Source organism: Bacillus sp. FSL K6-1000 (assembly GCF_038630785.1).
Taxonomy (GTDB): Bacteria; Bacillota; Bacilli; order Bacillales; family Bacillaceae; genus Bacillus; species Bacillus safensis.
On the sequence record NZ_CP152042.1, the window covers coordinates 288,358 to 1,211,103 of the forward strand.

Sequence of the window (922,746 nt, forward strand, 5' to 3'; positions counted from 1 at the left end):
ATCAATGAACAGCTTCCAGCCGAAATGAACCAAATGATCAAAGAGGTCAAAAACCTAAACCTTGAAACATTTGATGATCCGCAGCAAGCGGTCAAAGATGGAGAGGCAAATGCTTACCTTGAAATGCCGAAAGAGGCAGGCGATATGCTCAAACAACAAAAGCCATTCGCTATTAAAATCCATGGATATACGACAGATGATGATTCGGTCATCACTGTTCAAATGCTGCAATCATTGCTGGAGCAATATCAAAACCAAGTGGTCGAAAAGCGATTAGCAGCGGATCAAATCGATACGTCCGTTATTCATCCGTTTGAAGTGCAGTCCGTTGATGTAGAAGAAGGGGATGAAGGGGAAAACGGAGTGACCGCTATGCTGTTGTCGATTCTTCTTCCGATGATTTTGGTGACCTCCGTCATCTCAGGAGCTTTGCCGGCTGCGCTTGATATTGTAGCAGGTGAAAAAGACCGAAAATCCATTGAAGCGTTGTTCCTGACACCTGCCAGCAGACTCCAGATTCTCATCGGAAAATGGCTCGCTGTCTCTATGTTTGGTATTTTAAGTGGGATTGTGGCGATCGGTATGCTGCTTCTATCCACTTTGCTCTTTACAGAAAAGCTGAAGCAGGCTCTAAACTTTGGTGATCAAATGTGGAGCATTATCGGCGTCATGTTTGCGGCGTTAATCATCTTCTCCTTCATGGTATCCATGATTGAATTGCTGCTCAGCGTCATTTCGGGCTCAGTCAAAGAAGCACAGTCGTACATGTCCATGATCATTACACTAGGTGTGATCCCAATGTTCTTTACTATGAGAGCAGGTGCTACGCAGCTAGATACGTATTACTTTGCGGTCCCATTCCTTAATATTCATGCGCTTTGTAAGCAACTGATGTTTGGTATCATCGATCCGGTGGCTGTCACTCTGACACTCGGCTCCTCAGCCTTGGCAGTCGTTATCCTGTTTGTCATCGTCAGAAGCTTGTTTATGAAAGAAAAATGGATGCTTGCGAAATAAAGAAAGGAAAGCTTGTAGATTTTTTCTACAAGTTTTTTTATATTCGGAGATTCATATAAAAAAGGCTCGGGATAGAATTGTTATGGCATAATGGAAGAGGAAATGACATAATCATCCTATTTTTACTAAAGATGGGGATTGGATATGCCTTATCAAACAGATGACGATGATGTGTTAGGACTATGTAATATATATGCTCAGCAAACACACCATTTTGAAGCCTTTATTTTGGGAAATAGGAAAGGCTTATTAGAACTAAGAAATGCAATAGACAAGGCTTTAGAAACCGGTTGTTCTACTTCAACATTATTTCCGTCTGATTATGAAGGATATGATGTCTATGTTGCTTTAGTAGACGAGGAGCAAAGGTTTGAGAAATTAACAACTCCTTATGTTGAAGAATACGTACAAGAGGAAAATGCGGTTGATCCAATTGAGATCATTAAAGAATATGAAGCTGAAAAGGGGAATTCCTTATAAAGAGATTCCCCTGCTTGTGAACTCGTTTGCTAGTGAATCAAATGTCTATGGATTTGGCTTGTCATTGGGTTTTGTCCAGTACTTGATGTCTTCCAATGCTCTTTCAATGTCATCCATATCGTCAATTCCTAAAGTACTATCAAATTTCGAAGATAGTATCTTTCGTACTTTAGCGAGTCTTTGAGTGACCTCCCACTCATCTATAAATCGTGTGGTTTCTGTTTCATATTCTCCTCTATATGCTTCCTCACCATACTGATGAAATTTTTCACTATAATAAGAACCCATGTTATGCAAAGACAAAAGAATCAAATTCATTTCTTTTAATACCTCTAACATTTCATCACCCGTGTAGGTGATGTTTTGATTAGACTTTAGCATTGACTCCCACCCTTAAAATAAGAAATGTTGATATACGCCGCAACCAATACGCTTGTGTTCATCATATTAAAAAAACCCCCGGGATCGGGGGTTTCAGCGTGTAGACAAACCCTCGCATTCTTTGTCAGGTCTGCGCTCCGGTGCTCACGAATGTCAAATTCGCTCCGCTCCGGTACTCGCCCTTCCTAGACTGCAAAGGTTTTCTATCATGCTGAAAGGAAGACAAAGGGCTAAAATAAAGATCATTTTAGCCCTTTGTCAACAATCTGAAACCCCCGGAATCGGGGGTTTTTCTTTAGTTCTTGATGAATTTCTCAACTAATGAGCTTGTTTTGTAGTCGTTCAAATCAAGTTTCCATTGGTCGATATCATTTTTCTTCATGTTCACTTCTACTGTTTCTTCAGAAGATGATGGTCCTAATTTTTTAAATTCATCTGGATAGATAGAAAGTAGATATTTCTGTGCATCATCATAAGATGCTGAACGGTTTTTGCTGTAGAACTCAGTCGCTTTCTCTTTCAAACGATCGACAAGCGGGCTTGCATCAATCGGTGTAAGAGTCACAGTCACGACAGCTTTATCACCACTGATCGCTTTTGTTTTTGTTGATACTTTTGATTTTTCAGCTAATGTTTCTTTCACTGCTTTTAAAAGCTTATCAAGGTTTTCGTCTTTCGCTGAGCTAGAAGAAATACCTGATGAAGTGATGTAACCTTGTTTGAATGATTTATCGAATTCATTCACAACAGTTGATTTGTTATCACCTGTTAGTTTTTCGAAATCGTCGTTTTTCTTACCAAAAATCATCACATCAATATAAGAAGAAAGAGCTTTTGCAGATGCTTGTAGTGTATCTGCTTTTTTCATTAAGTCTTTTCCTTTAATATCGAATTCTAGTGTTTTGTCATCTTTTTTCGATCCACTGCCTGGCTCTGTGTAAACAAGCTGATAGTCTTTGTCTTTGTCAACAACAAAGAATAGACCGCCTTTTGTTACTTTGTCTGCATTTAAAGAGCTTGAAGATAATACTTCATTGTAGTCATCTGGAGAGATCGTAGATACTTGTGCGTCATCTTGGTAAAGTGTGAAGTTGCTTTTATCAACATTGAGAGGCTCTTTGCTGATATTTTTTACAGATACATTCACTTTTAGTACATACTGATCATCCTGTACAGATGTATCGTATTGAGGTGGTAATGTGTACTCAGCACTTTCTACCTTTACTTCTGCTGCATCAAGAGATTTTTTGGTATCGTTTTCTTTCGCAGCTGTTTTGTCTTTACCACCACTACAAGCGGCAGCGACAACAGTTACACACAAGATCAGAAGAAACAGGGATAATTTCTTTTTAAACATGTCGTGTTTTCCTCCTCGGGTTTATGGTGAATTTCATTGAAAAGCTGTAGTTCATATCGTTCTTTTTGCACAAAAAGAAAAATACTGTATGTTTTTTACTGTAGAATGAAGCGAAAGTACTGTCAATACCTCAGTGCGTTTCCGAGGTTGATTGGCTTCAAGTAGTAAAAATGACACTAAGTTGAGAGGAGAAACTTGTAATTTATTATTTGATATCTCCTGTAGAAACTCAACATTTTATATTTTAAGGTTTTGAGTCGGATTATTGAATAGGTTCAAATGACTGTTTTTGAAGATGATGTCGCAATTAGAAGGATTTTTATGACTTGTAAATGAGTATATAGTAATGAATATTTTTTCCTGCTATGTGGATGATCACTTGGTTTGTGTGTTGTTGACAGCAAGACACATGTCCAGCAAATTTAGACAGGCTGCCGACACTGAACGTGCTTTTTCATGTCAAAATGGCAGTCATCTACACAGAAACGCTACATAAAATAAAAGAGAAACGAACTGGAGGTGGATGTATGGCAGTGGTAAGAGCGACAAGCTCTGATATTGATTTAATGGCCAGACTGCTGAGAGCGGAGGCAGAAGGTGAAGGGAAGCAAGGGATGCTGCTCGTAGGAAATGTGGGCATCAATCGGCTGCGTGCCAACTGTTCTGACTTTAAAGGGCTGCGTACGATTCCACAAATGATTTATCAGGAGCATGCATTCGAAGCGGTCACGCATGGGTACTTTTATCAACGAGCACGAGAAACTGAAAAAACACTTGCGCGGAGAAATATTAACGGAGAACGTTTTTGGCCGGCAAAATTCAGCCTTTGGTATTTTAAACCGCCTGGCAATTGTCCGGCGACTTGGTACAATCAGCCGTTTGTGGCGAGGTATAAGTCGCATTGCTTTTATCAGCCAACCGCCGAAACGTGTGAAAATGTCTATAACACCTTTTAGCTTGATGAAACGCACAATCCTCTTAGAGTACGAATGCAGAGGGTTGTGTTTTTGTTTTTTCCAAAATGGGTAACCATTGTGTATCAACAAGATGAAGCACGTGAATGGAGGAAATAAAGATGTATCAAGATTTAAAAGGGAAAACAGCCATTGTTACAGGCTCTTCAAAAGGAATTGGACAAGCGATCGCATTGCGGTTTGGACAAGAGGAAATGAATGTGGTTGTAAACTATAAAGGCGATGAAGATGGAGCTGAAGAGACCGTAAAAGCCATTCAGCAGCACGGAGGTGGGGCGGTGAAAGTGCACGCAGACGTCTCCAAAGAGGAAGGTATCCAAGCTATCATGGATACAGCACTGGAGCATTTCGGTACAGTAGATGTATTCGTCAATAATTCAGGCTTCAACGGCGAAGAAGCGCTGCCGCATGAGATGACGCTGGAGCAATGGCAAAACGTCATCGATGTGAACATAACAGGCGCATTTTTAGGTGCAAAGGCTGCGCTCGCCTATATGATGGAGCATGACATCAAAGGGTCTATTTTAAATATTTCCAGTGTCCATCAGGAAATTCCGCGCCCGTTCAATGTTCATTATTCCACTTCAAAGGGCGGAATGAATATGATGACGAAGACGCTGGCTCTTGATTATGCAGAAGCAGGTATTCGAATCAATGCGATTGCGCCAGGTACCATGGCAACCGAATCAAATGATGATTTGCAGGATGAACAGAAAAAACAAAAGCAGCTTGAGAAAATTCCGATGAGAACCTTCGGTGAACCGAAGGAGATTGGGTCCGCTGCTGCATTCCTCGTTTCTAAGGAAGCGGCGTATATCACAGGAACCACCTTATTTGTGGATGGTGGAATGACACTTTATCCTTCTCAAATCAATGATTAATACAAAAAACATCCGCCTGTTCAGCCAGCGGATGTTTTTTGTTCGTAGCGTTGTGCGGCTTTGGCTGGTTTGCCGAGCAGCATCGGATACTTGCTCAGGAAGGAGATACATGGCACCATGAGCAGCAATGTGCCGATCGTGTAAAAAAGTGTCCAAGAGAGCTGCGCTGTATCAGCAATATTGATACCAAGTCCATAAAAAACAAATGCTTTCATGATATCGATGCCGGCAAACTGCAAGACAAGAATGACAATAGAATTACGTCCTAGATACGTCAAAATAGGGGATGTTTTCAATTTAAAGCTTAAATAAATCACGGCGGCTGAACCGAGCAGAGCACATGCATAGAAAATAAAGAGATCACCGTAGTCGTTGACGCGCATATCGATCCGTGAATTAAAGCTTTGCATGTAAGCCGTCAGCACAAGCAGACCTGTACATAAAAGAAGGGTTGGATCTGTTTTTAATTCCACAAACCACTGCTTTGCTAAAAAACCAATTGAATAAAACACAACAGCCGTCAAGGCAACATTGGCATTCCAAGGAAGACTTTGATCTAAAAGCAAGGTAGTAGCATATCCAGCACCGCCGCAAAGAACAGTCAGCAAGATCACGGCAGCGGGTTTTCCTTTTGTCAGACGATGCATAAAGAAAAATAATATTTCCACTAAAAAGAGCGTCGTTAAAAACCAAATCGCTGGGTTATGTGTGAGCCTTGCTTCATCTGCATTGGATATGAAAATTCCTGTAAACGGAACGAAAGGGTCAATATCCGTTTGTCCCTTGAATGCGAAAAAACGAGTAACGGAGAACCAAAATACATACGTAATGATGGAGAAATAGAGATAGGGCAAGAGTAAGCTTTTGGCTTTTTTCTGAATAAATGACAGAGCAGGGGATGAGGATGATCGAAACATCATACCTGATAGTAAAAAGAAAAGCGGCATATGAAAAGAGTAAATGAATTGCTTGAGCGAATCTGGAATGGGCACATGCGCCATGACCACGAGCAGAATGCCGATTCCTTTAGCTGCATCTACCCAATCGAGTCTCTTTTTCATGTCCTGTCATCTCCTTCTTTCTCAGCGTCGTAAACCGTTCTTTGAATATGTACCTCTACTATATAAAAGGTACACCTCTTATGCGTTTACAGTTCGCTAACGATTAGAAGACACATTTGCGATCAGATGACAGACGGAAGGATTTTGACATCTTGATGTTACATTTCCCATTTTTTATGACAATGTAAAAAAGAAGCCTAGAAAGCTGGCTTCAAAATAATTCTGCTATTCGCTTGAAGGAACGCTGTTTTTCAATTGGATCAAAGGAATTGTTGAGAATCATGATGTCATCCGTTTGATAGCGGTCCATCAAGGTCTGTAATTGTTCTTTCACCGTTTTCTTTGAGCCGACAATCATCCGCTGGCGGTTTTGCAGCACTTTTTCCTTCTCCTGCGTGGTGTAGTGATAGGCATTTGCTTCTTCTATAGAAGGAACGCGGCTGTCCAGTCCTTTTTCAACACGCAGCAGCCATAAATCTGTACTGCTGGCGATCCGGTCTGCTTCTTCATCTGTTTCACCGCAGATGACAAAGACGGCAAACATAGATTGTGGCTGCCTAGAAAAGACAGATGGAGAAAAGTGTGATCGATACGTCTCAAATGCTTGTTTGCCGCGTGCAGGATGAATAAAGTGGCCAAAAATATAGTTGATTCCAAGCTCCGCCGCCTGTATGGCACTATTTTCTCCTAGTCCAAGCAGCCAAACCGGCGGATGAGCATCAACAAGCGGAGCAGCTTTCACACCTGCATGCGGATGACCAGAAGGCAGGCTATCTGATAAGTAAAAAAGAAGATCCTTCAGCTGGCGGTCAAACTGAGACAGATCTTTATGCACGCTGTCCGTCAAAGCGAGTCTCGTCCTTTCGATCCCGCCCGGGGATTTGCCGACTCCGATCTCAATCCGTCCAGGATAAAGGGCTTCAAGCTGCCGCGTGACCTCTGCTACTTTAAAAGGACTGTACTGAGGAAGTAAAATGCCGCCAGATCCGGTACGCAAGGTCGATGTATGAGCCGCAATATGAGCCATTAATATTTCAGGCGCTGTACTAGCGAGCCCCCTTGTGCTGTGGTGTTCAGCGAACCAATAGCGCTCATACCCAAGCGTTTCAGCCAGCTGAGCCAGCTGCGTTGTATGAATCAATGTCTCCTGCGCAGACTGACCTTTAGGAATGGCGACTTGATCTAATATATGAAGTGATGGCATCATCAACATCCTTTCAACAACATGCTGAATATAAGTATAAAGAAATCAATGGGTGGAAGGAAACGAAAGGGTTTATCCTTTGAACACATGCTTTTATCTTTTCTATATCAACATATGAAACCACATCTTACGCTCCTTATCAGCAAGAGCTGCTCACCGGGAACTTTCGACAATGTTTCACATGAAACACTTCATTTACGACATGAACTATTTTCAATATGCATCTTTCTTTAAAAAAATATAAAGTGTTTGAAACCTATCTTGAACATAGATCGTATATACTAGTAAATAGAAAAAAGAGTAAGAGGCTCCAATGTCATTTCATGAATTTTGTCGAATTTTCATGTATGATGATTTTAATAGGGTCCATCGCTTAATAAATAGATTTTTATTATGCTGGAGGAGTGATTGATTTGGCGATTACATTAGAAAAAGGTCAACGTATTGATTTAACAAAAGGGAAAGCAGGGCTAACGAATATTCTTGTTGGACTTGGCTGGGACCCTGTATCACAAGGCGGCGGGTTTTTAGGAAAGCTGTTTGGCGGCGGAGGCGGCGCTGATGTTGATTGTGATGCTTCAGTGCTCATGCTGAAAAATGATAAGTTTACGGAAAATAAAGATTTGATTTATTTTGGCAACCTAAAAAGCAAATGCGGCAGTGTTGAGCATACAGGTGACAACCTGACTGGTGAAGGAGACGGAGATGATGAACAAGTCCTCGTCAACTTGAGCAAGGTGCCGGGTAATGTGAATAAATTGGTGTTTGTCGTGAACATTTATGATGCCCTTAGAAGAAACCAACACTTTGGTATGATTCAAAATGCTTACATTCGCATCGTTGATCGTTCAAACAATCAAGAATTAGTGAAATATAATTTAAAAGATGACTATGCAGGAAAAACATCGTTAATCGTCGGAGAACTTTACCGTCAAGAGAATGAGTGGAAGTTTGCGGCTCTTGGAAATGGTACAAATGATGCGAAGCTTGCCGATATTACGAGAAACTACATTTAAACAGAAGGGAGAGGTTCCTAGTGGGAATTTCTTTAGCGAAAGGTCAAAAAATTGATTTAACAAAAACGAATCCGGGTTTAACAAAAGTAGTCGTTGGTCTTGGCTGGGACGTCAATAAGTATGACGGCGGACATGACTTTGATCTAGACGCAAGTGTATTCCTTTTAGATGCAGCAGGTAAAGCAAGCTCTCCATCTGACTTTGTCTTTTACAACCAAACAACTGGCGGAGGCGGCAGTGTCGTACATACAGGCGATAACCGCACTGGTGAAGGGGACGGAGATGACGAGCAGGTCAATGTTGACCTTGCAGCTGTACCAGCAAGTATTGAGAAGATTTCATTTGTCATTACCATTCATGATGCAGAAGCGCGCAGTCAAAACTTCGGACAAGTGTCTAACGCATATGTACGTATTTTAAATGCGGCTTCGAATGAAGAACTTATTCGCTACGATTTGGCAGAGGATTTCTCAATTGAGACAGCCATTATTGTAGGTGAATTATACCGTCATGGCGGGGAATGGAAATTCTCAGCTGTCGGATCAGGCTATCAAGGCGGTCTTGCACGCATTGCAACGGACTTCGGCTTAGATATCGGATAACGATAGTTTCCTATTTTCAAAGACAGGAGAGATACGAATATGGCGATTCAGCTTTCAAAAGGACAACGTGTCGATTTAACTAAAACCAACCCAGGGCTGACGAAAGTGATGATCGGTCTTGGCTGGGATACGAATAAATATTCTGGCGGAGCCGAATTTGATTTGGACGCTTCGGCTTTCTTGGTGGATGCAAACAATCGTTGTCAGCAAGATACAGATTTTGTGTTCTATAATAACCTTCAACATCCAAGCGGCAGTGTCACTCATACAGGTGATAACCGGACGGGTGAAGGAGATGGAGATGACGAGCAAATTCTCGTTGATTTCTCGAAAATTCCTGCTAACATTGATCGTATCGGAATTACAGTTACGATCCATGATGCAGAGACGCGTAGCCAAAATTTTGGACAAGTCTCTAATGCATTTGTTCGTGTTGTAAATGAAGAGGGCGGGGAAGAATTGATTCGCTTCGATTTAGGCGAAGACTTCTCAATTGAAACAGCTGTTGTGGTATGTGAATTGTACCGACACGGAAGTGATTGGAAGTTTAACGCGATCGGAAGCGGATTCTCTGGCGGACTTGCAGCTCTTTGTCAAAATTATGGGTTAGAAGTGTAAATAAGAGAAACAAATCAATTCAAGAGGTGCTGTCAAAAACTCATATGAGGGCCTTTTCCAAAGTGAGAAAGAAACAGCGATCAAGAATAGCAGCAGGCGAAAGCCTGCTGATGCTTCTACACTTATAGGAGGAAAACCAGTTGGACATTTTGAAACATATGTTGGATACATATGCCTCGTTTTTTGATTGGCATATGTGGGCAGAGGTGTTAACAGACCCTGTCTCTTGGGGGCTTATTGGGACGCTTGTCGTGCTTGAAGGATTGTTATCAGCAGATAACGCACTTGTATTAGCTGTGATGGTGAAACATTTACCGGAAAAGCAGCGTAAAAAGGCATTAACCTACGGATTAATTGGCGCTTATTTCTTCCGTTTTCTATTCATTGGCGTAGGGATGCTGCTTATTAAATTCTGGTGGATTAAGGTTCTTGGAGCTGCTTACCTAGCATGGCTTGTCATTAAGCACTTCTGGTTAGGTGATGGCGATGATGAAGCGAAGGAATTGAAAAAAGAAGGCTGGTTGATTCGGGTATTTGGTATATTCTGGGCAACCGTTATCTCTGTAGAAATTATGGACCTTGCCTTCTCGGTTGATAGTATTCTTGCAGCATTCGCTGTATCTGAGGAAGTATGGATTCTTCTATTAGGCGGAATGCTTGGAATTCTCATGATGCGTACAGTGGCACAGTTGTTCCTTGTTCTTATTGACCGTATCCCAGAGCTCGAGAATACAGCGTTTATTCTTATCGGGATCATTGCGATCAAAATGGGCTTGAGTGCTGCTCACATTGAAATCCCGCATCTTGTATTCTTTGCGATTATTATCCTAGCATTTATCGGAACGTTTATTGTTCATAAAATCAATAAGAAGAAACATCAAGGTGTAACAAACGAAGCTGCGGCTTCAAAAGAAGAATAGGAAGATCAAAAAGGAATGGAGTTGATTAGCGGCTCCATCCTTTTTTGAATCATCAAGTCATTTGTTCGATTTTCTCTCAACAACAGGAGGTGGCACAGCATGCGGTATTTTCAGTTTTTATCAGAGGCGAGGCAGCACGATATTTTTTTCAAACGGCCGGGGACGATGCATTTGATGACGCCAAGGCACGTACTTGCGCATGCATTAGGTGCTACTTTGTATATGCCTGCAACAAGACAGGATATAGCAGACATGCTGCTGTCGCAGAAATATGAAGCGCTTTGCTCTGTTGTATTTTGTTTAGAGGATGCCATCGGTGATCAAGAAGTGGAAATGGCTGAGCAGAATCTAGTGGTACAACTCGCCAAACTGTCGGACAAATTGACGCATACGCCTGAAACGGCTGAACAATTGCCGCTTTTATTTATTCGGGTTCGTTCACCGAAGCAGCTGCTCAAAATGGCAGATTTGCTTGGTTCATCTCTTCATTTATTGACGGGTTTTGTATTTCCAAAGTGTTCTATTCATAATGCGAAGGATTATTTGGACAGCTTGAAACAGGTTTCAGCACAAACGAAGACAAAGCTGTACGGTATGCCCATTTTGGAAACACCCGATTTATTAGAAAAAGATACAAGATATACGGTGCTGTCAGAGTTAAAGCAGATCATGCTGAATGATGAAGAATATATTTTGAATATTCGTATTGGGGCAACGGATCTTTGCGGCTTATATGGCATTCGCCGTGACCGTGACACCACCATCTATGAAATCAGATTGATTGCTGATTTGATCACAGATATGATCAATTATTTTGGCCGTTCCTTTGTTGTATCAGGTGCAGTATGGGAGCATTTTGGCCCTGCACGAAAGGAACAAAAACCATTCATCCGTGCGCTTTCTAAGGGCGGTGAGCTGTCCTTCTCTGAATTCGATGACGTACAAGGTCTACTCAAGGAGACAAGACTCGATGTAGCCAATGGCATACATGGGAAGACAGTGATCCATCCAACACATCTCAAGCCAGTTCAAAGCATGTACGTTGTGACAAAGGAAGAATACTTGGATGCATTAAGTATTTTAGATCATGCTGACGGCACAGTTGGCGTAATGAAGAGTGCCTATTCTAATAAGATGAATGAAACGAAGCCGCATTACAGGTGGGCAGAGCACATTTTAATTAAGTCAGACATTTACGGGGTGTTTCATGAAAATAGAAGCTATATCGACATACTCACAGAATCAGAAGCGGCATACGCTGAACATCTTGGAACATATGGAGGTTGAGCTTGACCTCAAAGAAGGGGTGCTCCAGCTGGAGAAAGAGCATCTTTTTGAGATGGCAGCAAGGGTGAACAAAAAAAGAGCCTTTTTATTCGTTAGTAAGGTGCTTGGAAAGCATATTCCTGTTCATCCAGTGAAACCGCTCCTTGTCTCGGGTCTTTTAGCGATGGCATATGCCAAAGAGCAAACGGGACAGACGCCTCCGTACCAAGATTTTCTTGTAGAGGCACTCAAGACGGATGATCACGCGGTGTTAACGGCAGCCTATGAAACACTCAAAAAAGAAAAGCTAGCAGCTGGCAATGAGCCTGTCGTCATCGGCTTTGCGGAAACGGCAACAGCCCTTGGACATGGTGTGTATGATGTGCTAGAAGGCGCATCTTACATTCATACGACACGTGAACAGCTGCTGGGTCTTGACCCGTCATTGGTATTTGAAGAAGAACATTCGCATGCAACAGACCAGCTTTGTTATGCAGATGAAGCATTACTTCGCACAGACCGCCCCATCGTGTTAGTAGATGATGAAGTCACGACAGGCCGTACAAATATCAACATCATTCGTGACCTTCATGCAAAGTACCCGCGGCATTCTTATACCATTCTTTCCATTTTGGACTGGCGGACGGAGGAGCATGAGAAAGCCATGTGCCAGCTTGAAGAGGAGCTCGGAATTCACATCACATCATTGTCTTTATTAAAAGGGCAGATGGTCTTTAGAGGCAAAACGCTCGATGAACCAGCTTATTCGTATGAGATTGGGGAGCAAGAGAAGCGGCCAAGTCTCTCTTTTCATTCTCTTCAATCTTTCTTTAAGCAAGTGCCGTATTCACTTTCTCATGCAGCAAATTCGGCTGGTCATTCGCCATATATACATGAAACGGGCCGTTTTGGTTTAAACGCAGCAGATACGGAAGCACTCGACCAAGCAGCTGCTGAAGCGGGATTGAAGCTGTGGCAGGAACGCAAAGGAAAGCAAACACTCTGCTTAGGGACAGGTGAGCTTATGTATGTACCGATGAGACTGTCTACACATATGGGTGAAGGCGTTCGCTTTCATTCAACAACGAGAAGTCCTATTCACCCAGTCGAAAAGGATGGATACGCTGTTCAAAATGGGTTTACCTTTATGAATCCAGAAGATGCCCGAATTCAGCACTACGTGTACAACATTCCAAAAGGTGAATATGATGATGTATTTCTCTTTTTTGAGAAAAAGGTCTCTCAGGAGGCATTGCTTCCGCTTATTCATTTATTTGCCGAGCGGCATGTGAAGCATGTGCATATTGTGACTTTATCAGACGAGGTGAAGGTGAATGGCTAACGTGTATACAAAGATGGGAAGCTATCCAGAGCAGGATGTAACCTTCTTACTCAAAGATTTATCCTCTATTGAGATGGAGAAAAGTACAGAAGAGCGGGAGCGTTCCATTCAGAGTGGTGCGCATTATTCAGAAATGCTGCCAATTGAATATAAACCAACTGAATCTTATATGACTTTATTCTATCAATCTCTTGAAGAAAGTAAGGAAAAGGTAGCCGAAGCAGTAGCTGTTGTAGCAGAACAGATTGTGAAGAAGCGAGGCTTCAAAACCGTGCTTTGCAGCTTGGCGCGTGCAGGAACACCGATCGGGGTGCTAATCAAACGATATATTCGAAAGACATATGGTATCGATCTGCCTCATTACAGCATCTCTATTATTCGCGACCGCGGAATAGACGAGAATGCACTGCATTATATGCTGAAAGAACATCCGGGCTTTGAAATTGCTTTTATCGATGGATGGACTGGAAAAGGTGCGATTTCGAAAGAGCTCGAAAAAGCTGTGATTGATTTTGAAAAAAAGTATGGCGTGCGTCTTTCGAGTGAGCTGGCTGTGCTGGCTGACCCTGGCTATTGTACACATGTATATGGAACGAGAGAGGACTTTCTCATTCCAAGTGCCTGCCTGAATTCGACGGTATCAGGGCTTGTCAGTCGTACGGTACTAAACAACCGCTGGATCAATGCCGATGATTTCCATGGGGCAAAGTATTATAAAGAGCTGCTTGATGAGGATGTGTCCAATCTGTATGTGGATACGATTGAAGAAGCATTTTCCAGCCTCGGCCCAAATGTACAAGAGAAAGCAGAAACCATACTTACGCAAGGGACGCCGGCAGATTGGCGCGGAATGGCATCCATTGAAGCAATCGGTCAGGAGTTTCAAATTAAAAATACACATTTGATTAAGCCGGGTGTTGGTGAGACGACCCGCGTGCTGCTTAGAAGAATCCCGTGGAAAATCTTGATTCAGCCTGGATCTCAGGAAAAGCTGAAGCATATTTTGCTTTTGGCTGAGGACAGAGGCGTTCCTGTCATTGAATATGCCAATATGTCCTACACGTGCTGCGGGTTAATTCGCCCGCTGGAGCAAACGTCATGAAGACATATGCATTTGCCAGTGATTTAGACCGAACGCTGATTTACTCACATCGAGTGCTTGACCAGTATGCGTATGAAGGAGAGTATGATTTAGTTGAGGTGCTGGACGAACGGCCGCTTTCCTATATGTCTGTTGAAACGAAAAGATCCTTGCAGACGATTCATCAATCAGGCTGGTTCATTCCAGTGACGACAAGAACGACTGCACAGTATGAACGGATCACCTTCTTTCAACAAGAGCTTCAACCGGAGTATGCTGTCACAACAAACGGGGGCTGTATTCTTCACCATGGCAAGCCGCTTGAGGATTGGCAGGCCATTGTTGATGAGAGACTTAGGGAGTGTATGCCAGTCAGAGAGATGCTGAGGGCGATCTCCGAACTTCCGGTTGCGGCTTGGGTGAAGCGTACTCGTACAGCAGAGGGAAGATTTCTTTATTTGATTATGAAAGATGAGTATCTATCTCACATTCCACTTGCTGAATTAAAGTTGTGGGGCGAGGAAAGAGGCTGGCAGGTTTCTCTTCAGGGACGAAAGCTTTATTTTATTCCACAGCCGCTTAATAAGTGGGATGCTGTTGCTTTTCTAAAGGACAGGCTGAAGCTTGAATACGTCTATGGTGCGGGTGATTCCCTGTTAGATGCGGGGCTCATTCGTCAATCAGATAAGGGCTTTGCCCCAAGGCATGGAGAAGTTCTCGACTTTGACCCAGGACTTGAGCCGACAGCAGCCTTTGGCATGGCCGCAGCGGATGAAATCACCGCTTCTGTCATTGAGCAGATGACGAACGCAAAAAAGCCTTCGATTCGATAGCAGAAGTAGAAGGCTGAATGATATGATAGTAGTAGCTTTCTAGAAAATATAGGAGAAAGGAAGGAGCGGCGTGAGTTATAAAGAAATCAATGTCACCCAAACACGGGCGGAGCAGGAAGCCTGGAAAAACGTGCTGAAAAAGCCGCTCCCTGAAAGAGACGGTTATGTAAAGGACGAGCATACGTTGTCCTTGCCGCGTCTCGCCGCCCGGGTCCTTGGAACTCCGCATGATGCAACCGATTATTTTATTTATTTACATGAATTATACGAAACAGACGGCATGCATATTTTAAGTGAAACGCTCAATCGTCATATTGAGCCAGAGCATTTTCAAGCGTTGCAGCGTATTCATTTGATTAACCAAGAAGAAAAGGGATTGTCCGTGAATCGCTTTGTGGCTTTTTTAGATGGTGAACAGCTGATTGTACGCCATCCAAACCCTGTGATGAACCGGCATATCCGTCTTTCATTGATCAAGGTGTTTGAGCATTTCAAGCAGCTGCATGAGGGTGGATTTCAGCATCCTGATTTCCGCCGGGTCTTGCTGGATGTCGTGAAGTTTTCAAATAACCATCTAGGTCCATGGCTGAAGGAAGTCAATATAGAAGAAAAAATGCCGGCTGTCATTTGGTATGGAGAGGCGAATAAAAGTCAGCTTTATTTTCTTTACTATGTCATGCTGATTGGCTGTGATGTTGTGCTATTTCATCCAGAAGGCGTGGATTCGTTTCGCGAATTAGATCCAGAAGAAAAGCTGACTTTTATTGATCAGTACCCGGGGACTTCAAAGCTTGAGCCGTTCCCTACTGAAAAGCCTGAGAGGAAATCAACGGTGGCGTACCGCTCGACAAGAGAGCTTGAAGAGGTGCTTCACACGGAAGATTCAATGCTGTATAAGCCGTGGCAATTCAGAGATCATACTCCTCATTCTATTACGCTGAAGACAACGTATGATGAGCTGTTTTTAATTGCAAAGGAACGATCCTTTATCCGCCCGAATTTCAAAGCAGACCGGGACACGATACAGATTCCGAATCTTTTTGCGAAAATGATGGGTGTCACACGAGACAAGCGTGAATACTGGGATCGCATTTACACGTTAATGGAGGGGAAAGAGACGAAGACCATTCGCCATTTTCCTTTTACAAAAGAAGTGACTTCGAATTATCAATTTCATTATCAGCATGCACTTTCTGCTACTGGAGAGATTGATCCTGAATTATTAATGAAAAGCAATGTGTGGCAGTTTTCTCATCTATATGAGGGCGCGCAGCGTGCGATAGCAGAGGCGATATCTCGAATCTGTCAGCATCCGAAGCTATTAAAAGAAGGCAATGAAACCGAATTAGATGTCCGCATTTATTTATTCAAGCAGATTCTGCATTTGAGCCAGGATCTCATTGAACTGATTCAAACCTTTGATTATGCACAAATCGTACCGAAAGTGATTTTATACCATACGGAATATAATGGGGAGCTGACTCGTTCTGATGCGGCCGCCCTGATTTTCCTAAATGAAATGGGTGTGGATCTCTTCGTATATCATCCGGCGGGATATCAGTGTATCGAACGGTATATCGATGACCAATTATTTGATACCCATTGGCTTGATGAGATGGTCATGAACCAGGAGTTTAAAGAGCCGTCCATCGTTAGAAAGTTATTTCAATCCATTAAAAACCGATAAGGAGATCAAAGCTTATGACAAATACAAACGGAAATGACATCATTTCAATTGATAAAGAGGAAATCACGATTGAGAAGGCAGACGATATTCGCGTTCAGCTTCGAAACGAACCAGAAGTGCAAAATATTGCGAGACAGATCGATGCAAAAAATCAGCTTGAGCTTCTTGAATACGGAAAACAGCCAGCCGTTGAAATCTCTAAGTTCTCTGATCGTATCCTTTCAATGATGCGTTCAACAAGCGTCACTGACTCAGGAACAATGCTGACGCAGCTTGGTAAGATTATGGATCGCTTTGATAAAAATGATTTTGACGAGCCGAAGGGTGGTTTGTTGTCAAAAATCTTTAAACGCGGCGGCAGCATGATTGAAAAGATTTTTAGTAAATATCAAACGCTCGGTGCTGAGATTGAAAAAATTAATGTAGAAATCAGTAAATATAAAGATGAAATGACCAAATCGACTGTGACGCTTGAAGAAATGTATGAGCATAACATTCAATACTACATGGAGCTTGAAAAGTATGTCGTAGCCGGTCAAATGAAAATTGAAGAATTAAAGCAATTGGTTCCTTCATATGAAGAAAAAGCAGCTAGTGGAAACCAGCTGGCACAAATGGAACTTGATACGCTTCGTAATGGGATTCAAGCGCTTGAAGAGCGTGTATATGACCTTGATATGGCAAGAATGGTCGCGCTTCAAACGGCACCGCAAATCCGTTTGCTTCAGCGTGGGAATACAAAATTAATCGGTAAAATCAACTCTGCCTTCATTATCACCATTCCAATCTTCAAAAATGGGATCATTCAAGCTGTGACAGCGAAGAGACAAAAGCTTGTCGCTGATTCCATGAGTGAGCTGGATAGAAGAACAAATGAAATGCTGAAACGAAATGCTGAAAACATTTCAAGTCAAAGTGTGGAGATTGCCAAATTATCCGGCCGTCCAAGCATCGACATTGAAACGATCGAATCTTCCTTTAATACAATTGTACAAGGGATGAAAGAGACGAAACAGATCGAAGAAGAGAACAAGCGATTACGTGAAGATGGAACAAAACGTATGCTTGAGCTTCAAGATAATATTAAGCGGGCTGCCCTAGAGTCCTAAAAAAACGAGCTGTCTGTAACTAAAGTTGCAGGCAGTTTTTTTGTGAATTTAAATAAAATTTGAGAAAAAAGGTTTTTATGTGACCATTTTCGGGTAAATCATGTTCAGGGGAATGGTTCGCCCATGATTCAAAAAAACTGCTATGACGAGGATTCGACTTGTTTTTTAGCACAATTAGGAATTTCCAGTAAAATATTGTCTGGTGAGAGGAAATACCCCGTAAAATATGTAGTTTATGAAGCATTCTATAGGATTTACGAGTAATACGGCGTATAAACTCTAATGACCAGACCTCTATATGGAATTCATACATATTGTGGGGAAATAAGCGAATTCTAAAGATTGTTCGCATCATAACGCTTATGTTACGGTTATAAAGATGCTAATTTGGAGGGAAAATATGAATTCTGAAGAGAGAAATATCAAAATCAAGATAAATAATGTATCTAAAATTTTCGGTAAAAATGCTAAAAAAGCATCTCAAATGCTTGAAAACGGGAAAACAAAAAGAGAGATCCTAAAAGAGACCGGCGCAACAGTTGGTGTCAATCGAGCAAATTTTGATGTTTATGACGGCGAGATATTTGTCATCATGGGGCTATCAGGGAGCGGAAAGTCCACACTTGTGCGGATGCTAAACAGGTTAATCGAACCAACCTCCGGTGAAATTTATATTGATGGGGATATGATAACAAATATGTCAAAGGATCAATTGCGTGAAGTCAGACGGAAAAAGATCAGCATGGTTTTCCAAAACTTCGCATTGTTCCCGCACCGTACAATTCTTGAGAACACAGAGTATGGTCTTGAATTGCAAGGTGTAGATAAAGAAGAGCGCAGACCAAAAGCGCTTGAATCTTTAAAGCTTGTTGGACTTGAAGGCTTTGAAGAGCAATACCCAAATCAATTAAGTGGTGGGATGCAACAGCGTGTTGGATTGGCACGTGCGTTAGCAAATGACCCTGACATTTTATTAATGGATGAAGCATTCAGCGCACTAGACCCATTAATTCGTAAAGATATGCAGGATGAATTGCTTGAGCTTCATACATCTGTAGGAAAAACGATCATTTTCATTACCCATGATTTAGATGAGGCGCTTCGTATTGGCGACCGCATTGTGCTCATGAAGGACGGAAATATCGTTCAAATCGGAACACCAGAAGAAATTCTAATGAACCCATCGAATGAATATGTTGAACGTTTCGTTGAAGATGTTGACCTTTCTAAAGTATTAACCGCTGGTCATATTATGAAACGTGCAGAAACAGTTCAGATTGACAAAGGGGCACGTGTTGCGCTTACGCTCATGAAAAACCTAGGGATATCGTCTATCTATGCGGTAGATAAGAAAAAGCATTTATTAGGTGTCATTTCTGCCCAAGCAGCGAAGAAAGCAGCAGAAACGGGAGCGTCGCTTGAAACGGTTCTTGATAAAGAATTTACGACAGTGTTGGAATCTACGTATTTGACAGAGATCTTTGATGCGGTGTCTGATGCGAACATTCCGATTGCCGTTGTCGATGAGAAAAACAGAATGAAGGGCATTGTGGTCCGAGGTGCATTGATTGGTGCATTATCAGGAAATGATGAGTATATCAACATGTCTTCTAACAAGCTAGAGGAAATTAAAGCACAAGAGCCTTCTGCACAGGAGGTAGAATAAGATGTTTAGTATGAGTGATTTACCTAGAATTCCGTTTGCGGAATATATCGATCAATTTGTTGACTGGTTAACATTAACGTTTGGTGGTTTCTTTGATGGCATCACAAATGGATTAGCAGGAACAGTAAATGGGATTGTGGCTGCACTTGGCGTCATTCCATCCATTATTTTAACTCTTATTTTTGCCGGCATTGCTTGGTGGATCAGTACAAGAGGAGTTGCTCTTTTCACACTTATTGGATTTTTACTGATCGACTATTTAGGCTACTGGCATCCAATGCTTCAAACACTTGCGCTCGTTTTGACCGCTGTGGTCATTTCTATTGTGATCGGGGTTCCGATCGGTATTTGGGCATCACAGAAGGAAACTGTGCGTAAAATTGTGACACCTATTTTAGATTTAATGCAGACAATGCCTGCATTCGTTTATCTATTACCAGCGATTTTCTTCTTTAATATTGGGGTTGTTCCTGGGGTTGTGGCATCGGTTATCTTCTCTATGCCGCCAACGATCCGTATGACCATTCTCGGTATTAAACAAGTACCAGCTGATTTAATTGAAGCAACAGAAGCATTTGGTTCGACGACATTCCAGCGTTTATTCAAAGTTCAGCTTCCACTTGCAACAAAAACCATCTTAGCTGGTATTAACCAAAGTATCATGCTGGCTCTATCAATGGTCGTTATTGCAGCAATGGTGGGTGCACCAGGACTTGGTTCAGAAGTATATAGTGCGGTAACCCAGCTGAAAACAGGTATTGGTTTTGAAGCAGGTATTGCCATTGTTATTGTGGCGATTACACTTGACCGTATTACACAAAACATTAAAACGAAAAAAACCAGGGGGAATGCTTAATGTGGAAAAAATCTCTCTACATTGGGATGACCGCCCTGCTTGTCTTTTTACTAGCCGCTTGCGGTGCGCAGACAGATTCAAATGCGAGTGCAGCACAGCAGGTGAATAAAACTATTATCGGAATCGATCCAGGTTCAGGGATTATGGCACTGACAGATCAAGCGAAAAAGGATTACGGCTTAGAGGATTGGACGGTTGTGTCTGCATCAAGTGCAGCTATGACAGCAACACTCAAAAAATCTTACGACCGTAAAAAGCCAATCATCATCACTGGCTGGAATCCACACTGGATGTTTTCCCGCTATGATTTAAAATATTTAGATGATCCAAAAAAATCTTACGGTGAAGCGGAAGAAATTCATACGATTTCACGTAAAGGCTTTGCAAAGGATCAGCCGGAAGCAGCCAAAATGCTTAGTCAGTTTAAATGGTCTCAAGATGACATGGGCGAAGTCATGATTGATATTCAAGATGGTGTGAAACCAAAGGATGCTGCCATAAAATATGTGAAAAAACATAAAGACCAAGTAGCGAAATGGACAAAAGGCGTGAAAAAGTCGAATGGTGGAAAAATCAATCTTGCCTACGTTGCCTGGGATAGTGAGATTGCAAGTACCAATGTTGCGGCAGAAGTATTGCGTGAACTCGGGTTTAATGTGACTTTGACTCAGGTTGAAGCAGGTCCAATGTGGACAGCAATTGCAACCGGAAGTGCGGATGCATCATTATCCGCTTGGCTGCCAAATACGCATAAAACGTATGCAGCGAAGTTTAAAGGAAAATATGACGACCTTGGTACAAGTATGAAAGGCCTTCGAATGGGGCTAGTTGTTCCGAAATATATGAAGAACGTAAACTCCATTGAAGATTTGAAAAAATAGTCAATGATGTAATGGTTCCCTTATAATAGAAGGGAGCATGTGGAAAAAGCAGTCTGCTCAAAAAGCGGCTGCTTTTTTCTTATATAGAAGGATGGAGTTGTCGTCAATGATGGATAGGTCAATCATGATTTTTCTGCATGGTGGAGGAGTAAGCAGCTGGATGTGGCAGGAGCAGGTTGAAATATTTAAGGACACGTATGAATGCTTTGCCCCTGATCTCATTGGACATGGGACAAGAGCAAAAGAACAGATATTTTCAATGAATGAAAGCGCCCAAGAAGTCATCTCATGGATCAAGGAAAACGCGAATGGCCGTCAAGTGATTCTGATTGGATTTTCTTTAGGTGCACAGATTGCCGTTGATGTGTTATCAAGAGAGCCAGATATCGTAGACATCGCTGTCATCAATAGCGCCCTCGTGATGCCTCTGCCATGGCTCCATTTCATGGTGAGACCGCTCTTGCCACTGACGTATCCATTATTAAAGAAAGATTGGTTTATCCAGCTCCAAGCCGAAAAGATGGGGCTCCCGCAACATGTACTGCCTCATTATGCGGCGGAATCGAAACATCTGCAGAAGAAAACCCTTCTTACGATGTTTCAAGAAAACCTCCATTACAGGCTCCCAGACACGTTTCAGCAAGCAAAGGCACGCATTCTTGTCACAGTGGGAGAAAAAGAAAAAGGCATTATGACACGGTCAGCAAAAAAAATAACAAATTCACATCCAAAGGCAGCAGGCGTCATCGTTCCCGGTATTGGACATACATTTACTTTTGAGAAAAAAGAACTTTTCACAGAAATGATCAAAAGCTTTATAGAGGCACGTGCATTACCAGTGGAATTAAAGGAAATCCAGTAGCCGTGCCCATCAATAAGTGAAGATAAGCATAAAAGAGGCGGTGGTCTCTTAGAATCTGTATGATATAGGTATAAAACGCTTTCAGTTTCTGTGCCATAGAAGGAGGAGCTATGAGTAAAAACTATATCATATTCGGTGCAAGTCAAGGATTAGGAGATGCTTTTGTAAAGGGTCTTCCTTCAAGTGGAGATACAGTTTGGATTGTGTCGCGAAGTGAACCAAGCAGTTTGAGCATAGATGACGGTGTACATAGAATTTGGCTGAAAATCGACTTATCAAGCCAAACACATATCCCTTATATGCTCGAAGCACTGGAGAACAAGACGATTGATGTACTTATTTATAACGTCGGTTTATGGGAAAAACGAGGCTTTGAAGACGATTATTCCTTTGATCACGATCAGCCAGAGGATATTGCGCACTTAATTAATGTGAATGTCACCTCAACCATTACGTACATCCAGGCACTGCTTCCGCACGTAAGGAAATCGGAGAATGGGAAAATCATCGTGATTGGCTCAACGGCTGGACTCGATCATACAAACCTGCCGCAAGTCTCGTTTGTTGCATCTAAATTTGGCCTGCGCGGAATTGTGAATGCGCTGAGAGAGCATGTGAGAAAAGATAAAATATCTGTTACCTGTATCAATCCAGGAGAGCTGGCGGCAGAGGTTCCGTATGAAGAGGGAGCCGAAAAGGCCATTACTCTATATGATGAAACGAGAATCCCTGTTCAGGATATTGTGGAGCTTGCTAGATGTGTGATTCACTTATCAAGGGTATCTTGTGTGAAAGAAATCAACGTTCCAGCCATGGCAGATTTGAATGCATAATATAAAGCGACCACCCGTCCTGAAGAGAAGGCGGGTGGCTTTTTCATTTTATGATGAATGCTGCTGGAGCGTTTGATAGACAGCTTCAGTCAAAATCTCAATGCCGGTAAAGATTGCAGAGCGGTCAAAGGTCATGTACGGATGATGAAGACCTGGCTTTAAATCACAGCCTAAACCGAGCATCGTAGATTTGATATGCGGAAGCTTTGCTGCATAAAAGTGAAAGTCTTCTCCACCTGTTGTGACGATTGGGGGATCAAGCTGCTCTTGGCCTAAAACCTGTTCAATCGCATGAGACATGATCTGGACAGCTTCCTCATTTAACGTAGCGGCAGGCAGACGATGGTCTGTTGAAAGTGTAATGGAAGCACCAAAGGCATCCGCTACAGAATGAACTGCTCTTTCAATTTCTTTTTCTAGTTCATCCATTACTTCGTTTGTTTGCGCCCTTACATCTAATGTAAAAGAAGCTTTGCCTGGGATGATGTTTGAGCTGCCCCCGCCAGCATGTAAATTGGTCATTTTCACAGAATGGGCGACTCGTGGATCGACATGGATATGCGCGAGTCTCTGCACGAGGGTTGAAGCCACTTCTATTACGTTGATGCCAAGGTGAGGACGTGCACCGTGCGCTTCCTCGCCGATAATGGTGCCGACATAATGATTACTTGATCCGTGCAAAATAGCAGGAGCGCAGCGTCCGTTTAATGTTTCTTGAATTGGGCGCACATGTACGCCATATAAGTAATCGACATCTGCCAGCACACCTTTTTCAATCATTTTCAGCGCACCGCCGCCTCTTTCCTCGGCAGGCTGAAAGATGAAACGAATTGTGCCGTTTGGGCGTTCTTTTTCCTTTAATGCCATAAAGGTGCCAAGAGCCATTGTCATGTGTGCATCGTGGCCACATGAATGATTGGCTTGAAACTCTCCATCTACTTCCTGCCAAAGTGCATCAATATCGGCTCTCACAGCGACCACTGGTGCGCCTTCTCCAATTTCACCGATCACCCCTGTACAGTCGTCAAATGTTTGAGTTTTGCAGCCTAATTTTTTCAATATACCTTCAATATAAGCAGTCGTTTCTGTTTCTTCCCAGCTGATTTCTGGGTGGGCATGCAAGTGTTCGAAGATGTCTGTCACGGTTTGTTTCATTTCGTTTGTCAAAGTTGTCATGAAGAGCCTCCTTGCTGACAGATAATCTGCCAAAACATTATTTTAGTGAAATAATATTGATCTTAAATATCAACAGTGTTTATAATATAACACATCATTTGATTATTCTGAAAATTAAGTGAAATTCCGATCGGGACAAAGGGGTTTTGACACATGAAAACAGCGACAGTATCAGCACCAGAGAAACAGAAACGAAAACTTCAAATGCCGGATGCGTATGTTCTCTTATTTATGATTGCACTGATTTGTACGATAGCAACGTATTTTGTACCAGCAGGTGAGTTTGATCGAAAGACATCTGGGGAGATCACAACGGCCGTTCCTGGCAGCTATCACCGCATTGATCAATCACCAGTGAGTCCAGTTGGCTTTTTCACTGCGATACAAGAAGGAATGGTAGGGTCCGCTTCTATTATTTTTCTGATTCTATTTACAGGCGGAACCATTGCCATTTTGGAGAAGACAGGTGCTATTAACGGGATGATTCACCATGTCATCAGCCGGTTTCAAACGAAGCAATTATTGTTTATTTGTATTGTTGGGGGATTATTTTCAGTCCTTGGAACGACCGGAATTGTCGTGAACTCTGTTATTGGATTTATTCCAATTGGCATCATTGTGGCACGATCCTTGAAATGGGATGCTGTAGCAGGAGCGGCTGTCATCTACATCGGCTGTTACGCAGGGTTTAATGCAACGATTTTATCTCCATCTCCATTGGGTTTATCACAAACGATCGCAGAGCTGCCGATCTTTTCTGGCATTGGCCTGCGTGTCATCATTTATCTTTGTTTTCTTATTTCTAGTATTGTGTACATCTATTTATATACAAGACGTCTGAAGAATAAAGACAAGGGAAGCATTCTTGGCGATCAATGGTTTCCTGCTAAAGGGCTTGGCGGAGCAGATGCGGAATCTGTGGACAAGCCTGCATTCACTGGCAGACATAAGCTGATTTTAGCGGTGTGCGGATTGTCACTTGGAGGGTTCTTATATGGCGCACTTCAGCTTGGCTGGACCGATAAGGAAATGGCCGGTGTGTTCATTTTTATGGCAATTGTAGCTGGACTGCTTGGCGGATTAGCTACCAATGACATTGCGAAAACGTTTATTGTCGGCTGTCAAAGTCTTGTATACGGCGCACTTATTGTTGGGATGGCACGCTGTATTTCGGTCATTTTAGAAAATGGGAAGCTGCTTGATACAGTGGTCAACGGCTTGGCGAGTATGCTGACAGGATTTAGTCCAATTGCTGGTGCGATCGGGATGTATATTGCGAGTGCGCTTCTTCACTTTTTGATTTCATCAGGATCAGGAGAAGCCGTAGTCTTTATCCCGATTCTTGCGCCGCTCGCTGATTTAATGGGCATCACAAGACAGGTAGCTGTAGAAGCAGTAATGCTTGGTGAAGGGGTGGTCAACTGTATCAATCCGACTTCTGGTGTGTTGATGGCTGTGCTTGCTGCAAGTGGTATTCCTTATGTAAAGTGGCTGCGTTTTATGGTGCCGCTTGCCCTCATTTGGTTTGTCATTGGTCTTGTATTTATTTGTATTGGGGTCATGATCAACTGGGGCCCTTATTAAACATGTATGAAGCTGCCGAAGAGCGTTTGGCAGCTTTTTTCTTGTGGAAATATGTATGGAACCAGCGCTTTGAAAGCACAATAAATGTGTTCACAAATTCGCTACATATTTTTTTTGAGCAACCCCCTTGCAAAAGTTTGTGAAGTGTTGCACAATAAGAATGTGAAATACTTCACATAATAAAAACAGCCTAGTTTTACTCAGGAGGATGAGATAAATGACAAACGAAAAAGTAAACAAAGTAGCCCTTATTGGAGCAGGTTTCGTCGGCAGCAGTTATGCCTTTACATTAATAAATCAAGCGATCACAGATGAATTGGTTGTTATCGATTTGAATCAAGACAAAGCAATGGGTGACGTGATGGATTTAAACCACGGAAAAGCATTTGCCCCGCATCCTGTGAATACTTGGTATGGAGATTATGAGGATTGTAAGGATGCAGACATTGTATGTATCTGTGCTGGCGCAAACCAAAAGCCAGGTGAAACGAGACTTGACCTTGTTGAGAAAAATTTAAATATATTTAAAGGCATTGTAGACAATGTGATGAAAAGCGGCTTCGATGGTATTTTCTTAGTTGCTACGAACCCAGTGGATATTTTGACATATGCGACTTGGAAATTCAGTGGACTTCCAAAAGAACGAGTGATTGGCAGTGGTACGACGCTTGATACGGCAAGATTTAGATACATGCTCAGTGAGTATTTTGAAGCAGCGGCACACAATGTGCATGCGTACATCATTGGCGAACATGGGGATACTGAGCTTGCGGTTTGGAGTCATGCGAATATCGGAAGTGTACCAATTACAGAATTAATGAAGAGAAATGATCAATACAAACAAGAAGACTTAGATGAAATCATGGAAAATGTCCGTCATGCCGCTTACCAAATCATTGAGAAAAAAGGCGCCACTTACTACGGCGTAGCAATGAGTTTAGCCCGCATTACAAGAGCGATCCTGCACAATGAAAACAGCATTTTAACGGTCAGCACTTACTTGGATGGTGAGTACGGAGCAGAAGATGTCTACATTGGTGTACCAGCCCTTGTGAATCGAAATGGTGCAACAGAAGTGATGGAGCTTGCTCTGGATGATACAGAGAAAGAAAAATTTGCACACAGTGTGAATGTGTTAAAAGAGATTTTGGCTCCTCATTTTTAATCAATCAAAAGCAACCTATCTGAGCAGAAAAGGATGAATCACTATGTGGCAGCAAATATATGATCCGTTTGGTAATGAATTCGTCAGTGCATTGGTGGCAATGCTCCCAATCTTGTTTTTCCTACTTGCATTAACCGTTTTTAAGTTAAAAGGTGTTTTAGCCGCTTGTTTTACCTTAATCGTCAGTTTTGTAACAGCTGTTTTCTTCTTCCATATGCCAGTTGAAAAGGCATTATCTGCTGTGCTGCTCGGTATATCTAATGGGCTGTGGCCGATTGGATATATCGTGATCATGGCGGTATGGCTCTATAAAATTGCCGTGAAATCTGGTAAGTTCGATGTCATTCGTTCTAGTATTGCAGGAATCTCTCAAGATCAACGTCTTCAGCTCTTATTAATAGGTTTTAGCTTTAACGCATTTTTAGAAGGTGCTGCTGGGTTTGGTGTACCGATTGCGATCAGTGCCGCTCTCTTAACAGAGCTTGGGTTTAAACCGCTGAAAGCTGCGATGCTCTGCTTAATTGCCAATGCTGCATCTGGTGCATTTGGTGCTGTAGGAATCCCAGTGATTACAGGGGCGCAAATGGGCAATATGACGCCGCTTGCGTTATCTCAAACCCTTGTATATACGATTCCGTTTATTTCATTCTGTATTCCGTTCCTACTCATTCTGATTGTAGATGGATTCAAAGGAATCAAAGAAACTCTGCCAGCCTTGCTTGTTGTGAGTGGAACCTATACCATTTTGCAAGCTGTTACAATGGTGACGATGGGTCCTGAGCTTGCCAATATTATTTCTGCCTTAGCAAGTATGGGAATTTTGGCTTTATTTCTTCGGAAATGGCAGCCAAAACACATTTATCGAGAAGAAGGAGCGCCAGATATTGAACAGAAACAAACGTATCGCGGCGTTGAAATACTGAAAGCATGGTCTCCGTTCTATATTTTAACTGCTGTTATTACGATATGGAGCCTGCCAGCATTTAAAGCATTGTTTGCTGTAGGAGGACCGCTTAACTGGACGACCATTTTAGTGAAAATGCCATTTTTACATCAGCAAATTGTGAAATTACCACCAATTGCACAAACGGAAACACCTATTGATGCGATCTTTAAAATTGATGTCATCAGTGCAACGGGTACTGCCATTCTGATTGCGGTGATGCTGACAGGGTTGTTTAGCAGACATATTACATTAACAGAAGGCGCTGCCTGCTTAAAAGCAGCGGTGAAAGAGCTTTGGCTCCCCGTTCTTACCATTTGTTTTGTGATGGGCTTTGCCAACCTGGCGAACTTTGCTGGACTAAGTTCTGCGATTGGACTTGCTCTTGCCAAAACAGGCGATTTGTTCCCGCTTGTCAGCCCGGTGCTGGGCTGGATCGGTGTGTTTATTACGGGGTCTGTCGTGAGTAACAACGCCTTATTCGGTAACCTTCAAGCGGTCACTGCTTCTCAAATCGGCTCACAGGCAGGTTTGTTAATTGGGGCGAACACGACCGGTGGTGTGATGGCGAAATTAATTTCTCCACAATCTATCGCTATCGCTACAGCAGCTGTTGGAGAAACAGGGAAAGAATCTGAGCTCTTCAAAAAGACCGTGAAGTACAGCTTCATTCTGCTCGGCATTGTATGTATATGGACATTCATTCTTGCTCAATTTTTATAGGTTGATAGATTAAAAAAGACTGAGAGAGATCTCAGTCTTTTTTCTTTATGTAGATTCTCTTGTCACGAGCCGGGTAGGCAGCTGGATATGTTCGCGCTGTAATGGTTTTTGGTCTTGCAGAAGCGAGATCATTTGCTGTACTGACCGCTGGCCAAGCTCTACGATCGGTATGTCAATCGTGGTGATCGTTGGAGCTGTCACTTCGCATATGTCTTGGTTGTCATAGCCGATGACCGCTAGATCCTCGGGGATTTGATAGCCATATGAAATGGCCTGTTTAATGAGCCCTGCTGCAACTTGATCATTGCCGGTGAAAATGGCATCAGGCGCATCCGTCATATGATGAATGACCTCCATTAAGCGAAAGCCGTCTTCAATTGTAAAAGCCTCTCCAAACAGCCAATCATCTTGCAGCGGCAAACCGTGAGTAGAGAGTGCATCAAGATAGCCCTGTTTTCTTTGTTTCTGCGCTTCACTGCTTTCTGTATCAAAGCAAAACCCAATCGATTTTCGCCCCGACCGAATCAAGTAGTCCACCGCTTTATAGGCAGCTTCCCGTTCATCGTATCCAATAATCGGGATGTTTGCTGTTTGATGATATTCATTTGCCATGACGATGGGGCCGTTCGTTAAAAATGGCTCAATTTTCTCCCACGTATTTTCTAACGCCCCCAATATAACCCCATCTACTTCTCTTCTTTTTAATAATTGAAGTCCTTCAAGCTCTAATGCTTCTTGATAAAACGTCTGAAGCACGATGGCTTTATATCCTTGATCAAGGGCTTCTTTTGAAATGCCTTTAATCAATTGTGCAAAAAAAGGATGGTCCACAGCTGGGACAGACACAGCAATGGTTTTTGTCTGATGTGACCTTAGTGTGCGGGCTGCTGAACTCGGTGTATATTCCATTTCTTTCATCACCTGTAAGATGAGCTGCCGCTTTTCTTCTGACACATATGGGTGATGGTTTAGCACTCTGGAAACGGTGGTGGTTGAAACCCCGCAGCGTTTGGCAATTTCATAAATTGTACACATATTAACAAATCCTTTACACAAAGTTATTGTTCTGAAATCGATAACATCATTTACAATGTGAAACAAGTTAAATATTAACAAAAGGAATTGATTAATTGGAGGGAATGGAATGCAAATATTGACGAAGATATCAGGTAAAAGCAAGGATTATCTTCCTTTGCTGGATATGATCAATCAAGGTGTTCAAGTAAAAGCCGATTCAGTTGAAAAGCATCTAGCAAATGAAAAGCTGGTGACGTTCCTTGAGCAAGATATAGAACGCACAGGTTTGGAAAAAATTCTCTTCCATTATAAACAAAATAAGGAAAAAAAGATACCGTTTCTGCCGGTTGATAAACTGATTTCAGAGGATGAAATCGATGATATTATGCTGGTGTTGAAGGAAGTATTGAGCTCTGGCCGTTTTACTTCAGGGCCATATATTCCGACCTTTGAAAAGGCGATTGCTGAGTACTTAGGGAAAAAATATGTCATAGCCACGTCAAGTGGAACAGATGCCTTGATGATCAGTCTCATATCGGCAGGCGTCCATCCGGGAGACGAGGTGATTTTGCCAGCCAACAGCTTTGCTGCAACAGAAAATGCAGTGCTTGCCATTGGGGCTGTTCCGGTATATGCCGATATCGATCCAGAAACCTACTGCCTCGCAGCGAGTGAAATAGAGAAGCATATCACAGATAAAACGGTATGCATTCTACCGGTTCATTTATATGGAAAGCAAGCGGATATGAAGGCTATTTCGGCGATTGCGAAACAGCATGGGCTGAAAATCATTGAAGATGGCTGTCAAGCGATTGGCAGCAGTGGCCTTGGTGCTTATGGAGATGGACTTGTTCTCAGCTTTAATCCATACAAAAACCTTGGGGTCTGCGGAAAGGCAGGCGCCATCGCTACAAACGATGAGGCCTTAGCGGAAAAATGCATGGAGATCAGCTATCACGGCTTTGAAGCTGAAAAGAAAAATGTCAAACGCAGCGACTACGGCTTTAATTCCAAAATTGATAATTTGCAGGCAGCAATCGGACTCGAACGAATGAAGTATTTAGGACTGCAAAACTTTAAACGTTTTTACTTAGCCAAGCGATATATTGACCAGCTGCAAACGCTTGAGGATGAAGGATACATGAAGCTTCCGAAGCTGACGGATGATCATGTATGGCATCTATTCCCGATTAGAGTACTGAAGGGAGAGCGAGATGAACTGGCAGCGAAATTGCTGGAAATGGGCATAGAGACGGATGTCTATTACCCGATCCTATCGCATCAGCATCAAACAAATCTTGTTTCTCAAAAGTATAGACAAACAACACTACCGCACACGGAAAAGGCAGCGCAGCAATTACTTCACTTGCCACTTTACCCAGGAATGCCGCTGCAAGATCAGGAGAAGGTCATCGAGGGGGTTCATCATGTTATCAAGTCTTCCATTCAATAAAAAACTGCTGAATCAGCCGAAGAATCCGCAGTGGATCGTCTTCTGTGATTTTGATGAAACGTATTATTCTCACGAAATGACAGAGGAGCAGAGAGAGGATGTCAAGCGGCTGGAAGCCTTTGTAGCAGAAAAGAGTGAAGCGGGACAGCTTTTGCTGGGCTGGGTGACGGGAAGCAGCCTCGATTCTGTCACGAGCAAAATGGAAAAAGGCGGGTTTCATCAATTCCCGCATTTCATTGCGTCGAACTTAGGGACTGAGATTGTATATACGTCGGATGTTCATTTTGGACAGCCAGATGCAGAGTGGATGAAGCGGCTGGATGCACAGGGCTTTTCAGATGAAAAAATCGAAGACATCCTGGAAACTGTCCGAGAAAAGGGCATTTCCCTTAGACCGCAAACGCAGCTGGGCAGCTCAGGGTATAAAAAGAATTTCTATTATCAAGAGCAGGATGAACGGACGGATCTTCATCATCTATCATTTATTCAAACACTGGCTAAAGAGCGGGGTGTGGCGGTCAACATCAACAAATGCAACCCGCTTGCAGGAGATCCTGCGGATTGCTATGATGTCGATTTTTTACCAGTAGGAACAGGGAAGGATGAAATTGTCCGCTTTATGCTGAACCAATATGATCTATCGAAAGATCAAGGCTTTGCGTTTGGTGATAGTGGGAACGATTTGCGGATGCTTCAATCCGTCACGCACGGTTTCCTTGTCCAAAATGCGACAGGCGAAGCCAAACGGCACCATCACCAAATTTGTCATCATGGGTATGCAAAAGGAATCTATGAAACTCTGAAAACAGTGATGTATAAACATGAGGAGGCACATTCATGAAGAAAATTGGAATTGTTGGAGCAGGGAATATTGCAAAAGCACATGCAAGAGCATTATCAACGATCAAAGGTGCAGAATTATCCGGTGTCTATGATTTGCATGAGTCGGTCGCACAGGGATTCATTAAACAGTACGGCGGACGTGTGTATTCAAGTATCGAGACACTTGCAGATGCATCTGATGGGTTGATCATTGCTTCCCCTAATTTTTGTCATAAGGACCATGCCCTTCAGTCGCTAAGAGCAGGACAGCCGATTTTATGTGAAAAACCGATGGCTGTGTCGCTGAAGGAAGCGAAGGAAATGGTAGAGACAGCCAAACAGTTCCAAGTTCAAGCCAGTATGGGCTTTAACTATCGTTATTTATCCTTTGTGAATATATTGAAGAACTTGATTGCCAACGGAGAATTAGGCCGTATTTTGACCGTCAGAACTCATTTTAAGAAAAACAGTGCCCTCAGAAGAAAGACATTTTCATGGAGAGACAGCGGAGAAAGTCTGCGTACGAGCGGTGCGCTAGGAGATCTTGGCATTCATTTGATTGATATGCTGTGGTACTTATTTGGCAGTGAAATGAAGAAAGAATCACTTAACACCAAGATGCTGACACGTGTAAAGGAAAAAGAAGAGAAAAAGGTACAAGTGGATGATCATACCGAAATTTTCGGGCAGATGGAGAATCAAGTGTTCTTTCATTTGGTGACATCCAAAAGTACGCAGCCTGAGGAATGTGGATTTAGTGTAGAAGTCGTTGGTCATGACAAGGTATTCAAATACCATACGAACATGAAAAACGAATATGAGATCAGTGATGGATTGTGTGTGGAGCGTCATCAAATGCCGCAAACCTTGCTGACAGATCCGCCGAATGAATTTTACGGATGGTCCGATACATTCCGCGATCAGCTGATGCATTGGGTGAATACTGATCCATACCCAACTCATATGAAGGTCGCTGATTTTGAAGATGGTTATCGCGCGCAGGCTGCGCTCAATACATGCTTTGAGAGGGAAGAGGCAGTTGTCTCTGCTCAGGCATATTAAAGAGGTGGAGCGGAGGATGTCATGACTCCGCTCCTTTTTAGAGGAAGTGAAAAGATGAAAAAGGTATTTTATTTTGGCTGTGTCTTTTATTTTTTTATTGGGACCATTCATGTGTTCTTTGGCAGCTTAACGCCTTATTTGCTGTCGAGTTATGATAAGGGTCCTGGGGAATTATCATCTTTAATTTTTTTTCAGTTTATTGGTTTTTTGACAGGTGTTCTGCTATCCCCCATTCTAGTGAGAAAAAGAGGCTATGGCGCTGTGCTGACGATGGGTCTTTTGCTGATGATTGGCTCACTTCTGCTGGGGCTGTTGGTGCCGGGCTGGACGACGCTTGTGCTGGCAGGTTTTTTTCTTGGGAGCGGCGCAGGCAGTCTTGAGACAACAGCCGGTGCGTATGTCATTTCGATGGCTAATAGTGCAAAGCGAATCAGTATCATGGAGGTCTTTTTTGGATTAGGTGCACTGTTATTTCCGCTAGTGATTTTGCTGACTGTCACAGAGCAGACATGGCAGTATGTGTTTTTATTTCAGGTGGGTGCGCTGACATTTTTCCTCATGCTATGGCTTGTTTTTATGAACAAACTGCCTCATGGACAGATGGATGCTCCTTCCACAGGAGGGATGAGGAAACCGTCCTTGCTTCTTGATCGAAATAATCGAATGATCGTGGTCATTATGATTTGTTTTGCCTTTTTCTACGCAGGGATTGAAACGAACTTTGCGAACTTTTTGCCGTCGATCATGCTGGAAAAGGGGGGAGAAAATTGGGGCCTCTTTGCGGTCTCTACTTTCTGGACAGCGATCGTCATTGGCAGGACTGTGATTGCGAGAAAAGCTGATCAGCTGCACCCGCTGCGTTTTTTAAAGCTAAGCGCATCACTGATGATTTTGCTGCTTGTGATATTCGCTCTGACAACCCACATTACTGCGCAGCTGATTCTCATCTTTTTCATCGGCCTTTGCGCAGCTGGCATGTTCCCAATCGCACTGACAGCATCAGCGCTAATGATTGAAAATGCCATCGATGAGGCGACGAGTTATTTTATTGCAGCCGCGAGCTTAGGCGGAGCCTGCTTGTCCTTTTTGATTGGATTTAGTCTGGAATGGGCAGGAGCGGCAAGTGCCGTCTTTGTATTTGCTTTCTTAGCTGTACTTCTGTTTACAGCTGCGATTCAAATGAATCGTTCTAAGAAAAAAGAAACGGTACACGCGCAGCAGACGGAACTGAAAGCAGATCGCTAAGCGAATGACCCAGCGGCTGGTCCACCTGAAATGATGACAAAGGACTTGTACTAAAACGCAGAAAGTTTGAATAACATGTACAAGTCAGCATCAAAAGGAGGACGTCTATGTGGCGGTGTTTTTTGGTTATATCTTTTTAGGGTTGTCGCTTTCAGCGCCTGTTGGGCCAGTCAATGCAGCCCAAATCGACAGAGGTATTAAAAGTGGATTTTGGCATGCGTGGATTTTTGGTGTGGGGGCTATGGCTGCGGATATTGTCTATATGCTTCTCATCTATTTTGGTGTCGCCCAGCTTTTGACTGCACCTCTTGTAAAAACCTTTTTGTGGCTGTTCGGCTTTTTCGTTCTGACCTATACCGGTATTGAAAGTCTGCGTAAAATCAATTTACAGGAGAGTCCGAAAAAGGATAGCGGAAACACATCAGTTGGCCATTCGTTCATGACCGGATTTTTCATTTCTTTATCTAATCCGCTCAGTATTTTGTTTTGGCTTGGCATCTACGGCAGCATCTTAGCCAATACGATCGAAAAGTATGGAGCTTCCCAAATGCTCATGTACAGTATGGCTATTTTTATTGGCATGCTGATCTGGGATTTCAGCATGGCACTGCTAGCTAGTTCGTTTAGGCGTTATTTAAGTGAACGTGTGTTACATGGCTTATCCGTTCTTGCAGGACTATCTTTACTTGGATTCGGCGTCTATTTTGGGTATCAAGGGATTATGGCGTTGATTGGGTAGAAAAACAGACTGATACATACAGTCTGTTTTTTTTTGTAAGGATTGACAGACATAACACATTCTTGAATAATGGTGGAATAGAAAATGGCTTGAAGGAGCTTCTGCTATGCGTATGTTTCTGCCAGTATTTAATTATTTGTGTATGTTGATTTTATCAGTCATCACAGCAACATTTGTTTATACGTTTTTATTTATGCCATCTGAAGCGGGCTTCAGTTATGTGGAGATGACCAGTCTGTTCATTTTGCTTGCTTATGTCATTTTTGCTGTACCAATTCAGCTTGTTTTACACCGGCATCCTAAAAGGTTTCGAAGCCGTGACTTATTGATTTATTTTATTGCGGCCTGGGTGGTTTGCTCGGCTTTGGCTTTATGGATTGATTATGGACTTGTTGTGTTCATCAGCTATAAAGTTTATTTGTTTAGCTTCTGCGCAGCCCTTATTTATTGGGTGCTGGATTCCGTCTTTTTGATGAAGAGCCAATCGTAGAAATAACGAAAGGCGCTCTATTAACTTACGCTAGGTTCATCACATAATAGAATAAAAGAAACAAATACCTACTCAATTTGAATGGAGACCCCATCTTGTCATCCGCAAGGAAAGTCGTGGAAGGACAGTCACCACAGCCATTTCCACCTCATAGGCTGTGGAGAAGACGCTAAAACGAGGTGGAAGGAAATGGCCCAGCTGTATGCAAAAAGTTGCCTTGATCAAAATCTACGATCACTAGAAGAATGGAAGCAGGATGCTTTCAAACAATTTGGCGAGATGGTCGGAGATGAAGCAGATACATTCCCTTGTGTACCCGGGAGACAGGGATTTTTTCTCGATCATTTACGCTATGGGTTTGTTGGTGACCCGAGGGAAGAGGAAGCAGTGGATGAATTAGCCCAGCTGCTTAGAGAATACAAAGGCTGTGCGAAAGAAACCGGTCAATATGCTTCATTTATCTGTTTTTTTGAAACACCGCAGGATTTAAAGGAAAGTTCGCTTGAAGAGTTTGAGCAGCATTTTTGGTCGCTGCTTCAACGGCTGCATCATAAAGATGAAGAACCATGGCCTGAGGAGATTCCGCTAGATACTCATCATCATGAGTGGGAGTATTGCTTCCATGGTGAAGCTTATTTTATTTTGTGTTCCACACCTGCTCACAAGCTCAGAAAAAGCCGCCACTTCCCTTATGTCATGATGGCATTTCAGCCTAGATGGGTGTTTGAGAAATTGAATGGATCGACCAAGTTTGGACAAAAAATGAGCCAGCTCGTTCGCAAGCGGCTCAAAGCATATGATGAGGTCAGTGTTCATCCATCATTAAAATGGTACGGGGATCCGACCAATCATGAATGGAAGCAGTACTTTCTCCCAGATGAAGAGGCGGAGAAACCAGCCTCCGCCAAATGTCCATTTACTGCATTAAAAAACATGATGAAATTATGATGCGGTCTGATCCTGTTTCCACTTTTTCCTCATAAATAGCACCATGACGGCAATCACTGCAATGATCCCAAGGCTGATAAAAAAGCCAGGTCGTCCGCTTGCCTCTGTTAATGTGCCTGAAACGGCGGCTCCAATTAAGAGCAGCGCAAGAATCATTTCACACGTTTGGCGAGTGGATGGCTTGGATAGCTTTTTACTTGAGAACAGAATAAAGATCCATGTATACAGCAAAGTAAGACCGGCTGCTGTTGTGAGATGCTCGTAGATGTGTTTGGACAAAAAGAGTGCAAGCAAAATCGAGACAATTAAGCCAGCAGCAGTTAAGATAATCGAAGACCATCTCACATGCGATGGATCTTTTTGTTTAAAGCAAGCAGGTGCATCCTGATGCTCTGACATTGTGCCGAGCAGCGTTGTGACTGCATAGAGAGAGGCAACCAATGTTGAAAAACCGGCAATGATGAAAATGCCATTAAAGATATGAAGAAAGATCGATAAATGAAACGGCTCTAATGAAGTAATAAATGGACTGCTGTTCTCATTAAAGGCTGTCACTGGGACAAGCAAGAGAGCAAGTCCGATTGAGACGATATAGATGACTGCTAGAATGATCAGCATGACACGTCCAGCCTTTGCTGCATCTTTCGGGTCCTTTAAATGAACCGCCATCAGCCCCATGACTTCAATCCCCCCAAAAGCATAAAACGCATAAATCAAACCATTCCAAAGACCAAGCGGACCAAGAGGCATCCATTCGTGATCCTTATTAGGCAGATGAAGGGTCGGTTTATGTTCTGTCAAAATGCCGAATAATACAAGCACCGCAAGAATCATAAATAGAAAAATCGCCGCTGTTTTCAGTACCGCCAGAACATTTTCTGTCTTTTGAAAAGAAGAAAGCCCAATGATAATGACGAGCAGAGCAAGAGCGGAATAAATTGCAGAAAACACCCAAAGCGGAACAGAAGGAAACCAGTGACGGGTAAATAGAGAAATGGCGGTTAACTGACTTCCTGTAATCAGCATTTCTGCAAACCAATACACCCAGCCATTACTAAATCCTGCCCAGCGTCCATATGCTTTACGAGCATAGGAACAAAATGACCCTTTATCAGGATTATCGGCTGTCATCGCAGCCAAATGTTTAAAAACGAGATACGTTCCGACCGCAGCAAGCAAAAAGGAGATGCAGACGGAATAACCGGATTTTGTAATGGCGATGCTGGAACCAAGGAAGAACCCAGTGCCAATTGTACAGCCGACTCCGATGAGAGAAAGCTGCCACCAAGATAAAGATTGTTCTTCTTTCAATGCAAGTGCAACACCTTTCTATTTCAATGACATTAGCTTGTGACCGCGTCTTTTTTTTATACATGATCAAGGGGACATTTTGGGCATACTGTCATGGAAAGGAGTGCATGTGATGAACGGAGAATACGTCATTTTGCCAAAGGGTAGACTCGGCTTTCGTTTAGGGAAAGGCCAATGTATGCGAGTGGTTGATATTGAAGGCCAGCAAGTAGCAGATGTAATGGCCTATCATGAAAAGGATTTTTATGAAAAATTTGACCAAGGTGCGACGATGGACAGTTTGTTCTCGTCCAAAGTAAAAAAAGGCGATAAGCTCTATTCTAATTTATATAAACCGATGTTTACGATCATTGAAGATACAGTAGAATGCCATGATTTATACATGCCCGCCTGCCGGCAAGAGATGTATCAGCTTTTATACGGACGGACGCACTTAGAGGTCATGCATACATGCTACGACAATTTGCGGACGGCCTTTGAGCCTTTTGGAATTCCAAAGGAGGATATGTACTATCCTTTTAATGCCTTTATGAATACAGTCATTGATGAAAAAGGAAAGCTGTCTGTCGAGCTGCCAAAATCGCTGCCAGGTGACTACATTCGCCTGAGGGCTGAAATGGATCTCATTGTGGCCGTGTCCGCTTGTCCTGCTGATATTGGGAAGTGTAATGGTTCAAGCTGTACATCTATACGGGTAGAAATCGATTAAAAAAGAAAAGGACCAGTCCATAAAGACATGGTCTTTTTCACTTGTGAATGTTTGATATCTAAGAAATAGGGGAACGTCTAACAAAATGTTCTTGATGAAAACATGGTATAATGGAGATTCAAAAAACGTTGTTAAATCAATGAATTGTGTGTAAAACCTGTTCTCTTCATGTAGAGGATGCTTAGGAGGAAAAGTGTATGAGTTTGCAGAAAAAGATCAGCCAAGAGTTGCATGTGCAGCCCTCAATTGACCCAAAGCAGGAGATCGAAAAACGGGTTGGATTTCTAAAGGAATACTTGAAAAAAACCGGGGCAAAAGGATTTGTACTCGGCATTAGCGGCGGGCAGGATTCAACGCTTGCCGGACGTCTTGCACAGCTTGCTATCAGTGAGCTTCGTCAAGAAGGAAAAGAGGATGCAGTCTTTATTGCGGTACGCCTTCCGCATGGTGTGCAGCAGGATGAAGATGATGCACAGCTTGCTCTATCATTTATTCAGCCAGACAAGTCGTGGAAATATGATATTGCACCTGCCGTATCAGCATTCAGTGATCAATATCAAAAAGAAACAGGCGGCCCATTGTCTGACTTTAATAAAGGGAATGTCAAAGCACGTATGAGAATGATCGCGCAATATGCTGTCGGCGGTGAGGAAGGATTGCTTGTCATCGGTACAGATCATGCAGCTGAAGCAGTAACCGGCTTCTTCACGAAGTATGGTGATGGCGGTGCAGATGTTCTTCCGCTCACAGGCTTGACAAAACGCCAAGGCCGGGCGCTACTCGAAGCGCTAGAAGCACCGGAACGCCTGTATTTAAAGAAACCAACAGCCGATCTGCTGGACGACAAACCTCAGCAAACGGATGAAACAGAACTCGGCATTACGTACAATGAAATTGATGATTACTTAGAAGGCAAACCAGTGTCAGATCAAGCAGCAGAAGCGATTGAAAAGCGCTATGTTCAATCAGAGCATAAACGCCAAGTACCCGCTTCTATGTTTGATGATTGGTGGAAATAAAAAAGAGACCTCTCCAGAAGATGGAGAGGTTTCAGCGTGTAGACAAACCTTCGCATTCGGTGTCAGGTCTGCGCGCCGGTACTCACGAATGTCAAATTCGCTCCGCTCCGGTACTCGTCCTTTCCTAGGGCTGCAAAGGTTTTCTATTACGCTGAAAAGAAGACAAAGGGCTAAAATAAAGATCATTTTAGCCCTTTGTCAATAATCAGAGACCTCTCCAGATGGAGAGGTTTTTTTATGTCGAATTTCAAGTGGGTTTGACAAAATAACCAAAATTTCATTAAATTAGTAGAACGATATACTTAAGTCCATTTCACTAAATATCGGTTTTTTTGATCAAAAAAAGCAAGCATAATTAGTTCGATTCACTTAATTTCATTTCTATTGACAGTATTTTCAGAAAAAATGATTGACGAAGAAAAAGAATGCGCTTACAATGAAACCACATTCCGAAAAGTGAAATTAGATTCCACTGAATGGAATAAAGAGGTGATTCACCTCCAAATAAGAAGCTAAAGGAATGATGGACACAATGAAAAATCGAAGTGCACTGGAAATTTACAAAGAGGGAGGCGCTTGGTGGGAGACTGAGATTAGTCATATTCAAAAAAATTCAATTGAACTTCGAGGATATCCGATTGAAGAACTGATTGGTGAATTGTCGTATCCACAAATGCTCTATTTACTGCTTGTTGGTGAATTATTGGATGATTCAAAAGCAGCTCTTTTTGAAAGTGTTCTTGTCGCAGGTGCGGACCATGGACCAAGGGCGCCATCTATTGCAGCAGCCAGAATGGCGGTGACTTGCGGCATTTCGTTTAATTCCTCTGTTGCAACAGGGATGAATCTATTAGGTGACATTCATGGCGGAGCCGGAGAGAAGGCCATGCGTATGTTATACGAAGCCAAAGCGATCTACGATGATCAAAAGGATGTACAGTCTGCGGCAAAGCAAGTGTGCCAAACATGGTTAACTCGCAAGGAAAAAATCCCGGGAATCGGACATCAGCTTCATGATGATGATCCGAGGGTGAGACGTCTATATGAGCTGAGTCACACATATGTCCAGCAAGGTCTTATCAGCGGGACATATTTACGGTTAGCCGAAGCGATTAGACATGAGCTTGAACAGCTGAAAGGGAAGAAAATCACAATGAATATAGATGGTGTATCTGCTGCCATCCAATGTGAATTAAACATTCCGGCAGAAGCAGCAAAAGGCATTTTTTCCTTATCCAGAGGAATGGGCATCGTGGCGCATGCATATGAGGAGCTGACAAAGGGAGCCCTCGTGAAGGGACCTTGTCCGAATGAAGAAAGATTGGTTCGTTATGCAGGGCATGGAACGCGGTACTTGAAGGAGGGAGAAAAAATTTGAGTGGTTTCAAAGCGTTGTCATATATAAACGGCGAGTGGCTGGATACCGATCGTGTCAAAACTGATATCATCAATCCTTACTCAGGAGAAATAATCGGTACATCCTATCTCGCCTCATCAGAAGACATAGAACAGGCACTTTCTAGTGCGCAGCATGCTAAAAAACAAATAGCGGGAATATCGGCAATCGAACGCTCAAAGCTTCTAACAAAAGCAGCCATCTTACTTGAAGAACAAAAAGACCATTTTGCAAAACTGATTTCGCTGGAACTAGGCAAACCACTTAAAAATACAAGAGATGAAGTTTCGCGATCAATCGAGACGCTGGCGCAGTCGGCGGAAGAAGCGAATCGATTAATAGGTGAGACCATTCCTGGCAATGTATCATCGCGTGGACAGGGAGCAATGGCCATGACATTTAAAGTACCAGTCGGAGTTGTGCTAGCGATTACTCCTTTTAATGCACCGCTCAACTTAATTTGTCACAAAGTCGGTCCGGCCTTTGCGGGAGGGAATGTCATAATTTTGAAGCCCGCACCGCAAACATCAGCTGTTGCCACAGCGTTTGTCAAACTTCTTCTCGAAGCAGGGTTTCCTGAGGCTGGTTTGCAGCTTGTGATTGGCGGGGTCGAGGCTGGGAAACAGTTAGTCACTGATGAAAGAACGAATCTCATCTCTTTTACCGGCGGGGCTGCCGGAGGCGAACATATTACAACCTCTGCGGGATTAAAGAAGGTACTGCTCGAACTTGGAGGGAATGGCGCGACGATTGTTCATCACGATGCAGATATTGAACAAGCCGCATCCCTTTGTGCCAAAACAGGTTTTAGTAATTCCGGTCAAAGCTGTATTTCTGTTCAAAGAATTTATGTCCACCAGCAAATCATGCCGTCGTTTACTGAAGTATTAAAACAAAAAGTAGAGCAGCTTGTCGTTGGAGATCCGCTGTCTAGTGAGAGTGATATCGGCTGTATGGTTGATGTCCAGGCCGCGCAGCGTGTTGAGGCATGGATACAAGAGGCAGAGAGTATGGGGGCTGAGCTTTTATATGGGGGAAAAAGAAATGGAGCGAGCATCACACCAGCTATTTTGTTAAACCCTCCGAAACAGGCCAAGGTTGTCTGTGAGGAAGTGTTCGGCCCAGTTGTCAGCGTTCTCCCTTATGAGGAGCTGGAGGAGGCAATCAAAGAAGCAAACGATAGTCGATATGGTTTGCAGGCAGGGATCTTTACGAATCAGCTGGATGTGGCATTACACGCAGCAAAAGAACTTGAAACTGGCGGTGTTGTCATCAATGGGACATCGAATTTTAGACTGGATCATTGGCCTTATGGTGGGATTAAGCGAAGTGGTCTTGGAAGAGAGGGTCCGCGTTTCGCCATCGAGGAGATGACCGAAACCAAAATGGTCGTGCTCCCAAATGGTCTGTGAAAGGGGCGGAGGGATGTGAATGCATTTCAGCAAAAAGTAAAAAGTGTGCAGACAGGCGGTCAACCAATGATTTGTACGCCGCTCATCGGACAAACAAAGAAAGAATTGTTTCATGAGGTCGAGGTGTTAACAGAGAGGAAACCTGATGTAATCGAGTGGCGGGCAGATTTTTTTCATCACCTTCATGACAAGGAACAAGTGATAGAAACCCTTAAGGGAATGGTAGAAAAGGCAAAGGGCATCCCATTTTTATTCACCATTCGCTCTGAAAAGGAGGGCGGCGAAAGTATATCACTCTCCGAAACTGAGAAAGTTTCTTTGCTTGCTGAGCTTTGTTCCACACAGCTTGTGGATGCCGTTGATTATGAATTGATGCAGGATGTGGCACATATACAGCAAGTCAGTCAGGCGGCTAAAAGAAATGGCGTCACCTTGATTGTGTCGTATCACGATTTCTATCGCACCCCTGAGATAGATCGTCTCGTGCAGCTACTCGTCAATGCAGAATCAGTCGGCGCCGACATCGCAAAGATCGCAGTGATGCCGCATTCCTATGACGATGCATTAACACTGCTCTCAGCGACCAGCTATGCGAAAAAGCAGCTGTCAATTCCCGTGATTTCGATGGCAATGGGGGAATACGGGGCTTTTACAAGAATGGTTGGCGGACTTTTTGGATCTGTCATGACCTTTGCTGTAGGGAAAGAAAGCTCAGCTCCCGGGCAAGTCGCGATACAGGATTTGAGCAATGTTCTATCTATTGTGTTTTCAAAGAATAAGTGAGTAGCAATTCATAGCTGCAACGTGAGAGGAGAGAAACATGAAGAAGAATATTTCTACACAGGTTATTCAGTACTTAGAAAATCGGGGAGTCGAGCATATTTTCGGTCTCTGTGGTCATACGAATATTGCTTTTTTATCAGCGCTTGAAAAAAGCTCGATTCAATTTGTAAATGTCAGGCATGAACAGATAGCAGCACATGCAGCAGATGGTTATGCGCGAGCAAAGAAACAGACGGCTGTTGTTCTCAGTCATCTAGGTCCTGGACTCACCAATGCGGCAACAGGTGTGGCGAATGCAGCACTTGATTCCATTCCGATGGTTGTCATTGCAGGAGATGTTCCAAGTCATTACTACGGAAAGCACCCACACCAAGAGATCAATCTTCATTCCGATGCCTCTCAATACGAAATTTACCGGCCGTTTGTGAAAAGAGCATGGCGAGTCGATATTCCAGAATTATTTCCAGAGATTTTATCAAAAGCATTTCAGTTAGCTGAAAGCGGCCGACCTGGCCCGGTGCTTATTTCTGTTCCGATGGACGTGTTCTCAAAAGACCTAGATGTGTCCCTGTTTGAACAAATGAACCATCATACACACACCATTGAAAAACCTTCTATTGATGATCAAACGGCCAATCGGATATTAGACCGATTGCTGCAGGCAGAAAGGCCGCTCTTATATGTAGGGGGAGGCATTTTGTTAGCTGATGCAGCTGAAGAATTAAAGGCATTTTCTGACCATCTAAGTATCCCTGTTGCTCACTCTTTGATGGGGAAAGGAGCCATGCCGGATGATCACCCAATGACCCTTGGAATGACAGGATTTTGGGGGACAAAATTTATTAATGATCAGTGCAAAGAGGCGGACTATATATTGGCTTTAGGCACCCGTTTTGCTGAAGCTGATGCGAGCTCGTGGGAATCGGAGTATACGTTCAATTTCCAATCAACCAAGCTCATTCATATTGACATCGATCCGAATGAAATTGGCCGGAACTACCCTGTTGAAATTGGAGCGGTAGCCGATCTTAAGCAAGCTTTGACCGTACTCAATCGCGTGGCGAAAGAAAGGTTGCCAGAAGGTATCGATCGCCCTGAATTGAAAAAGGACATTGCGGCTTATCGTGAGGAATTTCAGAAGAGCAATTTGACGAATATTCAAGACGAGTCTTTCCCAATGAAACCGCAGCGTATTTTGCAGGAAGTGCGGGAAGTATTACCGTCAGATGCTTTCATTACAACCGATGTTGGCTGGAATAAAAATGGGGTAGGACAGCAATTTCCTGTATTGACTCCTGGGACCATTTTAACGCCAGGTGGTTTTGCGACGATGGGATTTGGCGCTCCCGCTGCACTTGGAGCAAAGATTGCCCAGCCTGACCGTGTCGTTGTGTCACTCGTTGGAGACGGCGGATTCGGTCAAAATCCATCCGTTCTCGCAACAGCCGTTGAAGAAAACATTCCTGTTGTGTGGATTGTGATGAATAACAGTGCGTTTGGCACAATAGCCGGCTTGCAAATGGCGCACTATGAAACAACGTACGGCACTGTTTTTAGAAAAGGTGGAGAAAGCTATTCTCCGGATTTTGCTGCCATTGCGAGAGGTTATGGAATGAAGGGGATTAAAATCACTTCTGCGTCTGAATTCAAAGAAGCCTTGGCTGAAGCCATTGCCTCTCAGGAGCCTTGCGTCATTGATGTAGCGATGAAAAATGATCCTGTTCCTACGGATGGACATTGGAATATTAATGACATTTATTCACCAAATACAAAACGCTCACATGTCAGTGTGAACTAAACATTACTAGGGAGGAATCAACAATGAAAATTAAAGTATTGAATCCGTTTCAAGATGGGAACCCATTATGGTTAGGCTTAGATCGTCCAGAGGAGCAAATGATTCGAAAGGTATTTCAAACGATTACACCAGATACCGTTGGATCAGAGCATATGATGGCGGGTCTCACCATTTTTGAACCAGGGGAAGCAAGTTCAGTGCACAATCACCCGGGTTCAGAGGAATTTGATTTTGTGATTAAAGGGTCCGGCGAAGTCATTTGTGATGGAGAAAGGCAGCCCTTTAAACAAAATGATTTCATGTTCATTCCAGACGGTGTCCCGCACCAGCATGTGAATACAGGCGATGAACCTTTATGGCTCATTTGGCTCTACACGCCGCAAGGGCAGCTTCCGAAGGATTAAAAACCTGCACCGGTGAGCCCTGCTTTTGAATCATCAGGGCCTTACGGGTCAATCAGAAAGATGAAAAGGGCTAAATTAGAAATGATTTTAGCCCTTCATCACTTGAATGAAAGGGAGTCAAGCAATGAATATGAATACACCGCTCGAAGGAATAAAAATATTAGACGTCTCTACAATGATCGCTGCACCCTATGGCGCGGTGCTTCTAGGAGATTTTGGAGCAGAAGTCATCAAAGTCGAGATTCCTGGTAAAGGCGATACGCTGCGGCATGTCGGCCCTTTTGCAGATGGGGAACCACTTAGATGGTCAGGTCTCTCACGGAATAAAAAATCCCTTACACTGGATCTGCACAAAGACGAAGCAAAAGACATTTTTAAAAAGCTTGCAGCTCAGGTCGATGTACTGATCGAAAATTTCCGTCCTGGAACACTCGAAAAATGGGGCGTTGGGTATGATGTGTTAAAAGAAATCAACCCTCGTTTAATTATGATTCGTGTATCGGGTTATGGTCAAACGGGCCCGTTTAAGGACAAGGCCGGATTTGGAACGCCAGCGACGGCGTTTAGCGGCTTTACATATATTCAAGGGTTTCCAGACCGGCATCCAGTCAGCCCTTCCTTTTCTCTAACTGATTATATTGCTGGCATCTATGTGGCATTTGCTACTGTGACAGCGATGTATTACAGGGATACACATCCAGAAGGAACGGGGCAAATGGTGGATTTGGCCCTCTATGAATCTGTGTTTCGTATGTTAGAGTTTTTGGTTGCAGAATATGACAAGCTTGGGAAGGTGCGTGAGCGTTCACCGGGGCTAAGCGGTCATTCAAGCCCTGCTGGTACCTATGAGACAAAGGATGGGCATTATTTGGTTCTTGTAACAAGTACAGATTCGACCTTCAATCGATTGGCTGAGGCGATGAATCGATTAGATTTATTAGAGAATGAAAAATTCGCGGTTAATGCATCCAGGCTGAAGCATAACAAAGAAATGGATGCGATTGTTTCGCAATGGATCGCGTCGAAAACAAGGGATGACGTATTAGAAATTCTAGATACTCACGGTGTCCCTGTGAGCCCGATCTTAAGTATTCGGGATATTTTTGAACATCCACAATTTAAAGCAAGAGAGAATATCGTCGAATTGCATCACCCTCGACTTGGAAAAGTGAAGGTGCCTGGGATCATTCCGAAGTTTGAAAAAACACCTGGAAGTATCCGTCACATTGCACCTGATTTAGGCGAACATAATTATGAGATTTTAACAAATATGCTTGGCTTAACAGAAGAAGAGTGTAAGCAGTTAGAAGAAAAAGGGGTTATTTAAGACGTTCAACCGAACCGCACGCTGCGGAAACAAAGGAGGATGGTTATGAAAGTGCATTCAGAACTGAAGGGGAATGAATTGCAGCCCGCATATGTGAAACCAACGAAAGCCCGTTTTGGCATATTGATTCTGTTGTTTTTTATTACCGCTATTAATTATATTGATCGAGCCAGTGTATCCATTGTTGCGCCTGCTATTCAATCTTCATTGCAATTAAATCCTGCCTTATTAGGTCTGATTTTTTCGGCATTTAGCTGGACATATACAGCGATGCAAATACCAGGCGGTTTTATTCTCGATAAATTTGGCTCAAAGGTAACGTATGGGATATCACTCGTTACCTGGTCTATTTTTACAGGCTTACAGGCGTTTGCGAATAGCTTTGCCTTTTTATTCGGCTGCCGTTTGTTTATTGGAATTACAGAATCTCCCGCATTTCCTGCAAATAATCGTATTGTCACTACATGGTTTCCAAGGCGGGAACGGGCTTTTGCAACAGGAGTATACACAGCTGGAGAGTATGTGGGTCTTGCATTTGCGACACCTCTTCTTTTTTGGATCATGACGACTTTCGATTGGAGAACCGTCTTTATTACGGCAGGTGCGCTCGGTATCATATTTGCTTTCTTTTGGTACAAGTATTATCACGAACCGAAAGAGCATCCGAAGATAAATGAAGATGAGTTAGAATTAATCCGGCAAGGCGAAGGGCTGACAGTCGCATCACAGGAGAAGCTGAAATGGGCAGACTTTGCAGCCCTTCTGAAATATCGTAAGTTGATCGGGCTCTATATTGGCCAATTCTCTGTTGCGTCTACACTTTTTTTCTTTTTAACGTGGTTTCCGACCTATTTGGCAGAGGCGAAAAACATGGCATTTCTCAAGGTAGGTTTTGCTGCTTCTCTTCCTTATATTGCTGCATTTTTTGGGGTCTTGTTTGGAGGTTATGTGTCTGATTGGCTGCTTAAAAAGGGCGTATCAGTGAATGTAGCGAGAAAGCTGCCGGTAGTGGTTGGCTTGCTGATGACGAGTACCATTGTTTTAGCAAACTTTACAACGAATATCCCGCTTGTGCTGACCATTTTATCCATCGCTTCATTTGCGCAAGGACTGTCTAATATCTCTTGGACGATGCTGTCCGAGGTGGCACCGAGGGAAATGGTTGGGCTTGCTGGCGGCGTATTTAACTTTTTTGCTAATTTAGCTGGGATCATCACTCCGCTGATTATCGGATTCATCGTGTCGGCGACAGGCTCTTACAACGGGGGAATTTTATTCGTCAGTTTAGTCGCATTAGGCGGGGCATTGTCGTACATTTTCATCGTAGGTAAAATTGAACGTATTCAATTGAAACCGTAGTGGGAAAGCAAAAGAGAACTCATATCAAGACGAGTTCTCTTTTTTTATGAATAAAAAATAACGGTGATAACTGTTGCACATGCGATACCCATGCTGATATAAAAGCCAGCAAACCAAATATTCCACCGAGTGATACGGTAAGGGTTGACCTTCATCAAATCTGCCAATAAGGAGACAGAAACATTAAAAGGGCTAAACATAACAGTTGATGTGCCAGCAACGATCAGCATGATAGCGATGGGAAGAGCAGGCAGTTCATGAATGACAGGTGTCATCATGCTGACTAATAAAGCAAGCGAGACGAGCGGGTGAAAACCGCAAAGAGCGGTGATCAGAAAATACAACCCGATGACACAATAAACCCAAATGGCATGGTCTGCTATACTGACAATAAATGCTTGAATCGGCTGCATACTGTTTGCGGCAAGCAGCATATCGACAAAGAAGCCGGCACTTAAAAATAGACACATATAGTTGGAGAGCTGATTGGTTCTTTCTTTCCAATGAGGCACAGAGACCGCTATATATTGTTTTCTTTTTTTGATAACAGATGAGAATAATAGAGCAAATGGAATAATTGTCAGCACAACAGCGAATAAATAGCCTTTTCCAATCCATGCATCGACAAGTGAGACGGCTGTCATAAAACTAAGCAGCATGAAAGCGAGCTGAAGGGTTTTTCGCTTAATTCGATGAGGGTTGGAGTTTGTTTGTGCTGACTGAATGATGTTTGGTAATCGTTTGCTTTGCCGAGAAAAAAGCATCCAATCTGCCGCCAGCACCACGATCATTAAACCAAAAGTAATGGGTGCAATTTGATAATATTTTAGTTTGGTTGCGTCAATGGTGACGCTGACTAGCACTTCAACAGGACTCCAGCTTAAACATAATGCATATGACCTTAAGAGGTTGCGTGTATAAAGATGTTGCTGCACCTGTTTTTTTAGGGATTCCAGCGACGGTTTGAGTGATGTATATAGTAAGGGGATCGTCGCGATATTTAAAAACATGCCAAGAATATGAGTGACAAATGAACTCTTGCGATAAAGCTGGTTTGGACTCGTTGTATGCAGTGTGAGCAGTTTATTTAATTGTGTATCGAAATGTCCAACATGTATGAGAGAATGAATAAAAGGCAGCATGAAAAATAAAGAAAGCAAGCCTAGCATGGAATGAAAGTGAAGAACAAACGTATGCAATGGCTGGCCGGATAAGAAGAATAAGAACAAACCAATGATGAGAAACACAGCACCTGTTTTCAAATAAAGCCCACTGGCTTTCTTAAAAGAAATGGTGAGCGAGATAGCGGCCAGCAGACCAACAAAGTAGGAGAGTATGGGAGCAGGAAATAGTTGATGAACAATATATAAGCTAATCAGAAGTGTAAAAACGACCAGGTACATTCAAATATCTCCTCCATCAAACATCTTCAATTGATTTTATTCCGTCTAGTAGAATTTGTTTTCTTTTAGTGGAACATTTAAAATGGATTATAGCAAAATCGATCGTTTATGTCGATAAGAAATCAAAGGGAAAAGGAGAAAGTGAACATGGCTGATAAGAAGTCAAAAGAAGAATCAGGACTGCGTACGGTTCAGCGCGCTTTGGATATTCTTTCTTGTTTTAGTGAAGAACGTCAAGAGCTGACGCTAACGGATATTTCAAAAGAGATGAATTTAGCAATGTCTACGACAACGAGACTGCTCAAGGCACTTGAAATGAATCATTTTGTGGAAAAGAATCAAGAAACAATGAAATACCGATTGGGTCAAAGGCTTTATCTTCTCGGATACATTGCAGGGAAGTCCATTCAATTGAGAGAACTGGCTAAACCACTCATGTACGCACTTCGTGATGAAACAAAGGAAACCGTCAACCTGTATGTACTCGATTCAACAAGCAGGGTTTGTATTGAACAAGCGGAAGGGCTGCAATCGATTCGGCATCTTGTCAAGATTGGTGAGAAGCTGCCATTATACGCAGGTGCAGGCGGAAAGGTATTATTGGCATTTCAAAGTGAAAAATTTCAACAAAAAGTATTTGCGGCTGAGGCTGATCATGTGATGGGAGACGACTGGAAAAAGGAACGTAAACATATTCTTGACACGTATACTTCTTGCAGTATCGATGAACGAGAGGTAGGATCTGCGGCAGTAGCCGCACCAATCTTTAATATTCATGGGGAAGTGAAAGCTTGTTTATCCATATCTGGTCCAACCCATCGGTTTACTGAAGAAGTCATTCCCCAGTTGCAGCAAAAAGTGAAAGAACAAGCACAGAGGCTCTCTGAACAGCTCGGCTACGTCGTTAAACACAATTTTTAAGATGGTCTATCTTTTCGCGCTCCATTTATCATATAATAGAAACATTATGTAGCATTCCTTGTCGTAGGGAGGACGTGTCACGACCATGAAAATCAATAGAGAAATTCCTGTAAGACAGCGGAATATTGTCCTCATTGGCTTTATGGGTGTTGGAAAAACAACCATTGGGCAGCTGGTTGCCAAAAAGCTATATAGAGATTTTATTGATGTCGATCAGGAGATTGAGAAAAAGTACAACATGACGATTCCAGAGATGTTTCAGCAAAAAGGAGAAGCATTCTTCAGGCAGGCTGAAAAGGATTATATCGTCGATTTATGTGAACATACACAGCTCAAGATCGTTTCCCTTGGAGGCGGTGCATTCAAACAGGAAGAAATCAAACGCGCCTGCTTGAAGCATTGTACCGTTCTTTTCCTAGACCTGTCTTGGGAGAATTGGAAGCAGCGGCTGGATATTTTAATCGAAAATCGCCCTGTTCTTCACAACCGGACGCTTGATGAGATGAAAGAGCTGTTTGAAGAACGCCGGGAAATTTATTCTCTTCATAACTCCAGAGTGGAAACAGATCATTTAGAGGCTGAGGAAGTCGCCAATTATATTGTGGACACACTCAAGCTTGGCTGGGATTTATATTCGAAATAAAAAAAGTCTACCGTTTAGGGTAGACTTTTTTCTATTGATTCCTTTCCTCTTTGTACATATGATGATGTTTTGACAATCAAAATATTTTTATCCTTTATTTGGTGTATGGCCGGTTGGGAAAAGCGGTGATCCTACTTCAATCAGTTCATGATGATGAGGTTTTTGATATAGATCTTTTTCTTTTTTGAAAAAATAAAATAGTATCTAAAATTCCATAATAGTTTTTTGAATTATTATAATGTTAAAAAAACAGTGTTGACATCTTTGTTGATGACATTCTATGATTGTTTACGTAAACGCTTACCGTAAACGTTTACTATAATCGAATGGGGAGGAATTTGTTGATGAAAAATAAAAAAAAATGGAGCGGTGTATTCCCGGCAGTCTTAATTCCTTTTAAAGATGACTATTCAATTGATGAATTTGCTTTTCGTAAGCTTGTTCGCTGGGTGGCGGAGCACGAAGGGATTAACGGGATTGTTGTCAATGGACATACTGGCGAGATTATGACTTTGCTGCCACATGAACGAGCTGAGGCTGTGCGCATTGCAGCCGACGAATTAAAGGGAGAGGTACCTGTCATTTCTGGGGTTTCAGCTGAAGGGACAATTGAAGCGATCCAGCATGCAAAAGCAGTTCAAGAAGCTGGCGGAGAAGGTATTCTTCTCATGCCGCCGCATTCATGGCTGAGATTCGGTATGCAGCCTGAATCACCTGTCCAATTCTTTAAAGATGTTGCAGAAGCAATTGACATTTCAATCATCGTCCATCAATATCCAACATGGACAAAAACCTCTTATACAACCAGTCAATTATTAGAAATGTCCGAGATTCCAAACGTTGTCTCATTTAAAATTGGTCAAAGGGACATGGCACAATATGAAGTCGATGTGCGCGCACTAAAAAAGCATGCACCAGATGTATCGTTGCTCACATGTCACGATGAATATTTATTGCCAACATTAGTTCAAGGGATTGATGGGGCGCTTGTCGGTTTCGGCTGTTTTGTGCCGGATTTGATCGCTGAACTTGTCAAATGTGTGAAAGAACAAGACCTTGCAGCGGCTAATAAAGTGTACGATAGAATCTTTGAATTAAAGCATGCTGTGTATAAAATGGATGAACCTTCCTCTACCTCTCATCTGCGAATGAAGGAAGCGATGTTCCAGAGAGGTTTGATCAGCAGTTCGCTTGCGAGGAAGCCGGTATTACCTTTAACTCAAAAGGAAAAAGAAGAGATTCGTCAGGGCCTTCAAAGTGTTGGTTTGCTTAAGGAAAACGTCAGTAGATAACAGACCATTGATTTCATGATGAAGGTGAGTCAGGTTATAATAGAGTATAAAACAACAGACTCCCGGAGGTATGAAATGTGTCAGTAAGTATTAAAGATGTCGCATTGAAAGCAGGAGTATCTATAGCCTCTGTTTCCCGAGTATTAAGTGGTAAACCAGGAGTAGGTGCTCAAACGGCTGAAAGAATCAAACAAGTGATTGATGAGTTAGGCTACCGTCCTAATTTAGGAGCGAGAGGGCTCGTTAAAAGAAAGACTGGGAATATCGCTGTAGTGGTTCCTCGCGGTTCATATATTTTGAATAATCCATTTTTTTCAACGATTTTAGATGGAATAGCGAAGGAATTAGATGAGACCGAATTCAATATGCTGATGTCATTTACATCTGTACAACAGCAGCGATTACTTGAGACGCAGGCTGTAGATGGTGCCATTTTATTTTCTCCAAGAAATGAAGAATTGAGCATGGATTGGTTAAAAAGTTTGGCTATTCCCATTATCGTTGTCGGAAGTTACTTAGAGGATTCTCCATTTCCATGTGTCAGGCCAGATGATGAAGAAGGTGTTTGTCAATCTGTAACGGCCTTATTTGATAAAGGTCATCGAACCATTGGGCTGGTGAATGGTCCAATGAGTTCGATGCATAGTGTGAGGTATTACAAGGGGTACGAGCGTACACTGAAAAGTTTAGGATTAACAATGAACAAAGAGCTTGTGTTTGAGTTAGATGAATTTGATGGGGGAAAAGTAGTAGAAGTGGTTTCTCAATTTCTTCAAGGAAACCAGCACATGACTGGAGTTGTTTGCTCTTCAGATTTTTTGGCGATGGGGGTCATGAAAGCGGCAGATAACGCAAATGTGTCAATACCTCATGATTTGTCTGTCGTTGGTGCTGATGATGTGCCTATTGCAAGTTTTCTAACCCCTTCTTTATCTTCTGTTCATGTTGATTTAGTTGGAATGGGAAGAAAAGCTGTTTCTTTACTAACACAGTTATTGGAAGGAGAACAGTTAGAAGCGATGGAGCATATCTTCCCTATGTATTATATAGATCGTGGCACCACTGGAACGCCAAAAAAGAATTGATAGATGCTGAAAACTCGTATGAACGCTACAGAATTTCTCTTGATTTAAAATGTAAGCGATTTCTTTAGCGATCTTCGGCATGTACTTTTGCATCATTTCCTCTAATAAGGAGGAGATACTATGACGTTAGAACTCAGCGGAAATTCAAATTCTCACGGTGGGCAAGTTGTTGATAGAGCTTCACAACTATTGACTAGGATGGAAAGTGTACCTTTTTCGAGGTGGCATTTAAAACCTCGGATCATTATGGGATCTGCTACCTTTTTTGATGCTTTTGATGCGCTATCTTTAGCGTTTGTTCTCCCGGTTCTCATCGGAATGTGGAATTTGTCACCTGCTCAAATTGGCCTTCTTATTGGGTCTGGTTATATCGGACAAGCGATTGGTGCTATTTTCTTTGGATGGTTAGCAGAAAGGCGCGGCCGTGTATTTAGTGCAAAGTGGACGGTGTTCCTCATGTCTATTATGAGTATCGCATGTGTATTTTCAGGTAATTTTATGGCCCTTTTTATTTTCCGTTTTATACAAGGAATTGGAGTTGGAGGAGAGGTGCCGGTAGCAGCCTCATATATTAATGAGTTGTCTAGAGCCCAAGGAAGAGGTAGATTTTTTATGCTTTATGAGATGATTTTTCCATTAGGATTAATGATCTCAGCTCAAATTGGCGCATTTGTCGTACCTAGCTTTGGGTGGAAATGGATGTTCTTGATTGGAGGCATTGGAGGTTTAATCGTCTTTGTATTCTTTTTCATGCTGCGTGAATCGCCAAGGTGGCTTATTTCGAAAGGCAGGTTAGATGAAGCCGAAAGAATTATTGAAGAAATTGAAGCTAGTACTGACAAACGAATGCCTGTCGCAAATCAAGTATCCAGCAGTACTGAAAAGGGCGACTGGAAAGAGCTATTTTCAACTTTTTACCGTAAGAGAACATTGATCGTATGGGGACTATGGTTTTCTGCCTACTTTGTATCGAATGGTTTAAATAACTGGTTACCGAGTCTTTATAATACTGTTTACCATTTGCCAGTCGGAGATTCATTAAGGGCAGCATCTCTCACAAATATTTTACAGACCATAGGGGTATTCGCTTGTGCATTTTTAATTGATAAAGTAGGACGGAAGCGCTGGGCAACCATTGCATTTGTATTAACAGGTGTTTTATTAACGGCTTTATGGATCAGCGGAGCGACTTCTCCAGAAAGCGTCATCTATTTAGGGTCTGCTGCTTACGGAATGATGGGAACAATTACAGTTCTTCTCTATCTATATACACCTGAAATTTATCCAACACGTATGAGGGTGATTGGAACGGCATTTGCTACAGCGTGGCTTAGGCTGGCCTCAGCGATCGCTCCTATTATGATAGGTTTTATTTTAGAGGTAAGCGGTGTTTCAACTATTTTTATTCTTTTTGCAAGTGTGACTGTAGTGGGAGCAATTCTTGCTTTTAAAATGATAGAAACGCGCGAGAAAGTATTAGAGGATATTGCACCGTAAGTTACGTTTGCAGTAAAGAACTTATTCCAAAGAGGGTAGGTTCTTTTTTATTCAGAGAATCTAAAATGCCTAACCTATCTCCGTTCATTTATCATATAATAGAGACATGATGTAGCCCTCCTTGTCGTGAGAAGGGACGTGTCACGAACGTAAAAAGCAATACCTGTGAAGATGTATATTTGAAATAAAAAGTCTACCGACGATGGTAGACTTTTTCTATCAGTTTAATGCTTGATTCCTTGAAGCAATGCAGCTTTTAAACAGAAAGAAATGGGCTGATGCTGTGCATCGAATTGAAGCTGAAACAGCTGCTTTGTGTCAGGGTCTGCGGCTTGAAGGTGGGAAATGATTTCCTTTTGAACGTTCTCTGGTGTGCGTCCACGTATAATCCAGTCCTGATAATCAATGTGCAGATCCCAGTAACGAATCTCGTTTTGAGTCAATTGGTTTGCTGCGAAAAGCTCTTTCCATTCTGATAACGAGCTTTCTCGCACATGAGAAGGGTCTCTCAGTCTATTTAAGTGATTAATAAATGAATCCTGTTCAGTGTTTTCAGGTGCATAATGATCGACGAGCAGAAATTGGCCGCCTTTTTTTAAGACTCGGCTGATTTCAGACATGGCTGCCGGAAGGTCTGGAAAATGGTGAGCGGCAAATCGGCACGTCACTAAATCAAATGATTCATTAGAGAAGGGCAATGCTTCTGCGGCTGCCTGCTCAAAAGTAATGTGGTTCAGTTGGCGTTCTTCCGCAAGTGCTGCTGCAACCTCGATCATTTTTTGTGTGACATCTATGCCGATCCCTTTAGAGATAACGTCTGAAAAGGAAAAAACGGTATGTCCTGCCGCACAGCCAATATCAAGTAAATGCTCATGTCCCTTCGCATTTGCTGTTGTTTTCATCCATTCCAGCTCTTCTCCAGCAGCAAATATAGGTGAATCTCGATAGTTCTCGGCATTTTGTGAGAATTGGTTCTCTGCTTTAGCATATGGATTCATTTCTTTTCCCCCTTTGTGGTCTCTTTATCGTAGAATTCCTTCTGTTATTTGTCTAAGACATAAAAGATATGGCATGAATAGTTAAAACCTATGAGGTGATGAAAGTGGATATACGAATGATGGAATATGTCATTGAAGTGTACCGGCAGCAAAGTTTTACAAAAGCAGCGGATCAACTTCACATTGCACAGCCTTCTCTAAGCCAGCAAATAAAGAAGCTGGAAGAGGAATTAGACACACCACTATTTATTCGAAAATATGGACAAGTAACGCCCACACCTCAAGGGAGACGATTCATTAAAAGGGCTGAGAATATTTTGAAGGAAAGAGATGATTTGCTGCGTGAAATGGAAGAAGCAGCTTATGAAATCGGGAAAGAGCTGAACATTGGAGCGCCAGCAGTGACAGGGGGATATGTCTTGCCCGGTTTATTAAAAACTTTTTGTCAAACGTATCCTCATGTTCACGTTCAACTGATAGAAGAGTCTCCACGTGAGCTCGAAAAACTTCTATTGGCTGGAAAGCTGGATTTGGCTATTTTATCGATGCCTGTCGAGCACGAATCATTGAAAACGAAACAAATGCTGACCGAGCCGCTCCTTCTTGCAGTTCCGCAAGCTGCTCAGCCCTGGTTATCAGAGGCATTGAACGAGATCATTGAGCAAGCAGGGCAAAAAGAGACCGGTCACGAAATCGTTCCCTTTCAGCTTCTTGAAGGTATCCCATTTATTTTGTTGAAAGAGGGATACGGTTTTCGGCAAGTGGTCACAGAACTGTGTCTTCATCACGGTTTTCAGCCAAAAGTGGCTTTTGAAACAAGTCATATTCAAACAGCACAGGCATTGGTCAAAAACGAACTAGGGGTGACCGTTGTGCCGAAAATGGTGGCACAAGAGGATAGGAACCAAGTCACTTATTTAAACATTGATTCATGCCCAACCCGCACACTTGTGTTTGCATATGTGGAAGAAAGGTATTTAACGAAAGCCGCTCAAGCCTTCATGGACCTATATCAGAATCAAGGGAAAGCTTAAACAAACGTTTAATTAAACGCAAAAAGCAGGGGAGCACCCTGCTTTAAGATTGGTGACAAAGGGCTAAAATGATCTAGATTTTAGCCCTTTGTCTTCTTTTCAGCGTGATAGAAAACCTTTGCAGTCTAGGAAGGACGAGCACCGGAACGGAGCGAATTGGACATTCGTGAGTACCGGAGCGCAGACCTGACAAAGAATGCGAGGGTTTGTCTACACGCTGAAAGCAGGGGAGCACCCTGCTTTTTAATATAAGTCCAGACGCTGATCCGTCATAACCGGAATTTGCTGCCTGACTTCATCCACTAGATGAAGATCAATTTCCGCATAATAAATGTCTTCGTCATCGCGTGTTTCAAGCAGTATGCGGCCGAGTGGGTCAATCACCATGGAGTGTCCAGGGAATTCTGTGTCTCTGCTTGTGCCTGTTCTGTTTACAGCAATCATAAATGACTGGTTTTCAATCGCTCTTGCAATGAGCAGGCTGCGCCAATGATCCACTCTGGCTGACGGCCATTGCGCTGTATTGACGAGGATCTTCGCCCCTTTGTTCACAAGTGTTCTAGAAAGCTGCGGGAAGCGGAGGTCATAGCAGATCATCGCGCCAATTTTCACATCTTCACTATAGTCAAATAAACCAAGCTGATCACCAGCGGTTAAATAGTTGTGCTCATCCATTAGACGGAACAAGTGAATTTTATCATAATCTAACAGAAGCTCACCTTGGCGGTTAAAGACATACATCGTGTTGGTGATGTTTTCATCTTCTGTTCGCTTATTTAAGACACTGCCTGCGATGAGATGTACTTGGTGCTTGCGTGCAAAGGAAGAGAAAAGTTGTTTTGTGCGTTCACCGTTTACATCCGCAAGTTGATCGGCTTGTTCAAGGGCGTAGCCGGTATTCCACATTTCAGGTAAAATGATCAGGTCAGGCTGCTCGTGAATTGCTTCTTCTAAGAAAGCTTCTGCTTTTTTAAAGTTCAATTCAGGTTCTCCAATTTGTACGTCCATTTGGACAAGGGCGATTTTCATAGGGATTCCTCCTTTTTTCGCTATATGTCATGTGAAAATTCATGAACGATCGATCATCTTCATGAATATATTGTAAAGGATGATTCTGTCTGAGAACATCTAGTCTTTATGGTCAGTTTCTTTATCATAAAGGTTTCCATCATCTTTGCCAATAGAAATGTCAGAAGGTTTTGTTAAATGACTTTCTCAATCAAGAAATGAGTGGTATGATATATATAACTAATAAAACAAAGGGGAATAGTAGGATATGCAATTGTTCGATTTATCATTAGAAGATCTAAAAAAATATAAACCAAAGAAAACAGCACGTCCTGATTTCTCAGACTTTTGGAAGGCATCGCTTGAAGAACTGCGTCAAGTGAAGGCAGATCCAGCGCTTGAACCTTATGACTATCCAGTGAAAGGGGTCAAGGTGTACCGCCTGACGTATCAAAGCTTTGGGCATTCTCGAATTGAAGGCTGGTACGCGGTACCAGATCAATCAGGTCCGCATCCAGCGCTCGTTCGTTTTCATGGCTATAATGCCAGCTATGATGGCGGCATTCACGACATTGTCAACTGGGCGCTGCATGGCTATGCGACATTTGGTATGCTCGTCCGCGGTCAAGGCGGCAGTGAAGATACGTCAGTGACACCAGGCGGTCACGCTTTGGGATGGATGACAAAAGGTATTTTATCCAAGGAGACTTACTATTATCGCGGCGTTTATTTAGATGCCGTCCGTGCACTCGAAGTGGTTCAATCCTTCCCCGAAGTAGATGAACACCGAATCGGCGTGATTGGTGGAAGCCAAGGAGGTGCATTAGCGGTAGCCGCCGCAGCCCTTTCAGACATTCCGAAGGTCGTAGCAGCAGATTACCCTTATTTATCGAACTTCGAGCGTGCAGTGGACGTTGCATTGGAGCAGCCTTATTTAGAAATCAATTCATACTTTCGAAGAAACAGTGATCCAGAAGTGGAGGAAAAGGCATTTGAGACATTAAGCTATTTTGATTTAATCAATTTAGCTGGATGGGTGAAACAGCCAACATTGATGGCGATCGGGCTGATTGACAAAATAACCCCGCCATCTACTGTGTTTGCGGCATACAACCATTTAGAAGCAGATAAAGACCTGAAGATATATCGCTATTTTGGACACGAATTTATCCCGGCGTTTCAAACAGAGAAGCTCGCCTTCTTACAAAAGCATTTGCTCAAATAAAAGAACAAAGAGGCCGCTCTAGGAGGGCCTCTTTTTTAATAACTCGTATTCTGCCTCGTTTTTTCATCAGGCACTAACGCTGTGATAATGAGGGCAAGAGCTGTGATGATATGCAGGATGAATCCGAGTATCGGAATCCAGGCGAGGCAGGATGTGATAATCCCAATGATGCTGCCAATCATTGGTCCTTGGTCTCGCTTCGATAAGACGAGTGTGATAATATGCAGAATAAGCATGACCATGAGCGGTGAATAGCCATTGCTAATAATAAATAGTCCTCCGATGACAGGGATGGCAAGACAGGCTTCAAAAATCCCGGTGATCCATTTCATGATGCGAGATATAGACATGAGATCCAACTCCTTTTTCATATATGTCTTATTCGTATTTTACCAAATCGTGATGAAGTCATGCAGATTTCTATAGAAAGAGTTGATGGTTGATGAGAGAGAGAATCAAGGCAGAGCTGAAAATCATCGAAGAAACGTATGACGTCAAGATTTGCCTCGCGGTCGAATCAGGCAGCAGAGCATGGGGATTCCCTTCGACTGATAGTGATTACGATGTTCGTTTTTTATATGTGCCTCGAAAAGAATGGTATTGGGCGATGGAAGAGCATCGTGATGTCATTGAACGGCCGATTGATGACATGCTTGATATCAGCGGCTGGGAGCTTAGAAAGGCACTTCGCTTATTCAATAAATCGAATCCGTCCATCATGGAATGGCTGTCTTCTGACATCATCTATGCTGAATCCTTCTCGTTGGCAAAGCAGCTAAGAGAATTAAAAGATCAAGCGTTTTATCCTGCAGCATTGATGTATCATTACCTCAATATGGCGAAGCGGAATGAAAGCAGGCATTTACGAGGAGAGCAGGTGCGAATCAAGAAGTATTTCTATGTGCTTCGTCCGCTGCTTGCCTGTCAGTGGATTGAACGCTACCGGACGGTTCCGCCGATGGACTTTCATGAACTGCTCGAGGAACTAGTGGAGGAAGGACCGCTTTTAGCGGAAATCCATGAGCTGCTCAAACGTAAAATGGACGGCGAAGAAATGGATATAGAAAACCGCCTCGCTTATGTCCATCCATTTATCGACAAAGAGCTCGCGCGATTTGATGAATTGGTGAAAAGCTACAATCAGCCGAAAGACAACCTGATGCAAGAATTAAATGAGCTGCTGCAGTCTACCCTTGATGAGGTGTGGGCGTAAGCAGGGAAGAGCCAGCCGGATCGCGGCAGGCTCTTTTTTATCTGTTATTGTGATAAAACCACAAAAAAAGTCAGAATTTTTGTCATCTTCAAATATTGTAGCGGACAGCTTATGAGCCTTACAATAAAGACATAGCTTACAAAGAGTGGGAGGTGCCCTTTATGGAGTCGGTCACAAGAAATTTCTTCTTGTTTTTGTCAAAGAGCAGTCTCTTGAACCATATTGCTCGTAATTGGGGAAGTGCTGTTGCATCTAAGAAAATCATCGGAGGGAAGGACTTTGAGAGTGCCATCCCTGTCATCAAACGATTAAATGACCAAGGAATGGCTGTGACAGTTGATCACCTTGGTGAGTTTGTCACAAAGGCAGAGATTGCAAATGAACGGACGACTGAGTGTATTCAAACTATTCAGCGGATTGCAGAGACGGGACTCAATTCTCACGTGTCACTCAAAATGACATCACTTGGCCTGGATATTGACGATGACCTTGTGTATCGCAATATGAAAAGGATTTTAGATACGGCAGAGAAGCACCGTATCATGGTGACAATCGATATGGAGGATGAACAGCGCTGTCAAAAAACGCTGGACATTTTTAAAGAGATGAAATCTCAATATGAGTATGTCAGTACGGTCTTGCAGGCGTATTTGTACAGAACAGAAAAGGATCTTGATGACCTAAATAAGCTGCAGCCATTTTTAAGACTTGTAAAGGGTGCCTATAAGGAATCCGCCGAAGTGGCGTATCCAAACAAAAAAGACGTCGATCAGAATTATCAAAAGCTGATCGAAAAGCAATTGCTCTCAGGGAACTATACAGCCATTGCGACACATGACGATCGAATGATTGAGTTCACGAAAAATATTGTGAAAAAACACAATATACAGACAAGTCAGTTCGAATTTCAAATGCTGTACGGCATGAGATCAGAAACGCAGCAAGCACTTGTGCAAGAAGGCTATCAAATGAGGGTCTATACGCCGTATGGACGAGAGTGGTATGGCTACTACATGAGACGTCTTGCAGAACGGCCGGCAAACATTGCCTTTGCTTTAAAAGGGATGACGAAAAAATAATTTGAAACGGGAGCGTGACAAAAATGACAACACCTTACAAGCATGAACCATTCACGGATTTTAGCCAGGAAGAAAACCGCAAAGCGTTTGAACAAGCATTAGCTAAAGTAACAGAATCACTTGGTCAAACCTATCCGCTCGTGATTAATGGAGAAAGAATTGAAACGAAGGACAAGATTGTTTCGATCAATCCAGCGAAAAAGGATGAAGTGGTTGGAACTGTATCAAAGGCCGGGAAGGAAGAGGCAGAACAAGCGGTTCAAGCAGCAGCGAAAGCATTTGAAACATGGCGCTATACGTCTCCTGAAGAAAGAGCAGGCGTATTATTCCGTGCTGCGGCAAGCATTCGCCGTAAAAAGCATGAGTATTCAGCCCTTCTTGTAAAAGAAGCAGGTAAGCCTTGGAATGAAGCGGATGCAGATACAGCAGAAGCGATTGATTTCCTAGAGTATTACGCTCGTCAAATGCTGGAGCTGGCGAAAGGCAAACCAGTGAACAGCCGCGAAGGGGAACGCAATCAATATGTGTACACACCAACTGGCGTGACGCTCGTCATTCCGCCGTGGAACTTCTTATTTGCCATCATGGCAGGAACAACAGTAGCGCCAATCGTCACTGGGAATACAGTTGTTTTAAAACCAGCTAGTGCGACGCCTGTCATTGCAGCCCGTTTTGTGGAAGAGCTTGAGCAAGCCGGTCTTCCAAAGGGTGTTGTCAACTTTGTACCAGGAAGCGGAGCAGAAGTTGGGGATTACTTAGTAGATCATCCGAAAACAAGTCTGATTACATTTACTGGATCAAGAGAAGTAGGGACTCGTATCTTTGAACGCGCGGCAAAAGTGCAACCGGGCCAGCAGCATTTAAAACGTGTCATTGCTGAAATGGGCGGTAAGGATACAGTAGTTGTTGATGCGGATGCAGATGTTGAATTAGCGGCTAATGCCATTTTCACATCAGCCTTCGGGTTTTCAGGTCAAAAATGTTCAGCTGGATCGCGGGCAGTCGTCCATGAGAAGCTGTATGACCAAGTGGTTGAGCGAGTGAAGGAAATCACAGAAACGAAAACAACAGCCAATCCGCTTTCTGCGGATGTCTACATGGGACCTGTCATTGATCAAGCGTCCTTTGACAAGATCACGGATTATATCGAGGTTGGCAAACAGGAAGGCCGCTTAGTCACTGGCGGAACGAGTGATGATTCAGAAGGATACTTTATCCACCCGACCATTTTTGCAGATCTTGAGCCGACTTCTCGTTTAATGCAAGAAGAAATCTTTGGACCAGTGTTGGCTTTCTCGAAAGTCTCAAGCTTTGATGAAGCACTTGAGGTAGCCAATAACACAGAATACGGTTTAACAGGAGCTGTCATTACGAATAATCGTGATCACATCAACCGTGCGAAGCAGGAGTTCCATGTGGGGAACCTTTACTTTAACCGTAACTGCACAGGTGCCATCGTTGGTTACCACCCATTCGGCGGCTTCAAAATGTCAGGAACGGATTCAAAAGCAGGCGGTCCAGATTACCTAGCTCTGCACATGCAGGCAAAAACGATTAGTGAAATGTTTTAATATGGAAAAAGCATGAACCTGCACTGATGGGTTCATGCTTTTTTTGCCTGTCTGCGACTTGTTTCTATACAAATCTGACTGGAAAGAAGTATGATAAATGTATCACTTAATCAGGGAGCAATCGGGATGGAAGAGATATTAGAAAAGCTTCATACATTTTTTGATGTCGATAAATTAATTGCATTTATTAGCGGATATTTAAAGAAGCCAGTCATTTTAGAAAGCACAGAGTGTCAGCTCCTTGCTTATAATTCTTACAGCATTCAGCAGTTTGACCCAGTCAATCAGCAAACAATTTTCTCCAAGGAATGTCCGGGGTCTGTGGTCGATTGGTTAAAGAAAACAGGGGTAATCGAGCGGCTTTTCGCGGAATCAAAGCCTTTTTATGTGAGCGGTCATGACGAGCTCGGATTTAATCGGCGGGTGGCTGTGAGCGCCAAGCATAAACAAGAGGTGGTAGGCTTTATTTGGGTGCAGGACATTGAGGACTCCCTCACTCAGGAAGAGCTGCAATTTTTACACGAAGCTTCCTTTCAGGTTGGAAAAGTGATTTATAAGAATAAGAAACAGCTTGAGAAAAAGGAAGGCAAGATTGAAGAGTTTTTCAAAAAGGTCATGGATGATCATTTTTATACAGAAGAAGAGCTGAAATGGGAGGCTGAGAACTTAAGCATTCCACTGCCAGCCGTATTTACCGTTATGGTCGTGCACGCTGCCGATAACAAAAGTGAGACGGCAGAAGATGTGAAGGATGTCATTCGAACGTATTTGCAGCTAGAGGATAAAGTGAATCACGTCTATTCGGTTCAAGCAGATATCGTGGTTATATTAGGCAGCCTGTCAGATCGGCACTCACCGAAAGCGACTGCCGCTGATGTCATCGCACATCTGCAATCGAAAACGCATGCACATCCCTCCCCTTTGTATATCGGAATGGGAAGAGAGTATCGTGATGTCATGAAAATGAGTACAAGTCGATTTGAAGCGATAGAGGTCGTCAAGGCAGTGAAAATTGTTGGAGGACAAGACCTGATTCCATATGATTATGAGAATTTAGGGGTCTTCCGGTTTTTAGACTCCATTTACAGCCATCAAAAAAAGAAAAACGACTTCAATCCAGATTTGTTACGTTTGAAGGAAAAAGACCGCGAAAGTCAAACTTCGTTTTTAAAAACGCTTGAAGTCTACTTATTGAATAACTGCAAGCTAAAGCCAGCAGCGGAGCAGTTGTTTATTCATCAAAATACATTAAACTATCGAATGAAACAAATTTTTGACATGACGTCGATCGACTTAAGTCATTTTAGCCAGCGATGTGAGTTATTTATTGAATTGATGCTGATGAAAAAAGATCAATAATATATGATGGAATCCGCAGGTGCACGGATCACCTGCGGATTTTCATGTGAAATGCGAAAATGGCATACAACTGATGTATTTCGTTGTATGATAGATAAAGATTTTATGAGAAAAATGAAAGGGGGGCCACCTTTGGGTTCAGTCACCTTAGCCATTTTGATTTTCATCATGACCCTCGTCCTTGTCATTTGGCAGCCAGGAAGTGTCACCATAGGATGGTCAGCATGTGGGGGTGCCATTCTTGCGCTTGCCTTTGGCGTCGTTCATCTAGGCGATGTATGGGAAGTTACGCAAATTGTATGGAACGCCACCTTTGCTTTTATTGGTATTATTATCATTTCGTTAATTTTAGATGAGATCGGTTTTTTTGAGTGGGCTGCACTGCATATGGCAAAAGCTGCAAGAGGCAACGGTGTCCGCATGTTTATTTATTTAACATTGCTCGGCGCTGTTGTGGCTGCTTTTTTTGCAAACGATGGAGCGGCACTGATTTTGACCCCAATCGTCTTATCTGTCGTGAGAGCGTTGAAGCTGGATGAGCGCATGGTGCTACCTTTTGTGATGGCAAGCGGCTTTATTGCAGATACAACCTCCTTGCCATTTGTCATTAGTAACCTGGTCAATATCGTATCAGCCGACTATTTTCATATTGGTTTTCTAGAATATACAGCGAATATGTTCGTGCCAAACCTTGTGTCGCTTGGAGCGAGCATGCTGGTTCTGTATGTGTTTTACCGAAAACTTATCCCAAAAACCTACGATCTGTCACAGGCGAAAGAGCCGGCATCAGCTATTCGAGATATCCGTATGTTCCGTTTGTCTTGGTATGTGCTCGGCTGTCTGCTTGTTGGTTATTTTGCGGGCGAGCTGATCGGTGTTCCAGTGTCTATTATTGTAGGCGGGATTGCCCTTGCTTTCTTGTGGCTGGCGAGAAGAAGTCCGCAAGTGGCGACAAAGCGAGTGATCAAAGAAGCGCCGTGGTCCATTGTGTTTTTCTCGATCGGTATGTATGTCGTCGTATATGGATTGAAAAATGTTGGCCTTACTGAAATATTGGCGGCATGGATCGAGCAAGGGGCATCACATGGCTTGCTTGCAGGAACGATGTTTATGGGTGTACTTGCCGCAGTGCTGTCCTCTGTGATGAACAATCTGCCGACTGTTTTAATTGATGCGATTGCCATTGGACATACAGATACAGCAGGTGTCATGAGAGACGGGCTGATTTATGCCAATGTTATCGGCTCCAACCTTGGACCGAAAATGACCCCAATCGGCTCATTGGCGACATTGCTGTGGCTTCATGTCTTAAAGAAAAAAGGCGTTCATATCTCTTGGGGGGCTTACATGAAAGCCGGAATCATCCTGACCATCCCAACCTTGATCCTCACTTTACTCGGATTATATGTGTGGTTATGGCTTATTCATTAATTATCGTGTAGAACAAACCCTCGCATTCGCCCGCAGGTCTGCGCTCCGGTGCTTAGGGCTGCAAAGGTTTTCTATCATGCTGAAAAGAGCAGATCCATGAGATCCGCTCTTTTTTTGCTACAGATATTTCGCATAGCGTTTTTCTAAAAAGTCCTGAAGCAATGAGACGACACTGCAAATGCCCCAGTAAATGAGTGCGACCAAAATATACATGGTCATATAATCAAATTCTCGTCCGCCTACAATTTTTGCTTGCTGGAAGAGCTCTGGTACAGTAATCATCGCTGCCAGTGAGGAAGCTTTGATTAAATCAAGCATGACATTGGTCAATGGCGGCAAGGCGATGCGGACGGATTGAGGCAAAATGACACCGCGCATCGTTTGCCAATAGCTGAGACCTAATGATTTAGCGGCTTCCACCTGTCCACTTGGAACAGAGGAGAGGGCCGCCCGATTAATTTCTGCAATATAGGCAGCACTATTGAAGCTGAACCCAATAATGGCGGCAGTGACTGCTGTAAACTCAATGCCGATATAAGGGAACCCAAAATAAAGAATAAACAAAATCACCAGAATGGGCACGCCTCGCATGAATGAGATATACAGCCGTGCAGGCAGCTTAAGAACCCATGAATTCGCCATCCTGGCAAGAGCGATAAAAAAACCAAGAATGGTACCAAAAAACATGCTCACAAAGGAAATGAGCAGCGTCAGCCAGATGCCTTTCATGACAAACGGAAATGACGCCTTTGCCAGTGCAGGATTAAATATATATTCTAAATGAATATCTCCCACGATTGCGGCTCCTTATTTGGAAATGTCGACATCTTCGACATCAGCATCAATTTTCTTTGAGACGTCTGCATGATTAAAGAATTTCTCAGAAATCTTTTTCATTGTTCCGTCTTTTTTCATGTCGCTTAATACACGATTCAATTCTTTTTGAAGCTCTTTGTTGTCCTTCTTCATGACAAATCCTTGTTCATTCGGCATGTATTTCAAGTCAGGGTGAATCGTAATATTTAATTTAGGAAATGCAGCAAGAGCCAGTGTCTGCAAGTAATAATCATTTAAAATGACATCTGTTCGGCCGTTTGCAACATCCTTTAAGTATTGCTCGTTTGTCGCATTATCATAAATGACTTCCTTTGCACCGTACTTACGAGCGACATCCATGTAAATCGTCGTGGCAGCACCTGCTGCTTTCTTTCCTTTTAAATCTTTTAAAGTTTTAATGCCAGATAAATCATCTTTCCGTACGATAGCCGTTCCGTAGGAATACTTATAAGGGGTTGAAAAGGCAAACTTGTCTTTTCTGTCATCTGTGATGTCGATATCATTTGCAGCGGCATCCACTTGACCAGAATTAATGGCGCTCAGCATCCCGTCATAACCCATTTCTTTAAATTCTACTTTCACATCAAGACGTTTAAACGCTTCTTTGACAACTTCTACTTCATAGCCAGTTAATCGATCTTTGCCATTAGAAGTATCATGATAAGAAGTTGGATAAAGGGTGCCTGAAGTTGCAACCACGATTTTTCCTTTCTTTTTAATCTCATCCCACTTTGTGTCTCCAGATTGAGATGAGCCTGATTGACTGCAAGCAGACATGATAAGGATGCAAGCAGATACAACAAGCATGATCCATATAGATTTTTTATGATAAAAACGACTCATTTAAGAATCCTCCTCTATTTTTTATACAAAACAAAACATAGCACGCTTTTTCTGATAGGACAACGTTTTCAGAAGAAAAGTGAAAAAGTAAGAATATTATAAGCAATTAGCGTGTTAAAATAATGTATAAAAAAGGAAAATGAGCGCAAAATAAAGGCGAATAAAGGAGGGAACAACAATGATGAAAAAAATAAGTGGTTTGATCATCTTGTCGATGATGCTGTTATTTGGTTTTCAGATAGAAACGGCTCATGGAGAAACACCTCAAATGGAAAAGCGCCCGGTGACACACCAAGTGAAATTAACAGCAGAACAACAAAAACAAATTGAAATCCTTGAGCAGCAAATTCTTTCTAAACGAAAAGCAGTCATTGAGAAATATGTACAGTATGGCGTGTTAACAAAGGAACAAGGCACACACATCACGAAACGAATGGATGAGCATTACAATCATTTGAAAAAGAACGGATTTGTTCCATTGCTGAAAAAACCACAGCACCATCGCCCATAATAATGATAAAACCGGCAGCGAGGTGCCGGTTTTTTATTGTGATCAGAAGGTGAGACTTTCCCCATCTTGAGGGACAAAAATGGCTTGATCTGCATGATGCTCTTGAATGTAAGCTTCCAAAGCAGCTCTTGTTAACAAGCAATGATTCACAGCTTCAAGATGACAGGCGACAATTTGAGCTTTTGGCTGAGAACGGTGAATGTCTAAAATTTCTTCCTTAGTCATGGTAATCGGATCGCCTTCTAAAAATTGAGCAGCTCCGCTATTGACCACAATGACGTCTGGCTTGCATGTATTCACAACCTCTTTCGGTTCATCACACCAAATGGTATCACCTGCAATATAAAGGGTAGGTTCATCAGGGTGAGAGAAAACAAAACCGCTCACCTGCCCCATTCGCTTCGCCGTTTCTCCCGTCCCATGCTGTCCACCTGTACGTTTAATATGAACGCCGCAAATGTCCATTTCATCTTCAATGCATGTGACATGCTGAAATCCAGCTTCTTCAACTTCTTTTCGATCCTTCTCCGATTGAGTATAAATTGGCCCATCTTGAGCTAATTTCCTTTTGGCCTCGTCGTCAAAGTGGTCCACATGTAAATGAGAGAGTAAGACAGCATCTGGGTGTAACAGACTGTCTAAATCTATATTTACAGGAAGCTCCACAATAGGGTTGTTCAAATGTTGATTGGCTGTATGAGGGAACGGTGGATATGTTCCTTTTGCTGCCAAAAAGGGATCGATTAAAAAAGTTGAATGACCATAGTGAAGGTATAAAGTAGCATTGCGAATGAGTGTAATTTTCATAAAAAGGCCTCCTTTTTTTCTGATTAAGTTTACAGTATATTAAAAGAGTTCTATGTGACAGAGGATCATGAAAGTCTTTTATCGGAAGGGCTTGATTTTTGAAAGAGGTGAGCCAATGCTAGACCAAACAGATATGAATATTTTAAAAGAACTATCAAAGAATAGCCGATTAACGATGAAAGCTCTAGGTGAAAAAGTTCATTTAACCGGCCAAGCTGTTGCAAATCGGGTGTTAAAGCTAGAAGAAGAAGGCGTGATCGAAGCATATACCATTTCAATTGATTGGCAGACGCAAAAGACGATTCAAACATTTTTGCAGCTCTATACCCGGAGTCATCATCATGAACCACTTCTGTCGTTTCTTTATGAAAAGGAAGAAATCAAGAATTTGTTCAAAATAAGTGGTGAGGGCTGTTATATGGCTGAAGGACATTTCTCGAGTCATGATGAGCTTGATCAGTTTTTAACGGAGCTGACAAATTACGCAAATTACAAACTGTCTATTGCGGTTAAACGTCTCATTCATCAATAATCGAAGAGACGCAGGAGGAAAAGGAACGATGCAAAAATTAATCGAAAATCAAGCTGAACCGATGACAAAGGAAACAATCAAAGCAGACTTGGAACAACTTGGTGTGAAAAAGGGCATGATTTTATGTGTTCACTCATCTTTATCATCCATCGGCTGGGTAAACGGAGGCGCTGTAGCCGTCATACAAGCATTGATGGAAACCTTAACAGAAGAGGGGACACTCATTATGCCGGCACAAACGTTAGAGCTTTCTGATCCTGCCGATTGGATTGATCCGCCTGTTCCTTATTCATGGTGGAAATCGATCAAAGAAACAATGCCTGCATTTGATCCAGCTTACACGACGCCAACAGCAATGGGAAAGGTAGCGGAAACATTTTGGAAATACCCAGGCGTGGCGAGAAGCAACCATCCCCATTTTTCATTCACAGCCTGGGGGAAAAGAAAACATGAAATTCTGAAACACCATGCACTTTCCTTTGGATTAGGAGAGCATTCGCCTCTTGGTCGCATGTATGATCTTCATGCTCAAGTGCTGCTGCTTGGTACAACATTTGAAAGCATGACAGCTTTTCATCTAGCTGAATACCGAATCCCCCAGCAGGACCTCATGACAAGAGGAGCCCCTATTTTAGAAAATGGGTGGAGAGTATGGAAAGAGTACCAAGATATCATCACAAGAGAAGAACTATTTGAACAGATTGGCCGTGATTTTCTGCAATCAGGAGGCCTCCATCAGCACAATCAAATCGGACTTGCCAGTTCATATTTATTGCCAGTGAGAGAATCGGTAGACTATGCGGAAAAGTGGCTTGATTTATACGATCAGTCGTAATCTACACTGTTTGGAAATTTACATAATAAACATCTTGATCAGGCTGCTGTGAGGTATAGCAGGTAAGCTGATAGTCTCCTTTTGGAATGGGGAAAGACAGTACATGAGCCATGACGCTTGTGATATAAACTTGATCCCTTGTATGCGTAAAGGGCACTGTTATAGCTCTATCAATAGAGACTTGGGGCTCATCGCTATTTAATGTCACAATAATAGACGCCTTTCCATTATTGATTCCTTCAAAGGAAACTCCTTGATCTCCAGTTGCGAATCCTTGAAGAATGTCCTCATCTGTCCAATCAATGATAGGTGGTGTTTCGCTTCCGGTGTATACCGTGATTTGGTGGTAGGAGATAGATAGAGAATAGGTTTGATTTAAGAGATTCATATAAAAAACTCCTTTATTCATGGATTTTCGTTGAAACGTAAATGGTTGAAAGAGTCATTCTTGAGGAGAAAGTTAGGCAGCAAGACGATTGCAGCCGTCTTGCGCTATTTGTTGTGGGATCTAGATGTGAAATTGCGAGACCATTGCTTTTAAATCTCCTGCTAAATGGGCAAGTGCTTCTGATGAAGCTGTTACTTCTTCCATTGCAGCAAATTGTTCTTCTGTTAAACCTGCTACTTGCTGTGAATGTTCACTCGTTCGTTTAACGCCTTCTGTAATAGACGCAAAAGACTGTTTCGCATCGTTAGTATAAGCTGCGATTTTTTGTGATGCACTCGATAAATGCTTAATGCCATCTGCCATTTCTCTCATGGACTGCTGGATATCATGAAAAGATTCTTCTGTATGAGAGATAAGGACAGCCCCTTGAGCTGCTTCTTCTCTTACTTGTTTGATGGCATTCGTCGAATGAGTCATCTCTTTTTGTATTTCAGAAATGAGATGGGAAATCATGTTTGATGATGCTTGAGATTCTTCAGCGAGCTTTCTCACTTCGTCTGCGACAACAGCAAACCCTTTTCCATGCTCACCTGCCCGTGCTGCTTCAATTGCTGCATTAAGAGCTAGCAGGTTTGTCTGGCTGGCGATATCTGTAATGACTTTGGAAATATGATCAATTTCAGTTGAACGTGTTTCCAATGCTTGAATTGCTGTACCGTTTTCTTCAATTGATTTTGCAATAGATGTCATTTGTGAATGAACTTCACCGATATTGTGTACACCTTTTTGGGCAATTTCTTGTGCGAAGTGACTTCTTGAAGCCATTTGTCCGGCATTTTCAGTGATGTTTGCCAGCTCGTTTGATACTTGAATCATCTTGTGCTCACTAGCTGTCATTTGAGCGGACTGTTCTTCTGAAGATTGTGCCACTTCTTGGATCGTGTGGGTGATTTTTTCTGATGCTGCACTCGTTTCTTCTGCGCTAGCTGACAGCTGTTCAGAGGATGTGGCCACTAATTCAGACGTGTTCATGACATTTAGAATGGTTTGATTTAGTTTTTCACGCATCTTATTGAAATGTCCAGCCAGATCAGACAATTCATCTCCGGCAGTATCCGTCACATTGATGGTTAAATGACCTTCGCCTGCACTCTTAATGGCAGAAGCCAAATGCTTGAGACGTACCTGAATCCGCTTAGTGAAAATAGAAATAATGATGACTGAAACGATCAGACTTAACAAAAGGACGATGACAAATTGTATATAGAATGACTGAAGCATTTGTGAAATCATGCTTTGATTAGCGCCAGTATAAAAAATACCAATTGTTTCGCCTGCTTCATTTTTGATTGGCATATAAGCCGTTTGATAGTCTTTCCCAGCAACATTTGCTGTCCCGTAATAATTTTCTCCTTTGTCTAAAACAGTGGTCTTCACTTCAGGAGAGACTTCAGTACCTACAGCTCGTTTCCCGTTTAACATGACATTCGTAGCAACACGGGTATTTCCTTGAAAAATCGTGATGGTATCACCGGTATATTCGGCTAATTGGTCAACCAATGTGTCATGATCATTGATTTGCGTATTTCCTTTGAATAGCTTGTCTTCTTTAATCTGCCACGAGCCTGACACTTTTTCATTTAGGTAGGCGTAGCCTAGTTTTAAGTCACCTTTTGCTTTTTCAGTTGCCATTTGCTTAATATTTTCTGTCATTTCGCGATTCACAACATAACCAACAACCGCAGAAAAGATGATGAGGACACTTAAAAAGATCAGCAAAATTTTGGCGCCTAGCCTCAGTTTTCCCTTTTTCTTCATGATTTTTGACTCCTTTAGGTATAAGGTAGGATATCCCTCCTTAAGGATTATCGGCATGAAAAAAGTGTTTAAAATACCTGCAAGCAGTCATGTGAAAGTTTTTTTAATATAGAAAAGGGAAAGGCGGCTAATCGATGATAAATTGAATTCTTGTGCCGTCAGGATCATCCGATAATTGATGACTAACCCACGAGCCTGCGCCTCTATTATCAGAAGGGCGTACATATTTGACAGAAGCTCCACTGCCTCCTTCTTTGCACATCGCCATTGGCCATTCGTCCCGATCATACCCGCGCTTTGTTGGAATGCCATGTAGTGATCGATCTCTCTGCTCATCACTATGTTTACGGTCAATTGTACAAATGGACGAATGACCTTCATCAATGGCTTCTTCTATGTGCTTGGCTGTTTCTGGATAGCGGTCTGATGGAAAATGAATGGTTTTGTCATAAGATGAATTCGCTGTCTCTTGTTTCCCTTGCTCTAGCTGGATATAGCCTGTTGCTACACCAATGACAATCAATAAAAGCAAGAGAATCATTTTAAGAAGTTTCATAGATGCTGGCTCTCTTTCTTGTTTGCGTATTTTGTAAACAGAAGTATAGCAGAATTACTTACCAATTTCTCCTGGTTTTGAAAAAACGTCTTTTAAAATTCAAAAAACAGTTTTTACCTGATTTCTTGCTTTTCATTTTTGTAGAAATTCATAAAAATTTTAATTTTGTGGGTCAGAAAACGAATATGCTCATCCAAAATGGCTTTATCACTGCTTTTTTGGCTAATTTCAAGAATTTAACACACAGAAATTTCAAAAAAATAAAATTGACTAGACCGATCTGCTTTAATAATATGGAGTCAAATATCAAAAAATGTCGTAATTTATCAAAATATGATTCTAATTACATTGTAGGAGGGAAGTACAAATGGCGGATGTCTCATACCGGCTCGGAATAGACATAGGCGGAACATTTACTGATTTATCGCTGATAAATGAAGCAACAGGGGAGCTGACTGAACTCAAAACGCCTACAGTGACTGATGACCCAGCCCAAGGAATTATCAATGGGTTAAATCTTCTAAAAAAAAGAGGTGTTGATTTATCCAACATCCAATACCTCGTTCACGGAATGACAATCGGTCTGAATACATTATTACAGCGAAAAGGAGCAGATTTAGCCCTTTTTGTGACAGAAGGATTTCAAGATATATTGTCACTTCAACGTTTACGACTACCCGTTCCTTATGACTTCAATTCTCGTTTGCCAGAACCATTGATACCACGGAAGCATGTATATCCAATCTCTGAAAGGTTGATACACGATGGTACGATCAAAAAACCTCTCCATCTGCAGCAATTAGATGATGCGGTCCAGCATGTTATATCTAAAAAGCTAGCAGGTATCGTCATTTCATTTTTACATAGTTATCAAAACCCAGTTCATGAATTACAGGCAAAAGCCTATATCAATCATCATTATCCACAGTTAGAAGTCCTCACCTCATCTGAATTATGGCCTCAAATGAGGGAATACGAGCGTACAGTGATGTCTGTTGTTAATTTGTACATTCAGCCAAAGGTGAAACAGTATTTGCAAACATTGAAAAGCCGTTTGAAGGAAGAAGGTGTACCAATTTCTCCATACATTACACAATCAAATGGTGGTTTAATGGATGCAGAAAGTGCGGCAACCTCGCCTGTTAAGACTCTCTTTTCTGGTCCGGCAGCTGGTGTCATCGGTGCGGCGAGAATTGCAGCATCAGCGAGTGAACCCAATCTGATCACTTTTGATGTTGGGGGGACGAGTGCAGATATCTCAATCATTCAAAATGGACAGCCTACAATGGCTCAATCCAATCAGCTTTCAGGCTTCCCAATCATTCTTCCATCTGTTGCGATGTATTCAATAGGAGCAGGAGGAGGTTCGGTAGCATGGATTGATCAGGGCGGACTTCTCAAAGCGGGGCCGGAATCAGTTGGCTCAAACCCGGGACCAGCTTCGTATGGAAAGGGAGAAAAAGCAGCTTTAACTGATGCGTTTCTCATATGCGGTTATCTCAATCAAGAACGTTTTGCCGGAGGACATTTACATTTACAACTGTCTGCGGCGAAAAAGGCCTTTCAGCCAATTGCTGATCAGCTCAACAAAACGCTTGAAGAGGCGGCTGACCAGCTCATTCAAGTAGCCGTAGCCAATATGTACACAGAATTAAGCAATGTGATGGAGCAGCAAGGATTTGACCCTAGAGATTTTAGTTTGCTGGCGTTTGGCGGAGCAGGACCGGTTGTGGCGAATTTCCTTGCAAGAGAAATTCATGCGAAAAATGTAGTTGTTCCTCCAAGTCCTGGTACATTATGTGCGTTAGGTGCTTTAACAGCTGATTTTATCCATGATGCGGTGCTGTCGAAGAAAATATGTTTACAAGACTATTCGATCAACCAACTAAAACAAGATTATGAGAAGCTGTCACGAAAAGCGACTGATTGGGTCAGCCAGCAGAACATTCAGCATATCAATCAGACATCCATTCTCTTATTAGCAGACGCACGATATCAAGGGCAGGCATTTGAGATTGAATTGCCATTATCGATTGATTGGTTAAAGCAAGAACAAGACATCCACCAACTTATTGAAGCCTTTCACAAATTGCATCAGCGTCAATATGGTCATAGGGATGATCAGGCAAAAATCGAGTTTACTCATTTACGCGTTCGAGTCATAGGTGAGACGCCTCCGCTGCCTTTTTCACCTGTTCAAGAAAGCATGGGACAGTCTTTGAAACCAAATGAATATAGACGAATTTTTATAGAAGAAAAAGAATACGAAGCATCGGTTTATAATCGGGATACGCTGTCAGTAGGTTCTATTGTAAATGGGCCTGCCGTGATTGAGCAGGATGATACGACAACATTAATTTTGCCAAACTGGACAGGCAGTATTGATCCATCAGGTAACTTAGTGATTTCAAAGGAGGCGGCTTTACATGAGAACTGACCCAGCAAAGCTTGAGATGATGCGCAGTTATTTTAATGCGATTGCATCAGGTATGGGGCATGTCATTGAACGGACGTCGTTTACGACCTTCGTCAAAGAATCTGCTGACTTTGCGACAGCACTAGCCACACCTTCTGGAGATTTCTTTGTTTATCCGAAGACAGTGGGTGTGACGATCTTTTTAGGGCTGAGTCTAAAAAAAGCAATTGAAGAAAGCGGACAGATGCAGCCAGGAGACATTATCATCACTAATGATCCTTATACGACAGATGGTTTGGCGACTCACCTGCCAGATGTCCATATCATTAAGCCGATTTTTGTAGATGGTGAAATCGTAAGCTATGCTTGGTCTTTTGTTCATGTCAGTGATGTGGGTGGCCTTGTGCCTTCGAGTATTTCACCGACAGCAACGGATGTTCATCAAGAAGGATTAAGAATTCCGCCAGTAAAAATTTATGAAGGTGGGAAAGAGAATCAGGTCGTACGTACTTTTTTGAGAGCTAACAGCCGCGCTAGTCATCTAAACGATGGTGATATCAATGCGATGATTGCTGCAGTGAATACAGCAGATATTCGGTTAAAAGAAATGATTGAGAAATTTGGAAAAAACGAAGTGAAACAAGGAATGATAGACTTGCTGAAGCAAGCCGAGGATCGTGCTGGAAAGGTCATTGAAGCTATACCGGATGGAACGAGTGAATTTGCTGATTATTTAGATGATGATATGATTTCAGACGTCCCTATTCGGTTGAAAATCAAGCTAACGATCAAAGGCAAACGGCTGACGCTCGATTTTTCTGAGTGTGACCCGCAAGTAAAAACAGCCTTTAACCTTGTTACCAATGGTCAGAAGCATTCCTTTCTTTATCAAGGGTTGATTAATTACATCATTAGTAAGGATCCTTTTATACCGATTAATGGTGGAATAACGTATCCAATCGATGTGATCTCTCCTAAAGGAACGCTGGTGCATCCAGAATATCCAGCCTCTGTCGGGATTCGTCATTCGATTACGATGAGGCTGTACAATGTCGTGCTAGGTGCGATTGGTAAGCTGCTGCCTGAAGCAGTACCGGCAGCAGGTGCAGGTCAATCTGCCATTGTGGTTCTCTCTGTACCTTATGATCAAACGGGTGGCAGGAAAATGTCCGTTGTCGAACCATTAGGCGGAGGCGGCGGTGCTCAAAATGGTACTGATGGAGTTGACGGTATTGATCATTCGTCAGGCTTTTTGAAGAATACCCCAATTGAGAGTTTGGAACAGCATATTGATATTCATGTTCACCGATATGAGCTTCTGCCGAATACAGGTGGAGCTGGTGAAAATCGAGGCGGACATGCGATTGGTTTGGAATTTGAAATGATGAAGCCTGAATCGATGGTGACAGCACGAGGAATGGAACGGATGAAGTTTCAGCCTTGGGGTTTAATGGGCGGCCGAGCAGGAGCGGTTGGTGAGGTCAAGCTGATCACAGCTAACGGTGAGAAACAAGACCAGCCCAAAATAGATGTTCTGCGACTTGAAAAAGGCGATATCGTTCAATTGATTTCACCAAGTGGAGGCGGCTGGGGGAATCCATTTGCCAGAAAGAAAGAAAAAGTCCTTCAGGAAGTGGAAGCTGGTCTATTAAGTGAAGAAAGAGCGCTGCAGCAATATGGTGTTCAAGTGTATTTAGAGCAAAATGAATGGAAGATTGATGAGGAGCAGACGAGCAAGGTGCGTGAAAAGGCTGGTGATCCTGCAGCTACTGATGTGTGGGATTTCGGAGAACAAAGAGCAGCTTATGAGAAAGTATGGACGGACGAAGCCAGCAGTGAGCTAGCCGTTCAGCTGCGTTCCTATCCGGCTAATGAACGTACGCACTATAAACATGCAGTTCATCAATATTTCAGTCATAGAAATGAGCCGTTAACAAAGGAAGACATTACTCAAGCACTTCGTCAAATGAATGGACAAAAAGGGGGAAATGAATCATGAAAAGAAGATTAATCGCTATTGTTGCAGGTATCCTATCCATCGTTGTACTGCTGACCGCTTGTGGTGGAAATGGAAAGGATCAAGGCAAACAGCAGCAGACTGTGATTGTTGGCGTATATGGAGGCGATTGGGAAAAGAATATCAAACCAATCCTTGAAAAGTTTGAAAAAGATACGGGAATTAAAGTGCAGACCGTCTCTGGAGCGGATTCTGAATGGTTTACAAAATTAAAAGCGTCAAATGGGAAAAATCCACCATATGACTTACTAATCTTACAGCCTGACACGATTCAAAGAGGTATTGCAGCAAACGTTCTTGCGCCTATCGATGAAGATCAAGCGCCGAATGTCAAAAAGCTTTACCGTTCTGTCCAAAAGAAGCTGACTGTGAATGGAAAACAATATGCAGCAGGCTTTAGTATGGGGCAGCTTGGAATTGCTTATAGAAAAGACCTCGTCAAGCAGGAACCAAACAGCTGGACTGATCTATGGAGCAGTCAGCTGAAAGGGAAGGTAGCCATTTCATCTCCGACTTATTCAGCTGGTTTGCAATTTTTCTCTGCACTTGTTCATGCACAAGGGGGAACAGAATCAAATCCTAAGGATATTGATAAAGCATTTAAAAGTCTCGCGCAACTAAAAGGTCATGTCGCTGCTTTTCCGGATAACCCAGGATCGATTCAAACCTTGTTAGAACGTGGGGATGTCGCAGCTGTTCCGTATTGGGACGGGCGAGTATTTGCACTTGAAGAAGAAGGAATGGATATTGGTTTCTCATATCCGAAAGAAGGCGCTGTTGCAGCTGTAGCGAGCTGGGCTTTAACGAAGGGAAATCAGCACGAAGAAGCGGCATACAAACTATTAAACTACTTGAGTGGAAAAGAAGCTCAGGAGGCTTTCTCTGAAAAATCTTATTATGGCATGTCGAATTCTGATGTGAAATACAATGACAAGATTAAGGGGAAAGTGAAAGTTGGAGAAAATTATTACAGCAAGCTGACTTGGGTAGATTATGAAACAGCAACCTCTGAGCTTGGCAATTGGACAAATCGATGGAACGAAGTATTAGGCGGAGGAAAATAGGTGATCGCATGAGTGGAATTCATTTAGAACACATCAGTCAGCACTTCGGTGAGCAGATTGCTCTCAACGATGTCAGTCTTACTGTGAATGAGGGAGAGTTTTTCTCCCTTCTCGGTCCTAGCGGCTGCGGGAAATCAACGTTATTAAACATCATTGGCGGTTTTTTAGAACCAACAAAAGGCGTCGTCTATATTGGTGATCAGGATGTGACAGCTTTGCCGCCTTACCAAAGAAAAACAGGTATGGTCTTTCAAAGCTATGCACTCTTTCCGCATCTGACTGTATTTGATAATGTGGCGTACGGGCTTAAGGTTCAAAAGAAAAAGAAGGCGGAAATCAAAGAGAAGGTGATGGAAAGCTTGTCTCTTGTTCAATTAGAAGCATTTGCGAAACGGATGCCCCACCAATTAAGCGGTGGTCAGCAGCAGCGGGTAGCGATAGCAAGAGCACTGGCGATTCAGCCGTCTGTTCTCCTTCTTGATGAACCGCTCAGCAACCTAGATGCCAAACTAAGAAAAAACATGCAGACAGAGCTGCGAAATATTCAAAGAAATGTTGGGATTACAACCATTCTTGTGACACATGATCAAGAGGAGGCCTTAAGCCTTTCTGATCGAGTTGGAATTTTAGGAGAGGGTAGAATTCAGCAGATTGGGACGCCTTTAGAGGTGTACCGCCAGCCAAACAATCGATTTGTAGCTGAATTCATCGGACAGGTGAATATCTTTGAGGCTGTGTACAATGAAGCTGATGCTGCATTTACGGTTCCGCATGTAACCCATTCAAACGGTCAGCATCTTCAGTTGCAGGCTGCGGCACATCAAGAGAAAAGGGAAAAGCAACTGCTTATGCTGCGTCCTGAAAGAATCAGCATCTCTTCTGAGCAGAAGGAAGTTCAGCCAAACCATGTATCTGGCGTGCTGTCAGATGTGAGTTATATTGGGCATTCATTACGTTTGGTTGTGGGGCTTGATAATGGTGAAATCATTGTCCATGCTTCTGATGCTGCATTTCCCGAGCTGCCTGGAGTTGGAGAAACCGTCCATATCCATTGGCAGCCTGAAGATATCGTTTTCTTAGATTCGAAGGTGCATACGTGATGCGAATCAAGAAAAAGAATCAACGATTTCATTGGTTTATGCTGCTGCCAGCCTGTTTGTTTCTTGTTGTATTTTTACTAGCTCCGCTTGTGATGATGCTCGTTCTCAGTTTTCGCGATGTCGATTCGATGATGAATACATTACAAACGTATAGCTTTTCTCAATATATTCATGTGTTCACGACAGATGCATATGTAAAGGCGATTGGAAGTACTGTGTGGGTGGCTTTACAGACAACGGTGATTTGTTTATTGATGGCATACCCAGCAGCATACGTGCTTGTCAAGGCACCTAATCCGCGTCTGCGCGCATTTTTCTATATCTTACTTGTGTCGCCGCTTTTGACAAGTGTTGTGATTCGGACGTTTGCATGGATTGTTCTTCTTTCGCAAAATGGTCTGATCAATGGCATGTTACTAGATTTACATGTGATTGAGAAGCCGCTCTCGATGCTGTGGAATATGAATGCGGTCATTATTGCATATGTCCAGGTCATGCTGCCATTTGCAGTACTGCCGATCGCAACAAGTTTAACCGATATGGATCGTCATTTAAAACCGGCTTCTATGAGTCTTGGGGCTGGCCGGATTCGAACCTTTTTTCATGTCACCTTACCACTGACCATTCCAGGCATGGTGACAGGCGCGATCATCGTCTTCTCACTGGCAGCAGGAAGCTATATCACCCCGCTGTTAGTCGGCGGACGGATGCAGCCGCTGCTGCCGCTGTCAATTTATCAGCAGGTGATGCAGGTGTATAACCTGCCTCTTGCTGCAGCTATGTCCTTTACATTATTGGTTTGTGTGCTTGTGGTGGTCAGTCTACTAAGCTATTTATTGAAGCGTTGGGAGGCGAGGATGCATGCGTAAAAAGTCAATAGGTGACCGCTTGCTTTCTATCCTGATTTGGACTGCTGGGTCATTGGTTTATCTTTTTTTAACCATTCCTGTTCTTGTGATCGTCCTATCTGCTTTTAGTCCAAATGCCTTTCCTGAATTTCCACCGACTTCGTTCTCTGTTCGCTGGTTTCATGAGGTCGTGTCAAATCCAGAATGGATGGAATCGCTTCGGATCAGTGTGATTCTGCTTTTCATTGTGACGCCTCTCACGGTTCTTTTAGGGACAATGGCTTCGTATGCTTTAGCAAGGCTTTCCTTTAAGGGAAAGGAGGCTGTCCAAGCTTTCATTCTGTCACCTCTCATGATTCCTCAAGTGGTGTTAGGGATTGCTATGCTTTACTTGTTTACGGCTATGGGCTTTACAGGGTCTTTGTGGGCGCTCGTCATTGGTCACGTCATCATTGGTTTTCCCTATGTGGTTCGAACGGTAGGTGTGAGTGTTTCGAATTTAGATCCGCGTCTTGAGCTGGCTTCAATGAATCTAGGCGCAGGACCCATTCGCACGTTTTTTCGAGTCACATTGCCTTTGATTAAGCCGGGAATCATTGCAGGCGGGGTGTTTTCAGCTGTGACGTCATTTGGAGAAATATCGATCAGTTTGTTCGTTTCCTCACCTCAAACCATCACAATTCCGGTCAGGACCTTTAATTACATTGAGCAGACCTTTGATCCAAGTGTCAATGCGATATCTGTCATATTTATTATCATTTCTATCATTGCGCTGCTCATTATTGAGAAAACGATTGGTCTGTCTAAGGTGATGTAAATATAATGAAGAAACAAGGAGTTGTCATTTGAAATGGCAGCTCTTTTTTTTGTTGTTTTTACAGTAAAAAAATTCATTTTTTTAGGGAATGTAGTTCTTAAGATTTAAGAATTTGCGGGAAACGAAAGGAGACCTCTATCCTAGATTTTCGGCCATATTTTCAATATTTAAGGGAAAATATGAAATTTTTGCGGTATTTAGTCGATTATTTTCGGTTGAACGCAACTATTATTAGTTATTTTCGGTAAATATCGTCAATTATCATGTAAACCCTTCGGTATAACGCATGAATCTTTACACCCATTTTTCGGTGAAAAAAACAATATTTTCATATAAAGTGGACGTAAATAGAAAATATCTAAAAGAAGAAAAAGGCAAATCTATGGAAACATAGAGACGCAAAGCCATGTCCTAAGGTAAATGATTCTTTTTTTGCTAAGGTCGGCAGGCTACCGAATCAAAATGGGAGTCCCTCCGTTTTATTCGGGGTGGGCTCCTTTTCTGTTAAAGCGTCTATTTTAATGAAATAGACTTGGTTCTTTTGATATAGAGGGTGCAGGGTGAAATTGGTGGAGAAAACATAGAAGAGGCGGAGGATGAAAATGAATACAGTTTATTACCCCTTAACACATGCGCAAAAGCGAGTATTCTACACGGAAAGATTTTATCCAGGTACAAGTATTTCTAATTTGGGTGGATTCGCCAGGTTGAGATCAGCATCTGGTCTCAATCCTTCTTTGGTCGTCGATGTGCTTCAAGCGTACATTCGACAAACTGACTCTCTTCGGCTGAGACTCGTGTATCGAGATGAAGAGGAGGAGCCTGTTCAATATATCAAACCTTATGAAAAACAGCCGATTCGAATGGAAAAGGGCTGGAGTGAAGAGGAAGTAAGGGCTTGGGCGAACGAGCAAATTCGTGAGCCGATGCCATTGATTGACAGCCCCTTGATTGAATTTACGGTATTTCAAATCAGTGATCAAGAGTGCTGGCTGTTCTGTAAAGCACATCATATTGTCGCGGATGGGATTTCTATCATTTTAATGGGAAATCGCATTATTGATTTATATCATGACATGCTGCAAGGAGTAGACATCTCGCCAGTTGAGGAGATTTCCTTCGTTGATCACATTATGAGTGAGCAGACCTATGAATCTTCTAAACGTTTTCAAAAAGATCAAGCTTTTTGGAATGAGCAATTTGCTCATATTCCAGACTTCGCATCTTTAAAACCGCATAAGGGATATGAGATGAGTTTACATGCGGAGCGATTTTCAGGGGATGTTCCAGATTCTTTAAAGGAGAAGCTTCGTGTCTTTTGTGAAGAACAGAAAGTCAGTATGCTTTCGATGTTTATGTCCACTGTCTATATTTACTTACATCGTTTTAGCGGTATGGAGGATGTCGTTCTTGGAACCTTTATGGGTAACCGGACGAATGCCAAAGAGAAAAAGATGATTGGGATGTTTGTATCGACGATTCCAATGCGTGCATCTGTTCAAGGGTCGCAATCGTTTGTTGATTTCGTAAAGCAGGTCATGGCGGATCAAATGAAGATCTTGCGACACCAAAAATACCCTTACAATCTGCTCATGAATGATTTGCGGGAAAGAGAAGGGTTTACAGGACGCCTTTTTGATATTTCTTTAGAATATCAGGTCATGCAGTGGCAGAAAAAAGAGAACCTGTCGTTCATTACTGAACCGATTTTTAGCGGGAGCGGAATGAATGATATTTCAATACATGTGAAAGACCGCTGGGATACTGATACATTGACCATTGATTTGGATTACCGTACAGATGTATTCACAGAAGAAGAAATGAGTAAGATGTTTGATCGATTCTTGATTTTACTAGAAGCGGCGGTCACTCAGCCTGATCAGCTGATCGGGACACTGCCTTTACTTTCAGCAGGTGAACAAGAGGAACTGCTGCAATTATCTGAGGGAGAACCGTTTGAAAGACCAGCAGCAAAACCGGTTCATCACATGTTTGATGAGACAGCCAACAAATATGCAGATCGAACAGCCGTTGTAGCAGAAAATGGAACAATTACTTATGGAGAGCTGCAACAACAGGCAGAAAAGCTTGCACGTTTTCTACAAATGAAAGGTATCTCACGTGATGTGCCTGTTGCTGTTTTGATGGAGCGGAAGGTAGATGCCATGGTAGCAGTCTTCGGCATACTAAAGGCTGGCGGGGCATATGTACCAATAGATCCAGCATTACCTGAGGAGCGCATTCAATTTATTGTGGAGGATTCAGGTGCTTCTATCGTGTTAACAGAGGAATCGTTCATTCAAGAGTACCCAGCCCTCTCGGAAAAATTGATCGTGCAGCAGCAACTATTATTAGATGATGGACGGCTGCCTGAGCTTCTCGATCAGACGGCGCCCGAAGATTTAGCCTACATGATTTATACATCGGGTACGACTGGAAAGCCGAAGGGCGTCATGATTGAGCATCTTCAGCTTCATCATTTGGTCCATGCTTTGCATCATGAGATGTATCAAGGGGCGAATGAGCTTCAAATGGCGCTTCTAGCCCCATTCCATTTCGATGCATCGGTGAAACAAATATTTGCTGCCCTTTTATTTGGACATACGCTTCATATCATCCCACGAGAAACGACGAGAAATGGCATGCAGCTAGCGGCTTATTACAGAAAACATCAAATTGAAGCGGCAGATGGAACTCCGGCGCATGTGCAGCTTTTACTTGCAGCGGATTTGGACGGTCTGTCATTGACGCACATGTTGATTGGGGGAGAAGCGCTGCCTGCGAAAGCAGCACGTTCACTTATCGAAGCGGTTCGTATGAGTCAGCCTGATTTTACTCTATGGAATGTGTATGGTCCAACTGAGACGTGTGTGGATGCGGCAGTTCATCGCCTGAATCTCAGTGAGCTGAGCGAATCAACTGAACAGCGCTATGTGTCGATTGGAAAACCGCTTGGTCATCATCGTATTTATATTTTAAATGAACATGATCAATTACAGGTGCCAGGGGCTGCAGGAGAACTTTGCATTGCCGGTATAGGTGTTGGGCGAGGCTATGTGAATCAGCCTGAATTGACGAAGAAGGTATTCACGGCAGATCCGTTTTCTCCGAATGAGCGGATGTATCGAACAGGGGATCTAGTCAGATGGCTTCCAGATGGCACGATTGATTATCTTGGCAGAATGGACGATCAAGTGAAAATAAGGGGTTACCGCATAGAAACAGGTGAGATTGAAGCGGTGATGGAGCAGGTAGATGGAATTGATAAGGCTGTCGTGCTAGTAGTTGATGAAGCGGATGGGGAAAAGGCGTTAAGTGCTTACTATCAAGCTCGTCATGATGGTGTGTCTGTTGATATGCTGCAAGCGGCTATCAAACATCAGCTCCCAGCTTACATGATGCCGCTTTATTTCAAAGAACTCGATGCTTTTCCACTCACAGTCAGCGGCAAAGTCGACCGTCGTGCACTTGCTGCCTTAAAAGGTGATAGAGCGGTTCATGCTGTTTATACGGCACCTAGAAACGATATAGAAACGAAGCTTGTTCATTTGTGGGAAGACATTCTTGATCAAGAGAAGATTGGTGTATATGATTCTTTCTTCGATCGAGGCGGGCATTCGCTCAAAGCGATGACTGTACTTACAAAGGTTCAGCGAGACTTTCAAGTGGAGGTGCCGCTCTCTGTTTTATTTGAACAGCAGACGATTGCTGCACTTGCTGCTTATATTGAGCAAGCAGAAAAGTCTACTGCAACGGAGATACCAAAAGCGCCGGCTGCAGATCATTATCCGTTATCGCCTCCACAGCAGCGCGTCTATATGGTGAGTCAATTGGAGCAAAGCACTGCCTATCATATGCCTGCTGTTGTGAGGTTAAAAGGAGCTCTGCAGCTTGAGAAGCTGACTGAAGCCTTTGACAGACTGATCTCACGTCATGATATGCTGCGTACTTCTTTTCATACGATAAAAGGTGTCCCTCGTCAGCGGATCGCTTCATCCGTTTTCTTTGAAATAGAACAGCTGACAGGTGGTACGATGGAAGAAAACATGCAGCACTTTGTCAGACCTTTTGATCTTGAGTGTGCGCCACTTCTTCGAATAGGATTGCAGTCATTGCATGATCAGGAGCATTTGCTCTTTTTCGATATGCATCATCTGATTTCAGATGGTCTTTCGATCGATTTAATGCTGCGCGAGCTGTCAGATGCTTACGAGGGATCGGTGAAAGCACCATTAAAGCTTCAATATCAAGATTATGCTGTTTGGCAAGAGCATCAAGGCTTTCAAAAAGAAGAGGCATTCTGGCTGCAAGAATTTTCGGGGGATATCCCTGCTTTACAGCTGCTGACCGATTATCAGCGTCCAGCTGTCCAGTCTTTCGCAGGTGATCGTGTCATCAAAGAAATCGATGAGGCGTTAAAGAATCAATTACAGGAGATTGCAGCAAACCATCACACGACACTGTATACGGTGCTGCTTTCGGCTTACTATACATTGCTTGCGAAATATACGGGTCAAAAGGAATTTGTGGTCGGAACACCGGCAGCAGGGCGTGTGCATACAGATTTGAATGACATGATCGGTATGTTTGTCCAGACACTTGCTTTGCGGTCAGAGGTAGATCCGAATGGAACCATGTCTCAGTTGATTGAGCAAGTAAAGGAAAAGACGATGCATGCATTTGAGCATCAGCAATATCCGTTTGAGCGGCTGCTTGAAAAACTGAATGTGCCAAGAGATTTTAGCCGTCATCCATTGTTTGATACCGTCTTTACACTTGCGCCGGGTCATTCAACAGCCCAGCGTATTGGGGATATGCAGGTCGAGGTTGAAGAAACCAATTTCCATATTGCGAAATTTGATTTAACACTGCAAGCGATGGAGTCAGATCAAGGTTTATCCTTTGTACTCGATTACAGTACGGCGCTATTTAAACGAAGTACAGCAGAGCAGATGCTCAAACATTATGTTTATCTGCTGGAGCAAATGGTTCAAACGCCGCAGGAAGCTATTCAATCCTATCGCTTACTGTCTGAACAAGAAGCAGAAGCTCAGCTAAATAGGTGGAATCCGTTACCTGCGCCTTATCCAGCAGAAGAAACCATTGTGACGCAGTTTGAAGAACAGGTGCAGCAGCATGGTCATCAGCCTGCATTGCAATGTGAAGATGTGGTCCTTTCTTATCAAGAGCTGAATGACCGAGTGAATCAGCTGGCTCATTATTTGCGTGAAAATGGTTTTGAAAAAGGAATGAAAGCAGCCTTATTCTTTGAACGATCCAATGAAATGGTGCTCTCTGTTCTGGCTGTGCTTAAGGCGGGCGGAGTCTATGTACCAATTGATCCCGATTTCCCTGATGAGCGCGTGAAGCACTTTTTAACAGACAGCGGTGCACAATTCTTACTGACACATCAAGTGCTGCGCCATCGCTCGGTGCTCACTGCATTTGAGGGAATCATCATAGAAACAGAAAATCAAGCGATTGCTCAGCAGTCAGACAGCCCAATAGATGCTCATATTTTACCTGAGGACTTGGCGAATTTGACCTATACATCTGGTACAACCGGTAAACCTAAAGGAAATATGGTGACACACCGGAACATTTTGAGAACGGTGAAGCAATCGAATTATCTCACCATTCACCATGAAGATACGGTGATGAGCATCTCAAACTATGTATTTGATGCTTTTATGTTTGATGTGTTTGGTGCTTTATTGAACGGAGCAAAACTCATTGTTCTGCCAAAGGACCATATTTTAAACATGAATGAGCTTTCTGGAGCGATTGAGAAGGAAAAAGTCAGTATTTTAATGATCACGACAGCTCTTTTTCACTTACTCATCGATATGAAAAAAGACAGCCTGAAGAACGTAAGAAAAGTGCTGTTTGGCGGGGAACGTGCTTCCGTGCCTCATGTGGTGACTGCACTTGAGACAGTGGGGAAAGACAAGCTTGTTCATATGTACGGCCCTTCTGAGAGCACAATTTTCACCACATATTATCCTGTGAACCACATTGAGAAGAAGGCGTTATCCATCCCAATCGGAAAGCCAGTGAGTCAAACGGCTGTTTATATTGTAGATGAATTTGGACATGTACAGCCGCCGGGCGTGGCAGGAGAGCTATGTGTCGCTGGTGATGGACTTGTGAAAGGATATTATAAGCAGCCAGAACTAACGAGCGAAAAGTTTGTCAAAAATCCTTTCCGCCCTGGAGAGATCATGTATAAAACGGGCGATCTTGCACGCTGGCTGTCAAATGGAGATATTGAATTCATTGGACGGATCGATCATCAAGTGAAGATTCGCGGACAGCGTATCGAGCTTGGGGAAATTGAACATCAACTGCTGCAGCATCCTCAGGTGAAGGAAGCTATCGTGATTGCTGCTCCGAATGACACGTTATGTGCGTATTTCACAGCAGAAGGATCTGTCTCATTAACTGATTTGCGCGAGCAAGCAGGACGTGAACTGCCCGTGTATATGCTGCCGGCATTTTTCATGCAATTAGAGGAGCTTCCTTTAACGAATAACGGCAAGGTCGATAGGCGGGCGCTGCCGGCACCTGATCTTAGTGAGCAAGGGGCAAATGAATACACCTCTCCTCAATCAGAAACAGAGCGTCTGCTGGCGAACATTTGGGAGGAAGTTCTTGAAGTACCGCGAATCGGCAAACACGATCATTTCTTTGAATGCGGGGGCCATTCGCTGCGCGGCATGAAAATGCTGAACAGGTTGTATGAAGAGATGCAGGTGGAGCTCACTTTGAAATCTTTATTTGAATCCCCAACATTAGAAGCGTTCGCGCTTGCGGTAGATCAAGCGGATCAAACGGAGATCAAGCGAGTGGAAGTTGCCAAAGAGGCGGCCTATTATCCAGTGACATCTGCTCAAAAAAGACTGTTTGTTTTGGAGAAAATGACTGATGCGGAGCAAAGCTACCATATGCCGGCGGCCTTAAAGCTAGAAGGCGTCTTTGATGAAAAACGATTTGAAAAGGCAATTGATCAGCTAGTCCAACGTCATGAAGCGTTCCGAACGAGCTTTGATTTTGTTCAGAATGAACCTGTTCAACGTATTGAAACAAATGTCTCAATAAACATTGAAAAAATTGAACAGAACGGCCGAGACATACAGCAATTGATGAATGACTTTATCAGGCCATTTGATGTAGAAAAAGCGCCTTTACTCAGAATAGGTCTAGTTTCCGTCTCCGTAAATGTCCATTATTTACTGATTGATATGCATCATATCATTTCAGATGGGGCGTCTGTTGGCATTTTAATTGAGGAGCTTTCAGCCCTGTATCGAGGAGACAAACTAGAGGAATTGCCTGTTCAATATAAGGATTATGCAGTTTGGTCAAAAAGTGAGGCATCTGCTGCGCAAAAAGCAGATGAAGAGGCATTCTGGCTGGATCAATTACAAGGAGAGCTGCCTGTACTGGCACTGCCGGAAGACCTGCCAAGGCCAAAAGTGCAAACATTCGCTGGAGATCGTGTCTCATTTACAATTGAAGGTTCGCTTAAATCAAAATTGGACGAACTCGTTAGAACGCTCAACAGTACGACCTATACAGTCCTGCTTGCTGGCTACAGTATTCTTTTAAGCAAGCTTTCAAGACAAGAGGATATCATCATTGGTTCTCCGGTTGTGGGTAGAACCCATCCTGATATTCAATCTGTGATTGGCATGTTTGTGAACACGCTGGCACTTAGAACAAGACCAGCAGGACATCAGACTGCTGCTGAATTTGCGTCAAATGTCCATCAGCTTGTGTTAGAGGCAAACGAGCATCAGCTGTACCCATTTGAAGAATTGGTAGATCAGGTGCAAACGGTTCGAGACACAAGCCGTCATCCAATTTTTGATGTGGTCTTCTCAATGGAAAATGCGGATATTCGTGATTTATCGATGGATGGGCTTCACGTTGTTCCACAGCCATTCGAGGAGAATATCGCCAAATTTGATTTGACCTTAACTGGAAACGAATCCGCAGATCAAATTGAGCTCGTGTTTGATTTTAATTGTTCTATCTTTCAAAAGACGTCAATTGAAAAGTGGAAAGAATATTTCCTTCATTTGCTGGAACAAATGGTGTCAGCGCCAGATCAATCTTTAGATCAAATGAAATTATTGTCACCGCAGCAGCAGCAAAAACAGCTGAACGAATGGTCAGGACCTGTCCTAGACGTCCCGTCAGATCAAACCGTTCATGCCCTGATTGAGGCGAAGGCACAAGGAGCACCGCATCAAAAAGCGGCGACATTCTGTGGAAAGAGCTGGACGTATAAAGAGTTGAACAGCCGGGCGAATGTAGTCGCTTCAAGGCTCATCGCAAACGGCACAAAACCAGGAGACCGCGTCGGCATTCTCACCCGTCCATCTCTTGATATGACAGCTGCTGTCCTCGGCGTTCTCAAGGCTGGTGCGGCATTCGTTCCAATTGATGCGGATTATCCAGCGCAGCGTATTGCGTACATGCTGGAAGACTGCGGGGCAGAGGTACTTCTGATGCAGAAAGGACTCACTGCACCACCTTCATTCACAGGTCATGTCCTGTTCATAGAAGATGCGGTAGAGGGAGAAGCTCACGAGATTCAGATTCATGTGAAGCCAACAGACCTTGCCTACATGATTTACACATCTGGGACGACGGGACAGCCGAAGGGTGTCATGGTCGAACACCAGTCTCTTGTGAATCTTGCATTCTGGCACAATGATGCGTTCCAAGTGACGAACAAGGATCGAACTGCGAAATATGCCGGCTTTGGCTTTGACGCCTCCATTTGGGAGATGTTCCCGACGTGGATCGCCGGCGCAGAGCTGCACATTATCGACGAAGCAATTCGTCTCGATATGATCAAGCTTAATGCGTATTTCAATGAAGAAGGGATCACGATTGCCTTCCTGCCAACGCAGTTATGCGAGCAGTTTATGTCAATGGACAACCATTCTCTACGCTATTTACTAACAGGTGGAGACAAGCTGAAACAGGTGAAGCCAGTACCATATCAACTCGTCAATAACTACGGTCCAACTGAAAATACGGTTGTAGCGACAAGTGGAGTCATCGACCCAGAACAAAGCACGCTTCCGATTGGAACAGCGATTGCCAATACTCGTTTTTACATTATGGGTTCGTTATATGACCTATCGCCGGCAGGCGTACCGGGCGAGCTCGTAATTGCAGGAAAAGGACTGGCAAGAGGCTACTGGAATCTTCCAGAGGAAACAGATAAACGATTTGTCCCAGATCCATTTTATCCAGGCGAGCGCATGTACCGCACAGGCGATTTAGTGAAATGGACAGAGGATGGCGAGCTGATCTATCTCGGCAGAATAGACCATCAGGTCAACATCCGCGGCTTCCGTATTGAGCTGTCAGAAATTGAAGCCCAGCTTCTGACGCTGGATTCGGTGAAAGAAGCCGTCGTGACAACAGTCAAAGATGCGAGTGATCAGGACGCCCTTGCCGCTTACGTGATAACGGAGAACGATACTGATGCAGAAGACTTAAAAGAAAGCCTAAAACGAACGTTGCCTGAATACATGGTGCCATCATGGATCATCAAGCTAGACCAATTTCCAATGACGGCAAATGGAAAAGTTGATCTGAAAGCATTGCCAGCTCCTGATATCGAAGCGAACCAAACGGTATACGAAGCACCAAGAGATGAAGTTGAAACGCTGCTTTGCGGCATTTGGGAAGATGTCCTTGGCGTCAGCCAAGTCGGTATTCACGATCACTTCTTCTTCCTTGGAGGAGATTCGATTAAAGGCATCCAAATGGCAAGCAGACTCACGCAAGCAGGCTGGAAGCTCGATATGAAACTTCTATTCCAGTACCCAACGATTGCGGAGCTCCGCCCATATATCGAGGAAGCCGATCTTCTCACAGCCGACCAATCACCTGTCGAAGGAGAAGTCATTTTAACACCGATTCAACGCTGGTTCTTTGAACGGAACTTTACGAATCAGCATCATTGGAACCAATCGGTTATGCTCCAAGCACCAAATGGTTTGGATGAGGAAGTCGTTCAGCAAGTACTGGAACAGCTCATGATTCATCATGATGCCTTGCGACTGGTGTATCCGCTCGAAGAAGGGCGCGTCATCCAGCGTCATCGAGGAATCGAGGAAAACAATGTGGCAATTGACGTGGTGGAAGTAAAAGGAGAGCTGTCGCAGCAAATCAGGCAGGTAGAAAAGCTGGCAAATGAAGTGCAGGCGAGTATATCGCTAGCAGACGGGCCTTTAGTGAGATCTGCTATTTTCCGAACGGATCAAGGGGATCATTTATTGCTTGCTATACACCATCTTGTCATTGATGGGGTGTCATGGCGCATTTTCCTTGAAGATTTCATGGCTCTTTATGAACAGTCGAAGCGCGGGGAAACTCTTACCCTCCCTGAAAAAACACACTCCTTCCAAGAATATGCCCAGAAGCTGACTGAATATGCTGTGTCAGATGAGCTGCTATCGGAAAGAGAGTATTGGAAAAAGGTACTTGCGCATTCCGTTCCTCCGCTTCAAAAGGATCATGTCACGGAGGATCAACGAATGCTTCATACAGAAACCATTCGTTTTACATTGTCTGAAGAGGAAACGCACAGGCTGCTGACGGATGTACATGAAGCCTACCAAACAGAAATCAATGATATTTTGCTGACGGCATTAGGATTGTCCATGAAAGAGTGGACAGGTGAAGACAGGCACTTTATTCATCTTGAAGGGCACGGGAGAGAGGACATCCTCCCTGCGGTTAACGTGTCACGGACCATCGGCTGGTTTACTAGCATGTATCCTGTGTTACTGGATATGTCGCATGCAGACGATCTTTCTTATCAAATCAAGCATTTAAAAGAGGAACTCAGACACATTCCGAACAAGGGGATCGGCTATGGCGTTTTAAAATACTTAACGCCTGACAAGATGAAGGACGATATTGATTTTCAAGTCACACCAGATATCAGCTTTAACTATCTTGGCCAGTTTGATGAACAGATCGGTGGCGGTGAAATGAGACGCTCTGCATGGCATGCAGGACAATCGCTGAGCCCTGAATCCGAGAAACCTCATGCGCTAGATATTGTTGGTTTCGTAGAACAAGCAATGCTCCATGTGACGATTTCCTATCATCACCTTGAATTCGAAGAGCGGACGATGGAACAGTTCAAGGAACTCCTAGAAAAGAATGTGAAGACATTGATCTCACATTGTCTATCACAGGATGAGAGTCAGATCACACCTAGTGATGTGGGGGATGAGGATCTTACCATGGATGAACTTGAAAAGCTAATGGATCTATTTTAAGCAAAATGAAGAGGTGGACTTATGAGCAAGCAGAAAATTCAAAAGGTATATCCTTTAACACCAATGCAAGAGGGCATGCTGTATCATGCCATGCTAGACCCTGATTCCTCCTCTTATTTCACACAGCTTGAGCTTGGAATAAGCGGAGATTTTGATCTCGATCTTTTTGAAAAGAGCCTCAATGAACTCGTACGGACATATGACATTCTGCGTACAGCCTTTGTCTATCAGCAATTACAAAAGCCTCGTCAGGTTGTACTGGCTGAACGTCATTTAGATGTGTATAGAGAAGATCTATCTCATCTGAATGATCAAGAGCAGAAAAAGGTATTGGATCAATATAAAAAGCAAGTGAGAAAGCAAGGATTTCACTTAACGAATGATCTGTTGTTGAAAGTCGCTGTTTTTCAATTAAATGAAACAAACTGGCACCTGATTTGGAGCAACCATCACATCATCATGGATGGTTGGTCCATGGGTGTTTTGATGAAAAAACTGTTTCATTACTATGAATCTTATCGGAACGACCGAACCCCGGATCGCTCACAAGGTAAGCCTTATGCGGACTATATCCAGTGGCTTGGAAAGCAAAACAAACAAGAAGCGGAAGACTATTGGAAGGAGCGGCTGGATGGCGCTGTTCAGCACCAAGGGCTGCTGCAGCAAAAAGAGGCGAACGGACAATATGACCATCAGGAATGGACGTTTACATGGGATGCACAAACGGTACAAGCCATTCAAGATGCGGCAAGACAATGCCAAGTGACAGCACCGAACCTTTTTCAGGCTGTCTGGTCCGTTCTTTTAAGCACCTATCATGCAGCAGATGATGTCACATTCGGAACAGTCGTATCGGGCAGACCTCCAAGTGTGTCTGGAATTGAGCGAATGGCAGGGCTGTTTATCAATACGATACCTGTTCGGGTGACATTGGATCAGGAACAGACCTTCAAACAGCTGTTTCAAAAGGTTCAGCAGCATGCACTGGAAGCGGAAAACTATGATTTTATGCCGCTTTATGACATTCAGCAGAAAACAGCTGCTGGAGGAAAGCTCTTTGATCATTTGGTTGGGTTTGAAAACTATCCTTTAGATCAGGAGCTGTCTGGTGACACCATGTCTGCACGTCTCGGTTTTGCCATTGATGTAAAGGACGGATTTGAACAAACGAATTTCGATCTGAATCTTCTTGTCTATCCGGGTGAAACGTGGACATTGAAAATCAAATACAATGCGGTGGCGTTTGAAGAAAAAGTCATTGAAAATATATCGAAACATCTGACCAATCTCATAAAGCAAATCATTCAAAATCCTGACATGTATCTTCATGAAGTGACATGTATCACAGAAGAAGAAAAGCAGCAGATTGCAGCGTGGAATCAGACGGAGAGAGATTATCCGAAGCACCTGTCCATTCCCGAGCTGCTCAATGAACGTATCAAAGCGCAGCCAAACCACCTGGCATTAGTCGAAGGCGAACGAACATTCACATACGAAGAGCTTGGACAAGAAATCCGTCGTTTAGCCAGCATCCTTGTAGAAAACGGCGTTCAGCCGGGGGATGCTGTCGCGGTGTATATGAACCGATCAGCAGATGCGGTGATCGCCATTTTAGCCATTTTACACGCAGGGGCTGCCTATGTGCCGATTGATCCAGCTCAGCCTGAGGAGAGAATCCGTTGGATGCTTGAAGACAGTGGCGTAGCCATTTTGCTTTATGCTGACAGCCAGCCGCCGGTTGATGAAAGCATCAAAGCAATTCATGTGACCGGCATGACTCATCACTCACAAGCGGAGTTTTCAGTCGTCGAGACGTCTCCATCTCAATTGGCATATATCATGTTCACATCGGGATCAACTGGACGGCCCAAAGGAGTGCAAATTGAGCATCAGCATATTGTGAGGTTAGCATGCTCTCAGGAGAAATTGGGCTTGAACACGTCGGATCGTATGGCGCATACAGGAGCTGTCAGCTTTGATGCGATTACCCTTGAAATCTTCACTACGCTTCTGAATGGGGCGACGCTTTATCCTGTTGACCGTGATACTTTATTGGATATACACCGATTCGAACAATTTATCCAAACACATCAAATCACGGCGCTCTTTTTAACGACTGGTTTATTTAATCAGCTCGCTCAGCAGCGGCCGCAAATGTTCAAAGGGTTAAAAACATTATTCACCGGCGGTGATGTGATCAATGAGAAAAGTGCGGAGCTTGTGAAAAAGCATCATCCATCACTTACCTTGCTGAATGTCTATGGTCCAACAGAAAATACAACCATCTCGACCATTTACGAAGTAAGAGGAGATGAAACGGGTCCGATCCCAATTGGTCAGCCGATCAATCATACGTCAGCTTATATTTTAGATGACTATCAGAGACTTCAGCCAATTGGAGCGCCAGGAGAGCTGTATGTAGGCGGGGACGGTGTTTCAAGAGGGTACATCAAACGTCCAGATTTGACTGATCAAGTATTCATGGCAGATCCTTTTAAGCCGTCAGGACGGATGTATCGAACAGGTGACTTGGCTAGATATGGTGCGGATGGTCAGATCGAATTCCTTGGCCGTGCAGATGATCAGGTGAAAATTCGAGGCTTCCGTATTGAGCTTGGAGAAATTGAAACGGTGCTTCGCCAAGAAACGGGTATCGATGATGCGGTTGTACTTGTTCAGCAGCTTTCTTCAGAAGAAAAGGAAATCATCGCCTACTTCACAGGGAGACTCGCAGAAGAAGAGGTGCGAGATGTATTCAATCAAAAGCTGCCAGCTTATATGGTGCCGCACTATGTGATGAAGCTGGATACCTTTGCACTGACAACGAACGGGAAGGTAGATCGAAAAGCTTTACCAAAGCCGGACGAAGTGCATCGCGAAGAGATCAAAATCATGCCGCCTGAGACCGAGACAGAAAAGGTACTCGCTGACATTTGGGAGGAGCTTCTTGGAAAAACGATTGGGATAGACGAGCATTTCTTCATGGCTGGCGGGCACTCGCTCAAGGCGATGATGATGTCTGCGAAGGTTCAAGAAGCGCTTCAAAAGGAAGTGCCGATTCAAATGATTTTTGAGAAGCCGACGATTCGCTCATTAGCGGCTTACATCGATCAGGAAGGTCAAGAAGATGCTGGACATCCTATTTTACCAGCAGAGCAGGCGGGCGAATATCCGGTATCACCAGCTCAGCGCCGTTTATACATTTTGCAGACACTTGAACCTGACAGCACGAATTATCATATTCCAATCGTCTTAACGCTTGAAGGAACACTCGAATATGAGCGTCTCAAATCAGCATTTAATCAGTTAATCCAAACGCATGAAATCTTAAGAACGAGTTTTCATATGAATGGGGAAGACATTGTCCAAAGGGTGCATGAATGGTCAGCATTTGACCTTCCTGTTCATGACATCAAGGAAGAAGAGGCTGAGGCATTTCTTGCTGAACGTCAATCGCCATTTGATTTAACAGCGGCACCCCTTTTACGAGCTCAGCTGCTAAAGGTCAGTGAGAATCGTCATCTTCTCGTTTTGGAAGCACATCATCTCATTACAGATGGCAGCTCCATGAAGACGTTCATTCAAGATTTGGCGAAGGCTTATGATGGAGAAGCTCTTGCTGAAAGAGCCATTCATTATAAAGATTACGCTGTCTGGCAGCTAAGTGAAGAAGAAACGGAGAAACTGAAGGAGCATGAAGCATATTGGCTGAAGCAATTTGAAGGAGATTTACCGGTTTTAGAGCTGCCAACTGATTATCCGCGTCCAGCAGAACGTGATTTTTCTGGAGAACGATTCATGTTTGGCTGTGATCAAGCAACGACTCAGCGCATTTATGAACTGCTTCAGAAAACCGATACGACCATGTATATGTTCTTGTTATCCGCCTTTCAAGTGCTGCTTGCCTCCTATAGCGGTCAGGAAGATATCATTGTGGGTTCGCCTGTTGCGGGACGGACACACCCTGATATCCAGGACATGCCGGGGATGTTTATTAACACCATTGCATTGCGCGGAAAACCAGAACAAACCAAAACATTTTTGCAGCTGCTTGAAGAAATAAAAGAAACAAGTGTTGACGCTTTTGCACATCAAAGTTATCCACTCGAAGAGTTAATTGCACATCTTCCGTTAGACCGTGATACAACTCGGAGCCCGCTTTTTAGCGTGTCATTTAACATGCAGAACATGGAGGTTCCAGCGTTAAAGCTCGGCGATCTGAACATTTCGCCTTATGCCATTCAGCATCACTCGGTCAAATTTGATTTATCTTTAGAAGCATTTGAACGCGAGGGAGCATTAAAACTGAGCTTTGACTATGCAGCGGCGTTATTTAAAGAAGAGACCGTCCGCCGGTTCGGAACTCACCTCCTAGCGATTATTCGTGAGGCGGTTCGTCATCCAGAGGAACAGATCGGCTTGCTCTGTATACTGGATCAGCATGAACAAATAGAGCGTCTGGAGAAAAAAGCCGAAGGGCCAACGAATCGTCATGAGCCATTCCATGTCCAATTTTCACGTCAGGCTAAGGAAACACCGGATGCTATTGCCGTCATGGATGATCAAAGAAAACTCACCTACCGTGAGCTGGAAGACATGTCACATGCACTTAGCTGTGAACTTAAGAAACGAGGCGTAGAGAAAGAAAAAACTGTGGCACTGATTCTTGACCGCTCTGTCTATGTGATCGTCTCCATGCTTGGTGTGATGAAAGCAGGAGGAGCGTTTGTCCCGATTGATCCAGCTTTTCCGGCTGAACGAATCCGCTACACATTAGAGGATTCAGGTGCACAAGTCATCGTAACAAATGAGTCTCTTGCTGATTCCTATCAAAATCGCAAGTCGATTCAAGTGGTGCAGGTTGAACAAGCAGTGCAACAAAGCTATTCACTAGAACTGCCAGAAGTATCGGTCGATCAGCTCGCTTATGTGATTTACACATCTGGGACAACAGGGAAGCCGAAGGGAGTACAGCTCACGCATCGTAATCTATCACACTATGTCAACTGGCTGACAAATGAGGTGACATTGCAAGAATGTGATCGGACAGCACTGCTTTCTTCTTATGCATATGATCTTGGTTACACAAGCATTTTCCCTGTTTTAAAAGCAGGGGGGACACTTTATGTTCCTCGTGAAGAGGTGTATACAGACCCTGTACGTCTGATGCGTTTGATTGATGAACAAGAGCTGACTTATATCAAAATGACACCATCCTTATTTCATATGATGGCAGATTCTAAAGAACATTCATTTAACGCTTTACGCCTAGTGGTACTTGGAGGAGAACCGATCATTCCTGAGGATGTTGAAACATTTATGAAGCAGCATCCATGCGTGGCAGTAATGAACCATTACGGTCCGACTGAGACAACCATTGGTACAGTGACCAAGCTGATCACACCGCAAGAGCTGGACGCTCTGAAGGAACGATCTTTGATCGGACAGCCAATTGCTCACACAAGAGCACTCGTATGCAATCAGCAGCAGCGTCTTGTCCCTTATGGCGCGCCGGGAGAGCTTTATATATCTGGGGAAGGCGTGTCGAGAGGATATTTGAATCAGCCTGAGTTAACAGCGGAACGTTTTCTTGAAAATCCATATGACCCTCAAGAGCGAATGTATCGAACAGGGGATTTGGTCAGACAGCATGCAAATGGAGATATTGAGTTTCTTGGAAGAGTCGATGATCAAGTGAAAATCCGCGGCTATCGCATTGAGAAACAGGAAATTGAGCATGCCGCACGTGCTCTGGCATCTATTCAAGAAGTCTATGTGAAAGTTCTGCACCTGTCCGGTTTGCCGGAGCTTGCACTCTATTACACAGCGCCTGAACACATTGGAACACTGACGTTTAGAGAAAATCTTGCGGAGACACTGCCGGATTATATGATTCCAACGTACTTTGTGAAAGTCGATCACATTCCACTTACCCAAAACGGAAAGGTGGATGCGAAGTCTTTGCCGCTCCCGCATGAAGTGCATATGAATCGTACGGCGCATGTGGCACCAGAAACGGAACTTGAGCGGACGCTGTGTGACATTTGGTCAGAAGTCCTAGGGGTGGAACAAATGGGTGTTCTTGACCACTTCTTTGAGTTGGGAGGTCATTCCCTCAAGGGGATGGTGCTCATTTCGAAGGTGCAAGCAAAGCTGAACAAGCATGTGCCGCTCAAAGTTCTTTTTGAAAAACCAACCATACGAGCGATGGCTGCCTACTTGGACGAAACGGATTCTTCGGTGGTTACATCCATTCAGCCGGCGGAAAAGCAAGATTTCTATCCCGTCTCTTCTGCTCAAAAGCGGATGTATGTACTGCAGCAGCTGCATCCAGAAGCAGTCACTTATCATATGCCAGCCGTTTTAATGATGGAAGGCAGCCTTGATGTGAAGCAGCTAGAAGCAGCGCTTCAAGCCTTGATCGACAGACATGAATCGTTGCGGACAGCGTTTGTAGAAATTGACGGCGTACCCGTTCAAAAAGTCTATCGCCAAGTGCCGTTTACATTAGAGGTTGATGAAATCGAGGGCGATCAGGAGCAGTCTGTCATCGAGTCATTCATTACACCATTCTCACTACATCAAGCACCATTAATGAGAGCAAAAGTGGCGAAGCTTTCTGATGAGAAATATGTATTCATGATGGATATGCACCATATCATTGCAGACGGTGTCACACGTAGCCTGCTTATTCAAGAACTGGCAGAGCTGTATGAGAAAAAGACGTTACCGCCAGTTCAGCTGCATTACAAGGATTTTGCGGTATGGCAGCAGGAAGAAAATCAGCAGGCGCTCCTTGAGAAGCAGCGGCAGTATTGGCTGGAGCAATATGCACAGCCGCCAGAAGACTTAGCGCTGCCCCTTGATTTTCCGCGTCCTCAAGTTCAGTCATTTGAAGGAGGGCGAGTCGATAGATGGTTGTCTGCTGAAAAGGTGCAATCTATCAAAACGCTCATGGCGGAAAAAGGTGTGAGCTTGAACATGGTGATGCAAACAGCATTTGCCATTTTCCTTTCGAAATTAACTGGGCAGACAGATATCGTCATAGGCGCTGTAACCGCAGGACGTACGCATGCTTCAATCGAACGAGTTCCAGGCATGTTTGTCAATACGCTTGCTCTTCGAAACGAAGTGCAGCCAGAAGACACGACAGCACAGCTGCTTGAAAAAATGAAAGATCGCAGCCTATCAGCCTATGAACATCAAGAATTTCCGTTTGAGGAATTGGTGGCTCAGTTAGATCTTTCGAAAGACACGAGCCGCAATCCATTGTTTAGTGTCATGCTGACTACAGATGACCGTGACCTGACGTTACCGGATTTGAATGGACTCAAGCTGTCACAAAAGCAGCAAGATACCGTTCATGCAAAATTTGATATAACGCTTGGTGTATTTGAAGAAAATGATCAAGTGGGCTTGCGCTTTGAGTATGCAGCGGCTCTGTTTAAAAAGAGCACCATTCAGCGCTGGAGCCGATATATTGAAAAAATCATAGACGATATGGTGACTAAGCTGAATCAGCCGATTTCAGCGCTATCTCTCATAACTGAAGAGGAAAAACGAGAGCTGATCAATGAATGGTCAGGACCTGTCCTAGACGTCCCGTCAGATCAAACCGTTCATGCCCTGATTGAGGCGAAGGCACAAGGAGCACCGCATCAAAAAGCGGCGACCTTCTGCGGAACGAGCTGGACGTATAAAGAGCTGAACAGCCGGGCGAATGTAGTCGCTTCAAGGCTCATCGCAAGCGGCACAAAACCAGGAGACCGCGTCGGCATTCTCACCCGCCCATCTCTTGACATGACAGCTGCTGTCCTTGGCGTTCTCAAGTCAGGTGCGGCATTTGTTCCGATTGATGCAGATTATCCAGCGCAGCGTATTGCATACATGCTGGAAGACTGCGGGGCAGAGGTACTTCTGATGCAGAAAGGACTTACTGCACCACCTTCATTCACAGGTCATATCCTGTTCATAGAAGATGCGGTAGAGGGAGAAGCTCACGAGATTCAGGTTCAGATCAAACCAACGGATCTTGCCTACATGATTTACACGTCTGGGACGACGGGACAGCCGAAGGGTGTCATGGTCGAGCACCAGTCTCTTGTGAATCTTGCATTCTGGCACAATGATGCGTTCCAAGTGACGCACGAGGATCGAACTGCGAAATATGCAGGCTTTGGCTTTGACGCCTCCATTTGGGAGATGTTCCCGACGTGGATCGCTGGCGCAGAGCTGCATATCATCGACGAAGCAATTCGCCTCGATATGATCAAGCTCAATGCGTATTTCAATGAAGAAGGCATCACCATTGCCTTCCTGCCAACACAGCTTTGTGAGCAGTTTATGTCAATGGACAACCATTCTCTACGTTACTTACTAACAGGCGGAGACAAGCTGAAACAGGTGAAGCCAGTTCCATATCAACTCGTCAATAACTACGGTCCAACTGAAAATACGGTCGTAGCGACAAGCGGAATGATCGATCCAGAACAAGGCACGCTTCCGATTGGAACAGCCATTGCCAATACTCGTTTTTACATTATGGGTTCGTTATATGACCTGTCGCCGCCAGGCGTACCGGGTGAGCTCGTGATTGCAGGAAAAGGACTGGCAAGAGGCTATTGGAATCTTCCAGAGGAAACAGCCAAACGATTTGTCCCAGATCCATTCTATCCAGGCGAGCGCATGTACCGCACAGGCGATTTAGTGAAATGGACAGAGGGTGGCGAGCTGATTTACCTCGGCAGAATAGACCATCAGGTCAATATCCGCGGCTTCCGTATTGAGCTGTCAGAAATTGAAGCCCAGCTTCTGACGCTGGATTCGGTGAAAGAAGCCGTCGTGACAACGGTCAAAGATGCGAGTGATCAGGACGCCCTTGCCGCTTACGTGATCACAGAGAACGATACTGATGCAGAAGACTTAAAAGAAAGCCTAAAACGAACGTTGCCTGAATACATGGTGCCATCATGGATCATCAAGCTAGACCAATTTCCAATGACGGCAAATGGAAAAGTTGATCTGAAAGCATTGCCAGCTCCTGATATCGAAGCGAACCAAACGATATACGAAGCACCAAGAGACGAAGTTGAAACACTGCTTTGCGGCATTTGGGAAGATGTCCTTGGCGTCAGCCAAGTCGGTATTCACGATCACTTCTTCTTCCTTGGCGGAGATTCGATTAAAGGTATCCAAATGGCAAGCAGACTCACGCAAGCAGGCTGGAAGCTCGATATGAAACTTCTATTCCAGTACCCGACGATTGCGGAGCTGCGCCCATATATCGAGGAAGCCGATCTTCTCACAGCCGACCAATCATCTGTCGAAGGAGAAGTCATTTTAACACCGATTCAGCACTGGTTCTTTGAACGAGCATTCAGCGATCAGCACCATTGGAATCTCTCGATGATGCTTCATGCGCCAAATGGATTTGACCTTTCCATTACAGAACAAGTCATGCAAAAACTACTTTCACATCATGATGCACTGCGTATGGTATACAAGCAGGAACATAGCGGCATCCTGCAATACAACCAGCGGGAGCTACCGGAACCGATAGCGATTATTTCTCATGATGTCTCAAAAGAGCACGATGTGAAAAAGGCAATTTCCACATTTGCCAATGAGTATCAGCGTCAGCTGAACCTCGAAACAGGTCCATTGATGAAAGTGATTTGTTTCCATGCGGAAGATGGCGATCATTTACTCATCGTGACACACCATTTAGTTATTGACGGTGTCTCATGCCGAATTTTACTAGAGGACTTTATGTCTCTATATCAGCAGGCATCTCAGGGACAAGCCCTTGTCCTGCCGCTGAAAACTCATTCCTTTAAAGAATGGGCAGAGGCCATTGAACGTTATGCACAGTCACAGCCATTAAAAAGTCAGCGGGAGTATTGGGCAGAAATTGAAAGCAAACCATTAACCGCATTACCTGTTGATCATGAAGTGACGAAAAGAAGAGTTGCCGAAACCAAATCGGTTCAAATGCAGCTGACAGAAACAGAAACTGAGCATCTTTTGACCGATATTCATCTGCCGTACACAACGGAAATGAACGATATTCTTTTATGTGCTCTTGGTCTTGCTGTCCAAGAGTGGACAGGTGAGTCCCATGTACATGTGCAGCTTGAAGGTCATGGAAGAGAGGATATTTTATCAGGGCTGGATGTCTCTCGCACAATTGGCTGGTTTACGAGTATGTATCCAGTTGTTCTTGAAGCGAAGCCAGATCAGACCATAGCTGAAGCTATTAAAGAAACGAAAGAAATGCTGCGCCGTGTGCCAAATAAAGGGATTGGCTATGGGATTTTAAAATACATGACAGCCACTGAACCGTCAGGACACCACGTACATCCTGAAATCAGCTTGAACTATCTTGGACAGATTGATCAGGAAGTGACGACAGAACTCTTTGGGCCGTCCATCCATGATATGGGACGACAGGCAAGCCCTGATTCGGAAGCTGTTTATAAGCTGAACCTTAGTGGTCTTGTTCAACACAATCGATTCATTTTGTCTTGCTCCTATTGTGCAAGTGAATATGAAGAACAGACGATACAGCAGTTCATGGCATTGTTGAAGGAAAAAATCCAATCCATCATCACCCATTGCTTAGCGCAGCACGAACGGGAATTTACGCCAAGTGACTTCTCTGCGGCTGACCTTGAAATGGATGAAATGGACGACATTTTTGACATGCTTGAGGAGAAATTGACTTAACAACACACGAGATCAGTCATAAAAATAGGAAGGGAGGATGAAATAGATGAGTCAATTTAAAAGGGATCAAGTTCAAGACATGTATTATCTGTCACCGATGCAAGAAGGAATGCTGTTTCATACCCTCCATCATCAAGAAAAGGGCTTCTATGTAGAGCAAATGGATATGAACGTTAAGGGCACACTGCATCATAACTTACTTGAGAAAAGCATGAATATCATCGTGGAGCGGTACGATATTTTTCGTACCGTGTTTCTCCACGAAAAAGTAAAGCGCCCTGTCCAAGTTGTGCTAAAGGAGCGTCCTTTTACACTTGATGTTGTGGACTTGCAAGATCTTTCTGAAGACGAACAGCTTGAACGTATCGAGAAATTCAAACAAAGGGATCAGCTGAGAGGATTTGACCTCTCGAAGGATTCTCTCATGCGGGCATCTGTTTTCCAAACGGGTTCTGCCAGCTATCGCTGGATATGGAGCTATCATCATATCCTTCTGGATGGCTGGTGCTTTGGACTTGTGGTGCAGGAGTTGTTTGCGATTTACCATGCACTTTTACATGACGTTCCTTATAAGCTAGAACCGGTCAAACCATATAAAGAATATATAAAGTGGCTGGAAAAACAAGATAAACAAGCATCACTTCAATATTGGCAGCAATCATTAGCAGGGTTTGATGGACAATCAACCTTTAAAGAACAGCGAAAACAAACGAATGAACATGAATTAGGCGAAATTGAATGGTCCATGAGCAAAGAAGAAACGGCTGCTTTGTCAGAGTTAGCGCTGCAGCAAAATGCGACGTTAAGCAGTGCGCTTCAATCCGTTTGGTCGGTTCTGCTGAGCAGGTATCAGCGGTCAAATGATGTGCTGTTTGGAACAGTTGTGTCAGGACGCCCGGCAGACTTGGCTGGCGTTGACAGGATGGTTGGATTGTTCATCAATGTCATACCAAGAAGAATTCAGCTGACAGAGCACATGACATTTCGTGCACTCCTGTCAGAAACACAGCAGCAGTCTCTGGCAGCCGAGCCGCACCAATATATTCCCATTTATGATATTCAGGCAAAGACAGGTCAGCAGCAGCTCATTGATCATATTGTCGTGTTTGAAAATGTCCCAGCCGCAAAGAAGGACGAGCAAGAGGCACGGTTAGGGTTCACGGTGGAGAACATGAATGTCTATGAAAAATCAAACTATGATCTCAATCTGCTCGCATCGCCTGGAGAAGAATTGCTATTGAAGCTGGCCTTTAACAAAAGAGCGTTTGATCCTCAATTTGTTCACAAGTTAAAGGAACAGCTCAGTCTATTGATAAATGAGGCGGTCAAGCATCCCGATCAATCGGTTCATACACTCCCGCTCGTCACGAAGCAGGAAAAACAGCAGATTCTTGAGGAATGGAATGCACCTGAGCTTGAGCATGACCAATTATATTTATCGAAATGGTTTGAGCATAATGTGGGCAAACAGCCAAATGCAGTGGCACTATCAGCAGAAGAGCAAACGATGACATATGCCGAGCTGAATGAACAGGCCAATCGATTGGCAAGGCATTTGCAAAAAAATGGGGCTGAACATCGAACGGTCATCGCCATTTTAGCCGATCGAACACCTGAACTCATTGTCAGTCTGCTTGCTGTTTTAAAAGCAGGCGCAGCCTATGTGCCAATTGATCCTGATTATCCAGAAAGCCGCATTCAATACATGCTTAAAGACAGCGGAGCGACGCATCTCCTGACTCACTCATCCTTTATTGGTCAGGCGAAGGGACTCGGGTTTACTGGTACGTATCTGTTTGCAGATGATCAGGAAATTTCACTTATGAGCTCAGAGAATCTGCCGCTAGAAGCAGGTTTACACGATACGGCATATATCATGTATACATCAGGTACAACGGGTCAGCCAAAAGGCATCATGACAACCCATTCCAATATTGCCCGGGTGGTCAAAAATACGAACTACTTAACCATTTCAGAAACAGACACACTGCTGTCGCTATCCAACAGCGTATTTGATGGCTTTACCTTTGATGTATATGGTGCGCTTTTAAATGGGGCAAAGCTTGTCCTGCCGAAAAAAGACACCATTTTAGATATGCATGAGCTGACGGAGCTCATTAAAAGAGAAAGCATTTCTGTCATGTTTGTTCCAACTGCTTTATTTAATCTTCTCGTTGATGAAGAAACCGATTGGATGCACAGTGTGCGCAAGGTGTTATTCGGAGGGGAGCGTGCATCTGTACAGCATGTGAGAAAAGCCTTTGATGTCATGGGAAAAGGCAGACTAATCAATGTCTACGGCCCAACCGAATCAACCGTTTTTGCCACCTATTATCCTGTAGATGAAGCTCCGCCGATAGAAGCGCATTCTATTCCAATCGGAAAGCCGATTAACCAAACGGGTGCTTATATATTGAGCCAGCAAGGACAGCTTCAGCCGATTGGAATGGTCGGAGAACTTTGTCTCAGCGGCAAAGGGCTTGCGAAGGGGTATTTGAATCGTCCTGATCTGACAAAAGAAGCCTTTATCACACATCCATTTGCTGCGGGACAAAGGCTGTATCGTACGGGAGATTTGGCTTATTTTCGAGCAGACGGTCTGATTGAGTATGCAGGCAGAGTGGACGATCAGGTGAAAATTCGCGGCCACCGAATTGAGCTGACAGAAATTGAAGCCCACCTTCTCATGCATCCAGGCGTAAAGCAAGCTGCCCTTATAACGGATCAGCATGGCTCGCAGCATACAAGACTGCTCGCCTATATGACATGTGAGGAGAAGTGGAAGGACAAAGTTGATGTGATCAAGTCAGGGCTGAAGGAGAAACTTCCGGCTTACATGCAGCCTCATGAGCTGATCAGACTTGAGAAAATGCCGCTGACACCAAATGGAAAAGTTGATAAACGTCAGCTGCCAAAGCCAGAAGCGCCTCAAGGAAACCGCCATGTGAAGCTTCCGGCAAATGAGGTAGAACAAAAGCTGCTTGTCATGTGGCGTGAAGTGCTTGAACGAGATGATATCAGTACAGATGACCATTTCTTTGAGCTTGGAGGACATTCTTTAAAAGCGATGTCGCTTTTATCAAAGGTGTCGAAGGAATTCGATGTTCAGGTGCCTATTCACTTGTTGTTTGAGACACCTACAATTGAAGCCATCAGCCGTTATATTCAACAGCAGGATCATGAAGCTGCCGGCTATCTTGTATTCAATGAATCTCAAACGCCAACAGTCTTTGCTCTTCCGCCATTACCGGGCTATGGCTTTATCTATCAGGAAGCCGCCAAAACGCTCGATAGCGTTCGTTTGATCGCCTTTGATTTTATTGAAGCTGATCACCGCATGACGCAATACGTTCAGCATATTCAGCATCTTCAGCCTGAAGGGCCTCTGACTTTGATGGGTTACTCTGGCGGGTGCTATCTGGCCTTTGATCTCGTTCAATCGCTTGAACAAGCAGGACGGACGGTGGATAAGGTCATCATGATCGATTCCTATAAGAAAATTGGAGAAAGTGATTTAGAAGGACGATCCATCGAGGACGATATCCAAGCGATTGTTCATCAATCAAAGCAAAGTGAACTTGCCCAAGAAGAGCTCGTTCAAGAAGCGCTTGCTCAAAAAACGCGGGCCTATTATGAAACATTTGTTAAGGGGGTGAATCAAGGAAAGATACAAGCAGATATTGATTTCATCCAATCAAAAGAGCAAATTGAGATTCCAGACTGGATGGATCATTGGGAAAAGGCGACGACCGGTGCTTATCGCTATTATCAAGGCTACGGTCAACACGCTGACATGTTCAAAAACAAAGAATGTGCAGCCCAAAATGCCCAGCTGATCCAAAAGATCGTGAATCAAAAAAATAGAGAAGCCGTTTTGTAAACTTTAGTTCAGGCAGGGGTGCATATTGGCAGCCCTGCCTGACAAAAAAGGAAAGGAACTCATATGAAACCATCAATTATAAATAAATCAAATGTACATGAATCAATGGATACGATTTTACAAGATGTACAGAGAACGATTTTACAAACCAACGAAATCGAACGCTTCGCTGTTTTTTCTCGTGAAAAAACCATTCGACCGCGGCCATATCACCTCTCTCATTTATTTCTCGACAATCACATGGAGCAGGAGGCCGCAGCTGAATCGATACAGACGCAAACGGCTTCCCCTGCTTTAGCGGACATGCCGCCCGCCCTTTCCTATGGAGGGGATCTAGATGTTAAGGCAGGAGCCCAAACCTTGCAGGACGCCTTAACAGAGGCGGCAAAAACGAAAAATGGTCTGACTTATATCGTCAATAGTGAAAATGAACTCACACAATCCTACGCGCAGTTAAAGGAGGACGCCGAGCGGGTTCTGACAGGTTTGAGGGCTTTAGGACTTGAACCGGGTGATCCTGTATTCTTTCAGTTTTCATCCAATCATGCGATGGTAACAGCCTTTTGGGCGTGTGTGTTGGGAGGATTTGTTCCAACACTAGTGTCCGCTGCACCGACCTATCGGGAAATGAATGCCTCTGTGAAGAAGCTTCATCATGCGTGGAACCTGCTGGAGCATCCGCTCATTTTAACAGATGACTCGCTGGTTGATGAGGTGCAAGGCTTAGCTTTATTGTGGCATACAGACAAGTTACGTGTCGCAGCCGTTGAGCCGATGCTTTCTTTAGAAAGAGATATAGAAGCTTATCCAGCGTCACCGGATGATTCAGTCTTTTTTATCTTAACGTCTGGAAGCACAGGGATGCCCAAATGCGTAGAACATTCTCATCGAAGCGTACTGGCGAATGTCAAAGGAACAGTGGCAGCCAACGGGTTTACACAAAAGGATGTGTCGTTAGACTGGATGCCCTTAGATCATATTGGCGGTATTGTGATGTTTCACCTTGTCAATGTGTACACGGGCTGTGAGCAGGTTCGGGCAAGAACAGATGATTTTATCGCTCAGCCGCTGCGCTGGCTTGACTGGATGGACCGCTACCGTGCAACGAAGACATGGGCGCCTAACTTCGCATTTGCGATGATCAATGATTATGAGAAAGACATCTCGTCAGGATCTTGGGATCTTTCTGCTATGACCTGTATGATCAATGGGGCAGAAGCGGTCGTACCGAAGACGATTCACCGATTTTTACACTTGCTGGCTCCGCACGGCTTAAAGGGAGACGTCATTAGACCGGCATTCGGCATGTCTGAAATCTCTTCAGCCGTTGTCTTCTCTTTTGCGATAGAGCGGGGAGATGAAAGCAGCGGGGTTCTAACCTTTGAGGAAACATCACTCACAGAGCAGCTAAGACCAGCGGAGGCACGGGAGACAGGAACCGTCAGCTTTACAGAGCTGGGAAGACCAATTCCGGGTATTACGATTCGTATCGTTAACCATCAGCATGAGCTTCTTCCCGAAGATCATATTGGCAGTGTGCAAATTAAAGGGCCGACGACAATGAAGGGCTATTACAAGAATGACGAAGCGAATCAAGAAGTTTTTCAAACAGACGGCTGGTTCCACACGGGGGATTTAGGTTTCCTGCACGAAGGAAGGCTGACATTAACCGGTAGAGAAAAAGACATGATCATCATCAACGGGAAAAATTATCACAACTATGAAATTGAAGTCATTACAGAGGAAGTACCCGGCGTCGAAACGAGCTTTGTCGCCGCTTGTTCCGCTCGGATGGAAGCATCTGCATCCGACGAGCTGATTCTCTTTTTTACACCGAAGCTGTATGAACCTTCTTATATCATGAGGGCAAGTCAAAATATCAAACCCCATATTGCAACAAAAATGGGGCTATCTGCATCGCGCGTGATCCCTGTCCAGAAGCATGCCTTTCCGAAAACAAGCTCTGGAAAAATAGAGAGGGCACAGCTCAAGAAGCGATGGCAGGAAGGCGAATTCGATGAAATCATCAAGGAGCTGGACATCAGACTTGAAAATGAACACACCTTGCCTGATTGGAGTTTACAAAAGAAGTGGATACCTGCTCCGCTCCATGAAGCTCAAAAACAAACATTAGGGAACACGGTGATCTTTGCAGATACATTAGGACTGGCAGATCAATTGAGATCCCTTTCAAGCAATGAACAAACCTTTATTACGGTTGAACCGGGTCAAGCATTCACACAACTCACACATACACACTTCATCATCCACCCGAATCGGCCGTCTGACTACGAACAACTCTTTGAGACGCTCCGTTCGTATGGCGTTTCGGTGAAACAAATCATTCACCTTTGGAACTACACAACTCAAGAAGACACACTTCATGCAGCGATGGCGAAAGAAGCGCAGAAAACTGGCAGCATGAGTGCATTATATGTAACAAAAGCAATCGCTGCCTATGAGGAGCCGGTAGAGATCACCTTTGTCTCTGCTCATGCGATGAATTTGCCGGAAGATCAAACACATGATGTGGAGAAAGCAACGACAGCAGGATTGATGACAGCTGTTCAGCATGAATGGCCGTTTATCAAGGTGCGGTGTCTTGATTTTTCTCTGGCAGAACCGGATGCTGGCCGTTCTCATGCATCATCGATCATGACAGAACTTACACATGACACAAGCCATCATATCGCCGCTTATCGCGAAGGTGTTCGTTATACTCCTCTTTTAACGCCGCTTCATCTGGAAAAAGAACAAAGGAGGAAGAAGCCGCCGTTTGAATCATCCGGGCTTTACGTGATAACAGGCGGGCTTGGCGGTATTGGGCGGTTGCTGAGTGAGCACCTGCTGACATCCTATCAAGCGCATCTTGTGCTGGTTGGAAGAAAGGCGAGAGAGGCTTTATCTGTGGAGCAGCAAGATGTATTAATTTCACTTGAGAAACTAGCGGAAAAGCGCGGCGGCACAGTTCTTTATGAAAAGGTGGACATCGCTGACGCAAAAGCCATTGAAGCCTTGATCTCAAAACAGGAGGCAGCTTTAGGCAAAAGGCTGCATGGCGTTATTCATTTCGCTGGCATCATTCAAGAAGAGCTGCTTCGTGACATGACGTCTGTGTCATTACATGCGATGTACGAAGCGAAGGTATATGGCACGATTGCGCTACATGAAGCAGCTTCTAAACGGCAGAATGTCTTATTCCTTTCTAGCTCGTCAGCTCGAACGTTAAAGGGCGGGATGACCGTTGGCGCTTATTGCGCGGCCAATGAGTTCGTTGAACAATTTGCTCATTATCAGAGGCTCACCTCTACAGTAAAGCCGTATTGCTTTAGCTTTAGCATGTGGGATGAGACGGGAATGAGTGAAGGCACAATGATCAAAGGCATGCTAAAAGAAAGAGGCTACCTCCCGATTCCAAAGCGGGCGGGCATTCAAACAATGCTTGCATGCTTGATGACAGATGCTCCTCTCATTTATATCGGGTTGGATCGGTCGAAGCAGGATATTCAAGAAATGATACAGGGGGATATTCAAACAGAACAGGCCGTATATGTCTTTTTCAAGACTGATCAAACAACGGCTATTGAAGAAAGGCTGTATCAGTCCATTTATACGTGTATACAGTCTCGTCTATCTGGGGAATGTTCCGTACATCTCTATCCTGAAGAATACTGGAAAGAAACAGAGGATGGGATGCCGGACGAAGTGCATTTCAATGAATTAATAGAGGAAAGTGGACAGGGTTCAGAGGACAGAGCACCTCAAACTGAGACGGAAAAACTCTTGGCACACATTTGGTCCGAACTGCTTGATGTTTCAAACATCAGCTGTGGTGATCACTTCTTTTTACTCGGAGGTCATTCGCTCAAGGCAACGCAAATGCTGTCAGCTGTTAGGCAGAAAACGGGATTTGACGTGCCGCTCGCCGTTCTTTTTGAGCATACGAGACTTGGAGAGTTAGCGGACTGGATTGATTTAAATGCCGAAGCCGATGAAGCAATTCCGATACGGAAAATAGAAAAGGGGCAGGAGCTTCCGATGTCCTATGCTCAGCAAAGACAGTGGTTTCTCTATCAATTACAGCCCGATCTGCCATTATACAATAATACGATTTCCTTTCGGATGAATGGACCTTTAGATGTAAAGGTGCTTCAGCACAGCCTGCAGCAAATGGTGCAAAGGCATGAATCGCTCAGAACATCCTTTGCGATGAACGGCGATGAACCGGTACAGATCATACATGAGCATATGACTCTTCCAGCGCTTGAGGTGGTAGATGTATCAGAACTGGTATCACAGGAAGAAAAAGAACAAAAGGCGGCTGAATGGGCGAAAAGAGAAGCTGGCACACCTTTCCGCTTAGAGCAAGATGCGCTTTTTCGCGCGAAATTAATTCGGCTGTCAGAAACAGATCATTTGTTGCTGATGTCCATTCACCACATCGTGTCAGACGGCTGGTCGATTGGCATTGCCGCAAGGGAGCTATCCGAATGGTATACAGCGATGATCGAGGGGAGGGAGCCTGATCTCTCACCACTGCCAATTCAATATGCAGATTACGCACTATGGCAGAAGGAGTATTTGACGGGAGAAACACTTCAGAAGCAGCTTTCCTATTGGAAGGAGCAATTTGCGGTACCTGTGGAAGAGTTGATGCTGCCGTATGACTACACGCGTCCGGCCGTTCAATCCTATAGGGGAAAAACGAAAAAATACCGCTTGTCGAAGCCGTTATCAGAACAGCTGGCGGTTCTTTCTAAGAAAACAGATAGCACCCTTTATATGACATTACTTTCGGCTTTCTCTACCTTGCTGCATCGATTGTCTTCACAGGATGAGTTTGTCATTGGATCCGTCATTGCCGGGAGAAATCGGACGGAGATGGAGGAGCTCATCGGATTTTTCGTGAATACGCTGGCACTTCGGATCGATCATAGCGGGAATCCGGCTTTCACAGAGCTATTAGAGCGAGTGAAGGAAACAACAATGGGTGCCTATGCACATCAAGATGTGCCGTTTGAGATGGTCGTAGATGAACTGAATATTGTACGTGAGGCTGGGAAGCAGCCGCTGTTTCAGGTCATGTTCGTTCTGCAAAACCTGCCTCTTGAAGCATCACCGATGGGTGAGGCGACATCCATTTTAGCCATTGAAGATAACGATACGGCCAAGTTTGATCTATCCCTGTTTGTTTTTGAAGGGGCGGAAGGTCTTCAATTAAAACTAGAGTATGATGCAGACTTATTTTCTGACGACACGATGGAACGGTTCCTTCGTTACTACGAACAGCTGCTTGCGTGTATTTGTGAAAATCCAGCACAGCCGATCAGACAAATGAATTATCTGCCAGAGAAAGAGAAGCAGAAGCTGCTCTATGAATGGAGCGGCAAAACAGAACAACCAGCAGGCCCGCTTCTCATCACAGAACGGTTTGAAGCACAGGTGAAAAAGACACCTCATGCGATCGCCCTCGAATCTGGGGAAGACCAGTGGACGTATCAGGAGTTACAAGAGAAAGTCAATCGGCTTGCCGCTTATCTGCAGCAGCGAGGAGTGAAGCCGCATGAACCAGTAGGGCTGCTGATCGACAGGTCGCCTGAAATGATTTTTGGGGTGCTGGCGATTGTGAAAGCAGGCGGGGCCTATGTCCCAATTGATCCTGAATATCCAGATGCACGAATTGATTATATGCTGAGGGATACAGGTATTCAGCTGTTACTAACAAAAAATGAATGGCTGAAACAAGTCTCGATCAGTCAAACCGAGCTCATTTGTCTTGATCAGGGATATGAAGAGTTTTTATCGGAGGGAGAACTCCAACCTGCTGCCCTCAAACCTGATGGACTCGCTTATATCAATTACACATCAGGATCAACCGGTCAGCCAAAAGGGGTTTTGATTCCGCATCAAGCGGTCATCCGGCTTGTATGTGAAACAGATTATGTCACCCTTGATGAACATACGCGTATTTTACAAATCGCTAGCTTTTCCTTTGATGCCTTTACGTATGAAATATGGGGAGCCCTGCTCAACGGAGGAAGGCTGATACTGACCGATCGAAATACGATTTTATCAATGGATACGCTGGCTGACACGCTGACATCTTACAAGATCACAACAGGATTTCTGACAGTGCCGCTGTTTAACCGATTAACAGAGGAACATCCAGAAGCTTTATCTGGATTCAATGCCTTATTGGTCGGTGGTGATGCTTTGTCAGCTGCTCATATCCGTAAAGCGCTGCCGTATTTACCTGAAGGCCTTTTAAACGGCTATGGACCAACTGAGAATACGACGTTCTCCTGTGTGCATCACATTCGGGCAGTGGATGAGGGGCAGGTGGCGGTTCCTATCGGTCAGCCAATTGCGTATTCACAAGCTTATGTACTAGACGACCAGCTGCAGCCGGTTCCGCAAGGTGTCATTGGAGAGATTTACGTAGGCGGTACAGGGCTTGCACTCGGTTACCTTGGAGATGAAGAAAAAACATCACAATCATTTATCCCGCATCCTTTCCAAGAAGGAGCGCGTTTATATAAAACTGGCGATATGGGCCGCTGGCTGCCAAACGGCATCATCGACTGCCTAGGAAGAATCGATCATCAGGTGAAAATTCGCGGACACCGCGTCGAATGCGGGGAAATTGAAGCCGCTATGCTGCGCTTTGAAGACATCATAGAATGTGCAGTCATTCCGCACCAGCATGAGAGTGGCCACAAGCGATTGATCGGTTATTTTGTCCAAAAGGGCAGCGTGACCACGCAAGACATTCGCCATCAATTAAAAGAAATACTGCCAGATTATATGGTGCCAAGCCTATTAATAGAGCTGGAGGAACTCCCGCTCACGGCAAATGGCAAGGTAGACCAAAAACGTCTCCCGCCGCCAGAGTGGAGACAGGAAGAAGTGGACAAACCGGCTGACAAGGCACTCAGTGAGGAAGAACGTGTACTGGAAAAAGTGTGGACTCAGCTGCTCGGCGCTCCTTCGATTGGCGTACATGATAACTACTTTGAGCTTGGCGGAGATTCGATTATTGTCATACAAATGGTGGCGCGCTTAGCACAGGAAGGCTACGTCATTCAGCCGAGAGATGTATTTGAAAAACAGACGATTTCACAACTGGCACTTGCTATGAAAAAGTCAGATGCTGCTGCGTTCTATGATCAGTCGCCTGTCACAGGAGCAGTTCGTCTACTTCCGATCCAATCATGGTTCTTTGAGCAATCATTGATAAACCAAGATTACTGGAATTTATCTGCGCATATGGAATTCAAGCAATCCATACAGCTCAAGCAGCTGACACAGGTTCTCTCAAAAATTGTCGATCATCACGATATGCTGAGAGCGATTTATACAAAAGCAGCAGATGGCTCGTGGATTCAAACCACTCGTGCGCCCGGCATCACCCCTTGTGTCACCTTCTTTGATCTGACGAGTGTTTCTCAGGAGGAAGCGCTGGAACAAATCCGCATGGAGACCGCCGCTTGTCAAGGAATGTTGTCATTAGAGCGAGGGGAAGTCATCAAAGCCGTTCTTTTTCACACAAGTGATGGTATGTCTGAACTCTTTATCGCTGCCCATCATCTTGTGATGGATGGAATCTCATGGCGCATCATACAGGAAGACCTATTAAATGGACTGAAGCAGCTTGCGGCAGGGCAGGAAATCGCGCTTGCAAAGAAAACTGCGTCCTATCAGCAGTGGGCAGAGGCTCTTTATGAATATGCACAAACCGATCAATTACAAGAGCAGGTTCCTTTTTGGCAAAATATCATCAGTCAAGAGGAAGAGGGTTCTCCTTTTCAAACACCTGCGCTTTTCAATATAGAAGAACATGCAGAGATCCTGTCTATTCAATTAACGAAGGATCAAACAGATATTTTACTAAGACAGGCATCTCAAGCGTATCGAACAGAGGTAAACGATTTACTTTTATCAGGACTCACGCAAGCCGTTGGAAAGCCGCTGCTTATTACGTTAGAAGGGCACGGACGCGAGGATTTATTTGAACAGATGGATTTGTCACGAACAGTCGGATGGTTTACAAGCTCTTATCCTATTTTTATTCCTTTTATTCAAACCGATGTTGAGAGACAAATCAAAGATGTCAAAGAAACCTTAAGAGCTGTGCCGCAAAAGGGAATAGGCTATGGCTTACTTCAATACATGACAGCATCTCGTTTACTCAAAAAGGCAGCGCCGCAGATGAGCTTTAATTACCTTGGACAGTTAGATCAAATAGACGGTGAGACACACCTTTATATAGCTGATGAACGAAATGGACATGTACATGATCCAAAAGCAGAAAGACAGCATTTGATCGATGTGTACGGATATGTTGTGAACGGTCAGCTTCAGATGAATTTTATGATCAATCGTGAACTGCTTCAGTATGAAGAGGTGCGCCTGTTACCTGAACGATTCAAAGAAAAAATGGAGGATATTCTGACGCATTGTGTAGAAACAAAAGGCGGTTTTACGCCATCTGATTTTCCAATGGTTCAGCTGACGCAAAAGCAAATCGATGATCTCCCAGACAATGTAGTGGATGTGTATCCACTATCTCCAATGCAGCAAGGGATGCTGTTTCATGCTTTATTAGATCAAGCGTCACAGGCGTATTTTGGTCAAGTGCATATGACGCTCGAAGGCTTAACGGACGGTGCAGCCTATGAAAAAGCCTGGAATCTGCTTGTGGAACGTCATTCGATTTTGCGGACAACATTTGCTTGGGAAGGGCTAAAGGAGCCTGTTCAGTTGATTCAATCAGAAGGAAGCATTCACCTCACTCAGCACGATGTGCGCCACCTGAGTGAAACGGATCAGAAGGAAGCCATCGAGCAATATTTGCAAACAGATCGTTTAAAGGATTTCAAACTAGAAGATACGGATGAACCGCTGATTCGTATTGCTTTATTCCATCGTGATGAAAACACATGCACGTTTGTTTTTAGCTTTCATCATATTTTAATCGATGGTTGGAGCTTGTTCAGCTTTATTGAAGAATCCTTTTCTTTGTACCGCTCTCTTGTGGATGAACGGGAGGTGGATCTTCCTGCTGTCCGTCCATATAAAGATTTTATCGAGTGGCTGCAAAAGCAGGATCAAGAGAAGGCGCTAGCGTTCTGGAAACATTATATGTCAGGAGTAGAGGAGGCCACGCCACTTCCAGGAGACGATGGGCATGCTTTAGATGAAGATGCAGGTGTTGATCAGCTAAGTATCAAACTAACGCCCGAGATGCAGGAGAAACTCGAAAAGATGACAGGCAAGCAGAAGGTGACAATGAGCACCCTGATTCAGACAGCATGGGGGCTGCTTTTGCATCTTCATTCAGGATCTGATGATGTCGTGTTCGGAGTGACAGTATCAGGACGGCCGGCGGATTTACCACAGGTTGAAAGCATGACAGGGCTCTTTATTAACACATTGCCGCTCCGTTTGCCGATCACGCCAGAGTGGACCATTTCCAAGCTGCTGGCACATACGCAGGACACAGTTTTTCAGATGCGGGAATTCGAATATACCGTACTGCCAGATATTCAGCAGCTGACCCACATCCCGAATGGAGATTCATTGTTTAACAGCATTGTCGTGTTTGAAAACTATCCGATTGAATCTATCGAGCCATACGGAGTGCGTATTGTAGACATTGCGAGTCATGAAGAAACGAACTATGACCTGACCCTTGTGGCAGTTCCGGGAGATACGCTGGAGCTTCGGGTCACATATCGCCTCAATCAATATACAGAAAAGCAAATACAATCGTTGATGCAGCAGCTGATCCACACACTTGAAGCGATGACAGAACAAATGGAGACACCCCTTTCTTCCTTCACAATCGTGACGAATGAAGAAAAAGAGCGGATAATCACCGATTGGGCGAAAAACGCACAAGTCAGTGTGCTGTACCCAGATCAAGAAGAGGTCTATTCAGGTGTGCATGATCCTTCCTGTGAGACGGAAATATATGTCCTGAGCGAAGAGCATCAGCTCATGCCGATAGGATTCCCTGGAGATATTTTTATCGGCGCAAAGGATATCAAAGCACTTTGCGGGGAGCTTGCCGATTGGATGGAGACGCATAAAATTCCGCATCCATTCAAACATCAAACTGGCGAATACCTCTATCCGACAGGGGATGTCGGCGTTTGGACTGAAAAAAATAAGATTCAGATTTTGGATTGGATGTAGGAGGAGAAGAACGATGTTAGTGAGTAGACGAAAAGGACATGCAGCAAATCATATCGTCAGAATCAACGGAAAACGGATGGATCTCAAAGCATTAGAGCAAGTCATGATGCTTCATTTTCCGCTTAAGGAATGTGCCATCATTCCGAAGAAAAATCAAGAAGGCAGTCTATCGCTTGTGCTATTTGCACAGGCGAAGATGCCTTCGCTGACAAGGGAGGATCTGATGAAAGGTCCACTTCACCCTCATGAAGTTCCAGCCGCTCTCATCTTATTACCTTCTTTGCCAAAGACAGAAAGTGGAGCAGTCGACACAGAGGCACTGCTTTCAATTGAAATCATAGATCAAGAGGAATTAAGAAAGATAGAAGAGCGCACCAAAGCTATAGATGGAGTAGAGGAAGCGGCCGCTTTCATTGAAAGTCAGTCAGAAAAACAAACGCCTTATCACTTAGATGATCTGTTTCCTAATCGACAGCGTACTCAAGGGAACGGATCGCTTTCGAAAAATGAAGCGAGCGAGACAAAGCAATCATCTGTACATGAGAAGCCGCCTGCACTTGTGTATGGCGGAGATGTGATCAAAAAGCCAGGCACACCTGTCACACTGACAGAGGTGCTGATTCGAGCAGCTTTTATGTCACCAGACCGCGGGGTGACTTATTTGAAAGAAGACGGGCATACGTTGACCCAAACCTATCCTGAATTACTAACAAGCGCTGAACGGGTTCTGTCCGGTTTAAGGGCAGCAGGACTGACAAACGGTGATCAAGTGTTACTTCAATTGAAAGATCATCAAGATTTTATCACGGTGTTCTGGGGCTGTATTCTCGGAGGAATCATTCCGACCCCGGTCTCTGTGTCGCCTGTTTATGATGAAATGAATCAAGGTGTGAATAAGCTGAAGGGCGTGTTTCAGCTGCAAAATGAACCTTTCATTATTACGAATGAAGCAAATGCTGAGGACATTGCTGGGCTGCGTGAGACATTTGAAGCAAAGATCATGCCTATCTTAACAATTGAAACATTGCTGGCGTATGAACCAGATGAACAGCATTATGAGCCGGAGCCGGATGAGCCTGTGCTGCAGCTGCTGTCTTCAGGAAGTACGGGTGTGCCAAAGTGTATCCGTCATCATCATCAAAGCATTTTATCTAGAATTATAGCTTTTGAGCAGGTAAACGGCTTTACACATGAGGATGTGTCGCTTAACTGGATGCCGCTTGATCATGTTGGTGGAATTGTTATGTTTCATGTACATGACGTCTACCTTGGCTGCCAGCAGATTAGTCCATCCATCGATCAATTTATCGAGCGGCCGATGGTGTGGCTCGATTGGGTAGAAACATACGGTGTGACAAGGACATGGGCGCCAAACTTTGCTTTTGCCATGATGAATGAATATGAGGAGGACATTCGTAAAGGGAGCTGGGACCTGTCTACTCTGACTTATATCATGAATGCAGCCGAAGCAGTTGTCCCGAAAGTCACACAGCGCTTCATGCACATCATGGATCAGCACGGATTAAGCAATCATGCGATGGTACCTGCTTACGGCATGTCAGAAACATCCTCAGCCATTGTTCAGTCAAAGAAATTTATGCGGAACGGTGAACAGGATGGCCAGCTGACGATTGATCAAAATTCATTAACAAGTGAGATCGAATATGTGACGCACGATCATCCGAACAAGATGACGTTTACAGAAGTCGGCACACCGATTCCGTCTGTATGGATTCGAATTGTAGATGAGCATCACGAGGTGCTGCCAGAAGATCAGGTTGGGCGCTTGCAGGTGAAGAGTCCAACAATTATGATGGGCTACTATCAAAATGAGGAAGCCAATCAAGAAGTATTTGCGGAAAACGGCTGGTTTCACACGGGGGATTTAGGCTTTATTCACGAAGGGCGTCTCGTTCTGACAGGTCGAGAAAAAGACATCATTGTTATCAACGGCGCAAACTATTTGAATTACGAAATTGAAGCGGTTGTAGAAGAGGTGGACGGGGTTGAAGTCACCTTTGCCGCTGCGTACGGCATTTATAATCCCGAATCAAGCAACGACACGCTTGCTGTCTTTTTTGTCTCACAAAGGGATTCAATAGAGGAACAAATCACAATGATTCAACAGATTAGAGAGGCCATCATTCGAAAAATCGGCATAGAGCCTGATCACATCATTCCGGTGAAAAAAGATCAATTTCCGAAAACGGAGAGTGGGAAAATCCAGCGTGCTCAGTTAGGCGCAGCACTAAAAGATGGAGCCTTCCGTGACATTGAACAGGCACTGGATCTTGCTTCTGAAAATGAACAAACACTCCCAGATTGGTTTTTTAAACGCATTTGGGCTAAGGAGAATATCGGTCCAACTCAGCCTTTTGCTGAACATGTCCTCGTTTTCGAAGATGAAAAAGGACTTTATCAATCGCTTTACGCCCAATTTGAGCAAAAGAATCAGCCATATATTTCTGTGAGAAAAGGGCATGAATTTTTGCGTCTGTCTAAAGGGATGTATCAGATAAACCCGAGAATCAAGGGAGATTACGTCAGGCTCATTGCAGCACTTGAAGCAGATGAACTAAAGACCAGGCGCATGCTCCATCTGTGGAATGTGTCAGACAGAGAAGACATCGTTGATCCTGCGCATTTCAAAGAGCTGCATGCCAGCACCAATCAATCCATTTTGTACTTGTATCAAGCATTGAGACAAGCAAATAAAGAGCCCATCCGTTTTGTCGTTGTGACAAAAGGTGGTCAATTTGTGCAGCCTGAAGACGATCTTCATGTGGAGAAAACGCCGCTTGTAGGTCTATTAAAAACCATTCCGCAAGAATGGGAAGGAGCAGAGGTGTCTCACCTTGATATTGAAGCGGAGAATGTAGAACAGGATGCCAAGCATATTGCGGATGAATTGTCTGTGATTCATATAAAAGCAGAAGTGTCTTACCGAAATGGGGACAGATTCGTACCAAAGCTGGAAAAAGTCAACATGATGGAATCATTTCAAACAGAAGGGTTTTTAGAATATGAAGGTCTTTATTTATTGACTGGAGGACTTGGCGGGATTGGGTTTGAGCTGTCTAAGCAGATGCTCCAATTTGGCTTAAAGCTCGTCTTGATTGGACGGACATCTCTGGAAGGCAGCTTGGAAAAGAAAGAAGCCTTCTCACAGTTAAAAGGTTTTGGTGACGTCATTTATGTCCAAGCGGATGTGACCAACTCATTTGACGTCGAACAGGCGATTTATGAAGCAGAAAAGCATTTTGGACAATCGATCCGAGGTGTGCTGCATTTGGCCGGTGCTGGCAATGTGTCTGAGCATTTTCAGCAGGCGGACAAGTATACACTGGCTCATACGTCAGAAGAGGATTTCACAAAAGAAATGTCAGGGAAAGCAGACGGGGCATGGGTGCTGCAGGAAGCCTTTAAGTATGATCCGACAATACCGCTTGTCTTTTTTGGATCGGTCAATGGCTTTTTTGGCGGCACGACATTTGGGGCATACTCTGCGGCCAACAGCTTTTTAGATGGACTCGCCCACGCTCTCACCTTTCAACAAGGAAGACGAGCAATTTCTTTGAACTTCAGTATGTGGGATAATCTCGGTTTGTCTAAGGGGCATACCGGAGCAGCTCTCACCGTTCGCAAGGGATTTCAATTGATTGGAAAGAAGCAAGGTCTCCATTCATTATGTCTAGGTGTTCGGCTGAATGAAGCGCATCTATTTATCGGATTGGACGGAGCAAACCCAGACATCGCCGGGTATCTTCAGCCAGCTCCAATACCGGTCTTTGAAAAAAAGCTTTTTTACACTGTTCAGCCTGGCAAAGAAGTGCATGTTGAAGAGATCAAGAGCATCGCAGAAGGTAAATGGGACATTCAGCAAGTACAGGAAATACCGAAAAAGCAAGATGGCTCAATTGATCATGAAGCTCTCAAATTGAACCATGGCAAAAACGTACAAAGCCTTGAAAAGCAATTGCCAGAAACGAAGACAGAGCAGCTTCTTGCCGTCATATGGGAGGACATTTTAGATGTGGATCGCGTCTACAAAGAGGATCAATTCTTCGACCTTGGCGGACATTCACTAAAAGCGACTCAAACCATTTCTCGGATCAATCATGAATTTTCAATGAAGGCACCTTTAAAAATATTATTTGAAAGCAAACATCTGGCACATCTGGCGCAAATGATTGATGACATCAAAGGGGCGCCAGCCGTTCAGGAAGCCAAAATTCCAAAGCTTGAAAAGAAAACAAGCTATGAGCTGTCACATGCCCAGAAGCGCATTTGGTTCTTATCCACATTAGAAAAGAGCCATCATTACAATATATTAGGTGCTTGGAAGCTGACAGGATCATTACACATTCAAGCATTAACAAAAGCGATTGGCCTTTTAACAAAGCGGCATGAAGCACTTCGGGCAACATTCGAATCACTTGGCGGCAAGCCGGTCCAACTCATTCGAGAAGACCTTCCGCCATCTGTGACTGTGGCAAATTTCTCGTTATTTAATGAAAAAACAAGAGCGAGAAGACTGAAGCAGCTCATTCAGCAAGAGGCAGAACGCGTCTATGATTTAGAAAGAGGGCCTCTTGCGCAGTGGACGATAGTAGATATGGGCAAGGAGGAGTATTATCTCCTTTGCGCGCAGCATCACATCATTTCAGATGCATGGTCACTCAGCCTGCTCATTCAGGAATTAGAAGTGGCATATGACGCGCTGCTTGCAGATGAAACGCCGCAGCTCCCAGCCTTAGAAATCGAATGGACAGATTATGTACATTGGGAAAATGAACAATTAAAGCATCATCAAGCAGACAAAACCTATTGGCTCAATACGTTACAAGGTGAACTTCCAGTGCTGGATCTGCCGTTTGATCGCCCTCGTCCGCCGGTTCAAACATTTAACGGTGCTACAGAGCAAATCGTATTGGATGAACCGCTTATCCGCCGCTTGCAGGCTTTGTCCAAGCAGCAGGGCACGACACTGTTCATGACGATGCTGTCTGCGTACTACGTCCTGCTTCACAAGCTGTCCGGACAGACAGATATCATTGTTGGATCGCCTATTGCAGGCCGGGATGCCAATCAATCAGAGCAGCTCGTTGGGATGTTTGTGAATACACTTGCGCTGAGACAGGACGTCTCAACAGCAGAGACGTTCGCCGATCTCTTGGAAAACGTGAAAGAGATGACATTAAAAGCGTTTGAACATCAGCATTATCCATTTGATAAGCTTGTCGATGACCTTTCGTTAGATCGAGATTTAAGCCGGTCACCTATTTTTCAGGCGGCCATGGGGTATGTCACCAATTCGCTTGATATAAACCTTAAAGGGCTGACAAGTGAACATGTGATGGTCCATCATACAGTATCTAAATTTGATCTCACCCTGCATGTATTTGAACAGGAAGAGCAGCTGTCGATTCATGTGGAATACAATACGGATTTATTTGATCAAGAGACCATCCATCGTTATATGAACTATTATCTCCATGTGCTAGACGGCATGACGGCTCAGCCTGAGCGTACATTTACTGATTATTGCTTAATGGACAAAGCGGAACAGGCGGCCATGATTATAGGGAAAAATCAAACGGATACGTCTTATCCAAAGCGTACGCTTCAAGAATTGTTTGAAGAACAGGTGCAGCGTGATCCGCATCGTATTGCCCTGTCCTATATGGATGAGCATATGACGTATGAAGCCTTGGATAAGAAGGCGACAAAGCTTGCTGCTTACTTGCAGTCAAAAGGAATTGGACCAGGCTCCCTTGTCCCGATGCTTTTTGATCGCTCCTTTGACATGATTGTGTCGGTACTAGGAATCATCAAATCTGGTGCTGCATATGTTCCGATGTCACCTGAATATCCTGATGCACGCATCCGTCTCATCGTTCGTGATACGCAAAGCGATGTGATCATCACCCAGTCTCATTTTGCAGACCGTCTAGTAGACTTTACATGTACAAAGATCGTCATGGACAAGCCAATACCAGAAACAAATGCAGTGTATCAAAGAGAATCATCGATCACAGGTGAAGACCAGATAGCCTATGTTAATTACACATCAGGCTCAACAGGTACACCAAAAGGCGTAATGCTTCCTCATGCAGGAGTTGTCCGCTTGGTTAGAGAAACAAATTATATAAAGCTCGGTCCAGATGACAAAATGCTTCAGCTCTCAAACTATGCTTTTGATGCCTTTACATTTGAATTATGGGGAATGCTGCTGAATGGCGGTCAGCTGATTCTGCTCCCAAAATATGCAGCACTGAATATGGACGAATTAACACAGTTCATCAAAACGCATCAAGTCACAGCCAACTGTCTGCCAACCGCTTTATTTAATCGATTGGTGGAGCATGATCCAAAAAGTGTGGCAGGCTACCGCACATTACTTGTTGGCGGGGAAGCCATGTCTAGTGAGCATGCACGAAAGGCACTGCCGCATATGGAAGGTGTGCTCGTCAATGCTTACGGGCCAACAGAAAACACGACCTTAGCCACCACACATCAAGTCACACACGTGCCAGCAGGCGCAAAATCAGTTCCCATTGGTGTGCCGGTGTCGAACTCAACTGTTGTCATACTAGACGATGCGCTCACCCCAGTACCAGCAGGCGTCAAAGGAGAAATTTATATCGGTGGAACTGGCCTTGCTAAAGGCTACCTTCATGATCCAGAGCGGACAAAGGAGCGGTTTATTGACAATCCTTTTCCTGAACTAAAGGGAGACAAGCTGTATCGCTCAGGCGACCTTGGTACATGGCGGTCAGATGGCACCATTGAATACCTCGGGCGAAAAGATCATCTAGTGAAAATTAGAGGCTACCGAATTGAATGCGGAGAAATTGAAACAGCACTGCTCAAGCATCCACAAGTCAAAGAATGTACAGTCATCGCCAAAACGTATGGCAGCTCAAAAAGGCTGGCAGCCTACCTAGTGACAAACGGAGACAATCCTCTTCCGGGCTGGAAAGCCTTTTTGCAGGAAAGCCTGCCAGGCTATATGATTCCAAGTTACTTTGTCGTACTGGATGAAATGCCGGTGACAACGAACGGGAAGGTTGATCAAAAAGCACTGCCAGAGCCAACAGAAACAATCTCCCTTTCCCAAGATGACGACAAACCGGTCACCGAAACGGAGGAGCGGATTGTCGCAGCTTTCAAGGAAGTGCTTGGTGTGAAGCAAGTAGGTATGCATGACTCCTTCTTTGATCTGGGCGGCGATTCCATTATGAGTATTCAGGCTGTCGCCAAATTAAAAGAAAAAGGTGTTCGTGTTGATCCAAAATGGATTTTTATGCACCCTGCGCCTGCGCAATTAGCCGCACATTTGGACGGAGTACCAGAAGCCGCTGAGAACGTCGAAAGGTCTCCGAAGGACTACGTGATCGAGCTGAAAAAAGGTGATCCAGCCGAACCAAGAATATTCTTTGCACCGCCTGCTGGTGGAACGGTGATGGGCTATATTGATGTTGCTAAGCTCATGACACATCAAGGTGCTGTGTACGCCTTGCAGTCTCCTGGCCTATATGAGGATGAAGAGCCGCAATTTCTCCATTACACGGAGCTTGTGACCCTTTTTATTGAAGCTATTGAAACTTTCTACCGTCCGGGCATCGACTATCTCGCAGGGCATTCAATGGGCGGTCATCTTGCCTACGGAATGAATCAGCGGCTCTCTCATGCAGGAAAAGCACCGAAAGGACTCATCGTTTTAGATACGGTGCCAGTGCTAAGAGATGAGGCAGATCAGGCACTTCATGCCGATATGAACGAAGAAGAAGTGAAAATGCTCGCACTTGTCCTTGGAATGGGGAATCTGGTCGGCATTCAGCCAGAAGCTTTACAAGGATTGAGCTTCCAAGAAGTGAAGCAGAGAATACTCAAAGAAGCAGAAAAGGATGAAGTTGTTCATCAATTCATGAATGATCAATATTTAGATAAATATTTGCAAATGCAAACGCATAATACGATCATGTCACAAGCCATTGAATTAGAAAAAGAACCATTCCCTGTGCCATTTTATATTGTCCAAAGCAGTGATCACGCAAGCGATTTCCAGAAGAAGTTCGCAGACTGGGAGGCTTATACGAAAGGATCGTGCTCGTATTACCACATCAAAGGCGACCATGTCACCATGATGAAAAGACCGCAGGCAGATGAACTGGCACGGATTCTTCAAACGATTATAAAGGGGTAAAGACGTATGAATCAGTTATTTAAAACCTTTGAAAAAAAATCAGATCTCATTCAGCTTATTTGTTTTCCTTTTGCCGGCGGATATTCCGCCTCATACCGTCCGCTCTTTGAACAGCTAAAAGACATGGCCGAAGTCACAGCAGCAGAGCCCCCAGGGCACGGCACCAATCTCATGCCGCTTGAATCAAGCATTGACAAACTGGCAGAGCTGTATAAAGAAGGGCTCATGAACAAATTGAATCGCCCATTTATTCTGTTCGGACATTCAATGGGCGGACTTGTGGTATACAGACTAACCCAGCTGCTAGAAAAGGAAGGGATTTATCCCGCAGCAGTGGTGATCTCAGCCATTCAGCCCCCGCAAACAAAACGGCAGATGCTGACGCATTTATCCAATGACGCATTTGTACAGCATATTGCCGAAATGGGCGGGATTCCAAAGGAATTACTAGAAAACAAACCAATGATGGATTACTTTACACCATCCTTGCGTGCAGACTACAGGGCACTAGAAACCTTTCAGCACACAGATCAATCGATCATCGACACACCTGTTTATTTATTCAATGGAAAGCAAGATGAGAAATGCATGAAGGATGCAAGCGGCTGGCTAAAATGGGCAAAAACCATCGAACGCACCGATTTCGATGGAGGCCACATGTACATCAACACACATCCCGAGCCATTTGCAGAGCAGATGAGACATGTGATTGAGCTTGCAGCCAAGCAGCAATTGATCAGACATTAAAAAAGAAAGCGGCTCTCTTTATAGAGGCCGCTTTTTCTTATGAATGCTGTTTCTTTACCACATTCCCGCCAATCACCCCGCCAATGACCAGCACCCCTCCGAGGAGATGATACCAATCAATCGTTTCGTGTAAAATGAGAACCCCGGCGGCGACCGTGATAAACGCGGATAAATTGTTAAAGATGCTGACCTTTGCCGCTTCAAGCTGAGAGAGTGCATAGTTTGATAAATAAGCCGTGAGAAGCGATGAAAGAATACCTAAAAAGAGCATCGACCATACAAAGGATGCTTCTGTAAATGGGCTGAAAAACTCCGGCAATGAGCCATTGATCGAATGCCGGATAAGCGCAGCGGCATTGAAAAAGACAAAGCCAAAGAAGGTCATCACAAAGGTGAGTTCGATCACATGGAATCGTTTTGTAATTACTCTGGCAAACACACTATATGCACTGGATGACAAGGCTGAAAGTAAAATCAGCACATAGCCGATGAAGTGAGAATGCTGGACATCAATTCCCTTCATGACAAAGAGAAGCATCACACCGCACACAGAAAGAAGGGTAAACAGCACTTGTATCCATGTCGCACGTTCCTTTAAAAACCAGGCTGCCAGCAGCATCGTCAAAATGGGAATCGTCGCTTGAATGATGCCAGCCTCTGAAGAAGATGTATACATCAATCCCCACACTTGAAAAGCAAAGAACAAAACAGGATAAAGCAAGGAAAACGGTACGATATATATGAGATCACGCCATTGAATGGATATGCGATTCTTCTTTCGTAAAAATGGATACAGCAATAGAGCGGCTGCAAAAGAAACAGTAAAGCGGTGTGCCAATAAATCGATTGGGTTTGCTGATTCTAATGCTATTTTGACAAATAAAAAGGAAAAACCAATGATAGAGGCGTATGCGATCGCGGCAGCATACGCTTTTTGTTTTGAAATATTCATAACGTGACTCCTTACATGAGCATGCATGCTTCAAATGAATTGACCGGTTCTGTTCTTCTATCGTAATCGGATCATCTAACGTGTACAATAAGAGAACATGATATCTGTACCGGTACAAGGAGGAAAAGGCGTGAGGAAATATGATCAGCTTGTCTTGAGTTTAAAAGAAAAAATGAATTCAGGGGAGTACAGCGCTGGAATGAAAATTCCCTCCATTCGCCACTTAGCGGCTCAATATGCAGTGAGTAAAAGCACTGTCATCAAAGCGCTAGACACATTGGAGCGTGAACATCTGCTGTATTCTGTAGAAAGAAGCGGCTATTATGTCGTGAAAACGAAGCAATCAGCAGGTAAGCAGGACGGCACATGGATTGATTTTGCTTCCTCTGCACCTGATCCCGTTGTGTTTCCGTATGTCGATTTTCAGCACTGCATCAACCAAGCGATCGATTTGTATCAAAATGACTTATTTATTTACGGCACAGCCAACGGCTTACCATCTCTGCTGCCAGTCATTTCAAAGCGATTAATGGATTATCAAGTGTTTGCTCAACCAGAACAGATCGTCATGACCTCTGGTATTCAGCTCGCGTTATCCATTTTAAGCACTATCCCTTTTCCGAATGGAAAACAAACCATACTAGTCGAACAGCCGGGTTATCACTTATATCTCCAATATTTAGAGAAAAATCAATTGCCTGTGCTCGGGATTCAGCGGACGGAAAAAGGGATCGATCTGATCGAATTAGAGCGTATCTTTCGAGAAGAGGAGATTCGTTTTTTCTATACGATGCCACGATTTCAAAACCCGCTTGGAACGAGTTTATCAAAGCAAGAAAAAAGAGCGATAGCAGCCCTTGCCGAGAAATATGATGTCTACATTGTTGAGGATGATTATTTAGCAGATTTAGAATTTGATACAAAAAGAGACCCTATTTATTCATACGATCAGGCAGGAAAGGTTATTTATTTGAAAAGCTTTTCTAAAATCATTTTTCCAGGGCTTCGAACAGGAGCGGTCGTCTTACCTGAAGAACTGATTACTCCTTTTAGTGAACACAAACGGCTCATTGATATCGACAGCTCCATGCTGTCTCAGGCAGCTTTAGAAATATATTTAAAAAGCGGGATGTTTGAGCGGCATAGAGACAGAATGCGGGCGAGCTATCGAAATCGCTCTAAGCAGCTCGTAGCAAGTTTAAAAAATGATCAGGGCGCTTATCAGCTGGGAGAACAGGAGCCGGCTACCCATACACATGTACGTGTCGACCGGTCGATTCCCATGAACCAGCTCATTCAGCAGCTGAAAAAGGCATCTGTTTCCATTCAGCCAATTGACCGCCATTACCTGAAGGCCTATCAAAAGGACCCGATTTTTCAGCTAAACATCTGGCAGGTGAAAGAAGAGCAGATCACACGCGGAGTCGATCTATTAAAGACGGTATTTCAGCAAATTACGCGTTATTAAAGGCGGGACAGTACATCACTGCAAGTGAGTCTTTCAACGCTATCAGCCGCAGCAGGCTTTCGTGTGCATACCGCCATTTGGTAGGCAGGATCAATTGAATATGTTTGAACAAAGCAAGGCGTTTCATGATCGGGTAATGTCAACGTAGCCTGTCCATTCTCTGAAAGACGGGCTGTAAAGGACGAAAGACCATAGGATAATCCTTTTCCAGTCAGTTTGATAAAGGCCTCCTTCATTGACCATAGATGAAAGAAATAGGCTTCCTGTCGCTCTGCCGGTTGTGAGAGTAAATCCTGATACTCATCCGCTGAAAAAAATCGCTTGGCAATCGCCAGATCAATAGGTTTGATTTCCTCAATATCAATGCCAACAGGTGCATCATCTACTGCGCAAACGACCCAATCGCCAGAATGAGATAGATTAAAATGAAAAGAAGGAAGCTGCCGGACGACAGGCTTGCCATTTCCCTCAGTTTCAAAAACGATCTGATTCATAGGCAGATCGTACATATCATGGATCGTTTGACGAACCAGCACCTCACCTAACAAGGTTCTTCTGGCATCGATCAAAAAACGAAAGCGATCAGCCGCTGCACGCTTTTCAGATGACACAAAGAGCTTCAAACGCTCTATTTGTTGTTGTGCATTGATTTCATCTAAGTGTTGTAATTGGATAGCAAATATCTTCATAACGAACCTCTAATTTTTTACATTCATTGTACCATTGGAGAGTGACGTGCAAAAGGGTCCATTAATGTAAAAAAGACAGCGAGCCTCACTGCTTTTATGTCTGTTTCATAATGTGTACACCATTCGGATCAATTGTCTCCATTTTATCAATATCCGTCATGACCACATCAAGCAGGGAAAGGCGTTCTCCTCTTTGCCAGTGAATGAGCTGATTCAAAGGTGATAGCAGTTGATCGACTTTAGGCGTCTGCGACAAATCAGCAGCAGCAATTGTCACAGCATGCAGCGCATCGTTTCCAGTTTCAATGACATCTGTACGCCGCTGTAATTCAAGCCTTAAACGAAGAGGTGTCGAAAGAAACGTTCTCCGTTCCCCTTCTTGGACAGGCCACTTTAATTCTTTAGCTTGTGCAAGCAGCTGATCATATTCTTCGTTTGAGACAAGAAAGCCGATGTGATCAAACAAGACTTTTTTACTATATCCGAATGTGATATTGATCTGACCTTTTCTCATTTCGATGATTCGAAAGGTCGGCTGCTTATCTCTAAAATCATCCCATGTGAGCGGGGGATGAAAGGAACCATCCTTTGTGAAACGTCCTTTTACCTCAAAGCCCAGCGAACGATACGCTTGTTCTGTCTCTTCAACAAATGGTGTCCAGTAATGATAGTGGAAAAGCTGCATGAGATCTCCAACTCCTATGTGTGAATATTCTGTTTTTTTATTTTAACACAAGAAAAGCCATTCTGATTATAGAATGGCTTGTTCTCATCTAGTAAGGGTTTGAACAGGTTTCTCTGCTGTTTTTGTAATGAGCAGCTGCAGGAGTCGTGTCGATTGCGGCAAGGAAAAACGAAGGACAAGACCTGTGAAGATCGCAGTCAAAATCGTTCCAATGCCAATCGGTCCTTTGAGCATCCATGCAAATAAAAGCACTGTTAACTCAATGCCATTTCGAACCCACTGTACGTTCAGTCCCGTTTTCGCTGAGATGAGCAGCATTAATGAATCCCTTGGCCCAGCGCCAAGATTGGCTGAGACATAAATGCCAACACCGTATCCAGAAACTACAACACCTGTAATAAATACATATAAAGCCGGTAAATACCCATGTGGTGCAGGTAATATCGCATTAAAGAAATCAATAAACACACCAATCAGCACCATATTCAGTAAAGCGCCGATCTTTGGAAATGATTTCGTGAAAATAGAAGTCAGTGTCACAATAAGTGCACCAATGATAATGGACCATTGTCCAATTGTGAGTCCAAAATGCTGAAACAGTCCGTAGTGGAAAGCGTCCCAGGGACCAATCCCAAGGATCTTCCCTTTCACTGTCAGCGATAGTCCAAAAGCTAGTACGATCAATCCAACAAAATAAAAAAACCAACGTAAAAGATGTTCCCGCTTCAAAAGCATTCCCTTCTTTCTTAAACACTCGATTTCCATCGTAACATACTCTCACACCCCTTTAAATGGCTTTGCTCAATTGTAATCGCTTACTCCAAAAAGAATTTTTTTGATTTGTAAAGGTTCAAAACATCAAAACAAACAGCAAGACTTTCGAATTGTTTTTTTTACCAAACCAAGCCATTAATTCCCTCCTTTTAAAAGAAAAAGAAAAAAATTCAATATATTTTGACAAAAAAATAATCTAAACCAATTAAAGAATAATTATCTTTAGATAGAAGAGATTGTATGTAAACTATGTCATTAGACCTGTTGGAAAATATGGAGGTTTACGATAAAAAAAGATCATTTTATTGGAAAAAACATATGCAAATCAAACGCTGAGAGGCACCTGTTACTAAAGGTCTATTTTTGTCGAAATTAGTCATTTAGTCATGTTGTTACTTTTGAAATGTTACTGATATTCTTTACCAAAGTGTGGGAGGTGAACTGGTACATACCATTACGATATAAAGCAAGAAAAAGGGGAGGTCAAAAAATGAATATATTGAAAAGAACAAGTCAGTTATTTCTTATTTTGGTGCTGATTATTGGAAATTTATTAACGGTCTCACCAGCTGTTACGAAAGCCGCGGGGACGGTTGTTGTGAACAATACGGATTCCTATATGTTTGGGAGTAGACCGCTGGTTCTTCAGCAGCTTGATGGAAATAACCCAACAAACGTAAAAGCTAGTGTACAGGTGAAAGGAATCGATGTAGGTGCAGTGAATGGTGTTGCTGTAAGTGATCGAGAAAATGTTGTATATGCAACTGCAGATAATATCGGTAGCCCTAGTCTATATAAAATAAATGCGACCTCAGGGCAGGCAGAGATCGTAACCAAATTACCTGAAGGTGCTACTAATGCCGTTGTGTATCAAGATAAATATATATATTCTTATGCTTCTAATGGTGAGTATTTCCTTGGAACGTACGATTTAGTTACGGGTAAAAAAACGGCCAAAAAAATCGTAGGCTATGAGATTGGGTCTGGCGTTGGCGGAGACCTTGTCGTTGATAAGGACGGTTATCTTTGGTTCGCATCCAATGGCAGTGGTGCCATTGCACAAATGAACCCTGATACAGCAGAGGTCATTCGTGTCATTCCAATTAAAAATGCGGATGGTAAAACGATTGACGGAGGCGTTCGGGGAATTAGCTTTTTGCCAAATGGACAAATGCTATTACAGTCAGGATTAAATGAATCCATTGGTCATTCCACTCTTTTTACACTTGATGCGAAAACATTAAGTACAACATATATGGGCACTGTAGGTGATACATTATCTTACGACCTAGCTTCACGTGTAAAACCAGAATTTGATCCATATCCACCAGAGCTTGAATCAGAAAAATCAGTTATCTTACAGAAAAAAGCAGAGGGCAACACAGATGAGAAGCATCCAGAAGTAGGCGATACCCTTCTTTATACAATTAGAGCCAAAAATACAGTACAATACGGCATTCTTAAAAATCTAATCATTTCAGATCAGCTTCCAAGCAGTTTAAGCTATGTTGCAGGCTCACTTAAGGTAGATGGTGCCAGTGTAACAGATGCAAAAGATCAAGACAAAGGTGATTATACAAACGGCACTGTTGCAGGACAAGTAGGTGACGTGAAAGATACCGATTGGCACACTGTGACATTTGAAGCGACAGTAGGAAAAGGTCAGGCAGGCAAGGATATTAAAAATACTGCCAATGTAAAAGGGGAGAACACACCACCAGGCAATCCAACAACAGATATAGAAATCTATCCTCGAGATCCAAAACTTGAATCAGAAAAATCGGCGGTCTTGCAGAAAAAAGCAGAGGGCAACACAGATGAGAAGCATCCAGAAGTAGGCGACACATTGCTTTATACCATCCAAGCCCGTAATGCTGTTGAAGATAGCTTCATTGAAGATCTTGTCATTTCTGATAATTTACCTCAAGGATTATCATATGTACCAAATTCACTTCAGGTAGATGGAAACCCAGTCACGGATACAAAAGATGATGACAACGGAGATATAACAGACGGCACTGTTACTGGAACGTTCGGTGAAGTGAAAGATGCGAAGTGGCATACAGTGACGTTCGAAGTGACGGTTAACAAAGGCCAGGCAGGCAAAGACATTCAAAATACAGCGAGTGTCACAGGCGGTAACACACCACCAGAGAAACCGACAACAAAAACAGAAATCTATCCTCGTGACCCGAAGCTAACATCAGAAAAATCAGCTGTCTTACAGAAAAAAGCAGATGGTAACACAGATGAGAAGCATCCAGAGGTTGGTGACACTCTTCTTTATACAATTAAAACAAAGAATACGAAAGAAGACAGTCTCGTTGAAAACTTAGTGATCTCAGATGAACTGCCGGAAGGATTGGCGTATGTACCGAATTCACTACAGGTGGATGGAGATACAGTCACAGACGCAAAGGATGACGATAACGGAGACTTTACAAACGGAGCCATTTCAGGACAATTTGGCGACATTAAGGATACAGATTGGCATACAGTGACGTTTGAAGTGACGGTTGAAAAAGGACAATCAGGCAAAGACATTCAAAATACAGCCAATGTCACAGGGGGCAACACACCACCAGAGAAACCGACAACAAAAACAGAAATCTATCCGCGAGATCCAAAGCTTGAATCAGAAAAATCAGCGGTCTTGCAGAAAAAAGCAGAAGGTAACAAAGATGAGAAACATCCAGAAGTAGGCGATACCCTTCTTTATACGATTAAAACAAAGAATACGATAGAAGACAGTTTGATTAAAGATTTAGTCATTTCAGATCAATTACCAAAAGGACTGAAGTATGTCACTGGATCCCTGCAAATTGATGGAGAATCCGTCACGGACGTAAAAGACGATGATAGCGGAGACTACACAGATGGAAAGGTTACAGGATCTTTTGGTGATGTGAAGGATACGGACTGGCACAACGTGACGTTTGAAGTAACAGTTGAAAAGGGCCAGGCTGGTCAAGACATTCAAAACACAGCTAGCGTCACAGGCGAAAACACACCGCCAGAAGAGCCATCAACCGAAACAAAAATTTATCCTCGTGACCCAAAACTAACATCAGAAAAATCAGCGGACATTCAAAAAAAGGCTGAGGGCAACACAGATAAAAAGATACCACAGGTCGGCGATACCCTTCTTTATACGATCAAAACAAAGAATCTTGAAGAAGACAGCATCGTCAACAATCTCGTGATTTCTGATGAATTACCAGAAGGTCTTCAATATGTCGAAGGTTCACTAAAAGTAGATGGACAAGCCGCAACAGATGCAAAAGATGACGATAACGGAGACTACACAAAAGGCACAGTAACCGGTCAATTTGGCGATATCAAAGATACAGAATGGCATACAGTGACCTTTGAAGCGAAAGTTGCAAAAGGCCAATCAGGTAAAAGCATTCAAAACACAGCGAAAGTAACAGGCGAAAACACGCCGCCAGAAGAGCCATCAACCGAAACAAAAATTGATCCAAGAGATCCAAAGCTTGAATCAGAAAAAACATCTGAAATCTCTCAAAAAGCAGAAGGCAATACAGATGAAAAACAAGTACAGGCAGGCGACACGCTCCTTTACACCATCAAAACAAAAAATAGTGTAGAAGACAGTGTCATCAAAGATCTAGTCATCGCAGATAAACTACCAGAAGGTCTTGAATATGTAGAAGGTTCACTAAAAGTAGATGGACAAGCCGCAACAGATGCAAAAGATGACGATAACGGAGACTACACAAAAGGCACAGTAACCGGTCAATTTGGCGATATCAAAGATACGGACTGGCATACAGTGACCTTTGAAGCGAAAGTCGCAAAAGGCCAATCAGGTAAAAGTATTCAAAACACAGCGAAAGTAACAGGCGAAAACACGCCGCCAGAAGAGCCAACAACCGAAACAAAAATTGATCCAAGAGATCCAAAGCTTGAATCAGAAAAAACATCCGAGATTTCTAAAAAAGCAAAAGGCAATACAGACGAAAAACAAGTACAGGCAGGCGACACGCTCCTTTACACCATCAAAACAAAAAATAGTGTAGAAGACAGTGTCATCAAAGATCTAGTCATCGCAGATAAACTGCCAGAAGGTCTTCAATATGTAGAAGGTTCACTAAAAGTGGATGGACAAGCCGCGACAGATGCAAAAGATGACGACAATGGAAATTTCACAAAAGGCACAGTAACTGGTCAATTTGGCGATATCAAAGATACAGACTGGCATACAGTCACATTTGAGGCGAAGGTTTCCAAAGGATCTGAAGGGAAAACCATTCAAAACATCGCAGTCGTAAGTGGTGAGAATGTAGACGATCCAGACAACCCTGAAAACTCAACAACTGTAGAACCACCGCATAAGCCAGAGGTGCCAGCAAATCCAGATACGCCTTCTAGTTCAGAAACGGAGACACCTGGTCATCATCTTCCGAATACTGCAACTGCGATGTACAACCTTTTACTAGCAGGTTTTGCACTCGTATTAATAGGTGCAGCCCTTATCATCTGGAACAGAAGAAAAAGAAACGGATAACCAGTCATGTTTCAAAAATTCATCTCAGCGATATTGATCATAGCAGGGCTTTGGCTTGCGATTGTAGGATATTTGAATATCGTTGATGGACAAAAAGAAGTAGGTCAGTCATTTCAGTCTGCACAAGCAGCCATTCAGCAAAAGGGGAAAGCAGATTCCCCTTTTGCGCCGCAGACTGGTGAAGCGATTGGGCTTTTGCACATCCCAAAGCTAAAAGCTGAGTTACCGATTGTAGAAGGAACAGATGCAGATGATTTAGCAAAAGGCGTTGGTCACTTTCACGAGAGTTATTTTCCAAACGAGCACGGACAAATCGTTCTATCAGGGCACCGTGATACGGTGTTTAGACGAACAGGAGAACTTGTGAAGGGAGATCAACTGATTATTGAGCTTTCATATGGACGTTTTGTCTATGAAATCGAGAAAACAAAGATAGTGAAGAAAGATGATCAAACAATTATTACGTTACAACAGGAAAAGGAAGAACTTATCCTCACCACATGTTACCCTTTTTCCTATATTGGTCCTGCACCAAACAGATATATCATATATGGGAAGCGTATTTAGTCACTGGAACAGCCTGCAGATTAACCGATTTGATCGCTTAATCCCTTCATATAGAGGGAATTGTCTATATCATATCTAGTAATGCAGGAGGGGGCAATTTGTTAAATAACGATTATGTTAAATATATAGATAAATTTGGGAGAATTGTTCTTCCGACAGAGATGAGAAAACGGTTGAACATTCATCCGCAAGATTTTATGGAGATTTATCGAGAAGAAGATCAAATAGTGATGAAGCCGTATTGGCAGGACAAACCTTGTATCGTAACAGGGCAAGTGACGTGTTCCAATAAGGTGCTATCTGGTGGTGTGGTCATCAGTCCAGAGGGAGCAAGGCTGCTCCTGCAAGATTTACTGGCGCTTCGCCTGCAAAAAGAGATATAAAAAAAGGCTGTCGAGATTTTCTCGACAGCTTTTTCCCCTTTTAAGCACTCGATTTCCATTGAGGGGAGTTCGGGACCGGCTGTCAGTTGTCAGATCATAACCATATCAGTCTTATAAATCAGCAAGTACACGTAGCTCTATAGCATCTTTTATAAATTGACTTTATACTATTAATTAACTATATTGTAAAATATATATATTATTTTCCACGTAAGTAGGGTTCCTGGGTAATTTAACAAGATTAAAATTATAGGTATATGTGCATTGCGCAATAGTTGACTATTGATAGAAAGGTGATAATATTAATATAGATTATTACAAAAAAGTAATCATTTACTAATTAAGAGGAGTGGCGTAATGAAAAGAAAATCTTTTATTTTGTCGGTTGTTGCTTTCGCTGGATTAATAGGAAGCAGTGTTTTACCTTCCAATGCTTCCGCAACGGAACATTTAGGTTGGGATGAAGATATAGGGGTTGTACAGCAAGGCTTTGCTACGCTCGCAGCAAGTAAGCCTCAGTCCCATAAGGGCTACAGAGAATTGAATGACCGTATGAATCGGCATAGAGCAGTAGGGATCACGAAATGGAAAGGAAAAAAACACTATACCACAGCAAGGTATGAAAAAAGATGGCCATTAAGTGGTGTTATCACGAGTAGTGGACGAGTCTGGGGAACTGGTAAGACAATTGCCAAATCTGGTTGGTGCCAAGGTGGAAAAGCTAAAACTTACTGGGGCAATTAATCTTGGGTTCTATAATTGAAGGTGGGTTTACATGAAACAAAGAGTAGCAATCCTTATGTATTTATGCATTCCCTTTTTCGTTATTAGTTTCATAGTGGCTTTATACAGCCACTATTTAACTGATCAACAACGGGTAGAGAGAATTTCAAACTCTTTGTATAGTAATGTCAGCGTTTACGTGGAAATTTCAACAAAAGAACCCTTCAATTGGAACCGTTTTGATGATCAAAAGGATTATACCATATTCAAAGAAGCCTCTGATGGTGATACAAAAGTCAGAGGCTTTTTTACAAAAGGTCCAATTGAAGACCCCCCCATTTTAGAAGGAAGATTCTTTAATTCGAGTGACTTTTATAATCATAAAAAAGTTGCTGTTGTAGGAAAAGCTATTAAAGATAGAGAATATTTTCTTTATGAAGGTGAGAAATATCGGATCATTGGCCGTATGGGTTTAGAGAAACCTACGCCTCTTGATCAGCAAACGCTTATTAATATTGATGCCCTAGAAGAATCAAAGGAAGAAAGCATGAATTATTATGTAATAGACGATTATTCAAGCATGAAAAACATGAAGAATCAATTACACAACATGTTTGATAAAAAAACAGCAATCAACATTAAAGATAAGGAGAAGAAGGGTTTAAATCGTGTAATGGGTACAGATAAGCAAAATCAATTTGTCTTTTATATTCTCCTTTGTGTAATAGCCCTTACATCAAGTTTTATCTCTGTATATTGGATACACCGAAAGACCATGTTGATTACGATTCAACAACTTATCGGATTCCAACAAAAAGAAATTTTAAAAAGTCTGATTTTACAGTACTTTGTAGCTTCACAATTATTTTATTTGTTGGGCCTGCTTACAGGAAAACTTATTCTTCCATTTTCAGCTGCACAAATCAATATAATCATTTTAAGCTATATAATCGCCACGGCTTTTGGGGTAGGAAGTTTCTTGGTGGCGTTTAAAAATAAATCATACAAAAATATTATAAAACGACTGAGGTAAAAATGTATGTTGCTGTTAAAAGAATGTTGGGAAAGTATAGTATCCAGAAAAACCATTGCATTTTTGGTCATTCTGGAGCTGATAGTGCTTTCTTTTTTTATGACGATACTGTTTTTAAACTATCAAAAATCTGAAACGCATGCTAAAAGTTTTATGCGGCCTTTTGAAAATCAAAACGTGTATCAAGTTGATGATGAATTGCGAGATGAAAAAGAAGAAGCATTTTTAAGTAGTCCATTCAATGTAGATAAGCTCCGTGTATTATATGAAAAACTTGATTCCGCCAAAAAGTTTCAATTTCTTAATATTACACAACAACCAGTAGGCATCCTCAATTTTAATGGTCCTCAATCTTTATTAGCTGGTTTTGAAGAAAATAGTATTATAGAACCTTATGAATCAGAAACAGACCATCAAATGTATGAAACGATTAAAGCTGTGCAAATGAATAAACACGCGATGGAGTTACTAGATATAAAACTTTCAGAAGGTGAGTTACTTCCTGACACAGCCTTTGAATATAAAGAGAATAAAGATATCCCTGTTCTTTTGGGATCAAGCTATAAAGGGTTATACAATGTCGGCGACAAGATAACCGTCGAATACTTATTCAAGAAGTTGGACGTACGTGTGACTGGTTTTTTGGAGAAAAATACTTATACAACAATAGGGCAAGATTCCCAAGTATATTTAGACAGATATATGGTCTTGCCGATGATGCACTTTGACCAAATTGAACGGAAAGATAAAGAATTCTATGATTTCCAGTGGAAGGTATTACTTCACAGTATTAATGGGTTCATAGTTACACCAAAAGATAGCCTGGCCATCACTAAAGAAGTCAATCAGCTTGGAAAAGAAGCTGATTTTACAGATTTTGCGATTCTTGGAGCGAATACAACAGGTATTGTTGTTTTGTCGAGCATGATGGAACAAAATCAACAAATTTTGATCTTGCTGACAGTGACTTTATCGTTATTTTCACTAGCGACCATTTATTTTGTATTGCGGGCAAAGCTGAAATTAAATATGAAAAAATATGCGATTTACCTTATATCAGGTCTAACAATGGCGCATATATTCGCTTTCATTTTCAGTGAAGTACTGCTTCTTAGTCTGATTTCATTTGGATTAATAGCATTTGGTGTCTCATTCATATTAGGAGCCTTAGATCCATCTTATTATGTAGGTGGTATTGTCCTTTCCCTTGTGTTTAGTTTGATCATCACTGCTCCGATTTATTTTAGGTTTAGAAAAATGCCGATACAAATGCTGCTGAAGGGAAGAGAATAATGGATCTGATAACGTTTAAAAATATGTCTAAAGAATTTAATCCAGGGAAACAAACAAACAGGGTTTTAACGGATGTTAATTTAACTATTAAAGAGAATGAACTTGTCATGATTACAGGCAGAAGTGGAAGTGGAAAAACTACTTTATTAAACATTATTGCTGGTTTAGATAAGCCAACGAGTGGCTCTTACTCTTATAGAAATCATGATTTGACAAATAAAAACTATAAACAATTAGCTGATTTTAGGAAAAATAGAATAGGTATCATTTTACAAAACTATCCGCTGGTAGATGAAAAAAACGTATTTGAAAACGTTAAGATTCCACTATGGAATAGTAATTTGTCTAAAGAAAAGCAAGAAAAACACATTATAGAAATGCTTCGTTACGTCGGTTTGGAAAATAAAGCAAAGGCATATCCTAAGGAGCTTTCTGGGGGTGAAGCTCAGAGAGTGGCAACAGCAAGAGCTTTAATTAATGATCCAGAATGCATTCTTGCTGATGAGCCTACTGGCTCTTTAGATGAAGAAAGCGAACAAATCATATTTGATTTGTTAACTGATCTCCATCGAGTGGGAAAGACGATTATCATCGTGACACACAATAAGGATTTGGCTAAACAGGGAGAGAGACAAATAAATATAAGTAACGGGGTTTTTTCGTAGTGTAAGTTAGCATCATTAGAGCACCCAGCCGATCTGCTAAGCGCTCTGCGATCAGTAGTCGTATCAGTAGCGTATGATCCGGAGCTGGCAGAAAGCAGCCGGCTTTTTGTGTGTTCAGAGATTCTGTGCCCGGTTGAAATGCGCCAATCGGAACGATGGAAAAAAGCGCTTTGTGCTTGTCAGGCGGTCAAGCAGCCGCTTCATCTGCACATAATTGGAAATTCGCAGGGCTCCTTAGTATGAATGATTTTACTAAATATGTTTGATAAGCATAAAAATCAAAGTTCGGTCTGTCTGCAACTATGGTAATCTTCATTTCTCAAGATCATCTATATGATATGTTTGAACTGGCTGATTTTCTCCATCATTCTCTCTCTATCCTTTCCAAACTCTTTGGTTATATCTATCTAATCTTTTCTTTTTCCATTTTCTGTTTTTTTAGAAGGTCCAACACTATGAGGTTTTGTTGTTTTTGCTTTTTTAATGTACGTTTTTCTTCTAACTCTTTATCTCTTTTCTCTTGGTTCCGTTTTGCACGCGCTAAACGTTTTTCTTCCAAATTTCGATTGCTCATTCATTAAAACCTCCTATTTGTAGGCTAAAAAACCTACTCTTTTTTTGCATTTTTTCAACAGAGTCAATACTTTCTTTAATCTTTGTATCAAGCAAGTGTTTCAGGAGTAGAATGTTTTTTAAGGTAGGTGCTTGGGGAAATTGGGGTACAACATGGTGATAGATGCAAGAATAATTGTATAATTAATTGCGTACATCTTAAGAACGCCAAAGGTGTTTATTATCAATCACCTACATTCCTTCTAATTCCACTTTGTTTCACCTTTCCCTTTTAATTGAGGTGAAATAAACGCCCTGTTTTTGCCTAGCCGATCAAGAGCCGCAACAGCTTCACATAATCTGAAGCTGACAGATAGAAGGCGGCCCTTTTGTGTGGCAGGAAATCTGGAACTGGTCGTCAGCTGTCGGGTCCCCGCAGTCGCACGCCGAACGGTGCGATGTAGAAAAGCGCTCTGTGTTTGCCAGAGCAATCAGTTTAAAGATTGAAATTCGCTTACTAGATAAAAAAGGCTGTCCTCACCACGTGAGAACAGCCTTTTTTCATCATACTGGATTCAAAATCCGGTTTAAGAATTGTTTTGTACGTTCTTCCTTTGGTCGTTTGAAGATTTCCTCCGGAGGACCTTGTTCGACAATGACGCCGCCATCAATAAAAATCACTTCGTCTGCTACTTCTTGGGCAAACTTGATTTCATGTGTGACAACCGCCATGGTCCAGCCTTCCTTCGCTAGATCCTTCATGACCTTTAAAACTTCCCCGACAAGCTCAGGGTCAAGCGCAGAGGTTGGTTCATCAAAAAGCATAAGCTCTGGCTGAATGGCAAGTGCACGGGCAATCCCGACACGCTGCTTTTGACCGCCTGAGAGCTGAAATGGATACAGGTCTTTTTTATCCTCAAGACCGACCTTTTGCAAGAGCTGAATGGCTTCTTTTCGAACCATTTCCTTTGGACGGCGCTGCACCTGGACAGGACCTTCCATGACATTTTCAAGCACTGTACGGTGAGGAAACAGGTGATAATCCTGAAATACCATTCCTGATTTCCGGCGTAGCTTTAGCAGATCAGCTGATTTATTTTTTTTCGAAAAATCAATCGAGAAATCATCGAAGGTAAAGGAGCCGCCATTTGGTATTTCAAGTGCATTTAAACAGCGAAGCATCGTTGTTTTCCCAGATCCAGATGGACCGAGAATGGCCACAACCTGCCCTTTGTTGATCGAAAAATCAATCGACTTTAAAATCTCATTTTCACCAAAGGATTTCTTGAGACCTTTGACTGTTAGCATGTCGTTCCCTCCTTACCTTGCGACATATCGATCAAGTCGTTTTTCAATTTGATGCTGAACGAGCGATAGAATAAAGCAGAATACCCAATAGATGAGGGCTGCTTCCATATAAATAAACAAGATCTGATCCAAGTTCGCCGCAGCAATTTCCTGTGATTTACGGAACATCTCTGCCACGAGAATCTGGGAGGCAAGGGATGTATCCTTCACCAAGCTAATGAATGAATTAGACAGCGGTGGAATCGATACACGCACAGCCTGCGGTAAAATCACGCGGACGAGCGTTTTGCGATGTGTCATCCCAATGGAATAACCTGCTTCCCATTGTCCTTTTGGAACAGACAGGACGGATGCACGGATAATTTCCGACGCATACGCACCTACGTTTAAAGAAAAAGCAATAATGGCACTTGGATATGGATCCAGTGTGATATTAAATGTCGGAAAGAAATAGAAAATAATAAACAATTGCACAAAAAGCGGCGTTCCGCGAACGGCCGACACATAGATGGAGAAAATCCATCTGAGGGCTTTAATTTTAGACATTCTCGCAAGAGCTGTCACAAGCGCGATAAAAATACCAATAATAAAGGCAATGATGGCGAGGGGAATTGTATAATAAATCCCCTGCATCACCATTGGCCAAAAAGATTGCTGAAGAAGATCCCAAGGAATGACGACTCCTAGGATGTTATTTTGTAACATCTTCACCAAACCATTTCTTAGAAATCTTAGCGAGTGTACCGTCTTTTTTCATTTCTTTTAATGCGCCATTCACTTTGTCAACGACTTCGCCGCTGCCTTTTCTGAATGCGAAATAAGTTTCTTGAGGATCTCCTGTTTCAAATGCAACTTTTAGGTTTTTGTTACCGCTTGTTTTCAAGTAATTCAATACAGCCAATTTGTCATTAAACGTCAGATCAGCACGTCCTTGCTGAATCAATTGAATGGATTGTGCTAGACCTTCAACGCCTTCGATCTTAGCACCAGCATCTGTTGCTAGTTTGTTGTAGTTACTTGTTAACGATTGTGCTGCTTTTTTGCCTTTAACATCAGATAGTTTCTTGATGTCGTTATTATCTGATTTTGTCACAACAATAGCTTGAGATGTCGTGTATTTATCAGAGAAATCGTATTGATTTTCACGGCCAGTTTTCCCAACTTGGTTCGCTACCACGTCAAAACGTTTTGCATTCAGTCCAGCAAACATACTGTCCCATTGTGTTTCTTTGAATTCAGGTTTTAAGTCAAGGCGTTTTGCTACTTCAGTGATGACTTCTACATCGTAGCCAGTTAATTTATCTGTCTTTTTGTCATGGAAAGTGAAAGGAGCATAAGTACCCTCAGTTCCAATGGTTAATACACCTTTATCCTGAATGGATTTCCAAAGGTCTCCTGATTCCTTAGACCCAGATTGTTTATTCGCGTTGTCGCTTGCACCAGATCCACATGCCGTGATCAATGCAACACAAGCGCCTAAAATAATGGCAAAGAACATTTTTTTCATTTTATTCCCCACTTTTCTTGTTGGTATTTACAACATATGATCTTACAGAGAAGCAACCTAAAAGTAAAGCATTTGAAACTAGCTTGAGCGAATCTCACCAACTTTATGCCCGCAACCCATTTCTTTCAAACCTAAAAAGCCATTCAGTTTATTTGTGCGAACATTACTAAAATAAAGACTTTGAGACAGTGACCATAGAAGGAAGCATATTTATTATAAAAGATGTATAATTAGTAGGTTGTTTTGAAAATGGAATGAATCACATGGAGACATGTTTTGATAACAGAGCATCTTAGAAGAAGGAGGGCATCATTGTGGATGTTGGACAAAATCAGCCTGAACAATTGAAAAGGGCGATGACCTCCCGCCATTTATTTATGATTTCACTTGGCGGTGTCATTGGGACAGGCTTTTTCTTAGGAACGGGCTATACGATTGGACAAGCAGGGCCAGTCGGAGCTGTTCTTTCATATATTGTGGGCGGATTGATCATGTATTTAACCATGCTGTGTCTTGGGGAGCTGTCGGTTGCACTTCCTGTGTCGGGGTCGTTTCATACGTATGCGACGAAATTTGTCAGCCCGGCAGCGGGTTTTGCTGTCGGCTGGATTTATTGGCTCGGCTGGGCGGCAACGGTCGCCCTTGAGTTCTTATCAGCAGGACAGCTGATGAGGCGCTGGCTGCCGCAAGTAGATGTGTGGATTTGGTGTCTCATATTCGGACTCTGTCTTTTCTTATTAAATGCCCGGTCAGCAAAAGCGTTCGGGGAGTCGGAATTTTTCTTTTCTACCATTAAAATTATTGCAATTTTACTCTTTATTGGCGTAGGCGGAGCGGCGATGTTTGGGTTTATTGATACAACGAGCGGTGAACCCGCCCCTTACTTCAGCCATTTTGTGAATGATGGGCTGTTTCCAAATGGCCTGCTTGCCGTTGTGGTCACGATGATTACGGTGAATTTTTCGTTTCAGGGAACAGAGCTGATCGGTATTGCGGCAGGAGAAAGTGAAAACCCCGAGAAAACCGTTCCTCGTTCGATTCATCAAACCGTATGGCGTACACTTGTCTTTTTCGTCTTATCTATTTTCGTCTTAGCCGGTATGGTGCCTTGGAAGGAAGCCAGTGTGCTGCAAAGTCCATTTGTTACTGTGTTTGAGAGAACGGGCATTCCTTTTGCGGCAGACATCATGAACTTTGTCATTATTATTGCTTTATTATCTGTTGCAAACTCTGGCTTGTATGCATCGACAAGAATGCTGTATTCCTTATCGAAGGAAGGAATGGCAGGAAAAGCATTTAGACGCGTCAATCAGCGCGGTATTCCGATGAATGCCTTACTGCTCACGTTCCTGTTTACAGGGATTTCGCTGTTATCCGGTTTTTTTGCAGAGAAAACGGTATTTGCCTGGATCGTGTCCATTGCCGGAATGAGTGCCCAGACAGGCTGGATCACGATTACATTATCACAGCTTCTTTTCCGTAGAAAATATTTGAAAGCAGGCGGAAAGCTGGAAAACTTAAAATTTAAAACGCCTCTTTATCCGGTGCTGCCAATCATTGCGATCACACTAAATACCATCGTGTTGGTTAGCCTTGCCTTTGATCAAGAGCAGCGCATCGGGCTATATGTCGGCGTACCGCTCATGATCATTGGATATGTTGTCTATCATCGCTATTTGAAAAAGCATCAGGCACAAAGTGAGCCACTGAAGCTGCAAATCCATGGAGATGACGAGATCCGGTTTTAAAATCAAAAAACACTAAATTTAAGATATTTAAAAACACCTCTGATATCAATCTGAAGGTGTTTTTTTTGAAGTGATTCTGTAAGTTCTCAACTAACAACAAAAGTTAGTTCATATCCTGCTGTTTAAAATCTTGTTGTTCAAAATTTTGGCGCTTATTCTGATATCCTACGTTATTATTACCCCAAAGCTTCTCGTAATCCCATCCTGTTAGCGCTTTCAAAACACTTCTTGTTTCATCATCAGCCTGTTCCATTGAACCATTATTCTTTAACCTATTAATTTCATTAATCATAATGGAGTGCGTTTTCTTAGATAATTTAAATTTAAATGAAATAACTAAACTAATACCGACTAGCCCTACAGTTCCGAAAAACAGAATACCTACAATCCCATTTATTGCTGTCGTAGACTGTGTCGTCGCACTTGCAATGAATCCACTTTCCTGTAAAATAACTCCTACCAAGAATGTGGCTAAAGCTGTAGTACTCTTGCGTGTAAAAGTCATAATACCTGCAAATATTCCTTCTCTTCTTTTACGAGTGACCATTTCATCTACATCAGGAATGAAAGTGTAAATATTCCATGGTATATAATATAATCCACTCTTTCCGATGCCTAAAATAACAGAGAAAGCATACAGCGCTATAATCATATAAGTTGGTTGTGTGAAGTATAAAAATATATAACCACTGATACATGTAATAATAGCAGTATAAGATATTTTCAAAGATGGCGCAGGACCTATTTTAATCACGAGCCAACCAAACAATATGGTACATACCATTTGAAGTAATGAACCAATAGATAATAAATCGGCTGCGAGCACTGCATCTTTATTTAAAGAAAACACAACAAAGTAGACAAAGACAGCGTTTAAAATATCCATGGCAGTAAACGAACAAATATACATCGTGAGGTGCTGACGGAAACTTCTAATTCTAAAAGTAGATGTTAAGTCAATGATGACTTTTTTTATGGATTCTATAGCAGGTACTTTTTCTACACCATCAGGTTCTATCATGTCTTCTTCTATTTTACGTTCCCATGTTGTTCTATGTGTAATTAATAATGCAGCCATAAAAATAAAGGTGAAGATAATTCCATTGTAAAGAAAAACTTGAGGTGAATCTTTTCCGAATATTTCGAATAATCTGCCTGGAATAAAGGTAGCTAAAAATGTTCCTAGTCCTGAGTAGATTAATCTTATTGTTGAGAGCTTGGTCCGTGCATTAAAATCATTCGTCATTTCAGCTCCAAGTGTTTCAAATGGAATTAATACCATTGCTGCAAGGAATTCTAACAAAATATAAACCGTTAAATAGTACCAGTAATTCATATCAGAAATCCAAAGAAGAGAATAAATAACCATCAAAGGGCTTCCAATTAGTAAAAAGAACCTGCGTCGTCCAAATTTTTTCCCAAGTTTTGTACGACCAAAATTGTCAGTGATATGGCCCATAATTGGGCTTGCTATCGCATCAATAATACGAGCAATTGCAATAATAGATCCTGCTTCAACAGGGGTAAGACCACAGTATGTAATAAAAAAATATAACATCCATGCGCCTATGATAGCGAATGCTCCCCCTCCAAATAAATCCATTGTTCCATAACCAATATAATTTTTGAGTGTTAGTTTCCTGTTCTCAGTCTGCATTCTTATTTCTCCTTTCCAAGCCTACTTATAAATTTAAAAAAACATATAAAATAAAGATGTATGACAAGGAAAAAAATAAAAATATTAAACACCTGAATACGCCATAAAACCTCCATCAACAGGAATGGTCACGCCGGTAACAAATGCTGACATATGATCATCAACAAGCCATAATAGGGTACCAAGAAGATCTTCTGGCGTACCAAACCTTCTCATTGGTGTGTTCGAAATAATCTTATGAGACCTCTCTGTATAATCTCCTTCTTCAGTTAGGAGAAGGTTTTTATTTTGTGAGGTTAAAAAGAAGCCCGGTGCTATGGCATTTACTCTAATTCCTGCCTCGGCCATATGAACAGCTAACCATTTGGTGAAATTTTCAATTGCTGCTTTTGCCGCGCTATAAGCAGGCACTTTGGTCATTGGAGAAGGGGCACTCATAGATGACATGTTGATGACAACTGCTCCCTTTCGATGAACCATATTTTTAGTGAAAATTTGTGTAGGAATAAAAGTCCCCATAAAATTTAAATCAAATACATTTTGTACACTATCTGTACTTAAATGAAAAAAAGTATTTACCTTAGGATTAGTAAGGTCTTCTGTTTGAAATATTTCATTGGTTGTATTTGCACTGGAGTGGTTACCACCAGCTCCATTTATCAATATTGTACAATTGCCTAATTCCTCTGTTACAATCTTCTCGGCTTGTTCAACACTCTCTTTATTCAGAACATCACATTTAATCGCAATCGCTTTCCCGCCCATAAGGTTAATTTCTTCGGCTACCTTTTCACCTTTTTCGACTGTTCTATTTAAAATGGCAACAGACACGCCATGTCTAGCAAGTTCCTTTGCCATGGCGCTGCAAAGTACGCCACTTCCTCCTGTTATGACAGCTACTTTACCAGCTAAATTTTTATTTTCTTGTATGTTTACCATGTAGCTTCCTCCTTTGCTTCTTTTCATACAGAATGTTTATTTTGTAAAGCATCCCAAGCTCCCCACAAATACATAATTCCAAGTGCTCTATCATAAAGACCATATCCAGGCCTGCATTGTTCATCCCAAATGTGTCTTCCGTGATCGGGTCTACAATAACCTTTGAATCCGCTTTCATAATAAGCGTGTATAATAGCTGAAACATCTACTGATCCATCTTTTGATCGATGCGATGTTTCAACAAAGTCCCCGTTATCATATACACGTACATTTCTTATATGAGTAAATGGGATTCTATCAATAAATTCGTGAATCATAGAAACTAAATCATTTTCTAAGTTTGCTCCTAAAGATCCTGTACAGAGCGTTATACAATGATGTGGGCTATTATTTAGTTGTAAAATTTTTCTGATGTTTTTTTGGTTAGTTACTATTCGCGGTAGACCAAAGACAGGCCAAGGTGGATCGTCAGGATGAATAGCCATTTTAATATCATGAAGTTCTGCAATTGGAATAACCTGATCTAAAAAATATTTCAAGTTGTCCCATAAATCATCGTCTGTTACATTTCTGTAGGCTTCAAAAAGGTGGTGGAGGTGATTTAACCGCTCTGGTTCCCAACCTGGCATGGTTAAACTGGAGTTCTCACTAATTTTATTTACTAAGTCTTTCGGATCAATATCTTTAATTCGACTATGTTCATAAAATAGAGCTGTAGAGCCATCAGGAAGTGTTTTATTTAAGTCTGTACGGATCCAATCAAATACAGGCATAAAGTTATAACATATGACTTTAACACCGACCTTTGCTAGCTTCTGAATTGTTTTCTTATAATTTTCTATGTATCGATCTCTAGTTGGAAGTCCGAGCTTAATGTCTTCATGAACATTCACGCTTTCAACCACTTCAATATGAAGGTTATGTTTATCAGCTAATTTTTTCATTTCTACAATTCTTTCTAATGGCCACTCTTCTCCTGCGGGCACATCATGCAGTGCCCAAACAATTCCTTCCACTCCTGGAATCTGCTTTATTTGTTCCAGTGTGATTGTGTCGTTTCCTTCGCCAAACCATCTAAATGTCATCCTCATCTACCATCACCCCTAAAATATAAGTAACAACCTATTTTTATTTAAAATAATTTGGATATTCTTTCTTCAATAATTCTTTATCAACAAGTGCAATTTTCAAATGCTCTTCCATGATTGTTTCAGCTTTATCAGCATCTTGATCTTGTATAGCTTTGAAGATATTTACATGTTGAGAAAGAATATTATCCCAATTATAATCTGTTACTAGCCTTAACATGCGACTCCTATTAAAGTGTACATTCATCTGTTGAATAACTAACCATGTTTTTTCTTTTTTACACCGTTTGAAAATAGTTCTATGAAACTCCTCATCTAATTCAAACATTTTTTTATAATCTTTTTTCTTAACGCAAATTTTTTGCATACTTAAATTCATATCTAAATCATTAATCAACTCTTCAGAAGGTTCCTGACAGGCTAGTCTAATCACGGCCTTCTCGAGATGTTCTCGCATAAACCGTGCTTCCTCCACAAGGTTCAAATCAATTAAAGAAACAAATGTACCTCGTTGAGGGTAGATACTTAATAATCCTTCTTGAGATAATTTTAAAAAGCTTTCTCTTACAGGAGTTCGACTAACATTAAATTGAATGGATATTTCTTTTTCAGAAATATTTGTCCCAGGTGGAAGCTTCAGGCTTAATATTTGATCTTTTAGCATATTGTAAACTTGTTCCCTCGTAGAGAGGTTTTGGTTTTTAAAATCGATATTCATTATTCTAATCTCCTTTCTCTAACATACTACCATACAAGTGCATTAGAATGGTAGACACTAATTTAATTTTTCTGAATATTACCCTGTGAGCATTTATATAACTCTTGATGATTCTAACTATGTAAGCCATGATCAATCATAAAAGTGAGGGATATTAAAAAGAAAATTCAAAAAACTATACAAAATTCAAAAAGATTGAGTTATAATGTTTTTGTTCTACCATACTAGTATAACTAGAATATTAATAGAACGAACGGTACTCTGATCTATCAGTTAGGTGAATCATTCAGTTTTTTGAAAGCGCTATCTCATTATTAGAAGTGAAAATTTATCTTCTTGCAGAAGGGAAAGATTGATATGACCAACATCGCAATTATAGGAACTGGATCTATTGCAACTGCCCATATCGAGGCTTATCTTGCAATGCCTGAAATCAGTAAAATTGTAGCTTTAGCTGATATTTATCCTGAAAAAGCAATGTCTGCAGCAACAAAATATAACCTAGAAGCACGAGTTGTCGCTAACTACCAAGAGTTATTGAATGATCCTACGATTGATGCCGTTTCCATTTGTACACCTCCTTATATGCACGCAACCATTGCCATCGATTTTCTTAAAGCAGGCAAACATGTCTTAGTAGAAAAACCTATGGCTTCTTCTCTAAAAGAATGTGACGAAATGATAAAAGCATCTATTGAAAGCCAAAAGCTTTTATCCGTTGTTGCTCAAAACAGGTTTATGACGCCCATTATGAGATTAAAACATGTCCTTGATCAAAACCTCATTGGAAAAATCGCTCATACTCAAGTTGATTCTTTTTGGTGGCGTGGTCATAGTTACTATGATTTATGGTGGCGCGGTACATGGGAAAAAGAAGGTGGAGGTTGTACACTTAATCATGCTGTCCATCATATTGATATGTTGCAATGGATGTTAGGATTGCCGACTGACATTTTTGCAGCAACTAGTAATACCTTGCATGATAATGCAGAGGTTGAAGACCTTTCTATTGCGGTACTTCGCTATGGAAATGGCAGCTTAGCACAAGTAACCAGTTCTGTTGTTCATCATGGAGAAGAACAACAACTGATTTTTCAAGGTGAAAAAGCTAGAGTATCTGTCCCATGGAAAGTAAATGCTCATATAGCTAAAGAAAATGGGTTTCCTCAAGAGAAAAATGATGAGGATTTAGAAAATCGTATTCAGGAAGCTTTTAATCAGTATCCGGAATTGCTATTTGAAGGGCATAAAGGACAAATAAATAATTTTTTAATGGCTATCAAGGGTAACCAGAAGCTTTTAATTGATGGAACAGAAGGAAGAAAAACACTAGAACTTATTACAGCCATCTATAAATCTGCAAACCAAGGTGTTCATGTGAAGCTTCCTCTTTTAGCAGACGATCCTTTTTATACACGTGAAGGAATGCTTGCGAACGTTAAGCATTTTTATGAAAAACAAAGCAGTGTAGAAAATTTTTCAGACGATACGATAACCGTTGGAGGAAATTACGAGAAACTATGAGTCTAACGTTATTAAGTTATTAAAAATAAACTGGAAGCTTGCTAGAGGAGGAACAATCATGCAGAAAAGTGATGGAATGAATTATGCTCCTAAGGGAAAAAGTGCCCCTGTCGTTACAGAAGGACAATTCGTAATGGCAGCTATAGGTCTTGATCATGGACACATCTATGCAATGTGCAATGGATTAACTGAGGCTGGGGCTACATTAAAATGGGTTTATGATCATGATCAGAAAAAAGTACAAGAATTTTGTAAGGCTTATCCGGAGGTACAGGCAGCCAAAAGTGAGAAAGAAATTCTCGAAGATCCAGATGTAAGGCTCGTGGCAGGCGCAGCCATTACATCTAAACGCTGTGATTTAGGGCTGCGTGTTTTAGATCATGGTAAGCATTACTTTACGGATAAATCACCTTTTACAACGTTGGAACAATTGGAGCTTGCTCGTAAAAAAACAGCTGAAACGGGGCTTAAATGGGCTGTTTATTATAGTGAACGTTTGCACGTGGAAAGTGCCGTATTTGCTGGTCAACTGATTGAACAAGGAGCCATTGGAAAAGTGGTACAAGTTCTTGGAACTGGCCCACATCGTAGTAATGTAGAAAGCAGACCAAGCTGGTTTTTTGAAAAGGAGTATTATGGAGGTATTCTATGTGATATTGGTAGTCACCAAATTGAACAATTCCTTTACTATTCTGGCGCAAAAGATGCAAAAGTTGTACATAGTAAAGTGGGCAATTACAAACATCATCAGTATCCAGAATTGGAAGACTTCGGCGATGCTACTTTAATTGCGGATAATGGGGCTACAAACTATTTTAGAGTAGACTGGCTGACTCCTGATGGCCTTAGCACTTGGGGGGATGGGCGCACATTCATTCTTGGAACAGACGGGTATATTGAAATTCGCAAATACGTAGACATAGCAAGGGATAAAATAGGAGACCATTTATACTTAGTAAATCAACAGACAGAGCAACATTTTTCTCTAAATGGAGAAGTAGGTTTCCCTTACTTTGGTGAACTTATTTTAGATTGTTTAAACGATACTGAAAATGCTATGACTCAAGAGCATACTTTTAAAGCCGCAGAACTATGCTTAATTGCACAACGAGACGCAATCTATGTAAATACGGAGATTGAATTAAGTAAGATCTAAAAAAGTGAGGTGTTATTTTTGTTAATAACACCTTATTTCATTTAATTGAGATTTTCTAAACATAAGTATAGAGGTGACTATATTGTCTACATTCCTAAGCGAAGATATGATGCTTAATCACGAAAGTTCAAAAGTTCTTTATCATGATTACGCGAAAAATATGCCAATCTATGATTTTCATACGCATTTAATGGCTGATGACATTGCTGCTAACAAAAAATATGAAAATATGACTGATATTTGGCTTAATGGAGACCACTATAAATGGAGGGCTATGCGGTGGTTTGGTGTAGAAGAAAGATTGATCACGGGGAATGCAAGTGACAAGGAAAAATTCTTAGCTTGGGCCCAAACGGTTCCATATACAATAGGAAACCCTCTTTATCATTGGTCACATTTAGAATTAAGTCGTTATTTCAATATAAATGAGTTGTTCTCAGAAAAAAATGCACATAAAGTTTGGGATATCTGTAATGAGAGATTAAATGAAAGGAACATGTCCACAAATGGAATTTTAGAAAAATTTAATGTAAAAGTTGTATGTACGACTGATGATCCAATCGATACTTTAAAAATTCATCAAATCATACGTAAAGATGTAGGAATTACTACTAGGGTCCTGCCTACATTTAGACCGGATCAAGCTTTAAATATTGAACAATCAAATTTTGTGAATTATATAGAAAAATTAGGTGAGTCAATCAACGGCGTTGTTTTAACATATGAAAACTTTATCGCTTCATTACATTCACGAATTGATTATTTTCACGCGAATGGATGCAGAATGTCTGATCATGGTTTTGAAATATTTCCATTTTCACCAGCTACTGAACAAGAAGTATCTTCTATATTTGTACGTGCGCTGCAAGGAAAAACACTATCCCAAGAGGATATCAATAAATTTAAAACAAACACTCTTCTTCACCTGAGTAAAAAATATCATTCTCTTCATTGGACCATGCAATTACACATAGGTGCTTTAAGGAATAATAACACACGAATGTTCAAGTTAACGGGAAAAGATAGTGGGTACGACTCTATGTCTGACTTCCACCTAGCAAGACATTTAAATGGTTTTTTGAATGAATTAGACAAAGATAACCTTTTACCTAAAACCATTATCTATAATTTAAATCCCGTTCATAATGCGATTGTGGCCTCTACTATAGGGAATTTTCAATCTTCTGATGCCAGAGCAAAAATTCAATTTGGATCTGGGTGGTGGTTTAATGATCAAAAAGACGGCATGCTAGATCAAATGAAAACATTATCTAATATAGGTTTGCTTAGCACTTTCGTAGGTATGCTTACAGACTCCAGAAGCTTTTTATCGTTCCCTCGCCATGAATATTTCAGAAGAATTTTATGTAATTTATTTGGGACTTGGATAGAAAATGGTGAGCTTCCAAGGGATTACGAATTTATAGGAAAAATAGTCAAAGATATTTGTTATCACAATGCCGTGAATTATTTTAACATCGAAATAAATGAGACAGTACCAATGAAAACGAATGAATCATGCAGTAAGATATAAAATTTCTATATGAAGACTGATCATCAATAAAGTGAAAAACTGGACATGATGTACTCATGTCCAGTTTTTTATTAATGAACGCCTTTCATCGCTTTCTTAATCACTGGTGTCAGTAATAGCATTACAACGCATAAAACGATGGCCAGCAATCCGATGATACCGAAATAGACGGTTTCTGGCACTTTATCAAACAGTTTGACTACTTGCGCATTGATCGCCTGTGCCATCGCATTTGAAAGGAACCAAAGGCTCATCGTTTGCGCTGAGAAGGCAGCAGGTGCCAGCTTTGTTGTCGCTGACAGTCCAACTGGTGATAAGCAGAGCTCTCCGATCACAACGAGGAAGAAGCTCAGAACGAGCCATAATGGGCTCACAAGTGTGTTCGGACCGGACATGTATGCAGGAATGATCATGATGATGAAGGATAACCCCGCAAACAGAAGGCCGAGTGAGAATTTAATCGGGGTAGACGGCTGTTTCTTCCCAAGTCTGACCCATAACCAAGCAAACACTGGAGACAGCAGCACAATAAAGATTGGGTTCAATGATTGGAACCATGAAGACGCTAGTGTCATCCCAAGAAAATTCAAGTTTGTTCGTTGATCTGCATATGTCGCTAAAATGTTTGAGCCTTGTTCTTGAATCGCCCAGAACATCACGGCAGCAAGGAACAATGGAATATAAGCGAGAACCCTGGATTGCTCCACTGCACTCGTCTTTTTACTGAAATACATGACAATGAAATAAACAATCGGAATGAGTACACCAAGGGCACTGACAAACCAAGTGAATAGATTAATTGTGAGTGCGCCTGTTTGAATGCCAATGACAGCAAAAACTGCGAGCAAAATCACAACCAATGATCCGTAAATTTTGAAGTTCTTACGCTCGGCAGCTGATAATGGATTTGTCACATAAGTGCCGGCAAGACCAAGGTTCGGTTTTTTTGTGACCACAAATGTAATGAGTCCAACAAGCATCCCAACGGCAGCGAGTGAGAACCCGAGGTGGAAATTCACTTTTTGACCGAGTGTTCCGACAATTAATGGGGAGATAAAGCCACCCATGTTGATCCCCATGTAGAAAATACTAAATCCAGAGTCCCTGCGCGGGTCTGTTTTTGTATACAGGTCGCCAACAATGTTTGAAACGTTTGGCTTAAGAAGACCTGTCCCAATAATAATCAGTCCCATACTAATAAAGAGCGCTGTTGCTCCGCTTGGCAAAGCCAAAATCACGTGGCCAAGCATAATGAAAACTCCGCCATAAAACACCGTACTGGACGAACCAAATACCCGGTCGGCGAGCCATCCGCCAATAACTCCTGACATATAGACAAGCGCACCGTAGACCGACATGATCGAATTGGCTGTCGTCTGGTCAAAGCCTAGACCGCCTTTTGTCACCTCTGTGTACATATAATAAATAAGCAGTGCACGCATGCCATAATAGGAGAAACGCTCCCAAAATTCAGTGAAAAACAGTGTGTAAAGTCCTTTAGGATGTCCAAAAAACCCTTTTTGAGGAACACTTTTAACAATTTTATCGTGGTCAATTGTAGACATGGCATAGATCCTTTCTTAAAAAAAGAGATATGAGAAAAATGATATTCTTGTATAGTTCTTGTGTCAATATAAAACTATTCTAAAACAGGAAAATGTTAGTTTAATAGGCTTAAAGACTCAAAAAATTGAAAAATTCATTGAAGTAAAAATTATCGGAAAGTTATTCCGGAAGAATTTATTTAAAATTTGAATCAATGTACAAGCAAACCTTTACCACATGCATAGAATGACGAGAGAACATGTGTGAAAAGGAGTGATTTAGGTTGGGGGAATTGAATGAAGCTGATCTAAAAAAACCTGTTGTCAATGTACTAGATTTTGGCGTGATTGCTGACGGGAAAACGGATTGCACAGCCAAGCTCAATGAATGTTTAGAATGGACAAAAGCACAAGGGTATTCCCATGTCTGGCTGCCGAGCGGCACATATTTAATAGATGCGGTGTACAGAGGTGATTCATTTTTTCCTTTCCGAGGTGCAGGTATACGGGTGCCAAGTCATATATGCATTGAGATGGCTTCAGACGCTGTGATAAAGGTAAAACCAAATGATTCATGGGGGTATGCAGCCTTTTATATAGGAAAGGTTCAGAATGTGACCATCCGAGGCGGACGTATTGAAGGGGATCGTCATGAGCATGTATACAAGCCGCTCCCCTCTGAACGAAAAACCCATGAATGGGGCTTTGGGGTGTGCATTGAAGGTGCCTCCCATGTCGAGGTGAATCATGTCCAAATCAAAAATTGTACGGGAGACGGCATTATTGTCAGTCCCCATGGTTTATTGACAGAGGGTGAACCGTACTCGCCTGCTGCATCTATTGATATTTCCGGCTGCACCATCACAGATTCGAGGCGCAACAACATTTCGATTACAGGCTGTGATGGGGTCATTGTGGAGGACTGTCTCTTGGAAAGAGCAGGAGTAAATGGGGTCGAGCCAAGAATGGGCATTGATATTGAAGGCTATGGAGAAAATGCCGTTAATATGGAAGAACCGCTGAATATTCAGATTCGAAACAACATCGTCAGAGGAGGGGCTGCGAGCTCAATCTATAACTTTAACGGTTATGGTGTGATCATTGAAGGCAATCATACAGATAGCAGTATCTCCTATGGCTTCTCCACCGAAACGATCATTGCCAACAATATGATTCGTGCAGTGGGAGGAGGGGTTACAAAAGCAGGGATTACGAGCTTAGGCGTCTCACTTGGTCAAACCGAAAACAATGTGATTATTATTGGCAATATGATTGAGGGGTTTGAAAAAGGGATTGATGTGAGGGGAGACAGTGTTCACATTACAGGTAATAAGATTAGTCTTTTTGAAGATGCGGCTGTGTCCGTTTATATGGCGAATCGTATTCTAATAGAAGGAAACCATATTGAATCAGGAACGAATACCGGAAAAAGGAGCGCCTCCCTGCGTATCTATCAATCGGATAGTGTCGTCTTTTCAAACAATACGGTCTATTCTGTTATCGATGCGGCCGTGGTGAGAGGAACGAATATCCTTATTCAGCACAATCAATTCAAAGAATTCAGCAGAGGAATCTGGGTGCAGGAAGGGGAAACAGGGATCAACGGCAACCACTTTATTCAAGAAGGACACCCGGAGCTAGATTCTTCCTATACGATCAGTGTCACCGAAAATGCAAAGGCTTTCATCTGGCAGAATCGCTTTAAAAACTATCAAAACTACGCTGTATACAGTAGCACGACAGGGGCATTAGAAATTAAAGACAATTCCTTTGAAGAAACATCCTTATATGTGGTGATGTATATTAAAAATGGTTCACCACAAATTGGAGATAACCGCTTCTATTTAAATCGATCGATCGGACAGCCGACAGCGATCTTTATTGACCAGGCTTCCTCAGCTCGTGTGCTGCGCAATAACATCATCAATCTATCTCCTCAAAAAGCGATTGCCGTCCGCACCGCAAATTCCACTCATTCTGTCATCGCTCACAACATGCTGGAACGCAGTCAATTGTTGACACATACCACAGACCGGCTCATCGGAAATATTGAGATTGATACGCCATCATGAGCGTTTGAAATCCCTTATTTTGGAGGTTCAGAAGGCGGTTGACAATCCTGTAAAAAGGGCATATAGTAATAATTATTTTTCATTTTTCGCAACATTTGCCCTTTTTTTATTAATAAAACCGATTAATTCAATCAGAAAAATGTATCTTCTAAGGACTTCTGTTTGATACATGTAGGATATAGAAAGGATGAAGAACAAGTGTCACAGCCGAAAAGGAAGCTCAAGCTAGGCGTATTCATCGCAGGAACTGGACATCACGTTGCCTCTTGGAGACATCCGAATGCAGTACCAGACGCAGCCATGAACCTAGATTATTTTAAACAATTAGCGAAAAAGGCAGAGGAAGGAAAGCTGGATTTGCTCTTTTTAGCTGACAGTTTATCCATTAATCAAACCTCTCATCCGAACGTATTAACGAGATTTGAACCGCTCACGCTGCTTTCATCGATTGCTGAGTCTACTTCAACGATTGGTTTAGCAGCAACAGCTTCCACTACATACAGTGAGCCTTTCCATATTGCAAGACAGTTTGCCTCCCTTGATCATTTATCAGGCGGAAGAGCGGCATGGAATGTGGTCACATCTTCTATTGAAGAAACAGCGAAAAATTTTAGCGGAGAAGAGCATTTAGCACACCATAAACGATATGAGCGGGCAGAAGAGTTCGTCGAAGTCGTCAAAGGTCTCTGGGATTCTTGGGAGGAAGACGCCCTTGTCAGAAACAAGGAAACAGGAGAATTCTTCGAATCTAGTAAGCTTCATGAGCTCCAGCATAAAGGTGAGTTCTTCTCAGTCAGGGGGCCTCTCAACGTATCACGCACGCCGCAAGGGCAGCCCGTGATCATTCAAGCAGGATCTTCCGAAGATGGTCAAAAGCTTGCAGCAAAAACAGCAGAGCTCATTTTCACTGCACAAAACGATCTCGAAAAAGCGAAGGAATTTTATCAAAGCTTGAAGGGGAAAGTAGAGGCTGCGGGCCGTGCTAGAGAGGACGTCAGCATCATGCCGGGTATCTTCCCGATCATTGCTGAGACAAAGGAAGAAGCCCGAGCAAAATATGAAGAATTACAGGAGCTGATTGTTCCTGAGATTGGACTGAGCATTCTGCAAAATTACTTAGGCGGGATTGATCTGTCTCAGTATCCGTTAGACGGACCGCTTCCAGAGATTGATCCGAGCACGTCAAATGCGGTGAAAAGCCGTTTTGATCTCGTGATGAATATGGCGAGAAAGGATAACCTGACCATTCGCCAGCTCTATCAATCAGTTGCCGGCTCACGCGGTCATAATATTTTCATTGGAACGCCGGAGCAGCTGGCAGACGTGATGGAAACATGGCTGAATGAAGAAGCAGCAGACGGCTTTAATGTCATGCCGCCGCTCTTGCCAGAAGGACTGGATGTGTTTGTAGACCGCGTCGTCCCAATCCTTCAGGAACGAGGCTTATTCAAAACCGATTACACAGGACAAACCTTACGAGAAAATCTCGGACTAACAGAGCCAAAAAATCGCTACACGACATAAGGTGAGGTGACTAACGTTGGGATACACGTTTCGTCTGGCAACAGAGGCAGATATAGAGGCGCTGCTTGAACTAACAACAAGAGCCTATGAGCCAATTCGTGAGCTCGGCATTCAGTTCCAAGCAGCACATGCCGATTTCGCTCTCGTTCAGAATAATGTACAAAAGAATCTTTGCTATGTGATGGAAGAAAACGGAGAGCTTCTATCCACCTTATCACTCCGTATGCCTTGGGGAGAGCAGCCAGGACCGTTCGGCGTCCCTCACATCTGGTGGTTTGCCTCAGAACCAGCCGCCAAAAAAGGGACAGGTTCTGCCTTGCTGGAATGGGTTGAAACCGAAGTACTAAGGGATACACTAAAGGTACCGTACGTGTCACTCGGTACAGCTGATAAGCACCCGTGGCTCGTAGAAATGTATGAGCGCAAAGGCTATGTCAGAGCAGGAGAAAAGGATTTAGGCAAAGGTCATATCACGATTTATTTAAAAAAACAATTAAGATCAGATATCACACAACCATAAGACGAAAGAAGGGTTTTCGAACATGAAAAACAAAAAGTGGCTAGTCGTTCTTTTTGCAGCAATGCTGGCAGTTTTAGCAGCTTGCGGTGGTAACAATCAAAGTGAAGGCAAAGACGAAAAAGTATTAAAAGTAGGCGCTACTGGACAAAGCTATCCATTCGCTTATAAAGACAATGGCAAGCTTGTCGGATTCGATGTTGAAGTAACAGAAGCCATTGCGAAAAAGCTTGGCTACAAACTAGACTGGCAGCTGAGCGAATTCAGCGGACTAATGGGACAGCTGACATCTGGTAAGCTCGATACGGTGTCAAACCAAGTTGCCATTACAGACGAGCGTAAACAAACATTTAACTTTACAGATACGTACGCATACGCAGGAACACAAATCATCGTAAAAAAAGACAACAACGACATCAAAGGTCTTGATGATTTAAAAGGAAAAACAGTGGCGGCGGTTCTTGGCTCTAACCATGCTAAAAACTTAGAGAGCAAAGACCCAGATAAGAAAATTAAGATTAAAACATATGAAACGCAAGACGGCGTATTAAATGAAGTGGCAAATGGCCGCGTAGATGCTTATGTCAACGGACGCAGTGTATTACTTGCTCAAATTGAAAAAACAGGTCTGCCGCTGAAAATCGTAGGCAACCCAATTGTGTATGAAGAAGTAGGCTACCCATTTGCGAAAGATAAAAAGCATGACAAACTAAGAGAAGAATTTAACAAAGCCATCAAAGAATTAAGAGAAGACGGGACACTTAAGAAATTGTCTGAGAAATATTTCAAAGACGATGTCACAGTGCCAATTAAAAAATAACAACAGCGGCGGTGAAGAGCAGACATGAACAAAATTGATTGGCAGTATATGGTGACGGTTTTTCCGACACTGCTTCAATACTTGCCGATAACGATCTTCATGGCGATTGTCTCCATGGTATTTGCCATTATCATTGGTGTGGTATTCGCTCTTATTACGAAAAACCGGATACCTGTTTTATACCAATTTGCCAAGCTGTATATTTCTTTCTTCAGAGCGGTTCCAACCTTGGTTCAGCTCTTTCTCATTTATTTTGGTCTCCCGCAGCTATTCCCTGCGATGACCTCAATGGATGCTTTAACAGCGGTCATTATCGGATTAAGTATTAAAAACTCAGCATACTTAGCAGAAATTTTCAGAGCGGCTCTGAACTCAGTGGATGAAGGGCAGCTTGAGGCATGCTTATCTGTCGGTATGACAAGATGGCAGTCTTACGTCAGAATTATTTTCCCGCAGGCCATTAGAAATGCGATTCCAGCGACGGGGAATACCTTTATTGGTCTTTTAAAAGAAACATCTCTTGCCTTTACCATTGGTGTGGCAGAAATGTTTGCACAAGGGAAGATGATTGCATCGGCGAACTATAAATACTTTGAAACCTATTTAGCCGTAGGGATTGTATATTGGGTGCTGACGATTATTTATAGCTTCCTGCAAGACCTATTTGAACGAAAAATCAGCAAACCTTACCGGAATTAAGGAGGTGTGGACATGATCAAGCTCACCAATTTGAAGAAATCATTCGGCGACCTTGTCGTCTTAGACGGAATCAATCTCGACGTGCAAAAAGGGCAGGTTGTGGCCATTATCGGACCTTCTGGCTCCGGTAAATCCACCTTGCTGCGCTGCTTAAATTTATTAGAAACACCAGATGAAGGCACGATTGAAATTGGCGGTGCGAAGCTCGATGCGTCTAAATATTCACGTAAAGAAGCCCATCACCTACGTCAACAAACGGCTATGGTGTTTCAAAACTATAATTTATTTAAAAACAAGACAGCACTACAAAACATTACAGAATCGTTGCTTGTGACGAAAAAAATGACAAAGCAGCAGGCGAATGAAATCGGTATGAAACTGCTGAAGCAGGTAGGGTTAGAGCAAAAGGCTGACAGCTATCCAGTCACATTATCTGGCGGGCAGCAGCAGCGGATTGGGATTGCCCGCGCGTTAGCGGTTGATCCACATGCGATTTTGCTGGATGAACCAACGTCAGCGCTTGATCCAGAGCTTGTCTCAGGTGTGCTTCAAGTCATTAAATCCATTGCGATTCAAGAAACAACGATGATCATCGTTACACATGAAATGGCGTTTGCAAGAGAAGTGGCAGACCATGTGATTTTCATGGCAGATGGTCATATTATTGAGCAGGGCACGCCAACTGAGCTATTTGATGAAACGAAGAATGAACGGACGAAACGATTTATCCAAAAAGAAGCAGCGGCTGAAGAAGCATAAGCTGCTTTTTATTCTTTAGAGGGGTGATTGACAGTGAAATCAATAGGAAATGAAGCTTTAAACAAACGTTTAATCAACATTCGCCGAGCGCTTCATGAGCATCCAGAGCTGGCGTTTGAAGAATATGAAACGACAAAGAAACTGCGCCGCTGGTTAGAAGAGGAAGGGATCACAGTACTTGATATCCCAGCCCTGCAAACAGGCGTTGTCTGTGAAATCAAAGGAGAACAAGAAGGACCGGTGATTGCTCTGAGAGCCGATATTGACGCACTTCCGATTGAAGAAGCATCTGGCGAACCATTTTCTTCAAAGGTACCGGGCAAAATGCATGCATGCGGTCATGATTTCCATACAGCTTCTATTTTTGGGGCGGCTCTTTTATTAAAGGAGCGGAAACACGAAATCAAAGGCACGGTCCGTATTTTGTTCCAGCCGGCTGAGGAAGTTGCTCAAGGAGCGAAACACGTCATAGAGGCAGGCGTTTTAGATGGAGTCGATGCGATTTTCGGTATGCACAACAAACCTGACCTGCCAGTTGGCACGATTGGCATTAGAGAAAAAGCATTGATGGCGAGTGTGGATCGGTTTGAAATCGATATTAAAGGAACGGGAGGTCATGCCGGGATTCCAAATCACACGGTGGACCCCATTGCCATCAGCGGGCAGATCACAAGTGCCCTTCAGCAAATCGTCAGCCGCCGCATCAGCTCCTTGCATCATGCGGTTGTCAGCATCACACGCATTCAGGGCGGTACATCATGGAATGTCATACCCGACCGTGTCGAGATGGAAGGAACGGTGCGGACGTTTGAGCCTGAGGTAAGAGCGATGATTCCAGAGCTTATGAAACAAATCGTCAGCGGGATTGCAGAGGGATTTGGAGCAGAGGCTGAAGTGAGATGGCATCCGTATTTGCCTTCTGTCATGAATGATGAGGGTCTGACAAAGGTAGTAGAAGAAACAGCGGGCTCGCTTGACTTACATGTTGTGCAGGCAGAGCAGTCACCGGGCGGAGAAGATTTTGCCCTTTATCAAGAACGCATTCCAGGCTTTTTTGTATGGATGGGGACCAGTGGTACGAAGGAATGGCATCACCCTGCGTTTACTTTAAATGAAGACGCACTTCCGGTTGCTGCTGCTTTCTTTGCTGAGCTTGCCGTTCGGGCATTGGAGTCTCGATCATGGAATTAACAAAACAGTTGGCAGAGGCAGTGCTTTCTGCTGATCCGCTGCAAGATGAACGGGCCATTCAAATGGCTAGAAATGGCCTGTTGGATGCTGCGGCATCAGCGCTTGCTGCGAAAGAGGATGAAGGGATTCAGAAGCTGATGCAGCTTGTTGAACAGGAAGGCGGAGCCGCTCAGATTCCTGTCATGGGACAAGGGAGGAAGGTGAGTCGCCAATCCGCAGCAATGCTGAACGGCTACCTCATCCATGCCCTTGATTATGATGATGTGCACTCAGATGTGAGAGGACACCCAAGTGCGGTCATCATTCCGGCGCTGCTATCACAGCTGACAGACGGCAAAGGGTATGGCGAACGGTTTTTAGCTGCCTACATCATAGGTGTTGAAGTGATGGCAAGACTTGGCGAATCCATCGGCAAGGCGCATTATGAGCGGGGCTGGCATAATACGGGGACACTCGGTGCCATTGCGGCAGTATGTGCGATTGGCTATTTGAAGCAGGTCACAGGAGAAGAACTGACGAAAGCAATCGGCTTTGCCGGAGCGCAATCAGCCGGAATGCGAAAGCAGTTTGGCTCTGATATGAAACCATTACAAGCCGGCTTAGCTGCTAAAACAGCCGTTTGGTCTATGGAATTAGCTTGTTCAGGTTTTGGCGGAAATGACTCGGTTCTTGATGGCGCGCTTGGTTTCTTTTCACTCTATGGAGATCTGGAGCGTGCGAAAAGCCGTTTGCTAGAGGGCTATGGTTCTACATGGCGTATCGTTTCGCCGGGGCTGTGGTTCAAAGTATATCCATTCTGCTCAGCAGCCCACCATGCGGCAGATGCGATCCAATCCTTAATGAAAGAGCGGTCTTTCTTGCCGGAGCAGGTAAAACAGGTTGATGTCATATTCCCGCCAGGCGGAGATGCAGCGCTTATTGAGCGGACACCTTTAACCGGGGAAGAAGGACGATTCAGTGTCGAATACGTCATCGCACTTTCAGTGTTTGGACAGACGCTTACGCTGGATGCCTTTACGAAAAAAAACATTCCATCAGACATGCGGATATGGATGAAGCGGGTGAGCAGAGGATATGATCAAACGATAGAGCCCCATCCCGATGCTGTTCCAAAAGGACGCTTTACGATTGTAAAGCTCACTTTACTTGACGGCACCAACATCAGTAAGCGAGTTGATGTACCTCAGGGAGCACCAGGCTGTGCGTTATCGAAAGAAGATATCATACAAAAGTTAAGCAGCATCACAAGCGCATCACAAGCACAGCAGATTTTACAGGCTGTTGAAGAGGGAAACGACGCTGCGTATTTGAAGTTGCTGGCATGATAAAAAAGCTCATCAATAGAGATGAGCTTTTTTAAATAGATCTATCATAAACTGTCAGGAAGTTCTTTATCTAAATATATGAGACTTCCTCATGAGTTAAAGAACCATAAATGACACTGTCCTCATCTTGATATGTTGTAAAGTAATGTTGAATTATAACTTCAACTAACATCTTGACCATCTTCTGCAATTCCATCATAAAAAAACTCATGTGATTCACCGCAGTATTAGTTCTTTCAAAAAGTATGAATAAAAGATGACCAAACGATGATAAGTTCATGAAAACAGTGGAATCCAATTGAGATTTGAGAGGGAAGATGTAAAATAAAGCTACATAAAGAAAAACAATGGCAGCAGCGGAGGCTGATGATGAAAATATTAATGATTGAAGATAATCAGAGTGTTTGTACAATGACGGATATGTTTTTTCAACGAGAGGGATTTCAAGCTGAATTCGTTCATGATGGATTAGAAGGACTGAATCGCTTTCAGCAAGAGGAGGATTGGGATCTGCTCATCTTAGATGTCATGCTTCCTTCGATAGATGGTCTGACCATTTGTCAAAAGGTGCGTCAGATCAGTGATGTTCCGATTATCATGCTGACAGCAAAGGAAACCGAATCTGATCAAGTGCTTGGTTTTGATCTTGGGGCAGATGATTATGTGACCAAGCCTTTTAGCCCACTCACCTTGATGGCAAGAATTAGAGCGGTGAAACGACGCTTTGCTCATACAACGACTCAAGAAAAGGTGAATGAGGGTGAACGGCTGAAGACAGCACATTTTCAGTTGGATAAGAAAACGAGGGAAGTTTTCCTGGATGGAGAGCGAATAGAGAACCTCACACCGAAGGAATACGATCTGTTGTGCTTTTTTATTCAGCATCCTCGGCAAGTATTTTCACGAGAACAATTGCTTGAGCAAATTTGGGGATATCAATTTTATGGAGATGAACGAACGGTAGATGTTCATATTAAACGGCTGCGTCAAAAAATTGGGGACGGTCCTAAGCCCTTTTTGTATACAGTATGGGGCGTAGGGTATAAGTTCGATGAAGATTAAATATTTTTATCAGCTGCTGATCAGTCATCTTGGGTTATTGCTCATCGCCATTGTCATTATCAGCACCCTTTTATCTCATTTTGTGAAAGATATTGCTTATCAAAACAGAGTGAATGAAATGAGCTCCTATGGGAATGAAATCTTGCAAGATTATAAACGACTTCCTAAAAGCGAGATGACCTTTCGTCTGCGTCCATTTGAAGATATTCTTTCGACGAGGCAAATTCGTTTTTTCGTGTTTGATGAAAAAGGAGATATTCTCTCTCAGCAGCAAGAGATGCCGCCGCATGAAGTATTATTGACAAAGGATTTATGGGCCAAACTCTCAAAAGGAGAGCAAATCATTGACAAGCGAAGTGATTCACGCCGCCTTGATCAAGAGGCATCACTTGTGGCACTCCCTGTCATGGAGGATGGAAAGCTAAAGGGTGGAGTCGTCCTTATTGCCCCGATTCAAGGCGCTGAACAGCTTATCGCCCAAATGAATCGTTATCTGTATATCATCGTATTTGTGGCACTGACGATCACCTTTATTCTCAGCCTGTTCTTGTCTAAATTTCATGTGAACCGCATCAAAAAGTTGAGAGAGGCGACTGAAAAGATTGCGCAAGGTGATTACAACATCAAGCTTGAAAACAAACACCTTGATGAAATTGGCACACTTGGTGAGGATTTTAATATGATGGCCAAGCGTCTTCAGCAATCAAGAGAGGAAATTGACCGGCTCGAAAAGCGCAGACGCCAATTCATCGCAGATGTGTCTCACGAATTGAAAACTCCGCTGACTACCATTCGAGGACTGGTGGAATGGCTGAACACAGCGGATGTGTCAGCAGAAGAGAAAGAGAAATGCTATTCCTTAATTACTGACGAGACAAAACGTATGCTGCGCCTCGTCAATGAAAATATGGATTATGAGAAAATTAGATCGAATCAAATTACCCTTCAGAAATTTCACTATCCACTCATTGACACATTTGAAGTGATGAAAGAGCAGCTGAGCCGAATCGCCGAAGAGAAAAACAATCAGCTGATCGTGGATGTTGATCCCAAGCTAAAGGTTTATGCGGATTATGACAGGCTCATTCAAATGCTTGTCAATATCACAAAGAACGCGATTCAATTCACAGAAGGCGGTCGTATTTACTTAAGAGGAAAACAAGGAAATCAAGAGACGATCATTGAAGTGGAAGACACAGGCATTGGCATTGCGCCAGATGAAGTCAAACACATATGGGAACGTTTTTATAAAGCGGATATCTCAAGAACGAATACACCGTATGGAGAATACGGATTGGGCTTGTCCATCGTGAAGCAGCTTGTGGACTTACATGAAGGGCATATTGATATGAAAAGTGAAAAAAACAATGGAACGACATTTACCATTCGACTGCCGTTTCCAGAAGAAAAGGGCTAAAATGAAGTTCATTTTAGCCCTTTTTGGTGAATCACCACTTATTCATTTTTGGTAAACGTTAACCCAATATGAGCAAGTGCCTGCGGTAAATCTTTTCGGATGGTGATGTCTTTAAACGATATATTGGATTGAATCGCACTTAAAGCAAGGTCTTGTTTAATGCCTGTTAAAACTGCTGAAATTCCTAAAAGTCTCAGCGTTTGTGCGTAGCTGACCAAATATTGAATGCTCTGTTCATTCAGGCTTTTTGTTCCCGATACATCAATAACCAAATGAGAGAGCGACAGCCTGTAGCTTTCCTGTAAAATGGTTTCCAAAATATGCTGAGCACGTGTCTCTTCAATATCACCAAGCAGAGGAAGCACGGCGACACCGTCAACAACTGGTACGATCGGTACAGACAATTGCTGAATCTGCCTGTTGGCACGGTCTAGCTCGAGAACGTAGCTTAATAAAGAAGCCATCGTTTCAAACATATACACATGCTCTTCTGTGAAATGATTTGGTCTCACATCAAGTCCGCAAATCGTTCCGTAGTTCGTCCCATCTGTGAAATCAATGGGAACCCCAATGAACGAGCCGCCTTGAAGATTTTTCGTGACCTCTAAGTATTTAAAACGGTCATCTTTCGAAATGTCAGGGATCACAAGTGTAGCCTGATGGTCGACCGTCAGCTTGCAAAATGTCTTTTCATAAGGAAGTTCTTCCCCTTCTTCAAGAAGCTGCTCGTCATGATTTAACACTTTTACAATTTGATTGGTGTTTTGATCATTTTTAGCGATAAACAGTGTATTCACACCAATGAATTGACTCATCATGTTTAAAATACTAGTAGAAGCATCATGAAAATTGCGAAACTGTTTTAATAGTTGTTGACGAGGCATTGTTTTAGGACTCCTTGTAGCTCCGATCATAGGTCGGAACGGATAGTTGATTTGTCTCTATCATACAAAATCAAACGAGAAATAGATACACTTTAATGCGCAGAGAACTCGAATCGGCGAGAGGAAAAAAGACTGCCGGATCTTAAGATCTGGCAGCCTGCTGATTAAAGGGAGACAGGGACAGTAGACATAGAGAAAAATTCCTCATATAAGGCTTGAACAGCTTCTTTTTCTTGAGCCGCTTTGACGCCAAACATCATGCTGACCTCTGAAGAACCTTGGTTGATCATTTCGATATTGACCTTCGCTTTTGACAGCGCCTTTGCCGCTCTTGCTGTTGTGCCAACATTATGACGCATCGCTTCTCCTACAACCATAATCAGCGAGAGATTCCGCTCTAAAACGACCTCATCTGCATCAAGCACGAGCTTTAAGCGGTCTAGCAGCTCTTCTTCAATATGCTGCTCCTCCAGCTGATCCTGACGTAAAATAATGGTCATATCATCAATGCCAGAAGGAACATGCTCATACGTAAGCCCATATTCCTCTAGTGTTTGCAGCACCTTACGTCCAAAACCGACTTCTCTGTTCATCAAATATTTACTAATGTAAATGCTGCAAAATCCATTGTCTGAGGCGATTCCAACAACCGGTCCATTTGTATGATCGCGCTGATTCACAATTTTTGTGCCTTTTGCCGAAGGATTATTGGTGTTTTTAATCTGAACCGGAATGCCTGCACGGAAGGCTGGAATGAGTGCTTCATCATGAAAAACAGAAAAACCAGCATAAGACAGCTCGCGCATTTCCCGGTATGTCAGCTCTGTAATCTCTTTCGGTTCATGAACGATCGTTGGATTGACAGCATAGACAGCATCCACATCTGTAAAGTTTTCATACACATCTGCCTTTAGACCGTTCGCCAAAATGGAGCCGGTAATATCGGAGCCGCTTCGCGAAAAGGTGACGATGTCTCCTGCTAGGCTAAAGCCAAAAAAGCCAGGGAATATAATAATGCCAGAGCGCTCTCTTAATTTGTACAAATGATCATATGACTCCGGCAGGACTTGCGCTTGACCAGGCTCATCGCTCACAAACAAACCAGCTTCCTTTGGATTCACATAATGAGCTTCCACACCCTGGTGGCGGAAATAGGCGGCAATGAGCTTAGCGTTATTGTCTTCACCGCTTGCTTTAATGGCATCAAGATAGCACTCAGGGCGGGATGAATCAGCCTGTAATAATGTGTCTAGATCTTGCCTGATGGTATCGATAATGTCTTGACCTAATCCGAGTTCATCCGCTATTGAGGCATACCTCTCGATGACGGCTTCCTTTAAATCATGTGCTTCACCTAAACGTAAATATTGTTCACCACAGCTAATTAATAGATCGGTGACCTTCGTATCCGTTGAATGCCGTTTTCCTGGTGCGGAAACAACGACTGCTTTTCGAGCTGGATCTGCTGTTACAATGTCAAATACCTTTTGCAGCTGCTTGCCAGATGCAAGTGAACTGCCACCAAATTTCACGACCTTCAATGCATACATCTCCTATAGTAAAAATTTTCTCACAAATTGAATAGTTCCTATTATCAACTCTTTTCTTTAAATTATCAAGGTTTTTCTTTTCTAGAAATACAAATGTATTTACAGAGAGGACGATGTTGTATGATGATATGAAAAAAGAGCCGGCCATATGCCGAGCTCTTTTTCTTATGAAGAAGAGGAGGAGGAAGATATCTCCTGCTTCATCACTTTGTTATCACGTTTTGCCTTTAAGAAAAAGGAGAGGATGAGTCCAATGACCGCAATCAGACCAGAAATGAAAAATGACGTATTCATTCCATGAACGGCTGATTTTAATGGATTGGCCAATTCTGCATTTGCAGCAGAGCTGCTCATGATGGAAACAAGCACAGCCGTTCCAATGGAACCGCCTATTTGTCTCATCGTGTTATTCATCGCTGTCCCATGCGGGATCAAATGAGGCGGTAATGCGTTAATACCTGCCGTTGTCAGCGGCATCATGATCATCCCAACCCCGATTAAGCGAAGCGTATAGGCGACCGTAATGAGAGCGATCGATGAATCAAGGGTGAGCAGCATAAATGGCAGGGTGGTAACGGTGAGGATCGTAAATCCGCCTAATGCGAGCCCTCTTCCGCCGACTTTATCAAAAATCCGTCCGATAATTGGTGACAGGAATCCCATAAAGAGAGCACCTGGCAATAAGATCAGCCCTGTATCAAGTGCAGACAGCCCTCTGACATTCTGCGTATAAAGCGGCAGAATTGTCTCTGTACCAATTAATAAAGCAAAGACAAGCATTCCAAGGAAGGTTGTTAAGCTAAAGATAGCAAATTTAAATACGCCAAACTCAAGCATCGGTCTTGTTAAGTTCGACTGGCGCAGGATAAAGAAGAACAAGCTCACGGCGCCGACAATCAGCGAAATGAGAACAGTCGCACTCATCCATCCATACGTGCCGACACTAGAAAATCCGTAAAGCAATCCGCCGAAACCGAAGGACGACAAGATGACAGATAAGACATCAATACGTGTCTCTCGCTGCTGTGTGACATTTTTCATTAAGAAGAAAGCAAGAATAAGGTCGATGATACCGATTGGCAGAACAATATAGAACAGAGCCTTCCAGCTGAAGGAATCGACAATCCAGCCGCCAAGTGTTGGTCCAAGCGCTGGTGCGAACGAAATGACAAGTCCGACCATGCCCATTGCCTGCCCACGTTTTTCTTTTGGGAAAATGGTTAAAAAGATCGTTTGCATCAGCGGCATTAAAATCCCTGCACCGGCTGCCTGTACGATACGCGCTGCAAGTAACACCGGGAAATTCGTAGCAAATGAAGCAAGAATTGTACCGGCTGTAAAGATGCTAAGTGCCGTTAAAACTAAAGAACGGCTCGAAAATTTCTCAATTAAGAAAGCCGTAATCGGGATGAGAATCCCGTTTGTCAGCATAAAGGCTGTTGTAAGCCACTGTCCTTTGCTGACCTCAATATTGAAGTCCTCCATGATATGTGGGATCGCTGGAATAAGAAGCGTTTGGTTTAATATCGCGACGAATGCCCCAACGAGAAAAATCCCAACAATCACAGATCGATTGTAAGATGTTGTTGATTGGTTCATGTTATCCCTTCTTTATCTATAAAATGATGCTTTTCAGCTGTGACACGTTTTGTGATAAAACGCTGTTTTTGCCTAAATAATCGAGCAGTGAGCTGATTAAAAAGGTTCTCGGTTGGTCCTTTGATAATTCCTGATTGAGCAGCTCATACGCAGAGAGGAGATCATTTTTTTCTTCTCCGTTTGGCCATGAGTGAAGCTCTTGTTTGATCTTTGTTAAGTACGAATTGACAAGTTTTTCTTCGTCATATTCGTCCTGTGAGGAAAGCAAATAAGAGTTCATCAGCTCGTCTGTTAACACAGGTTCAATGGAACAAGGCTTTTTCGATACACGATCCATTACACCGATGATCATTTCGGCAGCAATTTCTAATTGGATGTTTTTTTGCTCAATCGCCAGCATTAAGATGAATTCTCTCATTAATCCATTGAGAACAATCACTAAATCCCAGACATATGGAGCGACAGATTCACCATATGTACTTAAAATAATGTCTCTGTGCCGCTGCATGATAATGGAGCGTGTTTCACGTAAATGCTTAATGACAATGGGCGAATGCTGAGAAAAAGCTTCAAAGGACAGCATGTTCAAAAATTTATGATTCTCTTTAAACTCTTCAAGCTCAAGCTTGATTTTCTTTGTGAATTTTTCCTTTTTGGACAGCGTCGTTTCTGAATGAATGATGCGGGAAATCTCTCTCATTTTGCGCTGATTGTATTTAATCAGTTCTAATAGAAGAGCTTCCTTTGAATCAAACAGTTTATAAATAGACGCTTTGGATATTTTACAGGCATCGGCAATTGACTGCATGGAGACACTCATATAGCCTTTTTGAGAAAACAATTTCTTCGAAACCCGCAAAATCTCTTCTTGCTTTTCGTTCATCTTCTTAAGTCCTTTCCGAATCGGCAAAACCATATGGTCACAATGGAAACCGAGTGGTCACTTTGGCTATCATAACAAAACCAATGCCTTAAGACAAGAAAATGAACTTAAAAAAATACCCGTCTGTATGACAGGTACTTTACCCTTCCGCATGTGCGACATATATTTTTGTTTTGCCGTGAAGTTCAACGACCAAAAGGTCTTCTCTCTCCTTCACAGAGTAAATAGCGGTCCCTTTTTGCAGCCTAGAAGCTGTACCATGTTCAAAATTTTTGGCGGCTGTTTTCTGAATGACACCTACTTGCTGATGTTTTGTGACGTGTAAGGATGTCGTCCAATCTACATTTGTTTCATACACGGTTCCTTCCCATTGAAATAAATCTGCCTGCTGATCCATAGCTAATAACTCTTCCGCACTAGGTGGTTTTGACTGGGAATGATATTGGACTGACTGGCAGGCGCATAAGGAAGACGTGAGCAGCAAGAGCAATAAACTAAACCATATGTTACGTATCAAAAAAGGTTCCTTCCCTTCAATACAGCGTTTCTTAAGTAATGGACGTGAATGAAGTTAAATCGTTACATGCCTAGTCAGTTCATGAGTTTTAGGTGAATGAGATTGTATGTTGGCACAAAATACGATACATTTATCGTATGACGAATCCAAACCATCCAAACAAAGAAGATATGAGACTGATTTCTGTGCTGCACGCATTGGCTGATCCAATCCGGTTAGAAATTGTCCGCTGCTTGGCAGAAGCGGGGGAGAGGACATGCGGCACGTATGAGATGAATATTGCCAAATCCACACTTTCCCATCACTTCAAAGTGCTGAGGGAGGCAGGCGTCGTGAAAGTGAGAATTGACGGGAAGCACCGTTACTATTCTTTAAGAAAAGAAGACATCGAGACCGCTTTTCCTGGACTCATGTCATCGATTCTAGCTGTAGATAAAAAGCGGTGGTAAGCCAGCTGTCTATGAAGAGCAGCTGGCTGTTTTATTTCCCAAAAATGGCGTCATACAGCCGTTTCACTGCCGGCTGAATATCCTCTCGCCTCATATGTGAGAAGCCGAGGACGAGCGGGATAAAGCCTGGCTGATGCCCCGGCAATTGCTCATCAAGGGTAAAACGATCCATACCGTACATTTTCAGCTTCCTTTCTTTCGCTCGCTGTAAAATCTCATGCTGCGTCCGGTTTGAACGGAACTCTGCGATAAAATGAAGCCCGGCATTTTCTCCAATAATCCGCACATTGTCAGAAAAAACCATATTGAGCTCTTCAATGAGCTGCTTCCGTTTTTCCTCATATAAACCATTCATTCGTTTAATATGCCGTTGATACGCCCCATCTTTTATAAAATGAAGAAGGGTGTATTGTGTAAAAAGATTAGCAGTTTGAATGAAAAAATGCTGTTCTTCTTTATAGCGTCTCAATAAATGCTGAGGCAGCACCATATAGCTTAGCCGCAAGCCGGGCAGCAATGATTTTGAAAAGGTGCCCATATAAATGACTTTGTCATATCGATCGAGACTTTGCAGCGCTGGAATGCTGTCTGTGCCATATTTAAATTCACTGTCATAATCATCCTCAATGATATAACGATCTGGCTGATCAGCTGCCCAGTTTAACAGCTGAATGCGCCGGGAAATCGGCATAATCACCCCTGTTGGAAATTGATGTGAAGGGGTGATGATCAACACATTCGGCTGTTTCTTATAAATGTCGTTCATCCGCACACCTTTTTGATCAATGCCAATCGTTTCAATTTGATGATGATTGTTTTTCAGCATTTGATAGAGCCGGCGGTAGCCAGGGTTTTCTAGCCCGTATACTTGATCGGCTGGAAGAATGCTTGATAACGAATGGATCAGTGACTGTGTGCCTGCACTTAAAATGAGCTGTTCTGGATAGCATTTGACTCCTCTCGCAAGTCCGATCAGCCGGGCAATCGTTTCCCTGAGCTCATACACACCTTGTGGATGCGGAAGCTCACCGAAGGCATCTTGGTGGAGATGGATCGCCTTTTGTTCGCTTTTTAGCCAGCTTTTAAATGGGAAGTTCGCTGTATCGACGGAGATATGTGAAAAAGAATACCAGTCGTCTCGTGCAATCGGTTCTTCCTTTAAATCTACAGGAAGAGAAGAGGGTTTTAGCTGACCAGATTCATGAAACGTTTCTAGTGACTCCACGAAAAAACCTTTGCGCTCAACCGAGTATAAATACCCCTCGGCAAGCAGCTGCTGATAGGCGCCATTCACTGAATTAACGCTGACGTTTAATGTATCGGCTAACTCTCGTTTGGACGGTAATTGATCGTGTGGCTGCAAGTTGCGATTTAAGATTTCTTCTTTGATTTTCATATAAATTTGATGATAAATATATCCGTTTTGCCCTGTTTGATCTAGTTGAATTGTCAGCATCTCACCATTCCATCCTCTCTGGTACCATGAAAAAAATGATATTGGTACTTTCTATCATACCAAAAAATATTCAGAATAATAAAAAAGGATATAAAGGGGATGGATGACAATGAGTCAAACGACAACAAACCGTTTTTCAACTGAAGAATGGCAGGGGAAAAGAGATCAATACGTCGCAAGAGGCGTGAGTAATGGCAACCGTCATCTTGCAGCGAAGGGGAAAGGAGCCGAGCTGTTCGATATTGATGGGAAGCGATTTATCGATTTTGCAGGCGCCATTGGCACATTAAACGTAGGACATTCACATCCAAAAGTGGTGGAAGCGGTCAAAGCTCAGGCAGAGAGCCTGATTCATCCAGGTTTTAACGTGATGATGTACGAATCGTATATCGAATTGGCAGAGAAGCTTTGCCGCCTCACACCAGGAGACCATGATAAGAAAGCCATTTTCCTTAATTCAGGTGCAGAAGCTGTTGAAAATGCCGTGAAAATAGCCCGTAAATATACGAAAAGACAGGCCGTTGTGTCGTTTACAAGAGGTTTTCACGGCAGAACGAATATGACAATGAGCATGACGAGCAAGGTCAAGCCATATAAATTTGGCTTCGGACCATTCGCATCTGAGGTGTACCAAGCACCGTACCCTTATTACTATCAAAAGCCTGAAGGATTAAGTGATGCCGCGTACGACGAGTACATCATTGATCAATTCAATCAATTCTTCGTCGCAGCCGTTGCACCAGAAACTGTTGCTTGTGTGGTCATGGAACCAGTCCAAGGGGAGGGCGGATTCATTGTGCCATCGAAGCGTTTCGTTCAGCACGTTGCATCATTTTGTCAGCAGCACGGGATTGTCTTTGTTGCCGATGAAATCCAAACCGGTTTTGCGAGAACAGGGAAATACTTTGCAATTGAGCACTTTGATGTGGTGCCGGACTTAATTACTGTGTCAAAATCTCTTGCAGCTGGCTTACCGCTGAGTGGTGTCGTTGGCAGAAAAGAAATGCTTGATGCGGCAGATCCAGGGGAGCTCGGGGGAACATATGCAGGAAGTCCGTTAGGCTGTGTAGCAGCAATGGCTGTTCTTGATATCATTGAAACTGAACAATTGAATCAACGTTCTGAACACATTGGACAAGTCATTGAGGACAAAGCCAATGAATGGAGAACAGCGTATCCATTCATTGGGGAAGTACGCCGATTAGGGGCAATGGCGGCCATTGAAATTGTAGAAGATCAAACAACACGTACACCGGATAAGAAAACAGCCGCAGCGATTGCAGCATATGCAAATGAGCACGGGCTGCTTCTTTTAACGGCAGGGATTAATGGGAATATCATTCGCTTTTTAACACCACTTGTCATCACAGATGAGCTGCTTCACGAAGGACTAGGGATCATCGAGGACGCCTTCAAAGCACGCTAAACAACAAAGGGGGATGGTTGTATGCAAAAACAACAAATGGCAAAAACGATGTCGCAGTCAGACGTGCTGTTTTTATCCATTGGTGCAATGCTTGGCTGGGGCTGGGTTGTACTTTCGGGAGATTGGATTTTAACAGCTGGCTTTTTAGGCAGTGTGATTGCCTTTGTGATAGGAGGCATTCTCGTGATCTTTATTGGACTCACGTATGCCGAGCTTTCATCTGCAATTCCAGAGACAGGAGGAGGGCTCGTTTTTGTCCATCGGGCATTTGGGATGAAAGCAGCGTTCGTCTCAGCATGGGGCGTATTGTTTGGTTATGTGTCCGTGATTACGTTTGAAGCTGTTGCCTTGCCGACCGTCATTGATTATGTGATTCCAACAAAGCATGCTGGCTTTCTATGGAATATTGGTGGATGGGACGTGTATTTCACGTGGGTATTGATTGGATCTGGCGGTGCATTGTTTTTAACAGCACTGAATTACATTGGGGCTAAGCCTGCCGCCATTTTCCAGTCCGTGTTCACTGTGGCAATTATTCTGACAGGTTTTCTCCTTTTAGGCGGCGCAACATTTAATGGAGATTTTGCAAACCTTGAGCCGATGTTTCAAGGCGGGGTTGGCGGTCTCATGGCGGTATTAGTCATGATTCCCTTTTTATTCGTTGGGTTTGATGTCATTCCACAAGTAGCAGCGGAAATTCATGCACCAAAGAAAATCATTGGGAGAATCTTGATTATTTCTATCGTAAGCGCGGTCGTTTTTTATCTGCTTATTGTCTTTGGGGTAGCTGCTGGAATGTCAAAAGGACAGCTTGAAGCCTCTTCATTAGCGACAGCAGATGCCATGGTTCAGCTTCTCGGTCATCAAGCATTTGGAACAGTGCTGGTTATTGGCGGTGTAGCAGGGATTGTGACGAGCTGGAATGCCTTTATTATCGGTGCAAGCCGTATCTTATACGCTATGGCGGAAAGAGGCATGATTTCCAAATGGTTTGCGTATATTCATCCAAAGTATAAGACACCGACAAATGCGATTTTGTTTCTTGGGGCATTGGCCTTTTTTGCTCCATTATTAGGCCGTCCTGCCCTCGTGTGGATTGTGAATGCGGGCGGTGTCGGAATCATCGTCGGGTACTTAATTGTGTCCATCGCCTTTATGAGACTTCGCAAAATAGAAGCCGAGCTTGAGCGTCCATACCGCATTAAATATTGGCGGACGACAGGCGTTCTAGCCATTGGACTGAGTCTTCTTTTTCTTTCATTTTACTTTCCAGGAATGCCGGCCTCCTTATCATGGCCAGCTGAATGGATTTTGCTTTTAGGTTGGGTACTCATTGGGTATATACTATATGTAATGAATCCAAGAACGAAGGAGACGGTAGAGCATGACAAACGAACTCAAAGTGTATAATCCTGCAACAGGAGAAGAAATTGCTTCAGTTGCTCAGCATACAAAAGAACAGATCGAAGACGCAATTTCCCGCTCACACAAAGCATTTAAATCATGGGCGAAAACGTCAGCGCATGAGCGTGCCAATATCATTCGCAAGTGGTTTGATCTGATGATTGAACATAAAGAAAGGCTTGCGAAAATCATTACAGAAGAAAACGGGAAGCCGTATCAAGAAGCATTAGGGGAAATCGTCTATGCGGCTGGTTATATTGAATGGTACGCGGAGGAAGCAAAGCGAATCTACGGCAGAACCATCCCATCACATACGACAAGCAAACGCCTTTTCGTCACAAAACAGCCAGTTGGTCCTGTTGCTGCCATTACTCCGTGGAATTTCCCTGCGGCGATGATTACGAGAAAGGCAGCCCCAGCGCTTGCAGCAGGCTGTACGTTTATTGTAAAACCTGCCGAAGATACGCCTTTGACAGCTATTGAACTAGTAAAATTGGGTCATGAAGCTGGCATTCCAGAGGATGCACTGCAATGGGTTGTCGGAGATGGCAAAGAAGTGGGTGAAATCTTCACAGATAGTCCATTGATTCGAAAAATCACGTTTACAGGCTCAACGCCCGTCGGAAAGCATTTGATCAAAAACAGTGCCAGCACAGTCAAACATGTATCAATGGAGCTTGGCGGTCATGCCCCGCTCATCGTAGACAAGGACGCAAATCTTGAACTAGCTGTCAAACAAGCAGTGGCGTCTAAGTTCCGGAATGCAGGACAAACCTGTGTCTGTGCCAACCGCTTAATTGTGCATGAAGACATTCATGAAGCATTTGCGCAAAGGTTCAGCAAAGAAGTAGAAAAGCTGAAAGTGGGAAATGGCTTTGAAGAGGGCACATCTATCGGTCCAATTATCAACAAGCGCGGCTTTGATAAAATTGTCGGCCAAATTCAAGATGCAGTGGATAAAGGGGCGAAAGTTCTTGTTGGCGGTGATACGCATTTCGACGATGACAAATCATATTATTTTGTCCAGCCAACGGTTCTTACACATGTGGACACTTCAATGAACATTATGCATGAAGAGACCTTTGGTCCAGTGGCGCCGATTACGACATTCAAAACGTTAGACGAGGCAATTGAATTAGCCAACGATACACCTTTTGGCCTTGCAGCTTATTTCTTTACAGAAAATTATCGGAACGGGCTCTACATTTCCGAACATCTCGATTATGGAATTATTGGCTGGAATGATGGCGGTCCATCAGCTGTCCAAGCACCGTTCGGCGGTATGAAAGAGAGCGGAATAGGGCGAGAAGGCGGAATCGAAGGAATCGAACCATATTTAGAAACAAAATATGTATCTATTGGTTTAGACGAATAAACGTGAAAAAGACTGTCTGAGGAATCTCAGCAGTCTTTTTTATGTTATACAGCGGGCGGGAAAAGCTGGTCCACCGTTTCTTTCGTTTCTTTCAGAATTTCATGTATGTAATCTGCAGATGCCTGTTCCATACTGCTGAACAAAAGCCGTTCGACAGGCTGAACCCCAATAAGGTTAAAGACTTCTGTATCCGTTGTCATGTGATGAGAGGAGGAGTAGCTCATATTGGAATCAAGGAAATTCCTCGGGGCATCGTGCGTGTTGATAATGACCCCTTTTTTGTGCCGAAGTAAATTTTCAATCACTCCATGCTCATTCTTCTGATAAGCAAAGCCCTCAGAAAAGACGCGCTCTACATACCCTTTTAGCATAGCCGGCAAGCCTGTCCACCATATTGGAAAAATAAACGTCAGCACATCCGCTTGCTGAATCAGCTTCTGCTCTCTTTGAATGGCGATCGGGACATCACCGCATTTGATCGCAGCCTTTTCTGCAATGGTGAGCTCTGGCGAAAAACCTAGGGCATAGACATCACGAACAGTCACTTTATGACCATTGTTCAATAGAGTGCTCACAACAAGATCTAATAAGGTTTGATTTAAGCTTTGCTGGGGATGAGCAAAAATGATTACATGGTTCATCTCATAGCCTCCTATGTGGTCATCTGTCTCATTATGGCATGTGCATTTATCCTATTCAATCCTATATTGGTAATAACAAGTTGGGAAAATGGAAAATAATTGATTTTAAATGTGTAAAGGAAGAAAAAGCGATCGTTTCTAAGAAAACGATCGCTCATACAGCTTTTATTTTTTTCTAAAAGCAAGTCCAAGTGCAATCAGCGCCACGACTAGAGCAGCAATGGACAGACCAAGGACAAGTGGTGATGAAGAAGCAGAGGCTGTTTCAGAGGCCTTCTCTTCTTTTGGTTTTTCTTGACCATGTGAATCCGTTACGGTATTAGATGCCACAATGTTTGTGATGGAATGAGGTTTATCAGCATCTTTATCGCCAGTCCATTCAACGACCGTTCCATCCTTATAATATTGATACGCATCCCATGCAGCTTCACCAGCTTTTTCAGGGTTTTTCGCTACAAAAACGAATTGCTGGAATTGTCCAGCAAGCACACCTTTACCTGTTGCTTCCCAAGTCACTCTTGTCACCTTGCCATCTTTCTCTTCAGTTGACGTTTTCCAGCCAGGTACAGGCTCATATTGCTGGAATTCTACGCCTTTAGGAATTGTCACGACAACCTTAGTCGTTGGACTGTCACTTTCAGAAGGAACCTTTAATGTATAGGTCTCCCAAGCATTTGTCGCAGACGTATCAGGCTTGACTGTTACGTGCGCACTCACAGGAATCGCCAATAAAAATGAAGCGAGAAGCATTGGTAATAAAGCTTTAACGTATTTTTTCATATGTGATGAACTCCTTTTAGTTTCTTCTAATAAAGGTGGTATCGATATTCTCAAAAGAACCAGTTAACGCATGGATTTCAATTTTCCATGTGCCTTTTTCATTTAATAAGAGATTTTCAGCAGAGAAATGACCATTTTTTAATCGTTTCAGCTGAAATTCACTTGGTGTCTCATCACCGAATAAAGCTACCTTATGAATCTTGGCTGTCACAGATTGAATATCAGTGATCGTTTCGCCATTCTTCTTTGTAAATGCCACCTCGAATGAGTTTTTCCCCGGGGCATTCGGGGTAATGCTCAAGGACACAATGTCACGATGCTCGACCTGATTGGCGCCAAAGAAAGGCTCAGGTGCAGGCGAAGGAGGGCTCGGAATATTAGTAAAGACAGCCGTTAATAACAAAATGGCGATCCCGATCATCCATTCAGCTCGTAAGGAAAAGCTGCGTTTCTGCTTTTTTTCCCATCTCAGCATCAAGTAATGCATAAGTCCAAGCAGGCCCATGATGATAAATAAACCAAGCTTGATTAAAAAGGTGCGTCCGTATGCTGATTGGAAAAGAGCATCAAACGATTGCAAAATAAAGATGGCATTCACAAATCCTGAAAACACAATAAGTCCAACAGAGAGCAGTGCCCAAGGATGAAATGCTGCTAGCGTATTCCGTATGAGCGGCTCATCTTCATTTGGCAGTTTCTTCATCAAAAGAAGGACAATGGCTGTTAAACCACCGACCCAAATCGAAGCAGAGACGAGATGGATGAAATCAAGTGATGTTGTGAGTATTTTATTGTCTGTTGCGGCTGGATGTCCGATTTGTGCTTTCAGCCAAAGCAGCACTGTGAAGAGAAGCAGTGGAAACAGCCAAACACGAAAAGAAGAGAAGTCCCCTTTTCTCATCGCCACAATTGTCCAGATGGTGAGAAGTACAAATGACGCCATAAGCATCATCCACAGACTACCGCCAGAAGTGGACGCAATCGTTTCTTGTAAAAGCGAAGGCTGAAATGCCCCAAAAAAGGACACGTCTGCCGCTGATTTTGTCTGAATCGGCAGCTGGAACACAAGTGCTCCGCCCATCATGATCAATGACAATGTCAAAAGCCGCTTCATTCGTTTCGCCAATACAGGTGAAATCGCTGCCCTGAACCAAAGCAGTCCAAACAAAATGGTGCCAAGGAATAAGCTGAATGACGTATAAAGAAAGGCTTTATCAATAGTTGAAGCCACATCAATGGATTCATCCGTCTGACCTTGCTCTAATTGGTCAAAACCGCCAGCCGCTTTTCCAATACTAAACGGAATCATGCCAGAGACAGAGTGTCCATCCGCTGATACCGCATTCCACTGAATGGTGTAAATCCCTTTAGGTAAATTCTTTTTTAAAGCCGCTTCCATGATCTTTTGATCTTTAATGACCGTATCTCCTTTATCCACACGATCACCTTTTGCATTTAGCACCTTAATGGCATGAAACCCGCTCTCAATTCCTTCACTAAATGTGATCGAGACTGAAGGAGGCTGCTGATCCAGCTCTTCATTTGCGGCTGGGTTCGAGCTCACGACATATGCATGAGCAAATGCTTCCTTTGGAATGAAAAAAGCGAACATGACCATAAGGAGCAGAAGCCACTGACTCTTTTTAAACAAGGTGAATAACCGCCTTTCTACCTATGAAAATGTCTCATGTATCAGAAAGAAAGCGGCAGTAAACTGTGAGTCACAGAAAAAACCGCTCCTTCTATTGTACCGCCCTCTCTAAAAGGTAAACGAAACAAACAGCAAGATGGTTCACTTTTTCTGTGTCATGTCTGCGCAGACATTTCTTAATTGAATAGGTTTGATCAATTATAAGACTATTCGATTTAAGAAGAGGAAACAAGAAGAGACCATTTGAAAGTTGTGAAATTCCCATGAATTTTGCGTGAAAACAACGGCATATCAAGCTTTCCACCCATTATATGTTGAGATCTGACAGAGAATTCACATCATTTTTCAATTTTGTCACATACGATGTGACAAAGTGACATTTAGTTTCAATTGAAGAGAAAGTGAAAGCGTTTTACGATAGGCATAAGGGCTTCACTGAATCTTGTTCTTATATCTTTTGACCTATAAAGCCCTAAATAAAGGGAGAGAAGAAAGGAGTTTTCATAGATGCAGGAAAAAAGCGGATTTCGCGTAAAAGTACAGCGCTTTGGAAGCTATTTAAGCGGTATGATCATGCCGAATATTGGAGCGTTTATCGCTTGGGGACTCATCACCGCATTGTTCATTCCAAGTGGTTATTTTCCAAATGAACAATTAAATACACTCGTTGGTCCAATGATCAACTACTTGCTGCCGCTCTTAATCGGTTACACAGGCGGGAAGCTCGTATATGACCATCGAGGCGGGGTACTCGGTGCCACCGCTACGATTGGGGTTATTGTCGGTTCGGACATCCCAATGTTTTTAGGTGCGATGATCATGGGACCGCTTGGCGGTTATCTCATTAAGAAAATCGACCAGCTGTTTAAAGACCGAATCAGATCAGGTTTTGAAATGCTGATTAATAATTTTAGTGCAGGTATTCTTGGTGCCATTTTAGTCGCCATTGCTTTCTACGCCATTGGCCCAGTGGTTCTAGGTTTAAATAAAGCCCTTGCGGCAGGTGTAGATATCATTGTCAATGCACATTTACTTCCGCTGGCAAGTATCTTCATTGAACCAGCAAAAGTATTGTTCTTAAACAATGCGATTAACCAAGGGATTTTAGGTCCATTAGGGGTGGAGCAAGCGGCGAAGACAGGGCAATCCGTTCTGTTCTTGCTTGAAACAAACCCAGGACCAGGTCTCGGTGTTCTTCTGGCCTACATGTTCTTTGGAAGAGGGACAGCAAAGCAGTCTGCACCGGGTGCGATTGTCATTCAATTCTTAGGGGGAATCCATGAGATTTACTTCCCATACATCTTAATGAAGCCAAAGCTCATTTTAGCGGTAATTGCTGGGGGAGCAAGCGGCGTTTTAACTTTTACACTGTTAAATGCGGGCCTAAAGGCTGTACCGTCACCAGGAAGTATCATCGCTCTTATGCTCATGTCACCAAAAGGCGGCCATCTTGCCGTTCTAGCAGGTGTTGTCGTGGCAGCGGTCGTATCATTCCTTGTCGCTTCTGTCATTTTGAAAGCGTCTAAAGCAGTGGATGAAGATTTAACAGCAGCAACAGAAAAAATGCAAGACATGAAAGGCAAGAAAAGTGCAGCAGCAGCTGCTCTTACAGCACAAAAAGAAGGTGCTGAAGCAAGCGAGCAAGCAGCATCTCCAGATGAGATCAATCCAGATGACGTGAACAAAATCATCTTTGCCTGTGATGCAGGAATGGGCTCAAGTGCGATGGGCGCATCCGTTTTAAAGAATAAAGTCAAAAAGGCAGAACTTGATATTGATGTGACAAATACATCCATCAGCAACATTCCAGATGATGCCGATGTAGTCTTTACTCATAAAGATTTAACAGATAGAGCGAAGGCAAAACTGCCAGGAGCTGTGCATATTTCAGTTGATAATTTCTTAAACAGTCCGAAATACGATGAGCTGATTGAGAAATTGAAAAAATAACATGACGAAACGGGTTGAGTCCAATTTTTCCTAATTGAACTCCCCGTTTTGGTTGTTTTCTGATTTTCTATTCTAAAAAAGGTGTGTGATCTCTCATGAAACAAGTACTTTCAAAAGACAATATTTTTCTAAACGAACAAGCGGGCTCTAAAGAAGAAGCCATTAAAAAAGCAGGCGAAGTCTTAGTGGCAAACGGTTATGTCACAAGTGATTATGTGGACAAAATGTTTGAAAGAGAAAATATTTCTTCTACATTTATGGGCAACGGAATTGCCATTCCTCATGGAACAGAGGATGCGAAAGCGGCTGTCCTTCATTCAGGGATTTCCATTATCCAAATTCCAGACGGCGTTGAATACGGCGAGGGGAATATTGCTAAAGTTGTATTTGGCATCGCTGGTAAAAACAATGAGCATCTCGATATTCTTTCTCAAATTGCGATTGTCTGTTCAGAAGAAGAAAACGTAGAGCGTATCCTTCATGCAAAGGATCAGGATGAACTGATCGCCATCTTTAACGAGGTGAACTAACATGAAGGCACTTCATTTTGGAGCAGGAAATATTGGCAGAGGGTTTATCGGATCTTTGTTAAAAGCATCAGGATTTGAGCTCGTTTTTACCGATGTAAATGAAGCGGTCATCAACGAGCTGAATGAAAAAGGAGAATACACGGTTGAACTCGCAGCACCAGGGCAGCAGCAAGAAGTAGTCGGTCCTGTGTCAGCCATCAATTCCGCAAAAGATCCAGCTGCTTTAATAGAGGCGATTGCAACAGCTGATCTCGTTACAACAGCTGTTGGACCAGCCATTTTGAACATCATTGCTTCGTCGATTGCTGAAGGTTTAAAACAGAAAAAGCCTGATCATATCATCAACATTGTGGCATGTGAAAATATGATTGGCGGCAGCTCTCATTTAAAGAAAGCCGTTTTCTCTCATTTAACAGCTGATGAACAAGAAGCGCTGTCACACACAGTTGGTTTTCCAAACGCTGCGGTTGATCGCATTGTCCCAATTCAGCACCATGAGGACATATTGAAAGTATCAGTCGAGCCATTTTTCGAGTGGGTGATTGATGAGACAGGCTTTATTGGAGACGTTCCTCAAATTGACGGAGCGACCTTTGTACAAGATTTGACGCCATTTATTGAGCGTAAGCTCTTTACTGTCAACACAGGACATGCACTAGCTGCTTATGTCGGGTACGAGAAAGGTGTGCAAACGATTAAAGAAGCTGTCGATACACAAGAGATTCGTCAAGTGGTCGAAGGTGCACTTCACGAAACAGGCAGTTATTTAATCGACACATATGGCTTTCAAAAAGAAGAACATGATGTGTATATTCAAAAAATCATTAAACGATTTGAAAATGCCTTTATCTCTGATGAAGTCACGCGTGTCGCACGCTCTCCACTTAGAAAGCTCGGAGCAGATGACCGTTTAATCGGTCCAGCGAAAAAGATCAAACAGCCACATTATTTAATTAAAGGCATCGTGGCAGCTTTGGCTTACGACTTTACTGAAGACGAAGAAGCTGTTCGTCTGCAGGCATTACGAAAAGAAAAAGGCATTGAAGGTGTGCTGGAAGAGGTATGTGGACTCTCGCCAACAGACGATCTTTATCAAGCCATTCTTAAAGAAGCAACTCGATAATTTGAACATCCCTTTCCAACGTGCGAAAGGGATTTTTTTCTATGACTTTTTTAATACTTTTCCCTGCTTGACGATATATAAAGTAAGGGGGAATTTGTACATGAAAAAGAAAGCGTTTGCGTCAAGAAGTGTCTTTTTTCAATTAATGTCTGCCATTATCGTGATCACGATTTTAACGGGTGGACTTGTTGGAACAACGGGATATTTGTTAGCGAAACATGTATTAATTGATGCAGGGAAAGCAGATTTAAAGCACATCGTCAGCGGAGCAATGGCCACACTTGAACAGTTGAATGACCGTGTGGAGAAAAAAGAACTGACGCTTGAGCAGGCGCAAGAACAGGCCCGCCTTTACTTGAGCGGACCCAAAAATGACAACGGGAAGGGATACCAATCTCAAAAATCAGACTTTATCTATAAAAATAAAGGCTATCTGATCGCATATGGCACTGACTACTCAACCCAGGTCCATCCGGTCAACGACATCGGCGTCATTCCAGATAACACGACCAATCGTCAAAAAATGGTCGCCGGTGCGAATGCAAAAGATGAGGATGCACACTATGTGACCTATATGGATAAGGACGATGCAACCGGCGAAGAAAAGGAAAAGCTTGCCTATATGAGCCAGTTTACACCGTGGAATTGGAGTGTAGGCATCGCTGTCTTCCAGGACGAATTTTATAAAGAATTAGAGCAGATGAAGCTCTATATTATTCTCATTACAGCGGGTGTCGCCCTTCTGAGTTTAGGCGTCTTTTATTTAGCTGCCAGAGGAAAAGTCAGACTGCTGAAGCAAGTCACTGCTGCTTCAAAGGAAATTGCGGCGGGGAATATTGAACGCACGAGCTTAAAAGAAACAACGGATGAAATCGGCCAGCTGGCAAAAGGCTTTAACCATATGTCAGGAGAGCTTAGAACACTGGTGAGCGGTTTACAGGAAACGAGCAGTCAGCTTGTGGAATCAGCGACAGATTTATCGGCGATATCTGAAGAAACCTCAGCCAGCAGTGAAGAAATTGGACGAGCCATCGGAGACATTTCGACTGGAACACTTCATCAAGCATCTGATCTTGAAGTAGCCAATCAACAAATGACCCAGTTTAATCAATCTATTGAGAATGTCAAAGAACAGAGTGATCAAATTAAACGGATTTCCGACCAATCGAGTCAATCATCACAGCAGGGCCAGCAAATCGTACAGCAATTAAAACAATCGAATGAACAATCGATTCAAGCGTCTCAAGGCATTAGAGCGGGAATCGAGCAGTTAAGTACAAAAGTACAGGATATTTCTCAAATCACAGATACGATTGAAAGCATTTCAAATGAGACCAATTTACTGGCACTGAATGCCAGCATTGAAGCAGCACGTGCAGGAGAGCACGGCAAAGGCTTCTCAGTTGTGGCGAGTGAAGTGCGGAATTTAGCTGAGCAGACAAAACAATCAGCCGTTCAAATTCAGCAAATGATTCAAGGCATTAAAGAAGAAACGACAACAACAGCTGGTATCATGTCTAACACAATGGATCGTTTTGCCGAGCTGGATGAAGCGGTGCATGCAACAGAACACGAATTCAATGCCATCTCTACATTGATTTCACAAACCATCGTTGAAACAAACGCGATGGCAAAAGAGCTGAATACACTGCTGGAGCAAAACGACCTTATCACAAAAGCCATGCACGGCGCAGCACATGTTTCTCAAGAAAACGCAGCGGCGATCGAAGAAATCACTGCATCCACAGACGAACAAGTGACAGCCATCTCTAATGTGGCAAAAGCAGCAGAAAGACTCAATGAACTTAGCATGCGGTTGAATCAGGACATTGCGCGTTATCGTCTATAATTCATTTTGACTATGTGGTACTATGAAGTTAATCAAAACCTTGCTCACGCAAACAAAAGGAGTGTTTCAGTCATGAAAAAGAAGATATTGATGTTCTTACCTTGTGGCTATGGATACTCTACTGCTGTTTTCTTTGAAGGTAGATAGAAATTGGTGAAGTCTGTCTACAAAACGAAGAAACTAGCAGAAAAATAAACGTGAGTGAGGGACATAACATGGAAAAAATCACGAGAAAAAACCCAGAAAGTATGCCGAAACCTGTTGGTAACTACAGTCATATTACAAGGGTGCCAAAGGGTGCGGGATTATTTGTTACATCGGGTCAGGTAGGGACAGATATAGATGGGCAGATCCCATCAAGCTTAAACGACCAAGTAACGAATACGTTTGAAAATATCAAAAAAATCCTTGAATCAGAGGGATTGAATGAAGAACATGTGATCAAGGTCAATATATGGGCAACAGAAGAAATCGACTGGGACCATCTATATCCTCAGTGGGATACGATCTTCAAAACAGCTTACCCATCAATGACGGTTGCTTATGTATCAGCTTTAGGATGGCCTGAGCTAAAAATTGAAATTGAACTATGGTGTGCGGATATATGATTCAAAAAAAGAACAGTGGAAACTGTTCTTTTTTACTTGAGCCGCTTTGTAATCCACCCAGCAAAGAATGTAAAGACGGTATAGACAATAACCCAAATGAGAAAGGATTCATTCCCGCCAATATAGGTGAACATGAAGATCATGCTCGCTAACAGCACAATCAAAGTAGGCATCCAAACATTCTTCAAAAGGAGCGTACCGAAAATACCAATCAGCACAGAGATAATGGGAAAGCCAAATACAATGAATAAAATAAAAACAGCCATACGACTAACTCCTTTTAACAAGTGTTTACATCAAAACATAAAAGACCGACGCAGCCAGCTGTCTGTTTAAATTCAGCAAATGACCCAAGGCATTAAAGAAGAAATGGCTGCAACAGCCGGCATCATGTCGAGCAAAATGGATCGTTTTGCCGAGTTAGATGAAGCGGTGCATGCAACAGAAAATGAAATCAATGCTATCTCTACATTGATTTCACAAACCATCGTTGAAACAAACGCTATGGTAAAAGAGCTGAATACATTGATGGAGCAAAATGACCGTATGTTTCTCAAGAAAACGGAGCGGCGATCGAAGAAATCACTGCATCCACAGATGAACAAGTAACAGCCATCTCTAATGTGACAAAAGCAGCAGAAAGGCTCAATGAACTTAGCATGCGGTTGAATCAGGACATTGCGCGTTATCGTTTGTAAATCAAAGAGGACCGGATGATTTCCAGTCCTCTTGATTAAGGGGATTTTTTAATTATGATAAATGTTATAACAGAAGAGATTATGGAAATAACAGTGTAACAAACTACCCAAAATAAAAAAGAAAAGTTTCCTTCTGCTAAAGTAAACCAAAACACCAAACTTAAGACAAGAGAAACAAGAGGAGAAATCCATATGTTTCTAAAGATACGTGTACCTAATATTCCAATTAGAATCGACAATATGGGCAAAACAAAAACAATTAATAAAACAATAGATCCCACTAGGTTATCCCCCTTATTACTGAATTAATTCAAGTCGTCCCGTTTCCCAATCTTTTTTTGAGTGGATATCGATGGAATTAGTTAATGTTCCCTTCTTTATATCATATATATCTACATGTCCTATCACATTTTGTTTTTTTTGAGTAGGATACTTGAAAAAAGCATACATATTATCTTTAGAATATTGAATGTTTTGGAGATATTGTTCTTCTTTTGTATCTTTCATATCAAAAGATTTTATTAACTTAAAATTTTTATCATAGATTAATACTTTGCCCTCAGAGGATGGGATAGCAATATTACCATCATGGAGTAATTCAATTTGTGTTGGAGAGAAAGATTTTTGATTAATTGTAATTTCTTTTTTTATTTTTAAATTAGACTTATTAATTAATAAAATTTTAGATTCTTCATTTTGGTTAACCGTATCGGTTAGGGCTAAAGCTATTGTATCAGAGTCTAACTCTTTAAATGCATCTTTTTCGTTACCTTCAATAAAATAAATCTGTTTATTTGGAATACGTTTATCCAAAATAATTTTATTGTTATTTGGATCAAGAACTTTTATAGATAAGTATTCATCGTCATAGTTGGAGAGTATATAAAATTTCCCATCTATTAACCTTGCAGAGTTGAGCATCCCCTTTAACTTTATATGTTGTTTTTTATCATCGTTGTTGTCTGTCCAATAAATAAATTCGCTCTCATACCCTTTATCAGTATAACCGATATTTATATCTTTAAAAACGTATGAGTTGCTAGCATTAATAAAGAAAGACCCTTCATCTTCTGTTGTTTTTGACATACTTTTTAAATTACCTTCTTTTAGTAAACCTGATTTTTTATTTATGGTAAAATAATCATTACTTCGACTGCTATTAAAATAAATGTTATCCTTGCTTTGTGTGCTGGATATAATACTATAACCAGAATTCAATAAACTATCTTTTATACTATTTCCTTTACTATCAAAGTAAATTATTTCAGTACCGGATTTTAATGTATTGGACAGAGAAATAATAAATGATGTATCATTCATTTTGGTGAATTTTTTCTCTTTTGGGTTATTTTCTGAATTATTGGCTGTGCACGCTGATAAAATTAAAATAACAAATATACTTAAAAAGATACGTTTACTAAACATTTATAGACATCTCCTTAAAGACTAAAACAACCGTATAAGGAATACGATTGTTTTGAGTTAATTATTTTATTTGTTATGTTTAAAAATCTTAGTATTATTTGACTTTACAAGTTCCATTGGAGTGACAATAGTATCCCATTTGATATTATCAATATCTATGCCTTGATTCTTCCATGCTCTCCATGCAAGTTGTGAACAATAGAAACTTTTAGTAGTGTTTTTGTTTAAAAAATTCCAGTTATAAGGTTTTTTATTTGAGGCTTGTTTTTCTGCATATTTAGCTGCTCCAATATATTTAGCGTTAGAAGAACCTTTAACCCATAAACCATAAACTTTTTTCTTCGTATTCCATGTATTCGGGTATTTTCTCACGCCATCTTGCTTCTTTGGGCTATAACTTTTAGCCCAAGATTCTACAGTATTTGAGCTGTTTTGGGCAACAATTGCTGCATGTCCAACTCCTATTGAGGCGCTTCCAGAGTTAATTTCATAACTAACTAATACATCTCCCTTTGTGCCCATAGATTTTTTTGTAGATAAAGCAGATATTTTATTTTTCTCTACTTTATATTTAGGGTAAAGTTTGTCAATTTGTCCTGAAGTTTCAAGCTGTTTGAACTCTTTTTGATCTTTTTTGTATAATTCGTCCCCTTTAGTTTCAGCGAATTTACGATCTTCTTTAGCGGTTTTAATTAATTCAGTAATTTCTTTATCGCTCATTCCTGATATTTTGTGTTGTTTTATTGCCTCTTTTTCTAAAGAATTTGATTCTGCAGCAAAAGCTTGCTGAGAAAATCCAATACCAGTAATTAAAAGTGTAGAACATAAAACAGTTTTAAACGTTTGTTTATTTATCATACTAAAATCTCCCTTCAAATTTATAAGTAAAATATACAATAAATAAATTGTTCTTTAAACCCATATTTTCAATTTTAAGGTTATTTTAAGGTTTATTTTTACTTATATATTTTGAAAGGCTTTAAGTATGATTTACACATTTTTGTGTAAAGTGCAGAGAAAGTGAGAAGCATAGACAATAACAAAATGTCTTTTCATTCCACATTGGTAGTTAGTACTAGGAAGGTATCTGTCGTTACTCTTGAATACATCACTTATTGTTCTTATTAAAAGCGCTGCAAATCACAATCATTGAGCAAACACCGACGAAAAAAACATGTTTTTTTCTCATTTTGGTTCACTCCCTTCAAAAACAATTAGGAGATCGCATCACATATTTCAATGAAATGACCATCAGGATCAGACACATAAGCGACTGTTTGACCCCATGGTTTTTTTGCGGGTTCCTTGATGATCGGAACCCCTTTATCTTTCATTGAAGCAATTGTTTGATCCACATCATCCACAACAAAGCCAATCTCAAACGTTTGAGACGCTTGATTTGCTTCTGGGACAGGCAATCCGAGGGCCTCTTTGACATCCTGGCGTGAATTAATCGATAACGTCACATCTCCAGTGTCAAACTCAACATAAGATTCAACCCTCAATTTTATAGGGAAACCAAGAACATGTTGATAGAAATGAATACTTGCCTCAACATCGTTTACATATAGAATGGTATATTTCATTTTCATGTGAAAAACTCCTCTCTTCATATACGTGTCAAAAACGGAAAGGTTTCCCACTCATTGTACCATATAGGATATAAGGTGTATTTCATACCAAAAAAATCAAAATAATTAGCTCAATAGTCTTGAAAAACAAAAAAGTGGTGACATATGATAAAAATGTAAAATTAGAAAAAATAGGGGGATTTTACATGTTGAAAAAAATCATGGTAGCTGTCTTGTCTTTAGGTCTTTTACTAAGCTTTACACAAGTCGACACCCACACAGCAGATGCAAAAACGGTCAAGTCTTACAAAAACTGCAAAGCGCTGAACAAAGTATATAAAGGCGGCGTAGCAAAAAGCAAAAACACGAAAAACAAAGGCGGAAAAACAAAGTACAAGCCTTATGTATCAAAAGCACTTTATCAAAAAAATATGCGGCTTGACCGCGATAAAGACGGCATTGCGTGTGAACGCTAAGCACCTGTGAAAAGACCTGTCACAAGGTCTTTTTTCTATGGGATCAAACTCGTCCCTTTGTGCCAGCTTCATCTTTATATTAAAATAAAGATAGTTTCAAAAATCGATACAAAGTGGGGTACTCAATTTGTCAACACAAGCTCATAAGAAAGACATCCGATTGATTGCCATTGATATGGATGGTACGCTGTTAAACAGTGAGCACATCATTCCAGAGGAAAATAAACAAGCGATTAAAGAAGCTGAAGCAAAAGGGGTCCATGTAGTCATTAGCACAGGACGGACACTGATGACATGCCGAGAGCTGGTTGAGCCGCTCAAGTTATCTTCTTACCTTGTGACAGCAAACGGAAGTGAGATCTGGGATTCAAACTTCCAGCTGATCGAACGAGATCTGCTGCATCCTGATCACGTCCAAATGATGTGGGATTTAAAAAATAGGTACGAAACCGATTACTGGGCTTCGACTGTGGATAAGGTGTGGAGAGGTGAATTCCCAGAACGAATTCATGACCATGAATGGCTGAAATTTGGCTTTGATATTCATGATGATGACGTTCGTGAGGAAGTCCTCAATACATTGAAAACAAATAAGCATCTAGAAATCACAAACTCAAGTCCAACGAATATCGAAGTCAATGCAGCCGGCATTAACAAAGCGGCAGCTCTTGCAAAAGTAGCAGAACGCATTGGCTGTACGATGGATAACGTCATGTCACTTGGCGACAGTCTCAATGATATGGCGATGATTCAAGAGGCCGGATTAGGCATTGCCATGGGAAATGCGCAGGAAGTGGTGAAAGAGGCCGCTGATTGGATTACAGCTCCTAATACAGAACATGGCGTTGCAAAAGCTATCCAACATTGGGTGCTGTCTAAATAGAATGCATTTCATACAAGAAAAAGTGAGAGGACTTTGCCTCTCGCTTTTTTTGTTTTCTCTAGTTCTATTGTTATGTTTTCTGCCAATTTCATGTGCAGTCTATCCAAAGTTGGTATAATCAATATAAATTCGAATATTCGGACTTTATATTCCGCATTTCGGAACAACAAGGAGGGGTTCTATGTATCAAGTGGATATCAACTGTGATTTGGGAGAAAGCTTTGGTCAATACACAATCGGTGCAGACGAACAAATCTTAGAATATGTCACCTCAGCCAACATTGCTTGCGGTTTTCATGCAGGAGATCCAACCGTTATGAGAAAGACGGTCAGAATGGCACTGGGTAAAGGGGTCAAAATTGGTGCACATCCAGGTTTGCAAGATTTGGCCGGCTTTGGCAGACGTCCAATGGCTATCTCCGCAGAGGAAGCCTATGATCTTGTCATCTATCAAATTGGCGCTCTATCAGCCTTTCTCAAGGCCGAAGGCGGCACGATGCAGCATGTCAAACCACACGGCGCCCTCTACAACATGGCGGCTAAAAATACTGAATTATCTGAATCAATTGCGAAAGCTGTGTATGATGTGGACCCAAACCTTGTGTTATTTGGTCTGTCAGGCAGTGAACTTGCATTAGCAGGTGAACGAATAGGTCTTCAAGTGGCACATGAAGTGTTTTCTGATCGGACGTATCAAACAGACGGGACGCTGACATCCCGCCGCGAACCACATGCACTCATTGAAGAGGATGAACGGGCCGTCCAGCAGGTTGTTCGTATGGTGCGAGAAGGCAAGGTTCGTACAGTTCAAGGAGAAGATATCGAGCTCAAAGCAGATACGGTCTGCATTCACGGAGACGGCAGCCATGCGCTTCAATTTGCGAAAACCATTACAGCGAAGCTAAAAGAAGCCGGTATTCATCTCAAGGCCTTTCAATAAAAATCGTCATCAAAGGGGGAAACAGCATGAAAACAGAGAAAGTCAAACACATGAAGGCACCAAAGGGGAATCGGTCTATGCTGATGGGCGCTGCCTTTTTAATGGCGACGTCCGCGATTGGACCGGGATTTTTAACACAAACGACCGTCTTCACACAGCAGCTTGCGGCTAGCTTTGGGTTTGTCATTTTGATCTCAATTTTATTAGATATTTTTGCACAAACAAATGTATGGCGCATCATTGCCGTCTCAGAAAAACGAGGTCAGGATATTGCAAATATGGTACTTCCGGGTCTCGGGTATGTGCTGGCCTTTTTGATTGTCATTGGAGGACTTGCCTTTAACATCGGAAATATCGCAGGGGCTGGTCTCGGTTTTCAGGTGATTTTCGGCGTCGATCCGCGAATTGGCGCAGGGATCAGCGCTGTGATTGCCATTCTCATCTTTGTGATCAAAGAGGCTGGGAAAGCGATGGACCGTTTCACACAAGTAGCAGGCTTTGTGATGATTGGCCTGATGCTGTATGTGGCGATTTCAACAGCTCCGCCAGTTGGGGAAGCAGCCGTGAGAACATTTGTCCCAGAGACGATTGATATTTTATCCATTGTGACACTTGTGGGCGGAACAGTAGGCGGCTATATCGTCTTTGCTGGCGGGCATCGCTTGCTGGATGCAGGTATTAAGGGGAAGGAAGCACTGCCGCAAGTGACGAAAAGCTCTATTTTCGGTGTCTTAATTACATCTGTCATGCGTGTAGCACTTTTTCTTGCCACATTAGGAGTTGTCGCAAAAGGCTTGCAAATTGATCCATCCAACCCGCCTGCCTCTGTTTTTCAATTAGCTTCAGGAAATATCGGATATAAAATGTTTGGGATTATTATGTGGGCTGCGGCGATTACATCCGTCATTGGAGCAGCATATACATCTGTTTCCTTCTTTAAAACCTTCTCGCCAAAAATTGAACAAAACCAGCGTGGTATCATCATCGGTTTTATTGCCCTCTCGACCATTTGTTTTATTACGATCGGAAGACCAGTGAACATCTTGATATTAGTTGGAGCGATCAATGCATTGATTTTGCCGCTCGCCCTTGGCACATTACTCGTTGCGGCCTATAAGAAAGACATTGTCGGCGATTATCGCCATCCATTCTTTTTGACAGTGTCAGGTGCATTTGTTGTGGTCATCATGACGATGATGGGCGGCTATACCATCATCAATGAAATCCCAAAACTATGGAGTTGATTCAGATGAATGTCTATCAAACATATGAGCCATCACAGATGAGAGAATTGATTCGCGAAAAAAAGATCACAGGCCCAACGGCTGGCTTTGCTGAGGGGTTTGCTCAAGCCAATTTAATGATTGTCAAAAAGGAACTGGCCTTTGATTTTCTTTTATTTTGTCAGCGTAATCCAGCTGCATGTCCCTTGCTTGATGTACTGGACCCGGGTGATCCAGTGCCAAGACGGTCGGCGCCTCAAGCGGATATTCGTACGGACTTTCCTAAGTACCGTATTTACCGAAAAGGGATTCTTGAAGAAGAGGTCACAGATATCTCTGCTTATTGGGAGGATGATATGGTTGCCTTTCTCATTGGATGCAGTTTTACGTTTGAGCACGCGCTTATGTTGAATGACATTCCTGTTCGCCATATCGAAGACGGTCATAACGTACCTATGTTTCAAACGAATATACCTTGTGAAAAAGCAGGAGTTTTTCATGGTCCGATGGTGGTCAGCATGAGACCCATTCCGGCGCATCAGGTCACAAGAAGTGTTCAAGTGACGTCTCGATTTCCGTCAGTCCATGGCGGCCCGATCCATATCGGGGACCCAGCAATGATTGGCATTTCCGATGTAGGTCAGCCTGACTTTGGAGAACCGTCTGTGATCAAAGAAGGAGAAGTTCCGGTGTTTTGGGCATGTGGTGTGACACCGCAAGCCATTGTCATGCACACAAAACCCGACATTGCGATTACTCATGCACCCGGGCATATGTTCATTACAGATCGAAGAGATCAAAAGCTCGGTGTACTGTAGAAAGAGAGGTGTCCTCAAGTGGCTTTTTCAACGATAAAAGATTCCATCACCTTCCACCCGCTGGGAGATGCAGCGATCGTCATCCAAGCTGGAGCTGACATACGTGAGGAGATACATGAACGTGTTGAGCGGCTGTTTGCATGTATTGAACAGCACCCATTTGATGGGTATGTAGAAGCCGTTCAAGCCTTTACAAACGTGACTGTTTTTTACGAGCCTTATACCGTTCATCAATCGGCCCAGCTTCAACAACATGACCTGTCTCCGTATGAATGGGTCAAAGGCTATATTGAACAACTTCTTGAAGACAAATGGCAGGAGGGAGTTCAAGTAAAGCGCCGCATCGTTGACATTCCAGTCTGTTACGGGGGAGCGCTGGGCCCTGATCTAGAAGAGGTTGCTCGTATCAATGGTTTAACTCCAGAGGAAGTCGTGCGTATTCACACTGCCGGTAAGTATCTTGTCTATATGATTGGGTTTGCCCCCGGGTTCCCGTTTTTAGGCGGACTTTCTGAAAAAATTGCAGCTCCGCGCAGACAAACACCAAGAATGTCGATTCCAAAAGGGTCTGTGGGTATTGCGGGAAAGCAGACAGGCGTTTATCCAATTTCCACACCAGGGGGTTGGCAGCTCATTGGACAAACCCCGCTGCCGCTTTTTCGCCCAGACGAGGAAATTCCGAGTCTATTGAAAGCAGGGGACGAGGTCAGATTTGTCCAAATGTCTGAAAAGGAATTTTTCAGCATGAAGGAGGCAGAGCTTTGAGTATTCATGTCATCAAACCAGGGATGTACACAACCATTCAAGATAAAGGGCGGCAAGGCTATCAAAAGTATGGCGTCTTAACGAGCGGCGGCATGGACCCGCTCTCACTTAGAATCGCCAACATTCTCACTGGCAACCAAGAAAACGAAGCCGTGCTGGAAGTCACGTTGATGGGGCCGGGGCCTGTGCTCACATGTGAGAAGGATCAGCTCATTGCAGTCACTGGTGCTGATGTAGAGATTGATATTGACGGAGAGCGGGCATCTTTATGGAAGCCGCTCTTTGTCCGATCAGGAAGCACGATCACCTTTGGTCTTTGTAAGAGAGGCTGCCGCGTTTATCTTGCTGTGGCAGGTGGATTTGATGTGGAGCCAGTCATGCAGAGCAAAAGCACCTATGTAAGAGCAGGGATCGGTGGACTGAATGGGCGTCCTCTTGAAAAATGCGACGTTCTGCCCATTGGAGAGCCGTCTCTCGTAGCCAATCATTTGTTTGATAGGCTAAAAAATAAAGTGAATCAGTCGGGATACGGCGCACCAGATTGGACAGTGAGTCACGATTATTTTTTGCCGCTGCGGAAATCGCCAGTGATTCGTGTGCTGGCAGGGAGGCATCTTTCTCATTTTCAAGAAACATCTCAAACTGCATTTTTTGAGAAGCCTTATCAGGTCACACCCCAATCAGATCGTATGGGCTGCCGGCTGAAGGGGAAGCCGGTTCATTTAAAAGAAAAACTGGAATTGATTTCAGAGGCTGTCGCCTTTGGATCCATTCAAATTCCTCCCGATGGCCAGCCGATTATTCTGCTGGCAGATCGGCAAACGACAGGCGGATACCCGCGTATTGGAGAAGTAGCGACTGTAGATTTGCCGCTTATTGCACAGGCGATGCCTGGAGCAAAGCTGTATTTTGAACAAATAGATCATCGGGATGCAGAGCTGGCGTTATTTAAGCAAGAAGCAGAACTGAAGGAGCTGGCCGCAAGAATCAAGCTGGAAGCATTCTCGTTTAGAAAAGGTGAAGAAGATGCAAAACACAAATAAAACGGTTGTGAAATCTATGGAGATTTTGCGGCTGTTTATTGCTCACGATCAATTAACATTAAATGAAATGATCGAGCTTTCCGGTATGCCGAAAACATCTGTCCATCGCATGGTGACCTCTTTAGCCGATATGGGGCTGTTAGAAAAGCAAGATGCAGGTGCTTATCGATTAGGCTTGATGTTCCTTGAATATGGTCAGCTTGTGGCGGACCGCCTTGATATTCGGAGGATTGCGAGACCATTTATGGAAAGCTTACGTGATGAAGTGGGAGAAGCTGTACAGCTCATTGTTCGCGAGGGTGACGAAGCCATTTACGTCGAAAAGATAGAAGGTACGCAGCCTGTTCGTCTCTACACCGCCGTCGGTAGACGTTCTCCCCTATATGCGGGTGCCTGTGCGAGAAGTATTCTTTCCTTTTTGCCAGAGGGCGAAAGACTTGCCTATATTGACTCAATTGAGCTGGATAAGATCGGAATTGGGACTATTACAGATAAAGAGGTTCTAAGAAACATGCTCGAAGAATCAAATGCGCGGGGATATACGTTAAGCTATTCTGAGCTTGAAAACTATACAGCAGCGATTGGAGCCCCTATTTTCAATCATCTGGGGGAAGTGGCAGCAGGTATTAGCATTGCAGGATTTGAAGCGGGCTATCAAAAAGAACGTCTGCCTTACTTAATTCGACAGGTGAAAAAAGCCGCCAGTGATATTTCGAGAGAATTAGGCTTTTCTGAACAAATAAAAAGCCAATGACCGTCAAGATCATTGGCTTTTTTGCGTGCAGTTATTAGAAAGTTTTTCCTAAAGCTTTTGCACGTTCGATTGCATCTGCTTTAATTTGCTCTGCTTTCGCAGGCTCAGCATTGTGACCTTCAACGATAAGACCTTCGAAAGAAGGAATTCCGAAGAAGTTCGCAATTGTACCAAGGTAACGGTGACCTGCTTCAAGTTCAGCAGCAGGACCTTCAGTGTAGTATCCACCACGTGCTTGGATGTGAAGAGCTTTTTTGTCTGTTAATAAACCAACAGGACCTTGCTCAGTGTATTTGAATGTTTTACCAGCTACAGCAACAGAGTCGATGTATGCTTTAAGAACTGGTGGGAATGAGAAGTTCCAAAGTGGTGAAACAAATACATATTTGTCAGCAGAAACGAATTGATCACTTAATTCGTTTAGGCGAGCAACTTTTGCTTGCTCTTCAGCTGAAAGTGTATCGAAGCCAGCACCAGATTGAAGTTTGCCCCAGCCAGCGAATACATCTGCATCAATGTGAGGAATGTTTTCTTTGTACAAATCGATATGTACAACCTCGTCACTTGGGTTTGCTTCCTTATAAGATTCGATAAATGCCTTAGCAGTAGCCATACTGTAAGAAACTGTTTCATCATGCGGATGTGCAGTGATGTATAAAACTTTTGCCATGTTCATTCAATCCTTTCTGTTTCGGTTATTTTTTTAGCGTATCCCAAAGGTACGCTGAATATGTGGCATCTTTAATCATATTGGAATGCTATGAAAAAGATGTAACAAGCACAGTTACATAAAAACTGATATTTTCATTGTAATCACATTGTAGTTTGAAGTCAAGATATAAAGTCTCGAAATCAAGATAAAAAGTTTGTAAATTTTTCTGGAACACTTAAACACGCAGATTTCAGCGCAAAAACCTACTCTTATTGAACAAAAAATCGTTCAATACCGCAAGTAAAGAGTTTGTAAAGGCGCTGCAGCTCAAAAAAAGATGGATGCCCCTAAGTCATCTGCTACAAGCATCTGATCTCCAAATTCGTATATATAAGAGAAGGCAGGAGAGAGTGAGGGATAAGAGTGGGACGATCCTATGTTGCGATTGGGGATTCCTTAACAGTTGGGGTGGGGGCACGTTTATTTGGCGGAGGATTTACTCAGCGGTTTCGATGGATGCTTGAAAAAAAGACGCATGCACCGGTCGAGCTGTCTGTATTTGCAAAGTCAGGGTTAACGACTGATGAGATTTTACAGCTCTTTAAAAGGTCTGAGGTGAGACGTGCCATTGCAGCTGCTGACATCATCACCATTACAGGCTGCGCGAATGACCTTGTTCAAGCTGTTCAGCAGTATGAAGAAGGTGAAGATGAAAAGAAACTACTGCAAGCGGTCATGCATTGCCAGGCGAATTTTAACAAGATGATTCAAGAAATTGCTCAGATCAAAAGAGGGCAGCATGAGGCCTATTGCGTATATCTCATGAATTTATATAATCCTTTTCCACAAATACCAATAGCCGGGCGGTGGCTTCAGCAATATAATCAACAACTTCGTTTGCTTGCTGTGAATCCACATGTAGAAGTTGTGGATGTATACAAAGCGTTTGAAGGGCATGAAAGAGCTTACTTATCGATTGATCAATTTCATCCAAATCCTAAGGGGTATGATGCAATGGCAGAAGCATTGTATCAACAATACTGTAAACAGCTGTAATCCGGTGGGATTGCAGTTTTTTTCATCCTTTTCAATAAATGACGGTTTCGATATGATAAAAGAAACGAAGGCGAAAGAGGTGTGCAGGCATGGAGGAGATCAATGCGTTTTTTCAAAAGATGACAGGAACAGCTTATGAAGTAGGAAAACAGCAGGCTCTCTGGCTGAAGGAGAACCCGCTGCTGCAGACACAATATATTCGAACAGAACCGGTAACACAACAGGCTGTGAAGGAAACGAAGCAGCTGATCCGTCCTTTTCTTCCTCAATTAGATGAAGAAATTGCTGGGTTTTGTGATGAAATGCAATTAGATGAGCGTTATTTGACCTTTTTCTATTCATCGTATCTTCAGCCAGGCTGTTCCCATTGTGTGAGGCAGGGGAATATGGCAGCCGGTCAACAAACGGTCATGCTTCGTAACTATGATTTCTCCCCGATTTTTGATGATATGCGTCTTGTGACCACACATGTAAAAGAATCGGCATGTCATACAGGTTCGTCGCTGCTGTTGTTTGGCAGATCTGATGGAATGAATGAGCATGGTCTTGCTGTGACTTTCTCCGCTTGCGGTCCGCCGGTTGGCAATGAACCCGGTTTAAAGCCTCCAGCAGTCGCCGGTTTGCAGGTGTATCATGTGATTCGCTCTGTTCTGGAATCCTGCCAAACGGTAGAGGAAGCCATTCGCTCAATCCAGGAAATGCCCGTTGCCTCAAATGTTCACATCATGCTTGCGGATCGAAAAGGAGAGGCGGCTGTGATTGAAATCATCGATGGTCAAAAAAGGGTGAGAAGACCGGAGACAGGTTATATTGCCGCAACGAATCATCCGGTAGCTGATCAAACAGCAAAAGGGATGACCAAACATCATTCTATTGTCAGATACGATATGTTAATGGAGGCTTTAAAAGAACAACGATCAAATGATTCTCTTGTGAAGCTATTTCAGACAGAATATCCTTATGGTCTAACTGTGCACAATTATGAGGAGCTGTTTGGAACGATGCGAACCGTCATGTTCCGTCCGGAAGAAGGCACAATCGATTATTGCTTTGGCTCTCCAGTGTACAATCCGACTTATTCTTTAAAAGCCGGTGGTTCACTGCATTTTCATGAACAAAAGGTACAATTTCATCAAAAGGATTATGGACCGTCATTTTGGAGAAGCGTCTAATGATCCCTTGTTTATATTTTGTCACAGCCGCTGTGCCAAATTCAGATCAACTTAAGATTGCATCGCTCGTTGAAAGCGTTTTATATTAAGGTGTGACAATAGACCTATTTATACAGAAGGAGGCATTTCATGTACATAACGGCACGAGAACAGAAAGTCATTAAATACATCATTCAGCAAAATCGTTATGTCACCATTCGTGAGATAGCCGATTCTGTTCAGGTGAGTACAAGAACGATCCATAGAGAATTAAAGTCTATTAAACCAATTTTGAAAGATTATCATCTTTCATTAGATAAACAGCCGGGAAAAGGCTTAAAGGCAGTTGGCGAACAGGAGGATAAACAGCGGCTTCTTGCTCATATGTCAAGTGAGGATCAAATTGAATATAGCTCGGATGAACGAAAGCTCTTAATCCTATGTGCGCTGCTTGAAGCGAAGGAACCGGTGAAATTATACACACTTGCAGCTGACTTGCAGGTAACAAATGCGACGATCAGCTATGATTTAGATGAACTGACGGAGTGGATTGCTCCATACGGTTTGCAGCTTATCCGCAAGCGCGGGTACGGCATTGAATTAAAAGGGCCGGAGGAAGCAAAACGGAAAATTGTGGGCAATCTCATTGTCGACCGGCTCGACATTCAATTGTTTTTAGAAACGATTGAAATGAATATCAAACATCGAACGAAAGCAACGGAAAAGGTGTTTGGCGTTGTCAGCAGAGGTCAGCTGCTTAAGGTGGAAAGACTGCTCTTTCATTTGAAGGATCGGCTGTCACTCTCCTTATCTGATAGTGCCTATATTGCACTTGTTGTTCACTTAACCTATGCCATCGAACGTATTCAGCTTGGGGAAACCATTCGAATGGAAGAGGAAGAGCTGCTGGAATTAAAGCGGACGAAGGAATTTGAATCATCACTCCGAATGGCAAGAGCGCTTGAACGCATGTTTAATGTGGAGATCCCAGAAGCGGAGGTCGGATATATGACCATCCACCTTCGCAGTGCAAATCGCAGCTTTGGGGCAGAATACCGTATTGATGAAATCGAGCTGGATATCGCGCTGAGAACGAAAAAGCTCATTGATTTTATTTCAAATAAAACCGGTTATCATCTCAATGAAAATGATTCATTGTATGAGGGACTAGTGTCTCATCTCGAACCTGCCATGAACCGTCTAAAGGAAAAGATGAGAATCTATAATCCGCTCACACAACAAATTAAAAAAGACTACTTTTTGCTGTTTATGGCGATTGAAGAAGGAGTCGAGCGCTTCTTTCCTGAGATTGAATTTCCAGAGGATGAAATTGCCTTTATTGTGCTTCACTTTGGCTCAGTGCTTGAAATCAAAAAAGAAGAAACAAAAATTCATGCGCTTGTTGTTTGCTCAAGCGGAATCGGTTCCTCAAAAATGCTCGCCTCCCGGTTGAAAAAAGAATTGCCGGAGATCGCCAAATTCGATCTATCCTCCTTGATAGAGCTAAAGGAAATCGATGCATCGAGCTATGACATGATTGTTTCGACCGTTCCGATACCATATGAGCATATCGATTACATTATGGTCAGTCCCCTCCTAAACGAGGATGATGCCATGCGTGTGAAGGCTCATATTAAACGGAAGATTCCTTATATCATCGAGAAAAAAAGAACAAAAGAATCTCCCAAAGAATTGGTGCAAGAAACCGTTAATATGATGACGGTTGCAGAGCAGGTGACGAATTATATGTTTGTGATTCGTAGCATCCTGTCCCGTTTTACCATTGAAAAAAGAAAGACGATGCCGAAGCATGATGAAACCATCAGGCAGCTGCTTCGTCAGCTTGAAGAGGAAGGGCTTATCACACATGCGGATGATGTAGCGAGCGGCCTTTTGGAACGTGAACAGCAAGGCGGCTTAGGCATACCTGGTACTGAATTTGCTCTTTATCATTTAAAGCATGCATTCATCAAGGAACCAATCTTTCATATTTATGATCTTGATCAAGCATACGAGGTTAAAAGCATGGATGGCGGGCAGCAGCAGATGTCACGAATGCTCATGATGCTGGCGCCGCAAGAGCTTGGCAAGGAAGGGTCAGAAATGTTTAGTCTGATCAGTTCATCCATCATTGAAAGTGAAGAAAGCATGGCGCTTTATGGACAAGGGACAAAGGAACACATTGAACAGAAATTACATCAGCTTTTCTATCAATTTGTCAAAGAGGCAAAGTGGTAAGAAAAAGGCCGAGAGCTTAGTCGCTTCTCGGCTTTTTTGCTGTGACACAGACAGCAAGGGTAGGACGAATTTCTTCATACTCAATAGAAAATTGGTCAAACCCTGCAAACTGCATGTCATTTAATATGCTTTCACCCATCTCTTTTGTCCGGTTGGCGTCAGCTCCTTTTTCTCTTGGCTGCATGACAATAACGAGTGTTCCGCCTGGTTTCAAGGTGTGGTAAAGATTGAGTAAGCCCGTCTTTGGATCATCCCAAATTGTAAAATTGTTAACAGACAGCACTTTGTCATACTGCTCTCCGGGAAGGCGTGTTTTCTCGATTTTTCCGACATACAATCGGACCTGTTTGTCTTTTGCTCGTTTGCTGACGCGGGACTGTGCTTGCTCCTGCATGGTTGAAGAAGCATCCAGCCCATCAATGTGAAGATCTTGATAATGCTTGAGCATATGTTTAATGCTGTAGCCGGGTCCATAGCCAATCTCCAAAATGTTTTCGCCATCTGTCAGATCTAAGTGGCGGATGGCCCACTGATTCAATGCTTTATTTTCATTTGCCATAATGAATCCAGCGATGCTTCCGAGCCAGCCTTTTGGTCTGCTAAAGGTTTTTGAAAGGGTAGACAGCATGTGAGAACGCTCCTTTTTGATGATCATGTAACCGATTTTTCTCCTCTTCAAACATGCTGATTTCGGAACACATCTGTACAGCTTCATGATGTTTGAGTGGAAAAATGAGGTGGTAATGAAAGGATACATCAACAAATCAAGGAGGAGCTTACACATGGATTTACGTGAATATTTAACAAATGGCATTCCGCGCCAAACGCAGGATCAGCAGCCAGGCAGTGAAAGAGAAATGAATCCAGCGCCGATCTTTGAGGATGAATCATATCAAGGTTCTGGCAAGCTAAAAGGAAAAGTGGCACTGATTACAGGCGGAGATAGTGGAATCGGACGGGCAGTATCTGTTGCCTATGCAAAAGAAGGAGCACATGTCGCCATTGTGTATTTAAATGAACATGAGGATGCAGAAGATACGCAAAAACGTGTAGAACAGGAAGGCGTCAAATGCTTAACGATTGCAGGAGATGTCGGTGACGAAGCCTTTTGCGAGAAAGCAGTAGAAAAAACAGTTGAAGCCTTTGGACAATTAGATATTTTAGTAAATAATGCGGCTGAACAGCATCCACAAGAACGTATTCAAGATATTTCAAGTGAACAGCTTCACCAAACCTTTAGAACAAACTTCTATTCCTATTTTTATTTTACGAAAAAGGCATTGGATTATTTGAAACCGGGAAGCTCCATCATTAACACAACGTCAATTAACCCATATCGAGGTAATCCAGTGCTGATTGATTATACAGCGACAAAAGGAGCCATTAACGGCTTTACGCGTTCTATGGCACAATCGCTTGTGAAAGATGGGATTCGGGTAAACGGTGTAGCGCCAGGTCCAATTTGGACACCGCTCATTCCATCTACATTTGATGAAGACAGTGTGGAAAGCTTCGGGGCAGAAACCCCGATGGGAAGACCAGGACAGCCTGTAGAGCATGTCGGCTGCTTTGTGCTGCTGGCTTCTGACGAATCGTCTTATATGACAGGACAGACACTTCACGTCAATGGCGGTTCCTTTATGAATACATGATCTACGCGGCACCGCCCAGCTTTGATTGGGCGGTGTTTTTAGTATTTCTTGCGATTCTTCTGCACAGATGTGACAGACCATACGATAATGCCCACAACAACTGCCGCAATGACAAGTGAACTCAAATGGAACATCGTTTCATGATGCATGTTCAACTTCTCCCTTCATTGAACCTGTTTTCTATAGCATCAGCCAGAAGGTCTCTTTTTATGAAAAACACATTTCTTTGTTTAATGAATGGGCCGTCGTGGAAACCTAAGAATACGGATGAAATTTTGAAGGAGTGAAATGATATGTCTCAAGAAGAATTAAAACAGAAGGTATTAAACCTATTAGATGAACAAAAGGTCGGAACATTGGCGACTGTTGAACAGGATAAGCCGCATACTCGCTACATGACGTTTTTCCATGAAGATCTGACGTTATATACACCAACGAGTAAAGAAACACATAAAGCAGATGAAATTGAAAAAAATCCAAATGTTCATATTCTCATTGGATATTCAGGCGAAGGATTTGGTGATACTTATGCAGAAATTGCAGGTACCGCAACATTAACCGATGATCCGGAACTGATCGACCGCCTTTGGTCTGATGAGATGGAGAAATGGTTTAAAGGAAAAGATGACCCGAATCTAGTGATTCTGAAAATTGATCCAACCTCCATTCGTTATATGAATGAAGGAAGCCGTACACCAGCAGAATTATCACTTTAACACTTGCGTAATCAGGGGGAATGTGTTATAGTTTGATATTAAGTGTTGAAATAAGCAAATAAATAAAGAAAGTAAACTTTCTTTTTTCTATGACACAATGAGAAGCAATAGAGCTTCTACTTGATAAGAACGAGACGCTGTCAAAGCGAACAAACTTATTCTTTTCCTTCTGCACCCGCCCCCCTATATAAGCGGAAGAATGGAAAAAAGACGTTTTGATTTACAATTCACACTGGCACGGCTTCGGAGCCGTAAGGACGAATGAGAGGTAGGGCTTTCGTTGTCTTGTTATCCAGAACTTCCATGGCGTTTACTTTCAAACGTAGGTTCACTCGGAACACATATGACACACTGATATGATCGAATCTTAATTCATACACTCCGTAACGGAGATTAAACATTGATTATTTATTTGCATGAAAAGAGTAAGTAACAGGCTGCCATCTATTTGGCAGCCTTTTTCATTTGGTTAAACAAGAGGACCCCAAAACCAATGAGCCCAAGAAAAGGGAAGATGGAGATAGAAACCAATCGCATCGCGTCCGCTCCAAAAGGGTTCGACCCTAGTAGCAGACCAATGAATGCACAGATGATCAGAGTGAATAAAGCGGGCTTCATGATCATTTCCTTTGTCCTTTCTTCTGATACCGCCAAATCCGTTCAATAAAAAAGAACATCACTGCAAACAAAATAGAAAACATGAACATATCCAGCAGTGTCACGCCTCTATTTGGGTGCACAAGACCAAACCAAACGAATTGCAGAACAAAAGAGATCGCAAAATATAGAATTAATTTTTTCATCTTTTTCCTCTTTTCACTTATTTTTTTGACCCTTAAGCCACATCAGCCAAATGATGAAGGAACCTATCACACATGAGAGCAAAGTGCTAGGCGGCAAGGTGTGCCAGCTAGTCAGCCCCTTTACAAAACACATATAAAAAAAGAAAATGGAAATGGATACGAGTACCCATTGCTTGAGCCAGCGAGGGACACGCAGCCACGCCGCTAGAATGATTGATGATAGCTTATCCAATGAGAGAACTCCTTTTTTGAATCTGATTGGATTTTATCGTAAACAACAAAGTTTGTAAAATATGGATTTCAGAGGCTTTGATGGTATTCTTCTAGCGTGAAACATTTTCGCTGTACTGACGTATAAGTTAAAGGAACCTCATGAAAGGAAGCGATCAAGTGAAAAGAATACCAGTCATCTTCCTCAGATATATTGTCTTCTTTATTCCAGCAATCATTCTCAGTGTCTTGGTGTGGAATCATTATCAAGATGATTTGTCAGATGGGAAAGTAACAGAGAATAACGTCAAAGGAATGTTCACATTTGATGAAGGCAAACGAGTGGTGAGTGCTGTATCAAAAGACCAGCAGCTCCATTTTGCAATGGTTGATCCTCAATCAGGAAAAAGAATGAGTGAATGGACCACAGAAAGTGATTCGTTTAATGAAATGCTGCCATCCATTCAAGGAAACAATCTCTTGCTGGCTTTAAAAAATAAAGACGGGCAGCTGTTGATTGAGAAATTAACACCAAGCGGAGAAAAGAAAGAGCTCGTTCAAAATAACCTGCAGATTCCCTCATTTTTAAAAACGAATACATACCAATGGAATGGACGTCTTGTATTTACAGGAGAAATGGACGGTGCCGCTGCAGTCATCGGTGAGCTAAAGAACGGTCAGTTTCATGTGCACAATCTGAACGAGCTAAAGCTGCCAGCAAGACCCGTCTCCATGGATGTTGTCATGAATTCCTTTAGAGGACAGACGCCAATTCCTATATTTGAAGTAACTTTGAAAAATGACCAGAAGGCGTATGTCAGTGGAATCTCAAACGAGAAGCATCAGCTTGGGGTATATGTCTCCAAAAACGCTGAACCGTTCAGCCTTGTGGAAGATACAGTTGAGCAGAGGCTGCAAAAAACGATCGGATCATCACAAAACTTTGCTGTCGCCGTGGAATCGGAATATCCAAAAAGGGCAAGGAAAGTGAATGCAGAAGGAAGACTTGGAGAAGTCGTTCCAACACCAAAACCAATTTACCAAACGTATGTGTACCAGCTTAATGAGGAAGAAGTGTTGATTGCAGGCTCTACAGCAAAGGACGAAGCAAAAGGCAAACTGACGGGTTATATTTATAACCATCACACGAATAAGGCGGTGTCTGCCAGCAAGCTTTTGCAGTCGTTTTCATATGAATCTTTACAAAGAGAAGGGCTCTCTTTCAATAAAAATGTGAAGAGCGATTGGCTCTATTATTCATTTGACAATCAATTAACGGGTGCATTTGAGACGAAAAGCAAAGAGCTAAAGGAATTTCCTTTGCAAAAGGTCATCTCAATTGAAAACGCAAGCCCTGCTCACCAAACATCATTTGACACCTTTATGCAATATGTCATGAAAGGCGGACCGCTCATTCTCAACTGGGCGATATGGATCTTGATCCCGCTGTTATTATTTGTACTAGCCATCTTCCTGCCGCCGATTTTGAGACTGGTGAGAAGGAACAAGATAAAGGACAGTGTCACATTACAAGCCTATATTGTGTCTGTTAAAGAAACGGGCACTTACATCAACGAACAGCCAGTTGTCAGCATGCGGCTTCAATTTGAATATGAAGGGCAAAGTATAGAAAAGACGGTTAAAACGGTTGTATCCTACACCCAGATACCACAGCCAGGCCAGCCTATTGCCATTCACTATGATCCGAAGAAGCAAAAGGCAATGCTTTTAAAAGAGGGTGACTTCTCGCAGCCAAGTGAGCCAAAGTTCATCAAAGGCGCTGTTTTAAGAAATATAGAATCATATGGAACCGTAGGACGAGGCACCGTCTTATCACTCACATTTGAATTAGATCAGAAAACGTATATCATTCCAATGATTCAAGCCGCTGGTTTTGAATTTAGAACAGGAGAAAAAGCCGATCTCGTCGACATCAATGGCCAGCTGAAAATGGCTGCCTATGGCTATGAAGTTCGAAATCGATCGGGGAAAGATGTGACGTTAACAGGAACCATCCAGCGTGTGAAGCAATATTCAATTGCCATCCATGAACAAAAGCCTATTCAGCTGGATGTGACAGTGTCGAACGGAGATCAGTCCATCACCAAAACGGTCAGCCAGTTCATCCCTGATCATATGCAGGTCGCAGTGGGCACTCAAATCACGATCCAGACAAAGAAAGAAGAGCTGGATAGAGAAATGAGCCTCATGCAAGAGAAACAAGGAAGTGCAAAAGTGACCAATGTCGATTTTGCTGGCGTCATCGGCAATCTGCCATTAGCGATCATTCAAGTTGAGAGAAATGGCATGATGTATGAAGTGAAACAGCCAATCGATCCAATCACCAGCGTCTTGCCTGGTGATGAATTATGGGTGGCATATCACGATATGACGCGTCAAGCAGCCATTGTGAAATATGCATCAATATAAAAAAGCGTTCCTAAAAGGAACGCTTTTTCTATTAAGCTTTTGTATCATATTGGCGGAGCACCTTATCGTAGGCGAAATTGCCGAAAGGAATGAATGCCGCAAAAAAACCGGCGATGGACCATTTCAAATGCCAGCGAACTTTAAATGTCACATATGCCAAAATGAGCATATAGATGACAAACAATGCGCCATGAAGAGAGCCTACAATGGTGACTGCCATCGGAATATCCGCAAAATATTTTAGAGGCATGGCAATTAAAAGAAGGGTTAAAAGAGACATACCCTCAATAAAACCCGCCTGTCGCAGACGGCTAATACTTGTATGCATATACAAATCCTCCTGTATAAAAGCTAGTTTCTCATCTTCTAATATAAACGAAAGATCGTCTGGGCATGCTGAAATCTACGAAAAATTCAAAATATGTTCATGGATTGCTTAAAAAATGGGAAAAGTCCTTTACTGTTTGTTTGTTTCAGAGAGTACTTGCTTTAAGTGCATCACATCATGTAATAAATGCTCCGTCATTGCTTGAACCGCTTCTGTGGAGCGGCGCTTTTTTATTTCAGAATAGATCGCTGCATGCTCTCTTTGAATGGTTTCAGCACGAGTGCCGCCGCTAAAATGGAAGATGCGACAATAGTGAATGAGTGCATTCACGTGATTCAATTGTTTGGATAAACGGTCATTGTGACTCGCCAAAATGATTTTTTGGTGAAAGGATTCATGTAACTGGACGATCTCTTTAGATGGCAGCTCCTGCTTGATCGCTTCGTCCGCCTCCGTGAGAACCTGCTCAATTTCATCCATTTCTCTTTGCGTGGCTTCCTTACAGGCAAGCTCAACAGCAAGTGTTTCTAAGGCAACCCGAATTTGATAGAGCTCCTCGACATCTTTTTCTGTTAACGTATAGACGGAATAGCCTGATCGATGATCCGCGATTAAAAGCTCGTCTTTTTCTAACAGCCTCATCGCCTCTCTTACAGGTGAACGGCTTACGCCAAATTGCTTGGCAAGCTGTGTTTCATTGATGCGCTCTCCTGGCTGAAACTGGCCATCAAAAATCATTTGCTTCAGCTGTTCATAAAATTGCATGTGATACGGTGTTGGTCTTTCCATCTCGAATGAATTCATCCCATCATTCCCTCTTTTGTACATCATCTTTTGTCTCATGTTATCCAAGTTTTTCCCTCTAGGCAAGCCTGCATCGAAAAGTCAATATCGTACAATCCAAGAGAAAAAGGGTGTGCTACACTAATGATGAGTTCAGTGAAAAGAGGGGATCGACATGAGAACATTAGAGGAACGAACAGTCCATTTTGACCAGGACTTGCAAATAGAGGCGTATCGCTTTCATGCCATCATCAAAAAGTTCCCAAAACATTTTCATACATACTATGTGATTGGATTTATTGAAGGCGGTCAAAGACGTATGTTCTGCCAAAATCAAGAATACATCATTGGAAAAGGAGATATCCTTCTTTTCAATCCGTACGATAATCACGGATGTGAACAATTTGATCACAAGCCGCTAGATTATCGCAGCTTAAATATTGAACCAGAGTTGCTGGAGAAGATCTTTCAGCACAAGCCGCATTTTAAAGCCCCTGTGGTTTCACAAAGTGAACTAGCAAAGCAATTATATGATCTTCATCAAATGATCACAGAAGAAGCTCCTGCTTTGAATAAACAGGAAGCCTTTTACTTTTTGATGAAGCAGTTGATCGAAACCTATTCTGATATACCAGAGGAAAAAGCATCAGCAGCCAATGCCAATGCCAATGAACAAAAAGTCCAAGACGTACAGCAATATATTGAAACACATCTCACGGAAAATATATCGTTAGATGACTTAGGTGAGCTCGTGTCCATGAACAAATATTCATTGCTGCGTGCTTTTACAAAGTTCAGAGGAATTACGCCGTATCGTTATTTACAGACAATCAGGGTGAACTATGCGAAGGAACTACTCGCCCAAGGAATGAAGCCAATAGATGTAGCTGCTGCCGCTGGATTTTCTGATCAAAGTCATTTGACTCATTTCTTTTCGGAATTTATTGGGCTTACGCCAGGGCAGTATCAGCAAATTTTTGAAAAGCAGGTAACAGCAAAATGAAAAATAAACAGCTTCTTGGTCATCTAGCAGCCATGTTCACCATTTTTTTATGGGGATCTACCTTTATATCAACCAAAATATTATTAACGGCTTTTTCTCCAACAGAGATTTTATTTTTTCGTTTTTTCCTTGGGTACCTTACCCTGATGATCATTTATCCAGTCACCATGAAGGTACAGCGTAGAAAGCATGAAGGGATGTTTGCGCTCGCAGGGTTATGCGGTGTGGTCTTATACTATTTTTTGGAAAATGTTGCACTTACCTATACGTTCGCTTCGAATGCAGGTGTCATCAGCTCCGTTGTCCCATTTTTCTCTTTTCTATTGTCTTATTTTTTATTAAAAGATGAGCCGCTGCACAGCCGCTTTTTTATAGGCTTTTTCATCGCGATGATAGGAATTGTACTGATTAGCTTTAATGGGATGACGACGTTCCAATTGAATCCGCTCGGTGATGCTTTAGCATTTATGGCTACCATCGTCTGGGCATTTTATTCCATTTTATCGAAAATGATCAATCAATATGGCTACCATATTATTCAGGTGACAAGACGTGTCTTCTTTTACGGGCTGCTATGGATGATTCCGCTGATCTGGCATTTTAAGATTCGTTTAGACTGGGAGCGGTTCACGAATCCATCGTTTGCCTTCCACTTGCTGTTTTTAGGCGTCTTTGCATCAGCTATTTGTTTTCTGACATGGAGCTTTTCCGTGAAGACGATCGGTGTGGTGAAATCAAGTGTGTATATTTATGGAGTGCCCATTATCACGATGATCATTTCAATGATCGTTCTTCACGAGAGTCTGACCTTCATGTCGGCACTAGGAACGGTACTGACCTTAGGAGGTTTGCTGCTTTCAGATAAAAAAGGTGCGGGAAGAAAGAAACAGAAGTCCCCGATACTGGTGCAGGATAAAAAGGCGCTTTGATCAAAAAGCGTCTTTTGTCCATTGTAAGAACAGGCACTCTTTAGTAAACTCAAATTAAACGGTCGACGGTCGACCGATGACAAAGGGGGAAAAATCAATGAAGCATGTTTCAATTGCAGCGATACCAGGAGACGGAGTTGGAAAGGAAGTTGTGCCTGAAGCCATCCGAGTTTTGAAAGCGATATCAGAGGTGCATGGCGGTCTGTCTTTCACCTTTCAGGATTTTCCGTGGAGCTGTGAATATTATTTAGAGCATGGCGAAATGATGCCAAAGGATGGATTGGAACAACTAAAAGCCTTTGACAGCATTTTCTTAGGGGCCGTCGGAGATGCCAATTTAGTGCCGGATCATGTATCACTTTGGGGATTGCTCATTAAAATTAGACGTGAATTTGAGCAGGTGATCAACGTTAGACCTGCAAAACAGCTGAGCGGCATTCGCTCACCGCTTGCTCAGCCAAAGGATTTCGATCTTCTTGTTGTAAGAGAAAACGGTGAAGGTGAATATAGTGAAATTGGGGGCCGTATCTATCAAGGAGAAGATCAGCTTGCCATTCAAAATGCTGTTTTCTCCAGAAAAGGGACAGAGCGAGCCATGCGTTTTGCCTTTCAATTAGCAAAAAAGAGAAGAAAGCATGTGACAAGTGCAACCAAATCGAATGGAATCGTTCATACAATGCCATTTTGGGATGAAGTGTTTCAAGACGTAGCAAAGGATTATCCAGAGGTGACAGCAGACTCACAGCACATTGATGCACTCTCAGCCTTCTTTGTAACAAGACCTGAGAAATTCGATGTGATTGTCGCCAGTAATTTATTTGGCGATATTTTGACTGATCTTGGAGCCGCCATTATGGGAAGTATTGGCGTAGCGCCTGCTGCCAACATCAATGTGAATGGCAAATATCCGTCCATGTTTGAGCCTGTACACGGATCAGCCCCAGACATTGCAGGAAAAGGGATTGCCAACCCAATCGGTCAAATTTGGACGGCTAAACTCATGCTTGATCATTTCGGAGAAGAAGAACTGGGCACACACCTGCTCGAAATCATCGAGTCAGTCACAGCAGACGGCTTTTTAACAGCAGACATCGGCGGAGCCTATCAAACACAAGAAATCACCAACGAAATCATCAAGCGATTGAAGAAATAATCCGTCATTAGAACCGCATCTCCACGTCTGCTATAATAAAAGGATGGATAGAAGAAAGAGATGTGAAATCTAGTGTCAAAAACAGTTGTATTAGCAGAGAAACCTTCAGTAGGACGTGACTTAGCACGTGTACTGAAGTGTCATAAAAAAGGAAATGGTTTTTTAGAAGGAGACCAATACATTGTGACGTGGGCGCTTGGCCATTTGGTCACACTGGCTGATCCAGAAGGCTACGGAAAAGAATTTCAATCCTGGCGTTTAGAGGATTTACCGATCATTCCAGAGCCGCTCAAGCTTGTCGTCATGAAAAAGACAGGAAAGCAATTCCAAGCAGTGAAAGCGCAGCTTGCAAGAAAAGATGTAAAAGACATTGTCATCGCAACAGATGCTGGACGTGAAGGGGAGCTAGTCGCAAGATGGATTCTTGAAAAAGCGCATGTGAAAAAGCCACTGAAACGACTATGGATCTCATCTGTTACGGACAAAGCCATCCAAGAAGGCTTCAAACGATTAAAAGATGGCAGAGAATATGATAATCTGTATCGCTCGGCGGTTGCACGTGCAGAGGCAGACTGGATTGTAGGGATCAACGCAACAAGAGCGCTGACGACCAAGTTCAATGCACAGCTTTCCTGCGGACGGGTACAAACACCAACGATTGCCATGATCGCCAAACGAGAAGAAGACATTCAGCAATTTCAGCCGAAGCCGTTCTATGGAATGACTGCACAAGTAGATGGGCTTACGTTGACATGGCAGGATGCCAAAACAAAGCAAAACCGCACATTCCAAGAGAATGTCATAAAAGAGCGTTTGGCAGGCTGCAAAGGAAAACCAGCAGTGATCGATGCATTGAAAAAAACAGCGAAAAAAGCTTTTGCTCCAGGGCTGTATGACCTGACTGAATTGCAGCGTGATGCACATAAACGCTACGGCTTCTCAGCAAAAGAAACCTTGTCTACGCTTCAGCGATTGTATGAGCAGCATAAGCTTGTGACATATCCGCGTACAGATTCACGATTTATTTCAGCGGATATCGTTCCTACATTAAAAGATCGTTTAAAAGGAATGAACGTTAGACCGTACGCACAGCATGTGAACCGCATTTTACAATCAGGCGTGAAAGCGCACAAAGGCTTCGTCAACGATGCAAAAGTGTCAGATCACCATGCGATCATTCCAACCGAGGAAGAGCTTTATCCTGGTGCACTAAGTGATAAAGAGCGTAAATTATATGACCTAATTGCCAAACGATTCCTTGCTGTCCTCATGAATCCTTTTGAATACGAGGAAACAACGGTGTTTGCCAAGATAGGCAGTGAAACCTTCACGGCAAAAGGAAAAACCGTACAATCAGCCGGCTGGAAAGTCGTGTATGATGATTCCTATGAAGACGAGGAATCAGCCGAAGCAGATCAGCATCTGCCGCTGCTTTCAGAAGGGCAGTCACTTGAAGTACGCCAGCTGAAAGAAACAAATGGAGAAACCAAACCTCCTGCCCGTTTTAATGAAGCAACTCTGCTATCTGCTATGGAGAACCCAGCGGCATTTATGCAGAATCAGGAAAAGGACTTAGTGAAAACCCTCGGTGAAACAGGCGGACTAGGAACAGTGGCCACAAGAGCCGATATTATTGAAAAACTGTTCAACAGCTTCTTAATCGAGAAAAAGGGCAAAGACATTTTCATCACATCGAAAGGGAAACAGCTGCTTTCCTTAGTGCCTGAAGACTTAAAATCTCCTGCGTTAACAGCGGAATGGGAACAAAAGCTTTCTAAAATCGCAAAAGGACAGCTGAAGGCTTCTCAATTCATGAGTGAAATGAAGTCCTATGCAAAACAAGCCGTATCTGAAATCAAACAAACGAACCAAACCTTTAAGCATGACAATGTCACTGGCACCCATTGTCCTGACTGCGGAAAACTTATGCTGAAAGTGAACGGAAAACATGGCACAATGCTCGTGTGCCAAGACCGAGAATGCGGCCACCGTAAAAATGTAGCGAAGAAAACAAACGCACGCTGCCCGAACTGTCATAAAAAGCTCGAGCTGCGCGGAGAAGGTGATGGTAAAATCTTTGCTTGTGTGTGCGGCCATAGAGAAAAACTTTCTGTTTTCGAAAAACGCAAATCACAATCCAATCAAAAGAAAGCCAGTAAGCACGATGTGTCTAAATATATGAAGAAACAAAAGAAAGTGGAAGAACCAATCAATAACGCACTGGCTGAGCAATTAAAGAAATTAAAATTAGATCAATAGTAGTGTATAAACCCATGTTGAAATGCATGGGTTTTTCTGTGTAATCAAGTATATCGGCATATGGTTTTTCTGAAAATGGGAATATGTATGCAAAAAGACTCGTAATTTGGTATAAAATATTTATTTAAATTTTAACAAAAACACTCTATAATAAATCGTTAGATGCTAAGAGAACGGGAGTTGAAAGGGGACACGAATGGTTACAGCCATACATCGCACGGCTATTGTTTTACTCATTGTTTTTTTATTAGGCGGATGTACCTGGGAACAGCAGAAGGAATCAGCTGATCCAGTATCTCCACAGCCTGTATTGCCTGGAGAATATTTTATCACTCATCACCTCATGACAGATCAAGGCATGATTCGCACTTCATTAGCAGAGGAGCACATCTACTTATCTGAATCGCTTGGACTTTGGATGGATTATCTTGTTCGAAAAAAAGACCAAAATTCTTTTGACCAACAATTTGGTGTCCTGCAAGATCAATTTTTATTAGAAGATCACCTTCTCAGCTGGCAAATCGAATCTGATCAAAAAAGTAAGGCCAATGCTCTAGTTGATGACTTACGGGTAGTGGCGGCACTTCAAAAGGCAGATCGTTTATGGAAGAATGCAGCATATCAAACCACAGCAAAAGAAATCGCACAAGCGTTAAAAGACAAGAATATGTATAGAGGCATCTTGTCCGATTATTATGATGCATCAACAAACCGAACTTCACACACAATCACACTCTCATATTTAGACCCAAAAGCAATCAAAGAATTGGAATCCCTCAAAATATTCACGAAACAAATGACGAGTAACCAATTGACCATTCTAAAACAAGCACCGAGAAAAAAAGGATTCTTTCCTAAATCCTATGACATAAAGAAAAAAGCCTATTCATTTGATCAAGAAATCAATATGATTGATCAGCTCTATACGGCTCTACATGCTGATCGTGCAAAGGTGAGTACGTCCGCGATCATGAAATGGCTAAAAACGACTTTTAAGAAAGAAGGAAAACTGTACGGTAGATATAAACTTAGCACATTGCAGCCATCAGTGACGTATGAATCGCCTTCTGTATATGCATTGGTCATCTTGTATGCTCTTAAACGAAACGAACCGGAATTCGCAAAAGAGGTTTATGACCGCATGAAAGAATTACAAATTCAAGATCCTCTCAAGGATTATTATGGAGGATACATGAACGAAAAAGACACACACTCATTTGACAACTTATTGCCTCTCATTGCAGAAAGGGAGCTTTTTAATGAATCGGTTATTCAGTAATACGTATCGTTTATATTATTCTCTGCTCCTCACGTTTGCAGGTCTTATTTTGTTTATGAGCTACCTTGGCTTGCATGATGCAGAGAGCTTTTTGATGATCACACTGACTTTTGTCGTGTTAGGATGCGGGATTTTATTTGGCATCTTACCAGCATTAATTTTTACCTTGCTGATGTTGTTCTTTATAGGAAGTGCTATGTTCTTTACAGAGCTTGGCCACACAAATCCTTTCTTTTCCAATCGAACATTGCAGGATGTGGTGGTTTGGGGCGTAGCCCTTCTCTTTTTCGCGATTTCAGCAGGAAGCTTGCATGAGCGGATCAAGACGATGCGTCACACCATTGAACAACAAAAGCAGGCGATGAAACAATTTGTGGCGATTGACTCGACAACTGGATTTGACAATGCAGATCGGATGAAGCTGGAATTATCCGAGGAAATGAAACGGGCAGAACGTTACAAACAGCCATTCGTTTTTATCCTTCTTCATATCCATTATGCAGCGGAATTCAAATCGTTATATGGAGAAAAAGAAATGCAGCACCTATTTCAGCAATTAAGTATCAAGATTCGCGAAAGTGTCAGAGAAACGGATAAGAAATTTCGATTATCCGAAGAACGAATAGGCTTGCTGCTTACTCACACACCAGAAGAGAATGTCTCTGTCGTCCTTGAGAAGCTAAAAGATAAATTGCAAAAGCATGTGCTGTTAAACGGTCGTGAAGTCACCCTGACTTTTCATGTCTGTCATTTAACAAGCAGTTCGGATTATCGTACGCCAGAGCAATTTTTAGAAGAACTAGAAAAAGAGATGATGATGAATGAACTTTAATTCTTTGATGAAATGCTGTTTGCTGCTTGCTCTTTTTTTGATTCTTTCTTTTAAATACATGGCTTCAGCCGACGCACTTGCCAAGCCAGATACCCTGATCGTTTATTCGACAGAATCGGGGGAAGCGACACCAGCAGTGCATATGCTGGATCTACTCGCCGGACATTTTTCCAAACAGCTGACGATTGTATCTGATGAACATTTGGCTGAAAAGAAGATCAGTGAATTTCAGCAAGTCATCTACCTAGGGGAAATAAAGAGAACCTTACCGAAGCAGACCGTTCGTATGATGAATGAAGCACAGAAGGTAATAGCCATTGGATACAATGCGGAACAGCTTCGCCCATTCTCCAATCTTACTTTTCACAAACAAGATCACACGAGTCAAATCAAATATACAGATGATCAATCTTACCGTCAGCTAGAGAAAAGTATCAGTGCGTTAACGGTTCAAGGGGCCGACTTGCAAAGTGAATTTTTATTGAAGAAGCATGAAGCTGATCTTCCATTTGTGATCCAAACAAAGGAAGGTGCCGACTATATTGGAATTTTAAATGTCGTGCAGCAGAACGAGCTGCTTGCAGAAGTGCTGGAAAAACGCCTGTCTTCTTCTCATCAGCTGACCACAAAGTACTTAAGGTTTGGGAACATCAGTCCTGTCTCTGACGAGAAGAAGCTGCTTGAGCTTGGACAATACGTATCCACTCGGCATATTCCGTTTCTGATAGCGGTAACCCCTGTATGGGTGGATCGAACAACAGGTGATGAAGTGACACTGAGTGACCGTCCGCAGCTCGTAAAAGTGTTAAAACAATTGCAAAGCAATGGAGCCAGCATCATTCTTCATGGATTTAGCCGTACGTACCGAACGGAGGATTCTGGTCAGGACTTTGAGTTCTGGGATGCAAAGAATGATCAGTCCATTACATCAAATGACCCAAAAAAAGCCGAGAAGAAGCAAAGTGAAAGCCATTTTTCGAATGAAAAAGACTTCCATGCTTATACGAGATCGAATCAGCAGCAAGAAATCATCTATACAGAAGAAAAAATCACAAAGGGCATTGACCTTCTTGCGCAGCAAGGTCTATATCCACTGGCATTCGAAGTACCGCGTGATGCCATATCCCAACAAGGCTACGAAGTGATATCTAGGCATATGTCCAGTCTGTTTGGACAGGTACAGTTGTCGGATCATACGTGGAAAACAGCCGGTGCTCCGCCGCTGGTGACGAAGCCCGCTATGCTTCACGGCATGACCTTATATCCTCAGCAATCAGTAGAGCCAGCATCTGACCAAGAAGGTTCAAATATTTTAACAGAGCAAAAGATTCAATCCATCCAGCATCTTCAATCAGCCGCAATCGGGCTGTCCTATGATGTGGAATCAGGAATAGATGGACTGCAAAATCTGATGACGCAGATGGATGCAATTCCTTCTAGTGAATGGCTGGATTTAAAGAAAACAAAACAGACGGTCCAAACATCACATGTGCAGATCAAAACATCAGGGAATGGACATATTCAAGTAGAACAATCCAATAGAGCAGAAACCAAAACAGTCAAACGAAGCGGCATGGAAAATATGCTGCGAATTCTCACAGTCGTGGTGATGCTGTTTATTGCGGCATTTGCTTTTTACACATTGTATTTAAGACTGACAATGAAAAAACGAATTTTTAAGGAGAGAAAATTAGGTGGCTGATGTCTTATTTTATCTTTCATTAATATTGATTTGGATCATGCTCCTATACCACATGTTTCTCATGCAGGGCGGCTTTCAGCACTACCTGACATACGAAAAAGTGCTGCCTGAATGGACGAAACAGGGGAAAGAGCTGCCGTCCGTCAGCATTCTAATTCCTGCTCATAATGAAGAAGTTGTCATCCGACAAACGCTAAAAGCAATGGTCCAGCTATCCTACCCTAAACATCTCCTTGAAATCATTGTGATTAATGACAATTCCTCTGATGGCACAGGGGACATCGTGAGGTCATTCAGTGAGCAATATGATCATGTCCATATGATTGAAACAAAGCCGCCATTTGCCGGAAAGGGAAAATCCACTGCATTGAATGAAGGCTTAAAGGCTTCAACAGGAGAAGTCATCTGCGTATACGATGCAGATAACATGCCTGAACAAAAGGCTGTCTATCACTTGGTTCTTGGTTTATTGAACGACCCAAAGGCAGGCGCTGTTGTCGGGAAATTCAGGGTCATCAATGCAGCCAAAAATCTCCTGACCAAATTTATTAATATTGAGACCATCTGCTTCCAATGGATGGCGCAGGGCGGAAGATGGAAGTGGTTTGGCATTGCGACAATACCAGGCACCAACTTCGCCATCCGCCGGCACATTTTAGAAGAACTTGGCGGCTGGGATGTTCATGCGCTGGCTGAGGACACCGAATTAACGATTCGTGTCTATAACCTTGGCTATGTCATTCGATTTTTCCCGGCAGCGATCACTTGGGAACAAGAGCCTGAGACGTGGAAAGTCTGGTGGCGGCAAAGAACACGCTGGGCACGAGGCAATCAATATGTTGTACTCAAATTTTTAAAGCAGTTTATGAAGCTGAAACGAAAACGAATGATTTTCGATTTGTTTTATTTCTTCTTTACGTATTTCTTATTTTTCTTCGGTGTCCTGCTCTCAAATGGGATCTTTATCGTGAACCTATTTGTTGACCTTCACTTATCTGTAGGAGCTGTTGCACTGATCCTGTGGGGATTGGCCTTCTTCCTCTTTCTAACAGAAGTGATGATTACATTAAGCATTGAGAAAACAGAGCTCACCAAACAAAATATACTCATTGTGGCGCTCATGTACTTCACTTATTCTCAAGTATGGATTGCGCTAGTCGTGTACTCTTTATTTGTAGAGACAAAGAGCCGTTTATTCAAACAAGAAGTAAAATGGTACAAAACCGAGCGTTACGATCAACAACAAAAGAAAAGCGGGTGACAAATTGAAATCGGTAAAATGGATGATTTTTATATTGGTGATATCCCTTGCCATTCAGCCTTTTTTCATGGCGGGGCAAGCACTGGCGCAATCAAATCGAGTACAAGTGAAAGATGACTGGATTCGCTCATCAAAAGGAAGTCAAACAGAAACGCAAGCATTATCAGAAGATGTAGTGACCTTGTATGGACAAGAAGACCGCACTGAATTTTCCTATCAAATAGAGAAAGAAAAAGTAGAGTCTAGCACCCTTACATTGAATATAGAGGCATCACCATTACTCATTTCGCCATCATCGTTCACAGTCATGATTGATGGAGAGATTGAAAAGACCATTCCCGTATCAGGGAAAAACCAAAAGAAATCGATTCAAATCAAATTGAACAAATCGCAATTGAAAAAAGGTTTTCATCGGATTCAGCTCGCATTTTATGGCGTGTTAAAAGAAGGTGTGTGTATCAACCAAGAGACACCTGCCAATTGGCTGAAAGTATATCCTGAAAGTGAGCTGGATTTCAAAGGAACTCAAACGACAGACGTGACGTTAGACAGCTTCCCTTCACCTTTCATTCAAACAGGTGATCAGAAAGAACAAACAGATATTGTGATTCCAAATTCACCGGAAGCAGCTGAATTAGAAGCGGCTGTGAAAGTATACCGTACGTTGAAAAACAAAGACCGCCAAGCAGACCTCAAAATCGTCCAAGAAAAGGACCTCAAGCAAATCGCGCATCCAACGATTGCTGTTGGAGCGAAAGGAAATTGGGAGGGACGAGTGAAATCGATCGAGCAAGCTGCGAAAATGAAAACAGCAAGCAACCAGCTCACGTTAGCAGTGAGAACACTGACAGGGAAGAAAAAAGAACAGCCCATTTTATTTGTCACTGCTGAACAGCCGAAGACAATTGCTGAAAAAATCAATGTCCTGACTCAACCAGAACTGACCGATCAGCTCACTGGGACAGATTTGCTGCTTCAAAAGGTTACTGCTAAAGCATCAAAACCATCTCATCAAATTCGTTTAAAAGATTTTGGTGGTGATGATGTAACGGTTGGAACCAAAAAGACGGCATCGGATCATTACTATTATCCGAAAGCATTGATCGCTAATCAAAAATCTGGTGCAAAGTTAAATCTATCATTTAAAAAAACTGATACAGCGAACAAAGCGGAACGCTTAACAGTCATGATTAATAATGAACCACACGATGTACCGTTAACAAAACTAGGAAACAAAGATGAGAATGGATTCTATCATGTGTCAATTCCAGTAGATTCACAAGTGCTCCAAAAGAATGAATATATTGATTTGCAATTTGTCACTACAGGCTTTAAAAACATGGAGTCCTGCAGACATACGGATGAAGAAAGCTGGATTTACATTGATAAGAATAGCTCTCTTCAAATACCAGAAGGGACAGCTAGTGATACACCGGATTTAGCTGCATGGCCGCTTCCTTTCACATCAAAAACGCAGCAAGGAAAAACATTAATCATCATGCCAAATCAAATCAAGCAAGAAACGATCAATCAAATGGCGATGCTGACAGAATCATTTAGTCAGCCGGAAACTGCTCAATATCAATTGATCAAAGCATCAAATGTGACAAATGATCAATTGAAAAATCACTCTCTTATTTTCATCGGTGGCATTCAAACGTTCTCTCTTTTAAAAGAAAAGGCAGACGATCTCATCGTTCCTGTGACAAAGGATCAGTATGATGTATCCTCCTTTGGCATGATCAACGAAACGACTGCTCGTATTGTATGGGCGCAGCCATCTGTATGGAATAAAGAGCAAACAATGACCGTCTTTTCAGGAATGAAAGCAGCTGACGCTGATCTTTCACATGAAGTGCTTCATTTCCTGCAAACAAATACGGAAACGGCAACAGTTGCCATCGAGAGCAAAAACAAAGACATGTTCTCTAATCATCAAACGGTCAGCAGCACAACAAATGATCTCAAAAAAGGTGAAAAGCAAGGCGTCGGTGATTCTTGGATTTATTTTGCATGTATCGCTGTGCTAATTATTTTTGTGGTCGGAATGATTATTTATTTCGTACGAAAAAACCGCAAAAAGACTGATAGATAAACGATCAAAAGACCTTGAAAAAATGTCTTTACTTTGGTGTCAAACGGGAGTATGATCTCTTTTATAAAAGACCAATCGCTGAATCATTTCGATGAGCGGGGGAACCATTAGTGGTGCAGGACACCACGTGGGGTGAATCCTTTTTAGGTAGGGCAAAGTCTCATGCGCCCGAATCCGTCAGCTAACCTCGTAAGCGTTAAAGAGAGCAAAGACCAACCTGTGATCTAAACAATAGACGCAGGGGCATTCTATTGCCTCTGTGTCTTTTTGGCGATCCATCTTTTGTAACTTAAATCGTTTGACACTAAAGGAGCGGGCATCACATGTACAGTTTGATGAAGCGTATTTTAATTGGGAAACCATTAAAATCACAGGCAGCAGGAGAACAAAAACTATCAAAAATCAAAGCGTTGGCATTATTGTCATCAGACGCATTGTCATCTGTTGCATACGGTACAGAACAAATCTTGATTGTTCTTTCAGTCGTTAGTGCAGCAGCATTTTGGTACTCACTCCCGATTGCAGGTTGTGTATTAATTCTTTTAATGGCGTTAATTCTATCTTACCGCCAGATTATTTATGCTTATCCAGAAGGCGGGGGGGCCTATGTCGTCTCTAGCCGAAACTTAGGTGAAAAGCCAGGACTGATCGCTGGCGGATCATTGCTTGTAGATTATATTTTGACTGTAGCAGTGAGCATATCAGCGGGTACCGATGCCATCACATCAGCTTTTCCGGCACTATATCCATATCATGTGCTGATTTCAATTGTATTGGTCATCTTGATTATGGTGCTCAACCTTCGTGGATTGACAGAATCAGCATCTATTTTGGCTTATCCCGTATACTTGTTTGTCATATCACTCCTTATATTAATTGGAGTCGGGGGCTTTAAATTATTAACAGGAGGCGTTCCTCCAGCACCTGAGCATACTGCAATAGGTACACACGTACCTGGCATTACATTATTTCTTTTATTAAAAGCATTTTCGTCTGGCTGTTCTGCACTGACTGGAGTAGAAGCCATTTCAAATACCATTCCATCCTTTAAAAAACCAGCTGCACAAAATGCAGCGAGAACATTATTGATGATGGGTGGCTTACTAGCTGTATTATTTGTTGGCGTGACATTGCTTGCGTTTGGTTTTGGCATCTCACCAAAGCCAGAAGAAACAGTTGTATCACAAATTGCATCAGATACATTTGGACGTACATTTTTCTATTATGTCATTCAGGCTGTCACAGCTTTAATCTTGATATTAGCGGCAAACACCGGCTTCTCCGCCTTTCCTTTATTGGCGGTCAACTTAGCAAAGGATAAATATATGCCGCGCATGTTTACAGTAAGAGGGGATCGTCTCGGTTACTCTAATGGCATTATCTTTTTAGGTGTAGCTTCCATGCTGCTCATTTGGTTGTTTGATGGGAAAACGGAACACCTTATCCCGCTATATGCTGTCGGTGTATTTATTCCATTTACCTTGTCACAGACAGGTATGTGTGTGAAATGGATTCGTGAAAAACCGCAGGGCTGGAAAACGAAAATGCCTATTAATATAGTCGGAGCACTGATTTCCTTCACGGTTCTCATGATTCTTATTTTGACCAAGTTTCATCTTGTATGGCCAGTATTTGTTTTCATGCCAATTGTGCTATTCATCTTTCATTCCATTAAAAAGCATTACTTGTCTGTCGGAGAACAACTGCGTTTAATGAATGAAGCAGAGCCTGTTGAGATTAAAGGGAATGTGGTCATTGTGCCAATTGCCGGTGTAACACGTGTCGTTGAGCAATCTGTTCAATATGCAAAATCCTTATCAGAGCAAGTCATAGCAGTTCATGTATCCTTTGATAAAGAAAAAGATAAGAAAATTGAAGCAGATTGGGAAAAACTGAACAGCGGTGTGCGGCTTGTGATGCTGCATTCGTCTTATCGAAGCCTTATTCATCCGCTCGATAAATTCCTTGAAACGGTTGAGGCAAAAGCAAATGCGCATCAATATAAAGTGATGGTGCTCGTACCTCAATTTATCCCGAAAAAAAGATGGCACACGATCTTGCATAACCAATCTGCCTTTTTATTAAGATTCCGTCTGTTATGGAAGCGGGATATTGTGGTCGCCACCCTTCCATATCATTTTAAAAAGTAGCAGCAAGTTGAAACGTTTGATCAAAAGGGTGCGGTGGTATGGAGTAAGAAAAAAGGAGTTTTCTCACATGCCGCAAAGAACCGCAGGAAAAGAAGTAACAGCGCTACTGGAAGAGTGGGGCGTAAAACATATCTATGGAATGCCCGGCGACAGCATAAACGAATTAATTGAAGAGCTTAGGCATGAATCAAGCCAAATACAATTTATACAAACGAGACATGAAGAAGTGGCGGCACTTTCAGCGGCGGCTGATGCCAAACTAACAGGTAAGCTCGGTGTCTGCTTATCCATCGCTGGCCCGGGTGCTGTTCACTTATTAAATGGACTATACGATGCAAAAGCAGATGGCGCACCCGTTTTAGCAATTGCAGGGCAGGTTGCGTCAACGGAAGTAGGGAGAGACGCCTTTCAAGAAATCAAATTAGAGCGGATGTTTGACGACGTCGCTGTCTTTAATCAGCAGGTACAAACAGCAGAAGCTCTGCCAGATTTATTGAATCAAGCCATTAAAGCAGCTTATACTCACAAAGGTGTGGCAGTTCTCACCGTATCGGATGACTTATTTTCTCAAAAAATTAAGCGCAAGCCTGTTTATACATCTCCTCTTTATGTTGAGGGAGAAGTTCGGCCAAAGAAAGATCAACTGCTAAAGGCAGCACAGCTAATTAACAATGCGAAGAAGCCAGTCATATTAGCAGGTAAAGGATTACGAAATGCAAAAGAAGAGCTTCTTTCATTTGCAGAAAAGGCTGCTGCGCCTATTGTCATCACACTTCCTGCAAAAGGTGTTGTGCCAGACAGGCACCCATATTTTTTAGGAAACCTAGGTCAAATCGGAACGAAGCCAGCATATGAAGCGATGGAAGAGTGTGATCTCTTAATTATGCTTGGAACTTCCTTTCCATATAGAGACTACTTACCAGAGGACACACCTGCCATTCAACTGGATATTAAACCAGATCAAATCGGTAAAAGATATCCGGTAGACGTAGGAATCGTGAGTGACAGCAAGAGTGGTTTGCATGAACTGACCTCCTACATTGAATATAAAGAGCAGCGTGGTTTCCTTGAAGCTTGTACTGAGCATATGATGAAATGGCGAGAAGAAATGGATAAGGAAAAATCCGTTGCCACATCACCGCTTAAACCTCAGCAAGTCATTGCTAGATTAGAAGAAGCAGTAGAAGACGACGCCATTCTTTCTGTTGATGTAGGGAATGTGACCGTATGGATGGCACGCCATTTTGAAATGAAACAGCAGGATTTCATCATCTCCAGCTGGCTTGCCACAATGGGCTGTGGTTTGCCTGGTGCTATCTCTGCTAAGTTAAATGAACCGAATCGCCAAGCGATTGCTGTCTGTGGCGATGGTGGCTTCACAATGGTTATGCAAGACTTTGTGACAGCGGTCAAATATAAACTGCCAATCGTTGTGGTGATTTTAAACAACAACAATCTTGGAATGATTGAATATGAACAACAAGTAAAAGGAAACATCAATTATGGTATAGAGCTGGAAGATATTGATTTTGCTAAGTTTGCAGAAGCATGTGGCGGCAAAGGAATCTCCGTGTCATCACATGAAGAACTAGCTCCAGCCTTTGATACAGCTCTTCAATCAGATAAACCTGTCATTATTGATGTTGCTGTCACCAATGAACCGCCGTTACCTGGAAAAATTACGTACACACAAGCAGCCGGTTTTAGTAAGTACTTACTGAAAAAATTCTTTGAAAAAGGCGAGCTGGATATCCCTCCACTCAAGAAAAGTTTAAAACGCTTTTTCTAAACAAAATGTAGTCGGTCCTCTCAAAAGAGGACTGACTTTTTTGTGATGAAAGGAAAAACATTTCAATTATCACTTGTTTTATTTCCTAATTATTTTTGTAACTTAAAGCCTATTTTTCCAATTCGCTGAGAAAGGTAAAATAGACTTTATGATCAATAATGGAGGGAGTGACTTCTTCTGGGGAAGATACTTGATGCAAAAGCACTAACAAGTGCCATGGACACAAGAGCAAAACACTATCAGGAACTCCGTGAACAAATGGTAGATTTAAAAAAGGCATTACAAGGTGTTGCCAATCTTGGTGACGACTTCACTGGGAAAGGTGCCGATAACATTAAAAGCTTTTATAAAGAGCTCGCCGGAAATGTAGACATGTTTATCAGCTTCATTGATAAGCAAAAAGCCTTTCATGACGGTGTTTCTGGGACACTTGATGATACGAGCTTTGGCGGCGATACCTTTGTAGAAGAACACTTTTTAGACAACGCAGTACATATGGGCATCAAGAATGCCAAAAGCATTGTAAAGGATCAAAAAAAGGCACTCAAAACGATTTTTCAAGACATTGATGATCTCATTTCTCTAGAAGTATTTGATAGTCAAACCTTTGATGAAAAAATAGAAGATGCGGAAGATGAACGAAAAAAGACAGTCAAAGATTTAAGAGAGCTTGATCAAAATTTAAAAGATGAATATGCTTTGTCAGAGACAGAGCAGCAAGCTACAATGGCATTGTACGCTGAAATGATGAATGCGACAAATGATGGAAAAGCGATTTCGCCTATGAATTTTGATAAGAAAGCGTATCAAAATAGCGAAATCTACAAGGCAAAAAGCGATATTGAAAAGCAAACTTCTGAATATCTGAAAATCAAAAAAGAACAAGAAGAAGCCCGCGAGATTGCAAAAGAACAAGAAGCCCTCGCCAACCGTCCTTGGTATGAAAAAGCGCTCGATTACGGTGGAAATATCGTCAATGAACTGACCGGCGTGAACGATGCAAAACGTGCCGCAACAGGCGTTGATCCAATCACGGGCGAGGAACTCACCGCAGGCCAGCGAGTCGCCGCAGGCGGCATGGCAGCAGCAGGTTACATCCCAATCGTCGGCTGGGCAGGCCGCATTTTCAAAGGCGGAAAGGCTGTCTATAAAACCACCCAAGCCACATCAGCCGCAGTAAGAGCAGTCGACATTTACAAGACATCACAAAAATCCTTTGACGCCCTGAAAACATCTCAAAAAGGTTTATATGGCCTCACCGCCACCAACGGCTTCAGCGAAGCAATCACAGGCCGCGATATGTTTGGAAATAAGATCTCGAAAGAACAGCAGGAAGCAAGTATGAATGCGGCGCTAGGAATGCTTTTGCCGTTTGGGGCGAAAGGGTTTCATGGGAAGATGGGGGTTAAAGAGAACACGAAAAGTCGAATTGATTATTTGAGAAATAAATATGGAAAGATCGATTCAAAAGAATTAAATGAAAGAATTAATTTACGCGGAGAAACGGTGAAAGAACTAAATAAATTAAAAGAAACTGGCATTAGCAAGAAGAAAATGGGTCCTGCCTTTGCTGGAGTTTATGATAAGCAGACTGGAAAATATTCGTATGCAATAAATGATTATGATGGAAAGTTACCAGATTTCCATCCCTTAATAAATGCCAAATATGATAGAATGCCAAAAGAGGTTATAGATTCATACACATATACAAAAGGTGCGGGGTCACATGCAGAAGTGATCGCCTTGAATAAGGCCTTAAAGGCTAATCCAGGTGCTAGTTTGGATAATTTTATTTTGAATGTTGTTAGGACAGGTCAGAGTAGAGTGAAACCGGCTGGAATGATGTTTCCAAGGTGTCCTCATTGTGCTTATCTTACAGATGGATCTAAAATTATCACGGAGGTTCCTAAAAATGTTAAATGATATATTGCAAAAAGATTTTATTTTAGAGAATGGCACTGAGTTTGAAGAATGTTTAGAATATGGAGGCCCTTACGAACTAGCAATAGTGGAAATTACCGAGGATGGTAAAGAAGAGCTGTTTACGGGATTAGCATATGATATATATGAAAATGGGAATATTGAGAGTTATTTCTATGTTGAACAAGGAGTTAAACAAGGAAAGTATGTTGAATTCTATTCAAATGGAAATGTTAAGAAAATAGGTCATATGAGTAAAAATGCAGCCGACGGCTATCAAGTTGAGTTTTTTGAAAATGGAAATAAAAAGTATGAATCTGAATGTGTTGCTGGTCGAGAGATGACTTATATAAAGTATGATGAAAGTGGAAATATTGTAGAGAAAAAGGCAGAACCTAATGAATCCGATTTGAAATATGCCGAAAAATTCAACAGCTAATCGTGTGGATCTTATGCATAATGATGAAATAAATGATTTATTAGAAAAATTTAAAAGTGAACAAAAAGCGCTCTTGCCTAAAGTGCAATTGAAAAATAATTTTCAACTTGAGAACATAAGGTTTATTGCAGGTGTAGATGTAGCTTATTTTGATATGCATGGAAAAACGAGCGGTGTTTGTTGTATCGTCGTCTATGATTTGATAGAAAAAAAAATCATAGAAAAAGTGCATAGCCATGGAGAAATAAGGATTCCTTATATAGCAGGTTTTCTTGCTTTTCGTGAAATGCCATTAATTAAAGATGCAGTAAAAAAACTGACGAAACAAGTAGACGTCTATATGTTTGATGGAAATGGTTATTTACATTATAGACACATGGGCATTGCTACACAGGCGTCTTTCTTCTTAAATAAACCTACCATTGGAGTCGCAAAAAGTTATTTGAAAATTAATGGTATAGATTTTACCATGCCCCAAAATAAAACAAATGCATACACAGATATTATTATAAATAACGAAATATATGGAAGAGCGCTCAGAACCAGAGTGAATGTTAAGCCTATTTTTATTTCATGTGGGAATTGGATTGATTTAGATACAACTACAAAAATTATTATGAAACTTGTTGATAAAAACAGTAGATTACCAATACCCGTAAGGTTTGCAGATATTGAGACACATGCTATTCGAAAAGAGTTATTAACAAAAGAATAGGGGAAGTGTAACATAGCACATTTTTTAGCTGTATTGAAAAGGGCTAACGACATTCAATCAAACAATAAAAGGAGTTATAACCATGCTATGGATTTTCGCACAAAACCAGCAAAGTTTCGTTCATGTCCACGAAGTCTCAGTAACCGGCAAAAAGATTGAAGGAATGATCGCAGGAGGCGATACTTGGGTAAAGACTCTCGGCAAGTATGACTCAAATGATCGAGCGTCAGAGATCCTACAAGACATTGTGAAAACAATTGAAGCCAATCAAGATGCCACCGTGACTTACAGAATGCCAAATCAATAAAAAAGAAACCACCTTTCCATTGCAAAAAGGTGGTTTTTGTTTATGATGGTGTTTTTGTAAAGGCTAAAAATAAAGGGATGCTTGTGCCGACAAGGGTTGTGGCAAATACGAACATACCGCAAATGAATAGAAAATGGCTGGCTGAAAAGACAAGTGCCAGAATGAGAAAAACGATGCTGAGTCCTGCCATGCTATATGATGGGACAAAGCGGCGTTTGTAGGTGGCTTTCTTTGTTAAGAATGAGAAGAAAATGCCAAATAATAAAGGGACGATCCATAAGTAAAATAAAATAATAAGAGACATACTTCATACCTCGATTTTTCCTTCTATTTTATCAGATGCTGATCGCAACGGATACCACAAAGCTTCACTTTGTAAAATAATTCATGCAATCGACACAATTAAGTGGGTTGATTCATAGAATGCGTTTTTTCTTTGATATATTCAGGCTGCAAGAGCGCGTATACACAATGATCCGTAAAGCGGTCGCCCAGCCATTCACATTCTCTCAAAATGCCTTCAAGCGAAAAGGATAATCGTTCTGCGATGCGTCTGCTCTTCTGGTTATCGACAGCAGCCCTGATTTCAATGCGGTGCAGTCCACATTCTTCAAATAAATATTGAATGACTGCTTTGCATGCTTTTGTCATGATGCCTTTTCCTTGATAGCCTTCTCCGAGCCAATAGCCAATTGAAACAGTCCTGTTGATCCAATGAATTTGGTGGGTGCCAATGATCCCGACAAGCTCTCCATGCGACCAGATGCCCGCTTGAAAACCGTTGTTCTGCAAGGCTTGCTGCATTGCGCCTTGAATGAATGCCATGCTGTCTTCCTCTGTCTGTGTTGAATCCACCCAAAGCATCCATTCACGTAAATGCTCTCTTGACCGCTGGATGAGCAAATATAGACTTCTTGCGTCTCTTGGCTCAAGCAACCGCATGGATATCTCTTGATCTTGATAAAAAAACATGTGCCCACATCCTCTCAGGGGAATTTTACCATAACCATATGAAAAGAAAAAGACAGCACCACGACTGTCTTTTACATAAACGTATCTACAATTAAAAAGAGATTGAGTGCGACAACAAGAGCTGCTATCACCCAAGATATTCCTGTCACCCAGCGGGCATTCGTCAATTCGCCCATAATTCGTTTTTTACTTGTAAATAAAATGAGCGGAATTAAAGCAAAGGCAATACCAAATGATAAGACCACTTGGCTCATCACAAGTGCTGATGTCGGATTCACCCCAGATGCAATGATCACAATAGGAGGAATCATGGTAATCAGCCGGCGGACATACAGTGGAATGCGGTATTGAATAAAACCCTGCATAATGATATCGCCTGACAATGTACCGACAGAAGAGCTGGATAGTCCGGCTACAAGCAGGCCTACACCAAATAAGATAGCTGATACAGGACCTGCAAGTGTGCTAAAATGCTGGAACGCAACATCCAGATCTTCAACAAAGAGACCGTTTTTATAAAATAAGGCGGCTGCCACAATCAACATACTGGCATTGATGGCTCCAGCAACTAACATCGCAATGAGGATATCGAAAAACTCAAAGCGAAAAATCTGTTTTTTCTCCTTTTCTGTTCTGCCGACGACTCTTCTTTGGGTTAATGCTGAATGTAAATAGATCGCGTGCGGCATCACAGTGGCACCTAAAATTCCAGCTGCAAGCAGTACACTATCTGTGCCATCAAATTTTGGAATGAAAAGCCCGCCTGCGACACTTGCCATATCTGGCTTGGCGACAAAGGTTTGCACGGCGAAAGCGATCACGACAACGAAGAGCATGCCGGTAATGCCAGCTTCTAATGCGCGATATCCCCGTCTTTGCAATTCTAAAATCGCAAATGATCCAATGGCTGCAATAATAGATGCTTCAAGCAAAGGAATCCGAAAGAGCAAGTATAAACCAAGTGCCGCTCCAATAAACTCAGCTAAATCTGTGGCTATAATGACGAGTTCGCCCTGAATCCATAAACCGATGGATACAGGTTTTGGAAACTCTTCACGTGCGATTTCAGGTAAGTTTTTACCTGTTGCTATTCCAAGCTTTGCGGACAAGGATTGGATGAGCAAAGCCATAAGATTTGATATGAGAATGACCCATAAGAGGAGATATCCATATTTGGAGCCAGCGGCAATGTTGGTGGCAAAATTCCCTGGATCAATATATGCAATGGCAGCGATAAAAGCAGGGCCTAGAAAAGGAAGAAGCCTTCTAAATCCTTTGACCTTTCCTTCAAGTGCACGCTCAGCTGCCGCTGACATGTGTGCTTGTGCCTCGATGTATTTGTTTGTCATATGTCATCACCTAGATTCTACAAAGTTTTGCTTGGGCACAAAAAGTTTCCTTCATGCAATTTTTAATCATCATATGCCCATCTTCATGAAAAGTCAACTATCTGAACTAATAGGTTTGTTTATCATATGTAAGTGAAAAAAATAGATACCTTGTCAACGCGCCAACATAAAAAACACCGCCCCTTAGACGGTGTCCCTACTGCTTCCTCTGTTATTCGTTTTTTTAAGATACCCTTGATCCTACGCTGCGGAAGATCAGGCTTAAAATAATGACAAAGATTGCTGCTCCTAAGATCGCTGGAATGATCGCAAAGCCTGCCAGACTAGGACCCCACGTTCCAAGTAATCCATGACCAATCCAAGCGCCTACAAGCCCGGCAATCATTGAACCGATCCATCCTCCTGGTACACTGCCTCCAGCGAGTGCACTCCCAATGAGACCGATGACAATCGCCACAACCAATGAAATTAGAAATCCTAACATGTTGATCACTCCTCTTTTGTTTGTTTATTAAGCAATAACCGTTTTGAAAAAGATTAAAACCTTTCGGAACCGCTTCAATGTTCTATACGTATGATGGACAAGGATTGTGTATAATAACAGACAAATACTTCAGCGGCATCTAAGGAGGCATATGACATGGAGGAAAGAGAATGGCTAAAAGCACAATTAAAGGAGATTGAAAAGTGGGAGAAAGACCAGCAAAAGGTATGGTTTTGGGAGAAACTCAGCCGTCTTCCATTTCAAATGCTGGACAAGCTGACGCCTGCTTTTATTCAGAAAAAAATCGGTGTACTGTTAGACGAAATGGGCCATTACATTCAATCCGGCGGTGCCTATTTGACTTCGGAAAAAGGCATCATTCATCAATTTCAAAAGAAGTGTGCCGATGAATCCATTCAGCGCATAGAAGATATTGGAAAGGCTCCGATCGAAATGATGGATGCCATTAGTGAGCATATGGGGAAAAACAGAACAAATCTCGCGACGGTACAAGGGGCGACAACTGGTGTTGGCGGAATGTTTACACTAGCCGCTGATATTCCTGCGGTACTCGGTCTCTCTCTGAAAACATTACAGGATATTGCCGTCACCTATGGCTATGATCCTAAAAACAAAGAGGAGCGGGTCTTCATCATTAAATGCTTGCAGTTGAACTCTGCGGATGTCGTTGGAAAGAAATCGATTCTAAAAGAGCTGAAAAGCTATCATGCATCTGAAGGGAAGCATGAAAACATGATTTCCCAAATCCAAGGGTGGCGTGAGGTTGTCTATAATTACCGAGATTCGTTTGGCTGGAAGAAACTGTTTCAGCTTGTGCCCATCGCTGGGATTTTGTTTGGTGCCGTTTCGAACCGCTCACAATTAAAAGGAATTGCCGAAACAGGCATGATGCAATACCGAAAGCGAAGAATTTTAACAAGATTAGAAGAGCTCACCGAGCAAGAACAGAGTGAGTCCGGCGCATAAAAAAATCCCTTATCAAAGGGATTTTTTTATTTGCTCTCATCCTCTTCCTGATAAGCATGAATAGGTGAGTGTTCATAACGTGCACGAAGTTCGCGGATCTGTTTGATGAGGGTGGAGCCAATCGTTTTTTCGGCTTCGTCATACAAAGGATCAAGGGCTTTCATCCATTTTTGTCTTTCAGCTGGCGTCAATTCATGAATGGCAATCGGCGATTCACGTTTAATGTCCTCCAGCTGATCTTTGTTCATCTGTTCTGCATGCTTTTCATTCCAAGCTGTTGTTTCTTCCATGGCTTCAAGTAAAATTCGTTTCGTTTCGGGTGTCTGTCGGTCAAAGAAGGATTGATCTGTTAAGACCACATAGCCTAAATACCCGTGATTGCTGATCGTCATATAGTCTTGTATATGATAGAATTTTTTTGAATAAATATTTGAAATGGTATTTTCTTCACCGTCTACTTTTTTGGTTTCTAATAGCTGAAACGTTGAATTAAATGATTCCTGATAGGGCTTTGCACCAAGAAGTTTAAATTGTTTTTCAATCATGTCGCTTTGCATAATGCGGAGAGACTGGTTTTTTAAATCAGCCGGCTGTTTGATGGGTCCTTTATTTGAGGTGATTTGCTTAAAGCCATTTGTCCAATAAGCCATTCCCTTTAATCCATCTTTTTGCAGCGTGCCAAACAACCTTTGGCCAATTGCACCGTGCAGGCCTTCTTGAACCGCGTTGTAATTTGAAAAAGCAAAGGGAAGATCAAGTGCCAGCCACTCAGGAGACAGCATGCCGAGCTTCGAGGTAGACGGAGCGATAAATTGAACTTGATTCTCTTTGAGTGCATTAATTTCTTCAATATCAGAATAAAGGCTCCCGTTGGAGAAAATTTGAATGCTGATCTTTCCATCCGATTTTTCGTGCACAAGCTCAGCAAATTTCTTTGCAGCAAGTCCTTTAGGTGTATTGTCTGCCACGACATGACTGAATTTGAACACAAGCTGGTCCTTCAGTCCGGTTTGTTCATCATCAAAGATTGTCGCTGATTTTGGCATCATATGATAAAAGCCAAAGTATAAAGCGGTTACAAAACCGATCATGAGTAATAGCGTATAAGCGAGTAAATTCTTCATGCGTCAGATCCCCCTTATGTCAAGCATACTTGACAGAGGAAGAATTCGTAAAGATACAGGTGAAAAAATGATGAGAAATCGATTGAAATTACAACAATTATCTATTAGATGGAAGCTTACCATCCTCACATATTTCGTTGTCATTTTCGCCCTTTTAATCGGAGGGATTGTCCTTGTTGGGGGAATTCAGCAAACAGAGGAACGGGAGCTTCGAAAGAGACTCATGAACACGGCGAGAACTGTGGCAGAAATGAATGAGGTGAAGCAGGCGTTAGCTGATCAGACAAAGGAACGTGATCGATTACAGCATGCAATCGAAGAAATTCGGATTATTCAAGACGCTGACTATATTGTCGTGATGGATATGGATCATGTGAGATTAACGCATCCAGTAAAAACAAGGATTGGCCAGCGCTCAGAAGGAACAGATGAAGAGCCGGCTTTTGCAGAGCATATTTATTTCTCAGAAGCAGAGGGAGAGCTTGGAACAGCCATCAGAGCTTTTTATCCAGTGAAGGATGATCAATTTAATCAAACAGGGGTTGTGCTTGTAGGAAGAACCCTGCCAAGTATGGCAGATATATTAGGAGAAATGAAGCGAGATATCCTCATGATTCTCCTGCTGACGCTCAGCTTTGGGCTTGTAGGTTCATTTTTGCTCGCCCGCCATATTAAACAGCAAATGTTTAAGCTGGAGCCGCATGAGATTGTTAGAATGCTAGAGGAACGTACTGCAACCTTTCACTCTATTAATGAAGGGGTCATCGCCATTGATAATCAGCACATGATCACCATTTTTAATGAGAAAGCGAAGCAGATTTTTGGCGTGACAGGTGATGTCGTGGGCCAGAATATTTGGGGTGTGCTCTCTGATACACGACTTCCTGAGATCATCGATCGCGCAGAACCCGTCTACAATGAAGAAATTCATATGAGCGGAAAGCGGATCATGAGCAGCCGGATTCCGATTGTGATGAAAAAGAAGATCATCGGAGCGGTCGCCATTTTTCAGGACCGGACGGAAGCGGCAAAATTGGCGGAAGAGCTCACAGGGGTTAAAAACTTTGTGGACGGTTTGCGGGTGCAAAACCATGAACATATGAATAAGCTCCATACGATTGCCGGGCTGATTCAGCTTGGTAAAGCCGATCAGGCGCTCGATCTAGCCTTTCAAACGACAGAGGAGCAGGAACATGTGACGGACTTTCTTCATCGCGTCATTCAGCATGATGCGGTCGCAGGATTATTGATGAGTAAAATCAGAAGGGGCAAGGAGCTTGGCATCAAGGTCGAAGTAGATGAACATAGCAGTCTCCGTCATTTCCCTGAGCGGCTTGATCAGCATGATATGACAAAGCTGCTCGGAAATCTCATTGAGAACGCCTTTGCTTCGTATGATACTGTAGAAAGAGACACAAAAGTCATTTCCATTAGCATCGATCAAACGGAGGATGTCCTCGCGATTTTAATTGAAGACAATGGCTCCGGAATCGAAGAGGAACTAATTCCTTATCTTTTCGATAAAGGCTTCACACACGGCAAAGAGGGCGGAACAGGCTATGGCCTGTATATTGTAAAAACGATTATCGACAAAGGGATGGGAAATGTAGAAGTCACATCAAGCATCGGCATTGGTACCACCTTCTCAATCGAATTCCCAATGACCATAGAGGAGAGAGACAGATGACTCAGATTAAGGTGCTGTTAATTGAAGATGACCCGATGGTGCAAGAAGTGAATAAAGAATTCATTATGAGTGTTCCTGGCTTTCAAGTAGCAGCTGTCGCAGGAAATGGGGAGCAGGGCATCCAGTTGATTAAAGAGACTCGTCCAGATCTCGTGGTACTTGATGTGTATATGCCAAAAAAGGATGGCGTCAAAACGCTGCAAGACATCAGAAAACAGAAGATGCAGGTGGATGTGATTGTGATTTCAGCAGCGAAGGACAAAGAGACCATCGGCATCATGCTTCAAAATGGTGCGCGGGATTATATTATTAAACCTTTCAAGTTTGAACGAATGAAAGAATCTCTTGAAAGCTATAAGGCGTTTAAATCAAAAATTCGAACCGCCGCGGAATTTTCTCAGGAGATGCTCGATGATATCATACGAAAGCCTGCTGTTAAACAGGAAGATACTTGGCTTCCTAAAGGGCTGAATGTGCATACGATGAACGAAATTAAAGCGTATATGGGCTTGCAGGAAGGCGCACAGTCTGCAGAGGAAGTTGCCAATGCACTCGGCATTGCCCGTGTCACGGCACGCCGGTATTTAGACTTCCTCGTAAAAGAAGGCGAGCTGAAATTAGATATGCAATATGGCGGGGTAGGACGACCCGTGAATAAATATATCGTACATTCTGACTAAGAGACCAAAAAGACCAAAATGTACGATATGTCCATAAGCTTCACAGTCTTTGATGAAATCGCTATCATTTACCTACAGATAATAGTTAAGCGTTTACATCAAAGGGTGAGGGAGTTGATTTTTTATGAAAAGGCTTTTGAAGAACCTGACATTTCAGGTGATTGCAGCTGTCATCATCGGGATCATTGTCGGGATGGTGTGGCCAAACGTCGGAAAAGAAATGAAGCCGCTTGGTGATACCTTTATCAATGCCGTTAAAATGGTCATTGCACCAATTATTTTCTTAACCATTGTTCTTGGTATTGCCAAGATGGGGGATATGAAAAAGGTTGGAAAAGTTGGGGGAAAAGCATTTATTTATTTTGAAGTCGTCACGACACTTGCTCTGGTCATCGGTCTTTTTGTTGTGAATATCATGAAGCCAGGTGCAGGTCTTGACTATAGCAAGCTTGAAAAAGGGGATGTCTCACAATATACCCAAAATGGCGGACAGGGCATCGACTGGATGGAATTTGTCACACACATCGTTCCATCTAACATGGTAGATGCTTTCGCAAAGGGTGATATTTTACAGGTCTTATTCTTCTCTATTTTATTCGGTGTTGCGCTCGCTGCACTTGGCGAGAAGGGGAAAGGCATCATCGAATGGCTTGATAAGCTTTCACTCGTTTTCTTTAAAATCATTGGATATATCATGCGTGCAGCGCCGCTTGGTGCATTTGGAGCAATGGCTTATACAATTGGACACTTTGGGCTGGCATCAATTAAACCGCTGGCAAGTCTGATGCTCTCCGTTTATATGACAATGTTCCTGTTCATCTTCGTTGTACTGAACATCATTTGTAGAATGTATGGTTTTAGTCTGTTCAGTTATCTGCGATTCATCAAGGATGAAATTTTGATTGTTCTTGGCACAAGCTCTTCAGAATCTGTGCTGCCAAGAATGATGGATAAAATGGAACGCTACGGCTGCTCTAAATCTGTTGTTGGTCTTGTTATTCCAACAGGCTATTCCTTTAATCTAGACGGAACTTCAATCTATTTATCGATGGCCGTCGTCTTCTTGGCGCAAGTGTTCGGTGTAGACCTGTCCATCGGTCAGCAGATCACGATTATCCTTGTTCTGATGCTGACATCAAAGGGAGCTGCTGGGGTGACAGGAAGCGGATTTATCGTGCTTGCCTCTACACTTGCAGCACTACAGGTTATTCCGCTAGAGGGGCTTGCACTGCTGCTTGGTGTTGACCGCTTCATGAGCGAAGGAAGAGCCATCACAAACCTCATTGGTAATGGAATCGCAACAATTGTTGTCGCGAAGAGTGAAGGTGAATTTGACGAATCGAAGAGCAAAACAGCACTTCAGGAAATGCGGAATATGAAGCAGGCTGTTTAGTATAAAAACAACCAAAAACCGAAACCTTATGTTCTACATAGGTTCGGTTTTTTCTTGTGTAAAAAAGAAAAATCAATAAAATGACTACGAATCGTAGGACCTCGTTGACCTTTTATTATATAATTTACAGAAAGATCCGATATAATGTATATCAGATAAGATGAAAAATAGACTTTAGTCCTGGCAGGTGTGTAACGTAATGGCGGCATTTTTAAAATTGTTCGAAAAACCCGGTGTTAAGCGGTTTTTAGTATTTGTAGTATTAGCTACAGCATTATATCTATTAAGAGGAATGATGAATTTAATTCTTCTGACCTTCATTTTCACCTTTTTGATGAATCGGTTAGAAGAGGTCATTAGAGGCTTTTTAAATCGCTTCCTGAAAATAGGACAGAAATCGGTCATTACTATTTTGTATATTCTTCTGGCTGGTGGTTTGACATTTGGCGGTTTCGTTTTTGTACCAATCATCGCCAAACAGGTGGAGCAGCTATTCCATTTAGGAAAGAAAATCGCAGATCATCCACAAGATTTACCCTTCTTTGACGTCATCACGAACGTATTTGGTGATTTCAAAATATCAGCTTTCTTTGAGAAAGGGTTTAATTTCCTCTATACATACTTAACTGATTTCAGCACGTTCAGTATCCAGGTCATTATGTCCTTAATATTAAGCATGTTCTTCCTGTTCGAAAAGGAACGCCTCATTCAATTTATGAACAAGTTCAAAACGAGTAAAATCTCCGTGTTCTATCATGAAATTGCCTTCTTTGGACGTAAATTTTCCCGAACGTTTGGAAAAGTACTCGAAGCACAGTTTATTATTGCAACCGTTAATTGTGTGCTAACGACAATTGCGCTAGGCATTATGGGTTTCCCGCAGTTATTTGGCTTAGCGGTCATGGTCTTTTTGCTAGGCTTAATCCCAGTAGCGGGTGTGGTTATCTCTCTTATTCCACTCAGCATCATTGCGTATACACTTGGAGGCGGAATGTATGTCCTCTATATTGTGCTGGTGATCGTGATTATCCATGCCATTGAAGCTTATTTCTTAAATCCGAAGCTCATGTCAGCTAAAACAGAACTCCCTATTTTCTTCACGTTTATTGTGCTGATCTTCTCTGAACACTATATTGGCATTTGGGGACTTATTATCGGTATTCCAATCTTTGTGTTTATTTTAGATATTCTTGAGGTCACAAATAGGGAAGAAAGTAATTAAAAAGTTCATATGAACCTGTTTACAATTTTCTAAAAATAAGGTATAAATGGTATGAAAATATCATATTACCACACGCTTAATCCTTCTAAAGGAATGGGGGACCCAAGTTTTTGGGGTGAATTTTTCTTATCTGAGAAAAAAGGACATCTCTTCGTCCTAACCCGTCAGCTAACCTCATCAGCGTGAAGAGAGTAGACAGTGGTACACGTATGGACACGCAGGCCCACGAGAAGACTCTCTCGTGGGCTTTTTGACGAGGAAGGGGAGATTTTATTGAAGCTGGCGACGAAAATTATTATTGCCTTGTTTGTAGGTGCCATCACAGGATTGCTGCTTAACCTTTTTGCTCCAAATGTATTCAAAGTGTTAAATCCTTATTTATTTACACCTCTAGGTCAAATCTTCTTAAACCTGATTAAAATGCTGGTTGTGCCCATTGTATTCTTTTCGATCACGCTCGGCGTAGCAGGCCTTGGCGATCCGAAAAAGCTAGGCAGAATCGGCGCAAAAACCATTACTTACTTCCTGCTCACTACGACTTTTGCCATCATCATTGGCATTTCATTAGCTGTATTAATCAAGCCGGGGGCTTTCGGCAATTTTGATACAAAAGCAGCTGATTATTCCGCAGAGGAAGCCCCATCAATGGCAGAAACACTACTCAACATTATTCCAACCAATCCAGTCCAATCGTTAGTTGAAGGAGATATGCTTCAAATTATCGTCTTCTGTGTATTTTTAGGTCTTGGCATCGCCATGCTCGGTAAAAAAACAGAAGGCTTGCTAAAGCTGTTTGAACAAGGAAATGAATTAATGATGTATCTTGTCGGTGTTGTGATGAAATTTGCACCGTACGGGACATTCGGTTTGATTGCAACCGCAATCGGCAGTCAGGGGCTGGATGCCATGAAAGCGATGGGACTTTACTTCTCGGTCGTGTTAATTGCGCTCATCCTGCATTTTTTCCTGACATATGGATCAACCGTTGCGATCTTAGCTAAACGAAATCCGATGGAATTCTTTAAAGGTTTTTCTCCGGCGATGGTTGTTGCATTTAGTACATCAAGCAGTAACGCAGTGCTGCCGGTATCAATGGAAACAGCGCAAAAGCGTTTAAAGGTACCAGAGCCGATTTCAAGCTTTGTGCAGCCGCTGGGTGCAACCATCAATATGGATGGCACGGCCATTATGCAAGGTGTTGCGACCATTTTTATCGCTCAAGTATATGGGGTTGAACTGACGTTTGTTCAAATGCTGACTGTTGTGTTAACGGCTGTATTAGCAAGTATCGGTACAGCAGGCGTGCCAGGGGTAGGGCTCATCATGCTGGCCATGGTTTTAAATTCCGTGAACCTTCCTGTTGAGGGAATAGCGCTGATCCTTGGCATAGACCGCTTATTAGATATGGCGAGGACCGTAGTGAATATTACAGGTGACGCAGCATGTGCGGTAATTGTTTCTGAAACCGAAAAGAAACATGAAAAAGAAGCGCCGACACCTAACTTATCACTGTAATAAGCAAGAAGGGCTGACTGGATCAGTCCTTTTTTTCATGGATTGGTTTGTCTCGCGTGATATACTTTTTACAGGATGAGCGGTCGTAACTGCCGCCATAGGCTTTACATCAGAAGGAGGAACCACTTTGCAGTCTGCTGTTTTAAAAGTAGAGAAAGTCGATAAACAAATTGGCCGGAAAATGATCTTGCAGGATATTTCTATAGACATTGGGCGGGGAGAAATTGTCGGATTACTTGGCCCCAACGGGTCTGGAAAAACAACCTTGATTCGATTGATCGTTGGCTTGATGAAAAAAAACAATGGCCGCATCATGATCAATGGATATTCACAAGATGAGGACTTTCTCCAGGCGATGTCATCTGTTGGTGCAATCATAGAAAACCCAGAATTTTATTCGTATTTAACAGGCTTTGAAAACCTTGAAATGTATGCAGCGATGCACGACGGGGTGACGGAGGAACGCATTCAGGAAGTAGTGGAAAGAGTTCGTCTGGAGGATGCCATTCATCAGAAAGTCAAGACGTATTCGCTAGGGATGAAACAAAGGCTTGGGATTGCACAAGCTATTTTGCATCGGCCAAACCTGCTCATTTTAGACGAACCGACAAATGGACTAGACCCTGCAGGCATGAAGGAATTCCGGGAGCACTTGCAAATGCTCGTAAAGGAAGAAGGAACCTCGGTGTTATTTGCGACGCATTTATTGCATGAGGTAGAGGAACTATGTGACCGCATGATCATCATTCAAAAGGGGCAGATCAAAGCTAGCTCTCATCTCCGTGATATGGAAGGGAAAGAGCAGGTGCTGATGAATATTCAGCCAATAGAAAAGGCGGTTTCATGGCTTGACGCACAGGAGTATACATATGAACGAGACGGAGCGCGCGTACTGCTTCAACTGAACAAAGAACGTGTGCCAGAACTGAACAAACAGCTTGTGCTGGCGGGGTTTGATGTACTTGAAATGACGCCTCAAAAGCAATCAATTGAAGAGGCGTTTATGAAATGGACGGAAGGCGGGAAGACAGATGCTGAACCTCATCAAGAATGAGCATAAGAAAATTATGAGGAAAAAAATCACATTCATTGCTCTTGGGTTGATCGTTGTATTTCAACTAGCAATGGCTCTCACCTTGAAACGAGTCATATCAAGCTTTGGTGGACAAGACACAGTCGCAAACTATTTTGCTTATTCCACGAATGTCGTGTTTATTTTACAGGTGCTTGCTGTCGTTATTGGCGCGACCTTGATCTCAACAGAGTTTCAAAAAAGGACGATCAAGTTTTTATTGATCAGGCCAAAAACAAGACTGCACATTTTTCTGTCAAAATACATCACACTTTTACTGACAGTCATTTATTTATTTGTTTTTTATTATGTGTTAGCTTTTCTATTTGGTCTTATTTTCTTCGGTACTGATTTTGATGAAAGAACGGGGCAATTATTTCAGCATACGTTTGCCGTCATTGGATCTCAGTGGGTGGAAGTGGTCATGATGGCAAGCTTTGCTTTTATGTGTTCCAGTTTGTTTAGAAACAGTCTTGTTGCACTTGTGACCTCGTTTTTTGTTTTATATGCGGCGAAATCACTTGTACCGATCATGTCTCTTTTAGAAAATCAGTGGGGAAAAATCCTCCTTTTTGCGAATACGGACTTTACTCAGTACAGCTTTCAAGGACCGCCGCCTTTTCATGGGATGAGCCTTTTGTTTTCTCTATTTATAGTAGGGGCGCATTTTGTTTTCTTTGTTGGATCGGCTTGGATTCTTTTTTGGAAACGTGATGTAAATGTGTAAAAATTGTGTCAAATAACAAGAAAAATTCGTGACATCTTTGTGAAAACGAGTCTGTATTTCACGATAACCGGCTGATTTTGTCTTATAATAAGAAGGAGTCATGGAGGTGGCACTATCGTGAAAAATTTCATTACGGCTTTACCAATTTTGTTGCTGCTGTCGTTTTCGTTTGTGTCTTTTGCCTTCCAGTTTGATCATCTTGTTTATTTCAGACTAGCGCTAGGGATCTTTTCGTTAGCGGGTCTTCTCTTTCTGTATACACTTAAAAGAAACATGAAATGGTTCATGGTTTATTTATATGCGAGCTGGATCATTCTTGCTGCCGTTACAACATTTGAGGAACCAGTCTTTTCTCAATTTTTCTTCGGTGGTTTAACGATGACAATGGGTTATCTCACATATATGCTCATTTATTTAGGAATGAAGCAGGACCGTGTAGCGAAATCACATTAAAACAAAAGCCGATAAAATCGAATAACAGATTTTATCGGCTTTTTTATTTTATTGAGGCAGACAAAAGAGCAGCCAGTGATGACTGCTCCTCTTGTAGTTATGATTCACGCCCAGCAGCTGCAAGCTGCTTCTGGTGTTTTTTGTCGATGGTTTCGTATATACTTTCCATCATTTGAGGATCGCGCATGATCGCCTTTTTGTTCTCTTCAATCAATTGCTGATAGGTTTTGATCTTCTTCTTAGACATGTGACTTATCGCTCCTTTATTAGAATGACCGTCTATAGGATTTCACACAGATGAAATTGATAATCATTTTCAATTAGCAACTCCATTATACAAAGACAAATGTCAGAAGTAAAGATTCAATTCAGAAAATTCACGTAACCGACATATTCCATGCTGTATCGACGCTGCATTCTTTCCCAGGAAATAATTTTGTCATGACTTGTCGTAAGGGAAAACATCAATTTGAAACGTTTTTGCTGCGAAGCTCGTCTTATGAAGAGATTTAAAAAGAAAAAAGACATCAGCAAAAGTTTGCTGATGTCCTTCAATTAAGAAACGTGCTCTTGAAGAAACTCTGTCACTTCTTCAGGCGATTTTGCGTTTGCACTGTGTAAATGACCTGTTTTTTCACCATTTTTGAAAATTAACAGGCTTGGAATACCCATTACCTGATACGTTTCCGCTAATTCAGGGAAATCATCTTTATTTATTTCAAACCATTCATGGTGAGCATAAGCTTCTAGGATGTCTGGAATGAACATGTCCATTCTTGTGCAGTCAGGACACCATGTTGCAAAGAATTTAACGATCACTTCTTTGTCTGATTGAATAATTTCATTGAATTGTTCAGTACTTGTGATTTTTTTCAATTTGTCACAACTCCTTTTCAATGTCATTTTAATATAAAATAAAGGCGAATGACATACAAATGCTCGGGAGGCGCTTACAACCTTTACAAATCATTTCAATTACGTAACAACAAAAATTAATTAGAGCATTTTTGCTTGAAAGTGATAAGATAGTAAAGATGAATTTTAGTGGGGGGAGTATCCATTGAAAATAAGTTTAGGATTGATTTACGGCGGAAAGTCAGCTGAACATAATGTATCACTGCAAACAGCCCTTGCAGTTACAAAAGCACTTAACACTGAGAAGTTCGATATACATCCAATTTATATTACAGAAGAGGGTGAATGGTTAAGAGGAGAAAAACTCACTGAACCAGTATCAAACGTCAAAATGCTTCAATTTGAACAGAACGCAAAGACGTTTTTACCAACTTCTTTAAATGAAAGCATGTTTCCACAGCCTGCAACGGTTGATGAGAAAATTGATGTTGTCTTCCCGTTGCTGCACGGACCAAATGGAGAAGATGGCACAATGCAAGGATTACTTGAACTGTTAAATATCCCGTATGTCGGCAACGGCGTTCTCGCGTCTGCTGCGGGTATGGATAAAGTCATGATGAAAGATGTTTTTGCACAAGCAGGACTTGCACAAGCAAAGCACCTTTCCTTCAATAAAAAAGACTTTGAGAAAGCGACAACAGAAAGCTTAGAACAAGTGGAACAAGTACTTGGCTATCCATGCTTTGTGAAACCTGCCAACATGGGATCAAGTGTTGGAATTAGCAAATGCCGCAGCAAAGAAGAGCTGCAGACTGCATTCGACCTCGCTTTCCAATATGATCGTCGTGTGGTCGTAGAAGAAGGCGTTGTTGGAAGAGAAATTGAGATTGGTGTATTAGGCAATGATGAGCCAAAATGCTCTGTCGTTGGTGAGATTGCACCTAAAACAGATTTTTATGATTACAAAGCAAAATATGAAGATGGCGATACAGATTTGATCATTCCTGCGAGTGTGTCAGAGGATGAATATAAGACGATTCATGACATGGCGATTAAGGCATTTAAAGCCCTTGATGGATCTGGTCTCGTACGTGCAGACTTCTTCCTTACAGAAAAAGGTGAAGTGTTGATCAATGAAGTGAATACAATGCCTGGATTCACACCTTTTAGTATGTTCCCATTACTTTGGAAGCACACTGGTGTAGAGTATCCAGAGTTGATTGAAAAGCTGGTGTCACTTGCAATTGAACGCCATCAAGAAAAACAAACCATTAAAACAACTTTTTAATGTGAGCAGCAAGCAGACACTATCCTTAGGTAGTGTCTCTTTTCCTTCAAACGTGAAATGAGAAAGAGAGGCGAAAAATCATGATCAAACGTACAGTGAAACAAATCGCCCAAATGGCTGGTGGAACCCTATCTAATCAAGCTTTTGGCGAAGAGCAGATTCACGGAGTGACAACAGATACACGAAAAGTATCAGACGGCGCACTGTTTATCCCGCTTATTGGAGAACATTTTAACGGTCACACATTTGCTTCAAAAGCAGTAGAGCTTGGAGCATCAGCTGTTCTATGGAATCAAAAAGAAGCCAATCCGCCAGAAGGCGTTCCTGTTATTCTTGTAGAGGATACACTAGCTGCGCTTCAACAGCTGGCGAAATCATACTTAAAAGAAGAAAACCCTCGTGTTGTCGGTATTACAGGAAGTAATGGGAAAACCACAACAAAAGACATGATTCATTCCGTCCTGCAAACAGCGTATCAAGTTCATAAAACAGACGGTAACTTTAATAATCATATCGGTCTTCCGCTCACCATTCTCGCAATGCCAGAAGGAACTGATATTGCGGTTTTGGAGATGGGGATGAGTGCAAAAGGCGAAATCGAATTTTTATCAGACCTCGCTGAGCCGGATGCAGCAGTCATCACAAATATCGGAGAATCTCATATGCAAGATTTAGGATCAAGAGAAGCCATTGCCGATGCAAAATATGAGATCGTAAAAGGCTTAAAAGAAGACGGCATCTTTTATTACCTAGGTGATGAGCCTTTGCTTCGAGAAAGATCAAGTTCACTTTCTCAGCGTGTAAAAACCTTTGGAGAAGCAGAGGACTGTGATATCAAGGTAACGCACATCAATCAGCTTGCAGAAGGAACAGAATTTCAAGTAGAAGGGTATGCCCAGGGTTTTCTCATTCCTGTATTAGGGAAACATAATGTGAAGAATGCACTTGCTGCTATTGCAATAGGCCAGCATTTTGGGCTGAATGAAAGACAAATTGCCCAAGGACTGATGCAAACGAAGTTGACAGGGATGCGTCTTGAGCTGTTTAAAACAGACAAAGGAATCACTGTCATCAATGATGCGTATAATGCAAGTCCTACTTCTATGAAAGCGGCCATTGATCTTGTGGGGGATATGGACGGCTTCGCCAATCGTATTCTTGTACTTGGAGATATGCTCGAAATGGGCAGCGAAGAAGAAACGTATCATTATGAACTTGGCCGTTACATTAAGCCAGAATTTATTGATCATGTCATGACGTATGGCCGCCTAGGTGCATTCATTGCTGAAGGAGCGAAAAAATCATTCGGGGCTGAGCACGTATTTTCCTTTATGGACAAAGAGGATCTAAAGAAAAAACTAGCTGAAGTGGCAGGTCCTGACGATGTTGTGCTTGTCAAAGCCTCACGCGGTATGCGATTGGAAGAAGTCATTACTGCACTATAAAAGTGAGAAGGTGACAGAATGATTGGCTGTTTATGTATTCACGGTTTTACTGGTGCCCCTTATGAAGTAGAACCGCTGGCGCAATATTTAAAACAGGCGGCAGATTGGAATGTGCAGTCTGTCACGCTTCCGGGGCATGGGGATGAGCTGCAGTTAAAAGGCATTCTTTATCAAGAATGGATAGCGACAGCTGAACTCGAACTTCTATCCCTTTATCGGACTTGTGACACCGTGTATTTGGTCGGCTTTTCTATGGGCGGAATGATTGCTTCTTACTTAGCGGCGAAGTACCCAGTTGCCCGCCTTGTCCTTTTAAGTGCTGCGGCCAAATATGTGAACCCAAAACAAATGATGCAAGACACACGGCAGATGGTAAAGGAGTCCCTGTCAGGGATCGTTGATACAAACCCTTTATATGATCGATATCGCCATAAGCTCACAAGCACGCCGCTGTCAGCTGCGATAGAATTTATGAAGCTGGTAAAGCAAACGAAGAATTCGCTTGAGAAGCTTCATCTGCCTGTGTTAATTGTTCAAGGTGAAAGCGACGGGATTGTGCCTGCTTCAAGTGCAGAATTTATTTATCATAAAGTCCCGTCTCGCCAGAAAGAAATGTTTTATTTGCCGGATTGTAAACATCATGTTTGCCATGAGCCATGTGCCCAGCAATTGTTTGAGAAAGTAGAACATTTTCTAAAAAAAGCAATTTAATATATAGAAAAGCTAAAATGTGGCTAAACTAATATAAATTGAATCCCACTTGTTAAAATTTGCATCATTTTTGTCGAATGAGTGACAGGCCTATGGTACAATAGGAAAGAAAAGGTGGTTGATTCGGTTGTTTCAATATGACGGAAAAACCTTTATCCCGCAGTCTAATTCGAGTAACGGAGAAGTATCAGCAGGAACCATATTTCAATATCGTCAAGACGGGAATATATTAACGGGCACATATCAAGGCGGCAGTATTGTATCTGGCGTACTTGTAGGAACTGTGAATGAGGATGGAACACTTCATTTTAGATACCATCATGTAAGCAAGGACGGCAGCATGAGAAGCGGGTCTTGCGATTCCACTCCTAAGCAGCTGGATAATGGAAAAATCCAACTGTTTGAAAAGTGGAAATGGATGGACGGAGACCAAAGTGAAGGTGAATCTGTCATTGTCGAGCAGTAGATATATCCATTTCTGTCTTGTTGAAAAACAAATAGTGTAATGGTAAGATATAAGGTAGGGTAATTCGGGCTTTGTATATAATGGACCTGTCCTTTCAGAAAAGGGCAGTTTTTAATGATCATTCACGAGATTACTGAAACAGCAATTAGAAGGAGTTTGAATAAATTGACTATAACGTTTCAAGATTTTCAATTAAGCGAAAGTCTCATGAAGGCTATTAACCGCATGGGGTTTGAAGAAGCAACACCGATTCAAGCAGAAACGATTCCTCTCGGTCTTCAAAATAAAGATGTCATCGGACAAGCACAAACAGGTACAGGAAAAACTGCAGCATTTGGTATTCCTCTTGTAGAAAAAATCGACCCAGCGTCTCCAAATATCCAAGCGATTATCATTGCGCCAACAAGAGAATTAGCGATTCAAGTATCTGAAGAGCTATACAAAATTGGCCAAGACAAGCGTGCACGCGTACTTCCGATTTACGGTGGACAAGATATCGGCCGTCAAATCCGTTCGCTCAAGAAAAATCCTCATATCATCGTAGGGACTCCAGGACGTTTACTCGATCACATTAACCGTCGTACAATGCGTCTTCAAAATGTTGAAACAGTTGTGCTAGATGAAGCAGACGAAATGCTAAACATGGGTTTCATCGAAGACATTGAAGCGATCCTTTCAAATGTACCAAGTGAACACCAAACACTTTTATTCTCTGCGACAATGCCTGCACCAATTAAGCGCATTGCAGAGCGTTTCATGACAAACCCAGAACACGTAAAAGTTAAAGCGAAAGAAATGACAGTCTCTAACATCCAACAGTTCTACTTGGATATCCACGAGCGTAAGAAGTTTGATACATTGACTCGTCTTCTTGACATTCAATCACCTGAGCTTTCAATTGTCTTCGGCCGTACGAAACGCCGTGTTGACGAATTGACTGAAGCACTTAACCTTAGAGGTTATACAGCTGAAGGAATTCATGGTGACCTGACTCAAGCAAAACGTATGGTTGCGCTTCGTAAATTCAAAGAAGGTTCAATCGATGTGCTTGTCGCAACAGACGTTGCAGCACGTGGACTTGATATCTCAGGCGTCACACACGTGTATAACTTCGACGTGCCGCAAGATCCAGAAAGCTACGTACACCGTATTGGACGTACTGGACGTGCTGGACGTACAGGTATGGCGATGACATTCATCACACCACGTGAAAAAGATATGCTTCGTGCGATTGAGCAAACGACTAAACGTAAAATGGATCGTATGAAAGAACCTACACTTGATGAGGCAATTGAAGGACAACAGCAAGTAACAGTTGACCGTCTACGCACGATCATCAGTGAAAACAACTTGAACTTCTACATGACAGCTGCTGCTGAATTGCTGGAAGATCATGATTCTGTAACAGTAGTTGCAGCTGCTATCAAAATGATGACAAAAGAGCCGGATGCAACGCCTGTTCGTTTGACAGATGAAGCACCAATGATTTCAAAACGTCATCGTAACAACCGCAGCTCTTCTAAACGCAGAGACGGCGGCGGTGGCGGAGGCTACCGTGGAAAAGGCAAGAACAGCCGTTCATCTTATGGTGATAAAAAGCGTTCTTCAAATGACCGCAATCGTTCTTCTAACGATCGTCGTCAAAAGAAATCTTATAACAACTAATATACAAGAGCGAATCCTTTGCAGGGTTCGCTTTTTTTAACAGGCTAAAATTGAAACTTTTTAGGCTTTGTTACGTAATATATTGATAGAAAAGTAAGAGAATGGGGGAAGAATGTGAGAAAACAGCCGCAACGTCAAATTAGTCTAAATGGTTTAAAGGTATGGCGTCTTCAAAATGGAATTATCTCATTGATTTTCTTACTCATCATCATTGGGGTATTTGTTGCTAGCTACTATTTTCAATGGCCATATTGGATTGGAGCGATTCTTTCTGGTTTATGGGTCTTACAGGTCATCTTTGGCATTTGGCTCATACCAAAAATCCGCCATCACATCTGGCGCTACGAAGTATTTGAAAATGAAATTGAAATACAGCATGGACTCTTTCGCGTCACACGTGTCATTGTGCCGATGGTTCGTGTACAGCATGTTGATACATCACAAGGACCGCTTTTAAGGCGCTATCGTTTGGCCTCTGTTCAAATTTCGACTGCTGCCACAGTTCATGATATACCGGCGCTAGAATTAGAAGAGGCAGATGAGCTTCGTGATTACATATCTCGTTTAGCAAGGGTGACGGAAGATGATGTCTGAACCAAAACGTGTACATCCTATCTCGATGTTCATTGATTTTATATCAGATGCTGTATCCATGATTAAAAACTTCATTATCCCTTTTTTCGTGTTGATTTTTGTGAACTCGAATTCGAGCATTCGCTTTTATGCATTTATCATTCTTGGTGTGCTTCTTTTATGGAAAGCCGTATATACCATTTTAGAATGGAGACGATTCACCTACCGGATGGAAGACGATGAATTTCGTGTGGAATCGGGTGTAATCACGAAAAAGAAAAAATATATCTCGTTAGAACGAATTCAAACAGTCAATACAAGTGAAGGTATTTTCCAACGGATTTTCGGTTTAGTGCGGGTTCAAATCGAAACGGCAGGCGGTACGGATGGTCCAGAAGTGAGCCTGACCGCGATTACAAAAGCAGAAGCGGAACAATTAAAGCAGTCGATTTTCAACCGGAAGAAAAGCTTGCAGGAAGAAGAAATGACGGATGAAGCAGGAGATCTGCATGGCCATTTGGCTGCCCAGAAACCTGTGCAGGAAGAAATCAATGTCTCCTATCGTATGGGTGTGCCAGAATTGCTTTTGGCTGCGACCACTTCAAGCGGTATCGGGGTCATTATATCTGGGTGTCTTGCCATCTACACGCAAATAGATGAAATTCTCCCTTTGGACGGGTTCTTCAAGAAGTTCTCTTTTTTAAGTCATGCGAGCGTTGAAATTTATGCGATTTTGATATTTCTTGCCGTATTGATCGCGTGGATCCTGAGTGTTGGGGTAACAGCGCTTCAGTATGCGAATTTTGCTGCAAAACGAAAAGGGAATGACATCATCATTACAAGAGGTCTCATCGAGAGACATCAAATGACCATTCCACTTGCGAGAATTCAAGCAGTGAAAATCAAAGAGAATATTATCCGTGAGCCTTTTGGCTTTGCGACAGTGATGCTTGTTAGTGCAGGAGGTTCGATTACAGAGAAAGAAACCTCTTCCGTCTTATTTCCGCTCATTCGGAAGAAAAAAATAAATGAATTGCTGTCCCAATTCACGGATCATTATCATGTTGCACCAGAAACAGAGCTGAAAAAGGTGCCAAAGCGTTCACTCAAACGCTACCTGATCTCATATGGCTTTGTGCCGTTACTTGTAGGTGTTATCCTGTCGGTGCGCTTTCCGCCATGGGGGTATTTAGGACTCATTCCGTTACCACTTGCTCTATTCTTTGGCTATTTAGCTTATAAACAATCAGGATATACAATCAAAGATTCATTGATTCAACTGACATCAAGAGGCATTGGCAAGACCACTGGCATTGTCTTGAGAAAACGAATGCAAAACTATACGATGACGCAATCCTTTTTCCAAAAGAAAGGCCGGGTCGCAAGTATTCACACCTTTGTAAAATCCTCCGCGCTGCTTGATTCCTTTGGTGTGCATCACCTTGAGGAAGAAGATGCTGCACGTGTATTTGATTGGTATTCGTATGAAAAAAATCAATCGTCTTAAACGAAAAATGTCGATCAGCTCCAGCTCAAGGAGGGATCGACATTTTTTATGAGATTAATAGCGTCTTTTTTTCGAATGGAAAAGCAGAGTAATAGGTGCTAGAATCATACCGCCGATCAATCCAAATAAGTGAGCCATGATATTGATGTTCGAATTGACGAAGGTCATGATGACAGAAACAGCCAGAATCGTTAAAATCACTTGTGAATTGCCGCGGTCCATCATGTGTGGTTTAAAGAGGACGAGGTATAGATACACTCCAAATAAACCAAAGATCGCACCAGAAGCGCCAACGTGTACATACTCTAAAGGCTCCACCCAATAGGTCCCGAGATTGCCAATGAACCCTGCTCCAAGATAAATGATTAAAAATCGAACCTTCCCGAGCAAATGTTCAAGTGCTGGGGCGAATAAGAAAAGGGACATAGAATTAAATAAAATATGCGTGAGACTTCCGTGGAGAAAAATAGGTGTGACGAGCCGCCACCATTCCCCAGCCGCTACACCATAGTTGAAACCGACGAGATGATCCTGTCCAAGCTGTATAATAGGGATAGGAATCGCAAATATAAGCCACAGGCCGATTTGTAAAGCGAGGATCGCTGTTACGATTGGATACGATCTAATAAATTGTTGAAAGCTCTCCGTTCGAATAAACATAACAAACCCCTTTTTGACTAGATATTGGTAAGTTTATAGTAACACGTTTATGAAGCGAACACTCAAATTAGTACGAGTATCATAGGAGGTACCTCATGATCAAAGGAATAGGCATTGATATTGTAGAGATCGACAGGCTATCGCGAGTGCTCAGCAGACAGCCCCGTTTACCAGAACGAATTTTGACTTTAAGTGAACAGGATGTCTTTCGTACACTCAGTGAAAAAAGACAGCTGGAATTTTTGGCAGGACGTTTTGCGGCAAAGGAAGCTTTCGCTAAAGCATACGGAACCGGAATCGGTCAGCATTTAAGCTTTCATGACATAGACATTCAAAAAGACGATAAGGGAAAACCCTTCATCAAAAGCGAGAAAGCGGAGGGAGATCAGGTTCATGTGTCCATTACTCATACAAAGGAATATGCTGCTGCACAAGTTTTAATTGAAAGGTTGTCAAGCTAGTCTGCATATTGTTTGTCCCCCCTTCATATATTGGGTAGTGCGATAAGGAAGGGCGAGTTGCTAACAGGCTTTGATGGTTCGCGGTACGCAGTTAACTCTTGAGGCGTACTGTTAAAGTCAAACAAGCGGTTTCTTCCTTTTAACACAATTAACGAAGGGGTTGAAAAGGGTGAGAAAAAGCTTTGTTTTGCTTGTAACGGGAATCCTTTTTGTACTGATTCTCTCCGCATGCGGTCAAAAATCTCAGCAGGATATCGTTGGAGATTTAAACAAAAAGGCAGAGGAAATGACATCATACAAAGCCAAAGCAAAAATGACCATTGAGACAGGAAATGACCCGCAGGAGTACCAGGTAGAAATTTGGTACAAAAAGCCGGAGCTTTACCGTGTCTATTTAGAAAATCCGAAAAAGGATCAGAGTCAAGTCATTTTAAGAAACGGCAATGGTGTGTTTGTGCTGACACCTTCATTGAACAAGAGCTTCCGTTTCCATAGCGATTGGCCGAATAATAGCAGTCAAGTCTATTTATTCGAATCACTCGTGAAGGACATTAAGAATGACAGTGCAGCTCAGTTCAAAGCGAAAGAGTCAAAGTATGTATTCGAAACGAAGACCAATTATCAGCACAATCAAATGCTGCCTACCCAAGAGATTACCTTTCATAAGAAAACAATGGCGCCTGCCAGTGTAAAAGTGCTGGATAGCGACAAAAAGCCAATGGTGAAAGTGGAATTCTCTCACTTTGAATTCAATAAATCCTTTGACAAAGATGCATTTGATGAGAAGAAAAATATGACACTCTCTCAAATGGATGTTGCCACAAGTGCAGACCCATCTGACAGCTTTGCGGTGAAAACACCAGTTGATATGCCAGAAGGCGTGAAGAAGATGGAAGAGAAAGAAATGACAACAGATGCTGGGAAGCGTTATGTGATTACGTACGGCGGCAAGAAATCCTTCACACTCATCCAGGAAAAAGCGAGAGTAGCGGAAGCATCTACGCCTGTCACGATGAACGGCGAGCCGGTCGATCTTGGTATGACAGTAGGGGTTCTGACAGATCAATCCCTCTCATGGACCTCTGACGGAGTTGACTACTTAATTTCCTCAAGTGATTTATCGAAGGAAGAGCTGTTGATGGTCGCAAAGAGTGTAGAAGGCCAGTCAGCTAAATAAATGAAGTTCTTAGGCGGAAAGCCTTGATAAATGAAGCATCAGCCCTGTGCAAGGGCTGATTTTCTTTGATTTGTTTCACATTATTCTTGATTTTTAGTATCATATGAGGGGATTGAATCATTCAATAGGGAAGTGTGACTGATGGACACAAATGCCTTTTATAGAGACACATGGGCAGAAATTAATTTAACAGCAATCAAGCACAATGTTTCACATATGAAAGATCATATCGGTCAAAATGTTCAACTGATGGCTGTTGTGAAAGCCAATGCATATGGACATGGAGATATAGAAGTGGCAAGAGCTGCCCTCAAAGCAGGAGCAGACTTGTTAGCTGTAGCCTTTTTAGATGAGGCCATTTCTTTAAGAAATAAAGGGATCAAAGCACCGATTCTTATACTCGGCGCAGTGCCGCCGGAGTATGTCAAAACCGCTGTTCGATACAATGTAATTATGACCGCTTACTCCACCAGGTGGCTGAGGGAAGTCGTCGATATGGTGAAAGGGCAGATGGGACAACCCATTCGTTTTCATTTGAAAATAGACAGCGGAATGAACCGTTTAGGTGTGAAAACGTTAGAGCAAGTGAATGAAGTAAAGAAGCTTGTCAGCGAGCATTCTTATTTACAGCTGGAAGGAGTATTTACTCACTTTGCGACCGCGGATGAAAAGGATGAGAACTATTTTGATCGGCAGGTCGACACCTTTCAAACCCTGCTTCAGCCGCTTCATACGGAAAAACTGCTTGTTCATTGTGCCAATAGTGCAGCAGGATTAAGGTTTAAAGAAGTGTTATTTAATATGGTTCGCTTCGGCATCAGTATGTACGGGCTGTCACCGTCAGAGGAAATCAAAGATGAACTTCCTTTCAAGCTGGAAGAAGCCATGTCGCTTCATACAAAGCTTGCCCATGTAAAGCTCATTCAAAAGGGTGAGAGTGTCAGCTATGGGGCGACGTATACAGCTAATCAAGATATGTGGATCGGTACGGTACCAGTCGGCTATGCAGACGGGTGGATTCGGAAGCTGGCAGGCACGGAAGTACTTGTTGGCGGAAAGCGCCGGAAGATTGCCGGAAGGGTATGTATGGATCAATTCATGGTTGAACTGAAAGAGAACCTTCCAGTAGGGGAGCCAGTCGTTTTGATTGGTGGACAAGGTGAAGAAATGGTATCAGTCGATGAAATTGCAAAAAGGCTTGAAACCATTAACTATGAAGTCACATGCTCCATTGGACACCGCGTTCCAAGAGTATATATAGAGGACGGCAAAAGGGTGCATGTGCGGAATCCGCTGCTTCAAGGCGGGCCAAGCTTTTTCTAAACAGCTTTCACAGGAACGATCGTCAAACTGACATCGTTCCTTTTTATTCTACAAAGAAGGGGTAAACATTCTCCCTTTTTTAGAGATTTTGGAAATACCGTATGATTTTCGGAAAAAAGCGTATAATGTGAAAGAGGAACTCCATTATCATCTTTGATTTACGGGTGAACAGCCGCTTCATGTTCTAATAAGAAATCATGAAAAAACAGCTTTGCTTGCGCATTGAATAATGGTATGATTAGTCTTGGAATGGATCGAAACGGTATCCGTAAGTTTTGTGGAGGTGTATGTTTTTTGTCTGAATCCAGCGCAACAAACGAAATGAAGATTCGACTACCGGAGGCTTTGATGTCTGAAATCGAACGAGTAGCAGAGCAGGATAAGGTAACAAGAAATGAATTGATCTACCGAGCGACAAAAACGTATATTCGTGAACGTAATATTCGACAAAATCGTGAATCGATGAGACGCGGCTACATGGAGATGGCGAAAATTAATCTGAATATCTCTTCAGAGGCACAATACGCAGAATTTGAGGCTGAGAATACAGTTGAGCGATTAGTCAGCGGGGGTTAAACATTTGATTGTTAAACGCGGTGATGTTTACTTTGCTGATTTATCTCCTGTTGTTGGCTCCGAGCAGGGCGGGGTTCGCCCAGTATTGGTGATTCAAAATGACATTGGAAATCGCTTCAGCCCGACTGCTATCGTTGCAGCCATAACAGCCCAAATACAAAAAGCGAAATTACCGACTCACGTCGAAATTGATGCAAAGCGCTACGGCTTTGAACGAGATTCTGTCATTCTCTTGGAGCAGATTCGTACAATCGATAAACAAAGATTGACAGATAAAATCACACATCTTGATGATGAGATGATGGAGAAGGTTGATGAAGCCTTACAAGTTAGTTTGGCTCTTATTGATTTTTAATATGGTGAGATTTGGTTGCTCTCTTGAGAGCAACTTTTTTTTGTGTTCAATTTTTATTAACGTTATAATGAAGAAAGAATAAAAGAAGTGCTGTTTATGTACGTAGGGGGTAAAACATGTCGAATCATATCGTGTTAGCTTTCGCAAGGGAGCATCAAGAGGAATTACAAAAAGAGTGGACGGACATTTTTAGACGACTCGGAGAAAAAGAAACGGACATGATGCTGAACGACAAAATGTATGAAACCATCTGTTCGGAATATGTTCAACTAATCATTACATCTCTTTCAGAGGGGTATAATGAGGATTTTGAAGAAAAAGTGCAAACTCTTGCTTTAAACATTGTTCAAATGGGTATATCACTTAAGTTACTGGCAAATGGTCTAACTGAAATCCGTACACATTTATATCAAAAAATGAACGATGACAAAGATACAACAGAAGAAAGTCATGACCTCATCTGGCAAATCGACCAATTCATCACACCAATTCATAACGAGATCTTAAACCAGTATTCCATCTCATGGGAGAAAACAGTCAGCCTTCAAAAAATTGCGCTGCAGGAACTTTCTGCCCCGCTGATCCCTGTATTTGAGCACATCACCGTCATGCCGCTTGTTGGAACAATTGATACAGATCGTGCGAAAAAAATTATGGAGAACCTGCTCAATGGTGTCGTCAAACATCGCTCACAGGTCGTCTTAATTGATATTACGGGTGTCCCTGTTGTTGATACAATGGTAGCCCACCATATCATTCAAGCGTCTGAGGCTGTGAGATTAGTAGGTGCGAAGTGTTTGCTTGTCGGTATTCGCCCAGAAATAGCCCAAACCATTGTGAACCTTGGAATTGATTTATCGCAAGTTACAACAAAGAATACCCTTCAAAAAGGAATTCAAACTGCTTTGGAAATGACAAATCGAAAAATTGTTTCATTGGAGGGATAACCTAGTGAGAAATCACCCGAAGATTCCAATCTTAAAACTATATAACTGTCTTCTGATTTCAATACAGTGGGAGCTTGATGATCAGACGGCTCTCCACTTTCAAGAAGACTTGCTGAATAAAATTCATGAAACAGGAGCAAACGGTGTTGTCATTGACCTCACATCCGTCGACATGATTGATTCCTTTATTGCAAAGGTATTAGGCGATGTCATCACGATGTCCAAGCTCATGGGGGCAAAAGTTGTATTAACAGGAATACAGCCGGCAGTCGCTGTGACGCTGATTGAACTTGGAATATCGCTTGAAGAAATTCAGACAGCACTAGATCTTGAACAAGGGCTTGAGACACTGAAGCGGGAATTGGGGGAATAGATATGAAAGACCAATCCTGTGTAAGAATATTGACGGAATGGGACATAGTCGCAGCAAGACAATTGGGGCGCAATGTTGCAAAAGAACTTGGATTTGGAACAGTTGACCAAGCAAGAATTACGACGGCCATTTCAGAATTAGCTCGAAACATCTATTTATACGCTGGTAAAGGTCAGATTTGTATAGACGAAGTGATGGAGCGCGGAAAGCGTGGACTCAAAGTCATCGCAGCCGATGAGGGGCCGGGTATCATGGATATACGTAAAGTAATGGAAGACGGATTTTCAACATCAGGCGGACTCGGAGCAGGTCTTCCGGGTGTCAGAAGACTGATGGATGAATTTAAATTAGACTCTGCACCAGAACAAGGAACGGAGATACAAGCTGTTAAGTGGCTTCGCTAGGAGGGAAACCATGGATTTTAAGGAGGTAATGGAGCAGCGGTACCATCAGCTGCTCAGTCGTTATATCAGTGATTTAACTGAAACATCGCTTTATCAAGCTCAAAAATTTAGCCGTAAAACCATTGAGCATCAAATACCTCCTGAAGAAATAGTGAGTGTTCACCGAAAAGTGATTCAGGAGCTTTACCCTGATTTGCCGGAAGATGTTTTTCATTCACTAGACTTCTTAATTGAAGTCATGATTGGGTACGGACTTGCCTACCAAGAACATTTAACACTCAGAGGCATCCAGCAAGAAATAAAATCTGAAATCGAAATTGCTGCAAATGTTCAGCAAACCCTTCTGGAAACGAAAATTCCAGAAGGAGATACCTTTGATATTGGTGCGATTAGTGTACCGGCAAAACAGATGAGTGGAGATTATTACCACTTTGTAACGGATCACGATACAATCAATATCGCGATCGCAGATGTCATTGGAAAGGGAATCCCGGCTGCGCTCTGTATGTCGATGATTAAATATGCGATGGATTCCTTACCAGAGTCAGGGAGTGGCCCAACAAAGGTGCTGAAAACCCTGAATCGTGTTGTCGAGCAAAATGTAGACCCAAGTATGTTTATCACAATGTTCTATGGCAGCTATAATAAAGAAACGCATGAGTTTAAATATGCATCGGCTGGTCATGAGCCGGGCTTTTTCTATTGCAAAAAAGAGGACAAATTTTACGATTTAGAAGCGAAAGGGCTTGTCCTTGGGATTGCACCAGACTTTGATTACAGACAGTATGAGAAGCATTTAGACATAGGAGACATGGTGATCTTATTCTCTGATGGGGTCACAGAATCCAAGTCAGAGGAGGGTTTCCTAGAGCGGGAGGACATCAAAGCACTCATATCAGAGCACCTATCCTACTCAGCTCAAGAAATGGTGGATGCCATCTACGCCAGCTTACTCAAACTGCAGGATTTTCAGCTGCACGATGACTTTACATTACTTGTTCTCAAAAGAAAGGTTTAGAAAGTGAACATGCGGGTATATAAAACTTTAGGAAACAAGAATTTCGAGGTGAATGCATAATGAATATGTCTGTAAAAGAGCATCAAATAGATCAAAAAACGAAAATCAGTGTCAGCGGAGAAATCGATGTGTACTCCGCTCCTCAGCTAAGAGAAACGCTCATGCCTAAAGCAGAGGCGGGAGAGCATCTTGAAATCTGTCTAAAGGATGTTACGTATATGGATAGTACAGGTTTAGGTGTATTCGTTGGGCTGTTTAAAGCGGCTCAAAAAGCAGGTGGAACATTAAAGCTTGAGAACTTGTCAGAACGGCTTGTAAGGTTGTTTGAAATCACTGGATTAAAGGACATCATTGACATTTCTGCAAAGTCAGAGGGTGGGGTACAATGAACGAATCAGTAGATCTAATCGAGATGAAAATACCGGCAAAACCAGAATATGTAGGCATCATTCGTTTGACTCTTTCAGGTGTAGCGAGCCGAATGGGCTATGCCTATGAAGAGATTGAAGACTTAAAGATTGCCGTCAGTGAGGCCTGCACAAATGCAGTTCAGCATGCCTACAAAGGTGAAAACGGCGAAGATGGAGAGGTAGCTGTTCGCTTTCTTGTCTACGAGGATCGTCTAGAAATCATTGTCGCTGACAAAGGCGGTAGCTTTGACTTTAAGCAAAAACAGGAAGACTTGGGACCGTACACATCTGCTCATACGGTGGATCAATTGGCAGAAGGAGGTCTTGGTTTATACTTAATGCAAACATTGATGGATGAAGTCGAGGTGCAAGCAAACTCCGGAGTTACCGTGGCGATGACAAAGTTTTTAAACAGGGAGCGAGTTGACCATGACACAACCATCCAAAACTATGAAACTAACTAAAGATGAAGTAGATCGCCTCATCCAAAGCTATCAAACCAATCAAGACGAGCAGGCGCAGCTCACGCTGGTCGAATGCTATACAAACTTGGTTGATATGCTGGCGAAAAAATATTCTAAAGGAAAAAGCTTTCATGAGGATCTCAGACAAGTTGGAATGATTGGTTTACTTGGCGCTATTAAACGATACGACCCGCTCGTCGGTAAATCATTTGAAGCCTTTGCTATTCCAACCATCATCGGGGAAATCAAACGCTTTTTACGAGATAAGACATGGAGTGTCCATGTACCAAGGCGGATCAAAGAGCTTGGACCAAGAATCAAAATGGCAGTCGATCATTTGACAACAGAGACACAGAAATCACCTAAAGTCCAAGAAATTGCAGAATACCTAGATGTAACAGAAGAAGAAGTACTTGAAACCATGGAGATGGGCAAAAGCTATCAAGCACTGTCTGTTGACCAAGGCGTAGAGGCTGATTCTGAAGGAAGTACTGTGACGATTTTAGACGTTGTCGGCTCACAGGAAGAAGGCTACGAACGTGTGAACCAAAAAATGATGCTTGAGAGTGTGCTTCATGTGCTGTCGGATAGAGAAAAAGAGATTATCAATCTGACTTACTTGCAAAATAAGAGTCAGAAAGAGACAGGCGATTTACTTGGCATATCCCAAATGCATGTATCGAGACTGCAGCGGAAGGCAGTGAAAAAACTGCGAGATGCATTATCAGAAGATGCGTCTATGGAGCTAGGGTAATGAAACAGATTGAACAGCATGAGCATGTAAACGCAATTATCTATCAATCGAATAAAGAAGGAAAACCATGCTGCGGGGACAGTTTTTTTATTAAAGCAGATGATGAAGAACTAATTTGTGCTGTAGCAGACGGATTAGGCAGCGGCCAGTACGCCAATGAATCATCTTCTTTAGTCAGCGAAATTGTCGAAGAATATGGACATGAGGATGTGGCGACCCTCATCGACAGATGCAATCAGGCCATGAAAAATAAACGCGGTGCCACAGCTGCGATCTTAAAGGTGAATTTTTCCCAGCAGCAATTTACCTATTGTTCGGTTGGTAATATTCGTTTTATCTTGAATGCACCTTCTGGCGACTATATCTATCCACTTCCGACATCAGGATACTTATCAGGGAAACCTAGAAAATATAAAACATACACCTATTCCTACGAAAAAGGATCGATATTCATTATGTATTCAGACGGACTGAATGTGCCAAACATGCGCATGTGTTTAAAGCATGGACATTCAGTTGAAGACATCGCCAAACAGCTTGAAACATACACACAAGACAAAAAGGACGATCTCACCTATGTACTTGGTCAGCTCACGTAAAATAGCTGACCTTTTTTCTGTTTTGCCGGTTTTTTTGATACACTAAAAGAGAAGACACAGTGAGAGGATGCAAAGTATGAAGACATCTGACTTTTTATTGAAACAAATTGCGACAGAATTAAAGCTTTCAACGAAACAAATTGAAAGTGTGATCAAGCTTTTAGAGGATGGCAACACCGTCCCGTTTATTGCCCGTTATCGGAAAGAGCAGACAGGCTCACTGGATGAGGTGCAAATTCAAACCATTTCAGAGCGCTATACATATATCCAAAATGTCACGAACCGAAAAGAAGAAGTCATTCGCTTAATTGCTGAACAAGACAAACTAACCGATGAATTAAAACAGAAAATTGAACAAGCTCATAAACTGCAAGAGGTCGAAGATTTATACCGGCCATTCAAACAAAAGCGCAAAACAAAGGCGAATGTAGCCAAAGCAAAAGGGCTGGAGCCGCTGGCAGAATATTTACTCACGCTGCCAAGCGATCAGATCAAGAAGAAAGCAGCTGCTTTTATTAGCGAAGAAAAAGAAGTGGCAAATGTAGAAGAGGCACTTGAGGGTGCGCAGCACATCATTGCTGAACAGCTGGCAGATGATCCCGATATGCGAAAATGGATTCGCAGTGAAACGTACCAAAAGGGCAGTCTGGTCACATCAGGAAAAGACGTCGAAAGCGATGAGAAAAACGTCTATGAAATGTATTACGATTATCAAGAGCCAATCAAAAAGATTGTCCCGCACCGTATATTAGCGGTCAACCGCGGAGAGAAAGAAGGCATTTTAAAGGCAGCCATCGAACCACCTGCTGAAAATATTCGCTTCTATCTCGACAAACAAGTTCTAAAAGGCAAACAGACGACGGCGAGACCGTTTATTGAAGCAGCAATCGATGATGCATATAAACGTCTCATTCAGCCTTCCATCGAACGAGAAATACGAAAAGAGCTGACAGAAAAAGCAGAGGAACAAGCGATTCATATTTTTGCTGAAAACTTAAGAAAACTGCTGCTTCAACCGCCGATGAAAGGGAAGCGTGTACTTGGAGTCGATCCCGCATTTCGGACAGGCTGCAAATTAGCCGTCGTGGATGATACAGGAAAAGTCCATCATATTGGCGTCATTTACCCGCATCCGCCTGTACAGAAAAAAGCGGAAGCGAAACAAAAAGTCAAAGAGATCATTCAATCATCCAACATCGAAGTCATTGCGATTGGAAACGGAACAGCCTCAAGAGAGACTGAACAATTTATTGCAGACTTGATTCAAGAGCTGGATCAGCCGGTGTCCTATTTGATCGTGAATGAAGCAGGAGCAAGTGTATACTCCGCATCTGCACTTGCGCGAGAAGAGTTTCCAGATCTGCAAGTCGAAGAACGAAGCGCCATCTCAATCGCTAGAAGATTACAAGATCCTTTAGCAGAACTCGTGAAAATTGATCCGAAGTCTGTTGGTGTGGGCCAATACCAGCATGACGTCAGCCAGAAGCAATTAAACAGCTCGTTAACCTTTGTGGTAGAAACAGTCGTCAACCAAGTTGGTGTAAACGTCAATACCGCCTCACAGGCGCTGCTGCAATATGTATCAGGCCTTTCAAAAGCCGTCGCTGGGAATATCATCAAAAGACGCGAAGAGATTGGGAGATTCACAAGCAGAAAAGAATTGAAGGATATTCCAAGGCTCGGTGCTAAAACATATGAGCAGTGTATCGGTTTCTTGCGCATTACAGACGGACAAGATCCGCTTGACCGTACAGGCATTCACCCAGAGAGCTATAAAGAAACAACACAGTTTTTACGCATGATCAACATGACGCCAGACGATCTTGGCACAGAGCAGTTAAAAGAGAAAATTGCTGAAGTGAAACTGGACGAAGCAGCAGAACAGCTAGATATTGGGACAATTACACTTCAAGATATCATCGATCAGCTCACAAGACCTGAGCGTGATCCGCGGGATGAAGTACCAAAGCCGCTGCTCAAAACAGATGTATTGAAATTGGAAGACTTGAAGCAAGGAATGGAGCTGCAAGGTACGGTAAGAAACGTCGTAGACTTCGGCGCATTCGTTGATATTGGCGTAAAGCAGGATGGGCTTGTGCATATTTCCAAACTAAGCAATCGTTTTGTGAAGCATCCGCTTGACGTTGTATCAGTTGGTGACATTGTGACCGTATGGGTGGACTCCGTTGACCAGGCAAAAGGCCGCGTCGCCCTCTCCATGTTGAAACCAGAGTAAACAAAAAACGAGGCGCACCTTAGGATGGGGTGTGCCTTGATGTGACTGAATGTTTTTTTCTATAGAAGTACCAGCATTGATTCAGCAATTTGATTTGATAATGATTTTTCTCATAAAATGCCTTCTGCATCTGATTTTTCAGCCAGTTGGGCATCGCCCATTCCTCCTTTGATCGAAACAGTGGGTGTATCTTCAATGTATGCATAGGGGAAATTGTCCCGTTCGAGGTTTTTATAGAAAGGAACGATCTTGATTGAACGAGAGAGAGTTACAGCAGTTAACAGAGCACATTTCCCAGCAGTTCTTTGGCAAGACATTCCGCCATCAGGCTGTTTTTAATGACCGGTTAAAAACGACAGGCGGGCGATATTTACTTGGTACACACAATATTGAACTGAACCGCCGATACCTAGAGGAGCATGGACGAGAAGAATTAATCGGGATCATCAAGCATGAGCTGTGTCATTATCATCTGCATCTTGAGGGAAAGGGCTATCAGCATCGCGACCGTGATTTTAAAGCGTTATTAAAACAAGTAGAAGCCCCGCGTTTTTGTACACCGCTTAAGACTGTACAAAAGAAGCGGCGTGCGGGGAAACGCCATGAATACATTTGCACAGGATGCGGCCGGTCTTTTATCAGGAAAAGACGGTTTGATACCTCTCGTTATGTATGCGGCGTCTGCAAAGGGAAATTAAAGTGGCAGAGCACAACCGATTCATTGTGATAAGCATTCCTCTATGGGGATGCTTTTTTGTTCCATTAGATGTGTGGACATATGGAGACAAAAAGAGACGCATGTCTCATTTTGTCTCTTTTTTCATCGGTTTGATTCGGTCAAAGCCAAAGTGTTCATGTATCTTCATGTTGGCACGATTTTTGCTTATATAGAAGTGCAAGCAAAAAAGGATAGGAGGTTTTACCAAATGGAAATGGCATTGTCTAAAGAAAAAGCCGTATGGATGTATCAAAAAATGCAGGAAATCCGTCAATTTGAAGATCGAGTACACGCGCTTTTTACAAAAGGAATCTTGCCGGGGTTTGTCCATCTTTATGCTGGCGAAGAAGCTGTTGCCGTAGGAGTCTGTGCACATCTGAATGAAAAAGACAGTATTACAAGTACCCACCGCGGCCACGGCCATTGTATAGCGAAGGGCTGTGATCTAAAAGGAATGATGGCAGAAATCTATGGAAAAGCCACAGGTCTTTGTAAAGGCAAAGGCGGATCCATGCACATTGCAGATTTTGATAAAGGAATGCTTGGTGCCAACGGAATTGTTGGAGGGGGCTTTCCTCTTGCGTGCGGGGCAGCCCTCACAGCCAAATATAAAAAGACAGAAAATGTAAGCGTTTGCTTTTTTGGGGATGGTGCAAACAATCAAGGGACTTTCCACGAAGGAATCAATCTCGCGGCCATCTGGAAACTGCCCGTCATTTTCATCGCAGAAAACAATGGGTACGGAGAAGCGACACCATTTTCCTATGCTTCAAGCTGCAAATCAATCGTCGATCGAGCGGCCGGTTATAACATTCCTGGGATTCAAGTAGACGGAAAAGATGTGATGGCCGTTTATCAAGCCGCAGAACAAGCAATTGAACGAGCGAAAAATGGAGAAGGTCCGACATTGATTGAATGCATGACATATCGGAATTATGGCCATTTCGAAGGAGACGCCCAGCGTTACAAAACCAATCAAGAAAAAACAGAACATCAAGAAGAGAGGGATGCGATCACTCTTTTTAAAAATGAATTGATCAAGCAGCAGCTGCTGACGAATGGAGAGCTATCAAATATTGAAGCGGCAGTAACTGAAGCGATAGATGAAGCCGTTCAATTCAGTGAAGAAAGTGAATATCCAGATCAGACCGAATTATTGACCGACGTGTATGTTTCGTATCAATAAATCAGAAGGAGGAGAGGAAAATGACAAGAGAAATCAGCATGTCTAGTGCATTGAATGAAGCGATTAAGCTTGCCATGAGAAGAGACGAGGATGTCATTTTAATGGGGGAAGATGTTGCTGGAGGCGCTCATGTAGATCACTTACAAGATGATGAAGCATGGGGCGGCGTGCTCGGTGTAACGAAAGGAATCGTTCAGGAGTTTGGACGTGAGCGAGTCCTTGACACACCGATTAGTGAAGCTGGCTATGTAGGTGCGGCCATGGCAGCTGCTTCCACAGGGCTAAGGCCAATTGCAGAACTCATGTTTAATGATTTTATCGGCACCTGTCTGGACCAAGTGCTGAATCAAGGGGCTAAATTTCGATACATGTTTGGCGGAAAAGCAGAGGTGCCAATCACGATCAGAACGACACATGGAGCGGGTTTTAGAGCAGCTGCTCAGCATTCGCAAAGCTTGTATGCGCTATTTACAAGCATCCCTGGATTGAAAGTGGTGGTGCCTTCTTCACCATACGATGCCAAAGGATTGCTACTAGCAGCCATCGAGGATCAGGACCCTGTCATCTTTTTTGAAGACAAAACGCTTTACAATATTACAGGAGATGTTCCGGAGCGATATTACACGCTGCCGCTTGGCAAAGCAGATGTGAAAAGAGAAGGCTCAGATGTGACCATTTTTGCAGTAGGCAAACAAGTTCATACAGCACTCGAAGCAGCAGAACAATTAGCTGCCCAAGGAATAGAAGCCGAGGTGATTGATCCTAGAAGCTTGTCACCGCTCGATGAAGAGGCCATTCTGACTTCAGTAGAGAAAACGAATCGGCTTGTCATTGTGGATGAAGCAAATCCGAGGTGCGGAATTGCCGCAGATATTTCTTCTCTGGTTGCGGATAAAGGCTTCGATTTACTCGACGCTCCAATCAAAAAAGTGACGGCTCCTCATACACCGGTCCCATTTTCACCACCGCTTGAAGATATATATTTGCCGACACCTGATAAGGTTGTGAACACTGTCTTAGAGATGGTTGGAAAAAGTCATGACAAGATCTTGAACTAAAGAAAGGAGAGAGGGAGATGGCTGTCGAGGTTGTGATGCCGAAATTGGGCATGTCAATGAAAGAAGGAACGGTATCTGTCTGGAATAAAGAGATCGGAGAGACCGTGAATAAAGGGGAAAGCATTGCAAGCATCAACTCTGAAAAAATTGAAATGGAGATCGAATCACCTGCAGAAGGAACTATATTGGATATAAAAGTGTCTGAGGGAGAAGGTGTACCGCCTGGCACGGTCATCTGCTATATCGGTGAAGGAAATGAACAGGTCGAGGAAAAGAAAGAAAAAGACCTGCCGCCAAAACAAAAGAAAGAGAGAATAAAAATCTCCCCTGTTGCACGTAAGATTGCTCAAAGTGCTAATTTGGATATTCATACACTAGTGGGAACAGGTCCAGATGGGAGAATCACGAAAGCGGATGTGCTTCGGGCACTTCCTGATGAAAAAGAAAAACAACACAATGAACCAACAAAGCATCAGCCAGTCAGCATGATGCGGAAAACCATTGCCTCGCGAATGATGGAAAGCCTGCAAACAAGTGCACAATTAACAATAACGATGAAAGCGGATGTGACAAAACTTACAGCTTTACAGTCTGAGTTGAACGAAACAGCTGGAGCACAACACGATATGAAATTAACCATGACCGATTTTGTAGCCAAAGCAGTGATTCTTTCTCTGCAAAAGCACCCTGCAATGAACAGTCAATATCAACATGATAGAGTCGAAACTTTTGAGCATGTACATCTTGGAATCGCTGCTGCTTTAGATCATGGGCTGGCAGTGCCTGTTATTCGGCATGCGGAAAAGCTTTCACTTATTGAGCTGGCGAAGAGTATCAAATCGTATGGCAAAAAAGCACGTGAAGGCAAACTTCTCCACGATGAAATTGAAGGCTCTACCTTTACAATCACTAACCTAGGTGCTTATGGTGTGGAACATTTCACCCCGATTTTGAATCCGCCGGAAGCAGGTATTCTTGGCGTTGGAAAAGCGGATCAAATGCCTGTTTATCAGGGGAATGAATTATGTAAAGGGACGATCCTGCCACTCAGTCTGACATTTGACCATCGCGTGCTGGACGGGGCGCCGGCATCACAATTTTTATCAACTGTTAAAGCGTATTTAGAAAATCCAGTATCCATTCTTTTATAGGAAGCAGGTGAAATGAATGACGCTTGTCATTATAGGAGGCGGGCCAGCAGGATATGTGGCGGCAATAACAGCCGCCCGTTTTGACAGAGAGGTTGTACTAATCGACCAAGGCCTGTTAGGAGGTACCTGCCTGAATGAAGGCTGTATCCCAACGAAAGCACTTTTACAAAGCGCTGATATGTACGAGCATGTGAAATCAGCTGGTCATTTTGGAATTGAGCTTCCAGGGAAGGAGCCTATCATTCATTGGGATGCCGTTCAAAAGCGGAAGCGGTCAGTCGTCAAACAGCTGACTGATGGCGTTCGTTATTTGATGAATAAAAACAAAATCAGCGTGTTAAATGGGAAAGCATCATTTCTTTCGGCACATGAGCTATTGATAGAAAGTGAAGGGACATCTGAAATCATTCAAGCAAAACAAATCATTATTGCTTCAGGATCAGAACCTGCTGCTTTGCCTTTCGCCCCATTTGACAGGGAGTGGATCATTGATAGTAAGGATGCCATGACGCTCCCTTCAATACCAGATTCGCTTTGTATCATTGGCGGAGGGGTGATCGGCTGTGAGTTTGCAAGCATCTTTAGCAGAATGGGATCAAAGGTTGTCATGGTTGAACAGGCAGCACACATTTTACCTGAAGAAGATCACGATACCGCTAACTGTCTTCACGATCAGCTTCAAAAAGCTGGTGTGGAGATTTTGACATCAGCAACAGTCAAACAGCTTGATGCAATCTCAAAAAAAGTGGTGGTTGAGAAGGATCATGGAGAGCGCTGTGACATCAAGGCCGATCATTGTTTAGTCGCCATTGGCAGAAAGCCGAGGCTGGGAGAGCTGAATCTTGAACAGGTCGGCATTGAATTTGATAGAAACGGGATCTTCGTCAATGAGCATATGCAAACCAATCTTCCGCATATCTATGCGTGCGGTGATGTGACAGGCGGTGTTCAGCTTGCTCATGCTGCTTTTCATGAAGGAACGATTGCGGCATCACATGCATCAGGTGAAGATGTAAAGGTCAATGAACAAGTGATTCCAAGGTGCATCTACACGTCTCCAGAAATCGCGAGTATCGGTTTAAGTGAAGAGAGTGCTAGAAAACAATATGGGGAGATTCGGATAGGGAAATTCGCTTTTTCTGCTAATGGAAAAGCACTCATTTTAAATCAGCCAGCTGGTCAAGTAAAGGTCATTGTCGAACCGCAATATCAAGAAATTTTAGGTGTATCAATTATCGGGCCAAATGCAACAGAACTAATTGGACAAGCGGCAGTGATGATGCATACAGAGTTGACAGCTGATACATTAGAGCAATTTATTGCGGCACATCCGACACTCTCTGAGGCGATACACGAAGCCTTGCTGCAAACAAATGGACGAGCGGTGCACTGCTGATAGAGAAACATTTTATCCGAATGAATTTTCCTGGGTTAGTCAATAATTGAAAGCGCTTTTATAATTATCTATAATGGATAAAAAGCCCCCAGAGGAGAGGATGGAATGAATCCGACGCCTTGTTATTTAAATACTTGGAAACGTTTTGTTCGTGAAGGTTTACTTGATAGGTCTCGTCTGGATAAGAGAGTGATGGAGTCATGGCACAGATGTAAACAGGCAAATGTGAACCCGTATTTAGATAAAGGACAGTCGTTGTTAGAAAAGGAATTATTCAGTATTCAAAAACAGAAGTACTCACTATTCCTAAATGCCGCTCTTCCTTACTTAAATAAAATTAGTGAGCAATTAAAAGAATCGGACATGATGGCTTTACTCATCGATGCAGATGGCTATGTGCTGAGTTTGACAGGAAGCCAAAGGACGCTGGTAGAAGCGAAAAAAATAAATTTTATGGAGGGCGCGCGCTGGACCGAAGCCGATGTGGGGACGAACGCTATTGGAACGGCACTGGTCATTGGGGAAGCTGTAGCGATCAACGGAACTGAGCATTTTTCAGTCGCTTCCCATCATTGGAGTTGTTCAGCGGCCCCTATTCGTGATGCAGACGGCACGATCATAGGAGTCATTGATATCTCCTGTATGGCGGATCAAAGGCATCCTTTTATGCTTGGGATGGCTTCAACAGTTGCATATGCTATAGAGAGAGAAATTCAGGTCCAGCAAAAAAGGAAAGAGATGGAGCTGGTCAGTCATTGTCTCCAGCAGGTGGAAGCGGACGAGCCGTATGTTATCTGTAATGAGAAAAAGCAGATTGTTTCGGCAAGCAAACCGATTAGAGATCGGTTTTCAGACTGGTACGGAATGGATGTTGAGCTGCTCATGGACGAGACATTTGTTACAAGGGACAAGCAGATCATTCAGTCAGAACAAGACGGAAAGCTGCTTGGGATGGCTTTTTCTCTTGAAGAAGCAGAGAAGAGACATATCACCGTTTCTTTTCCTCAATTTCCCGGGGAATCTGGAACAAGTACAGTATTTCAGCAGACACTCAGCGAATTGAAACGAGCGGCACAAACAGATGTAAATGTATATATTTGGGGAGAAACAGGTACAGGGAAAGAACTGGCCGCTCGAGCGATTCACTTAGCTAGTGAAAGACATAAAGGACCGTTTATTGCCGTTAATTGTGGAGCCATACCAGAAAGCCTGTTGGAAAGTGAACTATTTGGTTATGCTGAAGGAGCTTTTACAGGGGCAAAACGTCATGGAGCAAAGGGGAAATTTGAACAGGCGCAGAAAGGAACGCTCTTTTTAGACGAAATTGGCGAAATCCCTTATGCGATGCAAGTGGCGCTTCTTAGGGTCATTGAAGAAAGAAAAGTCGTACCGCTCGGCGGGACACACGAAATCCCTTTGGATATTAGAATCATAACAGCGACACACCGGAATATGAACGAACTGCTGAAGGAAGGAAAAATACGTGAAGATTTGTATTACCGTCTTCATGTCTATCCAATCAACATTCCGCCGCTTAGAGAAAGAAAAGAAGACATTGTTGATTTATATCGTTATTACCAAAGGAAACACCAATGGAATGCGACATTTCCTGAATCATTTTTTCGTAAGCTAGAAGCGTACCACTGGCCAGGAAACATACGAGAGCTTTTTAATCTGTTTGAACATATAAGGGTACTGTTTCCTAAAGGAGGTTGGATTGGTGAATCGCAATATGCGGCGGTTTTAGAGGCGATGGATCAGAAAAAGCAGAAGCTGCATCTACCAGAATATACCGAGAATCCAAAAGAACTCACGCTAAGGGAACGCATTCAAAAGCAAACGGTGATAGAAGCACTGCACAAAACGAAAGGTCATGTGTCAGAAGCAGCGAAGTCAGCAGGGGTGCCAAGAAGCACCTTTTACAAGTGGATGCGGAAGTATAAGCTATCATAAACTCATAGGGATCACAGCAGCAAGAAGGCCTTGGTCTTTCAGTTAGAGGTCGGGGTCTTTCTGTCATGTCTAAACAGAAAACAAAAAGGAAGGAAGAAAGGCTTGACTGTTATATTAGTATATGTTAAATTATAAAAGCCGTCGCTAATGAGACAGGAATGAAACACTTAAAAATTCTTGACACATTTTTCTGGCATAGATATAATGAAACATGTCTTATTATTCCGCAGTAGCTCAGTGGTAGAGCTATCGGCTGTTAACCGATCGGTCGTAGGTTCGAGTCCTACCTGCGGAGCCATAATGGAGAAGTACTCAAGTGGCTGAAGAGGCGCCCCTGCTAAGGGTGTAGGTCGCGCGAGCGGCGCGAGGGTTCAAATCCCTCCTTCTCCGCCATTATTGTATGGCCCGTTGGTCAAGCGGTTAAGACACCGCCCTTTCACGGCGGTAACACGGGTTCGAATCCCGTACGGGTCATGTTTTGTTTTTTGATTCGTTGGGCTATAGCCAAGCGGTAAGGCAACGGACTTTGACTCCGTCATGCGTTGGTTCGAATCCAGCTAGCCCAGCCATTTTTTATATATGTTTTTCTGCATAGCAGATGAGCCATTAGCTCAGTTGGTAGAGCATCTGACTTTTAATCAGAGGGTCGAAGGTTCGAGTCCTTCATGGCTCACCATTGTCACGCGGGTGTGGCGGAATTGGCAGACGCGCTAGACTTAGGATCTAGTGTCTTTATGACGTGGGGGTTCAAGTCCCTTCACCCGCATTGTTTTTTCAAACAGTGCACTTATGAATATATGAGCACATCATACACGCGGTCGTGGCGGAATGGCAGACGCGCTAGGTTGAGGGCCTAGTGGGTGAATAACCCGTGGAGGTTCAAGTCCTCTCGGCCGCATCAAGAAATCAAAGGTTGTAGATCTTTGGTTTTTTTGTGCTTTCTAATTAGTTTGAACAGTTATATATGACAGTTTACGATGATAAAAAGTTTAGTGAAAAAAGAATTTTTCTAAAATTGTGATAAAATATTGAAGAGTAAGAAAGGGGAAATAAAAACATGTCAATTTACCATAAAGTCATTGGAGAAGGGTATCCAATCGTGATCTTGCATGGTTGGACACTTGACCATCAGGTAATGTTACATGCATTGGAACCGGTATTCGAAAAACGAAGCGGTTGGAAGAGAATATACATAGATTTACCAGGTATGGGACGTTCAAAGCCACATCCGTCAATTCAGAACTCTGATGATATGCTAGAAGCGATATTGCGTCTTTTGGACGAGGTTATCCCTGATGAACAGTTTATTGTTTGTGGTTATTCATATGGAGGGTACATAGCCAGAGGCATCGTTCGTTCACGTCAGGAAACTGTTCGTGGATTACTGCTTGTGGCGCCAATGACTATACCAGAATTCGATAAAAGACTCGTACCAGAGGCGACGGTTTTAAAAAGTGACAGCAGCTTCATATCACAATTGTCTTCAGAAGAGGCAGATGAATTTTACTCTATGATAGTTGTGCAAAGAAAAACGGAATGGGAGAGGTTTCGAGATGAAATTTTACTTCCTTCTAAACAAACAAACCATGACTTCATCAACAACATTCAACAAAATGGTTATGGTTTTACCTTCGATATTTCATCTGAACTTAAGTATCCAACGCTCATTATCACAGGGCGCCAGGACAATGTAGTCGGATACCACGATGCATGGCGGCTCATCGAAGATTATCCAAGAGCCACTTTTGCGGTGCTTGATATGGGTGGTCACAATCTTCAGATTGAACAACCCGATGTATTTAACTCATTAGTCGATAATTGGTTAAATAGACTTGAGTCGGAAAATGTTTAGCAAGTTTTATCTAAATGATTGTCCACTCATCTTAAGTGAGTGGATTTTTTGTTTGAGAATAATATTTTTATATAATGCAGTCCAATCATACTAATAACGTTTAAAAGGTTATATTTCTAAATCCTACACAACTATTAGTATTAGTAAGGTATTCTCTACGTATGTGACGTATAATCCCAATAAACAACAAAATTATAAAGTGGGGTTGAGTAAATGCTTGGATTACCAAGAGGGGAAGTTTTTTTAGTACCTTGGTCTATTGAATGGGTCAAAGAATTTGAAAGTGAAAAGAAACGAATAATAGAAGTTATCGGTCAGTACATAGTGAATGTACACCATATTGGAAGTACAGCAATAAATGGTTTGAGTGCAAAGCCAATTATTGATATTGCAATTGAAATCAATCATTTTGTTGACGGAGAACATTGCATAACAGCTTTGCAAGGGCTTGGTTATTCATATAGAGGAACCAATGTGTTGCCTGAAAGACACTATTTCAGCAAAGGAGAACCACGTACACACCAAATCCATATGTATCAAACGGGCAATAGATATCTACTTGAACAAATAAATTTTAGAGATTACCTGAGAAGTAACGAACTAGTAAGAAGTGAGTACCAACAGCTTAAACTGAACCTATCAAGTGTAAATAAAAATGACAAACACAAATATGCAGAGGGAAAAACAGACTTTGTTAAGTCGATTTTAGAAAGAATTTAGATACAGCTATCTGTAAGTGATGAAAAAACGATTTTATGCACAAAGAGACTCGCTACAAAGAGGAGTACTGTTTTCTAATCAACAAATTGCAATTATTACCGATTCATGCTATAATGAAAAGTAATTATTTTTGTTCGGCGTAAAGGATAGTATGAAGATTGACTTTTCGTCTTGAGGGTACTTTGGGCAAGGATAGTATAATACATTGTGTGGTAAACGCACGAGGAGGCAACAATCATGGAACAAGGTACAGTAAAATGGTTTAACGCAGAAAAAGGTTTTGGATTTATCGAACGTGAAGAAGGCGACGATGTATTCGTACATTTCTCAGCTATCCAAGGCGACGGATTCAAATCTTTAGACGAAGGTCAAAAAGTATCATTTGACGTAGAGCAAGGTTCTCGTGGAGCTCAAGCTGCTAACGTTCAAAAAATTGCTTAATCTTCATTCTTTTTAAAACAGGTTCTCTACCGAGAGCCTGTTTTTTTGCATGAAAAAACCCTACTCAACGTACAAGTAGGGAGATGGTACAAGGTATTCGTCAAAATTTCATGCTTCAAAGGTTAGTTTAGTATAACATACTGGTTTGACAATATGCGGAATTTCCATAAATTATTTTATTTTCTTCTAAACAGAATCCTGAACGTAAAAAATAGCCTTTGAATATTTAGTTTATTTTGGTATATTTTATTATAAAATGTAAGATCAAATAAGGGGATATCGAAATGTTAAAACGATTCTTATTCATTTTTTCAACGCTCCTCATGGCGATTGCAGTATTGTTCATCGCCGCAAAGGATTCAACTGGGAAGAACACGATTTCGTTAGATGACCCATTACCCTTCATGCTGTCACTAGGGATGGTCGTTTTCTTGTTTATTCCTCCTCTGGTGATGTCGTTTTTTGATCATATTGTGGTTAGATTGATATCTGGAATCTATCAATGTTTTATCGTGTTCTCATTCTTTGTCTTAATCCCTATAGGCTTTTTTATTCCAAACGGGGGAATGACTATTTTGATTTCAATTTTAGGTTTTTTGGTTAGCTTGTCCAGTATGGTTGTTACATTTATGCGAGGTCATCATAAAGAAAAAGAAGTTAGCATATAGCGATCCATTAAAAAGCCACGACTCAATAGAGAAGTGGCTTTTAGACGTTTGATCAAAAATCATAGAATTCTCATCGGTCAGCCATAAAGCAACCAAACATCGTCATTTCAAAGAATCTCAATCACAACGTAGCAATATCAATCACAAACCGGTAACGCACATCACTTTTCAGCACCCGCTCATACGCTTCATCAACTTGATTCGCGTTAATCACCTCAATTTGTGGTGCGATGTTGTGAGCAGCTGCGAAATCGAGCATTTCTTGTGTTTCTTGGATGCCGCCAACGAGTGAACCAGCAATGCTGCGACGGCCGGAAATTAATGAAAAGACGTGGAATTGATCCGGCTTAGGCGGTGCACCGACGTTTACCAAGGTTCCATCTACACGGAGTAAGGACAGATAGGCATCCACATTAATGTTGGCAGAGACCGTATTGAGAATGAGGTCATACTGACCGGCTAGTGTCTGAAACGTTTCAGGATCACTTGTAGCAAAATAGTCTTTTGCGCCAAATGATAGTGCTTCTTCTTTTTTATTCAAAGAGCGGCTTAAAACCGTTACTTCAGCACCAAGTGCGCGTGCGAATTGAATGGCAACATGGCCGAGTCCGCCCATTCCGACGATAGCAACCTTTTTGCCAGGGCCTGCCTTCCAGTGCTTTAATGGAGAATAAGTTGTAATGCCAGCACAGAGAAGAGGGCTTGCGGCATCAAGAGGCAGTTGTTCAGGAATGCTGACGACAAATCGTTCAGTCACGACAATTTTTTGACTGTAGCCGCCATAAGTCGGTTCCCCGTCATAGTCACGGCTGTTATACGTTTGGACGACTCCTTTTGTGCAATACTGCTCGTCTCCATTTTGACAATATTCACAGGTGCCGCAGGAATCCACAAAGCAGCCAACACCTACACGGTCACCGATCTGAAACTTCGTCACATCATCCCCTACAGCTGCAACGACCCCAGTAATCTCATGACCAGGAACCATTGGGAAAATACCGCCGCCCCATTCATCAAAAGCGCTGTGGATATCTGAATGACAGATCCCGCTAAATTGAATATCAATTAAAATATCATGTGGACGAAGTGCTCTTCGTTCAATGGTCGTCCGTTCAAAATTCGCTTTTGCGTGTGAAACACTTAAAACATTTGATTGGTGCGTCTGACACATTCTTGATCATCCTTTCAAAAATAAGATTCGATTCTTTCTTCTATACTGTACTTCTTAAAGTGAACTATAAGTCAACAGAAAACCTTCTGTAATAACGAATTCAACATTCTTGAATCAAGAATTGAGCCAAAAGCATCTTGCTTTCTTTTTTAAAATGGAGATGATGAGGAAAGGGAGATCGGAAGGTAAGAGAAAGAGGGAGGGCACAATGAAAATAGCACAAGCAGCAAAACAGCTCGATTTATCCACTGCGACACTTAGATATTACGAAAATATTGGTTTGATTAGAGAAATCAAACGTGACGATCATGGGATTCGTGATTATACAGCGGATGATCTTCAATGGATTGAATTTATCAAATGTATGAGAAATGCTGGGCTCTCGATTGATGCGCTTAGAGAATATACAGCCTTATTTTTTGAGGATGATGATCATACGTTATCTTCGCGAAAAAACATTTTGGTCAATGAACGAGAAAGACTCGTCCAAAAACAAAAGGAAATCGAAGAGACCATTAAACGATTGGATTTCAAAATAGAAAGTTATGAAGATATTATCCACAATCATGAGAAAAAACTCGCTCATCAGCTGAAAACTAGTTCAAATTAAACGAAGAAAAACCTGTGACAAGTCACAGGTTTTTTTGATAGAGTTATCTTTTTGTGTAACGCACCCAGTTATAATGTGCGTGGAGTGGTGTAACACCGTTGTAGGAACCAAGCCATTCATCGACACCTGCACCATTCCACAGGTTCATCATAATTTTCCCTGGTGTTTGAGGAATTTGTGTGGTGGCGGTATGCTTTAATTGTCCATCGACATACCATTTGATGGAGTTTGGCTGCCAGTCAAATGCATACGTGTGATAAGAGTTCGCTGCATCGAAACCAAGGTTGACGATCTTTTCATGATTTCCTACACCATTGGTATAGTAGTTAAACTGTACCTTTGTCGTATCTTTTCCTAGAAATTCAATGTCAATCTCATCCCAAGGCGTGCCATCAGTCGGTCCCGTATAAGTGAAGAAAGAAGAGACGATCCCCACATTTTTGGCGGGCTTCATGTTGACTTCATATAGCCCATAGCCGTACGTTTGAACGGAGCGGTTTTCTCCGCAGTCAAACTTGTTATAGGAGGGACTTGTGAGAGATAAACGCATTTCACCTGCTGAGGTCATCGACACATTATTTGCACGCCACGTACAGTTAAACATGTTTCCATTCGAGTATCCATCGGCTTTTTGCCATAACCCCGTATTATAGTTATTAAAAGGTTCATAAAACGATCCACCCGTTTGTGCCGAGGCACCCGCAGTAAATGTGGACAAACTCAAGACTAATCCAGTGACAACCAGCATCAACATTCGTTTCATACGGTACATATTCGCATTCTCCTCTCCTTTTATGGAAGCGCTTTCTTTATTGATCATACATGATTCTTTCAAAAGGGAAAATCGGTCTAAATAATGATAAACTGTGTGCATCATTTAATAGAATTGAAAGAAAAAAATAATGATTGACAATGCGGACAGTTGTCCGTAAGATAATATCGGGACAATTGTCCTAAGAAAAACCTAAAGTGTTTTGATTTAACACATAGAGATGAGTGTCATGTGGATGAAGGTAAAGAAGGTGTGTATCGTGGAAAAGGATATTGGTGAGGAAATTGAAGAGATCGCATTCTCCTTGTTTCAAGAATTTGGTGTAGAAAATGTCAGCATGCATAAAATTGCGAAAACAGCTGGTGTTGGACAGGGCACTCTATACCGCCGCTACGCCAATAAAAGTGATCTATGCCTTTCTATCCTTGGGGAGAGATTTGAACAGCTGATCCCAGCTTTGCATCTTTACTTGAGCAAAATAAGTGATCAGCCGGTCCGTGAACGATTACGCTATGTTCTCGAAGAAATTCATCTGATCGTCGGTCACCATTTAGACTGGATTCGGATGCTCACAATCTCTGGGAATTTAGAGCAGACAAGTAAAGTGTATGATAGTCATTACAGTCAATCACTCAGACAAATCATTCGTGAATTGCTTGAAGAAGCGAGAGAAAAGGGAGAAGCGAATATACAGGATATAGAACTGACAACGTTATGTATGTCTTCTCCAATGACGCCTGAGCTCATGTTTTATATACATGAATCTGGCTATTCGATCGACAAAATTGCTCGATTTGCTGCAGAAAAACAGATTTTATCCGTCTTTCAATAGACATGAAAGTGGCTCATTTCTGACCACCCTGACTTCCTAAGGTTCATCTAAATTGAAAAAGAAAAGGAGCCAACTTAATATGAACAAACAGCAAGCAGCAGCTTCTGAAATTCGAACGCTGCCCATTATTATTTCTTTTATCACAGCTGGATTTATTGGTCTGTTCAGTGAAACGGCATTAAACATGGCGCTGAGAAGTTTAACGTTAGACTTTGGAATTGAAGCGACGACTGCTCAGTGGCTGACAACAGGATATTTATTAACACTTGGTATTCTCGTACCGATTTCAGGACTCATTCTTCAATGGTTTACAACAAGACAGCTTTTCATTACGTCGCTCGTCTTTTCGATCATCGGAACATTTATTGCGGCGGTTGCCCCGGTCTTTAGTATTTTAATGGTAGCACGTGTCGTGCAGGCAGTCGGTACAGCATTGCTTCTGCCATTGATGTTTAATACGATTTTGGTCATCATCCCGCCTCATAAACGAGGCCGATCAATGGGGATTATTGGTCTTGTGATTATGTTTGCACCAGCTGTCGGCCCGACAGTCTCTGGTCTTATTTTGAAATCGTTGACTTGGCATTGGATTTTCTGGATTTCACTTCCTTTATTAATGGCTGCACTTGTCTTTGGTTTTATCTTTATGCAAAATATTACAGAACCAACAAGACCGAAAATCGACATCTTATCGATTGTGCTTTCAACCATTGGTTTCGGTGGAATAGTATATGGCTTTAGCAGTGCCGGTGAAGGGGGCGGCTGGAGCAGTATGCATGTCATCGTTGCAATTGTAGTTGGTGTCATAGGGATTCTCGTGTTCTCTTTAAGACAGTTGAACATGAAAGAACCAATGCTGAACTTAAGCCCGTTTAAATATCCGATGTTTGTCATTGGTTTACTTCTGATTTTAGTGTGTATGATGGTAATGCTGTCTGCTATGATGATTTTGCCATTGTATCTGCAAACGTCCTTGGCGCTTTCTACATTTACAGCAGGTTTAATGCTGTTGCCAGGTGGAATTATCAACGGACTGCTCTCTCCAATCATGGGTGGTCTATTTGATAAGTTTGGTCCAAAATGGCTTGTCATTCCAGGTCTTGTCATTGTCGCAGCGACGATGTTTGGCTTTACGAATCTAAGTGTCAATACGTCAATTGGTTTCATTGTAACCCTTCATATTACCTTAATGATCGGAATCGCAATGATCATGATGCCTGCTCAAACCAATGGATTAAATCAGCTTCCGCCAGAGCTATATCCGCATGGTACAGCGATTATGAATACTTTGCAGCAAGTGTCAGGAGCCATTGGTACTGCGATCGGTATCTCGATCCTTTCATCAGGAGCTCGCAGCTTTATGGAAAATGTATCTGATCCCGCAAATCCGGTGAATCAGCTGCTCGCCTTTACAAATGGTGTCCAGCATGCATTTATCTTTGCCGTGATCATGACCGTCATTGGATTGATTATTGCTTTCTTCATTAAACGAGTGAAGGTAGAACAGCAAGTATCATAAGAGAAATGAAAAGCACTGAGGACATAGCGTCGCAGTGCTTTTTTTCAATAAATTAGTCTTTCATCAAATAATGATATCATTAAATATGAAAAAAAGAGTCGTACATAGAATAGCGGTGAATACTCGAAACGGCTTCTACTTAAAATTCTTTCTCAAATTGGTGCAATGCCTTTTCTAATTTTGAAAGCCCATCGTCAATCTGTTCTTTTGTGACGGTCAGAGGAGGGATCATTCTAATCACTTCTCCTTCGTTACCGCATAAGTAAAAGAGAACTCCCTGCTCAAGGGAATAATCTAAAATCTTCATGACGGCGCTTCCATCGGGTTTTTTTGTTTTTGGGTTTATCATTTCAATTCCAATCATTAAGCCTACCGAGCGTATCTCTCCAATGACCGGGTGATTTTTTTTCATTTGTTTTAGTTTTTCAGCAGCATATTGACCAACCACTTTTGCATTATCTAGTAATCTTTCTTCTTTCATTATTTCAAGAGTGGTCAACGCTACCGAACAGGCAATTGGATTTCCACCGAACGTTGTTCCATGACTTCCAGCAGGCCATTTGCTCATCAGTTCTTTTGAAGCTACTGTGGCACTTAAAGGTAGACCAGAAGCTATTCCTTTAGCGATAGCCATAATGTCTGGGGTGACTTCAAATGTCTGAGCAGCAAACCACTCTCCTGTGCGTCCAAAGCCAGTTTGTACTTCATCAAAAATAAGCAGTATACCATGCTGATCGCATATTTCGCGGATCTTTTTCAGCCACCCTTTAGGAGGGATGATGTAGCCGCCTTCTCCCAATACAGGTTCTAATATGACGCAGGCTACTTCTTCAGGTGTCACTTGGTGTTTAAATAATTCTTCAAAATGTTTTTCTAATTCGTTAATGCAGAAAGTTTCTGGGTCTTTACCTTCGGGGCATGCCTGCATATTAGCGTAAGGCAGATGATAAGTCAGGTGAGACGGATTTATATATTTTCTATATTTACTTTTTGATGTTGATACGCTTAAAGCACCTAAAGAACGGCCATGAAAGCACCCCGTAAAAGAAATAGCATAAGGTCTCTTTGTTGCATATTTAGCCAATTTTAAAGCTCCCTCAATTGCTTCAGCGCCACTATTGGCAAAGAAAAAACAATTTAAATCTCCTGGCAGAATTTCACCTAGAGATTTGGCCAGCTTTAAAATGGATTCATACATAATGACTCCCGAAGGGCCATGAGTTAAATGATCTGCTGCATCCTTGATACTTTGTACGATTTTAGGATGGCGATGTCCTGTATTAGCTACTGCAATTCCGGAAGTAAAATCTAAATAGGCTTTCCCATCCAGCCCGTAGTAATAACAACCTTCTTCTTTTACCACAGGTAAGTTTGGATGATCTTTGGCCATGCTAGGTGCTAAATAATCACTCATGTTCTCAACTAAGGAACTCCAGTTGTTGCTCATAAAATCTCCCCCCTTAAGCTTTTTACACCTCTACCTTTCCTCTGTTGCAGGTGTAGAATAACACGAAAATAATTAACTGAAAATTTTAACTTATTTATGGTAACTATTGAAATTAATGATGTGAGATAATCTGACAAGATGAGATTTTTAAATATCTTTTAACTTTACAAAAAAAACCGAACTAACCATTATTGGCAGTTCGGTTTTTTGTACGATCAGATATTCCAAATATTTATCTTAATGGTTTTTAATCAGCTATTTACTTTAAGGGTACGCAAATATTCAGAGAATTTCTCAAGACCTGCTTTTAATACATCTGTTGAACATGCGTAACCGATACGAACGTAACCTTCCATATCAAAGCAAGAACCTGGCGTTAAGAATGTGCCATTCGTTTTAAATAGGTCAACGCAAAATTCTTCTGATGAAATAGGGTAATCGTATTTCAGCATAGATGTTGTGCCTGCACGTGGTTTTACGTAGGAGATTGAAGGTTCGTTTTGAACCCACTCATCTAAAATAGCCAGATTATCTTTGATAATTTTGCGGCTTCTCCCTAGGACTTTGTCGTAGTTTTTAAGAGCATGAACGGCTAACATATCGTCAAGCACACCACAGCTGATTGTTGTGTAATCACGGTGTTTTATGCATTCAGCGATCACATCACTTGGACCTGCAATCCAGCCAAGGCGCAAGCCGGCTAATGAAAATACTTTTGACATACTTGATGTACTGATTCCTTTTTCATATAAATCAGCAACAGATGGCACAACAAGGTTATCTTCCTGTAATAGGTTTCTGTATACTTCGTCGCACAGCAAGTAAGCATCACTTGAGCGTGCAATTTCTACAATTTCTTCAAGCATTTCTCTCTCAATAATAGCACCTGAAGGATTATTCGGATTGTTGATAATAATCAATTTTGTTTTTTCGTTAATCAGAGACTTTAATTCGTTTAGATCCGGCAGGAAGTTATTTTCTGGTCTCAATGGCAGCAGATCTACATTCGCGCCAAATGAAGCAGGCACATCATATAACTGCTGGTATGTTGGGTGTACAGCAATTACATGATCTCCTGGCTCAATAAGAGAATAGAGCACTAAGAAGTTTGCACCAATTGCTCCATTCATGACAAGTACATTATCAGCTTCAACTGTCTCATACAGGCCAGATACTAAGCTTTTAAACTCTGGAGATCCTTCAATATGTCCGTATGTTAATTTTTTCTTTCCGACTTCATTGAAAAAATCCGCCGGATTTGTGCCGTCGATTCCAATCAACTCATTTACAGTGAAAGATTCAACACATGTTTCCGCGATATTATAAACGGCCTCTTGCTCGTATAAATTCATCCAATGTTCTACAGCAAATGTTTTTATATTCATCCTATTAACTCCTCTGTAAGTATTATTTATTTTTTGATACGTAGTCTTTTGGTAAAGAATACTTTCTAAAATCTGCTTATTTAAAAGGCTAGCGATCAGTTACAGCTTTGTCGACATCCCAATTTGTTTTTCTTCTGCCTGTTCTAGAACATAGCTCGCTGTCAATAGATCTTGAAGAGAGATGCCTGTACTGTCGAAAACAGTGATATCTTCTGGAGAAATGCGTCCTGGTGCTTGATTTGTAATCACTCCTCCAATTTCCGAAATGATGCTATCTTTTGCGATGATGCCTTTTTTGAATGCAGTTTCAAATTCTCCTACCGTAACAGACTGTTCATGGTCATCAACGAATATGCGAGCATCAGTTAAAATATTTTCATCAATTTCCTGTTTTCCTGCCATGTCTGCACCCACACATGAAAAATGAGTACCTGGCATTACCCATTCTTTTAGAATAATTGGTTGGCGTGCTGGAGTAGCTGTAATAATAATATCTGCATTTCTCGTAGCTGTTTCAATATCATTAACCGGCGTATACTCAATCTCTATCTTTTGAAGCATTTCTTCATAAACTTCCGGGTTTTGTTCTTTAGTTTGAGCTAACAGCTCTTTTAACTTGCCTTTGATGTCTGCACAAAACTGACCAGCTCGGTCAAATGAATGAGCATTATACACTCGAACTCTTTTGATATGGTTCATTGTCATTAAAACAGCTAAGATTTGATAAGCTGCAACATGACCTGATCCTACCATAAGCAATTCTTCTGAATCTTTTCTTGCTAAATATTTAGCTCCAATTCCACCAGCTGCTCCGGTGCGCATCATGGTCATATACTCACCGCTCAAGATACCGATTGGAAGGCCTGTACGGCTGTCAAGAACTAAGACAGTACCAACAACAGCAGGAAGGCCTTTAGAAGGGTTGTCCCCGAACCAGGAAACAAGTTTTAAACCGAAAATGCCTGCTCCTGACAATTCTCCTGATTTAATATCCATGTCCGCTTTACCAGGTTCGAACTCGTGAAACACCATTGGGAATAAAGAAGCTTCTTTATTTTCTTTTAAGACGTAAGCTTTTTCTACGATATCGATTACATTTTTCATATCAAGAATAGCTTTGATATCTTCATGATTTAATATTTTAAATGGATACATAATATTCTCCCTTTCCCTTACTTCGTTCTGCTCTTTATCAAATCTATCACAGGATGAAAAAAGCTAAAAATTAATTAATTTAATAGTATGCATTAGAAAACTTTAGCGATATATCATAACCTTAAGAGTAAGGAGATGATTTGGTTTTTTATTGGTATATTAAATCAGGCGATTCAATAGTTACCAATAAAAAATGAATGATTCGTATCAAACTTTTAGATTCTCCCGTTAAAATTTTTGATATAATGATTTGATTGCTATTCGCTTCAGATCATCTTGTCTATGGGGTTATATGGTTAACCTTATATCCTATGAGAAAGATGATTACTTTATATACTTTTGGTTAGGAGCTTTTGTAGGCTATAAAAAATATAGATAGTGAGATGAAGGTTAAATGGAACTCAGAAATCTAAAAACTTTTCAAGTAGTAGCCAATGAATTGAATATGACCAAAGCTGCAAAGATCTTAAAATATACTCAACCCACTATTACTTTGCAAATTCAAGTATTAGAAAGGGAACTAAACCATTCTCTATTCACCCGTATTGGAAAAAAAACGTTTTTGACGCCTGCTGGAAAAAAATTAAAGCAGCATACAGATAGATTATTTGAATTAATGGAATATATGGAAAGAGACATGGAAGAGTTAAATGGTCCTTCCGGAAGTCTAACTATTACAGCTTCAGAATATTATTGTACGAATCACCTTTCCCTACTGCTTAGTTCTTATACAAAATTGCATAAACAAGTTAAGCTGCGCCTCATGCCAGCAAACAGCCTTATAGCTGTCGATAAAATTTTAAATAATGAAGCAGATATTGGGATTGTTGCAGGGGAAGTTGATTCCTCAGAATTAGAAAAGTTTGTTTTAGAAAGGGAAAAGGCGGTGTTGGTTGTCTCCGCCGATCTTACCAAAAATCGCTCTAAAGAAGAGGTTATAGAATCCTTTCCGTTTCTCGCTTATCATGAACATTGCGGTTTTAGCTCAATTACAGAGCAGTGTTTTTCTGAAATTAACACCCGTCCATCTTCTATCATTGAATGCGGGGGAAGTGATGAAACGATTAGGCGGGCAGTTTTAAATAAAACCGGAATCGCCTTGCTTGGTGAAAATATGATTAAAGAGGAATTAGCAGAGGGTATTCTTATCCCTTTGCATTATTGTGAAAAACCAATTGAAACATCTGTCGTATATTTAAAAAGTCGTTCAGAAGGACCAACCATTCAATCTTTCTGTGAATTGCTCAAAGAAACTTGGTTTGCAGTTACAGATTGATATTTTTATAGGTTTTCTGCGTAATATAAAAACGAGTTTTCCCGTTTTACATTGAACATGGAAAACTCGTTTTCTTCTTTTTTCATTCTCTTAGTATCGTGTGTTAAATTCAGTGTGTTACTTAGCTTTATTGATTAGTTTTAGCTAATAAACGTATACCTTCTTCAATGTCTTCTCTTTTTTATTTTGATTAATCCAGTAAGGTGCCGCTGATTCAGTAGAAGGAAAAGAGGAAAAAGGAACGAATGAGTTAAGAAGAAATGAATAAGATAGGAGTCTGAGATCATGAACTTAGAAGAACAAATCAAAATCGCTGCTTCATTACGCCAGCCATCTGAAGGTTCATTAGCAAGTCAATCGGAACTAAAGCCAGTAAATCCTCCTGATGTGAACAAAATGGAATATGACATTCCAACAAGTGCTGGCGAAACAAAGGTGTGGGTGTTTAAGCCAGTGAACACATCAAAGCAGCCACTTCCTGTTTTTGTGAATTTACATGGTGGCGGATTTATCATGGGCAGTGCTGAAATGGATAATCCATGGTGTCCAGTCATTGCAGACCGGGCGCAATGTATCGTGGTCAATGTCGAGTATCAGCTTGCTCCTGAGCACCCTTTCCCAGCGGCTCTTCATGAATGCTACGATGTACTGAAGTGGCTGTATGAACACCCTGACGAGCTTCAAATCGATCGGAATGCATTAGCCGTTGGCGGACATAGTGCAGGAGGAAATTTGGCAACGGCTGCTTGTCTATTGAATATTCAAAAAGGAAATACACTCCCAATTGTTTATCAGGTGCTTGATTATCCGCCGCTTGATCTAGCCACTGATCCAGCACAAAAGCCAGCGTTTGATGAAGCGATTCCAGTTGAATTGGCGAGACTCTTTAATTCCTTCTATCTGCAAGGCCAAGATCCGCGCAATCCGCTCGTTTCTCCGGTTTTTGCAGATCGTTCATCCTTGGCACAAATGCCTCCAGCTCTCGTCATCACAGCAGAGAAGGATTCGCTGGCTGAAGAAGCTGAGCAATATGCTGCCAAGTTAAAAGAAGCTGGGATAGACGTCACGTATAAACAATTTAAAGGAGTTCCACACGGCTTCACGCACGCCGGAGATTTAGCCATAGCTGAAGAAGCTTGGCATTTGATGGGGGATCAGCTAAAGAAGGCGTTTGAATAAAAAAAGCAGTGTGATTCAAAAGCACAGGAGACAAAGGGCCTGTGCTTTTCTTATTGTTTCTGAAAAAAAGCGTCAGATATCTTTCCTCATTGTCGATATAATAGAAAAAATAGATGATTTCTAAAAAAGGAGCTAATGAAATGAAAAAAGAACAGCTGCAGGCATTTTGTCTTTCCTTAAAAGGAACAACCCATGATTATCAACCTGAGTGGCAGGCAGATCGTTATCATATTGGCGGAAAGATGTTTGCTATGATGGGGGGAGATGCGAATCGAAAGCCTGTCATCACATTAAAATGTGATCCTCTTCGTGCTGAAGAACTAAGAGAGATGCATGAAGGAATTATCCCTGGCTACTATATGAATAAGACTCATTGGAATTCCATTTACCTTGATGCAGACATTCCATCCTCATTTGTAGAGGAGTTAATCGAACATTCCTATCAATTGGTTTTTCAAAAATTAACAAAAAAATCTCAGCATGACATCCTCCAAAATGATTCAAAAGGAAGTAACTGAGGAGCTGTATCTAAGTTGACATGATGCCCTTTGACTCTCTTCAAAATTGACTTGAGCGAAACGCTGTCGTTATAATTTAACCAGTTAGAAGACGCGAATAGGGGGATATAAAATGGGCTATACAGTCATTACAGGAGCAAGCTCAGGTATTGGATATGAGGCGGCTCTCGCCTTTGCAGCACGAGGGAAAAATCTTATATTAGCTGCACGCCGGCTCAATAAACTCCAAGAATTGAAGAAAAAGATTCATGATCAATATCCCGATATCACAGTAGTCATACAGTCAGTTGATTTAACAAACATAGAGCAAGTGTATTCATTTTATGAATCATTGTCAGATTATGAACTGGATACGTTCATTAATAATGCAGGGTTTGGTCATTTTGGTTCTATAGGAGAACAAGATTTAAGTAAAATTGGGGATATGCTTCATCTGAATATAGAAGCATTAACGATTCTATCCACCTTATTTGTTCGTGATTATGAGCAAGTAGAGGGAGCTCAGCTCATTAACATTTCTTCACGAGCAGGCTATACAGTCGTTGGCAATGCCGTCACCTATTCAGCAACGAAGTTTTACGTGAGCGCCTTTACAGAAGGACTGGCCCTAGAATTGAAAGAAAAAGGTGCCAAATTAAAGGCAAAAGTTTTAGCGCCATCCGCGACAGAATCAGAATTTGCAAAGCGCTCATTGGATGTAGACGAATTTGAATATGAAGGCAATTTCAAGAAATATCATACATCAAAAGAAATGGCTGCTTGTATGCTTGAGCTTTATGACAGTGAAAAAACAGTCGGTATTGTGGACGGAAAGACATTCGAATTTGAATTGAAAGATCTAATCTTTTCACACGCAGGTTCAATGAAGAAATAACGATTCCCATCACTGAGGTAGATATCCTCAGTGATTTTTTTTGGCATGATTGACTGTGTGGTCAAGGATAGGAGGTATGTAACAAGATATATACCCTTCGTCTCTATATAGAACAGGAGCTTGTACGTCCTGCGCATTATGTGGTTTTTTCATACATTCTTTGATAAAACAAAGAATCACAGGTCCAGTAGATAAGACTGCTCATGATGATGATGGGTAAAGACGCCGGGCTCCCAATACCATCAACGAAAAAAAGCATGACAACCAATGCAATCAGTAAATAAGCAGCTAAATAAAGAGGGTGAAAAGCCTTTGGCTGTAAAGAAAACAATAACTGCAAAGGAACCGCAAAGACGAAATAATAAACAAAAAAGATAGGAATATAAAATATCAAAAACGCAGGCTCAGCTTGAATAAGTGGAAATAAGCATACAAACAAGCCGAGTAAAGTAGAGCTGATGAATAGTGTGATAAGGATTTTGTGAAAGGGTAGAAGTGAATGCAAAATGTATACTCCTTTTTTGTAAAATTTACTATATTTTATCATAAATTCAGTGTCAAGCATCGGTTATTTTTTAAATACGCAACCGTCAATACTCAATTTAATTACAGCAAATTTAGGTATTAAGAATTGAAGAAACTCTTAATATAATGCCCTTTTTACCTTTATTTGGTTCTATATCTTTAGCCTCATGCCGATGAATGAAGGTATGGTATAAAGTAAAGCCTATAGAAAGAGATTTAGCCATGAAATCCATCAAATGAGGAAAAGAGATGATCCAATGAACATGACAAAATGGTTAGGTGCTGTCCTTCTTTCTGTTTTATTACTAGTGACAGCAGCTTGTGCGAACACAGGCACTCAAGAGAATAGTCAAAGCGAAAAAGAAAACGTATCCAGTGAAACAAAAGAGAAAAACAATGCGGTTGAAACAGGGAATAAGTCCTTATCAAATATTAAGGTATTAGCCACAGGCGGGACGATTGCTGGCAGTTCAGACAGTGATACAGATACGACGGGCTATAAATCTGGTGCACTTGGCATCGATAAAGTCATTGCTTCAGTTCCACAGCTGAAGGATATTGCAAATGTCACTGGTGAGCAGGTTGCGAATGTTGGAAGTGAAAATGTTGATGACGCTCTTCTTTTAAAATTAGCCAAACGAGTCAATGAGCTATTAAAAGATGATCAAGTGGATGGCATTGTCATCACGCATGGAACAGATACACTTGAAGAAACAGCTTACTTTTTAAATCTGGTGGTCAAAAGTGATAAGCCTGTTGTGGTTGTTGGCTCAATGAGACCAGCATCGGCTATCAGTGCAGATGGCCCGCTTAACTTGTATCAGGCGGTGAAAATTGCATCCACCAAAGAAGCGAAGGGCAAAGGGGTCATGGTCACATTAAATGATCGAATTGCATCAGCTCGTTTTGTTACGAAAACAAACACAACCACAACTGATGCCTTCAAGTCACTTGAGCAAGGATACATCGGAGTAGTTACTGGTGAAGTGGTGTCCTTTTATAACGAACCGACAAGAAAACATACGACTGAAAGCGATTTTGATGTATCGAAGATAAAAGAATTGCCACAAGTTGATATTTTATACGGCTATCAAAATGATCAAAAATACATGTATGATGCTGCAGTAAAAGCAGGAGCAAAAGGGATTGTTGTAGCCGCAGCAGGAAATGGAACGATGTCAACAGAAGCCATCAAAGGAGCAACAGATGCAGTGAAAAAAGATGTGGTTCTCGTGCGATCAAGCCGTACGGGTAATGGAATTGTCACCCATGAAAAAACGGATGATGAACATCACTTTGTGTCGTCTGATTCATTAAACCCGCAAAAAGCACGTATTCTGCTCATGCTGGCACTGACGAAGACAAAGGATCCAGATAAAGTGCAGAGGTATTATGAACAATATTAATGAAGAAAAAGACCCGAGTCATATTGGGTCTTTTTTTATGCATGTTTCTGATGTTCAGCACGCTCCTTTAGAGAGAGTAAAATATCTCGCCAAATATCGTCTACATCAGTAAGAAAGTGCCCTGCTTGATTTATATAATGGGATTTGACGTTTGGAATCGCCCGAGCTATTTTTTCTATTTCTACAAATGGAGCCATCTTATCTTCTTTTCCATGCCAGACATCAACAGGGATTTGAATATCTTTCATATCGAAGGCCCATGGCTTCGAAAGTAAAATGGGTTCACGAATACATTCATCCACCGATTGACGAGTCGCTTCGTGTAAATGTGTCATCATCATTTCTAACTGCTCATCGGTTTGAAGGAATTGCCGATCCCACGGATGTAAATGCTTGTTCCCGTTTTTGGCCAGCTTCTTAAATTTCTCTGGTTTGTTCTCAATCATTTTTTTCTGGGAACGATAGCTTGCTTTCAATAGCCAAGGAAACCTCTTACTAAGGAAAAAGGCTAATTTATTTTCTTTCAGCATGCTTTTCGGCGGTTTTCCGCCCTGAAAAGGGCTTGTACTTGAGATCAGAGCGGCTGAAAGGACGCGATCCGGCAATTGATAGGCACAACCAGCAGCGAATGCACCGCCTCCAGATACACCCATCACTGAAAAATGTTGAATGCCAAGATCATCTGCCACTTCCTGCACGTCTTTTGCCCAGTCTAAAATTGTGCGATCAGGTAGAGGGGTGGATAAACCAAATCCAGGTCGATCCAAACAGATGAGACGAATGCCGAGCTTTTGAGAGATTGGATCATCATCTAAAAACATCACTCTTGATCCAGGTGTTCCATGAAAAAAGAAAATTGGAAACCCCTCAAGATCACCGTATTGAGTCAAACCGATGTGCCGGCCATCTTGTAAATGAATGCTTCTCATATTTTCAGCCCCTTAATAGTTTAGTTAACTTAAATGTTAGGGAGAGAAACACCGTATTAAGGCGCTTCTTTCGCAATCTGATAGATTTTTTCGTATAGAGATAGTAATGTTTTTAAATCTTCTTTTGGAAGCTTTGCATAATATTTTTGAATTAGATGCAATTGAATGTCTTCTGTATTCTTGTGATAGTCATGGCCCTTTTGAGCACAATCAACAATGATTTCTCTTCGGTTATGCGGATTAATTTCTCGTGTGACATAGCCGAGCTGCTCAAGCCTTGATACAAGCTGGCTAGCTGCGCTGGCAGAAATCGAAAAGTAATCAGCTAATTCATTGATTGTTCTCGTTTTCGTACGCAGCAACTCAAGCGTCAGCTCTTGTTTGGCTGATAAATCTGCATACTCATGTTTTAAAAATCGCTGATACTCTTCTACATAAATTGAGCCTAGAGCATTCGAGTATTCAATGATTTTTTTACTGTAATGAATAATTTCCTCATCCAATGACATCACCTCTATTCTATTATAGGCAATCTTTATATTTAAGTGAAGTTAAATATAAAGGGAAATTAAATGAATGATGAACACGTAGTAGGTCAAGGCAGTCATGAAAAGGCCGCAGAAGAAAGATGCGTATAAGTCCTTTTTAGTGATAACGCAGATGACTGTTTTGTTTGTTTTCACATGAATTACGCCTTATGAATCGATGCCTTTTTCATTGTATTATGAGGAAAATCCATTTATAATGAAAAAATAAACCAACTGGTCGGTTTTATTTTTTTACATTAAGAAATGTAGGGTAGAAAGGGATTGTGACACATGACAAGTACACAAAGCGGGGCTGGAAAGAGTGAGAAGACGAAGCAAAAAATCGTCACCGCTTCTCGTGATTTATTCGCGAAAAAAGGTTATTCAGAAACATCCGTACGCGATATTTTAGAGGCTGCTGAGGTGAGTAAAGGCAATCTCTATCATCATTTCAAAGGAAAAGAGTTTTTGTTTCTTCATATTATGGAAGAGGATCATCGTTTGATGTTGGAAACGTGGCATGAGGAAAAGAAAACACTGAACCGAGCTATTGATAAGCTTGCCGGATTTGCAGAGCTGCTCAGTCAAATAGGGATTAACTACCCATTAATGAGAGCAAGTGAGGAATTTTGTGCCAGCGCCTTTACATCAGACGAAGTCATGGAACGGCTGAACAAGATTGATGTCGATTTTGATGATGTGATGAGAGATATCTTACTTGAGGGAAATGAAGATGGCAGCTGGTCGATCCAGCATGTGGAGTCAAAAGTGAAAATATTACTTTCCGTTTTTTATGGATTAGACGTGTTATATAAAAATGACACCATTGAGCAGAAGAAAGAGTTACAAAAAGAGGCGATCTCATTGTTTATTCACGGAATCAACCATCATGAGTAACAAGTGAGTCAGTAAAGGGGAAACAAACATCATGCAAAAACCGATTCGTGAGCAAAAAGCTGTACTCGTTATTCTATTAAGTAATATATTTATTGCGTTTTTAGGCATTGGTCTCATTATTCCTGTCATGCCGCTATTCATGAATGTGATGCATCTAACAGGGAGTACGATGGGATATCTTGTGGCGGCATTTGCCGTTGCTCAGCTCATCGCATCACCGATTGCAGGGAGATGGGTAGACCGCTACGGAAGAAAGATTATGATTGTGTCTGGGCTGTTCCTCTTCGCGTTATCAGAACTCGTTTTTGGTCTTGGAACACACGTGTACGTTCTTTATGTTGCAAGGCTTCTAGGCGGAATTAGTGCGGCATTTATCATGCCTGCTGTCACTGCGTATGTCGCAGATATTACGACCGTTCAGGAAAGATCAAAGGCGATGGGCTATGTTTCTGCGGCCATTAGTACTGGTTTTATCATTGGCCCGGGAATTGGCGGGTTTATTGCAGAATACGGCGTACGCCTGCCATTCTTCTTTGCAGCAGGGATTGCGTTTATTGCCGTCATTTCGTCTATGTTTATGCTGAAGGAGCCTTTAACAAAAGAAGAGCGAGAGAAGCAAATGAATGAAGTGAAAGAATCGACTTTCTTTAAAGATTTGAAAAAATCGATTCATCCAAGCTACCTCATCGCCTTTATCATTGTATTTGTCCTCGCATTTGGATTATCTGCATATGAAACAGTCTTTAGCTTGTTCACAAATCATAAGTTTGGATTTGGTCCAAAAGATATTGCCGTGATCATTACCGTCAGCTCGATTGTGGCAGTCATCATCCAAGTACTTGTGTTTGGTAAACTGGTAAATACCCTAGGAGAAAAAAGAGTCATTCAGCTATGTCTGATTATCGGGGCTGTCCTTGCTTTCGTTTCAACCGTTGTGTCAGGCTTTTTGGTTGTCTTAATTGTCACATGTGTCATTTTCCTTGCGTTTGATTTATTGCGTCCGGCATTAACGACCTTCTTATCTAAAATCGCTGGCAACCAGCAAGGATTTGTCGCAGGAATGAACTCTACCTACACAAGCCTAGGTACGATTTTCGGGCCGGCACTTGGCGGCATTTTATTCGACCAAAATATTCACTTCCCATTTCTATTCGCAGGTGTTGTCTTATTTCTTGGATTAGGCTTAACCCTGATTTGGAAGGGAAAAGTGACAGAAGAGGCAGCGGCAGAATAATGTCATGCAGAAGTAAGAGACCTTTTAACTAAGGTCTCTTTTTTAAAATTCCGCCATTGATGCAGAAGTATTCCTTATGCTAAAAAGAGTCCTGTATGTCAGCAACTTTTTCTTTATAATGGAAGGAAAGGAGGAAAAATCATGCAACTCTTGGAGCGGCAAAAGATACCATCAATGAAAAAAGGAATTAGGCAGATCGATCCGGCATATCCAGTGTTTGTAGATGTGGTCATGGATGGCATCATACAAGGGCATCTTTATGTAGATGATGAAGCGCATCCGCTTGTATATTTTCTCGAAGCTTCATGCGGCATTTATTATGTGGCAGGAAGGAGTGAAGCGGAGCTGTTACGCTGTTCAGCCTTCATTGTGGATGTGTACGAAAGGCAGAAAAGACAAAATGCCCGATTCACCATATTTTCAGCAAATCCATCAACAGATGCGATGATGAAAAAATGTCTTGGGTCACATTTGAATGAGATGGAAAGACATGCGTACGTTTATTCACAGGCACATTCTCATGTCTCTGCGCCTTATCCAGGCTATAGAGTAGAGCGGACAAATGAGCAGGTGATGACTGGAAGCAGGGCTTTTCCTCCCAGCTATTACGAAGTCTATTGGGGTGAAACAGCTCGCTTTCTATCAAAGGGAATCGGGATTGCCATTTTAGATGGAGAGAACGTGGTGAGTGAGTGTGTCTCTATTTTTTCAAGTGAGGATCGTGCAGAGATAGATATTTGGACAGATGAGACTTATCGAGGAAAAGGTTTGGCGCTGCTGGCAGCTCAGCATATGCTCAGCATCTGTCATGAAAAAAAGAGGACACCGCATTGGGATTGCGATGTCTATCACCTAGCTTCAATCAAACTAGCAGAAAAGTTAGGCTTTCAGAGGCTCAAAACCTATCGATTGTTTTATGGTTCATGATGAGAAGGTCTTGAGATACCAAGCATCCATTGCAGAATGCTCGGAGCCTTCAAGCGGTTCTGAAAGAAGAGAAAAGCCATATCGCTGATAAAGGCCTATAGCCGCTGTTAATTCCCGGCGGGTTTCTAAATAACACGCTTCGTAGTATGTAGAGGCATATTCCAGCGCCGTATCCATCAGTTTTTTGCCCGCACCTTTTCCTTGTGCTTTTGGACTTAAATAAAGCTTTTGTAATTCACATACTCCATTTGTGAATGGAGCAATCCCTACACCACCCACAATCTCACCATGCTCTTCAGCAATCCAATAGGCTGCATGAGTCAATGATTGATAATATTCGAAAAGCTGGTCAAGTTGGGGGTCAGTGTAGGCTGTTCCTTCAATTGCTAGATTCGCTGATTCTAGTGACTGGCGGATAATCGCTGCGATATAGGGATTGTCTTTTTGCTCGATGGGTCTAATGTTCATTTGAAGTACCTCCATTGTCATGGGATCAAAAAGAGAAAGGGAGTTGATATCACATGTTCTGGCTGCAAACAGCTATTTTTACAATCGTTATTTTGTGTCTCTCATGGTGGGCAGGGAAAAGAAGCCGGCAGCGTCATGCGGGGTTCATTGTCCCTATATGCTTGATTTTATTTGGTTTGGTTTTATTGATTGTCAGTCTCTTTATTGGTAGATGGGAAGGCATGGCGCTCAGTCTATCAAGCGTCTCTATCGTTCTCTCTTCCATCATTTGTTTAATCATCGTCACTGGGATTCAATTTTTTAAAAAAGATGACCCTTCTTAAGCAGGAGCATCTGTATTCATCATGTTTTTATATTCTTCACGAAGGATGCCCATGATGATGACATCTGAGTATGTACCGTTGAAATAGAGCGCTTGGCGTCTTTTTCCTTCATATTGAAATCCGGCTTTCTCATAGCTTCGAAAGGCTCTTGGATTGTGGGAAAAGACTTCAAGCTCAAGACGGTTGAGTTCTAATGTGTCAAAGGCAAATGCTTGGACCATCCGAACAGCTTCAGTGCCATAGCCTTTTTGAAAATGCTCCGGCCCGTGAAGCGCAATGCGGAAGCTTGCCGTATGATTGATTGGATCAATGTCCACAATCGCCGCATCCCCAATCATCTCTTTCGTATCCAGCAGACAAATGGCGAAATCTCGTCTGCTGTCATCTTGCAAAAAACGGGTATAGGCGGATCGAATTTCTTCTAGTGTGAACGTTTTGCGTGTGCCAGTCATATGAAGTGTTTCTGCATGCTGACACCCTCTTTGAATACCAGGATAATCTTGCTCTTCAATCGGTCTCAAAAATATACGAGTCATGACGGATCACCCTCCTCTATATATCGAGAGATTTCAATTAAATTCAGATCAGGATCACGGATATAAACAGATTCAATTGGACCTAATGTACCGGTGCGTCTGACCGGCCCCTCTTCAATGGGGACCACTTGCTTCCGGAGGTGCAGCAGCAAACTGTCCATGTCTAAATCGGTGATAAAGCACAAATCATGAGATCCAGGAAGAGGATGAGCCGCTTTTGGCTCAAATTCATGACCAGCTTCATGAAGGTTGATCTTCTGTAAACCAAAACGAAGCGCTTTACGGCCTTCACCAAAAGTTTCTTCCTTCATTCCTAATACGTTTGTATAAAAGCGAATGGTGTCCTCCATATGTTGTACAGTCAACACGATATGATCAAGTCGTCGTATCATCAGTCTCTCCTCCAAGTATGATCATTGATTGAACTGACTCTATTATATCATCACCTGAAGAGGATACCTTATTTAATCACGGTTTTATAGCTCCAGCTTTCCAAGGATATTTCCTTTCCGCGCAATACCCTTTCATCAAACTCCATCCAGCCATTTTTCCGGTAGAAATGACGATTGGCCTCGTTGTGTGTAATCAGTGTGAACAGTCCGCCGCCTTGCCGGGCGATAAAGGGAAAAAGGCATTGCTTTAACATGCGGCTTCCGAGTTTTTTTCCTTGCTGGTCTTTTGCCACGACAAGTGCTTCTAAATACCAGTAAGGCTGCTTTAAGGAAGAACACGCTTTTTTTGCCTCCTTTAAAACACGGAACACATGCTGAATGGCCGATATACCGCCAGTGAAGAGCAGCTTTAACCCACCTGACAATACATAATTCATGACGCCTGGTTCAGGAAGATGCGGATGCTTTAAAAGGGCAGCAGACACAACCTTCTCGTTCTCAACCCCGACAAAACAGATTTGATGCTGAAAATACACCTTTGTATTGACCAAATGCAGCTGACGAGCGAAAGCAGAGCGCTTTGAGACCTTTTCACATAATAAGTCAAAAAATGAATAGTCCTGAAACGAATCATCTAACAACTCTGCCACTTGAGGCAGTTCATCCTCTCTGGCAAGTCTGAAATGAAGCATATGATGGCCTCCTTTTTTGAACAGATATATATTATTGAACATGTGTTGATTATAATAAGAAGTAAAGAGATCGAACATCGGCAATGGATGATAACCTGTTCATAATTAGACAGTTAACGCCTGATTGTTCAAAAACGGAGGGGATTTCATGAAGGACAGACGAACAATCAAAACAAAAAGAGCCATTCGGGAAAGCTTCCTTGAGCTGTTAAAGGAAAAGGAAGTCCAGCAGATTACGGTATCAGAGCTATCAAGGAAAGCGGATTTAGGCAGGGGAACCTTTTATTTGCACTATCAAGATGTGTTTGATTTATATGAACAGCTTGAGAAAGAACTATTCGATCAGCTCGGTGGGTTATATGATGAAACCTTTCCAAGTCAGGATCCTCTTGATATGCTTTCCTTTTTAAACAAAACGACTGAATACTTAAAAGAGAATCAGTATATGTTGACGTTATTTGTAAAACCAAATGGCCCAACGACCAATCAATTCAAAGCCTTTTTCAAAGAAAAAATCATGAAAGAGTGGCAGCTTGATCAGCGTCCTATTACAGAGAATGAACAAATAGAGGCCTCTTTTGTCGTGTCTGGTGTCGTGGGGGTACTCGAGGAATGGATTCATGAAGAAATGACCATTGATGCCGGCAAGCTCGCGCATAAATTATACGAGCTTCTCGTCAAGGTGGAACAGGAATCGTAAAAAGGGAGAAAGTTATGTAGTCTTTGTCTTTCCTTTTTGATAAAATAGAATATATGTTCTTATTTGAAGTAAGGGAGTGGTGGGATTGAGTGAGAAAAGGAAACTGCTTTTTTATGGGGCGATGAGTATCGATGGATATTTAGCGAGAGAGGATCACCGGCTCGATTGGCTAATAGGGACAGAGGGTGAAGATGAAACGAGCTACGACACCTTTTATGCGTCAGTCGATACACTGATCATGGGGCGCAATACATATGAACAAGTTCTTCAGCTGTCACCAGATGAGTTTCCTTATGAAGGAAAGACATGTTATATCATGTCACGTACGTTACAAGACAGTCTGGAAGGAACCCATATCATTCGCGAAGATGTCTTATCATTTGTGAAAAAATTAAAGAATGAAACAGGCCGTAATATTTGGATTGTCGGCGGCGGGGGACTGCTTCAATCTTTCATAAAAGAAAGATTGGTGGATGAGCTTTTTCTTCAAATCGTACCTGTCATCATTGGAAGAGGAATTCCTCTCTTTTCGCCGGCGGATCTGGAATCCAAGTTTTCATTACAGGAAGTACATCAATATAAACAAATTGCTGAAATGCATTTCACCTTAAAAGAAGAGGACCACTGAACCAAGGTGGTCTTTTTTTCATGAAACAAACTCATTGACAAGAAAATATCCTAGTGTTAGGATAAATTTATCCTAGTTTTAGGATTTCTTGAAAAAGGAGTAGTTGCCATGGTGCAGCATGATCATGAATTAGATTTAAGGCTATTCCGCGTATGGATGAAAGCCTATCAAGCCCTTTTTACAAATATCCAAAAAGACATTGAACGTTATGATATCGGATTTGAAAACTTTCAGATCCTTGAATTGCTCTACAGTAAAGGACCTCAGCCTGTTCAAAAAATCAGCGACATCTTGTCAATCCCAAGTGGCAGCATGACATATGTCGTGAACAAGCTAGAAAAACAAGAACTGGTGAAAAGGCAATGTGCGCCTTCAGATAAGCGGGTATTCCATGTACAGCTTACGGAAAAAGGGAAGCAATTGTTTGACGACATTTTCCCTAAACACACAGAGGTCATTTCGCAAAATCTATCCTTTATTGAAAAAGAAGAAAAAGAGCAGCTGATTGAATTACTAAAACAAATCGGTTTAGGTGCAAAACAACTTCGCGAAAAGGGGAAACAAGATGACACTCAGCTTTGATACATTGGTACGTGAAAGACGATCCGCATCAAATTTTTTGCCAAATATCTCGATTTCGAGAGAAGAGCTTAACAGCATATTTGAAGAGGTCAAGCTGGCACCATCTGCTTTTAACTTACAGCACACACAATATGTTGTCGTCCAAACAGAAGAGCTGAAAGAACAAGTAAGAGAAGCGGCATTTGGACAATATAAAGTGCACTCTGCTTCAGCAGCGATCATCGTACTTGGAGATCCAAACGCTTATGAGCACGCAGGGGATATATATGAAGGCCTGAAAATGCTAGGCATTTTAAATACGCAGCAATATGAAGAAATGGTCAGAGAGACCATGAGCTTTTATGAGCAGAGAGGGGCAGATTTCCAGAAGGAAGAGGCGATCCGCAATGCTTCCTTATCTGCCATGCTGTTCATGCTTGCCGCTAAAAATAAAGGCTGGGATACTTGCCCGATGATCGGTTTTGATCCCGAAGCAATGAAAAAGGTATTAAACATTCAATCAGATTTGGTTCCTGTGTTAATGATTACACTTGGAAAAGAAAAAGTAGAGAGCAGACAAGCGAGAGGTTATAGAAAGCCAGTTTCTGAATTTGTGACATATTTATAAGATAGGGGGTTCCAATCATGGAACTAGGAATTAGTACATTTGTCGAAACAACACCTGATTTTCAAACAGGAAAAACAGTCAGTCACGCGCAGCGTATTCGAGAAGTAGTAGAAGAAATTATTTTAGCAGATCAAGTCGGTCTCGATGTATTTGGCGTAGGTGAGCATCACCGTGAGGATTTCGCCGCATCGAATCCAGCTGTCGTCTTAGCGGCTGCAGCAACACAAACAAAAAATATTCGTCTGACAAGTGCAGTGACAGTCCTTTCATCAGCAGATCCTGTACGTGTATTTCAGGATTTTGCAACGCTAGATGGACTATCAAACGGACGTGCAGAAATTATGGCAGGCCGTGGTTCATTTATTGAATCATTCCCGCTCTTTGGCTATGACCTTGATGACTATGAAGAATTATTTGAAGAAAAGCTTGATTTGCTGTTGAAGTTGCAGCAGTCAGAGCGTGTTACATGGAGCGGCAAGCATCGCCCAGCCATTCAGGATGTTGGGGTATACCCAAGACCTGTTCAAGATCCGCTTCCGATCTGGATCGGCAGTGGAGGAAACCGTGAATCCGTCGTACGTGCTGGATTATTAGGATTACCGCTTGTACTTGCCATCATTGGCGGAAGTCCAAGACAGTTCGCACCGCTCGTTCAGCTGTACAAGCAAGCGGCAGTGCACGCTGGGCATGACCCTGAAAAATTAACTGTAGCATCACATTCTCATGGATTTGTTGCGGCAGAAACAGAGCTGGCAGCAGATCAATTTTTCCCATCCACACAGCATGTGATGAACACATTAGCTAGAGAGCGAGGCTGGGGACCTTATACTCGTTCTACGTTTGACGCAGCGAGAACTTTAGAAGGTGCGCTATATGTAGGAGATGCAGATACGGTGGCAGAGAAAGTCATTCATCTTAGAAAAAATGTAGGCATCACACGTTTTATGCTTCATGTACCGGTTGGTTCAATGCCGCATGATCAAGTGCTAAAAGCCATTGAGCTATTTGGAAAAGAAGTGGCTCCTAAAGTAAGAGAAGAGGTTGCCCGCTGGGAAGCAGAGCAAAAATAAATAAAAAGGCCGATCAAGTGAATAGGCTTGATCGGCCTTTTCTTATGCTTAAGGATCAGTGATACATGGTTTTACTGTAGGACATTTAGCAGCAGAAGCAATTGGTGTGATCGCCAAGGTGAAGAGGAAAACAATTTGAAAACAGATGAGCCATTTTTTCATGAAATCACCTCCGTTCACAATTGTTTCACTAGATTGAGATGAGGATAAAAGCATAGAAGTATGTAACACACTCTATCCAGCATAAGACAATGATATCATAATTTTCAAAAAAATGAAAAAATAAACTTACAAAAGTTCTAAATTATGGTATAGTTTATACGTTCAACAAAAAAGGGAGGGATTTTTTTGTGAAAAAGGTCATATCTTCTGTTTTGGTTGGAGCAATTGTCTTAACGGGTGCTGGGGTCACAACTGCTCCAGTGGAAGCAAAGGAGCAAACAAACAGTGAAGTAACAGTTCAAGCGAGTCGAACTGTCTCAGAAACAAGAACATATACGACATCAAACATCCCAGACAGTATTGTATATGCACAGGATGGCTGGGTCGGTATTTTAAAACGAACATCTATTGAAGAGTTAGGATTAGGAAAATATAGAGTCACATTTACTGGAACGGTTGTACGCGATCCAGGATTTAATTAAACAAATGGAAAGCTGACAGGTGGACAAGCCTGTCAGCTTTTTTCTTGAGGATAATAAAGAATCATTTGCATCCGTACCATTTGTTCTCCGGATTGTTTATACGTGTGCGTCCGATCCGCTTTAAAACGAATAGAGTCTCCGGCTTTTAAGGTGTATTGTTCATCACCAATGGATAAATCAAGGACTCCTTCAAAAACAGTGATCAATTCCTCTGTTCCCCCAATGTGTTCACTCGCACGCAGCGACCCACCTCGGTCAATTTCTACTCGGTACATTTCAAATTTCCCTCGGTCATCGAAAGGAAAAGTCGTGTATACGCGATAACGGCCGTCGTCCTCAGTTAAAACCTGCGCATCCTCCTTGCGTACCACCTTGATTTCAGGCTGTGGTGCGTAAATGAGCTCACTAAAAGATACTTTTAATCCGTTGGCGATTTTCCACAAAGTCGTGATGGTAGGGGTTGATTCTCCTCTTTCAATTTGCCCAATCATCGTCTTGCTGACACCAGTTAATTCTGCCATCTTTTCGAGGCTTAATTTTTTTTGATCTCTAAGAAGCCTCACGTTTTTAGAAATAATCGATTGTACGTCTTCCATGAAAAAAGCTCCTTTCTCTATTTACTTTATAAAGACCGAACGTTACAATAAAACGTAATATACGTAATAAAGTAATTAAAGTCTAAATAACGTATAAGGGAGGCGGCATCTTGATTGTATCTATGTTGATCTATGCTTTTGTTAGCAGCTTTACCCCAGGGCCAAACAACATCATGGCCATGGTCTTTACGAATAAATATGGGGTCAAGCAAACATTTCGATTTTGTTTAGGTGTGGGTATCGGATTTCTCGTTATTTTGTGTTTGAGCTGCTTCTTTAATATCATTCTTTATCAAGTGATGCCGAAAATAGGCTGGGTCATGGCGTTCATCGGAGCCGCATACATGATTTATTTAGCGGTCAAAATCATGAAAAGTAAAGGCGGTGATGACGAAACACTTGATCGCTACAATCATTTTATCCCTGGTATGATGCTGCAATTTATTAACCCAAAAGCGATCTTGTATGGATTGACTGTGATTTCAACATTTGTTTTGCCATATGGACAATCTAATATGCAGTATGTCATATGGACGCTGATTCTCGCACTTATTGGCTTTCTCGGTACATTCAGCTGGAGCTTATTTGGCTCTTTGTATAAGCGCTTTTTGACTGCTTATGAAAGACCGTTCCAGTATGTGATGGGGGTGCTTCTGATATACAGTGCGATTTCGATGATATGGGGCTATGTGATGTAAGCGGTCAGGAACTTGGCCGCTGCCTGCCCATCACAACAGTATCATAATATAATCCGTCACTCAGCCGTTTATCGTTTTTTAATACACCTTCAATCAAAAAGCCATGGTTCTCATATAACCGGATGGCTTTTTTGTTCGTTTCAAGCACATGAAGAGACATCTTCTGAATGCCCTGCTGATCTGCCCAGTCAATTGAAGCAGCTAAAAGCTCTTTCCCAATGTAATAGCCCCAAGCATCTTTCTGGATGGCGACGCCAAATGTCACTTTGTGAGCAAAGCGTTTGAGTGAATGGCCCTCGCATCTTGAAAAACCGACAATCTTTCCTTCAATAGCAGCGACCAAAAATAAATGCCGGCTTTGCTTGGTATCCTCTTGAATCAAAGCCTCAAATGCTTTTTCATCAAGAAAGGCTTCGCCTGGTTCACGGTCTAAATATTCTGTTTCACCATCGATTTTCAGTCTGAGAGCTGATAACTGTTTAGCATCGGCCATTGAAGCGGATCGAATATGATAGGTCAGCCCACGAACTGTGAATATTTTTTCAGAGATGATCATTGATGAACACCCACCCTTCTTTCCAGTATGTTTATCATACCTGAAACGTGTACATCGCACACTCAGATGTTTTGTATCTCTCAAAAAGGCTAAATGAATAGTATCAAACGTGGAGGTGGAACAAATGAGTGAAGAAAAAGGACATATGGATAAAGCGAAAGGAAAAACAAATCAAGTCAAAGGGCAAGTCAAAGAAAAGCTTGGGGAAGCAACGGATCATCAAAACCTGAAAGCAGAAGGGAAAAAGGATCAAGCAAAAGGAAAACTTCAAGATAAAAAAGGCGATGTCAAAAATAAGCTGAACGAGTAGATCCGAAACCAGTGCGTTGCTCCATGTATTCATCATCACATGTCTTTCATCAAAAAAATGAATAGATGTGTGAAAAGAATTGATTATACGCTCTCACGATCATCATGTAGACTTGAGATAGAAGACATGATCAAGGGAGATGGATGAAATGGAGCACGTGTGGAAGAAAGTTGACGAGTATATCACAGACAAATTGATTCCTAAAGATGACGTATTGGAGCAAGCCCTTACTCATAATAAGCAAGCAGGTCTGCCAGCAATTGATGTGTCACCAGCCCAAGGGAAAATGCTTTATTTATTAGCAAAAACGAAGAATGCAAAGCGCATTTTAGAAATCGGGACACTTGGTGGATACAGTACTATTTGGCTTGCGCGTGCTCTTGAAGAGGATGGAGAACTCATCACATTAGAGGCTGACAGCCATCATGTACAAATCGCACAGCAAAACATCAGCAGAGCGGGCTTATCGGAACGAGTGAGCATTTTACAAGGAAAGGCATTAGATACGTTATCTCAGTTAAAAGAGAGGGCTGCGCTTCCATTCGATTTGATTTTCATTGACGCAGATAAACCAAACAATCCGAAATATCTAAAGTGGGCGTTAGATTTCTCAAAAAAGGGAACAGTCATTATTGCGGACAATGTCATCAGAAATGGAGCAGTCCTTCATGACTCTAGTGGGGATGAACGAGTGCAAGGAACTCGTGAATTTTTTGATTTACTCAAACAAGAACCGAGAATAGAGGCAACAGCGATTCAAACTGTTGGTGAAAAAGGTTATGATGGATTTGTATACGGAATCGTCAAATGAAACAAAGCTTAACCACATGTGGTTAAGCTTTGTTTTTTAGAAAAACCATCTAGCAGTGCCCATCAGCATGACGCCGACAAGAACAGTAAGTGACAAGCTTTTTGTCCAAACAGCGATGAGTACAGTGGGAGTCAAGACAGCAAGATACATCCAATGAATAGTGACGCCTGTGCCTGTTGTTGTATGGATGAAGAGATGCTCTGCAATCAAAGCTGTAAAGATACAAATAGGAATAAACGATAACCATTTCAGCACCACTTCAGGCAGCTGAATACTTCGTACAAATATAAAGGGTACGACTCTTGGAATGATGGTGACGATCATACAACCCACAATGAGCCATAACATAAAGCTGCTGATCATTTATCTGTCACCACCCCAATGGTTGCGACAATCATGGTGGCTAACAGAACAGCCACGTGTGAAGGAACGAAATGAAGCAGAACAAACATGGCAATGACCATATACAAAACAAGTGACAGGCGATGAGTTAACTTATTTTTGGGAACTGTCTGTAACGAAAGGACTAGCAGTGCAGCAAACATCGCTGATAAAGCAAAATCAAGACCAAGCGCTTCAGGATTTGAAATCCAGTGTCCAAAAATGCCGCCAAGTATGCAGGCCGCAATCCAGCATAAATAAGCCGTTATGTTCAGTCCGTGCATCCACCGGTTATTCAGCTTTCCATGCTGAGCTAATTTATTCATGGCTACGCCAAAGGATTCATCAGTCAGCAAGAGACCGAATCCGATATTTTGTTTTAAAGAGTAGCGTGTAAAATGAGGAGCCAGCGTCAGGCTGAGTAATAAATGACGCAGATTCACAATAAATGTAGTGAGAATAATAGCGGAAAGGGGACTTCCCGTGACAAGCAGTGCACAGATAATGAACTGTGAAGCACCTGCATAAATAAAGATTGCTAGAAGTGCAATGTCCCATAAGCTCAACTGTGCACTAATTCCAACAATTCCAAAGGCAAACCCGATACTCATATAACCAAGCAGGGTTGGCACACAATCTTTTATTCCCTCGAGAAATGGTTCATGTTCCGTGCGGGGAATATGTTTCCTTGCTTCAATATCCAACGACCTCTACTCCTTCTCTGCATGACGATCTATAGTTTTAATTACTATATGAAAACGAATTCAGCATGTCAAGACCCGTTTATCTTCTATTATATGAAGAAAAATGGTGACAAAAAAGGATTGAAGTCAACCAGAATTTGTTATAAAGTAGTCTGAAAATAAAAACAAATGAGGTGACGACAATGCAATGGAAGCCTTTATTTGAACATGATGTACCAAACACCCTCCGTCCATAACGGAGAGTGATCTCCGTTTGTGGATATGGCGATCAATATATCCAGTAACGGAGGGGAAAAGATGAATGAAAAATATATAGGCGCCCTTTACCTAGCAATCGCTGCAAGTATTTGGGGCGGCATGTACGTTGTTGTCAAAGTAACAGTAGCGGTGGTTCCGCCGCTTGAGCTCGTATGGATGAGATATGCTGTAGCTGGAATTGTGCTTGTGTGTACTATATGGCGCTTGGGCTATTCCTTTCGATTAGATAAAAAAGATATTCCGCTTGTTGTAATGATCGGATTGATCGGAAATTTCCTATCAATTGTGACCCAAGAAATCGGCACCATGTATACATCTGCACAAATGGGGGCTGTGATTACATCTGCGACCCCTGCTTTTATGGTGCTGTTTGCGTTCTTTCTATTAAAAGAAGCCATGACTGTTAGAAAATGCGCATCCATCCTGCTTGCTACAGCAGGTGTATGGCTTATGATTGGACCAGTTGCAGTGCAAACAGATGAATTTATTGGCGGTCTCTCACTCGTCATCGCTGCTTTTACATGGGCACTCATGTCTGTTTTGCTTAAACGAGTTCCAGGAAAGTACCCTCAAGTGGTGACGACCACATATGCGATCATCATTGCATTCATTGTCTTAACACCACCTGTTTTATTTCGTTTACCTCACCTAGATGTGGAGCAGTTGGCAAGACCGGAGATTTGGGGCGGTATTCTCTATCTAGGCATCATCTCAACAGCTCTTGCATTCTTTTTGTGGAATAGAGGGCTTCAATTGATGGATGCCTCGAGCGGTGGTTTGTTCTTCTTCTTTCAACCGATCGTAGGGGCAGCTCTTGGCTGGCTGCTTTTAGGTGAAGAGATGGGGATACGCTCATTCATTGGGATTCTATGTATCTTTGCAGGAGTCTATACTGTACTGCGCCAAAAAGAATAAAAAGAAATGTCCCTTATAAAAGGGGCATTTTCTCTAAAATGGATAGGGTAAGAGAGATAGAGATTGGAGGGAAGCAGAGTGATACAATTTCCGCATTTGCAAAAAGGACAAACAATTGGCGTCACTGCACCTTCCTCAGGTGTACAGCCAACTTTACATGATATGTTTAAGCTTTCATGTGAACGAATGAAAAATAGAGGCTATGATGTCATATGTGGAGAGACGGTCTGGCAGCAGGAAAAGGCAAAATCTGCCCCTGCGATAGAACGAGCAAACGAACTTCAGTACATGATGACATGTGATGAGATTGATCACATCATCCCGCCATGGGGAGGACAGCTGCTTATGGAAGTGTTAGAGCACCTCGATTTCTCATCCATGCAAAAAAAGTGGATTCTAGGTTACTCAGATACGAGTGCACTCCTGCTCGCGTTGACATTAAAAACAGGCATTGCCACTGCACATGGACCGAACTTAGTAGATCTTCAGGGAGAAGAACTTGATCAAACGACTGTCATGTGGGAAGAAGTGCTTTCAACAAAGGGCGAAATGGACATCAGTCAGTTTTCTTCATCTATGTATCAAAAGGAATGGCAGCGTGACGATCCGATTAAACATGTTTTTCATTTAACAGAACCTACCGCATGGCATACGGTTGATCAACAAGAAAAAATAGTAAAGGGAAGACTGATGGGTGGTTGCATTGATGTCATACGTCATTTAGCAGGGACACCTTATGGGGACGTCAAAACTTTTCAGAAAACATTCATAAAAGATGAACCAATTCTTTGGTATTTCGAAAACTGCGAATTAAATGCTGCAAGTGTGAAGAGATCGCTTGTTCAATTAAAACTAGCAGGGTGGTTTGATCACTGTTCAGGTATGTTGTTTGGGCGAAGTGCAGTAGATGTACCTGTTGAAGGGTATCAGTATCAGGATGTATATGAAGAATTACAAAAGGAACTACAAATCCCCATTTTTTATGATATAGATTGTGGACATGTCCCGCCGCAAATGACGCTGATTAATGGGGCATATGCAGAAGTGCAGCTGCATCCTCGAGGAAAAGCCGTACTAAAGCAAACGTTTTTAGCATAAAAAAGGAAAGGGCGACCCCTTTCCTTCCAGCGTGTAGACAAACCCTCGCATTCGGTGTCAGGTCTGCGCTCCGGTGCTCACGAATGTCAAATTCGCTCCACTCCGGTACTCGCCCTTCCTACACTGCAAAGGTTTTCTATCACACTGAAACATTACATCCCTTTTGTTTCTTTACCTGCTTTTGGAACTTCCCAAGCTGACTCACGGAATACTTTTTCCCATTTAGATACGACAATACAAGCAACGGCATGCCCTGGAACATTCACGCCTGTTCGTGCCATATCCATAATTCGGTCAACACCGGCTATAATGGCAACGCCTTCTGCAGGAAGACCGACTGCATGAGCGGTAGCCAAAAGAACAACGAGTGAACCGGATGGCACAGCTGCAATCCCTTTACTCGTTAACACAAGAACAAGCATCATTAAAAGCTGCTGTGACAGACTCATGTCGACACCAAACGCTTGTGCAAGGAATACGCATGCAACTGATAAATATAAACTTGATCCATCACAATTGAGAGAAAGGCCAGATGGAATCACGAAGGAAACGATTCTTTTTGGACACCCGTATTTCTCCATTCGTTCCATCAATTGAGGAAGGACAGTTTCAGTACTCGTAGTAGAGAAGGCAACAAGGAACAAATCCCAAATCATTTTTAATACTTCGAAGTAGTTAAAACGGAAGATCAGTGCGACCAGAGGGAATAAAGCAAAGAGAATAATGAATAATCCTAAAAAAACAGTCCCGACAAGCTTCATCATTGGGATTAATAAAACAATGCCATATTGGCCGACAGATGCAGCCATTAATGCAAGAACCCCAATAGGTGCTGTTACCATCACCATCTGTGTGAGCTTAAACATGATTTGTGCCACTGATTCAAAGAAGGTGAGAACAGGAGCAGATGCTTTACCGATGCCGCTTGCCGCTACACCAAATAATATGGCGAAGAAAATAACAGCAAGTAAATCATTCTGAGCCATAACATCGACGATATTGGTTGGAATGATATCTAATACCATTTGTTTAAAGTCAACGACCTTCTCAGTATAACCATCTAATTCCCCAATATCTTTCTTAGCTAATTTAGAGAAATCGAGACCAACGCCAGGCTTTAGACCATTTGCCAATAACAGCCCGATCCCAAGAACGATGGTTGTGATGACCTCAAACCAAATGATCGTCTTTAATCCAAGGCTGCCCATTTTCTTCATGCCGCCGCTGCCGGCTGCACCAATAACAATGGTAGAGAAAACGATTGGAACAACGATCATTTTAATCAGCCTGATGAATCCATCTCCAATTGGCCGCAGAGCCATTCCGACGTCAGGGAAGAAATGGCCGATAAGAGCTCCTATCACCAAAGCGATCATGATCTGAAAAGCGATAAACTTTTTCATCATCTCCTACCTCCTTTAAATGCTTGGAAAAATATTAAGAATTTTCCAATAAATAAAAATTCTATGTGGCCATGTTTTGTCCTCCTTTGTATTTAGAAAGATTTTATTTAAGAATCATTGGAATTATGAAGAAAGAGAAGAAAATAGGGCTATTACATGTCTATTGATCTAAGAAAAAATCAATTTTAAAAAAACATGAAACTTTTTTAGAAAAATGTATTGACCCTTTTATGTGATCCATGGTATATTTTTATTCGTCGCTGATGACGTATTTGAAACACAGATGTTCACGGATGCGGCAAACAAATTTCAAAAAGATGTTGACTTAATAAAAACGATATGTTAAGATAATTAAGTCGCCTGATTAAGCGCCCGTAGCTCAATTGGATAGAGCGTTTGACTACGGATCAAAAGGTTAGGGGTTCGACTCCTCTCGGGCGCGCCAATACAAACCACGCGGGTGTAGTTTAGTGGTAAAACCTCAGCCTTCCAAGCTGATGTCGTGAGTTCGATTCTCATCACCCGCTCCATTTTGAACATGATCTTTGAAAACTAAACAAGACAAAACGTACCTGTTAATTCGAGTTTTTATAAAAAAATCCTATGATACTTCATAGGTAGTCAGTCAAACGCTGACGAGGCAGGAAATGATCACATGCTAAGTTCGCTACATCGTGTAGCGAAGCATGTGTGATATGCATCCTGCATACCTCGGAGAGTTTGATCCTGGCTCAGGACGAACGCTGGCGGCGTGCCTAATACATGCAAGTCGAGCGGACAGAAGGGAGCTTGCTCCCGGATGTTAGCGGCGGACGGGTGAGTAACACGTGGGTAACCTGCCTGTAAGACTGGGATAACTCCGGGAAACCGGAGCTAATACCGGATAGTTCCTTGAACCGCATGGTTCAAGGATGAAAGACGGTTTCGGCTGTCACTTACAGATGGACCCGCGGCGCATTAGCTAGTTGGTGGGGTAATGGCTCACCAAGGCGACGATGCGTAGCCGACCTGAGAGGGTGATCGGCCACACTGGGACTGAGACACGGCCCAGACTCCTACGGGAGGCAGCAGTAGGGAATCTTCCGCAATGGACGAAAGTCTGACGGAGCAACGCCGCGTGAGTGATGAAGGTTTTCGGATCGTAAAGCTCTGTTGTTAGGGAAGAACAAGTGCGAGAGTAACTGCTCGCACCTTGACGGTACCTAACCAGAAAGCCACGGCTAACTACGTGCCAGCAGCCGCGGTAATACGTAGGTGGCAAGCGTTGTCCGGAATTATTGGGCGTAAAGGGCTCGCAGGCGGTTTCTTAAGTCTGATGTGAAAGCCCCCGGCTCAACCGGGGAGGGTCATTGGAAACTGGGAAACTTGAGTGCAGAAGAGGAGAGTGGAATTCCACGTGTAGCGGTGAAATGCGTAGAGATGTGGAGGAACACCAGTGGCGAAGGCGACTCTCTGGTCTGTAACTGACGCTGAGGAGCGAAAGCGTGGGGAGCGAACAGGATTAGATACCCTGGTAGTCCACGCCGTAAACGATGAGTGCTAAGTGTTAGGGGGTTTCCGCCCCTTAGTGCTGCAGCTAACGCATTAAGCACTCCGCCTGGGGAGTACGGTCGCAAGACTGAAACTCAAAGGAATTGACGGGGGCCCGCACAAGCGGTGGAGCATGTGGTTTAATTCGAAGCAACGCGAAGAACCTTACCAGGTCTTGACATCCTCTGACAACCCTAGAGATAGGGCTTTCCCTTCGGGGACAGAGTGACAGGTGGTGCATGGTTGTCGTCAGCTCGTGTCGTGAGATGTTGGGTTAAGTCCCGCAACGAGCGCAACCCTTGATCTTAGTTGCCAGCATTCAGTTGGGCACTCTAAGGTGACTGCCGGTGACAAACCGGAGGAAGGTGGGGATGACGTCAAATCATCATGCCCCTTATGACCTGGGCTACACACGTGCTACAATGGACAGAACAAAGGGCTGCAAGACCGCAAGGTTTAGCCAATCCCATAAATCTGTTCTCAGTTCGGATCGCAGTCTGCAACTCGACTGCGTGAAGCTGGAATCGCTAGTAATCGCGGATCAGCATGCCGCGGTGAATACGTTCCCGGGCCTTGTACACACCGCCCGTCACACCACGAGAGTTTGCAACACCCGAAGTCGGTGAGGTAACCTTTATGGAGCCAGCCGCCGAAGGTGGGGCAGATGATTGGGGTGAAGTCGTAACAAGGTAGCCGTATCGGAAGGTGCGGCTGGATCACCTCCTTTCTAAGGATATATGGAGCAGCGTGCGTTTTCGTCTTGTTTAGTTTTGAAGGATCATTCCTTCAAAACATGTCTCTAGCGAGACAGGATTGTTCTTTGAAAACTAGATAACAATAAGTAATACATTCACATTGAATGCAATGCAAAGTTCATCACACATAGTGATTCTTTCTAAAGTAAGAAATGGTTAAGTTAGAAAGGGCGCACGGTGGATGCCTTGGCACTAGGAGCCGATGAAGGACGGGACGAACACCGATATGCTTCGGGGAGCTGTAAGCAAGCTTTGATCCGGAGATTTCCGAATGGGGAAACCCACTGCTCGTAATGGAGTAGTATCCATACTTGAATACATAGAGTATGAGAAGGCATACCCGGGGAACTGAAACATCTAAGTACCCGGAGGAAGAGAAAGCAAATGCGATTCCCTGAGTAGCGGCGAGCGAAACGGGAACAGCCCAAACCAAGAGGCTTGCCTCTTGGGGTTGTAGGACACTCTATACGGAGTTACAAAGGAACGATATAAGCGAAGAGGTCTGGAAAGGCCCGCCAAAGAAGGTAACAGCCCTGTAACTGAAATGTTGTTCTCTCCAGAGTGGATCCTGAGTACGGCGGAACACGTGAAATTCCGTCGGAATCCGGGAGGACCATCTCCCAAGGCTAAATACTCCCTAGTGACCGATAGTGAACCAGTACCGTGAGGGAAAGGTGAAAAGCACCCCGGAAGGGGAGTGAAATAGATCCTGAAACCGTGTGCCTACAAGTAGTCAGAGCCCGTTAACGGGTGATGGCGTGCCTTTTGTAGAATGAACCGGCGAGTTACGATCCCGTGCAAGGTTAAGCAGAAGATGCGGAGCCGCAGCGAAAGCGAGTCTGAATAGGGCGCATGAGTACGTGGTCGTAGACCCGAAACCAGGTGATCTACCCATGTCCAGGGTGAAGTTCAGGTAACACTGAATGGAGGCCCGAACCCACGCACGTTGAAAAGTGCGGGGATGAGGTGTGGGTAGGGGTGAAATGCCAATCGAACCTGGAGATAGCTGGTTCTCTCCGAAATAGCTTTAGGGCTAGCCTCAAGGTAAGAGTCTCGGAGGTAGAGCACTGATTGGACTAGGGGCCCCTACCGGGTTACCGAATTCAGTCAAACTCCGAATGCCGATGACTTATCCTTGGGAGTCAGACTGCGAGTGATAAGATCCGTAGTCGAAAGGGAAACAGCCCAGACCGCCAGCTAAGGTCCCAAAGTATACGTTAAGTGGAAAAGGATGTGGAGTTGCTTAGACAACCAGGATGTTGGCTTAGAAGCAGCCACCATTTAAAGAGTGCGTAATAGCTCACTGGTCGAGTGACTCTGCGCCGAAAATGTACCGGGGCTAAACGTATCACCGAAGCTGCGGACTGTTCTTACGAACAGTGGTAGGAGAGCGTTCTAAGGGCTGTGAAGCCAGACCGGAAGGACTGGTGGAGCGCTTAGAAGTGAGAATGCCGGTATGAGTAGCGAAAGACGGGTGAGAATCCCGTCCACCGAATGCCTAAGGTTTCCTGAGGAAGGCTCGTCCGCTCAGGGTTAGTCGGGACCTAAGCCGAGGCCGAAAGGCGTAGGCGATGGACAACAGGTTGATATTCCTGTACCACCTCCTCACCATTTGAGCAATGGGGGGACGCAGGAGGATAGGGTAAGCGCGGTATTGGATATCCGCGTCCAAGCAGTTAGGCTGGGAAATAGGCAAATCCGTTTCCCGTAAAGGCTGAGCTGTGATGGCGAGCGAAATTTAGTAGCGAAGTTCCTGATTCCACACTGCCAAGAAAAGCCTCTAGCGAGGTGAGAGGTGCCCGTACCGCAAACCGACACAGGTAGGCGAGGAGAGAATCCTAAGGTGATCGAGAGAACTCTCGTTAAGGAACTCGGCAAAATGACCCCGTAACTTCGGGAGAAGGGGTGCTTCTTAGGGTGTTAAAGCCCCGAGAAGCCGCAGTGAATAGGCCCAGGCGACTGTTTAGCAAAAACACAGGTCTCTGCGAAGCCGTAAGGCGAAGTATAGGGGCTGACGCCTGCCCGGTGCTGGAAGGTTAAGAGGAGCGCTTAGCGTAAGCGAAGGTGCGAATTGAAGCCCCAGTAAACGGCGGCCGTAACTATAACGGTCCTAAGGTAGCGAAATTCCTTGTCGGGTAAGTTCCGACCCGCACGAAAGGCGCAACGATCTGGGCACTGTCTCAACGAGAGACTCGGTGAAATTATAGTACCTGTGAAGATGCAGGTTACCCGCGACAGGACGGAAAGACCCCGTGGAGCTTTACTGCAGCCTGATATTGAATGTTGGTACAGCTTGTACAGGATAGGTAGGAGCCTTGGAAACCGGAGCGCTAGCTTCGGTGGAGGCATCGGTGGGATACTACCCTGGCTGTATTGACCTTCTAACCCGCTGCCCTTATCGGGCAGGGAGACAGTGTCAGGTGGGCAGTTTGACTGGGGCGGTCGCCTCCTAAAATGTAACGGAGGCGCCCAAAGGTTCCCTCAGAATGGTTGGAAATCATTCGCAGAGTGTAAAGGCACAAGGGAGCTTGACTGCGAGACCTACAAGTCGAGCAGGGACGAAAGTCGGGCTTAGTGATCCGGTGGTTCCGCATGGAAGGGCCATCGCTCAACGGATAAAAGCTACCCCGGGGATAACAGGCTTATCTCCCCCAAGAGTCCACATCGACGGGGAGGTTTGGCACCTCGATGTCGGCTCATCGCATCCTGGGGCTGTAGTCGGTCCCAAGGGTTGGGCTGTTCGCCCATTAAAGCGGTACGCGAGCTGGGTTCAGAACGTCGTGAGACAGTTCGGTCCCTATCCGTCGCGGGCGCAGGAAATTTGAGAGGAGCTGTCCTTAGTACGAGAGGACCGGGATGGACGCACCGCTGGTGTACCAGTTGTTCTGCCAAGGGCATCGCTGGGTAGCTATGTGCGGACGGGATAAGTGCTGAAAGCATCTAAGCATGAAGCCCCCCTCAAGATGAGATTTCCCATTCCGCAAGGAAGTAAGATCCCTGAAAGATGATCAGGTTGATAGGTCTGAGGTGGAAGCGTGGTGACACGTGGAGCTGACAGATACTAATAGATCGAGGACTTAACCTATATTCTATTGTGAAGCATGAACATTGTTATCTAGTTTTGAGAGAACATTCTCTCCATCAGGTTTGGTGGCGATAGCGAAGAGGTCACACCCGTTCCCATACCGAACACGGAAGTTAAGCTCTTCAGCGCCGATGGTAGTTGGGGGTTTCCCCCTGTGAGAGTAGGACGCCGCCAAGCTTGTAATATTTATATCATCGCGGGGTGGAGCAGTTCGGTAGCTCGTCGGGCTCATAACCCGAAGGTCGCAGGTTCAAATCCTGCCCCCGCAACCAAAATGGTCCGGTAGTTCAGTTGGTTAGAATGCCTGCCTGTCACGCAGGAGGTCGCGGGTTCGAGTCCCGTCCGGACCGCCATTTTTATAACTTGTAAACGAAAACGTATAGTTTCGTTTTTTTTTATGTCTTTTTCTTTCTACAAGTACCCACGATGCAATGAAATGATTTGTGTTTGGCTACACTATATGAAAGAATAGATAGATTACTTCAACCCAGCCTGGTTTTTACACACCAGGCTTTCTTTATATCATTTTTAGTTGGAACTGAGACTTATATTCGCTACACTAATACTAACTGTGTTTGACATCATGTCTACTTAACCAATTGATTGCAAGAAGGGGCTGTCTTTTTATGGATGAATTTGATCTTATTCGCCGAATCACACCAAAAGATACATATCAGCGCTCTTTGATCATGGGCATCGGTGATGATGCAAGTGTTTATCAACCTCATTCACATTGTGAAGAGGTCGTTTGTGTTGATACAATGGTGGAGCATGTTCATTTTCGTTTTGACTTTTCCACACCTTATGAAGTTGGCTTTAAGGCACTGGCAGTCAATGTCAGTGATATTGCTGCAATGGGAGGCACCCCAAAGTATTATCTTGTTTCAATTGCAATCCCGCCTCATGGTGATGAAACAATCGTCACGGCTCTTTATGAGGGAATGAAAGCGTTGGCTGACACCTATCGTATGGATTTGATTGGTGGAGATACAGTAGCCACCCGCAGTGACTTTGTCATTACCGTGACGGTCATTGGTGAGGTGTCAAAGGGAACGGCTTGTTATCGTCACAGTGCTCAAACTGGAGACGTCGTCTTTGTCACAGGTGAACTCGGTTCGTCGGCTGCTGGGTTATCAATCTTAATGAACGAAGCAGTCCCTTCTAAGGCGGTCGACGCTGATTTCTTTCTTAAGCGTCACAAAATGCCTCAGCCTCATATTGCTGCTGGTCACATTTGTTCAAGTTTCCCGCGGGTCACCTTGAATGATGTGAGTGATGGATTAGCGAGTGAGTTGAATGAGATAGCCGAAGCGAGCGGTGTGAGGATCGAGATAGAAGCTGATAAGCTTCCAATTCATCCAGATTTACAGGTGCTGCGCAAAGACTGGCATGAATGGGTGTTATTTGGGGGAGAAGACTTTGTTTTAACTGGTACGATACCAGAATCTGATTGGGAAAGCTTTGAATCTCAATGTCAAAAAGAAGGCATTCAGATCACACGTATTGGACAAGTCAAGGATGATCAAGCAGCTAGTGTTATGTTAAAAGACAATGATCAACAAACGATGTTAATGAAAAAAGGATATAATCATTTTAAGAAATGAGGTGACATCAACGGTGAAATTAACATGGACAACAAAAGGTGCGGATGAGACGAAACGAATTGCCACTGCTTTGGCCAAACTTGTGATGCCAGGCGATGTATTGACATTAGAAGGAGATTTAGGCGCAGGCAAAACCACTTTTTCAAAAGGTTTTGCGGAAGGCTTAGGAATTACCCGTATCGTCAACAGCCCCACCTTTACAATTATTAAAGAATATACTGATGGCAGACTGCCACTTTACCATATGGACGTGTACCGCATGGAAGATGCGGAAGAAGACATCGGACTCGAAGAATATTTTGAGGGTGAAGGTGTATGCTTGGTTGAATGGGCACATCTGATTGAACCTCAATTGCCTTCTTCCTATTTAAAAATTGAAATGCTGAGAACAGAACGTGAAGAAGAACGGCATCTCACGTTTGATGCAAAAGGGGAGCGTTATGAGTCCCTTTGTAAGGAGATGAAAGAATTTGACCATACTGGCCATTGATACATCAAACCATACACTAGGAATTGCTCTTGTAAGAGATCTCACTGTGATTGGCGAGAGCATTACGTATTTAAAAAAGAACCATTCCGTCCGAGCGATGCCCACTGTTGAAGCATTGATGAAAGAATGTGGTGTAGCACCAAGCGAACTAAGTAAAATCGTTGTGGCAAAAGGACCTGGATCTTACACTGGCGTCAGAATTGGTGTTACCATAGGAAAAACACTTGCGTGGACGCTGTCTATCCCGATATCGGCTGTTTCGAGTTTAGAAGCGCTTGCGGCAAATGGCCAATATTTTGATGGGTATATCTCACCTCTATTTGATGCGAGAAGAGGACAAGTTTATACTGGGCTATATACGTTTGAAAAAGGGTTGATCAAAGAGGTCGAACCAGATCAAAATATCCTGCTCACGGATTGGCTTCAAGAGCTGAAGCAGACAGGAAAGCCTGTTCTATTTCTTGGACAAGATGTGCACCTTCATGAAGAGAGCATTCGCTCCATTTTAGGAGAAACGGCTGTACTGGCAGAGGGGACATTTCATAACCCAAGACCTTCAGTGCTTGCATTTTTAGGTGCAGATCGTCCTGCTGAAGATGTTCATCAGCTTGTTCCTAACTATATTCGTTTGGCAGAAGCGGAAGTGAAATGGCTTGAAGGACAAAAATAACCTTAACATAGCAGAAATACGACAAATGACAGTAGCGGACATTCCAGAGGTGTATACGATTGAAGTGCATTCGTTTACAGCGCCTTGGAAAAAGGAATCGTTTGTCTATGAGATTCTTCATAACCAATACAGCCATTATTTCCTCATCGAAGAAGATCAGCAGCCTGTTGGATATTGCGGGGTCTGGATTGTCATGGACGATGCACAAATTACGAACATTGCGATTCTCCCTGAGCATAGAGGAAAAGGCTACGGGGAAGCATTGCTTCGATATGTCATGGAATTTTGCAAAGAAAAAAAGACAGATCATCTTTCTTTAGAGGTGCGGGTTTCGAATACACCAGCACAATCCCTCTATGAAAAGCTCGGTTTCAGACCAGCTTCTATTCGAAAGAATTATTATACGGATAATGGAGAAGATGCGTTAGTCATGTGGGTGAATATAAATGAGTGAACAAACAGATCGATTCATATTAGGAATAGAAACAAGCTGTGATGAAACAGCTGCGTCCATTGTGAAAAATGGAAAGAAAATCGTGGCGAATGTAGTGGCCTCGCAAATAGACAGTCATAAACGATTTGGCGGTGTTGTACCTGAAATTGCTTCGAGGCATCACGTGGAGCAAGTCACCATCGTATTAGAAGAAGTGATGACACAGGCGGGTATGAGCTTTAAGGATTTGGATGCGATTGCTGTTACGGAAGGACCTGGCCTCGTCGGTGCCCTGCTGATTGGCGTCAATGCAGCAAAGGCACTGAGCTTTGCCCATCAAATTCCTCTTGTTGGTGTTCATCATATTGCAGGGCATATTTATGCCAACCAGCTTGTTGATGAATTGGAGTTTCCATGTTTAGCTCTTGTTGTCTCTGGCGGACATACTGAGCTTGTTTTAATGAAGGAGCACGGATCTTTTGAGGTCATCGGAGAAACATTAGATGATGCAGCTGGAGAAGCCTACGATAAAGTGGCCCGGACGATGGGTCTCCCTTACCCAGGCGGACCTCATATTGATCGGTTAGCACATGAAGGAGAGCCGACAATTAAGCTTCCTCGTGCATGGCTTGAAGAAGGGTCTTATCACTTTAGCTTCAGTGGTTTAAAATCAGCTGTGATCAACACGTTACACAATGCGTCACAAAAGGGAGAAACGATTGCCCCAGAGAATTTAGCCGCAAGTTTTCAAGCAAGTGTCATTGAGGTGCTTGTTGGGAAAACATTGAAAGCAGCAGAAGCCTATGGTGTGAAGCAGGTTGTTCTAGCTGGAGGAGTCGCTGCCAATAAAGGACTAAGAGAAGCTTTAACATCAGCATTCACGAAACTGCCAGACGTGAAGGTTATTATTCCGCCATTATCACTTTGTACAGACAATGCAGCCATGATCGCTGCCGCTGGAACCATTGCGTTTGAAAAAGGAATCAGAGGCGATATGGCGATGAATGGCCAGCCAGGATTGCCGCTAGTCTCATATAAATAAAACTCCTGTGGATTACAGGGGTTTTTTATTTTTCTATGAAAGCGATTTATTCACATGTAAACGCTAAATATCCACAATTGTTAGAAAATTTTGTTTTAAAGTGAAGAGGATGTGTATAAATACGACCTTTTTTGTGGATATGTGATTAAAACACTGTGGATAAAGTGGATAAGTCTAAAGTGTTTAAGAATAATCAAGAAGTTATTGTGGGTATCGTTGTGGATAATAAATTTTCATTGAAAGAAAAAAGAGTACCCTTTAGGGCACTCTTTAAGAATCTGACAGCTCTTCCCACTCCGCAAAAAGTGATTCTAACTCTTGATTGAGCGTATCATTTTCTGTTTGAATGGCTTGGACCTTCTCGTGATCTTGAAAAATATCAGGATCACATAACAGCTCTTCATTTTCACCGAGCTTGTCTTCAATGACAGCAATCCGTTTTTCAATTTCTTCAATCCTGCGCTGCTTTTGTCTTTCTTTCTTTTTCAGTTCTTTTTCTTCCGCATAAGAAAGCTTTGTTGTTTCTGCTGGCTGGGCAGTTTGTTTTTTAACCGGTTCATTTTCTTGAAGTGCCTTCAGCTCTAGTTGTTCATTTTTCTTTTCGAGGTAGTAGTCATAATCACCGAGATATTCTTTAGTTTCTGTAGGCGACAGCTCAAATACTTTCGTTGCCAGACGATTGATGAAATAACGATCATGCGAAACAAATAAGATGGTTCCTGGATAATCGATCAGTGCATTCTCTAAAATTTCCTTACTATCTAAGTCCAGATGGTTTGTAGGTTCATCGAGAATAAGGAAATTGGCTTTTTGAAGCATCAGCTTTGCCAGCGCAAGGCGTGCTTTTTCTCCACCGCTTAATGCATGGACAGGCTTTAAAACGTCATCCCCTGAAAAGAGGAAATTTCCTAAACATGTCCGAATTTCTTTTTCATTCATATGAGGATAATCATCCCAAAGCTCATTTAGCACTTTTTTCGAGGATGTCAGTTTGGCTTGCTCTTGGTCATAGTAGCCGATCGTGACATGAGATCCAAAAGTGATGTCGCCTTTTACTGGTGTTAATGTGTTCGTTAACGTTTTTAAAAGGGTTGATTTCCCGATCCCGTTAGGACCAATGAGTGCCACACTATCCTCGCGTTTAATCTGAAAAGAAAGAGAGGATAGGAGCGGTGTTTTTTCATCATAACTAATATCGAGATCATGTACCTTCAGTACATCATTGCCGCTTTGTCTCGTAATATCAAAATGAAAGTTTGCAGATTTTTCATCTCCTAAAGGCTTATCTAAACGATCCATCCGTTCGAGCTGTTTGCGTCTGCTTTGAGCGCGCTTTGTGGTGGAGGCTCTTGCCAGGTTGCGGTCCACGAAATCCTGGAGCTTTGAGATCTCTTCTTGCTGCTTTTCGTATAGTTTCATATCCCGCTCGAGCTGCTCTGCTTTCAGATCCAGATACTTACTATAGTTCCCTGCAAACTTTTTCATCGAAGTTCTTGAGACTTCATAGACGTGGTTTACGACTTTGTCTAAGAAATAGCGGTCATGGGACACGATGAGAATGGCACCTGTATAATTTTGCAAATACTGCTCAAGCCATGATAAGGTATCAATATCTAAATGGTTTGTCGGCTCATCCAGAATTAAGAGTTCTGGTTTCATTAACAAGAGCTTTCCAAGTGCTAAACGGGTTTTCTGGCCGCCGCTTAAAGATTGGACGGTTGTCTCATCTTCAAAATGACTAAAGCCGAGTCCATGAAGAATGGAGCGGACATCTGCTTCATATTGATAGCCGCCTTGATCTTTAAATTCCTGCTGAAGCCTGTCATAGGTTTTCATCAGGGCTTCCAGCTCAGAACCTGTGGAAGAAGCCATTTTCTCCTCAATGGTTCTCATCTCTTGTTCCATCTCTTTTAAATGATCAAAAACCGATAATAATTCGTCTTTTAGCGTACGTGTAGACGTCACATCGGTATGCTGTGCTAAATAGCCGATCGATAGGTCTTTTGGTTTGATGATCTCACCTTGCTCGTAAGACATTTGACCGGCAATGATTTTCAAAAGCGTGGATTTGCCTGCGCCGTTACGACCTACAATGGCAATTCGATCCCTTGCTTTGACTTCCAATTTTATATTCGTTAAAACGGTATCAGCGCCAAACGATTTGGACAGCTGATTCACTTGTAGAATCATCATGTAACTTCACCTCTGCTATAATATGTTAAGTGTAGCTTATCAGCAGTAAACCGGCAAATGTTACATACAATCGCCATATTCAAATGAAAGACAGATAGGAAAAAATAGTGTATCATTTGAGTGAGGGAGCGTTGAAAGATGAGTCAATTTAGCCACTTTAACGAACAGGGAAGAGCAAAGATGGTCGACATTAGTGACAAATCGTCTACAGTGAGAACCGCCGTTGCTGTTTCAAGTGTTCGTATGATAAAAGAAGTGTTTCATAAAATACAACAGCATGAAATTGGAAAAGGGGATGTGCTGTCTGTTGCACAGGTTGCTGGCATCATGGCAGCAAAGCAAACATCTACCATCATTCCAATGTGTCATCCGCTTGCACTAAAAGGCGTGGATATCTCCTTTAATTGGGAGGAAGACGGAAATGCGCACATCCTGAACATACAAGTACAGGTGAAAACAAAAGGAAGTACGGGTGTGGAGATGGAAGCGCTCACTTCTGCTTCAGTATGTGCACTGACCGTTTACGATATGTGCAAAGCGATTGATAAAGGCATGATCATCGGTCCAACCTATCTAATTGAAAAGACAGGCGGGAAAAACGGTGATTTTCACAGAGCATCTGATATTTAAGTTGGAGGACCTTATATGAATATAGATCAGTCAAAAATTCCACAAGCGACAGCCAAACGTTTGCCGCTTTACTACCGTTTTTTAAAAAATTTGCATGCATCAGGAAAACAAAGGGTGTCATCAGCTGAGCTTAGTGATGCAGTCAAAGTGGATTCTGCTACCATTCGCCGAGATTTTTCGTACTTTGGTGCACTTGGGAAGAAAGGGTATGGCTATAATGTCGATTATCTCTTGACCTTCTTCAGAAAGACCCTTGACCAAGATGAAATGACCAATGTCATGCTCATCGGTGTCGGGAATTTAGGGACTGCTTTTTTACACTATAATTTCATAAAAAATAATAATACAAAAATTTCAATGGCTTTTGACGTCAATGAGAGTAAAATAGGAAGTGAGATAGGCGGCGTGCCTGTCTATGATTTGGATAAGCTTGAAGAGCATGTTCAAGAGGTAGGAGATATCCCTGTTGCAATTTTGACAGTACCTGCCGTAGCAGCTCAATCCATTACAGATCGTTTGATTGCCCTTGGCATCAAAGGAATCCTTAACTTTACGCCGGCTCGATTGAATGTGCCGGAACACATTCGAATTCATCATATAGATTTGGCGGTTGAACTTCAGTCTCTTGTGTATTTCTTAAAGCATTACTCTGTTACGCAGGAGGACTGACGAAAAGGGGTAAAGGGGGTGGAGCAAATGGGTCCGATCGGTCCTGGGAGTTTGATTCTGATTGCGATTGTAGCGCTCATTATTTTTGGGCCGAAAAAGCTTCCTGAATTAGGAAGAGCAGCAGGAGATACATTACGTGAATTCAAAAATGCCACAAAAGGCTTAGCTGATGATCAGGAAGAAAAAAAGAAAAAAGAAGATCAGTAGAATAGGATGAGCTTCATGAATGTCAAAGATATGCCGCTTATGGAGCATATTGTGGAACTGCGAAAACGCCTAGTGATCATTGCGATGTTTTTTGTCGCCTTTATGGTGGCTGGTTTTTTTCTCGCTAAGCCGGTCATTGTGTATTTACAAAATACCGATGAAGCGGCAACACTGACGCTGAACGCATTTAAGCTTACAGATCCACTGTACGTGTTTATGCAGTTCGCATTTGTCATTGCTTTGGTTTTGACGTGTCCCGTTATTTTATATCAGCTGTGGGCGTTTGTGAGTCCTGGCTTATATGAAAAAGAAAGAAAGGTGACACTTGCTTACATTCCGATTGCACTGCTTTTATTTTTGAGCGGTGTGGCTTTCTCTTACTTTATTTTATTTCCGTTTGTCGTCGATTTTATGATGCGAATGTCGAATGATTTAAATGTAGAGCAAGTCATTGGGATTCATGAGTATTTTACATTTCTAATGCAGCTAACACTTCCATTTGGCTTTTTGTTTCAGATGCCCGTCGTGTTGATGTTTCTCACCAGACTCGGCATCATCACACCGATGTTTTTATCAAAAATACGGAAGTATGCCTATTTTGTCCTTCTTGTCATTGCCGCACTCATTACACCGCCAGAGCTTGTTTCTCACCTCATGGTCACCTTGCCAATGCTCGTTTTATACGAAGTGAGCATTATCATTTCAAGAGTGACCTATCGCAAAATGCAGCAAACAGAGGAGAAAGAAAAACATTATGTTTCATAAAAAAGCATCATGATCCAATAAGGGATCACGATGCTTTTTCTATTGTGTAAGAAATTGATTGATCGTGTGAAAGAGGTGCTCATAATAGGCAGGCTCATGCGGGACAAAATTATGAATACCCACTTCGATGCTTTCCTCACGTCGTTCTCCGTTTGCATCAACTATAAAGCCCTCGATACGAATTCTTTCACATGATCCTGTTAAAAGCTGCTGTGCATCAAGCAGCTTTGCTCTGTACAGACCAGCGACTTCTTCTTTCTGTAGATGAACTTCCATGTGCTTTTCTTCATTCATATAAAGATACACATGGCAGAACTCACGGTCGATGAAAGAAGGCAGGTGAATTTCATCTTTTATGATTCCTGTATAAGTAAGGTCCTCAAAAAGGATAGAAAGACCAAGTTCTTCTTCTACCTCTCTTAAGCCATCAGAAGGCTGTTCATCTGCGAGAAGGTGACCTGCTGCGGTGATATCAAACAGTGAAGGAAAATCCTTTTTTGCAGGACTCCTTAGCTGAAAATAGAGATACAAGGTGCCAAGCTCCTTTTTAAGAAGCCAGAAATGAAATGTTTCATGCCAAAGACCTTGGGCGTGGACATCTGAACGAGCGGCAGCTCCAATGGTTTCATGCTGATCATTGAAGAAACGAAGTTTTTCATGTTCCATGAAGTTACATCCTCCATAAAAAAACCATTTTCCAAACGCGGAAAATGGTTTTTGATTTATTTTTGCTGCTGTTTTTTGAGTTTGACAGAGAAGGCAAACATTTTAAGCGCGATATTGATATTATAGGCCGCAAACACCATCAGCAAAATGCTGTAAAATGACCACATGTCACCTGGGTTTTGAATGGCCATATAGGTGAAAGCGACACCTACGGCAAAATAAATGATGCCCCATACGACTGGGTTTCTCATGAGAAAAAGCCTCCAATAATCATTTGCATGGTTTGAGATTGTTCTTCAATCATTTTTTTCACTGGCTCAATCTGCACAAGAACGACAAGTGAGTTCATCAGCATATGAGCGCCGATTGGGACAATGATTCGTTTTGTTTTCGCATATAAAAAGGCAAAGGTAAAGCCCATTGCAGTATAGAGCAAGATATGGGGAAAATCATTGTGTACAGCAGCGAAAACCACTGAACTGGCAAGTGCCCCAATGAAGAAATTCGTTTTTTCATAAATCACACCAAAGATGATTTTACGGAAAATGATTTCCTCTAAGATCGGACCAATCAGGGCGATGACGATCACAAGCCAAGGAACGGCATCCATAATGGATAAAATGGTTTGCGTATTTTCTGACTCACGGCCAATGCCGAATGCATATTGTTCAATCACGCCTGCAATCGATTGTGCAAAGAGAGAAAGAAAGAAACCGCCAATGATCCATGCGATAGCAGAACCGATTGAAGCAGGTGCTTCATTTCGCAGTGAAGCTTTTGGGACGGTTCGAAGGATGAGCAGAATAATGATCAATCCGATACAGAAACTGATGATTGTCCACGTTCCTGATAATTTTGAAAGCTCTGTTTGAGTCATCGGTGATTGAATGAATCCCAGCCATTTCATTATGAGAAAATAAGGAAACGCAGATACCTGTACCAATATATAGGTTAAGATGATGTACCAATATTGTTTTTTCAAGTAACGAAAACCCCTTTACTAAAAGAACTAAATTTATTGTAACACAAGTCTTCTTTTTCGATGAAAAGGAAAGAATCTGAGATTCAAAAAGATCGTGAAAGCGTAAAAATTTTTAAAGGTTTTCACTTGAAATTGCAGAAGACATTCTTTATTATAATAAATGTGTTAGCACTCACTGGTGATGAGTGCTAAAAAAGACTACATATAAAAATTGAGGAGGTTGTTTCTTATGTTAAAGCCATTAGGCGATCGCGTAATCATTGAACTCGTTGAATCTGAGGAAAAAACCGCTAGCGGTATTGTTTTACCGGATTCTGCAAAAGAAAAACCGCAAGAAGGTAAAATTGTTGCAGCAGGTTCAGGGCGTGTACTTGAAAGTGGTGAGCGCGTTGCGTTAGAAGTAAGCACAGGCGACCGCATTATCTTCTCAAAATATGCAGGCACTGAAGTGAAATATGAAGGAAAAGAATATTTAATCCTTCGTGAGAGCGACATTTTAGCTGTTATTGGTTAATCACATAAAAAAGCATTGAGATATATTTTCTAAAAAGACTGAGGAGGTTTCGTTATTATGGCAAAAGATATTAAGTTCAGTGAAGAAGCACGTCGTGCGATGTTACGTGGTGTAGATGCACTTGCAGATGCTGTAAAAGTAACTTTAGGACCAAAAGGACGTAACGTGGTTCTTGAGAAAAAATTCGGTTCTCCACTTATCACAAATGATGGTGTAACGATTGCAAAAGAAATCGAATTAGAAGATGCATTTGAAAACATGGGTGCAAAACTTGTGGCTGAAGTTGCAAGCAAAACTAACGACGTAGCTGGTGACGGTACAACGACTGCAACAGTTCTAGCTCAAGCGATGATCCGTGAAGGTCTTAAAAACGTAACAGCTGGTGCAAACCCTGTTGGCGTTCGTAAAGGGATCGAAGAAGCAGTGAAAGTAGCACTTGAAGGCTTGCACGAGATTTCTAAACCAATCGAAGGTAAAGAATCAATTGCTCAAGTTGCGGCTATTTCTGCAGCAGACGAAGAAGTCGGCAGCCTAATCGCTGAAGCGATGGAGCGCGTAGGCAACGACGGAGTTATCACAATCGAAGAATCTAAAGGTTTCACAACTGAGCTAGAAGTGGTTGAAGGTATGCAGTTTGACCGCGGATATGCTTCACCATACATGGTGACAGATTCTGATAAGATGGAAGCAGTTCTTGAAAATCCTTACATCTTAATCACTGATAAAAAAATCACAAACATTCAAGAAATCCTTCCTGTACTTGAGCAAGTTGTACAACAAGGAAAACCATTATTGCTTATTGCTGAAGATGTAGAAGGCGAAGCACTTGCAACTCTTGTTGTGAACAAACTTCGTGGTACATTCAACGCAGTAGCAGTAAAAGCACCTGGATTCGGTGATCGTCGTAAAGCAATGCTTGAAGACATCTCTGTTCTAACTGGCGGAGAATTAATCACAGAAGATCTAGGACTTGACCTGAAATCAACTGAAATCGGTCAGCTTGGCCGCGCGTCTAAAGTCGTTGTGACAAAAGAAAACACAACAATCGTTGAAGGTTCAGGAGATTCCGCTCAAATTGCAGCACGTGTGAACCAAATCCGTGCACAAGTAGAAGAAACAACTTCTGAATTCGATAAAGAAAAATTACAAGAACGTCTTGCAAAACTAGCTGGCGGCGTCGCTGTCATCAAAGTTGGTGCTGCAACTGAAACAGAACTAAAAGAGCGTAAACTACGCATCGAGGATGCACTGAACTCAACTCGCGCAGCAGTTGAAGAAGGTATCGTATCCGGTGGTGGTACAGCACTTGTGAATGTATACAACAAAGTCGCTTCAATTGAAGCTGATGGTGACGTTCAAACAGGTGTAAACATCGTTCTACGTTCTCTTGAAGAGCCAATTCGTCAAATTGCTCACAACGCTGGTCTTGAAGGATCCGTTATCGTTGAGCGCTTGAAAAACGAAGAAATTGGCGTAGGCTTCAACGCAGCAACAAACGAATGGGTAAACATGATCGAAAAAGGAATCGTTGACCCAACAAAAGTAACTCGCTCTGCACTTCAAAACGCAGCTTCTGTAGCAGCAATGCTTCTAACAACTGAAGCAGTCGTTGCTGACAAACCAGAAGAAGGCGGCTCAGGCGGCGGAATGCCAGATATGGGCGGCATGGGTGGAATGGGCGGAATGATGTAATCAACATCATAAAGCCTTGATATATAGGGGTTTTTAAGTGGAATAAAGATAAATGCTCATACTTTTGCTCATAGTAAGCAAAAAATGCTCACTTTTTTCACAAAAACCATCTTATCAGAGAAGGTCTTTCATCAGTTTACTGAACTGGTGGGAGGCCTTTTCTTCCATATTAGCGGTCATATGAGCGTAAATATTCATTGTTGTGTTTATATCCGTATGTCCCAAACGTTGTTGAATCTCCTTTACTCCTACTCCTGCTTCAATCAAAGGGATGTATGGGTATGCCTAAAAGAATGGGGAGTAATATTTTTTTCTATTCCTGTTTTCTTTAATAAACGCTTTAATCTGGTTTCTACAACTTTCCTTAATTGTGGATGTCCATCATCCCGAGCGAAAATAAACTGATTATCTACATAAATAGAGCCTTTTCGTAATTTTATTTCTTTTTGCTTGAGTTTATGGCGTTTCAGCATCTTAACCAAATTTTCATCAATCCGGATGGTACGAATTGAGCAAAATGTTTTTGGTGTGAGTAATTCATACTCTTTTATATTGTTTCTTGGGTTGTACAAAGTCTTAGTGACACGTAGTGTGCCTTTATCTTCATCAAAGTCAGCCCATTTAAGTGCAAGCAATTCCCCTATACGTAAACCTGTAAAGGAAAGAGTCGTAAATACTAAAGAATCCATTTCTAGCCCTTCTGAATCAGTAAGCTTCAAGAATCGGGCTAACTCTCCTTTTTCTAAAAATTTTATTTCCTCATCTTGGCTTTCAATCTCTTCTACCTTTGCTTGATATTTGGGCAATTGAATATTTTCAGTGGGATTTATTTTTATAAGCCCCATAGCCACTGCATGATTAAATATCATTCGACCACAAGCGTGTATTCCACTTAAATAATTACGACTGTACTTTTCAGATAGTTCGATTAATCGCCTATGATAAATCTGTCTGGTTATTTTTTTTAATGGATAAGGCCCCCATACTGATACAAAATGTTTCATTTCCTTGCTTCGTGCTCTAACGCTGCTTACTTTCGAATTTTGAGCATAGACACTTAACCATTCTTGGGACCGTTCTCTATTTCTTCTTCTAACTTACGAGCAGCAGAGTTGGCTTCTTATGCAGGGGAGATAAAGAGAGATGAAGAAGCGGAGCTGTACTGGCACGAAATATATGAAGCGTTGTCAACAGGTGTAGGAGGCTTGATAGGAGCGGTAACAAGTCGAGCAGAAGCTCAAACAATGCGCTTGGCATGTATTTATGCCTTGTTGGATCAATCGAAGACTATTACGGTTACTCACTTAAAAGCTGCTCTCAGCGTTTGGAACTATTGCTTTAAGTCAGCTCGCTTTATTTTTGGCAATGAGGCGGTGCTTGATCATCCAAGGGCAAAAAGGCTGCTTGAAGAGTTGAAAAAACGTAAAGAGGCTGGTAAAGGTGGTATGACCAGAACCGAAGTGAGTCGGGACTTTTTTAAAGGCAATATTTCCAAAACGGAACTTGACATGATTTTCAAAGACCTACATTCAAATGGATTTATTCAGGTGAGTAAAGAAAAGCCGTCTGGAGCTAAAAAAACTTTTCAAAAAATAACGCTTCTCGATTAAATTCTACGGAATTTACGAATTTAACGAATCAATATAGAAAAGTTGAGTTTATAAAGGGTTCAAGTTGATTTTACGCAACGAAATAAAAACGGATTAAAGTACGAACTTTATTGAAAAACAGGAAAATCCCTTTAAAGTTCGTACTTGGTTCTTAAAAGGTTCGTTGTCTTAACAGTAGAGAAAAACCTATTATACCAACTTTATAGCTATTAACTTCGTTTAATCCGTATAATTCGTAACAAGAGTAAAAGGACTCTGGAGAAGAACGCTTGTCAGCAATAATTAAATAACTATATTAAAAGGGTAATAAACATACACTTTTGTATAAAAAAATAGAGTCTCTACCATTGGTAATACATCTTTCTAAGGGAGCGAAAAAAATATGAGTATGCCAAAAGGGAATATCCGATTAAAACAACCTAAGGACGTTAGACGCCTACTAGCTAGAGTAATTAATGAACTTTTGCAGCAAGAGCCATCGAGCATTGAACGGGCTAGAGTAATTGCAACGCTATCAAATAGTATTATAAAAGCAATGGAAGTAGGAGAACTTGATGAACGTATTAAAGAAATCGAAAAGCAATTAGGAGTGGAAGAGTCATGAAAATTCGTCAACGGTTAATTAAATTGGAAAAGCTATTGCCAGAACAATTAAAGCTAGAGAAGAGAAAAATTGATCCCACCATTTCATGGTTAATTAATAACAATGAGGAATTTAAGAATTGTTTAAAGCAATTATGGAGATTGAGTTTGAAGGCAGGTCAGAATTCTTTTCAGAAAGATAGCTGGCCAGAAGCATATCGTGGACAAGTAAATATTATACAAGTAAGAATGAACGAAATATACGAACAACATAGTGAATCTGAATTCACCTCCAGTGTATGATCGTAAAGAAAGCCAAAGAAATATGCACGGGGTCTATTTTGGGCTACAAGAAATTTAAAAAAAATTCAAGTAATTGTTTTGTGATTTTGGATTTAAGTATCTGTAAATAATAAAAATGACATAATAACTTGAATTTTGATAAAAAAATGATTAAAATCGTACACAAGTTTATTGAATTCGTGCATAAATTGTACGATAATGGTAATATATATTAGTAAAACAAAGTATAGGTAGGAGTTGGAATTTTGTGTATATGAAAACTGAAATATTAAAAATAATTGAAGGGGGTCTCGAAAAGAATCCAGAAAAAGTACGGAGTTATGCAAAATTAGTATCTGAAAAGCTCCAATCTCAGGGAGAGGATAAATTTGCAGAGAGAATATTAAACATCCTTAATAATAAAGGAGCTCATCCTGTTTTCTTAGATGAGTTTATGGCAAAACCAGTTGATACCGATAGCAGGTTAGATATGGTAGAAATAACAATGCCAGATGATTTTAGTGAAGAGTTAATATTACCTAATACTACAAAAATAAAACTAGAATCATACATCCAAAATATTAAGAAGAGGGATAAGTTTATTGACTTAGGGTTAAATCTGCCTGAATCCCTCCTACTTTATGGTCCTCCAGGTTGTGGAAAGACTAGTATCGCCCATTATATTTCAAAGCAAATAGGACTTCCGTTAGTAACAGCAAAATTAGATGGGTTAGTTTCATCACTACTAGGAAGCACTGCGAAAAATATAAGAAAAATATTTGAATATGCACAAGCTAGACCTTGTATTTTGTTTCTAGATGAATTTGATGCGATTGCAAAAGCAAGAAATGATGAACACGAAGTTGGTGAGCTAAAAAGAGTCGTAAATAGCCTTTTGCAAAACATTGACAAATTTAACAAAAATAGTATACTAATTGCTGCAACTAATCATGAAAAACTCTTGGATCCTGCTGTTTGGCGAAGATTCTCAAATACAATAGAAGTTCCTAAACCATCACAGACTGAAATTTTGGAGCTTTTAGAACTCTTTACATTGAATATGGTCAACAACTTTACTAATGATACTAAAAAAGTTGGGGTACTCACCAAATTATTAGAAGGTATTTCTCCATCAGAAATAAAGGTAATATGTATCAATGCGATGAGAAGAAGTGTCTTGGCAGATGAAAATACCTTGAGTTATTCAAATTTATTATATCAAATTCATTTAAGTCGAAGCTTACCTCTTGATCAAGTTTCATTGGTTAGGTTCTTAAATGAAAATGGTGTATCTCAGATTGACGTATCAAAAACGTTAGGAATATCACAGAGGCAAGTAAGAAACATACTTAATAACAAGGGAGAAGATGATGGTGGAAAAAAAGAAAAATCTTCCGATACGAATATTTGAAAAGAGAGAGAATGTGGATGATCGTTTAACAGAGGGGGGTGGGGGAAATCCTCCTAAATGGGTATTGAATGGTGAAGAGTTACTGAAAAAATCTACTCTGTTATTAGATGATTTACAAGATACCTTCCCAAAAATAGAAGGGAAACTTAATAAATATAAAGGTACCCCGACTGTTATTAAAGCAAAAATGAATGAAGATGCCATCGCAAAAAGTCACCGAAAAGAATTAAAGGAATTGTTTTTATCTAATAAACAAGACAATCGCGTAATCGGAATATCGGATGACCAGGAATTATTCATTAGGGTAGACAATATCGAGCAATTAAAAGCAGTAGATAATAAACTAAAACAAGTTGAACGAAATGAAAAGGCAATTTCGGGAATTGATAAAATTGACTCATATGATCCAATTATTACATTAGACAATATTCAACCCCAAAAGGATGGAAAATACTTATTAAAGATAAGATTTTTCGATTTTAATAATTATCAATTAAATGAATTGGTATTACGAAACTTTAAAGAACTAATAAAAAATAATTCTCACATCGAGTTAATAAAATCAGTTAAGTATGCGGAGAACTTATATATTCATGAAGTAAAAACAGACTCTCTTGATACTGTTAATTTATTTAATGATTTTAGCCCTCTCAAGTCCGTTGAACCAATGCCTATGTTAGAAGTGGTTCAAGATGATTTTTTTAGTCAGGAGACTCTGAGCATGCCTGAACCTGATGACGGAACGGAATATCCGATAGTTGGGGTATTGGATTCCGGAATTGCAGATATACCATCACTTAAGGCGTGGAAACTATCTAGGTATACTAATTATCCTGAGAAGCTGTTAAATCCAGCACACGGTACTTTTGTTGCTGGCATAATTAATTTTGGAGATATTTTAGAGAGAAAAGAATTAACAGGGGTAACCGGTTTTAGATTATTAGATGCCGCAGTTTTTCCAAACGCAAACTTAGAATCAATTTCTGAAGCAGAGTTAATCGACAATATTAGAGAAGTGGTCGAAGAGTATGGAAGTGCCATAAAGATTTGGAACTTATCAATAGGGAGTCATATCGATATAAAAAATGCGGAATTTTCAGAGTTTGGAACTGCGTTAGACAATATTCAAGATGAAAATGATATTTTAATAATAAAGTCTGCTGGGAATTGTAGAAATTTTCTTGATGGATTACCAGTTAGTAGAATTGCAAGAGGTGCTGACTCAATTAGAGCATTAACCGTTGGATCGATAGCTCAATCCAAAACTGAGTCTGATATTGCAGAGAATAATCACCTTTCTCCGTTTAGTAGAGTTGGCCCTGGCCCCTCAAATATTATTAAACCAGAGTTAGTCCATTATGGTGGGAATTGTAGTGTTGATAATAATAGGCCAGTACCCAATGGTGTTAATTCTTTCGATGTAAATGGTAATATTGCTAAAGATATAGGGACTAGTTTTTCTACACCAAGAGTTACAGCAATAGCAGCTGATTTAAACAATCGTATTGGAGAAGAATTTGATCCAGTATTACTTAAGGCACTAATGATACATTCAGCCAAATATCCAACGGAAGTAGATTTACCAAATAATGAAAAAATTAACCAACTCGGATTTGGTATTCCGGGTAAGGCTGCAGAAATATTATACAATGATCCCCACGAAATTACTCTTATTTTAAGAGATACTTTGAGTAAAGGGGACTTTATAGAAATATTAGATATTCCTTACCCGCAATCTATGATTAATGAAGAGGGTATTTTCTATGGCCAGATCTTTTTAACATTAGTTAATTCACCAATCCTAGCAGTTAATCAAGGGCCAGAGTATTGTCAGTCTAATATAGAAGTTGCATTAGGTACATATGATGAGAAGACGAGCCGAGATACTAAAATAGCTACTATTAGAAATCCAATTGGTAGAACAGGTGGCCAAAATCTGCTAACTTCAAGTATCTATAGTAAAAGGAGAAATATCGGTACAGAAGAGTTCGCAAGATCGGAAAAAGTGTTACTTCAATATGGTGACAAATATTATCCAAACAAAAAGTTTGCAGTTGATTTATCTGAATTGACCCAAGGTAAAAAGGAGAAATTTTTACTTTCACCCAAAAAGTGGTACTTGAAGGTCGAGGGTCTGTATCGTGAATTCATCGAGAATCAGGCAGAACTAGATAGAATGGATCTTTCACAGGATTTTTGTATAATTATTACTTTTAGAGATCCAAAAAGAGAAAAAAATATATATGACGAAGTATCTCAATTACTTGATTCGAATAACTTTATTCATAGGAATATAAGAATTAGACAGGATATTGATATCCATTTAGATTAATATAGTCCTGTTATTATAGAGAGGGAGGAGTTATCTATTAATAATGGAAATTTAGAACTTTTTAAAGAAATGTATTATTACGAAATCGAACAAAAGGAAAAGTTAAATAGTAGGGTCACTATCCCTATTGGAGTACTGACTCTTTTAGTTGGACTAGTTATCTATTACTTTAAAAATATAAAAGATATTGACCTGAATGGTTGGGGAATAGTCTTTTTCGTTGTTTATATTTTATTTATATTATCAATTGTATTTTGCGGATACCTGGTTTTTAAAGCTTATTACAATTATACTTATCACTATTTACCGGATCCTACAACATTCCAAAATGATACAAACAAAATAATAGATTACTATGAAACTAACTATGAAACTTTCTTTAAAAATGAAGGCGCTAAATCAGAATTAATTTCAGATGAAATAAATAAAATGCTATGTAATTATTACAAAGAGTGTACAACTCAAAATGTTAATATGAACAAGTTGAAGGTTACTTATTTAAGGTATGCAGGGTATGCGACAGTTATTGCTCTTTTCTTAGCGCTGTTTACGGTCCTTCCTTTTCAATTCTCCTTCAAGGATGATAAGGTAAATAAAGTGGAAATTCAACAACTAGATGAAGTGATAACAGAGTTAAATAAATTAAATAAAGGAGAACAGATGAAAATGAATAACAATAATACGAGTAGTCAAACACCACCACCTAAACCACAACCTTCTGGACCGAGAGTAATAACGGAAAATTTCGATTTAAATGATTTAATTAAACGCGAAGATTCAAAATAACAATAAAAAGGGGCCAGTCAACTTGGACAAGCTCCTTTTTTTATTCATTAGAGGATATTAGGTATAAATAAGGAGAATAAATATGGAGATAGCAAAATAGTAATTGCTTTGCTTATAAGGGCAGCCCATGCAGTTCTTTTGAATCTGCGAAGCTTCGCTCTACTTTCTCTTTTCTAAATTTATAAAGTTTTTTTCCTGAAGCTGAAAGTCTGTTTAGGCGAACCTTTTCCTTGTGCTCTTCCCACCAAGCCGGGTTACCACTTTTTGAGTGGTCTTTGACCTTGTACACTCTTGTAGAAACGGACATTCGGCACACTTTTTAGGATTAGACTTATATTCACGGTAACCTTCCCTTGTTGTTGTACGATAAGCTAATTCCTGCCCGTTCGGGCAGATATAAACATCCTGTTCTTTCTTGTATGTAAACTTCGACTTTGGTAAAAGACCTTTTGTTGGTTTGTACCTTCGATGGGCAATAACATTAAATGGTCTTCCGGGAAGGATTTAATGGCACTCGTCGTGCACCTTAGTTCTCAAAATGTTAATTAACAACGTTTTTAAGACTCTTTTCACTTCTATGGAAAGGGTCTTTTTTATGCCTACAAGAGAATATTTCCAACACATTCGAATTTTTACATAGTCAATTTAACCTTAGAATTTTTGTCTTGCAACATCCCCCAATTTTTGGAGACGCTGTATATCTTGAAGAAGAAAAATCATGAATAAGGCATTAGGATATAGGAAAAATAGAATTGTTTAATACATTTTTATTTTTAGATGTAATCCATTATAAGAGGAGAGAATTCTTTGTGAAAATAAATTTTGAATATTATGTAACAGCCCGTATATCAGATAATTTAATTAATGGTACTGGAAAGATTATTTTTGATAATAATGAATTCACTGTAGATATACAGTTTAAGCCTGCTCTTGTCCCTATTTTAACACTTAAGTCCTTTATCTGTACTGTTTGTGATGCAGCAACTTTTAGTCAAGAAGGTGATAGTATTCTAAAGCTTTCAGGTGGGAATTTTTTTGCCACCCGTAGTTGTACAGGTTTAGACGATATTGAATATCATAAATTAGCTTCTTTAGTAAATGTGGAAAAAAAAGCAGAAAATTTATATACTTCACATGTTTATTTGGTGGGTGCTAAAGGAGGTTCTGCATTGAGTCCACCAAGTGCTAAAGATTACAGCATGACGATTACACATAGTGGAGACCATCGAATCCAGGGTGAATACAGCCAGGGGGTCTTTTCTGGTAGCATTGAGCATCTTAGCTTTATATCCACTAAAGCAGAATATATTTACAATGGTCCTTCTCTATCAGGTGCGAGAATTTTAAAAAATGAGTATGATCAATCAGAATATAATGAAACGGAATTGTTTATTAAAGGTAAATCATCACTAAGCTAAGATGTCACAGTTTTAAATAAAAACAAATGCCATTACTTTATAAGAGGTTGTGGAGGGGAGAAAGCTTTTTAATATGCTAGGATAAAGATAAAATAAATGGTCACTGACGGATTTACGATTAAGGTTGGTTGAAAGTAAAAGTGGAACAATTGGTAGAAAAACAATCGATAATAATCATGTTGGCTTTTAAACATTTGCAAAGAGGTGTTTTAATTACAATGGAATATATTAAAAAAATACAGCCATATGTAAAAGAAGGTTGGACATGGAAGGAGCTATCTAAAGAAGCAGCAGAGGGGTTAGTAGCTTCGGTTAAATCAGATGTTTTTTTAAATACGATAAATGATATTTGGGGGAAAGGAGATATAAATTATGTAGAGTTGTTTCACCAAGCAATAAGTGAAATTTGTACTCCAGTAAGGCAATCAATTGATCAAGCTTTTTTTGAAAAATTTTTATCTGATGTTGATAAAATTAGAAGTGTTCTTGTTATGTATGTTTCGACAAAAGATGAACAGAAGTTAAATTTTATCTATGAACAAGTAATTATTTTAATTAATCAATTAGGAGGTTTTCCAAGAAGAGATCTCATAGAAGTGGCTGGTGCATTTCTTTATGCGGCACATTTACATTTATATATTGTTAAGGCACATATAGAACTTTACCCTGACAATAAAAGCACCCTAATTGAACTTTGCTTAAGGTATAGAGATGCAGTTTTTCAAATAGATGATTCGTTATCGAAACGTATTTTGGCAACATTTAATCCTTGTACCTATCAGGGAACAGAATGTGTCCCGCATCCACAAGAATGTTCTTCTATACAGCATCGATATGATATGGATGATATTTGGGTTGATGGGAGGGTACATATCTTTATAAATGAAGATAAGGATGAAGCGGTGAACCAATGTGAAGTAAAATATGAGCAAATTTACAAAGAAAGAGTTTTGCCTGTTCAGGAAAGCGGTGGGATTTTTACAAGGACCGGTAATAAGTGGAGAGAAATTGAAACTAAATTTATTAATCTAGGATAAAATAGTAAGGCGGTTTAAATTTAAAATTAAATAAACCGACAGGAAAATTCTAGGATAAGAAAGTTCCTGCCGGTTTAGAGTGCTTTAAGAATTTCAGACCATTTTTTTATTATTTTTGATAAGGTTGGACAGTTACTTTACTATTCAGTACTACTGCCAATTTCTGATCTTGGGTTAACTGCTTATTGGCATTTTGATATTCAACCGTCCAAACTGTAGGAAAAGGAAGCGTTTTATTATTGTTGTAAACATACTCTGTTGATGCATAAATTATATATTCCTCTTGATCAGTATTTACAATCCTTTGTTTATATTGTCCTCCAATTCTTCCAGGTGATTTTTGCTTCATTAAGATTTGATATCCGCCTATTGATACAAAATTAGTTGGTCCTTTGTAAGTGCCACAAATAGTAACGTCTGCCTTATACAAATTTTCTCCTATGTTACGCATTTTTAGTATTGATACTAAAGCTCCAACAATTTTACCCCTAGGGTCTTGGATTGTATAACTTCTAAAACCTTCATGATTTCCACCACTAAGGGAAAGCATACTTAGAGCCCCCTCTATCTCCTCTGCAAACCCTCCACAACTTATGGAAAGAATTGAAAAACCAGTTACCGCGGGATCAAAAGAAGGTGGTATCTCTTGAAACAACAAAGAACCTATAAATTTTTCGTGATTTACTGATGTAGACGCCGTACCAGAAGCAAATACTGAATCTCCGTTTACCTCTCCTTTTACTGAGTATATAATTTTATGCATGTCATCACCTTGATTGAGGTAAATTGGGTTCGATTGCATCGGAAATGATGGTTGAAATCCGCCATTGAACTGGTGGCTATTTAACAATTAAAGCACCCCCATTTAGCTTAATAAAAACATTTTCCAATAATATGGTTATTAATTGGGGTGAGAAAAAAGAACTTATTTAAAAAAACTTAAAAAATTAAGGGTTTATTGGTAGTTGTAGTTTAACTGAATGGGAAGTTTGTATTCGCTTTCTTCCCAACATGTATCAAGACTTCCATGAAGTTTTATTTCCTAATTAACTAATAGGAGCAGTAAAGCTATGCACCAAGTCGTATTGTTTAGGCTTTTTTTGATTCGCGGCCAAACAATATAAAGGGTGTTCTTGGGTTGGCTCAAGATTATTACACTCCTTTTGAAGAAATTTAATTAGTTTCCGGATAACTTAATTCCTTTGCAAAAAACATTTACTCGTACAAAATGTTGCTATCGTTCTTTGGTTAACTAATAGTTGAAGGAAAGTTTGACCACAGTTTAACCACGAAACATTTAGAACCATATTTATTTCATTTTTAAGTATGAAATAAAGACCTTGCTGTTGCAGGCTTTAGAAAGATTATTTTGTTTTAATTCACTCCAAATAAATGTAATAAATGAAAGAGCGTAAAAAATACGCTTAATAATGGTTACTGTAGATAAAATGGGTAAGGAAAAACTCCTTACCCATTGCTCATAAAAATGCTCATATTTTTGCTCATAGTCTTTTTTTCTTCGATTTTAAATTATTTTAAAAGGAAGAGGAAAACCTTAATATATCAATGATTCTATTATTCTATTTTTTTCTATTCTATAACTTGTTGAATGGGCGGAATGATGTAAACACCCTCGAAAACCCCTTGAAATATAGGGGTTTTTGTTATGTCTTCATGATTTTGGTCACATGCAATAAAAAGTATCAGGGATGATGAATTGAAACCCTTACTGCTTCTCAATCGTTAAAATATGAGCAAGTGATTTCATGGGTCTTTACCGATATGGTATTTTAAAAAGAAAAGCGGTGATCATATGGGCTTCACTACGTGGGTGGCGATTATTGTTGCACTGGCTGTCGTGTTTGGATTGTTTGGATCGAAGAAGCGTGATAAATAAGGAAAGAGTTGAAAACCCACTTCCGATTAAGGAGTGGGTTTTTGTTGCAAATACAACTTTTATCAGTTATATTAGCTATAGTTAATTGTTGTAAATACAACAAAGGGAGTTGAAATACATGAAAGAAATATTGCGGGAGATCGGTGTGATAGCTCGCGCACTTGATTCCATAAGTAATATTGAATTTAAAGAGTACGATTTAACGAAGGGGCAGTATTTATATCTTGTGCGTATTTGTGAGGAGCCTGGTATCATTCAGGAAAAGCTGGCGGAAATGATTAAGGTGGATCGAACTACGGCTGCTCGGGCTATCAAAAAGCTAGAACTGCATGGGTTTATTGAGAAAAAGAATGATCGTGTGAATAAAAAAATCAAAAAGCTGTTTCCAACTGAAAAAGGGGAAGCGGTCTACCCAATGATTAAACGAGAACATGATTATTCGAATCAAGTGGCGCTGGATGGGTTTTCTAAGGAAGAAGCGGAACAGATTTATGAGTATCTTCTCAGGGTGCGAAAGAATATAGAAAAGGACTGGGAAGATGTGAAAAAAGGGATAAAGAGGGACTACTAATTAATAAGGAGGGACGAATTTATGACCGTCACTTTCATTCGGTGTAATGAACAACATGTAAAGGAGCTTCAGAAAATTGGAACCGATACGTTTAAAGAAACCTTTCTGGATCAAAACAAAGTGGAACATATCGAAGCTTACGTGAAGACAGCTTTTCACCTAAACCAGCTTTTAAAGGAATTACAGCACCCTTCATCACAGTTTTATTTTGTTCAAGTGAATGGGGAAGTAGTTGGTTATTTGAAGATCAATATGAATGATGCCCAATCAGAAGAGATGGGCAATGACGCGTTAGAGATTGAAAGAATTTATATCAAGCAGTCCTTTCAAAAGCAAGGGTTAGGCAGATATTTAATCGATCAAGCCATTGAAATTGCGAAAAATCATCATAAACGGGATGTTTGGCTTGGGGTGTGGGAGCACAATAGAGCGGCCATCGCTTTCTATCAAAAGCTTGGGTTTGTTCGAACAGGGGGGCACGCCTTTCTCATAGGGGACGAAGAGCAAATGGATTTCATTATGACCAAAACATTGAGCTGATCAAAAAGGAGGAAGGGTACATGCATATCCCATCATTTTTTCGAGTGAAAGATATGGAGAAAATCAAATCATTTATTCAATCTCATTCATTTGCTACAGTTGTGACGACAATGAATGAAAAGCCCATTGCGACACATATTCCAGTGAGTTTTCATCAAGTTGGAGATTCGTATGTGATCTCGGGGCATATGGCGATTGGGAATCCTCAGTGGAAAACGTTTGAAGAGAGCGAGAAGACGCTCGTCATCTTTCAAGGGCCGCATGCCTACATATCTTCTTCATGGTATGAAAAAGAAGCAGTACCAACATGGAATTACCAGGCTGTTCATGTTTATGGAAAGGCGGAACTGCTTGAAAAATCGGAACTGGTTAAGGAATTAACCACAATGCTGGAGACATACGAAAGTCACAGAGAACAGCCGATGCTATGGGATACGTTGTCTGAGGAACTGTTAGAGAAGCAAATGAAAGGCATTGTAGGCTTCAAAATCATTATAGATGAAGTTCAGGCTGCTTTTAAATTAAGCCAAAATCGCCACGAAAGGGATTATGCCCGCATCATTGAACAGCTGGAAGCAGAGGGTGAAGTGGAAATGGCTGAGGCGATGAAAGAAAGATTAGAAGAAGTATGAGAAAAGCACTCTGATGTTCAAGAGTGCTTTTGTTGTTTTGAGAGATATGAGATTTCATAGATCATACTGTCACATTTTCTTTAAAATTACATAAAAAAATCCACTATTTCCATAAAAGATCAGATCAATTCCTTATAATAAAGGTATCTGAGAATGGGGAGTGAGTCGAGATGGACCAAAACTTGCTGCAAATGAATCTAGTAAGATCAGAGGGCGAATTAACGGTTGTGAATATTTCTTCTACAGAGATTGGTGCGCTATCAAAAGAAACAGCGGAGCGGATTTTACAAACGAAGGATACGGATTATATTCATCAGCTGATGTATGTTCCGATTGAAAAGAAAGAAGATTTGAATTGGTTGATTCAAAGTGTCGGAGAGGCGTTAGACGATGAGGATGAAGATGACGCTGCACTTGAATTCGCTGATTTGCTCTATTTCTTTGTCATTCCGTTATATGAGGAGTATATAATGAGAGATCGTCATTTGTATGAGTATTTAGAGGATTTGCTGGTACGTTTAGCATCAAGGGCTCACTCAGATATTCACGCACTGGTCGATGTTATGAGAGACGATTTAACCGAGATGAACATTAAAAAAAGCTTGTAGATTGCTTCTCTACAAGCTTTTTTAGTTATAAAAAAATCCATCAAACAGTTATTGGGCTCTTTCCCAAGTGATTTTTGTTTCATTTGTTGTTTTCTTTCCTTTTGCCAGCACTTTGCCGTTTTCTTGTTTCACGGTGATGTTTAGGTCATAAAAGGAATAGAGGGCGCCGAGGCTGTCATTTTCCGGTTTATGCAGATTGTTTTCTTTTTCAGTTGATGCTCCAATGGCCAGCGTTTTGGCAAAGTTTAAACCGATGACTTCAGCGTAATCACTATTGGTATCAGAGGAAGCTGTTACGTTTAAAGAAATGATTTTTTTCTTTTGATCCACGGTGATGTCAGTGTCTTTGATGAGTTTAGACTGCTCCATCACTTCTTTCGTTTCCTTTTGAATGCGTTCATTAATTGTTGGAAGTGTCTTCGTTTCTGTTTTTTGTTCTTTCGTCGTATTTGAGCAAGCTGCTAGGATACAGAGAATTACAGCTAGACTCATGAAAACAAGTAGACTTTTTTTCACGTTCGATCTCCTTTTTTCTTCGAAGTATGTATGCTTATGTTACCACGAATCCTTGTTTTGATTAAAAGAGAAGTGTTGATAAGCTGTGAACAATAAAAAGCACCCTCTACCGGGCGCTTTATTCTTATTGTGCTGAAAGGCTTGTACTTAATGGGATAGAAGAAATGACGGTAAATTTAGGAGCTGCGGCACCGGATTCTAAATTTTTACGTAAAAGCGATGATTTGATTGACCCATCCCAATTTTTATAAACACTTCCTGATGTATTTGCACGAAGCTGTACATTCGAAAAGCTTGCTTGTGAATAGCTGTTTGTTCCATTATCCTGTACGCCGTGTACCATTTTGACAACATCAAGGTTTTTCAGACGGCTAGGGTTGTAAACAGGCTGCTTATAGCGCAATTTCCCATTGACATATAGTGACACCGTACCATCACCATTGTTAATAAGCTTTAAGTTGACGCGTGCGCCATCTTTAATACTTGAATCGTATTCGCTGTTCCAGTATTTACTGCCGCCTTGTGAGCCGCTGCCCAGAAAGACCTTATAGCCAGAAGACGTTTTTGAAATACCGCTCTCTACAACGGCAGAGCCGAGACCGAGATACCAGTCCGCATAGCCGTTTTTAATGGTGGCTGTTTTCGGCAGGACAATATCGGCAGAGATACCTGACCATTTGGCTTCATCCGTTTGTGTCACAATGGCGCCGTGACGAGGACTAGCCGCTGAGGCAGGAAGGCTTGAAAACATCAAAACGAAGGCCAAACTTACAATCAAAACAGTGAACCACTTTTTCATGAAAATTCCCCCTTAAATTTAATTCACCTTCATTATATAAAATGAAAGAGGGGAGCTGCTTACAATGTTCTAGCTGATTTTGGCAGTATTTATGAACGTAATCGGTCATAAAGTGGTCAACTTGTATTTGAATTGTAATGTGTCTGTAAAATAACTGGGTTCATCTTCATGTATAATAAGTGCAGAAACCAAAAACGGAGGATTTCTTAATGAATAAAAAGCTTATCACGACAATCGTAACAGTAGCTAGTTTATTTTTAGCATTCAGTTTCTCACATGGAGCAAGTGCAAAAAAAGTAAGCGGCAATATTACTTGGTATAATGGTGTCGGCAAAAAAGGCGCAGATGGAAAAAAACTCGGTCATTGGGATGCAGCAACTAAAATGGGCTTTGACGTACCGAAAAAAGGTACAAAACTAAGAGTGACAACAAAAGCGAAACCACATAAAGTGATTACAGTATATAAATATGATGTAGGCAGAATGCCAAATGCTGTACTAGACGTAAGTCCAAAAGCATTCAAAGCACTTGGGTATAAAACAAGTAAAGGTGTCGTAAAAGGGCATTACACTTATTAATACATAGGCATGCAAAGAAGCGGGAAAAGTTCATTTTCTGGCTTCTTTTCTTGTAGAGAGGGTCTGAAAGAATGAAAAAATCAACATGGTGGATCATCACAGTCGTTGGCGTCGCAGTGATTGCGGCAGTTATTTTCTTCATGATGAAGCCGGGGCAAGAGGCAAAACATGCAGGGAAAGTCAAAACAAACCAAGATGCAAAAGACGAATTGCTCGTTTCATTTACAGATCAAAAGTTAAACAATACTTATTACTTGCATGATCGGGCACTTCATACGGAGAAACTGACAGCATATCCTTCGATTGCTTATGATTCTACGAAACAGGTTTTATATTACACGTATACAGATGAAAATACGCAAAAGGTGAGTATTCGGGAATTAAAGGTGAAATCTGAAGAAGAAAAAACACTGTTTACGAGTGATGATTCCATCGACAGTATGAGGCTGTCTGGTGATGGGAAGAAGTTATTTCTTAGGTATAACAAGGAGTCTGGAGAGCAATTTTATGTCGCGTCTTTTGATTTGAAAACACACAAAATGAAGGAGCTGTATCCAGAAAAAAGCAAGGACGATACGGTGAGTTCTTTTGCATATGATCCGACTTCAAATGATTTGGCGATCCAGCATTATTCTTTAAAAGAAGATTATCAAAAAACCGATGAGGCGAATGAAAAGGGCAGAGATCCTGAACCAACAACCATGAAGATCACCCTTCAAACAGGTGAGAAGGGGAAACGCATTGCACGCATCTCACAAACGATCAATGATATCTCATTTTCTCCAGATCATAAGAAATTGATTTATACAGAAGTAAAGGTTCGTAAAGAAAAAGAAATATCCTCTATTAAAATGCTTGATGTAGAAACAGGAAAAACGACGACACTCGTTAAAAACAGTCAGGATGTTCATATTTTAAGTGCTGCACAGCCGCAATTTTCTACGGACGGGTCGTCTGTTTATTTCTTAGGTGTTGCAAAAAACGCAAAAGAATTAAAGGATGACACTGGACGAAAAGCGAAGGTAAGAACGATCTTTGAATACAATATGAAGAAGAAAACAGTGGAAGCCGCTTGGGAGAAGGATGGCGGAATCATTAACAATTTCACTGTCAATCGATAAAGGAAACGTTCAGTTATTTATATAACTGGACGTTTTTTTATTTTGTCACTTGAAATGCTGGAGAATTGGTGAGTTTATAGGAAGAAAATCAGCTTTTAAACAGTGATAAGAGTGCTATTTTCATATTTTGCTTATGTGACAGAGAAAAAGAAAAAGAGTAATATGAGTGAACATAAAAAAACGAGAGGACTGATGACATCTCGTTTTCTCTGTTTTATTTGTTTTCATCTAATAAGTTTTGAAAGATAAACAGGGCATTAATGGAGTGAGGGAAGCCAGCAACCTTTGTACAGTGTTTAATAATCTCCATAATTTCTATGACAGAAAGTCCAATATGTAATGCTTGTTCAAAATGAGTCTTTAAGTCTTCATCACAATCGCCTTTTGTGATGAGGGAAGATAATGTGCTGATGGCCTTTTGTTTTTCATCTAATATGAAGTGGTTGAATTCTTTTTGTTCACTGAGTTCAATGGTTAGTTGTTCAATGTTTGACCGAATGCTCTCGTTCTCATGAATTGAAAGCTTCTCTCTGTTACCTGCCGCTGTTTCTTGTTTGACCTGGCAAGTTTCTTTTTCTTCATTCAAATTGAACTCCTCCGTTTGTTATCGCAATTTTCCATTTGTTCGTTCATTATGGCTTATGTGCCTTTTGATAGATGTAATGGGTATATAGTAGTATTATCGGTTTGCTGCGTCAACTTTTTAAGTATGGAACGCTCTTCAAAGGAATGATTCATGCGATTTATTTTTCCATGTTGAAATGGATCATAAAAGGGCTAATGAATGGATGTCCGTTAGCCCCTTTGTAATTAGCAGTTTCATAAGTTCTACGCATTTAGCGGAAGAGTGGTTTCATTTTTACTGAATGATATCCATCGGCCTCATCATGTCATAATCTTCATGTTCTAAAATATGACAATGCCACACATACCGGCCGCTGTATGGAACAAATCGAGCAACGATCCGAATGACTTCACCTGCATGCGCCTGAATGGTGTCCTTGTAGCCTTGTTCATGTAAAGGAGGCGCTTCGTTTGGTCCGGTATACACGATTTCTCCTGTCGATTGATAGACTTCTGTATCAAATGGTCTTCTGTCTAAAACCCTAAATTGAACAAGATGCAAATGAATAGGGTGTGTTCCTCTGGTTGGATTGACAATAGACCAAACCTCTAGACTGCCAAGACGAGGATTTTCTGTGACAGGGTCATTCCAAAATTGGTTATCGAGCAATAGGATAGGGCGGCCGTATTTATCCTGTGTGCCGGTAAGTGTGAGTGTACGCTCTCTATCAGCTCGACTTGGCCGAAGCGGTGGCAGCGGTTTGAAAATCGGACGTAATGTTTTAGGTACTCTCCCTTTTAGCGGACGTGTGACTTTGAATTGCATAATGTTCGCATCTGTTTCAGGATTCACATCCTGTCCGCAGCCGGCTGTATTTTTGAGAGTGATCGTTTTGTTTTCGTAAGCTGAAAAGTCGATGATGACATCGAAACGTTCAGCAGGCGCGATGCTAAAGGATTGATGGCGAACGGGTCTTGGCAAAAAGCCCCCATCGGAACCAATTTGCAAGATTGTAGCGTCATTATCTAGATGCAGCTCGTAAGTTCTAGTATTGGACGCATTTAAAATACGAAAACGGTATTTTCGCGGCTCTACTTCTAAATATGGCCATACTTTTCCATTGACTAAGATCGTTTCTCCACAAAAAAAGGGCACGATGGATGGGTCTGGTATGTCACTGTCCTCTGGCGTATCGTTTGGTCTGCTAGGATAAAACAGTGAGCCATCCTCCTGAAACGTACGGTCCATAATCATTAAAGGAATGTCATAGTCATCTTTCGGAAGCTCTAAAGACTTTTCAAATGCATCTGAGATCAAATAAAACCCAGCTAAACCGGCGTACACATTTAGTCGTGTCAATGCCATCGCATGATCGTGATACCATAATGTGCAGGATTGCTGATGATTTGGGTAGACGTAAGTCTCTCTTTCAAAAAAAGGACCGGTTGCTTCAAAGTCCCGTGAAAACCAGGCCTCTGGGTAGCCGTCACTGCTTGCTGGTGTGACGCCGCCATGCAGATGAACGACTGTTTTCACCTCTGGTTCATCGTGATGACCGGAGTGGATGGTGTGATCGACAGGCAGAAAATGTTTCAATGGCAATTTGTTCATCCATTTCACTTTGACCTTTTCATTTCGATTAGCTTTAATGGTTGGTCCAGGCAAGCTGCCATTATAGGTCCATAGCTTGGTTGGCGGTAGGTCTCTATGAACTTTTAAGAATACCTCCTCCATAGCAATTTCATAATACGTTTGTCTTGGGTTCTTTTTGACGGGCTCCGCGACTTCTGGAATTGGAAGCTCGTCAACAAATTTTTCTAGGTTCATGTTGACTAATCCTCACTTAAATTCAATTTGATACAGTATAAGTGCGGACATCCAAATAGGTGAATAAAATAAAAAAACCCGCTTTTCAGCGGGAGAATTACGGGTGTTTATTTTCAAGCGCCGCATTTGCAGGCACTTTTTTATTCGGTTTAAAGATGAAATAAGCAGCCAGTACGCCAAAGGTAATGATGCTCGTCAAAATGAGCTGTGGCCGCATGGATTCGATAAACAGCATCGATGCCAAGATGGCGCAAATGACCAAAATGGTAAAGTACGTGAGGTATGGGAACAGCCACATTTTGATTTTGAGCTGTTCTGGATTTTCTTTTTCGATTTTGCGTCGCATTCTTAATTGTGAAACGGCAATGACCAAGTAAACAAGAAGGGCAATGGCACCAGATGCGTTGACTAAGAACAAAAAGATGGTTTCAGGATAAAAGTAGTTCATCATGACGGCAATGTAGGAAAAGAAGGTACCTGCGACTGTAGCCGCTACAGGAACACCACGTTTGCTGATTTTCATAAAGCGTTTCGGCGCTTCGCCTCTTTCTGCTAATGAATAAAGCATTCTGGACGTTGTGTACAATCCGGAGTTTAAACAAGATAGAACAGCTGTTAAGACAATAACGTTCATGACTTGAGCGGCTGATGGAACACCGATGTATTCTAATACCGCAACGAACGGGCTTGTTAAAATACTTGCGGAATTCCACGGAAGCAAGGTGACAACGACAGCAATTGATCCGACATAGAATACGATAATACGCCATACAACAGAGCGTGTGGCTGTCGTCACAGATTTGACTGGGTCTGCTGATTCACCAGCCGCTATGGCCACAATCTCCGTTCCCATGAAGGAAAAGATGACGACGACGATTCCGAGTAACACAGAGCTGAATCCATTTGGAAGGAAACCGCCGTTCCCTGTTAGATTGGCAAGACCTGAAGTATGATGACCTCCAAAACCAAAGATAAATGCAAAACCAATGAGTAGAAAGAGAATGATGCTGACGACTTTAATCAATGAAAACCAATATTCAAATTCGCCAAAAGATTTAACAGAAAAGATATTTGTTAATGTTAAGAGGATTGTGAGGATAAGACTTGTGAGCCAAACAGGTGCATCTCCATACCAATATTGAATAATGGCAGCACCAGCAATGGCTTCGATGGCAATGACTATCACCCAGAAGAACCAGTAAAGCCAGCCGATTGTAAAACCGGCCCATGGACCGATAGCATCGCTCGCATATTGTGAGAAAGAACCGCTTGTCGGATAGGCACATGCCATTTCTCCGAGCATTCTCATAATAAAGATCACCAGAAGTCCGGCAAAAGAATAGGAAAGAATGGATCCAGGCCCTGCAGAATGAATGACAGCGCCGCTACCAACAAATAGCCCTGCCCCAATGACCCCAGCAATGGAGATCATCGAAATATGTCTTGTTTTAAGGTTTTTTTGAAGACCGTTTGTCATGTTGGACATTTCTTTACCTCCAAACATTTCTCATGAATAGAGAATTTGTTTTTAGAATATTTTAAATTTTATCACACTGAATTGTCATTCAGCATTGGACAGGTTATCAAACTGACATTTCAAACCTCTTAACATGATGTTAAAAAGTATAAAGGATTTGAGAGATTATGTTCCCTCTTTTCCTTCGGATGATTCTTAAAATAACATAAAAAAGGGGGTGGGGAAGTTGTGTCACAAAATAAAATTATTCTGATAATTTCCCCAAGGAGAGAGATTTGACGATATGTCCATTTCGAAGAGAATTGGAAAAAGGTTGATAGGAGTAGGTCTTGAGGTCATTTGACCTTGTAAAAATAAGTTTACTTAGGTCAACACATTTCTATTTATCCTATTTTGCTGACATAAGCGAATCATGTTGCTGTAGACCCACACGGGCTTTGCTTTGTAAGATAAATAATAGAAAAGTGATGTGTGAGGAGGCGCGGTTCGACATGGAGCGCTATAACGAATTAAGACAAGGTGAAACGGGTGCTTGGGTCAGCATCATTGCCTATGTGATCTTATCTGCGGTCAAACTCATTATTGGATACGTGTTTCATTCAGAGGCTCTTTCTGCAGATGGATTGAATAACACGACGGATATTATTGCATCCCTTGCTGTGTTGATTGGGCTGCGTATTTCTCAAAAGCCGCCTGATGAAGATCATCCATACGGTCATTTTAGAGCGGAAAATATTGCGTCTCTTGTGGCTTCCTTTATCATGATGCTTGTTGGGCTTCAGGTTTTGCTGAGTGCAGGGAAGTCGCTCTTCTCATCTGAGCATCAAACGCCGGATATGATCGCGGCTTGGACGGCAGCAGGAAGTGCTGTTGTGATGTACGGTGTGTATATTTATAACCGCAATCTGTCCAAACGGATCAATAGCCAGGCACTTCATGCGGCAGCTGCTGATAATAAATCAGATGCGTATGTGAGTATTGGAACATTTGTAGGAATTATGGCTTCTCAATTTCAGCTGGCATGGATTGATACGCTTGCAGCGTTTGTCATTGGCTTAATTATTTGTAAAACTGCGTGGGAAATTTTCAGAGATGCCTCTCATTCGTTAACAGACGGTTTTCATATCAAAGATATGTCTAAATATAAAGAGACCATTGAAGCAACACCAGGAGTGGGCGATTTAAAGGATATTAAAGCGCGTTATCTTGGAAGTACAGTCCATGTGGATGTAGTGGTTGAGGTCGAGCCCAACTTGAACATTGCAGAAAGCCATGATATTGCAGATGAAATTGAACGCAGATTGAAACAGGAGCATGATATTTTACACTCTCATGTTCATATGGAGCCAGCAAGTGAGCCGAAAGAAGAGAAGAAGTCTTTTCCATCGTGAGAAGGCTTCTTTTTTATACGTGCTGATGTTATATGCAAATGCGTGTTGTATGGTAAAGTTAGACTATATGAAATTTGACAGAAACGTGATAGGAGGATCAGGATGGCATTTGAAGAACCGATGCATTCAGATTTACAAAAAATCGTAGATAACATCAATAAAGTCATGGTTGGGAAAAAAGACATTGCGATATTAAGCCTTGTTGCGATTTTGGCGAAGGGGCATGTGCTGCTAGAGGATGTGCCTGGTGTAGGGAAGACGATGATGGTTCGTGCTTTGGCAAAATCCATTGGCTGTGAGTTTAAGAGAATCCAATTCACTCCTGACCTTTTGCCTTCAGATGTAACAGGCGTGTCGATTTACAATAAAAAGACGAATGAATTTGAATTTAGGCAAGGACCGATCATGGGGCAGATTATTTTAGCTGATGAGATCAACCGGACCTCTCCTAAAACACAATCAGCATTACTTGAAGCGATGGAGGAAGGCAGTGTCACAGTGGACGGAGAAACGATGCCGCTTGCGGATCCATTTTTCGTCATGGCGACGCAAAATCCAGTGGAATATGAAGGGACTTATCCGCTGCCAGAAGCGCAAATGGACCGGTTTTTATTCAAGCTGCAGATGGGATATCCGACTATGCTCGAGGAGCTGGAGGTGCTCAACTTGCAGGAGAAGCAATCCCCGATTGATACGCTCCAAGCTGTCATGACAAAGGAACATATCCATGCGTTGCAGCAGGCTGTTCAAACCATTCATGTGGATGCATCCATTAAAGAATATATTGTTGAAATTGCTCAAGCGACGCGTAAACACCCATCTGTTTATCTAGGTGTCAGTCCAAGGGGATCGATCGCCTTGATGAAAGCGGCACAGGCGTATGCGCTTTTGAATCAGCGCGATTATGTGATTCCTGATGATGTACAGTATTTGGTGCCTTATACATTACCGCATCGTATGATTTTGACATCAGAAGCGACATATGAAGGGAAGAAGGCGGAGACACTGCTGCGACAAATGCTAGAGCAAATTGGCGTGCCAGTTCAAAAGTCGATGACTCAATGAAGTCACGTCATCGTTTAGCAGTTTCATTATGGTTACGGGTGATGATGCTCATCATTCTCACTGCGGCAGCCTTTTGTTATGCCATGTTTCAGGGAGGGTTTGTGAGCTGGTTCCTTTTTTATGCATTTTTACCATATGCTTTGTATGCATTGCTGTTTGCGCTCGTACCGCTTCGCGCGACAGCCAAGAGAACATTACAGCAAACCCGCTTGAAGGCGGGGGATGTGCTGTCCGTTGACCTTGAAATCAAGCGGACACATCCATTTCCGTACGTTTACGTCATGATAGAGGATGCTCCGCCAGACACCTTTCATTTACAGGAACAGATTGAAATGAAGCAAATGCTGTTTCCTTGGTTTCGCAAAACATGGAGATTTTCTTATCAATTGAACGATATTCCGCGGGGAGAGCATCATTTGACAGCAGTTAGAATCAAAACGGGTGATATGTTTGGGTTTGTTGAAAAAGAAATCATCATTCCGCTAGAGAAAAAGCTGCTTGTCTACCCAAAAGTGCTGGATATCCCTGTAGAGCCTGCTGAGTCACTGAGTGAAAATGGAGGCAAAGCGGTTCACTCGTGGTTAAATGAACCGACCCATGTGACAACAGGCGTACGGGAATACCAGCAAGGAGACCGGTTTGCTTGGGTGGATTGGAAGACGACGGCCAGAAGAGGCCAGTTGATGACGAAGGAATTTGAACAGAATCAAGCAAAGGACCTTGTCGTGTTTGCTGATTTTACTGATCAAGCTGTTTATGAAACAGTTGTCTCTATTACAGCATCTGTTCTTCAAACGGCTGTGAAAAAAGGAGTGCCGTCAGGTCTTGTCCCACTAGGAGATCAGCATGCCTTTCGAGTCGATCAAGGAGAACTTCATTTACAGGACATGCTTTATTATTTAACAAGAGTGCAGCATCAGCCTTCCCGCGCACTAGAATATAAACCGTTAGCAGCGAGTGAGTATCAGCATTCAGGAAAATATGTCGTCACAGGTCAGCTGCAGGAGGAGCTTGCGGCAAGTCTCTTTGGAAATCGAAATAGAAAGAACATCACCGTGCTTTTAGTGAAGAAAGCCGTTGACCGTTTGACGACAAACGAAAAACAGCTTGCAGACCGGCTCAAGGCCTCTGGAATACGCATCACCCTTTTATTTGAAGACCGGCTGCACGAAAGAACTGTGAGGTGACAAACATTTATGCTGCATACGCATCTGCGGCAAAGCCGTTTTGAATTGTTCATCTATTATGCTGTAGCTTTTCTGCTGCTATGGGAGTGGCTTCGTCCACTTCAAGATTTTACAGAGACGAGCCATACGTCTTATTTCATCATTTTTATCGGGCTTACGTGTTTGTTTACGTTCTTTCGTCTGAAGTGGTATGTGACGTTTCCTATTTGTGCTGGACTGATTTTGCTCGCCTTATATTTGATCTTTTATCAATCAGCGCCAGGCTATCCGTCTGCTTTGTTTGCTGATATTAAGGATAATATCACATTAATGAGCATGGGCATGTGGAGTGACATGTATCCGTCTTTCCGCACATTGTTGTTTTATATTTTGCTGTGGCTGCTTGTCTACTTGCTTCATTATTGGGTGGTCTATCAGCAGCGTATCTTTTTCTTTTTACTCATGACGATTGTGTATGTCACAATTCTTGATACGTTTACGCCATATGATGCGACCTTTGCGATCGTTCGTATTATGGTATTTGGCTTTTGTTTGCTTGGATTGCTGTATTTCGATCGACTGCGTTCAGCTGAGGGCGTTCGAGTGTCTCAGAAAGCGCGTCTAAAGTGGTTTTTCCCCATGCTGGCGCTCGTCCTTCTATCAGCGTCACTCGGTGCTTCTTTGCCAAAGTCTGATCCGAAATGGCCCGATCCTGTCCCGTTTTTTAAGGCGGTCACGAATCAAGATGGGACAGCCGGGCAGAATAAGGTGGGATATAGTGCAGATGATTCGGCGCTTGGCGGACCGTTTAGTGAGGACCGCACACCTGTCTTTAAATGGAGTGGAAAGGAGCCGACTTATTTTCGTGTAGAAACAAAAAGTATTTACACAGGAAAGGGCTGGGAGGATGCGTCAAATGATACGAAGCCTACTCGGCTAAAGGACGAATCTGTGCCGAATCGGTGGTTTACCGAGCGTGTGAAAACAGAGGTGCATGAAACGAGAGTTGATATAGAATCGGACTATCGATTTAATCATGCTGTGTATCCTATTGGAACGATCATGCTGACGCCAATGGAAAACATTCCGCTGCAAATCATGGGCAAAACGGAGAAAATTGTCCCGTCTATGCAAAACCCTCCCAAAAATTTAGGGAACTATCAAGTCAGCTTTTTATCCCCTACATTTATCCTAGAGGATTTACAGAGAATCAAAGTACCGACAAAGAAGCAGGTGAATGAGCAGGTTGGCCGTGAATACTTGCAGCTTCCATCCTCACTCCCAGAGCGTGTGAAAACTTTGGCAAACAGCTTAACGGAAACGAAGGACAATATGTATGATAAAGCGAAAGCGATCGAGGATTATTTAGGATCTGCCAAGTTTTCATATGAAACGCAAAATGTCGCTGTGCCTGGTCGTAATGAAGATTATGTGGATCAATTTTTATTTGATACGATGATTGGCTACTGTGATAATTTTTCAACCTCTATGATCGTGATGCTTCGTTCGATCGGCATTCCGGCGAGATGGGTGAAAGGGTATACGTCTGGCCAGTTATATGAAACACAAATGGATGGAAACAATGTGTATGAAGTAACCAATAACAATGCGCATTCATGGGTAGAGGTTTATTTTCCAAACAGAGGCTGGGTCACCTTTGAACCGACAAAAGGATTTACAAACCCAGAGACATTTACAAATGAATCCGTTTCAAGTGATCAAACAGATGATCAAAAGGAAGAAGAAAATCAGTCTAGTTCTGATGCAAGTGAAGAAAAGCAGCAAGACCAGCCGCAGCAGCAGGAGACAGAGCAGCCGGCACAACCAAAGGAACAAACAGCGAAGGCAAAGCCAAATATGGTACATGTTGGTTGGGTTGCAGGTTATGCGGCAGGAGCTATTGTCCTGCTTGGATTCATCAGCTGGATGCTTTATCGATTCAGAACAAGATGGCTGCCATTCTTTATTGTAAGAAAGGTGAAACGTCTGCCGGAGGATGAAGCATTCTTCTATGCATATGCGGCTCTATTAAAGCAGCTAGGGCGCAGGGGAATTGAGAAAAAGCCAGGTATGACGCTAAGAGAATTCGCTTCTTTGATCGATGAGAAGGATGGAGATCATTACATGTCAGAGCTGACGCAGCTCTATGAACGTGCGCTTTATCGGCGAGAGGATTCGTCGGCGCTTTGGCAGCAGTCGGCAAAGTTATGGGAAAATTTAATAAACAGGAGATAGTCTTGACCGCGTACCTTCCTGTTGTTAGAATAGGTGAATATTAAAACCTTCTAAAATACATGAAATTGAAGCGTTCGGATGTGAGTCTGGGCGCTTCAAAAGCGTGATTCACACTGAGAGCAGGTTTTCTCCTCTCATTTTTTCTGTGCGTTTATAAAAAACTATATTGGACATAGAGGTGACACCATGACAAATTTAGTAAATGAAATGATTTTGGTTCTCGATTTCGGCAGTCAGTACAATCAGTTGATCACACGCCGTATTCGTGAATTTGGTGTGTACAGTGAGCTTCATCCGCACACTTTAACTGCTGAAGAAATTAAAGAAATGGCGCCTAAAGGAATCATCCTTTCTGGTGGACCAAACAGTGTTTATGATGAAGGATCTTTCCGCTGTGATGAAAAGATTTTTGATCTAGACATTCCGGTTCTAGGCATTTGCTATGGCATGCAGCTCATGACTCACTATTTAGGTGGGAAAGTAGAAGCGGCAAGCCAGCGTGAATATGGAAAAGCAGATATTCATATTAACGGAACACCTGCTTTATTCAAAGACCTTCCAACGGATCAAGTCGTTTGGATGAGCCATGGTGACCTCGTAGTTGAAGTACCAGAGGGCTTTACAGTCGATGCAACAAGTGCACATTGTCCAAACTCAGCGATGAGCTTAGCTGAGAAGAATTTCTATGGCGTTCAGTTCCACCCAGAGGTTCGTCACTCTGAGTACGGAAATGACCTATTGAAAAACTTTGTCTTCGGTGTGTGTGATTGCGATGGCAAATGGTCAATGGAAAACTTCATTGAAATCGAAATGCAGAAAATCCGTGAAACAGTAGGCGACAAGCAAGTATTGTGCGCACTAAGCGGCGGTGTCGATTCATCTGTTGTGGCGGTATTGATCCACAAAGCCATCGGCGATCAGCTGACATGTATTTTCGTTGACCACGGTCTTCTTCGCAAAGGCGAAGCAGAAGGGGTTATGAAAACATTTAGCGAAGGTTTCAACATGAACGTGATTAAAGTAGATGCAAAAGATCGTTTCTTAAACAAGCTAAAAGGTGTGTCTGATCCTGAGCAAAAACGTAAGATCATCGGTAACGAATTCATCTATGTATTCGATGACGAAGCGGACAAGCTAAAAGGAATCGACTACTTAGCACAAGGAACACTTTACACAGACATCATTGAGAGCGGAACAGCAACAGCGCAAACAATCAAATCTCACCACAACGTAGGCGGTCTTCCAGAAGACATGCAGTTCGAATTGATTGAGCCACTCAATACGCTATTCAAGGATGAAGTCCGTGCCTTAGGTTCAGAGCTTGGCATTCCTGATGACATCGTCTGGAGACAGCCATTCCCAGGTCCAGGACTAGGTATCCGTGTACTAGGTGAAATTTCTGAAGAAAAACTAGAAATCGTCCGTGAATCTGATGCGATTCTACGCGAAGAAATTGCCAACTTCGGACTTGAGCGCGACATCTGGCAATACTTCACGGTTCTCCCAGACATCCGCAGCGTAGGTGTTATGGGTGACGCAAGAACATACGACTACACAATCGGTATCCGTGCTGTTACTTCTATTGATGGTATGACGAGTGACTGGGCAAGAATCCCTTGGGATGTACTTGAGAAGATCTCGACTCGTATCGTGAATGAAGTGAAGCATATTAACCGCGTGGTGTATGATATTACGAGTAAGCCGCCTGCTACAATAGAGTGGGAATAATTGTAAAAGAGCTAGAAACCTTTGTGTATCAAGGGTTTCTAGCTCTTTTTTATTTTTAACTGCACTTTTTCCTTCCGTCTTCATGTGTTCATTCATCATTCCATCCCTTACACACATCAATCCATTGTGAATAACCGGAGTGTTTTTCTAATTGTTTTATTGTGAGTTCAATAGCACTGTTACTGCTCCCGCAGGCTGGATAGACTGTCTCAAAACGTTTTAGTGAAATATCTAAATAAACAGAAACGCCATTCTTTGTAGCGAAAGGACATACTCCCCCAATTTCATGACCGACCAAATCAACAACCTCATGAGGAGAAAGCATTTTAGCTTTTGTTTTAAAATATTCCTTGAATTTTTTGTTATCAACTTTTGCATCGCCAGAGGTCACAACTAAAATAGCTTGTCCATTTACTAGAAAGGAGAGGGTTTTTGCGATTCTTTCAGGTTCGCAGCCCAGTGCAGAAGCAGCCAAGTCTACGGTTGCACTAGATACTGAAAATTCTTGAATTCGAGTATCCATATCATATTGTTTAAAATAGTCTTTTACTTGTTTGATGGACATGATCATTTCTCCTCTTTATTATCTATTATTTAATCGATATTGATGTGGTGTTAGGTGATATTTTCTCTTAAATAAACGAATGAAATGTTCTGCATTTTGATAACCAACGGCTGCCGCAATATGATCTACTTGTAAATGGCTGCCAGTGAGCATTTCGCAGGCTTTTTCCATTCTTATTTCTTGTCGAATCTCACGAAATGATTTGCCAAGCTTACGAGCTATATATTTTGACAGATAAGATTGTGAAAGGTTAAATTCCTCTGCCATCTCCTGGATGGTAATATGCTCACAACATTGCTGAATATATTGTAGCATTTGAATCATACGTATATCACTAGATTGTTTGACATGATTGACGTTCATATGACTTGGTTTGAATCTTAATAAAAGACATAATAATATCTCAAACAAATTATTCATAATCAACTGGTAACTAGGGAGTCGATTGTAATTTTCTGTAAAAAGTTGAAGAGAGCAGTCTAGCAAATGTTTATCCAAGTGACTATGGAAAATAAGAATATTTTTATTTTCTTTTATATACAATGCATTCAAAAAGAACTCTGAAATGACATGATTTCCTTTTAACATTTTAAAAAACACTTTTTGAAAAGTACTCTTACGGATCATGATTTGCATGGCGATTGTATTCTCCATTACAATTGGCTTGTGTATTGTGTTAGGTGGGATAAAGGCAATATCTCCTGATTTTAAAGCCATTTTTTTGCCTTCCACTTCTACATACATCTCATTTTCCAGAACATAGATCATCTCAAAGAAATCATGGATAGCCGACAATTGGGGCATAAAACGGCTATACTTTCTCACTTCGATATCTTTCTCCTGATCTAACCACATGGTATCTTCCTTTTCAAATTCATTCTGTCCTTTTAGCAAAAATTCTTCTATATATATTTGTTTATGCATTAGACTGTGTTTATCATAATCCTTCAAAAATAATTGCAATGATGTATTGTCATGCTTTTTCTGTTGGTATTGTTGATAAAAGATTTCTTGTTCGTTATATTCTCTTAAATATTGCATCACTTCATGTTTTTCAAGTTTATCTTTTTCCATCTACATCCAAACCTCTAGTTTATTTACTGCCACCACCAGGGCCTTCACTGTTGCTTCTATAATATCTTTATCAATTCCCGCACCCCAATGCATTTTTCCTTGAGATGAAATTCCAATCTGTGCACAGGCTTTTGCTTCGGAATCCTTGCCCAAAGAATTCTGTTCATAGACTTCCAAAACATACTCGAGATGAAAATATGCTTTTAACGCGTTACTGATGGCATCTAAACTTCCAGTGCCAGTTCCTTGTATGTCAATTTGTTGCTGATCTCTCAGCAAAGTTAAGGTGACTTCCTGCTTATTTCCCTTATTAAATTGATAATCAAGCAGCTGGAAATGAGGGTGAAAATCAACATACTGCTTTTCAAAAACATGATATATTTCTTCGATAGACAATTCCCTATTTGTCTGATCAGATACTTTTTTCGCTGCATATCCCATGGCTTCATTCATTTGATAAGGAAGTTTAATGCCATAATTTGTTTCTAGTATATAGCCTATGCCGCCTTTTCCAGACTGGCTATTGATTCGAATCACATCCGTTTGATAGTTCCTCCCCAAGTCAACTGGATCTACTGGGATATACGGAACGTCCCATTTATCAATATTATTTTCTTTTCTATATTTCATCCCTTTAGATATCGCATCTTGATGTGACCCAGAGAATGCGGTGAAAACCATCTCCCCAGAATAGGGCTGCCTCTCAGGAACAGTGATTTTTGTTAGTTTTTCATATTTTTTACGAATAGCTTCTAGGTTATTGAAATTCAATTTTGGATCATAACCTTGTGAATACATATTCATCGCCAAGGTAATCAAGTCAACGTTCCCTGTACGTTCACCGATACCAAATAATGTACCTTCGACTCTTTCTGCGCCAGCCAGAACACCAAATTCTGCATCACTCACCCCAGAGCCACGGTCATTATGAGGATGAACAGATAATGTCACACTGTCTCGGTAAGACAGATTTTTGTGTATATACTCAATCTGACTTGCAAAGATATGAGGCATTGAATATTCAACTGTTGTCGGAATATTGATGATTGCTTTATGATTTGGTGTCGGTTTCCAAATATCTAAAACACTATTACAAATATCTAACGCATAATCAACTTCTGTTCCTGGAAAGCTTTCTGGACTATATTGAAAATAAATATCACTTGTTGTTTTTTCGGCAAGTTCTTTTACTAAAATAGCTCCATCAATGGCAATTTGTTTAATTTCATCTTTTGTTTTCTTAAATACTTGTCTGCGCTGCGCTTCTGAAGTCGAATTATATAAATGAACAATCGCTTTCGGTACCCCCTTAATGGCTTCGAACGTTCGGCGGATAATATGCTCTCTCGCTTGCGTGATCACCATAATCGTGACATCGTCTGGAATCATATGATGATCAATCAGTGTCCGCAAAAACCTAAACTCTGTATCAGAAGCAGCTGGAAATGCGATTTCAATTTCTTTAAAACCGATCTCTACTAGTAACTGAAACATTTCCAATTTTTCTTCTAAGTTCATAGGAATAGGTAATGCTTGATTTCCATCCCGTAAGTCCACACTGCACCATATCGGAGCACTTTCTAATGTTTCTTTCTTCACCCAATCATAAGTAAGGTTCGGTGGCAAAAAGTATTTCTTTTCGTATTTTTTGTGGTTAAACATGATCGATTCCTCCTGTAATTGGAATATAAAAAAGCCTTTCATCCCCAAGATTTAACTTGGAGACGAAAGACTTCTTCTTACGCGGTACCACCCCTGTTTCATGATAAACAAACATTATCATGCCCTTATTCGGATACAGATTGTTTGATCTTATATCCTTCCCATATAACGGTGGGGTGCCGACCTTAACTACATCAATCCTTTTCATTTCACTAAGGCTACTCTAAGGTGAGTTCCTTGCCTTTTGTTATTGCTTCTCATCAACCAGCAACTTTCTGAAAACATTTCGGCAAGTACTATTCCTTATCATCGCATTCTAATTTTTCTGATTTTTTCTATTATACCAAGTTTACAAAAAAGAGATAGGGATAGAGATATCTTTTTTAATTGATTTTTTTTGTCCTCTGGGTGCCTATCTTCATTTTTAATCCTCTTCACCAAATAAAAATCCAAGGCCACAAATAAAGGTGAGTGAATTCATAGCGAACAATAAAATCGCACCAATTTTTTTCATGGCAATGAACCTCCTCTTAAATTCAGTCTGCTAGCCTTCAAAATTTAAATTCACTGGTTCATCCTCTAAATCATCCACAGCGTTTTGTTCTGTCACTGGCACACTTTCATCTACCGTTTTAAAACTAAGTTCGTCCATCCAAATGTGACCTTGACCATGTAGTAATATGCCAAACGCAATCACTTCACTTTTTACTGGAACATCTAGAACTACACTAAAATGATTCCAGCTGTTTGTTCCTGTAATGGGACGGTTCATCATATTGTCAAACGCAAGAACTTCACCTGAAGAATGGTCGATTCTCATCCATAAACCAGCTGAGCCTTTCACATTTTCGCTTTTGACAAAAGCAGAAAATTGAAGGCGTTCTCCACGGTAACGATCAGACTTAATTTGCTGCATCAATGTCGCGAATCCTCGTGCTTTTTCATCCTTTGATTTCAGGTAAGCTGAGGTAGTACCACTGTGTACAATTCTGTCATCCAAACCTGTTTCATAATCAGATGGTGTTTCTCCCGTCATAATCCAGCCAGTAGGTGTGTTCTTATTTGCAGCCATATTCGTTTCCTCCTTATCAATGACATTCCTTAGTAATCTCCGATAACGTGCGGGTGACATATCATAGATCTTCTTAAAGGCTCTAGTGAAGGATTCCTGTGAACCAAAACGATACTGCAATGCGATATCAATCGCCCTTTGGTCCGTATGGATTAAATCCTTCGCCGCTTGGGTCATCCGTCGTTCCCTTATATAATCCACAACGGATTTCTTAATCACTTTTTTGAACATACGGTGAAAGTGAAACCTAGAATAACCAGCGTGTTTCGCTAGAGTTTGAAGCGGTAAATCATCTTTCAGATGCTGTTCAATATAATTTAATGTTTCTTGAATCGTTTTCTCATGTTCTTGATAGGACAACCGAGCACCTCCTTGCCTTACGAGTTTAGTATAGCGGAAATAATTTTTAAGAAACTTGACTTTTTGTGCTATGTTGTAATATCAAAGAACGGAGGAAAAGCATTTTAAGAAATAAAAAAGAAAACCTTGTACCTTCTGTTGTTCGTATAGGTGAATATGAAAGCTATTTTACATGAAATTGAAGAAGCGTTCGGATATGAGTCTGAGCGCTTCAAAAGTGTGATTCACGCTGAAGGCAGGTTTTTTCTCTTATTTATTCTGTCAAACTATACGGAACGGCAACGTAGGCATCTTGAAAAAATCTCAACTCGTATCGTGAATGAAGAGAAGTATATTAACCGATATGAAGATGGAACCACCTAGTGATATAAGGGGATTCTAGCTCTTTTTAGTTTTCAAAGGAAATCCATAAACATTTGAACGAAATGCTACTAGTAACCCAAGTGCAATGAGGAATAACATGACCACTGGAATAGAACTTACGTCAAATGATTCCATCATAATAGCTCCAATTGCACTCCCGCCGCCAATAGCCAGATTCCAAACAGTAACAAGCATAGATTGAGCAAGATCAGCACCTTGTTTCGCATGATCTGCTATTGCTGTCTGCGTGAGTGTTGCTGTCCCTCCAAAGGTTAACCCCCATAAAGCAACAGCAACATAAATGATAGTAGGCTGACTAATTCCAATACCTAACGCTAATGTTGCCAATCCAAACCCAGCAAGACTCATTAAAACCAAAGTGCGTAATATTCGTTCAATGAATACACCTATCATCCAGATTCCAATTAAAGATGTAACGCCAAAAATGAGTAAGACCAAATCAACCCGCTGGGAAAGACCCGCTTCTGATAGATATGGTGCAATGTAAGTATAAAGTATATTATGAGAAAGTACCCAAGCCAATACAACAAACAGAATGGGACGAACACCAGGAGTAACAAACACCTTGTATAGGCTCATTCGCTTTTCTGGAGTTTGTCCTGGGAAGTCTGGGATTTTCCAAAAAATCCATAAAATTGATAATGCGGCTAGTGATGACATGATACCAAAGACAATTCTCCAACCAACAAGGGAGCCAAGAAATGTCCCAACTGGTAGACCAAATGCTAATGCAAAAGAAGTACCAATCATAGCTATAGCCATAGCTTTTCCTTTCAATGACTTCGGTGCCATCAGCCGTGCATATCCCGCTGTCATTCCCCACAGTATTCCCGCCGTTACACCCGCAAAGAAACGAACTATTAGAGTTAAAGTCAGACTAGAAGAAAGGGCTGTAATCGTATTAAATACAAGGAATCCAGTCATACATAAAAGAAGCAATGGTTTCCTATTCCAACCTTGTGTTGCTGCTGTAATTGGAATAGCTGCAATGAGTGAGCCCAAAGCATAAGCCGTAACAAGTTGACCTGCTAGGGATTCTGACACATCAAGTCCTTTACTGATCGGTATCAATAGGCCTGCTGGTATTGTTTCCGTAAGAGCACATATGAATCCGGCCATAGCTAGTGCAATTAAACCAGTCCAAGGTAGACGTTCTGAAGATGATGTATAAGGTTTTTGATTTGGTTTATTTAAATTAAAATGATTATCCATTTGTAAAAAGTCCTCCCGATTCGTTAATGAAATTAATTATACTAACGGGCATTTGATTTTTACATGTGATAATCAAGGTATTGGTCTAAAATTAACTTTGAAATTAAGGAAATTCAATGATATTGGTTATGAATTGTAATATAATGACTTGTAGAGCATATTATTCTAAATAGTTATGGTGAAATGTCAGTATCATCTAATCACATGGAGGAATCATTATATGGATAGTATTGATAGAGATATATTAAAGTGTTTACAGTCAGATGCTAGGTTGTCAATGACTTCCCTTGGAAGATTGATAGGGCTGTCTCAACCAGCAGTTACAGAAAGGGTGAAAAGATTAGAAGAGCAGGGGGTGATAAAGGGGTATAGTGCTGTCGTTTCAAATGAGAAAGTTGGAAAACCCATAGTGGCTTTTATCCTGTTCCGAACCAACACATGCAATCATTTCGTTGATTATTGTAAGGGTGCTTCACAAGTAGTAGAATGTCACCGAATTAGCGGAGAATTCAATTATTTGATTAAAGTAGTAGCGGAATCCATAAAGGATCTTGAATTATTTGAAAATGAGAGTTTGAAGTATGGGACTTCCACTACATTGATTTCCTTATCATCACCAATAGAAAGCAAACCTCTGATACCAAATTTAATAGCAAATATTTAAGGACAAGCCTCATATGCTAACTGGCATAATCGAAACAACGGACCTCAATCAAAAAATGAATGCGGTGACGATTGGCTATTTCTTGGCGGAGGAACATAGGGATATGGGCATCGCAACAGAAGCAGTCTTCTAAACTAGTGAAATTTCTGTTTGAAGAGATTGATATCAATAGAATTCAGGCGGAGGTCAGCCAGCAAACGAGGTATTAAAAAAAGTCCTTTTAAAAAATGGTTTTATTAAAGAAGGGATGCTTAGACAAGCAGCTGTTTTATGGTATAGAAACATATATCATCCTGAAAGAGGATTACATCAATCAATAAGTTCGATAACATGATGCTGATATGACGCTTAGGATATCGGCTTTTTGTTATGATCTAATTTTCTGTTTTCGGAATTCTTTTTAGAAAATAAAAAAGCGAAGCACTGAGCTCGCTCATTTCTATTTATTTCATTTCATTGGAAAATTGCAATCGCATATCTTTCAGTTCATCATAAAAATTGAAGTGCTGTAACTTCAATTCTTCACAGACTTTTTTAATAATCCATTTGCCCCGTTCTTCAATCCTAAGATTGACTTTATGTAGATATTCACTTAATTCTTGTTCATCTTGAGGTTTTAATCGATTGTAACTTCCGGTTCCTTCAAAATGACCTTCCCAAAATTCACTCACTGTCCATTCTTCATCATTGTTCACATAAGGTTCGAGGAAATATAGTTCCACGAACTGTTTCCAACATCCTAATGGTTTAAAAAAGTCAAAGAATGATTGTAATGTCACATCCCAATAATCTTGAGAGAAACTGTATCGACCAGAATTCATCCAATGAGGTAATACAGTGAAATTTCCAATACAATGAGAAGAAGTAGCGAATTTTTCAAACGCTACAATATTATCTTTGATCTGTTTAAACTCTTTGAATTTCTCATTAGAAATCAATAAATGACATTGATCTTTAAGAGATTTTTTTGGGTTAATGCCCATTTCATTGTATAAAGCGTCTTTATTTTCTGAGCTGATCACACTGTTTTTATAAGTTGTCCAAAACGAATTCATTGTTTCGCCGCGGACCAAATCATAATAATCTAAATGATGCTTTGATTCAAGCTCTGGGTCATTCTCTGTACCCCATAGTAATTGATAAATGTGAAAAGGTTCTTTATCACAATCAGCCTTACTACGAGGTTTAACTGTAGCTTTGAGTTTACCTATTTTATACTCTAACATGATCTTAATTGGTGATATATCTTTTATCGACTCTTTGATATAACTTTGTTTAAAATCCCATGCCCAAGGCTTTATTTCAAGTTCTTCGCACTTTTTAAACCAGTCTTCTATCCACCTGTAATTCGTCATTTCTTTCCTCCTGTTCTACCTATCTACCATGATTAAACATTCAATTTTTTATTCTTAATTTTCTCCACAACACCACCGCAAGAACAAGCAAAATGACACATTGAATTGACAGTAAAAGCATTTGCAATTCCACAGATGTTTGCCCATTTGTCATTTGATCCACGATATTATGCACTGCGTGCCATATGATGACCCATTGCAGGCTGTTTGTGAGTGCCACAATTTCAGCTGCAACGAATCCAAATAAGAAGGCGAATAGGATTTGAGCAACGGTTAAGGTGAGGCTTTTTCCACTTAAAAGATTCGCAGCATGACCAAGACTGAATAGTACGGCGGAACCCCATATGGCGGTGCTTAGATTGATTTGCTTTAAATATTGAAACAGAATGCCGCGAAAAATACCTTCTTCAAAAATACCGACACAGACCATGAAGAAGCAAAGTGCCGTAAAGGAAGAGAGGGATAAATCCGTGTTTAATCCAGCGATGAACGGGATGGCCTCGATGATAAGGATGGGAATGACCCACATCCCGAGAGCCCCTTTTCGGTAGCCTATTTCTTTCAAGTGAAAACGGCTTTTCTGAATAATCAATAGAAGAAAAAGACACCCAGCCAGCATGGCACAGCCATTGATGATATAGATGGTCATAGGATCGGTCACTTCTTTGATGGATATATAGACACCTGCACTTGTTGGAATAATTAAAGAAAACAGCAGTAGAAGCACAGCTTTTCGAATGATTGTCATTGGTTTCATTGTTGATTCCTCCTCTAATGTCAGAGTAGTGGAATCAAGCAGAAGCCTCAATTAAATCTTCCTAACCTGTCAATTTTTAACCCTAAGATGCATATTAAGATGTAGTTCGTTTTTTTCGCTGCTGTAAAAGGTCATTGATTTCCGCAGCGGTTGCCTGATCTTTTTTATACAATAGGTACTTAATTAAAAAGAATAATGCCATGACCACAAGGAAATTCACGATGAACGAAAGGAGACTGATTTCACTGCTGACGATAATGATAGTTGTCATTATCATACACATCACAAGGACAATATATAGGATTTGTTGAAAAAGAATCCGTTGATGGCTATATGTTTGTTTTGGGTATAGCAAGAAAGTCAGGGCGCTTGAAAAAAAGGAATTGGAAATGATCGCTTCTAAAATGTAAATCGGCATCGATCCAAATGTGAAACAGTAAATCAACACTAAGGCTGTAAAGATCATACAAAATGTGATCAAAAGATTGATGATGTAACGTTTCATTCTATTCACTTCCTCCGTAATCCAAGCTTCTCTTTTAATGCTTGAATATAAAAACGTGAAATCATTACTTTTTCTTCATTTTTAAGGCTTGCTTCAAAACGGCCACTTGTTTTAGGAGAAATGAAGGCGATAGAATCAATATTCAGAATCATCGATTTCGAGATTCTGACATAATCATGCGCTTCAAGGTGTTCTTCAAGTTCAAATAACTTTTCCTTTATGAGAAAAACCCCGTCTGTCGTATACAAAAACGATTTTTTATCAACACTTTCAATATATAAAATGTCGTGATAATAGATTTTTTTCATGCTTTCTTTCTCAGGGTCTTTCGCTAGGAAGAAGGGGGCTGATTGCTCCACTTGCTGGACAAGCTTTTCAATCGTCGGATTGAGCTCATAAATGTGAAAAGAAACATATTCTGATTGCGGCTTTTGAATGAAATGAATATCAGTTTTCATTTGTTTTATTTGTAATCCCTCTTCAAAATCGAATACATAAACACATCATCAAACCCATTTTGACCAAGATCATACTCCCTCAATAAACCCTCTCGTACAAATTTAATCTTCTCCAATAATTGAACAGAGGATGTATTAGCTGGATCAATTATCGCTTCAATCCGATTCAGATTCATTTCCTGAAACCCATATCGTAACACCGCAGCAATCGCCTCGCTCATAATGCCTTTTCTCCAATGATCGTGATGCAATTCATAGCCAATTTCCGTGCGGCAGTGCTGTTTTTCCAAGTTAAGAAATCCACAGCTGCCGACGATCGCAGGATCATCTTTTAAAGAAATGCCCCAGCGGATGCCTGTTTGTTCTTTGAAGATGTTGTCATACCACTGGATTTCTCCTTTTGTGTCTTCAATCGTTTTATGAGCATCAATTCCCATGTAGCGGCACACGGTTTCATTGGATAAATAGATGTGCATATCCTCAGCGTCTTCGATCGTCGCTTGTTTTAAGATTAGTCTTTCGGTATGTATTGTTGGAAATGATTGCGGGAATACCAGTTCACGTCTAGTCATATTTTTCTCCTTGTGCAATTTTATTTAAATTATACCTGTACTGGTCGATTTTGTGTAATGCTTTGGTGTAATATGAGAATATGATTGTGGGAATAATTCACAAACGAATTCGATAAAAGAGGATAATTGAAATGGGCATTTTTCTAATTATGATCGTCATCGTGATGATCGCCGTATCTTTAGTGATCTATTTATTTATAAAGGGAATCATTCAATCTAAAGTGCTAGTGATTGTAGGTTCTGTTTTAGGAGGAACCGCACTATTTGTTTGGGTGGCTATGTTTTTTAATTTTCACTCTGTATCTTTAATAAATGAATCGTTAGGTCATTTTAAGATCGGTGAAAAATTTGAGGGAGATCATACTTTTGCGGAGAATACTCAATTCTCTCATCCTAAACAGAGTGTCTATATGGAAAAAGAAAATCAAGATTTTGTAGTATCAGTTGATCAACATCATCGAGTTACATCTATTTACAATCAGTCAAAACAGAAAACTCTTCAAACATCTAAGGGAGTTAAAATAGGAGAAGATTATTCATCTGTGATACAAACATATGGAGAGCAATTCAAGAAGCTCTGGTTTGTCGAAGGGTATAGCAAAGGTATACAATATCAAGATCAATCAAACGGTATCATTCTAGAGTTCTTTTTCAATGACAATAAACTAGCACTCATTGAACTTCGTAGTAAGCGGAAATAAAAAAGTAGAAAGTAAAAACAAGCATTTTAATTGAAATGCTTGTTTTTATGTTGCTTTTCCATAACATGCCTTACAATAAAAAACCCCTTCATTCCTCAGCCAAGCCTTTACCTCTGTCATTCCACGTCTCTTTGGATAGATGAGCTTGACGTACACTTCTTCGTTACCTTCTATCTTCTTCTGACAGCTAGCACACGCGGGTTCTTCAAAGAGAAACAATCGGCATACTCCTTTTTGTACATATTTTTTCCATTATATCAAATGTTCGACATGATCTTTGCTGCTCGTTCTTCACTTTTTCTATTTTTGTCCGACATATGCTACGTGAAAGAAATTTCCGTTTGTTGAAACCGTTTGAGAGAAAGCTTGCTCTAACAGGTGTAGGAGGTGTGAGTGAGATGAAGCAAGTGCGTCTAATTAAAAAAGCACAAAAAGGGAATGTCCCGGCATTTGAGAAATTAATGCTGATGTATCAGGAGCGTTTATATAAAACGGCTTTTCTCTATACAAGAAATAAAGAGGATTCGTTAGATGCTGTTCAAGAGACGGTATTTAAAGCGTTTAAGCATCTATCTGGCTTAAAAGAGCCGGCTTATTTTTCTAGCTGGCTGACGCGGATTTTGATTCATACGATTTTTGCGATGAAGAAAAAGCAGCAAGATGTTGTTCCGTTTGAACAGCATCACGAGAGCGTTGAGCGTCATGATTTTTTGGAAGACAAGCTTGATTTAAAAAATGCACTAGATGTATTAGATGAGCAATATCAGCTCGTGATTCAGCTATTTTATTTTCAAGATTATTCGATTTCAATGATTTCTGAACAGATGGGTGTGCCCGAAGGAACAGTCAAAACTCATTTGTATCGAGCAAGAAAGCTATTAAAGCAAACATTGGAGAAGGAGGAGAGTGTCGATGGAACGAAAAGAAATGAAAAAGCTTTATGATGAGATTGATGTACCAATGGTTGAAGTAACCTCTGCGATTCGCCAAGCAATAGGAGATGTAAAAGCGGAACAGAAAAGACATTGGTTCAAATGGAACTGGAGAACGCCAATATACTCTGTCCTCGTTCTCATCGTCCTTTACTTTTCATCAGGTTTCCTTTTTCCTTCTCTTAATACAGCAATGGCTCGAGTGCCGTTTGTTGGACAGTTATATATGATGTTTCACGATAAAGTAGGAATGTCTCTTTTTCAGAGTGAGTTGGTGAAGCATGTCAATGAGGGGGCTGAATCAAGAGGGGTTACTGTGAAAGTGAACAGTGTGTACTATGATGCCGGGCGGCTTGTTTATACGTTTACTGTGGAGAATTTGAATACAAAGGAAGATTCTGTACCATTCATAGTCAACAACTTCGATCGTATAAATGACACTTTCCAACCGAGTTACGACAATCAGGGATTGAAAAAAATGAAAGATGGCCGCTATGTTGGGCAGACGGAAGTCTATACAAATGGACAAACGATCAAACAAGGTCAGCAAGTACCGCTTGTTATTTCGAAGATTGGGGATATTGTAGGGAATTGGCGCTTCAAGTTACCTGTGGTCAAGCAAAAAACCACTTTATTAGCGGGACAAAAAGACGTGTCTATTTTAAATGGAAGTTATCAAATAAGAAACGTAAAGGTAGAAAATGGAGTGAATGGCTCTGCTATTCAATATGCCATTGATTACAATGGTTTTGCCAAAGATGATAGTGTTAGTATTGATAGAATGAAGGATAATTTAGGGAATGAGTATGAGCTTGAGATTGGAACCGTTTTAAGAAAAAAACAACTGACTTCTGACAAAACTAGAAAAGATCATTTGACAATTTTGAATCAGCCGATCAATCCAAAGGCGACTGAATTGACATTTTACACAGATGTGAGATACGAACGAGAATACAGCCACATCATTCCTCTCAAGACAAAGCTGCCTGTTCAGTTCAAAACAAAACACCATGGCATCGGAATCAAAATCATTAAGATAGAGCAAAAAGACCGTTCTGTGATTGTTGATTATCAATTTACTGGAGTAGATCAAAAAGAATTAGATCAGGATGTGATGGAGAATATAGGTGAATTCATTGGATTAGGCGATGTTGAAAAGATGAAATCATGGCCCGATCCACAAGCAGACTATGAAAGCGGATATTACTTGAAGGGGAACCATGCGAAGGTGACGAATTTAAAGACAGCTTCCATGCAATCCACCTTTGAATTTGATGATAAGAATTTAGAGACTTTATCATTAAACCATTTTTCTTTTAAAGAATATGGGCTTTATCTTGATTTGACTGAACTGAACATGTTGGCACCACAGAAAGAGATAAAGGTAACCATTCCAGTCAAAAAAGAAACTTCAAAAGCTAGTCAATAAATAAGAGAGCGAACATGATTACACATGTTCGCTTTTTGTCTGTTGTTCTACCAGTCGATGACGATTGAACGAATACCGAATCAACATCAACGCCACAAAACTAGCTATCCCACCAATCCAACTTAAATTCGTTACATTTGTATACTGAATAATCACGCCGCCCATAGACGATCCGAGCATCATGCCGATGTTCATAATCGCTGTATTAAAGCTCAGCACGGTTTCTGATGCTTGTGGTTTAAGGGAGATTAGATAAAATTGCTTCGCTGGTGTTGTTGTCCATGTAGCGATGCCCCAAATGGCAAGCGTGATCAAGACGCTAATTGTAGAGAATTGAGTAAAAAATAAGGTAAAGAGAGCGAACATCTGGATCATGATGCTGATCGAGATGGTTCGGTTTGGTCCCCATTGATCGACGGCGAATCCGCCAAAACGTGAGCCAATAAAAGCAGAAATTCCTAAGACGAGCAAGGCAATGCTTGTCATTTCAAGTGAAAAGCCGGCGGTCTGTCTTAATAATGGAGAGATATAAGCAAAGACCATCGTGTAGCCTAAGATCCAAAAGACGGTTGTTGCTAGGCCGCTGATTACCCTGCGGTCTTGAAGAATGTGTAATTGCTGCTTTAATGGCAGATGAGAATGTCCCTCTATGCGTGGCAACAATTGATAAAGAAGCAAGAAGAGACAAGCAGTACCTAGTGCAATGATGAGAAAAATATAGTGCCAATCCACTTGACCTGATAGAAATGTTCCAATCGGCACACCAAGTACGAGTGAAACGGTGAATCCAGTGATGACCGTCGCCATTGCACTTCCCTTTTTTTCTGGCGGGGCGATCTGCGCTGCATAATTCGTGGCAACGACAATATATAAGCCGCCGCTCATGGCCATGATGACGCGAGATAGCAGGAGCAGCACAAAATGATGGCTGAAAAAGGCGAGCATATTGCCTAAAATAAACACAAAAATAGCCGCTAACAAAACTTTTTTTCGGTTCAGTTTCGACGTTGCCATGACTAAAAAGAGAGCGCCTACTGCATAAAAAAGAGAATAGACGGTGATGAGCTGTCCGGCAGCAGGAATGGAGATGTGTAAATCGACAGCAATGATATCTAGAATGCCTGACACGACGAATTCTGACGTGCCTGTGACAAATGAACCGACAGCTAAAAGAATGATCAATAGCTGATGAGATGTGTTTTTCATTTTGAACCCTTCCTTCATGTTGATACGTTGTCTTTAGTTTAAATTCCGTGCTAACATAAGTAAAATTGATGTTTTTCATGAAGGAGATGAGTAAATACTCATGAGCTTTGTTCGTTTTGATATTATCGCAAAAGTTGTGGAGCTTGGCAGTTTTACAGCAGCAGCTGAAGCATTAAATATGACGCAGTCAGCTGTGAGTCATGCAGTGGCGAATTTAGAGTCAGAGTGGGGTGTGTCTTTATTCATTCGCGACCGAAAAAAGGGCATTATGCTGACGGACATTGGTCAAACGCTTCTCCCGCATATTAGAGAAGTGTTAAATAGAGTGGAGAAAATCCAGCAAGAAATTGCGTTAACGAAAAATATTGAAACAGGTTTGATTCGGATCGGCACATTTGCCAGTGCCTCTGCCTGTTTATTGCCTAAGCTGCTTGTGAGCTATCAGAAAAAACATCCAAAAATCGAATTTAAATTCTATGAGGGAACGTATGAAGAAATATTGGAGTGGCTGGATTCTGGCATCATTGATGTTGGATTTGTTGTGAAAGGCCATGCGGATGAAGCCTTTGATTTACTGCCGCTTATGAAAGATGAGATGGTCGTCGCTTATCACCCAAATCATCGATATGAACAGCAGCCCATTGTAGATATAACGGATTTGGCGGGTGAACCATTTATTATGCCGACTGGCATGTATCAATCACATGTAGAGGATATTTTTTCGGAGGCGCAAATGAAGCCGGCTGTTTTATTTGAAGTTCATGATTGTACGACCATTGCTCGTATGGTAGGGGAAGGACTCGGCGTCACGATTGGTCCGGAGTTGTTTTTAAAAACGCAGCAGCTTGTGCATATTCGTCAGCTGAATGTCTCTCATCATCGTGAAGTTGCGCTCGCCTGTCCTTCACTCACCCAAGCTTCTCCGGCAGTGAAAGAGTTTTTCCGTGTAGCCGAAACAGTATTTGCCAAAAGAGAAGGTTTAGGAGAAGGGTGTATAAAGAAATAGATGTGAATTTCCAAATTCGTGTAATAAGACGAATGAAGCGGACATTTCTTTGAAAAATGTTCGCTTTTCGTATTGTGTTTTAAAAATGAAGTTGGTACAATAGACACAGAAATCAAATAGATAGAAGTCGTATAATCGCGGGGATATGGCCCGCAAGTTTCTACCAAGCTACCGTAAATGGCTTGACTACGTCAATTCACACTCGTTTGATATAAATCATGCATTGTTCTTGTTTTATGTCACAGTCTGAATTCACATATGTAGTCAAGCGTCCCAAAATTGTTGGGGCGTTTTTTATTTGACTAGTGAATGGGGCAGGCTAAAGCAAAAGGACATGAAGGGAGTCAGTTGGCTTGAAACAGTTTTTTCAGTTTGATGAGTTAGGAACGAATTACCGCAGAGAAATCATCGGTGGTTTAACCACATTTTTGTCGATGGCTTACATTCTGTTTGTTAATCCGATCACACTTGCATTAGTGTCGGTACCGGATTTTCCAGATAAATTACGTATTGATCAGGGCGCTGTCTTTACAGCAACGGCGTTAGCTTCTGCTGCAGGGTGTATCCTGATGGGATTGATCGCCAGGTATCCAATTGCGATTGCACCAGGTATGGGTCTCAATGCGTTCTTCGCCTTTTCGGTTGTGCTTGGCATGGGCATTAAATGGGAAGCAGCACTTTCGGGTGTGTTTGTTTCAGGATTGATTTTCGTAGCCCTTTCTTTAACAGGTTTCCGTGAAAAAATCATCAATGCCATTCCGGCTGAGCTGAAGCTGGCGGTTGGTGCAGGTATTGGTTTGTTCATTACGTTTGTCGGTCTTCAAGGCTCTGGCATTATCGCCAATAATGATAATACGCTCGTTTCGATTGGGAACATTCATAGTGGTCCTGTCTTGTTAACGGTGTTTGGTATCGTTGTGACGGTCATTTTAATGGTTCTTCGAGTGAATGCAGGTGTCTTCATTGGGATGCTTGTGACAGCTATTGCTGGGATGATCTTTGGTCTTGTGCCAGTACCATCTCAAATTGTGGGAAGTATTCCAAGCTTGTCTCCAACCTTTGGTCAAGCCTTGATTCACTTGCCAGAAATTTTCTCCATCCAAATGCTTGTCGTGATTTTGACGTTCCTATTCGTTGGGTTCTTTGATACAGCTGGTACACTTGTGGCTGTGGCAACACAGGCTGGTTTAATGAAAAATAATGAGCTGCCTCGTGCAGGAAGAGCACTGCTAGCGGATTCTTCTTCTATTGTTGTAGGTTCTGTTCTTGGGACATCTACAACGACATCTTATGTTGAATCTAGCTCAGGTGTTGCTGCTGGTGCACGTTCTGGTTTTGCAGCGGTCGTCACAGGCATTTTCTTCTTGCTTGCGATGTTCTTCTCACCACTTTTATCCATCGTTACATCGAATGTGACAGCACCTGCTTTAATTATTGTCGGTGCACTGATGGTCGCTCCGCTTGCAAAGATTGCATGGGATCGTTTTGAAATTGCGGTACCAGCGTTCTTAACGATGATTATGATGCCACTGACATACAGTATTGCAACAGGGATTGCGGTTGGCTTTATTTTCTACCCGATTACGATGATCTTTAAAGGGAAAGCCAAAGAAGTGCATCCAATCATGTACGGATTGTTTGTCATCTTTATTCTATATTTCGCTTTCTTAAATCATTAATTGAACATCTGAAACAGCAGCTCATGGGGCTGCTGTTTTTTTGTTAAAAAAATCAAAACATAGTTGACTTATAGGAATTATGTGTTTATGATAAAAAGACATAATTCGCTGATTGGATCACCAAAGGCGCTTTGATTTCCTTTTTTAATAGAAGGTTTCAGGGTGCCTTTTTTTCTTGCAGACATTCAAAAGGGGAGGAGATGTCTTTTGTCACGCTGGCTTAGACAGGTGATTGAACGAAAAAAGCAGGTGCTGATTCAAAAGCTCCTTTTATGGGGGCATGAAGAAAAGCAGGAGGCGCTCATGCATTACACGATTCATGAGCTGGAAAATGAAGTTCTCTATTTAAAAGAGCGAAAACAAAAATAGGGGGATGAGCGATGGATGAACAAAAGCTGAATTATATTTTATCTGCCTTAAAAGGGATCGACTATGGATCAGTAGTCATCACCATTCATAATGGCCATATTACACAGGTCGATACGACCAAAAAGACTCGGTTCCCCGCTCATCAGGAGAATCTCCGAGTTCAGCAAGGAAAGCGGAGTCACTATCGTTGACCATGTATTTCAACATTGATAAAAAGCTGATGGAGGCCGTCAGCTTTTTTGTTTTGTCTTATTTTCTCTCCATTTTAAAACCTCTGCTGGCTTTTATCCGTCTATTCGTATGAACGTCAAGGAATCTTGACTGAATAGAGAGACTCCGCTACTTTAAGAGGAGTCATCCGAACAGTTCATTCACTTGAACCTGTAAGGATTGGATAGGAGTTGATATGAGATGTTAGAGAAAGATCAAGATCAGGGGACATCTGAAAAGAAAAATGAAGAGTCATCAATAGATCAAGAAACAAGGCAATCCCGCCTCAGCCGCAGCGCTGCAAAACGTGGAAGAACCTCAAAATCAGCAGATGATGAGCGTTCAACCATCCAGCGTATGCTGCAAGGTGTAGGAGGCGCGTTTAAACGCTATGGTTCATATGGACTGGCGATGTTAAAATCACCGAGTCAGGCCATCAATCAAGCGGAAACATTGCGTATGAAGTACGCCTGGATCTCGATTGTGTTATTCAGTGTGTTTTTTGCTTTAGGCAACTATGTTCAATTAAAGGCGTCAAAAACCCGTTTATTAGGCTTTGGCATTCATTATTCTTTTGGTGACGCCTTTTTGAGGGTTGCAGTCTTTACACTCATTGTGTTGACATTGATGATGCTCACTGTCTGGCTGCTCGGAAAATACATGCTAAAAGGAAACATATCACTGAAAGAAGTGATCATGAAGTTTGGTGCTGCGCTTGTGCCGGTGTTGGTTTTATCCATCCTTTGGCTTGTATTTGCCATGCTGAATATTCCATATGTGACCGTCATATTATCCGTGATGATGTTTGTCGGCCTTCAGTTGATTGCGGTCGTGCTCTTTCGCTCGATTCAATCGGAGCATGATGCCGAACGTGGAGATTTGATGTATGCAGGCTGGGTCTTTTTATTGGTTGAGCTTGTCATCATCGCGCTGCTCTGGGGCATAGTCGGGGAGTATTTGATTCCATCACTTGTTCCTGTTCGATTCGGATAAAACACACCTGAAAACCTCCTTTTTTGAAAAAGGGGGTTTTCATGTTGAGAAGAGAAAAAAACGGGTAAACTCTTGGTAACAAACACCACCCTTGTTGTCGAAAGATATATGTGTTTTGATCGCGTAAATTTGATTGTATCAAGGTATGTTCTCTAGTAGAATATGGGGTGCTTTATTTGATTTTTTAGTGCAGGGGGTTCGAATCGTGCTTCAACAACTTTTATCCAATGCGTTCACCATGGTTTTAATCATTTTAGTGATTAATATTGTCTATGTTTCTTTTTCCACCATGCGTTTGATTTTAACGATGAAAGGCAGACGGTACGCAGCTGCTTTTGCGGGTACGATCGAAATGCTCATTTATGTCATTGGGTTAAGTATCGTTCTAGATAACTTAGATCAAATACAAAATGTCATTGCGTATGCCCTAGGTTATGGAATGGGGATCATTGTCGGGATGAAAATTGAAGAGAAGCTGGCACTTGGCTACACAACTGTTAACGTGATCACAAAAGAATTGGATGTCGATCTCCCAAGACAATTGAGAGAAAAAGGATATGGTGTCACCAGCTGGGTAGCAGGCGGTCTTGAAGGAGACCGGACAGCATTGCAAATTTTAACACCGAGAAAATATGAACTGCAATTATATGAAACGATTAAGACGCTGGATTCAAAGGCGTTTATCATTTCATATGAGCCCAAATCGATTCACGGCGGCTTCTGGGTGAAGGCTGTGAAGAAAAGGAGAATTAAAGAATGACCGCAAAACCAAAGAAGAAAAAATTCTATGTGGAAGACAACATGACGATTGATCAAGTGTTGTCCCAGATGGCAGCGGAAGGCTACTCGCCTGTCCGACGAATGGAGGAACCGATTTTTCAAGAAAAGAAGGAAAATGGGTCGATTCAGATCATTCCGATTGGGAAAAAAATCGTATTCGAAGGAAAAATAGTCTAAATCCGAACATTAAAACGACGACTTCATAGATTGTTCGATAAATCCGTTGACATCATGAACATCCGTTGTTAAGATAAACATGAAATCAAAACACGAGCCTCATATAATCTTGGGAATATGGCCCATAAGTTTCTACCCAGTTACCGTAAATGACTGGACTATGCAGGATAGTGAACAAAACTGACATGGCAATTCAAAAGCGAACAGCGCTTACCATGGCCCGGTTTGTGTTGCTTCCTAACAATGCAATGCAAATCGGGCCTTTTTGTTCGGCGTTTGACAAGCTGCTTAGGTTTGGGAAGCGTGTCAAACGATACAAAATCGAATATCAGCTTAAAGGTGGGGACAAAATGAAGCCGCTTGTAGGTGTCATCATGGGAAGTACATCTGATTGGGAAACAATGAAAAATGCGTGCGACATCTTAGAGGAATTAAACATTCCGTACGAAAAACAGGTAGTATCCGCACACCGGACACCTGACTTGATGTTTGAATATGCGACTGAAGCAAGAGGTAAAGGACTAAAGGTCATCATTGCCGGTGCTGGAGGCGCAGCACATTTACCGGGGATGGTCGCAGCAAAAACGACACTGCCGGTCATTGGTGTGCCTGTACAATCAAAAGCACTAAACGGTCTGGATTCCTTATTATCCATCGTTCAAATGCCAGGCGGTGTACCAGTTGCTACAGTAGCAATCGGCAAAGCCGGTGCAACAAATGCAGGCCTTCTTGCCGCACAAATGATTTCAGCATTTGATGAAACAATTGCAGCTCGCCTTGAAGAAAGAAGAGAGCAGACAAAACAGACTGTACTAGAAAGCAGTGATCAGCTTGGCTAAGCAGACCATTTTTCCAAACGCAACCATCGGTATCATTGGCGGCGGACAGCTTGGCAGATATATGGCTGTCAGCGCAAAGCAAATGGGGTACCGGGCAGCAGTTCTAGACCCGGTCACACAATCTCCTTGCGGACAGGTTGCCGATACAGAAATCACAGCCGCATATAGTGACCTTGAAGCGATTCGAAAGCTGGCAGAAATCAGCGATGTGGTGACTTATGAGTTTGAAAATATTGATTATGATGCACTGAATCAGCTCAAGGAAGAAGCCTATTTACCACAAGGAAGCGACCTTCTCCTTTTAACTCAAAATCGTGAGACCGAGAAAAAAGGGATTGTAGACGCAGGCTGTGAAGTAGCACCTTACCGCATCATTCATGATGAAAAAGAGCTGGAAGATGCCGTGGACGCGCTCGGTTTGCCAGCCGTGCTGAAAACATGCAGAGGCGGCTACGATGGAAAAGGACAGTACGTCATCAAAGAAAAAGGACAGCTGAAGGAAGCTGCTGCACTGCTCACACATGGAACATGTATTTTAGAAAGCTGGGTTCCATTCCAAATGGAGCTTTCGGTGATCGTCACTCGTTCTGTTCATGGAGAGATCGCCGTATTTCCAGTCGCTGAGAACATTCATAAGCATAATATTTTGTTCCAAAGCATTGTGCCTGCAAGGGTAGAGAACCGCATTCAGGAGAAGGCGAAAGAACTTGCAACAACACTGGCTGAAAAGCTGGGGCTGGTTGGTACTCTTGCTGTAGAACTGTTCCTGACAAATGACGGAAAGCTGCTCGTCAATGAACTGGCACCACGCCCGCATAATTCTGGCCATTATACGCTCGATTTATGTGAGACAAGTCAGTTTGAACAGCACGTCCGCGCTATATGTGGTCTGCCGCTTGGCGGTACAGCCCTTTTATCAGAGGGGATGATGGTGAATTTATTAGGCGATGAAGTGGACATTCCAAAAGAGCATCCTGAGCTTCTCAAAGAAGCGAAGCTTTATCTATATGGAAAGCATGAAGTAAAAGCCGGCCGCAAAATGGGGCATATGACGTTTATGAAACAGCTCGATGATGAATGGATGACAAACATCACAAAGATATGGACTGAAAGAGATGGAGGAAACGGGAAATGATCGAACGTTACGCACGACCAGAAATGTCAGCAATCTGGACAGAGGAAAACAAATTTAATGCATGGCTTGAAGTAGAAATTCTCGCTTGTGAAGCTTGGGCAGAGCTTGGCGTCATTCCGAAAGAAGACGTTGTGACAATGCGCAAAAATGCAAGCTTTGATATTGGACGTATTCTGGAGATTGAACAAGACACGCGCCACGACGTGGTTGCCTTTACGCGTGCTGTATCTGAATCTCTAGGAGAAGAAAGAAAGTGGGTTCATTACGGATTAACATCGACAGACGTAGTGGATACGGCGCTTTCATATCTATTAAAACAGGCGAATGATATCTTGCTCAAGGACATTGAGAGATTTGTTGACATACTAAAAGAAAAAGCAAAAGAGCACAAATATACCGTCATGATGGGCCGTACACACGGTGTACACGCTGAACCGACAACATTTGGCCTGAAGCTTGGTCTTTGGTACGAAGAAATGAAGCGTAACCTAGAACGTTTTAAACAAGCAAAAGCTGGCATTGAATACGGCAAAATCTCTGGAGCTGTTGGCACATATGCGAACATCGACCCGTTTGTTGAGCAATATGTGTGTGAGAAACTTGGCATCAAAGCTGCACCAATTTCAACCCAAACCTTGCAGCGTGACCGCCATGCAGATTACATGGCTACTCTTGCTTTAGTGGCAACGAGCATTGAGAAATTTGCTGTTGAAATTCGTGGTCTTCAAAAGAGTGAAACACGTGAAGTAGAAGAGTTCTTCGCAAAAGGACAAAAAGGATCATCAGCGATGCCGCATAAGCGTAACCCAATCGGTTCTGAGAATATGACGGGAATTGCCCGCGTGATCCGAGGATATATGCTGACAGCTTATGAAAATGTACCGCTTTGGCATGAGCGTGATATTTCTCATTCATCTGCTGAGCGCATCATTTTACCAGATGCCACGATTGCACTGAACTATATGCTCAACCGTTTCTCAAACATCGTGAAAAACTTGACGGTCTTCCCTGAGAACATGAAACGCAACATGGACCGCACACTTGGCTTAATTTACTCACAGCGCGTTCTTCTTGCACTAATTGATACAGGCATGGCACGTGAAGAGGCATATGACACGGTTCAGCCAAAGGCAATGGAAGCGTGGGAGAAGCAAGTGCCGTTCCGTTCATTAGTAGAAGCAGAAGAAAAAATCACGTCACGCTTAACACCTGAACAAATCGCTGACTGCTTCGATTACAACTATCATTTGAAAAATGTCGATATGATTTTCGAACGTCTAGGTCTTGCGTAAGAAATGGGCCGCCTGCTCGCCAGGCGCCCAATCCTGAAAATTGCCAACATTCAAATTAGGAGGCCAACCTGAATGACTGTGAAACAAGAACTTCTCTACGAAGGCAAAGCGAAAAGAATCTATCAGACCGATGACGAGCATATTTTATATGTTGAATATAAAGACTCAGCTACAGCATTTAACGGCGAAAAGAAAGCTGAAATCGAAGGCAAAGGCAGATTGAACAACGAGATTTCAAGCTTAATCTTTCAAATGCTGCATGAAAAAGGGGTCAACAATCACTTTGTAAAACGCCTTTCTGAAACAGAGCAGCTCATTCAAAAGGTGCAGATTGTTCCGCTTGAAGTCGTTGTACGAAATGTAGTGGCAGGCAGTATGTCAAAACGCCTCGGCATTCCAGAGGGAACGAAACTGGACACACCTTTGATTGAGTTTTACTACAAAGATGATGCACTCGGCGATCCGCTCATTACAGAAGATCATATTCGCATTTTACATGCAGCGACACCTGAGCAGGTAGAGGAAATGAAACAGATCACAAGACAAGTGAATGAAGAGTTAAAGCAAATCTTCTCAGATTGCCATGTGAATTTAATTGATTTCAAGCTTGAATTCGGAATAGATCATGAGAATCGTATTTTGCTAGCTGATGAGATTTCACCTGATACGTGCAGGCTTTGGGACAAAGATACAAACGAAAAGCTTGATAAAGACGTTTTCAGACGAAACCTGGGCGGCTTAACGAATGCATACGAAGAAATTTTCAAAAGACTTGGAGGCCATAAACATGTATAAAGTGAAAATTTTTGTCAGCTTAAAAGAGAGCGTTCTTGATCCACAAGGAAGTGCCGTGCAGCACGCTTTGCACAGCATGTCTTATCAGGAAGTAAAGGATGTCCGTATCGGGAAATACATGGAGCTTGTCATTGAAAAATCAGATCGTGATTTAGACACAGTCGTCAAAGAAATGTGCGAAAAATTACTTGCCAACACGGTGATTGAAGATTACCGCTATGAGGTGGAGGAGGTTGTCGCACAGTGAAGTTTGCAGTGATCGTCTTGCCTGGCTCTAACTGTGATATCGATATGTACCATGCGATTCAAGATGAGTTAGGTGAACAAGTTGAATATGTATGGCACGACGAAACGAGTCTTGACGGATTTGACGGTGTACTCGTACCAGGCGGTTTCTCCTATGGGGATTACTTAAGATGTGGTGCGATCGCCCGCTTCTCAAACATCATGCCGGCGGTGAAGAAAGCAGCTGAGGAAGGAAAACCTGTTCTTGGTGTTTGTAACGGGTTCCAAATTCTTCAGGAGCTAGGCATTCTTCCGGGGGCGATGAGACGAAATAAAGACTTGAAGTTTATCTGTCGACCAGTTGAACTCATTGTAGAAAACAACGAAACGCAATTTACAAGCGGTTATCAAAAAGGCGAATCCATTACGATTCCTGTAGCGCACGGTGAAGGCAACTTCTACTGTGATGAAGACACTCTAGCGAAGCTCATTGAACGCGGCCAAATCGCTTTCACTTACGGAGATGATATTAACGGCAGTGTGAATCGAATTGCAGGTGTAACGAATGAAGAGGGCAATGTACTCGGCATGATGCCACACCCTGAGCGCGCGGTTGATTCATTACTAGGCAGCGCAGACGGACTTAAATTGTTTCAATCTATCGTGAAAAATTGGAGGGACACTCATGTCACTACTGCTTGAACCAAGTCACAAGCAAATTAAAGAAGAGAAATTGTATCAGCAAATGGGATTGAGTGATGAAGAATTCGCTTTAATCGAATCCATTATTGGCAGGCTGCCAAACTACACAGAAACGGGCATTTTTTCTGTCATGTGGTCAGAGCATTGCAGTTATAAAAACTCAAAGCCTGTTTTAAGCAAATTCCCGACAAAAGGAGAGCACGTTCTTCAAGGTCCTGGGGAAGGCGCTGGAATCGTTGATATTGGAGACAACCAAGCGGTTGTATTTAAAATCGAATCACATAACCATCCATCTGCGATTGAACCGTATCAAGGAGCGGCGACAGGTGTCGGCGGAATTATCCGTGATGTATTCTCCATGGGTGCGCGTCCAATTGCTGTATTAAACTCTCTTCGTTTTGGTGAACTGACTTCACCGCGCGTGAAGTACTTGTTTGAAGAAGTAGTGGCAGGGATCGCAGGCTATGGAAACTGTATCGGAATTCCAACAGTCGGCGGAGAGGTTCATTTCGATCAAAGCTATGAAGGCAACCCGCTCGTGAATGCAATGTGTGTTGGACTAATCAACCATGAGGACATTAAAAAAGGGCAGGCCAAAGGTGTTGGCAACACGGTCATGTACGTTGGTGCCAAAACGGGACGTGACGGAATTCACGGTGCAACATTTGCGTCTGAGGAATTTTCTGATGAATCAGAAGAAAAACGCTCAGCTGTTCAAGTCGGTGATCCGTTCATGGAAAAACTGCTGCTTGAAGCGTGCCTTGAAGTCATCAAAAACGATGCACTCGTTGGGATTCAGGATATGGGAGCGGCTGGCTTAACAAGCTCAAGTGCGGAAATGGCGAGTAAAGCAGGTTCTGGTATCGAGATGAATCTAGATCTCATCCCGCAGCGTGAAACAGGCATGTCAGCATACGAAATGATGCTTTCTGAATCTCAAGAGAGAATGCTTTTGGTCATTGAAAAAGGCCGTGAACAAGAGATCATTGATATTTTTGAAAAATACGATCTTGAAGCGGTATCAGTCGGTCATGTGACAGACGATAAAATGCTTCGTTTACTTCACCAAGGTGAAGTGGTATGTGAGCTTCCTGTTGACGCGCTTGCAGAAGAAGCGCCGGTTTATCACAAGCCGTCAAGTGAGCCTGCCTACTATCGTGAGTTTTTAGAAACAAAAGTTGAAGCACCTGCTATCACAGATGCAGCCGACACGTTAAAGCAGCTTCTCCAGCAGCCAACAATTGCAAGTAAAGAATGGGTTTATGATCAATATGACTACATGGTTCGGACAAATACAGTCGTTGCACCAGGCTCTGATGCGGGCGTTTTAAGAATCCGTGGAACGAAAAAAGCCCTTGCGATGACAACCGATTGTAACGCACGTTATCTGTACCTTGATCCAGAGGTCGGCGGGAAAATCGCAGTCGCAGAAGCAGCACGTAACATTGTGTGCTCAGGCGCTCGTCCGCTTGCAGTAACAGATAACTTAAACTTCGGTAACCCAGAGAAACCAGAAATTTTCTGGCAAATTGAAAAATCTGCTGACGGTATTAGCGAAGCGTGCCGCAAGCTAAGCACACCAGTTATCGGTGGTAACGTCTCTTTATATAACGAATCAAATGGAACAGCCATTTACCCAACACCAGTCATTGGGATGGTTGGTTTGGTTGAAGATACAGCTCATATTACGACACAGTCGTTCCAGCAGGCTGGTGATGTAATTTTCGTGATTGGTGAGACGAAGGAAGAATTCGCAGGCAGTGAGCTTCAAAAGATGACAGAAGGCCGTATTTACGGAAAAGCACCGGAAATTGATTTGGATGTAGAGCTCACGCGTCAGGAAGCCCTTCTTGCTGCGATTCAAAACGGACTTGTTCAATCAGCACACGATGTGTCTGAAGGCGGTCTTGGTGTCGCACTTGCTGAAAGTACATTTGGAACAGACGGTCTTGGCGCTCATATCCAAATGGATTTAAACAGCGAAGCTTCATTATTTAGTGAAACACAGTCACGTTTTGTTGTCACAGTGAAACCAGAGCACCGCGAAGCATTTGCTGCGGCTGTCAAAGATGCGAAAGAAGTTGGAACGGTCACAAATGATGGTGTATTCACCGTCAAAAATCAAGAAGGACAACAATGGATTCATGCAGCGGTCAACGAACTTGAACGTGCATGGAAAGGAGCGATCCCATGCTTGCTGAAATCAGAGGCTTAAACGAAGAGTGTGGCGTCTTTGGGGTTTGGGGACACGAAGAAGCCCCGCAAATCACATATTACGGATTGCATAGTCTTCAGCACCGAGGACAAGAAGGTGCGGGAATCATTGCAACAGATGGTGAAAACCTGACGGCACATAAAGGCCTTGGACTGATTACGGAAGTCTTTCAAAACGGTGAGCTAAAGGATTTGAAAGGTAAAGGTGCAATCGGACATGTCCGGTATGCGACAGCAGGCGGAGGCGGCTTTGAAAATGTGCAGCCCCTCTTCTTCCGCTCGCAAAACAACGGCAGTCTTGCCCTTGCTCATAATGGGAACTTAGTGAATGCAACGCAATTAAAGCAGCAGCTAGAGAACCAGGGGAGTATATTTCAGACATCTTCTGACACTGAAGTGCTCGCTCATTTAATTAAGCGCAGCGGCTATATTGAATTGAAAGAGCAGATCAAAAATGCCCTGTCCATGCTTAAAGGAGCATATGCTTTCTTAATTATGACGGAAACTGAAATGATTGTGGCACTTGATCCGAACGGCTTACGTCCGCTTTCACTTGGTATGCTTGGGGACGCTTATGTCGTTGCTTCTGAAACATGTGCATTTGACGTTGTCGGCGCCACGTATTTACGAGATGTGGAGCCTGGCGAAATGCTGATCATTAATGATGAAGGCCTCAAATCTGAGCGCTTCTCCATGAATATTAACCGCAGCATGTGCAGCATGGAATACATTTATTTCTCAAGACCTGACAGCAATATCAACGGCATCAACGTGCATAGTGCGAGAAAGAACCTTGGCAAAAAGCTTGCTGAGGAAGCGCATGTCGAAGCAGATGTTGTGACAGGTGTACCAGATTCGAGTATTTCTGCAGCGATTGGATATGCCGAAGCAACAGGTATTCCATATGAGCTCGGTTTAATTAAAAACCGTTATGTCGGCAGAACCTTTATCCAGCCGTCTCAAGCATTGCGTGAGCAGGGCGTGCGCATGAAGCTGTCTGCTGTGCGCGGGGTCGTCGAAGGAAAGCGTGTCGTGATGGTGGATGATTCCATCGTACGCGGAACAACAAGCCGCCGCATTGTGACGATGCTAAGAGAAGCGGGTGCGACGGAAGTCCATGTCCGCATTAGTTCACCGCCAATTGCACATCCGTGTTTTTATGGAATTGATACGTCCACACATGAAGAGCTGATTGCTTCTTCTCATTCAGTGGAAGAAATTAGACAGGAAATCGGTGCAGACTCCATTGCATTTTTATCTGTAGACGGTTTAATGGACGGGATTGGCAGAAAGTATGATGATCCGCAGCGCGGTCAATGCTTAGCATGCTTTACTGGGAAATACCCGACTGAAATTTATGAAGATACTGTTCTTCCGCATGTGAAGGAAACAGCACTGACGAAATAATCGAATAAAGGAGCAGCAGTCAAGATGATTTGATATGCTGCTCTTTCATTCTGCTGAAAATAAATGGAAGAGAAGCAGCTAAAAGGAGTGAATGGGATGTCAGAAGCATATAAAAACGCCGGTGTCGACATCGAAGCAGGATACGAAGCCGTCAAACGAATGAAAACACACGTGGAACGTACAAAAAGAGCAGGCGTCATGGGTGCTCTAGGCGGATTTGGCGGTATGTTTGATTTATCTGAGCTGCCATACAAAAAGCCCGTTCTTGTCTCAGGAACAGATGGTGTCGGAACAAAATTAAAGCTTGCCTTTTTAATGGATCAACACGATACGATCGGTGTTGATGCCGTGGCAATGTGTGTGAACGATGTGCTGGCACAAGGGGCAGAGCCGCTCTTTTTCTTAGATTACTTAGCAGTTGGTAAAGCAGATCCGATAAAAATTGAATCAATCGTCAAAGGTGTGGCTGACGGCTGTGAGCAGTCTGGTTCAGCGCTTGTCGGCGGAGAAACAGCAGAGATGCCGGGTCTTTACACAGAAGATGAATATGATATTGCTGGTTTTTCAGTAGGCGTCGTTGAAAAGGATGAAATTGTGACAGGAGAGAGCATCAAAGAGGGGCACTTGCTTATTGGACTCAGCTCAAGCGGAATTCATAGCAATGGGTACTCTCTTGTTCGTAAAGTATTGCTGGAAGACGCTGGTCTGGATCTGCATCAAACGTATGAACCTTTTACAAGACCGCTTGGAGAAGAGCTTCTTGAACCGACCAAAATTTATGTGAAGCCTGTTCTTAAACAAGTGAAAGCCGGCAAGATTGACGGCATGGCACATGTGACAGGCGGCGGCTTTATTGAAAATTTACCGCGTATGCTGCCTGAAGGGCTTGGCGTTGAGATTGATAACGGCTCATGGCCAGTACCGCCAATTTTCTCCTTTATTCAAGAAAAAGGACAGTTAAAGGCAGAAGAAATGTTCAACGTGTTTAATATGGGCATTGGTTTTGTCTTAGCGGTAAAAGAAGATGACCTTGTCGAAGTGATCAGAGGACTTGAAGAAGACGGAGAGAAAGCATTTCTCATCGGCCGTGTTCAAAAAGGAGAAGGTGTCACATTCGGCGGTGGAAGCCTCTCATGAAGAAGTTTGCGATCTTCGCCTCTGGAAGCGGGACGAATTTTCAAGCCATTATGGATACATTAAAAAAAGAACAGTGGCAGGCAGAGGCCGCCATTGTGATTTGTGATAAACCGGGTGCAAAGGTGCTGGAGCGTGCTGAGAAAGAGGGCATTCCCTCCTTTGCCTTTACCCCGAAGGCTTTTCCGAATAAAGCCGCTTTTGAACAAACGATCATTGAACAGCTTAGGCTGCATGAAGTGGAATGGATTTTCCTTGCTGGGTATATGAGACTGATTGGTCCAACATTACTTGAAGCATTCAGAGGGAAAATTGTCAATATCCACCCGTCCTTGCTGCCAGCCTTCCCAGGGCTGGATGCCATTGGACAAGCCTATCAAGCAGGCGTCAAAGTGGCGGGTATCACCGTCCATTTTGTCGATGAAGGCATGGATACAGGTCCGATCATTGACCAAGCGTCGATTTACATCGAACAAGGGGAAGAGCTTGAATCGATTGAAAAAAGAATGCATGAACTAGAACACACACTATATCCAAAAGTGATCAAATCACTTTTAGAATTATCTTAATGAGGTGACGAAGGCATGACGATCAAACGCGCATTAATCAGTGTTTCCGATAAAACGAATCTTGTACCTTTTGTGAAAGAATTAACAGAACTTGGCGTTGAAGTGATTTCAACTGGAGGTACACATAAGCTTCTTCAAGAGAACGGCATTGATGTCATTGGAATTTCAGAAGTCACTGGATTCCCTGAAATCATGGACGGACGACTCAAAACACTTCACCCGAACATTCATGGCGGGCTTTTAGCAGTGAGAGAAAACGATGAGCATATGGCACAGATTGAGAAGCATGGCATTCAGCCGATTGATCTTGTTGTCGTGAATCTCTATCCATTCAAAGAGACGATCTCAAAAGACGATGTGACGTATGAAGAAGCGATTGAAAACATTGATATTGGCGGACCGGGAATGCTTCGTGCAGCATCAAAAAACCACCAAGACGTCACAGTGATTGTCGATCCTCGTGACTATGATACAGTCATCCAGCAAATCAAAGAAGGCGGCGTGTCACTCGAGAAAAAACGTGAGCTCGCTGCAAAGGTATTCCGTCATACGGCTGCTTACGATGCTCTGATTGCGGATTACTTAACAAACTTTGTGGGCGAAACAGAGCCAGAACAGTTCACTGTCACGTTTGAGAAAAAACAATCCCTTCGTTATGGAGAAAACCCGCACCAAGCGGCGACTTTCTATGAAAATGCTCTTCCAGCCAAAGGTTCTTTGGCTACTGCAAAGCAATTACATGGAAAAGAACTTTCCTACAACAATATCAAAGATGCAGATGCCGCTCTTCAAATTGTACGTGAATTCACGGAGCCAGCAGCTGTTGCTGTGAAGCATATGAACCCGTGCGGCGTTGGTACAGGAGAAACGATTGCAGAAGCATTTGACCGAGCATTCAAAGCAGATGAGACGTCTATTTTTGGCGGCATTGTGGCACTTAACCGTGAAGTAGACAAACAAACGGCTGAGGTGCTGCATACGATTTTCTTAGAAATTGTCATCGCCCCATCGTTCAGCCAAGAAGCACTTGACGTGTTAACAGCGAAAAAGAATCTTCGTCTATTAACATTAGATGTAGAAGCGGATCTCGGGAAAAAGGAAAAGCAGCTGACAAGTGTCCATGGCGGACTGCTTGTTCAGGATATTGACACGTACGGCTTAGAGGAAGCAACGATTTCTATTCCAACGAAAAGAGAACCAACAGAAGACGAATGGAAAGACTTAAAGCTTGCTTGGAAAGTAGTCAAGCATGTGAAATCAAATGCTATTGTCCTTGCGAAAGATCAAATGACAGCAGGAATCGGTGCTGGTCAAATGAACCGCGTGGGCTCAGCTAACATTGCAATTGAGCAAGCTGGTGAAAAGGCAAAAGGAAGCGCACTAGGCTCTGATGCATTCTTCCCAATGGGCGATACAGTGGAAGCTGCTGCAAAGGCAGGCGTCACAGCGATCATTCAGCCAGGCGGATCTATTCGTGATGAAGAATCGATTCAAAAAGCAGATGAATACGGCATCGCCATGGTCTTCACTGGCGTTAGACATTTCAAACATTAAGGGGATGACAGTGTGAACGTATTAATTATCGGCAGAGGCGGAAGAGAGCATACCATCGCATGGAAAGTGAATCAAAGTGAACTTGTCAGCCAAGTATTTGTCGCACCCGGCAATGATGGAATGACAGATGCTGCGAAGCTTGTACCAATCGACGAAGGCGATCATGAGGCGTTAATTCGTTTTGCAAAAGAAAACGAAATCGGCTTAACCATTGTCGGTCCAGAGGTCCCTTTAATCGCAGGTATCGTTGATGCATTTGAAGAAGCAGGTCTAAAAGTATTTGGACCGAATGCAAAAGCTGCGGTCATTGAAGGCTCAAAGGAATTTGCAAAAGACTTAATGAAGAACTACGATATCCCAACAGCCGCTTACGCTGCTTTTACATCGTTTGAAGAAGCAAAAGCATATGTAGAAGAAAAGGGTGCGCCGATTGTCATTAAAGCAGACGGGCTTGCCGCAGGAAAAGGCGTCACAGTGGCCATGACGCTGGAAGAGGCCGTCGATTGTCTGCATGATTTCTTAGAGGATGAAAAGTTTGGCGATGCAAGTGCATCTGTTGTCATCGAAGAATTTTTAACAGGCGAAGAATTTTCACTCATGGCCTTTGTCAACGGAGAAAAGGTGTACCCGATGGTGATTGCGCAGGATCACAAACGGGCCTTTGAAGATGACAAAGGGCCGAACACTGGCGGAATGGGCGCTTATTCACCAGTTCCGCAAATTTCAGATGAAGTGGTTCAGAAAGCCGTGGAAGATGTTGTGAAACCGGCAGCTCGCGCGATGGTGCAGGAAGGGCGTCCATTTACAGGCATTTTATATGCAGGTTTAATGCTGACACCAGAAGGCTCAAAGGTGATTGAATTCAATGCACGCTTTGGCGACCCTGAAACGCAGGTGGTTCTCCCTCGTCTTGAATCAGATTTAGTCCAAGTATTCCTCGATATTCTTGATGGAAAAGATGTGGACTTACAGTGGAAAGACACTGCGGCTGTCAGTGTGGTTCTTGCATCAGAAGGATACCCAGAAGACTATGCAAAAGGCACACCGATCGGTGCCTTGCAAACGACTGTCTCTGATGTCGTGACCTTCCATGCAGGAACAAAAAAAGAAAACGATCAATTCGTCACAAATGGCGGACGTGTAGCGAATGTGACCGCATTTGACGACACATTTGAAGCGGCAAGATCAAGAGTGTATGAAGCGGTTGAAGAAATCATACAGCCAGGTCTATTTTATCGCCGTGACATCGGTGCCCGTGCACTGAAGGCTGCGGGGAAAAACGTTTAATCAAAACACCTTTCTATCTGATGAGATGGAAAGGTGTTTTTTGTTCATGAGAAGGGATGCCGGCGGAATATGAAGAAGTAGTATGGGATGACGAGTTTATGAGGAGGCAGCATGGTCATTCAAGGAATTATTCTATTTGCAATCGTGTTACTTATTTTATTTATACTGTTCTCAAATCTCATCATGTATGAAGCGAGAAAGCAAAACAAAGCCAAAAAAGGCTCAGCCATTCGGTATATGATCATGTCGATTTTTTCTGGTATCGTCATTGTTTCATTTTCCATTTGGATTTTTTTTATTAGCTGATTTATAAGAGAGGATGAGTATATGGTGCAATTGAAGGAACTTGCGAACAAGCGTTTTTCTGCCTCGATCTGTATTGATTCATTTAATGAGCGAATCCGTTTGGATGACTACAGCGGCAGGGTGCGGGATGTGATTCAGTCGGTTCTTCAGGAAGCGGCAGACTCCAAGGCTTCTAAGGTCATTGTGAAAGTCAGGCGTGAGCATATGCCTCTTTTTTTAGAAAAAGGCTTTCGGCTTGAAGGCGTGTTTTCTCATTATTTTCTTGGAAGTGATGCGTACGGCATGTCGCTCTTTCTGACGGAGGATCGAATGAACAGCCCGTATTGGCTGAAGGAAGATGAAATTGTTGCGTCTATTCAGGAAAAGCCTCTCAAAAAAGACCAAGGCACGTGGCAGGATGAGTATGTGATGCGGAAAGCGGATACGCAGGATATTCACAAGCTGGCAAAGCTCTATGATGCCGTTTTTGAAACGTATCCTACGCCAATGAATGAGCCAGATTACATCCAAAAGGTGATGGAGGAAGGGACCGTCTTTTATGCCGTTGAACATGACGGTCACATTGTGAGTGCAGCATCCGCTGAAATCAATGCGCCGTATGGTCATGCGGAATTAACAGATTGTGCGACCCTTCCATCATACAGAAAACTAGGATTCATGCATCATTTGATTCTAGCACTCGAAAAAGAACTTCAATCCATGCACATCTATGTCTTTTATTCTCTCGCACGTGCACTGTCCTATGGAATGAACCAAGTGTTTTATCAGCTCGGCTATACGTATACCGGGCGTTTCCAAAACAACTGCTATATTTTTGACAAAATTGAAGATATGAATCTATGGGTGAAAACGCCGAATGAATCATGAAATGGTTCTCATCTGATCAAGCAGACCAGATAGGCGGTACGCCATGATACTGAGCTGCAGCTTCATCCGATCATCTGTTGATTTGAGGCTGCAGCCTGTTCTCGTTTCAATTTGTTTCAGCCGGTAGCTTAATGTATGCCTGTGAATAAACAATTCTCCCGCAGATTTTTGAATATTTTCATTGTGTGCCAAATACACTTCGAGTGTATGGATCAGGTCAGCGCCCTGTTTTTTCGTATAAAGCAAGGGACTTAACAGCTCCACGTAAAAGTCATGCAAATTCATACCCGCTTCATTCATTTCAAGCAGCATCCCGTATAAGCCGAGCTTTTGATAATGAATGATGCATTCGTCTGTCTTTAAAAGCGGAAGAAGCCTTGCTGCATACTGCGCTTCCTTCGCGCTTTTTGAAAAGAGACCGATCTGGTCATAGGCTCTCCCAATGCCAATCACAATCGGGTGGACGGGAAAAAAATAAGACCAAGTGCTTCGGCACTCTTCTGCTGCACGATACCACTCCGCTTCTTGAAACGCTTTTTTTCCTGCTGGTGTAAGAACAAAAATGGAATCGAGCCTTGTCTTAAGTAAAAAAGGAATATGTCTGCGTTCAAATATCGACGTGAGTAATTGAGATAGGCGCTGCATCATTTGGTGATCGAGCTGTGTGTGCTGATGCTGAAATTGAAAGTAGATGACCACCTGCTCATCGCTCATATCGTATTGCAGCTTTGTTGCCTGTTCGACCACATAGCTTTCTTCTGTGTATTGCTGCTGCAAAATATCATCTAACAAATGACCTTGCATTTGGTTTTCTGTATCTTGAATGGCTTTTTGCTTCAGCCATTCAATCGCATACACCGCCCCGGCATGCTCGATGGCAATCGCGTCGAGATGATGCCACGCATCCTTTTTCTTTAAAGATACAATAAATCCGAAAATATCGCCCATCGCAATTACTGGGCATGCAGCGAGGACAAACGCACCGCACGTGTCATAAACGAGCCTTCCTTTCTCCTCAGCCTGCTTGAGAAGAGGCGTCGTTTCGATTGGTTCATGATCTGTCAAAAAGCCAAAAGCAGGAGAGTACGTCACTTCATCTTTGATGAGATGAGCTGCTGTTTGCTGTAAAAAAACATCAAGCACAACGATGTTCGCCGAAGTGAGATGTGCCAGCTCATCTGTAATTTGGGTGACATTTTTATTGCTGACATTTAAATGGGTTAGTCTTTGGTGAATGGCTGAAGAATATTTAAGCTGATGGAGCTGGCTGCTGACGATTTGCTCTAGAACGGCTTTTGTAATGTCTGAGAAGTTGACATGTGAAGGAATCTCGATGAGTGGAATGCCGCTGTTTTTGGCAGCTTCGATCAGTGATGCCGGAATTTCCGTTAAGTATACGCCTTTATAAATCGCAATGGCCGATAGACGTTGAGATTGAATCAGCTCCTCAAGCCGGGCACGCCTTTCTAGATTGTCTGCAAGCCCAAAGCCGGTTGTGACGAGCAGCTCCCCTTCTGAAAGCCTTGAAGTATCTTCGATAATTTCCACGATGGTCACCCACTGAATGAGGCGGTCTAGTCCATTTTCCCCAGCAAGCAGCTTTGTTTCCTTCATGATATCGAGCGAGAGTGCATCTTTGACGAGAATCGCCATAGACTCATGACCTCCTTTTGAACACTCTTATACACGATGTATAAAAAATGCGTGTGAAATTCGGGCATGTGGCGAATGGAGGATGACTGCCCTCTTGATTAAGCTAATCTTATAACAAGTATACAAAATTTTCTTGCGATTCATGAAAAAAGAAAGATGCAGCTGCTGACGAGAGAGGGAGGAATGACAAAGTGGAGACCCGGGATTACTTAATCAAACCAATGTTGAATCAGCATTATCCTGTGGCTGTGAAAGGAGAGGGGATTTATTTATATGATCGGGACGGGAAAAAATATTTAGACGGCTCATCGGGTGCTGTCACGGCGAGTATTGGACATGGCATACGAGACATCATTGATGCCATGACAGAGCAAGCGGAAAAGGTGAGCTTTACGTACAGGTCACAATTCACAAATGAACCAGCAGAAGAACTTGCCTATGAATTGAGTACACTCTGCCCAGGGAACCTGAACTGGTCTTTTTTTGTCGGAAGCGGATCAGAGGCAACAGAAACCGCCATGAAAATAGCCATTCAGCATTGGCAGGAGCAGGGGAAGGCTGAGAAGAATCACATCATCTCAAGATGGATGAGTTATCACGGCATCACACTCGGTGCGCTGTCGATGTCAGGACATATTGCAAGGAGAGAGCGCTTTGAACCACTGCTCGAAAAACACCCGGTGCTGTCTCCGCCATACAGCTATCGTTCGTGGCTGCCAAAGGAAGAAAGCAAGCAGGTCGAATGGTATGTACAGGAATTTAAAACCGTCATCCAGCGTATAGGAAAAGAGAGGATTGCGGCTTTTATTGCAGAGCCGATTGTTGGAGCAGCGGGCGCGGCGCTTGTTCCGCCAGATGGATATTTTGCGGCGATGAAGCGAGTTTGTGAGGAAAACGATATTTTAATGATTGCAGATGAAGTCATGACAGGCTTTGGACGAACTGGGAAAATGTTTGCCATGGAACATTGGGGCGTCGTACCAGATATTATGGTACTCGGAAAAGGCATGAGCGCCGGCTATTCACCGATTGCGGCAGCTGTCTCAGCGGATCATGTGATTGCACCGATTCTCAGCGGTTCGGGCTCTGTGATGGCAGGCCACACTTATAGCGGCAATCCGCTTTCAGCAGCCGTCTCACTGGCTGTCATTCGATATATGAAAAAACACCAGCTTTCAGAACGGGCTGATCTGTCTGGCCGATATTTAATGAATGCTTTAAAGGATTTGCAAACAAATCATTCCATCATAGGAGATGTGAGAGGAAAGGGGCTGCTCATTGGCATTGAATTTGTCGCAGACCGATTATCGAAAACACCATTTCCTGCTCATGCTCAAATGACACATTTAGTTGTGGAGACGGCCAAGCAAAATGGTTTGCTTGTTTACCCAGCAAGCGCTGGAGAGGATGGTGTAGGAGGTGCAGCGGTCATGATCGCACCGCCGCTTTCCATTACGCAGCAGGAGATGGATGAACTGATTCATTTATTCGGGCAGACAATGACGCAGGTCGAGCAAGAAGTCATCAATCGAGGGTTTTTCCCATCTGCCATGTAGGGAGGAAAGATGATGAACAAAACAGCGAACTTAGATCAAGTCATCACGCATTTTAGAGACGGAATGACCATTATGTTTGGCGGGTTTGGCGGTGTGGGGTCCCCGCCATCATTGATCGATGCCATCCTAGAAGCCAATATTAAAGACCTGACATTGATCGGAAACGATGCAGGCTTCCCGCAAATCGGTGTTGGCAGGCTGATCACAGAAGGAAGAGTGAAGAAAATCATTGCCTCTCATATTGGCTCAAATCCAATTGCCGGGCAGAAAATGCAGGCAGATACACTAGACGTTCTTTTTTACCCGCAGGGCATCCTAGCAGAAAAGATCAGGGCAGGGGGGATGGGTTTAGCGGGCATTGTGACAGATGTCGGCATGGATAGCCTCAATCTTGATGAGAAACAATTGGTTCAGCTGGATGGAAAGAAGTATATTCTTGAGCCTGCACTGACCGCGGATATCGCGATTGTGAATGCCCTCAAAGCAGATGAAGCAGGGAACCTGATTTTTGATAAAAGTGCACGGAATACAAACCCGATTGTGGCGATGGCAGGAGACTGGACCATTGCAGAAGTAGAAGAGATTGTGCCTGTGGGCAGGCTTCATCCAGAGGAAATTGTGACGCCAGGCGTATTTGTGAACCAGATCGTGCAATCAAAAGGAGTGAACTGGACATGGGCATGGGAGACATCGATTTAAGACACCGCATAGCCAAACGTGCGGCACAGGAAATTGAAGATGGGATGATCGTCAATCTTGGGATCGGCATCCCAACCCTTGCAGCTGAATACATCCCACCACATTACGAGGTGTGGCTGCATGCAGAAAACGGCATTATGGGAGCAGGCGCTTCACCAGCACGAGGGGAAGAAGATCCGAATTTGTGCAATGCCGGAGGTTTCCCAATTACATTAACAAAAGGCGGCTCATATATGGACAGCACAACCGCTTTTGGCATCATTCGCAAAGGGATGCTGGATATGACGATTTTAGGTGCACTTGAAGTCAGCAGTCAGGGGGATCTTGCGAATTGGATTGTACCGGGTAAACGAGTACCGGGTATGGGCGGAGCGATTGAACTCGCGCAAAAAGCGAAAAAGGTAGTGGTCGTGATGAGCCACCTTGATAAACACGGACAATCTAAGATAAAAGCCGCCTGCACGCTGCCTTTAACAGCTAAGTCTTGTGTGGATCTGATTATTACAGATATGGCAGTCATTGAGGTCAAATCACAGCTGCTCATTTTGCGTGAAGTCATGCCGCCGTTTCAGCCGGAAGATGTCATGAGGGCGACAGAGGCGCCGCTCATTTTAGCGCCTGATGTCAAATCTGTTGTGTAGAAAGGATGACTGACTTGCAGCCAACCACACGTATCAGAAACTGGATGAAAGAGCATAAGGAGGAAGCCGTAACGCTTCTTCAGCAAATGGTGCAATGTGACAGCACACAAGGGAATGAGCAAGAAGTACAGCAAATCGTAGCAAATAAACTTTCTGCCATTGGCTTTGATGTCGACATATGGGACATTGGCGGAGATGACTTGCTGAACCACCCGTATTTTTATTCCCCGAGGCGTTCTTTTAAAGGAAGTCCTAATGTCGCCGGACGATTGAAAGGAAAAGGCGGCGGCAAATCTATTTTATTAAATGGGCATGTGGATGTTGTCCCAGCAGGAGATCACAAACAATGGACATATCCGCCCTACAGCGGGCATATCATAAACGGGAGACTTTATGGACGCGGGGCAACAGATATGAAAGGTGGAAACGTTTCTTTACTCTTTGCACTTGAGGCACTGCATGCGCTTCAGATTCCGCTGAAGGGAGATGTCGTGTTTCATAGTGTTGTCGAAGAAGAGAGCGGCGGTGCAGGCACCCTTGCAGCCATACTGAAAGGATATACAGCAGATGCAGCCATCATTCCAGAGCCAAGTCATATGAAAATCTTTCCGATTCAGCAAGGATCTAAATGGTTCAGACTGCATATTAAAGGAAGGGCTGCTCATGGCGGAACAAGATATCACGGCGTTTCTGCTATTGAAAAGAGTACGATTGTCCTTTCACATATAGCAGCACTAGAAGAAGAAAGAAATCAGCGAATCACGGAGCCGCTGTTTCAGCATATCCCAATTCCGATTCCGATCAATATCGGGAAAATTCAAGGTGGTGATTGGCCATCCTCTGTAGCAGACCTTGTCACAATGGAAGGCAGGCTCGGGGTGATGCCGGGTGAAACGGTAGAACAGGCAGAGAAGGAACTAGAAAATTGGATGGCAGAACTCGGAGAAAAAGATGAATGGTTCCATGAACATCCTGTTGAGGTCGAATGGTTTGGTGCAAGGTGGCTTCCGGGTTCAATCGATACGGATCATCCGCTTTTAGGTTTATTGAAGGAACAATATGAAGCGGTCATGAAGAAGCCGCCGAAGATCGAAGCCGCCCCTTGGGGAACGGACGGCGGATTACTGTCACAGGCAGCAGGTATTCCCATTATCGTGTTTGGACCTGGAACAACAGAGCTTGCCCATTTTCCGAATGAATCTATCGACATTGATCATGTGATAGAAGCAGCAGAAATTATTGCAAGGACAATGATCGAATGGTGTGAAGCAGCGGAATGAGATGAAATGAACATAAAAAAAGAAGGCTGCCTTACTCAGCCTTCTCTTTATGTGTGTCCTGCTGCTCACACATATATGTCACTGGACAAAAACGAAGAATGCCAGATCCTAGTTTCATACCGCCAAACATGATGCCGAAAAGCAGCATTTTACTCCATGGTTTTCTAGCATATAAGGATCCAGCTACAGTACATATTGTCATTCCGCAGGCAATTCTAATGAGCGCTTCCATTAAGCCGAGATTAGGTTTCATTGAAGGTGAATCTCCTTTTTTAAATTATTTTAAGTGTGATTTCAAGAAATTGTAACGTTTCATTAATGCGTAACGTGGTTCGTTATGTTACGATAGGGCTAATACAAATGAAGGAGAGTATGTGAATGTCCGAACGTACTTTTAATTGGAGAAATAATGACATCCGCACACAAATCGATGTAGTCGACTCAAAAATAGTTCCAACACTCCTTTTAACGAATGGACTCGTGCTTAACCCGTTTTTGAAGCAATGGGTGAAGGCAAATATTTGGATACATGATGATCGAATTGTTTATGTCGGAGCAGAGCTTCCTCAAAATAAATCAGCTAAACGTGTGATTGATTGTGAAGGGAAATACATTGTGCCTGGGTATATAGAGCCTCACGCGCACCCGTTCCATATTTATAATCCCCAATCACTTGCAGAATATGTGTCTCAATTTGGCACAACAACAATGGTCAGCGATAACTTATTTCTTCTTTTGCAAAGCAATGAAAAGAAAGCGCTTTCCACTCTATGTGAATTAAAAAAGCAGCCATTTCAGTATTTTTGGTGGTCCAGATACGATCTTCAAACGGAAGTCAGATATGAAGATGAGATGCTGCCAGTCAACTACCGGAAGGAATGGATTGATCATCCTGACGTCCTTCAAGGCGGCGAATTAACAAGCTGGCCAAGATTGATGGACGGTGATGATCTCATTTTATATTGCATGCAAGAAACGAAGAAGCAGAGAAAACGAATTGAAGGGCATTTCCCCGGAGCTTCTGAGAAAACGCTAACAAAAATGAAGCTGTTTGGCGCGGACAGTGATCATGAAGCGATGAATGCGGACGATGTGTTAAAACGCCTGTCCCTTGGCTATCATGTTTCATTGCGGCATTCTTCCATCCGCCCAGATTTAGTGAATATTTTAAGAGAATTGCATGAGCGTGATTTTAGACACTATGACCACTTTTTCTATACAACAGATGGTGCTGCTCCTCACTTTTATGAGGAAGGCATGATTAACCGCTTGATTTCGATCGCCCTTGAAGAAGGCGTGCCGATCATTGATGCGTATAATATGGCGACATTTAACATTGCAAAATACCATCAAATTGATGACTTATTAGGCGTTGTCGGTCCTGGACGGCTGGCTTCTTTGAATATTTTAGATGATCCAATGAACCCAAATCCTGAAACGGTCATATCTAAAGGGGTTATCCTCAAATTAGATGGCGAGAACCAGCATCAATTCCAAGAAACAAAATGGGAAAATGGCGGGCTTCTTCCATTAGATTTGGGGTATGATCTGACGATGAGTGATTTGCAATTCTCTATGCCGCTAGGTGTGAAGATGAGAAATGCCGTCATCATGGAGCCTTATACAGTGGAAATTGATAACTCAATCAACCAGCTGTCATGTGATCATGATCAAAGCTTCTTTAGCCTGATTGACCGAAAAGGCGAGTGGCGTGTGAATACGATGCTAAAAGGATTCGCAAACAAAGTGCAAGGCTTTGTCAGCTCATTTTCGCTCACGGGTGACATTTTAGTGATCGGGAAAAATAAAGAGGATATGATGCTGGCACATAAGCGGATGAAAGAAATTGGCGGGGGAATCGTCCTCACAGAGAACGGGAAAATTTTGCATGAAATCCCGTTGCAATTATCAGGCTGTGCATCGGCTGAACCATTTGAGACTGTTCTTCAGCAGGAACAAACATTACGCGAGCTGCTCATTGAGCGCGGCTATCCATTTGACTGCCCAATTGATACACTTGTCTTTTTCCAAAGTACACATTTGCCATATATTCGAGTGACGCCAAGAGGAATATTTGATGTCATGAAAAAAACTGTACTCTTTCCGTCTATAATGCGTTAAAATATAACAGAGTGGAGCTGTATCATCTTTGCCGCATTTCTGACTGCTGTTATAGGGCAGAAGTGAGCTATGGTTCTCTTCACTGCCATGTAAGTGATCATGATCTTATGTGGAGCTGTTGACAAAGCAGAGGGCTTTGACATGACGAATGAAGTACTCTAATTGTAAAATGATTCTGTCGGTTACGCTGACCGGCCAACATATTTTGAATGATCGAGCAAGGCGGGGCGCATATTTGTGGGTCTCGCTGAGCTTTCCGCAAAGTCTATATATTAGGGCAGAAGACCTAACCAAGCAGAAGTCATCTTTATACCGGAAGCAAACAAGTTTGTCAGATTGTCATACAAGGAAAATGACAGAACTTGTCGAATTTGTTTACGATAAAGAAGCTTCGGCTTACGAAAGAACCTGACGGCATTTTCAGCGTAGAACCAAACCTGTCATGATCTGTTCAAAGCTCATTGCTGAGGTTTTAAAAAAATTAGTCAGGAAAGATACCGCTTTCTTAGAAGAAGATCGTGCGAAGCGGTGTGGCAATAGTAAAGGAGAAGATGTATTAAGATGCAAATTGATAAATTAAGGGGCAAAAGTTTAGATCAGTTATTCAACTCCATCTTATCCCTTAAAGACCTGGAAGAATGTTATCGATTCTTTGATGATTTGTGTACCATCAATGAAATTCAATCTTTATCACAGCGTCTTGAAGTAGCACGTATGCTTCGCGAGGGAAACACGTATCATAAAATTGAGACGGAAACAGGTGCAAGCACTGCAACCATCTCACGTGTCAAACGCTGCTTGAACTACGGCAACGATGCCTATACGATGGCACTTGACCGCGTAGCCGAACAGCAGGAAAATAACGAAACAAAATAATGCAGCTTTCACTGTAAACAATCCTTTTCACGAAAAATGGACTTGTTTGCAGTTTTTTTATGAAAAGCGGGCAGGGACTGATAAATTGTCCCTGTTTTTTTAATTTAGCTCGCCCATAAACCATCTTTCTCATTCATAGGAGATGTCATCTTCGTTTGAGATGATTTTCTTAAACTCTACTGTTTGCTAACTTTATACGAAAATGTTAATAAAAAAAGGTGCGTTTCCGCACCTTTTCAAGCTAGACAGATGGCTGTGTGCCTGAGAACATCGGCACTTCGCTTGTCTCGCCATTCTCTTGTCTAAAAATAATATGTTTTTCATTAAAATGAATAGGCGATTCTATTCCCGCAGCTGCGGATAAGTTAAACAAACCTTCTCTAAGAGACAGGATATAATTGCACACTCGGTATTTTTTTTCTTCAATTGATAAACCCTTTTGCAGCTTTGGATCAGTCGTGGCGACCCCGACTGGGCATATATTCGTGTGGCAGACTTGGGCGCGAATGCATCCGACTGAAAACATGAGACCTCTAGCAATATTCACAAAGTCAGCTCCCATTGAAAGGGCAATCGCAATTTTATCTGGCGATAGAAGCTTGCCAGAAGCAAAGAGCTTTACCTGATCTCTGACACCGTATTCTTTCAAAATTTGATGAACCATAGGGAGTGCCGTGAAAATTGGCAGCCCTGCGGAATCCGCCAATTCATGAAAGGACGCCCCTGTACCGCCTTCTCCGCCATCAACTGTAATGAAATCAGGGTGTTTCCCGCTTTTTTTCATATAGCTGGCAAGCTCTTCAATATTTTCTTTATGCCCGACAACAAGTTTGATTCCAACTGGCTTTCCGCCTATACTCCGCAGCTCCTCAATGAAATCAAACATGTCAGGAATGGAGTGGAACATCTCAAAGCGGTTTGGGCTGTCAATGGATTGGTGAGGCGGTAATTTACGGATATTCGCAATTTCTTCCGTTACTTTTTCGCCGTCAATATGACCGCCGCGTGTTTTTGCTCCTTGTGCCAGCTTGAGTTCAAAGGCTTTGACTTCCTCGTGCTCGCTTTTTTTCTTGAATTCTTCAAAGGAAAATGCGCCATCCTCTGTTCTAACGCCAAATAAACCGGGCCCAATCTGACAAATGATATCTGCGCCGCCTTTGAGGTGATAAGGAGAAAGCCCGCCTTCACCTGTGTTCATCCACGTACCGCCGGCCATTTTTAATCCTGAGGATAAAGCTGTAATGGCCCTGTCGCCTAAGGAGCCGTAGCTCATAGCGGATTGACCGATCAGTCCTTTCACATGGAAAGGCTTTTGACATGTGTGTTCGCCAATGACTTGTACATCCTCTTGATGGAGAAAATAAGGATTTGCTTCGACTTCTTTGAAATGTTCACTTCTTCGCAGTAAATTGTCTTGATCAATTTGATACACTTTCGTTTTGATTTTTTCAGATTGATCGATTCGTAGTTCATCTCGCTGCTTTGGAAACAGGACGTTTCGAATGTAATAGCCTGGCTTGTCAAAATCACGTTTTGATCCAAAGCCCATCGTCCGGCTTTTGTACTTTCCTGACATGACCGCCTGCTCGTATTCTCTTCTTGAGAAGGGCAGCTCCTCTCGGTCATTCAGAAACAGATATTGGCGAAGCTCAGGTCCTATTTTTTCAAAGATAAACCGCAGCTTTCCAATGACCGGATAATTTCGCAGAACTGAATGTTCTTCTTGTTTTTCATCCCTCATCCAAATCCAGATCAATAGAATGATTGGGATAATCAAAAAAATGATTAGCAATGTGCCGATGATCATTAAGGTTGTGGTCATGAAGATCCCCTCTTTTCTCTTTCATTGCTGTTGTTATTCCACTTTTCATAAAAAGAGAAACCACATCAACATATTGTGACGTTTAGAAATGAAAAGGCGGGGTAACTTACAAATAAGATCATAAGGGGAGGGAACATACATGAATAAGCGTCCAAATGCGTATGTACTTGCAGGATTAGGGGTTGGAGGAGCTGTGTTATTAGCCGTAAAAAATAAACAGCATCTGAAAAAATGGGCAAGCATGTTCCGGTCAGATGAAAAGGTTCCTGAAAAAGCCGGCCACCCAGATCCATTAGATATCCAAGACAACAAGATGGTCGACGAAGGGGCCATGACATCCGTCCATTATTTTAATGAAGCGAGACAATAGTTTGAAAAAAACCGTTTTGAAAGATCAAAACGGTTTTTTCTTGTCTATCATTTGATGTTATATCGAAGAGGATCGACAATGGTAAAACCGATCAGCCCTTTGTGATCAGGTGTCGAGAATTGGAATTCAATGCCTGACAGATGATAGGTTGAGAGAACTTCCTGATCCGTCAAACGTAAAGAAAGATGATCCTCATAAACCGGTGCATTCCGCAGCACTTCGGATTCTTCTGCAAATAACTCCAAGCCAGCCACCCGGCCCTCTTTGTCGATATCTACATTGATACATTCATTGACATCTAATTCAATGGTTTCTTTGATTTTCAAACGCTCCGATTGCGGGGTGATATAGATGTATCCGATATCTATACTTTGTTCATATGTAATCGTTCTTTTCAAAAGAGTCACCTCTGTTCAATAGATCTTTTTTAAATCTATAGTAAAATATTCCTTTATTGTATAATAGCATGTGACAAAGTGCCAAAATATCAACCTCTTTCAGCTCCTCTTCAAGTGGATTTTTTCATCTATTCTCCAGCCATTTTATCTAAAGTCACAATCGCTCATTTTCAAAAGAATGAAACTTTTAGCTGAAGGAGGTTACCCATTTTTTGCGGCCTTTGATTTTGTTATAATATTTAAATGGAATGAAACGAATGGAGGAACGTTTTTCATGTATGATGTTACCGAGTGGAAGCATGTCTTTAAACTCGATCCAAATAAAGAAATCTCCGATGAACAGCTAGAAGCGATTTGCGAATCTGGGACGGATGCCATATTGATTGGCGGCAGTGACAATGTGACAGAGGACGATGTGCTTCAATTGATGTCAAAGGTCCGCCGGTTTCTAGTTCCTTGTGTGCTCGAAATCTCAACACATGAGATGATTGTGCCGGGCTTCGATCTGTATTTCATCCCGACCGTTTTAAACAGCTCTCATCCTGACTGGATTGTTGGGCTTCATAAGGACGCGATGAAGGAATTCGGTGATTTGATGTCAATGGAAGAGATTGTGCCTGAAGGCTATGTCATCTTAAATGAAGATTGTAAAGCGGCCAAGCTCACAGAGGCAAATACAGCGCTGGATATCGATGACGTCAGGGCATATGCAAGAGTGGCAGAGCATTTGATGAAGCTGCCCATTTTTTATCTGGAATACAGCGGAACGCTTGGAGACATAGAGCTTGTCAAAGAAACAAAAGCAGTGCTTGATGAAACAGTTCTTTTTTATGGCGGCGGCATCGAGAACGCTAAGCAGGCAAAAGACTTCTCCCAGCATGCAGACGTCGTGGTTGTAGGAAACGTCATTTATGACAATTTCAAAGAAGCATTAAAGACAGTGGATGCAGTCAAAAAGTCATCATAGTCAAATAAGATGAAACGGGTTAAAATAGAACATAAGTTCGAATTGGCGGTGAATGGAATGAATGAAATATCGAATCATCTATTAGAAGGGCTGAATGACGCGCAGAGGGAAGCGGTCAAAGCAACAGACGGGCCTTTGCTGTTGATGGCAGGAGCAGGAAGCGGGAAGACACGGGTGCTCACACATCGAATTGCCTACTTAATGGCAGAAAAGCATGTGGCGCCGTGGAACATTTTAGCGATTACATTTACAAATAAAGCAGCACGTGAAATGCGTGAACGTGTCCAGGCTATTTTAGGACCTGGCGCGGATGACATCTGGATTTCTACGTTCCACAGCATGTGTGTCCGTATTTTAAGACGCGATATTGACCGCATTGGTGTGAATCGCAACTTCTCTATTTTAGACACATCTGATCAGCTTTCAGTCATTAAAAACATTTTAAAAGAACGGAACATCGATCCTAAAAAGTTCGATCCACGCAGCATTTTAGGATCGATCAGCAGTGCAAAAAACGAACTCATTGACGCAGAGGAATACGCCAAAACAGCCGGTGATTTCTATGATCAAGTGGTGAGCGATGTCTATACAGATTATCAAAAGCGTTTACTCAAAAACCAATCACTCGACTTTGATGATTTAATTATGATGACAATTCGTCTGTTTGAGCGCATCCCTGAAGTGTTAGAGCACTATCAGCGGAAATTCCAATACATTCATGTGGATGAGTATCAGGATACGAACAGAGCGCAGTACATGCTTGTGAAACTGCTCGCGCAGCGTTTTCAAAATATATGTGTTGTCGGTGACTCGGACCAGTCTATTTATCGCTGGCGCGGAGCGGATATTACAAACATTCTCTCCTTTGAAAAAGATTATCCATCCAGTGAAGTGATTCTGCTTGAGCAAAATTACAGATCGACGAAACGCATTTTGCATGCCGCAAATACGGTGATTCAAAACAATGCAAACCGAAAGCCGAAAAATCTTTGGACAGAAAATGATGAAGGGGCGAAGATTGCCTATTACCGTGCAGATAATGAATTCGGTGAGGGACAATTTGTCGCAGGAAAGATTCGTCAGCTTCATCAAAGCGGAAAGCGTAAATTATCCGATTTTGCGATCCTTTACCGAACAAATGCCCAGTCTCGTGTCATAGAGGAAACGTTAATGAAAGCCAACATTCAATACAACATTGTCGGCGGCACGAAGTTCTATGACAGAAAAGAGATCAAAGACATCTTGGCATACTTACGCCTAGTGGCAAACCCAGATGACGATATTAGTTTTGCACGAATTGTCAACGTACCAAAGCGCGGAATCGGTGCGACATCTGTTGATAAAATTGCAGCATATGCGGAGATGAATGATCTGTCTATGTTTGAAGCACTTGGTCAGGTGGATTTCATTGGACTGAGTGCACGAGCAGCCAATGCGCTTGATGAGTTCAAACAGCTCATTGATCAAATGACGAACATGCAGGATTATTTATCTGTCACAGAATTAACAGAAGAAATTTTAGAGAAAACAGGCTATCGTGAAGCGCTTAAGCTTGAAAAAACGATTGAAGCACAAAGCCGCTTAGAAAATATTGACGAGTTTTTATCCGTCACGAAGAACTTTGAAGAACAAAATGAAGACAAGTCACTTGTGACCTTCCTGACAGATCTTGCCCTCGTCGCAGATATTGATAAGCTGGATGAAAATGAAGAAGAAGATCAGGATGCTGTCATCTTAATGACACTTCACGCCGCAAAAGGTTTGGAATTCCCTGTTGTTTTCTTAATGGGAATGGAGGAGGGTGTCTTCCCGCACAGCCGTTCATTAATGGAAGATGCAGAGATGGAAGAAGAGCGCCGCCTCGCTTATGTAGGCATCACACGGGCTGAAGAAGAGCTTTATTTATCAAGTGCGAAAATGAGAACACTTTTCGGCCGGACGAACATGAACCTTGAATCAAGATTTATTCGAGAAATACCAGCCGATTTATTGGACAACCTAAATGAGAAAAAAGAAACAAAAACACCGTTTGGCCAAACAAGAGAAAGACCGCAAAGACGGGGACCTGTCTCACGTCCGCAAACACAAACCATTCAAAACACAGGCGGTGGCAGTATTGGCTGGGCTGTGGGCGATAAAGCGGCCCATAAAAAATGGGGCGTTGGTACGGTTGTGAGTGTGAAAGGCAGCGGAGACAGCACAGAGCTTGATATTGCGTTCCCAAGCCCTACAGGCATTAAGCGTCTTCTCGCAGCATTTGCACCAATCGAGAAGCAATAAACTGATAGGACTGACAAAACGGATGAATTGAAAGGAAGAAGCAGATGGATAAAGAAGCAGCGAAACGCCGGATCGAGGAACTGCACCAGATTTTGAATCAATACAACTACGAATATCATACACTTGATCGTCCAAGTGTTCCTGACGCTGAATATGATGCGCGGATGCGTGAGCTGATCTCTTTGGAGGAAGAGCACCCTGACTTAAAAGCAGCGGATTCTCCTTCACAAAGAGTGGGCGGTGCTGTTTTAGACGCCTTTCAAAAAGTGCGTCACGGCACACCAATGCTCAGCCTTGGGAATGCGTTTAATGAACAGGACCTTCTTGATTTTGACCGCCGGGTTCGTCAAGCAGTCGGTGACGATATCGCATACAATGTCGAGCTGAAAATTGATGGACTCGCTGTTTCTCTCCGTTATGAAAATGGCGTGTTTGTCCGAGGAGCGACGCGCGGCGATGGAACAACGGGTGAGGATATTACTGAAAATCTCAAAACGATTCGTTCCATCCCGCTTAAAATCAAACGCCCTCTGTCGATTGAAGTGAGAGGCGAGGCATTTATGCCAAAACCTTCTTTTGAAGCATTAAATGAAAAAAGAATACAAAACGAAGAAGAGCCGTTTGCAAACCCGCGTAATGCGGCTGCAGGTTCACTTCGTCAGCTTGATACGAAAATTGCAGCGAAACGAAACCTTGATATATTCGTCTACAGTATAGCGGAGCTTGATGAAATTGGTGTTGAAACGCAAAGTGCAGGACTTGATTTTCTCGACGAACTTGGCTTTAAAACAAACAAAGAAAGAAGAATGTGCCAAACGATCGAAGAAGTCATCGACCTCATTGAAACATTAAAAATAAAGCGTGCCGATTTTTCATATGAAATCGATGGAATCGTTATTAAAGTCGATTCACTCGCTCAGCAGGAAGAACTCGGCTTCACGGCAAAAAGCCCGCGCTGGGCGGTTGCGTATAAGTTTCCGGCTGAAGAGGTCGTAACGAAGCTACTTGATATTGAACTAAGTGTCGGACGTACAGGCGTGATTACACCAACAGCGATTCTTGAGCCTGTCAAAGTAGCAGGGACGACAGTGCAGCGTGCATCTCTTCATAATGAAGATTTGATCAAAGAAAAGGATATTCGCTATTTTGATCAAGTGATTGTGAAAAAAGCCGGGGATATTATTCCTGAAGTCGCAGGTGTCCTTGTTGATCAGCGTACAGGCGAAGAAAAGCCGTTTCACATGCCAACTGAATGTCCAGAGTGTCATAGTGAGCTGGTGCGAATCGAAGGCGAAGTGGCCTTGCGATGCATCAACCCAGAATGTCCTGCCCAAATACGTGAGGGGCTCATTCACTTCGTTTCTCGTAATGCAATGAATATTGATGGACTTGGCGAGCGGGTCATTACACAGCTCTTCAAGGAACAGCTCGTTTCTCGTGTGTCCGACCTTTATCGATTAACGAAAGAAGAGCTCATTCAGCTTGAACGAATGGGCGAAAAATCTGTCGACAATTTACTGCGTTCAATTGAACAATCGAAAGAAAACTCTCTTGAGCGTTTACTATTTGGACTCGGTATTCGATTTATTGGTTCAAAAGCGGCAAAGACCTTGGCGATGCATTTCGAAAACATCGATCAATTAAAGCAAGCGACGAAAGAACAATTACTTGAAGTCGACGAAATCGGTGAAAAAATGGCTGATGCCGTCGTCACGTACTTTGAGAAAGAAGAAATACTCGATCTGCTGAACGAACTAAAAGAGCTCGGAGTCAATATGACCTACACAGGGCCAAAGCCGGTAAAAGCAGAAGAAAGTGATTCCTACTTTGCAGGAAAAACCATTGTGCTGACAGGAAAATTAGAAGAAATGGCTCGAAACGATGCAAAAGCAGCGATCGAAGCATTAGGCGGAAAGCTGGCAGGCAGTGTGAGTAAAAAAACAGATCTAGTCATTGCCGGAGAAGCAGCGGGAAGTAAGCTGACAAAGGCAGAAGAACTCAATATTGAAATTTGGGACGAAGCTAAAATGCTCGAGGAGCTAAAGAAATAAGAGGAGTGTTTTCTATTGAAAAAGTTGTTATTGCTGCTGACAATGCTCACACTGGTATTGTCAGCGTGTGCACCTTTTGGGGGAAAGGAAGAGGAAGAGGTCACACAAAAAACGGATGAAACGAAGGAAACAAAGGAAACAGCCATCATCCCGATGTACAATATCTCAGACTCCTATTACAAAATGGTGCTGCCGTTTAAACAAGGAGCTGCTAGAGGTCTAACAGCGGAGCGTCTCAATACACGCTTGGACATTGATGAATTTGAAACAGGACTCATGCGACTTGCAACAGAGTCATTTAATACAAACGACTATCTTTTCCAAGAAGGACAGCATTTAGATGAGGACACCGTTCTCAGCTGGCTGGCGCGCAAAAAAACAGGCAGTGATCTGAAAAAGGCAGAAAAAGAAGATAAAGACTTTAAGAATCTGGGCTTAAATCCTGCTCTTCCAAACTCAGGTTCAACAAAGTCTAAAAATGAAAATAGTCCAATTTACTTAGCTTCAATGCTAGAGCATAATTACTTAATCCGAAAAGACAAAAACAGCTTACAGCTTGGCGGAGTTGTCATTGGTCTTGCGCTGAACTCGGTTTATTATTACCGTGAAAAAATCGGTGACCCGCAGCAAGAGGTGACCATCGATTCATCGAAAAATTCAAAGAAACTTTTGGCAGAGGGTGAAAAAATCGCTGAACAAGTGATCAAGCGAATTCGTCAAATGGACGGACTGCAAAAAGTGCCTGTCATGATTGCCCTTTATAAGCAAGCACCAAAATCATCTATCGTTCCAGGTAACTTTATCGCCAAAACAGATGTGAAAGCAGGCTCTGCTGATATCGGAAATTGGGATACGATCAAAGAGGAGAATGTATTCTTCCCTTCAGATAGTGCGAAAAGCAGCTACAAAGATGATTCAGAGCGATTTGACCGCTTCAAGACAAAGGTAGAAGATTACTTCCCGAATTACACTGGTGTTGTAGGAAAAGGCTTTTACAAAAACGGCAACCTGCAAAAAATGAAAATCGAAATTCCAATGCAGTTCTATGGAAAAACGGAAGTCGTAGCCTTCACACAATATTTAACCGGAGAAGTCATGGATTACTACAAGAGTACCAATATTGAAATCAACATCACATCTTCTGATCAACAAGAAGCCCTGATCACGAAAAATGCTGAGGACAAAGAACCGACTGTTCATATATATGACTAAATAAGAGGGATTTCCAAACTCTTGTCAAAATATTAGTAGAAACCAAGAAGAAAGGCAGGTATGTTGATGCTCGTATAATGCTGATTACCGTCAAGAACATTTAAAAAGACGATAAAAGGAGAATCAGCATGCATAAAGAAGTAAAAGCACGATACGATGAACAGAAAGTCTTAAAGAAAGCGGCTCACTTGTATGACTTTCAGCTTGACCAAGTGACATTTCTAGCCGATGCAGAAAATTATGTGTATGAATATAAGGCAATGAATGGGGAGAATTATATATTAAAAATCACCCATACCATTCGTCGCTCACCCACATATATTTTAGGAGAAATGGACTGGCTTCGATTCCTGTCTCATCATGGTATTTCCGTAGCAAAGCCGATTTCATCAGCAAGAGGAAAAGACGTTGAAACCATTCCTGATCAAGCCGGAGGCGCATTTTTACTCCGTGTGTATGAAAAAGCACCGGGGAGAAAAGTGAATGAAGGAGATTGGAATGGGAAGCTGTTTGAAGCGTTAGGGTCCTATACAGGACGAATGCATCAAATAACAAAACAATATCAAGTAAAAGATCCTCTCTATAAGCGTCAAGAGTGGTATGAAGAGGAGCAATTAAAGCTTGATCAATATATTCCATCTGATCAAACGGTTGTGCTTCGAAGAAAAGATGAACTGATGCAAAAGCTTCACCAGCTCCGAATTTCGAAGGATGTGTATGGGCTGGTGCATGCCGATTTGCATCACGGGAACTTTCATTATCATCAAGGAGAGATTATCGCATTCGATTTTGATGATATTGGATATCACTGGTTTATCAATGATATTAGTATTTTGCTATATAATGTTCTTTGGTATCCAGTGATTCCATATGATGATAAAGCTGAATTTACGGCAGAATTTATGAGTCATTTTCTAAAAGGCTATCGACAGGAGAATGAGCTTGATGACGCGTGGCTGGCAACAATCCCTGATTTTCTCATGCTGCGTCATATGCTTATTTATGGGCTTTTACATCAAGCATTTGATCTCCAAACATTGACTTCTGACGAAAAAGCCATGCTGTCATGTTTTCGAAAGGAAATTGAGCAAAAAACACCCATTACTCCTTTTGACTTTCAACAGCTGGCACGATAAAAGAAACCCCTTGCTGTGTTAAACAGCAAGGGGTTTTTTTATGACTACACCGTATCACACTTCACGCCAACGACGCCTTCTAAATCTTTAATATCAAAGTAGACATCGGTTGTATAGCGGTCTTTATGCACACGTACGCGTACTTCCATGATCGGATAGTCTTTTTCTTTTAAATCATCAATTCGTACAGAATGAATGCGAATATTGAGGGCTTTCATTTCTTTTAAAATATCGGTCATGCGGTTTCGATCAGAAAGAGACATTCTGATGCGGATTTCTTTTTCCTGCAGGCGAATCGGTCCGATCCGCTGGAAGAGCCATGGCAGGAATTCGACACTAATCAGAATAAAGAAAAGACTGAGGAAGGCTTCTTTATAAAATCCTGCACCGGTTGCAACCCCAAGTCCTGCTGCTCCCCAGATCATCGCAGAAGTCGTGAGACCTGAGATGACATCATTGCTTTTTCGAAGAATCACACCTGCTCCAATAAAACCAACACCAGATATAATTTGCGCCGGTAACCTGAGTGGGTCCATTTGAAGCTTAGAGACTCGAGGGAAATTGTAGGCTGCATCAATGCTGATGATGGTTAAGACGCAGGAGCTGACAGCAATGACAATACACGTTTTTAAGCCGAGGGGCTTTTTCTTCAGCTCTCGTTCAAGCCCGATAATCAGCCCGATTAAGGTGGCCACGGCTAATTTTAAGACTGTATCCCATTCAATTGTCCAAAACATGCGTATCGCTCCTTTCACTTCATGTACGTTTCACAACATGTATATGATCTTCTCACAGCCCATATGGCTGCACAACTCTTATTTTATTCAGTTTCTGAAGAAAGAAAAGCTTTTTATTTTATTTAAAAAGAGAGTCATCCGCATAGGGCAGATGACTCTTCAATTCTTTATTTTGTTTCTTCCTCAAGATGATCTTCCATTTTGTGAAATAGCTGTTTTGATGCTTTTGACGGCTTACTTGTCAATAAGCTGACAATAATGGCAGCTAATCCACTTAGCGTAAAGCCTGGAATCATTTCATAAATACCTGTGGCATGGTTGAGACCTGTCGTAATCCATGTCAGAACCACAACTGCACCAACGATCATCCCAACTAGGGCACCATGATGATTCATTCGTTTCCAGTATAGGCAAAGCAAGATGACTGGACCGAATGAAGAACCAAATCCTGCCCATGCATAACCGACAAGATCAAGAATGGTGTCACTTGGGTTAAGTGAAAGGCATAAGGCAATCACAGCGACAACGAGTACAGACATCCGGCCAATCATGACAAGCTCTTTGTCTGAAGCTGTTTTTCTAAAGAACGTTCTGTATAAATCCTCTGTCATTGCACTTGCTGTGACAAGCAGCTGAGACGAAATTGAACTCATAATCGCAGCTAAAATCGCAGAAAGTAAAAATCCAGTGATATATGGATGGAACAATACTTTAGAAAAGACGATAAAGATGGTTTCAGGGTCAGCAAGGTTCATGCCCGTTTCATGAACATAGGCAACACCCACTAAACCGACAGACAGTGATCCAATCACTGAAATAATCATCCAGCTCATTCCGATTCGGCGTGCTGGTTTTAAATCTTTAACAGACGTAATGGCCATAAAGCGCACGATAATATGCGGCTGTCCAAAGTAACCTAGTCCCCAAGCGAGGAAGGAAATAATGCCAATGACGCTCGTTCCTCTAAAAATATCTAGCAATTTAGGATCAATCTGTTGAATATCTTGGAATGTAGCAACAGGTCCGCCTAATTGTGTAAAGGCAACGATCGGCACGAGCACTAATGCTAAAAACATGATAGCCCCTTGGACAAAGTCCGTTAAGCTCACTGCCAAAAATCCGCCGAACAATGTATACAAAATGACAATACTTGATGTTAAGATCAGTCCAAACATGTAGTTAGCACCGAATGCTGACTCAAATAAACGTCCGCCTGATACCATCCCAGACGATGTATACAGCGTAAAGAAAATTAAAATGATGACGGCTGAAACAGCTTTTAATAAAGAAGATGATCCTTTGAATCGTTTATCAAAGAAATCAGGAATCGTAATCGCATCATCCGCAATTTCTGTATAAGAACGTAAACGAGGTGCAAGAATGAGGTAGTTCAAGTAAGCACCAACGATTAAACCAATTGCAAGCCAGGCTGTCGATAAACCTGTTTTATACATTTCACCTGGCACACCCATCAGCATCCATCCGCTCATATCCGCAGCACCTGCTGAAAGGGCTGTAACGAATGGACCAAGCCCGCGTCCACCAAGCATATAATCATTTAAATCATGTGTTTTCCTGAATGCATACCAGCCAATGGCAAGCATCCCGATAAAATAAATAGATAAGGAAATTGTAACTTCAATACTCATTTTGTGTTCTCACCTTTTTCGTATTAATTTGACATCACCTCAATCAAAATATACAGAAGTGCGATGGCAGCTTTTTTGTTTGACTGCCTGCTCACTGCTATGGTTACTTAACCTAACAGAGTATTCCCAAGTGATCAACCTGCCTAAACCTCTTCATTTTGAAGAAAAAATGTACCGATCGATGATAAGAATCAATATGTAAGCGATTACAAAAATAATAAAAAGTAAAAATTTTCTGAAAAATAAAAAGTCACCTGATGAATATTTCTTTTATCGATTTGATCATAAAGACGTTTCAAGAGAACGGACCTTTTACCGCACCTGCGTAAAGTTGCTTTAGAACAGTAAAATTTGATATGATAAAGTGTATATGACTTATGATCATGACCACGATCACGCATCATTTTTGGAGGTGAACCTGCATGTCAAGAATTTCAATAGAAGAAGTCAAGCACGTTGCGCATTTAGCAAGGCTTGCGATTACAGAAGAAGAAGCTGAGATGTTTACAGAACAGCTTGATAGCATCATTTCATTTGCAGAGCAGTTAAACGAGGTAGATACGGAAAACGTTGAACCTACTACACACGTATTAAAAATGAAAAACGTCATGAGAGAAGATGTTCCGAATAAAGGTCTTTCCATTGAGGCAGTCGTCAAAAACGCGCCTGATCATAAAGACGGCTATATTCGTGTGCCATCAATTTTGGACTAAAGGAGGCCCGAGACATGTCACTGTTTGATCACAAAATTTCTGAATTAAAAGAGCTTTTACATAAAAAGGAACTGTCTGTTTCTGATTTAGTGGACGAGTCTTATAAACGAATCAATGAAGTAGACGGGAAAGTACAAGCATTCCTTGCACTGGACGAAGAAAAAGCACGTGCGTACGCAAAGGAATTGGACGAGGCAGTTGGTGAAAAGGACGAGCTTGGCCTATTGTTCGGTATGCCGATCGGTGTGAAAGATAACATTGTTACAAAGGATTTGCGTACAACAGCTTCAAGTAAAATCCTGCAAAACTTTGATCCAATTTATGATGCAACCGTTGTGAACCGGCTAAGAGACGCAGAAGCAGTCACAATCGGTAAATTAAATATGGACGAATTCGCAATGGGATCTTCTACGGAGAACTCAGGCTTCAAAGCGACGAAAAACCCGTGGAATTTAAACACCGTTCCAGGCGGATCAAGTGGTGGATCAGCAGCTTCAGTTGCAGCAGGTGAAGTACCGTTCTCACTTGGATCAGATACAGGCGGTTCTATTCGTCAGCCGGCATCTTTCTGCGGAGTTGTAGGTCTTAAACCGACATATGGACGTGTATCCAGATACGGATTAATTGCATTTGCTTCATCATTAGATCAAATTGGTCCGATTACACGCAATGTAGAGGACAACGCTTATGTTCTTCAAGCGATTGCTGGTGTCGATCAAATGGACGCAACAAGTGCAAATGTCGATGTACCAGATTTTCTTTCTTCATTAACTGGCGACATCAAAGGTCTGAAAATCGCTGTGCCGAAAGAATATCTTGGCGAAGGCGTTGGCGAGGAAGCAAAAGAGTCTGTTCTTCAAGCGTTAAAAGTATTAGAAGGACTTGGTGCGACGTGGGAAGAAGTGTCTCTACCGCATTCTAAATATGCGCTTGCGACTTACTACTTACTGTCTTCTTCAGAAGCATCTGCAAACCTTGCACGTTTTGACGGTATCCGCTATGGCTACCGTACAGATAATGCAGACAACCTGATTGATTTATACAAAAATACTCGTTCTGAAGGCTTCGGAGACGAAGTGAAGCGCCGCATCATGCTTGGTACATTCGCGCTAAGCTCAGGATATTACGATGCGTACTATAAAAAAGCGCAAAAAGTCCGTACATTGATCAAAAAAGACTTTGAAGATGTTTTCGAAAAGTATGATGTCATTGTAGGACCGACAACGCCAACTCCTGCATTTAACATTGGTGAAAAGACAAGCGATCCATTGACTATGTACGCAAACGATATTTTAACGATCCCTGTTAACCTTGCAGGCGTTCCAGGAATCAGTGTGCCTTGTGGATTTGCAAATGGCCTTCCGTTAGGACTGCAAATCATCGGTAAGCACTTTGACGAAGGAACAGTGTACCGCGTGGCTCACGCTTTTGAGCAAGCAACAGATCATCATAAAGCAAAACCTGAACTGTAAGGGGTGAATCAGAATGAACTTTGAAACGGTAATTGGACTTGAAGTCCACGTAGAGCTAAAAACACAATCGAAAATTTTCTCAAGCTCGCCGACGCCTTTTGGTGCAGCTGCCAACACGCAAACAAGTGTCATCGACCTTGGATATCCTGGCGTACTGCCTGTACTGAACAAAGAAGCGGTGAACTTTGCGATGAAAGCGGCTATGGCGCTGAACTGTGAAATCGCAACGGATACTAAATTTGACCGTAAAAACTACTTCTATCCTGATAACCCAAAGGCGTATCAAATTTCTCAATTTGATAAACCGATCGGTGAAAACGGCTGGATTGAAATTGAAGTAGAAGGCAAAACAAAACGAATCGGTATTACGCGTCTCCATTTGGAAGAGGATGCAGGGAAACTAACGCACACAGGCGACGGTTACTCACTCGTCGATTTCAACCGTCAAGGAACACCACTTGTTGAAATCGTATCTGAGCCAGACATTCGCACGCCAGAAGAAGCGTATGCTTACTTAGAAAAATTAAAATCCATTATTCAATATACAGGCGTTTCTGACTGTAAGATGGAAGAAGGCTCACTTCGCTGTGATGCCAACATTTCTCTTCGCCCAATCGGCCGTGAAGAGTTTGGTACAAAGACAGAGCTCAAAAACTTAAACTCATTTGCTTTCGTACAAAAAGGCCTTGAATTCGAAGAGAAGCGTCAAGAGCAAGTATTGCTTTCTGGCGGCTTGATCGAGCAGGAAACACGCCGTTATGACGAAGCGTCTAAAAAGACAATTCTCATGCGCGTTAAAGAAGGCTCTGATGATTACCGCTACTTCCCAGAACCGGATTTGGTGGAGCTGTACATTGATGACGAGTGGAAAGAACGCGTAAGAGCATCCATCCCAGAGCTTCCAGACGAGCGCCGCAAACGCTACATCGATGAGCTTGGCCTTCCTGCATACGATGCAATGGTACTCACGCTGACGAAAGAAATGTCTGATTTCTTTGAAGCGACCATTTCAGAAGGTGCAGAGGCGAAGCAAGCATCGAACTGGCTCATGGGTGAAGTATCTGCTTACTTAAACTCTGCTCAAAAAGAGCTGGAAGATACAAAGCTAACGCCGCAAGGGCTGGCTGGTATGATCAAGCTTATTGAAAAAGGAACGATTTCCTCTAAGATTGCGAAAAAGGTATTCAAAGAGCTCATCGAAAATGGGGGAGATGCAGAAACAATCGTCAAAGAAAAAGGACTTGTCCAAATTTCTGACGAAGGTGCACTGCTCAAACTTGTCACAGAAGCACTTGATAACAACCCGCAATCCATTGAAGACTTTAAAAATGGTAAAGACCGCGCGATTGGTTTCTTAGTCGGACAAATCATGAAAGCATCGAAGGGCCAAGCTAACCCACCGATGGTGAACAAGATTCTCCTTGAAGAAATCAAAAAACGCTAAATAGCAAAAAAACCGCCTGATGAAAAAGGCGGTTTTTTTGCTTGAAATGACAGGGTCTTACTATAGATTCGGACCACAGCCGTATATCAATTTAGAGATACTTTTCTTATAATGAAGCATAAGCGAAAGTGCACATTCGAAGGGGGAAAGGTGAGCTAAATCAAAAAACAGCACGTTATGTTACTGAAGAAACAGCCTCAATTGTTCCACTGCTCTTAGAACAGCAGGGTCCTCGCACTTTTCTAAATTCGTCAGCATTCCTTGGATGACTGGCTTACGAGGTTCAGCTTTTGCCAGCTCTTCTTCAATCACTTCAATGGATACAACGGTATCATCAGAAAGCAGATGCTCCAGCTTTAACAAACGAAGCTCCTCTTGAAGGGAAGCAGCACTCGGCGCTTCATCGTCCCAAATGGTTTGCTTCAAAATCGGCTTCGTCTGAGAACGAAGCAATCCTTGAACCAAATCATCAAACCGTTCGAGTATAAAGGATGAGAGCTCATCAAATGATAATTGCATTTGATCCTGTAAAAGCAGAACCTGCACATACGATTGGATAATTCCTTGAATCATGACTGACAGGTCAGTTATATATGGTTCGATCTCCTGTCCATAAGTGGTCAAGATGGAAATTTGAATTTCATCATTCATTTGCTTTTTCACGGTTTTTGAATACTTTTTAATTTGTTGGTTTTCCGGAATAATGTTCTCGCTGAGGATCAGAATGATAAAATCTTTGTTCTCAGCAAAATGCTGAAACTGTTCAGCAATTTGTTTCTGAAAGATCTCTCTCGGCGCGAGATGCTGATTCTCTTTTCGAATCGTTTCGATTGTTTGCATCGAAGTGTCGATATAATATTCAAACGCTCGGTTGAAAAGCTGTTCTTTTGATTTGAAATGTAAATAAAATGCGCCTTTTGATATTCCGCATTCATCTGCAATTTCCTGAATGGTCGTAGAAGAAAAACCCTTTTTCGCAAACAATTGGATGCTTGCTTTAATGATTTTTTCTTTTTTTTCGTTCATGAAATAAGGCCCCTTCAGCTTTAGAATGTTTCGTCAAACGCAAGTGAAATGGTTGACGGCATTGTATATCACCGTTTATTATGATATAGAATGACCAGTCAGTCAATACATAAAGGAAAATGGAGGATATAATGAATTCGATCATCAATTTTGTATTAAAGAATAAGTTCGCTGTATGGCTCATGACGATTATCGTAACAGTTGCTGGTCTATATGCCGGATTGAATATGAAACAAGAATCAATCCCGAATATCAACACTCCAGTCATTACGGTTTCTACAACGTACCCTGGCGCAACGCCGGACGAAGTATCAGATAAGGTGACAGATCCAATTGAAAAGTCAATTCAAAACCTCAATGGGGTCAGCGTAGTCACTTCTAATTCTTTTGAAAATGCATCATCCATTCAAATCGAGTACGATTACAGCAAAGACATGGATGAAGCAAAAAAGGAAATTGAAGATGCGATTAGCAATATTGATTTCCCTGAAAATGCAGAAAAACCTAAAATCGCACGCTTTAGTATTAATGCGATTCCAATCCTAGCCCTTAGTGTCTCAGGTGATAAAGAATCATTACAAGACCTTACACAAAAAGTAGAAAATGACCTCGTTCCTTCACTTCAAGGATTAGACGGCGTCTCTTCTGTGGAAGCTTCAGGACAGCAAATCAAAGAAGTTGAATTTTCGTTTAAAGAAAAGAAACTAAAAGAATACGGTTTAGATGAAGAAACCGTCCAAAACATGATCAAAGGCTCTGATGTGAATGTACCATTAGGTCTATACACATTTGGCAACAAACAAAAATCAGTTGTCGTGGACGGCAATATTTTAAGCGTCAAAGATTTGAAAAACATGCGAATTCCAGTCACACCAAGTGCAGGCGGCGGTGCGGGAAGCGCTGGAGCTGGAGCACCATCTAGCAGCGCAGGTGCGCAAGGTGCCGAGCAGCAGGCGGGAAGTGCAAGTCAGCAGCAAGCAGCAGCACAGCAGCAAACAGGTGCAGCAAGCAGTCAATCTGTAGAGCTGCCAACGATCAAGCTGTCTGAGATTGCAGATATTAAAGTCGTCAAAGAGGCAGAATCGATCTCTAGAACGAATGGGAAAGACAGTATCGGTCTGCAAATTGTCAAAGGCTCTGATGCCAACACAGTGAGTGTTGCAGAAGAAGTGACAAAAGAGCTTGAGAAATTCAAAAAAGACAACAAAGGAATCAAAGTAAGCACCACATATGATCAAGCAGAGCCGATTAAAGAGTCTGTCAGCACAATGCTGAACAAGGCGATCATCGGAGCAATCTTTGCGATCATTATCATTCTCTTGTTCCTGCGAGATATCAAATCAACATTAATCTCGGTCATCTCCATTCCGTTATCTCTGTTGATTGCTGTCTTACTATTAAATCAGCTGGATATCACGCTAAATATCATGACACTTGGTGCCATGACCGTCGCCATCGGGCGTGTTGTCGATGACTCGATAGTGGTCATAGAAAATATCTATCGACGAATGGCGTTAAAGGATGAACCGTTAAAAGGCAAGGCACTAGTCAGAGAAGCCACAAAAGAAATGTTTATCCCAATCATGTCTTCAACGATTGTGACAATTGCGGTATTCTTACCGTTAGCATTAGTAGGTGGAATGATTGGTGAACTATTCATCCCATTTGCCTTAACGATTGTGTTTGCGTTACTTGCTTCACTGCTTGTCGCCATTACAATTGTTCCAATGATGGCACACACTCTATTTAAAAAGAACCTGTACGGCACAGCGAAAAAGGTAAAAGAACATAAACCAAGTAAGCTTGCTGGCGGTTATAGACGTGTACTGAATTGGACACTCAACCATAAATGGATCACATCAGGAATTGCCATTCTTATGCTTGTCGGAAGCTTATTCTTAGCACCACTTGTTGGTGTCAGCTTCTTACCACAGGAAGCAGAGAAAACCGCGATGGTGACATATACACCTGAACCTGGACAAACGAGAGAGCAAGCAATTGATGAAACGAAAAAAGCTGAAGAATATTTGATGAAACGTGACCATGTCAATACAGTTCAGTATTCTCTTGGCTCTTCAAATGCCATGACAGCAAGTGTTGGCGGTAACTCTAACGGTGCATTATTCTTCGTACAATATGACGAGGACACACCGAATTTTGATAAAGAAAAAGATCGTGTAGTCAAAGCCCTGCAAGACAAAGCGTCTAAAGGGGAATGGAAATCACAAGACTTTTCATCTGCTGGCGCCAGCAATACTGTGACGTACTATGTGTACGGTGACAAAGCAAGCGATATTGAAGGCACAGTAAAAGATGTTGAGAACATCTTAAAAGATGAGAAAAACCTGAAAAATGTCAGCACAAGCTTATCTGAGAAATACGACGAATATACGTTTAATGCAGATCAAGAAAAACTGGCGAAACTGGGTCTAACTGCTTCACAAATCGCTCAAGCGATTGCACCTCAAAATAGTGAAACAACACTGACGAAAGTCACAGAGGACGGCAAAGAACTTGATGTGAAGCTTCAAACGGAAAAAGATGAATATAAGAGCAAAAAAGATTTAGAAAATAAAAAGATCACTACACCAACAGGGCAAGAAGTCCGAATTGGTGATGTCGTCAAAGTAAAAGATGGGACGACAGCAAATACGGTGACAAAACGTGATGGAAAAATCTACGCAGAAGTGTCTGGTGACATGACAACAGACGACGTCTCAAGTGTGACACAAGATGTTCAGAAGAAAGTTGACAAGCTTGATCTGAAATCCGGCGTAACGATTGACACAGGCGGCGTAAGTGCGGATATCCAAGAGTCCTTTACACAGCTTGGCCTTGCAATGCTTGCAGCGATTGCCATTGTGTATCTCGTTCTCGTCATCACATTTGGCGGAGGTCTTGCACCATTTGCAATTCTCTTCTCACTTCCATTTACAGTTATTGGCGCTCTCGCTGGATTGTTTATAGCAAAAGAAACCATCAGCTTAAATGCCATGATTGGATTGCTCATGCTGATCGGTATCGTTGTAACAAATGCCATTGTCTTGATTGACCGCGTGATTCATAAAGAACAAGAAGGTCTGTCAACAAGAGAAGCGTTACTTGAAGCAGGTGCAACAAGATTACGTCCAATCTTAATGACGGCACTTGCGACAATTGGTGCACTGCTGCCACTCGCATTAGGATTTGAAGGCGGAAGCCAGATCGTATCAAAAGGACTTGGTGTTACCGTAATTGGCGGTTTAACAAGTTCTACACTTCTCACATTGGTCATCGTTCCAATCGTGTATGAAATGTTAAGCAAGTTTAAACGTAAGAATAAATACGCAGAAGAAGAATAAGAGGAAGCCCCGCTCATTGGCGGGGCTTTTTTTTATTTTGAAATCTGGCAAACAGCTTTTCTCATAAGTTCTTCAAATGCGTGGAAAAAGGCATCGCGATCGACATGGTCAATCACTTGAATTGATTTTCCATCTGGATGTTCTTCTGTCCGTCCTTGCTTTGGCGTCTCGGTATAAACGATCGCATTCACTTCTTTTGAACGGGTAAATGATGTAGAAGCAAGAGTAATTGTTGTCAGCACGTCCCATAAGTAATACGTCGAATTGGTTTCATGATGAATGAGCGGCGGACAAAAGGCGTAGCACTGTCCGATAAAATCTATTCCAATATGAGAACGAAGAGAAGCCCAGCGCTGACGTACATCAAGTGTAAGCGGGACTTGATTTGTACTTTCAAGTGCGACCATTTCAATAGGAAACGGTTCCTGAAAGACAGTGCTCACAGCATAAGGATCCCAAAATGCATTCCATTCTGCTGTCCCGTCATGCTCAGGTTCTTCAACATTGCCTTTTTCAAGGAACGTGCCGCCCATCCACACCAATTTCTCAATTTTGTTAGAGATTGAAGGATCTTCTTCTAAAGCTCGTGCAAGATCTGTGAGCGGACCAGTAAAGAGCAGGGTGACAGGTTCTTTTGCCTTCTTAACTGTTTCAATCAGATGAAGGTGTGCTGGCAGCTTGGACACCTTTGTATCAACATTGCCTTTTTCATTTAAAATTGGCAAAGCATCTACATAGAAAGCATGCATACGCCACTCCTTCGGAAATGGATTGACGCCTCTAGAAGTTGAAGCAGCGACTTCAATTTCATAAGGGCTGAATCGATCAATGATTTTTTGAGATGCACTGAGCGCAGGCTCTAAATAACAATCAGCAGGAATCACAGACATTCCGATGACTTCCAGATGTTCCATTTGAAGGAGAAGAAATAAAGAGACGAGGTCATCAACACCGCCGTCATGATTAAAATAGACAGGCTTTTTCATCGCATATCATCCTTTACAGCGTTTTCTTTTATCTTATCAGAATGCTTTCTTACTGAGGGAAATGTGCTTGGAGATTTTACATATTAGGCGGTTGTTTTGTTGCCATTTTCAAATCTCATAGTATAATTAAAGGTTGTTAGTGGTGAAAATAGATTGCATAATGAATATAGGATGATGATGAATGAAACGTGCTCGAATTATATACAATCCGACATCTGGGCGTGAACTCTTCAAGAAGAATTTACCGCAGGTTTTGCAAAAATTTGAACAAGCTGGCTATGAAACTTCTTGTCATGCGACGACATGTGCAGGAGATGCCACGCAAGCAGCAGAAAAAGCCGCACAGAGAGATTTTGATTTAATTGTAGCAGCAGGTGGAGACGGCACGATCAATGAAGTCGTCAACGGACTAGCACCGCTTGAAAAAAGACCAAAACTAGGAATTATTCCAGTTGGAACGACAAATGATTTCGCAAGAGCACTTGGAATTCCACGAGAAGGTGTTTTGAAAGCGACAGATGCCATTATTGAGGGTGTAGCGAAGCCGCTTGATATCGGTAAAGTCAATGGCCATTATTTTATTAATATTGCTGGCGGCGGCCGGTTAACAGAGCTCACCTATGAGGTGCCTAGTAAACTGAAGACCATGCTTGGACAGCTTGCTTATTATTTAAAAGGCATGGAGATGCTTCCTTCAATCCGCCCGACAGAAGTCGAAATTGAATATGACGGCAAATTGTTTCATGGAGAAATCATGCTGTTCCTTGTTTCACTCACAAACTCAGTAGGCGGCTTTGAAAAACTAGCGCCAGATTCCATTTTAGATGATGGGATGTTTGATCTAATTATTTTAAAGAAGGTCAATTTAGCAGAAGCCATTCGAGTGGTCAGCCTTGCTCTCAGAGGCGAGCATATTCATGATAACAATGTCATCTACGCAAAAGCGAATCGCGTGAAGGTAGATGTAAAAGATAAAATGCAATTGAATTTAGATGGTGAATACGGCGGCATGCTGCCAGGTGAATTTGAAAACCTGTATCGCCATATCGAATTTATTGTGCCAAAAGAAACAGCTGAAAAAATAGGGTGAAGACTGAACTTGGTTCCTTATGGCGGCCAAGTTTTTCTTTGCAAATGAGGTGATAAAATTGGTGAAAATGAAACCGCCTGTTGAAAAGAATGAATACTACAATGTAACCTTCGAAGACTTAACGCATGAAGGTGCAGGTGTAGCGAAAATTGAAGGATTCCCTGTCTTTGTACCGAATGCCCTTCCTGACGAACAAGGGCAAATCAAAGTCACACGAGTCAAAAAAGGATTTGCTTTTGGACGACTCATGGAGCTGACAAAGGAAAGTCAGCACAGGCAAGATGCGCCATGTCCCATTTACAAGCAGTGCGGCGGCTGTCAAATTCAGCATATGAGCTATGAAGGCCAGCTGCTATTTAAACAGAAACAAGTTAAGGACGTTTTAGAGCGGATCGGCAAGCTTGATATGAGCCGTGTAAAAGTTCATCCTGTACTCGGCATGGAAGACCCCTGGAATTACCGAAACAAAGCACAAGTTCCAGTTGGCGAACGCGAAGGCGGACTTGTTGCAGGGTTTTATCAGCAGCGTACCCATGAAATCATTGATATGGAAAAATGTTTGATTCAGCAGTCAGAAAACGACGAAGTGGTACAGGCAGTAAAAGACATATGCAATGCGTTTGGCATCAAAGCATATAACGAAGAGCGGCACAAAGGCTGGCTGCGTCATGTGATGGTTCGCTACGGTATTGCAACAGGTGAAATGATGGTTGTGTTTGTTACTAGAACGGCTGACTTTCCGCAAAAGCAGCAGGTGATTGAGCAGATTATAGCACGCTTCCCACACGTTCGGTCAATTGTACAAAACGTGAATTCAAAGAAAACAAATGTCATTTTCGGAGACGAAACAACCATTTTATGGGGCGAAGAATACATTTATGACACGATTGGCGACATCAAATTTGCCATTTCAGCCCGCTCGTTTTATCAAGTGAACCCAGCCCAAACAAAGGTGCTTTATGACAAAGCGCTTGAATATGCCGAGCTGCAAGGCGAAGAAACTGTTATCGATGCCTACTGCGGAATCGGTACGATTTCCTTATTTCTCGCACAAAAAGCAGGCAGAGTATATGGGGTTGAAATTGTTCCAGAAGCAATTGAAGATGCAAAACGCAATGCTGCCTTAAACGGAATCAATAACGTCGAATTCGCAGTTGGCGAAGCAGAAACCGTCATCCCAAACTGGTACAAAGAAGGCATCAAAGCAGACACCCTCGTCGTCGATCCGCCAAGAAAAGGCTGCGACGAAGCACTGCTTGACACGATTTTAAAAATGAAACCAAACCGTGTTGTTTACGTCTCCTGTAACCCAGGGACGCTTGCTCGTGATTTGCGCATTCTTGAAGATGGCGGGTATGTGACGGAGGAAGTGCTGCCTGTGGATATGTTTCCGCATACCTCACATGTGGAATGTGTAGCAAGTCTTGTGATTAATTAGTAATGTATTGAGACATCCCGATTTCGTGAAAAACATCGATATTGGGGTGTTTTTATTTTTGTATGTTCAATCGGCACTAAAAAATGATATTTGGAAGTGGAATCAATATTTTCCCCCCACAATTCATTACCAAATGACCTTTTTTGCAATTTTGCCCGGTTCATATTAAAGTATATAATGATAAAAATTGCTGAAAGACTTTATAGAAGGACATGCCCTTTAGGCGCTATGTCATGAGAGGAATTGGATGAAAGATGAGTAAAAATTTCTGGCGTGATTTACCACGGCCATTTTTTATATTAGCACCAATGGAAGAAGTGACAGATGTTGTGTTTCGTCATGTTGTGAGTGAGGCGGCGAGACCTGATGTGTTTTTTACAGAGTTTACGAATAGTGAGAGCTATTGCCATCCTGATGGCATTCAAAGTGTGAAGGGGCGTTTAACGTTTACAGAGGATGAGCAGCCGATTGTTGCTCATATTTGGGGAGACAAGCCTGAGAACTTTAGACAAATGAGTATTGGAATGGCGGAATTAGGATTTCAGGGGCTTGATATTAATATGGGCTGTCCTGTTCCAAATGTCACGCAAAACGGGAAGGGCAGTGGCTTGATTCTTCGTCCAGACGTTGCCGCAGAGCTGATTCAAGCGGCAAAAGCTGGGGGATTACCTGTCAGCGTGAAAACAAGACTTGGTTTTACTGAGGTCGACGAATGGCGCGGATGGCTTAGACACATTTTGGAGCAAGATATTGTGAATTTATCAATCCATCTTCGTACAAGAAAGGAAATGAGCCAGGTGGATGCGCATTGGGAGCTCATTCCTGAGATTAAAAAACTTCGTGATGAAGTAGCCCCTGATACTCTTTTGACAATCAATGGTGATATTCCTGATCGTCAAACAGGCTTAAAGCTCGCTGAACAGTATGGAGTGGACGGAGTGATGATTGGGCGCGGGATTTTCCATAACCCATTTGCCTTTGAAAAAGAGCCGAAGGAGCATACAAGTGATGAACTGCTTGGTCTTTTAAGATTACATCTTGATCTCCATGATCAATACTCATCATTAGGCTTGCGTCCATTCAAGGCACTGCACCGTTTCTTTAAGATTTATGTAAAAGGATTCAGAGGAGCGAGTTTCTTAAGAAATCAATTAATGAATACATCATCAACAGATGAAGTGCGTGCCATGCTGGATGAATTTGAAGCGAGAAATCAAGAACAATCATGACCAACAAGAGGAGGGGGCGAACCCTTCTCTTTTTTATTAAATAGGACTATTAAACTAGTTCTCTTAAATGGTAAAATGAGATAGAAATAACAATTGGAGGTATTTTATTTGAAACCATTTTGGGATAAAGACAGTGAAAGCGATGAAACATTTAAGAAAATCAATGAGAAAGGCATTGCAAAAGCGGAAAAGAAGCTAGGCGTCATCTTGCCGGATACATATAAAAAACTGATTCTCGAACAAAATGGCGGGTATACCCTGCATAACGCTTTTCCCACGGACCAACCGAATGGATGGGCAGAGGATCATGTGTCATTTGATCATTTAAGAGGAATTGCCAAGAATGAAGGCATTATGGATAGTGATTATTTAATAGAAGAATGGGAATTGCCTGAGGGACTTGTGCTCATTTGTGGAGATGGTCATACGTGGATTGCATTGGATTACAGAGAAACAAAGGAACATCCGCCGGTTCATTACTTTGATCTAGAATATGAGACGGATTTCAAATTAGCAGATTCGTTTGATGAACTGCTTGCTGGGCATTATACTGCTGAATAGGAAAAGGCAGCCGCAAGTAGATATATTTCATTAAATCCGCTGTTATACAGTGTTTTTTGAGAGAGACAAAAGAGTCTCTCTTTTTTTTGCGAAGCAACATTGAATCTCTCTCCAAAACGGTACCTGTTATGTTTAAGTCCTATTATTCAATTGGTTCACTTTCCACTCACTATATTTTCTGACGATAATATCTGCCACAATGTAAAATGGCAGAAAGCTGGAGTTGTCCACTTTGTTATATAAGTGAAACGGGGTGCTGCTTACATAGATGTTAAACATGGCATTTTGTGCAAGGAGGTTATTCCTTAATGTGGTCATGCTGATAAATTTGATATGTCTCGTTTTCACCAATTGAATGATTTCATCTAAATTCTTCGATTCACCCGATAAAGAAATGATAAATAAAAGGTCATCCTCACCAAATTCAATGATTCCATCTGTTAAGTCCCGCTTGCTTCGTAATACTTGAGATTTTTTATGCAGTGACCATAGCTGCCGCTGTACATCATTGGCCAAATCGAGTTGTGCAGTTCCTGTACCATAAATATAAATATACGGTGCGCGATCTATCAGTTGATTTAATTGATGAAAGTCCAGCTGCTCCATATATTTTCTTGTCTGCCGGATATCTTGATCAAGCAGCTGCATTAAATCTTGTGTTGTCTCTTCAGTGAAAGCATTTAATTTCACATAAGACTTTAAGTCACTATAGCCGTCGAACCCTATTTTCTTAGCAAGCCGATGGATGGATGAGATGGAAGTATGAGCATAACGGGCAAGGTCCTGAATTTTCATTGTCTTCATTTCTTCAAGATGATCATGGATCGTTTTAATAATGTGTAGGTCATTCTTATTTAAATCTTCGAAGTATTCATTAACCAGCTTGTCCAGTATCATGCGATGTGCCCTCCAACATGAAAATATTTTCTTCCTATGAAAATATAATCTAATGTTACAACTTGATTTCTAAATACGTCAAACCTATTGGTTTTTGTAAGCGCTGCCTTTACAGTGGTGTTATGGATCAAGCAAAGGGGTAATGCTTATGAATGCAATCAAGCGGTTTGGCAGTGCTATGGTAGTTCCTGTACTTTTATTCGCGTTTTTTGGTATTGTTGTCGGCCTCGCGACTTTATGTAAGAATCCAGCGATTATGGGGGAAATGGCTGCAGAAGGTACGATGTGGTATAAGGTTTGGACACTGATTGAAAGCGGAGGATGGACGATTTTCAATCATATGGAATTAGCCTTTGTGATTGGATTGCCTATCTCACTTGCAAAAAAAGCGCAAGCCCGTGCGACGCTCGCAGCTTTGATGATTTATCTCGTATTTAACAATTATATTCATGCTATTTTGACACTTTGGCCGTCTGCTTTTGGTGTTGATTTATCGCAAGGTGTTGAGAATGTAGCGGGAGTAAAAGAAATTGCGGGTATACCTACGCTGGATACAAGTATCATTGGTGCGGTGATGATATCTGGAATCGTCATTTGGATCCATAATCGTTTTTATGATCAAAAGCTGCCTGAAATGCTTGGGATTTTCCAGGGGCTTGTATTTGTTGTCATCATCGGATTCTTTGTGATGATTCCTATTGCTTTTATCGTTGCTTTTGTATGGCCCTATGTTCAGCAGGGGATTCAATCTCTCCAAGGGTTCATGGCACAGTCTGGTTATATTGGTGTCTGGCTGTTTCATTTCTTGGAAAGGGTGTTAATTCCAACAGGACTTCACCATTTTATTTATACACCTTTTGAGTTTGGTCCAGCGGCTGTAAATGGAGGGTTAAAACCATATTGGATTGCTCACTTAAATGAATTTGCGTCCTCAACTTCCGATTTGAAGGATCTTTATCCATACGGATTTTTATTACATGGGAACATTAAGATGTTCGGCTGTTTAGGGATAGCTCTAGCCATGTATTTTTCTACACCGAAGGAAAATAGAAAAAAGGTTTTGGCTTTGGTATTACCCGCCACATTGACAGCCATATTTGCGGGAATTACAGAACCGCTTGAATTTACGTTTCTATTTCTCGCGCCTTATTTATTTGTGATACATGCACTTCTTGGAGCGACCATGGTGACAATCATGAATATGTTTGGTGTTGTCGGAATGATGGGTTCCGGGCTGATTGAAATAGCTGCATTGAACTGGATTCCGCTCTCCTCAAATCATGGAGGGATTTATCTGATCCAAGCGATGATTGGGCTTCTCTTTACTGCATTGTATTTTGTCATATTTAGATGGATGATTGTGAAATTTGATATTCCATTACCAGGACGAAAAGATGAGGAGGAGACGAGGCTATATACAAAACAAGATTATGAGAGTCATAAAAAAGGTCATGACAAAAAGGAATCACCCGTTTATGCATCAGAGTATGAAGAGAAAGCCGTTTATTTCTTAGAAGGCCTTGGCGGTAAAGAAAACATTAAAGATGTGACAAACTGTGCCACGCGTCTGCGTATTACAGTGATTGACCCTAGCTTGGTGAAAGATAGGGACTACTTTACAGAGAATAAACTGGCACACGGCATGGCTAAGAGTGGTCAAAGCATTCAAATCATTGTTGGCTTAAGTGTACCGCAAGTAAGAGAGTCCTTTGAGACTAAACTTTCATTAGATTGAAAAAGGAGCTGGATATCATGAAAAGATTTAATATTACCATCGCTGGAGGCGGAAGTACATTTACACCGGGAATCATTTTGATGCTGTTAGACTATTTAGAGGAGTTCCCAATTCATACAATTAAACTCTATGATAATGATGAAGCTAGACAAAAGACGATTGCAGATGCATGTGAGATTATGTTAAAAGAACGAGCACCAGAAGTGCAATTACTGGCAAGCACGGACCCAGAAGAAGCGTTTACTCAAGTCGATTTTGTGATGGCACATATTCGTGTCGGAAAATATGCAATGCGTGAATTAGATGAGAAAATTCCATTGAAGCATGGAGTCGTCGGACAGGAAACATGCGGTCCAGGCGGGATAGCTTACGGAATGCGTTCTATTCCAGGTGTATTAGAACTTGTCGATTATATGGAAAAATACTCACCTGAAGCTTGGATGTTAAACTATTCGAACCCTGCAGCGATAGTAGCTGAGGCAACACGTAAGCTAAGACCGAATTCTAAGATTTTAAACATATGTGATATGCCAATTGGCATCGAAGAATTAATTGCAAAAAATTTAGGCTTATCTTCACGGAAAGAACTAGAAGTAGATTACTATGGTTTGAATCACTTTGGCTGGTGGACAGATATTCGAGATAAATCAGGAAATAGCTTAATGCCTGAGGTGATTAAGCATGTAAGCCAGCATGGTTATGCAACAGATGGAACATCTGAACTAGAACAGCAGAAGAGCTGGAACAGCACATTAAAAAAGGCCAAAGATATTCAAGCGCTTGATCCAAAAACGGTCCCTAATACGTATTTGAAATACTATCTATTTCCAGATGAAGAAGTAGCACATTCCAATATAGAATTCACACGTGCCAATGAAGTCATGGAGGGACGGGAAGCTTTTGTTTTTAGTGAGTGTCAGGCCATCATTGATAAAGGAACTGCAAAGGAAACAAAGCTGACCATTGATGAGCACGCTTCCTATATCGTTGATTTGGCAAGAGCCATTGCTTTTAATAAAAAAGAACGGATGCTGATGATTGTAGAGAACAATGGCGCCATTAGAAACTTTGACCCAACAGCAATGGTCGAAATTCCTTGTATCGTTGGCAGCAATGGTCCAGAAAAATTAGTAGTTGGAGAAATTCCTAGATTTCAAAAAAGTCTCATGGAGCAGCAAGTTGGCGTAGAAAAATTAGTAGTAGAAGCATTTGAAGAAGGGTCCTATCAAAAACTATGGCAGGCCATCACATTATCGAAAACGGTGCCGAGTGCAAAAGTAGCAAAAGATATTTTAGACGACTTAATTGTGGCAAATCAAGCATTTTGGCCAGAATTAACATAACAGGAGAATAAGCAATATGGGCGTGACAGCGCTCATATTGCTTATTTATTGTGATGGAGACGAAAAGAACCCTTACCAAAAGGGGCCCGTCATTCCTTACTCCGCACTCTCCTCAACCTCACGGCTATCCTCAGTTTCACCAATATAAATAGGGCCGTTTGCGTGGTCGATTCGGATTGGCCATTCGTATGGAATTTGAAGACGTCTAGCAATGGTTCTCCAGAATTTTGTGGAATCCAATTCGAATTCTTGGAAGTCTTTTAATAAGTCTTTGTAAGACGAGCCGTCAAATTGAATGTACATATCTTGAAGGCGCATGAACGCGACATGTCTCACTTCTAGTGCTGCTGCGGCTTCCATTTCTTCTTCTGTTGCTTCTCCGATGATTGTACCTGCGGGCGGTAGCATGTCGTATACGTTAAATTCCTCTTCTTCTTCGTGTGCTGCATTGTGCTGTTGATCTGACATTTTTCTTCACTCCTTCTCGTTTTCAAGCAAAACTTTATTCCGTGCTTACTTCTATTATCGGAAGGAAATGTGAAATGTGGAATGAAAAGAGGAGCAGATCCACAGTACTTGCTTTTTTCTCTTGAATCATCTATGATCAATTACAGATATAAAAGGTCTATAATAGATAGAAAGGAGCTTCCTTATGAAATATTCTAAAGCGACCAACTATGCGCTACATACGATGGTGTTTTTAACTATTGCGCCAAAGGGTAAAGCGATTGGCGTTGAGCCACTTGCTAAGATGCAAGATCTTTCACCAACCTATTTATCCAAAATTTTAACAAAGCTTGTGAAGGCGGGATTGATTGAATCAACACCTGGTGCAAAGGGAGGATACACCCTTATCAAACGAAAGGAAGACATTTCGTTTTTAGATGTCATTCAGGCTGTAGAAGGACAAACGAATTTATTTCGCTGCTCTTTAGAGCATGACTCCTTCATGCCCCATGATGGCTGTTTGATTGAACAAGTCATGCAGGATGTGGAAACGAAAATGCAGGAGACGTTAAGTCAAAAACGGTTAATTGATATTGCGAACCAAATTGAGCAGACAGAAAAAAATCCATTTTTCAAGATGTGATTTTTTTGAACTAATTATAGATATTAAGAGTCTTTAAAGTCTTGAATATAAAGGAGAGATTGATATGTTATTAGATTGCGCCATTATCGGAGGCGGGCCAGCCGGATTAAATGCAGCACTTGTTGTGGGTAGGGGCAGAAAGCAGGTCATTGTATTTGATGACGAGCTGCCAAGAAATCGAGTGACTCAGGAATCACATGGATTTATTACAAACGATGGAATGACACCGTTTGAAATCAGACAAGCGGGAGAGGCAGATCTTCAAAAATACCCTAATATCCAAATCAAACGAAGTAGAATTAATGATATACAAAAGCGAGAGGAATTCTTTACGTTACTGACACATGAAGGGGATATATTCGAAGCGAAAAAAATCATCTTGGCAACTGGACTTCAGGATATATTGCCAGAGATCGAAGGAATTCATGATGTGTATGGAAAAACGTTGTTTAGCTGCCCTTTCTGTGATGGATGGGAATTAAAGGATAAAGCGCTTGCCCTTATTGCGGAGAATCAGAGAGCCTTGCATATGGCTAAGCTTATATCCAATTGGACAAAGGATTTGATCGTGTTTACGAATGGGCACGGTTTGGCTGAAGAGGACAAGTCACTTCTGACGGAGCATTCTATTCAAGTCATTGATGTGCCTATTGTATCGATTGATCATGACAATGGTGAGCTGCGCTCTCTCCAGCTTGCAAATGGGGAGACAGTAAAAAGGGAAGGCGGTTTTGTCGCAAGTGAATTCAAGCAGTCAGCCCCATTTGCTGAAAAGCTTGGCTGTCAAATGACGAAGAATGCAGGGATTGAAACAGATATTCTTGGACGTACAACCGTCAGTGGTGTCTTTGCATGTGGTGATAATTTAGGCGGTCCTGCTCAGTTAGTTCTCGCAGCAGCAGCTGGAAGTCAGGCAGGAATGGGCGTCATTCATGAACTTGTGCAAGAAAAGTTTCAGGAAAAAACATCTCTATGAAAAGAGATGTTCAGCGATGAGCGGTTTTCTGTTTTGCTAAGACGTGAGCTGTCCATTCAAAAAGTGCGTAGATGACAAAGAAGATCAGGATCCAGCTGCTGGCATCGACCCATACATTGGTGATATGAATGATGTTCGCCTGATCAAGTCCAGTCTGTATCCACATAGTGATCAATGCGGTGAGGAACACCTGTAAAAACCATTTTTTCAATTGGTCACACCTCCATCTCTTTCTATCATATAAGAAATGACAGTTAATTTCCAATTGTTTTCCTGTATGTTTCAACGGTAAAATAAGAAATAAAATCAATGGAAGGACATGACATGAGCGATCAAACAAATAGCTTTTTAAAAAGTCATTTTCCTCATCTTTCCCTCACGCCGCCTCTTTTTTATGAGTGGCCTATTGGGCTTCGGTTTGAATTGGCAGATTGGTCATTAGGAAAAGAATCGATTGTATTAGAAAAAGCGGGAGATCGTGCTTTTGAGATTGTAAAATATGTTTTTGATCTAGAAGACGAAATGCTGCTTGTAACGGATGTGTATACAGAACATGAACATGAATTAACGAAGCGTAAGCTCCTGGTTTATCAAAAATATGTGCATCGGCAAGTAAGGAAGCGGTTGCGTCACGAGCTTTTGACTTATGTACGTCCAGAAATAGAAGATTCACTGACATTAGAGAGATTTACACTCAAATGCCAGCTGCAAGACATTCGATTGCGTCCGCTTCTCCATGCGATCTGCCAGGAGGACTTCTATACGCCGAATCAAATCTTGAAGGGGAAGCTTGGTTATGAAATTTACCTAATGAATGTCTCGAAAAAAATGATTTTTCACTTATATGATGATCGAGGCTGTGATCTCATCGCGGCAGAGCCAGAGCGTTTAAGACCAGTCTATGAAGGATTACAGCACTGGCTATTAGATTATGATCGCCCACAAATGGACCGGCTATTTACAGCCAAATAAGAAAAACCGCACTTTCGAAAAGTGCGGCTTCTTTTTTATGCTTCTACTTTATTAAAAAACTGTGGCAAATATTCTTTGTGTGCTTCTAGCATTTCATCTAGGATGCTTTTTGCAACAGCATCTGATGGGACAAGCGGGTTGATGGTCATTGCGACAAGGGCTGTGTTGTAATCGCCTGTCACAGCTGCTTCAGCAGCTACACGTTCAAAGGATTTAATTTGAGAAATGAGTCCTTTGACAGCGACCGGCATTTCACCAACAGCGATTGGTTTAGGACCGTCTTTTGTGATAACGCAGTTGAGTTCAACGGCAGAATCATTTGGAATGTCACTGATGGCGCCATTGTTAATCGTGTTGACAGGCTGAATGTCATGCTTGTCGTTATAAATGGATGCAATTAAGTTACAAGCTGCATCACTGTAGTAGGCACCGCCTCGTTTTTCAAGCTGCGGCGGCTTGATGTCTAGATCAGGGTCTTTGTAAAGCTCGAACAGATCATTTTCTAATGCGCGAACGACTTCTGCACGAGTTCCTTCGTTTGCTGCTGCTTTCTTTTCCTCAGCCAGCATATCACTTGTTTTGTAGTAGTAGCGGTGATATGGACAAGGAATAACGCCAAGCCCTTTTAAGAAATCAGCATCCCACGGAATCGCTTGAATGTTGTTCATCGACATGCTGGAGTTTGGATCCGCCATGTCTTCGATCACTTGATCCATGATGCTTTTGCCGTCTAAGAATACATTGAGTCCAAAGACCATATGGTTTAATCCAGCAAAGCTGACTTCGACTCTGCTTGCGTCGACATCAAGCCCTTTGGCGATTCCCATGCGAATGCCGATTGGCACGTTGCATAAGCCAACGACTTTTCGATGGTTTGAATAACGAAGTACGGCTTCAGTGACCATACCAGCTGGATTTGTGAAATTCACAAGCCATGCATTCGGGCAAAGCTCTTCAATATCTTTGACAATATCAAGAATGACAGGAATGGTGCGAAGTCCTTTGAATAGACCCCCTGGACCATTTGTTTCTTGACCAATGACATCATATTTTAAAGGAATGCGTTCATCCTTCATACGTGCTTCAAGAAGTCCGACACGGAATTGTGTTGTAACAAAATCAGCATCTACAAGCGCTTTTCTACGATCTAATGTTAAATGAACCTCGATTGGAAGTCCTGCTTTTTTGACCATGCGTTTTGCAAGATTTCCGACGATCTCAAGCTTTTCTTTGCCCGCTTCAATATCAACGAGCCAAAGCTCGCTAATCGGAAATTCATCGTACCGTTTAATGAATCCTTCGACAAGCTCTGGTGTATAGCTTGATCCTCCGCCAATTGTGACAACCTTTAATCCTTTTGCCATGCTCTGCACCTCCGAATAATGTAACGCGCAATGTTATAATAGAGAAAAGTCTTTTTTATTTTGTACATCTATAGCTTATCGTGAGAGCATCTCATGCGTAAATGACTTCAGCGTCTTTAGGCAAGGGTGCCCTATTTAGAGATTTGTTACATAAAAGAAACACATTGTGACATGTTGTTGGAGAAAGGGGAAGTCAGATGTTTTCAAGTGAGGTCATTTCCAGCTTTAATGAACTAGAAAGCGCTTTATATCGATATATCATGGAAAACAGTGAAAAGGTCGTGTACATGAGAATTCGAGACCTTGCAGATGCTGCACATATTTCCACCTCGTCTGTCCTTCGTTTTTGCCGAAAAGTAAATTGTGAAGGCTTTTCAGAGTTTAAAGTGAAGCTCAAAATGTATTTAGAATCAGAGCAGACACCTTCTTTAAAAAGCACACAGCACTTTCTATATGAATTTATTGAACGAACATTAAAGGGAGACTTTGAGGGGAAAATTAAGGAGGCAGCGAAACTCATTGCTGAGGCAAAAAATGTGCTGTTTATCGGGACTGGCAGTTCTGGCATTTTGGCGCAGTATGGGGCGAGGTACTTTTCAAGTCTTGAGAAATTTTCATTTTACATCAATGATCCGTTTTTCCCGATGAATATGCAGTATTTAGACAATAGTGTCACCATTGTGCTGTCTGTATCAGGGGAGAACAGTATTACGATCGATCATATTTCAAAGTTAAAAAGGGAAGGCAGCACAATCATTAGTATTACGAATAACCAGCACTGCACGATTTCGCGCATTTCAGATTTAAATATTGCCTACTACGTCACAGATGAGCGGGTACACAGAGCCAATATCACCACACAGACGCCAGTTGTGTATATTTTAGAAGCAATGGCCCGTGACATGTTCACGATGTTAAAAGAAAAGTAAAAGAGCCGCTGCATGAATCAGCTGCTCTCTTTTTTCTGCTTCATAAAAGAAAGGATGGCAATACCAGAACAGACGAGCACAAACAGACCGCCTAGCAAATACACAGACCTCGCCCCATATGCATCCGCAATCAATCCAACAAAGAAAATAGATAAACCGACAGATACAGAAGAAAGGACGTAATGAGCCGAGTACACCTTTGATAAATCTTGGACAGGTGTTTCCGTTTGAAGAATGGTTTGCTGCGAAACATCACGAATTTGATAAGCAGGCCCCATCAAAATACAAAGCAGCAAAGCAAGCCATGGCAGGCTGTTCAGTGAATAGACAATAGTCAGCACTGCATAAATGAATGACCCAGCTGCCATAAAGAGAAGAAGCTGTTTTTGAATAAATTGACTCATCCATGCAGCTAAGAGACCGCCTAGAATGGTGCCGATATAATAAGCGGCATTGATAAAGCCCCACCATTCCTCACCTTGCTTTAAATCTTGTGTGACAAAGGCAAGCGTAATTGCCCCGATCCATACAGCACCCGCAATATTTTCACAAACATCCATAAAGGTCAGGGTGCGCACCGTTTTATTTGTCCAAATGATCGTCCAGCCATCTTTGAAGCTGTTCGTCTTATTTGCTTTTCGAACCGTCTCTTCTTGCTTGAGAAGAGGAAAGACAGGGATGAAAAATAGGTAAGACAACACAATCATGACACAAGTGATCCACATTAAATAAAATGGCCCGATCCATAGGACGAGCATTCCAGTGAACGAATAGCCGGCGATTTGAACCATTTGATGAAATATGGACGCTGTACTGTTTGCTTTCACAAGCTGATTTGCTGGCACAAGCATCGGCATGATGGCCTGTAACAAAGGACTGATCAACCCGCCTGTGAGGGAAATCAAAATGAGTGCACTAAACAGCCAGACCATATGCTGCTGAAAGAAATGAAATTGGGCTGTAAACACGATGAGCATCCCAAGACGTAAAAGCGGGACCCATTTCAATAGGCGGCCAGCTTGAAAGTAATCAGTTAAAACAGGAGAGAAAAGCCCAGCCAATAGCTGGCATATCGTTCTGATCAGTGGAAAGACAGCCGCATAGGCAACAGATTGTGTATCTTGATAAATGACAAACGTGATCGTCATGACAAATAAAATATCACTCAACATGAGAAGGCTTTTACTGCTTGTATAACACCAAAACTTGTTTCCCATATTAAACCGGCTCCTTTTCAAAAACATGTTTAGTATAGCATGGTGATGAAGGGTTCAGAGGCTTTCCATTGAAAAATACATCTTAAGGATGAGAAGATTGTGATAAGCTAAATGAAGGACATTGTAAGGAAAGGGGTTCAATCACTTGAGAAAATTACCAGCACATGACTTTTTGGACAAACATGGCATCCCATATGAGATCAAAACATTTTCTGCCGAAACAGAAAAAGGAGCAGCAAATGTAGCGGCAGCCCTTGGTTTTCGTGAAAGACAAATGATCAAAACATTGATCTTTGAAACAGGAGAAGGGGAGCAGCTGCTTGTGATGGTTGGCGCTGACCAGCATATTAAGTCAGGGAAACTAAAGAAAGCGGCCGGCTCCCGTAATATTAAAATGGCTTCACCGGAGAAGGTTCTTGAAGTGACGGGCTATCGAATTGGTTCGATTCCGCCGTTTTGCTGGCAGCCAGAAGGATTCCGCACGATCATTGAAGCTTCATTATTAGAGGAAGAGATATTAGGGGTTGGAGCAGGAGAATGGGGAAATGAAATCCTCATCACACCAGAACAATTAGTGAAAGCCTCAAAGGCTGTACCGTTTGACATCGTGCAGCCAGCCGAATAAAAAAAGTGCCTGTTTTTGGAGCAGGCACTTTTTTAATTGGCAGCAGGCGTAGTGAATGGACCGATACCTTTCATTTGCAGGAAGGCATCCACGGTTCTATTTTCTTCAAGATCATTCGCCCGTTTGCACACAACAACCGGTCTGACGATCTCAATGCCTTCAATGTACACGCGCCCAATTTCTTGCCGCTTGAGACTGCCGTGAACCGCATCACGGGGAACAAGTGTGATGCCATATCCAGCTTTGATCATTTGAATCGCTTCATGAACACCGCTGAATTGTAAATCAACGGTCGGTTTTTTAATTCCTTTCGAGGTAAAAAGAGAAAAGAGCTTATCTCTTGTGGAACTGCCTTCTTCACGCATCAAAAAAGGCTCCTGACTCAGGCGCTCCAGCGGGACCGTTTTTCCGTTTAACGGATGGTCTGCCGGCACAATAAAATCATAGCTTAAATTCGTTAAATGAGAAGTGAGAATCTCCTCATGGTGCAAATCCTCGATCACAGCGATGGCTACATCTGATTCATATTGAAGCAGGCTCTCTAAAACTTGAGCGGAGTTTCCACTTTTTAATTCAATTTCTGTCTGTGGTGAAGATGTTTTAAAAGCAGCAAGCCAATCTGGCAGTAAAAAGTTGAGTGGTACATAGGTAGAAGCGATGCGGAGCCGCCCCTTTTTTCCGTTTTGTAAAAGTGTGATCTGATATTCTACTTCTTTTTCAGCCTCGAACACTTGCCGGGCATAAGGGTATAGAATTTTCCCCATTTCCGTAAGTGTAATGCCTCTGCCATTTCGTTTAAAAAGACGGAAACCGATCTCACTTTCAATGCTTCTAAGCTGAGCCGTCACAGCTGGCTGTGTCAAAGATAGCACGTCTGCTGTTTGTGTAACGCTTTTTGTCTCTGCGACCTTTGCAAAAATCCGAAGGGCATGTAAATTCAACTTTAACACCACCTATCAATTATTTTGATGGTTTAATCAAAAACATTCATTAGATTTATTATAAGGCATCCCTTATTGTAAAGATAGCGAAGGGGGAAGGGAAAATGGATCATCGTCAAAAGCAAGTGGTGTCAATATCACTTATCACAGCATTTGCACTGATTGGGGATTCAATGCTTTATATTGTTCTTCCAATCTATTGGAAAGAGGTTGGTTTATCATCTATTTGGGAGGTCGGGCTGCTGCTGTCCATTAACCGATTCGTCCGCATCCCGCTAACACCTGTCGTTTGGTGGCTCTATCGGTTTGTCCCAATGAAGACCGGTGTATTGATCGCTATTTTGATTGCATCAGTGACCACAGTGCTTTATGGTGTGAGCGGTTTTTGGCTGCTGCTGATTTGCCGCTGCGCTTGGGGGCTGGCATGGACGTTATTGCGTATGAGTGGAATGAGATTAATTGCTGAGATGGAGGAAAGCTCTCAAGGGCATTATACGGGCATTTATAATGGGCTTTACCGGCTTGGCAGTTTATTCGGCATGTTATTTGGCGGAATATTCGCCAGCCTGATCGGCTTCCAGTCCATGACACTTGTTTTTGGTTTACTCACATTACTAGGGGTCATTTTTTATGTCTCTTTGGATGAGATTGAAAAGGGAGAAGAGGTGCAGGTGTATCAAGTCATCAAACAGCGGTGGCTTGTACGAGATGTTGTAAAAGTATTAATGACAGGTATGCTGATCGCACTTGTGATACAAGGGTTATTCGCATCAACACTCAGTCATGTCATTGAAGCAAGGATCGGTGATGGTGAATTTGCTCTGTTCGGCTTTGTCATCGGAGCTTCGGCTTTAAGTGGCATCATTCAAGCGCTCAGATGGGGGTGGGAACCATTTGTCGCACCGAAAACGGGCAGATGGTTTGATGGGCTTGTGATGAAGGAACGAACGCTTTGCTGGATGTTTCTTTCATTTGGAGGTCTCAGTTTTCTGGCGGTCATGCTGAAGGTAAGCGGCTGGTTTCTTGTGATGCTGCTTTTGATCCAGCTGCTCTCAACAATCTTAACGACATTAACGGATACGCTTGCTTTTCAAAAAGCGTCTGCTCAAACAGATAAAAACCGCTTCCTCGCAAGCTATTCCTTTGTTCAAGATATGGGAGCAGCTTTAGGACCCTTGTGCGGGTATACGATGATTCAGTTTTTTGGATCAAGCAGCGTCTTTTGGCTGATGCTCATCATAAGCTTATTGCTTGTCAGCATGTGGGCAAGAGGCAGGGAGCTGCATGTTACTTCTGATCCAGCTTAATAAATCAAGCGTTATACAAAGAAACTGCCTCATGCGCTGAATGCAAGAGGCAGTCGTGTCTTTTTATTCTAGATCTGAATCATAGGCTTTTTGCGTTAGCTGGCTGACCACCTCTTTTAACCCATTTGGTTTATGAAACTCAACAGGTGTGCTTCCTTTTTCGAAGACGATTTGATCTGCTTCAACGAGCACGACATATCGATTGTTGAGCTTTGCAATATGGATCGAGTGGCCAAAGTCTGCTAGAAGACCTTTGATTTCCGTTTCGCCTAGACGCATTTTCATTGTGATATCAGGGGTTTGTTCAACAATATGGGAGGCCGCTTGTGTGACCTGCTCTGTATCGAGTGTTTCTCTAATTTCTCGCTTTTCACTCGCTTCCCATATTTCAAGATCCTCTTCAAACTGCTTTAATTCTTCACTTTCATCCTGTAATGTTTCAAAAACCTGTTCCTGTACCATATTCATAACCTGTGATTTCATGATTTCAGGCATGGATTCACCGTATTCGACGAACTTCAAAAAGTCTTCAAAATAACGAGCGTGTGAAGATTGGTGAATTTTCACTTCAGCTTCTTCAGTCATTCCCTCTTCTGGCATAAACGGGTATTGAATCGATTTCATGTTTTTTGTCGTAATAGCCATTTCGACTTTTCTAATCAAGGTAGATGTATCAGCGATAGAAGCCACTTTTTGTTCGAAATCGCATTTCATAATAAAGACAAAGGAATCATCGAAATACTTTTTAGGAACAGCAGAAGCAACTAAAAAAACGCCGCCTCTGACAGCACTTGTATCTAAATATGTGCGAACAAACTGTTCACTGCATTCATTAAACAATTCTTTTGTATCTGCAAATCTCGTTTGATGAAATAGGTTGTAGTTTGGATTTGAATCAAGCTCATGACCAGGCTCTACAATAAATCGGCCAATTTTGGTCGGTACTTGTTCAGATTTAGGGTGTCGGTCCACTTTTCGTTTGACGATTTTTTTCAGTTCACCGTCTAAAAAGTCCTTCAGCTCACTTTGTTCAAATTCCTCTTGATCTAGTGTTTGATAATGTTTAAATCGTTTATTTGCTTGTTCATCTTTGCCTTCGATTTCCACGACAAAGAATGATAGAAAACGTATCGTAAAATCCATTGATTGGTCACCACTTTTTCTTCTTCGGATATGTTGAGTATAGAAAAAGGAGTGAAAATCGTCAACGAATGGAGAAATATCGTGTCATTATTTCCCGAGAAATGTTTATTGAAAAACACTTGATAATAATTATCATTCTTGATAGAATGGTAAAAGAAAAGAAGGAACCTGCCAGTTCCTTCATCTCAGAGAAAAATATTATTTTGTTTCAAATGTTTCGCAATCAGTTTCAGCATTGCGAGTCACTTCAGTCATCGTGTTTTTACCGATTTTAATGGTAGAAGCGGTACAGCTGTTTTCAGCCCAAAAACGGCAAGAGTTCACTTCACAAAGAACGTTTTGTGTCAAGGGAATTCACCTCCGTGATTCATATTGAGAATGAAACAAGCTGCCACTTGAATTCATTCAATCTAGTAGTCTCTTTGTAGAAAGAGGCTGTTTGTGCTGGTTATGCACATGTTTATCATACCATCTACCCTGAAAATATACAATTTAAACTTTGGAAGAGCGAGAATATGAATCTCGCTCTTTTTTTATTTGTAAAAATAGTTAAATGCTAGGTGGCACACTCTCTCATTTCGACATATGAATAGAGTAGATTCAAAACCTGATGTCGGACAAAGTATGGGGGTACATGTACTGATTTTCCGCATAAAGATAGGGTTTTTAATCAAAAAATCTTCATAGAGAGATGAGGGGAGAAGATGAAAGCAGTCATTCTCTGCGGAGGAAAGGGAACGAGAATGAGTGAGGTCACACAAGCGCTTCCTAAACCACTTGCTATGATCGGAGATCGGCCTATTCTATGGCATATTATGAAAATCTATCAGTATTACGGTGTAGACGAATTTATCCTATTGCTTGGATATAAAGGAGAGAAGATCAAAGAGTACTTTCTGAACTACGACTGGCAGCATCACAGCATGCAGCTCGATATGGCGACAGGAGAAATGAAGCTTTTAGGGAAAAAGGAGAACTGGAAAATCACCTTTTTAGATACAGGTGAAGATACGATGACAGGCGGACGTTTAAAGCAGGCACAGGATTACATTGGTGATGAGACCTTTATGATGACGTATGGTGATGGACTGGCCAATATCAATATGTTTCATTTGCTGAAACGTCATCAGGATCTTGGAGCAGCTGCGACTGTCACAGGCATTGAAAAGAAGTCCCAGTACGGGACACTGAAGGTGTATAACGGGATGGCACAATCCTTCTCTGAGAAGACAGACAGTATCGGGATGATCAATGGAGGATTTTTTGTGTTGTCTCCAAAGGTATTTGATTATTTGACAGATGATGATCAATGCGTGTTTGAAGCGGAGCCTCTTCAAAAACTGGCGGATGATGGAGAGCTTGCCGTTTATGAGCATCACGGATTTTGGACAGCAATTGATACGTATAAAAACCTGAAGGAAATAAACGACATGTGGACAGATGGAAAACAACCATGGAAGGTTTGGTGACAGCATGAGCGGATTTTGGAATGGAAAGAACGTATTTGTAACTGGATGTACAGGGCTGTTAGGGAGCTATCTCGTTAAGGAATTGATTGATCAAGGGGCAAACGTGACTGGACTTGTGCGTGATCAGGTGCCTCGATCGAATTTATATCAAGGCAGTCAATTTGAAAAAATGAATGTGGTGCAAGGCGCATTAGAGGATATGCAGACGATTGAACGTGCGTTAGGAGAATATGAAATTGACACCGTCTTCCATTTGGCTGCCCAAGCCATTGTTGGGGTCGCAAATAGACATCCTGTTTCTACATTTGAAGCGAATATTTTAGGGACATGGAATGTACTGGAGGCATGCAGAAGACAGCCGCTGATCAAACGAGTGATCGTGGCATCAAGTGACAAAGCCTACGGTGATCAAGAGCAGCTGCCATACGATGAAGACATGCCGTTAAACGGGAAACATCCGTATGATGTTTCGAAGAGCTGTGCAGATCTCATTTCTCATACGTACTACAACACATATGGTCTTCCAGTTTGTATTACACGCTGCGGTAATTTATATGGAGGCGGAGATTTGAATTTCAACAGAATCATTCCGCAAACCATTCAGCTTGTGTTAGAAGGAAAGGCGCCGGAAATTAGAAGTGACGGGACATTTATTCGTGATTATTTCTACATTGAAGATGCAGTGAAGGCTTATTTACTGCTAGCTGAGAAGATGGAGGAAAAAGGGCTGGCGGGAGAAGCCTTTAACTTTAGTAACGAAATTCAGCTGACAGTGCTTGAGCTTGTGGATAAGATTTTAAAGGCAATGGGAAGTGAACTGAAGCCTCGTATTCTCAACCAAGGAACACATGAAATTAAGCATCAATATTTGTCAGCAGAGAAAGCGAGAAAGCTGCTTGATTGGAAGCCTGATTACTCCATTGATGAAGGCTTAGAGAAGACGATTGAATGGTACCGCGAATTCTTTCAAAAATAGAGGTGTAAAAAGATGAACAGCATATATTGTACGGTTCTTTCAAGTGGAAGACTTTATCAAGCCATTGCGTTTTTCTTATCGTTGAAGCAAGTAGAAGATGATGCTGTCATCAAGACGTTATGCATGGATGATGCTGCATTTGATTTGCTTCATCAAATGAATTTTCCGCATGTGGATCTTGTTCATGTACGGGAGCTCGAAACACCAGAGCTGCTGGAGAAAAAAGAGGAACGGGATGCATCGGAATATTGCTGGACCTTAAAGCCGATTTGGATTGAGTGGTTATTTGAACAGGAGCAGGCAGAGAGCGTGACCTATCTCGATGCGGATTTGTTCTTTTATGAGAGCCCTCAGGTTATTTTTCAACATCAGCCGAATGCTTCTGTTTTAATTTCGAGAGGGGATATTGTCATTCCAAGCTTTGATGCAGAGGAAGTGAAGATGCTTCAGAAGCTTTTAGGACGCTATAACTCAGGCTTTCTGCATTTTAAAGGAGATGAAGCCGGACGAAAATGCCTCAGCTGGTGGAAAGAAGAATGCTTAAAAGAATGTAAAAATGCACCGGGAGAAGGCAAGTTTGGCGATCAAGGATATCTAGATCATATGCCGAGACTGTTTGACAAAGTAGAAGATATTGAGACAAAAGGCGTGAATATTGGTCATTGGAACTATGGGCAGCATTCTTATCGGGAGGAGAATGGACGTATTCTTCTGGAGGATGGGCACCCGCTCATTTGCTATCATTACAGCGGCTTTCGGATTGTGAGCAAGGATGAGATGCAGCAAATTCATGAAAAAGGACGAAATGACCTGCCGTTTTTCCAAGAAGCCTATCGGCAAGTGCTTCGCCATGTGATTGAATCTGTGGAGCAGGTCGATCCGCTGTTTAACGGCTATGCCAAACGGGAGGAGGATGACGCATGAACGAAAAGCCAAAGGTAAGCGTCATTATTCCAAGCTATAATGCCAAAGAGCGTTTAGAAGGAAGCCTTTTTTCATTAACGCTTCAGGAAACAGATATTCCATTTGAGGTCATTGTTGCCGATAATGGCTCAACGGATGGCACGATGGAAATGCTCGAGAATATTGAGGTGAACTTCCCATTTAAAAAGGTGCGTATTCCTGTCAATCAAGGGATTGCAAAGGGGCGTAATCATGCCATTCGCGAGGCGGAGGGAGATCTGCTCATTTTTCATGACAGTGATATGCTGGCAGAACCGAGATTTATTCAAAAGCATGCAGAGGCTCATGCTGACAGGGAGGATCTTGTCATTTGCGGTGTGTGCTGGAAGCGGATTTATCGCTATTTTTACAAAGCGTTTGATAAGGATCATATGAAGCGGTTGAAAAAGCAAGGACTGTATAAACGGAAAATGGAGGACAAAACACCTCTTTTATCATTGGAAGAAGTCGAAAATGGTGCGTTTTTAGAGAAAAGCTTCGATTTGCAGTCTGAGTTTATTGATATTCTGAAAGACATTTTGGAAACGTACCACTATGATTTAGGTTCTTATGAGCTGCCATGGCGATTTTTTATTACAAATAACTCCTCTGTTAAACGTAAGCATGTCATGGCACTAGGGATGTTTGATGAAAATATCGTTCGGTACGGATTTGAGGATTATGATTTAGGGATTCGATTGAATCAGCTTGGTCTCTCCTTTGAATTGCGAGAGGATATCATGAGTGTGCATCAAGAGCATCCAAGTAATTTAACGTCATTTGATGACATCAAATACAACATTTTGTATATGTGTGAGAAGTACAATCATATTGATGCTATTGATGTCCATTTGGCTTTCTCAGGTCCGTTTTCTCACACTGTGACAAATGATATTGTGAAAGAAGTTCGCCAGCTGCGCGAGAATCCAGCATTTGATGACCTATTATCCTATTTTTTAGAGCTGCTTCATTTGATCACAGAGCGGAATGTAGGCATCAAGCGGGATAAAAAAGATATGCTGACAGCCAAGCATGTTCCTTTGAAAAAGCTGGCAGAAGCGGCGCAGCTTGCACGTGAGGAGTATGGCTGCATGGTGCTTGTAGAAGCCATTCAAGGGCTGACGAAAGAGCTGTTGCGCGTTGATTTGTTCCAAGTGGATGTGTTGTAAATGGCGTCTTATCACTTTACAACCATTGTGTCGAATACCCATGTTTTTAAGCTTTTGGCGCTGATTCATTCGCTTGAACAAAACGCGCATGCCTTCAAGCTGTCCGTTTTATGTGCAGACCCTTTGGCTTATAAGGTATTAAAGGAGTTCCCTCATCCGCATGTTCAATATGAACAGCTTGAGGACATTGAAGATGATACGCTGCGAAAGGCAAAAGAAGATCGAACGTTTCATGAGTATTGCTGGACATTAAAGCCTGCTTTTCTGCTCAAAATTCTTGATTCCTCAGATGCAGATTATCTTGCCCATCTGGATACGGATTTGTATTTTTATCATGATCCAGAGGCGATTTTTGCAGAGAATCCAAGCGCTCATTTATTTTTGACGGATCATATGAATTCCAAGCGGTTCTATCATTTTTATGAGTTGTCTGGCCGCTTTAATACTGGGTTTGTAGGCTGCCGTAACACAGATGTTGCCAAACAGGCAGTCACGCAATGGAAAGAAAACTGTCTTGCCCATTGTACAGTAGAAATGGATACAGAAAAAAAGACGTACGGAGATCAGCGGTATGTGGAAAGATGGGTTGATGATTTTGAAGGGGTTCATATCGTTGCATCTAAAGGAGCCAATGCGGCGATTTGGAACATTGAAAACTACAAGCTTTCAGTTGTAAAAGGAGATATGTATCTCGACGAATGTCCACTCTTGTTCTATCATTTTTCTGCCTTCACGATCATTGACGAGAATACCTTTAACCTTAATTGGTATTACTATATGAAAGAACAGAAGCTTGTGGATCATTTGTATATTCCGTATGCCGACTTGGTTCATCAAAAGATTAAACAGGTGCAAAAGGTATTTCCAGAATTTAAGCAAGGATTTATTGCGAAGAAGCATGTTCCTGATACGCATTTTTATGAGAGATGAAAAACCGCTCATTTATTGAGCGGTTTTCTTTTTATGATTCATTCCATTTGGAGATGGTTTGGTCGCTGGGAAGTAAGAAGGCTAGGATGCCTAATATCGGTAAAAAGGCAACACCGATCATGGTAGGCGTTAAGCCGAAGGCATCAATGAATGAGCCGAGGGCAACCGATCCGATTGCACCCATACCAAACGCAAGCCCAACAGTTAAACCAGACATTGTGCCAATTTTCCCGGGAAATAGTTCTTGGGCATAAACCACGGTGACAGAGAAGCTTGATGTCAAAATGAGCCCAATCAGTCCGAGTAAAACATAAGCAAAAACCGGTCCGGCAAATGGCAGCAGCAGGGCAAGCGGGAAGGATGCCAATAAGGAAACTAAAATCACGTTTTTCTTGCCAAAGCGGTCTGCAAGCGGCCCGCCTAAAAATGTCCCAATTGCACCTAGAATAAGAAATAAGAAGATATAAGTCTGTGATTCTTTAATCGTCAAACCGTATTGTTCAATCGCATAAAACGCATAGAAATTCGAAATGGCATTTCCATACCAAGAGCGGGCAAAGATGAGAAAGACGATAATGCCAAGTGCAATGAGTGCTGATTTACGATGAATATCAGATCTGACAGCTTTTGCAGGAGCTTTTTTCGCTTCGGCCCGAATGGTTTGAAGCCTTCCTGCGTACCATCTTGAAATATAAAGAAGGAAACCAACCGCCAACATTCCAACAATCGTAAACCAAGCCACGCCTGTCTGACCGAGCGGGACGAGCATTAATGCAGCGATAAGCGGAGCAAAGGCTTGACCTGTATTCCCGCCTACTTGATAGATGGACTGGGCAAGTCCTCGTCTTGGACCAGCTGCCATGTTGGCAACACGGGAGCCCTCTGGATGGAAGATCGCAGAGCCGAGTCCGATAAAGACAACGCAAAGCAGAATGGTGGCAAACGACGGAGCAAACGCGAGTCCGAATATACCGACAGCACTTGAAAATAAAGCAATCGGAAGTGCATAAGGCATCGGCCGTTTATCTGTGTACCACCCAATAGCTGGCTGCATCACGGAGGAGACCATATTTAATGTAAAAGCAATCAGCCCTAATTGTGTAAAGGTCAGCCCCATTGAGCGTTCCAAAATAGGGAACATCGCAGGAATAACGGCTTGTAATGTGTCGTTCAGCATATGACAAATACCAATAATCAATAAGATGGGATAAACCGTTGAGCCGGTAACAGAATGTTGAGGTTTATCCTTTGTACGAGCAGCAATGGCCAATGAGACTTCCTCCCTTCATTTATCTGTTTTCTGTTTTTTGCATTCTTCTCATTTTATTCATAAGGTGAACTATAAAACAATAGCAAATTGTCATGATTTAGAAAAAAAGAGACACAAGCATTTGATTGAGCTTGTGTCTCTAAAGAGTTATTTGTAAAAAGAAGCAATGACAGGCTTCATTTTTTGAACGACGAGTCCACTGCCGCCGCGGTTTTTCACCCCTTCGATCATGCCGACGAGGACGTAATCTTCTTTTTTAGGATTAAACGCAAGTAAAAATCCATTTTCAGTGCCGTCTGTTGCACCTTGTTTGCTTTTTAATTCTGCCGTTCCCGTTTTAGCGGCAATATCCGCTCCTTCGATTTGTAAGGAGTGGGCTGTTCCGTTTGGACTGGTCACGACCTTAGTCAATGCGTCTTTCACTGTGTTTGCCGAGCCTTCTTTGATGATTTGTTTTGGTGATGCTGTTTTTTCATCTTGAATCACTCGAGGGTAGACAAGGTTGCCTCCTGTGGCAAATGGAGAATAGGCATGTACTTGTTCAATCGGTGACATGAGTAATTCGCCTTGGCCATACGCCGAGTCAGCCAGTAAGATATCCGATTGAATACCATCGTTTGATACTTGTGCAGGCTTCATTGTAAATGGCATGTGTAAGTCTTCGCCAAATCCAAATGCTTTCACTTTTTTCTCGTAGGTGTCTTTGCCGATTTCGAGTGCTTCCTGTCCAAAATAAATATTGTCTGAGTACACAAGGGCATCGACCATATTGACTTTTTCTTTATCGTGAACACGTGTGATGCGATAATTTCCCCAAGATTGATCCTTTTGCCATTTCAGTCCATGAATGGTACGCACTTTGTCGGGCTTTGTGACACCTGTTTCCAGCCCAATGGCGGCTGTAATGGTTTTGAATGTGGAGCCTGGTGCATACCGGCTCGCATATCGAGCTTGGAATGGAAGGTCTGGATTTTCACTGTATGCCTGATATTGCTTAGGTGTAATCCCGTTTGTCATGAGATTGACATCGTAGGAAGGGGTGCTGACAAGTGCTAATAGATCACCTGTTGATGGATTCATGATTGTGACGGCCCCTTTTTCACCTTTCAGTTGATCATAGGCTTTTTTCTGCAAAGAAGCATCAATCGTCAGCTTCACTGTTTTTCCATCTTTTCGAGCTGATTTTTGCAATGTTTCTTCAATGCCTGTTTCATCATGGACGATGAGAATGCTTCCGCCATCTTGTCCGCGTAAGTTTTTGTCAAATGTGAATTCAAGGCCGGTTTTGCCAATGATTTGATCCGCCTTTAATGCTGGATTTCTTTTGATATCATCCGCATTTGCTTTTCCGACATATCCGGTGAGATGGGCGGCGGCTTTGTTATATGGATAGTAGCGCATTTCCTTCGTTTGATAGGTAACGCCATTTATGTCCTTTGGAATTGGCTTTTGTTTTAACATCGATTTGAGCGGGACAAACGTGTCGTCTGTGACCCATGCTTGTTTCAGCTGATTGTTGATGAGTTCTTCCTCTATATCAAAAGCTTTGCTGATCTTTTTGATATTGCGTTCTTTTTCTTCTCCTGTTCCGAGCTTACCTGGGATGACGCCAAGTGCGTTTCCACCAGTTGTTTCTGCGAGCGTACGTCCTTTTCGGTCGACAATGTTTCCGCGGACAGCTGGGTCAGATTTGACCTTGATGGTATCTCCTTTTTCCATTTGCGGGAAGATGAGATTTGGTTTCCAGTCCACTTTCCACTTGTCATCTTCTTCGGTGAGAATGCCCTTGTAAGACAGCTTATGCAGCTTGCCAAGAGACGTTTTCATCGTTACATCATAGGAGAATTGATACCCATCTCCTTTGTCCTGTTTTTCAACGTTGAGCTTTGAAATGTTCAGATCATAAGCACCAATGCCGTTGAAAATATTGTCGTATTTTTCGGCTAGTTGTTTTTTTGAAAAGTCATTAGCTTTCAAAGATGTACTTGTCACCTCATCTGCCAGCTTCGTAAAGTCTTTCTTCTCCATATGTTTCGTAAAGTTTTGAGCGGCTTTTAAAGCCTCTTTTTCTTTTGAGAAAAGAGTATCTTTTAAGAAAAAGAAAGCAGCAGCAACGACGATGATGCTAAGGAGAGGGATGATGACTTTTTTCTGTTTCCAAAATGATTTTTTTTGATCCGTATACAATGAAAACACCTCAATTTTTTGATTAGATCCTCTATATTTTACAGTGATTGGTCGTGATTTGTATAGTTTCTCCTATGAAAATAGACCAAGGGATCATGTCATGGTTTGGGTAAAGGGAGTAAAATAACAGCTATTTATGATGAAAGATATCTTCATTTTTTCTTATGATTTAAAGGATTTCTTAAAAGATCCTCGAATGTTAGAAAAAATATGACAAGCGCTTTCAGTAGGGGGAATTGTTATCGTTTATAAAAAGGTGAATTTGATTGGACTTGTTCTTGGACCGACACTCTTTTTGCTCGTTTTTTTTCTCATACCTGAAGATGAATTGACTTATGCTGCGAGGGTAGTCTTGGGCATTACAGCTTGGACGGCCACATGGTGGGTGACTGAAGCACTGCCCATTCCTGCTACATCTTTATTGCCCATCATCTTGCTGCCGACACTTGGCGGACTTTCTATGGAACAGGCATCAAGGTCTTATGGAGATCCGATCGTCTTTATGTACATGGGAGGATTTATGATCGCAATTGCCATTGAAAAATGGAAATTACATAGAAGAATGGCCTTACACATTTTAAGGGTGATTGGCACAAGAAGTGACCGCATTGTCTTAGGTGTCATGATCGCGACTGCATTTTTATCTATGTGGATTTCGAATGCAGCGACAGCACTAATGATGCTGCCAGTGGCACTTGCAGTGATTAAAGAGGTCAAGACAAATGAAATCTTATCTGGTCCATCTCTTGATCGATTCAGTAAAAGCATCTTATTGTCAGTAGCGTATTCTGCGTCAATTGGAGGTTTGGCGACACTTGTCGGATCTGTGCCAAATGCGGTGTTTGCTGCGATGTCAAAAAAACTGCTAGATCGAGAGATTATGTTTTTCGAATGGTTTTTGTTTGGTTTTCCAGTTGCGATGATTTTGCTTATTCTCTTATTTTTGTATTTGACGAGGGTACAGTTCAAGGTAGAACACAAAGGTGAAATGAGTGCAGCGTTCATTCAAAAGGGATTAGAGGATTTAGGAAAAATGAAAAGAGAGGAGAAATGGGTATTTGTTGTTTTTCTCATGACGGCGTTCTTATGGATTTTTAAGCTCTTTTTGTTTGGAGGGATGACCGTATCTGATACGTCTATCGCCATTTTCGGTGCCATGCTGTTATTTCTCATCCCAGCAACAAATGGAGAGAGAATATTAGAATGGCAGGATATGAAAGAACTGCCGTGGGGACTTTTGCTTTTGTTTGGAGGAGGGCTTTCGCTCGCTACGGGCTTTGCAGAAACCAATCTAACAGGATGGATCGGAGAAAATTTACGGCATTTAAACGGGCTTTCGTATATCATGCTGTTGATTATTTTAACGGGAGCGATTCTGCTTATGACTGAAATTATGTCTAATACGGCTGTTGCCAATATGATTATTCCGATAACGGTAGGGCTTGGTCTTGCGATTGGAATCGAGCCATATGGGTTAATGGCCGCGGCTGCTTTGGCTTCCTCCTGTGCGTTTATGCTGCCGATTTCCACACCGCCAAACGCCGCTGTCTTTAGTGCGGACGTGCTGAAAATATCTGATATGGTCAGGGCGGGTTTTTGGTTAAATATCATCAGTATTGTGGTGATTGTTCTTGCGGTCTATTTCTGGCTGCCGGTCGTGCTGAAGAGCTGAGCGAATTAAGAAGAGGAAGGCTTTGATCGAATCGAGACAACCGGTGTTTTTGTTTCTTTTGGCTTCGGTGTTTGTGTGGATTTTTTGATGCATGTGTCCTTTGGTGTGTAATAGGTTGCCCCAATATTGAGCCTGCCTTGAAGCTGGTCAATAGAAAGCTCCCCAAATTCTAAATGATAATCAATTTTGTCCACGCGCAGGGATTCAATATGGATGTGTGTATCCTCTGAGACAGGAGCAGCTGGTGCAGACATTTTTTGCTCAAGAGCGGCGAGTCTTTTTTCTAGCTCAATGACAGATGGGGATGGATTGGATTCAGTTTTTTTAAAGAGTGATTGAATGAAATGTTTCAAGTAGACCACAACCTTTTCTTCCGCCTTACTCTAGTCTATGGAAAAGCTATCTGATATATACTTATAGAGATGACAAGAAAGGGGAGACGCATATGCTGCCTACTCAGATTCACATTGCTCATATGAAAACGAATTCGATTGGCACAGGATCATCTATGACGTTTGGCTCGACGTTTGTTCGCAATCATTGCAGTACGATCAAACGAAACAATGGCTTTGGGGAACAGAATGCTGATGGCGTGATCACGATCCTGCCAATTGAAACAATTGATGATCGTGATCAAATAGACGCAGTGAGTATCAATATTCGTCATCTATGATGATAGCCGTCGCTTTTCCTTCATCTTTTTGCAGGCGGATGTAAAGTACACCGTCTTTAAAGGCAGCATTCATTTGACCGAGTATCATCTCTGGAAGGCGGATTTTCTTTTCAAACGGACCATACTTCCCTTGTTTTTGGCGAAAGTCCTGCTCGTTAAAAAAGGAAAAACGCTGTCCTTTCACAACCAAATATTCACCATATGATAACACCTGAACATCTTCCTTTCGGTAGCCAGGCAAGTAAATTAAGTATTGAATTTCTGCATGGGTTTCCACCATGTCGATTGGAGGAAACGACGCATCTGATCCCCGCTGATCCTGCTGTGTGAATGTAAATGGAGATGGACCGTTTGCCATAAAGGGGGATCTTTGCTCATCATCGAAGATCATTTTCCAAAAATCATCTCCATGCATTTGCTGGGCAATATCCATCCACTGCTTCATTTTTTCGAAGTCCATGTGAAGACCTCCCGTTAACATACTTGATGGGTGCTTGCATATACCTATAAAAAGGAGGTTTATCTGTGGTTCAACCAACTCCGTATATCAATATTAATATTTTCATGTTAAAAATTAATTCCTTTGAAAATGCGTCGGCGGTGAATGTCGGACAAAATTTGTTAGCAGAGTGGCAAAACTCAGATAAAAAAAATCAGGGTTACGGACAGAATTTTGGAGATGCCAGCGGTTTTGTCGGTACAAAAAGCCATGTAGATGATCGAGATCAAGTGGACTCACCTGCCTCTTTTTCGCCAGCAGCTAAACCCATTCAAAGGAAGTGACGTGTGATGTTATTCTCACCCTCAGTCGTCAATGTCGGTGCTTTTAAAATCAATACAATGGATCGGGGTGCATCACTGACGCTAGGACCTTATCAGCAGATTGATTATTTTCTCTCAATGAAATTGAACCAAGGTTTTGGTGAGGACAATGGAGATTGTTCACCGCTTGTCATTCCGATTTCAAGCGTGTTAGATCCAGATATGGTGGACTCAAATTCAGTCAAAAACAGTGTGATTTAAACAAAAAAAGAGACCGGGAATCCCCGTGTCTCTTTTCTAATGTGTTTCATTGAGATGGCTTTTTCGTCTTGCATAGGTGAAATAGACAACAACACCGATGACGATCCAGATGAGGAAGGCTCTCCATGTTTCCCATTTCAGTGTGAAAGCCAAGATCATACAAATGACCGCACTAATTATAGGAAGGACAGGGACAAAGGGTACTTTAAAAGCTGTATTCATATTCGGATGTTTTTTCCGGAGTACGATCACAGCGATAGAGATCACCGTAAAGGCAGCAAGTGTACCGATGCTGACTAAATTAGCAAGTGTTGATAAGTTGACGAATCCAACGATACATGACGCAACAGCGCCTGTCAGCCAAGTGTTGGCAACCGGTGTCTTAGATTTCGGATGAACGTTTGAAAAGATTTTCGGCATGAGCCCATCTCGGCTCATGGCAAAGGTTAAACGAACCTGAGCGTAGACAAGTGCAATTAACACTGTCGTAATCCCGATAATAGCACCTGCGGATATAATGCCAGCGACACTATTCAGGCCAACCACTTGAAGAGCAAATGCGACAGGATCACTGACATTCAGCTTCGTATAGTGAACCATGCCAGTTAAGACGAATGAAACCCCGATATATAAAATCGTACAAACACCGAGCGCACCGATGATTCCAATTGGCATCGCCTTTTGCGGGTTTTTAACTTCTTCGGATGCATTAGCGATTGCATCAAATCCAAGGTAAGCAAAAAAGACAGTTGCCGCTCCAGCAATCACGCCATGGAAGCCCATTGGCATAAACGGTGTCCAGTTCTCAGGTTTGACGTAAGCAAAGCCTGAAATGATAAAGAGAAGGACGATGGCAATTTTGATCAGCACAATAATGTTATTCAGCTTTGTGCTTTCTTTGACGCCTCTTGAGACGATAAAGGTGATGAGCAAAATAATGAGTGCGCCTGGAAGGTTAAAGACGGCCCCGTCAGCGGCTCCAGGTGCAGCTGATAAAGCCTTCGGTATGTGCAGGCCAAATCCGCTGAGCAGTGATTGAAAATAGGACGACCATCCACTTGCTACAGCAGAGAGCGCAATAACATATTCCAGCATGAGATCCCAGCCCATTAAGAAGGCAAGAAATTCCCCAAGTGTTGCGTAGGAATACGTATAGACGCTTCCTGACACAGGAATGGATGAGGAGAATTCAGCGTAGCAAAAAGCAGCAAGGGCGCATGCGATCGCAGCCAAAATAAAAGATATAATAATCGCAGGTCCCGCATCATTTGCCGCAGCAACCCCCGTAATGACAAAGATTCCAGTCCCGACCACACAGCCAATGCCAAGCAAGATTAAATCAAACGTATTCAACGAACGGCTGAGCCGCTTTGTTTGACTTTCAAGCATGAGCTGGTCGAGAGATTTTTTTCGAAATAAAGAACTCATGTTGACCTCCTAATGGATAAATCTTTTCGTAAGACGAATGTTAGTATATGCGCAAATGACAATTTAGTCAATTGGTTGAAAAACGCTTTAAATCACTAAAGTGTTAAACGTCACAACCGAATAAGTGTATAAAAAGAGACATCCGCCGGGAGATCGAAGGCGGATGTGGTGTCAAACGATCTATGTTTGTTCAGCAAATATTTTTTCATTGTACAGCACACTTGGATGAGTCGGGTAATGGGCGGAGGAGGCAAGGTGATGTGTTTTGGCTTGCTCCAGATCGCCGAGCTGATAATAACAGTAGCAAAGCTGAAGGTGAGGATACCATGTTTTATATTGTGTAAGTGTGAAGGCTGTTTCGTTTTCAGGAGCCTTCAGTGCCTGCTCATACCAAAAGATGGCTGCCTGATGTTTATTTTGTATTTTTAGATGATCCCCGATCCGGCAGCAAAATTCTGGCCGGGGCTGATCATATAAAAAGGAACGCAATAATGAGGATAAGGCCGCTTCCTCAAAGCCTGCCGCATAATAGCAGTCCGCTAAATATTGGCATGTGCGAATTTCATCCTCAATCCAGCACTGTTTTGTGTTTAAAAATTCATGATAAAAGCGAATCGCCCTGACATGCTGTCCGTTGTCTCTTAATTCATTGGCAAAATAAAAGAGATCACGGGGCGTCATATCCTCTCCTTTTGCCAGCATGTCTTCATAAATTCGCAAGTTGCGCCCAGGCTCACCAACTGTTGTTTTCTTGCGTTTTTGGTGTGTGACGGCGATATCTGCTGGAAGGATGTTTCCATACACTTGAAGAAACTCATGAACGGCCCCATACCACTGAAAGTTCAACGAACGCTTCACAAGGCGATTTCTTCTATATTTGAAATTGACCTGACCGTCTTCATCGAATCCCACATGATAAAACATCGAAACGGCATCCACCGAGGGATCAAGTGTCTGCTTGAGCTGAAGCAGTTTTTGGCGGTCTTCTTCAAGCAGAACATCGTCAGCATCGAGCCATAAAATATACTCTTTCGCTGCATGTGAGAAAGCAAAGTTACGTGCTTTTGCAAAATGCTGCACCCATTCAAAATCCAGTACCTTTGCTGAAAAAGAATGAGCGATCTCCTTCGTTTGATCTGTTGATCCCGTATCAACGATGATCATCTCATCGACAATGTCTTGAACAGAAGAAAGACAGTCTGCCAGCACTTCCTCTTCATTTTTCACAATCATACATAAGCTAATGGTTATCATCTTTAGATCACCTCTTCATAGTGTATCGAGCATCAAAAGGAAACATTCTTTTCAGCAGCGGGTTTTTTAAAACTAGTTTTCTGCTACTGGCTGATTTAAAATAAAGGAAGAATCTATGTAAGGGCTGATAAAATGAGTTTATTGAATGTTGAAGGATTATATAAAACCTATGGCGAGAAAACGCTGTTTGATCATATTTCGTTTCATATAGAACCGAAGGAGCGCATCGGATTGATTGGACCAAATGGTACAGGGAAGTCAACGCTTCTAAAAGTCATCGCGGGACTTGAATCGTTTGAGGAAGGTGATATCACGAAAGCAGGGACACTTGATATCGAATTTCTTGAGCAAGATCCTGAAATGAGCGGAACTGAAACGATTCTTGACTACATTTTTTCTGGAACGGCACCAATGATTCAAACGATGAAGGCGTATGAACAGGCACTCGCCGATTTAGAGCATGACCCGCAAAATGAGGCAAAACAAGAGGCGCTGATGCGCATGCAAAACCGAATGGATCAGGAAGACGCTTGGGATGCGAACCTTTCAGCCAAAACGATTTTGACAAAGCTTGGCGTGAAAGATGTGAGCCGCTCTGTACATGCATTATCAGGCGGACAGAAGAAACGTGTCGCCATTGCTAAAAATTTAATTCAGCCTGCAGGTTTGCTGATTTTAGATGAGCCAACCAACCACCTTGATAATGCCACCATTGAATGGCTTGAAGGATATTTAAGCCAATATAGCGGTGCTGTCATTCTCGTGACGCACGATCGTTATTTCTTAAACCGGGTGGCCAATCGAATTTATGAGTTAAATCAAGGACAGCTTTATACGTATAAAGGAAATTATGAAGTCTTCTTAGAAAAAAGAGCGGAGCGGGAAGCAGAAGCTCAGGTGAAAGAAACGAAGCGTCAAAACTTGCTTAGACGAGAGCTTGCATGGCTGAGACGAGGGGCAAAAGCAAGAACGACAAAGCAGAAAGCACGTATCGGCAGAGTCGAAGAGCTGAAGGACCAAAAAGGGCCTGATGCGAAGGGAGATCTTGATTTTGCCATCGGCTCGCACCGCCTAGGAAAACAAGTGATCGAGGCAGAAGACTTATCGATTTCATTTGCTGGCCAGACCCTTGTGGAGCGGTTTACAGATTTAGTTGTGCCGGGTGATCGTATCGGATTCATCGGACCGAATGGAGTCGGCAAAACCACTCTGCTGAACTGTTTAGCGGGTAAAATCGAACCGACCTCAGGACAATTGACCATTGGACAAACCGTTCGTATTGGCTATTACACGCAGGATCACAAGGAAATGAATGATGAGCTGACCATCATTGAGTATATCAAGGAAACAGCTGAGATCGTCAAGATGTCTGATGGCGCCATTGTCACAGCAGAGCAGATGCTGGAGCGCTTCCTTTTCCCAAGGTCGATGCAGCGGACGTTTATCCGTAAGCTGTCAGGGGGAGAACGCCGCAGATTGTATTTATTGAAGGTCTTAATGGAAGAACCGAATGTTCTCTTTTTAGATGAGCCGACGAACGACCTTGATACAGAGACCCTCAGTATTTTAGAGGATTATTTAGAGCAGTTCCCTGGCGTCGTCATCACCGTGTCCCATGATCGTTATTTCTTAGACCGAGTGGTTCACCGTCTGCTTGTCTTTGAAGGAAATGGCCGCATTTCACACTTCCAAGGTGCTTACAGCGATTATATGGAACAGGAAAAAGAGCAGAAGCGGACAGAGACAAAGCCTGCTGAAAAACAAGTAGAAGCTGCGCCGAAAAAGAGAAAAAAACTTTCTTATAAAGACCAGCTTGAATGGGACGGGATTGAAGACCGGATACAGGCATTAGAGGAAAAACATCAGCAGCTCGATGCCGGCATTGCGGAGGCAGGCAGTGATTTTGGGAAAATTCAAGAGCTGATGGACGAACAAAAAGCCGTTGCGGAAGAACTAGAACAAGCAATGGACCGCTGGACAGAACTATCTCTTATGATTGAAGAATTAAATGAATAAAAAAGTGGAAATAAAAAACCTGTAGAGCGATCTACAGGTTTTTTTCATAGGAGCATTTGGCATACGCATCATGCTGGTGGATGGATTCCTCATTACGGCACTCAACTTGAATGCCTTTAATCCATGGCTGTTCATATAATTCAATGGCAATTAATCTTGTGATATCTTCTACAAAGCGCGGATTTTCATAAGCCTCTTCTGTCACTTTCTTTTCATCAGGTCTTTTGAGTACGGGATAAAGCGGTGCGCTCGCATTGGACTCAATGATATGTAAAAGAGCGGCCTTGATGTCGTCAGGAAGCGATGCTTGTTCAAACAACTCTACGTGAATGGAAACAGATCCGCGCTGATTATGTGCACCATATTCACTGATTTCCTTGGAACAAGGACATAATGTCGTGACCTGTGCATCGCAGCCTACGTGACAGGTCCATCCGTCCTTTTCATGAAAATGGACGTCATATTTGACAGTCGCATGCATCAAGCCTGACTGCCCGGTGACTGGGCTCTGTTTTTCCATGTACCATGGAAAGGAAACTTGAACGGAAGCAGAGGGTTGACTCATTTTCCGGGCGATCGCTGCCGTCAATTCTTTTAGGGCATTCACATCAAGCGGCTTGCTGCTCTCATAAAACGAGTGCAGCTGTTCAGTGAGACGGCTCATATGAATGCCTTTTTGATGAGCTGGCAGGGAAGTACTCAGTGAAAATTCAGCAGTAGTTGTCTGGTGCTGTGGTGCTGTTTTAGATACGATATGCACCGGATAGGACATGCGGCAGATCCCGACTTGTTCAAGATGAAAATAAAAGTCCTGCTCTGTTTTTTGAATGTCCGTCATGTCCTCTTTTTGCCAAGGCTTTGTGCCAAGACTTGGCGGTACAGATCCGAATAGCTGGTGCCGCTCTTCTTTAGATGGAAATGAACGCATATATTACCTCCTATAAATCGTAATTATTACTATTTATTCTGCGATAAAACATAAAGGAAATCAAGGGTTAAAAATTTGACGTTTACGTTAAGGTTATAAAGGTGTATAATAAAACATGAATTGATGAGCAGGAGGCACTGGTGATGGAATGGATGAAAATTGATCAAGTGGCGAAAAGAAGCGGACTAACAAAACGGACGATTCGTTTCTATGAAGAGATTGGTTTATTATCAGCACCAAAGCGGACAGAGGGCGGAGTCAGACTTTACTCAGAGGACGACATGGAAGAGCTAGAGAAAGTGATGCAGGCAAAAGAGGTACTCGGCTTTTCTTTACAGGAGCTTCAATCGTTTATGGAAATCGGAAAGCAGCTAGAGCTGAATAAAGAAGGCTACTTGCTGTCGCTTGATCCAAAGGAACGATTAGAGAAGCTGTTAGATATTGAGGCGCAGCTGACTGTGCAGCATCAATTGATTTCAAAAAAGCTTGAAACCATTCAATCCTTTAAAAAGGATCTTGAAGCGATGAAAGAAAGAGCGGCTCATGCAATTGAGCAATTACAAAAATAAACACCTCTGCGTGTTTATTTTATTTTGTCAACATTTGAAGGAAAGGTTCTGATGGAATGAAGGAAGAAGAAGTGTTGAAACAGCGTACAAGTCTGCTTAGGCAGCCAAAAGCCGTTTGGGCTGTTGCCTTTGCGTGTGTGATTTCGTTTATGGGAATAGGACTCGTGGACCCGATTCTGCCAGCCATTGCATCGCAATTACATGCATCTCCAAGTCAGGTGTCTCTTTTATTTACAAGCTACTTACTTGTGACCGGCTTTGTGATGTTTTTCACCGGCTTTATTTCTAGCCGGATTGGTGCGAAATGGACATTATTAGTAGGACTCATTTTTATTATTGTTTTTTCTGCTTTAGGAGGTACTTCTTCAACGATTAATGAATTGATTGGCTTTAGAGGCGGATGGGGCATTGGGAATGCTTTATTTATTTCAACTGCACTCTCTGTCATTGTCGGTGTATCTGTTGGAGGAAGTGCAAAGGCCATTATTTTATACGAGGCAGCATTAGGTCTTGGGATATCGGTTGGACCGCTGCTTGGCGGTGAGCTTGGAACAATTTCTTGGCGCGGGCCTTTCTTTGGCGTTGCCGTATTAATGCTTATTGCACTTTTAGCGATTACCTTTATGCTACCACCTATGCAAAAGCCTAAGAAAAAAGTGAAACTATTTGAGGCTGTCGGAGCATTAAAATATAAAGGACTTTTAACGATGGCATCTGCCGCTTTCTTATACAATTTTGGTTTCTTTGTGCTTTTAGCGTATTCGCCATTTGTGCTCCATCTTGATGAGCATGGACTCGGTTATGTCTTTTTTGGATGGGGGCTATTTTTAGCTGTGACCTCCGTCTTCTCAGCACCGGTTATTCATCGCAAACTTGGGACATTGACTTCACTTGTGGTTCTGTTTGCTTCGTTTGCTGTAATTTTATTCGGCATTGGGATATGGACGTCTCATGTTGTGGTCGTGATCTGCGGAATTGTCATTGCTGGGGGAATTCTCGGTATGATCAATACAGTGCTCACAACAGCTGTGATGGGGTCAGCACCGGTTGAACGTTCAATTGCTTCATCCTCTTACAGTGCTGTACGGTTTATTGGGGGCGCGATTGCTCCTTGGATTGCCGGAGTTCTCGCTGAATCCTATACAGCAAGTACACCTTATTATGTCGGGGCTGTTGTTGTTCTTCTAGGCATGATTATTCTGCTCCTTGGACGTAAGCATTTGGTGAATATCCAAGCAGGTCATTAATTAGAAAAAGGCCTTATATCTGCAAAAGATATAAGGCTTTTTTGTCGTTATAATACTTTTGTCGTCCAAGATTCGCAATTCCAAGTTTCGGTTGCCACATCTTGATAAAATTCAGGTTCGTGAGAAATCAATAAGACGCTGCCTTTATATTCTTTTAACGCGCGTTTTAGTTCTTCTTTTGCATCGACATCTAAATGGTTTGTCGGCTCATCGAGAACAAGTAAGTTGGTTTCTTCGTTGATCAGCTTGCAAAGACGGACCTTTGCTTTTTCTCCTCCGCTTAATACAGACACACGGCTTTCAATATGTTTTGTCGTTAATCCGCATTTTGCAAGAGCGGCTCTGACTTCGTATTGCGTGTAAGAAGGGAAGGTGCTCCATACTTCTTCAATACAAGTATTGCTGTTTTGCTCTTTTACTTCTTGCTCAAAGTAGCCAATATGCAAGAATTCTCCACGTTCCACCTCACCAGAAATAGGTGTGATTTCCCCAAGAAGACTTCGGAGCAGCGTCGTTTTTCCGATACCGTTAGCACCGTACAGCGCAATTTTTTGCCCGCGTTCCATTTTCAAATTCAATGGGCGGGAGAGCGGTTCATCATAACCGATGACCAAATCTTTCGTTTCAAATATCAGTTTCCCAGACGTACGCGCCTGTTTAAAGTGGAATTCTGGTTTTGGCTTTTCTGCCGCCAGTTCAATCATATCCATCTTATCCAGTTTCTTTTGACGGGACATCGCCATATTTCTTGTGCTGACACGTGCTTTGTTTCTTGCAACAAAATCCTTTAGTTCAGCCACTTCCTGCTGCTGCCTTTTATAGGCTGCTTCGAGCTGCTGCTTTTTGACTTCGTACACTTGTTTAAATTGATCATAATCACCAACATAGCGCGTGAGCTCTTGATTTTCAACATGGTAAATCAAGTTAATAACACTGTTTAAAAATGGAATATCATGTGAAATGAGGATAAACGCATTTTCATATTCCTGTAAATAGCGCTTCAGCCACTCAATATGCTGCTCATCCAAATAGTTGGTCGGCTCATCGAGAAGGAGAATTTCTGGCTTCTCTAACAGCAATTTCGCTAGCAGCACCTTCGTACGCTGACCGCCGCTGAGCTCCGTCACATCACGGTCCAGCCCAAGATCCGTTAACCCAAGACCTCTTGCAATCTCCTCGACCTTAGAATCAATGATATAGAAATCATTGTTTGTCAATGCGTCCTGAATGACGCCAACTTCCTCTAACAGCTTTTCCAGCTCATCAGGATCGGCTTCACCCATTTTGCCATAAATGTCATTCATCGCAGCTTCCATTGAAAATAAATAATGGAATGCATCCTGAAGGACTTCACGGATCGTTTTTCCTTTTTCTAGCACGGTATGCTGATCAAGGTAGCCGACACGGACATTTTTCGCCCATTCGACTTTTCCTGCATCTGGCTCCAGCTTGCCAGTAATAATATTCATAAACGTTGACTTTCCTTCACCGTTGGCGCCGATTAAGCCGACATGCTCGCCTTTTAATAAACGGAAGGACACTTCGTGGAAAATGGCTCTGTCGCCAAACCCATGACTTAAATCTTTAACAGATAATATCATTTTTTACACCTCAAATAGATTCAAAACGGCTAGTGCCTCTCATGATTATATCGAACTGTCCGGCTCGATAAAAGCATCAAAAGAAAAATTGCGTTTCAAAGCTGATTTTGAGATACTAAAGGATAGATTGAATGAGGATAAAGGAGATCGACATGACGGAAAATTGGGCATTTTTGAAAGAAGCAAAGCCATTTATTCAGGAAAATTTTCAAGCGGCTGGCTTCGAAAAACCAACAGCTATACAAGAAAAAACAGCAGAGTGGATTACGGAGAAGCGTGATGTGATCGCAGAATCGCCAACTGGAACGGGGAAGACACTTGCGTATGTACTGCCGCTTTTAAATAAAATTGATGTCAATATCAAGCATCCCCAAGTCTTAATCTTGGCACCTTCAAGAGAGCTTGTGATGCAAATCTTTGATGTCGTGCAAGAGTTCAAACAAGGATCAGACATCAAAGCGGTTTCCTTGATTGGTGGAGCGAACATCAAGAAGCAGCAAGAAAAACTAAAGAAACACCCGAACATCGTTGTGGCGACACCGGGCCGAGTACAAGAATTAATCAAAATCAAGAAACTGAAAATGCACGAAGTCAAAACGATTGTATTAGACGAAGCAGATCAGCTTCTTGTGCCAGAGCATATGAAAACGATCCAAGGGATCATTAAGTCCACATTAAAAGAAAGACAAATCCTTTGTTTTTCTGCAACGTTGAAAGAAGAAACCGTTCAGCTGATCAAAGAAATGACATCTGAACCAGAAGTATTGAAAATTGCTAGAAGCGAGGAAGAAGCGCAGAAAGTGGGTCACTATTATCTGTTATGTGATCAGCGTGACAAAGTGAAACTGCTGCAAAAGCTATCACGGCTTGAGGACATGCAGGCGCTCGTTTTTGTGCGTGACATTACGAACTTAAGCATTTATGCAGAGAAATTAGCGTACCATCATGTCGACCTTGGTGTCCTTCATAGTGAAGCAAAAAAAGCTGAACGTGCTGTGATCTTGAAATCATTTGAACAGCGTGAATTCCCGCTCCTCCTTGCAACAGATATTGCAGCAAGAGGAATCGATATTGATGATCTGCCATATGTGATTCATGCAGATATGCCAAATGAAGAGGGATACATTCACCGTTCAGGCAGAACCGGACGCGCAGGAAAAGAAGGCGCAGTCATCAGCCTTGTCACACCTCAAGAGCAATCAATGCTGAAAAAAATGGCGAAAAAGCTGAATCTTTCGCTTGAAGAAATTGTGTATAAGCAAGGCCAGCTGCACCTTGCGCCCAAGCAGGCATAAGAAAAGGACCCTCCATTATTGGCAGGGTCCTTTTTTATTATGAAATTTTGACAAGCTGTTTTCCCACATTTTCTCCTTTGAATAGTCCAAGGAATGCGTCAGGAATTTTGTCAAAGCCTTCTATGATTGTTTCTTTATATGTGAGTTTGTCTTCTTTTACCCATTGTGCGAGATCCTTCGCTGCCTCTCCAAAACGATCTGAATAGTTGCCAACGATGAAGCCTTGCATCAATGCGCTTGTTTTGATGAGTTTTGTTTGCACACGCGGCCCGATGTCCTCGCTTGCGCTAATATTATAAGAAGAAATGGCGCCGCACACTGGAATGCGTGCAAAACGGTTTAAATGATTCATCACCGCATCTGAAATCTCGCCGCCTACATTGTCAAAGTACACATCAACGCCGTTAGGACAGGCTTTTGCAATGGCATCATCTAAATCATTTGTTGTTTTATAATTAATCGTTTCATCAAAGCCCAATTCTTTTAAATAAGCGAGTTTATCATCAGATCCGGCAATTCCAACGACGTGTGCGCCTTTGATCTTAGCGATTTGTCCCACAACGGAACCAACGGCACCTGCGGCTCCAGAAATGACAACCGTCTCGCCTTCTTTTGGCTGACCAATCGCAAGCAGGCCAAAGTAAGCGGTTTGCCCTGGCATCCCCAAGATGCCTAAATAATAGGACAATGGCGCAATGGACGGATCAATTTTAGTCAGAGATTCAGCTTTGGCAGTGGAATATTCTTGCCAGCCAAGGAATCCAAGGACAAAATCACCCTTTTCAAATTGAGGCGATTTCGACTCAACGACTTCTCCGACGACACCGCCCTGAATCACTTCATTTAGCTTGAACGGAGGTGTATAGGATTTTGTATCCTGCATTCGTCCTCTCATATAAGGATCTACAGAAACATATTTCGTTTGAACCAAGACCTCTCCATCTTGCGGTACAGGTATATCTACTGTTTCAAAATGAAAAACATCTTTTGTAGGTAATCCTTTTGGACGTTTAGCTAATTGAATTTGCTTTTGTTGACTCATGTCAAATCCTCCCTTTCACTTACAGCCTAGATTTACATTAACATGATGCTTCTTTTCGTTCAAAACATACGGTCTTTTCAAAACACACACAAAAAAGCAGCCGCCATCTCATCGAAGGGGACTACTTTTTCTGAAAAGATACAGAGAGGAGCGGCGGGAGACAGCCAAACAGCTGATACACATCCGCATCACGTTCTTTTAACAAATATTCGTTTGCATTTTGCATGGAGGCTTTCATCATATCGCGCGTCACAAAAGGAAAAAGGATATTCAAATATGAGGACAACAGGTCTTGTGGATCTTGATCAATTGACTCGATATCTCCAATGTTAATAATGATGGAAAAGAGATAATCAATGGAGATGCGAAAGTGCTGTTCGGCAAACAATGTAAGCGGCTTTGTATTCGCTTCTTCAGGATTCCACTTTTGAAAAAGCTGTTTCACCAAATCACTGACAACCCAAGCATTAAACTGCTGCTCCGCTGAAAAGTAATACATCAGCTCTCCCTCATTTCTAGCCTCCAGTATAAGAATTGTACAACAAATCAACAGGAATGAACACGATATTTCAGAAAATTTAGTCATTTCAACAGGCTTTTTGTCAAAAATAAGTCGATAGGCATGGTATGTTCATTAAGCAAATTGGATGTGCTCTTGTAAGGTTTAATGTCAAAAGTGACGGGTAAAAGATTCGTAAGACGTTAAAGGAGGAATATAAAATGAAACCTGTTGTAAGAGAGTATTCAAATGATGAAACACTTCAAAGAGATGTAGAGCAATTAAAATCGATCGGTGTTGCAAGAGAGGACATTTATGTTCTATCCCATGACGATGATCGAACAGAGCGTATTGCAAATAATGCAGATGCCAATACGATAGGCTCAAGAGAAGTTGGACTTAAACATGCGGTTGGGAACATCTTTAGTAAAAAGGGAGATGAACTCCGCAATAAAATTCATGAAATTGGTTTCACCAAAGAAGAAGCTGAGACATTTGAAGAACATTTAGATGAAGGGAAAGTGCTTCTCTTTGTCACAGATCATGAAAAAGTGAAAAACTGGGCGTAAACGCCAACTGAAAAAGCCTCTTACTTTTGTAAGGGGCTTTTTTTCATGCCTCCAAGTCTGAAGGAGAGACATATATCTTTTTTACGATAAAAAACAAATACGGAAGTATGGAATAAATAGTAAACTCTCTAATTGAAAATGCCGCTATACCAAAGAAAAACAAGGGGAATCAGAAAAAATAGTCGAAATATCACAAAAAATCATTCGGGAAATAATTATTGTATCTTTCTATTTTGATTTAAAATTAAATAAAAAACTTGTGTAATTTAGTAGATAAATTTCTTAGTTCTATTGGTTTAAATTGTATTTTTGTGTAGAAATAATTGTTTTAAGGTCAAAAAACCACGAAAAATACCTGTATTTTCAATTGGAAAATTCATTTTAATGTTTAGGAAATAATTTGTTGACAAAATAAACTAAAAACAATATATTTGGCTTATTCCAGTCATTATGGAATTAGTTGTTAAATTTCTGGCGAGTTTATTCGGAGCATATTTAGTGAAAGGGGGTGGCAGAAACCAAGCCTAAGCGCCTTTAAGTTACAAAAGTGTCTGCTAAAACAAAGCAAAGAATTATGTACCTGAAGAAAAAATGATAGTCATTCTAAACAGTAGATTGGTTTTTCTACTATGAACACTTTGCAAGAGATAGTCAAAAGGCGTTAAGTCCTTATACAAAAGAGAAAGCGGTTTCAATAAAGGGTGTGAGTTGATCGAACGGTGAAGGAGGTGAACTCATATGAAAAAAAGAGAGAACAAGCTGAGGCGAGGCGGCCTTCAAACGGCTGCATATGAGGAGGAAGAATGCTGAAAAAGAAGAGTGAACATGTGGGATGCTGCTCTCCTTTTTCAGACAAACAGATTTTCCTGAAAAATCCATCTCTCATTCTAACATAAGGTTTTTGGCTTGAAAACCACCTTTGCCCGAAAAGACGATTGTGAATTGAAGGAGGTTTCATGATGAAAAAGGCTTTGTACCATGAAGACAGTGGATTGTATTTAGAAAAGATGCGCATGGCATTCCAAGAGCATTATGAGCAAAGAACAGATATGTGGTCCACTGATCCATCCTTAACAGACGCAGCAGTGATGTCATTAAAGGCATGGCGTTCAAGGGAAAAGAATGCACTTGCTTCTGTACTGGATATCGGGTGCGGCAACGGCCGTGCACTTGAACATTTAAGCGGGCTTTCCGCATATGTCGGTATCGATCTGTATGAGCATGAGGAGTGGGAAGGGTTACAGAAAAGAGAAACAGTTCCTGTCCACTTTGTTCATCAAGATTTTATGTCATGGTCCATGGATCAGGGACGCGGGATGCAGTTTGATTTAATTTTAGATCATGGCTGCTTTCATCATCAACATCCTGATGACCATGAACGTTATTTAAAACAGGTCTCTTCTTTACTTCATGAAGGCGGTGTCTTTTCACTTGTTGTCTGGGGAGAACAGTGGAAAACAGGATTAATCGGAGAAGATGGTCGTTTTCATTTTTCATTTTCAGATTCTCAGCTTGGCGAAAAAATTTGTACATCAGGTCTGGAGCTTGTATCCATATCACCGTTACAAGCGAAGGCTGGAATAAGCCAGCATCATGTCATTGCCGTCAAAATCTAGTACAAAGGTGAGTGATTCAAAGCTAGCAGAGGTGTTCAAGTTAAGAAAGAGCGTCTGCCAGCCAATCAAGGGTGTTTGCTGCTCTGACAGAAAAGCATATGAACCAAGATTTCTGCTCCTTTGTACTGGAAATGGACAAGGTCTAAAGCGATGAGAGACACTGCACATTCATTTCCTTCTGCGGGAGCACACAGGCAGAGGGAGTGCGTACACATATTCATCACTCCATCACTGCGCTATGGGTGCAGTGATGAATAGGGGGGAGACAAATGAACAAGTTTGTAGATGAATTACAATCAATGATTCATCATTTTACCTTTCAAGAAAAACACTATTTGCTCGTGGGGCCTGTGAATTTGCCAATTTCCATTCAACATGAAGAAGTGCCATTTAAGTGGTATGCCTTCGCACCTGTTGAACGGGATACAAAACCAACGATCGAATCGATTGTCCAAATGAGTACCGCGCAGCAAACCTTTTCCTCTTGTCTCTTATTTGGCGACTTTGAAAATGAACGGCCGCCGCTTGTGCGAATCCATAGTGTCTGCCAAACAGGTGATGTGTTTGGGTCACTGAAATGTGACTGTGGTCCACAGCTTGCATTATCACTGAAGAAAATCACCGATTACGGAAAAGGCATGCTTGTGTATATGGCCAATCAAGAAGGGCGGTCTATTGGGCTGATGGCAAAAGCATTGACGTATAAATTACAGGAAATGCAGCTGGATACTTTTGAAGCCAACCGTCTGATCGGCTGCGGGGATGATGATCGGCATTACGAGGAAGCAGCAGCAGTTCTGCACTATTTAAACAAAGGGAAACCATTGCATTTACTAACGAACAATCCAGATAAAGTCGATTCTATTGCAGCTTACGGTCTTCCTGTTTTGCGGTTTGATCATACGGTCGAAGCCTCTCTCTACAATGAAGCCTATTTAAAGGCAAAAGCGGCCTCAGGACATATGGTCGATGAGAAGAAATTAATTAATCAATAGACGAGTTTATTGAAAGAAGGCGGGAGAAAAGCGTGAAACCTGATATCAATTGGATTCAAATTCCAAGCGGCTATGCAACGATTGGAAGTAATGAAGAAGATATGAAAAAGGCATCAGAATACTGGAAGGACAAGCTGCTCAATCCAACCTACGGCCGTGAGAAAAAATTTCAAAAATGGCTGTACAAAGAATTTCCATCCTATCAGTCGTATATCAACGAATTTTTTATCTCAGATACGGTCGTCAGCAATGAACTGTATCAAAGCTATTGTGATGAAACAGGCCAGACATACCCGGAGAGTTTAACGAATGAAGAGCTTGGCGGGGGAAAAGATCATCCAGCTTGGGGCATGGACATTGAGGAAGCCTTCTCGTTCTGTCAGTGGCTGAGCGGGAAACTGGGGATGGATGTGTCGATTCCTACGGAAGAAGAATGGGAGTATGCTGCCCGGGGAAACACGAGAAATCAATACCCGTGGGGAGATGAGTTTGATCCTTCTTACTGCAATACACACGAATCAAATATTGAAAAAACGACGCCTGTCCGTCATTACGAAAAGGGCAGATCCTTATTTGGTCTTTATGATATGGGGGGCAACGTCGAGGAATGGGTCAACACCAAATATCACGTATATGAAGGCGGCATCGAGGTCGTCGATGATTTAACGGAAACACTCGGAAGTGACTACTACATTTTAAAAGGCGGCTCCTTCGCAAGAGGTGGAGATTTATGCAGAGTCGCAAGAAGACACGGGAAGCACCCAGATCCCGTTTTTCGATTTACTGGTTTTCGTTTAGTGACTCGTCAAAAACAACATATAAAGGTGGGAGTGTAAAACTATGCATAGAGGACCAATTACATCTGTTTTATCAACTCAGCACGACCAAATCGTTTATACTGGCGGCTATGACCGCTGTATTTATCAGTGGAACCGGGGGACGGGAGAAGGAACGTTTATTGGCAGTCACGAGCATATCATTAACTCAATATCTCTTTCTGAAAACGGAAAGTATTTAGCAAGTGCATCGTCAGACTATACCATTCAATTATATGATACAGGCACAAATACACGAATCCGCACGTTGTTTGGTCATGCGGATGATGTAGAAGCCGTCGCTTTTGCGAAACAGGATACTTTGCTTGTATCGGTATCCAGAGATAGAAGATGCTTAGTCTGGGATATCGAAACGGGTGCTATTTTAAGAGAATTCCATGGCCATAGCAAAGATGTATTAGCTGTATGGATACATGGTGATAAAGCTTACACAACAGGTGATGATGGATACGTCCTTGTATGGCTGTATGAGACCGGAGAAATTGTAGGGGAAATCGGCCCGTTTGATTATGAACTGGATACGATCAGCGGCAGCAATCAAAAAGAAGTATTCGCACTTGGCAGAGATGATGGCACCGTTATTATTTACGATGCGGCGACTTTACAGGAGAAGAAAATCATCAAAGCCCATTTACAGGGTGTCAAGCGCGTGAATTTTTCTCCAAGCGGCAATTACTTGCTGACAGCAGGCTACGACCATTTAATTAAGCTGTGGAATTATGAAACCGGTGATTTAGTCGATACGCTGCTGCCTCATAAATATCAGTGGGAGCGCTCGCTTGTCTGGACAGAGGATGAGAAGTCAATACTAGGAGCCAGCTTTGGAAAAACATATTGTGAATGGTCGATTGAAAAGGGCAAAGTCATATCAGATGAGATCGAAATGGCGACACCATCTATCAATGACATTGCGCTGACTGATGCAGGTGATATTATTACCGCATCAGATGATGGAAAATTCAGAAAAAATGGAATGGAAATTGCTAAATCAACGGGCGTTTTAACGAATGGAGTAGCTGTTGCACGGGATGGAAGCTATTATGCGTGGGGAGACCATGCAAGTCAGGTGCATATTGTTCATGAATCATTACAGCAAATGGTTTCGTTTGATCTCAACACAGGTCCGGTCAACAGCGTGTATTTCCACGAGGAGGATCGTCAATTTTATATTGGAACTTACGGCGGTTATGTCCATGTCATTTCAACAGAACACTTAAAGGAAATCGGCCGTTCCAAAGCACACGATTGTGCGGTCAAAGCATTAAAGGTAGAAGGAGATCATATCATCACAGCAGCGGTTGAAGGAACCATCTGTCTTTTAGATAAAAAGAGTTTATCCTTAAAAGCGGAATACATCGGTGCGACAGAGCTGTTAAATGATGTCTTTATTGATAGTAAACGAGATCGTATCGCCATTGTCAGCCGTGACAAGAATGTGAGATTGTTTGATTTGCATACTGGAAGAATTTTAGACCAGCATAACGAACACCAGTATTCGATTAAATCGGTCACAGTCACAGACTCTGGCTATATTGTAAGCGGCGATTATTGGGGCTATATCGTAGTGTGGAATCCAGAGCTGGATGTCAACACCGGCCCAATTAGAATTGCCAAAAATGGGATTAGTGCCATCAGACAATTAGGCAATGATGTATACGCAAGCTCATACGACGGCGGGATTTATCACGTTCGAGAAGATGGGACGCATACCGAAGTACTACGCTTATTCGAACAATTTCCGAAAGAAGTAATCTCTCATTAAGAAAAAGAATGTAAGCGGGGGATTCTCATGATAAGTGTTTGCAAGGAACATATGAAAAAAGGTCTGTCTGTACTCAATTGTCCGCATGTGCTCCTCATTAATAAATATGAATGTCGCAAATGCTGTTTTTGTAAACAACGAGCATCTTATAAACTTTTTTATTCCTTGCCTTACTATGATCGATCTGAAAAGAAACGGATGGAAAAAATATAGCACATGAGAATAGAACTCCTTCATTTCCTGAAGGAGTTCTTTCCCTTGAAAGAGAGGAAAGGAGACTTACATGAAAGACGATGTTTTTTATATGAAGCTAGCGATTGCCAACGCAAAAGTCATGAAAGGACAAACCTCACCAAATCCGCTTGTCGGGGCAGTAGTAGTCAAAAAAGGTGAGATCGTCGGAATTGGTGCTCACATGAAGGCGGGCGAACCGCATGCTGAAATTCATGCGCTGCAAATGGCAGGAGAAAAGGCGAAGGGAGCTCATCTATATGTGACGCTCGAACCTTGTTCGCATCATGGAAAAACAGGTCCTTGCTCAGAAGCCATTATAAAGAGCGGGGTGAAACGTGTGGTCATTGCCACTCATGACCCAAATCCACTTGTAGCAGGTAAAGGGGTCACGATGTTGAAACAAGCAGGGATAGAAGTAGAAGAAGGGATATGTAAACGGGAAGCGGACAGCTTAAATCTTCCTTTTTTTCATTCCATACAATCAGATCTTCCATATGTCATATTAAAAACAGCCATTTCGTTAGACGGAAAAATTGCAACAGCTCATCAAGAAAGCAAATGGATTACGGGAACAGAAGCGAGGAATGAAGTGCAGCAATTACGTCAAGAAGCAGATGCTGTGATAACAGGCGTCGAAACCATTATTCAAGATGATGCAGGTCTTATTGTAAAAGATTCATTCGTGACACAGCCCATTCGTGTCATTTTAGATTCCACCTTAAGGATTCCGCTTCATGCGAAATGTTTAAACGATCATATGGCAGAAACCATTATTTGTACCTCAAACAAGTACGATCAAAAAAAATACCATCAACTGGTGCAAAAAGGACATCAGGTCTTTATCACAAGCGGAGAAAATCGGACAGACATCCATGATGTGTTACGCATGCTGAAGAAGCGTTCTGTCATGTCGGTACTTGTGGAGGCGGGAGGAAGTGTGAGTGCATCCTTTTTAGAAGCATCACTTGTGAACGAAGTCATTATTTATATGGCACCATTATTAATTGGAGGGAAAGATGCACCTACTTTCTTTGAAGGAGAAGGTACGAAAACATTAAAAGAAGCCATCCGTCCAAAAGATATGGATTATAGTATGGTAGGAAAAGATTTAAAAATGACGATGAGACTTTAATGAAAGAAAGACCTTGTATATGAAGTGCAAGGTCTTTTGATTAATAAAAAAATAAAAGTGTACATACACCTTTCTAAATCATGATGAATACGATGGATGGGGGTGATTCTATGAGAAGATGTAGACAATGCGGAAAGACATATCCAACTCATTCGACAGACCACTACCAAAAAGGAAGCTGGTATGATGCGTATAAGGATGATGGCTGGGAATGTGATAGTTGTAAGAAAGGAAGATCAGGGAAGCCAGGAAAACCAGTGAAAAATCCTTGCTGCGGAAAAGATCCTTGTGTTTGTGTGATTCAAGGTCCGCCAGGCGGGAGAGGAAGAAGAGGCCCAGCAGGTCCGGCGGGTGCAGCAGGTCCAGCAGGTCCAGCGGGCCCAGCAGGTCCAGCAGGTCCAATCGGTCCAACAGGTGTAGGTTTAACAGGCATTCTGGCATTTGATCCAGCAGTAGCACCAGCCTACCCAGTAGGGCAAGTGGTGACATACGATGGCAGTACGTATGTGGTCAATTCAGCACCGCCATTAGGGACGCCTGATACATCACCGGACTATACGCTTTTAGCTGCTGCAGGAGCAACAGGTACAGGACCAACAGGTGTTACGGGAGATCCCGGTCCGACTGGGGCAACCGGCGCTACCGGTGTAGGTCTAACTGGAGTTGTTCCGTTTGATGCGGCAGCGGCACCAGGGTATCCAGTAGGTCAAGTGGTGACATATGAAGGCGAGACGTATCTTGTAAACACAGCATCGCCAACAGGTACACCCGATACTTCCCCAGATTATACGCTTTTAGCTGCTGCAGGAGCGACAGGAGTTACGGGCGCCACCGGCACAGGAGCAACCGGTGCAACAGGTGAAACGGGAGCGACCGGCGTCACAGGAGCAACGGGGGAAATTGGTCCAACCGGCGCCACTGGAACAGGAGCAACCGGAGCCACAGGTGAAACGGGAGCGACTGGCGTCACAGGAGCAACGGGGGAAATTGGTCCAACCGGCGCCACCGGCACAGGAGCAACCGGAGCCACAGGTGAAACGGGAGCGACTGGCGTCACAGGAGCAACGGGGGAAATTGGTCCAACCGGCGCCACTGGTACAGGAGCAACCGGTGCAACAGGTGAAACAGGAGCAACCGGCGTCACAGGACCAACAGGTTTAACTGGGGTAACTGGTGAAACAGGGGCAACAGGAGTGACCGGAGCGACTGGAGTCGGTTTATCCGGAGTCGCAGCGTTTGATCCAGCAGTAGCGCCAACTTATCCAGTAGGTCAAGTGGTGACATATGAAGGAGGAACCTACCTTGTTAACACGGCGCCACCAACAGGCACACCAGATACGTCACCAGATTATACGTTATTGGCCGCTGCAGGAGCGACTGGCGTTACAGGAGCAACCGGTACAGGAGTCACGGGTTCCACCGGCGCAACAGGAGTGACAGGACCAACGGGAGAGGTTGGTCCAACCGGAGTCACTGGCGTCACAGGAGCAACAGGAGAAATTGGTCCAACCGGTGCCACTGGTGTTACGGGAGCGACGGGGGAAATTGGTCCAACGGGAGCTACTGGTACGGGAGCCACCGGTGAAACAGGTGCAACAGGGGTCACAGGAGCGACAGGAGAAACTGGTGCCACCGGCGTCACAGGACCAACAGGTGCAACAGGGGTAACTGGTGAAACCGGGGCAACAGGAGTGACTGGAGCGACTGGAGTCGGTTTATCCGGAGTCGCAGCGTTTGATCCAGCAGTAGCGCCAACCTATCCAGTAGGTCAAGTGGTGACATATGAAGGCGGAACATATCTGGTCAATACAGCACCGCCAACAGGCACACCGGATACTTCTCCAGACTATACGTTATTAGCAGCCGCAGGTGTTACCGGAGCCACCGGCGTCACAGGAGCAACTGGTGTAACGGGTGATACAGGAGCAACGGGAGTCACGGGTACAGGAGTGACCGGAGCCACAGGAGATACAGGAGCGACCGGCGTCACAGGTGTTACTGGAGCAACGGGAGCAACGGGAGCAACGGGAGCAACGGGAGCAACTGGAGCCACCGGAGTAACGGGTGTAGGATTAACTGGCATCCTGGCGTTTGACCCAGCTACAGCCCCAACCTATCCAGTAGGTCAAGTGGTGACATATGAAGGTGGAACCTATGTTGTGAATACAACACCACCAACAGGTACACCAGATACGTCCCCAGACTATACGTTATTGGCCGCCGCAGGTATTACCGGAGCAACAGGAGTAACCGGGGCAACTGGGGTAACAGGTGATACAGGAGCAACGGGAGCAACAGGAGTAACCGGAGCAACTGGGGTAACGGGTGATACAGGAGCAACGGGAGTCACGGGTACAGGAGCGACCGGAGCCACCGGCGTCACAGGAGTAACAGGAGCGACCGGAGCCACTGGCGCCACGGGTTTAACAGGTGCAACTGGGGTAACCGGAGCAACAGGAGCAACGGGAGCAACGGGAGTAACCGGAGCCACTGGTGTTACGGGTGATACAGGAGCAACGGGAGTCACGGGTACAGGAGCGACCGGAGCCACCGGCGTCACAGGAATAACAGGAGCGACCGGAGCCACTGGCGCCACGGGTTTAACAGGTGCAACTGGGGTAACCGGAGCAACAGGAGCAACGGGAGTAACCGGAGCCACTGGTGTTACGGGTGATACAGGAGCAACGGGAGTCACGGGTACAGGAGCGACCGGAGCCACCGGCGTCACAGGAGTAACAGGAGCAACCGGAGCCACTGGCGCCACGGGTTTAACAGGTGCAACTGGGGTAACCGGAGCAACAGGAGCAACGGGAGTAACCGGAGCCACTGGTGCCACAGGTTTAACAGGTGCCACAGGAGTAACCGGAGCCACCGGCGTCACAGGTACCGGAGCGACCGGAGCAACAGGTCCAACAGGTGTGACAGGATCGAGTGCGATCATTCCGTTTGCTTCAGGTACACCTGCCGTCTTGACAACAATTGCAGGCGGACTCGTTGGAACATCCAGTTTGATCGGATTTGGTAACTCAGCGACAGGTGTCAGTATTGTAGGCGGAATCATTGATTTAACAGGCGCTGCGGGTACATTACTCAACATGGCGTTCTCAGTTCCAAGAGCTGGAACAATCACGTCATTTGCCGGCTATTTCAGCACAACAGCAGCTCTTTCTTTAGTTGGCACGAGTGTTACCGTAACGGCTAGTCTATTCGCTTCACCGACACCAAATAACAGCTTCACACAAGTAGCGAGTGTCACATTAGCCCCAGCTTTAACTGGAGTTTTAACACTGGGTGCTATTTCAAACGGTATTGCGACTGGTCTAAATGTACCAGTCACACCTGAAACACGATTGCTTGTTGTATTCTCCGCATCAGCTACAGGTCTATCCTTAGTGAATACCGTAGCAGGCTATGCGAGTGCTGGTTTATCGATCACGTAATAGGCATACAGGGACGACTCGATTTTGAGTCGTCTTTTTTGTTTGAAAGAATTTTCTCTTAACTTAGTAAGAAAAAATGATATCATTTTCTTAGAGTCTATTCGGTGAATCTACTGAATTAGGGGTTGTAGCGGTGAGAATGGGCAAAAGGAAAGTCACTTTACAAACGAAAATTTTGGGGTTAATTATCGGGCTTTTGCTTGTTGTCATTGCATTATTAACCATTTGTTTTGGTTTTCTGCAGACATCAGAAAGGCAGGCACAAGCTGAACAGCTGGCGGTGCAGACCGCTAGAACGATATCATATATGCCGCCCATTAAAGCATCGGTGGCTCTATCAGCGTCCCAAAATGAAGAACAGGCAGTGCTTGAGCAAATGAAGGAGCAAGTAAGAGCTCATGCCATCTTCATTACCAATCGAAAAGGAAAGGTCCTTGTTCATACGAATCATGAGGACGTAGGAAAAACCATCAGTGTTTCGGAAGGAAGAAGTACTCTCTTATTTGGAGGAACCTCCATATCAACTGATGATTCTAATGGTGAAACCGTTGTCAGAGGCAGTGCACCCATTATGAAAGAAACAGAGGGGCATGAAGAAATTATCGGCACAGTCACCGTCGAATTTTTAAAAAAGGAAATTGATCAAGCGACAGCTCATCAGCTATTGAAGCTTAGCTATATTGCCCTTCTCGTGCTTTTGCCTGGCATATTCGGTGCGATTTTTTTAACGAAGAGTATTCGCAAAGATACATTAGGGCTTGAGCCGCATGAAATTGCTTCGTTGTATCGAGAAAGAGAAGCGATGCTGCTCGCTATAAAAGAAGGGATCATTGCGTTTGACCAGAAAGGCGCGATTACGATGATGAATACATCAGCTGAGCACATGCTGCGCGTCTCATCAAAGCTGCCTCTTCATATTGATCAAGTCTTGCCAAATGCCAAACTTCTTCTATATTTAAAGGCAGAGACGATTGAACCTAACATCGAAACCGTCGTCAATGATAAAACCTATGTCTTAAATGTGAAAAAAGTAATGCAGGATCATCGAGTATTCGGAGGGATTGTGAGCTTCAGAGAGAAAACAGAGCTGACGAAGCTGCTGGATACATTAACAGAGGTCAGCCAATATTCAGAAGACCTAAGGGCCCAAACGCACGAATTCTCAAATAAGCTGTACGCCATTTTAGGCCTGCTTGAGCTGAAGCAAGTCGATGAAGCCATCGACTTAATTAAAGAAGAATATCATCTGCAAAACCGTCAGCACGATTTACTCATGAAGCAGATTCGGTCTCCTAAAATACAAGCCATCTTACTTGGCAAGTTAGGGAAAGCATCTGAGAAGAAAGTCCATTTCCACATTGATGAAAATAGCTCACTTGAGCCGCTCCCAGCTCATTTAAGTTTATCTCACTTTATCACCATCATTGGCAATCTCGTAGACAATGCTTTTGAAGCTGTATTAAATAAGGAGAAGCGTGAGGTTGACCTGTTCATCACAGATATTGGGTTTGATATTATCATAGAAGTGTCAGATTCAGGTGATGGGGTGAATGAAGAAGAACTGTCACAGATTTTCACAAGAGGCCATTCGTCAAAGGGAGAAGGACGAGGCTATGGGCTTGCGAATGTGAAAGAAGTATTGGACGAGCTTGGGGGCTGGATTGAAGTTGCGAACCAAAAAGAAGGCGGTGCCATCTTCACTGTATACATACCGAAAGGCACAAAGGGGGAATAGATGGTGATTAAGGTACTCATTGCGGAGGATGATTTTCGAATCGCTGCCATTCATGAATCTTATATACAAAAGATAGAAGGATTTAAGGTCGCTGGAAAGGCAAAGAGTGCAAAAGATATGTGGGAGGCGCTCCAAAGGGAACAAGTGGATCTCATTTTGCTTGATGTGTATATGCCTGATGAGCTCGGCACAAACCTGCTGCCGCTTTTAAGAGAACGCTGTCCTGAAGTAGATGTGATCATTATCACGGCTGCAACGGAAACGACGCTTTTAAGAGATGCGCTTCATTACGGAGTGGTTCATTATTTAATCAAACCGGTGACCGCACAAAAGTTTGCACAAGTTTTAACCGAATATAAAGAGAAGAAAGACATCATCAATTCAAAGGATGAAGTCAATCAAACGATGATCGATCTGTTTTTTGGACAGATGCAGGAAGAGCCAAAACAAAGGGATGACAGAGATCTCCCCACAGGCATCAATTCACTGACCTTGGATAAAGTGAAAACATTGATGGCATCAGAGAATAGCGGAATTACAGCAGAAGAACTCGGGGAAAAGATGGGCGCATCACGTACAACTGCGAGACGGTATGTAGAGTATCTCGTGACAACAGGGGAATGCCGGGCAGAGCTTGCATACGGAATTATTGGCAGACCTGAACGTAAATATTACCCTGCCAAACAAGCGGAGTCTTAAAAGATGAAAAAAGGAATACTTTTTGTGATCGTGCTCTGCCTTTGTATGACACTCACCTTTAATGAAAAAAAAGCCGGAGACTCTTTCCTGCAGCAAAGCTCCTTATATATTGTGGTGTCGGGTGTACCAGAGGGGGGATTTGACCAAACGGCTCAGGTGATGAAATCAGTGCTTGAACAAGAGAAGCTGGTGAACCGGCCTGTGAACATTCTTTATCAAAGAGGCGGAACGGTGGATAAAGGATGGACATACATGATGGAGCGGGAAGCCAACTATATCAGTTTAAATTCAAGTTTATTGTTAAGCCGTAATTTACTTGGCAGCAGTAACGTGACGATGAATGATGTGACACCGCTGGCAATCCTTGCAGAAGAGTGGCAGGTCGTCGCAGTCCCGATGGATTCTCCTTTTGCAAATGGGAAGGAGCTGTTACACGCCCTCAAGAAAAAACCAGATTCCTTAAAAATTGGGTTTGCCCCTGACTTTGGAAATGATGATCAAATCTCCTTCGCCCGGGCAGCAGAAATGGCAGGGATTGATCCCTATCGCATTCAATTTTTGAAATTTGACAGTGCAGATGATTTATTTCAGGCACTCATTGACCATGAGGTGGATGCAGCAACGACTACCATTACAGAGGTTCGTCATGATTATGAAAAAAAGAGGCTGAAGCTCGTAGCGACGACAACCAGCCAGCGCTTAGATGGATTTGAAGATGTGCCGACATGGAAAGAGCAGGGCATTCCGCTCATCTTTTCCCATTGGCGCGGTGTGATGGGTCCTAAACAAATGAGTCAGCATGACATTCGTGAATGGGATCAGCTTCTTCAAAAAATGACGAAAACGAAGTCCTGGAAAAAGCGATTAAAGCAAAAGGGCTGGACAAGTCGTTATATGAACAGCAAAGAGGCAAAGATCTTTATGGAAAATCAATTAAGGCAATATGAGCAATTGATACAAGGAGAACAAGCGGTCGAGTGAGACCGCTTCCAGCGTGTAGACAAACCCTTGCATTCGCCCGCATTCCTGCGTGCGGTGCTCACGAATCTCATATTCGCTCCGCTCCAGTACTCGTCTTTCCTAGACTTCAAAGGTTTTCTATCACGCTGAAAAGAAGACAAAGGGCTAAAATAAACCCTTTGTTTTTTTCATGGAATCAAAAAGCTCAATGTTTGAACAAAATGAACAAAAAGCATTTATCGACCGAAAAAGAATTAAAATTCATAATATTTACTTCAATTCTCACCTCAGATATGATGACAAAAAGGGTTGGAAATGGGATACCAACACATTAATGAAAGCGTATACAACATAAGGGGTGAACAATATGTTAGCAATCTTAGGATTTCTTATGATGATTGTATTTATGGTTTTGATTATGACGAAACGTATGTCTGTTTTAACGGCATTGGTGTTAACACCGATTGCATTTGCTCTTATTGCAGGTTTTCATTTTACTGAAATTTCAGACATGATTGTCAAAGGCGTGCAGCAAGTCGCACCAACAGCGGTCATGATCATGTTTGCGATTTTGTACTTTGGCATTATGATTGATGCGGGCTTATTTGATCCAATGGTGGCGAAAATTTTAAAAATCGTTAAAGGCGATCCATTAAAAATCGTGGTCGGAACAGCTGTCCTGACGATGCTTGTTGCACTTGATGGTGATGGAACAACAACGTATATGATTACAACAACAGCGATGCTTCCACTATTTACGCTGCTTGGCATCCGTCCAATTATTTTAGCGGGTATTGCCGGGGTTGGCATGGGAATTATGAATACAATTCCATGGGGAGGAGCTACACCTAGAGCGGCGAGTGCACTTGGCGTTGATCCTTCACTTTTATTTGGACCGATGATTCCAGTCATTGGTGCAGGGGTTCTCAGTATGATTATTGTTGCTTATTTTCTTGGAAAAGCCGAAAGAAAACGCCTTGGTGTGATTGAACTTGACCAGCCGATTCATGCAAATGAAATGGCAGCGGCACTGCAAGATGACATCAAACGGCCGAAGCTTTGGTGGTTTAACCTGGCGCTGACTTTGTTATTAGTGCTGCTGCTTGTATCAGGTAAAGTCAGCTTAACTGTTCTATTTGTTCTTGCTTTCTGTGTGGCGATTATCGTGAACTATCCGAACTTAGATCAGCAGCGTGAGCGAATTGCCGCTCACTCAACAAACGTTTTAGCCATTGCCTCGATGATTTTTGCGGCAGGTGTTTTTACAGGTATTCTAACTGGAACGAAAATGGTCGATGAAATGGCGATTTCGATTGTATCTGCAATTCCAGAGCAGCTTGGCGGCTTTATTCCAGTCATTGTCGCATTAACAAGCGGGATCTTTACTTTCTTTATGCCGAATGATGCATACTTTTATGGCGTACTGCCGATCCTATCAGAAACAGCGGCAGCATACGGTGTCGATAAAATTGAGATTGCCAGAGCCTCTATTATTGGTCAGCCGATTCATATGTTAAGTCCACTTGTTCCATCGACTCATTTACTTGTTGGACTTGTTGGCGTATCACTGGATCAGCATCAGAAATTTGGGATGAAATGGGCTGTGCTGGCAGTCGTCGCTATGACTGTCGTGGCGGTTCTCATTGGGGCCATTTCCATCTGGTAAATAAAAAAGTGTCTGCTGCGGGCAGGCACTTTTTTTAGGTCATATTGCCGTGCAGTCTCCATTCATTTGCCCTAGACAAAGATCTTCCTGTTCCTCCAAAAGATTTATTTTTGAAAAATACTGACACTTTTTCTGTTTTTTTCTTTATAATGCAAATCAACGAAGGGAGAGGATAGCATGTCCAAACGAAAAGGCACGATTCTTTTTGCTGCTGCATGCCTCTTGGCAGGCAGTTTGTCGATGGTGAGCCCAGCTTCAGCTCATGCAGAAACCCCTTATTATGGAAAGAGTTATGAACAGCCGGCTTCAGTGAAAAAGCTATACCCTAAGCCTGGCGAGACGTTTGAAACCCCTGCCTTTCAGAAAAAAGGAGAAGCATTTACGACACAAGAAGAGCTTCAAGCTTTCTTAAAAGACATTGTCCGCAAAAGCCCATATGCCACTCAGAAACAGATTGGAACATCCATTGAAGGCAGGTCCATTCCGGCCCTGTACTTTACAAAGGATCGCTCCATTACTCCACTTTCAAAAAAGCCAACCATCTGGCTCCAAGCACAAATACACGGAAATGAACCAGCCTCCGGTGAATCTGCTCTCGTCATTGCAAAACGATTAGCAGGTGAAGAAGGAGAGCGTATACTCAATCATGTCAATATCATCATTGTTCCAAGAATCAATCCTGATGGTTCTTATGCGTTTGACCGCAGACTGGCAAACGGATTAGACGGAAACCGTGATCATATGACATTAGAATCTCCAGAACTGGCAGCCCTGCATCAAGAATTTAATCGGTATGCGCCAGAGGTAGTTATTGATGCCCATGAATACGATGTGGGTCAAAAGCAGTTTGAAAATATCGGTTCATCAGGCGCTCTCAAATATCATGATTTGCTTATTCTTTCAGGGAAGAATTTAAACATTCCTGAAAGCATCCGGCTGACTTCAAATGAGTTATACGTTAACGGAGTTCGTGAAACGCTGACGAATAAAGGATTTTCTAACGATTTGTATTATACAAACACAAGAGGAAAGGATGGAAAGATCGACATCTATGAAGGTGGTACGGATGCGCGAATTGGCCGTAATGCCCTTGCACTTTCGCCAGCCCTGTCATTTCTTGTAGAAAGCAGAGGGATTGGGATTGGAAGAGAGGATTTTGCCCGCCGCGTCGCTGCGCAAGTAGCCACCCATGAAAAAATCATTGAGACCACGGTGAAACATGCGAAACAGGTGAAGCAGCAAATGGTGACGGAGCGGCTGAAGCTGGTCAAAAAAGGACTGCAGCCAAATGATGATGATCAAGTGGTCATTCAAGATGATTTCCAAGCACCTGTCAATGACTCGCTGGAAATGGTTGATATTGAGAAGGGACAAACGACTCAAGTTCCTGTGCGCTTTCACAGTGCGAGCGATGCTGTTCCTGTCTTAACAAGAGAACGGCCGACAGCTTATCTCATTCTTCCGGGGCATGAAGGAGTAGAAAAGAAACTCAGAACATTAGGATTAAAAAGTGTCACATTGCCGGCTGGCATGAAAGTGCCGGTACAAGCCTATCAGGTGACAAAGCGAGAGGAAAAGAGCAAAACAGATATTCAGCTTGAAACAAAACTCGTTGACAAGAAACGTCAGCTGCCAAAAGGAACAAAGGTATATGTCACGGCACAGCCGCAAACCAATTTGCTCTCACTTGCCCTTGAACCAGAATCAAAGGACAGCTATATGTCATCAGGGTTTATTGCTTCAAAAACAGGTGATGAACTGCCAGTCTATCGTTTCGTGCTTCCTCAAAAGACGTTAGGCATTCAATAAAAAAAGGCTAAAATAAAGATCATTTTAGCCCTTTTTCACCAATCTAAAGCGGCACTTGGCGTGCCGCTTTTTTATTTTCGTCCAGCTCTTATTTCATCTGTCATGCCTTCATATGGTGCTTCTGCGATAATGGTTTCGTCATTCACACCTGCATGATGGATATACGTAATGTCCGCAAATTCTGGGACAACATATTTCGGATAGGTTTCGTATTTTTCACGAGATTCTTTCATGAGATCGATGTAGTCATTTTGATAGCAGACGGTGATGTCTGGACGTTCATGCACCCATTTCGGGAAGAAGATGACGCCATGCATGCGTTTTTCTTCAGGCATAAAGTTCAGAGAGACGTCTGTCCCAGTTGGTTCTGTCCAAGAGACTTTGTATACGCCTTTTGTCAGCTTCACAATATTTACTTCTTGATCACGGACCCAGCGTCCTCCAACCATTCCGCTATGAATGCGGTAATCAATGGTGTGATCGTTTTTAATGTAAATCTCATATTCCCAGCCATTTTCATACGTATAAATCATATGAAGTCCAACGAATTGATCCATGTTTATTCCTTCTTTCATTAGAATGATGTTTTTTCAAACATGTTGTGATTTACATGTTTATTTTAAAGTCTATGATATACTATTGTCAAAGAATAAGCGTTGGAGGCCCATCATGAGAGTACTAAAATATGCCATTCTTGGCTTGCTGGATCAGCATGAGCTGACGGGATATGATATCACGAAACATTTTAAGGATTCCCTTGGACAGTTTTGGAGTGCGAAGCACAGTCAGATTTACCCTGAGCTGAAGCGTCTCACAGAGGAAGGGTTTATTGAATTTGATATTCACATACAAGGAAAAAAGCTGGAGAAGAAGGTCTATCAAATCACAGCGGCAGGAAAAGAAGAATTGCGTCAGTGGTTAAGAACAAAAGATCCGATTCCGGAAACAACAAAGGATGAATTCATGCTCAAAACCTTTTTCATCTCCTCCATGGACAAAAAAGAAGCGGCTGACCTGTTTGCCTATCAACTTTTAGAGCGCACCAAGAAAGTAGATGTGCTGGAACAAAAGCTGCACGCTTTGACAGAGGAAGACCCTTCTGCTGAATCACTGCATTCAGCGCAATTTGGGCATTACTTAGTGCTGACAAGGGCAATCGAAAGGGAAAAAGGCTATGTCCGCTGGCTCCAAAAGACCCTTAAACGAATTGATTCATCTATGATCTAAGGACAATGGTCGGATGATTTGATAAAAAATGGTTTGAAACGAGTGAATTTATCAATAGAAACCGCTACAATGGATATATTCGTATTAAAGTGAGGCGAGTATGTTTGAGTAATCAAGAAGCGTTGTGGAATGAAGCAGAAGCTTTTATTTCTGTATGCTATGAAGAATTAAACAAGTCAAATGAAGAGAAAGCAGCACGTCTGCATGAAATAAAAAAAGAAATTGAGTCTGAAGGAATTTATACGCATACACTAGAGGAATTAGCTCACGGGGCGAAAATGGCATGGCGCAACAGTAACCGCTGCATTGGCCGTTTGTTTTGGTCGACCCTGCAAGTGCATGACTGCCGGCATGTAAAGACAGAGGATGAGGTGAAGGAGGCGCTCTTTCATCATATTGAGTATGCGACAAATGGCGGGAAAATCAAACCGTCCATTACGATCTTTCCCCCAGAGAAAAACAGACAGAAGGAAGTCGTCATTTATAATCATCAGCTCGTTCGTTATGCAGGCTATGAAACGGAATATGGCATCATCGGCGACGAGGCATCTCTTGAATTAACAAAATTATGTGAAGAACATGGCTGGAAAGGGGAGGGCACACATTTTGATATTCTGCCTCTCATGTTTCAGCTAAAAGGTCAGCCGCCTGTTCTATATGAGCTTCCGAAAGAAATCGTCCAAGAGGTAGAGATCACCCATCCTGAATATGATGGATTCCGTGATTTGGGACTAAAATGGTATGCGGTCCCGATTATTGCTGATATGAAATTAGAGATTGGCGGTATTCATTACAATGCTGCACCGTTTAATGGCTGGTACATGGGCACAGAAATTGGCGCACGCAACCTAGCGGATGAAAACCGCTACAATATGCTGAAAAAAGTCGCTTCTCTTTTAGGACTGGACACAACCAAGAATGCGTCCCTTTGGAAGGATAAAGCCATTGTCGAATTGAACGTGGCGGTTCTCCATTCTTATCGCGAAGCAGGGGTAACCATTGTCGATCACCATACAGCAGCACATCAATTCAAGCAGTTTGAAAAGCAGGAAGAAAAGGCTGAACGCAAGCTGACTGGGGACTGGACATGGCTGATTCCGCCAGTATCACCAGCTGCTACCCACATATTCCACAAGCATTACGACAATACCATTGTGAAACCAAACTATTTTTATCAGGACAAGCCCTATCACAGGACAGAAAAAGCCTAGCGAGAGCTATATGTAATTCCATAAAAAGATGGCTTTTATCATAATACATGTATCCTCTCATATGATGTTGAACATTTAAATTGATTAAAACAAAAGGGATAGATATCTATCCCTTTTTATTTATGATGCCCACAAAAGATCTCTTCCTTACTACAACAATGGGCGAAAGTTTGCGCTCTCGCATTCCATTTCTGGATGACTTTCTCACCCTGGGGCTATTTATCCTTTTGCATTCCCTGCCAAGTTTGATCCCATGAGGACCATTCTTTGATATTAACAGTTGTTATAACATTCAACTCCAATTTTTATTTTTTGTTTGAATTGCTTGTACTCGGTTCATCCAATTGCTCAGAATATCTGAGCCGTAGACTTATAAATACTAAGACCAATGCAATGACCGTTAGGAAAACCCCCAGCAATCGGAATCCTGTAAAGGTGAACGCACCTCCCATAATGATACCTGTCAAGAGTGAAGATAAAATTGTTCCCAAGTATCTTGATGTATTAAATAGGCCAGATGCTACACCAGAAATTTCTTTTGGAGAGCTTTTAAACAAAGCTGCCTGCATACCAACAGCGTTTAGCCCATTGCTAAAACCGAATGCGGCTAACGCCAGACACACACTGATGACTGGTGAACTTTGCGTCCATGTCACGATCCACACTGCCCCTACTACCATCAGTAATGAGGATACAATCAATACAGGTCTGGGTCCTGATTTATCGACCCATTTCCCTGCTATTGGCGAAGCTACAATCGAGCTCAAGCCCAAGGTTAACATAAGAATCCCTGTCTGGAATTCACTGACAAGACGTACCATTTGCAGGTATGATGGAATCCCAAAAAAGAGTGAATAATAAAGTAAGTTAACTAGCAAGTATTGTATATTGACCCAAGTCATCTCTGGATATTTGGCGAAGGTGCGTAAAGGAATAAATGGCGACACTGTTTTTAGCTCATGTCGTACGAATATTCCCACCGCAATGAGACCGATTAGCACAATAACGATATTCCACATAGAGAAATGCCCAGATGATTTCGCTGCCAGCAAGCCAACTAGAAGGGCAATCAGACCCACCGCAAAGAGCAGAATTCCTGGCACATCAATCACACCCAGTAATTTTCGAAACGACATGTCACGTGAAACCGTTGCGGCTGGTCCATCGTTAGGAATCATTTTCCAAGCTAATATAAAGCTCGCCACTACAAACGGGGTATTGACGATGAAGATCGCTGGCCAGTCCCACCATTGAATAAGTACTCCTCCGGCAAAGGGTCCTATAGCTGCTGCACCGGATAGGAAAATTGATAAACCTGCTAAAGCATCTGATTGCTTTTCAGTAATATGAATGCGTATTATAGTTGTTCCAACTGCAATCAGCATACTAGTTCCGATTGATTGTAAGATTCTGAACACAATTAGCCATCCGAAATTTGGAGAAAATGGAGCCAGAATAGAAGAAACTAAGGATACAACAAGACCCGCCAGAAATATCTTCCTCCGACCGAATAAATCACTAGCCTTCCCCATGACAGGTTGGGCGATAGCACTAGCGATATAAAATGAAAACACAATCCAGGAAACAGCAGTAAAATCAATGCTATACACATGTTGCAACCTAGCAATAGCAACAGAAATCATTGATGAATTTAAAGGGTTTAATAATATTCCTAGTCCAACGGATATCATTAACCATCTGCTACGAGAATTCATTTTTTCTCCCCCTTTATAGTTGTTACATTGATATCTTACTTGGAATTTTACATTCATTCCAACGCATTTAAAGTTATGATATCATTGACCAAAAGGAATGATTGGAGAGAAAATGAAATGGAACTCCTTCAACTACAATATTTTCTAGAGGTAGCTCGATTAGAGCATGTAACCGAAGCTGCACGAAGCCTCCACGTTACGCAATCGTCGCTAAGCAAAACGATTCAGCGTCTGGAAGAAGATTTAGGGGTACCTTTATTTGATCGCACAGGCAGAAAACTGCGATTAAATGAATTTGGCAACAAATTCATTCGTCGCGCGGAAAGGGCTTTGTTTGAGTTGGAACAGGGAAAACAAGAGATTAGCGATTTGTCTAGAGCAGAATCTGGCACACTAAAGCTTGCGGTAACCACAGCAAGCACTTTGCCTCAGATTATGCGAGAGTTTCGTAAAAAACGACCTAATATCCAATTTCATGTGCAAATGCTGACCACACTGGAAATGGTCACGCTTTTACATCGAGGCGAAGTCGATTTTTGCTTGTCGTCCTCTCCTTTTCAAGGGGAAGACATCGAATGTCAAGTTGTCTTTGTTGATCCCATTCTTGTAGCAGTTCCTAATGGGCATCGACTGGCAGACCGAAGTAGCGTATGTTTAACAGAACTTAAGGATGAATGCTTTGTCGGTGTGAAAAGAGGATACGGCACTCGTGATTTAGTAGACTCTGTATGCAAATCGGCTGGAATTGACCTTAAATATGTGTATGAGGGCGATGAACCTACACGTTTGATCAGTCTTGTAGAAGCTGAAATTGGACTTGCCTTCATACCAAGCACAGCAAAAATATCATGGGGAAAGATTAAATATTTGCAAGTTGAGAATCATGAACTTGTACGTGATATCGCTTTATTATGGCATACAAGCCGATACATGACGCAAGCTTCATTGGAATTCCGCAAGGTAGTTCTAGACTATTTTGAGGCAATATCGAACCAGTCCAATTAATCTTATGCATGACTTGTACCGATTCGATGTTATACGAGGTCTAAGTCCCAACCAGCCTCAAACATATCTCTACAAGTAGGTGTTAAACTGTTTACTTGACGGAAATCAATGTCCTACGCCCCCGTACGTTCTACCCTGGCTACTGATAGATTAAATCTAAATAAAAAAAGTTCAACCAGAAAGTTCTGGCTGAACTATATAATACGAACGCTCCGTCTAACTATCATGAATAGGAATAATGTTTACAAATAGCTAGTTTTTTATGACCGTATTCGAAAAACCTTATAATGAGCCAGCTCGGTGAGCGGTTCCATGTGCATGCCGGTGACTTTTGAAAAAGGACTTCCTTTCCGGACAGTTTCTAAGAAATCAATCACTTTCTGCTGCTCACCTTCTACCTTTAACTCGACATGACCTTCATCTGTGTTGCGTACCCAGCCTTTCATTCCACGATTGACGGCTTCTCCCTGAACAAAATAACGAAAGCCGACTCCTTGCACACGTCCTTTTACAATGGCGTGATAATGAACCATGGTCATCTCTCCTTTTTTCACATCGTACCATAGCCTGCATCTGATCTTCACGCCTCGACTTTGATTTGTTTGTCAAACGATGTAAAATAAAAGCCAGTAGACAACCAAAGGAGATGGCCATCGTGGGACAGAAGAGATATGCCATAGAAGGAATCCAGGTGGGACAACCTATCATCACCTATGCGAACGGAAAAGAAATCAAAACAGCCATCAACAAAAAGCGCATTCATGAGCCTGTGTATTTAAGTCAGATCAATTTTGAGGGAGATGGCCAAGGTGATTTGATTCATCATGGGGGTTATGATAAAGCCGTCTGCGTCTTTCCGTACGATCATTATGCTTACTTTGAGCAATTTTTAGGGATTCCTTTACAGGAAGCTGCCTTTGGCGAGAATGTAACAGTACGCAAGCTAGTCGAGACGAATGTGCATATTGGCGATGTGTTTCAGCTTGGAGATGCATTTGTTGAGGTGAGCCAGCCAAGACAGCCTTGTGTGAAATTATCTGTTAAGCATGGCAACATGAAGCTCGTAAAGGAAGTGCAAAAAACAGGGTATACAGGCTTTTATTTACGTGTACTGAAAGAAGGCATGGTGCCGCCTGATGCATCGCTTGTACTCGTAGAAAAAGCGTCCCATCAAATTACGGTCCATGAGGTCAATGAAGTCAAATATCGTCAAACAAGTCCAGAGAGACTGAAAGCCGTTCTTGAAGTAGAAGCTTTAGCAGATGTGGTGAGGAAGTCTTTAGAAAAACGAATTCAGCACATTTAAAAAAAGCCGTACATCAGCTTAAGATGTACGGCTTTTCAGCGTTTATGAGCTGCGTTTCTTTTGCTCAAGAAGATTTGCAAGGAAATATGTTTTTAAGCTTTGAAGCTTTCTTCCTTCATGCTTAGTCACACCAAGCTTCTTTAATTCTTCGACATACCAGCCTTTGCTACCATAATGCATGATAGAAAACTCCTTTCAATTGAAACTGCCTGCATTGTAACATCTCAAAAAAGGACGTGAAAAGTGTGCAGGTGTCAAGAAATGAAAACTGATTCTATCTGCCTATGATCCATGTATATGCTGGAAATATTGATTTATGAATTTGGCGGGTTGAGGGTAACGAGGATCATGCCGACCGTCATAATCATGATGATAACACCAAGATAGGTCATCATGGATTGTTTTTTCTTAATCCCTACAACCGTTAAAATAATACTTTCGATGAAAAAGATAACACCTATGATGATGAACCACATATCAAATAAGACCCCTTTCGCATATCTTTGCCTATTTTACCACAGGCATTTTTGTTTAGTCGTGACAGATTCGTGAAACGGGCATGAAAAAATCCCCTCCAGTAAAGGAAGGGACCCGCTGGCTTACAGCTTTGTTAAAATAATCGGTTCGTCTTTAGTGATCACAATGGTATGTTCAATCTGTGCGACTAGACTTTTATCTGGTGTTTTAAATGTCCAGCCATCATCAGCCTGATAAATCGATTCAGCATTTGTTGAAATGAAGGGCTCGAAGGCAATAACTGTGCCATTTTTAAACAAAGCATTATCGAATGGATCATAGTAGTTCAAAATATGGTTAGGTGCTTCATGCAGGTTTTTCCCAATGCCGTGTCCTGTCAGGTTTTTAATAACGGTAAACCCTTGTTCTTTCGCTGTATTGTAGACCGCACGGCCAATTTGGTTTTGTCTTTTACCGGCTTTTGCATGTTTTAATCCTTCTAGGAACGCATCCTCCGCACACTTACATAATGCTTCAAGACGAGCATCACCTGTACCTAAAACAAATGAAATGCCTGTATCGGAATAATATCCGTCAAGCTCTGCTGAGATATCAATGTTTACGAGGTCACCCTCTTGTAAAATGGTTTTTTCACTAGGGATACCGTGTGCCACTTCATCGTTCACGCTGATACAAGTGGTACCAGGGAAGTCGTATTCCTTTTCAGGTGCTGAATTGGCCCCATGCTCTTCTAATATTTTTTTCCCAATCAAATCTAATTCTTTTGTAGACATGCCTGGTTTCGCTTGGCTTTTCATTTCTTCTCTTGCCAAAGCGACAATTCGACCGACTTTTTTTAAGGCTTCTAACTCATGATCATGTTTGACAATCACTGTTCATTCCCGCTTTCTATAACTTCATTCTATTCAATAGCTTACCACATTTTACGCAAAAAGAGTAAAGAGCGGAATTCAAATGGATGTGGACAAATTGGTATAGATAACTAGACGTGCATATGATATATTTTTTATGAACATCATGAACGATTTAGTCATGATGATGACAAAGGGGGGAGAAGTCAGATGGTGTTTCAGTTTTTTCAAAAGCTAGGAAAATCATTTATGCTTCCAATCGCTGTACTTCCAGCAGCAGGGATTATTTTGGCCATTGGGCGTGAGGATGTATTCAATATCCCGTTTATTTATGAGGCAGGGAATGCAATTTTTGCGAACTTGGCTTTAATTTTTGCAATGGGTGTAGCGATTGGTATTTCAAAGGATGGAAATGGGGCAGCGGCATTATCAGGTGCGATTTCTTATTTTATTTTGTCAGCCGGTACAACGTCGATCAACTCAACCAACAATATGGGGGTATTGGGCGGTATTTTGTGCGGGCTTTTGGCAGGTTATGTTTACAATAAATTTAAGGATACGAAACTGCCGGAATACTTAGGTTTCTTTAGCGGAAGGCGGCTTGTGCCTATTATGACGGCACTTTTCACCATTCTATTAGCAGCCGTTTTCGGATATGTATGGCCTCCGATTCAAAGTGTGATCAATGATCTAGGGGAATGGATTTTAAGTCTCGGTGCAACAGGTGCTGGGCTGTTTGGTTTCTTTAACCGATTGCTTATTCCATTGGGACTGCACCATGTTTTGAATAACTTATTTTGGTTTCAATTCGGGGAATTCAGCGGGGCAACAGGGGATTTAGCGCGATTCTTTAAAGGAGATCCAAGCGCGGGTGTCTTTATGACAGGATTCTTCCCAGTGATGATGTTTGGTCTGCCAGCGGCATGTCTAGCCATGGTTGTGACTGCAAAACCTGAGAAGCGAAAAGCAACAGCTGGTCTGATGATTGGGATGGCACTTACATCATTTATTACAGGGATCACTGAACCAATTGAATTTTCTTTCATGTTTTTATCTCCACTTTTATATGGTGTCCATGCTATTTTAACAGGGCTTTCGCTTTTTATTGTGAACACCCTTGGGATTCATAGCGGATTTGCCTTTTCAGCAGGTGCGATTGATTACGTCTTAAGCTTCGGTATTGCGCAAAAGCCGATCTTGCTTCTTGTAGTAGGAATCATTTATGGCGTCGTGTACTTTGTCGTTTTCTATTTCCTCATTAAACTATTAAAGCTCAAAACACCAGGCAGGGAAGATGATGACATGGAAGATATCGCAGCGGATGATGCGGTGACAACAGGAGGAGCAAGTATGCTCGTAGAGGGACTTGGCGGCAAAGACAATATCACCACGATTGATCATTGTGCCACACGTCTTCGCTTAACAGTAGAGGATACAAATTTATTAAATGAAGTTACATTGAAAAAAGCAGGTGCCAAAGGGGTACTGACTTCTGGAAAAACATCCGTACAAATTATCATTGGAACGAATGTAGAATTTGTCGCAGATGATCTCCGCAAGGAAGTCGATCGAGATTAAAAAAAGCGTTCAGCCAGGTCAAACGGGCTGAACGTTTTTTTGTTTACGCTGTTCGATCACTAGCACAATACTGATCACAACGAGTAAGAACCACGAACTAATTTTCCCTAGATGAACAATGGACCAAGTATGCTGCTGATTTGGATATTGCCATGCGCCTAAAAAGGTGGTGACATTTTCGGCAATCCAAATGAAAAAGCCAATCAGGAAAAATGAAACAACAAGCGGCATTCGAAAGGAAGATGGACCAACCTGAAACGAAACCGACGTTTTCCAAAACACAACAACAAGCAGACATGTCAGCCACCATCTGACATCATAAAGCCAGTGATGGGTAAAGAAATTGAGATAAATGCACAAACTGATACCAATTGAAAGAAATGGATGAGGCCAGTCGGTCACTTTTATATGAAGCCGTGAAAATGCCTGATAAATATAACTAGCCACACTTGCATACATAAAGCCGCTATAAAGTGGAACCCCGAATATTTTTGTATAAGCTGCTTCTGGGTAGGACCAAGAGCCCATATGTACTTTATACACTTCCAAACAGATTCCTATGAGATGAAATAGACAAATGACCTTTAGCTCCGTCCAAGTCTCCAGCCGCAGCGCAAGCATTAGGATTTGAGCTGCGAGGCAAAGCAGTAGAATGAAATCATACCGGTGAAGAAAAGGAATAGACACCGTCTTTGATAGGGCAAGCGCCGCAAAGATCATGACGGGGAATAGACATGAGATGGCCTGTAAATAAGCAAAATGAAATAGTGTTTTCATACAAAATTAAACCCCTTTTTACTGTCTGAAATGACTTAGACGGTTTTCGCAAGGGAAAAGTTTACCTCTATGAAGCAGCAAAAAGAGAAATAACAAGATAAGATGAATTCTGGTGTGACCTGTTCAGTTTTGACTCATTGGAAAGTTTGAAAGGTGTTGCTTTGTAATAAAGTTTAATCATAAATACCTCATAAACCCTTATTTTGCGATAAATTAGAAGAACCCATTTTTGAAAAAAGTTTGATCAAAATGGATTCTTCTCTAGCATATTTAAGTTTTGGTTTTATAAAAAAGTTTGATCATTTTTTATCAGGAATTTAATTAAATTTATAGTAATCAACCATTATGGCAACTTTCAAAGCATGATCAATCTCATTTACTCTTAATTGTAAATGGATTGTGTTTCTTCTTCCTAAACTGTGATGTTTCTTTTGCTTCCTGTTTTATGTGGAACAGTTTTTTTCCTTAAGAAACGTCTTTCTACCAAATATACGACGAACATAGACAACAAGCCGACACCGATCGGTATGCCGAACGCTTCGTACGAAAATGGTGCTCCTTTAAGCTTAAGCTGGCTTGTGGCGCGGTACTCGAGCCGCTTGGCGGCGAATTTCGCCGTCAAGATATCTTCTTGCTTCGCCAAATCTTCAAACGCAGGTTCCATCGCGAACCGCTCTGGCGAATCACTGTGCAGGAAAAGCTGCTCAGCCTTTCCACCGTTCACGTTCCAGTTTCGGATATCATCTGCAGCGCGCGTCTTCACGTCCGGTCCCACAAAAATCATTTTGTCGAGTTTTGGAGCATCCTCTATTTGATATCGGGCGATCAGGTTCAGACCGTGCCGAGTAACAACCGGCTCGCGTTTGTTGGATATCGTCAATGTTGTTGTTGTTCCAGAAGCCCCGTACGTGTCAAAAGCCGAGGATAACATAAGCTCGTCGGCACCGTCATACAGCAGGACTCCGTTCTTTTCCTTGCTCCATTGAAACGCATTGTTCAAAATATAGACGATATCGCTCAATCCGGCCGTGAAAGGCTCCATTTGCGGATGCTGAACAAAATCGTAGGAAGGGTAATTCATTTCCTTCGCCACTTTCTCCGCTACAGGATCTCCCATTTGCTGGGATATAACATACAGTGTGGCATCAATCCCCGAAGTCAGGCCGGCGGAGGAGACTATGTTACCGTCATGCACGTAACGCTGATCCCTTTTCCAAGTAATCTCGGTATATTTCTTTTCCAATCTGCCGATATCTCCCCAATGTGTTGCTGCAGATTTCCTGTTCAGCAGGCCGGTATCCGCCAAATTTTCCGCCCCATTGCAGATGGACAACAATATCGTTTCCTTGCCGGAGTGCTTCCTTATCCAATCGCGGACGGGCTTGTATTGTGCTTCATCCAAAATCGGCATGAAAGGGATCACAATTATATCCGGGCTTTTGCCTGTCAATTTGTCCAACTCGTCGAAAGAGTAATGCGGTACGACATCAAGCCCGCCCGTCAACGATTTTATGTTTTTGTTGGGAGCTGCCGCAAATACATTGTACGAACCCGTCATGGAGAACATTTCGTATGGTACGAGAAAATCAAACACCTCGGTTACTTCATTCGCCAAAATAACGACCACTGTTGGCTTTTTCGAATCATAGGTAGGAGTTTGGATGCTTTGTAGAGAAGCAGGAACTGGCTTATCATAAACCGACATAGCCTCCTGCATCGTGCTCATGAAACCGATCGCTCCGGTTCCTCCAACAACCAGAACGAGAACGCATACATACACGATGAAACGCCATAATTTATTCAATTGTCTTCTCTCCCTTAATGTTCTCTAGTTAATTGTGACGTGTTACTTACTTTGATAATAAAGGGAGGAGGAAATTGATTAAACCCGCTCGAGGCTTATATTTTCTCTGACTACGGTCTTAGTAAAGGATTTTTTTCTCGAACAGCAGACGAAAGCTTATTTTAAAATATTAACTGACCGGACAGGTTGTTAGAGTATTACTTCTGGTTCTTTAAAGGTACACATCACTACTAACCAATACCTCATCCCTATCGTACTTTGACACAGCAGTTGAGTTGTTTGAAAACCATGAAACGCGTCACACTCCAAAAGTTTATTTCTACAAGCTGCACACACTTTTGAGATTTGCATAAATTAGATATTCATGAACAATTTGTGAATATATATGTGAAAAAGATCACAAATAAGAAATAGCATAGTATAATAAGATCATAAAGAAAATGTGAAATATTTCACATAATTTAAAAGGAGGCATCATCATGTTTACAAAATTCTTACAAACGAATGTATGGGCAGCCGTTATCCTTTTGGCAGCAAGACTTTATATCGGATGGACTTGGCTGACATCTGGTATTGGAAAACTAACAGGTGGATTTGATGCATCAGGCTATTTGCAATTTGCGATATCTGAACCTGTCGTCAAAGATGGTCATCTTGTGTATCCATTCTATGTATGGTTTTTAGAAAATGTCGCTTTGCCGAATGCCGGATTATTTAGTGCCATGGTCATGTGGGGTGAAATCTTAGTAGGCCTAGGATTAATTGTCGGATTATTCACAACAACGGCAGCCTTTTTTGGAAGCGTGATGAATGTCTCTTTCTTACTAGCTGGAACCGTCTCTGTGAACCCGCTGCTTCTTCTGATCGCAGTCTTCATCATGGCAGCGAAAGGAAATGCCGGAAAACTTGGTCTTGATTATGTAGCAGGTCCAGTCCTCAAACGAAAACTGAAAAGAAAGCCGCAATTAGAAGTGGCATCATAATAAAAGAAAAGCATCCAAAGCATGTGCTCAGGATGCTTTTTTATTTAAGAATTGGCTTTTATCAAGTTGATATGCAGCACGGTGAGTTCATGCTGGCTAATATCAGGATCATGTCCAACGATAAATTCGAGCTCATAATCACCGGTTCGATACACATATTTTTTCTCTTTTGTTTGCGGGATGGTGCTCACTGAATCCGCTGATCCAAGCTGTTTCTTTAGTAGAGCAGGGGTCATTCCACCAATATTCGTTTCTTTTTCTACATTCGTTCCGAAATAACGGATTTCATCAATCTTGCCTTTTGCATCATAGTGAAAAGCAAATCCGGGATTCCCCATTTCAGCATGATAGAGATCAAAGCTGCTTTGGCCTGTTTCTGGATATGGATTTCCGAGCTTATGATGAACGTCTTTTTTGGTTTGAACGCCAATTTTCAATCCTTTAGCATAGTAGGGCATTTGTCCTTTATGTGCCAGCTCATAAATGCTGGTAAGCGCGGCTTTTGGACCTTGAGGAACGGATTGTTCTGCTGCCGGTTTGGTCATGGCGTGTGCTGAGACCGCAGGGCTGAAACCGAATAAAGCGGACGAAGCAAGCGAGGCAGTCACGACAAAAGCTGCTGTTTTCTTCATGATAAATCCCTCCTTCTTCTCCTATACCCGGAGTAATCATGATCAAACGTAAAAAGAACCAGCTGATCAAGGATCGGCTGGTTCTTAGCATGAGAAAATTATTTCGAAGAAGAGCTGGATTCATCTTTGGCGGAAGAGGAATCCTTTTCATCCTGTACTTTCTTTGTATAGTCATAGTCGTTGCGGTCAATCGGTGTAAAGCCTTTAGGCTTGTAGAAACGGAGTAAATCTTCGGTGACAATCTTATCAGATGTCTCCAGCATCTTTTTCACCGTTTCATTTTCTTGTGATGCCTTGTCAGTTGGCTCGATTTTCTCGCCTGTTTTGTTGCTGTAATAGTTATTGCCTACTTTTGTGTAGTCTTTAGACACGAAGTCACCGTTTCTAAATGGCACAAGCTCTTTAAAGTTCTTCGATAAGATATCAGAACCAGACATTAAATAGTTCTTCGTATCATCGCCGAGCAGGTGCAGAAGGGTTGGTGCGACATCGACTTCACCAGAGTATTTATGAATCTGTCCACCTTTTACGCCAGGTACATGGATAAAGAGCGGCACACGCATGAGCTGTGCATTTTCATAATCTCCAATTTTTTGTCCTGTCACTTTTTCCATCGCTTCATTATGGTTTTCAGAAATGCCGTAATGATCTCCGTACATAATGACGACTGTGTTGTCATAGAGACCTGACTTTTTCAAATCGTTGAAGAACTGTTCAATCGCTTCATCTAAATAATGAGCCGATTGGAAGTAGTTATCGACGACAGAGTCACCGAAGTCACCAGGTTCGAAATCAGTGTCACCTTCGTCCATTCCAAATGGGAAATGGTTCGATAAGGTAATGAATTTCGAATAAAACGGCTGCTTCATGTTTTTAAGCATTGGCATCGATTCTTTGAAGAACGGTTTGTCTTTCAGTCCGTAGTTCTTCGTATCCTGCTCGTTCATATCGTAGTATTCAGAATCGTAAAATCTGTCATACCCAAAGGATTTAAACATTTCATTACGGTTCCAGAAGGTTTTCGTATTGCCATGGAATTCGGCTGACGTATATTGATCCTTCTTCAAAATACCAGGAAGTGCTTGATACGTGTTTTGCGCTTTGTTAATAAAAACAGAGCCCTGTGATAATGGGAATAATCCAGTATCCATCATAAATTCAGCATCAGACGTTTTTCCCTGTCCTGTTTGATGGAAGAAGTTATCAAAGTAAAACGTTTTGTTGTCGTGTGCCAATGAGTTAAGGAACGGCGTTACTTCTTTTCCATTCACTTTATAATCAATGACAAAGTTTTGCAGAGATTCAAGAGAAATTGTAATCACGTTCATGCCTTTCGCTTTCCCGTAATAAGCCGGGTTAGGATCAGCGCTGTTCGCTTTTAAATAATTCTCTACATCTGTCACGTCATTTGAATTTGCGAGAGCACGCTGGCTGTTTGATTTCACATTTTGAATGGCATCAAACACAGTAAAGTTATAAGCACCTAAATATTTAACTAAATAATTGCGGTCGAACGATCTTGATAAAAGCTCTGGGCGATCGATCTCTGCAGCAACTAAGTTTAAAACAAAGATCACAACAGAGGACACAAGGACGAGTCTAAACGATTTTGACTTTTGTACAGGTACAGTCGTGGCTGTACTTGTTTGCTGCTGCCTTTTCATGCGGACTGCAAGTACGATCAAAATGATTGTATCAATAAAGTAAAACACATCAGTCCAACGCATGAGTGAAAATGCACTATCACCTAATTGTCCGCCATTCGTTCCTGCCTGCATCACTGTAGGCAGCGTGATAAAGTCATTGAAGAATCGATAGTACACGATGTTTGCGTATAGTAAAAAAGACATGAAAAAGTGAATCACAATGATAGCGGCAGGCTGCCATTTTTTCTTGAACAATAAAGCAAAGCCAAGAAAGAACAAGCTGGAGCTAATAGGATTCACGAAAAGCAAAATATGCTGAAGCACATTTGATATACCAAGTTTAAATTCGATTAAATACGCTGAATACGTTTTGAGCCATAGTAAGATGGCTGCAATCAGAAAGAAGCCGAGACCTCTTTTTTGAATAAATGTTTTCATATAAACACTCCTTTTCTCCGATACACGGAAGAGGCGGAACGAAAGAAAACGAACCATTAGAATATACCACGAAAAGCACAAATAGAAAAGTCATAACCGGTGAAGCGCCTTTGCAAGCCTGTCCGAGCAATAAAAGGAGAGAAAATGAAAATATTCGCCCATCGAAAAACTTTTTATGAAAATCGACCTATTATTGACAGAAAATTCAGCAATTTTCCAGTTGCTATATCAATAAAACAGGTAAAAAGGCATAAGTCTAAAGAATTAATTTGGTTTCTACAATGGTCATTTAGAGAGTTTTTCCATTGTTTATTAATGTTTATGCAGGTTAAGCAAAAAAAATGAACAATGGAATGGAACAATATGATGGATAAAAATTCCTCTCATACGATATATCAATATATTTTTGTGTTTCGTCAACATAATGCTTTTAATGTGTTTTTTAAGGGTTTCATTTATTTTAATAAGTAAACAAATTATCTAGATATACTTAAGTGAACATATCGAGACTATAAACTTCTGAATTGGGGTCGATATAGACAGTGACAGGAAATCTTCCATTGAAAGGATTGATAGTATATGACTGTACGAGCAGAGAACCTCGTTCAGAACTGGTTTCCGAGTGAGGACGGAAATGCAGGAGAGCGTAAAGAACTCGTCAAATTGATGGAGCAGATCATTTCAGGGGTCGATGACCTGAAGGATCCCAACCGTGCACACCTTAAAGGTGAAAAGAATCGTGGGGAGGACTTTTACAAAAAGCTCACTGAAACAAGTCAAATTCCGATGAACGGCCAGCAAGCGGAACTTGTGAATGAAGAATTACTGAAGCTTTTACATAACCATCCATACCACACCAAGTATTTCTTCACGAACATTTTGCCAATGGCAAGTACACCAGGAATTTTAGGCATGCTGACAGCTATGCTGGTAAACGGAAACAACCTATGGGATGTTTATGGACCAGCAGGTGCGGAAGCTGAGGTCAGAGTGGTCTCAATGATGTCTAAGCTCATCGGATATGATCCAAACGTGAGCGGGGGATACACAACATGGGGAGGTCAAGGAGCGATTTTTTCAGGACTTCGTTTAGCGATTGCCAAAGCAGCGCCGGAGTCACTGCGAAAAGGAGTTCCGCAAAATCTTTATGCGTTTTGTTCTGATGCCGCACATTACAGCTTATTTAAGTCAATGGAAGCAACAGGACTTGGCACAAACAACTTAATCAGAATTAAGACGAATAAAGATCATTCAATGGATATGGAAGATTTGCGTTGTCAAATGGAACGTGTTGCACAGGATGGCGGGATTCCCGTTTATATTGTGGCAACAACCGGAACAACAGATGCCATTGCAATTGATGATGTAAAAGGGGTACGTGAAACAGCAGAAGCGATTGCTGAAAAGTATGATCTGAAGGTGCCGCATATTCATGCAGATTCGGCGCTGGGTGGATTCTTTGCTTTCTTTAATGAGTATGATGTATCAGAAAACCCGCTGCAATTCTCAGACGGTGTTCTTCGTATGCTAAAAGAAATCAAAGCGAAATTCCAGCATCTTTCTCTTGCAGACTCGATGTGCTTTGATTTTCAAAAGCTCGGCCAAACACCTTACACATCCAGTTTATTCTTAGTGAAAAACGCTGCTGACTTAAAGCGTTTGGATCTGGAAGAACAAGAGACTCCATATGTTGGCCATAGAGGCTACGGGGAATACCATACGGGTTATACACTTGAGTGCTCAAGAATGGGAAGCTCAATCAGCATGCTGAGTGTGCTGTTAACGTTTGGGATTGAAGGCTACCAGCGCTTGCTCGGTCAATTCTTAGAAGTAAACCTTGCCTTCAGAGAAGCACTTAGTAGGGAAATTCCGCAAGCAGAAGTCGTGAATGATGACAACGTCGGAATGGCTACATTATTTAGAATTTACCTAGACGGCTCACCGCGTTTTCAAGAAGAGATTTCTGGCGAAGCGACTTCAATGGAAATTGAACGAAACAATGAATTGAACAAAATGTTGTTTGAAAAGCTTGGAGAGAAAAGAGACGAGATGTTCTTTGGCGATACAACGAAGTTTTTACTTGTTAACTCAAAAGAAGGTCAAGAATTCTATCTAAGTGTTAGTAAGTTTTTTGTCATCTCACCTTATACGTTACCAGAGCATATCCCTCATATCGTATCTTATTTAAAAGATGTGATTGCATCTGTTTGTGGACAATTTGAAAATGTACATGCTTAAACCAAATCTGAGAGTGGAGATGTAGGAAAAAATGGCGAAACAAAGGAAATTTGGAGGATACACGATATCCTCTAAAATCATGTCAGTCGTTACCGTAACATTACTCGCAACCGTTGCATTATTCGTTCTAACATTTTATCTAGTCAGCCAGGATTTATCATCCCAGTTATTAAAGCAATTTGATTATCGATTAACAACAGATATTGATACCGCCAAAAAAGAAATCGATAACATCGATGGAAACGTGCTCAGCATTAGCGGGAAGGATGATCCCATTTATGTCGATATCAAAAAGAAATTCACAGAGCTTCAAAAAGATCATACGCTTGAGAACTTATACGTATTATCTAATAAAGGCGGTAAAGAAAGAATTATCGTATTAACTGGGGAAGACAATGATTTTGACCAGGATTATGCATTTTCAGATGAGATGAAGCAAGCTCTTTCTGAAGATAAAATGGTCAAAAGTGATATTTACCATGATTCATATGGAACACATAAATCAGTCTTTTTGCCAATCAAAGATTCAGGCGGTGAGCTGACAGGGATTTTAGGGATTGATCTAGATGCATCAATTGTTCCAGCCACTACGAAGAAGCTCACAATCTACATTACGGTTGCATCGGCTATTGTGCTCATCGGTGGATTGCTCTTCTCCTTTATCATGGGAAGAAGAATTGCGAAACCAGCACGTTCATTGATGGAATCAGCGAACCGAATTGCTGACGGTGATTTAACTGGAATGGTAGAAGTTGAGAGTAAAGACGAGATCGGCCAGCTTGCCGCATCCTTCCAAAAGATGCAGGGGCGGATCAAAGAGCTCATTTCGAAGATCTCGCACTCATCTAGTGAAGTATCAAAAATGTCTTCACAGCTTCGCACGGTGACGAACGAATCAAGTCAAAGTGCGCAGCAAGTGTCAGAAGCCATGACGAATATGAGTGAAGGAATCAATGATTCTGTCGCAAATATTACGGATTGTACGAGATCTGTTGCAGAGATCGATACTCAAATCGAAGGCGTCACAAAAGAAGTCGATGAAATGAAATCTGTTTCATCTGACGTACAGGAGCAGTCAGAATCTGGTCAAAAACTTGTGAACCATGTGCTTGATCATCTGAACTTGTTACATGACAAGATGACCAACTCAAAGCAGGCAGCAGAAGAATTACAATCCCATTCAACGGAGATTGAAAGTGTGATCTCGATTATTACGGACATTTCAGCACAAACGAATCTTCTTGCACTGAATGCTTCCATTGAAGCGGCACGTGTTGGGGAAGAAGGAAAAGGGTTTGCTGTTGTGGCAGATGAGGTACGTAAATTAGCAGAGCAATCAGCAGATGCAGCTAAAACTGTTTCAGACCTCGTTATCGGTACACAGGAAAACAGCCAGCGTGTTCTTGAAAGCGTAGAGGAAAGCAGTAAAGCAGTGGAAGAAGGACGTGAGCAAATGGAAGGCACGTCACAAAACTTCGCTGTGATTTACGACGGCGTGTCTCAGTTTGCAAGAAGAACGAACAACTTGCTTGAATCCATCAACCAGGTAGAACGTGCATATCAAACGATTTCTACATCGATTGAACAAATTTCGGTGGTATCGGAAGAACAAGCAGCCAGCTCACAAGAAGTGGCGGCAGCAACAGAACAGCAAAGTGCTGGCATGCAGCAAATTTCAAGTGCGATTGAACAGCTCTCTGACATGTCAGACGACTTAGCACAAATGGTCTCAACTTTCAAAATCGACAAGAAATAACAAGAAAGGGCTAAAATATTTTAGCCCTTTTTCTCTTTTCAGTGAAGTAGGGATGAGCACCGAATGCGGTTTGTCTAGACGCTGAAGTTGGCTCTTGTGAGAGAGGCAGCTTTTTTGCTATGCTTAATCACATACTTGCGGTGAAAGGAGAAACGCTATGGATTTTGCGCAGAGATTATCAGAAGAACGGATCAAAAAAGCGATGGATAATGGGGCTTTTGAAGGATTATCTGGCTTTGGGAAGCCTCTGCCAAAAGATGACGCTGCTCATGTACCAGAAGAACTTAGAATGGGCTACCGCATTATGAAAAATGCCGGATTTGCTGGGGAAGAAACAGCGCTGAAAAAAGAACTTATGACTGTCAAAGAATTACTTCAATCGAGTATAGATGGAGAGGAAAGAAAGAAACTGTCTCTCATATGTGAAGAAAAACAAAAACGTCTGGATGAACTTACATCTAAGCGTCAAACTTTTGCCCGCCCAGCCTCCTCCTTTTACAAAAATAAGGTCTACGAGAAATTAACGGAGCATAAAAAAAGATGATGACACGCTGCCTCTCCCTGAGCACATTGAGGGAGCTTTTTTATGTAAGCGCTACATTTTATTGTTGACTACATGTATATACAAATATAAAATATGAAGTAAACATGTATATACAAGTTTTTTGGTTCTTTTTTCTTATATAAAAAAACGATCTCGGAGGGGATAGTATGGCTGATTATCAGGCAGCAGCAGATCAGATTGTGAAAGCCATCGGCGGCAAAGAAAATATCGATCAAGCGACACATTGTGTAACAAGGCTGCGCTTTGTACTGAAAGATGAAGGCAAGGTGGATGAGAAAGCACTTGAACAAATTGATGAAGTGAAGGGATCTTTCTCAGCGAACGGTCAATACCAAGTTGTTATCGGCCAAGGGGTCGTCAATCGAGTATATGCCGAAATGGTCAAAAGGACGGGAATTGGGGAAGCCACAAAAGAGGACGTCAAGCGTGCCTCTGATCAAAAATTGAATCCATTGCAGCGTGCTGTGAAAACGCTCGCTGATATCTTTATACCGATTCTTCCTGCTATCGTCACAGCCGGTTTATTAATGGGGATTAATAATATTTTAACAGCTCCTGATATTTTCTTCGATCAAAAATCGATTGTGGATGTGTACCCGGCATGGGCTGATTTAGCGAATATGATCAACTTAATTGCTGGCACTGCCTTCACGTTCCTGCCAGCATTAATTGGCTGGTCAGCTGTGAAGCGGTTTGGGGGGAATCCACTTTTAGGGATGGTCCTCGGTCTGATGCTCGTACATCCAGACTTGTTAAACGCATGGGGCTATGGAGCGGCAGAGAAGACCGGTGACATTCCTGTTTGGAACTTGTTTGGACTTGAAGTGCAGAAGGTAGGCTATCAAGGACAGGTTCTTCCGATACTCGTTGCCTCCTATTTACTTGCAAAGCTCGAATTATTTATCACAAAACGGACACCTGAAAGTATTCAGCTGTTAGTTGTTGCACCGATTACGTTATTAATCATTGGATTTTTATCATTCATCGTCATTGGACCTGTTACATTTGCAATCGGTAATGTTTTAACATCTGGACTTGTAGCGGTATTCCAGCAATTCGCAGCACTTGGCGGTCTATTATACGGCGGACTGTATGCAGCATTAGTCATTACAGGAATGCACCATACGTTCCTCGCTGTTGATATTCAATTGATTAACTCAAAGCTGCACGGCACGTTCCTCTGGCCAATGCTTGCACTGTCCAATATCGCACAAGGATCAGCTGCCCTTGCGATGATGTTTGTTTTAAAAGATGAAAAGCAAAAAGGACTTTCACTGACATCAAGTATTTCTGCTTATTTAGGAATTACTGAACCGGCCATGTTTGGGGTCAACCTGCGTTATCGATTCCCATTTATTTTTGCTCTGATCAGCTCAGGATTAGCCGGTATGTTTATCGCCTCTCAAGGGGTGCTGGCAAGTTCAGTTGGTGTTGGAGGCATTCCAGGAATCTTCTCCATTATCCCGAAATATTGGGGTGCATTTGCAATTGGAATGGTGATTGTACTCATCCTCCCATTCATCGGTACTCTTTTATATGCAAAACTAAAAAAGAAGAAGGATTTTTCAGAAGAACTTAACTAGTGGTGGTGAAGGAAATTGAATCAGCAGACAAATGAACCATGGTGGAAAAAAGCGGTGGTCTATCAAATTTATCCGAAGAGCTTTTTAGATACAACGGGCTCTGGTACAGGTGATATCAATGGCGTGACGAAAAAGCTTGATTATATCAAAGAGCTTGGGGCGGATTGTATTTGGCTGACGCCAATGTATGAGTCCCCGCAGCATGACAACGGCTATGATATTAGTGATTATACAAAAATCCATGAGATGTATGGCACAATGACAGATTTTGAACGCATGCTGAAGGAAGCGCATGAGAGAGGAATACGAGTCATCATGGATCTAGCCGTTAACCATACATCCATTTTCCATGAGTGGTTTCAAGCCTCGCGTGAGTCAAAGGATAACCCTTATCGAGATTATTATATTTGGAAGGAGCCAAAAGCGGATGGATCTCCGCCGAATGATTGGCAGTCGAAATTTGGCGGTCCAGCCTGGGAACTCGATGAAGTAACAGGAGATTATTATCTTCATTTATATGATGTCACTCAGGCGGATCTCAATTGGGAGAAGGATGAAGTGCGCAGGAAAGTATATGACATCATGCACTTTTGGTTTGAAAAAGGAATTGATGGGTTTAGGCTGGATGTCATCAACAACATCTCAAAGGATCAGCGTTTCTTAGATGATGCCGGACAATCTGTGCAAGGCGACGGCCGCATGTACTATACAGACGGGCCAAGAATTCATGAATTTCTGCATGAAATGAACCAGGAGGTTTTTTCGAAATACGATAGCATGACAGTGGGAGAAATGTCTTCAACGAATATCGCAGACTGTATTCGGTATACAAGACCTGATCGGCAGGAGCTGGATATGACGTTTAACTTCCATCATTTAAAGGTGGATTATCCAAACGGTGAAAAGTGGGCGATCGCACCATTTGATTTTCAAGAATTGAAGTCGATTCTTTCTGAATGGCAGACGAAAATGCATGAGGGCGGCGGCTGGAATGCGCTGTTCTGGTGCAATCATGATCAGCCGCGTATCGTCTCAAGGTATGGTGATGATGACACGTATCATCAGCAATCAGCGAAGATGCTGGCAACCACAATGCATCTCATGCAAGGGACTCCTTATATTTATCAAGGTGAGGAAATAGGCATGAAGAATCCTCGCTTTGAGGACATTTCGTCTTATCGTGATATCGAATCACTCAATATGTACGAAGTCATGCTTGAAAAGGGAAAATCAAAGGAAGAAGCACTCGCCATTTTACAGGTCAAGTCAAGAGATAATGCGAGAACACCAATGCAGTGGAATTCAGAGAAGAATGCAGGTTTCTCAACAGGAACGCCTTGGATTGAGCCAGCCAATAACGACATTTCGGTCGAGGCTTCATTAAAAGATCAGACGTCCATTTTCTATCATTACCAAGCCCTTTGCAGACTGCGTAAAGAACTTGACGTGATCACATATGGCAGCTTCTCCTTACTCCTAGCAGAAGATCCAAAGATTTTTGCTTATGTTAGAGAAAGCAAGGATGAGAAGCTCCTCGTGATCAACCACTTTTATGCAGGTGAGGCGCACTTTACGCTTCCTGATGAGCTTGTGCAGGCTGCTGATGAGATGGAGTGTCAAGTGCTGTTATCCAATTATGAGGATGTGCCGGCACATATCAAGGGATTTACGTTGCGCCCATATGAGTCAATCGTTTATCATTTAACCAAACGCTAGAAAATGGGGCGGAGGGAAAATGAAAGAGAATAAGTTTCGAGTGATTTATGATCAGCTAGCAAGACGAATCGAACAAGGTGAATGGCAGGATAAAGGCATCCTCCCATCAGAGCATGAGCTTTCGATTATGTACGACACGTCCCGGGAGACGGTGAGAAAGGCATTAAATATTCTTGTGCAAAATGGCTATATCCAAAAAATCCGCGGGAAAGGCTCTGTATTGCTGAATCGGGAGAAAATGCAGTTCCCTGTATCAGGTCTTGTCAGCTTTAAAGAGCTTTCCAAAACGCTTGGCCGAAAGACAGTCACAACGGTTCATGAATTTGGTTTAATCAAACCGGATCAGTATATTCAGTCTCAGCTGAAAATTGATGGACAGACGGACGTCTGGAAAGTCATTCGCTCTCGCAATATTAGCGGGGAAGAAGTGATTTTAGACAAGGACTACTTTTTGCAAAAGCATGTTGAAGTATTGTCTAAAGACATATGCGAAGGATCAATCTACGAGTATATTGAAGGAGAACTCGGTGTATCAATCAGCTATGCTCAAAAGGAATTTGTGGTAGAGCCATGTACAGAAGAGGACGCCAAGTACCTTGATTTAAAGGGATTTGACCATGTCGTCGTGGTAAAGAATTATGTGTTCTTAGAGGATACGAGTCTATTTCAATACACAGAAAGCCGTCACAGGTTAGACCGCTTCAGGTTCGTCGATTTTGCTAGAAGAGAAAAAAAGGACAGAGCATAGGCTCTGTCCTTTTCTTTTAAGATGATACATTTTTTCTTGTACGCTTACGCTGGTAGTAATAGAGGATACCGCCTGAGGCAAGCATGAGTACGCCAATCAATACAGCTGTATACATCATTGTTGCTGTATTCGGCAGTGTGCCGCCTGGGAGTCCGGTTCCATCTTGGTTTGGATCTGTACCTGTACCTCCGCCTGGCGCTGAACTTCCACCGTCTCCACCAGTTTGATCTGGCGTTGTTCCAACTGCCCCGCTTTGGTTGAGTACGGTGTATTCGCTGAAGTGCTTAGTTTGACCTGAAACGGCCCCATTTTCGAATGATCCATTACTTGTTTTGGCATAACGATTTTTCTTGCGGTCTACATAATATACACCAGGTTTCTTTGCCTTTTGAGGCTCATCTAATGTAAAGGATAGTGTAACAGGATCTTTAAAGGTAGAAACCTTTTTCTGATCTTGTTTGATTTGGAAATCATACGTATTCGTTAATGCATTTTTCACCTTATCCGTCTTTGTCATCGATATTTCTGCGTTTTTCTCGGACAAGTTAGAGAGCGGTAATGCGAGTCCCACTTTGTCATGATAAATAGTGACGTTCGGATCTTGCTCTCTTTTCTTCAGCTCGGTTACCTGTGCTTTTGATAGTGACAATTGAACGTTTTTCGCTTCGCTCGCTTTGTCTAAATAGAGCAATGCTTTGTTTGTATGCTGCACATACGTTTGGAATTTCTCATCATCTTGAATGTCATAAGCGCCTTTTCCTTTCGCACGTGGAAGGAACACTTCTTTCACTCGATGATCGATGACAGGAGAAATATGCCCGCCGTCTGCCTGTTCAATTTGCTCTTTGAAGATTTCATAGTCAACATAGCCTAAGTCTTCGCCGTGAGAGGCTTCTGTAAAGACGCTGTAGCCATCGCCGCCTGTCCCGACAAATGCGTTTGTTGCCACGCGGTATGTTTTCTTATCATCAATGTCTGTTAGTTTGCCGTTTTTGTCTTTCAGTTTGACATCAATGAGTCTGCTGCCAGCTGGTTTACTCAGTGTAAACGTATATTCAATGCCGGCTACATGAGGGAATGCGCCGCCGCCTTCCTCAATGCCTGAAAGCCCTTGTTCGAGCGCTTTCTTTATTTGGCTGCCTTTTAAATCCGCAACATAGAGTGTGTTTCCGAATGGCATGACCGTTAAAATATCACCTAAAGTGATATCTCCTTTTTCAATGCTGCCTCGAATACCGCCGCCGTTTGTGATGGCAAGATCAGCACCAGCAGATTCCTGCGCTTTCTTCAGCATGCCGTCAGCAATAAAGTTCCCAAGGTTCGTTTCCTTCGCCCGGACGTGCTCTCGTTGTCCGTCTAAGAGGACATCAGTAGAGCCGACTTTTTCCGTTTTTAAATCTTGAATATCTGCCTTGTACTGATCGAGGATCGCTTTTGCATCGGCATCTTCTTTGACAGAGTCATCTATGGTGATGAGGTCAAAAGAAGATTTCTTTGGCTGTACGACTCCTTTTTGATTAAAGGCCACGTCTACTTTTCCTAAGAATTGTCCGTAGTCTTTTACTTGTGCGACAATCGTTGGTTCTTTCTTATTGACGACCTTTAATTTTTCTACAAGGGTGTGCGTGTGACCGCCAATGATTAAATCAATACCGTCTACTTTTTGAGCCAGCTCAAGGTCACGGTTATAGCCAATGTGTGTTAAAGCAATGATTTTATTGATTTTTTCTTCTGTTTGAATGGTGTTGACTGTTTCCTTTGCTTTCTTGTATGCATCCTTGAATTGAATGTTAGGGCCGCTGCTGGATGTAATGGCCGTGTCTTCAGTGGTTAAGCCAAATACAGCCACCTTTTCACCGTTTACATCAAGCAGGATGTATGGGTAAATCCCAGCTTCTTTTTTCTCACCAGCTTTAAATGTGGCTGGCTTTTTCACTAAGCCGCTCAATTGTTTTTCCTTAGAGACATCAACGTTTGATGACACAATCGGGAATGCAGGCTTTTCAAATTGGTGACGGTTTTTCGCATCTACATCTGATGCATCACCTGTCAGGAATTGACGAAGAACAGAAGGACCTTTGTCAAATTCATGATTACCAAACGTCATGGCATCATATTTCATTAAGTTCATCAGTTTGAGGTCGGCAAGTCCTTGCCATTTTGTGAAATATAGGTCACCAGAGAAGACATCTCCAGCATCTAATAAAATGTTGTTCTTGCTTTCTGCCCGAACTTCTTTAATCTTTGTGGCACGTCTTGCCGCATCATCAAGGTGTGCGTGTGTATCGTTTGTATGCATCACCGTTAAATTCCAGTTGTCTGATGCAGGCGGTTCTGTTGTGCCATCCTCTTTAAAGGCTAGCTTGTACACACCAAGACCATCTGTGCTGGCGTTACGAACAAAGTCTACACTGCTAGATTTTTCAGCAAACGGCTTAGCTAAAAGAGAAGATTCGAATGTGACTGTTGCGCCTTTGATTGGTGCAATGGACCAGTTTTGATCCGCACTTGGGTTGATGGTTTTTTGTTCGATAATATAATCCATCAGCACTTGGCGGTTCTCATCGGCTGAGGCAAGCACCACTTTATCTTGTGTCAGATGCGGGAAGCCACCGCCGCCAGAAGCTCGATAGTTGTTTGTCACGACTAAAAATTCTTGATTGTCAGAGACTGGTTTCCCGTTGTAGGACAGGTTTTTGATGCGGTTTGCCTTCGCATTGACAAGAGTGCCTGTTGTGCTGTACTTAGCAGGCTGCGTCACATCAACTTGATAGGTGACACCATCGATCACATCAAAGTTATACGAGCGGTATTCTTCGTTTAAAATAGGCTGTTCATTTGAATCGTTTGGCTTGATCTGATTAAACTGTCCGGCAGACATCTCGAGCCAGTCTTTCACTTCACTGCCTTTCAGTTTGACAATTTGCACGGTGTTATCGTAAAGGTAGAGATCGCCGATGTTTTTAATCGCTAAATCACCTTTTGCGATATTTGTATAATAATTTACACCGTTTCGGCCGCCGGCTTTAAACGGGGCGCCTGCAGATAAAATCGGTAAGTTTTTGTATGACGTATCCTTCATTTTTTCTTGTGCATACCATTTTTGTGCATCCGTCACAATTTGAATAGAAGGGTCATCCATCACTTGAGCAAAAAAGCTGTTAATGTCTGCTTCTGTTTTACCGACAGGCTTTCTTACATAATCAAGTGTGTTTTGATGCGTCGTTTGAATAGCATCTTTTACAGTGCTGTTTTGAGAGGTGACTCCTGCAACAGATTCAATCTTTCCTGTTCCATCTGTGACTTTCCAGTTGCTGCCGTCAGGCTCTAATGTTAAATCAATGACGCCGAGGTAGCTTCCCCAGTTTTTAGACATGACGACTGGAATGCCGTTGATGGTTCCTTTTGAGACATCGAATTTGTCAACGCCGCTATATTCAGCGCTTGGGAATGTGCCGTGCTGGTGGCCAGACACGATCGCATCAATGCCTTTCGTTTTCGTGGCAAGGTCAAAGATCATATTTTCTGATCCTTTAGGCGAAGCGGTTTTTTCAATTCCTGTATGGGCAAGAGCGACGATGATATCTGCTCCTTTTTCCTTCATTTCAGGAATGGTTTCATTGGCAGATTCGACGATATCCTGCACTTGAACTTGTCCATCTAAATGCTTCTTATCCCACGTCATAATTTGTGGTGGAACGAATCCTATGTAACCGACTTTCACAGTTTGTGAGGCTCCGTTTGCGTCTTTAAATGTTTTTTCTTGAATCACATAAGGCGTAAAACGGTGTTCTCCATTTAACTTTTTGACGTTCGCATTGACAATTGGGAAGTTAGCCCCGGCAATAGTACCGTCAAGAAATGATAATCCGTAGTTAAATTCATGATTGCCAAGTGTTCCTGCATCGTACTTTAGTTTGTTGAGTGTATGAATAATGGGGTGAACCTTTGTTTGATTGATGATGCTGTCTTTCTCATTTTTGTAAACGTATTCTCCAAGAGGGGTTCCTTGAATCAGGTCTCCGTTATCAACAAGGAGTGTATTTGGATTTTGTGAACGGTGCTTTTCAATTAGCTCGGCTGTTTTTGCCAAACCAAATTCATTTGTTTCTTTGTCGCTGTAATAATCATAGTTCATCATGTTCGCATGAACATCCGTTGTGGCTAAGATGCTGACTTTTACGGCATCGCCGTTTTCTATTGCTGCATGAGTAGGTACTGCTGGGAGAATGAGACTAATCATCATAATGGAAGTGAGCAGAATAGACAGGTTTTTCCTTCGTTTAGACCTATGTGTTTGCTTCTTCACCTGATCTCCGCCTTTCTAATTTTTTTGACCACAATACCTATTGTAGAAATGTTTCGTTAACTTTTGTAGTTATTTTTTGCAGATTATTGTAAAGATAACATAAATCATACGAATTACCTTGTTGAGGAAATATAAATAAGTCTAAATGCTTATTTTTATCATAAGGGGTTTTCTGATCGGGATAGGATGTTTGATTTCAATGTACCCGGGTATAGTGTGTAGTGTAAACGATAATCAAGCAGGAGGGTTTCTACATGGGTAAGAAAATTGCAGTTGTATTAACAGATTACTTTGAGGATGTTGAATTCACCGAGCCTGCAAAAGCCTTTAAAGATGCAGGCCATGAGATCACAGTAATTGAAAACGAAAAAGGTAAAACAGTGAAAGGGAAGCAAGGAGAAGCAGAAGTGAGAGTGGATGCGTCCATTGATAACGTGAAGCCTGAAGACTTCGATGCACTACTGATTCCTGGCGGTTTCTCACCAGACATTCTGCGTGCAGATGATCGCTATGTCCAATTCACAAGAGCATTTATGGACGAGAAAAAACCAGTATTTGCGATCTGTCACGGACCGCAATTGCTCATTACAGCGAAGACGCTGGAAGGCAGAGGCGCGACTGGCTATACATCCATTCAAGTAGATATGGAAAACGCAGGCGCCAAATTCAAAGATGAAGAAGTTGTTGTTTGTCAGGATCAGCTTGTGACAAGCCGTACACCTGATGACATTCCAGCATTTAACCGTGAATCATTAAAACTGCTCGCAAAATAAGCAGTTTTTGACAGGATAAATAAAGCCAGCACCTTGCGGGGTGCTGGCTTTTTCTGTGCATGGATGGAAGAAAGCGGCGTAAACCGCAATCTGGTTTCCTTTGCACGTTTATTTTCTTAAGTTTTTTAGTTCGCTTGCGATGGCTTGCATTTCACTTGGGCTGAATGAAGATTTTTTCATCACCATTTGGTGTAGAAATTCAATATCTTCGTACTTGTCTGGACTGAAGTCCTCGGCTTTGATGACTCCAATGTTCAGCATATTTAACTTTTGCGAAATGTCTTCAATCAGCTGATTGACTTCAGCCGCTTTTTGCTCTGACAAGGGCGGCACGTCCTTTCCTGCATATGTGTTGAATAACATGTCTATTTTAACAGAAATGCAAAAGAATAAAAGGGCTATTAAGACGACACGGAGATGTTTTTCTCCTTTTTCTCCTGCTTGATCTTATCAATGATTCGTTTAGATTCAAACACGACAACTCCTGATAAACCGATAAGGCCGATTAAGTTCGGAACAGCCATCAGTCCGTTTAGCATATCCGCCACGCCCCAGACGAAATCATTCTTAAACACGGCACCGAAAAAGACAGCAATAACAAACACAACACGATAATACATCACATACGAATCTTTTGCCAAATATGTAAAGCATTTTTCACCGTAATAGGACCAGCCAATAATGGTGGAATAAGCGAATAAAAGTAAGCCGATTGCAACAATGATTGAGCCGATTGGTCCAAGGAAATGAGCAAAGGATAACGAGGTGAGTGCATCACTTTTTTCTGTGACGTACATATCGGCCATGACAATTGTGATCCCTGTAATGGAACAAACAATCATCGTATCAATAAATACTTGCGTCATTGACACAAGCGCTTGACGAGCAGGCATATCTGTTTTGGCAGCAGCTGCAGCGATTGGTGCAGAACCAAGACCTGCTTCATTGGAAAATACCCCTCTCGCCACACCCCAGCGGATTACGGTACCGATCGCACCGCCTGCAACGGCTTGACCTGTAAATGCATCCGTAAAAATGAGCCCGACTGCACTTGGGACAAGATCCGCATTCATGACAAGAATGATCAGCCCGCAAATGACGTAGAATAAAGCCATGACCGGTACAAAAATAGCCGTCACCCGGCCAATGCTTTTAATCCCGCCTAAAATCACGAGCGCAGTAAAGGCCGTAATAATAATGCCTGTGATCCATGTTGGAATCTGAAAGGTTGAATTCATGACACCAGAAATCGAATTTGACTGCACGAGATTCCCAATTCCAAAGGCAGCCGCAGCACCAAAAATAGCAAACAGCACCCCTAGCCATTTTTGCTTCAAGCCATGCTCCAAATAGTACATCGGCCCGCCGGACATTTCACCTTTTTCATTTTTGACACGGTATTTCACTGCGAGAACAGCTTCAGCATATTTTGTCGCCATTCCAAAGAACGCTGCAAACCACATCCAAAACACAGCGCCTGGTCCGCCGGCAATGACAGCAGAGGCGACCCCTACAATATTTCCCGTTCCAACCGTTGCAGCAAGAGCTGTCATTAATGCTTGGAAGTGAGAAATATCACCTTCTGATGTCTTGTCTTGCTTTGAAAATGCAAGCTTCAGCGAATAGGGGAGCAGCCTAATTTGAATGAAGAGTACGCGAAAGGTAAGGTAAATCCCAGTCCCCACGATCAAAAACAAAAGCGGCGGTCCCCATAATACATCATTGATATTGCTGACAATCTGTTCTACCCATCCCATATGTATCCCCCTTTATTTGTGCAATTCTCCTAAAGTGTCCCCTTTTTTTGTATAATGTGTCAATGCCGATGGGAGTTTTTCTTGCAAAGTTTTCAAAAGAAAAAGGGCTTGATATGATAGAGAAAAGGTTTTCGAAAGCAGTTTCTAGGGAAAAGATAGGAGGAGAATGAAGGATGATTCATGTATTATTCGTATGTCTTGGCAATATTTGTAGGTCACCGATGGCAGAGGCCATGTTTAGAAAACGAGTAGAAGATGAAGGACTAAGCGAGCACTTTGTCATTGATTCAGCAGGCATTGGCGGCTGGCATCAAGGCTGTCCTCCGCATGAAGGAACACGAAAGCTGCTTGATGAAAAAGGGATCAGCTATGAAGGGATGTCCGCAAGACAAATCATACATGAGGACATCACAGCATACGACTATATCATTGCGATGGATGCTGAAAATGTAGGGGCACTTCGCAGTATAGCCGGTTATGGGAAACATCACTTTATTGGCCGTCTTCTTGACTTTGTTGAAGACGATGATCGAGATGATGTGCCAGACCCTTATTACACTGGAAACTTTGAGGAAGTACATGATTTAATTGAAACAGGAATTGATCGTTTTTTGACGTATGTAAAGAAAGAGAAACACCTTTAACTGAAAGGAGATCAGACGAGATGGAAGAGAAAAATCAAATCATGCTTCGAGGAGCTGTGATAGGAGCAGCTTGCGGCGCACTGCTGACATTATTTCATCGGCCAACGAGAATTGCGCTTAAAGACAAATGGGATGACTGTCAGGAAAAGCTGGCGGAATACCGTCAGGAGCCAGCCAGAATTTCTGCTTGCGTGAAAGAAAAAATGGAAGAAACGAAGCAGCTGATGCGAACAGTCTCAGATGATTTGTCATTTTTAAATGAACAAGTCAATCAGTTAAAGGAAACAACCCCAAAAGTATTAGAGATTATTGAAGAAACAAAGGATCACTTTCGATCGAAATAGAAAGATTGATCATTGGAGATGAGGCGTATGGGTTTTATTAAAGCGTTAATTGAACGCTTTTTGCTGCATGAAGGACCAGCAAAATCTGCTGAGCTTGCTTACTTCTTTTTGCTTTCATTATTTCCGTTTCTCATCTTCGTGCTGACACTCGTTGGATATTTGCCGCTGACGTCGAAGGATGTCCTGAGCGTCATCTCTGGTTATGCGCCAGAAGGAGCGCTTTCGATGATTGAATCCATCGCCGAAGAGACACTGAACAGCCGCAACGGCGGATTGTTGTCATTCGGGATTATTGCCGCCCTTTGGTCTGCATCTAACGGGATTAATGCCGTCGTCAGAGCATTTAACCATGCTTACGAAGTTGAGGAAAATCGTTCCTTCATTCTCGTACGTTTAACATCAATCATCTTAACCATAGCGATGGTTCTTACGATTATTTTTGCCTTAATGCTACCTGTCTTTGGAAAAGAACTTGGCTTATTTGTCGCTAAATTAGTTGGGCAGTCAGATGCCTTTCTCACCATTTGGACGGCCATGAGGTGGATCATTAGCCCGCTGATTTTATTGATTGTGTTTACAGCCTTGTACTATTTCGCCCCAAACATCAGACTGAAATTGAAATTTGTTCTGCCAGGCGCCATTTTTGCATCGATTGGATGGATTTTGGTCAGCATGCTGTTCTCATTTTACGTAGGCGAGTTTGCTAATTACAGCGCGATGTACGGAAGTATTGGGGGAATCATTATTTTAATGATCTGGTTCTATTTAACCGGCATCATGATTATCCTTGGCGGCGAGCTCAATGCGCTTTTACATAAGCGTAAAATCGTACCAGGCAAGGTGTGAAGAAATCTGGGCATCCTAAAGAAGAACGAACATGTTCAATCTTGATGGATGGGGGAATCACATATGTCCAAACAATCGAAAAAAGGCGGAAGCAACACGAAACAAAACAAAGGCCATCAGCCAAAGCACAAAACAAGCGGCAGTGCGAACGGGCAAAATGGTTATCATTAAATGAAAAAACTCCTCTGCGGTGCAGGGGAGTTTTTATTTCGACAATCGTATATACCGCTTAAGGTTAAAAGCTGTATCAGGTTTTGACTGGTAATGAGAATCAAGCTGAAACCCTGCGTTTATCGCTACACGTTCACTTCTGACATGGCCAACAGGACAAAAAATTTCAAATCCATCGACTTTAGGAGCAAAGGTATCTGTCATATATTTCACGATGGTTGTCACAATGCCTTGTCCTTGAGCGTCTTCATCAATCCAATAACCGATATTGCCTACTTGTTGATCAAACGTCAGACGGAGCACACCGATTAATTGCTCGTTCAGCTGAATGCCAGCTTCCAACCCTTTTTGTTCAATGTAGGTGGTTTGAGTTGATTGAATAAACGTTTTGACTGCTTCTATGCTTTTGCCGTGATGAACCCAAGGCAGCCACTCCCCTAAATGAGCCTTATTTTTTTGAATAAGGCTAAATAGTGTGTCCGCATCATCTATTTGTAGAGATGCCAAAGTCAACTCATTTGTGATGTTATAGGTAAACAACGATTGACCCTCCATTTTAGTGACTTTCCACCACTGCCGTCGTTCTCCCAAACCGAACGCAGCAAAACACAAATAATATCACGATACTGACAAGATAAAGTAAATTCATACCTTCAAACATTTGCACAAAGAATCCTCCGAGTACCGGCCCGAGAATACTGCCGGCACTAAACGCCATCCCGCACATCAAATTCCCGGCGGGAAGCAGATGCTTTGGCAATAAGTCGGTCATATAACTGATGCCAAGTGAGAAGGTAGAGCCTACAGCCATTCCGGCGATAAAGAAACAAATGGCGACAGCCAAAACGGATTGAATGAAGATCCCTGCTAAAAGGAAAAAGAATGATCCAGCGAGTGTCACACATAAAATGATGCGGCGTCTGCCAAACCGGTCACTGAGCATCCCAAGAGGAAGCTGAAAGACAATGCTCCCAATGGCAAACGCAGGTAAAATAAACGCAACTGCCTCTACTGTCACACCACTTCTTAGCGCATATACAGGGAAGTTACTATTAAGCGTCGTTTCTAAAAATCCATAGCAAAATGGCATCATAAAGGCGACCCAGCCAAATTGAAAGGCCTTTTTGAAGCGCTTCAAACTGTTTGTCTGCTCTGACGTTTGCACTTCGTCCGTATCTGGATATGTATTTTTTAAAACAAACACAAGCAGCCAAATACATAAACTAACGGCACCAGAAACAATAAAAGGCAAAGCTGGATTGATCTCAATGAGCGGCGTTAAAAAAGGGCCGGCGGCAAAACCGAGTCCAAACGATAATCCATACAGTGAAATGTTTCTTCCGCGATTTCTCGAGGATGAAGCATAGGTCACCCACGTCTGTGTAGAGAAATGCAGCATATGGTCACCAATCCCGATCATAAGCCGGAGGAAGAACCAGACGACATAAGATTCAAAAAACACAAAGCTAAACAAGCTTAAAAAGACAGCGGCGCCTCCAATGACGATTAACGGCTTAAATCCAAACCGGCGAAGCGGTGCTTCCATAAAAGGAGACGCAAGCAGTACTCCGAGATATAAGCCTGTGGCATGCAGTCCGTTTAACGTAGGAGAAGTACCGGCATGTTCGAAAATAATGGAAATGACAGGAAGTAATGCACCCTGTGAAAAACCAGACACGGATACAAGTAAAATTAAAATCATAAAGTGAATTCTCGACATAAGATGCTCCTTACAAGTTCATATTTTCATCGTACAATGGAACCATAGGGGTTTCAATAGAAAGGTGGAAAAGGAATGAAGCTGACATACGAAAAGGATCATTGGATCGCACATAATGAGGACAGGCAACTGCCTATTTCAGGAACGGAAGAAATGGGGTACCGTCCATCTCAATTGTTCACCTCAGCCATTGCAGGCTGCTTTGGAGAAATGCTCTTTCATGTGTGCCGTAAAAAGCGAATATCCTATAAAGGGCTGACGATCACACCTGAAACGACAAGGGCAGGAGCTGTAAACAAGATTTCCTGCATTCATTTACATATCTTATTTGAAGACATTAATACATCTGATGAACAAATCGATAAAGTGATCACCCTTGCATTGAAGCATTGCTCTATGGTGCAGTCCGTGAAAGGAAGTATTGATATCACCTTCTCACACGCGCGAATCTAAAATGTATATGATGCCGGCACTCACGAAAGAATAACAGTCAGACATATGTAAAGGAGAATGGCTGTATGAATCGTTTATTTCTTGTGATTGTCGCAATCGGTGTTCCGCTATCGGTGCTTGGCAGTTTTCTTCATTTCCCGCAGGTCGTCATGTTTGCCGTTTATTGTATCGCCATTATTGGTCTTGCTAGTTTTATGGGAAGAGCCACAGAAAGTCTTGCCATCATTGCGGGGCCCAGAATTGGCGGACTTTTAAACGCTACATTTGGGAATGCGGTGGAGTTAATCATTTCGTTTTTTGCTTTAAAGCAAGGATTGACGGCCATCGTACTTGCATCATTAACAGGATCGGTTATCGGAAATTTACTGCTTGTGGCTGGCTTGTCTTTTTTCGTTGGCGGATTAAAATATAAGCGTCAAGTATTTAATGTCCATGATGCAAGGCACAATTCAGGCTTGCTCATGTTTGCCATTATTGTAGCGTTTGTCATTCCAGAAGTGTTTTCGATGGAGATGGCAGAGAATAAACAGTTTGTTTTAAGCATTGGGATTAGCATTGTCATGATTTTGCTTTATGTCGCGGCGCTCTATTTCAAACTGGTCAGCCACCGCGGGGTGTATGTTGCCAAGCTGGAGAGCATGGAAGGCGAAGCAGAGACGGAAGAAGAAACACCTGAATGGTCTGGCAAGTTTGCCACTGTCATTTTGCTGCTTTCGACAATCGCAGTTGCGTACATTTCAGAGCGCCTTGTTCATACATTTGATACGGTAGGAGAACAATTTGGCTGGAGTGAGCTGTTTATCGGTGTCATTATTGTGGCCATCGTCGGCAACGCAGCAGAACATGCCTCAGCTGTCATCATGGCGTATAAAAACAAAATGGATGTAGCAGTAGAAATCGCCTTTGGCTCCACACTTCAGGTTGCCATGATGGTTGCGCCGATTCTTGTCATCAGCTCGCTATTTTTTGATAAGCAGATGCCGCTCATTTTCTCCTTGCCAGAGCTCATTGCGATGGCATCCTCTGTGCTGCTCACGGTCATTTTATCAAATGATGGTGATACAAACTGGTTTGAAGGCGCCACATTACTCGCTGCCTATTTTATTATGGCGATTGGATTTTTCCTTTTATAATCTTTTGTGGATAAGGGACGTCTTTCGGGAAAATACTATGGAAAAATGAATGAGAAAGAGTGATGATATGAAAAAGATGCCCCGCATCATGTTTGTTGTTCTCTTATCCTTAAGTTTTCTATACAGCTTTCCAGCGGAGGCGGCAAAGCCATTTAAAGTGCCATCCTCTGTCGCAAGTATTTCAAAGGAGAATACGTATCCGAACGCGTCACAGGATCAGCCGCTGCTTCAGCCGAGCGAGCTGACGGCTGAATTGTTCAAAACAACAAGTGTCCCGATTGAGAATACTCATTTGATTAAAATGCTGAACGAATCCAGCATTTCAGGGACGCCATTAGCAGTTGGATACCGCGCGACCATTTTCCTTGGGAGATGGGCGCTGAGCTACGATTCAAACGAAACCGTCGCCAATTGGGAATACAAAAAAGTGAATACGAACCATATTGATAACAGAGGCGGCAATAAAACAGCCATTGGAAAATACGTTCAAAAGCAGCAAGTGAAAGTAAGCGGCGGACTCACAGCAAAAGTGCCAAGCCCAGAAGATGTGAAAACATTGATGATGCAAAAAGCGATTCAAAAAACAAAGCTGCCCCTCGCGTTTGACACCGTAATTGGTGCAGGAACAAAACGAGATCAGTCTTACCATGTCTCTCCAAAAAAAGCAGCATCGCTTCATGCCTATGCACCAGCGATTAACGAAAAAGGTAAGGTTACTTACGGAGAAGTGTACCTTGTGCTAAAAGGAAATAAACGAAAACTCGTCGTGAAAAACGTGACCTCACAAGGAATCGGCGCTTGGATTCCAGTTCAGGATCACCTGACGTTTGGGTTTCAAGGGATGAATTAAAACAGTCATCTCCTCTTATCAACAGAGGAGATGACTGTTTTTTGCTAATAGGGTTTCTCTTTTTTTCTTTTTAATTCATTTTTGTAAAAGTCAAAGACGTTATATAAATACCAAATGATAAAAAGAAAGAAGATAACTTTAGTCAATATCGGTAAGTCGTTGAAAATAAGACATAGGCCAAGATAAGGGATGATCATAAATCCATAATAAGAAAACCACCATGTTTTAAAAATGAAACTCATCTCCTTGAAAAGTGTAGACATTAACATATTATACATATATTACATTTTTTGAGGAAATAAAAAAGCCATAGTAGAAGTTGAATGAACTCAACGACTACTATGGCTAAGTTTTTTATTCCCCTAAATCCACATTATGATAAACCTGCTGCACGTCTTCAAGCTCTTCTAAAACATCGATCAGCTTTTCAAATTGTGCCTTAGATTCATCATCTAATGTCACTTCGTTTTGCGGGAGCATTGTGATTTCAGCGACAGTGAATTCTTCAACACCCGCTTGTTTGAATGCTTCTTGTACTTGATGGAATTGATCTGGTTCAGCGTACACAATCACCGTTTCATCTTCTTCCATGATGTCACGTACATCAACATCTGCTTCCATTAGAAGCTCAAGTGTTTCTTCTTCACTTTTTCCTTCGACACCGATGACAGCTGTTTGGTCAAACATGTAAGCAACAGAGCCGCTTACGCCCATGTTTCCGCCGTTTTTCCCAAATGCTGCTCGAACATCTGAAGCTGTCCGGTTCACGTTATTGGTGAGGGCATCAACGATGACCATTGATCCGTTTGGACCAAATCCTTCGTAGCGCAGCTCATCGAAGTTCTCTTCCGCACCGCCTTTGGCTTTTTCAATGGCACGGTCCACAATATGTTTTGGGACACTATATGTTTTTGCACGTTCTAGGACAAAACGAAGTGCTTGGTTTGATTCTGGGTTTGGCTCACCTTGTTTGGCAGCCACATAGATTTCACGCCCGAATTTTGCGTAAATACGACTTGTACTAGCATCCTTTGATGCTTTCTTTTCTTTAATGTTGTTCCACTTACGACCCATCTTATTCACTCTCTTTCAATTAGAAAATACACAGTATGAGGGTCCCCATGCTGCATGAAATCATTCTGCTATCTATTATACATGAATCAGTCAAGAGGATAGAAGTAAGAGGGCTGAAATGAAGAGAATTGTTAGCTAATGTGCCCCAGCTGTTCAAGCATTTCATGTTTTTCGTGAGCCCGAGTCAGCTCGTCGCACCGAATGATCCTGCCATCTAATAAGGTGAAAAGAGCTGTGACATCTATTAAACCCCCGTCTCCGCTTGCGAGGTCAACATGTACCGTGTAACGAAAACACGCTTGCTGCGTTTCTTCATCAAATAACACATCATGAAAGGCGGGGATCACAAGCTGTGTTGTCATTTCTTTTAATGTGGATAGATGCTTTTTAAATTCATCAAGCGTGGACACCTTCCCATCGGTCACTTGCTGATAGTCAGGTGAAAAATATGTCTCCACCTTTTTTGTATCGAACTTGGTTAATACCTCTTGATACATCTCCTTGATGAAAGAAATTGCTTCTGTTTTTGTCATTCCATACATCCTCTCTATTGTTAACTAGTTAACTAAATAACATTATAATTAACTGGTTAACAAAATACAAATAAAAAAATAACCCCATATAGAATGAGGTTATTTTGCAGGCTGGGGATAAGCGAGATCCTCAAGCAATTTGACATCATGCTGATGAAGTTGCTTGATCATTTCTTTTCGCACAGCGAGAGCGGCTTCAAAGTATTTTTCGTCTTCGACCATTCCCTTAACTGTAATTTCAATCCCGCGATTCAGCTTATTCAAGCCCATAATTCCATGAACTTGAAAGGGTTCAATGGCGTTTTGGAATTCATCTTTTTTAAGTAAATCATGATGCATTTGATTTAAATTGTCACATGCTGATTCAAGTGCTTGGAAGGCGATATCTGGGTTTTGATTCGCGCTAATTAACACAGATTCCGTAATCCGCATATATTGCATGTTATAGTTTTGGATTTGCCGGATATCCCCGTTAGAAATGGTTAACAGCTTGCCGCTCCATTCTCTAATTTGCAGAGAGCGGAGACCAATCTCTTCAATGGTTCCATTAAAGAGGTTATTCACCGTCACATAATCCCCTTTATGAATCTGGCGTTCATAGATGAGAAAAATGCCTGCTAAAATATCACGAATGAGCGTCTGGGCGCCAAAACCGATGACGATCCCAGCGACACCAGCACCCGCAAGAATTTTCCCGAAGTCATGAAAGAAAAGAGAAATGACATAGAGCACAAAGCAAATCGAAGCGGTGTATTTCGTGACCGATTTGACCAAGCTCTCAATCGTTTTCTTCTTTTTATCCTCTATAAACTCAGTTCGTTTAAAGAAAATTTGAAGGGCTTTGTTGATCATAAAGACAGCAAGCCAAAGAACGAGCCCAACAAGGAGAATTTCAATGTATTTATTTTTGACCACTGTCAGAAATGTATCGTCCATCTATCGGTTACCCCCTGGCTGTTCGAGAAGTAAAATCAACATCTTGATAATAGCTGTTTTTCACTAGAACATTCGGACCGAGGCACTGCACGCTTGGGCAATGACAATTCAGCTCTTTTGCTAATTTCGTGTCCATCCAGCGTGTATAGGCTGATTGCAAAGTATCAGTTGCAATGTTTCCAAGCGGCGGTGTATCGCCAAAGTCTGTCACAATAATATTCCCATCAAAAATATTCACATTCAACCGTGAACGGCCGTCAGGGTCATTTCGTACTGTGACATTTTTCTCCTGGCGCAATCGATTGAGGAGGCGCTGGTCTTCTTCGTCTGTGCTGCATGAATAAAATGGCAGGGTGCCAAACAGCATCCATGTGTTTTGATCACGAATATCAAGCAGCTGATGAATCGCATCCCGCATTTGCGGAAGCGTCAATGATTCAAGGGCGCTGGCGAAATCACTTGGGTACATCGGGTGAACTTCGTGGCGCTGGCATTTCATCTCCTCGACGATCTGCCGGTGGATGTGCTCAATATATGGAAGCGTGCGCTTATTCAGCATGGTCTCAGCGGATACGGTTACGCCTGCTTTGACAAGTGCCTGACTATTTTCAATCATGCGGTTAAATAATTTCTCGCGCTGCTCAAAGGTTGGTTTACGATCCATCATAGCAAAACCGACTGTTGCAAACTCTTCAACAGTGCCCCAGTTATGTGAAATGTGAAGGACGTCTAAGTATGGAATAATTTCTTCATAGCGCGCCAAATCAAGGGTTAAATTTGAATTGATTTGTGTACGCACGCCGCGTTCATGGGCATACTTTAATAAAGGAACGACATATTCCCGTACAGATTTAAGAGAAAGCATAGGCTCTCCGCCTGTAATACTGAGTGAGCGCAGGAGCGGAACTTCATCTAAACGGCGAAGTAACAAATCTATCGGCAGCGCATTCGGGTCTTTAGGCTGTAAGGTATAGCCGACCGCACAATGCTCACATCTCATGTTACACAATGTTGTAGTTGTAAATTCAATATTTGTCAGCTTCATTTCTCCGTAATCCTGCACATCGAGATAGGCTTCCCAAGGGTCGTATGCAGGTGTGATCGGACGAAGTGCTGTTTTTTGGTTCATGGTATCTATCTCCTTTTCATTCGGGCAAACGTAGACCCGCCAACAGTTAATTTTAAGCCTCATCACGGTTATACGCAAGAGGGACACAATTGATTTACAAGGGAAAAAAAGATAAGCTATAAACAAACGCTAAAGGGAGTGTATCGATGGGCAAGGCAGCAGACAGCAAAGAACAGCAGGTTGATTATTTAAAGAACCGATTAGATATGTTTATGAATGTGATTGATTCATTAGATCCCGAATCAACAGACGTTGAGGATATAGACAGACTGATCCAGATGATTGACGACCTGGAAGCGAAATATGAACGGTTTAAAAATGATTGGAAGGAAGAATAGCTCGCGCAATGCGGGCTTTTTTCTTTAAATTGGCAGGTGAATCGGTGTATGAGTCTCGGTCTTATTCTGCACAATAGAAGAAAAACCGGGAAGTGACGTAAATGAAAAAATTCATGCTGATCTGTTTATGTGCGCTTTTTGTTTCCATGCCTCTTTCAGAAGCAGGAGCCGTGTCTAATAAGCCCATCCACTGGGGATTTGCGAAAAGCAAAGAGCACAGGCCGCCGGATGCGGGCAAAGAATTGACGGCACTCTTAAAAAAGTATGATGCCTTCTATTTAGGCAACACGAAAAAGAAAGAGATTTATTTCACCTTCGACAACGGCTATGAAAATGGGTACACACCCAAGATCTTAGACGTGCTGAAAAAACATCAAGTACCAGGCACCTTTTTTGTGACAGGTCATTTTGTAAAGGACCAGCCCGGGCTTGTCAAACGTATGGCAGAAGAAGGTCATATCATTGGCAACCATTCCTATCATCATCCAGATTTAACAACAAAAAGTACGAAAGAAATCAAAGAAGAACTGGACCGTGTCAATGAAGCTGTGTACAAAATCACAGGAAAGCAAGATAACCTCTACCTTCGTCCGCCGCGCGGTGTGTTCAGTGAAAGGGTACTAAAAGAAATAAAACAGCTCGGCTACCAAACTGTTTTCTGGTCAGTAGCGTTTGTAGACTGGCATATCCATCATCAAAAAGGAAAACAGTATGCTTATGATCAAATGATGAAGCAGGCGCACCCAGGTGCCATTTACTTACTTCATACCGTCTCAAGAGACAATGCAGAAGCGCTGGATGATGCCATCACCGCTCTGAAAAAACAAGGATATTCCTTTAAAAGCCTAGACGATCTCATGCTTGAAAAAGTATGGCATCTGCCTCAGCTATAGAAAGAAGCCTGCAGAAGACCTGCAGGCTTTTTGATTATCCTTCTCTGATTTTATGCTGAAACAAAAGAGGGGGATGACGTGAAAAAGAGTCAATCAAGCCCTCACCGAAAATTGTGATGCTTTGCTCCCAAGGATGTCCTAGCAGGCCCCAATTCATTTCTTTTGATAAAAAGAAATAGTAATCCCCATTAGGGAGAACAGGAACTTTCCATTCTCCAAATTCATCTTTTTCAAACGAGCCATATGGTGTGATCCAGTAGCATTCGTGCTGCCAATCAAGTGCCAGCATATATTCGTCTGTTCCGGTGATATTCTCCTGAAAAGAGAGCAGTGCCTTTTTTTCAAGATCTTCATCTGCATGTAGAAGAGAAGAGTCCTCAAAATACGCAGAGATGTCATATGTGATGTAAGGAGAGGGTGCTTGAAAAGCGGGAAAGCGAGAGATGCTTGGTTTAAATTTGAACTCTCGCGCAAAAGTCTTCCAGGCGAATTTTAATTCTTTGTCTTTCAGTGGAATCCAGTTTTCCATATGATTTTCCTCCCAAGCACTTCTCTCAAAACATTATTTAAAAATCCTAAACCACCCTTTATGTTTAAACCATAAAAGCATTCCCGAGACGAGCAGCCCCATGAAAATCAGCACGCCAAAATAGCCGTATTTCCAATGTAATTCAGGCATGTTGTCAAAGTTCATTCCGTACACCCCAACAATAAAGGTCAGTGGAATAAAAATGGTCGACACAATGGTCAATGTCATCATAATCGCATTCATCCGGTTGGAATTCAGCGTCTGATAGCTGTCTCGTAAATCCGCTGTCATGTCCCGGTTCGACTCAACGATCTCTGTTAGTTTCAAAAGATGATCGTAAATATCATTAAAATACGCTTGGCGGTTTGTATCGCTTTTCATCGTATTTGTGTTCACAATACGATATAAAAGGTCCCTCATCGGGATAATCGTTCTTCGCAGTTTGAGCAAATCGGATCGGATTCCGAATACTTCGTTCATCAACGTGCCATACGTTTTATGACCTTCTTCATCCTCAATTTCATTCAGCCTGTCCTCTATTTGATAAATAATAGGGAAATAATCATCAACAAGCTGATCAATCAGCATGTAGGCAATATGCTCAGGTCCGCTGTTTCTTTCTTTATCAGACCCCTTGAGCTTTCGAATGACACGCTCAATGTATGGCGCTTCCTTTAAATGAAAGGTCACGATATAGTTTTCACCAACAAACAGATCAACTTCCTCAGAACGCAGCGTTTTTTGATTAAGGGCATGCAGCACGAAAAATAAATACCCCTCATAAAAATCAAGCTTCGGCCGCTGCAAATAATGGAAGCAATCCTCAATCGCAAGCGGATGGAACTGAAAATATTCCTTCAAAAGCGCTGCTTCCTTTTCCGTTGGTGCATGAAAATCAATCCAATACCAGGCGATTTCGGGGCTTGAAAGCTGCTGCATTGTTGCATGTTCAATCAAGTCGCCGTTTTTTGTCACTGCAAGTTTTCTCAGCATGTGCACCCCTCCAGACTTGCATTATATCATGAAGCAGCGCCGGTGAACTTATACGTTTTCTACATAAAAAAGCCGATCTCAGAAAGAGATCGGTTAAATGTGCGTGTATGATTGATGGATAAAACTGAGAATTAAGGACGATGGAACGTAACGAATTTATCTTGACGGTCAAACCAGCCTCTAAACGCCCAGTTATCCCAGCCGCCATCGCCGTTGTTTTTAAATGTACCACTTTCGAATACCCAAATTCCGTAAACAACATTACCAAGATTAGCAGTAGCGAAAGTTTTGACGCCGTTAAAACGGTCTTCGTAGTTCTGGCTTAGGTTAAAGACCATGACATTATATCTGCCGCCAGCAGCGTAGAATGTGCTTTCCATGACGCTTTTCACGAATCCAGAACGGTTTGCATTTGCGTTTACTGCGTTTACAATGGCATTGGCAATCCCAAGAACATCAAAGTTTACGTTAACATTAGGGCTAGCTGTAGTGCCAGCTTTACCTTCAGCAGCAGCTTTGTTTAAGACAGTTTGCTGAAGTGTAGTAGAAACAGGTGCTGAAGTTTTTGACTCAGCAGCGTCAGCGAATAATGGCAGTGTCGAAGAAACAGCAGTGGCAAGTGCAACAGAAAGAATGGTTTTTTTCATTGGTCGGATCTCCTTTGTTTTTTAATTTTGGGTCTTCTTTTTTGTAAAATGTGAAACTAGGTGAAGCCGGTTATCAATGAGGTAAATATGTTCTTGCAAGATAAAACAAATGATTGCCTAATCCGCTAATTCCTTTGTTCACCTCCTTGATATGTCATAATTATACAAATATATTCAGGGAGGAAGATATCACCCAGAGGTTCTATTTCTAATTTAAGGAAAATGATCCTAAAATGTTGAAGATTGCTGTCGAATGTTAGCTGAATTCGACTAAAAACTTTCTTCTATCCAAAAGGAGAATGACCACAAATAAGGAAGATATAACTGATAAATTCTTGTACTCTTTATGTTAAAAAGTATTCAATAAAGAGAATCATTCATGCAAAATGAAACAATTACATCTGCGTATGTTGGCAGAAAGGAAGAGGACATGTATGTGGGAAAAACAGCTGGTGATAGAGCCGCCGTATCATTTCGATCAAGTGCTTAGACGCTTATCAAGTGATCCATTAAAAGCAGTCGATTTGAGTCAAAGAGAAATCAAAGTGCCGATCAGATTGGAGCAAAAACCGTATGTGGTCATCGTTCAAGCTACTGGAACAATAGATGCGCCTATGTTCCGGGTGCGATCAAACGGCCCAGAGGAACCCCTTCTTTCTGAGGTGAAACGGATATTTGGCATGGAGCATCAATTACACATGATTCAAGACCACTTTTCTCAAACCAATCTAGCGCCCATTTTTAAGGAGCATATCGGAACGCCGCTCATGCTGGATTTTCATTTATATCATTGTTTCATGAAATGCATCATTCATCAGCAGCTGAATCTTTCGTTTGCTTACGAGCTCACGAAACGATTTGTCCATACGTACGGTGAGCAAATAGAAGGTGTTTGGTTTGATCCTTTACCAGAAACCATCGCTTCTCTTGAAACAGATGATTTGAGAAAGCTTCAATTTAGTCAACGAAAAGCAGAATATGTCATCGATGTATCGAAACGAATTGTGAGCGGCTCACTTTGTTTAGAGGAATTACACGATTTATCTGATCTGGAGGTAGAAGAGCGTCTGCTTCCGATTAGAGGGATTGGACCTTGGACGGTTCAAAATGTGCTCATGAATGGGCTTGGAAGACCAAATCTCTTTCCAATGGCAGATATCGGCATTCAAAATGCAATCAAACGGCACTTCGACCTGCCTGAAAAGCCGACAAAAGAAGAGATGGTAGCGCTAAGCAAGGAATGGACCCCATATTTAAGCTACGCTTCTTTATATTTATGGAGAAGCATTGAGACAGATAAATAAATGAAAGGCATTTTCTCTCTTTGTCCAAGACGTGATATACTAAGGAGATGGAATAAAATGAAGACAACCTATCAATGGTTTAAATAGAACGGAGAGAATAAAGTGAAAGAAAAACAGCAAGGTGCCCTTTTGCAAAAGGGACAGCAGTTCCCGCTTACCATTAAACGCCTTGGCATTAATGGAGAAGGGGTCGGTTATTTTAAAAAACAAGTGGTCTTTGTCCCAGGCGCGCTTCCAGGTGAGGAAGTGGTGGTTGAAGCAACGAATGTCCAAGCAAAATATGCAGAAGGTACGGTCAGGAAAGTGCGAAAGCGCTCTGAGCATCGAGTCAAACCGCCATGCCCAGTATACGAAGAGTGCGGCGGCTGTCAGCTTCAGCATTTGGCGTATGAGCAGCAGCTAAATGAAAAGCGTGATATTGTCATTCAATCAATGGAGCGCCATACAAAGCTATCGGTTGAAAAGCTTGATATCAGGCCAACGATCGGCATGGAAGACCCGTGGCATTACCGAAACAAAAGTCAGTTCCAAGTAGGACGTTCTCACAGCGGAGACATCATTGCAGGACTTTACGGACTGAATTCTCATAAGCTTGTACCGATCAAGGAATGTATCGTGCAGCATCCAAAAACGAACAAAACAACGGGTGTTGTTCGCAAAATTTTAGAGAAGTTCGGCGTATCTGTTTACAATGAACGGACAAGAAAAGGCGACGTGCGTTCGATTGTCGTGCGTGTCGGCTTTGAAACAGGGGAAGTACAGGTCGTTCTTGTCACATCAAAACCTGAATTTCCAAAGAAAAAAGAAATTGCCGAAGCCATTCAAAAACGTCTGCCTGAAGTGACGTCCATTATGCATAATATCAATGGCGAAAAAACATCAGTCATCTTCGGCCATAAAACATCTCACCTAGCTGGCAATATGGTCATCCAAGAATTTTTAGGAGACGTCTCTTTCGAACTAAGTGCACGTGCTTTCTTCCAATTGAATCCGAAGCAGACGCTAAAGCTTTATGATGAAGCGAAAAAAGCGGCCAAACTGACTGGCAAAGAAAAGGTTGTCGATGCGTATTGCGGCGTTGGAACCATTGGGATGTGGCTCTCAGATGGCGCAAAAGAAGTAAGAGGAATGGATGTTATCAAAGAATCAATTGATGATGCTAAGAAAAATGCCAAAAAACACGGCATGAAAAACGCGACCTATGTGACAGGAACAGCTGAACATTGGCTGCCAAAATGGGTCAAAGAAGGCTTCCGTCCTGACGTCATCGTCGTCGACCCGCCAAGAACAGGCTGCGAGCGCACCTTCTTAGACACCGTCAAACAAGTCAAACCAAAACGCTTTGTCTACGTCTCTTGCAACCCATCCACACTAGCAAAAGACCTTGAATACATGTCAAAAGACTACAAAATCGAATACATGCAGCCAGTTGATATGTTCCCGCATACGGCGCATGTGGAGTGTGTAGTGTCTTTAGCCCTTAAATAATAAGGGTTAAAGAGCCACAAACCTTCATATGACCACATTTTGACCACTTAGCCTTCTAATTTTATGTAATCGCCAAATTTTTTTGCTGTTCTAACTTTAATTTTTGGTGTTACGTGAGCATAAATATCACCAGTCATTTTAATAGATGAATGGCCTAGCCGCATCCTGATAAGGGCGCGAAAAACAATGGGATTAACGGCTATTATGGATCAAAAACAGCGGATGCAGTAAAACGGTTCATGAAATAAGTCACCCCCTAATCATGAAGGTTAGGGGGGTATTTGTGTTTATTAGATACAAAATGTTCATCAGCAAAATTGTTATATTTTCTCGGTATATCGCAAAACAAGAAACAAAAGTAATGTTCCATCTAGCAAGTATCATGCTTCTTATTGCTTATTTTTACATAAATGTTGGAAAATGAATATGCTATCTGCGATAATAAGTCTAAATTGTGCTGAATAGAAGAGGAGGGAATTGATGAATCACTTTAAAGTTACGATATTGAGCCTTACCTTATTAATGGGGATCACAGCTACAGTACATATAAATTCCTCGGATTTTCAAACTGCAGAAAACGGATACTTTGGGTGATTTTTAAAAAAAGTAGACTCTCTACAAGTCTACTTTATTTATTTTCTAATGTGAGGTGAACTATAATGAATGGTATAGATATATTAGAAGACGTATCAAAAATTGGTCAATTAATTCTTTTGTTCTCTGGTTATGCTCTTCATTGGCGATTGTCTAAATTAAAGAAGGAACGTCCTCTTACAAAGTACGAAAGTTTTCTTAAATTTTTTGTAATGCTTGGTATACTTACTTGGGCGCTATCATTCTTCCTTTTATTTATGTGGGGTTAACGTGTCGCAAAATGTCGATATTTGCAAGAAAACTTTAACTCTCTCTTAAAAACCTTTATTTTACATAAAAGTATGATAAAGTAAATTTTGGTTAAAAAAGGGGGAGTTAATATGAAAAGATTGATATTTTTAATGTTAGCATTAGTTCTAGCTGTGACTGCCTTTGCTCCAGCTGCTTCTGCAAAGACGCAAAGCACAAAGGGATTAGAAGGTTTGACAGAAGAGCAAATTGAGACGTCTTTAAAAGAAATTGAATACATCTTCACAAAGATTATCATTTCTGAAAAAGAAAAAGGCTTCGTCATTAATGAGGAAGAGCTTGCAAAATCGCCTTATTCGGATGAAGTGAAAGATGGAATGGTCGCTTTTGCAAAATTAATGAATCAAGAAATTGTCACTCAAAGCAACACTGTTACGAGATGTATTGAAGATGCAGCTGGTATCGCTAGAGGTACTTTAAAGAATGTACAAAAATCAATAGACAGGGGAGATTGGTTGGCGGTAGCAGGCGCTATTGGTCTTGCGGGTGCAGCTGTTCATCCTACCGTTGTGTTCATATTCATGCTAACTTGTGGTGCGCCAGTAGCCAAAATTGCTCCTGCTCATGAATAATGTACAAGCACATAAAAACACCCTGACTAATGTTAGGGTGTTTTTACATTCAAAATATCTGCAAACCGTATAAAGTTTGTGTCGCCACGATCATCCTTAACCCTGAATTCTTTTCTTAGATGATCCACATACCCGACTTTCCCAGTGATCTCACGAACAAACCCATTATCAAATAGATCGAAATTCAGAGCCAAGTCTTCGCTCATAGCAGTCGCTATTGTATATTCAAACTCTTCCAATTGTTCCGGGCTTAAAACTAGTCGCTCAATTTTTTTTGCAAGATGCAGTTGTCTTAATGCCTCATTATGTTCTGGCAAGATGAATTTCATCTTCCACCTATTTCGATCTTTTCTTCGTTCTACATTTCATCCACCTCACTTGAGATTATAAACGAATATTTGTTCGGTATCTAAATGTGGTGTATAATTAGAGTATACGGTTTACCCGCGGAAACGGGGTTTTAAAAAATTCGTATATATTTCAATGATTAACTTCTTCTTATATTACTCACACCCGGCCGTCCTTATGGATAGCTTTTTTTGACCACCGACCACATAATTGACCACATTTGATCTAAAGGTTTGAGAACGTATATTCTTTTTCGTGATTATTAAGATTTTAGTTTATACTGGTTGTGAAGGTCGAAAAAAGTTGACGAGCTAGATGATTTATACGCCGCATGTTGAGTGTGTGGTGTCTTTAGCCCTTTTGATTACTTAACCTTCTGATTCCATGTAATCAATCGCTGAACTTTTTTACTGTTCTAACTTTCATTTTCGGAGTTAAATGAGCGAAAATATCACTAGACCAAGCTTTTGACAATTGGCGCGAGAGTAAAAGCATCTAAATGAATAAAAAACTAACAATCTATTTTATTTTTTTCTAAGCTCCCATTTCGTATTTCCTCCTTATCTTGCACCTAGTCCTCTATAATGAGACACCCATCATGAGTTCTCGATTCTCAAACAAATTTTTTTATTGTTTCACTCAAATATCAGCTGAATGAATATAAAATAAATGTTAAAAACAAGGTCTTCGGCAAGGTCCTCTTTAAATATAATTTTAAGTATTTTTAAAGGGAGTGATTAAATATGAGACTAAAAGAACATGAAATATAACAACTTTATATATTCGTAAGAGGCCCACCAATTATTTAATCATTAAAACTGCAAAATGATAATTGGAGGGATTATGATGAATGACAAACAGTTTTCTTCATTTATAAAACAAGCAGATGCACCTTTTGTTGGGTGGGATTTCTCATTCATATCTGAAACGGGAAGAATGAAAAGTGAGTTGCTTTCATGGTCATATGGTAGTATAGCTACTTCTCTTGTTCAAAGTGCAAAATCAATGCTGGACATGGGAACAGGTGGTGGAGAGTTTTTATCAAAATTAAGACCTTTTCCAACATCAGTTTATGCTACAGAAGGTTACTTACCTAATGTACCTGTCGCAAAAGAACGATTAACCCCTTTAGGAGTTAAGGTAGTTCAAATTTCTAATGATGAAAATTTGCCGTTTGAGACTGGAAAATTTAATCTTATCATCAATCAACATGAGTCATTTTCATCTCAAGAGGTGAGAAGAATTATCTCGAAAGAAGGTATTTTTCTAACTCAACAAGTCGGTGGACTCGATTGCATAGAGATTAATGAGAATCTAAGGGTACCAATAAATGAAGAATTTATTGATTGGAACTTAAAGCTAGCTTTAAAAGAGATACAGGAGAATCATTTTGAGGTGTTGAAAAGTGCTGAAGAGTTCCCCATTCTAAGATTTTATGATATCGGAGCATTGGTGTATTATCTAAAAGCAATTCCTTGGCAAGTGCCAGGTTTTGAAATAAGTAATTTCAAGGATGAATTATACACCATTCATAAAACCATTGAACAAAAGGGTTATTTTGACGCAAAACAACACCGATTTATGATTTTAGCTAAAGCAATTTAGTTGGAAATGGAGCCTTCGATCTATTTGAAGGCTCCAGCTTAATTTCTGAACTAATGTCACTCCTGTATGCACGATACATGGCCTGAAAATGTTTCCTTTTATTATTGTCGGGCTTGAAAGCATTCTAAAAAAAATAGAGGAGGATAACGATGAGTCAATTTGAGATTTTGACAAAATACATACCGATGCTTCAGGAGGATCATATCGGAGAATGGGTGATCGATCAAGAAAATGATGGAACAGCTGAACGCCCAATCCAGATGCCTTTTGTGAACTATTCAGAAACGGTCCAACGCTTTATTGAAGATGTCTATGCCTTTGCAGAACAGCATCAAGAAATGGAACTTACCCACTATAGAGAAATCCTCAAAGAAAATGGCATTGAATGGGGAACGAACGATATGGAGCATGTGGACATTTCAAATTTAAATGCACAGTGTGTACTTGCTCTCATCATGGGGGTTGTAAGAGCTGAGCGATTTAGTGAGGGAGCCATATTCAATTTCTTTAAAAGTGGAGCGATCTTGAAATGGCTTGAAAGATTAAAAAACCTAGATGTATGAAATCTAGGTTTTTTGTTTTTGATACGAGATCACGAGCATGTGAATTGCTCCGCTTCTTGACGAAATAGATTAAGCAGCAGCTGCTTGGTGTTTTCCAGAGAGAGATGGGGGTCCTTATGAGTTAAGATTCCTATCGGGATAAAAGGGTCCTCCATTTCAATTGGAACTTTCACAAACTCGTCTGACAATGGGGTAGAGGAAAGGACGACGCCGACAGAGGGAAATCCCTTTAGAAATGATGGAATGGCTGAAATCTGGCTGACGGTATAAGTGAACGGTTCTACATTTATTCTTGAAAGTTCCTTTTGTAATTTCATGTAATATAAACAACTTTCTCCGCCTATGATCAGAGGCTGTTCATAAAGATCCTTGATCAATGAAATCGTTCCAACTTGATCTGCCTGCTGTTTTGCGATAATAAAAGACATTTCCTCCTTGTACAACTCCTCAAACGGAAGTGTGTTCATCACAGGTTCCCCTGCAATAGCAAAATCGATCTCCCCCTGGAGGAGCTGCTTGTGAAGGAAATCTGTATTACCAATGATAAAGTGGCATGTGATATTCGGTTTTTGCTTTCTGAATGTTTGAAGGACGGAAGGAAGAATAGAGACAGCAATTGGTTCTATGACGCCTATATTCAAGGTTCCGATTTCTTCTTTTTGGAGTTTTTGTGATTGCTCTAATACAAAATGCCAATGGAGTATCAACTGATCAATCTCTTTGGCAAACAATTGTCCTGAAGGGGTTAATTCAGCCTCCCATCCTCTTACAAACAATTGAAATCCTAATTCCTTTTCTAATCGTTTAATCTGATTCGTTATGGTCGACTGTGCATAATTCAATTTTTGAGCGGCTTTTGAGAAGGTCCCTTCCTGAATCACGGCTTGAAATGCTTTTAACTCTTTTAGGTCCATTTCTAATATTCTCCATTCGATATATGAATGCATTTTTATATATTATTCAATTATATAAAACGAGTATTGGGATGTAAAATGAAGTGAGACAGAAAAAGGGAGATGACATACATGCCATTTGTAAAAGTCAGTTATATGGAAGATGAGTACGATAAAGAAAGCTTAACTTCTATTAGCCAAACGATCATGAAGGCTCTGATAAAAGAATTTCAAGTTCCTAAAAAAGACTACTTTCAGGTATTCAGTTCACATAAGAAAGAAGAATTTTTTTATGATCCCCATTATCTTGTTCGTCATGAAAGAGATCATCGTCTTTTATATATCCAAATTACATGTGGTTCAGGAAGAACCGAGGGACAGAAGCAATCATTATATAAGGAAATAGCTGACCAGTTGTATAACAAACTCCATATATCAAAAGAAAATGTATTCATTATGCTGATTGAGACAGGCTTGGAAAATTGGTCCTTTGGAGAAGGGCTTGCGCAGATGATCAAGTAACGGAACGATTGAAAGGGGAAATAGCTATGCATCAACCAATCAAGCCGACTGTAAAATTCACTCTTGGAGATTTTGCTCCAGCATTTGTTGAGTACTCAGAAAAAGTTCTCTTTGGAGATTTGTGGAGAAGGGAGGAACTTTCTCTTAGAGATCGGAGTATGATTACAGTCTCAGCTTTAGTAAGTACGGGCAGCCTGAATCAGCTGGAATACCATTTACATCTTGCCAAAGAAAATGGTGTCACGAAGAACGAATTGATTGAAGTCATCACTCATCTTAGTTTTTATATCGGATGGCCTAAAGCAGCTTCAGCACTAGAAGCGGCTAAACATATTCTTGAGGATAAATAAAGTTCATCAAACAACGAGCCCTATTTGAAATAGGGCTTTTTTATATGCGAATAAATTGTATTTTAAAATCTTCTATTGACTTTCCCCTTTACTGAAAGGTTTATACTTTGATCAGATCAACAAAACGGAGGAGATCAGGATGTTCAAGATTGGCGATTTTTCTATGTTAAGTAAAGTCCCTGTCAAAACCTTAAGGTATTATGACCAAATCGATTTATTAAAGCCTAAACAGATCGATCAAGATTCTGGATACCGGTATTACTCAGCTGAGCAGCTGCTTGAGGTTAATCGAATTTTTCTGTACAAGGAATTAGGCTTTACGTTAAAGCAAATGGGTCAGCTTCTTCGTGAAGATATTTCTGTTGAGCAGATTCAGGGCATGTTTCTCTTGAAAGAGAGTGAGATTCAGCAATTGATCGAGAGAGAACAGCAGAAATTAGCGCGTATTAAGGAGCGGATGCACCTCATCAAACGAGAGGGGTGTGTGGAAAAAGAACAGGAGGTCATCATCAAATCGGTTGAAAGCAAACACATCATGTCTTTTCAATCCAACGGAACTGTTGACGAAATCCCATTATTCTTTGAAACATTTCATCATTTGTTACATAAACATCCGCAAGAATTGAACTCTGAGCCACAAATCGTGCTGTGGAGGGAATCACTTGCTAAAGAAAGTGAGTTCGAATTTGAGGTTGGGTATTCCGCTAAAGCGTTAAGGGGCTCTCTTCCTCAGGGAATTACGATGCGCACGTTACCGCTGAAGAAACCATGGCGACGCTCCTATTTCATTCAGATTCTCCATTTGCACAAACTGCTTGTGTTGACCTGGCGACATGGATCGAAAATAACGGATATCGCGTGAAAGAAGATCAGCCTGGCAGAGAGATTTATTACCCATTGTCTGAAAATGAAGAAGGAAGACTCATTGAAATACAAATTCCTATAAAAAATGAAGTGTAAACATTGCCCAAAGGAGAAACTTCACGATGAAAAATAAAGCCGTTGTTTATTTACTTGCTTTAGCAGCCTTCTTAATCGGAACAATCGAATATATCATTACAGGGATTATTCAAATGGTCGCAGATGATTTACAGGTCACGATATCAGCTGCTGGTTTATTGGTCACATCCTTAGCGCTCTCAGCAGCAATCGGCGCACCGATTGTCATTGCACTAACCATCAATATCGACCGCAGAAAAATATTATCATGGATGCTGATCATTTTTACTTTAAGTAATATCCTCACAAGTGTCAGCCATTCGTTTGAAATGGTGCTGATGACAAGGATTTTACAAGGAATTAGTGGAGGGACGGCCATTGTGGTGGCAATGGCTGTGGCTACTCGTCTTGTCGAGCGAGAAAACAGAGGAACAGCCATTGGCATCATTTTAATGGGATTAAGCAGTTCCTTGGTTTTAGGTGTGCCAATCGGGACATTTCTAAGCAGCATGATTGGATGGAAAGCATTATTTGCAGCCATTGGATTGATCACGCTCATTCCGCTGATTGTTGTATATAGGCGCATCCCTTCTATGAAAGAACAAGAACCGGTGACGCTAGGTATGCAGTTATCAATTTTAAAAGATAAGAGAATTTTGCTGGCAGTGGCAGTGACGCTATTCTATGTTGGGGGATATTCCACTTTATTTACCTATTTAACGCCCTTCCTGCAAGAATCAGCAAACCTTAGCATTACAGAAATCAGTGGCATTTTATTACTAGCGGGAATATGCAGCTTTTTGGGCTCCAGTCTTGGAGGGGTAGCAGCAGATAAAAAAGGCCCAACATTCACGATTTTCTCCGGAATTATTCTACAAATCATCATGCTTATGCTGCTAGCATTTGTGACAGGGAACCTCGTGGTCATGGTGGCGGTGATCATGATATGGATGATTGCAACATGGAGCACATCGCCAGCTCAGCAGCTATATCTTGTCACACTTGTACCGAAATCTCCTGATATCGCATTAAGTGTCAATACATCATTTATTCAATTCGGATTTGCTTTAGGCTCTGGTTTAGGAGGTCTTGTACTAAGCAGGACATCTATATTGAACCTAAGCTGGATCAGCGCTGGAACGGTTCTTCTCGCTTTACTCATGACCATTCTGATGGTGGCGTTTGATCGAATCTCTCAGCAGAAGAGTTTGAAGGTGATGGAGCAAGTAAGGTAACATGAACGATTTCACTAGTGAACATACAAATTTAGTTTTGTATTGTGGGAACTACTTATTTAGGGTAGTTCCTTTGCCCATTTCCTGGGCTTTTTTTATAAAAATTTTTATCTCTTCACTTCTGCTTTATTACTTCTGTAAATACCTGATCATCTCATTGTCATACTTTTGAATGAAATTGACTCAATAGAATTGACGCAAGAACCATGAATAGGTGAAGATGAAATAAACTGTAAGATAAAGGGAGACGGATGATGATACATATCATATTTGGGGCGGCAGCTGCCGGTAGTTTAAAACAAGCAATACGTGAAATGAAGCAAAAACAAATAGATGATGTCATCGCTTTTGATGATATTTATTCAATTGGGCCACTTCTACATTTACACGAACATGAAGGACAAGCGAACCGTATAGAGTGGCTGCGTAACGTGATGTCAAATGAATTTGGCTATTTTGATGACATGGTCAACGATCAGCATAGAATGCTTCAGCAAATAAAAGAAATAAAAGCTGGCAGTCGTATACTCATCTGGACAGGCAGTAATGCACATGAGCAAATTGGCTTGCGATATGCCGTCTATTTATTAAAAGAGAAAAGGGTTGAATTGTCTGTAATCAATATAACGACAGCATTTGATCAGCTGTTCAATACGAATACAAGAAGAATGATCCTTCGACATTCCGGAGAAATCGCATCTGAAAAATTTAAAATTTTGTATGAGAGTAAATCGCATATTCACCCAGTGACAAAAGAAGAGAGAGAAAGATTACAAAACGAATGGGTTTCACTTGCTAAAGAAAATCATACGCTGCGGATATGGCAAAAAGGACAAGTGATCATCGTACCAGAAGATGAATTTGATGCTTATTTAGTGAAAATGGCTAAGCGGCTTCATCAGTCCGCGCCAGAAGAGGAGTATATCGTCACTCCACGCTTAATAGGAGAAGTCATTGGTCATTTAGATCAGTATATCGGTGATGATTTTATTGAATATCGATTGAAGACATTAATTGATCAAGGGATGTTTGACATGAAAGGAAAACGAACTTCCATGCGTTATTACTCGATTAAACTGACAGAGTTCGGTCAGCACTTCAAAAAATGGGTGTGCTGCCGAGAGTTTGAGGATCATCCTTTTGTGAAAATTGAAGGAGATTACGGTAGTGAACCTTTTCATTGCGGGCATTGTCAATGTCATTTAGAAAGAGATGATGTACCAATGAGTGATACTCTTTTCTCAAAGTTATGGAATTGGAATATACAGTATGGCCGCTGGTTTGACGAAGAAACCGATGATTTGCAGCCAAATGGCGTAGACATGGAAAGAAAGTTCAATCAAGAAGGAGAGCGAATCACTGAAGAAGTGAAACGAGCCTTATCTCCTGCGTTTGAAATTGAATACAGCCCAAGTGAATACACACAATATTACATTTAAAGAATGAATTTCGTTATCACTGCACAAAATAATCCTTTACATCATCCATCATCATCATGTAAGATATGGAGAAATTAAAAGCGAAGAAAAGGACATGAGCTATTTTTACTGGTTATCAGAGAGGGAAGTCACGCTGAAATCTTCCTAACACAGAAAAGTTGTCTTACCACCTTTGAGCTGTATTGGGGAAATTACAGTATCCAATATCGTCTACGCCACGTTACGGCACCAGAGCCATAAAGCGAATACGCGTTATGGGAATTTGGGTGGAACCACGGATCACACATTCGTCCCTCTATGAGGGATGGGTGTGTTTTTTTGTACACTCATATAGGATCATTGCTTTGAAAAGGACATGAGCAGCTTTTATCGGTTACCAGAGAGGGAAGTCACGCTGAAATCTTCCTAACGCAGAAAAGCTGTCTTACCACCTTTGAGCTGTATTGGGGAAAATTGCAGTATCCAATACCGTCAATGCCACGTTACGGCACCAGAGCCATAAAGCGAATACGCGTTATGGGAATTTGGGTGGAACCACGGATTACACATTCGTCCCTCTATGAGGGATGGGTGTGTTTTTTTTATTTCAAAAAATAGGAAAGGTGTGTCATTTATGAGAGAAAACATGGTGAAGATTCAATTTCCAGATGGAAAGATAAAGGAGTTTCCAGCAGGTACGACTGTTGCAGATGTTGCCTCCCATATTAGTCCGAGCTTAAGAAAAAAAGCGGTGGCGGGAAAGGTCAATGATCAAATGGTTGATTTAAGTGAAAAGCTAAACAGCGATGTTGGGCTGTCTATTGTCACACTTGATTCAAAAGAAGGGGTTGAAGTGCTGCGCCATACATCTGCACACGTATTAGCCCAGGCTGTGAAAAGGTTATATGACAATGTCACACTGGGAATCGGACCTGTCATTGAAAATGGATTTTACTATGATATGAAGCTCGATCAAACATTAAGCGTAGAGGATTTAGCAGAAATTGAAAAAGAGATGAAAAATATCATAAATGAGAATCATCCTATCCAAAGAAAAGAGGTCTCTTACAAAGAAGCTGAAGCGCTGTTTGCACATGATCCATATAAGCTGGATATTTTAAAAGATCTGCCCTCTCAAGAAGCCATCACAGTTTATCAGCAAGGAGAATTTGTAGATTTATGCCGCGGGCCGCATGTACCTTCTACAGGGTACTTAAAGTCATTTAAACTAACACGTGTTGCAGGGGCTTATTGGCGGGGAGATAGCAATCAGGATGTCTTGCAGCGAGTGTATGGTGTAGCGTTTCAGCATCCAAATCATCTAGCTGATTATCTTCATTTCATGGAAGAAGCAAATAAACGTGATCACCGGAAATTAGGGAAACAGTTATCCCTCTTTATGTTTTCAGAAGAAGCGCCAGGCATGCCGTTTTATTTACCAAAAGGTCAGATTGTCAGAAATGAATTAATGGCCTTTTCAAGAGAAGTGCGAGGAAAAGCGCAATACGAAGAAGTGAGTACACCGTTTATGATGAACCAAGAGCTTTGGGAAAAGTCAGGGCACTGGGATCATTATCATGAAAATATGTATTTCTCAGAAGTAGACCATACAAGCTTTGCTTTAAAACCGATGAACTGTCCAGGGCATATGCTCATGTTCAAAAACAGCTTATATTCATACAGAGACCTTCCAATCAGAATGGCTGAGTTTGGTCAGGTGCATCGTCATGAATTTAGCGGAGCGTTAAATGGATTGTTCAGGGTCAGGACATTTTGCCAAGATGATGCTCACATTTTTTTAAGAGAAGATCAAATCGAAGCTGAAATCAAACGGATTTTCCAATTAGTTGATCATGTGTATCGGACATTTGGGTTTGAGTATTCAGTCGAGCTATCCACTCGTCCAGAAAAAGCCTTAGGGGATGATGCTATTTGGGAAATATCCGAAACAGCACTAAAAAATGTGCTTGATCGTCTAAAGGTCGACTACCAGCTAAATGAAGGAGATGGGGCATTTTATGGCCCGAAGATCGATTTTCATATTAAAGATGCCCTGCAGCGGAGCCATCAGTGCGCCACAATTCAGCTGGATTTTCAAATGCCTGAGAAATTTGATTTAACATATATCAATGAAAAAAATGAAAAGGTACGGCCAGTTGTGATTCACAGCGCCATTTTTGGTTCTCTAGATCGTTTCCTTGGCATTCTCATTGAGCATTTTGCGGGTGTCTTTCCATTATGGCTAGCACCAGTACAAGTACAAATCATCCCAGTCTCAACTGTTCACCTTGATCACTGCTTAAAGGTGCAGCAGCAATTAAGAAGTATCGGAATAAGAGCAACAATCGATGAACGGGATGAAAAACTTGGCTATAAAATGAGAGAAGCACAATTGCAAAAAATTCCTTATATCGCTGTCATTGGCGATAAAGAAATGCAAGAAAAATCACTAAATATTAGACAGCACGGAGAAAAGACTTCAAAGCAGCTGTCTGTCGAGGATTTTAAACGTTTGGCAGCTGAGCAAATAAAAGACAGAACAGCTGCTCAAGACATGCTGTGATGATTTCATTACGAAGGGTGAGACGTCTATTGAATGATGGGCGTCTTTCCATTTCTGCAATGGAAAGGGGAAATATTGAAACATTTTTTCAATAAAATCGTAATAGAGATAGAGCGCTTAACAGAAACATTTGAAACGAGGAGGAGTATTGTATGGAACAAGCTACATTAAAAAAGATGAGGTCAAAGCAAATAGTCGTTTCTAATTTAATAGCCGGTATCATAATCGTCGCTTTTTTTATCTTGATTCAAATGTCTGACATTCGATTTACACATTTCTTTCTTTGTTTAGGAATTATTATGCTCTTTCTAAGTATTTATGGTTTTATTAAAAAAGGATCAACAAAGTCTTTCATTCCCCTTTTCGAGCAGATAGCCATTTATGAAAAAGAAAAATTGGGGGAAGAGTGGGAGAAAGAAAAGAAGGCAGAAAATATTTCAAGAGTAGTATTAAGTGGTCTGATGTTCCTTCAGTCATTCAGCTTCCAAGATGTAACAAATCCATTCTTAAACATACAACCTACGCTTTTAATTTTCTTATTATTTGTAACTCTAGCCCTTATTAATTTAAGCATGCTTTTTCGCTTTAGAAAAATCGACCGGTCGACTGAAGAGCATGAATTAAAAGGCTTTACAAAGAAAACAAACATGGTGTCAATGGTTTTAGGATTATTAACAGCGATCGTTATCTTCGGCTTTATCGTCATCTTTGTTCTTCCATAAGACTGAATCATTTTGAGGTGAAAAAAATGAATGCAAACATTCAACAACTGATCGATCAGACAAAGGCGAAATTTGGCTTAGAGCTTTACTATCTAAAAAGGCACAGTTTTCATCGTTACGTCAATATGTTCAATGAAACGGTGTATACATTGAATATGGAATGGTTTCCCACCCATGAAGCTGAACCAGAGGACGATGATCTAAACCCAGACGGCACAGCCGTGATTGACGTGAATTTGAATACAGGGCAGGTTGAAACAGTTATTTTTGTCATGGATAAAACCTTCGCGAAGAATGGTGTCACATTTAAAAGCCCTTATCCAGCTCATGCCATTCAATGGATTGAACAAGAAACAGGGTCGATTGATGGTGAGCATTTTCACTTGCAACAAAAGGAGAAAGGGGAACTTTTTTTCGAAGAAGCAATAGATGGTGTGAAAGTGACGCCTTCAGGCAGAATCGAGGTGAAATGGAATGAACATGGGCAGCTCATTCACTTTATACATCGAGGGCCATTTATGGCAAAAAAACGACTAAGAGCTGAAGAATATGTGCTTTCCATTGATAGGATCGAGAATTTAGCCCAGCAGCAAGTGCAGCGGTTTGATTGGCCCTCCTTCGAGCAGAATCGAATCCGCCCTATATTTGCGTTAGAAGAAATTTATGTCAAGAACGATGGAACAGGAACGATACCATTTGAAATTGGGCGTGAAGAAACACATTGTATACACATGAATCAGGTCATGGAGTGGAATGAACCGTTAAACAAAGCCTTTGAAAAAAAGGAAATCAATATAAACGAGGACATTACTGCTGAACAAGCCTTCTCTCTGGAGCCTTCGCCAGATACATTCCCGATCTCAAAAGAAGAGCAAGCTGAGTGTATCAAAGCGGTTCGCACCTTTTTGGCGCAAAAATATTCAAAGGATACAGGGAAGTGGGTGCTTAAAACACTCCACCGTGATCATGGCTATATCGAAGCGATATTAAAAACGAATGAGCAAGAAGGCTGTGGATTTATGGATAAGATCAAGGTCTTCATTGATGCCAGCACTTTTGAAGCCATTAATTACATAGATAAAAAAGAGATGTTTCAAGTATGCGGGATACTCAATCCATCTCAATCAGCTAGTGAAATCACCATATCTCAGAAAGAAGCCTTTGAAACATTGAGAGAACGCCTCGAACTTACACCCATCTATGTCTATGACGATGTGCAAAAACAATATGTTTTATGCGGCAAGCTTGACTGTCATGATGGCGTTGATGCAGTGAGCGGCGAAGTATTCTCTTTGACAGACCTTTCATAACTTCTAAAAGAACAGTGAGCAGCTGTTCTTTTTTGTCCTATTTTCCTCTTTTTAGAATAAAAATGGAATTTTGTAGAAGGAAGTTGTCGTTTCATCACGAAAGAAACAGATAAGAATATGATCATAGGTCCATCGGTGGGAATTCGTATTTCATATAGTAAACGTCATACATATGGAAAACTCATGACAGTAAAGTTGATCTACAAATCTTTTAGAAGAAAAAATGACATTGTGTCTCTAGTAGTATGCGAAAATAGGCGGACTGAGATCATAGGGTGAGTTGAACATGTTTGTTTTAGGTAAGCTTAAAGCTATAAATAGAAGAAAGTGAGGATATCTAACTTGAGTACATTGGAAGTGTTTCGTCAGTTTTTGGTTGACCATTATCCTGCGTTACAAGATGAGCTTTGGTTGCAAGATGTTGATACCCTTCGAATCTCTCCTATTCTTCATCCTTTTCTGAAAAGCAAGCTGCCAGAAGGAATCGAAAAATTCACTTGTGTCCTATTCACGCAGCAGACAGATCAAACTGCTGCACCGCTCAAAGTCTACCTTCTATTAGATGAATATGAGCAATCGCTTTATGCTATTGATTTGATGAATGAACAAATAGCGCTTCATTAATACAGAAGCAAAAAGCTGCTTGAGAGAGCTCCTCAGCAGCTTTTTTTTGGTGAATCTTAGTTTGTCATATCAACCAATCTTGAGTGCAAGTTGTCCACTTCTTTCTTTGTTGGAAAAGAGCTGATCAGCAGCGTAGACCGTCCTAATTGATTAGGAAGTTCAGTATCGGTCACAATCATATCAATCCCAAGTCGATCCATTGTCTGTTCATTTAATGTATTTTCTGGACTTGTGAAAATATGAATGAGAGGAGGCAATCTTAATTTAATTAAATCCGCAATAAACAAACTATGATTATAACCTAATGTTGAAATGACAAAAATGTTCAACACGTTTCTCCGATCCATTTCCAAATGAACAAGACCCCTCCAGTTAGAAGTAATGATACGAATCAATTCTCGTTCATTTTTCACAAAAGAAGCAAGTATATCGTCTGTTTTTAACTCTTGGATGATATGAGTAATCCTCGAATAGAAGTAAGGAAGCTGTTTTTTTACCTCTGATAAATACCTCGATTTCTTTTTGAAAAGGAATCCATCTCTTACGGTAATTTCCCTAGAATACACATAATATTGGAGAAGAATCAGTGTCATCGCCTTGCGATTAGCCACCTCTTGATGAAATATCAACTCCAGTTGATTGATAAAGGAATGAATGGCTTCGAAGAGGTGCGGTGTATGCGATTGAAAGAACGTCAATTTTTCTTCGACAGTTTCAATTGATTTATAATGGCCAATAGCTGGTTCAATCAATAGTAAAAAGACAAATTCGTGACGATCCAACGTAACACCAAAAGTGTCCTTTGTCATTTGGCAAACGTGTTCTTCCAAGTTTTTGATTTGATTATAGATACCTTTAGCTGTAGATGTTTGTTTTTTCTTATCCATTGAGTACCTATAATTGCGTCGTATTGAAAAATTTTTCCTCACTCGGTGTATGGAAACGGCGAGCCATAGGCAAAATTTATCTATCGCCACATCAGGTAGATTGACTTCGAGCACCTGAAATAGCTTTTGTAAAAAATCAACTGCATCTTGCTTTTGAATATCATCGAATGGCCAAAGCCTGCTTCCATAGACTTCAAACAAAAATTCCACAAAAAATTGACGAATCTCCTTCTCATTTCCATGGAACTGCATACTATCTGGTCGTAACTCAATGTCATACGAGATAAGAAGCGAATTGATTTTATGAATGGTGTTATACAATGTGGATCTACTGATATTCAGTATGTCCATCCATTCATAGAAAGACCTGTTTTGTTCAAAGAAAACGCCATCAATCAATCGAATTTCAATCGTATCTTTTAGAATTTCTTTGATATAGTAGTCGACTCGTATCGTCTGTGTATAACAAATGGATATGCCTTGTCTTGGCTTTATGTGGATTAACGGCTCTCCGTTTTCTGTTTGGAACGACTTCATTTGTTCTAAATCGCTTTGAATGGCACGAACCGAACCGATTTGTTCATTCGATATTTCTTGAAGGCTCCACCACTTATCTTTTGATACAAGCAGTTTTAAAATTTTTATCCATCTCTTTGATTTATTATCAATGAGCTCCATTAAACAACTAACTCCTTCCCTTGGCTTGCCTCTATATTATGAAGTTCACTTAAAGAACATTTGATTTTCTAAATAGGCATAAAATGATTTTAATATTTAGGCTAAATCGTTTTGTCTTCACTTTTCATGATAAAAGAGAAAAAAATTAGACGAAAACAAATATTATTCGTTAATTCTCCATATTTTTCTTTTAAAAGGTGATAAGTAAGCCATGAATCCTATAAAAATGGATCATTTTAGATATTTTGTTTATTTTTTTGCTGTTGAAACGGTAAATGAAAGAATAAAATGCAACAGATTTTTGATTACCATATGAAAGGGAGTAGAAGGAATGCGGTCTATATGATGCTGAACTGTCTAACCATACATACCATATGATACATGCTTGTTTCATATGAACGAACTATATGTGAATACATGCTTATATATGCATGTACACATCGTTTATTGTTCATTCAAGTATCAATAGAAAAATTCATATTTATTCTTTCATGATCCCTCTCACTATTCCCCATTTCTATGGACCCCAATCCAGTTATTGAATCCACTATCATGATTGATCAACTCATTTTATTCATAGGGTCGTAAGGTGCAATTTTTTAGAAAATATTTGATCAGAAGCGGAGTGATTGATCGGACAGTATACAACTGATTTTTTATCATTGCTGAAAATTAATTTTAGAAAAGGGTGGATGTATTGAAAAGAATATTGTCGCTGGCACTCATTACAGTGCTAGTCATACAGTCTAGTATATTAGGAGTCTTGCCTTTAGCAGGGGCACAAGCAAAAGAAATTCAAGAAAATATTTATGGGGATATTGAGTTTGCTGATAGCGAAGGCAATAAGTTATCAAGCATGGAAGATCAGCAAGTAAGAAAGGCCACTGTGCATTGGTCAATAAAAGGAATTGATCTAAAAAAACAATATCCGTATGTTCTCACTCTTCCTTCAGCCATCCAGGTAGAGAAGGAGCAGAAGGAACCCATTACTGTAGGTGACATACCTGTTGGCGAGTATACCGTTTCAAAACAAAATGAAGTGACGGTAAAATTTAAAGAAGATGTTGAGATCGATCCAAATTTAGAAGGATCAATTGACATCGATGTCACCAGTATAACTCAGCAAGAAGAGAAAACAAAGCAAAATGAGGGTGAAGAAAGCCTTCCAAAAGATGACTCAACCTCATCTGAGAAAGATAAAGCTTCTAACAATCAAGAAGCCGCTCAAACGAAACAAAACGAAGAAGATGAATTACTAAAAAACAAAGTGAGCGTGTCTAAGCGTGCAGGGCTGCAAAGTGTTACAAAACAAACGCTGATACAAGAAAATCTCCTCACTGATGCGAAATTAATATTTGAAGATCCGGAAGGAAATTCAATTGAGAAACCTGATATCAACTCGCTGATTTCCATTAACTATGAGTGGGCCATCCCGAATGGGCATAGCTATAATGGCGGAGATGAATTCCATTTCAAGGTTCCAGAGGAATTAGTGATTTACGAAAAAATCGATCGTCTCGAGATGAAATTTAATCAGGCAACTGTTGGTTATTTCTCTGTAGATGAGAGCGGAAATGCCTCCATCGAGTTCACCGATTTTATTAAACAATATTCAAATATCCATGGAACACTTCAAGTTTGGACGCAATTAGATCAACAAACAGTCATCACGGAAGAAAAAGAAGTCATCATTACCCCGATTGAAGGCAAGGATACGGTATCCATTCCGATTCAATACATTCCAAATGGTCCAAACGTCTCTAAAAAGGGAAAACCAAATCGATCTTACAATGCTGAAACCATTCAATGGACAGTAGATTTTAATATGGACTTAGACGATGTGAAACAAGCGAAGCTATTAGATCCGATTCAAGAAGGTCAGGCATTGAAAAAAGATTCAATCAAGCTTTATCGTATTGATACAAAGCTAAATGGAGAAACATCGATTGGCCAGCTGATTGACGAAAACCACTACACAATCGGCCAAACAGCAGATGGTCAAGATTTCACGATTGAATTTAAAGATGACGTGCATCTAGCTTACCGTTTAATGTATGAAACGGACATTACAAATCAAGATCAGTCTGCATTTCGTAATAAAGCGTCCCTAGTTTCCGGTGATAAAGTGATCAGTTCAGCAGAAGGCACAGTGAATGTGACAAGAGGCAGTCCTTTAAATAAAAAAGCCGCTCACTACGATCCAGTCACACAAACGATTACTTGGGAAATTCGATATAACTATAACGAAAAAAAGCTGGCTCAAAAGGATGCTTTGTTAGAAGACTACTTTAATGGCACACAGGCGCTGATTTCTGATTCATTTCAAGTCAAAGAAGTCACAATTGATCAAAATGGCAACGAAGCAGGGACAAAAGCGTTTGAAAATTATGTAGTTCAACCTCAAAAAAAGGATGAACAAAACGGGTTTACCTTGCAATTCAATCAAGATATTCAATCAGCTTATCTCATCACCTATCAAACAAAAGCAACCGAGCGGGTTTTTGAAGCTGAAGAGATCATCAATACGGTAACAGCTGGCAAAGAGAGCAAACAAGGGAAGCAAAGAATTGACCAGCAAATCCTAACGAAAAATCATGGAACACCGAATTACAAGACCAAGACCATTCCATGGCGTATCACCTTCAACAAAGATCAACAAACGATGAACAATCTAATATTAAAAGATACGTTTACAAACGAAGGATTGACGTTGCAAAAAGATAGTTTAAAAGTGACGACAGGCAATTCAGTGCTTGAAGAAGGCACAGATTACCTAATAATTGAACATGAAAATGGATTTGATATTCAATTTACGAAAGAGATTAAGACAGAACATATCGTCACATATACAACGTCTTTTGATTATGAAAAAAGAGCAGATAAAGACCAAAAGAATCTGCGTAATCATGTAAAGCTTGAATGGGTAAATGAAGATGGCAAGGATTTGACGAAGGAAAATCAATCTGTCTTCACGCCTGACACATACACGCAGTCTAATGGTTTTAAGAACGGAACTTATGATGCAAAGAAAAAAGAGATCACATGGAATATCGGTGTGAACTATAATTTGAAACATCTAGAAGAGGCGAGAATCGAGGATTTCATTCAAGGAAATCAGCGTTTGCTTAAAGATTCAATCACCGTCTATTCGCTTGATTTACAAGGCGGGGAAAATGGAGCAGAAGAAAAAGAGGTATTAGCGAAAGAACATTATGACATCAAATTCCTTGAAAATGAAAAGGGAGAAACAGGCTTCGAAGTCATTTTCAAAAAAGCCATTGATTCCCCATACAAAATCACGTATCAAACAAGTGTTGAAGGAATGGATTTAGTACAGAAAACCTACGAAAATAAAGCGACCCTTTATGATGGACAGACAAAAGAATCAGATGTGAATGCTGTGGTGTCCATTCCAAATGGAGGGAAATACACGAGCAAATCAGGAAATCAACAAGGGAAAGTTATTGATTGGAAAGTGAATATCAATTTTGGTCAATCAACAGTCCAAGATGCGACGATTATAGACCATCCAAGCAGTAACCAAGCCATAATTGAAAACTCATTTCATCTCTATTCGACGACAATAGATGAAAAGGGGCAAGTGACAAAAGCAGAAGAGCTGGAAAAAGGGAAGGATTACGAACTAGACCTTGAATTCGACCCAGATTCTTTTCAAATCAAATTTAAAGAAGAAATCACGAGACCATATATTTTAGAATACCAATCTCTCATTTTAGATAAGGTGGGAAGTACACTTCAAAACGAAGTAACGTTTAGAGGTGAAAATGTAAAAGAAATTAAAAAGGAATCCGAAGCCTCAATTGTGGTCAAACGCACCGCTGGCATGGGGGACGGCACAGGAGCGATTGGTGCTTTAACCGTTAAAAAGGTAGATGCGAGTACTGGAAAAGCACTAAAAGGAGCAAGCTTCTCTCTGACAGATGCTGCGAGCGGCATCGTCATTGGTACAAAGACAACAGATGAAGAAGGATCTCTTCGATTTGATCGTCTTCTGTATGGTGATTATATCGTGACAGAAGAGAAAGCACCTGATGGTTATATTAAAACCAAGGATCCGATCCATATAACGATTGATCAGCCTTACGAATCTGGAGATCAAGCGAAAACAGGAAATAGCATGACGGTGCAAAACCAAGAAATCCGCCAGCATGTCAAGTTAACGAAAAAAGACAAAGAGACGGGTGCAGCATTAGAGAATGCAGAATTTGAACTGAAAAATGAATCTGGAGATACCGTCCAAACCGATTTGAAAACGGATGAAAAAGGAGAAATCCTTTTCAAACATCTTGAGCCAGGTTCCTATTATTTTGTTGAGACAAATGCACCGAAAGGCTATCAATTAAATCAGCAAAAATGGCCGTTCACCATTAAAGAAAATCAAACAGAAACAACAATTGTAACTGCAGTAAATGACATCATCAAAGGCTCAGCAGAATTGAGCAAAATAGGTGAAGGCGGAGAGCGACTAGAAGGTGCACAGTTCAAGCTTTTAGATCAAGATGGGCATGAGCTAAAAGGTTCGCTTGTCACAGGAGAAAATGGCAAGATCACGATAAACGAACTAAGGCCGGGCACGTATCAGCTCATTGAAACAAAAGCACCCGATGGTTATGTATTAGATGAAACGCCAATCAAATTTGAAGTACCACTTGATCCAAAGGAACCAGTCGTCATTTCGCAAAAGAACTTCTATGAAACAAGTGCATTAGAAGTGAAAAAAGAAGGGGAAGATGGCAAGAAGCTTCAAGGTGTTCAATTTGAAGTCTTGGATCAAAATGACAAAGTCGTACGTAAAGATTTGACAACAGATGAAGATGGGAAGATTTTGGTCGACAATCTCAAACCGGGCAAATATCAGCTCGTGGAGACAGAGAGTATTGATGGTTACCAAAAGAAAAATAAATCTTATCCTTTTACCATCGAAATCGCACAAAAAACACCGGCAGAAATCAAAGTGATCAATGATCTCAAAACTGGATCTGTCCAGCTCACGAAGCTCGGTGAAAAGGATGATGTGCTTGAAGGAGCAGAATTCAAGCTTATAGATGCAAATGGAAAAGAGATGAAAACAGGTCTTGTCACTGATCAGAACGGGAAGATCATCGTCAACGATCTGAAGCCTGGAACCTATCAGTTTGTTGAAACGAAGGCGCCATTCGGTCACGAGCTTGACGAAACACCTGTCACTTTTGCTATTCCATTTAACCCTGAGAAGCTGGTCAGTGTGACAAAAGAAAATAGCCGCAAAACAGGCGGAGTGCTGCTCCACAAAAAAGGCGAAGATGGGAAATCATTAGAAGGGGTTGTCTTTGATCTATCTGATGATAAAGGAAAGATAGTGGCAGGAGGAGAAGGAATTACAACCAATCAGGATGGAAAGATCACCTTCACAGGACTAAAACCTGGAACCTATCAATTTGTTGAAAGAAAGAGTCTTGAAGGCTATGAATTGAGTACGAAACCACTTGTCTTTGAAGTTGAATTAGGTCAAAAAGAATTGATTCAAGTGGAGGCAATCAATCAGCTCAAGAAAGGTTCTGTAGAACTCACAAAAATAGGGGAAGAAAAAGAAAGATTGAAAGGCGCAGAATTTACACTTTTCAATGACGATGGCAAAGAAATGATGTCAGGTTTAACAACAAACGAGAAAGGCATCATCACTGTCAACGATTTGAAACCAGGCGCTTACCAATTGGTTGAAACGAAGGCTCCGTTTGGACATAAACTAGATGCAGAACCAGTAGAATTTAAAATTGATTTCAACCCAAATCAACTGGTGAAAGTGACAAAAGAAAATATTCGGACGACAAGTGCTGTGAAGCTTCAGAAAAAAGGAGAGGATGGTCAGTTGCTCGCTGGGGTGACCTTCGATCTGATGGATGAGCATGATCAGCGTATTCAGAAAGACTTAAAGACAGACAAAAACGGTCAACTGACAGTCGATCAACTGAAGCCAGGAACCTATCGATTTGTCGAAACAGCAAGCATTGCCGGCTATGAATTGGATCAGACACCTGTCTCATTTACGATTCGTTTAGGTCAAGACAAACCAGCAAAAGTAGAAATGATCAACAAACTGACGCCGGGAGCAGTGGAACTGACCAAAATCGATGATGAGGGACATCCGCTGGAAAATGCAGAGTTTGCTCTTCTGAGTAAAGAAGGAAAAACGTTGAAGAAATCACTTGTAACGGACCAAAAAGGAAAGCTTCACATCAACGATCTAAAACCGGGAGAATATCAATTCGTTGAAACGAAAGCACCTCATGGTTATGAATTGGATAATAAGCCGATCCTGTTCACAATTGAGAAAAATCAGCAGAAGCCGCTTCAATTAACAGCGAAGAATCACTTGATCTTAGGAAGTCTGCGTATCATAAAGGTAGACCAGCAGACAGATAGAACCTTAAAAGGGGCAGCCTTTGACATTCGTACAAAAGCTGGGAAAACCATAAAATCTGTGACAACAGGAAAAGACGGAGAAGCCATTGTCAAAGGGCTTAAACCTGGAGAGTATCTACTCACAGAGACAAAAGCACCAGATGGTTATGTAGCTTTAAAGAAACCGCTCGCTTTTACAATTCAAATGGGCGAAGTGGAGATCAAGACAATGATTGTGAAAAATGCACCAGTGAAGAATGAAGAGGACCACACGAATCCTCCAGCTTCAGATAAAGGGGATCAACATCCGCCTCATGACTCAAACGGAGAGCTGCCAAAGACTGGAGAAGAATGGCTGCGTTACTTGATGTATGCAGGGATTTTACTAGTAGCTTCTGGAACTGTTCTTCTTGTTCTTAGAAGAAGAACCATTCAGTAAGAGGAAGGAACGAGTGTATTGATGAAAAAAAGAACCTTATTAGGAAGCTTTTTGGTGGTCACGGGGCTGATGCTCATCTCCGTTCCTTTTCTATATGAGTGGCGAACTTCTCAAGAGACAGCAGCAATGGAACAGGCATTAAAGATGATTGAAGAAAATGAAAGTGATGCCCTTTCTTCTATTCCACATTTAACTGTGTCAGAAGAAGACCTGCGAGATGTGATGGAGTTAGAGATCCCGTCAATTGATTTAAACGAAAAAGTGCTTCCTGTTACAACAAAAGAAAATTTAGGCATTGCATTGACTCAAATCAAATCTCATCAAATGCCAGGTGAAGGAAATTTCACGATTGCAGGCCATAGAGGGTATAGAGGCGACCGGCTTTTCCGGCAGCTGCCAGAGGTACCTAAAGGAGAAAAAGTCGTCTTACATCATCAAGCTGAAACATACGAATATAAAATTGTCAGCTCTGCTACGATAGAACCGACGGATGTGGATGTATTAAAGGATCGCGGGAAAAATGAACTGACATTGATCACTTGTACACTTGATGGTCAGAAACGCTTTGTCTTAAAAGGAATACGAATCAACGCTTCAAAGGGTGAACAGCTGTCGGATGTATAACACCAACATAATAAATGATGGATGCGATGGAAAAGCAGCGCTCACGACCGATATGTTACACCAATTGTTATCAGAGCAATATCCAACTTTAAAAAACGAACGTTGGGATGTTGATGTAGATACAATTCGGGCTTCACCTATTCTTCACCCTTTATTAAAAAGAAAGCTGCCAGTTGGTATTGAAAAATTCACATGTGTTTTGTTCACGCAGCGGACAGCAGCTTTTGGAGAGCCTTTGATTGTGTACTTTCTGTTGGATGAGAAAGGCGAATCGATTTACGCAATGGATCTATTGCTTGAGCAGCAAAACACCCATTAAACGAGAAAGAATTTAAGGTTTAAAAATAAAATCAGTCATATCATGAGGACTCTAATTCGTATACGAATTAGAGTTCTTTTATTTGTTTATATATAGGCGTTTTACTAACTTTATTATCTACTAAAATTAGCATATCAATTGGTAGAAGTCCGCTGCCTAGCAGATAGTCTCCAATGACTGTTTCATAAGAAATATTAGAAAATGCTAAAGATCATAATGTGTTGACTCCAAAATACTGATAAAATTTATTTGGATATTCCTTAATTATAGGTGTGGAGGTAAAAGCATGCGAAAAGAAGACCCCCAATATATTTTTCATCATGATAAACGACCAGAAGTTGTTCATGATTTAGCCGATGTAGATGAAAATTCCACTGAGTTGTTAATTACAGGGAAAACAATAAACATTGAAAAATTGAAATCTTTTTCTAACCTGACGAAATTGTGGATTTACAAAGTGGACCAAAAGGAATTCAATACGATCTTGAGTTTAGTTAATCCCAAAATGCTCTTTGTGCATGAACTGAGAGTAGAAGATTTATCAATCATAAGTTCTCTTAAAGATGTTGAGGTATTGGCACTTGAATGGAATACAAAGGCACAAAGTTTATGGGATTTATCAAAAAACACGTTTTTAAAATCTTTATCCATAACAGACTTTTCAAAGTTGAATGACATAGCCCCTTTGCAAAAAAACACTGGTTTAGAATTGCTGCAATTGTCAGGCGGGGTTTGGAATTCATTAAATTTAAATACGCTTCAACCTTTAAGATACCTCAAGAATTTAAAATATCTGTGCTTATCAAATATAAAAGTGAAGGACGAGTCTTTAGAGCCAATATCGGAATTAGAGGGACTCAAGGAACTTGAAATCTCGAACCAATTCCCGACAGAAGAATATGCCAGATTATCCGTAACCCTCCCAAATACGAAGTGTGATCGTTTTGCACCATACATCTTTTTATCAAGTCCTATTGTAGATAAAGATGTGATGGTGATTGGAAAGCGAAAACCGAAATTAAATTCAAAAGTGGATGGGGCAAAGTTGCAAAAATACGAAAAACAATTTAAAGCGTACCAACAAAAGTATATAAATTAACTTAAAAAGCAATGGAAAATCAATTCCATTACTTTTTCTATTACGCAAACAACTTCAGCCCAACCACACCAATCACAATCAGCAGCAGGCTGAGTATACGAATCATGTTTTTCGGCTCTTTAAATAGAATCATATTAAACAAGACAGAGCCCGCCGTTCCAAGCCCGATCCAGACCGTATAAGCGACGGATACTTGAACGGACGAGAACGAGGCGTATAAAAACAAAAAGGATAACGCAAACCCGCCGACAAATAAAATGCCTGTCGTGATTTGCTTTTTCTTACTAAACATATTGAGGCCAATGGTCCCGCCGATTTCGCAGGCAGAGGCTAACAGTACAAAAAACCAGCCCATGTTATACCGCTTCTCCTTTCTGCTCATGTGCATCTCCATCAGACACTTTCAGTCCAATAATTCCGAGAATTAAAATGCCCATAAATAAGAGCTTTTCTAATGAAAATGAACCGCCAAACAGCGCATAATCCATCAAAGATGTCCCAATCGTTCCAACTCCGGCAAACACGGCGTACACGGTCCCTGTCGGCAGCTTTTCGCAGGCCTTCATTAAAAAATAAAAATCAACCGGGATCAGGCAAATAATGATGGCCCACTCCCACAACGCATCTGCTCTATTTAAACCAAACACCCAAAGTAATTCGAATAAACAAGTGAGTGCAACATACATCCAGCTTTTTTTCATTGTATTTCCTCCTAAAACTCAAAACTGACGATTCGTCATTTTAAAGCCAAAAAAGAGTGTACAGCAAGTGCTGTATTCAGAATGTCGACAAAGGGCTAAAATGAACTTTATTTTAGCCCTTTGTCTTCTTTTCAGCGTGATAGAAAACCTTTGCAGTCTAGGAAGGACGGCTACTTTTGCGGAGCGAATTTGACATTCGTGAGCACCAGCGCGCAGGACTGACAACGAATGCGAGGGTTTGTCTACACGCTGCGTACAGCAAGTGCTGTACTAAGTTAAGGTGTCTCTATGCCAAGTGCGTAAAGAAGAAATTGCTTTACCTCTCGCTTTTGAATCAGAACCTCTTCTGTATCTGTTTCCGTAAATAAGTACATTTGCTCAGCAGACGATTCGAGTAAACCGATAATGAATTTCGCCGCGTAATGACAGTTCAAATTCGCACGGACTCGTTTGTCCTGCTTTGCTTTTTCTAGAAAAGCAGCGACCCATTTGTAAATCGGCTCATAAATATCTTCCCATTCCTTTAAATGCTCGGTGGCGGCTAAGCCTGAGTAGGTGAGGGCAAGGACATCACGGTATTGCCTTGTAAAAGCAAAAATGAATTCAACAAGCGCATCTGCTTGATCGAGGACATCTGCATGCTGAGTGAATTCCTTTTCGATCGCAGGCACCATCTGAGCGATCAGATGTTCAGCGATCGCAGGCATGACGGAAAGCTTTGAAGGAAAATATAAATAAAACGTTCCTTGCGCTACTCCTGCTGCTTTCACAATATCCGAAATGGTCGTCTTTTCAATGCCTTTTTCTTTAAACGCATCAATGGCAGCAAGCATAATCTTTTCTCGTTTCGACATATCATCACCGACCTTAAATGACTGAATGTCATTCAGTTTAGCGAGAAAATGACGATTTGTCAATATGTTTTTCTCTACATTGAATGTGAGAATAAGTGATGAATAGATGCGGGCAAGCCTGAATAAGCTGTAAATATGGTCAAGCATCATCATGTGAGAAAGGGGCAGCTCTCTGTATGACATCCAGTGCTATGTTTTCCATTGCTTATTTTCTCCTGCTCGTCCCGCTCTATTTACATATGAGATACAGACAGGCAAAAAAGCAACATCGTTTTATCTATTTACGAACAGAATTGATCCTTGCCTGCCTGTTTATTTATACGAATGTTTTATTATATTTGACGGTCTTTCCAAATCGTTTTTCCGCCCCAAGGGATCAGGTGAGTGTGAATCTCATACCTTTGCAGTCCATTTATCAAAATCTTCACGCCTACCATCACGGCTATCCAAATCTCGTCTTTTTAAATTTAGCAGGGAACATATTGTTATTTGTCCCACTCGGTTTTTTTCTTTATCAAGCCTTTCGAACCATGCGCTGGCAAAAGGCGCTTCTTGGCGGCTTTCTCCTGTCAACCATGATCGAAGTGCTCCAATGGATGTTCTCGCAATCTGGTATCATTACAAGAAGCAGCGATATTGATGATATTCTTTTAAATACACTTGGCACAGCGCTAGGCTGTATCGTGTATCAGATCTATCGAAAAAGGAAGGAGAAAACCTGAGTGAAGCGAGTTTGTATTATTCCATGTGGCGCGAAGAAAATTTGGGACGTCGATCCAGAGGCAGGAAGCCAGCCAGCGAACCTTGTTTATTTAAGTCCCCTGCATCAGCGTACGAAAAGCTATGCTCAAACGTTCTTTTCAGACTGGATGATCTTATCAGCGAAGCACGGATTCTTAAAGGCAGATGATATCATACATGAAAATTATGATGTGGCTTTTGGTATACCGCATGCTAAGCAGATCACACGAGAAGAACTGAGCCGGCAATTTCATCAAAAAAATCTTTTCGCATATGATGAACTGGTAGTACTAGGTGGGAAGAAATATCGTAAAGTGATCGACCCTTTATTACATCCTCATCAAAAAGCGAATTACCCGCTGGCTCCATATAAAGGAATTGGCTATATGCTTCAGGCGTTACATCAAGCAGTGAAATCAAAAATAGAACTTCCGCCGCATATTTAACACATTCACATCTACCGGTAAGCAGGGTTTTGATCATTAAAAAGAGAATAATTGAAATAGCGATGCTGATTGTTTCATATCTTTTCAGCAGCCACTAGGATGCCCGTATCGCTCGGGTGAAGTGGCTCAATGAAAAAGGGAGGCGTATGAACATGACAACCATCTATTTAGCTGGTGATTCGACCGTTTCATCTTATCCAGATCGTCCTGTTCAAGGAGGATGGGGAGAGTTTTTACACCGCTATACAGCGCACGGCGTTCACGTCGACAATCGTGCCATTGGTGGAAGAAGCTCAAAAACATTCATTGAAGAAGGACGCCTTGATGACATATTGGCTGACATTCAGCCAGGAGACTGGCTTTTCACACAAATGGGGCACAATGATGCTTCTAAGGAGAAGCCCGAGCGCCATACAGATCCTTTCACGACGTATAAAAGCTACCTGTCTCAATATATTCACGGAGCAAGGGCAAAAGGGGCAACACCACTTTTACTCACTCCAGTCGGCCGTTTTCATGAAAAAGACGGAGAATATATCAACGATTTTCCTGATTACTGTGCCGCTATGAAAGAATTAGCCGATGAAGAAGAAGTTCTTCTCGTCGATTTAAATACCGCAAGTCTTCAGTTTTATCAAATTTCCGGCATAGAGAAAACGACCTCTTACTTTATGCTGTCAACAGGAATTGAGGATCGCACGCACTTTACAAAAGAAGGCGCAGATGCGATTGCAAGACTTGTTTCTCTTGAATTAAAAGACCTTGGTTTAACGATCGTGTGATGAATGACAGGACGAGTGAGCGCTCGTCCTGTTCTTTTTTTTGCAGAAAGCTATTGATTCCCTTCACTAGAGTAGACTACAATAGATACATATGATAATGAGAATCAATATCACTGATAAATAGATCATTCGATGGAAAACTGGAGGGACTCAAATGTCAGATCAGCTTGAATTGTTTGACGTCACCATTATTGGCGGCGGGCCAGCAGGCATGTACACCGCCTTTTATAGTGGGATGCGGGACTTAAAGACGAAGGTACTTGAGTACAACGAAAGCCTTGGCGGGAAAATCCTTCTGTATCCTGAAAAGGTCATTTGGGATGTCGGCGGTTTGCCGCCAACAAGAGGAGAACAGCTGATACAGCAGCTGGAAACTCAGGCGAAAACATTTGAACCAGAGATTGCACTGAATCAAAAAATCACGTCATTCGAGCGAGATGAACATAATCATATCCTACTGACGGCTGAAAATGGTGATCGTCATTTGACAAAGACCCTCATATTAGCGATGGGTCACGGCATTCCAGTTCAGCGGAAACTTGAAATCGAGCATGCAGACCGCTATGAAGTGACAAACCTTTATTACACTGTCCAGGAGCTCAAGACATTTGCAGGGAAGCGGGTTGTGATTTCTGGAGGCGGCGACTCAGCGGTTGACTGGGCCAATGCCCTTGCTCCAATTGCTGAAAGTGTCACCGTTGTGCATCGCCGTGACATGTTTGGCGGACATGAGAAAAACGTCGCCAATATGAAGGCAACTTGCAAACGAATTTTAACCCCGCATGAACTGACAGAACTGCATGGTCAAGGTGACAAAATTGATGCTGTCACCATTCAAAACATAGAGACAGGTGAAAAAGAACGAATCGAAACAGATGCTGTGATCGTTAATCACGGGATGAAAGGCGATTTAAGCGTGCTATCAGAATGGGGTCTCAAGCAAGGTGAATGGGGACTGATCGAGGTCAATGAAAAAATGGAAACCAATTTACCGGGCGTCTACGCAGTAGGCGACTTGTGTACACATAAAAGCAAGGTCCGCTTAATTGCTGGTACGTTTGTTGATGGAGTCAATGCGCTGAATAGCGCAAAGCTTTACATTGAACCAGAAGCCGAAAAAGTGGCATACGTTTCCTCTCATAATGAACGCTTTAAGGAGAAAAACAAAGAATTACAAACAGCTGGAGCTCGCTGATAAATATCCAGTCAAACATTGAAGTGCTAAAATTTTAGCACTTTTTTTATATGGAAGGAGAAAGAGAAAATGACAACCCGTACTCATACCATTCTGCGCATGAAAGAAAGTAAAGAGCGATCTCTTTCTGTCAAACAAACAGTCTCCTGGCATACATCTTTCCCTATGTTCTTGACATGCGACGGATCTGTGAGAATTGAAATGGAAGGATTGCAATATCAGCTAAACGCAAAAGACAGTATGTTGATCCGCTCAGGTATCAATGTCATGCTCCAATCTTTATCCAACGAACAGGTGGCGATTTATACGATCACATTTGATCAGTTTATCCTGACAAATGATGCGCAAAATGAATTGGTTTTTAAGATGAGCTATGATGATCTGCCAGATAATGGAGCAATGGTCAAAGGCTCTGCCGTGCTGTTTTCTTACATCAAACAAATGAAGGTGAGTCAGTGCATCCGAGAACAGGAGAAAAGGCTGGAGGACATCATGCACATTTTTCACCGTCAATCCAAGCCATACGCTGAGAAGGTGCATTATTCAATTGAAATGATTTTGCAGTATATGGCGCAGCATTATGAAAAAAAGCTTACGAGAAAAGACTTAGCCCATAAGATGGGTTTTCATGAGAGTTATTTTTCGACCTTTTTCAAACAAAGTATGGGACAGAGTGTGAGTGATTATATTGCACAAATTCGAATAGATGAAGCAAAAAAACGGCTTCTGCAAACAGATGATCAAATTCAAATGATTGCGCGGCAAGTGGGCTATACAGACAGTTTATATTTCAGCAGGAAATTCAGGCAGAAGACAGGAAGGTCCCCTAGTCAGTTCCGAAACAATCGAAGACCAGAGCGAATTGCTGCTTTTCAATTTGTCGGGTTATTGGGCGCGCTAGGCATTCGCCCTGTCTGCATTGACCAAGATACCTTTCTCCATTCAGATATACTCAAAGATCAGCTGGCCGGTACGCTGGTCATAGATGAACACACGCCTGATGACGTATTCAAATCACTTCAACTAGATTTAATCATTATTCCTAACTATTTTTATTCGAAGCCTGCGTTGATCAAGCGGTTGGAGCGAATTGCCCCTGTCCTTGTTCTGCCATATGCCGGTGGTCATGTTGTACAAGAGGTCTTAACTACAGGGCGCCTGTTAGGAAGAGAGAAAGAGGCTAAAGATTGGGTGAAACGCTTCGAACATCTGAGTCAAAAGGCAAGAAACGATCTATCTTCCTTTAGGGAAAAAGGAGAGACAGTCGCGATTTATGAAATGAGAGGACATGACAAAGTGTACATGTGGTCCTATGATGCTAGAGGTGCCTTCTACCTTTACGAAACGCTTGACTTAAAGCCTCCGAAGACGATTCTAGAAGAAGTTCTTCTCCCCAATCAACATACAGTCATTCCTTTAGAAAGGTTAAGAGAATACGAGGCGGATCACATGTTTTTTATTGTAGGTGTTGAACATGGGTGGTATGAACAAATGGATCAGCGGATGGAGGAAAGCGATGTTCTTCGTCAATTGTCCGCTGTGAAAAATGGAACCTTCTACCCATTAAAACTAGAGGATTTTCGATTTGATGAAGGAGAGCGGGCTCTTCATTTGATTGACCGTTTTGTCTCCCGATTGACTGAGGCAGCCAATCCAACAATTGTCCATATGTAAGTTGCGAGAATCCTCCATAGACCACTTCGTATGAGGTTGGTAGAATACATGAGACTAGTAATTGATAACTATTCTCATTTGTATCGGAGAAATGAAGGAGGAATACTCATATGAAAAAGACATATTGGATATGTGCTGTCATCTTCATGCTGGTATTGTCAGCCTGTGGCAAAAAAGAAGAAGCCAAAACGGCAGAAACAGAGCAGCAAACGAAAACCATTGAGACTGTTAAAGGAAAAATCGACATTCCAGCAAACCCAAAACGCGTTCTCATAGATGGATATTTAGGCAGTGCAATTGCATTGGATGTTCACCCTGTAGGTGCAACGACTCAAGATTTAAAGAATGTACACTTGAAGGACAAGATCAAAGGTATAGAGGACATTAGTGACGAGCGTTCAGCTGAAAAAGCACTCAGCTTAAAGCCTGATCTAATTATCACCGCAGTACAGGATGAAAAAGTCTATGATGTGTATAAAAAAATAGCACCAACACTCGTATATCCTTACAATTCATTCAAAGACGCACATGAAGAAATCACAACTTTGGCCAAGGTGTTAAACAAAGAAGAGGAAGGAAAGGCGTTTCTCGCCTCCTTTGACAAACGAATCGAAGCAGCTCGAAAAAAAGTAAAATCTGTATTAAAAGAGAATGAAACAGTTTCTATCATGGGCGCATTTAAAAATGATGTGTTTGTGTATGGGAACGGAATTTACCGAGGTGGACAAGCACTATATCAACAATTGAAAGTGAATCCGCCAAAAGAGGTAAAAGATACAATTTTAAATAGTAAAACAGGCTATGAGGTACTCTCCTATGAAACCCTTCCGAAATATGCAGGGGATTATATATTCATTGATGAATCCAATGGCGGGACATTTGATAAAAATAATTCCATCTGGAAGAGTTTAAAAGCTGTCAAAAAGGAACAGACCTATCAACTGGATGCAGAATTCTTTTGGCCTTATGATCCCATTGCAGTCATGAATCAAGCTGAAAAGTTTGCTGATTTATTGACAGATTTATCTCATCATTAGGAGGTCTGTCAATTGTTCAAACGTTTTTTTTCATACTACAAACCCTATATGGGGCTGTTTATATTAGATTTTTCCTGTGCGGTACTAGCGGCCTTACTCGAACTATCCTTTCCGCTAGCCATCAGTAAAGTGATGGACGATTTACTGCCAAATGGTGATTGGGAAGCCATTTGGTTCTGGGGCAGTTTGCTGCTCATTTTATATGTCATCAGTTCCACCATGCATTACGTTGTGACTTATTTTGGCCATAAGCTGGGGATCAATATTGAGACCGATATGAGGAATCAACTATTCTCTCATGTACAGAGAATGTCCTTCCGTTTCTTTGACCAAAAGAAAACAGGAAAGCTCGTTTCCCGCATGACCAATGATTTAATGGATATTGGAGAGATGGCACATCACGGCCCAGAGGATTTATTTATCGCCATCATGACATTAACGGGTGCGTTTGGCCTCATGCTATCGATTAACTGGCAGCTTGCGGTTCTCACATTTATTGTCGTTCCATTCCTGATCGGATTATCTGTCTACTTTACGAAAAAAATGTCTGCTGCTTTTGATAAAATGTTTTCAAGCATTGGACAATTCCATTCACGTGTGGAAAACAATATTAGCGGCATTCGTGTGGTGAAAGCATTCGGGAATGAGTCACATGAAATGGATCGGTTTATCGAGCATAACGAGCAGTTTAGAAAAACAAAACTGACCACATATCAAATGATGGCACTGCATACAGCAGTGAGTCATTTACTCATTAAAAGTGTCACCGTATTTGGGCTCGTGTGCGGTGCATGGTTTGTGCTGCAAAAAAATATGACATATGGTGAATTTGTTTCATTCGTCCTATTAACAGGTATTTTCTTAGGACCCATTCAACAAATCAATGCAGTCATTGAAATGTATCCAAAAGGTGCAGCTGGCTTTAAACGATTCGCATCACTGATCGATCAAACACCAGATGAAAAGGATGATGAGGATGCAATCGAAGTCCATCAGTTAAAAGGGAATATCACTTTTGAGCATGTATCATTTCAATATGAACCAAACAAACCTGTGCTGCATGACATCAATCTTGAGGTCAAACAAGGAGAGAAAATTGCCATCGTCGGGCCATCTGGTGCCGGGAAATCGACCCTTTGCAATCTGCTTCCCCGTTTTTATGATTGGCAGGAGGGGAGCATTACAATTGATGGCATAGACACACGAAAAATGACACTTGCATCGCTGCGCGCACAAATTGGTGTCGTGCAGCAGGAGATTTATTTATTCCATGGGACGATACGTGAAAACATCCTATACGGAAAACTAAATGCATCTGAAGAAGAGATTTGGCAGGCAGTAGAGAAGGCTCAGCTGACGGACTTAGTCAATAGTTTGCCAAAAGGACTTGATACGATGATCGGTGAGCGTGGGATGATGTTATCTGGAGGACAAAAACAGCGTATCTCGATAGCACGTATTTTCTTGAAAAATCCGCCCATTTTCATTTTAGATGAGGCGACCTCTTCGCTTGATACTGAGACAGAGTCATTTATCCAAGCATCATTAGAAGAGCTGGCTGAAGGCCGAACGACCTTTATCATTGCTCATCGTTTAGCGACAATTCAGCATGCCGACCGCATTATTGTTCTCACAAAAGAAGGCGTAAAAGAGCAAGGAAAACATGAAGAGTTACTCAAAATAGATGGTCTGTACCGTCGTTTATACGAAACACAATTTAGAATGTAAGATTCGAAAAGAAGACAAAGGGCTAAAATAAACATCATTTTAGCCCTTTTTGATGTTAGAAATTAACTGCGTGGCGCAAATAACATCACACTGACTCCAGCCAAACAGATCAAAGCACCCATCCAGTCATATAGATCAGGTGTTTTTCGATCGACCCACCAGCCCCAGAATACAGCAAGAATGACAAAAACACCGCCATAGGCAGCATAAACCCGTCCGAAAGTCGGGAACTGCTGAAAGGTCGGAATGACGCCATATGCGACTAGGATAAGGCTGCCGGCGATCCCGAAGCTGACAGGCTTTGCTTCACGGAGCCAAAGCCACACCAAATAGCCGCCACCAATTTCTGCTAAACCTGCTAATAAAAAAAGAACTATCGTCACCATCATATATGGACACTCCAATTTCTCCAATTTCTCCAATTTACACCCTATTATGACATGCGGAAAGAATGCGTTCTACCTCAATTGAATGGAGAGATCAACTGATTAGAGAGTGGTCACACATGGATTCTTGACTTTTGTACCATGAGTGATCCAAATGGTCTGTTATGTCGTAAAGTAAGTACATTCTCATGAGGAGCACACTTCCTTTTTTAGCGCTCTTTTTTTCTCCTTGAAAAAAGAGTAAAGTACAAGGTAGGCTTATTTCAGTAAATCGAGTGATAAGCAATACGTGAAGGATTTCATGATGGATGCGCATGCTCTTTCTCATGAAAAAGGAAGGAGATGACCATGGACACACTGAAAGATTTTGAGCTGTATCACAAGATCAAATATGATCGTCACAAGCCCTCGCTTGAAGTGCTGTACGATCGCTATGAACGTGTATTATATTCGTTTATTTATAAAATGACTGGCAACCGTGAGCTCGCGGAGGAAGTGCTTCAAGAGGTCTTTATCAAGCTCTGGCGCGGCATAGGAGAATATCATACGGATAAAGGGAAATTCTCCTCGTGGTTATTCATGATGTCACGCAACACGGCCATTGATCTTTTAAGAAAGCACCGGAATGAAACGGCTTTGGAAGATGAGCATATTGAATATTTAGCCGATCATCAAGAAGATGTATCAAAAGAAGTGGAATGGAAAGAGGAAAAACAGATCATACGTGAAGCAGTATCTACATTGTCAAAAGAACAGCAAATCATCATAGAAGATGTCTATTTTAAAGGGATGACACAAAAGAGCATCGCTGAAAAGCTGGGCATCCCTATTGGTACGGTAAAGGGAAGGGTTCGATTGTCTTTGAAGCATTTGCGATCGAAACTGTCTCGCGGAGGAAAGGAGGAAGAGGCATGACTCAGTGTAAACATCAAGTGATTGATTATTTCAACGGGCATTTACAAGGAGAAGAAAAAATGCAATTTGAAGAGCACATCAAGCACTGCCCAGCTTGCAAAGAAGAGCTTGAAGAATTGACAGCGCTCATGTCTGACATTCCACTTCTAGCCGAAGACCAAACACCTCCGGCAGGGATGAAAGACCGTATTTTATCCCAGGTGTTTGAAGAAGAGACAGTCGAAGAAAACAATAGCGATAGAAAAGAGCTCAAGGCTGCACCTGAGCCAAACGAAATTAAACCGCTGCAAAAGCAACGAAACCAGTGGCTCTTACCGCTCGTTGCCGCACTGCTTCTCATTTCAGCAGCTGGAAATGTGTATTTATTATCGAATGGAAAAGAACAAGCGGAAGAACCTGTCAGGGTTGTTGCCACAAAATCACTGGCTTCTGCCACATCACCAAAAACGACAGGTGCTTTCTCAGTGATAGAGCATAACGGCAAAAAAGAACTTGTTGTGAGTGCAGACGGCTTAAAGGGTCAACTTGATTCATCTGCTGTTTATCAAGTGTGGCTCATTAAAGGAGATCAGCCGGTGCCAGCCGGTGCTTTTAAAACAGATAACAAAGGGGAAGGAACCGTCACCTATGCGTTATCTGAAAAAGAAGCAAACGAATCATGGGATACCGTGGCTGTTACCCTTGAACCAAAAAAGGATAACAAGCTTCCGCAAGGTCCAGTTGTACTAAGCGCTACTTTTTAAGTTTGATTCATGAAAAGGATGCCTTCTTGAGGCATCCTTTTTTGATAGCGAAGGGGAACATTTCGGCAAATGAAACGTAGTACATATGGAGGTGAAACAGATGAAAACATCCATAGAAAAAGACCTATTTCTCTTATCAATCAGACACGCATTGATTGCCTGTTATTTTTTAGTGCTTCCGTTCGTTGCACAAGTCCTTTATACCCCATCACCTTTATTGCTCGTCCTCATCGCTCTTTTTATGATTCATAACCTAACAGAAAGTATTATTTGGTTCTACAAATCGAGAAGGATCAGAAAGCACCAGTCTGGTGATCTATCAAAACGCGGGCATGTCTTTAGCCAGCTCGTGCAAAGAGTTGAACAGCTCCTCATCGTCGGTTTTGTGATTCTTTTGATCAATGAATGGATACAGGGAAGAGTAGATCTAACTACTCTCTCATTCACTCTATTTCTATTGATCATCATTTTCCTTCAGCACATTCAGTTTTACTACGTTCAGCTATTTTTTAAATCCAACAGCTGGTTCACTTATGTTCCTTCTTTGCAAAAGGCACGTCTTTCATACATGGCGAGAGAGCGAAAGGCCCTGAAGAGGTCATAAATGTGCCATCACTCGTTTGACCCAGCCATAAACATCAGAAAATTATGATAAAATGTGGAAAGAAAGAATGGAGAAAGGGAGTGCGAGCGAGTGAAAGCAGTTGGACTATTGGAGTATTTACCGATTGAGCATGAGCAAAGCCTGATGGATCAAGAGGTTGAAAAGCCTAAAGCGTCTGGCAGGGATGTACTGGTGAAGATAGAGGCTGTGTCCGTAAATCCAGTTGATACAAAGGTGAGATCACCGAAGGATCAGAAGGAAGAAAAACTGAAAATTCTTGGCTATGATGCAAGCGGTACAGTTGTTGAAGTGGGCGAAGCGTGTACATTATTTCAGCCAGGCGATCACGTTTACTATGCGGGAGATATTACGCGTCAAGGCTCGAATAGTGAATACCAGCTTGTGGATGAGCGTATTGTGGCGAAAAAGCCAGCTAATCTATCCTTTGCAGAAGCAGCCGCGATGCCCCTTACAACAATCACGGCTTATGAGGCTTTATTTGACCGGATGCATATGAAGCGGAATGCAGAAGGCTCAACCTTGCTGATCATTGGTGGTGCAGGCGGGGTTGGTTCAATTGCCATTCAACTAGCCAAATTAGCGAAGGCAACTGTGATCGCAACCGCATCAAGACCAGAAACAAAAGAGTGGTGTCTGTCATTAGGTGCCGATCATATCATCGATCATCATCAGCCGCTTCTCGCGCAGCTCGAGGAAAAAGGAATCGGCGAAGTGGATTTTATTTTATGCTTAAATGATACAGATGGACATTTCAAAGGCATGGCAGAAGCCATCAAACCGCAAGGCACGATCTGTACCATTGTCGAGAACAAGCACAACCTAGACGTTCAATTACTCAAAAATAAAAGTGCGGCATTTGTATGGGAATTCATGTTCACACGTCCTATGTATGAAACAGCGGACATGATCAAACAGCATGAGCTTTTGACAGAGGCGAGTGAGTTATTTGAGCAAGGAAAAATAACGCATACCTTAACAAAGGTTCTCAGTCCGATCAATGCTGCTAACTTGAAGAAGGCACATCAAACACTTGAGCAAGGAAAGATGATTGGAAAATTTGTGCTTGAAGGATTTGAGAGAGGAGAGAACGTATGACGTCATTACAATATCCGATTGGCTTATATGAACCGGTAGAAACAAAAACGAGAGCACAGCTGGAAGCATGGATTGATGAGCTGGCTGCAATCCCTGAAGAGTATGAAGCGGTGACTGCACCGTTGACAGATGCACAGCTTGATACACCTTATCGGCCGGGAGGATGGACTGTTCGTCAGCTCATTCACCACGTAGCAGACAGCCATCTAAATGCATACTTACGATTCAAACTTGCTCTCACAGAAGATACACCGGACATACGTCCATATGATCAGGAGGGATTTGCCTCACTTCCTGACAGCAAGGCTCCCATCAGTTTATCCCTGCCTTTGATCAGCAGTCTACATCGCAGGTGGGTCACTTTACTGCGGGGAATGTCAGAGGAAGACTTCAACGCTTCTTATTATCACCCTGCCGATCAACAAACAGTGTCCTTATATGATGCAACGGGAATGTACGTCTGGCATTCAAAGCATCACCTTGCCCATATTACGGATTTAATCAAAAGAAATCATTGGAAGTAAAGGAGTAAACGCATGTCTGGAAGAAGAATTGTCGGCGCCATGTTTATCTGTATGGCGGCATTGTTTTATATAGCGAAATATGTTCTTTTTGAGATTCATTTTTTTAGAACGAGCTTTGATGATGAGGTCAGTAAATTTCAGCTTCTTGAAGAAGTGCTTCCTGGCGGTACGTGGATCAGTATCCTTTTTCTCATCATCGGCTTAGCCTATCTTTTATGGGATGATAGGGAAGTCATTCGTAAAAATCTTTTCACCCCAGATCGACAAGAAGAAACAAAAAAGACGGACCCCAAGTGACCGTCTTTTTTCCTTTTCTTTTGTTAGCCGCGTTCAGGACGCAGTGCTTTTTCTAAGATAGCAAGGCCTTCATTGACTTTTTCTTTTTCCTCGTCATTGAGCCGTTGCAGGGAATTTTTGATTTTTTCGTGTCCTTTTTGATAAATACTTCTGAAAATATTTTTCGCTTCCTCTGTCAGCTCTACGACAATGATTCTCCGGTCACGCTCAGAGTGCTTTCGCACGACAAAGTTAGACTGTTCTAACCGGTCAAGCAGACCTGTCATATTGGACAAAGAAGCGCCCATTTTTTCAGCGATTTCGGATACTTTGAGAGAGCCATGGTTATTGAGCAGCATGAGCACCTTCATTTGAGGCATACTCATATCAAGCTTCATCCATTCAGAAACATCTCCAAGACCTGCAGCTGTGAGCACTTTCATATAAAGAACCCATGTCTTTTTTTCCTCTGGAGATAGAATCTCTTCTTTTAATACGGTGGTGTCATGAATATTATATTCCACGCTTGTTCACTTCCTTTAAGCGGCTCTTTTTCTTTATATTACTGATTTTTACTTCTAATTGAAAGGTTCGTCAAGCTTTTGAATGTTAAACTGCATGAATCAAGTGGTATTTGTTGTATAATAATGTTCAGTTGAAATAATTGAAGCAACCTAGAAAGTTGGGAAAAACATGTGGAACAAAAAAACGGGTATGACGATCTTAAAAATGCTTTTTCCGATCGTGATTATCCTTGTCTTGATCTTTGTCGCGAAGCAGGAGCTAAGCGGACTTTCCATTAAAAAGACGTTTTATATTATTGACAGCTTGAACCGAATGGACTTGTTTATTCTTGTCTTTCTTGGACTAGTCGCGGTTTTATCGATGTCCTTATATGATTTTATTTTACGAAAAAGCCTTAATATGCCGATCAGCGGCTGGAAAACGATTCGCATTTCCTGGATTGCAAACTCCTTTAACAGTGTTCTTGGATTTGGCGGTCTATCAGGAGCAGGGCTTAGAACGCTTCTCTATAAGGAGTACATAACAGATACGAAAAAACTGCTGAAAGGCATTGCCCTTTTGACTTCCTCTGTCCTTTTGGGCTTATCTATTTTCAGTGATCTGATCTTGGTCAGGGTGCTTCCTGTTGAAAGTATTATCAGCCAGGAGCCGTGGCTATGGGCATTTGTCATTATCTTTGCCTGTATTGTACCGATATATATCGTCATGGCTTCCATTCGAAAAAGCTCGATTGAGAGCGGTGAAAATGGACTAAAGCATCCGATTTACGCTTATATCGGTGCATCGTTTTTAGAATGGCTGGCAGCTGGACTTGTTATGTATATGGCTGTCGTCTCTATGGGAATGAATGTCGATGTCCGAATTGTATTAGGTGTATTTGCGATAGCATCAATTGGCGGTTTAATCAGTATGGTTCCGGGCGGATTTGGCTCGTTTGACCTCATCTTTTTACTGAGCATGCAGTACATTGGTTTTGATAAAGAGATGGTTCTGACGGCGCTCGTCTTGTATCGCTTCGTGTACTCAATCTTCCCGTTTATCCTAGGGCTTTGTCTAGCTGCTTACGATTTAACGGGCACGACGCTTAGACGTCTTGAAGGCAATCCGAAAATGGCACCTGCCATTGAAACAACGAACGTCTTAATTGTTTTGCACCGTGCTTTATTAATCCGGTTATTGTACGGATCTTTATCGATTTTAACCTTTGGAAGCGGCTTGCTCATCATGGCATCTGTTGTGCTTCCAGTCGATCGATTAGGTGTGATTACCAGCATTCCGCGCTTTCTTTTATCAGGATTTAATGGTCTTTCCTTAATGTTCGGAATCATTCTGATGATTTTGTCCATTGAAGTGTATAAAAGAACGAAAAGATCGTACGTGCTGACAATGATCTCCTTAGCAGGCGGTTTTGTGTTTACTTTGTTAAAGGGGTTTAACCTCAGTCTGATCTTTATTTTGCCAGTCATCATGGCTGTGTTTTTCTCTCTTCGAAATCAATTTGTGAAGCAGCAGGCACCTTATTCTTTGAATCAGTTTGTGGCGGCTGCCGCTGGATATTTATTCGTGCTCTTTAACTATAATGTCATTGGCAACTATATTTGGACAAAAATAGGGCATTTCTTGAGTAAGGATTATCTCGTTCACAATGAACGGCATATCACGATGACAAGCATGATTGCTCTCATCGGTGTCCCGCTTTTCTTCTTCATTAGTAAATTGATTTTTAATAAGAAAGCATTTCCGATTGGAGAAAAAGCAGATGAGGAAAAATTAAAAACGTTTTTAGAAGAAAAGGGCGGAAATGCCCTCAGTCATCTTGGCTTTTTAGGCGACAAAAAACTATTTTTCTCAAGTGATGGAGAAGCGATGCTTCAGTTTGGACGAATTGGGCGCTGCGTCATTGTGCTCGGAGATCCATCTGGACGTGAGGCGTCTTATCCGCTTGTACTTGAAGAGTTTTTACAGGAGACAGAAAAAGCCGGCTACCGCGTCGCTTTTTATCAAGTAGAACGAGAAGGGATGGCTCTTTATCATGACTTAGGCTTTCACTTCTTTAAGCTTGGGGAAGAAGCCATGGTCGATTTAGAAACGTTTACTCTGTCAGGTAAGAAAAAATCAAATTTACGAGCTGTGGCGAATAAATTTGAACGAGAAGGCTACACCTTTGAAATGCTGGAACCTCCCTTTTCAAATGAGTTGATCTCAACTTTAAAACAAATCTCTGACAGCTGGCTCGGAAAGAAGAAAGAAAAAGGATTTTCGCTCGGTTATTTTCAAGAAGACTATCTTCAAAAAGCACCGATTGCGATTCTAAAGGATGAACAAGGGCAAATTATTTCCTTTGTATCATTAATGCCGATGTATCAAGAAGGGGAGATTTCCATCGATTTAATGCGTCATATGCATGATGCACCGAACGGGATGATGGATGCGCTGTTTATCCACCTGTTTCAATGGGCGAAAGAAAAAGGCTATAAATCGTTTAACATGGGAATGGCACCTTTATCGAATGTGGGGACGTTCCATCAGTCCTTTCTCACGGAGCGTTTGGCGAGTGTTATTTTCAATAATGTCAGATATATGTACAGCTTCAGCGGTTTACGGTCGTTTAAACAGAAGTATAAGCCTGAATGGCGCGGGAAATATTTAGCGTATAAAAAAAATACGTCACTGCCTGTCACAATGGTGCTTGTCACCAAGCTGATTGGGACGGACCCAAATCGAAATCGGCGTCGATAAACCAAAAGACCTTTACCTTTCACTAGGTGAAGGTTTTTTTAGACAAAAGAATAGCAAAAGTGGTAAAGTTGAAGGGTAAGGGGGATGTTCATATGACATTAAATGAATGGTTTACAAAGGGATTAGCTGAACGTACATATGTACACAACATGGAGAAAAACCGGGAAAATCTACTCACGGTGTACAACCAGTACGCAATTCATCAAAAAGAAAAAGAGCTGCTTCAAAAGCTGCAAAAGAAAAAGCTCAGAGCACTTGTCATCACAGCGGATTGGTGCGGGGATGCAATGGTCAATGTCCCGATTTTCATGCGTATTGCAAATGAAGCACTCATTGATGCGCGCTATTTCATTCGGGATGAGAATCTAGACCTGATGGATCAGTATTTAACGAACGGGACCGCAAGATCGATTCCGATTATCGTCATCATTGATCAGGACGGAAATGAAGTGGGGAAATGGGGACCTCGCTCAGCAGAAGCACAGCGCTTTGTGGACGAGAAAAAACCGGACAAAGATGCACCTGATTATGAAGAAGCTTTTCAAGTATTTGCGAAAGAAGCCGCACATCACTATACGACAGACCGTTACTTATGGAAAGATATTGAGAAAGAAATAGTAGAAGTTTTGGCAAAAATATAAACCAAAAGACTACTTCGCCGCAATGGGAAGTAGTCTTTTTTTATCTTGTTTTTGCGTTTTACCTACAAAACCACCGCATAAAGGTGTAGAAAACCGCAGAATTCTATCAAATACCGCAGAAAACCGCAAAGCACCACGATTTTCCCAACCACTTTTAGTTGAAAAACCTCATATATGCCATGAAATCAATGATTTTGCCCTTATCCAAAGGCTCATATAACGCACAAGGGTTGGCTTTTTCCCAATACAAGAGGCCCAGCAACTATAGTAATCTAGTTGTAATCTCCTTTGAACGAACTAAAAAAATGACAGAAAAGGACAGGCGATCAATTTATGAAAAAAATCATTTATCTCGATCAAGAAAAAAAGAAGCTCGCTGAATCGAAAAAAAGAGAACAGCGTTCCATCAAATCACTGAGACTGCTTGTGTTTTATGATGGACAAAGTCCTTCATGTGCAAAAATGATTGATTTGTTAAAATCACTCGATTGGAAAAATCGGATTCACTTTGAATCCTTTAGACACTCGCAGCTGCTCAGGCTGAATAAAATCAGTGAAGAGAAGGCGGAAAAACGAATCGTGTCTATTTCCCTAGCCAAAAATCAAAAGAATTCAGGGATCTATACTTGGCTGCGTATGGCTTGCCATATCCCTGCATTATGGGGAACGGTCCCATTCATCATGCTCAGTATTTGGCTTGGCTTTGGACAGCATGCGTACGATTTTTTTGCAAAAAGACGGTATATTCATTCTGTCAAACGGATGAACCATCATGACACAGATCAGCAAAAGACTATTTAATAAATAGAAAAAGCATGACCTTCGATCGGCAGAAGGTCATGCTTTTTTGTAATAGGGAAGATATACTGTTAAATGATCTAGCAGCTTCTTTGTGTAGAACTTATAGGCCTGATCATCAAGCTCAGCACCTGCATAGGTAAGCAAGGTTCTAAGCGCAAACAAATATTCACTGTGCAGCTCATTGTGTTCAAAGTAAGGAAGGGCTGCTTCGATCAAATAGGTTTTCAAATCAAGAGGATTTTCCTCAATCATCAATTTATAGATTTTGATCATATATAAACAGTTTGGCTGAATACGAGGCTGTTTTAACAGCTCATGTATGTAGGGAAGTGCCTTTTTGCGGTCATATTCAGCATATAGTGTCGCAATTTCATATAGCGTTTCACAGTAACGGTCTTCTATCTGTTCTTGATTAAAGTAATTGAGTGAATCTAGTAAATAAGGCACAGCTGAAGAGAAATCACCTTCACGTTTTAAGAGCACCCCGTAATAAAAATATGCGGACATTTTAATATAGGCATCAGGGTAAAGGGAAGTGTGCAAAATCACTTCCTTTATATATTTCTTCGCAGTTTGATAGGCTTTTAGTTCAAGTGAGATCACGCCGTGAATAAGTGTACAGTGAATAATCCGCTTGAAATTGTTCTTTTGTCTATATAAATCCATCGCTTGATGTGTCGCTTCAAGCGCGTCACCGAGCTGTCCCATGTTTCCGAGTGCTTTTGCATAGTGATAATACAAATCACTTTGTTCAACTGAGGCGTAGGAAAAGCAGCTTTCAAGCTTTTTCAGCCCATCCTCAAGCTGACCAATTTTAATTTGATGAATACCGTCTAGATATTCAAAAATTTCTTTTTCCGTTTCAATAAACGTTTTTTCGAATTTTTTGAGCACGCGGTGTGTTTTTAAGGCAAGCGGCTGTTTTTCCGTTAATAAATAAAATTGAAATAAAGACAAATGATACTGTATGCCTAAATCCAGTGAAAAGAACTGCTCCTCGTGCTGAATGATCATTTCTGCATTTTGTTCAGCCTGATCGAGAGCATAGAAGTACATATTCATTTGAAACTCATCCAAAAGTGATAGCAGATGACGCGCCTTTTGTGACAGCTTTTCTTGGCTGATACCAAGCCGTTCAAGCAGCAGATTGATCGTATCTTGATTGGCCTCCTTTGAGCCATTTTCAATTTTACTTAAATGAGAGACAGAACAAATTCCTTCTGCCAATTCAGATTGGGTCATATTTTGTTTATAACGATAGAGTTTAATGATTTGTCCAATATTAATTTTCATTCCATCCAGAAGCCTCCCTTCCAATCATGGTTGAAAGCCTTTTGACAAAAAAACTGAATCAGACAAAATGGGAATACTTGAAAATCATTTCATCATCTTGGCTTTTTTCTCAAAATTTGTTTAAAACGTAATATGATTGTAACATTACTTGAAAAAGTCAAACAACTATTTAGCAGACGGGGAGGAGAGATACTTGATTTGCAACTGCACGCGATGATGTTTATAATGTGAATGAGAATCAATTTCAATTAAGGTTGATTGAGAGGATGACATATATGCCAGAAACGAAACAACAAACAGACGCGTTAACGGTTCGAGACGCTGTCAGATATAGACGATCGATTCGCAAATTCAAAGACACACCGGTGACGATTGAACAGCTTCAGCCGCTATTAGAGGATGCAGTCTATGCACCAAACCATAAAATCACGGAGCCGTGGCGCTTTTTATATGCGGTGACGGATGAAGCCAAAGCCACTTTTGTAGAGCGCTTCATTGCGTTCTTTCAGCGCAACAACCCAGATGCAAAAGAAGAAAAGATCAATCAATACAGAGATTACTTTTCTAAGGTCCCAGCGCTTTTACTTGTCGTACTAAAAGAAGACGAGAACCCTGTGGTGAGAAATGATGATTTTGCCGCCGTGAGCGCGCTCATTCAAAATCTCCAGCTGCTTGCATGGGATCAAGGAATCGGTATGGTATGGAAGAGCGGACGTATTTTATACGATAAAGGCTTTCAACAAGACATGGGATTAAAGGAAAACGAACGGTTTGCTGCGATCCTTCATATAGGTTATCCAGAAGAGGTGCCTGAGGAAAAATCACGCCAGAAAGCATCAAGTCTTCTTACTGAAATCAAATAAAAGAAAAGCAGACCGCTGAATAAGGTCTGCTTTTTTACTTATTGTTTTTTGGCGCGCTGATCGGCTGCTTTCATACGTGCCATTGCTTTTAAGTCATTCGGATCTGCAAGTTCTTTGGAAAATTCAACATATTCGCCATCCGTCTCTTGTGCTGCGAGCTCGTGGTTGGATTTTTTGTGTTGGTCTTTTTTCAAAGCCTTTCCCTCCTTTACAAGATCACTTTAGTTATGTGCTTGTTGGAGGGGAATATCCGTCTTATTTGTTTCTTTTTTCTGCTGCTCTTTCCGCTTTTTTGAATTCCTGCTGATACAGGACTTCCTGAGTTTTTTTCAGCTTTGAAGTTGGCTGGTGTTCTTTTTTCTTCATCAAAATCGCCCCCTCATATCATTTCTAATAGGATGGGTGTTTTTGACAACATTTATTCCTTAGAATGCAAAATCGCTTCTTTTAGTTCAGGGTGCAAAAAGTCATAAGAAGAGAGCAGTGCTTTTTTTGGCAGAGCACGCTGGCCTTCTAAAACAAGCAATGACATTTCACCGAGTGCCGTTTTGATCACAAACGATGGCACCTTCAGCCAATGGGGACGGTGAAGGGCAGAAGCAATGGTTTGTCCAAGCTGTTTCATTTGAACAGGATTCGGTGATGTCACATTGAGCGGGCCTGAGAGGTCGTCATTATGAATCGCATAGGCAATGAGATGTGCTACATCCTCAACATGCACCCATGAAACCCATTGCGAGCCAGCGCCAATTGTCCCGCCGGCAAACAGCTTGTAAGGAAGTGTCATCAGCGGCAGTGTGCCTTTTTCTCCTAACACGACGCCAAAGCGTGTGTAGACCGTACGAATGCCGAGGGCTTCAATCTTTTGCCCCTCAGCCTCCCAAAGTTTTGATGTATGACTTAAGAAATCAGTATCTGCAGGAGGTGACTCCTCCGTAAAATCTCCTGTTTGAGATGTGCCATAAATCCCGACAGCACTTGCTTGAATCAGCACAGATGGTTTTGATTCCTGCGCTTCTATAATGCGTCTTACCTCTTGTGTTGATTTGAGACGGCTGGAGAGGATGCCTTCTTTTGCCTTGTCTGTCCAGCGTGTGAAAATGGATTTTCCAGCAAGGTTAATCCATACATCGATGGCAGGCAATTCATGCTCAGGCGCAGCACCTTCGGTCAGCCACTGCACATAATGTAAATGATTTTGTTCGGATTCCTTTGGATTTCTTGTTAAAATATATAGATGATGTCCCTCAGCAGCGAGGACTTTTGTAACATGCTGGCCGATAAAACCGGTTCCTCCGGTAATGGCGATATTCAATTGACATCTCTCCTCTCATATACATACCTATATCTTTCACGATTTTGAATCAGAAGAAACATCCTGACTGTTTTGGAAAAGGAGTGATCACAGGATGCCCTATATTACAAAAATTTCTGCTCAGAAAAACAATACAGAGCGGGTCAACATCTTTCTTGATGAAAAGTACGCCTTTAGTGTTGATTTAGATGTGCTCGTCCAGCACGATTTGAAAAAAGGCAAAGAGCTGGACGAAGCAGATATCATTGAGATTCAATTCGGTGATTCGGTGAAAAAAGGATTTCAGCAGGCCGTTGATTATTTATCCTACCGTATGAGATCAGTGAAAGAAGTCACCGATTATTTAACGAAAAAAGAAATCCCGGCACCTGCTATTAGTGAAATTATACACAAATTAAAGCATTATAAGTATGTAAATGATCTTGAATTTGCAGAAGCCTATGTCAGCACCCACCGCAAAACGAACAGCAAAGGACCGTCCGTCCTAAAAAAAGAATTGAAGCTCAAAGGCATAGACGATGACACGATTGAACAGGCGCTATCGCAATACCCTGATGACTTACAGCTCGAAGAAGCTGTAAAGCAGGTTCTCAAGCTTGTTAAAAAAGAAAAAAATCGTTCTGCAAAAGAGATCGAGCAGCGCATTAAGCTGCAGCTGCAGCGAAAGGGATTTTCGTTTGAGATCATTGATAAAGCCCTTCAAGAAGCCTATGATGGACAAGAAGAGGAAAAGGAAGAAGAAGCCCTCCTATATATGCTGGAGAAGGCAAAACGTAAGGTAGGATACGACGGATCATTTGAAAAGAAGATGAAAGTGAAGCAATTTTTATTCAGAAAAGGCTTTGATCTCGATACAATTGATCACGTTTTAGACAAAGGGGAATGACAGATGGAAAAACGCTATAGTGAAATGACAGAATACGAATTGAAGCAGGAAATTGCCGCCCTTTCTGAAAAAGCACGAAAGGCTGAGCAGCTTGGCATTGTGAATGAATACGCAGTTTTAGAACGAAAAATCGATATGGCGAAAGCCTATTTATTAGATCCAGCCTTGATTCAAACGAAAACGACTTATCAAATCAAAGACACAGAAGAAGAGTTTTATGTGGAATATTTAAATGGTGTGTTTGCGTGGGGATACAGAGTATCGGCTCCAAATAATGAAGATGCCCTGCCGATTTCAATGCTGACGCAAAAGGACTGATCCCAAGAGATCAGTCCTTTTCTTTACTTCGAACGTTGTTTACGGACGTTGTTCTGAAGTACGATGTCGTGCTGCGTTTGCTGCGTTTCTCCGTTGACCTGAGAGGCAGAATGCTTTGCATTTGCCCATGGTTGAGGGTAAGCGGTTGTCCTTAATTGAACAAAGTCTGCCATATACGATTTCCCATTTGAACTCATATCTCAAGCACTCCCTTTGGAAAAATTAGCGTTTCCCTGATGCCCTCATACGTTCCTGTGGACGTGTATTCGTTTCACCATTCGGCCGTTTAGACGCATAAGCATCTGTAGCGCCTGGTTCGCCTTCAAACTTGTGATTTACCTGATTTGGAAAGCCTTTTGCTTTATTACGCATATCGATTCCCTCCAAACAATACAAATCATTTGCGTCTTTTGAAGACGTAAGGGTAGTATATGAAAAAAGAAGTTTTTTTAAAAAGGCACTTTCTGCTAGATGAAGGAGGAACAAGCATGGAACAATACTTTGAGCGATTAACAGAACAACTTATGGAAAAAAACAATATGCTGACATATGACGAAGCACGTACATGGGTAGAGCTGCTTTGGAGTGATTTTGAAACGACTTATGCAAAGGCTGGCCGCAAGTATAAAGGACAGGAAACAACAGAACGAATTGTCCAAGAGTGGATCGAGAGCTATGGCGCGCAGCTTCATTTATTTCAAAATAAACAATCAAAGGCAAACGAGCATCTGCAACAAAACAATCGAGGGCTGCTTCACTAAAAAGGCTGCCCTTTCACTTCCATTCATCTTTTTCAATAAATAGGAAAATATACAAATGAACAAATAACTTTATGAAACAATACCCAGTCTGTGATCGAAATTACAGGCTTTTTACAATGATTAAACTTAAAATTACATTAAATTCATCCTGCTGAAAATCACTGGAAATAAAACTCTGATATAATGAAACGATTAAAGAGACATGTAATTTATGGATAATAAAAAAGGGTTTCGTTTTCTGACAAAAAAGGAATAATGAACATATCAGACTATGTGAAAAAAGTGAAGAGAAGGTGCGATATGGAACGGGAATTGCTCTCTGTGATAATTCCTTCTTACAATGAAGGTGAAAACATCAGACGAATCTTTGAGGCACTCGAGGAAGAGTTTCGCGATTTTCATTATGACTTTGAAATCATCTTTGTGAATGATGGAAGCAAAGACAATACGCTTCAATACATGAGAGAGCTCTCTCGCAAAAGTGCAAAGGTCAAATATATATCCTTTTCGCGTAACTTTGGAAAGGAAGCCGCTATTTTGGCAGGTCTTGAACATGCAAAAGGAGCAGCTGCGATTATTATGGACGCCGATCTGCAGCACCCGACGTATTTAATTCAGGACTTTGTCAGAGGGTATGAAGAAGGCTACCATCAAGTCATTGCCAAACGGAATCGTAAAGGTGACAGCAAGCTGCGCTCTTACCTGTCATCCATGTACTATAAGGTGATGAACAAGGTAGTAGAAGTGGACTTGCGTGATGGCGTCGGGGATTTCCGTTTAATTTCACGCCAAGCCATCGATGCACTGCTTCAGCTGAAAGAGGGAAATCGTTTTTCGAAAGGGCTTTTTTGCTGGATTGGGTTTGAAGAAAAGGTCATCTATTATGAAAATGTAGAAAGACAGCATGGTGATACAAAATGGTCACTGAAAAAATTATTTAACTATGGCATAGATGGCGTCATTTCTTTTAACAACCGCCCGCTGCGAATTTGTTTTTATACTGGCATACTGATCTTATTTCTCTCATTGATTTACATCGTGGCCACCTTTATTCAAATCGTCAGAACGGGCATTATGGTGCCGGGTTATTTTACTTTAATATCGGCTGTGCTGTTCCTCGGAGGTGTCCAGCTTTTGAGTCTAGGCGTGATTGGAGAATATATTGGCCGTATCTATTATGAAACGAAAAAGAGGCCGCATTATTTAATCCAGGAATCAAATGTGATGGAACAAGAGACAAGCTCAAAGGAACAAGACCGAGTGTTAACGCAGTTATTTAAATAACGTGGAGTCAAATAACCGGCAAGCACGAATCGCTTGCTGGGTTGTTTTGTTTCAAAGAACAGTGGATCTTTTGTGGAAAGGATTTAGATGATGAAACGTAGATGGATAATCTTAGGGATGTGCCTCATTCTCGCTTTATTAGGACACTCCTTTTTCTTATATGAATATACGCAAGGCCGGTATATGACAGGAGATGGAGACGGGATCTCACAAATGCTCCCATTTAAAAAGCTGCTTTACGATGAATACGTCAAAGGGAACTTCTTTTATTCCTATCAATTCGGTCTAGGCGGCGGTACATATACGCAATTAGGTTATTATTTCACAACCTCGACTGTCTTTATGGTCACAGTCGCTGTCGTCTGGCTGATGAATGCGCTTCATGTCATCCAGTCAACGGACATTCATTTCTGGGCAAATGCCGTCATTTGGCTGAGTGTGATCAAGCTGACACTCATTCTTTTCATCGCTTACCGTGTGCTTCTTTCAATGGTTCAGCATAGGCTGAGCGCATTAACAGGAGCCGCAATTTACGGATTGTCTATTGTGTATTTTCGGCATCAAACATTTTGGGAGTTTTTCACCGACAGCATGATGTGGCTCCCGCTGCTTGTGCTAGGGGTTGAACGGATTTTCAAAACAGGTAAGCCGGCTTGGTTTATTGCGGCGTGCAGCCTGATGCTCATCAACAATTTTTACTTTGCTTATATTCATTTTATCTTTTTAGCGATCTATCTTGTCTTCAGGTATATCATCAAGCTTCGAAGTGAGGAGAATGGGTGGAAGGTGTTCTGGACGCTGGCGGTCTCTACGCTGTTATCCTTTGGAATCAGTGCTGCCTTTTTTGTCCCGTCTGTCTATGGATTTCTTAATAATATAAGACCACCGTATGAACAGGCCATTCCTTGGTTCGAGCTGCATGATCATCTGCTGTTTACAAGCAGGGTGTATTTATTACCTGTGATCTTTCTCATTTGTATGTTCCTCGTTCCGCTTTACCGGAACAGGTGGTTTTTTATGTTTACATCAATCAGCATTCTGCTCATTGTTTTTCACTACAGTCCAAAGATGGCGAGCGTGTTTAATGGTTTTTCAGCACCGCAGTACAGGTTTGAATACATTCTTGCCTTTACAGTTGGAGCGGCCGTAGCCATCACCATCAAGCATTTCTCGCAAATCGAGTGGAAGTGGAAAAAGCGTGCGGTCTTAGGCGCTTGGATCGTGTTTCTTCTCGCAGTCATCTTATCAGAACGAGCAAAGGGAAATATGGATGTTGTTGTATTTACAGCCATAGGACTGCTTGTGATCAGCTTGCTTTTCCTTGTGATTCATGCGGAAAAACGCCAGCACCTTCGTCTCTTTTCAGCTGTGCTCATCGTTGTCAGCTTACTGACAGCAGGCGTGTATCAGCAGGGCTACTTATCTGAAAGAAGCAATATTAAGAGCGTATCAGATACGTATCTGAATAGTGAGGCATATGCTGGACATGAGCAAATGAAGCTCATTCAGCAGATTCAAAGCCGCTCTTCAAAAGATCCGCTTGCCCGGATTGATTGGATGAATGGCGTGCGCAACAATACCCCGTTATTTGAAGGCTTTCAAGGCATGAGTGCGTATTCAAGTATATTGAATCAGCATTTGCTCAATTTCTACTGGAATGACCTGCAAATCGATATGGGACGTGAAAGTGTCAGCCGTTATGCAACAATGGGGGACAGGGTGAATTTATACAGCCTGACCTACGGAAAGTATTATATGAGAGACAATACGATGCCTTACTCACCACCAGCTTATTTTAAGCCAATATTGGAAAGCGAGCATTATAAAGTGTATGAAAATACACGGCCGCTGCCATTTGCAAGAACAACAAGCACGATTTATTCAGAAGAATCCTTAAAGGATGCCTCAGCACTTGATAGAGAGCATGCAATGCTGCAAGGTGTGATTTTAGACAAAAAAGGAAACGCTGAAATTGAACGCACGCCAAATCGAGTCAAGGATACAAAGATTCATACGGAACAAGCCGTATACGAACATGGCGTGCTTGATGTATACGGAGAAACAGGCGGCCTAAATATCACGCTGCCAGATGATATGGCCCGCGCTGGAGATGTGTATGTGAGCTTTTATGTGAAGCGGACAGACCGGAACGAAGGATTTCAGTTATCCGTTGACAACTACATCACCTCACGAAAAAGCAATACATCCATCTACAAAACAGGCGTCAATGAAGTGACGATTCGAGTCCCTGCGGAAAAAATCCTTTCCATTCGAGTACCAAAAGGGACGTATGAACTCGATCAACTAAAGCTGTACCAAGAGCCTTACTGCATCCTAGAAAAGGCATATGAAAAAGAAAAACAGGATAATGGCAGCCAGCAAGTAAAGCTTGAAAACAACCGCTTTACGATTTCATATGATAACAAGCGCGGCGATGATTATATGATCTTGCCAGTACCATATGAAAAAGGCTGGGAGCTCACAGTAAACGGACAGCAGACAGATATTGAACAAGCCAATTACGCCTTTATCGGTTTTCCAATAGAAAAAGGCAAAAACGAGATTGTGCTAACCTACTATCCGCCTTATATCAGAATTCTCGCGTTGATTTCACTCGTCAGTTTGATCGGTGCGATCCTATATGCACGAAGGAAACACAAAAAACACCACTTTTCATCATAAGTGGTGTTTTTTTATCTTCCAAGGGCTGATCGATTATATGAAGCAAATCACTAAGCTTCCTTCTCAAACGAAAACGTCGCATAATCAAACAAAAAATGAAACAACCAAAGGCTTAGGGCAAAGAGAATTTCCTCAGAAGTAGACAGTAAAATGCCGCCCACCAATTCATCTGATAAATAGACAGCACCCCAAATAAACAAAAGATGCATTGAAATGGCATATAAAACGATGGAGCGTTTTTTGGAACGGCACTTTCTAACAACCCTCATGAGCATATGCTCCACATGCTCAAAGGATATCCCAAGTACCACATAGATGCCCATAAATAAAAGCATCGATAAAATCGATTGATAAAAAGCACCAGTTAAATGAAAGAACAGTACACAAAACAACAAAAATATGTAACAGACAGCCGACGCCGCCATGAACCATTTCAGCCCTTGCCATAAAGCGTGAACAGATTGCTGCATAGGTGAATCAACACTCCTTTACATGAAGATACCTGCAAAAAGGACAGCCTTTTTGCAGGAAGTCATACGTTAATCCTCTTTTTTAGGTGCAGCGATCACAGGATGTTTTTCAGTATCAAGCAGTTTTAAGAAATCTTCGCCTTGATCTAAATGATCAAGAACAAGCTGTTTCGGTGTGACCGCAAGCCACTGATTAAGTGAGATATCTGCATAATGATCGCTCTTAAAGATTTCTAAGAAATAAAGCGGTTCGTCGCCTGTATTTTCTACATAATGCCCCATCGCGAATGGGACATATCCAACGTCTCCCGCCTGATAGTTGAAAGTTCTCGCATGTCCATCAGAAGCAAATACCGTCATTCGTGCTTTTCCAGAAATGAAATATTGCCATTCATCCGTATTTGGATGCCAATGCAGCTCGCGAATGGCACCTGGATCAACTTTCACAAGAGCGGATGCAATCGTTTTAGACGCTTTGAAATTGGTAGAGTCCGCAATCCACACTTGTCCGCCGCTTGACGTAATCGGCTCCTGTTTTAACAGCTCATATTTAAAGGAATTCGGGACTTCTCCTTGCTCTGTTTTCACCTTGTCACATTCAAGGGAACCAGGAATTCCTTTTTGGAAAATATACTTTTCTTTCTCTGGCAGCTTGTCAAACTGCTCTTTTGTCATACCGAAGTTCTTAAGCACGACTTCCTCTGGCGTATGGGCAAGCCAATCGGTTACTTGGAACGTACTATTTTCTGAGAATGACCCATCATCAAACACAAGCAAGAATTCAGCTCCCGGTTCAAGTGCTTGGATAGAGTGCGGCAGGCCAGATGGGAAGTACCACAAATCACCCTCAGTCACATCCTCTGTAAAATTGCGCCCCTCTGCATCAACCGATGTAATCCGGGCTTCCCCATAAATCATGTACGCCCATTCCGCTTCCTTATGCCAGTGCAGCTCACGAATCGCACCAGGCTTTAGCCGCATATTGACAGATGCAAGACTTTTAGAGATCGGCAGTTCGCGGACTGTTACCTCACGGGCGTAGCCGCCTTTTTCTAAACGATTGTGTGTATCAGAAAAAGAATATTTCAGGTTGGAGACTGTTCCATGATCGGTTTCTGGCGGCGTGAGCATATCTGGATTTTGTCTGTCCCGCTCGAGATTACGTGGAATTTTGACCGTTGCTCCTTTTTCTCCTCGAATCGGCTGTGGTATTCCATTTTGCTTTTCACTCATGATAAAATCCCCTTTCAACATCGTATTGTGTGAGGTGACTAAAAGGCCTTTCATTTCGCCCTCGTTTTCATAAGGTGAAACGAATCAAGCAGATGTCAATCTGATTCATCATTTTTTTGAGCAGCGACTAATCGTTGGATGAGCTTGCTTAATTCATCAAACTTTCGTTCAAAGCGTGTCAGCAAGTAAACCGTCAAAATGGTAGGGAAGCCAGCCTGACCGAGCTGCTTCAACCATTCCTCTGAAAAAAAGGTCTCCATTTGTCTCACCCCCCAGCGGATACTCGTCTTCTATATAAGTGGTATGAAAGAAGAAAAAGGAAAGCAGAGGGGGATAAAATGAACCATTAGACCCGTTTCACCAAGTTTACTTTTTTTAACTTTTGTCCACTTAATGCTAGTAGAGGGAACAAAGGGGAGGATGCACATGGATTATCGGCTGTTATTGAAAGCAAAATGGAAGGAAATCATTGATCACCCGCTCATTCAGCAGTTTTTAAGCAACCCGAAAAACGAGCAGCTGCTCCGGCAAGTCATGGAAGAGCCAAACGAGGAAAATGCCAAAAAACTAGATTCCGAGTTCAAACAGTTCTATCAGAAAATCCGCATCATCAAGTATATCTCCACAATGATACGCATCTTTTCAGTCGACTTTGACAAACGAGTAAAAAAGAAACAGCAGCGTTTTCCGCTCATACTCGACCATCCTGATACGCAAGAAGTGAAAGACCCTGTTCAAACAGATACGTATGAAGCCGTGCTCTTCAATCAGCAAGACTTAGGAGAACATCTGCAAGATCAAACATTGTACAAGGCCTACCAGCAGCTCACAGAAAAACAAAAAATGGTTCTAACCCAAATCTATGTCGAAGGTCAAACAATGAAAGAAATAGCCGATCAGTTAGGCGAAACAAGACAAAACATCTCAAACATTCACAAAAAAGCACTCAACAAACTAAAAGAAGAAACAGGGGGAGATGTCCGTGCACGAAGACAAAATGACCAATGGAGAAATGGAAGAACTCATTGAAACCTTCACACCCATGATCAAAAAGAAACTACAAAACACGGCATATCAAGAAAGAGAAGACCTCGAACAAGAACTCTATATCAAACTTATCGAAAAAGTAGACCGGCTGATTTACCAAGAAGGACCTGGATTTTGGGAGTTTATTGTGGAATATATGACGAAGTTGTAAGAGTGAAGCACAAAAAAAGACTCGCTCACACAGAGCCGAGTCTTAATTTTTTTTGCAGTTTTTCTTCACTGAAAATCCAGCCGGTATAGGAATTTTTGATTTGATGATCCATGTCAATATGGCAGATCGCGACAAAAGGATAGTGACCTTTGCTGCGGTAGCGTAAATCAATGAACCGCACCTCATAATGATCCTTGTATTTATCCACTTCCCACCGGTAGACAGGGGAGAAGGAGAGAAAGGCTGAAATGTTTTCATCTTGTTTGGCAATTTTCATAATTTCAGAATCAGGGACCGGCACTCGGTTAAAGGTGTCTAAAATGACGACTTCTCCATTCATGCTGCGCCCAACATGGAAAGAGGATTTACATTTCACGGCAATGCGCCATTGTCTGAACTTCATTGTAGGCGAAATGATAATCTCTTCAATTTCATCGAATCGTGCACGCAGTTGACGTTTAATTTGTAGCTGCATAATGACCCTGACGATATAGTAACAGAAAATCACCGCATACAGCGTAATAAACGTATAGCCGGGATGTCCGCCAATCGCCCAAACGACTATGGCGACAAGGTGTGTAAAAAAGATAAACGGATCAAACGTATTAATGATCCCTAGCGCTACCCACTTCTTCGAAAATGGACGAATGGCCTGCGTGCCGTATGCATTGAAAATATCGACAAACACATGAAGCACAACGGCTAATAGTGTCCATAACCAAAGGTGAAGTAAATTCGCCCCCGGCACAAATGGGAAAATCACAGCCGGAATCAGCAATGACCAAAACAGTACAGCCGGAATGGAATGTGTAAATCCTCGGTGATTTCTTATATAAACCGCATTATTTTTTAGTTTTAGCACAGTATCAATGTCTGGTGCTTGGGAGCCGGCGATGGTCGCGATCATCACGGCGTGTGCCATGTGTGGATCTGCGCTGACGGCTGGATCTAAAAGTGCAAGTCCCCCAAGAGAAATGCCCATTACTACATGAGTACCAGTGTCCAATTGATTACCTCCTAGTTGTCATGCTTAGGAACAATCATACAAAGTATACGTCTCCAATCAAGACTATGTGCAAAATCACTTTTGCTTTATCCCGATTTAATGTAACATGTTAACGTATCTACAAACAGTATACAACAAATAAGGTTCTATTCAGAACGTTAGCCCTCGGTCCAATGAGAAGGAGTATAGATATGAAAGACATTCAAGAAAAGCTGGACCGCAAAGATATTGCGGGCTTTCAGCATGATTTAATTGATTGGTATGAAAAAGAACAACGAACATTGCCATGGCGTGAAAATCAAGATCCATACCGCGTCTGGGTATCAGAAGTCATGCTTCAGCAAACGAGAGTGGATACGGTCATTCCGTACTTCAACCGGTTTATGGAGCAATTCCCAACGGTAAAGGATCTCGCTTTAGCTGATGAAGAAAAGGTCATGAAAGCATGGGAAGGTCTTGGCTACTACTCAAGAGTGCGTAATTTACAGGCAGCTGTGAAAGAAGTATATGAATCCTACGATGGCATTGTCCCTAATACGAAAGAGCAATTTTCAAAGCTCAAAGGTGTAGGCCCATATACGAGCGGCGCAGTGCTGAGTATCGCCTATAACAAGCCATATCCTGCGGTAGACGGCAACGTTATGAGGGTCATTTCTCGTATTTTGTCCGTATGGGATGATATTGCAAAACCAAAAACGAGAAATATTTTCGAATTTGCGGTCGATCAGCTCATTTCCCGGGAAAAGCCGTCAGAATTCAATCAAGGGCTGATGGAGCTTGGTGCGCTTATTTGCACTCCAACATCCCCTGCCTGCCTCATTTGCCCTGTGAACATGCATTGCTCGGCACTCGAGGAAGGCGTTCAGCATGAGCTTCCAGTGAAAAGCAAAAAGAAAAAGCCGACTGCAAAATCAATGGCAGCAGCGGTGTTATTTGATGACGCAGGCAACCTATATATTCATAAGCGGCCAAGTACAGGCCTTCTTGCGAATTTATGGGAATTTCCTAACGTGGAAACCATGAAGGGAAGAAAAACGGAAAAAGAGCAGCTGATTGATTTCTTAAAAGAGGAGGCGGGTGTACAAGCGGAGCTTGGTGATTTAGAAGGCACCATTCAGCATGTATTTACCCACCTCATCTGGAATATTTCTGTTTTCTTTGGACGAGTTACCTCTGTATCTGATGACATGATGCTGAAAAAAGTCACAACAGAAGAATTTGAGGCGTATGCTTTGCCAGTCTCACACCAAAAAATTTGGAAACTGGCACTTGAGCAGCCTAGTCGTATTTAACCGTTGTACCGTGGGTATAATCAGCTTCATTTCGGTGCAGACCCCCGCGGTCTTCGATTTCAGAAATGATTTCTCGATACTTAGATTGCCCTTCTTCGTTCAAATAAGGTAAAATTTGTTGGAAAGCATGATGAAAGTAAGCAAGCTCAGTATCTTTCCATTGATCCTTGGACATCATGCCAAGCTGGCTTAAATCGCGTCCGACATACATGAATGTAACCTCCTAATAGGAACTTTCCTATTAGTGTGAAGCGAATGAACGAAAACTATTCAAATCAGGAGATGAACCATAATGAGTCAACGTAAATGTGCATTAATTACAGGAAGCAGCAGAGGAGTAGGGAAAGAAGTGGCCCTTCGCCTCGCTGAAAAAGGATATGACATTGTCATTAACTATGCGAGAAGCAAAAAAGCCGCACTTGAAACAGCGGAAGAAATTGAAGCGATGGGCGTTAAAACATTGGTTGTTAAAGCCAATGTTGGCCAGCCTGAGAAAATCAAAGACATGTTTCAGCAAATCGATGAAACCTTTGGCCGTTTAGATGTATTTGTGAACAACGCGGCATCAGGGGTTCAGCGTCCAATTATGGACCTTGAAGAAAATCATTGGGATTGGACGATGAATATCAATGCGAAAGCTTTGTTATTCTGCGGACAAGAAGCGGCGAAACTAATGGAGAAAAACGGGGGCGGACATATCGTCAGTATTAGCTCTCTTGGCTCTATCCGCTACCTTGAAAATTACACAGTAGTCGGTGTATCAAAAGCAGCACTAGAAGCTTTAACACGTTACCTTTCAGTGGAGCTTTCACAAAAAAATATCGTCGTCAACGCTGTATCAGGCGGCGCGATCGATACAGATGCACTTAAGCACTTCCCGAACCGTGAAGAGCTTTTAGAAGATGCGAAGAAAAACACACCTGCCGGCCGAATGGTGGAAATTAAAGACATGGTCGACAGCGTGGAATTCCTTGTATCAGGCAAAGCAGACATGATTAGAGGCCAGACGATTATTGTCGATGGCGGACGTTCTTTGCTTGTTTAAAAAATTCATGAATAGGATGTACACCTTCTGCACAAATTAATGTGCGTGGAGGTGATAATGATGGATCAACAACAAAACAAAACAAACGCACAACAAGTGAAGAAACAAAACCAAGCTGCTGCACAAGGTGGTCAATACGGCACTGAATTTGCTAGCGAGACTGACGCACAGCATGTAAAAAAATACAACCAAAAAGCTGAGCAAAACAAACAACAAAACAGCTAATCACTGAAACAAAGGAAAGCACTTCATATACGAATGAAGTGCTTTTCTTTTTGCCTCGCACCACCATCCGACAAAACCTGTAAAACCTCTACATAAACAGTCAAAGGATTTCCTCCTTCTTTCAAGAAATGGTATACATACAAAAAGTGGATTAGATGAAAAGGGAGGAGTTAGATGTCTGATTTCGATCAGCTTGTAAAAGAACAAATGCAGCTCATGGATCAGCTGCTCGACGTGCAGGGAGAACTCGATCTATGCTTAGAAACAGAAAAACAATTGCTGCAGGATGAAAAAAAAGAAGAGTGGCATAGGCTTTGTGATCAGATCAAACAGAAACGTGAGGAACTGCAAAAAGTGCAAACCTTATTTACAAAACAGACAGAAGAGGTCATCAATTCATATAAACAGATGGAAAAGAGTTCTAGCGTGATGTAAATCAGTGTGCCGTTCAATTGGGTTGAATGGCTTTTTCATTTCATTTTTTAATGATGTAACGGTATAATATAATAGAGACATGTTTAGTTGGGAAATTAGGTCTTTGGACTGTTAGGTTTGTTTGTTATAGAAAGTAGGGGAGAAAATATGGGCTATCCCAAGGAAGGAGAAACCATCCAAATTCAAAGCTATAAACATAATGGCTTGATCCACAGGATTTGGAATGAAACCACCATTCTGAAAGCAACGGAATTGTGTATCATTGGTGCAAACGACCGTACAATGGTGACTGAATCCGACGGCCGTACTTGGATGACGAGAGAACCGGCTATTTGCTATTTCCATGCAAAACAATGGTTTAATGTAATTGGGATGCTTAGAGATGATGGGGTATATTACTACTGCAACATCAGCTCTCCTTTTGCGACAGATGATGAGGCAATTAAGTATATTGATTACGATTTAGACGTCAAAGTCTTTCCAGACATGACGTACAATATTTTGGATGAGGACGAATATGCAGATCATAAGAGGCAGATGAATTATCCAAAAGAAATCGATAGCATCTTAAGAGAGCATCTAAATACATTACTGCATTGGATTCACCAGCGGAAAGGTCCGTTTGCTCCTGAATTTGTGGATATGTGGTATGAACGTTTTTTACATTATACAAAATAAGCAAGAGCATCAAAAAACCTGTTTGGCTTTTTAGGCTAACAGGTTTTTGACTGCGTACGGATAAGAGGCACTGATAGATTGGGAAGGAGATTTACATGGGGGTCATTAAACGCTACATGGCTTTTGTAACACCGTATAAAAAACAGATTGCATTGACAATGGTCATCGGGATGATTAAATTCTCGATTCCGTTAACATTGCCTCTGCTTTTAAAGTATGTCATTGATGATGTCATTCAAGGCTCGGGGTCGCCTGAAGAAAAGACATCAACTCTACTGATCATAATGGGAATCATGCTCGTATTATTTTTAGTGATGAGGCCGCCTGTTGAATACTATAGACAATACTACGCGCAGTGGACAGGCAGTAAAGTATTGTTTGATATTCGGGAGAAGCTGTTCTCGCATATTCAAAAGCTAAGTCTTCGTTATTATGCCAACACGAGAACAGGAGAAATTATTTCAAGAGTGATCAACGATGTGGAGCAGACAAAGGAATTTGTTATCACAGGTCTCATGAACATTTGGCTGGATATGATGACTGTACTGATCGTGATCGCCATTATGTGTACACTGGATCTGAAGCTCACGATCGTGTCTGTCATTATTTTTCCACTATACGCGTTTGCAGTAAAGTATTTTTACGGACGGCTTCGTAAGCTGACAAAAGAGCGGTCACAGGCGCTGGCTGAAGTGCAAGGACACCTGCATGAGCGGGTACAAGGAATGCCGGTCATTCGCAGCTTTGCGATTGAAGAATATGAACAAGAGAATTTTCATGATGAAAACAAAAATTTCTTAAACAAAGCAATCAACCATACGAATTGGAACGCCAAAACATTTGCTGTCGTCAATACCATCACCGACATTGCGCCGCTGTTAATCATTGCATTTGCGGGCTACACAGTAATTAACGGATCGCTGTCGATCGGGACCATGATCGCCTTTGTCGGCTATATTGACCGGATGTACAATCCGATTCGCCGTCTCATTAACTCATCTACGACGTTAACCCAGTCCGTTGCGTCAATGGATCGGATCTTTGAGTTTATTGATGAGCCATATGAGGTCACAGACCGGCCGAATGCAAAAGAAGCCAATCATTTAAAAGGAGAGGTCGAGTTTAAAAATGTGTCGTTTCGTTATGAACACACGCAGGAAGAGATTCTGCACAATATCTCCTTAAAAGTAGAAAAAGGACAAACGGTTGCCCTTGTAGGAATGAGTGGCGGAGGAAAATCGACACTCGTCAGCTTAATTCCAAGGTTTTATGATGTCACAAACGGGTCACTTGAAATTGACGGCATTGATATAAAAGAGTACAAAGCAAGAAGTCTTCGAAATCAAGTCGGAATGGTGCTGCAGGATACATTCCTATTCAGTGACACGATTAAAGAAAATATTGCGGTTGGTGACCCTGAAGCACCTTTTGAAAAAATCGTGTCGGCTGCAAAAGCGGCAAATGCGCATGATTTTATTATGTCTCTTCCTGAAGGATATGACACGAAAGTAGGAGAACGGGGCGTAAAGCTGTCAGGCGGACAAAAACAGCGGATTTCGATTGCAAGGGTATTTCTAAAAAATCCACCGCTGTTGATTTTAGATGAAGCAACGTCTGCACTTGATTTAGAAAGTGAGCATTACATTCAAGAAGCGATGCAAAAGCTGGCGAAGGATCGCACAACTTTTATTGTCGCACACCGCTTATCAACCATTACACACGCTGACCAAATTGTGGTCATGGAACAAGGCGAAATAGTGGAAAAAGGAACACACGAAGAATTAATGAACCAAGACAGTCACTATCGTCATTTATTTACCATTCAAACATTAAATTAGTAGAAGCCTATCCGATTCTAGCGGATAGGCTTTTTTATGCTTGTCAAAAACATGACATATTTCCCAGCTTGTCTCAATACAATTTTAAAAAGTATGACGGGGTGGTGAATATGTGAAAGAACAAGACGTGCTGCTAGATGTCAAACAGCTGTCCATTGCGTTTCAGCAGAAAAAGCAAAAAGTGCCCATCGTCCATCACATATCGTTCTCGATACAAAAAGGGGAAACGTTAGGAATTGTGGGCGAATCTGGCTGCGGGAAAAGCATCACAAGCATGTCATTGATGGGTCTGAATCAGCAAACCGATACAACGGGCGAGGTTCATTTCGAAGGGCAAAATCTGCTGTCACTTTCAGAGAAACAGTGGCGAGAGATAAGAGGAAATGACATTTCGATGATTTTCCAAGAGCCCATGACTTCTCTGAATCCATTAATGACCATCGGCAAACAAATGACGGAAGCCCTTTTCACACATCAATCAATCGGTCAAAAAGAAGCAAAAGCGAAGGCGATTGATCTGCTTCAAACAGTTGGGTTGAAGCAAGCAGAATCGCTGCTGAAAAAATATCCACATGAATTATCAGGCGGTATGCGCCAGCGTGTGATGATTGCAATGGCAATGCTTTGTCACCCAAAACTCATGATCGCTGATGAACCGACAACTGCACTTGATGTCACCATCCAAGCGCAAATCCTTCGTCTACTCAAAAAGCTGAACGAAGAGATGGACACAGCTATTTTATTTATAACCCACGATCTAGGCGTCGTGCGGCAAATATGCCAGCGAGTCATGATTATGTATGCCGGTCGAATTGTAGAAGAAGGAACCGTTGACCGTATTTTTCAAAAACCTCTGCATCCCTACACGAAAGGTCTTTTCGCCTCAGTTCCATCGTTTAAAGAGAAAAAAGAAAAACTCATCTCTATTGCAGGTCATGTGCCTAAGCCAGGTGCCATCCGGTCCGGCTGTCAATTTGCACCACGCTGCCCATATCAAATGGCGCAATGTCTTGAAAAAGATCCAGCCTTACAATCTATTGAACAGAATCACCGCGTGGCATGTTTTCTAATGGAAGGAGGAGAAGACACTGAGTCACCCACTTTTGCAAGTGAATCAGCTGACAAAACGGTATGACACAGCTGCTTTTTTTTCTAAACATAAACAATTGACTTTGGCTTTAAATCAAGTCTCCTTTCACGTGAAGGAAGGAGAAACGCTTGGCATTGTTGGTGAATCAGGCTGCGGGAAATCAACACTTGGCAAAAGCTTGATGAGATTGACTGAACCGACGTCAGGCTCTATTCAATTAAAAGGGCAGGAGATCACCCTTCTGAAAGAACGAGACATGCGTTCCTTAAGAAAAGATATTCAAATGATCTTTCAAGATCCTTATGCTTCTTTAAATCCGAGAATGAAAATCAAAGATATTTTAGAGGAACCGCTGATTGTTCATCATCATGGGACGAAAGCAGAAAGACGGAAACGGGTTAAAGAGATGCTGCACATTGTTGGATTTGATCCTTCCTACGGGGAACGTTATGCGCACCAATTCAGCGGCGGACAAAGGCAGCGTATTGGCATTGCTAGAGCGCTCATTACGCACCCAAGTCTTGTCATTGCCGATGAACCAGTTTCGGCTTTAGATGTATCCGTTCAAGCGCAAATTTTGAATTTGATGCTTGAATTACAAAAGACGCTTTCTCTGACGTATCTATTTATTTCTCACGACCTTGGGGTTGTCAGATATATGAGCGACCGGATCGCCGTCATGTATGCTGGGCGCATTGTCGAGATGGGGCCTGCCGAAGAGGTGTTTCACAGCCCGCTTCATCCCTATACGTCGCTGCTTCTGAAATCCATTCCACATATGGATCACGTACTAGAGTCGCAAGATGTGGCAGCAGAAGAGACCACAATGGCGGAACGCGGCGGCTGTCCTTTCTACAAAAGGTGTCCAAAAAGATGGGAGAAATGCCTGAAAGCCGTTCCTGCTTTGCATGAGAAGGAATCGGGACATGCGGCTGCATGTTATTTATATCAAAAGGAGGAACACAATGAAGAAGACATGGTTATTCAGTAGTTTCATTTTTGTGCTGGTACTGGCGCTCTTTTTAGGGGGATGCTCGTCTTCACCGACATCGGAAGAAAAGGCAACAAAAGATACCCTCGTATTTGGCAGAGGGGGAGATTCCACTTCACTAGATCCAATCACAACGACAGAAGGTGAAACCTTCAAGGTCACAGAGAATATATTTGAAAAGCTTTTGAATTACGGTGAGAAAGATACGACCATCCATCCTGGCCTCGCAACAGAATGGGATGTTGCAAAGGACGGAAAATCATACACGTTCTACTTAAGAGAAGGTGTGAAATTTCACGATGGCACAGATTTTAACGCAGAAGCAGTGAAATTCAACTTTGACCGCTGGATGAATGGAGACGCAGAAAAGTTCCCTTACTATGGCATGTTTGGCGGCTATAAAAAAGATAAAGGGCATGTCATTAAAGACATCATCGTCAAAGGCGAGCATGAAATTGAATTTCAGCTAAAGCGCCCGCAGGCGACATTCCTTAAAAACATCGCTATGTCACCATTTGGCATTGCCAGTCCAGCGGCTGTTGAAAAAAGCGGTGATTCATTTAGAGAAAATCCGGTGGGGACAGGACCATTCAAGTTTAAAGAGTGGAAGCAAAACGACCGTATCGTGTTAGAAAAGAATGAGGATTATTGGCAGAAGGATAAACCAAAGCTGAATCAAATCATCTTCCGCTCCATTCCAGAAAACTCTGCTCGTTTAAATGCCCTTAAAACAGGCGAGATCGACTTAATGGATGGCGTGAATCCGTCAGATTTAGATGGCATTAAAACCGACAAAGCACTCCAGCTCATTGAAAGACCATCGATGAACGTAGGCTATATCGGTCTGACCGTCACAAGAAAGCCGCTTGATAACAAGCTCGTTCGTCAGGCACTCAATTATGCGGTTGATAAAGAATCGATTATTGAGTCATTTTATGGCGGACTTGCTGAGCCAGCAAAAAATCCATTGCCGCCAGCTTTAGAAGGCTACAATGATGACATTGAGCCATATCCGTATGATCCAGAAAAAGCGAAAGAACTATTAAAAGAAGCGGGCTTCCCTGACGGCTTTCGCATCAAGCTTTGGGCAATGCCTGTACCACGTCCATACATGCCAGATGGGATGAAGGTAGCAGAAGTCATTCAGTCAAATTTTGAAAAAGTCGGCGTCAAAGCAGAAATTGTGACATATGACTGGGCGACCTATTTAGATAAAGCAAGTAAAGGGGAAGCGGATGTGTTCTTATTAGGCTGGACAGGAGACAATGGCGATCCTGATAATTTCATTTACACACTGCTGGACAAAGACAGCATTGGCGGTAACAACTATACATTCTTCGAAAACGATAAAATGCATGACATCCTCATTGAAGCGCAAACAGACACAGATCAAAAGAAACGAAATGAGCTGTATAAAAAAGCACAGGAAATCATTCATGACGAAGCACCTTGGATTCCATTGGTGCATTCAATTCCAATGCTTGCCGCATCTAATGATTTAAAAGGCTACCAGCCGCATCCAACCGGTTCAGAAGCTTTAACTGACGTGTATTTCGAATAAGCAAATAAGGGAGATCTTATATCTCCCTTATTCAAACAAAGATGAAGGCGGTGAAAGCTGTTTGTTTGCTTATTGTATGAAGCGGGCAGGAATGCTCATCCCAGTACTGATCGGAATGACATTGGTCGTGTTTTCAATTATTCGTTTTATACCTGGAAATCCAGCGCAGGTCATCTTAGGACAGCGGGCAACGAAAGAGGCAGTAGAACAATTAACGATCCAGCTCGGTTTAGATCAGCCATGGTATGTTCAATACGGTCATTATATGCTTGGACTTTTAAAAGGGGATTTAGGAACTTCCATTCGAACAGGAGCGGCTATTGCCCAGGAAATGAAACCTTACTTATTTGCGACGTTAGAATTGACCTTTTTTGCCATGGTGCTGGCGATTGTCGTGGGAGTGAATGCCGGAATCATTAGTGCTTGGTTTAAGCATTCTTTCTTTGATTATGCCGCAATGTTTATTGCACTCATCGGAGTGTCCATGCCAATTTTCTGGTTAGGCTTAATGGGGCAGTGGCTGTTCTCGATCGAATTAGGTGTTTTGCCGACAACGGGTCGAGAAAACGTAAGGAATCCAGTCGAATCGATTACGTATATTCATACACTGGACACGCTTTTGCAAGGCCGGTTTGATCAATTCGCTGACAGTATCAAGCATTTGATCTTACCAAGTACAGCACTCGCGACAATCCCTGCAGCGATTATTGCGAGAATTACAAGGGCAAGTATGCTGGAAGTGCTTCATTCAGATTTTATTCGAACAGCAAAAGCAAAAGGGGTACGTTCATTGTTCATCATTTATCAGCATGGTCTGAAAAATGCGCTCATTCCGATCTTGACGATTATTGGTCTTCAGACAGGCCTCTTACTTGGTGGAGCGATTTTAACAGAAACCATTTTTGCTTGGCCGGGAATTGGCCGGTATATATATGACGCCATCAGTTATCGTGATTACCCAGTCATTCAAACAGGCATTCTCGTCGTTGCGCTCATATTTGTCCTGATCAATTTCATTGTGGACATCTTGTATGCGGTTATTGATCCAAGGATTAAATATTAGGGAAGGAGAGTGACAATATGGAAGCACAAAAAGAGCTTGACCCACCTCAGCCAAAAGATGAACGCCCTCAATCATTGATTCTTGAATCAATGAAACAGTTCTTTCAGCATAAGCTGGCGGTCATTGGCAGTGTGATTGTCTTTTTATTTCTCATCCTAGCGATCTTTGCACCGCTCATTGCTCCTTATGGAATCAATGAACAATCACTTGGTGAGCGATTTAGTGACCCCTCAGCTGCACACTGGTTTGGTACAGATGATTTCGGTAGAGATATCTTTTCAAGAGTTGTGCATGGAGCACGGATTTCCTTATGGGTCGGTTTCTTCTCGGTTCTCGGGTCTGTCATTTTAGGCACACTGCTTGGATTGATAGCTGGCTATGGCGGAAGAGTGCTAGATGCTGTGATCTCGAGATTGTTTGATATTTTACTTGCTTTTCCTAGCATTCTCTTAGCGATTGCTATTGTCTCCATCCTAGGCCCCTCCTTACAAAATGCCCTTATTGCCATTGCGATTATTAATGTCCCAACTTTTGGACGGCTCGTTCGTTCAAAAGTACTGAGTATTAAACAAGAAGAATACGTGCTGGCAGCAAAGGCGGTTGGGATGTCACACCGCCGCATCGTGCTGCGCCACATTCTGCCAAATAGTATGGTGCCGGTCATCGTACAGGCGACGCTAGCGATCGGAACGGCAATTATTGAGGCAGCGGCTTTAGGCTTTTTAGGATTGGGTGCACAGGCGCCAAGTCCAGAATGGGGAAAAATGCTCGCCGACGCGAGACCTTATCTCGTTCAAGCCCCTTGGACATTATTCTTCCCAGGGATAGCAATCATGCTGACGGTTCTAGGCTTTAACCTGATGGGGGATGGATTAAGAGACACACTGGATCCTAAAATGAAGAAAATAAAATAAGACCGATTCTCAGAATCGGTCTCAGCGCACTGACAAACCCTCGCATTCGGTGTCAGTCCTGCGTGCCGGTGCTCACGAATACTCAATTCGCTCCGCTCCAGTACTCGTTCTTCCTAGACTGCAAAGGTTTTCAGAGCACGCTGAAAAGAAGACAAAGAGATAAAATCAAGATCATTTTAGCTCTTTGTCAACAATTTAAGACCGATTCTAGGAATCGGTCTTTTCTGTTTATGCTTCTTTTTCTTCTGTCTCAATTTCACTATCTTTTGGGTGATACGTCTGGAAGCTTGTAATCAATGTATCTAAATGCTCTAATTCATCACGGTACTCAATGATGCTGGACATGACATTCAGCATATTGTAATCGAGTAAGTCGTTTTCTTGGTTTTGCTGATGCTGAATAAATGATTTCGTTAACGTCTCAAGGCGAAGAGAGCATTCATTTTGAAATTCATCGTCCTGCGGCTTCATTTTTCCGACGAATTTCATCAAGGTGCGCTCATGCCAATACAGTAAATAATCAATTTCATCCGTTAGGCTTTCCCTGAAATGCTCTGGCATCAAATGAATCTCATTTTCTAATTTATGAAGCTTTTTCAGCAAATATAGCGCGCGATTTGATGCCATAATGGCCTGCCTGAACAAAACAAGCTTTCTTGATTTGACATAGGTGGTTTTCTTTAAATAGCTTCGTTCTTCTTTGTATAACAAGTAAATGTGATCTAATTTGATCATGCGTTCTTTTATTTGATCGATGTCATCCTTTAAAGTGGAATGATCAGTAGACTGTCTGGAGGTCAGACGGATCCATTTTAAAATCTCCTCCGTATTTTCCATAATGTGATGAACAAGCTTTGTTTCATACTTTGGCGGCAGGAAGATTAAATTCACTAAAAATGAAGAAAGAACTCCTAACACCACAGTAGCTGTTCTAATTAAGGCAAAGGAAAGGAAATGATCCCCTGCACTTTCTAAAATCGCGATGACGGTTACAAGTGCAATTGGAATTGTGTGTTCAATCTTCAGCTTTAAATTAATGGCGATAACCATGACGGCGGTTAAACCGATAATGACTGGTCCTGTGCCAAAAAGCAGACCGAACGTAATGGCAAGTGCTGCTCCAATAATATTGGCTTGCACTTGATCAACAATAGTTAAAAAAGATCGATAAATAGATGGCTGGATAGCAAATACAGCTGCAATTCCCGCGAAGACGGGCGTTGGCAACCCAAGCCATGTTGCCAGGTAAAGCGCGAGTACAATGGCAATACCAGTTTTTAAAATACGGGCTCCAAGTTTCATTGGTTTTGTCCCTGCATTCCTTTCTTTTCGATAATAGATGATCACTCGTCATTTATCATTCATATTTTGATGAAACAACTAAGTAATATACAGCGGTCTTCCGAAATATTCAAGTGATTTTTGAAAGTTCATGAAAACATCAAAAGAAGGTATTGAGAAGAAATGTAACAGATTCGCACGCTTTTGACAAACAAGAGCTGGTCAATAAAAAAACAGGCGCATGTTTTTACGCCTGTTTTGGACTTCATTATGATTGTTTCAGCTGTGCAAACGCATGATCTACTGCTTGCAGCGTCTCGGAAATATCTTTTTCAGTATGTGCAATTGTTAAGAACCAAGCTTCATATTTAGAAGGAGCGAGGTTAATGCCTTGCGCGAGCATTAATTTGAAGAAGCGGGCAAACATTTCGCCATCCGTATTTTCAGCCTGCTCGTAGTTCACAATCGTTTCTGTTGTGAAATAAATTGTGAGAGCACCTTTTAAGCGATTCACTGTAATATCTACTTGATGCTTTTTGGCATGGGTTAAAATGCCTTCTTCTAACATAGCGCCAAGCTGATCAAGACGTTCGTAAACGCCATCTTCTTTTAACACTTCCAAGCAGGCAATACCTGAAAGAATGGATGCAGGATTTCCTGCCATTGTGCCAGCTTGATAGGCTGGTCCAAGCGGAGCAACTTGCTCCATAATTTCTTTTTTACCGCCGTAAGCACCGATAGGAAGTCCGCCGCCAATAATTTTTCCTAATGCAGTAAGGTCAGGTTTTACTTGAAGCAAGTCCTGTGCACCGCCATACATAAAGCGGAAAGCGGTAATGACTTCATCATAAATCACCAGTGCGCCTTTTTCATGTGTGAGGTCATTGACCTGCTGCAGGAAACCGTCCTTAGGTTCCACGATGCCGAAGTTCCCGACAATTGGCTCGACAAGGACAGCAGCTACTTCATCGCCCCAGCGATCCAATGCTTCTTTATAGCTGTCAATATCATTAAATGGAACGGTAATGACTTCATTGGCGATACTCTTTGGTACACCCGCGGAATCAGGTGTTCCTAAAGTGGAAGGACCAGAGCCTGCTGCCACTAGTACAAGATCAGAGTGGCCGTGATAGCATCCGGCAAACTTAATAATTTTTGTTCTGCCTGTATATGCGCGAGCTACTCGAATCGTTGTCATCACCGCTTCTGTACCTGAGTTGACAAAACGAACTTTGTCCAAAGCAGGCATGGCTTCCTTCAGCATTTTAGCAAAAGTGACTTCATGCTTCGTTGGTGTTCCGTAAAGGACACCTGTTTCAGCCGCTTTCGTGATGGCTTTTGTAATATGCGGGTGGGCGTGTCCTGTAATAATTGGACCGTATGCTGCTAGATAGTCGATATAGCGGTTTCCGTCAACATCCCAAAAATAAGCGCCTTCTCCTCTTTCCATCGCAACGGGTGAACCGCCGCCTACTGCCTTATATGAACGAGACGGGCTGTTGACACCTCCAACAATGTGCTCCAGCGCCTCTTGATGTAATTTTTCTGATTCTGTGAATTTCATAAATAGCCTCCTATCTCAACGTATCACGTCGTCTATCATTATTTTAACATGCCGATGCAAGCGTCCTTAGTTGAATATCCTCTCAAAATTGGATAGGCTAATTAAAAAATAGGTTGGAGGGATTGTGTCATGACAATCGAAGTAGGGCAGCAAGTACCTGACATTGAATTAACCGGTGACAATGGGGAGAAAGTAAAGCTTTCTGATTTTAAAGGAAAACATATTGTTCTTTATTTCTATCCAAAAGATATGACACCAGGCTGTACAACAGAAGCATGTGATTTCCGCGACCGCCATCAAAGCTTTGCAGAACTAGATGCTGTCATTATCGGCGTAAGCCCAGACAGTCAGGACAAGCACCAAAAGTTTAAAGAAAAACATGATTTGCCGTTCCTGCTTCTTGTAGACGATAAACAGAAATTGTCTGAAGCCTTTGGCGTATGGAAGCTGAAAAAGAATTTTGGCAAAGAATATATGGGGATCGAGCGTTCAACGTTTCTTATTAATAAAGAAGGCACGCTTGTGAAAGAATGGCGAAAAGTAAAGGTAAAAGACCACGTGGAGGAAGCGCTTGAGGAATTGAAAGCTCACGCTTAATATCCTCACAGGATGAGATCGGCAGTCATGCCGGTCTTTTTTTAAAAGAAGAATAGGTAAAAAAGAGGATTGTAATTGACAAAGTTTCGGCTCTGGGGGTACACTATTTATAAAGATTACAATATAAGAATATTTTTGAAGAGAGGTGCATGATGAAATGGCTGCTCACGAACTAAAAGACGCTTTAGATGCTCTAAAAGAAACCGGTGTTCGAATTACTCCGCAGCGCCATGCCATCTTGGAGTTTCTCGTAAATTCTATGACTCACCCAACCGCAGACGATATATATAAAGCACTTGAAGGAAAATTTCCAAATATGAGTGTCGCAACGGTTTACAACAATTTACGAGTCTTCCGGGAATCTGGATTAGTAAAGGAATTAACGTATGGTGATTCCTCAAGCCGATTTGATTTTGCGACATCTGACCACTACCATGCGATTTGTGAAAACTGCGGAAAAATCGTGGACTTTCACTATCCTGGCCTTGATGAAGTTGAACAGCTTGCATCCCATGTGACGGGCTTTACAGTTAGTCATCATCGCTTGGAGATCTATGGAACTTGTCAAGAATGTGCGAAAAAAGAAAATCATTAATGAAAAAAGCTGACCGGTTAAATGGTCAGCTTATTTTTATGACTTTTTTCGATTGTAGGATTCATCAAACTCTTTACCTTCTAATGCTGGATCAAGTGTAAGCGGCTCCCTGCAATGCATGCACATGTCCACACGCCCAAGCACTTTTGTTTCCTTCTCACAGCCTGGACAAACGACACGTACTGCCTTCGTAGAAAGCATACCAATCCAAAAGTAAACGGCTGTACTTAATCCAATCGATAAGACGCCGAGCAGCATAAAGAAAGTCGACAGCCAGATCGATTCCTTGAAGAACACACCGATATACATGATCAGAAAGCCAACAAAAACCAAACTAAGTGCAAATGTTCTGATTTTATTAATCTTACTGGAGTATTTCGCCATCCCTAGTCCCCCTTGTCTCCAATATAGCACATTTTACCTTTCCGTTTGAATTAGTTATAGAGTTTTGTGAATAAATTGCTTATAATGATTCAATGATCTTTTTTCATGTATTGAAGGAATTTTGATTCTATGAGGAGAAATACATAGCATTAGAGAAGAACTTTACACCCGAGTATTGGAGGAATCACTATGGAAAATCTTCTCCGTCCTATTTATCAAGAGAGAGCAAGCCATCCAGATACATTAGCTGTGATTATAGTAGAAAGAAGACATAAAGTATCTTCTGAGACGGATAACTTTGATGCAGCACTTTTAGTCATCGTAAAAGAAGCGGAAGAGCCGTTATTTATCAAGCACTATGAATCCGATCACCAAACAGCTTCTTTAAACGTTGTCACAGATGATCAACTGAAGGAATGGATTACCCTTGGTACTAACCGTCGAATCATCGATTGGATTTTGAATGGAAAAGTCCTGTTTGATCGAAATGAATATATTTTCAACTTAATTGATGAACTAAGTACATTCCCGTTTTCAAACCGCAAGCTCAAAATCGGTTTAGAATATGGCAAGCTCATTCGCAGATATATAGAAGGAAAAGCATTTTTTGAGTCAAATCAATTCCTTGATGCATATAATTCCATTGTGCATGCCCTGCATCACTTAGCACGTATTGAAGTAATTGATAAAGGCTTCCACCCAGAAGTGACCGTTTGGAACCAAGTGCGTCATATGGAGCCCGAAGTATACAAACTTTATTCAGAACTGATTGAAAGTCATGAAAGTCTGCATAAGCGTTTAGAACTTTTATTTTTAGCAAATGATTTTTTGATCCATTCAAAAGCAGAAATTGGTGCCGCTCATTTGCGTCATGTCATGGAACAGAAGGATATATGGCTTTTTGGTGAGCTTCTTGCCCACCCTGATCTAAAGTATTTTACACCTGACCTTAGCGTGATGATTGATTTCTTTGTGGAAAAAGGAATTGTTCAAGTGGAGCCGATTGAGACAAAGGGACAAAAAATCTATCATCGAGGATATTTTGTGAAAAAAGATATTGACGCATGAATATTATGATGGTATATTATTAAACGTCGCTAACGAGCAACTGAGTTGCTTTGAAAGAAAAGCTGACAAAAAGAAATTCTAAAAAACACTTGACGCACACGGTGCTCAAATGTTATATTAAGAAAGTCGCCTCTGAGCGATAACGAACATGATCTTTGAAAACTAAACAAGACAAAACGTACCTGTTAATTCGAGTTTTTATAAAAAAATCCTATGATACTTCATAGGTAGTCAGTCAAACGCTGACGAGGCAGGAAATGATCACATGCTAAGTTCGCTACATCGTGTAGCAAAGCATGTGTGATATGCATCCTGCATACCTCGGAGAGTTTGATCCTGGCTCAGGACGAACGCTGGCGGCGTGCCTAATACATGCAAGTCGAGCGGACAGAAGGGAGCTTGCTCCCGGATGTTAGCGGCGGACGGGTGAGTAACACGTGGGTAACCTGCCTGTAAGACTGGGATAACTCCGGGAAACCGGAGCTAATACCGGATAGTTCCTTGAACCGCATGGTTCAAGGATGAAAGACGGTTTCGGCTGTCACTTACAGATGGACCCGCGGCGCATTAGCTAGTTGGTGGGGTAATGGCTCACCAAGGCGACGATGCGTAGCCGACCTGAGAGGGTGATCGGCCACACTGGGACTGAGACACGGCCCAGACTCCTACGGGAGGCAGCAGTAGGGAATCTTCCGCAATGGACGAAAGTCTGACGGAGCAACGCCGCGTGAGTGATGAAGGTTTTCGGATCGTAAAGCTCTGTTGTTAGGGAAGAACAAGTGCGAGAGTAACTGCTCGCACCTTGACGGTACCTAACCAGAAAGCCACGGCTAACTACGTGCCAGCAGCCGCGGTAATACGTAGGTGGCAAGCGTTGTCCGGAATTATTGGGCGTAAAGGGCTCGCAGGCGGTTTCTTAAGTCTGATGTGAAAGCCCCCGGCTCAACCGGGGAGGGTCATTGGAAACTGGGAAACTTGAGTGCAGAAGAGGAGAGTGGAATTCCACGTGTAGCGGTGAAATGCGTAGAGATGTGGAGGAACACCAGTGGCGAAGGCGACTCTCTGGTCTGTAACTGACGCTGAGGAGCGAAAGCGTGGGGAGCGAACAGGATTAGATACCCTGGTAGTCCACGCCGTAAACGATGAGTGCTAAGTGTTAGGGGGTTTCCGCCCCTTAGTGCTGCAGCTAACGCATTAAGCACTCCGCCTGGGGAGTACGGTCGCAAGACTGAAACTCAAAGGAATTGACGGGGGCCCGCACAAGCGGTGGAGCATGTGGTTTAATTCGAAGCAACGCGAAGAACCTTACCAGGTCTTGACATCCTCTGACAACCCTAGAGATAGGGCTTTCCCTTCGGGGACAGAGTGACAGGTGGTGCATGGTTGTCGTCAGCTCGTGTCGTGAGATGTTGGGTTAAGTCCCGCAACGAGCGCAACCCTTGATCTTAGTTGCCAGCATTCAGTTGGGCACTCTAAGGTGACTGCCGGTGACAAACCGGAGGAAGGTGGGGATGACGTCAAATCATCATGCCCCTTATGACCTGGGCTACACACGTGCTACAATGGACAGAACAAAGGGCTGCAAGACCGCAAGGTTTAGCCAATCCCATAAATCTGTTCTCAGTTCGGATCGCAGTCTGCAACTCGACTGCGTGAAGCTGGAATCGCTAGTAATCGCGGATCAGCATGCCGCGGTGAATACGTTCCCGGGCCTTGTACACACCGCCCGTCACACCACGAGAGTTTGCAACACCCGAAGTCGGTGAGGTAACCTTTATGGAGCCAGCCGCCGAAGGTGGGGCAGATGATTGGGGTGAAGTCGTAACAAGGTAGCCGTATCGGAAGGTGCGGCTGGATCACCTCCTTTCTAAGGATATATGGAGCAGCGTACGTTTTCGTCTTGTTTAGTTTTGAAGGATCATTCCTTCAAAACATGTCTCTAGCGAGACAGGATTGTTCTTTGAAAACTAGATAACAATAAGTAATACATTCACATTGAATGCAATGCAAAGTTCATCACACATAGTGATTCTTTCTAAAGTAAGAAATGGTTAAGTTAGAAAGGGCGCACGGTGGATGCCTTGGCACTAGGAGCCGATGAAGGACGGGACGAACACCGATATGCTTCGGGGAGCTGTAAGCAAGCTTTGATCCGGAGATTTCCGAATGGGGAAACCCACTGCTCGTAATGGAGTAGTATCCATACTTGAATACATAGAGTATGAGAAGGCATACCCGGGGAACTGAAACATCTAAGTACCCGGAGGAAGAGAAAGCAAATGCGATTCCCTGAGTAGCGGCGAGCGAAACGGGAACAGCCCAAACCAAGAGGCTTGCCTCTTGGGGTTGTAGGACACTCTATACGGAGTTACAAAGGAACGATATAAGCGAAGAGGTCTGGAAAGGCCCGCCAAAGAAGGTAACAGCCCTGTAACTGAAATGTTGTTCTCTCCAGAGTGGATCCTGAGTACGGCGGAACACGTGAAATTCCGTCGGAATCCGGGAGGACCATCTCCCAAGGCTAAATACTCCCTAGTGACCGATAGTGAACCAGTACCGTGAGGGAAAGGTGAAAAGCACCCCGGAAGGGGAGTGAAATAGATCCTGAAACCGTGTGCCTACAAGTAGTCAGAGCCCGTTAACGGGTGATGGCGTGCCTTTTGTAGAATGAACCGGCGAGTTACGATCCCGTGCAAGGTTAAGCAGAAGATGCGGAGCCGCAGCGAAAGCGAGTCTGAATAGGGCGCATGAGTACGTGGTCGTAGACCCGAAACCAGGTGATCTACCCATGTCCAGGGTGAAGTTCAGGTAACACTGAATGGAGGCCCGAACCCACGCACGTTGAAAAGTGCGGGGATGAGGTGTGGGTAGGGGTGAAATGCCAATCGAACCTGGAGATAGCTGGTTCTCTCCGAAATAGCTTTAGGGCTAGCCTCAAGGTAAGAGTCTCGGAGGTAGAGCACTGATTGGACTAGGGGCCCCTACCGGGTTACCGAATTCAGTCAAACTCCGAATGCCGATGACTTATCCTTGGGAGTCAGACTGCGAGTGATAAGATCCGTAGTCGAAAGGGAAACAGCCCAGACCGCCAGCTAAGGTCCCAAAGTATACGTTAAGTGGAAAAGGATGTGGAGTTGCTTAGACAACCAGGATGTTGGCTTAGAAGCAGCCACCATTTAAAGAGTGCGTAATAGCTCACTGGTCGAGTGACTCTGCGCCGAAAATGTACCGGGGCTAAACGTATCACCGAAGCTGCGGACTGTTCTTACGAACAGTGGTAGGAGAGCGTTCTAAGGGCTGTGAAGCCAGACCGGAAGGACTGGTGGAGCGCTTAGAAGTGAGAATGCCGGTATGAGTAGCGAAAGACGGGTGAGAATCCCGTCCACCGAATGCCTAAGGTTTCCTGAGGAAGGCTCGTCCGCTCAGGGTTAGTCGGGACCTAAGCCGAGGCCGAAAGGCGTAGGCGATGGACAACAGGTTGATATTCCTGTACCACCTCCTCACCATTTGAGCAATGGGGGGACGCAGGAGGATAGGGTAAGCGCGGTATTGGATATCCGCGTCCAAGCAGTTAGGCTGGGAAATAGGCAAATCCGTTTCCCGTAAAGGCTGAGCTGTGATGGCGAGCGAAATTTAGTAGCGAAGTTCCTGATTCCACACTGCCAAGAAAAGCCTCTAGCGAGGTGAGAGGTGCCCGTACCGCAAACCGACACAGGTAGGCGAGGAGAGAATCCTAAGGTGATCGAGAGAACTCTCGTTAAGGAACTCGGCAAAATGACCCCGTAACTTCGGGAGAAGGGGTGCTTCTTAGGGTGTTAAAGCCCCGAGAAGCCGCAGTGAATAGGCCCAGGCGACTGTTTAGCAAAAACACAGGTCTCTGCGAAGCCGTAAGGCGAAGTATAGGGGCTGACGCCTGCCCGGTGCTGGAAGGTTAAGAGGAGCGCTTAGCGTAAGCGAAGGTGCGAATTGAAGCCCCAGTAAACGGCGGCCGTAACTATAACGGTCCTAAGGTAGCGAAATTCCTTGTCGGGTAAGTTCCGACCCGCACGAAAGGCGCAACGATCTGGGCACTGTCTCAACGAGAGACTCGGTGAAATTATAGTACCTGTGAAGATGCAGGTTACCCGCGACAGGACGGAAAGACCCCGTGGAGCTTTACTGCAGCCTGATATTGAATGTTGGTACAGCTTGTACAGGATAGGTAGGAGCCTTGGAAACCGGAGCGCTAGCTTCGGTGGAGGCATCGGTGGGATACTACCCTGGCTGTATTGACCTTCTAACCCGCTGCCCTTATCGGGCAGGGAGACAGTGTCAGGTGGGCAGTTTGACTGGGGCGGTCGCCTCCTAAAATGTAACGGAGGCGCCCAAAGGTTCCCTCAGAATGGTTGGAAATCATTCGCAGAGTGTAAAGGCACAAGGGAGCTTGACTGCGAGACCTACAAGTCGAGCAGGGACGAAAGTCGGGCTTAGTGATCCGGTGGTTCCGCATGGAAGGGCCATCGCTCAACGGATAAAAGCTACCCCGGGGATAACAGGCTTATCTCCCCCAAGAGTCCACATCGACGGGGAGGTTTGGCACCTCGATGTCGGCTCATCGCATCCTGGGGCTGTAGTCGGTCCCAAGGGTTGGGCTGTTCGCCCATTAAAGCGGTACGCGAGCTGGGTTCAGAACGTCGTGAGACAGTTCGGTCCCTATCCGTCGCGGGCGCAGGAAATTTGAGAGGAGCTGTCCTTAGTACGAGAGGACCGGGATGGACGCACCGCTGGTGTACCAGTTGTTCTGCCAAGGGCATCGCTGGGTAGCTATGTGCGGACGGGATAAGTGCTGAAAGCATCTAAGCATGAAGCCCCCCTCAAGATGAGATTTCCCATTCCGCAAGGAAGTAAGATCCCTGAAAGATGATCAGGTTGATAGGTCTGAGGTGGAAGCGTGGTGACACGTGGAGCTGACAGATACTAATAGATCGAGGACTTAACCTATATTCTAATGTGAAGCATGAACATTGTTATCTAGTTTTGAGAGAACATTTTTAAAATATCTCTTGATTTATTTTCAATACATAGTATAATATCTTTTGTCACTAAATTGTCTGGTGATGATGGCGAAGAGGTCACACCCGTTCCCATACCGAACACGGAAGTTAAGCTCTTCAGCGCCGATGGTAGTTGGGGGTCTCCCCCTGTGAGAGTAGGACATCGCCAGGCTTTCTTCATTCCGCAGTAGCTCAGTGGTAGAGCTATCGGCTGTTAACCGATCGGTCGTAGGTTCGAATCCTACCTGCGGAGCCAATTTGGAGAGCTGTCCGAGTGGCCGAAGGAGCACGATTGGAAATCGTGTAGGCGGTAACCCCGTCTCAAGGGTTCGAATCCCTTGCTCTCCGCCACAATTTACATAATAAAGGGCCCGTTGGTCAAGCGGTTAAGACACCGCCCTTTCACGGCGGTAACACGGGTTCGAATCCCGTACGGGTCACCATTTTTATAGAATATATACCAGCATTTTTTATTCGGAGGATTAGCTCAGCTGGGAGAGCATCTGCCTTACAAGCAGAGGGTCGGCGGTTCGAGCCCGTCATCCTCCACCATATCTTTTATATCGTCGCGGGGTGGAGCAGTTCGGTAGCTCGTCGGGCTCATAACCCGAAGGTCGCAGGTTCAAATCCTGCCCCCGCAACCAAAATGGTCCGGTAGTTCAGTTGGTTAGAATGCCTGCCTGTCACGCAGGAGGTCGCGGGTTCGAGTCCCGTCCGGACCGCCATTTTTCAAAAGAATACTTGGCTCGGTAGCTCAGTTGGTAGAGCAACGGACTGAAAATCCGTGTGTCGGCGGTTCGATTCCGTCCCGAGCCACCACTATTTGCCGGTGTAGCTCAATTGGTAGAGCAACTGACTTGTAATCAGTAGGTTGGGGGTTCAAGTCCTCTTGCCGGCACTGTTTTTCAAATGTGGAGGGGTAGCGAAGTGGCTAAACGCGGCGGACTGTAAATCCGCTCCCTCCGGGTTCGGCGGTTCGAATCCGCCCCCCTCCACCATTTTTTATTTTCATAGGGGCATAGTTTAACGGTAGAACAGAGGTCTCCAAAACCTCCGGTGTGGGTTCGATTCCTACTGCCCCTGCCAATTATACTTTATAATTCATTACATCTATGGCGGTTGTGGCGAAGTGGTTAACGCACCAGATTGTGGCTCTGGCACTCGTGGGTTCGATTCCCATCAATCGCCCCATTTTATTATTGGGCTATAGCCAAGCGGTAAGGCAACGGACTTTGACTCCGTCATGCGTTGGTTCGAATCCAGCTAGCCCAGTTGATGTGCGGAAGTAGTTCAGTGGTAGAACACCACCTTGCCAAGGTGGGGGTCGCGGGTTCGAATCCCGTCTTCCGCTCCAATAATGGCGGCATAGCCAAGTGGTAAGGCAGAGGTCTGCAAAACCTTTATCCCCGGTTCAAATCCGGGTGTCGCCTTTTTTGAAAAGACTGCCGGGGTGGTGGAATTGGCAGACACACAGGACTTAAAATCCTGCGGTAGGTGACTACCGTGCCGGTTCAAGTCCGGCCCTCGGCACCATTTTTTTAATATAAGATGCGCTCTTTTATAATCATGCCGGTGTGGCGGAATTGGCAGACGCGCACGACTCAAAATCGTGTTCCTCACGGAGTGCCGGTTCGACCCCGGCCACCGGTATCTAGTTTTAGATATTCTTTATTATCATTCATTACAGAAGAATTAAGGAATATCAACGTTTAAAACGTCTTTCTACAAATTGTAGGAGGGCGTTTTTTATTTGTTTTTAGCTGATTTTTCACACGACAAAATTGCTTCCAATCGTGTTCTGTTCACTGGTGAAAGGGGAATTAGCTAAATGGCACGACGTTAAAATATTTGAGACTACATTCTATTCAGTATTACATGAATAAATTTAAGGGGTTTCTTAATGTTCTAACAGTACAAGGAATAAATATTTCTGAATTAAAGCCTTACGAGGAACATATGAAGGAGATTATCTTTTACTTTATTGATGGTTACCTTATTATTAAACTAAAAGGGCAGGATAATTGAAGAAGGATGAGATAAATTGTACATAGGAGAGGTGTTGTCATGATTACGGTTAAAAATGCTGAAAGTTATATTAAAGATAGCATTGGTGAAGATATCGATGATATAAAAAAGGTTTGGGAAACATTTAAGGCTTTTTCAAAGGAGGCAGTTGAGGGCGAAGAAGATAAAGAAATTTTATTTCAGTGTGGTGTCTATGACTTTACAGGAGAGGAACTATTTCATTTTGACCTTGTACGTCAGTTTACAGTTTATGAAGAAGATGATTATTCTCACATGGAACAACTACACTGTGAATTTTTATTTAAACCAACAAGCGAGTTAAAAAATTTAAAGGTGGTAGAAGAATGGTCAATGGATTATGACGATATCGATCATTTTTTTAATCATATTGAAAGTATTCATGAGTTTAAAATACCTTTGAGTTTAAAACCGATAAAATCAGAAATATATCAAGAAGAACTTTGATTCTTATTTTATAAACGGGTACTTTACTTTAAGAGGGTGTACCTTGCCTTTTAGGAATAATTTATCACGGATTGCCGGTTCAGCTCCGGCCATCGGTATCTATTAAAAGTTTCATGATTGGTTTTTACCGTGAACCTAACGTTTCACCCTTGTGGTAAACGTTTTTTTGTGGTTATTAAAAATAGAAAACTATTAGAAAATAATGAGCATGTACTTCTTTTAGCAGAATAATCTTTAGATGATTTGCAACATTTGATAGGATATATTTAACCATGTAAGGAAACAAAATGGGGCAGCACATTCACATAAAACAGTGTACAACCTTTGAGTAACTAAAAATATTTGGGTAAATACGCATCTTTAGTTGATATCATCATTGTGATCCAATTTTAGGGGAGAATTTATGAAAAAACAAAATGATCATGAAGAGTTATTGACAGGTGGCAATATCTCGAACGTATATCGTTCGGGAGATACGGTTCGTCGAGAAGTAAAGTCAGACAATATCAATATACGAAAGCTGCTAAAGCATTTAGAAAAAAAGAATTTCTCCTATGCTCCAAAGTTTTTAGGAGTTGATGAAAAAGGTAGAGAGATCTTGTCTTTTATTGAAGGCGAAGCTGGCCATGATCCCTTAAAAGAATACATGTGCTCTCACCAAGCCTTAAAAGAAATAGCGAGAATGCTTAGACTGTATCATGATGCTGTTTGTGATTTTCCCATTTCAGACGATTGGGAACTAATGGACAATACGCCTAACAACATAGAGGTTGTATGCCATAATGATTTTGCTATGTACAATATCATTTTCAATAACGAAAAACCAGTAGGAATTATTGATTTTGATGTAGCGGCTCCTGGTCCAAGGCTTTGGGATATCGCATATACTCTGTATACATGTGTACCTATCAGTAGGTTTTTTCGCACCAAAACAGGAGATATCGCGAACTATCATTCATCAGAACATGCAGACCATATAAAGCATAGAGTGAAACTGTTTTTTGAAGCTTATGGGGAGGAAATAGCAGAAGATTATTTGGATATGGTGCTGTTGCGTTTAAAAGGGTTATGTCAGTACATGAAACGAAAAGCGAGTGAAGGGGATATCGCTTTTCAAAACATGATTCATGAGGGGCACCTTGAGCATTATCAAAAAGACATTCAATTCATTCATGAACATAGAAAAGATTGGATGTAAAGAGGCGGCGTTGTTATTGCAAACGAATACGATATTACAGACCATGATTGAAGACGAGGGCTCACATGATTATCCTCTTTTTAGACAGTACTGTGTGAAAAAAGAACAGGGCCTGCGTAAAGATGCGCTAAAAGTTCTTCAGGCCTTTATTGAAGAGATGAAAGAGAACGATTTTGAAGTACAGCGTTTATTTGTTGCTTGGCTGTTTGAGAAGATTGAACGGTTTGAGGATGGTCATCATTTGCTTGTGTATCCATTGATAATTGGGGTGATACAGCCTGTTCTACAAAAATGGGAGAAGGTTGACCCAATGGATGTGAGACCATATCGCTGGCAGGGCTTGTTTGTACATCAGGGAGAAGGGCTGCCCTATTTATTGAAGGCACTAGAGCTTGGGGGCAGCAAGGAGCAGCGTGTGATTGTTCAAATTTGTGAAATCTATTTATCGGCCTTGTGGTATTCGTTTCATCATATACATGAAGATCTTTATTTAAGCACCTATGAGAAAGACCAAGAGCGAATTCAGGGTATTGAAGATGTCATGATGCTGATTGAAGATAAGAGGATTCGTACTAATGTTGAAAAACAAGCAGCCTATTATGATCAGCTTTTATCGGACTGGAAGAAATTTCAGCAAACGGAGACAAGAGGCTTCATGAAATGGTGTGCGGAGCGTAAGAAGCCGTATGAGTGGGTAGAGGCTTTTTATTATCAACAATAGATGAGGAAACGGCAGAATTCATTCTGCCGTTTATTTATGCCATATTCGTTCTATTTCTACATGATCTGGTTTGAAATATTTCAGGATATAGACATCTGGATTGCTTAGTTTCTCCCATTCCTCGAATCCAATCGTTGGATCGGCGTGTTTAAGAAGCAGGCTCATGATATTACCATGTGTGATGAATAGGGTATGATCTTTTTCTAATTTTATTTGTTCGTGGAGCGCTTCTACAATACGATTCATGGCTTCTTGGCTCGATTCTCCGCCTTCACAGGTCATATGTAAGTCTGTAAAACTAAGCTTTAGCTTCTCATACCAATTGTCTATTGGCTTACTGCTTAACACACGTTCAGAGAGGCGTTGATCGATTTTTATCTCGAGCTGTTTTGCATGAGCAAGGGGCTCAGTAGTTTGGATCGCTCGTTTATAAGGACTTGAGATAATCTGATTGAGATGAATGCTGGAAAAAAACTGTGACAGTTCGTGAGATTGAGTGATGCCTTGTGGCGTTAAAGCTGCATCTTTAGATTGTCCATCTGCTTGGCAGTGTCTGACGATATAATATGTTTTCATTGGATACACCTTTCATTGAGTATAAAAAAATCATCCAGTATTGGATGAGGATTTGCGAAGATCTAGGTAAGCTTGTTCGTATCTGTTTCTTTATAGGGATCTGTGAGCTTGGAGGTCAGGTCTAGGTTGAACAAAAAATCATCGACGGTGTCTGTGCCAAAGGGAAGTGTGGAGAAGTTGATTGGGATGCTGTCTTCTTGCTTTTCTGAAGTGACTTGCTGTGCAGGCTGCTTTTTTCTCCAGTTCTTAAACAAGCGCATGTGAGGCCCCCCTTTTCTTTGAAAAAGATGGATTTATACATAATATACGGGGAGAGTTGTCCAGGCGTCAAATGTTTTCTTCAAAAGGAACGATTCAATTGATAAAACAAGAGCCACAGGAAAGTGCGGCTCTTGTTGTTTCAGTTTACATTGCGCGTTGTAATGCTTGTAGTAATTTACGTTCGCATCTTAAGTTGTATCGCTTCTTATGGAGTTTCTCCGTTTTAAACCTGCCTATGAGACGCCGGACACCGGGATCATAAATGATGAGCTCCCTGCAAGTTTGATCATGTAATAGTGCTTTAAACCAGCTATATTTTTTGAGATGTGCTGCGTTCCTTGAGATATCCTCTTCATCCACTTGTAGAAAAGGGATATACACAGCAAGTGAAAAGATGTCTAAAATGAATCCCATTTTGCTTCCTCCTTTCATATTATTCATTACGCTTAGGAGAAGGCAAGGTTTCATTCAATAAACGTTAAAAACAATCCCAGTGCATAAACCATTCTTTTGATTCTTTGTCATAATAGAAATACATCGTGCCGTTATCACCAATCATGAAACGAGGTTTTTCTTCTGAGGCGATTTGCAGCATGAATTCGCCTTGTTGTTGATGGGGTGGGGATTGAATATACGCCCCATATCCACCGATTTTTGTGAACGAATAATTTGTGTATTGATTAAAAAAGTGGTCCGTCGCTTCTTCACTTTCGTTTACTTCTGTTAGATCCACATATGACCATGCTTCTTCCCAGCAAGGGAAATCCCTTTGCTCACTTTTGTTCCATTGGATTTGAAAGGGTTTGAGTCCTCTCACTTCTTCAGGAGTCTCAGCTACTTCTAAACCTTCGATTGATGCATATTCAATGAGCTTCCAGCCTTCGCCGTTTTTTGTGATATCAATCGGAAGTGCTTTCTGGTTGAGGAAAATTTGAATCAGCTTACACTCATTGAAGCCGTTCATTCCTCCTGGCACTTCTGGTAAATAAATTTGTAAGATCGGAATCATGGAACCATCTTGATCTGTCGGCCAGCCCTGATGAGGATCGATGAAAAAATGGCCTGCAAACCAGCTGTGTACAGCTGGATCAGGACGGAACCCGCCTATTTTGGCAATGGCTGGCGTTTTCCCAATTAGATTTAATTCTTGAAAAGCTTTGATCTCCATCTAATGTCCCTCCAGCTGTTAGCCTGCAATGTGTGCATCATGAAATGTGCCATTTATATTTCCTGTGATAATAATGACATGTCCCCAAAATAAATCACCGTCATGATAGTAGACTTCAAACTCTCCCTCAGGGTAAACATGCAGGCTTTCAAGTGAAATGCGGCTCATAAATTGATTCAGTGTGAGTTCTTCTTGCTTTTCAGCTGATTCGTCTTGTTCCTGCCAATCCTTTGCTAGATCTATCAGCTGATTCGCGGCAAATGATTTAATAGAAGAATCCCATTTGGCTTGTTCTGGTATGAGTTGTTTTGCTGTAGAAAGTGAGTCATTTATTTTTTCATCTTCTTCGAGGTTGAAGTAGAGAAGGCACTCTTCATTGCTCCATTGGATCGTCTTTTCAAATAAGTCTAGTCCTTTCACTAGCTCAAAGGTTCCAAGTGTATCATCATGGTAAAACACAGGCTTTTGGGCTTGTTCTAAAATTTCTTGAAGTGCTTGATCCTTTGTATCTGTATTGATCAAAGATACAAGCATGAATTCACCTTCGCCTTTTCGAACCTGAAGTGTAACGATTGATTCTTTATGTAATTGTGACTGCTTTTCCCTTAATCCTTCGTCATCTGTTAACCAGCAAAGTCTTACATTTTCGTTTGTGATATGGCCGTTTTCCTTCCAGGCAATTAGTGGAATAGAAGCGGTCCAAAGAGGTGCCTGTCCTGCTTTTCCTGCCCCTACACCAGAAGGTCCTGTAACAGCAATGATAGTGACTATATCTTCTGAAAATCTTCCTTCAAAAGTGTTGATTTGTTTGTTAATCTTCATGTGATGTCCTCCAGCTCGATATTTTTGTTATGAACATAAGGATGATATGATCAAAATCTACCTCTTAATCACACCGCACATTAGTAGGGGAAATCAAGCTTTTTTTGTTTAAAACTGTTTTTTTAGGAGGTACATGGATTAATGAAGGTTGAGTCACAATAAAAGAAGCATGGATCGAATTTTGTATAAATTTGGGTAAGTGAGTCGAAAAGCCTAGGTGATTCTTCCTTTTCTTTATAATTACTTTGACACGAATAGATGAAAAAAGTAAAGTAATACTGAGTGATTTACAAAACCTTCTTCATCCACTAAAACATGAAGTGTGCGTAAATTTAATGTAAATGGATATTTTTCCTTTTATTTACTCGTATTTTTTTTGAAACTTATGATGCCTCTCGTTCGTTATATTAAAGGAGCGCATGTATCCGGCGGAGACAGAGCATCGGAATGCTTGACGAAGAAGATTTACATTTGCAAAATGAATGTAAATTTTTTATGATTTCATTTATATCAGAACGATGATAAGAAAGAAGAGGTTTTATGAAAAAAATATTTGCGAACAAATATAGCTTTTTTGTTTTGGCTGTCCTATTATTCTGGGCTAAATCATACACAGCCTACAAAATGGACTTTAATTTAGGAGTGAAAGGTTCTTTTCAAGAGGGGCTTCTCTTATTGAATCCATTTAGTTCAGCCATTGTGTTTTTTGGACTTGCTCTATTTTTAAAGGGGCGTAAATCTGCCATTGTTTTAATTGTTATTGATTTTATTATGACCGCACTTTTATATGCAAATGTAGCGTATTACCGTTTCTTTGATGACTTTTTGACTTTCTCAACAATGAAGCAGGCAGGAAATCTTGGGGGAGGCATGACTGGCGGTGTGTTAGCAAGCATTAAGCCGCATGACCTTTTATACTTCCTTGATATCATCATCTTGATTGCGATTGTCATTTGGAGACCGGAAGTGAAGAAGTTCCAAATGAAAAAGACGTTTGCACTGCTGATTGTAGCTGCAGGTATTGGACTGTTCTTTGTAAACCTTCATTTGGCTGAAAAGGATCGTCCAGAATTATTAACGAGAACCTTTGATCATAAGTATGTTGTCAAATACTTAGGTGTTTACAATTATACGATTTATGACGGGGTACAAGCAGCACAAAACGCAACGCAGGTTGCAAATGCAAGCAGTGAAGATTTAACGGATGTTGTGAACTATACGTCTTCTCACTATGCGAAGCCAAATGCAGAGTATTTTGGAAAAGCAAAAGGTAAAAACATTATTAAAATTCATTTAGAAAGCTTCCAGTCTTTCTTAATTGACTACAAATTAAATGGAGAAGAAGTGACTCCATTTTTAAACAAACTGGCTCATGGGAAAGATGACTTTACGTATTTCGATAACTTCTTCCATCAGACTGGTCAAGGGAAGACATCTGATGCTGAGCTGATGATGGATAATAGTATGTTTGGCTTGCCAGAGGGAGCAGCATTTGTGACAAAGGGTGAAAATACCTTCCAATCACTACCTGCCATCCTAGATCAAAAAGCAGGCTATACGAGTGCAGTGCTTCACGGGGACTATAAATCTTTCTGGAACCGTGACACGATTTATAAACATATGGGAATTGATCAATTCTTTGATGCTTCCTATTACAACATGGATGAAGAAAACCTTGTGAATATGGGTCTGAAGGATAAACCGTTCTTCAAAGAATCAATCCCAATGCTAGAATCAATGAAAAAGCCATTTTATGCACATTTAATGACACTGACAAATCACTATCCATTTAATTTAGATGAAAAAGATGCGACAATCGCTAAGGCAACAACGGGCGATAAAACAGTCGATAACTATTTCCAAACAGCAAGATATTTAGATGAGTCATTAGAGCAATTCTTCAAAGACTTGAAAAAATCAGGTATGTATAAAGACTCAGTCATTTTATTGTATGGTGACCATAACGGTATTTCTGAGAATCATAACCGTGCAATGAGTGAAATTCAAGGGAAAGAAATCACTCCTTATCAAAATGCACAAAACCAGCGTGTTCCGCTCATGATTCGTATTCCTGGTAAGAAGGGCGGCGTGAACCATACGTATGGTGGTGAAGTCGACGTGATGCCAACACTTCTTCACTTACAAGGTATCGATTCAAATGAATTCGTGAATTTTGGAACAGACTTATTCTCTAAAAAGCATGATGAGACTGTTGCCTTCCGTAATGGAAACTATGTGACACCGAAATACACACTTGTCGATAATACCGTTTATGATACGAAAACGGGTAAAGTGGTGAAACAAAATAAAAAGACAGAGGCGATTAAAGCCCGTGTTGATAATCAGTTAAGTCTTTCAGATAAGGTGCTCTATAGGGATCTTCTTCGATTCCATAAGTTATCTGATTTCAAACCAGTGAATCCATCGGATTATTTCTATGGTAAAGCAAACAAAGAAAAAGAAGCGGATTCTTCTGCTAACTAACTGAGTTTTGGGCAAGCACAGAAAGGTGCTTGCCTTTTTCTCTCTCTTTGCTTGATTTGTTGGCAAAATATGTTTATATTTAGGAAGAAACAAGTGTGATGCCGGCTGGCAGCTGGTGACACACATTTCGTCCTTGGGGAATTCAGGAGGAGCTTATGACAACAAATACAAAAACACAAAAAAAGAAATCAGAATTATGGGGCTGGATCAAAGCCATCTTAATCGCATTTATTGCTGTTTTTATCATTCGGAACTTTTTATTCGCGCCTTACATTGTCAAAGGATCTTCTATGTATCCGACATTGCATGATACAGAGCGGGTGTTTGTGAATAAAACGGTTGATTATTTCGGTGATTATAAACGGGGACAGATCATTGTTCTTGATGGGGAAGACCGCAGCACTCATTATGTCAAACGATTGATTGGTTTACCTGGTGATAAAATTGAAATGAAAAATGATCAACTATATGTTAATGGGAAAAAAGTGGCAGAGCCTTACTTAGCGTCAAACAAAAAGAAAGCAGCGGCAGATGGTACTTTGCTGACACCTGATTTTGGCCCTCTGACTGTTCCAAAAGGAAAGTACTTTGTCATGGGGGACAATCGCCAAAATTCAATGGACAGCCGCAACGGCTTAGGTCTTTTTACAAAGCGTGATATTCAAGGAACTACCTCATTTGTATTTTATCCTTTCCAAGACATTCGCTTACTCAATCATTAATAAACAAGAAAAAAGCACACAGCCGTGTGCTTTTTTCTATGTCATTCAGACTGACTTTTTGTAATCGCCTGTTCAAGATCTGCAAGAATATCTTCAATCGCTTCTGTTCCAACGGATAAACGAATGAGCTCTGGTGTGACACCTGTCGCTTTTTGTTCTGCCTCGCTTAATTGTTGATGCGTTGTGCTGGCAGGATGAATGATGAGAGATTTAGAATCACCCACGTTTGCGAGATGGGAGAAAAGTTTCACAGAATCAATGAGCTTTTTACCTGCTTCGCGTCCACCTTTGATACCGAATGTGAGGATTGCGCCTTGTCCTTTTGGTAAATAGGTTTGAGCAAGTTCATAGGATTCGTGACTTTCAAGGCCCGGATAGCTTACCCAATCGACAAGAGGATGATCCTGTAAGAACTGTGCTGTTTTCAACGCATTTTCACTATGCCGCTCAAGACGAAGGTGTAATGTTTCTAAGCCTTGCAGAAGTAAAAATGAGTTGAATGGCGACAGAGCTGCCCCTAAATCACGTAAGAGCTGTACTCGTGCTTTTGTGATATAAGCCGCTTCTCCAATCGCTTCTGTATATGTCAGACCGTGATAACTTGGATCTGGTTCAGTCAGCCCTTTGAACTTATCGCTGTCAGCCCAAGGGAATCGGCCGCTATCAACGATGACACCGCCAATTGATGTACCATGACCGCCAATAAATTTTGTCGCTGAATGGACGACAATGTCTGCACCGAACTCAATAGGTCTTAATAAATAAGGGCTGGCGAGCGTATTGTCCACAATAAGCGGGATATGATGCTTGTGTGCAATGGCTGAGATGGCTTCAATATGTAAAATGTCGCCTTTTGGATTCCCAATGCTCTCTGCATACACTGCCTTTGTTTTGTCTGTGATCGCTGCTTCAAGTTCTTCAAGGTTGGATGAGTCGACGAATTTTACTGTAATTCCGAGTTTTTTGAGTGTATGGGCAAATAAATTGTAGGTGCCTCCATAAAGACTGCTTGAGGATACGATTTCATCCCCGGCTCCTGCAATGTTTAAAATAGAATAAGTCGTCGCTGCTTGCCCAGAAGAAACAGCAAGTGCACCAATCCCACCTTCAAGCTCTGCGATACGCTTTTCAAATACGTCATTTGTCGGGTTCATAATACGTGAATAAATATTTCCCGGTTCCTGAAGACCGAATAAATTCGCGGCATGCTCACTATCTCTAAAACCAAAGGAGCTTGTTTGGTAAATAGGCACGGCTCTTGAATAGGTCGCTGAATCAAGCTCCTGACCTGCGTGAATGGCTTTTGTTTCTAAACGAAATGGACGTTCTTCTGACATGTGTGTATCCTCCTTTTGTTAGATAAAACCAACTGTTTTGATAAGAAATATTTAATAAGACTATAAATCTTGTTCACTGCTCGGTCAATCATTTTTTAGATAAATCTGAAAAAACAATAAATATAGTTGACAGGTAGGAATAGTATGTATTAACATGAGCATACTGAAAACGCGAACAAGAATGGCTGATCGGACAACCGAAGGCTCTATCACTCAAGCATGAGTGAAGAGCCTTTTTTTATTTGAATGAGAAAGGATGATGAAGATGGAAAAAAAGAAAAAACGAAAAAAATACAGAAAACATATGGATATCACACTAGACATCTTAATTGAGCGGAACAAATATGAGATTTACAGCAGCAAGGAACGAATAGAAGCGATTTACGATCGGATTGATGAAAAGCATACAAGGACAAAATAACTATTTTATAAATTTGAGTTGATTTATGGGATTAATATGATTTAGGATGGTGCTAACAAATCAATATGATTAGCTGATCGGACAACACGAAGGCTCTTATCTCTTTTTTGGGGATAAGGGCCTTTCTGTGTATTTATCTGATGGCAAGAGGAGTGGAGGGTTTCAATGACGATTTCAATTGATATTGCGGATAAATCCTTTTGGAAAGACAAACAGTCCATTCGGGTTCTTGAAGACTTGAAATTGAGCATGATTCCAGGTGAATTTGTAACAGTGATAGGTCCGAGTGGATGCGGAAAAAGTACATTGCTAAAAATCATAGGCGGGCTCGACACATCGTATGATGGACAAATTTTGATAGGAGAGAGACGGGTCACAAAACCAGGAATGAAACAGGGCTTTATCTTTCAGGAACACCGCCTGTTTCCATGGCTGTCAGTCGAAGAAAACATAGCGGCCAATTTCAATTTAAAACAACAGGATGTACGCCGCAAAGTGGATGAATTGATTGAAATTGTTCGATTAAAAGGATTTGAACATGCCTATCCACATGAGCTTTCAGGAGGAATGTCGCAACGGGTTGCCATTGCGAGAGCACTCCTTCGTGATCCGGAGATCTTATTGCTTGATGAACCATTTGGTGCGCTGGATGCATTCACACGAAAACACTTGCAGGATGTGCTGCTGGATATTTGGCAGGAGAAAAAAACAACGATGATGCTCGTTACTCATGATATTGATGAATCGATTTATTTAGGAAATGAAATTGTGCTCTTACAAGCGAGACCTGGCCGAATCCATAAAATTCTTCCTGTGAATCTGCCTTTTCCGCGTGATAGAACATCAACCTCTTTTCAACATTTAAGACAAAAGGTGCTTTCAGAATTTGAGAAAACAGATGAATTGTTACTAACTGATGGATCAGGGATTTAGGGAGGGGAAATCACATGAAAAAGATACAAATGATCGTGATTTTTTTGAGTCTTCTTCTTGTTTTAGCAGGGTGTGGTCAAGCAGCAGACGGCTCGGAAAACAAGGTGAAAGAAATTCGGATTGGGATTCAGCAAAGTTTGAGCCCGCTGCTTTTAGCAAAGGAAAAAGGGTGGTTTGAACAATCATTTGAAAAAGAAGGAGTGAAGGTAAAGTGGGTGGAGTTTCAAAGTGGTCCTCCCCAATTTGAAGGACTTGCTGCAAATCAATTAGATTTCTCGCAAGTTGGAAACTCACCTGTCATAGCAGGTCAGGCAGCAGGTATTAATTTTAAGGAAATTGGTTTATCTCAGGATGGGCTGAAAGCGAACGGTATTTTAGTGAATAAGAACAGTAAGATTCAAAAAGTAGAAGACTTAAAAGGGAAAAAAATCGCTGTCGCTAAAGGGAGCAGTGGCTTTGACTTTTTATACAAAGTATTAGATCAGGCAGGTTTATCTGCGAAGGATGTTCAGATCATTCAGCTTCAGCCAGATGAAGCGATATCAGCATTTGAAAATGGGTCCGTTGATGCTTGGTCGATCTGGGAGCCGTTCTTATCACTTGAAACGATCAAGAAAGGAGCAAAGCTGCTGGTGAATGGGGAAGCGACTGATTTATATTCTCCAGGTTTCACACTTGTTCGCACTCAGTTTGCTGATCAGCATCCTGAACTAGTGGTGAAATCTTTAAAGGTATATGACCATGCGGTGAAGTGGCAGAAATCACATCCAGAAGAGGCTGTTACTCTATATGCGCGTTTAAAAAATTTAGATAAGAAGATCGTCACACAAGTATTAAACAATACGGAACCACTCAATAAGCCCATTTCGAAGAAGATCATCAATGCTCAGCAGCATACCGCTGATTTTCAATATAAAACAAAGGCGATCCAGCGGAAAATTGATGTCAATCAGGTTGTAGATAATTCGTTTATTGAAAAAATGCTGAAAGAGGAGATGGATGAATGAAAGCTATTTCGAACCCGGCTTTAGCATCTAAAATTGAGCGGTCAAAGAGAAAAAGGAGAAAAAGGAGAAAAGCTTCTTCTTTATATAAGTTAAAGGGACTGGTATTACCTGTTCTACTTATTGCGGTTTGGCAGATTATAGCTGGTTCTCAAATTGTTTCTTCCACTGTATTGCCTTCGCCCGTTTTGATTGCTGAATCCTTTCGAGAGTTGATACGTTCTGGTGAGCTGTTTGGCCATCTTTACATCAGTCTTTATCGAGCAATATGTGGATTTTTACTTGGGGGAGGCTTAGGTCTTATGCTGGGCGTATGCGTAGGGTTTTCTAAAAAAACAGAGCAGTATGTAGATCCGACCTTGCAAATGCTGAGAACCGTTCCTCATTTAGCGGTCACCCCTTTATTCATCCTCTGGTTTGGCTTTGATGAAACGGCGAAAATTTTATTGATTGCACTTGGGGCTTTTTTTCCGATTTATATTAATACTTTTCTTGGTATTCGCAGTGTAGATAATAAGCTGTTTGATGTGGCTCGCGCCTTAGAGTTTAATCTGTATCAAAGCATCACAAAGCTGATTTTACCGGCTGCTCTTCCGCATATTCTTCTGGGCGTGAGGCTGTCATTAGGAATTGCTTGGCTAGGTTTAGTGGTAGCTGAGTTAATGGGTTCAAGCAGCGGCGTCGGCTATATGATTATGGATGCAAGGCAATTCTCTCAAACGGATAAAGTGTTTGTCGGAATTATCATCTTTGCAGTAGTAGGTAAGCTGACAGATTCATTTGTACGTCTGTTAGAAAAGCGTCTGCTCAAGTGGCGCACTAGTTATCAAGGTGAATAATAACAGGGGGCGATGTCATGAATATTTTATGGTTTATTCCAACACATGGAGACGGCCGTTATTTAGGTTCAGCAAAAGGGGCAAGACAGGCAGACTATCCATATTTTAAACAGATTGCTCAAGCAGCTGATCAGCTTGGTTATACAGGGGTCTTGCTGCCGACTGGGAGATCATGTGAAGATCCATGGCTGACGGCAGCTGCTTTAGCTGCTGAAACCACTCATTTAAAGTTTCTCGTGGCTCTTAGACCAGGGCTTATGCAGCCGTCTGTTGCTGCTAGAATGACGTCTACATTAGATCGTCTTTCAGGTGGAAGGCTGCTGATTAATGTGGTAGCAGGGGGAAGTAAAGAGGAGCTTGAAGGAGATGGGTTATTTATTTCTCATGATGAACGCTATGAGGCAACAGAAGAATTTTTGACGATTTGGAAGCGGTTATTGAAAGGAGAAAATGTACAATTTCATGGCAAACATCTACAAGCGGAAAATGGCCGGCTGCTATTCCCGCCAGCTCAAACCCCCCATCCACCAGTCTTTTTTGGCGGATCATCATCAGCAGGAATTCAAGCGGCCGCCAAGCATACAGATGTCTATTTAACTTGGGGCGAACCGCCTGCACAAGTAAAAGAGAAAATTGAACAAGTGAAGAAACAGGCTGAAAAGGAAGGAAGAACGGTGAAGTTTGGCATTCGTCTTCATGTGATCGTGCGAGATATCGAAGAGGAGGCATGGCAGGCAGCGGAACATCTGATTCGTCATTTAGATCAGAAAACAATTGAGGAGGCGCAAAAAGTTTTACAGGGGATGGACTCAGTAGGTCAAAGACGGATGGTGGAATTGCATCAAGGGAGGAAAGACAAACTTGAAATTAGCCCAAATCTTTGGGCAGGCATTGGCTTAGTACGCGGCGGTGCAGGAACAGCACTCGTCGGAGATCCGCAAACAGTAGCAGATCGTATCATAGAATACAAGTCTCTAGGCATTGATACATTTATATTTTCTGGCTACCCGCACCTAGAAGAAGCTTATTATTTAGCAGAGCTTGTTTTCCCGCTCCTTCCATTTAAGAGGTCGGGGGATACAGGACTCTCTGTGCCAGCTGGTGAAATCATTGGGAACAATCATTTTCCAGATGCAGCCTCTGCTGCTAGTTCCTCATAAATATGAAAAAGCAAAGCAGTCTGCGATGGCTGCTTTGCCTTTTTTCATAGAATAGGAGCGAGTCATATGTTGTGTACTGCTGAACAAGGTAAGGGCTTTTTTCCCAATCGATTTTCTTGTATATACATATTTTCAGAGTCAAGAGAAGAAGGAAAATATACTCACTCTTTTATCGGAATGATCAGTAAATATTTCATAATTGATGTTATTGCGACATATAATCAGGACTTTTATATCTGATATATCGGGGGAATTCTTTCTATCTCACAAAAAAGAAAGAATAAAAATGATAGATGATAAATATGGACTATTTGAAAAAGAGAAGAAAAAAGATGGTGCAAATGACATTAAATGGGTTTTGTGGTTCTTAAGAGGTGTTAAAATCTAGTAAATAAGAGAGGGTTTAAACAGATGAAAGTGAATAATTGAATAAAAAGTCACATTTTAATCAAATGTATGTTCGGTCAAAAATGGGATGTTCTGTAGATGTTTGGCGTGTGACGCCTATGATACGATCATCATAAGCTGGGAGGTGAAAAGTATGACTTATGCAGCGCCGCAAGTTGACTATTCCACTATGGAACCTGCTATTATGGACCAAGCTTGGTTCTTAGTATTTGTTGCTGTCCTTCTTGGATTGGGAGCAACAGTCGTTCTAGGAGCAGCAGTTTGGTGTATCGCAAACGGCAAGGGTAGCTTTACAGGAGCCGTTCAGTGGGAAAGTGGCTTAAAAGTCCAAATTGAATGTAAGTAGCTATACTTAGGATTCATCTTTTTACTTCTTAGATAAGACACCAGGGCTAAACCGTCTGTGGCGGGCGGTTTAGCCTGATCTGTTTTTAAAGAATATGCAGACACTTGGAGGTTATATGTTTACGATCGAGAATTTAACCAAGACGTATAAAAATAACGTGACTGCTGTCAATGATTTTCATTTAAAGATCAACCCTCATCAAATCGTTGCTGTTGCTGGACCGAATGGTTCGGGTAAAACAACGATGATTAACTGTATACTTGGCATCATTAAGCATACAGAAGGAAAAATTCATTTGCAGGGCGTCACTAATGATGAACCATCCTTTAAAAAACAAGTAGCCTATGTTCCAGATGACCTGCTGCTCCCTGAAGCATTGACTGGTGCTGAATATTTAGAGTTTGTTTCTTCTATGTATGAATGTAAAACAATTCACAGAAGAAATCAACTAATTGAACTGTTTGATATGGACTCGGCTTTATCAAGACCGATCGAAACCTATTCACATGGGATGAAAAAAAAGACACAGCTGATTGCTGCCTTTATGCTTGATAGTCAATTGGTGATCATGGATGAGCCCTTTAGAGGACTTGATATTGAAGCGGTTATAAACACAAAGAAACTGATGAAGCGGTATGCCGAGCATCATGGTGCGATCTTGCTTTCAACGCATGATATGCTTTCAGCGGAAGAACTGTGCCAGAAAATCGCCATTATTTCTAAGGGAAATAAAATGGATGAAGGGACAGTCTCAGCCTTAAAGGAGAAGTATCAATCAAGCACACTGGAACAGGTGTTTCTGAAAGCTTCAATGTTAAGTGATAGGGGTGCACATTTTGATGAAATCATTAATCATTTCTAAAATGATGCTTAAAATGTGGCAGCAGGAAATGTATAAGCTATTTGATACTCAAACGAAGCGGATCATTGTGGTCTTATTCTTTTTGTTTGCTGTCACAATGGGAGCCATTATCGGATACAGCTTTACAGGTGTCTTTATGAAGGCTTTTTTAAATGGAGATGAACGTTCCCTTGGATTACTCGTTGTCTCAATGGCAATCAATACCTCTATTTTTACAAGCTTGTTATTCGTTTTGATCAAGGTCAGAACACCTGAACAAGACCGGTTTTCTATGCAGCTCAGCTGGTTTCCGCTCTCTACCTTTCAGAAAAGTTTTGGATACTTCATTCCGATGGTGACAGTGGTGACAGGACTTGTTTTATTTTTTATTGGTATTCTGCTTTTACCTAATTTTATTGCCCAGGGAATAGGTGTTTTCTTTATCTTTACTTTCTTTTTGATGGTGCTTTTGCAGTCGCTCTTTGTCTTAATGCTCCTGCAGTTTATTTACAATATCACTTATTTACTCGTTTTGAAATTAAAATTACCGTTGCAAAAATTTGCAGCGATATTTGTTTTATTGGCACTCGTTGTTGCGTATGGATTGACGCATTTTGATATTAGCCAAATTCAGCAATCATATCTACAGTTTGATTATCATTTGATGTATTTTACAGCACCGTTTTTCTTAGCGGCACAAGGAATGTCTCCTGAAGGGGTGAATTATGCCATCTTGATTCTGTTCATCCTTTTATCGGCAGGCGGCGCATTTCTTTCTCTTGCGATGATGCCGATTATGGCAGAGAAAAAAGCGTTAACCTTTTTACACAAGCTGCCATTCTCTTCTTCAAAAAAGTGGTCACTTATTGTGAAGGAAATGAAGTCACAGGTACGGAATGAAGAAAACATTTTAAACTTTCTTATTCTTCTCATTGTGATCTTATTCGTTCGTTATCAATTTGGATTCCGCTTTGAACAAGAAGCGTTTTTTGTTCTATGTGCTCTTGCTGGATTAACAGCCTTCAATTCGTTTGGCAATGATAAACGAATGCTGGGGATGTATAAAACATTTGGCCTGAGATCATGGGAAGTGGCTTTGTATAAGTTTATCGGCCTTCTGCTTGTTGGTGTACTGCAAATTGTTTTATTCATGCTGACAACGCTGACGCTTCCTGATCAAATTTGGCACGCGTTGATTGGTGCCGCTGTCTTATGCAATGCCACTGCGCTCTTTTATGTAGTAGGTATTTTACTTCCTCTTGATCGAAACAATCCCTACACAGGCATATTTTCATTTGGAGCGCTTATTTTACTCATGATTCCGATTGTTTTTATTGGAAACTATGTCATAGGGGCATCGAGTCAAACGCTTCAATGGCTGCTTGTCGCTGCATTTGAGGGTCTGCTCATCTTTGCCATATACAAAGGTTTTTCATGGAGGTATTCACATGATTCAACTTCTTAACAATAAACTAAAGATTGAGCGGGTACCGGAACTAGCTCCGTATGTGACCTTACAAAAGAGGCATCTTACGGATACGCAGTATGGAAGCACACTCCCGATCAATGAAAGTGCCTATCATATGTTAACGAAAGTGGACGGTAAAAGGACAGAAGCGAGTATTACAGCAGAGCTCGCCGATTTATTTCAGGTCGATGAGTCGGTGATTGCTCGTGACTTTTATCAGCTGATGACGGGATTGAATCAGCATCACTTGCTGTCCATTCATTATCATTCACCGTATCGGATTGTGACAGCCTGCTGTCAATTTTTCAAGCAGTATCAAGTCAAAATGAAGGAACGATTTGATTGTACTGGTCACTCGTTCCTTCACATTTTTGGAACGGCTTTGCTCATGGTGACGCGTAAAATCATCTTTTTCTGGATGCTTTTCATGGTCATGGCAGGGCTCGCTTTTTTATTCATTCCTGATCCATCGATTGCAGCCATTGCCATTTATTTTACGATTATTTATTTCGGGTTAATTACCGGAACTGCCTTACATGAGGCGGCACATGGCTATGCGCATCGAAAATTTGCAGGGCGAGATGGTCCTCAAGGCTTTTTTGCGAGTGATATGATGTCAGTGAAGTTTGTAAGACCCGTATTAGATCCGTTTCAGAAAAAGCAGGTGTGGATCACGCTGCTTGGACCGCTCGTTCCCGGTGTGATTGGCGCAGCAGGCATCATAGTGACCATTTTATTTCTAAAAGAAAATCCGGTTTCGACAGGCTTTTTCATTTTTTCAATCTCGTATTTTATTCAATTACTCTATCTTCTTCCGTTTATGGGGGATGGTAAATCCATTATGAAGCAGCTATTGCTTGGTGGAATAGGAGGACAACGATCATGAACGTACAGGCCATGAAACAAGGCGCAATAGTTGGTGGTTTTTTAGGGTTCTTAGGCTTTCCGATGCTGACAATCGGCGTACTGTTCTATCATTTATTTCAATCAAAAACGAATGATGCTTTATTATTTAACAGTCTCGCTTTTGAGATGGAAGGCTCGTCCGCATTTACTTTTCAGATCAAGCCAAACTTTTTTATTTATATGATTGTGATATTTGCTGCGAGTTTTCTCATTGTGGCATGCCTATCAGCAATAAAGCAGAAAAGAGCGAAAGATTAGGAGAATTCTCCTAATCTTTTTTTGTATGACAAACCAAATTTTAGTATAATAAGAAATAAAAAACATCAAAGGGGATCACAATGTTTAAAAAATGGAGCATTCTTTTATTCGCAGTTTTTCTATTAGCAGGATGTGGCGAGAAGGCTGCAGAAACGACGACAACCGAAAAGACGGTTTCGACAATAAAAACAGAGCCTGCCACTAAAAACCAAGTATCCATCGAACAAATGAAACTCTCAAAAAAAGAAAAAAACTTACTAGAAGCAGCAACGACTAATGAAAAGGTGGCTCTGACACTGAAAGGATTAACGAAGAAGAACAAGAGTATTACGTTTATCGGGAGCCATTACAAAAATGGCCGATTAGTGAATAAGGAAGCATCATCTGCTACCTTTACTTTACACCAGAATGGAACCGACCAAACGGTGAATGTACTTCTTCAATTACATCATGAGAAAGATACATATGAATCACAATTTAGTATTTGGTCAGATAAAAAGAATGATGGGATGACGAAAGCGACATCAAACTTTCCGTTCAAAGTAAGTGACTATGTATTTTCTGCACAACCTGAAACTGTCAAAGTTGCTTCTGGAGAAAAGGCTCTGATTGCGTATACAGCGGCGATGGGGAAAGACGGGGGTTCAACTATATTTGAAGAGATTGAGAAGAATCCAAAGCAAGCGCTGAAAAATAAGTCACATGCATACTTATTTTATATCCAGCTAGATAAATAACTATCGTAATATATACGGAGAATATGAATTTTTTTGACGAAAAATCTTCATATTCTCTTGACGAATTGTTAAGAAAGTTGTAACATAATAAAAGTCAACGCGATGACGTTGCTTTTGAAAAATTGATGCGGGTGTAGTTTAGTGGTAAAACCTCAGCCTTCCAAGCTGATGTCGTGAGTTCGATTCTCATCACCCGCTCCAATACATAATTTTGTTTATAACGCAGTATTTCGTTTCATAGATAAACGAAGTGTTGCGTTTTTTATTATGTCAGTATAATGTGAAAAAGCACTGTCAGGCTACAGTGCTTTTTCAATGAGTTCATATTTGCTTTCTCCGCCATGTATTTGTACAAACATCTTCGTCAAGGATTGAATAAGAGCTTCACTCTTTTCCCGGGAAATAGATGGAGGGAAAAGGATGATTTGAAGAATGTTCTTTGTGTCTGGAGAAATATGTGCTGTACTTGCTTGAGAAAATAATCCATTCAGTCCTGCGCCGTCCTGCCATTCGATGTGACCAGCCTCATGTTTTGTCAGTGAAAGCGGTCCTTTGATGCGATCGGCATCTAATGTCAGGATGGGTAAGAAATATTTTAGTGAGAAAAATATCGACAAATCCTGTACGGAATTGGTCGAGTCAATAAATTGTTCCTTTTGGATATCAGAAAGAAGTGGAAGGAAAGGAACATCTTTTAAAAGATTCGTCCATTCTTTGATGGCTGGTACTTCTTCTAATACTTTATCTTCATATTCAAAAAATAAAGATTCTTGAAACAGGCGTAAGCGGCCTTTTAACATTTGGGGTGATGTACCAACTTCAATATGCGAATATTCAATCTGTCCAACATGGATAGACGGGTTTTGAGGATGAGAAATTTCCATATGTATCTTCACAGTGACTCACTCCAATCGGTCATGATACACTCGTATTATACTCAAAACAACAGAAGAAACAAAGAAAGGAGGTTTGCAAGGTGATTCATGTTGGAGAATTAAAAGAAGAATTGATTCAATATGCGAAAGAAATTGGTGTCGATAAAATTCGATTTGCAAGTGCCGATACATTTGATTCATTAAAGGACCGTCTCATCTTACATGAATCGTTAGGGTATTTGTCAGGCTTTGAAGAGCCTGATATTGAAAAACGGACAAACCCTTCTTTGCTGCTTCCGAAGGCCAAATCAATTGTTGCGATAGCGCTCGCGTATCCTTCCAAAATGAAAGATGCTCCTCGAAGTACAAAAGATGCGAGACGGGGGATCTTTTGCCGAGCTTCATGGGGAACAGATTATCATGTCGTGCTGAAAAAAAAGCTTGATATGCTCGAAGAATTTTTGCGGAGCAAACATGTTGATATACGGACAAAATCAATGGTGGACACAGGAGAATTGTCTGATCGTGCTGTAGCAGAACGTGCTGGCATTGGTTTTAGTGCAAAGAACTGTATGATTATCACGCCAGAGTTTGGATCCTATGTGTATTTGGCTGAAATGATCACAAATGTCCCGTTTGAACCGGATGAGAAAATTGAAGACCAGTGCGGAACATGCAATAAATGTGTGGATTCGTGTCCAACAGGTGCGCTTGTGAATCCTGGACAGCTGAATTCTCAGCGGTGCATTTCATTTTTAACGCAGACAAAAGGGTTTTTACCTGACGAATTTCGTTCGAAAATAGGAAATCGATTGTACGGGTGTGATACGTGTCAAACTGTCTGCCCGATCAATAAAGGAAAAGATTTTCATCTGCATCCTGAAATGGAACCGGATCCTGAAATTGCAAAGCCGCTGTTAAAGCCGCTTCTGACGATCAGCAATCGTGAGTTTAAGGAAAAATACGGTCATGTTTCAGGTTCATGGCGGGGGAAAAAGCCCATTCAGCGGAATGCAATTTTGGCACTCACTCATTTTAAAGATACATCTGCCTTACCAGTGTTAATTGAGCTGATGCACAAGGACCCAAGACCGGTCATTCGGGGAACAGCTGCTTGGGCAATTGGGAAAATTGGCGATGATCAGCAGCTCCCAGAGCTGGAAAAGGCTCTTGAGCGGGAAAGTGATGAAGAAGCGAAAGAGGAGATTGTGAAAGGGATTGAGCTCCTGCAGACACCTTTAAATACTAAATAGCATCCCTGTGAACATAGAATGAACCAAACAGAGATTTTAAAAAATGTTTGGTGGTGTCTGTGTGAAACAATTATTAGAGAAAACTTTAGAAGACAGGCTGGCGTATTTAATCAATGACCGTGCAATCAAGCAGCCGCAGCTTATGTCTGATGTGGAAGCAGTAGAGCGGAAAAAAGAGCTTTTTGCTAGAAGACAGGTTGAAATTGTGAAGGCGAAAGCAAAAACAAAACTTCTCGATTCATCCATTCAAGATGATGGTGCTCAGCATGTGCAGTATCTTGCTCATCTCACATATGTCTGCAAGGATGTAGACGATTCTTTTTATTTAGAGGAACAGGTGGAAAAAAGAGAAGCATTTCTTTATAACGACATGCTTGTCAAAGATCGGATGATGCTAGAAGAGCGGCAAAGGGAAGAGCTTATGGATGAGCGCTTTCAGACCGAAGAACAATTGGGCAGAGCTTTTCACTATGACCGGCGGGCAGCCGTGCAGTATGCGGAGACATACTGGAATAAGCGGAATCCAGCCTATAAAAATTTTGAAGATAACTGTACAAATTTTATTTCACAATGTTTGAAAGCAGGGAATGCGCCAACAAGAGGATATCCGAACCGCGGGTCTGGCTGGTGGGTGCGTCCGCATACGTGGAGCTATAGCTGGACGGTGGCTCATGCGATGAAAAATTATTTAGCGAATTCGAAAGCGGGTTTGAGAGCAAAGAAACTAAAGGAAGCGCACGAGCTTCAAATTGGAGATGTCATTTGCTACGATTTTGAAGGTGATGGAAGGTATAATCATACAACCATTGTTGTTGATCATGACAAAGGCGGAATGCCTCTTGTGAATGCACAGACGTATGACTGCCGCATGCGTTATTGGTCATACGAGGATTCGACCGCCTATACACCTGCTATTCGATATATGTTTTTTCACATTTTGGACGATGCCGCGAAAGGTAGTTAGTGGTATAATGTTGAGCGGAAAAGAAAATTAGAGGTGAACTTTTTTGGGACTTCATGTCGTTTTATATCAACCAGAAATTCCAGCTAATACTGGAAATATTGCGCGTACATGTGCAGCAACAAATACAACCCTTCATCTGATTCGTCCGCTTGGTTTTTCGACAGATGACAAAATGCTGAAGCGTGCAGGACTCGATTATTGGAAATATGCCAATGTGGTCTATCATGATTCACTTGATGAATTGTTTGAGGCTCATCCGAAGGGGCAATTTTTCTATATCACAAAATTTGGTCAAAAGCCGCATACGACATTTGATTACTCTCAGCTGGATGAAGACTATTTCTTCGTCTTTGGCAGAGAGACAAGTGGATTGCCAAAAGATTTGATTGAACAGAATATGGATCGTTGTCTTCGTTTACCGATGACAGAGCATGTTCGTTCCCTGAATCTGTCGAATACGGCAGCCATTCTTGTATATGAAGCACTTCGCCAGCAGCAATATCGCGATCTCATATAAGATCATGATAAGAGCCGAGATACTGATCTCGGCTTTTTTATGTGAGATAAGATACAGACAGATGAAAAATATGACTTAATTATACTTTTTTTGACATGTTAAAAAATAGGTAGTATGATAGATTGTGATGACGTTTTCAAAAAATGATGAATCCATTAGGAGGAGTAATGAGATGAAAAAGCTACTGATCACTAGTGCCATCAGCTCAGCAATTTTAATGGGGACGATTCCAGTCAGTATTCCAGGACTCTCTCAGACGCAGGAGATAGAAGCAGCGCAGCTATCAAAAGGGATTGGCGGGCGTACTTATATCAATAGTAACGGATCCATATTGGTCACAAAAATTCAGCTCCCTCCCGCAATGAGTGTGTCAAATGGTACAGCTTATATTTATTCTGGATTCACAGGTTCAAAGGAAGCGGATATTGGGCTTCAATACAGTCCAACCTATAATGTGTGGAAACCTACGATGAAAGTAGGAGCAAATAATCAAGAGACATATATCGAAGGAAAAAACGACTTTACGTATACAAAGGGATTTAAACCTGGAAGTACTGTTCAAATGACGATTTATAAAAATTTGAATGGGCATACAAGAGCGACGTTCTGGGGTACAAATAATGTTGGCTATACCGGCCGCATTATTACAGAAATTCAAAACTCAAACATTGGCGCTGTGACTAAGTGGAAACTACTGTCGACGGTAGCAGTAACTGACGATATTTATCGAAAAGACATCCGTGCGAACTTCTCTACTCGTTTTACTGACATCACATTAGATAATCGTGCCGTCACACCTGTGGTCGATACGCAAGACTTTACGAAGGTTCAGGTGTCAGGGAATACAGTGAATATGCAAGTGCTGAAAACAACGAACTAAATGAAAAAAGGATGTTCCGCAAATGGAACATCCTTTTTTTCATTTCCCAGGCTTGCCTTCGTAGCCAGCAGTGAAAATGGATACTAAAAACGTAATGATGACGCCCATCATAATGACCGTTCTCATATAAGCTCCCCCTTATCCCTTTGTTCCGTTCGCTGCCTGTTTCATATGATGTGAAGTTCACCTTGAAAAGCAGGAGAAGAAAATCATTTTTCTCCTATTTTTCCTTTATTATGAAGGGTCTTGCGGATGGTTGTCAATTCAGTTTGCCAATTCGTCATTTTGAAGAACGAAAGCATGTAATAGGACGCCTCCGCATAGATTGTAAAACAGTATCTGATTTCTAGCTTCAATCTTGAAAGAGGAGGTTCATATGGATATTTTAAAGAAAATCGAACAGCACAGAGAAGAAGAGCAGCGTCTCAAATGGGAAGGCACATTCAGCGATTATTTAGACATTATTAAGGAAAATCCACTTGTCGCTCAATCTGCTCATTCTCGCGTTTATCATATGATTAAAGACAGCGGGATTGAAGAGGAGAATGGGGTCAGAACCTACAAATTTTTTGATCAGGAGCTGTTTGGGTTAGAGGAATCACTCGAAAGATTAGTGGAGGAATATTTTCACCCTGCTGCAAAGCGGCTGGATGTCAGGAAGCGTATTTTATTACTGATGGGACCAGTAAGCGGAGGGAAATCGACGCTTGTCACTAGATTGAAAAGAGGACTTGAAGAATATTCACTGACAGATCATGGCGCAGTTTATGCGATCAAAGGCTGCCCTATGCATGAAGATCCGCTTCATCTTATTCCGCAAAATTTGCGGGAGGATTTCTATAGAGAATATGGGATTCGTGTGCAGGGGAATTTGTCGCCTCTGAACATGATGAGACTGGAAGAGGAATATGGCGGTAGAATTGAGGATGTAAGGATCGAGCGGATCTTTTTCTCAGAGGATAAACGGACCGGCATTGGTACCTTTAGTCCGTCTGATCCGAAATCTCAGGACATTGCCGATTTAACAGGAAGCATCGATTTTTCAACCATTGCCGAATTTGGATCAGAGTCAGATCCCCGTGCGTACCGCTTTGATGGAGAACTCAATAAAGCAAACCGAGGGATGATGGAGTTTCAGGAGATGTTAAAGTGTGACGAGAAATTTCTATGGCACCTCTTGTCATTAACGCAGGAAGGAAATTTTAAGGCAGGAAGATTCGCCTTAATTAGTGCAGATGAATTGATCGTCGCCCATACGAATGAAACCGAGTACCGATCATTTATTTCAAATAAAAAGAATGAGGCTTTGCATTCAAGAATTATTGTGATGCCAATTCCTTATAATTTAAAGGTCACAGAAGAAGAACGCATTTATCATAAAATGATTTCAGAAAGTGATGTCTCGGATGTGCATATTGCCCCGCATACGCTGAAGGTAGCAGCAATGTTCTCCATTTTGACGAGATTGAAAGAGCCGAAGCGTTCTGATATTGATTTGGTGAAAAAAATGCGTCTGTATGACGGAGAAAGTGTCGAAGGCTTCCAGTCAGTCGACATTGATGAGATGAAAAAGGAATTTCATGATGAAGGGATGAGCGGAATTGACCCGCGTTATGTAATCAACCGAATTTCATCTACCATCATTCGAAAGAACATGGAATCGATCAATGCACTGGATGTCCTTCGCTCTTTAAAAGAAGGGCTTGATCAGCATCCATCTATCTCCAGCGAGGACCGGGAACGTTATTTGAATTTCATCTCAGTCGCGCGAAAAGAGTATGATGATATTGCGAAGAAGGAAGTGCAAAAGGCATTTGTGTATTCCTATGAGGAGTCTGCGAAAACGCTGATGGATAATTACTTGGATAATGTTGAGGCTTATTGCAATAAAAACAAGCTGCGTGATCCGTTAACGGGTGAAGAAATGAATCCTGATGAAAAGCTCATGCGTTCAATTGAGGAGCAGATTGGCATTTCTGAAAACGCCAAAAAAGCATTTAGAGAAGAAATTCTGATTCGTATTTCGGCTTATGCGAGAAAGGGAAAACGCTTTGATTATAATTCTCATGAGAGATTGCGAGAGGCCATTCAGAAGAAGTTGTTTGCCGATCTAAAAGATGTGGTGAAAATTACGACATCGACGAAGACACCGGATGAACAGCAGCTGAAGAAGGTCAACGAAGTAGTGGCTAGATTGATTGATGAGCATGGCTATAATTCAACAAGTGCAAATGAACTTTTAAAATATGTAGGCAGTCTTCTGAATCGTTAATAAATGAAGGAGGCATTATTGGCGCATCAGCACCGGTAATGTCTTTTTTAGAAATGATCGTCAACTTGGATGACGATCAGCATAGGATAAAGGAAGAATTGTGCAAAAATGTGAGGAGGGGGATGGATGTCCCGGCAAGAAAAAAGTCAGTTTATTGTGTCTCAGGAAGACTGGTCCCTCCATCGAAAAGGCTATGACGACCAGCAGCGTCATCAGAAAAAAGTCAAAGAGGCGATTAAAAACAATTTGCCGGATCTTGTCACAGAAGAAAGCATCATCATGTCGAACGGAAAAGATGTTGTGAAAATTCCGATTCGTTCATTAGATGAATATAAAATTCGGTATAACTACGACAAAAATAAACATGTGGGTCAAGGGGATGGAGACAGCGAGGTGGGCGATGTTGTTGCGCGTGACGGCTCAGACAGTAAGCAGGGTCAAGGAAAGGGGCAGGGCGCTGGAGATCAAGCTGGTGAGGATTATTACGAAGCAGAAGTCTCATTAATGGATCTCGAGGAAGCACTGTTTCGTGAACTGGAGCTGCCAAACCTCAAGCAAAAGGAGCTTGACGACATCATTGTCGAACAAATTGAGTTTAACGATATTCGCAAAACCGGGTTAACAGGAAATATCCACAAAAAACGAACGATGCTCTCGGCATTTAAACGAAATGCGATGACAGGGAGTCCTTCCTTTTATCCCATCTACCCGGAGGATATCAAGTATAAAACGTGGAATGAAGTGACCAAACCAGAGTCGAAAGCCGTCGTTTTGGCGATGATGGATACGAGCGGAAGTATGGGTCTTTGGGAAAAATATATGGCGAGAAGTTTTTTCTTTTGGATGACACGTTTCTTACGGACAAAGTATGAGACAGTTGATATTGAATTCATTGCTCACCATACAGAGGCGAAGGTGGTAGACGAAGAACATTTCTTCTCTCGGGGGGAGAGCGGGGGGACCATTTGCTCGTCTGTCTATCGAAAGGCACTAGAGCTCATAGACGAACGATACCCGCCGTCGCGGTATAATATTTATCCTTTTCATTTTTCTGATGGTGACAATTTGACATCAGATAACGCCCGGTGTGTGAAACTTGTTTCTGAGATCATGAAAAAAGCCAATTTATTTTGCTATGGTGAAGTGAATCAATACAACCGGCATTCTACGTTAATGTCAGCATACAAGCATATTCAGGATGAGAAATTTAAGCATTATATTCTGAAGCAAAAATCAGACGTTTTTCTCGCACTAAAAAAATTTTTTCAGCAGGAAGAAGTTCATTCATAACGAGCACATTTGAAAAAACCTTTCAGCATAAGGGCTGAAAGGTTTTTTGTGTGGAGAAGGAAGGGATCACCAGAAAAAAAGTAAAACTTTCTCTTTGACATTTCAATTTTCATTTATTAATATTTAATCTTGTTAAATATAAGTTTTTCAAAAAAGATGCCGATCGTCTTTTCTTCTTTTTCTGCTCCTTGCTCATAATTGAACAATAAATATAAATGGGCTGCACACCATGTTTCGGGCGGGGGTAGATCAAGGGAAAAAGACAGATTGTTGAGCTTGTTTCATATTCTGTCAGATGATGGGCATTCTAAGTTTGCTAAAGCAGATGACACTATATTTTTATACATGAAAGGAGAAACAAAACATGAACAGAGGGCGTTTATTGCTAACGAACATTATTGGCCTTATTGTAATTCTTGCCATTATTGCCGGAGGTGCTTATTACTACTACGAAAGCACAAACTTTGTCAAAACAGATGAGGCTAAAGTGACAGGTGACATGTATCAAATCACAGCACCAGCAGCTGGACAAATCAAAGGCTGGGATATCAACGAAGGTGACGAAGTGGAAAAAGACAGCACGGTTGCAAAAGTTGAAGGACAAACAAAAACAAACATTAAAGCAGTGGCTGATGGCACATTAGTCAAAAAAGAAATCCAAAACAACCAACAAGTGCAGCCTGGTACAGTTCTTGGTGAAACAATCGATTTAAGCAAGCTTTACATCACAGCAAATATTAAAGAAACAGATATTAAAAACATTGAAAAAGGCGATAAAGTCGACATCGTTGTAGATGGAGATCCTGATACAACATTTGAAGGAACTGTTGAACAAATTGGTTATGCGACAAACTCAACATTCAATATGCTGCCAGCAACAAATTCAAGTGGTAACTATACAAAAGTAACGCAAAAAGTAGCAGTGAAAATTTCAATTAAAAATCCATCAGACAAAGTACTTCCAGGTATGAATGCTTCTGTCAAAATTTCATCTTAATGATGATTGATATCAAAAAATGAAAGGAGGTTGTCTGAGATGGCAAATCAACCTGCAGCGACAAAACAGGGAGCAGGCTCCTTGTCTTTACTGATCATTTTAATGGCCGGTTTGTTCGTAGCGATTTTAAACCAAACGCTTTTGAACGTAGCTATGCCCCATTTAATGACAGAATTTAATGTGAGTGCAACGACGATTCAGTGGCTGACAACAGGCTACATGCTTGTCAACGGTGTGCTGATTCCGTTGTCTGCGTTTTTAATCACACGTTTTGGACAGCGTAGCTTATTCCTAGTGGCCATGATCTCATTTACACTAGGTACATTTATTTGCGGTATTGCGCCAAACTTTTCAACCATGCTCATCGGCCGTTTGATTCAGGCTGTCGGCGGCGGTATTTTACAGCCGCTCGTCATGACAACAATCCTTTTTATTTTCCCTCCGGAAAACAGAGGGAAAGGAATGGGGATTTTCGGTCTTGCGATGATGTTTGCTCCTGCAGTAGGACCAACATTATCTGGCTACATTATTGAACATTATTCTTGGCGTATTATGTTTTACGGACTTGTGCCAATCGGTGCGATTGTCATTATCGCGGCTTTCTTTATGTTTAAAAATATTGTAGAGCCTAAAAAAATCAAGCTGGACAGTCTTGGTGCGATTCTTTCAATCGTTGGTTTTGCTTCCCTTCTTTACGGAGTGAGTGAAGCAGGAAGTGATGGTTGGACAGATCCGATCGTCTTATCTACGATTATTATTGGTGCGATTGCGATTATTCTCTTTATTTTCCAACAGTTGAAAGTTGATAATCCGATGCTTGATTTCCGCGTATTTAAATACAGCATTTTCTCATTATCAAGTGTTATTAACATCATTATTACGGTTGCCTTATATACAGGGATGTTCTTACTTCCGATTTATCTGCAAAACCTCGTTGGGTTTACGGCATTGCAATCTGGGCTATTAATGCTTCCAGGGGCACTTGCGATGCTCATTATGTCCCCGATATCAGGGATCTTGTTTGATAAATTTGGACCTCGTCCGCTTGCGATTGTGGGGATGCTCATTACCGTTGTCACGACATATGAGTTCACAAAGCTGACCATCGATACTTCTTATAGTCACATTGTGCTCATGTATGCAGTACGTGCATTTGGTATGTCACTTCTTATGATGCCAGTTATGACAGCAGGGATGAACCAATTACCACAGCACTTAAACAGCCATGGTACAGCGATGTCTAATACATTGAGACAAATTAGCGGTTCCATCGGGACGAGTTTGATCACAACGATTTATACGAATCGGACGACATTCCATTATTCCAATATGGCGGATCAAACAAATACAGCCGACCCGCTCTTTATGAATTCATTCCAGGCGGCTGTATCGAATGTGATGCATCATATGGGCATGACAGCAGAAGCTGCTCAAAAATATGTATCCACCCAGCTCTTTACGAAAGCACAGATCGATTCAAACGTGATGGGTATCAATGATGCTTACATGTGGGTGACATTATTCTGTGCGGCTGGTGTCATTCTAAGCTTGTTCCTGCGAGATGTTCGTAAGGATAAAAAGCGAAAAGAACAGCAGCATGAGAAACAAGAAATATCATTGCTTCCAGCACCTAAGGAAGCAAACCAAGATGCAAGATAAGTGTGGAGGGACCGTACATGAAAATTTATGTTGTATACGATAGTGAAGGTGACCATACAAAAGCACTTGCAGAAGCGATTGCAGCAGGCGCAGGTGAAACAGAGCAAGCTGAAGTATTCATTGATCACGTGAAAGATGCAGACATTCGCAAGCTTGATCAAATGGATGCGATCATTTGGGGCTGCCCTGGTCACTTTGGTACCATTAGTTCTGGGTTAAAGACATGGATTGACCGTCTTGGCTACTTATGGGCAGAAGGAAAACTAATCGATAAAGTCGGTGCTGTTTTCTGTACAACTGCTACAACACACGGCGGTTTAGAAATGACAATGCATAATTTGATTACCCCAATGTTCCACCAAGGAATGCTTGTTGTCGGCCTTCCTGGAAATGTTCCAGAGAATGCTTTATACGGCTCTTACTATGGAGCTGGTGTGACATGTCCGATCGATTCTGATGAATTGATTTCGACTGAAGGCATTGAACTTGGAAAAGCACTAGGAAGACGTGTAGCATCAGTCACTGCATCATTTAAGCGATAAGGAGAGGGTTCTTTTGGCGACGATTATTGTAGCGTTAGTAGCTGCTGTTCTAGTCATTATTGGATTAGTAGCGTTCAATGTCAGACACGCATCGGCCGATAAGGAAGAGATCAAAGAAGATGTCTCCAATCAGCCTGACGTGCCGCATAGCGAGCCAGAAGCTGTGGCGAGACCTGTAGAGCCTGAAGTTGAAAAAAAAGCGTCAGAGCCTTCTCAAACAGATGATGCTGCGTCTGGCGACGATTTCTATAGACAGGCGCTTCAAAAGTTTAAACAGCCAGAACCACCTGTCAAAGAAGAAGAACCAGAAACTAAAATGAATGATGATATGTATCGTTCTGCTTTGCAGAAGCTAAAGCAGAAGGATAAATAAAAAAGAGAACCTCTCATCAGGTTCTCTTTTTTATGGAACAAAAAAACCGCCGGCAGAAGCCGGGCGGTTTTCCTTCACTCTATAAAGTGCTAAAAGAGCAGATGCTCTTAAATTACGCTTTGTTAACGTTAGCAGCTTGTGGTCCACGGTTACCTTCAACGATTTCGAAAGAAACTGATTGACCTTCTTCTAAAGTTTTGAAGCCTTCGCCTTGGATAGCAGAGAAGTGAACGAATACATCGTCTTGACCTTCTACTTCGATGAATCCGAAACCTTTTTCAGAGTTGAACCATTTTACTTTACCTTCTAACATGAAATTTCCTCCTAAAGCGATCTTAACGCTTAAATTCACTATTCTTGCTCTTACACAAACTTCAAAGACGAAAACTCTTACAAAACTTTCTTCTTAAAGATGATACGAACAAAAATAATTACCTTTACTTTACCAGTGTTTGCGGGAAAAAACAACTGTTATACGAAAACTTTTTTAAAAATAATTAGCGCTAACAAATTGAGGAAAATGCCTATGTCAAATGGTCTTTTTTTCTCTCTGAAAAGCTCACTCGATTTCGGCCGGACTCCTTCGCTTTATAGAGCTCCTGATCAGCTATAATCGGTAATTGCTTAATGTCTGCACTAGTTCCATGAGAATAAGCACATCCGATTGATACTGTAGTGTGAATGGACAGACCGTTTTTTAAATAAATCGGCTGATCTGCTATTTTTTTTCGTAAGCGTTCTGCAATCTGCCATGTTTTTTCAATTGTACAGTTTGGTAGAAGGACAGCGAATTCTTCACCGCCAATCCGCCCAATATAATCAGAGCTTCTTGTGTTTTTAATCAGCCTTGTACCAATTTCTTTTAAAACGATATCTCCCTCATGATGCCCATATTGATCATTAATGGTTTTGAAGTAATCGATGTCTAGGTAAATAAGGGACATTTGATGGATAGGCTGCTTCAACTTCTTAGTAAAAGCATCACTTAATACCTCATCGAACTTCCGTTTATTTAAAACACCTGTTAAAAAGTCATAATGAGCTTGGAATTTATACAAATTTAACAGCTGATATGCTTTTGTTTGATGCTCAATGACATAAAAGTTAAACAATCCAGCAATATATGAGAAAATCCAATAAGTAGAATGCAGTTGAAATGATGTCTCATGCACGACCATGATAAACAGGCTTGTGGCCATCACATTACCAATCGTAAGGGATAACAGCATTTTCACAACATGATTCATATGACGCTCTGCAATCAAAAAAGAAGAAGCTGCGATAAACATCATGGAAAAAATATTGATGGAAGAAGCGATGTTGGCTTCAATTAATAACCGGCCAATGATGACAACAAAGGCTGCAATCATTGTTTGGACGATGCCTCCATAAAAGGCCGTTAAAATAAGGGGAATATGTCTTAAATCGATGATCGCTGGTCCTGTTTTAATAGAGAAGAACATTAAAAGGACACCGAGTAACCCAGAAAGCATGCCTTTGCATATTTGTCTGAGCAAGGTATCTTCTTTTTTTAGAAAATTCTCTTTAAACACAAGCATAAATAAATAATGGAAAGTAACAAGAATTGTTAAATTAATAAAGAGGTCTCTTAGCAAAATAGAATCACCTTTTTAAAATTACTAAAATTTGTTGCAAAAGAAAAGGGTAAAAAGGATAATTAATAAAAATTTTAATGAAGAGGAATTGAAGAAAATGCGAGGAAAACGCTTTCCAGATCAAACGGACTGGCTTTCTTTTTTTGAAAAAATGCCAGATGCCGGATTTGAAAAAGAAATGCCGGTTGAATATCAAGATTTGACGTTTCGATTCGAGAATCAGGAGGAGCGATTTGTTGTGGACATGTCGCTTGCTATGCGGGAATTTACCTTAAAGGTCGTTCGAAAAAGGACCGAATCCGTTTTAGGCATATATGATTTTAAAACAGTGCAGCATGTAGAGATAAAAAAAGATCGGAAGGAAGAAAAGGAGCTTTTGCTGATATTAGAGCATCATGACGACTTCCTCACAACAATCGAAATCTCATTTTTACCTTCCTTTTGTCTCATGGTCAAAGAACATTTTTCTGGAGAATAAACAGGAGCCTCTTTTTATGAAGGCTCCTGTTTTATTATTTGTGCTCGATGTCATTGATGACTTGCTGGATTGATTCATCATCCATCACATTCATCACATTTTCATCAATGTGAAGAGATTGCGCATAAGACTCTCTTGGCTGATGGGTTCTTGTTGGTGATTGGTGCTGGTTTGTTTGATTTGGCTGGACAGCTGTGAATGCTTGCTTGATCATTTGTCCAACTTCACCTGTTCCTTTTGATTCTTTATGTGAGTGGGACTCATGGCGAGATGAGTTTTGGTGCTGATGGTTTGCGCCTGTCATCATTGAAGACATATTCATTTGTGCCATGCTTTTCAGCCTTCTTCGTAAAACTGGGGAGAATAATGCAATGATAGCTGTTGATACTGCGATCATTGCGCCAGTGCTCATACCTTTTCTTTTTTTAAACAAACGAATCCCTCCATTTGGTCGTGATGATTCTTCATCATGTTTAGGATGACCAAACCCAGCTGAATTATGAATTCATTTTACGAAAACAGAGGATGTGTGCATAAAAAGCCGGCTGGATGAAAAACCTATGAGCAAAAGGAGGGAATAATTGATGAATAAGAAATGGATGCTATCTTTACTGCTCGTGCCAACATTAATCACCGCTGGGTGTGGAATGAACAATCAAGGCGATGAGCGTAGAGGAACAATGAAAAGGCAATATGAAAATGTCACATATAAGAATGACAACATGAGACAGGATCAGCCAGATGTTCAAACACCTCAGAAGGTCAAAGTGGCAGATAAGGCGTCAGAGCTTGTAGCGAATATGTCTGAAGTGAAAACAGCGAACGTGCTTGTCACTGGAAAAAATGCATTTGTAGCCGTTGTGCTTGAAGGCAATAAAAGCGGTGATGTGACGGACGATCTGAAAAAGAAAATTTCAGACAAAGTCAAATCAACGGATCAACAAATCGACAACGTGTATGTATCTGCTAATCCAGACTTTGTCGATCGTATGCAAGGGTACGGAAAACGTATTAAAAGCGGAGAGCCAATTTCAGGATTCTTCGATGAATTTACTGAAACGGTTAGACGTGTCTTCCCTGAATCAAAATAGCTACGACAAAAGCCGTATGTCATATGCGGCTTTTTTGTTTGGAACCGCACCTCGCGTACCTGACTGCATAAAGTAAAAAATATATCACCTCTTGTTGATCTTTGTTTCTTCATAGAAAGAGAAAGAGGGTGCAGGATGAATTCAGGTGGGGAGCAAATGAAAGCCAAGCCGTCATTGATTCATAAAAAACTTGTAGGCGGAATGATTGCAGCAGGTCTGATTTTTTATGCTTTCACCGCGTACTTGATTTATGTTGCGTTTCAGCTGACAGGACAATATTTAGAGCAGCAGTCTTCTCCTAAAACGATTATAACGGAGGGACTCAATAAGCAAGTATATGAACATATTCGAATCTACTATGCAGAGGAAGAGGAAGCTTTTGTTGATCTGACAATAGAGGCTTTGAAACAGGCAGAGAAGAGGACAGCGTCAGTGTTTCAATTTGAAGCTGACAGACCTTTAGACGTTATTTATTTTGATGATAAAGAGTCGATCGAACAAATGGCAGGGATCAAGCATATTACTGGATTTTACTCTGATCATGATCAAATGATAGGATTATATCCAGATAAACGGGAAGCATTATTGAAGAAAGAGACACTGCCTTTATACTTTTTCAATACGTTGTTTATTCATGAGTATGCTCATTTTGTTTTCTATGAAAAGGTCCATTCATATGAAGTGTCTCCAGGAATGTTTCCGCTTTGGTTCCACGAAGGAACAGCAGAATGGACGGCCTATGACGTGTTAAATGCTACGTCTGAACGCTTCGACGTGATTCCTTTTCAATCTCTTCATTCTGATCAAGACTGGCAGAATTCCCGGGTGACGTATGAGACAGATGTATATTTACAAAGCTATTATATGATCTATGAGCTGGTGCAGCTTTGCGGACGAGGCGTCATACATGAAATCATAGAGGAAACTGCGAAAACGGGCCAATTTGCTAGCGGCTTTGAACAGGCGACGGGGAAGAGGCTCACAGATTTTGAAGATCAGTTTAAAGTCATGTACCAAAGAAAAAACGGCTGACCAAAGAAGGGGGTCAGCCGTTTTTCTTAATGAAGAGGCTTTTGTTGATCGGCCTTACTAGGAGGCATTTGAACCTGCCCCTGAAGCTGTGCAAAAGCTGACGTCATGGCGGTCATGTCTTGTTTGGAAAGCTGAGGAACTTGATAGTAGCCATGCTTATTTTGATACAAGAAAATTTCATACGCCATTTCGATAAAGTTCGGAATCTGCGCAGCAAGCACACGTCTGACAACAGGGTTTGTTACTTCTAATGCTGACATTGAAAGTAACCCGGCGTGTGATTTGACTAGGCTGAGCATGTGTCCTGTGATGCCTAAGTCTTTTACATCCTGTAGTGACTGGTTCGGCTTCTTCGGCTGAGAAGGTTTGATTCCGTATGTCACTTGAGTGTGTTCTTTCATCATATAAGTAGCGGTTTCTTCACTAGGCTTTTGGCCTGTAGAAAAACAATCTACAGTGACATTGTACTGGGATAAAACGAATTGATATTGTCGATCCATGATGTCGGATAATGCAGGATCTTGAATAAATTGCCGCAAGATCATATATTGATCCAAAATATTAATCGTGCCGGCTAAAATTTCATGTAAATCGAATAACTCATGCCCGCCATGGTTGAGCTCAGGCTGCTGAGCGCTTCCTTGAAACATTGGCTGCTGATCGTTTTGCATTGAGATTCCTCCTTCTGTTTATACACTCTGTTTTAATGTGAGGATGTTTTCACGATTTCATGCAAAAAACATTATTTACAATTAGAGGGTTTTCTTTCTTTTTGTCGAAAAAAAGTATCAGACGAATGAACATGGGGGTACCAGATGCAGGACAAAATCATTAATCGTTTGATAGAAGACGAACATGTGCAGACACCAGTGATCGGCATCGGTGTTTCGCCGTTTGAACAGCATCATCTTGAGGCTTTTTTTCAATCATTACCACATGATTTAAATGCCTCTTTTATTGTTGTGCAAAATCATGTGACAGGCGATTGTATAACAGATTTGGAAGCACTTGTTTTACCGATTGGCTACCGGGCAAAAACGATTAAACATGGTGAGAAAGTCATGAAAAAGACGATCTATTTTTGTCCGCAGCATGCAGCTGTGACGTTAACGGAAGATCACCGGCTTCATGTATCTGAGCAGCTGCCAACAAACAAGGCATGCTCTGTCAACTCGCTTTTTAAGTCACTTGCCAGTGTTCAAAAGGAAGAGGCATTTGCGATCTTTTTTCAAAAAGGTCATTGTGTGGGAAGTGGGTTGCTTCAGTTGGTTGAGCAAGGCGGTACAGCCTTATCGTGCAGTGAGGTAGAGAGTGGTTTTGACAGTATGTATCATCACACATTCAAAAATCCATCCACTCTTGCGGCATATATGGCCAATATCATCAATGTTCCGCATGCTGATGAGATGGATCCAGCTTTACTAAGAATCATTGAACGTCTTGAAATGTATAAAGGGATTGCCTTTTCAGCCTATGAAAAGAAAAGGCTGCTTTCTGTCATTCAAAAGCGTATGCGCACTGCAAACGAGCCGATGTCATTATTATCAGAGTACGATCGTTTATTAGAAAGAGAACCAGATGAGCTTGATCGCCTGCACGCTCAGCTCCTAAGCGGCACGACTACTTTCTTTAGAGATACGGAGGCTTTGCGAGTATGTGAACAGAAGGTGATACCGTCAATCATTGACCATTCAATGAACAACGGGAAATCTCGATGCCGAATTTGGATTGCGGGATGTTCGACAGGGGAAGAAGCTTATTCTTTTACAATTTTATTTTTAGAAGAAATGAAGCGAAGAGATGTGTCCATTGAACTTCAAGTCTTTGCGACAGATATCAACCGAAAAGCCATTCAAATAGCTAGTAAAGGTCTTTATTCGAGAGAATCTATGGCAAGCATACCGGAAAAATGGCGGGCGCGATATTTCGAAAAGAAAGGTGACGCTTTTATTGTGAAGCAGTCGCTTAGAAAACATATTGTTTTTGCTCCTCACAATTTATTGATTGATTCACCATTTATCCACCTCGATTTTATCAGTTGCCGAAATGTTCTGATGTACTTTGAGCCAGAAGTGCAAAAACGAGTATTATCCCGATTCCAATATGCTTTAAAAGATCAAGGGGTGTTGATTTTAGGGCCAAATGAAACTGTCCCCAATATCCCTCGATTGTTTCAATTGTTCAATGAGAAGTGGAACATTTACACCCATTCCAACGTTCCTGCACCTAGTGTCCCTTGGGTACATGACGCTCGTGATGCCGAGTTAAAAAAACGAGCTGCACAATATATGAAGGATGTAAGCGAGGATTATGATGCATGTATAGTCATTAATGATTGTAACAAGATCCTGGCAATGTCAAATGGGGCCTATTCTTTCTTAGACCATGTAGAAGTGTCAGATCAATCATGCGAATATGTGACACCTAAATATTTGAAAGAGATGTTAAGTCAAACCTTTCAAAAGGTATGGACTGACGAGACAGAGGTTGTGTTTCAGCATGTTCTCATTTCGGAAAAAGGAAAAAAGCAGTATGCGGATTTTACTGTAAAGAGTTTTGATCGCCGTTTTAAAGGAGTATACGTCATTCTTATTCGAATGAATGAGAGAGGAAAAAATCAAAAGAACAGCAGGGAAAATGGGATGTCAGATCAGAATTCAGTCTATCAACAGCGTATTGTCGACTTAGAAAATGAACTAAATGAAGTCAAACAAAAAGAGCAGGAGGCAAGGGCTCAATTAAAAGCGAAAAACACGCAAATAGCGGAGCTTGAGAAAAAACACGATCATTTTATTAATATCATAAACAACTTAAGGGTAACAAGGGAAGAACTGTATAGACCTTCTGTCAAGCCGGAGCTTACGACGTTGTTTGTGGACCGAGACATGAATATTCGCTACTACACTCCTACAGCTGCCTCTTTATTTACTTCAGCTCAAATAAGGCACCAGCAATCCTTTCAGTCGATGGCTAAGAAACTTACGCAGGAAACGCTCTATCATGACATACAATCCGTTATCTCGGATAAGCGCGTCATCGAACGAGAAATTGAAACGAATGAAGGAGAACAATTCACCGTTCACATCACACCTATCCTTGACCAAGATCATGAGGGAGCGGTGATGACGTGGATTAAAATGACGGAAATGACAAAAATCAAACAGTCACTTCATCTAGCGGTAACAGCACTGGATAATAGCCATATCCATATTGTTGTTGCAACTGAGGAAGGAGTCATCCAATGCGTGAATCAGCGTTTTTGCCAGTTTGTGCAGCAGCATGAATATGACCTGATCGGCAAAGATATCTTTTCTGTCTATCATTCGCTGTGTCAATGTGATGATTTAGAAAAGCAATGGGACGTTTGCTTAAAAGAAGGCAGCTGGACAGGTGAGCTGTACTTTCAGGATTTATCAGGCCGTGAACGATGGGAGAGGGTCTCTTTACATCGAATTGATGATCCTGACAAAATGCAGTCTACCGTGATGCGGATTTCAGAGGATATTACGAATCAAAAGCAGTCAGAGAAGATGCTAATGAAGTCAGAGATGCTGTCCGCAGTAGGTCAGCTTGCAGCCGGCATCGCCCATGAGATAAGGAACCCGCTGACGTCGTTAAAGGGATTTTTACAGCTGATGATTCAAAGTAAGAAATATCAGAAGGATTATGCAGATGTGATGATGTCTGAATTTAATCGGCTTGAAGCCATTATTAATGAATTCCTTGTGCTCTCTAGAAGCAAATCGGTGAAATTTGAGCCGGTACAAGTCAATCTTCTGCTCGAAGAAGTGATCATGGTCGTTGAATCACAAGCGGTTTTAAAAGGCGTGTCTATTCAAAAGAATTTGTCTCCGTCGCTGCCAAACATTCAAGGTATACCGAATGAACTGAAACAAGTTTTCTTAAACATTCTTAAAAACGGTATTGAAGCGATGGATGGTGTGACAGGTGTTATTCAGGTCACATCCGTATTGGAACATAATCAGATGATGCTGATCTTTGAAGACCAAGGTAAGGGCATACCAGAAGACGAAATAGGGAAACTGGGTGAACCTTTTTATACAACGAAAGAAAAAGGGACTGGCCTTGGTTTAATGATGACGATTAAAATCATTGAAAGCCATGGCGGCAGCATTCGTTTTGAAAGCAAAAGCTTCGAGGGGACACGGGTGATTATTACGTTTCCAATGAGCTAGCAGACATAAGATTTACAAGAAATCCATCTACCATCAATATTTACTTAGTACACTATGAGAGATGAAGCTCGGAAGGGGAGAGGTCTAATGAAACGTGTTCGATCCATTCGAATGATCTGCTGTTTGGTTTTGGTGATCTTTAGTCTGCAAACTTTACTGCCTGGCATGATCACAGCAGAACAAGCCAGTGCGTCTGAAAAGAAGGAAACGGTATGGAACCAAAAGAAGCCAATGAAAATCAAGAAAGCCGCCCGTCAGCTAATCGGAGAGACAGTGACAGTGAGCGGAATTGTGACAGCAGATCAATCTGCTATAGGCAATGGGAAACTGTCAACGTACATTCAAGACAAATCAGCTGGAATCAATATATATTCAGCACAGCCTGACAACTTCCCAGAACTAAAAGCGGGCATGAAGGTGACAGTATCGGGGAAGATCACGTCTTATAAAGGACTGATTGAAATTGTGCCGGATCGAGACCGCCTGAAGATCGATGGTGTGAATCAAGCCTTGCCAAAGCCGAAGCGAGTCTCCGTGAAACAACTAGAAACGGATCAGGCACGTAAACATGAAGGAAAACTTGTGAAGGTCAAGGGCTATGTTGAATCAAAACCAGAGCAGCCGGCTGGCAGTGGATACAATGTGGTGATCATTGATAAAAAATATCACAGCACCACCCTTAGAGTGATGGTGGATACAAGTACCATTGATGAAGTGAAGACAGGGAAATGGTATGAGTTTACAGGAGTGTTAAGCAGGTATGATACGCTGCAGGTGCTTCCACGACACAAGGGTGATGTCAGCCTGCTGAAACGCCAGCCAAAGCCGCCAAAAATCAAGAAAGAGTACGAGGCAACGGTTGACCGGGTGGTGGATGGAGATACGATTCATTTAAAGAAGCCTGTGCTTGGTACAACAAAGGTGCGCTTTGTGAATATGGACACGCCGGAAACGTACCATAAGCCAAAAAATGAATTAGATCAAAACCAGCTGCATTTTGGACAGAAGGCGGCGGACTATTTAAACACACTTCTTTCAAGCGGAGATAAAGTCACATTAAAGATTGGTCCAGAAGCGAAGGACGGCTATGGACGTCTTTTAGCTCAAGTGAAAACCAAAAAAGGGGTCAATACGAATTTAGAGCTTGTGAAAAAAGGATATGCTCCTACGTATTTCATCTGGCCGGTTGGAGATGAAAAGGATTATCAGACGTTCCAAAAAGCTGTCAAAGAGGCGAAAGAAAAAGGGCTTGGCATTTGGAATGAAGCAGATCCGCTGCTGGAACAGCCGTTTGAATTTAGAGCACGTGAACAGAAAAAAGGACTGACACGATACGTCGGTGATTCATCAGCGAAAACGTACGTATCGCCTGACAGCTGGAAAGAAATCGCTGTAGATAAACGCATCTTTTTTGCTTCGAAAGAAGAAGCAGAACAGGCTGGCTATCAGCCGGCAGAAGGAACTGGGGAAGTCCCATTAACCATTTTAAGCATGAATGATTTACACGGGAAAATTGATCAACAATACGAACTGGATCTGAAAGGTGATGGCAATAAAGGAACATACGGACGGATGGATTATGTGGCGGCTTATATGAAACAAAAACAAGCAGCAAACAAAAATACGATCACAGTCCATGCTGGAGATATGATTGGCGGCAGCTCTCCAATATCTTCTCTTCTGCAAGATGAACCAACGGTTGAACTCATGGAGAACATTGGCTTTGATGTTGGCACGGTCGGCAACCATGAATTTGATGAAGGGGTGGACGAGCTATTACGTATCATAAATGGTGGAGAACATCCTAAAGGCACAAAGGGATATGACGGACAGAATTTTCCGCTCGTTTGTGCAAACTGTGAATACAAGGATACAGGTAAACCACTTTTACCTGCTTATGAAATCATGGATGTCGAAGGAATCCCTGTAGCATTTATCGGTGTTGTGACAAAGTCAGCCGCAGGAATGGTCATGCCAGAAGGGATTAAAGACATTCAGTTTACAGATGAAGTTAAAGCGGTAAATGAAGCTGCGAAGGAATTAAAAGAAAAAGGGATCAAAGCCATTGCGGTTTTAGCTCATATGACAGCATCGCAAAATGGAGATACCATCACTGGAGAGAGTGCGAAGCTTGCCAAAGAAGGCGATGATGAAATTGATGTCATCTTTGCAGGGCATAATCACGAAGTCGTAAACGGAGAGGTCAATGGGAAATTAATTGTTCAAGCCTTTGAATATGGGAAGGCCATTGGCGAAGTTAATGTAACACTTGACCGCAAAACGAAGGATATTGTCAAAAAGAGTGCAAATATCCAGTATGTAGACCAGTCTGGTATTGAAAAGGACAAGGAAGCAGCCGGCATCTTGGCTCATTACGGGAAAGAAGTTGAGCCGATTATTAGTGAGGTAGTTGGAGAAGCTGGTGTCAAAATGGAAGGCGGCTATTCAAATGATGGAGACACGCCGCTCGGTAATTTGATTGCCGATGGTATGAGATATTCTATGAAAAGTGATTTTGCTATGATGAATGGCGGCGGGATCAGGCAAAACCTTGAAAAAGGGCCGATTACGTGGGGAGATCTGTTTAATATTCAGCCCTTTGGCAACGTTTTAGTTAAACTTGAGATTAAAGGGAAAGACTTGGCTGAAATCATTGAAGCGCAAATTTCTCCTCAATTTGGACCAGATTATAGCATTTCAGGCTTTTCATATTCCTATGATCCAGTAACATATAAAGTAGTCGACTTAAAGCTTCCAGATGGTTCAGCCGTTGCGCTCGATCAAACGTATACACTCACGGTGAATAATTTTATGGCAACTGCAACTGGCAGTAAATATGCACCGATAGGACGGCTTGGGAAAAATCCTGAAACAGGTCCAGAGGATTTAGAAGCTACTGTCGCTTTTGTGAAGAGCTTTGAAGGAGCTTCCATTGTGTATCAAAAAGAGGGACGCATTCAAAAAGCAAAACAAGAAGAAAAAGCAGCAAGCTAATGACCGTATCATCTAAGAGAAATGTAACAGGTAAAGGAGTTTAAGCATGAAAAAGTGGCTTGCACTTACTGTGATGACAGCAGGAATTGTCTTGCTCGGCTGGGGAATTTGGCAAATCGCCTCTACGCACCTTCAAACGGCACAATCATTAGAAGATGCAAAGAAAGCGGTAGCGGACGATCAAGGGATGTCAAAGAAGCAGTTTTCTCCTGATGTGGGGAAAGCCTCTGGCATCCTGACGATTCCGAAATTAAAAGCAGACCTTCCCATTGTCGAAGGGACAGATGCGGATGATCTTGCCAAAGGAGTCGGGCATTACAAAGGCAGTTATTACCCAGATCAGAAGGGACAAATCGTCCTATCTGGCCATCGTGACACGGTGTTTCGCCGAACAGGTGAACTGAATATTGGGGATCAGCTGAAAATCACTGTGCCGTATGGTGAGTTTGTTTATGAAATCACACATACGAAAATCGTGGATCAGCATGATACTTCCATTATTACTTTACAGAATAAAAAGGAAGAGCTGGTGTTAACGACATGCTATCCATTTCATTTCGTCGGCAATGCACCAGAGCGGTATATTATTTATGCAAAAAGAGCATCTGTCTAAATAAAAAGAGCCTGCATTTGATCAGCAGGCTCTTTTTTTAATGGATGATTTCGTCCATGAGCTGAGACATATCTAGAGGAAGCGGTGCTTCTATGCTCAGGTGCTCACCTGTAAAAGGATGTGTCATGTCTACTTGTTTGGCATGGAGAGCGCATCTGTTGATATGATGACGAGCTCCGCCATAAAGTGTATCTCCGGCTAAAGGGTGCCCGAGACTGCTAAGATGGACTCGAATTTGATGTGTTCTTCCAGTCTCTAGTTGCAACTTGACGGCTGTCATTTGCAGACGTTTATTACTGTCCATGACCCGAAAGTGAGTGACAGCACTTTGACCAGTAGGAGAGATTCTTCGTCTGACGGCATGATGCTTGTCACGGCCAATCGCTGCATCAATAGTGCCTTTCTTTTTCTTGAAAAGTCCTTCTGCGATGGCGATGTAGGTTCGGCTGATCGCTTTTTTAGAAAGCATTTGATCAAGCACAGCATGAGCTAATCTGTGTTTAGCAAAAATGACCGTGCCGCTTGTGTCTTGATCAAGTCTGTGAATATGTCTCACTCGCTTTTCCTCGCCATTTGCTTGAAAATGAAAGGCCACAAGGTTTGCCAGTGTGCCCATTTGTCCCTTTTCATTCGGGTGCGTCGGTCGTCCAGCGGGTTTTTGTACAATCAATAAGTGCTCGTCCTCAAATAGCACCTCTAATTCACCATATTCTGGCGTCACATCACTATCTTCCGTTTCAAATAAATCGATCAGTATGTGATCACCTGTACTGACTTTTGCCGCCTGATGGGCAGGCTTTTGATTTAAACGTACTTTTTGATGCTCCATCCAAAAATGGATAATCGGTTTTGAAGCCGACACGGCTGTTTTTAAAAACTGACTCAGTGAAGTATCTTGATGCTGCTCACCTACTTTTAGCGAGAGCGTGTGTCCTTGAATGTTCATGATATCCGTTCCTCTCTTTGGGTATATATAGGAAACACTTACCTTGGCGAACGCCTTTTTTTCTGTGCTATTCTGAAAGGAGAAATAACGACAGAGAGGTAGATGTCACGTGAGAATAATGAAAGCTGCTACAGACCTGCAAGAGCAGGCAATTGAAGAAATATCAAAGGATGTTGAAGATCTTCTATCCCATGCTGTCGGTGAAGACCCAGCTGCGCGCCAAAAAGAACGCCCGCTAACCTTTGTTGAAGGGGTTTATAACGGAACGATGGACGATGCTTTTCGTATTTTATCGGGACTTCAGCTATTACATACCATTATTGTAAAACCTAAACGCCATATTACAAAGTGTGATCGTGAGCTATTCGAGCGAAACCGTGAGCAGGTCAATGCATGCGGCTTTTCTTTCCCGTTTGATTTAGACGATTTTGCCAGCCGCCGCCTTCAAAATGCGTAAAAGTTGGTGTGAACTTCCTTGTTAACTTACAAGGCTGCCGCACATACTATTTTTAAGGGAACGGAGAAACCTTTAGATCTGTAATACCAAACCCGCTCTTTTTCAACATTGCCTATTTCTCCACGAATCGGAGCGCTTGGATCTCTTGCAGAATGAACCGAACACGGGTAGGAGCCTGACAAAATGGTACAGGCTCCTTTTATACATAATTATTTTAGCAGACATTCATCTTTGAAAGTCAATTTTATTCACGATATGATAGCATTGAGTATCATATTAAAGACTTTCGTAAAAAAAAGGAGTGGCCTCGTTGGTAAAGGCGATTATATTTGATTTTGACGGATTAATTTTAGATACAGAAACACATGAATATGAAGTTTTACAAGAAATGTTTGCGGAGCATGAGTCAGAGCTGCCTCTTTCCGTTTGGGGCAACGTCATCGGGACGCAGGCAGGCTTTAAGCCGTTTGAATACTTGGAAAAACAGCTAGGAAAGACGCTCGATCATGAGGCACTCACAGCGGACCGGCGTTCTCGTTTTCAAAAGAGAATGAAGGATGAATCAGCACGACCTGGCGTAGAAGCTTATTTACAGGCAGCAAAAGAGCTTGGAATCAAGATTGGACTTGCTTCCAGCTCAGACTATAAATGGGTGTCTGATCACCTAAAGCAAATTGGTCTTTTTGATTACTTTGAATGTATCCGCACGTCAGATGATGTGGAAGAAGTCAAACCTCATCCAGAGCTTTATTTGCAAACCGCAAGCTGTTTAGGTGTAGAGCCAAAGGATTGTGTGGCTTTTGAGGATTCAGTGAATGGATCAGTGGCTGCCAAACGGGCAGGCATGAAATGCGTCATCGTCCCAAACAAAGTGACGAGCACGCTGCAATTTGAAGAATATGATGTGAGATTAGAATCCATGGCTGAAATCGAATTGCTCCAGCTATTCCATCAGCTTGAAAAAGAGGATCAGTAAGGGGGCAAAAACATCATGGCAGAAAAACTCGATTTAACGCGGTTTGAAAAAAGAATGGTGATCCGTAATATCCGGGAAGAAGATATTGACCGAATCATTGCCTTGCAGGAGGTATGCTTTCCGGGCATGGACCCATGGAAACGAGAGCATCTTGAAAGCCATCTTGAGCATTTCCCAGAAGGTCAGTTTTGTGCTGAATTTGAGGGGGAAATCATTGGCTCTTGTTCAAGTTTATTAATTAACTTTGATGAATACGATGACCGTCATACTTGGCAGGACATCACAGATGATGGGTACATCACAAACCATAATCCAGATGGGATGAATATGTACGGAATTGAGGTTATGGTTAGTCCTGAGTACCGCCGCATGAAAATTGGCCATCGTTTATATGAAGCAAGAAAAGACTTAGCAAGAAGATTAAATTTGAAAAGTATCATTATTGGCGGACGCATCCCGAATTATCATAAATACCAAGAGGAAATGACGCCTCGCCAATATGTGGAGCAGGTCATGCTTCACCAAATTTATGACCCTGTTTTATCTTTTCAGCTGTTAAATGAATTCAGCCTCATGCGGATTAATCCGAATTATTTGCCGGATGATAAGGCATCCAGCACATATGCCACGTTAATGGAATGGAACAATGTCGATTATCGTCCGCAATCGAAAAGATATTATAAATCGGCGTTCCCAGTTCGTATTTGCGTCATTCAATATGCGATGAAACAAATTCATTCCTTTGAGGAATTCATGAATCAGGTGGAGTATTATGTTGATGTCGCATCAGATGCGTCAGCTGACTTTGCCGTATTCCCAGAGATTTTTACAACGCAGCTCATGTCTTATTTAGAGGAGCGCTCCCCAAGTCTTGCAGTGCAGCGTATCACGGAATATACCGAGGACTACATTAATTTGTTCACAGACCTTTCTGTGAAGTACAACATTAATATCATTGGTGGATCCCATTTCGTTGAAGAGGAAGGGAAAATCTACAATATCGCTTATTTATTTAGACGTGATGGAACGATTGAAAAGCAATATAAGCTCCATATCACACCGAATGAAAGAAAATGGTGGGGGATTTCAGCAGGTGATCAGGTTCGGGTATTTGATACGGACTGTGGTAAAATTGCGATCCAAATTTGCTACGATATTGAATTTCCTGAGCTGGCTCGGATTGCAGCTGATAAAGGAGCAAAAATTATTTTTACTCCGTTCTGTACAGAAGACCGTCAAGGTTATTTAAGAGTGCGTTATTGTGCACAGGCAAGAGCGGTTGAAAATCAGATTTATACCGTCATCTCTGGAACTGTCGGAAACCTTCCGCAAACCGAAAATATGGATGTCCAATATGCACAATCAGCGATTTTTGCCCCATCTGACTTTGAATTTGCAAGAGATGGGATTGTAGGAGAGTGTAATCCGAATATAGAAATGGTTGTCGTTGGCGATGTCGATTTAGAAATTTTAAGAAGACAGCGGCAAGATGGAACGGTACGTCAGCTCAAAGACCGAAGAAGAGATGTGTACCATATTGAATATAAGAAATAATGAAAGGAAGCGCCTACCACAAGGCGCTTCTTTTTGATGACATTTTTTAAAATGACATAGCAGCTGGACGAGCTAAGGCTTTCGTAGCCACCTGTTCAAGATTCATCATAATATATTGTAAACATAAGCTAAAGAAGGAGGAGAGCTTATTTTTTCATGTGATAAAGGGATGCTCGAGCAAAATCTGAATATACTGAAACGAGATCATGTGTTCAAAAAGGAGAGGAAAATGGGGCGACAAGCTAAACATTTGTATATCAATTTACCGGTAAAGCATGTCAAGGAATCAAAGGCTTTTTTTGAGCAGCTGGGTTTTGACTTTCAAGAGCAGCTGACGAATGATCAGGCAGCTTGTTTGGTCATTGGTGATACCATTACGGTCATGCTGTTAACCCATAAGCATTTTCAAACCATCTCAGAGAAGCAATTGGTGGATGCAAGGCAGGGATCCGAGGTCATTGTCTCTATGCGGGTTGATTCACGAAAAGAGGTCGATGAGCTGGTGGAGCAGGCGATGGCAGCAGGCGGGTCACCGTTTAAGGAAAAGCAGGATCATGGGTTCATGTACGGTTGGAGCTTTCAGGATCTTGATGGTCATTTGTGGGAAGTGTTCTATTTGGATGAGGAGAGAAGCGGCCTTTCATAAGGGTGCTTCAGCGTGTAGACAAACCCTCGCATTCGGTGTCAGGCCTGCGCTCCGATGCTCACGAATGTCAAATTCGCTCCGCTTCGGTACTCGTCCTTTCTAGACTGCAAAGGTTTTCAATCACGCTGAAAAGAAGACAAAAGGTTAAAATCAAGAACATTTTAGCCCTTTGTCAATAATCAGAAGCGACCTTTCATAAGGGCGCTTCTTTTTTATTGTTTAACAGTGGTATGATTATGAGGAAACAAAAAATAGGAATTCATCTAGAGAAAAGTAGGTGCAGCATGGAGTTTTTACTTGTCTTACTGCCAGTGTTCGGTATTTTCCTTATCGGGTATATTGGGCAGAAGGCCATTGGTTTTGACATACATACGCTCTCATCAATGTCTTTATATTTAATGTCACCATTTCTTGCGTTTGAAACCTTTTATCAAAACAAAGTGTCGATGGACTATGTGTACTTATCTATTTTTGTCGTCGGACTTTGTCTTTCACTTGTTTTATGTGTCTTTATTTTATCTCGTATCTATGGTTATTCGAAGGAAATGTATTGTGCCATGATTCTGTCGTCAGCATTTATGAACAATGGGAATTACGGCACGCCTGTTGTCCTGCTTGTCTTCGGAGCAGCTGGTTTAGATATTGCCATCGTTTTAATGGTGCTGCAGCAGCTTGTCATGAGTACGATCGGTATGTATTATGCAGCAAAGGGCGGAGAGGATGCAGGGGATGGAAAGGTCGTGCTGAAAAAAGTGCTGCGTATGCCGGTTGCTTATGGGGCACTCCTCGGTCTATTATTTCAGCTGATGGATCTTTCACTACCTAAAGAGGTGATGACGGGTGTCCAGCTTGTGGGAGATGCCGCCATACCGACGATTATGCTTATTTTAGGTATGCAGCTCGCCGTCATTTCTTTTAAGCAAGTGGATTATCGCAACATTTCTTATGCTGTATTGCTGAAGCTGTTTATCTCACCACTCATCGCATTTGGCTTTACACTCATTTTACCGGTAGATGATCTAGTGAAACAAATTATGATCTTAGTTGCAGCCATGCCGACAGCAGCAAATACTACGCTCATGGCTGTACAATTTCGAACGAAGCCTGAGTTTGTCTCAAGCACGACATTTCTCAGTACCGTTTTAAGCATCGTGACATTACCCGTTTTATTATGGATTTTATCTATGCACCCTCTGGGATAGGGGATAGGCGGCAAAACAAAGGGGGACATATCAATGAATGTAGATGTTCATTTTCAAGTGAGTGATGTGTTGAAAACAAAGTATTTTGCCCATTCGAAAGTGTTAGCAGGAGAAAAGGGATTGTTTCGGCAGGTCAGATGGGTTCATGTGTTAGAAGTGCCTGCTGTAGAAGATTTGTTAAATGGGGGAGAGCTCATACTAACAACAGCCGCAGGCTTCCATGATCAATTGGATGTGTTTCAAGCATTTTTAAAACAGCTGATCGATTCTGGTGCGGCAGGCTTGTGTATTGAATTTGTTCCGCTCAGATTCGATGTACCGGAAGAGCTGATTGTGTATGCAGAAGAAAGAGATTTTCCGCTGATTTTGTTTACAAAAGAAGTGAAATTCGTCAACATCACACAGCATCTCCATACGATGATGATTGAACGCCAGTATCAAATGATGGCTGATCTAGAAGCACTATCATCAAAGCTGAATGAGCTTTTGCTGACTCCCCATCCGCAGATGGATATTTTGGATCAAGTGTATCAGCACGTAAGGGGCATTCTTTTACTCATTCCTGTTCAGGGGGAGCCGATTATTGTATGTGATTCCTCCAAACAAACCGAAGAGCTGGTCATGAATTATTTACAGTATGCTTCCTTGCCAAAAGGATACGAAGTGACCAAAAAAGAAGTACTTGCACTCAAGCAGACATTTGCAGACCTTGTTTTCATTCATCAAACAAACACACTCTCAGAATTTGAACTGCTCGTAATGGATAAAGGAGCAAATGCTCTGGCCCAGCAAACGCTAAGAGAGCTTTATACAGAAGAATTGAAGAAGACCAAAGAGAACGAATGGCTGCAAAAATGGTTCCAAGAAGAGCATACAGAAAGAGATATATTAGAGCATCTTGAAGAAACAGAAGGATTGAAAAAGCCAACCGGCTGTGTCGTGATGCTCTTTCAAAAGCATCATCAAATCGAAGAAATCGCAGGAAATCTATATTTTCTCGTATCGTGCCGCTCCATCTTTCAGCGTGCGGGTTTCCATTTGATTCCGTATGAGCATCAAGGACAAACCTTGTTTATTTTATTGAACACGAGAAAGAAAGAGGACTGGAAAGAGCGTGCAGAGAAGGCTGCAAGCGACATCAAACAATTGTATGATCGGGAGCAGCCACGCGGAACCGTGATCAATTTTAGCATCGGTCCATATTGTGAGCAGTTTCAGCATATGAGAAAAAGCTTTCAAGCAGCCAAAGAAGTGCTGCATTTAAAGAAAGTGATGCCCCAGCGGGTGGAAAGCCCATTTTATCAAGATTTGCATATGCTCCGTCTCATGCCTGTCATGCAGGAAAGCGGACTGCTTGAATGTATGGTGAAAGAGTATTTGGAGCCTGTGCTTTTATATGATAAGCAAAATAGCGGGAGACTCTATCAAACGCTGAATATCTTTTTACAAACAAACGGTTCTAAAAAGGAAACTGCAAGCCAGCTCTTTATTGTCAGGCAGACCCTTTATCATAGACTAGATAAACTGCATGCATTGCTTGGCGAGGATATGATGCAGGCCCCGAAACGACAGGCGCTTGAATTTGCGATTCTTGCATATGAATTTCTGCAAGGAAATCGCCGTTAACGATTTTTGTTAGATTTGCTAAGGCACCCGAGTAGAATGTCTTATCGTTCTTTTCAATCAGTTGACGATCTGTCTAATGTAATCAGCCCGGCCCCTTTTTTATAATGAAAGTAACGGTTGGTTCTCTCTTACAGGCGACCTAGTTTCAGTTTCATATGCCTCCCTTTTCATCCATATAATGAATGGAGAGGCAATGTGCTGCTGAACCGGTCTAAGCTTCTTTAGTGATGAAAACGGATACATGGGGGCGGGAAGATGAAAATACATGAGCAGGCTCAAAATCTTCAGGCGAAAGATGATCAGTTGATCTGGCATCATATGAAAGGGACAAACAAGGAAAATGAAAGCATGGTTATTCACGAGGCAGAAGGCGCATGGGTGACAGATATTCATGGGAATCGCTATTTAGACGGGATGTCAGGTCTTTGGTGTGTAAATGCCGGATATGGCAGAAAAGAGCTTGCAGAAGCGGCATATAAGCAGCTAAATACAATGCCTTATTATCCGCTGACGCAAAGTCATGTGCCAGCGATTCAATTGGCTGAAAAGTTAAATGAATGGCTTGGAGGGGACTATGTCATCTTCTTTTCTAACAGCGGTTCTGAAGCCAATGAAGCCGCATTTAAGATCGCCAAACAATATCATGCGCAAAAAGGAGAGAGCACAAGAACAAAGTTCATCTCCAGGTATCGGTCGTATCACGGCAATACAGCAGCTGCCCTTGCCGCAACGGGGCAGGCGCAGCGTAAATATAAATATGAACCATTGGGTCAAGGCTTTATCCATGTCGCACCGCCTGATATGTATCGTCATCCTGAGGATCAAGAAACTTTGGCAAGTGCAGCGGCAATCGATCAAGCCATGACGTGGGAACTAAGTGAGACCATTGCTGGAGTTATTATGGAGCCGATTATTACAGGCGGCGGTATCTTGATGCCGCCAAAAGGGTATTTGAAGAAGGTTAAAGACATCTGTGAGGCTCATGGAGCGCTTCTCATTGTGGATGAAGTCATCTGCGGCTTTGGCCGGACAGGGAAGCGGTTTGGTTTTATGCATGAAGATGTAAAGCCGGACATCATCACAATGGCAAAAGGGATCACAAGCGGCTATTTACCTCTTTCTGCAACGTGCGTGAAACGAGAAATCTATGAAGCCTACGCAGGGGAAGATACGTATGACAGGCTGCGCCATGTGAATACATTTGGCGGACACCCTGCTTCCTGTGCGGTTGCCCTTGCGAACCTAGAGATCATGGAAAACGAGAAATTAGTAGAACGGTCTGACACGCTTGGGCAAGACATGCTTGAACGTTTGCAAGAGTTAAAAGAGCATCCATTTGTCGGTGATGTCAGAGGAAAAGGCCTGCTGTTTGGAATTGAGCTTGTCCAGGATCAACAGTCCAAAAAACCAGCTGATCCACAGGTTGTCGGTCAATTGATTGCAGAATGTAAAAAACGCGGACTGATCATTGGGAAAAATGGTGATACGGTTGCCGGCTATAATAACGTTGTCCAGCTTGCACCGCCGCTCAATATAACAGACGAAGACGCCTCATTTATTATAAACACGCTTAAAGAAAGCATGGCACAGTTATAGCAGAGAGATTTCTCTGCTCAGCGTGTAGACAAACCCTCGCATTCGCCCGCAGGTCTGCGCTCCGGTGCTCACGAATGTCAAATTCGCTCCGCTCCAGTGCTCGTCCTTCCTAGACTGCAAAGGTTTTCTATCACGCTGAAAAGAAGACAAAGGGCTAAAATCAACATCATTTTAGCCCTTTGTCAACAATCTGAGCAGAGAGATTTCTCTGCTTTTTTCTATGGAAAAGCACATACGCTGCTAAGTAAAATCGGCATTGGATACACTAGGTGTATTGAAAAATAGAAGAGATTCTATTACTGTTAGGAGATGACTGAACCAATACACTTTGAAGGAGACGGCATATGAGTTTTCATGATCAACCCATTCTACCTGCTGTTCGCAATATGAAGCAATTTGAGGAATTTTTAAAAAGTCCATTTACATATGGGGTCTTACTTGATGTCCATTTAGGCCGGCTAAAGGGCATCATGAATGAGGCAAATGCCCATCATAAAAAAATGTTTGTCCATGTCGATCTCATTCATGGGATCAAACATGATGAGTATGGAACGGAATTTATTTGTCAGGAAATGAAGCCGGCAGGAATTATTTCTACTAGGTCTTCTGTCATAGTAAAAGCCAAGCAAAAAAAGGTATATGCCATTCAGCGAATGTTTTTACTTGATACAAGTGCCATGGAAAAAAGCATGGAGTTCGTAGGGAAACATCGCCCAGATTTTATTGAAGTATTGCCAGGGGTCGTGCCGGATCTCATTACAGAAGTGCGCGAGCGAGCTGGGATTCCAATATTTGCAGGCGGGTTTATCCGTACAAAAGAAGATGTAGAAAGAGCGCTTGAAGCAGGTGCTACAGCTGTGACAACATCGAATACAGCCCTTTGGAAAGCGTTCCAAAAGTGAAAAAGATAAAATGTGAAAATTGATTGACAACGTTTTCATCCTCTGATACTATAGCACTAAGTTAATATCATGTGATGGAGAAACGGAGATCCACAACAGCGCTTTACTAGGTGACAAATGACCCTGATGTAAAGTATGTTTGTTGTGGATCTTTTTTCTTTATCTTTTTTACACATTCATAGGGGATGGCAACTGAACCAGAGGAGGAATTTTCATGACACCATTTTGGGGTGAAGTCGTAGGTACAATGCTGCTTATTATTTTTGGAGGCGGTGTATGTGCGGCAGTCAATTTAAAGAAATCGCTCGCATATCAGTCCGGCTGGATTGTAATCGCTTTCGGATGGGGATTTGCAGTAGCCATAGCAGCTTATGCAACAGGTGGAATCAGCGGAGCGCATTTGAATCCTGCACTGACAATCGGGCTTGCGTTAGAAGGAAGTTTTCCTTGGGCTGATGTACCAATGTATATTGCCGGTCAAATGCTTGGCGCATTATTAGGAGCTATTATTGTCTTTTTACATTACTTACCGCACTGGAAAGCAACAGACGATCCAGGTGCAAAGCTGGGTGTATTCTCAACTGGTCCTGCGATTCCGCATACTTTTGCAAACGTACTTAGTGAAGTCATTGGTACATTTGTATTGGTTCTAGGAATCTTAGCGATTGGTGCAAATAAATTCGCAGACGGAATCAATCCGCTGATAGTTGGTTTCTTAATTGTCGCAATTGGTCTTTCATTAGGCGGAACAACTGGTTATGCAATCAATCCTGCACGTGATTTAGGTCCGAGAATTGCTCATGCGATTCTGCCGATTCCAGGTAAAGGTCCATCGAATTGGAAGTATGCGTGGGTGCCGGTCGTTGGTCCAATTTTAGGCGGTGCATTTGGCGGTGTTTTCTATAATGCAGCCTTTAAAGCGAACATCACTCCAGCCTTTTGGATTGTAAGCGTTATTTTAGTTGTGGTATTGTTAGGACTCTATGTCTCTACGAAAAATCAAACAAATGCTGTAAATGAAAGTATGTAAGGGGAGGAAAACACCATGGCAAAAGAAAAATATATTCTCGCTTTAGATCAAGGGACAACAAGCTCAAGAGCGATCTTATTTGATCAAGAAGGCAAAATTGCACATACAGCTCAGAAGGAATTTAATCAATATTTTCCGAACCCAGGCTGGGTAGAACATAACGCAAATGAAATTTGGAGCTCTGTTCTATCCGTCATTTCAACTGCTTTAATTGAATCAGGCATTGAAGCAGATCAAATCGCCGGTATCGGCATTACGAACCAGCGTGAGACAGCTGTTGTTTGGGATAAACATACAGGCGCACCTGTTTATAATGCAATTGTTTGGCAGTCTAGACAAACGTCAGGCATTTGTGAAGAGTTAAAAGCGCAAGGACACAATGAAACGTTTAGAAATAAAACAGGTCTTCTCATTGATGCTTATTTCTCAGGGACAAAAGTAAAATGGATTTTAGACAATGTAGAAGGTGCTCGTGAGAAAGCAGAAAATGGCGACTTGCTGTTTGGCACAATCGATACATGGCTCATTTGGAAGATGACAGGCGGTCAATCACACGTCACAGATTACTCCAACGCGTCAAGAACGTTAATGTTCAACATTTACGATCTGAAATGGGATGAAGAACTACTTGATATCCTTGGCGTACCTGCTTCTATGCTTCCGGAGGTAAAACCATCTTCACACATCTATGGTGAAACAACAGACTATCACTTCTTCGGCAGAAATATCCCGATTGCAGGAGCGGCGGGAGACCAGCAGTCTGCACTATTCGGTCAGGCTTGCTTTGAAGAAGGAATGGCAAAGAACACGTATGGTACAGGATGTTTCATGTTGATGAATACAGGGGAAAAAGCAATTAAGTCGGATCATGGTTTATTAACGACAATTGCATGGGGCATTGACGGTAAAGTTGAATATGCTTTAGAAGGAAGTATTTTCGTAGCTGGTTCAGCGATTCAGTGGCTGCGCGACGGACTGAGAATGTTTAAAGACTCAAAAGACAGCGAAGCCTATGCGGAGCGCGTTGAGTCAACAGAGGGCGTATATGTCGTTCCAGCATTCGTTGGTCTAGGCACACCATACTGGGACAGTGATGTCAGAGGCGCTGTATTCGGATTAACACGCGGTACTTCTAAGGAGCACTTTGTCCGTGCAACGTTAGAATCACTTGCTTATCAAACGAAGGATGTTTTAGATGCGATGGAAAAGGATTCAAACATCTCATTAAAAACTTTGCGTGTAGATGGCGGAGCTGTAAAGAATGATTTCTTAATGGGCTTCCAAAGTGATTTGCTGGATGTACCAGTAGAGCGTCCAGAAATTAATGAAACGACGGCACTCGGTGCGGCCTATCTTGCGGGAATAGCAGTTGGCTTCTGGAACGACCGTTCAGACATTGCAAAACAATGGAATCTTGACAAGCGCTTTGACCCTAAAATGGAAGAGGACAGCCGTGACTCGTTATACAGCGGGTGGAAAAAGGCTGTAAAAGCAGCTCAAGCTTTCAAATAAACCAAAAGTATGGTATACTTCAAGTAAGTTAATAGAACGGTTGGAGAACTGGAGAGACCGCAGGCACCGAAGTGTAGAAATACGCTTTGGGTGTTTGCGGTCTCTTTTTCTTTACCGTACAACATGGGAGGAACAAGAGATGACTTTTTCTAGCTTAGAAAGAGAACAAATGCTGCAGGAAATGACAAAAAAACCATATGATGTGTTTATCATTGGTGGGGGTATAACAGGTGCTGGTACAGCACTTGACGCGGCTTCACGCGGAATGCGTGTCGGTCTTGCAGAAATGCAGGATTTCGCAGCAGGTACGTCTAGCCGCTCAACGAAGCTAGTGCACGGCGGACTTCGTTATTTAAAACAATTTGAAGTGAAAATGGTCGCAGAGGTCGGTAAAGAGCGTGCCATCGTATACGAAAATGGTCCTCATGTCACGACGCCAGAATGGATGCTTCTTCCGATGCATAAAGGCGGGACATTTGGGAAGTTTTCAACCTCTATTGGACTGAGAGTGTATGACTTTTTAGCTGGCGTAAAGCATAGCGAACGCAGAAGCATGCTAAGTGCGAAAGAAACACTTGCAAAAGAACCGCTTGTCAAAAAGGACGGCTTAAAAGGCGGCGGCTACTATGTTGAATATCGTACAGATGATGCACGCCTCACAATCGAAGTGATGAAAGAGGCTGTGAAATTCGGAGCGGAAGCGGTCAACTATGCGAAAGTAAAAGAATTTATTTATGATAAAGGCAAAGTGGTTGGTGTTGTCATTGAAGATGTTATGACGAAGAAAACATACGATGTGTATGCGAAGAAGATCGTCAATGCGACAGGTCCATGGGTAGATCAGCTTAGAGACAAGGACCACTCAAAAGAAGGAAAACACTTACAGCATACAAAAGGAATTCACTTAGTATTCGACCAATCGGTCTTCCCATTAAAACAAGCAATCTACTTTGACACACCTGATAAACGTATGGTCTTTGCCATTCCAAGAGAAGGCAAAACGTACGTTGGAACAACAGATACAGTATACAAAAAACAGCTGGAGCATCCGCGTATGACAAAAGCCGATCGTGACTATGTTATCCAAGCGATTCAGTACATGTTCCCTGATCTCAATATTACAGAAAAAGATGTGGAGTCCAACTGGGCCGGTCTTCGTCCGCTCATTCATGAAGAGGGCAAAGATCCTTCAGAAATTTCTCGTAAGGATGAAGTGTGGACATCATCTTCAGGCTTAATCACCATTGCTGGTGGTAAATTAACAGGCTATCGCAAAATGGCTGAGCATATTGTCGATCTCGTACGTGATGGATTGAAACAAGAGACTGGCAAAGATTACGGACCATGTAAAACAAAGCATATGCCAATCTCAGGCGGTCATGTAGGCGGATCTAAAAACATGGCAGCTTTTGTTCAAGCGAAAACAGCAGAAGGAGCATCTGTTGGTTTAACAGAACCGATTGCACAAAAATTAGCTGAAAAATATGGTTCAAACGTCAGCAGTGTCTACAAACGAGTAGAGCAGCTTCAAGGGGAAGCAGACAAACGAAACATTCCAGCATATGTGCTGGCAGAGCTTGTCTATGCGATCGAAGAAGAATTAGCTGTAACACCTGTCGATTTCTTTTTAAGAAGAACAGGAAGCCTATTATTTAATATCAATTGGGCAAAAAAATACGCACAGCCTGTTGTTGATTACATGGCAGAGCGTTTTGGCTGGGATGAAGCAGCAAAACAGAAACATCAAACAGAATTAGATCAATTATTCCATGAAGCAGTCGTACCGCTTGATGCTGAATAAAAGGAAAAGCCGATCATGTATCGGCTTTTTTTATTTATTCTGCATTTTTTCCAACTGCCAATGATATAGCATGACATAAAGGGTGATTCCATATAAAATAACAGTAGATGTTATTTTATTGATGATAAGAGCCGGGGAGGACGACCATGAGTTGGAAGACGAGTTATGAGCGATGGATCAATGAGAAGCACCTGGATACTGAACTAAGGGAATGGCTGGAGACGCATCAAGATGATCATCAAGCACTTGAAGACTGTTTCTACAAAAACCTTGAGTTCGGCACTGGAGGAATGCGCGGTGAGATTGGTGCAGGCACGAACCGAATGAATGTGTACACTGTTCGTAAAGCATCAGCAGGTCTTGCTGCGTATATTGCGAAACATGGAGAGGATGCAAAAAAAAGAGGCGTCGCCATTGCATATGATTCACGTCATAAATCGCCTGAATTTGCGATGGAAGCAGCCAAAACACTTGCTTCACAAGGCATTCAAACGTACGTATTCGATGAATTGCGTCCGACACCAGAGCTCTCCTTTGCGGTTCGTGAGCTGCATGCATTTGCTGGAATCGTCGTGACAGCAAGTCATAATCCACCAGAATATAATGGCTATAAAGTGTATGGTGAAGATGGCGGGCAGCTGCCTCCATTTGAAGCAGATCAAGTCATTCAAGAAGTAGATGCAATTGAAAATGAACTGTCGATTTCAGTTGATTCTGAAGAAACGTTGAAACAGCAAGGGCTGATCAAAATGATCGGAGAAGAAATCGACCATGCTTATATTGAAAAATTAAAAACCATAAGTGTGCACCCTGAGCTGGCACATGAGGTCGATGTCAAAGTCGTGTTTACTCCGCTTCATGGGACGGCCAATCACCCTGTCAGAAACGGACTTCAGGCTCTAGGTTATCAGCATGTTACGGTTGTGCCTGAGCAGGAAAAACCAGACCCACAGTTCTCAACAGTGACCTCGCCGAATCCTGAGGAGCATGCAGCATTTGAGTACGCCATCAAGCTTGGCGAAAAACAAAATGCCGATATCCTCATTGCCACAGACCCAGATGCTGACAGGTTAGGCATTGCAGTCAGAGATCACGAAGGAGAATTTACCGTCTTAACAGGCAACCAAACAGGCGCCCTGCTGCTCCATTATTTATTGTCTGAAAAACAAAAGCTGGGTCAGCTGCCGCCTCGTCCTGTTGTGATGAAAACCATTGTCACAAGTGAGCTTGGGCGTGCTGTAGCATCAGCTTTTGGTGCCGACACGATAGACACACTTACAGGCTTTAAATTTATTGGAGAAAAAATTAAGCAGTTTGAAAAGAGCGGAGAATACACGTTTCAATTCGGTTATGAAGAGAGCTATGGCTATTTGATCGGTGACTTTGCCCGGGATAAAGATGCGGTGCAAGCGGCACTATTAGCCGTTGAAGTCGCTGCCTTCTATAAAAAACAGGGCAAGTCCTTGTACGACGCGCTTGTCGATATTTTCAAGCAGTTTGGATTTTACCGTGAAGGATTAAAGTCATTAACCTTAAAAGGAAAAGAGGGAGCAGAGCAGATTTCAGCGATCCTTCATACCTTTAGAACAAATCCGCCAGCTGCCATCGCAGGGCAGCGCATCACAGTGATCGAGGATTACCAATCAAGTCAAAGACATCTTGTGGCTGAAAAGAAAGAGGAAACCATTCATCTGCCAGCATCAAACGTGCTGAAATATTTCCTTGAGGATGGTTCGTGGTTCTGCTTAAGACCTTCCGGCACTGAGCCTAAAGTGAAATTTTATATTGCAGTCAAAGGCACATCTTTAACAGATAGTGAAGAAAAGCTAAAGCATCTGTCAGAAGAAGTGATGAAAGTCGTTTATGATATTGTGGAAGAAACAGCGAAATAACGAAAGACAAGGCCATCGTGTATGAATGCATGATGGCTTTTTTCTCAGTCAAAAGGATGAGAAGAAATCATTCTTTTGGAGAAAGAGCCGCGTGGGGACTCATGGTATAATGAGCGTAATGATAAGTGAAGGCTGTAAATGCCGGGGGTAAACAGTATGGGAGAATACCAAGAGAAGGTTGAAACATTAAAAACGTTAAAAGAAATTGCTGAAAAGCTAAATGAAGGCATGGAAATGAAAGAAACGCTCCATGAAGTGCTCCAGATGCTGATGGATGTCACAGGCTTTCATTCAGCATGGATTTATTTTATAGAAAAAGACGGGTCATATGAACTGATGGCAGAGGTTTCTTTACCTGAAGCACTCGCAAAGCATCAAAAACAGCTCATGTGTCAAAATGATTGTTATTGCATCAATCGATACACAAAAGGCTCATTGCAATCAGCCACCAATATTATGAACTGCAAACGGATTGAAACGGCGATTGAACAAAAGCTTGGAGATACAGAAGGGATTACACATCATGCGACGGTGCCTCTACAAGCATGTAAGCGTACGTTCGGCTTATTAAATGTGGCGGCAAAGGGAAAAGTCACATTTACACAAGAAGAGCTGAATTTGCTTGAAAGCATTGCGCTTCAAATTGGTACAGCGATTCAGCGGATGAAGCTTGTGCAAAATGAACAGCAGCACGCCCTTTTACAAGAAAGAAACCGGCTGGCACAGGATTTACATGATTCTGTCAACCAAATGCTATTCTCTGTGAGTCTGACTGCTAAGGCTGCACGGCAAATGACAAGCGATCAGAATCTAGGGGAAATGATTGATTTTATTCAGCATTTGTCACAAGACGCTCTGATTGAAATGCGGTCACTTATTTGGCAGCTGAGACCAAGAGGCCTTGAAAAAGGGTTTACGACAGCAATTGAAGAGTATGCTCAGCTTTTAGGATTACGCTGCAATTTATCTTTATCAGGCTGTATAGAAATGGATCATTCTCACAATGAAACTTTGTTTCGGGTATGTCAAGAAGCGCTGAATAACTGTCAAAAACATGCGGAAGTAGAAGAAGTCGAGGTCAAACTTGAGCAATCAAAAGACACGTTTGAGATGAAAATCATTGACCTCGGAAAAGGTTTTCAATATGACGAGCAGATGAGCCTTCCTTCACTTGGGCTGAAAGGGATGTCTGACCGCATCCGAAGAGCAGGTGGTACATTTTGTATCCATTCAGAGTTAGGGAAAGGAACAACGATTCATGTAAAAGTGCCATTTTCACAAGAAAGGAAGGGATCGTCATGAGAGTTGTCATTGCAGATGATCATCATATTGTGAGAAAAGGCCTGGTGTTTTTCTTACAGACACAGCCTGATGTGGACATCGTTGGTGAGGCGTCCAATGGGCAAGAGGCATTAGAGGTTGTCAGAGATACTCAGCCTGACATTGTCTTAATGGATTTGTCTATGCCTGTCATGAATGGCATTGAGGCAACGAAACAAATGATGCTGGAAATGCCGGACACCCGCATTGTGATCCTGACAAGCTATGCGGATAAAGATTATGTGATTCCCGCTATTCAAGCAGGGGCGAAAGCCTATCAATTAAAGGATGTAGCACCAGAAAAGCTGCTTTCGACCATGATTGAAGTACAAAATGGCACCTATCAGTTAGATGGTCATATCACGACCTTTCTTGTGCAGCATCTGACAGAGCCAAAAGAGCAGAAATGGGCATTGATGAAAGAGCTGACCAATAGAGAGCGAGATGTTTTATTTGAGATTGCAAAGGGCAAAAGCAACAAAGAAATTGCCTCATCTCTGTTTATTTCTGAAAAGACTGTCAAAACGCACGTATCTCATGTATTATCAAAGCTAGAGCTGGCAGATCGAACCCAGGCGGCTCTGTATGCAGTGGATTATCAAAAAAATCAGCCAAAAGAGCTGCTATGACAGAAAGGATTTTAGTCGTTATGCTAAAACTTTTAAGCGCACATTCAATTCAATGAATTGAATAAAAAAGAGCACAGATGTTGGTTATTTGATGTGCGCTTTTGTGTAAAAAGAGAGGCATGTATAGTCTAATTTCTAATAGAAAAACGTAAAAGACTTGACGAGTGGATGCTCATCAAGTCTTTTTTTATTTTATAGGAGGTGATGAACTGGTCAATCACAGGTGAATTTAAAATGGGAGGGAATCAAAGTGGGAAAATATGAATTAGTAAGTGATTATCGCCATGATGTCAAATTAAAAGAGAGCTTTAATAAGCTTGCGATCGATACATTTGATTTGGATTTTAGTGACTGGTACGAAAGAGGCTATTGGGATGAAAAATATATACCTTATTCCTTTGTACATAACGGGAAGGTAATCTCTAACGCTTCTGTCTATCTTATGTCAGTGATCATTGATGGGCAAACGTATCGAGCAGTTCAAATCGGCACTGTTATGACAGATCAAGCCTATCAGCGTAAAGGATTAGCGGCAAAGTTAATGCAGCATATCATGGATGAATACAAAAATGAGTGTGATGTCATCTTTCTTTTTGCTAATGAAACTGTGTTAGATTTTTATCCGAGATTTGGTTTTACCCGTCATCACGAAAGTGAATTTAGCTTAAATATCAATAAAAGCGCTGTTCAAATAAAAAAAGGCGTAGATGTTAAAAAGCTGACATTGGAGCAAGACCTCTCATTACTTGAACGTTTCGCAGAAAAGCGGCAAACTCACTCAATGAAGCTGGATGCTCAGCATCACAGCAGCTTATTGATGTTTTATTTTACATTAGTATGGCCGGATGCCATTTTTTATATTGAAGCATTAGATACCATTGTGCTGATGAATGAAGAAAATGAAACGATGCATGTGTTCGATATCATTTCGCTTCAAACACCAAATGTACAAGAAGTTGTAGAAAGCATTGTGAAGGAAACAACGGAAAAAGTGATCTTTTATTTCACGCCTGATACGACAATTGAAGGTTTACACGCAGTTACGAAGCCAAATGACGAGGATGCACTATTTATTTACACAAAGGAACATTGGGCAAAAGGCCACTTTATGTTTCCAATCACAGCGCACTGCTAATTGTATGTAAAAAGGAAGGGCTAAAATAAACTTCATTCTAGCCCTTTTTCTTTATGTGTACATCGGTTGTGAATAAACTTCAGAAGCAGCAGCCTCTGAAGCGTGGTCAATGTACTGCAGGAGCCCATATAAACATTTTTCAACATCTGCATCGTTCCGGTTAAATTGATACGCATGTAAGAAATGCTCAATACGTTTCGAGAGCAGATCATCTTGCGTACGTACCATAAGAATAAGTAAATTATCCCATTGCGAGCGATGCGTATAATAAAGTGCTTTATCATAATCCGCCACATTCATTAAACCTTCTCCTTTCCCTTGAGAAGTCCTCATTAGTTTGCTCGGATCATATCGACTTTTTCAGGGGAAAAGTTGGTGTCCGCATGAATTGCGTACCGGGAATTATAGGCTGAATAATTGCTTCATGTATGAAAAAGGACCAGCCTGCTAAACCTAAACAAAACATATATGAAAGTGAGATCAATGATATCATGCAGCCGAAATGGTGGATGCTTATTGCAGCAGGAATCGTTTTGCTTGGCAGTTTGATGATTCATCCTGCATCAAAAGCAGCGGTGCAGCCGTTTGAAAATTGGGAAAGACTCGCGTACACAGCGTTGCAAGATGAATATAAAGGTGCCGCTTTAAACGATTATCATTACATTGGCCGGACAGAAGTAAATGATGAGCAGACAAAAGATGTGTTTCGCGTAACTGTTAAGGAAGGCACAACTCGCTTTGCAGCACATGCAGAAATTTATTTTCATCCGGTGACCGGTCATTTGATTAGTATTAACGTGTTTCGACTATAAAGAAGCACATTTTTTGTAAAAGGTGCTCGAGGCGTTCTGACAAACCCTCAATAACTGCCTTTACTAGCACGCTCAAAAAAAGACAAAGGGCCAAAATTAAGATCATTTTAGCCCTTTGTCCAACGATTTATTTCGAGATGGATTTACTTCATGCTTCCTTGAAGATAAGCGCGAATATCCACACCAAGTGAATCCGCTAATCGCTGACCGTAATCTTCATCGGCACGATAGAAGTTGCAGATTGCAAGTAATTTTGTTTTGTCATTTACATCTTTCAAATCAGCCGTTAGGTTTTTAATCAATGCTTGTTTCTCTTCTTCAGAGTAGCTTCTATATCTTTCCCCAGCTTGTTTGAAATCGTTCGGTTTTTCAATTTTTTGTCTCACCATACGGTCACCGTGAAGAACTGGCTCACTTTCTTTGTAATGAGGGTTTTCTTTTGGCTGATCGTCATAACGGTTTGGTTCATAGTTAATATGACCGCTTGGACGAGTCGTTGTCATAAAGCCATCCTGCTGGTTATTGTGTACAGGTGCATAAGGGCAGTTAACCGGAATGCGCATGTAGTTCGCACCAAGACGGTGACGCTGCGTATCAGGATATGAGAACAGACGGCCTTGAAGCAGTTTATCTTCAGATGCCTCAATTCCTGGAACAAATGCACTTGGCGTGAAAGCAGACTGTTCTGTTTCAGCAAAGAAGTTTTCAGGATTGCGGTTGAGTGTCATGCGTCCAACTTTTTGAAGCGGGTAATCTTCCTCGCTCCACGTTTTTGTTGGGTCACATGGATCATAATCAAGTTCATCATAATCGCTAAGCGGCATAAGCTGAACATATAAGTCCCATGCTGGGAAGTTGCCTTTTTCAATGCGGTCATATAAATCTCTTGTCGCATGCTGGAAGTCGTTCGCTTGAATTTCTGCTGCTTCTTCCATAGATAAGTTGTGAATACCTTCAGAAGGTCTCCAGTGATATTTCACATATTTTGCTTCACCGTATTTGTTCACCCATCTAAATGTATGCACACCAGAACCGCGCATTTCAGCGTAGCTTGCAGGGATTCCTTCGTCAGAGAAGAGCCATGTGAGCATATGAGTGGATTCAGGTGTTAAGGTCATAAAATCCCAATAACGGTCAGGATCTTGAATATTGGTTACAGGATCTGGCTTGAGAGAGTGAACCATATCAGGGAATTTCAATGCATCACGAATAAAGAAGATCGGCAAGTTGTTACCAACGAGATCATAGTTGCCTTCTTCTGTATAAAATTTGACAGCAAAGCCGCGCGGGTCACGTAAGGTTTCAGGTGAACCTTTTGGATGAATAACGGTGGAGAAGCGAACGAAAACGTCTGTTTGTTTTCCTTCTTCACTTAAGAAGGCTGCTTTTGTATGTTTCTCCATGCTGTTTTCTACTTCAAACACACCGTAAGCGCCGGCGCCTCTAGCATGAACGACACGTTCTGGAATACGTTCACGATCAAAGTGTGCGAGTTTTTCAATCAAATGGTAATCATCAAGAAAGGTAGGTCCGCGGTGACCAGCTGTTCTTGAGTTTTGGTTATCGCCAACAGGAACGCCTTGGTTCGTTGTCAAATTTTTATGATTTGAATTTGTCATTCTTTTCTCCTCCTGTAAACAAAAAGTGTTTTCTAGCAATCTATATACCCTAATTATATTGAATCAAACATGATAGTCAATATTTATTTATAATAATTTTAAATAAATTATTATTACAAGAAGGTAAAGAAAAAGACGAAAGAATAAAATTCTTTCGCCTTAAAGCAGGAGCTCCCTGAGAGCATCTTTGTTTTGTGTTAAATCTTTTAGTGTGTATCGGTCAAGAACGCTTAAATAAGCAGTGAGTGCTTCATGAAGTACATGCTTTAATGAACAAATCGGGGAGATGATGCAGCCATTTTTCTTTGGATCAAAGCATTCAACCATGACTAAATCATCCTCTGTATAACGGACAACCTCTCCAATGTTAATGCTTTCTGGGCTTTTTCCAAGCCTGATCCCGCCATTTCTTCCGCGAATCGTGTCTACATACCCGCGTTTTCCAAGATGATAAATCACCTTCGTCAGATGATTTTTAGAAATGCCATAAACATCGGCAATCTGCTGAATATTTGACAGTTCATTGTTTTCTCTTGATGCTAAATAAATGAGTACCCTTAATGAGAAATCTGTGTAATTCGTAAGTTTCATTTTGACGACCTCTAAACCTAATAGAGTTTTGTATCATCGTAACACATTTTAGACAAAAACTGTTCGAGAAAGTGTGAAATGTGACAACATTTAAAACATGTATTATAAATATTGCTTTTAGAGACTGTCTTCCATTACGATAAAGATGTATTTAAAATACTTCTTTTGAAAGAAGGAATGATGATGTTATCTACAGATCAAATGAATGCAATAAAGCAATCAGCTCCTCTATTAAAAGCCGAGGGAACCAAACTTGTCACTGTTTTTTATCAAAATATGATTCGCCAGCACCCGGAGCTGCTCAATCAATTTAATAAAACAAATCTTATGAACGGAAGTCAGCCAGAGGCACTTGCTGCGACACTATATCAAGCTGCACTGCACATTGATCGATTAGAGGAATTACTTCCTGTGGTCAAACAAATTGCCCATAAGCATGTCAGTGTCATGGTCAAAAAAGAGCAGTACCCAATTGTCGGATATCACCTGATTGAAGCGATGAAAGATGTGTTTGGTTTAAGAGAAGAAGATGACACTTTATTAGCGTGGAAAGCTGCATATGACATCATTGCGAATATTTTCATTACCATTGAAGCAGAAATGATGGATGAAAATGTGAAGCAGACAGGCGGATGGGCAGATGTGAAGCCGTTTGTGATAAAGAAAAAGAAGCAAGAATCTCCATCGCTTATCTCCTTTTATTTAGTACCAGAAGATGAATCAGAGCTGCCAATGTATAAAGCAGGCCAATACATTACGGTTCAGACAGATATGCCAGGAGAAGCCTATATGTGCAGCAGACAATACAGCTTATCAGACGAACATCATCCATCTTATTACCGTATTACAGTGAAGCGTGATGGTCATGTGTCCACATTTTTGCATGATGAAATGGAAGAAGGGGACGTTCTTCAAGTGAGTATGCCGCAGGGAATGTTCTGCTTGCAAGATGACATAAATGAGCCTGTTCATTTCATCAGTGCTGGATCTGGTGTCACACCAATGATTGGTTTAGTGAAAACTGCGGCACAAAACAGCCAGACATTTACGATGATTCATGCTGATCGACTAGAGGATGTCACCGCTTTTGAAAATGAGTTTGAACGCGTTTTAGCTTCAGCTACCCATGGGCGCATCATTCTATGTAATGAACAATTTGCGCAGTCTGGAAAGGGTGAGCTTGTTGAGAAAGCGGCTTCCCGCATTGATCGTCCATTTCTTCAATCGGTGATCGGAGAAGGGAAAGGCCAATTTTATCTATGCGGTTCCCCGGTGTTTACACAGGAGATCATTCATATTTTAAAAGAGCTGGGAATTCCAGCAGACCATATTCATTTCGAAGCATTTGGCGGGCAATCCACGAAAGAAATGGAAGTCGTCTAAACGGTTGGCGGAACATCATGTTTTTTTACATACGCTCATATAGTAGGGATAAGTCCGATGAGGAGGGATGGTTTCCTTGAGCGTATCTGAAAAACGTCTTTTACAAAGAGCGATTGATGAAATTACAGAAATTGCAGAAGGATTTGGTCTAGATTTTTATCCGATGAGATATGAAATCTGTCCCGCGGAAATTATTTATACGTTCGGTGCATACGGAATGCCAACACGATTCAGCCACTGGAGCTTTGGGAAGCAATTTCATAAAATGAAGCTTCATTATGATTTAGGGTTAAGTAAAATTTATGAGCTGGTGATCAATTCAAATCCTTGCTACGCCTTTCTACTTGATAACAATACGCTTGTTCAAAATAAATTAATTGTGGCTCATGTACTGGCACACTGTGATTTCTTCAAAAATAATTGTCGTTTCCAAAACACAAAACGAGATATGGTCGAAAGCATGTCAGCAGCGGCAGAGCGGATCAAAGAATATGAGCATATTCACGGAACAAAAGAAGTCGAATCCTTTTTAGATGCCGTATTGGCTATCCAAGAGCATATTGATCCGTCTCTTGTTCGATCAAAATTAAGCTGGAGTATGGACGATGAAGAAGAAGATGAAGATGATAAACCAAAACGTCAAACGCCTTATGATGATTTGTGGGGAATGGATGAGCCGAAGCCGCGTGAGAAAAAGAAAACCGTCAAGCAATTTCCGCCGAAGCCGGAAAAGGATCTTTTACTCTTTATTGAAGCGCATTCCCGGGAACTGGAGCCATGGCAGCGGGATGTTCTTACTATGCTGAGAGAAGAAATGCTCTATTTTTGGCCGCAGCTGGAAACAAAGATTATGAATGAAGGCTGGGCATCGTATTGGCACCAACGGATAATGCGGGAGCTTGATTTGGATTCAAGTGAATCGATAGAGTTCGCAAAATTAAATGCAGGTGTGGTGCAGCCATCTAAAACAGGCATCAATCCTTACTATTTAGGGCTGAAGATTTTTGAAGATATCGAAGAGCGCTATGACAATCCATGTGAAGAATTAAAAAAAGCTGGGGTCACAGAAGGATCTGGCCGCAGCAAAATGTTTGAAGTCAGGGAAATTGAATCGGATATTTCCTTTATTCGAAACTACTTAACGAAAGACCTTGTGATGAGAGAAGACTTGTACTTGTTTCAAAAGCAGGGGAGAGATTATAAAGTCATTGATAAAGAATGGAAGGCGGTACGTGATCAGTTAGTTAGCATGAGAGTCAATGGCGGCTTTCCGTATTTGACCGTGATTGATGGCGACTATTTAAAAAATAATGAACTTTATATCAAGCATTGGTATGAAGGCATTGAACTTGATCTGAAATACTTAGAAAAAGTCCTGCCGTATTTATATCAGCTATGGGGAAGAAGTGTGCATATCGAGTCCGTTCTTGAAGGAAAAGAAGTCATGTTTTCTTATGATGGAAAAGGGGTTCATAGGAAATATCTCGCATAAAAAAGACGAAAAAAGATGTCTCTTAGCAGACATCTTTTTTGCTCGTTTTATTGGTTTTTCAGCAGTTTGAAAATGTGCTTTGCTTGATCGGTGTTTTCCATCAGACCTTTTAGCTGCTCACTTGTTGGACCATATGCATAGAATGGAACTTCATCACCGGTATGACCTGATGTGGTCCAGCCTGTATGTGATCTCGTGTTGATCACTTCTTCAATCGCATCATCAATTTTAACAGCATCCTTTGTTTCAGCTGCCTTTTGAATGGCGGCTGTTTCCTCTTTTGTGAAATCAAGATTGATATATTGTTTCAGCGCTGACTCAACAGGCATGCCGCTGACAATTTTGTTTGCGATAAAGTCAGGCGTCTTTTTCGCTGCTTTGACAGGCTTGTAATCCCAGCTGCCCGAACCGTCTGCTCCAAAGGAAAGTCCGCCAGTTGAATGATCTGCTGTCGTGATGACTAACGTGTTTTTATCCTTTTTCGCAAAACGAATCGCTTCTTCAAATGCTTTCTCAAAATCCTTCATTTCGCTCATCGCACTGACAATATCATGATCGTGTCCAGCCCAGTCAATTTGACTGCCTTCAACCATAAGGAAAAATCCTTTTTTGTTTTTAGACAGCTGTTTGATGGCTGAGGATGTCATATCTTGCAGGGAAGGAGTCGTTTTATCACGATCGATGGCTTTATCTAGACCTCCATCAGCAAAAATGCCTAACACTTTTTCATTTTTGTTTTTTTGTAAGGCGGCTTTATTGGTGACATAATCATAACCGGCTTGTTTGAATTCTTTCGTCAGATCACGATCCTTTCGCACAAAATCGACAAGTCCACCGCCAAGCATGACGTCGACTGTATGCTGTTTACCGATTTTCTCATCGAAGAAATCATCAGCGATGGCTGCTGTGTTTTTCCTAGACACATCGTGAGTGGCATACGCAGCAGGCGTGGCATTCGTTAATTCAGATGTCACGACAAGACCCGTTGACTTTCCTTTGCGTTTGGCTTCTTCTAAAACGGTTTTTAATTTTTTGCCGTTTTTATTTACACCAATGGCATTGTTGTATGTCTTTTTACCAGTGGCCATGGCTGTACCAGCCGCTGCTGAATCGGTAATGTTACTTTTAGAGTCGTCAGGGTATGTTTTATGCATGCCAGTGAGGTAAGGGTCAAACGCTGTTTGCTTTGAAAGGTCACCGTTGTGTTTAAATGAGCGGTAAGTTGAAAGATAAGGTGTTCCCATGCCATCTCCAATCAGCACGATCACATTTTGCACATCATTTTTCGGCTTCTTTTTAGCCTCAGCTTTGTCAGCTTGTCCAAATTCAATCCCTGAAAAAATGCCAATCGATAGCACAGATGCTGCTGCCACTGCAGCGATTTTCGTTTTCGAGTTTTTCAACACACTCATTCATTTTGCCTCCTCATTGTTTATGTATCGCTCTTACGTTTACAATGGTAGAGCAGAAGTGTGGATTCCTTTTTACAGCATCGTAAAGTTCACTTTAAAATTGTAAAGGTCCACTTTACATAGAATGAACCAAAAAGAGAAATGAATGTATCATTTATCCATGACAAGATGCGATTATTTTGTCATGATTGTGTAATGAAAATGAAATAAAAAGAACCCTAAAAAAAAATAAATTTTGCCGAATTAATAAGCATAATGTCGTAGGAAGTCAAGACTATTTCTTCTGGTATTTGATCCTTATAATAGGGAGTAGATAAAAAATCGGATCAGATAGATACATACAGGAGGAACAAATGAAAAAACAATTGATCACAGCTGCAAGTGCAGTTCTACTTGGGACGACATTATTTGCCGGAGCTGCCTCAGCACAATCAGTAAAAGTTCAAAAAGGTGACTCTCTTTCTGTTCTAGCGAAAAGATACAAAACAAGCGTGAGCAAAATTAAATCAGACAATAAGCTGAAATCTAACGTAATTTATGTTGGACAAACCTTAAAAGTGAATGGCACTTCTTTGAAAAAAGCAGTGAAAACATCAAAAACAACAACAAAAGTAAAAACGGCTTCAGCAACTGCCACTCATAAAGTTGTCAAAGGCGATACATTATCGAAGATTGGCAAAAAATACGGGATGACTGTGAAAGAGCTGAAATCGTTAAATAAGCTTAAAACAGACCTCATCAAAATCGGACAAAAGCTAAAGGTGAAAAAGACGTCTAAAGTAAAGACGAAACCTGTAAAAGAAAAAACAGTCTCTACTTCTTCCTTAAACACGTCTAAGCTCATAGCAGATGCTAAAGCGCAGAACGGTACACCATATAGATGGGGTGGAACGACACCGAAGGGCTTTGATTGCAGCGGATTTATGTGGTATATCATTAACAAACAAAAAAAGATTTCAAGACAAACCACTGAAGGCTTCTGGGGATCGATGAAAAGTGTATCCAAACCAAAAGTTGGAGATTTTGTCTTCTTTACAACGTATAAATCGGGTCCATCTCACATGGGTGTCTACCTTGGGAACAACAAGTTTATCCATGCTGCTTCTGACGGAGTAACGATCAGTGATATGACATCAAGCTATTGGAAGCCGATTTATCTTGGAGCGAAAACATTTGTAAACTAATTCATTTTAAGAGACTGCTATGAAGCAGTCTCTTTTTTCATATATCATTTGTGCCGCGAAACTGGTCTTTTCTCATAGATCACTATCAGTCTAAAGGCTTTAAAATAACATAATTGTGGACCCGCTTTTTAAAAAAGGTCTAATTTTTGTTGCATAATAAGTATTCTAAAAAAATATAATCTTCTATGTTGTATAATAAATAGAGAAAGACAAGCTATCAATTGAATAAGGAATGGAGAAAATCTAACCCACTTATTGACAAACATTTAGTTGATATATAAGAATTTTCACTCTATTTTTAAAAAAAGTGTTTTCATTTTTTAATTTTCATATATAATAATTTTACGCCACCAATTTATTGCGCTAAATTTAATCTAAATATTCAGAAAATATTGTGAATTACATGAATGTGGCGTCTTTAGACTGATACTAAGTTTTGGGAGTGATGGTATGAGCAATTCGTTGTTTAGAAAAAAGAGCATTTCAGAGCTCATTGCGGCAACACAAGGGGAAAAAGCATTAAAAAAGGAATTGGGTTCATTTGATTTAACCATGCTTGGCATTGGAGCCATAATTGGGACAGGGATATTTGTTCTGACAGGGACAGGAGCCGTCACTGCGGGGCCAGGACTTGTTCTATCATTTGTCATCGCAGGTCTTGCTTGTTTGTTTGCAGCACTGTCATATGCGGAATTTGCTTCCACAGTGCCTGTATCAGGGTCTGTGTATACATTTACGTACGCATCAATGGGGGAATTTCTAGCGTTTATCATTGGCTGGGATTTAATATTAGAATATATGCTGGCCGCTAGTGCCGTTTCAGCGGGCTGGTCAGGCTATTTTGTGTCATTTTTAAATGGGATAGGGATTCATATACCAGTTGAATTAACAGCAGCACCAGGTGGTTTAAAGGGGCAAGTGACATATTTTAATCTTCCAGCATTTATTATTTTAATGGTCATCACTTTCCTGCTGTACTTTGGTATTAAAGAATCAAAACGAGTAAATAACATCATGGTTATTATGAAAATTGCTGTGATTCTACTCTTTATTTTAGTCGCTGTGAAATATGTAAAACCTGAAAACTGGACACCATTCGTTCCATTTGGGACATCAGGGGTCTTAAGTGCAGCAGCCCTAGTATTTTTTGCATTTATCGGGTTTGATGCAGTAGCTTCCGCGGCAGAGGAGACAAAAAATCCATCACGCAACCTGCCTAGAGGGATTATTACTTCCTTATTGATTTGTACGCTGCTTTATGTTGTTGTTAGTGCGATTATGACGGGCATCGTTCCTTTCATGAATTTTGAGGGAGTATCACATCCAGTGTCTCTCGTTTTACAAGTAGCCGGACAAAACTGGGTGGCTGGTATTGTGGATGTCGGTGCGATTCTAGGGATGACAACCGTGATGCTTGTCATGCTGTACGGCCAGACACGCGTGATGTTTGCTATGTCTCGAGATGGCTTGGTGCCGAAGGTTCTATCAAAGGTTCATCCAAAGCATAAAACACCTTACATCAATACACTGTTTTTCGGTACATTGTCAGCATTAATGGGTGGATTTATTCCACTTGATGAGCTGGCAAGCCTAGTGAACATCGGGACACTTTCAGCATTCATTTTGATTTCAGTGGCGGTCATTGTGATGAGAAAAACGCAGCCGGACTTACCGAGAGCATTCAGATGCCCAGCAGTTCCGCTTATTCCGATCTTGGCTATTCTATCTTGCGGATTGCTCATTTATAAGCTTGGTGCAATCACCTTTGTTCGTTTCTTAATCTGGCTTGCCATTGGGCTGGTTGTGTATTTCTTATATTCAAGAAAGCACTCAGAATTGAATAAAAAATAACTTAAAAAAGCCCCTGCTACTTGGTGCAGTCAAGTAACACGGGCTTTTGCTTTTGATTGCTGATTAAAAACCTAACTGAAGATCGACATCGATTGATACGATGGCATAGACACAAACAATGACAAAGATATTCAGTACGACACCGAGGAAACCTGGACCCGTACGGCCTTTTTTAATGAACAGTTCAATAATGCCAAATGGAACTGCGGCCATTGCAAAAGGTAGCATTTGAAAAGAATAAAATGTCACGTTGCTGATAATGGCGAGGTTTAGCATGAGCAGGGATAATATCGCTGTGCCGACAGAAATCCAGCCAAATACATTATGCTCTTTAAAGATTCTTACCAATTCCATAATTCCACCTCGCTCACTTTTGCCGTTTTAATGCGTTTTGTCTTCACAAATTTCTCAATTTCTTTAGAAGGTCCAGTGACCACAGAGCCATAAACCGTGACGCCATTTTGATCGATATAGCGTATACGATTAGACAGATCAAGATCAGGTCTGCCAGAGATCGTTGTTGCCCAGGTCGGGTGCTGATTGACATAAGCAAGGGCATCTTTGAATTGATCTACCTCAGTTTTGGATGTGTGCTGAAGCTCTTTTAAAAATTCAGAGTCTTTCCCAGGAAAGCCGATTGGCCGCTGATTTCCACTTAATGAATCCTCTGTTTTAATCGCATTCCACAGCACTTTCATATCGTATTTTTTAGCAAAGGAATAAACATCCTTTGGTGTGTAAGCTTTGTCATAGGATACATACACTTCACTTACTGTTCCTTCAGGAAGCTTGTCTAACGTAGTGAGTGTTTGTTTTTTTGAGGCATCTGCCTGCGCCGAAGGATGAGTAAAGAAACCTTCTGTTTCGCGTGCACTGTCACCATAATAAGAGATGGTAGGCTGCTTTAATTTATCGAAAAACATCTCGATTTGTTCACTGCCAATGGCTTCTGTTTTATTGCCAATTTGTTTTTGCAGCTTCAATTCGGTGTTCATCCCAAAAAGTTTGACCTGACCTTTTAAATCCTTCATATCTATAGCCACGTTTGGTTTGGTCAAAGCGACGGTGACAGCGGCTGTTTCCATGAAGTGATTGCCTTTGCTCTCGGCTCCGCCAACGCCGTAGTATAGATAACTTCCTAATGTACAAAGCGGTAAAATAATGAGTGTTGATATGACAGCAAGTACGGAAATACGTAAATATGACTTTCTTTTTCCGTATTGTAAAATGGCTTTTTGCTTCTCAGGACTGATGGAAAAATCTGTCCAATCCGAGTCGTTCAGTTCCTGGCTTAAGCGTTTTTCGTTTTCTTCAAGCTCTTCCTCAAACGCTATCATTTCTTCCTCATTCATCTCACCATTATTATATTTTTCCCATCGCTTGTTAAACTCTTCATTCATCATTAACACCTCTGTTGTAAAGTGCTTTTAGGCGCTGCCTTGCACGAAATAAAACACTTTTAAAATTTGCTTCAGTAATATTCATGACCTTGGATGCTTCCTTGTAATTTAGTTCTTTTAAATAATACAATGTCAACGCTTCCTTGTAGTTATCTGGAAGCTGCTCCAAATACATGGTGAGTACTTCCTTTATTTCAACCTGTTCAGCAGGGCTTTGTACAGACGTTTGTAAAAGACCACCAATAAGGTCATCCGATATGGTCACTTCTTTTTTATGTTTCCTGACATAATCAATAAAAGCATTTCGTGCCACCTGAAATAACCAAGGTTTCACTTTGCTATGGTCGTAGGAATGAATATGTATATAAGCACGCATAAAGGTTTCCTGCAATAAGTCCTCTGCCAAATGTTTGTCTTTTGTCATGGAGAGCAGAAACCTGTAAACATCGTTCATATACATTTGATAAATTTCATCGATCGTCACTGATTTTTCTCCCCTCTATGTTATACACGCATAAGAAAGGCATAAAGTTGCACGAAACTTCTCATTACCGTACATTACTCATTTCTTTCGCCGAATCAAAATCATTTCTCCTTATCATAGCGAAATTTGCATCATTTATAAAGTATTTTCAATAGAACAAATCAGGAAAAAACATCGAAAAACGACAAAATTGGACACAATTCCTATTCTATTCTCCCCTAAAACCATGTGCTTGAATACAGTCAGAACGTTCATTTTAAACGAAAAAGACAGGGAGGATTGGGCTGCTCATAAATTTTTAGTACCAGGTAATAAAAAATTTGTTATAATAGAGACAAATCCTTCATTTTTCAAACAAAGGAAGTGCACTATGTATAAATTTTCAGGCTATACCGTCAAATTAATATTTGGTCTCCGAGGTGGAATCAAAGTATATCAAAAAGAGAATCTGCCAACTGATCGGGGGTTTGTCATTGCTTGTACACATGAGGGTTTTGTGGATGTTCTTGCATTAGGCGCAGGAATTCTTCCGTTTGAGATCCATTACATGGCCAAAAAAGAATTGTTTGCGAATAAATGGATCGGTGGATTTTTAAAAAAGATTCATGCCTTTCCAGTTGATCGAGAGAACCCTGGGCCAAGCAGTATTAAAACGCCCATTAAATTATTAAAAGAGGGAAAGATCGTTGGGATTTTTCCAAGCGGAACACGTACAACAGAGGATGTTCCTTTAAAAAGAGGGGCAGTGACCATTGCGCAGCTCGGTAAAGCGCCAATTGTTCCAGCTGCATATAAAGGACCTTCAAATGCGAAAAGTCTTTTCAAAAAAGGGAAAATGCGCTTAATCATCGGTGAACCGATTGAACTGTCTGAATTTGACCATCTCCCGCCAAAAGAAAGATTAGGTGCCATGACGGAAGTATTAAACACGAGAATCAAAGAGCTAGAAGCTCAATTAATTGAAAAGTCATAAGAAAAACGACCGCTTGCTTAGGCAAGGGTCGTTTTTTTATTAAGAAGCGCCTTCTTCAGCTGCTTCTAATAATTGTTCATTTAACTTTTTTACTTCGATGTATGCCACATGGTGTCCATCGACTTCATTAATGATAAATTCATAGCCTTGTTCACGAATGGCGTCATTTTTCTCTACTTCATATTTCTGAGTAAGGAACCAGCCGCCGATTGTGTCGACCTCTTCATTATCAAGCTGTATACCTAATAGCAGGTTGACTTGATCAACAAGGACCTTGCCATCAAAGATGTAATGGTCTTCTCCAAGTTTACGCACTTCGTTGATTTCATCAATGTCGAACTCATCACGAATTTCACCGACGATTTCTTCAAGAATGTCTTCAACAGTGACAAGACCTGCTGTACCGCCATATTCATCAGATAAAATGGCCATGTGTACACGTTCACGCTGCATTTTGAGCAATAAATCATGAACAGGAACCGTTTCAATCACATGAATAATCGGATTCACAAACTTTTCGATCGTATCACTTGTAGAACACTCACCGCTAATGCAGGCAGTGAGAACCTCTTTAATATTTAGAACACCGATAATGTTGTCTTTGTCGCCATCTTCAATTGGATAACGTGTATATTTTTCTACCTTTGTTACCTTCAACATTTCCTCAATGGTAATATCATGAGGGAAGCTGACAACTTCAGTACGAGGAATCATAATTTCTTTCGCCAGACGGTCATCAAATTCGAAAATTTTATTTACATATTTGAATTCAGACTGGTTAATCTCGCCGCTCTTATAGCTCTCTGATAAAATAATCCGCAATTCTTCTTCAGAGTGCGCCATGTCATGCTCAGATACTTGCTGAAGACCAAACGCTTTTGTTAACAAACGAGCAGAACCATTTAATACCCAAATGAACGGGAACATCACTTTGTAAAAGATCATCAGTGGTCTAGCAAATAGAAGGGATACTTGCTCCGCCTTTTGAATGGCAAGCGTTTTTGGTGCAAGCTCTCCAACGACAACGTGTAAAAACGTCATGATACTAAACGCAATAATAAAAGTGACAATAGAACTAGCTGATTGAGGAATGGACAGCTCTACAAATAATGGAGCAAGCATATGTGCAATTGTTTCTTCCCCTAACCAACCAATACCAAGGGCGGTAATGGTAATACCAAGCTGACAGGCTGATAGGTACTCATCAAGGTGAGTCGTTACATGCTTGACAGCAACTGCTGTTTTATTACCTTCTGCGATTAACTGATCAATTCTTGAGCTTCTTAAGCGAATGATCGCAAACTCTGATGCAACGAAAAACGCGGTTAAAGCTATAAGTAAAGCAACTATGAGTAAATTAACTATGTCCAATTAAGGCCTTCGTTCTGACTTTGAGAACGAAGGTAACACCTCCTGTTTAGTAAAAATTTTAACTTAACAGCAGTAAAAATGATTGGACAGCCGTCATTTTTTCAGGAGTAAGCTGTTCTTTTAGTTTTTCACGTTGTTCTGGCTGAAGCTGCTTACAACGTGCCAAAATGCGGTCCATATGCTCATTCATCCGATCGATATCAGAGGTTAAATGGACAAGTTCATCTTGATCTTCCTTTTGAGAAGGAAATTGTTCATCTAATCTGGATTTGATGTCAGAAAGAGCCAATCTCTGCTGTTTGCAAAGAACGATTAATTGTAATCGTTTTAAAGCATATTCATCGTAATAACGATAATTTGAGCAAGATCTAACAGGCGCAAGCAAACCTAGATTTGTATAATAATCTACAGTTCGTTTCGTTACCTGTGCAATCTGTGCTAGTTCACCAATACGATACTTTTTCTCAGCCCCATCTGAACATCTCCTCCTAACCGTCACGTTATAGTTTATGAAAATAGTTTAATATAATTCTAGTCTGAAACACAAGTTAATTGTTCATATTTCCTGCCAATAAGAAGAAACAGAGGAGGATTTCCCTCAATTTAGTCAGTCATGTCAAAAACAGCATGATGATACAGGAATTTTCAGATTATTTATGGTAAGATAAAATGAATACCGTTTCATATATATGTAGAGAGGCGGAATTTCACGTGAACCGGAGGTGGTTAAGTGGGGCCCTCAAAGTCGTCTTATTTAATCAGTTAACCGTTTTGCAAAACATAACATCATCAATCAGGAGGTGACTCCTTGTTCTTCAAAGAAAGAGCAAGGTTAAATGGACGATATTGTTAATCTGAGTATAGTCGGTGTTTTGATTGCTTTAACAGCTTTCTTTGTTGCATCTGAATTTGCCATAGTAAAGGTGAGAAGTTCAAGAATTAATCAGCTTGTTGCCGAAGGGTCCAAAAAGGCCATCATGGCGAAAAAGGTGACATCAAGGCTAGATGAATATTTGTCAGCCTGTCAGCTCGGTATTACAGTGACATCCCTTGGTTTAGGGTGGATTGGTAAGCCGGCTGTGAAAGAACTTTTGGTTCGAGGTTTTGGTTTGACAAACATTCCTGATTCAGCAATCAGCCTGATCTCAGCAACACTTGCGTTCTCTATTATTACCTTTTTGCATGTGGTTGTAGGTGAGCTTGCACCAAAAACGCTTGCCATTCAAAAGGCGGAAAAAATGACGCTATGGCTGTCAGGCCCGCTGCATGCATTTTATATCCTTATGTTCCCTTTCATTTATGTGTTAAACGGGTCAGCCCGTTTGTTAACTAAAATGATGGGCATCGATATGGGGTCTGAAAAAGAACATTCCCATTCTGAAGAGGAACTGAAGATTTTATTATCTGAGAGCTTAAAAAATGGGGAAATCAACCCATCAGAATATAATTATATGAACAAGATTTTCGATTTCGATAATCGAATTGCCAGAGAGATCATGATACCGCGCAGAGAAATTTGTGCGATTCCAGAAGATATGCCGTTAGATGATATCCTCGCCATTATGACGCAGGAAAAGTATACACGTTTCCCTGTGTTTTCAGGAGATAAAGACCATGTTATCGGCATGCTGAACAAAAAGCAGCTCTTTGCAGATCTTGTGTATCAAGGAGAAAAAGATCAACTGAAAATTCAAGATTATATATATCCAGTGATTGAGGTCATCGACACGATTCCTATTCAAGAGCTTCTCGTCAAGATGCAGCGTGATCGAATGCATATGGCGATCTTAACTGACGAATATGGCGGAACGTCTGGGCTTGTCACAACGGAAGATATTTTAGAAGAGATTGTCGGAGATATTCGAGATGAATTCGATGAAGATGAGCAGCCAGTTATTCAAAAAAGAGCCGATCATCATTATGTTTTAGATGGCAAAGTGAGATTGGATGAAGTTCAAGATTTGATCGAGATTTCATATCATGATGAGGAAATTGATACAATCGGCGGGCTCATCTTAAAAGAGAATATTGATATTAGAGAAGGACAATCCATCTATCTTGATGATATTCGAATGAAAGTGCTGGAAATGGATGGACGTTACGTTAAAAAGATTGATTTAAAAAAAGGTGTCACATCGGCAGAAAAAGGCAGTGCACGCACTGGGCTTGATATAAAGGAGCCGCTGCTAGTAAACGAAATGACCTTGAGCGAAAAATAAGCTCAAGGTTTTTTTAGGTATTTAGTCTCTTTTAAACGAATATATGTTCGGTATATAATAAGAACAAACGTTCGATAAAGGGGGATGGACATGCTTTGGTACGAAACAGCAAGTATCACGGAGAAAAAAACCTCAATGAAACGAATTGAGTTTCATTTGAAGAATTTCAAAAATTATCAAGCAGCGATCTTAAATATCGAAAGGCAGCTTGAAAAAAGAAGCCCGCATCATCTCGACCACATGACACGGAAAAAGTTAGAAGAGCAAAAAAGTCAGTATGAACTCATCGTTGCTTGTATTGAAACGGCATTAAAAGAGTTGGATGAAATAGAGCAGCAGCTCATCGATTATAAATATTTTCGAGATTGGCGGATGGCAAAATGTGCAATGGAAATCGGCTATAGTGAAAAAACACTCTTTTTGATGAAGCGCCAGCTCATGGATCAGTTGCTCATCAGCTTAGCCGCCATCACCAATATTTAAAAAAGATGCTGTCCTATTTGATAAAACGCAGCAAACAGACATAAAGACCCGATGATGGTGACCAATAAGTAGACAGCAAGCTGTCCAATTTGCCGCTCATGCAGCATGGACGCAGCCTCTACACTAAATGTAGAGAATGTTGTAAAACCACCGAAAAAACCAGTCCCAATGATCATAAGCAGCGGATCATTGTTAGTCACTGCACCTGTCAGTAAACCTAAACCGGCTGCGCCGAGTAAGTTGATGAGAATAATACTAAACGGAAAACGAGTATGAAACTTGGTTTTCTGAATCGATTGACTGAGGAAAAAACGAAGGGCACTGCCTATCCCGCCAGCAACAGCTGTATACAATACAATCATTTATCTGCTTCCTTTCGGCTGCTCATTTTGTTGAAAGAGGTGCTGAGCGGTGATCAGTCCACATAAGGCAGCGCCCACTCCAGCAATCACTGAGAGTAGAATGTACATGACACTTGATGTGAACAGTCCATCCTGTAATAAGAGAACTGTTTCTTTAGAAAAAGTGGACATTGTCGTAAAACCACCACAAAATCCTGTTCCGATTAAAGCAGCAAGATATTTTTTTCCCTTCCGAAACATAAAATACCCTGTTGAAAAGCCAAGAAGCAGACTGCCTATAATGTTTTCAATCAGCGTTGCATAGGGGAATGTGTGGCTGACAACGGACTGGCTAAGTTCATATCTACAAAGGGTACCAACCAGTCCACCGATAAATACGGCGAGATATGCTTTCATTTACATCATTTCTCCTTTAGAAAAAATGGCGGGTGATCCGTCACCACTCCATCAATGGGATATGTTTTGATCCTGTCGGCTGTTTTTTGGTCATTCACTGTCCATACAAAGACATCCATTCCAAATGAGTGGATGCGATCAATCCACCATCTGTTGATCAGCGTTTTCTTCATATTAAGGCAATCCGCAAAGGAGCTGTACTCCGCTAATTTCCTTTTCGTCAGTTTGAAGGCAGAGGGTTTTATAATAAAAGCCGTTCGAAGAGAAGGGGCGTAAGCTTTGACTCTTTGAAGGGCATTGGCATCAAAAGATTGAACCATGATGTGACGGGAATAGGCAAACCGGTTGATGATGTCGACAACTGCTTTTTCAATCCCAATCTGCCGTTTTGGATGCTTGATCTCAATCAGTATCCCGACACGCTGACTGTACCTTTGAAGGATTTCCTGTAAGGTGGGAATTCGTTCGTTGGCGTACTGAGAATCAAACCAGCTTCCTGCATCCAGTTTCTTCAGCCGATCAAGTGTATAACTTTTCACTAATCCGCTTCCGTTACTCGTTCGATCAACGGTATCATCATGGATAACGGCTACGTGCTGATCCATTGTCAGCTGGACGTCTAACTCAATATAATCCGCACCCTGCTGAACAGCTAAATCAAATGCGGCGATTGTATTTTCTGGGGCAGCGCTTGATGACCCTCTATGTGCGATAATATACACATGCTCCAGCTCCTGACATAAGTTCTGGTCTTATCATATCAAATTTTTGCTGTTTTTCCTTCTTTACTATATGGAACGAGGGAGAGCTGTATGTAATGGAACATGGCTTGTGGTGAGAAAGCATCGTGTATAAAAGGTGAAAAGTTGCAGGAATATCCCAAGCTCTTATTGAGTAAATCTGAACTACATCATTTTTTCTTCGATCAATTTTGTCCAAATCGTCAGCGTTCGTCAAAATATTAGTGCTTTCGTCATGTTGACTGAAAATTCTGATGTTTTATAATGATGAAAAGGAGGCGAGATGATTGGGTAAAGGGAGAATTAGAGTGGAAGAACGTATTAAGGCCGAAACGGATGCTGAAATGTTTAAAGCGACTCTCCTTGATCAGGCTCAGAAGAAAAAGTAGTTTGCTGCCCGTCGATATGTCTCTAGCCAAAATTTCATATTTGAACATCATGCCTCGGGATTATTCCCGAGGCTTTTTATGTAGAGGTCAGACATTTAAGAGAGGACATGAACGAAGGTTATATTATAAACTAGAGAGGATTGTTTTAAAGGAGAGAGACAGACATGTTTACACAAAAATGGATGGATACATATTTTACAGTAGATATTGCGATCCAAATTGGAATTAGCCTTTGTATTTTATTGCTTTTTTTATTGCTTCGGAAAGTATTTACGAAGTATTTATTTCAACTTCTGTTTAGGCTGACAAATCGGTCTAAGACGGAGGTCATTAACCAAATCGTTGTGGCATTTGAAAAACCAGCCAGGCTGTTTTTCGTGGCACTTGGTTTATATTTTGCGTTAAGACAGGCACCATACTTTGAGCATCATATGGATGTCATCATTAAATTGTATAGATCCTCCATTATTTTGATGCTGACGTGGGGACTTTGTAATTTAACTGCAGCATCTTCCTTCTTATTTCAAAAGGTCAATTCGAAATTTGAATTAGAAATGGATGATATTTTAGCACCGTTTTTATCAAAGGTACTTCGTTTCATTATTATCGCACTAAGTATTAGTATCATTGCACAAGAATTTAATTATGATGTCAATGGACTTGTGGCAGGTCTTGGTTTAGGTGGTCTAGCCTTTGCGCTGGCTGCGCAGGATACAGTGGCTAACTTTTTTGGAGGGATTGTCATCATTACAGAGAAGCCTTTTACGATGGGCGACTTTGTGGAGACACCAAGTGTTCTTGGGACTGTTGAAGATATTACATTTCGAAGCACAAAGTTTCGAACACCTGCTAAAGCCGTTGTGACCGTTCCGAATTCTACGCTTTCTAAGGAGCCGATCACAAACTGGACGAGAATGAATAAACGTCAGATTACGTTTTCTGTTCGCGTTTCCTACAATACACCAAAGGAAAACATTGATCAGTGTATTAAGCGTCTCAAACAGATGCTTCACGAGCATGATGGTGTGCATAAGGAGACGATTATGGTGAATCTCGATGTATTGGCAGACAGCTATTTGAACTTGTTTTTCAACTTTTACACAAATACGACAGCTTGGTCTGAAAATCTTGATATTAAGCAGGACATTAACTATCGCATCATAGATATTTTCCACGAAGAAGGCGTGGAATTTGCTTTCCCTGGTCAGGCTATTTATATGAAACAAAAAGGTGAGAAACAGCTGGGTGAATAAAGGAGGGATGGTACGTGGATCAAAAAAAGGTGGAAGCGCTAAGAGAGAGAATATCGCAGGCTTCACATATCACAGTACTCTCAGGTGCAGGTATGAGTACAGAATCGGGTATTCCTGATTTTAGATCAACGGGTGGATTGTGGACGGAAGATACTTCTCGCATGGAGGCGATGAGCCGATCCTACTTTTTATCAAATCCTCATCAATTTTGGCCGAAATTTAAGGAATTGTTTCAGATGAAAATGAGCGGGGAATTCGAGCCAAATAGCGGGCACATCTTTTTAGCCAGCCTTGAGCACCAAGGGAAGCATGTGGATATTTTTACCCAAAATATTGATGGTCTTCATAAAAAGGCGGGAAGCCAGCACGTATATGAACTCCATGGTTCCATTCAAACGGCTACTTGTCCATCGTGCCAGGCGGTATATGATTTGCCTTATTTGTTAAAAGAAGAGGTGCCTGTCTGTCAAAGGGTTTCCTCTGATGGCAGTACGTGTGGACGTGTGCTAAAAACAGATGTTGTTCTTTTTGGAGATATGGTCAAACATTTAGACCAAGTGGAGGCATCTCTTCAGAAAACGGACATGCTGCTCGTCATGGGGACTTCCCTGGAGGTAGCGCCAGCAAGATATATTCCAGAAGATGCAGCCCATGATCCTTCCATCTTTATGGTGATGATGAATTTAAGTGAAACAGAATTCGATCCGCTTTTTGATCTTGTCTTTCATGTGCGAATTGGCGATCTCGTGAAAGCTTTATAAATCATTAAAAAACCCGCAACCTAAAGGTGCGGGTTTTTCTTTATTGCTGCAGCGGCTTCATTGTTTCATCAAGAACTTCAAATGTATAGCCCTTCGCCTTTAGCTGCGTAATTAAGCTGCTTAAGTATTTTGCCGTCGCCGGCTGATCATGCATTAAGATGATTTTTGGTTCTTTTGGATATTTTGTCTCCAGCACTTGCAGCTGATTTAATACCTCTGGTACATATTTTGAGCTTTTATATTTCCAGTCCAGACTGTCAATGGTCCAATCCCAGTAGACAAAGCCTTTTTGTTTTAAACGTGCTTTTTGCTGATCAGTTAAATTGGGGGTGCTGCCATAAGGTGTTCTTACAAGATGGGTATACTCACCTGTGACAGAAGCCAAAATGCGCTGATCTTCCTTCATCTCGTTAACAGGAGAATCACTTTTTTGATAAAAGCGTTTCACATCATGGGTAATACCATGAAGCCCTAATTGATGACCTTCTTGATGGAGTCTTTTCACAGCTGCCGGGTGTTGTTTAATCTGCGGCCCGAGCATAAAGAATGTAGCCTTCACTTTTTGCGCTTTTAGCACATCTAACAGCTGATTTGAAGTCGCTGATGGACCATCATCAAAGGTTAAAAAGATTGTTTGATCCGTTACATGTTTATTAGAATCGATCTTAAAATGTGCATCTAATGTTTTCCTAGAAGCATCTTTTGCTTTCATACTAGTGCTTGTGTCCCTAAATTGACTGCTCGCAGACAATTTCGTCGGCTGATCTGCTGCCTGCATATTGGTTTTGGACATATCCCAAATAAAAAAGAGGATCAGTGTCAGAATGACAAAACAAATCGCCTTTGAGAGCAGCATTGTGTTTGAAGGTGTCTGTTTTTTTTTAACCCGTTGCATTACAATCGCTCCAATAAATCAAAAATTTGTGTCGAATCATGTAGTAGATTCTGTCTTTTTCCGCTGTTTTTTGTCATGTTTATATGGTGTCAGTATACAGGAAAAAAGAGCCTATGAATATAGAAGATGCTAAAAAATTGGAATCTTTTTGGTTATGAATCTATATTTGTTACAATAGAAAGTTATCCATTTCATATGATGTGAAATAATTCTGAATAATCATTGAAACGTACTCATTTATCCGCTAAGATAGCATCAGATTCAACCATTATTGCAAAGCGAAGGGGAGATTCCATATGAAAGTATTGTACAATGGAGATTTCATTGAAAAAAAAGATGCACATGTTGATATTGAGGACAGAGGCTATCAATTTGGTGACGGAGTCTATGAGGTCATCCGAGTATACAATGGTACTTTGTTTACGTTAAAGGAGCATACAGAGCGTCTGTTCAAGAGTGCAAAGGAAATTGGTATTCATCTGCAAGGTACAGTATCTGATATGGAAGAAAAGTTAAAACAGCTCGTCGCTCACAATCAATTAACAGATGGCGGTGTATATATTCAAGTCACGCGGGGAGTCGCTCCTCGTAAGCATCAATATAGCGATTCTCTCACTCCTCAAATCACGGCATATACGTTCCAGGTGAAAAAGCCTGTTCAAGAACAGACAGCTGGTGCAAAGGCCATATTATCTGAGGATCTTCGCTGGTTAAGATGTGATATCAAAAGCTTAAACCTTTTATATAACATCATGGAAAAGCAGAAAGCATCTGAAGCTGGTGCGTTTGAAGCAATCCTGATAAGAGACGGCTTTGTGACCGAGGGAACCTCCTCGAATGTATATGCCGTTATTGACGGCGTGATTCGCACTCATCCAGCCACCAATCTCATTTTAAACGGCATTACCCGTAGAAAGCTGTTAGAAGTATGTGAGGAAGAAGGGTATAGTGTTGAAGAGACTCGTATAAGTAAAGAAGAACTGCTGCGCGCGCAGGAAATTTTCATCAGCTCGACGACGGCTGAAGTCATTCCGATTGTTGAAATAGATGGCGAGCCAGTAGGGAAAGGCGTTCCAGGCGAGCTGACAAAGCGCGTACAGGAAGGCTTCCAGCAAAAAATTAAACATGAAAGTGAAGCATCGATCTCTTCATAAATAAAAAAGGCTGTAAACATTCGTTTACAGCCTTTAGTGATGCATTTATTTCACAATAAGCACAGGTATATCTGATTTTGCTGATAACTTTTCACTCACACTGCCAAATAGCATTTTTTTCAATCTGCTTTGGTCACGTGCTCCCATGACGATGAGGTCTGCTGATATTTCCTCAGCATATTCGATAATCGCTTCTGCTGGTTCTCCCTCCACGATTTCAATGGCAGCCTCAAACTGCTCCTCATTTAAAAGCATTCGTGCTTCTGCGACGACCTCTTCTGTATGGTCTTCAAAAATCAAGGGACTTTGCTGTTCATCATGAGGCACATACACAGGGGGTGTTTGAAGATCTGCCATGCCGCCGCCGATATAAGCTCCGCCAGTCATTGGGCGCGGTGCATCAAACACCTGTCTGCCTGTTTTGCCATCATGGGCATAGGCAACGGTCAGCTTGGCATGCAAGGTTTTGGCTAAAGCGATTGCCTTTTTTAATGCTTTCTTACTGTCTTCATGTCCATCAAACGCAACGACCATCCGATCAGCTTGAAACAATATCCTCATTCCTTTCAAAAGGAGTCTTTACACTCATGGTATACCCGTTAATAGAAAAAGATACACATAAGAGAGATTGATTTTTGTTAGAAAATTTCATTTATTGAAAAATATTTATTGACAAAATGGTGACAGCCACTATAAGATAAAAAAAGATTCAAGAGCCAAAAGGAGGAAATGTCATGTGCAACATTGGAAGAATGAAATCAAACTGCATGAATGGGTTGATTCACGTGACAATTACACCTTCATTGGTCATTGAAAAGGAACTCGTATGTTCCAATTGATCGGATGAATCAAGGCGTATGTTGCGTATTTGTCAACATGCGCCTTTTTACATGACGAAAAGAGGCGTACCAGCTAGCTGGTGGCCTCTTTTTTTGTTGTATTCATTTCGCATTCCGAAATAAAGGAATGGAAAACAACAAGTAAATGAAGAGGAGTGAAAGCATGTGAACATGCCAAAATCAAGGCAAATGACAAAAACTCAAAAAACGAAACAAGGTGACTTGCAGGAAAATTTAGAAAGCGGCTAGCTTGAAAAGGAGAGACAAACATGTTTTCAGTATTTGCGAAATTAGGCTGGTTCTTTAAACAAGAGTGGAGGCGTTATACAATCGCTATTACGCTTCTGCTCATTGTGAATGTGCTTGAAATGCTGCCGCCAAGATACCTTGGCCAGGCAGTGGATGACATTCGTTCTGGTCAATTTACAACATCAAGTATTTTGTTTTATGTGACCATTTTTTGCTTACTAGGTGTCGTCGTCTATACACTTACATATTTTTGGATGTATCAGTTATTTGGCGGCGCAAATGTCATGGAGCGTGTGATGCGCGGGAAACTGATGCGCCACTTGCTGAAGATGACACCGACCTTTTATGAAAAGAAAAAAACCGGTAACTTAATGGCATTAGGAACAAACGATTTGAATGCTGTGGCCTTAACGACAGGTTTTGGCGTTCTGACCTTGGTTGATTCCACTGCTTATATGCTGATGATCTTCTTTACAATGGGTCTGACAATTAGCTGGAAATTAACCTTAATGGCGATTATCCCTATGCCGCTGATGGCGCTCTTAATTGCGTTTTATGGCAGCAAAATCCATGAGCGCTTTACTGTCGCTCAGGATGCATTTGGTGATATGAACGATCGTGTTCTTGAATCAGTGGCAGGCGTTCGAGTCATTCGGTCTTTTGTACAGGAGAAACAAGATGTCGAACGCTTTCGCGAAATGACAGATGATGTATTCCAAAAAAACATGCGAGTGGCGATCATTGATTCCTTGTTTGAACCGACAGTGAAATTACTTGTGGGGATCAGCTACTTAATCGGAATCGGCTACGGAGCCTATCTCGTATTCCAAAGTGATTTAACCATTGGGGAGCTTGTTGCATTTAACGTCTATCTTGGCATGATGATCTGGCCAATGTTTGCGATCGGCGAATTGATTAATATTATGCAAAGAGGAAATGCGTCGTTAGACCGGTTGAATCATACACTCAGCTACAAGCCGGACGTAACAAACGCTGCTCAGCCGAAAACGTTACAAGAGCCTGGAGATATTGAGTTTGATCACGTGACATTCAGGTATCCAACTTCACCTAAAGATAATCTCATTGATGTGTCCTTTACCGTTCGAAAAGGGCAGACGATTGGGATTACAGGCAAAACGGGAAGCGGCAAAACGACCATTGTCAAACAGCTTCTGCGCCAGTACCCGGCAGGTGATGGGCAAATATTGCTATCAGGTGTTCCAATCCAAGACATTGAATTAGATCAGTTATTTCAATGGATCGGATACGTACCTCAGGATCATATTCTTTTCTCAAAAAGTGTGGAACAGAATATGCGCTTTGGTCATCGGGACGCGAAACAAGATGAGTTAGCACAAGCAATCAAAGATGCTTACTTTGAAAAGGATCTACGCCTTCTGCCAGAAGGTTTGGAGACCATGGTTGGGGAAAAAGGTGTTGCGCTGTCAGGCGGACAAAAACAGCGAATATCCATTGCACGTGCTTTATTAATTGATCCAGACATTTTAATTTTGGATGATTCATTGTCTGCAGTAGATGCAAAAACAGAAACCGCTATCCTAGAAAATCTAAGACAAAACCGTCATGGCAAAACGACGTTTATTACGACTCATCGCCTATCAGCTGTTGAACATGCGGATCTCATTCTTGTCATGGAAGAAGGACGCATTGTCCAAAAAGGCACTCACAACGAGCTCATCCAGCAGGATGGGTGGTACAAAGAACAATTTTTGCGTCAGCAGCTGACAAATCAGCTGGAAGGAGGGGATGAGGCATGACAACAGGAAGAAGACTCCTTGCCTACGCACTCCTATATAAGAAAGTACTGTCTGTTGCCTTAATCTTTCTAATGATTGCAGTTGGTGCTGAGCTGACAGGACCGTTTATTGGGAAGAAAATGATTGATGATCATATTTTAGGTGTAGAAAAACCGTATGTCGAGGTCAATGAAAAGACAGATAAAACCGTTTATTACCAGGGAAATAACTATATACGAAGCGATCGATTAAACAATGGACTGGATTCTGGAAACCAAATCAATGTGGTGCAAGTCGGATTCGGCTACTATTTTGTGAATGAGCCGATTCGTTTTGATGGAAACAGAAAGATATCGGGAGATCAGCTCACCATTGATAATGGGAAAGAGCGTGAGACCTATGAGGTACAGCGCTTATCAAAAGAAGAGATTTTTGCTTTTTATCAGCCAGAAATCAGTGGTTTGGTGCAGCTTGTTCTATTTTATCTAGGGCTGCTCATCGTTGCGATTTTCTTTCAGTATGGGCAGCATTATTTGCTCCAGAGGATTGCAAATCGAATTATTCAAAAAATGAGGGTAGACGTCTTTGAGCACATCCAAACGCTGCCGATCCGATATTTTGATAATTTACCGGCTGGAAAGGTTGTCGCGAGAATCACCAATGACACGGAAACCATTCGTGACCTATATGTAACAGTCCTTGCTAATTTTGTGACGAGTGCCATTTACATGATTGGGATTTACATTGCCATGTTTTTATTAAATGTGAAGCTGGCACTCATTTGTTTGGTCGCAGTACCAATTATATTCCTATGGTCGATGACTTACAGAAAGTTTGCATCCGTGTACAATCACCGAATTCGTTCGATCATCAGTGAAATCAATGCCAAGTTAAATGAAGCCATTCAAGGGATGACCATTATTCAAGCGTTTCGTCATGAGAAAGCGACGAAAGAGGAATTTGATGAGCTGAACAACAATCACTTTCGGTATCAGCGAAAGATGCTGCATTTAAATTCACTTCTTTCACATAACTTGGTTAACCTGCTGCGAAATTTAGCATATGTGGCGCTCATTTGGTATTTTGGCGGTGCGTCATTAAGTGCGACAGGCATTGTGTCCATTGGTGTGCTCTATGCGTTTGTCGATTATTTAAATCGATTGTTTCAGCCGATCACAGGTATTGTGAATCAATTCTCTAGGTTGGAATTAGCAAGAGTTTCATCGGAAAGGGTGTTCCGATTATTAGATGAACCCGGTACAGAAGTGGAAGAACCTGTTCAGAAGAAGCTGGAGGGACACGTTCAGTTCAAAGATGTCACCTTTGCTTATAATGAAGGGAAAAATGTCTTAAAGAACATTACGTTTGAAGCTAAGAAAGGTCAAACGGTTGCACTTGTGGGGCATACTGGTTCTGGGAAAAGCTCGATCATGAACTTGCTGCTGCGTTTTTATGACATTCAGCAAGGAGATATTCTCATAGATGGCGAAAGCATATATGATCAGTCGCGTCAAACGCTGCGTAAACAAATGGGCATTGTGCTGCAAGACCCGTATTTATTTTCGGGAACGATTGCCTCCAATGTCAGCTTAGGAAATGAAGACATCAAAAGAGAAACCATTGAATCCTCATTAAAGCAAGTAGGCGCAGCAGAGTTATTGAAGCATCTGCCGCAAGGCTTTGATGAACCAGTCGTTGAAAAGGGAAGCACCCTTTCCTCAGGGGAACGTCAGTTGATTTCATTTGCGCGCGCATTAGCGTACGATCCAGCAATTTTAATTTTAGATGAAGCCACCGCCAACATTGATACAGAAACAGAAGCGATCATTCAGCGGGCGCTTGATGTAGTCAAAGAAGGACGAACGACTTTTGTGATTGCTCACCGATTATCCACGATTAAGAAAGCCGATATGATCTTGGTGTTAGAAAAAGGTGAAATCGTCGAGCGTGGCAGTCATGAACAACTCATGCAGCAAGAAGGGCTGTATGCGCAAATGTATGAACTGCAAAAAGGCGCTGTTGCAAACAGTTGATGAAATTATAAATAGAGAAAGCCTCTTTCAATTGAAAGAGGCTTTAAAAATGAAATTTAAGTAACATTACTATTATCAGTGGAATATATCGTTCTAACTTTAAATTTAATATAAATATAATCGTAAAGTATCGTAAATATGGTTTATTAATGTATTTTTATCCATGTTTTATAGGATTTTTAAGATAGGTATATATTGTTTTCTCTCTTTTGTGATATTATATTACTTGTATCGTCATAAAAAGAGGAGGTTAGAGAATGGAGAGAAATGAAGTATTTTTTAGAAATGTCATCTTAATTGTGGTAGTAACTTTAATTATTTCTGGATTCAGTGGAATTACATTATCTGCATCGGCAACTGAACAGAAGGGGAAATTAGTAGAAGAAAAAACTAATTTATCATCGGAAATTCATTCATTTAAGACCGCCAAACAGACTGGAGAAGTTCATGCTCTAGGTAATATTGATTCATCAGAATATGCTGCTAGGGTTACTGTGAATTTTAATCAAGCTTTAAATATGGAAGCTGCTCAACGTAATGTTTATAAAAAAGCATTTCAAAAAAAAGATTATAGTAACTTAAAAGATGCATTAGGCGCAAGTTCAACAATACTTGGGTTATTATTTATTGCTAATACACCTACTGGTGTAGTTACTGGAGTGACGGGTTTACTTGCTACAATAGCTCCTAGTGCGCAAGCAGAACTAGATAAGCTAGTGAAAAATGGTTATTTTGAGATGGGTGAATTAAAAGAATTCTTACACAAAAATAAAAAGTATGATTTAATTGATGTTCAACTTCCTTTTATTGAATACAAAGTAAAAGGGAAAAGAATTAGATTTGTTACCGGAAAAGGTGTAATCAAACGAGTTCATTCAAAATCTGGTTGGGTCGCTCTCTGATTTATAATCAGAATTATTTGAATGATCAAAAAAGTCGAGGTGACACCTCGACTTTTTAATAAATATAAATTTTCCAAGATGGGCTCGTCCATCAATAAGCGATGCCGACGCGTTGATGCACAAATTCCTTCGAATTTAACTGCTGATATAAAAAGTGTGCGGTATCTTCAACTGAAATTTTCTTTCCATCTATAGGGAGAAAATCTTTCTCATAGCGATATGACCGTGTCACTTCTCCATCTGGTAAATAGGTTGGACAAATAATGGTCCAATCTAGATCAGTTGATTGAAGGATTTCAAACGCTTTCGCATGCTCTTTAGCTGCTCGGGAAGTAGTCCGCTTTGATTCATTTGTTTCAAAACGGTAAAGCTCCGGCTGCTGCCTTGCTTTTAAAATACCTGCTGTACCAATTGTAATAATTCTAGATGTATTTGTTTGCTTCATGGCTTGTACGATATGCTCCATTGAAACAGATAATGTATCATCACCATCTGTTGATAGACAGCTCACAACAATATCTGCTCCTTTCATTGTCTCAAGCACATCTTCTCGATTTCTTGAATTGCCGGTGACTTGAAACATACCCGCAAGCATTTCTTCTCGGTTTGTCCGAATCAATGAACGAACCATGTAACGATCATCTACTTGAACGAAACGAAGAAATGCTTGTCCTACACGTCCATGAGCACCGAAAAGAGCTATTTTCATCTGTTCGATCCCTCCACTACATACTATAAGTGAAAAGAACCCAAAATGGTACAACTTTTATGTGATGCTTTTTTTATAAAGGTGAAAGGACCGAATACTATGACCATATTCACATAATAGAGAGATCCCTACAAATTGTAAAAGTTCAAAATTCATACCAGAAATAATGTCCATGAAGATCCGCTCCTTTCTACTACATGATATGAGCTGAAAGGAGTTTGGTGAGGGATAAAAACAAAAAAAGAAGACACCATAAGAGGTGCCTTCTATGATCCAGGTATGAAATTAAGCTTTTGATCCGCCAAGGTTTTGTTGAGCGTAAGACACAAGACGTTTTGTGATTTCTCCACCAACTGAACCGTTAGCACGAGCTGTAGTTTCTGCTCCAAGGTTTACACCAAATTCAGAAGCAATTTCGTATTTCATTTGATCGATTGCTTGCTCTGCTCCAGGAACTAGTAATTGGTTTGAACTATTAGAATTTGCCATGATGTGATTCTCCTTTTTGTATATGATTTATTTTTTTGGTTGGGTTTGCTGGAATCGCACCAGCGAAATGATCAAGTCATTTGCCACTTGGCGAAACCCAATGCAGTAACTGCTTTGTACTAAGTATTATGGTTATTTCCGAAAAAAACATACGAGAAAAGAACATGGTAAATGTTGTGTGAACATACAAAAAACCATCACCCAATAATGAGTGATGGCGCTGCTTATATCTCTTTTTATTCAGCTGAGCGGATGCGCAGCTCTGTAGCTGAATCAAAGAAATGGGCTTTGTTCATATTAATCGCAAGAGGGATAGACTGTCCTGCCTGTACATCGGTACGAGAATCAACACGTGCAATAAACGATTGATCATCGATAGAAGAGTAAAGCATCGTTTCTGCTCCCATTAATTCAGCTACTTCTACGTTAGCATTAATTTTTGTGCCTTCAGACGCCTCTATAAATACTGGTTCATCGTGAAAATCTTCTGGTCTGATGCCTAGTATGACATCCTTTCCAATATAGCCTTGGCTGCGTAATACTTTCATTTTTCCCTCTGGTACACGAATGTGAGTTTTTCCAACCGCGATGGCGCCGTCAGAGAGCTTTCCTGTAAAAAAGTTCATTGCAGGTGAGCCGATAAATCCACCTACAAACACATTCTCTGGGTTTTCATATACATCTTTCGGTGCTCCAACCTGCTGAATAAAACCATCTTTCATCACAACAAGGCGGGTTGCCATTGTCATGGCTTCAGTCTGATCATGTGTCACATAGATAAATGTCGTTTGCAGACGCTGATGAAGTTTAGAAATTTCAGCACGCATCTGAACACGGAGTTTTGCATCTAAATTAGAAAGCGGCTCATCCAAAAGGAAAACCTTTGCATCACGTACAATCGCTCTGCCAAGGGCAACACGCTGTCTTTGACCGCCAGACAGTGCTTTTGGTTTTCTGTCTAAATATTGCTCAAGCCCCAATATTTTAGCCGCATTTCGAACACGCTCATCAATCTCTGCTTTCGGAAACTTCCGAAGCTTTAATCCAAAAGCCATATTATCGTACACATTCATATGAGGATATAATGCATAGTTTTGGAAAACCATTGCGATATCCCGGTCTTTCGGTGCTACATCATTCATCCGTTTTCCATCTAACAGAAAGTCTCCTTGTGAAATTTCTTCTAGACCTGCAATCATGCGAAGGGTTGTTGATTTTCCGCAGCCTGATGGACCAACAAACACAATAAATTCTTTATCTTCTATATGTAGATTAAAGTTGTCTACTGCTGTTACCTTGTTATCATACACTTTATAAATTTGATTCAGCATTATTTCAGCCATTTGATGTCAGCCTCCCCAGTTTCTCTTTTTGAAAGCGCTTTATTGTTGAATAAAGTGTATAAAATGGGGAAGAGTCTGTAAATGGACAACGTGCACAACATCCTATTTTCATTTTTGGGCAGGATGCTCATACCTTCGTTTTTTATGAAAGATCGAGTAGAGTCATCATTAAATAAGCAGCCGATGCTTCTGAAAAATGTCGTATATCTAGCCCAGTGCGCTCAATAAATTTATCAATTCGATATTGAAGACTGTTTCTGTGAACATATAATGCTTTTGCTGCTTTGGATGCGTTTAAATTACATTGCATATAGGTCATGAGAGTGCGGTAAACATCTCGGTCAACAATCGCTTCTTTAAAAGCATCTGATATAGCATGAGAGAGGACAGATGCATCATAACAAATGAACGATGGTAGGCATTGATAAAATGTGGCAACCCCTGATCTAAGCTTTTCTCGCTGCATGTGGCATACAAAGAGCTGTTGTTCATTTAATAATCTCATCTGTAAATGGTCATTTGGCAAATGCAGCTGCCCTTGTATAAAGACTGAGTCTGTTAAAAAATCACTTGTAATGGCCAGAGACAAATCATTTAATTGATCTAATTGACTATTTTCTGATGTAGCATTTGGTTGAATCAGCATAGCTGTTTCAGGGCCTGTCCATATGAAATGAGTATGTTCGAGGCTGTTATTCACAGCCTCTTTTATTTGCTGTCTTTGTTCCTCTTGATGGATCATTTGAAAATAATAAACACGGACGGGATGTTGGACAGTTAGTGGTTTGTTTTCAAAAAGATAGCTGAACCATCTTTGTTCACCCTCGGTATGCGCTTTTTGAAATAGATCAATCGGTGTAAGAAAAGAGTTGAGAAGTAGTGTTTCTCTTGCTGTAATCTCCGATTTGTCTACTCCAAATATTTCGCCTTCGTCTGTTTGATACCAAAGAATTTGTTTGTCATGAGTAGGTGTACTGAGGATATGGTCTCCGTAAACAAGTTTTAATTTTTCTAACATGGCGGGGCTCCTTAAACAGTTTAATCATAGACATGGAATAGCATTAATTCGTGGATTTCTTCTTTTAAGGTTGGTTCAACTTCATGGGGCGGAAGCTGAGAGCCCCATTCAATGTCACCTGTTTTGTGGTAGATGCCTTCATAATGCGCACCATTGTGGAAAAAGGATATTTTCCAGCCTGGCAATTGTGCTTTTTTAAAAAGAGGTTTCCATTGAAAATGAGAAATCATATCATCATTGCCTCCTTGCTTTTATTGATGAAACAATAAACAAACACGACAACACGGAAACAACCTTGAACTTGATTTTATTGTATCTCATCTCATGAAAAGAGCATAGAAAAAGCATAAATTTAAGAGCACGACATGTGGCAAAAATGTAGTCAGTAGACGTTCGCGTGATCTGAAGTGGTGAGTGCCGTTTCTGAAAGGTAAGATGCGAAATCCATGATTCTTTTCCCGATCAGCCATTCTGATTTTTTCAAAGAGACATGCTGGAAAATCTCTCGGCCAGGGCGAGAATTGGCCTCAAACATCCAAATGGCGCCTGTTTGATCAATGCCTAAGTCAAAACCGATTTCACCAATATGCCCGGTCATTTTTTTATCTATTACTTGGCTAAGCGTGATGGCAGTATGAGAAAGCTGATGTAAAATCTGCAAACGTTTCTTTTCTTCTGGAAAGACAGCATAAAGTGTTTTCACCGTTCCGCCGTGTAACTGGTGAGTTGTGATGGTGTGATCTCCAGAAATTTTTGCTGCTGCTGCTGTGACTGTCCAATCACCGTCTTTATTTTTATTCGTATGAACTCTGAAATCCATCGGCTGATTGTCTATTTGAAGAAGCTCAATGCCTTGTTGTGCAATAAAATCATGAATTGCATGATCTTTTCGCAGCCTTTGAACAAACTGATCTATTGAATCATATGGAATAGCCCTTCCAAAATTTGAGCATACAGTGATTCCGTGATTTTCCTTTTTTAACCGATAAATACCGTCTCCATGACTTCCATTCGTCGGTTTTAAGTATATAACTTGATGCAGGTGGAGAAGTGTTTCAATTTTACTTAGAGCGTCCATGGGATCTAATTGTACAGAATGTGGGAGAAAGGACCATGTTTTTTCATCTGTTAATAGCTGTTCATGAATCTCCCATTTATTAAAAAAGTAAGGGTTGAACCAAGGGATATTATAGTCTTGGGTGAGTTTTCGCTTCGTTTCTTGAATGAGTGCTGACTGAGCAGCTTTTCTATTTGGAAGACGGTCATAAATGACTGACGGCAGGGGAAGCTGTTTTTTAACCCATGAACCTTGCTGGTACAACAATCCTTCTACAATTCCTTTTTCCCAATCAATAGAATGTGACCCAAAAAGATAGGCAAAACCAGCATGCTGTCTGAAAGAATTCAGCAGTTTGATAAAGAATTGTGATCTTGTTCCTAATGGCTGCGTGCTTTGCTCAAAGCCTGCAGTGAAAATGCCCATCAACGGCCCTATAAAAAGTGTATGGTCAATGATGATCACATCAGCTTTTGATTGGTAAGGAATCAGTAAATCTCTGTATAGATTTTCAGATAATAATATTTTCTTTGGATGCTGATGATAGGAAATGTTGAAGCCATCAACTAAACGAGACCCTAGAGCAAGAGAATAGATGGCCTCTTTCTGTTTATAATGGTCTGGAAGATGAATTGTTTTTTCACTTGTGAGGTGTGGGGCGATGATGCAGCGATTTTTGTTCATAAGAAACCTCCTTCGGTTGAGACATCATCGATTGCGCATGTTCAAGAATGGTACGAATCAATTGATGTTCCTTTTCAGGGTAAACTTTTAAAAAAGCGGACCGTCCTGGCTTTGATCTGACATTTGATATGAACAGCCTGCCTTCACTTGTATGAAGTAAGTCTACTGCGAATTCAAAGCAAGGAGAGTACGTTTTATCTATATAAGCTGGAATTGATGCCTGAATGGATGCAATATCATCTAAAAGGAGCTCCTTGATGTGTGGCTGCAATGTATGTAGATAGTGTTCAAAGCCTATCACAGGATCCGATTTTTGTGTATAACTTAAAAGACTATTTTCTGCAGGTGATTTTGTGTGAATCCCCATGCGTTTCCATTGATTTTGTGAATCTTTCATAAGAAAAATCCTGATTTCATTAAATAAAGGTTCTTTTTGATCACTCGTGTTGAAAAATTGAAGGAAATACCGGCCTGCATATTTTTTGCACCAGCGCTCCATCTCTGACGCCCGAGAAAATGTAATGGTTTGATTTGAACTTAGCTGAACGGTGAATGTTGACTTGCCATCAAAGGAAATGAAGTAAGTAGATGCTGCATGCTGCTGGGAGAGAGGCTGCATTCTATAATAACCGCCAGCCCCGCACTCCCTTACCATATTGATCAGATCTGAGGGCTCTTTTAATAAAGAGCAGCCAGGTAAATATGGCTGTAAAGCAGAGAGGAGGCGGAGCTGTTCAAATAGCACCATTTTATTTGAAATGCCGGTATTCAAAAAATCTGTTTTTGGATACTTTTTTAGCCATTCCATGATGGGTTTTGCTTTTTTAGATTGTGCGTCATGCCGGTAAAGACATCGATCGTAAATCAAATCGGGAATCGGAAACTGTGCGTCGGCAAACCCTTGGTCATTCATATATGTTTGACCTTGTATCAAATTTGAAGCCGGCTTTAAATCAAGTGGTGTAAAACGAACAACCTTTAAATGATAAGAAGAGGCAGCTTTGGCGAGCTGACGTGTAAATGCCTCTTCATACTGCGGAGAAAGGGTTACAATACCTAATGTTGTCATTAAAAAACACCTTCTTTTCAACTTCTTTTTTTACCATCACAAAAACGTTTTTTTATGATTTTACTTAAAGCTTGCGCTCCTTTATCATTACGACAGATCGCTTGATCATATGTCTCGCTGCATACTTCATTTGCTTGGAAACTTGACAACAACTATAATACGTATAGATCAAAACAATAAACATCGGGTGTTGTTTGAAAGGTAGATGACGACTTTGAATATATTCACAACGTTTATCTTTATGATTGTTATCGGCGCAGTCATAGGAGCAGCGACAAACCATCTTGCAATTAAAATGCTTTTTCGGCCTTATAAGCCATATTACTTATTCGGAAAACAGCTTCCATTTACACCAGGGCTTATCCCTAAAAGAAGAGACGAAGTAGCCAAGCAGGTTGGTGTCATGGTTATGGAGCATTTGCTCACGCCAGAAGGTATTCAAAAGCGATTTGAATCATCCGAGGCAAAGCAAGAGATCCTGCGTACAGTCCATCGATATATTGACAAAGGCGCAAATATGGAGATAACCGTATTCTCCCTGCTAGAAAGATTCGGCGTTACAGAGGCTGATGTCAAAGCAGATAAATGGCTCCATCAGTGGTCTGATCAGAAGCTCAAGTCACTGCTTGAAACTTATAACCAGCAAACTTTATCTGAATTGCTCCCTGTAGAAGTGGAAAACAAAATATCATCGAAAATTCCAAATGCAGCAGATTATATTTTAAAGAGAGGCATTCATTATTTTGAAAGTGATGAAGGCAAAGCAAGGCTTGGCAATATGATTGATGATTTCTTAAAAGAACGGGGAATGCTTGGCAGTATGGTCCAAATGTTTCTAGGGAATTCAAGCTTAATTGATCGTGTACATCCCGAAATCATCAAGTTTTTAAGAAACGCAGAAACAAAAAGATTTTTATCCGATTTGCTTGTTCAAGAATGGGACAAGGTGAAGCAATTTTCTCTTCATGAGCTTGATGAAAAATGGAATGTGAAGGAACTTATTTTTAGTGTGAAAAATCAATTGCTTTCTCATTTCTCTACAAAGCTGATATTAGACAAACCTGTTGGGATATACGTCAGTGCTGTCGCGGATGATCTTAAAACACACTTTGCGCCAGTGTTGATTGATAAGGGGATCGGAGCGGCTTCAAATGCTTTAGAGGGTCTGCTTGCTAAGCTGCAATTTGAAGATATCATTCGTGAACAAATTGAACTTTTCCCGCTTGAAAAAATGGAAGAGCTAGTAGTCAGCATCTCCAATAAGGAGCTGAAAATGATTACATTTCTAGGCGGTCTTTTAGGCGGGATGATTGGTGCTATCCAGGCTGTTTTTGTGGCTCTATTCTAAGACAAGCTAGAGAAATTTTAATGAATTCATTGTATATATGTGAAACGAAAGCCATAGTTTGTTATAGTGGAGTGGTGTCCGCCGATCATATCGGTGATAACGGATAGAAAGGAGACATAACATGTCTGTAAATCTTTACGATGTTGCATATGACCTTGAAAAAGCATTGCGTCATAGCGAAGAATATTCAACTTTAAGAAATCTTTATGATGAGGTAAACGCGGATGAGTCCTCTAAAAGAATGTTTGAGAACTTCCGTGACATTCAAGTAAACCTTCAACAAAAACAAATGACTGGTCAAGAGATCACACAAGAAGAAGTGGAGCAAGCTCAAAAAACAGTTGCGCTTGTTCAGCAGCACGACAAAATCTCTCAGTTGATGGAAGCGGAACAACGTGTGAGTGTTCTTATCGGTGAATTAAATAAAATTATCATGAAGCCACTTGAAGAACTTTATGGGAATCCAGAAGAAAACTAATGGAAAGGGCGATGTCATTCGCCCTTTTTTGTTTTATCTTTTCTCCTCAATATCTTTTAAAAAAAGGTTGTCGAAGCACATAAATTCTGCGATAATACTTATATTGAAAGTGCTTTCAAAAAGGCGCTCTCAAGGGACAATTGGGTGCGTTTCACTTGGTATTTAAGGCAGTGAGCCAAACGAGAGAGAAGCGCTTCTGGGAGAAACGCAAAGCATAAGGGGATCTGATATAAGCAATGCTTTGGTGTGTGAAAGATAAGGGGATCATGGGGAGCTTCATCACTCCATTGTAACGCATCCAAACCATACATAAAAAAAAAGCCTAGGGGTAGGCTTTTTTTATTTATCAATCATTCATAACCTGTGGCTCTTTCAACTGCATGTTCTAAAGCGCCAAGCTAGGGCATATCCTCATCGTAAGTACAGTCATCAAGAAGGGGGATGCCTCAGTGTCAAAAAAACTACTTGCACTCAATATAGATGGGACGTTACTTCGTTCCAATGGTAAAATCCATTCCGCTACAAAAGAAGCTGTGGAATATGTAAAGAAAAAAGGGGTTTACGTGACGATTGTCACCAACCGGCATTTTCGTTCCGCTCAAAAAATTGCCAAGGCGTTGAAGATTCCAACATCAACCCTTGTGACGCATAGTGGTGCATTTATCGCGGATAAACTCGATGAGCCGCTTCATGTGAAAAAATTAACGGAAGAAAAGACATTTAATCTTGTGCAAATCCTTGAAAGCTTCGATTGTAATGTCCGCTTGCTGCATGAAAAATTCTCGATCGGCAACCGGAAAAAAACGCAGTCTCAGCTGATGGGAAAGACGCTCATTCATCCGTCTGATCCAATTTTCTATCCCGTTCAGTTTGTTGAATCGTTAAGTGATATGCTGATGGATGAACCGGTCAGTACACCAGTGATTGAAGTATATTCGACAGCGGAGCTTCAGCCTGAGATTCACAGGACCATTCAACAAGCATTCCCATCTGTTGATCTTATTAGGATCAGTGATGAGAAAATGAATATTGTCTGCAAAGGGGTTTCGAAAGAAGCGGGACTTTCTCTCTTAACCTCTGCACTCGGTTTTACTTTAGAAGATACGGTCGTTATTGGACATGGAACAGATGATATTCCAATGCTTGAATTGGCTGGTTTAGGCGTTGCTATGGGAAATGCTCCCAATGATGTCAAGCGCAAAGCCGATTGGGTGACCCGCTCGCACGATGAACAGGGTGTGGCTTATATGATCAAGGAATACTTTAGAATGCAGCAAAGAGAAGGATTTTTACATCAATTTGATATTAAAAGATAATACAGTGAAGGCCCTGTCAATCAAGAAATGACAGGGCCTTCGTCTGTTCCCTTCATTGCTTTTCCTACATGAATTTTGTAAAATGAAACAAGTTTGAAGATAAAGGTGATATGATGCGAATTTTAATTAAAGGGCTGTCAGATGAACGATTTCATCGCCCGCTTGTCAATATAGCCAATTTATTTGAAGAAGATAGTGAAGTGATATTTGAACCAAGTGAATTTAATGATGGTTTGGTCATTGAATTTAGTTGGAAGGAAGAAAATGGCATGGTGGAAGCGTCTGGCTATATCGATGGATCAGATATCACCAGTCGTTTTTCACGGGATCTCCCAAAGAACTTAAACGATAAGGAGCGCTGGAAGCAAATCAAAAACACAGTGCTGTCTGTTTATTTACACTTGCTTCAGGAGCACACAGGAATGACACAAAAGTGGGGGATTCTCACAGGAATACGTCCTACGAAATTGCTTCATAAGATGCTGAGAGAAGGCATGTCAAAGGAAGATGCACATGCGACATTAAAGCGTGATTACTTGATTCATGATGAAAAAATCAATTTGATGCAGGAGATTGTCGACCGTCAGCTTAAAGCCATCCCAGATCTGTATGACCTTCAGCAGGAAGTGAGTATTTATATCGGCATTCCTTTCTGCCCCACAAAATGTGCTTATTGTACGTTCCCTGCTTACGCCATTAAAGGACAAGCTGGTAGAGTGGGAACGTTTTTGTTTGGTCTGCATTATGAAATGCAAAAAATGGGCGAATGGCTAAAAGAACATGGGATCAAAGTGACGACCGTTTACTTTGGCGGAGGCACGCCAACGAGCATCACAGCGGAAGAAATGGATTTGCTGTATGAAGAAATGTATCGCTCGTTCCCTGATGTGAAGCATATACGGGAAGTAACTGTCGAAGCAGGGCGTCCTGATACGATTTCTCCTGATAAGCTAGAGGTGCTAAACCGCTACAATATTGACCGAATTAGCATTAACCCGCAATCGTATGAGAATGAAACACTAAAAGCTATTGGCCGGCATCATAGTGTGGAAGAAACGATTGAAAAGTATCACTTATCAAGACAGTACGGCATGAATAATATCAATATGGACTTAATCATTGGATTGCCGGGAGAAGGGCTCAAAGAATTCCAGCACTCCTTGCAGCAGACTGAGGAACTCAAGCCTGAATCTTTAACTGTGCATACACTTTCCTTTAAAAGAGCATCTGAAATGACGCGCAATAAGGAGAAATACCAAGTAGCAGACCGAGAAGAAATCACACGTATGATGGATGAAGCGGTCACTTGGACGAAAGCGCATCATTATTACCCATATTATTTATATAGACAAAAAAATATTTTGGGAAATCTCGAAAATGTCGGGTATTCATTAGATGGACAGGAAAGCTTGTATAATATCATTATCATGGAAGAAGTACAGACAATCATTGGCATTGGGTGCGGTGCAGCAAGTAAATTCATTGATCCACGGTCAGGGAAAATTACACAGTATGCCAATCCAAAAGATCCAAAATCGTATAATGACCGCTATGAACACTATACAGAAGAGAAAATTCAATTCCTTGAATCATTATTTGTTTCTCACGTTTAAACACTGCGATGACGCAGTGTTTTTTTCATTTGTAAAAGGGTATATAAGTGATAAAAAGTTAAAGCAGGTGTACATATGATAGATGTGATCGGAATTGGGGTTGGGCCTGCCAATTTAGGATTGGCCGCTTTGTTAGAGGAGTATGAGGATGTCTCATGCTGTTTTTTTGAACAGGAGTCTGAGTTTGCTTGGCATCCCGGTATGCTGATCAAAGGAACGGATTTACAAGTTTCCTTTTTAGCAGACCTTGTCACAATGGCGAATCCAAGGAGCAGGTATACCTTTTTAAATTATTTACATGAATCAAATAGACTTCACCGCTTCTATACATTTGAACAGTTTGATATCCCGCGGAGAGAATTCAATGAGTATTTATCATGGGTTGCAGGAGAGTTAGATAGCTGTCAGTTTGGGATGAAGGTAGAAGAAGTGACGGACTGCCAAGAAGGCTACCTTGTGAAAGTCAGACGATTGAAAGATGGTTCACTATCTGAGTATCGTGCAAAGCATGTCGTGCTTGGAACAGGAAGTAAACCGATGATTCCGGTCGATGTGCCTGAAGCAGCATACCCATATGTGACCCATAGCAGCCGTTATTTAGAACAGCAGAAATCACTTCACGAAGCTGAGTCGGTGGCGGTGATCGGTTCAGGGCAGAGTGCAGCCGAAATTTTCTTAGACCTGCTACAGCATCAAAAGAAAGGCCAGCAGCTTTCGTGGTTTACGCGTTCTAGTGAATTTAGAGAGCTGGAGACGGCTGAGCTTGGCCAAGAGCTTTTTACACCAAAGTATGTCGAGTATTTTCATTCGCTTCCTTATGAAGAACGTATGAACACATTGCCTAGGCTGACAGGATTAAGAAATGGCATCGATGCATCGACGCTTTCGCGCATTTATCAGGAATTGTATCATCGCTCTGTTTCAGGTGAAGAGCCATCTGTGATCATTCAGCCAATGACCGAGCTTGAAGCGATTCAAATAGGAAAGCAGCAGCCCTTAGAGCTGCACCTCAGACAGTGGCAGCTGAAGAAAGAAAAAAGCATAACAGCAGATCATGCCGTATTAGCTACAGGGTACACACCGAATATCCCTGAATGGTTTGACGCATATGAACCTTTGATTGAATGGGAAAGTGATGCGCATTTTAAAGTGACAGACGACTTCAGGCTTGTGTTCAAAGACAAGCGCTCAAATCATTTCTTTACATTCACGAATCTTGATCATTCTCATGGAACAGCGGCGACCAATTTAAAACTATCGATTTACCGCAACCAGAAAGTGATTCAAACCATTCGCGGGGGCGAGGAAGCGCCAGTCAAGCAAGAAACTGCATTTCAGCAATTTGAATAAGACATAAAAAAGGGCCCAAGCATAGGGCCCCTTTTTTATTAGATCGTCGTTTCTTTTTTTACTTTTGGTTTTTCAGGTTTCCATTTGAAGATTTTGTTGAGGATTTGATAGATTTTCTTAGATTCTTTCGTTACGAGCGGTCCTAAAATCGCAAGAATTAAGACATACAATGCAGCGAAGGGCTTCAAAGTAGCGGCAAGTCCGCCCGCAATGCCAAGCTCGGCAACAATGATTGAAAACTCTCCTCTCGATACGATGGTTAATCCAATATTAGAAGAGGCTTTATGAGAAAATCCAGCTCTCCGTCCAGCAAACATTCCGGCAGTGAAGTTTCCAATTAGGGTAAGCATCACAGCGCCGATCGCAAGCCAGAAGGCATCACCCAATGTAAATGGATCAATACTGAGACCAAAGCTGAAAAAGAACATTGCTCCAAAGAAATCTCTAAACGGAACCACGAGATGCTCGATGCGGTCAGAGTGCTCTGTTTCTGAGAAAACAAGACCAAGTAAGAGAGCCCCAATAGCCTCTGCTACATGAATCGTTTCTGAGAAACCAGCGACAAAGAACAAAGCCGCAAATATCACAATGATGAACACTTCGTTCGAACGGATATCAAACAACTTGTTTAATAGTTTTGGCAGCTTTCGCGCAATAATAAAGAAAAGCATCATATAACCAAAAGCAATTAAAATAGATAATAAGGCACCGCCAACAGTAGTGGCATCTCCTAGGACAAGACCTGATACGACGGATAAATAAACAGCAAGGAAAATATCCTCAAACATAATAATCCCTAGAATTAACTCTGTTTCAGGATTTGCCGTCCGTTTCAAATCGACAAGGACTTTGGCTACAATGGCGCTGGATGAAATGGTGATAACCCCTGCCATAATGAGAACCTCAAGGAATCCAAACCCTGTGATAAAACCGTAGAGCAGTCCTAAGCTGAAGTTGATCAAAATATAAATAGATCCGCCGACTGCAATGGATTTACCCGATTTAATGAGTTTTCCGACAGAGAACTCAAGTCCAAGATAGAAAAGCAGGAACAGGACGCCCATTCTGCCAAAAAACGAAATAATCTCGGTGCTTTCGATAAATTTTAAATCAATAATCCCGATAGTTGGAGCATGCGGCCCAACAATCATTCCGAGGACAATGAGAAAAGGGATGATAGAAAATTTAATTTTATTGGCGATTAAGCTGGCAATGGCGATAAGAATAAGCGCCGTCCCAACTTCAAAGACTAAATGATCCATTCATCACTCTCCCCCTCTAGAAAGAAAATCACGTACCAATCGCTTCAAGTGTTTTCTTTCGCCCGAAATGACCATCGTATCATTTGCTTGAATAATCGAATCGGCACCAGGGTTGAGTAATTTTTCATTTGTATGTTTAATGATCGCAATCACGGTGACTTCATAATTTTGTCTCACATCTAAATCACCGAGTGTATGTCCCACCGCTTTTGCACCTTTTTCCACCTTAAACCATTCAATGATCAAGTCATTGAATGCCATTTCAATGGTTTCTAGTGCCTGCGGTTTATACACCATACCGCCGATAATAGCAGCGATTTGCCGGGATTCAGCATCATCGAGTGAAATGGTAGACAGGACTTCATCTGGATCATCATCGTCAAAACGATAAATTTCCCGTCTGCCATCATCATGAATCACAATCGTCATCTTTTCTCTATTTCTCGTTTCAATTTCAAATTTCTTTCCGATCCCAGGAAGATCATTTTCTTTAATGTTCATTTTATCCCTCCGAATTTGATAGGCTGTGTTTTTTCTAATAGTAAATACGGATGAAATAAAATGAATCAGTAGAGGTAATTAGATTGATACATAACGGGGATCGCGCACTTCATTTCCAAAAAACATAGATCAAAGGATAATGCAGCTGATGGGGCAGGCTTTGGCAGAAAAGTCTTGGCATCCGCCATTGATAATCTGTCCTTCAGCAGAATGGATGAAGCATGTTTTTTTGAAAATGAAGGTGTCTTCACAGCATTAATTTCTTCATCATAGATGGATGGAGAAATCAGGCTAGGTGTGCTCGCTTCTGCTTGTGACGCAAAAACGACATTTGAAAAAGGAGAAAACATGACGATGAAGCTAACCAATATCATGATGGAACATCTGATCAATCATCCTCCTCCTTTCAAATTTATTTTCTTTCTTATTTTACTATATAAAAATATATTTCTTGTTTCAATGATTATGCTTATTTTTGGTATCAATTGATCTTGAAATTTTTTGTTTAGAGAAAAAGGTTTTACTTGATGGAAATGGAAGTAAGTTATGAGCTTTTAAATGAAAAGGGGGATGGATGATGACATATATCAATTGTCAGTTAGACGGGGATGTTTTTGAAATCGTTTTCAATAGGCCTGAAGCTTATAATTCGTTTCATGTGGACATGTTTGCTGAATTCAAAGAAGCATGTGATGCAGCGGAGGAAAGCAGTGCTAAAGTCGTTGTCATCAAGGGAGAAGGAAAAGGATTTTCAGCAGGCGGAGATATTGGGATGATGCTTAAGCAGGAAAGTGAAGAAGATTTCCATCGTGTGATGGATTTGATCGAGGGAATTACACTTTCACTAGCTAGTATGAAAAAAGTGACGATTGCTCTTGTCCACGGGTCAGCAGCAGGCCTCGCTTTTAGCTTTGCCCTAAGCTGTGACTACTTGTTTATGCATCACGATGCAAAACTTGCCATGAATTTTAATGGGGTAGGATTAATTCCAGATGGCGGGGGGCATTTTTTCCTCACAAAAAGAGTCAGTGAGCAAACCGCCAAACAATTGATTTGGAGCGGACAAAAGCTGCCGGCTGAAGAAGCGTTAAAGCTGAACCTTGCAGACGGGCTGTTCCAAGAAGAGGTCGATGCGTACCAAAAAGTGTGTGTGAAACCGTTTATGAACATGCCGCTTCAAGCCTTTATCGAAACAAAGATGATCTATTTCCAGCAGTCAGAATCAAAGCTCTTAGCAGTTCTTCAAAAAGAGAGAGCAGCACAGGCAAGACTGAGAAAAAGTCATGATCACAAGGAAGGTATACAGGCCTTTTTAGAAAAAAGACGACCTGTCTTTCAAAAAGCATAGATGAACATAAGTCTGGCGAAAGCCGGCTCAGCGTGTAGACAAACCCTCGCATTCGCCCGCAGGTCTGCGCTTCGGTGCTCACGAATGTCAAATTCGCTCCGCAAAGGTAGCCGTCCTTCCTAGACTGCAAAGGTTTTCTATCACGCTGAAAAGAAGACAAAGGGCTAAAATCAAAATCATTTTAGCCCTTTGTCAACAATCTGGGCCGGCGAAAGCCGGCTTTTTAACGTTCAAATAAAAGCAGCTTACCTGCTGGATCAACGAGTCGATGAGAATGCTTTGTGTATTGCTGTTCCATTAAGCGATGACGTCCTAATTCCTTTGCTTTCTCGTCACTATCCGCTGTGATTTTTTCATTTAATAAAGTCTCACCCGACCGATCAAATACGGTTAAAAAGTATGTCTTCTCCATTCCTCATCTTCCTTTCCTCTGTTTTTAATGTAATTAAACATGGAATAAGACAAAACCTCTTTTTTAGCCCTTAAAAATGTGTTTTGTAGAATGAGAGTGATAGAACGTGCATTCGTAAAAATGGCATGATAAAATATGGACAATGACAGTATCGGACAAGGAGATAGACGTTTGACTAAGCTCACCTTTATTCATGCCGCAGATTTACATTTAGACAGTCCATTTGCAGGAATGTCGACTATACCTAATTCTATATTTAAGCGGCTCAAAGAAAGTACATTTCAAAGTGCTAAGAACATGTTTGATCTTGCCGTTGCGCGAGAAGTAGACTTTGTGCTGCTGAGCGGAGATTTATTTGATGAATCAAATCGCAGCCTGAAAGCACAGCTCTTTTTAAGAAACCAGTTTTTAAGACTGCAAACACATGGGATTGAAGTCTTTATTATTTATGGCAATCATGATCATTTAGGCGGTGAATGGACACCGATTGAGTGGCCCGAGAATGTACATGTCTTTTCGAGCAGTACACCAAGTGAGCACTCCTATTATCGAGGGGATCAGCTAGTCGCAAGCATATATGGGTTTAGCTACAAAGAGCGGGCTGTCTATGAAAATATGACATCTCATTATGTCAAAACGACAGATGCTGCCTATCACATTGCAATGCTTCACGGTACATTAGCCGGACAAGAAGGCCATGATGCCTACGCCCCATTTCAGCTTCAGCAGCTCCTTTCGCAAGATTTTGATTATTGGGCGCTCGGACATATACATAAAAGAGCCCTTCTGCATGAAGATCCATATATTATTTATCCTGGTAATGTGCAGGGCAGACATATAAAAGAAACGGGAGAAAAAGGCTGTTACTTGATTCACCTCTCTGAAGATTCTCACACAGCGGATTTTATCAGCTGTGCAGATATCATCTTTGAGACACTGGCAATAGACATCACAGAAACGGCTCATATGACGGACCTTGTCACACTTGTGGAAGGCAAAATCAATAAGCTGAAAGAGGAAGGCATTCCTCATTTTGTGAGAATTGAATTGATAGGTGATGCGCCTTCTTACTTTGAGCATACACAGCTTGAGGTCATCGAAGAGCTGATGACTGTTTTTCATGAGCAGGAGGAAGATGAAGACGTGTTCGTTTGGGTGATGTCAATTGACTGCCGAACAAATGAGGATGTGATCTATCCAGAGGATTCTTTTTTGAAGGAACTCACTACAGAAATTGCACAGTTTGAGTCATATGAAGAGCTGCTTTCACCGATCAAGCGTCACCCAACCTACAGAAAGTCAGGAAAAGCGCTCACAAAAGAGGATGAAGTGGATATAAAAGAAGAAGCACAAAGGCTGCTGACGGAACAGCTGAAGCAATTATGAGAAAAGGAGAGGTATGATGAAAATACGTTCACTCCATATAGCGAATTTCGGGAAATTTTCAAATCGAACCTTTCACTTTTCTGATGACGGTTTTCAGCTAGTTTACGGCCTGAATGAATCGGGGAAAACGACATTGAAGGCGTTTATTGAGTCGATGTTATTTGGTTTTTCAAAAAACAAGATGTACAAGTCGAAACAAGGTTCTTTCTATGGCGGCTCCCTCACTTGCTTAGATGAAGAGTTAGGTGTCATTCACATTGAGAGATCGTCCGATCGAGGCGGTCAAGCACAGGTGTTTTTACCGAATGGTGAAGTGAAAGACGAAGCATTCCTGCGGACTCTTTTAAAGGGAACGGATCGCAGATTATTCCAATCAATCTACTCATTTGATGTGTTTGGACTGCAAAATGTCCAAGCCTTAAACGAAGATCAAATTGGTGAATTTCTGCTTTTCTCAAGTTTATTTGGCTCAGATGCGGCCTCCAAGATGGATAGCAGGCTGCTTAAGCAGCAGGAGCAGCTGTTTAAACCAAATGGACGCAAGCCAGAATTAAACCAGCAGCTTGATCGTTTAAAAGAGCTGACTGGCCAGCTGAAACAAGCTAGATTGGCAGAAGGCCGTTATACAGAAAAGAAACGGGAGCATTCTGAATTCATAGAGACGATCGCAGCGCTTCAAAAGGAAATGAAGAAGACAGAAGAACAGATACAGCAGCTAACTGAACACATTCAACTTTATCCCATGATAGAGAAGAAGCTGGAGTTAAAAAAAGAATTAGCCCGTTATCCAGAACGAGTCAAACGCTTTAGATCAGAAACAGAGCATGAATTGGATAAGTTAGAATCACACCTTCACCCGAAAAAGGCTCAAATGACTGCACTAAAGCAAAAATTAGATCATTTGCAAACCACGTTGGCACAAGTTCAACCGCTTCATGACAAGGATACGTTACTGGAGATGAAGCGTGTCGTTGATGAATCTCCTCATGCTGAACGTGTCAAAAATCGCTTAGCAGAATGTAAAGCAGAACGTGATTCATTGAAGCAAAAAATGGACGAAGCCGCAGCGAAGCTGAAGTGGCAGCGTTCAGTCAAGCTCGATCAGATCGACGACTCCCTTGAATTTGAGTGGGAATTAAAGGAGGCTGTCAGCCAATATGTTCGTTTAATGGACAGAAAGGCACAGCTGGATGACCGGTTTGATCATGCAAGACATGAGCTGGAAGAAGCGGAAACCGCTTTAAAAGGATTAAAGGAACAGCAGGCCAAATCGCACAGTACAGTGGAAACTGGGGAAACAAGAACAAAAGAGAAACAGGTTCATTCCCGGGCGTGGTTATTTCCTGTGATGGTGATGTTTGATGCTGCATTTCTGCTTGTCCTTTTCTTTTTAACAGAGTGGTGGGTTACTTTCTTATTTGCAGGTTTTTCTGTTTTTGTCTTCTTTGCTATTTACCCATTTTTGAAATCGGCACAGGTGAAACAGGGAAGCGGCGTGGGAACATTCGATTCCTTCCAAGTGCAGGCAGCTTCAGCTGAAACGCTTGTGAGGCAGAAGGAGCTTTTGTACGAAAGGATTATCCGGCAATATGAAGACTGGGAGAAGGAGCTGGAACCTGTCCAGCAGCAAGTAGAGGAAAAGAAAAGACAGCTGGGCTTGTCCTCAGAGCTTTCTTTCCTAGTAGAAGCCTTTCTTATTCTGAAGCAATTAAAAACGGATACAGCGGGATATGAGGAGCTTAGCCGGGAAATAGACGAGCTTTTAGGCCAGCAATCCAATTATGAGCATAGGGTGGAAGCGTTAAGCAGTCTTCTTCAACGAAAGGAAGGCACCATTCAAGAGAATATCTTGGCCTTTCAAGAGATATTGAAAGATGAGGCGAAAAGAGAAAAAGAACGTCAGACATTGGATGTTTCGATTCAACATGTGAAACAGCAGATCACGACGATAGAAGGGGAAATTGACTATTACGAAAAACAAATGGACGCGCTTTTTCGTCAAGTAGAAGCAGAGTCCAAAAAAGATTACCAAATCCTTTCTCATTTATCAAAAGAATATCGGGAACGGCTTTCCCATTTGCAGCAGCTGAATCAAGAGCTGCATAGAAGCGTCTGCTTTGATGAGGAAGAATCGATTGTTCGCAAAGGATTGCGTCTTCTTGAAGAAGAGTGTGCAGAAGCGAAGCAGCACCTGAATAACGTACAATCGAATGCGGCTAATATGGAAAAACGCTTAGCAGAACGAGCAGTGGAAATCCGGCAAATAGAAGCTTCTGGTACAGTTTCTGATTTGACTCATCAGCTTGCAGCTGAGCAGGAGCATGCAAAGCACCTTGCGAAAAAATGGGCGGCGATTCAGCTTGTCCGCTCCGTCATTCGAGAAAAATTGAATGAGCATAAAGAAACAAGGCTGCCAGCATTGCTGCAAACAGCTTCAAACTTTATTCAGCCGTTAACGAATGATCGATATGAAGCCATTTTATTTTCACCCGAGGATGACCGGCTGATCGTGAAAAGGCTGGATGGACGAATATTCCGCCCAGAAGAGCTCTCACAGGCAACATGTGAACAAGTCTATCTGGCGATTCGTTTTGCACTCGCCTTGTCGCATCAGCAGGAATGTCAGCTTCCGTTTATGATGGATGACAGCTTCGTTCATTTTGATCATGTTCGTCTAGGAAGAGTGCTGGAGTTGATAAATGAACTCACGCGTTTTGAAACACAGCTGTTTTATTTTACCTGTCATCAGCATATGGCGCAGGCAGCAGAAGATGGACAGATTACGAGTTTAGCAGTTGAATGATTGACAAATAATGACTTATGTTATACTTATATGAGCAGAAACATGGAAGGAGCTTTTATTGAATGGCTAAAGGGATCATGACCTATGATGTCGGCGAACAAGTTGACCTGCATTTATTAATTAAATCATCTACTAAAGGGATTGCAAGTAATGGCAAACCATTTTTAACGCTCATTCTTCAAGATCAAAGTGGAGATATTGAGGCGAAACTATGGGATGCAAAGCAGAATGATGAAATCACCTATGGCCCGCAAACCATCGTGAAGGTAGTAGGCGACATTCATCATTATCGCGGGAGGAATCAGCTGAAGCTTAGGAATATACGCCCTGTTGCTGAAAATGAGCAAATTCGAATTGATGACTTTCTCGAAACAGCTCCTATTCCAAAACACGATATGATGGATACGATTATGCAATATATCTTTGATATGAAAAACCCTAATATTCAGCGTGTTACAAGGCATTTGCTGAAGAAATATGGACAGGAATTTGCTGATTATCCAGCAGCGACAAAAAATCATCATGAATTTGTCTCTGGACTCGCCTACCACGTCGTGTCCATGCTGCATTTAGCAAAATCCATTGTTGATCTATATCCATCACTAGATCGAGATCTTTTATATTCAGGCATCATTCTTCATGATTTAGGGAAAGTAAAAGAGCTTTCAGGTCCAGTCTCTACCACATATACAGTGGAAGGGAATTTAATTGGCCACATTTCCATCATGGTGACAGAAATTGCGAAAGCGGCGGAAGAGCTTAGTATTGATTCAGAAGAAATTCTCATTTTACAGCACTTAGTCCTAAGTCATCATGGAAAAGGAGAGTGGGGCAGCCCGAAACCACCAATGGTGAAAGAGGCTGAAATTCTCCACTATATTGATAATTTAGATGCGAAAATGAACATGATGGATCGTGCGCTTGAGCATGTGAAACCAGGAGAATATACAGAACGTATTTTTGCACTTGAGAATCGTTCGTTTTATAAACCAACCTTCCATCACGAATAATCATGTCAAAACGTCCGTTTATGCGGGCGTTTTTTTCATAACTTGTCTTCTTTTCGCATAAGCATGTAACACAAAGGAAGAGAGGAATGTCCTTAAGAAAAGGAGGCGATGAAAAAATGTTGTTTTTTCCGTGGTGGGTGTATGCCTGTATCATCGGCATTATTTTCTGTGCGTATAAATTAATGACAACAGCCAAAGAGGAGCAAGAAATTGATCAATCCTTTATTGAAAAGGAAGGAGAAATTTTTATCGAGCGAATGGAACAGGAAAGAGAGCGCAGACGTCAGGATCAGCAGGTGAAAAGATCACAGGATACTGCGGCACAAGAAGATCATTCAATTGCTTAATATAGTCATACAAAAACCCCTCTGCACGATGATGGCAGAGGGGTTTTTTGTGATTACTGTTGAGTCTGCTGATTTTGTGCAGGCTGTTCAGATTTTTCTTTGAACGTTTTTTCAAGCTCTTTATCTTTTACTTTCACATCAGCATCTTTTACTAATTTGTTTAAGATGTTTTGGATTTCATTTGTGTCTGCCTGTTTTTGGTCAAGCAGTTCTTTTTTCAAGTCCGCTTTCATGTCATCATATTTACCGCGTTCTTCGGTCTTTTTAATGATATGATAGCCGAATTGGGATTTTACTGGCTTGCTGATTTCATTTACTTTTAGTTTGAAAGCAGCCTTACTGAAGTTCTCGTCCATTTGGCCTTCTTTTGCGAACCAGCCTACATCGCCGCCTTGTGCAGCTGAAGCAGTATCAGTTGAATATTCAGAGACAAGGGCATCCCATTTTTCACCTTTATCTAATTTCTTTTCCACTTCGTCAGCTGTTTTCTTATCAGCTACTAAAATATGGCTTGCACGGATTTTCCCTTTAAGGTCATCGTAATACGCTTTGACTTCTTTATCAGTGATTTTGATGTTAGCTTTGGCAGCCTTTTGAGTCAGCAGCTCATATTTCACTTGATCTTTGATGTAATCTTTACCGAATTCATCTTGAAGCTGTTTTAAACGATCTTCACCAAGTGTCTTTTTATATTCTTCCAATTTCTTATCGATTTCTTTATCTGATACTTTGTATTTGTCAGCAAGAACCTTTTGTTGAACAAGTAGGTTTAGAGCATCTCCACCTGCTTGTTTCTTAAGAGTTGTATAAAGTTCACCTTTTGTGACATCTCCTGATTTTGTTGTTGCGATTACATCTTTATCACCGCTACTGCATGCGCCAAGAGTTAAAACACTTACTGCTGTTACAGCTGCTAAAGCCATTTTTTTCATTCAAAAAACACTCCTAATCTTTCCAATTTATTTATCATTGCTTGTATCATAACATATTGTGACATGCTGTAAAAAGAAATGCAAATGGAAGGGCATTCGTCTAGTCAAAAAATTGCGCGCGACATACACATATAGTGATCACAAAAAGGAGGCTGAATTATATGGGAGCAGGATATTCTAATGGGTTTGCTTTATTGGTCGTGCTATTCATTTTGCTGATCATCGTTGGTGCAGCATATCTTTACTAATTAAATCGCTGTGACAGAAGGGAGCCGTCCTGCCGTGCGTGAGGGCGGTTCTTTTTTCAAACGATGACAGGTGCCTAAACGCTTTTTATTTTTCTGCATACACTGAGCTTAGAACAGAGGAAGAACTGGCAGGAGGTGTTTTTACATGGGAGGAGAAGTCTTTGCTGGCGGTTTTGCACTAGTCGTCGTATTATTCATCTTATTGATCATCATCGGTGCATCTTGGATTTGCTAATTAAAATATACACAAAAAGCTGCCCTCAAATTGGCAGCTTTTGCTTTGATCTTAAATGGAAATGGTAATTTCAACAAATGATGAGATAAGTAAGATCAGTATCGATACATTGATAAAGCGAAACACCTTATCTTGCCGTTCTTCAGGAATCTCTCTGACAAGGCATAATGTATTAGTAAGCCTGTTTATTGAATACACAATAAACGCGGCAAAGACGATGAAGTAAAATAAAACTATCGGAGATCCCCCCTCTCTATGCTATTCCCATACTACATTACCAAATTTTTTATGAAAAAGATAGAAGTTGGCTTTAAAAACCTCATGATGAGGAAGTTTGGTCAACTAAAATATCAAACTCGTCTTGAGCTTGATCGATGATGCAGGATTTAGGTGCTTTGAGCAGCTTCCATGCAAATAAAAAGTCAGGCAAACAATAGCCTGCATGTATACTTGCGATGATGATAAAATAGTGTGCATACATAGGAAACGCCACGCCTAATACAAAGTAAACCGGTGAGATGACACAAAACGGGCTGAGAAGTGAAAAAAGCATCACTTTTTTAGGCACGCGCTGCCAGCAATTTCGTTTCATAAATAGCGTCATTTTTTTCTTATTTTTCATCACTGGGATCAAGTGAACCACACGGTGGACAAGCAATGTCACAGGTAAAAGCACGGCAAAAAGCGGTGCGTTATGGCTGCTTAGCCTCGTTTCAGGATGAGTCAATTGAAAACATAAAAATGCCATAATGAAAAAAAGGACAGCAAGACTTATGGCAGAAATCATCATTCTCGTATAACCATAATCCTTTTCAAGATTAATGGTCTTCCAACAATTCATTTTTCATCCTTCCAATCTAAAAATCGAATTGAATATCTCAAGATAATTTACTCTTCCTGAGGATAAAAATCAATGGTTTTGATGAAAAAAAATAAAATGCTGCCTTCAAATGGAATAAAGAGAGGAAACTTTGGATTTTTCAAGAAAAAAGAACAGAAGGGGGAGGTTCGTCTCTTTCGTCAATGAGTAATTTCGGCTAAAATAGAAGGACTAAGAGAAAGAGGGAACGTACATGAGTATTGAGGAACGAATGAGCCAGCTTGAATATTATATGGAACTTTTATTGACGGCAACCGATATGAGCCGTTATCCATATTATGCGTTATTGATCAGGCAGCGTGTATCGAAAGAAGAGGCAGAGGAAATTGAGCGTATTTGTGCTGAGCTTTCAGAGGAAATGGATAAACAAAAAGCACAAGGCTACGTCATGTTTGACGATCTCCTTGCGCTCTTTGCGGGACAGTTAATTGAAAAGCTGGATGTTCATGAGACCATATTTGCTTTGCATGATCAGGGGCTCTTTCAGCCGCTAATGAATGAATTTATAAAGATCATTAAACAATTTGATTTGTGTTAGCCGCTTTTTCTGCTGCCTCAGCTGAGTTTTCAAGTTCCTCAGTCTTTTTCGTGACTTTTCCTCGCTCATTCAAAAAGTCCTTCTCAATGTTTGAAAACGATTTCTCAAAAATCTCCATGAAATCCTCACCATAAATGTTTCGGATGATACACATCATTTCTAAAATCTCAGGGAACTTTCCGTAAATGTCATGAAGCGGCTGTGCGCCTTTGACAATACCAGTTCGAGCCGGGTCATAATCTTCGAGTAGTTTATGGAATGTCTCTTCGCCTTTTGGCGTTAGTTCAATATACGTATTGCGTTTATCGTTTAACTTTTTAGAAAATTTTAAAAATCCTCGTTCCTCCAGTTTCTTGGAGAAGTTAAACGCCGTTGATACATGCATGACGCCAAACTTTGCAATTTCTGATATTGAAGCTCCTTTTAATTGATACGCAATCCACAAAATATGATGTTCATTGATATTTAGGTTATACGGTTTGATCCACTGCTGCCAGTCCTTTTCAATGGATTTCCAAAGAGCTTTGCTCAATTGGGCCATTCTTTGACTGAATAAAAGTGCTTCTTTTACATCGAAAGGCTGTTCCGAATGATTCATCCATTTCACCTACTTCTCTTTTTCTTGTAATTCTATTATGCCAATAAAATAAAGATTAATAAAGCTGAAAATTCAAGAATTTTTAAAAGTCATGAAAAACATTGACAAAATAACCTTTTTTCAACAAAAAAAGTGCGGGATACGCACCCCGCACACTTTTGTAAACGAATATTTTTTTGTGAGTATATTAGTTTTGTAAGGTTTTCTCCAGTTGTTTGAGCTTTTCCTCAATTTCCTGAATTTCCTTTTGTAAGTCCTGCTGATGAGGTTTGATTTCTTCGCGCCATTGCTGAATCGATGTTTGCAATTCAGATCCGACTTCTTTAATCACCTCTGCGCTTTCTTTTGCTGTTTCCACAATTTGCTCTTTTAAAGCTTGTCCATCTCTTTTTAATTTTGTCAGCGTATCTTCGAATTTGTCATAGCCGTCTTTCACTTTTCCGCGCACATCTCTGCCAGAAGAGGGAGTCGTCAGGAGCACTGCCGCACCTCCGAGGAGACCGCCTACAAATAATCCTGTTAATAAAGAACGTCCACTAGCCATTCAAATCACCTCTAGTCAAATTTTACACATTCGCATGTTCTCTCTGAGCTGACGATCAGCTTCATTGAACTTCCATACATAGCTTGCTTTATTTTAGCATACTTTTGAAGAAAAGGGAGGGGAGAAGGTTGTCTGTCTTTCTGTTCGTTTTTATGTGTATCGTCATCGTTTTTACAGGTGGTTCTATTCATTATGCAAGACAGCTTGGGTATGCAGGGTCTTATCCGCCAAAACATGTCTTAAAGCAAAAAGCACTTGTGTGTGCGGCAGGTGCAGGGATTTCGCTCCTCATTTTGCTGCTGACCCTTTTTCTTTTATAAAAGCATGAAAAAAACCTCTTCATCTATCATGAAGAGGTTCGGTTATTCGTTAAGCAACTTCTATCATTCTTGCACGTCTCAGAATGGACTGAGCAATTGGGAAGACAAATACCATAGAGATGGTATTAATCACGGCTGCTGGCAGGACGACGCCCACAAGAAGTGCCGGTAATGCAGCTGGCAGTCCAGTGATCAGTAAAGCGGCAGATAAGAAAATCACGCCGGATACGATGGTTCCAATCGCAGTTAACACAGCGGTCAGCACGACTTTGTTCTTTATCTTCGAGCAAGATAAGAAAAGGGCTAGGAAGATAAAGGCTGTCACTGGTTTATCAATCATATTCGGAATTTGTCCGCCTGGGAATCCCGTTGTTAATGCAGAAATGACACCAGTCACTAGCGCAATCACGACGACATGCTGAACCTTTGGGAAAAGGATGATGCTTAAAAACATCATGACCAGCATCATATCAGGTTTCATTCCGAAAAAGATGGGCGGGAAAATCGTATGCAAAACAGCTCCCATTGCTGCAAGCAATGACATAATCACTAATTCTTTTGTTTTCATTTCTATGCTCTCCTCTGCTAAGCTCTTATAGGACTCTCCAATAATATGGCTCATCATTTATTGCAAGAGTCATGACTTTATATTTCTCGTTATTATAACAAATTTATTTCCCTATAGAAAAGCCTTTTTACTCATTTTCTTGCTGGAACTTTTTCATAAAGTCCGCAAGCTTTTGGCAGTCTTCAATTGAGACCGCATTGTAAATAGATGCTCTGCATCCACCGACAGAACGGTGGCCGGCAAGTCCAACCATTTGCTCTTGCTTTGCTTTTTCCACAAAGGAAGAAGTAAGTGCATCATCACGAAGAGTAAAGGTGACATTCATATGCGAACGGCTGTCAGCACGCGCATGTCCTTGATAAAAACCGCCGCTCTGATCAATTGTATCGTAGAGAATGCCTGCTTTTTGTTCATTGCGTTTTTCCGCTGCTTCTACACCGCCAGCTTGTTTAACATGCTCAAGGACAAGCGACAGCATATAAATCGCAAAAGTCGGTGGTGTGTGATAAAGAGAGTTAGCTTTTGCGTGTGTCGAATATTTTAATATTTTTGGTGTGCTGCTTTTCTCTTTCTCTAATAAACGTTTGCGCGCAATCACAATCGTGATACCTGATGGACCTAGGTTTTTTTGTGCCCCGGCATAGATGAAATCAAATGAAGAAACGTCTATTTTTTTACTGAGAATATCACTGGACATATCCGCAATGAGCGGGAGTGACGTGTTCGGGAACGTTTTCCACTGAGTGCCGAAGATCGTATTGTTCGATGTGATGTGTAAGTAAGCACCATCTGTTAAACCGGAAGCATCTACTTCTGGAATATATGAGTAGTTGTCATCTTCACTTGAAGCAAAGACAGATGTCTGACCAAACCCTTTTGCTTCTGACAATGCTTTTTCTGACCATGCGCCTGTTTGAATGAAATGAGCTGTTTCGCCTTCATGTAAGAAGTTCATAGGAATCATCGCAAATTGAAGACTAGCTCCGCCTTGTAAAAAGAGGACTTCATAATCTTCTGGAATGTCCATCAGTTCCACCAAAAGCGCTTTTGCTTTATTGTGGACTTCTTCATATTCACCGCTGCGATGAGAAAGCTCCATCACAGACATCCCAGTTTGTTTAAAATCAACAAGTTCTTCCTGTGCTTTTTGAAGCACTTCTAGCGGCAGTGCCGCCGGACCAGCATTAAAATTTGTCGTTCGCTTCATCACAATCTCTCCCTATTTCTCGCGTTAATGGATCAAAAGATAAAACCATCCTATCACAAATTTGAAGCATTTGGACAAAAAATTTGAATCGTTCAAAATATCTTACTATTAAGAGGTGAAAGCGATGAAAAGGGGCAAAAATAAGAAAAACCTCATCTGTTAAGATGAGGTACAGATTGTTGACAAAGGGCTAAAATGATCTTGATTTTAGCCCTTTGTCTTCTTTTCAGCGTGATAGAAAACCTTTGCAGCCCTAGGAAGGATGAGCACCGGAACGGAGCGAATTTGACATTCGTGAGTACCGGCGCGCAGACCTGACACCGAATGCGAGGGTTTGTCTACATGCTGAACCTCATCTGTTAAGATGAGGTAAGCCGCGTGTGGATGGCAGAAGAAATGTCTTTTAAATCCTCTGACGTGTATTGATCTTGATGTGATTTCCATACGGCACCAAAGCCATCACCTTTGCCGTAGCGCGGAATGATATGCATATGGTAATGGAACACCGATTGACCAGCTTTTTCACCGTTGTTGTTCAGGAGGTTTAACCCGATTGGTTCAAATTCCTGTTTGATCGCCCTTGCAATTTTCGGAATCGCTTGGAAGTAGTGGTTAGACACTTCTGGTGTCATCTCATAGATATTTTCTTTATGTATTTTCGGGATTACAAGGGTATGTCCTTTTGTTACTTGGCTGATATCAAGAAAAGCCAATACATGCTCGTCTTCATATACTTTTGCACATGGAATGTCTCCATCAATGATCTTGCAAAAAATGCAGTCGCTCACGCCATGTCACTCCTCATTATTTTTCCTTTATCGTATCACAAAAAGAAGCAAAAAAGAAAACAGGACAAGCGAACTCCTTTGGTCGCTCATCCTGCTCCTGCAGAAGAAATGCTGATGCTTTCATTCGATATGCCTTTTGAATTCTCTATTTACTGAAATAAAGAATTCATATGCCTGCTATTTCTGCCGTAAACACCTCATTTGACGTTTTGGTTTGTCGTATACATATTGTATAGGACACAAAAATCAAGAATCAGTGAAGCAAAACAGAAGCTAAGGTTTTTAGATGAAAAACCAACTTGTCATGCGGTTCTTTGCCTTTAACAAACACCTCATTTACTTATTGGTCATCAAGTTCATTTCTTCTACATACATTATGATGACCATAGCGCCTATTTTTTATTCATGACTCGTCTATAGGTAAACATTTCAAATTATCATTCGTTTTTGTTACTATAAAGGAAAAAAGAAAGAAAGGAACGAATTCATGTCCCTTCTCACTGTAAAAGATGTAACGGGTGGATATACGAAGAATCCCGTTCTAAAAAATATTTCATTTGAATTAGAAAGAAATCAAATCGTTGGTCTCATTGGTTTAAACGGGGCGGGAAAAAGTACAACCATCCGCCATATTATCGGGCTTATGAAACCGCATAAAGGTGTCATTGAATTGAATGGACGAACCCTTCAAGACGACCAAGAGGCGTATCGTTCACAATTTACATTTATTCCTGAGACACCTGTTTTATATGAAGAATTAACGTTAAAAGAGCATTTAGAGCTGACAGCGATGGCTTACGGTCTATCGAAGGAACAATTAGACGAACGGCTGCCGTCGTTGCTGAAAGAATTTCGGATGGAGAAACGGCTGAAATGGTTCCCTGCTCATTTTTCAAAAGGAATGAAGCAGAAGGTCATGATTATGTGTGCATTCCTTGTGGAACCAGAGCTGTATATCATCGATGAACCGTTTTTAGGGCTTGATCCTCTTGCGATCAATGCACTGCTTGAACGGATGAATGCTGCGAAGAAAAGCGGCGCTAGTGTCCTGATGTCAACGCATATTTTAGCGACAGCTGAGCGCTATTGTGATTCCTTTATTATTTTGCACGAAGGGGAAATCAGAGCGAAAGGAACACTGGCAGAGCTGAGAGAACAGTTCAATATGAGAGATGCGACACTCGATGATCTTTATTTGGAATTAACAAAGGAAGAAAACTATGAGTAAAACAACGCTTACTATTTGGAAATCAAGATTAGAGGAACACATACAAGAAACAAGAAAATACTTAAAATACATGTTCAACGATCATCTTGTCATTGTGCTCATTTTTTTCCTTGCAGGCGGAGCAAGCTGGTACAGCAGCTGGCTCAAACAGATTCCGGCTCACTTCCCATCCTACTGGGTGATGGCAGTTGTTTTCTCGTTAGTACTTACAAGCTCATACGTACGTACGTTAATTAAAGAAGCCGATCTCGTGTTTTTACTTCCTTTAGAAGGGAAGATGGAGCCTTACTTAAAACAAGCTTTTAACTTTAGCTTCATTTCTCAGCTATTTCCTCTCATTGCTGTATCCATTGTCGCACTTCCGCTTTATTCGGCAGTGTCTTCAGGAGGCATCACGGGGTATGTGCTGATACTGGCGCAAATGATTTTGATAAAGGGTTTGAATACAGCCATTCAATGGAGAATGACTTATTTTCAAGGAAAACATGTGAGATGGCTCGATGCAGCCCTTCGTTTTCTATTAAATATGATGTTGATCTACACCGTCTTACAGGCAGCCTATGTGATTGCAATCGTTTTTTATCTTATCTACGGTGTCTATCTCGTCTACTTAACAAATGCAGTGAAAAAACAGCCTTTTCAATGGGAACTGCATATTTCTGATGAATTAAAACGGAAGCAGCGCTTTTATCGTTTGGCAAACTTATTCACCGATGTGCCTCACTTAAAGAAACAGGTGAAAAGAAGAGCATACATGGACTGGATGTTGAAGTTTGTTCCTTACGATCAGCGTAAAACTTTTTCTTATATGTATGTGAGGGCGTTTGTACGCTCAAATGACTATTTTGGTCTGGTGTTTAGATTAACGGCCGTGTTTGTCCTGATTATTTTGTATACAGGTGCAGCAGGCTGGGTGGGTGCGCTACTTGTCTTGTTCACAGTATTTATCACAGGTGTACAGCTTGTGCCTTTAACGAAGCACTTTGCTCATCTTTCATTACAGGCACTTTATCCAGTTTCTCAAAAAGAAAAGGATCGAAGCTTTTTTGTTCTCGTCCGTAATGTGCTCATCATCCAATCGATATTGCTGAGCTGTGCGGTACTTCCAGCAGGAGGCTGGCAGGGAAGCGGACTTGCCCTTCTCATTTCTGTAGCATTTGTGCTTGTCCTCTTTAAGCCTTACGTACAAAGCAGGTTAAAAAAGATGAGATAAGTGGAGATATGTTTTTTACAGCGAGCGTATGATGACATCTAGGAGGGGACCGGATGAATGCAGCTGAACGGGAGTTGTATGAAGAAGCCATTCTTTTTCAAACACGTTTTTTAAGAAAACCTTCAAAGATCGAACGGTTTTCAAAAGGAGTTCAGCAGCAGGTGAACCGCCGAATTCCTGCCAGGTTTCATCAAGTCATCACAAGTGCAGTCAAAACAATGGTTGAATCCACCGTATCAGGATCACACTTCACTTCATTTTCAGTGATTGATGAACAATTATCTCTTGTAGAACGAAATGAACTGGCAAAGGATAAAGTGAAGTATTACCAGAAGGCGGCTGCCGTCGAAGGGATTGGAACAGGTGCAGGCGGTTTATTCCTTGGAATGGCAGACTTTCCGCTGCTGCTGAGCATAAAGATGAAATGCCTTTATGAGCTGGCGTGTATTTACGGCTTTGATTTATCTCAAAAGGAAGAAAGACTCTTTTTGCTCTGTATATTTCAACTCGCTTTTTCCAGCAGTGCACATCGTCAAAAAATGATGAAGATCATAGATGATTGGGAAACGAGCCGAGAGGAAATGGATTGGTACAGCTTTCAGCAGGAGTATCGAGATTACATTGATCTTGTGAAGCTGTTTCAATTAATGCCGGTCGTCGGAGCCGCTGTTGGCGGCGTGGCAAATCATCAGCTGACAGGACAGCTCGGAGAGGTCGCACGCCATGTGTTTCATTTACGGATATTGAAAGATATGAAATAGAAAAGCCGCTGAGGACAGGGGCTTCAGATTGTTGACAAAGGGCTAAAATAATTTTTATTTTAGCCCTTTGTCTTCTTTTCAGCACAGCGTGATAGAAAAAACCTTTGCAGTCTAGGAAGGACGAGCAGCGGAACGGAGCGAATTGGACATTCGTGAGCACCGGAGCGCAGACCTGAAACCGAATGCGAGGGTTTGTCTACACGCTGAAACCGCTGAGGACAGCGGCTTTTTTTTATTCATTGTAGGAAAGAACGGCGTTAGCGAGTACCTTTGCTGCGACAGGCATTGCTTTTTCGTTGATATCGAACTTTGGATGATGATGTGGATACACATCCTGGCTGTTTTCCGGCATGGCGCCTGTGTAGAAGAAGGTGCCAGGGACATGCTGAAGGTAGTAAGCAAAGTCTTCTCCGCCCATTTGGGTTTCCGCTTCTTTTACTTCTGTTACACCTTCCGTCTGTTCTGCGACGTCCGCAATATATTCAGTCGGCTTCGGGTGGTTTTTGACAGCTGGATATCCTCTCACATATTCATATGTGTAGGAAGCATCATGCATCTGGCACACCCCTTTTACCACCTGTTCAATTTCTCGTTCGATGATATGCCGTGCACTTTCTTCAAAGGATCGTGCAGTACCAGTTAAAACAGCTGAATCTGCAATGACATTAAAGGCATTCTCTGCGACAAAACCTCCAACAGACACTACAGCAGAATCAATCGGATTGACTTTACGGGCAACGACTTGCTGCAGGTTTGCGACGATTTGTGAACCGATGAGTACGGCATCTTTTGTTAAATGAGGCTGGGCACCGTGTCCGCCTTTCCCTTGGACTTGAATAGAGAAACGATCGGCGGCTGCCATAAAGTTTCCGCTTTTATAAAGAATCGTGCCACAAGGCTCTGAAGACCAAAGGTGCGTACCAAATATCACATCGACACCGTCTAAACAGCCGTCTTCAATCATTGGTTTTGCACCGCCGGGAGCATATTCTTCCGCATGCTGATGAATGAGGACGATCTTTCCTTTTAATTGGTCACGATGTGTATGCAAAACTTTTGCTAATACAAGAAGTGTCGCAGTATGCCCATCGTGACCGCACGCATGCATCACTCCAGGTTTTGTTGATTTGTAAGGTACATCTTTTTCATCGTGGATGGGAAGTGCATCAAAATCAGCTCTGAGGGCAATGGTTGGCCCCGGAGAAGCTCCTTCGATAAAAGCGAGTACGCCATGACCGCCCACCTGAGTACGCGTAGGGATTTGTAATGTATCATAGTAGCTGGCGATGAAAGCGGCTGTTTCTTCTTCCTGAAAAGAAAGTTCAGGATTCATATGGAGATGGCGTCTAATTTCAACCATTTCCTCATAATGTTCATCAAGACGTTCATTGATGCTTTTCTGTAAAGTGGATATTGTCATTGAATCGAAAACCTCCTTCATGCTCTTTTACTGATTGTATGGTAATTGTTAGAATCTTTCAACAGAAGAGGATTTCGTGGTCAGTATCAAAAGGTCATTTTACATAAAAGTCGAAGTTGATATGAAGCAGGGAAAGGGAGGAGTAGCGTTGGGAAGCTGTCCAAATTGTTCAAAAACATTTTCTTTCGTCGAAAAATTCCATTTATCACATACGAAAATGATGATGTGTCCAAGCTGCCGGCATCAAATCAAAGAAACATTTGTCTCAAAAATGAGTTTTTTCATGATCTGCTTAATTCCGCTATTGGTGCTGCTGATTCAATTGAAAGGTGCTTCACCTATGTTGAAGTGGCCGATCTTATTAGGTTGGATATTGCTGAATTTCTATGTGCTTCAGCCGATCATTCATCGGTACGAGCTGAAATCAAGCTCATAAAATGAAGAGCCCAGCGATTGGGCTTTTTTTCATGAAAAAAAGAAGTGCTGAGAGCAGCACTTCCTTAATTGTCTGTGACGGCATGGTAGGATGTGAGGTAAGCCGGACGAGAGAAAATGGAGCCTGTATCCTCGTGTGGCTGAAAGAATGCTTCTGATTCTTGAAAGTCTTGAAATAAGTCCTCTGATTCCCAAAGTGTCAAAATCAAATAAACTTCTTCATCTTTTTGAGGTCTTAAAACGCGAATAGCTTGGAAGCCGCGCTGATGTTCTGAGATGTTCGTCTTTTTCTGAAAGGTGGATTCAAAGAGTGCTCTGCTTTCAAGCTTAACAGGGATATGATTCAAGGTGACGAAACCAGATTGGACAAGCTCGCCTTTCGCATAAATCACATCATAGGCATGAGGGGCTTTAAATACAGTCTCACCCTCCGTTTCATGAAAAAGAGCTGCTTGTTCTTTCCCAACCATATAAAGCAGATTTTCCAGATGGTGTTTTTTTGCGATTTTATGCAAAAAATCTGCTGTTCCATATGTAATATAGAAATTCATCTAAACCGCCTCCTGCTTGATAGTATAACAAAAGAATGATATATAATTCTTTGGCAGTCAATCCATAAAACATATTATGAAGCAATACATCCCATACTATCCGTATAAAGGAATGAGGTGACCTAATTTGAAGAAAAAGAAGATAATCATTCCATTAGTCATTGCAGGAAGTACAATCGTACTCTCATTTATTGGCTATCTGACGATTTTATTTTTAGGACATTATGTCATAGATGAAAAGAAGCTTGTTTTTCACGCTTCCTCCAAAATCATTGACCAGAATGGAAAAGAACTCACAAGCATGTATTCAGAAAATCGGGACCCTGTGTCGTTAAAAGAGGTGCCCGATAAAGTAGCAAAAGCCTTTGTGGCTGTCGAGGACAAGCGTTTTTATGAGCATCACGGAATTGATGCACAGTCTATTTCAAGGGCGGTTTATCGAGATATATTAGCAGGAGGAAAGGTAGAGGGCGGCAGTACAATTACTCAGCAGCTCGCAAAAAATATTTTTCTCACAAATGACAAAACCTTTCTTCGAAAAACGAAAGAAGTCATTATTGCCATTAATTTAGAAAGAGATTATTCCAAGGATAAGCTGCTTGAAATGTATTTGAATCAGCTTTACTTCGGCCATGGTGTTTATGGTATTCAGGCAGCAGCCAATTATTACTTTAGTAAGGATGTCAAAGATTTAACGGTCAGCGAAGGTGCTACTCTCGCTGCGATGCCAAAGGCACCATCTACTTATTCGCCTGTTCTACACCCTGATAAAAATAAACAAAGGCGGGACACCATCCTGAATTTAATGAACGAACAAGGATATTTGTCTTCAACAGAAACGGTAGAAGCAAAAGGGAGAACACTAGGCATTCATTTAAAAAAGAAATCAGAAACACCTTGGGTGGACAGCTATGTTGATCTCATCATAAAAGAAGCAGAATCAGAGTATGCCATTTCACATGAACAATTGCTTCAAGGCGGCTATACCATTAAAGTACCGATTGATATGAATCTGCAAAAAACTGCATATGATGCGATGAAGAACAACCGTTATTTCCCGGGAAAAAGCGGTTCTCCGGAAGGCAGCGCCGTATTTATTGATAACGAGTCTGGTGGAGTGAAAGCAGCCATTGGAGGACGAGAATATCAGGCGAGAGGCTATAACAGGGTGACAGCTGTTAGGCAGCCGGGATCTGTTTTTAAGCCGATCGCGGTGTACGGTCCGGCAATGCAGGAGAAAAAATTCAGACCTTATTCGCTGCTTGAAGACAAAGAAAAAAGCTATGACGGCTACTCACCTAAGAATTACGATGGGCAGTATGAGGGCCGGGTCACAATGATGGAAGCCCTCATGAAAAGTAAAAATACCGCTGCTGTGTGGACGTTAAGCCAGCTGGGCATTGATACGTCGAAGTCATATCTCGAGAAAATGGAGATAGATATCTCTGATAAAGGCTTAGCTATTGCGCTTGGCGGTTTAGAAAAAGGAGTTTCGCCATTACAGATCGCTGGAGCCTTCCATACATTTGCCAATGAAGGCGTATATAAAAAGCCTTTCTTTATTCAAAAGATCACCAATGATGAAGGAGAAACTGTAGAAAAGAATCGTGGTAAGCAAGAACGAGTGTTTAGCGTGCAGAATGCATGGAACATGACAAGAATGCTTCAGCAAGTTGTCAAAGGCGGGACAGCCCAGAGCGGTTCATACGCTGGAGATTTAGCTGGTAAAACAGGGACGACCACATATTCGGGTGTGAAAGGTGCAACAAAGGATGCTTGGTTTGCCGGTTATACGCCTAGTACAACGGGTGCGATTTGGATGGGGTATGACAAAACCGATAACAGCCACTATTTAACTGGGGGCAGTCAATACCCAGTGCAGCTGTTTAAAGATATTTTAACAGCAGCTCAAATCACCAATGAAACGTTTGAAAAACCAGAGGGAATAAAAGAGCTTCAATCTCCTATCCATTTAGAGGGAGTATCAGGATTTGAAGCCCGCTATGCGTTTAAAATCAAAGGATTATTTACATTAGAGCTGTCTTGGGACAAGCAGGAGGATAAACGCGTTGAATACCGCATCTATGAAAAGAGAAATGGAGGCGAGACGCTGATCGACACAGTGACAGGCGTGGGCAGTTATACAATGCCGTATGCCAATGTATTTTCAAACGCAGAGTATAAAGTTGTTCCATATAATACCCAAACACAAGAAGAAGGCGAAGGCAGTGCGTATGTCAAGCCAGAGTCTTTTGGACGTTAATATTCGGCGATTTTTTGAACATTGAGCCGCTTTAGTATACCGTGCCTTGAAAACGCGGTATAGTAAAAGCAGTGTTTGAGCCTTATGCAAAGAGAGTGTAAGGCGAAAGGTGGAATGAAAGGTAATGGGAAAAACGAAGGTTTTTAATGACACGTTCTTAAAGGCGTGTAAAGGGGAAAAAACAGACCATGTACCAGTTTGGTATATGAGACAGGCAGGACGCTCACAGCCTGAATATCGTGCCCTTAAAGAAAAATACGGGCTATTTGAAATTACGCATCAGCCAGAGTTATGTGCTTATGTAACAAGACTTCCTGTAGAACAATATGGCGTAGATGCTGCTATTTTATATAAAGATATTATGACCCCGCTTCCGGCTATTGGAGTGGACGTAGAAATTAAAAATGGAATTGGACCTGTGATTGATGCACCGATTCGATCTAAAGCAGATATCGAACGTCTTGGGGAACTTCATCCTGAAGAAGACTTGCCATATGTGCTTGATACCATTCAGCTTTTAACGAAGGAGCAGCTGAATGTTCCACTTATCGGTTTTGCTGGCGCACCATTTACGATGGCAAGCTATATGATTGAAGGCGGTCCATCTAAAAATTATCATAAAACAAAGGCGCTGATGTACAGTGATCCTGAGGCGTGGATGCTGCTCATGAACAAGTTAGCTGATATGACGATCACGTACATACGCGCGCAGGTAAAAGCCGGGGTCAGTGCATTTCAAATTTTCGACTCATGGGTTGGCGCTTTAAATGCAGCAGATTACCGGACATTCATTAAGCCTGTCATGCAGCGAATTTTCACAGAGCTGAAGTCTGAAAATGTCCCAATGATCATGTATGGAGTTGGTGCAAGCCATCTAGCGAAAGACTGGCACGACCTGCCGCTTGATGTGGTTGGACTGGATTGGCGCACGAGTGTAGACGAAGCGAGAAAAGAAGGGCTCACAAAAACGTTACAGGGGAACCTCGATCCAACCATCTTACTTGCTCCTTGGGAAGTCATTGAAGAAAGAGCAAAAGATATTTTAGATCAAGGAATGAAATCAGATCACTTTATCTTTAACTTAGGTCATGGGGTATTTCCTGATGTTTCACCAGATACGTTAAAGAAGCTGACAGATTTTATTCATGATTATTCAGCGAAACATAAAAAATCATCCATCTAAACTATTTCAAATGATCTGAAGGAGTGTTGGTTGTGGAGAAAAAGAAAATGGGACTTCTTGTCATGGCATATGGCACCCCATATAAAGAAGAAGATATTGAACGTTATTATACACATATCCGCAGAGGCAGAAAGCCGGAGCCAGAGATGCTGCAAGATTTGAAGGATCGCTACAAGGCAATCGGCGGTATATCTCCTTTATCAAAAATTACAGAACAGCAGGCAAATGGTTTGTGTGATCATTTGAACGACATCCAAGACGACATTGAATTTCATGTCTACATCGGTCTAAAACATATTGAGCCGTTCATTGAGGATGCAGTTGCAGAGATGCACAAAGACGGCATCACAGAAGCAGTGAGTATTGTTCTTGCGCCGCATTTTTCAACCTTTAGCGTGAAATCGTATAACAAGCGTGCACAAGATGAGGCAGACAAGCTTGGCAATCTGAAGATTACGTCTGTGGAAAGCTGGTACGATGAGCCGAAGTTTGTGGACTATTGGGTGAAACAAGTGAAGGATACGTATGCATCGATGAGTGAAGAGGAAAGAAAATCAGCCGTACTCATTGTGTCTGCACACAGCCTTCCTGAAAAAATTATTGCAGCAGGAGATCCATATCCTGATCAGCTCGCACAATCTGCCAAAATGATTGCAGCAGGTGCAGGAATTGAACATTATGAAATTGGCTGGCAAAGTGAAGGCAACACGCCTGATCCATGGCTTGGACCAGACGTTCAAGACTTAACACGGGATCTATTCGAACAAAAAGGCTATAAAACGTTCGTATATGTGCCTGTTGGGTTTGTCGCTGACCATCTAGAAGTGTTATACGACAACGATTATGAATGTAAAGTCGTGACAGATGAAATCGGTGCAGCCTACTATCGTCCAGAAATGCCAAATGCGAAACCAGCATTTATTGATGCTCTCGCAACTGTCGTATTAAAGAAGCTTGACGAAAGCAAGTAATTATATAAAAGAAGGCGATCCTATGCATGACAATCAAAAACACCTTGTCATCATTGGCGGTGGCATCACTGGTTTAGCCGCCGCCTTCTATTTGGAAAAGGAAGTCGAAGAAAAAGGTCTTCCCATTCAAATATCTCTTATTGAAGCGAGCCCTAGGCTAGGTGGAAAAATACAAACATTATATAAAGACGGCTACATCATTGAACGTGGACCTGATTCATTTTTAGAAAGAAAGGTCAGTGGACCGCAGCTGGCGAAGGATGTTGGTCTCGCGGATCAGCTCGTCAATAATGAAACAGGGCAAGCATATGTACTAGTCAATGAAACCCTTCACCCGATGCCAAAAGGCGCTGTCATGGGTATTCCAACTCAAATCAGCCCATTCATCACAACCGGTCTTTTTTCAGTTGCAGGAAAAGCGAGAGCCGCAATGGATTTCGTACTGCCAAAAAGCAAGCAGACAGAAGATCAGTCGCTCGGTGAATTTTTTAGAAGACGTGTCGGTGATGAAGTAGTTGAGAATTTAATCGAACCTCTACTATCAGGTATTTATGCAGGTGACATTGACCGCCTCAGCTTAATGTCCACCTTCCCGCAGTTTTATCAAACAGAACAAAAGCATCGCAGTTTGATTCTTGGGATGAAAAAATCACAGCAGCATGCGAAAGCGCAGCAAGTAACAGCGAAAAAACAAGGGCAGTTCCAAACGATCAATCAAGGACTGCAAGCGCTTGTTGAAGCAGTAGAAAGCAAGCTCCAGCTGACAACGGTTTATAAAGGTACAAAAGTGAAGCAGATTGAAAAAACTGATGGGGGCTATGGAGTGCAATTAGACAGCGGTCAAACGCTTTTTGCCGATTCAGCCATTGTGACAACTCCGCATCAATCGATCTATTCCATGTTTCCAAAAGAAGCGGGACTTGAGTACTTGCATGATATGACATCTACTTCTGTTGCAACAGTTGCACTCGGTTTTAGAGAAGAGGATGTTCATAATGAATATGACGGCACTGGTTTTGTCATCTCAAGAAACAGTGATTTCTCTATTACAGCCTGTACGTGGACGAACAAAAAATGGCCGCATACAGCTCCTAAAGGAAAAACGCTATTGCGTGCTTATGTAGGGAAGGCTGGCGACGAATCAATTGTCGAACAGTCAGACCATCAAATCGTCAGCATTGTGCTGGAGGATTTGAAGAAAATCATGGATATTAAAGCAGATCCAGAACTGACGACAGTGACTCGCTGGAAGACTAGCATGCCGCAATATCACGTCGGTCATCAGAAAGCCATTTCGAATATGCGAGAAACGTTTAAGCAATCATATCCTGGTGTTTATATTACAGGTGCTGCTTTTGAAGGTGTCGGAATCCCTGATTGTATTGATCAAGGAAAAGCGGCCATTTCAGAGGCTGTATCTTATCTATTTTCATAAAACAAACTCCCTTTTCTACCAAGGAAAGGGAGTTTTTCGTGTTCGAATAATTCAAAAAGAGTTGTGAATCATAAAAGTGAACAAAGTTGTTGCATCCGGAGAAAAGGATGTGGTATATTACTTTCTGTACTTAATGACCAAAACGTTCAAATAGTCATTTTGGGAGTGAGATCATGAGTGTTGATAGGAGACAAATGATTTTAGACGGGGCTACGAAGGCATTTACTCAATTTGGGTATAAAGCCACCACAATGGATCTTGTGGCGAAGCTGGCCAACGTCGGAAAAGGAACCATTTATACCTTTTTCAAAAACAAAGAAGAGCTGTTCGATGAAATTTTCACATCCCTTTTAATAGAGATGAAGAAAATTGCGGATGAAGCAATGGATGAGGAGAAAAGTTTCTCTGAAAACCTTCATTTAGCACTCTTTGCAATATTGGAATTTCGAAAAAACCACCAGCTCACAATCAAAATCTTTCAGGAAAATGCGGAGCTTGGCACATCAGCGGTCAAGGAAATGATTGAGAAGATGGAGCAAATGATCATTCGCTATGTTAAAACGAAAGTAAAAGAAGCGATTGATAAAGGCGATATTAAGCCATGTGATCCTGAATTGACTGCATTTGTGATGGTGAAACTATATATTGCACTTATTTTTGATTGGGAAAAGCGATACGAGCCTTTAACAAAAGAAGAGGTGGCCGAGTCGCTGGAGCTTTATGTACTCAAAGGACTTTTAGCCGCAACATAATTTTTTTTAAGTTCAAATGACCAAATTCTAAATTTAGTCATTCATCTATGGGAGGAAAACAGCAATGAATTTAATTCGGAATCAATGGAAAGACATTGTGACGAGCAAAAAACTACTGATCCCGATTTTCGCTGTGTTATTTATTCCGCTGATTTACAGTGGCGTATTTTTAAAAGCGTACTGGGATCCATATGGTACAGTCGATCAATTGCCTGTAGCAGTGGTCAACTTGGACGAAGGCAGTCATTATGACGGGAAAACACTGCATGTCGGCGATGATTTAGTGAAGGAATTAAAGAAAAACGATAATTTCAAATGGAATTTTGTCGATAGTGAAGAAAAGGCAGTGAAGGGATTAAATAACGAGGATTATTATCTCGTCGTGGAAATACCAAAGGATTTCTCAAAAAATGCAAGTACAGTCCTTGATAAACATCCAAAAAAATCGAATCTGAAATATTATACGAATCCAGGCGCCAACTATGCGGCGTCACAAATTGCGAATAATGCCATTATCAAATTAAAAGATTCGGTTTCAAAGGAAGTCACGAAAAATTACGCAGAGGTCATTTTTGATAACTTCAAAACGATTGCAAAAGGCTTAGATCAAGCAAGCGATGGTGCGAAGAAAATTGATGACGGAACAAAAAGTGCAAAAGATGGCAGTAACAAGTTAAAAGACAATTTAGCAAAATTGGCTGAAGGAACGTTAACCTATAGCGAAGGTGTTCATCAGTTTGCTGGTAAAATGGGTGAACTGAACACAGGGATACAATCTCTTGACAGCGGACTTGGCCAGCTCTTAACAGGCTATCAAACGATCGATCAGAAATTTGGAGAGCTTGGTACAGGAATTGATACATTGACTGAAGGGTTAAACACAAGCCGGGAAGGCCATCAGCAGCTCGCTTCTAAAATGCCGCAATTCACAGCGGGCATTGAGCAGCTAAACAACAAAGCACAATCCTTTTCAGAAAAAATTGAAGCAGTAGAAAAAGTCTTGTCATCACCAGAATTAGCGAATCTTGAAAAGATGGCGCCTAAACTCGATCAGGTGAAAAAAGACGCAAAAACGTTTAGTACAAAACTTGCTTCATTAAAAGAAGCGTTATCGAATCGAGATGCTAAAGTAAAAAGCATTATCCAAAACAGCTCAATGACAGATGAAGAGAAAAAGGCGGCAATGGATCAGCTTGACAGTCTGCCTAAAATCGAACTCCCTGATCTGTCTGGACTTGAACAAAGCTTAGCGGCCTTGCAGGAACTGCCTGATGCAAGTGAGGTTCAATCTGCGGTTGCTTCTGCAAAAGCTCAGCTGCAGCAAGTCAAACAGCTGCCACAGAAAACAGAACAGCTGTACACATCTACAGTCGCGATACAAAATGCGATTGATCAAATGACATCTGGTACGAATAAATTGTATCAAGGTGCACTGAAGCTTCAAACAGGTCAAGGCCAATTACAAGATGGTCTGCAGACAGCAAATGGAAAGCTTGATACAGCGAAAAGCGGTGCAGATAAGCTTGCAAATGGTTCAAGCCAGCTAAGCGCAGCGTTAAATAAGCTGGAAAGTGGTTCAACGAATATCCAAAGCAACACATCTAAGCTTGCTGAAGGCTCAAAATCACTCGATAAAGGATTGGGAGATTTAAAGAGCGGAACAGGTAAGCTGTCCGATAAATTAAAAAGCGCCGCTGATGAAACAGGAGAAATTGATGCGGGTCAAGACAATTACAATATGATTGCGAGTCCCGTGAAAACAGAAAATGATACAGCGAAAAAGATTGATAATTATGGTACAGGACTCACACCTTATATTTTATCGATGGGACTCTTTGTAGGGGCTCTCATGCTCACCGTTGTCTTCCCAATGAAAGACCCTGCTGGACGCCCTAGAAATGCGTTTGAATGGTTTTTCAGCAAATATAGTGTGCTCTTTTTTGTCGGTATCCTGCAAGCAGTTATTGCAAGCTCCTTGCTCATCTTTGGGCTCGGTCTTGAGGTGGAAAGCCTCTGGCGCTTCTATCTCTTTGCGATTATCGTCAGTCTGACATTCTTAGCGATCATTCAGCTGCTGGCGACAACAATGGGGAACCCAGGACGCTTCATTGCTGTTATCATCTTGGTTCTTCAGCTCGCAGCAAGTGCTGGTACATTCCCGCTTGAGCTTGTGCCGAAATTCTTCCAAGTCATTCACAGTCTGCTTCCAATGACGTATACAATCAACGGATTTAGAACGATCATTGCAAGCGGTGATGACAGCTATTTATGGCACCAAGCAGCGATCCTTGGTACAGTTGCGATCATCATGATGGCGGCAACAACAGCATACTTTGCTTGGAACGTAAGAAAAATGAAACAGGACGAAGCTTAATCCATGAATCCTTTCTCTTTAATAGAGGAAGGATTTTTCATTTGAAATTAGACATCTCGAACCTGAAGCGATATATTTTAAGAAGAGATGCTGAAAAAGGCATACATGGAAGGAATTGCTTTCAGACAAAGGAGGAAATGCCGAATGACTACTGAAGTAAATGAAACAATTCAGCTGATTCAAAAGCTTGTATCAATCCCAAGTCCATCAGGAAATACAGAAAAAGTGATCGGCTTTGTTGAACGTTTTTTACAAGATTTGAACATTGAGACAAAACGAAATCGAAAAGGCGGATTAATTGCCACCATTAAAGGAACAGATGACAAAGAACATCGCATGCTGACAGCGCATGTCGATACGCTCGGTGCGATGGTTAAGGAAATTAAATCAAATGGACGGCTTCGTCTAGCACTTATTGGAGGCTTTCAGTATAACTCAATTGAAGGCGAATATTGTGAAATTGAAACAGCATCAGGCCATACATATACAGGGACCATTCTTATGCATCAAACATCCGTGCACGTCTATGCGGATGCTGGAAAAGCGAAACGAAACCAAGAAAATATGGAGATTCGTCTCGATGAAAAGGTGAAAGATGCAGACGATGTCAAAGCACTTGGCATTCAAGTAGGGGACTTTATCTCATTTGATCCGAGAGTGGAAGTGACGTCTTCAGGTTTTATTAAATCAAGACATCTGGATGATAAGGCAAGTGTGGCGCTACTTTTGCGGCTCATCCACAGAATTCAAAACGAAAATATCACATTGCCGCATACGACGCACTTCTTAATTTCCAATAATGAAGAAATTGGCTACGGCGGAAACTCGAATATTCCAGAAGAAACGGTGGAATATCTAGCTGTTGATATGGGCGCGATCGGTGACGGTCAATCAACAGATGAATACAGTGTATCGATTTGTGTAAAAGATTCGAGCGGCCCTTATCACTATGGATTACGCAAGCATTTAGCTACATTAGCAGAAGAGCACAACATTGATTACCGCCTTGATATTTATCCTTATTACGGCTCTGATGCATCAGCAGCCATTAGAGCAGGGCATGATATCATTCATGGACTGATTGGTCCTGGTATAGATTCCTCGCATGCCTTTGAAAGAACACATGAAGATTCACTTGTCCATACAGCGGATCTTCTTTATCACTATGTTCAATCACCATTAATCACAGCATAAAAAAAGAACCCCGTAAGCTGGGGTTCTTTTTCATTAGCTTGAAAGCTGTGTTGGCTCAGGTACATCTTGTCCTGTCATCACGCGATGTCCTTTTTCAGGGTCATACTGCCCTTCCCATTTAGACATCACAACAGCTGCAAGTGCATTTCCTGTTAAGTTCACAACAGTCCGTGCCATATCCATGATACGGTCCACACCTGCAATAAATGCAAGACCTTCAGCAGGTACACCGATCGTTCCTAATGTCGCGAGTAATACAACAAATGAAGTACCAGGAACGGCAGCCATTCCTTTCGATGTTACCATCAGTACAAGAACAAGTGTAAGCTGCTGGACGATCGTGAGGTCAATGCCATATACCTGTGCAAGGAAAAGCGCAGCAATGGCTTGATACAAGACGGAGCCATCCAGGTTAAACGTATAACCGATTGGGATAACGAACGAAACAATTCCTTTTGGACATCCGATGCGCTCCATTTTATCCATAACTCTTGGTAAAACTGTTTCAGAGCTCGATGTACTAAAGGCAAGAAGCATTTCGTCTTTCATGTAAGCAAGAAATCTGAAAATATTGACGCCAATCATCTTTCCGATAATTCCGAATACAACGATAAGGAAAAGAGCGAGCGCAAAATAAACAAGACCTACAAGCTTACCTAATGAAATAAGAGATTCAAGACCAAATTTTGATACGGTCACACCAATGAGTGCGAATACACCAAATGGTGCAGCTTTCATCACAATATTAACGACATGGAACATGGCATGTGATACACCCTCGAAGAAGGCGAGCACTGGTTTACCGCGTTCACCAATCGCTGAAACGCCAAGTGCAAATAGCACAGTGAAGAAAATAATCGCAAGCAAATCACCTTCCGCCAATGATTGGAAGAAGTTCGTTGGAACGATATGAAGGAACGTATCAGCAACTGATTTGCTGCTTTGCTCTTTTTCCGTTTCAACATACTGGCTAATATCTTGTTTTTCCGCATGTCCAAAGTCAACGCCTGCACCAGGCTGTACAAAGTTTGCTAGGACAAGGCCAAGGATAATCGCAAATGTTGTGATAATTTCAAAATAAAGAATGGTTCTAAAACCTAGTTTCCCTACTTTTTTACCATCACCCGCACCTGCAACACCTAAAATTAAGCTGGATACGACAATTGGTATGACAATCATCTTAATGAGTCTTAAGAAGAAGTCTCCAATTGGTTTTAAGTATGTCTCGACTCCTGGGTTACCGAAAAAGATTGCCCCAACAACGACACCGAGAATAAGACCGATTAGGATTTGAGTAGCCAATCCAAATTTTAATTTTTTCATAGATTTCCTCCCTAACATATTCATTAAAGGAATATTCCCATCATATTAAGTTTTAATATATGAATTAAAGTATAACTAAAATTAAAGAGGTTCGTCCACGATAAAATTATATTAAGAAAATACAAAATTGTTAGAAAAAATAGACATTTAGAACCTCCTTCATTGTTTTTAGTCAATAAAAAGTGTCTTCAGAACTAAAACTCATCATATAAAAATACTAAAAAACCCTTTTGTGACAAGGGTTTTACCTTTTTACCTATTTTTCAGAAAAAATAAAAAGCACTTTTGACTCCAACTGACGGAGGAGGGAAAAAGTGCTTTTTTATTCAATTTATTTCCTTATTTAAGATAACTTACTTGTGAGCATTCCTCACATTCATTACCGTAACACTCATGCTGTTCCATTAAATCATTTCCACATTTTGTGCATTTCTTTGAGGGCAAATTTCTAAAAAACTCTGTGATTTTTCCTAGCATTTGTCATCCTCCAATACGTTTTGTTGCTATCATTGTATTATAACAGATTAATAATTGTCAATCTGTTTTGTAACAATAGGCAAGAAGAATGCTTTTTTCGTGAAAAATGGGTATATTGTAAGAAGGGGATTTTTAGAAAAGGAGGGAAAAATGACGATGAAATTAACCGTAATTGGATGCTATGGAGGGTTTCCGGCAGCAGGTGAAGCGACATCAGGCTACCTTTTTGAATCAAACGGCTTTCGTCTTCTTGTAGACTGCGGAAGCGGTGTTCTTTCAAAGCTTCAGCAATACATTGATATAGAAGAACTAGATGCTGTTCTCCTTTCTCATTATCACCACGATCATATTGCAGATATCGGACCACTCCAATATGCGAAGCTAGTGGGATATCATTTAGGAAAAAGCAGCGGCCCGCTTCCAATCTATGGACATACTGGTGATCAAGAAGCGTTTGGACGGCTTTCTGATGATGTACATACAAAGGCAAAGCCTTATCAGCCAGAAGAAGGGATTCAACTTGGACCATTTCAAATTGATTTTTTGAAAACGGTTCATCCAGCAGAATGCTATGCTATGAGAATTCAGGCAGAGGATGCTGTGGTCGTGTATACAGCAGACTCAAGCTATCAGGAGGCATTTATTCCATTTAGCAAGGGGGCAGATCTGCTCATAGCCGAAAGCAATTTTTATGCTGGACAGGATGGATCAGGTGCTGGACATATGAACAGTACAGAGGTAGGGAAGATTGCAAAGGAAGCAAATGTTGGGGAACTCATCATCACCCATCTGCCTCATTTTGGCCGTCATAAAGACCTAGTCAATGAAGCACAGGCGTTATATACTGGCAATATACAGCTTGCCCATTCAGGGCTTAGATGGAACAAGGAAGGAAGATAGAGATGCTGTTTATCGATAACGAACAACATTATGATCCAATGATTAACTTGGCAATTGAAGAATATTGCTTAAAATATTTAGATCCAGAAGAAACGTATTTGCTGTTTTACATCAATCAGCCGTCAATCATTATTGGAAAGAACCAAAATACAATAGAAGAAATCAACACGAAGTACGTGGAAGACAACGGAATCAAAGTCGTGCGCCGCTTATCTGGCGGTGGTGCAGTTTACCATGACAAAGGAAACTTAAACTTCAGCTTTATCACAAAAGATGATGGGGACAGCTTCCATAACTTTAAAAAGTTCACAGAGCCGGTCATCAAAGCGCTTGAAAAGCTAGGTGTTAAAGCTGAATTGAGCGGCAGAAATGACATCATGGCAGATGGACGTAAAATTTCTGGAAATGCCCAGTTTGCAACAAGAGGACGTATTTTCAGCCATGGCACGCTGCTATTTGATTCAGAGATTGAACATGTCGTTTCGGCTTTAAATGTGAAAAAAGAAAAGATAGAATCAAAAGGCATCAAATCGATTAGAAGCAGGGTTGCCAATATCAGTGAACTGATGGATCAAAAAATGACAACAGAAGAGTTTAGAAAAATTCTTTTAAGCTACATTTTTGATACAAATGGGGACGTGCCTCAATATCGCCTGACCGAAAAGGATTGGGAAAAGATTCACGAAATTTCCCGAGATCGCTATCAAAAATGGGAATGGAACTATGGCCGTTCACCGAAATTTAATTTACAGCATTCTAAGAGATTCCCTGCAGGCTCCATTGATTTGCGATTAGAAGTGAAAAAAGGGATGATCCAGGATTGCAAAATCTTTGGTGATTTCTTTGGCGTAGGGGATATTGCCGATATTGAGAAGCGGCTCATTGGACAGCAATATGATCGTAAAACGATCAGTGACGTCTTAGAAGATATGGATATGCGCCACTATTTCGGCAACGTATCAAAAGAGGATTTTCTTGATTTGATTTATTAATCGCGTGAAAGCACGGCTAGAGATAGCGGTGCTTTTTTGATTGAAGGAAATGAAAGCGATTTACATTTGATCTTGTGGATTTTTTCGATTGTCTATTATAATAGAAAGGAGGAATGTTCGGCCATAAAATGAATGGTCATTCATTCATTCATTGATGACATGTAAGGGGTGGGAGAATGGATTTGATCAAAAATCTTCAGCAGACGGCGATGACGAAGGGAGAAAATATCGCACTGATCTTTGAAGGAAAGAAGTGGACCTATCGAGAGCTGATGACAAGTATCGAGCGTTTTGCAGATGGATTAGTCAACGAAGGGTTTCAAGCTGGGGATCATATCGCGCTTATTTTAGGAAATTCACCGCATTTTGTCATTTCTTTTTTTGGCGCATTAAAGGCAGGGCTTGTCGTAGTACCTATTAACCCAACATATACACCTAGTGAAATTGGGTATATGCTCATCACAGGCGATGTAAAAGGTATTGTGGCGCCTGAACAGCTTCTGCCAGTGTACGAGCAGGTGTATGAGCAGCTTACGTCCATTGAAAGAGTCATCATTTGTGCAGAAAATGAATCGGCGTGCAGATCAAGCTTCAAGGAAGTATCTGATCGACTTGTTTTCTTTGGAAAGCTTGTGTCAGGTGTTGCGAATGAGAATGTACATCCTTCCATTCAGCCAGATGATACCGCTGTTATTTTATTTACATCTGGCACGACAGGAAAACCAAAAGGTGCAATGCTGACTCATTTCAACCTTTATTCAAATGCTAGAGATGTCGCTGAGTATTTATCGATTGATAAAAAGGACAAGGTCATTGCCGCTTTGCCAATGTTCCATGTTTTTTGTTTAACAGTCTGCATGAATGCACCGTTGATTCATGGTGCGACGATTTATGTCTTGCCGCATTTCAGCCCTTCAGAGCTTTTGCGCATGATGGAAAAAGAGAAGCCAACGCTATTTGTTGGTGTGCCCACCATGTATAACTATTTGTACCGCCAGGAGGGGCATGATAAAGCGATGGCATCTGTGAGGATCTGTATATCAGGCGGTGCCTCGATGCCTGTTGCCTTACTTCATGGCTTTGAGAAAAAGTTCGGTGTTACGGTCCTTGAGGGTTATGGATTATCAGAGGCATCACCAGTGACTGCATTTAATCCTCTTGACGGAAAAAGAAAACCAGGTTCTGTCGGGACTGACATTATGAATGTGAAGAATAAAATAGTGAATGAACTAGGAGAAGAAGTCGGTCCAAATGAAGTCGGAGAGCTGATAGCAAAAGGGCCAAACATCATGAAAGGCTATTACCAAATGCCAGAAGATACGGAAGCTGCACTAAGAGACGGCTGGCTGTATACTGGCGATTTGGCGAGAAGAGACGAAGAAGGATATATTTATATTGTCGACCGGAAAAAGGATATGATTCTTGTTGGCGGTTATAATGTGTATCCAAGAGAAGTAGAAGAGGTACTTTATCAACATGAAGCTGTAGCAGAAGCCGTTGTCATCGGTGTGCCAGACCCAAACACAGGAGAGGCAGTCGTCTGTTACATTTCCCCTAAGAAACATGCTCACATCAATCAAGAAGACATCATTACACATTGTTCACGCTATTTAGCGAAATATAAGCAGCCCCAAACGATCCATTTCATAGATGATATTCCTAAAAACACAACAGGTAAAATTTTAAGAAGAGCGCTAAAGGAAAAGTATCAAGCAGAAGAAAGTAAATAAAAAAAGGGAGTCTCTGATGAGGAGGCTCCCTTAGCATGTAGACAAATCCTTGCATCTCACGCCGAAAGAAGACAAAGGGCTAAAAAGATCATTTTAGCTCTTTTGAATGGCTTCTTTTAACTGTTTCTGAAAAGATTTCGACTGTTTTTGATTCAGTTCATAAAACGTTCCATCAACTAAAAAAACGACTTGTGATCGGTTGGTCCAAAGCTGAAAGGTGGTGCCGTTTGTTCGTCCGAACATCACTTTGGCGATATAATCGGGCTTTTTTAAATTTTTCTTGAGATGATTGCTTGTTTGTCTGCCTTTATTTAATTCTTCAATTAGATCTTCTGCTGTGTCCTTATCATCTATTTCATACGAGATGGCTTCATTCGCTGGCGAGAGCAGCAATTTTTCTGCTCGATTCTCATCAAAGATTTCGCTCGTCCGGCTGAACACATAAAAGAAGGTGATGAATAAAAGTCCCAAAATCACAACTCCTGCAAGGATTTTCTTCATTTTGATCCTCCAACTCACTGTTATACATGTAGCTTCTCCGATTTTTAAGTCGCATAATCATTTTTTTCGCGAAAGCTTTTTCAGATGGGGCATGCTATGATGGAGCCACATGAGACAGGTTCTAAACGAAAAAAAGAGTGATTAGAATAGAGAGAGGAATGGAAAGGAGGCTGACCTGTGCGAGTACGTAAATGGGTAGCTCTTGCAACGGTAGCATACATATTGTACGGTCTTTTTATTTATTCATATTTGTTTCTAATGGGGGATTCATCGGTACCTGAAAGTGTAAAAGGGACAAGTGCAGATCCGCATACTTTTATGACAAGTCATGAGCTTGCGATCAGCGAGAATTTCTCGAACATACGGAACCTGCTGTATTTCATAACCATCCCATTAGATTGGTATGTCTTTTTCCTTTTGCTCATTTCAGGGTTTTCACGGAAAATAGCAGACTGGAGCCTGTCAGCAGCTCGTTTCACGTTTTTAAGCAAACTTGTGTACGTGTTTGTGCTGTCGCTTCTAACAATGCTCATTTCATTCCCAATGAAGTGGATTGGCTATCAGCTGTCTTTGCACTACGGAGTATCTGCACAAAGTACGGCAAGTTGGTTGAAAGATCAAACACTGGATTTTTGGATTCAATATCCGCTCCTTGCCCTTTGTGCAATTGTGTTTTTTTGGCTGATTCAAAAGAGAAGAAAACGCTGGTGGCTGTATGCGTGGTGTTTGACAGTCCCAGTTACGCTGTTTCTCTTCTTTATACAGCCGGTCGTCATTGATCCGTTATATAACAATTTTTATCCACTAAAGGATCAAGCGCTTGAGAAGAAGATATTAACGCTTGCAGACAAAGCGCATATTCCGGCAGATCATGTGTATGAGGTCAATATGTCTGAGAAAACGAACACGATGAACGCTTATGTCACAGGAATTGGTGAAAATAAGCGTATTGTCTTATGGGACACAACACTGCAAAAGCTGAAAGACCGCGAAATTTTATTTATCATGGCGCATGAAATGGGACATTACGTCATGAAACATGTTTATATTGGATTAGCAGGATATTTAGTGCTGTCATTGGCCGGATTATTTGCGATCGATCGTCTTTATTTTTATCTTTATCAAAAAGGGGCAGCCACATTTCGTCTGAAGGTGTCACACGACATTGCTGCTCTTCCGCTTCTTTTAATCATCGTATCGATGCTGTCATTTGCAGCTTCACCTTTTACAAATGCAGTGTCAAGGCATCAAGAACGGGCAGCCGATGAATATGCGGTGAACATGACAAAAGACGGGGAGGCGGGCGTAACGTCTTTTCAAAAACTTGCAAAATCAGGATTGTCCCAGGTGAATCCACCGTTTCTAGTGAAGATTTTCCGTTATGGACACCCAACCATGATGGAGAGAATCATGGATATGGAAAAAGCGGCGGAAAAAGAGAAGCCGCCTAAAAAGCAGTAATAAATAAAATCCGGCTGGATCAGCCGGATTTTTTTTATCACACTTGGTTAGTTAGAAGCCGCTTGAACGTTGATTAACCCTTTTCCATAATAGAATGAGTCACCAAGCGGTGTCGCTGTATTTTCTAAGCGCTGGCGAACCTGTGAATTTGTTAGGTTCGGGTTTTTAGAAAGAATAAGCGCTGCTGCTCCTGCTACATGAGGAGACGCCATAGATGTTCCAGTATAAGAAGTGTATCCACTGCTTGGCACTGTACTTAAAATAGAAGTACCAGGTGCAGAAACATCTAATTCAGGACCTGCGCTAGAAGATGAGTTTCTGACATTGTTACTGTTTACATTGGCAACAGCAATTGTAGAATCGTATTTTGCTGGATAGCCAACTGTACTGCTAGAGCCGCTAGAGCCAGAATTACCTGCGGCTGCCACAACAACGACTCCACGGTTATTCGCTGTATCGACGGCATTTTTAAGCGCAGTTGAACCGCTTGGTCCGCCTAAGCTCATATTGATGACATCCATATTATTGGCTACAGCCCATTCAATACCGCTAATAATCCAGCTGTATTGTCCGTCGCCATAACGGTCTAATACTTTTACAGCATATAGGGAAGCGCTTGGAGCGACCCCGAGTACACCAATTGTGTTATCAAGGGCAGCAATGGTTCCAGCTACGTGAGTTCCATGTGATTGAAAGTCTTGGGTGGCATTTGGCTCTGAAGGGACGAAGCTCGCACCGCCTGCAACATTTAAATCAGGGTGTGCAGCGTGGATTCCAGTATCAAGGACAGCTACTTTGACATTAGCACCTTTATAACCTTGAGCGTGTACAGCTGGAGCTTTGATTTGAGGGATTCCATAAGGGACGGTTTGTGCATATGCTTCTGCTTTATGGTCTTCTTCTACGTAAGCAATGCTAGGGTCATGTTCAAGTTTTTTGGCGGCTTGTTCGGACATTTTCACTTGTGCAGCATTAATGAGGCGGTATTGTTTTTCTAGTTTTCCACCATTTTGAATGACAGCTTGTTTCTTAGAGCTGTTTGTGGTGGCAGAGGCTTTAAAACCAACAATATAGCTTTTTTCACTATCTGTTTTGGAGACCGTCTCGGCATTTGCCATGGATCCTCCAAACCCTGCTGAAAACAGAAGAGGGACAGCCAATAAAACACTTGTCATCACATTTTTCTTTTTCACGCACATTCCACATCCCTTTTTTCTTATTTCAGAATAATCATCCGTAGTCTAATAGAATGATCCGTTTGATTATTCTGTATATTCAGTTTAAGGGAAGTAGGCAAATAAGAGTAGACCTGAATTTTTGTGAAAGTCCTAGCGAAAATTGGGGAATTAAGTCACTTGGAACTGGTGGTAAAATATGTTTATTCTATCATTTCAGCGATGATCTATTAAAAAGGGAGTGTGCTTTTTTTCTCATGATCCATTTCCGGTTAAATATTCGATACCCGAAAAGCCATAAAATAGGTAGAATTGTCTAGCATCTATTTCGAATTTCGATATAAAAAAATATTATTTTATCATTGTTTTTGTCATAAAAAAGAACCTGCTAAGATAACAGGCTCTTTAAGAAGGGGTGGATTGAGTTAAATGGCTGACCACATTGTAATCACGAACCTTCCATTTACCATCTGACCATTCCACATAATTTAAGCAAGCATTGACAAGTCTCGTGTTCTGTAGACCCATATGTTCATCAGCCAAAGTGGTGAGTAAAGCATGGATAGCAGCGCCGTGAGCTACGATCAGGACATGTTGATCAGGATAGGCGGCTCTGACTTTCTCAATACCTTCTAACATTCGGTTTTGAATCGTCTCAAGTGGTTCCATATTTGGATACTGTTTATCTGGAAACAGCTTTGAACGTTCCTCAAACGACATGCCTTCAGCGTCACCGTAATCTCGTTCAATGAAATCATCCATGATGACAAGTGGGGCATGGACATGATTTAAAATCAAGTGTGCCGTTTCTTTTGCCCTTGTTAGTGGACTGGAAATGACAACATCCCAATGGACATCCTTTAAGTAAAGTCCAGTTTGTTCAGCCTGCCATTTACCTTTGTCGTTTAAAGGGATATCTGTTCGTCCTTGAATTCGTTTCGCTGCATTCCAATCTGTTTCCCCGTGTCTGACTAGGCAAATTGTTGTCAATCAAATCCCGCCTTTTCTATCTTTTCTTCTATTATACTAAAGCAGAAGAAAAAAGGCTGTATTAGCGATTTGTCAGGCTAGTTAAGGATTCGACGGAGCTTGCGACTTGAGACACCGTTTGTTTGACTTCCTTCAATTCGTTAAGGAAGGTCTGAAGGTCAATTTCAATTTTTCCGTTTTGGTTTTTGCTTAAGTTCATGCTGCTGACGATATCATCAAAGAGTGAATTGATTTGAGTCATTTTTTCTTTACTGTCTGTCACAAGTAAGTTCACGTCCGCAATATGCTGGGACACAATGGCGATTTGTGAATTGGTATTGTTAACGAGTTCAGATACAGTTGAAACCGTTTTCTTTGTGTCCTCTGATAATTTGCGCACCTCGTTTGCAACGACAGCAAAGCCTTTTCCGTGTTCACCTGCTCGTGCAGATTCGATTGAGGCATTTAAAGATAACAAGTTCGTCTGCTCTGCAATACCTGTAACGATCCCAAAGATTTGTTCAATTTGTTTAGCGATTTCTTCAAGGCGCTTAATTTCTGTTTCAATCTTTGTCATGCTGCCGTCAATTTGATTCATTTGTGTTTGCTGAATTTCTAATTCTTTTTTACCGCCGATTGATTTTTCTTCAACCTGTGCTGAAATTTGTGTTCCAGCTTGTGACATGTCCGCCATCTCATCCGATTTTGAGACAAGCTTGTCAACTGCACTTGTTGTGTTTGAGAAGAGAGAAGCAAGCGAATTTGAAGTTTCCGTGATTTTTGTATGAAGCTCCTGCTGCTGCTCTTCTGCTTCATCACGAATTTTAGAATATTCATTTTGGAATGTATCTAGGACAAGCTGCTGCTCTAAATTTAAAATTTTCGTTGTCGCTTTGACTGCTGTCTGATATTCTTTGAAATCTTGGATATGGTTAGCGAATAAATCCATAATTGATAGCAGAAGGTCTTGGAATGCGGCCATGTACCATTTAGGCTGGAGTCCAATCCGTAAATGAACTTGAGCAATTTTAATGCGTTTTGCCACATAGTTTTCGTCAATCACACCTGCAAACATTTCGCTAATATGAATGCGGAGTGTTTTTTTCAAACGATCGACAGAACTATTGTCTTGAATGATATGCATCAAGGAAGACTCGACTTCTAAATTTTTATAAAATTTATCAACGATATGTGCAATATCATCCTGAACAATTGAATTGAGCTGCTTTAATATCAATAGGTCATGCTGCGTCAGGTCGATCATTTTGATTTGTTTAGCGATGTCCGTATTGTTCGAGAAATTGATTCGTTTTATCCCATCATCCTGCTCTGTGAAAAAAGCAGTGTTTTTTCTTTTCGGTTCTTTTTTAAATAACAATTTGTTTGTCCCCCCATAATCATCACAAATATCAGACTTTATGTTTTTTATCGGATAATATTGGATTTTTTAAAGGGGAAGAGTGAAATTTTACTGTTCTTTATACGACCTTTTTAGTGGTTTTTTAGCAGGGCCTTCTACTACTTCTCCAGTAATAGAAAAACGTGAACCGTGACACGGGCAATCCCAAGTGCGGTCACTATTATTCCAAGCGACTTCGCAGCCTAGATGAGTACACGTGGTATCGACAAGAAAGACATTTCCATCCTCTGATTTATAGGCGCCGCACTTTTTATGTTCATACGAGATAATGCCGCCCTCGCCTGGTTGTAAATCATCGATTGTTTGATCAGTTCGTTTGAATTTACCACTGATCAGCTTGGCAGCGACATTGGTATTTTCTTTTATGAAATCTTTGACGAAAGAGTCAGTAACAGGTCTTGATGGCGTAAAAATTGATTCGTATGGATTCGATTTTCCTTCAATTAAATCACCGATAAGAGTAGCAGCTACGTGGCTTGTGGTCATGCCCCATTTTCTAAAGCCGGTCGCAACAAAGATATTCTGGTGGTGTTTGGTCAGGCGGCCAATGTAAGGGATTTGATCCATTGTGACCATATCGTGTGTCGACCAGCGATACAGCACTTCTTCAATTCCAAGGGTGGCGTCTCCAAACGTTTCTAGTCCTTCATAGTGAGCGGATTCATCTCCGCCTTGTCCTGTTTTATGACCTTCTCCTCCGATGAGGACAACTTCCTCGCCGTGCCATTCTGCCGTTCTTAAAGAGTGAGCAGGCTGATCAATTCCGAGGTACATCCCGTCTGGGAGAGGCTTCGTCGTTTTGGCTGCTACGACATAGGATTGTTCTGGATGAATTCGGGTGAAGTAAAGTCCTTTCCCATCATAAAAAGGAAAGTGTGAGCATGAAATGATGTAGCGCCCTGTCAGATGATGTCCGTTTTTTGTGACGACAGCAGGCCGGTTCCCTTCTTTTACATCAACAGCGGTTGTTTGTTCAAAGATCCGTACACCTCGCTCGAGGAGCTTGTCAATTAGCGCATTGAGATAATGAAGGGGATGAAACTGTGCCTGATTCGTCATCGCAAGGGCTGCTTTGATGTCAGCGTCAAAAGGAAGCTCTGTTTTCCATTCCCGGTCAATACCAAGCTGTTTGTAGGCATCTAATTCCTTCTTTAACTTTTTTACACCGCTTTCTTCCTTTGTATAAAGGTACGCATCTTTTATCTCTAGCTGACAATCGATGTCGTGCTCTTTGATACGAGCTTGAATGAGGTCTTTTGCTTTTTCGTTTGCTTCTACATACAAACGTGCTTTTGGCATGCCAATCTGCTGTATCAGCTCATAATAGTACACATCATGCTGTGAGGTGATTTTAGCCGTTGTGTGTCCGGTCGTGCCTTGCAGCAATTGTTCGGCATCAATGATGATCACATCTAATCCTCGCTCTGTCATTTCAAAGGCCGCAGCGATACCGGTAATACCGCCGCCGACAATGATCACATCTGCTGTGAGATCTTCATTGACAGAAGAAAAAGAATGCTTCCGGCTGTCCGACAGCCATAACGATTTTGCCTCTTCCATTCCTTTATGTTCTTGTTCCATGTTGTCGCCTCCACTTAACTTGTTGTGTATAATTTTTCCACAATGATGAAAATCATACATCTGTAATGAAACAAGGGCGTCATACATAAAAAAGGAGCCAGCACATAAAAATAAACAAGATAAAAGGAAGGAGTGGACTAACGTGTCAACAAAGCAGCCGAAGAAAACATTGCCGCCTCAGCACCAAAATGAACGTCCTGGTCTTGAATATAAAATGAACCCTAGACCTGTCTTTGATCGTGAGGTGCAGGATAAAAAGTTAGCAGGAAAAACAGCCATTGTGACAGGTGGAGACAGCGGGATCGGTAGAGCAGTCTCTGTCTTATTTGCGAAGGAAGGTGCCAATGTCGCCATTGTGTACCTAAGTGAACATCGCGATGCCGAAGAGACAAAGGACTATATTGAGAAAGCGGGAGGCCGTGTCATCTTAATTGCAGGTGATTTAGGGGATGAGGCTTTTTCAAATGAGGTCGTCAAAAAAACAAAAGATGCATTTGGTTCCATTGATATTTTGGTGAATAACGCCGGGGAACAGCATCCGCAAAAAAGCATTGAGCAAATTACCTCACATCAGCTTCTTCGGACGTTTCAAACGAATATTTTTGCCATGTTTTATTTAACAAAGGCTGTTCTTCCTCATTTAAAAAAAGGAAGCAGTATTATTAATACAGCATCTGTCACCGCCTATAAAGGGCATGAAACATTGATCGATTATTCATCTACAAAAGGGGCGGTCGTGACATTTACGAGATCATTATCCTTATCGCTCATTAAACAAGGGATTAGAGTGAATGGGGTAGCACCGGGTCCCATTTGGACACCGCTGATTCCATCAACCTTTACGGAAAAAGAAGTCTCTGAATTTGGCGGGGATGTCCCAATGGAGCGTCCTGGTGAGCCAGTAGAGCTTGCACCGAGTTATTTATTTTTAGCAAGTGAAGATTCATCTTATATGAATGGACAAATGCTCCATGTGAATGGCGGAACCATTTTAAATGGATAAACAAAAAACTTGCGGTAAAGAGACAAGTTGCTGTCTCTCTGCCGCAAGTAAAATCATCATGATTGATGTAAGCAGTGTTCTGCATATTGAGCTGACAAGTCATTGAATCGCTTTTCATCACGCTGATCCAGTGCCTTATCAATCTCTTCTCTTAGGAAGGTTAAGCGCTGTTTATAAAGCGCCTCATCTAAAACCATTTGAATATAGATGTCTAAAATGGTGACGCCGTTTTCTTCGGTTTTTTGGGTGTTGCGGGACTTCATGAGCTCAGCATACGTTTTTTTCTCTTTCATAAAGAATCCCCCCGATGCCTTTTTTATAGTATATGGATTGGCGGAGAAAAAATCAACAAGAATTTATAATTTTTAGACAATTTATTTTTGAGCAGAATCGACATCACTTGTCCAATCGACAGAATGTGATATATCTTTAAAAAAAGCTTTTCGATAGATCGAATGGACTAAAAAATATGATAAAAAGATGATTTTTAATAAATTTTGAAAAAATCCTGTCGTTTCTTATATGTTGGTGATAGATTAATAGTATCTTAAATAACCAAATATTAACACAGGAGGAAATGAAGTGTCAGGAATTAGTGAAACACCTTTAGATTCATACGTCATTAATCAAACAACAATGGCGGTCCTTTCAGTTGAAGAAGGAAAAAGAGTATATTCAAAAGTCATCGAAAGAGAGACAAGCTTTTATGTTGAATTAAAGCCCCTGCAAATTATTGAACGCAGCTGCAGATTCTTCGGCTCAAGCTATGCAGGCAGAAAGGCGGGAACATACGAAGTAACAGGAATTTCTCACAAACCCCCAATTGTGATTGACTCATCCAACCATCTGTATTTCTTCCCAACCTATTCATCCAACCGTCCTCAGTGCGGCTGGATCTCCCACAAATACATTCATACCTTCCAGGAATCATCCCTCGGAGACACGGTGGTCACCTTTACAAATGAGCAAACCATCAAACTTGATGTCTCATATAAATCATTTGAGAGTCAGGTGCACCGAACAGCATATCTCCGAACGAAATTTCAAGATCGTCTTGATGGAGGTCTTCCTAAGAAACAAGAATTTATGCTGTATCCAAAGGAACAACAGCTCAATCTCGTTTACGATTTTATATTAAGGGAGCTTCGTAACAGATATTAATCAAAAGCCAGCGGCAGAGCAGCCGCTGGACCTCTTATCTCATATGGACTTCATGCAATGCAAAAAGGGGAACATCTATCATAAAGATGAATTCATTGAAACCAAATACGTATGTCTCGTCGTCTATTGGTTGTATTGGGAAATGACAGGGAAATGTGAATCCTTAGACGTATTTTCATCTATTTATTCATAAATCACAGAAGTGACACGAGCTTGTCTGTTACAATAAAAGAAATCATTTCTTGCGAAGTATTTTTATGTAGTAAAGGATGCTTATATTTGACCGATATGAACGAATGGGATGAAGAAATGGAGGCTCTGTATGAAAAAACAATCACATTTGGTGCTGCTATTTATCCTAACAGTGACATTACTAGCAGCCTGTCAGCAAGCAGGTCAATCGCCTTCAAAACAAGACGCAAAAGAAGCTGCTTATGAACAATGGGTTCAATCTTATATGGATGAGTTAAATGAATCATATGAAAAGATGACCGATCAGTTTATCTCAGATGGACATGGAAAAATTCAAACAAATAAAAAATTGACAGAAGCGACGAAAGCATTTGATCGTGTGATTCAAAAAGGGCTTGATCATCAAGAGGTTCCAGCCGCTTATCAAAAGGCCGATCAACAATTAAAGACGGGCCTGGCTTCATTTGAAAAAGGGGTTAGTAAGGTGGAGAAGCTCTTGAAGCATCCCGATCAAGAAAAGCTGTTTATATCCGCTACCCATCATTTTCAGGATGGCTTGCAGCAGACAGCCGCATTTATTGAAGAAGTAGGTCAGATTCAGCAATCATCCTAAAAAAGCTTGGAAGGTTTACTTCCAGGCTTTTTAGATGTGCAGTATTTTCTTTAAACGGCGAACGCCCTCTTGAATCATACTTTCGTCCGTACAGGCGAATCCTAGCAGTAATCCTTTTCGATTGCTTTCAAAACAATAAGGACTTAATGGATAAATGCCAACGCCAGCTGCTTTTGCTGCTTCAATGCTTCCTTTTTCATCAAAGTCTGGTGTTCCTTCTAAAAAGACATGAAGGCCCGTATCGGTTCCATAGATACGGAAGTGTTTGTCAAATTGATGTGCGAGAAGGGCTTCCATCATGGCCGCCTGTCTTTTTTTATACAGCTGTCTCATTCGCCTGACATACCGCGTGAATTCTCCTTCTTTGAAAAAAGAAGCGAGTGTGATTTGTTCCATAATGGGCAGCTGTCTTTGAATGAGTGATTGCAGTGCGGCAATTTCTTTTATGACTGCTTTGGTACCGATAATGGCAGCAAGCCGGATGCCAGGCGCCAGCACCTTTGAGAAGCTTAAGATGTAAATCACATGCTCGGGTGCTTCTGAAAATAGGGAAGGGAGCGGCCCGCCATGGTAACGATAATCTCCATCAAAATCATCCTCTAATATATAAGACTGATGGCTGACAGCAAACTTTAGCAGCTGCTGCCTTCTGTTTACACTCATACATACTCCAGTTGGACGCTGATGGGAGGGCGTCACAGCAATCAGTTTTGTTCGCTGGGGCAATGTATTCACCATCATTCCTTCTTCATCAACTGGTGCGGGGTGAATGTTCATTTCGCGATGCATAAACGACAGCCTTGCCCCAGGAAAACCTGGATCTTCAACAGCTACTGTATCCCCTTTTTTAAGCAATACCTGTGAAATCAAATCAATGGCTTGCTGGGTGCCACCTGTTAACACCATCTGATCTTCTTCTACTTCAATCCCGCGCTCAACAGATAAATATTGGCGTATTTCTGAACGCACTTCCCATAATCCATGCGGGGAGGAATAGCCCCAATTCTTCATATCTAATCGCTGTAATGCTTTCATGAGGGAGCGTTTCCATATGTTTTGAAAGTGTTCATCGATCGCCGGTTCCTGATGACGAAAATCAATATCGAGCTTCTCATGAAAATGATTGGCTGACAGCCAATGGTCCATTTGTTTTTCGGCTTCTTCAAAGTGAGGTCTTATCGGAGGTGGGAAAGGCGGTTCACTTTGATGGGGAGGGGAAGCTGTATATTGATCACTTGAAATGACCTTTGTACCGCCTCTCCTAGATGTGCTGACGTAGCCTCTTGCCAGCAGCTCATCGTAGGCAAGCTGAACGGTTGATCTTGATACATTAAGCTCCTGTGCGAGCACTCTTGTCGGTGTTAACTGATCGTCGGGATGCAGTTTTTGTGAATGAATTTTTTGAATGATCTCATTCACGATTTGCTGCCAGAGCGGGGTAGCGCTTGAACGGTCTAAATGAATATACATCGTGCACCTTCTCTCGTTTTCACATCATAAGATGATGATGGCACGGAATTATGGACTGGTCAATAGTGCCGTTTTTGGATGTAGGAAGTAAGCCAAATGGTGTGTACACTGTTCTCATATGTAATGATATAGAGGAGAGAGTCAAATGATCCCAGCATCCAAAGAAGAAACGGCACACTTATCCATCATCCCGTTTATTTTCGTTTTACTTGGTCTTTTTATGATTACGATTGCTGTGAATCTGCAAGTGCCCCTTTATACGGCATATGCAGAACAAGCAGGGTACGGAAAGGCGGCAACAGCACTTGTATTTGCCGCGTATGTCTTCGGTCTCATTCCAGTTTTGCTTTTTCTTGGCGGTATTTCTGACCGGGCTGGACGCAAACCGATTTTATTGGTTGCGCTTAGCTTTTCGTTATGTGCCACCTTGTTGATGATTGTACATCCTTCCATACAGATGCTTTTTGCTGCCCGGCTGCTGCAAGGTGTCGGTCTTGGTCTTAGTGTTGGAACATGCACCGCATATTTGATTGCTTTATATCCTGAGAAATCAAGCTGGATTCCAACTTTTATTGCATTATGCAGTTCGGTTGGATTTGGGGGCGGTGCTCTTTTTACGGCACTTCTTTCTTTTCAGCGTGTGTCTCTCACGCCGCTTAGCTATTGGATTGTGCTGGCCTTTTTGTTCTTAACTATTGTGGGTGTCTTCTTTTTCGTGCCGCCTGTCCAAGGAGATTCAAGTAAACCGATGATGAACATGCCAAGATTTCCAAAAGGAACAATGCCGGCGAATGCAGCCATTGCTATCGCGTGGTCGGTGTGCGGCCTTGTCATTTCAATTTTGCCAGCACAGCTTAAATTAAATGGTTATGAATTGTGGGTAGGACCGGCGCTCTTTTTGATTAATATGGCAGGTGTCCTGATGCAGCCCTTTGTGCGCAAGATGAATAGCAGCACAGCGCTTCTTTTGGGGTTTATCTGTCTTCCATGCGGATATGGCCTCTTGCTATACGGTGCAAACAGCGAATCTATCTTCCTTTTGCTTGCTGGAACGATGCTGGCGGGTACTGCCTGCTATGGATTTACTTATTTAGGTGGACTTCAGCTCATTGTTGAGCGGGGGAAAAAAGAGGCGGCTAGAGCCGTTGCAGGGTATTACTTGTTTGCTTATTTAGGTCTTGGTATTCCAAGTGTGTTTGTTGGCCTCTTCGCTGATATTTACGGTACTCAGCTCGTATTAATCCTCTTTTTCTTGCTCGTTTTGGCTGCCTGCCTCATTCTATTCATCTCAGGTGTCAGACAGAAACAAAAGTAAGGTGTCGATCTTTCTCTTTCTCCTCCAATTCGTTTAAAATATAGAGAGGAGAGGGGAAGATGAACATGAAAAAAGTGCAGCTGGACGGCGCAGTGTGCAGGTCGCAAGAAGAGCTTCATGATCAGCTAAAAACCGTTTTACACCTTTCTGATTATTACGGGAAAAACCTTGATGCTCTTTGGGACTGTTTAACAGGAGAGGTGGATCTTCCAGTAGAACTGACATGGGTGAATTTTCAAACGAGCAAAGACGCTCTTGGCGATTATGCTGAGAGCTTGCGTCAGTTATTTCAAGAAGCAGAAGAAGAACTGAAGGGACAATTTCAATTTGATATTCAATCATGATGGAAAAAGCAGCCGCTGCCGCAGGCTGTTTTTTGATTTTGATTTGTAAATAGGTGAGCTGTCTGATGTTTAAGATTGTGGATTCATAAAAATATGTTGTATGAAGGAAACTTTCATCAAAATATGTTATAGTGGGACCTACATTGATAGACTAAGATAGAGTGAGGGTTCGGAAAGGATGAAGGAAAAAACAAGATCAAAAAGAAGACTGAGACCTTGGGTAAAAGCCGTGCTGTTTATCATGGCATTTGTCATGGTGATGGCAGTGTCCGTGACTGGATACGCATATTATAAAATTTCAAAAGCGTCGAATAAGGCGCAAGTATCATTAGAAAGAGGAGACACCTCGCAAAAGCGTGTAAAAGCGTTTGATCCAGGAAAAGACAGCTTTTCGGTGCTGCTGCTTGGAATTGACAGCCGTCCAGGTGAAACGGTAGACGAAGCAAGAAGTGATGCGGTCTTACTGGCGGCGGTGAACCGAACAGACAAAACCATTAAGCTTCTCAGTATTCCTCGTGATTCTTATGTGGATATACCGGGAAGAGGATATGATAAAATTGCTCACGCCCATGCGTTTGGGAGTGCAGATTTGTCAGTCAAAACGGTCGAAAACTTGTTGAACATTCCTGTAGACTATGTGATTTCAGGTAACTTTAAGGCATTTCAAGACATTGTGGATGAGCTAAACGGAATTGATGTAACGATTGAAGATGAAAGCATCGTAAAACAGATGGAAAAGGATTCAAAAGGAAAAGTTCAAGTACAGACAGGCACTCATAGACTGAATGGCGAAGAAGCTCTAGCCTTTGTGAGAACGAGAAAAGCAGACAGTGATCTCATGCGCGGAAAGCGCCAAATGGAAGCACTTCAAGCCATCTTTGAAAAATCTAAATCGATTTCTTCGATCCCGTCATACGACAACATCATTGATACGCTTGGTGATAATGTCTCAACCAATCTTTCCATGAAACAGTTCATCGGTCTTTTTCCATTACTGAGCTCATTGAAATCAGTAGATACCATTCAGCTAAAGGGACATGATTATCAGCCTGGGAATGTGTATTATTTTGAGTTAGATGGACCAGGATTAAACGAAGTGAGAACAGAGCTGAGAAAACAGCTTGAATTATCATAAATAAGTAGGAGCCTGCCGCCGCGGCAGGCTTTTTTTGCATGTGTAACGCGCAACATTTCAGCCTATAGTTCATTTGTTTGTTGGAGAAAATATCGAGTCAGCAGTTCCTCTACCCGGTGACGTATACGCGGATTAAAGTATTTATGCTTTTCTTCATAGCCATTTATGATAAATAGATACGTTGTAAATCCCTCATCGTGTTCAATTTGCTGTACTTTCATACTTTCTTTACGTAAATGCTGCTTCAGTTCATAAAGTGCTTTCTGTGCTTCCTTTAACACAGAGGTCACAAGCTGAATGTATGGTTCATTTAATTTAAATGTTTGATGTTGTTTTAAGTGTGTCAGATCACGATTGAGGATGGAGATGACCATAGGAAGAAAGATGGCCTGTTCCATCATTTGAAGCTGTACTCTTGATAGTCTCGTCATGTCCAAGCCTGCTTTCTTTATAAATAGAACAAATGTTCTTGTTTATTATATCGAATGAGTCAAAAAATCTCAAGGGGGGCGAGTGGGATTTATTTGTATATTTTTATGTTTTCCATGTAAAATGAAATGTAGACAAACCTTGAAGGAGTCAAACAAGTTGACATCATTTCTTTCTCTATTTACTCATGAAAATATCACATCATTTTTTGAAAGCTACAAGGCCTTTGGACCAATTGTCGCTATATTGCTTCCTCTGATTGAAGCATTTCTTCCTTTTTTACCACTCGTGGCGTTTGCGGTGGCAAATGCAAATGCATTCGGCCTTTGGGAAGGCTTTTTATTAACCTGGATCGGTGCAAGTGCAGGTTCTATTCTTGTCTTTTTACTGATCAGAAAATTTGGACAGATGAGAATGCTGAACTTTATTAGCAGACACCCTTCCATTAAGAAATTAATGCTTTGGGTAGAGAAACGGGGATTTGGTCCGTTATTTATTTTACTCTGCTTTCCTTTTACACCTTCTGCTGCCGTCAATGTGGTCGCAGGTTTATCAAGAATTAGCATGTGGCAATTTTCATTAGCTGCTTTAGCTGGTAAGTGTGTTATGCTCTTTATCATTAGTTTTATTGGTTATGACCTTTCTGCTTTAGTAAAGAATCCGTTAAGAAGTGTTTTTGCGGTTCTAGTTATCATTTTATTATGGTATGTTGGAAAGAGAGTAGAAAATAGGTTGAACATTCGAATGAGCAAGCGTGAGGACAAAGGAGGCTCTTAATGAAAAAGAAGCCATTGCTATGGTTGATGATTATTACATGCATCGTCTTATTGTTCCAGGTAAAGAATTTCATGTTTGTGAAGTATAAAGTAGAAGGGGTTAGTATGGACCCCACATTTACAGATGGAACAGAATTATTAATCAACAAGTTCTCGCCAAAACTCACGAAAATTAGCCGGTTTGATTATGTGTTATTTCACGGACCAAAAAATCAAATTTTGATCAAACGGGTCATTGGGCTCCCGGGAGAATCGATCAAGTATGTCGATGATCAGCTATTTGTGGATGGTGCAAAATGGAAAGAACCCTATTTAAAAGAGCAGAAAAAACATAAAATGGGGAATGTCCTGACAGGGGATTTTCAGCTGAAAGCCATCACAGGACATGATAAAATCAAAAAAAACCATTACTTCGTGATCGGAGATAACCGAATACATAGCTTTGACAGCCGGCATTTTGGAACGATTTCAAAAGATCAAGTAGTTGGTGTCAAAAGAAATCAGGATGAATAAAAAAGAGGCGCTCTGCACATGCAAAGCGTCTCTCTTTTTTATTTAGCGGCTTTATATTCGGGATGTCTTTTTGCCCAGACATGATGTAAGAATCGAAAAAAAGGTGGCAGCATAGCAATGACAAGAATGATTCTAACGACTTGTACAGCTACTACAAAGGTTGAGTCCTCATGGAGTGTAACTGCTGTTGTTGCCATTTCTGCAATACCGCCAGGCGAAAAGGCAAGAATGGCTGTAATGACAGAAATCCCTGTGACCTCAGCAATGGCAATTGAACTGAGAACCGTTGCAGCAATCAATCCAGCTGAGCTGACGACTGCTACAATTAACGTGTTTTTTAGTCCGACAAACATCTGTTTATTCATTTTTGAACCGATGGTTGCACCTAGAAATACCTGTGATGCGATATTCGCTTGTGCTGGCCAATAAGGAATCAAATCATGACCTATGAGCGCACCTGCACCTACTTGAAGAGCAGCAACTCCTAACATGCTGCCAATCAGCCAAGGGGCAGGGAAATGAAGACGAACCGCTAGGCGTGACATAAGCCAGGCACCTAAAATAAGTGCAGCAGTCCACGAGATGTTTGACAGGGTGAAAACACCGGATGAAAAGGCGCTCCCTTGAATGCCTGCAGCTGCATCCGCTGGATTTTTTGTATTTAAATAGAACACCGTAAAAGGGATGGTGAGTACCACCATTAATACACGTGTTGTTTGTACGAGACTGACAACGGCTGTATTTGCTCCAACCTCTTGGGCAATCCCTGGCATAGCAGATAAACCGCCTGGTGCTGTGCCGACAAAGCTGGTCAGCATATCTGTTTTACTCAGCTTCCATAAGGCAAAGCCAGAGAGCATCGCCAGTAGAATAGAAAAAACGAGCATGAAACTCACAGGGAGCCAATGTTCAGCGAAAATATGAAGAACTTTCATGTTCATTTTTTGTCCGAGTTCGATTCCGAGAATAAATTGACCAAGGAGTAGCCATCTGCTGTGAATACGCAAGGTGTTGTTTCCTTTACGCTGAAACAGGGTGGGACGTCGCATGGCAATAAATGCAGCTGTGATTAATGTACCGATCATCCAGCCAATAGACATTCCTGTTAAAGACAAAAGAAAACCACCTAAACCGCTTATTGCGATCAAAATGAGATCGGTTCGAAGGCTGTTTCCTTGTTTCATCACATGTAAACCTTCTTCCTGTAATTTTGTTCAGTAAGTGAAATGTTGTTATCTTCACTATAATACAAAAGTCTCTATAAATAAAATACGAATTTTTTTACCATTTTCATAAGATTAACTTATCAAGAACCTGACAGCTTCTTAATAAAAGTGAAGATATAATTTTTACCAAAAACAAAAACAAATATACAACGATTTTCCCCTATTTTTGTTATCAGTTGACTATCATTTTCAATTACACTACAATCCTTAGTGTGAGGTGATAACATGAAAATTCCTTCTTTTAAATATAATGAAAAGGGATTGAATCGTTTTTTCGGTCCTTTAGAGGGAAGAATTATGGAGATCCTTTATCAAGGTGAGGATATGCCGATTAAAGAAGTGCAGCAGAAGCTGTCAGATGAAAAGCCGATTAATTTCAACACGGTGATGACTGTGCTGAACCGCTTAACCGAAAAGGGAATTGTGGAGAAGAAAACAAAAGGGCGTTCATCTATTTATAACCCCATTTTAACAAAAGAAGAATTTCTAAATGAGCAGACAAAATGGATTACGCAAGGTCTGATGGACGATTTTGGTCCACTGGCAGTGAATCATATGGTGGATGCAATTGAAAGTGCTGACCCTGAATTACTCAAAGTGCTTGAAGCAAGGCTGGCATCCAAAAAAGAGGAGCAGCAAAATGAATAAAATGAAATCGAGCCTGCTATTTTTAGGCGGTATATTGATTGGTTTAACGATTTTTTATCAGATGGGGTATTACGTGCTTTCAAGCTTTTTTGGCTGGAATCAAGCATATAATCTCATTCATGTATGCCAATCTGTTCTCGAATTCTATGGATTCACTCCTTTGAAATATTTTCTAGATGCTTTAGTGCTCTATACACTGGGATTTGCGATTTTCTATATGACGAAGCAAATCAAAACGTACATTCAATTCAAGCAAAATCTCATGCTTGCAGTCAATCACGAGTCGACCGAATCTTTATCTGAGAAATATGCAAACGACATCGTTGTGTTTCATTGTCATGAACCGCTTGCTTTTGCCATGGGGATGCTTCACCCAAAGGTTTACCTATCAACGTCTCTCATGGACATGCTGGATGAAGAGGAGATTGACGCTGTTGTTCATCATGAATTGCACCACAAATACAGCTATGATCCTTTAAAGGCCTTCACATTCTCAATGCTCACAAAAGTTATTTGGTACATTCCAGTGTTAAAGCATATGAGACAAAGCTATTCCGTTTTTCGTGAAGTGATCGCAGATGACTATGCGATTCGGCAGACAGGCACTGAGCTTGGAGTAGGGCAAGCCCTTTTGAAACTCATTAAAAAGAGAACTCAGTTTCAAAAACAAACGAAGTTTGCGGTATCCTTTGGAGATCGGGCATTGAATTTAAGAATACAAAAGATCTTAAATCCAACATACAATATTCCTTTCAATGTACCCATCATTCCCATTGTCACATCAACCATTCTCATGGTGGTCTTAATGATTATGCTTAATCTAAATTACTAATTTTTTTTACTTATTAACATTACATTATGTAGTGTAAAAACAGGAGGAAATCACTATATGAAAACGAATCAAGAAATAGGAACACTTTTCGTGCGTGTTATTTTAGGTTTGATCTTCTTTCTACACGGACTTCAGGCATATCAAGGAGGTCTGGGAGGAACAGCGGCATTCTTTGGACAAATCGGTATACCGGAATTTATGGCTTATATTGTGAAGACAATTGAACTGGTCGGTGGTATCGCCTTGATTTTAGGTCTAGGAACACGTATTTTCGCAGCGCTATTTGTACCAATTATGGCTGTGGCGATTATGACGGTTGGTTTTTCTAAAGGATTTGTTGGCGGTTATGAATTTGAACTATCACTGCTTGTCATGGCGCTTTATTTAACACTTAGCGGCAGTAAGATGCTGTCCATTGATGGGCTGCTAAAACATCAGCAGCAAAGCAATGAAGCAAAATTTCATTAAACGATCATGAAAAAAACTCCTTCTGCTATGTGTGGCAGAGGAGTTTTTTTATTTATCAAATTGTTGTTTTCACGTTTGAAAAAGGGAAAGAGATGAGAGGTTTGCTGAAATAGTCCTTTATTTTATAGATTGAATGAACAAAAAGACGATTTCATTTTTTGACGGAACATACGATCTCCTATTAAAATAGGACTATCTAAGACACATGGTGCGTTAAAAGATATAAAAACCATACAGCATGCTGCTGTTCATCTTGAGCAATACGTTTCATCAGCTCTTTTGTTCCTTGATCCCGGACATAATCTGATACCGTTAAGTAAAAATCGACCGTTCTTTGTTCATCTTTAAATGCGAAAAGAAGCCCTTCTCTAAATTGATCTGGACAAGGTTCTGTTACGCTTGGTTTGTGGTTTTTACCTGTTAAAGAATAATATAGCTTTGTAAATAGTTGATAGTGTCTGACTTCATCCTGGCGTATTTCTTGAATGATTTTTTTTGCTTCAGGAGTTTTTGCTCTTTGGGCAAGTTTTTCGTAGCATTGGATCGCAGAATATTCACCATTGATCGCTTTTTCAAGGTCAGAAATGATCCTTGTGTTTTGGCGCATGTCATATGGCGAGTAGTCATAATAACCGTAATACATGATATTGCCAGCCTCCTTTGAGTTCATGATGGTTTATGATATGAGAAGAGTTAGGAAAGGTGCCTATATCTTTTTGGGAAGGAGAAGGGGAAAATAGCTATTTACTTTTATTTTCGCTAGAATATGAGTACATAAGAAAGGTGTTGTGGAGCGTGGAGATTCAGTTTTTAGCAGGCAGATCGGGGAGTGGAAAAACGACTGCAATCTTAGAGGAAATCAAAGAACAGCTTCGGCTAGATCCGCTGGATCCGCCAATCATTTTTTTAGTCCCGGATCAAATGACATTCTTAATGGAATACGAGCTTGCAAAAACGTCTGAAGCTGGCGGGATGATTAGGGCCAAAGTATTTAGTTTCACGCGTCTTGCTTGGTCTATTTTACAGCAGACTGGCGGAGCGAACCGGCAATTTGTGACAAGCACAGGAATTCAAATGCTTTTAAGAAAAGTAATTGAAGAAGAGAAAGAAAAGTTTAAGGTATTCAAAAAAGCGAGTGATAAGCCAGGGTTTGTCGAGCAAATCGAAAAGACGATGGCTGAGTTCAAAAGATACTGCATGCTGCCGGAGGATATTGAAAAAATTTCATTATCGAGCATGCATTCAGAGTATACAGAAGAAAGACGGGCAGGCGAAAAATTGCATGATCTGCATGTTCTTTATCAGCAGATGGAGCAGCATTTACAAGATGAATATGTGCACTCAGAAGACTATTTGACGCTTCTCACGCAGCAAATTCCTCTATCTGAAGAAATAAAAGGAGCACATATTTATATAGATGGCTTTTATCAATTTACACCGCAGCAGCTTCTCGTCATTGAACAGCTTCTGCTTCATGCTGAGAAAATAACGGCTGCGTTCACAGTGGATCGTTCCTACCATGATAAGCAGCCAAATGAACTTGATTTATTTCGTATGACTGGTAAAACGTATTTCCAGCTCTATCAGCTTGCTAAAGAGTGCGGAGCGGCCATTTCTGAGCACATTTTGGAGAGAAATAACCGGCATCTTCATACGCCAGATCTTGCTTATTTAGAACGCCAATATGAGCAGAGACCGGTGCAGCCATATCAGGAAGTAACCCCTCATCTCACAGTGTCTAAAAGTGCGAGTAAACGAGCTGAAATTGAGGGAGTAGCGAGAGAAATTCTTCATTTAGTGAGAGAAGAAGGACTTAGACTGCGAGATATTTCAGTTGTCGCACGGCATGTAGATGACTATAAAGATACGTTAAAAGAGGTTTTTCGAGATTACGATATTCCTTTTTTTATTGATGGAAATGAATCAATGCAGTATCACCCGCTTATTGAATTGATTCGTTCGAGCTTGGATGTCATAAAAGGAAACTGGCGGTATGAGGCCGTGTTTCGCTGCGTGAAAACTGAGTTCTTATTTCCGCTCGAACTTGCCAAAAACAAAGCGAGAGAACAGGCAGATCAGCTTGAAAACTACTGTATTGCTTATGGTGTAAAAGGAGAACGCTGGACAAACGGCTCCCGTTTCCACTACAGACGATTCCAATCTTTAGATGAGGATTTTGGACAAACAGATCAAGAAATTGAAATGGAACAGATGCTGAATGATGTAAAGGAATGGATTGCACCTCCGCTTTTCCAATTGCAAAAAAGGCTGAAAAAAGCGCAAAAGGTAAAAGACATGGTGGAGGCAGTCTATGTCTTTTTAGAGGAAATACAAGTGCCGGATAAACTTGAAAAGGCTAGGCTGGAAGCAGAAGAAGCAGGTAGATTAGCTGAAGCCATGCAGCATGGACAAGTATGGGATGCTGTTATTCAATTAATGGATGAATTTGTTGAAATGCTCGGTGATGAGGAGCTCTCATTTCCTTTATTCCAGCAAATGATGGATACAGGATTGGCCTCTTTAAAATTCGCTTTAATTCCGCCTTCACTCGACCAAGTATTTATCGGAAGTATGGATTTATCAAGAATGTATCAAGTGAAGTGTATGTTTATCATTGGGGTAAATGATGGCGTTATTCCCGCACGCCCTTCTGACGAAAGTGTTTTGTCTGAGGATGACAGGGAATGGTTAAAGCGAGCAGGAGCAGAGCTGGCAGAGACAGGAAAGGAACGGCTGCTAGATGAGCAATTTTTAATTTACCAGGCGCTGTCGAGTCCATCTCATCATTTGTATTTGTCTTATTCAGTGTCTGATGAAGAGGGGCGCTCTTTATTGCCTTCGACTCTTATCAAGTATTGTCAGGAGCTTATGCCAAATCATCAGCATGCTTTGTATGTGTTAGACCCGGAACAGCTGGATGACGAGGAGCAATTAAAATTTGTAGCGAATGAGCATGTCTCTTTATCGTATACTGTCTCGCAGCTGCAGCAATGGCTCAACCAATATCCCATCAGTGGTGTATGGTGGAGTGTTTATAATTATTTGATAACGTCAACTCATCGGGATGTATCAAAAAACATCTTGTCGAGTTTGTTTTTTACAAATCGAGCAAAGCGCTTAAAACCAAACGTCACAAAAGAACTTTACGGTGATCACATTCAAGGCAGTGTTTCAAGAATGGAGAAATTTAATGCGTGTGCATTTTCTCACTTTGCTTCCCACGGGTTAAAACTAAAGGACCGGCAATTTTATAAATTGGAAGCACCCGATATCGGCCAGCTGTTTCACTCGGCTTTAAAGCATATTTCAGATACGCTTGTTGAACAAAAAAAGGATTGGAAAAACTTAACAAAGGATGACTGTGTCAATTATTCAAGACATGCAATCGAACAGCTTGCTCCGCGTCTTCAAAAGGAAATCCTCTTAAGCTCTAATCGGCATGCTTATATTAAAGAAAAACTCCAGAAAATCTTAATTCGAGTCTCTTCTATCTTAAGTGAGCATGCAAGAGTGAGTGGATTTTCTCCCGTTGGACTTGAGTTAGGCTTTGGCGGCCAAGGACCTCTTCCTCCGTTTACTTTTCAATTGAAAAATGGCTGCACGATGGAGCTTGTCGGAAGAATTGACCGAGTAGATAAAGCAGAAGGTTCAAAAGGGGTGCTGTTGAGAATCGTCGACTACAAATCGAGTGAAAAAGGTCTTGATCTAGCAGAGGTATACTATGGGCTGGCTTTGCAAATGCTCACTTACTTAGATTTAACCATTACGTATTCGAAGGAATGGCTCGGTGTAGAAGCAACGCCAGCTGGCATTTTATATTTCCATATCCATGATCCGCTCATTCAAGCACCGATTCCGCTTGCAGAGGATGAAATTGAGCAGGAAATATTCAAGAAATTTAAAATGAAAGGTCTATTGCTTGAAGATATAGAAGCGGTAAAGCTAATGGATCAAACGCTTGAATCAGGAAGATCACAAGTCATTCAAGCCGGTTTGAAAAAGGACGGATCTTTCCGTTCTGACTCTGCTGTTTTAAGTGAAGATCATTTTCATATACTCACACAGCACGTTCGGCGTACATTTGAAGAAGCAGGCGAAAGAATTACAAATGGTGAAGTTGCCATTAATCCATATAAATTGAAGGATCAAACACCATGCCGCTTTTGTTCATTTAAGTCTATTTGCCAATTTGATGAATCGATAGAGGATAATGAATTTAGAGTGCTTTCATCTGAAAAGGATGATGTTGTGATAGACCGGATCAAAAAAGAAGGGGATCAGTATGCAAATACCAAAACCGAATAACAGTACTTGGACGGATGACCAGTGGGAAGCCATCGTTTCAGAAGGACAAGATATTCTTGTTGCGGCGGCAGCAGGGTCAGGTAAAACAGCTGTTTTGGTTGAACGGCTGATTCGAAAAATGACCCGTCCAGAAGATCCAGTTGATGTGGATCGTCTGCTCGTTGTGACTTTCACAAATGCATCTGCGGCAGAGATGAAGCATCGGATCACAGAAGCACTTGAAAAGGAATTAGCGAAAAACCCCGGGTCCCTTCATATGAGAAGACAGCTGTCGCTCATGAATCGTGCCAATATTTCTACCTTGCACTCTTTTTGTTTGCAGGTTCTGCGCACCTTTTATTATGAAATTGACCTTGATCCAGGCTTCCGTTTGGCTGATCAAACAGAAGGAGAATTATTAGGAGATGAAGTATTGGATGAACTGTTTGAGGATGAATATAAGGCTGGAAAGCCATCGTTCTTTGAACTGGTTGATCGCTATACTTCTGACCGTCATGATTTAGACTTGCAATGGCTTGTGAAGAAAATTTATGAGTTTTCCAGATCTCACCCTTCACCTGAGCAATGGATGAGGGCATTTCTTTCTCTTTATGATGTAGATGTTCAAACAAAAGTAGAACAATTACCGTTTTACCCATATATCAAAGAGGACCTTTCTCTCGTTTTTCGAAGCTGTCTGGAACTACTCGAACGAGCTCTCGCCCTATCAAAAGAACCGGGCGGTCCAGCACCGAGAGCAGAAAATTTTATAGATGATTTAGAGCAAGTCAATGAATTAATCAGGCATCAAGATGATTTTGAGAAGCTTTACGAGCTTTTGCCAAACATCAATTTTAAAAGGCTCAAAACATGTAAAGGGGACGAATATGACCCTGTGCTGTTAGAAAAAGCCACAGATGCACGCAATCAAGCAAAAAAACAATTAGAAAAACTTAAAGATGAATACTTTATGCGCAGTCCAGCCCAGCATTTGAAGAGCTTAGCTGAAATGAAGCCGGTGGTCGAAACACTTGTGGAGCTTGTCATCCAATTTGGACAGCGTTTCGAAAAAGCGAAGCAAGAAAAATCAATCGTGGACTTTTCGGATTTAGAGCATTATTGCTTACGCATTTTAGCAGAGCAGGATGCGGAAGGAAATTTGATCGAAACAGAAGCGGCCAAGTACTATCAACAGCAGTTTGAAGAAGTGCTCGTTGATGAATACCAAGATACAAACCTTGTACAAGAAACGATTTTAAAGCTTGTATCTAAAGGGGAATATGCTGCAGACGGCAACCTGTTTATGGTTGGTGATGTAAAGCAGTCCATTTATCGTTTTAGACTGGCTGAGCCCATGCTCTTTTTAAACAAATATAAACAATTTACACCAGACGGCAAAGAAACAGGGAAGAGAATCGATTTAAATAAAAACTTCCGTAGCCGTTCAGATGTGTTAGACAGTACGAACTTTTTGTTCAAACAGCTGATGGGGGAAACAGTTGGAGAAATTGAATATGATGAACAAGCTGAATTAAAGCTTGGAGCGAGTTATCCAGAAAGCGAAGATACAACGACAGAAATGCTTCTTGTCCATTTAGATCAACAGGAAGCAGAAACTGACGAAGAGCGAGAAGAACTAGAGACCGTACAGCTTGAAGCGAGAGTCATTGCTAAAAAAATAAGACAATTGGTGGAGCAGCCATTTCAAGTGTACGATGCAAAACAGCAAATGACCCGTAACTTGCAGTATCGGGACATTGTGATTTTGCTTCGTTCTATGCCATGGGCCCCGCAAATGATGGAGGAATTGAAGAAGCAGGGAATCCCTGTGTATGCGAATCTTTCTTCCGGTTATTTTGAAGCAACAGAGGTGTCTGTCATTCTTTCTCTGTTAAAAGTCATTGATAATCCATATCAGGATATCCCGCTTGCAGCTGTATTAAGATCACCACTTGTCCATTTAGACGAAAATGAAATGGCACTGATTCGCACGAGTGATAAAAAAGGCACTTATTATGATGCTGTGAAGGCATTTATGAGTGTGACTCATTCAGATCACCCTACATGCAAAAAACTAGAACGGTTTTTCAGGTTGCTGCGTAAATGGCGTGATTTCTCGATGAATCATGCAGTAGCGGAATTGATTTGGGAAGTATACCGCGATACGCAGTATTTAGATTACGTTGGCGGGATGCCTGGAGGCAAGCAGAGACAGGCGAATCTCCGCGCTCTTTATGATCGAGCGAAGCAGTATGAAAAAGCTGCCTTTAGAGGGCTGTTCCGTTTTCTTCGTTTTATCGAAAGAATGCAGGAGCGTGGAGATGATCTTGGTGCGGCAAAAACGTTCAGTGAAACAGAGGATGTTGTTCGCATGATGACAATTCACAGCAGTAAAGGGTTAGAATTTCCAATCGTCTTTACCGCAGGACTCGGCAGAAACTTTAATATGATGGACTTAAACCAGTCCTATTTACTTGATAAAGAGCTAGGTTTTGGAAGCAAGTATATCCATCCTGAGCTGAGAATTAGTTATGCAACATTACCGCTTGTAGCGATGAAAAAAAAGATGAGGAAAGAGCTGTTATCTGAAGAGCTGAGAGTTCTATATGTGGCGCTCACAAGGGCTAAGGAAAAATTATTTCTGGTCGGCTCTGTCAAAAATCAGGTGAAAGCATTAAGCAAATGGCAAAATGCTGCAACCGGAGAAGATTGGCTGCTCCCTGATTTTGAACGTTATCAATCGAAAACATACTTAGATTTTATTGGTCCTGCTCTCATCCGTCACCAAGCAATGTCATCTATTTTAGAAGAAACAGGTGATGTTGTTCTTTCGCATCCATCAGCATTCACAATCTCATTTACTCAAGCTTCCGATCTTCTAAAAGAAGATATGTCACTTGAAAAGGAGCAGCAAGACGAGGTGGTACAAGCTTTGATGGAGGGGCTGCCTGTTGAAGAATATGGTGATGCTGATGAGAAAGTAGCAGAGAGACTTTCATGGAGATACCCATATCTAGCGGCCTCACAAGTCGGCACAAAGCAGTCTGTTTCCGAGATAAAGAGAATGAAAGAAATACAGGATGAGTACAGTGTTCCTTCTTCTCTTCGAAAAGCTCGTGCCACGTTGTATGACCGGCCGGCTTTCATGAAGAAAAAAGCACTCACTGCCGCAGAGCAAGGCACCGCAATGCACACAGTCATGCAGCATATTGCGCTTCCTTCTGACGAGCCCTACGATGATTCACGTATACAGCAGCTGCTCGATTCCTTACAGCAGCGAGACTTGCTAACAAATGAGCAAGTCCAGTCAATTGATCAAGAAGGAATTGCAGCTTTCTTCTCTACTTCTATTGGTCAAAAGCTGCGAAAAGCGGACTGGGTAAAACGAGAAGTGTCATTTAGTATGGTATTACCTGTTAAAGAGGTATACAGCCATATTGATGCAGAGGGGGAGCCTGTCCTTATTCAAGGGATGATTGACTGTTTATTTGAAACGGACGGAAAGCTATATTTACTAGATTATAAAACCGATAGAGTGCAAGGCAGATTTACAGACGGCCTTGAAGCAGCTGTGCCTATATTGAAAAAACGCTATGAAACTCAAATCGCGTTATATGCAAAAGCAGTAGAACGTTTAACAAACAGAACATTAGAGGAGAAAATTCTTTATTTCTTTGATGGGAATATAGAAATTTCATTATAAATGTATCGGAATGAGAGGTGAATCACATGAGAATTCTGCATACGGCGGATTGGCATTTAGGAAAAACCCTTGAAGGCCGAAGCCGGCTTGATGAGCAAGCACAGTTTTTAGATGAGCTGTATCAAATCGTAAAAGACGAACACATTGATGTCATTGTCATGGCTGGAGACGCCTTTGATACAGTGAATCCGCCTGCTAGAGCAGAGCAGCTTTTTTACGAAAGTCTATCCGCCTTATCTGATAAAGGAAAACGTCAGGTCGTGGTCATCTCAGGCAACCATGATAATCCGGATCGACTATCCGCCGCATCTCCTTTAACAAATGATCAGGGGATTCATTTAATTGGATATCCGACAAATGATATCATCCGCGTCGATGTTCCTTCTTCGAGTGAACGTTTATCCATTGCAGCACTCGCCTATCCGTCTGAAGCGAGACTAAACGAGGTACTGGCTGAAACATTTGAAGAGAAAGTGCTTCGTGATCATTACAATTTAAAAATACAGCAAGCATTCCAACATTTAAGCACTCAATTTCAAGCCGATACGGTCAATATCGCAACGAGCCATATTTATGTGGCAGGAGGAAGTCAAACAGATTCAGAAAGACCGATTGAAGTAGGCGGTGCATATACCGTTGCGGCTGAGAGTCTGCCAGAAGCAGCCTGCTATGTGGCCCTTGGTCATTTGCACAGGCCGCAAACCATCAAGCGTGCCAAAACGATCGCCCGCTATTCCGGGTCACCTCTTGCTTACAGCTTTTCTGAATCAGGATATGCCAAATCAGTCACGATTGTTGAAGCAAAACCTAATGAAAAAGCAAGCTGGAAAGAAGTGTTGTTATCAAGCGGAAAACCACTTGTGAAATGGAAGGCTACTGAGGGACTAAGTCAAGTACACGAGTGGCTGGATGAAAAACGGGATCTTCAGGCATGGATTGATTTAGAGATTCATTTAACAGATCAGCTCTCCATAGAAGAGATCCATCAGCTCCGAAAGCAGCATAGCGGGTTTGTTCATATTAGACCAAAATTTAAAGAACTGCAGCAATTGGAAGAACAAAAGCAAGTTGAAAAGCTCTCGATAGAAGAGCGGTTCGTGAAATTTTATGAGCGCCAGACAGGCGGCGGACTTCCTGATGAAAAAACAGTCAAGCTGTTTTTGGAGCTCGCCAATGAAATGCAAGAGGAGGAAGCGACTTGAAGCCGATTACGCTAACCATTAAAGGACTTCATAGCTTCAGAGAAGAGCAAACAATTGACTTTAGCTCATTATGTGATGCAGGTGTGTTTGGCATTTTTGGACCGACAGGAAGCGGAAAATCGTCCATATTAGACGCGATGACCCTGGCACTCTATGGCAAAGTGGAACGGGCATTAAATAATACACATGGTATTTTGAACCAAGCGGAAGAGAAACTGTCAGTTTCCTTTACGTTCGCTTTGCAGAAGGAACACCATATTTCTTATAAAGTCGAACGTGCTTTTAAGCGGGCGGATGAAATGAAAGTCAGAACGACACTATGCCGTCTGATTGAAATTGGTGATACGCAGACAGTCCTTGCAGATAAAGCGAGTGAGGTCAATCGTAAAATAGAGGAATTACTCGGGTTAACCATTGATGATTTTACGCGTGCGGTCGTCTTGCCCCAAGGGAAGTTTGCAGAATTCCTTTCCTTAAAAGGAGCCGATAGACGACAAATGCTTCAGCGTTTGTTTAACCTGGAAAAGTATGGGGATCAGCTCGTCAAACGTTTGCGTGCAAAGGCGCAGAATCAGTATGGACAAAAAAATGAACTGCTTGCTGAGTTGAATGGTTTAGGTGAAGCTGGTCCAGAGGCGCTCGCAAAGGCAAAGGAAGCGGCAGAGCAGGCAAAGGCTATTTTTCATGAGAAAAAACAAGCGCGGGATGAAGCGTTCACTGTTTTTACAAAGGCGCAAACAATTTGGCAGTATCAAAAGGAACAAGAAGCTTATGAGACGGAACTAAACCATCTGAATCAACTGGCACCATCAATGGAAGAAAAAAAGGCCAAGCTTCATATTGCTGAGCAGGCAGAGGCATTAAAGCCCTATGCGGATGCATTAACAAAGGCTGAAAATCAGCTTTCTCAAGCATTAAAAGAGAAGCAGGAAGCAGAAAATCAGCTTCTGCATCAACGAACGATCTATGATCAAATGACGCAGAACTATGAGCAAGCCAGACAAAAGAAAATAGAAACTGAGCCAGAACTCCTCCAAAAGAAAGAGCAGCTGATTCAGCTAAAGGAAATTGAACGAAAAAAAGAGGCGGCTCTTCAGGAAAAGACGGCAATCGAACAGAGAAAAAATAATACAGCGCAGCAATTATTACAAAAAAAAGAAGAAGCAGACAATCTCCAATCATTGTTAGAACGTGCACTGGCAAAACAAACACAGCTGAAGCGTGAGCTGGAGCCATTACAAGTCTCTGTAAAAGAACGGAAAAGTGTACAGGATGCTTTGCGATTAAGCGAAAATGTTCAAAGAATACATCAAAGCATACACAAGGAAGAACAAAAGATGGAGGAGCTCAAAAAGCGATCAACACAGACCGCAGCAGCATTTGAAAAGCTTCAAAAACAGCAAAAAGACCATCATGAAAAAATAGACCAATCGTTTCAAGCGATTGAACAGCTCTATTTCTATGTATGTGAATTCGAACGGGCTTTTACAGAATGGAGTAAAAGAGAACAAAGTCAGAAGCTCGAAAAATTAAAACAGCGTGATGCTGTTAGGGCGGCGGAATTAAGAAAAGAATTAGCGGCAGAGCTTGTAGATGGTGAGCCATGTCCTGTTTGTGGATCGGTTCATCATGACTCAAAGGCATTGGAAAACAATGACCATGAAGAAACAGTGGCACAAATCGATGAAGTGATTCAACGGATGGACACAGAGCTTAAGCAGGCAGAGGAATACACAAGAGACATGTATGCCGCCAAGCAGCTATTGGAAACGCACGCTAATCAATTAGTAAAACAATTTGCCTTTTTATCTCAGAAAGCTCCAGGTGCGGAAGTTGCGGCAGCAGTAGAAGCAGTGCAAAATCCGGAGTCCTTGCAGTATCTCATGCAAGAATGGAAAGGCTTGAAACAAGATATTCAAGAAGTTGATCGTAAACGAGCTCGTTTAATGGATGAAACACATGATCAAGCAGCAGAGATAAACAAGATAAAAGATCAGATGACATTTGAACAGCAGCGTATCGAAGAATTAGACGGGCTGATCAAGGAGCTTCAATCTGAGCTTTCAGAGCAAACATCTCAATTTAATCAGGCCTTCCCGCACTTTACATTGCATCAAGTACAAGAAATGCAAAAGCAGATAGATGAAAAGGACCAGCAAGCGGAAGGCTATAAAGAGCGGATTGAGAAAAGTATTTCATTTTTGGAAGAAAAACAGCAGGCAAAAGAACAGCTGCAAACAGCCATATACGATGTGGAGAAGGAACTTGATAAACTAGCGCATCAGCTGGAAAGTCAGGAAAAGCTCATTCATCAATATGAAACAGATTTAGGGCGATATCCATTAAAAGCTGTCTCCATTTCTGAAGAACTGATCGAGGTTGAACACACGCTTGCTCGTCTCAATGAAATGGAACAGCAATCGTACAAGCAATTACAGCATGCGCAGGAGCTCTTTAGTCGGGCACAAAGCTATTTTTCAAGCAGTGAGCGTCAGCTTCAAGAGGCTGAACGAAGAAAACAAGAAGCACGAGCAGCATGGGATAAAGAATCGGAGTCTTCTCCTTTTGATAAGCCTCAAGAGATTGAATCTGCTTTCCTGAATCAGGCAGTACGTCAATCAGTTAAACAAGAAATTGATGAATTTGAGGATAAAAGAAAGCAATGTGCCGCAAACTTAAAGCGAATTTCTGAACTGCTGAAAGATGAGTCACTAGATGAAAAGCAGTGGACTGATATTCAACTGAGGAAAGAAGCGGCAGAAAAGGCATTGGAAGAAGCAACAGTGATGAGCGGCTCTGCTTATGAACATCTGCGTGTGATGGAAGAAAATCACCAGCGATTTGCAAGTATTCATGAACGCTTAGCGGAGCTGCAGCAAGAAATTGATCGGCTCGATAAGCTGCAAACCGTGTTTAAAGGAAATACATTTGTTGAGTTCTTAGCAGAAGAACAGCTGGAAAGTGTCAGTCGTGATGCATCTGCCCGTCTTGGTATTTTGACAAGACAAAGGTATGCGATTGAGGTGGATTCAGAAGGCGGCTTTGTCATGCGTGATGATGCGAATGGCGGTGTCAGACGTCCAGTGTCCAGCTTGTCCGGCGGGGAAACCTTCCTGACGTCGCTTGCCCTTGCACTAGCTCTTTCAGCGCAGATTCAGCTGAGAGGTGAGTTTCCGCTGCAATTCTTTTTCCTTGATGAAGGCTTTGGTACCCTTGATCAAGACTTGCTTGATACGGTCATTACCGCATTAGAGAAATTACAATCCCAAAACTTAGCTGTTGGTGTCATCAGCCATGTGGAAGAATTGAAAATGCGGCTGCCGAAGAAACTGATTGTCCATCCAGCAGATCCAAGCGGGAAAGGGACAACAGTCTCAATGGAATTAATGTAAATATTGAGGTGATGACACGGTGGCAAAGCAAACAATTGGATTATGTGAGCTGTGCGGAAGACAAGATGTCCTGCTCACAGAACATCACTTAACGCCAAGAGAAGAGGGTGGTGCTTTTTTACCGACTGCCTTCTTGTGCATCCCTTGTCATAAACAAGTACATGCCCTTTTTACAAACCAGGAGCTTGCCGCACGTTTGAACACAATTGATGCACTGAGGCAGGATGAAAAGCTTGCTTCGTACATCAAATGGATTCGGAAACAGCCGGCAAGCAAGCTAGTTAAAACAAAAAAATCGAGACAGCGCAGAAAGAAATAAGCATAAAAAAGCGCTCCTCTATTTGAAATAGGTGTAGAGGAGCTGCTTCATGCATTACCTACCATATTCTGATCATTTAAGTCAGGATCCACATAGTTGGTGGCGCTAATGCCATTATTTAATATCAAGAAATCTCCGGTATTCCCCGCTCCAGAGCCTAAAGCAGATTTTGACGAACTTTTAGGCGACAGGTAGAATGAGTCACCGACGTTTACGACGCCTCCAGAAATAGAGTTAATGTAAATGGGTCCGACAATTGCTGGCATAATCGACATCCTTTATTCGAAGTCATATCACCATCATATGCGCAGGTAGGTCCATTTGTGAGTTTTGCGGACTTTCATCATTGCTAAACAGCTCCCTAATATGCTTCACTCGCGCAACGCCATTCATTCGACAAGTAGAGCCGATTTGGTAGACAGAGGACGATGATACCCCTTCTACATGGATGGAAGACACTTTAATCACAGGCTTTTCATGGTAAAAGGCTGTTCTCACTGATCGTTCTGGCAGCATCAATGGAATAGGCTCATAATACACTTCAAATTCTTTCGCATCTAAATTTTCTGCTTCATAGCCATAAAACAAACTAATGGTTCGTTGAACAGCTAACACCTTGACTTTCGGGCATAGCTCCTGAGTATCACCGATTTGAACCACACTCGAAATCCCGACAGAATTCACCTTTGAGAACTTCACTTGAGATGTGCGCTTGATCATTATCGAGGTGCTAGAGGAACAAACGGGCCAATAATCAGAGATTCTGGCGGTGTATCGAAAATTGAGGATAATTGTACATGATCTGTGTCCCCGATGATAAATAAGGAAGAAGATGATACCCCGACTACTTTAATGCTTCCGGTCTCAATATTGCGGTTGACAACTGTGAAATTCATCCGTTTTCCTCTCCTTTCGTTTCACTTGGAATATGGGCTAAAAAGTGCTCAATCGCCCGCTTTACATCATGCTTCACATATTCAGCAATTTGCTCTGAACGCTGCAACGGTGTCATATCTTCCCGGTGAGGCAGCTGTCCCGCATAGTATTTGATCCTGCTGTCAATTTGCTTGCGAATGTCCTCAATGATATGGTGTTTGTTGCTTTCATCGAGGGACCCTTCATATCGCTGTTCTAGTTCTTCAAGAAGTTCTGGAGCTTCTTCATTTAGAAATGCATCGACAAGCTGCCGTGTTTGATTGAAAAATTGATCAGCCATTTCTTGCTGCATCATTCCAATTCCCGGGGTTGTTGTTTGGCCCACTTCAAAGTTTTGAACACTGTTTGGATCAGATGGGTTGAGGCCGATATTCAGCGTCCCTTCCAGCCGTTCGATTTTCAGTTGATCAAATTGATAATCAATCCGTTCTATATTCGTTGTCGGTTTATCTTTGATCATTTGTATTTCCTGCTGAAGCTCGTTAAGCCTTTTTTCAAGCATCATGATTTGTTGCGATTGTTTTTGAATGATGCCATATACTTGTGAAGCGTTGCTCTGATAATCATACATTTACCTACACCTCCGGGGATTGCAGATGACTTAAGTTGTTGGTGACTGAAGCGGTACAAAAGGTGCTGTGCTTGCGCCTTGAGATTCTTCAATTCCTTGTGTACCTGCTGCGGCAGGCGCTGCTTCTACGTAGCTTCCCGTGTTATACAGGTTGGAAAGGGCTTTGATGGATCCAGCACTCCCGATTTGCAGAACAGAGGAGTTACTTACAGACTCCACACGTAAATAATTAATTTGTATCGCTTGATTAATATAGAAGTTCAACGGATCCTCACTCCTTACAAGTTACCAACAAGCGGTTGATCTATGACATCACTGTCGTACGTATTTGTCACACTTTTGTAGTTGCTAATTTGCAATTGATCACCTGTATTAAAACTGCCTGCGCCAGCAAACGTTTTAACCTGACTATTTGGAGAAATGGTGATACAGTCTCCAACATGAACGACTCCGCTCGTTCCGACGGCATTTACTTTAAAGGCTCCCACAATAGCCGGCATAGCGGTGCACATCCTTTATAAAATTAGGGCACTTTGTTTTTGGGCGTTTCACCATAGCTTATGATGGGTCTTTTAATGTGTGATTGTCTTTTTGAAAGCTTTTCATGAGAGGAATTAGATGTATGGCTTACCCTTTTTTTGAGCAATCTTTAGAGGTGGATTTGATGCCTTTATTTAAGAGCATGTCAAGCTCTTGACTGCATCTGATGGTTTCTTCGGCATTCATCCCGAATTTTTTTGCAGTCTCAATTAAATGTAATCTTTTTTGTTCAATTTCATAATTGATCATAACGGACGCCAACTCTCACATTTTTTATCAAATAGAAGGATATGGTTAGTATACCCTATTTTTCTATAAAAAAAGCTGTTTCGTCAATATGAGTAATAAAGTGACAAAATTCGAAAGTGTTCTTACGTACCAAATTTCTCTTTTCTGATCTCAGCCTGTAAATAACGTCGTCTTTTGTTGATAAACTGCCGAATTAAGTCTCGTTCAGATGGTAGGATGTCTTTTCGATCTTTCGTATATGGATCATCTCCAATTCGGTCCACAATCAATTCATGCCATTTCTCGATGATTGGACAGAGCCGGTCTTCTACAAAATGTGTATCGAGTACATGCTGGAAAAGTGTGTAATAGGCTTCTTTAAACGAAGGGATATCTAGTAATCTAGCAGTTAATGTATTAAAGCCGTTTACTGGGATGTAATCAAACGCCATTTCTTCACCATGAATGTCACGACCCCATGTTGCATCATAATCCCAAGGAAGTACTTGAAACCGTCCTTGTTCATTCACATAAAGAGCGTAGTTATGAACAAAACCATCAAAGTTTTGTGTGCATACCACACCGATGAGCCAGCGGAAATATTGTGTCACATCTAGGTATTGTTCAATTTTTTCTGCAAAAGTGTCATCTCTTGCTGTGTTGAGAAAGTAAATAAATTCACTCAGCTGCTGATCATGTTGAGACATCCCCGTTTTTTTCTCGTATCCGAGAAGAAGGTGCTTTTTTGGCTTTTTATCAAAAGAACTCAAAAGGGAGAAGTTCGCGTCGTCATCAACCGCATAATAAATGCCGCCTCCTGAAAGCTGCCGTTTTTGAAGAAAGAACTCATCGACGGATTCTATTTTCAAATAAATGCCTTCTTTTCTTCCGTTTATGGTGAGAAACACATGAGAAGCGGCTGGACTAAGCACCCCCATCTGCTCAAAGAAATAAAAAGATAGTCTGTTTCGGATAAACGAAGGGTCATTGTACTCTGCATTTAAATGAAAGATGGATTCGCCTTGTCTTTGTTTTGGCTTTCGGTATTCAATTTGATAGGATTTTTTCTTAAGCTTTCTAATGTGTGAACCGCGGTATGAAGCATAAATATGTGATTTGGTTTGGCCTGTTTTCAGAATAGCTTCAACAGGTTCATCGTTCCAAATGTCTTTTTTTAGTTCAATCAGGTCCTTTGGATGAATCCACATATCAAGTTGTTTTAAAGGTTCCGTGTTCATACGTTCATCAGCCTCCTATATGCTCTTCTTTACAATATGAAAGTGAAGGAATGTCCTGTACCGGCTGGTAGGTATTCATGGAGTTTTAAAGGAAAGAGGCATTCGTCACGAACACTTGTCTACCGAGTCTCGTAACATAAAGCAGAGAAGATAAACAGCTTTGTCTGTTTGTTTTGTCGAAGCATAGACTGGAGGGGAATTGTTCGTGAGTACATTTGATCATTCGCACATTGAACATGCAGTGGCTTCACTTCGAAGTGAGGGACGTGATCATCACTTAGATCGTGAACCAGAATCGAAACGTTCGCATAAGTCAGCTCGTTCTCGTCATTCAAATCGCGGTCATTGGTTCTTTGGCGGTGGTGGACGCCGTAAATCACGCCGTAGTAAAAAAAGCTACAGAAGCTATCGTTCAAAGAAAAGTTATCGCTCTAAGAAAAGCATGAAGAGTAAAAAGTCATATAAAAGCAAAAAATCTTGCAGAAGCAAAAAGAGCGAACCGAAAAAGTCATGTCGCAGCAAACACAGATCGCATCATAAGAAGAGCTGCCGCAAATCACATCGCAGTAAGCACAGATCGCATCATAAGAAAAGCTGCCGCAAGTCACATCGCAGCAAGCACAGATCGCATCATAAGAAAAGCTGCCGCAAGTCACATCGCAGCAAGCACAGATCCCATCATAAGAAGAGCCGCAAGTCACGCCGCAGTCATCGATCTAAACGTTCTCATCACCATAAACGCAGCCGATCTTGCCATAGATGTGGAAAGAAAAAGCATCGTTCTCAAAGAACAGGAAATGTTGAGCGTAAATGGGACCAAGGAAATATGTGGGAATACCGCCGTTTCCGCTAGGCATTCAATCATCATTTTTGAAACCCTTTTTAAAAGAGAGTATGATAAAAAAGGGTTTTTTTTATTTCATAGAGAAATAAAATGAGACATCATAACTTAGCGAAATGAAGATTGTGAGGGGAAGACATGAAGTTTTTTACAGGTGAGATACATAGCAGCATGTTTATTGGGGTAGTCATTGATGATGAATGGGTGATGGACGTCAAAAAGGCAGAAGCCAAATTATTTGAGCTTGAGACACTGCCAAACTCTTTATCTGAGTGCATCAAAATGGGGGACAAGTTTGTAGAACATGTGGGGCAGCTTCTTGATTGGGCTGAGAAAAAAGAAGAAGACCGCGGCTCTTATGTATATCCGCTTTCGGACGTGAAACTCCATGCCCCGATTCCAAAGCCGTCTAAAAACATCATGTGTGTCGGAAAGAATTATCAAGATCATGTTATGGAAATGGGAAGTGCGGCGGATATTCCTAAAGACGTGATGATTTTTACAAAGGCACCTACTTCTGTCATTGGACACGAAGATGAGATTCGTCTTCATGAAGATGTGACAAGTGAATTGGATTATGAAGGAGAGCTTGCTATCGTGATGGGCAAATCAGGGAAAAACATTGCTCCTGAAGAGGTACAAGATTATATATTCGGTTACACCATTTTAAATGATGTGACGGCAAGAGATTTGCAGAAAAAACACAAACAATTTTTCATTGGCAAAAGCTTAGATACAACCTGCCCGATAGGACCTTATATCGTTCATAAATCAATGATCGAGGATCATGGTGCGCTCCATGTGGAAACAAAGGTAAACGGAGAGGTTCGTCAGTCTGCCAGTACGGAATTAATGATCTTCACAATTGAGAACATCGTCTCCACTCTTTCAAAAGGGATGACGCTAGAAGCTGGTGACATCATTGCAACAGGTACACCTTCTGGGGTAGGGAAGGGCTTTGAACCGCCTAAGTTTTTAGCTTCTGGAGATCGAATTGACATCACGATTGAACCGATTGGGACGCTGACAAATCACGTCAAATAAAGCACATGATGACACAGGATTGTCGCTTTGTGTTCGACTTATTTCGTGGTACGATGAGAAGGTACTTGTTCTGATAAAGGGGGAAATCACAAATGGGAACACATTTACATATCACAGCATGGGTGCTGGGGATTATTTTATTCTTCGTAGCCTTTGCTCTAGCAGGTAAAAACGACAAAGGCGCTAAAATTGTGCACATGATCGTTCGCTTATTCTACTTGATCATTATCGCAACAGGCGTAGAGCTGTATGTTCGCACAGGAATGAAAATTCCAGGTTTCGGGGGCGAGTATATCGGAAAAATGATTCTCGGTATCCTAGTGATCGGTTTCATGGAAATGGTCCTAGTGCGCAAGAAAAAAGGAAAATCGGTGACTGGTGTGTTGATTGGTTTTATCGTATTTGCGATTGTGACCATTCTTCTCGGTTTACGTCTGCCGATCGGTTTCCATATCTTTTAATATAAAAAGGACATTGCTTATACGAAGCAGTGTCCTTTTTATGTGGCATCAAATTGTGAAACGATCCGTTGTCCATCTGAAGTGGTCCATTCAAAACGAATGTGACTGGAGGCAGGGTCATGGTGACATTGAAGTGCAAGTGATTGCGTATCTGCCGAAAACTGAAAGAAAGAGACGCGCTGCAATGAATGAAAGGAAGAGAAGACACAATCATAGACGGAAAAACCAAGCTGCTCTACCTGCTCAAGGATGTGATCAAAGACGTTCTCCGGTACGAACATGAGAAGATCGAGCCAGCCTTTGGCAAGGGACGCCGTATATTGAATTTTTTCTCCTCCTTGTACTTCTATTAGCTGCCCGTTTTCATGAAGAACCATGGAACCAAGCAATTCTCCTTTTGTCCATCGGTCATTTTCCTTCAAACAGATCATTGTGCTTTGAAGACTTTCTGGCAGCATGATCTCTCCTTCTTCATCTTCAATCAGACAATGTCCGTTTTCAATGAGCAAATACCCGTTACACCATCTTCTGCTGCAGCGTTCAAGCTGCTTCATTCGATTCTCCATTTGCAAAAGCTCCTTTCCTCTTTCTTTTCTTACCAAATCAAGCCTGTCCTATACGCCGGGAAAAAAGGACAAATCAACTATCAAGGAGACGATGCATAAACTAAGAAAGGCTGAATGAGAACACTTGAGGAAAAACGGATGGGAGCTGATGATGATGTGTGGAATTACAGGCTGGGCAGACTTTAAAAAGCAGCTCATCCAACAGGATCATGTAATCAATCAAATGACAGATACATTATCTAAAAGAGGGCCAGATGATACAAATACGTGGAAAAGTGAGCATGTTCTTTTCGGGCATAAAAGGTTAGCGGTGGTAGATGTAGAAGGCGGAAAGCAGCCGATGACATATACACATCAAAACCATGCTTATACGATTGTATACAATGGAGAGCTCTATAACACGGAGGATATAAGAAAAGAATTGTTAAAAAGGGGGCACCGCTTTCTTGGGCATTCTGATACAGAAGTTCTTCTTCATGCCTATACAGAATGGAAGGAAGAGTGTGTCTCCCATTTTAATGGCATTTTTGCATTTGTGATCTGGGATAGTGAGCGTGAATTGTTATTTGCAGGGAGAGATCGGCTCGGTGTCAAGCCATTTTTCTATACAGAACGTCATCATTCCTTCTTATTTGGTTCAGAGATTAAAGCACTTCTTGCTCACCCTGATATCAAAGCAAAAGTCGATCATGAAGGGCTGTCGGAGATCTTTGGCTTAGGGCCGTCAAGAACACCAGGCCAAGGAGTGTTTAAAGGGGTAAAAGAGCTGAGACCTGCACATGCCTTGACCTTTTCAAAAGACGGCCTGCGCGTGTGGAGATACTGGAATGTCAAAAGCAAGGAGCATACTGACTCACTTGATGACACCGCACAGCACATTAAGCATCTCTTTACAGATGCCGTTACGAGACAGCTTGTCTCTGATGTGCCTGTATGTACATTTTTATCTGGCGGTGTCGATTCTAGTGCCATTACTGCCATTGCCGCTAAGCACTTTGAGAAAATAGGGAAAGCACCGCTTCATACGTATTCCATTGACTACGAAGAAAATGATCAATTCTTTGAAGCAAGTCAATTCCAGCCGAATGCTGACGGCCCATGGATTGATCAAATGACCAAAGCGTTTCAAACGAATCATCACAACTGTATCATCGGTCAAAAAGAGCTGGCTGCGTATTTGAAGGAAGCGGTTGAGGTTCGAGATTTACCAGGGATGGCAGATATCGATTCTTCTTTACTTATATTCTGCCGAGAAATTAAAAAGGATTTCGTTGTTGGTTTATCAGGTGAGTGTGCTGATGAGATTTTTGGCGGCTATCCTTGGTTTCACATGGCAAATGAAACAAATAGTTTCCCTTGGATGAGATCGACAGAAGCAAGAACGCAGCTCCTGCAAGACTCGTGGCAAAAAAAGCTGTCACTTAAGGAATACGCACAAAGCAAATATGAAGAAACGGTGGCAGAAACGCCTCTTTTAGATGGAGAAACGGGAGTCGATAAAGCCCGGAGAGAACTTTTTTACTTAAATATGATCTGGTTTATGACAACACTGCTTGATCGAAAAGATCGAATGAGTATGGGTGCTAGTCTTGAGGTACGTGTGCCATTTGCAGATCATCGCCTTGTCGAATATGTGTGGAATATTCCTTGGGAAATGAAAATGCATGGAAATCGTGAAAAAGGGGTTTTACGAAAAGCATTAGAGGGAATTTTACCGAATGAAGTGCTTTATCGAAAGAAGAGTCCTTACCCGAAAACACATCATCCAGCCTATACTCAGGCTGTGAAAGAGATGCTAACAAATTGTCTCGCGCAAAAAGATTCTGTACTTCACGAATTTTTAGATCCACATCAATTAAAGCAGCTGATTGAAACGGAAGGAGCTTCCTTTCATGTGCCTTGGTATGGCCAGCTCATGAAGGGCCCACAGTTGATTGCCCATCTAGCACAGATTCATCATTGGTTTGAAACGTATCGAATTGATATAGAAGCGTAATAAAGGGTCGGCTTTCTTGTACTTGTTGAAAGGAAGCCGGCTTTTTTGATACATAACAAGAGACTTTTTGAGCACATCAAAAGTTGATCTAGTCTTTCTAATTTGTATAATTAACTTAAAGTGAATTAATTTGGAGGAAAAAGGATAATGAAAATCATTGTGATCGGAGCGGGACCAGGGGGACTTGCGGCAGCTATGATGCTTCAAAGCAAAGGACATGAAGTTCATGTATACGAAAAACAGTCCTTTGTCGGCGGACGTAATGCTAAGTTTCAGCTTGGTGATTTCACGTTTGATACAGGTCCTACCTTTCTCAGCATGATTCATATTGCAGAGGAGCTGTTCACCTTTGCTGGTAAAAATCTTTATGACTATATCGATGTGATTGAATTAAAAGAGATGTATAGATTAATTTTTCAAGACAATCAGCTGGATATGATTCGAGATCGCGATGAAATGTACAAACGATTAGAAGCCTTTGCGCCGGGTGAGGGCGAAGGATATCTAAGGTTTATGAAGGATACAAAGCGCAAAATGGATCGGCTCACACCAATTTTACAAAGTAAAATGGACCGCTTTCATCATTACCTTCGCCCGAAGGTGATCAAAGCACTTCCACAGCTTTCGCTAAATAAAAGTTTGTATGATGTACTGTCAGACTATTTCTCGAATGAATCAGTGAAATATGCCTTTACATTTCAATCAAAGTACTTAGGAATGTCGCCGTGGGAATGCCCTGGTGCGTTCTCAATCCTTTCGTTTATGGAGCATGATACAGGTGTATTCCATCCGAAGGGCGGTGTCAATCAGCTGTCAGAAGCGATGGCAAAGGCGGCGGTTGAAGCTGGAGCAGAGATTCATCTGTCAGCTGGCGTCGAAAAGCTGCTCACGGAGGGAAGGAAAGTAAAAGGCATTCGTTTAGAATCTGGGGAAGAAATACAAGCAGATGAGGTTGTCGTCAATGGAGACTTTGCACATGTGATGACAAGGCTTGTCGAGCCAGGTCTTTTAAAGAAATACAGTGAGAAAAAACTAAAAAAGAAAAAATTCTCATGCTCTACCTTTATGCTCTATTTAGGATTGGATACCATGTATGATGAGCCGCATCATACCATTGTTTTTTCCGATGATTATGCTAGATTCGTCAAAGGCATTACGAAAACATATGAGCTGCCAGATGATCCGTCTATTTATATACAAAATGCAAGCGTAACTGATGACTCACTTGCTCCAAAAGGAAAATCAGCTCTTTATGTGCTGGCTCCAGTTGCCAATAACCAAAGCGGTATTGACTGGGAAGCGCATCAAGATGAATTTAGAGAGCTAGTGCTGAATACATTGGAGCGGAAAACCGGCTTTCAGAATGTCAGGCAGCATATAGAAGTTGAGCGGATGATCACACCGAAGCAATGGGAGGAAGACCTTTACGTATATGAAGGAGCTACTTTTAACCTTGGCCACCAGCTCACGCAGATGATGGTCCTAAGGCCGCACAATGAATTTGATGAATTAAAGCACTGCTGGCTCGTTGGAGGAGGAACACATCCAGGAAGCGGACTGCCAACCATTTTAGAATCAGCGCGTATCACGACAAATGCCATTCTTTCAAAAGAGAAACATTCACACAAAACAATGCGGCATCAAGAAAAGGGGAGCACCTCATGAAACAACATATATTGATTGCAGGTGGCGGAATTGGCGGAATGATCTCAGCGCTTTATTTGAAAAAAGCGGGACATGATGTCACCCTTGTCGAAAAAAATGAACGGCTTGGCGGGAGACTTGCTTTTGTACGTGAGAAAGGATATAAAGTAGATGAAGGTCCGACCATTGTCCTACTTCCTGACATGTTAAAAGGCATTTTACATGAGGTAGGAATTGACGAATCGTCTCTTGATCTGCTGCAGCTTGATCCGCTGTACACAATTCAATATCAAGATGGAACCTCCTATACGAAATACTCTGATGCACGGCGTCAGCTAGATGAAATCAGACGTGTATTTCCAAAAGAAGATCAAGGGTTCCAGAGGTTTATGGAAGAAATGACGGACCGGTTTCAAGAAGGGCAGAAAGCTTTTCTAGAAAAATCATTTCACGAAAAACGTACATTTTTTACAAAAGCCAATATGAAGATTTTAATGAAATTAAAGGCATATCGAACTGTACAAAGCGCTCTGAAAAAATATTTCTCAGACGAACGCCTGCGAGATGCATACGCACTTCAAACCCTCTATGTTGGGGGAAACCCGTATGAAGCATCGGCCATTTATTCGCTTGTTTCATATAGTGAGCACGCACATGGTATTTACTATTTAAAAGGCGGTTATGCAAGTTTAGTAGATATATTGGAAGGGCAGCTCATCAAAATGGGTGTGCATGTAAGAAAAAATGAAGAAGTCACGCAATTGATGTTTGAGGGAAAACGGGCAGTCAAAGCAAAAGTGAATGATGAACATGTAGCCGCTGATGCATTTGTGATCAATGGAGATTATCCAGCTGCGTTAAAACAGTTTGGTTTAGACGAACAAGATCGCCGGAAATACGTGCCGTCCTCTGGCTGTGTGATGGTGTATCTTGGGTTAAACAAGATGTATCAGGAAGCACCTGTTCATCAATTTTTTATGGGAGAACACTTTGATCAGCATATGAAAGAGGTTTTTCAAACGAAAACGATTCCTCAAGACCCGTCATTTTATACATTTAATCCATCGATCATTGATCCATCTCTTGCCCCAGATGGCTGCAGTGTTCTATACATGCTCGTTCCCGTTCCTTCAGGAGATCATATCAACTGGGAAGAGGAGACAGATTTTGTCGAGAACATGGTGGGTGTCCTTGAAAAAAGAGGTTTTCCGGGATTACGAGAGTCGATTGTCTGGCAAAAGGTCAGGACACCAAATGAGTCCTTGCGAGAAGGATTGTTTGAAGGCGGCAGCTTTGGACTTGCGCCTAATTTGTTCCAATCAGGTGTCTTCCGCCCGCAAGTGAAGGTCAGTGAGACAGACAATCTTTATGCGGCAGGTGCTTCCATCCATCCGGGCGGCGGGGTGCCGATCGTGATGCAAAGTGCGAAGCTCATGGCTTCTGTACTACTAAAAGATTTGAACGATAGAAAGGAAGTGAAGCTAAGTGGTTGATGTACAAACAGCATTAAAAGCGTGTGAGGAAACCATTCAAACCCATTCAAAAACGTTTTACCGGGCCTTTTCCATGCTGCCTAAAAAGAAAAGACAGGCCGTCTGGGCCGTGTATTCCTTTTGCCGGAGAGCAGATGACATTGTAGATGAGTCGCCTTCGCCACAAGAGGACCTTGCATCCTTTCGGAAGACGTTTGATCAATTTTTACAAGGTGAGGTAGACCGGAATGATCCGATATGGGTGGCGCTAGAGCATACATTTCAAGAGTTTCGGATGGATGAAGCCCCGTTTCGTGACCTGCTCCAAGGACAGGAGATGGATTTAGAGCAGCAGCGATACGAAACGTTAGATGAACTGCTCATCTATTCCTATCATGTTGCTAGTACCGTTGGACTCATGCTCCTTCCCATTATTGCACCGCGTAAAAAAGAGCAGCTAAAAGAAGCAGCCATTTCGTTAGGGATCGCTATGCAGCTAACCAACATTCTTCGAGATATCGGCGAAGATCAGGCTGAAAGAGACCGTATTTATTTGCCAAAGCAAGTGATGGATCAATTCGGGTACACAGAGCAAGAATTGAAGGAAGGGATTGTCAATCAAGCTTTTCAGCACGTCTGGGAGTACATTGCTTTTGAGGCAGAGGCATACTATGAGGAGTTTTTTGACCATCTTCATGAATTCCCGTTATATTCACGTATACCGGTGAAAGCAGCAGCCCACTTTTATAAAGCCATCTTAGATAAAACAAGAGAAAACGAATACCGCGTCTTTACAGAGCGAGCATTTATTTCAAAACAGGAAAAAGCACTTATTTTAGAAGATATTAAGTAAAAAAGGACTGCACCCCGCAGTCCTTTTTATGTGGAAGAAAAACGATATGCCGTCCATACTCTGGAACGCCAGCGCCTATACATAAAGATGCCTCTGACCCATTCATCCACGATAAAAGAAATCCAAACCCCGATGAGCCCCATTTCAAGCTGAATGCCTAACAAGTAAGCGATCGGAAGCCCAATTCCCCACATTGAAATCATCGCCATATACACTGGAAACTTCGCGTCACCAGCAGCCCGCAATGAATTAATAATGACCATATTAAAAGAGCGTCCCGGCTCTAAAATGATCGTCAATAGGAGAAGTGTGGCGGCGATTTGAATGATTTCATGATTGCTAGTGAAAAACGTAAGCAAATGCGTCGATGATAAAGATAAAGCAGTGGAAGAAAGAAGAGAGATCGCAATGGCCCAGTATAAGCTTTTCATACATCTGCGGTAGGCCGCATCGAATTCTTTCGCTCCAATATGGCGCCCAATTAAAATCTGTGTGCCTTGGCTAATCGCTGCACCAAATAACATAATGAACATCATCAAATTTTGAGTGTAGACCTTTGCTGCTAAAGCCTGCGTCCCCATAAATGTAATAAACAATGTAATGATCATTTGAGAGCCGTTATAAGAAAGCTGCTCTCCAGCAGAAGGAATGCCAATTTTCAGCAGCTTTTTTAAATGCGTCCGCTGGATGTGAAACATGCTCTTCAGCGAAAAGCGCAATCCAATTCGGCGGCGGACAATGAGAATCATCGCCATCAATCCGATCAATCGAGCAAGCGAGGTTGAAAAGGCAACACCCATGACACCTAATACCGGAAAACCAAACGGACCAAAAATGACCAAATAATTGCCGGCAACGTTTAGCAAATTCATTCCGATGGTGACATACATCGTGTCTCTTGTATATCCGTAGCTTTTTAAAATAGCACTATACGTCATAATAAGTGCTTGAATAAAAGAAAGCAGCCCGACAATTTGTAAAAAGACCGCCGCATCCGGCATGAGTTCACTTGATAAGCCCATCATGTGCAGAATGGGAACAGCTAACATAAACATGAGGAGACTAATGACAAAGCTGATCAAGAAGTTGGTCCCTAGTGAGACATAGGCGACTTGAGTCGCTTCCTGCTTGCGGTCAGCTCCTAGAAGCTGCGCAATCACAATGGTCGTTCCTGTTGTAATGAAGCTGAACATGACAATTAATAAATTCAGGAGCTGGTTGCTTACACCTACTGCGGCCACACTGTTATCAGAGTATTGGCTGAGCATAAGTGTATCAGCGCTCCCCATGAGCATATATAAAGAGATTTCGATAAAAATAGGCCAAGTTAATGCAAATAATGAAGGGTGCGTTTTCTCATCTTTGGCTTGAACCTTTTCATATGACAGGGTTTGAGATTTCATCACAAAGCCCCCTTTCGTATAAATCCGATTTATAGTGTACCTTGCATCGACTATAATAAGAAGAGATGAAACCGAAACTTATTGGAGAAATACGACTTCATAAGGGGATGAATATGAATCGATTTATTACATTTACTGTACCGCCGTTTCCTATTTATATAGCTTCAGGTAAAGGGATATTTCATCAAGGAGAAAGACATATCTCAAGAACCTTCACTGTATTTGATCTTCTCTATGTCACAAAAGGTGAACTATGGATGACAGAGGACGAGGAGGCTTTTCACGTAAAAGAAGGTGAATATATGATTCTCTCACCGGGCCTGTCTCATGGCGGACATCTGCCATGTGAAGAGGATACCTACTATGAGTGGCTGCATTTCTCAATTGATCGATTTGAGCTGACGAACCGGCCGAGAGAACACTGGATTGATATGAAACAAAACCAAGCCACCTTCGAAAAGCCGGCAACATATGAATTTAGCCTGCCTCGTTTAGGAAAAGTGAAGGGACGAAGTGTGTTAGAAAAACACCTTTCAGCGATGAGCGCACTAAATCATGATGCATCTGAACTTCCGCTGAAAAAACAGCTTCTATTTGAGGAACTGCTCATTCACCTGCAAAAGGAAGCATTTCATATTCCAAGTGCAAAGGAGACTGTCGCATCAGAAGTGGTTCACTATCTTGAGCATCACTTTATGGAGAAATTGCATATGGAGCAGCTTGCAGAGAAACTGCACTATCATCCTGACTACATGACAAGGTGTATGCAGACGGTGTATGGATTGACGCCAAACCAGTACAGCCATCGTCTCAAGATCGAAAAAGCTAAAAGCATGCTCGCCTCAACGAATGAAAAAATCGCAGCCATTGCAGAGCATGTAGGCATTGACGACCCTACTTATTTTTCTAAGCTATTTCGGCAAAATGAAGGCATGACGCCGATTGAGTACCGTCATCTAGCAAAAAGAACGACAAAGTAAAGGAACGTGAACAGATGAAAAGAGAAAAGGAAGAGCTTGTGAACATACGTCCATTAACCGAAACGGATTTAGAGGCGGTGTGGCATTTAAAATTTAAAGCACCAGACCAGTCCTATCGAAAATGGAATGCCCCTTATTTTTATGAACACGAAATCCCGCTTTCTGCATTTAAGAAACGTTACTTACAGGATGAATCCATTCCCCAAAAGCTATATGGCATTGAAATAGACGGTGATATTAAAGGTACCGTATCATATTATTGGGAGAATGAACGTACACGGTGGCTTGAATGCGGCATTGTCATTTATGACTCACGCTTTTGGAGCGGGGGCATTGGGACAAAAGCATTAAATCTATGGATTGATGTATTATTTACGCATATTGATATCCCTCGAATTGGTCTAACCACTTGGTCAGGGAATGAACGGATGATGCGGTGCGCAGAGAAATGCGGATTTGTCCTTGAGGGGAGACTGAGAAAGGTCCGTTATTATCAAGGAGAGTATTATGATTCGATGCGCTACGGAATGCTGAGAGAAGAATGGCGAAGCCTCCCGCGCAATATCCTCTGAATCATTATTTTTTAGGAAAAAAGCATCGTATAATGGAATGAACTGAAGAAGAAGGGTGGCAGATGAATGTGGGCTGGATCACTGGATGGTTTGTTTCTATTTTAGTCGCAATCTATCTATTGATAGATGCACCAAAACATGGGAAAAATAAATGGTTATGGTTTATTTTAGGTCTTTTATTCGGGCTCTTTGCATTTGGGATATACCTCATCAAAACAGGAAGAAAAGGATTGGGCTGGACAGTTCTGATCGTGTCCATCATCATCTATTCTATTGCTATACTAGCCTATGTCTTTTACTTCCTGTTGCTGATCATCGGATACTCAAACGCATCATAGAGAGCGCGTATACATAATAAGGGGGAGTTTAATCTTGAGAATAACGGGTCTATTCGTTTCACTTGCTGTTGCTATCTATTTATGGTTTGATGCGCCAAAGCATCACAAAGACAAATGGCTGTGGGCCATTTTAGGCGTGCTTTTTAGTACCATCGTACTCGGCATTTATTTGATCAAGACAGAGAGGAAGGGGCTGGGCTGGACGATCTTGATTTTAACCATCTTGTTTTATCTCATGCTGCTCATCTCTGTTTTAATCGGTGTAATTCTTTTTTATCAGGCGCCTTCATGAAGAAGGGCCTTTTTCTTTTACCTTTTGAGCCGGCACACCAGCAATGACGATCTGCTCTTCATGAAAGGAATGATTCACCACGGCATTTGCTCCAATTGAGATATGATTTGCAATATAAATGTCTCCAAACAGCTTAGCACCGGGCCCAATCCATACGTGATCTCCAATGGTTGGTACATCCTTTTCGGAATGGTTTTGACCAATATTCACCCCTTGATGAATATCACAAAATGCCCCAATTTTTGCGTGCTTATTTACAATTAAGAGGCCAGTATGATTGATTCTAAGGCCGGGGCCAAAGACGCCAATTGGGATATCAAAGCCAAGCTGCATCCCTTTCTTTTTATGTAAATAGCGGTAAAACCATTTGCGCAATGTAGCGCCGCTATTAGAATAGTATTCATATTTTCGTAAATACCTTTGATATTTCCATATATCGTCCCCAAACCATTTTGGCCTTCTGCGCGTGATAGCTAATGCTTTCTTATCCTGCGTTAAGTAATGGTGAAGATCGTGCTTTGTTAAAATCATCAAAATTCCCCTCTCCATCCCTTATGTTTCAGAGAAATTATACCACCCAAACCATTTATATCAAGAAAAAACAGTGTGATTTCTTCAATTTTCTACCTTCATTTCATCCAAATTTCTGCATAAAATGAGCGCTTTGAATTGAATAGAACAAATGAACCAGGAAAAATGATTTGTAATTTTTTTCAATGTCAATCCGTCTCATGCGTTCCATCTCCTTATGGCAGTAAGGTTTGTAAAAATTACTCGAAAATACTCATTAAAAAGAGAATATTGTATTAATATGCTTTTCGAATCATCTTTTTGAATACAATTGACTTTCCTATCTCACATCCTCTAGGCTAGTAAATGAAAATGATAATGATAATCTTTATCAATTGGAGGAGTGTTTTATTATGTCCATCAAAACCGTTTCTAAAAATCAGCAATTTTTAGAGCAGCAAAGTCAAAGAGAATCTAATGCAAGGTCTTACCCGAGACGGTTCCCATTAGCCATGCAAAAAGCCGAGGGCATGATCGTGACAGATGCGGATGGCAGAGAGTTTTATGACTGTCTAGCAGGCGCAGGAACACTTGCACTTGGCCACAATCATCCGGTTGTGATAGAAGCGATTGAACGTATGCTTCATGAAAAAAGGCCATTGCATACGTTGGACATAACCTCAGAAATTAAAGAAGAGTTTGTGAATGAAATTTTTTCTCACCTGCCAGAAGAGTTTGCAAAGAGAGCAAAAATTCAATTTTGTGGACCAACTGGCGGTGATGCCATAGAAGCTGCGATTAAATTAGTCAAGACAGCGACAGGAAATCGTTCCATTCTTTCTTTCCACGGTGCTTATCACGGTGCGACACATGGCACGATGTCATTAAGCGGGAATTTGTCTCCAAAGGAAAGAGTGCAAGGGTTAATCCCAGATGTGCATTTCATGCCTTATCCATATGAATATCGCTGCCCATTCGGAATTGGCGGGAAAGATTCACACCGCATTTCCAGCTCTTATATTGAGCGTGTATTAAATGATCCTGAAAGTGGTATTCTTCCGCCAGCAGGTATGATCTTTGAAGCAGTACAAGGTGAGGGAGGCTCAATTCCAGCATCTATTGAATGGATGCAAGAAATGAGAAGAATCACAAATGAAAAAGGTATTCCGCTCATCATCGATGAGGTTCAATCAGGCATTGGCCGAACAGGTAAGATGTTTGCTTTTGAACATGCAGGAATTGTGCCGGACGTCATTGTATTATCTAAAGCCATTGGTGGCAGCCTGCCGCTTTCAGTTGTGATTTATGATAAAGATTTGGATCAATGGAATCCAGGTGCACACATTGGCACATTTAGAGGAAATCAAATGGCAATGGCTGCAGGAACCGCTACGCTTAAATTTATAAAAGAAACGAATCTGCTTGATCATGTTGACCAGTTAGGGAATCGCATGCAGGCTCATCTAAAAGACATTCAAAAAAATGTACCTGCTATCGGTGATGTTCGAGGAAGAGGCTTAATGATTGGTGCTGAAATAGTTAATCCAGATGAAAAGCAGGATGTGGATGGAAGTTATCCAGCAAATCCTGAGCTAGCCAGTCTCATTCAAAAGAATTGCTTCGATAAAGGCTTAATTGTAGAGACAGGAGGCCGTTTCGGCAGCGTCATTCGATTCTTACCGCCATTGATCATGACAGAAGAACAGCTTGAACAAGTTATCGCTATTTTCAAAGAGGCCGTATACGATGCAATCAACTAAAGCTTCTGTGGATTCATTATTTATCAATCAAAGCCAGCTTGGAAGAGAGTCCTTCCAAGCGGCTCTTCATACATCTATCGACAGCTTACTGGACCAGTGGCAAAAAGGCCAAGGCCCATACAGTGGAATATTGCCTGGGAAATTAGAGGCTAGTGTCGAATCATTATTTCAGTTTCAACCGTCTGGCGAATCAATTGAATCTGTCTTTCAAGATATAAAGCAGCACCTTTTGCCACATCTGGTTGATGTATCGCATCCAAAATGCTTGGCACATTTGCATTGCCCGCCGCTTATACCTGCGCTTGCCGCAGAGGTGATAGTAAGTTCTTTTAACCAATCAATGGATTCCTTCGATCAAAGCGGTATTGCATCTTTGGTTGAGGAGGAAATTCTAAAGTGGCTATGTGCGAAGTTTTCTTATGGAAATTTAGCAGATGGGACATTTACGAGCGGTGGAACCCAATCTAACTACATGGGGCTGCTTCTTGCAAGAGATGCTTTTTGTGAGAACACATGGCAATGGAATGTTCAGCAGAAAGGCTTGCCGAGTGAGGCTCACCGTATGAGAATTCTTTGCTCTAAGAATGCTCACTTCACTGTGAAAAAATCTGCATCCCAGCTAGGCTTAGGGGAGCAGGCGGTTGTTCTGATAGAGACAGATGAGCATCACCGCATGGACCTCAACGATTTGAAGAAGAAACTAGTTGAGTTAAAGGAACAGGATCTCCTGCCTTTTGCGCTAGTGGCGACTTGCGGGACAACTGATTTTGGCAGTATTGACCCGGTTCGAGATGTGTATGACATCGTCAAACCATGCGGTCTGTGGATACACGCAGATGCTGCCTATGGTGGAGCGCTTGTATTAAGTGAAAACTACCGAGATAAATTAGATGGTGTTGAGCTGGCTGATTCCATCACAATCGACTTTCATAAACAATTTTATCAGCCGATCTCCTGCGGGGCCTTTTTGCTGAAGGATAAAAGGCATTTCGGCTTGATCAATTATCATGCAGATTATCTTAATCCAAAAGAAGATGAACTGGATGGAATACTACATCTCGTCAATAAATCTGTCCAAACGACGCGCCGTTTTGATGCACTGAAATTGCTTCTTTCTCTTCGTCTGATTGGGGAGGAAGGGTTTGGTGACATGATTGACCATACCATTGATTTTGCGAAGGATGTGGCTGCGCTTATCGAGAGCAATGATCACCTTGAAGTGATCAATCCTGAGCCAGAAATCAATGCAGTAGTGTTTCGATTTAAGGGTGCGGATGACATCAATAAAATCATCCATCGAACGCTATTCACATCAGGAACTGCTGTCATTGCAAAAACAGTGGTGGATGGTCAAACATGCTTGAAATTCACTTTGTTAAATCCGAGAACGACAATTACACATATTGAGGAAATCCTTTCTGACATCGTTGATATCGGGATCGCTCATATTCAATCCGGGAGGGTACTACGTTGAGTCAATATAAACAAATGGCTGAAAATGCAACTATGCAAAGTTTTTTAAACTGTTTTTTACGTGAAACAGGAATCGATCGATCTGCAAAAAAAGAGACGAAAGCAGATGGTTCGCTTGTATTCGTGGCAAAACTAGCAAAGCAAGACCTTGAGCTTGTGATTCCGATCCGATACTTTTCATCTGTAGGCCGCCATCTCTTTGATTTTCCGATTCGCTTTCGTCCGAGTGGAAGCGAGCAAGAGGGGACGATCGTCGATTACACGACACTTGTTGCTTTATGTTCAAAGGAGCTTCTCATTGCATATGGCCGCACAGATGCAGAGGATGAATTCATGCTTCGCATCATTTTAAGCTGCAGAAATATTGAACGATTCTTAAGGGAGAGAGAAATTGATCGAGCTGCTTTATCTCAAGCTGATTTTGAGTACATCGAGGCTGAACAGTCACTTCTCCTTGGGCATTTAACACATCCAACACCAAAAAGCAGACAAGGGATGACAGAAGAGGAGGAAGCCGTCTATTCTCCTGAGCTGAAAGGGGCTTTCCAGCTTCATTACTTTAAAGCGCACCATTCGATTGTGCTTCAGGATTCATCTATTTCACAACCTGCGGCAAGTCTCATGTTAGAAGAGCTTTCGCGTCAAGTGCCAGAAGAAACAGAGAGACTGAATAGGTTAACAGAAAACGGAGAATATGTGTTCATTCCAATTCATCCGCTGCAAGTCAAAGTGGTCATGGAGAAGGCATTCGTGAAGCGTTATATAGAGGAGGGGAAACTGACTTATTTAGGACCGCTAGGGTCTGAATACACAGCGACCTCATCCTTTAGAACGGTCTATCAAAAGGATTCTGCTTACATGCTCAAATTCTCTGTTCCTGTGAAAATTACGAACTCGTTACGCATCAATAAACAAAAGGAACTGGATCGAGGAGTAGAGATGTCCCGCATCTTAAAAACAGAATTAGGCGTTTCTTTATATGAAAAATTCTCTGGATTCCGGGTCATTGAAGATCCTGCATATCTATCTATTCGAGGAGATGAAGCGGAATCTGGCTTTGAAGTGGTCATTCGTCAAAATCCATTCTTGCATCGTGAAAAAGGCGCAAGCTTAATTGCTGGGCTATGTCAGGATCATGCGTACGGAGGAAAATCAAGATTAGCAGGAATTATTCATAAACTTGCAGATGCAGAAGGCCGGTCAACAGAAGCGGTCAGCCAAGATTGGTTTAAACAATACTTAACCATTTCGTTAAAGCCGATGCTCTGGCTATTTGAAACGTATGGTCTTGCACTCGAGGCCCATCAGCAAAATGCTGTTGTGCAAATGAAGGATGGTTATCCAGACACCTTCTATTATCGTGACAATCAAGGCTACTATTATAGTGAATCAAAAAAAGATAAGCTCGCAAATCTAGTTCAAAACTTGAGCGTAAGAAGTGAAACCATTTGTGCGGATGATGTAGCCGTTGAGAGACTCCGTTATTATTTCTTCTTTAATCATTTATTTGGTCTCATTAATGGCTTTGGCACAGAAGGTCTAGCAAAGGAAGAAGACTTGCTGGCACTCGTGAGAGATACATTGCTTGCTCATGAGGAGATGTACGGAGCTTCTGATCTGACAAACAGCCTTCTCCGTTCAAAAGAACTTCCTTCAAAAGCGAATTTGCTGACACGATTTGAAGATATGGATGAGCTGACAGGGTCTCTGGAAACACAGTCTCGTTACACAGCTGTCTTGAATCCGCTCTTTTTACATAAGGAGGCGCTGATTGGATGAGGCATCGTATTAGGTTTATTCGTGCTGAATATGAAAGAGACGTCCAGCTTGTTCATAAGTGGATGCAAGAAGAGTATGTTCACCCATTTTGGCATTTGAATATTCCTTTTCCTGATTTTGAAAAGCATTTTTATCAGGCAATACATGATCCGCATCAAACCCTTTATTTAGGCACGATTGATGGGACGCCAATGAGTTATTTTGAGGCTTACAACGTGAAAGGGGATGTCATTGAATCCTACTATGAGCCTTCTCCGCATGATCAAGGCATTCACCTGTTAATAGGGGAGCCGGATTATGTGGGAAAAGGATTTGCTGCGCCGCTCCTTCAGGCAATGACAGCATTTCAATTTGAGCAGAACAAACGAACAGAAAAAATCGTCGCTGAGCCGGATATTCGCAATGAAAAAATGATTCATGTATTTGAAAAATGCGGCTTTGAACGTGTAAAACCAGTCACTTTACCGGATAAAACAGGTCTTTTGATGTTTTGTGATCGAGAACGATTCGAAAGGAAGTATAACCATGACGCGGTTCAACAAGCAAAATAATATAGTGGATGTAATTGGGATCGGCATTGGCCCGTTTAACCTTGGACTTGCCGCATTATCTGAAGAGGTAAATGAAATCGACGCTTTGTTTTTTGAAAGAAGTGAAGCCTTTCACTGGCACCCAGGGATGCTCATTGAAGGAACGACACTGCAAGTCCCATTTTTAGCGGACCTTGTCAGCATGGCAGATGTGAAAAGCAAATATAGCTTTCTCAACTATTTGCAGGAACAAAACCGTTTGTATTCATTTTACTTTCTAGAGGACTTCCATATCCCGCGCAAGGAATACAGTCATTATTGCCGCTGGGTCGCTGATCAGTTAGACTCTTGCCGATTTGGCATGAACGTCGAATCTGTCTCACTGGTTGAAAAGGCAGGGGAAAAGCGGTATGAAGTGCATGTCCGTCATGTGAAGGACCAAACTGTAGAGGTGTTTGAAAGCAAACATCTTGTCTTAGGAATTGGCACGCAGCCGGCGGTGCCAGCATCGCTCCAGCCAGCTTTAGGAGAGAAGGTTTTTCACTCAGCTGACTATTTAAAACGAAAGAAAGAAGGCTGTTTCAAAGGGAAATCTGTCACAGTTATCGGCTCTGGTCAAAGTGCAGCAGAAGTGTTTTATGACATTTTATCAGATGATGAAGCGAAGGATATTCACTGGTTCACACGGTCAAAAGGATTTTTCCCAATGGAATATTCAAACCTAGGGCTGGAGTATTTCTCCCCTGACTATATTGATTTCTTTTATGAGCTTCCGCAAACAAAAAAGGATGCGTTATTAAAACAGCAAGACTTGCTGTATAAAGGCATCAGTTCGGCGATGATTCGTGATATTTATCATTTGCTTTATGAACGTTCTGCCTGCGGAACGCAGCTGAACACAGTGCTTCAAGCCATGACGGAGGTCAACTTGATTGAGGAAACAGCGGGCGGATTATCACTTTCCTGCACGCAATGGGTCAAGGAAGAATCCTTTACGCATGAGACGGATATTGTTGTATTGGCGACTGGCTATCAATCCGTTCTGCCGCCATTTATCAACCCTATTTCTCACCACATTCAATGGGATGATCAAGGACGTTTCCAAGTGGAACGTGAATATCGTTTGAAAACAAATACGATGGGTGAAAATGATATTTTTGTACAAAATGCAGAGCTTCATACACATGGGGTCGGCGCTCCAGATTTGGGGCTGGGGGCTTATCGAAACAGTGTGATCATCAATGAACTTGCTCGTCAAACCGTGTATCCACTTTATCAAAAGCACGTCTTCCAGACATTTGGTACACACAAGAACGCACACACATTTGAAGAAATCAAAGGTTAAGGAGGATGAAGCGATGAGTGTACAAGACGAATTGAAAAAAGCGGTGAATCCTGCTGCTTGGAAAAAGGCAAACCAGAGAATGGTGGCAAAAATGCTGTCCGAATACATGTATGAGGACATGCTTCATCCTGTCGAGTTAGATCGTAAGGATGGCATTGCCCAGTATGAATTAATCATTCATGAACATAAGAAATATCGTTATCTGGCAAAACCTCGGTTGTTTGATAGTTTTGATACAATCGCTGAATCAATTGAGTACTGTCAGGATGGAAAGTGGTCAAAGGATGTCAGTGCCATTGTGTTTTTACTAGACATTCAGCCGATCATTCCAATGTCCTCTGACACAACAGGCCATCTTATCAAAGAGCTTCACCATACTTTGTTAGCCGATGTCCATTTGCTGTCGAAAAAAGCACTTCGTGCGGATGAGCTGACAGATACGGATTATGCATGGATTGAAGGAGAAATGACAGGCCATCCTTGGATTGTGTATAACAAAGGGCGTATAGGATTCAGCTACGATGATTACTTAGCCTATGCACCAGAACGTCAAGAATGTGTGCAGCTGTCTTGGATTGCTGTTCACAGGGAGCTTGCGACATTCCATGCAGTCGATCATGAAAACTATGAACAGGTAATCGCCAAAGAATTAGATGAAGTCACGATTCGTCAATTTCAACGTGTGTTAAAGGATGAAGGACTGAATGCAGCTGACTATTATATGATGCCTGTTCATCAGTGGCAATGGACGCATATGATTATTCAGCATTTTCCGGAAGATTTGGCCTTGCGCCGGATTGTGTATTTAGGAGAGGGGCTGGATCAATATATCCCGCAGCAGTCGATCAGAACCTTTACAAATATCTCAAATAAAGGCAAGCATCATATTAAACTGCCAATGAGTATTTTAAATACACTTGTGTACCGTGGACTCCCATCAGAACGTACGGTCATTGCCCCGCGCATTACAGCACATATTAAAGGGATTGCGGATCAAGACTCATTTTTATCTGATGTGTGCCGCGTCATTTTACCAGGTGAGAATGCAAGTATCAATGTCGATCATCCATACTACAGCAAACTGCCTGGTGCGCCGTATCAATATCTCGAGATGCTCGGTGTCATTTTTAGAGAAAGCATTTATACGTACTTAGAAGAAGGGGAAAGCCCTGTTACACTTGCGGCACTCACTTATGAGGATCATGAAGGTGAGCCGTATATCAAGCAGCTGATTGAAAAATCAGGTCTCTCCGCAAAAGAATGGATGGCGAAGTTTTTCCATGTCGTGATGCCGCCGCTTTTGCACTTTATGTATCAATACGGCACAGTCTTTTCACCGCATGGTCAAAATACGATTCTTGTGTTAAAAAATCATCAGCCGCATCGTTTAGCGATCAAAGATTTCGTTGATGATGTGAATATAAGTGACCAGCCGCTGCCTGAATTAGCTTCACTAGAAGAAGATTTAAAAGAAGTGCTGCGCAGTGAGCCGCCAGAAGGTCTAGTACAATTTATCTTTACAGGATTATTTATTTGCAATCTGCGCTATGTATCCAACGTATTAGACAATCACGATCTGTTAGATGAAACGACTCTTTGGCGTTTGCTTGCTGATGAAATTCAGCAGTATCAAAATCAATTCCCGCAGCTAAAAGACCGTTTTGAATTATTTGATCTATTCCAGCCGAAGCTGACAAAGCTTTGCTTAAATCGTAATCGAATGATTGATTATGGCTATGGAGATGGAGATGACCGCCCGCATGCATCAGAGCATGGGAAGGTCACAAATGCACTCGCTCATGTTCTTTCGTCAGTTGGAGAGAAGTAATAAAAAAGCTGTAGACATCAAGTGTCTACAGCTCAGCGTGTAGACAAACCCTCGCATTCGGTGTCAGGTCTGCGTGCCGGTGCTCACGAATGTCACATTCGCTCCGCGCCGGTACTCGCCCTTCCTAGACTGCAAAGGTTTTCTATCACGCTGAAAAGAAGACAAAGGGTTAAAATAAAGATCATTTTAGCCCTTTGTCAACAATCTGAAGCTGTAGACATCAAGTGTCTACAGCTTGTTTGTTTTTTAAGAAAATGCTTGAGAGGCAAGGAAATAGAATAGGGCGGGATCATTTAGTTTTTCTTTTCCGCGAATCATCATAAAATGGGCTACGTTTGTTTTCGTAAATCCTGCTTCAACAAGTGTTTCATGCAGGCGTTCAGCAGTTTCTTGCTGCATATCTAAACGAATTGCCCCTGAATAAGACGAGATGAGTGATTGGATGAGCGAGAGAGCGGTTTGTTCATCGTTTGCTGTAAGCGGTCCAATCATGAGATTAGCTGGGGTTTCGATGCCAAATGCAAAGCCAGTTGTTTCATGATGTTCATTCTGTGCGATCAGCCGGAACGATGCTCGTTCCATTCGCTTTCTTATAAAGCTAGATCGATTGGTGCCTGCACCTTTTTCGTCAAGTGCTTCAATAGACGGGAGGTCCGCTTCATCAGCAGGAGAAAGGTGAATCCCGCCTGACACACGAAAAGCTGATGGATTCGTGGTCTGTGCTTTGTATGTATGAATATAGCCGGCCGTTTGAAATCCGATTTTTTCATAAACGGGCTGTCCTTGTACAGTAGCGGTTAAAACGACAGGAACGCTTTGATTGCTCCGGCGAAGCAGGGTGTCAATCATTTTCCGTGCAAGGCCTAAGCCGCGATGCGTCTCAGATACAATCACAGCACCAATTGATGCTGCTTTATCATATTGGAAAAGTCCCGCACATGAGATGACTTTTCCATCTGTTGTTGAAAAACCAGTAAAATATCCGTTTGTTAAAAGAGATGTAAGCTCATCCGCATTGTAATCAGGCCAGTCGACCTCTTTTGACAATGCGATAAGATCGGGTATGTCATCGAGTGTTAAAGTTCGTTGTACAACGTTTTCCAATACACGCAACTCCTTCTTAGCTGATTTCATCTATATGTATCGTACCATAAGAAAGCATAAGAAAAAGGAAAAGGGAGATCCTTTTCCTCTCAGCGTGTATCAAAAAAGAACCCCCAATCACGGAGGTTCTAGACTTAATGAACATTAAAATATCGAGCTTCAGGGTGGGAGACGACGATCGCTGAAACAGATGCTTCAGGTTCCATCATGAATCCTTCTGTCAGATGGATGCCGATTTTTTCGGGCTGAAGCAGCTTGAACAGCTTTTCTTGGTCCTCAAGATTTGGACACGCTGGATAACCAAAGGAATAGCGCTGCCCTTGATATTTCGCTTGGAATCGTTTTTCCATTGTAAAATCGACTGGGTCAGGGAAGCCCCATTTGTCACGAATCACTTGGTGGGTTCTTTCAGCTAATCCTTCTGCAAGCTCAAGTGCCAGAGCTTGGACAGCATGCATTTTTAAATAATCTCCTTCCTGCTTAAATTGCTGCGCGACTTCACGTATACGCGCGCCAGCTGTGACGGCGAATAAGGCAATATAATCTTTCTCGTTTTCATCACTTTTCCGTACATAATCAGAAATGGAGCGGTACGGGAGCTTCTCCTGCCTTGGAAATTGGAACGTTTCAATGATGCGGTCAGGCTTTTTGGGATCATAAATATGCAAATCATTTCCGTCTGAACCGGCAGGGAAGAATTGATACACAAATGCTGGCGCAAACCAGTTTTTCTCTCTGCCTTCGTTTAGAAGATCCGTGACAAGCTGTTTTAATTCCAATGCTTTTGGGTGCTGTTCAGCTAATAAGGTTTTGACCTTTCCCTTTAAACCGAGATGATGACCAATGAGCATTTGTTCATTCACATAAGGCATAATATGATGCAAATCGATGTCCCTCACATAATGGCGTGCGGTATCTTCTGGCGTAAATACCGGTGCCTGAGGAAGGGCTGCGCGTTTTTCTAGTAATTCAATGACAGCTTTCGGCTGCTTTCCTTCTTTCTCCTTGAAAGGTGCCACTTGCTCCTCTTCGGGCTTTGTTTGAAATTGCAGTGGATTCGCTTTTAACTCATTGGCTAATGACAGACCGTCCATGGCATCTTTTGCATAAAGAACAGGTCCATCATAATGAGGCGAAATTTTCATTTTCGTAAATTTGCGAGAAAGGGCAGCACCGCCGACCAAAATAGGAACAGAAATATTGGCCTTTTGTAAATCCTGAGCGGTTAATACCATTTGCTGTGCGGACTTTACAAGTAAGCCTGATAATCCGATCATATCTGGTTTTTCCTTTTGCACAGCTTCAATCAATGTTTGAGGTGTCACCTTGATGCCGAGGTCGACTACTTGAAAGCCGTTATTGCTCAAAATGATGTCTACAAGGTTTTTCCCGATATCATGGACATCTCCTTTTACGGTCGCAAGAAGAATCTTTCCTTTCCCGCTGGCATGCTGCTTTTCCATATATTGCTCAAGGAACGAAACAGATGCTTTCATGACCTCTGCTGATTGAAGCACCTCGGCGACAATCAGTTCGTTTTGATTAAAAAGACGACCAACCTCAGCCATTCCCTGCATTAACGGACCATTGATAATATGAAGCGGCGATTCATATTGCTCCAAAGCAAGGGATAAATCATCGATGAGACCTTCTTTCGTTCCTTCGACGACGTAGAGCGCCAGCCTTTCATCAAGTGATAAGGAGACCTTTGGTTTTTTCTCCGTTTTCTTTTTGCCGCGGTAAAACTGGGTGAATTCAGCCAGTGTTTGGTCATTTGTTTCATAAAGCAAGGTTTCAGCTAGTTTGATTTCTTCCTTTGGAATGGATGCGAAGCGCTCAAGCTTTTCCGTATTCACGATGGCATAGTCAAGTCCTGCTTGCACGCAGTGATACAAATAGACGGCATTTAAGATTTCTCTGCCAACAGGCGGAAGTCCGAAAGATACATTGCTGATGCCTAAAATGGTGAGGCACTCGGGCAGGGTTTCCTTGATCATTTTAATGCCTTTGATCGTTTCTTCAGCGGCGCCAATATATTGCTCGTCTCCAGTGCCTACAGGAAAGACAAGCGGATCAAAAATAATGTCACTTGCAGGAATTCCATATTTCTTCGTTAACAAATCATGCGAACGTATAGCAATTTCAAGCTTTCGTTCTGCTGTCACAGCCATTCCTATTTCATCAATTGTGCCAACAACAAGTGCACCGCCATATAGCTTCACAAGAGGTAGAATCTCTTCAAAACGTTCCACGCCATCCTCAAGATTAATAGAATTGATGATGGCTTTCCCTTGAGAATAGGTGAGTGCCTTTTCAATCACGTGTTTATCCGTTGAATCAATGACAAAAGGAGCTTTCACCTTTTTCATCGCTTCTTGTAAAAAGCCTTCCATGTCTGCTGCCTCATCACGGTCTGGATCGGCGAGACACACATCAACGACGTGAGCGCCATTTTTCACCTGAGCACGAGCAATTTCTGCTGCTTCTTCAAACTTTTGTTCCGCAATGAGCCGTTTGAATTTGCGAGAACCAATGACATTGGTCCGTTCGCCTACAAAAAGAGGACGCATTGAATCCTCATAAATAAGGGGCTCAATTCCTGATACGGTATGCTGCGGTGATTCGCGAGTGATATGACGCGGCTGAATCGTGCGTACTTCATCTGACAATGCTTGAATATGTGCAGGTGTCGTTCCGCAACAGCCGCCGACAATATTTAACCAGCCTTCCTTAGCAAAGGCGGCGATTTTTTTAGCAAGAGAAGCAGGGGATTCATGATATTGGCCTTCTTCATCTGGGAGACCAGCATTCGGATAGCAGCTCACCGCTGACTTTGCGATGGAGGAGAGCGTGCGGATGTGGTCTGTCATAAATTCTGGACCAGTCGCACAGTTCAGGCCCACACTGATGGGTTTCATATGCTCAAGAGAGATATAAAAGGCTTCGATATCCTGACCAGCAAGGGTGGTGCCCATCGGTTCAATCGTTCCTGATACCATGAGTGGTAATTGAATGCCTGCCTTCTGAAAGGCTTCCTGAATTCCTTTGAAACCAGCTTTTACATTCAGCATGTCTTGGCTTGTTTCTAAAAGAAGGGCATCACACTTTCCGTCAATTAGAGCGCGGGCCTGTTCTTCATAGTTTCTGACGAGCTCACTGAAGGTTGTGCCGCCTGTTACAGATAATGTTTTCGTTGTTGGGCCCATTGCGCCTACAACAAAACGTGGCTTATCCGGTGTGGAGAAACGGTCTGCTTCAGCCTTTGCCAGCTGTGCAGCTCGAACATTGAGTTCATAGGCAAGGTGGCCAAGCCCATATTCATCAAGGACGAGCTTTGTCGCGCCGAACGTATTTGTTTCAATGAGATCGGCACTTGCTTCGAGGTATTCCCTATGGATCGCACGGATGATGTGAGGGGCTGTCATATTCAAATACTCGTTACAGCCCTCATACTCTTCTCCGCCAAAGTCCTCTGCTGTCAGGTTGGCGTTTTGAATCATTGTGCCCATTGCACCATCAAGGACGAGGATGCGTTTTTTGAGCTGTTCAGTGATAGTTGACATGGATGTTAGACTCCTTTTCTTTCTGATGGATGTAGGTGGTCAGTTCTGCTGTTAAATCTGATCGAAGGAAAGGAGTAATTAAATAAATGCCATTAAACAATTCGCAGGCTGTATCTAATAAAGAGCGAGCAATCGCTAAACCTTCTGCTCGCTGCTTTTCTTTATCCTCGCCAGCCTTAGCCATAATGTCACGAATAGAATCAGATAATTTGATGCCGGGAATTTCGTGATGAATAAACTCTGCATTTCGGCTGCTTGTTAACGGCATAATGCCGATGTAAATAGGTTTATCCAAGTGGCGGCTTTCCTCATGAATTTTCACAAGCTGTTCTTCAGAATAAACAGGCTGTGAAATAAAATAATCAGCGCCGTATTCGATTTTTTTCTCAAGACGTTTGACCGCTTTATCTATATGACGCACATTTGGGTTAAACGCGCCAGCCACTGAAAAATTGGTCTTTTTGCCAAGAGGCTTTCCTGAGAAAGAAAGGCCTTCATTAAATTGCTTGATGAGACGAATCAAATCAAAGGAGGTTAAATCATAGACAGATGTTGCACCTGGGAAGTCTCCAATTTTAGATGGATCGCCTGTGATCGCTAAAATATCGGTTAATCCAAGGGTGTCGAGCCCCATTAAATGGGATTGTAGCCCAATCAAATTACGGTCGCGGCATGTGATATGAACAAGAGAACGCATATCAAGCTGCTGCTTTAATAATGCGCCGCAAGCGACATTGCTAATGCGCGGAGTCGCTAGAGAATTATCGGCTAAAGTCAACGCATCAATGCCAGCATTCTTTAATTCATTTGCAGCGACGAGAAATCTTTCGAAGTTCAGCTTCTTCGGTGGATCGAGCTCTACGATAATCGATCGTTTTTTCACAGCCAGCTCATCAAGACCTGGTTCAGTGCGCTGATCTTGGATGGAAATGATTTCTTCTTTTAACACCTTCACTTCTTTTTCAGTAATCGGTGCTAAATCTTTGACCGCTTCAGCCATTGCGCTAATATGTTGAGGTGTTGTTCCACAGCAGCCTCCGATAATGCGTGCGCCCTGATTTCTAAATTCAAGTGCACTTTTTCGGAAATAATCGTTATCAGTATCATAGACGAGTCTGCCTTCTTCAAGAGAGGGGAGACTGCTGTTAGGATAGACAGATAAATGCGAATTTTCTAAAAGTGGAACGCCTTCGAGTGCCTGAATCATGTGATAAGGGCCCAGCCTGCAGTTGATGCCGACGACATCTGCACCAAGAGATGATAACTCAGATAAACCATCCTTCAGCGGGGTACCATCCTGCAAAACGCCTTGTTCATGCATAGAGACATTCATGACAATCGGGAGAGTCGTTTCTTTGCGAGCAATTTGGAGAACAGCCTTCGCTTCTTCTATGTCATAATACGTTTCAAGCAATAATCCGTCAGGCTCTTCATTTAATAGGATGTACAGCTGCTCTCTAAAGCTTCGTTTGATTTCTTCTATAGAGTAGGCATTTTTGTTAAACGTTCGAATGCCGCCAATTGTTCCGAGAACATAAGCAGAGCCAGCGGCTGCTTTTGCAATTTGTACCGCTTTTGTATTGATGCGTTTCGTTTCTTCCTCTAAGCCGTAGCGGGATAGTTTAATATAATTCGCACCGTATGTGTTCGTTTGGATGATGTCAGCGCCTGCCTGCACATATGCTTCGTGCACGCGTTTCACTTCATCCTCTTTCGATAAATTTAATTCTTCAAAACAGCGGTCAATGCCGTAAGAGTATAAAAGTGTTCCCATCGCTCCATCAGCTATCAGCACGCGATTTTGTAAGTCTTGTAATAGGCCCATTGTATTCCTCCTTATTTCTATGTAACAAAAAAAGCCTTCTGATAAGAAGAAGACTTTTTGGCTGTATCGTAATTCTTCTCCTTATCTTCCAAGCAGTTGCTTGCTGGATTTAGCACCTTGGTCATAGAAAATAGATTTCTACTACACCGGTTGCTGAGGCTTCACAGGGCCAGTCCCTCTGCCTCTCTTGATAAGAAAGCAATATGAACATGTCAATGAATTGAACTTCCATCAACTGTAACGAAAAATGCAGAAATAATCAATGGAAAATTTGAAATTTATCGAAAATTTATAAATTGGACATCAATCGGCAAATCAGCCTTACGCATAAGAGAAATAACCTCTTGTAAATCATCTTTATTTTTCCCTGTCACACGCACTTGGTCATCCTGAAATTGTGATTTCACTTTGATGCCAGACTGCTTGATGAGTGCGTTGATCTTTTTAGCGTTGTCTTGATCAATCCCGCTGATCAGCTTCGCACGCTGGCGTACTGTACCGCCAAGAGCATGCTCGGTTTTTCCGTAATCGATGTTTTTAGTTGGCACATTTCGTTTGATCAGCTTTGTCACAAGTACATCTTTTAGCTGCTCAAGCTTGAAGTCATCATCAGAAATGAGAACAAGTTCTTCTTTTTCGAGAGAAATATCACTTTTACTTCCTTTAAAATCATAACGGTTTTTAATTTCTTTCAGCGCTGCTTGAACAGCGTTTTGCACCTCAGGCAGTTCGACCTTCGATACAATGTCAAATGAGCTTTCTTTTGCCATGACACATGACCTCCAAGTATTGATATTGCATCTATTTTATCATGCCAATAGGCGAAGAAGAAACTTTATCGAAGAGATGAGGCAAAGAGTTCAGCCGGCTGCGGTATAAATCGTGACCAGTTTGTCCACTTTAGCTAACAGAACTAGAGATGTTCATGCGGGGAGAAGTATAGTAGAATAAAGTGAATCAAAAGATGAACGAACGCTCTTTTATGGGCAGATAGGAAGGAAGAGAACATGAGACCAGGTGAGCAACTGACCTTGCAAATAGAGAACGAAATGGAATACGGCTACTTTTTGACAGATGGTGAAGATTCGGTTCTCCTGCACCGCAGTGAAATGACAGAGGATCTTGATGACCGAGATGAAGTAGAGGTCTATTTATATGTAGATCATGAAGAAAGACTCGCTGCCACAATGAAAATTCCTACAATTAACGCACATACATATGGCTGGGTAGAAGTTGTAGACGTGGTAGAAGACATGGGCGCATTTGTCGATGTTGGACTGTCAAAGGATGCACTTGTGGCAACAGAACACCTTCCGCCATTTGAGGAAGCATGGCCGAAAAAAGGAGACAAACTCTACTGTATGCTGAAAGTCACAAGTTACGGCAGAATGTTCGCAAAACCAGCCACAGAAGACGTGATCAGTGAATTGTTTACTGAGGCACCAGAAACCTTAATGAACAAAGAAATTACTGGAACAATCTATCGTTTAATTGCGACAGGTTCTTTTATGCTGACAGAAACAGGCGTGCGAGGGTTTATTCACCGCACGGAACGAAAGGAAGAACCAAGACTAGGATCGACCGTTACAGGACGCGTTATTGCAGTGAAAGAGGATGGAACCGTGAACGTTTCTCTTCTTCCTAGAAAACAGGATGCATTATCTGTCGATGCAGAAGAAATTTTAACCTATATGAGAACAAGAAACGGCGCCATGCCTTACGGAGACAAAAGTGATCCAGAGGATATCCGCGAAAGATTTCAAATGAGCAAAGCAGCCTTTAAACGAGCACTAGGTCATCTGATGAAAAATGATCTCGTTTATCAAAAAGAAGGCTGGACATACGAGAAAAAGTGAGCATTTGCTCACTTCAGCGTGCAGACAAACCCTCGCATTCGGTGTCAGTCCTGCGTGCCGGTGCTCACGAATGTCAAATTCGCTCCGCTCCGGTACTCGTCCCTCCTAGGGCTGCAAAGGTTTTCAGGTCACGCTGAAAAGAAGACAAAGTTCTAAAATAAAGTTCATTTTAGCCCTTTGTCAATGATCTAAAAGTGAGCATTTGCTCACTTTTTTATTTTTGTCTTAAATAATGGATTTTTTCTATGAAAAAAGTCATGAAAACCTTCACTATATCATTGAAACAACGCCCCTCAAATCCGATAAAAAAGGAGTAAGGATGATAAAAGGAGTGTGTTTTTGGATGAAAGTGAAGATTTCATTGCTTCTGATGGCAGCCATGCTTATGGTGCTCGCCGCATGCGGTAATCAACAGGAGGGGTCGCCAAAATCAACTGCGAAGCATATTGGCGTTATGCTCACAGATGATGGTCTTGGTGATCAATCATTTAACGATTCATCATTTAAAGGATTAGAAAAAGCACGTGATGAGCTTGGCATTGAATTTGATTATAGAGAAATTGCAGAAACTGATACATATGAAAAAGGGCTGACAGAACTCGTAAAAGATGGTAATGATCTTATTATCGGTGTAGGTTTTAGTATGCAAGAAGACCTAGAAAAAGTCGCAAAGAAATATCCGAAGAAGCAGTTTCTTCTGATCGATGCCGTATCTGAGCTGAAAAATGTGACCTCTGTGACGTTTAAAGAAGAGGAAGGCAGCTATTTAGCAGGTGCACTTGCTGCGATGACAACGAAAAGCGATGTCATTGGATTTGTTGGCGGTGTTGATGCAGACGTCATTCATCGTTTTGAAAAAGGGTTCCAAAAAGGCGCTAAATCAGTCAATCCAAAAATCAAAATCTTATCTACCTATGCCGGTACATTTAGTGATGCAGGCAAGGGCGGTAAAATAGCCAAAGATATGATCAAAAAGAAAGCAGACGTTTTATATGCTGCAGCCGGTTATTCAGGTGTTGGTGTATTAAAAGAAGCGCAATCGCAAGGCAAATATGCCATTGGTGTTGACAGCGATCAGTACTATACTGCAGAAAAAGCTGTGATTTCATCTATGGTAAAAAAAGTCGATGAAGTGGTCTATCAATTCAGCGAACAGGTCGTCAAGAACAATCAAATTAAAAGCGGACATGTTGTCTATGACTTAAGCAATGATGGAATCGATATGGCAAAAATCCGGATCTTAAAAAATGCTGAGACACTGACCAAAAAATTAAATGGTCTGAAGCAGACGCTTCTAAAAGAAGAGGGGGGCGCATCATGAGCTTACGCGTCAAAATTTTACTCAACTCACTTATCTCACTTCTTTTAGCAGTTGGCGTCATCGCCTTTATCATTGTCAGCATGACAAAGATCCAATCATCAAATGAAGCAGATGTCCAAACCTTATTAAACGTACAAAAAACGAAGGCAAGCTTTGAAAGTGTCGAGCAAGCGATGACCAATTATTCGATGACACTTTCAGATGAACAGCTAGAGATCGTTCAAAACGATATTTCTACAGCAAAAAAACAGCTGCAAACGTTAAACAAGCATGCAGGAAATTTGAACAAAGAGGCATTAACAAGGTTAAATTCAAAATATGACACATGGACCAAAGAAGCCAACAATGCCATTGGCGAAAAAAACGCCTCGGATGCAAGACGTGTGGCAGCAAGAATTGATGGCGTTTTAAACGATGTGCATACGATGAATAAAAGAGCAGAAGAAGCGTATAAACAAAATCTAGAGGATGCAGCAGACAATGTACAATGGATTATTACAAGTGCACTCGTCTCAGCCCTCACACTGATTGTCATTGCCGTCTTTTTGAATATGGGGTTAACGCGATCCATCGTGACACCTATCAAATCACTATCCTACAGAGCAAAGCAGATCGCAGAAGGGAATCTTGCTGTGGAGCGGACAGATATTCAGCGTAAGGATGAAATCGGCGGCTTGAATGAATCCTTTAATCAAATGACAGATCAGTTGATTAGTTTGATTAAAGAAATTAGCCATGTCTCAAGCCGAGTAGAGACATTCTCGATCCACCTGAATGATGAAAATAAAAAGATGATGGAATCTGCCAATCAAGTATCTGTCTCAACAGACGAAATGGCCAATGGGTCACAAGCGATTTCAGAAGATCTCCAGCATGGCGTCAGCTTGATTGAGAAAATGGACCAGCATGGACGTAAAAATTCTGAACGCTCACAAACGGTCATCCGCAGTACAGAGGATGCCATTGAAGCCGTAGAAAGCGGAAAGCACACGTTAACAGAAACAAAATCAGCGATTGAAAAAAATACACATGCCACGAGACAAATCGAAGAATCAGCAGGAGAATTCACGCAATACGCCAGCGGAATCTCGGCCATGGCCAAAACGGTTTCTGACATTGCGGATCAAACAAACTTACTTTCCTTAAACGCAGCCATTGAAGCGGCAAGGGCAGGCGAAGCTGGAAAAGGCTTTGCCGTTGTAGCAGATGAAATTCGCAAGCTTGCCGATGAATCGTCAAATGCAACAAGACAAATTTTTGACATGGTCAGTCATATTGAAAGAGGGATTCAATCCATTAGTCAAACGGTTCAAGAAGGGGTCAAGCTTTCACTTCAGCAGCAGGATGCGATGGACAAAACCTCACACTCCTTTGAAGATATAGAAACAAAAGCGCAGCATATTAAACAAGAAATGGCGGTCTTAAATGACCAAATTATCCAATCAACAGAACTTGGCGGACAAGTACTGCACTCGATTGAAAATATTAGTGCAGTAGTAGAAGAAACAGCAGCTGGCAGCGAAGAAATTTCTGCCTCAGCCAATGAACAGCTGCAATCGTTCCATCAAATGAACAAACAAGTCGAAGAATTGATGAGTATGACGGCAAGGTTAAATGAAACCGTCCAGCGATTTAAACTTTCATAAGAAAAGCACCCTTCCCGTGTTGTGTCAGGGAAGGGTGCTTTTTATGATCATTTGCCTGTAAAAAAGATCGCAAGCGTGCTAGGTCCTGAATGGGACCCCACAGCGGCGCCGATGATATGAACATCAATTTCTTTAGGATGAAATTCGTCTTCAATCAGTTGTTTCATGTCTTCTGCAAGTGCAGGATCATCACCATGACTAATGCCAACCGTTTGATTAGGCCAATCCGTTCCGCGTTCTTTCATTAGTTCAATAATACGTTTCAGCAGCTTTTTACGTCCGCGGATTTTTTCTAGTGGGATGAGTTTTCCATCTTCGACATGTAAAATGGGTTTAATGCTTAACAAACCGCCAACAAATGCGGACGCTTTACTGATTCTTCCGCCTCTTGCTAAATACGTTAAATCGTCTACAGTAAAAATATGTTGTAAAGATTCACAAAAATGCTTTACAGACGTTTCAATTTCTTGTATTGTATTTCCGTCAATGGCAAGTGATTGAGCGTGTTTGACAGCAAGCCCATAGCCGAGTGAAGCGCATTTAGAATCAATGATTCGTAAATCAAAATCAGGATATTCTTCCTTCACTTCATTTGCCATCATCATAGCTGTCTGATATGTACCTGAAAGCTCTGATGAAAAAGCGACATAGATGGCAGATGTATGGGTTTGAGCGGCAGAGACAAAGGCTTCCTTGATTCGGTTTGGTGAAGCCTGTGACGTTTTTGGACTGGCTCCTTGTCTCATCGCATCAAATACTTGTTTTGGTTCAATGGTGATCAAATCCTCAAATTCCTGCTCGCCAAGCAACACGCGGAGCGGAATGAGTGTTATGTTATGTTCATCATAATAAGAAAGAGGCAGATCAGCAGCACTGTCTGCTATGATATGAACAGTCATATAAATCCCTTCTTTCTAAAAAATAAGCCATATTTTACATCTTTTTAGCCTAACTATATCATAGAAATCATCTTTTCGTGTTCAAATTCTAAATTTTAGGGAAAACCATAGAGAGAATGGTAAGTGGAGGAATGACAACATGTTCATTGGAGAAGCAAAAAAACTCATTGTCGTCGTAATTGGTGCATTACTCAATGCGATTGGACTGAATTTATTCTTAATCCCAGCTGACGTATATGCGAGCGGTTTTACAGGGGTAGCCCAGCTGCTATCCAGCTTAATCGATCAATATGCGCCATTTTATGTATCAACAGGGATTCTATTATTTATTTTAAACATTCCAGTCGGCATTTTAGGCTGGATGAAAGTTGGCCGTTCCTTTACTTTGTACAGCATCATCAGTGTTGCACTAACAACCATTTTCCTTGGCGTTTTACCAGAAACGAGTGTTTCCCATGATATTTTATTAAATGCTGTGTTTGGCGGTGTCATATCCGCCGTAGGGATTGGGATCACGCTCAAATACGGGGCATCGACAGGTGGACTCGACATCGTTGCTATGGTATTAGCAAAATGGAAAGACAAACCAGTTGGCACGTATTTCTTCATTTTAAATGGAATCATCATTTTTACAGCAGGATTATTACAAGGTTGGGAGAAAGCATTATATACGCTTGTCACATTATATGTGACCACAAGGGTCATTGATGCCATCCATACAAGACATGAGAAGCTGACCGCGATGATTGTGACGAAAAAAGCAGATGAAATCAAAGAAGCCATTTACGGAAAAATGGTCAGAGGTATTACGACTGTACCTGCAAAAGGCGCATTCACCAACGAGCAAAAGGAAATGATGGTGATCGTCATTACAAGGTATGAGTTGTATGAACTTGAACAAATTATTAAAGAAGTCGATCCAAAAGCCTTTACAAATATTGTACAGACAACCAATATTCTTGGATTTTTCAGACGAGATTAAAAGGTGGGTAGCAGATGAAAAAAGGGTTGGTACTTCTTCTCATTCTATTGTTTTTAGCCGCTTGTGGACAACAAAAAAAGGATGAACCAGACAAGGAGGTTTCCGGTCAAATGGGAGAAAAAACGGTTTTACTCACAGTAGACCCCGTCCAGAAAGGTTCTTCAGTTCAATTTAACATGTCACTGAAAAATGAATCAGATCGAGATATTGAATTTACCTTTAACACAAGCCAAAAATTCGAGCTCAGTGTGTATGACGAAAACGGGAACGAACAATATCGCTATTCGAAAGACCGTATGTTCACACAGGCCATCCAAACTTTTGTGCTGAAAAAAGGCGAGGCCTATGATTTTCAAGACACGTGGTCAAACGGTGTAAAGCCCGGAACATACGAAGCGGTTGTAACGTTTAAAGGAAAAGCAGAAGGGCTGAAACAAATCACGGAGAAGAAAACATTCCAAGTCAAATAAGCATGGGAATTAGAAAAAGCTGTCCATTAAATGGGACAGCTTTTTTATGTCAGAGATCATCAAGCAAGTCTTGGAAGGTATGCAGCTGGTTTCTTTCTGCATCTGTCGAATTGGCAAATGCAGAGGATACGGCATTTTTCGCTCGTTTGACTGCCTGTTGACGCTCTAACCCAGATGAAAATGAAGAAGTAAGAGCTTCTTCAGTAAATGATTTGGCTTGATCAAAAAGTTCGTTTCTCACAATGAACCTCCAGAAGCATCAGTCTTCATATTTCCTCTGTCTGCCGCTTCTTCAAGTGTCGAACGGTAAGGAAAACGTGCATCATGAAGACTGACTGAATCTTTACCTTGTTGTATAAAGCGTTTCGATTTGCTTCTTTTACCCATTCGGAATCCGCCCCTTTACACAAGCTGACAGGACAACCTGTCTAACGGTAGTATGCCCGCTTCCATCTGCTATGTATGAATGGAAAAATTAAAGCGAGAAGTAATTCGTTAGAAACTTTGCAATCCCGTCTTGTTCATTTGTATCAGTGACTTCATTTGAGACATGTTTCACGGCATCAATTCCGTTGCCCATTGCCACACCGCATCCAGCAAATTCAAGCATTTCTAAATCATTGTCTTCATCTCCGAATGCCACAATCCGCTCCTTAGGAACACCGTAATAATCACTGATCTTTTGCAGTCCAACGGCTTTGTTCATGCCTGTTTTAATGATTTCAATCACGTGCCACGGGGCAGCCCAGCGCCTGTGATCAATCACTTCTGCATGAACATCTGATAAATAGCTTCGAATAGCTCCGACGTCCTCTTCTTTTGCATGAATTAACACGCTCGTCACATTCTCTCCAAGGTTGTCCCTTAGGTCCCCAACAGTGACTTTGTTTGCATTCATATTAAAGATATCAATGAGTTTTTCATCATGATAATGGAAATACAAATCGTCTAACACTTCAGCTAACACATTGTGCACTTTATACTCTTCACTAATGTCTACAAGCTGTTTGACCACTTGAAGATCAAGTGACGTATGAAATCTGCCCCATTTTTCATCAAGAGGATGATGGACAAACGCTCCGTTAAAATTCACAATTGGTGAATCAAGCTGTAATTGCTGATAATAAGGAGAGCTGGATCGAAATGGCCGGCCTGTTGATATACAGACGTGATGCCCGCTGTCTCTCACTTTTTGAATGACGTCAAGTGTGTGCGCAGAAATGGTTTTATCATCTTTTAATAATGTGCCATCCAGGTCAAGTGCGATTAGATAAGGTTTAGTCTCCATAAAATCTCCTTTGATCTGTAAGTGATAGGAGGCAATTCATGTTAGCGCCTCTTTCTATAGTGTATCTTTATCACATCTTTGTTGTCTACATGTTAAAATAAACAAAGACGTGAATGATAAAGGAGGATTCATAGGCTGTGATCACCATTGATGAGCAAATTACGCGCGATATTCCATTTTTACATATCGTAAAAGCTGAAAATAAAGACAAACCGCTGCCGCTTGTATTTTTTATTCACGGATTTACAAGTGCACGAGAGCATAATTTACACTTCGCCTTCCATCTGGCGGAAAAAGGCATGAGAGTCATTTTGCCTGACTGTGCTTATCATGGTGTAAGATCAGAAAACCTCAGCTTAGAGGAACTGGCATCAAAGTTCTGGGAAATTGTCCTGAACGAAATTCGTGAAATCGATATACTCAAAACATACTTTCAAGAAAAACAATTGATTGAAGCCGATTTGATAGGCGTTGCAGGTACTTCCATGGGCGGCATCACCACCTTTGGTGCACTTGCCAAGCATGATTGGATCAAAGCCGCTGTCAGCCTGATGGGGAGTCCGAACTATACGACGTTTCTAAAAGCACAGATCATGGACATGCGTCACAAAGGGTTGATGAAAGACATTACAGACGAAGAGGTTCATCTGCAATTAGACGCCCTGCGCCCATATGATTTAACGCTGCAAACGGATCGATTAAACAAAAGACCGCTGTTATTCTGGCATGCAGAAAATGATCCTGTAGTCCCGTACAGGCACGCAAAATCCCTATACGATGAGTTAGCGTCCACACAATATAAGCAGGATCCGCACCTGATTCGCTTTATCACTGATGGACAAGCTGGCCATAAGGTCTCAAGACAAGCGATGTTTGAAACGATTGACTGGTTTGTGACTCATCTGAAAAGCACAAACGTTTAGTCATAAGAAAAAGTACGTTATACTAATGGAAAAAGGAGTGGATATCATGGATGAAGCATTGAAAGAAAATATTTTAGGCGCCCTAGAACAGGTGATTGACCCTGAGCTGAATGTCGACATCGTCAACCTTGGACTTGTCTATGATGTCGATCTTGATGAGAATGGAAAAGCGGATATCACCATGACCTTAACATCAATGGGTTGTCCTCTTGCACCAATTATCGTGGATGAAGTCAAAAAAGCATTGAGTGATCTTCCAGAAGTAAAAGAAACAGAAGTTCACATCGTATGGAATCCGCCTTGGACACGAGACAAAATGTCAAGATACGCAAAAATCGCGCTCGGTATTCAATAAGCACAAAATGAATAATGCCTGGTATGAGATAAACTCATGCCAGGTTTTTTTATGAAAAATTAAGGTGGAGGAAGAGAATGGCTTGATATAATGGATGTAATTTTATAGAACGGAGTACCTATCATGAAACGAAAATGGCTATGGGTCGTTCTTTTGATCGTATATGCTACTGCATTTTTTGTATCAATCACTATACGAGAAGGCCAAACACACAAAAAACAGGATCTTGAGGCTTTTACTGATGTTAGTCATCTCATGCCTGTCAAAATCAAAAAAGTTGTTCAAGGGAAAGAAATAGACACGTTAAAAGAAGTATTGAAAGAAGCAAAAGCAAAACACCTGCCGATTTCTATTGCCGGTAAACAGCATAGTATGGGCGGCCACACATATTATGAAAACGGCATCGTGCTCGATATGACGGAATTCCGCCAGATTTTAGCGTTTGATCCTAAAAAGAAAACGATTCGGGTTCAAAGCGGCGCTACATGGGATGATATACAAAAATATGTGAATCCATATGGTCTTGCTGTGAAGGTAATGCAATCGCAGAATATCTTTACAATTGGCGGATCTTTAAGTGCAAATGCACATGGACGTGACATTCGTTACGGGTCACTCATTGACACAGTTCGCTCATTCAGGCTGTTAAAAGCAGACGGTGAGATTGTCACAGTAAAGCCAGGCGATGATTTATTTACTGCCGTCATTGGGGGATACGGATTATTCGGTGTCATTTTAGATGTTGAACTTTCTTTAACAAAAGATGAACTATATAAAATGGAAACAACCTCTCTAGATTACGATGAGTATACGGATTATTTTCAAAAGCATGTCAAACACAATAAAGAAGTCCGCATGCATCTTGCCAGAATCTCAACAGCGAAAACAAACTTTTTGAAAGAGATGTATGTGACGAATTATTCACTTACTTCACAACAAGGGATTGAATCATATCAAGAACTGAAAGAAGATCAACTCGTCATGCCTTTGAAATTTATGCTCGGCCTTTCAAGAAGATTTGATATGGGAAAAGATCTGCTCTGGAATTTGCAAAAAAAGTATTTCTTAAGTCAAAATGATCAGCTGATCACAAGAAACAATGTGATGCGTTCTGACTCTGCCTTTTTAGAATATGAAAATGAATCCGACACAGATGTGCTGCAGGAATATTTCGTCCCAGTTGACCGTTTTCGTGCGTACATCGATGACATGAGATCCTTTTTACAACAAGAAGATTTGAATCTAATGAATATCACAATACGTTATGTACAAAAAAATGAAAAAGCGGATCTCTCCTATGCGAAACAAGATATGTTTGCACTTGTGCTTTTAGTGAATTACGGGTTCGAAAAAGAAGAGAAGGCGGAAGCCGAGCGAATCATTCGAAAAATGACAGATATCACGCTGCAGCACGATGGAAGCTATTACTTACCGTATATGCCTTATCAAACGAAAGCGCAAATGAAGCGGGCGTATCCTAAAACCGATGTATTCTTCCAAAAGAAAAAACAAGCAGATCCAGATGGCACGTTCACCAACTACTTTTATGAGAGGTACAATACACAATGAATGCAAAAGCAATGAAATGGTTCGTCTACTCACAAAGTCTGCTGTTTTTCGCCAGCAGTTTGATTTTCCCTTTTTACATTCTTTTTATTAAAAATGTTGGGTCAAGCTATTCACAGTTTGGTCTTGCCTACGGCCTGTTTGGTTTAAGCGGAGCATTTATTCATTTACTCTTAGGGAAACTGCCCGAAACCACCGACAAGCGGCTCTTTTTAATCATTCATTCGTTCGGTATGGCGTTTCTTTTGCTGCTTTTTCCGCATATAACAGAAGTGGAGCAAGTGTATATGATTCAGCTGGCACTTGGTGCGCTTGGCGGCTTTCAAAAGCACGGAGAGAAACTGCTCGTCACGGACCTCACAACAGAGAACAAAAGAATGAAAGAAGTCGGTCACTATCATTTTTGGACAGCTCTTTTTTCATCCATCGCCATTATGCTTGGGGGCCTGTTTGCTGATTTCTTTACCGTTTACTTCATTTTTTATGCAAGCTCTATATTATATTTATGCAGTGCGCTCATGGTCATCTATATCAAAAACGAAAGATAAATCCGCATGTCTCATGAAGATATGCGGTTTTTTTGTTGAAAAAAAATGAAAACAAATATTAAATATACAATTGAATTAATTTTTATACATGTTATAATGTTAAATAATTTCACAAAGATCAAGAGGGTGTATTGACGTTGAAAATAGGTATTATAGGTGCTACAGGGTACGGTGGTGCGGAATTGGTTCGTATCTTCAAGCATCACCCGCATGTGGAGGAATGTATATTGTATTCATCAAGTGGTGATGGGCAATCATACAGTCAATCTTATCCACATCTAACAACGATTACTGACCAAACATTAAAAGCCATTGATCCGGCTGCTATTGTGCAAGAGACAGATGCTGTGTTTTTAGCGACTCCAGCAGGCGTATCAAGTGAACTGACGCCAAAGCTTATGAATCAAGGAGTGCCGATCATTGATTTATCAGGTGATTTGCGCATTCAAGATGGAGACACCTATGAAGCTTGGTATAAACGAAGGGCAGCGGATGAAGCATCTGTTCAACAAGCGGTGTACGGTTTATCCGAACTGAATCGTGACAAAATTCAACAAGCTGAAGTGATTGCCAATCCGGGCTGCTTTCCTACCGCAGTTCTTCTCGGTTTAGCACCGCTCATCAAACAGAATGTCATCGATGAATCTATGATTATAATAGATGCAAAAACAGGGGTGTCCGGTGCCGGACGATCTGCCTCACTTGGAACGCATTTTTCAGAACTAAACGATAACTTTAAAATTTATAAGGTGAATGAGCATCAGCATACGCCAGAAATAGAGCAAATATTAAGAGAATGGAATCCGCAGACGGCGAACGTCACATTTTCTACGCATCTTGTCCCGATGACAAGAGGGATTATGGCGACGATGTATACACAGTTAAAAACGGATGTCACAAAAGAAGAATTGATGAAGCGAATGAAAGGCTTTTACGAAGATTCCTATTTTGTCAGAGTGAGAGATCACGGCGTTTATCCACAAACGAAAGAAGTATATGGCAGTAACTTCTGTGATATTGGCTTTCATTTAGATGAGCGAACAGGGAGACTTACAATCGTGTCGGTCATAGACAATCTCATGAAAGGCGCGGCCGGCCAAGCGGTTCAAAACTTCAACATCATCAAAGGCTTACATGAAGAGGCGGGCCTCACAATGACACCTCTTTATCCATAAGAGAACAGGGGAGACAACAAACATGATCGAATTGAATGAAAAAAGCATTGTCAAAATAGACGGTGACGTATCATCACCAAAAGGCTTTGAAGCGAAGGGGATTCACATTGGCTTGCGCTATTCAAAAAAAGACCTTGGCCTCATCGTCAGCGAAGTACCAGCAGCAAGTGCAGCGGTCTACACACAAAGTCACTTTCAAGCTGCGCCTCTCAAAGTCACACAACAAAGCTTAAAAAAGACAGGACAATTAAAAGGTGTCATTGTCAATAGTGCCATCGCCAATGCATGTACTGGTGAGCAGGGATTAAAAGACGCGTACGACATGCAGGCAGCCTGTGCAGATATGTTAGGTGTAGTACCTGATTACATTGCTGTTTCTTCTACTGGTGTCATTGGGGAATGTCTGGAGATGGATAAAATCAAAAAGGGCATCGCCGAGTTAAAAGAAGCAAAAGCCGAAAAAGGCCATTTTGAAGAAGCGATCTTAACGACAGATACTGTCATTAAAAATACAACATACACCCTTACGATAGACGGAAAAGAGATCATCATTTCAGGCGCAGCAAAAGGCTCTGGCATGATTCACCCGAACATGGCGACAATGCTTGGCTTTGTCACAACAGATGCAAATGTCGAACAGGAAGCGTTACAGCAAGCGCTTCGTGACATTACGGATGTGACCTTTAATCAAATTACCGTCGATGGAGAAACGTCGACAAACGATATGGTGCTCGTGATGGCAAATGGCATGGCAGAAAACGATGTACTCAATGAAGAGCATCCAGAATGGCCTTTGTTTAAAGAAGGATTAAAACTAGCTTGTGAGGATTTAGCCAAAGAGATTGCGAGAGATGGAGAAGGTGCAACGAAATTAATTGAAGCGAAAGTCGCTGGTGCTAAAAATAATTTGGAAGCCGGCATCATTGCGAAAAAAATCGTTGGTTCAAGTCTTGTCAAAACCGCCGTATATGGTACGGATGCTAACTGGGGCCGAATCGTTGGAGCCATTGGTCATAGCGCAGCTTCCGTCACTCCGGAAGAGGTAGAAGTTTATTTAGGCGGACAATGTTTATTCAAACACAATGAACCGCAGCCATTCTCAGAAGAGGAAGCAAAAGCATATCTAGAGCAGGATGAGATTACGATTTTCATTCAAATGAGTGAGGGAAATGGTGAAGCAGCAGCTTGGGGCTGTGATCTCACCTATGATTATGTGAAAATTAACGCGAGCTATCGCACATAAAGAAGGAGATAGACATGGATAAAACGATCGTGTTCAAGTGTGGAGGCAGTGTCATTCGAGAACTTTCAGATACCTTCTATGAAAATGTCCGCTCACTTCAAGCTGCTGGGTTTAAGCTGGCTATCGTGCATGGCGGAGGACCTGAAATCACCGACATGCTGCAAAAATTAGAAGTGAAAACAGAATTTGTTGACGGTCAGCGTAAAACAACGAAGCCTGTGTTAGAGGTAGCCGAAATGGTTCTCTCGGGAACAGTCAATAAATACTTTGTGTCAGAGCTCGCAAAGCATGATATACCATCTGTCGGCGTATCCGGTAAAGATGGGCAGATGCTTGTCGCCGATTTCCTTGATCAAGACGTTTATGGGTACGTTGGCGAAATCAAAGAAGTTCATCCAGAAATGGCGGAAGTACTCATGGAGAAACAATTCATTCCTGTAATTGCGCCGCTGTCTATGACGGAAGAATGCCAAACCTTAAACGTGAATGCTGATTTAGCAGCATCAGCTGTCGCCGGAGCCATGAAAGCTGATAAGCTCATGTTTGTCACAGATGTTGAAGGCATTTTAAAAAATGGTGAACTATTAGATGTCGTCACCGAACAAGAAGCCCTTTCACTCATTGATGAAGGCATTATTTCCGGGGGAATGATTCCAAAAGTACAATCCGCTTTGAGTGCTTTATCAGGTGATGTAGATGAAGTGATGATCGTAAATGGCAAAGGCAGTATCTTTACAGGAGAAACCTTTAAAGGCACAAGAATCGTAAAACAAAAGGAGGCGGTCCTGTGAGTCATCTTTTTCAAAATTATGGACGGTGGAATGTTGAAATTAAAGAGGCAGCAGGTTCTTGGGCAGTCGATACAAATGGGAAAAAATATTTAGACTTTATCCAAGGCATTGCAGTAACAAATTTAGGCCACAATCATCCAAAGGTCAATCAAGCCATTAAGGAACAGCTTGATCACGTCTGGCATGTGTCGAATCTGTTTGAAAATGGTCTGCAAGAAAAAGCAGCAGAAAAGCTGGCAGCAAACAGTTCAGGCGATCTCGTTTTTTTCTGCAATAGCGGCGCAGAGGCAAATGAAGGTGCCATTAAATTAGCACGTAAAGCGACAGGGAAAACAAATATCATCACATTTTTGCACTCTTTCCATGGGCGCACGTATGCTGGTATGGCTGCCACAGGTCAAGATAAAATCAAAACTGGCTTTGGTCCTATGCTAGAAGGCTTTCACTATGTACCGTTTAATGATCCAGACGCTATGTCAGCCTGTGCAGTCGATGATGTGGCAGCGGTGATGCTGGAGGTTGTGCAAGGTGAAGGTGGAGTGAATCCAGCGACACCAGAATTTCTAGAAGCAGTTCAAGCATTTTGTGAAAAGCATGAAGCACTGCTGATTGTAGACGAAATTCAAACGGGCATCGGTCGTACAGGAACAGCATTTGCGTACGAAGAGACGTGTCTTGATCCTGATATTATCTCTGCAGCAAAAGGGTTAGGAAACGGCTTTCCAGTTGGTGCAGTTATAGGGAAAAAAGCTCTAGGAGATGCATTCTCCCCAGGTTCACATGGTACAACATTTGGTGGAAATATGCTTGCCATGGCCGCTGTGAATGCGACACTCGATCTAATTTTTAAAGAAGAGTTTCTTTCAGAAGTGAAAGAAAAGGGTAATTACTTGTTAGAAAAGCTGCAAAATGTCAAACAGCTGAATATCGTAAAAGAAGTGCGGGGAAAAGGATTGATGGCAGGTATTGAATGTGGTCAGCCAGTCGGTGAATATATCACAGCTCTTAGAGAACAAGGGTTGCTGGTGCTTCCAGCTGGTCCAAATGTCATTCGTTTATTACCTCCGCTGAATGTGAAGAAAGCAGAGCTGGATCAAGCGATCGAAGCAATTGTTCAAGTATTAGCCAATAAAACAGTTTCGGTGTAAATTTTTTTACAAAGAAACGTATAAAAATACATTTATATCATTAATTATTCAATTTTGGGGTGACATAAGCATGAAAGGTTATTTAAATTTAGAAGATGGAGCCTCTTTTGAAGGAGATCTGACAGGAGAAGCTGGCATCACAGGTGAAGTGGTCTTTTTTACAGGTATGACAGGTTATCAAGAGGTGCTCACAGATCCTTCCTATAAAGGTCAGATCATTGTTTTCACATATCCGCTGATCGGAAATTACGGCATTAATCATGAAGACTTTGAGAGCAAAAAGCCTCAAGTAAAAGCGGTGGTTGTTTACGAGGCAGCAGAGCATTTTTCACATCATCTTGCAGCGGTCAGCTTAAAAGATTATTTACAAAAGTGGAATATTCCGCTTCTGACACATACAGATACGCGCGCAGTCGTGCAAAACATCCGGGCAAATGGAACGATGAACGCTGTGCTCAGTGTAGACGAAAACGAAACGCCGCCTGCAATGAAACAAGACAATGTCGTCGCACAGGTGACAGATAGCGAGATCTACACACAAGGCAGTGGTGAGGAACATGTGGCGCTCATTGATTTTGGCTTTAAAAAATCAATTGCAGATTCGCTTGCAGCGCGCGGCTGTAAAGTAACCGTCATTCCATATAAACAAATGGAAAAGGTGTTTGAGATCAAACCAGATGCGATCCTGCTGTCAAACGGACCTGGAGATCCGAAAACCATGACACCATATTTAAAAACGATTCATGACATCATGATGACATTCCCGACACTTGGAATCTGCTTAGGTCACCAATTAATCGCTCTAGCACTTGGCGGGGATACGTATAAGCTGCCATTTGGCCACAGGGGAGCGAATCATCCTGTACAGGATACAGAATCCAAACGTGTCTTTATGACAAGTCAGAACCACAGCTATGTGGTGAATGAAAAAAGCATGAATGACAAAGAAGTGGATGTGAAATTCCTTCATGTCAATGATGGATCTGTAGAAGGATTCATTCATAAAGAAAAGCTGATTATGTCAGTTCAATTTCATCCAGAAGCACACCCAGGGCCTGCTGAAAGTGAATGGGTATTCGATGATTTTATTGAGAAAGTGAAACAAGCAAGGAGAGAAGTCGCACATGCCTAAAGATCAAAGCATACAAACCATTCTAGTCATCGGGTCTGGTCCAATCATCATTGGTCAGGCAGCAGAATTTGATTACTCAGGAACACAAGGATGTATGGCCTTAAAAGAAGAAGGCTACAAAGTCATCTTAGTGAATAATAACCCAGCAACCATTATGACAGACGAGTCATTTGCTGATGAAATCTATTTTGAACCGCTTTCAGTTGATTCAGTGACAAGAATCATTGAAAAGGAAAAACCAGATGGTCTTTTAGCCAACCTTGGCGGACAGACGGCTTTAAACCTTGCTGTCGAGCTAGAAAAAGCCGGTGTGCTGAAAAAGCATGGGGTAACTCTGCTCGGAACGTCAGTTGAAACAATTGAAAACGGTGAAGATCGAGAGAAATTCCGTGCTCTCATGAAGCATTTGAACGAACCTGTGCCAGATAGTGAAATTGTGGATAATGCGGAAGATGCCCTTCAATTTGCAAAAGAAGTCGGCTTCCCAGTCATCCTAAGACCAGCATACACACTTGGCGGTAAAGGCGGCGGAATCGCTCTAACAGAAGAGGCATTTAAGCCGCTCGTTGAAGGAGCTCTTTTAGCGAGTCCGATTCACCAGTGTTTAGTTGAAAAAAGCATAGCTGGCTTTAAAGAAGTCGAATATGAGGTCATGAGAGACCGTCAAAATACGTGTATCACGGTATGCAACATGGAAAATATTGATCCAGTTGGTGTGCATACAGGAGACTCAATTGTCGTTGCACCTTCCCAGACATTAACGGATCAGGATTATCAAATGCTCCGTTCAGCGAGCCTGAAAATCATTTCAGCACTGGATGTAGTCGGCGGCTGCAACATCCAATTTGCCCTTGATCCACTCAGTAAAGAATACTTTGTCATTGAGGTGAATCCTCGGGTCAGCCGTTCATCTGCTCTTGCATCAAAAGCAACAGGCTATCCGATTGCGAAAATGGCAGCTAAGCTTGCGGTGGGGTATACGCTTGACGAATTGAAAAACCCGCTCACAGGCACAACCTATGCTAGTTTTGAGCCGGCACTCGATTATGTTGTCGTGAAATTCCCGCGCTGGCCGTTTGATAAATTTAAACAGGCAGACCGTCAATTAGGCACAAAAATGAAGGCTACTGGCGAAGTCATGGCGATTGATCGGAATTTAGAATCAGCCATCCAAAAAGCAGTTGCATCCCTTGAAATTAAAACGAAGGGCTTCCACCTGCCAGAACTGAAAGAGCAATCGACAGAACAATTATTTGAACTCATCAAAACACCAGACGATCGCCGATTTTTCGCAGTTGTGGAGCTTCTTTCAAGACAAGAAACGGTTGAAACGATTCATCAAACGACGAAAATCGATCGATTCTTCTTACATGTGTTCCAGAATATGATTACGCTCGAGCAAGAATTGAACGATCATAAGGGAACGCTATCAAAAGATACCTTGAAAAAGGTAAAAGAAAAAGGATTCCTTGATGAAACGATTGCTCTTCTTACGGGTCAAACGGAAGAGTCAATCAGGCAGCTCCGTCAAGAGTACGGGATTGCTGCTTCATTTAAAATTGTCGACACATGTGCGGCGGAATTTGATGCAAAAACGAATTACTTCTATTCCACCTACTTTGGAAAAAGTGATGGTGAGCATCAAGAAAAAACAAAGCAGCGTGCTCTTATCATTGGCTCAGGTCCGATTCGAATCGGGCAGGGGGTCGAATTTGATTATAGTGCCGTTCATGGCGTTCTTACCTTGCAAAAGCTTGGATTTGAAACCATCATGATGAACAACAATCCAGAAACAGTCAGTACTGATTATGAGATTGCAGATCGTTTATATTTTGAGCCGATTACATTAGAGCACATCCTAAACGTTGTGGAAGCAGAACAAATTGATTTTGTCATTGTCCAATTTGGCGGACAGACTGCGATCAACGTCGCGGAAGGCTTAGAAAAAGCAGGTGTCACGCTGTTAGGTACGTCCTTTGCTACGCTGGATGCACTTGAAGACCGTGATTTATTCTATCAGCTTCTTGATGAACTGAACCTTCCTCACGCAAAAGGAGATACGGCTCATTCAAAAGAAGAAGCACTCGTACATGCGAAAAACATCGGTTACCCTGTATTAATTCGCCCATCATATGTCATTGGCGGAATGGGAATGATCGTTGTTCAGTCAGAAGCACATTTGGCGTCACTGCTCGATCAGCCAGATCATTTGCCATACCCAATCTTAATTGATGAGTATGTCACTGGAAAAGAAGTTGAAGTGGATCTTATTTCTGACGGAAAAACAGCCTTCATTCCAACGATCGTAGAACATATTGAGAAAGCGGGCGTGCACTCAGGTGACAGCTTTGCCATTTTACCAAGCATCTCAATCAGTGAAGATATCAAACAGCAGGTGCATACTGCGTCTGAACAAATAGCGAAGAAATTAGCGTTCAAGGGCATTATGAATATCCAATTTGTCATCAAAGGTGATCAGGCGCTTGTATTAGAAGTGAATCCGCGGGCAAGCCGGACTGTTCCAGTCGTCAGTAAGGTAATGGGCATTGATATGATCCCAATGGCCACTCAATTATTAGCTGGTGCGGCGCTTGAAGAGCTAAACCCTGCAACGAAAAACAAAGGGGGGACAGCGGTCAAATTCCCAGTGTTCTCATCGCATGCCATTCAAGATATTGACCTCAAGCTGACACCTGAAATGAAAGCGACAGGAGAAGGAATGTGTGTAGGCAAGAACGCCGAAAGCGCCTTGAAAAAAGTGTTTGCACCGATCTGGAAGAAAAAAGGAAGCCTCTTTATACAAGGCAGTGAGCAATTGATCGATGAAGCGAAACATGCAGGCTTTGATGTCTGGACTGGCAGCTTTGAATCCTGGCTGCAGAATGAAGATAAATCCCTTCATATTCATTTAGGAGAAGATGAAGAGGCAAAAGAGCAGCGTGTAAAAGCACTCACACACGGTGTTCAAGTCCTAACCGAATATGAAACAGTTCAAGCATTCCTGCAAGGGAAAAATGGAGATGTGTCACCAGTATCGCTCCATGAATTATATAAAAAGGAAGTGACGGCATGAGTCAAATCGACGTGCAACCGGCATTATACGGAAAAGACTTTTTATCGTTAAAAGATTTCTCAATCCATGAGATTACTTATTTAATTGAAAAAGCGGAAGAAATGAAACAAAACCCATATCAAGATTTATTCAAAGGAAAAACGTTAGCAATGATCTTTGAAAAATCTTCGACTAGAACCCGTGTCTCGTTTGAAGCGGGGATGACGCAGCTAGGAGGACATGCGCTCTTCCTCAGCTCAAATGATTTGCAAATTGGCAGAGGGGAAACCATCAGTGATACAGCGCAGGTGCTGTCTGGCTATGTCAACGGTATTATGATTCGAACCTTTGAGCATGAGAAGGTTGAAGAGCTTGCACAATACGCGTCTATTCCAGTCATTAATGGATTAACTGACTACTCACATCCATGTCAGGCCCTTGCTGATTTATTAACGATTAAAGAAACAAAAGGCACGTTAAAAGGAATCAAAGTCGCCTATATCGGTGACGGAAATAACGTGGCGCACTCCTTGATGGTCGGCTGTGCGCAGCTAGGATGTGACATTGCGATTGCATCACCAAAAGGCTATGAACCACTTCAAGAAGTAACAGACACTGCCCGTGAGTTTGCGAAACAATCAGGTGCAGAAGTGACCGTGACGACAGATCCTGTCGCAGCTGTAAAAGATGCAGATGTTATTTATTCAGATGTGTTTACAAGCATGGGCCAGGAAGCAGAAACAGAGAAACGTCTTGCTGAATTTAAAGAATATCAAATCAATGACGAACTGATAAATCATGCGGCAAAGGACTATATTTTCCTTCATTGTCTCCCGGCACATCGAGGTGAAGAAGTGACGGCAGATATTATTGACGGGCCGCACTCAAAAGTATTTCAGCAGGCAGAAAACCGCCTGCATGTGCAAAAAGCGTTAATGAAAGAACTTATGTATCAACCATCCAAATAAATCAAAGTGTCCCTGACTCGTATGAGCAGGGACTTTTTGCATAAAGGATTGGAGAGGCAAGGGACGGGACATAATAACATCAATCGAGAAAGGAGGATGAAAATGGGTCAGCAGCATCAATTTAAATCAGGGAATAAAGCACCAAATAATGGTGTGTATATCGAGATCGGTGAAACTGGCAGTATGGTGAAAGATCCTTTAAAGATTAAGCTTAAAGCAGGCGATGTCTTTCCTGATAACTCGAACCATAATCGTGTTTGGACTTACCAAAGAAAGCCGTAAGCAATTGACTAAGAGTCATAAGGAATAAGTCTTTAGAGGCATGTGTCATGCCTCTTTTTTCTTTATAATAAAAAGCAATTAAGTTCCAATTTTCAAATAAATAGTATGGAAATTAAACTAAAATGTGTAATTGGAAAATATTGTTGAAAGGATTTGTGTGATGGAAAAGATGAATCTCAGTGAAAGTGTTTGGAATAAACGCTTCACCTCATTATTCATATCAAGACTCATTAAAAACACAGGGGAAAGTTTTGCTTTTACATCCGTCCTTTGGCTATTGATTTTAAGAGGGGATGGAGCGCTCGGTACAGGACTTCTTCTAGCAGTAACTGTTCTCCCTTCATCTTTGTTAGCCCCAATATTAGGACCTCTTATGAAAAAGCATCATTTGTCTAAATGGATGTTCGCTTCAGATGTTGTTCGAGCAACAATTGTACTCATTATTCCACTTCTGCACTTTTCGCATCTATTGCCTCTATGGTTATTGATCTCATTAATGGTTATTCAATCGGCAACAGGTGCAGCATATAATCCAGCTTCGGTGGCCATCTTACCGCAGATTGTTCCAAAGCATCTCATTCAAAAAGCAAATGCGATCCTGCAATCTTCTTTTGAGATTGTTGCACTTGCAGCAGTCATGGTGGCTGGTCTTTTGGTTAAATTAATTGGACCTGCTGATACCCTGCTGATCACCACTGCTTTATTTGTTATTTCTGGTCTGTTTATTATCGGGGTTAAGCTGAAGAAAACCGATGAAGAAAAAGCAGCAGGCATTAAACAAGCGAAGAATACATATTTGTATAACTTAAAAAGAGGGTTTCTCGTTGTCAAAAACCATCACATTTTATTTGCACTCACACTGTATTGTATCTTAATGAATGTCGCAGCAGCTCCGTGGCAGGCGCTCTCAGCGGTATACGTAGCAGAAGCGCTGCAAAGCGACTCCATGGTGTATTCCATTTTAAGAGGCGTTGCTGCAGTGGGCGCGTTTATGATGGGCTTTGCTCTAGCGAAGGTCAAAATTAAGAGATTTGGTTTGTTCTTTATTGTCGCTGGCATGATTGAAGGGGCTGCGTTCTTTATTACAGGGATGAGTACATGGCTGCCGGTCGTTCTGCTTGCTTCCTTTATTTTTGGAGCTGCTGTCAGTGCGATCAATGTACCGGAAATGGTCATTATTCAGACGTCTGTTGACCAAGAGGATCAGCCGCAAGTATATGCTGTGATCAATGCGTCATCAAATGTCTTTCTCCCGCTTGCAGCTGTCGTATCAGGCGTTCTGGCAGAAAGATTTGGAGCGGGACCTGTCATTGCTGGCGGAGGAATCCTTGAAATTTTATCAGGTATCGCGATCTTCCTGTTTACAGGGCTTGCGAAAAGCCATTTGACAGCGGACAAACAAAAGTCCGAAACCGTCGAGGTGTGAACAATAAAAACCCCCTGTATGTTATAGACAGGGGGTTTTAGCATGCCGCTTTTCAATCACGCAGAAAAAAAGAAAAAGAGCTAAACATCATTTTAGCTCTTTTTCACAAATCGTTTTCTTGCATATTAAGAGTGTTTTGTTGAACTTTCCGTTTCTTTCATTGGACTTACTTCAGCAAAGATGAATAAAATAACCGTAAACACAACTGCAAGAATGGAAGTGAGCGTAAAATCATAAGCAGCTCCATTCATAGAGGCAACGATGTAACCAGCCATATGTGTCAGCAGAAAAGTCCAAATGAGGGTGATAATATAATGCATAATCCCACCGTCCTTTATGTAACAATCTATTGATTATCATACCATAGATGCAAGTGAAGGGAAAAGACTGTTTTCCGCCTTTATGTGACCATTTTTAGACCTTCTGCTATAAAAATAAAAAGAATTCTTCTGTCTTTAGGGGATTTCCTTATTCCTACAAGAGTTGTTGTTCATATCATAGAAAGCAGAATCACTGAAAGGAGGCTGGCCATATGGGTGTAAGCGAACGTTTTTTCCAGCTTGGTTCCCAGTGGAACATCATTCACCTTCCTCAAAAACCAAATGGCTTTGGCATTCTAATCCTCGGTGACCGAAATCACTTTGTGCAGGAAAATACATCATTCTGGCTTCAGCATTATGGAAGAAACCAGCTTTTAACTGCCTTAAAGGATGAAGGATATACATTGTTTAATAGTCAACTTCATGGGAATCACTGGGGATGCGAAGATGCTGTTTTTAGTGCCAAGCAGCTCGTGCATCACACATTAAAACAAGAAATATTAAACCGGGAAATTCATGTGCTCGCAGAGGGAATGGGCGCACTTGTTGCCATGAGCCTTGCTGAGGAGATGCCTGAAGTGTTAAGGTCCATTGCGATGATGAATCCATGTCTGAATCTGGATGCACAACGAGAAAGAGAAAAGGAACACAAATTCTTTTACAAGCAGCTGATCAAAGAGTTAGCAGAGAGCTATGGCTGTTCTGAAAAGGAAGCTGAAACGTATCCACTGCCTTCTTGCCCTGTTCATTCTGCTCATGTGCCGATTCATATATGGCAAAGACTAAACGGTGCACCTTATGCATATGAACTTCACGCAAAACCTTTTATTGATCAGCATATGAAAAATCCAGAACATTGTCAGATCGATCTCACACTGCATATGTTTGATCATCCGAGAAGAATCTTTCAATCCATTCACAAGTTTTATAAATCGCATGAAAGAGAATTGTGATGAATAGGATGATAACAGCCCTTCATAGAAAGGGCTCTTCTTTTTATTCGATATTAAAAAAGGGGACATGAACATGGAAACAGGACTGATCATAGGGGCAGATGAGTTTTTTGGCCTGACACTTTGTGAATATATGATGAAAGAGGGCATTCAAGTGGATATCACGCGTCCTCATGATTTTAAAGAAGAACAAAAAGGACTGTTAGAAGAGCGGATGATGTGGCTGGGCAGAAATGATCTCGTTCGTGTCATTGACCTTCAGGATAGCAAAGACACGTATGACCTCGTTTTTATTCAATCAGAGGAACCGCATAACAGACAGGAAGACATCAAAGCAAAGCATGGCATGTACCGGATTCTTTTTGATAAACCTGAAAACGAATCAGCAAAACAGAATGTACCGGCAGTTATTCTTCCTCACATGTTCGGACCATGGACACTCAATGAAGATCAAACAAAGCGTGCAGATTCATTTTTTGTAGAAGATGTAGCGAAGAACTTGTTACAATGGGCATCAGACACAGGTCAAAGACAGGACATGACGTATGAATTGAAGGTAGAAAGCGAAACAGATGACAAAAAAGCAGAAGATATGATAGCTGAATGGAAAAGACAAAACTCAACATTTTTCGACAAAAAGCAAGAATGATCTTCCATCTTATCTTTTTTCAGTATAAAATAAACCTATATTTAACATACAGGTTCATCACTGCATGTTGCAAAAGGGAGTTGAACATGGCATGAAGTACCAGCGGCTTGTCATGATCTTTTCGTTCCTTCTTCTATTATCTGCCTGCTCGCAGGCGCCTTTAAAAGGAAAAATTGAGAAGGTGGGTTTACTCGTCCCCGATACGATCAATGATCAAGTTTGGGGAACGAAAGGTTATAAAGGCTTATTAAGTATCCAATCAACATTTGGTGTAGATGTTTATTATAAGGAAGGAATGGTCGACAAGGAGAAAATCGTTGATGCCATTGAAGAATTCCATAAAAAAGGAGTCAATTTGATTATTGGCCATGGCAATGAATACAGTGAAATTTTCAACTTGATCAGTGAAGATTATCCAAACATACAATTTATTACGGTCAATGGAAACAAGCCTCAGGCGGACAATGTCACAAACGTGACGTTTAAAGGTGAAGCGATGGGCTTTTTCGGAGGCATGACAGCTGCACATATGTCTAAAACAAAAAAGATTGGTATTCTTGCTACATATGATTGGCAAAGTGAGGTAGACGGCTTTATCAAAGGGGCAAAATATCAAGATGAACATGTACAAGTGTTAGCAGAGTTTGTCGAAAACTGGGATGATGCTGACAAAGCGGTGGAGCTCTATCAAAAATTAAAAAAGCAGGGTGTAGATGTTGTGTATCCCGCAGGTGATGGTTATAATATCCCTGTCATTGAACAAATCAAAGCCGATAATTTATCAGCGATCGGGTACGTGACCGATCAATCCAACCTCGGAAGTCATACGGTTTTAACGAGCACTGTCCAGCATGTTGATAAAGCGTACAGCATCATTGCAAAGAAATTTAATGAAGGCAAGCTAAATGAACAAGGTGAGTACTCCTTTGATTTTAAAGAAGGAGTGATCGAGATGGGGAAATTTAGCACCACCATTGACGACGCTTTTGTGAAAGACATTGAAAGTGATATTGCGTCTTACAAAAAAACTGGCAAACTGCCAAATGAAAAGTGAGGAGACGACGATCATGCAGCACGAAAAATCGATGGAATTTTTACAAATTGCTATGAAGTATTTTCCGCAGGCAAAGGAAGAATTAGATAAAGCAGGGATTCAGCTTGAGCCTGAAGCGCTTCAGCCACTGCTAACATTATTTACATCTGTCATGCAGGAAGCATACGAGCTTGGAAAAGCAGATGCAGAATCAGAAAAAGCCACAGAATAGTGGCTTTTTTTTATGATAATTTTTTCTTGAAGGCACTAATCATAGGACCAACATCTTTAAACACAGGCTTCAGCTCATCGATGGAGTTCATAATGTTCCCAATTTGATTCATGACATGCATGTAGTCAATTGAGTCATCACTTGAAGATGTCTCCGCACGTTCCTCCTTTGCCTCTGACTTACTTTTCTCCTTTTCAATCGGCTGTCCAAACATCATTGCTGAGAAAATATCTTTTTGCGCCATATCACATGTTCCTTTCTACTATTGGTATATATCATTAATCTATGAAAAAAGTGAGAGGAAAGGTTAGACGTTTGTATTGCCAAGAAGAAAAAAATAAGGTAAAATTAGTACCAGATACTAATATAAGATCACAATATCACATGCTCGTATGAGTAAAAGGAGTCTTATTCAATGAATGCTGGAATTATTGGCCTTGGCCGCTATATACCTGAAAAAGTATTAACAAATCATGATTTAGAAAAAATGGTTGAAACTTCTGACGAGTGGATTCGTACTAGAACAGGTATAGAAGAAAGAAGAATTGCATCTGATGATGTCAATACATCTCATATGGCGCTTGCTGCTGCAAAAAAAGCATTAGCTGACGCAGATGTGGCTGCAGAAGATATCGATATGATTCTTGTGGCGACAGTCACGCCAGATCAAGCATTTCCGACAGTCGCTTGTATGATTCAAGAGCAGCTCGGTGCACATAAAGCATGTGCAATGGATATTAGCGCTGCGTGTGCTGGCTTTATGTATGGGCTTGTTACTGGAAAACAATTTATCGAATCAGGAACTTACAAACACGTGCTTGTCGTCGGTGTTGAAAAACTTTCTCGCATTACCGACTGGGATGACCGCAATACAGCTGTTTTGTTTGGAGATGGAGCTGGCGCTGCTGTGCTGGGAGAAGTCAGCGAAGGCAAAGGAATTCTATCATTTGAACTCGGAGCAGATGGAAGCGGCGGTAAGCACTTGTACTTAGATGAAAAAGATCATACAATCATGAATGGACGAGAAGTATTTAAATTTGCTGTAAGACAAATGGGCGAGTCAAGTGTAAACGTCATTGAAAAAGCTGGACTATCAAAAGAAGACGTTGACTTCTTGATCCCGCATCAAGCAAATATTCGCATTATGGAAGCAGCACGCGAACGCTTAGAGCTGCCAGTTGAAAAAATGTCGAAGACTGTCCATAAATATGGAAACACATCAGCAGCTTCTATTCCAATTTCACTATGTGAAGAAATCGAAGCCGGAAAAATTCATGACGGCGATGTGATTGTAATGGTTGGTTTTGGCGGCGGATTAACTTGGGGCGCAATCGCTATGCGATGGGGCCGATAAAAGAGTGGGGTGCACAAATTAATGGATAAGAAACGAGTAGTTGTTACAGGATTAGGTGCTTTGACACCACTTGGCAACGATGTAGAGTCAACATGGAAAAATGCTTTAGCGGGTGTATCAGGGGTTGGACCGATTACACGTGTCGATTCAAGTGAATATACCGCAAAAGTAGCAGCAGAACTAAAAGATTTTAACATTGAAGATTACATGGAGAAAAAAGAAGCGCGAAAAATGGCACGCTTCACACAATATGCAGTCGTTGCTGCTCAAAAGGCGCTCGAAGATTCACGTCTTGAAATCACAGATGAAATCGCACCGCGTGTTGGTGTATGGGTTGGGTCTGGTATTGGCGGACTTGAAACATTTGAAGAGCAGTTCGAAGTGTATTCAAATAAAGGGGCAAGACGCGTCAGTCCATTCTTCGTCCCAATGATGATTCCTGATATGGCGACAGGCCAAATCTCTATTGCACTTGGCGCAAAAGGAGTTAACTCTTGTACAGTGACAGCATGTGCAACAGGTACAAACTCAATTGGTGATGCATTTAAAGTCATTCAGCGCGGAGATGCAGATGCAATGATCACAGGCGGAACAGAAGCGCCGTTAACAAAAATGTCGTTTGCAGGTTTCTGTGCGAACAAAGCCCTTTCGACAAATCCTGATCCAAAGACAGCAAGCCGTCCGTTCGACAAAAACCGTGACGGATTTGTCATGGGTGAAGGTGCAGGGATTATTGTTCTTGAAGAACTTGAGCATGCGTTAAAACGTGGTGCGACCATTTATGCTGAAATCGTTGGTTATGGTTCAACTGGAGATGCCTACCATATTACGGCGCCAGCTCCAAACGGTGAAGGCGGCGTCCGTGCAATGCAAGAAGCGATTCGAGATGCAGGTTTGTCTGTGGAAGACATTGATTATATCAATGCCCACGGAACAAGCACACCTTACAATGATAAATTTGAAACAATGGCGATTAAAGAAGTGTTCGGAGAGCATGCGAACCAGCTTGCAATCAGTTCAACAAAATCAATGACAGGTCACTTACTTGGCGCAGCAGGCGGAGTAGAAGCTATTTTCTCTGTTCTTGCGATTAAAGACAGCGTCATTCCTCCGACCATTAATCTTGAAACACCGGATGAAGAATGTGATCTTGATTATGTAGCAAATGAAGCACGTTCAAAAGAAGTACAAGTTGCTTTAAGTAACTCACTTGGTTTTGGCGGGCATAATGCGACAATTATTTTCAAAAAATACGAAGCGTAATACTTCCTGAGAAAGCGGCGGTCGATAAACAGATCGCCGCTTTTTTGCATATGATGAAAATGGAGGTGTTCAGCGGTATGGGTCTGATCAATACACAATATCTCATTCATCAATCATCATCATTTCAGGAGCTTGCGGCGCGCTTTGTTCCTTATTTTAAAGGGGCAGAGGAAAAAGAATGGTCGTCTATCCTCGCTCACCTGCAGCATCACGGGATGGTTCGGTCTTGGAGCTCGTGTAAAAACATGATCGACAAGCTCAAAGAAAAAGGGTACTTCAAGCTTGTCATGAAAGAATACCAAACGCTTCAAAAAGAGTGGGAAGGTCCTGACATTCCCGTATTTATTTTACCTGTCAACGAGAGCAGCAGAGAAATCAGAGAGCAATTTTATTATCAATCCGGTATGGCCTTTGATGACAAGGTCTTTCTCTTTTTGTCTCCAAATACCCCGAAGGAGCGAATCGGTACATTGCTGACTCACGAATATCACCATGTATGCAGGCTGCATTTTCTCTCAAAAGAAGAAAAAGACTTTACATTCCTCGATACAATCATGATGGAGGGGCTCGCTGAATATGCTGTGTATCATAGATATGGAGAAAGCTATACAGCGAAATGGACCACCTTCTATAGCGAATCCCAGCTTCAGCGCATGTACAAGAAATGGGTATCCAGTCATCTTAATCAAAAAGTCCAGGACGACGAAAGGCTGATACAGAATCTTCTTTATGGAAAAGGGAACTACCCTAAAATGCTTGGTTACGCCACCGGGTTTTATATCGTGAAAAAATATTTTAATGAGCACCGAATCAGCGAGGAGTCTATGATTGCAGAGCCGTCAGAAACTTTTTTAAAAGCGATAGAATCAAAAAGTGAGTAATTCACATAAAAAGAGACATATTACAAATTTACTAAATACTTCTTGATTTCGTCATAGCGATGTAATAATATACAAATAATTCTTTTTATTTTAAAAAGACGGAATATTCAGGTTCAATTCTATTGATCTATGGAGAAAGGGGCGAATGAATGAGCACGCTGCTTGAAGTGCAAAACTTAAAAACATATTTTTTTCGAAAAAAGGAACCGATACCTGCTGTTGATGGCGTTGATTTCAGCATCAACAGAGGAGAAACTGTCGCATTAGTCGGTGAGTCTGGATCTGGCAAAAGCATTACGTCCTTATCCATTATGGGTCTGATTCATGGAACTGGTGGGAAAATTATGGACGGTTCTATCAAACTTGATGGAAAGGACCTTGTTACATATAGTGAAAAGGAATTATGCAGCATCCGCGGTAATGAAGTATCTATGATCTTTCAGGAACCCATGACCTCACTTAATCCCGTCTTAACCATCGGAGAACAAATAACAGAAATCCTCATCTATCACAAAAAATTTTCAAAAAAAGAAGCGGTCAAAAAAGCGGTTGATCTGCTGAAGCTTGTTGGTTTTTCCCGTCCGGAGCAAATCATGAAAGATTATCCGCATCGATTATCAGGCGGCATGCGGCAAAGAGTAATGATTGCCATAGCGCTCAGCTGTGATCCGAAGCTTCTCATTGCAGATGAACCGACAACTGCCCTGGATGTGACCATTCAAGCACAGGTACTCACATTAATGAAAGATTTATGCTCTACCTTTGGTACTTCTATTCTTCTTATCACACATGATTTAGGTGTCGTGTCTGAAGTAGCAGATCGAGTGATTGTCATGTACTGCGGACAGGTTGTTGAAAATGGAACCGTGGAAGAGTTGTTTGAACAGCCGCTTCATCCTTACACAGAAGGGCTGCTTGAATCAATTCCTGTCATTGACGGAGACATCCAGCCGTTAACAGCCATCAAAGGAAATGTTCCTGCGCCAGATCAGCTTCCAGCCGGCTGCCGCTTTGCTCCTAGATGTCCGCAAGTGAAGGAACGCTGCCTGGGTGAACTGCCTAAGCTGAGAACATTTGAAGATGGCAGAAGCGTCAGATGTTTCTTATATGAGGAGGCAGATCAAACATGACCCTTGCTCAAAATCAAACACAAATAACGGAATTACCAGAGAAAGAAACGATTCTTGAACTGAAACAGATTCGAAAACATTTTCCGATTAAAGCGGGTGTCTTTCAGAAAAAAGTCGGTGCAGTAAAAGCTGTTGACGGCATAGACTTGAAGATTTATAAAGGTGAAACGTTAGGTATTGTCGGGGAGTCAGGATGCGGTAAATCCACATTAGGACGGACAATGATTCGTCTATATGAACCAACTGACGGTCAAATCTTTTTTAAAGGGCAAGACATCACGCGCGTATCAGAATCAAAGCTAAGACAATCTACACGAAAAAACATCCAAATGGTTTTTCAAGATCCCTTTGCATCACTCAACCCTAGAAAAACACTTCGAAGCATCATCAAAGAACCCTACAAAACACATCACTTATATTCCTTAAAAGAAAGAAATGAAAAAGTAGAACAGCTTTTATCAAAGGTAGGTCTTCATCCAAGCTTTGCGAACCGCTATCCCCATGAATTTTCAGGCGGGCAGAGGCAGCGAATCGGCATCGCTCGTGCGCTTGCCATGAATCCCGACATGATCATCGCAGATGAGCCTGTATCGGCACTTGATGTATCCATTCAGGCGCAGGTCATTAATCTAATGGAGGAGCTTCAGGAGGAATTTGACCTTACCTATCTATTTATCTCTCACGATTTAAGTGTGGTCAGGCATATTAGCGATAGAGTCGGCGTCATGTATCTCGGCAAAATGATGGAGCTTGCCGATAAACATAGTCTGTACGATGAACCGCTCCATCCATATACACAGGCTCTGCTTTCTTCCGTTCCTGTCACCCGTAAAAAAGGGCAGGTGAAAAGAGAACGCATTATGCTGCAAGGCGACCTGCCGAGTCCTGCAAATCCGCCAAAAGGCTGCGTCTTTCACACAAGATGCCCGCATGCGAAAGAAATCTGTAAAGAAAAAGTACCAGCATTTCAGGAGTTAAAAACGAACCACTTTGTTGCCTGCCACCTCTACAACGCTTGATCAAGCTTGTATGATCTCATCTTTGAGAGGGGGGATGAAACAGGATTCTGTCATGATTTTTAAAAAAGAATAGGGGGAATTGTCTATGAAAGTTAGAAATAGAAAGTCCATTTTGGTCAGTTTACTGCTGATTTTTACATTAATCCTAGCTGCTTGTTCTGGTGGAAATAAAACATCTGGAGACAGTGAAAAGAAATCCACTGGTAAACCGGTACAAGGCGGAGATCTTGTCATCGGTTCAATTGCAGAGCCAACATTATTTAACTCTCTGTATTCTACAGATGTGGCAAGCTCTGATATTGAAGAAAGAATCTACAGCTTCTTACTTCAAACAGACGGAAAGCTGAACCCTCAGCTATCGCTGGCAGAGGATATTAAAGAATCGGATGACGGCAAGCAGTTTGATGTCACCATTAAAAAAGGTGTGAAGTTTCATGATGGTGAAGAACTGACTGCTGATGATGTTGTGTTTACATACAGCATTCCAATCAATAAGGACTACAATGGGGAGCGCGGATCAGGCTTTGAAGTATTAGAGTCTGTTAAAAAGACAGGGGACTACTCGATCGAATTTAAGCTTAATAAAAAAGATCCCTATTTTTATAATGTCACATTAGGAAGCTACGGCATTTTACCTAAGCATATTTTAGGTGATGTGCCTATAAAGGATCTCGGTGAAAACGAATTTAACCGAAAAAAACCAATCGGTTCTGGTCCATTTAAATTTGCAGAGTGGAAAGAAGGAGACTACGTCAAACTAGAAGCCTTTGACGATTATTGGGATGGACGTCCATACCTTGATACCGTCACGATTAAAACGATTCCTGACCAAAATGCAGCCATTGCTCAGCTGTCAGCAGGCGATATTGATTTCTTTGCTGTACCAGGAGCGGAGCTGCAAACAGCTGAAAAAGTCAGCAACATTAAAATTGAATCTGACCTAGGCCTGAATTATTCATACATTGGCTGGAACCAGAAAAATGAACTTTTTAAGAGTAAAAAGGTCCGCCAAGCGCTGACGCATGCCATTGATCGTCAAACAATTGTTGACCAAGTGCTAGATGGAGACGGCAAAGTAGCTAACATTCCAGAAAGTCCGCTGTCCTGGAACTATCCAAAGGATGAAAGTGTTCCAGTATTTGAATTTGATCAAGAAAAAGCCAAAAAGATGCTGAAAGAAGAGGGATGGGAGGATACAGATGGAGACGGCTATCTTGATAAGGATGGCAAGAAATTCTCCTTTGTCATAAAGACCAACCAAGGAAATAAAGTTCGTGAAGATATCGCTGTCGTTGTCCAGCAGCAGCTCAAAGAAATTGGTGTGGAAGCGAAGCCGCAAATTGTGGAATTCAGTGCACTCATTGAGCAGACGACACCGCCTAAATGGGATTATGATGCACTGCTGCTCGGCTGGAGCCTTGCGACATTCCCTGATCAATTTAGCATCTTCCACTCAAGCCAGTCAGAAAAAGGCTTAAATAACATCTGGTATAAAAATAAAGAGGTCGATAAGCTGTTAGTCGATGCAAAAAAATTAAGCGATCGAAAAGATTATTCAAAGGCATATGAAAAAATTTATAAATTGATCGCAGAGGATCAGCCGTATACGTTCCTTTATTATGCTAACTCACATCGCGCTATGCCATCTAATCTTCAAGGCTATTCTTACCACCCGAAAGATGAGTATTACAAAATCGAAAAATGGTGGCTTGAACAGTAGGCTGATAGTGAAGAGGGGGAGGATTCTCCCTTTCACCGTGAGAACAATCCCTTGCATTTGGTGTCCGGTCTTAGCGTGGTGCTAATCGCGCTCTGCTTCAGCACGAGAATTCAAGGGGGGTTATATCACGCTGAAAAGAAGACAAAGGGCTAAAATAACTTCATTTTAGCCTTTTTTTCACAGAATGGCGATCCGATGAAAAAGGAGTTGTGCATATGGTTACATATATCATTAGAAGGACATTGCTCTCTATTCCTATTTTATTAGGGATTACCATTTTGTCCTTTGCCATTATGAAAGCAGCACCAGGCGATCCGATGTCACTCATGATGGACCCTACCATTAGTGCGGCAGACCGGGAAGCCTTTATTGATAAGTACGGCTTGAATGATCCTGAATATGTGCAATATATGAAATGGCTTGGCAATATGCTTCAAGGTGACTTTGGCACATCCATTGTCAAAAAGGGAACGCCCGTGGCTGATTTGATTTTTGCCCGGCTGCCAAATACCCTCATCCTCATGATCTTTTCTACATTAGTTGCCCTGCTGATTGCCATCCCATTTGGTGTTCTTTCAGCAAAACGTCCGTATACAAAGCTTGACTATGGGATTACGGTTACATCTTTTATCGGACTGGCTATTCCAAACTTTTGGTTTGGTCTCATCCTCATTATGGTTTTATCCGTGAACCTAGGGTGGTTCCCGACTGGCGGAGTCTCTACCTTGAATGCTGATTTTAATGTGTTTGATCGGCTCCATCACATTATTTTACCTGCCTTTGTTTTAGCAACGGCTGATATGGCAGGGCTGACCCGGTACACAAGGTCGAGTATGCTTGATGTCATGAGGCAGGATTACATTCGCACCGCAAGAGCGAAAGGCTTTAGAGAAAACAAAGTTATTTTTAAACATGGTTTACGAAACGGTCTTATGCCTGTCATAACGATTTTCGGATTGATGATACCATCCTTTATTGGCGGCGCAGTCGTGGTGGAACAAATCTTCACCTGGCCTGGACTTGGAAAGCTGTTCATTGATTCTGCCTTTTCGAGAGATTATCCGGTCATTATGGCGATGACCGTTATTTCCGCAGTGCTCGTGGTGGTGGGAAATTTAATAGCGGATATTTTATATGCGATCGTTGATCCGCGTATTGAATATTAGAAGGGAGCTGAAGTACAATTGGCACAGCCTAATATGGGAACACCTCCTGTTGATATCAAATTAAAGGAGGGCCTTCCGCCAAAGCCAGAGACAATGCTGCGTTTATTTTGCGAGAAATTTTTCAAAAATAAATTGGCAGTTGCCGGCTCCGTGATCTTATTGGTCATTATTTTTTCTGCCATTTTTGCTCCAGTGATCGCTCCATATGCACCAGAGCATCAAGATTTATTGAAGCGGCTCCAGCCGCCAAGTGCTGAGCATTTTATGGGTACAGACAAGTTTGGCCGCGATATTTTCTCAAGGGTACTATATGGCGCGCGCGTTTCTTTATTGGTCGGTTTCGTCTCGGTGGTTGGTGCAATCACTATTGGAACTGTCGTTGGCGCGGTCGCGGGGTATTTCAAAGGGTTTGTTGATTCCTTGTTAATGAGGTTTGTGGATGTCGTGTTGTCGATTCCAGACATTTTTCTATTGATCACGCTCGTCACCATTTTCAAACCGGGCATTGATAAATTAATTTTAATCTTTGCTTTGACAGGCTGGACAACAACCGCCAGGCTCATTCGCAGTGAATTCTTATCACTTCGAACAAGAGAATTCGTACTCGCGGCAAGAACCATTGGAACGAAAAATCATGTCATCATCTTTTCGCATATTTTACCGAACTGTATCGGTCCTATTATTGTGTCAGCTACATTAAAAGTAGGCTCTGTCATTTTAGCTGAATCAACGCTCAGCTACCTTGGCTTTGGTATTCAGCCGCCAACGGCAAGCTGGGGCAACATGCTGCAAGATGCACAAAATTTCTCGATTATGGTGCAAGCGTGGTGGTACCCGCTTTTCCCAGGCTTACTCATTTTGCTGACTGTTTTATGCTTTAATTTTTTAGGAGATGGGCTGAGAGATGCGCTTGATCCTAAAAAGCTGAAGTAAGGTTTAAAGGGGCTCTGCGTGCACTCTCCGTTTCCTGAATGAAATAAAGATACGAAGCCGTCATTCATCCAGCTTGAAGTTTTGATAAAGTTGGAATAATTTCTCTATCCCTTGCCCATACTGTGGACAACAGTTTTTATAAAGTGAGGGATTGGTTATGTTATTTCTTCATGACGTATGGGTGAATTGGTTTGAAGGGGAAGAAAATGGCTACAATGTGTGTCATTTTCATGAGTGGCGTAAGGAGGACAGCGTTGAGCTGTTAGATCAAGTGCCTTTACTTAAGGTGCAGAGTCCTTTGTTTGATTACATAGAGAATGATCTTTCAGAGCTGCCAAAGACGCTGCTAGAGTCTGTATTTGAGAAATCATATATTCGAAAAAATCATGAGCGCCGTAAATTAGAGTATTGCTTTGTAGTCACAGACGGCATACGAATCATTGCCGTGGATACGATTGGGTATTCCATTCCTGTGAGAAAAAGCCGCTTGATCCCAAGGCAGGAGCAATTGGTTTATGAAATGGTGAAAGATGTGAAAGCAGAAGAATATGAATTCTCTAAGGACAGTCTTGAATCGACGAAGGAGTACCACATTCTATCACTGCCGCCGCAGCATATCAGTGGATTAACGAGAAAAGAAAGACAGCTGAAGCAGCTGATGTTTATGGCGCTCGATCAATTAAAGGGACTCCAAAACAGGGCGGAGATTGCGTATTGGTATACGGAATGGAACCCGCGCATGTACAACCAAATCAAACGAATGTCATTCGAAGAGATTTGGAACATGCTTTACAATGAAACGATTGATGGGTGGTCAGAGAATCATTTAGCCTTCTGTGAAAAAATGATTAAAGGACAGCCATTTTTCGAAAAGCTTTGGGAAATGGAAAACGAATCAAAAGTAAATTAGAAAAAGCTTGCAGCGAGTAGTGCTGCAAGCTTTTTTTTATATTTGCGATTCATTAAAGGGTTTTTGTAAAATAATTTCTAAAATTTTTAGAATTAAGTATTGAGTAGATTATATATTTCCTACATAATAACTATATATCAATTTTGAATAGGATAAGGAGATTGGGCAAAGTGATAAAATTAAGTTTTTGTGTCCCTGTATATAATAGAGAGGATAAAATTGAGCGCTGTATAAAGTCCTTAGTAAATCAATCGATAGATAAAAATGAATATGAGATAATTGTTGTAGATGATTGTTCTACAGATAATACATTTAACAAAGTTAAATCAATCTTCTCAAAGCATAGTTTCACTAATGGTTTTATACATAAACTTGATGAGAACTCTGGCAATGCTAGTAAGCCTAGAAATCTAGCTGCATCATTAGCAAGAGGCGAGTATATTTTCTTTGTGGATTCAGATGATTATGTAGTACCCGATTTGGTTGAGAATGTTTACTCTTTCGCTAAAAGTAACGACTCAGATATTGTTTTCCCTAAATATGGGTTAGAAGGAGGAGGGAAAGGAGTACCAGTTGCATTTGCTGAAAAGGGAACATTACCTAAAGCTGATCTAGTAGATAACCAATTAATTTATGCATTGTCTGTATTAAAAGCGTTTAAGAGGTCTGAGTGGAATCGTTTAGAATTATTATTTGATCCGACGATTAAAATTGGAGAAGATATGCTAGTAACGATGAAATTTCTATTCAATACAGAGAAGCATAGTGTGTTGGCCGATAAAGATTATTATATAGTTGTTAATCATGAATCAGATAGGTTAACTACATCTGTTCAAGATAAAAGGAGAACTTTCAAGAATTATGAAGAAATTTTAGACATAATTTATAGTGGTTCATACGGTGATATGGAATATAAACACAAGAGTGCCGCTCGATTTATAAATAGAATCATGCATTTTGGAATTGGAAATAAAAATAATTATTTAAATCCATCAACTCCTTTAGCAGAACAAAAAGAGTGGTTAAATTTATATCAAAGTTTATTGAATAATCATTTTCCTATTGAGGCTGAAAAGTTTTTAAATATGATCTTTTTTAATAAAATAAGAGCCTTGAGAGAGGGAAATGCGTTGGCAGCAAGATTAGCAGTTCAACTTGAAGAACAAAAAGCTAACAATCAAAAAATTCAAAAACAAATTTCTGATATCAATAAAAAATTGAATCTTTAAAATGAAAATATTTTATGCAAACAGGTTGTTGTACTAATTTAGTACAACAACCTGTTTGTATTTCAGATCTGTATCATCTTATTTATGTTGATAAATAAATTTTGGATTTAGTAAACTTTATTTGCGTTTTCTGCCAAGACCCATCGCATTCTCCATTTTTTTTAACATTTTGTTTGCTGCGCGGTTTGCTTTTTCAGCACCTTCGTCTAGAATACGATCAAGCTCTTGTGATTCAATTAGTTCATAGTAACGATCTTGAATTGGTTTTAAAGCATCTACGACAACGTTCGCAAGATCTCCTTTAAACTCACCATATCCTTTGCCTTCGTACTTTTGCTCCAGCTCTGCAATCGATATGTTGCCTAATACAGAATAAATCGTCAGCAAGTTGGCAATTCCAGGCTTGTTCTCTTTGTCATACTTGACGATGCCTTCTGAATCCGTCACAGCACTTTTGATTTTCTTTTCAAGCTGCTTTGGTTCATCTAATAAGGTAATGAAGGATTTTTGGTTCGGATCGGATTTGCTCATTTTTTTCGTTGGATCTGTTAAAGACATTATCCGAGCGCCTTCTTTTGGAATTTTCACTTCAGGCACAGTGAAGATGTCATTGTATTTTCGGTTAAAGCGTTCAGCAAGCGTTCTAGTCAATTCAAGATGCTGCTTTTGGTCTTCTCCAACAGGGACTAAATCAGTACCATATAATAAGATATCGCCTGCCATTAATGGGGGATACGTTAATAGGCCTGAAACAACGGCTTCCTTACCAGCGGATTTGTCCTTAAATTGGGTCATTCTTTCTAATTCTCCAATATAAGCAACACATTGCAGCATCCATCCTGCCTGGGCGTGAGCAGGTACCTCTGATTGGATAAACAATGTTGCCTTCTCTGGATCAAGTCCAACGGCTAAATAAAGAGCTGCTAAGCTTCTAATATTTTGGCGGAGAGCTAATCGGTCCTGACTCACTGTAATCGCATGCTGATCTACGACACAAAAATAGCCATTATAGTCATGCTGCAAATCGACAAATTGCTTCATTGCTCCAATATAGTTCCCTAATGTGACAGAACCGCTCGGCTGAATGCCTGAAAAAATTGTCTTCTTTGTCATACTAAAACCTCTTTTCTTCAATATAAAAAGGCCCACCCGTCACTTTTCAACAGAAAAGGGACGAATGAACCGTGGTACCACCCTTGTTATTTCACATAGAAATCACTCAAGACGTTGATAACGGAGACTGCTCCGTCTAAGCCTACTTACTTTTTTAGAAGTGTTCGGTTAGCTGCTCCAAAGCCCATTCCATACATGCCATTATCTGCTCACACCGGCCGCAGACTCTCTGTAAATGGTGAATATATGTACTCTTCTTTTTCATCGCAACAGTATAATTTAATCCATTATAAATAAGCAAAATTCAAATGTCAAAGCCTATATATAATAAATGAAAAGCAAAATAAACATTTCAATTAGTAAGCTAAAGCCTATTATTTTCATAGAGGAAAAATTGCTTTGGAATGATGATGATAAATGTTTGTTTAAATCATCGTCAATAGTGCCCTTTTGTTTATTTATTGAATCAAATACCTTTCGAAAGCTGTAAGCTGTTTGATCAAAAAATCCACTTTTTAAAGTGATTAACGATAACCATACTAGCAAAGTGCCCGATGCTAAATAAAAAGTGATGTTAATCATGTTTAAGAGAGAGATGTGCCCATAAAAAATGAAACTTAAAATGAATACAAGGCAATTAGAACTAATTAAAAGAATAAAAAATTTGATAACAATCACTCCTGCGCATTAAAACTTTACTGTACTAAAATAGCAATTAAAACGTTTAATTCAAGACTTTCACTATATAAGAAAAACGAAACAAGGAATTAAGCAGTTGTTTTAACAAAATTCTTGATATTAGTTTACAATGAATCATGAAGATTGCCAATTGTATAGACAGGATTACTTCTGATTAGGTATTTAAGATCACAAAATGAAAGGAAAATACCCAATTTGTTTCAATTTTTTAATAAATTTATTAAAAAACAATCGAAATATGAAAATTTTCTTAAAAAAATGAATGCACAATTACTTATTTGCTAGTATAATAGTTCCTGTAGTTCATTTATGAAGGGGAGGTCAACAACTAGATGAAAAAGTCTAAATTTTCACTGCTTTTAGTTTTTTTATTGGTGCTGACTATTTTTGTATCTGCATGTTCAGGTAAACAAAGTAGCGACAAGGGCACTGCATCCAAAGATTCAAAACAAGAGGCTACAATTTTAGAATCACAGGAAATGCCTGCAATGGATACAATCCAAGCAAGTGATACAATTAGTTTCACAACGATGAATAACGTTTTTGAAGGTTTGTATCGATTCAACGATAAAGAAGAATTAGTACCTGGTATGGCGGATGGCGAACCAGTTGCTAACAAAGATAAAACAGTTTATAACATTAAACTGAAAGATGCAAAATGGTCTAATGGTGATCCAGTTAAAGCACAAGACTTCGTTTATGCTTGGCAACGTGCTTTAGATCCAGAACAAAAGTCTGAGTATGGCCCATATATGATGGTTGGTAAAATCAAAAATGCTGATAAGGTCTACAACAAAAAAGCAAAGCCTGACGAACTAGGAATTAAAGCTGTAAGTGATAAAGAATTGCAAATTACACTTGAAAAACCAATTCCTTACTTCCAATCTCTACTTTCATTCCCAACTTTCTATCCAGTGAATGAAAAGTTCGTTAAAGAACAAGGCGATAAATATGCGAAGACTGCAAAAAATCTTGTATACAATGGCCCATATGAACTTTCTTCTTGGGATGGACCACAAGCAACTACTTGGGAATACAAAAAGAATGAAGAATATTGGGACAAAAAGAACGTCTCTATGACAAAACTTACTTTTAAAGTATCTAAAGATCCACAGGCAGCCGTTAACGCATTCGAAGCTGGAGAAGCTGATATTACACCTAAATTATCAACTCCTGCAATCATCTCTCAATACGAAGGTGATAAGCGAATGAAAAGATTACTAGAGCCTACTGTGTTCTGGTTGAAAATGAACCAAGGAAATAAATCTCTAAAGAATGAAAACATTCGTCGAGCAATTGCAACAGCAATTGACAAAGAAGCGTTTGTAAAAGATGTATTGCAGAATGGTTCTGTTGCTGCATACTATCAAATTCCAAAAGACTTTGTACATGATGAAAACGGAAAAGATTTCCGCGATGGAATGCCTAAATACTTAGAAACAAACAAAGACGAAGCTAAGAAACTTTTCGAAAAAGGTCTAAAAGAATTAGGAACTTCTAAAGTAACGCTTAATTACTTAGGTGATGATTCTGAGACAGCTAAAACAATCGGAGCTTTCATTAAAGATCAGCTTGAGAAAACTTTACCTGGCTTAGATATCAATATTCAAAGTGTTCCTTTCGCTACTCGTATTGATCGTGATAAGAAAGAGGATTACGATCTACAGATGGCTGGATGGGGTCCTGATTACCTTGATCCAATCACATTCTCTGACTTGTTTATCACTGGTGGCGGAAACAACCACATGGGATACTCAGATAAGAAATATGATCAGCTGTTAAAAGATGCATCTGGGAAATTAGCTGCTAAACCTGAAGAACGCTGGAAAGCTTTACAAGAAGCTGAAAAAGTATTACTACAAGACGACGCAGCACTTTCACCAATTTATCAGAGAGCAACTAACTATTTGATTAATAATAAAGTTAAAGGGTTTGTCATTCACAAGGTTGGTCCAGAATTCAGCTACAAATGGATGAAAATTGAAGGATAATTAACAATCTTATAGAAAAGAGAGTGTATTCTCTGAATATACTCTCTTTTTCACTGAAAGAAATATGTCGAAATATACAGAAAAGTCAGTTTTATCAGGAGGTGCAAGTATGCTGAAATACTTAATTAGACGGGTTGGCTTCATGGTCGTTACCCTCTTCATCATTGTTTCAATCACTTTTTTCTTAATGAAACTCATTCCGGGTTCTCCTTTTGTTAATGCACAAAAGTTGTCAGAAGCCCAACAAGCTGTACTTAATGCAAAATATGGGCTAGATCAGCCTATCCCAGTTCAATACTTTCATTACTTGATTAATACATTCACTGGGGATTTAGGAGTTTCATTCCAATTCAACAATACCTCCGTAACAGAACTTCTTTCATACCGAGTAGGACCATCTGCTGTCCTAGGCCTTCAAGCGATTATTATAGGAACGATTGTTGGTATCTTCTTGGGAGTAGTTGGAGCTTTAAGGCAGAACACATGGGTGGATTACTCTGCTACTTTCTTGGCTGTTATCGGTAAATCAATACCGAGTTTTGTATTCGCGGGATTACTTCAATACTATATTGCGGTGAAATTGGGATTATTACCAACCCAATTCTGGAATGGATTCGAGTATACAATCTTGCCTACTATCGCATTAGCAATGTTCCCTATTTCCATTTGTGCACGTTTTATGCGAACAGAAATGGTTGAAGTACTTGAGACAGACTATATTTTGCTGGCAAAGGCAAAAGGGGCAGGCTATTTTGAAATAGCATTTAAACATGCAATGAGAAATGCTTTAATCCCTGTTGTTACAGTTCTTGGTCCATTAACTGTTAGTTTAATGACGGGATCTCTCGTAATCGAAAAAATCTTCTCAATCCCTGGAATTGGTGAGCAGTTTGTTAAAGCAATTACTGTAAATGACTATCCAGTTATTATGGGAACAACAATTTTATTCGCCGTTCTTTTTGTTGTGGTTGTATTTATTGTCGATATTCTGTATGGAATCATCGATCCGAGAATTCGTGTAGCAGGGGGTAACAAATGATGAAACAGCAAGAAGAAAATATTGATAAAAGTCTATTTGAGCCCGCTGGTGTTGATACATTTTCTGCTGAAAAAATTGAGAAACCTAGTCTAAATTATTGGCAAGATGCATGGCTTAGAATCAAAAAGAATAAAGCTGCGGTTGTGAGCTTGGTGATTTTATTTTTAATTGTATTGATGGCTATAGCCGGACCTTTAATTAGTGGTAAAGATTTTAGTACTCAGACAACGTCTGAAGCGAACCTACCACCTCGAATCCAAGGATTAGAGCATGTTAGTTTTCTTCCATTTACTGGAGAAAGAACACTGAAAAATGGTGATGTGGTTAATCCTTATGAACAAAAAGGAATTGATCATTACTACTGGTTCGGTACAGATAATCTTGGGAGAGATCTATTTACACGGGTGTGGAAAGGAACTCAAATCTCACTGCTTATTGCTGTTGTTGCAGCTGTGATCGATTTAATTATTGGTGTTGCTTATGGTGCTATTTCAGGTTATTTTGGCGGGAAAATTGATAATGCGATGCAACGTGTTTTAGAGGTTCTAATGGGTATTCCAAACTTGATCGTTGTCATATTAATGATTCTCGTCTTAAAGCCAGGGATTATTCCAATTATTATTGCTCTAAGTATTACCGGGTGGATCAGTATGGCCAGGGTTGTACGAGCCCAAGTCATGAAGCTGAAAGAACAGGAATATGTACTAGCCGCTAGAACTTTGGGGTTAAGCAACTTTAAAATTATCTTTAAACACATGTTGCCTAACTTAACAGGTGTGATGATTATTAATACAATGTTCACCATTCCTAGTGCAATTTTCTTCGAAGCTTTCTTAAGCTTTATTGGGTTAGGTCTCCAAGAGCCGCAAGCTTCACTAGGGACGTTAATTGAAGACGGATTTAAATCAATGATCGCTTTCCCATATCAGATGGTTTATCCAGCAATTATCATTAGTGTTATCATGATCGTCTTTAACCTTGTTGCCGACGGTGTGAGAGATGCACTTGATCCAAAAATGAAAGATTAGTACGGGACGGTGATGATGATGAATAAACAAGAAACCATTCTAACAGTAAATGACTTAAATATCTCATTTCACACGTTCGCTGGTGAAGTCAAGGCGATAAGAGGTGTGAATTTTGATCTGAAAAAAGGTGAGACACTTGCCATTGTAGGAGAATCAGGTTCAGGAAAATCAGTTACTTCTAAATCAATCATGGGACTGCTTCCTAAATCTAACTCTGAAGTGAAAAAAGGCGAGATTTTGTTTCAAGATAAAGACTTAACAAAACTTTCTGATAAGCAAATGCAAAAAATACGTGGAAAAGATATTGCAATGGTCTTTCAAGATCCTATGACATCGTTGAATCCTACAATGACAATCGGCAAACAAATTATAGAACCGATCTTAAAACATCAAAATGCTAGTAAAGAAGAGGCTAAAAAAAGAGCGCTTGAATTACTGAGTCTTGTAGGCATCCCAAATCCTGAACAAAGATTTAAACAATATCCTCATCAATTTTCTGGAGGGATGAGACAAAGGGTTGTGGTGGCAATTGCACTTGCTTGTAATCCGAAAATATTAATTGCAGATGAGCCAACTACAGCGTTAGATGTAACCATTCAGGCACAAATTTTAGAACTGATGAAGGACCTTCAAAAGAAAATTGAAACATCAATTATCTTTATTACGCATGATTTAGGTGTCGTTGCGAATGTAGCAGATCGTGTAGCGGTAATGTATGGTGGTCAAATTGTTGAAATTGGTACAGTTGATGAGATTTTCTATAATCCAAAACACCCTTATACATGGGGTTTATTAAGTTCTATGCCAAGCCTGGATACTAAAGAGGAGAAATTATTTGCAATTCCTGGAACGCCCCCAGATTTGCTAAATCCTCCAAAAGGCGATCCATTTGCCGCTAGAAATCAATATGCAATGAAAATCGATTTTGAACAGCAACCGCCTTTATATCAAGTGTCAGAAACGCATTATGCAGCGACATGGCTATTACACCCAAATGCACCTAAAGTAGAACCTCCTGAATCCATTAAGCAAAGGATGCTACAATTTAAAGCGCAAAAAGGGGGGGATCACATTGAGTGAAAAAGATGTTATTTTACAAGTGAAAAATCTTAAACAATATTTTAATGTGGGCAAACCAAATGAAGTAAAAGCTGTTGATGATGTTAGTTTTGACATATATAGAGGAGAAACATTGGGGCTAGTAGGTGAGTCTGGCTGTGGAAAATCAACTACGGGCAGAACCATTATTCGGTTATATAATGCAACAGGTGGAGAGGTTATTTTTAATGGACAGAATGTTCATGATAAAAAATCGACCACTGATCTTAAGCAATTTAATCGTAAGATGCAAATGATTTTTCAGGATCCATATGCTTCTCTCAATCCAAGAATGAAAGTTGAGGATATCATTGCAGAGGGCATCGACATTCATGGTCTTGCGAAAACAAAACAGGCGCGTAAAGAGCGTGTGTATCAATTACTTGAAACTGTTGGATTGAACAAAGAGCATGCGAACAGATACCCGCATGAATTCTCAGGCGGTCAAAGACAGCGTATCGGAATTGCGCGTGCATTAGCAGTAGAGCCTGATTTCATCATCGCCGATGAACCAATCTCTGCATTAGACGTGTCGATCCAAGCGCAGGTCGTCAACTTATTGAAAGAGCTTCAAGAGGAAAAAGGTTTAACGTACTTATTCATTGCCCATGACCTGTCCATGGTAAAATACATCAGCGATCGTATCGGCGTGATGTATTTCGGAAAATTGGTTGAGCTGGCACCAGCGAATGAATTATACGAAAACCCGCTTCACCCATACACAAAATCATTATTGTCTGCGATTCCGCTTCCAGATCCTGATTATGAGCGTAACCGTAAACGAATCAAGTATGATCCATCTGTTCACAAAGGAACAAACACCGAGTTCCGTGAAGTGAAGCCAGGTCACTTTGTGAGCTGCACAGAGGAAGAATTCAAAGAGCTTCAGGCGAAACAATCATAAGAAGAGAGAAGCACTGCTAATGCAGTGCTTCTTTTTTTATTTTACAAAAAAACAAGTTGATGGTAATTTTTAGTTAAGTACAAGCAAATACCGGAGGAAATCAAATGTCCAATTGGAAAACCTATCGTTATTCATTGCTTCATGTTCTCATTGTATTCATACTATTTTCAACGTCTTTTTTCAGGAAACCAAACGGAGGCAAGTGGATGTTCGTGTTTATGGCGCTCATTGGGATTGTGTCTTTTTCAGTGGAATATATGCTTAACCGAAAGACAAGGGGGCAGAAGCAAGAAGCACGGCGTGTAAAATATCTTTATTTCATCATGTTGCAAATCACGATGACACTGATCTTGTTTGTCTGTATTCAACTCGTCATGAATCGTTCGTTATAAAACTTTTTTTACGTTAATTGAAAAAAAGTGAAACTACTGAAGACTTTGCTGCGTCTTACTAGTACAGGCGTTTAAATAGCAGGAAATCGGGAATATCTAAGGAAGTGGTTCTTAACTATAGCATAAGGAGCAGATCCATGAATTGGTATGAAAAGCTCAGTGAATACTTCCCGATAGAAGAAATGAAGTCAAAAGAGCATATGGAAGCTTTATTAAAGGAAAGAAGTGATATTTATCATAAGGAGGAAGGACCTCATCATGTGATGATGTACGCCGAATTTGATTCTTTCATCTTTATTGATTATTTATTTGTTTCCAAAGATGCAAGAGGTGAAGGCCTCGGATCAAAGCTGATCCATAAACTGAAGGAAAAAAAGAAACCGATCTTGCTTGAAGTCGAGCCTGTAGATGAAGATGATGCAGATACTGCAAAACGCCTAAAGTTTTACCAAAGAGAGCACTTCAAGCATGCAGAATCAATTGGTTATAAACGCAGGTCACTTGCAACAAATGAAGTGAACCGAATGGAAATTCTTTATTGGTCGCCTCTTACAAATCATGAGGAAGAGATCATGGAAGCCATGAGGAAGACCTATGAACGAATCCATACGTATAAAGATGAAGAATGGTATGGACAATCGTATGAGGATGTGGATGATGTATTGAAGATCATTGAAAATAGAAAGCAAAAAAATATTTTCGATCATCTCGACTAAATGAGAATGTTCTGACATCAAGCAGCACCACAAAATGAATGAAATTGTCTAGTTTTTGTCACAAAAATTGCAAGAAAATCTGTTCACACTTACTTTTTTATAGTATAATCACTATAAAGATTACTTATTTAGAACAATTTTAATTTAAGAATACAGATCAATATTCATTCTACAAATTGAGGAGTGAAGATTTATGGTAACATTATACACATCACCAAGCTGTACATCATGTAGAAAAGCAAGAGCGTGGTTAGAAGAGCACAATATCCCATATCAAGAGAGAAACATTTTTTCTGAGCCTCTTTCAATCGATGAAATCAAAGAAATTCTTCGAATGACAGAAGACGGTACAGACGAAATTATCTCAACACGTTCAAAAGTATTCCAAAAACTAAATGTCAATGTTGAGACAATGCCGCTTCAACAATTGTATAAACTAATCAATGAGCATCCAGGTCTTTTACGTCGTCCAATTATCTTGGATGAAAAAAGATTACAAGTTGGGTACAATGAAGATGAAATTAGACGTTTCTTGCCAAGAACGGTTCGTACATTCCAACTTAGAGAAGCTCAGCGACTTGCTAACTAATATAAACACGAAAAGCTGCCGATCATTTGGCAGCTTTTTTTATTTGGTTTCAGCCGTTTGTTCGTAAAAGAGGCTGGCTAATATGACCACTATGACGGTTAAGAACGGAAGCAACAATTCAAGCGTGGCATGCTGTGACATAAATTCAGTCAATTTTACATCACGCACAATCATTTCTCCGCCAGTAAAGGCCAACAGCGCACTTCCTCCGTATAAAAGAAACGGAAATTTGGTCAAAGCTGCATGAATCAGCTTGCTTCCCCAAATAATAATCGGTACAGAAATCATGAGGCCAAAAGCGGTCAGAAGCATGTTGCCTTTTGCAGCACCTGCAACTGCGATGACATTATCAAGTGACATAAAGAGGTCGGCAATCACAATGGTTTGCACCGCACGCCAAAGGGAGCCGCTGCTCTTAATCCGAATCGATTCCTTCTTTTGTTCAATTAACAGATTGTATCCTATATAAAGGAGAAAAAGACCGCCAATAAACTGCAAATAAGGGATAGTCAATAAATAAACGGCGGCACCAGTCATTGTAATTCTCATCAGCACGGCTAAAAGTGTGCCAATCCAAATGGCTTTATTGCGTTTATCATGTGATAAATTTCGACTGGCCATTGCAATGATGAGCGCATTATCTCCGCCTAAAATCAGGTCTATGCCAATAATCATCAGTAAGGATACGATCCACTCTGTTTCCATCCATTTCACCTCATGTCCCAAATAGAGCTCGTACAACCAATATATGAAGACAATTCAAATATATGTTTCTGCAAGTTTTCTCTGCAAAAAATGCGTTTTTATTTCTTTTATTCATGTTTTATCATAAAATAGATAGTACGAAGCAATACCTCAATTCTTTAAACGGTTAACATGTAGACGGAACGGGTAAAGTGTAGTAAAGTACTATTAATTGGGAGCTTGTATGTCCCTTCAACATCTTATATAGAAGGGAAGGTTGGCAAAATGGAAATCGAAAGAATAAATGAACATACAGTCAAATTTTATATTTCCTACGGTGATATTGAAGATCGCGGATTTGACCGTGAAGAGATTTGGTATAATCGTGAGCGCAGTGAAGAGCTGTTTTGGGAAGTAATGGACGAAGTGCACGAAGAAGAAGAATTTGCAGTAGAGGGACCACTTTGGATTCAAGTACAGGCACTTGACAAAGGTCTTGAAATTGTCGTGACAAAAGCCCAACTTTCTAAAGATGGACAAAAGCTCGAATTGCCGATTCCAGAAGATAAAAAAGATCAAACAGATGAAGAAAGCTTAGACGCACTGCTTGATGATTTTCATAAAGAAGAGCAAGATCAAGAAGACCATAATGAGAAGGACAAAAAACTTCAACTTCAATTCGTGTTGAAAATGGATGATTTTGAAGATTTGATTGCACTTTCTCAATTAAATATGCAGGATTTTACCACAAGTTTATATTCGTTTGAAAACCGTTATTATCTATATGTTGACTTCCACGAGGATTTGTCAGATGAGCAAGTGGAGAATAAGCTCAGCATTTTGCTTGAATATGCTCATGAATCAGTTGTCAGCATCTACAGACTGAAAGAATACGGTCAGCTGATTATCGAAGGGAATGCCCTTGAAACGATTCAACAGCACTTCTCGTAACTAACAAAAAGTCGATTTCTATAGAGGAATCGGCTTTTTTATCTGAATGAATAGGTAAATAAAGAGATCGGCAAGGAGAAAATGAAATGAGAAATTTAGTCAAAGTTCTATTTTTTCTAATCATTACGATAGGTGCTTATTTAATCGTCCAATTGATTGCCGGTGATTTAGCGGTAAGTGTATTAAGTTCAGTCAGTGTTCTATTTACTTTATCGATTATTTTCATCGGATTTGTTATTTTCTTGGAGAACCGGAATCCGTCTCACACGATTACATGGCTTGTCCTGCTGGGCAGCTTTCCGTTATTCGGCTTTTTGTTCTACATTTTCTTTGGACGCAATATCAAAAAGCGCCGGCTGTTTGAAAAGAAAGCGGTATTGGATGAGCAGTTAATCCAGGAAGATGAACGTATTCATAGAGAAGCAATTGAAAAAATGACGCATATGGGTGATCATCAGCAGCTCTTATTTAAGCTGGCCCACAGACTTGGACATACTCCTATTACATATCGCACGTCCTCTAAAGTCTTAACAAATGGTGAAGAAACATTCTCTCATATTTTTGAAGAGATCAAAAAAGCAACACATCACATTCATTTAGAATATTACATTCTCCGCCACGATGACCTTGGCCAAGAATTAAAGGACATTCTAATTGAAAAAGCGAAAAATGGCGTGATTGTCCGCTTTTTATATGACGATGTAGGAAGCTTAAAGCTTTCTCGTCAATATATTGCTGACCTAGAAAAGGCTGGCGTTCAGATCGTTCCATTTTTACCAGTAAGGCTCCCCCTTTTAAATAATAAAATTAACTTCCGAAATCATAGGAAAATTGTTGTCATTGATGGAGAAGTGGGATTTGTCGGCGGGCTTAATATCGGAGACGAATACATGGGCAGAAGTAGACAATATGGATTCTGGCGTGATACACATCTGATGATTAAGGGCGAAGCTGTTCGTGACCTCCAGCAGATTTTCATGCAGGATTGGTATTATATGACGAATGAAAGATGCTCAGGTGTGGACTATTTCAAAGATTTCAGTCACCTTGAGAGTACAACAGAAGGCGTACAAATGATTGCTGGCGGGCCTGACAAGCAGTGGGAGGTCATTAAAAATCTCTTTTTCTCTATGATCATCTCCGCTAAAAAGTCCATCTGGATCGCTTCACCGTATTTTGTCCCGGATGATGATATTTTGTCCGCATTGAAAATTGCCGCATTGAGCGGAGTAGATGTCCGGATTATTGCTCCAAAGAATCCAGATAAACGGATTGTGTTCCATGCGTCTCGTTCATACTTCCCTGAGCTTCTTGACGCAGGGGCAAAGGTGTACGAGTATGATCAAGGCTTTATGCATAGTAAATTTATTATTGTGGATAGCGAGCTGGCTTCGATAGGAACAGCAAACATGGATATGAGAAGCTTTCATTTGAACTTTGAAGTGAATGCCTTCCTCTATAAAACGAAAAGCACAGAGAAGCTTGTCAACGATTTCTTAGGTGATTTAGAGCAGTCACATGAAATTGTGTCAAAAGAGTTCGCAAAGAGACCTTTGAGGGTCAGACTGTTTGAATCAACTGCAAGATTATTATCACCACTTTTATAAAGATTGTATTTTCCCTCTTTTCTATAAGGGGGATTTTTTATTTTACGGAAGTTATGATCAGTAAAATCATTTTTTGACACGGTGAAAATTCATTTTCCCTTTTCGCTTTCTTATAGACGAACAAGCTATAATACGGGCATCAAAGAGCGAGGGGCGAACTGAATGAATGCAGCAATGATGGATAACGGTAAGCTTATCCGAATTACACATCATCTATCGAAAAGCCGGCTGGAGCATGTAAGAACGACGTGCAAATTTTATTGTCCTGAATGTAGGGAGGAGGTGCAATTAAAGCTAGGGGAGCATCGTGTCTATCATTTTGCGCATAAACAGCTGACAGCATGTTCGTTAGCCTCAGGCGAAACGGCTTATCATCAGGCGGGAAAGGAAGCCATTATGAATTGGCTGAAGCGGCTTGGACATAAACCAGCGCTGGAAAAGTATATGTCAAAGGTTCATCAGCGTCCTGATGTGACCGTCTCTATAGGAAATGAAACCTATGCAATCGAATTTCAATGTGCTAATATTTCCCGGCAGGAGCTGCGCAGAAGAACAGCAGGTCTCCGTGAAGCAGGTCTCTTTCCAATATGGATGATAGGGGCAAATCGTTTGAAACGAAAATCTGCCCAGCTTTTTTCTTTCTCCTCCATTCATTGGGGAATTTTAAGGGAATCAGAGAAAAGGCGGTTGATTTTTTTCTGCCCGCTTCAAAATAGGTTCATCCATCTTGATCAATTTCTCGTGTTTCAACCAACGAAAATATGTGCGGCAATGACTGTCAGACCACCTTCCGCATACAGCAAAATTCCTTCACTCCTATCTGCGAGCTCAAGCAAGTGTCAAGTAAACCAACAATGGCTTAAATGTATACAGCAATTTAGGCAGCGTCCTCCTCGCATTTTATCAAATGAAAGCAAACGTTTGAGAGATATTTTTTATGAGCATCATCAAACGGCATTCCCTTTTTTGCCGACTGCATTATTTATCCCGGTGCAAGAAGCGTATATCTTTACAAGTCCCGTATATGTTTGGCAAGGTTGCCTCTATGATTGGATGATGAGGAAAAAAGGAAGCGGAAGACTAACGATTCAACAGCTGATGAAAGAAATCAACCGGTGTGTGCAGATGAAAGAAGTGAAACTCCGATATAGTGATGTGTCAAGAGAAGAAATAAAAGTGGTGGTCACTGTATATGTAAAGGCGCTTGTAAGACAAGGGTTTTTACATATGACGAAAGAGGGTAATTATGAAGTATCGTCGAATCAAATGCCTATACAAACACTAGATGAAGTGTTAAAACGAGATGCTTTCTTATTTCATTAGCATGTTTCATGACCACTTTGATCATGATAAGAAAAAGGTGGTGCTGCTATTGAATCGAAAGAAACGCTTTTTTCTCATTTTTTTAGTCTGTTTGGTATTTATTTCTGCATATGATTTGACAAATATAGTTCAAAACAAAGAAGATAAATACAACACCAATTTCTTTCACTTTCCGAAAGGTTGGTTCAACACAACTCATGCAAGGGGGATTCATATGACTTCACAAAACAAAAACAATCATCTACCAGACAGAAGCGAAGTAAAAGAAGAAAACAAATGGCGCCTTGAAGATATTTTTGAAAGCGTCGATGCATGGAACAAGGAATTCGAAGCGGTCAAAAAAGAAATTCCGAAGCTGGCACAATTTAAAGGCAAGCTGGCCCATTCTGCTGATGTCCTGTATGAAGCCCTAACCTTTCAGGATCAACTTTCTGAAAAGCTTGGCAAGCTTTATACATATGCGCACATGAAATACGATGAAGATACAACGAACTCATCCTTTCAGGCGTTAAATGATAAAGCCTCGAATCTATTTACACAGCTATCTAGTACATCTGCTTATATTGTTCCAGAGATTTTATCAATTCAAGAAGATAAATTGCAGCAATTTATTCTGGAAAAAGAAGAATTAAAACTGTATTCTCATGCTCTCGAAGAAATTAATAAAGAGCGTCCACATATTTTAAGTGAGGAACAAGAAGCTTTATTAGCTGAGGCCTCTGAACCACTTTCATCTGCATCTACTACTTTTAGTATGTTTAACAACGCCGATATTTCGTTCCCTTCTGTAAAGGATGAGAATGGGGAGGAAAAGAAAATTACCCACGGCAACTTTATCACATTTTTAAATAGTGATGATCGTGAAGTGAGAAAGAATGCCTTTAAAGCTGTGTATAAAACGTATGATCAGTATAAGAACACACTTGCTTCTACACTAAGCGGTTCAATTAAAAAGGATAATTTTTATGCAAAAGTACGAAATTACAAATCAGCAAGAGAAGCAGCACTATCACGAAACAGCATCCCAGAAGAAGTGTATGACAATCTAATTGATACAGTTCATCAATATTTACCGTTGTTACACCGCTATATTGAATTACGCAAAAAGGTATTAAAGCTTGATGAAGTGCACAATTACGACTTGTATACACCACTTGTGAAAGATGCTGGCATGAAGCTCACCTACGATGAAGCAAAGGATTATATGCTGAAAGGGTTAGCGCCATTAGGAGAAGAATATGTGTCTGTGTTAAAAGAAGGAATCGAAAATCGCTGGGTAGACGTTTATGAGAATAAAGGCAAACGAAGCGGTGCTTATTCATCAGGAAGCTATGGTACAAATCCATATATCCTCATGAACTGGCAGAATAACATTGATAATTTGTTTACGCTGGCTCATGAATTTGGGCATTCTGTCCACAGCTACTACACGAGAAAACACCAGCCATATCCGTATGGAAACTATAGTATCTTTGTAGCTGAAGTGGCTTCCACTACAAATGAAGCGTTATTAGGCGAATACCTGCTTAATCATTTAGACGATAAAAAACAGCGCTTGTATGTATTAAACCACTTGTTAGAAGGATTTAGAGGAACAGTATTCAGACAAACGATGTTTGCTGAGTTTGAGCATCTTATTCATGTGAAAGCACAAGAAGGAGAGGCTTTAACGCCAGAATTTATGACGAACCTTTATTATGACCTGAATAAGAAGTATTTTGGTGACGGCATGGTGGTTGATAAGGAAATTGGATTAGAGTGGACGAGAATTCCTCATTTCTATTACAACTATTATGTGTATCAATACGCGACAGGCTATAGTGCGGCGCAGGCATTAAGCAAGCAAATCTTACAAGAAGGAAAACCAGCGGTAGAGCGCTATACAGATTTCCTTAAAGCAGGAAGCTCTGATTATCCAATCAATGTGCTGAAAAAAGCTGGTGTTGATATGGCTTCTAAAGAACCAATTGAAGCAGCATGCCAATTGTTTGAAGAAAAACTAAAAGAAATGGAAGAGCTCATCTCCAAAACAGGTGAGTAATGAAAAGACTTCTGTCAGACGTGTGAGTGCCAGCTCATCTTTTGACAGGAGTTTTTTTCTCATAAAAAAGACCTCTTCAGATGGAGAGGTCAATCCTTTTTAATGATCAACCTTTAAAACCTCTAAAGGTCTTACGGTGATTCATTCGATAAAGCGTAAAAAGAATCGCAGCAAATAAGAGTGGAGACGTCAAATAAAGAGGAAGCATTTTCATTAAGCCTAATATATTTAAAAAGAAACATAAGCCAATGGCAACAAGTCCAATAGTTGTGCTGCGCATGCAGATCCCCCCATTTTTTTGTTACTTTTACTATATGAAAGTGACAACCCTCTTATGTTTTGTGACAAAAATATGAACATATAGTATATCTGTTGTCATAAGTCGACAAAATTTGATATACTACAGATGTGAAATTAATCACATACAAACATTACCCCTTTGTTTGACCGTGAAAAATTTCTCCCATCCCCTTTGTTGTCGTTAAGACATAGTGAAACCGCGCTTATCCCGGCGCGGTTTCTTCGTGTTTATAAATGGAACAAACGTTCCTTTTTAGAGTAAAGAAAAACATGGGTCAGCACCCATGTTCATTTTCACAGCGATAGACATCAAGATCTGTATGGTTGTCATTCTCTTTATAGCGCCAAAACATTTCTTGCTGCACTTGTACACGTTCTACCTTTTGAGCGAAAGCCAGCTTCTTCATTTCTCGTTCAACTTCTTCAAGCGTCAGGTCATAAACAACGGCTATCTCTTTTGCGGATGCAAATTGAAAGTATGCAATAAACCATTCAATTGGAGGCCGTTCTGATGGTGTTGGTTTTTCACCAATCATTTCAAAAAGAATTTCCTCGTATATATCATAAGAGTAGGCACCTGAAATTTTTAATCCTTCATCTCCATTTACGGTATTAAAAAAGGCGAAGGTCGGAAGCTCAGATACGTCCATTTCAGCTGCAATTTTCATATCACATTGCAGTGCTTTCACCGCACTTTGAGAATGAATGTCGCGCTGGAATTCCTCGATGTCCAGACCAGCACTTTTTGCATTTTCTATCAGCACCTGCTCACTTGTGACATCTTGCTGATGGCAAAAAAGCGATTCTTGAATGAGACGCAAAAATTTCATTCCGCATTTTCTTCCTTGAAGCTCCGCTGCTTTTAATGCGAGTGAGGCGAGGTAGGGTGATGTCACAATTTGTTCAGACAGCATTTGTTCTTTTTTGGTCTGCGTTTTAGTGGCAAATTTCCCCCATGCTTCAGTCAGTAAATGTTTCTTTCTTTTCCGATTCAATGCATTAATACTAGAACTTGTTACCGTTCGTAAAGTGAAAAAACGGCCATATTTCATTTTTAATTTTTTAATGGATGGCTCTAATAACCAGCAGTCTGGGCTTAGAGGATCAATGAATACATAGATTTCAATCGGCTTTTGAGGATGTCCGTGACAGTGTGAGAAATATTGATCGTGCGAATTGCAGCTCAAGATTGTCCATCCTTTTCAGGTGTTTGGTTGACCATATGACGAGCCGTCAGAGAAAGCCGTTCAAATAAAAAGTCACGAATATCGCCGGTTAGTCCTACTTGATCCATTGCATCCTCCATGCATTCAAGCCATGCGTCCGCCCGCTCCTCAGTAATCGGAAAAGGGAGATGTCTCGCCCGCAGCATTGGGTGGCCATGCTCCTCTGTATAAAGCGGTGGTCCGCCTAAATATTGCGTTAAAAACTGTTTTTGTTTTCTTGCTGTTTCTTTTAAGTCATCCGGGAAAATAGGATGAAGCAAAGGATGACACTTTACATTTTCATAAAAAGTATCAACAAGTTGCGATAGAAGTTCCTCTCCAACCGCTTCGTAAGGTGCGTTAAACGATTGTACCATGTTGACTACTCCTTTTACTCGTAGTTAATAGGATGACTCACCCTATTGCGCATTTCATTTATTTCAAAAGTGATATTCAGTTTGTTCTATTTTATTGTTTCTATTCTTGTACTTATTTTAACAACCTCATCTCAATTCCACAAACAAACAGCTTTGGTCTGCTCGAAATAAAGAGTGGGGCGGGTTCCGTGATCAATTGACCATATCATAACACATTCAGTCAAAAAAGGGGGAAAAGCGACATACAAAAAACCGAAGAGGTTATTCTCTTCGGTTTAAGCGAAATATTGAGCTGTGATTTTCTTTACATAATTTTGTGTTTCTTTAAATGGAGGGATGCCCCCGTATTTATCTACTTTTCCTGAACCTGCATTATAGGCAGCTAAGGCGAGTGAGATATTTCCGTTATATTTCTGAAGCATTTGTTTTATATACTTCGTTCCGCCTTCAATGTTTTGGGCAGCATCAAAGGCATTGTTGACGCCAAGTGATTTAGCCGTAGATGGCATGAGCTGCATGAGACCAAGCGCACCTGCATGGCTGACAGCATTCGTGCGATAGCCGGATTCCTGCTTGATGACTGCGTGAATCAGCTTTTCGGGAACGCCATGCTTTTGAGCCATTTGTGACACGATTTGATTAATCTCTTTTGATGATGAGCCACTGGAGACAGCCTTTTGAAGCGGCGGTGTGTAGCTGTTGTTTAAGACATTTCCAATGCCATTCGCTGTATTTAATTGATTGTCATTTTCATACAAAGATTGAGCCTCAAGCTGATCACTGCCGGCAATCGCAGATAAATATGGGTTTGTACGCGCATATTGCGTGTTCGGAGCCGTTGATGGGTCCGTGCCCATAAAAGCAGAGATGGAAAGCGGGAGACGTGATAATTCTGATCCGCCTAAAAAATCTTGCAGCAGCGACTGAAATGAAGCTTGGGCATTCGATTCTTGACCCGCAGACATTTGCGTTTGTGCTGGATCTGTTTGTAACGTTTTAAGCGCTTGAAGCTGCATAAAGGATTGAAGTTGATTAACGTTCATCATGTTCCTCCTTCAAGGAATTCATCTATTCTGTGTTTTCATTTTTTCTTCATAAAAACGAACGACTTTGTTTTTCGTGTTTCGTACTGGGATATGAAATTTGCGGAGCAATGCGGAGAAAGCGGCTTGTCCGATTTCCAGGTCGCTTACTTCAAATTCAAGTTCATAGTCCTCTACTGTTAAATATCGGCTGTGATCCAAAACAATTAAGCCTTCTTGGATCATTTTTTCTGCTCTTGACGTTTCAAGTGAACCAAAGTACACAATTTGATCCTTTTGAATGTTCAGGTGGTCTAATCTGTCCGCAACTTCACCTTCTGGCAGCTCAAAATCGTTAAGTTGTGATGGGGGATCGATCGTTTGGTGGGTTTCAAGCAAGCCTATTTCGTGCGGTTCTTTTAATGTGAGCACCCATTGACCGTTTTTTTCTCTCATTCTTAATGCAGCCAATTGAGATTTTATATCAAATTGAGGTGTATCAAAATAATAGTTGGTTTGCGTATGGAAATCCGCATCCTTCAATTGAAAATGCAGTTTCAGCTGTTCAAATTCTTCTTTCATTAATAATTGTTTTAGTTCTATTTCAATTTCCTGTGACATTTTGACATCAACCTTTCATTTAGAGGAAATATGATTATTGTACATGAAGTGTGTTCACCATGTAAAAGACTGTTTTTTCTCTTTATTTTCTTTAGACGTGGACCAAATTGAATGAAGAATCGTGGGAAAGAATCATTTAAAAGAGAAAAACAGGATTTTCTCCAAAAGTTCGGTTTATCAATATTGAACTTGATATGATAAAATAAAGCTGTACTTTGTTGTAAAGGAGATCATGATGCAAAACAGAATTGAAATCACAGAAGCAACTTTAAAAGAAGACAGGCTGATTTTGACAATCCAGTCAGAAGAGCAAATCCAAAAAGCAAAAGCATCAGGACAAATGCTTGTTGATTCTGATCACTTTGCGTTCGTTTACATACTTGAAACCGAGGAGTCCTTTTCGTATCTTATTTTAGGGGAACATACATGGGCTCCATTAAAAGAAGCAATGAATCGTGACATCCCTGTCTATTTGGCATCGGATGAATATTCGCTGGAACTCATTCAGCTTCAACAGGAATTACATTATTTAATCGACAATATTAAAGACAATGCCAATTACGGAGATATGGAAGAGAAAGTGAAAAGCACATTCCTCTGAAATAATTAGGTATATGGAATTGGGGGAAGTTTCATGGACAAAAAACAATGGGATCAATTCCTCGCACCGTATAAACAAGCAGTCGAAGAATTAAAAGTGAAACTAAAAGGCATTCGAAAGCTGTATGAATTCGAGGATGACCATTCACCAGTAGAATTTGTCACAGGCCGAGTAAAACCCGTTGCCAGCATATTAGAAAAGGCAAAGCGTAAAAACATCCCGATGCATGAGATTGAAACGATGCAGGATATTGCTGGGCTTCGCATTATGTGCCAGTTTGTAGAAGATATACAAGTCGTGAAAAAAATGCTCCAGTCACGTAAAGATTTTGTGGTTGTAGATAAACGCGACTATATTGCAGAACATAAAGAAAGCGGATACCGCTCTTACCATCTTGTTGTGTTATATCCGCTGCAAACGATCAACGGAGAGAAGCAGCTCCTTGTCGAAATCCAAATTCGTACGCTTGCGATGAACTTTTGGGCGACCATTGAGCATTCTCTGAATTATAAATATAGCGGGAATATCCCGGAGAAGGTCAAGCTGCGCCTTCAAAGAGCATCTGAGGCAGCATCTCGTCTCGATGAAGAGATGTCCGAAATTAGAGGGGAAATTCAAGAAGCACAAGTGGCATTTTCCCGGAAAAAGAAAAACGACAGCTGAGCCAGTTTGATCAAATATGATGCTGCCCTCTCATAGCAGCAAGGTGAAAAAGGAGAAGAATTCATGAAATTTGCAGTTTCTTCAAAAGGGAATTCTGTATCTGACACGCTCAAAAGTAAAATTCAGACCTACTTATTGGATTTTGGCATGGAACTAAATGAAGAGGAACCGGATCTTGTCATTACGGTTGGTGGAGACGGCACCCTTCTTTATGCCTTTCACCGCTACAGCAGCCGTCTGAATGAAACAGCCTTTGTCGGTGTTCATACAGGTCATCTTGGCTTCTATGCTGACTGGGTGCCGAGTGAGATTGAAAAACTCGTCTTAGCCATTGCGAAAACGCCTTATCATATTGTGGAATATCCGATCTTAGAGGTCATTGTCAGATACAACGACGGCGGCAGAGAAGAGAAATATTTAGCAATGAATGAATGTACGATTAAAAGCATGGAAGGGACGCTTGTGGCAGATGTTGAAATCAGAGGACAGCTGTTTGAAACATTCAGAGGTGACGGCCTTTGTTTGTCTACTCCATCAGGCAGTACGGCCTATAATAAGGCACTTGGAGGCGCCATTATTCATCCTTCCATTAGAGCCATTCAGCTGGCAGAAATGGCTTCAATCAACAACAGAGTGTTTCGGACGGTCGGTTCACCGCTTATTTTGCCTGACCACCATACTTGTGTGATTAAGCCGAGGAATGATGTCGATTTTCAGGTGACGATTGATCATTTGACGCTGCTTCATAAAGACGTCAAATCCATTCAATGCCGGGTGGCAGATGAGAATGTCCGTTTTGCTAGATTTAGACCGTTTCCGTTTTGGAAAAGGGTGCAAGATTCCTTTATCGGAAAAGGAGAATAAGAAAGAGGTTGTTCTCGCTGGAATACTTTACGTTAAACAAAACCATGACAGCCAAAGAAGAAGGGCTGTTTTTAAAGGAATATTTAATTGATCTTGGTATTTCGAAAAGAATGCTGACGGATATTAAGTTTGATGGCGGTGACCTCCTCATTAATGGAGAGCATGTTACCGTGAGATATGAGCTGCATGAAGGGGACAGGCTCACCATTTTATTTCCCGAGGAAAAAGTGAGTGAAGGGCTGAAGCCTGCACCGATTCCGCTTGATATTATATTTGAGGACGAGCATGTCCTTGTGCTGAATAAAAGGCCGTATATTCCTTCGATCCCTTCTCGGGAGCACCCCGAGCACAGTATTGCGAATGGATTACTGCACCATTATGCCAAGCAGTCTGTTCGGCATACGGTTCATTTAGTGAACCGTCTTGATCGTGATACATCTGGCGTTATGCTTGTGGCGAAGCATCGTTTTGCCCATAGCCTTTTAGCTAAGGCACAAAAGAGTGGAGCGGTTAAGCGAACATACAGAGCGTTTACACATGGCATGATCACAGAAAAACATGGAACCATCGCTGCAAAAATTGCCCGAAAAGGGGATAGTATCATCGAGCGGATGGTTGATGATACTGGGCAGGAGGCAGTGACGCATTATACCGTGCGAGCAGTAATCGCTGAGTTAAATATGTCGGATGTGTCTCTCTCGCTTGAAACCGGGAGAACACATCAAATTCGTGTGCATATGCAATTTCTTGGGCATCCGCTCATCGGAGATACGCTGTATGGCGGAAGGGCCGAGCGGATAGACAGGCAGGCACTGCATAGTGAAACCCTTGTGTTTCCTCATCCGATGACAGGTGAGCAAATGACATTTTCAGCTCCGCTTCCTGATGATATGAAATCCTTGCTTTTTAATTAGAGAAACCCGGTCACCTGCATCGCAGGGCCGGGTTTTTTTATAATGTGAAATGCTGAAATCTTGAATCGTCATAAGGCATAGATGAGGGAACGGAGACCGTTTTAAGCTCAGGGTATGTGAGGGCAGACAGTTTGTTGCCAAATACACAGCCTGTATCAATATTGACGGTTCTGCCAACGAATCGAGGTTCTTTCACAGGTGTATGGCCGTACACAATCCACGGTTTTCCGTGATATTCCTTTGCCCAGTCCTTGCGAACAGGCCGTCCATCTGGCCATGTTTCTCCTGTGACGGCACCAAATAATAAGTAGGACCGCATCTGTTTATTCGGCTTTTTTCCAATATCCTTTTCCTTCATCGCTGCGTGTGCAATGATCAGCTCATCAGGAATGAGTACATCATAAAGCGGAGCCTTCTCAAATAACTGCTTAAATTCATGTGACAATTTGTTTTGTTCATGAGTTGGCAGTTTTTTTATTTCGTTCACTGTCGTTTCGATGCCATGAAGCAATTTGACGGGATTTCCTTTTAAATAACGATAAAGCTTAAAGCAATGGTTGCCAGGTACATATCGGATTGCGCCTTGTGAATAGGCATGAATGACAAATCGCATGACGTCTACTGACTGAGGCCCTCGATCTGTTAAATCGCCAACAAGGGCCAGCGTTCTCTTATCAGGATGGACGGGTAATCCATGTTTGAGTTCGTATCCTAGTTTGTGTATGAGGGTAAGCAGCTCTTCGTAGCAGCCGTGGATATCGCCAATGATATCGAATTTCATAAGGTTTCCTCCTGATTTTTTTCATCCATTCGTCGGATATAAAGAAGTTTGAATTTTAGAAAATATAACGAATGGCTTTCATTTCATTTGGGCAATTGTTAGAATCAATCCTTTAACGTAAGACTTATAAAATTAAACATGAATGTTAGGAGGCTTTAGCCAATGGAGCATACATCTGTTTCATCACTCGTTGTCGTTATTATTGTCGCCTTTTTCACCCCTATTTTATTGCACCGATTTAAGCTGACCATTCCGGTCGTTGTAGCTGAAATCATTATGGGGCTCATCATTGGGAAAAGCGGTCTTCAACTGGTTGTCGAACATGATGCGTGGTTAGATACATTATCCATGCTCGGTTTTATTTTTCTGATGTTTTTAAGTGGACTTGAAATAGATTTTTCTTCTTTTGAGTCAAAGAAGAAAGCACGAGAACTTCCAAATGGTTTAAAAGAACCAAATACATTTAAAGCGGCCACCATTATTTTTCTTGGGGTACTTTGTATTTCTTTTATCCTGTCCTATGCGTTTGTACTCGCAGGGTTTATCCAAAATGCCTTTTTAATGACGCTCATTATCTCTACCATCTCATTAGGCGTAGTGGTGCCAACCTTAAAAGAGGAAAAGTTGATGCAGACGAATATCGGTCAAATCATTCTGCTTGTAGCTGTCATTGCTGATTTGGTCACGATGATTTTACTTGCAGTGTTTTCCTCCATTTATGGAGATGGAACAGGGAACATGTGGCTTCTGCTCTTATTATTTGCTGCAGGCATTCTTCTTTATTTATTTGGCCGCGTATTTAAGACAAAGTCAATTTTTCAGTCGATGTCAAAAGGAACCGTGCAAATTGGGACAAGGGCAATCTTTACTCTCATTATAGTCTTAGTTGCCTTATCTGAATCACTCGGGGCTGAAAATATTCTTGGGGCGTTTTTAGCTGGCGTGCTTGTGTCCCTTCTTTCGCCAAATAAAGAGCTCGTTCAGCAGCTGGACTCATTTGGCTACGGATTTTTAATCCCGATCTTTTTTGTGATGGTCGGAGTGGATCTGAATATATGGGCACTGTTTAAGGACCCGACGATTATGATCATGATTCCGCTGCTGTTTATTGCGTTGCTTATAAGTAAGCTCATCCCAATTCTTTATTTGAAAAAATGGTATGACATGAATAAGGTCATCGGCTCCGGCTTTTTATTAACTTCAACGTTATCTCTCGTTATTGCAGCTGCGACGATTGGTGAGAGGCTCGGTGTCATTGATCATAAAATGTCTGGAGCGCTGATTTTAGTTGCTGTGCTAACGAGTATTTTAACACCTGTTTGGTTTAAAGCGCTCTTTAAAAAAGAACAAGCGGCGAGCCATAAGAAGCGTGTGACCTTTATTGGTGCAAATCAGCTGACCTTACCCGTCACACTTGATTTGCATCAGGATGAATATGACATTCGGATTTTGCATGTGTTTCAAGAAAATAAGGAAGCGCTGCTGGCTGACTCTATCTTTGAAGTCGAATCAATTGAACAATACGATGATGAGACGCTGAGAAAGGCAGGCGTCGGCCAAGAGGATGTCCTTGTCGTCGCAACAGGCAGTGAGACAAAAAATAAGGAAATTGCTTTATTTGCAAAAGAAGAAGGAGCAAAACAAGTCATTGCAAGTGTCAACAAAGCTGAGGCAGAGCTGACATTGAAGGAAGCGGGCATTGATACGTTTTCTACTTTCCTTTCATCTAAAACGGTGCTAAGAGCTTTGATTGAAGCACCTGATGCGATTCGATTGCTAACAAATGAGGATTCTTCTTTGTATCAAATTCAAATGAACAATCATCGTTATCATAATGTCATGCTGAGAGAATTTCCTTTCACCGGTGATTTGGTATTTGTCCGGATTTTCAGAGGGGTAGACAGCTTAGTACCGCATGGAGATACGACACTTAGAAGCGGCGACCGTGTGCTTGTATCGGGCTCCCGGGAGTATGTAGCAGGACTAAGAGCCCAATTAGAATGACAATGAACCCTTGACCAATGAACAATTCCTGATTAAGATAGAGGTATAACATCATATATTTGATCCACTAGGGGAGTCCTTTAAAAGGGCTGAGATAAAAGTGTCGACTTTTAGACCCTCATTACCTGAACAGGTTCATACCTGCGTAGGGAAGTGGTGCGGTTTTTGACTATGCTTTTTACAAATTCCAAGCCACTTTCCACGCGGAAAGTGGCTTTTTTATATGGAAAAACAGGAGGAGAGGAACATGACGTTTTCAACAGAATGTAAAGAGGCTGCAGCAACGTGGTGGAATGGAAGCTTTACGCATCCTTTTGTCAAAGGGATTGGGGATGGCACACTTTCACTCGATCGTTTCACCTATTACGTGATGCAGGATTCGTATTATTTAACTCATTTTGCAAAGGTGCAGGCATATGGAGCGGCGATTAGTGAGGACTTACATACGACGGGCAGAATGGCGTATCATGCCCAGGGCACGTACGAAGCAGAGCTGTCGCTGCATAGGAAATTTACAGAGCTTCTGCAAATTTCTGATAAAGCCATTGAGAACTTTAAGCCTTCCCCGACTGCTTATGCGTATACCTCTCATATGTATCGATCTGTAAAAAGCGGACGGTTTGAAGAGATTTTAGCCGCGTTATTACCGTGTTACTGGCTCTATTATGAGGTAGGTGAAAAGCTGAAACAAACAACACCTGACCATCCAATTTACCAAGAATGGATTTTGACATATGGAGGCGATTGGTTTAAGGAACTCGTTTTCGAACAGGTGAACCGCTTTGATGAACTAGCAGAAATAGCACCAGAACATGTACGCGCCAATATGAAAGAAAATTTTGTGATTTCAAGCTACTACGAATATCACTTTTGGGAGATGGCGTATCAAAAAGAATTGTGGCAAACAGCATGCTTAGATGGGGTTGGTGCAAATGGAACTCCACGCAGTGACAAATGATTCGCTTCCTGCGGGTGAACTGATCAAACAAATAAAAGCCATTGCGTCTGAAGTGGATTTTATTCATATTCGGGAACGGTCTAAAACAGCAAGTGAGCTTGTTGATCTCGTGAAGAATCTCCTTTTAGAAGGTGTGCCGAAAGAAAAGCTCGTGATCAATGACCGAGTAGACGTGGCGCTGCTAACCAATATTCACAGGGTGCATCTTCCAGGCCATAGCTTTTCGCCGAAGGAGCTGCGAAGAAAATTCCCTCACCTTCATGCAGGGGTGTCCGTCCATTCGATAGAAGAAGCGAAAGCAGCAGAGAAAAATGGAGCAGAGTATGTCATGTTTGGGCACGTATATGACACCTCTTGTAAACCAGGACTCCAGGCAAGAGGTGTACAGCTTGTGAAAGAACTGACTTCTGCACTAACAATTCCAGTGGTGGCCATCGGCGGGATGACCCCAGAACGAGTTCCAGAATTGAAACACGCTCATGTGAAAGGAATCGCTGTCATGTCTGGGATTTTTACTCATCATCAGCCGCGTATGATGGCACAAGCATTTTCTGAAAAGGTAAAGGAGAATCCTTATGAAAAAGCATTATGACGTTGCAATCATTGGTGGTGGAATCATAGGGATGTCAATCGCCTATCACCTTGCAAAAGCAGGAAAACAGGTGATCTTATTTGAAGCAAATGAGATAGGGAAGCAAACGACAAGTGCGGCTGCCGGGATGCTCGGTGCACATGCTGAAGGAGAGGGGCATGAGGATATTTTCTTTCAGGCAGGCAGAGCAAGCCAGGCATTATACGAAAAATTAAAGGTCGATCTTTTGCATGAATCAGGCATTGATATTCGGACTTCAGCAGGCGGCATCATGAAGGTCGCCTTTACTGAAGAAGAGAAGCAGGCCCTTTGCCGGATGCAGCATTTGTCTACATTTAAGTGGCTTGACGCAAGCAGCGTAAAAAAATGCATGCCTCAAGTAACAGATCACATGCTGGGAGCAGGTTTGATTGAAGAGGATGTGCATGTTGAGCCTTATGCTGTATGCAGGGCTTTGTGGCAGGCGGCGGTCCGGTACGGAGCAGATGTGAAAGAGTGTACACCTGTGATCGAAGTGAAGCGGGACAAAGAAGTGTTAACTGTCAGAACAACGAAGGGCACATTCACATGTGATGACCTGACAGTTGCAAGTGGTGTATGGTCTGGCCGTTTTTTTGAAGAGCTCGGATTATCGCATTCTCTTTATCCAGTAAAAGGAGAATGTGTGTCTGTATGGAATAACGGTCCAGCGCTCGCACACACCATTTATCATGATCATTGTTATATCGTTCAGCGAGATAGCGGAAAGCTTGTTATCGGTGCAACGATGAAGCCAAACGAGTGGCAGGCTGTTCCAACGCTTGGCGGAGTGGAAGCTGTGATTCAAAAGGCGTCTCAGCTGATGCCTTCTATTAAAGAGATGCCGATTGAAGAGTGCTGGGCAGGCCTTCGTCCGGCGACAAACGACCGGCATCCCTATATCGGAAGACATCCAGAAGACAAGCGTATTCTTTTTGCTGCAGGGCATTACAGGAATGGCATTTTACTTGCGCCGATTACTGGAGAAATCATTCGTGACCTCATATTAGACAAACCGCTCAAAGAGGAATGGCTTCACGCATTTCGTATTGGACGAAAGGAGGCACTATTCGTATGAAGATTCAATTGAATGGCAGAATCGTTGACTTCGATCAAGAGAATGGAACGATCTATGATCTGCTATCAGCCTATCAGCTTGAAAACCGTGTGGTGATCGTTGAAAAGAACCAAGAAATTATTGATAAAGAAGCGTTTCAACAAGTAGTCATTCAACCAAATGACACGATTGAAATCGTTCATTTTGTAGGAGGAGGATGATCCAATGCTGCACATTGGCGGAAAAACATTCACATCAAGACTATTACTCGGAACAGGGAAGTACCCATCATTTGAGGTTCAAAAAGAAGCGGTGAACGTATCGGAAGCCGAAATTTTAACCTTTGCTGTCAGAAGAATGAACATATTCGAAGCATCTCAGTCTAATTTCCTGGAGCAGCTTGATTTATCAAGATATACATTGCTTCCGAATACAGCTGGTGCAAGTACAGCAGAAGAAGCAGTGCGTATTGCCCGTTTAGCAAAGGCTTCTGGGCTGTGTGACATGATCAAGGTAGAAGTCATTGGCTGTTCAAGGTCTCTTTTGCCAGATCCAGTTGAAACATTAAAAGCATCTGAAATGCTGCTCGAAGAAGGATTTATCGTGCTGCCATATACATCTGATGATGTGGTGCTCGCAAGAAAATTAGAAGAACTCGGTGTCCATGCCATTATGCCTGGTGCTTCTCCGATTGGTTCAGGCCAAGGCTTACTAAATCCTTTGAATCTCTCATTTATTATCGAACAGGCGAAGGTGCCGGTCATTATTGATGCTGGCGTAGGTTCTCCGAAGGATGCAGCTTATGCGATGGAGCTTGGAGCTGACGCAGTATTACTAAATACCGCTGTCTCTGGTGCAAAGGATCCTGTGAAAATGGCAAAAGCAATGAAACTGGCGATTGAATCAGGAAGACTAGGCTATGAGGCAGGACGTATTCCCCTGAAAAACTATGGGACAGCGAGCAGTCCACAGGAAGGAATGCCGTCATTTTGAGCACTCGTTATTCACGCCAAGAGCTTTTTCAGCCAATTGGAACAGAGGGACAAAAGCGGCTAAATGACTCAAAGGCGGTCATTATTGGAGCGGGGGCACTTGGAACGGCTAGTGCAGAAATGCTCGTTCGTGCCGGAGTTGGATCTGTCACCATTTTGGACCGAGATTATATTGAATGGAGCAACCTTCAGCGCCAGCAGCTTTACACGGAGCAAGACGTGAAGGATCGGCTGCCAAAGGCTGTGGCGGCTGAAAAAAGACTCAAGCAAGTTAACAGTGACGTTTACGTCAAAGGCATCGTGATTGATGTGACTGCTCACAATATTGACGAACTGGTCAGTGGGGCTTCGATCATTGTCGATGCAGCGGATAATTTTGAGGTAAGAATGATTGCAAATGATGCTGCTGTCAAACATCAAATTCCGTTCCTTTATGGGGCCTGTGTAGCCAGTTATGGTATTCAATTTACTGTGATTCCTGGTGAGACGCCGTGTTTACACTGTCTGCTTGAACATTTACCTGCACAAGGCATGACATGTGATACAGCAGGTATCATTAGTCCAGTTGTGCAGCAGGTGGCCGCATATCAAGTGGCAGATGCACTTAAATATTTAACAGGACATCAAGTGACGCCAATATTAAAATCCTTCGATTTATGGAAAAATGAACGGTCTGACATTCGGTCGGTCGCGTCTTTAAAGAAGAAGCAATGTCCAAGCTGTGGACTGAAGACGTATCCATTTCTTTCATATGACAAGAGAGCGAAGGCAGATGTACTATGCGGCCGCAATACGGTACAAATCCGCAGTGCAGCAGAAACACCGCCGCCTTTACATGAAGTAGCTCTTCGGTTAAAGAAAGCAGGGATGGATGTGCTTGAAAATCCATATTTGCTGTCGTGTCAAAAGGATGAATTTAAGCTTGTCTTATTTAAAGATGGCAGAGCGCTTGTTCATGGAACCAATGATATTGCCAAAGCAAGAACGATTTATCATCAATGGATTGGCTAATGAGAGGTGTGAAGAAATGACGATCAAAAAAGCATTCACAATCGCGGGTTCTGATTCTGGCGGCGGAGCAGGCATTCAGGCCGATTTGAAAACTTTTCAGGAGCTCGGTGTGTATGGAATGTCTGCAATCACAGCGATTACTGCGCAAAACACACTAGGTGTTCACGGGATTTACCCGCTTTCAATTGAGGCGTTAGAGCGTCAAATAGATGCAGTGGCAGAAGATTTACTGCCAGATGCCGTCAAAACAGGGATGCTGTGGAGTGCAGACATGATCAAGATCGTAGCTGAAAAAACGGTTCAATATGATATGAAGCTGATTGTAGATCCAGTCATGATCGCAAAAGGAGGAGCCTCTTTATTAAATGAAGATGCGGTCGCTGCGATGAAAACACACTTGCTGCCTGTGAGCTATGCTGTTACGCCGAATCTTCCTGAGGCAGAAGTACTGTCAGGTATACGTATTCAGAGGAAAGAGGATCGCTATCTGGCAGCAGAGCGCCTTTATGAGCTCGGTACGAAACATGTCGTGATCAAAGGCGGCCATGGTCCATCTGATGGGATGATTACCGACCTGCTGTATGATGGAAAAGGCTTTATTGAAATCACAAATGAACATATTGATACACCACATACACATGGCACAGGCTGCACGTTTGCAGCAGCATTAACAGCTGAAATTGCGAAAGGTTATTCGATAAAGGAAGCCTTTGAAACAGCAGAAAGCTTTGTCCATGAAGCGATCAAATTCCCTTTACGAATTGGATCTGGCCACGGACCTACGAACCATTTTGCTTATCAGCAAAACAGAATCAAACGTTAAGGGAATCAAACCGTCTTCCTTGTGAGGGCGGTTTTTTTGCAAAAATGAAACTTTCTTTCAGAGGAAATTGTCATTCTCTTATGATCTGTGATAATATTATGATCAGGTACTAATACTATGTCTTGAAAAAATAGGAGGCTTTATTACATATGAACTTTTCTTTAGAAGGCCGTAATATCGTGGTGATGGGTGTTGCCAATAAACGAAGCATCGCTTGGGGAATTGCCCGTTCACTTCATGAAGCTGGAGCTCGTTTGATTTTTACTTATGTTGGAGATCGTCTTGCTGAATCGGTAAAAGAGCTTGCAAGCACACTTGAGCGTGATGATTCAATTATTCTTCCGTGTGATGTGACAAGTGATGAAGAAATCGAGAAATGTTTTGCTGAAATTAAAGAAAAAGTACAAGTCATTCATGGCGTTGCGCATGCCATTGCATTTGCAAATAAGGAAGAGCTTGTTGGCGAATACTTGAACACGAATCGTGAAGGTTTCCTTTTGGCGCACAACATTAGTGCATACTCATTAACTGCTGTAGCAAAAGCAGCACGTCCATTAATGACAGAGGGTGGAAGCATTGTGACGCTTACATACCTAGGCGGAGAGCGTGTTGTATCTAACTACAACGTAATGGGTGTAGCGAAAGCATCACTTGAAGCAAGTGTGAAATATTTAGCAGCTGATTTAGGTGCAGAAGGCATCCGCGTGAACAGTATTTCTGCTGGTCCAATTCGTACGTTATCTGCAAAAGGCATCAGCGGCTTTAATACCATTCTGAAGGATATTGAAGAGCGTGCACCGCTTCGCCGTACAACAACTCCTGAAGAAGTTGGCGATACAGCTCTATTCTTATTCAGTGATCTATCTCGCGGCATGACAGGTGAGAATCTGCATGTTGATTCTGGCTTCCATATCATTGCCCGATAAACGAATACATGACTTGCAGCATACCGATGAAGGGTATGCTGTTTTTTTATTTTTCTTCTGATTTGAGCCCTCCGTTCATATATATAAGGAATGAATCATTCGGGAGGGATTAGTATGTCAAATAAAGGTGATGAGAATCAAAAGCCGCTGATGTATATTGTTCAGCCGAGCTATCATGAATCAAAGCCGGCCATGCAAAATATTGTGAGAAAGCGAAAAAAATCAGAAAAACAGCCAGAAAGTGATCACAATGCAAAAGGCGAGATCGAAGAAAGCACGCAGCAGGAGCCTGCGATTCAAGGAATAGAGCAGAAAAAAGAAGCCGAGCTGCCTGCACACCAGCAAGATCGAGATATAAAACAAGAAGCCGAATTTACAGAAGAACGAGATATCGCACAAGAGGCTGAGCTTGCACAGGAACAAGAGAACATACAAGAAACCGAGCTTGCACAGGAACAAGAGAACATACAAGAACCAGAGCTCATACAAAAGCAAGAGCCTCAGCAAGAAGAAGGAAACCAGCCAGAAGGTGTCTTTCATGAAACAAAAGAAGAACCAAGAAGAAAACGAGTGAAAAAGCCTTTAAGTCAGATGAGTATTGATGAAAAAGTCGATTTTCTCACAAGACTGCCTCATAATATGCCAAGGGCTCTTTGTCTGATTGAAGCTGATGGTAAAACATATAGAGGAATCATCATGGATCGAAAAGATGATACTGTGATCATTCGTACAGCAGGCGGGGGAAATCCAGTCGAATTAGCGATTGCTGAGATTTCTTCCATCCACCCGCTTGGTTTTTAACAAAGAAAAAAAGTCCCATATAGGGACTTTTTTTGTTAGCAGTTACGGTTGATGAGTCTTGGGTTTAGGCATTCGATTGCGCAGAAGCAGTCAAGGTCTACTTCAATGCAATATTTTGATTTTTCTAATCGGAACACATCACATAAGGAATCTTTATCTGTAAAATCTAAAATATGACGGTCTTTGTCAAATGCGATAAGCAAGCTGAGAGTTGCGCAGTGATCAGAGATGTGTTCGACTCTGAAAAATGCAGTGCTGAAGCAAGGGCCTGGATCTACTTCTCCGACATTTCCGAATGCGACGAATGGTTTTGATTTGGATGTAAAGAGAACAAATGGGACAGTGTCACCTAAAGAATGTGATGGAGAAAGGAGATTGCTGTAACAGCTGGTCGGGCAATCTTCTTCGACGGCATTTTGTAAGTCGTGAATGTTTTCAACAGCCTCTGCTACACAGTTCCATGAATGTTTGCGGCTCATATTCAACCCTCCTATACTAGGAAATTTGTTTGAGTGTTTGAGCACTGTTATCATCTACAAGCTATTTTTGCCGGTACGTGCATCTACTTTTAACCAATGCGGAAGCGGCCGCTTCTTATGCTGCCTGCTCCGCATAATTGGCTGTCATTCGTAAGGAAGGGGATGCTTTGACTCATGACAAGTTAGATGATCGGCCTGTTGATTTAGCCGTGGTGATGATGCTTTTTATCTTTCGATGGCATGACTCTGTCGACAAGCTCTGGGTTTAAGCATTGGATTGCGCAGAAGCAGTTTAAATCAACCTCAATACAAAAGTCCGTTTTTTCTAGACCAAAGAAGTCAGGGTCACAAGGGTGACACACGCTTAGCGTATGTCCGTGTACATCAACAGGTCTTAATACAGATAACGTAGCACAGCAGTCGTGTAATTTTTCAACCCGGAAGAAAATAGATTCGAAGCATTGGCAATCGTCAACGAATCCTCCAATATTTCCGAAAGTAGAGAACAACCCGCCCTTTTTATCAAAAAGTAAAAACGGAATCGTATCTTTTCCAGAAACTGTTGGGCTTAATAAATTACTGTAGCAGCTCGTAGGACATTTATCTTCTACAGCTTCCTGCTCTGCTAAAATCTTATCAACCGCATCGCATACACAGTTTTCATCATGTCGGCCATGGTGTTTTCCGCAGCTCATGGATTTCAGCTCCTTTAACAAGGTATTTGACTTTAGTCCTTAACAACATATGTATGCGCCCTCTAGTTGGTGTGGGTAAATGACCATTTATATTTGTTGTATTTTTATAAAAGGAAAAGCAGAGCTTTTCGCTCTGCTTTTGGACATTAGAGGATGCCGATTGCAACGATTGTCGCAACAAGAGTTTGTGTAAGTGTTTGGATTGCGATAGAGATGTCCGCATCGATTGTAGATACTGTAACGTTTCTTGAATTTTCGATGACAAGTTTTTGGCGGTTTGTTTGTTTGTGAGTAGCAGCTTGTAAGAGATCCTGCGTGACGCGGTCTGCCAAATCACCGTCTGCGATTGAGATGTTTGTAATGGTGATGATCGCTGTTTGAATCGCTACTTGGATAGATGCTGCAACCTGTGCATCGACAGAAGATACGTTAATGTCACAAGAGTCCCTAACGATAATGACCTCTTCAGATGTCTGCTTTGTGAAGCTTACTTGATCCAAATCTTGTAAGACATCTTCGTCATCATAATAATCGTCACAAAGTGCTTTTCTTTCATAGTTGCAATCGTCGTGGTGTTCGTGGTATCTGTGGTGTCCGTGGTGTGAACAGTTACGATCTAGAGCGACCCAAGAATATGGTTTAGAATCCATTTCTATTCCTCCTTCCGTTTACTTTATTAAATGCTGGAATGCGTTGTTTTGTCTCGGGCATTTACCCTAGCAGGCAACCCATTTTTATTTAATCGTTATTACGCTGAGCATTACGACGCTGCTGAATACGATTTCGAAGTGAATTTCGATTTGGACGTACTTTTGGTTCAGGCACTACTTCTTCTGGCTGTTTTGCTGCCTCAGCCTGCCTTTTTTTCTCCTGCTGCTGTTCTACGAAATCATTTGCTTTCTTTTGTAAGTCCTCGACTAATTTCAAAATCATTCTTCTTTGATCATCTGAAATTTTTGCTTTCTGATCATCAGTGATATTGTTTTTGTTTAACACATCACTGACAAGAAGACTTGTTAATGGATCAATATCCGTATTGATTTGAAATTCCTTTTTTTCGTTCTCTTCAGCCACGATGATTTCACCTCTTTCATACGTCATGTTAGAAAAAGAAAGGGTCAAAGAATGCCGGCTTCAACTAAGAGCACATTCAATGTTTGAGTGAGAATTTGGACGGAGTTCATAATGGATGCATCTGATAATGTAATTGTAATGTTATAGCAGTTGATGATTTGAATCACAGTTTTCTTTTGGATTTCCACTTGTTGCACAGCTAAAAGCTGATCTGTGATGTCAGCAGCCACTTCATCGTCTGGTACAAGAATTTGGATTAAAAGAGTAATGATTGTCGTTACGGTCGCTTGAAGGGAGAGTGCAGCTGTTACATCTGTTTTATGAATTGTGACATTTTCGGAATCTTTGATCTCAATGAAATCATCATAATTGCTGATTAATTCGTTTAACAGTTGTGTATATAATATTTCAGCACTTTCTTCAATAGACAATACTTTCACTCCTTTCTTATCTATACATTATTTAATGCAGCAAGGACTCAAGGTGGAATCGGAAAGTGTGAAAAAGTACAACCCAATTTTATTTCCACTCGATTCATCATGACGGTCTTTTTTCTTGCATATATAAAGAAAGGACGGAAAAAGAAGAAAGAAGGAGGTGGAGGCTTCTGAGCGGTGCTTTGTCATTTGTCGTGTTTGCCCTCGCATCCTTTAGACTGACGAGACTGATTGTGTTTGATACCATTACTGCCCCTTTCCGACGTCTATTTCATGAAGAACAGGAAGAGGTAAATGAACAAGGTGAGGTCGAAACATATATCATCATTAAAGGTGAAGGACTGCGATCCTGGGTTGGAGAACTGTTAAGCTGTTATTGGTGTACTGGCATGTGGTGCACTGCTGCCTTACTTCTGATATACATACTTTTTCCTGTCATCAGCATGTGGCTTAATTTACTATTAGCGATTGCCGCAGCAGCAGGCATCATTGAAACGGTCGTCTCGAAGCTTGTGAAATAAACAGGCATTCTGATCAGACACGCTTTCAATAAATGCATATACTATCATGGAACAGGAAAGGAAGGGTTGCGATGAAACCAACTGAAACGCCGTCACATATGCTTCAAGGTTATCCAGCGCAGTCAAATCAACAATCTGTATATACGAAAAAAATCAAGAAAACTGGCTGCGGCTGTGGAAACAAAAAGAAACCTCAATAATAGAAGAGAAAAACAAAAGCCGGATTTATCCGGTTTTTTTGTTGCCCTTTTTTTGAGTGGTGCATATGTAAGAGAGAAGGGGTGACCAGAATGGATGCATTCGAACAATTAATCGGTTCCTTGTTCACTAAACCCCATGATGGGAAAGAACAAGCGCACGAAAAGGCTGAAATGGATCTATCGGATAAAGCGCATGATCTTGAGGAGCACTTAAAAGCATTTGGCGTGAAGATGGAGGCTTTTGCAAAAGAAACAGAAGCATTCATGATGCGTCATACAGAGGCAGATTACGTCTTTAAACAGCAGAAATAAAAATTCCGCACTTTTTTATGTGATCGTCCAAACCATTTCTTGCATTTTTCATACTTTGTAAGGGAGAAGAGGAGGTGCTTAAATATGAGTTACGGTTACGGTGGCGGTTCTTGCGGCGGCTACGGTGGAGGCTACGGCGGCGGATATGGATCAACATTTGTTCTTGTTGTCGTGCTTTTCATCCTTCTAATCATCGTTGGTGCTTCTTTCTTTAACTACTAAAAAGTAAGAAGGTGAGGGAAGCAAGGGGGAAGCCTTTTGCTTTCCTTTCTCTTTGGTCAAACAAGGTTTTAGGATAGGCACATATCCCGCCTATTTTCATATAGTAAGGTGATTACTCCACAAAGAGGAGGCAAATGAATGGATAATAAATTCTTTAAAAGCGTAGAAAACAAAACCGGTGTGAATATGAATGATGTGTTTAAACTTGCAGGTTCTTTGCAAAATGCCAACTTTAAAGATGAGAATACCGTTCGAGGTGTCATTAAAAAAGTAGCGCAGCTTGCGAACAAACGTGTACCTAAAGAAATGGAAGACAAAATCGTTCAATCGATTACTAGTGGAAAAGAAAAGCTTGATTTCAATACAATCGCTAAAATGATGAATAACAAAAAATAAACAACAGGCTCTCCGTTTAAAGGGGGGCCTGTTGTTTTTTTGTAAATAATTCACGGTTTTTCTTTAGAAGAGGATACAAAAAGCGAGAACGATGAGCCGTTTTGCCTCGTCTAAATGAAGGAACAGACAGATAAAGAGATTGTTCAGCTCTTGTCATGGCCACGTATAATAAACGGCGCTCTTCTTCCAGCGCTTCTTCATCACCGTTTCTGAGTTCATCCAGTGAGAAATCATGAGGCAATGCCCCATCGACCACACAAGTGATGTATACTGTCTGGAATTCAAGTCCCTTTGCACGGTGGATCGTCATGAGCTGAACACCGGGTTCATCTGTTTTTTCCTTTTCGGCAGATTTCATATGTTCGGCATGTGCGAGAAAGGCTTCAATCGTTTCAAAGCGTCTGGCAGCTGTTTTCACATCACGTACATCATCTGTCCCTTTTTCAAGTACATTCGTATCGTTCACCCGTTTTTTTAAGTAATCACCGAGTCCCATCTTTTGTTCAATAAATGTCACCGCGTCCGATGGCTTTAATGTTCGTAACGTTCGGAACAAAGGAACGATTGATTGCAGCTTTTTCCGTTGAAACGGCTGTATATCTGTCAGCTTTCCGAGCGCATCTACCATTGAACAATCCTCTGTGATAGTCAGTGCCTTTAGTGTATTCAGCGTTTGCTGCTTTAAAAAGAAAACCGGCAGCAGCTGTTTCATGGCGGCCACATCATCTGCATCCTGACTTAAGGAAAGAAAGGCGAGGAGTACCCGAACAATTCGTCTGCTGTAGAAGGCTTTAACGCCAGCATCCGTTTCATACGGAATGGCCGACTGATGCAGTCGTTCATAAATCGCACGGCCGCCTGTATTCGTACGAAACAGCACGCAGAAGTCATTCGGCTTTGCGCCGTTTTTAATTTTCTCCTGAATATCTGCGACAATCATCGTCGCTTCCTCTTCTTCATCATATGGATAAAAGAGCGTCGGCGAAATTTTCTCCGCCCGAACGGCTTTTAACGTCTTCTCATAACGATGCTGATTTTTCTTAATAATCGCATCTGCACTTGCGACAATTGTATGATGAGAGCGGTAATTCGCATGTAAATGGACGATCTGAGCCGAAGGATAATCCTGTTTGAATTCAAGGATGAAAGCAGGATTGCTACCCCTAAATGCGTAAATGGCTTGATCATCGTCCCCTACACAAAATAACTGCTCTGATTCTCCGGCTAAAAGTTGAATCAAGCGATATTGCACTGGATTAATATCCTGAAATTCATCCACTAAAATATACTGGAATCGTTCTTGATACCGTTTTAACAGTTTAGGCTGTTCTGTCAGCATATGTAAGCAGGCAATCGCCATATCATCAAAGTCAAATTGCTGATGATCTCGTTTTTGCTGTTCATATGATTGATAGATCGTCCACATGTGTTTTTCCTTTTCATCCTTCAAATCAGGAAGTTCACCTGGTAAAAAGGCATTTTTCCAATAGCCGATGGATTGCAGCACTTGATCAGTAGGGTAGTCTTTCTCATCAAGTCCTTCATTCATTATGGCTTTTCGAATGTATTGCTCCTTTTGCCAGTCAAACTTGATCAGATGCTGGCCGTTCCATTTATTTGCGTCATCGTGAAGCAGCATTTTATAAAAAAGACTGTGGAAGGTGCCTGTCACCACTTGGCTGGCTTGTGAAGGATGAAGCTGGTATTGCTTGCGCAGTCTTTCTTTCATCTCACTGCTCGCTTTTGTAGTAAAAGTTACGAGTAAAATATGGTGAGCAGGAATATGATGATGGGACATGAGATAAGCCGCTCTAGCCGTCAGGACTCTTGTTTTCCCGCTGCCGGCACCAGCCAGCACAAGCATCGGACCATCTAAATGTGTGACAGCTTGAAGCTGCGGTGTGCTAAAGGTGATATGCGGGAAGAGGTCGATCGTATGAACTTGTTCATTTTCTTCTAAATGTAAGGCGTCGCTAAATTGAATCGACTTTGGTTCCTGCCAGTCATATGATTCGCTAGTTTGCGAGATGATCTGTTTGCCGGTTGGAAAACGGAAGCCGCCAAGTTCTTTATAGGAAGCCTTTTCCTCCTGTTCAGCCGTTTGATTATGATCTGCTTGTTCTTCAGCTTGTTCACAAATCTCTTGCTGAGACATATGCTTATGAATAAAGGCAGGTTCATCATGTATATTTAATCTAAAAAAGACCGGTTGTCCGCAATATGGGCAGAATAATTGTCCTTTTTTTCCCTCGTCATGGAGGAATTGATAATGTTCTCTCGAATACGTATGTAATGAGATCGTTCGATCATGTCGTCGTGCGCATTTCAAAGCTAGTCCTCCAATAGTCAATCAATCTTAAAATGAAACACATCTAATCATATCAAATGAGGCGTGTTTCAAACAGTCATAATTAGGGAATAGTAGAGTAAGAGAGAAGCAAAGGAGGCGTTCTTGATGGGATATATAGCCCCGATTCAGCCGGATCTGTATTTTCAATATATCAATCGTCCAGCTCCTCAGGATAAAGAAGACTACGCGAAAGTAACAAAGGTTACTCGCACCTTTCATGACAAGATTTACAGAGAGCTGGAGAAAAAAGAGGACTTAGTGACAGAAGCGGAAACGAAAGTACAGCAAAAAAAGCGGGAACGCTTTGTACGAGATATGTTTATGGAGGAAGGAAAAGGCGTTCATATCAATACGTATATATAAATGATTGCGCTTTCTTCCATTGGCGAACGATAATGAAAAAGAAAAAGCCAGGGCATTTTGAATGCTCTGGCTTTTCTTTTGGTCAAATAGACAGTGTTTTTGTCATTTTGACATGGGTGATTCCCGCTTCTTCAAACGGTTCAGAAACCGCTTTGTAGCCTTTCTTTTCGTAGAAAGGAAGCGCATGGACTTGGGCATGCATCACCGCTTCTTTTGCTCCATTAGCAATTGCTTCTGTTTCTAGCGCCTCTAATAGCTTAAGGCCAAGGCCGAAGGAGCGCGCCTCTTTTAACACACAAATTCTTTCTAGCTTTGCCTTTGATCCCTCAATGATCCGCAGTCTAGCGGCCGCCTGAGGCTTTTTGTCATCATTGTAAATGACAAAATGGGTGGCTTTGTCCTCTAGTTCATCTATTTCGATCTCTACTGGAACTTCTTGTTCTTTGACGAATACTTCTTTTCGAACGTAATATGCATCTTCTCGTTGTGTTTGTTCTGTTGCGATGACTGTTTTCAAATGTCTTTAACCCTCTTCTCCTAAAATAAATGTTTCATAGACGGTCCAAGATCCGTTTTCTAATTGATATAAAAGGTGGAAGCGATCCACTGTTTCTTCATGGTCAATCTTTCTCAGCTTTAATGTGCCAAGTACGTCTGAATGCTCATCATCTGATAGTTTTTGAGCCACTGTGACATGTGGAACAAAGGCATATTCAGGTGTACCAGCCAGTGGCTCTGCGTACAATCTTTCATTGAGCGCCATGATGTCCTCGTTCGGTTCTACTTTCATATAAATGACGTTGTTTACAGGAGCGAATGAACTGAATTTTTTAATACGTAACGTAATAGGAGAAGCATTTTTTGCATAATCTCTTAACGTTGAGACGACCTCAGCCGCTTCTAGATCCGTTAATTCAAAAGGTGTTCTTAATGTTAAATGAGGCGGTATGAGTGCATAGTTCGGATCATAACGCTTCCGGTAAGAGTTCGCAATATCTTGCAATTTTTTCGATGGAAATATAACAACTCCGTATTTCATCATGTTCCCTCCTGAATAAGAAAGTATTTATTATTGTTTATTATAACAAAATTCAGTTGATTAACGAATATGGGAGCATTCTTTTTAACGAAGGCGCAATGAGCGGCTGCCAAAACGTCCATTTATGATCCCCTTCGAATGTCTCAAATAAATAATCCGCTCCAGATTGTTCAAGAAGGGCCTTTAAATCATCATTCGGCTGAACAAAATCAAGCACCTGGCCATCTGTTGTTTTTACAGCGGTTTCCTCCAGCCCAATTTGATGGATAATCGCATAATGAGAAAGGGCTGTCGATTGTTTGACGGCTTCTAGAACCGACTCGTCAACGTAAGGGGACTGCAAAATCAGCCCGCCAAATAAAGAAGGATAATCAAGGGCTGTCATGAGGGAAATCGTCGCACCCAGTGAATCACCAATAAACGTACGTCCTGATCCAATTTGATAGGTTGGATAGTGTTCATCAATATAAGGAACCAGTTCATTGGCTAAAAAGCGTTTATACGCTTCAAACTTTGTGCCGTCTGGATGATACGTATTCCGTCTTTCCGTAACATTTTCATAAGGGACACCAATGATAATCGAGCGTTCCATTTCTTTGTTCTGCATCAATTCTTCTGCCTGTCTGCCTATTTTGCCTAGGCGGAAATAATCATGACCATCCTGGGCAATGATGACATGATATGTATAAAGGGGGGAGTAATTGACTGGCAAATAGATCAAAATGGTCATGTCCGCCCCAAGTTCTTTTGACTGTAAGGTTTCTTCTTGAATGATTCCTGTTTTCTTCACCATAATCCATTCCTCCAGCTAACCAAATTCATCATAAAGTGAAACGTTTCCATTCATTGTAACATGAAAAACTGTGATGTTCCTATATGCTAACATGCAATCAAATCGTATAATATCGATTCTGTTATAAATACAGAAAATTTTAATTAATCATGACATTCCCCCTTGAAAAATGAGATTTAATGGGTTACAGTATTAAGAATTAGAACAGACAGACAACACATTCTTATCGTGAGAGGTGGAGGGACTGGCCCTTTGAAACCTCAGCAACCGGTATGCATCACTTCATGTGATGTACCAAGGTGCTAAATCCAGCAAGCAGCTTTTTTGCTTGGAAGATAAGAGGAAGCGATTAAACCCCTTCTTCTTATGAAGAAGGGGTTTTTCTGTTTTGAAATCAGATTTTTACTTAGGATGGTGTCAAATGACAGAACATGTGGAAACGAAATTAGCGCAGATTGGAAACCGTAGCGATGAGGTGACTGGCACTGTCAGTCCTCCCGTTTATCTTTCGACAGCATATAGACATAGAGGTATAGGGGAATCTACAGGATTTGATTACATTCGAACGAAAAACCCAACAAGACAGCTTGTAGAGGATGCAATTGCTTCACTCGAAGAAGGGACGGCCGGTTTTGCCTTCAGTTCGGGAATGGCGGCGATTCAAACGATCATGGCTCTATTTGAAAGCGGAGATGAACTCATCGTCTCTTCAGACCTATATGGCGGTACATACCGTTTGTTTGAAAACGAATGGAAAAAGTACGGCTTACGTTTTCTTTATGATGATTTTTCAGATGAAGACTGTTTACGCTCTAAAATCACGCCAAACACAAAAGCGGTCTTTATTGAAACACCGACAAATCCACTGATGCAGGAAGCAGATATTCAAAAAATAGCGAAGATTGCAAAAGAGCATGACGCTTTGGTGATTGTCGATAACACCTTTTACACACCAGTCTTGCAAAAGCCGATTACGCTTGGAGCGGACATTGTCATTCATAGCGCAACCAAATATTTAGGCGGACATAATGACGTTCTTGCAGGGCTTGTCGTGACAAAAGGAGAGCAGCTGTCTGAAGACATGTTCCAGCATCAAAACGCGATTGGAGCGGTTCTATCACCATTTGACTCATGGCTTTTAATGAGAGGAATGAAAACACTGGCTCTTAGAATGCGCCAGCACGAGGCAAATGCGAAGGAGCTGGCTGAGTTTTTAAAGAAACAGCCAGAAATTCAAGATGTGCTTTATCCAGGAAAGGGAGGCATGCTGTCATTTCGAGTAGCTAAAGAGGACTGGGTCAATCCATTTTTAAAGCAGCTAAAAACGATTTGTTTTGCTGAAAGCCTTGGCGGAGTCGAAAGCTTCATTACGTATCCTGCAACGCAAACGCACATGGATATCCCAGAAGAAATTCGCATTGCAAACGGTGTATGTAACAAGCTGCTCCGTTTCTCTGTTGGCATCGAGCATGTAGATGACCTGAAAGCAGACCTGAAACAGGCACTATCACAAGTAAAAGAGGAGGTACACGCCAAATGACCACACATGATTGGACACTCGAAACACAACTCGTTCATAATGCGTTTAAAACAGACCGTTCAACAGGTGCAGTCAGTGTACCGATTCAGCATGCATCCACCTTTCATCAAAGCAGCTTCGATGAATTTGGCCAATATGACTACTCGAGATCGGGGACTCCTACACGTCAAGCATTAGAGGATACGATTGCGGCGCTGGAAGGAGGAACGAGAGGGCTTGCCTTTGCATCAGGCATGGCTGCTATTTCAACCGCTTTTCTTCTATTATCAAAGGGAGATCACGTCCTTGTCACAAGAGATGTGTACGGCGGGACTTTCCGAATGATCACCCAAGTTCTGTCGAGATTTGGAATTGAGCATACCTTCGTGGATATGACGGATTTGAATGAAGTCAAAAGAGGCATTCAATCGAATACAAAGGTCATTTACATGGAAACACCGTCAAATCCAACACTAGGCATTACAGATATTGAAGGTGTCGTACAGATTGCGAAAGAGCATGACTGTTTGACATTCTTAGATAATACGTTTTTAACGCCTGCGCTTCAGCGTCCGCTGGACCTTGGTGTGGATGTTGTTCTGCACAGCGCAACGAAATTTTTAAGCGGCCACAGTGATGTGCTGTCAGGCTTAGCCGTGGTAAAAGATGAGAAGCTGGGAGAGGAACTCTATTCACTGCAAAACTCCTTCGGTGCGGTCCTTGGTGTGCAGGATTGCTGGCTCGTTTTAAGAGGGTTAAAAACCCTTCAGGTCAGATTAGAAAAAGCTAGTCAAACGGCCTTCGAGCTAGCTTCATTTCTTAAAGAACATCCTGCGGTCAAAAAAGTATACTACCCAGGCTTAGATGATCACCCGGGTGCAGATATTCAGCGAAAGCAGGCAAGCGGAGCAGGGGCTGTTCTCTCATTTGAACTAGAAAACCAAGCGGCAGTCAAAGAATTGGTGGATGCCGTCACATTACCTGTATTCGCCGTCAGCCTCGGCGCCGTCGAATCGATTTTGTCATATCCAGCCAAAATGTCACATGCAGCTATGCCAAAAGAAGAAAGAGAAAAAAGAGGGATTACAGATGGGCTGCTTCGTTTAAGTGTCGGAGTTGAAAACGGAGAAGACCTCAAACGTGACTTCAAACAAGCACTCGATCAACTAAAGCCCGTCCTTGTGAACCAATCATAAAGAAGGAGAGAAAAAAGCCGGCACGGCCGCCGGCTTTTTGACCTTTTTTAAACAAAACCATTGACGCTTTATTATTATGGTTATATAATAGAGACTGTCAGTAAAAGAAAGCCCAGAACTGATACATAACCCGATTCCGTAGCTCAGCTGGGAGAGCGCTACCTTGACAGGGTAGAGGTCGCTGGTTCGAGCCCAGTCGGAATCATCGTTTAAACCCTTGCCTAGCAAGGGTTTTTTGTTTTTTGCAGATTGTTTCTTTTTAGGTTAAAACGATTAAAGTGTTCTGCGGTGTTAAATTCTAATTTGTTTGTGACATGATGATAAATATCTGAGGTTGTTTTAGCACTAGCATGTCCCGCTCTTTTTTGAATAGATGTACCCCACCTGTTTGGGATGGGGTATCTGCATCAATACATTCAATATTTGTCTGGTGTAATTTAAATAAATAAAGTTCGTTTATCTTAATATTTAATAATGGTTCTTCCTAAATGTTGACCATTTTTAATGGCTTCAATTTTTTCAGGTAACGTATCGAGCGTAATCTCATTGACTAGAGTCGTTTGGGAGATATTCCATTCGTTTGCTATCTCGTTCCAAATTACTTTGCGTTTATTGATTGGTACATTTACAGAATCGATCCCTAGAAGGTTGATCCCTCTTAGAATAAAAGGTAACACAGTTGTTGTTAATTTAATTCCGCCTGCATTCCCGCACATGCTTATGCTTCCACCATAAGAAATTTGAGGAATGATCACAGAAGCCACATCTCCTCCTACGGTATCTAAGACGAAGTCAAATTTTTGCTTGTTTAATGGTTTTTTTAGCTCTCCTAATTCGTTTGCAAAAATGACATCAGCTGCTCCTAAAGATTTTGCTATATCAACTTGATTATCTTTACGCACTAAAGCAAAAATATTGTTGTACCCAATTTTAGATAATAATTGTATAGCAATGCTACCAACTCCACCAGTTGACCCTGTAACGAGTATATTAGGTTGATTTTTCGTACTCATACCATTTTCCTGTAAAGCCATGATAGAAAGAGCTGCGGTAAAGCCTGCTGTTCCAAAAATCATTGCTTCTTTTAAAGTCAAGTTATTTGGCAAAGGTACAATCCAATCCGCAGGTACTCTAGCATATTCAGAAAAACCTCCAGTGTGGCTCATGCCCATAGCGAAACCTGTGACAATCACTTGTTGACCCTCTACGAAACGATGATCTGTTGTATGAACGATAGTCCCACTTAGATCAATTCCAGGAATCATTGGATAGTTACGAATAACACCTCCATTTTTTTGAACAGCCAGCATATCTTTATAATTGATTGAAGAATATGCTACTTTAATCAATACTTCTCCTTCAGATAAATCATTAACACTTACATTTTGAAGATCATAACTAACTTGATCATTTTTTTCTGTAACTAGAATCGCTTTAAATGAATCCATTGTGCATCTTCCTCTCTAAAAATATATTACAACAAAATATTTCTGGTGCAAAAGTATTTCAATTAAAAAACTACCATGATATTATAGGTGAAGTCAATGTGGGGGAGATAAAATGGAATTATCAGAGTGCATAAATTTTTTACTAAGTGTTAGTCAAAATAAAGTGTTCAAGTACTTTAGTAAACTTTTAGAGGAAAGTGATTTGACACCCGCTCAATATGGTGTGTTGAACTGTCTATGGAGAGAGGGCCAGCTATCTCCTAAACAAATTGGAGAACTTGTATATTTAGAAGCCTCAACCGTTTCTGGAATATTAGATAAAATGCAAAAAGCTGACTTAATTGAACGCACAATAGATCCAAACAATCGAAGAAATATTTTAGTAGAGGCTACTCAAAAATCTTTAGTCATTAGAGATCAAGTTGAAGCAGCAACAATTGAGCTGAACAAGACAGCGCTTCAAAACTTGTCAAATGATGATAAGGTTGTGCTAAAGCAGGCATTAAGTACAATTATAAATAATTTTCAATGATGTATTTTTATAAACAAGTTTCATAACTATCACAAGGCTCCTTTACAGGAGCTTTTTTCGGTGCTTTGTACATTGCTGGATGTGATAATAAATATAAGATATAGGTGTTTTATAGAAATTAGGTAAGGAATAAACAAAATTCTTTCTTCAGTGGAGAAGATTCAATGTTGATGACGGCAATTCAGAATGGTTGGCTTGATGCAAATGTTGTAATTGAAGAATCATTAATGTCGTTCTAACGCGCTGGATGCGATGGCATTTTGACTTATTTTGCTTTAGATATGGCTCGGCGACTGAGAGATGGAATCTCAAAACATATAGGCAAAATGAAAACAGACCATGCAGGGTCTGTTTTTTTATGAGGACGATTTGAGGACATTTAGAAAAATATTGGTGGAAGAAAATCCTTTTTCATACTGATCACACATCTTTTAATAGTATCAGTATATCTAGTTTAAGAGGTTACTTACAAAATATTTAGAACTTTTTTGTAAGAATCCTCCGAAATGTAATACGGACTTTAAATATTCTCTATTTGTCTATACTTTTCATATCGCTGTTGTATAAGCTCTTCTGAGGATAATGGTATCAATTTTTTTAGAGATGATTCGATCACAGATTCAATCATTTGTGCCTGTGATTTTATATCATTTTGTGCTCCACCTTTCATTTCAGGCATGATTTCATCAATAATTCCTAAATGCTTTAAATCTTTTGCTGAAATTTTCATATGTTCAGCAGCTTCTGGAGCATACTTAGCGTCCTTCCATAGGATAGATGCTGCTCCTTCTGGCGAAATTACCGAGTACCATGAATACTCTAACATATGGATATGGTTACCGACACTAATGCCAAGAGCTCCACCACTTGATGCCTCTCCAATTACAATACAAACAATTGGCACTTTAAGTGTAGCCATTTCAAATAGATTTCGAGCTATCGCTTCAGAAATTCCACGTTCTTCAGACCCTTTCCCTGGATAGGCGCCTATTGTATCAATAAATGTAATAATAGGGCGATTAAATTTATCAGCTTGTTTCATCAGTCTTAGCGCTTTTCTATATCCTTCTGGATGAGCCATTCCAAAATTTCTTTCTATATTTTCCTTTGTACTTCTACCTCTTTGATGACCAATAACCGTAACGGGCATTCCTTTAAATTTTGCAATACCACCTATCATTGCTTTATCATCACCATATAATCGATCACCATGAAGTTCGAAAAAGTTTGTAAACAATAAAGGTATATAATCCAATGTCGTGGGCCGGTTACGTAGCCTTGCAATTTGAACTCGTTGAAAAGCTGTAAGATTAGAATAAATTTCATCTTGCATTTTATTTAAACGTTTTTCTAATAAATGAATTTCTGACGATAAATCTACATTATTTTCTTTCATCATTTTCTTTAATTCATCAAATTTCTCTTTTAGTTCAATAATAGGACGTTCAAAATCCAAACTCATTTTATCCTCCAAAGGTTATGACCTCACTCAAAAGACTTAGAAATAGAATCAATAAATAATTCAAAACCATCCACAACAATTTTTTGTTCTGATTCTGATAAATTATTGAGGATACGTTGATAAAATGTAAGGGATTGTTCTCTTAAGCGATTAACAGTAATGTGACCCTTTTCTGTGAGGTGCAGAAAAAGTTCTCTTCTATTTTTTTCATTTACTTCACGATAAACAAGCCCCATTTTTACTAACTTATCTACCAACCTACTTACAGTTGAAGTCTCTAATCTAAGTTTATTGGATAGTTGCCAAACAGTTAGTTTTTCCATCTCTAGTTCCTCTAACGCCATCATTTGAGAAGTTGGTAGAGGTTTTTCAAATGGTCCATTCGGCAAATTTTGAGATTCGAAAACCCCAGTTAATATAATCATTTTCTTAATATCTGTTCTTAGTTTTAAGGCATCTTCTCTTTTCAAAAGGTCAACCTCCTACAATTCATGCATCATACATCAATTGTATTATACATCAATATGATTTTTTCACAAGCTTAACAGACAACATGGACGAGATATTTCTTCTTGTTAAAATGGTTTAAGTGGATTGTTTTCTACAAATGGCAGAACATCAATTATGTATCAGGGACTTTATGGGGTACCGCTCATCGCAATCAAGTTAAGAAAATGAAATTATCTCAAAAGGTCGATTTGAAGAAGCTACAGCTGTTTATTAAAAGATATTAGAAACACAACTCAAAATTTAGAGAGAGGATTGTTTGTATGATTTTTAAGAAGGATTTTACGATGATCGCTCTTACAGTGATTTCAGCTGTAGGAATGTACAGTATTGCAGCAGATCGAAACACGACGATGATTGATCCAAACTCAACATTTTAAAAAGGGGACGAACCCTTTCAGTGTTCTTTAGAAATGCACATTTTTTATCAGAAAGGCTCATCATAGAACCTTATTTAAATCAGTCTTGTTCAGGGAAGGTCTGTTTGCTTCGGATGAAGTCATTCACCTTGACAGGGTAGAGGTCGCTGGTTCGAGCCTAGTCGGAATTATCGTTAAAACCCTTGCGTAGCAAAGGTCATCTTGTAGACAAAGTTGAAAAGGACGGCATCATTGCGGACGGCGTTGACTTAATCGGCTACATATCATGGGGACCAATCGACCTGGTCAGCGTATCCACTGAGGAAATGAAAAAACGCTACGGCTTCATTTATGTAGATCGGGACAATGAAGGAAACGGAACGTTAAAGCGCATCAAGAAAAAAGCTTCAACTGATATCAGCTAGTCATCGCCACAAACTGAGAGAGTCTCTGACAACTTTTTGAAAACTGACGCACTTCAATTGACAATAATCGGAAGCAGGAGGACAATAAAAGAGAAAGATGAACCAGCCACATTCCGAAAGGCGGGAAGAGCATGTTTAACAAAATGTTAGTTGCGATTGATGGATCAGACATGAGTGAAAAAGCGTTTGATGCCGCAGTGCATTTGGCTAAAGAACAGCAGGCCGAACTAAGCATCCTTCATGTGGGGAGAGAAGCCGTCGTCGCGACTTCTTCTCTGACGGGAATTGTCTATGTGCCCAAACATTTTATTGATGAAATTAGGGACCAGGTTAAAAAAGAAGGCCTGAAAATCCTTGAGAACGCAAAAGAAAAAGCAGCCGAGAACGGTGTTCAAGCTGAAATCATTTATGCGAATGGCGAGCCGGCACATGAGATATTAAATCATGCAAAAGAGAAAGGCATCAGCTTGATCGTAGTCGGAAGCCGGGGCATCAGCGGCCTGAAAGAAATGATGCTTGGAAGCGTCAGCCATAAAGTGTCGCAATTATCACCTTGCCCGGTTTTGATTGTTCGATAGATTTGTAAAAAAAGCGCCCTCGGGCGCTATTTTTATCTGTTAGAAAAGGTAACTAATAAGATATCTCGATGTGCCCCATCTGCATTGGCAGTGTCGACCGGTGTTACCGCATGAAAAACCTGTTTCAAGCGGTTAATTTTCAATAATCTGAATACTACAGTTTGACAATCAATGCAGCAGGAATAAGGGGGAAATCACCCCTGTCCGGGATTAACGGCAGCACCTCATTGACACAGCTGATGGGATCTGGCATCATTTGGGCAGTTCTCGCTGCACTGTTTTATGCGTTAACAACTTTAGTGGGAAAAGGCATTCAAAACCTCAGGCCTTACACGACCACCTTCCTGCAAACTGGTTTAGGGGTTATTATCCTGATTCCGTTTATTCACTTCGGCGCTTTTACCAACCTGTCTCAAGGAAACTGGATCATGGTGGTATCTACTGGTATCATCCATACAGGTATTGTGTATTTGCTGTTTTTTGATAGTTTGCGATTTTTATCAACGAAGTTTATTTCAATCATTGTCTTCCTAGACCCGGCTGTCGCGATCGTGCTGGATACCGTCTTCACAGACTTCCGCCCAGACCTCTATCAAACACTGGGCATCGTAATGATCTTTGCAGGTATGACTTTGACGCTTGTCAGGAGTCGGGGAAAGGCAGATATGGTTGCTGAGGATAAGGATATTGAGCAAATTCACTAATAAAAAAATGTAAAAAGGCCTATGCGGCCTTTTTTTTGATTCTTAAAATAAAATAAACATTCCAGAAAACATATTGTAATCATATTTTAATGACGATAACATGTTAAATCAATAATACAGTTATTTCAAATTGCGAGGTGAATCATTGAATCACTTGTTAAGGATTTGATGCAAGTATCATAAAGGTTTTTATTGAATTTTACCATTTATTTAGCAGAAGTAACATATATGTTCTTACCAGAATTCACACCAGTAATTAAAATAATGACTGAAATGAAGATTAGCATTAACAGAGGCACAGTCCAATGATAAGTAACGTCATGTAACCAACCGAATAAAATAGGACCTATAGCTGCTAATAGATAGCCTAAAGACTGTGCCATACCAGATAATTCTGCTGCTTCTTGTATATTTTTGGTGCGTAAACTAAAAAACATCATGGCTAAGCTAAAGGCCATTCCAATGCCAATCCCAATCATTATAATCCACAGAGGTATAAAGAAAGACACTCCAAATAAAATTCCCAATAAACCAACAACAAGCAAGAGAAAAGAAATCAATACTAATATCTGTTGCTTGCTAAAATGTCCAGCTAAAATAGGTACAATAAATGTAGCAGGAAGCATTGAAAGTTGCATTAATGAAAGCATCCATCCACCTTCATTAGTATTTAGCCCTTTAGTTTCAAGAATTTCAGGAAGCCATGAAATTACTGTGAAAAATATGAAGGACTGAGTCCCCATAAACAACGTAACATTCCATGCTATCTTTGAACGCCAAAGGCTGATAGAATTTTTCTTATTTTCTTTTTGAAAAAAATCCACAGATTCTGGGTTGTTCTTTAATTGTGGTATCCAAAATATCATGGTAAGAAGAGTTAAGAATCCCCAACAACTCAGGGAGCCTGACCACTCGAAACCTAATGATGAAGAAATAGGGACGCTAATCCCTGAACCAATAGCTCCAAATAAATTCATAGAAACTGCATATACGCCAGTCATAAAACCTAATTTTTTTGCAAATTGATGTTTAATGAAGCTAGGTAATAAAACATTACAAACCGCGATAGATGAACCTATTATGATGGTACCTAAAAATAACGTGTCCACTCTACCAACAGAGCGTATTCCAATTCCAACTAATAATAATGTTATTGCCATAAACAGTGTTGATTCTATGCTGAAATGACGAGTGATCTTAGGGGCAAAAGGAGAAAACAATGCGAATGTGAATAAAACGGCTGTAGGAATTGTACCAGCTAATGTGTTAGAGATCTCAAGATTATCACGAATGGAAGATAATACTGGACCAACTGCTGTAATTGGAGCCCTAAGATTTGCTGCAATTAGAATAACACCAACAACAGTTAATATCCTCTTTTTTGTCTGCATACTCGATCTTTGCTCTTGCTCTGTTTGTGGAATTCTCATGACAGCTAAGGCCCCCTCCAAATCTCTTACGGTTAATTGGGACAAGCAGGATTAAATGATTTGAACCTGCTTGCAAGAAATAATAACTATCGAATTGGAGAACGACAACTACCTACTTTTATTCCTAAAGCATTGTAATGATTTTTAATATTTACAACTGCGTGTCCACGTGTAACTTTATCGATTAATTTATTTATTTTTTGAAGGTTCACAGGCTTTTTTGCAACTAAGTCAGTAAAAAATTTTTGAATCTCTGTTGGATAAACATTTCCTATCATACTAGAAAGCCCATTACATCCGTTTAATATTTTTTCAGTGATATTTACATCTCCTCCAGCGAACATGATAAAGTCATCTGGTAAAGTTGTATTTTTATGGCGTCTAACATCACTCTCTTCTTTCATACCAACCAATGTAGCGTGTTTTTGATTAATAAGAGTCTGAAATGAGTCAGCACTCAATTCAAACCCTGTGCGAGAAGGATTGTTATAAAGAACAATGTTTTTTGAGGTTTGCTCTAATAATTCATTAATGTAAGACATTGCTTGTTCTTGAGTTGGTTGAATATAAGGAGGAAATTGAATTAGAATGGAGTCGAAAACTGAATCCTCGAGACGTTCAATTAATTTTATTGCATTTTTTGTCGTGGTAGCTGATACACCAAACATTAGTTCAACATTTTTAAAATCTTGCTGATTGAAAAAATCAATAATGTGTATCCTTTCTTCAATACTCATTGAGTTTTGTTCACCTGTAGTTGCAGATACGAGTAGTGAGTCTATACCATTTTCAGCTAAATATTCAACAATTGGTTTAAATCCATCCAAGTATAGACTTTCATCTTCGTGAAACGGGGTTGGAATTGCTACATTTAAATTCTTCACTTGATTTAACCTCCTACAATAAAATTTCTATAACTTATAAAAAATGTTACTTGTTCTTGTTATATCTACTGACCTCCTTTACACGATCTGAAGGATTTCTTTGTATAAGAATTTTGCATTTAAGTCTGGCCTTCATGTAATAGTCTAGGACACTTTTTTTAATAGAACAATTCAATTATTTATATAATAACTATAGTTTGTAACTATGGTATAATTTGTATAATGATGTATATTAGATGACAATATTTAAAAATCATAAGGTTTGTACTTATAAAAAATATAATTGGGAGTCGAAAGAATGGAATTAAGACAATTGGAGTATTTTTATGCAATGTGTCAGGAACTTCATTTTACAAAAGCTGCAGAAAAGGTTGGAATATCTCAACCATCTTTAAGTCAGCAAATCAAACTTTTAGAGCATGAAATAGGAACACCTTTGTTTGATCGTATTGGTAAGAAAACGACTCTTACTGAATCTGGAAATCTTCTGTTAAAATATACTCGCAATATTTTTCACGAAATTGAACAGGCGAAAATATCGATCAATGAATTGAATGGACTTCAAAGAGGATCAATCTCTATTGGGACATTACTAACAGTAGAGAATTATCTTATTCCACCAGCATTATTTAAATTTCATCAGCAATACCCAGCTGTTAAAATTTCTGTACTAGGTCTGCGTACTGGGGATATTCAAAAACACTTAATAGAAAATAAAGTGGACTTAGGGATTGTCTTTTTACCAATGAAAGGGGATGAATTTGAAACAATCTCTCTATACACTGAAGATATGGCTTTTGCAGTACCTGTTAAACACCCCCTAGCACAAAGCGAAATGCTGGGGCTAGAAGTATTAAAGGAAACCGCTTCAATTTTGTTTCCTGAGCAATTTTTCATCAGACAATTTATAAACAAAAATTGTAAGGATATCGGTTTTGCACCGAATCCTATTTTTGAAGTAACAACTATGCAGTCATTAATTAATATGGTGGTAGATGGCATAGGGATAACTGTCTTACCGACCCCTTATCTTGAATATCTAAGCGAACCTCAATTAAAGATTATTCCTATAAAGAACGCTCATCTTATTAGAAGTGTAGGAATCGTTTATAGGAAGGACAAACATCTAGGAGCAGCCATTCATATTTTCATTGATATATTAAAAGAGATTGCTTTTGGTTTGAACTATGTTTATGAGTCGAGAAAGAAGTAATGGATTTTTTTGGAAGTAAAAAGACTCTTAGAGAAAAAAACAGCTCTTAAGGGTCTATTTTTATATGAGGACGAGCTGATATTTGCCAGAAAAAACGATGACTAAGATTGATGATTAGGAAATCATCACCTGAAAATATACTGACAAGTCTATGTACCGTAATGTTAGAAGAGCAACTCCTATGCAGAAGTTGCCCCGTATGTCATTCACTAATTCAATGACTCAAGGTGCTAGTCATAATTTAAGTCACTGCTGTTGCAACTGATTGTGCCGATTTCTAGTTATTCCTATATCAATAAGAAAACCTTATTAGCAATAGATAATACTTAAGAGCATGAAAATAGCTGAAAATCCATACTGTAAAGGTGCAATTTTTCTCTTGAAGATTAGAGAAACACTCATATAATGCAAACTGTCAGTAGCCAGTATGGCATTGTTTACTTCTTTGTAGAAAAGAAATAAGAAATTATTTTATTTCCTCATCCATCACTTTCTTATATTTTTCAAACTCAGAATCCTTCATTTCTCCGTTCATTTGTAACAGGAAGTTCCCTTTTGAATATGTGTGAGAGAAGAACATAGATCCAGCATTTCCTAATTCATCATAATAAGATTTGGCCTGGTTAAGATCAGTTTCATTTCCAAATTTAAAAATCCTTCCACCAGCATTTTCACCTAAAGAAGGAATGAGAATCCTTTTTCCTTCTTCTCTTATATTTCCAAACTCTTTTTGTTTAAGGTCAGTTGGTTTTTCTGCTTCAAGCCCAGCACTTTTGAAAGCTTCAATGATGTTGTCTGTGGTGAGCTGTTTTTTAGTAGATGCTGCACTGCTACAAGCTGTTAACAATAGTAAACAAGTAAAAAATAATACAAAATATTTCTTCATAGTAGATCCTCCTGATTGATAGATGCATAAGGATCTTACACTAAGTAATGCCTTTTTACTATCCTTTCGACAAAAATAGACAAATATGAAAAAACAAAGGAAAGGTAAAATGATAACATTCTGGTGAATACACATTTGATAAAATAATTAGCAAGAGGGAGAAAGATATGAAGTCATTTTTACTAATTGGACAATCAAATATGGCGGGGCGCGGCTTCAAACATGAAGTGCCTCCGATTTATAATGAAAGAATGATGATGCTGCGAAATGGCAGATGGAAAATGATGACTGAGCCTATTCATTTTGATAGGCCGGTAGCTGGATGGAGCATGATTTCGTCATGCTATAAGTGAAGCTAAAATTGCAAAGGTAAATAGCGAATTGGTCGGGATATTATGCATCAAGGAGAAAGCGACAGCCAATCTGGGAAATACAAAGAATACTATGAAAAAATAATAAGATTATTTCATGAACTAAGAACTGAATTATCTGTACCTATCATTCCGCTTGTAATAGGAGGCTTGGGCGATTTCTTGGGAAAAACAGCATTTGGCGCAGGGTGTGTGGAATATCAACTGATGAATGAAGAACTAAAAAAATATGCACATCATCATGAAAATTGTTATTATGTTACTGCCAAAGGCCTTGCACCTAACCCAGACGGAATTCACATCAATGCGATGTCTCAGAGAATATTTGGTATAAGATATTATGAAGCATTTCGAAAAAAAGAACATATACATGAACCATTACCAAATGAATATGAGTTAGTGAATGAATGTCATAATAGAATGAATACCTCAGCGGAGAAAACATATATAGCACTAGAAAAATTCACGTTGGGCAAGATGACTTACGAAGAGTTGCTGAAGGTTTTATCGTAGGCTAAGTGATAGACTGAAACATAATATATCTCTTGAAAGGATGATTGTGGTGGTGAAAACAGATAAAGTCTCCTCCTGAATACAGTAAATCACATTCAGGAGGAGATAAAAAATGTTTAAAAAAATAGATGGAAATTATCCGAGAAAAGAGCACTTTCATCATTATATGAAGGTAACCCGATGCTCATATAGCCTAGTGATCGATTTAGATATCACGAAATTGCATTCAATATTAAAAGAAAAAAAGCTAAAAGTATATCCTGTGCAAATTTATTTGTTAGCAAGAGCTGTGCAAAAAATACCGGAGTTTCGGATGGATCTAGTGAAAGATGAACTTGGTCACTGGGATCTTCTCCATCCTAGTTATACGATTCTAAACAAAGAAACAAAGACATTTTCAAGTATTTGGACGCCTTATGACGAAAATTTTGCTCGATTTTATAGAAGCTGTGTAGCTGACATTGAAGCTTATAGCGAAAGTAACAAACTATTTCCGAAACCTCATATGCCAAAAAATATGTTCAATATTTCAAGCCTGCCTTGGATTGATTTTACTTCTTTTAACCTTAATGTATCTACAGATGAAACTTATTTGCTGCCGATATTTACGTTAGGCAAATTTAAGGTGAAAGAAGGAAAAATCATCTTGCCAGTCGCCATTCAAGTACATCATGCTGTTTGTGATGGCTATCATGCCGGTCAATATGTGGAATATTTAAGATGGCTGATAGAACATTGTGAAGAGTGGTTAAGCGATTCATTGTATACTTAATTTTCAAAGGTATAGTCATTTGATAGAAAAAGGCAGACTTAGTAGAGTCTGCTTTTTCTGTTGTGAGCAGAAATGTGTAAAGTCACGTTATGTTATGAACTGTTCTTTTTGCGGTTTCTTTTCGGTGCTTTGTCATCTCTTGCATGTGATAATAAATGTAATATAAGGGAATTTAATGGAAGGGGAATAAGGGATGGAGAAAGTGATTTCTTCACATGTTGGTGTGAAAATAAATGAATGGTATAAAATGATTCGGCAATTCAGTGTACCCGATGCAGAGATTTTGAAAGCTGAGGTAGAACAAGAAATTGAACGGATGGAAGAAGACCAGGATTTACTGATTTACTATCAACTAATGTGTTTTCGCCATCAGCTTATGCTTGATTATATTAAGCCTTCAGAAAAACGATCGCCTTCTGTTTCTGATTTGGTTGATAAAATCGAAAATTCAAATCATCAACTTTCTGGTATGCTGCAATACTATAATGCTTTTTTTAGAGGAATGTATGAGTTTAGTAAAAAAGAATACATACAGGCTATTCAATATTATAAGATCGCTGAAAGGCAGCTCGCATTAGTTGTAGATGATATTGAGCAAGCGGAGTTTCACTTCAAGGTGGCTGAAGCCTACTATATTATGAAGCAAACTCATGTTTCTATGCATCACATCATAAAGGCCTTAGACATCTATAAGCAGCATGAACAATATAAAGTTCGCCAAATACAAAGCTTGATTGTTATTGCAGGAAATTATGATGATTTCAAGCGATATGACAAGTCATTAGAGCATCTAAATACAGCTTTTTCTATAGCAGAAGAGCTCGCCGATAATATGTTAATTGCTAAAATTCTATTGAACATAGCGAATACATATGATCGACAACAAAAGTACACTGAAGCAATCATACGCTACAGAGAAGTTTTAGACATTATTACACCACGAAGTATTGATATAAAACCAATCACCCTATTTAGTTTAAGTTGGTCGTTGTATAAGTCTAGTCTACATGATGAAGCCGCTCCACTCGTAGAAGATGGTCTTAAGTGCTCCTTAGAGAGAAATGATTCGTTGTGTTTGATGTTATTTAAAGCTTTAAAAGCGATTTATATAAATGCTAATGAGAAAGCAATTCAGGAAGTGCTAAATTATTTTGAGGAAAAGCAACTATATGTCTATGTCGAGGCATTTGCTCAAAGTATCGGATTATCTTCTGAAAAAAAGGGGGACTTTGAAAAAGCTGCCGAATATTATAGAAAGGCTCTTAAAGCTCAAAATGATATTCAAAAAGGAGAGTGTCTGTATGATTATTAAAAAATTACTAGTCATTGTATCCATTGTATTGTTAAGTGTTTCAACAGCAGAAACTTTGAAAATCATTGGAACAAAATCAATACGGAATACAACAATGGAGGAACAACAAAAATCAAATCGAAATACGACTATAATTGATCGAAATACAACCTCTGAAAACGTATAGACAAGATTAAAACAGACTTTAATAGTCTGTTTTTTTATGAAGTAGAATGAGCAATTGAACAGTTTGTCAATGTTATACTAACCTCAATAGATATAGGGAGGTATCCACTTTGAAATCATTCTGGGAGAAAAAAGAAGAGAGTCCTTTCACGTTAGAAAAGGTAGATGAGGAAAAAATTCGTGAAGCAGAGGGGACACTTGGTGTCACTTTACCTGCTACATACAAAAAGCTCATTTTAGAATGGAACGGTGGCTTTACAGTGCGTAATGCGTTTCCAACTGATCGGCCGAACTCATGGGCAGATGATCATGTTCAATTTGACCATCTAAGAGGAATCGCCAAAGATGATGGCATCATGAATAGTTCCCAGTTAAGTGATGAATTGGAGCTGCCGGAGGGGCTTGTGATCATCAGCGGAGAAGAAGATACATGGATCGCAATGGATTATCGAGAAACGAAGGAACACCCGCCTATTCACTATTTTGATTTAGAGATGGGAGTCGATTTTAAACTGGCGGATACTTTCGATGATTTTATTGAGCAGTTATATACAGCTGAAGATGCGATGATCGAGGTTGTAGAGATTGATGAGGAATCTTCTGAATTATATATAAGTAGAGAAGAGCTTGAACTCATATTTGAGAGAGGAGACCTTCGTCAGCAGAACCTCTTTAAAATGGCACATTATCCAATGGAAGACATTGAAGAGATTGAATGGTTTTTCGATCGTATGAAAAAATGCATCAAACAGATAAAAGATCAAAATGTCTTGTACGAAGCAGCCACTACTGTTCACTCAATCCTTTTGTTAAATCCAGAAATGCCAAGGAATGACCGTATCAATAAAGAGCTGCAAGAGATTGCCGAGTTTCTAGAAAATAGTGGAGAGTCTCTTATCGTCCTTTTGGGAGAAGACATTCATCCAGTGAAAAAACGATAGTGAAAGAATAAAAGTCCTTAAAAGGCAATTAGCCAGCATTATAGAAAAGTTCTATTTGAAGGTTGATCAAAAACGCTTTTTATTTTCTTCTTTATCTGTCTTGAGGTATAAGTTACAATCTATCCAAAATCCATTAAAATAAAGAAAAACTGATAAAGGAGCAACCACATGAATTTTAATTTAAATGAAGCTTTGGATATGTTGAGTCGAACTCCTCACACGTTAGAAAGTCTTTTGTCGGGTTTATCGAAGGATTGGCTTCACAGCCGTGAAGGGGAGGGGACGTGGAATCCAGTTGAAGTCATTGAACATTTGATTGAAGCAGAGAAATTTAACTGGATTCCTCGATTAAATGTGATTCTTGCTGATGGAGAGAATACACCATTTCCTGCGTTTGACCGCTACTCTCATTTGAACCAATCTGAAAGACAGATAGAACAAGCATTATCTGAGTTTCATCATATGCGGATGGAGAATGTGGCATACATTCAGCGTATGACACATTCAGGCCTTGATTTAGAAAAAAAGGGCGTTCACCCGGAGTTTGGGGTCGTGAAAGTGAGCGAATTACTTTCTGCGTGGGTTGTCCATGACTTCACACATATGTCCCAGATTGTTCGAGTCATGGCGGAACGATATCGAACCGATGTGGGCCCATGGAGCGCTTATTTAGGGATTTTAAATAGGAAATAAATGTTTAATGATGCTTGGCGGCCCACTCAGATTGAAGCATGGCATATTGATATTCATCGACCCAATGTCCCTTTGACATATAATTTTGCAGCAAATGTCCTTCGCGTCTCATTTCTAAACGTTCCAGCACTCGAATGGATTTTTCGTTGCGCACATCTGTAAAGGCAATGATTTTATGTTTGTTTAGTGTTATAAAAATATATTCGAAAATTGCACTCAGAGCTTCATGAATATAGCCCATTCCTTGGTATTCAGGCGCGAGTGTAAAACCTATTTCAACAATTCTCGGCTCACTGTCAAGTGTATGAATGGCGCAATCTCCTATCAGCTGATTGGATTCAGATAAGGCAATAGCGTATTGAAACCACGTCCCCGGTTGATTAGGTTTTTGTGTCATTTGATGTTGAACAAATGATTCAGCATCTTCGTACGTGTAATTTTCCCAGGATTGAAATTTTGCAATAGAGGGATTTGCGCGGTATTGATAAAATGCTTCAATATCCTGCCTGTCAAATTGGCGAATAACAACCCGGTTTGTTCTTGTAAATATGCTGTTTGCATTCTTCATGTGTTAACCTCACTTTTTAGTTTGTTCTTGATTTGAAAAAGTCTATCAGCCATTCAGATAGCTGCTGTTGTGCTTTGCTGACAAATCGATCTGCATAATAAATTAATTCCAAGTGCCGGACAGGTGCTGGCTCAGCAATAGGAATCGAAACAATATTGGACCACGTCGAATGTTGTTTTAGTAATCCTCTTGGCTGAATGGTTGCACCGATCCCGGCTTCAACCAGCTGCAATAGCGAAAATGCGGATCCAACCTCCATGGCAGTGTCTAGTTCAACACCCTGTTCTTTACATACGTCATCTACTAAATCCCTTCCTAGATATCCCTTCGGATACATGACCAACGCATGCTGAGTCAGCTCTTCTAATGTCACTTCATTCTTCTTAGCTAAATCACTTTCTGAATGAACAAATAATTCGTAAGGCTCACTTCCAAGTGGAATTTGAACGAGCCGCTTATCCGCAGGCCCTCGCAGCCCGATGCCGAGATCCACTTTATGCGAAAGGACTTCTTCACGCACGAAGATATTTGAATATGCCTTCAGATTGGTTTCGGGGTAAAGTGTTTTAAATTCTACAAAAAGTGGCACCAGCTGAAAATCAAGATCGGATGGGAGTACTGCGAGACGAACGGTTCCTCGTTTTTCTGATAATAGTTCTTTCATCGCATTTTTTGCATCTCTCTCAGCTTGAAGCATTTTCATGCCATATTGATAAAGCAGCGAACCAGCTTCGGTAGCCACGACTTTTTTGCCGATTCGATCAAAGAGCGGCATCCCAACTTCTGCTTCAAGCAGTCGAATTTGCTGGCTAAGTGTCGGCTGTGAAATGCCTAGCTCCTCAGCAGCCTTTGTAAAATGCAAATGATGATATACAGCCATAAAATAGGTAATATGCCGGGTATCCATTTGTCCTCCTTTCATAAATGATAGCCTTTTCCTATCATCATAATACGATTTATTGTATTGATCAATGGATGCAGCAGTTTTATACTCAAAGTAACCTTAACGAGATGAAAGAAGGGTATTGATGAAAAAAATATATTATTTAGCCGCTTTATTTTTAGCGGCATTAAACTTACGTCCCATCATTACGTCCGTGGCTTCCATGATGAGCATGATTCAATCAGAGCTTGGTGTAAACGCACTGACAGCAAGTCTTTTGACCACTTTGCCTGTCCTTTGTATGGGGGTATTTGCTCCTGTTGCGACGATACTCAGCCGGCGTTTTGGTTTAGAAAGAACGCTGTTTTTCTCAATTCTTCTTATCACGATTGCCACCGCACTACGTGGTACAAGCCAATCGGTTGCTATCCTGCTCATGACTGCGTTTGCAGGAGGTGTAGGGATTAGCTTCGCGGGCCCTTTATTGTCCAGTTTTATTAAAAAATATTTCCCGAGAAATCCTGGTATCGTCAGTGTGTATTCAATTTCGATGACGATAGGTGCAGCGCTCGCATCCGGCTTCACCATTCCGATTTATCTACGCAGTCAGCATCACCTTACGTTAGCTTTGTCCTGCTGGGCGATTCTAGGGGTGATTGCACTTATTCTATGGGTCGGTTTAGTTCGCAAAAATGAGCGGAGTGATCATGTAACTTTGCCGTTAAAATTGCCGTTGAGAAACAAAAAGGCCATTCAATTCACCTTGTTCTTTGGCTTTATGTCCAGTATGTTTTATTCTTTGACGGCATGGATTTCACCGATTGCTCTTAGCTTTGGAAACAGTCCGCAATATGCTGCCATGCTGCTGACCATATTTACACTTATTCAGATTCCGGTGGCACTACTTGTTCCAGCGGTCGTTACTCGATTAGGAAAACCGAAATTATTTCTCATCTTATGCAGTCTGTCTGAACTCATTGGCCTTATCTTTCTTCTTCTGCCAATGCCGATCTTGCCAGCCGTCATTTTCCTAGGTATGGGTGCAGGTGGATTATTTCCTTTAGCGCTTATGCTCCCGATTATGGAGACGAATACTCCAGAGGAAGCCGGAACCTGGTCAGCGATGTCGCAGATGGGCGGGTACATCGTGGGTGGATTCGGTCCGTTTTTCATTGGTTTGGTTTTCGATCTAAGCGGACATTTTTATGCTTCCATTGTGGCAATGCTTGTCATCGTCATGCTGATGATTGGCGTTCAGTTATCCATGAACCTTGGTAAAAAACGCGAAGTGGGATCCAATTAAAGATAAATTGAAATCGCCATAGCCTTCCTAAATAAATAGGCTATGGCGGTTATTTTTTTAGAAGCTGCACATGAACGAATTATCTTGCAAGATATTTTTCAACTTTACGGGTGGCCATTTCTGCAGCTTCCATGATCATTTCACCTAATGTTGGGTGAGGATGAATCGTCATTGCTAAATCTTCTGCTGTAGCGCCAATTTCAATAGAGAGAGCTAGTTCTGATATAAGAGTAGATGCTTCAGCCCCTACGATTTGTGCCCCTAGAATAAGACCAGATTCAGCATGGGCTACAATCTTCACAAAACCTTCTGGTTCTTTTAATGCAAGCGCTCGGCCATTAATGGAGAACATTGCTTTCCCAATGACAGTCGGAATGGATTTTTGTTTGCAATCCGTTTCACTTAGTCCAACACTCGCCAATTCTGGGCTGGAAAAAACAACAAGTGGGATCGCTTTATAATCTATAATTGAAGGTTTACCAGCGATTGCCTCTGCTACAACCTTCGCTTCATAGGAAGCTTTATGAGCCAAAGCAGGCCCCTCTGTGATATCACCAATTGCATATATGTGCGGGATGGATGTTCTGCATTGTTCATCAATTTCAATTCGTCCGTGAGAAGGAATAGACAACCCGATAGAATCAAGACCTAATGTTCCATCTGTATTCGGTTTTCTTCCTACAGTAATCAGTGCATATTCCGCTTTCACCGTGTAGCTTTTTTTCTGTTTCTCATAATGAAGATCAATTCCGCTCATACGCTGCTCGGCATCTGTGACGTTTGCTCCTGTAATCAGTGTGATTTTATCTTCTTTCAATTGACGAACGACAGGCGAGACAAGTTCACTTTCAAAGCCAGGTAATACATGATTGCCGCCTTCCAAGATGGTGACATTTGTTCCAAACCTAGCAAACATCTGTCCTAATTCAACCCCAATATAACCACCCCCAACTACGACAAGGCTTTTAGGGATCTCGGGAAGGGATAGAGCTTCAGTGGAAGACAATATACGACCGCCGAAAGGGAGTGATTTAATTTCAATTGGACGGGAGCCGGTTGCTAGTATAAGTTGTTTGAAGTTGATTTGCTTTTCACCTTTTTCTGCATGTTGAATGACCGCTGTATGCTGATCGATCAAGCTTGCATCGCCTTCCAGTATGGTAACTCCCGCTGACTTTAACAAAAAATTGTACGCCTCCCGCTTGTTTGTCCACAACCGCTTTTTTGAAATCTTGAGCTTCCTTGAAAGAGCCGCCTGATTGAAAACCACCCCATTGTGTGCGGAGCTTGAACCGCTCTGCTTCTGCTATTAGCGCCTTAGAAGGGATACAGCCTAAATGGGTGCATACTCCACCTAACTGATCACGCTCTACAATCGCTGTCTTCATGCCGAGATGAGCTGAACGTAATGCCGCCACATAGCCTCCCGGACCTGATCCAATTACTAATGTATCTACTGTGTCTAAATGAATCATTTCTTGCACCTCCAACTTTAAAATATGATGATCATAATATATTATAGTCATCATATTTTAATGAAGTCAATCCCATCTGAGTGAGGAAAGATGGATTTCAGTCAATTGACACAAGATAATATGATGAATATAATATTTTGATAAGAAGGAGGTTAGGTAGAGGAATGCCTTATCCGAAAGGTCATAAGTCAAAAGTGAGAGAGCAGATCATTGCAAGTGCTGCACGAGCATTTCGAACAAATGGCGTTCGTAATATCAGTTTGCCATTCATTATGAAAGGAGCAGGCCTAACTCATGGAGGGTTTTATGCTCACTTTAAGAACAAGGATCAGTTGGTGATAGAGACTTTTCATTTTGCTATCACTGATACGATCAAGCTGCTGCAAAGTGTTGCAGACAAGAAAGCAGACCAGCCTCGAATTCAGACGATCATTGAATTCTATTTAAGTTCGGTTCACCGTGATCAGACGGAGGTCGGCTGTATACTGCCTGCGCTGGCAGGAGAAATTGCTCAATTATCGCAAGAGGTACGGAATGCTTATACCGATGAATTGAAACGATTTATGGAGTTTATAGCTGATGCTGGAAACATAGATCTCTCTACGAGTTACGCACTAGTAAGCAGCATGATTGGTACAATTGCTCTTGCACGTGCTGTCAATGATTCGCAGTTCAGTGATCAATTGTTACTGGCAGGCATAATACAGGCAAAACGCGTTCTAGAGGCGAATTAACATTCAAATAAAAAACATAGGGGATGTTGCGATGTTGATTAGAGAAGCAAGCATAGAAGATTATCCAGAATTAAGACAAATCTATTTAGAATCCCGGCGCCAAAGTTTTCACTGGCTCAATCCAGAAGAACTCAATCTGCAAGATTTTGATCAAGATACGCAGGAAGAGCAAATTTTCTTAGCTGAGGAGAACAATAAAATCCTCGGATTCATTTCTCTATATGTACCCGATCGATTTATTCACCTCTTGTTTGTACATCCAGAAGCTGCGGGCCAAGGGGCTGGAGATCTGCTGCTCAAACAAGCGATAAACGTTTTGGGAACACCGGTCACCCTCAAATGTGTCTCCGAAAATCACAAAGCTTTATCTTTTTATCAAAAAAGAGGCTGGAAGGCTGTTGTAGAAGAAGGAGAACCTGGGGCAGAATACTGGGTGCTTATTTATGAATAGAAGTCTTTTTATCTTATCATTCGCATGGCCCTTTATAGGGCTTTTTTGCGGTTTCTTTTCGGTGTCGAATGGTTCATAAAATGATAATATATGTCATTATAGGGAAAATAGAGGAAGGGGTAAGGGCTGATGGAGAAAGTGCTTTCTTCTCACGTCGGTTTGAAAATCAATGAATGGTATTATCATATTCAAAGATTTAACGTACCGGACGCCGAAGCATATAAAGAGGAAATCAAATCAATGCTTGATCATATGGAAGAAAATCAAGATTTATTATTGTATTTCTCACTCATGGAGTTCAGACATAAATTAATGCTTGATTACTTGAATCCTTTAGAAAATGGGAAAGAGCGGGCTAACTTCAAGGAACTCGCAATGAAGATCAAAAGGGACCAAGAGAAATTAACAGGATTGCTCGAGTATTACTTCAATTTTTTCTACGGCATGTATGAATTTGAAAACTATGAATACCTAAATGCGATTACCTTCTATAAACGGGCAGAAAAAAAGCTGTCTCTTGTCAGTGACGATATTGAACGGGCCGAGTTCAATTACAAGATGGCTGAAATCTATTACCACATGAAACAAACCCACATGTCCATGCACCATATCGCACAGGCGATAGAATGTTATCGAGAAAAAGATACATACACAGTAAGAGAAATACAATGTTCTTTTGTGATTGGATTAAACTACATAGATATGGGCTGCCCCGAAAAAGCAATACCCCATTTTCAACACGCACTAGAAAAAGCCGCCGACAACTCAACAAAACGATTAAAAGGATCAGCACTCTATAATTTAGGGTTGAGTTATTTTCATCATAACGACCTTTCAATGGCAATTAAATATTTTAATGAATCTATTCATTCGTTTAAAGAACAAGGTTATGAGCATTTAAACAAAATTCTTGATCCGCTGGTCATGTTGACAAAATCATACTTTAAAAATGATCAGAGTGATTTAGGTTTATATGCATTAAACTATGGATTTGAATTAGCTGAAAAATTAAAGGATGATATTTTTATAAATACATTCATTATGTTGAAATCACTATATATAGATAACAATGTGAATCGTATAACAGAGTCAATGGCTTATTTGGAATCAAAGTCTTTTTTTGCAAATCTTGAAGATTTAGCGAAAGATGCAGCGAAGCATTATAATAAAGCAGGAGATATAGAACGCTCAAACGAATTTTACGAGAAGATTCTATATTTCCAACACCAAATTAAAAGGGGAGACTGTCTTTATGAAATTTAAGTCAGTAGCAACCGTATTTATAATTGTCAGTGTGTTAGGTGCTTTTAGCTATGTTTCGTCTAACGATATCCATAATGAAGCCCAAAGAGGACATACATCTAGTATCGGTTATTTTGCTTAAACTAAAAAAAGCCTTTTAAATGGCTTTTTTAGTTTCAATGTGCTAAGCCTTCAAAAAAATGAATAGTAATAGAAAGAGAGCGGCCTTTGTCCGTTCTTTTTTTAAAAGATTCAAATCTTGAAAAATATGTATTTTCCATCATACATTACATTATTTTTAATATCCTACTGCATTCTATTTTAAAGGATGTTACCGTTGGTTGTAAGGAATGATTGGCCAGTCTTCCAATAAAAATTGGAGGGAAATCATGAATTACAAAATTGAAATGTTAACGAATATGAAAATGGTGTATATGAGAAATATAGGATCATATGGCAGCAAAGAGAATCTTGAGATGATGAAGAGATTTAAGAAATGGATCAAGCAACACCAATTAAATGATGAATTAAAGGAATATGGTATATATGGTGTTCCTCAAGATGATCCTGGAAAAATTCCATCAGAAAAATGCAGATACGACCTCATGCTTATGACAAATAGAGATTTCACAAATGATCAAATGGTTCAGACTGGTCATTTTGAAGGGGGAAAGTATGCTGGGTTTACAGTGACACATACAACCGAAAAAGTGAGTTTGTTTTGGAGACAATTGCCTCAAATGATCCAACACAATCAATTGAACACGCGTCAGGCACCTATTATGGAGAGATATAGAGAAGAAGAAGGCGTGTGTGAGTTCTTACTACCTATCTTTTAAACACTTTATCAAACTTCAATGAAAACAGACCTCTTATGGTCTGTTTTCATGAATATGATATGTTTAAATATTCTACGACTCTTTCTTTTAAATATCGATATTGATCCTCATTCGTATCTTGAAATGCTTCTTCTCGATTCGAAAGTACATCCATATAAACGATTTCCTCAGAGAATTGTGAAGAAGTAAAGTCGATTCTTGTTCCATTCACTACGTTATAAAAGTGCCATCCGTTGGGTAACGCGGTCTTGTTTATTTTCCCGCCTAAAAGATCATGGACGACTAAAGAAGTAACGCCACATTGTCCATTGGCTGGGTTGTCTTTACTCCATTTTGAACTAGATTGAGAAGACCATGCTTTAAAAAGAGCATCAATGATTTCGTCTGTCGTGTAGAGGTTCATCATAATAATCCTTTCTATTCAAAAAGTGAAATGAATGTAGTATCTGTTTAGTCTATAGTAGATTTTTTTTCAATCAAAATCCAGATGCTATACTATGGCTAAACCAATATAACAATGAAGATTCATGACAGGAGGAGCTCGGTGTGGTATTCATCATAGGTATTGTAATCGCTTATATTGTTGCTATTTTAGGCTTTACTGTTTTCGTAGATGTAGGGAATGGGTTGGGGACGGCTCTCAGCATCATCGGGGGAATGGTCATTTTATTCATAGCTGGTAGATTACAAAGACAAAAAGAAAAGAATGGTCCAAACATATTATTAGATAAAATGATGATGCTTTTTCAAGAAGACGGATTTCAGGCTTCAACATACATCTTTTCACAAAATGTGGATAAAGGTTTTGCGATTGATGATGTGCGAAAGGTCATGCGCTTTATTACACATCAACCTGGCGGCTCATCTCGAAAATTCAGGTTTGATGTTACTGAGCTTTCCATGAAAGAGTTGAAACAAGTTGACATGTTAGAAGATGGTGTGCCGATTGAACAATCTGTTGAGAGTGATAATAATGAAGAGATCTCGACACTTGAATTGAGATTAACTATGAATGATCAGGAATCATCAACGATCACGCTCACCTTTCTAAAATTTGATGTGCCTGTTCGTAAGAGCACCGCAGAATATTTGATTGAACGAGAAAATCTGGAGGAGATTTATCATGAAATTGATTCAATGATGAAATCTGAGGATTAATGAAATGACTGTTCATAAAGAAGAAATCACAGTTTGAGGTGGTTTCTTTTTTTATGTCAATCAAGTCAAAGCTGGTCCAGTCATTGCGGTTGAATGTTTTTCTCAAAAATGAATAAAGATAGACTAGACACGAAAACGAACATTGATATCGAAATGACTCATGTGATGAGGAGGAAACATACATGCAAAAGCTTTGCAGGGAAGTCTGGATCGAGGTCAATCTTGACGCGATTAAAAGAAATATCGAAGCCATTCAAGCGCATATTCCAAAGAAAAGTAAGATCATGGCTGTCGTGAAAGCGAATGCATATGGGCACGGTTCCGTGGAGGTTGCGCGGCAGGCATTAGAAAGCGGTGCGACAGAGCTTGCAGTTGCCAGCTTGGAAGAAGGCATTGTATTGCGGAGAGCAAAAATTGAAGCACCGATTCTCGTCCTTGGATTTACCCCGCTCGACTGTGTGAAAAGAGCTGCAACCTGGAGAATTGACCTCTCCGGCCTTCGTGAAGACTGGATTGTTCAAGCAAATGAGATTTTAGCAGAAGAAGAAAGTCTGCCCCGGCTTGGGATTCATGTCAATGTCGATACTGGGATGGGACGATTAGGTGTACGGACAAAGGAAGAGCTGTTAGAGGTGGTGGGGGCGCTTGAAGAGAGTGAAAACCTGAGATGGGATGGAATATTTACGCATTTTTCCACTGCGGATGAGCCTGACCCTGATTTCACACTGCTTCAGCACAGCATTTTTATTGATTTTCTTCGTTTCTTAAAAAAACAAGGCATTACATTGCCCACGGTACATATGAACAATACAGCAGCTGCCATCGCGTTTCCTGAATTTAGTGCAGATATGATTCGGCTCGGCATCGGTCTATATGGACTGTACCCCTCGCAATACATTGAGAGTTTAGACGCTGTTAAGCTAGAGCCCGCTCTCAGTTTAAAAGCAAGGATTGCGTTCGTGAAGGAAATGGTGACAAAGCCAAGGACCGTCAGCTATGGGGCAACCTATGTAGCAAAACCTGATGAAGTTATAGCAACCATACCAATCGGTTATGCAGATGGGTATTCACGTGCTTTATCCAATAGAGGATTTATGCTTTTCCGCGGAAAACGAATGCCGATTGCTGGCCGAGTCACAATGGATATGACCATGATCAGTTTAGGAGAAATGAAAGCAAAACAAGGCGAGGAAGTCGTTATTTACGGTCGTCAAAAGGGCGGAGAAATTTCTGTCGATGAAATTGCTGAAATGCTCAATACGATCAACTACGAAGTTGTTGCCACTTTAAGCCGCCGCGTTCCTAGGTTTTATCGTCGGGGCGGGAAGATTATTAAAATATCGACGCCGGTGATGTATGTGTGAGAATTTCATCATAAAAATTGATTAATAATAACCTTTAATGACAAAAAAAGTAAAAATAAGGACGATAAAAGGAGGGAATGTCATGAACTGGAGGAAGAAAAAATGAAAAAAAGATTTTTACTATTTATCTTGGTACTTCTTTTAATAAGTACCATTAATCCATTCAAAGCGAATGCAGCTGAAAATTCAACTGGATGGACGAAACGAGCTGATTTACCAGAAGAACGTATTAATGCTAGTGTGGGAGTTGTTGATGGAAAGATTTATGTGTTTGGTGGAGCAAGTGAAAAAAGTAAATTAAACAACCAAACTTTTATGTATGACCCTAAGAAAGATGTTTGGGAAGAGAAAGCAAGTATGCCAAGATATAGAACAGGTGGAACATATGCTACTGTAGGTAAAAAAATCTATTTAATAGGCGGGATTAACGAAGATACTAAAGTAGCCTATAATACGATTGATATTTATGATGCAGAACTTGATCAGTGGGCTGAAGAACCGATTCAAATTCCAAGAGATCCTGTTTTTTCAACTTATAGCAAGGGAACTTTGTACGCAGTTGCAGTGAAAGAGAATATATATATTGTCTCTTCAAAAAACTCTTATAAAAATAATGTCTATCAATTCAACACTGCCACTGGTGAATGGAAGAGTTTGGACTCATCGGCTTTACCACCTCGAAATGGGAGAGCCATTTCTGCAATTGACGGCAAAATATATGTTGCAGGTGGAGAAAATTCGATTGGGCATAGTAGAGAAAGATCTTTGTTCCAGTATGATATTTCAACAGATAAATGGAGTATATTAAAAGATAGTGACTTAACTTCATTTGTATTTGAACCAGCCTACGAAACATATAATGGGAAATTCTTTGTTATTGGTGGACAGCGGACTGGTGATCGTTCAAGTGAACTGCTGAATAAAGTTCAAATTTTCAATCCGTAAGATGGTCAATTTAAAAATTCAGCGTATGATTTACCAGAAGGTAGAGTATCAGCTGTCGCAGCAATTGTTGAGGATCAATTGTATGTCATTGGCGGACGTGACTACTCATATTATATGGGGAATTTTTCTGCAAAAAGTGATTACAAATCAGTGATTTCTATTCCATTAAGTGACTTGCAAATAACTGAAGATGAAGCAAAGCCAGATGAAGATGCAACAGAAGAACCAAAAGATCAGGACGGAACAAAACCTGGTGATGGATCCACGGAAGAACCGAAAGATCAAGACGGAACAAAACCTGGTGATGGGTCCACGGAAGAACCGAAAGATCAAGACGGAACAAAACCTGGTGATGGATCCACGAAAGAACCGAAAGATCAAGATGGAACAAAACCTGGTGATGGGTCCACGGAAGAACCAAAAGATCAGGATGGAACAAAACCTGGAGAAGAAACTGCGAAAGGTATACTTTCTATAACCATGATCAATGGACTGCAAAAGGATTATCTGCTCTCAATGAAAGAAATCAACGATTTTCTTAACTGGTACAAAGAAAGAAGCTTTGGAATTGGTATGAACTTCTATGAAATCAATGATGAACACAATAAAGGTCCTTTCACAAGTAAGAAGGATTACGTTGTGTACCAAAATATCTTAATGTTTGATATCAAGCAATACTGATATTCAAAAACGATAGAGCTGCTGATAATAGATCAGCAGCTCTTATATTTGTAAAATTGTTAAAATTAGGATCAACGTCATGAAAAAATACGATATTTTTTTAAAAATCTGCTAAACATCCTATAATCACATCCGATAATAGAATTGTCAGGGTTGATAAGCCCTAGAATAAAGGACTTTTTTCAGACAAGGACGTCTGTCAGGTCCCACATACATGGAGGTAATAGGAAATGAGAATTAACCACAATATCGCAGCACTTAACACATTAAACCGTTTGTCTGCAAACAACGGTGCGAGCCAAAAGAACATGGAGAAACTTTCTTCTGGTCTTAAAATCAACCGTGCAGGAGATGACGCAGCAGGTCTTGCAATCTCTGAGAAAATGCGTGGACAAATCCGCGGCTTAGAAATGGCTTCTAAAAACGCACAAGACGGTATCTCACTTATCCAAACAGCTGAAGGTGCATTGACTGAAACTCACTCCATCCTTCAACGTGTTCGTGAACTAGTTGTTCAAGCTGGAAACACTGGTACACAGCAAGGTGAAGATTTAACTGCAATTAAAGATGAGATTACAGCGCTTGTTGAAGAGGTCGATGGTATTTCTAATCGTACTGAGTTTAACGGAAAAAAATTATTAAATGGTACGTTTAATGGAGTAGGCACACCTGGCACACCTGCAGATCCAGATGCTGGAACACCAGAAATCCCAGCAACTGAAGGCGCTGCTTTAGTTTTCCAAATTGGCGCAAATGCTACACAACAAATTAAGGTAAACATTCAAGATATGAGCGCTTCTGCTTTAGGCGTTACAGACGCAGATGGTGCAGTTGAGACAGGTAAGTCTGTTAAAGATATCGATGTATCTAAATTTGAAACAATTGCAGCTGATGACGATGGTGGTTTTGATGATCAGTTAGCAATCGTTGATGGAGCTATTAAACAAGTTTCTGCACAACGTTCTAAACTTGGTGCAGTTCAAAACCGTCTAGAGCACACAATCAACAACCTTGGTGCTTCTGGTGAAAACTTAACAGCTGCTGAGTCTCGTATCCGTGACGTTGACATGGCAAAAGAAATGAGTGAGTTCACGAAGAACAACATTCTTTCTCAAGCTTCTCAAGCGATGCTTGCACAAGCCAATCAACAGCCACAAAACGTACTTCAATTACTACGTTAATGAGAGGCCCCTTTATGGGGCTTTTTTTTATGCTTTTTTTCTTTGTTTTTTCTCCTTCTCCTGACTTATGATTCTTAAATCCCCCTGATAAATCATGAATAATGACCTTTAAATTTGGCATACTCTAGCGAAACGATCATATTGAATAAGACTTATCCCTTATTTATTCCTTTTATGTTAAACATTTTCCATTAAAGTTCGATAAATGGATTGTAAGGCTTACAAAAAAATTCTAATTTAGAACTTTTGGATAAGGACGTCCAATTGGTTCAAACACATGGAGGTCATTTAACATGAGAATTAACCACAATATCGCAGCACTTAACACATTGAATCGTCTTTCTACTAACAACGGTTCAAGCCAAAAGAACATGGAGAAACTTTCTTCTGGTCTTCGCATCAATCGTGCAGGGGATGACGCAGCAGGTCTTGCGATCTCTGAAAAAATGAGAAGTCAAATCCGTGGTTTAGAAATGGCTACTAAAAACTCTCAAGATGGTATCTCTCTTATTCAAACGGCCGAAGGTGCATTGACTGAATCTCATGCGATACTTCAACGTATACGTGAGCTTGTTGTTCAAGCAGGGAACACAGGTACACAACAGGAAGAGGATTTAGCATCAATTCAAGATGAAATCTCAAACTTGCAAGATGAGATTACAAGCATTTCTACTCGTACAGAGTTTAACGGGAAGAAATTATTAGACGGGACTTATTCGTCTAAGGGTACTGATGAAGGTGGTGAGGCACAAAGCCTTGTATTCCAAATCGGTGCAAATGCAACCCAACAAATTACACTTAACATTGAAAACATGGGTGCTTCAGTTTTAGGTACAGATGGGACTGCTGAAGGTGAAGATGGAGCTGGTTCTGTTGCTAGAATCGATGTGACAAAATTTATTAGTGCAAGTGGTGAAGATGGTGAAGAAGCCGCTGGATTTGATGCACAACTTG

At 41.6% G+C, this 922,746-nt stretch carries 854 protein-coding genes, 29 tRNA genes, 6 rRNA genes, 10 pseudogenes, 8 riboswitches and 2 other annotated features (2 of these 909 cut by a window edge); of the genes and pseudogenes, 623 read left to right on the forward strand and 276 right to left on the reverse strand.

Annotated elements, in window-relative coordinates:
* Together MHI46_RS01600 and MHI46_RS01605 are read left to right on the forward strand one after the other, a co-directional pair.
* On the forward strand, positions 1-1,017 hold the 3' portion of the coding sequence (locus MHI46_RS01600) for an ABC transporter permease (protein WP_039176241.1). It extends 159 nt beyond the left edge of the window; 1,017 of the gene's 1,176 nt are visible here — the last part of the coding sequence; its start codon lies off the left edge, out of view; its stop codon occupies positions 1,015-1,017.
* Positions 1,018-1,161: 144 nt separating this feature from the next.
* Complete coding sequence (locus tag MHI46_RS01605) at positions 1,162-1,497, forward strand: hypothetical protein (RefSeq protein WP_058837264.1); 336 nt, start codon at positions 1,162-1,164, stop codon at positions 1,495-1,497.
* A gap of 45 nt (positions 1,498-1,542) precedes the next feature.
* On the opposite strand, the gene MHI46_RS01610 is transcribed toward MHI46_RS01605, so the two are convergent.
* Positions 1,543-1,878 carry a hypothetical protein gene (locus tag MHI46_RS01610; protein ID WP_260775249.1) on the reverse strand — a complete coding sequence of 112 codons (336 nt, stop codon included), beginning with the start codon at positions 1,876-1,878 and terminating at the stop codon, positions 1,543-1,545.
* A 295-nt stretch (positions 1,879-2,173) separates the two neighbouring features.
* Positions 2,174-3,235, reverse strand: coding sequence for a DUF4352 domain-containing protein (locus MHI46_RS01615; protein WP_039176247.1), 1,062 nt, complete (start codon positions 3,233-3,235; stop codon positions 2,174-2,176).
* A gap of 527 nt (positions 3,236-3,762) precedes the next feature.
* Here MHI46_RS01615 and MHI46_RS01620 point away from each other — a divergent pair.
* Complete coding sequence (locus MHI46_RS01620; protein WP_039176249.1) at positions 3,763-4,191, forward strand: cell wall hydrolase; 429 nt, start codon at positions 3,763-3,765, stop codon at positions 4,189-4,191.
* Between the two features lie 119 nt (positions 4,192-4,310).
* The gene (locus MHI46_RS01625; RefSeq protein ID WP_059374350.1) at positions 4,311-5,090 is read left to right on the forward strand and encodes a glucose 1-dehydrogenase; all 780 of its coding nucleotides are present in this window, start codon (positions 4,311-4,313) and stop codon (positions 5,088-5,090) included.
* Positions 5,091-5,110: 20 nt separating this feature from the next.
* Here MHI46_RS01625 and MHI46_RS01630 read toward each other — a convergent pair whose 3' ends face one another.
* Positions 5,111-6,151 (reverse strand): acyltransferase family protein, encoded by a 1,041-nt coding sequence (locus tag MHI46_RS01630; RefSeq protein ID WP_048238171.1) that lies wholly within the window; start codon positions 6,149-6,151, stop codon positions 5,111-5,113.
* Between the two features lie 211 nt (positions 6,152-6,362).
* The gene (locus tag MHI46_RS01635; protein ID WP_260775251.1) at positions 6,363-7,355 is read right to left on the reverse strand and encodes an LLM class flavin-dependent oxidoreductase; all 993 of its coding nucleotides are present in this window, start codon (positions 7,353-7,355) and stop codon (positions 6,363-6,365) included.
* Between the two features lie 413 nt (positions 7,356-7,768).
* Between MHI46_RS01635 and MHI46_RS01640 the strand changes: the two genes are divergently transcribed.
* The 15 genes from MHI46_RS01640 (at position 7,769) to MHI46_RS01710 (ending at position 22,927) form a co-directional block, all read left to right on the forward strand.
* On the forward strand, positions 7,769-8,371 hold the full coding sequence (locus tag MHI46_RS01640) for a TerD family protein (RefSeq protein ID WP_039176264.1): 603 nt from the start codon (positions 7,769-7,771) through the stop codon (positions 8,369-8,371).
* A 20-nt stretch (positions 8,372-8,391) separates the two neighbouring features.
* The gene (locus MHI46_RS01645; RefSeq protein WP_039176267.1) at positions 8,392-8,973 is read left to right on the forward strand and encodes a TerD family protein; all 582 of its coding nucleotides are present in this window, start codon (positions 8,392-8,394) and stop codon (positions 8,971-8,973) included.
* Between the two features lie 39 nt (positions 8,974-9,012).
* The gene (locus MHI46_RS01650) at positions 9,013-9,591 is read left to right on the forward strand and encodes a TerD family protein (RefSeq protein ID WP_034664245.1); all 579 of its coding nucleotides are present in this window, start codon (positions 9,013-9,015) and stop codon (positions 9,589-9,591) included.
* 140 nt (positions 9,592-9,731) lie between these two features.
* Positions 9,732-10,511: a TerC family protein gene (locus MHI46_RS01655; RefSeq protein WP_039176272.1), complete on the forward strand. Its 780-nt coding sequence runs from the start codon at positions 9,732-9,734 to the stop codon at positions 10,509-10,511.
* Between the two features lie 99 nt (positions 10,512-10,610).
* Positions 10,611-11,798 carry an HpcH/HpaI aldolase/citrate lyase family protein gene (locus MHI46_RS01660; protein ID WP_338593895.1) on the forward strand — a complete coding sequence of 396 codons (1,188 nt, stop codon included), beginning with the start codon at positions 10,611-10,613 and terminating at the stop codon, positions 11,796-11,798.
* Positions 11,788-13,119, forward strand: a complete 1,332-nt coding sequence (locus MHI46_RS01665) for a phosphoribosyltransferase family protein (protein WP_099662863.1) — start codon at positions 11,788-11,790, stop codon at positions 13,117-13,119. The genes MHI46_RS01660 and MHI46_RS01665 overlap by 11 nt, the downstream gene beginning before the upstream one ends.
* Positions 13,112-14,221: a cysteine protease StiP family protein gene (locus MHI46_RS01670; protein ID WP_099662864.1), complete on the forward strand. Its 1,110-nt coding sequence runs from the start codon at positions 13,112-13,114 to the stop codon at positions 14,219-14,221. Before MHI46_RS01665 ends, MHI46_RS01670 begins: the two co-directional genes overlap by 8 nt.
* A complete protein-coding gene (locus MHI46_RS01675; RefSeq protein WP_342503058.1) occupies positions 14,218-15,033 on the forward strand; it encodes an HAD family hydrolase in 816 nt (271 codons plus the stop codon). The genes MHI46_RS01670 and MHI46_RS01675 overlap by 4 nt, the downstream gene beginning before the upstream one ends.
* Positions 15,034-15,103: 70 nt before the next feature.
* Complete coding sequence (locus MHI46_RS01680; protein ID WP_251181442.1) at positions 15,104-16,720, forward strand: YceG family protein; 1,617 nt, start codon at positions 15,104-15,106, stop codon at positions 16,718-16,720.
* 14 nt (positions 16,721-16,734) lie between these two features.
* A complete protein-coding gene (locus MHI46_RS01685) occupies positions 16,735-17,829 on the forward strand; it encodes a toxic anion resistance protein (RefSeq protein ID WP_034283225.1) in 1,095 nt (364 codons plus the stop codon).
* 400 nt (positions 17,830-18,229) lie between these two features.
* Positions 18,230-19,495, forward strand: a complete 1,266-nt coding sequence (gene opuAA, locus MHI46_RS01690) for a glycine/proline betaine ABC transporter ATP-binding protein OpuAA (RefSeq protein WP_039176292.1) — start codon at positions 18,230-18,232, stop codon at positions 19,493-19,495.
* A gap of 10 nt (positions 19,496-19,505) precedes the next feature.
* Positions 19,506-20,351 carry a glycine/proline betaine ABC transporter permease subunit OpuAB gene (gene opuAB, locus MHI46_RS01695; protein WP_039182966.1) on the forward strand — a complete coding sequence of 282 codons (846 nt, stop codon included), beginning with the start codon at positions 19,506-19,508 and terminating at the stop codon, positions 20,349-20,351.
* Positions 20,351-21,232: a glycine betaine ABC transporter substrate-binding protein gene (locus MHI46_RS01700; protein WP_144464065.1), complete on the forward strand. Its 882-nt coding sequence runs from the start codon at positions 20,351-20,353 to the stop codon at positions 21,230-21,232. Before opuAB ends, MHI46_RS01700 begins: the two co-directional genes overlap by 1 nt.
* A gap of 106 nt (positions 21,233-21,338) precedes the next feature.
* Positions 21,339-22,094, forward strand: a complete 756-nt coding sequence (locus tag MHI46_RS01705) for an alpha/beta hydrolase (RefSeq protein WP_247544624.1) — start codon at positions 21,339-21,341, stop codon at positions 22,092-22,094.
* 110 nt (positions 22,095-22,204) lie between these two features.
* Entirely contained in the window at positions 22,205-22,927 is a 723-nt protein-coding gene (locus MHI46_RS01710) for an SDR family oxidoreductase (RefSeq protein WP_058837272.1), read from the forward strand.
* A gap of 48 nt (positions 22,928-22,975) precedes the next feature.
* On the opposite strand, the gene MHI46_RS01715 is transcribed toward MHI46_RS01710, so the two are convergent.
* Positions 22,976-24,103 (reverse strand): M20 peptidase aminoacylase family protein, encoded by a 1,128-nt coding sequence (locus MHI46_RS01715; protein WP_144495743.1) that lies wholly within the window; start codon positions 24,101-24,103, stop codon positions 22,976-22,978.
* A 153-nt stretch (positions 24,104-24,256) separates the two neighbouring features.
* Here MHI46_RS01715 and MHI46_RS01720 point away from each other — a divergent pair, with 153 nt between their 5' ends.
* The 3 genes from MHI46_RS01720 (at position 24,257) to MHI46_RS01730 (ending at position 28,518) form a co-directional block, all read left to right on the forward strand.
* Positions 24,257-25,687 carry a YfcC family protein gene (locus MHI46_RS01720; RefSeq protein ID WP_342503059.1) on the forward strand — a complete coding sequence of 477 codons (1,431 nt, stop codon included), beginning with the start codon at positions 24,257-24,259 and terminating at the stop codon, positions 25,685-25,687.
* 217 nt (positions 25,688-25,904) lie between these two features.
* Complete coding sequence (locus MHI46_RS01725; RefSeq protein WP_064498609.1) at positions 25,905-26,852, forward strand: L-lactate dehydrogenase; 948 nt, start codon at positions 25,905-25,907, stop codon at positions 26,850-26,852.
* Between the two features lie 43 nt (positions 26,853-26,895).
* Positions 26,896-28,518 (forward strand): L-lactate permease, encoded by a 1,623-nt coding sequence (locus tag MHI46_RS01730; protein WP_064498610.1) that lies wholly within the window; start codon positions 26,896-26,898, stop codon positions 28,516-28,518.
* 45 nt (positions 28,519-28,563) lie between these two features.
* On the opposite strand, the gene MHI46_RS01735 is transcribed toward MHI46_RS01730, so the two are convergent.
* Positions 28,564-29,553, reverse strand: a complete 990-nt coding sequence (locus MHI46_RS01735) for a LacI family DNA-binding transcriptional regulator (protein WP_327842385.1) — start codon at positions 29,551-29,553, stop codon at positions 28,564-28,566.
* A 109-nt stretch (positions 29,554-29,662) separates the two neighbouring features.
* Between MHI46_RS01735 and MHI46_RS01740 the strand changes: the two genes are divergently transcribed.
* The 7 genes from MHI46_RS01740 (at position 29,663) to MHI46_RS01770 (ending at position 36,294) form a co-directional block, all read left to right on the forward strand.
* Entirely contained in the window at positions 29,663-30,988 is a 1,326-nt protein-coding gene (locus MHI46_RS01740; protein WP_342503060.1) for a DegT/DnrJ/EryC1/StrS family aminotransferase, read from the forward strand.
* Positions 30,963-31,829: an HAD-IIB family hydrolase gene (locus MHI46_RS01745; protein WP_039176316.1), complete on the forward strand. Its 867-nt coding sequence runs from the start codon at positions 30,963-30,965 to the stop codon at positions 31,827-31,829. Before MHI46_RS01740 ends, MHI46_RS01745 begins: the two co-directional genes overlap by 26 nt.
* Positions 31,826-32,872 carry a Gfo/Idh/MocA family oxidoreductase gene (locus MHI46_RS01750; protein WP_039176319.1) on the forward strand — a complete coding sequence of 349 codons (1,047 nt, stop codon included), beginning with the start codon at positions 31,826-31,828 and terminating at the stop codon, positions 32,870-32,872. Before MHI46_RS01745 ends, MHI46_RS01750 begins: the two co-directional genes overlap by 4 nt.
* 54 nt (positions 32,873-32,926) lie before the next feature.
* Complete coding sequence (locus MHI46_RS01755) at positions 32,927-34,117, forward strand: MFS transporter (protein ID WP_342503061.1); 1,191 nt, start codon at positions 32,927-32,929, stop codon at positions 34,115-34,117.
* Positions 34,118-34,226: 109 nt separating this feature from the next.
* Positions 34,227-34,856: a LysE family translocator gene (locus MHI46_RS01760; protein ID WP_059374376.1), complete on the forward strand. Its 630-nt coding sequence runs from the start codon at positions 34,227-34,229 to the stop codon at positions 34,854-34,856.
* A 106-nt stretch (positions 34,857-34,962) separates the two neighbouring features.
* Positions 34,963-35,346: a UPF0715 family protein gene (locus MHI46_RS01765; protein ID WP_059374378.1), complete on the forward strand. Its 384-nt coding sequence runs from the start codon at positions 34,963-34,965 to the stop codon at positions 35,344-35,346.
* Positions 35,347-35,535: 189 nt separating this feature from the next.
* Positions 35,536-36,294: a YqcI/YcgG family protein gene (locus MHI46_RS01770; protein ID WP_099662871.1), complete on the forward strand. Its 759-nt coding sequence runs from the start codon at positions 35,536-35,538 to the stop codon at positions 36,292-36,294.
* Here MHI46_RS01770 and MHI46_RS01775 read toward each other — a convergent pair.
* Positions 36,289-37,605 (reverse strand): amino acid permease, encoded by a 1,317-nt coding sequence (locus MHI46_RS01775; protein ID WP_039176332.1) that lies wholly within the window; start codon positions 37,603-37,605, stop codon positions 36,289-36,291. The genes MHI46_RS01770 and MHI46_RS01775 overlap by 6 nt on opposite strands.
* Before the next feature lie 112 nt (positions 37,606-37,717).
* Here MHI46_RS01775 and MHI46_RS01780 point away from each other — a divergent pair, with 112 nt between their 5' ends.
* The 9 genes from MHI46_RS01780 (at position 37,718) to MHI46_RS01820 (ending at position 47,812) form a co-directional block, all read left to right on the forward strand.
* On the forward strand, positions 37,718-38,314 hold the full coding sequence (locus tag MHI46_RS01780; protein ID WP_106025724.1) for an urea carboxylase-associated family protein: 597 nt from the start codon (positions 37,718-37,720) through the stop codon (positions 38,312-38,314).
* Positions 38,315-38,511: 197 nt separating this feature from the next.
* Complete coding sequence (gene nadE / locus MHI46_RS01785) at positions 38,512-39,333, forward strand: ammonia-dependent NAD(+) synthetase (protein WP_342503062.1); 822 nt, start codon at positions 38,512-38,514, stop codon at positions 39,331-39,333.
* Between the two features lie 520 nt (positions 39,334-39,853).
* Positions 39,854-40,711: a citryl-CoA lyase gene (locus tag MHI46_RS01790; protein WP_342503063.1), complete on the forward strand. Its 858-nt coding sequence runs from the start codon at positions 39,854-39,856 to the stop codon at positions 40,709-40,711.
* On the forward strand, positions 40,708-42,141 hold the full coding sequence (locus tag MHI46_RS01795; protein WP_342503064.1) for an aldehyde dehydrogenase family protein: 1,434 nt from the start codon (positions 40,708-40,710) through the stop codon (positions 42,139-42,141). The genes MHI46_RS01790 and MHI46_RS01795 overlap by 4 nt, the downstream gene beginning before the upstream one ends.
* Before the next feature lie 66 nt (positions 42,142-42,207).
* Positions 42,208-42,924: a type I 3-dehydroquinate dehydratase gene (gene aroD, locus MHI46_RS01800; RefSeq protein ID WP_342503240.1), complete on the forward strand. Its 717-nt coding sequence runs from the start codon at positions 42,208-42,210 to the stop codon at positions 42,922-42,924.
* A gap of 37 nt (positions 42,925-42,961) precedes the next feature.
* Entirely contained in the window at positions 42,962-44,722 is a 1,761-nt protein-coding gene (locus MHI46_RS01805) for a thiamine pyrophosphate-binding protein (RefSeq protein ID WP_144490699.1), read from the forward strand.
* 23 nt (positions 44,723-44,745) lie between these two features.
* Complete coding sequence (locus tag MHI46_RS01810; protein WP_039176346.1) at positions 44,746-45,126, forward strand: cupin domain-containing protein; 381 nt, start codon at positions 44,746-44,748, stop codon at positions 45,124-45,126.
* A gap of 124 nt (positions 45,127-45,250) precedes the next feature.
* Positions 45,251-46,453, forward strand: a complete 1,203-nt coding sequence (locus MHI46_RS01815; protein WP_342503065.1) for a CoA transferase — start codon at positions 45,251-45,253, stop codon at positions 46,451-46,453.
* A 45-nt stretch (positions 46,454-46,498) separates the two neighbouring features.
* Positions 46,499-47,812, forward strand: coding sequence for an MFS transporter (locus tag MHI46_RS01820; RefSeq protein ID WP_039176349.1), 1,314 nt, complete (start codon positions 46,499-46,501; stop codon positions 47,810-47,812).
* 44 nt (positions 47,813-47,856) lie between these two features.
* Here MHI46_RS01820 and MHI46_RS01825 read toward each other — a convergent pair whose 3' ends face one another.
* Positions 47,857-49,215, reverse strand: coding sequence for a hypothetical protein (locus MHI46_RS01825; RefSeq protein WP_144490700.1), 1,359 nt, complete (start codon positions 49,213-49,215; stop codon positions 47,857-47,859).
* Positions 49,216-49,362: 147 nt separating this feature from the next.
* Here MHI46_RS01825 and MHI46_RS01830 point away from each other — a divergent pair, with 147 nt between their 5' ends.
* The 5 genes from MHI46_RS01830 to MHI46_RS01850 all read left to right on the forward strand — a co-directional run bounded on the left by MHI46_RS01830 (position 49,363) and on the right by MHI46_RS01850 (position 54,653).
* A complete protein-coding gene (locus MHI46_RS01830) occupies positions 49,363-50,136 on the forward strand; it encodes an IclR family transcriptional regulator (protein ID WP_126682171.1) in 774 nt (257 codons plus the stop codon).
* Between the two features lie 85 nt (positions 50,137-50,221).
* Complete coding sequence (locus tag MHI46_RS01835) at positions 50,222-50,779, forward strand: shikimate kinase (protein WP_003214270.1); 558 nt, start codon at positions 50,222-50,224, stop codon at positions 50,777-50,779.
* A 344-nt stretch (positions 50,780-51,123) separates the two neighbouring features.
* The gene (locus MHI46_RS01840; protein WP_058837285.1) at positions 51,124-52,071 is read left to right on the forward strand and encodes a dihydrodipicolinate synthase family protein; all 948 of its coding nucleotides are present in this window, start codon (positions 51,124-51,126) and stop codon (positions 52,069-52,071) included.
* A gap of 77 nt (positions 52,072-52,148) precedes the next feature.
* Entirely contained in the window at positions 52,149-53,156 is a 1,008-nt protein-coding gene (locus MHI46_RS01845) for a LacI family DNA-binding transcriptional regulator (RefSeq protein ID WP_039176360.1), read from the forward strand.
* 120 nt (positions 53,157-53,276) lie between these two features.
* On the forward strand, positions 53,277-54,653 hold the full coding sequence (locus tag MHI46_RS01850; protein ID WP_039176363.1) for an MFS transporter: 1,377 nt from the start codon (positions 53,277-53,279) through the stop codon (positions 54,651-54,653).
* Positions 54,654-54,877: 224 nt separating this feature from the next.
* Here the strand turns inward: MHI46_RS01850 and MHI46_RS01855 are convergent, their stop codons facing one another.
* Positions 54,878-55,651 carry a class I SAM-dependent methyltransferase gene (locus MHI46_RS01855; RefSeq protein WP_064498637.1) on the reverse strand — a complete coding sequence of 258 codons (774 nt, stop codon included), beginning with the start codon at positions 55,649-55,651 and terminating at the stop codon, positions 54,878-54,880.
* Between the two features lie 116 nt (positions 55,652-55,767).
* Here MHI46_RS01855 and MHI46_RS01860 point away from each other — a divergent pair, with 116 nt between their 5' ends.
* Positions 55,768-56,685, forward strand: coding sequence for a LysR substrate-binding domain-containing protein (locus MHI46_RS01860; protein ID WP_126682185.1), 918 nt, complete (start codon positions 55,768-55,770; stop codon positions 56,683-56,685).
* Positions 56,686-56,928: 243 nt separating this feature from the next.
* On the opposite strand, the gene MHI46_RS01865 is transcribed toward MHI46_RS01860, so the two are convergent.
* Positions 56,929-57,714 (reverse strand): carbon-nitrogen family hydrolase, encoded by a 786-nt coding sequence (locus MHI46_RS01865; protein ID WP_260775256.1) that lies wholly within the window; start codon positions 57,712-57,714, stop codon positions 56,929-56,931.
* A gap of 247 nt (positions 57,715-57,961) precedes the next feature.
* Here MHI46_RS01865 and MHI46_RS01870 point away from each other — a divergent pair, with 247 nt between their 5' ends.
* The gene (locus MHI46_RS01870) at positions 57,962-58,918 is read left to right on the forward strand and encodes an acetylxylan esterase (RefSeq protein WP_064498640.1); all 957 of its coding nucleotides are present in this window, start codon (positions 57,962-57,964) and stop codon (positions 58,916-58,918) included.
* 35 nt (positions 58,919-58,953) lie between these two features.
* On the opposite strand, the gene MHI46_RS01875 is transcribed toward MHI46_RS01870, so the two are convergent.
* Positions 58,954-59,268 carry a hypothetical protein gene (locus MHI46_RS01875; RefSeq protein ID WP_024424319.1) on the reverse strand — a complete coding sequence of 105 codons (315 nt, stop codon included), beginning with the start codon at positions 59,266-59,268 and terminating at the stop codon, positions 58,954-58,956.
* A gap of 92 nt (positions 59,269-59,360) precedes the next feature.
* On the opposite strand from MHI46_RS01875, the gene MHI46_RS01880 reads away from it, so the two are divergent.
* From MHI46_RS01880 to MHI46_RS01900, 5 genes are all read left to right on the forward strand, one after another.
* Complete coding sequence (locus MHI46_RS01880; protein WP_342503066.1) at positions 59,361-60,131, forward strand: nucleotidyltransferase domain-containing protein; 771 nt, start codon at positions 59,361-59,363, stop codon at positions 60,129-60,131.
* Between the two features lie 161 nt (positions 60,132-60,292).
* Positions 60,293-61,210: a proline dehydrogenase gene (locus MHI46_RS01885; protein WP_330545844.1), complete on the forward strand. Its 918-nt coding sequence runs from the start codon at positions 60,293-60,295 to the stop codon at positions 61,208-61,210.
* Between the two features lie 23 nt (positions 61,211-61,233).
* A complete protein-coding gene (gene pruA, locus MHI46_RS01890; RefSeq protein ID WP_047202099.1) occupies positions 61,234-62,781 on the forward strand; it encodes an L-glutamate gamma-semialdehyde dehydrogenase in 1,548 nt (515 codons plus the stop codon).
* A 126-nt stretch (positions 62,782-62,907) separates the two neighbouring features.
* On the forward strand, positions 62,908-64,140 hold the full coding sequence (locus tag MHI46_RS01895) for a helix-turn-helix domain-containing protein (RefSeq protein WP_039176388.1): 1,233 nt from the start codon (positions 62,908-62,910) through the stop codon (positions 64,138-64,140).
* 132 nt (positions 64,141-64,272) lie between these two features.
* Positions 64,273-65,571 carry an arsenic transporter gene (locus MHI46_RS01900; protein ID WP_342503067.1) on the forward strand — a complete coding sequence of 433 codons (1,299 nt, stop codon included), beginning with the start codon at positions 64,273-64,275 and terminating at the stop codon, positions 65,569-65,571.
* A 117-nt stretch (positions 65,572-65,688) separates the two neighbouring features.
* On the opposite strand, the gene MHI46_RS01905 is transcribed toward MHI46_RS01900, so the two are convergent.
* Together MHI46_RS01905 and MHI46_RS01910 are read right to left on the reverse strand one after the other, a co-directional pair.
* Complete coding sequence (locus MHI46_RS01905) at positions 65,689-66,366, reverse strand: amino acid ABC transporter permease (protein ID WP_064498644.1); 678 nt, start codon at positions 66,364-66,366, stop codon at positions 65,689-65,691.
* A gap of 12 nt (positions 66,367-66,378) precedes the next feature.
* The gene (locus tag MHI46_RS01910) at positions 66,379-67,251 is read right to left on the reverse strand and encodes a transporter substrate-binding domain-containing protein (RefSeq protein WP_039176396.1); all 873 of its coding nucleotides are present in this window, start codon (positions 67,249-67,251) and stop codon (positions 66,379-66,381) included.
* 181 nt (positions 67,252-67,432) lie between these two features.
* Here MHI46_RS01910 and MHI46_RS01915 point away from each other — a divergent pair, with 181 nt between their 5' ends.
* Complete coding sequence (locus tag MHI46_RS01915) at positions 67,433-67,762, forward strand: YckD family protein (protein WP_039182972.1); 330 nt, start codon at positions 67,433-67,435, stop codon at positions 67,760-67,762.
* A 42-nt stretch (positions 67,763-67,804) separates the two neighbouring features.
* Here the strand turns inward: MHI46_RS01915 and MHI46_RS01920 are convergent, their stop codons facing one another.
* Positions 67,805-68,569: an MBL fold metallo-hydrolase gene (locus MHI46_RS01920; RefSeq protein ID WP_058837296.1), complete on the reverse strand. Its 765-nt coding sequence runs from the start codon at positions 68,567-68,569 to the stop codon at positions 67,805-67,807.
* 115 nt (positions 68,570-68,684) lie between these two features.
* Here MHI46_RS01920 and MHI46_RS01925 point away from each other — a divergent pair, with 115 nt between their 5' ends.
* Together MHI46_RS01925 and MHI46_RS01930 are read left to right on the forward strand one after the other, a co-directional pair.
* The gene (locus tag MHI46_RS01925) at positions 68,685-69,101 is read left to right on the forward strand and encodes an Lrp/AsnC family transcriptional regulator (protein WP_039176401.1); all 417 of its coding nucleotides are present in this window, start codon (positions 68,685-68,687) and stop codon (positions 69,099-69,101) included.
* Positions 69,102-69,129: 28 nt separating this feature from the next.
* Complete coding sequence (locus tag MHI46_RS01930; protein WP_064498645.1) at positions 69,130-69,936, forward strand: AAC(3) family N-acetyltransferase; 807 nt, start codon at positions 69,130-69,132, stop codon at positions 69,934-69,936.
* A gap of 1 nt (position 69,937) precedes the next feature.
* Here MHI46_RS01930 and MHI46_RS01935 read toward each other — a convergent pair whose 3' ends face one another.
* The 3 genes from MHI46_RS01935 to MHI46_RS01945 all read right to left on the reverse strand — a co-directional run bounded on the left by MHI46_RS01935 (position 69,938) and on the right by MHI46_RS01945 (position 72,698).
* The gene (locus MHI46_RS01935) at positions 69,938-70,324 is read right to left on the reverse strand and encodes a competence protein ComJ (RefSeq protein ID WP_064498646.1); all 387 of its coding nucleotides are present in this window, start codon (positions 70,322-70,324) and stop codon (positions 69,938-69,940) included.
* Positions 70,325-70,444: 120 nt separating this feature from the next.
* Positions 70,445-72,142, reverse strand: a complete 1,698-nt coding sequence (locus MHI46_RS01940; protein ID WP_064498647.1) for a methyl-accepting chemotaxis protein — start codon at positions 72,140-72,142, stop codon at positions 70,445-70,447.
* A 127-nt stretch (positions 72,143-72,269) separates the two neighbouring features.
* Positions 72,270-72,698: a NucA/NucB deoxyribonuclease domain-containing protein gene (locus MHI46_RS01945; protein ID WP_039176411.1), complete on the reverse strand. Its 429-nt coding sequence runs from the start codon at positions 72,696-72,698 to the stop codon at positions 72,270-72,272.
* A 367-nt stretch (positions 72,699-73,065) separates the two neighbouring features.
* Between MHI46_RS01945 and MHI46_RS01950 the strand changes: the two genes are divergently transcribed.
* From MHI46_RS01950 to MHI46_RS02005, 12 genes are all read left to right on the forward strand, one after another.
* A complete protein-coding gene (locus MHI46_RS01950) occupies positions 73,066-75,135 on the forward strand; it encodes a hydantoinase/oxoprolinase family protein (RefSeq protein WP_058837300.1) in 2,070 nt (689 codons plus the stop codon).
* Positions 75,125-77,113: a hydantoinase B/oxoprolinase family protein gene (locus MHI46_RS01955; protein WP_064498648.1), complete on the forward strand. Its 1,989-nt coding sequence runs from the start codon at positions 75,125-75,127 to the stop codon at positions 77,111-77,113. Before MHI46_RS01950 ends, MHI46_RS01955 begins: the two co-directional genes overlap by 11 nt.
* A complete protein-coding gene (locus MHI46_RS01960) occupies positions 77,110-78,195 on the forward strand; it encodes an ABC transporter substrate-binding protein (protein ID WP_064498649.1) in 1,086 nt (361 codons plus the stop codon). The genes MHI46_RS01955 and MHI46_RS01960 overlap by 4 nt, the downstream gene beginning before the upstream one ends.
* Before the next feature lie 8 nt (positions 78,196-78,203).
* On the forward strand, positions 78,204-79,295 hold the full coding sequence (locus MHI46_RS01965; RefSeq protein ID WP_059374410.1) for an ABC transporter ATP-binding protein: 1,092 nt from the start codon (positions 78,204-78,206) through the stop codon (positions 79,293-79,295).
* Positions 79,295-80,164 (forward strand): ABC transporter permease, encoded by an 870-nt coding sequence (locus MHI46_RS01970; protein ID WP_039176427.1) that lies wholly within the window; start codon positions 79,295-79,297, stop codon positions 80,162-80,164. The genes MHI46_RS01965 and MHI46_RS01970 overlap by 1 nt, the downstream gene beginning before the upstream one ends.
* The gene (locus tag MHI46_RS01975) at positions 80,157-80,960 is read left to right on the forward strand and encodes an ABC transporter permease (RefSeq protein ID WP_024424298.1); all 804 of its coding nucleotides are present in this window, start codon (positions 80,157-80,159) and stop codon (positions 80,958-80,960) included. The genes MHI46_RS01970 and MHI46_RS01975 overlap by 8 nt, the downstream gene beginning before the upstream one ends.
* Before the next feature lie 363 nt (positions 80,961-81,323).
* Positions 81,324-81,417: riboswitch (cyclic di-GMP riboswitch) on the forward strand.
* Positions 81,418-81,562: 145 nt separating this feature from the next.
* On the forward strand, positions 81,563-92,275 hold the full coding sequence (locus MHI46_RS01980; RefSeq protein WP_342503241.1) for an amino acid adenylation domain-containing protein: 10,713 nt from the start codon (positions 81,563-81,565) through the stop codon (positions 92,273-92,275).
* A gap of 21 nt (positions 92,276-92,296) precedes the next feature.
* Positions 92,297-103,000: an amino acid adenylation domain-containing protein gene (locus MHI46_RS01985; protein ID WP_342503068.1), complete on the forward strand. Its 10,704-nt coding sequence runs from the start codon at positions 92,297-92,299 to the stop codon at positions 102,998-103,000.
* Positions 103,001-103,046: 46 nt separating this feature from the next.
* Positions 103,047-106,880 carry an amino acid adenylation domain-containing protein gene (locus MHI46_RS01990; protein WP_342503069.1) on the forward strand — a complete coding sequence of 1,278 codons (3,834 nt, stop codon included), beginning with the start codon at positions 103,047-103,049 and terminating at the stop codon, positions 106,878-106,880.
* 63 nt (positions 106,881-106,943) lie between these two features.
* Complete coding sequence (locus MHI46_RS01995) at positions 106,944-117,077, forward strand: amino acid adenylation domain-containing protein (RefSeq protein WP_342503070.1); 10,134 nt, start codon at positions 106,944-106,946, stop codon at positions 117,075-117,077.
* Between the two features lie 13 nt (positions 117,078-117,090).
* Positions 117,091-125,286 carry an amino acid adenylation domain-containing protein gene (locus tag MHI46_RS02000; protein WP_342503071.1) on the forward strand — a complete coding sequence of 2,732 codons (8,196 nt, stop codon included), beginning with the start codon at positions 117,091-117,093 and terminating at the stop codon, positions 125,284-125,286.
* A 6-nt stretch (positions 125,287-125,292) separates the two neighbouring features.
* Positions 125,293-126,033, forward strand: a complete 741-nt coding sequence (locus tag MHI46_RS02005; protein ID WP_342503072.1) for an alpha/beta fold hydrolase — start codon at positions 125,293-125,295, stop codon at positions 126,031-126,033.
* 37 nt (positions 126,034-126,070) lie between these two features.
* On the opposite strand, the gene MHI46_RS02010 is transcribed toward MHI46_RS02005, so the two are convergent.
* On the reverse strand, positions 126,071-126,985 hold the full coding sequence (locus MHI46_RS02010) for a DMT family transporter (RefSeq protein ID WP_260775266.1): 915 nt from the start codon (positions 126,983-126,985) through the stop codon (positions 126,071-126,073).
* 130 nt (positions 126,986-127,115) lie between these two features.
* Between MHI46_RS02010 and MHI46_RS02015 the strand changes: the two genes are divergently transcribed.
* Complete coding sequence (locus MHI46_RS02015) at positions 127,116-128,453, forward strand: PLP-dependent aminotransferase family protein (RefSeq protein WP_260775267.1); 1,338 nt, start codon at positions 127,116-127,118, stop codon at positions 128,451-128,453.
* On the opposite strand, the gene MHI46_RS02020 is transcribed toward MHI46_RS02015, so the two are convergent.
* From MHI46_RS02020 to MHI46_RS02030, 3 genes are all read right to left on the reverse strand, one after another.
* On the reverse strand, positions 128,450-129,142 hold the full coding sequence (locus tag MHI46_RS02020) for a 4'-phosphopantetheinyl transferase superfamily protein (RefSeq protein ID WP_260775268.1): 693 nt from the start codon (positions 129,140-129,142) through the stop codon (positions 128,450-128,452). The two genes, MHI46_RS02015 and MHI46_RS02020, sit on opposite strands and share 4 nt — an antisense overlap.
* A gap of 94 nt (positions 129,143-129,236) precedes the next feature.
* Positions 129,237-129,827, reverse strand: coding sequence for a hypothetical protein (locus MHI46_RS02025; RefSeq protein ID WP_260775269.1), 591 nt, complete (start codon positions 129,825-129,827; stop codon positions 129,237-129,239).
* 84 nt (positions 129,828-129,911) lie between these two features.
* Positions 129,912-130,556 (reverse strand): YitT family protein, encoded by a 645-nt coding sequence (locus MHI46_RS02030; protein WP_260775270.1) that lies wholly within the window; start codon positions 130,554-130,556, stop codon positions 129,912-129,914.
* Between the two features lie 535 nt (positions 130,557-131,091).
* On the opposite strand from MHI46_RS02030, the gene MHI46_RS02035 reads away from it, so the two are divergent.
* The 7 genes from MHI46_RS02035 (at position 131,092) to MHI46_RS02065 (ending at position 139,793) form a co-directional block, all read left to right on the forward strand.
* Positions 131,092-135,129: an isopeptide-forming domain-containing fimbrial protein gene (locus MHI46_RS02035; protein ID WP_342503073.1), complete on the forward strand. Its 4,038-nt coding sequence runs from the start codon at positions 131,092-131,094 to the stop codon at positions 135,127-135,129.
* Positions 135,130-135,135: 6 nt separating this feature from the next.
* Entirely contained in the window at positions 135,136-135,696 is a 561-nt protein-coding gene (locus MHI46_RS02040; RefSeq protein ID WP_260775273.1) for a class D sortase, read from the forward strand.
* A gap of 98 nt (positions 135,697-135,794) precedes the next feature.
* Positions 135,795-136,079 carry an AbrB/MazE/SpoVT family DNA-binding domain-containing protein gene (locus tag MHI46_RS02045; protein WP_039176465.1) on the forward strand — a complete coding sequence of 95 codons (285 nt, stop codon included), beginning with the start codon at positions 135,795-135,797 and terminating at the stop codon, positions 136,077-136,079.
* 357 nt (positions 136,080-136,436) lie between these two features.
* Entirely contained in the window at positions 136,437-136,823 is a 387-nt protein-coding gene (locus tag MHI46_RS02050; protein WP_260775274.1) for a hypothetical protein, read from the forward strand.
* A 31-nt stretch (positions 136,824-136,854) separates the two neighbouring features.
* Positions 136,855-137,835 carry an ABC transporter permease gene (locus MHI46_RS02055; RefSeq protein WP_260775275.1) on the forward strand — a complete coding sequence of 327 codons (981 nt, stop codon included), beginning with the start codon at positions 136,855-136,857 and terminating at the stop codon, positions 137,833-137,835.
* Positions 137,836-137,841: 6 nt separating this feature from the next.
* The gene (locus MHI46_RS02060; RefSeq protein ID WP_260775276.1) at positions 137,842-139,128 is read left to right on the forward strand and encodes a hypothetical protein; all 1,287 of its coding nucleotides are present in this window, start codon (positions 137,842-137,844) and stop codon (positions 139,126-139,128) included.
* Positions 139,128-139,793, forward strand: coding sequence for an ABC transporter ATP-binding protein (locus MHI46_RS02065; RefSeq protein ID WP_260775277.1), 666 nt, complete (start codon positions 139,128-139,130; stop codon positions 139,791-139,793). Before MHI46_RS02060 ends, MHI46_RS02065 begins: the two co-directional genes overlap by 1 nt.
* A 403-nt stretch (positions 139,794-140,196) precedes the next feature.
* Here the strand turns inward: MHI46_RS02065 and MHI46_RS02070 are convergent, their stop codons facing one another.
* The 4 genes from MHI46_RS02070 to tcyA form a co-directional block, all read right to left on the reverse strand.
* Entirely contained in the window at positions 140,197-140,367 is a 171-nt protein-coding gene (locus MHI46_RS02070; protein WP_342503074.1) for a hypothetical protein, read from the reverse strand.
* A gap of 542 nt (positions 140,368-140,909) precedes the next feature.
* Positions 140,910-141,653 carry an amino acid ABC transporter ATP-binding protein gene (locus MHI46_RS02075; RefSeq protein WP_041089051.1) on the reverse strand — a complete coding sequence of 248 codons (744 nt, stop codon included), beginning with the start codon at positions 141,651-141,653 and terminating at the stop codon, positions 140,910-140,912.
* A gap of 12 nt (positions 141,654-141,665) precedes the next feature.
* A complete protein-coding gene (locus MHI46_RS02080) occupies positions 141,666-142,358 on the reverse strand; it encodes an amino acid ABC transporter permease (RefSeq protein WP_024424286.1) in 693 nt (230 codons plus the stop codon).
* Entirely contained in the window at positions 142,345-143,160 is an 816-nt protein-coding gene (gene tcyA, locus MHI46_RS02085; protein WP_039176473.1) for a cystine ABC transporter substrate-binding lipoprotein TcyA, read from the reverse strand. Before tcyA ends, MHI46_RS02080 begins: the two co-directional genes overlap by 14 nt.
* Before the next feature lie 356 nt (positions 143,161-143,516).
* Here tcyA and MHI46_RS02090 point away from each other — a divergent pair, with 356 nt between their 5' ends.
* Positions 143,517-144,908: an amino acid permease gene (locus MHI46_RS02090; protein WP_267188736.1), complete on the forward strand. Its 1,392-nt coding sequence runs from the start codon at positions 143,517-143,519 to the stop codon at positions 144,906-144,908.
* A gap of 103 nt (positions 144,909-145,011) precedes the next feature.
* Here MHI46_RS02090 and MHI46_RS02095 read toward each other — a convergent pair whose 3' ends face one another.
* The 4 genes from MHI46_RS02095 to MHI46_RS02110 form a co-directional block, all read right to left on the reverse strand.
* Positions 145,012-146,565 carry an MFS transporter gene (locus MHI46_RS02095; protein ID WP_342503075.1) on the reverse strand — a complete coding sequence of 518 codons (1,554 nt, stop codon included), beginning with the start codon at positions 146,563-146,565 and terminating at the stop codon, positions 145,012-145,014.
* An 84-nt stretch (positions 146,566-146,649) separates the two neighbouring features.
* On the reverse strand, positions 146,650-147,504 hold the full coding sequence (locus MHI46_RS02100; RefSeq protein ID WP_126682201.1) for an SDR family oxidoreductase: 855 nt from the start codon (positions 147,502-147,504) through the stop codon (positions 146,650-146,652).
* 23 nt (positions 147,505-147,527) lie between these two features.
* Positions 147,528-148,595, reverse strand: coding sequence for a mannonate dehydratase (uxuA, locus tag MHI46_RS02105; protein ID WP_039176484.1), 1,068 nt, complete (start codon positions 148,593-148,595; stop codon positions 147,528-147,530).
* A gap of 37 nt (positions 148,596-148,632) precedes the next feature.
* Positions 148,633-149,310 carry a GntR family transcriptional regulator gene (locus MHI46_RS02110; RefSeq protein WP_059374431.1) on the reverse strand — a complete coding sequence of 226 codons (678 nt, stop codon included), beginning with the start codon at positions 149,308-149,310 and terminating at the stop codon, positions 148,633-148,635.
* Between the two features lie 357 nt (positions 149,311-149,667).
* Between MHI46_RS02110 and MHI46_RS02115 the strand changes: the two genes are divergently transcribed.
* The 3 genes from MHI46_RS02115 to uxaC all read left to right on the forward strand — a co-directional run bounded on the left by MHI46_RS02115 (position 149,668) and on the right by uxaC (position 153,524).
* The gene (locus MHI46_RS02115) at positions 149,668-150,834 is read left to right on the forward strand and encodes a Gfo/Idh/MocA family oxidoreductase (RefSeq protein ID WP_342503076.1); all 1,167 of its coding nucleotides are present in this window, start codon (positions 149,668-149,670) and stop codon (positions 150,832-150,834) included.
* A 58-nt stretch (positions 150,835-150,892) separates the two neighbouring features.
* The gene (locus MHI46_RS02120; RefSeq protein WP_059374433.1) at positions 150,893-151,990 is read left to right on the forward strand and encodes a Gfo/Idh/MocA family oxidoreductase; all 1,098 of its coding nucleotides are present in this window, start codon (positions 150,893-150,895) and stop codon (positions 151,988-151,990) included.
* A gap of 82 nt (positions 151,991-152,072) precedes the next feature.
* On the forward strand, positions 152,073-153,524 hold the full coding sequence (uxaC, locus tag MHI46_RS02125; protein WP_058837318.1) for a glucuronate isomerase: 1,452 nt from the start codon (positions 152,073-152,075) through the stop codon (positions 153,522-153,524).
* Positions 153,525-153,595: 71 nt separating this feature from the next.
* Here uxaC and MHI46_RS02130 read toward each other — a convergent pair whose 3' ends face one another.
* A complete protein-coding gene (locus tag MHI46_RS02130; protein ID WP_024425520.1) occupies positions 153,596-155,089 on the reverse strand; it encodes a peptide MFS transporter in 1,494 nt (497 codons plus the stop codon).
* A gap of 263 nt (positions 155,090-155,352) precedes the next feature.
* Between MHI46_RS02130 and MHI46_RS02135 the strand changes: the two genes are divergently transcribed.
* The 10 genes from MHI46_RS02135 (at position 155,353) to MHI46_RS02180 (ending at position 166,454) form a co-directional block, all read left to right on the forward strand.
* Positions 155,353-157,140 (forward strand): right-handed parallel beta-helix repeat-containing protein, encoded by a 1,788-nt coding sequence (locus MHI46_RS02135; protein ID WP_342503077.1) that lies wholly within the window; start codon positions 155,353-155,355, stop codon positions 157,138-157,140.
* Between the two features lie 198 nt (positions 157,141-157,338).
* On the forward strand, positions 157,339-158,664 hold the full coding sequence (locus tag MHI46_RS02140; RefSeq protein ID WP_151284005.1) for an LLM class flavin-dependent oxidoreductase: 1,326 nt from the start codon (positions 157,339-157,341) through the stop codon (positions 158,662-158,664).
* 16 nt (positions 158,665-158,680) lie between these two features.
* Complete coding sequence (locus MHI46_RS02145) at positions 158,681-159,184, forward strand: GNAT family N-acetyltransferase (protein WP_342503078.1); 504 nt, start codon at positions 158,681-158,683, stop codon at positions 159,182-159,184.
* Between the two features lie 22 nt (positions 159,185-159,206).
* The gene (locus MHI46_RS02150; RefSeq protein WP_024427304.1) at positions 159,207-160,001 is read left to right on the forward strand and encodes an amino acid ABC transporter substrate-binding protein; all 795 of its coding nucleotides are present in this window, start codon (positions 159,207-159,209) and stop codon (positions 159,999-160,001) included.
* Between the two features lie 24 nt (positions 160,002-160,025).
* Positions 160,026-160,700: an amino acid ABC transporter permease gene (locus MHI46_RS02155; protein WP_041089072.1), complete on the forward strand. Its 675-nt coding sequence runs from the start codon at positions 160,026-160,028 to the stop codon at positions 160,698-160,700.
* Between the two features lie 12 nt (positions 160,701-160,712).
* The gene (locus MHI46_RS02160; protein ID WP_260775280.1) at positions 160,713-161,459 is read left to right on the forward strand and encodes an amino acid ABC transporter ATP-binding protein; all 747 of its coding nucleotides are present in this window, start codon (positions 160,713-160,715) and stop codon (positions 161,457-161,459) included.
* 33 nt (positions 161,460-161,492) lie between these two features.
* Positions 161,493-162,650, forward strand: a complete 1,158-nt coding sequence (locus tag MHI46_RS02165; protein WP_059374440.1) for an amidohydrolase — start codon at positions 161,493-161,495, stop codon at positions 162,648-162,650.
* The gene (locus MHI46_RS02170; RefSeq protein WP_260775283.1) at positions 162,641-163,975 is read left to right on the forward strand and encodes an MmgE/PrpD family protein; all 1,335 of its coding nucleotides are present in this window, start codon (positions 162,641-162,643) and stop codon (positions 163,973-163,975) included. Before MHI46_RS02165 ends, MHI46_RS02170 begins: the two co-directional genes overlap by 10 nt.
* A gap of 369 nt (positions 163,976-164,344) precedes the next feature.
* Positions 164,345-165,037 carry a response regulator transcription factor gene (locus MHI46_RS02175; RefSeq protein ID WP_260776060.1) on the forward strand — a complete coding sequence of 231 codons (693 nt, stop codon included), beginning with the start codon at positions 164,345-164,347 and terminating at the stop codon, positions 165,035-165,037.
* Positions 165,027-166,454: a HAMP domain-containing sensor histidine kinase gene (locus tag MHI46_RS02180; protein WP_106025697.1), complete on the forward strand. Its 1,428-nt coding sequence runs from the start codon at positions 165,027-165,029 to the stop codon at positions 166,452-166,454. Before MHI46_RS02175 ends, MHI46_RS02180 begins: the two co-directional genes overlap by 11 nt.
* A 38-nt stretch (positions 166,455-166,492) precedes the next feature.
* Here MHI46_RS02180 and MHI46_RS02185 read toward each other — a convergent pair whose 3' ends face one another.
* The 5 genes from MHI46_RS02185 to MHI46_RS02205 all read right to left on the reverse strand — a co-directional run bounded on the left by MHI46_RS02185 (position 166,493) and on the right by MHI46_RS02205 (position 171,887).
* A complete protein-coding gene (locus MHI46_RS02185; protein WP_342503079.1) occupies positions 166,493-167,338 on the reverse strand; it encodes a GAF domain-containing protein in 846 nt (281 codons plus the stop codon).
* Between the two features lie 164 nt (positions 167,339-167,502).
* The gene (locus MHI46_RS02190; RefSeq protein ID WP_034283784.1) at positions 167,503-168,879 is read right to left on the reverse strand and encodes an aspartate kinase; all 1,377 of its coding nucleotides are present in this window, start codon (positions 168,877-168,879) and stop codon (positions 167,503-167,505) included.
* A 174-nt stretch (positions 168,880-169,053) separates the two neighbouring features.
* Positions 169,054-170,487: an MDR family MFS transporter gene (locus tag MHI46_RS02195; RefSeq protein ID WP_144490730.1), complete on the reverse strand. Its 1,434-nt coding sequence runs from the start codon at positions 170,485-170,487 to the stop codon at positions 169,054-169,056.
* 16 nt (positions 170,488-170,503) lie between these two features.
* Positions 170,504-171,370, reverse strand: a complete 867-nt coding sequence (locus MHI46_RS02200) for a TetR/AcrR family transcriptional regulator (RefSeq protein WP_228280305.1) — start codon at positions 171,368-171,370, stop codon at positions 170,504-170,506.
* A gap of 139 nt (positions 171,371-171,509) precedes the next feature.
* Positions 171,510-171,887 (reverse strand): hypothetical protein, encoded by a 378-nt coding sequence (locus tag MHI46_RS02205; protein ID WP_260775284.1) that lies wholly within the window; start codon positions 171,885-171,887, stop codon positions 171,510-171,512.
* Between the two features lie 137 nt (positions 171,888-172,024).
* Here MHI46_RS02205 and MHI46_RS02210 point away from each other — a divergent pair, with 137 nt between their 5' ends.
* A complete protein-coding gene (locus tag MHI46_RS02210; RefSeq protein WP_039182979.1) occupies positions 172,025-172,336 on the forward strand; it encodes a metalloregulator ArsR/SmtB family transcription factor in 312 nt (103 codons plus the stop codon).
* 31 nt (positions 172,337-172,367) lie between these two features.
* Here MHI46_RS02210 and MHI46_RS02215 read toward each other — a convergent pair whose 3' ends face one another.
* The gene (locus tag MHI46_RS02215; RefSeq protein ID WP_260775285.1) at positions 172,368-173,792 is read right to left on the reverse strand and encodes a PLP-dependent aminotransferase family protein; all 1,425 of its coding nucleotides are present in this window, start codon (positions 173,790-173,792) and stop codon (positions 172,368-172,370) included.
* A 109-nt stretch (positions 173,793-173,901) separates the two neighbouring features.
* Here MHI46_RS02215 and gabT point away from each other — a divergent pair, with 109 nt between their 5' ends.
* The 3 genes from gabT to MHI46_RS02230 are packed head-to-tail and all read left to right on the forward strand — an operon-like array spanning position 173,902 to position 177,997.
* The gene (gene gabT / locus MHI46_RS02220) at positions 173,902-175,218 is read left to right on the forward strand and encodes a 4-aminobutyrate--2-oxoglutarate transaminase (RefSeq protein ID WP_059375992.1); all 1,317 of its coding nucleotides are present in this window, start codon (positions 173,902-173,904) and stop codon (positions 175,216-175,218) included.
* 21 nt (positions 175,219-175,239) lie between these two features.
* Positions 175,240-176,628, forward strand: a complete 1,389-nt coding sequence (locus MHI46_RS02225; RefSeq protein ID WP_260775286.1) for an APC family permease — start codon at positions 175,240-175,242, stop codon at positions 176,626-176,628.
* A complete protein-coding gene (locus MHI46_RS02230; RefSeq protein WP_106025693.1) occupies positions 176,603-177,997 on the forward strand; it encodes an NAD-dependent succinate-semialdehyde dehydrogenase in 1,395 nt (464 codons plus the stop codon). Before MHI46_RS02225 ends, MHI46_RS02230 begins: the two co-directional genes overlap by 26 nt.
* A gap of 44 nt (positions 177,998-178,041) precedes the next feature.
* Here MHI46_RS02230 and MHI46_RS02235 read toward each other — a convergent pair whose 3' ends face one another.
* The 3 genes from MHI46_RS02235 to MHI46_RS02245 all read right to left on the reverse strand — a co-directional run bounded on the left by MHI46_RS02235 (position 178,042) and on the right by MHI46_RS02245 (position 181,069).
* Complete coding sequence (locus MHI46_RS02235) at positions 178,042-178,638, reverse strand: NAD(P)H-dependent oxidoreductase (RefSeq protein WP_106025692.1); 597 nt, start codon at positions 178,636-178,638, stop codon at positions 178,042-178,044.
* 165 nt (positions 178,639-178,803) lie between these two features.
* Complete coding sequence (locus MHI46_RS02240) at positions 178,804-179,418, reverse strand: DUF1775 domain-containing protein (protein WP_041089100.1); 615 nt, start codon at positions 179,416-179,418, stop codon at positions 178,804-178,806.
* A gap of 16 nt (positions 179,419-179,434) precedes the next feature.
* Positions 179,435-181,069, reverse strand: a complete 1,635-nt coding sequence (locus tag MHI46_RS02245; protein ID WP_260775288.1) for a copper resistance CopC/CopD family protein — start codon at positions 181,067-181,069, stop codon at positions 179,435-179,437.
* 507 nt (positions 181,070-181,576) lie between these two features.
* Here MHI46_RS02245 and MHI46_RS02250 point away from each other — a divergent pair.
* The 5 genes from MHI46_RS02250 to MHI46_RS02270 all read left to right on the forward strand — a co-directional run bounded on the left by MHI46_RS02250 (position 181,577) and on the right by MHI46_RS02270 (position 187,129).
* Complete coding sequence (locus MHI46_RS02250; protein ID WP_039176553.1) at positions 181,577-183,019, forward strand: PTS mannitol transporter subunit IICB; 1,443 nt, start codon at positions 181,577-181,579, stop codon at positions 183,017-183,019.
* A 95-nt stretch (positions 183,020-183,114) separates the two neighbouring features.
* Positions 183,115-183,549, forward strand: coding sequence for a PTS sugar transporter subunit IIA (locus MHI46_RS02255; RefSeq protein ID WP_039176556.1), 435 nt, complete (start codon positions 183,115-183,117; stop codon positions 183,547-183,549).
* Between the two features lies 1 nt (position 183,550).
* A complete protein-coding gene (locus MHI46_RS02260) occupies positions 183,551-184,672 on the forward strand; it encodes a mannitol-1-phosphate 5-dehydrogenase (RefSeq protein ID WP_260775289.1) in 1,122 nt (373 codons plus the stop codon).
* A 100-nt stretch (positions 184,673-184,772) separates the two neighbouring features.
* A complete protein-coding gene (locus MHI46_RS02265) occupies positions 184,773-186,521 on the forward strand; it encodes a methyl-accepting chemotaxis protein (RefSeq protein WP_064498685.1) in 1,749 nt (582 codons plus the stop codon).
* 215 nt (positions 186,522-186,736) lie between these two features.
* Positions 186,737-187,129 carry a RidA family protein gene (locus MHI46_RS02270; protein ID WP_039176565.1) on the forward strand — a complete coding sequence of 131 codons (393 nt, stop codon included), beginning with the start codon at positions 186,737-186,739 and terminating at the stop codon, positions 187,127-187,129.
* Positions 187,130-187,161: 32 nt separating this feature from the next.
* On the opposite strand, the gene MHI46_RS02275 is transcribed toward MHI46_RS02270, so the two are convergent.
* Positions 187,162-187,395: a DUF2651 family protein gene (locus tag MHI46_RS02275; protein ID WP_039176568.1), complete on the reverse strand. Its 234-nt coding sequence runs from the start codon at positions 187,393-187,395 to the stop codon at positions 187,162-187,164.
* A gap of 103 nt (positions 187,396-187,498) precedes the next feature.
* On the opposite strand from MHI46_RS02275, the gene MHI46_RS02280 reads away from it, so the two are divergent.
* Entirely contained in the window at positions 187,499-187,738 is a 240-nt protein-coding gene (locus tag MHI46_RS02280; RefSeq protein ID WP_228280300.1) for a hypothetical protein, read from the forward strand.
* Between the two features lie 124 nt (positions 187,739-187,862).
* Here MHI46_RS02280 and MHI46_RS02285 read toward each other — a convergent pair whose 3' ends face one another.
* The 4 genes from MHI46_RS02285 to MHI46_RS02300 all read right to left on the reverse strand — a co-directional run bounded on the left by MHI46_RS02285 (position 187,863) and on the right by MHI46_RS02300 (position 190,844).
* Entirely contained in the window at positions 187,863-188,108 is a 246-nt protein-coding gene (locus tag MHI46_RS02285; RefSeq protein WP_106025688.1) for a DUF2651 family protein, read from the reverse strand.
* Between the two features lie 16 nt (positions 188,109-188,124).
* Positions 188,125-189,252, reverse strand: a complete 1,128-nt coding sequence (locus MHI46_RS02290; protein ID WP_106025687.1) for a hypothetical protein — start codon at positions 189,250-189,252, stop codon at positions 188,125-188,127.
* A gap of 66 nt (positions 189,253-189,318) precedes the next feature.
* A complete protein-coding gene (locus tag MHI46_RS02295; RefSeq protein WP_044335087.1) occupies positions 189,319-190,110 on the reverse strand; it encodes a septation ring formation regulator EzrA in 792 nt (263 codons plus the stop codon).
* Between the two features lie 356 nt (positions 190,111-190,466).
* Positions 190,467-190,844, reverse strand: coding sequence for a VOC family protein (locus tag MHI46_RS02300; RefSeq protein WP_041089114.1), 378 nt, complete (start codon positions 190,842-190,844; stop codon positions 190,467-190,469).
* A gap of 185 nt (positions 190,845-191,029) precedes the next feature.
* Between MHI46_RS02300 and MHI46_RS02305 the strand changes: the two genes are divergently transcribed.
* From MHI46_RS02305 to MHI46_RS02340, 8 genes are all read left to right on the forward strand, one after another.
* Positions 191,030-191,299 carry an excalibur calcium-binding domain-containing protein gene (locus MHI46_RS02305; protein WP_080769491.1) on the forward strand — a complete coding sequence of 90 codons (270 nt, stop codon included), beginning with the start codon at positions 191,030-191,032 and terminating at the stop codon, positions 191,297-191,299.
* A gap of 127 nt (positions 191,300-191,426) precedes the next feature.
* Positions 191,427-192,182, forward strand: coding sequence for a Cof-type HAD-IIB family hydrolase (locus tag MHI46_RS02310; RefSeq protein ID WP_024425552.1), 756 nt, complete (start codon positions 191,427-191,429; stop codon positions 192,180-192,182).
* A gap of 181 nt (positions 192,183-192,363) precedes the next feature.
* Entirely contained in the window at positions 192,364-193,122 is a 759-nt protein-coding gene (locus tag MHI46_RS02315) for a 5-oxoprolinase subunit PxpA (RefSeq protein ID WP_041089118.1), read from the forward strand.
* 26 nt (positions 193,123-193,148) lie between these two features.
* Entirely contained in the window at positions 193,149-194,366 is a 1,218-nt protein-coding gene (locus MHI46_RS02320; RefSeq protein ID WP_252057325.1) for an NRAMP family divalent metal transporter, read from the forward strand.
* 5 nt (positions 194,367-194,371) lie between these two features.
* Positions 194,372-195,163, forward strand: coding sequence for a putative hydro-lyase (locus tag MHI46_RS02325; RefSeq protein ID WP_252057326.1), 792 nt, complete (start codon positions 194,372-194,374; stop codon positions 195,161-195,163).
* Positions 195,164-195,181: 18 nt separating this feature from the next.
* Complete coding sequence (pxpB, locus tag MHI46_RS02330; protein ID WP_260775291.1) at positions 195,182-195,928, forward strand: 5-oxoprolinase subunit PxpB; 747 nt, start codon at positions 195,182-195,184, stop codon at positions 195,926-195,928.
* Positions 195,925-196,971: a biotin-dependent carboxyltransferase family protein gene (locus MHI46_RS02335; protein ID WP_260775292.1), complete on the forward strand. Its 1,047-nt coding sequence runs from the start codon at positions 195,925-195,927 to the stop codon at positions 196,969-196,971. Before pxpB ends, MHI46_RS02335 begins: the two co-directional genes overlap by 4 nt.
* Positions 196,955-197,725, forward strand: coding sequence for an IclR family transcriptional regulator (locus tag MHI46_RS02340; RefSeq protein WP_251181541.1), 771 nt, complete (start codon positions 196,955-196,957; stop codon positions 197,723-197,725). The genes MHI46_RS02335 and MHI46_RS02340 overlap by 17 nt, the downstream gene beginning before the upstream one ends.
* Positions 197,726-197,759: 34 nt before the next feature.
* On the opposite strand, the gene MHI46_RS02345 is transcribed toward MHI46_RS02340, so the two are convergent.
* On the reverse strand, positions 197,760-198,395 hold the full coding sequence (locus tag MHI46_RS02345) for an FMN-dependent NADH-azoreductase (protein ID WP_024720223.1): 636 nt from the start codon (positions 198,393-198,395) through the stop codon (positions 197,760-197,762).
* A 405-nt stretch (positions 198,396-198,800) separates the two neighbouring features.
* Here MHI46_RS02345 and MHI46_RS02350 point away from each other — a divergent pair, with 405 nt between their 5' ends.
* The 3 genes from MHI46_RS02350 (at position 198,801) to MHI46_RS02360 (ending at position 202,822) form a co-directional block, all read left to right on the forward strand.
* Positions 198,801-199,433, forward strand: a complete 633-nt coding sequence (locus MHI46_RS02350; RefSeq protein ID WP_251181540.1) for a GDSL-type esterase/lipase family protein — start codon at positions 198,801-198,803, stop codon at positions 199,431-199,433.
* Positions 199,434-199,522: 89 nt separating this feature from the next.
* Positions 199,523-200,605: a C45 family peptidase gene (locus MHI46_RS02355; protein ID WP_251181539.1), complete on the forward strand. Its 1,083-nt coding sequence runs from the start codon at positions 199,523-199,525 to the stop codon at positions 200,603-200,605.
* Between the two features lie 129 nt (positions 200,606-200,734).
* Positions 200,735-202,822 (forward strand): transcription antiterminator, encoded by a 2,088-nt coding sequence (locus tag MHI46_RS02360; protein ID WP_058837347.1) that lies wholly within the window; start codon positions 200,735-200,737, stop codon positions 202,820-202,822.
* Between the two features lie 16 nt (positions 202,823-202,838).
* Here MHI46_RS02360 and MHI46_RS02365 read toward each other — a convergent pair whose 3' ends face one another.
* Positions 202,839-203,477 carry a class I SAM-dependent methyltransferase gene (locus MHI46_RS02365; protein ID WP_251181538.1) on the reverse strand — a complete coding sequence of 213 codons (639 nt, stop codon included), beginning with the start codon at positions 203,475-203,477 and terminating at the stop codon, positions 202,839-202,841.
* A gap of 127 nt (positions 203,478-203,604) precedes the next feature.
* Between MHI46_RS02365 and MHI46_RS02370 the strand changes: the two genes are divergently transcribed.
* Positions 203,605-204,474: an SDR family oxidoreductase gene (locus tag MHI46_RS02370; RefSeq protein WP_024425561.1), complete on the forward strand. Its 870-nt coding sequence runs from the start codon at positions 203,605-203,607 to the stop codon at positions 204,472-204,474.
* 293 nt (positions 204,475-204,767) lie between these two features.
* Positions 204,768-205,190 (forward strand): pyridoxamine 5'-phosphate oxidase family protein, encoded by a 423-nt coding sequence (locus MHI46_RS02375; RefSeq protein WP_039176603.1) that lies wholly within the window; start codon positions 204,768-204,770, stop codon positions 205,188-205,190.
* A gap of 620 nt (positions 205,191-205,810) precedes the next feature.
* Here MHI46_RS02375 and MHI46_RS02380 read toward each other — a convergent pair.
* A complete protein-coding gene (locus tag MHI46_RS02380) occupies positions 205,811-205,993 on the reverse strand; it encodes a hypothetical protein (protein ID WP_041089145.1) in 183 nt (60 codons plus the stop codon).
* 390 nt (positions 205,994-206,383) lie between these two features.
* Here MHI46_RS02380 and MHI46_RS02385 point away from each other — a divergent pair, with 390 nt between their 5' ends.
* Positions 206,384-208,633: a hypothetical protein gene (locus tag MHI46_RS02385; RefSeq protein ID WP_251181535.1), complete on the forward strand. Its 2,250-nt coding sequence runs from the start codon at positions 206,384-206,386 to the stop codon at positions 208,631-208,633.
* A 31-nt stretch (positions 208,634-208,664) separates the two neighbouring features.
* On the opposite strand, the gene MHI46_RS02390 is transcribed toward MHI46_RS02385, so the two are convergent.
* Together MHI46_RS02390 and MHI46_RS02395 are read right to left on the reverse strand one after the other, a co-directional pair.
* Positions 208,665-208,961 carry a DUF3817 domain-containing protein gene (locus tag MHI46_RS02390; protein ID WP_008347156.1) on the reverse strand — a complete coding sequence of 99 codons (297 nt, stop codon included), beginning with the start codon at positions 208,959-208,961 and terminating at the stop codon, positions 208,665-208,667.
* A gap of 129 nt (positions 208,962-209,090) precedes the next feature.
* On the reverse strand, positions 209,091-209,765 hold the full coding sequence (locus MHI46_RS02395; protein ID WP_041089325.1) for a GntR family transcriptional regulator: 675 nt from the start codon (positions 209,763-209,765) through the stop codon (positions 209,091-209,093).
* 154 nt (positions 209,766-209,919) lie between these two features.
* Between MHI46_RS02395 and MHI46_RS02400 the strand changes: the two genes are divergently transcribed.
* The 15 genes from MHI46_RS02400 to MHI46_RS02470 all read left to right on the forward strand — a co-directional run bounded on the left by MHI46_RS02400 (position 209,920) and on the right by MHI46_RS02470 (position 229,577).
* The gene (locus MHI46_RS02400) at positions 209,920-210,747 is read left to right on the forward strand and encodes an AraC family transcriptional regulator (RefSeq protein WP_058837355.1); all 828 of its coding nucleotides are present in this window, start codon (positions 209,920-209,922) and stop codon (positions 210,745-210,747) included.
* Complete coding sequence (locus MHI46_RS02405) at positions 210,744-211,676, forward strand: DMT family transporter (RefSeq protein WP_058837356.1); 933 nt, start codon at positions 210,744-210,746, stop codon at positions 211,674-211,676. Before MHI46_RS02400 ends, MHI46_RS02405 begins: the two co-directional genes overlap by 4 nt.
* Positions 211,677-211,773: 97 nt before the next feature.
* Positions 211,774-212,829, forward strand: coding sequence for a tartrate dehydrogenase (locus tag MHI46_RS02410; RefSeq protein ID WP_041089156.1), 1,056 nt, complete (start codon positions 211,774-211,776; stop codon positions 212,827-212,829).
* A gap of 72 nt (positions 212,830-212,901) precedes the next feature.
* Entirely contained in the window at positions 212,902-215,088 is a 2,187-nt protein-coding gene (locus MHI46_RS02415) for a DNA topoisomerase III (RefSeq protein WP_260775304.1), read from the forward strand.
* 196 nt (positions 215,089-215,284) lie between these two features.
* Positions 215,285-216,367, forward strand: coding sequence for a glycosyl hydrolase family 8 (locus MHI46_RS02420; protein ID WP_260775309.1), 1,083 nt, complete (start codon positions 215,285-215,287; stop codon positions 216,365-216,367).
* A complete protein-coding gene (locus tag MHI46_RS02425) occupies positions 216,348-217,199 on the forward strand; it encodes a GGDEF domain-containing protein (RefSeq protein WP_151284018.1) in 852 nt (283 codons plus the stop codon). The genes MHI46_RS02420 and MHI46_RS02425 overlap by 20 nt, the downstream gene beginning before the upstream one ends.
* Positions 217,189-218,901, forward strand: a complete 1,713-nt coding sequence (locus MHI46_RS02430; RefSeq protein ID WP_064498697.1) for a DUF2334 domain-containing protein — start codon at positions 217,189-217,191, stop codon at positions 218,899-218,901. The genes MHI46_RS02425 and MHI46_RS02430 overlap by 11 nt, the downstream gene beginning before the upstream one ends.
* A complete protein-coding gene (locus MHI46_RS02435) occupies positions 218,894-220,162 on the forward strand; it encodes a glycosyltransferase (RefSeq protein ID WP_260775312.1) in 1,269 nt (422 codons plus the stop codon). Before MHI46_RS02430 ends, MHI46_RS02435 begins: the two co-directional genes overlap by 8 nt.
* Before the next feature lie 4 nt (positions 220,163-220,166).
* Positions 220,167-222,257 carry a cellulose biosynthesis cyclic di-GMP-binding regulatory protein BcsB gene (locus MHI46_RS02440; RefSeq protein ID WP_260775313.1) on the forward strand — a complete coding sequence of 697 codons (2,091 nt, stop codon included), beginning with the start codon at positions 220,167-220,169 and terminating at the stop codon, positions 222,255-222,257.
* 66 nt (positions 222,258-222,323) lie between these two features.
* Positions 222,324-222,468, forward strand: a riboswitch (cyclic di-AMP (ydaO/yuaA leader).
* Between the two features lie 112 nt (positions 222,469-222,580).
* The gene (locus tag MHI46_RS02445) at positions 222,581-224,407 is read left to right on the forward strand and encodes an APC family permease (RefSeq protein WP_039176669.1); all 1,827 of its coding nucleotides are present in this window, start codon (positions 222,581-222,583) and stop codon (positions 224,405-224,407) included.
* A 67-nt stretch (positions 224,408-224,474) separates the two neighbouring features.
* The gene (locus MHI46_RS02450; RefSeq protein ID WP_144491742.1) at positions 224,475-226,196 is read left to right on the forward strand and encodes a pyruvate oxidase; all 1,722 of its coding nucleotides are present in this window, start codon (positions 224,475-224,477) and stop codon (positions 226,194-226,196) included.
* Between the two features lie 177 nt (positions 226,197-226,373).
* Positions 226,374-228,119 (forward strand): T7SS effector LXG polymorphic toxin, encoded by a 1,746-nt coding sequence (locus MHI46_RS02455; protein WP_260776069.1) that lies wholly within the window; start codon positions 226,374-226,376, stop codon positions 228,117-228,119.
* The gene (locus MHI46_RS02460; RefSeq protein WP_041089172.1) at positions 228,109-228,555 is read left to right on the forward strand and encodes an MORN repeat protein; all 447 of its coding nucleotides are present in this window, start codon (positions 228,109-228,111) and stop codon (positions 228,553-228,555) included. Before MHI46_RS02455 ends, MHI46_RS02460 begins: the two co-directional genes overlap by 11 nt.
* A gap of 13 nt (positions 228,556-228,568) precedes the next feature.
* Positions 228,569-229,270, forward strand: a complete 702-nt coding sequence (locus MHI46_RS02465; RefSeq protein ID WP_144490931.1) for an endonuclease V — start codon at positions 228,569-228,571, stop codon at positions 229,268-229,270.
* An 82-nt stretch (positions 229,271-229,352) separates the two neighbouring features.
* Positions 229,353-229,577 carry a hypothetical protein gene (locus MHI46_RS02470; protein WP_059376056.1) on the forward strand — a complete coding sequence of 75 codons (225 nt, stop codon included), beginning with the start codon at positions 229,353-229,355 and terminating at the stop codon, positions 229,575-229,577.
* Between the two features lie 40 nt (positions 229,578-229,617).
* Here MHI46_RS02470 and MHI46_RS02475 read toward each other — a convergent pair whose 3' ends face one another.
* From MHI46_RS02475 to MHI46_RS02490, 4 genes are all read right to left on the reverse strand, one after another.
* Entirely contained in the window at positions 229,618-229,881 is a 264-nt protein-coding gene (locus MHI46_RS02475; RefSeq protein WP_260775317.1) for a response regulator, read from the reverse strand.
* Positions 229,882-229,979: 98 nt separating this feature from the next.
* A complete protein-coding gene (locus MHI46_RS02480) occupies positions 229,980-230,549 on the reverse strand; it encodes a GNAT family protein (protein WP_144491833.1) in 570 nt (189 codons plus the stop codon).
* A 71-nt stretch (positions 230,550-230,620) separates the two neighbouring features.
* Positions 230,621-231,898 (reverse strand): Nramp family divalent metal transporter, encoded by a 1,278-nt coding sequence (locus tag MHI46_RS02485; RefSeq protein ID WP_039176681.1) that lies wholly within the window; start codon positions 231,896-231,898, stop codon positions 230,621-230,623.
* Between the two features lie 223 nt (positions 231,899-232,121).
* On the reverse strand, positions 232,122-232,382 hold the full coding sequence (locus tag MHI46_RS02490; protein WP_039176683.1) for a GlsB/YeaQ/YmgE family stress response membrane protein: 261 nt from the start codon (positions 232,380-232,382) through the stop codon (positions 232,122-232,124).
* 156 nt (positions 232,383-232,538) lie between these two features.
* On the opposite strand from MHI46_RS02490, the gene MHI46_RS02495 reads away from it, so the two are divergent.
* Positions 232,539-233,369 (forward strand): EcsC family protein, encoded by an 831-nt coding sequence (locus tag MHI46_RS02495; protein WP_041089179.1) that lies wholly within the window; start codon positions 232,539-232,541, stop codon positions 233,367-233,369.
* Positions 233,370-233,395: 26 nt separating this feature from the next.
* On the opposite strand, the gene MHI46_RS02500 is transcribed toward MHI46_RS02495, so the two are convergent.
* The gene (locus MHI46_RS02500) at positions 233,396-234,493 is read right to left on the reverse strand and encodes a TRAP transporter substrate-binding protein (protein ID WP_260775319.1); all 1,098 of its coding nucleotides are present in this window, start codon (positions 234,491-234,493) and stop codon (positions 233,396-233,398) included.
* Between the two features lie 82 nt (positions 234,494-234,575).
* Here MHI46_RS02500 and MHI46_RS02505 point away from each other — a divergent pair, with 82 nt between their 5' ends.
* From MHI46_RS02505 to MHI46_RS02540, 8 genes are all read left to right on the forward strand, one after another.
* Positions 234,576-236,180 (forward strand): sensor histidine kinase, encoded by a 1,605-nt coding sequence (locus MHI46_RS02505; RefSeq protein WP_180272394.1) that lies wholly within the window; start codon positions 234,576-234,578, stop codon positions 236,178-236,180.
* The gene (locus MHI46_RS02510; protein WP_144516567.1) at positions 236,177-236,860 is read left to right on the forward strand and encodes a response regulator; all 684 of its coding nucleotides are present in this window, start codon (positions 236,177-236,179) and stop codon (positions 236,858-236,860) included. The genes MHI46_RS02505 and MHI46_RS02510 overlap by 4 nt, the downstream gene beginning before the upstream one ends.
* Positions 236,861-236,984: 124 nt before the next feature.
* Complete coding sequence (gene dctP, locus MHI46_RS02515) at positions 236,985-238,253, forward strand: C4-dicarboxylate transporter DctP (RefSeq protein WP_338594070.1); 1,269 nt, start codon at positions 236,985-236,987, stop codon at positions 238,251-238,253.
* Between the two features lie 199 nt (positions 238,254-238,452).
* On the forward strand, positions 238,453-239,475 hold the full coding sequence (locus MHI46_RS02520; RefSeq protein WP_039176691.1) for an AI-2E family transporter: 1,023 nt from the start codon (positions 238,453-238,455) through the stop codon (positions 239,473-239,475).
* Positions 239,476-239,538: 63 nt separating this feature from the next.
* A riboswitch (cyclic di-AMP (ydaO/yuaA leader) is annotated at positions 239,539-239,672 on the forward strand.
* A 76-nt stretch (positions 239,673-239,748) separates the two neighbouring features.
* Positions 239,749-240,990, forward strand: coding sequence for a dicarboxylate/amino acid:cation symporter (locus MHI46_RS02525; RefSeq protein WP_047201995.1), 1,242 nt, complete (start codon positions 239,749-239,751; stop codon positions 240,988-240,990).
* Positions 240,991-241,117: 127 nt separating this feature from the next.
* The gene (locus tag MHI46_RS02530; protein ID WP_342503080.1) at positions 241,118-242,044 is read left to right on the forward strand and encodes an ABC transporter ATP-binding protein; all 927 of its coding nucleotides are present in this window, start codon (positions 241,118-241,120) and stop codon (positions 242,042-242,044) included.
* Complete coding sequence (locus MHI46_RS02535; protein WP_039176696.1) at positions 242,022-242,789, forward strand: ABC transporter permease; 768 nt, start codon at positions 242,022-242,024, stop codon at positions 242,787-242,789. The genes MHI46_RS02530 and MHI46_RS02535 overlap by 23 nt, the downstream gene beginning before the upstream one ends.
* Before the next feature lie 117 nt (positions 242,790-242,906).
* A complete protein-coding gene (locus tag MHI46_RS02540) occupies positions 242,907-243,242 on the forward strand; it encodes a hypothetical protein (RefSeq protein WP_260775324.1) in 336 nt (111 codons plus the stop codon).
* Positions 243,243-243,339: 97 nt separating this feature from the next.
* Here the strand turns inward: MHI46_RS02540 and fbpB are convergent, their stop codons facing one another.
* Together fbpB and MHI46_RS02550 are read right to left on the reverse strand one after the other, a co-directional pair.
* On the reverse strand, positions 243,340-243,489 hold the full coding sequence (gene fbpB / locus MHI46_RS02545; protein WP_065215285.1) for a Fur-regulated basic protein FbpB: 150 nt from the start codon (positions 243,487-243,489) through the stop codon (positions 243,340-243,342).
* A 308-nt stretch (positions 243,490-243,797) separates the two neighbouring features.
* Positions 243,798-244,118 (reverse strand): thioredoxin family protein, encoded by a 321-nt coding sequence (locus MHI46_RS02550; protein WP_012008983.1) that lies wholly within the window; start codon positions 244,116-244,118, stop codon positions 243,798-243,800.
* A 184-nt stretch (positions 244,119-244,302) separates the two neighbouring features.
* On the opposite strand from MHI46_RS02550, the gene MHI46_RS02555 reads away from it, so the two are divergent.
* The 7 genes from MHI46_RS02555 to MHI46_RS02585 all read left to right on the forward strand — a co-directional run bounded on the left by MHI46_RS02555 (position 244,303) and on the right by MHI46_RS02585 (position 251,752).
* Positions 244,303-245,385, forward strand: coding sequence for a D-alanine--D-alanine ligase (locus tag MHI46_RS02555; protein ID WP_039176698.1), 1,083 nt, complete (start codon positions 244,303-244,305; stop codon positions 245,383-245,385).
* Between the two features lie 80 nt (positions 245,386-245,465).
* Positions 245,466-246,830: a UDP-N-acetylmuramoyl-tripeptide--D-alanyl-D-alanine ligase gene (gene murF / locus MHI46_RS02560; RefSeq protein WP_251181525.1), complete on the forward strand. Its 1,365-nt coding sequence runs from the start codon at positions 245,466-245,468 to the stop codon at positions 246,828-246,830.
* Between the two features lie 18 nt (positions 246,831-246,848).
* Positions 246,849-247,541, forward strand: a complete 693-nt coding sequence (locus MHI46_RS02565; protein WP_058837372.1) for an alpha/beta fold hydrolase — start codon at positions 246,849-246,851, stop codon at positions 247,539-247,541.
* 127 nt (positions 247,542-247,668) lie between these two features.
* Positions 247,669-248,007, forward strand: a complete 339-nt coding sequence (locus MHI46_RS02570; protein WP_039176701.1) for a glutamate synthase — start codon at positions 247,669-247,671, stop codon at positions 248,005-248,007.
* 165 nt (positions 248,008-248,172) lie between these two features.
* Positions 248,173-249,672 (forward strand): DEAD/DEAH box helicase, encoded by a 1,500-nt coding sequence (locus tag MHI46_RS02575; protein WP_024427371.1) that lies wholly within the window; start codon positions 248,173-248,175, stop codon positions 249,670-249,672.
* A gap of 114 nt (positions 249,673-249,786) precedes the next feature.
* Entirely contained in the window at positions 249,787-250,266 is a 480-nt protein-coding gene (locus tag MHI46_RS02580) for a PH domain-containing protein (RefSeq protein WP_039176703.1), read from the forward strand.
* Entirely contained in the window at positions 250,256-251,752 is a 1,497-nt protein-coding gene (locus MHI46_RS02585; protein ID WP_039176705.1) for a PH domain-containing protein, read from the forward strand. Before MHI46_RS02580 ends, MHI46_RS02585 begins: the two co-directional genes overlap by 11 nt.
* A gap of 54 nt (positions 251,753-251,806) precedes the next feature.
* On the opposite strand, the gene MHI46_RS02590 is transcribed toward MHI46_RS02585, so the two are convergent.
* Positions 251,807-252,412 carry a rhomboid family intramembrane serine protease gene (locus MHI46_RS02590; RefSeq protein WP_039176707.1) on the reverse strand — a complete coding sequence of 202 codons (606 nt, stop codon included), beginning with the start codon at positions 252,410-252,412 and terminating at the stop codon, positions 251,807-251,809.
* 95 nt (positions 252,413-252,507) lie between these two features.
* Between MHI46_RS02590 and acpS the strand changes: the two genes are divergently transcribed.
* From acpS to MHI46_RS02660, 14 genes are all read left to right on the forward strand, one after another.
* Positions 252,508-252,873 (forward strand): holo-ACP synthase, encoded by a 366-nt coding sequence (acpS, locus tag MHI46_RS02595; protein WP_039176708.1) that lies wholly within the window; start codon positions 252,508-252,510, stop codon positions 252,871-252,873.
* Positions 252,874-253,033: 160 nt separating this feature from the next.
* A complete protein-coding gene (locus MHI46_RS02600; protein ID WP_087975235.1) occupies positions 253,034-254,050 on the forward strand; it encodes an outer membrane lipoprotein-sorting protein in 1,017 nt (338 codons plus the stop codon).
* 141 nt (positions 254,051-254,191) lie between these two features.
* Positions 254,192-255,373, forward strand: coding sequence for an alanine racemase (gene alr / locus MHI46_RS02605; RefSeq protein WP_260775330.1), 1,182 nt, complete (start codon positions 254,192-254,194; stop codon positions 255,371-255,373).
* 294 nt (positions 255,374-255,667) lie between these two features.
* A complete protein-coding gene (locus tag MHI46_RS02610) occupies positions 255,668-255,949 on the forward strand; it encodes a hypothetical protein (RefSeq protein WP_003214273.1) in 282 nt (93 codons plus the stop codon).
* A 4-nt stretch (positions 255,950-255,953) separates the two neighbouring features.
* A complete protein-coding gene (gene ndoA / locus MHI46_RS02615; protein ID WP_024425388.1) occupies positions 255,954-256,304 on the forward strand; it encodes a type II toxin-antitoxin system endoribonuclease NdoA in 351 nt (116 codons plus the stop codon).
* A gap of 116 nt (positions 256,305-256,420) precedes the next feature.
* A complete protein-coding gene (locus MHI46_RS02620) occupies positions 256,421-257,251 on the forward strand; it encodes an RsbT co-antagonist protein RsbRA (RefSeq protein ID WP_039176712.1) in 831 nt (276 codons plus the stop codon).
* 4 nt (positions 257,252-257,255) lie between these two features.
* Positions 257,256-257,624 carry an RsbT antagonist protein RsbS gene (rsbS, locus tag MHI46_RS02625; RefSeq protein ID WP_003214235.1) on the forward strand — a complete coding sequence of 123 codons (369 nt, stop codon included), beginning with the start codon at positions 257,256-257,258 and terminating at the stop codon, positions 257,622-257,624.
* A gap of 2 nt (positions 257,625-257,626) precedes the next feature.
* Positions 257,627-258,028, forward strand: a complete 402-nt coding sequence (locus tag MHI46_RS02630) for an anti-sigma regulatory factor (protein ID WP_024425390.1) — start codon at positions 257,627-257,629, stop codon at positions 258,026-258,028.
* A 10-nt stretch (positions 258,029-258,038) separates the two neighbouring features.
* The gene (locus MHI46_RS02635; protein WP_047202007.1) at positions 258,039-259,046 is read left to right on the forward strand and encodes a PP2C family protein-serine/threonine phosphatase; all 1,008 of its coding nucleotides are present in this window, start codon (positions 258,039-258,041) and stop codon (positions 259,044-259,046) included.
* A 59-nt stretch (positions 259,047-259,105) separates the two neighbouring features.
* Positions 259,106-259,435, forward strand: a complete 330-nt coding sequence (locus MHI46_RS02640) for an anti-sigma factor antagonist (RefSeq protein ID WP_017358393.1) — start codon at positions 259,106-259,108, stop codon at positions 259,433-259,435.
* A complete protein-coding gene (gene rsbW, locus MHI46_RS02645; protein ID WP_003214356.1) occupies positions 259,432-259,920 on the forward strand; it encodes an anti-sigma B factor RsbW in 489 nt (162 codons plus the stop codon). The genes MHI46_RS02640 and rsbW overlap by 4 nt, the downstream gene beginning before the upstream one ends.
* Positions 259,886-260,674 carry an RNA polymerase sigma factor SigB gene (sigB, locus tag MHI46_RS02650; RefSeq protein ID WP_024427378.1) on the forward strand — a complete coding sequence of 263 codons (789 nt, stop codon included), beginning with the start codon at positions 259,886-259,888 and terminating at the stop codon, positions 260,672-260,674. Before rsbW ends, sigB begins: the two co-directional genes overlap by 35 nt.
* Positions 260,674-261,273 (forward strand): PP2C family serine/threonine-protein phosphatase, encoded by a 600-nt coding sequence (locus tag MHI46_RS02655; RefSeq protein ID WP_039176718.1) that lies wholly within the window; start codon positions 260,674-260,676, stop codon positions 261,271-261,273. The genes sigB and MHI46_RS02655 overlap by 1 nt, the downstream gene beginning before the upstream one ends.
* A 76-nt stretch (positions 261,274-261,349) precedes the next feature.
* Complete coding sequence (locus MHI46_RS02660) at positions 261,350-263,509, forward strand: Tex family protein (protein WP_342503081.1); 2,160 nt, start codon at positions 261,350-261,352, stop codon at positions 263,507-263,509.
* A 19-nt stretch (positions 263,510-263,528) separates the two neighbouring features.
* Here the strand turns inward: MHI46_RS02660 and cmpA are convergent, their stop codons facing one another.
* A complete protein-coding gene (cmpA, locus tag MHI46_RS02665) occupies positions 263,529-263,663 on the reverse strand; it encodes a cortex morphogenetic protein CmpA (protein ID WP_008346893.1) in 135 nt (44 codons plus the stop codon).
* Positions 263,664-263,762: 99 nt separating this feature from the next.
* Here cmpA and MHI46_RS02670 point away from each other — a divergent pair, with 99 nt between their 5' ends.
* From MHI46_RS02670 to MHI46_RS02750, 17 genes are all read left to right on the forward strand, one after another.
* Positions 263,763-264,236 (forward strand): SprT family protein, encoded by a 474-nt coding sequence (locus MHI46_RS02670; RefSeq protein WP_047202009.1) that lies wholly within the window; start codon positions 263,763-263,765, stop codon positions 264,234-264,236.
* A 199-nt stretch (positions 264,237-264,435) separates the two neighbouring features.
* Positions 264,436-265,413, forward strand: coding sequence for a thiamine pyrophosphate-dependent dehydrogenase E1 component subunit alpha (locus MHI46_RS02675; RefSeq protein WP_039176726.1), 978 nt, complete (start codon positions 264,436-264,438; stop codon positions 265,411-265,413).
* 20 nt (positions 265,414-265,433) lie between these two features.
* On the forward strand, positions 265,434-266,471 hold the full coding sequence (locus tag MHI46_RS02680) for an alpha-ketoacid dehydrogenase subunit beta (RefSeq protein ID WP_008346887.1): 1,038 nt from the start codon (positions 265,434-265,436) through the stop codon (positions 266,469-266,471).
* Positions 266,472-266,488: 17 nt separating this feature from the next.
* On the forward strand, positions 266,489-267,622 hold the full coding sequence (locus MHI46_RS02685) for a dihydrolipoamide acetyltransferase family protein (protein WP_126681957.1): 1,134 nt from the start codon (positions 266,489-266,491) through the stop codon (positions 267,620-267,622).
* Positions 267,623-267,638: 16 nt separating this feature from the next.
* On the forward strand, positions 267,639-269,018 hold the full coding sequence (lpdA, locus tag MHI46_RS02690) for a dihydrolipoyl dehydrogenase (RefSeq protein WP_251181523.1): 1,380 nt from the start codon (positions 267,639-267,641) through the stop codon (positions 269,016-269,018).
* 105 nt (positions 269,019-269,123) lie between these two features.
* Entirely contained in the window at positions 269,124-270,971 is a 1,848-nt protein-coding gene (locus MHI46_RS02695) for a sigma-54-dependent Fis family transcriptional regulator (protein WP_260775339.1), read from the forward strand.
* Positions 270,972-271,194: 223 nt separating this feature from the next.
* Positions 271,195-271,269 (forward strand) — tRNA-Asn (locus MHI46_RS02700).
* A 4-nt stretch (positions 271,270-271,273) separates the two neighbouring features.
* Positions 271,274-271,364: transfer RNA gene (locus MHI46_RS02705), tRNA-Ser, on the forward strand.
* 9 nt (positions 271,365-271,373) lie between these two features.
* A tRNA-Glu gene (locus MHI46_RS02710) sits at positions 271,374-271,445 on the forward strand.
* A 20-nt stretch (positions 271,446-271,465) separates the two neighbouring features.
* Positions 271,466-271,540: transfer RNA gene (locus MHI46_RS02715), tRNA-Gln, on the forward strand.
* 31 nt (positions 271,541-271,571) lie between these two features.
* Positions 271,572-271,647: transfer RNA gene (locus tag MHI46_RS02720), tRNA-Lys, on the forward strand.
* A 7-nt stretch (positions 271,648-271,654) separates the two neighbouring features.
* A tRNA-Leu gene (locus MHI46_RS02725) sits at positions 271,655-271,737 on the forward strand.
* A 48-nt stretch (positions 271,738-271,785) separates the two neighbouring features.
* Positions 271,786-271,869: transfer RNA gene (locus MHI46_RS02730), tRNA-Leu, on the forward strand.
* A gap of 159 nt (positions 271,870-272,028) precedes the next feature.
* Positions 272,029-272,823, forward strand: a complete 795-nt coding sequence (locus MHI46_RS02735) for an alpha/beta hydrolase (RefSeq protein ID WP_059376221.1) — start codon at positions 272,029-272,031, stop codon at positions 272,821-272,823.
* A gap of 213 nt (positions 272,824-273,036) precedes the next feature.
* A complete protein-coding gene (locus MHI46_RS02740; protein WP_251181521.1) occupies positions 273,037-273,543 on the forward strand; it encodes a GrpB family protein in 507 nt (168 codons plus the stop codon).
* A 237-nt stretch (positions 273,544-273,780) separates the two neighbouring features.
* A complete protein-coding gene (gene cspC, locus MHI46_RS02745) occupies positions 273,781-273,984 on the forward strand; it encodes a cold shock protein CspC (RefSeq protein ID WP_008346765.1) in 204 nt (67 codons plus the stop codon).
* A gap of 284 nt (positions 273,985-274,268) precedes the next feature.
* Positions 274,269-274,652: a hypothetical protein gene (locus tag MHI46_RS02750; protein WP_058837390.1), complete on the forward strand. Its 384-nt coding sequence runs from the start codon at positions 274,269-274,271 to the stop codon at positions 274,650-274,652.
* A 121-nt stretch (positions 274,653-274,773) separates the two neighbouring features.
* On the opposite strand, the gene MHI46_RS02755 is transcribed toward MHI46_RS02750, so the two are convergent.
* Positions 274,774-275,823: an NAD(P)-dependent alcohol dehydrogenase gene (locus MHI46_RS02755; RefSeq protein WP_039176742.1), complete on the reverse strand. Its 1,050-nt coding sequence runs from the start codon at positions 275,821-275,823 to the stop codon at positions 274,774-274,776.
* A gap of 208 nt (positions 275,824-276,031) precedes the next feature.
* Between MHI46_RS02755 and MHI46_RS02760 the strand changes: the two genes are divergently transcribed.
* Positions 276,032-276,433, forward strand: a complete 402-nt coding sequence (locus tag MHI46_RS02760; protein ID WP_059376080.1) for a MerR family transcriptional regulator — start codon at positions 276,032-276,034, stop codon at positions 276,431-276,433.
* A 43-nt stretch (positions 276,434-276,476) separates the two neighbouring features.
* On the opposite strand, the gene MHI46_RS02765 is transcribed toward MHI46_RS02760, so the two are convergent.
* Entirely contained in the window at positions 276,477-277,205 is a 729-nt protein-coding gene (locus MHI46_RS02765; protein WP_039176748.1) for a glycoside hydrolase family 16 protein, read from the reverse strand.
* A 259-nt stretch (positions 277,206-277,464) separates the two neighbouring features.
* Between MHI46_RS02765 and MHI46_RS02770 the strand changes: the two genes are divergently transcribed.
* Positions 277,465-278,037, forward strand: a complete 573-nt coding sequence (locus MHI46_RS02770; protein ID WP_212044613.1) for a TetR/AcrR family transcriptional regulator — start codon at positions 277,465-277,467, stop codon at positions 278,035-278,037.
* Positions 278,038-278,116: 79 nt separating this feature from the next.
* Entirely contained in the window at positions 278,117-279,556 is a 1,440-nt protein-coding gene (locus MHI46_RS02775) for a DHA2 family efflux MFS transporter permease subunit (RefSeq protein WP_058837394.1), read from the forward strand.
* Positions 279,557-279,695: 139 nt separating this feature from the next.
* On the opposite strand, the gene MHI46_RS02780 is transcribed toward MHI46_RS02775, so the two are convergent.
* From MHI46_RS02780 to MHI46_RS02790, 3 genes are all read right to left on the reverse strand, one after another.
* Positions 279,696-281,003: an aspartate aminotransferase family protein gene (locus tag MHI46_RS02780; protein ID WP_106025667.1), complete on the reverse strand. Its 1,308-nt coding sequence runs from the start codon at positions 281,001-281,003 to the stop codon at positions 279,696-279,698.
* Between the two features lie 251 nt (positions 281,004-281,254).
* The gene (locus tag MHI46_RS02785) at positions 281,255-282,388 is read right to left on the reverse strand and encodes an aminotransferase (RefSeq protein ID WP_106025666.1); all 1,134 of its coding nucleotides are present in this window, start codon (positions 282,386-282,388) and stop codon (positions 281,255-281,257) included.
* A 99-nt stretch (positions 282,389-282,487) separates the two neighbouring features.
* On the reverse strand, positions 282,488-283,543 hold the full coding sequence (locus MHI46_RS02790) for an ornithine cyclodeaminase family protein (protein WP_106025665.1): 1,056 nt from the start codon (positions 283,541-283,543) through the stop codon (positions 282,488-282,490).
* Between the two features lie 394 nt (positions 283,544-283,937).
* Here MHI46_RS02790 and MHI46_RS02795 point away from each other — a divergent pair, with 394 nt between their 5' ends.
* From MHI46_RS02795 to MHI46_RS02815, 5 genes are all read left to right on the forward strand, one after another.
* Positions 283,938-284,819 (forward strand): LysR family transcriptional regulator, encoded by an 882-nt coding sequence (locus MHI46_RS02795; protein ID WP_106025664.1) that lies wholly within the window; start codon positions 283,938-283,940, stop codon positions 284,817-284,819.
* A 285-nt stretch (positions 284,820-285,104) separates the two neighbouring features.
* Positions 285,105-285,998 (forward strand): alpha/beta hydrolase, encoded by an 894-nt coding sequence (locus MHI46_RS02800; RefSeq protein ID WP_260775351.1) that lies wholly within the window; start codon positions 285,105-285,107, stop codon positions 285,996-285,998.
* 140 nt (positions 285,999-286,138) lie between these two features.
* Entirely contained in the window at positions 286,139-286,516 is a 378-nt protein-coding gene (locus tag MHI46_RS02805) for an MmcQ/YjbR family DNA-binding protein (protein ID WP_058837436.1), read from the forward strand.
* A gap of 112 nt (positions 286,517-286,628) precedes the next feature.
* Complete coding sequence (locus MHI46_RS02810) at positions 286,629-287,390, forward strand: SDR family NAD(P)-dependent oxidoreductase (protein ID WP_064498158.1); 762 nt, start codon at positions 286,629-286,631, stop codon at positions 287,388-287,390.
* A gap of 782 nt (positions 287,391-288,172) precedes the next feature.
* The gene (locus tag MHI46_RS02815) at positions 288,173-289,321 is read left to right on the forward strand and encodes a type II asparaginase (protein ID WP_058837402.1); all 1,149 of its coding nucleotides are present in this window, start codon (positions 288,173-288,175) and stop codon (positions 289,319-289,321) included.
* Positions 289,322-289,356: 35 nt separating this feature from the next.
* Here the strand turns inward: MHI46_RS02815 and MHI46_RS02820 are convergent, their stop codons facing one another.
* Both MHI46_RS02820 and MHI46_RS02825 read right to left on the reverse strand, forming a co-directional pair.
* The gene (locus MHI46_RS02820; RefSeq protein WP_342503082.1) at positions 289,357-290,250 is read right to left on the reverse strand and encodes an alpha/beta hydrolase; all 894 of its coding nucleotides are present in this window, start codon (positions 290,248-290,250) and stop codon (positions 289,357-289,359) included.
* Positions 290,251-290,306: 56 nt separating this feature from the next.
* On the reverse strand, positions 290,307-290,759 hold the full coding sequence (locus MHI46_RS02825; protein WP_039176776.1) for a helix-turn-helix domain-containing protein: 453 nt from the start codon (positions 290,757-290,759) through the stop codon (positions 290,307-290,309).
* Between the two features lie 309 nt (positions 290,760-291,068).
* Between MHI46_RS02825 and MHI46_RS02830 the strand changes: the two genes are divergently transcribed.
* The 3 genes from MHI46_RS02830 to MHI46_RS02840 all read left to right on the forward strand — a co-directional run bounded on the left by MHI46_RS02830 (position 291,069) and on the right by MHI46_RS02840 (position 293,835).
* Complete coding sequence (locus MHI46_RS02830; RefSeq protein ID WP_144464147.1) at positions 291,069-291,674, forward strand: TetR/AcrR family transcriptional regulator; 606 nt, start codon at positions 291,069-291,071, stop codon at positions 291,672-291,674.
* Between the two features lie 31 nt (positions 291,675-291,705).
* Positions 291,706-292,908, forward strand: coding sequence for an MFS transporter (locus MHI46_RS02835; RefSeq protein WP_058837406.1), 1,203 nt, complete (start codon positions 291,706-291,708; stop codon positions 292,906-292,908).
* A 141-nt stretch (positions 292,909-293,049) separates the two neighbouring features.
* Positions 293,050-293,835 (forward strand): GNAT family N-acetyltransferase, encoded by a 786-nt coding sequence (locus MHI46_RS02840; RefSeq protein ID WP_144464149.1) that lies wholly within the window; start codon positions 293,050-293,052, stop codon positions 293,833-293,835.
* Here MHI46_RS02840 and MHI46_RS02845 read toward each other — a convergent pair.
* Positions 293,830-294,303, reverse strand: coding sequence for a GNAT family N-acetyltransferase (locus MHI46_RS02845; RefSeq protein WP_039176786.1), 474 nt, complete (start codon positions 294,301-294,303; stop codon positions 293,830-293,832). The two genes, MHI46_RS02840 and MHI46_RS02845, sit on opposite strands and share 6 nt — an antisense overlap.
* A gap of 53 nt (positions 294,304-294,356) precedes the next feature.
* On the opposite strand from MHI46_RS02845, the gene MHI46_RS02850 reads away from it, so the two are divergent.
* Positions 294,357-294,626, forward strand: a complete 270-nt coding sequence (locus MHI46_RS02850; protein WP_039176789.1) for a YesK-like family protein — start codon at positions 294,357-294,359, stop codon at positions 294,624-294,626.
* Here MHI46_RS02850 and MHI46_RS02855 read toward each other — a convergent pair.
* From MHI46_RS02855 to MHI46_RS02865, 3 genes are all read right to left on the reverse strand, one after another.
* Positions 294,623-295,162 carry a GNAT family protein gene (locus MHI46_RS02855; RefSeq protein ID WP_039176793.1) on the reverse strand — a complete coding sequence of 180 codons (540 nt, stop codon included), beginning with the start codon at positions 295,160-295,162 and terminating at the stop codon, positions 294,623-294,625. The genes MHI46_RS02850 and MHI46_RS02855 overlap by 4 nt on opposite strands.
* Positions 295,159-295,554: a VOC family protein gene (locus tag MHI46_RS02860; protein WP_024425420.1), complete on the reverse strand. Its 396-nt coding sequence runs from the start codon at positions 295,552-295,554 to the stop codon at positions 295,159-295,161. The genes MHI46_RS02855 and MHI46_RS02860 overlap by 4 nt, the downstream gene beginning before the upstream one ends.
* A gap of 68 nt (positions 295,555-295,622) precedes the next feature.
* On the reverse strand, positions 295,623-296,246 hold the full coding sequence (locus tag MHI46_RS02865; RefSeq protein WP_064498155.1) for a GNAT family N-acetyltransferase: 624 nt from the start codon (positions 296,244-296,246) through the stop codon (positions 295,623-295,625).
* 148 nt (positions 296,247-296,394) lie between these two features.
* On the opposite strand from MHI46_RS02865, the gene MHI46_RS02870 reads away from it, so the two are divergent.
* The 6 genes from MHI46_RS02870 to MHI46_RS02895 all read left to right on the forward strand — a co-directional run bounded on the left by MHI46_RS02870 (position 296,395) and on the right by MHI46_RS02895 (position 300,477).
* Positions 296,395-296,946 (forward strand): TetR/AcrR family transcriptional regulator, encoded by a 552-nt coding sequence (locus MHI46_RS02870; protein ID WP_048240359.1) that lies wholly within the window; start codon positions 296,395-296,397, stop codon positions 296,944-296,946.
* Between the two features lie 85 nt (positions 296,947-297,031).
* Positions 297,032-297,574: a dihydrofolate reductase family protein gene (locus MHI46_RS02875; RefSeq protein WP_058837410.1), complete on the forward strand. Its 543-nt coding sequence runs from the start codon at positions 297,032-297,034 to the stop codon at positions 297,572-297,574.
* Positions 297,575-297,682: 108 nt separating this feature from the next.
* Positions 297,683-298,156: a MarR family transcriptional regulator gene (locus MHI46_RS02880; RefSeq protein ID WP_058837411.1), complete on the forward strand. Its 474-nt coding sequence runs from the start codon at positions 297,683-297,685 to the stop codon at positions 298,154-298,156.
* Positions 298,140-298,763: a nitroreductase family protein gene (locus tag MHI46_RS02885; protein ID WP_039176810.1), complete on the forward strand. Its 624-nt coding sequence runs from the start codon at positions 298,140-298,142 to the stop codon at positions 298,761-298,763. Before MHI46_RS02880 ends, MHI46_RS02885 begins: the two co-directional genes overlap by 17 nt.
* A gap of 17 nt (positions 298,764-298,780) precedes the next feature.
* Entirely contained in the window at positions 298,781-299,833 is a 1,053-nt protein-coding gene (locus tag MHI46_RS02890) for an LLM class flavin-dependent oxidoreductase (RefSeq protein ID WP_058837413.1), read from the forward strand.
* 350 nt (positions 299,834-300,183) lie between these two features.
* Positions 300,184-300,477, forward strand: a complete 294-nt coding sequence (locus MHI46_RS02895; protein ID WP_144464155.1) for a hypothetical protein — start codon at positions 300,184-300,186, stop codon at positions 300,475-300,477.
* Between the two features lie 32 nt (positions 300,478-300,509).
* On the opposite strand, the gene MHI46_RS02900 is transcribed toward MHI46_RS02895, so the two are convergent.
* On the reverse strand, positions 300,510-301,073 hold the full coding sequence (locus MHI46_RS02900) for an XRE family transcriptional regulator (protein WP_039176816.1): 564 nt from the start codon (positions 301,071-301,073) through the stop codon (positions 300,510-300,512).
* Positions 301,074-301,183: 110 nt separating this feature from the next.
* On the opposite strand from MHI46_RS02900, the gene MHI46_RS02905 reads away from it, so the two are divergent.
* Positions 301,184-301,771: a LysE family transporter gene (locus MHI46_RS02905; protein WP_064498152.1), complete on the forward strand. Its 588-nt coding sequence runs from the start codon at positions 301,184-301,186 to the stop codon at positions 301,769-301,771.
* A 4-nt stretch (positions 301,772-301,775) separates the two neighbouring features.
* Here MHI46_RS02905 and MHI46_RS02910 read toward each other — a convergent pair whose 3' ends face one another.
* A complete protein-coding gene (locus tag MHI46_RS02910) occupies positions 301,776-302,327 on the reverse strand; it encodes a GNAT family N-acetyltransferase (RefSeq protein WP_342503083.1) in 552 nt (183 codons plus the stop codon).
* A 124-nt stretch (positions 302,328-302,451) separates the two neighbouring features.
* On the opposite strand from MHI46_RS02910, the gene MHI46_RS02915 reads away from it, so the two are divergent.
* Both MHI46_RS02915 and MHI46_RS02920 read left to right on the forward strand, forming a co-directional pair.
* On the forward strand, positions 302,452-302,637 hold the full coding sequence (locus tag MHI46_RS02915; protein WP_034665964.1) for a CsbD family protein: 186 nt from the start codon (positions 302,452-302,454) through the stop codon (positions 302,635-302,637).
* A gap of 148 nt (positions 302,638-302,785) precedes the next feature.
* Complete coding sequence (locus tag MHI46_RS02920) at positions 302,786-303,448, forward strand: O-methyltransferase (RefSeq protein ID WP_216431079.1); 663 nt, start codon at positions 302,786-302,788, stop codon at positions 303,446-303,448.
* Between the two features lie 36 nt (positions 303,449-303,484).
* Here MHI46_RS02920 and MHI46_RS02925 read toward each other — a convergent pair whose 3' ends face one another.
* Both MHI46_RS02925 and MHI46_RS02930 read right to left on the reverse strand, forming a co-directional pair.
* A complete protein-coding gene (locus MHI46_RS02925; RefSeq protein WP_039176830.1) occupies positions 303,485-303,811 on the reverse strand; it encodes an AzlD domain-containing protein in 327 nt (108 codons plus the stop codon).
* The gene (locus MHI46_RS02930; RefSeq protein WP_058837422.1) at positions 303,808-304,533 is read right to left on the reverse strand and encodes an AzlC family ABC transporter permease; all 726 of its coding nucleotides are present in this window, start codon (positions 304,531-304,533) and stop codon (positions 303,808-303,810) included. Before MHI46_RS02930 ends, MHI46_RS02925 begins: the two co-directional genes overlap by 4 nt.
* A gap of 297 nt (positions 304,534-304,830) precedes the next feature.
* Between MHI46_RS02930 and MHI46_RS02935 the strand changes: the two genes are divergently transcribed.
* A complete protein-coding gene (locus MHI46_RS02935) occupies positions 304,831-305,706 on the forward strand; it encodes an EamA family transporter (RefSeq protein WP_247544577.1) in 876 nt (291 codons plus the stop codon).
* Between the two features lie 78 nt (positions 305,707-305,784).
* Positions 305,785-306,804 (forward strand): S66 peptidase family protein, encoded by a 1,020-nt coding sequence (locus tag MHI46_RS02940; RefSeq protein ID WP_216431076.1) that lies wholly within the window; start codon positions 305,785-305,787, stop codon positions 306,802-306,804.
* Between the two features lie 152 nt (positions 306,805-306,956).
* Here MHI46_RS02940 and gltP read toward each other — a convergent pair whose 3' ends face one another.
* Positions 306,957-308,207 carry a glutamate-aspartate/proton symporter GltP gene (gene gltP, locus MHI46_RS02945; protein WP_064498178.1) on the reverse strand — a complete coding sequence of 417 codons (1,251 nt, stop codon included), beginning with the start codon at positions 308,205-308,207 and terminating at the stop codon, positions 306,957-306,959.
* A 368-nt stretch (positions 308,208-308,575) separates the two neighbouring features.
* Between gltP and MHI46_RS02950 the strand changes: the two genes are divergently transcribed.
* The 12 genes from MHI46_RS02950 (at position 308,576) to tsaD (ending at position 317,816) form a co-directional block, all read left to right on the forward strand.
* Positions 308,576-308,652: transfer RNA gene (locus tag MHI46_RS02950), tRNA-Arg, on the forward strand.
* An 11-nt stretch (positions 308,653-308,663) separates the two neighbouring features.
* Positions 308,664-308,737, forward strand: a tRNA-Gly gene (locus tag MHI46_RS02955).
* 178 nt (positions 308,738-308,915) lie between these two features.
* A 16S ribosomal RNA gene (locus MHI46_RS02960) occupies positions 308,916-310,464 on the forward strand.
* A gap of 182 nt (positions 310,465-310,646) precedes the next feature.
* Positions 310,647-313,577 (forward strand): 23S ribosomal RNA (locus MHI46_RS02965).
* Positions 313,578-313,638: 61 nt separating this feature from the next.
* A 5S ribosomal RNA gene (gene rrf / locus MHI46_RS02970) occupies positions 313,639-313,754 on the forward strand.
* Together the 16S, 23S and 5S rRNA genes with 4 tRNA genes alongside form the textbook arrangement of a ribosomal RNA operon.
* Before the next feature lie 18 nt (positions 313,755-313,772).
* Positions 313,773-313,849 (forward strand) — tRNA-Met (locus MHI46_RS02975).
* Between the two features lie 4 nt (positions 313,850-313,853).
* Positions 313,854-313,930, forward strand: a tRNA-Asp gene (locus MHI46_RS02980).
* A 273-nt stretch (positions 313,931-314,203) separates the two neighbouring features.
* Complete coding sequence (gene thiL / locus MHI46_RS02985; protein WP_064497653.1) at positions 314,204-315,181, forward strand: thiamine-phosphate kinase; 978 nt, start codon at positions 314,204-314,206, stop codon at positions 315,179-315,181.
* 13 nt (positions 315,182-315,194) lie between these two features.
* Positions 315,195-315,671: a tRNA (adenosine(37)-N6)-threonylcarbamoyltransferase complex ATPase subunit type 1 TsaE gene (gene tsaE, locus MHI46_RS02990; RefSeq protein WP_064497654.1), complete on the forward strand. Its 477-nt coding sequence runs from the start codon at positions 315,195-315,197 to the stop codon at positions 315,669-315,671.
* Entirely contained in the window at positions 315,652-316,341 is a 690-nt protein-coding gene (gene tsaB / locus MHI46_RS02995; RefSeq protein WP_342503084.1) for a tRNA (adenosine(37)-N6)-threonylcarbamoyltransferase complex dimerization subunit type 1 TsaB, read from the forward strand. Before tsaE ends, tsaB begins: the two co-directional genes overlap by 20 nt.
* 25 nt (positions 316,342-316,366) lie before the next feature.
* The gene (gene rimI / locus MHI46_RS03000) at positions 316,367-316,795 is read left to right on the forward strand and encodes a ribosomal protein S18-alanine N-acetyltransferase (protein WP_047202836.1); all 429 of its coding nucleotides are present in this window, start codon (positions 316,367-316,369) and stop codon (positions 316,793-316,795) included.
* Entirely contained in the window at positions 316,788-317,816 is a 1,029-nt protein-coding gene (gene tsaD / locus MHI46_RS03005; protein WP_106025832.1) for a tRNA (adenosine(37)-N6)-threonylcarbamoyltransferase complex transferase subunit TsaD, read from the forward strand. The genes rimI and tsaD overlap by 8 nt, the downstream gene beginning before the upstream one ends.
* 270 nt (positions 317,817-318,086) lie before the next feature.
* On the opposite strand, the gene MHI46_RS03010 is transcribed toward tsaD, so the two are convergent.
* Positions 318,087-320,009, reverse strand: a complete 1,923-nt coding sequence (locus tag MHI46_RS03010; protein ID WP_106025833.1) for an ABC-F family ATP-binding cassette domain-containing protein — start codon at positions 320,007-320,009, stop codon at positions 318,087-318,089.
* A gap of 138 nt (positions 320,010-320,147) precedes the next feature.
* Between MHI46_RS03010 and moaC the strand changes: the two genes are divergently transcribed.
* From moaC to tatC, 4 genes are read left to right on the forward strand one after another with little or no spacing between them, the layout of a single operon-like run.
* A complete protein-coding gene (gene moaC / locus MHI46_RS03015) occupies positions 320,148-320,639 on the forward strand; it encodes a cyclic pyranopterin monophosphate synthase MoaC (protein ID WP_039176857.1) in 492 nt (163 codons plus the stop codon).
* Between the two features lie 15 nt (positions 320,640-320,654).
* Positions 320,655-321,308: a redox-sensing transcriptional repressor Rex gene (locus MHI46_RS03020; protein WP_008355687.1), complete on the forward strand. Its 654-nt coding sequence runs from the start codon at positions 320,655-320,657 to the stop codon at positions 321,306-321,308.
* A 27-nt stretch (positions 321,309-321,335) separates the two neighbouring features.
* On the forward strand, positions 321,336-321,515 hold the full coding sequence (locus MHI46_RS03025; protein WP_008355689.1) for a twin-arginine translocase TatA/TatE family subunit: 180 nt from the start codon (positions 321,336-321,338) through the stop codon (positions 321,513-321,515).
* Between the two features lie 6 nt (positions 321,516-321,521).
* The gene (gene tatC, locus MHI46_RS03030; protein ID WP_098676753.1) at positions 321,522-322,280 is read left to right on the forward strand and encodes a twin-arginine translocase subunit TatC; all 759 of its coding nucleotides are present in this window, start codon (positions 321,522-321,524) and stop codon (positions 322,278-322,280) included.
* A 39-nt stretch (positions 322,281-322,319) separates the two neighbouring features.
* Here tatC and MHI46_RS03035 read toward each other — a convergent pair whose 3' ends face one another.
* Genes MHI46_RS03035 through MHI46_RS03045 form a run of 3 tightly spaced genes read right to left on the reverse strand, consistent with a single transcriptional unit; the run spans position 322,320 to position 323,928 of the window.
* The gene (locus MHI46_RS03035; protein ID WP_342503085.1) at positions 322,320-322,946 is read right to left on the reverse strand and encodes an NUDIX domain-containing protein; all 627 of its coding nucleotides are present in this window, start codon (positions 322,944-322,946) and stop codon (positions 322,320-322,322) included.
* Between the two features lie 56 nt (positions 322,947-323,002).
* A complete protein-coding gene (locus tag MHI46_RS03040; protein ID WP_003213897.1) occupies positions 323,003-323,197 on the reverse strand; it encodes a YdiK family protein in 195 nt (64 codons plus the stop codon).
* Positions 323,194-323,928 carry a CPBP family intramembrane glutamic endopeptidase gene (locus MHI46_RS03045; protein ID WP_268475152.1) on the reverse strand — a complete coding sequence of 245 codons (735 nt, stop codon included), beginning with the start codon at positions 323,926-323,928 and terminating at the stop codon, positions 323,194-323,196. The genes MHI46_RS03040 and MHI46_RS03045 overlap by 4 nt, the downstream gene beginning before the upstream one ends.
* Positions 323,929-324,157: 229 nt before the next feature.
* Between MHI46_RS03045 and groES the strand changes: the two genes are divergently transcribed.
* Positions 324,158-324,442 carry a co-chaperone GroES gene (gene groES, locus MHI46_RS03050; protein ID WP_024426730.1) on the forward strand — a complete coding sequence of 95 codons (285 nt, stop codon included), beginning with the start codon at positions 324,158-324,160 and terminating at the stop codon, positions 324,440-324,442.
* A gap of 57 nt (positions 324,443-324,499) precedes the next feature.
* Complete coding sequence (gene groL, locus MHI46_RS03055; RefSeq protein ID WP_024424467.1) at positions 324,500-326,134, forward strand: chaperonin GroEL; 1,635 nt, start codon at positions 324,500-324,502, stop codon at positions 326,132-326,134.
* A gap of 263 nt (positions 326,135-326,397) precedes the next feature.
* Here groL and MHI46_RS03060 read toward each other — a convergent pair whose 3' ends face one another.
* Complete coding sequence (locus MHI46_RS03060; RefSeq protein ID WP_342503086.1) at positions 326,398-327,138, reverse strand: site-specific integrase; 741 nt, start codon at positions 327,136-327,138, stop codon at positions 326,398-326,400.
* Between the two features lie 108 nt (positions 327,139-327,246).
* On the opposite strand from MHI46_RS03060, the gene MHI46_RS03065 reads away from it, so the two are divergent.
* The 6 genes from MHI46_RS03065 (at position 327,247) to MHI46_RS03090 (ending at position 333,137) form a co-directional block, all read left to right on the forward strand.
* Complete coding sequence (locus MHI46_RS03065; protein WP_342503087.1) at positions 327,247-327,744, forward strand: hypothetical protein; 498 nt, start codon at positions 327,247-327,249, stop codon at positions 327,742-327,744.
* Between the two features lie 382 nt (positions 327,745-328,126).
* Positions 328,127-328,348, forward strand: a complete 222-nt coding sequence (locus MHI46_RS03070) for a hypothetical protein (protein WP_272510426.1) — start codon at positions 328,127-328,129, stop codon at positions 328,346-328,348.
* Positions 328,345-328,629: a hypothetical protein gene (locus MHI46_RS03075; RefSeq protein ID WP_342503088.1), complete on the forward strand. Its 285-nt coding sequence runs from the start codon at positions 328,345-328,347 to the stop codon at positions 328,627-328,629. Before MHI46_RS03070 ends, MHI46_RS03075 begins: the two co-directional genes overlap by 4 nt.
* 253 nt (positions 328,630-328,882) lie before the next feature.
* Complete coding sequence (locus tag MHI46_RS03080) at positions 328,883-330,019, forward strand: AAA family ATPase (RefSeq protein ID WP_272511033.1); 1,137 nt, start codon at positions 328,883-328,885, stop codon at positions 330,017-330,019.
* Positions 329,976-332,351 carry a S8 family peptidase gene (locus MHI46_RS03085; RefSeq protein ID WP_342503089.1) on the forward strand — a complete coding sequence of 792 codons (2,376 nt, stop codon included), beginning with the start codon at positions 329,976-329,978 and terminating at the stop codon, positions 332,349-332,351. Before MHI46_RS03080 ends, MHI46_RS03085 begins: the two co-directional genes overlap by 44 nt.
* A gap of 69 nt (positions 332,352-332,420) precedes the next feature.
* The gene (locus tag MHI46_RS03090) at positions 332,421-333,137 is read left to right on the forward strand and encodes a hypothetical protein (RefSeq protein WP_342503090.1); all 717 of its coding nucleotides are present in this window, start codon (positions 332,421-332,423) and stop codon (positions 333,135-333,137) included.
* A gap of 124 nt (positions 333,138-333,261) precedes the next feature.
* On the opposite strand, the pseudogene MHI46_RS03095 reads toward MHI46_RS03090, so the two are convergent.
* Positions 333,262-333,623, reverse strand: a pseudogene (locus tag MHI46_RS03095) (transposase); the annotation flags it as partial.
* A 323-nt stretch (positions 333,624-333,946) separates the two neighbouring features.
* Between MHI46_RS03095 and MHI46_RS03100 the strand changes: the two are divergent.
* Together MHI46_RS03100 and MHI46_RS03105 are read left to right on the forward strand one after the other, a co-directional pair.
* Positions 333,947-334,555: a hypothetical protein gene (locus tag MHI46_RS03100; RefSeq protein WP_342503091.1), complete on the forward strand. Its 609-nt coding sequence runs from the start codon at positions 333,947-333,949 to the stop codon at positions 334,553-334,555.
* Between the two features lie 140 nt (positions 334,556-334,695).
* Positions 334,696-335,592, forward strand: coding sequence for a hypothetical protein (locus tag MHI46_RS03105; RefSeq protein WP_342503092.1), 897 nt, complete (start codon positions 334,696-334,698; stop codon positions 335,590-335,592).
* Positions 335,593-335,701: 109 nt separating this feature from the next.
* Here the strand turns inward: MHI46_RS03105 and MHI46_RS03110 are convergent, their stop codons facing one another.
* Positions 335,702-336,442 (reverse strand): hypothetical protein, encoded by a 741-nt coding sequence (locus MHI46_RS03110; RefSeq protein ID WP_342503093.1) that lies wholly within the window; start codon positions 336,440-336,442, stop codon positions 335,702-335,704.
* Positions 336,443-337,607: 1,165 nt separating this feature from the next.
* Between MHI46_RS03110 and MHI46_RS03115 the strand changes: the two genes are divergently transcribed.
* The 4 genes from MHI46_RS03115 (at position 337,608) to MHI46_RS03130 (ending at position 339,840) form a co-directional block, all read left to right on the forward strand.
* The gene (locus MHI46_RS03115) at positions 337,608-338,060 is read left to right on the forward strand and encodes a MarR family transcriptional regulator (RefSeq protein WP_342503094.1); all 453 of its coding nucleotides are present in this window, start codon (positions 337,608-337,610) and stop codon (positions 338,058-338,060) included.
* Between the two features lie 21 nt (positions 338,061-338,081).
* On the forward strand, positions 338,082-338,600 hold the full coding sequence (locus tag MHI46_RS03120; protein ID WP_342503095.1) for a GNAT family N-acetyltransferase: 519 nt from the start codon (positions 338,082-338,084) through the stop codon (positions 338,598-338,600).
* A 20-nt stretch (positions 338,601-338,620) separates the two neighbouring features.
* Positions 338,621-339,232 (forward strand): FMN-binding negative transcriptional regulator, encoded by a 612-nt coding sequence (locus tag MHI46_RS03125; protein ID WP_342503096.1) that lies wholly within the window; start codon positions 338,621-338,623, stop codon positions 339,230-339,232.
* 170 nt (positions 339,233-339,402) lie between these two features.
* Positions 339,403-339,840, forward strand: coding sequence for a hypothetical protein (locus MHI46_RS03130; protein WP_342503097.1), 438 nt, complete (start codon positions 339,403-339,405; stop codon positions 339,838-339,840).
* Positions 339,841-339,888: 48 nt separating this feature from the next.
* Here the strand turns inward: MHI46_RS03130 and MHI46_RS03135 are convergent, their stop codons facing one another.
* Together MHI46_RS03135 and MHI46_RS03140 are read right to left on the reverse strand one after the other, a co-directional pair.
* Positions 339,889-340,356, reverse strand: coding sequence for a hypothetical protein (locus tag MHI46_RS03135; RefSeq protein ID WP_285605134.1), 468 nt, complete (start codon positions 340,354-340,356; stop codon positions 339,889-339,891).
* A gap of 124 nt (positions 340,357-340,480) precedes the next feature.
* Positions 340,481-341,155, reverse strand: coding sequence for a hypothetical protein (locus MHI46_RS03140; RefSeq protein WP_041108738.1), 675 nt, complete (start codon positions 341,153-341,155; stop codon positions 340,481-340,483).
* Positions 341,156-341,364: 209 nt separating this feature from the next.
* Between MHI46_RS03140 and MHI46_RS03145 the strand changes: the two genes are divergently transcribed.
* Complete coding sequence (locus MHI46_RS03145) at positions 341,365-341,733, forward strand: RlpA-like double-psi beta-barrel domain-containing protein (RefSeq protein ID WP_024424478.1); 369 nt, start codon at positions 341,365-341,367, stop codon at positions 341,731-341,733.
* Positions 341,734-341,804: 71 nt separating this feature from the next.
* On the forward strand, positions 341,805-342,854 hold the full coding sequence (locus tag MHI46_RS03150) for a hypothetical protein (RefSeq protein WP_342503098.1): 1,050 nt from the start codon (positions 341,805-341,807) through the stop codon (positions 342,852-342,854).
* A gap of 214 nt (positions 342,855-343,068) precedes the next feature.
* Here the strand turns inward: MHI46_RS03150 and MHI46_RS03155 are convergent, their stop codons facing one another.
* The 3 genes from MHI46_RS03155 to gabP all read right to left on the reverse strand — a co-directional run bounded on the left by MHI46_RS03155 (position 343,069) and on the right by gabP (position 346,732).
* Complete coding sequence (locus MHI46_RS03155) at positions 343,069-343,440, reverse strand: carboxymuconolactone decarboxylase family protein (RefSeq protein WP_039176890.1); 372 nt, start codon at positions 343,438-343,440, stop codon at positions 343,069-343,071.
* A gap of 273 nt (positions 343,441-343,713) precedes the next feature.
* A complete protein-coding gene (locus MHI46_RS03160) occupies positions 343,714-345,246 on the reverse strand; it encodes a multicopper oxidase domain-containing protein (RefSeq protein WP_149125936.1) in 1,533 nt (510 codons plus the stop codon).
* 97 nt (positions 345,247-345,343) lie between these two features.
* Positions 345,344-346,732, reverse strand: coding sequence for a GABA permease (gene gabP / locus MHI46_RS03165; protein WP_024424482.1), 1,389 nt, complete (start codon positions 346,730-346,732; stop codon positions 345,344-345,346).
* Between the two features lie 482 nt (positions 346,733-347,214).
* Between gabP and MHI46_RS03170 the strand changes: the two genes are divergently transcribed.
* The 5 genes from MHI46_RS03170 to guaA all read left to right on the forward strand — a co-directional run bounded on the left by MHI46_RS03170 (position 347,215) and on the right by guaA (position 354,308).
* Positions 347,215-348,114, forward strand: coding sequence for a cation diffusion facilitator family transporter (locus MHI46_RS03170; RefSeq protein WP_342503099.1), 900 nt, complete (start codon positions 347,215-347,217; stop codon positions 348,112-348,114).
* A 102-nt stretch (positions 348,115-348,216) separates the two neighbouring features.
* Positions 348,217-349,179 (forward strand): MoxR family ATPase, encoded by a 963-nt coding sequence (locus MHI46_RS03175; protein ID WP_039176899.1) that lies wholly within the window; start codon positions 348,217-348,219, stop codon positions 349,177-349,179.
* Positions 349,176-350,366 (forward strand): DUF58 domain-containing protein, encoded by a 1,191-nt coding sequence (locus tag MHI46_RS03180; RefSeq protein ID WP_342503100.1) that lies wholly within the window; start codon positions 349,176-349,178, stop codon positions 350,364-350,366. The genes MHI46_RS03175 and MHI46_RS03180 overlap by 4 nt, the downstream gene beginning before the upstream one ends.
* Before the next feature lie 9 nt (positions 350,367-350,375).
* Positions 350,376-352,580: a transglutaminase domain-containing protein gene (locus MHI46_RS03185; protein ID WP_342503101.1), complete on the forward strand. Its 2,205-nt coding sequence runs from the start codon at positions 350,376-350,378 to the stop codon at positions 352,578-352,580.
* A 186-nt stretch (positions 352,581-352,766) separates the two neighbouring features.
* Positions 352,767-354,308 carry a glutamine-hydrolyzing GMP synthase gene (guaA, locus tag MHI46_RS03190; RefSeq protein WP_024424487.1) on the forward strand — a complete coding sequence of 514 codons (1,542 nt, stop codon included), beginning with the start codon at positions 352,767-352,769 and terminating at the stop codon, positions 354,306-354,308.
* A gap of 88 nt (positions 354,309-354,396) precedes the next feature.
* On the opposite strand, the gene MHI46_RS03195 is transcribed toward guaA, so the two are convergent.
* The 4 genes from MHI46_RS03195 to MHI46_RS03210 all read right to left on the reverse strand — a co-directional run bounded on the left by MHI46_RS03195 (position 354,397) and on the right by MHI46_RS03210 (position 359,041).
* A complete protein-coding gene (locus MHI46_RS03195; RefSeq protein ID WP_058837864.1) occupies positions 354,397-354,873 on the reverse strand; it encodes a YbaK/EbsC family protein in 477 nt (158 codons plus the stop codon).
* Positions 354,874-354,891: 18 nt separating this feature from the next.
* Positions 354,892-355,947, reverse strand: coding sequence for an AraC family transcriptional regulator (locus tag MHI46_RS03200; protein ID WP_247544666.1), 1,056 nt, complete (start codon positions 355,945-355,947; stop codon positions 354,892-354,894).
* Entirely contained in the window at positions 355,948-357,609 is a 1,662-nt protein-coding gene (locus tag MHI46_RS03205) for a 2-isopropylmalate synthase (protein ID WP_342503102.1), read from the reverse strand.
* Positions 357,610-357,664: 55 nt separating this feature from the next.
* Positions 357,665-357,928 (reverse strand) — a binding site (T-box leader).
* Positions 357,929-358,153: 225 nt separating this feature from the next.
* Entirely contained in the window at positions 358,154-359,041 is an 888-nt protein-coding gene (locus MHI46_RS03210; protein ID WP_126681408.1) for a helix-turn-helix domain-containing protein, read from the reverse strand.
* 156 nt (positions 359,042-359,197) lie between these two features.
* Here MHI46_RS03210 and MHI46_RS03215 point away from each other — a divergent pair, with 156 nt between their 5' ends.
* The gene (locus MHI46_RS03215) at positions 359,198-359,404 is read left to right on the forward strand and encodes a hypothetical protein (RefSeq protein ID WP_342503103.1); all 207 of its coding nucleotides are present in this window, start codon (positions 359,198-359,200) and stop codon (positions 359,402-359,404) included.
* A 15-nt stretch (positions 359,405-359,419) separates the two neighbouring features.
* Here the strand turns inward: MHI46_RS03215 and MHI46_RS03220 are convergent, their stop codons facing one another.
* Positions 359,420-360,637 (reverse strand): MFS transporter, encoded by a 1,218-nt coding sequence (locus MHI46_RS03220; RefSeq protein WP_260775399.1) that lies wholly within the window; start codon positions 360,635-360,637, stop codon positions 359,420-359,422.
* Positions 360,638-360,857: 220 nt separating this feature from the next.
* Between MHI46_RS03220 and MHI46_RS03225 the strand changes: the two genes are divergently transcribed.
* Together MHI46_RS03225 and MHI46_RS03230 are read left to right on the forward strand one after the other, a co-directional pair.
* Entirely contained in the window at positions 360,858-361,301 is a 444-nt protein-coding gene (locus MHI46_RS03225; RefSeq protein WP_260775400.1) for an Lrp/AsnC family transcriptional regulator, read from the forward strand.
* Positions 361,300-361,621 (forward strand): annotated as a pseudogene (locus MHI46_RS03230) (GNAT family protein); the annotation flags it as partial. The gene MHI46_RS03225 and the pseudogene MHI46_RS03230, both read left to right, overlap by 2 nt.
* A 123-nt stretch (positions 361,622-361,744) precedes the next feature.
* Here MHI46_RS03230 and MHI46_RS03235 read toward each other — a convergent pair.
* From MHI46_RS03235 to MHI46_RS03255, 5 genes are all read right to left on the reverse strand, one after another.
* On the reverse strand, positions 361,745-362,656 hold the full coding sequence (locus MHI46_RS03235) for a hypothetical protein (RefSeq protein ID WP_260775401.1): 912 nt from the start codon (positions 362,654-362,656) through the stop codon (positions 361,745-361,747).
* Positions 362,657-362,696: 40 nt separating this feature from the next.
* Positions 362,697-363,413 (reverse strand): CPBP family intramembrane glutamic endopeptidase, encoded by a 717-nt coding sequence (locus tag MHI46_RS03240; RefSeq protein ID WP_260775402.1) that lies wholly within the window; start codon positions 363,411-363,413, stop codon positions 362,697-362,699.
* Between the two features lie 94 nt (positions 363,414-363,507).
* Positions 363,508-363,918 (reverse strand): hypothetical protein, encoded by a 411-nt coding sequence (locus tag MHI46_RS03245; protein ID WP_260775403.1) that lies wholly within the window; start codon positions 363,916-363,918, stop codon positions 363,508-363,510.
* Between the two features lie 5 nt (positions 363,919-363,923).
* Entirely contained in the window at positions 363,924-364,376 is a 453-nt protein-coding gene (locus MHI46_RS03250) for a LytTR family DNA-binding domain-containing protein (protein ID WP_224930591.1), read from the reverse strand.
* 5 nt (positions 364,377-364,381) lie between these two features.
* Positions 364,382-364,948 (reverse strand): GNAT family N-acetyltransferase, encoded by a 567-nt coding sequence (locus tag MHI46_RS03255; protein ID WP_212040330.1) that lies wholly within the window; start codon positions 364,946-364,948, stop codon positions 364,382-364,384.
* A gap of 131 nt (positions 364,949-365,079) precedes the next feature.
* Here MHI46_RS03255 and MHI46_RS03260 point away from each other — a divergent pair, with 131 nt between their 5' ends.
* The gene (locus MHI46_RS03260) at positions 365,080-365,649 is read left to right on the forward strand and encodes a hypothetical protein (RefSeq protein ID WP_260775404.1); all 570 of its coding nucleotides are present in this window, start codon (positions 365,080-365,082) and stop codon (positions 365,647-365,649) included.
* A 45-nt stretch (positions 365,650-365,694) separates the two neighbouring features.
* Here the strand turns inward: MHI46_RS03260 and MHI46_RS03265 are convergent, their stop codons facing one another.
* Positions 365,695-365,868 carry a hypothetical protein gene (locus MHI46_RS03265; protein ID WP_058837855.1) on the reverse strand — a complete coding sequence of 58 codons (174 nt, stop codon included), beginning with the start codon at positions 365,866-365,868 and terminating at the stop codon, positions 365,695-365,697.
* A gap of 179 nt (positions 365,869-366,047) precedes the next feature.
* On the opposite strand from MHI46_RS03265, the gene MHI46_RS03270 reads away from it, so the two are divergent.
* Positions 366,048-366,593: an RNA polymerase sigma factor gene (locus MHI46_RS03270; protein ID WP_260775405.1), complete on the forward strand. Its 546-nt coding sequence runs from the start codon at positions 366,048-366,050 to the stop codon at positions 366,591-366,593.
* On the forward strand, positions 366,562-368,010 hold the full coding sequence (locus MHI46_RS03275; RefSeq protein ID WP_260775406.1) for a DUF4179 domain-containing protein: 1,449 nt from the start codon (positions 366,562-366,564) through the stop codon (positions 368,008-368,010). The genes MHI46_RS03270 and MHI46_RS03275 overlap by 32 nt, the downstream gene beginning before the upstream one ends.
* Before the next feature lie 18 nt (positions 368,011-368,028).
* Here the strand turns inward: MHI46_RS03275 and MHI46_RS03280 are convergent, their stop codons facing one another.
* Positions 368,029-369,216, reverse strand: a complete 1,188-nt coding sequence (locus MHI46_RS03280; RefSeq protein WP_260775407.1) for an MFS transporter — start codon at positions 369,214-369,216, stop codon at positions 368,029-368,031.
* Positions 369,217-369,316: 100 nt separating this feature from the next.
* On the opposite strand from MHI46_RS03280, the gene MHI46_RS03285 reads away from it, so the two are divergent.
* The 21 genes from MHI46_RS03285 to ablB all read left to right on the forward strand — a co-directional run bounded on the left by MHI46_RS03285 (position 369,317) and on the right by ablB (position 388,756).
* The gene (locus tag MHI46_RS03285; protein WP_342503104.1) at positions 369,317-370,222 is read left to right on the forward strand and encodes a LysR family transcriptional regulator; all 906 of its coding nucleotides are present in this window, start codon (positions 369,317-369,319) and stop codon (positions 370,220-370,222) included.
* A gap of 107 nt (positions 370,223-370,329) precedes the next feature.
* A riboswitch (purine riboswitch) is annotated at positions 370,330-370,431 on the forward strand.
* Positions 370,432-370,575: 144 nt separating this feature from the next.
* Complete coding sequence (locus tag MHI46_RS03290) at positions 370,576-371,901, forward strand: NCS2 family permease (protein ID WP_034282847.1); 1,326 nt, start codon at positions 370,576-370,578, stop codon at positions 371,899-371,901.
* Positions 371,902-372,108: 207 nt separating this feature from the next.
* Positions 372,109-372,270, forward strand: a complete 162-nt coding sequence (locus MHI46_RS03295) for a hypothetical protein (protein WP_166644707.1) — start codon at positions 372,109-372,111, stop codon at positions 372,268-372,270.
* Between the two features lie 11 nt (positions 372,271-372,281).
* Positions 372,282-372,461 (forward strand): YezD family protein, encoded by a 180-nt coding sequence (locus MHI46_RS03300; protein ID WP_047202807.1) that lies wholly within the window; start codon positions 372,282-372,284, stop codon positions 372,459-372,461.
* A gap of 220 nt (positions 372,462-372,681) precedes the next feature.
* Positions 372,682-373,473 carry a hypothetical protein gene (locus MHI46_RS03305; protein WP_260775412.1) on the forward strand — a complete coding sequence of 264 codons (792 nt, stop codon included), beginning with the start codon at positions 372,682-372,684 and terminating at the stop codon, positions 373,471-373,473.
* Positions 373,474-373,678: 205 nt separating this feature from the next.
* On the forward strand, positions 373,679-374,233 hold the full coding sequence (locus tag MHI46_RS03310) for a DUF2179 domain-containing protein (RefSeq protein WP_024424505.1): 555 nt from the start codon (positions 373,679-373,681) through the stop codon (positions 374,231-374,233).
* Positions 374,230-374,430 (forward strand): NETI motif-containing protein, encoded by a 201-nt coding sequence (locus MHI46_RS03315; protein WP_012009137.1) that lies wholly within the window; start codon positions 374,230-374,232, stop codon positions 374,428-374,430. The genes MHI46_RS03310 and MHI46_RS03315 overlap by 4 nt, the downstream gene beginning before the upstream one ends.
* A gap of 79 nt (positions 374,431-374,509) precedes the next feature.
* Positions 374,510-374,611: riboswitch (purine riboswitch) on the forward strand.
* A gap of 169 nt (positions 374,612-374,780) precedes the next feature.
* Positions 374,781-375,269 (forward strand): 5-(carboxyamino)imidazole ribonucleotide mutase, encoded by a 489-nt coding sequence (purE, locus tag MHI46_RS03320; RefSeq protein ID WP_039183007.1) that lies wholly within the window; start codon positions 374,781-374,783, stop codon positions 375,267-375,269.
* Positions 375,262-376,404, forward strand: a complete 1,143-nt coding sequence (gene purK, locus MHI46_RS03325) for a 5-(carboxyamino)imidazole ribonucleotide synthase (RefSeq protein ID WP_041087070.1) — start codon at positions 375,262-375,264, stop codon at positions 376,402-376,404. The genes purE and purK overlap by 8 nt, the downstream gene beginning before the upstream one ends.
* Positions 376,401-377,696, forward strand: a complete 1,296-nt coding sequence (gene purB / locus MHI46_RS03330; protein WP_024426701.1) for an adenylosuccinate lyase — start codon at positions 376,401-376,403, stop codon at positions 377,694-377,696. The genes purK and purB overlap by 4 nt, the downstream gene beginning before the upstream one ends.
* A gap of 72 nt (positions 377,697-377,768) precedes the next feature.
* Positions 377,769-378,491 (forward strand): phosphoribosylaminoimidazolesuccinocarboxamide synthase, encoded by a 723-nt coding sequence (purC, locus tag MHI46_RS03335; protein WP_039176936.1) that lies wholly within the window; start codon positions 377,769-377,771, stop codon positions 378,489-378,491.
* The gene (gene purS, locus MHI46_RS03340; RefSeq protein WP_003214349.1) at positions 378,484-378,738 is read left to right on the forward strand and encodes a phosphoribosylformylglycinamidine synthase subunit PurS; all 255 of its coding nucleotides are present in this window, start codon (positions 378,484-378,486) and stop codon (positions 378,736-378,738) included. The genes purC and purS overlap by 8 nt, the downstream gene beginning before the upstream one ends.
* Positions 378,735-379,418 (forward strand): phosphoribosylformylglycinamidine synthase subunit PurQ, encoded by a 684-nt coding sequence (gene purQ / locus MHI46_RS03345; protein WP_024424510.1) that lies wholly within the window; start codon positions 378,735-378,737, stop codon positions 379,416-379,418. The genes purS and purQ overlap by 4 nt, the downstream gene beginning before the upstream one ends.
* Complete coding sequence (gene purL / locus MHI46_RS03350; protein ID WP_039176940.1) at positions 379,402-381,633, forward strand: phosphoribosylformylglycinamidine synthase subunit PurL; 2,232 nt, start codon at positions 379,402-379,404, stop codon at positions 381,631-381,633. Before purQ ends, purL begins: the two co-directional genes overlap by 17 nt.
* The gene (gene purF / locus MHI46_RS03355) at positions 381,609-383,039 is read left to right on the forward strand and encodes an amidophosphoribosyltransferase (protein ID WP_039183010.1); all 1,431 of its coding nucleotides are present in this window, start codon (positions 381,609-381,611) and stop codon (positions 383,037-383,039) included. The genes purL and purF overlap by 25 nt, the downstream gene beginning before the upstream one ends.
* A 96-nt stretch (positions 383,040-383,135) precedes the next feature.
* Entirely contained in the window at positions 383,136-384,176 is a 1,041-nt protein-coding gene (gene purM / locus MHI46_RS03360) for a phosphoribosylformylglycinamidine cyclo-ligase (protein WP_024424511.1), read from the forward strand.
* Positions 384,173-384,742, forward strand: coding sequence for a phosphoribosylglycinamide formyltransferase (gene purN, locus MHI46_RS03365; protein ID WP_041108687.1), 570 nt, complete (start codon positions 384,173-384,175; stop codon positions 384,740-384,742). The genes purM and purN overlap by 4 nt, the downstream gene beginning before the upstream one ends.
* A gap of 15 nt (positions 384,743-384,757) precedes the next feature.
* Positions 384,758-386,296 carry a bifunctional phosphoribosylaminoimidazolecarboxamide formyltransferase/IMP cyclohydrolase gene (gene purH / locus MHI46_RS03370; RefSeq protein WP_025092624.1) on the forward strand — a complete coding sequence of 513 codons (1,539 nt, stop codon included), beginning with the start codon at positions 384,758-384,760 and terminating at the stop codon, positions 386,294-386,296.
* A 12-nt stretch (positions 386,297-386,308) separates the two neighbouring features.
* Positions 386,309-387,583 carry a phosphoribosylamine--glycine ligase gene (gene purD, locus MHI46_RS03375; protein WP_025092625.1) on the forward strand — a complete coding sequence of 425 codons (1,275 nt, stop codon included), beginning with the start codon at positions 386,309-386,311 and terminating at the stop codon, positions 387,581-387,583.
* 111 nt (positions 387,584-387,694) lie between these two features.
* Positions 387,695-387,889: a hypothetical protein gene (locus MHI46_RS03380; RefSeq protein WP_024424515.1), complete on the forward strand. Its 195-nt coding sequence runs from the start codon at positions 387,695-387,697 to the stop codon at positions 387,887-387,889.
* Between the two features lie 21 nt (positions 387,890-387,910).
* Entirely contained in the window at positions 387,911-388,756 is an 846-nt protein-coding gene (gene ablB / locus MHI46_RS03385; protein ID WP_056767534.1) for a putative beta-lysine N-acetyltransferase, read from the forward strand.
* Here ablB and MHI46_RS03390 read toward each other — a convergent pair.
* Positions 388,751-390,409 carry a PucR family transcriptional regulator gene (locus tag MHI46_RS03390; protein ID WP_185854154.1) on the reverse strand — a complete coding sequence of 553 codons (1,659 nt, stop codon included), beginning with the start codon at positions 390,407-390,409 and terminating at the stop codon, positions 388,751-388,753. The two genes, ablB and MHI46_RS03390, sit on opposite strands and share 6 nt — an antisense overlap.
* Positions 390,410-390,600: 191 nt before the next feature.
* On the opposite strand from MHI46_RS03390, the gene MHI46_RS03395 reads away from it, so the two are divergent.
* Genes MHI46_RS03395 through MHI46_RS03410 form a run of 4 tightly spaced genes read left to right on the forward strand, consistent with a single transcriptional unit; the run spans position 390,601 to position 394,585 of the window.
* The gene (locus MHI46_RS03395) at positions 390,601-391,965 is read left to right on the forward strand and encodes an aspartate aminotransferase family protein (protein ID WP_039176960.1); all 1,365 of its coding nucleotides are present in this window, start codon (positions 390,601-390,603) and stop codon (positions 391,963-391,965) included.
* 12 nt (positions 391,966-391,977) lie between these two features.
* Complete coding sequence (locus tag MHI46_RS03400) at positions 391,978-392,664, forward strand: CoA transferase subunit A (RefSeq protein WP_260776070.1); 687 nt, start codon at positions 391,978-391,980, stop codon at positions 392,662-392,664.
* Complete coding sequence (locus tag MHI46_RS03405; protein WP_041087095.1) at positions 392,640-393,305, forward strand: 3-oxoacid CoA-transferase subunit B; 666 nt, start codon at positions 392,640-392,642, stop codon at positions 393,303-393,305. Before MHI46_RS03400 ends, MHI46_RS03405 begins: the two co-directional genes overlap by 25 nt.
* Before the next feature lie 14 nt (positions 393,306-393,319).
* Positions 393,320-394,585, forward strand: a complete 1,266-nt coding sequence (locus tag MHI46_RS03410) for a peptidase (RefSeq protein WP_260775417.1) — start codon at positions 393,320-393,322, stop codon at positions 394,583-394,585.
* Positions 394,586-394,616: 31 nt separating this feature from the next.
* Here MHI46_RS03410 and MHI46_RS03415 read toward each other — a convergent pair whose 3' ends face one another.
* On the reverse strand, positions 394,617-394,838 hold the full coding sequence (locus tag MHI46_RS03415; protein WP_048240001.1) for a DUF2892 domain-containing protein: 222 nt from the start codon (positions 394,836-394,838) through the stop codon (positions 394,617-394,619).
* 125 nt (positions 394,839-394,963) lie between these two features.
* Between MHI46_RS03415 and MHI46_RS03420 the strand changes: the two genes are divergently transcribed.
* Together MHI46_RS03420 and MHI46_RS03425 are read left to right on the forward strand one after the other, a co-directional pair.
* Positions 394,964-396,706, forward strand: a complete 1,743-nt coding sequence (locus MHI46_RS03420) for an adenine deaminase C-terminal domain-containing protein (RefSeq protein ID WP_099662993.1) — start codon at positions 394,964-394,966, stop codon at positions 396,704-396,706.
* 561 nt (positions 396,707-397,267) lie between these two features.
* Positions 397,268-397,582 carry a YerC/YecD family TrpR-related protein gene (locus MHI46_RS03425; RefSeq protein WP_024424524.1) on the forward strand — a complete coding sequence of 105 codons (315 nt, stop codon included), beginning with the start codon at positions 397,268-397,270 and terminating at the stop codon, positions 397,580-397,582.
* Between the two features lie 241 nt (positions 397,583-397,823).
* Here the strand turns inward: MHI46_RS03425 and MHI46_RS03430 are convergent, their stop codons facing one another.
* Positions 397,824-399,404, reverse strand: a complete 1,581-nt coding sequence (locus MHI46_RS03430) for an FMN-binding glutamate synthase family protein (RefSeq protein ID WP_342503105.1) — start codon at positions 399,402-399,404, stop codon at positions 397,824-397,826.
* Positions 399,405-399,543: 139 nt separating this feature from the next.
* Here MHI46_RS03430 and MHI46_RS03435 point away from each other — a divergent pair, with 139 nt between their 5' ends.
* Positions 399,544-399,774, forward strand: a complete 231-nt coding sequence (locus MHI46_RS03435) for a hypothetical protein (protein ID WP_039176971.1) — start codon at positions 399,544-399,546, stop codon at positions 399,772-399,774.
* A 47-nt stretch (positions 399,775-399,821) separates the two neighbouring features.
* Here MHI46_RS03435 and MHI46_RS03440 read toward each other — a convergent pair whose 3' ends face one another.
* Positions 399,822-400,181, reverse strand: coding sequence for a DUF2283 domain-containing protein (locus MHI46_RS03440; RefSeq protein ID WP_342503106.1), 360 nt, complete (start codon positions 400,179-400,181; stop codon positions 399,822-399,824).
* A gap of 265 nt (positions 400,182-400,446) precedes the next feature.
* Between MHI46_RS03440 and MHI46_RS03445 the strand changes: the two genes are divergently transcribed.
* The 5 genes from MHI46_RS03445 to MHI46_RS03465 all read left to right on the forward strand — a co-directional run bounded on the left by MHI46_RS03445 (position 400,447) and on the right by MHI46_RS03465 (position 407,818).
* Positions 400,447-401,139: a heptaprenylglyceryl phosphate synthase gene (locus tag MHI46_RS03445; RefSeq protein WP_342503107.1), complete on the forward strand. Its 693-nt coding sequence runs from the start codon at positions 400,447-400,449 to the stop codon at positions 401,137-401,139.
* 57 nt (positions 401,140-401,196) lie between these two features.
* Entirely contained in the window at positions 401,197-403,419 is a 2,223-nt protein-coding gene (gene pcrA, locus MHI46_RS03450) for a DNA helicase PcrA (RefSeq protein ID WP_047204234.1), read from the forward strand.
* Between the two features lie 44 nt (positions 403,420-403,463).
* A complete protein-coding gene (gene ligA / locus MHI46_RS03455) occupies positions 403,464-405,470 on the forward strand; it encodes an NAD-dependent DNA ligase LigA (protein ID WP_058837834.1) in 2,007 nt (668 codons plus the stop codon).
* Positions 405,471-405,512: 42 nt separating this feature from the next.
* Positions 405,513-406,682, forward strand: a complete 1,170-nt coding sequence (locus MHI46_RS03460) for a CamS family sex pheromone protein (RefSeq protein WP_228280412.1) — start codon at positions 405,513-405,515, stop codon at positions 406,680-406,682.
* 128 nt (positions 406,683-406,810) lie between these two features.
* Positions 406,811-407,818, forward strand: coding sequence for a phosphotransferase (locus MHI46_RS03465; protein WP_064497688.1), 1,008 nt, complete (start codon positions 406,811-406,813; stop codon positions 407,816-407,818).
* A gap of 44 nt (positions 407,819-407,862) precedes the next feature.
* Here MHI46_RS03465 and MHI46_RS03470 read toward each other — a convergent pair whose 3' ends face one another.
* Entirely contained in the window at positions 407,863-408,561 is a 699-nt protein-coding gene (locus MHI46_RS03470; RefSeq protein WP_169510856.1) for an MgtC/SapB family protein, read from the reverse strand.
* Between the two features lie 161 nt (positions 408,562-408,722).
* Positions 408,723-410,204, reverse strand: coding sequence for a sodium/proline symporter PutP (putP, locus tag MHI46_RS03475; RefSeq protein WP_342503108.1), 1,482 nt, complete (start codon positions 410,202-410,204; stop codon positions 408,723-408,725).
* A 422-nt stretch (positions 410,205-410,626) separates the two neighbouring features.
* Here putP and gatC point away from each other — a divergent pair, with 422 nt between their 5' ends.
* From gatC to gatB, 3 genes are read left to right on the forward strand one after another with little or no spacing between them, the layout of a single operon-like run.
* Positions 410,627-410,917, forward strand: a complete 291-nt coding sequence (gatC, locus tag MHI46_RS03480; RefSeq protein WP_024424549.1) for an Asp-tRNA(Asn)/Glu-tRNA(Gln) amidotransferase subunit GatC — start codon at positions 410,627-410,629, stop codon at positions 410,915-410,917.
* 14 nt (positions 410,918-410,931) lie between these two features.
* On the forward strand, positions 410,932-412,389 hold the full coding sequence (gene gatA / locus MHI46_RS03485; RefSeq protein ID WP_041087117.1) for an Asp-tRNA(Asn)/Glu-tRNA(Gln) amidotransferase subunit GatA: 1,458 nt from the start codon (positions 410,932-410,934) through the stop codon (positions 412,387-412,389).
* Positions 412,390-412,402: 13 nt separating this feature from the next.
* A complete protein-coding gene (gene gatB, locus MHI46_RS03490; RefSeq protein WP_059374649.1) occupies positions 412,403-413,833 on the forward strand; it encodes an Asp-tRNA(Asn)/Glu-tRNA(Gln) amidotransferase subunit GatB in 1,431 nt (476 codons plus the stop codon).
* 180 nt (positions 413,834-414,013) lie between these two features.
* Here the strand turns inward: gatB and MHI46_RS03495 are convergent, their stop codons facing one another.
* A complete protein-coding gene (locus tag MHI46_RS03495; RefSeq protein ID WP_039176996.1) occupies positions 414,014-414,859 on the reverse strand; it encodes a TetR/AcrR family transcriptional regulator in 846 nt (281 codons plus the stop codon).
* Between the two features lie 131 nt (positions 414,860-414,990).
* On the opposite strand from MHI46_RS03495, the gene MHI46_RS03500 reads away from it, so the two are divergent.
* Positions 414,991-418,200, forward strand: a complete 3,210-nt coding sequence (locus MHI46_RS03500) for an efflux RND transporter permease subunit (protein ID WP_064497691.1) — start codon at positions 414,991-414,993, stop codon at positions 418,198-418,200.
* 32 nt (positions 418,201-418,232) lie between these two features.
* Here MHI46_RS03500 and MHI46_RS03505 read toward each other — a convergent pair whose 3' ends face one another.
* Entirely contained in the window at positions 418,233-419,186 is a 954-nt protein-coding gene (locus MHI46_RS03505; protein WP_342503109.1) for a nucleoside hydrolase, read from the reverse strand.
* Between the two features lie 181 nt (positions 419,187-419,367).
* Here MHI46_RS03505 and MHI46_RS03510 point away from each other — a divergent pair, with 181 nt between their 5' ends.
* The 4 genes and pseudogenes from MHI46_RS03510 to MHI46_RS03525 form a co-directional block, all read left to right on the forward strand.
* A complete protein-coding gene (locus tag MHI46_RS03510) occupies positions 419,368-420,276 on the forward strand; it encodes a diacylglycerol kinase (RefSeq protein WP_039177003.1) in 909 nt (302 codons plus the stop codon).
* 61 nt (positions 420,277-420,337) lie between these two features.
* Complete coding sequence (gene rlmD, locus MHI46_RS03515; protein WP_064497771.1) at positions 420,338-421,714, forward strand: 23S rRNA (uracil(1939)-C(5))-methyltransferase RlmD; 1,377 nt, start codon at positions 420,338-420,340, stop codon at positions 421,712-421,714.
* A 254-nt stretch (positions 421,715-421,968) separates the two neighbouring features.
* On the forward strand, positions 421,969-422,943 hold the full coding sequence (locus MHI46_RS03520; protein ID WP_017366774.1) for a tRNA-dihydrouridine synthase: 975 nt from the start codon (positions 421,969-421,971) through the stop codon (positions 422,941-422,943).
* Between the two features lie 108 nt (positions 422,944-423,051).
* Positions 423,052-423,501: pseudogene (locus tag MHI46_RS03525) on the forward strand (SMI1/KNR4 family protein); the annotation flags it as partial.
* 135 nt (positions 423,502-423,636) lie between these two features.
* Here MHI46_RS03525 and MHI46_RS03530 read toward each other — a convergent pair.
* Positions 423,637-424,401: a MurR/RpiR family transcriptional regulator gene (locus MHI46_RS03530; protein WP_059376692.1), complete on the reverse strand. Its 765-nt coding sequence runs from the start codon at positions 424,399-424,401 to the stop codon at positions 423,637-423,639.
* A gap of 148 nt (positions 424,402-424,549) precedes the next feature.
* On the opposite strand from MHI46_RS03530, the gene MHI46_RS03535 reads away from it, so the two are divergent.
* Together MHI46_RS03535 and MHI46_RS03540 are read left to right on the forward strand one after the other, a co-directional pair.
* Positions 424,550-426,136 (forward strand): alpha-glucoside-specific PTS transporter subunit IIBC, encoded by a 1,587-nt coding sequence (locus MHI46_RS03535; RefSeq protein ID WP_039177009.1) that lies wholly within the window; start codon positions 424,550-424,552, stop codon positions 426,134-426,136.
* A gap of 17 nt (positions 426,137-426,153) precedes the next feature.
* The gene (locus tag MHI46_RS03540) at positions 426,154-427,479 is read left to right on the forward strand and encodes a 6-phospho-alpha-glucosidase (protein ID WP_064497772.1); all 1,326 of its coding nucleotides are present in this window, start codon (positions 426,154-426,156) and stop codon (positions 427,477-427,479) included.
* A 96-nt stretch (positions 427,480-427,575) separates the two neighbouring features.
* Here the strand turns inward: MHI46_RS03540 and MHI46_RS03545 are convergent, their stop codons facing one another.
* Positions 427,576-427,947 (reverse strand): hypothetical protein, encoded by a 372-nt coding sequence (locus MHI46_RS03545; protein ID WP_064497694.1) that lies wholly within the window; start codon positions 427,945-427,947, stop codon positions 427,576-427,578.
* 184 nt (positions 427,948-428,131) lie between these two features.
* On the opposite strand from MHI46_RS03545, the gene MHI46_RS03550 reads away from it, so the two are divergent.
* Both MHI46_RS03550 and MHI46_RS03555 read left to right on the forward strand, forming a co-directional pair.
* Complete coding sequence (locus tag MHI46_RS03550; RefSeq protein WP_039177017.1) at positions 428,132-428,569, forward strand: Rrf2 family transcriptional regulator; 438 nt, start codon at positions 428,132-428,134, stop codon at positions 428,567-428,569.
* A 64-nt stretch (positions 428,570-428,633) separates the two neighbouring features.
* Positions 428,634-429,545: an NAD(P)/FAD-dependent oxidoreductase gene (locus MHI46_RS03555; RefSeq protein ID WP_228280391.1), complete on the forward strand. Its 912-nt coding sequence runs from the start codon at positions 428,634-428,636 to the stop codon at positions 429,543-429,545.
* Positions 429,546-429,555: 10 nt separating this feature from the next.
* Here MHI46_RS03555 and MHI46_RS03560 read toward each other — a convergent pair whose 3' ends face one another.
* Entirely contained in the window at positions 429,556-429,756 is a 201-nt protein-coding gene (locus MHI46_RS03560) for a hypothetical protein (RefSeq protein WP_064497696.1), read from the reverse strand.
* Positions 429,757-429,869: 113 nt separating this feature from the next.
* Between MHI46_RS03560 and MHI46_RS03565 the strand changes: the two genes are divergently transcribed.
* Entirely contained in the window at positions 429,870-430,517 is a 648-nt protein-coding gene (locus tag MHI46_RS03565; RefSeq protein WP_144464323.1) for a DUF3885 domain-containing protein, read from the forward strand.
* Positions 430,518-430,552: 35 nt separating this feature from the next.
* Here MHI46_RS03565 and MHI46_RS03570 read toward each other — a convergent pair whose 3' ends face one another.
* The gene (locus MHI46_RS03570; protein WP_039177025.1) at positions 430,553-431,881 is read right to left on the reverse strand and encodes a 6-phospho-beta-glucosidase; all 1,329 of its coding nucleotides are present in this window, start codon (positions 431,879-431,881) and stop codon (positions 430,553-430,555) included.
* Between the two features lie 197 nt (positions 431,882-432,078).
* Here MHI46_RS03570 and MHI46_RS03575 point away from each other — a divergent pair, with 197 nt between their 5' ends.
* Positions 432,079-432,810, forward strand: a complete 732-nt coding sequence (locus tag MHI46_RS03575) for a MurR/RpiR family transcriptional regulator (protein ID WP_059376678.1) — start codon at positions 432,079-432,081, stop codon at positions 432,808-432,810.
* Between the two features lie 17 nt (positions 432,811-432,827).
* Here the strand turns inward: MHI46_RS03575 and MHI46_RS03580 are convergent, their stop codons facing one another.
* Positions 432,828-434,027, reverse strand: coding sequence for an MFS transporter (locus MHI46_RS03580; RefSeq protein WP_064497697.1), 1,200 nt, complete (start codon positions 434,025-434,027; stop codon positions 432,828-432,830).
* A 145-nt stretch (positions 434,028-434,172) separates the two neighbouring features.
* Here MHI46_RS03580 and MHI46_RS03585 point away from each other — a divergent pair, with 145 nt between their 5' ends.
* Positions 434,173-434,652, forward strand: a complete 480-nt coding sequence (locus MHI46_RS03585) for a YbaK/EbsC family protein (RefSeq protein WP_039177033.1) — start codon at positions 434,173-434,175, stop codon at positions 434,650-434,652.
* 32 nt (positions 434,653-434,684) lie between these two features.
* Here the strand turns inward: MHI46_RS03585 and MHI46_RS03590 are convergent, their stop codons facing one another.
* Positions 434,685-435,593, reverse strand: coding sequence for a LysR family transcriptional regulator (locus tag MHI46_RS03590; RefSeq protein ID WP_024424569.1), 909 nt, complete (start codon positions 435,591-435,593; stop codon positions 434,685-434,687).
* 104 nt (positions 435,594-435,697) lie between these two features.
* Here MHI46_RS03590 and MHI46_RS03595 point away from each other — a divergent pair, with 104 nt between their 5' ends.
* Positions 435,698-436,900, forward strand: a complete 1,203-nt coding sequence (locus MHI46_RS03595; protein WP_342503110.1) for an MFS transporter — start codon at positions 435,698-435,700, stop codon at positions 436,898-436,900.
* Between the two features lie 63 nt (positions 436,901-436,963).
* Here the strand turns inward: MHI46_RS03595 and MHI46_RS03600 are convergent, their stop codons facing one another.
* Together MHI46_RS03600 and MHI46_RS03605 are read right to left on the reverse strand one after the other, a co-directional pair.
* The gene (locus tag MHI46_RS03600) at positions 436,964-438,043 is read right to left on the reverse strand and encodes a DUF3900 domain-containing protein (RefSeq protein ID WP_024426661.1); all 1,080 of its coding nucleotides are present in this window, start codon (positions 438,041-438,043) and stop codon (positions 436,964-436,966) included.
* A gap of 198 nt (positions 438,044-438,241) precedes the next feature.
* Positions 438,242-438,391, reverse strand: coding sequence for a DUF1540 domain-containing protein (locus MHI46_RS03605; protein ID WP_342503111.1), 150 nt, complete (start codon positions 438,389-438,391; stop codon positions 438,242-438,244).
* 356 nt (positions 438,392-438,747) lie between these two features.
* Here MHI46_RS03605 and rfbF point away from each other — a divergent pair, with 356 nt between their 5' ends.
* From rfbF to MHI46_RS03630, 5 genes are read left to right on the forward strand one after another with little or no spacing between them, the layout of a single operon-like run.
* Positions 438,748-439,512 (forward strand): glucose-1-phosphate cytidylyltransferase, encoded by a 765-nt coding sequence (gene rfbF, locus MHI46_RS03610; RefSeq protein ID WP_024426660.1) that lies wholly within the window; start codon positions 438,748-438,750, stop codon positions 439,510-439,512.
* Positions 439,513-439,516: 4 nt separating this feature from the next.
* Entirely contained in the window at positions 439,517-440,488 is a 972-nt protein-coding gene (locus MHI46_RS03615; RefSeq protein ID WP_025092661.1) for a GDP-mannose 4,6-dehydratase, read from the forward strand.
* Between the two features lie 12 nt (positions 440,489-440,500).
* A complete protein-coding gene (locus tag MHI46_RS03620; protein ID WP_024426658.1) occupies positions 440,501-441,412 on the forward strand; it encodes a putative nucleotide-diphospho-sugar transferase in 912 nt (303 codons plus the stop codon).
* On the forward strand, positions 441,409-442,599 hold the full coding sequence (locus tag MHI46_RS03625; RefSeq protein ID WP_056767615.1) for a glycosyltransferase family 2 protein: 1,191 nt from the start codon (positions 441,409-441,411) through the stop codon (positions 442,597-442,599). The genes MHI46_RS03620 and MHI46_RS03625 overlap by 4 nt, the downstream gene beginning before the upstream one ends.
* Positions 442,600-443,529 carry a putative nucleotide-diphospho-sugar transferase gene (locus MHI46_RS03630; protein WP_125587236.1) on the forward strand — a complete coding sequence of 310 codons (930 nt, stop codon included), beginning with the start codon at positions 442,600-442,602 and terminating at the stop codon, positions 443,527-443,529.
* 31 nt (positions 443,530-443,560) lie between these two features.
* On the opposite strand, the gene MHI46_RS03635 is transcribed toward MHI46_RS03630, so the two are convergent.
* Together MHI46_RS03635 and MHI46_RS03640 are read right to left on the reverse strand one after the other, a co-directional pair.
* Positions 443,561-444,799, reverse strand: coding sequence for an MFS transporter (locus MHI46_RS03635; RefSeq protein ID WP_024426656.1), 1,239 nt, complete (start codon positions 444,797-444,799; stop codon positions 443,561-443,563).
* Between the two features lie 147 nt (positions 444,800-444,946).
* On the reverse strand, positions 444,947-446,986 hold the full coding sequence (locus tag MHI46_RS03640) for a penicillin-binding transpeptidase domain-containing protein (protein ID WP_342503112.1): 2,040 nt from the start codon (positions 446,984-446,986) through the stop codon (positions 444,947-444,949).
* 256 nt (positions 446,987-447,242) lie between these two features.
* Here MHI46_RS03640 and MHI46_RS03645 point away from each other — a divergent pair, with 256 nt between their 5' ends.
* Positions 447,243-448,658, forward strand: a complete 1,416-nt coding sequence (locus tag MHI46_RS03645; protein WP_254968598.1) for a DASS family sodium-coupled anion symporter — start codon at positions 447,243-447,245, stop codon at positions 448,656-448,658.
* A 5-nt stretch (positions 448,659-448,663) separates the two neighbouring features.
* Here MHI46_RS03645 and MHI46_RS03650 read toward each other — a convergent pair whose 3' ends face one another.
* Positions 448,664-449,011 carry a hypothetical protein gene (locus MHI46_RS03650; RefSeq protein ID WP_025092664.1) on the reverse strand — a complete coding sequence of 116 codons (348 nt, stop codon included), beginning with the start codon at positions 449,009-449,011 and terminating at the stop codon, positions 448,664-448,666.
* Between the two features lie 92 nt (positions 449,012-449,103).
* On the opposite strand from MHI46_RS03650, the gene MHI46_RS03655 reads away from it, so the two are divergent.
* Entirely contained in the window at positions 449,104-449,331 is a 228-nt protein-coding gene (locus MHI46_RS03655; protein WP_039177063.1) for a hypothetical protein, read from the forward strand.
* Here MHI46_RS03655 and MHI46_RS03660 read toward each other — a convergent pair.
* Complete coding sequence (locus MHI46_RS03660; protein WP_024424582.1) at positions 449,312-449,791, reverse strand: Hsp20/alpha crystallin family protein; 480 nt, start codon at positions 449,789-449,791, stop codon at positions 449,312-449,314. The genes MHI46_RS03655 and MHI46_RS03660 overlap by 20 nt on opposite strands.
* Positions 449,792-449,856: 65 nt before the next feature.
* Between MHI46_RS03660 and MHI46_RS03665 the strand changes: the two genes are divergently transcribed.
* Together MHI46_RS03665 and MHI46_RS03670 are read left to right on the forward strand one after the other, a co-directional pair.
* Positions 449,857-450,114, forward strand: coding sequence for a hypothetical protein (locus MHI46_RS03665; RefSeq protein ID WP_003213975.1), 258 nt, complete (start codon positions 449,857-449,859; stop codon positions 450,112-450,114).
* A gap of 6 nt (positions 450,115-450,120) precedes the next feature.
* The gene (locus MHI46_RS03670; RefSeq protein ID WP_034623095.1) at positions 450,121-450,354 is read left to right on the forward strand and encodes a hypothetical protein; all 234 of its coding nucleotides are present in this window, start codon (positions 450,121-450,123) and stop codon (positions 450,352-450,354) included.
* A 36-nt stretch (positions 450,355-450,390) separates the two neighbouring features.
* Here MHI46_RS03670 and MHI46_RS03675 read toward each other — a convergent pair whose 3' ends face one another.
* Both MHI46_RS03675 and MHI46_RS03680 read right to left on the reverse strand, forming a co-directional pair.
* Positions 450,391-451,782, reverse strand: a complete 1,392-nt coding sequence (locus MHI46_RS03675) for an amino acid permease (RefSeq protein ID WP_025092665.1) — start codon at positions 451,780-451,782, stop codon at positions 450,391-450,393.
* Positions 451,783-451,962: 180 nt separating this feature from the next.
* Positions 451,963-453,036 carry a glycosyltransferase family 2 protein gene (locus tag MHI46_RS03680; protein ID WP_342503113.1) on the reverse strand — a complete coding sequence of 358 codons (1,074 nt, stop codon included), beginning with the start codon at positions 453,034-453,036 and terminating at the stop codon, positions 451,963-451,965.
* 132 nt (positions 453,037-453,168) lie between these two features.
* Here MHI46_RS03680 and MHI46_RS03685 point away from each other — a divergent pair, with 132 nt between their 5' ends.
* Positions 453,169-455,052 carry an ABC-F family ATP-binding cassette domain-containing protein gene (locus MHI46_RS03685; protein ID WP_342503114.1) on the forward strand — a complete coding sequence of 628 codons (1,884 nt, stop codon included), beginning with the start codon at positions 453,169-453,171 and terminating at the stop codon, positions 455,050-455,052.
* A gap of 31 nt (positions 455,053-455,083) precedes the next feature.
* Here MHI46_RS03685 and folE2 read toward each other — a convergent pair whose 3' ends face one another.
* On the reverse strand, positions 455,084-455,980 hold the full coding sequence (gene folE2 / locus MHI46_RS03690) for a GTP cyclohydrolase FolE2 (protein ID WP_268437076.1): 897 nt from the start codon (positions 455,978-455,980) through the stop codon (positions 455,084-455,086).
* Positions 455,981-456,123: 143 nt separating this feature from the next.
* Between folE2 and MHI46_RS03695 the strand changes: the two genes are divergently transcribed.
* Complete coding sequence (locus MHI46_RS03695) at positions 456,124-456,549, forward strand: MerR family transcriptional regulator (protein WP_024424586.1); 426 nt, start codon at positions 456,124-456,126, stop codon at positions 456,547-456,549.
* Positions 456,550-456,605: 56 nt separating this feature from the next.
* Positions 456,606-457,796 carry an MFS transporter gene (locus MHI46_RS03700; protein ID WP_277722304.1) on the forward strand — a complete coding sequence of 397 codons (1,191 nt, stop codon included), beginning with the start codon at positions 456,606-456,608 and terminating at the stop codon, positions 457,794-457,796.
* 47 nt (positions 457,797-457,843) lie between these two features.
* Here the strand turns inward: MHI46_RS03700 and MHI46_RS03705 are convergent, their stop codons facing one another.
* The gene (locus MHI46_RS03705) at positions 457,844-459,397 is read right to left on the reverse strand and encodes an ABC-F family ATP-binding cassette domain-containing protein (protein WP_342503115.1); all 1,554 of its coding nucleotides are present in this window, start codon (positions 459,395-459,397) and stop codon (positions 457,844-457,846) included.
* Positions 459,398-459,549: 152 nt separating this feature from the next.
* On the opposite strand from MHI46_RS03705, the gene MHI46_RS03710 reads away from it, so the two are divergent.
* Entirely contained in the window at positions 459,550-460,692 is a 1,143-nt protein-coding gene (locus MHI46_RS03710) for a DEAD/DEAH box helicase (protein ID WP_024426644.1), read from the forward strand.
* Positions 460,693-460,729: 37 nt separating this feature from the next.
* Here MHI46_RS03710 and MHI46_RS03715 read toward each other — a convergent pair whose 3' ends face one another.
* Both MHI46_RS03715 and MHI46_RS03720 read right to left on the reverse strand, forming a co-directional pair.
* On the reverse strand, positions 460,730-461,734 hold the full coding sequence (locus MHI46_RS03715; protein ID WP_342503116.1) for an NADP-dependent oxidoreductase: 1,005 nt from the start codon (positions 461,732-461,734) through the stop codon (positions 460,730-460,732).
* Between the two features lie 121 nt (positions 461,735-461,855).
* Complete coding sequence (locus MHI46_RS03720; RefSeq protein ID WP_041087183.1) at positions 461,856-462,233, reverse strand: YfmB family protein; 378 nt, start codon at positions 462,231-462,233, stop codon at positions 461,856-461,858.
* A 221-nt stretch (positions 462,234-462,454) separates the two neighbouring features.
* Here MHI46_RS03720 and MHI46_RS03725 point away from each other — a divergent pair, with 221 nt between their 5' ends.
* The 12 genes from MHI46_RS03725 to MHI46_RS03780 all read left to right on the forward strand — a co-directional run bounded on the left by MHI46_RS03725 (position 462,455) and on the right by MHI46_RS03780 (position 479,686).
* Positions 462,455-462,802, forward strand: a complete 348-nt coding sequence (locus MHI46_RS03725; RefSeq protein ID WP_039177084.1) for a general stress protein — start codon at positions 462,455-462,457, stop codon at positions 462,800-462,802.
* 956 nt (positions 462,803-463,758) lie between these two features.
* Positions 463,759-464,418 carry a methyltransferase domain-containing protein gene (locus MHI46_RS03730; RefSeq protein WP_202037080.1) on the forward strand — a complete coding sequence of 220 codons (660 nt, stop codon included), beginning with the start codon at positions 463,759-463,761 and terminating at the stop codon, positions 464,416-464,418.
* Between the two features lie 269 nt (positions 464,419-464,687).
* A complete protein-coding gene (locus tag MHI46_RS03735; protein WP_034282729.1) occupies positions 464,688-465,413 on the forward strand; it encodes a GTP cyclohydrolase II in 726 nt (241 codons plus the stop codon).
* A gap of 32 nt (positions 465,414-465,445) precedes the next feature.
* On the forward strand, positions 465,446-466,249 hold the full coding sequence (locus tag MHI46_RS03740) for an SUMF1/EgtB/PvdO family nonheme iron enzyme (RefSeq protein ID WP_059376784.1): 804 nt from the start codon (positions 465,446-465,448) through the stop codon (positions 466,247-466,249).
* A gap of 4 nt (positions 466,250-466,253) precedes the next feature.
* Entirely contained in the window at positions 466,254-468,011 is a 1,758-nt protein-coding gene (locus MHI46_RS03745; protein WP_106025859.1) for a WD40 repeat domain-containing protein, read from the forward strand.
* Between the two features lie 283 nt (positions 468,012-468,294).
* Positions 468,295-469,377 carry a bifunctional diaminohydroxyphosphoribosylaminopyrimidine deaminase/5-amino-6-(5-phosphoribosylamino)uracil reductase RibD gene (gene ribD / locus MHI46_RS03750; protein WP_106025860.1) on the forward strand — a complete coding sequence of 361 codons (1,083 nt, stop codon included), beginning with the start codon at positions 468,295-468,297 and terminating at the stop codon, positions 469,375-469,377.
* 110 nt (positions 469,378-469,487) lie between these two features.
* On the forward strand, positions 469,488-472,817 hold the full coding sequence (locus tag MHI46_RS03755; RefSeq protein WP_342503117.1) for an exosporium glycoprotein BclB-related protein: 3,330 nt from the start codon (positions 469,488-469,490) through the stop codon (positions 472,815-472,817).
* Between the two features lie 139 nt (positions 472,818-472,956).
* Positions 472,957-474,552 carry a sensor histidine kinase gene (locus tag MHI46_RS03760; protein WP_044335448.1) on the forward strand — a complete coding sequence of 532 codons (1,596 nt, stop codon included), beginning with the start codon at positions 472,957-472,959 and terminating at the stop codon, positions 474,550-474,552.
* A gap of 3 nt (positions 474,553-474,555) precedes the next feature.
* The gene (locus MHI46_RS03765; protein ID WP_025092679.1) at positions 474,556-475,251 is read left to right on the forward strand and encodes a response regulator; all 696 of its coding nucleotides are present in this window, start codon (positions 474,556-474,558) and stop codon (positions 475,249-475,251) included.
* 3 nt (positions 475,252-475,254) lie between these two features.
* Positions 475,255-476,232 (forward strand): tripartite tricarboxylate transporter substrate-binding protein, encoded by a 978-nt coding sequence (locus tag MHI46_RS03770; protein ID WP_342503118.1) that lies wholly within the window; start codon positions 475,255-475,257, stop codon positions 476,230-476,232.
* A 346-nt stretch (positions 476,233-476,578) separates the two neighbouring features.
* Positions 476,579-477,877: a citrate:proton symporter gene (locus tag MHI46_RS03775; protein WP_024426631.1), complete on the forward strand. Its 1,299-nt coding sequence runs from the start codon at positions 476,579-476,581 to the stop codon at positions 477,875-477,877.
* 177 nt (positions 477,878-478,054) lie between these two features.
* Complete coding sequence (locus MHI46_RS03780; RefSeq protein WP_024424605.1) at positions 478,055-479,686, forward strand: M14 family metallocarboxypeptidase; 1,632 nt, start codon at positions 478,055-478,057, stop codon at positions 479,684-479,686.
* A 71-nt stretch (positions 479,687-479,757) separates the two neighbouring features.
* Here the strand turns inward: MHI46_RS03780 and MHI46_RS03785 are convergent, their stop codons facing one another.
* On the reverse strand, positions 479,758-480,243 hold the full coding sequence (locus tag MHI46_RS03785) for a phenolic acid decarboxylase (protein WP_008341777.1): 486 nt from the start codon (positions 480,241-480,243) through the stop codon (positions 479,758-479,760).
* 112 nt (positions 480,244-480,355) lie between these two features.
* On the opposite strand from MHI46_RS03785, the gene MHI46_RS03790 reads away from it, so the two are divergent.
* Positions 480,356-480,913 carry a PadR family transcriptional regulator gene (locus MHI46_RS03790; RefSeq protein WP_024426629.1) on the forward strand — a complete coding sequence of 186 codons (558 nt, stop codon included), beginning with the start codon at positions 480,356-480,358 and terminating at the stop codon, positions 480,911-480,913.
* A 104-nt stretch (positions 480,914-481,017) separates the two neighbouring features.
* A complete protein-coding gene (locus MHI46_RS03795; protein ID WP_034623117.1) occupies positions 481,018-482,124 on the forward strand; it encodes a nitric oxide synthase oxygenase in 1,107 nt (368 codons plus the stop codon).
* 305 nt (positions 482,125-482,429) lie between these two features.
* Here MHI46_RS03795 and MHI46_RS03800 read toward each other — a convergent pair whose 3' ends face one another.
* On the reverse strand, positions 482,430-483,839 hold the full coding sequence (locus MHI46_RS03800) for an MFS transporter (RefSeq protein ID WP_342503119.1): 1,410 nt from the start codon (positions 483,837-483,839) through the stop codon (positions 482,430-482,432).
* Positions 483,840-483,956: 117 nt separating this feature from the next.
* Between MHI46_RS03800 and MHI46_RS03805 the strand changes: the two genes are divergently transcribed.
* The gene (locus tag MHI46_RS03805; RefSeq protein WP_058837491.1) at positions 483,957-484,844 is read left to right on the forward strand and encodes a LysR family transcriptional regulator; all 888 of its coding nucleotides are present in this window, start codon (positions 483,957-483,959) and stop codon (positions 484,842-484,844) included.
* Between the two features lie 260 nt (positions 484,845-485,104).
* Here the strand turns inward: MHI46_RS03805 and MHI46_RS03810 are convergent, their stop codons facing one another.
* Positions 485,105-485,377 carry an acylphosphatase gene (locus tag MHI46_RS03810; RefSeq protein WP_058837490.1) on the reverse strand — a complete coding sequence of 91 codons (273 nt, stop codon included), beginning with the start codon at positions 485,375-485,377 and terminating at the stop codon, positions 485,105-485,107.
* A gap of 122 nt (positions 485,378-485,499) precedes the next feature.
* Between MHI46_RS03810 and MHI46_RS03815 the strand changes: the two genes are divergently transcribed.
* Positions 485,500-486,150, forward strand: a complete 651-nt coding sequence (locus MHI46_RS03815) for an MOSC domain-containing protein (RefSeq protein ID WP_106025869.1) — start codon at positions 485,500-485,502, stop codon at positions 486,148-486,150.
* A gap of 42 nt (positions 486,151-486,192) precedes the next feature.
* Here the strand turns inward: MHI46_RS03815 and MHI46_RS03820 are convergent, their stop codons facing one another.
* From MHI46_RS03820 to map, 3 genes are all read right to left on the reverse strand, one after another.
* A complete protein-coding gene (locus MHI46_RS03820) occupies positions 486,193-486,330 on the reverse strand; it encodes a YflJ family protein (protein ID WP_064497716.1) in 138 nt (45 codons plus the stop codon).
* Positions 486,331-486,464: 134 nt separating this feature from the next.
* Complete coding sequence (locus MHI46_RS03825; RefSeq protein WP_087976421.1) at positions 486,465-486,626, reverse strand: hypothetical protein; 162 nt, start codon at positions 486,624-486,626, stop codon at positions 486,465-486,467.
* A 123-nt stretch (positions 486,627-486,749) separates the two neighbouring features.
* Positions 486,750-487,499, reverse strand: a complete 750-nt coding sequence (gene map, locus MHI46_RS03830; protein ID WP_024424611.1) for a type I methionyl aminopeptidase — start codon at positions 487,497-487,499, stop codon at positions 486,750-486,752.
* Between the two features lie 189 nt (positions 487,500-487,688).
* On the opposite strand from map, the gene nagE reads away from it, so the two are divergent.
* Complete coding sequence (gene nagE, locus MHI46_RS03835) at positions 487,689-489,056, forward strand: N-acetylglucosamine-specific PTS transporter subunit IIBC (RefSeq protein ID WP_342503120.1); 1,368 nt, start codon at positions 487,689-487,691, stop codon at positions 489,054-489,056.
* 18 nt (positions 489,057-489,074) lie between these two features.
* Here the strand turns inward: nagE and MHI46_RS03840 are convergent, their stop codons facing one another.
* Positions 489,075-489,833, reverse strand: coding sequence for a DUF817 domain-containing protein (locus MHI46_RS03840; RefSeq protein ID WP_106025870.1), 759 nt, complete (start codon positions 489,831-489,833; stop codon positions 489,075-489,077).
* A 412-nt stretch (positions 489,834-490,245) separates the two neighbouring features.
* The gene (locus MHI46_RS03845) at positions 490,246-491,637 is read right to left on the reverse strand and encodes a DJ-1/PfpI family protein (RefSeq protein WP_342503121.1); all 1,392 of its coding nucleotides are present in this window, start codon (positions 491,635-491,637) and stop codon (positions 490,246-490,248) included.
* A 479-nt stretch (positions 491,638-492,116) separates the two neighbouring features.
* Between MHI46_RS03845 and MHI46_RS03850 the strand changes: the two genes are divergently transcribed.
* A complete protein-coding gene (locus MHI46_RS03850) occupies positions 492,117-492,620 on the forward strand; it encodes a DoxX family protein (RefSeq protein ID WP_024426621.1) in 504 nt (167 codons plus the stop codon).
* A gap of 44 nt (positions 492,621-492,664) precedes the next feature.
* Here MHI46_RS03850 and MHI46_RS03855 read toward each other — a convergent pair whose 3' ends face one another.
* Positions 492,665-493,252, reverse strand: a complete 588-nt coding sequence (locus MHI46_RS03855) for a YjgB family protein (protein WP_039177122.1) — start codon at positions 493,250-493,252, stop codon at positions 492,665-492,667.
* Between the two features lie 98 nt (positions 493,253-493,350).
* Entirely contained in the window at positions 493,351-495,336 is a 1,986-nt protein-coding gene (locus MHI46_RS03860; RefSeq protein WP_126681355.1) for an LTA synthase family protein, read from the reverse strand.
* Between the two features lie 579 nt (positions 495,337-495,915).
* Between MHI46_RS03860 and MHI46_RS03865 the strand changes: the two genes are divergently transcribed.
* The 6 genes from MHI46_RS03865 to treR all read left to right on the forward strand — a co-directional run bounded on the left by MHI46_RS03865 (position 495,916) and on the right by treR (position 503,942).
* Positions 495,916-497,574, forward strand: coding sequence for a pyridoxal-dependent decarboxylase (locus MHI46_RS03865; RefSeq protein WP_039177127.1), 1,659 nt, complete (start codon positions 495,916-495,918; stop codon positions 497,572-497,574).
* A gap of 31 nt (positions 497,575-497,605) precedes the next feature.
* On the forward strand, positions 497,606-499,330 hold the full coding sequence (locus MHI46_RS03870) for a methyl-accepting chemotaxis protein (RefSeq protein WP_039177128.1): 1,725 nt from the start codon (positions 497,606-497,608) through the stop codon (positions 499,328-499,330).
* A gap of 157 nt (positions 499,331-499,487) precedes the next feature.
* Complete coding sequence (locus tag MHI46_RS03875) at positions 499,488-499,874, forward strand: DUF1992 domain-containing protein (RefSeq protein ID WP_024425857.1); 387 nt, start codon at positions 499,488-499,490, stop codon at positions 499,872-499,874.
* 167 nt (positions 499,875-500,041) lie between these two features.
* Entirely contained in the window at positions 500,042-501,478 is a 1,437-nt protein-coding gene (treP, locus tag MHI46_RS03880) for a PTS system trehalose-specific EIIBC component (protein ID WP_342503122.1), read from the forward strand.
* A gap of 15 nt (positions 501,479-501,493) precedes the next feature.
* Positions 501,494-503,194: an alpha,alpha-phosphotrehalase gene (gene treC / locus MHI46_RS03885; protein WP_144491764.1), complete on the forward strand. Its 1,701-nt coding sequence runs from the start codon at positions 501,494-501,496 to the stop codon at positions 503,192-503,194.
* A 19-nt stretch (positions 503,195-503,213) separates the two neighbouring features.
* Positions 503,214-503,942, forward strand: a complete 729-nt coding sequence (gene treR / locus MHI46_RS03890) for a trehalose operon repressor (RefSeq protein WP_144491763.1) — start codon at positions 503,214-503,216, stop codon at positions 503,940-503,942.
* 16 nt (positions 503,943-503,958) lie between these two features.
* On the opposite strand, the gene MHI46_RS03895 is transcribed toward treR, so the two are convergent.
* Complete coding sequence (locus MHI46_RS03895) at positions 503,959-508,251, reverse strand: multifunctional 2',3'-cyclic-nucleotide 2'-phosphodiesterase/3'-nucleotidase/5'-nucleotidase (RefSeq protein WP_341040170.1); 4,293 nt, start codon at positions 508,249-508,251, stop codon at positions 503,959-503,961.
* 254 nt (positions 508,252-508,505) lie between these two features.
* On the opposite strand from MHI46_RS03895, the gene MHI46_RS03900 reads away from it, so the two are divergent.
* The gene (locus tag MHI46_RS03900) at positions 508,506-509,024 is read left to right on the forward strand and encodes a type 1 glutamine amidotransferase domain-containing protein (RefSeq protein WP_024425275.1); all 519 of its coding nucleotides are present in this window, start codon (positions 508,506-508,508) and stop codon (positions 509,022-509,024) included.
* Between the two features lie 108 nt (positions 509,025-509,132).
* Here the strand turns inward: MHI46_RS03900 and MHI46_RS03905 are convergent, their stop codons facing one another.
* Both MHI46_RS03905 and MHI46_RS03910 read right to left on the reverse strand, forming a co-directional pair.
* Positions 509,133-509,348: a DUF1128 domain-containing protein gene (locus MHI46_RS03905; protein WP_003214000.1), complete on the reverse strand. Its 216-nt coding sequence runs from the start codon at positions 509,346-509,348 to the stop codon at positions 509,133-509,135.
* Positions 509,349-509,425: 77 nt separating this feature from the next.
* Positions 509,426-510,781: a sodium:alanine symporter family protein gene (locus MHI46_RS03910; RefSeq protein ID WP_039177145.1), complete on the reverse strand. Its 1,356-nt coding sequence runs from the start codon at positions 510,779-510,781 to the stop codon at positions 509,426-509,428.
* A gap of 173 nt (positions 510,782-510,954) precedes the next feature.
* Here MHI46_RS03910 and MHI46_RS03915 point away from each other — a divergent pair, with 173 nt between their 5' ends.
* From MHI46_RS03915 to MHI46_RS03925, 3 genes are read left to right on the forward strand one after another with little or no spacing between them, the layout of a single operon-like run.
* On the forward strand, positions 510,955-511,425 hold the full coding sequence (locus MHI46_RS03915) for a low molecular weight protein-tyrosine-phosphatase (protein ID WP_144491761.1): 471 nt from the start codon (positions 510,955-510,957) through the stop codon (positions 511,423-511,425).
* Between the two features lie 20 nt (positions 511,426-511,445).
* Positions 511,446-511,769: a YtxH domain-containing protein gene (locus MHI46_RS03920; protein ID WP_039177147.1), complete on the forward strand. Its 324-nt coding sequence runs from the start codon at positions 511,446-511,448 to the stop codon at positions 511,767-511,769.
* 27 nt (positions 511,770-511,796) lie between these two features.
* On the forward strand, positions 511,797-512,615 hold the full coding sequence (locus tag MHI46_RS03925) for a YhjD/YihY/BrkB family envelope integrity protein (RefSeq protein WP_039177150.1): 819 nt from the start codon (positions 511,797-511,799) through the stop codon (positions 512,613-512,615).
* Positions 512,616-512,819: 204 nt separating this feature from the next.
* On the opposite strand, the gene MHI46_RS03930 is transcribed toward MHI46_RS03925, so the two are convergent.
* Both MHI46_RS03930 and MHI46_RS03935 read right to left on the reverse strand, forming a co-directional pair.
* On the reverse strand, positions 512,820-513,326 hold the full coding sequence (locus MHI46_RS03930) for a GNAT family N-acetyltransferase (RefSeq protein WP_342503123.1): 507 nt from the start codon (positions 513,324-513,326) through the stop codon (positions 512,820-512,822).
* A gap of 16 nt (positions 513,327-513,342) precedes the next feature.
* Positions 513,343-514,506 carry an MFS transporter gene (locus tag MHI46_RS03935; RefSeq protein ID WP_342503124.1) on the reverse strand — a complete coding sequence of 388 codons (1,164 nt, stop codon included), beginning with the start codon at positions 514,504-514,506 and terminating at the stop codon, positions 513,343-513,345.
* 75 nt (positions 514,507-514,581) lie between these two features.
* Between MHI46_RS03935 and MHI46_RS03940 the strand changes: the two genes are divergently transcribed.
* From MHI46_RS03940 to MHI46_RS03950, 3 genes are all read left to right on the forward strand, one after another.
* Complete coding sequence (locus tag MHI46_RS03940; RefSeq protein ID WP_058837475.1) at positions 514,582-514,959, forward strand: OsmC family protein; 378 nt, start codon at positions 514,582-514,584, stop codon at positions 514,957-514,959.
* Between the two features lie 65 nt (positions 514,960-515,024).
* Complete coding sequence (gene cax, locus MHI46_RS03945; protein ID WP_059377704.1) at positions 515,025-516,092, forward strand: calcium/proton exchanger; 1,068 nt, start codon at positions 515,025-515,027, stop codon at positions 516,090-516,092.
* An 88-nt stretch (positions 516,093-516,180) separates the two neighbouring features.
* A complete protein-coding gene (locus MHI46_RS03950) occupies positions 516,181-516,942 on the forward strand; it encodes a YfkD famly protein (RefSeq protein WP_224930884.1) in 762 nt (253 codons plus the stop codon).
* Positions 516,943-517,296: 354 nt separating this feature from the next.
* Here the strand turns inward: MHI46_RS03950 and MHI46_RS03955 are convergent, their stop codons facing one another.
* The 4 genes from MHI46_RS03955 to yfkAB all read right to left on the reverse strand — a co-directional run bounded on the left by MHI46_RS03955 (position 517,297) and on the right by yfkAB (position 520,614).
* Positions 517,297-518,016: a YebC/PmpR family DNA-binding transcriptional regulator gene (locus tag MHI46_RS03955; RefSeq protein WP_003218036.1), complete on the reverse strand. Its 720-nt coding sequence runs from the start codon at positions 518,014-518,016 to the stop codon at positions 517,297-517,299.
* Positions 518,017-518,147: 131 nt separating this feature from the next.
* Positions 518,148-518,549 (reverse strand): nuclear transport factor 2 family protein, encoded by a 402-nt coding sequence (locus MHI46_RS03960; RefSeq protein ID WP_058837473.1) that lies wholly within the window; start codon positions 518,547-518,549, stop codon positions 518,148-518,150.
* Positions 518,550-518,648: 99 nt separating this feature from the next.
* Positions 518,649-519,485 (reverse strand): mechanosensitive ion channel domain-containing protein, encoded by an 837-nt coding sequence (locus MHI46_RS03965; RefSeq protein WP_106025882.1) that lies wholly within the window; start codon positions 519,483-519,485, stop codon positions 518,649-518,651.
* A gap of 7 nt (positions 519,486-519,492) precedes the next feature.
* On the reverse strand, positions 519,493-520,614 hold the full coding sequence (gene yfkAB, locus MHI46_RS03970) for a radical SAM/CxCxxxxC motif protein YfkAB (RefSeq protein ID WP_041106321.1): 1,122 nt from the start codon (positions 520,612-520,614) through the stop codon (positions 519,493-519,495).
* Positions 520,615-520,760: 146 nt separating this feature from the next.
* On the opposite strand from yfkAB, the gene MHI46_RS03975 reads away from it, so the two are divergent.
* Together MHI46_RS03975 and pdaA are read left to right on the forward strand one after the other, a co-directional pair.
* Complete coding sequence (locus MHI46_RS03975) at positions 520,761-520,952, forward strand: SE1561 family protein (protein WP_012009274.1); 192 nt, start codon at positions 520,761-520,763, stop codon at positions 520,950-520,952.
* A 101-nt stretch (positions 520,953-521,053) separates the two neighbouring features.
* Positions 521,054-521,845, forward strand: coding sequence for a delta-lactam-biosynthetic de-N-acetylase (pdaA, locus tag MHI46_RS03980; protein WP_342503125.1), 792 nt, complete (start codon positions 521,054-521,056; stop codon positions 521,843-521,845).
* A gap of 34 nt (positions 521,846-521,879) precedes the next feature.
* On the opposite strand, the gene MHI46_RS03985 is transcribed toward pdaA, so the two are convergent.
* The 3 genes from MHI46_RS03985 to MHI46_RS03995 form a co-directional block, all read right to left on the reverse strand.
* Complete coding sequence (locus MHI46_RS03985; RefSeq protein WP_327842418.1) at positions 521,880-522,374, reverse strand: DUF2716 domain-containing protein; 495 nt, start codon at positions 522,372-522,374, stop codon at positions 521,880-521,882.
* A 33-nt stretch (positions 522,375-522,407) separates the two neighbouring features.
* Positions 522,408-523,367, reverse strand: a complete 960-nt coding sequence (gene corA, locus MHI46_RS03990) for a magnesium/cobalt transporter CorA (RefSeq protein WP_039177170.1) — start codon at positions 523,365-523,367, stop codon at positions 522,408-522,410.
* 131 nt (positions 523,368-523,498) lie between these two features.
* Complete coding sequence (locus tag MHI46_RS03995; RefSeq protein ID WP_260775478.1) at positions 523,499-524,014, reverse strand: stress protein; 516 nt, start codon at positions 524,012-524,014, stop codon at positions 523,499-523,501.
* 434 nt (positions 524,015-524,448) lie between these two features.
* On the opposite strand from MHI46_RS03995, the gene MHI46_RS04000 reads away from it, so the two are divergent.
* The 5 genes and pseudogenes from MHI46_RS04000 (at position 524,449) to MHI46_RS04020 (ending at position 528,281) form a co-directional block, all read left to right on the forward strand.
* Complete coding sequence (locus MHI46_RS04000; RefSeq protein WP_039177175.1) at positions 524,449-525,318, forward strand: DNA-3-methyladenine glycosylase; 870 nt, start codon at positions 524,449-524,451, stop codon at positions 525,316-525,318.
* Positions 525,319-525,420: 102 nt separating this feature from the next.
* Positions 525,421-526,806, forward strand: coding sequence for a 23S rRNA (uracil(1939)-C(5))-methyltransferase RlmD (gene rlmD / locus MHI46_RS04005; protein WP_064497733.1), 1,386 nt, complete (start codon positions 525,421-525,423; stop codon positions 526,804-526,806).
* A 161-nt stretch (positions 526,807-526,967) separates the two neighbouring features.
* Positions 526,968-527,045 (forward strand): annotated as a pseudogene (locus tag MHI46_RS04010) (peptidoglycan-binding protein); the annotation flags it as partial.
* A gap of 420 nt (positions 527,046-527,465) precedes the next feature.
* Positions 527,466-527,669, forward strand: a complete 204-nt coding sequence (locus MHI46_RS04015) for a hypothetical protein (protein WP_064497734.1) — start codon at positions 527,466-527,468, stop codon at positions 527,667-527,669.
* A gap of 111 nt (positions 527,670-527,780) precedes the next feature.
* Positions 527,781-528,281 carry a hypothetical protein gene (locus MHI46_RS04020; RefSeq protein ID WP_064497735.1) on the forward strand — a complete coding sequence of 167 codons (501 nt, stop codon included), beginning with the start codon at positions 527,781-527,783 and terminating at the stop codon, positions 528,279-528,281.
* A 32-nt stretch (positions 528,282-528,313) separates the two neighbouring features.
* On the opposite strand, the gene MHI46_RS04025 is transcribed toward MHI46_RS04020, so the two are convergent.
* Positions 528,314-528,610 carry a YolD-like family protein gene (locus tag MHI46_RS04025; RefSeq protein ID WP_064497736.1) on the reverse strand — a complete coding sequence of 99 codons (297 nt, stop codon included), beginning with the start codon at positions 528,608-528,610 and terminating at the stop codon, positions 528,314-528,316.
* 865 nt (positions 528,611-529,475) lie between these two features.
* On the opposite strand from MHI46_RS04025, the gene MHI46_RS04030 reads away from it, so the two are divergent.
* Both MHI46_RS04030 and MHI46_RS04035 read left to right on the forward strand, forming a co-directional pair.
* Positions 529,476-530,234 (forward strand): methyltransferase domain-containing protein, encoded by a 759-nt coding sequence (locus MHI46_RS04030; protein WP_064497737.1) that lies wholly within the window; start codon positions 529,476-529,478, stop codon positions 530,232-530,234.
* 149 nt (positions 530,235-530,383) lie between these two features.
* A complete protein-coding gene (locus tag MHI46_RS04035; RefSeq protein ID WP_106025883.1) occupies positions 530,384-530,797 on the forward strand; it encodes a DUF6508 domain-containing protein in 414 nt (137 codons plus the stop codon).
* Between the two features lie 29 nt (positions 530,798-530,826).
* Here MHI46_RS04035 and MHI46_RS04040 read toward each other — a convergent pair whose 3' ends face one another.
* Positions 530,827-531,711: a LysR family transcriptional regulator gene (locus MHI46_RS04040; protein ID WP_106025884.1), complete on the reverse strand. Its 885-nt coding sequence runs from the start codon at positions 531,709-531,711 to the stop codon at positions 530,827-530,829.
* Between the two features lie 111 nt (positions 531,712-531,822).
* Here MHI46_RS04040 and MHI46_RS04045 point away from each other — a divergent pair, with 111 nt between their 5' ends.
* From MHI46_RS04045 to MHI46_RS04085, 9 genes and pseudogenes are all read left to right on the forward strand, one after another.
* Positions 531,823-532,212, forward strand: a complete 390-nt coding sequence (locus MHI46_RS04045) for a tautomerase family protein (protein WP_047203605.1) — start codon at positions 531,823-531,825, stop codon at positions 532,210-532,212.
* Positions 532,213-532,238: 26 nt separating this feature from the next.
* Positions 532,239-532,562 (forward strand): carboxymuconolactone decarboxylase family protein, encoded by a 324-nt coding sequence (locus MHI46_RS04050; RefSeq protein WP_075622573.1) that lies wholly within the window; start codon positions 532,239-532,241, stop codon positions 532,560-532,562.
* Between the two features lie 139 nt (positions 532,563-532,701).
* A pseudogene (locus MHI46_RS04055) lies at positions 532,702-533,522 on the forward strand (MerR family transcriptional regulator).
* 26 nt (positions 533,523-533,548) lie between these two features.
* On the forward strand, positions 533,549-534,736 hold the full coding sequence (locus MHI46_RS04060) for an MFS transporter (protein WP_260775484.1): 1,188 nt from the start codon (positions 533,549-533,551) through the stop codon (positions 534,734-534,736).
* Positions 534,737-534,987: 251 nt separating this feature from the next.
* Complete coding sequence (locus MHI46_RS04065; RefSeq protein WP_260775485.1) at positions 534,988-536,175, forward strand: DUF1835 domain-containing protein; 1,188 nt, start codon at positions 534,988-534,990, stop codon at positions 536,173-536,175.
* Positions 536,176-536,788: 613 nt separating this feature from the next.
* On the forward strand, positions 536,789-538,717 hold the full coding sequence (gene thrS, locus MHI46_RS04070; protein ID WP_126681345.1) for a threonine--tRNA ligase: 1,929 nt from the start codon (positions 536,789-536,791) through the stop codon (positions 538,715-538,717).
* Between the two features lie 152 nt (positions 538,718-538,869).
* On the forward strand, positions 538,870-539,439 hold the full coding sequence (locus tag MHI46_RS04075; protein ID WP_144495522.1) for a hypothetical protein: 570 nt from the start codon (positions 538,870-538,872) through the stop codon (positions 539,437-539,439).
* 26 nt (positions 539,440-539,465) lie between these two features.
* Positions 539,466-540,749, forward strand: a complete 1,284-nt coding sequence (locus MHI46_RS04080) for a hypothetical protein (RefSeq protein WP_342503126.1) — start codon at positions 539,466-539,468, stop codon at positions 540,747-540,749.
* Between the two features lie 342 nt (positions 540,750-541,091).
* A complete protein-coding gene (locus MHI46_RS04085) occupies positions 541,092-541,373 on the forward strand; it encodes a hypothetical protein (RefSeq protein ID WP_039177194.1) in 282 nt (93 codons plus the stop codon).
* 56 nt (positions 541,374-541,429) lie between these two features.
* Here the strand turns inward: MHI46_RS04085 and MHI46_RS04090 are convergent, their stop codons facing one another.
* Positions 541,430-542,938, reverse strand: a complete 1,509-nt coding sequence (locus MHI46_RS04090; RefSeq protein WP_342503127.1) for a helix-turn-helix domain-containing protein — start codon at positions 542,936-542,938, stop codon at positions 541,430-541,432.
* Positions 542,939-543,626: 688 nt separating this feature from the next.
* On the opposite strand from MHI46_RS04090, the gene MHI46_RS04095 reads away from it, so the two are divergent.
* The 4 genes from MHI46_RS04095 to MHI46_RS04110 all read left to right on the forward strand — a co-directional run bounded on the left by MHI46_RS04095 (position 543,627) and on the right by MHI46_RS04110 (position 551,821).
* A complete protein-coding gene (locus MHI46_RS04095; RefSeq protein ID WP_342503128.1) occupies positions 543,627-549,779 on the forward strand; it encodes a SpaA isopeptide-forming pilin-related protein in 6,153 nt (2,050 codons plus the stop codon).
* Positions 549,780-549,800: 21 nt separating this feature from the next.
* Complete coding sequence (locus tag MHI46_RS04100; protein WP_058837499.1) at positions 549,801-550,403, forward strand: class D sortase; 603 nt, start codon at positions 549,801-549,803, stop codon at positions 550,401-550,403.
* Entirely contained in the window at positions 550,396-550,722 is a 327-nt protein-coding gene (locus tag MHI46_RS04105; RefSeq protein ID WP_342503129.1) for a hypothetical protein, read from the forward strand. Before MHI46_RS04100 ends, MHI46_RS04105 begins: the two co-directional genes overlap by 8 nt.
* Positions 550,723-551,008: 286 nt before the next feature.
* Positions 551,009-551,821 carry a leucine-rich repeat domain-containing protein gene (locus tag MHI46_RS04110; protein WP_342503130.1) on the forward strand — a complete coding sequence of 271 codons (813 nt, stop codon included), beginning with the start codon at positions 551,009-551,011 and terminating at the stop codon, positions 551,819-551,821.
* Between the two features lie 40 nt (positions 551,822-551,861).
* Here the strand turns inward: MHI46_RS04110 and MHI46_RS04115 are convergent, their stop codons facing one another.
* The 3 genes from MHI46_RS04115 to MHI46_RS04125 form a co-directional block, all read right to left on the reverse strand.
* Positions 551,862-552,176, reverse strand: coding sequence for a multidrug efflux SMR transporter (locus MHI46_RS04115; RefSeq protein WP_003217878.1), 315 nt, complete (start codon positions 552,174-552,176; stop codon positions 551,862-551,864).
* A 1-nt stretch (position 552,177) separates the two neighbouring features.
* Entirely contained in the window at positions 552,178-552,522 is a 345-nt protein-coding gene (locus MHI46_RS04120; RefSeq protein ID WP_024425239.1) for an SMR family transporter, read from the reverse strand.
* A 275-nt stretch (positions 552,523-552,797) separates the two neighbouring features.
* Positions 552,798-553,376, reverse strand: coding sequence for a TetR family transcriptional regulator (locus tag MHI46_RS04125; RefSeq protein ID WP_039183028.1), 579 nt, complete (start codon positions 553,374-553,376; stop codon positions 552,798-552,800).
* 176 nt (positions 553,377-553,552) lie between these two features.
* On the opposite strand from MHI46_RS04125, the gene MHI46_RS04130 reads away from it, so the two are divergent.
* From MHI46_RS04130 to MHI46_RS04160, 7 genes are all read left to right on the forward strand, one after another.
* Positions 553,553-554,098, forward strand: a complete 546-nt coding sequence (locus MHI46_RS04130; RefSeq protein ID WP_106025891.1) for a VanZ family protein — start codon at positions 553,553-553,555, stop codon at positions 554,096-554,098.
* Positions 554,099-554,563 (forward strand): DUF6884 domain-containing protein, encoded by a 465-nt coding sequence (locus tag MHI46_RS04135; protein WP_106025892.1) that lies wholly within the window; start codon positions 554,099-554,101, stop codon positions 554,561-554,563.
* A gap of 152 nt (positions 554,564-554,715) precedes the next feature.
* Positions 554,716-555,345, forward strand: a complete 630-nt coding sequence (locus MHI46_RS04140; RefSeq protein ID WP_059377652.1) for a rhamnogalacturonan acetylesterase — start codon at positions 554,716-554,718, stop codon at positions 555,343-555,345.
* A gap of 154 nt (positions 555,346-555,499) precedes the next feature.
* On the forward strand, positions 555,500-556,540 hold the full coding sequence (locus tag MHI46_RS04145) for an NAD(P)/FAD-dependent oxidoreductase (protein ID WP_039177215.1): 1,041 nt from the start codon (positions 555,500-555,502) through the stop codon (positions 556,538-556,540).
* Positions 556,541-556,609: 69 nt separating this feature from the next.
* On the forward strand, positions 556,610-558,214 hold the full coding sequence (locus MHI46_RS04150) for an AraC family transcriptional regulator (protein WP_342503131.1): 1,605 nt from the start codon (positions 556,610-556,612) through the stop codon (positions 558,212-558,214).
* A gap of 110 nt (positions 558,215-558,324) precedes the next feature.
* Positions 558,325-559,251, forward strand: coding sequence for an ABC transporter substrate-binding protein (locus tag MHI46_RS04155; protein WP_039177229.1), 927 nt, complete (start codon positions 558,325-558,327; stop codon positions 559,249-559,251).
* A gap of 12 nt (positions 559,252-559,263) precedes the next feature.
* The gene (locus MHI46_RS04160) at positions 559,264-560,979 is read left to right on the forward strand and encodes an ABC transporter ATP-binding protein (RefSeq protein WP_064497752.1); all 1,716 of its coding nucleotides are present in this window, start codon (positions 559,264-559,266) and stop codon (positions 560,977-560,979) included.
* Between the two features lie 62 nt (positions 560,980-561,041).
* On the opposite strand, the gene MHI46_RS04165 is transcribed toward MHI46_RS04160, so the two are convergent.
* The gene (locus MHI46_RS04165; protein ID WP_024425817.1) at positions 561,042-561,368 is read right to left on the reverse strand and encodes a YnfA family protein; all 327 of its coding nucleotides are present in this window, start codon (positions 561,366-561,368) and stop codon (positions 561,042-561,044) included.
* A gap of 345 nt (positions 561,369-561,713) precedes the next feature.
* On the opposite strand from MHI46_RS04165, the gene MHI46_RS04170 reads away from it, so the two are divergent.
* From MHI46_RS04170 to MHI46_RS04195, 6 genes are all read left to right on the forward strand, one after another.
* Positions 561,714-562,280: a sigma-70 family RNA polymerase sigma factor gene (locus tag MHI46_RS04170; RefSeq protein WP_260775500.1), complete on the forward strand. Its 567-nt coding sequence runs from the start codon at positions 561,714-561,716 to the stop codon at positions 562,278-562,280.
* Complete coding sequence (locus MHI46_RS04175) at positions 562,277-563,023, forward strand: anti-sigma factor (protein WP_260775502.1); 747 nt, start codon at positions 562,277-562,279, stop codon at positions 563,021-563,023. The genes MHI46_RS04170 and MHI46_RS04175 overlap by 4 nt, the downstream gene beginning before the upstream one ends.
* 100 nt (positions 563,024-563,123) lie before the next feature.
* Positions 563,124-563,627: a hypothetical protein gene (locus tag MHI46_RS04180; RefSeq protein ID WP_342503132.1), complete on the forward strand. Its 504-nt coding sequence runs from the start codon at positions 563,124-563,126 to the stop codon at positions 563,625-563,627.
* Between the two features lie 90 nt (positions 563,628-563,717).
* Complete coding sequence (locus MHI46_RS04185) at positions 563,718-564,743, forward strand: zinc-binding alcohol dehydrogenase family protein (RefSeq protein ID WP_342503133.1); 1,026 nt, start codon at positions 563,718-563,720, stop codon at positions 564,741-564,743.
* On the forward strand, positions 564,740-565,267 hold the full coding sequence (locus MHI46_RS04190; RefSeq protein ID WP_106025895.1) for a YfiT family bacillithiol transferase: 528 nt from the start codon (positions 564,740-564,742) through the stop codon (positions 565,265-565,267). The genes MHI46_RS04185 and MHI46_RS04190 overlap by 4 nt, the downstream gene beginning before the upstream one ends.
* A gap of 12 nt (positions 565,268-565,279) precedes the next feature.
* Positions 565,280-565,564 carry a hypothetical protein gene (locus MHI46_RS04195; protein ID WP_144490826.1) on the forward strand — a complete coding sequence of 95 codons (285 nt, stop codon included), beginning with the start codon at positions 565,280-565,282 and terminating at the stop codon, positions 565,562-565,564.
* Positions 565,565-565,587: 23 nt separating this feature from the next.
* On the opposite strand, the gene MHI46_RS04200 is transcribed toward MHI46_RS04195, so the two are convergent.
* Complete coding sequence (locus tag MHI46_RS04200) at positions 565,588-566,067, reverse strand: MarR family transcriptional regulator (RefSeq protein WP_024425228.1); 480 nt, start codon at positions 566,065-566,067, stop codon at positions 565,588-565,590.
* Between the two features lie 169 nt (positions 566,068-566,236).
* Between MHI46_RS04200 and mprF the strand changes: the two genes are divergently transcribed.
* The 3 genes from mprF (at position 566,237) to MHI46_RS04215 (ending at position 570,249) form a co-directional block, all read left to right on the forward strand.
* Entirely contained in the window at positions 566,237-568,807 is a 2,571-nt protein-coding gene (gene mprF, locus MHI46_RS04205; RefSeq protein WP_039177250.1) for a bifunctional lysylphosphatidylglycerol flippase/synthetase MprF, read from the forward strand.
* A 92-nt stretch (positions 568,808-568,899) separates the two neighbouring features.
* Positions 568,900-569,448, forward strand: a complete 549-nt coding sequence (locus MHI46_RS04210) for a thioredoxin family protein (protein ID WP_039177253.1) — start codon at positions 568,900-568,902, stop codon at positions 569,446-569,448.
* A gap of 333 nt (positions 569,449-569,781) precedes the next feature.
* A complete protein-coding gene (locus tag MHI46_RS04215; protein ID WP_039177256.1) occupies positions 569,782-570,249 on the forward strand; it encodes a DUF393 domain-containing protein in 468 nt (155 codons plus the stop codon).
* A gap of 36 nt (positions 570,250-570,285) precedes the next feature.
* Here the strand turns inward: MHI46_RS04215 and MHI46_RS04220 are convergent, their stop codons facing one another.
* Entirely contained in the window at positions 570,286-571,542 is a 1,257-nt protein-coding gene (locus MHI46_RS04220; protein ID WP_039177258.1) for a transcriptional regulator, read from the reverse strand.
* A 275-nt stretch (positions 571,543-571,817) separates the two neighbouring features.
* Between MHI46_RS04220 and MHI46_RS04225 the strand changes: the two genes are divergently transcribed.
* Positions 571,818-572,405, forward strand: a complete 588-nt coding sequence (locus tag MHI46_RS04225; RefSeq protein ID WP_058837447.1) for a nitroreductase — start codon at positions 571,818-571,820, stop codon at positions 572,403-572,405.
* A gap of 38 nt (positions 572,406-572,443) precedes the next feature.
* Here the strand turns inward: MHI46_RS04225 and MHI46_RS04230 are convergent, their stop codons facing one another.
* The 3 genes from MHI46_RS04230 to MHI46_RS04240 form a co-directional block, all read right to left on the reverse strand.
* Positions 572,444-572,599, reverse strand: a complete 156-nt coding sequence (locus MHI46_RS04230) for a YfhD family protein (RefSeq protein ID WP_041087330.1) — start codon at positions 572,597-572,599, stop codon at positions 572,444-572,446.
* A 61-nt stretch (positions 572,600-572,660) separates the two neighbouring features.
* On the reverse strand, positions 572,661-572,771 hold the full coding sequence (locus tag MHI46_RS04235) for a YfhE family protein (RefSeq protein WP_017358836.1): 111 nt from the start codon (positions 572,769-572,771) through the stop codon (positions 572,661-572,663).
* A gap of 52 nt (positions 572,772-572,823) precedes the next feature.
* A complete protein-coding gene (locus MHI46_RS04240; RefSeq protein ID WP_041087332.1) occupies positions 572,824-573,720 on the reverse strand; it encodes a TIGR01777 family oxidoreductase in 897 nt (298 codons plus the stop codon).
* 94 nt (positions 573,721-573,814) lie between these two features.
* On the opposite strand from MHI46_RS04240, the gene recX reads away from it, so the two are divergent.
* Positions 573,815-574,606 carry a recombination regulator RecX gene (gene recX, locus MHI46_RS04245; RefSeq protein ID WP_024425808.1) on the forward strand — a complete coding sequence of 264 codons (792 nt, stop codon included), beginning with the start codon at positions 573,815-573,817 and terminating at the stop codon, positions 574,604-574,606.
* Positions 574,607-574,609: 3 nt separating this feature from the next.
* A complete protein-coding gene (locus MHI46_RS04250; protein ID WP_144495560.1) occupies positions 574,610-574,924 on the forward strand; it encodes a YfhH family protein in 315 nt (104 codons plus the stop codon).
* 23 nt (positions 574,925-574,947) lie between these two features.
* Here MHI46_RS04250 and MHI46_RS04255 read toward each other — a convergent pair whose 3' ends face one another.
* Together MHI46_RS04255 and MHI46_RS04260 are read right to left on the reverse strand one after the other, a co-directional pair.
* A complete protein-coding gene (locus MHI46_RS04255) occupies positions 574,948-575,121 on the reverse strand; it encodes a YpzG family protein (protein WP_008360604.1) in 174 nt (57 codons plus the stop codon).
* Positions 575,122-575,146: 25 nt separating this feature from the next.
* Positions 575,147-575,296: a small, acid-soluble spore protein K gene (locus tag MHI46_RS04260; protein ID WP_003217849.1), complete on the reverse strand. Its 150-nt coding sequence runs from the start codon at positions 575,294-575,296 to the stop codon at positions 575,147-575,149.
* Between the two features lie 116 nt (positions 575,297-575,412).
* On the opposite strand from MHI46_RS04260, the gene MHI46_RS04265 reads away from it, so the two are divergent.
* From MHI46_RS04265 to MHI46_RS04275, 3 genes are all read left to right on the forward strand, one after another.
* The gene (locus MHI46_RS04265; protein WP_024425219.1) at positions 575,413-575,685 is read left to right on the forward strand and encodes a YfhJ family protein; all 273 of its coding nucleotides are present in this window, start codon (positions 575,413-575,415) and stop codon (positions 575,683-575,685) included.
* A gap of 300 nt (positions 575,686-575,985) precedes the next feature.
* The gene (locus tag MHI46_RS04270) at positions 575,986-576,969 is read left to right on the forward strand and encodes a glycosyltransferase family 2 protein (RefSeq protein ID WP_024425218.1); all 984 of its coding nucleotides are present in this window, start codon (positions 575,986-575,988) and stop codon (positions 576,967-576,969) included.
* Positions 576,970-577,056: 87 nt separating this feature from the next.
* Entirely contained in the window at positions 577,057-579,651 is a 2,595-nt protein-coding gene (locus MHI46_RS04275; protein ID WP_342503134.1) for a YfhO family protein, read from the forward strand.
* A 50-nt stretch (positions 579,652-579,701) separates the two neighbouring features.
* On the opposite strand, the gene MHI46_RS04280 is transcribed toward MHI46_RS04275, so the two are convergent.
* From MHI46_RS04280 to MHI46_RS04290, 3 genes are all read right to left on the reverse strand, one after another.
* Positions 579,702-580,121, reverse strand: coding sequence for a regulatory YrvL family protein (locus MHI46_RS04280; protein ID WP_059377633.1), 420 nt, complete (start codon positions 580,119-580,121; stop codon positions 579,702-579,704).
* Positions 580,122-580,190: 69 nt separating this feature from the next.
* Entirely contained in the window at positions 580,191-581,354 is a 1,164-nt protein-coding gene (locus MHI46_RS04285) for an oxalate decarboxylase family bicupin (protein WP_024425215.1), read from the reverse strand.
* A 95-nt stretch (positions 581,355-581,449) separates the two neighbouring features.
* On the reverse strand, positions 581,450-581,614 hold the full coding sequence (locus MHI46_RS04290) for a YvrJ family protein (protein ID WP_077233742.1): 165 nt from the start codon (positions 581,612-581,614) through the stop codon (positions 581,450-581,452).
* Between the two features lie 166 nt (positions 581,615-581,780).
* Here MHI46_RS04290 and MHI46_RS04295 point away from each other — a divergent pair, with 166 nt between their 5' ends.
* Positions 581,781-582,383: a sigma-70 family RNA polymerase sigma factor gene (locus MHI46_RS04295; protein ID WP_039177282.1), complete on the forward strand. Its 603-nt coding sequence runs from the start codon at positions 581,781-581,783 to the stop codon at positions 582,381-582,383.
* The gene (gene rsoA / locus MHI46_RS04300; protein WP_039177285.1) at positions 582,331-582,552 is read left to right on the forward strand and encodes a sigma-O factor regulator RsoA; all 222 of its coding nucleotides are present in this window, start codon (positions 582,331-582,333) and stop codon (positions 582,550-582,552) included. Before MHI46_RS04295 ends, rsoA begins: the two co-directional genes overlap by 53 nt.
* Positions 582,553-582,577: 25 nt before the next feature.
* Here rsoA and MHI46_RS04305 read toward each other — a convergent pair whose 3' ends face one another.
* A complete protein-coding gene (locus MHI46_RS04305) occupies positions 582,578-583,558 on the reverse strand; it encodes a metal-dependent hydrolase (RefSeq protein WP_144464364.1) in 981 nt (326 codons plus the stop codon).
* Positions 583,559-583,749: 191 nt separating this feature from the next.
* Between MHI46_RS04305 and mutY the strand changes: the two genes are divergently transcribed.
* Positions 583,750-584,850, forward strand: a complete 1,101-nt coding sequence (gene mutY / locus MHI46_RS04310; protein ID WP_342503135.1) for an A/G-specific adenine glycosylase — start codon at positions 583,750-583,752, stop codon at positions 584,848-584,850.
* Here the strand turns inward: mutY and MHI46_RS04315 are convergent.
* A complete protein-coding gene (locus tag MHI46_RS04315) occupies positions 584,837-585,061 on the reverse strand; it encodes a hypothetical protein (protein ID WP_003217808.1) in 225 nt (74 codons plus the stop codon). The genes mutY and MHI46_RS04315 overlap by 14 nt on opposite strands.
* A gap of 81 nt (positions 585,062-585,142) precedes the next feature.
* On the opposite strand from MHI46_RS04315, the gene fabL reads away from it, so the two are divergent.
* From fabL to MHI46_RS04365, 10 genes and pseudogenes are all read left to right on the forward strand, one after another.
* Complete coding sequence (gene fabL, locus MHI46_RS04320) at positions 585,143-585,895, forward strand: enoyl-[acyl-carrier-protein] reductase FabL (RefSeq protein ID WP_024425211.1); 753 nt, start codon at positions 585,143-585,145, stop codon at positions 585,893-585,895.
* Between the two features lie 75 nt (positions 585,896-585,970).
* Positions 585,971-586,120: pseudogene (locus MHI46_RS04325) on the forward strand (gamma-type small acid-soluble spore protein); the annotation flags it as partial.
* A 174-nt stretch (positions 586,121-586,294) separates the two neighbouring features.
* Positions 586,295-586,555 carry a YgaB family protein gene (locus MHI46_RS04330; protein ID WP_039177303.1) on the forward strand — a complete coding sequence of 87 codons (261 nt, stop codon included), beginning with the start codon at positions 586,295-586,297 and terminating at the stop codon, positions 586,553-586,555.
* A gap of 147 nt (positions 586,556-586,702) precedes the next feature.
* A complete protein-coding gene (locus tag MHI46_RS04335; RefSeq protein WP_024425209.1) occupies positions 586,703-587,233 on the forward strand; it encodes a DUF402 domain-containing protein in 531 nt (176 codons plus the stop codon).
* Positions 587,234-587,328: 95 nt separating this feature from the next.
* Entirely contained in the window at positions 587,329-589,071 is a 1,743-nt protein-coding gene (locus MHI46_RS04340; protein WP_099663068.1) for an ABC transporter ATP-binding protein, read from the forward strand.
* A 112-nt stretch (positions 589,072-589,183) separates the two neighbouring features.
* Positions 589,184-590,206, forward strand: a complete 1,023-nt coding sequence (locus MHI46_RS04345; RefSeq protein ID WP_106025907.1) for an ABC transporter ATP-binding protein — start codon at positions 589,184-589,186, stop codon at positions 590,204-590,206.
* Positions 590,175-591,152 carry an ABC transporter ATP-binding protein gene (locus MHI46_RS04350; protein WP_081258403.1) on the forward strand — a complete coding sequence of 326 codons (978 nt, stop codon included), beginning with the start codon at positions 590,175-590,177 and terminating at the stop codon, positions 591,150-591,152. Before MHI46_RS04345 ends, MHI46_RS04350 begins: the two co-directional genes overlap by 32 nt.
* Positions 591,127-592,713 carry an ABC transporter substrate-binding protein gene (locus MHI46_RS04355; RefSeq protein ID WP_064497767.1) on the forward strand — a complete coding sequence of 529 codons (1,587 nt, stop codon included), beginning with the start codon at positions 591,127-591,129 and terminating at the stop codon, positions 592,711-592,713. Before MHI46_RS04350 ends, MHI46_RS04355 begins: the two co-directional genes overlap by 26 nt.
* A 61-nt stretch (positions 592,714-592,774) precedes the next feature.
* Positions 592,775-593,776, forward strand: a complete 1,002-nt coding sequence (locus tag MHI46_RS04360; protein ID WP_144516526.1) for an ABC transporter permease — start codon at positions 592,775-592,777, stop codon at positions 593,774-593,776.
* Positions 593,777-593,793: 17 nt separating this feature from the next.
* Positions 593,794-594,690, forward strand: a complete 897-nt coding sequence (locus MHI46_RS04365; protein ID WP_342503136.1) for an ABC transporter permease — start codon at positions 593,794-593,796, stop codon at positions 594,688-594,690.
* Positions 594,691-594,918: 228 nt separating this feature from the next.
* Here MHI46_RS04365 and MHI46_RS04370 read toward each other — a convergent pair whose 3' ends face one another.
* Together MHI46_RS04370 and MHI46_RS04375 are read right to left on the reverse strand one after the other, a co-directional pair.
* The gene (locus MHI46_RS04370) at positions 594,919-595,992 is read right to left on the reverse strand and encodes an aromatic acid exporter family protein (RefSeq protein ID WP_039177329.1); all 1,074 of its coding nucleotides are present in this window, start codon (positions 595,990-595,992) and stop codon (positions 594,919-594,921) included.
* Positions 595,993-596,239: 247 nt separating this feature from the next.
* Positions 596,240-597,535: a glutamate-1-semialdehyde 2,1-aminomutase gene (locus tag MHI46_RS04375; protein WP_064497769.1), complete on the reverse strand. Its 1,296-nt coding sequence runs from the start codon at positions 597,533-597,535 to the stop codon at positions 596,240-596,242.
* Positions 597,536-597,664: 129 nt separating this feature from the next.
* On the opposite strand from MHI46_RS04375, the gene bcp reads away from it, so the two are divergent.
* Complete coding sequence (gene bcp / locus MHI46_RS04380; protein WP_151284168.1) at positions 597,665-598,132, forward strand: thioredoxin-dependent thiol peroxidase; 468 nt, start codon at positions 597,665-597,667, stop codon at positions 598,130-598,132.
* Positions 598,133-598,289: 157 nt separating this feature from the next.
* Complete coding sequence (gene perR, locus MHI46_RS04385) at positions 598,290-598,727, forward strand: peroxide-responsive transcriptional repressor PerR (protein ID WP_003217782.1); 438 nt, start codon at positions 598,290-598,292, stop codon at positions 598,725-598,727.
* A 36-nt stretch (positions 598,728-598,763) separates the two neighbouring features.
* On the opposite strand, the gene MHI46_RS04390 is transcribed toward perR, so the two are convergent.
* A complete protein-coding gene (locus tag MHI46_RS04390; RefSeq protein WP_024425201.1) occupies positions 598,764-599,111 on the reverse strand; it encodes a YgzB family protein in 348 nt (115 codons plus the stop codon).
* Positions 599,112-599,300: 189 nt separating this feature from the next.
* Here MHI46_RS04390 and MHI46_RS04395 point away from each other — a divergent pair, with 189 nt between their 5' ends.
* The 23 genes from MHI46_RS04395 to MHI46_RS04505 all read left to right on the forward strand — a co-directional run bounded on the left by MHI46_RS04395 (position 599,301) and on the right by MHI46_RS04505 (position 609,621).
* Positions 599,301-600,179 carry a nucleotidyltransferase-like protein gene (locus MHI46_RS04395; protein ID WP_024425790.1) on the forward strand — a complete coding sequence of 293 codons (879 nt, stop codon included), beginning with the start codon at positions 599,301-599,303 and terminating at the stop codon, positions 600,177-600,179.
* 318 nt (positions 600,180-600,497) lie between these two features.
* Positions 600,498-602,046 (forward strand): 16S ribosomal RNA (locus MHI46_RS04400).
* Between the two features lie 182 nt (positions 602,047-602,228).
* Positions 602,229-605,159 (forward strand): 23S ribosomal RNA (locus MHI46_RS04405).
* Between the two features lie 109 nt (positions 605,160-605,268).
* Positions 605,269-605,384 (forward strand): 5S ribosomal RNA (rrf, locus tag MHI46_RS04410).
* Between the two features lie 9 nt (positions 605,385-605,393).
* Positions 605,394-605,468, forward strand: a tRNA-Asn gene (locus tag MHI46_RS04415).
* Between the two features lie 4 nt (positions 605,469-605,472).
* Positions 605,473-605,563, forward strand: a tRNA-Ser gene (locus MHI46_RS04420).
* Positions 605,564-605,580: 17 nt separating this feature from the next.
* A tRNA-Glu gene (locus MHI46_RS04425) sits at positions 605,581-605,655 on the forward strand.
* Positions 605,656-605,688: 33 nt separating this feature from the next.
* Positions 605,689-605,764, forward strand: a tRNA-Val gene (locus tag MHI46_RS04430).
* Between the two features lie 15 nt (positions 605,765-605,779).
* Positions 605,780-605,856: transfer RNA gene (locus tag MHI46_RS04435), tRNA-Met, on the forward strand.
* A 4-nt stretch (positions 605,857-605,860) separates the two neighbouring features.
* A tRNA-Asp gene (locus MHI46_RS04440) sits at positions 605,861-605,937 on the forward strand.
* Positions 605,938-605,955: 18 nt separating this feature from the next.
* Positions 605,956-606,031 (forward strand) — tRNA-Phe (locus tag MHI46_RS04445).
* Between the two features lie 6 nt (positions 606,032-606,037).
* A tRNA-Thr gene (locus tag MHI46_RS04450) sits at positions 606,038-606,110 on the forward strand.
* A 15-nt stretch (positions 606,111-606,125) separates the two neighbouring features.
* Positions 606,126-606,210: transfer RNA gene (locus tag MHI46_RS04455), tRNA-Tyr, on the forward strand.
* A 14-nt stretch (positions 606,211-606,224) separates the two neighbouring features.
* Positions 606,225-606,298, forward strand: a tRNA-Trp gene (locus tag MHI46_RS04460).
* A gap of 29 nt (positions 606,299-606,327) precedes the next feature.
* Positions 606,328-606,403, forward strand: a tRNA-His gene (locus MHI46_RS04465).
* Positions 606,404-606,412: 9 nt separating this feature from the next.
* Positions 606,413-606,484: transfer RNA gene (locus MHI46_RS04470), tRNA-Gln, on the forward strand.
* A gap of 7 nt (positions 606,485-606,491) precedes the next feature.
* Positions 606,492-606,566 (forward strand) — tRNA-Gly (locus MHI46_RS04475).
* A 5-nt stretch (positions 606,567-606,571) separates the two neighbouring features.
* Positions 606,572-606,642, forward strand: a tRNA-Cys gene (locus tag MHI46_RS04480).
* A gap of 14 nt (positions 606,643-606,656) precedes the next feature.
* Positions 606,657-606,745: transfer RNA gene (locus tag MHI46_RS04485), tRNA-Leu, on the forward strand.
* A gap of 35 nt (positions 606,746-606,780) precedes the next feature.
* Positions 606,781-606,862, forward strand: a tRNA-Leu gene (locus MHI46_RS04490).
* A 414-nt stretch (positions 606,863-607,276) separates the two neighbouring features.
* A complete protein-coding gene (locus MHI46_RS04495; RefSeq protein ID WP_260775553.1) occupies positions 607,277-607,702 on the forward strand; it encodes a hypothetical protein in 426 nt (141 codons plus the stop codon).
* A 403-nt stretch (positions 607,703-608,105) separates the two neighbouring features.
* The gene (locus MHI46_RS04500; protein WP_342503137.1) at positions 608,106-608,900 is read left to right on the forward strand and encodes a phosphotransferase; all 795 of its coding nucleotides are present in this window, start codon (positions 608,106-608,108) and stop codon (positions 608,898-608,900) included.
* A gap of 16 nt (positions 608,901-608,916) precedes the next feature.
* Positions 608,917-609,621, forward strand: coding sequence for a hypothetical protein (locus MHI46_RS04505; RefSeq protein ID WP_342503242.1), 705 nt, complete (start codon positions 608,917-608,919; stop codon positions 609,619-609,621).
* Between the two features lie 30 nt (positions 609,622-609,651).
* Here the strand turns inward: MHI46_RS04505 and MHI46_RS04510 are convergent, their stop codons facing one another.
* The 5 genes from MHI46_RS04510 to MHI46_RS04530 all read right to left on the reverse strand — a co-directional run bounded on the left by MHI46_RS04510 (position 609,652) and on the right by MHI46_RS04530 (position 612,448).
* On the reverse strand, positions 609,652-610,197 hold the full coding sequence (locus tag MHI46_RS04510) for a histidine phosphatase family protein (protein WP_106025354.1): 546 nt from the start codon (positions 610,195-610,197) through the stop codon (positions 609,652-609,654).
* A gap of 62 nt (positions 610,198-610,259) precedes the next feature.
* Positions 610,260-610,457: a hypothetical protein gene (locus MHI46_RS04515; RefSeq protein WP_087975674.1), complete on the reverse strand. Its 198-nt coding sequence runs from the start codon at positions 610,455-610,457 to the stop codon at positions 610,260-610,262.
* A 145-nt stretch (positions 610,458-610,602) separates the two neighbouring features.
* Entirely contained in the window at positions 610,603-610,872 is a 270-nt protein-coding gene (locus tag MHI46_RS04520; RefSeq protein WP_144490848.1) for a hypothetical protein, read from the reverse strand.
* 64 nt (positions 610,873-610,936) lie between these two features.
* Positions 610,937-611,626, reverse strand: coding sequence for a DUF1963 domain-containing protein (locus MHI46_RS04525; RefSeq protein WP_039177346.1), 690 nt, complete (start codon positions 611,624-611,626; stop codon positions 610,937-610,939).
* A gap of 18 nt (positions 611,627-611,644) precedes the next feature.
* Positions 611,645-612,448, reverse strand: coding sequence for a DUF2262 domain-containing protein (locus tag MHI46_RS04530; protein WP_039177349.1), 804 nt, complete (start codon positions 612,446-612,448; stop codon positions 611,645-611,647).
* Positions 612,449-612,988: 540 nt separating this feature from the next.
* Between MHI46_RS04530 and MHI46_RS04535 the strand changes: the two genes are divergently transcribed.
* Together MHI46_RS04535 and lepB (MHI46_RS04540) are read left to right on the forward strand one after the other, a co-directional pair.
* On the forward strand, positions 612,989-614,932 hold the full coding sequence (locus MHI46_RS04535) for an LTA synthase family protein (protein ID WP_024427404.1): 1,944 nt from the start codon (positions 612,989-612,991) through the stop codon (positions 614,930-614,932).
* Positions 614,933-615,087: 155 nt separating this feature from the next.
* Positions 615,088-615,654, forward strand: a complete 567-nt coding sequence (gene lepB, locus MHI46_RS04540) for a signal peptidase I (RefSeq protein WP_024425343.1) — start codon at positions 615,088-615,090, stop codon at positions 615,652-615,654.
* 41 nt (positions 615,655-615,695) lie between these two features.
* On the opposite strand, the gene MHI46_RS04545 is transcribed toward lepB (MHI46_RS04540), so the two are convergent.
* Positions 615,696-616,991: a homocysteine synthase gene (locus MHI46_RS04545; RefSeq protein WP_095408047.1), complete on the reverse strand. Its 1,296-nt coding sequence runs from the start codon at positions 616,989-616,991 to the stop codon at positions 615,696-615,698.
* Positions 616,992-617,256: 265 nt separating this feature from the next.
* Between MHI46_RS04545 and MHI46_RS04550 the strand changes: the two genes are divergently transcribed.
* From MHI46_RS04550 to MHI46_RS04605, 12 genes are all read left to right on the forward strand, one after another.
* Positions 617,257-617,412: an FbpB family small basic protein gene (locus tag MHI46_RS04550; protein ID WP_039177358.1), complete on the forward strand. Its 156-nt coding sequence runs from the start codon at positions 617,257-617,259 to the stop codon at positions 617,410-617,412.
* A 165-nt stretch (positions 617,413-617,577) separates the two neighbouring features.
* Complete coding sequence (locus MHI46_RS04555; RefSeq protein ID WP_260775564.1) at positions 617,578-618,345, forward strand: ABC transporter ATP-binding protein; 768 nt, start codon at positions 617,578-617,580, stop codon at positions 618,343-618,345.
* Positions 618,346-618,359: 14 nt separating this feature from the next.
* Positions 618,360-619,352 (forward strand): aliphatic sulfonate ABC transporter substrate-binding protein, encoded by a 993-nt coding sequence (locus tag MHI46_RS04560; protein WP_342503138.1) that lies wholly within the window; start codon positions 618,360-618,362, stop codon positions 619,350-619,352.
* The gene (locus MHI46_RS04565) at positions 619,349-620,188 is read left to right on the forward strand and encodes an ABC transporter permease (protein WP_251181183.1); all 840 of its coding nucleotides are present in this window, start codon (positions 619,349-619,351) and stop codon (positions 620,186-620,188) included. The genes MHI46_RS04560 and MHI46_RS04565 overlap by 4 nt, the downstream gene beginning before the upstream one ends.
* Before the next feature lie 17 nt (positions 620,189-620,205).
* Complete coding sequence (gene ssuD, locus MHI46_RS04570) at positions 620,206-621,348, forward strand: FMNH2-dependent alkanesulfonate monooxygenase (RefSeq protein WP_260775569.1); 1,143 nt, start codon at positions 620,206-620,208, stop codon at positions 621,346-621,348.
* Between the two features lie 541 nt (positions 621,349-621,889).
* Positions 621,890-622,102: a hypothetical protein gene (locus MHI46_RS04575; RefSeq protein ID WP_012009371.1), complete on the forward strand. Its 213-nt coding sequence runs from the start codon at positions 621,890-621,892 to the stop codon at positions 622,100-622,102.
* Between the two features lie 115 nt (positions 622,103-622,217).
* Entirely contained in the window at positions 622,218-622,964 is a 747-nt protein-coding gene (locus MHI46_RS04580) for an ABC transporter ATP-binding protein (protein WP_058838756.1), read from the forward strand.
* Entirely contained in the window at positions 622,942-624,408 is a 1,467-nt protein-coding gene (locus MHI46_RS04585; protein WP_260775573.1) for a hypothetical protein, read from the forward strand. Before MHI46_RS04580 ends, MHI46_RS04585 begins: the two co-directional genes overlap by 23 nt.
* Positions 624,392-625,297, forward strand: a complete 906-nt coding sequence (locus MHI46_RS04590; RefSeq protein ID WP_260775575.1) for a PqqD family protein — start codon at positions 624,392-624,394, stop codon at positions 625,295-625,297. Before MHI46_RS04585 ends, MHI46_RS04590 begins: the two co-directional genes overlap by 17 nt.
* Positions 625,294-625,575 carry a hypothetical protein gene (locus MHI46_RS04595; protein ID WP_039177382.1) on the forward strand — a complete coding sequence of 94 codons (282 nt, stop codon included), beginning with the start codon at positions 625,294-625,296 and terminating at the stop codon, positions 625,573-625,575. Before MHI46_RS04590 ends, MHI46_RS04595 begins: the two co-directional genes overlap by 4 nt.
* A gap of 80 nt (positions 625,576-625,655) precedes the next feature.
* Positions 625,656-626,312, forward strand: coding sequence for a hypothetical protein (locus MHI46_RS04600; protein WP_251181181.1), 657 nt, complete (start codon positions 625,656-625,658; stop codon positions 626,310-626,312).
* 127 nt (positions 626,313-626,439) lie between these two features.
* Positions 626,440-626,513, forward strand: a tRNA-Gly gene (locus MHI46_RS04605).
* A 98-nt stretch (positions 626,514-626,611) separates the two neighbouring features.
* On the opposite strand, the gene MHI46_RS04610 is transcribed toward MHI46_RS04605, so the two are convergent.
* Positions 626,612-627,208, reverse strand: coding sequence for a hypothetical protein (locus MHI46_RS04610; RefSeq protein ID WP_260775584.1), 597 nt, complete (start codon positions 627,206-627,208; stop codon positions 626,612-626,614).
* An 83-nt stretch (positions 627,209-627,291) separates the two neighbouring features.
* Here MHI46_RS04610 and queG point away from each other — a divergent pair, with 83 nt between their 5' ends.
* The 10 genes from queG to MHI46_RS04660 all read left to right on the forward strand — a co-directional run bounded on the left by queG (position 627,292) and on the right by MHI46_RS04660 (position 637,934).
* Positions 627,292-628,440, forward strand: a complete 1,149-nt coding sequence (gene queG / locus MHI46_RS04615) for a tRNA epoxyqueuosine(34) reductase QueG (protein ID WP_260776074.1) — start codon at positions 627,292-627,294, stop codon at positions 628,438-628,440.
* A gap of 61 nt (positions 628,441-628,501) precedes the next feature.
* A complete protein-coding gene (locus tag MHI46_RS04620; RefSeq protein ID WP_260775586.1) occupies positions 628,502-629,404 on the forward strand; it encodes an amidase domain-containing protein in 903 nt (300 codons plus the stop codon).
* Positions 629,405-629,447: 43 nt separating this feature from the next.
* Positions 629,448-629,921 carry a tRNA (uridine(34)/cytosine(34)/5-carboxymethylaminomethyluridine(34)-2'-O)-methyltransferase TrmL gene (gene trmL / locus MHI46_RS04625; RefSeq protein WP_034282301.1) on the forward strand — a complete coding sequence of 158 codons (474 nt, stop codon included), beginning with the start codon at positions 629,448-629,450 and terminating at the stop codon, positions 629,919-629,921.
* A gap of 172 nt (positions 629,922-630,093) precedes the next feature.
* Positions 630,094-630,801 carry a YrpD family protein gene (locus MHI46_RS04630; RefSeq protein ID WP_039177393.1) on the forward strand — a complete coding sequence of 236 codons (708 nt, stop codon included), beginning with the start codon at positions 630,094-630,096 and terminating at the stop codon, positions 630,799-630,801.
* 376 nt (positions 630,802-631,177) lie between these two features.
* On the forward strand, positions 631,178-633,073 hold the full coding sequence (locus tag MHI46_RS04635; RefSeq protein WP_107163795.1) for a PrkA family serine protein kinase: 1,896 nt from the start codon (positions 631,178-631,180) through the stop codon (positions 633,071-633,073).
* 126 nt (positions 633,074-633,199) lie between these two features.
* Positions 633,200-634,363, forward strand: coding sequence for a sporulation protein YhbH (gene yhbH, locus MHI46_RS04640; protein ID WP_034282299.1), 1,164 nt, complete (start codon positions 633,200-633,202; stop codon positions 634,361-634,363).
* 364 nt (positions 634,364-634,727) lie between these two features.
* On the forward strand, positions 634,728-635,360 hold the full coding sequence (locus MHI46_RS04645) for an HlyD family efflux transporter periplasmic adaptor subunit (RefSeq protein ID WP_039177397.1): 633 nt from the start codon (positions 634,728-634,730) through the stop codon (positions 635,358-635,360).
* Positions 635,361-635,399: 39 nt separating this feature from the next.
* A complete protein-coding gene (locus tag MHI46_RS04650; RefSeq protein WP_106025342.1) occupies positions 635,400-637,019 on the forward strand; it encodes a DHA2 family efflux MFS transporter permease subunit in 1,620 nt (539 codons plus the stop codon).
* A gap of 17 nt (positions 637,020-637,036) precedes the next feature.
* Positions 637,037-637,561 (forward strand): flavodoxin family protein, encoded by a 525-nt coding sequence (locus MHI46_RS04655; protein ID WP_024425322.1) that lies wholly within the window; start codon positions 637,037-637,039, stop codon positions 637,559-637,561.
* Between the two features lie 13 nt (positions 637,562-637,574).
* Complete coding sequence (locus MHI46_RS04660; RefSeq protein WP_039177402.1) at positions 637,575-637,934, forward strand: hypothetical protein; 360 nt, start codon at positions 637,575-637,577, stop codon at positions 637,932-637,934.
* Positions 637,935-638,046: 112 nt separating this feature from the next.
* On the opposite strand, the gene cspB is transcribed toward MHI46_RS04660, so the two are convergent.
* Positions 638,047-638,247 carry a cold shock-like protein CspB gene (gene cspB, locus MHI46_RS04665; RefSeq protein ID WP_008349061.1) on the reverse strand — a complete coding sequence of 67 codons (201 nt, stop codon included), beginning with the start codon at positions 638,245-638,247 and terminating at the stop codon, positions 638,047-638,049.
* Positions 638,248-638,458: 211 nt separating this feature from the next.
* Positions 638,459-639,550 (reverse strand): diguanylate cyclase, encoded by a 1,092-nt coding sequence (locus tag MHI46_RS04670; RefSeq protein ID WP_260775600.1) that lies wholly within the window; start codon positions 639,548-639,550, stop codon positions 638,459-638,461.
* 97 nt (positions 639,551-639,647) lie between these two features.
* Here MHI46_RS04670 and MHI46_RS04675 point away from each other — a divergent pair, with 97 nt between their 5' ends.
* On the forward strand, positions 639,648-640,028 hold the full coding sequence (locus tag MHI46_RS04675) for a hypothetical protein (RefSeq protein ID WP_260775602.1): 381 nt from the start codon (positions 639,648-639,650) through the stop codon (positions 640,026-640,028).
* 34 nt (positions 640,029-640,062) lie between these two features.
* Here the strand turns inward: MHI46_RS04675 and MHI46_RS04680 are convergent, their stop codons facing one another.
* The gene (locus tag MHI46_RS04680; RefSeq protein WP_039177410.1) at positions 640,063-640,461 is read right to left on the reverse strand and encodes a hypothetical protein; all 399 of its coding nucleotides are present in this window, start codon (positions 640,459-640,461) and stop codon (positions 640,063-640,065) included.
* Positions 640,462-640,612: 151 nt separating this feature from the next.
* On the opposite strand from MHI46_RS04680, the gene MHI46_RS04685 reads away from it, so the two are divergent.
* Together MHI46_RS04685 and MHI46_RS04690 are read left to right on the forward strand one after the other, a co-directional pair.
* Positions 640,613-641,119: a YhcN/YlaJ family sporulation lipoprotein gene (locus MHI46_RS04685; RefSeq protein ID WP_034282294.1), complete on the forward strand. Its 507-nt coding sequence runs from the start codon at positions 640,613-640,615 to the stop codon at positions 641,117-641,119.
* 156 nt (positions 641,120-641,275) lie between these two features.
* Positions 641,276-642,151 carry a hypothetical protein gene (locus MHI46_RS04690; RefSeq protein ID WP_039183037.1) on the forward strand — a complete coding sequence of 292 codons (876 nt, stop codon included), beginning with the start codon at positions 641,276-641,278 and terminating at the stop codon, positions 642,149-642,151.
* Positions 642,152-642,177: 26 nt separating this feature from the next.
* Here MHI46_RS04690 and MHI46_RS04695 read toward each other — a convergent pair whose 3' ends face one another.
* Positions 642,178-642,822 carry a spore coat protein gene (locus tag MHI46_RS04695; RefSeq protein ID WP_342503139.1) on the reverse strand — a complete coding sequence of 215 codons (645 nt, stop codon included), beginning with the start codon at positions 642,820-642,822 and terminating at the stop codon, positions 642,178-642,180.
* A gap of 144 nt (positions 642,823-642,966) precedes the next feature.
* Between MHI46_RS04695 and MHI46_RS04700 the strand changes: the two genes are divergently transcribed.
* From MHI46_RS04700 to MHI46_RS04710, 3 genes are all read left to right on the forward strand, one after another.
* Complete coding sequence (locus tag MHI46_RS04700) at positions 642,967-646,347, forward strand: CheR family methyltransferase (protein ID WP_260775616.1); 3,381 nt, start codon at positions 642,967-642,969, stop codon at positions 646,345-646,347.
* Between the two features lie 87 nt (positions 646,348-646,434).
* On the forward strand, positions 646,435-649,341 hold the full coding sequence (locus tag MHI46_RS04705; RefSeq protein ID WP_342503140.1) for a 5'-nucleotidase C-terminal domain-containing protein: 2,907 nt from the start codon (positions 646,435-646,437) through the stop codon (positions 649,339-649,341).
* A 46-nt stretch (positions 649,342-649,387) separates the two neighbouring features.
* Positions 649,388-649,954: a class D sortase gene (locus MHI46_RS04710; protein WP_041089565.1), complete on the forward strand. Its 567-nt coding sequence runs from the start codon at positions 649,388-649,390 to the stop codon at positions 649,952-649,954.
* Positions 649,955-649,991: 37 nt separating this feature from the next.
* On the opposite strand, the gene MHI46_RS04715 is transcribed toward MHI46_RS04710, so the two are convergent.
* Positions 649,992-650,900: an RluA family pseudouridine synthase gene (locus tag MHI46_RS04715; RefSeq protein WP_342503141.1), complete on the reverse strand. Its 909-nt coding sequence runs from the start codon at positions 650,898-650,900 to the stop codon at positions 649,992-649,994.
* 109 nt (positions 650,901-651,009) lie between these two features.
* Here MHI46_RS04715 and MHI46_RS04720 point away from each other — a divergent pair, with 109 nt between their 5' ends.
* The 15 genes from MHI46_RS04720 to MHI46_RS04790 all read left to right on the forward strand — a co-directional run bounded on the left by MHI46_RS04720 (position 651,010) and on the right by MHI46_RS04790 (position 669,178).
* Positions 651,010-651,357 (forward strand): DUF5365 family protein, encoded by a 348-nt coding sequence (locus MHI46_RS04720; RefSeq protein WP_041089569.1) that lies wholly within the window; start codon positions 651,010-651,012, stop codon positions 651,355-651,357.
* A 310-nt stretch (positions 651,358-651,667) separates the two neighbouring features.
* On the forward strand, positions 651,668-652,333 hold the full coding sequence (locus MHI46_RS04725) for an HAD family hydrolase (RefSeq protein WP_041089572.1): 666 nt from the start codon (positions 651,668-651,670) through the stop codon (positions 652,331-652,333).
* 15 nt (positions 652,334-652,348) lie between these two features.
* Positions 652,349-653,887 carry a bifunctional GNAT family N-acetyltransferase/carbon-nitrogen hydrolase family protein gene (locus MHI46_RS04730; protein ID WP_012009394.1) on the forward strand — a complete coding sequence of 513 codons (1,539 nt, stop codon included), beginning with the start codon at positions 652,349-652,351 and terminating at the stop codon, positions 653,885-653,887.
* A gap of 229 nt (positions 653,888-654,116) precedes the next feature.
* On the forward strand, positions 654,117-654,533 hold the full coding sequence (locus MHI46_RS04735; RefSeq protein ID WP_024425308.1) for a VOC family protein: 417 nt from the start codon (positions 654,117-654,119) through the stop codon (positions 654,531-654,533).
* Positions 654,534-654,817: 284 nt separating this feature from the next.
* Entirely contained in the window at positions 654,818-655,735 is a 918-nt protein-coding gene (locus MHI46_RS04740; protein ID WP_039177433.1) for an AEC family transporter, read from the forward strand.
* 33 nt (positions 655,736-655,768) lie between these two features.
* Positions 655,769-657,361: a PucR family transcriptional regulator ligand-binding domain-containing protein gene (locus tag MHI46_RS04745; protein WP_260775621.1), complete on the forward strand. Its 1,593-nt coding sequence runs from the start codon at positions 655,769-655,771 to the stop codon at positions 657,359-657,361.
* 255 nt (positions 657,362-657,616) lie between these two features.
* Positions 657,617-658,957, forward strand: coding sequence for an aspartate aminotransferase family protein (locus tag MHI46_RS04750; protein WP_058838770.1), 1,341 nt, complete (start codon positions 657,617-657,619; stop codon positions 658,955-658,957).
* A 344-nt stretch (positions 658,958-659,301) separates the two neighbouring features.
* Positions 659,302-659,859: a glycerol-3-phosphate responsive antiterminator gene (locus MHI46_RS04755; RefSeq protein ID WP_024425304.1), complete on the forward strand. Its 558-nt coding sequence runs from the start codon at positions 659,302-659,304 to the stop codon at positions 659,857-659,859.
* A 214-nt stretch (positions 659,860-660,073) separates the two neighbouring features.
* On the forward strand, positions 660,074-660,889 hold the full coding sequence (locus MHI46_RS04760) for an MIP/aquaporin family protein (RefSeq protein ID WP_039177442.1): 816 nt from the start codon (positions 660,074-660,076) through the stop codon (positions 660,887-660,889).
* Between the two features lie 15 nt (positions 660,890-660,904).
* On the forward strand, positions 660,905-662,401 hold the full coding sequence (gene glpK / locus MHI46_RS04765) for a glycerol kinase GlpK (protein ID WP_039177444.1): 1,497 nt from the start codon (positions 660,905-660,907) through the stop codon (positions 662,399-662,401).
* Between the two features lie 139 nt (positions 662,402-662,540).
* Positions 662,541-664,202, forward strand: coding sequence for a glycerol-3-phosphate dehydrogenase (glpD, locus tag MHI46_RS04770; RefSeq protein WP_047202870.1), 1,662 nt, complete (start codon positions 662,541-662,543; stop codon positions 664,200-664,202).
* A gap of 146 nt (positions 664,203-664,348) precedes the next feature.
* Positions 664,349-666,094 carry a phospho-sugar mutase gene (locus tag MHI46_RS04775; RefSeq protein ID WP_260775622.1) on the forward strand — a complete coding sequence of 582 codons (1,746 nt, stop codon included), beginning with the start codon at positions 664,349-664,351 and terminating at the stop codon, positions 666,092-666,094.
* 156 nt (positions 666,095-666,250) lie between these two features.
* Positions 666,251-667,396, forward strand: coding sequence for a GAF domain-containing sensor histidine kinase (locus MHI46_RS04780; RefSeq protein ID WP_039177453.1), 1,146 nt, complete (start codon positions 666,251-666,253; stop codon positions 667,394-667,396).
* Entirely contained in the window at positions 667,393-668,043 is a 651-nt protein-coding gene (locus MHI46_RS04785) for a response regulator transcription factor (RefSeq protein ID WP_059375321.1), read from the forward strand. The genes MHI46_RS04780 and MHI46_RS04785 overlap by 4 nt, the downstream gene beginning before the upstream one ends.
* A 250-nt stretch (positions 668,044-668,293) precedes the next feature.
* A complete protein-coding gene (locus MHI46_RS04790; RefSeq protein WP_064498240.1) occupies positions 668,294-669,178 on the forward strand; it encodes a GNAT family N-acetyltransferase in 885 nt (294 codons plus the stop codon).
* A 51-nt stretch (positions 669,179-669,229) separates the two neighbouring features.
* Here the strand turns inward: MHI46_RS04790 and MHI46_RS04795 are convergent, their stop codons facing one another.
* The gene (locus tag MHI46_RS04795; protein WP_024426598.1) at positions 669,230-669,478 is read right to left on the reverse strand and encodes a YhdB family protein; all 249 of its coding nucleotides are present in this window, start codon (positions 669,476-669,478) and stop codon (positions 669,230-669,232) included.
* A gap of 248 nt (positions 669,479-669,726) precedes the next feature.
* Between MHI46_RS04795 and MHI46_RS04800 the strand changes: the two genes are divergently transcribed.
* Entirely contained in the window at positions 669,727-669,990 is a 264-nt protein-coding gene (locus MHI46_RS04800; RefSeq protein WP_228280007.1) for a YqzG/YhdC family protein, read from the forward strand.
* A 143-nt stretch (positions 669,991-670,133) separates the two neighbouring features.
* Here MHI46_RS04800 and MHI46_RS04805 read toward each other — a convergent pair whose 3' ends face one another.
* Positions 670,134-671,609 carry a catalase gene (locus MHI46_RS04805; RefSeq protein WP_039177466.1) on the reverse strand — a complete coding sequence of 492 codons (1,476 nt, stop codon included), beginning with the start codon at positions 671,607-671,609 and terminating at the stop codon, positions 670,134-670,136.
* A gap of 159 nt (positions 671,610-671,768) precedes the next feature.
* The gene (locus tag MHI46_RS04810) at positions 671,769-672,200 is read right to left on the reverse strand and encodes an Rrf2 family transcriptional regulator (protein ID WP_039177468.1); all 432 of its coding nucleotides are present in this window, start codon (positions 672,198-672,200) and stop codon (positions 671,769-671,771) included.
* A gap of 177 nt (positions 672,201-672,377) precedes the next feature.
* On the opposite strand from MHI46_RS04810, the gene MHI46_RS04815 reads away from it, so the two are divergent.
* Together MHI46_RS04815 and MHI46_RS04820 are read left to right on the forward strand one after the other, a co-directional pair.
* Complete coding sequence (locus MHI46_RS04815; RefSeq protein WP_260775623.1) at positions 672,378-673,583, forward strand: globin domain-containing protein; 1,206 nt, start codon at positions 672,378-672,380, stop codon at positions 673,581-673,583.
* Positions 673,584-673,659: 76 nt separating this feature from the next.
* Positions 673,660-675,075 carry a SpoVR family protein gene (locus MHI46_RS04820; RefSeq protein ID WP_260775624.1) on the forward strand — a complete coding sequence of 472 codons (1,416 nt, stop codon included), beginning with the start codon at positions 673,660-673,662 and terminating at the stop codon, positions 675,073-675,075.
* 47 nt (positions 675,076-675,122) lie between these two features.
* On the opposite strand, the gene MHI46_RS04825 is transcribed toward MHI46_RS04820, so the two are convergent.
* Complete coding sequence (locus MHI46_RS04825; RefSeq protein WP_058838777.1) at positions 675,123-676,487, reverse strand: alkaline phosphatase; 1,365 nt, start codon at positions 676,485-676,487, stop codon at positions 675,123-675,125.
* A gap of 353 nt (positions 676,488-676,840) precedes the next feature.
* Between MHI46_RS04825 and MHI46_RS04830 the strand changes: the two genes are divergently transcribed.
* Positions 676,841-677,671 carry a C40 family peptidase gene (locus tag MHI46_RS04830; protein ID WP_048238358.1) on the forward strand — a complete coding sequence of 277 codons (831 nt, stop codon included), beginning with the start codon at positions 676,841-676,843 and terminating at the stop codon, positions 677,669-677,671.
* A gap of 450 nt (positions 677,672-678,121) precedes the next feature.
* The gene (locus MHI46_RS04835; protein WP_024425289.1) at positions 678,122-679,522 is read left to right on the forward strand and encodes an amino acid permease; all 1,401 of its coding nucleotides are present in this window, start codon (positions 678,122-678,124) and stop codon (positions 679,520-679,522) included.
* Between the two features lie 63 nt (positions 679,523-679,585).
* On the opposite strand, the gene MHI46_RS04840 is transcribed toward MHI46_RS04835, so the two are convergent.
* From MHI46_RS04840 to MHI46_RS04850, 3 genes are read right to left on the reverse strand one after another with little or no spacing between them, the layout of a single operon-like run.
* A complete protein-coding gene (locus MHI46_RS04840) occupies positions 679,586-679,876 on the reverse strand; it encodes a hypothetical protein (RefSeq protein WP_024425288.1) in 291 nt (96 codons plus the stop codon).
* Entirely contained in the window at positions 679,864-680,922 is a 1,059-nt protein-coding gene (locus MHI46_RS04845; protein WP_041089604.1) for an anti-sigma factor, read from the reverse strand. The genes MHI46_RS04840 and MHI46_RS04845 overlap by 13 nt, the downstream gene beginning before the upstream one ends.
* Positions 680,915-681,406 (reverse strand): sigma-70 family RNA polymerase sigma factor, encoded by a 492-nt coding sequence (locus tag MHI46_RS04850; protein WP_024425287.1) that lies wholly within the window; start codon positions 681,404-681,406, stop codon positions 680,915-680,917. The genes MHI46_RS04845 and MHI46_RS04850 overlap by 8 nt, the downstream gene beginning before the upstream one ends.
* 370 nt (positions 681,407-681,776) lie before the next feature.
* Here MHI46_RS04850 and MHI46_RS04855 point away from each other — a divergent pair, with 370 nt between their 5' ends.
* A complete protein-coding gene (locus MHI46_RS04855) occupies positions 681,777-682,379 on the forward strand; it encodes a 1-acyl-sn-glycerol-3-phosphate acyltransferase (protein WP_039177489.1) in 603 nt (200 codons plus the stop codon).
* A gap of 39 nt (positions 682,380-682,418) precedes the next feature.
* On the opposite strand, the gene MHI46_RS04860 is transcribed toward MHI46_RS04855, so the two are convergent.
* A complete protein-coding gene (locus tag MHI46_RS04860) occupies positions 682,419-683,750 on the reverse strand; it encodes a hemolysin family protein (protein ID WP_039177491.1) in 1,332 nt (443 codons plus the stop codon).
* Between the two features lie 58 nt (positions 683,751-683,808).
* Positions 683,809-684,249 carry a MerR family transcriptional regulator gene (locus MHI46_RS04865; protein ID WP_075622707.1) on the reverse strand — a complete coding sequence of 147 codons (441 nt, stop codon included), beginning with the start codon at positions 684,247-684,249 and terminating at the stop codon, positions 683,809-683,811.
* A 337-nt stretch (positions 684,250-684,586) separates the two neighbouring features.
* On the opposite strand from MHI46_RS04865, the gene MHI46_RS04870 reads away from it, so the two are divergent.
* Together MHI46_RS04870 and MHI46_RS04875 are read left to right on the forward strand one after the other, a co-directional pair.
* Positions 684,587-685,969 carry a hemolysin family protein gene (locus tag MHI46_RS04870; protein ID WP_039177497.1) on the forward strand — a complete coding sequence of 461 codons (1,383 nt, stop codon included), beginning with the start codon at positions 684,587-684,589 and terminating at the stop codon, positions 685,967-685,969.
* A 90-nt stretch (positions 685,970-686,059) separates the two neighbouring features.
* Positions 686,060-686,452, forward strand: coding sequence for a hypothetical protein (locus tag MHI46_RS04875; protein WP_034282242.1), 393 nt, complete (start codon positions 686,060-686,062; stop codon positions 686,450-686,452).
* Here the strand turns inward: MHI46_RS04875 and crcB (MHI46_RS04880) are convergent.
* From crcB (MHI46_RS04880) to MHI46_RS04890, 3 genes are read right to left on the reverse strand one after another with little or no spacing between them, the layout of a single operon-like run.
* On the reverse strand, positions 686,449-686,814 hold the full coding sequence (gene crcB / locus MHI46_RS04880) for a fluoride efflux transporter CrcB (protein ID WP_039177499.1): 366 nt from the start codon (positions 686,812-686,814) through the stop codon (positions 686,449-686,451). The genes MHI46_RS04875 and crcB (MHI46_RS04880) overlap by 4 nt on opposite strands.
* Positions 686,815-687,210, reverse strand: coding sequence for a fluoride efflux transporter CrcB (gene crcB, locus MHI46_RS04885; protein ID WP_039177502.1), 396 nt, complete (start codon positions 687,208-687,210; stop codon positions 686,815-686,817). It lies immediately after the preceding gene.
* 5 nt (positions 687,211-687,215) lie between these two features.
* Complete coding sequence (locus MHI46_RS04890) at positions 687,216-687,932, reverse strand: glycerophosphodiester phosphodiesterase family protein (RefSeq protein ID WP_039177505.1); 717 nt, start codon at positions 687,930-687,932, stop codon at positions 687,216-687,218.
* A 305-nt stretch (positions 687,933-688,237) separates the two neighbouring features.
* Between MHI46_RS04890 and MHI46_RS04895 the strand changes: the two genes are divergently transcribed.
* From MHI46_RS04895 to MHI46_RS04905, 3 genes are all read left to right on the forward strand, one after another.
* On the forward strand, positions 688,238-688,339 hold the full coding sequence (locus MHI46_RS04895) for a YhdX family protein (RefSeq protein WP_017360338.1): 102 nt from the start codon (positions 688,238-688,240) through the stop codon (positions 688,337-688,339).
* 164 nt (positions 688,340-688,503) lie between these two features.
* On the forward strand, positions 688,504-689,592 hold the full coding sequence (locus MHI46_RS04900) for a mechanosensitive ion channel family protein (RefSeq protein WP_342503142.1): 1,089 nt from the start codon (positions 688,504-688,506) through the stop codon (positions 689,590-689,592).
* 14 nt (positions 689,593-689,606) lie between these two features.
* Positions 689,607-690,353 (forward strand): NAD-dependent protein deacylase, encoded by a 747-nt coding sequence (locus MHI46_RS04905; RefSeq protein ID WP_251181167.1) that lies wholly within the window; start codon positions 689,607-689,609, stop codon positions 690,351-690,353.
* 40 nt (positions 690,354-690,393) lie between these two features.
* On the opposite strand, the gene MHI46_RS04910 is transcribed toward MHI46_RS04905, so the two are convergent.
* Positions 690,394-691,248: a polysaccharide deacetylase family protein gene (locus tag MHI46_RS04910; RefSeq protein ID WP_251181166.1), complete on the reverse strand. Its 855-nt coding sequence runs from the start codon at positions 691,246-691,248 to the stop codon at positions 690,394-690,396.
* 296 nt (positions 691,249-691,544) lie between these two features.
* Between MHI46_RS04910 and dat the strand changes: the two genes are divergently transcribed.
* Entirely contained in the window at positions 691,545-692,402 is an 858-nt protein-coding gene (gene dat / locus MHI46_RS04915; protein ID WP_251181165.1) for a D-amino-acid transaminase, read from the forward strand.
* Between the two features lie 45 nt (positions 692,403-692,447).
* On the opposite strand, the gene MHI46_RS04920 is transcribed toward dat, so the two are convergent.
* Positions 692,448-692,954, reverse strand: a complete 507-nt coding sequence (locus tag MHI46_RS04920; RefSeq protein ID WP_039177520.1) for a universal stress protein — start codon at positions 692,952-692,954, stop codon at positions 692,448-692,450.
* Positions 692,955-693,510: 556 nt separating this feature from the next.
* Here MHI46_RS04920 and MHI46_RS04925 point away from each other — a divergent pair.
* The 3 genes from MHI46_RS04925 to MHI46_RS04935 all read left to right on the forward strand — a co-directional run bounded on the left by MHI46_RS04925 (position 693,511) and on the right by MHI46_RS04935 (position 698,182).
* Entirely contained in the window at positions 693,511-695,268 is a 1,758-nt protein-coding gene (locus tag MHI46_RS04925; protein ID WP_039177521.1) for an ABC transporter transmembrane domain-containing protein, read from the forward strand.
* Entirely contained in the window at positions 695,265-697,280 is a 2,016-nt protein-coding gene (locus tag MHI46_RS04930; protein ID WP_251181164.1) for an ABC transporter ATP-binding protein, read from the forward strand. Before MHI46_RS04925 ends, MHI46_RS04930 begins: the two co-directional genes overlap by 4 nt.
* Positions 697,281-697,537: 257 nt before the next feature.
* Positions 697,538-698,182: a hypothetical protein gene (locus tag MHI46_RS04935; protein WP_039177525.1), complete on the forward strand. Its 645-nt coding sequence runs from the start codon at positions 697,538-697,540 to the stop codon at positions 698,180-698,182.
* 91 nt (positions 698,183-698,273) lie between these two features.
* On the opposite strand, the gene MHI46_RS04940 is transcribed toward MHI46_RS04935, so the two are convergent.
* The 7 genes from MHI46_RS04940 to MHI46_RS04970 all read right to left on the reverse strand — a co-directional run bounded on the left by MHI46_RS04940 (position 698,274) and on the right by MHI46_RS04970 (position 704,551).
* Complete coding sequence (locus MHI46_RS04940; protein ID WP_039177527.1) at positions 698,274-698,891, reverse strand: NAD(P)H-binding protein; 618 nt, start codon at positions 698,889-698,891, stop codon at positions 698,274-698,276.
* 285 nt (positions 698,892-699,176) lie between these two features.
* Positions 699,177-699,380 carry an alpha/beta-type small acid-soluble spore protein gene (locus MHI46_RS04945; RefSeq protein ID WP_251181163.1) on the reverse strand — a complete coding sequence of 68 codons (204 nt, stop codon included), beginning with the start codon at positions 699,378-699,380 and terminating at the stop codon, positions 699,177-699,179.
* A gap of 236 nt (positions 699,381-699,616) precedes the next feature.
* The gene (ugpC, locus tag MHI46_RS04950; protein WP_041089628.1) at positions 699,617-700,723 is read right to left on the reverse strand and encodes a sn-glycerol-3-phosphate ABC transporter ATP-binding protein UgpC; all 1,107 of its coding nucleotides are present in this window, start codon (positions 700,721-700,723) and stop codon (positions 699,617-699,619) included.
* A gap of 142 nt (positions 700,724-700,865) precedes the next feature.
* Positions 700,866-701,741, reverse strand: coding sequence for a helix-turn-helix domain-containing protein (locus MHI46_RS04955; protein WP_342503143.1), 876 nt, complete (start codon positions 701,739-701,741; stop codon positions 700,866-700,868).
* A gap of 20 nt (positions 701,742-701,761) precedes the next feature.
* On the reverse strand, positions 701,762-701,971 hold the full coding sequence (locus tag MHI46_RS04960) for a YheE family protein (protein WP_003211787.1): 210 nt from the start codon (positions 701,969-701,971) through the stop codon (positions 701,762-701,764).
* Between the two features lie 152 nt (positions 701,972-702,123).
* Positions 702,124-703,482 (reverse strand): YheC/YheD family protein, encoded by a 1,359-nt coding sequence (locus MHI46_RS04965; RefSeq protein ID WP_251181162.1) that lies wholly within the window; start codon positions 703,480-703,482, stop codon positions 702,124-702,126.
* Positions 703,439-704,551 (reverse strand): YheC/YheD family protein, encoded by a 1,113-nt coding sequence (locus MHI46_RS04970; protein ID WP_039177539.1) that lies wholly within the window; start codon positions 704,549-704,551, stop codon positions 703,439-703,441. Before MHI46_RS04970 ends, MHI46_RS04965 begins: the two co-directional genes overlap by 44 nt.
* A 214-nt stretch (positions 704,552-704,765) precedes the next feature.
* Between MHI46_RS04970 and MHI46_RS04975 the strand changes: the two genes are divergently transcribed.
* The 5 genes from MHI46_RS04975 to MHI46_RS04995 all read left to right on the forward strand — a co-directional run bounded on the left by MHI46_RS04975 (position 704,766) and on the right by MHI46_RS04995 (position 710,656).
* A complete protein-coding gene (locus tag MHI46_RS04975; protein WP_039177542.1) occupies positions 704,766-705,899 on the forward strand; it encodes a DUF445 family protein in 1,134 nt (377 codons plus the stop codon).
* A 121-nt stretch (positions 705,900-706,020) separates the two neighbouring features.
* Entirely contained in the window at positions 706,021-706,377 is a 357-nt protein-coding gene (locus MHI46_RS04980) for a YlbF family regulator (RefSeq protein WP_024425750.1), read from the forward strand.
* 449 nt (positions 706,378-706,826) lie between these two features.
* Positions 706,827-707,693, forward strand: a complete 867-nt coding sequence (locus MHI46_RS04985) for a Cof-type HAD-IIB family hydrolase (RefSeq protein WP_039177545.1) — start codon at positions 706,827-706,829, stop codon at positions 707,691-707,693.
* A gap of 113 nt (positions 707,694-707,806) precedes the next feature.
* Positions 707,807-709,306: a coproporphyrinogen III oxidase gene (locus MHI46_RS04990; protein ID WP_039177547.1), complete on the forward strand. Its 1,500-nt coding sequence runs from the start codon at positions 707,807-707,809 to the stop codon at positions 709,304-709,306.
* Positions 709,307-709,381: 75 nt separating this feature from the next.
* Positions 709,382-710,656 carry a SidA/IucD/PvdA family monooxygenase gene (locus tag MHI46_RS04995; RefSeq protein WP_039177550.1) on the forward strand — a complete coding sequence of 425 codons (1,275 nt, stop codon included), beginning with the start codon at positions 709,382-709,384 and terminating at the stop codon, positions 710,654-710,656.
* A gap of 38 nt (positions 710,657-710,694) precedes the next feature.
* Here MHI46_RS04995 and MHI46_RS05000 read toward each other — a convergent pair whose 3' ends face one another.
* From MHI46_RS05000 to MHI46_RS05010, 3 genes are all read right to left on the reverse strand, one after another.
* A complete protein-coding gene (locus tag MHI46_RS05000; RefSeq protein ID WP_039177552.1) occupies positions 710,695-711,918 on the reverse strand; it encodes a cation:proton antiporter in 1,224 nt (407 codons plus the stop codon).
* Positions 711,919-711,921: 3 nt separating this feature from the next.
* Positions 711,922-712,419 carry a cation:proton antiporter regulatory subunit gene (locus tag MHI46_RS05005; protein ID WP_024425442.1) on the reverse strand — a complete coding sequence of 166 codons (498 nt, stop codon included), beginning with the start codon at positions 712,417-712,419 and terminating at the stop codon, positions 711,922-711,924.
* Between the two features lie 65 nt (positions 712,420-712,484).
* Positions 712,485-712,811 (reverse strand): potassium:proton antiporter, encoded by a 327-nt coding sequence (locus tag MHI46_RS05010; protein ID WP_260775657.1) that lies wholly within the window; start codon positions 712,809-712,811, stop codon positions 712,485-712,487.
* A gap of 182 nt (positions 712,812-712,993) precedes the next feature.
* Here MHI46_RS05010 and MHI46_RS05015 point away from each other — a divergent pair, with 182 nt between their 5' ends.
* Positions 712,994-713,767, forward strand: coding sequence for an enoyl-CoA hydratase (locus tag MHI46_RS05015; RefSeq protein WP_144491051.1), 774 nt, complete (start codon positions 712,994-712,996; stop codon positions 713,765-713,767).
* Between the two features lie 223 nt (positions 713,768-713,990).
* On the opposite strand, the gene MHI46_RS05020 is transcribed toward MHI46_RS05015, so the two are convergent.
* Complete coding sequence (locus MHI46_RS05020) at positions 713,991-714,179, reverse strand: YhzD family protein (protein WP_039177563.1); 189 nt, start codon at positions 714,177-714,179, stop codon at positions 713,991-713,993.
* A 171-nt stretch (positions 714,180-714,350) separates the two neighbouring features.
* Here MHI46_RS05020 and MHI46_RS05025 point away from each other — a divergent pair, with 171 nt between their 5' ends.
* The 4 genes from MHI46_RS05025 (at position 714,351) to MHI46_RS05040 (ending at position 719,725) form a co-directional block, all read left to right on the forward strand.
* On the forward strand, positions 714,351-715,565 hold the full coding sequence (locus MHI46_RS05025; RefSeq protein ID WP_260775658.1) for a DNA repair exonuclease: 1,215 nt from the start codon (positions 714,351-714,353) through the stop codon (positions 715,563-715,565).
* A 16-nt stretch (positions 715,566-715,581) separates the two neighbouring features.
* Positions 715,582-718,368 (forward strand): AAA family ATPase, encoded by a 2,787-nt coding sequence (locus MHI46_RS05030; RefSeq protein ID WP_260776075.1) that lies wholly within the window; start codon positions 715,582-715,584, stop codon positions 718,366-718,368.
* A gap of 62 nt (positions 718,369-718,430) precedes the next feature.
* Positions 718,431-719,378, forward strand: a complete 948-nt coding sequence (gene yhaM, locus MHI46_RS05035; protein ID WP_024425447.1) for a 3'-5' exoribonuclease YhaM — start codon at positions 718,431-718,433, stop codon at positions 719,376-719,378.
* Positions 719,379-719,494: 116 nt separating this feature from the next.
* A complete protein-coding gene (locus MHI46_RS05040) occupies positions 719,495-719,725 on the forward strand; it encodes a sporulation YhaL family protein (RefSeq protein ID WP_039183045.1) in 231 nt (76 codons plus the stop codon).
* Positions 719,726-719,778: 53 nt separating this feature from the next.
* Here the strand turns inward: MHI46_RS05040 and MHI46_RS05045 are convergent, their stop codons facing one another.
* Positions 719,779-720,657: a peptidylprolyl isomerase gene (locus tag MHI46_RS05045; RefSeq protein WP_039177572.1), complete on the reverse strand. Its 879-nt coding sequence runs from the start codon at positions 720,655-720,657 to the stop codon at positions 719,779-719,781.
* A 161-nt stretch (positions 720,658-720,818) separates the two neighbouring features.
* Here MHI46_RS05045 and MHI46_RS05050 point away from each other — a divergent pair, with 161 nt between their 5' ends.
* The gene (locus MHI46_RS05050; protein WP_008361129.1) at positions 720,819-720,905 is read left to right on the forward strand and encodes a YjcZ family sporulation protein; all 87 of its coding nucleotides are present in this window, start codon (positions 720,819-720,821) and stop codon (positions 720,903-720,905) included.
* Between the two features lie 145 nt (positions 720,906-721,050).
* Positions 721,051-721,140, forward strand: coding sequence for a YjcZ family sporulation protein (locus tag MHI46_RS05055; protein ID WP_017360317.1), 90 nt, complete (start codon positions 721,051-721,053; stop codon positions 721,138-721,140).
* Between the two features lie 51 nt (positions 721,141-721,191).
* Here MHI46_RS05055 and MHI46_RS05060 read toward each other — a convergent pair whose 3' ends face one another.
* Positions 721,192-721,377 (reverse strand): hypothetical protein, encoded by a 186-nt coding sequence (locus MHI46_RS05060; RefSeq protein WP_072368131.1) that lies wholly within the window; start codon positions 721,375-721,377, stop codon positions 721,192-721,194.
* A gap of 82 nt (positions 721,378-721,459) precedes the next feature.
* Positions 721,460-721,981 (reverse strand): DUF3267 domain-containing protein, encoded by a 522-nt coding sequence (locus MHI46_RS05065; protein ID WP_260775677.1) that lies wholly within the window; start codon positions 721,979-721,981, stop codon positions 721,460-721,462.
* Positions 721,982-722,213: 232 nt separating this feature from the next.
* On the opposite strand from MHI46_RS05065, the gene MHI46_RS05070 reads away from it, so the two are divergent.
* Positions 722,214-722,558: a YhaI family protein gene (locus MHI46_RS05070; RefSeq protein WP_058838794.1), complete on the forward strand. Its 345-nt coding sequence runs from the start codon at positions 722,214-722,216 to the stop codon at positions 722,556-722,558.
* Here the strand turns inward: MHI46_RS05070 and MHI46_RS05075 are convergent.
* Both MHI46_RS05075 and MHI46_RS05080 read right to left on the reverse strand, forming a co-directional pair.
* Positions 722,536-723,156 carry an HTH-type transcriptional regulator Hpr gene (locus MHI46_RS05075; RefSeq protein ID WP_126682054.1) on the reverse strand — a complete coding sequence of 207 codons (621 nt, stop codon included), beginning with the start codon at positions 723,154-723,156 and terminating at the stop codon, positions 722,536-722,538. The genes MHI46_RS05070 and MHI46_RS05075 overlap by 23 nt on opposite strands.
* 187 nt (positions 723,157-723,343) lie before the next feature.
* Positions 723,344-723,700, reverse strand: coding sequence for a YtxH domain-containing protein (locus MHI46_RS05080; protein ID WP_024425453.1), 357 nt, complete (start codon positions 723,698-723,700; stop codon positions 723,344-723,346).
* Between the two features lie 128 nt (positions 723,701-723,828).
* On the opposite strand from MHI46_RS05080, the gene MHI46_RS05085 reads away from it, so the two are divergent.
* Positions 723,829-724,020 carry a hypothetical protein gene (locus MHI46_RS05085; protein WP_024425454.1) on the forward strand — a complete coding sequence of 64 codons (192 nt, stop codon included), beginning with the start codon at positions 723,829-723,831 and terminating at the stop codon, positions 724,018-724,020.
* A 49-nt stretch (positions 724,021-724,069) separates the two neighbouring features.
* Here MHI46_RS05085 and MHI46_RS05090 read toward each other — a convergent pair whose 3' ends face one another.
* The 3 genes from MHI46_RS05090 to MHI46_RS05100 all read right to left on the reverse strand — a co-directional run bounded on the left by MHI46_RS05090 (position 724,070) and on the right by MHI46_RS05100 (position 726,583).
* Positions 724,070-724,588 carry a tryptophan transporter gene (locus MHI46_RS05090; protein WP_251181155.1) on the reverse strand — a complete coding sequence of 173 codons (519 nt, stop codon included), beginning with the start codon at positions 724,586-724,588 and terminating at the stop codon, positions 724,070-724,072.
* A 127-nt stretch (positions 724,589-724,715) separates the two neighbouring features.
* The gene (serC, locus tag MHI46_RS05095; protein ID WP_058838797.1) at positions 724,716-725,795 is read right to left on the reverse strand and encodes a 3-phosphoserine/phosphohydroxythreonine transaminase; all 1,080 of its coding nucleotides are present in this window, start codon (positions 725,793-725,795) and stop codon (positions 724,716-724,718) included.
* Between the two features lie 359 nt (positions 725,796-726,154).
* On the reverse strand, positions 726,155-726,583 hold the full coding sequence (locus MHI46_RS05100; protein WP_024425457.1) for an HIT family protein: 429 nt from the start codon (positions 726,581-726,583) through the stop codon (positions 726,155-726,157).
* Between the two features lie 487 nt (positions 726,584-727,070).
* Between MHI46_RS05100 and MHI46_RS05105 the strand changes: the two genes are divergently transcribed.
* The 3 genes from MHI46_RS05105 to MHI46_RS05115 are packed head-to-tail and all read left to right on the forward strand — an operon-like array spanning position 727,071 to position 729,785.
* Positions 727,071-727,811 (forward strand): ABC transporter ATP-binding protein, encoded by a 741-nt coding sequence (locus MHI46_RS05105; RefSeq protein ID WP_047202605.1) that lies wholly within the window; start codon positions 727,071-727,073, stop codon positions 727,809-727,811.
* Entirely contained in the window at positions 727,804-729,024 is a 1,221-nt protein-coding gene (locus tag MHI46_RS05110; protein WP_039177593.1) for an ABC transporter permease, read from the forward strand. Before MHI46_RS05105 ends, MHI46_RS05110 begins: the two co-directional genes overlap by 8 nt.
* 53 nt (positions 729,025-729,077) lie before the next feature.
* Positions 729,078-729,785, forward strand: a complete 708-nt coding sequence (locus tag MHI46_RS05115) for an EcsC family protein (RefSeq protein ID WP_099663106.1) — start codon at positions 729,078-729,080, stop codon at positions 729,783-729,785.
* 232 nt (positions 729,786-730,017) lie between these two features.
* Here MHI46_RS05115 and MHI46_RS05120 read toward each other — a convergent pair whose 3' ends face one another.
* Positions 730,018-731,205 carry a M20 family metallopeptidase gene (locus tag MHI46_RS05120; RefSeq protein ID WP_039177597.1) on the reverse strand — a complete coding sequence of 396 codons (1,188 nt, stop codon included), beginning with the start codon at positions 731,203-731,205 and terminating at the stop codon, positions 730,018-730,020.
* Positions 731,206-731,488: 283 nt separating this feature from the next.
* Here MHI46_RS05120 and MHI46_RS05125 point away from each other — a divergent pair, with 283 nt between their 5' ends.
* The gene (locus MHI46_RS05125; protein ID WP_241770537.1) at positions 731,489-731,641 is read left to right on the forward strand and encodes a hypothetical protein; all 153 of its coding nucleotides are present in this window, start codon (positions 731,489-731,491) and stop codon (positions 731,639-731,641) included.
* Between the two features lie 64 nt (positions 731,642-731,705).
* Here MHI46_RS05125 and MHI46_RS05130 read toward each other — a convergent pair whose 3' ends face one another.
* Positions 731,706-732,191, reverse strand: a complete 486-nt coding sequence (locus MHI46_RS05130) for an antibiotic biosynthesis monooxygenase (RefSeq protein WP_024425462.1) — start codon at positions 732,189-732,191, stop codon at positions 731,706-731,708.
* 127 nt (positions 732,192-732,318) lie between these two features.
* On the opposite strand from MHI46_RS05130, the gene MHI46_RS05135 reads away from it, so the two are divergent.
* The 7 genes from MHI46_RS05135 to MHI46_RS05165 all read left to right on the forward strand — a co-directional run bounded on the left by MHI46_RS05135 (position 732,319) and on the right by MHI46_RS05165 (position 742,363).
* Positions 732,319-734,454 (forward strand): PBP1A family penicillin-binding protein, encoded by a 2,136-nt coding sequence (locus MHI46_RS05135; RefSeq protein ID WP_251181154.1) that lies wholly within the window; start codon positions 732,319-732,321, stop codon positions 734,452-734,454.
* Between the two features lie 124 nt (positions 734,455-734,578).
* Positions 734,579-735,637: a uroporphyrinogen decarboxylase gene (hemE, locus tag MHI46_RS05140; RefSeq protein ID WP_075611115.1), complete on the forward strand. Its 1,059-nt coding sequence runs from the start codon at positions 734,579-734,581 to the stop codon at positions 735,635-735,637.
* A 32-nt stretch (positions 735,638-735,669) separates the two neighbouring features.
* Positions 735,670-736,608 (forward strand): ferrochelatase, encoded by a 939-nt coding sequence (hemH, locus tag MHI46_RS05145; protein WP_260775691.1) that lies wholly within the window; start codon positions 735,670-735,672, stop codon positions 736,606-736,608.
* Between the two features lie 22 nt (positions 736,609-736,630).
* Positions 736,631-738,043 carry a protoporphyrinogen oxidase gene (gene hemY / locus MHI46_RS05150; protein WP_251181152.1) on the forward strand — a complete coding sequence of 471 codons (1,413 nt, stop codon included), beginning with the start codon at positions 736,631-736,633 and terminating at the stop codon, positions 738,041-738,043.
* Positions 738,044-738,216: 173 nt separating this feature from the next.
* Positions 738,217-738,795: a TetR/AcrR family transcriptional regulator gene (locus tag MHI46_RS05155; RefSeq protein ID WP_059376290.1), complete on the forward strand. Its 579-nt coding sequence runs from the start codon at positions 738,217-738,219 to the stop codon at positions 738,793-738,795.
* A gap of 64 nt (positions 738,796-738,859) precedes the next feature.
* The gene (locus tag MHI46_RS05160) at positions 738,860-741,169 is read left to right on the forward strand and encodes a YhgE/Pip domain-containing protein (RefSeq protein WP_260775693.1); all 2,310 of its coding nucleotides are present in this window, start codon (positions 738,860-738,862) and stop codon (positions 741,167-741,169) included.
* A gap of 144 nt (positions 741,170-741,313) precedes the next feature.
* Positions 741,314-742,363, forward strand: a complete 1,050-nt coding sequence (locus tag MHI46_RS05165; RefSeq protein ID WP_260775695.1) for a M42 family metallopeptidase — start codon at positions 741,314-741,316, stop codon at positions 742,361-742,363.
* Between the two features lie 33 nt (positions 742,364-742,396).
* Here the strand turns inward: MHI46_RS05165 and MHI46_RS05170 are convergent, their stop codons facing one another.
* Positions 742,397-743,686 carry a cation:dicarboxylase symporter family transporter gene (locus MHI46_RS05170; RefSeq protein WP_047202364.1) on the reverse strand — a complete coding sequence of 430 codons (1,290 nt, stop codon included), beginning with the start codon at positions 743,684-743,686 and terminating at the stop codon, positions 742,397-742,399.
* A 339-nt stretch (positions 743,687-744,025) separates the two neighbouring features.
* A complete protein-coding gene (gene yhfH, locus MHI46_RS05175; RefSeq protein ID WP_008359029.1) occupies positions 744,026-744,163 on the reverse strand; it encodes a protein YhfH in 138 nt (45 codons plus the stop codon).
* 156 nt (positions 744,164-744,319) lie between these two features.
* On the opposite strand from yhfH, the gene MHI46_RS05180 reads away from it, so the two are divergent.
* The 3 genes from MHI46_RS05180 (at position 744,320) to MHI46_RS05190 (ending at position 747,785) form a co-directional block, all read left to right on the forward strand.
* Positions 744,320-745,063 (forward strand): MBL fold metallo-hydrolase, encoded by a 744-nt coding sequence (locus tag MHI46_RS05180; protein WP_047202380.1) that lies wholly within the window; start codon positions 744,320-744,322, stop codon positions 745,061-745,063.
* Between the two features lie 2 nt (positions 745,064-745,065).
* Entirely contained in the window at positions 745,066-746,055 is a 990-nt protein-coding gene (locus MHI46_RS05185) for a lipoate--protein ligase (protein ID WP_024425472.1), read from the forward strand.
* Between the two features lie 176 nt (positions 746,056-746,231).
* Positions 746,232-747,785, forward strand: coding sequence for a fatty acid--CoA ligase family protein (locus MHI46_RS05190; protein WP_342503144.1), 1,554 nt, complete (start codon positions 746,232-746,234; stop codon positions 747,783-747,785).
* 93 nt (positions 747,786-747,878) lie between these two features.
* On the opposite strand, the gene MHI46_RS05195 is transcribed toward MHI46_RS05190, so the two are convergent.
* Positions 747,879-748,286, reverse strand: a complete 408-nt coding sequence (locus tag MHI46_RS05195; protein WP_039177616.1) for a hypothetical protein — start codon at positions 748,284-748,286, stop codon at positions 747,879-747,881.
* A gap of 177 nt (positions 748,287-748,463) precedes the next feature.
* Between MHI46_RS05195 and MHI46_RS05200 the strand changes: the two genes are divergently transcribed.
* A complete protein-coding gene (locus MHI46_RS05200; RefSeq protein ID WP_064498263.1) occupies positions 748,464-749,747 on the forward strand; it encodes a M48 family metallopeptidase in 1,284 nt (427 codons plus the stop codon).
* A gap of 47 nt (positions 749,748-749,794) precedes the next feature.
* On the opposite strand, the gene MHI46_RS05205 is transcribed toward MHI46_RS05200, so the two are convergent.
* The 4 genes from MHI46_RS05205 to MHI46_RS05220 all read right to left on the reverse strand — a co-directional run bounded on the left by MHI46_RS05205 (position 749,795) and on the right by MHI46_RS05220 (position 754,892).
* Positions 749,795-750,940, reverse strand: coding sequence for a S8 family peptidase (locus tag MHI46_RS05205; RefSeq protein ID WP_047202379.1), 1,146 nt, complete (start codon positions 750,938-750,940; stop codon positions 749,795-749,797).
* 387 nt (positions 750,941-751,327) lie between these two features.
* Positions 751,328-751,912, reverse strand: a complete 585-nt coding sequence (locus MHI46_RS05210) for a histidine phosphatase family protein (protein WP_059376272.1) — start codon at positions 751,910-751,912, stop codon at positions 751,328-751,330.
* 61 nt (positions 751,913-751,973) lie between these two features.
* Positions 751,974-753,269: a globin-coupled sensor protein gene (locus MHI46_RS05215; RefSeq protein WP_039177621.1), complete on the reverse strand. Its 1,296-nt coding sequence runs from the start codon at positions 753,267-753,269 to the stop codon at positions 751,974-751,976.
* Positions 753,270-753,359: 90 nt separating this feature from the next.
* Positions 753,360-754,892: an FAD-dependent oxidoreductase gene (locus tag MHI46_RS05220; RefSeq protein ID WP_099663119.1), complete on the reverse strand. Its 1,533-nt coding sequence runs from the start codon at positions 754,890-754,892 to the stop codon at positions 753,360-753,362.
* Between the two features lie 142 nt (positions 754,893-755,034).
* Here MHI46_RS05220 and MHI46_RS05225 point away from each other — a divergent pair, with 142 nt between their 5' ends.
* Positions 755,035-755,895 (forward strand): SDR family oxidoreductase, encoded by an 861-nt coding sequence (locus MHI46_RS05225; protein ID WP_024425480.1) that lies wholly within the window; start codon positions 755,035-755,037, stop codon positions 755,893-755,895.
* A gap of 56 nt (positions 755,896-755,951) precedes the next feature.
* Here MHI46_RS05225 and MHI46_RS05230 read toward each other — a convergent pair whose 3' ends face one another.
* Entirely contained in the window at positions 755,952-756,188 is a 237-nt protein-coding gene (locus MHI46_RS05230) for an IDEAL domain-containing protein (protein ID WP_008348804.1), read from the reverse strand.
* A gap of 289 nt (positions 756,189-756,477) precedes the next feature.
* On the opposite strand from MHI46_RS05230, the gene MHI46_RS05235 reads away from it, so the two are divergent.
* Both MHI46_RS05235 and MHI46_RS05240 read left to right on the forward strand, forming a co-directional pair.
* Positions 756,478-757,056, forward strand: a complete 579-nt coding sequence (locus tag MHI46_RS05235) for a competence protein ComK (RefSeq protein WP_039177625.1) — start codon at positions 756,478-756,480, stop codon at positions 757,054-757,056.
* A 322-nt stretch (positions 757,057-757,378) separates the two neighbouring features.
* Positions 757,379-757,861, forward strand: coding sequence for a hypothetical protein (locus tag MHI46_RS05240; protein WP_039177626.1), 483 nt, complete (start codon positions 757,379-757,381; stop codon positions 757,859-757,861).
* A 30-nt stretch (positions 757,862-757,891) separates the two neighbouring features.
* On the opposite strand, the gene MHI46_RS05245 is transcribed toward MHI46_RS05240, so the two are convergent.
* Complete coding sequence (locus tag MHI46_RS05245; RefSeq protein WP_342503145.1) at positions 757,892-759,331, reverse strand: PLP-dependent aminotransferase family protein; 1,440 nt, start codon at positions 759,329-759,331, stop codon at positions 757,892-757,894.
* 145 nt (positions 759,332-759,476) lie between these two features.
* Between MHI46_RS05245 and MHI46_RS05250 the strand changes: the two genes are divergently transcribed.
* The 3 genes from MHI46_RS05250 to MHI46_RS05260 all read left to right on the forward strand — a co-directional run bounded on the left by MHI46_RS05250 (position 759,477) and on the right by MHI46_RS05260 (position 762,125).
* Positions 759,477-760,646: an MFS transporter gene (locus tag MHI46_RS05250; RefSeq protein WP_342503146.1), complete on the forward strand. Its 1,170-nt coding sequence runs from the start codon at positions 759,477-759,479 to the stop codon at positions 760,644-760,646.
* A 65-nt stretch (positions 760,647-760,711) separates the two neighbouring features.
* Positions 760,712-760,990 carry a barstar family protein gene (locus tag MHI46_RS05255; protein ID WP_342503243.1) on the forward strand — a complete coding sequence of 93 codons (279 nt, stop codon included), beginning with the start codon at positions 760,712-760,714 and terminating at the stop codon, positions 760,988-760,990.
* A gap of 178 nt (positions 760,991-761,168) precedes the next feature.
* A complete protein-coding gene (locus tag MHI46_RS05260) occupies positions 761,169-762,125 on the forward strand; it encodes an LCP family protein (protein WP_039177632.1) in 957 nt (318 codons plus the stop codon).
* 62 nt (positions 762,126-762,187) lie between these two features.
* Here the strand turns inward: MHI46_RS05260 and MHI46_RS05265 are convergent, their stop codons facing one another.
* On the reverse strand, positions 762,188-762,556 hold the full coding sequence (locus MHI46_RS05265) for a hypothetical protein (RefSeq protein WP_059374641.1): 369 nt from the start codon (positions 762,554-762,556) through the stop codon (positions 762,188-762,190).
* A gap of 157 nt (positions 762,557-762,713) precedes the next feature.
* On the opposite strand from MHI46_RS05265, the gene MHI46_RS05270 reads away from it, so the two are divergent.
* Both MHI46_RS05270 and lepB (MHI46_RS05275) read left to right on the forward strand, forming a co-directional pair.
* Positions 762,714-763,331, forward strand: a complete 618-nt coding sequence (locus MHI46_RS05270) for a TVP38/TMEM64 family protein (protein ID WP_342503147.1) — start codon at positions 762,714-762,716, stop codon at positions 763,329-763,331.
* Positions 763,331-763,843, forward strand: a complete 513-nt coding sequence (gene lepB / locus MHI46_RS05275) for a signal peptidase I (RefSeq protein WP_039177636.1) — start codon at positions 763,331-763,333, stop codon at positions 763,841-763,843. Before MHI46_RS05270 ends, lepB (MHI46_RS05275) begins: the two co-directional genes overlap by 1 nt.
* Positions 763,844-763,881: 38 nt before the next feature.
* On the opposite strand, the gene MHI46_RS05280 is transcribed toward lepB (MHI46_RS05275), so the two are convergent.
* A complete protein-coding gene (locus MHI46_RS05280; protein WP_058838811.1) occupies positions 763,882-765,027 on the reverse strand; it encodes an AbrB family transcriptional regulator in 1,146 nt (381 codons plus the stop codon).
* Positions 765,028-765,294: 267 nt separating this feature from the next.
* Between MHI46_RS05280 and MHI46_RS05285 the strand changes: the two genes are divergently transcribed.
* From MHI46_RS05285 to MHI46_RS05295, 3 genes are read left to right on the forward strand one after another with little or no spacing between them, the layout of a single operon-like run.
* The gene (locus tag MHI46_RS05285) at positions 765,295-765,717 is read left to right on the forward strand and encodes a BlaI/MecI/CopY family transcriptional regulator (protein ID WP_024425495.1); all 423 of its coding nucleotides are present in this window, start codon (positions 765,295-765,297) and stop codon (positions 765,715-765,717) included.
* Entirely contained in the window at positions 765,710-766,549 is an 840-nt protein-coding gene (locus MHI46_RS05290) for a M56 family metallopeptidase (protein WP_039177640.1), read from the forward strand. Before MHI46_RS05285 ends, MHI46_RS05290 begins: the two co-directional genes overlap by 8 nt.
* A 57-nt stretch (positions 766,550-766,606) precedes the next feature.
* Complete coding sequence (locus MHI46_RS05295) at positions 766,607-767,017, forward strand: DoxX family protein (protein WP_039177642.1); 411 nt, start codon at positions 766,607-766,609, stop codon at positions 767,015-767,017.
* 196 nt (positions 767,018-767,213) lie between these two features.
* On the opposite strand, the gene MHI46_RS05300 is transcribed toward MHI46_RS05295, so the two are convergent.
* Positions 767,214-767,660 (reverse strand): ferritin-like domain-containing protein, encoded by a 447-nt coding sequence (locus MHI46_RS05300; protein ID WP_039177646.1) that lies wholly within the window; start codon positions 767,658-767,660, stop codon positions 767,214-767,216.
* Positions 767,661-767,812: 152 nt separating this feature from the next.
* On the opposite strand from MHI46_RS05300, the gene addB reads away from it, so the two are divergent.
* The 5 genes from addB to MHI46_RS05325 are packed head-to-tail and all read left to right on the forward strand — an operon-like array spanning position 767,813 to position 779,917.
* Positions 767,813-771,322, forward strand: coding sequence for a helicase-exonuclease AddAB subunit AddB (addB, locus tag MHI46_RS05305; protein ID WP_342503148.1), 3,510 nt, complete (start codon positions 767,813-767,815; stop codon positions 771,320-771,322).
* The gene (gene addA, locus MHI46_RS05310) at positions 771,300-775,004 is read left to right on the forward strand and encodes a helicase-exonuclease AddAB subunit AddA (RefSeq protein ID WP_342503149.1); all 3,705 of its coding nucleotides are present in this window, start codon (positions 771,300-771,302) and stop codon (positions 775,002-775,004) included. Before addB ends, addA begins: the two co-directional genes overlap by 23 nt.
* A gap of 26 nt (positions 775,005-775,030) precedes the next feature.
* Entirely contained in the window at positions 775,031-776,206 is a 1,176-nt protein-coding gene (gene sbcD, locus MHI46_RS05315; protein WP_039177655.1) for an exonuclease subunit SbcD, read from the forward strand.
* Positions 776,203-779,598, forward strand: coding sequence for an SMC family ATPase (locus MHI46_RS05320; protein WP_251181144.1), 3,396 nt, complete (start codon positions 776,203-776,205; stop codon positions 779,596-779,598). The genes sbcD and MHI46_RS05320 overlap by 4 nt, the downstream gene beginning before the upstream one ends.
* 19 nt (positions 779,599-779,617) lie before the next feature.
* Entirely contained in the window at positions 779,618-779,917 is a 300-nt protein-coding gene (locus MHI46_RS05325; protein WP_039177660.1) for a hypothetical protein, read from the forward strand.
* Between the two features lie 47 nt (positions 779,918-779,964).
* Here the strand turns inward: MHI46_RS05325 and MHI46_RS05330 are convergent, their stop codons facing one another.
* From MHI46_RS05330 to MHI46_RS05365, 8 genes are all read right to left on the reverse strand, one after another.
* Positions 779,965-780,183 carry a spore germination protein gene (locus MHI46_RS05330; RefSeq protein ID WP_003211468.1) on the reverse strand — a complete coding sequence of 73 codons (219 nt, stop codon included), beginning with the start codon at positions 780,181-780,183 and terminating at the stop codon, positions 779,965-779,967.
* A gap of 22 nt (positions 780,184-780,205) precedes the next feature.
* Positions 780,206-780,637, reverse strand: coding sequence for a spore germination protein GerPE (locus MHI46_RS05335; protein ID WP_024425504.1), 432 nt, complete (start codon positions 780,635-780,637; stop codon positions 780,206-780,208).
* A complete protein-coding gene (locus MHI46_RS05340; RefSeq protein ID WP_003210893.1) occupies positions 780,637-780,813 on the reverse strand; it encodes a germination protein GerPD in 177 nt (58 codons plus the stop codon). The genes MHI46_RS05335 and MHI46_RS05340 overlap by 1 nt, the downstream gene beginning before the upstream one ends.
* A complete protein-coding gene (locus MHI46_RS05345; protein WP_039177664.1) occupies positions 780,810-781,424 on the reverse strand; it encodes a spore germination protein GerPC in 615 nt (204 codons plus the stop codon). Before MHI46_RS05345 ends, MHI46_RS05340 begins: the two co-directional genes overlap by 4 nt.
* 30 nt (positions 781,425-781,454) lie before the next feature.
* On the reverse strand, positions 781,455-781,688 hold the full coding sequence (locus MHI46_RS05350; RefSeq protein WP_003210877.1) for a spore germination protein GerPB: 234 nt from the start codon (positions 781,686-781,688) through the stop codon (positions 781,455-781,457).
* A gap of 14 nt (positions 781,689-781,702) precedes the next feature.
* On the reverse strand, positions 781,703-781,924 hold the full coding sequence (locus MHI46_RS05355) for a spore germination protein (RefSeq protein WP_024425506.1): 222 nt from the start codon (positions 781,922-781,924) through the stop codon (positions 781,703-781,705).
* Between the two features lie 127 nt (positions 781,925-782,051).
* A complete protein-coding gene (locus tag MHI46_RS05360; protein ID WP_039177669.1) occupies positions 782,052-782,213 on the reverse strand; it encodes an aspartyl-phosphate phosphatase Spo0E family protein in 162 nt (53 codons plus the stop codon).
* Between the two features lie 122 nt (positions 782,214-782,335).
* Positions 782,336-783,430, reverse strand: coding sequence for a CotH kinase family protein (locus tag MHI46_RS05365; RefSeq protein WP_342503150.1), 1,095 nt, complete (start codon positions 783,428-783,430; stop codon positions 782,336-782,338).
* Between the two features lie 979 nt (positions 783,431-784,409).
* Here MHI46_RS05365 and MHI46_RS05370 point away from each other — a divergent pair.
* Both MHI46_RS05370 and MHI46_RS05375 read left to right on the forward strand, forming a co-directional pair.
* Entirely contained in the window at positions 784,410-785,315 is a 906-nt protein-coding gene (locus tag MHI46_RS05370; protein WP_342503151.1) for a fumarylacetoacetate hydrolase family protein, read from the forward strand.
* Between the two features lie 92 nt (positions 785,316-785,407).
* Positions 785,408-785,776 carry a YisL family protein gene (locus MHI46_RS05375; RefSeq protein ID WP_034282135.1) on the forward strand — a complete coding sequence of 123 codons (369 nt, stop codon included), beginning with the start codon at positions 785,408-785,410 and terminating at the stop codon, positions 785,774-785,776.
* Between the two features lie 38 nt (positions 785,777-785,814).
* Here MHI46_RS05375 and MHI46_RS05380 read toward each other — a convergent pair whose 3' ends face one another.
* Entirely contained in the window at positions 785,815-786,342 is a 528-nt protein-coding gene (locus tag MHI46_RS05380) for a DUF2777 family protein (protein ID WP_126682040.1), read from the reverse strand.
* 154 nt (positions 786,343-786,496) lie between these two features.
* Between MHI46_RS05380 and asnB the strand changes: the two genes are divergently transcribed.
* From asnB to MHI46_RS05400, 4 genes are all read left to right on the forward strand, one after another.
* Positions 786,497-788,338 (forward strand): asparagine synthase (glutamine-hydrolyzing), encoded by a 1,842-nt coding sequence (gene asnB / locus MHI46_RS05385; protein WP_099663130.1) that lies wholly within the window; start codon positions 786,497-786,499, stop codon positions 788,336-788,338.
* A 147-nt stretch (positions 788,339-788,485) separates the two neighbouring features.
* Complete coding sequence (crtI, locus tag MHI46_RS05390; RefSeq protein WP_342503152.1) at positions 788,486-790,003, forward strand: phytoene desaturase family protein; 1,518 nt, start codon at positions 788,486-788,488, stop codon at positions 790,001-790,003.
* Positions 790,000-791,475 (forward strand): phytoene desaturase family protein, encoded by a 1,476-nt coding sequence (gene crtI / locus MHI46_RS05395; protein WP_342503153.1) that lies wholly within the window; start codon positions 790,000-790,002, stop codon positions 791,473-791,475. Before crtI (MHI46_RS05390) ends, crtI (MHI46_RS05395) begins: the two co-directional genes overlap by 4 nt.
* A complete protein-coding gene (locus MHI46_RS05400; RefSeq protein ID WP_342503154.1) occupies positions 791,468-792,307 on the forward strand; it encodes a phytoene/squalene synthase family protein in 840 nt (279 codons plus the stop codon). Before crtI (MHI46_RS05395) ends, MHI46_RS05400 begins: the two co-directional genes overlap by 8 nt.
* A gap of 26 nt (positions 792,308-792,333) precedes the next feature.
* On the opposite strand, the gene MHI46_RS05405 is transcribed toward MHI46_RS05400, so the two are convergent.
* The gene (locus tag MHI46_RS05405; protein WP_342503155.1) at positions 792,334-793,710 is read right to left on the reverse strand and encodes an MATE family efflux transporter; all 1,377 of its coding nucleotides are present in this window, start codon (positions 793,708-793,710) and stop codon (positions 792,334-792,336) included.
* A gap of 113 nt (positions 793,711-793,823) precedes the next feature.
* Between MHI46_RS05405 and MHI46_RS05410 the strand changes: the two genes are divergently transcribed.
* The 4 genes from MHI46_RS05410 to MHI46_RS05425 all read left to right on the forward strand — a co-directional run bounded on the left by MHI46_RS05410 (position 793,824) and on the right by MHI46_RS05425 (position 795,892).
* Complete coding sequence (locus tag MHI46_RS05410; RefSeq protein ID WP_330544915.1) at positions 793,824-794,690, forward strand: AraC family transcriptional regulator; 867 nt, start codon at positions 793,824-793,826, stop codon at positions 794,688-794,690.
* Between the two features lie 14 nt (positions 794,691-794,704).
* Positions 794,705-795,262 (forward strand): GNAT family protein, encoded by a 558-nt coding sequence (locus MHI46_RS05415; RefSeq protein ID WP_058838824.1) that lies wholly within the window; start codon positions 794,705-794,707, stop codon positions 795,260-795,262.
* A gap of 62 nt (positions 795,263-795,324) precedes the next feature.
* Positions 795,325-795,600 (forward strand): hypothetical protein, encoded by a 276-nt coding sequence (locus tag MHI46_RS05420; protein ID WP_342503156.1) that lies wholly within the window; start codon positions 795,325-795,327, stop codon positions 795,598-795,600.
* 34 nt (positions 795,601-795,634) lie between these two features.
* The gene (locus tag MHI46_RS05425) at positions 795,635-795,892 is read left to right on the forward strand and encodes a hypothetical protein (protein ID WP_039177699.1); all 258 of its coding nucleotides are present in this window, start codon (positions 795,635-795,637) and stop codon (positions 795,890-795,892) included.
* Here the strand turns inward: MHI46_RS05425 and MHI46_RS05430 are convergent.
* Positions 795,887-796,423 (reverse strand): serine acetyltransferase, encoded by a 537-nt coding sequence (locus tag MHI46_RS05430; protein WP_041089754.1) that lies wholly within the window; start codon positions 796,421-796,423, stop codon positions 795,887-795,889. The two genes, MHI46_RS05425 and MHI46_RS05430, sit on opposite strands and share 6 nt — an antisense overlap.
* A 392-nt stretch (positions 796,424-796,815) precedes the next feature.
* On the opposite strand from MHI46_RS05430, the gene MHI46_RS05435 reads away from it, so the two are divergent.
* The 6 genes from MHI46_RS05435 to MHI46_RS05460 are packed head-to-tail and all read left to right on the forward strand — an operon-like array spanning position 796,816 to position 805,117.
* The gene (locus tag MHI46_RS05435) at positions 796,816-798,162 is read left to right on the forward strand and encodes an aspartate aminotransferase family protein (RefSeq protein ID WP_058838826.1); all 1,347 of its coding nucleotides are present in this window, start codon (positions 796,816-796,818) and stop codon (positions 798,160-798,162) included.
* On the forward strand, positions 798,149-799,636 hold the full coding sequence (locus MHI46_RS05440; RefSeq protein ID WP_342503157.1) for an aspartate aminotransferase family protein: 1,488 nt from the start codon (positions 798,149-798,151) through the stop codon (positions 799,634-799,636). Before MHI46_RS05435 ends, MHI46_RS05440 begins: the two co-directional genes overlap by 14 nt.
* Positions 799,633-801,414: an IucA/IucC family protein gene (locus MHI46_RS05445; protein ID WP_126682032.1), complete on the forward strand. Its 1,782-nt coding sequence runs from the start codon at positions 799,633-799,635 to the stop codon at positions 801,412-801,414. Before MHI46_RS05440 ends, MHI46_RS05445 begins: the two co-directional genes overlap by 4 nt.
* A complete protein-coding gene (locus MHI46_RS05450; RefSeq protein WP_039177712.1) occupies positions 801,411-801,965 on the forward strand; it encodes a GNAT family N-acetyltransferase in 555 nt (184 codons plus the stop codon). The genes MHI46_RS05445 and MHI46_RS05450 overlap by 4 nt, the downstream gene beginning before the upstream one ends.
* Positions 801,940-803,289 (forward strand): lysine N(6)-hydroxylase/L-ornithine N(5)-oxygenase family protein, encoded by a 1,350-nt coding sequence (locus tag MHI46_RS05455; protein ID WP_059374909.1) that lies wholly within the window; start codon positions 801,940-801,942, stop codon positions 803,287-803,289. Before MHI46_RS05450 ends, MHI46_RS05455 begins: the two co-directional genes overlap by 26 nt.
* Positions 803,290-803,302: 13 nt before the next feature.
* Positions 803,303-805,117 (forward strand): IucA/IucC family siderophore biosynthesis protein, encoded by a 1,815-nt coding sequence (locus MHI46_RS05460; protein WP_144491068.1) that lies wholly within the window; start codon positions 803,303-803,305, stop codon positions 805,115-805,117.
* Positions 805,118-805,363: 246 nt separating this feature from the next.
* Here MHI46_RS05460 and MHI46_RS05465 read toward each other — a convergent pair whose 3' ends face one another.
* The 4 genes from MHI46_RS05465 to MHI46_RS05480 all read right to left on the reverse strand — a co-directional run bounded on the left by MHI46_RS05465 (position 805,364) and on the right by MHI46_RS05480 (position 812,379).
* Positions 805,364-806,221: a GNAT family N-acetyltransferase gene (locus tag MHI46_RS05465; RefSeq protein ID WP_342503158.1), complete on the reverse strand. Its 858-nt coding sequence runs from the start codon at positions 806,219-806,221 to the stop codon at positions 805,364-805,366.
* A 134-nt stretch (positions 806,222-806,355) separates the two neighbouring features.
* Positions 806,356-809,784: a methionine synthase gene (gene metH, locus MHI46_RS05470; protein WP_342503159.1), complete on the reverse strand. Its 3,429-nt coding sequence runs from the start codon at positions 809,782-809,784 to the stop codon at positions 806,356-806,358.
* Positions 809,768-811,609: a bifunctional homocysteine S-methyltransferase/methylenetetrahydrofolate reductase gene (locus tag MHI46_RS05475; RefSeq protein ID WP_059374916.1), complete on the reverse strand. Its 1,842-nt coding sequence runs from the start codon at positions 811,607-811,609 to the stop codon at positions 809,768-809,770. Before MHI46_RS05475 ends, metH begins: the two co-directional genes overlap by 17 nt.
* 78 nt (positions 811,610-811,687) lie before the next feature.
* A riboswitch (SAM riboswitch) is annotated at positions 811,688-811,806 on the reverse strand.
* Between the two features lie 81 nt (positions 811,807-811,887).
* Positions 811,888-812,379 carry a YajQ family cyclic di-GMP-binding protein gene (locus tag MHI46_RS05480; protein ID WP_012009527.1) on the reverse strand — a complete coding sequence of 164 codons (492 nt, stop codon included), beginning with the start codon at positions 812,377-812,379 and terminating at the stop codon, positions 811,888-811,890.
* Positions 812,380-812,616: 237 nt separating this feature from the next.
* On the opposite strand from MHI46_RS05480, the gene MHI46_RS05485 reads away from it, so the two are divergent.
* The 3 genes from MHI46_RS05485 to MHI46_RS05495 all read left to right on the forward strand — a co-directional run bounded on the left by MHI46_RS05485 (position 812,617) and on the right by MHI46_RS05495 (position 816,432).
* The gene (locus tag MHI46_RS05485) at positions 812,617-813,465 is read left to right on the forward strand and encodes a S1 RNA-binding domain-containing protein (protein WP_212040185.1); all 849 of its coding nucleotides are present in this window, start codon (positions 812,617-812,619) and stop codon (positions 813,463-813,465) included.
* Positions 813,466-813,808: 343 nt separating this feature from the next.
* The gene (locus MHI46_RS05490) at positions 813,809-814,786 is read left to right on the forward strand and encodes a BMP family ABC transporter substrate-binding protein (protein ID WP_039177730.1); all 978 of its coding nucleotides are present in this window, start codon (positions 813,809-813,811) and stop codon (positions 814,784-814,786) included.
* Positions 814,783-816,432 (forward strand): methyl-accepting chemotaxis protein, encoded by a 1,650-nt coding sequence (locus MHI46_RS05495; protein WP_058838835.1) that lies wholly within the window; start codon positions 814,783-814,785, stop codon positions 816,430-816,432. The genes MHI46_RS05490 and MHI46_RS05495 overlap by 4 nt, the downstream gene beginning before the upstream one ends.
* 47 nt (positions 816,433-816,479) lie before the next feature.
* On the opposite strand, the gene MHI46_RS05500 is transcribed toward MHI46_RS05495, so the two are convergent.
* On the reverse strand, positions 816,480-817,331 hold the full coding sequence (locus tag MHI46_RS05500) for a DegV family protein (RefSeq protein WP_144491072.1): 852 nt from the start codon (positions 817,329-817,331) through the stop codon (positions 816,480-816,482).
* 139 nt (positions 817,332-817,470) lie between these two features.
* Between MHI46_RS05500 and MHI46_RS05505 the strand changes: the two genes are divergently transcribed.
* Positions 817,471-818,313 carry a YitT family protein gene (locus MHI46_RS05505; RefSeq protein ID WP_039177740.1) on the forward strand — a complete coding sequence of 281 codons (843 nt, stop codon included), beginning with the start codon at positions 817,471-817,473 and terminating at the stop codon, positions 818,311-818,313.
* Between the two features lie 14 nt (positions 818,314-818,327).
* A complete protein-coding gene (locus MHI46_RS05510; protein WP_059374917.1) occupies positions 818,328-818,783 on the forward strand; it encodes a BsuPI-related putative proteinase inhibitor in 456 nt (151 codons plus the stop codon).
* Positions 818,784-818,832: 49 nt separating this feature from the next.
* Here MHI46_RS05510 and MHI46_RS05515 read toward each other — a convergent pair whose 3' ends face one another.
* The 3 genes from MHI46_RS05515 to MHI46_RS05525 form a co-directional block, all read right to left on the reverse strand.
* A complete protein-coding gene (locus tag MHI46_RS05515; protein WP_024425070.1) occupies positions 818,833-819,024 on the reverse strand; it encodes a DUF3813 domain-containing protein in 192 nt (63 codons plus the stop codon).
* Complete coding sequence (locus MHI46_RS05520) at positions 819,021-819,170, reverse strand: competence protein (protein WP_126682025.1); 150 nt, start codon at positions 819,168-819,170, stop codon at positions 819,021-819,023. The genes MHI46_RS05515 and MHI46_RS05520 overlap by 4 nt, the downstream gene beginning before the upstream one ends.
* 88 nt (positions 819,171-819,258) lie before the next feature.
* Positions 819,259-820,071: a Cof-type HAD-IIB family hydrolase gene (locus tag MHI46_RS05525; protein WP_144464935.1), complete on the reverse strand. Its 813-nt coding sequence runs from the start codon at positions 820,069-820,071 to the stop codon at positions 819,259-819,261.
* A gap of 137 nt (positions 820,072-820,208) precedes the next feature.
* On the opposite strand from MHI46_RS05525, the gene MHI46_RS05530 reads away from it, so the two are divergent.
* The 13 genes from MHI46_RS05530 to MHI46_RS05590 all read left to right on the forward strand — a co-directional run bounded on the left by MHI46_RS05530 (position 820,209) and on the right by MHI46_RS05590 (position 834,680).
* Positions 820,209-820,994 (forward strand): alpha/beta fold hydrolase, encoded by a 786-nt coding sequence (locus MHI46_RS05530; RefSeq protein ID WP_047201775.1) that lies wholly within the window; start codon positions 820,209-820,211, stop codon positions 820,992-820,994.
* 46 nt (positions 820,995-821,040) lie between these two features.
* The gene (locus MHI46_RS05535; protein WP_024425066.1) at positions 821,041-821,349 is read left to right on the forward strand and encodes a metal-sulfur cluster assembly factor; all 309 of its coding nucleotides are present in this window, start codon (positions 821,041-821,043) and stop codon (positions 821,347-821,349) included.
* A 123-nt stretch (positions 821,350-821,472) separates the two neighbouring features.
* Positions 821,473-822,918, forward strand: a complete 1,446-nt coding sequence (locus tag MHI46_RS05540; RefSeq protein WP_260775786.1) for an FAD-binding oxidoreductase — start codon at positions 821,473-821,475, stop codon at positions 822,916-822,918.
* Positions 822,915-823,463, forward strand: a complete 549-nt coding sequence (locus tag MHI46_RS05545; protein ID WP_126682023.1) for an MFS transporter — start codon at positions 822,915-822,917, stop codon at positions 823,461-823,463. Before MHI46_RS05540 ends, MHI46_RS05545 begins: the two co-directional genes overlap by 4 nt.
* Positions 823,464-823,600: 137 nt before the next feature.
* Positions 823,601-824,638, forward strand: coding sequence for an N-acetyl-gamma-glutamyl-phosphate reductase (gene argC / locus MHI46_RS05550; RefSeq protein WP_064498290.1), 1,038 nt, complete (start codon positions 823,601-823,603; stop codon positions 824,636-824,638).
* A 22-nt stretch (positions 824,639-824,660) separates the two neighbouring features.
* Positions 824,661-825,881 carry a bifunctional ornithine acetyltransferase/N-acetylglutamate synthase gene (gene argJ / locus MHI46_RS05555; RefSeq protein WP_126682022.1) on the forward strand — a complete coding sequence of 407 codons (1,221 nt, stop codon included), beginning with the start codon at positions 824,661-824,663 and terminating at the stop codon, positions 825,879-825,881.
* A 14-nt stretch (positions 825,882-825,895) separates the two neighbouring features.
* Complete coding sequence (gene argB, locus MHI46_RS05560; RefSeq protein ID WP_342503160.1) at positions 825,896-826,672, forward strand: acetylglutamate kinase; 777 nt, start codon at positions 825,896-825,898, stop codon at positions 826,670-826,672.
* Entirely contained in the window at positions 826,669-827,820 is a 1,152-nt protein-coding gene (locus tag MHI46_RS05565) for an acetylornithine transaminase (protein ID WP_144495211.1), read from the forward strand. Before argB ends, MHI46_RS05565 begins: the two co-directional genes overlap by 4 nt.
* Before the next feature lie 70 nt (positions 827,821-827,890).
* Positions 827,891-828,952: a carbamoyl phosphate synthase small subunit gene (locus MHI46_RS05570; protein ID WP_039177774.1), complete on the forward strand. Its 1,062-nt coding sequence runs from the start codon at positions 827,891-827,893 to the stop codon at positions 828,950-828,952.
* A complete protein-coding gene (locus MHI46_RS05575; RefSeq protein WP_342503161.1) occupies positions 828,945-832,025 on the forward strand; it encodes a carbamoyl phosphate synthase large subunit in 3,081 nt (1,026 codons plus the stop codon). The genes MHI46_RS05570 and MHI46_RS05575 overlap by 8 nt, the downstream gene beginning before the upstream one ends.
* A complete protein-coding gene (gene argF, locus MHI46_RS05580) occupies positions 832,022-832,972 on the forward strand; it encodes an ornithine carbamoyltransferase (protein ID WP_251181123.1) in 951 nt (316 codons plus the stop codon). Before MHI46_RS05575 ends, argF begins: the two co-directional genes overlap by 4 nt.
* Positions 832,973-833,074: 102 nt before the next feature.
* Positions 833,075-833,254 carry a YjzC family protein gene (locus MHI46_RS05585; RefSeq protein ID WP_008348517.1) on the forward strand — a complete coding sequence of 60 codons (180 nt, stop codon included), beginning with the start codon at positions 833,075-833,077 and terminating at the stop codon, positions 833,252-833,254.
* 160 nt (positions 833,255-833,414) lie between these two features.
* The gene (locus MHI46_RS05590; protein WP_024426491.1) at positions 833,415-834,680 is read left to right on the forward strand and encodes an MFS transporter; all 1,266 of its coding nucleotides are present in this window, start codon (positions 833,415-833,417) and stop codon (positions 834,678-834,680) included.
* Between the two features lie 125 nt (positions 834,681-834,805).
* Here the strand turns inward: MHI46_RS05590 and MHI46_RS05595 are convergent, their stop codons facing one another.
* Positions 834,806-835,000 (reverse strand): YjzD family protein, encoded by a 195-nt coding sequence (locus MHI46_RS05595; protein ID WP_003211779.1) that lies wholly within the window; start codon positions 834,998-835,000, stop codon positions 834,806-834,808.
* 212 nt (positions 835,001-835,212) lie between these two features.
* Here MHI46_RS05595 and MHI46_RS05600 point away from each other — a divergent pair, with 212 nt between their 5' ends.
* The 4 genes from MHI46_RS05600 to MHI46_RS05615 all read left to right on the forward strand — a co-directional run bounded on the left by MHI46_RS05600 (position 835,213) and on the right by MHI46_RS05615 (position 837,867).
* Positions 835,213-835,953: a hypothetical protein gene (locus tag MHI46_RS05600; RefSeq protein ID WP_047201782.1), complete on the forward strand. Its 741-nt coding sequence runs from the start codon at positions 835,213-835,215 to the stop codon at positions 835,951-835,953.
* A gap of 73 nt (positions 835,954-836,026) precedes the next feature.
* On the forward strand, positions 836,027-836,602 hold the full coding sequence (locus tag MHI46_RS05605) for a nad binding enzyme (protein WP_342503162.1): 576 nt from the start codon (positions 836,027-836,029) through the stop codon (positions 836,600-836,602).
* Between the two features lie 91 nt (positions 836,603-836,693).
* Positions 836,694-837,656, forward strand: a complete 963-nt coding sequence (locus tag MHI46_RS05610) for a BMP family ABC transporter substrate-binding protein (RefSeq protein WP_058838840.1) — start codon at positions 836,694-836,696, stop codon at positions 837,654-837,656.
* A 13-nt stretch (positions 837,657-837,669) separates the two neighbouring features.
* Positions 837,670-837,867, forward strand: coding sequence for a ComZ family protein (locus MHI46_RS05615; protein ID WP_024425054.1), 198 nt, complete (start codon positions 837,670-837,672; stop codon positions 837,865-837,867).
* 10 nt (positions 837,868-837,877) lie between these two features.
* Here MHI46_RS05615 and MHI46_RS05620 read toward each other — a convergent pair whose 3' ends face one another.
* A complete protein-coding gene (locus MHI46_RS05620; protein ID WP_039177793.1) occupies positions 837,878-838,111 on the reverse strand; it encodes a hypothetical protein in 234 nt (77 codons plus the stop codon).
* Positions 838,112-838,282: 171 nt separating this feature from the next.
* On the opposite strand from MHI46_RS05620, the gene MHI46_RS05625 reads away from it, so the two are divergent.
* The 10 genes from MHI46_RS05625 (at position 838,283) to MHI46_RS05670 (ending at position 849,472) form a co-directional block, all read left to right on the forward strand.
* Complete coding sequence (locus tag MHI46_RS05625) at positions 838,283-839,221, forward strand: beta-ketoacyl-ACP synthase III (protein ID WP_024425052.1); 939 nt, start codon at positions 838,283-838,285, stop codon at positions 839,219-839,221.
* A 21-nt stretch (positions 839,222-839,242) separates the two neighbouring features.
* Positions 839,243-840,484: a beta-ketoacyl-ACP synthase II gene (gene fabF / locus MHI46_RS05630; RefSeq protein WP_039177794.1), complete on the forward strand. Its 1,242-nt coding sequence runs from the start codon at positions 839,243-839,245 to the stop codon at positions 840,482-840,484.
* Positions 840,485-840,561: 77 nt separating this feature from the next.
* Positions 840,562-841,365 (forward strand): DUF2268 domain-containing protein, encoded by an 804-nt coding sequence (locus tag MHI46_RS05635; RefSeq protein ID WP_047201787.1) that lies wholly within the window; start codon positions 840,562-840,564, stop codon positions 841,363-841,365.
* A 149-nt stretch (positions 841,366-841,514) separates the two neighbouring features.
* Positions 841,515-842,495 carry an ABC transporter ATP-binding protein gene (locus tag MHI46_RS05640; protein WP_039177799.1) on the forward strand — a complete coding sequence of 327 codons (981 nt, stop codon included), beginning with the start codon at positions 841,515-841,517 and terminating at the stop codon, positions 842,493-842,495.
* Positions 842,492-843,514 carry a dipeptide ABC transporter ATP-binding protein gene (locus tag MHI46_RS05645; RefSeq protein WP_041089820.1) on the forward strand — a complete coding sequence of 341 codons (1,023 nt, stop codon included), beginning with the start codon at positions 842,492-842,494 and terminating at the stop codon, positions 843,512-843,514. The genes MHI46_RS05640 and MHI46_RS05645 overlap by 4 nt, the downstream gene beginning before the upstream one ends.
* Before the next feature lie 85 nt (positions 843,515-843,599).
* Complete coding sequence (locus MHI46_RS05650) at positions 843,600-845,234, forward strand: peptide-binding protein (RefSeq protein ID WP_039177804.1); 1,635 nt, start codon at positions 843,600-843,602, stop codon at positions 845,232-845,234.
* Between the two features lie 215 nt (positions 845,235-845,449).
* A complete protein-coding gene (locus MHI46_RS05655; protein WP_034621771.1) occupies positions 845,450-846,400 on the forward strand; it encodes an ABC transporter permease in 951 nt (316 codons plus the stop codon).
* A gap of 33 nt (positions 846,401-846,433) precedes the next feature.
* Positions 846,434-847,333 (forward strand): oligopeptide ABC transporter permease, encoded by a 900-nt coding sequence (gene opp4C, locus MHI46_RS05660; RefSeq protein ID WP_080772319.1) that lies wholly within the window; start codon positions 846,434-846,436, stop codon positions 847,331-847,333.
* 157 nt (positions 847,334-847,490) lie between these two features.
* Complete coding sequence (locus MHI46_RS05665) at positions 847,491-848,243, forward strand: YjbA family protein (RefSeq protein WP_039177811.1); 753 nt, start codon at positions 847,491-847,493, stop codon at positions 848,241-848,243.
* Positions 848,244-848,413: 170 nt separating this feature from the next.
* Complete coding sequence (locus MHI46_RS05670) at positions 848,414-849,472, forward strand: glycosyltransferase family A protein (RefSeq protein WP_251181119.1); 1,059 nt, start codon at positions 848,414-848,416, stop codon at positions 849,470-849,472.
* Between the two features lie 117 nt (positions 849,473-849,589).
* On the opposite strand, the gene trpS is transcribed toward MHI46_RS05670, so the two are convergent.
* Entirely contained in the window at positions 849,590-850,585 is a 996-nt protein-coding gene (gene trpS, locus MHI46_RS05675; RefSeq protein WP_047201793.1) for a tryptophan--tRNA ligase, read from the reverse strand.
* A 53-nt stretch (positions 850,586-850,638) separates the two neighbouring features.
* Positions 850,639-850,859: a binding site (T-box leader), on the reverse strand.
* A gap of 44 nt (positions 850,860-850,903) precedes the next feature.
* Entirely contained in the window at positions 850,904-851,167 is a 264-nt protein-coding gene (locus MHI46_RS05680) for a DUF3899 domain-containing protein (protein WP_235354791.1), read from the reverse strand.
* A 449-nt stretch (positions 851,168-851,616) separates the two neighbouring features.
* Between MHI46_RS05680 and MHI46_RS05685 the strand changes: the two genes are divergently transcribed.
* The 8 genes from MHI46_RS05685 (at position 851,617) to spxA (ending at position 859,041) form a co-directional block, all read left to right on the forward strand.
* Entirely contained in the window at positions 851,617-853,275 is a 1,659-nt protein-coding gene (locus MHI46_RS05685) for a peptide ABC transporter substrate-binding protein (RefSeq protein ID WP_039177814.1), read from the forward strand.
* A 109-nt stretch (positions 853,276-853,384) separates the two neighbouring features.
* Positions 853,385-854,314: an oligopeptide ABC transporter permease gene (opp3b, locus tag MHI46_RS05690; RefSeq protein ID WP_039177817.1), complete on the forward strand. Its 930-nt coding sequence runs from the start codon at positions 853,385-853,387 to the stop codon at positions 854,312-854,314.
* Positions 854,314-855,342 carry an oligopeptide ABC transporter permease gene (opp3C, locus tag MHI46_RS05695; RefSeq protein ID WP_039183054.1) on the forward strand — a complete coding sequence of 343 codons (1,029 nt, stop codon included), beginning with the start codon at positions 854,314-854,316 and terminating at the stop codon, positions 855,340-855,342. The genes opp3b and opp3C overlap by 1 nt, the downstream gene beginning before the upstream one ends.
* 18 nt (positions 855,343-855,360) lie before the next feature.
* Positions 855,361-856,422 carry an ABC transporter ATP-binding protein gene (locus MHI46_RS05700; RefSeq protein WP_260775832.1) on the forward strand — a complete coding sequence of 354 codons (1,062 nt, stop codon included), beginning with the start codon at positions 855,361-855,363 and terminating at the stop codon, positions 856,420-856,422.
* Complete coding sequence (locus MHI46_RS05705; protein ID WP_039177819.1) at positions 856,415-857,344, forward strand: ATP-binding cassette domain-containing protein; 930 nt, start codon at positions 856,415-856,417, stop codon at positions 857,342-857,344. The genes MHI46_RS05700 and MHI46_RS05705 overlap by 8 nt, the downstream gene beginning before the upstream one ends.
* Positions 857,345-857,448: 104 nt before the next feature.
* Positions 857,449-857,736, forward strand: coding sequence for a hypothetical protein (locus MHI46_RS05710; RefSeq protein ID WP_260775834.1), 288 nt, complete (start codon positions 857,449-857,451; stop codon positions 857,734-857,736).
* 137 nt (positions 857,737-857,873) lie between these two features.
* Entirely contained in the window at positions 857,874-858,452 is a 579-nt protein-coding gene (locus MHI46_RS05715; RefSeq protein ID WP_024425040.1) for a GNAT family N-acetyltransferase, read from the forward strand.
* 193 nt (positions 858,453-858,645) lie between these two features.
* Positions 858,646-859,041: a transcriptional regulator SpxA gene (gene spxA / locus MHI46_RS05720; RefSeq protein WP_003211421.1), complete on the forward strand. Its 396-nt coding sequence runs from the start codon at positions 858,646-858,648 to the stop codon at positions 859,039-859,041.
* Between the two features lie 39 nt (positions 859,042-859,080).
* Here the strand turns inward: spxA and MHI46_RS05725 are convergent, their stop codons facing one another.
* Positions 859,081-859,746 (reverse strand): TerC family protein, encoded by a 666-nt coding sequence (locus MHI46_RS05725; RefSeq protein WP_064498301.1) that lies wholly within the window; start codon positions 859,744-859,746, stop codon positions 859,081-859,083.
* Positions 859,747-860,010: 264 nt separating this feature from the next.
* Here MHI46_RS05725 and mecA point away from each other — a divergent pair, with 264 nt between their 5' ends.
* The 4 genes from mecA to pepF all read left to right on the forward strand — a co-directional run bounded on the left by mecA (position 860,011) and on the right by pepF (position 865,647).
* Positions 860,011-860,676 carry an adaptor protein MecA gene (gene mecA, locus MHI46_RS05730; RefSeq protein ID WP_024425038.1) on the forward strand — a complete coding sequence of 222 codons (666 nt, stop codon included), beginning with the start codon at positions 860,011-860,013 and terminating at the stop codon, positions 860,674-860,676.
* Between the two features lie 86 nt (positions 860,677-860,762).
* Positions 860,763-862,283: a cardiolipin synthase gene (gene cls, locus MHI46_RS05735; protein WP_260775848.1), complete on the forward strand. Its 1,521-nt coding sequence runs from the start codon at positions 860,763-860,765 to the stop codon at positions 862,281-862,283.
* 162 nt (positions 862,284-862,445) lie between these two features.
* Entirely contained in the window at positions 862,446-863,606 is a 1,161-nt protein-coding gene (locus MHI46_RS05740; RefSeq protein WP_260775849.1) for a competence protein CoiA family protein, read from the forward strand.
* Between the two features lie 214 nt (positions 863,607-863,820).
* The gene (gene pepF, locus MHI46_RS05745) at positions 863,821-865,647 is read left to right on the forward strand and encodes an oligoendopeptidase F (protein ID WP_285858218.1); all 1,827 of its coding nucleotides are present in this window, start codon (positions 863,821-863,823) and stop codon (positions 865,645-865,647) included.
* 106 nt (positions 865,648-865,753) lie between these two features.
* Here the strand turns inward: pepF and MHI46_RS05750 are convergent, their stop codons facing one another.
* The 5 genes from MHI46_RS05750 to MHI46_RS05770 form a co-directional block, all read right to left on the reverse strand.
* Positions 865,754-865,927 (reverse strand): hypothetical protein, encoded by a 174-nt coding sequence (locus tag MHI46_RS05750; RefSeq protein WP_039177829.1) that lies wholly within the window; start codon positions 865,925-865,927, stop codon positions 865,754-865,756.
* Positions 865,928-866,222: 295 nt separating this feature from the next.
* Positions 866,223-867,134: a ClpXP adapter SpxH family protein gene (locus MHI46_RS05755; RefSeq protein WP_039177830.1), complete on the reverse strand. Its 912-nt coding sequence runs from the start codon at positions 867,132-867,134 to the stop codon at positions 866,223-866,225.
* Positions 867,131-867,529 (reverse strand): thiol management oxidoreductase, encoded by a 399-nt coding sequence (locus MHI46_RS05760; protein ID WP_251181114.1) that lies wholly within the window; start codon positions 867,527-867,529, stop codon positions 867,131-867,133. The genes MHI46_RS05755 and MHI46_RS05760 overlap by 4 nt, the downstream gene beginning before the upstream one ends.
* Before the next feature lie 275 nt (positions 867,530-867,804).
* Complete coding sequence (locus tag MHI46_RS05765; protein ID WP_260775850.1) at positions 867,805-868,572, reverse strand: lytic transglycosylase domain-containing protein; 768 nt, start codon at positions 868,570-868,572, stop codon at positions 867,805-867,807.
* Between the two features lie 21 nt (positions 868,573-868,593).
* A complete protein-coding gene (locus MHI46_RS05770; protein ID WP_251181112.1) occupies positions 868,594-869,172 on the reverse strand; it encodes a CYTH domain-containing protein in 579 nt (192 codons plus the stop codon).
* A gap of 235 nt (positions 869,173-869,407) precedes the next feature.
* Here MHI46_RS05770 and MHI46_RS05775 point away from each other — a divergent pair, with 235 nt between their 5' ends.
* From MHI46_RS05775 to MHI46_RS05790, 4 genes are all read left to right on the forward strand, one after another.
* Positions 869,408-869,773 (forward strand): hypothetical protein, encoded by a 366-nt coding sequence (locus MHI46_RS05775; protein ID WP_024425029.1) that lies wholly within the window; start codon positions 869,408-869,410, stop codon positions 869,771-869,773.
* Between the two features lie 33 nt (positions 869,774-869,806).
* Entirely contained in the window at positions 869,807-870,436 is a 630-nt protein-coding gene (locus MHI46_RS05780) for a GTP pyrophosphokinase family protein (protein WP_039177834.1), read from the forward strand.
* Between the two features lie 63 nt (positions 870,437-870,499).
* Positions 870,500-871,300, forward strand: coding sequence for an NAD kinase (locus MHI46_RS05785; protein WP_041089854.1), 801 nt, complete (start codon positions 870,500-870,502; stop codon positions 871,298-871,300).
* 17 nt (positions 871,301-871,317) lie between these two features.
* The gene (locus MHI46_RS05790; RefSeq protein WP_186315147.1) at positions 871,318-872,214 is read left to right on the forward strand and encodes an RluA family pseudouridine synthase; all 897 of its coding nucleotides are present in this window, start codon (positions 871,318-871,320) and stop codon (positions 872,212-872,214) included.
* Between the two features lie 37 nt (positions 872,215-872,251).
* Here MHI46_RS05790 and prpE read toward each other — a convergent pair whose 3' ends face one another.
* Positions 872,252-872,995 (reverse strand): bis(5'-nucleosyl)-tetraphosphatase PrpE, encoded by a 744-nt coding sequence (gene prpE / locus MHI46_RS05795; RefSeq protein WP_039177836.1) that lies wholly within the window; start codon positions 872,993-872,995, stop codon positions 872,252-872,254.
* Between the two features lie 162 nt (positions 872,996-873,157).
* Here prpE and MHI46_RS05800 point away from each other — a divergent pair, with 162 nt between their 5' ends.
* The 10 genes from MHI46_RS05800 (at position 873,158) to MHI46_RS05845 (ending at position 882,177) form a co-directional block, all read left to right on the forward strand.
* Positions 873,158-874,999, forward strand: a complete 1,842-nt coding sequence (locus tag MHI46_RS05800) for a monovalent cation:proton antiporter family protein (RefSeq protein WP_251181111.1) — start codon at positions 873,158-873,160, stop codon at positions 874,997-874,999.
* Positions 875,000-875,058: 59 nt separating this feature from the next.
* Positions 875,059-875,168: riboswitch (TPP riboswitch) on the forward strand.
* 78 nt (positions 875,169-875,246) lie between these two features.
* Positions 875,247-875,957 carry a thiaminase II gene (gene tenA / locus MHI46_RS05805; RefSeq protein ID WP_251181110.1) on the forward strand — a complete coding sequence of 237 codons (711 nt, stop codon included), beginning with the start codon at positions 875,247-875,249 and terminating at the stop codon, positions 875,955-875,957.
* Positions 875,932-876,549: a thiazole tautomerase TenI gene (tenI, locus tag MHI46_RS05810; RefSeq protein WP_247544370.1), complete on the forward strand. Its 618-nt coding sequence runs from the start codon at positions 875,932-875,934 to the stop codon at positions 876,547-876,549. Before tenA ends, tenI begins: the two co-directional genes overlap by 26 nt.
* The gene (gene thiO / locus MHI46_RS05815; protein WP_251181109.1) at positions 876,533-877,645 is read left to right on the forward strand and encodes a glycine oxidase ThiO; all 1,113 of its coding nucleotides are present in this window, start codon (positions 876,533-876,535) and stop codon (positions 877,643-877,645) included. Before tenI ends, thiO begins: the two co-directional genes overlap by 17 nt.
* On the forward strand, positions 877,642-877,845 hold the full coding sequence (gene thiS / locus MHI46_RS05820) for a sulfur carrier protein ThiS (RefSeq protein WP_039177840.1): 204 nt from the start codon (positions 877,642-877,644) through the stop codon (positions 877,843-877,845). Before thiO ends, thiS begins: the two co-directional genes overlap by 4 nt.
* 4 nt (positions 877,846-877,849) lie before the next feature.
* Positions 877,850-878,617: a thiazole synthase gene (locus MHI46_RS05825; protein WP_342503163.1), complete on the forward strand. Its 768-nt coding sequence runs from the start codon at positions 877,850-877,852 to the stop codon at positions 878,615-878,617.
* Complete coding sequence (locus MHI46_RS05830) at positions 878,614-879,627, forward strand: thiazole biosynthesis adenylyltransferase ThiF (RefSeq protein WP_064498309.1); 1,014 nt, start codon at positions 878,614-878,616, stop codon at positions 879,625-879,627. The genes MHI46_RS05825 and MHI46_RS05830 overlap by 4 nt, the downstream gene beginning before the upstream one ends.
* Before the next feature lie 16 nt (positions 879,628-879,643).
* Complete coding sequence (gene thiD / locus MHI46_RS05835) at positions 879,644-880,450, forward strand: bifunctional hydroxymethylpyrimidine kinase/phosphomethylpyrimidine kinase (RefSeq protein ID WP_064498310.1); 807 nt, start codon at positions 879,644-879,646, stop codon at positions 880,448-880,450.
* Positions 880,451-880,599: 149 nt separating this feature from the next.
* Positions 880,600-881,376, forward strand: coding sequence for an enoyl-ACP reductase FabI (fabI, locus tag MHI46_RS05840; RefSeq protein WP_039177844.1), 777 nt, complete (start codon positions 880,600-880,602; stop codon positions 881,374-881,376).
* Positions 881,377-881,490: 114 nt separating this feature from the next.
* Entirely contained in the window at positions 881,491-882,177 is a 687-nt protein-coding gene (locus MHI46_RS05845; protein ID WP_064498311.1) for a CotO family spore coat protein, read from the forward strand.
* A gap of 35 nt (positions 882,178-882,212) precedes the next feature.
* Here the strand turns inward: MHI46_RS05845 and MHI46_RS05850 are convergent, their stop codons facing one another.
* The 5 genes from MHI46_RS05850 to MHI46_RS05870 all read right to left on the reverse strand — a co-directional run bounded on the left by MHI46_RS05850 (position 882,213) and on the right by MHI46_RS05870 (position 884,865).
* Entirely contained in the window at positions 882,213-882,656 is a 444-nt protein-coding gene (locus tag MHI46_RS05850; RefSeq protein ID WP_039177847.1) for a CotY/CotZ family spore coat protein, read from the reverse strand.
* A gap of 203 nt (positions 882,657-882,859) precedes the next feature.
* Entirely contained in the window at positions 882,860-883,351 is a 492-nt protein-coding gene (locus tag MHI46_RS05855) for a CotY/CotZ family spore coat protein (protein WP_003211658.1), read from the reverse strand.
* A 146-nt stretch (positions 883,352-883,497) separates the two neighbouring features.
* Positions 883,498-884,001: a spore coat protein gene (locus MHI46_RS05860; protein WP_039177849.1), complete on the reverse strand. Its 504-nt coding sequence runs from the start codon at positions 883,999-884,001 to the stop codon at positions 883,498-883,500.
* An 88-nt stretch (positions 884,002-884,089) separates the two neighbouring features.
* Positions 884,090-884,425: a hypothetical protein gene (locus MHI46_RS05865; protein WP_024425013.1), complete on the reverse strand. Its 336-nt coding sequence runs from the start codon at positions 884,423-884,425 to the stop codon at positions 884,090-884,092.
* A gap of 44 nt (positions 884,426-884,469) precedes the next feature.
* The gene (locus tag MHI46_RS05870) at positions 884,470-884,865 is read right to left on the reverse strand and encodes a spore coat protein (protein WP_228285950.1); all 396 of its coding nucleotides are present in this window, start codon (positions 884,863-884,865) and stop codon (positions 884,470-884,472) included.
* Positions 884,866-885,032: 167 nt separating this feature from the next.
* On the opposite strand from MHI46_RS05870, the gene MHI46_RS05875 reads away from it, so the two are divergent.
* The 5 genes from MHI46_RS05875 (at position 885,033) to MHI46_RS05895 (ending at position 886,513) form a co-directional block, all read left to right on the forward strand.
* A complete protein-coding gene (locus tag MHI46_RS05875) occupies positions 885,033-885,383 on the forward strand; it encodes a DUF1360 domain-containing protein (protein WP_047201814.1) in 351 nt (116 codons plus the stop codon).
* Between the two features lie 71 nt (positions 885,384-885,454).
* Positions 885,455-885,583, forward strand: coding sequence for a hypothetical protein (locus tag MHI46_RS05880; RefSeq protein ID WP_254967544.1), 129 nt, complete (start codon positions 885,455-885,457; stop codon positions 885,581-885,583).
* A gap of 90 nt (positions 885,584-885,673) precedes the next feature.
* Entirely contained in the window at positions 885,674-885,895 is a 222-nt protein-coding gene (locus tag MHI46_RS05885) for a hypothetical protein (protein ID WP_025093421.1), read from the forward strand.
* Positions 885,896-885,979: 84 nt separating this feature from the next.
* Positions 885,980-886,117, forward strand: coding sequence for a YjcZ family sporulation protein (locus MHI46_RS05890; RefSeq protein ID WP_024426457.1), 138 nt, complete (start codon positions 885,980-885,982; stop codon positions 886,115-886,117).
* A 138-nt stretch (positions 886,118-886,255) separates the two neighbouring features.
* Positions 886,256-886,513 carry a stage VI sporulation protein F gene (locus MHI46_RS05895; protein WP_008348417.1) on the forward strand — a complete coding sequence of 86 codons (258 nt, stop codon included), beginning with the start codon at positions 886,256-886,258 and terminating at the stop codon, positions 886,511-886,513.
* 16 nt (positions 886,514-886,529) lie between these two features.
* On the opposite strand, the gene MHI46_RS05900 is transcribed toward MHI46_RS05895, so the two are convergent.
* The gene (locus MHI46_RS05900) at positions 886,530-888,842 is read right to left on the reverse strand and encodes an ATP-dependent helicase (RefSeq protein WP_126682001.1); all 2,313 of its coding nucleotides are present in this window, start codon (positions 888,840-888,842) and stop codon (positions 886,530-886,532) included.
* Positions 888,843-888,968: 126 nt separating this feature from the next.
* Here MHI46_RS05900 and MHI46_RS05905 point away from each other — a divergent pair, with 126 nt between their 5' ends.
* The gene (locus MHI46_RS05905; protein WP_003210759.1) at positions 888,969-889,226 is read left to right on the forward strand and encodes a hypothetical protein; all 258 of its coding nucleotides are present in this window, start codon (positions 888,969-888,971) and stop codon (positions 889,224-889,226) included.
* An 82-nt stretch (positions 889,227-889,308) separates the two neighbouring features.
* On the opposite strand, the gene MHI46_RS05910 is transcribed toward MHI46_RS05905, so the two are convergent.
* From MHI46_RS05910 to MHI46_RS05920, 3 genes are read right to left on the reverse strand one after another with little or no spacing between them, the layout of a single operon-like run.
* Positions 889,309-889,743, reverse strand: a complete 435-nt coding sequence (locus MHI46_RS05910) for a GNAT family N-acetyltransferase (protein WP_342503164.1) — start codon at positions 889,741-889,743, stop codon at positions 889,309-889,311.
* A 6-nt stretch (positions 889,744-889,749) separates the two neighbouring features.
* A complete protein-coding gene (locus MHI46_RS05915) occupies positions 889,750-890,265 on the reverse strand; it encodes a YjcG family protein (RefSeq protein WP_039177859.1) in 516 nt (171 codons plus the stop codon).
* 52 nt (positions 890,266-890,317) lie between these two features.
* Positions 890,318-891,058 (reverse strand): esterase family protein, encoded by a 741-nt coding sequence (locus MHI46_RS05920; RefSeq protein ID WP_251181107.1) that lies wholly within the window; start codon positions 891,056-891,058, stop codon positions 890,318-890,320.
* 220 nt (positions 891,059-891,278) lie between these two features.
* A riboswitch (SAM riboswitch) is annotated at positions 891,279-891,400 on the forward strand.
* Between the two features lie 79 nt (positions 891,401-891,479).
* Between MHI46_RS05920 and MHI46_RS05925 the strand changes: the two genes are divergently transcribed.
* The 3 genes from MHI46_RS05925 (at position 891,480) to MHI46_RS05935 (ending at position 893,978) form a co-directional block, all read left to right on the forward strand.
* A complete protein-coding gene (locus MHI46_RS05925) occupies positions 891,480-892,598 on the forward strand; it encodes a methionine biosynthesis PLP-dependent protein (RefSeq protein WP_197172783.1) in 1,119 nt (372 codons plus the stop codon).
* Positions 892,595-893,773, forward strand: coding sequence for a cystathionine beta-lyase (gene metC / locus MHI46_RS05930; RefSeq protein WP_039177864.1), 1,179 nt, complete (start codon positions 892,595-892,597; stop codon positions 893,771-893,773). Before MHI46_RS05925 ends, metC begins: the two co-directional genes overlap by 4 nt.
* A 132-nt stretch (positions 893,774-893,905) precedes the next feature.
* A tRNA-Val gene (locus MHI46_RS05935) sits at positions 893,906-893,978 on the forward strand.
* Positions 893,979-894,234: 256 nt separating this feature from the next.
* Here MHI46_RS05935 and MHI46_RS05940 read toward each other — a convergent pair.
* On the reverse strand, positions 894,235-895,221 hold the full coding sequence (locus MHI46_RS05940) for a YhdH/YhfP family quinone oxidoreductase (RefSeq protein WP_106025276.1): 987 nt from the start codon (positions 895,219-895,221) through the stop codon (positions 894,235-894,237).
* 112 nt (positions 895,222-895,333) lie between these two features.
* Between MHI46_RS05940 and MHI46_RS05945 the strand changes: the two genes are divergently transcribed.
* Positions 895,334-895,753 (forward strand): MarR family transcriptional regulator, encoded by a 420-nt coding sequence (locus MHI46_RS05945; protein WP_106025275.1) that lies wholly within the window; start codon positions 895,334-895,336, stop codon positions 895,751-895,753.
* A 520-nt stretch (positions 895,754-896,273) separates the two neighbouring features.
* Here the strand turns inward: MHI46_RS05945 and MHI46_RS05950 are convergent.
* Together MHI46_RS05950 and MHI46_RS05955 are read right to left on the reverse strand one after the other, a co-directional pair.
* Complete coding sequence (locus MHI46_RS05950; protein ID WP_106025274.1) at positions 896,274-897,215, reverse strand: acetyl-CoA carboxylase carboxyltransferase subunit alpha; 942 nt, start codon at positions 897,213-897,215, stop codon at positions 896,274-896,276.
* A 23-nt stretch (positions 897,216-897,238) separates the two neighbouring features.
* On the reverse strand, positions 897,239-897,685 hold the full coding sequence (locus MHI46_RS05955; protein ID WP_106025273.1) for a MarR family transcriptional regulator: 447 nt from the start codon (positions 897,683-897,685) through the stop codon (positions 897,239-897,241).
* Positions 897,686-898,332: 647 nt separating this feature from the next.
* Between MHI46_RS05955 and MHI46_RS05960 the strand changes: the two are divergent.
* From MHI46_RS05960 to MHI46_RS05970, 3 genes and pseudogenes are all read left to right on the forward strand, one after another.
* A pseudogene (locus MHI46_RS05960) lies at positions 898,333-898,496 on the forward strand (family 1 glycosylhydrolase); the annotation flags it as partial.
* A gap of 141 nt (positions 898,497-898,637) precedes the next feature.
* A complete protein-coding gene (locus tag MHI46_RS05965; RefSeq protein WP_039177876.1) occupies positions 898,638-899,084 on the forward strand; it encodes a universal stress protein in 447 nt (148 codons plus the stop codon).
* A gap of 200 nt (positions 899,085-899,284) precedes the next feature.
* Positions 899,285-899,788: pseudogene (locus MHI46_RS05970) on the forward strand (DMT family transporter); the annotation flags it as partial.
* Positions 899,789-899,994: 206 nt separating this feature from the next.
* Here MHI46_RS05970 and MHI46_RS05975 read toward each other — a convergent pair.
* Positions 899,995-901,218: an MFS transporter gene (locus MHI46_RS05975; RefSeq protein WP_106025272.1), complete on the reverse strand. Its 1,224-nt coding sequence runs from the start codon at positions 901,216-901,218 to the stop codon at positions 899,995-899,997.
* Between the two features lie 86 nt (positions 901,219-901,304).
* The gene (locus MHI46_RS05980) at positions 901,305-902,102 is read right to left on the reverse strand and encodes a dihydrodipicolinate synthase family protein (protein ID WP_342503165.1); all 798 of its coding nucleotides are present in this window, start codon (positions 902,100-902,102) and stop codon (positions 901,305-901,307) included.
* A gap of 298 nt (positions 902,103-902,400) precedes the next feature.
* On the opposite strand from MHI46_RS05980, the gene MHI46_RS05985 reads away from it, so the two are divergent.
* Positions 902,401-903,315 carry a LysR family transcriptional regulator gene (locus MHI46_RS05985; protein WP_047202767.1) on the forward strand — a complete coding sequence of 305 codons (915 nt, stop codon included), beginning with the start codon at positions 902,401-902,403 and terminating at the stop codon, positions 903,313-903,315.
* Between the two features lie 466 nt (positions 903,316-903,781).
* Here MHI46_RS05985 and MHI46_RS05990 read toward each other — a convergent pair whose 3' ends face one another.
* Positions 903,782-904,201 (reverse strand): stress protein, encoded by a 420-nt coding sequence (locus MHI46_RS05990; RefSeq protein ID WP_106025270.1) that lies wholly within the window; start codon positions 904,199-904,201, stop codon positions 903,782-903,784.
* A gap of 167 nt (positions 904,202-904,368) precedes the next feature.
* On the opposite strand from MHI46_RS05990, the pseudogene MHI46_RS05995 reads away from it, so the two are divergent.
* From MHI46_RS05995 to MHI46_RS06015, 5 genes and pseudogenes are all read left to right on the forward strand, one after another.
* A pseudogene (locus MHI46_RS05995) lies at positions 904,369-905,085 on the forward strand (sialate O-acetylesterase).
* A 112-nt stretch (positions 905,086-905,197) separates the two neighbouring features.
* Positions 905,198-905,857 (forward strand): type A chloramphenicol O-acetyltransferase, encoded by a 660-nt coding sequence (gene catA / locus MHI46_RS06000; protein ID WP_342503166.1) that lies wholly within the window; start codon positions 905,198-905,200, stop codon positions 905,855-905,857.
* A 193-nt stretch (positions 905,858-906,050) separates the two neighbouring features.
* Complete coding sequence (locus MHI46_RS06005; protein WP_144491134.1) at positions 906,051-907,169, forward strand: Rap family tetratricopeptide repeat protein; 1,119 nt, start codon at positions 906,051-906,053, stop codon at positions 907,167-907,169.
* Between the two features lie 275 nt (positions 907,170-907,444).
* On the forward strand, positions 907,445-908,275 hold the full coding sequence (locus MHI46_RS06010; RefSeq protein ID WP_342503167.1) for an SMI1/KNR4 family protein: 831 nt from the start codon (positions 907,445-907,447) through the stop codon (positions 908,273-908,275).
* Positions 908,276-908,443: 168 nt separating this feature from the next.
* Positions 908,444-908,968, forward strand: a complete 525-nt coding sequence (locus MHI46_RS06015; RefSeq protein ID WP_039177893.1) for a DinB family protein — start codon at positions 908,444-908,446, stop codon at positions 908,966-908,968.
* 4 nt (positions 908,969-908,972) lie between these two features.
* Here the strand turns inward: MHI46_RS06015 and MHI46_RS06020 are convergent, their stop codons facing one another.
* Together MHI46_RS06020 and MHI46_RS06025 are read right to left on the reverse strand one after the other, a co-directional pair.
* Complete coding sequence (locus tag MHI46_RS06020; protein WP_039177895.1) at positions 908,973-909,536, reverse strand: GNAT family protein; 564 nt, start codon at positions 909,534-909,536, stop codon at positions 908,973-908,975.
* Positions 909,537-909,552: 16 nt separating this feature from the next.
* The gene (locus tag MHI46_RS06025; RefSeq protein WP_151284208.1) at positions 909,553-910,458 is read right to left on the reverse strand and encodes a LysR family transcriptional regulator; all 906 of its coding nucleotides are present in this window, start codon (positions 910,456-910,458) and stop codon (positions 909,553-909,555) included.
* A 106-nt stretch (positions 910,459-910,564) separates the two neighbouring features.
* On the opposite strand from MHI46_RS06025, the gene MHI46_RS06030 reads away from it, so the two are divergent.
* The gene (locus MHI46_RS06030) at positions 910,565-911,722 is read left to right on the forward strand and encodes an MFS transporter (protein ID WP_260775860.1); all 1,158 of its coding nucleotides are present in this window, start codon (positions 910,565-910,567) and stop codon (positions 911,720-911,722) included.
* A gap of 79 nt (positions 911,723-911,801) precedes the next feature.
* Here the strand turns inward: MHI46_RS06030 and lpdA (MHI46_RS06035) are convergent.
* A pseudogene (gene lpdA, locus MHI46_RS06035) lies at positions 911,802-913,197 on the reverse strand (dihydrolipoyl dehydrogenase).
* Between the two features lie 164 nt (positions 913,198-913,361).
* Here lpdA (MHI46_RS06035) and MHI46_RS06040 point away from each other — a divergent pair.
* The 4 genes from MHI46_RS06040 to MHI46_RS06055 all read left to right on the forward strand — a co-directional run bounded on the left by MHI46_RS06040 (position 913,362) and on the right by MHI46_RS06055 (position 916,463).
* Positions 913,362-913,931 carry a TetR/AcrR family transcriptional regulator gene (locus tag MHI46_RS06040; protein WP_047202756.1) on the forward strand — a complete coding sequence of 190 codons (570 nt, stop codon included), beginning with the start codon at positions 913,362-913,364 and terminating at the stop codon, positions 913,929-913,931.
* Positions 913,932-913,962: 31 nt separating this feature from the next.
* Positions 913,963-914,382 carry a GNAT family N-acetyltransferase gene (locus MHI46_RS06045; protein ID WP_144491138.1) on the forward strand — a complete coding sequence of 140 codons (420 nt, stop codon included), beginning with the start codon at positions 913,963-913,965 and terminating at the stop codon, positions 914,380-914,382.
* Positions 914,383-914,511: 129 nt separating this feature from the next.
* The gene (locus tag MHI46_RS06050) at positions 914,512-915,645 is read left to right on the forward strand and encodes a Rap family tetratricopeptide repeat protein (RefSeq protein WP_099663169.1); all 1,134 of its coding nucleotides are present in this window, start codon (positions 914,512-914,514) and stop codon (positions 915,643-915,645) included.
* A gap of 368 nt (positions 915,646-916,013) precedes the next feature.
* Positions 916,014-916,463: a GyrI-like domain-containing protein gene (locus MHI46_RS06055; protein ID WP_260775861.1), complete on the forward strand. Its 450-nt coding sequence runs from the start codon at positions 916,014-916,016 to the stop codon at positions 916,461-916,463.
* A gap of 46 nt (positions 916,464-916,509) precedes the next feature.
* Here the strand turns inward: MHI46_RS06055 and MHI46_RS06060 are convergent, their stop codons facing one another.
* Positions 916,510-916,866 (reverse strand): hypothetical protein, encoded by a 357-nt coding sequence (locus MHI46_RS06060; RefSeq protein WP_260776083.1) that lies wholly within the window; start codon positions 916,864-916,866, stop codon positions 916,510-916,512.
* A 143-nt stretch (positions 916,867-917,009) separates the two neighbouring features.
* Here MHI46_RS06060 and MHI46_RS06065 point away from each other — a divergent pair, with 143 nt between their 5' ends.
* The 6 genes from MHI46_RS06065 to hag (MHI46_RS06090) form a co-directional block, all read left to right on the forward strand.
* The gene (locus MHI46_RS06065; RefSeq protein WP_039177914.1) at positions 917,010-917,621 is read left to right on the forward strand and encodes a hypothetical protein; all 612 of its coding nucleotides are present in this window, start codon (positions 917,010-917,012) and stop codon (positions 917,619-917,621) included.
* Between the two features lie 182 nt (positions 917,622-917,803).
* Complete coding sequence (gene alr, locus MHI46_RS06070) at positions 917,804-918,985, forward strand: alanine racemase (RefSeq protein ID WP_260775862.1); 1,182 nt, start codon at positions 917,804-917,806, stop codon at positions 918,983-918,985.
* A 102-nt stretch (positions 918,986-919,087) separates the two neighbouring features.
* Positions 919,088-919,930, forward strand: coding sequence for a DUF1668 domain-containing protein (locus tag MHI46_RS06075; protein WP_251180676.1), 843 nt, complete (start codon positions 919,088-919,090; stop codon positions 919,928-919,930).
* 78 nt (positions 919,931-920,008) lie between these two features.
* On the forward strand, positions 920,009-920,611 hold the full coding sequence (locus tag MHI46_RS06080) for a hypothetical protein (protein WP_251180677.1): 603 nt from the start codon (positions 920,009-920,011) through the stop codon (positions 920,609-920,611).
* Between the two features lie 230 nt (positions 920,612-920,841).
* The gene (gene hag, locus MHI46_RS06085; RefSeq protein WP_251180678.1) at positions 920,842-921,792 is read left to right on the forward strand and encodes a flagellin Hag; all 951 of its coding nucleotides are present in this window, start codon (positions 920,842-920,844) and stop codon (positions 921,790-921,792) included.
* Positions 921,793-922,085: 293 nt separating this feature from the next.
* A protein-coding gene (gene hag / locus MHI46_RS06090; RefSeq protein ID WP_251180679.1) for a flagellin Hag crosses the window boundary here: on the forward strand, positions 922,086-922,746 show its 5' portion. 260 nt of this gene lie beyond the right edge of the window; the window shows 661 of its 921 coding nt (coding positions 1-661); its start codon is at positions 922,086-922,088; the stop codon falls past the right edge of the window.

Bases quoted from the DNA above. Each gene is read 5' to 3' on its own strand.
- MHI46_RS01605 (WP_058837264.1), top strand. From the start codon at position 1,162: ATGCCTTATCAAACAGATGACGATGATGTGTTAGGACTATGTAATATA.
- MHI46_RS01610 (WP_260775249.1), bottom strand. From the start codon at position 1,878: ATGCTAAAGTCTAATCAAAACATCACCTACACGGGTGATGAAATGTTA.
- MHI46_RS01615 (WP_039176247.1), bottom strand. From the start codon at position 3,235: ATGTTTAAAAAGAAATTATCCCTGTTTCTTCTGATCTTGTGTGTAACT.
- MHI46_RS01620 (WP_039176249.1), top strand. From the start codon at position 3,763: ATGGCAGTGGTAAGAGCGACAAGCTCTGATATTGATTTAATGGCCAGA.
- MHI46_RS01625 (WP_059374350.1), top strand. From the start codon at position 4,311: ATGTATCAAGATTTAAAAGGGAAAACAGCCATTGTTACAGGCTCTTCA.
- MHI46_RS01630 (WP_048238171.1), bottom strand. From the start codon at position 6,151: ATGAAAAAGAGACTCGATTGGGTAGATGCAGCTAAAGGAATCGGCATT.
- MHI46_RS01635 (WP_260775251.1), bottom strand. From the start codon at position 7,355: ATGCCATCACTTCATATATTAGATCAAGTCGCCATTCCTAAAGGTCAG.
- MHI46_RS01650 (WP_034664245.1), top strand. From the start codon at position 9,013: ATGGCGATTCAGCTTTCAAAAGGACAACGTGTCGATTTAACTAAAACC.
- MHI46_RS01660 (WP_338593895.1), top strand. From the start codon at position 10,611: ATGCGGTATTTTCAGTTTTTATCAGAGGCGAGGCAGCACGATATTTTT.
- MHI46_RS01665 (WP_099662863.1), top strand. From the start codon at position 11,788: ATGGAGGTTGAGCTTGACCTCAAAGAAGGGGTGCTCCAGCTGGAGAAA.
- MHI46_RS01670 (WP_099662864.1), top strand. From the start codon at position 13,112: ATGGCTAACGTGTATACAAAGATGGGAAGCTATCCAGAGCAGGATGTA.
- MHI46_RS01675 (WP_342503058.1), top strand. From the start codon at position 14,218: ATGAAGACATATGCATTTGCCAGTGATTTAGACCGAACGCTGATTTAC.
- MHI46_RS01685 (WP_034283225.1), top strand. From the start codon at position 16,735: ATGACAAATACAAACGGAAATGACATCATTTCAATTGATAAAGAGGAA.
- opuAA (WP_039176292.1), top strand. From the start codon at position 18,230: ATGAATTCTGAAGAGAGAAATATCAAAATCAAGATAAATAATGTATCT.
- opuAB (WP_039182966.1), top strand. From the start codon at position 19,506: ATGAGTGATTTACCTAGAATTCCGTTTGCGGAATATATCGATCAATTT.
- MHI46_RS01700 (WP_144464065.1), top strand. From the start codon at position 20,351: ATGTGGAAAAAATCTCTCTACATTGGGATGACCGCCCTGCTTGTCTTT.
- MHI46_RS01705 (WP_247544624.1), top strand. From the start codon at position 21,339: ATGATGGATAGGTCAATCATGATTTTTCTGCATGGTGGAGGAGTAAGC.
- MHI46_RS01710 (WP_058837272.1), top strand. From the start codon at position 22,205: ATGAGTAAAAACTATATCATATTCGGTGCAAGTCAAGGATTAGGAGAT.
- MHI46_RS01715 (WP_144495743.1), bottom strand. From the start codon at position 24,103: ATGACAACTTTGACAAACGAAATGAAACAAACCGTGACAGACATCTTC.
- MHI46_RS01720 (WP_342503059.1), top strand. From the start codon at position 24,257: ATGAAAACAGCGACAGTATCAGCACCAGAGAAACAGAAACGAAAACTT.
- MHI46_RS01725 (WP_064498609.1), top strand. From the start codon at position 25,905: ATGACAAACGAAAAAGTAAACAAAGTAGCCCTTATTGGAGCAGGTTTC.
- MHI46_RS01730 (WP_064498610.1), top strand. From the start codon at position 26,896: ATGTGGCAGCAAATATATGATCCGTTTGGTAATGAATTCGTCAGTGCA.
- MHI46_RS01735 (WP_327842385.1), bottom strand. From the start codon at position 29,553: ATGTGTACAATTTATGAAATTGCCAAACGCTGCGGGGTTTCAACCACC.
- MHI46_RS01740 (WP_342503060.1), top strand. From the start codon at position 29,663: ATGCAAATATTGACGAAGATATCAGGTAAAAGCAAGGATTATCTTCCT.
- MHI46_RS01745 (WP_039176316.1), top strand. From the start codon at position 30,963: ATGTTATCAAGTCTTCCATTCAATAAAAAACTGCTGAATCAGCCGAAG.
- MHI46_RS01750 (WP_039176319.1), top strand. From the start codon at position 31,826: ATGAAGAAAATTGGAATTGTTGGAGCAGGGAATATTGCAAAAGCACAT.
- MHI46_RS01755 (WP_342503061.1), top strand. From the start codon at position 32,927: ATGAAAAAGGTATTTTATTTTGGCTGTGTCTTTTATTTTTTTATTGGG.
- MHI46_RS01765 (WP_059374378.1), top strand. From the start codon at position 34,963: ATGCGTATGTTTCTGCCAGTATTTAATTATTTGTGTATGTTGATTTTA.
- MHI46_RS01770 (WP_099662871.1), top strand. From the start codon at position 35,536: ATGGCCCAGCTGTATGCAAAAAGTTGCCTTGATCAAAATCTACGATCA.
- MHI46_RS01780 (WP_106025724.1), top strand. From the start codon at position 37,718: ATGAACGGAGAATACGTCATTTTGCCAAAGGGTAGACTCGGCTTTCGT.
- nadE (WP_342503062.1), top strand. From the start codon at position 38,512: ATGAGTTTGCAGAAAAAGATCAGCCAAGAGTTGCATGTGCAGCCCTCA.
- MHI46_RS01790 (WP_342503063.1), top strand. From the start codon at position 39,854: ATGATGGACACAATGAAAAATCGAAGTGCACTGGAAATTTACAAAGAG.
- aroD (WP_342503240.1), top strand. From the start codon at position 42,208: ATGATTTGTACGCCGCTCATCGGACAAACAAAGAAAGAATTGTTTCAT.
- MHI46_RS01805 (WP_144490699.1), top strand. From the start codon at position 42,962: ATGAAGAAGAATATTTCTACACAGGTTATTCAGTACTTAGAAAATCGG.
- MHI46_RS01810 (WP_039176346.1), top strand. From the start codon at position 44,746: ATGAAAATTAAAGTATTGAATCCGTTTCAAGATGGGAACCCATTATGG.
- MHI46_RS01815 (WP_342503065.1), top strand. From the start codon at position 45,251: ATGAATATGAATACACCGCTCGAAGGAATAAAAATATTAGACGTCTCT.
- MHI46_RS01820 (WP_039176349.1), top strand. From the start codon at position 46,499: ATGAAAGTGCATTCAGAACTGAAGGGGAATGAATTGCAGCCCGCATAT.
- MHI46_RS01825 (WP_144490700.1), bottom strand. From the start codon at position 49,215: ATGTACCTGGTCGTTTTTACACTTCTGATTAGCTTATATATTGTTCAT.
- MHI46_RS01830 (WP_126682171.1), top strand. From the start codon at position 49,363: ATGGCTGATAAGAAGTCAAAAGAAGAATCAGGACTGCGTACGGTTCAG.
- MHI46_RS01835 (WP_003214270.1), top strand. From the start codon at position 50,222: ATGAAAATCAATAGAGAAATTCCTGTAAGACAGCGGAATATTGTCCTC.
- MHI46_RS01840 (WP_058837285.1), top strand. From the start codon at position 51,124: ATGAAAAATAAAAAAAAATGGAGCGGTGTATTCCCGGCAGTCTTAATT.
- MHI46_RS01850 (WP_039176363.1), top strand. From the start codon at position 53,277: ATGACGTTAGAACTCAGCGGAAATTCAAATTCTCACGGTGGGCAAGTT.
- MHI46_RS01855 (WP_064498637.1), bottom strand. From the start codon at position 55,651: ATGAATCCATATGCTAAAGCAGAGAACCAATTCTCACAAAATGCCGAG.
- MHI46_RS01860 (WP_126682185.1), top strand. From the start codon at position 55,768: ATGATGGAATATGTCATTGAAGTGTACCGGCAGCAAAGTTTTACAAAA.
- MHI46_RS01865 (WP_260775256.1), bottom strand. From the start codon at position 57,714: ATGAAAATCGCCCTTGTCCAAATGGACGTACAAATTGGAGAACCTGAA.
- MHI46_RS01870 (WP_064498640.1), top strand. From the start codon at position 57,962: ATGCAATTGTTCGATTTATCATTAGAAGATCTAAAAAAATATAAACCA.
- MHI46_RS01875 (WP_024424319.1), bottom strand. From the start codon at position 59,268: ATGTCTATATCTCGCATCATGAAATGGATCACCGGGATTTTTGAAGCC.
- MHI46_RS01880 (WP_342503066.1), top strand. From the start codon at position 59,361: ATGAGAGAGAGAATCAAGGCAGAGCTGAAAATCATCGAAGAAACGTAT.
- MHI46_RS01885 (WP_330545844.1), top strand. From the start codon at position 60,293: ATGGAGTCGGTCACAAGAAATTTCTTCTTGTTTTTGTCAAAGAGCAGT.
- pruA (WP_047202099.1), top strand. From the start codon at position 61,234: ATGACAACACCTTACAAGCATGAACCATTCACGGATTTTAGCCAGGAA.
- MHI46_RS01895 (WP_039176388.1), top strand. From the start codon at position 62,908: ATGGAAGAGATATTAGAAAAGCTTCATACATTTTTTGATGTCGATAAA.
- MHI46_RS01910 (WP_039176396.1), bottom strand. From the start codon at position 67,251: ATGAGTCGTTTTTATCATAAAAAATCTATATGGATCATGCTTGTTGTA.
- MHI46_RS01915 (WP_039182972.1), top strand. From the start codon at position 67,433: ATGAAAAAAATAAGTGGTTTGATCATCTTGTCGATGATGCTGTTATTT.
- MHI46_RS01920 (WP_058837296.1), bottom strand. From the start codon at position 68,569: ATGAAAATTACACTCATTCGCAATGCTACTTTATACCTTCACTATGGT.
- MHI46_RS01925 (WP_039176401.1), top strand. From the start codon at position 68,685: ATGCTAGACCAAACAGATATGAATATTTTAAAAGAACTATCAAAGAAT.
- MHI46_RS01930 (WP_064498645.1), top strand. From the start codon at position 69,130: ATGCAAAAATTAATCGAAAATCAAGCTGAACCGATGACAAAGGAAACA.
- MHI46_RS01935 (WP_064498646.1), bottom strand. From the start codon at position 70,324: ATGAATCTCTTAAATCAAACCTATTCTCTATCTATCTCCTACCACCAA.
- MHI46_RS01940 (WP_064498647.1), bottom strand. From the start codon at position 72,142: ATGAAGAAAAAGGGAAAACTGAGGCTAGGCGCCAAAATTTTGCTGATC.
- MHI46_RS01945 (WP_039176411.1), bottom strand. From the start codon at position 72,698: ATGAAACTTCTTAAAATGATTCTCTTGCTTTTATTGATTGTCATTGGT.
- MHI46_RS01950 (WP_058837300.1), top strand. From the start codon at position 73,066: ATGGCGGATGTCTCATACCGGCTCGGAATAGACATAGGCGGAACATTT.
- MHI46_RS01955 (WP_064498648.1), top strand. From the start codon at position 75,125: ATGAGAACTGACCCAGCAAAGCTTGAGATGATGCGCAGTTATTTTAAT.
- MHI46_RS01960 (WP_064498649.1), top strand. From the start codon at position 77,110: ATGAAAAGAAGATTAATCGCTATTGTTGCAGGTATCCTATCCATCGTT.
- MHI46_RS01965 (WP_059374410.1), top strand. From the start codon at position 78,204: ATGAGTGGAATTCATTTAGAACACATCAGTCAGCACTTCGGTGAGCAG.
- MHI46_RS01970 (WP_039176427.1), top strand. From the start codon at position 79,295: ATGCGAATCAAGAAAAAGAATCAACGATTTCATTGGTTTATGCTGCTG.
- MHI46_RS01975 (WP_024424298.1), top strand. From the start codon at position 80,157: ATGCGTAAAAAGTCAATAGGTGACCGCTTGCTTTCTATCCTGATTTGG.
- MHI46_RS01980 (WP_342503241.1), top strand. From the start codon at position 81,563: ATGAATACAGTTTATTACCCCTTAACACATGCGCAAAAGCGAGTATTC.
- MHI46_RS01985 (WP_342503068.1), top strand. From the start codon at position 92,297: ATGAGCAAGCAGAAAATTCAAAAGGTATATCCTTTAACACCAATGCAA.
- MHI46_RS01990 (WP_342503069.1), top strand. From the start codon at position 103,047: ATGAGTCAATTTAAAAGGGATCAAGTTCAAGACATGTATTATCTGTCA.
- MHI46_RS01995 (WP_342503070.1), top strand. From the start codon at position 106,944: ATGAAACCATCAATTATAAATAAATCAAATGTACATGAATCAATGGAT.
- MHI46_RS02000 (WP_342503071.1), top strand. From the start codon at position 117,091: ATGTTAGTGAGTAGACGAAAAGGACATGCAGCAAATCATATCGTCAGA.
- MHI46_RS02005 (WP_342503072.1), top strand. From the start codon at position 125,293: ATGAATCAGTTATTTAAAACCTTTGAAAAAAAATCAGATCTCATTCAG.
- MHI46_RS02010 (WP_260775266.1), bottom strand. From the start codon at position 126,985: ATGAATATTTCAAAACAAAAAGCGTATGCTGCCGCGATCGCATACGCC.
- MHI46_RS02020 (WP_260775268.1), bottom strand. From the start codon at position 129,142: ATGAAGATATTTGCTATCCAATTACAACACTTAGATGAAATCAATGCA.
- MHI46_RS02025 (WP_260775269.1), bottom strand. From the start codon at position 129,827: ATGCAGCTTTTCCACTATCATTACTGGACACCATTTGTTGAAGAGACA.
- MHI46_RS02035 (WP_342503073.1), top strand. From the start codon at position 131,092: ATGAATATATTGAAAAGAACAAGTCAGTTATTTCTTATTTTGGTGCTG.
- MHI46_RS02040 (WP_260775273.1), top strand. From the start codon at position 135,136: ATGTTTCAAAAATTCATCTCAGCGATATTGATCATAGCAGGGCTTTGG.
- MHI46_RS02050 (WP_260775274.1), top strand. From the start codon at position 136,437: ATGAAAAGAAAATCTTTTATTTTGTCGGTTGTTGCTTTCGCTGGATTA.
- MHI46_RS02055 (WP_260775275.1), top strand. From the start codon at position 136,855: ATGAAACAAAGAGTAGCAATCCTTATGTATTTATGCATTCCCTTTTTC.
- MHI46_RS02060 (WP_260775276.1), top strand. From the start codon at position 137,842: ATGTTGCTGTTAAAAGAATGTTGGGAAAGTATAGTATCCAGAAAAACC.
- MHI46_RS02065 (WP_260775277.1), top strand. From the start codon at position 139,128: ATGGATCTGATAACGTTTAAAAATATGTCTAAAGAATTTAATCCAGGG.
- MHI46_RS02070 (WP_342503074.1), bottom strand. From the start codon at position 140,367: ATGAGCAATCGAAATTTGGAAGAAAAACGTTTAGCGCGTGCAAAACGG.
- MHI46_RS02075 (WP_041089051.1), bottom strand. From the start codon at position 141,653: ATGCTAACAGTCAAAGGTCTCAAGAAATCCTTTGGTGAAAATGAGATT.
- MHI46_RS02080 (WP_024424286.1), bottom strand. From the start codon at position 142,358: ATGTTACAAAATAACATCCTAGGAGTCGTCATTCCTTGGGATCTTCTT.
- tcyA (WP_039176473.1), bottom strand. From the start codon at position 143,160: ATGAAAAAAATGTTCTTTGCCATTATTTTAGGCGCTTGTGTTGCATTG.
- MHI46_RS02090 (WP_267188736.1), top strand. From the start codon at position 143,517: ATGACCTCCCGCCATTTATTTATGATTTCACTTGGCGGTGTCATTGGG.
- MHI46_RS02095 (WP_342503075.1), bottom strand. From the start codon at position 146,565: ATGCAGACTGAGAACAGGAAACTAACACTCAAAAATTATATTGGTTAT.
- MHI46_RS02100 (WP_126682201.1), bottom strand. From the start codon at position 147,504: ATGGTAAACATACAAGAAAATAAAAATTTAGCTGGTAAAGTAGCTGTC.
- uxuA (WP_039176484.1), bottom strand. From the start codon at position 148,595: ATGAGGATGACATTTAGATGGTTTGGCGAAGGAAACGACACAATCACA.
- MHI46_RS02110 (WP_059374431.1), bottom strand. From the start codon at position 149,310: ATGAATATCGATTTTAAAAACCAAAACCTCTCTACGAGGGAACAAGTT.
- MHI46_RS02115 (WP_342503076.1), top strand. From the start codon at position 149,668: ATGACCAACATCGCAATTATAGGAACTGGATCTATTGCAACTGCCCAT.
- MHI46_RS02120 (WP_059374433.1), top strand. From the start codon at position 150,893: ATGCAGAAAAGTGATGGAATGAATTATGCTCCTAAGGGAAAAAGTGCC.
- MHI46_RS02130 (WP_024425520.1), bottom strand. From the start codon at position 155,089: ATGTCTACAATTGACCACGATAAAATTGTTAAAAGTGTTCCTCAAAAA.
- MHI46_RS02150 (WP_024427304.1), top strand. From the start codon at position 159,207: ATGAAAAACAAAAAGTGGCTAGTCGTTCTTTTTGCAGCAATGCTGGCA.
- MHI46_RS02155 (WP_041089072.1), top strand. From the start codon at position 160,026: ATGAACAAAATTGATTGGCAGTATATGGTGACGGTTTTTCCGACACTG.
- MHI46_RS02160 (WP_260775280.1), top strand. From the start codon at position 160,713: ATGATCAAGCTCACCAATTTGAAGAAATCATTCGGCGACCTTGTCGTC.
- MHI46_RS02170 (WP_260775283.1), top strand. From the start codon at position 162,641: ATGGAATTAACAAAACAGTTGGCAGAGGCAGTGCTTTCTGCTGATCCG.
- MHI46_RS02175 (WP_260776060.1), top strand. From the start codon at position 164,345: ATGAAAATATTAATGATTGAAGATAATCAGAGTGTTTGTACAATGACG.
- MHI46_RS02180 (WP_106025697.1), top strand. From the start codon at position 165,027: ATGAAGATTAAATATTTTTATCAGCTGCTGATCAGTCATCTTGGGTTA.
- MHI46_RS02185 (WP_342503079.1), bottom strand. From the start codon at position 167,338: ATGCCTCGTCAACAACTATTAAAACAGTTTCGCAATTTTCATGATGCT.
- MHI46_RS02195 (WP_144490730.1), bottom strand. From the start codon at position 170,487: ATGAACCAATCAACAACATCTTACAATCGATCTGTGATTGTTGGGATT.
- MHI46_RS02200 (WP_228280305.1), bottom strand. From the start codon at position 171,370: ATGAACGAAAAGCAAGAAGAGATTTTGCGGGTTTCGAAGAAATTGTTT.
- MHI46_RS02210 (WP_039182979.1), top strand. From the start codon at position 172,025: ATGACGAATCCAAACCATCCAAACAAAGAAGATATGAGACTGATTTCT.
- MHI46_RS02215 (WP_260775285.1), bottom strand. From the start codon at position 173,792: ATGCTGACAATTCAACTAGATCAAACAGGGCAAAACGGATATATTTAT.
- gabT (WP_059375992.1), top strand. From the start codon at position 173,902: ATGAGTCAAACGACAACAAACCGTTTTTCAACTGAAGAATGGCAGGGG.
- MHI46_RS02225 (WP_260775286.1), top strand. From the start codon at position 175,240: ATGCAAAAACAACAAATGGCAAAAACGATGTCGCAGTCAGACGTGCTG.
- MHI46_RS02230 (WP_106025693.1), top strand. From the start codon at position 176,603: ATGACAAACGAACTCAAAGTGTATAATCCTGCAACAGGAGAAGAAATT.
- MHI46_RS02235 (WP_106025692.1), bottom strand. From the start codon at position 178,638: ATGAACCATGTAATCATTTTTGCTCATCCCCAGCAAAGCTTAAATCAA.
- MHI46_RS02240 (WP_041089100.1), bottom strand. From the start codon at position 179,418: ATGAAAAAATACGTTAAAGCTTTATTACCAATGCTTCTCGCTTCATTT.
- MHI46_RS02250 (WP_039176553.1), top strand. From the start codon at position 181,577: ATGCAGGAAAAAAGCGGATTTCGCGTAAAAGTACAGCGCTTTGGAAGC.
- MHI46_RS02255 (WP_039176556.1), top strand. From the start codon at position 183,115: ATGAAACAAGTACTTTCAAAAGACAATATTTTTCTAAACGAACAAGCG.
- MHI46_RS02260 (WP_260775289.1), top strand. From the start codon at position 183,551: ATGAAGGCACTTCATTTTGGAGCAGGAAATATTGGCAGAGGGTTTATC.
- MHI46_RS02265 (WP_064498685.1), top strand. From the start codon at position 184,773: ATGAAAAAGAAAGCGTTTGCGTCAAGAAGTGTCTTTTTTCAATTAATG.
- MHI46_RS02270 (WP_039176565.1), top strand. From the start codon at position 186,737: ATGGAAAAAATCACGAGAAAAAACCCAGAAAGTATGCCGAAACCTGTT.
- MHI46_RS02275 (WP_039176568.1), bottom strand. From the start codon at position 187,395: ATGGCTGTTTTTATTTTATTCATTGTATTTGGCTTTCCCATTATCTCT.
- MHI46_RS02280 (WP_228280300.1), top strand. From the start codon at position 187,499: ATGGCTGCAACAGCCGGCATCATGTCGAGCAAAATGGATCGTTTTGCC.
- MHI46_RS02290 (WP_106025687.1), bottom strand. From the start codon at position 189,252: ATGTTTAGTAAACGTATCTTTTTAAGTATATTTGTTATTTTAATTTTA.
- MHI46_RS02295 (WP_044335087.1), bottom strand. From the start codon at position 190,110: ATGATAAATAAACAAACGTTTAAAACTGTTTTATGTTCTACACTTTTA.
- MHI46_RS02300 (WP_041089114.1), bottom strand. From the start codon at position 190,844: ATGAAAATGAAATATACCATTCTATATGTAAACGATGTTGAGGCAAGT.
- MHI46_RS02305 (WP_080769491.1), top strand. From the start codon at position 191,030: ATGTTGAAAAAAATCATGGTAGCTGTCTTGTCTTTAGGTCTTTTACTA.
- MHI46_RS02315 (WP_041089118.1), top strand. From the start codon at position 192,364: ATGTATCAAGTGGATATCAACTGTGATTTGGGAGAAAGCTTTGGTCAA.
- MHI46_RS02320 (WP_252057325.1), top strand. From the start codon at position 193,149: ATGAAAACAGAGAAAGTCAAACACATGAAGGCACCAAAGGGGAATCGG.
- MHI46_RS02325 (WP_252057326.1), top strand. From the start codon at position 194,372: ATGAATGTCTATCAAACATATGAGCCATCACAGATGAGAGAATTGATT.
- MHI46_RS02340 (WP_251181541.1), top strand. From the start codon at position 196,955: ATGCAAAACACAAATAAAACGGTTGTGAAATCTATGGAGATTTTGCGG.
- MHI46_RS02345 (WP_024720223.1), bottom strand. From the start codon at position 198,395: ATGGCAAAAGTTTTATACATCACTGCACATCCGCATGATGAAACAGTT.
- MHI46_RS02355 (WP_251181539.1), top strand. From the start codon at position 199,523: ATGGAGGAGATCAATGCGTTTTTTCAAAAGATGACAGGAACAGCTTAT.
- MHI46_RS02360 (WP_058837347.1), top strand. From the start codon at position 200,735: ATGTACATAACGGCACGAGAACAGAAAGTCATTAAATACATCATTCAG.
- MHI46_RS02365 (WP_251181538.1), bottom strand. From the start codon at position 203,477: ATGATCATCAAAAAGGAGCGTTCTCACATGCTGTCTACCCTTTCAAAA.
- MHI46_RS02370 (WP_024425561.1), top strand. From the start codon at position 203,605: ATGGATTTACGTGAATATTTAACAAATGGCATTCCGCGCCAAACGCAG.
- MHI46_RS02375 (WP_039176603.1), top strand. From the start codon at position 204,768: ATGTCTCAAGAAGAATTAAAACAGAAGGTATTAAACCTATTAGATGAA.
- MHI46_RS02380 (WP_041089145.1), bottom strand. From the start codon at position 205,993: ATGAAAAAATTAATTCTATATTTTGCGATCTCTTTTGTTCTGCAATTC.
- MHI46_RS02390 (WP_008347156.1), bottom strand. From the start codon at position 208,961: ATGCATACAAGTATTAGCCGTCTGCGACAGGCGGGTTTTATTGAGGGT.
- MHI46_RS02395 (WP_041089325.1), bottom strand. From the start codon at position 209,765: ATGAATTCATTCGAGATGGAAAGACCAACACCGTATCACATGCAATTT.
- MHI46_RS02400 (WP_058837355.1), top strand. From the start codon at position 209,920: ATGAGAACATTAGAGGAACGAACAGTCCATTTTGACCAGGACTTGCAA.
- MHI46_RS02405 (WP_058837356.1), top strand. From the start codon at position 210,744: ATGAAAAATAAACAGCTTCTTGGTCATCTAGCAGCCATGTTCACCATT.
- MHI46_RS02410 (WP_041089156.1), top strand. From the start codon at position 211,774: ATGAAGCATGTTTCAATTGCAGCGATACCAGGAGACGGAGTTGGAAAG.
- MHI46_RS02420 (WP_260775309.1), top strand. From the start codon at position 215,285: ATGGTTACAGCCATACATCGCACGGCTATTGTTTTACTCATTGTTTTT.
- MHI46_RS02425 (WP_151284018.1), top strand. From the start codon at position 216,348: ATGAATCGGTTATTCAGTAATACGTATCGTTTATATTATTCTCTGCTC.
- MHI46_RS02430 (WP_064498697.1), top strand. From the start codon at position 217,189: ATGAACTTTAATTCTTTGATGAAATGCTGTTTGCTGCTTGCTCTTTTT.
- MHI46_RS02445 (WP_039176669.1), top strand. From the start codon at position 222,581: ATGTACAGTTTGATGAAGCGTATTTTAATTGGGAAACCATTAAAATCA.
- MHI46_RS02450 (WP_144491742.1), top strand. From the start codon at position 224,475: ATGCCGCAAAGAACCGCAGGAAAAGAAGTAACAGCGCTACTGGAAGAG.
- MHI46_RS02460 (WP_041089172.1), top strand. From the start codon at position 228,109: ATGTTAAATGATATATTGCAAAAAGATTTTATTTTAGAGAATGGCACT.
- MHI46_RS02465 (WP_144490931.1), top strand. From the start codon at position 228,569: ATGCATAATGATGAAATAAATGATTTATTAGAAAAATTTAAAAGTGAA.
- MHI46_RS02470 (WP_059376056.1), top strand. From the start codon at position 229,353: ATGCTATGGATTTTCGCACAAAACCAGCAAAGTTTCGTTCATGTCCAC.
- MHI46_RS02475 (WP_260775317.1), bottom strand. From the start codon at position 229,881: ATGTCTCTTATTATTTTATTTTACTTATGGATCGTCCCTTTATTATTT.
- MHI46_RS02480 (WP_144491833.1), bottom strand. From the start codon at position 230,549: ATGTTTTTTTATCAAGATCAAGAGATATCCATGCGGTTGCTTGAGCCA.
- MHI46_RS02485 (WP_039176681.1), bottom strand. From the start codon at position 231,898: ATGACAAACAAATACATCGAGGCACAAGCACACATGTCAGCGGCAGCT.
- MHI46_RS02490 (WP_039176683.1), bottom strand. From the start codon at position 232,382: ATGTTAGGATTTCTAATTTCATTGGTTGTGGCGATTGTCATCGGTCTC.
- MHI46_RS02495 (WP_041089179.1), top strand. From the start codon at position 232,539: ATGGAGGAAAGAGAATGGCTAAAAGCACAATTAAAGGAGATTGAAAAG.
- MHI46_RS02500 (WP_260775319.1), bottom strand. From the start codon at position 234,493: ATGAAGAATTTACTCGCTTATACGCTATTACTCATGATCGGTTTTGTA.
- MHI46_RS02510 (WP_144516567.1), top strand. From the start codon at position 236,177: ATGACTCAGATTAAGGTGCTGTTAATTGAAGATGACCCGATGGTGCAA.
- dctP (WP_338594070.1), top strand. From the start codon at position 236,985: ATGAAAAGGCTTTTGAAGAACCTGACATTTCAGGTGATTGCAGCTGTC.
- MHI46_RS02520 (WP_039176691.1), top strand. From the start codon at position 238,453: ATGGCGGCATTTTTAAAATTGTTCGAAAAACCCGGTGTTAAGCGGTTT.
- MHI46_RS02535 (WP_039176696.1), top strand. From the start codon at position 242,022: ATGCTGAACCTCATCAAGAATGAGCATAAGAAAATTATGAGGAAAAAA.
- fbpB (WP_065215285.1), bottom strand. From the start codon at position 243,489: ATGTCTAAGAAGAAGATCAAAACCTATCAGCAATTGATTGAAGAGAAC.
- murF (WP_251181525.1), top strand. From the start codon at position 245,466: ATGATCAAACGTACAGTGAAACAAATCGCCCAAATGGCTGGTGGAACC.
- MHI46_RS02565 (WP_058837372.1), top strand. From the start codon at position 246,849: ATGATTGGCTGTTTATGTATTCACGGTTTTACTGGTGCCCCTTATGAA.
- MHI46_RS02585 (WP_039176705.1), top strand. From the start codon at position 250,256: ATGATGTCTGAACCAAAACGTGTACATCCTATCTCGATGTTCATTGAT.
- MHI46_RS02590 (WP_039176707.1), bottom strand. From the start codon at position 252,412: ATGTTTATTCGAACGGAGAGCTTTCAACAATTTATTAGATCGTATCCA.
- acpS (WP_039176708.1), top strand. From the start codon at position 252,508: ATGATCAAAGGAATAGGCATTGATATTGTAGAGATCGACAGGCTATCG.
- alr (WP_260775330.1), top strand. From the start codon at position 254,192: ATGGACACAAATGCCTTTTATAGAGACACATGGGCAGAAATTAATTTA.
- MHI46_RS02620 (WP_039176712.1), top strand. From the start codon at position 256,421: ATGTCGAATCATATCGTGTTAGCTTTCGCAAGGGAGCATCAAGAGGAA.
- MHI46_RS02630 (WP_024425390.1), top strand. From the start codon at position 257,627: ATGAAAGACCAATCCTGTGTAAGAATATTGACGGAATGGGACATAGTC.
- MHI46_RS02635 (WP_047202007.1), top strand. From the start codon at position 258,039: ATGGATTTTAAGGAGGTAATGGAGCAGCGGTACCATCAGCTGCTCAGT.
- MHI46_RS02640 (WP_017358393.1), top strand. From the start codon at position 259,106: ATGAATATGTCTGTAAAAGAGCATCAAATAGATCAAAAAACGAAAATC.
- rsbW (WP_003214356.1), top strand. From the start codon at position 259,432: ATGAACGAATCAGTAGATCTAATCGAGATGAAAATACCGGCAAAACCA.
- sigB (WP_024427378.1), top strand. From the start codon at position 259,886: ATGACACAACCATCCAAAACTATGAAACTAACTAAAGATGAAGTAGAT.
- MHI46_RS02655 (WP_039176718.1), top strand. From the start codon at position 260,674: ATGAAACAGATTGAACAGCATGAGCATGTAAACGCAATTATCTATCAA.
- MHI46_RS02660 (WP_342503081.1), top strand. From the start codon at position 261,350: ATGAAGACATCTGACTTTTTATTGAAACAAATTGCGACAGAATTAAAG.
- cmpA (WP_008346893.1), bottom strand. From the start codon at position 263,663: ATGCCCAACTGGCTGAAAAATCAGATGCAGAAGGCATTTTATGAGAAA.
- MHI46_RS02675 (WP_039176726.1), top strand. From the start codon at position 264,436: ATGGAAATGGCATTGTCTAAAGAAAAAGCCGTATGGATGTATCAAAAA.
- MHI46_RS02680 (WP_008346887.1), top strand. From the start codon at position 265,434: ATGACAAGAGAAATCAGCATGTCTAGTGCATTGAATGAAGCGATTAAG.
- MHI46_RS02685 (WP_126681957.1), top strand. From the start codon at position 266,489: ATGGCTGTCGAGGTTGTGATGCCGAAATTGGGCATGTCAATGAAAGAA.
- lpdA (WP_251181523.1), top strand. From the start codon at position 267,639: ATGACGCTTGTCATTATAGGAGGCGGGCCAGCAGGATATGTGGCGGCA.
- MHI46_RS02695 (WP_260775339.1), top strand. From the start codon at position 269,124: ATGAATCCGACGCCTTGTTATTTAAATACTTGGAAACGTTTTGTTCGT.
- MHI46_RS02735 (WP_059376221.1), top strand. From the start codon at position 272,029: ATGTCAATTTACCATAAAGTCATTGGAGAAGGGTATCCAATCGTGATC.
- MHI46_RS02740 (WP_251181521.1), top strand. From the start codon at position 273,037: ATGCTTGGATTACCAAGAGGGGAAGTTTTTTTAGTACCTTGGTCTATT.
- cspC (WP_008346765.1), top strand. From the start codon at position 273,781: ATGGAACAAGGTACAGTAAAATGGTTTAACGCAGAAAAAGGTTTTGGA.
- MHI46_RS02750 (WP_058837390.1), top strand. From the start codon at position 274,269: ATGTTAAAACGATTCTTATTCATTTTTTCAACGCTCCTCATGGCGATT.
- MHI46_RS02755 (WP_039176742.1), bottom strand. From the start codon at position 275,823: ATGTGTCAGACGCACCAATCAAATGTTTTAAGTGTTTCACACGCAAAA.
- MHI46_RS02760 (WP_059376080.1), top strand. From the start codon at position 276,032: ATGAAAATAGCACAAGCAGCAAAACAGCTCGATTTATCCACTGCGACA.
- MHI46_RS02765 (WP_039176748.1), bottom strand. From the start codon at position 277,205: ATGTACCGTATGAAACGAATGTTGATGCTGGTTGTCACTGGATTAGTC.
- MHI46_RS02775 (WP_058837394.1), top strand. From the start codon at position 278,117: ATGAACAAACAGCAAGCAGCAGCTTCTGAAATTCGAACGCTGCCCATT.
- MHI46_RS02780 (WP_106025667.1), bottom strand. From the start codon at position 281,003: ATGAGCAACAACTGGAGTTCCTTAGTTGAGAACATGAGTGATTATTTA.
- MHI46_RS02785 (WP_106025666.1), bottom strand. From the start codon at position 282,388: ATGAATATAAAAACATTTGCTGTAGAACATTGGATGAATTTATACGAG.
- MHI46_RS02790 (WP_106025665.1), bottom strand. From the start codon at position 283,543: ATGTATCCATTTAAAATATTAAATCATGAAGATATCAAAGCTATTCTT.
- MHI46_RS02795 (WP_106025664.1), top strand. From the start codon at position 283,938: ATGGAACTCAGAAATCTAAAAACTTTTCAAGTAGTAGCCAATGAATTG.
- MHI46_RS02800 (WP_260775351.1), top strand. From the start codon at position 285,105: ATGAACTTAGAAGAACAAATCAAAATCGCTGCTTCATTACGCCAGCCA.
- MHI46_RS02805 (WP_058837436.1), top strand. From the start codon at position 286,139: ATGAAAAAAGAACAGCTGCAGGCATTTTGTCTTTCCTTAAAAGGAACA.
- MHI46_RS02810 (WP_064498158.1), top strand. From the start codon at position 286,629: ATGGGCTATACAGTCATTACAGGAGCAAGCTCAGGTATTGGATATGAG.
- MHI46_RS02815 (WP_058837402.1), top strand. From the start codon at position 288,173: ATGAACATGACAAAATGGTTAGGTGCTGTCCTTCTTTCTGTTTTATTA.
- MHI46_RS02820 (WP_342503082.1), bottom strand. From the start codon at position 290,250: ATGAGAAGCATTCATTTACAAGATGGCCGGCACATCGGTTTGACTCAA.
- MHI46_RS02825 (WP_039176776.1), bottom strand. From the start codon at position 290,759: ATGTCATTGGATGAGGAAATTATTCATTACAGTAAAAAAATCATTGAA.
- MHI46_RS02830 (WP_144464147.1), top strand. From the start codon at position 291,069: ATGACAAGTACACAAAGCGGGGCTGGAAAGAGTGAGAAGACGAAGCAA.
- MHI46_RS02835 (WP_058837406.1), top strand. From the start codon at position 291,706: ATGCAAAAACCGATTCGTGAGCAAAAAGCTGTACTCGTTATTCTATTA.
- MHI46_RS02840 (WP_144464149.1), top strand. From the start codon at position 293,050: ATGCAACTCTTGGAGCGGCAAAAGATACCATCAATGAAAAAAGGAATT.
- MHI46_RS02845 (WP_039176786.1), bottom strand. From the start codon at position 294,303: ATGAACATTAGACCCATCGAGCAAAAAGACAATCCCTATATCGCAGCG.
- MHI46_RS02850 (WP_039176789.1), top strand. From the start codon at position 294,357: ATGTTCTGGCTGCAAACAGCTATTTTTACAATCGTTATTTTGTGTCTC.
- MHI46_RS02855 (WP_039176793.1), bottom strand. From the start codon at position 295,162: ATGACTCGTATATTTTTGAGACCGATTGAAGAGCAAGATTATCCTGGT.
- MHI46_RS02860 (WP_024425420.1), bottom strand. From the start codon at position 295,554: ATGATACGACGACTTGATCATATCGTGTTGACTGTACAACATATGGAG.
- MHI46_RS02865 (WP_064498155.1), bottom strand. From the start codon at position 296,246: ATGCTTCATTTCAGACTTGCCAGAGAGGATGAACTGCCTCAAGTGGCA.
- MHI46_RS02870 (WP_048240359.1), top strand. From the start codon at position 296,395: ATGAAGGACAGACGAACAATCAAAACAAAAAGAGCCATTCGGGAAAGC.
- MHI46_RS02880 (WP_058837411.1), top strand. From the start codon at position 297,683: ATGGTGCAGCATGATCATGAATTAGATTTAAGGCTATTCCGCGTATGG.
- MHI46_RS02885 (WP_039176810.1), top strand. From the start codon at position 298,140: ATGACACTCAGCTTTGATACATTGGTACGTGAAAGACGATCCGCATCA.
- MHI46_RS02890 (WP_058837413.1), top strand. From the start codon at position 298,781: ATGGAACTAGGAATTAGTACATTTGTCGAAACAACACCTGATTTTCAA.
- MHI46_RS02900 (WP_039176816.1), bottom strand. From the start codon at position 301,073: ATGGAAGACGTACAATCGATTATTTCTAAAAACGTGAGGCTTCTTAGA.
- MHI46_RS02910 (WP_342503083.1), bottom strand. From the start codon at position 302,327: ATGATCATCTCTGAAAAAATATTCACAGTTCGTGGGCTGACCTATCAT.
- MHI46_RS02915 (WP_034665964.1), top strand. From the start codon at position 302,452: ATGAGTGAAGAAAAAGGACATATGGATAAAGCGAAAGGAAAAACAAAT.
- MHI46_RS02920 (WP_216431079.1), top strand. From the start codon at position 302,786: ATGGAGCACGTGTGGAAGAAAGTTGACGAGTATATCACAGACAAATTG.
- MHI46_RS02925 (WP_039176830.1), bottom strand. From the start codon at position 303,811: ATGATCAGCAGCTTTATGTTATGGCTCATTGTGGGTTGTATGATCGTC.
- MHI46_RS02935 (WP_247544577.1), top strand. From the start codon at position 304,831: ATGAATGAAAAATATATAGGCGCCCTTTACCTAGCAATCGCTGCAAGT.
- gltP (WP_064498178.1), bottom strand. From the start codon at position 308,207: ATGAAAAAGTTTATCGCTTTTCAGATCATGATCGCTTTGGTGATAGGA.
- thiL (WP_064497653.1), top strand. From the start codon at position 314,204: ATGGATGAATTTGATCTTATTCGCCGAATCACACCAAAAGATACATAT.
- rimI (WP_047202836.1), top strand. From the start codon at position 316,367: ATGACAGTAGCGGACATTCCAGAGGTGTATACGATTGAAGTGCATTCG.
- tsaD (WP_106025832.1), top strand. From the start codon at position 316,788: ATGAGTGAACAAACAGATCGATTCATATTAGGAATAGAAACAAGCTGT.
- MHI46_RS03010 (WP_106025833.1), bottom strand. From the start codon at position 320,009: ATGATGATTCTACAAGTGAATCAGCTGTCCAAATCGTTTGGCGCTGAT.
- moaC (WP_039176857.1), top strand. From the start codon at position 320,148: ATGAGTCAATTTAGCCACTTTAACGAACAGGGAAGAGCAAAGATGGTC.
- MHI46_RS03020 (WP_008355687.1), top strand. From the start codon at position 320,655: ATGAATATAGATCAGTCAAAAATTCCACAAGCGACAGCCAAACGTTTG.
- MHI46_RS03025 (WP_008355689.1), top strand. From the start codon at position 321,336: ATGGGTCCGATCGGTCCTGGGAGTTTGATTCTGATTGCGATTGTAGCG.
- tatC (WP_098676753.1), top strand. From the start codon at position 321,522: ATGAGCTTCATGAATGTCAAAGATATGCCGCTTATGGAGCATATTGTG.
- MHI46_RS03035 (WP_342503085.1), bottom strand. From the start codon at position 322,946: ATGGAACATGAAAAACTTCGTTTCTTCAATGATCAGCATGAAACCATT.
- MHI46_RS03040 (WP_003213897.1), bottom strand. From the start codon at position 323,197: ATGAGAAACCCAGTCGTATGGGGCATCATTTATTTTGCCGTAGGTGTC.
- groES (WP_024426730.1), top strand. From the start codon at position 324,158: ATGTTAAAGCCATTAGGCGATCGCGTAATCATTGAACTCGTTGAATCT.
- groL (WP_024424467.1), top strand. From the start codon at position 324,500: ATGGCAAAAGATATTAAGTTCAGTGAAGAAGCACGTCGTGCGATGTTA.
- MHI46_RS03060 (WP_342503086.1), bottom strand. From the start codon at position 327,138: ATGAAACATTTTGTATCAGTATGGGGGCCTTATCCATTAAAAAAAATA.
- MHI46_RS03070 (WP_272510426.1), top strand. From the start codon at position 328,127: ATGAGTATGCCAAAAGGGAATATCCGATTAAAACAACCTAAGGACGTT.
- MHI46_RS03075 (WP_342503088.1), top strand. From the start codon at position 328,345: ATGAAAATTCGTCAACGGTTAATTAAATTGGAAAAGCTATTGCCAGAA.
- MHI46_RS03080 (WP_272511033.1), top strand. From the start codon at position 328,883: ATGAAAACTGAAATATTAAAAATAATTGAAGGGGGTCTCGAAAAGAAT.
- MHI46_RS03085 (WP_342503089.1), top strand. From the start codon at position 329,976: ATGATGGTGGAAAAAAAGAAAAATCTTCCGATACGAATATTTGAAAAG.
- MHI46_RS03090 (WP_342503090.1), top strand. From the start codon at position 332,421: ATGTATTATTACGAAATCGAACAAAAGGAAAAGTTAAATAGTAGGGTC.
- MHI46_RS03115 (WP_342503094.1), top strand. From the start codon at position 337,608: ATGAAAGAAATATTGCGGGAGATCGGTGTGATAGCTCGCGCACTTGAT.
- MHI46_RS03120 (WP_342503095.1), top strand. From the start codon at position 338,082: ATGACCGTCACTTTCATTCGGTGTAATGAACAACATGTAAAGGAGCTT.
- MHI46_RS03125 (WP_342503096.1), top strand. From the start codon at position 338,621: ATGCATATCCCATCATTTTTTCGAGTGAAAGATATGGAGAAAATCAAA.
- MHI46_RS03130 (WP_342503097.1), top strand. From the start codon at position 339,403: ATGGACCAAAACTTGCTGCAAATGAATCTAGTAAGATCAGAGGGCGAA.
- MHI46_RS03140 (WP_041108738.1), bottom strand. From the start codon at position 341,155: ATGAAAAAGTGGTTCACTGTTTTGATTGTAAGTTTGGCCTTCGTTTTG.
- MHI46_RS03145 (WP_024424478.1), top strand. From the start codon at position 341,365: ATGAATAAAAAGCTTATCACGACAATCGTAACAGTAGCTAGTTTATTT.
- MHI46_RS03150 (WP_342503098.1), top strand. From the start codon at position 341,805: ATGAAAAAATCAACATGGTGGATCATCACAGTCGTTGGCGTCGCAGTG.
- MHI46_RS03160 (WP_149125936.1), bottom strand. From the start codon at position 345,246: ATGAACCTAGAAAAATTTGTTGACGAGCTTCCAATTCCAGAAGTCGCG.
- gabP (WP_024424482.1), bottom strand. From the start codon at position 346,732: ATGTCCAACATGACAAACGGTCTTCAAAAAAACCTTAAAACAAGACAT.
- MHI46_RS03170 (WP_342503099.1), top strand. From the start codon at position 347,215: ATGGAGCGCTATAACGAATTAAGACAAGGTGAAACGGGTGCTTGGGTC.
- MHI46_RS03175 (WP_039176899.1), top strand. From the start codon at position 348,217: ATGGCATTTGAAGAACCGATGCATTCAGATTTACAAAAAATCGTAGAT.
- MHI46_RS03180 (WP_342503100.1), top strand. From the start codon at position 349,176: ATGAAGTCACGTCATCGTTTAGCAGTTTCATTATGGTTACGGGTGATG.
- MHI46_RS03185 (WP_342503101.1), top strand. From the start codon at position 350,376: ATGCTGCATACGCATCTGCGGCAAAGCCGTTTTGAATTGTTCATCTAT.
- guaA (WP_024424487.1), top strand. From the start codon at position 352,767: ATGACAAATTTAGTAAATGAAATGATTTTGGTTCTCGATTTCGGCAGT.
- MHI46_RS03195 (WP_058837864.1), bottom strand. From the start codon at position 354,873: ATGTCCATCAAACAAGTAAAAGACTATTTTAAACAATATGATATGGAT.
- MHI46_RS03200 (WP_247544666.1), bottom strand. From the start codon at position 355,947: ATGGAAAAAGATAAACTTGAAAAACATGAAGTGATGCAATATTTAAGA.
- MHI46_RS03205 (WP_342503102.1), bottom strand. From the start codon at position 357,609: ATGTTTAACCACAAAAAATACGAAAAGAAATACTTTTTGCCACCGAAC.
- MHI46_RS03215 (WP_342503103.1), top strand. From the start codon at position 359,198: ATGAAAGCTATTTTACATGAAATTGAAGAAGCGTTCGGATATGAGTCT.
- MHI46_RS03220 (WP_260775399.1), bottom strand. From the start codon at position 360,637: ATGGATAATCATTTTAATTTAAATAAACCAAATCAAAAACCTTATACA.
- MHI46_RS03225 (WP_260775400.1), top strand. From the start codon at position 360,858: ATGGATAGTATTGATAGAGATATATTAAAGTGTTTACAGTCAGATGCT.
- MHI46_RS03235 (WP_260775401.1), bottom strand. From the start codon at position 362,656: ATGACGAATTACAGGTGGATAGAAGACTGGTTTAAAAAGTGCGAAGAA.
- MHI46_RS03240 (WP_260775402.1), bottom strand. From the start codon at position 363,413: ATGAAACCAATGACAATCATTCGAAAAGCTGTGCTTCTACTGCTGTTT.
- MHI46_RS03245 (WP_260775403.1), bottom strand. From the start codon at position 363,918: ATGAAACGTTACATCATCAATCTTTTGATCACATTTTGTATGATCTTT.
- MHI46_RS03250 (WP_224930591.1), bottom strand. From the start codon at position 364,376: ATGAAAACTGATATTCATTTCATTCAAAAGCCGCAATCAGAATATGTT.
- MHI46_RS03255 (WP_212040330.1), bottom strand. From the start codon at position 364,948: ATGACTAGACGTGAACTGGTATTCCCGCAATCATTTCCAACAATACAT.
- MHI46_RS03260 (WP_260775404.1), top strand. From the start codon at position 365,080: ATGGGCATTTTTCTAATTATGATCGTCATCGTGATGATCGCCGTATCT.
- MHI46_RS03270 (WP_260775405.1), top strand. From the start codon at position 366,048: ATGAAGCAAGTGCGTCTAATTAAAAAAGCACAAAAAGGGAATGTCCCG.
- MHI46_RS03275 (WP_260775406.1), top strand. From the start codon at position 366,562: ATGGAACGAAAAGAAATGAAAAAGCTTTATGATGAGATTGATGTACCA.
- MHI46_RS03280 (WP_260775407.1), bottom strand. From the start codon at position 369,216: ATGAAAAACACATCTCATCAGCTATTGATCATTCTTTTAGCTGTCGGT.
- MHI46_RS03285 (WP_342503104.1), top strand. From the start codon at position 369,317: ATGAGCTTTGTTCGTTTTGATATTATCGCAAAAGTTGTGGAGCTTGGC.
- MHI46_RS03300 (WP_047202807.1), top strand. From the start codon at position 372,282: ATGGATGAACAAAAGCTGAATTATATTTTATCTGCCTTAAAAGGGATC.
- MHI46_RS03305 (WP_260775412.1), top strand. From the start codon at position 372,682: ATGTTAGAGAAAGATCAAGATCAGGGGACATCTGAAAAGAAAAATGAA.
- MHI46_RS03315 (WP_012009137.1), top strand. From the start codon at position 374,230: ATGACCGCAAAACCAAAGAAGAAAAAATTCTATGTGGAAGACAACATG.
- purE (WP_039183007.1), top strand. From the start codon at position 374,781: ATGAAGCCGCTTGTAGGTGTCATCATGGGAAGTACATCTGATTGGGAA.
- purB (WP_024426701.1), top strand. From the start codon at position 376,401: ATGATCGAACGTTACGCACGACCAGAAATGTCAGCAATCTGGACAGAG.
- purC (WP_039176936.1), top strand. From the start codon at position 377,769: ATGACTGTGAAACAAGAACTTCTCTACGAAGGCAAAGCGAAAAGAATC.
- purS (WP_003214349.1), top strand. From the start codon at position 378,484: ATGTATAAAGTGAAAATTTTTGTCAGCTTAAAAGAGAGCGTTCTTGAT.
- purL (WP_039176940.1), top strand. From the start codon at position 379,402: ATGTCACTACTGCTTGAACCAAGTCACAAGCAAATTAAAGAAGAGAAA.
- purF (WP_039183010.1), top strand. From the start codon at position 381,609: ATGCTTGCTGAAATCAGAGGCTTAAACGAAGAGTGTGGCGTCTTTGGG.
- purM (WP_024424511.1), top strand. From the start codon at position 383,136: ATGTCAGAAGCATATAAAAACGCCGGTGTCGACATCGAAGCAGGATAC.
- purN (WP_041108687.1), top strand. From the start codon at position 384,173: ATGAAGAAGTTTGCGATCTTCGCCTCTGGAAGCGGGACGAATTTTCAA.
- purH (WP_025092624.1), top strand. From the start codon at position 384,758: ATGACGATCAAACGCGCATTAATCAGTGTTTCCGATAAAACGAATCTT.
- MHI46_RS03380 (WP_024424515.1), top strand. From the start codon at position 387,695: ATGGTCATTCAAGGAATTATTCTATTTGCAATCGTGTTACTTATTTTA.
- ablB (WP_056767534.1), top strand. From the start codon at position 387,911: ATGGTGCAATTGAAGGAACTTGCGAACAAGCGTTTTTCTGCCTCGATC.
- MHI46_RS03390 (WP_185854154.1), bottom strand. From the start codon at position 390,409: ATGGCGATTCTCGTCAAAGATGCACTCTCGCTCGATATCATGAAGGAA.
- MHI46_RS03400 (WP_260776070.1), top strand. From the start codon at position 391,978: ATGAACAAAACAGCGAACTTAGATCAAGTCATCACGCATTTTAGAGAC.
- MHI46_RS03405 (WP_041087095.1), top strand. From the start codon at position 392,640: ATGGGCATGGGAGACATCGATTTAAGACACCGCATAGCCAAACGTGCG.
- MHI46_RS03415 (WP_048240001.1), bottom strand. From the start codon at position 394,838: ATGAAACCTAATCTCGGCTTAATGGAAGCGCTCATTAGAATTGCCTGC.
- MHI46_RS03420 (WP_099662993.1), top strand. From the start codon at position 394,964: ATGTCCGAACGTACTTTTAATTGGAGAAATAATGACATCCGCACACAA.
- MHI46_RS03425 (WP_024424524.1), top strand. From the start codon at position 397,268: ATGCAAATTGATAAATTAAGGGGCAAAAGTTTAGATCAGTTATTCAAC.
- MHI46_RS03430 (WP_342503105.1), bottom strand. From the start codon at position 399,404: ATGACCACAACCTTAATGATCATCGGCACATTGCTAATCATTTTTTTG.
- MHI46_RS03435 (WP_039176971.1), top strand. From the start codon at position 399,544: ATGAATAAGCGTCCAAATGCGTATGTACTTGCAGGATTAGGGGTTGGA.
- MHI46_RS03445 (WP_342503107.1), top strand. From the start codon at position 400,447: ATGTATGATGTTACCGAGTGGAAGCATGTCTTTAAACTCGATCCAAAT.
- pcrA (WP_047204234.1), top strand. From the start codon at position 401,197: ATGAATGAAATATCGAATCATCTATTAGAAGGGCTGAATGACGCGCAG.
- ligA (WP_058837834.1), top strand. From the start codon at position 403,464: ATGGATAAAGAAGCAGCGAAACGCCGGATCGAGGAACTGCACCAGATT.
- MHI46_RS03460 (WP_228280412.1), top strand. From the start codon at position 405,513: ATGCTCACACTGGTATTGTCAGCGTGTGCACCTTTTGGGGGAAAGGAA.
- MHI46_RS03465 (WP_064497688.1), top strand. From the start codon at position 406,811: ATGCATAAAGAAGTAAAAGCACGATACGATGAACAGAAAGTCTTAAAG.
- putP (WP_342503108.1), bottom strand. From the start codon at position 410,204: ATGAGTATTGAAGTTACAATTTCCTTATCTATTTATTTTATCGGGATG.
- gatC (WP_024424549.1), top strand. From the start codon at position 410,627: ATGTCAAGAATTTCAATAGAAGAAGTCAAGCACGTTGCGCATTTAGCA.
- gatA (WP_041087117.1), top strand. From the start codon at position 410,932: ATGTCACTGTTTGATCACAAAATTTCTGAATTAAAAGAGCTTTTACAT.
- gatB (WP_059374649.1), top strand. From the start codon at position 412,403: ATGAACTTTGAAACGGTAATTGGACTTGAAGTCCACGTAGAGCTAAAA.
- MHI46_RS03495 (WP_039176996.1), bottom strand. From the start codon at position 414,859: ATGAACGAAAAAAAAGAAAAAATCATTAAAGCAAGCATCCAATTGTTT.
- MHI46_RS03500 (WP_064497691.1), top strand. From the start codon at position 414,991: ATGAATTCGATCATCAATTTTGTATTAAAGAATAAGTTCGCTGTATGG.
- MHI46_RS03505 (WP_342503109.1), bottom strand. From the start codon at position 419,186: ATGAAAAAGCCTGTCTATTTTAATCATGACGGCGGTGTTGATGACCTC.
- MHI46_RS03510 (WP_039177003.1), top strand. From the start codon at position 419,368: ATGAAACGTGCTCGAATTATATACAATCCGACATCTGGGCGTGAACTC.
- MHI46_RS03520 (WP_017366774.1), top strand. From the start codon at position 421,969: ATGAGTAAAAATTTCTGGCGTGATTTACCACGGCCATTTTTTATATTA.
- MHI46_RS03530 (WP_059376692.1), bottom strand. From the start codon at position 424,401: ATGATACTGGACAAGCTGGTTAATGAATACTTCGAAGATTTAAATAAG.
- MHI46_RS03535 (WP_039177009.1), top strand. From the start codon at position 424,550: ATGAATGCAATCAAGCGGTTTGGCAGTGCTATGGTAGTTCCTGTACTT.
- MHI46_RS03540 (WP_064497772.1), top strand. From the start codon at position 426,154: ATGAAAAGATTTAATATTACCATCGCTGGAGGCGGAAGTACATTTACA.
- MHI46_RS03545 (WP_064497694.1), bottom strand. From the start codon at position 427,947: ATGTCAGATCAACAGCACAATGCAGCACACGAAGAAGAAGAGGAATTT.
- MHI46_RS03550 (WP_039177017.1), top strand. From the start codon at position 428,132: ATGAAATATTCTAAAGCGACCAACTATGCGCTACATACGATGGTGTTT.
- MHI46_RS03555 (WP_228280391.1), top strand. From the start codon at position 428,634: ATGTTATTAGATTGCGCCATTATCGGAGGCGGGCCAGCCGGATTAAAT.
- MHI46_RS03565 (WP_144464323.1), top strand. From the start codon at position 429,870: ATGAGCGATCAAACAAATAGCTTTTTAAAAAGTCATTTTCCTCATCTT.
- MHI46_RS03570 (WP_039177025.1), bottom strand. From the start codon at position 431,881: ATGGCAAAAGGATTAAAGGTTGTCACAATTGGCGGAGGATCAAGCTAT.
- MHI46_RS03575 (WP_059376678.1), top strand. From the start codon at position 432,079: ATGTTTTCAAGTGAGGTCATTTCCAGCTTTAATGAACTAGAAAGCGCT.
- MHI46_RS03580 (WP_064497697.1), bottom strand. From the start codon at position 434,027: ATGGGAAACAAGTTTTGGTGTTATACAAGCAGTAAAAGCCTTCTCATG.
- MHI46_RS03595 (WP_342503110.1), top strand. From the start codon at position 435,698: ATGGATCATCGTCAAAAGCAAGTGGTGTCAATATCACTTATCACAGCA.
- MHI46_RS03600 (WP_024426661.1), bottom strand. From the start codon at position 438,043: ATGGATTTTACGATACGTTTTCTATCATTCTTTGTCGTGGAAATCGAA.
- rfbF (WP_024426660.1), top strand. From the start codon at position 438,748: ATGAAAGCAGTCATTCTCTGCGGAGGAAAGGGAACGAGAATGAGTGAG.
- MHI46_RS03615 (WP_025092661.1), top strand. From the start codon at position 439,517: ATGAGCGGATTTTGGAATGGAAAGAACGTATTTGTAACTGGATGTACA.
- MHI46_RS03620 (WP_024426658.1), top strand. From the start codon at position 440,501: ATGAACAGCATATATTGTACGGTTCTTTCAAGTGGAAGACTTTATCAA.
- MHI46_RS03625 (WP_056767615.1), top strand. From the start codon at position 441,409: ATGAACGAAAAGCCAAAGGTAAGCGTCATTATTCCAAGCTATAATGCC.
- MHI46_RS03630 (WP_125587236.1), top strand. From the start codon at position 442,600: ATGGCGTCTTATCACTTTACAACCATTGTGTCGAATACCCATGTTTTT.
- MHI46_RS03655 (WP_039177063.1), top strand. From the start codon at position 449,104: ATGCTGCCTACTCAGATTCACATTGCTCATATGAAAACGAATTCGATT.
- MHI46_RS03660 (WP_024424582.1), bottom strand. From the start codon at position 449,791: ATGGACTTCGAAAAAATGAAGCAGTGGATGGATATTGCCCAGCAAATG.
- MHI46_RS03670 (WP_034623095.1), top strand. From the start codon at position 450,121: ATGTTATTCTCACCCTCAGTCGTCAATGTCGGTGCTTTTAAAATCAAT.
- MHI46_RS03675 (WP_025092665.1), bottom strand. From the start codon at position 451,782: ATGAGTTCTTTATTTCGAAAAAAATCTCTCGACCAGCTCATGCTTGAA.
- MHI46_RS03680 (WP_342503113.1), bottom strand. From the start codon at position 453,036: ATGATAACCATTAGCTTATGTATGATTGTGAAAAATGAAGAGGAAGTG.
- MHI46_RS03685 (WP_342503114.1), top strand. From the start codon at position 453,169: ATGAGTTTATTGAATGTTGAAGGATTATATAAAACCTATGGCGAGAAA.
- folE2 (WP_268437076.1), bottom strand. From the start codon at position 455,980: ATGCGTTCATTTCCATCTAAAGAAGAGCGGCACCAGCTATTCGGATCT.
- MHI46_RS03695 (WP_024424586.1), top strand. From the start codon at position 456,124: ATGGAATGGATGAAAATTGATCAAGTGGCGAAAAGAAGCGGACTAACA.
- MHI46_RS03700 (WP_277722304.1), top strand. From the start codon at position 456,606: ATGAAGGAAGAAGAAGTGTTGAAACAGCGTACAAGTCTGCTTAGGCAG.
- MHI46_RS03705 (WP_342503115.1), bottom strand. From the start codon at position 459,397: ATGATATTATCTGTTAAAGATTTAAGTCATGGGTTTGGCGACAGAGCC.
- MHI46_RS03710 (WP_024426644.1), top strand. From the start codon at position 459,550: ATGACGGAAAATTGGGCATTTTTGAAAGAAGCAAAGCCATTTATTCAG.
- MHI46_RS03715 (WP_342503116.1), bottom strand. From the start codon at position 461,734: ATGAGTCAACAAAAGCAAATTCAATTAGCTAAACGTCCAAAAGGATTA.
- MHI46_RS03720 (WP_041087183.1), bottom strand. From the start codon at position 462,233: ATGTATTACTTTTCAGCGGAGCAGCAGTTTAATGCTTGGGTTGTCAGT.
- MHI46_RS03725 (WP_039177084.1), top strand. From the start codon at position 462,455: ATGAAACCTGTTGTAAGAGAGTATTCAAATGATGAAACACTTCAAAGA.
- MHI46_RS03730 (WP_202037080.1), top strand. From the start codon at position 463,759: ATGATGAAAAAGGCTTTGTACCATGAAGACAGTGGATTGTATTTAGAA.
- MHI46_RS03735 (WP_034282729.1), top strand. From the start codon at position 464,688: ATGAACAAGTTTGTAGATGAATTACAATCAATGATTCATCATTTTACC.
- MHI46_RS03745 (WP_106025859.1), top strand. From the start codon at position 466,254: ATGCATAGAGGACCAATTACATCTGTTTTATCAACTCAGCACGACCAA.
- ribD (WP_106025860.1), top strand. From the start codon at position 468,295: ATGAAAGACGATGTTTTTTATATGAAGCTAGCGATTGCCAACGCAAAA.
- MHI46_RS03755 (WP_342503117.1), top strand. From the start codon at position 469,488: ATGAGAAGATGTAGACAATGCGGAAAGACATATCCAACTCATTCGACA.
- MHI46_RS03760 (WP_044335448.1), top strand. From the start codon at position 472,957: ATGGGCAAAAGGAAAGTCACTTTACAAACGAAAATTTTGGGGTTAATT.
- MHI46_RS03770 (WP_342503118.1), top strand. From the start codon at position 475,255: ATGAAAAAAGGAATACTTTTTGTGATCGTGCTCTGCCTTTGTATGACA.
- MHI46_RS03775 (WP_024426631.1), top strand. From the start codon at position 476,579: ATGTTAGCAATCTTAGGATTTCTTATGATGATTGTATTTATGGTTTTG.
- MHI46_RS03780 (WP_024424605.1), top strand. From the start codon at position 478,055: ATGTCCAAACGAAAAGGCACGATTCTTTTTGCTGCTGCATGCCTCTTG.
- MHI46_RS03785 (WP_008341777.1), bottom strand. From the start codon at position 480,243: ATGGATCAATTCGTTGGACTTCATATGATTTATACGTATGAAAATGGC.
- MHI46_RS03790 (WP_024426629.1), top strand. From the start codon at position 480,356: ATGAGAGTACTAAAATATGCCATTCTTGGCTTGCTGGATCAGCATGAG.
- MHI46_RS03800 (WP_342503119.1), bottom strand. From the start codon at position 483,839: ATGAATTCTCGTAGCAGATGGTTAATGATATCCGTTGGACTAGGAATA.
- MHI46_RS03805 (WP_058837491.1), top strand. From the start codon at position 483,957: ATGGAACTCCTTCAACTACAATATTTTCTAGAGGTAGCTCGATTAGAG.
- MHI46_RS03810 (WP_058837490.1), bottom strand. From the start codon at position 485,377: ATGGTTCATTATCACGCCATTGTAAAAGGACGTGTGCAAGGAGTCGGC.
- MHI46_RS03820 (WP_064497716.1), bottom strand. From the start codon at position 486,330: ATGCATTATGGTAGCAAAGGCTGGTATGTCGAAGAATTAAAGAAGCTT.
- MHI46_RS03825 (WP_087976421.1), bottom strand. From the start codon at position 486,626: ATGTGGTTCATCATCATAGGTGTTATCTTTTTCATCGAAAGTATTATT.
- nagE (WP_342503120.1), top strand. From the start codon at position 487,689: ATGGTGTTTCAGTTTTTTCAAAAGCTAGGAAAATCATTTATGCTTCCA.
- MHI46_RS03840 (WP_106025870.1), bottom strand. From the start codon at position 489,833: ATGAAAACACTATTTCATTTTGCTTATTTACAGGCCATCTCATGTCTA.
- MHI46_RS03850 (WP_024426621.1), top strand. From the start codon at position 492,117: ATGTTTACAAAATTCTTACAAACGAATGTATGGGCAGCCGTTATCCTT.
- MHI46_RS03855 (WP_039177122.1), bottom strand. From the start codon at position 493,252: ATGAAGAAAACAGCAGCTTTTGTCGTGACTGCCTCGCTTGCTTCGTCC.
- MHI46_RS03860 (WP_126681355.1), bottom strand. From the start codon at position 495,336: ATGAAAACATTTATTCAAAAAAGAGGTCTCGGCTTCTTTCTGATTGCA.
- MHI46_RS03865 (WP_039177127.1), top strand. From the start codon at position 495,916: ATGACTGTACGAGCAGAGAACCTCGTTCAGAACTGGTTTCCGAGTGAG.
- MHI46_RS03870 (WP_039177128.1), top strand. From the start codon at position 497,606: ATGGCGAAACAAAGGAAATTTGGAGGATACACGATATCCTCTAAAATC.
- MHI46_RS03875 (WP_024425857.1), top strand. From the start codon at position 499,488: ATGGATTTTGCGCAGAGATTATCAGAAGAACGGATCAAAAAAGCGATG.
- treP (WP_342503122.1), top strand. From the start codon at position 500,042: ATGGCTGATTATCAGGCAGCAGCAGATCAGATTGTGAAAGCCATCGGC.
- treR (WP_144491763.1), top strand. From the start codon at position 503,214: ATGAAAGAGAATAAGTTTCGAGTGATTTATGATCAGCTAGCAAGACGA.
- MHI46_RS03900 (WP_024425275.1), top strand. From the start codon at position 508,506: ATGGGTAAGAAAATTGCAGTTGTATTAACAGATTACTTTGAGGATGTT.
- MHI46_RS03910 (WP_039177145.1), bottom strand. From the start codon at position 510,781: ATGGGATGGGTAGAACAGATTGTCAGCAATATCAATGATGTATTATGG.
- MHI46_RS03915 (WP_144491761.1), top strand. From the start codon at position 510,955: ATGATTCATGTATTATTCGTATGTCTTGGCAATATTTGTAGGTCACCG.
- MHI46_RS03920 (WP_039177147.1), top strand. From the start codon at position 511,446: ATGGAAGAGAAAAATCAAATCATGCTTCGAGGAGCTGTGATAGGAGCA.
- MHI46_RS03925 (WP_039177150.1), top strand. From the start codon at position 511,797: ATGGGTTTTATTAAAGCGTTAATTGAACGCTTTTTGCTGCATGAAGGA.
- MHI46_RS03935 (WP_342503124.1), bottom strand. From the start codon at position 514,506: ATGTCGAGAATTCACTTTATGATTTTAATTTTACTTGTATCCGTGTCT.
- MHI46_RS03940 (WP_058837475.1), top strand. From the start codon at position 514,582: ATGAAGCTGACATACGAAAAGGATCATTGGATCGCACATAATGAGGAC.
- cax (WP_059377704.1), top strand. From the start codon at position 515,025: ATGAATCGTTTATTTCTTGTGATTGTCGCAATCGGTGTTCCGCTATCG.
- MHI46_RS03950 (WP_224930884.1), top strand. From the start codon at position 516,181: ATGTTTGTTGTTCTCTTATCCTTAAGTTTTCTATACAGCTTTCCAGCG.
- MHI46_RS03955 (WP_003218036.1), bottom strand. From the start codon at position 518,016: ATGGGTCGTAAGTGGAACAACATTAAAGAAAAGAAAGCATCAAAGGAT.
- MHI46_RS03960 (WP_058837473.1), bottom strand. From the start codon at position 518,549: ATGACAAAAACAGAAGCAATTTCTTTCATCAAGGAGATGTATCAAGAG.
- MHI46_RS03965 (WP_106025882.1), bottom strand. From the start codon at position 519,485: ATGGACGATACATTTCTGACAGTGGTCAAAAATAAATACATTGAAATT.
- yfkAB (WP_041106321.1), bottom strand. From the start codon at position 520,614: ATGAACCAAAAAACAGCACTTCGTCCGATCACACCTGCATACGACCCT.
- MHI46_RS03975 (WP_012009274.1), top strand. From the start codon at position 520,761: ATGGGCAAGGCAGCAGACAGCAAAGAACAGCAGGTTGATTATTTAAAG.
- pdaA (WP_342503125.1), top strand. From the start codon at position 521,054: ATGAAAAAATTCATGCTGATCTGTTTATGTGCGCTTTTTGTTTCCATG.
- MHI46_RS03985 (WP_327842418.1), bottom strand. From the start codon at position 522,374: ATGGAAAACTGGATTCCACTGAAAGACAAAGAATTAAAATTCGCCTGG.
- corA (WP_039177170.1), bottom strand. From the start codon at position 523,367: ATGCTGAGAAAACTTGCAGTGACAAAAAACGGCGACTTGATTGAACAT.
- MHI46_RS03995 (WP_260775478.1), bottom strand. From the start codon at position 524,014: ATGAAAAAAACCATTCTTTCTGTTGCACTTGCCACTGCTGTTTCTTCG.
- MHI46_RS04000 (WP_039177175.1), top strand. From the start codon at position 524,449: ATGTGGGAAAAACAGCTGGTGATAGAGCCGCCGTATCATTTCGATCAA.
- MHI46_RS04015 (WP_064497734.1), top strand. From the start codon at position 527,466: ATGAATGGTATAGATATATTAGAAGACGTATCAAAAATTGGTCAATTA.
- MHI46_RS04020 (WP_064497735.1), top strand. From the start codon at position 527,781: ATGAAAAGATTGATATTTTTAATGTTAGCATTAGTTCTAGCTGTGACT.
- MHI46_RS04025 (WP_064497736.1), bottom strand. From the start codon at position 528,610: ATGAAATTCATCTTGCCAGAACATAATGAGGCATTAAGACAACTGCAT.
- MHI46_RS04030 (WP_064497737.1), top strand. From the start codon at position 529,476: ATGAATGACAAACAGTTTTCTTCATTTATAAAACAAGCAGATGCACCT.
- MHI46_RS04035 (WP_106025883.1), top strand. From the start codon at position 530,384: ATGAGTCAATTTGAGATTTTGACAAAATACATACCGATGCTTCAGGAG.
- MHI46_RS04040 (WP_106025884.1), bottom strand. From the start codon at position 531,711: ATGGACCTAAAAGAGTTAAAAGCATTTCAAGCCGTGATTCAGGAAGGG.
- MHI46_RS04045 (WP_047203605.1), top strand. From the start codon at position 531,823: ATGCCATTTGTAAAAGTCAGTTATATGGAAGATGAGTACGATAAAGAA.
- MHI46_RS04050 (WP_075622573.1), top strand. From the start codon at position 532,239: ATGCATCAACCAATCAAGCCGACTGTAAAATTCACTCTTGGAGATTTT.
- MHI46_RS04060 (WP_260775484.1), top strand. From the start codon at position 533,549: ATGAAAAATAAAGCCGTTGTTTATTTACTTGCTTTAGCAGCCTTCTTA.
- MHI46_RS04065 (WP_260775485.1), top strand. From the start codon at position 534,988: ATGATGATACATATCATATTTGGGGCGGCAGCTGCCGGTAGTTTAAAA.
- thrS (WP_126681345.1), top strand. From the start codon at position 536,789: ATGAGAGAAAACATGGTGAAGATTCAATTTCCAGATGGAAAGATAAAG.
- MHI46_RS04075 (WP_144495522.1), top strand. From the start codon at position 538,870: ATGGAACAAGCTACATTAAAAAAGATGAGGTCAAAGCAAATAGTCGTT.
- MHI46_RS04080 (WP_342503126.1), top strand. From the start codon at position 539,466: ATGAATGCAAACATTCAACAACTGATCGATCAGACAAAGGCGAAATTT.
- MHI46_RS04090 (WP_342503127.1), bottom strand. From the start codon at position 542,938: ATGGAGCTCATTGATAATAAATCAAAGAGATGGATAAAAATTTTAAAA.
- MHI46_RS04100 (WP_058837499.1), top strand. From the start codon at position 549,801: ATGAAAAAAAGAACCTTATTAGGAAGCTTTTTGGTGGTCACGGGGCTG.
- MHI46_RS04105 (WP_342503129.1), top strand. From the start codon at position 550,396: ATGTATAACACCAACATAATAAATGATGGATGCGATGGAAAAGCAGCG.
- MHI46_RS04110 (WP_342503130.1), top strand. From the start codon at position 551,009: ATGCGAAAAGAAGACCCCCAATATATTTTTCATCATGATAAACGACCA.
- MHI46_RS04115 (WP_003217878.1), bottom strand. From the start codon at position 552,176: ATGGGCTGGTTTTTTGTACTGTTAGCCTCTGCCTGCGAAATCGGCGGG.
- MHI46_RS04120 (WP_024425239.1), bottom strand. From the start codon at position 552,522: ATGAAAAAAAGCTGGATGTATGTTGCACTCACTTGTTTATTCGAATTA.
- MHI46_RS04125 (WP_039183028.1), bottom strand. From the start codon at position 553,376: ATGTCGAAACGAGAAAAGATTATGCTTGCTGCCATTGATGCGTTTAAA.
- MHI46_RS04130 (WP_106025891.1), top strand. From the start codon at position 553,553: ATGACATCCAGTGCTATGTTTTCCATTGCTTATTTTCTCCTGCTCGTC.
- MHI46_RS04140 (WP_059377652.1), top strand. From the start codon at position 554,716: ATGACAACCATCTATTTAGCTGGTGATTCGACCGTTTCATCTTATCCA.
- MHI46_RS04145 (WP_039177215.1), top strand. From the start codon at position 555,500: ATGTCAGATCAGCTTGAATTGTTTGACGTCACCATTATTGGCGGCGGG.
- MHI46_RS04150 (WP_342503131.1), top strand. From the start codon at position 556,610: ATGACAACCCGTACTCATACCATTCTGCGCATGAAAGAAAGTAAAGAG.
- MHI46_RS04155 (WP_039177229.1), top strand. From the start codon at position 558,325: ATGAAAAAGACATATTGGATATGTGCTGTCATCTTCATGCTGGTATTG.
- MHI46_RS04165 (WP_024425817.1), bottom strand. From the start codon at position 561,368: ATGATGGTGACGATAGTTCTTTTTTTATTAGCAGGTTTAGCAGAAATT.
- MHI46_RS04170 (WP_260775500.1), top strand. From the start codon at position 561,714: ATGGACACACTGAAAGATTTTGAGCTGTATCACAAGATCAAATATGAT.
- MHI46_RS04175 (WP_260775502.1), top strand. From the start codon at position 562,277: ATGACTCAGTGTAAACATCAAGTGATTGATTATTTCAACGGGCATTTA.
- MHI46_RS04180 (WP_342503132.1), top strand. From the start codon at position 563,124: ATGAAAACATCCATAGAAAAAGACCTATTTCTCTTATCAATCAGACAC.
- MHI46_RS04190 (WP_106025895.1), top strand. From the start codon at position 564,740: ATGACGTCATTACAATATCCGATTGGCTTATATGAACCGGTAGAAACA.
- MHI46_RS04195 (WP_144490826.1), top strand. From the start codon at position 565,280: ATGTCTGGAAGAAGAATTGTCGGCGCCATGTTTATCTGTATGGCGGCA.
- mprF (WP_039177250.1), top strand. From the start codon at position 566,237: ATGTGGAACAAAAAAACGGGTATGACGATCTTAAAAATGCTTTTTCCG.
- MHI46_RS04210 (WP_039177253.1), top strand. From the start codon at position 568,900: ATGACATTAAATGAATGGTTTACAAAGGGATTAGCTGAACGTACATAT.
- MHI46_RS04215 (WP_039177256.1), top strand. From the start codon at position 569,782: ATGAAAAAAATCATTTATCTCGATCAAGAAAAAAAGAAGCTCGCTGAA.
- MHI46_RS04220 (WP_039177258.1), bottom strand. From the start codon at position 571,542: ATGAAAATTAATATTGGACAAATCATTAAACTCTATCGTTATAAACAA.
- MHI46_RS04225 (WP_058837447.1), top strand. From the start codon at position 571,818: ATGCCAGAAACGAAACAACAAACAGACGCGTTAACGGTTCGAGACGCT.
- MHI46_RS04235 (WP_017358836.1), bottom strand. From the start codon at position 572,771: ATGAAGAAAAAAGAACACCAGCCAACTTCAAAGCTGAAAAAAACTCAG.
- recX (WP_024425808.1), top strand. From the start codon at position 573,815: ATGCCCTATATTACAAAAATTTCTGCTCAGAAAAACAATACAGAGCGG.
- MHI46_RS04250 (WP_144495560.1), top strand. From the start codon at position 574,610: ATGGAAAAACGCTATAGTGAAATGACAGAATACGAATTGAAGCAGGAA.
- MHI46_RS04255 (WP_008360604.1), bottom strand. From the start codon at position 575,121: ATGAGTTCAAATGGGAAATCGTATATGGCAGACTTTGTTCAATTAAGG.
- MHI46_RS04260 (WP_003217849.1), bottom strand. From the start codon at position 575,296: ATGCGTAATAAAGCAAAAGGCTTTCCAAATCAGGTAAATCACAAGTTT.
- MHI46_RS04265 (WP_024425219.1), top strand. From the start codon at position 575,413: ATGGAACAATACTTTGAGCGATTAACAGAACAACTTATGGAAAAAAAC.
- MHI46_RS04270 (WP_024425218.1), top strand. From the start codon at position 575,986: ATGGAACGGGAATTGCTCTCTGTGATAATTCCTTCTTACAATGAAGGT.
- MHI46_RS04275 (WP_342503134.1), top strand. From the start codon at position 577,057: ATGATGAAACGTAGATGGATAATCTTAGGGATGTGCCTCATTCTCGCT.
- MHI46_RS04280 (WP_059377633.1), bottom strand. From the start codon at position 580,121: ATGCAGCAATCTGTTCACGCTTTATGGCAAGGGCTGAAATGGTTCATG.
- MHI46_RS04285 (WP_024425215.1), bottom strand. From the start codon at position 581,354: ATGAGTGAAAAGCAAAATGGAATACCACAGCCGATTCGAGGAGAAAAA.
- MHI46_RS04290 (WP_077233742.1), bottom strand. From the start codon at position 581,614: ATGGAGACCTTTTTTTCAGAGGAATGGTTGAAGCAGCTCGGTCAGGCT.
- MHI46_RS04295 (WP_039177282.1), top strand. From the start codon at position 581,781: ATGGATTATCGGCTGTTATTGAAAGCAAAATGGAAGGAAATCATTGAT.
- rsoA (WP_039177285.1), top strand. From the start codon at position 582,331: ATGTCCGTGCACGAAGACAAAATGACCAATGGAGAAATGGAAGAACTC.
- mutY (WP_342503135.1), top strand. From the start codon at position 583,750: ATGAAAGACATTCAAGAAAAGCTGGACCGCAAAGATATTGCGGGCTTT.
- MHI46_RS04315 (WP_003217808.1), bottom strand. From the start codon at position 585,061: ATGTATGTCGGACGCGATTTAAGCCAGCTTGGCATGATGTCCAAGGAT.
- fabL (WP_024425211.1), top strand. From the start codon at position 585,143: ATGAGTCAACGTAAATGTGCATTAATTACAGGAAGCAGCAGAGGAGTA.
- MHI46_RS04330 (WP_039177303.1), top strand. From the start codon at position 586,295: ATGTCTGATTTCGATCAGCTTGTAAAAGAACAAATGCAGCTCATGGAT.
- MHI46_RS04335 (WP_024425209.1), top strand. From the start codon at position 586,703: ATGGGCTATCCCAAGGAAGGAGAAACCATCCAAATTCAAAGCTATAAA.
- MHI46_RS04340 (WP_099663068.1), top strand. From the start codon at position 587,329: ATGGGGGTCATTAAACGCTACATGGCTTTTGTAACACCGTATAAAAAA.
- MHI46_RS04355 (WP_064497767.1), top strand. From the start codon at position 591,127: ATGAAGAAGACATGGTTATTCAGTAGTTTCATTTTTGTGCTGGTACTG.
- MHI46_RS04365 (WP_342503136.1), top strand. From the start codon at position 593,794: ATGGAAGCACAAAAAGAGCTTGACCCACCTCAGCCAAAAGATGAACGC.
- MHI46_RS04370 (WP_039177329.1), bottom strand. From the start codon at position 595,992: ATGAAACTTGGAGCCCGTATTTTAAAAACTGGTATTGCCATTGTACTC.
- MHI46_RS04375 (WP_064497769.1), bottom strand. From the start codon at position 597,535: ATGAAATTCACAGAATCAGAAAAATTACATCAAGAGGCGCTGGAGCAC.
- bcp (WP_151284168.1), top strand. From the start codon at position 597,665: ATGACAATCGAAGTAGGGCAGCAAGTACCTGACATTGAATTAACCGGT.
- perR (WP_003217782.1), top strand. From the start codon at position 598,290: ATGGCTGCTCACGAACTAAAAGACGCTTTAGATGCTCTAAAAGAAACC.
- MHI46_RS04390 (WP_024425201.1), bottom strand. From the start codon at position 599,111: ATGGCGAAATACTCCAGTAAGATTAATAAAATCAGAACATTTGCACTT.
- MHI46_RS04395 (WP_024425790.1), top strand. From the start codon at position 599,301: ATGGAAAATCTTCTCCGTCCTATTTATCAAGAGAGAGCAAGCCATCCA.
- MHI46_RS04495 (WP_260775553.1), top strand. From the start codon at position 607,277: ATGATTACGGTTAAAAATGCTGAAAGTTATATTAAAGATAGCATTGGT.
- MHI46_RS04500 (WP_342503137.1), top strand. From the start codon at position 608,106: ATGAAAAAACAAAATGATCATGAAGAGTTATTGACAGGTGGCAATATC.
- MHI46_RS04510 (WP_106025354.1), bottom strand. From the start codon at position 610,197: ATGAAAACATATTATATCGTCAGACACTGCCAAGCAGATGGACAATCT.
- MHI46_RS04515 (WP_087975674.1), bottom strand. From the start codon at position 610,457: ATGCGCTTGTTTAAGAACTGGAGAAAAAAGCAGCCTGCACAGCAAGTC.
- MHI46_RS04520 (WP_144490848.1), bottom strand. From the start codon at position 610,872: ATGGGATTCATTTTAGACATCTTTTCACTTGCTGTGTATATCCCTTTT.
- MHI46_RS04525 (WP_039177346.1), bottom strand. From the start codon at position 611,626: ATGGAGATCAAAGCTTTTCAAGAATTAAATCTAATTGGGAAAACGCCA.
- MHI46_RS04530 (WP_039177349.1), bottom strand. From the start codon at position 612,448: ATGAAGATTAACAAACAAATCAACACTTTTGAAGGAAGATTTTCAGAA.
- MHI46_RS04535 (WP_024427404.1), top strand. From the start codon at position 612,989: ATGAAAAAAATATTTGCGAACAAATATAGCTTTTTTGTTTTGGCTGTC.
- lepB (WP_024425343.1), top strand. From the start codon at position 615,088: ATGACAACAAATACAAAAACACAAAAAAAGAAATCAGAATTATGGGGC.
- MHI46_RS04545 (WP_095408047.1), bottom strand. From the start codon at position 616,991: ATGTCAGAAGAACGTCCATTTCGTTTAGAAACAAAAGCCATTCACGCA.
- MHI46_RS04550 (WP_039177358.1), top strand. From the start codon at position 617,257: ATGGAAAAAAAGAAAAAACGAAAAAAATACAGAAAACATATGGATATC.
- MHI46_RS04555 (WP_260775564.1), top strand. From the start codon at position 617,578: ATGACGATTTCAATTGATATTGCGGATAAATCCTTTTGGAAAGACAAA.
- MHI46_RS04560 (WP_342503138.1), top strand. From the start codon at position 618,360: ATGAAAAAGATACAAATGATCGTGATTTTTTTGAGTCTTCTTCTTGTT.
- MHI46_RS04565 (WP_251181183.1), top strand. From the start codon at position 619,349: ATGAAAGCTATTTCGAACCCGGCTTTAGCATCTAAAATTGAGCGGTCA.
- ssuD (WP_260775569.1), top strand. From the start codon at position 620,206: ATGAATATTTTATGGTTTATTCCAACACATGGAGACGGCCGTTATTTA.
- MHI46_RS04575 (WP_012009371.1), top strand. From the start codon at position 621,890: ATGACTTATGCAGCGCCGCAAGTTGACTATTCCACTATGGAACCTGCT.
- MHI46_RS04580 (WP_058838756.1), top strand. From the start codon at position 622,218: ATGTTTACGATCGAGAATTTAACCAAGACGTATAAAAATAACGTGACT.
- MHI46_RS04585 (WP_260775573.1), top strand. From the start codon at position 622,942: ATGAAATCATTAATCATTTCTAAAATGATGCTTAAAATGTGGCAGCAG.
- MHI46_RS04590 (WP_260775575.1), top strand. From the start codon at position 624,392: ATGATTCAACTTCTTAACAATAAACTAAAGATTGAGCGGGTACCGGAA.
- MHI46_RS04595 (WP_039177382.1), top strand. From the start codon at position 625,294: ATGAACGTACAGGCCATGAAACAAGGCGCAATAGTTGGTGGTTTTTTA.
- MHI46_RS04600 (WP_251181181.1), top strand. From the start codon at position 625,656: ATGTTTAAAAAATGGAGCATTCTTTTATTCGCAGTTTTTCTATTAGCA.
- MHI46_RS04630 (WP_039177393.1), top strand. From the start codon at position 630,094: ATGAAAAAGCTACTGATCACTAGTGCCATCAGCTCAGCAATTTTAATG.
- MHI46_RS04635 (WP_107163795.1), top strand. From the start codon at position 631,178: ATGGATATTTTAAAGAAAATCGAACAGCACAGAGAAGAAGAGCAGCGT.
- yhbH (WP_034282299.1), top strand. From the start codon at position 633,200: ATGTCCCGGCAAGAAAAAAGTCAGTTTATTGTGTCTCAGGAAGACTGG.
- MHI46_RS04645 (WP_039177397.1), top strand. From the start codon at position 634,728: ATGAACAGAGGGCGTTTATTGCTAACGAACATTATTGGCCTTATTGTA.
- MHI46_RS04650 (WP_106025342.1), top strand. From the start codon at position 635,400: ATGGCAAATCAACCTGCAGCGACAAAACAGGGAGCAGGCTCCTTGTCT.
- MHI46_RS04655 (WP_024425322.1), top strand. From the start codon at position 637,037: ATGAAAATTTATGTTGTATACGATAGTGAAGGTGACCATACAAAAGCA.
- cspB (WP_008349061.1), bottom strand. From the start codon at position 638,247: ATGTTAGAAGGTAAAGTAAAATGGTTCAACTCTGAAAAAGGTTTCGGA.
- MHI46_RS04675 (WP_260775602.1), top strand. From the start codon at position 639,648: ATGCGAGGAAAACGCTTTCCAGATCAAACGGACTGGCTTTCTTTTTTT.
- MHI46_RS04685 (WP_034282294.1), top strand. From the start codon at position 640,613: ATGAATAAGAAATGGATGCTATCTTTACTGCTCGTGCCAACATTAATC.
- MHI46_RS04690 (WP_039183037.1), top strand. From the start codon at position 641,276: ATGAAAGCCAAGCCGTCATTGATTCATAAAAAACTTGTAGGCGGAATG.
- MHI46_RS04695 (WP_342503139.1), bottom strand. From the start codon at position 642,822: ATGCAAAACGATCAGCAGCCAATGTTTCAAGGAAGCGCTCAGCAGCCT.
- MHI46_RS04700 (WP_260775616.1), top strand. From the start codon at position 642,967: ATGCAGGACAAAATCATTAATCGTTTGATAGAAGACGAACATGTGCAG.
- MHI46_RS04705 (WP_342503140.1), top strand. From the start codon at position 646,435: ATGAAACGTGTTCGATCCATTCGAATGATCTGCTGTTTGGTTTTGGTG.
- MHI46_RS04710 (WP_041089565.1), top strand. From the start codon at position 649,388: ATGAAAAAGTGGCTTGCACTTACTGTGATGACAGCAGGAATTGTCTTG.
- MHI46_RS04715 (WP_342503141.1), bottom strand. From the start codon at position 650,900: ATGAACATTCAAGGACACACGCTCTCGCTAAAAGTAGGTGAGCAGCAT.
- MHI46_RS04730 (WP_012009394.1), top strand. From the start codon at position 652,349: ATGGCAGAAAAACTCGATTTAACGCGGTTTGAAAAAAGAATGGTGATC.
- MHI46_RS04735 (WP_024425308.1), top strand. From the start codon at position 654,117: ATGGGGCGACAAGCTAAACATTTGTATATCAATTTACCGGTAAAGCAT.
- MHI46_RS04740 (WP_039177433.1), top strand. From the start codon at position 654,818: ATGGAGTTTTTACTTGTCTTACTGCCAGTGTTCGGTATTTTCCTTATC.
- MHI46_RS04745 (WP_260775621.1), top strand. From the start codon at position 655,769: ATGAATGTAGATGTTCATTTTCAAGTGAGTGATGTGTTGAAAACAAAG.
- MHI46_RS04750 (WP_058838770.1), top strand. From the start codon at position 657,617: ATGAAAATACATGAGCAGGCTCAAAATCTTCAGGCGAAAGATGATCAG.
- MHI46_RS04755 (WP_024425304.1), top strand. From the start codon at position 659,302: ATGAGTTTTCATGATCAACCCATTCTACCTGCTGTTCGCAATATGAAG.
- MHI46_RS04760 (WP_039177442.1), top strand. From the start codon at position 660,074: ATGACACCATTTTGGGGTGAAGTCGTAGGTACAATGCTGCTTATTATT.
- glpK (WP_039177444.1), top strand. From the start codon at position 660,905: ATGGCAAAAGAAAAATATATTCTCGCTTTAGATCAAGGGACAACAAGC.
- glpD (WP_047202870.1), top strand. From the start codon at position 662,541: ATGACTTTTTCTAGCTTAGAAAGAGAACAAATGCTGCAGGAAATGACA.
- MHI46_RS04775 (WP_260775622.1), top strand. From the start codon at position 664,349: ATGAGTTGGAAGACGAGTTATGAGCGATGGATCAATGAGAAGCACCTG.
- MHI46_RS04780 (WP_039177453.1), top strand. From the start codon at position 666,251: ATGGGAGAATACCAAGAGAAGGTTGAAACATTAAAAACGTTAAAAGAA.
- MHI46_RS04785 (WP_059375321.1), top strand. From the start codon at position 667,393: ATGAGAGTTGTCATTGCAGATGATCATCATATTGTGAGAAAAGGCCTG.
- MHI46_RS04795 (WP_024426598.1), bottom strand. From the start codon at position 669,478: ATGAATGTGGCGGATTATGATAAAGCACTTTATTATACGCATCGCTCG.
- MHI46_RS04800 (WP_228280007.1), top strand. From the start codon at position 669,727: ATGATTCATCCTGCATCAAAAGCAGCGGTGCAGCCGTTTGAAAATTGG.
- MHI46_RS04805 (WP_039177466.1), bottom strand. From the start codon at position 671,609: ATGACAAATTCAAATCATAAAAATTTGACAACGAACCAAGGCGTTCCT.
- MHI46_RS04810 (WP_039177468.1), bottom strand. From the start codon at position 672,200: ATGAAACTTACGAATTACACAGATTTCTCATTAAGGGTACTCATTTAT.
- MHI46_RS04815 (WP_260775623.1), top strand. From the start codon at position 672,378: ATGATGATGTTATCTACAGATCAAATGAATGCAATAAAGCAATCAGCT.
- MHI46_RS04825 (WP_058838777.1), bottom strand. From the start codon at position 676,487: ATGAGTGTGTTGAAAAACTCGAAAACGAAAATCGCTGCAGTGGCAGCA.
- MHI46_RS04830 (WP_048238358.1), top strand. From the start codon at position 676,841: ATGAAAAAACAATTGATCACAGCTGCAAGTGCAGTTCTACTTGGGACG.
- MHI46_RS04835 (WP_024425289.1), top strand. From the start codon at position 678,122: ATGAGCAATTCGTTGTTTAGAAAAAAGAGCATTTCAGAGCTCATTGCG.
- MHI46_RS04840 (WP_024425288.1), bottom strand. From the start codon at position 679,876: ATGGAATTGGTAAGAATCTTTAAAGAGCATAATGTATTTGGCTGGATT.
- MHI46_RS04845 (WP_041089604.1), bottom strand. From the start codon at position 680,922: ATGAATGAAGAGTTTAACAAGCGATGGGAAAAATATAATAATGGTGAG.
- MHI46_RS04855 (WP_039177489.1), top strand. From the start codon at position 681,777: ATGTATAAATTTTCAGGCTATACCGTCAAATTAATATTTGGTCTCCGA.
- MHI46_RS04870 (WP_039177497.1), top strand. From the start codon at position 684,587: ATGGACGATATTGTTAATCTGAGTATAGTCGGTGTTTTGATTGCTTTA.
- MHI46_RS04875 (WP_034282242.1), top strand. From the start codon at position 686,060: ATGCTTTGGTACGAAACAGCAAGTATCACGGAGAAAAAAACCTCAATG.
- crcB (WP_039177499.1), bottom strand. From the start codon at position 686,814: ATGATTGTATTGTATACAGCTGTTGCTGGCGGGATAGGCAGTGCCCTT.
- crcB (WP_039177502.1), bottom strand. From the start codon at position 687,210: ATGAAAGCATATCTCGCCGTATTTATCGGTGGACTGGTTGGTACCCTT.
- MHI46_RS04900 (WP_342503142.1), top strand. From the start codon at position 688,504: ATGTTTACACAAAAATGGATGGATACATATTTTACAGTAGATATTGCG.
- MHI46_RS04910 (WP_251181166.1), bottom strand. From the start codon at position 691,248: ATGCAACGGGTTAAAAAAAAACAGACACCTTCAAACACAATGCTGCTC.
- dat (WP_251181165.1), top strand. From the start codon at position 691,545: ATGAAAGTATTGTACAATGGAGATTTCATTGAAAAAAAAGATGCACAT.
- MHI46_RS04925 (WP_039177521.1), top strand. From the start codon at position 693,511: ATGTTTTCAGTATTTGCGAAATTAGGCTGGTTCTTTAAACAAGAGTGG.
- MHI46_RS04930 (WP_251181164.1), top strand. From the start codon at position 695,265: ATGACAACAGGAAGAAGACTCCTTGCCTACGCACTCCTATATAAGAAA.
- MHI46_RS04935 (WP_039177525.1), top strand. From the start codon at position 697,538: ATGGAGAGAAATGAAGTATTTTTTAGAAATGTCATCTTAATTGTGGTA.
- MHI46_RS04940 (WP_039177527.1), bottom strand. From the start codon at position 698,891: ATGAAAATAGCTCTTTTCGGTGCTCATGGACGTGTAGGACAAGCATTT.
- MHI46_RS04945 (WP_251181163.1), bottom strand. From the start codon at position 699,380: ATGGCAAATTCTAATAGTTCAAACCAATTACTAGTTCCTGGAGCAGAG.
- ugpC (WP_041089628.1), bottom strand. From the start codon at position 700,723: ATGGCTGAAATAATGCTGAATCAAATTTATAAAGTGTATGATAACAAG.
- MHI46_RS04955 (WP_342503143.1), bottom strand. From the start codon at position 701,741: ATGTTAGAAAAATTAAAACTTGTTTACGGAGACCATATCCTCAGTACA.
- MHI46_RS04960 (WP_003211787.1), bottom strand. From the start codon at position 701,971: ATGATTTCTCATTTTCAATGGAAACCTCTTTTTAAAAAAGCACAATTG.
- MHI46_RS04965 (WP_251181162.1), bottom strand. From the start codon at position 703,482: ATGAACAAAAATCGCTGCATCATCGCCCCACACCTCACAAGTGAAAAA.
- MHI46_RS04970 (WP_039177539.1), bottom strand. From the start codon at position 704,551: ATGACAACATTAGGTATTGTAACCCTTTCTCCGCAGTATGAAGAGGCA.
- MHI46_RS04980 (WP_024425750.1), top strand. From the start codon at position 706,021: ATGTCTGTAAATCTTTACGATGTTGCATATGACCTTGAAAAAGCATTG.
- MHI46_RS04990 (WP_039177547.1), top strand. From the start codon at position 707,807: ATGCGAATTTTAATTAAAGGGCTGTCAGATGAACGATTTCATCGCCCG.
- MHI46_RS04995 (WP_039177550.1), top strand. From the start codon at position 709,382: ATGATAGATGTGATCGGAATTGGGGTTGGGCCTGCCAATTTAGGATTG.
- MHI46_RS05000 (WP_039177552.1), bottom strand. From the start codon at position 711,918: ATGGATCATTTAGTCTTTGAAGTTGGGACGGCGCTTATTCTTATCGCC.
- MHI46_RS05005 (WP_024425442.1), bottom strand. From the start codon at position 712,419: ATGAACATTAAAGAAAATGATCTTCCTGGGATCGGAAAGAAATTTGAA.
- MHI46_RS05015 (WP_144491051.1), top strand. From the start codon at position 712,994: ATGATGACATATATCAATTGTCAGTTAGACGGGGATGTTTTTGAAATC.
- MHI46_RS05020 (WP_039177563.1), bottom strand. From the start codon at position 714,179: ATGGAGAAGACATACTTTTTAACCGTATTTGATCGGTCGGGTGAGACT.
- MHI46_RS05030 (WP_260776075.1), top strand. From the start codon at position 715,582: ATGAAAATACGTTCACTCCATATAGCGAATTTCGGGAAATTTTCAAAT.
- yhaM (WP_024425447.1), top strand. From the start codon at position 718,431: ATGGCTAAAGGGATCATGACCTATGATGTCGGCGAACAAGTTGACCTG.
- MHI46_RS05040 (WP_039183045.1), top strand. From the start codon at position 719,495: ATGTTGTTTTTTCCGTGGTGGGTGTATGCCTGTATCATCGGCATTATT.
- MHI46_RS05045 (WP_039177572.1), bottom strand. From the start codon at position 720,657: ATGAAAAAAATGGCTTTAGCAGCTGTAACAGCAGTAAGTGTTTTAACT.
- MHI46_RS05050 (WP_008361129.1), top strand. From the start codon at position 720,819: ATGGGAGCAGGATATTCTAATGGGTTTGCTTTATTGGTCGTGCTATTC.
- MHI46_RS05055 (WP_017360317.1), top strand. From the start codon at position 721,051: ATGGGAGGAGAAGTCTTTGCTGGCGGTTTTGCACTAGTCGTCGTATTA.
- MHI46_RS05065 (WP_260775677.1), bottom strand. From the start codon at position 721,981: ATGAATTGTTGGAAGACCATTAATCTTGAAAAGGATTATGGTTATACG.
- MHI46_RS05070 (WP_058838794.1), top strand. From the start codon at position 722,214: ATGAGTATTGAGGAACGAATGAGCCAGCTTGAATATTATATGGAACTT.
- MHI46_RS05075 (WP_126682054.1), bottom strand. From the start codon at position 723,156: ATGAATCATTCGGAACAGCCTTTCGATGTAAAAGAAGCACTTTTATTC.
- MHI46_RS05080 (WP_024425453.1), bottom strand. From the start codon at position 723,700: ATGGCTAGTGGACGTTCTTTATTAACAGGATTATTTGTAGGCGGTCTC.
- MHI46_RS05090 (WP_251181155.1), bottom strand. From the start codon at position 724,588: ATGAAAACAAAAGAATTAGTGATTATGTCATTGCTTGCAGCAATGGGA.
- serC (WP_058838797.1), bottom strand. From the start codon at position 725,795: ATGAAGCGAACGACAAATTTTAATGCTGGTCCGGCGGCACTGCCGCTA.
- MHI46_RS05105 (WP_047202605.1), top strand. From the start codon at position 727,071: ATGTCCCTTCTCACTGTAAAAGATGTAACGGGTGGATATACGAAGAAT.
- MHI46_RS05110 (WP_039177593.1), top strand. From the start codon at position 727,804: ATGAGTAAAACAACGCTTACTATTTGGAAATCAAGATTAGAGGAACAC.
- MHI46_RS05115 (WP_099663106.1), top strand. From the start codon at position 729,078: ATGAATGCAGCTGAACGGGAGTTGTATGAAGAAGCCATTCTTTTTCAA.
- MHI46_RS05120 (WP_039177597.1), bottom strand. From the start codon at position 731,205: ATGACAATATCCACTTTACAGAAAAGCATCAATGAACGTCTTGATGAA.
- MHI46_RS05125 (WP_241770537.1), top strand. From the start codon at position 731,489: ATGATCTGCTTAATTCCGCTATTGGTGCTGCTGATTCAATTGAAAGGT.
- MHI46_RS05130 (WP_024425462.1), bottom strand. From the start codon at position 732,191: ATGAATTTCTATATTACATATGGAACAGCAGATTTTTTGCATAAAATC.
- hemE (WP_075611115.1), top strand. From the start codon at position 734,579: ATGGGAAAAACGAAGGTTTTTAATGACACGTTCTTAAAGGCGTGTAAA.
- hemY (WP_251181152.1), top strand. From the start codon at position 736,631: ATGCATGACAATCAAAAACACCTTGTCATCATTGGCGGTGGCATCACT.
- MHI46_RS05155 (WP_059376290.1), top strand. From the start codon at position 738,217: ATGAGTGTTGATAGGAGACAAATGATTTTAGACGGGGCTACGAAGGCA.
- MHI46_RS05160 (WP_260775693.1), top strand. From the start codon at position 738,860: ATGAATTTAATTCGGAATCAATGGAAAGACATTGTGACGAGCAAAAAA.
- MHI46_RS05165 (WP_260775695.1), top strand. From the start codon at position 741,314: ATGACTACTGAAGTAAATGAAACAATTCAGCTGATTCAAAAGCTTGTA.
- MHI46_RS05170 (WP_047202364.1), bottom strand. From the start codon at position 743,686: ATGAAAAAATTAAAATTTGGATTGGCTACTCAAATCCTAATCGGTCTT.
- yhfH (WP_008359029.1), bottom strand. From the start codon at position 744,163: ATGCTAGGAAAAATCACAGAGTTTTTTAGAAATTTGCCCTCAAAGAAA.
- MHI46_RS05180 (WP_047202380.1), top strand. From the start codon at position 744,320: ATGAAATTAACCGTAATTGGATGCTATGGAGGGTTTCCGGCAGCAGGT.
- MHI46_RS05185 (WP_024425472.1), top strand. From the start codon at position 745,066: ATGCTGTTTATCGATAACGAACAACATTATGATCCAATGATTAACTTG.
- MHI46_RS05190 (WP_342503144.1), top strand. From the start codon at position 746,232: ATGGATTTGATCAAAAATCTTCAGCAGACGGCGATGACGAAGGGAGAA.
- MHI46_RS05195 (WP_039177616.1), bottom strand. From the start codon at position 748,286: ATGAAGAAAATCCTTGCAGGAGTTGTGATTTTGGGACTTTTATTCATC.
- MHI46_RS05220 (WP_099663119.1), bottom strand. From the start codon at position 754,892: ATGGAACAAGAACATAAAGGAATGGAAGAGGCAAAATCGTTATGGCTG.
- MHI46_RS05230 (WP_008348804.1), bottom strand. From the start codon at position 756,188: ATGAAAGAGAAAAAAACGTATGCTGAGCTCATGAAGTCCCGCAACACC.
- MHI46_RS05240 (WP_039177626.1), top strand. From the start codon at position 757,379: ATGAAAAAACAATCACATTTGGTGCTGCTATTTATCCTAACAGTGACA.
- MHI46_RS05245 (WP_342503145.1), bottom strand. From the start codon at position 759,331: ATGTATATTCATTTAGACCGTTCAAGCGCTACCCCGCTCTGGCAGCAA.
- MHI46_RS05250 (WP_342503146.1), top strand. From the start codon at position 759,477: ATGATCCCAGCATCCAAAGAAGAAACGGCACACTTATCCATCATCCCG.
- MHI46_RS05255 (WP_342503243.1), top strand. From the start codon at position 760,712: ATGAAAAAAGTGCAGCTGGACGGCGCAGTGTGCAGGTCGCAAGAAGAG.
- MHI46_RS05260 (WP_039177632.1), top strand. From the start codon at position 761,169: ATGAAGGAAAAAACAAGATCAAAAAGAAGACTGAGACCTTGGGTAAAA.
- MHI46_RS05265 (WP_059374641.1), bottom strand. From the start codon at position 762,556: ATGACGAGACTATCAAGAGTACAGCTTCAAATGATGGAACAGGCCATC.
- lepB (WP_039177636.1), top strand. From the start codon at position 763,331: ATGAAAAAGAAGCCATTGCTATGGTTGATGATTATTACATGCATCGTC.
- MHI46_RS05280 (WP_058838811.1), bottom strand. From the start codon at position 765,027: ATGAAACAAGGAAACAGCCTTCGAACCGATCTCATTTTGATCGCAATA.
- MHI46_RS05285 (WP_024425495.1), top strand. From the start codon at position 765,295: ATGAAAATTCCTTCTTTTAAATATAATGAAAAGGGATTGAATCGTTTT.
- MHI46_RS05290 (WP_039177640.1), top strand. From the start codon at position 765,710: ATGAATAAAATGAAATCGAGCCTGCTATTTTTAGGCGGTATATTGATT.
- MHI46_RS05295 (WP_039177642.1), top strand. From the start codon at position 766,607: ATGAAAACGAATCAAGAAATAGGAACACTTTTCGTGCGTGTTATTTTA.
- MHI46_RS05300 (WP_039177646.1), bottom strand. From the start codon at position 767,660: ATGTATTACGGTTATTATGACTACTCGCCATATGACATGCGCCAAAAC.
- addA (WP_342503149.1), top strand. From the start codon at position 771,300: ATGCAAATACCAAAACCGAATAACAGTACTTGGACGGATGACCAGTGG.
- sbcD (WP_039177655.1), top strand. From the start codon at position 775,031: ATGAGAATTCTGCATACGGCGGATTGGCATTTAGGAAAAACCCTTGAA.
- MHI46_RS05330 (WP_003211468.1), bottom strand. From the start codon at position 780,183: ATGCCAGCAATTGTCGGACCCATTTACATTAACTCTATTTCTGGAGGC.
- MHI46_RS05335 (WP_024425504.1), bottom strand. From the start codon at position 780,637: ATGATCAAGCGCACATCTCAAGTGAAGTTCTCAAAGGTGAATTCTGTC.
- MHI46_RS05340 (WP_003210893.1), bottom strand. From the start codon at position 780,813: ATGAATTTCACAGTTGTCAACCGCAATATTGAGACCGGAAGCATTAAA.
- MHI46_RS05345 (WP_039177664.1), bottom strand. From the start codon at position 781,424: ATGTATGATTATCAGAGCAACGCTTCACAAGTATATGGCATCATTCAA.
- MHI46_RS05355 (WP_024425506.1), bottom strand. From the start codon at position 781,924: ATGCCGGCTATTGTGGGAGCCTTTAAAGTAAATGCCGTCGGAACGAGC.
- MHI46_RS05360 (WP_039177669.1), bottom strand. From the start codon at position 782,213: ATGATCAATTATGAAATTGAACAAAAAAGATTACATTTAATTGAGACT.
- MHI46_RS05365 (WP_342503150.1), bottom strand. From the start codon at position 783,430: ATGAACACGGAACCTTTAAAACAACTTGATATGTGGATTCATCCAAAG.
- MHI46_RS05370 (WP_342503151.1), top strand. From the start codon at position 784,410: ATGAAGTTTTTTACAGGTGAGATACATAGCAGCATGTTTATTGGGGTA.
- MHI46_RS05375 (WP_034282135.1), top strand. From the start codon at position 785,408: ATGGGAACACATTTACATATCACAGCATGGGTGCTGGGGATTATTTTA.
- MHI46_RS05380 (WP_126682040.1), bottom strand. From the start codon at position 786,342: ATGGAGAATCGAATGAAGCAGCTTGAACGCTGCAGCAGAAGATGGTGT.
- asnB (WP_099663130.1), top strand. From the start codon at position 786,497: ATGTGTGGAATTACAGGCTGGGCAGACTTTAAAAAGCAGCTCATCCAA.
- crtI (WP_342503152.1), top strand. From the start codon at position 788,486: ATGAAAATCATTGTGATCGGAGCGGGACCAGGGGGACTTGCGGCAGCT.
- crtI (WP_342503153.1), top strand. From the start codon at position 790,000: ATGAAACAACATATATTGATTGCAGGTGGCGGAATTGGCGGAATGATC.
- MHI46_RS05405 (WP_342503155.1), bottom strand. From the start codon at position 793,710: ATGAAATCTCAAACCCTGTCATATGAAAAGGTTCAAGCCAAAGATGAG.
- MHI46_RS05410 (WP_330544915.1), top strand. From the start codon at position 793,824: ATGAATCGATTTATTACATTTACTGTACCGCCGTTTCCTATTTATATA.
- MHI46_RS05415 (WP_058838824.1), top strand. From the start codon at position 794,705: ATGAAAAGAGAAAAGGAAGAGCTTGTGAACATACGTCCATTAACCGAA.
- MHI46_RS05420 (WP_342503156.1), top strand. From the start codon at position 795,325: ATGAATGTGGGCTGGATCACTGGATGGTTTGTTTCTATTTTAGTCGCA.
- MHI46_RS05430 (WP_041089754.1), bottom strand. From the start codon at position 796,423: ATGATTTTAACAAAGCACGATCTTCACCATTACTTAACGCAGGATAAG.
- MHI46_RS05435 (WP_058838826.1), top strand. From the start codon at position 796,816: ATGTCCATCAAAACCGTTTCTAAAAATCAGCAATTTTTAGAGCAGCAA.
- MHI46_RS05440 (WP_342503157.1), top strand. From the start codon at position 798,149: ATGCAATCAACTAAAGCTTCTGTGGATTCATTATTTATCAATCAAAGC.
- MHI46_RS05450 (WP_039177712.1), top strand. From the start codon at position 801,411: ATGAGGCATCGTATTAGGTTTATTCGTGCTGAATATGAAAGAGACGTC.
- MHI46_RS05455 (WP_059374909.1), top strand. From the start codon at position 801,940: ATGACGCGGTTCAACAAGCAAAATAATATAGTGGATGTAATTGGGATC.
- MHI46_RS05460 (WP_144491068.1), top strand. From the start codon at position 803,303: ATGAGTGTACAAGACGAATTGAAAAAAGCGGTGAATCCTGCTGCTTGG.
- metH (WP_342503159.1), bottom strand. From the start codon at position 809,784: ATGTCAACTATCACTGAACAGCTCAAAAAACGCATCCTCGTCCTTGAT.
- MHI46_RS05475 (WP_059374916.1), bottom strand. From the start codon at position 811,609: ATGGGCCTATTACAAGACTTACAAAATCGCGTGCTGATAGCTGATGGA.
- MHI46_RS05480 (WP_012009527.1), bottom strand. From the start codon at position 812,379: ATGGCAAAAGAAAGCTCATTTGACATTGTATCGAAGGTCGAACTGCCT.
- MHI46_RS05485 (WP_212040185.1), top strand. From the start codon at position 812,617: ATGAGACCAGGTGAGCAACTGACCTTGCAAATAGAGAACGAAATGGAA.
- MHI46_RS05490 (WP_039177730.1), top strand. From the start codon at position 813,809: ATGAAAGTGAAGATTTCATTGCTTCTGATGGCAGCCATGCTTATGGTG.
- MHI46_RS05495 (WP_058838835.1), top strand. From the start codon at position 814,783: ATGAGCTTACGCGTCAAAATTTTACTCAACTCACTTATCTCACTTCTT.
- MHI46_RS05500 (WP_144491072.1), bottom strand. From the start codon at position 817,331: ATGACTGTTCATATCATAGCAGACAGTGCTGCTGATCTGCCTCTTTCT.
- MHI46_RS05505 (WP_039177740.1), top strand. From the start codon at position 817,471: ATGTTCATTGGAGAAGCAAAAAAACTCATTGTCGTCGTAATTGGTGCA.
- MHI46_RS05510 (WP_059374917.1), top strand. From the start codon at position 818,328: ATGAAAAAAGGGTTGGTACTTCTTCTCATTCTATTGTTTTTAGCCGCT.
- MHI46_RS05520 (WP_126682025.1), bottom strand. From the start codon at position 819,170: ATGGGTAAAAGAAGCAAATCGAAACGCTTTATACAACAAGGTAAAGAT.
- MHI46_RS05525 (WP_144464935.1), bottom strand. From the start codon at position 820,071: ATGGAGACTAAACCTTATCTAATCGCACTTGACCTGGATGGCACATTA.
- MHI46_RS05535 (WP_024425066.1), top strand. From the start codon at position 821,041: ATGGATGAAGCATTGAAAGAAAATATTTTAGGCGCCCTAGAACAGGTG.
- MHI46_RS05540 (WP_260775786.1), top strand. From the start codon at position 821,473: ATGAAACGAAAATGGCTATGGGTCGTTCTTTTGATCGTATATGCTACT.
- MHI46_RS05545 (WP_126682023.1), top strand. From the start codon at position 822,915: ATGAATGCAAAAGCAATGAAATGGTTCGTCTACTCACAAAGTCTGCTG.
- argJ (WP_126682022.1), top strand. From the start codon at position 824,661: ATGATCGAATTGAATGAAAAAAGCATTGTCAAAATAGACGGTGACGTA.
- argB (WP_342503160.1), top strand. From the start codon at position 825,896: ATGGATAAAACGATCGTGTTCAAGTGTGGAGGCAGTGTCATTCGAGAA.
- MHI46_RS05570 (WP_039177774.1), top strand. From the start codon at position 827,891: ATGAAAGGTTATTTAAATTTAGAAGATGGAGCCTCTTTTGAAGGAGAT.
- MHI46_RS05575 (WP_342503161.1), top strand. From the start codon at position 828,945: ATGCCTAAAGATCAAAGCATACAAACCATTCTAGTCATCGGGTCTGGT.
- argF (WP_251181123.1), top strand. From the start codon at position 832,022: ATGAGTCAAATCGACGTGCAACCGGCATTATACGGAAAAGACTTTTTA.
- MHI46_RS05585 (WP_008348517.1), top strand. From the start codon at position 833,075: ATGGGTCAGCAGCATCAATTTAAATCAGGGAATAAAGCACCAAATAAT.
- MHI46_RS05590 (WP_024426491.1), top strand. From the start codon at position 833,415: ATGGAAAAGATGAATCTCAGTGAAAGTGTTTGGAATAAACGCTTCACC.
- MHI46_RS05595 (WP_003211779.1), bottom strand. From the start codon at position 835,000: ATGCATTATATTATCACCCTCATTTGGACTTTTCTGCTGACACATATG.
- MHI46_RS05600 (WP_047201782.1), top strand. From the start codon at position 835,213: ATGGGTGTAAGCGAACGTTTTTTCCAGCTTGGTTCCCAGTGGAACATC.
- MHI46_RS05605 (WP_342503162.1), top strand. From the start codon at position 836,027: ATGGAAACAGGACTGATCATAGGGGCAGATGAGTTTTTTGGCCTGACA.
- MHI46_RS05610 (WP_058838840.1), top strand. From the start codon at position 836,694: ATGAAGTACCAGCGGCTTGTCATGATCTTTTCGTTCCTTCTTCTATTA.
- MHI46_RS05615 (WP_024425054.1), top strand. From the start codon at position 837,670: ATGCAGCACGAAAAATCGATGGAATTTTTACAAATTGCTATGAAGTAT.
- MHI46_RS05620 (WP_039177793.1), bottom strand. From the start codon at position 838,111: ATGGCGCAAAAAGATATTTTCTCAGCAATGATGTTTGGACAGCCGATT.
- MHI46_RS05625 (WP_024425052.1), top strand. From the start codon at position 838,283: ATGAATGCTGGAATTATTGGCCTTGGCCGCTATATACCTGAAAAAGTA.
- fabF (WP_039177794.1), top strand. From the start codon at position 839,243: ATGGATAAGAAACGAGTAGTTGTTACAGGATTAGGTGCTTTGACACCA.
- MHI46_RS05635 (WP_047201787.1), top strand. From the start codon at position 840,562: ATGGGTCTGATCAATACACAATATCTCATTCATCAATCATCATCATTT.
- MHI46_RS05640 (WP_039177799.1), top strand. From the start codon at position 841,515: ATGAGCACGCTGCTTGAAGTGCAAAACTTAAAAACATATTTTTTTCGA.
- MHI46_RS05645 (WP_041089820.1), top strand. From the start codon at position 842,492: ATGACCCTTGCTCAAAATCAAACACAAATAACGGAATTACCAGAGAAA.
- MHI46_RS05650 (WP_039177804.1), top strand. From the start codon at position 843,600: ATGAAAGTTAGAAATAGAAAGTCCATTTTGGTCAGTTTACTGCTGATT.
- MHI46_RS05655 (WP_034621771.1), top strand. From the start codon at position 845,450: ATGGTTACATATATCATTAGAAGGACATTGCTCTCTATTCCTATTTTA.
- opp4C (WP_080772319.1), top strand. From the start codon at position 846,434: ATGGGAACACCTCCTGTTGATATCAAATTAAAGGAGGGCCTTCCGCCA.
- MHI46_RS05665 (WP_039177811.1), top strand. From the start codon at position 847,491: ATGTTATTTCTTCATGACGTATGGGTGAATTGGTTTGAAGGGGAAGAA.
- trpS (WP_047201793.1), bottom strand. From the start codon at position 850,585: ATGACAAAGAAGACAATTTTTTCAGGCATTCAGCCGAGCGGTTCTGTC.
- MHI46_RS05680 (WP_235354791.1), bottom strand. From the start codon at position 851,167: ATGATTAACATCACTTTTTATTTAGCATCGGGCACTTTGCTAGTATGG.
- MHI46_RS05685 (WP_039177814.1), top strand. From the start codon at position 851,617: ATGAAAAAGTCTAAATTTTCACTGCTTTTAGTTTTTTTATTGGTGCTG.
- opp3b (WP_039177817.1), top strand. From the start codon at position 853,385: ATGCTGAAATACTTAATTAGACGGGTTGGCTTCATGGTCGTTACCCTC.
- opp3C (WP_039183054.1), top strand. From the start codon at position 854,314: ATGAAACAGCAAGAAGAAAATATTGATAAAAGTCTATTTGAGCCCGCT.
- MHI46_RS05700 (WP_260775832.1), top strand. From the start codon at position 855,361: ATGAATAAACAAGAAACCATTCTAACAGTAAATGACTTAAATATCTCA.
- MHI46_RS05710 (WP_260775834.1), top strand. From the start codon at position 857,449: ATGTCCAATTGGAAAACCTATCGTTATTCATTGCTTCATGTTCTCATT.
- MHI46_RS05715 (WP_024425040.1), top strand. From the start codon at position 857,874: ATGAATTGGTATGAAAAGCTCAGTGAATACTTCCCGATAGAAGAAATG.
- spxA (WP_003211421.1), top strand. From the start codon at position 858,646: ATGGTAACATTATACACATCACCAAGCTGTACATCATGTAGAAAAGCA.
- MHI46_RS05725 (WP_064498301.1), bottom strand. From the start codon at position 859,746: ATGGAAACAGAGTGGATCGTATCCTTACTGATGATTATTGGCATAGAC.
- mecA (WP_024425038.1), top strand. From the start codon at position 860,011: ATGGAAATCGAAAGAATAAATGAACATACAGTCAAATTTTATATTTCC.
- cls (WP_260775848.1), top strand. From the start codon at position 860,763: ATGAGAAATTTAGTCAAAGTTCTATTTTTTCTAATCATTACGATAGGT.
- MHI46_RS05740 (WP_260775849.1), top strand. From the start codon at position 862,446: ATGAATGCAGCAATGATGGATAACGGTAAGCTTATCCGAATTACACAT.
- pepF (WP_285858218.1), top strand. From the start codon at position 863,821: ATGACTTCACAAAACAAAAACAATCATCTACCAGACAGAAGCGAAGTA.
- MHI46_RS05750 (WP_039177829.1), bottom strand. From the start codon at position 865,927: ATGCGCAGCACAACTATTGGACTTGTTGCCATTGGCTTATGTTTCTTT.
- MHI46_RS05760 (WP_251181114.1), bottom strand. From the start codon at position 867,529: ATGGTACAATCGTTTAACGCACCTTACGAAGCGGTTGGAGAGGAACTT.
- MHI46_RS05765 (WP_260775850.1), bottom strand. From the start codon at position 868,572: ATGAACGTTAATCAACTTCAATCCTTTATGCAGCTTCAAGCGCTTAAA.
- MHI46_RS05770 (WP_251181112.1), bottom strand. From the start codon at position 869,172: ATGTCACAGGAAATTGAAATAGAACTAAAACAATTATTAATGAAAGAA.
- MHI46_RS05775 (WP_024425029.1), top strand. From the start codon at position 869,408: ATGCAAAACAGAATTGAAATCACAGAAGCAACTTTAAAAGAAGACAGG.
- MHI46_RS05780 (WP_039177834.1), top strand. From the start codon at position 869,807: ATGGACAAAAAACAATGGGATCAATTCCTCGCACCGTATAAACAAGCA.
- MHI46_RS05785 (WP_041089854.1), top strand. From the start codon at position 870,500: ATGAAATTTGCAGTTTCTTCAAAAGGGAATTCTGTATCTGACACGCTC.
- prpE (WP_039177836.1), bottom strand. From the start codon at position 872,995: ATGAAATTCGATATCATTGGCGATATCCACGGCTGCTACGAAGAGCTG.
- MHI46_RS05800 (WP_251181111.1), top strand. From the start codon at position 873,158: ATGGAGCATACATCTGTTTCATCACTCGTTGTCGTTATTATTGTCGCC.
- tenA (WP_251181110.1), top strand. From the start codon at position 875,247: ATGACGTTTTCAACAGAATGTAAAGAGGCTGCAGCAACGTGGTGGAAT.
- tenI (WP_247544370.1), top strand. From the start codon at position 875,932: ATGGAACTCCACGCAGTGACAAATGATTCGCTTCCTGCGGGTGAACTG.
- thiO (WP_251181109.1), top strand. From the start codon at position 876,533: ATGAAAAAGCATTATGACGTTGCAATCATTGGTGGTGGAATCATAGGG.
- thiS (WP_039177840.1), top strand. From the start codon at position 877,642: ATGAAGATTCAATTGAATGGCAGAATCGTTGACTTCGATCAAGAGAAT.
- MHI46_RS05825 (WP_342503163.1), top strand. From the start codon at position 877,850: ATGCTGCACATTGGCGGAAAAACATTCACATCAAGACTATTACTCGGA.
- thiD (WP_064498310.1), top strand. From the start codon at position 879,644: ATGACGATCAAAAAAGCATTCACAATCGCGGGTTCTGATTCTGGCGGC.
- fabI (WP_039177844.1), top strand. From the start codon at position 880,600: ATGAACTTTTCTTTAGAAGGCCGTAATATCGTGGTGATGGGTGTTGCC.
- MHI46_RS05845 (WP_064498311.1), top strand. From the start codon at position 881,491: ATGTCAAATAAAGGTGATGAGAATCAAAAGCCGCTGATGTATATTGTT.
- MHI46_RS05850 (WP_039177847.1), bottom strand. From the start codon at position 882,656: ATGAGCCGCAAACATTCATGGAACTGTGTAGCAGAGGCTGTTGAAAAC.
- MHI46_RS05855 (WP_003211658.1), bottom strand. From the start codon at position 883,351: ATGAGCTGCGGAAAACACCATGGCCGACATGATGAAAACTGTGTATGC.
- MHI46_RS05860 (WP_039177849.1), bottom strand. From the start codon at position 884,001: ATGGATTCTAAACCATATTCTTGGGTCGCTCTAGATCGTAACTGTTCA.
- MHI46_RS05880 (WP_254967544.1), top strand. From the start codon at position 885,455: ATGAAACCAACTGAAACGCCGTCACATATGCTTCAAGGTTATCCAGCG.
- MHI46_RS05885 (WP_025093421.1), top strand. From the start codon at position 885,674: ATGGATGCATTCGAACAATTAATCGGTTCCTTGTTCACTAAACCCCAT.
- MHI46_RS05890 (WP_024426457.1), top strand. From the start codon at position 885,980: ATGAGTTACGGTTACGGTGGCGGTTCTTGCGGCGGCTACGGTGGAGGC.
- MHI46_RS05895 (WP_008348417.1), top strand. From the start codon at position 886,256: ATGGATAATAAATTCTTTAAAAGCGTAGAAAACAAAACCGGTGTGAAT.
- MHI46_RS05905 (WP_003210759.1), top strand. From the start codon at position 888,969: ATGGGATATATAGCCCCGATTCAGCCGGATCTGTATTTTCAATATATC.
- MHI46_RS05915 (WP_039177859.1), bottom strand. From the start codon at position 890,265: ATGAAATACGGAGTTGTTATATTTCCATCGAAAAAATTGCAAGATATT.
- MHI46_RS05920 (WP_251181107.1), bottom strand. From the start codon at position 891,058: ATGGTGAAGAAAACAGGAATCATTCAAGAAGAAACCTTACAGTCAAAA.
- MHI46_RS05925 (WP_197172783.1), top strand. From the start codon at position 891,480: ATGACAGAACATGTGGAAACGAAATTAGCGCAGATTGGAAACCGTAGC.
- metC (WP_039177864.1), top strand. From the start codon at position 892,595: ATGACCACACATGATTGGACACTCGAAACACAACTCGTTCATAATGCG.
- MHI46_RS05940 (WP_106025276.1), bottom strand. From the start codon at position 895,221: ATGGATTCATTTAAAGCGATTCTAGTTACAGAAAAAAATGATCAAGTT.
- MHI46_RS05945 (WP_106025275.1), top strand. From the start codon at position 895,334: ATGGAATTATCAGAGTGCATAAATTTTTTACTAAGTGTTAGTCAAAAT.
- MHI46_RS05950 (WP_106025274.1), bottom strand. From the start codon at position 897,215: ATGAGTTTGGATTTTGAACGTCCTATTATTGAACTAAAAGAGAAATTT.
- MHI46_RS05965 (WP_039177876.1), top strand. From the start codon at position 898,638: ATGTTTAACAAAATGTTAGTTGCGATTGATGGATCAGACATGAGTGAA.
- MHI46_RS05975 (WP_106025272.1), bottom strand. From the start codon at position 901,218: ATGAGAATTCCACAAACAGAGCAAGAGCAAAGATCGAGTATGCAGACA.
- MHI46_RS05985 (WP_047202767.1), top strand. From the start codon at position 902,401: ATGGAATTAAGACAATTGGAGTATTTTTATGCAATGTGTCAGGAACTT.
- MHI46_RS05990 (WP_106025270.1), bottom strand. From the start codon at position 904,201: ATGAAGAAATATTTTGTATTATTTTTTACTTGTTTACTATTGTTAACA.
- catA (WP_342503166.1), top strand. From the start codon at position 905,198: ATGTTTAAAAAAATAGATGGAAATTATCCGAGAAAAGAGCACTTTCAT.
- MHI46_RS06005 (WP_144491134.1), top strand. From the start codon at position 906,051: ATGGAGAAAGTGATTTCTTCACATGTTGGTGTGAAAATAAATGAATGG.
- MHI46_RS06015 (WP_039177893.1), top strand. From the start codon at position 908,444: ATGAATTTTAATTTAAATGAAGCTTTGGATATGTTGAGTCGAACTCCT.
- MHI46_RS06020 (WP_039177895.1), bottom strand. From the start codon at position 909,536: ATGAAGAATGCAAACAGCATATTTACAAGAACAAACCGGGTTGTTATT.
- MHI46_RS06025 (WP_151284208.1), bottom strand. From the start codon at position 910,458: ATGAAAGGAGGACAAATGGATACCCGGCATATTACCTATTTTATGGCT.
- MHI46_RS06030 (WP_260775860.1), top strand. From the start codon at position 910,565: ATGAAAAAAATATATTATTTAGCCGCTTTATTTTTAGCGGCATTAAAC.
- MHI46_RS06040 (WP_047202756.1), top strand. From the start codon at position 913,362: ATGCCTTATCCGAAAGGTCATAAGTCAAAAGTGAGAGAGCAGATCATT.
- MHI46_RS06045 (WP_144491138.1), top strand. From the start codon at position 913,963: ATGTTGATTAGAGAAGCAAGCATAGAAGATTATCCAGAATTAAGACAA.
- MHI46_RS06050 (WP_099663169.1), top strand. From the start codon at position 914,512: ATGGAGAAAGTGCTTTCTTCTCACGTCGGTTTGAAAATCAATGAATGG.
- MHI46_RS06055 (WP_260775861.1), top strand. From the start codon at position 916,014: ATGAATTACAAAATTGAAATGTTAACGAATATGAAAATGGTGTATATG.
- MHI46_RS06060 (WP_260776083.1), bottom strand. From the start codon at position 916,866: ATGAACCTCTACACGACAGACGAAATCATTGATGCTCTTTTTAAAGCA.
- alr (WP_260775862.1), top strand. From the start codon at position 917,804: ATGCAAAAGCTTTGCAGGGAAGTCTGGATCGAGGTCAATCTTGACGCG.
- MHI46_RS06075 (WP_251180676.1), top strand. From the start codon at position 919,088: ATGAAAAAAAGATTTTTACTATTTATCTTGGTACTTCTTTTAATAAGT.
- hag (WP_251180678.1), top strand. From the start codon at position 920,842: ATGAGAATTAACCACAATATCGCAGCACTTAACACATTAAACCGTTTG.